830 protein-coding genes, 14 tRNA genes, 1 other RNA gene, 227 pseudogenes, 2 riboswitches and 2 other annotated features (2 of these 1076 only partly in view) are annotated in these 882,041 nt (G+C 72.3%); of the genes and pseudogenes, 508 read left to right on the top strand and 564 right to left on the bottom strand.

Features of this window, described 5'->3' with window-relative positions; translation table 11 throughout:
- From rpoB to WKH84_RS08085, 8 genes and pseudogenes are all read right to left on the bottom strand, one after another.
- Nucleotides 1-2,949, bottom strand: partial view of a DNA-directed RNA polymerase subunit beta gene (rpoB, locus tag WKH84_RS08050; RefSeq protein ID WP_341856239.1) — the 5' portion only. It extends 540 nt beyond the left edge of the window; 2,949 of the gene's 3,489 nt are visible here — the first part of the coding sequence; it begins with the start codon at nucleotides 2,947-2,949; its stop codon lies off the left edge, out of view.
- Between the two features lie 582 nt (nucleotides 2,950-3,531).
- Complete coding sequence (gene rplL / locus WKH84_RS08055; protein ID WP_062947591.1) at nucleotides 3,532-3,921, bottom strand: 50S ribosomal protein L7/L12; 390 nt, start codon at nucleotides 3,919-3,921, stop codon at nucleotides 3,532-3,534.
- A 146-nt stretch (nucleotides 3,922-4,067) separates the two neighbouring features.
- A complete protein-coding gene (rplJ, locus tag WKH84_RS08060) occupies nucleotides 4,068-4,586 on the bottom strand; it encodes a 50S ribosomal protein L10 (protein WP_341856240.1) in 519 nt (172 codons plus the stop codon).
- Nucleotides 4,587-5,237: 651 nt separating this feature from the next.
- A pseudogene (gene rplA / locus WKH84_RS08065) lies at nucleotides 5,238-5,956 on the bottom strand (50S ribosomal protein L1).
- Between the two features lie 5 nt (nucleotides 5,957-5,961).
- Entirely contained in the window at nucleotides 5,962-6,393 is a 432-nt protein-coding gene (rplK, locus tag WKH84_RS08070) for a 50S ribosomal protein L11 (protein WP_010550349.1), read from the bottom strand.
- Nucleotides 6,394-6,660: 267 nt separating this feature from the next.
- Nucleotides 6,661-7,578 (bottom strand): transcription termination/antitermination protein NusG, encoded by a 918-nt coding sequence (gene nusG / locus WKH84_RS08075; RefSeq protein WP_341856241.1) that lies wholly within the window; start codon nucleotides 7,576-7,578, stop codon nucleotides 6,661-6,663.
- A gap of 76 nt (nucleotides 7,579-7,654) precedes the next feature.
- The gene (gene secE / locus WKH84_RS08080; RefSeq protein ID WP_341856242.1) at nucleotides 7,655-7,921 is read right to left on the bottom strand and encodes a preprotein translocase subunit SecE; all 267 of its coding nucleotides are present in this window, start codon (nucleotides 7,919-7,921) and stop codon (nucleotides 7,655-7,657) included.
- 62 nt (nucleotides 7,922-7,983) lie between these two features.
- Nucleotides 7,984-8,056: transfer RNA gene (locus WKH84_RS08085), tRNA-Trp, on the bottom strand.
- A 221-nt stretch (nucleotides 8,057-8,277) separates the two neighbouring features.
- Between WKH84_RS08085 and WKH84_RS08090 the strand changes: the two are divergent.
- Both WKH84_RS08090 and WKH84_RS08095 read left to right on the top strand, forming a co-directional pair.
- Nucleotides 8,278-9,504 (top strand): annotated as a pseudogene (locus WKH84_RS08090) (pyridoxal phosphate-dependent aminotransferase).
- Nucleotides 9,501-10,547 (top strand): annotated as a pseudogene (locus WKH84_RS08095) (adenosine deaminase). Before WKH84_RS08090 ends, WKH84_RS08095 begins: the two co-directional pseudogenes overlap by 4 nt.
- A gap of 93 nt (nucleotides 10,548-10,640) precedes the next feature.
- Here WKH84_RS08095 and galK read toward each other — a convergent pair.
- The 7 genes and pseudogenes from galK to WKH84_RS08130 form a co-directional block, all read right to left on the bottom strand.
- Nucleotides 10,641-11,834 carry a galactokinase gene (gene galK / locus WKH84_RS08100; protein WP_341856819.1) on the bottom strand — a complete coding sequence of 398 codons (1,194 nt, stop codon included), beginning with the start codon at nucleotides 11,832-11,834 and terminating at the stop codon, nucleotides 10,641-10,643.
- Nucleotides 11,835-12,041: 207 nt separating this feature from the next.
- On the bottom strand, nucleotides 12,042-12,569 hold the full coding sequence (locus WKH84_RS08105) for a beta-propeller fold lactonase family protein (RefSeq protein WP_341856243.1): 528 nt from the start codon (nucleotides 12,567-12,569) through the stop codon (nucleotides 12,042-12,044).
- Between the two features lie 85 nt (nucleotides 12,570-12,654).
- A pseudogene (locus WKH84_RS08110) lies at nucleotides 12,655-13,002 on the bottom strand (beta-propeller fold lactonase family protein); the annotation flags it as partial.
- A gap of 114 nt (nucleotides 13,003-13,116) precedes the next feature.
- Entirely contained in the window at nucleotides 13,117-13,557 is a 441-nt protein-coding gene (locus WKH84_RS08115) for a threonine/serine exporter family protein (RefSeq protein WP_341856244.1), read from the bottom strand.
- Complete coding sequence (locus tag WKH84_RS08120) at nucleotides 13,545-13,715, bottom strand: hypothetical protein (RefSeq protein ID WP_341856245.1); 171 nt, start codon at nucleotides 13,713-13,715, stop codon at nucleotides 13,545-13,547. The genes WKH84_RS08115 and WKH84_RS08120 overlap by 13 nt, the downstream gene beginning before the upstream one ends.
- Nucleotides 13,715-14,506 carry a threonine/serine exporter family protein gene (locus WKH84_RS08125; protein ID WP_341856246.1) on the bottom strand — a complete coding sequence of 264 codons (792 nt, stop codon included), beginning with the start codon at nucleotides 14,504-14,506 and terminating at the stop codon, nucleotides 13,715-13,717. Before WKH84_RS08125 ends, WKH84_RS08120 begins: the two co-directional genes overlap by 1 nt.
- Before the next feature lie 207 nt (nucleotides 14,507-14,713).
- Nucleotides 14,714-15,004: a DUF3017 domain-containing protein gene (locus WKH84_RS08130; RefSeq protein WP_341856247.1), complete on the bottom strand. Its 291-nt coding sequence runs from the start codon at nucleotides 15,002-15,004 to the stop codon at nucleotides 14,714-14,716.
- An 84-nt stretch (nucleotides 15,005-15,088) separates the two neighbouring features.
- Here WKH84_RS08130 and WKH84_RS08135 point away from each other — a divergent pair.
- Nucleotides 15,089-16,620, top strand: a pseudogene (locus tag WKH84_RS08135) (aspartate ammonia-lyase).
- A 76-nt stretch (nucleotides 16,621-16,696) separates the two neighbouring features.
- Here the strand turns inward: WKH84_RS08135 and ppk2 are convergent.
- From ppk2 to purN, 3 genes and pseudogenes are all read right to left on the bottom strand, one after another.
- The gene (gene ppk2 / locus WKH84_RS08140) at nucleotides 16,697-17,602 is read right to left on the bottom strand and encodes a polyphosphate kinase 2 (protein WP_341856248.1); all 906 of its coding nucleotides are present in this window, start codon (nucleotides 17,600-17,602) and stop codon (nucleotides 16,697-16,699) included.
- Nucleotides 17,603-17,785: 183 nt separating this feature from the next.
- Nucleotides 17,786-19,440, bottom strand: a pseudogene (purH, locus tag WKH84_RS08145) (bifunctional phosphoribosylaminoimidazolecarboxamide formyltransferase/IMP cyclohydrolase).
- A gap of 29 nt (nucleotides 19,441-19,469) precedes the next feature.
- Nucleotides 19,470-19,551: riboswitch (ZMP/ZTP riboswitch) on the bottom strand.
- 122 nt (nucleotides 19,552-19,673) lie between these two features.
- Nucleotides 19,674-20,246: a phosphoribosylglycinamide formyltransferase gene (purN, locus tag WKH84_RS08150; protein ID WP_341856249.1), complete on the bottom strand. Its 573-nt coding sequence runs from the start codon at nucleotides 20,244-20,246 to the stop codon at nucleotides 19,674-19,676.
- 340 nt (nucleotides 20,247-20,586) lie between these two features.
- On the opposite strand from purN, the gene WKH84_RS08155 reads away from it, so the two are divergent.
- A complete protein-coding gene (locus WKH84_RS08155; RefSeq protein WP_341856250.1) occupies nucleotides 20,587-20,826 on the top strand; it encodes a hypothetical protein in 240 nt (79 codons plus the stop codon).
- Here WKH84_RS08155 and WKH84_RS08160 read toward each other — a convergent pair.
- The 3 genes from WKH84_RS08160 to WKH84_RS08170 all read right to left on the bottom strand — a co-directional run bounded on the left by WKH84_RS08160 (nucleotide 20,804) and on the right by WKH84_RS08170 (nucleotide 23,110).
- Entirely contained in the window at nucleotides 20,804-21,211 is a 408-nt protein-coding gene (locus WKH84_RS08160; RefSeq protein ID WP_341856251.1) for a hypothetical protein, read from the bottom strand. The genes WKH84_RS08155 and WKH84_RS08160 overlap by 23 nt on opposite strands.
- The gene (locus WKH84_RS08165) at nucleotides 21,169-22,353 is read right to left on the bottom strand and encodes a DUF6350 family protein (RefSeq protein ID WP_341856252.1); all 1,185 of its coding nucleotides are present in this window, start codon (nucleotides 22,351-22,353) and stop codon (nucleotides 21,169-21,171) included. Before WKH84_RS08165 ends, WKH84_RS08160 begins: the two co-directional genes overlap by 43 nt.
- 460 nt (nucleotides 22,354-22,813) lie before the next feature.
- Nucleotides 22,814-23,110 carry a hypothetical protein gene (locus tag WKH84_RS08170; protein ID WP_341856253.1) on the bottom strand — a complete coding sequence of 99 codons (297 nt, stop codon included), beginning with the start codon at nucleotides 23,108-23,110 and terminating at the stop codon, nucleotides 22,814-22,816.
- Nucleotides 23,111-23,175: 65 nt separating this feature from the next.
- Between WKH84_RS08170 and WKH84_RS08175 the strand changes: the two genes are divergently transcribed.
- Nucleotides 23,176-23,811, top strand: a complete 636-nt coding sequence (locus WKH84_RS08175; protein ID WP_341856254.1) for a chorismate-binding protein — start codon at nucleotides 23,176-23,178, stop codon at nucleotides 23,809-23,811.
- Between the two features lie 99 nt (nucleotides 23,812-23,910).
- On the opposite strand, the gene WKH84_RS08180 is transcribed toward WKH84_RS08175, so the two are convergent.
- The 4 genes from WKH84_RS08180 to WKH84_RS08195 form a co-directional block, all read right to left on the bottom strand.
- Nucleotides 23,911-24,984 carry a trypsin-like peptidase domain-containing protein gene (locus WKH84_RS08180; RefSeq protein WP_341856255.1) on the bottom strand — a complete coding sequence of 358 codons (1,074 nt, stop codon included), beginning with the start codon at nucleotides 24,982-24,984 and terminating at the stop codon, nucleotides 23,911-23,913.
- 399 nt (nucleotides 24,985-25,383) lie between these two features.
- Nucleotides 25,384-27,183 (bottom strand): thiamine pyrophosphate-binding protein, encoded by a 1,800-nt coding sequence (locus WKH84_RS08185; protein ID WP_341856256.1) that lies wholly within the window; start codon nucleotides 27,181-27,183, stop codon nucleotides 25,384-25,386.
- A 34-nt stretch (nucleotides 27,184-27,217) separates the two neighbouring features.
- A complete protein-coding gene (locus WKH84_RS08190; RefSeq protein WP_341856257.1) occupies nucleotides 27,218-27,805 on the bottom strand; it encodes an enolase C-terminal domain-like protein in 588 nt (195 codons plus the stop codon).
- A 64-nt stretch (nucleotides 27,806-27,869) separates the two neighbouring features.
- The gene (locus WKH84_RS08195) at nucleotides 27,870-28,193 is read right to left on the bottom strand and encodes a hypothetical protein (protein ID WP_341856258.1); all 324 of its coding nucleotides are present in this window, start codon (nucleotides 28,191-28,193) and stop codon (nucleotides 27,870-27,872) included.
- A gap of 174 nt (nucleotides 28,194-28,367) precedes the next feature.
- Here WKH84_RS08195 and WKH84_RS08200 point away from each other — a divergent pair.
- The 5 genes and pseudogenes from WKH84_RS08200 to WKH84_RS08220 form a co-directional block, all read left to right on the top strand.
- Nucleotides 28,368-28,679, top strand: a pseudogene (locus WKH84_RS08200) (GNAT family N-acetyltransferase); the annotation flags it as partial.
- Nucleotides 28,680-28,857: 178 nt separating this feature from the next.
- A pseudogene (locus WKH84_RS08205) lies at nucleotides 28,858-29,854 on the top strand (1,4-dihydroxy-2-naphthoyl-CoA synthase).
- 118 nt (nucleotides 29,855-29,972) lie between these two features.
- A pseudogene (locus WKH84_RS08210) lies at nucleotides 29,973-30,692 on the top strand (AMP-binding protein); the annotation flags it as partial.
- 307 nt (nucleotides 30,693-30,999) lie between these two features.
- Nucleotides 31,000-31,125, top strand: coding sequence for a hypothetical protein (locus tag WKH84_RS08215; RefSeq protein WP_341856820.1), 126 nt, complete (start codon nucleotides 31,000-31,002; stop codon nucleotides 31,123-31,125).
- A 263-nt stretch (nucleotides 31,126-31,388) separates the two neighbouring features.
- On the top strand, nucleotides 31,389-32,207 hold the full coding sequence (locus tag WKH84_RS08220) for a 1,4-dihydroxy-2-naphthoate polyprenyltransferase (RefSeq protein WP_341856259.1): 819 nt from the start codon (nucleotides 31,389-31,391) through the stop codon (nucleotides 32,205-32,207).
- Nucleotides 32,208-32,413: 206 nt separating this feature from the next.
- Here WKH84_RS08220 and WKH84_RS08225 read toward each other — a convergent pair whose 3' ends face one another.
- Nucleotides 32,414-32,782, bottom strand: a complete 369-nt coding sequence (locus WKH84_RS08225) for a DUF4229 domain-containing protein (protein WP_341856260.1) — start codon at nucleotides 32,780-32,782, stop codon at nucleotides 32,414-32,416.
- Between the two features lie 339 nt (nucleotides 32,783-33,121).
- Here WKH84_RS08225 and WKH84_RS08230 point away from each other — a divergent pair, with 339 nt between their 5' ends.
- Nucleotides 33,122-33,508, top strand: coding sequence for a PLD nuclease N-terminal domain-containing protein (locus WKH84_RS08230; RefSeq protein ID WP_341856261.1), 387 nt, complete (start codon nucleotides 33,122-33,124; stop codon nucleotides 33,506-33,508).
- A 239-nt stretch (nucleotides 33,509-33,747) separates the two neighbouring features.
- Here WKH84_RS08230 and ccsA read toward each other — a convergent pair whose 3' ends face one another.
- Nucleotides 33,748-34,710, bottom strand: a complete 963-nt coding sequence (ccsA, locus tag WKH84_RS08235) for a cytochrome c biogenesis protein CcsA (protein WP_341856262.1) — start codon at nucleotides 34,708-34,710, stop codon at nucleotides 33,748-33,750.
- 92 nt (nucleotides 34,711-34,802) lie between these two features.
- On the opposite strand from ccsA, the gene WKH84_RS08240 reads away from it, so the two are divergent.
- Nucleotides 34,803-35,075, top strand: a complete 273-nt coding sequence (locus tag WKH84_RS08240; protein WP_341856263.1) for a hypothetical protein — start codon at nucleotides 34,803-34,805, stop codon at nucleotides 35,073-35,075.
- A 55-nt stretch (nucleotides 35,076-35,130) separates the two neighbouring features.
- Here the strand turns inward: WKH84_RS08240 and WKH84_RS08245 are convergent, their stop codons facing one another.
- The 5 genes and pseudogenes from WKH84_RS08245 to WKH84_RS08265 form a co-directional block, all read right to left on the bottom strand.
- Nucleotides 35,131-36,915, bottom strand: coding sequence for a cytochrome c biogenesis protein ResB (locus tag WKH84_RS08245; RefSeq protein ID WP_341856264.1), 1,785 nt, complete (start codon nucleotides 36,913-36,915; stop codon nucleotides 35,131-35,133).
- Entirely contained in the window at nucleotides 36,915-37,736 is an 822-nt protein-coding gene (locus WKH84_RS08250; protein WP_341856265.1) for a cytochrome c biogenesis protein CcdA, read from the bottom strand. Before WKH84_RS08250 ends, WKH84_RS08245 begins: the two co-directional genes overlap by 1 nt.
- Nucleotides 37,733-38,260, bottom strand: a complete 528-nt coding sequence (locus WKH84_RS08255; protein WP_341856266.1) for a TlpA disulfide reductase family protein — start codon at nucleotides 38,258-38,260, stop codon at nucleotides 37,733-37,735. The genes WKH84_RS08250 and WKH84_RS08255 overlap by 4 nt, the downstream gene beginning before the upstream one ends.
- A gap of 69 nt (nucleotides 38,261-38,329) precedes the next feature.
- Nucleotides 38,330-38,976: pseudogene (locus tag WKH84_RS08260) on the bottom strand (histidine phosphatase family protein).
- 69 nt (nucleotides 38,977-39,045) lie between these two features.
- Nucleotides 39,046-39,651 (bottom strand): MarR family transcriptional regulator, encoded by a 606-nt coding sequence (locus tag WKH84_RS08265; protein WP_341856267.1) that lies wholly within the window; start codon nucleotides 39,649-39,651, stop codon nucleotides 39,046-39,048.
- Nucleotides 39,652-39,783: 132 nt separating this feature from the next.
- Between WKH84_RS08265 and WKH84_RS08270 the strand changes: the two genes are divergently transcribed.
- Nucleotides 39,784-40,314, top strand: coding sequence for a YceI family protein (locus WKH84_RS08270; protein ID WP_341856268.1), 531 nt, complete (start codon nucleotides 39,784-39,786; stop codon nucleotides 40,312-40,314).
- 248 nt (nucleotides 40,315-40,562) lie between these two features.
- On the top strand, nucleotides 40,563-40,868 hold the full coding sequence (locus WKH84_RS08275) for a glutaredoxin family protein (protein ID WP_341856269.1): 306 nt from the start codon (nucleotides 40,563-40,565) through the stop codon (nucleotides 40,866-40,868).
- 198 nt (nucleotides 40,869-41,066) lie between these two features.
- Here the strand turns inward: WKH84_RS08275 and WKH84_RS08280 are convergent, their stop codons facing one another.
- The 5 genes from WKH84_RS08280 to WKH84_RS08300 form a co-directional block, all read right to left on the bottom strand.
- A complete protein-coding gene (locus WKH84_RS08280) occupies nucleotides 41,067-41,165 on the bottom strand; it encodes an AURKAIP1/COX24 domain-containing protein (protein WP_341856270.1) in 99 nt (32 codons plus the stop codon).
- Between the two features lie 153 nt (nucleotides 41,166-41,318).
- On the bottom strand, nucleotides 41,319-42,995 hold the full coding sequence (locus WKH84_RS08285; protein WP_341856271.1) for a dynamin family protein: 1,677 nt from the start codon (nucleotides 42,993-42,995) through the stop codon (nucleotides 41,319-41,321).
- On the bottom strand, nucleotides 42,992-43,387 hold the full coding sequence (locus tag WKH84_RS08290) for a hypothetical protein (RefSeq protein WP_341856272.1): 396 nt from the start codon (nucleotides 43,385-43,387) through the stop codon (nucleotides 42,992-42,994). The genes WKH84_RS08285 and WKH84_RS08290 overlap by 4 nt, the downstream gene beginning before the upstream one ends.
- Nucleotides 43,318-44,757, bottom strand: coding sequence for a dynamin family protein (locus tag WKH84_RS08295; RefSeq protein WP_341856273.1), 1,440 nt, complete (start codon nucleotides 44,755-44,757; stop codon nucleotides 43,318-43,320). Before WKH84_RS08295 ends, WKH84_RS08290 begins: the two co-directional genes overlap by 70 nt.
- 146 nt (nucleotides 44,758-44,903) lie before the next feature.
- The gene (locus WKH84_RS08300; protein WP_341856274.1) at nucleotides 44,904-46,163 is read right to left on the bottom strand and encodes an acetoin utilization protein AcuC; all 1,260 of its coding nucleotides are present in this window, start codon (nucleotides 46,161-46,163) and stop codon (nucleotides 44,904-44,906) included.
- Nucleotides 46,164-46,264: 101 nt separating this feature from the next.
- On the opposite strand from WKH84_RS08300, the gene WKH84_RS08305 reads away from it, so the two are divergent.
- From WKH84_RS08305 to WKH84_RS08320, 4 genes and pseudogenes are all read left to right on the top strand, one after another.
- Nucleotides 46,265-46,513: a hypothetical protein gene (locus WKH84_RS08305; protein ID WP_341856275.1), complete on the top strand. Its 249-nt coding sequence runs from the start codon at nucleotides 46,265-46,267 to the stop codon at nucleotides 46,511-46,513.
- The gene (locus WKH84_RS08310; protein ID WP_341856276.1) at nucleotides 46,510-47,205 is read left to right on the top strand and encodes a potassium transporter TrkG; all 696 of its coding nucleotides are present in this window, start codon (nucleotides 46,510-46,512) and stop codon (nucleotides 47,203-47,205) included. Before WKH84_RS08305 ends, WKH84_RS08310 begins: the two co-directional genes overlap by 4 nt.
- On the top strand, nucleotides 47,121-47,678 hold the full coding sequence (locus WKH84_RS08315; RefSeq protein ID WP_341856277.1) for a potassium transporter TrkG: 558 nt from the start codon (nucleotides 47,121-47,123) through the stop codon (nucleotides 47,676-47,678). The genes WKH84_RS08310 and WKH84_RS08315 overlap by 85 nt, the downstream gene beginning before the upstream one ends.
- Before the next feature lie 216 nt (nucleotides 47,679-47,894).
- A pseudogene (locus WKH84_RS08320) lies at nucleotides 47,895-48,559 on the top strand (TrkA family potassium uptake protein).
- 376 nt (nucleotides 48,560-48,935) lie between these two features.
- On the opposite strand, the gene WKH84_RS08325 reads toward WKH84_RS08320, so the two are convergent.
- The 8 genes and pseudogenes from WKH84_RS08325 to WKH84_RS08360 all read right to left on the bottom strand — a co-directional run bounded on the left by WKH84_RS08325 (nucleotide 48,936) and on the right by WKH84_RS08360 (nucleotide 56,783).
- Entirely contained in the window at nucleotides 48,936-49,316 is a 381-nt protein-coding gene (locus tag WKH84_RS08325; RefSeq protein WP_341856278.1) for a pyrroline-5-carboxylate reductase dimerization domain-containing protein, read from the bottom strand.
- A 193-nt stretch (nucleotides 49,317-49,509) separates the two neighbouring features.
- Nucleotides 49,510-49,776 (bottom strand): annotated as a pseudogene (locus tag WKH84_RS08330) (NAD(P)-binding domain-containing protein); the annotation flags it as partial.
- A 145-nt stretch (nucleotides 49,777-49,921) separates the two neighbouring features.
- Nucleotides 49,922-50,245 (bottom strand): DUF368 domain-containing protein, encoded by a 324-nt coding sequence (locus WKH84_RS08335; RefSeq protein WP_341856279.1) that lies wholly within the window; start codon nucleotides 50,243-50,245, stop codon nucleotides 49,922-49,924.
- 38 nt (nucleotides 50,246-50,283) lie between these two features.
- A complete protein-coding gene (locus tag WKH84_RS08340) occupies nucleotides 50,284-50,763 on the bottom strand; it encodes a DUF368 domain-containing protein (protein WP_341856280.1) in 480 nt (159 codons plus the stop codon).
- A 137-nt stretch (nucleotides 50,764-50,900) separates the two neighbouring features.
- A complete protein-coding gene (locus tag WKH84_RS08345) occupies nucleotides 50,901-51,167 on the bottom strand; it encodes a hypothetical protein (RefSeq protein ID WP_341856281.1) in 267 nt (88 codons plus the stop codon).
- Entirely contained in the window at nucleotides 51,164-52,828 is a 1,665-nt protein-coding gene (locus tag WKH84_RS08350) for a hypothetical protein (protein WP_341856282.1), read from the bottom strand. The genes WKH84_RS08345 and WKH84_RS08350 overlap by 4 nt, the downstream gene beginning before the upstream one ends.
- A 1,024-nt stretch (nucleotides 52,829-53,852) precedes the next feature.
- The gene (locus WKH84_RS08355; protein WP_341856283.1) at nucleotides 53,853-55,853 is read right to left on the bottom strand and encodes a DUF4011 domain-containing protein; all 2,001 of its coding nucleotides are present in this window, start codon (nucleotides 55,851-55,853) and stop codon (nucleotides 53,853-53,855) included.
- 69 nt (nucleotides 55,854-55,922) lie between these two features.
- The gene (locus tag WKH84_RS08360; RefSeq protein WP_341856821.1) at nucleotides 55,923-56,783 is read right to left on the bottom strand and encodes a DeoR/GlpR family DNA-binding transcription regulator; all 861 of its coding nucleotides are present in this window, start codon (nucleotides 56,781-56,783) and stop codon (nucleotides 55,923-55,925) included.
- A 164-nt stretch (nucleotides 56,784-56,947) separates the two neighbouring features.
- Between WKH84_RS08360 and WKH84_RS08365 the strand changes: the two genes are divergently transcribed.
- On the top strand, nucleotides 56,948-57,151 hold the full coding sequence (locus tag WKH84_RS08365; RefSeq protein ID WP_341856284.1) for an antitoxin: 204 nt from the start codon (nucleotides 56,948-56,950) through the stop codon (nucleotides 57,149-57,151).
- 386 nt (nucleotides 57,152-57,537) lie between these two features.
- Here the strand turns inward: WKH84_RS08365 and WKH84_RS08370 are convergent.
- The 3 genes and pseudogenes from WKH84_RS08370 to WKH84_RS08380 all read right to left on the bottom strand — a co-directional run.
- Nucleotides 57,538-57,867 (bottom strand): annotated as a pseudogene (locus WKH84_RS08370) (copper resistance protein CopC); the annotation flags it as partial.
- Complete coding sequence (locus WKH84_RS08375; RefSeq protein ID WP_341856285.1) at nucleotides 57,864-58,862, bottom strand: nitrilase-related carbon-nitrogen hydrolase; 999 nt, start codon at nucleotides 58,860-58,862, stop codon at nucleotides 57,864-57,866. The pseudogene WKH84_RS08370 and the gene WKH84_RS08375, both read right to left, overlap by 4 nt.
- Before the next feature lie 253 nt (nucleotides 58,863-59,115).
- Nucleotides 59,116-59,418, bottom strand: a pseudogene (locus WKH84_RS08380) (nucleotidyltransferase family protein); the annotation flags it as partial.
- Between the two features lie 77 nt (nucleotides 59,419-59,495).
- On the opposite strand from WKH84_RS08380, the gene WKH84_RS08385 reads away from it, so the two are divergent.
- Nucleotides 59,496-59,571 (top strand) — tRNA-Arg (locus WKH84_RS08385).
- A gap of 37 nt (nucleotides 59,572-59,608) precedes the next feature.
- On the opposite strand, the gene WKH84_RS08390 is transcribed toward WKH84_RS08385, so the two are convergent.
- The 3 genes and pseudogenes from WKH84_RS08390 to WKH84_RS08400 all read right to left on the bottom strand — a co-directional run.
- On the bottom strand, nucleotides 59,609-60,106 hold the full coding sequence (locus tag WKH84_RS08390; RefSeq protein ID WP_341856286.1) for a hypothetical protein: 498 nt from the start codon (nucleotides 60,104-60,106) through the stop codon (nucleotides 59,609-59,611).
- A gap of 117 nt (nucleotides 60,107-60,223) precedes the next feature.
- On the bottom strand, nucleotides 60,224-60,571 hold the full coding sequence (locus WKH84_RS08395; RefSeq protein ID WP_341856287.1) for a Crp/Fnr family transcriptional regulator: 348 nt from the start codon (nucleotides 60,569-60,571) through the stop codon (nucleotides 60,224-60,226).
- A gap of 94 nt (nucleotides 60,572-60,665) precedes the next feature.
- Nucleotides 60,666-60,983 (bottom strand): annotated as a pseudogene (locus WKH84_RS08400) (cyclic nucleotide-binding domain-containing protein); the annotation flags it as partial.
- Nucleotides 60,984-61,149: 166 nt separating this feature from the next.
- On the opposite strand from WKH84_RS08400, the gene WKH84_RS08405 reads away from it, so the two are divergent.
- The 11 genes and pseudogenes from WKH84_RS08405 to WKH84_RS08455 all read left to right on the top strand — a co-directional run bounded on the left by WKH84_RS08405 (nucleotide 61,150) and on the right by WKH84_RS08455 (nucleotide 68,296).
- The gene (locus WKH84_RS08405) at nucleotides 61,150-61,401 is read left to right on the top strand and encodes a heavy-metal-associated domain-containing protein (RefSeq protein ID WP_341856288.1); all 252 of its coding nucleotides are present in this window, start codon (nucleotides 61,150-61,152) and stop codon (nucleotides 61,399-61,401) included.
- A gap of 37 nt (nucleotides 61,402-61,438) precedes the next feature.
- Complete coding sequence (locus WKH84_RS08410; protein ID WP_341856289.1) at nucleotides 61,439-61,942, top strand: hypothetical protein; 504 nt, start codon at nucleotides 61,439-61,441, stop codon at nucleotides 61,940-61,942.
- Entirely contained in the window at nucleotides 61,933-63,051 is a 1,119-nt protein-coding gene (locus tag WKH84_RS08415) for an HAD-IC family P-type ATPase (protein ID WP_341856290.1), read from the top strand. Before WKH84_RS08410 ends, WKH84_RS08415 begins: the two co-directional genes overlap by 10 nt.
- Entirely contained in the window at nucleotides 63,048-63,446 is a 399-nt protein-coding gene (locus WKH84_RS08420; protein ID WP_341856291.1) for a hypothetical protein, read from the top strand. Before WKH84_RS08415 ends, WKH84_RS08420 begins: the two co-directional genes overlap by 4 nt.
- A 201-nt stretch (nucleotides 63,447-63,647) precedes the next feature.
- A complete protein-coding gene (locus WKH84_RS08425) occupies nucleotides 63,648-64,769 on the top strand; it encodes a hypothetical protein (protein ID WP_341856292.1) in 1,122 nt (373 codons plus the stop codon).
- A gap of 467 nt (nucleotides 64,770-65,236) precedes the next feature.
- On the top strand, nucleotides 65,237-65,545 hold the full coding sequence (locus WKH84_RS08430) for a hypothetical protein (RefSeq protein ID WP_341856293.1): 309 nt from the start codon (nucleotides 65,237-65,239) through the stop codon (nucleotides 65,543-65,545).
- Nucleotides 65,546-65,697: 152 nt separating this feature from the next.
- Nucleotides 65,698-65,814 (top strand): annotated as a pseudogene (locus WKH84_RS08435) (NADP-dependent oxidoreductase); the annotation flags it as partial.
- Nucleotides 65,815-66,029: 215 nt separating this feature from the next.
- A complete protein-coding gene (locus tag WKH84_RS08440; RefSeq protein ID WP_341856294.1) occupies nucleotides 66,030-66,134 on the top strand; it encodes a zinc-binding dehydrogenase in 105 nt (34 codons plus the stop codon).
- Nucleotides 66,135-66,898: 764 nt separating this feature from the next.
- The gene (locus tag WKH84_RS08445) at nucleotides 66,899-67,498 is read left to right on the top strand and encodes a hypothetical protein (protein ID WP_341856295.1); all 600 of its coding nucleotides are present in this window, start codon (nucleotides 66,899-66,901) and stop codon (nucleotides 67,496-67,498) included.
- Nucleotides 67,499-67,674: 176 nt separating this feature from the next.
- Nucleotides 67,675-67,851 (top strand): annotated as a pseudogene (locus WKH84_RS08450) (prolyl oligopeptidase family serine peptidase); the annotation flags it as partial.
- Nucleotides 67,852-67,900: 49 nt separating this feature from the next.
- On the top strand, nucleotides 67,901-68,296 hold the full coding sequence (locus tag WKH84_RS08455; RefSeq protein ID WP_341856296.1) for a prolyl oligopeptidase family serine peptidase: 396 nt from the start codon (nucleotides 67,901-67,903) through the stop codon (nucleotides 68,294-68,296).
- 38 nt (nucleotides 68,297-68,334) lie between these two features.
- On the opposite strand, the pseudogene WKH84_RS08460 reads toward WKH84_RS08455, so the two are convergent.
- Nucleotides 68,335-69,815, bottom strand: a pseudogene (locus tag WKH84_RS08460) (SulP family inorganic anion transporter).
- 174 nt (nucleotides 69,816-69,989) lie between these two features.
- Between WKH84_RS08460 and WKH84_RS08465 the strand changes: the two are divergent.
- The 9 genes and pseudogenes from WKH84_RS08465 (at nucleotide 69,990) to WKH84_RS08505 (ending at nucleotide 77,290) form a co-directional block, all read left to right on the top strand.
- Nucleotides 69,990-70,202, top strand: coding sequence for a hypothetical protein (locus tag WKH84_RS08465; protein WP_341857078.1), 213 nt, complete (start codon nucleotides 69,990-69,992; stop codon nucleotides 70,200-70,202).
- A 121-nt stretch (nucleotides 70,203-70,323) separates the two neighbouring features.
- Nucleotides 70,324-71,319, top strand: a complete 996-nt coding sequence (locus WKH84_RS08470) for a hypothetical protein (protein WP_341856297.1) — start codon at nucleotides 70,324-70,326, stop codon at nucleotides 71,317-71,319.
- A gap of 467 nt (nucleotides 71,320-71,786) precedes the next feature.
- Nucleotides 71,787-72,488: a hypothetical protein gene (locus WKH84_RS08475; RefSeq protein ID WP_341856298.1), complete on the top strand. Its 702-nt coding sequence runs from the start codon at nucleotides 71,787-71,789 to the stop codon at nucleotides 72,486-72,488.
- The gene (locus WKH84_RS08480; protein ID WP_341856299.1) at nucleotides 72,422-72,802 is read left to right on the top strand and encodes a hypothetical protein; all 381 of its coding nucleotides are present in this window, start codon (nucleotides 72,422-72,424) and stop codon (nucleotides 72,800-72,802) included. The genes WKH84_RS08475 and WKH84_RS08480 overlap by 67 nt, the downstream gene beginning before the upstream one ends.
- 75 nt (nucleotides 72,803-72,877) lie before the next feature.
- Entirely contained in the window at nucleotides 72,878-73,024 is a 147-nt protein-coding gene (locus WKH84_RS08485; protein ID WP_341856300.1) for a hypothetical protein, read from the top strand.
- 27 nt (nucleotides 73,025-73,051) lie between these two features.
- Complete coding sequence (locus WKH84_RS08490) at nucleotides 73,052-73,696, top strand: dienelactone hydrolase family protein (RefSeq protein WP_341856301.1); 645 nt, start codon at nucleotides 73,052-73,054, stop codon at nucleotides 73,694-73,696.
- A gap of 333 nt (nucleotides 73,697-74,029) precedes the next feature.
- Complete coding sequence (locus WKH84_RS08495; RefSeq protein WP_341856302.1) at nucleotides 74,030-75,322, top strand: betaine/proline/choline family ABC transporter ATP-binding protein; 1,293 nt, start codon at nucleotides 74,030-74,032, stop codon at nucleotides 75,320-75,322.
- Between the two features lie 6 nt (nucleotides 75,323-75,328).
- Nucleotides 75,329-76,236, top strand: a pseudogene (locus WKH84_RS08500) (proline/glycine betaine ABC transporter permease).
- Nucleotides 76,237-76,327: 91 nt separating this feature from the next.
- Nucleotides 76,328-77,290 (top strand): glycine betaine ABC transporter substrate-binding protein, encoded by a 963-nt coding sequence (locus WKH84_RS08505; protein WP_341856303.1) that lies wholly within the window; start codon nucleotides 76,328-76,330, stop codon nucleotides 77,288-77,290.
- 350 nt (nucleotides 77,291-77,640) lie between these two features.
- Here WKH84_RS08505 and WKH84_RS08510 read toward each other — a convergent pair.
- Nucleotides 77,641-77,838: pseudogene (locus WKH84_RS08510) on the bottom strand (general stress protein); the annotation flags it as partial.
- A gap of 446 nt (nucleotides 77,839-78,284) precedes the next feature.
- Between WKH84_RS08510 and WKH84_RS08515 the strand changes: the two are divergent.
- On the top strand, nucleotides 78,285-78,755 hold the full coding sequence (locus WKH84_RS08515; RefSeq protein WP_341856304.1) for a MarR family winged helix-turn-helix transcriptional regulator: 471 nt from the start codon (nucleotides 78,285-78,287) through the stop codon (nucleotides 78,753-78,755).
- A gap of 68 nt (nucleotides 78,756-78,823) precedes the next feature.
- Here WKH84_RS08515 and WKH84_RS08520 read toward each other — a convergent pair whose 3' ends face one another.
- The 4 genes and pseudogenes from WKH84_RS08520 to WKH84_RS08535 all read right to left on the bottom strand — a co-directional run.
- A complete protein-coding gene (locus tag WKH84_RS08520; protein ID WP_341856305.1) occupies nucleotides 78,824-79,876 on the bottom strand; it encodes a Gfo/Idh/MocA family oxidoreductase in 1,053 nt (350 codons plus the stop codon).
- Nucleotides 79,877-79,936: 60 nt separating this feature from the next.
- Nucleotides 79,937-80,134: a hypothetical protein gene (locus WKH84_RS08525; protein WP_341856306.1), complete on the bottom strand. Its 198-nt coding sequence runs from the start codon at nucleotides 80,132-80,134 to the stop codon at nucleotides 79,937-79,939.
- 79 nt (nucleotides 80,135-80,213) lie between these two features.
- A pseudogene (locus tag WKH84_RS08530) lies at nucleotides 80,214-80,378 on the bottom strand (ROK family protein); the annotation flags it as partial.
- A 125-nt stretch (nucleotides 80,379-80,503) separates the two neighbouring features.
- A pseudogene (locus WKH84_RS08535) lies at nucleotides 80,504-80,653 on the bottom strand (ROK family protein); the annotation flags it as partial.
- Nucleotides 80,654-80,861: 208 nt separating this feature from the next.
- Here WKH84_RS08535 and WKH84_RS08540 point away from each other — a divergent pair.
- The 6 genes and pseudogenes from WKH84_RS08540 to WKH84_RS08565 all read left to right on the top strand — a co-directional run bounded on the left by WKH84_RS08540 (nucleotide 80,862) and on the right by WKH84_RS08565 (nucleotide 86,451).
- Nucleotides 80,862-81,359, top strand: a complete 498-nt coding sequence (locus WKH84_RS08540; RefSeq protein ID WP_341856307.1) for a hypothetical protein — start codon at nucleotides 80,862-80,864, stop codon at nucleotides 81,357-81,359.
- Nucleotides 81,360-81,464: 105 nt separating this feature from the next.
- Nucleotides 81,465-82,385 carry an extracellular solute-binding protein gene (locus WKH84_RS08545; RefSeq protein WP_341856308.1) on the top strand — a complete coding sequence of 307 codons (921 nt, stop codon included), beginning with the start codon at nucleotides 81,465-81,467 and terminating at the stop codon, nucleotides 82,383-82,385.
- Entirely contained in the window at nucleotides 82,382-82,756 is a 375-nt protein-coding gene (locus WKH84_RS08550; RefSeq protein ID WP_341856309.1) for a hypothetical protein, read from the top strand. The genes WKH84_RS08545 and WKH84_RS08550 overlap by 4 nt, the downstream gene beginning before the upstream one ends.
- A 31-nt stretch (nucleotides 82,757-82,787) precedes the next feature.
- Nucleotides 82,788-83,740: pseudogene (locus tag WKH84_RS08555) on the top strand (sugar ABC transporter permease).
- A gap of 2 nt (nucleotides 83,741-83,742) precedes the next feature.
- Nucleotides 83,743-84,654: pseudogene (locus tag WKH84_RS08560) on the top strand (carbohydrate ABC transporter permease).
- A 25-nt stretch (nucleotides 84,655-84,679) separates the two neighbouring features.
- A pseudogene (locus WKH84_RS08565) lies at nucleotides 84,680-86,451 on the top strand (glycoside hydrolase family 13 protein).
- 417 nt (nucleotides 86,452-86,868) lie between these two features.
- Here WKH84_RS08565 and WKH84_RS08570 read toward each other — a convergent pair.
- Nucleotides 86,869-88,095 (bottom strand): annotated as a pseudogene (locus WKH84_RS08570) (HNH endonuclease); the annotation flags it as partial.
- 526 nt (nucleotides 88,096-88,621) lie between these two features.
- Between WKH84_RS08570 and WKH84_RS08575 the strand changes: the two are divergent.
- Nucleotides 88,622-88,951, top strand: a complete 330-nt coding sequence (locus tag WKH84_RS08575; protein WP_341856310.1) for a cupin domain-containing protein — start codon at nucleotides 88,622-88,624, stop codon at nucleotides 88,949-88,951.
- 32 nt (nucleotides 88,952-88,983) lie between these two features.
- Nucleotides 88,984-89,184, top strand: a pseudogene (locus tag WKH84_RS08580) (VOC family protein); the annotation flags it as partial.
- Nucleotides 89,185-89,333: 149 nt separating this feature from the next.
- Here the strand turns inward: WKH84_RS08580 and WKH84_RS08585 are convergent.
- The 9 genes and pseudogenes from WKH84_RS08585 to WKH84_RS08625 all read right to left on the bottom strand — a co-directional run bounded on the left by WKH84_RS08585 (nucleotide 89,334) and on the right by WKH84_RS08625 (nucleotide 95,582).
- Nucleotides 89,334-89,615, bottom strand: a complete 282-nt coding sequence (locus tag WKH84_RS08585) for a hypothetical protein (protein WP_341856311.1) — start codon at nucleotides 89,613-89,615, stop codon at nucleotides 89,334-89,336.
- A 91-nt stretch (nucleotides 89,616-89,706) separates the two neighbouring features.
- A pseudogene (locus WKH84_RS08590) lies at nucleotides 89,707-89,859 on the bottom strand (hypothetical protein); the annotation flags it as partial.
- A 344-nt stretch (nucleotides 89,860-90,203) separates the two neighbouring features.
- Nucleotides 90,204-91,079 (bottom strand): annotated as a pseudogene (locus tag WKH84_RS08595) (FGGY family carbohydrate kinase); the annotation flags it as partial.
- Between the two features lie 14 nt (nucleotides 91,080-91,093).
- The gene (locus tag WKH84_RS08600; RefSeq protein WP_341856312.1) at nucleotides 91,094-91,954 is read right to left on the bottom strand and encodes a thioesterase family protein; all 861 of its coding nucleotides are present in this window, start codon (nucleotides 91,952-91,954) and stop codon (nucleotides 91,094-91,096) included.
- Nucleotides 91,951-92,328 (bottom strand): hypothetical protein, encoded by a 378-nt coding sequence (locus WKH84_RS08605; protein WP_341856313.1) that lies wholly within the window; start codon nucleotides 92,326-92,328, stop codon nucleotides 91,951-91,953. Before WKH84_RS08605 ends, WKH84_RS08600 begins: the two co-directional genes overlap by 4 nt.
- Entirely contained in the window at nucleotides 92,325-93,500 is a 1,176-nt protein-coding gene (locus WKH84_RS08610) for a hypothetical protein (RefSeq protein WP_341856314.1), read from the bottom strand. Before WKH84_RS08610 ends, WKH84_RS08605 begins: the two co-directional genes overlap by 4 nt.
- A gap of 155 nt (nucleotides 93,501-93,655) precedes the next feature.
- A complete protein-coding gene (locus WKH84_RS08615; RefSeq protein WP_341856315.1) occupies nucleotides 93,656-94,462 on the bottom strand; it encodes an SH3 domain-containing protein in 807 nt (268 codons plus the stop codon).
- Nucleotides 94,463-94,663: 201 nt separating this feature from the next.
- Entirely contained in the window at nucleotides 94,664-94,885 is a 222-nt protein-coding gene (locus tag WKH84_RS08620; RefSeq protein WP_341856316.1) for a hypothetical protein, read from the bottom strand.
- A gap of 79 nt (nucleotides 94,886-94,964) precedes the next feature.
- Nucleotides 94,965-95,582 (bottom strand): aminoglycoside phosphotransferase family protein, encoded by a 618-nt coding sequence (locus tag WKH84_RS08625; RefSeq protein WP_341856317.1) that lies wholly within the window; start codon nucleotides 95,580-95,582, stop codon nucleotides 94,965-94,967.
- Between the two features lie 106 nt (nucleotides 95,583-95,688).
- Between WKH84_RS08625 and WKH84_RS08630 the strand changes: the two genes are divergently transcribed.
- From WKH84_RS08630 to WKH84_RS08640, 3 genes are all read left to right on the top strand, one after another.
- Nucleotides 95,689-96,048 carry a hypothetical protein gene (locus tag WKH84_RS08630; protein WP_341856318.1) on the top strand — a complete coding sequence of 120 codons (360 nt, stop codon included), beginning with the start codon at nucleotides 95,689-95,691 and terminating at the stop codon, nucleotides 96,046-96,048.
- 616 nt (nucleotides 96,049-96,664) lie between these two features.
- On the top strand, nucleotides 96,665-98,173 hold the full coding sequence (locus WKH84_RS08635; protein ID WP_341856319.1) for an AAA family ATPase: 1,509 nt from the start codon (nucleotides 96,665-96,667) through the stop codon (nucleotides 98,171-98,173).
- Nucleotides 98,174-98,629: 456 nt separating this feature from the next.
- Entirely contained in the window at nucleotides 98,630-99,082 is a 453-nt protein-coding gene (locus tag WKH84_RS08640) for a hypothetical protein (RefSeq protein WP_341856320.1), read from the top strand.
- 50 nt (nucleotides 99,083-99,132) lie between these two features.
- On the opposite strand, the pseudogene WKH84_RS08645 reads toward WKH84_RS08640, so the two are convergent.
- The 4 genes and pseudogenes from WKH84_RS08645 to WKH84_RS08660 form a co-directional block, all read right to left on the bottom strand.
- Nucleotides 99,133-99,447 (bottom strand): annotated as a pseudogene (locus tag WKH84_RS08645) (integrase core domain-containing protein); the annotation flags it as partial.
- A gap of 7 nt (nucleotides 99,448-99,454) precedes the next feature.
- Nucleotides 99,455-100,803, bottom strand: a pseudogene (locus WKH84_RS08650) (IS30 family transposase).
- A 90-nt stretch (nucleotides 100,804-100,893) separates the two neighbouring features.
- Nucleotides 100,894-101,874, bottom strand: a pseudogene (locus WKH84_RS08655) (DDE-type integrase/transposase/recombinase); the annotation flags it as partial.
- Between the two features lie 94 nt (nucleotides 101,875-101,968).
- Nucleotides 101,969-102,760, bottom strand: coding sequence for a glycoside hydrolase family 172 protein (locus WKH84_RS08660; RefSeq protein ID WP_341856321.1), 792 nt, complete (start codon nucleotides 102,758-102,760; stop codon nucleotides 101,969-101,971).
- Between WKH84_RS08660 and WKH84_RS08665 the strand changes: the two genes are divergently transcribed.
- On the top strand, nucleotides 102,651-102,920 hold the full coding sequence (locus WKH84_RS08665) for a hypothetical protein (RefSeq protein ID WP_341857079.1): 270 nt from the start codon (nucleotides 102,651-102,653) through the stop codon (nucleotides 102,918-102,920). The genes WKH84_RS08660 and WKH84_RS08665 overlap by 110 nt on opposite strands.
- A gap of 160 nt (nucleotides 102,921-103,080) precedes the next feature.
- On the opposite strand, the gene WKH84_RS08670 is transcribed toward WKH84_RS08665, so the two are convergent.
- The 6 genes and pseudogenes from WKH84_RS08670 to WKH84_RS08695 all read right to left on the bottom strand — a co-directional run bounded on the left by WKH84_RS08670 (nucleotide 103,081) and on the right by WKH84_RS08695 (nucleotide 108,349).
- Complete coding sequence (locus tag WKH84_RS08670; protein WP_341856322.1) at nucleotides 103,081-103,977, bottom strand: carbohydrate ABC transporter permease; 897 nt, start codon at nucleotides 103,975-103,977, stop codon at nucleotides 103,081-103,083.
- Nucleotides 103,970-104,815: a sugar ABC transporter permease gene (locus WKH84_RS08675; protein WP_341856323.1), complete on the bottom strand. Its 846-nt coding sequence runs from the start codon at nucleotides 104,813-104,815 to the stop codon at nucleotides 103,970-103,972. Before WKH84_RS08675 ends, WKH84_RS08670 begins: the two co-directional genes overlap by 8 nt.
- A 101-nt stretch (nucleotides 104,816-104,916) precedes the next feature.
- Nucleotides 104,917-105,582 carry an extracellular solute-binding protein gene (locus tag WKH84_RS08680; protein WP_341856324.1) on the bottom strand — a complete coding sequence of 222 codons (666 nt, stop codon included), beginning with the start codon at nucleotides 105,580-105,582 and terminating at the stop codon, nucleotides 104,917-104,919.
- Nucleotides 105,583-105,719: 137 nt separating this feature from the next.
- Nucleotides 105,720-106,220 carry an extracellular solute-binding protein gene (locus WKH84_RS08685; protein ID WP_341856822.1) on the bottom strand — a complete coding sequence of 167 codons (501 nt, stop codon included), beginning with the start codon at nucleotides 106,218-106,220 and terminating at the stop codon, nucleotides 105,720-105,722.
- Between the two features lie 84 nt (nucleotides 106,221-106,304).
- A pseudogene (locus tag WKH84_RS08690) lies at nucleotides 106,305-106,925 on the bottom strand (substrate-binding domain-containing protein); the annotation flags it as partial.
- 512 nt (nucleotides 106,926-107,437) lie between these two features.
- The gene (locus WKH84_RS08695) at nucleotides 107,438-108,349 is read right to left on the bottom strand and encodes a substrate-binding domain-containing protein (protein ID WP_341856823.1); all 912 of its coding nucleotides are present in this window, start codon (nucleotides 108,347-108,349) and stop codon (nucleotides 107,438-107,440) included.
- Between the two features lie 585 nt (nucleotides 108,350-108,934).
- Here WKH84_RS08695 and WKH84_RS08700 point away from each other — a divergent pair.
- From WKH84_RS08700 to WKH84_RS08735, 8 genes are all read left to right on the top strand, one after another.
- Nucleotides 108,935-109,264 (top strand): extracellular solute-binding protein, encoded by a 330-nt coding sequence (locus WKH84_RS08700; RefSeq protein ID WP_341856325.1) that lies wholly within the window; start codon nucleotides 108,935-108,937, stop codon nucleotides 109,262-109,264.
- 75 nt (nucleotides 109,265-109,339) lie between these two features.
- The gene (locus WKH84_RS08705; RefSeq protein WP_341856326.1) at nucleotides 109,340-109,918 is read left to right on the top strand and encodes a hypothetical protein; all 579 of its coding nucleotides are present in this window, start codon (nucleotides 109,340-109,342) and stop codon (nucleotides 109,916-109,918) included.
- Entirely contained in the window at nucleotides 109,915-110,418 is a 504-nt protein-coding gene (locus WKH84_RS08710) for a hypothetical protein (protein WP_341856327.1), read from the top strand. Before WKH84_RS08705 ends, WKH84_RS08710 begins: the two co-directional genes overlap by 4 nt.
- A gap of 10 nt (nucleotides 110,419-110,428) precedes the next feature.
- Nucleotides 110,429-110,824 carry a sugar ABC transporter permease gene (locus tag WKH84_RS08715; protein ID WP_341856328.1) on the top strand — a complete coding sequence of 132 codons (396 nt, stop codon included), beginning with the start codon at nucleotides 110,429-110,431 and terminating at the stop codon, nucleotides 110,822-110,824.
- Between the two features lie 10 nt (nucleotides 110,825-110,834).
- Entirely contained in the window at nucleotides 110,835-111,146 is a 312-nt protein-coding gene (locus WKH84_RS08720) for a hypothetical protein (RefSeq protein WP_341856329.1), read from the top strand.
- Nucleotides 111,077-111,646 carry a carbohydrate ABC transporter permease gene (locus tag WKH84_RS08725; RefSeq protein WP_341856330.1) on the top strand — a complete coding sequence of 190 codons (570 nt, stop codon included), beginning with the start codon at nucleotides 111,077-111,079 and terminating at the stop codon, nucleotides 111,644-111,646. The genes WKH84_RS08720 and WKH84_RS08725 overlap by 70 nt, the downstream gene beginning before the upstream one ends.
- Before the next feature lie 51 nt (nucleotides 111,647-111,697).
- The gene (locus tag WKH84_RS08730) at nucleotides 111,698-112,243 is read left to right on the top strand and encodes a hypothetical protein (RefSeq protein WP_341856331.1); all 546 of its coding nucleotides are present in this window, start codon (nucleotides 111,698-111,700) and stop codon (nucleotides 112,241-112,243) included.
- Nucleotides 112,195-113,142: a hypothetical protein gene (locus tag WKH84_RS08735; protein WP_341856332.1), complete on the top strand. Its 948-nt coding sequence runs from the start codon at nucleotides 112,195-112,197 to the stop codon at nucleotides 113,140-113,142. Before WKH84_RS08730 ends, WKH84_RS08735 begins: the two co-directional genes overlap by 49 nt.
- Nucleotides 113,143-113,530: 388 nt before the next feature.
- On the opposite strand, the gene WKH84_RS08740 is transcribed toward WKH84_RS08735, so the two are convergent.
- Nucleotides 113,531-113,620: transfer RNA gene (locus WKH84_RS08740), tRNA-Lys, on the bottom strand.
- A gap of 391 nt (nucleotides 113,621-114,011) precedes the next feature.
- On the opposite strand from WKH84_RS08740, the gene WKH84_RS08745 reads away from it, so the two are divergent.
- From WKH84_RS08745 to WKH84_RS08765, 5 genes and pseudogenes are all read left to right on the top strand, one after another.
- Complete coding sequence (locus tag WKH84_RS08745) at nucleotides 114,012-114,479, top strand: MerR family transcriptional regulator (protein ID WP_341856333.1); 468 nt, start codon at nucleotides 114,012-114,014, stop codon at nucleotides 114,477-114,479.
- A gap of 172 nt (nucleotides 114,480-114,651) precedes the next feature.
- Nucleotides 114,652-116,127 (top strand): annotated as a pseudogene (locus WKH84_RS08750) (SulP family inorganic anion transporter).
- Nucleotides 116,128-116,256: 129 nt separating this feature from the next.
- Nucleotides 116,257-117,324 (top strand): tyrosine-type recombinase/integrase, encoded by a 1,068-nt coding sequence (locus WKH84_RS08755; RefSeq protein WP_341856334.1) that lies wholly within the window; start codon nucleotides 116,257-116,259, stop codon nucleotides 117,322-117,324.
- Nucleotides 117,296-117,655, top strand: a complete 360-nt coding sequence (locus WKH84_RS08760) for a helix-turn-helix transcriptional regulator (RefSeq protein WP_341856335.1) — start codon at nucleotides 117,296-117,298, stop codon at nucleotides 117,653-117,655. Before WKH84_RS08755 ends, WKH84_RS08760 begins: the two co-directional genes overlap by 29 nt.
- Nucleotides 117,656-118,180: 525 nt before the next feature.
- Nucleotides 118,181-119,122 (top strand): hypothetical protein, encoded by a 942-nt coding sequence (locus WKH84_RS08765; protein WP_341856336.1) that lies wholly within the window; start codon nucleotides 118,181-118,183, stop codon nucleotides 119,120-119,122.
- Between the two features lie 184 nt (nucleotides 119,123-119,306).
- Here WKH84_RS08765 and nrdF (WKH84_RS08770) read toward each other — a convergent pair whose 3' ends face one another.
- Nucleotides 119,307-120,272: a class 1b ribonucleoside-diphosphate reductase subunit beta gene (nrdF, locus tag WKH84_RS08770; protein ID WP_341856824.1), complete on the bottom strand. Its 966-nt coding sequence runs from the start codon at nucleotides 120,270-120,272 to the stop codon at nucleotides 119,307-119,309.
- Nucleotides 120,273-120,312: 40 nt separating this feature from the next.
- A complete protein-coding gene (gene nrdI, locus WKH84_RS08775; protein WP_341856337.1) occupies nucleotides 120,313-120,747 on the bottom strand; it encodes a class Ib ribonucleoside-diphosphate reductase assembly flavoprotein NrdI in 435 nt (144 codons plus the stop codon).
- Nucleotides 120,748-121,155: 408 nt separating this feature from the next.
- Between nrdI (WKH84_RS08775) and WKH84_RS08780 the strand changes: the two genes are divergently transcribed.
- The 3 genes and pseudogenes from WKH84_RS08780 to WKH84_RS08790 all read left to right on the top strand — a co-directional run bounded on the left by WKH84_RS08780 (nucleotide 121,156) and on the right by WKH84_RS08790 (nucleotide 123,612).
- A complete protein-coding gene (locus WKH84_RS08780; protein WP_341856338.1) occupies nucleotides 121,156-121,974 on the top strand; it encodes a zinc ABC transporter substrate-binding protein in 819 nt (272 codons plus the stop codon).
- A pseudogene (locus WKH84_RS08785) lies at nucleotides 121,971-122,713 on the top strand (metal ABC transporter ATP-binding protein). Before WKH84_RS08780 ends, WKH84_RS08785 begins: the two are co-directional and overlap by 4 nt.
- Entirely contained in the window at nucleotides 122,710-123,612 is a 903-nt protein-coding gene (locus WKH84_RS08790) for a metal ABC transporter permease (protein WP_341856339.1), read from the top strand. The pseudogene WKH84_RS08785 and the gene WKH84_RS08790 overlap by 4 nt, the downstream one beginning before the upstream one ends.
- Here WKH84_RS08790 and WKH84_RS08795 read toward each other — a convergent pair.
- The 4 genes and pseudogenes from WKH84_RS08795 to WKH84_RS08810 form a co-directional block, all read right to left on the bottom strand.
- Nucleotides 123,588-124,269: pseudogene (locus WKH84_RS08795) on the bottom strand (metal-dependent transcriptional regulator). The gene WKH84_RS08790 and the pseudogene WKH84_RS08795 sit on opposite strands and share 25 nt — an antisense overlap.
- Before the next feature lie 668 nt (nucleotides 124,270-124,937).
- Nucleotides 124,938-125,987: an ArsO family NAD(P)H-dependent flavin-containing monooxygenase gene (locus tag WKH84_RS08800; RefSeq protein WP_341856340.1), complete on the bottom strand. Its 1,050-nt coding sequence runs from the start codon at nucleotides 125,985-125,987 to the stop codon at nucleotides 124,938-124,940.
- On the bottom strand, nucleotides 125,984-126,403 hold the full coding sequence (locus tag WKH84_RS08805; RefSeq protein ID WP_341856341.1) for an arsenate reductase ArsC: 420 nt from the start codon (nucleotides 126,401-126,403) through the stop codon (nucleotides 125,984-125,986). The genes WKH84_RS08800 and WKH84_RS08805 overlap by 4 nt, the downstream gene beginning before the upstream one ends.
- Before the next feature lie 32 nt (nucleotides 126,404-126,435).
- The gene (locus WKH84_RS08810; protein WP_341856342.1) at nucleotides 126,436-126,801 is read right to left on the bottom strand and encodes a metalloregulator ArsR/SmtB family transcription factor; all 366 of its coding nucleotides are present in this window, start codon (nucleotides 126,799-126,801) and stop codon (nucleotides 126,436-126,438) included.
- A gap of 81 nt (nucleotides 126,802-126,882) precedes the next feature.
- Here WKH84_RS08810 and arsB point away from each other — a divergent pair.
- The 3 genes and pseudogenes from arsB to WKH84_RS08825 all read left to right on the top strand — a co-directional run bounded on the left by arsB (nucleotide 126,883) and on the right by WKH84_RS08825 (nucleotide 129,769).
- A pseudogene (gene arsB / locus WKH84_RS08815) lies at nucleotides 126,883-127,973 on the top strand (ACR3 family arsenite efflux transporter).
- 23 nt (nucleotides 127,974-127,996) lie between these two features.
- Nucleotides 127,997-128,425, top strand: a complete 429-nt coding sequence (locus WKH84_RS08820; RefSeq protein ID WP_341856343.1) for a low molecular weight phosphatase family protein — start codon at nucleotides 127,997-127,999, stop codon at nucleotides 128,423-128,425.
- A 26-nt stretch (nucleotides 128,426-128,451) separates the two neighbouring features.
- A pseudogene (locus WKH84_RS08825) lies at nucleotides 128,452-129,769 on the top strand (FAD-dependent oxidoreductase).
- A gap of 336 nt (nucleotides 129,770-130,105) precedes the next feature.
- Here WKH84_RS08825 and WKH84_RS08830 read toward each other — a convergent pair.
- A tRNA-Lys gene (locus WKH84_RS08830) sits at nucleotides 130,106-130,173 on the bottom strand.
- A gap of 606 nt (nucleotides 130,174-130,779) precedes the next feature.
- Between WKH84_RS08830 and WKH84_RS08835 the strand changes: the two genes are divergently transcribed.
- Complete coding sequence (locus WKH84_RS08835; RefSeq protein WP_341856344.1) at nucleotides 130,780-131,091, top strand: hypothetical protein; 312 nt, start codon at nucleotides 130,780-130,782, stop codon at nucleotides 131,089-131,091.
- Nucleotides 131,092-131,302: 211 nt separating this feature from the next.
- Complete coding sequence (locus WKH84_RS08840; RefSeq protein ID WP_341856345.1) at nucleotides 131,303-131,434, top strand: hypothetical protein; 132 nt, start codon at nucleotides 131,303-131,305, stop codon at nucleotides 131,432-131,434.
- Nucleotides 131,435-131,681: 247 nt separating this feature from the next.
- Here the strand turns inward: WKH84_RS08840 and WKH84_RS08845 are convergent.
- Nucleotides 131,682-131,754: transfer RNA gene (locus WKH84_RS08845), tRNA-Lys, on the bottom strand.
- Between the two features lie 1,010 nt (nucleotides 131,755-132,764).
- Between WKH84_RS08845 and WKH84_RS08850 the strand changes: the two genes are divergently transcribed.
- Nucleotides 132,765-133,043 carry a hypothetical protein gene (locus WKH84_RS08850; RefSeq protein WP_341856346.1) on the top strand — a complete coding sequence of 93 codons (279 nt, stop codon included), beginning with the start codon at nucleotides 132,765-132,767 and terminating at the stop codon, nucleotides 133,041-133,043.
- 124 nt (nucleotides 133,044-133,167) lie between these two features.
- On the opposite strand, the gene WKH84_RS08855 is transcribed toward WKH84_RS08850, so the two are convergent.
- Together WKH84_RS08855 and WKH84_RS08860 are read right to left on the bottom strand one after the other, a co-directional pair.
- Nucleotides 133,168-133,323, bottom strand: coding sequence for a hypothetical protein (locus WKH84_RS08855; protein ID WP_341856347.1), 156 nt, complete (start codon nucleotides 133,321-133,323; stop codon nucleotides 133,168-133,170).
- Nucleotides 133,324-133,399: 76 nt separating this feature from the next.
- Nucleotides 133,400-134,677: pseudogene (locus tag WKH84_RS08860) on the bottom strand (alanine/glycine:cation symporter family protein); the annotation flags it as partial.
- Nucleotides 134,678-135,016: 339 nt separating this feature from the next.
- Between WKH84_RS08860 and ectA the strand changes: the two are divergent.
- The 3 genes from ectA to WKH84_RS08875 all read left to right on the top strand — a co-directional run bounded on the left by ectA (nucleotide 135,017) and on the right by WKH84_RS08875 (nucleotide 137,563).
- Nucleotides 135,017-135,559: a diaminobutyrate acetyltransferase gene (gene ectA / locus WKH84_RS08865; protein ID WP_341856348.1), complete on the top strand. Its 543-nt coding sequence runs from the start codon at nucleotides 135,017-135,019 to the stop codon at nucleotides 135,557-135,559.
- A 94-nt stretch (nucleotides 135,560-135,653) separates the two neighbouring features.
- Complete coding sequence (gene ectB / locus WKH84_RS08870) at nucleotides 135,654-136,976, top strand: diaminobutyrate--2-oxoglutarate transaminase (RefSeq protein WP_341856349.1); 1,323 nt, start codon at nucleotides 135,654-135,656, stop codon at nucleotides 136,974-136,976.
- A gap of 194 nt (nucleotides 136,977-137,170) precedes the next feature.
- Nucleotides 137,171-137,563, top strand: coding sequence for an ectoine synthase (locus WKH84_RS08875; RefSeq protein ID WP_010550450.1), 393 nt, complete (start codon nucleotides 137,171-137,173; stop codon nucleotides 137,561-137,563).
- A 72-nt stretch (nucleotides 137,564-137,635) separates the two neighbouring features.
- Here the strand turns inward: WKH84_RS08875 and WKH84_RS08880 are convergent, their stop codons facing one another.
- Complete coding sequence (locus tag WKH84_RS08880) at nucleotides 137,636-138,358, bottom strand: hypothetical protein (RefSeq protein WP_341856350.1); 723 nt, start codon at nucleotides 138,356-138,358, stop codon at nucleotides 137,636-137,638.
- A gap of 137 nt (nucleotides 138,359-138,495) precedes the next feature.
- Between WKH84_RS08880 and WKH84_RS08885 the strand changes: the two genes are divergently transcribed.
- The gene (locus WKH84_RS08885; protein ID WP_341856351.1) at nucleotides 138,496-139,152 is read left to right on the top strand and encodes a YigZ family protein; all 657 of its coding nucleotides are present in this window, start codon (nucleotides 138,496-138,498) and stop codon (nucleotides 139,150-139,152) included.
- Nucleotides 139,153-139,171: 19 nt separating this feature from the next.
- Here WKH84_RS08885 and WKH84_RS08890 read toward each other — a convergent pair whose 3' ends face one another.
- Nucleotides 139,172-139,513, bottom strand: a complete 342-nt coding sequence (locus tag WKH84_RS08890) for a hypothetical protein (RefSeq protein ID WP_341856352.1) — start codon at nucleotides 139,511-139,513, stop codon at nucleotides 139,172-139,174.
- A 204-nt stretch (nucleotides 139,514-139,717) separates the two neighbouring features.
- Nucleotides 139,718-140,002: a GlsB/YeaQ/YmgE family stress response membrane protein gene (locus WKH84_RS08895; RefSeq protein ID WP_341856353.1), complete on the bottom strand. Its 285-nt coding sequence runs from the start codon at nucleotides 140,000-140,002 to the stop codon at nucleotides 139,718-139,720.
- A 535-nt stretch (nucleotides 140,003-140,537) separates the two neighbouring features.
- On the opposite strand from WKH84_RS08895, the pseudogene WKH84_RS08900 reads away from it, so the two are divergent.
- From WKH84_RS08900 to WKH84_RS08935, 8 genes and pseudogenes are all read left to right on the top strand, one after another.
- Nucleotides 140,538-140,846: pseudogene (locus WKH84_RS08900) on the top strand (AMP-binding protein); the annotation flags it as partial.
- A 191-nt stretch (nucleotides 140,847-141,037) separates the two neighbouring features.
- Nucleotides 141,038-141,385: an AMP-binding protein gene (locus tag WKH84_RS08905; protein WP_341856825.1), complete on the top strand. Its 348-nt coding sequence runs from the start codon at nucleotides 141,038-141,040 to the stop codon at nucleotides 141,383-141,385.
- A 2-nt stretch (nucleotides 141,386-141,387) separates the two neighbouring features.
- Nucleotides 141,388-141,576: pseudogene (locus WKH84_RS08910) on the top strand (AMP-binding protein); the annotation flags it as partial.
- A gap of 842 nt (nucleotides 141,577-142,418) precedes the next feature.
- The gene (locus tag WKH84_RS08915) at nucleotides 142,419-143,087 is read left to right on the top strand and encodes a hypothetical protein (protein WP_341857080.1); all 669 of its coding nucleotides are present in this window, start codon (nucleotides 142,419-142,421) and stop codon (nucleotides 143,085-143,087) included.
- Nucleotides 143,053-143,820, top strand: coding sequence for a hypothetical protein (locus WKH84_RS08920; protein ID WP_341856354.1), 768 nt, complete (start codon nucleotides 143,053-143,055; stop codon nucleotides 143,818-143,820). Before WKH84_RS08915 ends, WKH84_RS08920 begins: the two co-directional genes overlap by 35 nt.
- The gene (locus tag WKH84_RS08925; protein ID WP_341856355.1) at nucleotides 143,808-144,530 is read left to right on the top strand and encodes a hypothetical protein; all 723 of its coding nucleotides are present in this window, start codon (nucleotides 143,808-143,810) and stop codon (nucleotides 144,528-144,530) included. Before WKH84_RS08920 ends, WKH84_RS08925 begins: the two co-directional genes overlap by 13 nt.
- Nucleotides 144,527-145,288, top strand: a complete 762-nt coding sequence (locus tag WKH84_RS08930) for a hypothetical protein (protein ID WP_341856356.1) — start codon at nucleotides 144,527-144,529, stop codon at nucleotides 145,286-145,288. Before WKH84_RS08925 ends, WKH84_RS08930 begins: the two co-directional genes overlap by 4 nt.
- Nucleotides 145,249-146,181: a M1 family aminopeptidase gene (locus WKH84_RS08935; protein WP_341856826.1), complete on the top strand. Its 933-nt coding sequence runs from the start codon at nucleotides 145,249-145,251 to the stop codon at nucleotides 146,179-146,181. Before WKH84_RS08930 ends, WKH84_RS08935 begins: the two co-directional genes overlap by 40 nt.
- A 535-nt stretch (nucleotides 146,182-146,716) precedes the next feature.
- Here WKH84_RS08935 and nrdF (WKH84_RS08940) read toward each other — a convergent pair.
- Nucleotides 146,717-147,685, bottom strand: coding sequence for a class 1b ribonucleoside-diphosphate reductase subunit beta (nrdF, locus tag WKH84_RS08940; RefSeq protein ID WP_053917064.1), 969 nt, complete (start codon nucleotides 147,683-147,685; stop codon nucleotides 146,717-146,719).
- 206 nt (nucleotides 147,686-147,891) lie between these two features.
- Here nrdF (WKH84_RS08940) and WKH84_RS08945 point away from each other — a divergent pair, with 206 nt between their 5' ends.
- The 3 genes from WKH84_RS08945 (at nucleotide 147,892) to WKH84_RS08955 (ending at nucleotide 149,279) form a co-directional block, all read left to right on the top strand.
- Nucleotides 147,892-148,392, top strand: a complete 501-nt coding sequence (locus WKH84_RS08945) for a hypothetical protein (protein WP_341856357.1) — start codon at nucleotides 147,892-147,894, stop codon at nucleotides 148,390-148,392.
- The gene (locus WKH84_RS08950) at nucleotides 148,344-148,709 is read left to right on the top strand and encodes a hypothetical protein (RefSeq protein ID WP_341856358.1); all 366 of its coding nucleotides are present in this window, start codon (nucleotides 148,344-148,346) and stop codon (nucleotides 148,707-148,709) included. Before WKH84_RS08945 ends, WKH84_RS08950 begins: the two co-directional genes overlap by 49 nt.
- Nucleotides 148,710-149,069: 360 nt before the next feature.
- Entirely contained in the window at nucleotides 149,070-149,279 is a 210-nt protein-coding gene (locus WKH84_RS08955; protein WP_341856827.1) for a DUF418 domain-containing protein, read from the top strand.
- A gap of 30 nt (nucleotides 149,280-149,309) precedes the next feature.
- Here the strand turns inward: WKH84_RS08955 and WKH84_RS08960 are convergent, their stop codons facing one another.
- Nucleotides 149,310-149,909: a hypothetical protein gene (locus WKH84_RS08960; protein WP_341856359.1), complete on the bottom strand. Its 600-nt coding sequence runs from the start codon at nucleotides 149,907-149,909 to the stop codon at nucleotides 149,310-149,312.
- Here WKH84_RS08960 and WKH84_RS08965 point away from each other — a divergent pair.
- Nucleotides 149,880-150,080: pseudogene (locus tag WKH84_RS08965) on the top strand (PadR family transcriptional regulator); the annotation flags it as partial. The gene WKH84_RS08960 and the pseudogene WKH84_RS08965 overlap by 30 nt on opposite strands.
- Before the next feature lie 250 nt (nucleotides 150,081-150,330).
- Complete coding sequence (locus tag WKH84_RS08970) at nucleotides 150,331-151,230, top strand: hypothetical protein (protein ID WP_341857081.1); 900 nt, start codon at nucleotides 150,331-150,333, stop codon at nucleotides 151,228-151,230.
- A gap of 57 nt (nucleotides 151,231-151,287) precedes the next feature.
- Here the strand turns inward: WKH84_RS08970 and nrdE are convergent.
- The 4 genes and pseudogenes from nrdE to WKH84_RS08990 all read right to left on the bottom strand — a co-directional run bounded on the left by nrdE (nucleotide 151,288) and on the right by WKH84_RS08990 (nucleotide 156,149).
- Nucleotides 151,288-153,420, bottom strand: a pseudogene (gene nrdE / locus WKH84_RS08975) (class 1b ribonucleoside-diphosphate reductase subunit alpha).
- Nucleotides 153,421-153,425: 5 nt separating this feature from the next.
- Complete coding sequence (gene nrdI, locus WKH84_RS08980) at nucleotides 153,426-153,824, bottom strand: class Ib ribonucleoside-diphosphate reductase assembly flavoprotein NrdI (protein WP_341856828.1); 399 nt, start codon at nucleotides 153,822-153,824, stop codon at nucleotides 153,426-153,428.
- Nucleotides 153,825-153,896: 72 nt separating this feature from the next.
- Nucleotides 153,897-154,091 (bottom strand): annotated as a pseudogene (nrdH, locus tag WKH84_RS08985) (glutaredoxin-like protein NrdH); the annotation flags it as partial.
- A 651-nt stretch (nucleotides 154,092-154,742) separates the two neighbouring features.
- Complete coding sequence (locus tag WKH84_RS08990; protein WP_341856360.1) at nucleotides 154,743-156,149, bottom strand: gfo/Idh/MocA family oxidoreductase; 1,407 nt, start codon at nucleotides 156,147-156,149, stop codon at nucleotides 154,743-154,745.
- 306 nt (nucleotides 156,150-156,455) lie between these two features.
- Here WKH84_RS08990 and WKH84_RS08995 point away from each other — a divergent pair, with 306 nt between their 5' ends.
- Both WKH84_RS08995 and WKH84_RS09000 read left to right on the top strand, forming a co-directional pair.
- Complete coding sequence (locus WKH84_RS08995; RefSeq protein ID WP_341856361.1) at nucleotides 156,456-157,127, top strand: lysophospholipid acyltransferase family protein; 672 nt, start codon at nucleotides 156,456-156,458, stop codon at nucleotides 157,125-157,127.
- A 126-nt stretch (nucleotides 157,128-157,253) separates the two neighbouring features.
- Complete coding sequence (locus WKH84_RS09000) at nucleotides 157,254-157,577, top strand: universal stress protein (RefSeq protein WP_341856362.1); 324 nt, start codon at nucleotides 157,254-157,256, stop codon at nucleotides 157,575-157,577.
- Nucleotides 157,578-157,596: 19 nt separating this feature from the next.
- Here WKH84_RS09000 and WKH84_RS09005 read toward each other — a convergent pair whose 3' ends face one another.
- The 8 genes from WKH84_RS09005 to WKH84_RS09040 form a co-directional block, all read right to left on the bottom strand.
- A complete protein-coding gene (locus tag WKH84_RS09005; RefSeq protein WP_341856363.1) occupies nucleotides 157,597-158,460 on the bottom strand; it encodes a serine hydrolase domain-containing protein in 864 nt (287 codons plus the stop codon).
- A complete protein-coding gene (locus WKH84_RS09010) occupies nucleotides 158,457-158,891 on the bottom strand; it encodes a hypothetical protein (RefSeq protein WP_341856364.1) in 435 nt (144 codons plus the stop codon). The genes WKH84_RS09005 and WKH84_RS09010 overlap by 4 nt, the downstream gene beginning before the upstream one ends.
- Complete coding sequence (locus tag WKH84_RS09015; RefSeq protein WP_341856365.1) at nucleotides 158,861-159,199, bottom strand: FCD domain-containing protein; 339 nt, start codon at nucleotides 159,197-159,199, stop codon at nucleotides 158,861-158,863. The genes WKH84_RS09010 and WKH84_RS09015 overlap by 31 nt, the downstream gene beginning before the upstream one ends.
- Nucleotides 159,154-159,393, bottom strand: coding sequence for a GntR family transcriptional regulator (locus WKH84_RS09020; RefSeq protein ID WP_341856366.1), 240 nt, complete (start codon nucleotides 159,391-159,393; stop codon nucleotides 159,154-159,156). Before WKH84_RS09020 ends, WKH84_RS09015 begins: the two co-directional genes overlap by 46 nt.
- Nucleotides 159,390-160,037, bottom strand: coding sequence for a hypothetical protein (locus WKH84_RS09025; RefSeq protein ID WP_341856367.1), 648 nt, complete (start codon nucleotides 160,035-160,037; stop codon nucleotides 159,390-159,392). Before WKH84_RS09025 ends, WKH84_RS09020 begins: the two co-directional genes overlap by 4 nt.
- A gap of 5 nt (nucleotides 160,038-160,042) precedes the next feature.
- Nucleotides 160,043-160,852 carry an amino acid permease gene (locus tag WKH84_RS09030; RefSeq protein ID WP_341856368.1) on the bottom strand — a complete coding sequence of 270 codons (810 nt, stop codon included), beginning with the start codon at nucleotides 160,850-160,852 and terminating at the stop codon, nucleotides 160,043-160,045.
- 194 nt (nucleotides 160,853-161,046) lie between these two features.
- Nucleotides 161,047-162,558 (bottom strand): catalase, encoded by a 1,512-nt coding sequence (locus WKH84_RS09035; RefSeq protein ID WP_341856369.1) that lies wholly within the window; start codon nucleotides 162,556-162,558, stop codon nucleotides 161,047-161,049.
- 98 nt (nucleotides 162,559-162,656) lie between these two features.
- The gene (locus tag WKH84_RS09040) at nucleotides 162,657-163,091 is read right to left on the bottom strand and encodes a Fur family transcriptional regulator (protein WP_341856370.1); all 435 of its coding nucleotides are present in this window, start codon (nucleotides 163,089-163,091) and stop codon (nucleotides 162,657-162,659) included.
- A gap of 244 nt (nucleotides 163,092-163,335) precedes the next feature.
- On the opposite strand from WKH84_RS09040, the gene WKH84_RS09045 reads away from it, so the two are divergent.
- The 9 genes from WKH84_RS09045 (at nucleotide 163,336) to WKH84_RS09085 (ending at nucleotide 168,863) form a co-directional block, all read left to right on the top strand.
- Nucleotides 163,336-164,337 carry an IS481 family transposase gene (locus tag WKH84_RS09045; protein ID WP_341854841.1) on the top strand — a complete coding sequence of 334 codons (1,002 nt, stop codon included), beginning with the start codon at nucleotides 163,336-163,338 and terminating at the stop codon, nucleotides 164,335-164,337.
- A 91-nt stretch (nucleotides 164,338-164,428) separates the two neighbouring features.
- Nucleotides 164,429-164,605: a hypothetical protein gene (locus tag WKH84_RS09050; protein ID WP_341856371.1), complete on the top strand. Its 177-nt coding sequence runs from the start codon at nucleotides 164,429-164,431 to the stop codon at nucleotides 164,603-164,605.
- Nucleotides 164,602-165,111, top strand: a complete 510-nt coding sequence (locus WKH84_RS09055) for a hypothetical protein (protein WP_341856372.1) — start codon at nucleotides 164,602-164,604, stop codon at nucleotides 165,109-165,111. The genes WKH84_RS09050 and WKH84_RS09055 overlap by 4 nt, the downstream gene beginning before the upstream one ends.
- A gap of 452 nt (nucleotides 165,112-165,563) precedes the next feature.
- Nucleotides 165,564-165,713, top strand: a complete 150-nt coding sequence (locus tag WKH84_RS09060; protein WP_341856373.1) for a hypothetical protein — start codon at nucleotides 165,564-165,566, stop codon at nucleotides 165,711-165,713.
- Nucleotides 165,714-165,815: 102 nt separating this feature from the next.
- Entirely contained in the window at nucleotides 165,816-166,076 is a 261-nt protein-coding gene (locus WKH84_RS09065) for a hypothetical protein (RefSeq protein WP_341856374.1), read from the top strand.
- A gap of 50 nt (nucleotides 166,077-166,126) precedes the next feature.
- On the top strand, nucleotides 166,127-166,480 hold the full coding sequence (locus WKH84_RS09070; RefSeq protein ID WP_341856375.1) for a hypothetical protein: 354 nt from the start codon (nucleotides 166,127-166,129) through the stop codon (nucleotides 166,478-166,480).
- Between the two features lie 299 nt (nucleotides 166,481-166,779).
- Nucleotides 166,780-166,965: a hypothetical protein gene (locus tag WKH84_RS09075; protein ID WP_341856376.1), complete on the top strand. Its 186-nt coding sequence runs from the start codon at nucleotides 166,780-166,782 to the stop codon at nucleotides 166,963-166,965.
- Between the two features lie 663 nt (nucleotides 166,966-167,628).
- Nucleotides 167,629-168,744, top strand: coding sequence for a site-specific integrase (locus WKH84_RS09080; protein ID WP_341856377.1), 1,116 nt, complete (start codon nucleotides 167,629-167,631; stop codon nucleotides 168,742-168,744).
- On the top strand, nucleotides 168,651-168,863 hold the full coding sequence (locus WKH84_RS09085; RefSeq protein WP_341856378.1) for a tyrosine-type recombinase/integrase: 213 nt from the start codon (nucleotides 168,651-168,653) through the stop codon (nucleotides 168,861-168,863). Before WKH84_RS09080 ends, WKH84_RS09085 begins: the two co-directional genes overlap by 94 nt.
- Nucleotides 168,864-168,925: 62 nt before the next feature.
- Here WKH84_RS09085 and WKH84_RS09090 read toward each other — a convergent pair whose 3' ends face one another.
- The 3 genes from WKH84_RS09090 to WKH84_RS09100 form a co-directional block, all read right to left on the bottom strand.
- Nucleotides 168,926-169,636, bottom strand: coding sequence for a hypothetical protein (locus WKH84_RS09090; protein ID WP_341856379.1), 711 nt, complete (start codon nucleotides 169,634-169,636; stop codon nucleotides 168,926-168,928).
- A gap of 97 nt (nucleotides 169,637-169,733) precedes the next feature.
- The gene (locus tag WKH84_RS09095; RefSeq protein WP_341856380.1) at nucleotides 169,734-170,132 is read right to left on the bottom strand and encodes an ImmA/IrrE family metallo-endopeptidase; all 399 of its coding nucleotides are present in this window, start codon (nucleotides 170,130-170,132) and stop codon (nucleotides 169,734-169,736) included.
- A 177-nt stretch (nucleotides 170,133-170,309) separates the two neighbouring features.
- Nucleotides 170,310-170,735 carry a hypothetical protein gene (locus WKH84_RS09100; RefSeq protein WP_341856381.1) on the bottom strand — a complete coding sequence of 142 codons (426 nt, stop codon included), beginning with the start codon at nucleotides 170,733-170,735 and terminating at the stop codon, nucleotides 170,310-170,312.
- 264 nt (nucleotides 170,736-170,999) lie between these two features.
- On the opposite strand from WKH84_RS09100, the gene WKH84_RS09105 reads away from it, so the two are divergent.
- Complete coding sequence (locus WKH84_RS09105) at nucleotides 171,000-171,269, top strand: helix-turn-helix transcriptional regulator (RefSeq protein ID WP_341856382.1); 270 nt, start codon at nucleotides 171,000-171,002, stop codon at nucleotides 171,267-171,269.
- Between the two features lie 65 nt (nucleotides 171,270-171,334).
- Nucleotides 171,335-171,523 carry a hypothetical protein gene (locus WKH84_RS09110; protein ID WP_341856383.1) on the top strand — a complete coding sequence of 63 codons (189 nt, stop codon included), beginning with the start codon at nucleotides 171,335-171,337 and terminating at the stop codon, nucleotides 171,521-171,523.
- Nucleotides 171,524-171,594: 71 nt separating this feature from the next.
- On the opposite strand, the gene WKH84_RS09115 is transcribed toward WKH84_RS09110, so the two are convergent.
- Together WKH84_RS09115 and WKH84_RS09120 are read right to left on the bottom strand one after the other, a co-directional pair.
- Nucleotides 171,595-171,981: a hypothetical protein gene (locus tag WKH84_RS09115; protein WP_341856384.1), complete on the bottom strand. Its 387-nt coding sequence runs from the start codon at nucleotides 171,979-171,981 to the stop codon at nucleotides 171,595-171,597.
- Between the two features lie 5 nt (nucleotides 171,982-171,986).
- The gene (locus WKH84_RS09120; RefSeq protein WP_341856385.1) at nucleotides 171,987-172,238 is read right to left on the bottom strand and encodes a hypothetical protein; all 252 of its coding nucleotides are present in this window, start codon (nucleotides 172,236-172,238) and stop codon (nucleotides 171,987-171,989) included.
- A 98-nt stretch (nucleotides 172,239-172,336) separates the two neighbouring features.
- Here WKH84_RS09120 and WKH84_RS09125 point away from each other — a divergent pair, with 98 nt between their 5' ends.
- The 34 genes from WKH84_RS09125 (at nucleotide 172,337) to WKH84_RS09290 (ending at nucleotide 186,916) form a co-directional block, all read left to right on the top strand.
- A complete protein-coding gene (locus WKH84_RS09125; protein ID WP_341856386.1) occupies nucleotides 172,337-172,669 on the top strand; it encodes a hypothetical protein in 333 nt (110 codons plus the stop codon).
- Between the two features lie 75 nt (nucleotides 172,670-172,744).
- A complete protein-coding gene (locus WKH84_RS09130) occupies nucleotides 172,745-172,936 on the top strand; it encodes a hypothetical protein (protein ID WP_270409544.1) in 192 nt (63 codons plus the stop codon).
- Entirely contained in the window at nucleotides 172,933-173,157 is a 225-nt protein-coding gene (locus WKH84_RS09135; RefSeq protein WP_341856387.1) for a hypothetical protein, read from the top strand. The genes WKH84_RS09130 and WKH84_RS09135 overlap by 4 nt, the downstream gene beginning before the upstream one ends.
- A gap of 112 nt (nucleotides 173,158-173,269) precedes the next feature.
- Nucleotides 173,270-173,473 (top strand): hypothetical protein, encoded by a 204-nt coding sequence (locus WKH84_RS09140; protein WP_341856388.1) that lies wholly within the window; start codon nucleotides 173,270-173,272, stop codon nucleotides 173,471-173,473.
- Nucleotides 173,470-173,718: a hypothetical protein gene (locus WKH84_RS09145; protein WP_341856389.1), complete on the top strand. Its 249-nt coding sequence runs from the start codon at nucleotides 173,470-173,472 to the stop codon at nucleotides 173,716-173,718. Before WKH84_RS09140 ends, WKH84_RS09145 begins: the two co-directional genes overlap by 4 nt.
- Entirely contained in the window at nucleotides 173,663-174,700 is a 1,038-nt protein-coding gene (locus tag WKH84_RS09150) for an AAA family ATPase (RefSeq protein WP_341856390.1), read from the top strand. The genes WKH84_RS09145 and WKH84_RS09150 overlap by 56 nt, the downstream gene beginning before the upstream one ends.
- A 23-nt stretch (nucleotides 174,701-174,723) precedes the next feature.
- Entirely contained in the window at nucleotides 174,724-175,173 is a 450-nt protein-coding gene (locus WKH84_RS09155) for a hypothetical protein (protein ID WP_341856391.1), read from the top strand.
- Nucleotides 175,170-175,526, top strand: coding sequence for an HNH endonuclease signature motif containing protein (locus WKH84_RS09160; protein ID WP_341856392.1), 357 nt, complete (start codon nucleotides 175,170-175,172; stop codon nucleotides 175,524-175,526). The genes WKH84_RS09155 and WKH84_RS09160 overlap by 4 nt, the downstream gene beginning before the upstream one ends.
- A gap of 1 nt (nucleotide 175,527) precedes the next feature.
- Complete coding sequence (locus WKH84_RS09165) at nucleotides 175,528-175,743, top strand: hypothetical protein (protein WP_341856393.1); 216 nt, start codon at nucleotides 175,528-175,530, stop codon at nucleotides 175,741-175,743.
- 9 nt (nucleotides 175,744-175,752) lie between these two features.
- Nucleotides 175,753-176,247: a single-stranded DNA-binding protein gene (locus WKH84_RS09170; RefSeq protein ID WP_341856394.1), complete on the top strand. Its 495-nt coding sequence runs from the start codon at nucleotides 175,753-175,755 to the stop codon at nucleotides 176,245-176,247.
- A 135-nt stretch (nucleotides 176,248-176,382) separates the two neighbouring features.
- Nucleotides 176,383-178,284 (top strand): hypothetical protein, encoded by a 1,902-nt coding sequence (locus WKH84_RS09175; protein ID WP_341856395.1) that lies wholly within the window; start codon nucleotides 176,383-176,385, stop codon nucleotides 178,282-178,284.
- Nucleotides 178,281-178,526, top strand: coding sequence for a hypothetical protein (locus tag WKH84_RS09180; RefSeq protein WP_341856396.1), 246 nt, complete (start codon nucleotides 178,281-178,283; stop codon nucleotides 178,524-178,526). The genes WKH84_RS09175 and WKH84_RS09180 overlap by 4 nt, the downstream gene beginning before the upstream one ends.
- A complete protein-coding gene (locus WKH84_RS09185; protein ID WP_341856397.1) occupies nucleotides 178,523-178,783 on the top strand; it encodes a hypothetical protein in 261 nt (86 codons plus the stop codon). The genes WKH84_RS09180 and WKH84_RS09185 overlap by 4 nt, the downstream gene beginning before the upstream one ends.
- Nucleotides 178,784-178,933: 150 nt before the next feature.
- Nucleotides 178,934-179,794 carry a hypothetical protein gene (locus WKH84_RS09190; RefSeq protein ID WP_341856398.1) on the top strand — a complete coding sequence of 287 codons (861 nt, stop codon included), beginning with the start codon at nucleotides 178,934-178,936 and terminating at the stop codon, nucleotides 179,792-179,794.
- Between the two features lie 80 nt (nucleotides 179,795-179,874).
- Nucleotides 179,875-180,003, top strand: coding sequence for a hypothetical protein (locus WKH84_RS09195; RefSeq protein ID WP_341856399.1), 129 nt, complete (start codon nucleotides 179,875-179,877; stop codon nucleotides 180,001-180,003).
- The gene (locus WKH84_RS09200; protein WP_341856400.1) at nucleotides 180,003-180,173 is read left to right on the top strand and encodes a hypothetical protein; all 171 of its coding nucleotides are present in this window, start codon (nucleotides 180,003-180,005) and stop codon (nucleotides 180,171-180,173) included. The genes WKH84_RS09195 and WKH84_RS09200 overlap by 1 nt, the downstream gene beginning before the upstream one ends.
- Nucleotides 180,170-180,505 (top strand): hypothetical protein, encoded by a 336-nt coding sequence (locus WKH84_RS09205; protein WP_341856401.1) that lies wholly within the window; start codon nucleotides 180,170-180,172, stop codon nucleotides 180,503-180,505. The genes WKH84_RS09200 and WKH84_RS09205 overlap by 4 nt, the downstream gene beginning before the upstream one ends.
- Nucleotides 180,502-180,813 (top strand): hypothetical protein, encoded by a 312-nt coding sequence (locus WKH84_RS09210; RefSeq protein ID WP_341856402.1) that lies wholly within the window; start codon nucleotides 180,502-180,504, stop codon nucleotides 180,811-180,813. Before WKH84_RS09205 ends, WKH84_RS09210 begins: the two co-directional genes overlap by 4 nt.
- Nucleotides 180,806-180,967: a hypothetical protein gene (locus WKH84_RS09215; RefSeq protein ID WP_341856403.1), complete on the top strand. Its 162-nt coding sequence runs from the start codon at nucleotides 180,806-180,808 to the stop codon at nucleotides 180,965-180,967. Before WKH84_RS09210 ends, WKH84_RS09215 begins: the two co-directional genes overlap by 8 nt.
- A complete protein-coding gene (locus tag WKH84_RS09220; RefSeq protein WP_341856404.1) occupies nucleotides 180,964-181,299 on the top strand; it encodes a hypothetical protein in 336 nt (111 codons plus the stop codon). The genes WKH84_RS09215 and WKH84_RS09220 overlap by 4 nt, the downstream gene beginning before the upstream one ends.
- Nucleotides 181,286-181,522 (top strand): hypothetical protein, encoded by a 237-nt coding sequence (locus WKH84_RS09225; RefSeq protein WP_341856405.1) that lies wholly within the window; start codon nucleotides 181,286-181,288, stop codon nucleotides 181,520-181,522. The genes WKH84_RS09220 and WKH84_RS09225 overlap by 14 nt, the downstream gene beginning before the upstream one ends.
- Nucleotides 181,523-181,900: 378 nt before the next feature.
- Nucleotides 181,901-182,179, top strand: a complete 279-nt coding sequence (locus WKH84_RS09230) for an HNH endonuclease signature motif containing protein (protein WP_341856406.1) — start codon at nucleotides 181,901-181,903, stop codon at nucleotides 182,177-182,179.
- Complete coding sequence (locus tag WKH84_RS09235) at nucleotides 182,176-182,325, top strand: hypothetical protein (RefSeq protein ID WP_341856407.1); 150 nt, start codon at nucleotides 182,176-182,178, stop codon at nucleotides 182,323-182,325. Before WKH84_RS09230 ends, WKH84_RS09235 begins: the two co-directional genes overlap by 4 nt.
- A 2-nt stretch (nucleotides 182,326-182,327) precedes the next feature.
- On the top strand, nucleotides 182,328-182,672 hold the full coding sequence (locus tag WKH84_RS09240) for a hypothetical protein (RefSeq protein ID WP_341856408.1): 345 nt from the start codon (nucleotides 182,328-182,330) through the stop codon (nucleotides 182,670-182,672).
- 219 nt (nucleotides 182,673-182,891) lie between these two features.
- Nucleotides 182,892-183,089, top strand: coding sequence for a hypothetical protein (locus WKH84_RS09245; RefSeq protein ID WP_341856409.1), 198 nt, complete (start codon nucleotides 182,892-182,894; stop codon nucleotides 183,087-183,089).
- 99 nt (nucleotides 183,090-183,188) lie between these two features.
- Nucleotides 183,189-183,311, top strand: a complete 123-nt coding sequence (locus tag WKH84_RS09250) for a hypothetical protein (protein ID WP_341856410.1) — start codon at nucleotides 183,189-183,191, stop codon at nucleotides 183,309-183,311.
- Nucleotides 183,308-183,682, top strand: a complete 375-nt coding sequence (locus WKH84_RS09255) for a hypothetical protein (protein ID WP_341856411.1) — start codon at nucleotides 183,308-183,310, stop codon at nucleotides 183,680-183,682. The genes WKH84_RS09250 and WKH84_RS09255 overlap by 4 nt, the downstream gene beginning before the upstream one ends.
- A gap of 12 nt (nucleotides 183,683-183,694) precedes the next feature.
- A complete protein-coding gene (locus WKH84_RS09260; protein WP_341856412.1) occupies nucleotides 183,695-184,135 on the top strand; it encodes an HNH endonuclease in 441 nt (146 codons plus the stop codon).
- Nucleotides 184,095-184,850: a hypothetical protein gene (locus WKH84_RS09265; RefSeq protein ID WP_341856413.1), complete on the top strand. Its 756-nt coding sequence runs from the start codon at nucleotides 184,095-184,097 to the stop codon at nucleotides 184,848-184,850. The genes WKH84_RS09260 and WKH84_RS09265 overlap by 41 nt, the downstream gene beginning before the upstream one ends.
- On the top strand, nucleotides 184,847-185,083 hold the full coding sequence (locus tag WKH84_RS09270) for a hypothetical protein (RefSeq protein ID WP_341856414.1): 237 nt from the start codon (nucleotides 184,847-184,849) through the stop codon (nucleotides 185,081-185,083). The genes WKH84_RS09265 and WKH84_RS09270 overlap by 4 nt, the downstream gene beginning before the upstream one ends.
- Before the next feature lie 300 nt (nucleotides 185,084-185,383).
- Nucleotides 185,384-185,527 (top strand): hypothetical protein, encoded by a 144-nt coding sequence (locus WKH84_RS09275; protein ID WP_341856415.1) that lies wholly within the window; start codon nucleotides 185,384-185,386, stop codon nucleotides 185,525-185,527.
- Complete coding sequence (locus tag WKH84_RS09280; RefSeq protein WP_341856416.1) at nucleotides 185,524-185,946, top strand: hypothetical protein; 423 nt, start codon at nucleotides 185,524-185,526, stop codon at nucleotides 185,944-185,946. The genes WKH84_RS09275 and WKH84_RS09280 overlap by 4 nt, the downstream gene beginning before the upstream one ends.
- On the top strand, nucleotides 185,943-186,236 hold the full coding sequence (locus WKH84_RS09285) for a hypothetical protein (protein ID WP_341856417.1): 294 nt from the start codon (nucleotides 185,943-185,945) through the stop codon (nucleotides 186,234-186,236). Before WKH84_RS09280 ends, WKH84_RS09285 begins: the two co-directional genes overlap by 4 nt.
- Complete coding sequence (locus tag WKH84_RS09290; protein ID WP_341856418.1) at nucleotides 186,233-186,916, top strand: hypothetical protein; 684 nt, start codon at nucleotides 186,233-186,235, stop codon at nucleotides 186,914-186,916. Before WKH84_RS09285 ends, WKH84_RS09290 begins: the two co-directional genes overlap by 4 nt.
- A 491-nt stretch (nucleotides 186,917-187,407) precedes the next feature.
- Here WKH84_RS09290 and WKH84_RS09295 read toward each other — a convergent pair whose 3' ends face one another.
- The gene (locus WKH84_RS09295; protein ID WP_341856419.1) at nucleotides 187,408-187,581 is read right to left on the bottom strand and encodes a hypothetical protein; all 174 of its coding nucleotides are present in this window, start codon (nucleotides 187,579-187,581) and stop codon (nucleotides 187,408-187,410) included.
- A gap of 151 nt (nucleotides 187,582-187,732) precedes the next feature.
- Here WKH84_RS09295 and WKH84_RS09300 point away from each other — a divergent pair, with 151 nt between their 5' ends.
- From WKH84_RS09300 to WKH84_RS09430, 27 genes are all read left to right on the top strand, one after another.
- Nucleotides 187,733-188,227, top strand: coding sequence for an HNH endonuclease signature motif containing protein (locus tag WKH84_RS09300; RefSeq protein ID WP_341856420.1), 495 nt, complete (start codon nucleotides 187,733-187,735; stop codon nucleotides 188,225-188,227).
- Between the two features lie 260 nt (nucleotides 188,228-188,487).
- Nucleotides 188,488-188,850, top strand: a complete 363-nt coding sequence (locus WKH84_RS09305) for a hypothetical protein (protein ID WP_341856421.1) — start codon at nucleotides 188,488-188,490, stop codon at nucleotides 188,848-188,850.
- Nucleotides 188,851-188,868: 18 nt separating this feature from the next.
- Nucleotides 188,869-190,530 carry a hypothetical protein gene (locus tag WKH84_RS09310; protein ID WP_341856422.1) on the top strand — a complete coding sequence of 554 codons (1,662 nt, stop codon included), beginning with the start codon at nucleotides 188,869-188,871 and terminating at the stop codon, nucleotides 190,528-190,530.
- 23 nt (nucleotides 190,531-190,553) lie between these two features.
- The gene (locus tag WKH84_RS09315; protein WP_341856423.1) at nucleotides 190,554-191,444 is read left to right on the top strand and encodes a hypothetical protein; all 891 of its coding nucleotides are present in this window, start codon (nucleotides 190,554-190,556) and stop codon (nucleotides 191,442-191,444) included.
- Nucleotides 191,390-192,022, top strand: coding sequence for a hypothetical protein (locus tag WKH84_RS09320; protein WP_341856424.1), 633 nt, complete (start codon nucleotides 191,390-191,392; stop codon nucleotides 192,020-192,022). Before WKH84_RS09315 ends, WKH84_RS09320 begins: the two co-directional genes overlap by 55 nt.
- Nucleotides 192,019-192,825 carry a hypothetical protein gene (locus WKH84_RS09325; RefSeq protein ID WP_341856425.1) on the top strand — a complete coding sequence of 269 codons (807 nt, stop codon included), beginning with the start codon at nucleotides 192,019-192,021 and terminating at the stop codon, nucleotides 192,823-192,825. The genes WKH84_RS09320 and WKH84_RS09325 overlap by 4 nt, the downstream gene beginning before the upstream one ends.
- A 47-nt stretch (nucleotides 192,826-192,872) precedes the next feature.
- Entirely contained in the window at nucleotides 192,873-193,472 is a 600-nt protein-coding gene (locus WKH84_RS09330; protein ID WP_341856426.1) for a DUF4355 domain-containing protein, read from the top strand.
- 31 nt (nucleotides 193,473-193,503) lie between these two features.
- Nucleotides 193,504-193,884: a hypothetical protein gene (locus WKH84_RS09335; RefSeq protein WP_341856427.1), complete on the top strand. Its 381-nt coding sequence runs from the start codon at nucleotides 193,504-193,506 to the stop codon at nucleotides 193,882-193,884.
- Nucleotide 193,885: 1 nt separating this feature from the next.
- The gene (locus WKH84_RS09340) at nucleotides 193,886-194,893 is read left to right on the top strand and encodes a major capsid protein (RefSeq protein ID WP_341856428.1); all 1,008 of its coding nucleotides are present in this window, start codon (nucleotides 193,886-193,888) and stop codon (nucleotides 194,891-194,893) included.
- Nucleotides 194,893-195,060, top strand: a complete 168-nt coding sequence (locus tag WKH84_RS09345; protein ID WP_341856429.1) for a hypothetical protein — start codon at nucleotides 194,893-194,895, stop codon at nucleotides 195,058-195,060. Before WKH84_RS09340 ends, WKH84_RS09345 begins: the two co-directional genes overlap by 1 nt.
- Nucleotides 195,061-195,073: 13 nt before the next feature.
- The gene (locus WKH84_RS09350; protein ID WP_341856430.1) at nucleotides 195,074-195,475 is read left to right on the top strand and encodes a hypothetical protein; all 402 of its coding nucleotides are present in this window, start codon (nucleotides 195,074-195,076) and stop codon (nucleotides 195,473-195,475) included.
- Nucleotides 195,466-195,843, top strand: coding sequence for a hypothetical protein (locus tag WKH84_RS09355; protein ID WP_341856431.1), 378 nt, complete (start codon nucleotides 195,466-195,468; stop codon nucleotides 195,841-195,843). Before WKH84_RS09350 ends, WKH84_RS09355 begins: the two co-directional genes overlap by 10 nt.
- Entirely contained in the window at nucleotides 195,843-196,094 is a 252-nt protein-coding gene (locus WKH84_RS09360) for a hypothetical protein (protein ID WP_341856432.1), read from the top strand. The genes WKH84_RS09355 and WKH84_RS09360 overlap by 1 nt, the downstream gene beginning before the upstream one ends.
- Before the next feature lie 3 nt (nucleotides 196,095-196,097).
- Nucleotides 196,098-196,514, top strand: a complete 417-nt coding sequence (locus WKH84_RS09365; RefSeq protein WP_341856433.1) for a hypothetical protein — start codon at nucleotides 196,098-196,100, stop codon at nucleotides 196,512-196,514.
- Nucleotides 196,514-196,708, top strand: coding sequence for a hypothetical protein (locus WKH84_RS09370; protein WP_341856434.1), 195 nt, complete (start codon nucleotides 196,514-196,516; stop codon nucleotides 196,706-196,708). Before WKH84_RS09365 ends, WKH84_RS09370 begins: the two co-directional genes overlap by 1 nt.
- Nucleotides 196,705-197,301, top strand: coding sequence for a hypothetical protein (locus WKH84_RS09375; RefSeq protein ID WP_341856435.1), 597 nt, complete (start codon nucleotides 196,705-196,707; stop codon nucleotides 197,299-197,301). The genes WKH84_RS09370 and WKH84_RS09375 overlap by 4 nt, the downstream gene beginning before the upstream one ends.
- 161 nt (nucleotides 197,302-197,462) lie before the next feature.
- Entirely contained in the window at nucleotides 197,463-197,840 is a 378-nt protein-coding gene (locus WKH84_RS09380) for a hypothetical protein (RefSeq protein ID WP_341856436.1), read from the top strand.
- Between the two features lie 74 nt (nucleotides 197,841-197,914).
- Nucleotides 197,915-198,241 carry a DUF5361 domain-containing protein gene (locus WKH84_RS09385; protein WP_341856437.1) on the top strand — a complete coding sequence of 109 codons (327 nt, stop codon included), beginning with the start codon at nucleotides 197,915-197,917 and terminating at the stop codon, nucleotides 198,239-198,241.
- 63 nt (nucleotides 198,242-198,304) lie between these two features.
- Nucleotides 198,305-204,133: a peptidoglycan DD-metalloendopeptidase family protein gene (locus tag WKH84_RS09390; protein WP_341856438.1), complete on the top strand. Its 5,829-nt coding sequence runs from the start codon at nucleotides 198,305-198,307 to the stop codon at nucleotides 204,131-204,133.
- Between the two features lie 135 nt (nucleotides 204,134-204,268).
- Nucleotides 204,269-205,015, top strand: a complete 747-nt coding sequence (locus WKH84_RS09395; RefSeq protein ID WP_341856439.1) for a phage tail domain-containing protein — start codon at nucleotides 204,269-204,271, stop codon at nucleotides 205,013-205,015.
- Complete coding sequence (locus WKH84_RS09400; RefSeq protein ID WP_341856440.1) at nucleotides 205,015-206,127, top strand: hypothetical protein; 1,113 nt, start codon at nucleotides 205,015-205,017, stop codon at nucleotides 206,125-206,127. The genes WKH84_RS09395 and WKH84_RS09400 overlap by 1 nt, the downstream gene beginning before the upstream one ends.
- The gene (locus WKH84_RS09405; RefSeq protein ID WP_341856441.1) at nucleotides 206,124-207,083 is read left to right on the top strand and encodes a hypothetical protein; all 960 of its coding nucleotides are present in this window, start codon (nucleotides 206,124-206,126) and stop codon (nucleotides 207,081-207,083) included. Before WKH84_RS09400 ends, WKH84_RS09405 begins: the two co-directional genes overlap by 4 nt.
- Entirely contained in the window at nucleotides 207,083-207,460 is a 378-nt protein-coding gene (locus tag WKH84_RS09410) for a carbohydrate-binding protein (protein WP_341856442.1), read from the top strand. The genes WKH84_RS09405 and WKH84_RS09410 overlap by 1 nt, the downstream gene beginning before the upstream one ends.
- A complete protein-coding gene (locus WKH84_RS09415) occupies nucleotides 207,460-209,103 on the top strand; it encodes a GDSL-type esterase/lipase family protein (protein ID WP_341856443.1) in 1,644 nt (547 codons plus the stop codon). The genes WKH84_RS09410 and WKH84_RS09415 overlap by 1 nt, the downstream gene beginning before the upstream one ends.
- Before the next feature lie 121 nt (nucleotides 209,104-209,224).
- Nucleotides 209,225-209,440 carry a hypothetical protein gene (locus tag WKH84_RS09420; RefSeq protein WP_341856444.1) on the top strand — a complete coding sequence of 72 codons (216 nt, stop codon included), beginning with the start codon at nucleotides 209,225-209,227 and terminating at the stop codon, nucleotides 209,438-209,440.
- An 81-nt stretch (nucleotides 209,441-209,521) separates the two neighbouring features.
- Nucleotides 209,522-210,571, top strand: a complete 1,050-nt coding sequence (locus WKH84_RS09425; RefSeq protein ID WP_341856445.1) for a D-alanyl-D-alanine carboxypeptidase family protein — start codon at nucleotides 209,522-209,524, stop codon at nucleotides 210,569-210,571.
- Nucleotides 210,572-210,767: 196 nt separating this feature from the next.
- On the top strand, nucleotides 210,768-211,106 hold the full coding sequence (locus WKH84_RS09430; protein ID WP_341856446.1) for a peptidoglycan-binding domain-containing protein: 339 nt from the start codon (nucleotides 210,768-210,770) through the stop codon (nucleotides 211,104-211,106).
- On the opposite strand, the gene WKH84_RS09435 is transcribed toward WKH84_RS09430, so the two are convergent.
- Entirely contained in the window at nucleotides 211,107-211,919 is an 813-nt protein-coding gene (locus WKH84_RS09435) for an HNH endonuclease signature motif containing protein (protein WP_341856447.1), read from the bottom strand.
- Nucleotides 211,920-212,026: 107 nt separating this feature from the next.
- On the opposite strand from WKH84_RS09435, the gene WKH84_RS09440 reads away from it, so the two are divergent.
- The 5 genes from WKH84_RS09440 (at nucleotide 212,027) to WKH84_RS09460 (ending at nucleotide 215,552) form a co-directional block, all read left to right on the top strand.
- Nucleotides 212,027-212,215, top strand: coding sequence for a hypothetical protein (locus WKH84_RS09440; RefSeq protein WP_341856448.1), 189 nt, complete (start codon nucleotides 212,027-212,029; stop codon nucleotides 212,213-212,215).
- A gap of 246 nt (nucleotides 212,216-212,461) precedes the next feature.
- Nucleotides 212,462-212,842: a hypothetical protein gene (locus WKH84_RS09445; protein WP_341856449.1), complete on the top strand. Its 381-nt coding sequence runs from the start codon at nucleotides 212,462-212,464 to the stop codon at nucleotides 212,840-212,842.
- Complete coding sequence (locus WKH84_RS09450; protein ID WP_341856450.1) at nucleotides 212,839-213,141, top strand: holin; 303 nt, start codon at nucleotides 212,839-212,841, stop codon at nucleotides 213,139-213,141. The genes WKH84_RS09445 and WKH84_RS09450 overlap by 4 nt, the downstream gene beginning before the upstream one ends.
- A 123-nt stretch (nucleotides 213,142-213,264) precedes the next feature.
- Nucleotides 213,265-214,407: a hypothetical protein gene (locus WKH84_RS09455; RefSeq protein WP_341856451.1), complete on the top strand. Its 1,143-nt coding sequence runs from the start codon at nucleotides 213,265-213,267 to the stop codon at nucleotides 214,405-214,407.
- A 920-nt stretch (nucleotides 214,408-215,327) separates the two neighbouring features.
- Complete coding sequence (locus tag WKH84_RS09460; RefSeq protein WP_341856452.1) at nucleotides 215,328-215,552, top strand: hypothetical protein; 225 nt, start codon at nucleotides 215,328-215,330, stop codon at nucleotides 215,550-215,552.
- A gap of 59 nt (nucleotides 215,553-215,611) precedes the next feature.
- On the opposite strand, the gene WKH84_RS09465 is transcribed toward WKH84_RS09460, so the two are convergent.
- The 5 genes from WKH84_RS09465 to WKH84_RS09485 form a co-directional block, all read right to left on the bottom strand.
- A tRNA-Thr gene (locus WKH84_RS09465) sits at nucleotides 215,612-215,684 on the bottom strand.
- A gap of 142 nt (nucleotides 215,685-215,826) precedes the next feature.
- Nucleotides 215,827-217,482, bottom strand: coding sequence for an alpha/beta hydrolase (locus WKH84_RS09470; protein ID WP_341856453.1), 1,656 nt, complete (start codon nucleotides 217,480-217,482; stop codon nucleotides 215,827-215,829).
- Between the two features lie 129 nt (nucleotides 217,483-217,611).
- Nucleotides 217,612-218,037: a hypothetical protein gene (locus WKH84_RS09475; RefSeq protein ID WP_341856454.1), complete on the bottom strand. Its 426-nt coding sequence runs from the start codon at nucleotides 218,035-218,037 to the stop codon at nucleotides 217,612-217,614.
- Nucleotides 218,010-218,345, bottom strand: coding sequence for a hypothetical protein (locus tag WKH84_RS09480; protein ID WP_341856455.1), 336 nt, complete (start codon nucleotides 218,343-218,345; stop codon nucleotides 218,010-218,012). Before WKH84_RS09480 ends, WKH84_RS09475 begins: the two co-directional genes overlap by 28 nt.
- A gap of 339 nt (nucleotides 218,346-218,684) precedes the next feature.
- Nucleotides 218,685-219,308: an ATP-binding cassette domain-containing protein gene (locus WKH84_RS09485; protein WP_341856456.1), complete on the bottom strand. Its 624-nt coding sequence runs from the start codon at nucleotides 219,306-219,308 to the stop codon at nucleotides 218,685-218,687.
- Between the two features lie 135 nt (nucleotides 219,309-219,443).
- Between WKH84_RS09485 and WKH84_RS09490 the strand changes: the two genes are divergently transcribed.
- The 4 genes and pseudogenes from WKH84_RS09490 (at nucleotide 219,444) to WKH84_RS09505 (ending at nucleotide 221,265) form a co-directional block, all read left to right on the top strand.
- Complete coding sequence (locus tag WKH84_RS09490; RefSeq protein ID WP_341856457.1) at nucleotides 219,444-219,803, top strand: hypothetical protein; 360 nt, start codon at nucleotides 219,444-219,446, stop codon at nucleotides 219,801-219,803.
- Nucleotides 219,803-220,072: a hypothetical protein gene (locus WKH84_RS09495; RefSeq protein ID WP_341856458.1), complete on the top strand. Its 270-nt coding sequence runs from the start codon at nucleotides 219,803-219,805 to the stop codon at nucleotides 220,070-220,072. The genes WKH84_RS09490 and WKH84_RS09495 overlap by 1 nt, the downstream gene beginning before the upstream one ends.
- The gene (locus tag WKH84_RS09500) at nucleotides 220,009-220,599 is read left to right on the top strand and encodes a histidine kinase (RefSeq protein ID WP_341856459.1); all 591 of its coding nucleotides are present in this window, start codon (nucleotides 220,009-220,011) and stop codon (nucleotides 220,597-220,599) included. Before WKH84_RS09495 ends, WKH84_RS09500 begins: the two co-directional genes overlap by 64 nt.
- Nucleotides 220,581-221,265: pseudogene (locus WKH84_RS09505) on the top strand (response regulator transcription factor). Before WKH84_RS09500 ends, WKH84_RS09505 begins: the two are co-directional and overlap by 19 nt.
- A 178-nt stretch (nucleotides 221,266-221,443) precedes the next feature.
- Here the strand turns inward: WKH84_RS09505 and WKH84_RS09510 are convergent.
- Nucleotides 221,444-221,809, bottom strand: a complete 366-nt coding sequence (locus WKH84_RS09510) for a metallopeptidase family protein (protein WP_341856460.1) — start codon at nucleotides 221,807-221,809, stop codon at nucleotides 221,444-221,446.
- 153 nt (nucleotides 221,810-221,962) lie between these two features.
- Between WKH84_RS09510 and WKH84_RS09515 the strand changes: the two genes are divergently transcribed.
- From WKH84_RS09515 to WKH84_RS09535, 5 genes and pseudogenes are all read left to right on the top strand, one after another.
- A tRNA-Glu gene (locus WKH84_RS09515) sits at nucleotides 221,963-222,035 on the top strand.
- Between the two features lie 107 nt (nucleotides 222,036-222,142).
- Nucleotides 222,143-222,216 (top strand) — tRNA-Asp (locus WKH84_RS09520).
- Nucleotides 222,217-222,289: 73 nt separating this feature from the next.
- Nucleotides 222,290-223,312: a zinc-binding dehydrogenase gene (locus tag WKH84_RS09525; protein ID WP_341856461.1), complete on the top strand. Its 1,023-nt coding sequence runs from the start codon at nucleotides 222,290-222,292 to the stop codon at nucleotides 223,310-223,312.
- Nucleotides 223,313-223,519: 207 nt separating this feature from the next.
- Nucleotides 223,520-223,595, top strand: a tRNA-Phe gene (locus WKH84_RS09530).
- A gap of 395 nt (nucleotides 223,596-223,990) precedes the next feature.
- Nucleotides 223,991-225,667 (top strand): annotated as a pseudogene (locus WKH84_RS09535) (formate--tetrahydrofolate ligase).
- Nucleotides 225,668-225,799: 132 nt separating this feature from the next.
- On the opposite strand, the gene WKH84_RS09540 reads toward WKH84_RS09535, so the two are convergent.
- The 11 genes and pseudogenes from WKH84_RS09540 to WKH84_RS09590 all read right to left on the bottom strand — a co-directional run bounded on the left by WKH84_RS09540 (nucleotide 225,800) and on the right by WKH84_RS09590 (nucleotide 232,707).
- Nucleotides 225,800-226,390 carry a monovalent cation/H(+) antiporter subunit G gene (locus WKH84_RS09540; RefSeq protein WP_341856462.1) on the bottom strand — a complete coding sequence of 197 codons (591 nt, stop codon included), beginning with the start codon at nucleotides 226,388-226,390 and terminating at the stop codon, nucleotides 225,800-225,802.
- Nucleotides 226,387-227,025, bottom strand: a complete 639-nt coding sequence (locus tag WKH84_RS09545; protein ID WP_341856463.1) for a monovalent cation/H+ antiporter complex subunit F — start codon at nucleotides 227,023-227,025, stop codon at nucleotides 226,387-226,389. Before WKH84_RS09545 ends, WKH84_RS09540 begins: the two co-directional genes overlap by 4 nt.
- Nucleotides 227,022-227,561 (bottom strand): Na+/H+ antiporter subunit E, encoded by a 540-nt coding sequence (locus WKH84_RS09550; protein ID WP_341856464.1) that lies wholly within the window; start codon nucleotides 227,559-227,561, stop codon nucleotides 227,022-227,024. Before WKH84_RS09550 ends, WKH84_RS09545 begins: the two co-directional genes overlap by 4 nt.
- A pseudogene (locus WKH84_RS09555) lies at nucleotides 227,558-229,137 on the bottom strand (Na+/H+ antiporter subunit D). The gene WKH84_RS09550 and the pseudogene WKH84_RS09555 overlap by 4 nt, the downstream one beginning before the upstream one ends.
- 407 nt (nucleotides 229,138-229,544) lie before the next feature.
- Nucleotides 229,545-229,790, bottom strand: a complete 246-nt coding sequence (locus WKH84_RS09560) for an NADH-quinone oxidoreductase subunit K (protein ID WP_341856465.1) — start codon at nucleotides 229,788-229,790, stop codon at nucleotides 229,545-229,547.
- Between the two features lie 55 nt (nucleotides 229,791-229,845).
- Nucleotides 229,846-230,385 carry an MnhB domain-containing protein gene (locus WKH84_RS09565; RefSeq protein ID WP_341856466.1) on the bottom strand — a complete coding sequence of 180 codons (540 nt, stop codon included), beginning with the start codon at nucleotides 230,383-230,385 and terminating at the stop codon, nucleotides 229,846-229,848.
- Nucleotides 230,288-230,617, bottom strand: coding sequence for a hydrogen gas-evolving membrane-bound hydrogenase subunit E (gene mbhE, locus WKH84_RS09570; RefSeq protein ID WP_341856829.1), 330 nt, complete (start codon nucleotides 230,615-230,617; stop codon nucleotides 230,288-230,290). The genes WKH84_RS09565 and mbhE (WKH84_RS09570) overlap by 98 nt, the downstream gene beginning before the upstream one ends.
- Complete coding sequence (locus WKH84_RS09575; RefSeq protein WP_341856830.1) at nucleotides 230,551-230,964, bottom strand: hydrogenase subunit MbhD domain-containing protein; 414 nt, start codon at nucleotides 230,962-230,964, stop codon at nucleotides 230,551-230,553. The genes mbhE (WKH84_RS09570) and WKH84_RS09575 overlap by 67 nt, the downstream gene beginning before the upstream one ends.
- A 525-nt stretch (nucleotides 230,965-231,489) precedes the next feature.
- On the bottom strand, nucleotides 231,490-231,861 hold the full coding sequence (locus tag WKH84_RS09580; protein WP_341856831.1) for a proton-conducting transporter membrane subunit: 372 nt from the start codon (nucleotides 231,859-231,861) through the stop codon (nucleotides 231,490-231,492).
- Nucleotides 231,862-231,889: 28 nt separating this feature from the next.
- Nucleotides 231,890-232,333, bottom strand: a pseudogene (locus WKH84_RS09585) (proton-conducting transporter membrane subunit); the annotation flags it as partial.
- On the bottom strand, nucleotides 232,237-232,707 hold the full coding sequence (locus tag WKH84_RS09590; RefSeq protein WP_341856467.1) for a hypothetical protein: 471 nt from the start codon (nucleotides 232,705-232,707) through the stop codon (nucleotides 232,237-232,239). The gene WKH84_RS09590 and the pseudogene WKH84_RS09585, both read right to left, overlap by 97 nt.
- A gap of 147 nt (nucleotides 232,708-232,854) precedes the next feature.
- Between WKH84_RS09590 and WKH84_RS09595 the strand changes: the two genes are divergently transcribed.
- Together WKH84_RS09595 and WKH84_RS09600 are read left to right on the top strand one after the other, a co-directional pair.
- Nucleotides 232,855-233,181 (top strand): hypothetical protein, encoded by a 327-nt coding sequence (locus WKH84_RS09595; RefSeq protein WP_341856468.1) that lies wholly within the window; start codon nucleotides 232,855-232,857, stop codon nucleotides 233,179-233,181.
- The gene (locus WKH84_RS09600) at nucleotides 233,163-234,200 is read left to right on the top strand and encodes an MFS transporter (RefSeq protein ID WP_341856469.1); all 1,038 of its coding nucleotides are present in this window, start codon (nucleotides 233,163-233,165) and stop codon (nucleotides 234,198-234,200) included. Before WKH84_RS09595 ends, WKH84_RS09600 begins: the two co-directional genes overlap by 19 nt.
- 42 nt (nucleotides 234,201-234,242) lie before the next feature.
- Here the strand turns inward: WKH84_RS09600 and WKH84_RS09605 are convergent, their stop codons facing one another.
- A complete protein-coding gene (locus WKH84_RS09605) occupies nucleotides 234,243-234,494 on the bottom strand; it encodes a hypothetical protein (protein ID WP_341856470.1) in 252 nt (83 codons plus the stop codon).
- A 568-nt stretch (nucleotides 234,495-235,062) separates the two neighbouring features.
- Nucleotides 235,063-235,638, bottom strand: a pseudogene (gene dcd, locus WKH84_RS09610) (dCTP deaminase); the annotation flags it as partial.
- A 148-nt stretch (nucleotides 235,639-235,786) separates the two neighbouring features.
- On the opposite strand from dcd, the gene WKH84_RS09615 reads away from it, so the two are divergent.
- The 3 genes and pseudogenes from WKH84_RS09615 to WKH84_RS09625 all read left to right on the top strand — a co-directional run bounded on the left by WKH84_RS09615 (nucleotide 235,787) and on the right by WKH84_RS09625 (nucleotide 236,638).
- Nucleotides 235,787-235,857 (top strand) — tRNA-Gly (locus WKH84_RS09615).
- A 204-nt stretch (nucleotides 235,858-236,061) separates the two neighbouring features.
- A pseudogene (locus tag WKH84_RS09620) lies at nucleotides 236,062-236,196 on the top strand (TetR/AcrR family transcriptional regulator); the annotation flags it as partial.
- 151 nt (nucleotides 236,197-236,347) lie between these two features.
- Nucleotides 236,348-236,638 carry a hypothetical protein gene (locus WKH84_RS09625; protein ID WP_341857082.1) on the top strand — a complete coding sequence of 97 codons (291 nt, stop codon included), beginning with the start codon at nucleotides 236,348-236,350 and terminating at the stop codon, nucleotides 236,636-236,638.
- Between the two features lie 13 nt (nucleotides 236,639-236,651).
- Here WKH84_RS09625 and WKH84_RS09630 read toward each other — a convergent pair whose 3' ends face one another.
- The 10 genes and pseudogenes from WKH84_RS09630 to WKH84_RS09675 all read right to left on the bottom strand — a co-directional run bounded on the left by WKH84_RS09630 (nucleotide 236,652) and on the right by WKH84_RS09675 (nucleotide 245,156).
- Nucleotides 236,652-237,476, bottom strand: a complete 825-nt coding sequence (locus WKH84_RS09630; protein WP_341856471.1) for a hypothetical protein — start codon at nucleotides 237,474-237,476, stop codon at nucleotides 236,652-236,654.
- Complete coding sequence (locus WKH84_RS09635; RefSeq protein ID WP_341856472.1) at nucleotides 237,398-239,110, bottom strand: hypothetical protein; 1,713 nt, start codon at nucleotides 239,108-239,110, stop codon at nucleotides 237,398-237,400. Before WKH84_RS09635 ends, WKH84_RS09630 begins: the two co-directional genes overlap by 79 nt.
- Nucleotides 239,111-239,142: 32 nt before the next feature.
- The gene (locus WKH84_RS09640) at nucleotides 239,143-239,610 is read right to left on the bottom strand and encodes a hypothetical protein (protein WP_341856473.1); all 468 of its coding nucleotides are present in this window, start codon (nucleotides 239,608-239,610) and stop codon (nucleotides 239,143-239,145) included.
- The gene (locus tag WKH84_RS09645; RefSeq protein ID WP_341856474.1) at nucleotides 239,531-240,892 is read right to left on the bottom strand and encodes a hypothetical protein; all 1,362 of its coding nucleotides are present in this window, start codon (nucleotides 240,890-240,892) and stop codon (nucleotides 239,531-239,533) included. Before WKH84_RS09645 ends, WKH84_RS09640 begins: the two co-directional genes overlap by 80 nt.
- Nucleotides 240,834-241,049: a hypothetical protein gene (locus WKH84_RS09650; RefSeq protein WP_341856475.1), complete on the bottom strand. Its 216-nt coding sequence runs from the start codon at nucleotides 241,047-241,049 to the stop codon at nucleotides 240,834-240,836. The genes WKH84_RS09645 and WKH84_RS09650 overlap by 59 nt, the downstream gene beginning before the upstream one ends.
- Nucleotides 241,050-241,131: 82 nt before the next feature.
- Nucleotides 241,132-241,812 carry an HAD family phosphatase gene (locus tag WKH84_RS09655; protein ID WP_341856476.1) on the bottom strand — a complete coding sequence of 227 codons (681 nt, stop codon included), beginning with the start codon at nucleotides 241,810-241,812 and terminating at the stop codon, nucleotides 241,132-241,134.
- Nucleotides 241,809-242,522 carry an HAD family phosphatase gene (locus WKH84_RS09660; RefSeq protein ID WP_341856477.1) on the bottom strand — a complete coding sequence of 238 codons (714 nt, stop codon included), beginning with the start codon at nucleotides 242,520-242,522 and terminating at the stop codon, nucleotides 241,809-241,811. The genes WKH84_RS09655 and WKH84_RS09660 overlap by 4 nt, the downstream gene beginning before the upstream one ends.
- Before the next feature lie 64 nt (nucleotides 242,523-242,586).
- Nucleotides 242,587-243,877, bottom strand: a pseudogene (locus tag WKH84_RS09665) (PLP-dependent transferase).
- A gap of 33 nt (nucleotides 243,878-243,910) precedes the next feature.
- Nucleotides 243,911-244,090 (bottom strand): hypothetical protein, encoded by a 180-nt coding sequence (locus WKH84_RS09670; RefSeq protein WP_341856478.1) that lies wholly within the window; start codon nucleotides 244,088-244,090, stop codon nucleotides 243,911-243,913.
- Nucleotides 244,091-244,187: 97 nt separating this feature from the next.
- Nucleotides 244,188-245,156, bottom strand: coding sequence for an N-acetylmuramic acid 6-phosphate etherase (locus tag WKH84_RS09675; protein ID WP_341856479.1), 969 nt, complete (start codon nucleotides 245,154-245,156; stop codon nucleotides 244,188-244,190).
- 66 nt (nucleotides 245,157-245,222) lie between these two features.
- Here WKH84_RS09675 and WKH84_RS09680 point away from each other — a divergent pair, with 66 nt between their 5' ends.
- The 4 genes from WKH84_RS09680 (at nucleotide 245,223) to WKH84_RS09695 (ending at nucleotide 248,092) form a co-directional block, all read left to right on the top strand.
- The gene (locus WKH84_RS09680; protein ID WP_341856480.1) at nucleotides 245,223-246,407 is read left to right on the top strand and encodes a BadF/BadG/BcrA/BcrD ATPase family protein; all 1,185 of its coding nucleotides are present in this window, start codon (nucleotides 245,223-245,225) and stop codon (nucleotides 246,405-246,407) included.
- A gap of 122 nt (nucleotides 246,408-246,529) precedes the next feature.
- A complete protein-coding gene (locus WKH84_RS09685; RefSeq protein ID WP_341856481.1) occupies nucleotides 246,530-247,348 on the top strand; it encodes an NAD(P)-binding domain-containing protein in 819 nt (272 codons plus the stop codon).
- Nucleotides 247,345-247,710 carry a hypothetical protein gene (locus WKH84_RS09690; protein WP_341856482.1) on the top strand — a complete coding sequence of 122 codons (366 nt, stop codon included), beginning with the start codon at nucleotides 247,345-247,347 and terminating at the stop codon, nucleotides 247,708-247,710. Before WKH84_RS09685 ends, WKH84_RS09690 begins: the two co-directional genes overlap by 4 nt.
- Entirely contained in the window at nucleotides 247,691-248,092 is a 402-nt protein-coding gene (locus WKH84_RS09695; RefSeq protein ID WP_341856483.1) for a hypothetical protein, read from the top strand. Before WKH84_RS09690 ends, WKH84_RS09695 begins: the two co-directional genes overlap by 20 nt.
- 231 nt (nucleotides 248,093-248,323) lie before the next feature.
- Here WKH84_RS09695 and WKH84_RS09700 read toward each other — a convergent pair.
- From WKH84_RS09700 to WKH84_RS09765, 14 genes and pseudogenes are all read right to left on the bottom strand, one after another.
- Nucleotides 248,324-248,641 (bottom strand): annotated as a pseudogene (locus tag WKH84_RS09700) (cytochrome c oxidase assembly protein); the annotation flags it as partial.
- Nucleotides 248,590-248,868 (bottom strand): hypothetical protein, encoded by a 279-nt coding sequence (locus WKH84_RS09705; protein ID WP_341856484.1) that lies wholly within the window; start codon nucleotides 248,866-248,868, stop codon nucleotides 248,590-248,592. The pseudogene WKH84_RS09700 and the gene WKH84_RS09705, both read right to left, overlap by 52 nt.
- Entirely contained in the window at nucleotides 248,868-249,794 is a 927-nt protein-coding gene (locus WKH84_RS09710; RefSeq protein ID WP_341857083.1) for a hypothetical protein, read from the bottom strand. Before WKH84_RS09710 ends, WKH84_RS09705 begins: the two co-directional genes overlap by 1 nt.
- Nucleotides 249,791-250,201 carry a CrcB family protein gene (locus WKH84_RS09715; RefSeq protein WP_341856832.1) on the bottom strand — a complete coding sequence of 137 codons (411 nt, stop codon included), beginning with the start codon at nucleotides 250,199-250,201 and terminating at the stop codon, nucleotides 249,791-249,793. The genes WKH84_RS09710 and WKH84_RS09715 overlap by 4 nt, the downstream gene beginning before the upstream one ends.
- A gap of 118 nt (nucleotides 250,202-250,319) precedes the next feature.
- A pseudogene (locus WKH84_RS09720) lies at nucleotides 250,320-250,376 on the bottom strand (CrcB family protein); the annotation flags it as partial.
- Between the two features lie 133 nt (nucleotides 250,377-250,509).
- Nucleotides 250,510-250,713: pseudogene (locus WKH84_RS09725) on the bottom strand (CrcB family protein); the annotation flags it as partial.
- Nucleotides 250,714-250,798: 85 nt separating this feature from the next.
- Nucleotides 250,799-252,280, bottom strand: coding sequence for a dihydrolipoamide acetyltransferase family protein (locus WKH84_RS09730; protein WP_341856485.1), 1,482 nt, complete (start codon nucleotides 252,278-252,280; stop codon nucleotides 250,799-250,801).
- Nucleotides 252,281-252,313: 33 nt separating this feature from the next.
- Nucleotides 252,314-253,315 (bottom strand): annotated as a pseudogene (locus tag WKH84_RS09735) (alpha-ketoacid dehydrogenase subunit beta).
- Nucleotides 253,312-254,416 (bottom strand): annotated as a pseudogene (locus WKH84_RS09740) (thiamine pyrophosphate-dependent enzyme). Before WKH84_RS09740 ends, WKH84_RS09735 begins: the two co-directional pseudogenes overlap by 4 nt.
- Nucleotides 254,417-254,641: 225 nt before the next feature.
- Nucleotides 254,642-254,857 (bottom strand): hypothetical protein, encoded by a 216-nt coding sequence (locus tag WKH84_RS09745; RefSeq protein ID WP_341856486.1) that lies wholly within the window; start codon nucleotides 254,855-254,857, stop codon nucleotides 254,642-254,644.
- A complete protein-coding gene (locus tag WKH84_RS09750; RefSeq protein WP_341856487.1) occupies nucleotides 254,854-256,224 on the bottom strand; it encodes a glycoside hydrolase family 3 N-terminal domain-containing protein in 1,371 nt (456 codons plus the stop codon). The genes WKH84_RS09745 and WKH84_RS09750 overlap by 4 nt, the downstream gene beginning before the upstream one ends.
- Nucleotides 256,225-256,501: 277 nt before the next feature.
- Nucleotides 256,502-257,793, bottom strand: a pseudogene (locus tag WKH84_RS09755) (Gfo/Idh/MocA family oxidoreductase).
- Between the two features lie 150 nt (nucleotides 257,794-257,943).
- Nucleotides 257,944-258,387 (bottom strand): hypothetical protein, encoded by a 444-nt coding sequence (locus tag WKH84_RS09760; protein WP_341856488.1) that lies wholly within the window; start codon nucleotides 258,385-258,387, stop codon nucleotides 257,944-257,946.
- Nucleotides 258,381-259,049, bottom strand: a complete 669-nt coding sequence (locus tag WKH84_RS09765; RefSeq protein WP_341856489.1) for an MFS transporter — start codon at nucleotides 259,047-259,049, stop codon at nucleotides 258,381-258,383. Before WKH84_RS09765 ends, WKH84_RS09760 begins: the two co-directional genes overlap by 7 nt.
- A 607-nt stretch (nucleotides 259,050-259,656) precedes the next feature.
- Here WKH84_RS09765 and trpB point away from each other — a divergent pair.
- A complete protein-coding gene (gene trpB, locus WKH84_RS09770; RefSeq protein WP_341856490.1) occupies nucleotides 259,657-260,961 on the top strand; it encodes a tryptophan synthase subunit beta in 1,305 nt (434 codons plus the stop codon).
- A gap of 326 nt (nucleotides 260,962-261,287) precedes the next feature.
- Here trpB and WKH84_RS09775 read toward each other — a convergent pair.
- Nucleotides 261,288-262,398, bottom strand: a pseudogene (locus WKH84_RS09775) (histidinol-phosphate transaminase).
- A gap of 118 nt (nucleotides 262,399-262,516) precedes the next feature.
- Between WKH84_RS09775 and WKH84_RS09780 the strand changes: the two are divergent.
- Nucleotides 262,517-262,915: a phage holin family protein gene (locus tag WKH84_RS09780; protein ID WP_341856491.1), complete on the top strand. Its 399-nt coding sequence runs from the start codon at nucleotides 262,517-262,519 to the stop codon at nucleotides 262,913-262,915.
- Between the two features lie 150 nt (nucleotides 262,916-263,065).
- Nucleotides 263,066-264,482: pseudogene (gene purB, locus WKH84_RS09785) on the top strand (adenylosuccinate lyase).
- 169 nt (nucleotides 264,483-264,651) lie between these two features.
- Here the strand turns inward: purB and WKH84_RS09790 are convergent.
- Nucleotides 264,652-265,383, bottom strand: a complete 732-nt coding sequence (locus tag WKH84_RS09790) for an SDR family NAD(P)-dependent oxidoreductase (RefSeq protein ID WP_341856492.1) — start codon at nucleotides 265,381-265,383, stop codon at nucleotides 264,652-264,654.
- A complete protein-coding gene (locus tag WKH84_RS09795) occupies nucleotides 265,344-265,736 on the bottom strand; it encodes a hypothetical protein (protein WP_341856493.1) in 393 nt (130 codons plus the stop codon). Before WKH84_RS09795 ends, WKH84_RS09790 begins: the two co-directional genes overlap by 40 nt.
- A gap of 151 nt (nucleotides 265,737-265,887) precedes the next feature.
- On the opposite strand from WKH84_RS09795, the pseudogene WKH84_RS09800 reads away from it, so the two are divergent.
- Nucleotides 265,888-266,046 (top strand): annotated as a pseudogene (locus WKH84_RS09800) (CPBP family intramembrane glutamic endopeptidase); the annotation flags it as partial.
- A 119-nt stretch (nucleotides 266,047-266,165) separates the two neighbouring features.
- On the opposite strand, the gene WKH84_RS09805 reads toward WKH84_RS09800, so the two are convergent.
- The 10 genes and pseudogenes from WKH84_RS09805 to mshD form a co-directional block, all read right to left on the bottom strand.
- A complete protein-coding gene (locus tag WKH84_RS09805) occupies nucleotides 266,166-266,492 on the bottom strand; it encodes a rhodanese-like domain-containing protein (protein ID WP_341856833.1) in 327 nt (108 codons plus the stop codon).
- A 1,195-nt stretch (nucleotides 266,493-267,687) separates the two neighbouring features.
- Nucleotides 267,688-267,921, bottom strand: a complete 234-nt coding sequence (locus WKH84_RS09810) for a hypothetical protein (protein ID WP_341856494.1) — start codon at nucleotides 267,919-267,921, stop codon at nucleotides 267,688-267,690.
- A pseudogene (locus WKH84_RS09815) lies at nucleotides 267,918-268,696 on the bottom strand (ABC transporter ATP-binding protein). The gene WKH84_RS09810 and the pseudogene WKH84_RS09815 overlap by 4 nt, the downstream one beginning before the upstream one ends.
- A 346-nt stretch (nucleotides 268,697-269,042) precedes the next feature.
- A pseudogene (pstB, locus tag WKH84_RS09820) lies at nucleotides 269,043-269,811 on the bottom strand (phosphate ABC transporter ATP-binding protein PstB).
- Nucleotides 269,812-269,857: 46 nt separating this feature from the next.
- Nucleotides 269,858-271,024 (bottom strand): phosphate ABC transporter permease PstA, encoded by a 1,167-nt coding sequence (pstA, locus tag WKH84_RS09825; protein ID WP_341856834.1) that lies wholly within the window; start codon nucleotides 271,022-271,024, stop codon nucleotides 269,858-269,860.
- Nucleotides 271,025-271,036: 12 nt separating this feature from the next.
- Nucleotides 271,037-271,996, bottom strand: a pseudogene (gene pstC, locus WKH84_RS09830) (phosphate ABC transporter permease subunit PstC); the annotation flags it as partial.
- Complete coding sequence (locus WKH84_RS09835) at nucleotides 271,993-273,255, bottom strand: phosphate ABC transporter substrate-binding protein PstS (RefSeq protein WP_341856495.1); 1,263 nt, start codon at nucleotides 273,253-273,255, stop codon at nucleotides 271,993-271,995. The pseudogene pstC and the gene WKH84_RS09835, both read right to left, overlap by 4 nt.
- A gap of 219 nt (nucleotides 273,256-273,474) precedes the next feature.
- Nucleotides 273,475-273,834, bottom strand: coding sequence for a DUF4190 domain-containing protein (locus WKH84_RS09840; RefSeq protein WP_341856496.1), 360 nt, complete (start codon nucleotides 273,832-273,834; stop codon nucleotides 273,475-273,477).
- 206 nt (nucleotides 273,835-274,040) lie between these two features.
- On the bottom strand, nucleotides 274,041-274,991 hold the full coding sequence (locus tag WKH84_RS09845; RefSeq protein WP_341856497.1) for an NUDIX hydrolase: 951 nt from the start codon (nucleotides 274,989-274,991) through the stop codon (nucleotides 274,041-274,043).
- Nucleotides 274,988-275,875, bottom strand: coding sequence for a mycothiol synthase (gene mshD / locus WKH84_RS09850; RefSeq protein ID WP_341856498.1), 888 nt, complete (start codon nucleotides 275,873-275,875; stop codon nucleotides 274,988-274,990). The genes WKH84_RS09845 and mshD overlap by 4 nt, the downstream gene beginning before the upstream one ends.
- A gap of 148 nt (nucleotides 275,876-276,023) precedes the next feature.
- On the opposite strand from mshD, the gene WKH84_RS09855 reads away from it, so the two are divergent.
- From WKH84_RS09855 to WKH84_RS09875, 5 genes are all read left to right on the top strand, one after another.
- Nucleotides 276,024-276,872 carry a hypothetical protein gene (locus WKH84_RS09855; RefSeq protein WP_341856499.1) on the top strand — a complete coding sequence of 283 codons (849 nt, stop codon included), beginning with the start codon at nucleotides 276,024-276,026 and terminating at the stop codon, nucleotides 276,870-276,872.
- Nucleotides 276,873-276,911: 39 nt separating this feature from the next.
- Entirely contained in the window at nucleotides 276,912-277,553 is a 642-nt protein-coding gene (locus WKH84_RS09860) for a heme-binding beta-barrel domain-containing protein (protein WP_341856500.1), read from the top strand.
- Entirely contained in the window at nucleotides 277,546-278,679 is a 1,134-nt protein-coding gene (locus tag WKH84_RS09865) for a folate-binding protein (RefSeq protein WP_341856501.1), read from the top strand. The genes WKH84_RS09860 and WKH84_RS09865 overlap by 8 nt, the downstream gene beginning before the upstream one ends.
- A 91-nt stretch (nucleotides 278,680-278,770) precedes the next feature.
- Nucleotides 278,771-279,358 carry a hypothetical protein gene (locus tag WKH84_RS09870; protein WP_341856502.1) on the top strand — a complete coding sequence of 196 codons (588 nt, stop codon included), beginning with the start codon at nucleotides 278,771-278,773 and terminating at the stop codon, nucleotides 279,356-279,358.
- Between the two features lie 11 nt (nucleotides 279,359-279,369).
- On the top strand, nucleotides 279,370-279,699 hold the full coding sequence (locus tag WKH84_RS09875) for an FUSC family protein (RefSeq protein ID WP_341856503.1): 330 nt from the start codon (nucleotides 279,370-279,372) through the stop codon (nucleotides 279,697-279,699).
- Here WKH84_RS09875 and WKH84_RS09880 read toward each other — a convergent pair.
- Nucleotides 279,618-280,226, bottom strand: a complete 609-nt coding sequence (locus WKH84_RS09880; RefSeq protein WP_341856504.1) for a hypothetical protein — start codon at nucleotides 280,224-280,226, stop codon at nucleotides 279,618-279,620. The genes WKH84_RS09875 and WKH84_RS09880 overlap by 82 nt on opposite strands.
- Nucleotides 280,227-280,269: 43 nt before the next feature.
- On the opposite strand from WKH84_RS09880, the gene WKH84_RS09885 reads away from it, so the two are divergent.
- Both WKH84_RS09885 and WKH84_RS09890 read left to right on the top strand, forming a co-directional pair.
- Nucleotides 280,270-280,500 carry a hypothetical protein gene (locus tag WKH84_RS09885; RefSeq protein WP_341856505.1) on the top strand — a complete coding sequence of 77 codons (231 nt, stop codon included), beginning with the start codon at nucleotides 280,270-280,272 and terminating at the stop codon, nucleotides 280,498-280,500.
- A 117-nt stretch (nucleotides 280,501-280,617) separates the two neighbouring features.
- On the top strand, nucleotides 280,618-280,899 hold the full coding sequence (locus WKH84_RS09890; protein ID WP_341856506.1) for a DUF2516 family protein: 282 nt from the start codon (nucleotides 280,618-280,620) through the stop codon (nucleotides 280,897-280,899).
- A 401-nt stretch (nucleotides 280,900-281,300) separates the two neighbouring features.
- Here the strand turns inward: WKH84_RS09890 and fbaA are convergent, their stop codons facing one another.
- The 3 genes and pseudogenes from fbaA to WKH84_RS09905 form a co-directional block, all read right to left on the bottom strand.
- Complete coding sequence (gene fbaA / locus WKH84_RS09895; RefSeq protein WP_341856507.1) at nucleotides 281,301-282,329, bottom strand: class II fructose-bisphosphate aldolase; 1,029 nt, start codon at nucleotides 282,327-282,329, stop codon at nucleotides 281,301-281,303.
- Nucleotides 282,330-282,455: 126 nt separating this feature from the next.
- Nucleotides 282,456-283,105, bottom strand: a pseudogene (locus WKH84_RS09900) (TrmH family RNA methyltransferase).
- A complete protein-coding gene (locus WKH84_RS09905; protein WP_341856508.1) occupies nucleotides 283,102-283,626 on the bottom strand; it encodes a DedA family protein in 525 nt (174 codons plus the stop codon). Before WKH84_RS09905 ends, WKH84_RS09900 begins: the two are co-directional and overlap by 4 nt.
- Nucleotides 283,627-283,959: 333 nt before the next feature.
- On the opposite strand from WKH84_RS09905, the gene WKH84_RS09910 reads away from it, so the two are divergent.
- Nucleotides 283,960-284,886: a neutral zinc metallopeptidase gene (locus tag WKH84_RS09910; protein ID WP_341856509.1), complete on the top strand. Its 927-nt coding sequence runs from the start codon at nucleotides 283,960-283,962 to the stop codon at nucleotides 284,884-284,886.
- A 51-nt stretch (nucleotides 284,887-284,937) separates the two neighbouring features.
- Here the strand turns inward: WKH84_RS09910 and WKH84_RS09915 are convergent.
- A pseudogene (locus tag WKH84_RS09915) lies at nucleotides 284,938-285,535 on the bottom strand (orotate phosphoribosyltransferase).
- A 28-nt stretch (nucleotides 285,536-285,563) separates the two neighbouring features.
- Nucleotides 285,564-286,415 (bottom strand): annotated as a pseudogene (locus tag WKH84_RS09920) (SDR family NAD(P)-dependent oxidoreductase).
- Nucleotides 286,416-286,495: 80 nt separating this feature from the next.
- Here WKH84_RS09920 and WKH84_RS09925 point away from each other — a divergent pair.
- The 6 genes and pseudogenes from WKH84_RS09925 to WKH84_RS09950 all read left to right on the top strand — a co-directional run bounded on the left by WKH84_RS09925 (nucleotide 286,496) and on the right by WKH84_RS09950 (nucleotide 292,143).
- Nucleotides 286,496-287,295 (top strand): annotated as a pseudogene (locus tag WKH84_RS09925) (exodeoxyribonuclease III).
- Nucleotides 287,296-287,637: 342 nt separating this feature from the next.
- Entirely contained in the window at nucleotides 287,638-288,804 is a 1,167-nt protein-coding gene (locus tag WKH84_RS09930; protein ID WP_341856510.1) for a hypothetical protein, read from the top strand.
- Between the two features lie 126 nt (nucleotides 288,805-288,930).
- Nucleotides 288,931-290,007 (top strand): TadA family conjugal transfer-associated ATPase, encoded by a 1,077-nt coding sequence (locus WKH84_RS09935; RefSeq protein WP_341856511.1) that lies wholly within the window; start codon nucleotides 288,931-288,933, stop codon nucleotides 290,005-290,007.
- Complete coding sequence (locus WKH84_RS09940) at nucleotides 290,004-291,095, top strand: type II secretion system F family protein (protein ID WP_341856512.1); 1,092 nt, start codon at nucleotides 290,004-290,006, stop codon at nucleotides 291,093-291,095. Before WKH84_RS09935 ends, WKH84_RS09940 begins: the two co-directional genes overlap by 4 nt.
- Before the next feature lie 117 nt (nucleotides 291,096-291,212).
- Nucleotides 291,213-291,413: a DUF4244 domain-containing protein gene (locus tag WKH84_RS09945; protein WP_010549540.1), complete on the top strand. Its 201-nt coding sequence runs from the start codon at nucleotides 291,213-291,215 to the stop codon at nucleotides 291,411-291,413.
- Between the two features lie 67 nt (nucleotides 291,414-291,480).
- Nucleotides 291,481-292,143 (top strand): Rv3654c family TadE-like protein, encoded by a 663-nt coding sequence (locus tag WKH84_RS09950; RefSeq protein WP_341856513.1) that lies wholly within the window; start codon nucleotides 291,481-291,483, stop codon nucleotides 292,141-292,143.
- Nucleotides 292,144-292,205: 62 nt separating this feature from the next.
- On the opposite strand, the gene WKH84_RS09955 is transcribed toward WKH84_RS09950, so the two are convergent.
- Together WKH84_RS09955 and WKH84_RS09960 are read right to left on the bottom strand one after the other, a co-directional pair.
- Complete coding sequence (locus WKH84_RS09955) at nucleotides 292,206-292,460, bottom strand: hypothetical protein (protein WP_341856514.1); 255 nt, start codon at nucleotides 292,458-292,460, stop codon at nucleotides 292,206-292,208.
- Between the two features lie 146 nt (nucleotides 292,461-292,606).
- Nucleotides 292,607-295,053, bottom strand: a pseudogene (locus WKH84_RS09960) (DEAD/DEAH box helicase).
- Nucleotides 295,054-295,376: 323 nt separating this feature from the next.
- Here WKH84_RS09960 and WKH84_RS09965 point away from each other — a divergent pair.
- The 4 genes and pseudogenes from WKH84_RS09965 to topA all read left to right on the top strand — a co-directional run bounded on the left by WKH84_RS09965 (nucleotide 295,377) and on the right by topA (nucleotide 300,557).
- Complete coding sequence (locus WKH84_RS09965) at nucleotides 295,377-296,279, top strand: methyltransferase (protein WP_341856515.1); 903 nt, start codon at nucleotides 295,377-295,379, stop codon at nucleotides 296,277-296,279.
- A gap of 238 nt (nucleotides 296,280-296,517) precedes the next feature.
- Nucleotides 296,518-296,772 (top strand): hypothetical protein, encoded by a 255-nt coding sequence (locus WKH84_RS09970; RefSeq protein WP_341856516.1) that lies wholly within the window; start codon nucleotides 296,518-296,520, stop codon nucleotides 296,770-296,772.
- Complete coding sequence (locus tag WKH84_RS09975; RefSeq protein ID WP_341856517.1) at nucleotides 296,769-297,752, top strand: phosphatase PAP2 family protein; 984 nt, start codon at nucleotides 296,769-296,771, stop codon at nucleotides 297,750-297,752. The genes WKH84_RS09970 and WKH84_RS09975 overlap by 4 nt, the downstream gene beginning before the upstream one ends.
- A 101-nt stretch (nucleotides 297,753-297,853) precedes the next feature.
- Nucleotides 297,854-300,557: pseudogene (topA, locus tag WKH84_RS09980) on the top strand (type I DNA topoisomerase).
- A gap of 90 nt (nucleotides 300,558-300,647) precedes the next feature.
- Here topA and WKH84_RS09985 read toward each other — a convergent pair.
- From WKH84_RS09985 to WKH84_RS10000, 4 genes are all read right to left on the bottom strand, one after another.
- Complete coding sequence (locus WKH84_RS09985) at nucleotides 300,648-301,556, bottom strand: carbohydrate ABC transporter permease (RefSeq protein WP_341856518.1); 909 nt, start codon at nucleotides 301,554-301,556, stop codon at nucleotides 300,648-300,650.
- Entirely contained in the window at nucleotides 301,553-302,422 is an 870-nt protein-coding gene (locus tag WKH84_RS09990) for a sugar ABC transporter permease (protein ID WP_341856519.1), read from the bottom strand. The genes WKH84_RS09985 and WKH84_RS09990 overlap by 4 nt, the downstream gene beginning before the upstream one ends.
- Nucleotides 302,423-302,533: 111 nt before the next feature.
- Nucleotides 302,534-303,478 (bottom strand): extracellular solute-binding protein, encoded by a 945-nt coding sequence (locus WKH84_RS09995; RefSeq protein WP_341856520.1) that lies wholly within the window; start codon nucleotides 303,476-303,478, stop codon nucleotides 302,534-302,536.
- Nucleotides 303,433-303,870 (bottom strand): hypothetical protein, encoded by a 438-nt coding sequence (locus tag WKH84_RS10000; RefSeq protein WP_341856521.1) that lies wholly within the window; start codon nucleotides 303,868-303,870, stop codon nucleotides 303,433-303,435. Before WKH84_RS10000 ends, WKH84_RS09995 begins: the two co-directional genes overlap by 46 nt.
- A 387-nt stretch (nucleotides 303,871-304,257) precedes the next feature.
- On the opposite strand from WKH84_RS10000, the gene WKH84_RS10005 reads away from it, so the two are divergent.
- The 4 genes and pseudogenes from WKH84_RS10005 (at nucleotide 304,258) to WKH84_RS10020 (ending at nucleotide 306,467) form a co-directional block, all read left to right on the top strand.
- Entirely contained in the window at nucleotides 304,258-305,163 is a 906-nt protein-coding gene (locus WKH84_RS10005) for a Gfo/Idh/MocA family oxidoreductase (protein WP_341856835.1), read from the top strand.
- Complete coding sequence (tmk, locus tag WKH84_RS10010; protein WP_341856522.1) at nucleotides 305,160-305,951, top strand: dTMP kinase; 792 nt, start codon at nucleotides 305,160-305,162, stop codon at nucleotides 305,949-305,951. Before WKH84_RS10005 ends, tmk begins: the two co-directional genes overlap by 4 nt.
- Nucleotides 305,952-306,007: 56 nt before the next feature.
- Nucleotides 306,008-306,304, top strand: a pseudogene (locus WKH84_RS10015) (DNA polymerase III subunit delta'); the annotation flags it as partial.
- A gap of 100 nt (nucleotides 306,305-306,404) precedes the next feature.
- Entirely contained in the window at nucleotides 306,405-306,467 is a 63-nt protein-coding gene (locus WKH84_RS10020) for a hypothetical protein (protein ID WP_341856836.1), read from the top strand.
- 895 nt (nucleotides 306,468-307,362) lie between these two features.
- Here WKH84_RS10020 and WKH84_RS10025 read toward each other — a convergent pair.
- The 5 genes and pseudogenes from WKH84_RS10025 to WKH84_RS10045 form a co-directional block, all read right to left on the bottom strand.
- A complete protein-coding gene (locus WKH84_RS10025; protein ID WP_341856837.1) occupies nucleotides 307,363-308,283 on the bottom strand; it encodes a DUF3027 domain-containing protein in 921 nt (306 codons plus the stop codon).
- Nucleotides 308,244-308,417: a DUF3027 domain-containing protein gene (locus tag WKH84_RS10030; RefSeq protein ID WP_341856838.1), complete on the bottom strand. Its 174-nt coding sequence runs from the start codon at nucleotides 308,415-308,417 to the stop codon at nucleotides 308,244-308,246. Before WKH84_RS10030 ends, WKH84_RS10025 begins: the two co-directional genes overlap by 40 nt.
- Before the next feature lie 162 nt (nucleotides 308,418-308,579).
- Nucleotides 308,580-308,966, bottom strand: a pseudogene (locus WKH84_RS10035) (cold-shock protein).
- Between the two features lie 124 nt (nucleotides 308,967-309,090).
- Entirely contained in the window at nucleotides 309,091-310,044 is a 954-nt protein-coding gene (locus tag WKH84_RS10040) for an NUDIX domain-containing protein (protein ID WP_341856523.1), read from the bottom strand.
- Nucleotides 309,932-310,696 carry an endonuclease III gene (locus WKH84_RS10045; RefSeq protein WP_341856524.1) on the bottom strand — a complete coding sequence of 255 codons (765 nt, stop codon included), beginning with the start codon at nucleotides 310,694-310,696 and terminating at the stop codon, nucleotides 309,932-309,934. Before WKH84_RS10045 ends, WKH84_RS10040 begins: the two co-directional genes overlap by 113 nt.
- A gap of 88 nt (nucleotides 310,697-310,784) precedes the next feature.
- On the opposite strand from WKH84_RS10045, the gene WKH84_RS10050 reads away from it, so the two are divergent.
- Entirely contained in the window at nucleotides 310,785-311,462 is a 678-nt protein-coding gene (locus WKH84_RS10050) for a Crp/Fnr family transcriptional regulator (RefSeq protein ID WP_341856525.1), read from the top strand.
- Between the two features lie 170 nt (nucleotides 311,463-311,632).
- On the opposite strand, the gene WKH84_RS10055 is transcribed toward WKH84_RS10050, so the two are convergent.
- The 4 genes and pseudogenes from WKH84_RS10055 to WKH84_RS10070 form a co-directional block, all read right to left on the bottom strand.
- Nucleotides 311,633-312,373 carry an MBL fold metallo-hydrolase gene (locus WKH84_RS10055; protein ID WP_341856526.1) on the bottom strand — a complete coding sequence of 247 codons (741 nt, stop codon included), beginning with the start codon at nucleotides 312,371-312,373 and terminating at the stop codon, nucleotides 311,633-311,635.
- Between the two features lie 91 nt (nucleotides 312,374-312,464).
- A pseudogene (locus WKH84_RS10060) lies at nucleotides 312,465-312,970 on the bottom strand (RidA family protein).
- A 4-nt stretch (nucleotides 312,971-312,974) separates the two neighbouring features.
- The gene (locus tag WKH84_RS10065; RefSeq protein WP_341856527.1) at nucleotides 312,975-313,145 is read right to left on the bottom strand and encodes a DUF4177 domain-containing protein; all 171 of its coding nucleotides are present in this window, start codon (nucleotides 313,143-313,145) and stop codon (nucleotides 312,975-312,977) included.
- Nucleotides 313,146-313,181: 36 nt separating this feature from the next.
- Complete coding sequence (locus tag WKH84_RS10070) at nucleotides 313,182-313,484, bottom strand: WhiB family transcriptional regulator (RefSeq protein ID WP_341856839.1); 303 nt, start codon at nucleotides 313,482-313,484, stop codon at nucleotides 313,182-313,184.
- Between the two features lie 410 nt (nucleotides 313,485-313,894).
- Here WKH84_RS10070 and WKH84_RS10075 point away from each other — a divergent pair, with 410 nt between their 5' ends.
- From WKH84_RS10075 to WKH84_RS10130, 12 genes and pseudogenes are all read left to right on the top strand, one after another.
- Nucleotides 313,895-314,341, top strand: coding sequence for a biosynthetic peptidoglycan transglycosylase (locus WKH84_RS10075; protein ID WP_341856840.1), 447 nt, complete (start codon nucleotides 313,895-313,897; stop codon nucleotides 314,339-314,341).
- Nucleotides 314,290-314,478: pseudogene (locus tag WKH84_RS10080) on the top strand (biosynthetic peptidoglycan transglycosylase); the annotation flags it as partial. The gene WKH84_RS10075 and the pseudogene WKH84_RS10080, both read left to right, overlap by 52 nt.
- 42 nt (nucleotides 314,479-314,520) lie before the next feature.
- Entirely contained in the window at nucleotides 314,521-315,057 is a 537-nt protein-coding gene (locus WKH84_RS10085; RefSeq protein WP_341857084.1) for a penicillin-binding transpeptidase domain-containing protein, read from the top strand.
- A 413-nt stretch (nucleotides 315,058-315,470) separates the two neighbouring features.
- Nucleotides 315,471-316,124 (top strand): PASTA domain-containing protein, encoded by a 654-nt coding sequence (locus tag WKH84_RS10090; protein ID WP_341856841.1) that lies wholly within the window; start codon nucleotides 315,471-315,473, stop codon nucleotides 316,122-316,124.
- Nucleotide 316,125: 1 nt separating this feature from the next.
- Nucleotides 316,126-316,623: a hypothetical protein gene (locus tag WKH84_RS10095; RefSeq protein WP_341856528.1), complete on the top strand. Its 498-nt coding sequence runs from the start codon at nucleotides 316,126-316,128 to the stop codon at nucleotides 316,621-316,623.
- A gap of 38 nt (nucleotides 316,624-316,661) precedes the next feature.
- Complete coding sequence (locus WKH84_RS10100; RefSeq protein WP_341856529.1) at nucleotides 316,662-317,063, top strand: hypothetical protein; 402 nt, start codon at nucleotides 316,662-316,664, stop codon at nucleotides 317,061-317,063.
- A gap of 55 nt (nucleotides 317,064-317,118) precedes the next feature.
- Nucleotides 317,119-317,192: transfer RNA gene (locus WKH84_RS10105), tRNA-Pro, on the top strand.
- 678 nt (nucleotides 317,193-317,870) lie between these two features.
- Nucleotides 317,871-318,152 (top strand): hypothetical protein, encoded by a 282-nt coding sequence (locus tag WKH84_RS10110; RefSeq protein ID WP_341857085.1) that lies wholly within the window; start codon nucleotides 317,871-317,873, stop codon nucleotides 318,150-318,152.
- A 17-nt stretch (nucleotides 318,153-318,169) separates the two neighbouring features.
- Nucleotides 318,170-318,928, top strand: coding sequence for a peptidoglycan-binding protein (locus tag WKH84_RS10115; RefSeq protein WP_341856842.1), 759 nt, complete (start codon nucleotides 318,170-318,172; stop codon nucleotides 318,926-318,928).
- A 202-nt stretch (nucleotides 318,929-319,130) separates the two neighbouring features.
- Nucleotides 319,131-320,315 carry a beta-N-acetylhexosaminidase gene (locus WKH84_RS10120; RefSeq protein ID WP_341856530.1) on the top strand — a complete coding sequence of 395 codons (1,185 nt, stop codon included), beginning with the start codon at nucleotides 319,131-319,133 and terminating at the stop codon, nucleotides 320,313-320,315.
- Nucleotides 320,312-320,542, top strand: a complete 231-nt coding sequence (locus WKH84_RS10125; RefSeq protein WP_341856531.1) for a family 20 glycosylhydrolase — start codon at nucleotides 320,312-320,314, stop codon at nucleotides 320,540-320,542. Before WKH84_RS10120 ends, WKH84_RS10125 begins: the two co-directional genes overlap by 4 nt.
- A 203-nt stretch (nucleotides 320,543-320,745) precedes the next feature.
- A pseudogene (locus WKH84_RS10130) lies at nucleotides 320,746-320,888 on the top strand (LytR C-terminal domain-containing protein); the annotation flags it as partial.
- 18 nt (nucleotides 320,889-320,906) lie between these two features.
- On the opposite strand, the gene WKH84_RS10135 reads toward WKH84_RS10130, so the two are convergent.
- Both WKH84_RS10135 and WKH84_RS10140 read right to left on the bottom strand, forming a co-directional pair.
- A complete protein-coding gene (locus WKH84_RS10135; protein ID WP_341856532.1) occupies nucleotides 320,907-321,977 on the bottom strand; it encodes an Ig-like domain-containing protein in 1,071 nt (356 codons plus the stop codon).
- A 1-nt stretch (nucleotide 321,978) separates the two neighbouring features.
- Nucleotides 321,979-322,770 (bottom strand): hypothetical protein, encoded by a 792-nt coding sequence (locus WKH84_RS10140; RefSeq protein ID WP_341856533.1) that lies wholly within the window; start codon nucleotides 322,768-322,770, stop codon nucleotides 321,979-321,981.
- Between the two features lie 577 nt (nucleotides 322,771-323,347).
- On the opposite strand from WKH84_RS10140, the gene WKH84_RS10145 reads away from it, so the two are divergent.
- On the top strand, nucleotides 323,348-325,024 hold the full coding sequence (locus WKH84_RS10145; protein WP_341856534.1) for a hypothetical protein: 1,677 nt from the start codon (nucleotides 323,348-323,350) through the stop codon (nucleotides 325,022-325,024).
- A gap of 41 nt (nucleotides 325,025-325,065) precedes the next feature.
- Nucleotides 325,066-325,260: a hypothetical protein gene (locus tag WKH84_RS10150; protein WP_341856535.1), complete on the top strand. Its 195-nt coding sequence runs from the start codon at nucleotides 325,066-325,068 to the stop codon at nucleotides 325,258-325,260.
- Nucleotides 325,261-325,402: 142 nt separating this feature from the next.
- Here WKH84_RS10150 and WKH84_RS10155 read toward each other — a convergent pair whose 3' ends face one another.
- The 13 genes and pseudogenes from WKH84_RS10155 to WKH84_RS10215 form a co-directional block, all read right to left on the bottom strand.
- Nucleotides 325,403-327,628 carry an SbcC/MukB-like Walker B domain-containing protein gene (locus WKH84_RS10155; protein ID WP_341856536.1) on the bottom strand — a complete coding sequence of 742 codons (2,226 nt, stop codon included), beginning with the start codon at nucleotides 327,626-327,628 and terminating at the stop codon, nucleotides 325,403-325,405.
- A 315-nt stretch (nucleotides 327,629-327,943) separates the two neighbouring features.
- Nucleotides 327,944-328,282 (bottom strand): hypothetical protein, encoded by a 339-nt coding sequence (locus tag WKH84_RS10160; protein ID WP_341856537.1) that lies wholly within the window; start codon nucleotides 328,280-328,282, stop codon nucleotides 327,944-327,946.
- Between the two features lie 283 nt (nucleotides 328,283-328,565).
- Nucleotides 328,566-328,757, bottom strand: a pseudogene (locus tag WKH84_RS10165) (ATP-binding protein); the annotation flags it as partial.
- A gap of 112 nt (nucleotides 328,758-328,869) precedes the next feature.
- A complete protein-coding gene (locus WKH84_RS10170) occupies nucleotides 328,870-329,511 on the bottom strand; it encodes a zinc-binding dehydrogenase (protein WP_341856538.1) in 642 nt (213 codons plus the stop codon).
- 199 nt (nucleotides 329,512-329,710) lie between these two features.
- A pseudogene (locus WKH84_RS10175) lies at nucleotides 329,711-329,905 on the bottom strand (alcohol dehydrogenase catalytic domain-containing protein); the annotation flags it as partial.
- Between the two features lie 41 nt (nucleotides 329,906-329,946).
- Entirely contained in the window at nucleotides 329,947-331,002 is a 1,056-nt protein-coding gene (locus WKH84_RS10180) for a siderophore-interacting protein (RefSeq protein WP_341856539.1), read from the bottom strand.
- A 136-nt stretch (nucleotides 331,003-331,138) separates the two neighbouring features.
- Nucleotides 331,139-331,905: pseudogene (locus WKH84_RS10185) on the bottom strand (ABC transporter ATP-binding protein); the annotation flags it as partial.
- A 4-nt stretch (nucleotides 331,906-331,909) separates the two neighbouring features.
- Nucleotides 331,910-332,380 carry an iron chelate uptake ABC transporter family permease subunit gene (locus tag WKH84_RS10190; protein ID WP_341856843.1) on the bottom strand — a complete coding sequence of 157 codons (471 nt, stop codon included), beginning with the start codon at nucleotides 332,378-332,380 and terminating at the stop codon, nucleotides 331,910-331,912.
- Nucleotides 332,346-332,771: pseudogene (locus WKH84_RS10195) on the bottom strand (iron chelate uptake ABC transporter family permease subunit); the annotation flags it as partial. The pseudogene WKH84_RS10195 and the gene WKH84_RS10190, both read right to left, overlap by 35 nt.
- Before the next feature lie 153 nt (nucleotides 332,772-332,924).
- On the bottom strand, nucleotides 332,925-333,140 hold the full coding sequence (locus tag WKH84_RS10200; RefSeq protein ID WP_341856540.1) for an iron chelate uptake ABC transporter family permease subunit: 216 nt from the start codon (nucleotides 333,138-333,140) through the stop codon (nucleotides 332,925-332,927).
- A gap of 122 nt (nucleotides 333,141-333,262) precedes the next feature.
- Nucleotides 333,263-333,922, bottom strand: a pseudogene (locus tag WKH84_RS10205) (iron chelate uptake ABC transporter family permease subunit); the annotation flags it as partial.
- 3 nt (nucleotides 333,923-333,925) lie between these two features.
- The gene (locus WKH84_RS10210) at nucleotides 333,926-334,984 is read right to left on the bottom strand and encodes an ABC transporter substrate-binding protein (RefSeq protein WP_341856541.1); all 1,059 of its coding nucleotides are present in this window, start codon (nucleotides 334,982-334,984) and stop codon (nucleotides 333,926-333,928) included.
- Between the two features lie 203 nt (nucleotides 334,985-335,187).
- Nucleotides 335,188-335,886 carry a DUF4194 domain-containing protein gene (locus WKH84_RS10215; protein WP_341856542.1) on the bottom strand — a complete coding sequence of 233 codons (699 nt, stop codon included), beginning with the start codon at nucleotides 335,884-335,886 and terminating at the stop codon, nucleotides 335,188-335,190.
- A 170-nt stretch (nucleotides 335,887-336,056) separates the two neighbouring features.
- On the opposite strand from WKH84_RS10215, the gene WKH84_RS10220 reads away from it, so the two are divergent.
- The 4 genes from WKH84_RS10220 (at nucleotide 336,057) to WKH84_RS10235 (ending at nucleotide 339,054) form a co-directional block, all read left to right on the top strand.
- The gene (locus tag WKH84_RS10220) at nucleotides 336,057-336,392 is read left to right on the top strand and encodes a hypothetical protein (protein ID WP_341856543.1); all 336 of its coding nucleotides are present in this window, start codon (nucleotides 336,057-336,059) and stop codon (nucleotides 336,390-336,392) included.
- A gap of 373 nt (nucleotides 336,393-336,765) precedes the next feature.
- Entirely contained in the window at nucleotides 336,766-337,611 is an 846-nt protein-coding gene (locus WKH84_RS10225) for a hypothetical protein (protein ID WP_341856544.1), read from the top strand.
- A 334-nt stretch (nucleotides 337,612-337,945) separates the two neighbouring features.
- Nucleotides 337,946-338,497 carry a hypothetical protein gene (locus tag WKH84_RS10230; RefSeq protein ID WP_341856545.1) on the top strand — a complete coding sequence of 184 codons (552 nt, stop codon included), beginning with the start codon at nucleotides 337,946-337,948 and terminating at the stop codon, nucleotides 338,495-338,497.
- Nucleotides 338,498-338,685: 188 nt separating this feature from the next.
- Nucleotides 338,686-339,054: an MGMT family protein gene (locus WKH84_RS10235; RefSeq protein WP_341856546.1), complete on the top strand. Its 369-nt coding sequence runs from the start codon at nucleotides 338,686-338,688 to the stop codon at nucleotides 339,052-339,054.
- Nucleotides 339,055-339,073: 19 nt separating this feature from the next.
- On the opposite strand, the gene WKH84_RS10240 is transcribed toward WKH84_RS10235, so the two are convergent.
- From WKH84_RS10240 to WKH84_RS10260, 5 genes and pseudogenes are all read right to left on the bottom strand, one after another.
- Complete coding sequence (locus tag WKH84_RS10240) at nucleotides 339,074-339,850, bottom strand: DUF3375 family protein (RefSeq protein WP_341856844.1); 777 nt, start codon at nucleotides 339,848-339,850, stop codon at nucleotides 339,074-339,076.
- A gap of 61 nt (nucleotides 339,851-339,911) precedes the next feature.
- Nucleotides 339,912-340,022 (bottom strand): annotated as a pseudogene (locus tag WKH84_RS10245) (hypothetical protein); the annotation flags it as partial.
- Nucleotides 340,022-340,438, bottom strand: a complete 417-nt coding sequence (locus WKH84_RS10250; protein WP_341856547.1) for a DUF3375 family protein — start codon at nucleotides 340,436-340,438, stop codon at nucleotides 340,022-340,024. The pseudogene WKH84_RS10245 and the gene WKH84_RS10250, both read right to left, overlap by 1 nt.
- Before the next feature lie 343 nt (nucleotides 340,439-340,781).
- On the bottom strand, nucleotides 340,782-341,174 hold the full coding sequence (locus tag WKH84_RS10255) for a type II toxin-antitoxin system VapC family toxin (protein WP_341856548.1): 393 nt from the start codon (nucleotides 341,172-341,174) through the stop codon (nucleotides 340,782-340,784).
- A complete protein-coding gene (locus tag WKH84_RS10260; RefSeq protein WP_341856549.1) occupies nucleotides 341,171-341,428 on the bottom strand; it encodes a type II toxin-antitoxin system prevent-host-death family antitoxin in 258 nt (85 codons plus the stop codon). The genes WKH84_RS10255 and WKH84_RS10260 overlap by 4 nt, the downstream gene beginning before the upstream one ends.
- 344 nt (nucleotides 341,429-341,772) lie before the next feature.
- Between WKH84_RS10260 and WKH84_RS10265 the strand changes: the two genes are divergently transcribed.
- The 5 genes from WKH84_RS10265 (at nucleotide 341,773) to WKH84_RS10285 (ending at nucleotide 345,862) form a co-directional block, all read left to right on the top strand.
- Complete coding sequence (locus WKH84_RS10265) at nucleotides 341,773-343,434, top strand: glycoside hydrolase family 2 TIM barrel-domain containing protein (protein ID WP_341856550.1); 1,662 nt, start codon at nucleotides 341,773-341,775, stop codon at nucleotides 343,432-343,434.
- A complete protein-coding gene (locus tag WKH84_RS10270; protein WP_341856551.1) occupies nucleotides 343,362-343,808 on the top strand; it encodes a glycoside hydrolase family 2 TIM barrel-domain containing protein in 447 nt (148 codons plus the stop codon). Before WKH84_RS10265 ends, WKH84_RS10270 begins: the two co-directional genes overlap by 73 nt.
- Nucleotides 343,702-344,817, top strand: a complete 1,116-nt coding sequence (locus WKH84_RS10275; RefSeq protein WP_341856552.1) for a beta-galactosidase domain 4-containing protein — start codon at nucleotides 343,702-343,704, stop codon at nucleotides 344,815-344,817. Before WKH84_RS10270 ends, WKH84_RS10275 begins: the two co-directional genes overlap by 107 nt.
- A 249-nt stretch (nucleotides 344,818-345,066) precedes the next feature.
- Nucleotides 345,067-345,228 carry a hypothetical protein gene (locus WKH84_RS10280; RefSeq protein ID WP_341856553.1) on the top strand — a complete coding sequence of 54 codons (162 nt, stop codon included), beginning with the start codon at nucleotides 345,067-345,069 and terminating at the stop codon, nucleotides 345,226-345,228.
- 184 nt (nucleotides 345,229-345,412) lie between these two features.
- Entirely contained in the window at nucleotides 345,413-345,862 is a 450-nt protein-coding gene (locus WKH84_RS10285) for a hypothetical protein (protein ID WP_341856554.1), read from the top strand.
- Between the two features lie 80 nt (nucleotides 345,863-345,942).
- Here WKH84_RS10285 and WKH84_RS10290 read toward each other — a convergent pair whose 3' ends face one another.
- The 4 genes and pseudogenes from WKH84_RS10290 to WKH84_RS10305 form a co-directional block, all read right to left on the bottom strand.
- Nucleotides 345,943-346,074 (bottom strand): hypothetical protein, encoded by a 132-nt coding sequence (locus tag WKH84_RS10290; RefSeq protein ID WP_341856555.1) that lies wholly within the window; start codon nucleotides 346,072-346,074, stop codon nucleotides 345,943-345,945.
- Complete coding sequence (locus WKH84_RS10295; protein ID WP_341856556.1) at nucleotides 346,071-347,531, bottom strand: hypothetical protein; 1,461 nt, start codon at nucleotides 347,529-347,531, stop codon at nucleotides 346,071-346,073. The genes WKH84_RS10290 and WKH84_RS10295 overlap by 4 nt, the downstream gene beginning before the upstream one ends.
- Nucleotides 347,528-348,752: pseudogene (gene tgt / locus WKH84_RS10300) on the bottom strand (tRNA guanosine(34) transglycosylase Tgt). The gene WKH84_RS10295 and the pseudogene tgt overlap by 4 nt, the downstream one beginning before the upstream one ends.
- Before the next feature lie 229 nt (nucleotides 348,753-348,981).
- A complete protein-coding gene (locus tag WKH84_RS10305) occupies nucleotides 348,982-349,176 on the bottom strand; it encodes a hypothetical protein (RefSeq protein ID WP_341856557.1) in 195 nt (64 codons plus the stop codon).
- Between the two features lie 25 nt (nucleotides 349,177-349,201).
- On the opposite strand from WKH84_RS10305, the gene WKH84_RS10310 reads away from it, so the two are divergent.
- The 3 genes from WKH84_RS10310 (at nucleotide 349,202) to WKH84_RS10320 (ending at nucleotide 351,117) form a co-directional block, all read left to right on the top strand.
- Nucleotides 349,202-350,326 (top strand): DUF6541 family protein, encoded by a 1,125-nt coding sequence (locus tag WKH84_RS10310; RefSeq protein ID WP_341856845.1) that lies wholly within the window; start codon nucleotides 349,202-349,204, stop codon nucleotides 350,324-350,326.
- Nucleotides 350,308-350,499 (top strand): hypothetical protein, encoded by a 192-nt coding sequence (locus WKH84_RS10315; RefSeq protein ID WP_341856558.1) that lies wholly within the window; start codon nucleotides 350,308-350,310, stop codon nucleotides 350,497-350,499. The genes WKH84_RS10310 and WKH84_RS10315 overlap by 19 nt, the downstream gene beginning before the upstream one ends.
- A 72-nt stretch (nucleotides 350,500-350,571) precedes the next feature.
- A complete protein-coding gene (locus WKH84_RS10320; protein WP_341856559.1) occupies nucleotides 350,572-351,117 on the top strand; it encodes a DUF6541 family protein in 546 nt (181 codons plus the stop codon).
- Nucleotides 351,118-351,156: 39 nt separating this feature from the next.
- Here the strand turns inward: WKH84_RS10320 and WKH84_RS10325 are convergent, their stop codons facing one another.
- From WKH84_RS10325 to WKH84_RS10365, 9 genes are all read right to left on the bottom strand, one after another.
- The gene (locus tag WKH84_RS10325) at nucleotides 351,157-351,792 is read right to left on the bottom strand and encodes a hypothetical protein (protein ID WP_341856560.1); all 636 of its coding nucleotides are present in this window, start codon (nucleotides 351,790-351,792) and stop codon (nucleotides 351,157-351,159) included.
- Nucleotides 351,792-352,286 carry a glycosyltransferase family 2 protein gene (locus WKH84_RS10330; protein WP_341856561.1) on the bottom strand — a complete coding sequence of 165 codons (495 nt, stop codon included), beginning with the start codon at nucleotides 352,284-352,286 and terminating at the stop codon, nucleotides 351,792-351,794. Before WKH84_RS10330 ends, WKH84_RS10325 begins: the two co-directional genes overlap by 1 nt.
- Before the next feature lie 240 nt (nucleotides 352,287-352,526).
- Nucleotides 352,527-353,426: a hypothetical protein gene (locus tag WKH84_RS10335; protein WP_341856562.1), complete on the bottom strand. Its 900-nt coding sequence runs from the start codon at nucleotides 353,424-353,426 to the stop codon at nucleotides 352,527-352,529.
- Between the two features lie 225 nt (nucleotides 353,427-353,651).
- Nucleotides 353,652-353,924, bottom strand: a complete 273-nt coding sequence (locus tag WKH84_RS10340) for a hypothetical protein (protein ID WP_341856563.1) — start codon at nucleotides 353,922-353,924, stop codon at nucleotides 353,652-353,654.
- Complete coding sequence (locus tag WKH84_RS10345) at nucleotides 353,921-354,208, bottom strand: hypothetical protein (protein ID WP_341856564.1); 288 nt, start codon at nucleotides 354,206-354,208, stop codon at nucleotides 353,921-353,923. The genes WKH84_RS10340 and WKH84_RS10345 overlap by 4 nt, the downstream gene beginning before the upstream one ends.
- A 338-nt stretch (nucleotides 354,209-354,546) precedes the next feature.
- The gene (locus WKH84_RS10350; RefSeq protein WP_341856565.1) at nucleotides 354,547-355,683 is read right to left on the bottom strand and encodes a polysaccharide pyruvyl transferase family protein; all 1,137 of its coding nucleotides are present in this window, start codon (nucleotides 355,681-355,683) and stop codon (nucleotides 354,547-354,549) included.
- Nucleotides 355,680-356,684, bottom strand: coding sequence for a lysylphosphatidylglycerol synthase domain-containing protein (locus WKH84_RS10355; protein ID WP_341856566.1), 1,005 nt, complete (start codon nucleotides 356,682-356,684; stop codon nucleotides 355,680-355,682). Before WKH84_RS10355 ends, WKH84_RS10350 begins: the two co-directional genes overlap by 4 nt.
- Nucleotides 356,685-356,777: 93 nt before the next feature.
- Nucleotides 356,778-357,119, bottom strand: a complete 342-nt coding sequence (locus WKH84_RS10360; protein ID WP_341856567.1) for a nitroreductase family protein — start codon at nucleotides 357,117-357,119, stop codon at nucleotides 356,778-356,780.
- 240 nt (nucleotides 357,120-357,359) lie between these two features.
- Nucleotides 357,360-357,764: a hypothetical protein gene (locus WKH84_RS10365; protein ID WP_341856568.1), complete on the bottom strand. Its 405-nt coding sequence runs from the start codon at nucleotides 357,762-357,764 to the stop codon at nucleotides 357,360-357,362.
- A gap of 200 nt (nucleotides 357,765-357,964) precedes the next feature.
- On the opposite strand from WKH84_RS10365, the gene WKH84_RS10370 reads away from it, so the two are divergent.
- From WKH84_RS10370 to WKH84_RS10410, 9 genes and pseudogenes are all read left to right on the top strand, one after another.
- A complete protein-coding gene (locus WKH84_RS10370; RefSeq protein ID WP_341856569.1) occupies nucleotides 357,965-358,660 on the top strand; it encodes a hypothetical protein in 696 nt (231 codons plus the stop codon).
- Nucleotides 358,570-359,424: a hypothetical protein gene (locus WKH84_RS10375; protein WP_341856570.1), complete on the top strand. Its 855-nt coding sequence runs from the start codon at nucleotides 358,570-358,572 to the stop codon at nucleotides 359,422-359,424. The genes WKH84_RS10370 and WKH84_RS10375 overlap by 91 nt, the downstream gene beginning before the upstream one ends.
- 24 nt (nucleotides 359,425-359,448) lie before the next feature.
- Nucleotides 359,449-359,913, top strand: coding sequence for a hypothetical protein (locus WKH84_RS10380; protein ID WP_341856571.1), 465 nt, complete (start codon nucleotides 359,449-359,451; stop codon nucleotides 359,911-359,913).
- Entirely contained in the window at nucleotides 359,910-361,610 is a 1,701-nt protein-coding gene (locus WKH84_RS10385; RefSeq protein WP_341856572.1) for a hypothetical protein, read from the top strand. The genes WKH84_RS10380 and WKH84_RS10385 overlap by 4 nt, the downstream gene beginning before the upstream one ends.
- Nucleotides 361,597-361,809, top strand: a complete 213-nt coding sequence (locus WKH84_RS10390) for a hypothetical protein (protein WP_341856573.1) — start codon at nucleotides 361,597-361,599, stop codon at nucleotides 361,807-361,809. The genes WKH84_RS10385 and WKH84_RS10390 overlap by 14 nt, the downstream gene beginning before the upstream one ends.
- A gap of 61 nt (nucleotides 361,810-361,870) precedes the next feature.
- Nucleotides 361,871-363,189, top strand: a pseudogene (locus tag WKH84_RS10395) (UDP-glucose/GDP-mannose dehydrogenase family protein).
- Between the two features lie 392 nt (nucleotides 363,190-363,581).
- A pseudogene (locus tag WKH84_RS10400) lies at nucleotides 363,582-364,013 on the top strand (acyltransferase); the annotation flags it as partial.
- Nucleotides 364,014-364,149: 136 nt separating this feature from the next.
- Nucleotides 364,150-365,556 (top strand): SGNH hydrolase domain-containing protein, encoded by a 1,407-nt coding sequence (locus WKH84_RS10405; RefSeq protein ID WP_341856574.1) that lies wholly within the window; start codon nucleotides 364,150-364,152, stop codon nucleotides 365,554-365,556.
- A 169-nt stretch (nucleotides 365,557-365,725) separates the two neighbouring features.
- Nucleotides 365,726-367,044: pseudogene (locus WKH84_RS10410) on the top strand (M18 family aminopeptidase).
- Between the two features lie 382 nt (nucleotides 367,045-367,426).
- Here the strand turns inward: WKH84_RS10410 and WKH84_RS10415 are convergent.
- Nucleotides 367,427-367,711 carry a hypothetical protein gene (locus WKH84_RS10415; RefSeq protein WP_341856575.1) on the bottom strand — a complete coding sequence of 95 codons (285 nt, stop codon included), beginning with the start codon at nucleotides 367,709-367,711 and terminating at the stop codon, nucleotides 367,427-367,429.
- Between the two features lie 119 nt (nucleotides 367,712-367,830).
- Nucleotides 367,831-369,744 (bottom strand): glutamyl-tRNA reductase, encoded by a 1,914-nt coding sequence (locus WKH84_RS10420; protein ID WP_341856576.1) that lies wholly within the window; start codon nucleotides 369,742-369,744, stop codon nucleotides 367,831-367,833.
- A gap of 299 nt (nucleotides 369,745-370,043) precedes the next feature.
- On the opposite strand from WKH84_RS10420, the gene hemE reads away from it, so the two are divergent.
- The 10 genes and pseudogenes from hemE to WKH84_RS10470 all read left to right on the top strand — a co-directional run bounded on the left by hemE (nucleotide 370,044) and on the right by WKH84_RS10470 (nucleotide 378,849).
- The gene (gene hemE, locus WKH84_RS10425) at nucleotides 370,044-371,102 is read left to right on the top strand and encodes a uroporphyrinogen decarboxylase (protein ID WP_341856577.1); all 1,059 of its coding nucleotides are present in this window, start codon (nucleotides 370,044-370,046) and stop codon (nucleotides 371,100-371,102) included.
- Nucleotides 371,099-371,446 (top strand): annotated as a pseudogene (locus WKH84_RS10430) (NAD(P)-binding protein); the annotation flags it as partial. The gene hemE and the pseudogene WKH84_RS10430, both read left to right, overlap by 4 nt.
- Nucleotides 371,447-371,564: 118 nt before the next feature.
- A complete protein-coding gene (locus tag WKH84_RS10435; RefSeq protein ID WP_341856578.1) occupies nucleotides 371,565-373,154 on the top strand; it encodes a chlorite dismutase family protein in 1,590 nt (529 codons plus the stop codon).
- On the top strand, nucleotides 373,069-373,314 hold the full coding sequence (locus tag WKH84_RS10440) for a chlorite dismutase family protein (protein ID WP_341856579.1): 246 nt from the start codon (nucleotides 373,069-373,071) through the stop codon (nucleotides 373,312-373,314). Before WKH84_RS10435 ends, WKH84_RS10440 begins: the two co-directional genes overlap by 86 nt.
- 144 nt (nucleotides 373,315-373,458) lie before the next feature.
- The gene (locus WKH84_RS10445) at nucleotides 373,459-374,613 is read left to right on the top strand and encodes a ferrochelatase (protein WP_341856846.1); all 1,155 of its coding nucleotides are present in this window, start codon (nucleotides 373,459-373,461) and stop codon (nucleotides 374,611-374,613) included.
- A pseudogene (gene hemC / locus WKH84_RS10450) lies at nucleotides 374,610-375,128 on the top strand (hydroxymethylbilane synthase); the annotation flags it as partial. The gene WKH84_RS10445 and the pseudogene hemC, both read left to right, overlap by 4 nt.
- Before the next feature lie 59 nt (nucleotides 375,129-375,187).
- Nucleotides 375,188-375,607 carry a hypothetical protein gene (locus WKH84_RS10455; RefSeq protein WP_341856847.1) on the top strand — a complete coding sequence of 140 codons (420 nt, stop codon included), beginning with the start codon at nucleotides 375,188-375,190 and terminating at the stop codon, nucleotides 375,605-375,607.
- Complete coding sequence (locus WKH84_RS10460) at nucleotides 375,501-376,400, top strand: uroporphyrinogen-III synthase (protein WP_341856848.1); 900 nt, start codon at nucleotides 375,501-375,503, stop codon at nucleotides 376,398-376,400. Before WKH84_RS10455 ends, WKH84_RS10460 begins: the two co-directional genes overlap by 107 nt.
- Nucleotides 376,397-377,419 (top strand): porphobilinogen synthase, encoded by a 1,023-nt coding sequence (gene hemB / locus WKH84_RS10465; RefSeq protein WP_341856580.1) that lies wholly within the window; start codon nucleotides 376,397-376,399, stop codon nucleotides 377,417-377,419. The genes WKH84_RS10460 and hemB overlap by 4 nt, the downstream gene beginning before the upstream one ends.
- 100 nt (nucleotides 377,420-377,519) lie before the next feature.
- A pseudogene (locus WKH84_RS10470) lies at nucleotides 377,520-378,849 on the top strand (glutamate-1-semialdehyde 2,1-aminomutase).
- A 96-nt stretch (nucleotides 378,850-378,945) separates the two neighbouring features.
- Here the strand turns inward: WKH84_RS10470 and WKH84_RS10475 are convergent.
- Nucleotides 378,946-379,470 carry a hypothetical protein gene (locus WKH84_RS10475; protein ID WP_341856581.1) on the bottom strand — a complete coding sequence of 175 codons (525 nt, stop codon included), beginning with the start codon at nucleotides 379,468-379,470 and terminating at the stop codon, nucleotides 378,946-378,948.
- Nucleotides 379,471-380,438: 968 nt separating this feature from the next.
- On the opposite strand from WKH84_RS10475, the gene WKH84_RS10480 reads away from it, so the two are divergent.
- The 3 genes from WKH84_RS10480 (at nucleotide 380,439) to WKH84_RS10490 (ending at nucleotide 383,841) form a co-directional block, all read left to right on the top strand.
- On the top strand, nucleotides 380,439-381,338 hold the full coding sequence (locus WKH84_RS10480; protein ID WP_341856582.1) for a hypothetical protein: 900 nt from the start codon (nucleotides 380,439-380,441) through the stop codon (nucleotides 381,336-381,338).
- Nucleotides 381,339-381,498: 160 nt separating this feature from the next.
- A complete protein-coding gene (locus tag WKH84_RS10485) occupies nucleotides 381,499-382,527 on the top strand; it encodes a WD40 repeat domain-containing protein (RefSeq protein ID WP_341856583.1) in 1,029 nt (342 codons plus the stop codon).
- Nucleotides 382,528-382,695: 168 nt separating this feature from the next.
- A complete protein-coding gene (locus tag WKH84_RS10490; protein ID WP_341856584.1) occupies nucleotides 382,696-383,841 on the top strand; it encodes a hypothetical protein in 1,146 nt (381 codons plus the stop codon).
- Nucleotides 383,842-383,858: 17 nt separating this feature from the next.
- Here the strand turns inward: WKH84_RS10490 and WKH84_RS10495 are convergent, their stop codons facing one another.
- Nucleotides 383,859-384,233, bottom strand: coding sequence for an HNH endonuclease signature motif containing protein (locus WKH84_RS10495; protein WP_341856849.1), 375 nt, complete (start codon nucleotides 384,231-384,233; stop codon nucleotides 383,859-383,861).
- A 682-nt stretch (nucleotides 384,234-384,915) separates the two neighbouring features.
- On the bottom strand, nucleotides 384,916-385,383 hold the full coding sequence (locus WKH84_RS10500; protein WP_341856585.1) for a hypothetical protein: 468 nt from the start codon (nucleotides 385,381-385,383) through the stop codon (nucleotides 384,916-384,918).
- Between the two features lie 344 nt (nucleotides 385,384-385,727).
- Between WKH84_RS10500 and WKH84_RS10505 the strand changes: the two genes are divergently transcribed.
- Both WKH84_RS10505 and WKH84_RS10510 read left to right on the top strand, forming a co-directional pair.
- A tRNA-Met gene (locus WKH84_RS10505) sits at nucleotides 385,728-385,804 on the top strand.
- Nucleotides 385,805-385,914: 110 nt separating this feature from the next.
- Nucleotides 385,915-386,577: a pentapeptide repeat-containing protein gene (locus WKH84_RS10510; RefSeq protein ID WP_341856586.1), complete on the top strand. Its 663-nt coding sequence runs from the start codon at nucleotides 385,915-385,917 to the stop codon at nucleotides 386,575-386,577.
- Nucleotides 386,578-386,666: 89 nt separating this feature from the next.
- Here WKH84_RS10510 and WKH84_RS10515 read toward each other — a convergent pair.
- The 10 genes and pseudogenes from WKH84_RS10515 to WKH84_RS10560 all read right to left on the bottom strand — a co-directional run.
- Nucleotides 386,667-386,834 (bottom strand): annotated as a pseudogene (locus tag WKH84_RS10515) (CoA-binding protein); the annotation flags it as partial.
- 75 nt (nucleotides 386,835-386,909) lie between these two features.
- Nucleotides 386,910-387,331 (bottom strand): annotated as a pseudogene (locus WKH84_RS10520) (dimethyl sulfone monooxygenase SfnG); the annotation flags it as partial.
- Between the two features lie 15 nt (nucleotides 387,332-387,346).
- Nucleotides 387,347-387,607: pseudogene (locus WKH84_RS10525) on the bottom strand (ATP-binding cassette domain-containing protein); the annotation flags it as partial.
- A 138-nt stretch (nucleotides 387,608-387,745) separates the two neighbouring features.
- On the bottom strand, nucleotides 387,746-388,081 hold the full coding sequence (locus WKH84_RS10530; RefSeq protein ID WP_341856587.1) for a GNAT family N-acetyltransferase: 336 nt from the start codon (nucleotides 388,079-388,081) through the stop codon (nucleotides 387,746-387,748).
- Entirely contained in the window at nucleotides 388,000-388,437 is a 438-nt protein-coding gene (locus tag WKH84_RS10535; RefSeq protein WP_341856588.1) for a hypothetical protein, read from the bottom strand. The genes WKH84_RS10530 and WKH84_RS10535 overlap by 82 nt, the downstream gene beginning before the upstream one ends.
- A gap of 41 nt (nucleotides 388,438-388,478) precedes the next feature.
- The gene (locus WKH84_RS10540) at nucleotides 388,479-388,724 is read right to left on the bottom strand and encodes a hypothetical protein (protein ID WP_341856589.1); all 246 of its coding nucleotides are present in this window, start codon (nucleotides 388,722-388,724) and stop codon (nucleotides 388,479-388,481) included.
- 32 nt (nucleotides 388,725-388,756) lie between these two features.
- Nucleotides 388,757-389,437: a GNAT family N-acetyltransferase gene (locus WKH84_RS10545; RefSeq protein ID WP_341856850.1), complete on the bottom strand. Its 681-nt coding sequence runs from the start codon at nucleotides 389,435-389,437 to the stop codon at nucleotides 388,757-388,759.
- A 183-nt stretch (nucleotides 389,438-389,620) separates the two neighbouring features.
- Nucleotides 389,621-389,737, bottom strand: a pseudogene (locus WKH84_RS10550) (glycosyltransferase); the annotation flags it as partial.
- A complete protein-coding gene (locus tag WKH84_RS10555; RefSeq protein WP_341856590.1) occupies nucleotides 389,707-390,558 on the bottom strand; it encodes a glycosyltransferase in 852 nt (283 codons plus the stop codon). The gene WKH84_RS10555 and the pseudogene WKH84_RS10550, both read right to left, overlap by 31 nt.
- 10 nt (nucleotides 390,559-390,568) lie before the next feature.
- Nucleotides 390,569-391,717: an NAD-dependent epimerase/dehydratase family protein gene (locus tag WKH84_RS10560; protein ID WP_341856591.1), complete on the bottom strand. Its 1,149-nt coding sequence runs from the start codon at nucleotides 391,715-391,717 to the stop codon at nucleotides 390,569-390,571.
- A 147-nt stretch (nucleotides 391,718-391,864) separates the two neighbouring features.
- Here WKH84_RS10560 and WKH84_RS10565 point away from each other — a divergent pair, with 147 nt between their 5' ends.
- A complete protein-coding gene (locus tag WKH84_RS10565) occupies nucleotides 391,865-392,290 on the top strand; it encodes a dihydropteroate synthase (RefSeq protein ID WP_341856592.1) in 426 nt (141 codons plus the stop codon).
- Entirely contained in the window at nucleotides 392,233-392,811 is a 579-nt protein-coding gene (gene folP, locus WKH84_RS10570; RefSeq protein ID WP_341856593.1) for a dihydropteroate synthase, read from the top strand. Before WKH84_RS10565 ends, folP begins: the two co-directional genes overlap by 58 nt.
- A gap of 20 nt (nucleotides 392,812-392,831) precedes the next feature.
- On the opposite strand, the pseudogene WKH84_RS10575 reads toward folP, so the two are convergent.
- The 4 genes and pseudogenes from WKH84_RS10575 to WKH84_RS10590 form a co-directional block, all read right to left on the bottom strand.
- A pseudogene (locus tag WKH84_RS10575) lies at nucleotides 392,832-395,972 on the bottom strand (glycoside hydrolase family 38 C-terminal domain-containing protein).
- Nucleotides 395,973-396,048: 76 nt separating this feature from the next.
- A complete protein-coding gene (locus tag WKH84_RS10580; RefSeq protein ID WP_341856594.1) occupies nucleotides 396,049-396,864 on the bottom strand; it encodes a serine hydrolase domain-containing protein in 816 nt (271 codons plus the stop codon).
- Complete coding sequence (locus WKH84_RS10585) at nucleotides 396,861-397,169, bottom strand: serine hydrolase (protein ID WP_341856595.1); 309 nt, start codon at nucleotides 397,167-397,169, stop codon at nucleotides 396,861-396,863. The genes WKH84_RS10580 and WKH84_RS10585 overlap by 4 nt, the downstream gene beginning before the upstream one ends.
- 23 nt (nucleotides 397,170-397,192) lie before the next feature.
- The gene (locus WKH84_RS10590) at nucleotides 397,193-397,693 is read right to left on the bottom strand and encodes a serine hydrolase domain-containing protein (protein ID WP_341856596.1); all 501 of its coding nucleotides are present in this window, start codon (nucleotides 397,691-397,693) and stop codon (nucleotides 397,193-397,195) included.
- A gap of 340 nt (nucleotides 397,694-398,033) precedes the next feature.
- Between WKH84_RS10590 and WKH84_RS10595 the strand changes: the two genes are divergently transcribed.
- The 17 genes and pseudogenes from WKH84_RS10595 (at nucleotide 398,034) to WKH84_RS10675 (ending at nucleotide 408,655) form a co-directional block, all read left to right on the top strand.
- Entirely contained in the window at nucleotides 398,034-398,687 is a 654-nt protein-coding gene (locus WKH84_RS10595; protein ID WP_341856851.1) for a L,D-transpeptidase family protein, read from the top strand.
- Between the two features lie 156 nt (nucleotides 398,688-398,843).
- Nucleotides 398,844-399,128 (top strand): annotated as a pseudogene (locus WKH84_RS10600) (DUF3662 domain-containing protein); the annotation flags it as partial.
- 269 nt (nucleotides 399,129-399,397) lie between these two features.
- Nucleotides 399,398-399,562, top strand: a complete 165-nt coding sequence (locus tag WKH84_RS10605; RefSeq protein ID WP_341856852.1) for an FHA domain-containing protein — start codon at nucleotides 399,398-399,400, stop codon at nucleotides 399,560-399,562.
- A gap of 237 nt (nucleotides 399,563-399,799) precedes the next feature.
- Entirely contained in the window at nucleotides 399,800-400,087 is a 288-nt protein-coding gene (locus tag WKH84_RS10610) for an FHA domain-containing protein (RefSeq protein WP_341856597.1), read from the top strand.
- Nucleotides 400,084-401,432: pseudogene (locus WKH84_RS10615) on the top strand (PP2C family serine/threonine-protein phosphatase). Before WKH84_RS10610 ends, WKH84_RS10615 begins: the two are co-directional and overlap by 4 nt.
- On the top strand, nucleotides 401,432-401,779 hold the full coding sequence (locus tag WKH84_RS10620) for a hypothetical protein (RefSeq protein WP_341856598.1): 348 nt from the start codon (nucleotides 401,432-401,434) through the stop codon (nucleotides 401,777-401,779). Before WKH84_RS10615 ends, WKH84_RS10620 begins: the two are co-directional and overlap by 1 nt.
- Nucleotides 401,780-401,828: 49 nt before the next feature.
- Nucleotides 401,829-402,431, top strand: a pseudogene (locus tag WKH84_RS10625) (FtsW/RodA/SpoVE family cell cycle protein); the annotation flags it as partial.
- A gap of 115 nt (nucleotides 402,432-402,546) precedes the next feature.
- Nucleotides 402,547-402,822: an FtsW/RodA/SpoVE family cell cycle protein gene (locus WKH84_RS10630; protein ID WP_341856853.1), complete on the top strand. Its 276-nt coding sequence runs from the start codon at nucleotides 402,547-402,549 to the stop codon at nucleotides 402,820-402,822.
- A 504-nt stretch (nucleotides 402,823-403,326) separates the two neighbouring features.
- Nucleotides 403,327-403,542 (top strand): annotated as a pseudogene (locus WKH84_RS10635) (penicillin-binding transpeptidase domain-containing protein); the annotation flags it as partial.
- Nucleotides 403,543-403,681: 139 nt separating this feature from the next.
- The gene (locus tag WKH84_RS10640; protein WP_341856599.1) at nucleotides 403,682-404,266 is read left to right on the top strand and encodes a penicillin-binding transpeptidase domain-containing protein; all 585 of its coding nucleotides are present in this window, start codon (nucleotides 403,682-403,684) and stop codon (nucleotides 404,264-404,266) included.
- Nucleotides 404,263-405,597: a serine/threonine-protein kinase gene (locus WKH84_RS10645; protein ID WP_341856600.1), complete on the top strand. Its 1,335-nt coding sequence runs from the start codon at nucleotides 404,263-404,265 to the stop codon at nucleotides 405,595-405,597. Before WKH84_RS10640 ends, WKH84_RS10645 begins: the two co-directional genes overlap by 4 nt.
- Nucleotides 405,570-405,776: a hypothetical protein gene (locus WKH84_RS10650; protein WP_341856601.1), complete on the top strand. Its 207-nt coding sequence runs from the start codon at nucleotides 405,570-405,572 to the stop codon at nucleotides 405,774-405,776. Before WKH84_RS10645 ends, WKH84_RS10650 begins: the two co-directional genes overlap by 28 nt.
- Entirely contained in the window at nucleotides 405,773-406,228 is a 456-nt protein-coding gene (locus WKH84_RS10655) for a hypothetical protein (RefSeq protein WP_341856602.1), read from the top strand. Before WKH84_RS10650 ends, WKH84_RS10655 begins: the two co-directional genes overlap by 4 nt.
- The gene (locus tag WKH84_RS10660) at nucleotides 406,195-406,542 is read left to right on the top strand and encodes a protein kinase (protein WP_341856603.1); all 348 of its coding nucleotides are present in this window, start codon (nucleotides 406,195-406,197) and stop codon (nucleotides 406,540-406,542) included. The genes WKH84_RS10655 and WKH84_RS10660 overlap by 34 nt, the downstream gene beginning before the upstream one ends.
- Nucleotides 406,539-407,177, top strand: a complete 639-nt coding sequence (locus WKH84_RS10665; RefSeq protein WP_341856604.1) for a PASTA domain-containing protein — start codon at nucleotides 406,539-406,541, stop codon at nucleotides 407,175-407,177. Before WKH84_RS10660 ends, WKH84_RS10665 begins: the two co-directional genes overlap by 4 nt.
- Nucleotides 407,178-407,200: 23 nt before the next feature.
- Nucleotides 407,201-408,007 (top strand): PASTA domain-containing protein, encoded by an 807-nt coding sequence (locus WKH84_RS10670; RefSeq protein ID WP_341856605.1) that lies wholly within the window; start codon nucleotides 407,201-407,203, stop codon nucleotides 408,005-408,007.
- Nucleotides 408,000-408,655 (top strand): annotated as a pseudogene (locus WKH84_RS10675) (gamma-glutamyl-gamma-aminobutyrate hydrolase family protein). Before WKH84_RS10670 ends, WKH84_RS10675 begins: the two are co-directional and overlap by 8 nt.
- A gap of 10 nt (nucleotides 408,656-408,665) precedes the next feature.
- Here WKH84_RS10675 and WKH84_RS10680 read toward each other — a convergent pair.
- From WKH84_RS10680 to WKH84_RS10695, 4 genes are all read right to left on the bottom strand, one after another.
- A complete protein-coding gene (locus WKH84_RS10680; protein ID WP_341856606.1) occupies nucleotides 408,666-408,839 on the bottom strand; it encodes a hypothetical protein in 174 nt (57 codons plus the stop codon).
- Entirely contained in the window at nucleotides 408,839-409,495 is a 657-nt protein-coding gene (locus tag WKH84_RS10685) for a class E sortase (RefSeq protein WP_341856607.1), read from the bottom strand. Before WKH84_RS10685 ends, WKH84_RS10680 begins: the two co-directional genes overlap by 1 nt.
- A gap of 111 nt (nucleotides 409,496-409,606) precedes the next feature.
- Entirely contained in the window at nucleotides 409,607-409,822 is a 216-nt protein-coding gene (locus WKH84_RS10690; protein WP_341856608.1) for a DUF881 domain-containing protein, read from the bottom strand.
- Nucleotides 409,777-410,346 carry a DUF881 domain-containing protein gene (locus WKH84_RS10695; RefSeq protein ID WP_341856609.1) on the bottom strand — a complete coding sequence of 190 codons (570 nt, stop codon included), beginning with the start codon at nucleotides 410,344-410,346 and terminating at the stop codon, nucleotides 409,777-409,779. Before WKH84_RS10695 ends, WKH84_RS10690 begins: the two co-directional genes overlap by 46 nt.
- A 114-nt stretch (nucleotides 410,347-410,460) precedes the next feature.
- Here WKH84_RS10695 and WKH84_RS10700 point away from each other — a divergent pair, with 114 nt between their 5' ends.
- The 3 genes from WKH84_RS10700 (at nucleotide 410,461) to WKH84_RS10710 (ending at nucleotide 412,460) form a co-directional block, all read left to right on the top strand.
- Entirely contained in the window at nucleotides 410,461-411,042 is a 582-nt protein-coding gene (locus WKH84_RS10700; RefSeq protein ID WP_341856610.1) for a cell division protein CrgA, read from the top strand.
- Between the two features lie 233 nt (nucleotides 411,043-411,275).
- Nucleotides 411,276-412,283 (top strand): hypothetical protein, encoded by a 1,008-nt coding sequence (locus WKH84_RS10705; RefSeq protein WP_341856611.1) that lies wholly within the window; start codon nucleotides 411,276-411,278, stop codon nucleotides 412,281-412,283.
- Between the two features lie 104 nt (nucleotides 412,284-412,387).
- Nucleotides 412,388-412,460, top strand: a tRNA-Arg gene (locus WKH84_RS10710).
- A 115-nt stretch (nucleotides 412,461-412,575) separates the two neighbouring features.
- On the opposite strand, the gene WKH84_RS10715 is transcribed toward WKH84_RS10710, so the two are convergent.
- Nucleotides 412,576-413,328, bottom strand: coding sequence for a Gfo/Idh/MocA family oxidoreductase (locus WKH84_RS10715; RefSeq protein ID WP_341856854.1), 753 nt, complete (start codon nucleotides 413,326-413,328; stop codon nucleotides 412,576-412,578).
- A gap of 118 nt (nucleotides 413,329-413,446) precedes the next feature.
- Between WKH84_RS10715 and WKH84_RS10720 the strand changes: the two genes are divergently transcribed.
- Complete coding sequence (locus WKH84_RS10720) at nucleotides 413,447-413,734, top strand: hypothetical protein (protein WP_341856612.1); 288 nt, start codon at nucleotides 413,447-413,449, stop codon at nucleotides 413,732-413,734.
- A 40-nt stretch (nucleotides 413,735-413,774) separates the two neighbouring features.
- On the opposite strand, the gene WKH84_RS10725 is transcribed toward WKH84_RS10720, so the two are convergent.
- The 6 genes and pseudogenes from WKH84_RS10725 to WKH84_RS10750 form a co-directional block, all read right to left on the bottom strand.
- Nucleotides 413,775-414,548, bottom strand: coding sequence for a ThuA domain-containing protein (locus WKH84_RS10725; RefSeq protein ID WP_341856613.1), 774 nt, complete (start codon nucleotides 414,546-414,548; stop codon nucleotides 413,775-413,777).
- A gap of 249 nt (nucleotides 414,549-414,797) precedes the next feature.
- Complete coding sequence (locus WKH84_RS10730; protein ID WP_341856614.1) at nucleotides 414,798-415,727, bottom strand: histidine phosphatase family protein; 930 nt, start codon at nucleotides 415,725-415,727, stop codon at nucleotides 414,798-414,800.
- An 85-nt stretch (nucleotides 415,728-415,812) separates the two neighbouring features.
- A pseudogene (locus tag WKH84_RS10735) lies at nucleotides 415,813-417,521 on the bottom strand (FAD-binding oxidoreductase).
- On the bottom strand, nucleotides 417,518-418,015 hold the full coding sequence (locus tag WKH84_RS10740) for a lysophospholipid acyltransferase family protein (protein WP_341856855.1): 498 nt from the start codon (nucleotides 418,013-418,015) through the stop codon (nucleotides 417,518-417,520). The pseudogene WKH84_RS10735 and the gene WKH84_RS10740 overlap by 4 nt, the downstream one beginning before the upstream one ends.
- Nucleotides 417,931-418,158 (bottom strand): annotated as a pseudogene (locus tag WKH84_RS10745) (1-acyl-sn-glycerol-3-phosphate acyltransferase); the annotation flags it as partial. The gene WKH84_RS10740 and the pseudogene WKH84_RS10745, both read right to left, overlap by 85 nt.
- A gap of 266 nt (nucleotides 418,159-418,424) precedes the next feature.
- Nucleotides 418,425-419,200, bottom strand: a pseudogene (locus tag WKH84_RS10750) (SDR family NAD(P)-dependent oxidoreductase).
- Nucleotides 419,201-419,349: 149 nt separating this feature from the next.
- Here WKH84_RS10750 and WKH84_RS10755 point away from each other — a divergent pair.
- The 3 genes and pseudogenes from WKH84_RS10755 to WKH84_RS10765 all read left to right on the top strand — a co-directional run bounded on the left by WKH84_RS10755 (nucleotide 419,350) and on the right by WKH84_RS10765 (nucleotide 422,871).
- A pseudogene (locus WKH84_RS10755) lies at nucleotides 419,350-421,635 on the top strand (SDR family oxidoreductase).
- Between the two features lie 398 nt (nucleotides 421,636-422,033).
- A complete protein-coding gene (locus tag WKH84_RS10760; RefSeq protein WP_341856615.1) occupies nucleotides 422,034-422,543 on the top strand; it encodes a hypothetical protein in 510 nt (169 codons plus the stop codon).
- A gap of 163 nt (nucleotides 422,544-422,706) precedes the next feature.
- Nucleotides 422,707-422,871, top strand: a complete 165-nt coding sequence (locus tag WKH84_RS10765) for a hypothetical protein (RefSeq protein WP_341856616.1) — start codon at nucleotides 422,707-422,709, stop codon at nucleotides 422,869-422,871.
- A 376-nt stretch (nucleotides 422,872-423,247) separates the two neighbouring features.
- Here WKH84_RS10765 and WKH84_RS10770 read toward each other — a convergent pair.
- The 5 genes and pseudogenes from WKH84_RS10770 to WKH84_RS10790 all read right to left on the bottom strand — a co-directional run bounded on the left by WKH84_RS10770 (nucleotide 423,248) and on the right by WKH84_RS10790 (nucleotide 429,763).
- A pseudogene (locus WKH84_RS10770) lies at nucleotides 423,248-424,035 on the bottom strand (amino acid ABC transporter ATP-binding protein).
- Nucleotides 424,035-425,015: an amino acid ABC transporter permease gene (locus tag WKH84_RS10775; RefSeq protein ID WP_341856617.1), complete on the bottom strand. Its 981-nt coding sequence runs from the start codon at nucleotides 425,013-425,015 to the stop codon at nucleotides 424,035-424,037. The pseudogene WKH84_RS10770 and the gene WKH84_RS10775 overlap by 1 nt, the downstream one beginning before the upstream one ends.
- Nucleotides 425,012-425,944 carry an ABC transporter substrate-binding protein gene (locus WKH84_RS10780; protein WP_341856618.1) on the bottom strand — a complete coding sequence of 311 codons (933 nt, stop codon included), beginning with the start codon at nucleotides 425,942-425,944 and terminating at the stop codon, nucleotides 425,012-425,014. The genes WKH84_RS10775 and WKH84_RS10780 overlap by 4 nt, the downstream gene beginning before the upstream one ends.
- Nucleotides 425,945-425,995: 51 nt before the next feature.
- Nucleotides 425,996-428,029 carry an ABC transporter ATP-binding protein gene (locus WKH84_RS10785; protein ID WP_341856619.1) on the bottom strand — a complete coding sequence of 678 codons (2,034 nt, stop codon included), beginning with the start codon at nucleotides 428,027-428,029 and terminating at the stop codon, nucleotides 425,996-425,998.
- Nucleotides 428,029-429,763, bottom strand: a pseudogene (locus WKH84_RS10790) (ABC transporter ATP-binding protein). Before WKH84_RS10790 ends, WKH84_RS10785 begins: the two are co-directional and overlap by 1 nt.
- A gap of 353 nt (nucleotides 429,764-430,116) precedes the next feature.
- Here WKH84_RS10790 and WKH84_RS10795 point away from each other — a divergent pair.
- On the top strand, nucleotides 430,117-430,440 hold the full coding sequence (locus tag WKH84_RS10795; RefSeq protein ID WP_341856620.1) for a hypothetical protein: 324 nt from the start codon (nucleotides 430,117-430,119) through the stop codon (nucleotides 430,438-430,440).
- A 1,219-nt stretch (nucleotides 430,441-431,659) separates the two neighbouring features.
- The gene (locus WKH84_RS10800; RefSeq protein ID WP_341856856.1) at nucleotides 431,660-431,902 is read left to right on the top strand and encodes a DUF559 domain-containing protein; all 243 of its coding nucleotides are present in this window, start codon (nucleotides 431,660-431,662) and stop codon (nucleotides 431,900-431,902) included.
- A gap of 116 nt (nucleotides 431,903-432,018) precedes the next feature.
- Here WKH84_RS10800 and WKH84_RS10805 read toward each other — a convergent pair whose 3' ends face one another.
- The 9 genes and pseudogenes from WKH84_RS10805 to WKH84_RS10845 form a co-directional block, all read right to left on the bottom strand.
- Nucleotides 432,019-432,816, bottom strand: a complete 798-nt coding sequence (locus tag WKH84_RS10805; RefSeq protein ID WP_341856621.1) for a class I SAM-dependent methyltransferase — start codon at nucleotides 432,814-432,816, stop codon at nucleotides 432,019-432,021.
- Between the two features lie 148 nt (nucleotides 432,817-432,964).
- Nucleotides 432,965-433,552, bottom strand: a complete 588-nt coding sequence (locus WKH84_RS10810) for an ATP-binding cassette domain-containing protein (protein WP_341856622.1) — start codon at nucleotides 433,550-433,552, stop codon at nucleotides 432,965-432,967.
- On the bottom strand, nucleotides 433,549-434,850 hold the full coding sequence (locus WKH84_RS10815; RefSeq protein WP_341856857.1) for an ABC transporter ATP-binding protein: 1,302 nt from the start codon (nucleotides 434,848-434,850) through the stop codon (nucleotides 433,549-433,551). Before WKH84_RS10815 ends, WKH84_RS10810 begins: the two co-directional genes overlap by 4 nt.
- Nucleotides 434,847-435,050, bottom strand: a complete 204-nt coding sequence (locus WKH84_RS10820) for a hypothetical protein (RefSeq protein ID WP_341857086.1) — start codon at nucleotides 435,048-435,050, stop codon at nucleotides 434,847-434,849. The genes WKH84_RS10815 and WKH84_RS10820 overlap by 4 nt, the downstream gene beginning before the upstream one ends.
- Nucleotides 435,051-435,306: 256 nt before the next feature.
- Nucleotides 435,307-435,420 (bottom strand): annotated as a pseudogene (locus tag WKH84_RS10825) (hypothetical protein); the annotation flags it as partial.
- Between the two features lie 65 nt (nucleotides 435,421-435,485).
- Nucleotides 435,486-436,181, bottom strand: a pseudogene (locus WKH84_RS10830) (ABC transporter ATP-binding protein); the annotation flags it as partial.
- A gap of 405 nt (nucleotides 436,182-436,586) precedes the next feature.
- On the bottom strand, nucleotides 436,587-436,850 hold the full coding sequence (locus WKH84_RS10835; RefSeq protein WP_341857087.1) for a hypothetical protein: 264 nt from the start codon (nucleotides 436,848-436,850) through the stop codon (nucleotides 436,587-436,589).
- Nucleotides 436,847-437,359 (bottom strand): DUF456 domain-containing protein, encoded by a 513-nt coding sequence (locus tag WKH84_RS10840; RefSeq protein ID WP_341856623.1) that lies wholly within the window; start codon nucleotides 437,357-437,359, stop codon nucleotides 436,847-436,849. Before WKH84_RS10840 ends, WKH84_RS10835 begins: the two co-directional genes overlap by 4 nt.
- A 56-nt stretch (nucleotides 437,360-437,415) precedes the next feature.
- Nucleotides 437,416-438,396 carry a beta-ketoacyl-ACP synthase III gene (locus WKH84_RS10845; RefSeq protein ID WP_341856624.1) on the bottom strand — a complete coding sequence of 327 codons (981 nt, stop codon included), beginning with the start codon at nucleotides 438,394-438,396 and terminating at the stop codon, nucleotides 437,416-437,418.
- A gap of 70 nt (nucleotides 438,397-438,466) precedes the next feature.
- On the opposite strand from WKH84_RS10845, the gene WKH84_RS10850 reads away from it, so the two are divergent.
- The 3 genes from WKH84_RS10850 to WKH84_RS10860 are packed head-to-tail and all read left to right on the top strand — an operon-like array spanning nucleotide 438,467 to nucleotide 439,139.
- Nucleotides 438,467-438,610 carry a GlyGly-CTERM sorting domain-containing protein gene (locus WKH84_RS10850; protein ID WP_341856625.1) on the top strand — a complete coding sequence of 48 codons (144 nt, stop codon included), beginning with the start codon at nucleotides 438,467-438,469 and terminating at the stop codon, nucleotides 438,608-438,610.
- A 5-nt stretch (nucleotides 438,611-438,615) separates the two neighbouring features.
- A complete protein-coding gene (locus WKH84_RS10855) occupies nucleotides 438,616-438,864 on the top strand; it encodes a hypothetical protein (RefSeq protein ID WP_341856626.1) in 249 nt (82 codons plus the stop codon).
- Between the two features lie 32 nt (nucleotides 438,865-438,896).
- Nucleotides 438,897-439,139, top strand: a complete 243-nt coding sequence (locus tag WKH84_RS10860) for a VanZ family protein (protein ID WP_341856858.1) — start codon at nucleotides 438,897-438,899, stop codon at nucleotides 439,137-439,139.
- Here WKH84_RS10860 and WKH84_RS10865 read toward each other — a convergent pair.
- From WKH84_RS10865 to WKH84_RS10890, 6 genes are all read right to left on the bottom strand, one after another.
- Complete coding sequence (locus WKH84_RS10865) at nucleotides 439,093-439,596, bottom strand: SDR family oxidoreductase (RefSeq protein ID WP_341856627.1); 504 nt, start codon at nucleotides 439,594-439,596, stop codon at nucleotides 439,093-439,095. The genes WKH84_RS10860 and WKH84_RS10865 overlap by 47 nt on opposite strands.
- Before the next feature lie 11 nt (nucleotides 439,597-439,607).
- A complete protein-coding gene (locus WKH84_RS10870; protein WP_341856628.1) occupies nucleotides 439,608-441,221 on the bottom strand; it encodes an SbcC/MukB-like Walker B domain-containing protein in 1,614 nt (537 codons plus the stop codon).
- 140 nt (nucleotides 441,222-441,361) lie between these two features.
- Nucleotides 441,362-442,660, bottom strand: a complete 1,299-nt coding sequence (locus WKH84_RS10875) for an AAA family ATPase (protein ID WP_341856859.1) — start codon at nucleotides 442,658-442,660, stop codon at nucleotides 441,362-441,364.
- 17 nt (nucleotides 442,661-442,677) lie between these two features.
- Entirely contained in the window at nucleotides 442,678-443,856 is a 1,179-nt protein-coding gene (locus tag WKH84_RS10880; protein ID WP_341856629.1) for an exonuclease SbcCD subunit D, read from the bottom strand.
- Between the two features lie 51 nt (nucleotides 443,857-443,907).
- Nucleotides 443,908-444,669, bottom strand: coding sequence for an HNH endonuclease signature motif containing protein (locus WKH84_RS10885; RefSeq protein WP_341856630.1), 762 nt, complete (start codon nucleotides 444,667-444,669; stop codon nucleotides 443,908-443,910).
- A 142-nt stretch (nucleotides 444,670-444,811) separates the two neighbouring features.
- Complete coding sequence (locus tag WKH84_RS10890; RefSeq protein ID WP_341856631.1) at nucleotides 444,812-446,002, bottom strand: hypothetical protein; 1,191 nt, start codon at nucleotides 446,000-446,002, stop codon at nucleotides 444,812-444,814.
- 112 nt (nucleotides 446,003-446,114) lie between these two features.
- Nucleotides 446,115-446,207, top strand: a riboswitch (TPP riboswitch).
- Between WKH84_RS10890 and WKH84_RS10895 the strand changes: the two are divergent.
- The 7 genes and pseudogenes from WKH84_RS10895 to WKH84_RS10925 all read left to right on the top strand — a co-directional run.
- A pseudogene (locus tag WKH84_RS10895) lies at nucleotides 446,198-447,415 on the top strand (bifunctional hydroxymethylpyrimidine kinase/phosphomethylpyrimidine kinase); the annotation flags it as partial. (Overlaps the previous riboswitch by 10 nt.)
- Nucleotides 447,416-447,515: 100 nt before the next feature.
- Nucleotides 447,516-447,887: a hypothetical protein gene (locus WKH84_RS10900; protein ID WP_341856860.1), complete on the top strand. Its 372-nt coding sequence runs from the start codon at nucleotides 447,516-447,518 to the stop codon at nucleotides 447,885-447,887.
- Between the two features lie 70 nt (nucleotides 447,888-447,957).
- Nucleotides 447,958-448,347 carry a hypothetical protein gene (locus WKH84_RS10905; RefSeq protein WP_341856632.1) on the top strand — a complete coding sequence of 130 codons (390 nt, stop codon included), beginning with the start codon at nucleotides 447,958-447,960 and terminating at the stop codon, nucleotides 448,345-448,347.
- Complete coding sequence (locus tag WKH84_RS10910; protein WP_341856633.1) at nucleotides 448,278-449,846, top strand: MFS transporter; 1,569 nt, start codon at nucleotides 448,278-448,280, stop codon at nucleotides 449,844-449,846. Before WKH84_RS10905 ends, WKH84_RS10910 begins: the two co-directional genes overlap by 70 nt.
- The gene (locus WKH84_RS10915; RefSeq protein WP_341856861.1) at nucleotides 449,843-450,010 is read left to right on the top strand and encodes a hydroxyethylthiazole kinase; all 168 of its coding nucleotides are present in this window, start codon (nucleotides 449,843-449,845) and stop codon (nucleotides 450,008-450,010) included. Before WKH84_RS10910 ends, WKH84_RS10915 begins: the two co-directional genes overlap by 4 nt.
- A gap of 79 nt (nucleotides 450,011-450,089) precedes the next feature.
- Nucleotides 450,090-450,713, top strand: a pseudogene (locus WKH84_RS10920) (thiamine phosphate synthase); the annotation flags it as partial.
- A complete protein-coding gene (locus WKH84_RS10925) occupies nucleotides 450,710-452,410 on the top strand; it encodes an FAD-dependent oxidoreductase (protein ID WP_341856634.1) in 1,701 nt (566 codons plus the stop codon). The pseudogene WKH84_RS10920 and the gene WKH84_RS10925, both read left to right, overlap by 4 nt.
- Before the next feature lie 192 nt (nucleotides 452,411-452,602).
- Here the strand turns inward: WKH84_RS10925 and WKH84_RS10930 are convergent, their stop codons facing one another.
- The 10 genes and pseudogenes from WKH84_RS10930 to WKH84_RS10975 all read right to left on the bottom strand — a co-directional run.
- Complete coding sequence (locus tag WKH84_RS10930) at nucleotides 452,603-452,845, bottom strand: hypothetical protein (protein WP_341856635.1); 243 nt, start codon at nucleotides 452,843-452,845, stop codon at nucleotides 452,603-452,605.
- Nucleotides 452,846-453,028: 183 nt separating this feature from the next.
- Nucleotides 453,029-453,505, bottom strand: a pseudogene (locus WKH84_RS10935) (ABC transporter permease subunit); the annotation flags it as partial.
- Between the two features lie 126 nt (nucleotides 453,506-453,631).
- On the bottom strand, nucleotides 453,632-454,405 hold the full coding sequence (locus WKH84_RS10940) for an ABC transporter permease subunit (protein ID WP_341856636.1): 774 nt from the start codon (nucleotides 454,403-454,405) through the stop codon (nucleotides 453,632-453,634).
- Nucleotides 454,406-454,699: 294 nt separating this feature from the next.
- Nucleotides 454,700-455,557 carry an ATP-binding cassette domain-containing protein gene (locus WKH84_RS10945; RefSeq protein WP_341856637.1) on the bottom strand — a complete coding sequence of 286 codons (858 nt, stop codon included), beginning with the start codon at nucleotides 455,555-455,557 and terminating at the stop codon, nucleotides 454,700-454,702.
- Nucleotides 455,557-456,456, bottom strand: a complete 900-nt coding sequence (locus tag WKH84_RS10950) for a putative selenate ABC transporter substrate-binding protein (RefSeq protein ID WP_341856638.1) — start codon at nucleotides 456,454-456,456, stop codon at nucleotides 455,557-455,559. Before WKH84_RS10950 ends, WKH84_RS10945 begins: the two co-directional genes overlap by 1 nt.
- A 225-nt stretch (nucleotides 456,457-456,681) precedes the next feature.
- Entirely contained in the window at nucleotides 456,682-457,341 is a 660-nt protein-coding gene (locus tag WKH84_RS10955; RefSeq protein ID WP_341856639.1) for an SRPBCC domain-containing protein, read from the bottom strand.
- A 1-nt stretch (nucleotide 457,342) separates the two neighbouring features.
- Complete coding sequence (locus WKH84_RS10960; protein WP_341856640.1) at nucleotides 457,343-457,840, bottom strand: metalloregulator ArsR/SmtB family transcription factor; 498 nt, start codon at nucleotides 457,838-457,840, stop codon at nucleotides 457,343-457,345.
- A 640-nt stretch (nucleotides 457,841-458,480) separates the two neighbouring features.
- Nucleotides 458,481-459,458, bottom strand: a pseudogene (locus WKH84_RS10965) (APC family permease); the annotation flags it as partial.
- 74 nt (nucleotides 459,459-459,532) lie between these two features.
- Complete coding sequence (locus tag WKH84_RS10970) at nucleotides 459,533-460,090, bottom strand: S-layer homology domain-containing protein (RefSeq protein ID WP_341856862.1); 558 nt, start codon at nucleotides 460,088-460,090, stop codon at nucleotides 459,533-459,535.
- A pseudogene (locus tag WKH84_RS10975) lies at nucleotides 460,085-460,975 on the bottom strand (ExeM/NucH family extracellular endonuclease); the annotation flags it as partial. The gene WKH84_RS10970 and the pseudogene WKH84_RS10975, both read right to left, overlap by 6 nt.
- 98 nt (nucleotides 460,976-461,073) lie before the next feature.
- Between WKH84_RS10975 and WKH84_RS10980 the strand changes: the two are divergent.
- The gene (locus WKH84_RS10980; RefSeq protein WP_341856641.1) at nucleotides 461,074-461,208 is read left to right on the top strand and encodes a hypothetical protein; all 135 of its coding nucleotides are present in this window, start codon (nucleotides 461,074-461,076) and stop codon (nucleotides 461,206-461,208) included.
- Between the two features lie 54 nt (nucleotides 461,209-461,262).
- On the opposite strand, the gene WKH84_RS10985 is transcribed toward WKH84_RS10980, so the two are convergent.
- Both WKH84_RS10985 and WKH84_RS10990 read right to left on the bottom strand, forming a co-directional pair.
- Nucleotides 461,263-462,693 carry a lamin tail domain-containing protein gene (locus WKH84_RS10985; protein ID WP_341856642.1) on the bottom strand — a complete coding sequence of 477 codons (1,431 nt, stop codon included), beginning with the start codon at nucleotides 462,691-462,693 and terminating at the stop codon, nucleotides 461,263-461,265.
- Nucleotides 462,690-464,531: a bifunctional UDP-sugar hydrolase/5'-nucleotidase gene (locus tag WKH84_RS10990; RefSeq protein ID WP_341856643.1), complete on the bottom strand. Its 1,842-nt coding sequence runs from the start codon at nucleotides 464,529-464,531 to the stop codon at nucleotides 462,690-462,692. The genes WKH84_RS10985 and WKH84_RS10990 overlap by 4 nt, the downstream gene beginning before the upstream one ends.
- A 530-nt stretch (nucleotides 464,532-465,061) precedes the next feature.
- On the opposite strand from WKH84_RS10990, the gene WKH84_RS10995 reads away from it, so the two are divergent.
- Nucleotides 465,062-466,297, top strand: coding sequence for an FAD-dependent oxidoreductase (locus WKH84_RS10995; RefSeq protein WP_341856644.1), 1,236 nt, complete (start codon nucleotides 465,062-465,064; stop codon nucleotides 466,295-466,297).
- Nucleotides 466,261-466,503 (top strand): hypothetical protein, encoded by a 243-nt coding sequence (locus WKH84_RS11000; RefSeq protein ID WP_341856645.1) that lies wholly within the window; start codon nucleotides 466,261-466,263, stop codon nucleotides 466,501-466,503. The genes WKH84_RS10995 and WKH84_RS11000 overlap by 37 nt, the downstream gene beginning before the upstream one ends.
- Nucleotides 466,504-466,519: 16 nt before the next feature.
- Here the strand turns inward: WKH84_RS11000 and WKH84_RS11005 are convergent, their stop codons facing one another.
- The 6 genes and pseudogenes from WKH84_RS11005 to WKH84_RS11030 form a co-directional block, all read right to left on the bottom strand.
- On the bottom strand, nucleotides 466,520-466,825 hold the full coding sequence (locus WKH84_RS11005) for a hypothetical protein (RefSeq protein ID WP_341856646.1): 306 nt from the start codon (nucleotides 466,823-466,825) through the stop codon (nucleotides 466,520-466,522).
- A 55-nt stretch (nucleotides 466,826-466,880) separates the two neighbouring features.
- Nucleotides 466,881-468,536 (bottom strand): DUF3488 and transglutaminase-like domain-containing protein, encoded by a 1,656-nt coding sequence (locus WKH84_RS11010; protein WP_341856647.1) that lies wholly within the window; start codon nucleotides 468,534-468,536, stop codon nucleotides 466,881-466,883.
- Nucleotides 468,537-468,752: 216 nt separating this feature from the next.
- Nucleotides 468,753-468,920 carry a hypothetical protein gene (locus WKH84_RS11015; RefSeq protein ID WP_341856648.1) on the bottom strand — a complete coding sequence of 56 codons (168 nt, stop codon included), beginning with the start codon at nucleotides 468,918-468,920 and terminating at the stop codon, nucleotides 468,753-468,755.
- Nucleotides 468,917-470,422: a DUF58 domain-containing protein gene (locus tag WKH84_RS11020; protein ID WP_341856863.1), complete on the bottom strand. Its 1,506-nt coding sequence runs from the start codon at nucleotides 470,420-470,422 to the stop codon at nucleotides 468,917-468,919. Before WKH84_RS11020 ends, WKH84_RS11015 begins: the two co-directional genes overlap by 4 nt.
- Nucleotides 470,419-471,003, bottom strand: a complete 585-nt coding sequence (locus tag WKH84_RS11025) for a MoxR family ATPase (protein WP_341856864.1) — start codon at nucleotides 471,001-471,003, stop codon at nucleotides 470,419-470,421. Before WKH84_RS11025 ends, WKH84_RS11020 begins: the two co-directional genes overlap by 4 nt.
- Before the next feature lie 73 nt (nucleotides 471,004-471,076).
- Nucleotides 471,077-471,451: pseudogene (locus WKH84_RS11030) on the bottom strand (AAA family ATPase); the annotation flags it as partial.
- 308 nt (nucleotides 471,452-471,759) lie between these two features.
- Between WKH84_RS11030 and WKH84_RS11035 the strand changes: the two are divergent.
- A complete protein-coding gene (locus WKH84_RS11035) occupies nucleotides 471,760-472,809 on the top strand; it encodes a hypothetical protein (RefSeq protein WP_341856649.1) in 1,050 nt (349 codons plus the stop codon).
- 242 nt (nucleotides 472,810-473,051) lie between these two features.
- On the opposite strand, the gene WKH84_RS11040 is transcribed toward WKH84_RS11035, so the two are convergent.
- From WKH84_RS11040 to WKH84_RS11050, 3 genes are all read right to left on the bottom strand, one after another.
- A complete protein-coding gene (locus tag WKH84_RS11040) occupies nucleotides 473,052-473,219 on the bottom strand; it encodes a hypothetical protein (protein ID WP_341856650.1) in 168 nt (55 codons plus the stop codon).
- Nucleotides 473,216-474,238: an MFS transporter gene (locus WKH84_RS11045; protein WP_341856651.1), complete on the bottom strand. Its 1,023-nt coding sequence runs from the start codon at nucleotides 474,236-474,238 to the stop codon at nucleotides 473,216-473,218. The genes WKH84_RS11040 and WKH84_RS11045 overlap by 4 nt, the downstream gene beginning before the upstream one ends.
- Before the next feature lie 439 nt (nucleotides 474,239-474,677).
- The gene (locus WKH84_RS11050; RefSeq protein ID WP_341856652.1) at nucleotides 474,678-475,442 is read right to left on the bottom strand and encodes a TetR/AcrR family transcriptional regulator; all 765 of its coding nucleotides are present in this window, start codon (nucleotides 475,440-475,442) and stop codon (nucleotides 474,678-474,680) included.
- Nucleotides 475,443-475,614: 172 nt separating this feature from the next.
- Between WKH84_RS11050 and WKH84_RS11055 the strand changes: the two genes are divergently transcribed.
- From WKH84_RS11055 to WKH84_RS11070, 4 genes and pseudogenes are all read left to right on the top strand, one after another.
- Nucleotides 475,615-476,439 carry a sugar phosphate isomerase/epimerase gene (locus tag WKH84_RS11055; RefSeq protein ID WP_341856653.1) on the top strand — a complete coding sequence of 275 codons (825 nt, stop codon included), beginning with the start codon at nucleotides 475,615-475,617 and terminating at the stop codon, nucleotides 476,437-476,439.
- On the top strand, nucleotides 476,436-477,572 hold the full coding sequence (locus WKH84_RS11060; protein ID WP_341856654.1) for a Gfo/Idh/MocA family oxidoreductase: 1,137 nt from the start codon (nucleotides 476,436-476,438) through the stop codon (nucleotides 477,570-477,572). The genes WKH84_RS11055 and WKH84_RS11060 overlap by 4 nt, the downstream gene beginning before the upstream one ends.
- Before the next feature lie 672 nt (nucleotides 477,573-478,244).
- Nucleotides 478,245-478,496 (top strand): annotated as a pseudogene (locus tag WKH84_RS11065) (patatin-like phospholipase family protein); the annotation flags it as partial.
- Nucleotides 478,497-478,734: 238 nt separating this feature from the next.
- The gene (locus WKH84_RS11070; RefSeq protein WP_341856655.1) at nucleotides 478,735-479,223 is read left to right on the top strand and encodes a patatin-like phospholipase family protein; all 489 of its coding nucleotides are present in this window, start codon (nucleotides 478,735-478,737) and stop codon (nucleotides 479,221-479,223) included.
- A 464-nt stretch (nucleotides 479,224-479,687) separates the two neighbouring features.
- Here the strand turns inward: WKH84_RS11070 and WKH84_RS11075 are convergent, their stop codons facing one another.
- Nucleotides 479,688-479,987, bottom strand: coding sequence for a carbohydrate-binding protein (locus tag WKH84_RS11075; RefSeq protein WP_341856656.1), 300 nt, complete (start codon nucleotides 479,985-479,987; stop codon nucleotides 479,688-479,690).
- A gap of 148 nt (nucleotides 479,988-480,135) precedes the next feature.
- On the opposite strand from WKH84_RS11075, the gene WKH84_RS11080 reads away from it, so the two are divergent.
- A complete protein-coding gene (locus WKH84_RS11080; RefSeq protein WP_341856657.1) occupies nucleotides 480,136-480,345 on the top strand; it encodes a HAMP domain-containing sensor histidine kinase in 210 nt (69 codons plus the stop codon).
- 685 nt (nucleotides 480,346-481,030) lie between these two features.
- On the opposite strand, the gene WKH84_RS11085 is transcribed toward WKH84_RS11080, so the two are convergent.
- Nucleotides 481,031-481,552, bottom strand: coding sequence for a YihY/virulence factor BrkB family protein (locus tag WKH84_RS11085; protein ID WP_341856658.1), 522 nt, complete (start codon nucleotides 481,550-481,552; stop codon nucleotides 481,031-481,033).
- On the bottom strand, nucleotides 481,549-482,055 hold the full coding sequence (locus tag WKH84_RS11090; protein ID WP_341856659.1) for a YhjD/YihY/BrkB family envelope integrity protein: 507 nt from the start codon (nucleotides 482,053-482,055) through the stop codon (nucleotides 481,549-481,551). The genes WKH84_RS11085 and WKH84_RS11090 overlap by 4 nt, the downstream gene beginning before the upstream one ends.
- A 577-nt stretch (nucleotides 482,056-482,632) precedes the next feature.
- Between WKH84_RS11090 and WKH84_RS11095 the strand changes: the two genes are divergently transcribed.
- The 4 genes from WKH84_RS11095 (at nucleotide 482,633) to WKH84_RS11110 (ending at nucleotide 485,038) form a co-directional block, all read left to right on the top strand.
- A complete protein-coding gene (locus tag WKH84_RS11095) occupies nucleotides 482,633-483,025 on the top strand; it encodes a phage holin family protein (RefSeq protein WP_341856660.1) in 393 nt (130 codons plus the stop codon).
- Nucleotides 482,977-483,360 carry a DUF3618 domain-containing protein gene (locus WKH84_RS11100; protein ID WP_341856661.1) on the top strand — a complete coding sequence of 128 codons (384 nt, stop codon included), beginning with the start codon at nucleotides 482,977-482,979 and terminating at the stop codon, nucleotides 483,358-483,360. Before WKH84_RS11095 ends, WKH84_RS11100 begins: the two co-directional genes overlap by 49 nt.
- A gap of 57 nt (nucleotides 483,361-483,417) precedes the next feature.
- Nucleotides 483,418-483,714: a DUF4235 domain-containing protein gene (locus WKH84_RS11105; RefSeq protein ID WP_341856662.1), complete on the top strand. Its 297-nt coding sequence runs from the start codon at nucleotides 483,418-483,420 to the stop codon at nucleotides 483,712-483,714.
- A 991-nt stretch (nucleotides 483,715-484,705) separates the two neighbouring features.
- Nucleotides 484,706-485,038, top strand: a complete 333-nt coding sequence (locus WKH84_RS11110; protein WP_341856865.1) for a M23 family metallopeptidase — start codon at nucleotides 484,706-484,708, stop codon at nucleotides 485,036-485,038.
- Nucleotides 485,039-485,066: 28 nt separating this feature from the next.
- Here the strand turns inward: WKH84_RS11110 and WKH84_RS11115 are convergent.
- From WKH84_RS11115 to rfbA, 3 pseudogenes are all read right to left on the bottom strand, one after another.
- Nucleotides 485,067-486,493, bottom strand: a pseudogene (locus WKH84_RS11115) (bifunctional dTDP-4-dehydrorhamnose 3,5-epimerase family protein/NAD(P)-dependent oxidoreductase).
- A pseudogene (gene rfbB / locus WKH84_RS11120) lies at nucleotides 486,490-487,505 on the bottom strand (dTDP-glucose 4,6-dehydratase). Before rfbB ends, WKH84_RS11115 begins: the two co-directional pseudogenes overlap by 4 nt.
- Nucleotides 487,505-488,392 (bottom strand): annotated as a pseudogene (gene rfbA / locus WKH84_RS11125) (glucose-1-phosphate thymidylyltransferase RfbA). Before rfbA ends, rfbB begins: the two co-directional pseudogenes overlap by 1 nt.
- Before the next feature lie 255 nt (nucleotides 488,393-488,647).
- Between rfbA and WKH84_RS11130 the strand changes: the two are divergent.
- A complete protein-coding gene (locus WKH84_RS11130) occupies nucleotides 488,648-489,352 on the top strand; it encodes a hypothetical protein (protein ID WP_341856663.1) in 705 nt (234 codons plus the stop codon).
- A gap of 140 nt (nucleotides 489,353-489,492) precedes the next feature.
- On the opposite strand, the gene WKH84_RS11135 is transcribed toward WKH84_RS11130, so the two are convergent.
- Nucleotides 489,493-490,269: a hypothetical protein gene (locus tag WKH84_RS11135; protein ID WP_341856664.1), complete on the bottom strand. Its 777-nt coding sequence runs from the start codon at nucleotides 490,267-490,269 to the stop codon at nucleotides 489,493-489,495.
- A 21-nt stretch (nucleotides 490,270-490,290) separates the two neighbouring features.
- Nucleotides 490,291-491,841 (bottom strand): alkaline phosphatase D family protein, encoded by a 1,551-nt coding sequence (locus WKH84_RS11140; RefSeq protein WP_341856665.1) that lies wholly within the window; start codon nucleotides 491,839-491,841, stop codon nucleotides 490,291-490,293.
- Nucleotides 491,842-492,313: 472 nt separating this feature from the next.
- Here WKH84_RS11140 and WKH84_RS11145 point away from each other — a divergent pair, with 472 nt between their 5' ends.
- The 3 genes from WKH84_RS11145 to WKH84_RS11155 all read left to right on the top strand — a co-directional run bounded on the left by WKH84_RS11145 (nucleotide 492,314) and on the right by WKH84_RS11155 (nucleotide 493,808).
- The gene (locus tag WKH84_RS11145) at nucleotides 492,314-493,045 is read left to right on the top strand and encodes a GAF and ANTAR domain-containing protein (protein ID WP_341856666.1); all 732 of its coding nucleotides are present in this window, start codon (nucleotides 492,314-492,316) and stop codon (nucleotides 493,043-493,045) included.
- A gap of 252 nt (nucleotides 493,046-493,297) precedes the next feature.
- Nucleotides 493,298-493,444, top strand: coding sequence for a hypothetical protein (locus WKH84_RS11150; protein ID WP_341856667.1), 147 nt, complete (start codon nucleotides 493,298-493,300; stop codon nucleotides 493,442-493,444).
- A gap of 76 nt (nucleotides 493,445-493,520) precedes the next feature.
- Nucleotides 493,521-493,808: a hypothetical protein gene (locus tag WKH84_RS11155; protein WP_341856668.1), complete on the top strand. Its 288-nt coding sequence runs from the start codon at nucleotides 493,521-493,523 to the stop codon at nucleotides 493,806-493,808.
- Between the two features lie 146 nt (nucleotides 493,809-493,954).
- Here the strand turns inward: WKH84_RS11155 and WKH84_RS11160 are convergent, their stop codons facing one another.
- Nucleotides 493,955-494,656, bottom strand: a complete 702-nt coding sequence (locus tag WKH84_RS11160) for a helix-turn-helix domain-containing protein (protein WP_341856669.1) — start codon at nucleotides 494,654-494,656, stop codon at nucleotides 493,955-493,957.
- A gap of 515 nt (nucleotides 494,657-495,171) precedes the next feature.
- Here WKH84_RS11160 and WKH84_RS11165 point away from each other — a divergent pair.
- Nucleotides 495,172-495,363, top strand: a complete 192-nt coding sequence (locus WKH84_RS11165; RefSeq protein WP_341856670.1) for a hypothetical protein — start codon at nucleotides 495,172-495,174, stop codon at nucleotides 495,361-495,363.
- On the top strand, nucleotides 495,314-496,105 hold the full coding sequence (locus WKH84_RS11170) for an OBAP family protein (RefSeq protein WP_341856866.1): 792 nt from the start codon (nucleotides 495,314-495,316) through the stop codon (nucleotides 496,103-496,105). Before WKH84_RS11165 ends, WKH84_RS11170 begins: the two co-directional genes overlap by 50 nt.
- 81 nt (nucleotides 496,106-496,186) lie before the next feature.
- Here WKH84_RS11170 and WKH84_RS11175 read toward each other — a convergent pair whose 3' ends face one another.
- From WKH84_RS11175 to WKH84_RS11200, 6 genes and pseudogenes are all read right to left on the bottom strand, one after another.
- On the bottom strand, nucleotides 496,187-497,116 hold the full coding sequence (locus WKH84_RS11175) for a hypothetical protein (RefSeq protein ID WP_341856867.1): 930 nt from the start codon (nucleotides 497,114-497,116) through the stop codon (nucleotides 496,187-496,189).
- 70 nt (nucleotides 497,117-497,186) lie between these two features.
- Nucleotides 497,187-497,387 (bottom strand): annotated as a pseudogene (locus tag WKH84_RS11180) (sodium:solute symporter); the annotation flags it as partial.
- Between the two features lie 70 nt (nucleotides 497,388-497,457).
- A pseudogene (locus WKH84_RS11185) lies at nucleotides 497,458-497,688 on the bottom strand (sodium:solute symporter); the annotation flags it as partial.
- 451 nt (nucleotides 497,689-498,139) lie between these two features.
- A complete protein-coding gene (locus tag WKH84_RS11190; RefSeq protein ID WP_341856671.1) occupies nucleotides 498,140-498,763 on the bottom strand; it encodes a hypothetical protein in 624 nt (207 codons plus the stop codon).
- Nucleotides 498,741-499,157 carry a hypothetical protein gene (locus WKH84_RS11195; protein ID WP_341856672.1) on the bottom strand — a complete coding sequence of 139 codons (417 nt, stop codon included), beginning with the start codon at nucleotides 499,155-499,157 and terminating at the stop codon, nucleotides 498,741-498,743. Before WKH84_RS11195 ends, WKH84_RS11190 begins: the two co-directional genes overlap by 23 nt.
- Nucleotides 499,085-500,116, bottom strand: a complete 1,032-nt coding sequence (locus WKH84_RS11200) for a sigma-70 family RNA polymerase sigma factor (RefSeq protein WP_341856673.1) — start codon at nucleotides 500,114-500,116, stop codon at nucleotides 499,085-499,087. Before WKH84_RS11200 ends, WKH84_RS11195 begins: the two co-directional genes overlap by 73 nt.
- 219 nt (nucleotides 500,117-500,335) lie before the next feature.
- Here WKH84_RS11200 and WKH84_RS11205 point away from each other — a divergent pair, with 219 nt between their 5' ends.
- Complete coding sequence (locus WKH84_RS11205; RefSeq protein ID WP_341856674.1) at nucleotides 500,336-500,803, top strand: hypothetical protein; 468 nt, start codon at nucleotides 500,336-500,338, stop codon at nucleotides 500,801-500,803.
- Between the two features lie 211 nt (nucleotides 500,804-501,014).
- Nucleotides 501,015-502,069 (top strand): annotated as a pseudogene (locus WKH84_RS11210) (adenosine deaminase family protein).
- 10 nt (nucleotides 502,070-502,079) lie between these two features.
- Here the strand turns inward: WKH84_RS11210 and WKH84_RS11215 are convergent.
- From WKH84_RS11215 to WKH84_RS11260, 10 genes and pseudogenes are all read right to left on the bottom strand, one after another.
- Complete coding sequence (locus WKH84_RS11215) at nucleotides 502,080-502,604, bottom strand: glycosyltransferase (RefSeq protein WP_341856675.1); 525 nt, start codon at nucleotides 502,602-502,604, stop codon at nucleotides 502,080-502,082.
- The gene (locus WKH84_RS11220; RefSeq protein WP_341856676.1) at nucleotides 502,532-503,422 is read right to left on the bottom strand and encodes a hypothetical protein; all 891 of its coding nucleotides are present in this window, start codon (nucleotides 503,420-503,422) and stop codon (nucleotides 502,532-502,534) included. The genes WKH84_RS11215 and WKH84_RS11220 overlap by 73 nt, the downstream gene beginning before the upstream one ends.
- A 128-nt stretch (nucleotides 503,423-503,550) precedes the next feature.
- Nucleotides 503,551-504,780, bottom strand: coding sequence for a galactokinase family protein (locus WKH84_RS11225; RefSeq protein ID WP_341856677.1), 1,230 nt, complete (start codon nucleotides 504,778-504,780; stop codon nucleotides 503,551-503,553).
- Nucleotides 504,781-504,799: 19 nt separating this feature from the next.
- The gene (locus WKH84_RS11230) at nucleotides 504,800-505,597 is read right to left on the bottom strand and encodes a sugar phosphate nucleotidyltransferase (protein WP_341856678.1); all 798 of its coding nucleotides are present in this window, start codon (nucleotides 505,595-505,597) and stop codon (nucleotides 504,800-504,802) included.
- Between the two features lie 370 nt (nucleotides 505,598-505,967).
- The gene (locus WKH84_RS11235) at nucleotides 505,968-506,207 is read right to left on the bottom strand and encodes a hypothetical protein (RefSeq protein ID WP_341857088.1); all 240 of its coding nucleotides are present in this window, start codon (nucleotides 506,205-506,207) and stop codon (nucleotides 505,968-505,970) included.
- Nucleotides 506,201-506,425 carry a hypothetical protein gene (locus WKH84_RS11240; protein ID WP_341857089.1) on the bottom strand — a complete coding sequence of 75 codons (225 nt, stop codon included), beginning with the start codon at nucleotides 506,423-506,425 and terminating at the stop codon, nucleotides 506,201-506,203. The genes WKH84_RS11235 and WKH84_RS11240 overlap by 7 nt, the downstream gene beginning before the upstream one ends.
- Nucleotides 506,426-506,463: 38 nt before the next feature.
- A pseudogene (locus tag WKH84_RS11245) lies at nucleotides 506,464-506,730 on the bottom strand (ROK family protein); the annotation flags it as partial.
- Nucleotides 506,663-507,301 (bottom strand): MarR family transcriptional regulator, encoded by a 639-nt coding sequence (locus WKH84_RS11250; protein WP_341856679.1) that lies wholly within the window; start codon nucleotides 507,299-507,301, stop codon nucleotides 506,663-506,665. The gene WKH84_RS11250 and the pseudogene WKH84_RS11245, both read right to left, overlap by 68 nt.
- A 32-nt stretch (nucleotides 507,302-507,333) precedes the next feature.
- Nucleotides 507,334-508,818, bottom strand: coding sequence for an MFS transporter (locus tag WKH84_RS11255; protein ID WP_341856680.1), 1,485 nt, complete (start codon nucleotides 508,816-508,818; stop codon nucleotides 507,334-507,336).
- 112 nt (nucleotides 508,819-508,930) lie between these two features.
- Nucleotides 508,931-509,476 (bottom strand): annotated as a pseudogene (locus WKH84_RS11260) (MFS transporter); the annotation flags it as partial.
- A 322-nt stretch (nucleotides 509,477-509,798) separates the two neighbouring features.
- Between WKH84_RS11260 and WKH84_RS11265 the strand changes: the two are divergent.
- The 3 genes and pseudogenes from WKH84_RS11265 to WKH84_RS11275 all read left to right on the top strand — a co-directional run bounded on the left by WKH84_RS11265 (nucleotide 509,799) and on the right by WKH84_RS11275 (nucleotide 511,732).
- Nucleotides 509,799-510,136: pseudogene (locus WKH84_RS11265) on the top strand (KUP/HAK/KT family potassium transporter).
- Nucleotides 510,124-511,302 (top strand): KUP/HAK/KT family potassium transporter, encoded by a 1,179-nt coding sequence (locus WKH84_RS11270; RefSeq protein ID WP_341856681.1) that lies wholly within the window; start codon nucleotides 510,124-510,126, stop codon nucleotides 511,300-511,302. Before WKH84_RS11265 ends, WKH84_RS11270 begins: the two are co-directional and overlap by 13 nt.
- A gap of 262 nt (nucleotides 511,303-511,564) precedes the next feature.
- On the top strand, nucleotides 511,565-511,732 hold the full coding sequence (locus WKH84_RS11275; protein ID WP_341856682.1) for a hypothetical protein: 168 nt from the start codon (nucleotides 511,565-511,567) through the stop codon (nucleotides 511,730-511,732).
- Here the strand turns inward: WKH84_RS11275 and WKH84_RS11280 are convergent.
- From WKH84_RS11280 to WKH84_RS11300, 5 genes and pseudogenes are all read right to left on the bottom strand, one after another.
- On the bottom strand, nucleotides 511,729-511,983 hold the full coding sequence (locus WKH84_RS11280) for a hypothetical protein (protein ID WP_341856683.1): 255 nt from the start codon (nucleotides 511,981-511,983) through the stop codon (nucleotides 511,729-511,731). The two genes, WKH84_RS11275 and WKH84_RS11280, sit on opposite strands and share 4 nt — an antisense overlap.
- A gap of 41 nt (nucleotides 511,984-512,024) precedes the next feature.
- Nucleotides 512,025-512,300, bottom strand: a complete 276-nt coding sequence (locus WKH84_RS11285; protein ID WP_341856684.1) for a PRC-barrel domain-containing protein — start codon at nucleotides 512,298-512,300, stop codon at nucleotides 512,025-512,027.
- Nucleotides 512,301-512,355: 55 nt separating this feature from the next.
- Nucleotides 512,356-512,814, bottom strand: coding sequence for a TetR/AcrR family transcriptional regulator (locus WKH84_RS11290; RefSeq protein WP_341856685.1), 459 nt, complete (start codon nucleotides 512,812-512,814; stop codon nucleotides 512,356-512,358).
- 464 nt (nucleotides 512,815-513,278) lie between these two features.
- Nucleotides 513,279-514,396 (bottom strand): annotated as a pseudogene (locus tag WKH84_RS11295) (aspartate-semialdehyde dehydrogenase).
- Nucleotides 514,393-515,759, bottom strand: a pseudogene (locus tag WKH84_RS11300) (aspartate kinase). Before WKH84_RS11300 ends, WKH84_RS11295 begins: the two co-directional pseudogenes overlap by 4 nt.
- A gap of 800 nt (nucleotides 515,760-516,559) precedes the next feature.
- Between WKH84_RS11300 and WKH84_RS11305 the strand changes: the two are divergent.
- A complete protein-coding gene (locus WKH84_RS11305) occupies nucleotides 516,560-517,426 on the top strand; it encodes a hypothetical protein (protein ID WP_341856686.1) in 867 nt (288 codons plus the stop codon).
- A 257-nt stretch (nucleotides 517,427-517,683) separates the two neighbouring features.
- On the opposite strand, the gene WKH84_RS11310 is transcribed toward WKH84_RS11305, so the two are convergent.
- A complete protein-coding gene (locus WKH84_RS11310) occupies nucleotides 517,684-519,276 on the bottom strand; it encodes a mannitol dehydrogenase family protein (RefSeq protein WP_341856687.1) in 1,593 nt (530 codons plus the stop codon).
- 267 nt (nucleotides 519,277-519,543) lie between these two features.
- Nucleotides 519,544-520,497 (bottom strand): sugar-binding domain-containing protein, encoded by a 954-nt coding sequence (locus WKH84_RS11315; protein ID WP_341856688.1) that lies wholly within the window; start codon nucleotides 520,495-520,497, stop codon nucleotides 519,544-519,546.
- A 168-nt stretch (nucleotides 520,498-520,665) separates the two neighbouring features.
- On the opposite strand from WKH84_RS11315, the gene WKH84_RS11320 reads away from it, so the two are divergent.
- From WKH84_RS11320 to WKH84_RS11345, 6 genes and pseudogenes are all read left to right on the top strand, one after another.
- Nucleotides 520,666-521,556 (top strand): extracellular solute-binding protein, encoded by an 891-nt coding sequence (locus tag WKH84_RS11320; RefSeq protein ID WP_341856689.1) that lies wholly within the window; start codon nucleotides 520,666-520,668, stop codon nucleotides 521,554-521,556.
- Nucleotides 521,469-521,981: an extracellular solute-binding protein gene (locus tag WKH84_RS11325; protein WP_341856690.1), complete on the top strand. Its 513-nt coding sequence runs from the start codon at nucleotides 521,469-521,471 to the stop codon at nucleotides 521,979-521,981. Before WKH84_RS11320 ends, WKH84_RS11325 begins: the two co-directional genes overlap by 88 nt.
- Nucleotides 521,978-522,124, top strand: a complete 147-nt coding sequence (locus WKH84_RS11330) for a hypothetical protein (protein ID WP_341856691.1) — start codon at nucleotides 521,978-521,980, stop codon at nucleotides 522,122-522,124. The genes WKH84_RS11325 and WKH84_RS11330 overlap by 4 nt, the downstream gene beginning before the upstream one ends.
- Before the next feature lie 3 nt (nucleotides 522,125-522,127).
- Complete coding sequence (locus WKH84_RS11335) at nucleotides 522,128-522,421, top strand: hypothetical protein (RefSeq protein ID WP_341856692.1); 294 nt, start codon at nucleotides 522,128-522,130, stop codon at nucleotides 522,419-522,421.
- 26 nt (nucleotides 522,422-522,447) lie between these two features.
- On the top strand, nucleotides 522,448-523,152 hold the full coding sequence (locus WKH84_RS11340; protein ID WP_341856693.1) for a sugar ABC transporter permease: 705 nt from the start codon (nucleotides 522,448-522,450) through the stop codon (nucleotides 523,150-523,152).
- A pseudogene (locus tag WKH84_RS11345) lies at nucleotides 523,149-524,032 on the top strand (carbohydrate ABC transporter permease). Before WKH84_RS11340 ends, WKH84_RS11345 begins: the two are co-directional and overlap by 4 nt.
- Nucleotides 524,033-524,212: 180 nt before the next feature.
- On the opposite strand, the pseudogene WKH84_RS11350 reads toward WKH84_RS11345, so the two are convergent.
- Nucleotides 524,213-526,542 (bottom strand): annotated as a pseudogene (locus WKH84_RS11350) (NAD(+) synthase).
- 131 nt (nucleotides 526,543-526,673) lie between these two features.
- On the opposite strand from WKH84_RS11350, the gene WKH84_RS11355 reads away from it, so the two are divergent.
- From WKH84_RS11355 to WKH84_RS11395, 9 genes and pseudogenes are all read left to right on the top strand, one after another.
- Nucleotides 526,674-527,555 (top strand): sugar ABC transporter permease, encoded by an 882-nt coding sequence (locus tag WKH84_RS11355; RefSeq protein ID WP_341856694.1) that lies wholly within the window; start codon nucleotides 526,674-526,676, stop codon nucleotides 527,553-527,555.
- Nucleotides 527,556-527,691: 136 nt separating this feature from the next.
- Nucleotides 527,692-528,183, top strand: coding sequence for a hypothetical protein (locus WKH84_RS11360; RefSeq protein WP_341856695.1), 492 nt, complete (start codon nucleotides 527,692-527,694; stop codon nucleotides 528,181-528,183).
- A 34-nt stretch (nucleotides 528,184-528,217) separates the two neighbouring features.
- The gene (locus tag WKH84_RS11365; RefSeq protein WP_341856696.1) at nucleotides 528,218-528,445 is read left to right on the top strand and encodes a hypothetical protein; all 228 of its coding nucleotides are present in this window, start codon (nucleotides 528,218-528,220) and stop codon (nucleotides 528,443-528,445) included.
- A gap of 160 nt (nucleotides 528,446-528,605) precedes the next feature.
- Nucleotides 528,606-529,973, top strand: coding sequence for a sugar ABC transporter substrate-binding protein (locus tag WKH84_RS11370; RefSeq protein WP_341856697.1), 1,368 nt, complete (start codon nucleotides 528,606-528,608; stop codon nucleotides 529,971-529,973).
- A 93-nt stretch (nucleotides 529,974-530,066) separates the two neighbouring features.
- A pseudogene (locus tag WKH84_RS11375) lies at nucleotides 530,067-530,474 on the top strand (ATP-binding cassette domain-containing protein); the annotation flags it as partial.
- 79 nt (nucleotides 530,475-530,553) lie between these two features.
- A complete protein-coding gene (locus WKH84_RS11380; RefSeq protein ID WP_341856698.1) occupies nucleotides 530,554-531,102 on the top strand; it encodes an AAA family ATPase in 549 nt (182 codons plus the stop codon).
- Complete coding sequence (locus WKH84_RS11385; RefSeq protein WP_341857090.1) at nucleotides 531,102-531,269, top strand: hypothetical protein; 168 nt, start codon at nucleotides 531,102-531,104, stop codon at nucleotides 531,267-531,269. The genes WKH84_RS11380 and WKH84_RS11385 overlap by 1 nt, the downstream gene beginning before the upstream one ends.
- Nucleotides 531,242-531,622, top strand: a complete 381-nt coding sequence (locus WKH84_RS11390) for a hypothetical protein (protein WP_341856699.1) — start codon at nucleotides 531,242-531,244, stop codon at nucleotides 531,620-531,622. The genes WKH84_RS11385 and WKH84_RS11390 overlap by 28 nt, the downstream gene beginning before the upstream one ends.
- Nucleotides 531,619-532,230 (top strand): hypothetical protein, encoded by a 612-nt coding sequence (locus WKH84_RS11395; RefSeq protein WP_341856700.1) that lies wholly within the window; start codon nucleotides 531,619-531,621, stop codon nucleotides 532,228-532,230. The genes WKH84_RS11390 and WKH84_RS11395 overlap by 4 nt, the downstream gene beginning before the upstream one ends.
- A 20-nt stretch (nucleotides 532,231-532,250) precedes the next feature.
- On the opposite strand, the gene WKH84_RS11400 is transcribed toward WKH84_RS11395, so the two are convergent.
- From WKH84_RS11400 to recR, 3 genes and pseudogenes are all read right to left on the bottom strand, one after another.
- Nucleotides 532,251-532,751: a hypothetical protein gene (locus tag WKH84_RS11400; RefSeq protein WP_341856701.1), complete on the bottom strand. Its 501-nt coding sequence runs from the start codon at nucleotides 532,749-532,751 to the stop codon at nucleotides 532,251-532,253.
- Nucleotides 532,752-532,937: 186 nt separating this feature from the next.
- Nucleotides 532,938-533,951: a hypothetical protein gene (locus tag WKH84_RS11405; protein ID WP_341856702.1), complete on the bottom strand. Its 1,014-nt coding sequence runs from the start codon at nucleotides 533,949-533,951 to the stop codon at nucleotides 532,938-532,940.
- A 122-nt stretch (nucleotides 533,952-534,073) separates the two neighbouring features.
- Nucleotides 534,074-534,666: pseudogene (gene recR, locus WKH84_RS11410) on the bottom strand (recombination mediator RecR).
- A gap of 214 nt (nucleotides 534,667-534,880) precedes the next feature.
- Here recR and WKH84_RS11415 point away from each other — a divergent pair.
- Together WKH84_RS11415 and WKH84_RS11420 are read left to right on the top strand one after the other, a co-directional pair.
- Nucleotides 534,881-536,252 (top strand): annotated as a pseudogene (locus WKH84_RS11415) (glycoside hydrolase family 125 protein).
- Between the two features lie 141 nt (nucleotides 536,253-536,393).
- A complete protein-coding gene (locus WKH84_RS11420; protein WP_341856703.1) occupies nucleotides 536,394-536,921 on the top strand; it encodes a GyrI-like domain-containing protein in 528 nt (175 codons plus the stop codon).
- A gap of 42 nt (nucleotides 536,922-536,963) precedes the next feature.
- Here the strand turns inward: WKH84_RS11420 and WKH84_RS11425 are convergent, their stop codons facing one another.
- Nucleotides 536,964-538,052, bottom strand: coding sequence for a hypothetical protein (locus WKH84_RS11425; RefSeq protein ID WP_341856704.1), 1,089 nt, complete (start codon nucleotides 538,050-538,052; stop codon nucleotides 536,964-536,966).
- Between the two features lie 689 nt (nucleotides 538,053-538,741).
- Nucleotides 538,742-540,601: a DNA polymerase III subunit gamma and tau gene (locus WKH84_RS11430; protein WP_341856705.1), complete on the bottom strand. Its 1,860-nt coding sequence runs from the start codon at nucleotides 540,599-540,601 to the stop codon at nucleotides 538,742-538,744.
- Nucleotides 540,602-541,183: 582 nt separating this feature from the next.
- On the opposite strand from WKH84_RS11430, the gene WKH84_RS11435 reads away from it, so the two are divergent.
- A complete protein-coding gene (locus tag WKH84_RS11435) occupies nucleotides 541,184-541,462 on the top strand; it encodes a type II toxin-antitoxin system prevent-host-death family antitoxin (RefSeq protein WP_156488554.1) in 279 nt (92 codons plus the stop codon).
- A gap of 38 nt (nucleotides 541,463-541,500) precedes the next feature.
- Here WKH84_RS11435 and WKH84_RS11440 read toward each other — a convergent pair whose 3' ends face one another.
- Complete coding sequence (locus WKH84_RS11440; protein WP_341856706.1) at nucleotides 541,501-542,976, bottom strand: hypothetical protein; 1,476 nt, start codon at nucleotides 542,974-542,976, stop codon at nucleotides 541,501-541,503.
- 255 nt (nucleotides 542,977-543,231) lie between these two features.
- On the opposite strand from WKH84_RS11440, the pseudogene WKH84_RS11445 reads away from it, so the two are divergent.
- Nucleotides 543,232-544,658: pseudogene (locus tag WKH84_RS11445) on the top strand (dicarboxylate/amino acid:cation symporter).
- Nucleotides 544,659-544,766: 108 nt separating this feature from the next.
- Here WKH84_RS11445 and WKH84_RS11450 read toward each other — a convergent pair.
- From WKH84_RS11450 to WKH84_RS11460, 3 genes are read right to left on the bottom strand one after another with little or no spacing between them, the layout of a single operon-like run.
- The gene (locus WKH84_RS11450) at nucleotides 544,767-546,272 is read right to left on the bottom strand and encodes a metallophosphoesterase (RefSeq protein WP_341856707.1); all 1,506 of its coding nucleotides are present in this window, start codon (nucleotides 546,270-546,272) and stop codon (nucleotides 544,767-544,769) included.
- Nucleotides 546,269-548,191 carry a hypothetical protein gene (locus WKH84_RS11455; protein ID WP_341856708.1) on the bottom strand — a complete coding sequence of 641 codons (1,923 nt, stop codon included), beginning with the start codon at nucleotides 548,189-548,191 and terminating at the stop codon, nucleotides 546,269-546,271. The genes WKH84_RS11450 and WKH84_RS11455 overlap by 4 nt, the downstream gene beginning before the upstream one ends.
- The gene (locus tag WKH84_RS11460; protein ID WP_341856868.1) at nucleotides 548,095-549,765 is read right to left on the bottom strand and encodes a lamin tail domain-containing protein; all 1,671 of its coding nucleotides are present in this window, start codon (nucleotides 549,763-549,765) and stop codon (nucleotides 548,095-548,097) included. The genes WKH84_RS11455 and WKH84_RS11460 overlap by 97 nt, the downstream gene beginning before the upstream one ends.
- Before the next feature lie 57 nt (nucleotides 549,766-549,822).
- Here WKH84_RS11460 and WKH84_RS11465 point away from each other — a divergent pair, with 57 nt between their 5' ends.
- On the top strand, nucleotides 549,823-550,284 hold the full coding sequence (locus tag WKH84_RS11465) for an MFS transporter (protein WP_341856709.1): 462 nt from the start codon (nucleotides 549,823-549,825) through the stop codon (nucleotides 550,282-550,284).
- 398 nt (nucleotides 550,285-550,682) lie between these two features.
- A pseudogene (locus tag WKH84_RS11470) lies at nucleotides 550,683-551,093 on the top strand (MFS transporter); the annotation flags it as partial.
- 124 nt (nucleotides 551,094-551,217) lie between these two features.
- On the opposite strand, the gene WKH84_RS11475 reads toward WKH84_RS11470, so the two are convergent.
- Complete coding sequence (locus tag WKH84_RS11475; protein ID WP_341856710.1) at nucleotides 551,218-553,119, bottom strand: MFS transporter; 1,902 nt, start codon at nucleotides 553,117-553,119, stop codon at nucleotides 551,218-551,220.
- Between the two features lie 85 nt (nucleotides 553,120-553,204).
- Between WKH84_RS11475 and WKH84_RS11480 the strand changes: the two genes are divergently transcribed.
- On the top strand, nucleotides 553,205-553,882 hold the full coding sequence (locus WKH84_RS11480) for a MerR family transcriptional regulator (RefSeq protein WP_341856711.1): 678 nt from the start codon (nucleotides 553,205-553,207) through the stop codon (nucleotides 553,880-553,882).
- Here the strand turns inward: WKH84_RS11480 and WKH84_RS11485 are convergent.
- Together WKH84_RS11485 and ffs are read right to left on the bottom strand one after the other, a co-directional pair.
- Complete coding sequence (locus WKH84_RS11485) at nucleotides 553,818-554,684, bottom strand: CPBP family intramembrane glutamic endopeptidase (RefSeq protein WP_341856712.1); 867 nt, start codon at nucleotides 554,682-554,684, stop codon at nucleotides 553,818-553,820. The genes WKH84_RS11480 and WKH84_RS11485 overlap by 65 nt on opposite strands.
- 226 nt (nucleotides 554,685-554,910) lie before the next feature.
- An RNA gene (gene ffs, locus WKH84_RS11490) (signal recognition particle sRNA small type) lies at nucleotides 554,911-555,007 on the bottom strand.
- A gap of 220 nt (nucleotides 555,008-555,227) precedes the next feature.
- Between ffs and WKH84_RS11495 the strand changes: the two are divergent.
- Nucleotides 555,228-556,772 (top strand): annotated as a pseudogene (locus WKH84_RS11495) (alanine/glycine:cation symporter family protein).
- 304 nt (nucleotides 556,773-557,076) lie between these two features.
- Here WKH84_RS11495 and WKH84_RS11500 read toward each other — a convergent pair.
- Nucleotides 557,077-558,080: pseudogene (locus tag WKH84_RS11500) on the bottom strand (aldo/keto reductase family protein).
- A gap of 167 nt (nucleotides 558,081-558,247) precedes the next feature.
- Here WKH84_RS11500 and WKH84_RS11505 point away from each other — a divergent pair.
- Nucleotides 558,248-558,760, top strand: a complete 513-nt coding sequence (locus WKH84_RS11505; RefSeq protein ID WP_341856713.1) for a DUF779 domain-containing protein — start codon at nucleotides 558,248-558,250, stop codon at nucleotides 558,758-558,760.
- Complete coding sequence (locus WKH84_RS11510) at nucleotides 558,757-559,083, top strand: hypothetical protein (protein ID WP_341856714.1); 327 nt, start codon at nucleotides 558,757-558,759, stop codon at nucleotides 559,081-559,083. Before WKH84_RS11505 ends, WKH84_RS11510 begins: the two co-directional genes overlap by 4 nt.
- Nucleotides 559,084-559,125: 42 nt before the next feature.
- Here the strand turns inward: WKH84_RS11510 and WKH84_RS11515 are convergent, their stop codons facing one another.
- Nucleotides 559,126-559,878, bottom strand: a complete 753-nt coding sequence (locus tag WKH84_RS11515) for a MerR family transcriptional regulator (RefSeq protein WP_341856715.1) — start codon at nucleotides 559,876-559,878, stop codon at nucleotides 559,126-559,128.
- 526 nt (nucleotides 559,879-560,404) lie between these two features.
- On the opposite strand from WKH84_RS11515, the gene WKH84_RS11520 reads away from it, so the two are divergent.
- On the top strand, nucleotides 560,405-560,695 hold the full coding sequence (locus tag WKH84_RS11520; protein WP_341856869.1) for a DUF4188 domain-containing protein: 291 nt from the start codon (nucleotides 560,405-560,407) through the stop codon (nucleotides 560,693-560,695).
- A 346-nt stretch (nucleotides 560,696-561,041) separates the two neighbouring features.
- On the opposite strand, the gene WKH84_RS11525 is transcribed toward WKH84_RS11520, so the two are convergent.
- From WKH84_RS11525 to WKH84_RS11540, 4 genes and pseudogenes are all read right to left on the bottom strand, one after another.
- Nucleotides 561,042-561,737, bottom strand: coding sequence for an FAD-dependent monooxygenase (locus WKH84_RS11525; protein ID WP_341856716.1), 696 nt, complete (start codon nucleotides 561,735-561,737; stop codon nucleotides 561,042-561,044).
- Between the two features lie 395 nt (nucleotides 561,738-562,132).
- Nucleotides 562,133-562,206: pseudogene (locus tag WKH84_RS11530) on the bottom strand (hypothetical protein); the annotation flags it as partial.
- Between the two features lie 289 nt (nucleotides 562,207-562,495).
- A complete protein-coding gene (locus tag WKH84_RS11535; protein ID WP_341856717.1) occupies nucleotides 562,496-564,598 on the bottom strand; it encodes an ABC transporter ATP-binding protein in 2,103 nt (700 codons plus the stop codon).
- Nucleotides 564,595-566,360: pseudogene (locus WKH84_RS11540) on the bottom strand (ABC transporter ATP-binding protein). Before WKH84_RS11540 ends, WKH84_RS11535 begins: the two are co-directional and overlap by 4 nt.
- 608 nt (nucleotides 566,361-566,968) lie before the next feature.
- Between WKH84_RS11540 and WKH84_RS11545 the strand changes: the two are divergent.
- Nucleotides 566,969-567,568 carry an SDR family NAD(P)-dependent oxidoreductase gene (locus tag WKH84_RS11545; RefSeq protein ID WP_341853763.1) on the top strand — a complete coding sequence of 200 codons (600 nt, stop codon included), beginning with the start codon at nucleotides 566,969-566,971 and terminating at the stop codon, nucleotides 567,566-567,568.
- An 18-nt stretch (nucleotides 567,569-567,586) separates the two neighbouring features.
- Here the strand turns inward: WKH84_RS11545 and WKH84_RS11550 are convergent, their stop codons facing one another.
- On the bottom strand, nucleotides 567,587-568,276 hold the full coding sequence (locus tag WKH84_RS11550; protein WP_341853764.1) for an LrgB family protein: 690 nt from the start codon (nucleotides 568,274-568,276) through the stop codon (nucleotides 567,587-567,589).
- Nucleotides 568,273-568,797, bottom strand: coding sequence for a CidA/LrgA family protein (locus WKH84_RS11555; RefSeq protein WP_341853765.1), 525 nt, complete (start codon nucleotides 568,795-568,797; stop codon nucleotides 568,273-568,275). The genes WKH84_RS11550 and WKH84_RS11555 overlap by 4 nt, the downstream gene beginning before the upstream one ends.
- A gap of 215 nt (nucleotides 568,798-569,012) precedes the next feature.
- Here WKH84_RS11555 and WKH84_RS11560 point away from each other — a divergent pair, with 215 nt between their 5' ends.
- Complete coding sequence (locus WKH84_RS11560; RefSeq protein ID WP_341853766.1) at nucleotides 569,013-569,660, top strand: hypothetical protein; 648 nt, start codon at nucleotides 569,013-569,015, stop codon at nucleotides 569,658-569,660.
- 77 nt (nucleotides 569,661-569,737) lie between these two features.
- Nucleotides 569,738-570,271 (top strand): GNAT family N-acetyltransferase, encoded by a 534-nt coding sequence (locus WKH84_RS11565; protein WP_341856870.1) that lies wholly within the window; start codon nucleotides 569,738-569,740, stop codon nucleotides 570,269-570,271.
- Here WKH84_RS11565 and WKH84_RS11570 read toward each other — a convergent pair.
- The 3 genes and pseudogenes from WKH84_RS11570 to WKH84_RS11580 form a co-directional block, all read right to left on the bottom strand.
- On the bottom strand, nucleotides 570,162-570,773 hold the full coding sequence (locus tag WKH84_RS11570; RefSeq protein ID WP_341853767.1) for a pyridoxamine 5'-phosphate oxidase family protein: 612 nt from the start codon (nucleotides 570,771-570,773) through the stop codon (nucleotides 570,162-570,164). The two genes, WKH84_RS11565 and WKH84_RS11570, sit on opposite strands and share 110 nt — an antisense overlap.
- 81 nt (nucleotides 570,774-570,854) lie before the next feature.
- A pseudogene (locus tag WKH84_RS11575) lies at nucleotides 570,855-572,445 on the bottom strand (AbgT family transporter).
- 444 nt (nucleotides 572,446-572,889) lie between these two features.
- Nucleotides 572,890-574,113 (bottom strand): annotated as a pseudogene (locus WKH84_RS11580) (amidohydrolase); the annotation flags it as partial.
- Here WKH84_RS11580 and WKH84_RS11585 point away from each other — a divergent pair.
- The 4 genes and pseudogenes from WKH84_RS11585 to WKH84_RS11600 all read left to right on the top strand — a co-directional run bounded on the left by WKH84_RS11585 (nucleotide 574,112) and on the right by WKH84_RS11600 (nucleotide 578,886).
- Nucleotides 574,112-574,954, top strand: a complete 843-nt coding sequence (locus WKH84_RS11585) for a PTS sugar transporter subunit IIA (protein ID WP_341853768.1) — start codon at nucleotides 574,112-574,114, stop codon at nucleotides 574,952-574,954. The pseudogene WKH84_RS11580 and the gene WKH84_RS11585 sit on opposite strands and share 2 nt — an antisense overlap.
- 65 nt (nucleotides 574,955-575,019) lie before the next feature.
- A pseudogene (locus WKH84_RS11590) lies at nucleotides 575,020-576,612 on the top strand (PTS ascorbate transporter subunit IIC).
- Nucleotides 576,613-576,952: 340 nt separating this feature from the next.
- Nucleotides 576,953-578,797 (top strand): sodium-dependent transporter, encoded by a 1,845-nt coding sequence (locus tag WKH84_RS11595; protein ID WP_341853769.1) that lies wholly within the window; start codon nucleotides 576,953-576,955, stop codon nucleotides 578,795-578,797.
- A complete protein-coding gene (locus WKH84_RS11600; RefSeq protein WP_010549314.1) occupies nucleotides 578,773-578,886 on the top strand; it encodes a methionine/alanine import family NSS transporter small subunit in 114 nt (37 codons plus the stop codon). Before WKH84_RS11595 ends, WKH84_RS11600 begins: the two co-directional genes overlap by 25 nt.
- Nucleotides 578,887-579,019: 133 nt before the next feature.
- Here WKH84_RS11600 and WKH84_RS11605 read toward each other — a convergent pair whose 3' ends face one another.
- From WKH84_RS11605 to WKH84_RS11635, 7 genes are all read right to left on the bottom strand, one after another.
- Nucleotides 579,020-579,934, bottom strand: coding sequence for an energy-coupling factor transporter transmembrane component T (locus tag WKH84_RS11605; protein ID WP_341853770.1), 915 nt, complete (start codon nucleotides 579,932-579,934; stop codon nucleotides 579,020-579,022).
- 148 nt (nucleotides 579,935-580,082) lie between these two features.
- Nucleotides 580,083-580,748 (bottom strand): ABC transporter ATP-binding protein, encoded by a 666-nt coding sequence (locus tag WKH84_RS11610; RefSeq protein ID WP_341853771.1) that lies wholly within the window; start codon nucleotides 580,746-580,748, stop codon nucleotides 580,083-580,085.
- On the bottom strand, nucleotides 580,706-580,912 hold the full coding sequence (locus WKH84_RS11615; protein ID WP_341853772.1) for a hypothetical protein: 207 nt from the start codon (nucleotides 580,910-580,912) through the stop codon (nucleotides 580,706-580,708). The genes WKH84_RS11610 and WKH84_RS11615 overlap by 43 nt, the downstream gene beginning before the upstream one ends.
- Nucleotides 580,913-580,923: 11 nt before the next feature.
- A complete protein-coding gene (locus WKH84_RS11620) occupies nucleotides 580,924-581,880 on the bottom strand; it encodes an ABC transporter ATP-binding protein (RefSeq protein WP_341853773.1) in 957 nt (318 codons plus the stop codon).
- A 28-nt stretch (nucleotides 581,881-581,908) separates the two neighbouring features.
- Nucleotides 581,909-582,100 carry a hypothetical protein gene (locus tag WKH84_RS11625; protein WP_341853774.1) on the bottom strand — a complete coding sequence of 64 codons (192 nt, stop codon included), beginning with the start codon at nucleotides 582,098-582,100 and terminating at the stop codon, nucleotides 581,909-581,911.
- Between the two features lie 90 nt (nucleotides 582,101-582,190).
- Nucleotides 582,191-582,835: a hypothetical protein gene (locus WKH84_RS11630; RefSeq protein ID WP_341853775.1), complete on the bottom strand. Its 645-nt coding sequence runs from the start codon at nucleotides 582,833-582,835 to the stop codon at nucleotides 582,191-582,193.
- Nucleotides 582,832-584,778, bottom strand: coding sequence for an HAD-IA family hydrolase (locus WKH84_RS11635; RefSeq protein WP_341853776.1), 1,947 nt, complete (start codon nucleotides 584,776-584,778; stop codon nucleotides 582,832-582,834). The genes WKH84_RS11630 and WKH84_RS11635 overlap by 4 nt, the downstream gene beginning before the upstream one ends.
- A gap of 213 nt (nucleotides 584,779-584,991) precedes the next feature.
- On the opposite strand from WKH84_RS11635, the pseudogene WKH84_RS11640 reads away from it, so the two are divergent.
- The 6 genes and pseudogenes from WKH84_RS11640 to WKH84_RS11665 form a co-directional block, all read left to right on the top strand.
- Nucleotides 584,992-585,096: pseudogene (locus WKH84_RS11640) on the top strand (LacI family DNA-binding transcriptional regulator); the annotation flags it as partial.
- Nucleotides 585,097-585,298: 202 nt separating this feature from the next.
- Nucleotides 585,299-585,769 carry a hypothetical protein gene (locus tag WKH84_RS11645; RefSeq protein WP_341853777.1) on the top strand — a complete coding sequence of 157 codons (471 nt, stop codon included), beginning with the start codon at nucleotides 585,299-585,301 and terminating at the stop codon, nucleotides 585,767-585,769.
- On the top strand, nucleotides 585,672-586,118 hold the full coding sequence (locus WKH84_RS11650; RefSeq protein WP_341853778.1) for a substrate-binding domain-containing protein: 447 nt from the start codon (nucleotides 585,672-585,674) through the stop codon (nucleotides 586,116-586,118). Before WKH84_RS11645 ends, WKH84_RS11650 begins: the two co-directional genes overlap by 98 nt.
- 21 nt (nucleotides 586,119-586,139) lie before the next feature.
- A tRNA-Ser gene (locus WKH84_RS11655) sits at nucleotides 586,140-586,224 on the top strand.
- Between the two features lie 579 nt (nucleotides 586,225-586,803).
- Complete coding sequence (locus WKH84_RS11660; RefSeq protein ID WP_341853779.1) at nucleotides 586,804-587,769, top strand: hypothetical protein; 966 nt, start codon at nucleotides 586,804-586,806, stop codon at nucleotides 587,767-587,769.
- A 75-nt stretch (nucleotides 587,770-587,844) separates the two neighbouring features.
- Nucleotides 587,845-589,416 (top strand): hypothetical protein, encoded by a 1,572-nt coding sequence (locus WKH84_RS11665; RefSeq protein WP_341853780.1) that lies wholly within the window; start codon nucleotides 587,845-587,847, stop codon nucleotides 589,414-589,416.
- A 126-nt stretch (nucleotides 589,417-589,542) separates the two neighbouring features.
- On the opposite strand, the pseudogene WKH84_RS11670 reads toward WKH84_RS11665, so the two are convergent.
- Nucleotides 589,543-590,606, bottom strand: a pseudogene (locus WKH84_RS11670) (Rv2578c family radical SAM protein).
- 93 nt (nucleotides 590,607-590,699) lie between these two features.
- On the opposite strand from WKH84_RS11670, the gene WKH84_RS11675 reads away from it, so the two are divergent.
- Nucleotides 590,700-591,248 carry an OsmC family protein gene (locus tag WKH84_RS11675; RefSeq protein WP_341853781.1) on the top strand — a complete coding sequence of 183 codons (549 nt, stop codon included), beginning with the start codon at nucleotides 590,700-590,702 and terminating at the stop codon, nucleotides 591,246-591,248.
- Between the two features lie 81 nt (nucleotides 591,249-591,329).
- On the opposite strand, the gene WKH84_RS11680 is transcribed toward WKH84_RS11675, so the two are convergent.
- Nucleotides 591,330-591,488 (bottom strand): hypothetical protein, encoded by a 159-nt coding sequence (locus WKH84_RS11680; protein ID WP_341853782.1) that lies wholly within the window; start codon nucleotides 591,486-591,488, stop codon nucleotides 591,330-591,332.
- 56 nt (nucleotides 591,489-591,544) lie between these two features.
- Between WKH84_RS11680 and WKH84_RS11685 the strand changes: the two genes are divergently transcribed.
- From WKH84_RS11685 to WKH84_RS11700, 4 genes are read left to right on the top strand one after another with little or no spacing between them, the layout of a single operon-like run.
- Nucleotides 591,545-591,946, top strand: coding sequence for an ATP-binding cassette domain-containing protein (locus tag WKH84_RS11685; RefSeq protein WP_341856871.1), 402 nt, complete (start codon nucleotides 591,545-591,547; stop codon nucleotides 591,944-591,946).
- Entirely contained in the window at nucleotides 591,930-592,088 is a 159-nt protein-coding gene (locus tag WKH84_RS11690; RefSeq protein WP_341853783.1) for a hypothetical protein, read from the top strand. The genes WKH84_RS11685 and WKH84_RS11690 overlap by 17 nt, the downstream gene beginning before the upstream one ends.
- Nucleotides 592,085-592,762, top strand: a complete 678-nt coding sequence (locus tag WKH84_RS11695) for a methionine ABC transporter permease (RefSeq protein ID WP_341853784.1) — start codon at nucleotides 592,085-592,087, stop codon at nucleotides 592,760-592,762. Before WKH84_RS11690 ends, WKH84_RS11695 begins: the two co-directional genes overlap by 4 nt.
- Before the next feature lie 45 nt (nucleotides 592,763-592,807).
- On the top strand, nucleotides 592,808-593,845 hold the full coding sequence (locus tag WKH84_RS11700) for a MetQ/NlpA family ABC transporter substrate-binding protein (protein WP_341853785.1): 1,038 nt from the start codon (nucleotides 592,808-592,810) through the stop codon (nucleotides 593,843-593,845).
- Between the two features lie 37 nt (nucleotides 593,846-593,882).
- Here the strand turns inward: WKH84_RS11700 and WKH84_RS11705 are convergent, their stop codons facing one another.
- Nucleotides 593,883-594,620: an alpha/beta fold hydrolase gene (locus tag WKH84_RS11705; protein ID WP_341853786.1), complete on the bottom strand. Its 738-nt coding sequence runs from the start codon at nucleotides 594,618-594,620 to the stop codon at nucleotides 593,883-593,885.
- Nucleotides 594,621-596,140: 1,520 nt separating this feature from the next.
- Here WKH84_RS11705 and WKH84_RS11710 point away from each other — a divergent pair.
- The 7 genes and pseudogenes from WKH84_RS11710 to WKH84_RS11740 all read left to right on the top strand — a co-directional run bounded on the left by WKH84_RS11710 (nucleotide 596,141) and on the right by WKH84_RS11740 (nucleotide 602,334).
- Nucleotides 596,141-597,300 (top strand): annotated as a pseudogene (locus WKH84_RS11710) (LLM class flavin-dependent oxidoreductase).
- Nucleotides 597,301-597,542: 242 nt separating this feature from the next.
- The gene (locus WKH84_RS11715) at nucleotides 597,543-598,016 is read left to right on the top strand and encodes an NAD(P)H-dependent oxidoreductase (protein WP_341856872.1); all 474 of its coding nucleotides are present in this window, start codon (nucleotides 597,543-597,545) and stop codon (nucleotides 598,014-598,016) included.
- Between the two features lie 10 nt (nucleotides 598,017-598,026).
- Complete coding sequence (locus tag WKH84_RS11720) at nucleotides 598,027-598,215, top strand: hypothetical protein (protein ID WP_341853787.1); 189 nt, start codon at nucleotides 598,027-598,029, stop codon at nucleotides 598,213-598,215.
- A 186-nt stretch (nucleotides 598,216-598,401) separates the two neighbouring features.
- Entirely contained in the window at nucleotides 598,402-598,851 is a 450-nt protein-coding gene (locus tag WKH84_RS11725) for a YciI family protein (protein ID WP_341853788.1), read from the top strand.
- Between the two features lie 154 nt (nucleotides 598,852-599,005).
- Nucleotides 599,006-600,778: an NAD(P)-dependent oxidoreductase gene (locus tag WKH84_RS11730; RefSeq protein WP_341853789.1), complete on the top strand. Its 1,773-nt coding sequence runs from the start codon at nucleotides 599,006-599,008 to the stop codon at nucleotides 600,776-600,778.
- A gap of 232 nt (nucleotides 600,779-601,010) precedes the next feature.
- Nucleotides 601,011-601,103, top strand: a pseudogene (locus tag WKH84_RS11735) (LacI family DNA-binding transcriptional regulator); the annotation flags it as partial.
- Nucleotides 601,104-601,332: 229 nt separating this feature from the next.
- The gene (locus tag WKH84_RS11740; protein WP_341853790.1) at nucleotides 601,333-602,334 is read left to right on the top strand and encodes a substrate-binding domain-containing protein; all 1,002 of its coding nucleotides are present in this window, start codon (nucleotides 601,333-601,335) and stop codon (nucleotides 602,332-602,334) included.
- Here WKH84_RS11740 and WKH84_RS11745 read toward each other — a convergent pair.
- The 4 genes and pseudogenes from WKH84_RS11745 to WKH84_RS11760 form a co-directional block, all read right to left on the bottom strand.
- Nucleotides 602,316-602,531: pseudogene (locus tag WKH84_RS11745) on the bottom strand (TIM barrel protein); the annotation flags it as partial. The gene WKH84_RS11740 and the pseudogene WKH84_RS11745 overlap by 19 nt on opposite strands.
- Nucleotides 602,532-602,613: 82 nt before the next feature.
- Nucleotides 602,614-602,949 (bottom strand): annotated as a pseudogene (locus WKH84_RS11750) (TIM barrel protein); the annotation flags it as partial.
- 145 nt (nucleotides 602,950-603,094) lie between these two features.
- Nucleotides 603,095-604,442: pseudogene (locus WKH84_RS11755) on the bottom strand (DUF993 family protein).
- 5 nt (nucleotides 604,443-604,447) lie between these two features.
- Complete coding sequence (locus WKH84_RS11760; protein ID WP_341853791.1) at nucleotides 604,448-605,620, bottom strand: Gfo/Idh/MocA family oxidoreductase; 1,173 nt, start codon at nucleotides 605,618-605,620, stop codon at nucleotides 604,448-604,450.
- 569 nt (nucleotides 605,621-606,189) lie between these two features.
- Here WKH84_RS11760 and WKH84_RS11765 point away from each other — a divergent pair.
- Nucleotides 606,190-607,410, top strand: a complete 1,221-nt coding sequence (locus tag WKH84_RS11765; protein ID WP_341853792.1) for a hypothetical protein — start codon at nucleotides 606,190-606,192, stop codon at nucleotides 607,408-607,410.
- A gap of 27 nt (nucleotides 607,411-607,437) precedes the next feature.
- On the opposite strand, the gene WKH84_RS11770 is transcribed toward WKH84_RS11765, so the two are convergent.
- Together WKH84_RS11770 and WKH84_RS11775 are read right to left on the bottom strand one after the other, a co-directional pair.
- Nucleotides 607,438-608,295, bottom strand: coding sequence for a sugar phosphate isomerase/epimerase family protein (locus WKH84_RS11770; protein ID WP_341853793.1), 858 nt, complete (start codon nucleotides 608,293-608,295; stop codon nucleotides 607,438-607,440).
- A gap of 166 nt (nucleotides 608,296-608,461) precedes the next feature.
- Nucleotides 608,462-609,019: a hypothetical protein gene (locus WKH84_RS11775; protein ID WP_341853794.1), complete on the bottom strand. Its 558-nt coding sequence runs from the start codon at nucleotides 609,017-609,019 to the stop codon at nucleotides 608,462-608,464.
- Between the two features lie 527 nt (nucleotides 609,020-609,546).
- On the opposite strand from WKH84_RS11775, the gene WKH84_RS11780 reads away from it, so the two are divergent.
- The 9 genes from WKH84_RS11780 (at nucleotide 609,547) to WKH84_RS11820 (ending at nucleotide 615,554) form a co-directional block, all read left to right on the top strand.
- Complete coding sequence (locus WKH84_RS11780; RefSeq protein ID WP_341853795.1) at nucleotides 609,547-610,191, top strand: LacI family DNA-binding transcriptional regulator; 645 nt, start codon at nucleotides 609,547-609,549, stop codon at nucleotides 610,189-610,191.
- Complete coding sequence (locus tag WKH84_RS11785) at nucleotides 610,151-610,582, top strand: substrate-binding domain-containing protein (protein ID WP_341853796.1); 432 nt, start codon at nucleotides 610,151-610,153, stop codon at nucleotides 610,580-610,582. The genes WKH84_RS11780 and WKH84_RS11785 overlap by 41 nt, the downstream gene beginning before the upstream one ends.
- A gap of 53 nt (nucleotides 610,583-610,635) precedes the next feature.
- Nucleotides 610,636-611,589 (top strand): ABC transporter substrate-binding protein, encoded by a 954-nt coding sequence (locus WKH84_RS11790; RefSeq protein WP_341853797.1) that lies wholly within the window; start codon nucleotides 610,636-610,638, stop codon nucleotides 611,587-611,589.
- Nucleotides 611,586-613,142, top strand: coding sequence for a sugar ABC transporter ATP-binding protein (locus tag WKH84_RS11795; protein ID WP_341853798.1), 1,557 nt, complete (start codon nucleotides 611,586-611,588; stop codon nucleotides 613,140-613,142). The genes WKH84_RS11790 and WKH84_RS11795 overlap by 4 nt, the downstream gene beginning before the upstream one ends.
- Complete coding sequence (locus tag WKH84_RS11800) at nucleotides 613,139-613,957, top strand: ABC transporter permease (RefSeq protein WP_341853799.1); 819 nt, start codon at nucleotides 613,139-613,141, stop codon at nucleotides 613,955-613,957. Before WKH84_RS11795 ends, WKH84_RS11800 begins: the two co-directional genes overlap by 4 nt.
- 67 nt (nucleotides 613,958-614,024) lie before the next feature.
- Nucleotides 614,025-614,189, top strand: a complete 165-nt coding sequence (locus WKH84_RS11805; protein WP_341853800.1) for a hypothetical protein — start codon at nucleotides 614,025-614,027, stop codon at nucleotides 614,187-614,189.
- Between the two features lie 10 nt (nucleotides 614,190-614,199).
- On the top strand, nucleotides 614,200-614,589 hold the full coding sequence (locus WKH84_RS11810) for a hypothetical protein (protein ID WP_341853801.1): 390 nt from the start codon (nucleotides 614,200-614,202) through the stop codon (nucleotides 614,587-614,589).
- A 103-nt stretch (nucleotides 614,590-614,692) separates the two neighbouring features.
- A complete protein-coding gene (locus WKH84_RS11815) occupies nucleotides 614,693-615,067 on the top strand; it encodes a hypothetical protein (RefSeq protein WP_341853802.1) in 375 nt (124 codons plus the stop codon).
- Nucleotides 615,015-615,554, top strand: coding sequence for a hypothetical protein (locus WKH84_RS11820; RefSeq protein WP_341853803.1), 540 nt, complete (start codon nucleotides 615,015-615,017; stop codon nucleotides 615,552-615,554). The genes WKH84_RS11815 and WKH84_RS11820 overlap by 53 nt, the downstream gene beginning before the upstream one ends.
- 411 nt (nucleotides 615,555-615,965) lie before the next feature.
- Nucleotides 615,966-616,092, bottom strand: a sequence feature (AL1L pseudoknot).
- A 57-nt stretch (nucleotides 616,093-616,149) separates the two neighbouring features.
- Here the strand turns inward: WKH84_RS11820 and WKH84_RS11825 are convergent.
- From WKH84_RS11825 to WKH84_RS11835, 3 genes are read right to left on the bottom strand one after another with little or no spacing between them, the layout of a single operon-like run.
- A complete protein-coding gene (locus tag WKH84_RS11825) occupies nucleotides 616,150-616,320 on the bottom strand; it encodes a transposase (protein ID WP_341853804.1) in 171 nt (56 codons plus the stop codon).
- A 55-nt stretch (nucleotides 616,321-616,375) separates the two neighbouring features.
- Entirely contained in the window at nucleotides 616,376-616,609 is a 234-nt protein-coding gene (locus tag WKH84_RS11830; RefSeq protein ID WP_341853805.1) for a hypothetical protein, read from the bottom strand.
- Nucleotides 616,606-616,857, bottom strand: coding sequence for a hypothetical protein (locus WKH84_RS11835; protein WP_341853806.1), 252 nt, complete (start codon nucleotides 616,855-616,857; stop codon nucleotides 616,606-616,608). Before WKH84_RS11835 ends, WKH84_RS11830 begins: the two co-directional genes overlap by 4 nt.
- A gap of 55 nt (nucleotides 616,858-616,912) precedes the next feature.
- On the opposite strand from WKH84_RS11835, the gene WKH84_RS11840 reads away from it, so the two are divergent.
- Nucleotides 616,913-617,773: an AraC family ligand binding domain-containing protein gene (locus tag WKH84_RS11840; protein ID WP_341853807.1), complete on the top strand. Its 861-nt coding sequence runs from the start codon at nucleotides 616,913-616,915 to the stop codon at nucleotides 617,771-617,773.
- A 77-nt stretch (nucleotides 617,774-617,850) separates the two neighbouring features.
- Here the strand turns inward: WKH84_RS11840 and WKH84_RS11845 are convergent.
- The 3 genes and pseudogenes from WKH84_RS11845 to WKH84_RS11855 form a co-directional block, all read right to left on the bottom strand.
- Nucleotides 617,851-619,540, bottom strand: a pseudogene (locus WKH84_RS11845) (ribonuclease J).
- A 146-nt stretch (nucleotides 619,541-619,686) separates the two neighbouring features.
- Nucleotides 619,687-620,835, bottom strand: coding sequence for a dienelactone hydrolase family protein (locus WKH84_RS11850; protein WP_341853808.1), 1,149 nt, complete (start codon nucleotides 620,833-620,835; stop codon nucleotides 619,687-619,689).
- Nucleotides 620,822-622,249 (bottom strand): annotated as a pseudogene (locus WKH84_RS11855) (alpha-L-arabinofuranosidase C-terminal domain-containing protein); the annotation flags it as partial. The gene WKH84_RS11850 and the pseudogene WKH84_RS11855, both read right to left, overlap by 14 nt.
- A 115-nt stretch (nucleotides 622,250-622,364) precedes the next feature.
- On the opposite strand from WKH84_RS11855, the pseudogene WKH84_RS11860 reads away from it, so the two are divergent.
- Nucleotides 622,365-623,365 (top strand): annotated as a pseudogene (locus WKH84_RS11860) (IS481 family transposase).
- On the opposite strand, the gene WKH84_RS11865 reads toward WKH84_RS11860, so the two are convergent.
- Both WKH84_RS11865 and WKH84_RS11870 read right to left on the bottom strand, forming a co-directional pair.
- A complete protein-coding gene (locus tag WKH84_RS11865) occupies nucleotides 623,362-623,556 on the bottom strand; it encodes a hypothetical protein (RefSeq protein ID WP_341853809.1) in 195 nt (64 codons plus the stop codon). The pseudogene WKH84_RS11860 and the gene WKH84_RS11865 overlap by 4 nt on opposite strands.
- Before the next feature lie 82 nt (nucleotides 623,557-623,638).
- Nucleotides 623,639-625,158: pseudogene (locus WKH84_RS11870) on the bottom strand (alpha-N-arabinofuranosidase).
- Between the two features lie 347 nt (nucleotides 625,159-625,505).
- On the opposite strand from WKH84_RS11870, the pseudogene WKH84_RS11875 reads away from it, so the two are divergent.
- The 4 genes and pseudogenes from WKH84_RS11875 to WKH84_RS11890 form a co-directional block, all read left to right on the top strand.
- Nucleotides 625,506-625,622, top strand: a pseudogene (locus WKH84_RS11875) (LacI family DNA-binding transcriptional regulator); the annotation flags it as partial.
- A gap of 97 nt (nucleotides 625,623-625,719) precedes the next feature.
- Entirely contained in the window at nucleotides 625,720-626,706 is a 987-nt protein-coding gene (locus tag WKH84_RS11880; RefSeq protein WP_341853810.1) for a substrate-binding domain-containing protein, read from the top strand.
- Nucleotides 626,703-627,506 (top strand): thymidylate synthase, encoded by an 804-nt coding sequence (locus tag WKH84_RS11885; RefSeq protein WP_341856873.1) that lies wholly within the window; start codon nucleotides 626,703-626,705, stop codon nucleotides 627,504-627,506. The genes WKH84_RS11880 and WKH84_RS11885 overlap by 4 nt, the downstream gene beginning before the upstream one ends.
- 35 nt (nucleotides 627,507-627,541) lie before the next feature.
- Entirely contained in the window at nucleotides 627,542-628,036 is a 495-nt protein-coding gene (locus tag WKH84_RS11890) for a dihydrofolate reductase (RefSeq protein WP_341856874.1), read from the top strand.
- Here the strand turns inward: WKH84_RS11890 and WKH84_RS11895 are convergent.
- The 12 genes and pseudogenes from WKH84_RS11895 to chvE form a co-directional block, all read right to left on the bottom strand.
- Nucleotides 628,024-629,484, bottom strand: a complete 1,461-nt coding sequence (locus WKH84_RS11895) for a hypothetical protein (protein ID WP_341853811.1) — start codon at nucleotides 629,482-629,484, stop codon at nucleotides 628,024-628,026. The two genes, WKH84_RS11890 and WKH84_RS11895, sit on opposite strands and share 13 nt — an antisense overlap.
- 64 nt (nucleotides 629,485-629,548) lie before the next feature.
- Nucleotides 629,549-630,502, bottom strand: a complete 954-nt coding sequence (locus tag WKH84_RS11900) for a glycoside hydrolase family 43 protein (RefSeq protein ID WP_341853812.1) — start codon at nucleotides 630,500-630,502, stop codon at nucleotides 629,549-629,551.
- A 4-nt stretch (nucleotides 630,503-630,506) separates the two neighbouring features.
- Complete coding sequence (locus WKH84_RS11905) at nucleotides 630,507-631,280, bottom strand: carbohydrate ABC transporter permease (RefSeq protein WP_341853813.1); 774 nt, start codon at nucleotides 631,278-631,280, stop codon at nucleotides 630,507-630,509.
- Nucleotides 631,268-632,374, bottom strand: coding sequence for a sugar ABC transporter permease (locus tag WKH84_RS11910; RefSeq protein WP_341853814.1), 1,107 nt, complete (start codon nucleotides 632,372-632,374; stop codon nucleotides 631,268-631,270). Before WKH84_RS11910 ends, WKH84_RS11905 begins: the two co-directional genes overlap by 13 nt.
- On the bottom strand, nucleotides 632,371-633,444 hold the full coding sequence (locus tag WKH84_RS11915) for an extracellular solute-binding protein (RefSeq protein ID WP_341853815.1): 1,074 nt from the start codon (nucleotides 633,442-633,444) through the stop codon (nucleotides 632,371-632,373). The genes WKH84_RS11910 and WKH84_RS11915 overlap by 4 nt, the downstream gene beginning before the upstream one ends.
- Nucleotides 633,445-633,809: 365 nt before the next feature.
- A complete protein-coding gene (locus tag WKH84_RS11920; RefSeq protein ID WP_341853816.1) occupies nucleotides 633,810-634,214 on the bottom strand; it encodes a carbohydrate ABC transporter permease in 405 nt (134 codons plus the stop codon).
- Between the two features lie 14 nt (nucleotides 634,215-634,228).
- Complete coding sequence (locus tag WKH84_RS11925) at nucleotides 634,229-634,369, bottom strand: hypothetical protein (RefSeq protein ID WP_341853817.1); 141 nt, start codon at nucleotides 634,367-634,369, stop codon at nucleotides 634,229-634,231.
- Between the two features lie 17 nt (nucleotides 634,370-634,386).
- Nucleotides 634,387-634,710: a hypothetical protein gene (locus WKH84_RS11930; RefSeq protein ID WP_341853818.1), complete on the bottom strand. Its 324-nt coding sequence runs from the start codon at nucleotides 634,708-634,710 to the stop codon at nucleotides 634,387-634,389.
- A 14-nt stretch (nucleotides 634,711-634,724) separates the two neighbouring features.
- Entirely contained in the window at nucleotides 634,725-637,058 is a 2,334-nt protein-coding gene (locus tag WKH84_RS11935; RefSeq protein WP_341853819.1) for an ABC transporter permease subunit, read from the bottom strand.
- Between the two features lie 354 nt (nucleotides 637,059-637,412).
- A pseudogene (gene mmsB, locus WKH84_RS11940) lies at nucleotides 637,413-638,595 on the bottom strand (multiple monosaccharide ABC transporter permease).
- 9 nt (nucleotides 638,596-638,604) lie between these two features.
- On the bottom strand, nucleotides 638,605-640,149 hold the full coding sequence (gene mmsA, locus WKH84_RS11945) for a multiple monosaccharide ABC transporter ATP-binding protein (protein ID WP_341853820.1): 1,545 nt from the start codon (nucleotides 640,147-640,149) through the stop codon (nucleotides 638,605-638,607).
- 134 nt (nucleotides 640,150-640,283) lie between these two features.
- Nucleotides 640,284-641,437 (bottom strand): annotated as a pseudogene (chvE, locus tag WKH84_RS11950) (multiple monosaccharide ABC transporter substrate-binding protein).
- Between the two features lie 384 nt (nucleotides 641,438-641,821).
- Between chvE and WKH84_RS11955 the strand changes: the two are divergent.
- From WKH84_RS11955 to WKH84_RS12000, 10 genes and pseudogenes are all read left to right on the top strand, one after another.
- On the top strand, nucleotides 641,822-642,844 hold the full coding sequence (locus WKH84_RS11955; protein WP_341853821.1) for a LacI family DNA-binding transcriptional regulator: 1,023 nt from the start codon (nucleotides 641,822-641,824) through the stop codon (nucleotides 642,842-642,844).
- Nucleotides 642,845-643,071: 227 nt separating this feature from the next.
- Complete coding sequence (locus tag WKH84_RS11960; protein ID WP_341853822.1) at nucleotides 643,072-643,248, top strand: hypothetical protein; 177 nt, start codon at nucleotides 643,072-643,074, stop codon at nucleotides 643,246-643,248.
- Nucleotides 643,249-643,820: 572 nt separating this feature from the next.
- Nucleotides 643,821-644,039, top strand: a pseudogene (locus tag WKH84_RS11965) (ATPase); the annotation flags it as partial.
- Nucleotides 644,040-644,160: 121 nt separating this feature from the next.
- On the top strand, nucleotides 644,161-644,643 hold the full coding sequence (locus WKH84_RS11970) for an FGGY-family carbohydrate kinase (RefSeq protein WP_341856875.1): 483 nt from the start codon (nucleotides 644,161-644,163) through the stop codon (nucleotides 644,641-644,643).
- Between the two features lie 191 nt (nucleotides 644,644-644,834).
- A pseudogene (locus WKH84_RS11975) lies at nucleotides 644,835-645,556 on the top strand (L-ribulose-5-phosphate 4-epimerase).
- Nucleotides 645,557-645,657: 101 nt separating this feature from the next.
- Nucleotides 645,658-647,166, top strand: a complete 1,509-nt coding sequence (gene araA / locus WKH84_RS11980; RefSeq protein ID WP_341853823.1) for an L-arabinose isomerase — start codon at nucleotides 645,658-645,660, stop codon at nucleotides 647,164-647,166.
- A gap of 516 nt (nucleotides 647,167-647,682) precedes the next feature.
- A complete protein-coding gene (locus tag WKH84_RS11985) occupies nucleotides 647,683-648,441 on the top strand; it encodes an FAD-binding oxidoreductase (protein ID WP_341856876.1) in 759 nt (252 codons plus the stop codon).
- A gap of 70 nt (nucleotides 648,442-648,511) precedes the next feature.
- A complete protein-coding gene (locus WKH84_RS11990) occupies nucleotides 648,512-648,781 on the top strand; it encodes a D-arabinono-1,4-lactone oxidase (protein ID WP_341853824.1) in 270 nt (89 codons plus the stop codon).
- A gap of 177 nt (nucleotides 648,782-648,958) precedes the next feature.
- Nucleotides 648,959-649,165: a hypothetical protein gene (locus WKH84_RS11995; protein WP_341853825.1), complete on the top strand. Its 207-nt coding sequence runs from the start codon at nucleotides 648,959-648,961 to the stop codon at nucleotides 649,163-649,165.
- Nucleotides 649,162-649,485: a hypothetical protein gene (locus WKH84_RS12000; protein WP_341853826.1), complete on the top strand. Its 324-nt coding sequence runs from the start codon at nucleotides 649,162-649,164 to the stop codon at nucleotides 649,483-649,485. The genes WKH84_RS11995 and WKH84_RS12000 overlap by 4 nt, the downstream gene beginning before the upstream one ends.
- A gap of 72 nt (nucleotides 649,486-649,557) precedes the next feature.
- Here the strand turns inward: WKH84_RS12000 and WKH84_RS12005 are convergent, their stop codons facing one another.
- Nucleotides 649,558-650,103 carry a hypothetical protein gene (locus tag WKH84_RS12005; protein WP_341853827.1) on the bottom strand — a complete coding sequence of 182 codons (546 nt, stop codon included), beginning with the start codon at nucleotides 650,101-650,103 and terminating at the stop codon, nucleotides 649,558-649,560.
- A gap of 443 nt (nucleotides 650,104-650,546) precedes the next feature.
- Here WKH84_RS12005 and WKH84_RS12010 point away from each other — a divergent pair, with 443 nt between their 5' ends.
- The 3 genes from WKH84_RS12010 to WKH84_RS12020 are packed head-to-tail and all read left to right on the top strand — an operon-like array spanning nucleotide 650,547 to nucleotide 652,293.
- Nucleotides 650,547-651,230: a DedA family protein gene (locus WKH84_RS12010; protein ID WP_341853828.1), complete on the top strand. Its 684-nt coding sequence runs from the start codon at nucleotides 650,547-650,549 to the stop codon at nucleotides 651,228-651,230.
- The gene (locus WKH84_RS12015; protein WP_341853829.1) at nucleotides 651,227-651,838 is read left to right on the top strand and encodes a Sir2 family NAD-dependent protein deacetylase; all 612 of its coding nucleotides are present in this window, start codon (nucleotides 651,227-651,229) and stop codon (nucleotides 651,836-651,838) included. The genes WKH84_RS12010 and WKH84_RS12015 overlap by 4 nt, the downstream gene beginning before the upstream one ends.
- A complete protein-coding gene (locus WKH84_RS12020; protein WP_341853830.1) occupies nucleotides 651,826-652,293 on the top strand; it encodes a Sir2 family NAD-dependent protein deacetylase in 468 nt (155 codons plus the stop codon). The genes WKH84_RS12015 and WKH84_RS12020 overlap by 13 nt, the downstream gene beginning before the upstream one ends.
- A gap of 36 nt (nucleotides 652,294-652,329) precedes the next feature.
- Here the strand turns inward: WKH84_RS12020 and WKH84_RS12025 are convergent.
- The 4 genes and pseudogenes from WKH84_RS12025 to WKH84_RS12040 form a co-directional block, all read right to left on the bottom strand.
- Nucleotides 652,330-652,862: pseudogene (locus tag WKH84_RS12025) on the bottom strand (DNA-3-methyladenine glycosylase I).
- Nucleotides 652,863-652,993: 131 nt separating this feature from the next.
- On the bottom strand, nucleotides 652,994-653,623 hold the full coding sequence (locus tag WKH84_RS12030) for a methylated-DNA--[protein]-cysteine S-methyltransferase (RefSeq protein ID WP_341853831.1): 630 nt from the start codon (nucleotides 653,621-653,623) through the stop codon (nucleotides 652,994-652,996).
- The gene (locus WKH84_RS12035; RefSeq protein WP_341853832.1) at nucleotides 653,620-654,114 is read right to left on the bottom strand and encodes a sigma-70 family RNA polymerase sigma factor; all 495 of its coding nucleotides are present in this window, start codon (nucleotides 654,112-654,114) and stop codon (nucleotides 653,620-653,622) included. The genes WKH84_RS12030 and WKH84_RS12035 overlap by 4 nt, the downstream gene beginning before the upstream one ends.
- 130 nt (nucleotides 654,115-654,244) lie before the next feature.
- Complete coding sequence (locus WKH84_RS12040; RefSeq protein WP_341853833.1) at nucleotides 654,245-655,315, bottom strand: hypothetical protein; 1,071 nt, start codon at nucleotides 655,313-655,315, stop codon at nucleotides 654,245-654,247.
- A 378-nt stretch (nucleotides 655,316-655,693) separates the two neighbouring features.
- On the opposite strand from WKH84_RS12040, the pseudogene WKH84_RS12045 reads away from it, so the two are divergent.
- The 6 genes and pseudogenes from WKH84_RS12045 to WKH84_RS12070 all read left to right on the top strand — a co-directional run bounded on the left by WKH84_RS12045 (nucleotide 655,694) and on the right by WKH84_RS12070 (nucleotide 658,282).
- Nucleotides 655,694-656,457, top strand: a pseudogene (locus WKH84_RS12045) (5-oxoprolinase subunit PxpA).
- A pseudogene (locus WKH84_RS12050) lies at nucleotides 656,454-657,118 on the top strand (carboxyltransferase domain-containing protein); the annotation flags it as partial. The pseudogenes WKH84_RS12045 and WKH84_RS12050, both read left to right, overlap by 4 nt.
- Nucleotides 657,119-657,373, top strand: coding sequence for a hypothetical protein (locus tag WKH84_RS12055; protein WP_341857023.1), 255 nt, complete (start codon nucleotides 657,119-657,121; stop codon nucleotides 657,371-657,373).
- A 38-nt stretch (nucleotides 657,374-657,411) separates the two neighbouring features.
- Nucleotides 657,412-657,464: pseudogene (locus WKH84_RS12060) on the top strand (hypothetical protein); the annotation flags it as partial.
- Between the two features lie 105 nt (nucleotides 657,465-657,569).
- Nucleotides 657,570-657,701, top strand: coding sequence for a hypothetical protein (locus WKH84_RS12065; protein ID WP_341857024.1), 132 nt, complete (start codon nucleotides 657,570-657,572; stop codon nucleotides 657,699-657,701).
- Nucleotides 657,702-657,730: 29 nt separating this feature from the next.
- Nucleotides 657,731-658,282, top strand: a complete 552-nt coding sequence (locus tag WKH84_RS12070; protein WP_341853834.1) for a biotin-dependent carboxyltransferase family protein — start codon at nucleotides 657,731-657,733, stop codon at nucleotides 658,280-658,282.
- 58 nt (nucleotides 658,283-658,340) lie between these two features.
- On the opposite strand, the gene WKH84_RS12075 is transcribed toward WKH84_RS12070, so the two are convergent.
- Nucleotides 658,341-659,009, bottom strand: coding sequence for a hypothetical protein (locus tag WKH84_RS12075; protein ID WP_341853835.1), 669 nt, complete (start codon nucleotides 659,007-659,009; stop codon nucleotides 658,341-658,343).
- Nucleotides 659,010-659,266: 257 nt separating this feature from the next.
- Between WKH84_RS12075 and WKH84_RS12080 the strand changes: the two genes are divergently transcribed.
- Complete coding sequence (locus WKH84_RS12080) at nucleotides 659,267-659,815, top strand: NUDIX domain-containing protein (protein WP_341856877.1); 549 nt, start codon at nucleotides 659,267-659,269, stop codon at nucleotides 659,813-659,815.
- Nucleotides 659,816-659,934: 119 nt separating this feature from the next.
- On the top strand, nucleotides 659,935-661,647 hold the full coding sequence (locus WKH84_RS12085; RefSeq protein WP_341853836.1) for an MFS transporter: 1,713 nt from the start codon (nucleotides 659,935-659,937) through the stop codon (nucleotides 661,645-661,647).
- Between the two features lie 76 nt (nucleotides 661,648-661,723).
- On the opposite strand, the pseudogene WKH84_RS12090 reads toward WKH84_RS12085, so the two are convergent.
- From WKH84_RS12090 to WKH84_RS12130, 9 genes and pseudogenes are all read right to left on the bottom strand, one after another.
- Nucleotides 661,724-662,190, bottom strand: a pseudogene (locus WKH84_RS12090) (ribose-5-phosphate isomerase).
- A gap of 174 nt (nucleotides 662,191-662,364) precedes the next feature.
- Nucleotides 662,365-664,100 (bottom strand): annotated as a pseudogene (locus tag WKH84_RS12095) (dihydroxyacetone kinase family protein).
- Nucleotides 664,101-664,283: 183 nt separating this feature from the next.
- Nucleotides 664,284-664,619 carry an SDR family oxidoreductase gene (locus WKH84_RS12100; protein WP_341856878.1) on the bottom strand — a complete coding sequence of 112 codons (336 nt, stop codon included), beginning with the start codon at nucleotides 664,617-664,619 and terminating at the stop codon, nucleotides 664,284-664,286.
- 82 nt (nucleotides 664,620-664,701) lie between these two features.
- Nucleotides 664,702-665,070, bottom strand: a pseudogene (locus WKH84_RS12105) (SDR family NAD(P)-dependent oxidoreductase); the annotation flags it as partial.
- A gap of 164 nt (nucleotides 665,071-665,234) precedes the next feature.
- Nucleotides 665,235-666,254 carry an MFS transporter gene (locus WKH84_RS12110; RefSeq protein WP_341853837.1) on the bottom strand — a complete coding sequence of 340 codons (1,020 nt, stop codon included), beginning with the start codon at nucleotides 666,252-666,254 and terminating at the stop codon, nucleotides 665,235-665,237.
- A gap of 82 nt (nucleotides 666,255-666,336) precedes the next feature.
- Nucleotides 666,337-666,594: pseudogene (locus tag WKH84_RS12115) on the bottom strand (arabinose ABC transporter permease); the annotation flags it as partial.
- Nucleotides 666,595-666,666: 72 nt separating this feature from the next.
- Entirely contained in the window at nucleotides 666,667-667,767 is a 1,101-nt protein-coding gene (locus tag WKH84_RS12120) for an alcohol dehydrogenase catalytic domain-containing protein (RefSeq protein ID WP_341853838.1), read from the bottom strand.
- A gap of 195 nt (nucleotides 667,768-667,962) precedes the next feature.
- On the bottom strand, nucleotides 667,963-668,088 hold the full coding sequence (locus tag WKH84_RS12125; RefSeq protein WP_341853839.1) for a hypothetical protein: 126 nt from the start codon (nucleotides 668,086-668,088) through the stop codon (nucleotides 667,963-667,965).
- Between the two features lie 70 nt (nucleotides 668,089-668,158).
- Nucleotides 668,159-668,911: a sugar-binding domain-containing protein gene (locus WKH84_RS12130; protein ID WP_341853840.1), complete on the bottom strand. Its 753-nt coding sequence runs from the start codon at nucleotides 668,909-668,911 to the stop codon at nucleotides 668,159-668,161.
- Nucleotides 668,912-669,088: 177 nt separating this feature from the next.
- On the opposite strand from WKH84_RS12130, the gene WKH84_RS12135 reads away from it, so the two are divergent.
- Both WKH84_RS12135 and WKH84_RS12140 read left to right on the top strand, forming a co-directional pair.
- Complete coding sequence (locus tag WKH84_RS12135) at nucleotides 669,089-670,780, top strand: FGGY-family carbohydrate kinase (RefSeq protein WP_341853841.1); 1,692 nt, start codon at nucleotides 669,089-669,091, stop codon at nucleotides 670,778-670,780.
- Nucleotides 670,781-670,882: 102 nt separating this feature from the next.
- The gene (locus WKH84_RS12140; RefSeq protein ID WP_341853842.1) at nucleotides 670,883-671,758 is read left to right on the top strand and encodes an SMP-30/gluconolactonase/LRE family protein; all 876 of its coding nucleotides are present in this window, start codon (nucleotides 670,883-670,885) and stop codon (nucleotides 671,756-671,758) included.
- Between the two features lie 210 nt (nucleotides 671,759-671,968).
- Here the strand turns inward: WKH84_RS12140 and putP are convergent, their stop codons facing one another.
- From putP to WKH84_RS12160, 4 genes and pseudogenes are all read right to left on the bottom strand, one after another.
- Nucleotides 671,969-673,513, bottom strand: a complete 1,545-nt coding sequence (gene putP, locus WKH84_RS12145) for a sodium/proline symporter PutP (protein WP_341853843.1) — start codon at nucleotides 673,511-673,513, stop codon at nucleotides 671,969-671,971.
- A gap of 240 nt (nucleotides 673,514-673,753) precedes the next feature.
- The gene (gene glpK, locus WKH84_RS12150; protein ID WP_341853844.1) at nucleotides 673,754-675,298 is read right to left on the bottom strand and encodes a glycerol kinase GlpK; all 1,545 of its coding nucleotides are present in this window, start codon (nucleotides 675,296-675,298) and stop codon (nucleotides 673,754-673,756) included.
- A gap of 95 nt (nucleotides 675,299-675,393) precedes the next feature.
- Nucleotides 675,394-676,116: pseudogene (locus WKH84_RS12155) on the bottom strand (MIP/aquaporin family protein).
- Nucleotides 676,117-676,269: 153 nt separating this feature from the next.
- A pseudogene (locus WKH84_RS12160) lies at nucleotides 676,270-678,028 on the bottom strand (glycerol-3-phosphate dehydrogenase/oxidase).
- A gap of 146 nt (nucleotides 678,029-678,174) precedes the next feature.
- Between WKH84_RS12160 and WKH84_RS12165 the strand changes: the two are divergent.
- Nucleotides 678,175-679,134, top strand: a complete 960-nt coding sequence (locus WKH84_RS12165; RefSeq protein WP_341853845.1) for a sugar-binding domain-containing protein — start codon at nucleotides 678,175-678,177, stop codon at nucleotides 679,132-679,134.
- 240 nt (nucleotides 679,135-679,374) lie between these two features.
- On the opposite strand, the gene WKH84_RS12170 is transcribed toward WKH84_RS12165, so the two are convergent.
- The 11 genes and pseudogenes from WKH84_RS12170 to WKH84_RS12220 form a co-directional block, all read right to left on the bottom strand.
- The gene (locus WKH84_RS12170; protein WP_341853846.1) at nucleotides 679,375-679,752 is read right to left on the bottom strand and encodes a hypothetical protein; all 378 of its coding nucleotides are present in this window, start codon (nucleotides 679,750-679,752) and stop codon (nucleotides 679,375-679,377) included.
- Nucleotides 679,753-680,734: 982 nt separating this feature from the next.
- A pseudogene (locus tag WKH84_RS12175) lies at nucleotides 680,735-681,192 on the bottom strand (ASCH domain-containing protein).
- 201 nt (nucleotides 681,193-681,393) lie between these two features.
- Nucleotides 681,394-681,750: a formate dehydrogenase accessory sulfurtransferase FdhD gene (locus tag WKH84_RS12180; protein WP_341853847.1), complete on the bottom strand. Its 357-nt coding sequence runs from the start codon at nucleotides 681,748-681,750 to the stop codon at nucleotides 681,394-681,396.
- Between the two features lie 49 nt (nucleotides 681,751-681,799).
- Nucleotides 681,800-682,063, bottom strand: a pseudogene (locus WKH84_RS12185) (hypothetical protein); the annotation flags it as partial.
- 16 nt (nucleotides 682,064-682,079) lie between these two features.
- Nucleotides 682,080-682,268 (bottom strand): annotated as a pseudogene (locus tag WKH84_RS12190) (sulfurtransferase FdhD); the annotation flags it as partial.
- Between the two features lie 40 nt (nucleotides 682,269-682,308).
- Complete coding sequence (locus WKH84_RS12195) at nucleotides 682,309-682,836, bottom strand: polyketide cyclase (RefSeq protein ID WP_341853848.1); 528 nt, start codon at nucleotides 682,834-682,836, stop codon at nucleotides 682,309-682,311.
- Nucleotides 682,837-683,065: 229 nt separating this feature from the next.
- Nucleotides 683,066-683,554: an SRPBCC family protein gene (locus WKH84_RS12200; RefSeq protein WP_341856879.1), complete on the bottom strand. Its 489-nt coding sequence runs from the start codon at nucleotides 683,552-683,554 to the stop codon at nucleotides 683,066-683,068.
- A 297-nt stretch (nucleotides 683,555-683,851) separates the two neighbouring features.
- Nucleotides 683,852-684,322, bottom strand: a pseudogene (locus WKH84_RS12205) (sarcosine oxidase subunit gamma family protein); the annotation flags it as partial.
- A 75-nt stretch (nucleotides 684,323-684,397) separates the two neighbouring features.
- Nucleotides 684,398-687,351 (bottom strand): annotated as a pseudogene (locus WKH84_RS12210) (2Fe-2S iron-sulfur cluster-binding protein).
- A 171-nt stretch (nucleotides 687,352-687,522) separates the two neighbouring features.
- A pseudogene (locus WKH84_RS12215) lies at nucleotides 687,523-687,794 on the bottom strand (sarcosine oxidase subunit delta); the annotation flags it as partial.
- Nucleotides 687,795-687,828: 34 nt separating this feature from the next.
- A complete protein-coding gene (locus WKH84_RS12220) occupies nucleotides 687,829-689,046 on the bottom strand; it encodes a sarcosine oxidase subunit beta family protein (RefSeq protein ID WP_341853849.1) in 1,218 nt (405 codons plus the stop codon).
- A gap of 239 nt (nucleotides 689,047-689,285) precedes the next feature.
- Between WKH84_RS12220 and WKH84_RS12225 the strand changes: the two are divergent.
- Both WKH84_RS12225 and WKH84_RS12230 read left to right on the top strand, forming a co-directional pair.
- A pseudogene (locus WKH84_RS12225) lies at nucleotides 689,286-689,369 on the top strand (GntR family transcriptional regulator); the annotation flags it as partial.
- 242 nt (nucleotides 689,370-689,611) lie between these two features.
- Entirely contained in the window at nucleotides 689,612-689,872 is a 261-nt protein-coding gene (locus tag WKH84_RS12230) for an FCD domain-containing protein (protein ID WP_341856880.1), read from the top strand.
- Nucleotides 689,873-690,196: 324 nt separating this feature from the next.
- Here the strand turns inward: WKH84_RS12230 and WKH84_RS12235 are convergent, their stop codons facing one another.
- Entirely contained in the window at nucleotides 690,197-690,379 is a 183-nt protein-coding gene (locus WKH84_RS12235) for a hypothetical protein (protein ID WP_341853850.1), read from the bottom strand.
- Between the two features lie 191 nt (nucleotides 690,380-690,570).
- On the opposite strand from WKH84_RS12235, the gene WKH84_RS12240 reads away from it, so the two are divergent.
- The 9 genes and pseudogenes from WKH84_RS12240 (at nucleotide 690,571) to WKH84_RS12280 (ending at nucleotide 697,396) form a co-directional block, all read left to right on the top strand.
- Nucleotides 690,571-691,428, top strand: coding sequence for an MFS transporter (locus tag WKH84_RS12240; protein ID WP_341856881.1), 858 nt, complete (start codon nucleotides 690,571-690,573; stop codon nucleotides 691,426-691,428).
- 210 nt (nucleotides 691,429-691,638) lie between these two features.
- Entirely contained in the window at nucleotides 691,639-691,836 is a 198-nt protein-coding gene (locus WKH84_RS12245) for a hypothetical protein (RefSeq protein WP_341853851.1), read from the top strand.
- 20 nt (nucleotides 691,837-691,856) lie between these two features.
- A pseudogene (locus WKH84_RS12250) lies at nucleotides 691,857-692,075 on the top strand (BCCT family transporter); the annotation flags it as partial.
- A gap of 62 nt (nucleotides 692,076-692,137) precedes the next feature.
- Complete coding sequence (locus WKH84_RS12255; RefSeq protein ID WP_341853852.1) at nucleotides 692,138-693,451, top strand: BCCT family transporter; 1,314 nt, start codon at nucleotides 692,138-692,140, stop codon at nucleotides 693,449-693,451.
- A 75-nt stretch (nucleotides 693,452-693,526) separates the two neighbouring features.
- Nucleotides 693,527-693,853, top strand: a pseudogene (locus WKH84_RS12260) (creatininase family protein); the annotation flags it as partial.
- 226 nt (nucleotides 693,854-694,079) lie between these two features.
- On the top strand, nucleotides 694,080-694,277 hold the full coding sequence (locus WKH84_RS12265) for a hypothetical protein (RefSeq protein ID WP_341856882.1): 198 nt from the start codon (nucleotides 694,080-694,082) through the stop codon (nucleotides 694,275-694,277).
- Between the two features lie 247 nt (nucleotides 694,278-694,524).
- Nucleotides 694,525-695,775 carry an aminopeptidase P family protein gene (locus WKH84_RS12270; protein ID WP_341853853.1) on the top strand — a complete coding sequence of 417 codons (1,251 nt, stop codon included), beginning with the start codon at nucleotides 694,525-694,527 and terminating at the stop codon, nucleotides 695,773-695,775.
- Nucleotides 695,776-696,064: 289 nt separating this feature from the next.
- Entirely contained in the window at nucleotides 696,065-696,475 is a 411-nt protein-coding gene (locus tag WKH84_RS12275; RefSeq protein WP_341853854.1) for a cupin domain-containing protein, read from the top strand.
- 219 nt (nucleotides 696,476-696,694) lie between these two features.
- On the top strand, nucleotides 696,695-697,396 hold the full coding sequence (locus WKH84_RS12280; protein WP_341853855.1) for an IclR family transcriptional regulator: 702 nt from the start codon (nucleotides 696,695-696,697) through the stop codon (nucleotides 697,394-697,396).
- 15 nt (nucleotides 697,397-697,411) lie between these two features.
- Here the strand turns inward: WKH84_RS12280 and WKH84_RS12285 are convergent, their stop codons facing one another.
- The 16 genes and pseudogenes from WKH84_RS12285 to WKH84_RS12360 form a co-directional block, all read right to left on the bottom strand.
- Nucleotides 697,412-698,083 (bottom strand): NAD(P)H-binding protein, encoded by a 672-nt coding sequence (locus WKH84_RS12285; RefSeq protein WP_341856883.1) that lies wholly within the window; start codon nucleotides 698,081-698,083, stop codon nucleotides 697,412-697,414.
- A 165-nt stretch (nucleotides 698,084-698,248) separates the two neighbouring features.
- The gene (locus WKH84_RS12290) at nucleotides 698,249-699,199 is read right to left on the bottom strand and encodes an ABC transporter substrate-binding protein (RefSeq protein WP_341853856.1); all 951 of its coding nucleotides are present in this window, start codon (nucleotides 699,197-699,199) and stop codon (nucleotides 698,249-698,251) included.
- A 162-nt stretch (nucleotides 699,200-699,361) separates the two neighbouring features.
- Nucleotides 699,362-699,931 (bottom strand): ABC transporter permease subunit, encoded by a 570-nt coding sequence (locus WKH84_RS12295; RefSeq protein ID WP_341853857.1) that lies wholly within the window; start codon nucleotides 699,929-699,931, stop codon nucleotides 699,362-699,364.
- Complete coding sequence (locus WKH84_RS12300) at nucleotides 699,928-700,578, bottom strand: ABC transporter permease subunit (protein ID WP_341853858.1); 651 nt, start codon at nucleotides 700,576-700,578, stop codon at nucleotides 699,928-699,930. The genes WKH84_RS12295 and WKH84_RS12300 overlap by 4 nt, the downstream gene beginning before the upstream one ends.
- A complete protein-coding gene (locus WKH84_RS12305) occupies nucleotides 700,575-700,823 on the bottom strand; it encodes a hypothetical protein (RefSeq protein ID WP_341853859.1) in 249 nt (82 codons plus the stop codon). The genes WKH84_RS12300 and WKH84_RS12305 overlap by 4 nt, the downstream gene beginning before the upstream one ends.
- Nucleotides 700,820-701,440: an ATP-binding cassette domain-containing protein gene (locus WKH84_RS12310; RefSeq protein ID WP_341853860.1), complete on the bottom strand. Its 621-nt coding sequence runs from the start codon at nucleotides 701,438-701,440 to the stop codon at nucleotides 700,820-700,822. Before WKH84_RS12310 ends, WKH84_RS12305 begins: the two co-directional genes overlap by 4 nt.
- A complete protein-coding gene (locus WKH84_RS12315) occupies nucleotides 701,437-702,366 on the bottom strand; it encodes a class II glutamine amidotransferase (RefSeq protein WP_341853861.1) in 930 nt (309 codons plus the stop codon). Before WKH84_RS12315 ends, WKH84_RS12310 begins: the two co-directional genes overlap by 4 nt.
- A gap of 19 nt (nucleotides 702,367-702,385) precedes the next feature.
- Nucleotides 702,386-702,844 carry an ABC transporter permease subunit gene (locus tag WKH84_RS12320; protein ID WP_341853862.1) on the bottom strand — a complete coding sequence of 153 codons (459 nt, stop codon included), beginning with the start codon at nucleotides 702,842-702,844 and terminating at the stop codon, nucleotides 702,386-702,388.
- Between the two features lie 64 nt (nucleotides 702,845-702,908).
- A pseudogene (locus tag WKH84_RS12325) lies at nucleotides 702,909-703,028 on the bottom strand (amino acid ABC transporter permease); the annotation flags it as partial.
- A gap of 278 nt (nucleotides 703,029-703,306) precedes the next feature.
- The gene (locus tag WKH84_RS12330; protein ID WP_341853863.1) at nucleotides 703,307-703,585 is read right to left on the bottom strand and encodes a hypothetical protein; all 279 of its coding nucleotides are present in this window, start codon (nucleotides 703,583-703,585) and stop codon (nucleotides 703,307-703,309) included.
- A gap of 147 nt (nucleotides 703,586-703,732) precedes the next feature.
- A complete protein-coding gene (locus WKH84_RS12335) occupies nucleotides 703,733-704,005 on the bottom strand; it encodes an ABC transporter permease subunit (protein ID WP_341853864.1) in 273 nt (90 codons plus the stop codon).
- A gap of 125 nt (nucleotides 704,006-704,130) precedes the next feature.
- Nucleotides 704,131-704,328, bottom strand: coding sequence for a hypothetical protein (locus WKH84_RS12340; RefSeq protein ID WP_341853865.1), 198 nt, complete (start codon nucleotides 704,326-704,328; stop codon nucleotides 704,131-704,133).
- On the bottom strand, nucleotides 704,292-704,774 hold the full coding sequence (locus tag WKH84_RS12345) for a transporter substrate-binding domain-containing protein (protein ID WP_341856884.1): 483 nt from the start codon (nucleotides 704,772-704,774) through the stop codon (nucleotides 704,292-704,294). Before WKH84_RS12345 ends, WKH84_RS12340 begins: the two co-directional genes overlap by 37 nt.
- Nucleotides 704,666-705,016 carry a hypothetical protein gene (locus tag WKH84_RS12350; RefSeq protein WP_341853866.1) on the bottom strand — a complete coding sequence of 117 codons (351 nt, stop codon included), beginning with the start codon at nucleotides 705,014-705,016 and terminating at the stop codon, nucleotides 704,666-704,668. The genes WKH84_RS12345 and WKH84_RS12350 overlap by 109 nt, the downstream gene beginning before the upstream one ends.
- A 173-nt stretch (nucleotides 705,017-705,189) precedes the next feature.
- On the bottom strand, nucleotides 705,190-705,918 hold the full coding sequence (locus WKH84_RS12355) for an amino acid ABC transporter ATP-binding protein (protein WP_341856885.1): 729 nt from the start codon (nucleotides 705,916-705,918) through the stop codon (nucleotides 705,190-705,192).
- Between the two features lie 370 nt (nucleotides 705,919-706,288).
- Nucleotides 706,289-707,089, bottom strand: a complete 801-nt coding sequence (locus WKH84_RS12360) for a hydroxymethylpyrimidine/phosphomethylpyrimidine kinase (RefSeq protein WP_341853867.1) — start codon at nucleotides 707,087-707,089, stop codon at nucleotides 706,289-706,291.
- Between the two features lie 271 nt (nucleotides 707,090-707,360).
- Here WKH84_RS12360 and WKH84_RS12365 point away from each other — a divergent pair, with 271 nt between their 5' ends.
- Nucleotides 707,361-707,942 (top strand): GtrA family protein, encoded by a 582-nt coding sequence (locus tag WKH84_RS12365; RefSeq protein ID WP_341853868.1) that lies wholly within the window; start codon nucleotides 707,361-707,363, stop codon nucleotides 707,940-707,942.
- Between the two features lie 68 nt (nucleotides 707,943-708,010).
- A pseudogene (locus WKH84_RS12370) lies at nucleotides 708,011-709,259 on the top strand (aminotransferase class I/II-fold pyridoxal phosphate-dependent enzyme).
- 187 nt (nucleotides 709,260-709,446) lie between these two features.
- On the opposite strand, the gene WKH84_RS12375 reads toward WKH84_RS12370, so the two are convergent.
- From WKH84_RS12375 to WKH84_RS12410, 8 genes and pseudogenes are all read right to left on the bottom strand, one after another.
- Nucleotides 709,447-710,403, bottom strand: a complete 957-nt coding sequence (locus WKH84_RS12375; protein ID WP_341853869.1) for a hypothetical protein — start codon at nucleotides 710,401-710,403, stop codon at nucleotides 709,447-709,449.
- Between the two features lie 313 nt (nucleotides 710,404-710,716).
- A pseudogene (locus WKH84_RS12380) lies at nucleotides 710,717-711,199 on the bottom strand (3-hydroxyacyl-CoA dehydrogenase family protein); the annotation flags it as partial.
- A gap of 161 nt (nucleotides 711,200-711,360) precedes the next feature.
- Nucleotides 711,361-711,474 (bottom strand): annotated as a pseudogene (locus tag WKH84_RS12385) (3-hydroxyacyl-CoA dehydrogenase NAD-binding domain-containing protein); the annotation flags it as partial.
- Nucleotides 711,475-711,571: 97 nt separating this feature from the next.
- Nucleotides 711,572-711,760 (bottom strand): annotated as a pseudogene (locus tag WKH84_RS12390) (3-hydroxyacyl-CoA dehydrogenase NAD-binding domain-containing protein); the annotation flags it as partial.
- A 253-nt stretch (nucleotides 711,761-712,013) separates the two neighbouring features.
- Nucleotides 712,014-712,916, bottom strand: coding sequence for an enoyl-CoA hydratase/isomerase family protein (locus WKH84_RS12395; RefSeq protein WP_341853870.1), 903 nt, complete (start codon nucleotides 712,914-712,916; stop codon nucleotides 712,014-712,016).
- A gap of 120 nt (nucleotides 712,917-713,036) precedes the next feature.
- Nucleotides 713,037-713,417 carry a hypothetical protein gene (locus WKH84_RS12400; RefSeq protein WP_341853871.1) on the bottom strand — a complete coding sequence of 127 codons (381 nt, stop codon included), beginning with the start codon at nucleotides 713,415-713,417 and terminating at the stop codon, nucleotides 713,037-713,039.
- A gap of 522 nt (nucleotides 713,418-713,939) precedes the next feature.
- The gene (locus WKH84_RS12405) at nucleotides 713,940-714,941 is read right to left on the bottom strand and encodes a hypothetical protein (protein WP_341853872.1); all 1,002 of its coding nucleotides are present in this window, start codon (nucleotides 714,939-714,941) and stop codon (nucleotides 713,940-713,942) included.
- A gap of 73 nt (nucleotides 714,942-715,014) precedes the next feature.
- Entirely contained in the window at nucleotides 715,015-715,164 is a 150-nt protein-coding gene (locus tag WKH84_RS12410; RefSeq protein WP_341853873.1) for a hypothetical protein, read from the bottom strand.
- Between the two features lie 256 nt (nucleotides 715,165-715,420).
- On the opposite strand from WKH84_RS12410, the pseudogene WKH84_RS12415 reads away from it, so the two are divergent.
- Nucleotides 715,421-716,386 (top strand): annotated as a pseudogene (locus WKH84_RS12415) (aldo/keto reductase).
- A 28-nt stretch (nucleotides 716,387-716,414) separates the two neighbouring features.
- On the opposite strand, the gene WKH84_RS12420 reads toward WKH84_RS12415, so the two are convergent.
- Nucleotides 716,415-716,954, bottom strand: coding sequence for a hypothetical protein (locus WKH84_RS12420; protein WP_341853874.1), 540 nt, complete (start codon nucleotides 716,952-716,954; stop codon nucleotides 716,415-716,417).
- A 771-nt stretch (nucleotides 716,955-717,725) separates the two neighbouring features.
- On the opposite strand from WKH84_RS12420, the gene WKH84_RS12425 reads away from it, so the two are divergent.
- The 3 genes and pseudogenes from WKH84_RS12425 (at nucleotide 717,726) to WKH84_RS12435 (ending at nucleotide 719,880) form a co-directional block, all read left to right on the top strand.
- A complete protein-coding gene (locus WKH84_RS12425) occupies nucleotides 717,726-718,121 on the top strand; it encodes a hypothetical protein (RefSeq protein ID WP_341853875.1) in 396 nt (131 codons plus the stop codon).
- Nucleotides 718,109-718,648 carry a GNAT family N-acetyltransferase gene (locus WKH84_RS12430; protein ID WP_341853876.1) on the top strand — a complete coding sequence of 180 codons (540 nt, stop codon included), beginning with the start codon at nucleotides 718,109-718,111 and terminating at the stop codon, nucleotides 718,646-718,648. Before WKH84_RS12425 ends, WKH84_RS12430 begins: the two co-directional genes overlap by 13 nt.
- Nucleotides 718,649-718,765: 117 nt before the next feature.
- Nucleotides 718,766-719,880, top strand: a pseudogene (locus WKH84_RS12435) (PLP-dependent cysteine synthase family protein).
- 733 nt (nucleotides 719,881-720,613) lie between these two features.
- Here WKH84_RS12435 and WKH84_RS12440 read toward each other — a convergent pair.
- From WKH84_RS12440 to WKH84_RS12515, 16 genes and pseudogenes are all read right to left on the bottom strand, one after another.
- Nucleotides 720,614-720,817 carry a hypothetical protein gene (locus WKH84_RS12440; protein ID WP_341856886.1) on the bottom strand — a complete coding sequence of 68 codons (204 nt, stop codon included), beginning with the start codon at nucleotides 720,815-720,817 and terminating at the stop codon, nucleotides 720,614-720,616.
- An 85-nt stretch (nucleotides 720,818-720,902) separates the two neighbouring features.
- Nucleotides 720,903-721,637 (bottom strand): annotated as a pseudogene (locus WKH84_RS12445) (glycoside hydrolase family 32 protein); the annotation flags it as partial.
- Nucleotides 721,638-721,682: 45 nt separating this feature from the next.
- Nucleotides 721,683-722,503 (bottom strand): annotated as a pseudogene (locus tag WKH84_RS12450) (carbohydrate ABC transporter permease).
- A gap of 51 nt (nucleotides 722,504-722,554) precedes the next feature.
- Nucleotides 722,555-723,437, bottom strand: a pseudogene (locus tag WKH84_RS12455) (sugar ABC transporter permease).
- Nucleotides 723,434-724,822 (bottom strand): annotated as a pseudogene (locus tag WKH84_RS12460) (extracellular solute-binding protein). Before WKH84_RS12460 ends, WKH84_RS12455 begins: the two co-directional pseudogenes overlap by 4 nt.
- A gap of 294 nt (nucleotides 724,823-725,116) precedes the next feature.
- The gene (locus tag WKH84_RS12465; RefSeq protein WP_341853877.1) at nucleotides 725,117-725,479 is read right to left on the bottom strand and encodes a substrate-binding domain-containing protein; all 363 of its coding nucleotides are present in this window, start codon (nucleotides 725,477-725,479) and stop codon (nucleotides 725,117-725,119) included.
- Nucleotides 725,480-725,502: 23 nt separating this feature from the next.
- A pseudogene (locus WKH84_RS12470) lies at nucleotides 725,503-725,709 on the bottom strand (LacI family transcriptional regulator); the annotation flags it as partial.
- Nucleotides 725,610-726,176: a LacI family DNA-binding transcriptional regulator gene (locus WKH84_RS12475; protein WP_341853878.1), complete on the bottom strand. Its 567-nt coding sequence runs from the start codon at nucleotides 726,174-726,176 to the stop codon at nucleotides 725,610-725,612. The pseudogene WKH84_RS12470 and the gene WKH84_RS12475, both read right to left, overlap by 100 nt.
- A gap of 98 nt (nucleotides 726,177-726,274) precedes the next feature.
- On the bottom strand, nucleotides 726,275-727,126 hold the full coding sequence (locus tag WKH84_RS12480) for an SDR family oxidoreductase (protein ID WP_341853879.1): 852 nt from the start codon (nucleotides 727,124-727,126) through the stop codon (nucleotides 726,275-726,277).
- Between the two features lie 89 nt (nucleotides 727,127-727,215).
- Nucleotides 727,216-727,656: a hypothetical protein gene (locus WKH84_RS12485; protein WP_341853880.1), complete on the bottom strand. Its 441-nt coding sequence runs from the start codon at nucleotides 727,654-727,656 to the stop codon at nucleotides 727,216-727,218.
- On the bottom strand, nucleotides 727,587-727,784 hold the full coding sequence (locus WKH84_RS12490) for a hypothetical protein (RefSeq protein WP_341853881.1): 198 nt from the start codon (nucleotides 727,782-727,784) through the stop codon (nucleotides 727,587-727,589). The genes WKH84_RS12485 and WKH84_RS12490 overlap by 70 nt, the downstream gene beginning before the upstream one ends.
- On the bottom strand, nucleotides 727,781-728,266 hold the full coding sequence (locus tag WKH84_RS12495) for an MFS transporter (RefSeq protein WP_341853882.1): 486 nt from the start codon (nucleotides 728,264-728,266) through the stop codon (nucleotides 727,781-727,783). Before WKH84_RS12495 ends, WKH84_RS12490 begins: the two co-directional genes overlap by 4 nt.
- Complete coding sequence (locus WKH84_RS12500) at nucleotides 728,263-728,532, bottom strand: MFS transporter (RefSeq protein ID WP_341853883.1); 270 nt, start codon at nucleotides 728,530-728,532, stop codon at nucleotides 728,263-728,265. The genes WKH84_RS12495 and WKH84_RS12500 overlap by 4 nt, the downstream gene beginning before the upstream one ends.
- Nucleotides 728,520-728,675: a hypothetical protein gene (locus WKH84_RS12505; RefSeq protein WP_341853884.1), complete on the bottom strand. Its 156-nt coding sequence runs from the start codon at nucleotides 728,673-728,675 to the stop codon at nucleotides 728,520-728,522. The genes WKH84_RS12500 and WKH84_RS12505 overlap by 13 nt, the downstream gene beginning before the upstream one ends.
- Nucleotides 728,676-728,732: 57 nt before the next feature.
- Nucleotides 728,733-729,491: a helix-turn-helix domain-containing protein gene (locus WKH84_RS12510; RefSeq protein ID WP_341853885.1), complete on the bottom strand. Its 759-nt coding sequence runs from the start codon at nucleotides 729,489-729,491 to the stop codon at nucleotides 728,733-728,735.
- 18 nt (nucleotides 729,492-729,509) lie between these two features.
- Nucleotides 729,510-730,592, bottom strand: a complete 1,083-nt coding sequence (locus WKH84_RS12515; protein WP_341853886.1) for a D-2-hydroxyacid dehydrogenase — start codon at nucleotides 730,590-730,592, stop codon at nucleotides 729,510-729,512.
- 112 nt (nucleotides 730,593-730,704) lie between these two features.
- Here WKH84_RS12515 and WKH84_RS12520 point away from each other — a divergent pair, with 112 nt between their 5' ends.
- From WKH84_RS12520 to WKH84_RS12540, 5 genes and pseudogenes are all read left to right on the top strand, one after another.
- Nucleotides 730,705-731,013 carry an NAD(P)-binding domain-containing protein gene (locus tag WKH84_RS12520; RefSeq protein ID WP_341853887.1) on the top strand — a complete coding sequence of 103 codons (309 nt, stop codon included), beginning with the start codon at nucleotides 730,705-730,707 and terminating at the stop codon, nucleotides 731,011-731,013.
- A pseudogene (locus WKH84_RS12525) lies at nucleotides 731,010-731,614 on the top strand (NAD(P)-dependent oxidoreductase). Before WKH84_RS12520 ends, WKH84_RS12525 begins: the two are co-directional and overlap by 4 nt.
- Nucleotides 731,615-731,939: 325 nt before the next feature.
- Nucleotides 731,940-732,224 carry an antibiotic biosynthesis monooxygenase gene (locus WKH84_RS12530; protein ID WP_341853888.1) on the top strand — a complete coding sequence of 95 codons (285 nt, stop codon included), beginning with the start codon at nucleotides 731,940-731,942 and terminating at the stop codon, nucleotides 732,222-732,224.
- A gap of 84 nt (nucleotides 732,225-732,308) precedes the next feature.
- Nucleotides 732,309-732,773, top strand: a complete 465-nt coding sequence (locus WKH84_RS12535; RefSeq protein WP_341853889.1) for a hypothetical protein — start codon at nucleotides 732,309-732,311, stop codon at nucleotides 732,771-732,773.
- Nucleotides 732,774-732,923: 150 nt separating this feature from the next.
- Nucleotides 732,924-733,103 (top strand): hypothetical protein, encoded by a 180-nt coding sequence (locus WKH84_RS12540; RefSeq protein WP_341853890.1) that lies wholly within the window; start codon nucleotides 732,924-732,926, stop codon nucleotides 733,101-733,103.
- A 24-nt stretch (nucleotides 733,104-733,127) separates the two neighbouring features.
- On the opposite strand, the gene WKH84_RS12545 is transcribed toward WKH84_RS12540, so the two are convergent.
- Together WKH84_RS12545 and WKH84_RS12550 are read right to left on the bottom strand one after the other, a co-directional pair.
- On the bottom strand, nucleotides 733,128-733,511 hold the full coding sequence (locus WKH84_RS12545) for a hypothetical protein (RefSeq protein WP_341853891.1): 384 nt from the start codon (nucleotides 733,509-733,511) through the stop codon (nucleotides 733,128-733,130).
- Nucleotides 733,512-733,674: 163 nt separating this feature from the next.
- A complete protein-coding gene (locus WKH84_RS12550) occupies nucleotides 733,675-734,541 on the bottom strand; it encodes a hypothetical protein (protein WP_341853892.1) in 867 nt (288 codons plus the stop codon).
- A gap of 118 nt (nucleotides 734,542-734,659) precedes the next feature.
- Between WKH84_RS12550 and WKH84_RS12555 the strand changes: the two genes are divergently transcribed.
- Together WKH84_RS12555 and WKH84_RS12560 are read left to right on the top strand one after the other, a co-directional pair.
- Nucleotides 734,660-735,460 carry a CDP-alcohol phosphatidyltransferase family protein gene (locus WKH84_RS12555; protein ID WP_341853893.1) on the top strand — a complete coding sequence of 267 codons (801 nt, stop codon included), beginning with the start codon at nucleotides 734,660-734,662 and terminating at the stop codon, nucleotides 735,458-735,460.
- 81 nt (nucleotides 735,461-735,541) lie between these two features.
- Complete coding sequence (locus WKH84_RS12560) at nucleotides 735,542-735,889, top strand: hypothetical protein (RefSeq protein WP_341853894.1); 348 nt, start codon at nucleotides 735,542-735,544, stop codon at nucleotides 735,887-735,889.
- Nucleotides 735,890-735,944: 55 nt separating this feature from the next.
- Here the strand turns inward: WKH84_RS12560 and WKH84_RS12565 are convergent, their stop codons facing one another.
- The 9 genes and pseudogenes from WKH84_RS12565 to WKH84_RS12605 form a co-directional block, all read right to left on the bottom strand.
- A complete protein-coding gene (locus WKH84_RS12565) occupies nucleotides 735,945-736,442 on the bottom strand; it encodes a hypothetical protein (protein WP_341853895.1) in 498 nt (165 codons plus the stop codon).
- 74 nt (nucleotides 736,443-736,516) lie between these two features.
- Nucleotides 736,517-737,880: pseudogene (locus WKH84_RS12570) on the bottom strand (acyl-CoA dehydrogenase family protein).
- Nucleotides 737,880-739,095 (bottom strand): annotated as a pseudogene (locus tag WKH84_RS12575) (acetyl-CoA C-acetyltransferase). Before WKH84_RS12575 ends, WKH84_RS12570 begins: the two co-directional pseudogenes overlap by 1 nt.
- A 182-nt stretch (nucleotides 739,096-739,277) precedes the next feature.
- On the bottom strand, nucleotides 739,278-739,520 hold the full coding sequence (locus WKH84_RS12580; protein WP_341856887.1) for an ABC transporter permease subunit: 243 nt from the start codon (nucleotides 739,518-739,520) through the stop codon (nucleotides 739,278-739,280).
- A gap of 46 nt (nucleotides 739,521-739,566) precedes the next feature.
- A pseudogene (locus WKH84_RS12585) lies at nucleotides 739,567-740,178 on the bottom strand (ABC transporter permease); the annotation flags it as partial.
- Entirely contained in the window at nucleotides 740,175-740,819 is a 645-nt protein-coding gene (locus WKH84_RS12590; RefSeq protein ID WP_341853896.1) for an ABC transporter substrate-binding protein, read from the bottom strand. The pseudogene WKH84_RS12585 and the gene WKH84_RS12590, both read right to left, overlap by 4 nt.
- Nucleotides 740,753-741,415 (bottom strand): ABC transporter substrate-binding protein, encoded by a 663-nt coding sequence (locus WKH84_RS12595; RefSeq protein WP_341853897.1) that lies wholly within the window; start codon nucleotides 741,413-741,415, stop codon nucleotides 740,753-740,755. Before WKH84_RS12595 ends, WKH84_RS12590 begins: the two co-directional genes overlap by 67 nt.
- On the bottom strand, nucleotides 741,412-742,020 hold the full coding sequence (locus tag WKH84_RS12600; protein ID WP_341853898.1) for an ATP-binding cassette domain-containing protein: 609 nt from the start codon (nucleotides 742,018-742,020) through the stop codon (nucleotides 741,412-741,414). The genes WKH84_RS12595 and WKH84_RS12600 overlap by 4 nt, the downstream gene beginning before the upstream one ends.
- 1,222 nt (nucleotides 742,021-743,242) lie before the next feature.
- On the bottom strand, nucleotides 743,243-743,806 hold the full coding sequence (locus tag WKH84_RS12605) for a DUF4242 domain-containing protein (RefSeq protein ID WP_341853899.1): 564 nt from the start codon (nucleotides 743,804-743,806) through the stop codon (nucleotides 743,243-743,245).
- A 147-nt stretch (nucleotides 743,807-743,953) separates the two neighbouring features.
- Here WKH84_RS12605 and WKH84_RS12610 point away from each other — a divergent pair, with 147 nt between their 5' ends.
- Complete coding sequence (locus tag WKH84_RS12610) at nucleotides 743,954-744,511, top strand: GNAT family N-acetyltransferase (protein WP_341853900.1); 558 nt, start codon at nucleotides 743,954-743,956, stop codon at nucleotides 744,509-744,511.
- Between the two features lie 99 nt (nucleotides 744,512-744,610).
- On the opposite strand, the pseudogene WKH84_RS12615 reads toward WKH84_RS12610, so the two are convergent.
- Nucleotides 744,611-744,763 (bottom strand): annotated as a pseudogene (locus WKH84_RS12615) (mandelate racemase/muconate lactonizing enzyme family protein); the annotation flags it as partial.
- Nucleotides 744,764-744,793: 30 nt separating this feature from the next.
- Between WKH84_RS12615 and WKH84_RS12620 the strand changes: the two are divergent.
- From WKH84_RS12620 to WKH84_RS12630, 3 genes are all read left to right on the top strand, one after another.
- On the top strand, nucleotides 744,794-745,126 hold the full coding sequence (locus WKH84_RS12620; protein ID WP_341857025.1) for a hypothetical protein: 333 nt from the start codon (nucleotides 744,794-744,796) through the stop codon (nucleotides 745,124-745,126).
- On the top strand, nucleotides 745,123-745,458 hold the full coding sequence (locus WKH84_RS12625) for a hypothetical protein (RefSeq protein ID WP_341853901.1): 336 nt from the start codon (nucleotides 745,123-745,125) through the stop codon (nucleotides 745,456-745,458). Before WKH84_RS12620 ends, WKH84_RS12625 begins: the two co-directional genes overlap by 4 nt.
- A gap of 430 nt (nucleotides 745,459-745,888) precedes the next feature.
- Nucleotides 745,889-746,254, top strand: a complete 366-nt coding sequence (locus WKH84_RS12630; protein WP_341853902.1) for a pyridoxal 5'-phosphate synthase — start codon at nucleotides 745,889-745,891, stop codon at nucleotides 746,252-746,254.
- Between the two features lie 83 nt (nucleotides 746,255-746,337).
- On the opposite strand, the gene WKH84_RS12635 is transcribed toward WKH84_RS12630, so the two are convergent.
- On the bottom strand, nucleotides 746,338-746,460 hold the full coding sequence (locus WKH84_RS12635) for a hypothetical protein (RefSeq protein WP_341853903.1): 123 nt from the start codon (nucleotides 746,458-746,460) through the stop codon (nucleotides 746,338-746,340).
- A 723-nt stretch (nucleotides 746,461-747,183) separates the two neighbouring features.
- Nucleotides 747,184-747,732, bottom strand: coding sequence for an N-acetyltransferase (locus WKH84_RS12640; protein WP_341853904.1), 549 nt, complete (start codon nucleotides 747,730-747,732; stop codon nucleotides 747,184-747,186).
- 122 nt (nucleotides 747,733-747,854) lie between these two features.
- Here WKH84_RS12640 and WKH84_RS12645 point away from each other — a divergent pair, with 122 nt between their 5' ends.
- Entirely contained in the window at nucleotides 747,855-749,192 is a 1,338-nt protein-coding gene (locus tag WKH84_RS12645; protein ID WP_341853905.1) for a thioredoxin domain-containing protein, read from the top strand.
- Nucleotides 749,193-749,365: 173 nt separating this feature from the next.
- Here WKH84_RS12645 and WKH84_RS12650 read toward each other — a convergent pair whose 3' ends face one another.
- The 3 genes and pseudogenes from WKH84_RS12650 to WKH84_RS12660 form a co-directional block, all read right to left on the bottom strand.
- Nucleotides 749,366-749,623 (bottom strand): hypothetical protein, encoded by a 258-nt coding sequence (locus tag WKH84_RS12650; protein WP_341853906.1) that lies wholly within the window; start codon nucleotides 749,621-749,623, stop codon nucleotides 749,366-749,368.
- A complete protein-coding gene (locus tag WKH84_RS12655; protein WP_341853907.1) occupies nucleotides 749,620-750,252 on the bottom strand; it encodes a GH25 family lysozyme in 633 nt (210 codons plus the stop codon). The genes WKH84_RS12650 and WKH84_RS12655 overlap by 4 nt, the downstream gene beginning before the upstream one ends.
- 194 nt (nucleotides 750,253-750,446) lie before the next feature.
- A pseudogene (locus tag WKH84_RS12660) lies at nucleotides 750,447-751,183 on the bottom strand (glutamine amidotransferase).
- 322 nt (nucleotides 751,184-751,505) lie between these two features.
- On the opposite strand from WKH84_RS12660, the gene WKH84_RS12665 reads away from it, so the two are divergent.
- Entirely contained in the window at nucleotides 751,506-751,985 is a 480-nt protein-coding gene (locus WKH84_RS12665) for an aminoglycoside phosphotransferase family protein (RefSeq protein ID WP_341853908.1), read from the top strand.
- Nucleotides 751,986-752,419: 434 nt separating this feature from the next.
- Complete coding sequence (locus WKH84_RS12670) at nucleotides 752,420-752,551, top strand: hypothetical protein (protein WP_341853909.1); 132 nt, start codon at nucleotides 752,420-752,422, stop codon at nucleotides 752,549-752,551.
- Between the two features lie 177 nt (nucleotides 752,552-752,728).
- On the opposite strand, the gene WKH84_RS12675 is transcribed toward WKH84_RS12670, so the two are convergent.
- A complete protein-coding gene (locus WKH84_RS12675) occupies nucleotides 752,729-754,309 on the bottom strand; it encodes a DUF222 domain-containing protein (protein WP_341853910.1) in 1,581 nt (526 codons plus the stop codon).
- 138 nt (nucleotides 754,310-754,447) lie between these two features.
- Between WKH84_RS12675 and WKH84_RS12680 the strand changes: the two are divergent.
- Nucleotides 754,448-754,946 (top strand): annotated as a pseudogene (locus WKH84_RS12680) (glutathione peroxidase).
- 138 nt (nucleotides 754,947-755,084) lie between these two features.
- Here the strand turns inward: WKH84_RS12680 and WKH84_RS12685 are convergent.
- From WKH84_RS12685 to WKH84_RS12800, 24 genes and pseudogenes are all read right to left on the bottom strand, one after another.
- The gene (locus tag WKH84_RS12685; protein WP_341853911.1) at nucleotides 755,085-757,112 is read right to left on the bottom strand and encodes a serine hydrolase domain-containing protein; all 2,028 of its coding nucleotides are present in this window, start codon (nucleotides 757,110-757,112) and stop codon (nucleotides 755,085-755,087) included.
- A gap of 81 nt (nucleotides 757,113-757,193) precedes the next feature.
- Nucleotides 757,194-757,478 (bottom strand): hypothetical protein, encoded by a 285-nt coding sequence (locus WKH84_RS12690; protein ID WP_341853912.1) that lies wholly within the window; start codon nucleotides 757,476-757,478, stop codon nucleotides 757,194-757,196.
- Nucleotides 757,460-757,657 (bottom strand): hypothetical protein, encoded by a 198-nt coding sequence (locus tag WKH84_RS12695; protein WP_341853913.1) that lies wholly within the window; start codon nucleotides 757,655-757,657, stop codon nucleotides 757,460-757,462. The genes WKH84_RS12690 and WKH84_RS12695 overlap by 19 nt, the downstream gene beginning before the upstream one ends.
- 321 nt (nucleotides 757,658-757,978) lie before the next feature.
- Nucleotides 757,979-760,186, bottom strand: a pseudogene (locus WKH84_RS12700) (prolyl oligopeptidase family serine peptidase).
- Nucleotides 760,187-760,301: 115 nt separating this feature from the next.
- Nucleotides 760,302-760,742 (bottom strand): GntR family transcriptional regulator, encoded by a 441-nt coding sequence (locus WKH84_RS12705; protein WP_341853914.1) that lies wholly within the window; start codon nucleotides 760,740-760,742, stop codon nucleotides 760,302-760,304.
- Nucleotides 760,739-761,632, bottom strand: a complete 894-nt coding sequence (locus WKH84_RS12710) for a hypothetical protein (protein ID WP_341853915.1) — start codon at nucleotides 761,630-761,632, stop codon at nucleotides 760,739-760,741. Before WKH84_RS12710 ends, WKH84_RS12705 begins: the two co-directional genes overlap by 4 nt.
- 68 nt (nucleotides 761,633-761,700) lie before the next feature.
- On the bottom strand, nucleotides 761,701-762,156 hold the full coding sequence (locus WKH84_RS12715) for a monovalent cation/H(+) antiporter subunit G (protein ID WP_341856888.1): 456 nt from the start codon (nucleotides 762,154-762,156) through the stop codon (nucleotides 761,701-761,703).
- Entirely contained in the window at nucleotides 762,153-762,413 is a 261-nt protein-coding gene (locus WKH84_RS12720) for a monovalent cation/H+ antiporter complex subunit F (RefSeq protein WP_341853916.1), read from the bottom strand. Before WKH84_RS12720 ends, WKH84_RS12715 begins: the two co-directional genes overlap by 4 nt.
- Before the next feature lie 253 nt (nucleotides 762,414-762,666).
- Nucleotides 762,667-762,927, bottom strand: a pseudogene (locus tag WKH84_RS12725) (Na+/H+ antiporter subunit E); the annotation flags it as partial.
- Between the two features lie 7 nt (nucleotides 762,928-762,934).
- A complete protein-coding gene (locus WKH84_RS12730) occupies nucleotides 762,935-763,453 on the bottom strand; it encodes a proton-conducting transporter membrane subunit (RefSeq protein ID WP_341853917.1) in 519 nt (172 codons plus the stop codon).
- A complete protein-coding gene (locus WKH84_RS12735) occupies nucleotides 763,377-763,835 on the bottom strand; it encodes a proton-conducting transporter membrane subunit (protein WP_341853918.1) in 459 nt (152 codons plus the stop codon). The genes WKH84_RS12730 and WKH84_RS12735 overlap by 77 nt, the downstream gene beginning before the upstream one ends.
- Before the next feature lie 103 nt (nucleotides 763,836-763,938).
- A pseudogene (locus WKH84_RS12740) lies at nucleotides 763,939-764,049 on the bottom strand (hypothetical protein); the annotation flags it as partial.
- Nucleotides 764,050-764,204: 155 nt separating this feature from the next.
- Nucleotides 764,205-764,471 carry a hypothetical protein gene (locus tag WKH84_RS12745; protein WP_341853919.1) on the bottom strand — a complete coding sequence of 89 codons (267 nt, stop codon included), beginning with the start codon at nucleotides 764,469-764,471 and terminating at the stop codon, nucleotides 764,205-764,207.
- Nucleotides 764,471-764,802 (bottom strand): annotated as a pseudogene (locus tag WKH84_RS12750) (cation:proton antiporter subunit C). Before WKH84_RS12750 ends, WKH84_RS12745 begins: the two are co-directional and overlap by 1 nt.
- Nucleotides 764,799-765,779, bottom strand: coding sequence for a hydrogen gas-evolving membrane-bound hydrogenase subunit E (gene mbhE, locus WKH84_RS12755; RefSeq protein WP_341853920.1), 981 nt, complete (start codon nucleotides 765,777-765,779; stop codon nucleotides 764,799-764,801). Before mbhE (WKH84_RS12755) ends, WKH84_RS12750 begins: the two are co-directional and overlap by 4 nt.
- 55 nt (nucleotides 765,780-765,834) lie before the next feature.
- A pseudogene (locus tag WKH84_RS12760) lies at nucleotides 765,835-766,086 on the bottom strand (hypothetical protein); the annotation flags it as partial.
- Complete coding sequence (locus WKH84_RS12765) at nucleotides 766,044-766,760, bottom strand: hypothetical protein (RefSeq protein ID WP_341853921.1); 717 nt, start codon at nucleotides 766,758-766,760, stop codon at nucleotides 766,044-766,046. The gene WKH84_RS12765 and the pseudogene WKH84_RS12760, both read right to left, overlap by 43 nt.
- Complete coding sequence (locus WKH84_RS12770; protein WP_341856889.1) at nucleotides 766,739-767,257, bottom strand: proton-conducting transporter membrane subunit; 519 nt, start codon at nucleotides 767,255-767,257, stop codon at nucleotides 766,739-766,741. The genes WKH84_RS12765 and WKH84_RS12770 overlap by 22 nt, the downstream gene beginning before the upstream one ends.
- A 71-nt stretch (nucleotides 767,258-767,328) precedes the next feature.
- Nucleotides 767,329-767,784 (bottom strand): annotated as a pseudogene (locus WKH84_RS12775) (proton-conducting transporter membrane subunit); the annotation flags it as partial.
- A gap of 535 nt (nucleotides 767,785-768,319) precedes the next feature.
- Entirely contained in the window at nucleotides 768,320-770,371 is a 2,052-nt protein-coding gene (locus tag WKH84_RS12780; protein WP_341853922.1) for a PhoX family phosphatase, read from the bottom strand.
- A gap of 260 nt (nucleotides 770,372-770,631) precedes the next feature.
- Nucleotides 770,632-771,045, bottom strand: a complete 414-nt coding sequence (locus WKH84_RS12785) for a universal stress protein (RefSeq protein ID WP_341853923.1) — start codon at nucleotides 771,043-771,045, stop codon at nucleotides 770,632-770,634.
- 61 nt (nucleotides 771,046-771,106) lie between these two features.
- A pseudogene (locus tag WKH84_RS12790) lies at nucleotides 771,107-772,584 on the bottom strand (APC family permease).
- Nucleotides 772,585-772,691: 107 nt separating this feature from the next.
- Complete coding sequence (locus WKH84_RS12795) at nucleotides 772,692-773,999, bottom strand: LssY C-terminal domain-containing protein (RefSeq protein WP_341853924.1); 1,308 nt, start codon at nucleotides 773,997-773,999, stop codon at nucleotides 772,692-772,694.
- Entirely contained in the window at nucleotides 773,999-774,283 is a 285-nt protein-coding gene (locus WKH84_RS12800; protein WP_341853925.1) for a hypothetical protein, read from the bottom strand. Before WKH84_RS12800 ends, WKH84_RS12795 begins: the two co-directional genes overlap by 1 nt.
- Nucleotides 774,284-774,415: 132 nt before the next feature.
- Here WKH84_RS12800 and WKH84_RS12805 point away from each other — a divergent pair.
- Nucleotides 774,416-775,271: pseudogene (locus tag WKH84_RS12805) on the top strand (aldo/keto reductase).
- Nucleotides 775,272-775,591: 320 nt separating this feature from the next.
- Here the strand turns inward: WKH84_RS12805 and WKH84_RS12810 are convergent.
- From WKH84_RS12810 to WKH84_RS12830, 5 genes and pseudogenes are all read right to left on the bottom strand, one after another.
- Nucleotides 775,592-776,358 (bottom strand): annotated as a pseudogene (locus WKH84_RS12810) (ATP-binding cassette domain-containing protein).
- Nucleotides 776,355-777,490, bottom strand: a pseudogene (locus WKH84_RS12815) (iron chelate uptake ABC transporter family permease subunit). Before WKH84_RS12815 ends, WKH84_RS12810 begins: the two co-directional pseudogenes overlap by 4 nt.
- 6 nt (nucleotides 777,491-777,496) lie before the next feature.
- Nucleotides 777,497-778,482 (bottom strand): annotated as a pseudogene (locus WKH84_RS12820) (iron chelate uptake ABC transporter family permease subunit); the annotation flags it as partial.
- A 156-nt stretch (nucleotides 778,483-778,638) separates the two neighbouring features.
- The gene (locus tag WKH84_RS12825; RefSeq protein ID WP_341853926.1) at nucleotides 778,639-779,475 is read right to left on the bottom strand and encodes an ABC transporter substrate-binding protein; all 837 of its coding nucleotides are present in this window, start codon (nucleotides 779,473-779,475) and stop codon (nucleotides 778,639-778,641) included.
- A gap of 855 nt (nucleotides 779,476-780,330) precedes the next feature.
- Nucleotides 780,331-780,582, bottom strand: coding sequence for a hypothetical protein (locus WKH84_RS12830; RefSeq protein WP_341853927.1), 252 nt, complete (start codon nucleotides 780,580-780,582; stop codon nucleotides 780,331-780,333).
- A 25-nt stretch (nucleotides 780,583-780,607) separates the two neighbouring features.
- Here WKH84_RS12830 and WKH84_RS12835 point away from each other — a divergent pair, with 25 nt between their 5' ends.
- A complete protein-coding gene (locus tag WKH84_RS12835; protein ID WP_341853928.1) occupies nucleotides 780,608-781,087 on the top strand; it encodes a hypothetical protein in 480 nt (159 codons plus the stop codon).
- On the top strand, nucleotides 781,084-781,251 hold the full coding sequence (locus tag WKH84_RS12840) for a hypothetical protein (protein ID WP_341853929.1): 168 nt from the start codon (nucleotides 781,084-781,086) through the stop codon (nucleotides 781,249-781,251). Before WKH84_RS12835 ends, WKH84_RS12840 begins: the two co-directional genes overlap by 4 nt.
- A gap of 41 nt (nucleotides 781,252-781,292) precedes the next feature.
- On the opposite strand, the gene WKH84_RS12845 is transcribed toward WKH84_RS12840, so the two are convergent.
- From WKH84_RS12845 to WKH84_RS12875, 7 genes and pseudogenes are all read right to left on the bottom strand, one after another.
- A complete protein-coding gene (locus WKH84_RS12845; RefSeq protein ID WP_341856890.1) occupies nucleotides 781,293-781,724 on the bottom strand; it encodes a hypothetical protein in 432 nt (143 codons plus the stop codon).
- A 627-nt stretch (nucleotides 781,725-782,351) separates the two neighbouring features.
- Nucleotides 782,352-782,432 (bottom strand): annotated as a pseudogene (locus WKH84_RS12850) (hypothetical protein); the annotation flags it as partial.
- A gap of 28 nt (nucleotides 782,433-782,460) precedes the next feature.
- Nucleotides 782,461-782,715 (bottom strand): annotated as a pseudogene (locus WKH84_RS12855) (SAM-dependent methyltransferase); the annotation flags it as partial.
- Nucleotides 782,716-782,775: 60 nt separating this feature from the next.
- A complete protein-coding gene (locus tag WKH84_RS12860; RefSeq protein WP_341853930.1) occupies nucleotides 782,776-783,297 on the bottom strand; it encodes a hypothetical protein in 522 nt (173 codons plus the stop codon).
- A gap of 48 nt (nucleotides 783,298-783,345) precedes the next feature.
- The gene (locus WKH84_RS12865; protein WP_341853931.1) at nucleotides 783,346-783,720 is read right to left on the bottom strand and encodes a hypothetical protein; all 375 of its coding nucleotides are present in this window, start codon (nucleotides 783,718-783,720) and stop codon (nucleotides 783,346-783,348) included.
- A gap of 210 nt (nucleotides 783,721-783,930) precedes the next feature.
- Complete coding sequence (locus WKH84_RS12870) at nucleotides 783,931-784,131, bottom strand: FUSC family protein (RefSeq protein WP_341856891.1); 201 nt, start codon at nucleotides 784,129-784,131, stop codon at nucleotides 783,931-783,933.
- Nucleotides 784,132-784,201: 70 nt separating this feature from the next.
- A pseudogene (locus tag WKH84_RS12875) lies at nucleotides 784,202-785,170 on the bottom strand (hypothetical protein); the annotation flags it as partial.
- A gap of 32 nt (nucleotides 785,171-785,202) precedes the next feature.
- Between WKH84_RS12875 and WKH84_RS12880 the strand changes: the two are divergent.
- The 4 genes and pseudogenes from WKH84_RS12880 (at nucleotide 785,203) to WKH84_RS12895 (ending at nucleotide 788,201) form a co-directional block, all read left to right on the top strand.
- Entirely contained in the window at nucleotides 785,203-786,702 is a 1,500-nt protein-coding gene (locus WKH84_RS12880; RefSeq protein WP_341853932.1) for a cytosine permease, read from the top strand.
- Nucleotides 786,699-787,061 (top strand): hypothetical protein, encoded by a 363-nt coding sequence (locus WKH84_RS12885; protein ID WP_341853933.1) that lies wholly within the window; start codon nucleotides 786,699-786,701, stop codon nucleotides 787,059-787,061. The genes WKH84_RS12880 and WKH84_RS12885 overlap by 4 nt, the downstream gene beginning before the upstream one ends.
- 26 nt (nucleotides 787,062-787,087) lie before the next feature.
- Nucleotides 787,088-787,270: an isochorismatase family protein gene (locus WKH84_RS12890; RefSeq protein WP_341853934.1), complete on the top strand. Its 183-nt coding sequence runs from the start codon at nucleotides 787,088-787,090 to the stop codon at nucleotides 787,268-787,270.
- A gap of 147 nt (nucleotides 787,271-787,417) precedes the next feature.
- Nucleotides 787,418-788,201: pseudogene (locus tag WKH84_RS12895) on the top strand (SDR family oxidoreductase).
- 370 nt (nucleotides 788,202-788,571) lie between these two features.
- Here the strand turns inward: WKH84_RS12895 and WKH84_RS12900 are convergent.
- The 7 genes and pseudogenes from WKH84_RS12900 to WKH84_RS12930 form a co-directional block, all read right to left on the bottom strand.
- A complete protein-coding gene (locus WKH84_RS12900) occupies nucleotides 788,572-789,558 on the bottom strand; it encodes a TerC family protein (protein ID WP_341853935.1) in 987 nt (328 codons plus the stop codon).
- Nucleotides 789,559-789,707: 149 nt separating this feature from the next.
- Nucleotides 789,708-791,266 (bottom strand): annotated as a pseudogene (gene hutH / locus WKH84_RS12905) (histidine ammonia-lyase).
- A 94-nt stretch (nucleotides 791,267-791,360) separates the two neighbouring features.
- Entirely contained in the window at nucleotides 791,361-792,773 is a 1,413-nt protein-coding gene (locus WKH84_RS12910; protein ID WP_341853936.1) for a YjiH family protein, read from the bottom strand.
- 52 nt (nucleotides 792,774-792,825) lie between these two features.
- Nucleotides 792,826-794,154: pseudogene (locus WKH84_RS12915) on the bottom strand (amidohydrolase family protein).
- An 11-nt stretch (nucleotides 794,155-794,165) separates the two neighbouring features.
- A pseudogene (gene hutU, locus WKH84_RS12920) lies at nucleotides 794,166-795,849 on the bottom strand (urocanate hydratase).
- Between the two features lie 196 nt (nucleotides 795,850-796,045).
- Nucleotides 796,046-796,835, bottom strand: a pseudogene (locus WKH84_RS12925) (IclR family transcriptional regulator).
- 76 nt (nucleotides 796,836-796,911) lie between these two features.
- The gene (locus WKH84_RS12930) at nucleotides 796,912-797,790 is read right to left on the bottom strand and encodes a formate/nitrite transporter family protein (protein WP_341853937.1); all 879 of its coding nucleotides are present in this window, start codon (nucleotides 797,788-797,790) and stop codon (nucleotides 796,912-796,914) included.
- 87 nt (nucleotides 797,791-797,877) lie between these two features.
- Between WKH84_RS12930 and hutG the strand changes: the two genes are divergently transcribed.
- Nucleotides 797,878-798,936 (top strand): formimidoylglutamase, encoded by a 1,059-nt coding sequence (gene hutG / locus WKH84_RS12935; protein ID WP_341853938.1) that lies wholly within the window; start codon nucleotides 797,878-797,880, stop codon nucleotides 798,934-798,936.
- 297 nt (nucleotides 798,937-799,233) lie between these two features.
- Here the strand turns inward: hutG and WKH84_RS12940 are convergent, their stop codons facing one another.
- Both WKH84_RS12940 and WKH84_RS12945 read right to left on the bottom strand, forming a co-directional pair.
- On the bottom strand, nucleotides 799,234-799,971 hold the full coding sequence (locus WKH84_RS12940; RefSeq protein WP_341853939.1) for a sulfite exporter TauE/SafE family protein: 738 nt from the start codon (nucleotides 799,969-799,971) through the stop codon (nucleotides 799,234-799,236).
- Between the two features lie 46 nt (nucleotides 799,972-800,017).
- Nucleotides 800,018-800,158, bottom strand: a pseudogene (locus WKH84_RS12945) (sulfite exporter TauE/SafE family protein); the annotation flags it as partial.
- 110 nt (nucleotides 800,159-800,268) lie between these two features.
- Here WKH84_RS12945 and WKH84_RS12950 point away from each other — a divergent pair.
- From WKH84_RS12950 to WKH84_RS12960, 3 genes are all read left to right on the top strand, one after another.
- The gene (locus WKH84_RS12950; RefSeq protein ID WP_341853940.1) at nucleotides 800,269-801,516 is read left to right on the top strand and encodes an aminoglycoside phosphotransferase family protein; all 1,248 of its coding nucleotides are present in this window, start codon (nucleotides 800,269-800,271) and stop codon (nucleotides 801,514-801,516) included.
- Nucleotides 801,513-802,301: a fructosamine kinase family protein gene (locus tag WKH84_RS12955; RefSeq protein ID WP_341853941.1), complete on the top strand. Its 789-nt coding sequence runs from the start codon at nucleotides 801,513-801,515 to the stop codon at nucleotides 802,299-802,301. The genes WKH84_RS12950 and WKH84_RS12955 overlap by 4 nt, the downstream gene beginning before the upstream one ends.
- A gap of 164 nt (nucleotides 802,302-802,465) precedes the next feature.
- Nucleotides 802,466-802,690, top strand: coding sequence for a hypothetical protein (locus WKH84_RS12960; RefSeq protein ID WP_341853942.1), 225 nt, complete (start codon nucleotides 802,466-802,468; stop codon nucleotides 802,688-802,690).
- A 259-nt stretch (nucleotides 802,691-802,949) separates the two neighbouring features.
- On the opposite strand, the gene WKH84_RS12965 is transcribed toward WKH84_RS12960, so the two are convergent.
- Both WKH84_RS12965 and WKH84_RS12970 read right to left on the bottom strand, forming a co-directional pair.
- Nucleotides 802,950-804,404, bottom strand: a complete 1,455-nt coding sequence (locus WKH84_RS12965; protein WP_341853943.1) for a hypothetical protein — start codon at nucleotides 804,402-804,404, stop codon at nucleotides 802,950-802,952.
- A gap of 229 nt (nucleotides 804,405-804,633) precedes the next feature.
- The gene (locus WKH84_RS12970; RefSeq protein ID WP_341853944.1) at nucleotides 804,634-804,789 is read right to left on the bottom strand and encodes a hypothetical protein; all 156 of its coding nucleotides are present in this window, start codon (nucleotides 804,787-804,789) and stop codon (nucleotides 804,634-804,636) included.
- A 244-nt stretch (nucleotides 804,790-805,033) separates the two neighbouring features.
- Between WKH84_RS12970 and WKH84_RS12975 the strand changes: the two genes are divergently transcribed.
- The 3 genes from WKH84_RS12975 (at nucleotide 805,034) to WKH84_RS12985 (ending at nucleotide 808,763) form a co-directional block, all read left to right on the top strand.
- Nucleotides 805,034-807,169, top strand: coding sequence for a DEAD/DEAH box helicase family protein (locus tag WKH84_RS12975; protein WP_341853945.1), 2,136 nt, complete (start codon nucleotides 805,034-805,036; stop codon nucleotides 807,167-807,169).
- Nucleotides 807,085-808,101, top strand: a complete 1,017-nt coding sequence (locus WKH84_RS12980) for a hypothetical protein (protein WP_341853946.1) — start codon at nucleotides 807,085-807,087, stop codon at nucleotides 808,099-808,101. Before WKH84_RS12975 ends, WKH84_RS12980 begins: the two co-directional genes overlap by 85 nt.
- Before the next feature lie 182 nt (nucleotides 808,102-808,283).
- Nucleotides 808,284-808,763 carry a transposase gene (locus WKH84_RS12985; RefSeq protein WP_341853947.1) on the top strand — a complete coding sequence of 160 codons (480 nt, stop codon included), beginning with the start codon at nucleotides 808,284-808,286 and terminating at the stop codon, nucleotides 808,761-808,763.
- Nucleotides 808,561-808,688: a sequence feature (AL1L pseudoknot), on the top strand. It overlaps the preceding gene by 128 nt.
- On the opposite strand, the pseudogene WKH84_RS12990 reads toward WKH84_RS12985, so the two are convergent.
- From WKH84_RS12990 to WKH84_RS13050, 13 genes and pseudogenes are all read right to left on the bottom strand, one after another.
- Nucleotides 808,724-810,012 (bottom strand): annotated as a pseudogene (locus tag WKH84_RS12990) (IS3 family transposase). The gene WKH84_RS12985 and the pseudogene WKH84_RS12990 sit on opposite strands and share 40 nt — an antisense overlap.
- Nucleotides 810,013-810,491: 479 nt before the next feature.
- Entirely contained in the window at nucleotides 810,492-811,832 is a 1,341-nt protein-coding gene (gdhA, locus tag WKH84_RS12995; protein WP_341853948.1) for an NADP-specific glutamate dehydrogenase, read from the bottom strand.
- A 158-nt stretch (nucleotides 811,833-811,990) separates the two neighbouring features.
- Nucleotides 811,991-812,554, bottom strand: a complete 564-nt coding sequence (locus tag WKH84_RS13000) for an O-acetyl-ADP-ribose deacetylase (protein WP_341853949.1) — start codon at nucleotides 812,552-812,554, stop codon at nucleotides 811,991-811,993.
- Between the two features lie 43 nt (nucleotides 812,555-812,597).
- Nucleotides 812,598-814,097: a beta-N-acetylglucosaminidase domain-containing protein gene (locus WKH84_RS13005; protein WP_341853950.1), complete on the bottom strand. Its 1,500-nt coding sequence runs from the start codon at nucleotides 814,095-814,097 to the stop codon at nucleotides 812,598-812,600.
- Complete coding sequence (locus WKH84_RS13010) at nucleotides 814,094-815,023, bottom strand: hypothetical protein (protein WP_341853951.1); 930 nt, start codon at nucleotides 815,021-815,023, stop codon at nucleotides 814,094-814,096. Before WKH84_RS13010 ends, WKH84_RS13005 begins: the two co-directional genes overlap by 4 nt.
- Before the next feature lie 255 nt (nucleotides 815,024-815,278).
- Nucleotides 815,279-816,191, bottom strand: a pseudogene (locus WKH84_RS13015) (NADP-dependent oxidoreductase).
- A 133-nt stretch (nucleotides 816,192-816,324) separates the two neighbouring features.
- Nucleotides 816,325-816,534 carry a helix-turn-helix transcriptional regulator gene (locus WKH84_RS13020; protein WP_341853952.1) on the bottom strand — a complete coding sequence of 70 codons (210 nt, stop codon included), beginning with the start codon at nucleotides 816,532-816,534 and terminating at the stop codon, nucleotides 816,325-816,327.
- A 12-nt stretch (nucleotides 816,535-816,546) separates the two neighbouring features.
- Complete coding sequence (locus WKH84_RS13025) at nucleotides 816,547-816,930, bottom strand: hypothetical protein (protein WP_341853953.1); 384 nt, start codon at nucleotides 816,928-816,930, stop codon at nucleotides 816,547-816,549.
- Between the two features lie 272 nt (nucleotides 816,931-817,202).
- Nucleotides 817,203-817,697 carry a glycerophosphodiester phosphodiesterase gene (locus WKH84_RS13030; protein WP_341853954.1) on the bottom strand — a complete coding sequence of 165 codons (495 nt, stop codon included), beginning with the start codon at nucleotides 817,695-817,697 and terminating at the stop codon, nucleotides 817,203-817,205.
- Between the two features lie 58 nt (nucleotides 817,698-817,755).
- Nucleotides 817,756-817,926 (bottom strand): annotated as a pseudogene (locus WKH84_RS13035) (glycerophosphodiester phosphodiesterase family protein); the annotation flags it as partial.
- Between the two features lie 94 nt (nucleotides 817,927-818,020).
- Nucleotides 818,021-818,785: a glycerophosphodiester phosphodiesterase gene (locus WKH84_RS13040; protein WP_341853955.1), complete on the bottom strand. Its 765-nt coding sequence runs from the start codon at nucleotides 818,783-818,785 to the stop codon at nucleotides 818,021-818,023.
- A 110-nt stretch (nucleotides 818,786-818,895) separates the two neighbouring features.
- On the bottom strand, nucleotides 818,896-820,293 hold the full coding sequence (locus WKH84_RS13045) for an ABC transporter substrate-binding protein (RefSeq protein WP_341853956.1): 1,398 nt from the start codon (nucleotides 820,291-820,293) through the stop codon (nucleotides 818,896-818,898).
- A gap of 273 nt (nucleotides 820,294-820,566) precedes the next feature.
- A complete protein-coding gene (locus tag WKH84_RS13050) occupies nucleotides 820,567-821,949 on the bottom strand; it encodes an ABC transporter permease subunit (protein ID WP_341853957.1) in 1,383 nt (460 codons plus the stop codon).
- Nucleotides 821,950-822,984: 1,035 nt separating this feature from the next.
- Between WKH84_RS13050 and WKH84_RS13055 the strand changes: the two genes are divergently transcribed.
- The 12 genes and pseudogenes from WKH84_RS13055 to WKH84_RS13110 all read left to right on the top strand — a co-directional run bounded on the left by WKH84_RS13055 (nucleotide 822,985) and on the right by WKH84_RS13110 (nucleotide 834,611).
- The gene (locus WKH84_RS13055) at nucleotides 822,985-824,034 is read left to right on the top strand and encodes a LacI family DNA-binding transcriptional regulator (RefSeq protein ID WP_341853958.1); all 1,050 of its coding nucleotides are present in this window, start codon (nucleotides 822,985-822,987) and stop codon (nucleotides 824,032-824,034) included.
- A 105-nt stretch (nucleotides 824,035-824,139) separates the two neighbouring features.
- Nucleotides 824,140-824,662: pseudogene (locus WKH84_RS13060) on the top strand (ferritin).
- An 81-nt stretch (nucleotides 824,663-824,743) separates the two neighbouring features.
- On the top strand, nucleotides 824,744-825,148 hold the full coding sequence (locus WKH84_RS13065) for a hypothetical protein (RefSeq protein ID WP_341853959.1): 405 nt from the start codon (nucleotides 824,744-824,746) through the stop codon (nucleotides 825,146-825,148).
- 331 nt (nucleotides 825,149-825,479) lie between these two features.
- Nucleotides 825,480-826,548: pseudogene (locus WKH84_RS13070) on the top strand (LLM class flavin-dependent oxidoreductase).
- A gap of 211 nt (nucleotides 826,549-826,759) precedes the next feature.
- A pseudogene (locus WKH84_RS13075) lies at nucleotides 826,760-827,677 on the top strand (exodeoxyribonuclease III).
- Between the two features lie 339 nt (nucleotides 827,678-828,016).
- Nucleotides 828,017-828,823 carry a hypothetical protein gene (locus WKH84_RS13080; RefSeq protein ID WP_341853960.1) on the top strand — a complete coding sequence of 269 codons (807 nt, stop codon included), beginning with the start codon at nucleotides 828,017-828,019 and terminating at the stop codon, nucleotides 828,821-828,823.
- Nucleotides 828,824-829,072: 249 nt separating this feature from the next.
- Complete coding sequence (locus WKH84_RS13085) at nucleotides 829,073-829,756, top strand: hypothetical protein (protein WP_341853961.1); 684 nt, start codon at nucleotides 829,073-829,075, stop codon at nucleotides 829,754-829,756.
- Between the two features lie 64 nt (nucleotides 829,757-829,820).
- Complete coding sequence (locus WKH84_RS13090; RefSeq protein WP_341853962.1) at nucleotides 829,821-830,336, top strand: hypothetical protein; 516 nt, start codon at nucleotides 829,821-829,823, stop codon at nucleotides 830,334-830,336.
- A complete protein-coding gene (locus WKH84_RS13095) occupies nucleotides 830,333-831,358 on the top strand; it encodes a hypothetical protein (RefSeq protein WP_341853963.1) in 1,026 nt (341 codons plus the stop codon). The genes WKH84_RS13090 and WKH84_RS13095 overlap by 4 nt, the downstream gene beginning before the upstream one ends.
- A complete protein-coding gene (locus WKH84_RS13100; RefSeq protein ID WP_341853964.1) occupies nucleotides 831,358-833,391 on the top strand; it encodes a S41 family peptidase in 2,034 nt (677 codons plus the stop codon). Before WKH84_RS13095 ends, WKH84_RS13100 begins: the two co-directional genes overlap by 1 nt.
- A gap of 222 nt (nucleotides 833,392-833,613) precedes the next feature.
- Nucleotides 833,614-833,733: pseudogene (locus WKH84_RS13105) on the top strand (universal stress protein); the annotation flags it as partial.
- A gap of 557 nt (nucleotides 833,734-834,290) precedes the next feature.
- A complete protein-coding gene (locus WKH84_RS13110) occupies nucleotides 834,291-834,611 on the top strand; it encodes a universal stress protein (RefSeq protein WP_341853965.1) in 321 nt (106 codons plus the stop codon).
- A gap of 7 nt (nucleotides 834,612-834,618) precedes the next feature.
- Here the strand turns inward: WKH84_RS13110 and WKH84_RS13115 are convergent, their stop codons facing one another.
- Nucleotides 834,619-835,728, bottom strand: coding sequence for a glycerol dehydrogenase (locus WKH84_RS13115; protein WP_341853966.1), 1,110 nt, complete (start codon nucleotides 835,726-835,728; stop codon nucleotides 834,619-834,621).
- 326 nt (nucleotides 835,729-836,054) lie between these two features.
- Between WKH84_RS13115 and WKH84_RS13120 the strand changes: the two genes are divergently transcribed.
- The 8 genes and pseudogenes from WKH84_RS13120 to WKH84_RS13155 all read left to right on the top strand — a co-directional run bounded on the left by WKH84_RS13120 (nucleotide 836,055) and on the right by WKH84_RS13155 (nucleotide 841,740).
- Nucleotides 836,055-837,089 carry a universal stress protein gene (locus WKH84_RS13120; protein WP_341853967.1) on the top strand — a complete coding sequence of 345 codons (1,035 nt, stop codon included), beginning with the start codon at nucleotides 836,055-836,057 and terminating at the stop codon, nucleotides 837,087-837,089.
- An 80-nt stretch (nucleotides 837,090-837,169) separates the two neighbouring features.
- Entirely contained in the window at nucleotides 837,170-837,697 is a 528-nt protein-coding gene (locus WKH84_RS13125; protein WP_341853968.1) for a hypothetical protein, read from the top strand.
- The gene (locus tag WKH84_RS13130; RefSeq protein ID WP_341853969.1) at nucleotides 837,676-837,864 is read left to right on the top strand and encodes a hypothetical protein; all 189 of its coding nucleotides are present in this window, start codon (nucleotides 837,676-837,678) and stop codon (nucleotides 837,862-837,864) included. Before WKH84_RS13125 ends, WKH84_RS13130 begins: the two co-directional genes overlap by 22 nt.
- A 298-nt stretch (nucleotides 837,865-838,162) precedes the next feature.
- Entirely contained in the window at nucleotides 838,163-838,474 is a 312-nt protein-coding gene (locus WKH84_RS13135) for a copper chaperone PCu(A)C (protein ID WP_341853970.1), read from the top strand.
- Nucleotides 838,465-838,686, top strand: a complete 222-nt coding sequence (locus WKH84_RS13140) for a hypothetical protein (protein WP_341853971.1) — start codon at nucleotides 838,465-838,467, stop codon at nucleotides 838,684-838,686. Before WKH84_RS13135 ends, WKH84_RS13140 begins: the two co-directional genes overlap by 10 nt.
- Nucleotides 838,683-839,941: pseudogene (locus tag WKH84_RS13145) on the top strand (Dyp-type peroxidase). Before WKH84_RS13140 ends, WKH84_RS13145 begins: the two are co-directional and overlap by 4 nt.
- Nucleotides 839,942-840,208: 267 nt before the next feature.
- Entirely contained in the window at nucleotides 840,209-841,501 is a 1,293-nt protein-coding gene (locus tag WKH84_RS13150; protein WP_341853972.1) for an FGGY family carbohydrate kinase, read from the top strand.
- The gene (locus WKH84_RS13155; RefSeq protein WP_341856892.1) at nucleotides 841,396-841,740 is read left to right on the top strand and encodes an FGGY-family carbohydrate kinase; all 345 of its coding nucleotides are present in this window, start codon (nucleotides 841,396-841,398) and stop codon (nucleotides 841,738-841,740) included. The genes WKH84_RS13150 and WKH84_RS13155 overlap by 106 nt, the downstream gene beginning before the upstream one ends.
- Nucleotides 841,741-841,841: 101 nt before the next feature.
- Here WKH84_RS13155 and WKH84_RS13160 read toward each other — a convergent pair whose 3' ends face one another.
- The 11 genes and pseudogenes from WKH84_RS13160 to WKH84_RS13210 form a co-directional block, all read right to left on the bottom strand.
- Nucleotides 841,842-843,113, bottom strand: a complete 1,272-nt coding sequence (locus WKH84_RS13160) for a mannitol dehydrogenase family protein (RefSeq protein ID WP_341853973.1) — start codon at nucleotides 843,111-843,113, stop codon at nucleotides 841,842-841,844.
- Between the two features lie 14 nt (nucleotides 843,114-843,127).
- The gene (gene uxaC / locus WKH84_RS13165) at nucleotides 843,128-844,555 is read right to left on the bottom strand and encodes a glucuronate isomerase (protein ID WP_341853974.1); all 1,428 of its coding nucleotides are present in this window, start codon (nucleotides 844,553-844,555) and stop codon (nucleotides 843,128-843,130) included.
- Nucleotides 844,556-844,680: 125 nt separating this feature from the next.
- Nucleotides 844,681-845,316 carry a substrate-binding domain-containing protein gene (locus tag WKH84_RS13170; protein WP_341853975.1) on the bottom strand — a complete coding sequence of 212 codons (636 nt, stop codon included), beginning with the start codon at nucleotides 845,314-845,316 and terminating at the stop codon, nucleotides 844,681-844,683.
- Between the two features lie 274 nt (nucleotides 845,317-845,590).
- Nucleotides 845,591-845,704: pseudogene (locus WKH84_RS13175) on the bottom strand (LacI family DNA-binding transcriptional regulator); the annotation flags it as partial.
- Between the two features lie 51 nt (nucleotides 845,705-845,755).
- Entirely contained in the window at nucleotides 845,756-846,061 is a 306-nt protein-coding gene (locus WKH84_RS13180) for a hypothetical protein (RefSeq protein WP_341853976.1), read from the bottom strand.
- A 59-nt stretch (nucleotides 846,062-846,120) separates the two neighbouring features.
- The gene (locus WKH84_RS13185; protein WP_341853977.1) at nucleotides 846,121-846,444 is read right to left on the bottom strand and encodes a multidrug efflux SMR transporter; all 324 of its coding nucleotides are present in this window, start codon (nucleotides 846,442-846,444) and stop codon (nucleotides 846,121-846,123) included.
- On the bottom strand, nucleotides 846,441-846,845 hold the full coding sequence (locus WKH84_RS13190) for an SMR family transporter (RefSeq protein ID WP_341853978.1): 405 nt from the start codon (nucleotides 846,843-846,845) through the stop codon (nucleotides 846,441-846,443). Before WKH84_RS13190 ends, WKH84_RS13185 begins: the two co-directional genes overlap by 4 nt.
- Before the next feature lie 106 nt (nucleotides 846,846-846,951).
- Nucleotides 846,952-847,437: a TetR/AcrR family transcriptional regulator gene (locus WKH84_RS13195; protein ID WP_341853979.1), complete on the bottom strand. Its 486-nt coding sequence runs from the start codon at nucleotides 847,435-847,437 to the stop codon at nucleotides 846,952-846,954.
- 100 nt (nucleotides 847,438-847,537) lie between these two features.
- Nucleotides 847,538-848,282 (bottom strand): annotated as a pseudogene (larB, locus tag WKH84_RS13200) (nickel pincer cofactor biosynthesis protein LarB).
- On the bottom strand, nucleotides 848,275-848,901 hold the full coding sequence (locus tag WKH84_RS13205) for an ATP-binding protein (protein ID WP_341853980.1): 627 nt from the start codon (nucleotides 848,899-848,901) through the stop codon (nucleotides 848,275-848,277). Before WKH84_RS13205 ends, larB begins: the two are co-directional and overlap by 8 nt.
- Before the next feature lie 327 nt (nucleotides 848,902-849,228).
- Complete coding sequence (locus WKH84_RS13210; protein ID WP_341853981.1) at nucleotides 849,229-850,584, bottom strand: lactate racemase domain-containing protein; 1,356 nt, start codon at nucleotides 850,582-850,584, stop codon at nucleotides 849,229-849,231.
- 727 nt (nucleotides 850,585-851,311) lie between these two features.
- Here WKH84_RS13210 and WKH84_RS13215 point away from each other — a divergent pair.
- The 3 genes and pseudogenes from WKH84_RS13215 to WKH84_RS13225 all read left to right on the top strand — a co-directional run bounded on the left by WKH84_RS13215 (nucleotide 851,312) and on the right by WKH84_RS13225 (nucleotide 853,250).
- A complete protein-coding gene (locus tag WKH84_RS13215; RefSeq protein WP_341853982.1) occupies nucleotides 851,312-851,932 on the top strand; it encodes a GntR family transcriptional regulator in 621 nt (206 codons plus the stop codon).
- Nucleotides 851,933-852,096: 164 nt separating this feature from the next.
- A pseudogene (locus WKH84_RS13220) lies at nucleotides 852,097-852,555 on the top strand (MFS transporter); the annotation flags it as partial.
- A gap of 563 nt (nucleotides 852,556-853,118) precedes the next feature.
- Nucleotides 853,119-853,250: a hypothetical protein gene (locus WKH84_RS13225; protein ID WP_341853983.1), complete on the top strand. Its 132-nt coding sequence runs from the start codon at nucleotides 853,119-853,121 to the stop codon at nucleotides 853,248-853,250.
- A 126-nt stretch (nucleotides 853,251-853,376) separates the two neighbouring features.
- On the opposite strand, the pseudogene WKH84_RS13230 reads toward WKH84_RS13225, so the two are convergent.
- The 4 genes and pseudogenes from WKH84_RS13230 to WKH84_RS13245 all read right to left on the bottom strand — a co-directional run bounded on the left by WKH84_RS13230 (nucleotide 853,377) and on the right by WKH84_RS13245 (nucleotide 857,027).
- Nucleotides 853,377-854,038 (bottom strand): annotated as a pseudogene (locus tag WKH84_RS13230) (GNAT family N-acetyltransferase).
- A 519-nt stretch (nucleotides 854,039-854,557) separates the two neighbouring features.
- Complete coding sequence (locus WKH84_RS13235; RefSeq protein WP_341853984.1) at nucleotides 854,558-854,830, bottom strand: hypothetical protein; 273 nt, start codon at nucleotides 854,828-854,830, stop codon at nucleotides 854,558-854,560.
- Nucleotides 854,831-854,940: 110 nt separating this feature from the next.
- Complete coding sequence (locus tag WKH84_RS13240; protein ID WP_341856893.1) at nucleotides 854,941-856,041, bottom strand: penicillin acylase family protein; 1,101 nt, start codon at nucleotides 856,039-856,041, stop codon at nucleotides 854,941-854,943.
- Nucleotides 855,924-857,027, bottom strand: a complete 1,104-nt coding sequence (locus WKH84_RS13245) for a penicillin acylase family protein (protein ID WP_341853985.1) — start codon at nucleotides 857,025-857,027, stop codon at nucleotides 855,924-855,926. The genes WKH84_RS13240 and WKH84_RS13245 overlap by 118 nt, the downstream gene beginning before the upstream one ends.
- Nucleotides 857,028-857,246: 219 nt before the next feature.
- Between WKH84_RS13245 and WKH84_RS13250 the strand changes: the two are divergent.
- Together WKH84_RS13250 and WKH84_RS13255 are read left to right on the top strand one after the other, a co-directional pair.
- Nucleotides 857,247-857,999 (top strand): annotated as a pseudogene (locus WKH84_RS13250) (amino acid permease); the annotation flags it as partial.
- Nucleotides 858,000-858,090: 91 nt separating this feature from the next.
- A complete protein-coding gene (locus WKH84_RS13255; RefSeq protein ID WP_341853986.1) occupies nucleotides 858,091-858,645 on the top strand; it encodes an amino acid permease in 555 nt (184 codons plus the stop codon).
- 87 nt (nucleotides 858,646-858,732) lie between these two features.
- Here WKH84_RS13255 and WKH84_RS13260 read toward each other — a convergent pair whose 3' ends face one another.
- Nucleotides 858,733-859,362: an NADPH-dependent F420 reductase gene (locus WKH84_RS13260; RefSeq protein ID WP_341853987.1), complete on the bottom strand. Its 630-nt coding sequence runs from the start codon at nucleotides 859,360-859,362 to the stop codon at nucleotides 858,733-858,735.
- 153 nt (nucleotides 859,363-859,515) lie between these two features.
- Here WKH84_RS13260 and WKH84_RS13265 point away from each other — a divergent pair, with 153 nt between their 5' ends.
- Both WKH84_RS13265 and WKH84_RS13270 read left to right on the top strand, forming a co-directional pair.
- Entirely contained in the window at nucleotides 859,516-860,019 is a 504-nt protein-coding gene (locus tag WKH84_RS13265) for a hypothetical protein (protein ID WP_341853988.1), read from the top strand.
- Nucleotides 860,020-860,105: 86 nt separating this feature from the next.
- Nucleotides 860,106-861,278 (top strand): annotated as a pseudogene (locus WKH84_RS13270) (acetyl-CoA C-acetyltransferase).
- A 61-nt stretch (nucleotides 861,279-861,339) separates the two neighbouring features.
- Here WKH84_RS13270 and WKH84_RS13275 read toward each other — a convergent pair.
- On the bottom strand, nucleotides 861,340-861,870 hold the full coding sequence (locus tag WKH84_RS13275; RefSeq protein WP_341853989.1) for an N-acetyltransferase family protein: 531 nt from the start codon (nucleotides 861,868-861,870) through the stop codon (nucleotides 861,340-861,342).
- A 172-nt stretch (nucleotides 861,871-862,042) separates the two neighbouring features.
- Between WKH84_RS13275 and WKH84_RS13280 the strand changes: the two genes are divergently transcribed.
- Nucleotides 862,043-862,615 carry a CueP family metal-binding protein gene (locus WKH84_RS13280; RefSeq protein ID WP_341853990.1) on the top strand — a complete coding sequence of 191 codons (573 nt, stop codon included), beginning with the start codon at nucleotides 862,043-862,045 and terminating at the stop codon, nucleotides 862,613-862,615.
- A 13-nt stretch (nucleotides 862,616-862,628) separates the two neighbouring features.
- Here WKH84_RS13280 and WKH84_RS13285 read toward each other — a convergent pair.
- Nucleotides 862,629-864,572, bottom strand: a pseudogene (locus WKH84_RS13285) (heavy metal translocating P-type ATPase).
- A 39-nt stretch (nucleotides 864,573-864,611) separates the two neighbouring features.
- Between WKH84_RS13285 and WKH84_RS13290 the strand changes: the two are divergent.
- The 8 genes and pseudogenes from WKH84_RS13290 (at nucleotide 864,612) to WKH84_RS13325 (ending at nucleotide 868,771) form a co-directional block, all read left to right on the top strand.
- Nucleotides 864,612-864,821, top strand: a complete 210-nt coding sequence (locus WKH84_RS13290) for a hypothetical protein (protein WP_341853991.1) — start codon at nucleotides 864,612-864,614, stop codon at nucleotides 864,819-864,821.
- A gap of 98 nt (nucleotides 864,822-864,919) precedes the next feature.
- A complete protein-coding gene (locus WKH84_RS13295) occupies nucleotides 864,920-865,300 on the top strand; it encodes a metalloregulator ArsR/SmtB family transcription factor (protein ID WP_341853992.1) in 381 nt (126 codons plus the stop codon).
- Complete coding sequence (locus WKH84_RS13300; protein ID WP_341853993.1) at nucleotides 865,297-866,316, top strand: cation diffusion facilitator family transporter; 1,020 nt, start codon at nucleotides 865,297-865,299, stop codon at nucleotides 866,314-866,316. The genes WKH84_RS13295 and WKH84_RS13300 overlap by 4 nt, the downstream gene beginning before the upstream one ends.
- The gene (locus tag WKH84_RS13305; protein WP_341853994.1) at nucleotides 866,313-867,077 is read left to right on the top strand and encodes an isocitrate lyase/phosphoenolpyruvate mutase family protein; all 765 of its coding nucleotides are present in this window, start codon (nucleotides 866,313-866,315) and stop codon (nucleotides 867,075-867,077) included. The genes WKH84_RS13300 and WKH84_RS13305 overlap by 4 nt, the downstream gene beginning before the upstream one ends.
- A gap of 166 nt (nucleotides 867,078-867,243) precedes the next feature.
- A pseudogene (locus WKH84_RS13310) lies at nucleotides 867,244-867,522 on the top strand (aldo/keto reductase); the annotation flags it as partial.
- Nucleotides 867,458-868,183 (top strand): aldo/keto reductase, encoded by a 726-nt coding sequence (locus tag WKH84_RS13315; RefSeq protein ID WP_341856894.1) that lies wholly within the window; start codon nucleotides 867,458-867,460, stop codon nucleotides 868,181-868,183. The pseudogene WKH84_RS13310 and the gene WKH84_RS13315, both read left to right, overlap by 65 nt.
- An 89-nt stretch (nucleotides 868,184-868,272) precedes the next feature.
- Nucleotides 868,273-868,509 (top strand): type II toxin-antitoxin system Phd/YefM family antitoxin, encoded by a 237-nt coding sequence (locus WKH84_RS13320; protein WP_341853995.1) that lies wholly within the window; start codon nucleotides 868,273-868,275, stop codon nucleotides 868,507-868,509.
- A 4-nt stretch (nucleotides 868,510-868,513) separates the two neighbouring features.
- Nucleotides 868,514-868,771, top strand: coding sequence for a type II toxin-antitoxin system RelE/ParE family toxin (locus WKH84_RS13325; protein WP_341853996.1), 258 nt, complete (start codon nucleotides 868,514-868,516; stop codon nucleotides 868,769-868,771).
- Nucleotides 868,772-868,807: 36 nt separating this feature from the next.
- On the opposite strand, the gene WKH84_RS13330 is transcribed toward WKH84_RS13325, so the two are convergent.
- Nucleotides 868,808-869,284 carry a VOC family protein gene (locus WKH84_RS13330; RefSeq protein ID WP_341853997.1) on the bottom strand — a complete coding sequence of 159 codons (477 nt, stop codon included), beginning with the start codon at nucleotides 869,282-869,284 and terminating at the stop codon, nucleotides 868,808-868,810.
- Between the two features lie 310 nt (nucleotides 869,285-869,594).
- Nucleotides 869,595-869,822 (bottom strand): hypothetical protein, encoded by a 228-nt coding sequence (locus tag WKH84_RS13335; protein ID WP_341853998.1) that lies wholly within the window; start codon nucleotides 869,820-869,822, stop codon nucleotides 869,595-869,597.
- Between the two features lie 47 nt (nucleotides 869,823-869,869).
- Here WKH84_RS13335 and WKH84_RS13340 point away from each other — a divergent pair, with 47 nt between their 5' ends.
- On the top strand, nucleotides 869,870-870,001 hold the full coding sequence (locus tag WKH84_RS13340; RefSeq protein ID WP_341853999.1) for a 3-keto-5-aminohexanoate cleavage protein: 132 nt from the start codon (nucleotides 869,870-869,872) through the stop codon (nucleotides 869,999-870,001).
- Between the two features lie 29 nt (nucleotides 870,002-870,030).
- Here WKH84_RS13340 and WKH84_RS13345 read toward each other — a convergent pair whose 3' ends face one another.
- Nucleotides 870,031-870,570 carry a YbaK/EbsC family protein gene (locus WKH84_RS13345; RefSeq protein WP_341854000.1) on the bottom strand — a complete coding sequence of 180 codons (540 nt, stop codon included), beginning with the start codon at nucleotides 870,568-870,570 and terminating at the stop codon, nucleotides 870,031-870,033.
- 169 nt (nucleotides 870,571-870,739) lie between these two features.
- On the opposite strand from WKH84_RS13345, the gene WKH84_RS13350 reads away from it, so the two are divergent.
- From WKH84_RS13350 to WKH84_RS13365, 4 genes are all read left to right on the top strand, one after another.
- Nucleotides 870,740-871,351 carry a hypothetical protein gene (locus WKH84_RS13350; RefSeq protein WP_341854001.1) on the top strand — a complete coding sequence of 204 codons (612 nt, stop codon included), beginning with the start codon at nucleotides 870,740-870,742 and terminating at the stop codon, nucleotides 871,349-871,351.
- A 151-nt stretch (nucleotides 871,352-871,502) separates the two neighbouring features.
- Complete coding sequence (locus tag WKH84_RS13355; protein ID WP_341854002.1) at nucleotides 871,503-872,513, top strand: ATP-binding cassette domain-containing protein; 1,011 nt, start codon at nucleotides 871,503-871,505, stop codon at nucleotides 872,511-872,513.
- Nucleotides 872,510-873,307, top strand: coding sequence for an ABC-2 family transporter protein (locus WKH84_RS13360; protein WP_341854003.1), 798 nt, complete (start codon nucleotides 872,510-872,512; stop codon nucleotides 873,305-873,307). Before WKH84_RS13355 ends, WKH84_RS13360 begins: the two co-directional genes overlap by 4 nt.
- Nucleotides 873,304-874,101 (top strand): ABC-2 family transporter protein, encoded by a 798-nt coding sequence (locus WKH84_RS13365; RefSeq protein WP_341854004.1) that lies wholly within the window; start codon nucleotides 873,304-873,306, stop codon nucleotides 874,099-874,101. The genes WKH84_RS13360 and WKH84_RS13365 overlap by 4 nt, the downstream gene beginning before the upstream one ends.
- A gap of 170 nt (nucleotides 874,102-874,271) precedes the next feature.
- On the opposite strand, the gene WKH84_RS13370 is transcribed toward WKH84_RS13365, so the two are convergent.
- The 5 genes from WKH84_RS13370 to WKH84_RS13390 all read right to left on the bottom strand — a co-directional run bounded on the left by WKH84_RS13370 (nucleotide 874,272) and on the right by WKH84_RS13390 (nucleotide 878,210).
- Nucleotides 874,272-874,844: a hypothetical protein gene (locus tag WKH84_RS13370; protein ID WP_341854005.1), complete on the bottom strand. Its 573-nt coding sequence runs from the start codon at nucleotides 874,842-874,844 to the stop codon at nucleotides 874,272-874,274.
- Nucleotides 874,845-875,192: 348 nt separating this feature from the next.
- Nucleotides 875,193-875,525 carry a putative glycolipid-binding domain-containing protein gene (locus WKH84_RS13375; protein ID WP_341854006.1) on the bottom strand — a complete coding sequence of 111 codons (333 nt, stop codon included), beginning with the start codon at nucleotides 875,523-875,525 and terminating at the stop codon, nucleotides 875,193-875,195.
- A gap of 319 nt (nucleotides 875,526-875,844) precedes the next feature.
- Complete coding sequence (locus WKH84_RS13380; RefSeq protein WP_341854007.1) at nucleotides 875,845-876,309, bottom strand: alpha-L-rhamnosidase C-terminal domain-containing protein; 465 nt, start codon at nucleotides 876,307-876,309, stop codon at nucleotides 875,845-875,847.
- Nucleotides 876,306-876,794 carry a hypothetical protein gene (locus WKH84_RS13385; RefSeq protein ID WP_341854008.1) on the bottom strand — a complete coding sequence of 163 codons (489 nt, stop codon included), beginning with the start codon at nucleotides 876,792-876,794 and terminating at the stop codon, nucleotides 876,306-876,308. The genes WKH84_RS13380 and WKH84_RS13385 overlap by 4 nt, the downstream gene beginning before the upstream one ends.
- A gap of 87 nt (nucleotides 876,795-876,881) precedes the next feature.
- Nucleotides 876,882-878,210 carry a hypothetical protein gene (locus WKH84_RS13390; protein WP_341854009.1) on the bottom strand — a complete coding sequence of 443 codons (1,329 nt, stop codon included), beginning with the start codon at nucleotides 878,208-878,210 and terminating at the stop codon, nucleotides 876,882-876,884.
- A gap of 197 nt (nucleotides 878,211-878,407) precedes the next feature.
- Between WKH84_RS13390 and WKH84_RS13395 the strand changes: the two genes are divergently transcribed.
- Nucleotides 878,408-879,046 (top strand): BadF/BadG/BcrA/BcrD ATPase family protein, encoded by a 639-nt coding sequence (locus WKH84_RS13395; protein ID WP_341854010.1) that lies wholly within the window; start codon nucleotides 878,408-878,410, stop codon nucleotides 879,044-879,046.
- Between the two features lie 333 nt (nucleotides 879,047-879,379).
- Here the strand turns inward: WKH84_RS13395 and WKH84_RS13400 are convergent, their stop codons facing one another.
- A complete protein-coding gene (locus WKH84_RS13400) occupies nucleotides 879,380-880,390 on the bottom strand; it encodes an IS481 family transposase (RefSeq protein ID WP_341854011.1) in 1,011 nt (336 codons plus the stop codon).
- A 541-nt stretch (nucleotides 880,391-880,931) separates the two neighbouring features.
- A protein-coding gene (locus tag WKH84_RS13405) for an iron-containing alcohol dehydrogenase (RefSeq protein WP_341854012.1) crosses the window boundary here: on the bottom strand, nucleotides 880,932-882,041 show its 3' portion. The gene runs 72 nt beyond the window's last position; 1,110 of the gene's 1,182 nt are visible here — the last part of the coding sequence; its start codon lies beyond the right edge, outside the window; it ends in the stop codon at nucleotides 880,932-880,934.

Genomic DNA, 882,041 nt, shown 5'->3' on the forward strand with positions numbered 1-882,041 from the left:
CCGCTCGCCGTCGCGGTTGGGCAGGTGGTTGGCGATCAGGCCGGTGACCTCGTCGGCGGTGAGGCCGTCGAAGACCGGGACCGCGACCGGGGTGCCGGGCTCGCCGTGCGCCGCGGCCTCGGGCAGGTCCGCGGCGGTCGGGTCCTCGGGGTCGAGCTCCCAGCCGGACTTCGCGACCCAGCCGAGGTGGGTCTCCATGACCTGACCGATGTTCATTCGGCCGGGCACGCCCATCGGGTTGAGGATGATGTCGATCGGGGTGCCGTCCTCCAGGAACGGCATGTCCTCGACCGGCAGGATCTTCGCGATGACGCCCTTGTTGCCGTGACGGCCGGCGAGCTTGTCGCCGTCGGTGATCTTGCGCTTCTGGGCCACGTAGACGCGCACCATCTCGTTGACGCCGGTGGGGAGGATGTCCCCGTCCTCGTCGTCGGTGAAGACGCGCACGCCGATGACGGTGCCGGACTCGCCGTGCGGGACGCGCAGCGAGGTGTCGCGCACCTCACGGGCCTTCTCGCCGAAGATCGCGCGCAGCAGGCGCTCCTCCGGGGTCAGCTCGGTCTCGCCCTTCGGGGTCACCTTGCCGACCAGGATGTCGCCCGGCTCGACCTCGGCGCCGATGCGGATGATGCCGCGCTCGTCGAGATCGGCCAGCACGTCGTCGCCGACGTTCGGGATGTCCCGGGTGATCTCCTCCTTGCCGAGCTTGGTGTCGCGGGCGTCGACCTCGTGCTCCTCGATGTGGATCGAGGTGAGGACGTCGTCCTGGACCATGCGCGAGGACAGGATGATGCCGTCCTCGTAGTTGTGACCCTCCCAGGACATGAACGCGACCAGCAGGTTCTTGCCGATGGCGAGCTCGCCCTGGTCGGTCGAGGGGCCGTCGGCCAGGATGGAGCCGGCCTCGACGCGGTCGCCCTCGTCGAAGAGGACTCGCTGGTTGTAGGAGTTGCCGGCGTTGGAGCGCTGGAACTTCCCGATCGGGTAGGTCTGACGGGTGCCGTCGTCGGCCATGACCATGATGAGGTCCGCCGAGAGCTCCTCGATGACGCCGCCCTTCTGCGCGACGACCACGTCGCCCGCGTCCACCGCGGCGCGACGCTCCATGCCGGTGCCGACCAGCGGCATCTCGGAACGGAGCAGCGGCACGGCCTGGCGCCGCATGTTCGAGCCCATGAGCGCACGGTTGGCGTCGTCGTGCTCGAGGAAGGGGATCATCGCGGTCGCGACGGAGACCATCTGACGTGCGGAGACGTCCATGTAGTCCACGTCCGAGATCGGCACGAGGTCGGGCTCGCCGCCGGGGAGGCGCACGAGCACCTCGTCGGCGAGGAAGTGGCCGTCCTCATCGATCTTCGCGTTCGCCTGGGCGATGATGTGGCGATCCTCGTCGTCCGCGGTGAGGTAGACGATCTCGTCGGTCACGACGGAGTCGACGACCTTGCGGTACGGGGTCTCCACGAAGCCGAAGGGGTTGATGCGGGCGAAGGTCGCCAGCGAGCCGATCAGGCCGATGTTCGGACCCTCGGGGGTCTCGATCGGGCACATGCGGCCGTAGTGGCTCGGGTGGACGTCACGGACCTCCATGCCCGCGCGGTCGCGGGAGAGGCCGCCCGGGCCCAGCGCCGAGAGGCGCCGCTTGTGCGTCAGGCCCGACAGCGGGTTGTTCTGGTCCATGAACTGCGAGAGCTGGGAGGTTCCGAAGAACTCCTTGATCGCCGCGGTGACCGGACGGATGTTGATCAGCGTCAGCGGGGTGATCGCCTCGACGTCCTGCGTGGTCATGCGCTCGCGGACGACGCGCTCCATGCGGGACAGGCCCGTACGGACCTGGTTCTGGATGAGCTCGCCGACGGCGCGGATGCGACGGTTGCCGAAGTGGTCGATGTCGTCGGTCTCGACGCGCACCGGACGGTCGTCGACGCTCGTGTACTCGGAGACGCCGTCGTGCAGGGCGACGATGTACTTGATGGTCGCGACGATGTCCTGCAGGCGCAGGGTCGACTCGGAGAGGTCGCCCTCGAGGCCGAGCTTCTTGCCGATCTTGTAGCGGCCGACCTTCGCCAGGTCGTAGCGCTTGGCGTTGAAGTAGAGGTTGTTCAGCATCGCCTCGCCCGCATCGCGCGTGGGCGGCTCGCCCGGACGCCGCTTGCGGTAGATGTCGATGAGGGCCTCGTCCTGGGAGGCGATGCGGTCCTTCTCGAGGGTGGAGCGCATCGACTCGAACTCGCCGAACTCCTCGAGGATGTCGCTGTGGGACATGCCGAGGGCCTGCAGCAGGGTCGTGACGGACTGCTTGCGCTTGCGGTCGATGCGCACGCCGACCTGGTCGCGCTTGTCGACCTCGAACTCGAGCCAGGCGCCGCGCGAGGGGATGACCTTGGCGGAGAAGATGTGCTTGTCCGAGGTCTTGTCGATCGACTCCTCGAAGTACACGCCCGGGGAGCGGACGAGCTGCGAGACGACGACGCGCTCGGTGCCGTTGATGATGAAGGTGCCCTTGTCGGTCATGAGCGGGAACTCGCCCATGAAGACCGTCTGGGTCTTGATCTCACCGGTCTCGTTGTTCATGAACTCCGCGATGACGTACAGCGGAGCCGCGTAGGTGAGGTCCTTCTCCTTGCACTCCTCGACCGTGTACTTCGGGTCGTCGAAGGTGTGGTCGCGGAACGACAGCGACATGTTGCCGGCGAAGTCCTCGATCGGGGAGATCTCCTCGAGGATGTCCGCGAGACCGGAGGTCTGCGGCACGTCCTCACGGCCGGCGGCGGCGGCCTCGGCCGCACGCTCCTGCCAGCGCTCGTTGCCCAGCAACCAGTCGAACGAGGTGGTCTGCAGACTCAGCAGATCCGGGACCTCGAGGGGGTCGCCGAGCTTCGCGAAGGTGACGCGAGGGGAGGCGGTGCGAAGTGCGATGTCGGTGGTGCGATCGGTGCTCGAGGCGACCAAAGGGGGGTCCTTCCACAGGCCGATGACGGAATCCCAGGCGCGGCGAACACCCGTCAGGAAGTGGAGAGAACGGCGTCGAGGTCAGTCGACGGAACCCACGGGGGACGCACAGCGCAAGGACCGAGCATACACAAAATCGCGGATGGAGACAAGGCCCCCGAAAGGGCTCCTCCATCCGCGTCGGCCGCTATATGCCTGGCGCGGGGTTCTCGTCGGCGCGTCCTGCCCGTCTGTCTCGACCGGCCCGGCGGTGTCATCACACCGGGCGCATGCGGCAGGATCAGCCCCGTACGGGAAAAAGTGTGGACGGAAATCGTCCCGCAGTCAAGCAGGCGGGGCCCGCGGCGGGGTGTCGGGCCATGTCAGAGGCGATTCCTCGGAGCCTCGCGCAGGGATCGTGTCGGCGCGCGCCCCGATGCCGGGGGCCCGAGAGCCGGCCGGGCGCGGGCCCGGATTGCGCCCGTGCGCGCCGCTCCCCGCTGCAGACATGCGGAAGGGCCGCCCCGCGCGATGCGGGACGGCCCTTCCAGGGGCAGTGCGACTGCCGTCAGGTGAGGCGCACGCCGGGGCGTGCGCCGGAGATCACTTGACGGAGACGGTCGCGCCGGCCTCCTCGAGCTTCGCCTTGGCGGCCTCGGCGTCCTCCTGCTTGACACCCTCGAGGACGGGCTTGGGGGCCTCGTCGACGAGCGCCTTGGCCTCCTTCAGACCGAGGGAGGTCAGGCCGCGCACCTCCTTGATGACGGCGATCTTCGCGGAGCCGGCCGACTCGAGGATGACGTCGAACTCGGTCTTCTCCTCCTCGGCGGCGGCCTCGCCACCACCGGCGGCGGGAGCGGCACCGGCGACGGCCACGGGGGCGGCGGCGGTGACGTCGAAGACGTCCTCGAACTGCTTCACGAACTCGGAGAGCTCGATGAGGGACATCTCCTTGAAAGCTTCGATGAGCTCGTCGTTGCTGAGCTTCGCCATGAGGGCGTTCCTTCCTGTAGGCGGGACCTGCGTCCCTGCGGTGTTGAGCGGCGCTCACGCGCCGGGTCTTGCGATCCGGATGCTCCGACGGGGCGACCGGGGGACAGCGCTGTGGCTGTGGTGCGGAAGCCTGTGAGCCGGAAGGCTCAGGCGGCTTCCTGCTTGGCCCGCGCCGCGTCCACGGTGCGCGCCGTCTTGGACAGCGGTGCAGCGAACACTGCGGCGGCCTTGGACATCGACGCCTTCATGGCGCCGGCGGCCTTGGCCAGCAGGACCTCGCGGGACTCGAGGTCCGCGAGCTTCTGGACGTCCTCCTGCGAGAGCGACTTGCCCTCGAAGTAGCCGGACTTGACCACGAGGTTCTCGTGGGTCTTGGCGAAGTCACGCAGAGCCTTCGCAGGCTCCACCGGCTCGCCCTTGATGAAGGCGATCGCGGTCGGCCCGCTGAGCGTGCCGTCGAACACGTCGATGCCGGCCTCGCGGGCGGCGATCTCCGTGAGCGTGTTCTTCACCACGGCGTAGGTCGTCTCGGAACCCAGCGCACGACGGAGCTCCTTGAGCTCCCCCACGCTGAGCCCGCGATACTCGGTGATGACGGCGGCGTCGGACTCACGGAACATGTCCGCGATCTCCGCGACGGCGTCCACCTTCTCGGGATTCGCCATGGCCCTCCTTCCAGAGGTCTCTCGCCACCGGGTGAAGGGCCCTGGAACAGGAAAAGGCCTCGACACGCAGGTGTCGAGGCCAGCACGCACGATCCGGCTCCCCGGGAGCAGCTGCTCCTCGGAGGGCGCGACCGTGCGGGTCGCGTTCGTTCACCTGCGCAGGCCGTCCCGTGGGGACTTCTTCGGTCGCTCTCCGGGTGGAGGGCGACGACCGGCGGTCTTCGGTAGGTCCAGAGTAGTGCAGGGACGGGTGTGCGCGCCACGGTGCGGGCGGCGGTCTCCGTCACAGTCCGGCGACGGGCGACGGGCAGCGGGCGGACGGCGGGGGGCGTCGGGTGGTGGGCGCCGAGAGCGCGCGGCTCGAGGCGACCGGCGGCGCCACCGGCTCTCCGTACCGCGCGACCCTCGGCGCACTTGTTCGACGAGAAGTACCAGCGAAGCGGTACCGGACGTCGATCAATTCACCTGCCGGCTCCGCTGCGGTGCGGGGGGCGCCTCGCGAAGCGGACCGGGGCGGAGCTGTTCGACGATCCGCTCCACTTCCCTGGTACGGATCGTCGAAGAGCCCCCAGGCGCGGCGCCCGACACAGCACGGCGCCCCGCCCACCTGAGCGGTGGGCGGGGCGCCGTGATGCGAGGAGGTGAGGAGGCTCAGGCCTCGTCGGTGTCCTCGAGGAGGTTGCGGGTGCGGTTCACGTCGACCGGGATGCCGGGACCCATGGTGGTGGACACGGTGATCTTCGTGATGTAGCGGCCCTTGGACGCGGACGGCTTGAGACGGAGGATCTCGTCCAGCGCCGCGACGTAGTTCTCGACGAGCCGCTTGTCGGAGAAGGAGACCTTGCCGACGATGTAGTGCAGGTTCGCCGCACGGTCGGTGCGGAACTCGATCTTGCCGCCCTTGATGTCGTTCACGGCCTTGGTGACGTCCATGGTCACGGTGCCGGTCTTGGGGTTCGGCATGAGGCCGCGGGGGCCGAGCACGCGGCCCAGCTTGCCGACCTTGCCCATCAGGTTCGGGGTGGCGACGGCCGCGTCGAAATCGGTCCAGCCGCCGGCGACCTTCTCGATCAGGTCGTCGTCGCCGACCTCGTCGGCGCCCGCCGCGAGAGCGGCCTCGGCCTGCGCGCCGGACGCGAAGACGATGACGCGCGCGGTCTTGCCGGTGCCGTTGGGCAGGTTGACGGTGCCGCGCACCATCTGGTCCGCCTTGCGGGGATCGACGCCGAGACGCATCGAGACCTCGACGGAGGCGTCGAACTTCGCCGGGCTGGACTTCTGCGCGAGGCGCGCGCGTCGAGCGGGGAGTAGGTGCGGCCCTCTTCGATCAGAGCGGCGCCGTTCTTGTAAGCCTTGCTACGGAATGCCATCGTTCTCAGCCCTCCACCGTGATGCCCATGGAACGAGCGGTGCCCTCGACGATCTTCGCCGCGGCCTCGATGTCGTTCGCGTTCAGATCAGGCATCTTGGTCTCCGCGATCTCGCGGACCTGAGCCTGGGTGATCTTGCCGACCTTGTCGGTGTGCGGCACGGCCGAGCCCTTCTGGAGGCCGGCGGCCTTCTTGATGAGCTCCGCGGCCGGCGGGGTCTTCGTGATGAAGGTGAACGAGCGGTCCTCGTAGACCGTGATCTCGACGGGGATGATGTTGCCACGCTGATCGGCGGTGCGATCGTTGTAGGCCTTCACGAACTCCATCATGTTCACGCCGGCGGCGCCGAGCGCGGGACCCACGGGCGGCGCAGGGGTGGCCTGGCCGGCCTGGATCTGGAGCTTGATGATGCTCGCGATCTTCTTCTTGGGAGCCATTGCTCTTCCTTACTGTGGTGTGGTCCGGGCGGAGCTCATCACGCGCTCCTCCCACTGCTGGACCCGCGCTCGCACGAGGCGGACACGGATCCGGGATGCGACGTTACCTGCACGTCGCGGCGGCGTCGACCTCGATCGTGCGTGATCTCGGTCGTACTCCCCCACCGGGGAGCCCGCCCGGCCGGAGCCGGACGCGCCGCGGGGATTCGGGGCGGACGCGGGCGAGGGGCCGCGCGTCCGAGGGCCCGCACGAGGCGGACCGGCTGGTCAGATCTTCGCGACCTGGTCGAAGCCGAGCTCGACCGGGGTCTCGCGGCCGAAGATCGACACGAGCACCTGCGGCTTCTGGGCCTCGGCGTGGATCTCGGAGATCGTGGCCGGCATGGTCTCGAAGGGGCCGTCCATGACGGTGACGGACTCGCCGACCTGGAAGTCGGGCACCTTCTGCGCGGCCGCGGGCTTCGAGGAGGAGCCGGACGAGCCGGAGGAGCGCTTCTTCTCGGGAAGGCCGACGGACGGCGCGAGCATCGAGAAGATCTCGTCGAAGGTGAGCGGGGTGGGCTCGGTCGCGTTGCCGACGAAGCCGGTCACGCCGGGGGTGTCGCGCACGACGCGCCAGGACTCGGTGGTCAGGTCCATGCGCACCAGCACGTAGCCGGGGATGCGCACGCGGCGGACGATCTTCTTCTGGCCGTTCTTGACCTCGGTCGCGTCCTCCATCGGGACCTGGACCTCGAAGATGAACTCCTCCATGTCCATGGTCTCGGTGCGCGTGGCGAGCTGGGTCTTCACGCGGTTCTCGTGCCCGGAGTAGGAGTGGATGACGTACCACTCGCCGGCCGCGGAGCGCAGGTGCATGCGCGCCTGCTGGACCGGGTCCTCCTCGGCCTCCTCGGCCGCGGGGGCGTCCTCGGCGGCCGGGGCCTCGTCGGCGCCGGCCGGCTCGTCGGAGTCGTCGGCTTCGGCGGGCTCGTCGGCGTGGTCGACGGGCGCCTCGGCGCTCTCGTCGCCAGCCGGCGCGTCGTCGTCGGAGAGCTCCGCGTCGAGCTCGGCGTCCTCGGCCGCGGTCTCCTCGGCGGCGACGTCCTCGCCCGCGGCCTGGCCGGTCGGGGCCGAGGCGGAGAAGGAGAGGGTGTCGTCGACGTCGTCGAAGGACTTGTCGGGGGTAGAGGTCGTCTCGCTCATCGGCGGGAACCTGCCTTCCTGGCTGCGGTGGACTGGTCGGTCACAGGGCTGTGCGAGGTGCGGATCAGGCGCCCGCTCACACGTCGGGGACCGTGAAGGCGATCCGCGAGATCCAGCTGAAGGCCGCGTCGAGCCCGAAGATCAGCAGGATCATGAAGGCGACGAACAGCGGCACCGTGATCGAGTACAGGACCAGCTCGCGCCTGCTGGGGACGACCACCTTGCGCGACTCGGCGATCACCTGACGGATGAACAGACCGATCGCCAGGAGCGGGTTCTTCGACCCGGAGCCCTGGACGTCACCGGTGCGCGGTGCCGACGGGGCGTTCTGGCTGGAGTTCACAGGGAGCTATCCGATCTCGTCGAGGTCATCCGCATCCGGCCGGGTGACCCCGGCCGGACCGGCAGGGCAGACAGGGCTCGAACCTGCAACCTGCGGTTTTGGAGACCGCTGCGCTACCAATTGCGCCACTGCCCTTCACGGGGACGAGCCCCGTGCGGTCGCCTCGCCCGGTCCCGGGACGTGCCCGGAGAAGCCTGAGCGATTCTGACCAGCGACCAGCATACAAGCCGACGGGGACTCGTGCGAATCGACCCGGATCACGTCACATTCCGGAGCCTCGGCGAGTCCCGGCCCGCCCCCGTTCCCAAGGGGCGTCCATCCTGGCGGCGCGGGGCGAGCTCTGTCACGATAGTCGGGTGACCACCGACGACGCACGCACTCCCGCCTCCCGTTCCCGCATCTCGCAGCGCATCGGCGCGATCGAGCCCTCCGCGACCCTCGCGGTCGACGCGACCGCCAAGGCGCTCAAGGCCGCCGGACGGCCCGTCATCGGCTTCGGCGCCGGAGAGCCGGACTTCCCCACCCCCGCGCACATCGTGGACGCCGCCGTGGAGGCCGCGCGCGATCCGCGCAACCACCGCTACTCCGCGACCGCCGGCCTTCCCGAGTCGCGCGAGGCCCTCGCCGCGTCGGTCTCGGCCACGACGTCGCTCGAGATCGATCCGGCCCAGGTGCTGGTGACCAACGGCGGCAAGCAGGCCGTGTTCCAGGCCTTCGCGACCGTGCTGGACCCGGGCGACGAGGTGCTCGCTGCCCGCCCCGTACTGGACCACCTACCCCGAGGCGATCCGCCAGTCCGGCGCGGCCGAGGTCCCCGTCCTCGCCGGCGCCGACCAGGGCTACGTCCCCACGGTCGCGCGGCTCGAGGCCGCCCGCACCGACCGCACCCGCGCCCTGGTGCTGTGCTCCCCCTCGAACCCGACCGGCGCGGTGCTCTCCCCGAGCAGGTCGAGGAGATCGGCCGCTGGGCGCTCGAGCACGGGCTGTGGGTGATCACCGACGAGATCTACCAGTCCCTCACCTACGGCGACATGCCCTTCACCTCGGTGCTGAAGGCCGTCCCCGAGCTCGCCGACACCACGATCCTGCTCGGCGGCGTGGCGAAGTCCTTCGCGATGACCGGCTGGCGGGTGGGCTGGATGGTGGGCCCCCTCGACGTCATCAAGGCGGCCTCGAACCTGCAGTCCCATCTCACCTCCCACGTCAACAACATCGCCCAGCGGGCGGCGCTCGCGGCGCTGAAGGGGCCGAAGGAGCCCGTCGAGGAGATGCGCCTCGCCTTCGACCGGCGTCGGCGGCTGATCGTCGAGAAGCTCTCCGCGATCGACGGCTTCACCGTGCCGACGCCCACCGGCGCGTTCTACGTCTTCCCCGACGTCTCGCAGGTGCTGGGCCGGGAGATCCGCGGCCGGAAGGTGAGCGGCTCGACCGAGCTCGCAACCGTGATCCTCGAGGAGGCGGAGGTCGCCGCGGTGCCGGGCGAGGCCTTCGGCGCCCCCGGCCACCTGCGCTTCTCCTACGCCCTCGGGGACGAGGACATCGTCGAGGGCATCGACCGGGTGGCCGCGCTCCTGGCGGGATGAGCCCCTCCCCCGCCGGATCGGGCCGCGACCTGCGGACCCTGCCCAAGGCGCATCTGCACCTGCACTTCACCGGCTCGATGCGTCCGACGACGCTGTGGGAGCTGGCGGCGGAGCGGGGCATGCGACTGCCCCGCTCCCTCACCGACGACGTGGCACTGCAGGTCGAGCCGGACCGGCGCGGATGGTTCCGCTTCCAGCGCCAGTACGACACCGCCCGCGCGGTCGTCGACTCGGAGTCGGCGATGCGGCGTCTGCTCCATGAGGCGGTGGTCGACGACGCCGCCGAGGGCTCGGGCCGGCTCGAGCCGCAGGTGGACCCGACCAGCTATGCGCCCTTCGTCGGCGGGATCACCCCCGCGGTCGAGATCGTGCTGGACCAGGCCGAGCGCTCCGAGACGGAGACCGGGGTCAGCGTCGGGATCGTGGTGGCCGCCTCCCGCACTCGGCATCCGCTGGACGCCCGCACCCTGGCCCGGCTCGCGGCGCGCCGCCGGCCGGGTGATCGGCTTCGGGCTCTCCAACGACGAGCGGCGCGGTGACACCGAGGACTTCGCCCCCGCCTTCCGCATCGCGCGGGAGGCCGGGTCGCTGGCGGTGCCGCACGGCGGGGAGTCGCTGGGGCCCGCGCACGTGCGGGAGGTCGTCGAGCACCTGCGACCGGACCGGCTGGGCCACGGGGTGCGCGCCGCCGAGGACCCGCAGCTGCTGGAGCAGGTGGTGGCGCCGGGATCGGGTTCGAGCTCTGCCCGGCCTCGAACGCCTCCCTCGGGGTGCTCGAGCACGCCGAGGACGTGCCTCTGCGCCGGCTGATCGAGGCCGGGGCGCAGATCGCGCTCGGCGCCGACGACCCGCCGCTGTTCGGCTCCCGGTCGCTGGACCAGTACGAGACCGCGCGGCGGATCGGGCTGGACGACGTCGAGCTCGCCGACCTCGCCGCCTCCTCGATCCGTCTCTCGGCCGCTCCCGCACCGGTCCGCTCCCGGCTCCTCGCGGGGGTGCGGGACTGGCTCGCGGCCCCCGCGCCCGGCGACGCGACGCGCTGACGACGGTGCCGCGCCGACGGCGGGGAGGCACCGACGGCGGGGAGGCACCGACGGCGGAAAGACGTCGTCCGCCGGTGCTTCCGGCGTCGCGGCTCAGCGGTCCTGGCCGGCGCCCTCCGAGGGCAGTGCCAGGAAGAACTCCGGGGCGGTGAAGCCGGCCGCGGCGAAGGCGGCGGCGATGGCCTCGGCGATCGACTGCGCCTGCTCCGCCTCCACCAGCGCGATGGTCGAGCCGCCGAAGCCGCCGCCGGTCATGCGAGCGCCGTGCGCACCGGCCTCGCGGGCGGTGTCCACGGCGAGGTCGAGCCGCGGCACCGTCACCTCGTAGTCCTCGCGCAGCGAGTCGTGGGAGGCGTTCAGCGGCGCGCCGAGCTCCGTGACGTGCGCGCGCACCGTCCCCTCGGCGAGCGGCGCGTCGAACTCCTGCACGCGCTGGATCTCGGTGATCACATGGCGGGCGCGGCGGCGCACGACCTCGTCGTCGATGCTCGCCAGGAGCTCCTCGAGCCGGGCGGGATCGGCGTCGCGCAGGGTCGGCACGCCGAGCGAGTCGGCGGCGCGCTCGCTGTCGGCGCGGCGCGCCGTGTACTCCCCGTCGACATGGGAGTGTTCGGCGCGGGTGTCGGTGATGAGCAGGGCGAGGCCCTGGGAGGCGAGGTCCCACGGCACCGCGCGGGTGGAGAAGTCCCGGCAGTCCAGGAACAGGGCGTGGCCCTCACGGGAGAGGACCGAGGCGGACTGGTCGAGCCCGCCCGTGGAGGCGCCGGCGAAGTCGGTCTCGGCGGTGATCGCGGCGCGCACCCGGTCCAGCGGCGTGGTGCCCAGGGTCAGCAGCGACTCGATCGCCTCGGCGGCGGCGCACTCGAGCGCGGCCGAGCTGGACAGGCCCGCCCCGAGCGGGACCTGCCCGTCGATGAGGACGTCCATGCCCTGGGTGACGGCGCCGGAGATGAAGGGGCGCGGCGCCCAGAGCACGCCGGCGACGTAGGCGGGCCAGCCCTCGACCGCGCCGGGCTCGAGCGCGGACGCGTCGAGGTCGAGCTCGAGGTCGTCCTGGGCGGAGCGCAGACGCACCCGCGAGGTGGGGGTGCGGGCGGCGGCGGCGAAGCAGCGGTGCGAGATCGCCATCGGCAGGCAGAGGCCGTCCTGGTAGTCGACGTGCTCACCGATGATGTTGACGCGGCCCGGCGCGGACCAGACCCCGTCGGGCACGTAGCCGAAGGACCGCTCGAACCTCTCGGCGGCGCGATCGGCGGGCGCGGAGCGCTCCGGTGCGGCCGAGAGCACCGCTCCCTGCCGAGCGGGAGCGGTGCGGGAGTCAGCGGCGCGGTCATCGGGAAGGGTCCTTCCAGGACGGGGCGAGGGCACGACGGAACCCACCGGCCGACCGGTAGGGCGCCGGTGAGTCTATCCGTCTCGCGGCCACCGTCGGCAACAGGTCCGCTGCGGAGCCGCTCACCCGCGTCCGGGGAGACCGCTCCCGGGACGCGGTCCTCAGGCCACAGGACGCACCGCGAGGCACGCGACCGACGGCGCGGGGATCGGCTCCCCGACCCGCGAGAGCTCCTCGCCGCGACGGCGCAAGACGTCGATCCGGTCGCTCTCCTGCGCGGCGACCAGCACCAGGTCACCCCACTGGGTGAAGTGACGCGGGTGCGCGCCCACCTCGACCTCGGCCACGCGCCGCGGCCGCATCGCGTCGAGGGAGAGCAGCGAGAGGGTGTCGGGCCCGCGATTGGCGACCAGCGGCGCTGACTCGTCGGCGACGAGCTCGATGTGGGAGAGCGCGGCGGCGGACTCGCCGCCGCTGGCCGGCATCATCGAGCGCACGGCCCAGCGGCGCGGCGCCTGCGGCATGACAGCGGGGACGGAGCGGGGCGAGGTCTCGTGGGCGCGCACGGCGGTGGCGACCATGCCGGAGCGCTCGCAGGCGATGTGGATCTGCTCGGACTCGTGGTCGGCCACGAGGTGGCGCGGCCCGTTCCCCCGGCTCAGCGAGATCTCCCCGGCGATGTCGATCATGCCGCCGGCGCCCTGGCGGTACAGCAGCGACGCGGTCCAGGCCGAGGTCGGGGACGGCGAGGGCCTCGGTGCCGGGCGGCGCCACGACCTGGTGCGGGTGCGGCGCCGTCTCCGCGATGCCGTCGGTCAGCTCGTGGTGGTCGTCGACGTCGATCTGCGCGGTGGGCAGGCCCTCCTCGTCCAGGCCCACCGTCGCCACGGAGCCGGAGCCGTACTGGGCGATCACGAGGGAGCGGCCGTCGCTGCCGTGGGCGAGGTGGCGACCGCCCGCCCCGTCCAGCGCGAGGTCCGCGACGACCTCCGCCCGCGCCCCGTCCTCGTCCACGCGCACGGTGACCACCCGCGTCGGCTCGGTCTCGAGCACCGCGTGCGAGCAGGGTGCCGTCCTCGCTCCACAGCACGAAGGAGGGGTCGGGCAGGTCGACGGCGGCACGACGCTCGACGGCGAGGCCCTGCCCGTCGGACCGCAGGGCCAGCGGCTCGATGCCGCGGCCGCGGCCGGTGCCGCTGGTGGAGTAGCCGGCGACGGCCAGCAGTGCGTTCTCGGTCATGGGACCTCCTCGTCCTCGTCGCGGCGCTCCCCGCGGTCGCGGTCCACGAGATCCGCGGGGGGCTCGAGGTCGTCGAGCAGGTCCGCGTCCTCGAACAGAGCCGGTGACAGCGCCGTCATCTCTCCGGTCATCGTAGACGGCTCGATCACCGGAGTGCCGCGACGACGCCGCATCGACCGCGTGCCGAGCGAGAGACGGCGACGGCGCATGGTGGTGAAGGGCGAGGAGATCGCCGGGGTGTAGGCGATGCCGCCGCGGCGGAAGTAGGGCATGATCCGCGAGGAGATGAGCTGGCCGAGCACGACGCCCGCGGCGATCGCGATCGCGACCTGCGCCGCCTCGAGCGACTCGGAGATGCCCACCGAGAGGTCGTCCTGCGGCCCGAGCAGGCCGCGGTAGATCCGGTCGCCGGGCACCAGCGGGATCACCCCGGCCATGACGAAGGCGAGGGAGGGGCGCGCACCCGGTCGGCGAGCGCGGTCGCGACCAGGCCGGTGAGGAAGGCGGCGACGCCGACGGCGACGGTGCGGTCGTTCAGCGTCCCGGTGATCAGGTGCGAGACGAGGCCCGAGCCGGCGGCGACCAGCGCGGCCATCAGCAGCGCGACCGGGGCGGGGTCTGGGTGCCGACGCCGTAGCCGAGCCCCATGCCGAGCCCCGAGATCAGCACCACCAGCGCCGTCGTGATCGACAGCGGCATCGACGCGGTCACGGAGATGTCCGCGCCGATCGCGTCGGCCGCGAGCGGCCCGGCGCGCACGCCCACCACGATGCCGACGGTGAGCATGAGCGTCTCGAGCATGCGTCCCGCGGCGGTGATGTACCAGCCCGTCACCGCGTCCTGCACGGCGCTGATCGAGGAGAGCCCCGCGAGCCGCACGATCAGGCACGAGACCACGACGATCGAGGAGTTCTGGGTGGGGTCGATCGCGCTGACCCCGATCGCCGCGGCGACGGCGACGAGCCCGCCGAGCGCCTGGCTGTAGAACGGCGGGATGCTCCACCGGGCCAGCGGCTCGGCCGCCGCGATCAGCGACCCGGCGGCGAGGGTCGCGGCGACCACGACGAGGTCGCCGGCGCCGAAGCTGAGCGCGGCCGCGCCGCCCATCACCGCGAAGCCCGCGACCACGAGCACGAGCCGGTACAGCGGCTGGCGGCGCGGGACCGCGGCGGCCCGGTGCCGGGCCTCGTCCAGCGGCGACTCCCCGGAGAGGTACTGGTGGGAGATGTCCTCGAAGGCGGCCAGGCGCGCGAAGTCCTGGGTCCGCTCCCCTGCCGAGCGGACCCTCGTGAACGGGGTCGCGGACTCGTCGGCGAGATAGGAGATCGTGACCTCGTTGAAGGTGACCTGCACGGAGACGTTGCGCAGGCCGGACGAGCTGGTCACCCGCAAGCACCGTCGCGGTGACCTCCGAGGCGGCGGCACCGTTGGTGAGCAGGCCCTCCCCGATCCTCATCGCGAGGTCGAACACGGCATGGAGCCGGGCGGAGTCGGTGGGCACGCACAGATCGTCCCACACCGCGGGCGGGCCCCGCTCCCGCCGGCGGGCCGACGAAGCTCACACCCCGACGGGCCCTCCCGGAGCGCTTCGGGTCAGAGGTTCGGCGAGGTGCTCAGCACCGCGATGCCGAGCGCGAGAGCGAGCAAGCACCGCGACGTCGAGGCCGCGGGAGCGGACGGCGAGCGCGCCGACCGCCCGCACCGGCGCAGGGCCCGCATCAGCGCGAGGACCAGCAGCAGGGCCGCCAGGAGCACGCCGGCCAGCGGCGCCGACAGCGTCGCCCCGATCAGGACGATCAGCGCGAGCGCGGGCAGGGTGAGGGCGAGCACCGTCTGCCGCCGGAAGGCGGCGCGGAGCGTGTGGGGGGATCGGGGCGCGCGCACCCGGCCATCGTACGGTCCCCGCCCCGCTACCCTGGCAGGGGCCGGCAGAGCCGTCGGCCACAGCGACATCCGGAGGATCCCACGATGACCAGCCCCGGTGCGACGTCGACCGGCACCCGCCGTGAGCACGACCTGCTCGGAGACCGCGACGTCCCAGCCGATGCCTACTACGGCGTCCAGACCCTGCGTGCGAAGGAGAACTTCCACATCACGGGGGTGGCTGCAAAGACTTCCCCCGGATGATCGAGGCCCTCGCCCAGGTCAAGCGCGCCGCCGCCCGCGCCAACCATCGCCTGGGGGCGCTCGACGACGAGCGCTTCGCCGCGATCGACCGCGCCTGCGAGGAGATCATCGGCGGCGCCCTCCACGAGCACTTCATCGTGGACATGATCCAGGGCGGGGCCGGCACCAGCACGAACATGAACGCGAACGAGGTGATCGCCAACCGCGCGCTGGAGATCCTGGGGCACGAGAAGGGGCAGTACGACCGGTCGCACCCCAACAACCACGTCAACCTCGGCCAGTCCACCAACGACGTCTACCCCACGGCGATCCGGCTGACGATCATGCTGTCCTTCCCTGCGCTGGCCGAGTCGATGGACCACCTGATCTCCACCCTGCGCGCCAAGGGCGAGGAGTTCTCCTCGGTCCTGAAGATGGGACGCACCCAGCCGCAGGACGCCGTCCCGATGACCGTGGGCCAGGAGTTCCACGCCTGGGCCACCACGATCGAGGAGGACGTCCAGCGCCTCACCCGCACCGCGACGCTGTTCCAGGAGATCAACCTCGGCGCGACGGCGATCGGCACCGGCATCACGTCCGATCCGCGCTATGCGGCGATGGCCACGGCCGAGCTCGCCGAGCTGACGGGGGTGCCCTTCGTGGTCTCCGCCGACCTGGTCGAGGCCACCAGCGACACCGGCGCCTTCGTGACCTTCTCCGGGATCCTCAAGCGCATCGCGGTGAAGATCTCGAAGATCTGCAACGACCTGCGCCTGCTGAGCTCCGGGCCGCGTGCCGGCCTGCACGAGATCAACCTGCCGGCCGTGCGGCCGGGCGACTCGATCATGCCAGGCAAGGTGAACCCGGTGATTCCGGAGGTCGTCAACCAGGTCGCCTACGAGGTGATCGGCAACGATCTCTCGGTGACCTTCGCGGCCGAGGGCGGTCAGCTGCAGCTGAACGTGTTCGAGCCGGTGATCGCCTTCAACATCCTCGAGTCCACGCAGATCATGACCCGGGCGATGAACACCCTCGCCGACCGCTGCGTCGCCGGGATCACCCTGAACGAGGAGGTGCTGGAGGACTATCTGCACCGCTCGATCGGGGTGGTCACGGCGCTGGTGCCGGTGATCGGGTACGCGGCCGCGACGGAGGTCGCGGAGGAGGCGCTGGCGACGGGCCGTCCGGTCCGGGACCTGGTGCTCGAGCGCGGCCTGCTGGACGAGGCACGTCTGGCCGGGCCGCTCTCCCCCGCCTCGATGACCTCGCCGCACCGGGCGACGGCCACCGGCACCATCCCGGCGCTCGACGAGGAGCCGGAGCCGGCCGCCGCGCCGGAAGAGCCCGACTCGGGCGAGGTGGCGCCGCCGCCGACGGAGCGCCTGGACTTCTGAGCCGCACCGGAGAGCTGACGGGCCGGTCACCCCCCCGGGGTGACCGGCCCGTCGCACGAGCGGCGCCGTCAGCGGCTCACTCGTCGGCCTCCTCCATCTTGCCGCGCATGACCAGCTTCGGGTCCGGGTCGCCCACGACCTCGTGGTCCTTGTCCTCGTACTCGAACTGGGAGAGGAAGTAGCGCATCGCGTTCAGGCGGGCGCGCTTCTTGTCGTTGGAGCGGATGATCGTCCACGGCGCGTACTTCTTGTCCGTGCGGCGGAACATCTCCTCCTTGGCCTCGGTGTACGCCTCCCAGCGGTCCAGCGACTCGAGGTCCATCGGGGAGAGCTTCCAGCGCCGCACCGGGTCCAGGCGCCGGATCGCGAAGCGGGTGCGTCGCTCCTTCTGCGAGACGGAGAACCAGAACTTGGTGAGGTGGATGCCGGAGTCCACCAGCATCCGCTCGAAGTGGGGGACCTGGTTCATGAAGGTCTCGTACTGCTCGGGGGTCGCGAAGCCCATCACCCGCTCGACTCCGGCGCGGTTGTACCAGGAGCGGTCGAAGAGCACCATCTCGCCCTCGGTGGGCAGGTGCTGGACGTAGCGCTGGAAGTACCACTGGCCGCGCTCGCGGTCGCTGGGCTTGTTCAGTGCGACGACGCGGGCGGTGCGCGGGTTGAGGTGCTCGGTGAAGCGCTTGATCGTGCCGCCCTTGCCGGCCGCGTCGCGCCCCTCGAAGATGATGACGGCCTTCTGGTCGTTGTCCTCGAGCCAGTACTGGAACTTCAGCGGCTCGACCTGGAGCTGGTACTTCTGCGGCTCGTACTCCTCCCGGTCCATCCGGGTCTCGTACGGGTACCCCTCCTGCCAGGTGTAGACCGGGTTCCCCTGAGGGTCGATCAGGTCCGGGTCCGGGGTGTGGCCGTCCTGGACCGAGTACCCCTCCTCGCGCAGGTGCTCGATGTACTCGCGCAGGCTCTGGTTGTCGGGGATCTTCACGGTCACTCCTTCGGCGCTCGCTGGTGGATGCGCCCAAGTTTAGAGGTCACGGATGGACCGGAGGTGAACAGAGGTCCTCCGCCGTCGGGGAGCCCCGCCCGGGATCGGCGCAGGCCGACGCGGGCAGGGCGGGGCGGCGCCGCCCGTCCGGGCCGGGCGGCGCGGACGGGCGGTGCCGGGCGGTCAGTGGGCGAAGTGGCGGGTGCCGGTGAGGTAGAGCGTGACGCCCGCGGCACGGCACGCCTCGATCACCTCGTCGTCGCGGATCGAGCCGCCGGGCTGGACGATCGCGCGCACGCCGGCGTCCAGCAGGATCTGCACCCCGTCGGCGAAGGGGAAGAAGGCGTCCGAGGCGGCGACCGCGCCGCGGGCCCGCTCCGGCGCGGCCTCTCCCTCGGCGTGCTCGCCGAGGCTGTTGGCGCGGGAGACGGCCAGGCGGCAGGAGTCCAGGCGGTTGACCTGGCCCATGCCGATGCCGACGGCGGCGCCGTCCGCGGCCAGGAGGATCGCGTTGGACTTCACGGCGCGCACCGCGCGCCAGGCGAACTCGAGGTCGGCGAGGGTCGCCTCGTCGGCCGCCTCGCCCGCGGCGAGCGTCCAGCCGGCGGGGGCGTCGCCGCCTGCGTCGATGCGGTCCGCGTCCTGGATCAGCATGCCGCCCCAGATCTCGCGCATCTCGACGCCGCGGGAGTACTCCCCCTCGAGCTTCAGGATGCGGAGGTTCTTCTTGGTGCGCAGCGGCTCGAGGGCCTGGTCCTCGTAGCCGGGGGCGAGGATCACCTCGGTGAAGATCGGCTTGACCTGCTGGGCCATGGCGAGGGTGACCGTGCGGTTCGCGGCGATCACGCCGCCGTAGGCGGAGACGGGGTCGGTGCCGTGGGCGCGGGCGTGGGCGAGGGCGATGTCCTGGCCCTCGTCGACCACGGCGACGCCGCAGGGGTTGTTGTGCTTGACCACCGCGACGGCGGGGCGGGCGTGGTCGTGGGCGGCGCGCACCGCGGCGTCGGCGTCGACGTAGTTGTTGTAGCTCATGGCCTTGCCGCCGAGTCGCTCGGCGCCCGCGATGCCGGGGGCGGTCTCGTCGGTGACGGCGAGGCGGGCCCGCTGGTGGGGGTTCTCGCCGTAGCGGAGGGTCGCGGTGATGCCGAGCTCGGCGGCGTCCGCGTCGGAGAGGTCGAGGATCGAGGGGATCTCGTCCGCGTCGGTCTCGACCGCGGCCTCTGCGGCCGCGTCGTCCTCGGCGAGCTGGCCGAGCATCCAGTCGCTGATCGCCTCGTCGTACTCGGCGGTGCGGGTGAAGGCGATGGTGGCGAGCTCCTGGCGCTCGGCGAGGGTGAAGCCGCCCTCCTCCGCGGCCTCGGCCGCGATCGGGTAGCCCTCGGGGTCCACGACCACGGCGACGGAGGCGAAGTTCTTCGCGGCGCCGCGCACCATGGTCGGGCCGCCCACGTCGATCTTCTCGATGATCTCGGCGAAGCGCCGCCGGCGGCGACGGTCTCGGCGAAGGGGTAGAGGTTCACGACCACGAGGTCGAAGGGGGCGATGTCGTGCTCGGCGAGCTGGTCGCGGTGGGACTCCAGGCGCTGGTCGGCGAGGATCCCGCCGTGCACGCGCGGGTGGAGGGTCTTGACGCGGCCGTCGAGCATCTCGGGGAAGCCGGTGACGGTCTCGACCTCGGTCACGGCGATGCCGGCGTCGCGGATCGTGGAGGCGGTGGAGCCGGTCGAGACGATCTCCGCGCCCTGCTCGGCGAGGGTGCGGGCGAGGTCGACGATGCCGGTCTTGTCGAAGACGGAGAGGAGGGCTCGGCGGATCGGGCGGCGTTCTGCGGTGCTCACGTGGCGTGCTCCTGTTCGGATCTGCTTGCGGAGGGCACCCAGGCGGTCGATGCCCCCGACGTCACAACACTCCCCGGTGGTCCCCCACCTGCGCCAGTCGTGTGGGGCCCAGCCTAGCGGTCCGCGCGCCCGCCCCGGCCCCGACGGGCATCGGCGAGACGGGGCGCGGGTCCCGGCGGGCGGGAGCGGAACGGTGCCGCGTGCTTCCGCCGGGACGGGGCGGGCCGGAGGCGTCAGCGGGCGGCGGTGAGGCGTCGCACGACCTCGACCAGCAGAGGTCGCTCGACGGCTTTGATCCGCTCGTGGAGGGCCTCCTCGGTGTCCTCCTCGAGCACGTCCACGGCACGCTGGGCGAGGATCCGCCCGGTGTCCACCCCCGCGTCGACCTCGATCACGCTGCGGCCGGTGACCTTCACGCCGTGGGCGAGGGCGTCGCGCACGCCGTGGGCGCCGGGGAAGGCGGGCGAGCAGGGCGGGGTGGGTGTTGATGATCCGGCCGCCGAAGGACTCGAGCAGCGGGGGCCGACGAGCTTCATGAATCCGGCGAGCACCACGAGCCGCGGGTCGTGGGCGGCGACGGCGGCGGTGAGGGCGCGGTCCCAGGCGGCGCGGTCGGGGTGGTCGCGCAGGGCCACCACCTCGGTGGGGATGCCGGCGGCGCGGGCGTGCTCGAGGCCGGAGGCCTCGCGGTCGGCGAGGACGGCGACCACCTCGTAGGGGCACGCCTCCTCCGCCGCGGCGGCGAGGAGGGCGGCGAGGTTCGAGCCGGTGCCGGAGATCAGGACGACGACAGGGGTGCGGGTCACCGTCCCAGGGTAGTGCGCGGCGGCCGGGGGCCCGCTGAGACGGAGGGGGCGGGAGCCCGCGGCGGCGGTGGAGCCAGGGGCCCGCCGCGGCGGCGGTGCGGGACGCCGTCCCGACGGCCGTACGACGGCGTCTTCCGCGGGCACGGCACAATGGGTGGGGTGAACAGCGATCCCGACTCCTCCCCGCGCTCCGACGTCACCCCGGAGAGGCGCCATCGCCGCCGGGTGGGCGCCCTCGCGATCGCGCCGCTCGCCTCGTGGTCGCTGATGATGATGCCGCCGCCGCTCTCGCTGCTGGCGGGGGTGACCGGGCTGGTCGCGCTCGTGCTCGCTGGTGCCGGTGATCGTCCAGTCGGTGAAGGACCGGCGCTGGTCGATGGTGGTGATCGGGGGTCTGCTCGGCGTCCCGGCGACGCTGATGATCATCTCCGGGGCGCCGCTGAGCATCCTGTTCTACGGCCCGCTCGCCGAGCTCGAGGAGTGCCGCGCCTCGGCGATCACGGAGCAGTCGCGCACCGCCTGCGACTCAGAGGCGCAGGGGTCGATGGTCGACTGGCTCAGCGGCCTGCTCGGGGGCTGAGCGGGTCCTCGTCCGCGGGCGGCTCGGTCGGGTCCTCGTCGGCGTGGTCGGCAGCGACATCGTCCGCGGCGTCCGCGCTCCAGGCGTCCCCGTCCCGAGCGTCCTCGTCCCGGTCGCCGTCGGGATCCTCGTCCTGGTCGTCGCCGTCCTCGGCGCCCTCGTCCCAGGCGTTCAGGTCCGACGAGTGCTCGTCGTCGGCCGTGTCCGCGACCTCGTCCCTCGCGCCGTCGGCGCCGTCGGCGCCCTCGCCGCGCTCCGCGGACTCGGCGGCGTCCACGCGCTCGCGCAGGGAGGCGATGTCGCGTCGCGTCCACGGCACGAGGTCCGTGGCGAGGACGGCGATCACGAGCCCGGTCGCGAGCACGACCACGCCCAGCAGGGGCAAGACGAGGGTTCCCATGGCGGGACCGAGGTGCACCAGGCGGCCGTCGCCGATCCCGCCGGTGGTGAGCCCGGCGAGCAGCGAGCACCGCGACGACGACCACGACCGGGTAGGCGATCCAGGCCGTGATCTGCTCGCGCCGCTCGAGCTCGGCCACGTCCCGCACCAGGGAGACGGCGCCGAGGCCGACGGCGAGCGCGGGCACCAGCATCAGCGCCCAGGTCGCTCCCGGCAGGCCGCCCGGCTCGGGCGGCCGCACCGAGGATCGGGAGGGCCGGCGAGACGCCGGTCTGGACCTCGCCGAGGGAGATCCCGGTGGAGGTGCCCACCACGACCGTGCCGCCCAGCGGCACCACCAGCGCCCACACCGCCAGCGGCGGCGGCAGCGCGAGCCGCAGCAGTGTGAGCACCAGGCCGCCGACGATCCCGGGGTCGAGCTGGTCGAAGAGCGCGGACTGGGCCGGCACGTGCGTGAGCATCAGGACCAGCACCAGCAAGCATCCCGGCGCCGAACAGGCCCAGCACCGCCAGCGGCGCGGAGCGGGCGACCGCGCCGTAGGGGGCCGGCAGCGAGCTCGAGCACCCGCACGCCCGGCACCGCCGTGGTGGGCTCGCGCCGCAGCGACCACAGCAGGCCGATCAGTCCGCCGCCGATGGCGACCAGCGCCCCGGAGACGACGGCGGAGGTCACCATCGGCGCGGCATCGGCGGCGCGGCCGATCGCGGCGAGCACGGCGAGACCGATCGCATGGGTCCCGCCGAAGGCGGCGAGGGAGACGCCCGCATCCCGCGCGCCCGACGACGCGCGGCACGCCGTCGCCGCGCACGAGCTCGAGGCGGTGGCCGACCTGGCGCAGCGACAGCGGCGCCAGGAGCACGAGCAGGATCTGCAGGCCGACGGGGGTGAGCGTCACCGCCCCGTCGATCACGCCGGTGCTCAGCACGACCCCGCCGCCGTGCCCGAGCACCAGGACGTTCAGCGCGATCAGCACGGCGTCCAGCGCGGTGGCGCTGGAGGCGGTGCCGGCGGCCTGCGCCGCCAGCGCCGGCACCACCACCACGGCCAGGCCGATCCCGAGCACGGACAGCGCCGCGAGGAGCCCGCGCACCAGGGGCGTCGTGATGCTGTCGCCGTCTGTGCTCACGCGATGCTCCTCGGGAGGTGGGGGAAGGCGCCCGGTCGGTGCCGGGCCCGCGGTCTCTCGCCGGACCATGGTCGCACCTCGCCCCCTCCGCAGGACGCATCCGGGGACGGGACGCGGGTCACTGCGCCGCGGCCCGGGGGTGTCGCATAATGACACGGATGTCCGCTCCTCTCACGCTTCCCGACCTCTCCGCGCCCGCCTCCGCGACGCCGCTCGTGCGCACCGTGCGGATCGAGGAGCCGGTGGACCTGCTGGGCCATGTCCCCGCGGGGGTCTCCGGCGCCTGGTCGCGGCACGGCCAGGGACTGGTGGCCGTGGGCCGGGCCTGGTCGGTGCGCACCACCGGCCCGGACCGCTTCGCGGCCGCGAGCGCCGCCTTCCGCGACCTCGCCTCCCGCGCCCGGGTCTACGACGAGGTGCGGGTGCGCACCAGCGGCCTGATCGCGCTGGGCTCCTTCTCCTACGCGGGCGCCTCCGAGCGCCCCTCGACGCCGCTGGTGCCGCGCGCCTTGCTCGGCGTCCACGACGGGGAGGCCTTCCTCACGGTCGTCGGGATCGACGAGGAGCCGGAGCCGCCGGCCTCCTGGCGCGACCTGTTCCCCTCCTCCCCCGTCGACGCGCCCGCGGCCGCGCCGCTCGAGCTCGAGGCGGACCACACGCCCGACGAGTACCAGGCGCGGGTCCAGCAGGCCGTGGACGAGATCCGCTCCGGCGCCGCCGAGAAGGTCGTGCTCTCCGAGCGCACCTCGGTGCGCACCCCGGAGCCGCTATCCCCCGCCCTGCTCGCTCACGCGGCTCGCCCGCGCCTACCCGAGCACCTGGGTGTACCACCTCGAGGACGTGATCGGCGCGAGCCCGGAGATGCTCGCCCAGACGGAGGACGGGCGGGTCTTCTCGCGCGTGCTGGCAGGGTCCCGGCCGGCGGCCGACGACGGCGAGCTCGACGAGGCGGACCGTCGGGCGTTCCGCGCCGATCACAAGGAGCGCTCCGAGCACGCCTACGCGGTGGACTCCGTGGTCGAGCGGCTCCAGGACCTCGCCGCGGAGATCGAGGTCTCCGCGGAGCCGTTCGTCTTGCGCCTTCCGGGGCTCGAGCATCTCGCCTCGGACGTCTCGGCCCGCCTGCACGAGGGGGTGACGAGCCTGGACGTCGCCGCGCGCCTGCATCCTTCGGCGGCGGTCTCCGGCACCCCGCGCGAGCAGGCCGACGAGATCATCGCCCGCCTCGAGCCGCGCGACCGCGGCGGGTACGCGGCCCCGGTGGGCTGGATGGACGCGAGCGGCGACGGCCAGTGGGCGATCGCGCCGCGGATGGCGCATCTGACCGGTGAGCGCTCCGCGGTGCCGCAGGCAGGGGGCGGTCTGGTCGCGGCCTCCGACCCGGTCTCCGAGCATGCCGAGGCGCTCGCGAAGTGCCGTCCGATGCCGCGGGCCCTGCGCGGCGACGCCGAGGCCTGAGGTCCCAGGCGCGGCGCCCGAGGGCACGGGACGGGCGACTGCGCCGCCCGCCACGTCGCCGCCCGAGCGACGGCCGGACGGGCACGAGGTCTCCCCTGCTCAGCCCTCCCGGGCCGCGAGGGTGATCTCGAGCGTCTGCACCTTCCCGTCGCGCACCAGCTCGAGCGTGTGGGTGGAGCCGACCTCGAGGCCGCGCACGATGCCGGTCAGGGCGCCCGCCCCGCCGACGGGGGTGTCGTCGATCCCGGTGATGAGGTCCCCCTCGGCCAGTCCCGCCTCCGCCGCGGGGTCGCCCGGCTCCACGGCGACGACCTCCGCGCCGCGGTAGCCGGCGCCGCCGTCGTCGGCCGTGCCGTCGGTGGTGGTCACGCCGACGAAGGCGTGCTGGACGGTGCCGCCGTCCTGGAGCCGCTCGGCGATCAGCATCGCCGTGTTCGCGGGGATCGCGAAGCCGAGTCCGATGCCGCCGGCCTGCCCGGACTCGTTGGGGATCGAGGCGATCGCGGTGTTGATGCCGATGACCTGCCCGGCGGCGTCCACGAGCGGTCCGCCGGAGTTGCCGGGGTTGATCGCGGCGTCGGTCTGGATCGCGGAGGTGTACGTGGTGTCGGAGCCGTCGGTCTCCTCGCCGGTGGCGCTGACCGGCCGGTCCAGCGCCGAGACGATGCCGGTGGTGACCGTGTTCTCGAGGCCGAGCGGGGTGCCCAGCGCCATCACGGGCTGGCCCACGACCACGGTGGAGGAGTCCGCGAAGGTCGCCGGTTGCAGGTCCTCGGGCGGGTCCTCCAGGCGGATCACGGCGAGGTCGGTCGAGGGGTCGGTGCCCACGACGCTCGCGGCGAAGTCGCGTCCGTCGCTGGTGGTGACCTGCAGGGACTCGGCGTCGCCGGCGACGTGGTCGTTGGTGAGGATCGTGCCGTCCTCGTCGAGGACCACACCGGTCCCCTGGCTGGTGCCGGAGCCGGTGGAGGAGAGGATCGAGACGGCGCTCGGGGAGACCTGCTCGGAGATCGCGGCCCAGTCCGGGTCCTCCGAGGTGGTGGTCGCGGCAGGTCGCGCCTCGGAGGTCTGCGAGTCCTGCGCGGCGGCGACCGGCTCGTCACCCTGCGGCTGGTCATAGGCGACGACGCCGCCGAGGGTGAGGCCGCTGGAGAGCAAGATCCCGGCGAGCACGAGGGCGCTGGTCCCGCCCCAGCCGGGTCCGCGGCGGGGCGCGGCCGTCCCGGCGGCTCCGGCGGCGAACGGCGCGGGGGCGCCGGAGCCGGCAGCGGCGGAGCCGTGAACGGCGTGATCGAACGGGGAGGCTGTGGCCGGGAGCTGTTCGGTCGTCTCGGCCGACGGCGCGCCCTGGACCGGAGCCGCGCCGTAGGCCGGGGTCGCGCCGTAGGCCGGGGTCGCGCCGTAGGCCGGGGTCGCGCCGTAGGACGCGGCGTACGGGGGCGCCCCGTCGTAGGGGGCAGGGCGCCGTAGGACGGGGTCGGGCCGTGCGCGGCATCCGGGGTCCCGGCGCTCGGGTCTCGGGGCGGCCGCGGGGCGTGCTCGTCGTTCATGGGGTCATGTCACCACTCGCGCTCAAGAGTTCCTCGGGACCTCGCTGGGCGGCTCCTGGACGACGAGCACCCGCGGCCCCTGCGTGGGTTCGGCGAGCGCCGCCGGCGCGCGTCGGCCTCGAGAGTCCGTGCGTCGGCGCCCAGTCCCGCGGCGACCGCGGCGATGTCGGCGCCGTGCGGGGTGGTGAAGAAGCGGCGCAGCGGCGCGGGCGGGGCCGCGGCATGCTCGAGGCCGGAGAAGATGCGGCCCCCGCCGTCGTCGACGACGATCACGTCCAGGTCGGGGCGCGGCTCCTCCGGGCCGACGAGCAGACCGGTGAGGTCGTGGAGCGCGGTGAGGTCGCCGACGAGGAGCCGGGTGCGGCCCCGCTCCCCCGGCTCGTCCCGTGCGGCGCGGGCCAGGGCGAGGCCGCCGGCCATGGCGGTGGTGCCGTCGATCCCGGCGAGGCCGCGGTTGGCGATCACACGGGCAGAGGTGGGGCCGGCGTCTCGCTCGAGGTCGCGCACGAGGCTCGAGGAGCCGAGCACGAGCAGGTCGCCCGGCCCGGAGGCCTCCCACACCGCGAGCGCGGCGCGCTGCTGCCACGGTCGCGCGCGCGCGCCGCGCCGCGGCGGCGTCGGCCGCGGTGCGCCACGCCTGGACCCACGCGCGGCGCTGTGCCGGGTCGGGCTCCGAGGCGTCGGACGCGGGCGGCGCGGCCCCGGGCGAGGCCGCGTCCTGTCCGGTCCCGGATGCGTCCTGCCCGGTCCCGGAAATCTCCTGCCCGATCGCGGCGGGGACCACGAGGCTCGCGCGGCGGGCCACGTCGGGCCAGTCCGGATGCGTGTCCACGACGACCACCTCGACGTCGGCCGCGCCCAGGAGCGCGCCGACGACCGGCCGGGACAGCGTGGGGTGGCCGAGCACGATCGCACGGCGCGGGCGCAGCGGGTGCGCGGGATCGGCCATCACCTCGCCCAGCGCCGCGGGATAGCGGGGGACGAGGCTCTGCGCCGTGAGCGCGCCGGAGCTCGGCTCGGCCAGCGCGGCAGGCCGTGCGCATCGGCGAGCGCGGCGGCGGCCGGTCCCGCCCCGTCCCCGGCGACGACGACGGTGCGGGAGTCGACCGGGACCGGAGCGCGGGGCGGGCGCCGGGGCGGGGACGCGGCGCGTGAGGACGATCCGTTCGCGCGCCGCGGTCCTGTCGGGTCGCTCCGACTCCTCTGCGCGGGGCACGAGCGGGTCGCGGAAGGAGAGGTTCAGGTGCACGGGACCGGGGTGCTCCCCGGTCGCGGCGGCGAGGGCGCGGGCGGCGGTGGAGACGGCGGTGCGCGGCTCGACCGGGCTCGCCGCCTCGGCGGTCGGGGCGGGCAGGTCCACGGCCAGGCGCACCAGCGAGCGGAACATGCCGGCCTGGCGAGTGGTCTGGTTGGCGCCGACCTCGCGCGGCTCGGCAGGCCGGTCCGCGGTGAGCACGAGCAGCGGGATCCGCGAGTGGTGCGCCTCCATCACGGCGGCGTGGAGGTGCGCGGTGGCGGTGCCGGAGGTGGTCACGACCGCGGCGGGCCGGGCGGGGTCGAGGCGGCCGAGACCCAGGGCGGTGAAGGCGGCGGCGCGCTCGTCGATCCGCACGTGGGCACGGATCCGACCGGCCACCTCGTCGGCCGCGAGGCCGTAGACCAGCGGCGCGGAGCGGGAGCCGGGGGCGAGCACCGCCTCGGCCAGTCCGAGCTCCGCGAGTGCGGACCAGACCGCGACCGCCTGGTCCACCGCGCCGGAGCCGCTGGGCCGGGGCGCGGGGATCGTCAGCGGTGCGGGGATCGGGGCGGAGGGCTCGTGCACCCCGTCAGCGTAGTCCCGGCCTGCTCACGTGCTGTCAGAGCAGGCCCGCGCAGGCCGAGAGCCGCTCCTCCCAGCGCGCGGCGAGGTCGTCGTCGGCCGCGTGGCGGGCGAGCGGCTCCTCGCTCGGCGCCGTCCGGCCGACGGGGCGCGTGCCGCCGGTCGCGTGCGGCTGGCGCGGGGCGAGGTCGCCGGTGAGCAGGGTCGCGGTCGCGAGGCCGCAGGCGTGCGGCGACTCCGGCGGCGCCGCGGCGAGGGCGAGCCCCGCGCCGAGGCCGATGCTCGACTCGAGCGCGGAGGAGACCACGACCGGCAGGCCCGCCTCCTCGGCCAGCTCGAGGCGGCGGGTGACGCCGCCGAGCGGCTGGACCTTCATCACCAGCAGGTCGGCGGCCTCGGCCCGGGCGACCCGCGGCGGGTCCTCCGCCCGGCGCACGGACTCGTCGGCCGCGACCGGGATGTCGAGGGCGCGGCGCGGCGCGGCGAGGTCCTCGAGCGCGGCGCAGGGTCGCTCGGCGTACTCGAGCCCGCCCGCGGCCCGGTCCAGGACGGGCGGCGCCTCGAGCGCCTCCTCGTACGTCCAGGCGGCGTTCGCGTCGATGCGGATCCGGGCGTCCGGGCCCATCGCGTCACGGACCGCCTCGAGCCGCGCGCATCGGAGGCGAGGTCGGAGCCGGGGTCCGCGACCTTCACCTTCGCCGTCCGCGCCCCGCCGACGGTCGCGATCCGCGCCGCGAGCACCGGCGGGAGCACCGGGATCGTGGCGTTGACCTCGATCCGATCGCGCGCGGGGCGGGGCGGGGCCTCGTTGCGTCCTCGAGGGCGGCGCGCGACCAGGCCGTCGACTCGGCCGCGTCGTAGTCCCAGAACGGGGAGAACTCCGCCCAGCCCTCCGGACCGTGCAGCAGCAGGCCGTCGCGCTCGGTGATCCGTCGGAACCGGGTGGTCATCGGGATGGACCAGGCGTGGACGCGGTCGATGCCGCGCTCGCGGAGGGCAGGGGGAATGAGCATGTTCCCGAGAGTAATGAGCGTGCGCCGCGCGTACGAGGCACGGCACGATGAGGCGATGCAACACACGACCGACGATGCCTCGAGGAGCCCGGCCGCGTCCGGCGCCTCCGCGCTCTCGACGACGCCCGGAGACGGATACGGGCGCGCCCCGTGGGGGCCGAGGACGCACTCGCGGTGCTGGGCGCTTTCCGCTCGGCGCCTGACATGGCCCGCCAAGGCGGGGTGCGGACTCTTGAGCAGGCCCATGAGCAGGTGGCCTGGTCGCTCGCCCCGGGGTGCCGGGCGACCGCGATCGTCAATGCGGAAGATCGGCTCGTCGGCCTGGTGGCGATCACCGTGGACGAGGAGAACCGCAGCGGCTGGTTCTTCTACTGGGCGCGGGCCGAGCATCGCGGTCGTGGGCTCGCGTCCCGGGCGGCCGCCACCGTCGCGGACCAGGCGCTGACGCCGACGGCCGGCGGCGGGTGGGGCCTCGAGAGGCTCGAGCTCGGACACCGGGTGAACAATCCCGTCTCCGCGGCGGTCGCCCGCGCGGCAGGCTTCGTCGACGAGGGGGTCGAGCGCGGGAAGTTCCTGATCGACGGCGAGCGCCTCGACGTGCGCATCTGCGGAAGGTCGCGCGCAGCGATCCGTGGCCCGCTCTGCCCGGACTACCCTGGAGGCCATGACGACCCCGCCCTCTCCGCTGCCCCGTCGGGTCTCCGACACCTTCGACCCCCGCCGCTGGCGGGAGGTGCCGGCACAGGAGCACGGCGGGCCCGAGCTCACCGACATCACCTACCACCGCGCCGTGGAGCGGATCGAGTCGCCCGACGGGGAGCTGACCTCCCGGGACCTCCCGACGGTGCGGATCGCCTTCGACCGTCCCGAGGTGCGCAACGCCTTCCGCCCCCACACGGTCGACGAGCTGTACCGGGCGCTGGACCATGCCCGGCTCGACACCGGGGTGGGCGTGATCCTGCTGACCGGCAACGGCCCCTCCCCCAAGGACGGCGGGCACTCCTTCTGCTCCGGCGGCGACCAGCGGATCCGCGGCCGTGCCGGCTACGAGTACGCCGCAGAGGAGGCTGTGGAGGAGACCGGTTCCGTGCGCACCCGTTCCGCCGGCCGCCTCCACATCCTCGAGGTGCGCGCGCCTCATGCGCACCATGGGCAAGGTCGTGATCGCGGTCGTGAACGGCTGGGCGACCGGCGGCGGGCACTCCCTGCACGTGGTCGCGGACATGTCGATCGCCTCCCGCGAGCACGCCCGCTTCAAGCAGACCGACGCGAACGTCGGCTCCTTCGACGGCGGCTACGGCTCCGCCTATCTCGCCAAGCAGGTCGGGCAGAAGCGGGCGCGGGAGATCTTCTTCCTCGCCGAGGAGTACTCCGCCCAGGACGCCTACGACTGGGGTGCCGTGAACCGGGTCGTCGACCACGCACGGATCGAGGAGGAGGCCCTCGCGATGGCCGCGACCATCGCGACGAAGTCCCCGCAGGCGATCCGTATGCTGAAGTTCGCCTTCAACCTCGCCGACGACGGCCTCATGGGCCAGCAGGTCTTCGCCGGGGAGGCGACGCGGCTGGCGTACATGACCGACGAGGCCGCCGAGGGCCGCGACGCCTTCCTCGAGAAGCGCGACCCCGACTGGTCCTCCTTCCCCCACCCGCAGGGCTGAGATGGCCGCGCCCGTGCCCGACGGCCCCGCCGCCGCGTCCCTGCCCTGGCTGGTCCCGCCCGGCTACGACGCCTCCGCCGCCTCTCTCGCTGCGCACTCCGAGGAGATCGGCGAGGTGATGGCGGGCCGGGCGCGCCTGTGGCTCGGGCCCTTCCCGGCCCCCGACAGGTCGCCCGCCGGGCTCGAGGACACGGCGCTGGTGGTCCCGACCTCCGGATCGACCGGGACCGCGAAGGCCGTCGCGCTCAGCCTCGCCGCGCTGACGGCCTCGCAGGACGCGACCGCGCGGCTCTTCGCCGCCGACGGCACCGCCCCGGACTCCCGCGGGCACGGGTTCTGGTCGCCGCTGCCGCCGCCGACGCACATCGCCGGGGTGCAGGTCCTCGCCCGCGCCCATCGCACCGGCCAGGTGCTGGGCCTTCCGGGGCCCGCCCTGCCGGATCCGTCGCCGGACCTGCGCGGCCATTTCGATGCCGCCGCCTTCGTGGAGCTCGCCGGACCCGTCCTCGAGCAGGCGGAGCGGTCCGGGTCGCCCGCGTTCACCTCCCTCGTCCCCACCCAGCTCACCCGCATCGTCACCGGCGCGACCGGGGACGACGCCCGCGCCCGCGGCCTGCTGAAGCGCTTCGCCGCCGTGCTCGTCGGCGGAGCGGCGACCAGCACCGACGTCCTCACCCGCGCCCGCGGGCGGATCCCGGTGCGCACCACCTACGGCTCCTCCGAGACCGCGGGCGGTCGCGTCTACGACAGTCGGCCGCTGCCCGGGGTGTCCCTGTCGGTGCTCGACCCCGACGAGTCCGGCGCGGGCCGGTTGCGGATCTCCTCCCCCACCCTCGCCCTCGGCTATCTCACCGCCGACGGCGTCACCGACGGCGGAGTGTTCGCCGCCGCCTCGGCGCCGACCGCCAGGGAGGGCACCGACGCGCCGGCCGCCGGCGCGCCCGTCGCCGACGACGGCGCGGACCGCGCCTTCCTCACCTCCGACCTCGCCGAGATCGGGGACGACGGCGCGCTGACCGTGCTGGGCCGGGCCGACGACGTGATCAACACCGGCGGACGCAAGGTCCTCCCCCAGGACGTCGAGCGCGCGATCGACCGCTCCCTCATCTTCGCGCGACCTGGTCCGCACCTCCGTCGTGGTCGGGGTGCCCGACCCGGAATGGGGCCAGCGGGTCGAGGCGCTGGTCACCCTCGAGGAGGGCACGGACCCCGCGGAGGCCTCGGCGCTCGTCCGCTCCGCGCGCGCACCACCGAGGTGCCCGCGCACATGATCCCCAAGCGCGTCCACGTCGTCGAGGAGCCGCCGCCGCTGGGCATCGGCAAGGTGGACCGCGCCGCCGCCCGCCGCCTCGCCGGCGGCTGAGGGCCCGCTGCCCCGCCCTGCCCGTCGGCCGCGCCGTCGGGGAGGCCGCGGAGCCCGTGCGCCACGGACGTCGGGTCACGACTCACAGTCGACGGGACGGTCCGGCGCCGCGCCGCGGCGTAAGCTCGTCGGGGCCGTCGACCGCCGGCCCCAGCACGCGTGAGGAGCACGATGGCCAGCCTGCCGCAGTGGGTGGAGGGCGCCCGACCGAAGACCCTCCCCGCCGCCCTCGCCCCCGTCGCCGCCGGAACCGGCGTCGCCGTGTGGCGACTCGGCGAGCTCACCGGATCGGTCGACTGGGCGCTGGTGATCCCCCGGGCGCTGGCGCTCGCCGTCTCCTTCTCGCTGCAGATCGGCGTGAACTTCGCCAACGACTACTCCGACGGGATCCGCGGCACGGACGACGACCGCGTCGGCCCCTTCCGCCTCACCGGTTCCGGCGCCGCCCGCCCCGCGACCGTGAAGCGCGCCGCGATCATCTCCCTCGCCCTCGGCGGCCTGTTCGGCGTCGCGCTGGTGGCCGTGGCGCAGATGTGGTGGGCGCTGGTCGTCGGTGCCGCCGCGATCGCCGCGGCCTGGTTCTACACCGGCGGCAGGAAGCCCTACGGCTACCTGGGCCTCGGCGAGGTCTTCGTGTTCGTGTTCTTCGGTCTCGTCGCCGTCAACGGCACGGCGCTCGCGATCACGGGCCGCCCCTCCTGGGCGGCGCCGCTCGCCTCGGTCGCGATCGGGTCGCTCGCCGTCGCGCTGATGCTCACCAACAACCTGCGCGACATCCCCACCGACGCCGCCTCCGGCAAGAGGACCCTCGCGGTCCGGCTCGGCGAGCGCGGCACGCGCCTGCTCTACACGACGACGTCGCTGGCGCCCTTCGTGCTCATGGTGCCGGTGATCATCGCGCACCGGCCCGCGGCGCTCGTGCCGCTCGCCCTGCCGCTCGCCCTCGGTCCGGTGCGGAAGGTGCTCGGCGGGACGGGGGCCGGGACCTGATCCCCGTGCTCGGCGCGACCGGACGGCTCGAGCTGGTGTTCTCGCTGCTGCTTGCTCGTCGGCCTGGTGCTCTGACCTCGTCGGCACGCGCGACGCAAGCATCCGCGGAGCGACGGGCTCCTAGCCGAGGGCACAGGGCACAGGGCACAGGGCACAGGGCACAGGGCACAGGGCAGCGTGTCAGCGCGCTGAGCGCCCTGGGCGGCTCAGGCCCTGGTGTCCCCGTCGCTCGTGCCGTCCTCGGGGAGGTCGGGCAGGTCCGCGGCGCCTGCGTTGGAGTCCTCCACCCGCGTCTCTCCGTCGATCCGGACCTCGTCGGCGAAGAGCCCGTCCTCGTACTCGGCGTCCTCGTCCACGGTCTCGCCGCGCTTCTCGACCCTGCGCTCGTGCGCGAGCTTCCAGCGCATCGCCGCGGCGTCCCGCAGACGGTCCAGGAACAGGATCGAGATCAGCATCGCGATCAACGCCGCGAGCACGCCGGCGAGCATCACGCCCACCCCGCTCACGGTGAGCACCCACCACAGGGCTATCCACAGGCCCAGGCGGATGACGGCGTAGAGCAGGAACTGTCGCATCGCTCCAGACTAGGTCCCCCGCCCGGGAACCCGCTGTCCGCGGAGGCGGCTCGGGGCCAGGATCACGCCGCGGGACTGCGCGCCGCGAACACAGCGCGGGACCTCGGGCCGCGATCACGGCGCGGGCCGCGAACAGTGCCGCGGACGCGACGGCCGCCCTGCCGTCGTCCGGTCTCGTCCCGCGTCCCCGCCCGGTTCGGATCCGGTCCCGCGCTCCCAATCCGGTCCCGAGTCCCCTATCCGGTCCCGAGTTCCCGATCCGGGCCCGAGTCCCAGGCCGCCGCCAGCCACGTTCCGAGTCCCCGGCCCGGTCCCAGGTCCGCGCCCTAGACTGTCCCCATGGCCCGCGGCATCCTGGCAGTCCTCTCGATCGCCCTGACCGTCTTCGCACTCGCCGACTGTGTGCAGACCCAGGACGACAAGGTCAGAGGTGTGCCGAAATGGGCATGGATCGTGCTGATCGTGCTGATCCCCTGGGTGGGACCGCTCACCTGGCTGTTCGTGGGCAAGGAGCGCTCCTGGGGCCGAGGCTCCTCCGGCAGTCCCGGTCCGCGGCGCGACGGCCCCCTCGCCCCCGACGAGGATCCCGAGTTCCTGCGCAAGCTCGACGAGGACATCCGCCGCGAGCGTCGTGAGCGTCGCGAGCGCGGCGAAGGCCCCGGCGACTCCGGCGAGTTCGACGACGGCCCCGGCGACAGCGGGACCGATACCGGCCGTAGCGCCTGAGCAGGCCGGGCCGGGAAGAGTCGCCTCGGCGATCCGCGCTTCGGCGCGACGCATGCCGTTTCCTGCTGGCTGGACCGGTCACCGGGTGTCTGCCGCTCCCGCTCTGCGAAGCTCTGCCGAGCCCTCCCACCGGAACGGATCGACGCCAGGTACCAGAAAGGTGGTACCCCATGTCGACCAACTGCACGTGCGCAGGTACCGACCCCGGCCGCACCACCGCTGCACAGAGTTGATCGACGTCAGGTACCAGGAAGCTGGTACCTGACGTCGATCAACTCGTCGCGCCGCGGCCCTGGCCTCGTCCGCACTGCGGCGGCCGGAAACACTTCGACGATCCGTTCCAGGTCCTGGAACGGATCGTCGATGAACTGCTCGCGCGGGCAGAGCCGGGACCGGAGCACCAGCCGAGGCCGGGGGATCCACCGGACGCGGCGCACCGGCCGCGGCCGGACCGCCAGCCCAGGGCGGAGGCTCAGCCGAGGCCGGAGTAGGAGTGCAGGCCGTTGATCACCGTGTTCACGATCGTGTAGTTGAAGACCACGGCGACGAAGCCGGCCAGGGCCAGGCCCGGCCGCACGGGAGCCGCGGAAGCCGCCGGTGGCGCGGGCGTGGAGGTAGGCCGCGTAGATCACCCAGATGATGAAGGTCCACACCTCCTTGGGGTCCCAGCCCCAGAAGCGGCCCCATGCCTCGCGGGCCCAGATCGCCCCGAAGATCAGGGTGAAGGTCCAGCACACGAACGCGACCGAGTGGATGCGGAAGCTCAGCGCCTCGAGGGAGGACGAGGAGGGCGACCGGTCCAGCACGTGCCCGAAGCGGCCCCAGTGCTCGGGGAACTCCTCGGTCGCGGCACGCTCGGCGAGGACGCGCTCGTGCTTCGCCTGGAGCGGCTGCATCGAGGCGACGACCGCGCCGAGGATCGACAGCGCCGTCGCCATGATCGCGACGCCGATGTGGATGTAGATCCAGTGGGAGTTCTGCAGGCTCGGGGTGAGCTCGGCAGCGGGCACGATCCAGAACGTCTGCGCGAGCAGCAGCACGAGCGAGACGGGGCCGACGACGAAGGTGCCCAGCGCCCGCGGCTCCGTGCGGCGCACGCTGAAGGCGAGGAAGGCGACCATCACGATCGCGGTGGAGGTGGTCGCGAACTCGTACATGTTCGCCCACGGGACGCGCTGGGTGGCGAGCGCACGGGAGATCACGCCGATCAGGTGCAGCAGGGTCGCGGCGGAGGCCAGCAGGAAGGCGAAGCGCGCGCGGACATGCCGCCGGACGCGGCGGGAGCCTCCCCGCGGTGCCCGTACCGGCGGTGCCCGGGGCGAGGGAATCCGAGCGGTCGGCGCCGGAGCCTGTGGAGCCGGCGCTCGCTGCGCCGGGGCGAGCGGCCACCGCGGTGCCGCCCACGGCGGTCGCCCCCTCCGCCTCGGCGCCCGAGGCGCCGACGCTCGTGGGGCTCATCTCCCTCTCCTGCGCCTCCTTCCGCTCGTCGGCGGCGAGACGGGCGTCGCTGCGGCGCTGGGAGGACGAGGCGAGATCGGCGCCGAAGCCGATCAGGGCGAGCACGTAGAGCACGATCGTCACCACGATGGCGAGGTTCGAGAGCTCTGCCAGCCGCTGGTTGATCACTGGGCACTTCCTTCTCGGGGTCCGCCCGAGGCGTCCGCCTCGGGGTGCCCGGACGGTGCGGCGTCCGGGAGCCGTTGTCCATCGTGCGCCTCCGAGAGCCGGGACGCCAGGGCCTTCACGTCGTCCGCGAGCGCGGGATCGTCGCTGCGGGCGAGCCCGGCGACCTCGAGCACGGTCGTGCCGCCCTGCTCCCGCACCCGCACCCACAGGCGCCGGCGCGGCACGAACAGGGAGAGGATCAGGCCGCCGACGGCGACCAGCGCGCTGATCAGGATCCAGCGCTCGAAGGGGTTGTGGGCGATGTCGAAGGCGGCGTAGCGCTTCAGCCCGTCGAAGCTGACGGTGGTGCCGTCGGCGAGGCTGTACTCCTGGCCGGGGTACAGCCGGATCAGCACCGGGTCGCCGTCCTCACCCGGGACCTGGGTGAGGGTGGTGAGGTCCACCTCGTAGGCGTTCTGCGGCACGCCGGAGTCCAGGCCCAGGTCGCCCTGGTAGACGGTGAGGGCGAGCCGCGGGTCCAGCGCGTCGGGGTAGAGGGAGCGCGGTCCCTGCTCGTCGATGGTGCCGGTGGGCAGGAAGAAGCCGACCACGGCGGTCTGCTCGGGCTGGGCGTCGGGCGCCTTGAGCACCACCTGGGAGGTGTAGTTCGTGTCCCCCATCGGGACGGTGATCAGCGGCCCCTCGGCGACGACGGTGCCCTCGGGGTCGGTCAGCGTGATCTCGGGGGCGTAGCCGTTGCCGAGCAGGTACATCGACGCGCCCGGGACGTGCAGGGGCTTGTTGACCTGGACCGTGCGGGACTCCTGCTCCTGACCGGGGGTGGTCACCTGCACGTCGGCCTCGAAGGAGCGCGGCTCGCCGACCTTCCCCGCCTCGCCGGGCTGGACGTAGGTGGCGCGGAAATCCTCGAGGGTGAAGCGGAAGTCGGGCAGGTCGTTCTCGTCGAACCAGGCCCCGGACTCGAAGGAGTCGTACTGGGTCAGGGAGTTCGCGAAGCCGCCGCCCTCGACCACCGTGACCTGTCCGCGGTAGCTGGTCAGGGTGCCGCCGGCGATGCACACCAGCACGCCGACCAGCGCGATGTGGAACAGGAGGTTGCCGGTCTCGCGCAGCGCCCCCGCTCGGCGCTGACGGAGCGGCCGGCCTTCTCCTCGCGCACCTCGGTGCGGTAGCGGGAGCGGCGCAGGCTGCGATGGGCCGTCTCGATCAGGGAGTCGGCCTGCGAGCCGGGCGACTCGAGGCGGGTGTACCCGGTGAAGCGGGTCAGGCGGGAGGGGGTGCGGGGCGGCTTCGCGCGCAGGCTGCCTCAGGTGCACGCCGACGCGCGGGACGATGCGACCGATCAGGGAGATGAACAGCAGCAGGTAGATCGCGGAGAACCACGGCGAGGAGAAGACCTCGAAGAAGCCCAGGGTGTCCAGGATCTCGCCCCAGCGGCCGTTCTCCTCGAGGAACTGCTCGGTCAGGGCCGGGTTCACGCCGCGGCGCGGGTAGAGCGAGCCGGGGATCGCGGCGACGGCCAGCGCGCATGAGCAAGCACGAGCGCCGTCTGCATGGAGGTCAGTTTGCCGCCACAGGAACAGCGGCGTGCCGCGCAGGCCCAGGGAGGGCGCGGCGGCGCGCTTCCCGTCGACCTCGGGCTTGCTGGACCAGGCGCCTGACTCCGACGGGCCCGTGCCGGATCCGCTCGCCTCGGCGCCTGCCTCGGCGGGGCCCGTGCCGGGACGCTCTGCGTCGTCGGTCCGGACGCCGCGGTCCGGACGGGGGTTCTTCTCGCTCATCACACCACCGGTTCGAAGGTCGCGATCAGGCCCTGCGGCTCGCTCATCCAGCTCGCCCACACCCCGGTCATCAGGAGCACGCCGATCGCGATCAGCGGCGCGCCGGAGAGCAGGCCGATGCTGCGGCGGTGGGCCGACAGCTTCCTGCTCAGCCCGAGCGCGCGCTCGAACAGCGGCGCGAAGAGCACGAAGGGGATGCCGAGGCCCAGGGAGTAGGCCAGCGCCAGGACGCCGCCGCGCACGGCCGCGCCGTCGCCGCCGCCGTCCAGGGACAGCGCCACGATGGCGGCGTAGGTGGGGCCGATGCAGGGGGTCCAGCTCAGGCCGAACACCAGCCCCATCAGCGGTGCGCCGAGCAGGCCCGCGTCGGGCTTCTTCGAGGAGATCGGCTTCGTGGCCGACAGCCCCGGGATCAGGCCCATGAACACCAGGCCCATGACGATCACGATCGCGCCGGCGACGCGGTTGATCCACACGGCGTGCTCCTGGAGGAGGTAGCCGACGGCGCCGGCGAAGCCGCCGAGCGCCATGAACACCACCGCGAAGCCGGCCACGAACAGCAGGGAGCCGGCGAGCATCCGCCCGGTGCCGGGCCGGCGCGGGCGGGCGGCGCGGCGGCCGGCGCCCTTCGCGGCGGGGGCGGGGCCGGGGCCCTGTCCGGCGAGGCCCGAGACGTACCCGAGATAGCCGGGGACCACCGGCAAGACGCACGGCGAGAGGAAGGCGACCAGGCCCGCTGCGGCGGCGACGGCGATCGCGAGCAGCAGCGATCCGGACAGGGCGGTCGCCTGGAAGGCGGCCCCGATCTCGGCGAGCATCATTCGGCGACCACCGCGTCGATCATCGCGCGGAGCACGGAGGGGTCGGCGGCGCCGGAGATGCGGGCGGCGACGCGCCCCTCGCGGTCGAGCACGAGCGTGGAGGGGACGGCGTTCGGGGCGACCTGGCCGCGCAGGGCGTACATGATCTCCGCGCCGGTGTCGGGCACCGAGGGGTAGGTGATCCCGTACCGCTCCTCGAAGGCCTGCGCGGGGCCGGCGGCGTCGCGCACGTTGATGCCGAGGAAGGAGACGCCCTTCTCGGCGTACTCCTCGTGGATGGCCTGGAGGTCCGGGGCCTCCTTGCGGCAGGGCGGGCAGGAGGCGTACCAGACGTTCAGCACGAGCACCTCGCCGCGGGTGTCCGCGAGGTCGACCGGCTCCTCGTCGAAGGTGGTGCCGGTGAAGGCGATCGCCTCGCCGCGCTCGGCGGCGGGGATCTCGACGGAGACGCCGTCTCCGGAGACGTACCCGGCCTCCCCGGAGGCATAGCGATCGGAGGTGTCGGTGCCGCAGGCGGCCAGCAAGCACGCCCAGCGGCGCCGCGGCGGCCACGCGGAGGAGGCCGCGCCGGCTCGGGACGGGGCGCGGGAACGTCATGTGAGCTTGCCTCCGGTCGCGTCGACGGCGCCGTCGTAGAGGGCGGCGGCGGGCTCGGCGTAGCCGACGTCCGACAGGTGCGGGCCGACGAAGCGCAGGCTCGTCACCGAGCAGAGGCCGCACTCGCGCCGGCGCGGGTCGTGGAACAGGGGCTTGCCCTCGGCGCGCGCCGGGTGACCCAGATCGGCGGCTGGTGCAGGACCAGCACGGCCTCGCGTCCCTCGGCCTCGGCCCGGGCCTCGTGCACGGCGGAGACCACGCGCGCGACCTGCTCCCGGTAGGGCTCGCCCCAGGAGGGGCGGAAGGGGTTGACGAACCAGCGCCAGTTGCGCGGGTCGGTGAGCTTCGCGTCGCCGTGGCCCATGCGCTGGCCCTCGAAGCGGTTGCCCGATTCGATGAGGCGCTGGTCCGTCGAGATCTCGAGGTCGTGCGCGGCGGCGATCGGGGCGGCGGTCTGCTGGGCGCGCAGCAGCGGCGAGGAGCGCACGAGGGCGACGTCGGCGCCGGCGAGGTGCTCGCCGACGCGGCGCGCCATCTGCTCACCACGGGCGCTGAGCCGGTATCCGGGCAGGCGCCCGTACAGGATGCGCTCCGGGTTGTGCACCTCGCCGTGGCGGACGAGGTGCACCGTGGTGGTGGTCATCGCTGGGGGCTCCCTCTCACTGTCGCAGGCTCTCGCGAGCCGCCTCACGGTACCAACCCCACCTCCGGATCAGCTCCGAGCCGGGGCGTCCTCGTGAGGTGCCGGACATCCGACGGCGATCGGGGCGTCCTCCGCGATGGTCTTGCCGAGGATCCGACCGAGCTCGAGCAGGTCGTCGTGGCCGATGACGTCCAGCAGGAGATCGCGGACGGAGCGCACGTGCGTGGGCGCGGCGCGCTCGAGGAGGGCCTGGCCCTCGGCGGTCAGCTGGGCCTGACGGCCGCGACCGTCGGAGGAGCAGCGCACTCGCTCGACGAGGCCCCGCTTCTCCAAGCGGGTGATGGTGTGGGTGAGGCGGGAGCGGGAGTGGACGACCTTGTCGGCCAGCTCGGACATGCGCAGGAACCCGCCCTCGGCCTCGTTCAGGCGCACCAGGATCTCGTACTCCCCCAGCGCCAGGTCGATCTCGGGGTCGGACTGCGGCGCGTCGCCGAACCGGTCGGTGAGCAGGGTGGTGGCGTAGAGGAAGGTGCGCCACGCCTCCTGCTCCTTCGCCGTCAGCCACAGCCCCTCGGGCGTCGAGGCGCGGTCCGCCTCGTCCTGCGCGCCATCGACCGCGGGGCTCACCGAGGCCGCCGCGACAGCCTGCTCCTCGCTTGACGTCGTGTCATGCATCACGTTTCCTCTTTCCGGGGACTCTTCCTCTTGCCATCATCCCTCATTTTAGTTTAGCTTTCAAGCACGGCGGTGCGGAACAGCCTGACCGGCGCCCGTCACCACCGGACCACCACCAGAAGGAGACATCTCATGAGCGACCTCACCCCCGGCACCTGGACCCTCGACCCCGCCCACACCTCCGTGGCGTTCACCGTGCGCCACGCCGGCATCTCGAAGGCCCGCGGCCAGTTCACCGATGTCGAGGGCGAGCTCGTCGTCGCCGAGGGCGGCGAGGACCTGGCCTTCACCGCGACCCTGAAGACCGAGTCGGTCTCCACCTCCAACCCCGACCGCGACGCGCACCTCAAGAGCGCCGACTTCTTCGACGTCGAGAACTACCCGACGATCACCTTCCGCTCCACCGAGCTCAAGGGCGACACCCTCCACGGCGAGCTGACCATCAACGGCATCACCAAGCCGGTCGAGCTCGACTTCGCCTACGAGGGCGCCGCGACCGATCCCTTCGGCGTCTACCGCGCAGGCTTCACCGGCGAGACCACCATCTCCCGCAAGGAGTTCGGCCTGACCTGGAACGCCGCCCTCGAGGCCGGTGGCGTGCTGGTCGCCGACTCCGTGAAGATCTCCATCGAGGCCGAGTTCACCGCGCCGACCGCGGCCTGATTTCCTGCTCTCCGGGGCGCCCCCGCGTCGCCCGGTCCGACGGGCCGTCCGCGCATGCGGGCGGCCCGTCGTCGCGCCCGGGGTCGTCATGTCCGGAATCATCACGTCCGGGATCGTCGCGGCCGCGCCCGCGCCTGCGCGCGACCCCCGCCGGTGCCCCGAACACGCGCGCGACCATCGCCGGCGCCTCGCCCCCGGCCCACGACCTCCGTCATCCGTTCGCCCCTCCGCCCGATATGGTGCCGCCCATGACCTCGCCGCACGTCCCCTCCCCCAGCGATCCCGACGCCCGCGTCCTCTACCTCACGCGGGAGGGTCGCCATCTGTGCGATGAGGCGGCGCCGGTGGTGCGGGCCGAGGCCGATCGCGCCGGCACCGCCGTCGAGGTGCGGGACATCGACGCCGACGCGCGCCTGCGCGAGCACTGGGACCACGACGTGCCGGTGATCATCGTGGACGGGAAGGTCCACGCCCGCTACCGGGTCGATGCCGAGCAGCTGCGCACCGCGCTGCGCCGTCGGCCCTGGTGGCGCCGCCTCGCCGGCCGCGCCTGAGGATCGCGGCAGGGCGCCGGCGCCCGCCGGCCGCGACCCACGGCCCGCGCGGCCGCGACCTACGGCCCGCGCGGTCGCGGCCCACGGGCGCCGTTCCCGAGGCGCGCACCGGACCGGCCGCATGCCCGCCCGACCGGCGGCGCCTGACATGCGAGAGCCCCCGCCATGCGGCGGGGGCTCTCGCATGTCAGGCGTCGCTCACTTCTTGTTGCGGCGCTGGTGACGGGTCTTGCGAAGCGGCTTGCGGTGCTTCTTCTTGGACATGCGCTTGCGTCGCTTCTTGACGACAGAACCCATAGGTAGCCTCTGTTCTGCAGGACGAGCCTGCGGTGTGATGCTGCGGATCTCAGATGCGCGGCCGGTCAGCGTGCGGGGCAGGCTGAGCAGTCTCGCGGGCCGACGCCCGGCCGACGCCACGGTCGACGATCCACTCTACACCGTCCCGCCGCCTCACTCACCGTGCGCGAGTGCGAGATCGCTCGCAGCCTGCCGTGCCCGGTGCGGCGTCTCGTCGACCGGCTCGACGACGAGATCCTGCGCGGTCCCCCGCACCCGGGCGGTGAGCAGGCGCCGCGCCCGACGACGGTGCCATGCGCCGCTCATCGCGGCGATCGCACTGCCGGCGACGCCCAGCAGGATCCCCGCCGCGATCGCGAGGACCAGCATCACCGTGGGCAGCGGGATCGGGATCCACAGCTCCTCGACCATCGGCATCGGCGGCGGGGGCACCCCGAGGAAGGCGAGCGCGGCGTTCAGGCCCAGCCAGCCGAGGCCCACCACGCCGATCAGCGGCGCGAGCCACTGCAGGACGTCCAGCACCCGCCACCACCAGGAGGTCTCCCCCGCGCGGAGGTCCGCCTCCGCGACCGCCTGGTCCAGGGCGTCCGGGAGCGCCTCCTCCTCGGAGCGGGCCGCGGCGCGGACGGCGGCGCGCCAGGGATCGCTGCCGCCGGCGGAGGCGTCGTCGGCGAATCGGCGCACGCCCCCGGAGGCGCGTGCGGAGGCCGCGGCGTCCGGGGCGGGCAGGGAGGTGCGCTCGAGGCCCTCCCCGTCGCGACCTCGGCCGATGCCGAGCCGGGCCAGGGGATCCGCGCGCACGGAGCGGATCCAGCGCAGCGGCGGCCAGCCGACGCGGCGCGCCGCCCGATGGCGGTAGGAGCCGCCGACGGCGCGGGCGACGGGCTCGACCCGGGCGGCGAGGGAGAGGTCCTCGACCAGGGTGTCGATCGCGGCGGGGCTTGAGCGCTCGGCCATGCCGGTGGGATCTGCCGCCTCGCGCGACCGTGCGGCGGCTCCGCGCACGTCGGCCCGATGCCGCTCCACCACGGCCTCACGGGCGCGGGCGATGCCGAGCAGGTGCTCACGCGGCTCCTCGACCCCCTCCCCGGTCTCGGCGGAGGCGGCGAGGACGGGCGCGCTCTCGAGCCCGTCGGCGCGGGCGATCTCGGCGAGGGAGGCGAGCACGCCCTCGCGCTCGGCCTCGCGGAGCCGGTCCACCTGGTTCAGCACCAGCACGGTGACGGCGTCGTGGCCGGCGAAGGGACGCACGAACTCGTGGTGCAGCAGCGCGTCGGCGTACTTCTGCGGGTCGGTGACCCACACGATCACGTCGACCATCCCGGTCATGCGCTCGGCGATGTCGCGGTGGGCGGATTCGACCGAGTCGAGGTCCGGCAGGTCCAGCGGCACGACGCCGGGAGTGCCGGCGTCGGTGCGGCGGGCACGACGGCCGCGGGCAGGCTTGTTGGCCGCCCGGGCCAGCGCCGTGCCCTCGTCGAGGGCGTGGCGCTCCTCGACCTCGAGCCAGTCCAGCGGCGCCTCGCTGCCCGCGTCGCCGAGCACGGCGGCGAGCGGCGCGGAGGTGGTGGGGCGGCGCACCGCCGCGCGGGCCACGTCCTTGCCGATCAGGGCGTTCAGCAGGGAGGACTTCCCGGAGCCGGTCGCGCCGAACAGTCCGATCACGGTGTGCTCGGCGGAGAGGGCGCGGCGGCGGTCGATCCTCTCCAGCGGCTCGCTCGTCCCGGTCAGGGCCTCGCCGGGGGCGATCCCGTCGAGTGCGGCGAGCGCCCGGTCCAGGGCGTCGAGCCGTTCGTGCAGCGGGGTGGTGCGGGGGCGGCGGAGGCTCATCGGGTCTCCTCCCGGATGTCGCGGGCGAGGGCGGCGAGCGCCTCGGCGTCGGCCTCGAGCTCCTCCGCGGCGTCGTCGTCGCCGAGCGCGTCGAGCCGGTCGAGGAAGGGGGCGGAGCGCTCGGCGACCAGGGCGTCGAGCCGGCCGGTGAGGGACTCCCGGGCGGCCTTCGCCATGCGCCTGACCGCCTCGTCGCCGAAGATCGCCTCGAGCGACCGCTGGCCGACGACGGCGGTCGCGGCCCCGGCGCCGACCTCGAGGCCGGTGGGGATGAAGGCGGTGGAGGCGAAGACGACGACCATCAGCGCGACGCCGACGACGTTCACGCCGAGGGAGAGCACCCGCGCCTTCGTGCGGCGGTCGGCGCCCTCGGCACGGACCAGCTCGAGCACGTCGCCCTGCCAGGCGCGCACCGCGGCGCGGACCTGCTCGGGGTAGTCCTCGTCGATCCGGGTGAGGTCCTGGCCCTCGGCGAGGGAGCGTCCGGCGGCGCTCGCGCGCCAGGCGGCGTCGGCCCGCTCGGCGCCGCGCGCCGTCTCGTCGACGACGACGTGGACGAGTCCGCGCCGAGCGCCTGCTCGGCCTCGACCGCGGGGGCGGGACGGCCCGAGAGCATCTGGCCGAGGCGGTCCCGGGCGCGGGTCACGAAGGACTCCACGCCGCGGAAGAACTCGCCGGTCCCCACCACGTCCTGCCAGCGGGCGAGCACCTCGCCGCGGAGCAGGGAGCCGTCGCCGAGGGCGGCGTCGATCCGCTCCCGGGAGCCGGAGAACGCGGCCACGGCCTCCTCGCGCGGCCGCCGGCGCTCGTCGTCCTGGAGCGCGGCGTGCTCGGCGATGTGGTGGGCGGAGGCGGCGAGGCCGTCGACGGCGCCGGCGAGGGTGCGCCGGGCGATGCGGCGCCGTCCCTCCCCGTCGGCCGCGAGCGCGGTGAAGTGCGCGGCGAGCTCGGCGATCACCTCGGGCGGGAGCATGCCGTCATCGTCGATCGTGGTCTCGGGGACCAGGAAGAGGCGGTCCACCTCGACACCCTGCCGCTCGAGCATGGAGGTGAGGTCGGCGGCGAGCTCCTCGGCCACGCCGCCGCGGTCCGGGATGCGGTTCATGACCACGTCGACGGTCACGTCGCGCTCGGCGGCGGTGCGCGGACCTCCCAGGGCACGGCGTCGGCGTAGCGGTTGGCGGTGGTGACGAAGAGCCACAGGTCCGCGGCGCGCAGCGAGGCGCCGGGCGAGCTCGCGATTGCCCTTCGCGACCGAGTCGATGTCCGGGGCGTCCAGCGGCGCGAGGCCCTGCGGGATCCGCTCCTCGGCGTGGAGGGCCAGCGAGGTCGCGGGGTCCACGTCGCCGGTGGTGTCCTGCGCCCCGGGCGCCTCGGCATCGGCGGCGCCAGGGCTCGCGCCGCCGTGGACGCGGGCGAGGCCGGGAAGGATGCGGGTGCCGGTGAACCAGGGCTCGTCGGCCGGGTGGTGGAGGAGCACGGGCCGGCGCGTGGTGGGGCGGATCGCGCCGGAGCGGCTGACCGGCGCGCCGACCAGGGCGTTGACGAGCGTGGACTTGCCGGCGCCGGTGGAGCCGCCGATCACGACCAGCGGCGGCGCGTCGAGGGAGGCCAGGCGGGGGGTGACGTGGTCGGCGAGCTGGGAGAGGGCGGCGCGGGCCTCGGTGCGGGCGGCGCCTGAGCCCTCGACGGGCGGCGGCGGCGTGAGCGTGCGCAGGTGCTCCGCGAAGGTGTCGAGCACCTGGGTGGTCCGATCGGTCATGGCTCCCCCGGGGATGGTCGGGTGCGGGCCCCGGGCACGGGGCACCTGGGCGTCATTGTGGCAGGTCGTCGGGAGCGTCGTCCCTCGAACGGGGGCCGCACCGGCGAGGCGGGGCCGACGGATCGCCCGGCCCGGCCCGGGACCGCTCAGTCCAGGAAGGGGTCCAGTCCCCACTCGGGGAAGGCTCCCCGGCGAGTCGCCTGGACCGACCGGTCGAGCGGGTCCTCGGGGTCGAAGCCGTGCTCCCAGGCGCGCACGGCCAGGGGGCGGTCGTCGCCGAAGCTCCGCACCGACGGCTCCGGGGAGAGGCCGTGCTCGGTGCGGGCGCGCTCGGCCGCCGCGAGGAACTCCTGCGGCGGCGGCGCGGCCGGGTCGATCGGCTCGCCCGTCGCGACCGCGAGCAGGTGGGTCCAGGAGCGTGGGACCACGTCGATCACCGCGTATCCGCCGCCGCCGAGGGCGAGCCAGCGCCCGCCGCACACCTCGTCGGCCAGCTCCTTCATCAGCATCATCACCTCGCGCCGCGCCTCGAGGGTGACGGAGAAGTCGGCCAGCGGGTCGCTGCGGTGGGTGTCGGCGCCGTGCTGGGTGACCAGCGGCGTGGGCTTCACCGCCCGGACCAGGGCGGGGACGGTCGCGCGGATCGCCCGCACCCAGCCGTCGGCGGTGGTGCGGGGCGGGAGCGGGACGTTGATCGCCGTGCCCCGCGCGGAGGGTCCGCCGGTGTCCTGGACGAAGCCGGTGCCGGGGAAGAGCCTCTCCCCCGTCTCGTGGATCGAGAGGGTCACGGCGCGCGGCTCGTCCCACAGGGCGCGCTCGACGCCGTCGCCGTGGTGGACGTCGACGTCGACGTACATCACCCGCTCCTCGCCCACGTCCAGGGCCCGGCGCACAGCGAGGGCGGCATCGTTGTAGACGCAGAAGCCGGAGACGCCGCCGGGCTTGGCGTGGTGCATGCCGCCGGCGACGTTGACCGCGCCGCGCACGTGGCCGGCGAGGATCGCGTCGACCGCGGCGAGGGAGCCGCCGGCGATGCGGGCGGAGGCGGTGTGCATGCCGAGGAAGGGCGGGACGTCGTCGCCGCCGATGCCGAAGGAGATCAGCTCGTCGAGGTCCTCGGCGGTCAGCCCCTCGAAGCCGGGCGAAGACCGCCTGACCGCCTGGACCAGGGCGGGGTCGTGGACGGTCCGGAGCTCCTCGTCGCTCGCGACGGGGGCGGGCAGGGTCCGCACGCACTCGCGGTCCAGCACCCCGGCCGCGCCCGCGAGGATCCGGGTGAGCGTGAGGCGGATCGGGGCCATCGGATGGTAGGGCCCGAAGTCGTACTCGCACAGGGCGTCGTCCCAGACGATCCCGACGCCGTCGGGGGCGGGGACCTGGGCAGGGGCGGGCACGTCGGCGGGCATGAGGTGAGCGTACCGAGGATCGCGAGGGACGGGTGTTCGCGCGGGACGGGTCTAGACTGCCGCGGACGCGACCGCCGGTCGCCACGAGGACGAAGGATGCGATGACCGAACGGGGGACCCGGCCCACCCGCCGGCGGCTGTCGGGCCCTGCCCTGCACGCCCGCCGGCAGGGCCTGCGCGATCACGCCAGGTCGCTGACCAAGGCGACCCCGGCCCGGATCACGCTGAGCGTGTTGACCCTGCTGATCGGCGTGTTCACGGCGCTCCTCTCGCGCCGATCGCGACGCGCGACGGTCAGGGCACCGATCTCATCGACGCGCTGTTCACCGCCGTCTCCGCGATCTGCGTGACCGGGCTCGTCACCGTCGACACCGGCACCCACTGGTCGACCTTCGGGCTGACCGTGATCATGGTCGCGGTGAAGCTCGGCGGCCTGGGGCTGATGACCGTCGCCTCGCTGCTGAGCATCTCGGTGATGCACCGGCTCGGTCTCGCCCAGCGGGTGATCACCGCGCAGGAGACCCGCGCCGAGCGGCTCGCCGAGGTGGGCGGGGTGTCGCGGGTCATCCTCATCACCTCCACCGCCTTCGAGATCGCGACCTTCGTGGCCCTGACCCCGTACATGGTCATCACCGAGCACGGGGTCGGGGAGTCCCTGTTCCTGGGCCTGTTCTACGCGATCAGCGCCTTCAACAACGCGGGCTTCGTGCCCGAGGCCGCGGGCACTGCGCAGTACCTCGGCGACCCGTTCTTCACCATCCCGATCGGTCTCGCCGTGCTGGTCGGCTCCCTCGGCTTCCCCGTGATCCTGGTGGTGGTGCGGAAGTCGCGCTCCCCGCGGAAGTGGAGCGTCCACGCGAAGCTGACCCTCACCACGACGGCGCGCTGCTGGTGGTCGGGTTCGGCGGCTATCTCACGATGGAGTGGTCCAACCCCGCCACGCTGGGGAGCGAGAGCGTGGGCACGAAGGTGCTCGCCGCGGGATTCGCCGCGATCATGCCGCGCTCGGGCGGCTTCGCGACGCTGGACGTGGGCCAGCTGACCACCGAGTCGCGCCTGCTGACGGATCTGCTGATGTTCATCGGCGGGGGCTCCGGCTCCACCGCGGGCGGCATCCGCGTGACCACCTTCGCGCCGCTGATGCTGTCGATCTGGGCGGAGATCCGCGGCAACCCCGACGTCGAGGTGTTCGGCCGGCGCATCCCTCACGACACGATCCGCCAGGCCATCGGGGTGCTCGTCATGAGCGCCGCGATCGTGTTCGCGGCGACCTTCCTGCTGCTGCGGATGACCCCGTACTCGCTGGACCAGGTGCTCTTCGAGTCACTGTCCGCCTTCGGCACCGTGGGGCTGTCCACCGGGATCACCCCGTCCCTGCCCACCGAGGCGAAGGCCGTCCTCGCGCTGTGCATGTACGTGGGACGACTCGGGCCGATGGCCCTGGGCGCCGCCCTCGCCGTCCGCTCCCGGGTGCGGATGATCCAGTACCCCGAGGAGCGGCCGATCGTGGGCTGAGCCCGCCCTGGGCACGGTCCTGCCCGGGCGCCGACGGCAGGGCCCGTCCGGGCGGGCCTAGACTGACCCGGCCCACGAACTGCACGGCGGCCGTCCGCACGGCGTCCGTCCCCGCGGCGCCCTTCGGCTCCGTGCCCGGCCGCACCGTCCCGGTGGCACTCCCCGTCCCCCTCCGACCGCATCCAGCTCGACCGCGCCCGACCTGAAGGAGCCGACATGTCCCGCACCGCCCGCGACGAGGGCGTCCTCGTGATCGGCCTGGGCCGCTTCGGCGCCGCGATCGCCCTGACCCTCGAGAAGCTCGGCACGCAGGTGCTCGCGATCGACACCGATCCGGACCTCGTCCAGAAGTACTCCGGCCAGCTCACCCACTTGGTGCGGGCCGATGCGACCCAGCCCGAGGTGCTCGAGCAGGTCGGTGCCGGCGGCTTCCGCACCGCGGTGGTGGGCGTGGGCACCTCGATCGAGTCCAGCGTGCTGATCGCGACGAACCTCGTGGACCTCGGCAAGCCCGTGATCTGGGCGAAGGCGATCTCCCCGCCCACGGCCGGATCCTGCGGCGCATCGGCGCCCACCACGTCGTCTACCCCGAGGCCGATGCCGGCAAGCGCGTGGCGCACCTGGTCAACGGCCGCCTCATGGACTTCATCGAGTTCGACGACGACTTCGCGATCGTGAAGATGCGCCCGCCGCGCGAGGTGCAGGGCATGACCCTCGCCGACTCCGACATCCGCCAGCGCTTCGGCGTGACCGTGGTGGGCGTGAAGTCACCGGGCAAGGACTTCACCTATGCGGTGCCGGAGACGGTGGTCGCCGCGCACGACCTGCTGATCGTCTCCGGCCGCACGGGCCAGATCGAGAAGTTCTCCCAGCGCGCCTGAGCGCCGCGGACACCATGCGCGCCGACCAGGGCGAGCACCGGCTCTCCCGGGCCTGGGCCTGTGCTTCCGGGGCCGGACCGGCCGTGGCAGGTCCGCTCCGGGCCTGGCGTGCCGGGGTGTGGTCAGGTGCCGGCGCGTGGCGTGCCTCTATGCCTATATCGGCGTAGTGGTACGCCACACGCCAGTAACTGACCATCTGACGGGGCCGCGGCCGGAGCGGCAGGGTGACCGGTGCCCCTACCGCTCGCAAGCTCGCAGCACGTCGATCAGCCAGCGCCCCCTGCTGATCTCCTACCGCTCGCAAGCTCGCAGCACGTCGATCAGCCAGCGCCCTCCCTGCTGATCTCCTGCCGCTCGCAAGCTCGCAGCACGTCGATCAGCCTCTGCTCATCGCGCGGGAGGAGTCGGCCGCGGCGGCCATCGCGGCGGCGACGCCGGCGCGCACGCCCTCCCGCTCGAGGGCGGCGAGGCCCTGCACGGTGGTGCCGCCGGGGCTGGAGACCGCGTTCTTCGCGACGGCCGGGTGGGTGCCGCTCTCGGTGAGCAGGGTCGCGGCGCCGCGCACCGTCTGTCGCACGAGGGAGGCGGCGAGGTCGCGCTTCAGCCCGAGCCGCACGGCCTCGTCGGTCATCGCCTCGATGAGCGTGAAGACGAAGGCGGGCATCGAGCCGGCGGTGCCGATGAAGGCGTGGACCTGCTCCTCGGTGATGTCCACGGCCACGCCGGCGCTCGAGAACAGGGCGTGCAGCGGCGACATGCCGCTCGTCGGAGACGGCGTCGCCGCGCATGAGGCCCACGGCACCCTCCCCCACCGAGATGGGGGTGTTCGGCATGGCACGGGCGACGGCGGCGCCCGACGGGAGCGCGTCCTGGATCTGCGCGAGGGTGGTGCCGGCGGCGAGGGAGAGCACCACGGCGCCGCCGGGGAGGTCGTCCCGCGGCTCGGCGACGAGGTCGAGGATCTGGTAGGGCTTCACGCCGAGAACGACGACGTCGGCGCCCTCGACCGCGCCGGCCCGGGAGGCGGCGGCGGTCGCGCCGAGCTCCTCCGCGGCGCGCTCGCTGCTGGCCGGGCTCGAGTTCGCGATCCGCAGGTTCTCGGGACGCACCCCGGCGTCGAGCATGGTGCGGCCGACGGGCCCGCCCATGTTCCCGGCCCCGATCAGGGCGACGCGGATGGCGGAGAGGTCGATGCTGTCGGTGCTCGTGTCAGTCATGCCGCCAGGGTACGGCGCAGGCGTCGGGGCGCGGGGGCCGTCCCGGCGGGCGCTCTCGGGCCTACGCCGCGCGTGCGGCGAGGCGGGACTCGACGAGGACGAGCAGCCTGCACGGCCGCCACGCCGACGAGGGCGAGGAGCAAGATCATCGGCCAGTCCGCGCCCGGGCGCCGCAGGGCGCCCGAGGCGTCCTGCCACGGCCAGAGGCGCGCAGGGCGCCGATCATGACGCCTGCGAGCACCACCATGGTGCCGCGGTGGTGACGGGTCAGCAGGATCCGCATGAGCTTCACGATGACCACGAGCCCCACGAGCGCCCACAGCCCGAACCAGGCGACGTAGCCGAGGTCCCGCTGGTCCACGGCCTCCAGGGTGGGCTGGTAGAGGCCGACGCTCAGCAGCAGGAAGGACCCCGAGACGCCGGGCGCGACGAGCGCGCACACGGCGATCGCGGCGGCCGGGGCGACCACCCACGGGCTCGGCTCGAGGGAGGTCGAGGGCAGGGAGGTCAGCAGCGCCCGCCGACCGCGCCGAGGGCGAACAGGCCGAGCTCCGCTCCGCGCCACGCCCCGCCGGAGAGCCGCACTGGCACCAGCACGGAGCCGGCGACGAGGCCGAGGAACAGGGCGCGCATCGTCTCGGGATGGTCCTCGACGAGACCTGCGATAGGCCCGGCGATGGTGAGGACGGCGGCCGCCATGCCGACCAGCAGCGGAAGCACGAGCGGCCAGTTCACGCCGCGCAGCTGCTCACGCGCTCCGGCGAGGCGCTCCGGCCCGGTCACGAGGCGACGGGCGGCGGCGGTGATCCGGTGCCCCACCTCGATCAGCTCGTCGTAGATCCCGGTGACCAGCGCCACGGTGCCGCCGCTGACGCCGGGCACGGTCTCGACCACCCCGATCAGCGCGCCGCGCAGGAGGTTCCCGAGCGGATTGCGGTGGCGCGGGAGGTCGGTGTCGGCGGGGGCGGCGGGGGCGGTGTCCGTCATGCGGCCAGCCTACGGAGCCGGGCGCCAGGTCCCGGCACCGGACGGAGCGGCGAGTGACCGACCCCGCGCCCGGACACGGGAAGCCGTCGCCGGGGCGGTCAAGGGCGCGGCGAGCAGTGACTTGCTCCCCCGTCCGGTCAGCGGTCGCGCCCCCAGTGCGGGGGCACGTCGCCGCTGAGGCGGGCGTCGTTGGACTCGTCGGCCCCGGGCTCGGGGGCGTCCTCGGCGAGGCGGTCCGGGAGCACCTTCGGCTCCTCGCCGCGCGAGGCGGCGGGCGCGGCCGCGCCCTGCGCCTCCCAGTCGATCGGCTTGCCTGTCACGGAGGAGACGACGACCCGGCGGGCGGGCCTCGCCGCTCTCCCGCGGGCCGACGCTTCCCCGTCGGCCGCGGAGCCGGTGCTCACTGCCGCTCCTGGTAGCGGCGGATCGCGCTGGAGACGGAGACGTCCAGCGCCACGGAGCGTTGCTCGAAGCCGAGGAAAGCGCGCACCTCGGTGGCCAGATGCTCCTCGAGCCGGGCGCGGCCATCGGAGCAGATGTACTCCACCACTGCGTCGAAGTCGTCGCTGGAGTAGAAACTCAGCGGATGACCGGCAGGAATCTGGGGGCGGGGCAGGCGATGGCGGATCGTGCCGACGCCGGAGGGCGAGTCGGAGCTCTCCTCCTCCTGGACCAGGCGCGGCGCCCGATCCAGGGCGCGACGGATCCGCTCGGCCTCCCCGTCGGGGTCGATGAACAGGGCCCAGGACCACACGCGCTCGGTCGCCCAGCCGGCGGCCTCGAGGCGCTCGGCCCGCGACCGGTCGCGCTCGCGCTGGCTGGGGGTGTCGACGTAGTGGGCGCCGTCGGTGTCCACGGCCAGCAGGAGTCGGCCGGGCATGTCCGGGTGGCCGAGCGCGAGCTCGATCCGGTCCGCGGACAGGCCGAAGTCCCGCTCGACCAGCAGGCCGAGCCGGCGCAGGCGGTCGGCGAGGTCCTGGACGAGGGCGTCGGTCTCGAGCTCGCGCGGGGCCCGCTCGGCCTCCGGCTCGGGCCGCGCGGCGGCGGGCTCGTCGGCGTCGGACGGCGCCTCGGCGCCCGCGGGCGCGTCGGAACCGGCGGCGCCACCGGTCGCGGCCTGGGAGGCGCCGTCGGACTCCGGCGCCGGTCGCTCCGCCTCCTGACCGGTCCCGGCGCCGTCGGTCTCCGCCGCCGGTCGCTCCGCCTCCTGTCCGGTCCCGGCGCCGTCGGCCTCGGGGTCCGCGCTCTGCGGGGAGCCGGCGGACTTGCGGGCCAGCGCCGCCTCGATCGCGGCATCGAGGTCCTCGTCGGAGAGCTCCTGCGCGAGCGCCGGCTCCGTGGGAGCGGCCGGCTCCGCCGCGGCGCCGCCGGGGCCCTCCTGCACGGCCCCCTCGCTCCCGTCCGGGGCGGGGGCGGCGGGTGCGGCGCGCGGCGCCTCGGGGGCGGGCGGGGCGATCTCCTCGTCGCTGCCGGTGAGCGCGGCGACGTGGGGGACGACGGGGACGTCGTGCCCGCCCTGCGCGCACCCAGAGCAGGGCGCGCAGGTCGCGGGCGCCGTCGGAGCGCGGCCGGGCGTGGTCGAGGTCCTGCACGGCGAGGGAGGAGACCACGGTGGTGCGGCCGCGGGCGCGGGTGATGACGGTGGCGAGGGCCTTGCGGCCGCTCTCCTCGGACAGCGGTCCGAAGCGGTGCAGCGACCGGCCGTGCGGGGTCTTCCCGAAGCCGATCGAGACGATGATGTCGTCGCGCGCACGGAGGTGGCCTGCGCGGCGGGCGCGACGGTGAACACCTCGCGGGCGCCGGGGTCGAAGTACTCGCGCGGCGCCGGGATGACGGAGACGGTGTTCATGATCCGCTCCATCAGGCGCCGGGCGTGCTCCTCGGTGAAGGTGAGCACGGCCAGGGACCGCTCGGGGCGGGTGCGGGCGTGCTCGATCACGAGGTCGGTGACACGGCGCGGCTCCGCCTCGGTGGACTCGACGTACTCGGTCCCCTCGGTGACGGGGCCGCGGCCGTTCTCGACGGTGACCAGACGGTCCTGCTCGGGGGCGACGGGGCTCGGCACGGCCACGACCTCGCCGACCAGGGCGCGGCGCTGGGCGAAGCCGCGCGCCCCTCGGTCGCGGGATGGGGATCGCGCAGGATCTCCTGGTGCGGGGCGATGCGCGCGATGTCGTCGAGGAGGCTCGGGACCGAGTCCCCGCCGTACTCGAGCACATCGCCGACGACGACGGTCTGCGACGCCCGCACGATCGAGGGCGCGCCGCGGCGGTGGGCAGGCGCCCGCCGTCGGCGACGATCAGCACGTCGAAATGGCGTCCCCGCGGGATGACCTGCGGGACCAGGTACGGGGAGGCGAGCCAGGCGGGGCGGGCCGCGAAGAGGATGTCCTCGTACTTCGCGGCGAGGTCGCGGATGGACACGGTCGAGGAGCGGGCGAGCTCGGCGATCGCGGCGCGGGAGGTGTCCGGGTAGAGCTTCATCGTCGCCACCCTCGTCTCGTCGGCCGCGGCGTGCACGCGGGCGGAGGCGTCGGCGAGATAGGCGGAGTCCAGGCGGCGGAACCGCTCGGCGACCTGGGAGAGGGAGGTGCCGTCGTACTGGGAGATGGTCGGCTCGGCGCCGGCGATCAGCTCGAGGACGCCGCGCCACCAGGCCAGCTCCAGCTCGGCGCCGACCTGGTCGATCGGGACGCGGCGGGCACGGAGGTCCTCGACGAGCTCGCCGAGGCCGTCGAAGCCGAGTCGGCGCAGCGGCTCGGTGCGCCGCGGGAGGGTCTCGAGGTCGTGGCGGTCCGCGGCGAGGGCCTCGACACGGCGCTCGAGCTCGTCGAGGTCGGTGCGGGCGAGGTCGGCGCCGGCTCCGGTGCCGTCCAGCGGCGACGGCGAGCTCGTCGAGCACCTTCTGCGAGCGGGCGGCGATGCGGTGGATCTGCTCGAGGTCCTCGGGCAGGGACGGCCGCGAGGGGCTCCCCTCCGTCTCGGCGGCGTGGCGGCGCCATTCCTCGACCACGTCACGGGCTTCGCCGAGGTCGCGGTGCAGGTCCGGGGACAGGGAGGCGGGGGCGCGCAGTGCGGCGGCCTCCTTCTTCAGCCGCCGACGGGCGCCGAAGCCCATCTCCACGCCGCGCTCCTCGCGCCAGCGCTTGTCGGCGGTGGCGGCGACGAGATCGGGCGACGGGGCGGCGAACACGGCGGACTGGAAGGTGCCCAGCGGCGCCTGCACCCGGTCCAGCGGCGCGAGGCGCTCGCCGAGCTGGACGAGGGTCGCGGGCTCGCGCAGGCCCAGCTCGCCGCCGGCGCGGGCACCGGCACGACGCAGGCTGCGGCAGGATCTCGCCGCGCGCGGCTGGTCCACGAGCTCCTCGGCCCGCGATGCCTGGGTGTCGGAGCTGATCGGCGCGCCGTACCAGGCGGTCTGCTCGGGACCGGTGGAGAGCACGCCCACCTCGGCGGCCTCGCGCGGCCGCCTCGGCGTAGCGGTCGCGGTCCTCCCCCACCATCTGCGCGGCCACGGAGCCGGGCAGGCGCACGGAGGTGCGAGGGGCGGGGTGGAGGCGGGTCAGCGCGGCGAGCGCAGAGATCGCGTCGTGTGCGGAGGCGTCCCACGGCTCCTGGATCCGGTGCATCGCCTCGACGTGGCCGACGAGGATGTCGCGGCTGGCGCCGAGCTCCTCGGGCGCGGCGTCGTCCGGACCGAGTCCGTGGGAGCCGGCGCGGCGCAGGGCGCGCAACAGCGAGGCGGAGGCGTTGCGGCCGCAGGGACGGGTCCGGGGAGAGGTCGAAGACGAGCTCCTCGAGACCGCGGCGACGAGCGATCTCGACGAGCTGGGAGAGGTTGCGGCGGCGCTGGGAGACGATCAGGACGCTCTTCCCGCGGGCGTTGAGCTCCTCGGCGAGGTCGACCACGAGGTCGAGGCTGGAGGTGCCGGGCGGGGTGGGCACGGCGAGGTCCCCGCCGGCCAGGACCCGTTCGAGCACGGCGCGGTGGCCGGGGTCGACGGCGGCGACCAGCTCGTCCTCAGGAACCTCCGGGGCCATTCCCTGCTCCGCGCCGCGCACCTCGGTGCGGGCGGTCTCGTCGCCGGCGAGCGCGGCGACCAGCGGCGAGGCGGCCCAGTCCTCGCGCGCCTCGGCGAGGTCCTCGGCGACGGAGCCGGCCGCGTCCATCATGTTCCCGACGACGAGGGCGTGCAGGACGCGGAAGCCGGTCAGCGGCTGGCCGAGGGAGCGGAAGGCGTCCAGGACGGGGTTGGGGTCGAAGCCGTGCGCACCGTCGGTCGTGGCCAGCGGCGCGCGGGCGTCGACGGCGACGCCGGCCTCGCGCAGGGCGCGCAGCAGGACGGGGTTGAGGTCCGCGGTCGCGTCGACCTCGAGGTCGACATCCTCGCGGGCGTTGCCGCGCAGGCGAAGGGTCACGGGGCGCACGAGCACGGGGGCGTGGATCGGCTCGGAGCCGTCCTCGGGGTACCAGATCGCCTCGCCGATCCCGAGATGGCAGGTGGTCAGCCCCACCTCCTCCGCGTGCCGCTCGGCGACCTCGCGGATGGTGCGGGCGTGGGCGCGGGCGTCGGCGAGCGCCCCGACCTCGCGCACCAGGGAGGACAGGCGCGTGGGGCCGCGGCCGGCGAGGAGCCGCGCGAGCCCGGAGGGGTGGGAGTGGGTGAGGTCCAGGACCGTGCCGCCGGCACGGATCTGGGTGAGGAAGGAGGGGGCGGTGACGCCGCCGGTGATCTGCTGGGCCCAGCGGTCCAGGGCGTCGGCGACGCCGTCCTCGCGGCTGAGCGGTCGGTGCTCGCGGCGGACCACGGGCACGCCGTCCTCGTCCTGCTCGGGCGCGATCCCGGCCCCGACCTCGTCGAAGCGGTGGTCGAGCACGACCTCGTAGCCGCCGGTCCGCGCCGGCTCCGCCGGAGGCTCCTCGCGCCGCGGCGCGGCGGGTGCCGGATCGGGGCTCGCGGAGGCCTCCTGCTGATCCCCGGACCGCTCGCCGCGACGCTCCCGGGCGAGGGCCGACAGGGCGTCGTCGCGCGACGGCGCCTCCTGGCCCGTGCTCTCCGGTCGCTTCTTCCCGCGCAGGAAACTCCACATGGGAGCCCACGCTACCGGGAGCGCGGCCCGCGTCAGCGCAGGCGTGCCGCCGTGGGACGCCCGACCTGCTCACACCTCGTGCAGGCGCACCGAGCTCTCCTGCAGATGGGCGCGGAGGTCCTCGGGGACGGGGCCGGCGATGATCAGGTCGGTGAGCACGGAGACGGGGCAGATCCCGGCGAGCGCGCGGTGGCCGATCTTGTCGGCGGTGGCGAGGCCGACGACGCGGCGGGAGTGGCCGATCATCATCCGGGTGACGCCGGCCTCGGCGTCGGAGTTGCAGGTCAGGCCCGCGCCGAGGTCGAGTCCGACGGTGCCGACGAACATCGTGTCCAGCCACAGGTCGCGCATGGTGGCGGTGGCGAGGGGGCCGGTGAGCTCGAAGGAGTAGGGCTCGGCGACGCCGCCGAGCACGACGGTGCGCACGGAGGGGCGCGGCACAGCCTCGGTCGCGATGTTCAGCGCCGCGCAGACCACGGTCAGGCCCGGCGTCCCGTCGCGGGAGTCGAGGTCGGAGCGGGAGACGGCCCGGCGGGCGGCGGAGGTGGTGGTGCGCCCGCCGTTGAAGCCGATGATCTGCCCGGGCTCGACGAGGGAGGCGGCGCGGTCCGCGACCCGCTCGCGCTGGCCGGAGCCCTCGTCGGCCGCGCGCGGGACGCTGGCGAGGGAGTAGGCGACGTCGACCGCGACGATCCCGCCGTGGGTGCGGCGGGCGAGCTGGGCCCGCTCCATCTCCATGAAGTCCCGTCGCACCGTGGACTCGCTGACCTCGAGGTCAGCGGCGACCTCGGCGACGCTGAGGCGCTTGGTGGTGGTCAGCAGCGAGAGCACGTGGTCCCAGCGGGCGCCGCGTCCCCTCGCTGCGCGGCGCGGCGCCTCGGACGGGCTCGAGGGGGTCGACGGGGAGGGGCGGGGCCCGGCTTCGCGCATGCTCACGCAGACAGTATTGCGCGCTTTGCGACTGATCACGCCTGTCGCGCGCAGTTTCGACCAGATCTGGTCGGATCGTCGGGTCACGTTTGAGTCACGGCGGCGGGGCGTCGTAGGTTGGCGATGTCGCCCCGGTCACGGGGTGGTTCCGCGAGCGAAAGGACATGAACATGGGCTTCGATGACGCGCTGAACAAGGCCAAGGGCTTCGCCGACGACAACCCGGACAAGGTCGAGCAGGGCCTCGACGGTGCGACCGAGCAGGTCAAGGGTCGCACTCCGGACAACGCCGACGGCCACGTCGACAAGGGCGCGGACGCCGCCCGCGACCGACTCGGACTCGGCGGGGACGACAACAAGGACAACTGAGTCCCCGCTCCCCCTGAGCAGCGAAGAACCCCCGAGGCATACCTCGGGGGTTCTTCCGTGTCCGGGTCCGGCCCAGCGACCGACGGGCCGGGTGTCAGTCGCGGCGGCGCATGATCAGCGACACCGCGACGACCGCGCCGACCACGACGACGCCGAGCACGATCAGCAGCGGGGTCATCGAGGAGCCGCTCTCCTCCTCGGCGGCCTCTGCCGTGGCCTGCTCGCCCTCCTCGGCGGGGGCGGTGGTCTCGGCGGGGGCGCTCTCCTCGGCGGTCGCTCCCCTCGGCGGGCGCCTCGGTGGTCTTCTCCGCGGCGGCGTCCGGCTCGACGGTCACCTCGAAGGTGCCTTCGATGGGATGGCCGTCGCTGGAGACGACGCGCCACTGGACGGTGCTGGTCCCGGCGGGCGGCGGCTCCTCGAGGGTCGCTGTGGCGACGGGTCCGTCGACGCTCGGGGTGATCTCGGCCAGTCGCTCGCCGGACTCGTCGGTGATCCGCACCAGCGGGCTCACCTCGAGGACGTCGGCGGAGAAGGTGAGGGTGATCGCCTCGGGCGAGGTCTCCAGCGTCGCGCCGTCGGCCGGATCCGACTCGAGCGGCGTGTCATGGGCCTGCGCGGGCGCGCCGAGCGCGAGGAGCGCGGCGAGCAGGGCGGCGAAGAGCGCTGCGAGGGCGGCGGGGCGAACGGAGGCACGGCGGCTGAGCAGGGTGTTCACTCCGGCAGGGTACGCGAGACGGTCGGGGCGGGTCTGTTCGCCAGGTCACGCCGACAGGCGGGCCCGCCGGTCGCGCGCCCGACAGCCACGTGATCAGGTCGTGCTCGCCGCGGGCTCAGCGCTCGGGCAGCGGCACCGCGTGACGCGCGACGGGCAGGGCCGCGCGCGCCGTCTCGACCTCGGCGAGGTCCAGGTCGACCATCAGCAGTCCGGGCTCGAGTCCGAGCTCCTGGCGGATCCGGCCCAGCGGGCCGACGGCGGCGGAGCGGCCGATGCCGCGCGGGGCCCTGCCCGCGTAGCCGGCGGGCGGGGACTGGTCGGCGGCGAGGATCACCGTGGTGGAGTCCAGCGCCCGCGCGCGCGAGCAGCGGCTGGAGCCGCTCGCGCTTGCCGGGACCCTCGGCCCAGGCCGTCGGCGGCAGGATCGCGTGCGCGCCGCGGCGGGCGAGCGCCGTGAACTGCTCCGGGAATCGCATGTCGTAGCAGGTGGCGAGGCCGAAGCGGGTGCCGGCGAGGTCGAAGGTGACCAGCTCCTGCCCGGGGGCGACGGTGGCGGACTCATCGGCGTCGAAGGCGTCGAAGAGGTGGATCTTGCGGTACTCGAGCGAGGGGGTGCCGCCGGGGCCGCGCACGAGGACGGTGTTGTGGACGCGGCCGTCGTCGGCGGGGCTGAAGGAGCCGGCGACCACGACGACGGAGTGCTCGTCGGCGAGCGCCTGGAGCAGGCAGGCGAAGTCCTCGTGGTGGGTCTCGGCGGCGGCGCGCAGATCGGTGCCGAAGGGGGCGAGGGTCGCCTCGGGCAGGAGCACGAGGTGGGCGCCCTCCTCGGCGGCCTCGGCGACGGCGCCGCGGACCACGGCGACCATCGACTCGTGATCGGTGGGCACCTCGATCTGGGCGAGTGCGATGCGGGGGCCGGCGGCGCGGCGCACCTGGTCCAGGGCGTCGGGGGTGTCGATGTCGGCGGCCTCGGAGCCGGTGACGGGCAGGCTCACGAGCTCGTCGTCGGCGAGCGTGCCGTAGAGGCGGCGCAGGCTGAGGTCCGCCCAGCCGCCGCCGGTGTGCTCGATCTGGGCGAGCGCAGCGCGGAGCCGGCCGAGCGGCCAGGCGGCGCCGAGGAACTGGACGTGCCCGTCCTTCGACTCGAGGGCGACGACGCGGCCGGTCTCGGCGCCGCGGGCGGCGAGGGCGCAGAGCGTCTCGGGGCGCAGCGAGCGGCATGTCCCCGCCGAGGACCAGCGCGGTCGCCTCGTCGGGCGCCTCGGAGATCTCGGCGACGCCGCGGGCGAGGGCGGCCAGCGGCCCGGAGCGCGGCGGGTCCTCGAGCACGAAGCGGGCGCCGTGGCGGGCGGCGAGGTCGCCGCCGTCGGCCCCGCTCGGGCCCACCACGATGCGGCGGCCGACGGGGGCGGCGCGCGCGACGCGTTCGAGCACGCTCGCGCCCGCGATGGGCAGACGGGTCTTGTCGGTCCCGCCCAGGCGCGAAGCCGCTCCCCCGGCCAGGATCACGGCGGCGACGGTGGCGGCGGTCTCGTGCGATGCGGTCGACATGGAGCGATCCTGCCACGGGACGCTACGATGACCCAGGCCTTCGGTCACGGGGATTCATCCCCCGACCGGACCGGAGCGCCTCCGTAGCTCAGGGGATAGAGCACCGCTCTCCTAAAGCGGGTGTCGCAGGTTCGAATCCTGCCGGGGGCACCAGAGGACCACGAGGGTCCGACGCCGGCGAGGACGCGGGTCATTCGGACCGGAACTGCTCCCTCGTCATCGCCCTCGTCTCCTCGTGCTTCCTGCGGATGTCGGCCTGGGTGTCCCCGTCGGCCCACGGACGCTCCAGCGTCACGAGCGCGATCCCGTAGACCGCCGTGGTGACGACCATCGTGGTCAGGGCCGACGACGGCGCCGGGCCGAGGACCAGCCCGGCGAGAAGGCCGATCGGCGGCGGGAGCACGGCGACGATCACCGTCATCGTGATGCTCCCGGGGTCCGGGTGTCGGTGCCGGAGGACGAAGATCCGCTCCACGCCGGTGGTGGCGAGCTCGATCGCCACCATCACGACCACGGCCGTGGTGATCGCGGATCCCGCGGAGACGCTCGCCGTCCACCCCGTCGGTCCCAGACCCCAGAGCAGCAGGGCGATCACGGCGGCCTTGACCATCCCTGTCGCGAGATGGCCCATGAGTGCGAAGGAGAACGGGGGCGGGCTGAAGTCGTCGGCGTCGCGGTGTTCTGCCATCGGAGCGGATCCCTTCGGCTGGACGATCTGGTCAGGCGGAGCGGTCCGAGAGGGGGCCCGTGCCTCGCAGTCCCTCACGAGCCGTCCCTGCATCCTGCCCGATCTCGGCAGTCCGGTTCACGTGTCCTCGGCCCGCTCCTCGAGCGCGTCGCGGTCCAGGATCGAGGTCCAGCGCCGGCCGGAGTCGATGACGCCCTCGCGTCGCAGCGCGCTCATCACGCGGGAGACCGACTCCGGGGTGGAGCGGGCGAGACCGGCGAGGTCCGCGCGGGACAGCGGCACCTCGAGCAGCAGGCCCTGGGCGCCCCGGTCCTCGCCGAGGGAGTCGGCGAGGCGCAGCAGCGCCCGGGCGACGCGCCGCTCGACGGTGGCGGTGCTCTGCCGTCCCATGTCGGACTGTGCACGGGAGAGCCGTGCGGCGAGGTCGTCGACGACCCGCGGCCCGACCACGGGGTTCTCGACCATCACCTCGCGGAACGCCTCCTGCCCGATGCGCGGCGAGGCAGGAGCCGACCAGCGCGGTCGCGGTGCGCTGGTGGACCGGGTCGCCGAGGTCGCTCATCGCGCCGAACATCTGACCCGGGCCGAGGATGTCGGTGACCACGACAGAACCGGAGGCCGTGTCCTCGGCGATCCGCATCCGTCCCTCGGCGACGACGTAGAGCGCGTCGGCCGGCTCCCCCGCCCGGAAGACGGGCGCGTCGGCCGGGATCGTGAGGGTGCGCATGCGGCGGTCGACCCGCTCGAGCGCCTGCTCGTCCAGGCCGTGGAAGTAGGCGGAGCGGGCGAGGACGCCGAGGCGCACGGGGGCCGGGCACTGGTGCGGCGACGTCACCTCCGCGAGCGGGATGGTGCGCCGCCCGTCAGGGGCGGTCATGGCGCGAGGATAGCCCGCACGGCGCGGGCCGAAAGGGACATCGGTCCTGGTCAGAAACAGGGTGCGGTTGATTGACCGCCGTCATGGTCGGGCCGACGGTTCGTTCCTACGGTCGAGGTGACAGCGAGGGAGACACCCTCGCAGCACCGAGAGAGGACCGCATCCGATGTCTGCCACCACCGGTTCCACCACCCCCGCGAGCACCCGCACCGTCTTCCGCGCCGAGGGCTTCAGTCGCCCCTCGTGCGTGGCCAAGATCGAGAAGCAGGTCGGTCGTCTGAAGGGCGTCCAGGACGTCACGGTGAAGTTCGCGTCCAGCCGCGTCGAGGTCGAGCACGACCCGGCCGTGGCCACCACCGAGCAGATCGTCGACGCGATCGCGAAGGCCGGCTACACGGCCGCGCCGTCGGCCTTCTGAGCCGGCCCCACCCATCACCTGACCGAGAGGACCTGTCATGACCGCCCTGCGGCGCTGGCGGCGCGGCCCGTGGAGCACGCCGGTGCTCGCAGGCGCGCTGATCCTGCTGGCCGCCCTGCTCTCGCTCGGCGCCGGGGTGAACCCCTTCGGCGCCGGGCACGGCGAGCTCGGCCTCCACCTCGACCGCCCGATCCCCTTCCTCGCCTCCGACGCCCTGATGGTGCTCGCCGCGGTCGTCGCGGGCGCTCCGATCCTCCTCGCCGCCGTGCGCGCCCTCCAGGTGCGCACCGTCGGCATCGACCTGCTGGTCACGATCGCCGCCTCCGGCGCCCTGGTGATCGGCGAGTACTGGGAGGCCGCCGCGGTGACCGTCCTGTTCGCCGTCGGGCATGCGCTCGAGGCACGCACCATGGACCGCACCCGCTCCGCGCTCACCGAGCTCGTCGCCGCCGCCCCCGATCTCGCGATCGTGCTCGCGGGACGGGCGAGCAGGTCGAGATCCCGGCCGCCGAGGTCCGCCTCGGCGAGACGGTGCTCGTGAAGAACGGCGCCAAGGTCCCGGTCGACGGGACGGTGCTGGCCGGCACGGGCGCGATCGACGAGGCCGCGATCACCGGCGAGTCGATCCCCGCCGCGAAGGGCGAGGACGACCCGGTGTTCGCCGGCGGCGTCTCCGCCGGCGGGTTCCTGCAGGTGCGCGCCACCGGCGTCGGCGCCGACACGACGCTGGCCCGGATCATCCACCGGGTCGAGGAGGCGCAGGACGCGAAGGCCCGCACGCAGACCTTCCTGGAGCGCTTCTCCACCTGGTACACCCCGGGCATCATCCTGCTCGCCCTGCTCGCCGGGCTCGCCACCGGCGACGTGGTGCTCGCCCTGACCCTGCTCGTGATCGGTCGCCCCGGCGCGCTGGTCATCTCGATCCCGGTCGCGGTCGTCGCCGGCATCGGCCGCGGCGCCCGGGACGGCCTGCTCATCAAGGGCGGGGAGTTCCTCGAGACCAGCGCCGAGGTCGACACCGTCGCGCTGGACAAGACCGGCACCCTCACCGAGGGCCGCCCCTATCTCACTGACGTCACCGTGCTCGACCCCGCCCTGGACCGCACCGCGGTCTTTGCGCTGGGCGGCACGGGCCGAGGCCGGGTCCGAGCACCCGCTGGCCCGCCCGGTGCTCGAGGGCGCGGCCGAGGAGGGCATCGTCCCCGGCGACCTGCCCGAGCACACCGAGCCGGTGCCCGGCAAGGGCATCGTCGCCGCGGTCGAGGGCAGGCGCGTCGCTGTCGGGAACCTGCCGCCGCTGGAGCACGAGGGCGTCCTCGTCCCCGCCGGGGCGCAGGAGGAGATCGCGCGCCTGGCCGGGCTCGGCCGCACCCCGATGGCCGTCGCGCTCGACGGCACCGTGATCGGCGTGCTCGCGGTCGCGGACCGGCGCGTCCGGAGGCCGCCGAGATGGTCCGACACCTCCACGCGGAGGGCGTGCGCGGCGTCCTGATGCTGACCGGCGACGACCGGCGGGTGGCCGAGGCGGTCGCGGCGCAGGTCGGGATCGACGAGGTCCGCGCCGGGCCGCTGCCCGAGGACAAGCTGGCCGCGGTCACCGCGCTGCGCAGCGCGAGGGACGCACGGTCGCGATGGTCGGCGACGGCGTGAACGACGCCCCCGCGCTCGCCACGGCCGACATCGGCGTGGCGATGGGCGCGGCAGGCGGCGGTGTCGCGATCGAGACCGCGGACATCGCCCTGATGCATGACGACCTGCTGCGGTCGCCCGAGGCCCTCGGCCTCGCCCGCCGCACCGTGCGGGTGATGCGCCAGAACATCGTCCTCGCGGTCGCGACGGTGGCGTCGCTCCTGGCGGGCGTGTTCGCCGGCGGCGTCACGATGGCGATCGGGATGCTGGTGCACGAGGCGTCGGTGCTGGCGGTGATCGCGAACGCCATGCGGCTCCTGCGCCGTCGGCGCCCGACCCGTCCGGCCGACGACGTGGGCCCGGCGCTCGCGGCGACGACGTCCTCACAGGTGCCGAGCCCGGCGACTATGGCATGACGCCAGGCGCCCCTCACGCCGTCGAGTATGTGATCACATGCTTGACGGCGTGAGGGGCGCCACATTCATTGACGTCCGACAACTCATGTATCAGTGGTGCCCGGGTCGACGTCGACCGGCACCCTCCCGGCGCGCCGGCGCCGGCCGTCCGATGAGGGGCGGCCGCGACCCGCACCGGGCGGTTCCCGGACAGGAGCTTCCGTGGCACAGTCGACCAAGCGGCGCGATCTCGCGACGACCGAGAAGAAGGGCCCGCCGCGGGCCCTCACCTATGCAGGGGCGATCATCGCCTTCCTGATCGGCTCGGGCTTCGCGACCGGGCAGGAGATCCTGCAGTACTTCACCTCCTACGGCTACTGGGGGGTCTTCGGCACCGGCCTGCTGGTGCTGGTGCTGATCTCCTACGTGTGCGTGGAGTTCTTCCTCGTCGGGCGGAAGCACCAGTTCGACAGGCCCTCGCGGATCTTCTACTACTACTGCGGCAGATACCTCGGCACCTTCTTCGACTGGTTCTCGATCCTGTTCGTGTTCCTGAGCTTCACCGTGATGGTCTCGGGCGCGGGCGCCGTGCTCGAGGAGCACTACGGCCTCTCGAAGTACGTCGGCGGCGTGGCGCTCGCGGTCGTGGTGGGGCTGACGGCCTGTTTCGGGCTCTCGAGCCTGGTGGACGTGATCGGCAAGATCGGCCCGGTCATCGTGGTGATCGCGATCGCGCTGGGCATCGTGGGCATCGTCCGCTCCTCGCACGGCGTCGGCGAGGGTGTCTCGATGCTTCCCTCGCTCGACCTGGTGCAGGCCTCGAACAACTGGTTCATGTCGGGACTGTCCTACGTCGGCTTCTGCATGCTGTGGCTCGCGGCGTTCCTGACGGCGCTGGGCCGCACTACCCGCAGCAACCGCGAGGCCGCCTCGGGCGGCGTCCTCGGCGGGTCCGTCTTCGCGCTGGCCCGCATGATCGTCGGGCTCGGCCTGCTGGCGAACATCGAGTTCGTCGCCGGCACCGAGATCCCGATGCTGGTGCTCGCGAACGAGATCAGCCCCGTCCTCGCCTCGGGCTTCTCGCTGATCATCCTCGCGGGAATCTTCACCACGGCCGTGCCGCCGCTGTGGACCGTCTCCCAGCGCTTCTTCGCCGACGGCACTCCGAAGTTCAAGCGCCTCACCGTGGTGCTCGCCGCGGTCGGCACCCTGATCGGGCTGGTGCCGCCGTTCTCGCAGATGGTCAACATCGTCTACGTCATCAACGGCTACGTGGGGATCCTGCTGCTGGTGATGATGATCCTGCGCACCGTGCCGCGCCTGGTACGCCGCCAGGAGATCTGAGTCCGGGCGGGCCGCGCCTGCGTTCACCGCAGGCGGCCCCGAGCTCCTTCGCCGGCGCGCGTCACCGGCGCCCCACAGGCCCCTTCGCCGACGCCTACCGATGGACCGCCCGCCCGCGCACAGCCCTCCCGCCCGCCTTACGAGGCAGGACACAGGGGACGGGGGCAGGGAACAGGGAAGTCCTCGCAGAGAACTGCGTACATCACGTACATGATGTACGCAGTTCTCTGCGACACATGCGCTGTCCGATGCCGACGAACCAAGACCACACCACCGAGCCCGTGCTCTGGGTCCGCACCGTCGGCGCCGCACTTCCGGGACGAGCACCGCCCTGAGAGGATCGCAGCCCGCTCCGCGGCCGCACCGTCCGGTTCCGCCTCGCGCCGCCGGGCCACGCCCCGACCCGGCCGGCCCGTCCTGTCCCGGCGAGCCTTGACCCGCGGCGCGAAGCGGCGAAGGATCCGGGCATGAGCACCGTCTTCGTCACCACCGCCTACGGCGGGCCCGAGAACCAGCGGCTGAGCACCCGGGAGGCGCCCGCGCCGCGGCCCGGCGAGATCGCGATCGAGGTGAGGGTGGCGGGGGTGAACCCGGCCGACGCGAAGCGCCGCGAGGGACTCTTCGGGACCACGGGGTCGCGCCGCTCGCGCTCAGCCTCGAGGCGGCAGGCGTGGTCACCGCCCTCGGCGAGGGGGTCAACGGCTTCGAGATCGGGGACGACGTTCTCGGTGCGCCCGCCCGCGGCCTCGGCGCCTTCGCCGAGCACACCGTGCTGACGGCCTCCGCCACGGTGCACCGCCCGCCGGAGGTCGCCTGCGAGCAGGCAGCGACGGCGCCGGTGGCGGGGACGACCGCCTGGGACCTCGCCGCCACCGCCGCACCGGGCGAGACCGTGCTGGTGCTCGGCGCCGGCGGGGGCGTCGGCCGGATGGCGGCGCAGGTCGCCGTCGCGGCCGGGGCCCGGGTGCTCGGCGTCGCCTCGAGGGCGAAGCAGGAGCTGGTCGAGTCCGCGGGCGCCGAGCACGTCCTCTCCGGCGACGGCGCCGCGGACGCGGTGCGCGACCTCGCCCCGGACGGCGTGGACCTGCTGATCGACCTCGTCGGCGGGCGCCGCCGCGGGACCTCGCGCCGCTCACCAAAGATTCGGCGCGGATCCTCTCCGCGGCCGATCAGGCCACCGCCGAGGAGCTCGGCGGCGGCGGCCGTCCCTCGTCCGAGGATGCGCTCGCGCAGATCACCCGGCTGGTCGCCGACGGGGCGGTGGATCCGCACGTCACCGCCCGCTACCCGCTCGTCGCCGCCGCGGAGGCGATGGCCGCGGTGGAGACCGGGCACAGCGCCGGGAAGATCGTGCTGATCCCCTGAGCGGGTCCGCCGCACCTGACCCGGCGGTAACGTGGCGGGGATGAGCACCGACGACGCCGCCACCGCCCCCGCCGACCTCGCCTCCACCCGGGCGTTCACCGACTTCTCGGATGTCGAGGGGCCGCTGCGCCTGCCCCGCCTCGCCTCCCTCGCCGCTCTCCCGGGCGGCCGGGTGGTCGCCGCGTTCCAGGAGGCCGACGAGCACGGGGCCCGCACCCCGTCGGCCCTGTGGGAGCTGGATCCGACGGGCACCGAGCCCGCACGGCGGCTCACCCGGTCGGAGAAGGGCGAGAGCGGTCCGCGACCGGGACCGGACGGCTCGGTGCTGTTCATCTCCGCTCGTCCCGATCCCGCCGGCGACTCCTTCGAGGACAAGCCCGGGATCTGGCGCCTGCCCGCGAGCGGCGAGGCGGAGCTGGTCGCCGCCGCGCCGGGCGGGCTCGAGCCGCTCGCCGTGGCGGACGACGGCACGATGCTGGCGGCGACGCAGGTCCTGCCCGGCGGCACCCTCGAGGACGACGCCGAGCGACGCAGCGCCCGCAAGGACGCGAAGCGCACCACGATCTGGCACACCGGCATGCCGATCCGGCAGTGGGACCACGAGATCGGCGACCAGGAGCGGCATCTCCTGCTCGTCTCCCCCGCCGGGAAGCTCGACGACCTCACCCCGGGGGCCGGAACCGTCGCGCTGACCTCGGCCTCGGCGGACCTCTCCCCCGATGCGCAGACGGTCGCGACCTCCTGGACGCGGCGGGTCGCGGGCGGTGAGACCCGCAGCGATCTCGTGCTCCTCGACGTCGCCTCCGGCGAGCGCACCGTGCCGCTCGAGGCCGACGACGAGGCGCAGTACTCCTCCCCCTCCTTCTCTCCCCGACGGGACGCGCCTGGCCCTGCTGCGCTCGACCCTGTCCACCCCGACCGACACGAGCTACGACCGGCTCGAGATCCACACCCTGGCCGTCGCCGGCCGGGACGGCGGAGACCATGCCGGCGGCGGCATCGTCAGCACCGGCCATGTCACCGCCGAGCTCGGCGACCTGACCCTGACGGACCTCGAGTGGTCCGACGCGGCCACCCTGCTGGTCGCCGGGGATCTGCATTCCTCCGGCGCGGTCCTCACCGTCGACGCGACGACGGGCTCCGCCCTCACCCTCGCCGACGGCGGCGTGTTCTCCTCCCTCTCCCCCGCGCCCCGCGGCGACCGGGCCGGCGGCGGGGGCGGAGAGCTGGCCGGGGCGGTCCACGCGCGCGCAGCGACGTCGGCACCCCGCCGCGGCCGGTGCGGATCGCGGCCGACGGCACGGTCACGGAGCCGCCCGCCCCGGGCGCGGTCGGCGGCGCGCCCGGCACCCTCGAGTGGGTGAGCACGGACGTGGACGGGATCGAGGTGGGCGGCTGGCTGTGCGTCCCGGCGAGCGCGAGCGCCGCGGAGCCGGCGCCGGTGATGCTGTGGATCCACGGCGGCCCGCACGGCTCGTACAACGCGTGGAGCTGGCGCTGGTGCCCGTGGTTCGCGGTCGAGGCCGGCTGGGCGGTATTGATGCCGGATCCGGCGATGTCCACCGGCTACGGGGACGCGGGGCTGAACCGCGGCTGGCCGCGCCGGCCCGACGTCGTGTTCCACGAGTGCGAGTCGCTGCTGGACGCGGTGCTCGACCGGCCGGAGCTCGACGGGACGCGCACCGCGATGCTCGGCGCGTCCTTCGGCGGGTTCATGGCGAACTGGATCGCAGGGCACACCGATCGCTTCGACGCGATCGTCTCCCATGCCGGGCTGTGGGCCCTGCCCCAGCGAAGACCGCACCACCGATGCGGCGGCCTCGAAGATGCGCGTGCACGGCCACGAGGACGAGGACCCGGACTGGTACCGGGCCTTCTCCCCGCATCACGAGGTCGACGCGATCACCACCCCGATGCTGATCACGCACGGCAACCGCGACTACCGGGTGCCGGTCTCCGAGGCTCTGCGGCTGTGGTGGGACCTGGTCTCGACCTGGGACGGCGAGGTGGAGGACATGCCGCACCGCTTCCTGCAGCTGACCAGCGAGAACCACTGGGTGCTCACCCCGTCGAACGCCGTGGTGTGGAACCGGGCGGTGCTCGCCTTCTGCAAGCAAGACGTGCTCGGCGGGCCGAGCGCCGACGAGGCGATCACCTGGTGAGCGCCCGGTCGCGAGGCTCGGGCCCCGGCCGCACGGAGCTAGTTCAGCGTCCCCGTCAGCCGTCCGTGGAAGAGGGTCGAGCGGTCATCGAGCCCGGTGAAGGAGACCTCGAGGCCGTGCTCGACGTACTTGGCCTGGACCGAGTCGAGCACCGCGACGGTCGAGGCGTCCCAGATCTGGGCCGCGGTGAAGTCGACGGCGACCGGGAGGCCGCGCTCGGCGTCGGCGGCGTAGTCGAACTGCTCGACCAGGTCGTTGCTCGAGCCGAAGAAGAGCGGGCCGTGCACGGTGTAGCGCGTCCCGTCGGCCCCCGTCGTGCGCTCCACGCGGGTGACGTGCGCGACGCGGCGGGCGAACAGGGCGACCGCGAGCAGCGCCCCGGCGGCGACGCCGAGGGCGAGGTTATGGGTGATCACCACGACCACGACGGTCGTGACCATCACGAGCGTCTCGGAGACCGGCATGCGGCGCAGGGTCGCGGGGCGCACGCTGTGGAAGTCCACGGTCGAGACCGCGACGACCATCATCACCGCAGCGAGCGCGGCCATCGGGATCTGCTCCATGAGGTCCGACAGCGCGGTGACCAGGATCAGCAGCAGCACGCCGGCGACGAAGGTGGAGATGCGGGTGCGGGCGCGACCCAGCTTCACGTTCATGACGGTCTGGCCGATCATCGCGCAGCCGGCGATCCCGCCCCAGAACCCGGCGAGAATGTTGGAGATGCCGAGCGCCCAGGACTCGCGGCTCTTCGAGGAGCGGGTGTCGGTGATGTCGTCGACGAGCTTCGCGGTCAGCGGCGTCTCCATCAGGCCGACGAAGGCGACGGACAGTGCGGTCGGGGCGATGATCTGCGGCGTCTCCAGCGTCAGCGGCACCTCGAGCGGGGTGAGGCCGGGCAGGCCGCCGGAGACCTCGCCCTGGTCGCCGACGGTCGGGACGCGGAGATGGAAGATCATCGCGATCGCGGTGACCAGCACGATCGCGACCAACGGCGCGGGCACGGCCTTCGTCAGGCGCGGCAGGGCGAGCACCACGACGAGAGTGAGCGCGAACAGCGGGTAGACCGCGGCGGGCACATCCAGGACGTGCTGGAGCGCGCGGTGAAGATCAGGATGCCCAGCGCGTTGACGAAGCCGATCATCACCGAGCGGGGGATGAAGCGCATGATCCGCGCGAGCCCGACCACGCCGAACGCGACCTGGACGAGGCCCGCGAGGATCACGGTGGGCAGCAGGTACTCGACGCCGTGGGTGTGCACGAGCGGGGCGACGACGAGAGCGACCGCGCCCGCGGCGGCGGTGATCATCGCGGGGCGTCCGCCGAGGAAGGTCATCGAGATCGCGAGCACGACGGAGGCGATGAGGCTGACCTTCGGGTCCACGCCCGCGATCACCGAGAAGGAGATGACCTCCGGGATCAGGGCGAGGGTGGTCACGGCGCCGGCCAGCACCTCGGTGGTGAGGCGGCGCGGGCGCGCAGGGCCTGCAAAGACGGTGGGAGAGGAGGAGGACGTGGTCACGGGCCGATGCTATCCGCGTCCGCGGCGGACTACCCTGTCGGTCTGACCGCCGTGCGTCGCGCCTCACCGCGAGCGCGCCGCACGCCCCGACCGTCCCGCTCGCTCCGCCCGACAGAGGTTCCATGGCCCCGCCTGCTCGCCGCCGCTTCGATGCCACCTGGGTCGCCCTTCGGGATGATCCTCGGGTTCGTGGTCGGGATCGGGACGGGGCTCGCGGTCGTCGACACCCTGTGGATCGGCGCGGTTCTCGGCGTGCTCGTCGGCGCCGGGCTCGGAGGCCGCTGGGGCGCGCGCGGGGGCGGCGACGCGCTCACCCGGGACGAGGATGCGGAGGACGACGAGTACCGGCGGTCGCACGGCGACCCGCGCCCCGGCGAGAGGCGCTGACCTGCACGCCCCCTGATCCCCACAGGATCTCCACACCGCCGGCACAAGCCTTTCATGGTATGGACTTGACCCTCTCTTGACCATTGGGCAGGGTGTGACGCGGGCCACCGCTCCCCGGCCCATGACGGCGCACCCGCCGCACCGGGGAGGGCCGGGACGGAGACCCCGATGGGACACCTCGACGCACGCACCACGACCACCCGTCGCCTGCGCCGCGGCGATGGCGCTCGCGGCCTGCACGGCACTGCTGGGCCTGACCGCATGCGGCGCGGGGGACGAGGCCGGGACCGGGGACGACGGCGCCCAGGAGCCCGCCACCGCGACGGAGGAGCAGTCCGGCGGCGAGCGACCGTCGGACGATGCAGGGTCCGGCGACGACGCCGAGTCCGGGGACGACCAGGCGACCGACGACCAGGACGAGGCAGGGGACGACGAGGGTGCGGGAGACCAGGAGGAGGGGGATCCGGGCGCCGCAGGCGAGCGCACCCGGATCCTCCTGGTCACGGACCTCGGCATCGACGAGACCTCCGGGGACGGCGCACCGACCCTTGCGAACGACGACCTCGCCGCGCTCCTCGCGGAGCCCTTCGGCGGCACCGCCGAGTGCGCCGACGAGCTCGTGGTCGAGAGGGGGCAGAGCGCCGGGCGCGTCGGGCCGACGAGCCCGGACGACACCGCCCCGACGCAGGAGTGGGTCGCCAGCACGGTCGCCGTCCCGCACGAGGACGGCCTCGAGAACGGCTACCGGGTCGCGGTGCTGTTCTCCACCGGCACCGAGCTCCCCGAGGAGGCGAGCGAGCTGACCCAGGAGAACGTGATGCTGACGGGCCTGGGCCAGGGCTCGATGTTCGGGGCCGAGCCGCTCGGCGCGGAGGAGGTCGCCGACGCGACCCTGCAGACCCTCACCTCCGAGAACGCCTACCTGCCGGTGGCCGGCATGGCCGACTGGTCCGAGGTGACCTGCGAGGACGGCCTGGACTTCGAGGAGTTCGGGACGACGGACTGCACGGCCGCCACCGCCGAGGGCGACTCCTGGCAGGCGCACGTCGCCCCCGGCGCCTTCGCCGACGGCGACCAGGGACTGCTGGTCGGCATCGGCGACCCGACCGACGTCTGAGCGCCGGCGCATCTCGCCCCGCCCCGTCTCGCGCCCGCCCTGGTCAGACCGCTCACCGCGAGCTGACCCGGGCAGGCGCGACGGGTTACGGTGAGAGCGCGCCGAGGGCAGATCGGCGCCCCGGCCGGGACGACCCGGCCGGCGGACGCACCACGAGGACGGCCTCGCAGGAGATCCGATGAGCCCCTCGTCCTACACCCGCCGGCCGCGCGCCGCGTCCCCGTCGGCCGCACCCGAACGCTCCCCCGAGCCCGACGGCTCCCCGCACGCCCCCGGTTCCCCCGGCCCTGACTCCCCGGGCCCCGCCCTCGCCGGGAGGGACCTCGTCCGCACGGTGCTCGACCGCAGCGCGATCTCGCGACTGCTCGCTCGGCTGGGCGGGCGTCGCCGCGCTGATCTCGCTCTCCCCGCCCCGGGCGCGCTGTCCTCGGCGGCCGCTCGCGCTAGCCCTCGCCGCGATCGTCGCGGTGATCGTGATCGCCGCCGGCGGCGTGGTCGCGCAGGCGGAGGCCCTCGCGCACCGTCTCGGCGACCCCTACGGCACCCTGGTGCTCACCCTGTCGATCGTGGTGATCGAGGTGGTGCTGATCGCCGCGGTGATGCTCGGCCCGGGCGATCACGCGACCATCGCCCGCGACTCCGTCATGGCGGTCTCGATGATCATCATGAACCTCGTCCTCGGTCTCTGCCTGCTGGTCGGCGGCATCCGCCACGAGTCGATGCGCGTGAACCGGACCGGCACCTCCGTCTACCTGGTGCCGCTGATCGGCCTCGGCGCGATGGCCTTCGCGGTCCCGACGGTGCTCGGCGAGGACGGCACCTACGCCCCCGTCCAGGGCGTCGCGATCGCGGTGATGACCGTCGCCGTGTACGCCGTCTTCCTGTGGCGCCAGACCGGCGCGCAGGCGGTCGAGTTCCAGGAGGTGGAGCTCCCTGCGGCCGACGGGTCCGCCGAGGAGCCCGCCGACGCCGCGGACGCCTCCGACACCGAGGACTCCTCGCGCGGCATCGGCGCGACGCTCTCTCGCCACCGCGCGGAGCTGGGCCTGCGCGTGCTCGCTGCTCGTCGCGACCGTCGCCGATCGTGCCGCTCTCCCACGACATGGCGGGACTGCTCGACGAGGGACTGGACCGGCTCGGCGCCCCGATCGCGCTGTCCGGCGTGCTGATCGCCGCGATCGTGTTCACCCCCGAGACGCTCACCGCGCTCCGAGCGGCGGCCGGCGGGGAGATGCAGCGGGTGGTGAACCTGTGCCACGGCGCGCTCGTCTCGACCCTGGCGCTGACCATCCCGACCGTGCTGATCATCGGGCTCGCCACCGGCGGCCCGGTGGTGCTGGCGGAGTCGCCCGTGAACCTGCTGCTGCTCGGCGTGACCTTCGCGGTCTCGGCCGTCTCCGCGGCGGCTCCGCGCGTGACCGCGGTGCACGGCACCGTGCACCTGCTGCTCTTCGCGGTGTACGCCCTCGCCCTGCTCTCCTGAGCCCGCCGGGCCCCGCAAGACGCCCGCGGCACGACGGCCCGGGCATGCCGGGCGAGAGCGGGGTAGGGTCGCGACGTGAGTGCGACGACGCTTCAGATCCCCACCGACGCCGACGATCTGCCCGGGCCGCTCTGGTCGCCCGAGGACCTCGATCAGCCCGTGCCGGGCCTCGTGGTGCCGCAGGAGATCTTCGGACTCTCCTCGTACATGCAGCAGCGCTGAGCGGATCTCGCCGCCCGCGGCTACGCAGTGCTCGCCCCGCGCCTCTTCGCCCGCCTGGACCCGCCCCTCGTCGGCATCGAGGACGGCGAGGACTTCCAGTCCTGGCTCGAGGAGGGCATGGCGCTGACCTCGCGCGTACCCTGGGAGCGGGCCGAGGCCGATGCGATCGCGGCGATCGGCGCGGCGCGCGCCCACGGCGCGGTCGACTCCGAACGGGTGGGGCTGGTGGGCTTCTGCTACGGCGGCGGGCTCGCGTTCTCCGCCGCCGCATCGGCCGCCGACGAAGACCGTCCGGTCTCGGCCCTGGTCAGCTACTACGGCTCCGCGCCGCCGACGCCGCTGGACCGCGCCGCGCAGGTGGACGTGCCGAGCCTGCACCACTTCGGCACGGCCGACGCCTTCATCCCGCTCCAGCAGGTCGAGCAGATCCGCGAGGCCGTCACCGCCGACGGCACCCGCGAGCAGGTGCGCTTCGTGCTCCACGACGGTGCGGGGCACGCCTTCGACAACCCCCACGCCGGTCTGCACCACGCCGGCGCCGCCGAGGCCGCCTGGCGCAGACCCTCGGCTTCCTCGCCGAGACCCTCCCGCCACGGAGCTGACAGCCCCGCGCCGTCACCGCCCTTCCGCAGGTCGTCGACGGGCGGGAGCCCCCGCCCGGGCAGGACGTGACCGAATAGTTATGTCCCGATTGTCGGACAGTCGGATCGGCCGTCGGTCGTCCCGTCCGGCAGGCGCATCCCTGCAGGCCAGACCGTTTCCCCCCTCGACCCCTCACCCCCGCCGCCTCCGTCCCGCGGACGCTCCGAGCCCCCTTCGTGAGCCCTGAAATGCCTGTTCCGAGGCAGTTTTTCCCACGGTCGAGGCTTAGAGTGATGGATCGTCGGATGCCGCCCGGGTCCCGCTGCGCCTCCTGTCGCTCTGCGCCTTCTGTCGCTCTGCGCCCTTAGTCGCTCACGTCCCGCTCGGCATCGCGCACGTCATGTCGCCACCGAAGGAGCCCCTGTGCCACCTGTGATCTCCGCCGAGGGCCTGTACAAGGTCTTCGGCCCCCGCCCAGAGCGAGGAGTGCGCGAGCTCCGCAGCGGACGCTCGCGCGAGGACCTGCGCGAGCAGGGCCTGACCGCCGCCGTGATCGATGCGAGCTTCAGCGTCGACCCCGGGGAGATCTTCGTGGTGATGGGCCTGTCCGGCTCCGGGAAGTCCACCCTCATCCGCATGGTCAACGGACTGCTACCCGCCACCGACGGCGAGATCCGCATCGGCGAGGAGGTCCTCTCGAAAATGTCCCCCGCGCAGGTGCGGGACGTGCGCCGTCGCCGGATCTCCATGGTCTTCCAGAACTTCGCGCTCCTCCCCCATCGCACCGTCGGCGAGAACGCCGCCTACGGCCTCGAGATCAGCGGCATGAACCGCTCCGATCGCGAGAAGAAGGCGAAGGAGGCGCTGGGGATGGTCGGCCTGAAGGGCTGGGACGCCTACCGCCCCTCCTCCCTCTCCGGCGGCATGAAGCGGCGCGTGGGCCTCGCCCGCGCCCTCGCCGCCGGCACCGACGTGATGCTGATGGACGAGGCGTTCTCCGCCCTGGACCCGCTGATCCGGCGCGACATGCAGGACCAGCTCGTCGACCTGCAGCAGCGCCTGGAGAAGACGATCCTGTTCATCACCCATGACCTCAACGAGGCGATGCGCCTGGGCGACCGGATCGCGATGATGCGCGACGGCCGGATCGAGCAGATCGGGTCCTCGGAGGAGATCCTCAACGAGCCCGCCAACGACTACGTCGCGAAGTTCATCCAGGACGTCGACCGCACCCGCGTGCTCGTGGCCGGCGCCGTGATGGAGCGACCGCGCGAGACCCTCGGCATCGGTCAGGGTCCGCGCACCGCCCACAAGCCGCTGCGCGAGACGCAGAACCCCTGGCTCGTGGTGCTCGAGCGCGACCGCACCCCCGCCGGCGTGATCTGGCAGGACGACGTCGCCGAGGCGGTGCGCCTCGGCCAGGACGAGTCGCCCTGGTCCGACGTGCACGACATGGCGGTGGTCAGCCACGACACGCCTGTCGCGGAGCTGTTCGGGAAGTCCGCGCGAAGACGACGCGCCGCTCGTCGTCGTCGACGACGAGGGCCGGTTCGCCGGCGTGATCCCCCGGGTCACCCTGCTGACCGCGCTCGGCGTGATCGGCGAGGGGGAGACGTCCTCCCCTGTCGTCGATCCGCCGCCCGGACCGGAGGCTCCCGGCATCCCGGGAGCGACCACGCAGGACGCCCCGACCGCCGACGATCGCCTCGGAGGTGACGCACGATGAACCCCGACGACGCCCTCATGCCCCGCCTCCCGATCGGCGACTGGATCGACGCCGGCATCGACTGGCTCAAGGAGAACCTCTCCTGGCTGTTCGACCTCTTCTCCATGGTGATGGACTTCCTGATCGGCGGCCTCACCGACCTGCTCCTGCTGGCGCCCGCGCTGGTGATGGTCGTGGTCTTCGCGCTGATCGCCTTCGTGTTCCGCTCCTGGAAGCTCTCGCTCGCGACGCTGATCGGCTTCGCCGTCGTGATCTCGATGGAGCAGTGGGAGACGATGATGCAGACCATGGCGCTGGTGCTGGTGGCGACCGTGTTCGCGGTCGTGATCGCGGTGCCGCTGGGCATCCTCGCGGCTGTCTCCAGCACGGTCAGCGCGATCGTGAAGCCGGTCATGGACTTCATGCAGACGATGCCTGCCTTCGTCTACCTGATCCCGGCGGTCACCTTCTTCTCGATCGGCGTGGTCCCGGGCGTCTTCGCCACGATCATCTTCGCGTCGCCCCCGGGGTGCGCATGACCGAGCTGGGCATCCGCCAGGTCGACGGGGAGACCGTCGAGGCCGGAGAGGCCTTCGGCGCGACCCGTGGCCAGATCCTCCGCGGCATCCAGCCGCCGCTGGCCATCCCGACCATCATGGCGGGCGTCAACCAGGTCATCATGCTCTCCCTGTCGATGGCCGTGGTCGCCGGCATGGTCGGCGCGGACGGCCTGGGCAAGGAGGTCGTCCAGGCGATCTCCACCCAGAACCTGCCCCTCGGTGTCGAGGCCGGTCTGGCCGTGGTGGTCCTGGCCGTCTACCTCGACCGTCTCACCGCGGCGATCGGCAACCCCGCCGGCTATCCGACCTCCGCGCTCGCCCTGATCCAGCGGTCCATCGCGCGGCGTGCGACCACCGGGATCTGACCCGTCGGCGGGCCGTCCCCGGCGACGGGCCGCTTCCCCCACAGACCGATGATCACCACGATCCGATGATCACCACGAAAGGAACTCCCTCATGAGCACCCGACGACTCCCCCTCAGCCCCCGCGGCGCACGACGCCCCGCCGCCAACCCCCTCACCCGACGCTCCGCCCTGATCGGCGGTGCCGGCCTGATGGGCCTCGGCCTCGCCGCCTGCGGCGGTGACGGCGAGAGCGGCGGAGGCTCCGACGGCGGCTCGGGCGGCGGCGACACCATCACGCTGGGCTACATCCCCTCGTGGACCGACGGGCTGTCCCTCGCCTACCTGCTCGACAACCGCCTGACCGCCATGGGCTACACGGTCGAGCACGAGACCATCGCCGAGGCCGGCGTGCTCTACGCGGGTCTCGCCCAGGGCGATGTGGACATGTTCCCCTCGGCCTGGCCCGAGGTCACCCACGCCTCCTACATGGAGGAGTACGGCGACGACATCGAGGACCTGGTCGCCTACTACGAGGGCGCGGTCCTGAACCTGTCCGTGCCGCAGTACGTGGACATCACCTCGATCGACGAGCTCGCAGGCCAGGCCGACCGCTTCGGCGGCCGGATCGTCGGCATCGAGCCGGGCGCCGGGCTGACCAAGGCGACCCAGGAGAGCGTGATCCCGGGCTACGGCCTCGACGACTACGAGCTCGTCACCTCCTCCACCACCGCGATGATCACGGAGCTCGAGAACGCGATCGACGCCGAGGAGGACATCGTCGTCACGCTGTGGACCCCCTTCTGGGCGATGCCGGCCTACGACATGAAGGCGCTCGAGGATCCCGAGGGCGCCTTCGGCGAGCCGGAGGCGCCGCACCACCTGGGCCGCACCGGCTTCAAGGAGGACTTCCCCGACGCCGCCGAGTGGATCGCGGGCGCGACACTGACCGACGAGCAGTTCGGCTCGCTCGAGGACAAGGTCGTCAACGAGTTCGGCGAGGGCAAGGAGGCCGAGGCCGTGGAGGCCTGGCTCGAGGAGAACCCCGACGTCCTCCCGCCCGTCGAGGGCGAGTGACCCGGCGGCCCCGGCACCGCTGAGCGCCAGCACCGACGGGCACCGGAACCGATGAGAAGCGCCCCCGACACCGCATGGTGTCGGGGGCGCTCCTCGTCGTCGGGGCCGCCAGGGCGACTCAGCGTCCGGCCGCGAGGATCTGCGCGCGCGGCCGCGAGGCGGACGCTGGGCACCTCCACGCTGTAGCTCGTGGCCTGGGTGATCCGCTGCGAACGGAAGTTGCGCCGGTTGCCGGTGGCGGCGAAGCCGATCAGGCCGAAGATGACACCCCACACGGCGCCGAAGACGATGCCGCCCAGCACGGGGCCGACGAACGCGAGCGGGACGAAGATCGCCAGCAGCAGTCCCAGCATCAGACCTAACCAGGCACCGCCACCCGCACCGTACAGAGCAGCCTTGCCCCAGGTCATGCGGCCGGTCACGAGCTCGACGCTCTTGAGCCCGTGACCCACGATCCGCACCGCGGCGACGTCGTAGCCCTTGTCGGACAGGAGATCGACGGCCTCCTGGGCGCCCATGTAGTCGGGGTAGGTGGCGAGCGTGGCCATCGAGGGGTCCGTGGTGGGTTCGGGCGCGCTCGGCGGCGTGCGTCTGCGTCGCCTGCGCCGTCTGGGGGGCCTGCGCCGTCTGGGCGGCCTGCGTGGACTCGGTGGGCTGGGTGCTCTCGGGCGGCTTCTGGGCCATGCTGTCCTCCTCGTGGTGTCGGTGAACGATTCCGGGAGGCGAGCTCTCTGCCGGGTCCTGCTCGACCCGATCACTCGGCTCCGTCCGCGTCGTCCGCGTCGTTATACTTTGAGTGTACCAACCAACCTGTTGAGATCTCAAGAAAACCTGGGAGGGCATTGTGAGCACCGTCGTCCCGCCGTCGTCGACACCTGAACCCTCGCCGTCAGAGTCCGCACCGCCGGTGTCCGTGCACTCGGAGGTCGCGCCTTCTGCGCCCGCGCCGTCGGCACCCGTCATCCCGGGGGCCCCATCCCCCGCGCCCACGCCCGTGGACCGTACCGTCCTGGCCGCGCACATGGGCGCGGCGGTGCAGGCGATCGAGCGCTGGGCCCGGCGCACCCTCCATCGCGACAGCGGCACGTCCCTCTCCCGCAACGAGACGCATCTGCTCGCCCATCTCGCGACAGCGCCTCCGCAGCGGATGGGCGAGCTCGCGCAGTGGCAGGGTGTGGACCGCTCGACGATGAGCGTGCAGATCCGCTCGCTCGGCGAGCGGGAGCTCGTCGACCGCTCACCCGACCCCGCCGACCGCAGGGCCTCGACCGTCACGCTCAGCGCCGAGGGACGCGCGACGCTCGAGAAGTACCTGGGTCGCGCCTCGCAGATCCTCGAGCTGACCTTCTCCGGCTGGTCCGACCAGGACCTCGCCCGGTTCGACGGCTATCTCGCGCGCTTCGCGGCAGACCTCGGCCACGGACTCGCGGACGACCAGGCACCGTCGGGGCCGACCGGGGCGTGATCACCGCCGGGGGCGGCCAAGGCGCCAAGGACGCGCGCCTCCAGACCGCCCCGGCCCGCCCCGTGCACTCAGCCCTCGACCTCGACCTCCCGGCCCGCCGCGGCGGAGGCGTAGCAGGCGTCGATCACCCGGGCGCGGCGCGGCGCCAGGGAGCCGTCGTGGGCGGCGACGTCGCCGGAGCGGACCGCCTGCAGGAACTCGGCGATGGCGCCCGCGTGGCCCCGATCCTCGCCCACCTGCGGACTGAGCTCGGCGGGGATGCCCTTGACCTCGGTCCACACGGTGATGCGGTGGTCGCCGGGACCGCCGGCCCACTCGATCGTCGCCCCGCCGTCGGCGCCGTAGAGGGTGACGTAGCAGAGATCCTCGGGGATCCACTGCGCCCAGCTGGACTCCAGCGGCATCGTCGCCCCGCCGTCCAGGCGCAGGAAGGCGGTGGCGAGGTCCTCGACCTCGAAGGGGGCGCCGTCCTCGAGCTGGGAGACGCCGAAGCCGGAGCCGCCGCGGCCGCGGGGGCCGAACTCCGCGTGGGTCATGGCGGAGGCGGCGGTGACGGACGGTTCGCCGAGGAGGTGGAGGGTCATGTCGAGCATGTGGATGCCGATGTCCATCATCGCGCCGCCGCCGGCGCTCTCGGCCTTGGTGAACCAGGTGCCGAGCCCGGGGATGCCCTGGCGGCGGATCCAGCCGGTCTTGGCGTAGTAGATGTCCCCCAGCACGCCGGAGTCGATCACGGTCTTCAGCGCGGTGACGTCGCCGCGTCGGCGGTGGTTGAAGGACACCTCGAGCACGCGCCCGGCGCGACGGGCCGCCTCGACCATCGAGGCGGCGGCCTCGCCGGTCTGGGCCATCGGCTTCTCGGTGAGCACGTGCACGCCCGCCTCGAGCGCCGCGATCGTCATCTCGGCGTGGAGGAAGGTCGGGGTCGCGATCGAGACGACGTCGAGCTCCGCCTCGGCGAGCATCTCCCGCCAGTCCCGGTAGCGGCCGGGCACCTGGTGCTCCTCGCCGAACCTCTCGAGCAGGTGCTCCTCCATCGCGGAGAGGGCGACGAGGTCGACGGTCGGATCGGCGGCGTAGGCGGCGAGGTGTCGCTGGCCGGCCCAGCCCAGTCCGATCACGCCGGCGCGGAGTCGGCGTGCCCCCTCCTGCGGTCTCGCGGCCTGCGGTGCTTGCTGCGGTCATGACGTGCGGTTCCCTTCGGTCGGTGGTTGGGGGTCCTGGACGGGCTCCGTGGCCAGGAGGGCCAGCGGGTCCTCGTGCAGGCGGGTCAGGGCGAGCTCCAGCGCTCCGCGCACGACGACGTCGCGGCCGAGGGAGCTGGCGCGCAGGCTGCGGGAGGGGCGGGGTCCCGATCCGGGGCGGCGCCTCGCGCGCATGCTCGAGGACGGGGTCGATGGACTCGGCGATCGCGCCGGCGACGACGACGGTGTCCACGGCGAGCAGGCTCGAGAGGATCATGGCGATGCGGGCGAGGCGGTCGCCGATGCGCTCGAGCACGGCACGGGCGAGCTTGTCGCCGTCGCGGGCGGCGGCGAAGACGTCCTTCGCGCCGAGCTCGGCGCGGGCAGGGCCGAGAGCGCGGCGGAGGTCTCCCCGGCCTCGAGCGCCTCGAGCGCCCACCGCCGGGCGAGGGCGGCGACGCCGTCGGCCCCGCGAGGGTCGCCGAGCACGGTCTCGAGGAAGCGCATCTCGCCCGCGCCGCCGTCGGCGCCGCGCAGGAGCCGCCCGTCGATGACGAGCCCGGCGCCGAAGCGCTCGCCCATGAGCAGGGCGGCGAGGTGGTCCGCGTCGGCGCCGGAGAGGGCCAGGTGGGCGCGCTCGGCGAGCGCGGCGAGGTTCGCGTCGTTCTCGACGAGGACGGGGCCGTCGAGCGCGTCGACGAGGCCGGGGTTCATGGCGGGCCAGTAGCCGGCGTCGCCGCTCGGCGAGCGCCCCTCGGCATCGACCGGCGCGGGCACGCCCACGACGGTGAGCAGGCGGGGCGCTCCGGCCGTGCCCCGTCCGTCGGCCACGCCGGCCGCGGCGGGGGCGTCGACCGCGTCGGCCGCGTCGTGGGAACCCCCTGCGCCGGCCGCGTCGACCGGGCCTCGCGCGCCCGCCCGCGTGCTCACCCGGTCCAGCGGCGCGTGCGTGCGCCTCGAGGCGCCGTTCCGCCGCGGCGGCGCCGGCCTCGAGGTCGTCGCCGACGAGCGGAGCGTCCTCGAGCACGAGGCGCTCCGCGGCCAGCTCGCGGCCGCGCAGGTCCGCCGCACGGGCGGCGAGGGTGTGCTGGCCGGCGTCGACGGCGAGCAGGATCCCGGCCTGCGCGCGCAGGGAGAAGCGGCGGGCGGGGCGGCCTCGCGAGACGGCGCCGCCGCGCTCGGCGGGGGCCTCCTCGAGCCATCCGGCCTGCTCGAGCTCGGCGCACACGCCGAGCACGGTGGCGCGGGTGAGCCCGGTGGCGGCCATCGCGTCGGCCGCGGTGAAGGCCTCGGTCCCGAGGGCGTGCTGGAGGAGCGCCTGGCGGTTCGCCCGACGCATCAGCCGCGGCGAGCTGACCCCGCGGTCAGCGGACCGTACTCCTCCGACCTGGGACTCCTCCCCGGATCGCGGCGGTGTTGACATCTCCGGACCACCCCCTCCATACTTTCGATAGGCAGTAAATATAACCTCTAGCGTAACTACCGTCGCATCACTGCGGCGACTCCGCTCCCCTCCAAGGAGACGATGGTGTCATCCTCGATCAGCCGGCACGCGCGGCACTCGCCGACGCGGCCCTCGCGACGCGGCGTGCTCGCCGGCGCGGGCGCCGCCCTCGCCGCCTCGACCCTCTCCGCCTGCGGCGCCGGCGGCGGCGACTCACAGCTGACGCTCTACCAGTCCAAGCCCGAGGCCATCCCCTACTTCTCGCAGCTCGCCGGGGAGTTCTCGCAGGCGCAGAGCCGGTTCTCGGTCCAGCACGACATCGCCACGAACCTCTCGGCAAGCTTCGTGCGCAACAGCCCGCCGGACCTCGGTCGCCTGAACTACAACCTCGAGATGGGACGCTTCATGGAGCGCGGGGCGCTCTCGGACCTCTCCGACCTCCCCGAGGCGGGGCGGATCCGCGAGGACGTCGCCGAGCTCGCCGACTGGTATCCCACCTACGAGGGCCGCACCAGCGTGCTCCCCTACTCGGTCACCGCCGCCTCGGTGATCTACAACCGGCGGATCTTCGACGAGCACGGCCTGGAGGTCCCCACCACCTGGGACGAGCCGCTCGCGGTGTGCGAGACGCGCAGGCCGCGGACGTCACCCCGATCTACGCGACCTTCCTCGACGCGTGGACGGTGGCGCAGGGGCTGTTCGACTACACCGTCGGCGGGCTCGTGGACGTGCGGGAGTTCTACCGGCGGATGGACGAGATCGGCGAGGACGTCGGCCCCGACTCCGAGGTCTCCTTCCAGCGCACCCTGCTCGAGCCGATGCAGCGCCTCGGCGAGAGCGCTCGCGTTCGTGAACCCCGATGCCGCCAACCGCGGCTACGGCGACGGGAACACCGCGATCGCCCAGGGCAAGGGCGCGATGTACTTCCAGGGCCCCTGGGCGCTCGGCGAGATCGCGAAGGCCGGCACGGACGTCGAGCTGGGCACCTTCCCGCGCCGATGACCGACGACCCCGCCGACCTCAAGGTGCGCGTGAACATCGACCTGTCGCTGTGGGTGCCCGAGGCGGCCAGCGACCCCGAGGGCGCGCGCGAGCTCGCGCAGTTCCTGATGCGGCCCGAGGTGCAGGACCCCTACAACGCGGAGTTCCTCGCCTTCGGCACGAGGACCGACGCCCCGCCGGTCACCGACGACCGCATCGCCGAGATGCAGCGGTACTACGACGAGGGCCGCTTCTACATGGGCGCCTCGCAGTTCATCCCCCGCTCGATCCCGGCGGAGAACTACATCCAGTCGATCGCCGGCGGCGCCGATCCCGAGCCGGTCCTGGCCCGCATGGACGCCGACTGGGCCCGCCTGGCCTTCCGGGAGTGAGCGCATGATGACCCCACGACAAGGAGCACCGATGTCGACGACGACACCGACGCGCGAGGACGGGACCGCGGACGGCGCGGCCCCGGACGCCCCGGCGACCGGGCGCGCGTCCGTCCCGCGCCCCTCGCGGCGCCGCACCGACCCCCTCTACCACCTGTTCCTCCTGCCGGCGCTGGCGCTGTTCACCCTCGCGGTGACGCTCCCGGCCGTGCTCGGCTTCGCCTACAGCTTCACGAACTCGATCGGATTCGGGGACTGGGACGTCATCGGGCCGCGGAACTACATCGCGATGTTCCGCGACCAGGGGATCCTGGACTCCTACCTGTTCACCCTCGGGTTCGCGCTGGTCACCGTCGTGCTCGTGAACGCGCTGGCGTTCCTGCTGGCGCTCGGGCTGACCTCCCGGATCCGCTTCACCGCGGCGCGCGCACGATCTACGTGATCCCGATGGTGATCTCCGGGATCGTCATCGCGTTCGTGTTCCAGTACCTGTTCGCGAACACCGTGCCGATGCTCGGCGAGGCGCTCGGCTCCGAGGCGCTGTCGGTCTCGATCCTGGCGAACGAAGACTGGGCTTGGGTCGCGATCGTCATCGTGACGGCCTGGCAGTCCATCCCCGCGACGATGCTGATCTACATCGCCGGGCTCGTCACGATCCCGGCCGACGTCTACGAGGCGGCCTCGATCGACGGCGCGACGGGACGACAGAGCCTGTGGCACATCACACTGCCGCTGGTCTCCGGCTTCATCGTCATCAACACGATCCTCGGCTTCAAGAACTACCTCAACGCCTACGACATCATCGTCGGCCTCACCGACGGCGGGCCGGGCGTGGCCACCCGCTCGGTCGCGATGTCGATCTTCCGCGGCTTCGATGGCGGGGACTACGCCTACCAGATGGCCAACGCCATGGTGTTCTTCCTGATCTCGATCGCGCTCGCGGGCCTCCAGCTCCGCCTCACCCGTGGAAGGACGGTGCTCTGAGCATGTCGACCGCCGCACCCCTCGTTCCTGCCCCGTCCGCGAGCTCGAGCTCGACCTCCCCGACTCCGCGCCGCCGCCGACGCGGTCGGGTGGGCCGCGACCGCGTGAACGTCACGACGACCGCGCCGCTGGTCCTCGGCGCGCTCACGGTGCTGGTGCCGCTGTTCGTGACCGTGAACATGTCGCTGAAGACCACCGAGCAGGCGGTCGACGGCAATGCGTTCAGCCTCCCCTCGCCGCTGACGCTGTCGAGCTTCGCGGAGGCGTGGAGCCTGACGAACTTCCCGCGCGCCTTCGCGATCTCGCTGTTCATCACCGTGGTCGCGGTGGCCGGGGAGATCGTGATCTCCTCCCTCGCGGCGTACGCGATCGTGCGCAACTGGGACCGTCGGCTGTTCCGCTGGTCGTTCTTCTACCTGCTGGCGGCGATGTTCATCCCGTTCCCGGTGGTGGCGGCCGCCGCAGATCCAGCTCACCGGTCTGCTCGGGCTGGACAACCCCCTGGGCGTGGCGATCCTGCACATCGCCTTCGCGATGGCGTTCAACACGCCGCTGTTCACCGCGTTCCTGCGCACCATCCCGCTCGAGCTCGAGGAGTCGATGCGGATGGACGGCGCCGGCACCTGGCGGGTGTTCTGGCGTCTGATCCTGCCGCTGCTGGGACCGATGTGCGCGACGGTGGGGATCTTCGCCTTCATCCAGTCGTGGAACGACTTCATGATGCCCTCGCTGATCATCTCCGACCCGGCGCGCAGACCGTCCCGGTGCCGCAGAACATGTTCCAGACCCAGTTCAGCAACAACTACAACGTGGCCTTCGCGTCGTACCTGATGGCGATGGCGCCCGCGATCATCGTGTACCTGTTCGCACAGCGCTGGGTGATGTCGGGCCTCACCCAGGGCGCGATCAAGTGACCCAGCCCCTTCACCGTCCCACCCGATCGACCGGAGGTTCTCCCATCGTGACCGCTGCTCCCCAGTCCCTTCCCGCCGCGCGCAGGCCGACGCCGACTGGTGGCGTCAGGCCTCCGTCTACCAGATCTATCCTCGGTCCTTCGCGGACGGCAACGGCGACGGGATCGGCGACCTGCGCGGGATCATCTCCCGCGTGCCGTACCTGCAGAAGCTCGGCGTGGATGCGGTGTGGCTGAGCCCGTTCTACCCCTCGGCCCTGGCCGACGGCGGCTACGACGTGGACGACTACCGCGACGTGGATCCGCGGATCGGGACGCTCGAGGAGTTCGACGAGATGGTCGCGGCGGCGCACGGCGCCGGGATCCGTCTGATCGTGGACGTGGTCCCGAACCACTCCTCGGACCGTCACGAGTGGTTCCAGGAGGCGCTCGCCTCCCCGAAGGGCTCCAACGCCCGCGAGCGGTACATCTTCCGCGACGGGCGGGGAGAGAACGGCGAGGAGCCGCCGGCGGACTGGACCTCGATCTTCTCGGGCCCGGCGTGGACGCGGGTGCCGGACGGGCAGTGGTACCTGCACTCCTTCGCGACCGAGCGACCGGACTTCAACTGGAACCACCCGGAGGTGCACGAGGACTTCCTGCGCACCCTTGCGTTCTGGTCCGACCGCGGGGTGGACGGGTTCCGGATCGACGTCGCCCACGGCCTGGCGAAGGACCTGCCGGAGGTCTTTGCCCTCGAAGGCGGAGCTGAAGGAGATGCCGAAGGACGGCACGCACCCGCTGTGGGACCGGGACGACGTGCACGAGATCTATGCGGAGTGGCGCGAGCTGTTCGACCGCTACGATCCGCCGCGGATCGCGGTGGCCGAGGCGTGGGTGGAGACGGCGGAGCGTCGCGCGAAGTACGCGAGCCCGGAGGGCCTGGGGCAGGCGTTCAACTTCGACCTGATGGAGGCGGACTTCGACGCCGCACACTTCCGGGAGATCGTCACCGACAACCTGGCGCAGTCGGAGGTCACCGGCTCCTCCACCACCTGGGTGTTCTCGAACCATGACGGGGTGCGCCACGCGACCCGGTACGGTCGCCGCCGCGGGCCGGCCGGGACGTGAAGCAGGGCGCGGAGTGGGTGCTCGCAGGCGGTCCCGAGGACGGCATCGACCGTGCGCTGGGGCTGCGCCGGGCACGGGCGGCGACGCTGTTCGAGCTGGCGCCGCCGGGCGCGCGCGTACCTGTACCAGGGCGAGGAGCTGGGCCTGCACGAGGTCGCCGAGATCCCCGACGAGCAGCGGCAGGACCCCGCTTTCTGGCGCACCACCGCCGAGGACCGCGGCTTCGACGGTCTGGGCCGGGACGGTCGCCGGGTGCCGATGCCGTGGACCCGCACCGGCTCGTCCCTCGGCTTCGGCACGGGCGGCGCGCACCTCCCCCAGCCGGCATGGTTCGCCGACTTCTCGGTGGAGGCCGAGGACGGTGTGCGCGGCTCGACGCTCGAGATGTACCGGGCCGCGCTCCGACTGCGCCGCGAACTGCAGTCCGAGGAGTCGCTGACCTGGGACGAGACTCTCTCGACCGGGGAGGTGCTGGCCTTCGATCGCCCGGGCGGCTGGCTGTCGGTGACGAACTTCGGCGAGGCGCCGGTCGCGGCCGCCGGAGGGCGAGGTGCTGATCGCCTCGAGCCCGCTCGAGGGCGGCGAGGACGACGAGATCCTCTTCGCCGGGCGCGACGACCGCCTGGTCGCGGCGCGCGCCGCGCTGAGCCCGGCGAACACTCGCGGCGAGGCGCGATCCCGTGGATGACCTCCCGGATCGCCCCTCGTCGTGACGGATCCTGCCGGGCGCAGGTGCTTGCGGACCCTTCTGACCAGAGGGCCCCGCTGACCGCACGAGGCGGGTCGGGATCGTGCGGGTGAGCACCTGAGCGCTCGTCGGGCGGGTCATGGTGCAGGGCTCCGAATCGGTGGTCCCGCGGATCTCGAACCCTTCCAAGTCGGCGGCCCCGCTGGTCTCGAGCCGCTCGCCGTTGGAATCTCCTACGGCTTCCGTCGTCTCCGGTGCCACCGAGTCGTCGGGCATCACCACGAAGGCGGTCGGCCCGAGGCGCTGGGCCCGTCGGACGACGCTCGCCCCGCTCTGGCCCGTCCACTCCACCTGGTGGCCGTCGACGGCCTGATCGCCTCGGCGCTCGACGGTCGCATAGGCGTCCTCCTTGCCGAGGTTGTCGTGCCCGCACAGCCCCTGGCCGTTGTCGATGCTGGTCGCACCGCCGCGGCTGTGCGGGGTGATGTGGTCGTACTGGCGCACGTGGGCGTCGCAGTACGGGGCGCGGCGGCGGCCGTCTCGCAGATGCAGGAAGCGTTTCAGGGCTCGCGGGAACTCGCGGGCTCTCGACTCGACGGCGACGATCTCCCCGCGCGTAGGGTGCTGGAACAGCTTTCGCAGCACAGCCCTGATCGACGGCCCGTCAGGACCGTAGCGGTCGCAGGCCGGGTCCTCCGGCGGGGCGAGGGTCGCGCGCGGCTCGGCGCGCAGGGCTTCGGCGGGCACCGGGCCGTATCCCTCGATGTATGCCGCGTCGCCGTGCTCGGGAGAGAGCAGGGCCCGGTCGGTGATGATCACGCCGACGTCGAGGGTCTCGAGCTCGAGTCCGCTGTCCCTGCCGAGCAGGGTCCCGACCAGCGCATCGGCCATGAGCGCGCCGTGGCCTTCTCGGTCGCCCTCGGACCTGCGTCGCTCGGCTTCGAGGGAGAGCCGCTTGTGGACGCGCTTCGCGTCGAGGGCGGGAAGGTGGGCGCTGAGGGTCGCCATGCCGTGCTCGCCCGGGGTGAGGGTGACGTGGCGGGAGCGGCGGGCGATCCGGTGACGGTGCGCGGCTCCGTCAGGGTCGAGCTCGCCGACGGCGGCTCCGACGGCTCCTCGCCAGGCCTTGACGCCGGCGCCCTCCATCTCGGGCAGGCGCTCGTGGAGCACCTGGTCCACGTCGCGGCGCCGCTGGTCGGTCAGCGGGGCGGAGGTGGTGGCCGTGGCATACGCGACGGCAGGTGTGATCGCACCGCGGCCGAGAGCGGAGAGCATGCGCGGCATGGAGCCGACGAGTCGGCGGGCGGCGGCCAGGCTCGAGCTCGCGGTGGCGGGCGAGCGGTGGGTCGCAAGGGTGATGTCGGCCGAGGCTCGTCGATCGGACTGGCGGATGAGTCGCTCGAGCGGCGGGAGGAAGTCGTCCTCGTGGGCGACGTCGTCCCGTGCCGCGTCGATCCGGTCGCGGAGGTGCGCCTCGGCGAAGGCGACGAGGGTGCGGGCCTCGAGCGCCGCGAGGGAGCTGAGCGCGCCGTGGATCATGTCCAGCAGGTTCTTGATCTCCTGCCGCGGCCGAGCGCCGACCTCGAACATCTCCTGCGGATCGATCGCGACGGAGGTGAGCAGGTGGTCGACGTCCCCGAGCATCTCTGCGAGCGCGGACGGACCGCCCGCATGCAGAGCGGCGAGCACCTGCTCCGGAGCGTGCTCGCTCCGGGGCGGGTCGCGGGGGCGTCGTCGCTGTCATGGCCTCATCCTCCCTCGCACCCCTGACAGATGAAAGCCTCGACGGAAATTGTGGACAGCGTCGAAGCACGATTCTCCCGACACCGGGAGAAGACCCCGCGACACGTCGACTCCGACACACCTAAAACGCCTATGAACTGCACGCTTGAGTGCGCATCGCGTCCACTGGCACCCCGCCTCCCGCACCGACCACTCCTCCACATCACCGCGAATCAGCAATTCCCTCCAGAATTCCCTGTGGAGGAACGATCCGTTTCCTGGACCGCCCGTCCGTCCACACCCTTGCCCCTGCGCACTCGTCCGGTATCTCATGGGGACCACCGCTCGCCGAGGAGGCATCGATGCAGAAGCTCCCCGTTCCCCAGTCCGCCCAGGCGCCGGCCGACGCCTTCACCGGCTCCGTGCTCCACGAGGCGCGCGCGGACCGATGGAGGGGTCCCTCCTCGCGATGGCCCACGTCCACGTCGCGCCCGGCGCCCGCACCCACTGGCACACCCACCCGCGCGGCCAGACCCTGTACGGCACCGCAGGTGTGGGCCTGGTGGTGACGCGGGCGGGGGATGTGCAGACTCTCGAGACCGGTCGCACCGTCTGGATCCCGCCGCTCGAGGAGCACTGGCACGGCGCGATGGCCGGGACGCGGATGGCGCACATCGCCGCGCAGGAGGCTGACGAGGACGGCGAGACGGTCACCTGGCTCGAACCGGTCACCGACGAGGAGTTCGCCCTAGCGAACGAGGCCGCGCAGGCGGGCTGAGCGGCACCGCGCTCGATTCCGCTTCGGCTCACGCCAAGAATCGCGTCCACCTCGATGTGCGAGCCGCGCCCGGTCTCGAGGGCGAGGCGAGGATGGCGGCGCTCGAGGCGGAGTGCTAGCGACTCCTCCGGCTCGGTGCGACGCGAAAACGGCGCCACGAGCCCGAACCGCCGATGAGCGGCGGCTTCATCGCGATGACCGACCCGGAGGGCAACGAGTTCTGCCTCGACTGACGCGAGCTCGCCTGTCGCGGATGGTTCCGCTCCTCCTGCACTCCGGCGCGTCTACGCCGACTTCCCCTCTCCCGCGCTCCCCTCGTCGGTCGCGGCGACGTTGCACCCGCGTGCCGGCGCCTCCTCCGCCTCCGCTTGCCCGCCTCGTCTCAGCGGAGCCGCCGCACCCGCGCGGCCGCGTCGTACAGGGCCCGGTGAGCAGGCCGCGCGCGCGATGCCGCGGCGCGGCCGACGGGTCGGGGTCGATCGTCGCCGCCTCCTGTCGGGCGCCGAGCGTGACCAGGGCGTGGTCCAGGCCGAGCGCCTCCGCGGCGACGAGGGCGGCGACCGAGCAGTGCGGCGTCGGTCCCGTCGACGGTGCGCACGGGTCGGCCGGTGACGTCGGCGAGGATCCGCGACCAGGGGGCGGAGGCGGCGCCGCCCCCGGTCACCGGCGCGCGGACGCGGAGAGGTGTCGCCCCCGGACTCGAGCCCGTGGGCGAGTCCGTGCGCGACGCCTTCGAGGATCGCCGCGTACAGATCGATGCCCCGGGTCTCCGCGTCGATCCCCATCACGGCGCCGCGCAGGTTCCCGTCCCGGACAGGGAACCGCTCCCCCACGATCGAGGGCAGGGCGAGCGGCCCGCTCGGACCGCGGCCGCGCTCCTGCTCCCGCGCCTCGAGCGGCTGATCGGCCCGTGCCGGGTCCGCGCCGTCGAGGACAGCCTGCCGGGCCCAGTCCGCGGCGGCGCCGGCGGAGAGCGCGCGGAGATCCGCAGGATCGGGGGCTCGGCGGTCGCCGACGACGTTCCGAGAGCGAGGTGGTGCGAGACGCCGGCGGGTTCATCACCGGTCGCCCCCTCGCCGGCCGACGCCACGCCGTCGGGCTCGTCCCCGTCGGGCTCCCCGCCGGCGTCCTGTGCCCCCGTCGGCGACGTCCCGGTCCCGGGCAGGACCGAGGCGAGCCAGCCGCTGGTGCCGAGGTAGACGTAGGCGTCGCCCGGCGCGAGGCCGACGATCCCGCTGGTCGTGGCGCCCGCATCTCCCGGGGCGAGCACGACGGGCGCCCGTCCGGCACGCCCAGCGGCCGCCGTCGCCCCCGCGCCGGCGTGTCCCACGACCTGACCTGCCGCACCGGTCAGCGCGGGCAGCAGAGCCGGATCGAGCCCGGCGGCGCGGGCGACAGCGGGCGACCAGTCGCGGGTGCGGGCCTCGAGCAGTCCCGTCGTCGCGGCGGTCGTCGGATCGCACCAGAGCCCGAGCCCCATCCGCGCCACGAGATATCCGGGCGGGCCGAACACGACGCCCTGCAGGTCCGCAAGCTGTTCCGGGGCCGTGCGGAGCAGGCGCAGATGCATCGCGGCGCGGCTGGTCGCGTCCTGCAGGTTGCCGGTCAGCGTGTCCCAGGAGACGCCGTCCGCGGCGAGCGCGGCGCGCGGCTCCGCCGCCTCGGCGCCCGCGCGGGAGTCGGAGTAGAGGATCGCGAGGCGCGCGACCCCCGAGCGCGGGACGGCGACGAGGTCCTGCATCTGCCCGGTGAGCACGAGCGCCGCCACCTCGCCGTCGGGCGCCGTGTCCGGCACGGGCGCCGGCGCCGCGCCATCAACCGACGCCTTCGCGGCGGGCGCCGCCTCGAGCAGCTCGAGGATCACCGCGCGGGCGGCGCGCTCCCAGTCGCGGGGGTCCTGCTCGGCGGTCCCGTCGGCCGCGTGGCGGGTGGGGTACGGGGCCTCCGCCCGGCGGTGGACGGTGCCGTCCAGTTCCAGGAGCGCGGCCTTCGCGGCGGAGGTCCCCAGGTCGAGGCAGAGCAGGTGCGGCATGGCAGTCAGGGTATGCGGGAGCGGGCGTCGGCCCGGAGCAGCGGTCGAGCCGCAGGAGCGGCGCACTCGCGTCGATGATCCCGCAGAACCTGCCATCGGCAGGTGACTCGTCAGGCCTGGCGAGGGATGGGGCGGACGGTGAGCGTCTGTCGCACCGAGCCGAGCGGTCCCTCCTGGTCGTGCAGGACCGAGCTGGTCAGGCCCTGTCCGGTGGGGCCGAAGGAGACGGTGGTGTCCAGGCCCAGCCAGCGGCCCGTCGGCCGGCGCATCAGGTGGATGGTGAGGTCGAGGTTCGGGAACATCCATTCGCGCGGCTTCTCGCGCACCGCGATGCCGTTGGAGGCGTCGACCGGGATGAGGAAGGTGGCGAGCTCGCCGGCCTCCTCACCGTCGATCAGGGGATGCTCGGCCCGCGACCCAGCGCGGCCGCGTCCGGGCCGCTTCGGCTCGGCGTCGCGCAGGCTGATGCTGTGGATGAAACCGCCGGTCCAGTCCTCGGACATGCTCCGCTCGGGCGACCCCTCGGGGCCGGGCAGCAGCGGCGGCTCGGTCCCGGCGACCTCGGCGGTCTCCTGCGCGGACATCACCCAGTCGCGGGCACGGAGCGTCTCGCGCCCGGCGATCACGGCGGTGGTCTCGAGCGGCTCGATGGTGCGGCCGGGGCGGAGCATGCGGGTGGACGGCTCGATCGGCCCGCGGCGGAGCTGGCCGAGGATGTCGATGGAGATCCGTCCGAGCACCTTGTCGGGGTCGGCGTGCTGGGCCCGCCAGCGCTCGAGATGCTCCACCAGCAGAGCGCCGACGGGGCTGATGTGCGGCTCGTCGTCGCTCCACGCGCCGCCCGCGTGCTCGCTGGGCAGGTAGGTGTCGGGGCCGACGGGGACGAAGTACGCCTCGGAGCCGGCGGCGCGGTCCTCGCCGATCGCCTCCGGGCCGGCCCCGCCCTGCTGTCCCTGGCCCTGGCCTGTCATCCCTGGTTCCTCCCGTCCCCGGTGCGGGGCTCTGCGCTCGACGTCGTCCACGACCGTCCATCTTCCCCGACGGGCGCGGCCGGGGCGGCCGATCCGGTGCGACGCGCCCGCGCCGAGCGACGGAACCAGTTCACGAGCGGACCGGGCACGAAGCGGTCCACGAAGGGAGCGCCGAAGCGCGCGATCACCTCGACGGCGAGGCCGAGGAAGAACGCGACCACCGGCATCCAGGCGGCCAGCGACATCGAGACGCCCATCGCGCCGAGAAAGCCCATCTCGGCGTCCATCCGCACGTGCACGAGGGCCAGAAGCACCAGCGAGCAGAAGGTGTAGGCGAGCGGCGGCGCCGCCCAGGAGGTGACCTGCGCGATCACGTTCCCGGCCGGGATCTCCCGGTCCCGGTGCCACAGCAGGCGCGATCAGCAGCGGCACGAGCAGGGCGATCAGCACCATCGGCGACCACACGTACCAGGGCAGGTCGACGAACCACAGGTTCTGCGTGCCGCTCTGCGGCGTGATGCCGCTCCCCAGCCCGAGGTCGCCCACGTCTCCCCGGGCGGAGGCGCGCACCGGCACGACCAGCATCCCGAGACCGGGCAGGAGCGCGAGGGCGGTCGGTCCCCACAGCGGCGGCGCCAGCGCCGCGCCGAGCACGGAGCGTCCCTCCCCGTCGACGATCTGCACGATCGCTCCAGCCGCGACGGCGAGGAGGCCGACGGGGACGGCGAAGGCGAGGGCGTGGACGAGCACGAGGCGGGGTGCGGCGGCGAGGTCGGCGACCAGCGGCCACCAGGCGGGCTTGCGCATCCCCGCGAGATGGCCGAGCAGGAGCGGCGAGCGTGATCAGCGCCCAGGTGCCGAAGAACATGTCGGCCCCGGCGGCGTGCATCGAGAGGGACAGGCCGTTCGCGGGGTCCTCGATCGAGAACGCGGTCAGGCGCGTGACCAGCAGCGCGACCAGGGCGACGCCGAGGCCGGAGAGGCCGGACCACAGAGCCGCGCCGAGCGGCCCGTTGGAGCTCCATCGCCGCTGGGCGGTGCGCGCGGCGAGGAAGGCGAAGACGGTCATCGCCGCGGTGATCAGCAGCGGCAGGCCGCGCCAGCTCAGGGAGAGGCTCCCCAGGAAGCCCATCTGCGGCTCGGCGTCGTAGGAGCCGAAGCTCGCGAGGGCGACCAGCTGGAACGGGATCCCGAGCAGGCCGATGATCCCCGCGAATCCGGTGTCGTCGGTCGCCGGGGCGCCCACGACGCCGGTCGGGTCCGTGCTCGCGCCGGTGTCGGCGGTGAGCACGGCGAGGACCGCCGAGACGATCACGACCAGCGCCGCGACGAGGGCGACGAGATAGGCGAGCGCACCGGTGACGAGGGTGGGCACCGGGGTGCCGATCCCGACCTTCCGCAGCGGCGCCGTCGAGGGCCCCGGGCCCGCCGTCGGCCCCTGCCCCGCCCACGGGGCCGGACCGGCCGACGGGGCAGAACCGGTCGACGGGGCGGGGCCGGGTGACGGGGCGGGAGCGGGCGGCGGTGCGGCTCCGGGCGTGGTCATGCCGTAGCCGTACGCTCCCCCGTCCTGCCCCGCGCCTCCCTGTTCGTGGCCGGTCCCCTTCCCCTGGCCGTCGGCGGGCTGGTTCGGCCGCGACATGCGTGCCCCTCTCACGTGCGTGGTGCGTGCGAGTGTCGCTGCACTCCCCGCTCGCGAGCCTAGCCGGAGGGGTAGGGCTCAGAAGCCGTTGTACCGGTAGGCGTTCTGGTTCCAGAAGTCGGTGCCCCAGGTGTGGGTGCGCGCGACGCCGCCGACGCCGCCGGCCTGCTCGATGACGGTGAAGGAGGTCTTGGAGTCGTCGGTCCAGCCGGTGAAGATGACGACGTGACCGGCGCGCCGCCGGAGCCCGGGCCGAGATTGCCGATGATGTCGCCCGGTCGCAGGTCCTCCTTCGGGATCTCGGTGAAGTGCTCGGTGAGCGTCACCGTGGAGTAGCTGGTGTCCAGGCCGTAGGCCATGGAGACGAAGCCGGAGCAGTCGGTGCGGTACTGGCGGCCGTCGGGCCCGTTCGTGTACACCTCCATGGAGTAGGGCACGTTGCGGTCCACCCAGGTCTGGCCGCGGTCGAGCACCTCCTGGCGGTCTGCGGACAGGCCCGGATCCTCGGGAGCGGGGTCCTCGCCGCCGCACTCGCCGAGACCGGCGGCGTCGGGCACGGTCACGTAGGCGCGGGAGACAAAGCCGTCCACGCCGTCGTAGCTGACCTTCGCCCAGTACTCGCTGGCGTAGGTGCCCTGGACGGCCTCCCCCGCGGTCTGGCACTCGAGGTCGAGGGCGGTGCCGGCGGGGATCGTGCCGAGCGCGTCGGAGCCGGTGCTGGTGCCGGAGCGGATGGTGAGCTGGTCGGTGGTGGTGCCGGGCGCGGCGGCCTGTGCGGGCCGCGCGATCATGGCCAGTCCCGCGACGGCGAGCGCCGAGGCGGCGGCTCCGCCGGCGAGGCGGCGGGCAGTGGTGCGGAGGATCATCGGTCTCGTCCCCTTCGAGGATCTCGGGTTCGTCGGACAGCCGCCGGAGCCGGATCCTTCCCCCTGCGCCGGCCCCTCGAACCTAGGCACGACGCGACGCGGATCACAACCCGTCGCGCATGGGGAGAAGTGCCCATCGACGTCAGCGGCCGACCGGCCTACGGTCGCGCGCGCCCGCGTCGCGCGCGCCGCCCACGTGCCCTACTTGACGGTGAGCTCGATCAGGCGTCGCAGCCGCTCGATGTCGTCGGTGCGGCCGGCGTGCTGGGCCTCCCAGAACCAGGAGGCGACGGCGCGGGCGAAGGAGATCTCCTCGGCCCGGTCCGCATCCGCGCCCGCCGCCTCGCAGAACGCCTCGACCACGCCGCGGAGCGCCTCGCGCGGCCGCGGCTCCTCCAGGACGGACGCGAGCACGCCGCGCACGACGGTGTGGGCCTCGTTCTCGACCGGCCCGCTGAGCGCGCCGGGTCGATGGCGACCCAGCCGCCGTCGCCGCGGCACATCACGTTCTCGAAGCTGAGATCGCCGTGGGTGAGGGTACGGGAGGCGTCGTCGGCGAGGTCGTCGATGATCTCGGCGGCCCGCTCCCCGCCCCGGCCGGGATCGGCAGGCCGTCGGCGACCGCGCGGGCGTGCTGGGCCTGGAACGCCTCGGCCCAGGCGCGGGAGGTCGCCGCGAGGTGAGGGGCGTCCGGCGGGGCGGGCACCTCGGCGATCCGGGCCGCGACCTCGCCCGCGATCCGGGCGGCGGAGAGCGGTGCGGGGTGCTCCATCAGGGACGGGCCGGGCACTCGCTCGAGCAGCAGCGCACGCTCCTCGCGGTCCTCGCGCAGCAGGTCGACGACGCCGTGGCCGGCGAGCGCCGTGAGCGCGGAGATCTCGAGTGCGGGGTCCGCGAGCGGGGAGACGAGCTTCAGCGCGGCCGGTGCTCCGTCGGCCGTGCGCACGGGGAGCACAATGCTGGTGCCCCCGCACCAGAGGTCCCCGTCGGCCGTGAGGTCCCAGCGCTCCAGCACGCGGGCGGCCTGCTCCGGGGCGGCGTCCAGCCAGGGCGCCGTCGAGCGGTCCTGGTGGAGGAGACGCCGCCGGAAGGCGCCGGGGAGCTGGAGAAATCGGGCCATCTCGACATCATCGCAGGCTCCGTGCGGGTGGGGCGTCGCGACGGCTCGAACCGGCCTGCGAGACTTGTGCGGTGATGCCCTTCCTCTGCCGCTCGCCGTCGCCGCGGTGTCGCTCGCCCTGGTGATCAGCGTGTACGTCATCTGGCGCAGGCTGGGTCGCAGCGCGATGGCCCGTCGATGGATGGGCGACGAGATGTTCCCGCGCACCTCGCAGGAACGGATGACGGTGCTGGGATGGCCTGCTCTCGCCGCCCTCTGCCTGTGCTTCGCCCTGGCGGCGCTCCCCGTCGCCGACGGGACGCTCCGCCTCCCGGCGGCGCCGCTCTCGATCCCGTTCTTCCTCGCACTGCTGGTCACGCAGATCTCGGCGATCCCGCCGCCGGAGGCGTGGTACCCGGGCTGGGCGCGGGAGCTGAGGCGCCGGCGACGGGAGGCTCGCGCGAAGGCGGGGCTCCGCCGGGTCTGACGGCGTTCGCACACCACGTCAATGTCGCGGCCTGACCTGGGGTCGGCCTGGAGGGGATCGAACCCTCGACCCGCGAATTAAGAGTCCGCCAAAGCATGGCTGGCACAGTATGTTCTAGCAGGCCATGACACACAACCGGCTGGGTCGAGGTGAACCGACGCAGTCCGTTGCTGTCAGCCTTGCTGTCCCCAGCGCCTTAGCGCCAATCGGAGCGACAACCCTGCGGGTGCACCGACACCGTGCGTACTAGACAGTTAGCTTCGCGAAGCACCCGAGCCTCAACCCAAGACCATCGCGTTCCAGGACAAGAGTTCGAAGCGCTTCCCTGCTCCAGTCCTCGCAAGCTCCAACCCGGCCGAGCACGACAAGCTCGAGACCCCTCACCCCACCGGTTCGCGGGACGAGGCGCCGAATGTGCGACCGCGTAGATAGACTCGCCCTATGAGACTTACTGGGGTACGAGTCAAGAACTTTCGAACAGCGGGACCCAGGGAGCAAGAACTCGATTTGAGTGACACCCTCACAATCATTGGCCCAAACAATAGTGGCAAGACAAATCTTTTGCAGGCCATACAAATGCTCTTCACTGGCCACGAGAATATCTACAATTACACCGTTGCCGAAGACTCCCCGCACGGCAAGGGTGCTCGAACAAGCATCGTTGGATACTTCGATGGGGACGACGAAGGGGTGGATTCGGATTTCTATCGCGACCTTGATCGCCTATACGCAATGTACAACCTTCAGCGCTCCGGCAAAGACGGTCGCTCTTTACCTTACATTCTCGGGATCAGGAAACCCGGCTTACACCTTCTTCCCAAACCAAAAGCGCCCGGGCGACAGCGGCAATCAGGCCACAATTAGTCGAGTGCAGAAACAGACGGTAGTCGGCCTTCTTGGCGAATTCGCCTGCCACTTCATCCCTTCGGAAAAAAGCATGAAAGAGCTGGTGGATGAGATTCTTGCCCCCTTTATTCGATCAGTCGTGGTTGATGTCCTTTCTCCCCATATCGCCGAGATTCAGCGAGAGCTAGACGGAATTTCGTCTAATATCGATCAGGCTTTGACTGATAGCGGAGTCGATGGCCTTTCCGCATCGTTCGGGTTTCAGGGAGGCTCGATCGAGAGTATGCTCAGTGGATTTGACTTCTACCTCAGTGATCCATATCGGACTCAACTTTCCAGAAAAGGCCAAGGAACTCAAAGCTTGGCCTTCATGGTCGCCCTACATTGGGTAACTGAACGCGAATTCGCACAGGACAAGAACTCAATCTGGCTTATCGAAGAGCCCGAATCATTCCTACATCCGGAGCTTTCTCATAGCGCTACAAGACTTCTGGAAAAGCTGGGCACAGACGCCACGGTCGTTATGAGTAGCCACTCAATGGCGTTCGTCCCACACGACCCCAAACGTGTGGTAAGCACACAGCTGGACCCGGAAGGCTACACCGAGATCTCCACGTTCGCGTCGCACGAAAAAGCGACGGTTGCACTCCGGAAGGGGCTCGGACTAAGATTTGCTGACTACTTCTCTCTCGGCACTTCCACCGTGCTCACTGAAGGCCAGTCGGACTCCCAGCACCTGCGCTGGTTCCTCATGATTTCCGCGGACTGGACCGATTGTGAATGGCCCGAACTCCGCGCGCCGACGATCAGCGATAGGGGTGGTGCATCTGAGCTTGCGGGGTTCTTGCGATCGAACTATGAAATCCTGCGCAAGGAGCGACCGACCGTCAGCCTGTTCGATGGCGACGATGCGGGAATGAAGGCCGTAAGCGGGCTGAGTTCATACTTCAACAATATGAGCATTCCGTTCAACGCCAACCGGGAGTATGTTTACGGGCGAGCAGGATTCGCTATTGAGGGATTGTTTCCAGACTTGTGGATATCCGACCTGCGAGACGATCACCCTAATCGGTTTACTGAGTATCAGGAAGACTCATCCGGAGTTTTGATGCGATTCCGGCTAAAGGATAGCGCGAAGTCTTCTGTAGCCAACGCACTAAAGGGTCGTGCCGAGAGCGAAAACCCAACGGATCGCAAATGGGCTACCCACTGGCTGAGCACTTGCCGGGCCTTGGATTCTGCCCTCAAGCATCAAGCCGAGCTCATCGCATTGCTTTGAGCATCAGTGGATCCTGCTAGTAGGGGCAACCCGGGATCTCACGAAGATTGGTCGCCCCTTCGGGTGACATCTCGTGGCCTGAGGCCCGGAGCGAAGCGAGGACACGAAGGCCACAAGGCGGCGAAGTCGCCGCTTGAAGAAATAGGGAAAGTTCTCACGCCCGCAGTCACGTTCACAGCAAGCGACTCGATGGCTCATGGGTTCGGAAGGCGGAGCAACTGACGAGATCATGGCGAGATGTCCGGAGCGATGCTCAAGTGCGGAGCGCTTCAGTTACGTCGGTGACGAAACAGAAGCATGGACTTAGGCAGTTGGTGCGACCGCACGTAAGTGGGGTCCGTGGGCGGCGGAATTAGCAAGCATGTCCATGCCAACATCGACCGACCCCGTCGCGTGCGCTCCTATCTCCCTCCGCCAGAGCGTCAGGAGCAGGAGCGGCCAGGCTCCGGGGTGTCGGTGACCACTGACGGCACCGACACAGGCGAGCTACAGAGGTTGCCGAAGCGGTTCGAACCGCCGCGCGACCTCCGTAGCGGGAAGGTCACCCTTCCCCGGTCGCTATCGAAGTCGTCCGTCGGCGGGTTCGAACCCGATCTTCTCGCTGTTTTCGAGTGCTGGAGCCGTGCTCCGTTCGGTATCAATCAGAGACTCGAGGAGCGCCTGGGTCTCGGGGTCTACGGAGTAGAGGACGACGCTGTTCATAGCGCGGGGGAGGAGGACGCGGTACTGATTGCGGATGCGTTCGGTCGCGTGACCGTCCATGCGAGCAAGGGCGTCGTTGTCAGAAGCGCCAATGTCGACTGCCATCTGGCCGTTGCGAGCGATGAAGTCGCGGCCGAAGAGGACTCCGACGTGGGGGAACTCGAAACCTTGGGCGGAGAAGATCGAGCCCATCTGCTCGGCGCCTAGAGGGTTGTTTGCCCATCCGTCGGAGTTGAATCGGCCCGGGTTCTCTGTCGCTACTTTGTGGGCGCGGGCTCTCGGGTGAGGGCCTCGTAGCGGAGCGTCTCGGACTCTACCGGGGTCAGCACCCCTAGGGAGCCGTGGAGGCGCCGGTTGTTGTACCAGTCGACCCAACCGGCAGTCGCGAACTCGACGCCTGAGAGCGTCCGGAACGGGCCGTGGTGGAAGACGGTGGTGCGGATGCACTCGGTCTTGAATAGCCCATTGATCGTCTCCATGAGCGTGTTATCGAACGCATCGCCGACGGTCCCGATCGAGGTAGCGATGCCCTCGAGGTCGAGTTGCTCGGTGTACCGGATCGACGTGTACTGGGTGGATTCAATCGGTGGATGCAACACCCTCTTGCTCGAGTGACTGTAGTCGCTCGGCGAACACCTCAGCTGGAGACTTCCAGCCGAGGACCTTCCGGGGACGATTGTTGACTGCCAGCGCGACCGCTTCGAGGTCCTGCACAGTCCAGCGTGAGAGATCGGTACCCTTCGGGAAGTACTGACGTAGCGACCCGTTCGTGTTCTCGTTCGTGGGCCTCTGCCACGGCGAGTGGGGATCGGCGAAGAACACCTTCGTGCCCGTCTCCACAGTGAACTGCGCATGCCCAGACAGCTCCTTGCCGCGGTCCCAGGTCAGCGTCTTGCGCAACTGCCGCGGCAGGGTCGTCATCGAGGCAGTCAAAGCGGCGTTCATCGCCACAGCGCCGTAGCCGGCCAGGGCGGGACCGTTCTTGACCCGCGGTGTCTGCCCGTAGCCGTCCAGCCGAGGCAGGTGCACCAGCAACGTGGCTCGGCTCTTGCGCTCAATGACGGTACCGATCGCGGACCGGTTCGTGCCGATGATCAGGTCACCTTCCCAGTGTCCTGGCACGGCGCGGTCAGCGGCTTCGGCGGGGCGTTCACTGAGGACCACATCCTCGGTCACGTGCCCTTGAGGCTTGTTCTTCGACCGGGCTCGGGGCGCCCGCAGAGATCGGCCGGTGCGCAGGCAGGCGACCAGTTCTCGCTTGAGCGCGCCCCGGCCCTCGATGAACAGGGACTGGTAGATCGCCTCGTGACTGATACGCATGGACTCATCCTCGGGGTAGTCGATCTCAAGCCGGTGTGAGATCTGCTCCGGACTCCACGCCGTGACCCACCGCCGGTCGGCCCGGCGTGGCTTCGACCTGCCCTTCCACGCCGGTACGTCCGGCCCGGCCACGATCGACCCATCTGGATGGCACACATCGCCGCTGAGCCGGTCCTGGACGTAGTTCCGTAGTTTCGGGTTCGCGACCAGCTTCGCGGTCTTCGGCCTCCGCGCCATCAGCTCCGCCTTCCACTGCGCGACCGAGGCCCGGTACTCCAGCTTCCCGCCGCGGGTAGCGGCGTTTCGACGCGACTCGCGCGAGATCGTGGCCGGGTCGCGGTTGATCCTGCGCGCGATCTCGCGCACGCCCACCTGCTGAGCGTGCAGGACAGCGATCTCCTCCCGCTCAGGAAACGACAGATAACGTCCGCCAGGCTCGGTGAGTTCGATCGTCCTCATGCCGCCACCTTGTCGGAACCAGCGTGCCCCGACGGTCGCAGACACGCCCACCTTCCCGGCGCGTCCTCCGAGGAGCGTCCCGTCGCTATCTCTTTCCAGAACCTGCGTTCGATGCCGCGGCGCGTCTTCGGGGCGCCTGGCGAGATCATCGCCGACCGGCCCGTGAGTTCCTTCAGCCATCCAGCTGGTCGTCCCATCAACACCCTCCTCGACCTGAGGTGTTGCGTCCACCAGTTGAATCCACCCTGCGATCCGGTATCGCTGTGCGCCACCAAAGAACCTGGTGAGACCTGGTTTCCCTCGCGTACCCGCGCCACAGCGCGATTTGCAGTGGCGTCATGACGAGATCGGTGCGCATGCTCGAGGACGCGGGCCAGCCCACGACACGCTGAGCGAACACGTGGACGACGAACCCGACGTACACGAACCCGGTCCAGGTGCGGACGTAAGTGAAATCGGTGACCCAGACCAGGTTCGGAGCCGGGCCGTGAAGTCGCGATTGAGCAGGTCACCCGCCCGTTCCCCATCAGGGTTCGGGATGGTGGTGCGCGGCTTCTTCGCCTGCCGGATACCTTCGAGGCCGAGGGTGCGCATCGCCCGGTCCACCGTGCCACGGGAGGTGCCGGCGAGGCGTTCCTGACGGCGGAGCAGCCGCGCTCCACTTCCGCCGCCCGTAGAGGCCCTCCGGCGTCATCTGAACCTGCCCGGTCACGGGGTTGGTCCTCCAGGCGAGGTCGCGGTTCCTGTCCTCGACCAGAGCGTCTGTGACGGTGCGGGCAGCGATGCGGGCCGGTCGCTTCCAGGACCGGTAGGTGCGTGCAGCGATCGCTAGGCCCTGCCGGCGCAGGACGCGGAGGATCGACTCGATTGCATAGCCCTCGGCGCGCATCTCGACGATGAACGCCAGGATCATTGGTTGAGGGGTCGAGCTCCCGGGCGAAGAAAATCGAGGCCCGGCGCAGGATCTCATAGTCCTCCCGCAACCGCTTGTCCCCGGCATTGAGACGTTTGACCTCGGCAGGCTCCTCGCTCGTGATGCCGGGACGGGTCCCATCGTCGACCTCGGCCTGGGCCAGCCAGCGCCGCACGGACTCGCGCGAAACGCCCTCCCGCCGGGCGACCGCGGTAACTGCGGCAGTGAGGGTGGGGTACTCGTGGGCGTGCTCCCGGACGAGCCGCACGCACCTCGCGCGCGCCTGGGGATCGATCTTCTTCGGCATGCTGTCCATCCTTCCGGACTTAAACAGCAGCGGAATCAAACGTACCGCGGTGACCGGGGGCCAGGGCTGATAGCGCCCACTGGCCCCCGGCCGGTCAGCGTGGTCTGCGGTCCTTAGCAGTGCCGATCTGCCCGTCGACACCAGTCGGGTGATCGAGGTACCAGTAGGCGACGCTGGCGATGTCGTCGTTGCGCTCGAAGAGCCCGTTGTCCCAATCGCCGATCATCTGCTGAGTGACGCGCAGGTCATCGGCGAAGTGGATCGGGTCGAGCATGTGCCAGCGGTACATGTCGAACTGCGGCGGCATGGCCCGCTCGTAGTTGGAGAACTTGGTGGTCTCCTTCGTGGCGACGCGCGTGAAACCGAAGGAGTGGCTGGAGTATGTGCCGGGCACTGGCTCGGGATCCTTCTGGAGACCGTCCTGAAAGGCCCACGAGCCGCCGACGTAGTCCTCGAGGCCGGTGCTGGTCAGCGAGGGCCACTGCTGGTCGCCGTCTGTGAAGAATTTGATCTCCCCCTCTCCCCACCAGTACCGCTCGAGGGAGGTGACGGAGAAGAACGAGCCCAGGTACACGCCGCGTCCCCGCACGGTGTCGAGAACGACGTGGTCGTTGCCTTTGCCGACGTCGCCGTTGGAGCGTCGCCACTGGGCGTGGAAGTAGCCCATGTCTTCGCTGAGCTCGTCTCCGGTGGTGCAGTCGACTTGGTAGAAGAAGCCCTTGACTGTGTCGGGGTGCTGACTCTCGATGACGATGCGAGCCCTGGTCCGGAACGGCATGGAGATGAACGCGTTGAATCCCGAGTTCGGAGCGACGACGATCGGCGCCGACTCGACCCTGCTGGAGACGGCGCCACCGCAAAGAGAAGAAGTCTCCGAGCGGTGCAACGACCGAGGGTTCGGTCGCTTCGTCCCAGTACATCTTCAGTACCAGGTTGCGATAGACGAAGGGGTTCGCCTCGGTGATTGCGTTGCACGTGATCCACAGGTGACGGATGATCCCCGGGCCCTCGACATCGGCGAGGACCAGCTTCTGTCCCGGCTGTAGATCGACTGCGGGCGATCCTTTTCGCCCGGTACCGAGGCGGGAGGTCGCCTGCGCCGCGGCTCCCTTTCGCCCCTCGGGGTTCTCGGCGTTGAAGGTGTGGCTCGTGATGCCGCGCTTCATGCGGGAGGGGGTAAAGATGTCGAACAACGAGACTCCTTGGTTACTTCACGGCTCCGGCAGTGACGCCGTTACTCAGGGTCCTCTGGAAGATGAGGAAGAAGAGGATGGTGGGGATCAGGGACAGGAACGAGCCGGCGTTGACGACCGTCATGTCCACGGTGTGCTGGCCGCGCAGGGTGGCCAGGGCGATGGGGATCGTCTGTGCGCTCTGGTCGTTGAGCAGGACTACTGGGATGTAGAACTCGTTCCACGTCCAGATGAAGAAGAAGACCATGAGGACCGACAGGGTCGGCCGGATGACAGGCACGACCACGGTCCACAGGATGCGCCAACGCCCAGCACCGTCCATACGGGCCGCTTCGAGAAGCTCCTTCGGGAAGGTGCCGAGCACACCGGAGAGGAGGTACGTGCCGAACGCTCCTTGCAGGACGATGAAGATGATGGTCACTGACCAGATGGTGTTCAGCGTCCCTGTCGCCTGGGCGATGTAGAACAGCGGGTAGACCAGTGCTTCCTGCGGGATCATCGTCGCCAGCAGCAAGATGGCAAGGATGCCCGTGCGCATTCGGATGCGGCCGACGCCGATGGCGTACGCCGCGAGCACCGAGAACAGCACACCGATGACGGCTACCAGCGCGGAGATGACGATGGAGTTCGTCAGCGCTCGGGGAAAGTCGATGATCTCGAGGTAGCCGCGCACTGGACCGAGGTCCAGGCGCTCGGGCCATGCCAGGGGGCCGTTGGTGGAGTAGTCCGCAGGGCTCTTAAAGGCGTTGAGCAGTACCAGCAGGAACGGAGCGAGGACGACCAGAGCACCGACACAGGACAGCACGAGCGTCAGGAGAGAGGCCGGGCGCAGACGAATGTTCAGTCCGCGTTTGCGGGGCGGCCGTGAGTCCACCGGGATGTCCGGCGCGGTGGTGAGTGTGTCAGGCATTCTCGGTCCTCCTCTGGAACCAGAGCATCACCAGCGCGACGACGAGGATCACAGCGGCCATGACCGTGGCGATCGCGGAGCCGTAGCCGACTTGCGAGAGCTCGAAGAAGTTCCGGTAGGCGTAGTAGGACGGGACGACGGTCGATCCCTCGGGGCCGCCCCCGGTGAGGATGAGGATCGGTGCGAAGACCTTCAGCGCCGCAACGGTCGCGGTGAGCGACACGATGAAGATCTCAGGCCGAATCTCGGGAATGGTGATGCGCCGGAGTTGCTGGAACCAGGAGGCACCGTCAAGATCTGCGGCTTCATACAGCGAGGGGTCTACACGGCCGAGCGGCGCCATGAAGATGACCAGCGGGTATCCGATCTGCGACCACACCATCATGAGCATGACGGTGACGATCGCGATCTCCGGGTCTCCGAGCCAGTCGGGCGGATTCGCGATGCCGAGCGTCTTGAGGAACGAGTTGACCGCGCCGGCGTCGGTGTTCATGACCCAGCTCCAGATGAAGCCGGCAACTGCGATCGGGAGGATCTGGGGGAGGTAGAAGCTACCGCGCAGGAAGCTCGCGATCCGGCTTCCGTAGCGGGGCGCGATCAGGTTGAACAGGAGCGAAGCAATGATCAGGCCGAGGATGGTGGGGACCACGACGATCGCGACGATCATGAGCAACGAGTTCTTGAACGACATCCAGAAGTTCTCGTCCTGGAGCAGTTCGGCGTAGTTGCCCAGGCCTACCCATTCCATGTCGGCGGCGCCGCCGCGCCAGTCGAACAGACTGATTGCGACGTTCGCGCCGAGCGGGACGAGCACGATGACGACGAACCCGATCGCCATCGGCAGAAGGTAGGGCCAGTAGGTCTCCCGGTGACCGGATGCGCGGCGGGGACTGGTCTTCGGTCGCGTCGCGGGGCGGGTGACTGGGTGCGTGGACGCTGTCACTGCTGGGTGCCTTCGTCGTAGAAGGACTGCGCCGCATCGAGGTACTCCTGCGCGGTCTCGTTGCCATTGGACATGGCCTGCATATGCTCCTGGATGAAGTCGAGGAAGCCGATGACCGGGTAGTCCGGGTAGTACGACAGCGCGTTGCCGTCCATCAGCTCCACGAACCCTTCGGTGTAGTCGCGGGTGCGCTCATCGGTGATCGCTGCGGGGTCACCTGCGATGGGCGACCCACCGAGCTCTCCGATGAGGTTCTGCACCTCGTCGGACAGCGTGATGTCGATGAACTCGTAGGCGAGTTCCTTGTTCTTGGCGCGCTCCGGAACGCCCCAGAGGTGCCCGGAGGAGCCCATGACGAGGTTCGCGCCGGGGAACGTCATCCAGCCCCAGTTGAAATCGGCCTCAGCCACAGCGCGGTGGAACACTCCGTGGTTCCACACCACCATTGCGGCGTTGCCGCTGAGGAAGTTGACGGTGGCCTGCTCGAAGTTCAGACCTGCGATATCGGTACCCACGTACCCTCGGTCGATCCAGGACTGGAAGCGCTCCGTTCCCTCGGCCCAGGGGTTGGCAGAGAAATCGACAGGGCCCTTCACGAACATGAAGTCGTCGATTTCATCGCGGGCGGCGATCGCGGAGACCAGGGAGTACCAGATCCACATCTGGTTGAAGCCCTGGCTGGTGGCGCGGAGCTTGCGATAGGGGTGATGCCCGCGACCAGCAGGGTGTCCATCGCGCTTCGAGGCCTTCGAGGTCGCTGATGTCAGGGGAGATGCCGTGCTGGTCGAAGAGGTTCTGGTTATAGAACAGCGTGACGTACTCGCCGATATTCGGGATACCGAACCAGGAGCCGGAGCCGGCCATGCCGTCCTCGTACAGGGCGAAGGAGCTCATCGAGTCGCTGACCTTGGCGTCCCACCCGCGTGCGGTCACGGTCTCGGTGAGGTCGGTGAGCAGGCCCTGCGCGAGCAAGCTGGCCGCCGTCTGCGTTGCCCTTGTTGAACTCGATGACGTCGGGAACCTCATTGCCCGACAGGGTGATCTTGGCGTTCTGGCGAACCGCATCGAAGCTGGTCTGCTGGAAGTCGACGGTGACGTCGGGGTGCTGTTCCTTGAAGATCTCCAGGGCGCGCTTCCAGCCCTGGCCCTGAGCGGAGGTGGGATCCTCGTACTGGAGGACCTTGAGAGAGGTGCCGTCCCCTTCTGCGGACGACCCGCAGGCGGACAAGCCCATGGTCATCGCGGGGAGAGCAGCGGCGGCGCCGAGGGCACCGAGAGTCTGGCGTCGTGTGAACGTCATCGTTCTGACCTTTCGAAGGAGAGCGGTTTCAGCTGTGGTGGGGGTTGACGGAGTCGCGGTAGATGAGTGGACAGGGAACTTTGAGGCGATGCGGTTCGCGCGGGGGTTCTCTATGAGGTGGACAAGTTGTCGTACTGCCTCGGAGCTCATGCGTTGGTGAGGTAGCTCGACGGTGGTTAGGCGTGGGGTGAAGAATTCGGAGGTGTACTCGACGTTGTCGAAACCGACGATGCTGAGGTCCTCCGGAAGCGACAGGCCGTGCCGTCGGGCGGCCTGTGCGACTCCGAACGCGGTGCGATCCGAGAAGCAGAACAGCGCCGTGGGTCGTTCTGCCACCGGGCGGGAGAAGAGCGAAGCGGTCGCCGCTTCTCCCGCAGAAATGGAGGGATCCGCCGCGTTAATGATCAGCGGCGTTGCCTCGTCCCCGAGGTGTTCCCGCACAGCATCGCGGAAGCCCTTCTCGCGCAGGTGCCGAGCGATGTACCGGTCGTCATCGACGCCGACGTATCCGACATGTGTGTGGCCTGCAGAGATCAGATGCGATGTGGCCTCGAAGGAGCCCTGGGCTTCGTCCGCGATGACTTCGGTGACAACGGGGTTCGACCCCGTGCTGATGCAGTCGAGAAACAGGAACGGCGTGGTGTCCGGGACCGTGGGGATGTCCCGTCGGCGGTAGTAGTCGGCGCCGAACACGATCCCGTCGACGTCGCGCTGCGCAGCGCGGTCTGGATCGCACTTTCCTCCGCACCGGGGGCGTCTGTGACGGGGATCGTGATGAGGATGTACCCGGCCTCAGCCGCCGCGGCCTGTGCCCCGCCCGTCAGGCCGGAGAGGAACGGATCATCAGGGCCCGTGTAGCAGATCAAGGCGATCGCATGGCTCTTGTTGAGCTTCAGACCTACCGCATGGGGATTGGGCCGGTAGCCCATCCGGTTCGCCGTCACGCGGATCTTCTCAGCCAGGGGCGGGTTCACCCTCCCCCTGTCCTTGTGGTTCAGCGCGAGAGAGACCGTCGACACTGAGATGCCGAGCTGGTCGGCAATATCCCGCATCCGCACCATCACGACTCCCTCCTCGCGTCTCGTCACCCGGTGTCAATCGATTGATCCGGGACGCTAGAGACGTCAAACGGTTGACGCAACAGTGTCAAGCTCTGTCGTCAGCATCGGGTCCGTCGTGCGGCGTCAGCTTCGGTGGACTCGTGCGGGCGCGACTCGTCACCGCAGGACGAGTTGGGTCGCGAGGCGCGAGGTCTTCAAGGGCGCCGCATCGTTCGCTATGCGACGCAGGAGGGTCCGGGTCGCCTCGCCCCCGAGAGCGGCGGCGTCCTGCGCGACCACACTGACGCCACCGCAGACAAAGTCGGCAAGAGGAAAGTCATCGAAGCCGATGAAGCAGTTGAGCCCGGCATTAAAGTCGGCGCGGATCATAGCCAATGTGGTCAACGAGTTTCCAGAGACTATGCCGGTTGGAGGGTCCGGAAGCTTCGTGAGCCATGCCAGATGGCGACGTGTGCGCTCAACGTCAGGCCGGTGCTCGTAGATCAGAGCGGGATCAAGATCGATAGAGCGACTTTCTAGAGCCGCGCGGTATCCGCGCAATCGCTCAACCTGAGTAAACACTCGAGAGGAGTCACCCATATAGGCAACACGTTGATGGCCTTGCTCCAGCGGCGTTTCGACAGCCTCCTGCATCCCGCGCGCGTTATCCGATAACACCGCATCGGTCGGCTCACCCGGCACGGGGCGATCCACGCAGACCACGGCGGTACGTCCCATCCGGTGAAGGAGCCGCGGCCTCGGCGCCTGAGTAGGGGCAAGGATGATTCCATCGACTTGGCGTGCGGCGAGTGTTGCGAGGATGGTCGCCTCGCGTCGGGGATCTCCCATGCTTGATGAGACGATCACGGTCGTGCCCTCGTCAACAGCGTGCTCCACCGCGAGAGTGACCTCGGCAGCAAACGGCTCGGAAATGTCCTCGACAACTACGGCGATTGACCTAGAAGTGGTTCGCCGCAGGTTTTGCGCAAAGAGGGTTCGGGCGATACGAAAGTGCCTCGATGGCCCTGAGCACCCGTGTTCTGGTGCTCTCGGCGACGTAGCACTCGCGGTTGATGACTCGCGAGACAGTCTTCGTGCTTACGCCTGCGCGATGGGCGACATCGCGGATGGTGGCCGGCCGAGTACGGGTCATGAGCGACCTCCCAGTGTCGCTTCCCCGCGAGCGAGGGACGGAAAACTATGTCAACGATGTCAGGCAGTCCGGCCAGGGACATTGAGGCCAAAAGTGCACTCCAATAGGGTGATCACCCCAGAGGGCATCTAGGCGAAGCCGCCTTGTAGCCGGAGACTCGAGACAAGGATGTCATGGACGCGGCACAGGTGCTTCGTGGTGACGTCGACCCATCGAAGAGAGTGAGGAAGCATGCGACGACGCCGCTTCTTAGCCGCCGTCAGCGCCCTGGGACTAGCTGGGGCCGCTACCGCGTGCAGCGGACGACAGATGCTGTCGAGACGGGCGATCTGCAGTTTTTCAACGATGCCGCATCGTGGGAGCCGGGGTACCTGGCGCGGGGGATGTGTTGCGAGAGAGGATGGGGTGGGGATTATCTCCCCAGACGATCCCGAATGCATCCTCGTATGAGCAGGTCATTCGGTCGCTGTTGCAGACACAAGATCCTCCCGACCTCGTCAAATGGGGCTGACGGGTATCGGATGCGCGATCTCGCCCGCACCGGGGCCCTCGCTGAACTGAGCTCAGCGTGGGAGGCCTCTGTCGACGCCGGGTGGCTCGATGATGAAATGCGCCAAGACTTCACGTTCGACGGCGGCACCTTTGGGATGCCGCTCATTCAGGGCTACTACGTCATGTTCTACAACGTGAAGGTGTTCGAAGAGCTTGGTCTTGAGCCTCCGGCAACCTGGGGTGAGTTCCTCGACGTATGCCAAGCTCTCAAAGCCGCAGATGTAACTCCCATCGGGACAACTCAGATGAACATCTGGCCCGTGGCGAACTGGTTCAGCATGCTGGCTGGCCGCCAATGACGCCGATTGGTACCGCGCGCTGTGTCAGAACGAGGCTTCGTTCTTGGACGACCAGGCGATGGGACTCATGGAGCTGTGGCAAAGCAGATGATCCGAGACGGGCTACATACGAGCGCGGACTCGGTCAGCGACAACTTTCCCTCGATGCTCGCCTCCGGCCGCATCGGCATGCGACCCACCCCTGTCAGCTGGAGCACCCAGTCAATGGAGCTCGCAGGCATGGAGTCCGGGACCGGATTCGACGCGTTCCTGCTTCCAGCCGTGCATGCTTCCTCCCCGACCGTGGTCACGGAGATCGCAGGGCTCGTGGTTCCGGAGCGCTCCCGGCATCGTGCCGAGGCGACCGAAGCGCTGGCCTCCTGGCTCGCCCCGGAGGTTCAGGAGCCCTGGTCCGCCTTCCTCAATGGTTCCAGTGCGAACCAGCACGTCACTTGGTCCGACCCCGTGAGCCAGCGTCTCCAGAGCACTATCCGGGACCAGAACCTTGACGTCGTCAACCGCTACTGGGAGAACTCGCCGCCGCCGTTGGTGGTGGGAGTGACGCAGGATCTCGGCGGGTTCATGGCCGACCCCTCTGACCCCCGAGGCGTTCTCGAGTCTCTTCAGCGCAAGGCCGAGTCCGAATGGTCCTATTGGCAGGAGGCAACCCGATGAGTTCCGTGACCGACCGGCGCGGCGTTCTCTCTGCCCAGCGCCGCCGTGACCGCCTCGTCCGCGGCCGGCCGCGCCTGCTGTTCCTCACGCCGGCTGTCGTCCTGGTGGGGCCGCTCGCGCCGCTCCCTTTCGCCCTTACCGTCGGACGCGGCTTCCTCGACGACGCCGTAGTGGACCCCTCTTTCGCGGGCCTCTCGAGCTACGCCCGCCTGGTCACCGACCCGGTGATCGTCCGCTCGAGCATCAACACCCTGTTCTGGCTGGTGGGCACCGTCGTGATCCCTGTCGGTCTCGGGCTCGCGATCGCCGCCCTGACCAACTCTGTGTCATGGGGCAAGTACGCCCGCCTCGCGATCGTCCTGCCCTACGCACTCTCGGGGACCGCCGTAGCCGTCGTGTGGAACTTCGTCCTCCAGGACACCGGCGCCCTGAACTCCCTCTTTGCGTGGGATCGGCCTCGACGCCCTCGCCCAGTCCTGGCCGCTGAACTGGCCCGGTAACACCATCGCTTTGATCATCGCCAACTCGTGGCAGGCCACTGGGGTGGCCGTGATCCTCTACCTGGTCGGTCTCCAGGGCATTCCGCGGGAGACCATCGAGGCCGCCGCGCTCGACGGCGTCGATGGGATCCGTCGGTTCCGGCTGGTCGTCGTGCCGCAGGCGCGCACCTCGACCGCGGTCGTGATGGGCATCAGCCTCGCCAACGGCCTGAAGTCCTTCGACCTGATCTGGGTGCTCACCAACGGCGGGCCGGGCCGCGCTACCGAGACCCTGGCGGTGTCGATGTACTGGCAGAGCTTCGTCCTCCAGCGCCCCGGTTCAGGAGCCGCCATCGCCGTGGTCCTGACCATCATCGTCGTTGCCGTCTCCGTCGCCTACCTGCGCAAGCAGCTGCGCACGCACTGAGGAGCATCCCGTGAAGACCCTTCGATCCCTCATCGTCGTCCTGCTCGCGCTGATCTGGTTCCTGCCCACCTACCTGATCGTCGTCAACGCCTTCACCCCCAACGATGCATACACCGGAGACGTCCGCTGGTTCCCCGGCGGCGTGGCCATCTTCGAGAACATGGCCGCGCAGCCTGGGAGGCCGCGCGGCTCGGCCCGTCGATGCTCAACAGCTTCGCGTACGCCGTGGTCGCCGGGTGCCTCGCCGTTCTCGTGGCGGCCTTCGCCGGGTTCGCGGTCACCGCGATCCCCGGAGGCCGGAGAATCTTCTGGTTCTGGCTGATCTACGCCGGTTCCCTGTTCCCCGCGCAGGCCTTTTTGCGACCGCTGTTCACCGGTTACGCCGAGAGCGGGCTCTACGACACGCGGATGGGACTGCCGCTGATCTACGTCGCCACATGCATCCCCTTCTCCTTCTTCATCATGCGCAACCACATGCTCACCATCCCCCCGGAGGTCGCCGAGGCGGCGCGGCTAGACGGCGCGAACTGGTGGCGCGTGTTCACCCGGTTCCACCTACCCCTGAGCAGGTCGGCCCTCGCCGCCGCGTTCATCTTCCAGTTCGTGTGGGTGTGGAACGAGCTCCTGTTCGGCATCACCCTCAGCTACAGCGAGCAGATCCGCCCCGTCATGGCGGCGCTTGCGGGCCTGCAGAGCAACTACGGCACGGTCGGCCCACCCGTCGTCCTCGCCGGAGCGCTACTCGTCTCCCTACCCACCGTGGTCGTCTTCCTCGCCTTCCAGCGCGTGTTCGCCTCCAGCCTCGGCGGCACGCGGATCTGACCCGGGCCGGCGCACGCGCCGGACCCGCACCGGAGCCGCGGCTCCAGCCCGATGCCAATCCACAAGATCAAAGGACTGATCCGCATCATGCCCGACATCCACTACCAGCACCCCGGCACCTGGTTCGGAGACTGCATGCCGTTCTTCCACGACGGCGCGTTCTATCTCTTCCATCAGCGCGACGGCCGCGACCCCGGCCCGCTCCCGGACTGCGAGCCTTTCGGCTGGGCCCTCGCCCGCACCACCGACTTCGTCGAGTACGAGGACCTCGGCGAGGCGATCGTTCGCGGCGGAGAGCACGACCAAGACCAGTTCATCTACGCCGGCTCCGTCTTCGAGGCCGACGGGACGTTCTACGCGATGTACACCGGCTTCAACCGCGACCACTTCGCCGCGGAGGGCAAGCCCTCCCAGGTCCTCATGATCGCCGAAAGCGACGACCTGATCCACTGGCACAAGACCGACAAGTCGCTGGTCGCACCGCAAGAAGGGTACGACCCCGACGACTGGCGCGACCCGTGGGTCATCTACGACGAGGACGCCGGCCAGTGGGTCATGATCCTCGGTACCCGCAAAGCCGGCCCCAAGACGCGCTGAGCGGCTCGACGGTCTACTTCACCTCGACCGACCACGAGAACTGGGAGTTCCAGGGCGATTTCTGGGCTCCGGATCTGTTCACCATGCATGAGATGCCCGATGTGTTCCGCGAGGGTGACTGGTGGTACCACCTGGTTACCGAGTACAGCGACAAGTCCAAGACGATCTACCGTCGCTCCCGCTCCCTCTATGGGCCGTGGGAGGCGCCCGAAGACGATGCCTTCGACGGCCGTCCGTACTACGCGGCGCGCTCGGTCTCCGATGGCGAGAACCGCTACCTCGTCGGCTGGGTCGCCACCCGCTGGGACGACGACGACACCAAGACCTGGCAATGGGGTGGCACCCTCGTCGTCCACCAGATCGTGGTGCGCGAGCACGGCACGCTGGGGGTGAAAATGCCCGACGCGGTACGCGAGCACCTCGCCGCCTCCACTGTGACCACGCTCGAGCCCTTCACGCTTTCGCGGAGCGACGGCCTGGCCCAGCGGATCCTCGCCGAGTCTGTGCCGCGACCGTGTCTGCTCGAGACGACGCTGAAGATTGCTCCAGGCACCCGGGAGGTCAACTTGCGCTTCGGCGAGGACACCGCGACCGACATCGGCTATCAGTTCTCGATGGTCGTCGACGAGCACCACCTCGAGTTCGACAAGCGCCCCAACTGGCCCTGGGGACAGCTCGACAATCGCGGCCTTGAGCGGCCGCCGCCGGACCTCACCGACGGGCAGGAGCACCGGCTGCAGCTCGTCCTCGACGAGGACATCGCGACGCTCTACGTGGACGACACCGCTCTGAGCACGAGATTTAACAACCCCGCAGGATCCGCCGTTGTGCTTGACGTGATCGAAGGGGCAGTGGAGATCGGAGCAACCTCCGTTGCCACCAGTGCTACCCAGATCTGAGGGACTCACTCGCGCCTGAGATGTGATCCGGTGCCGCCGGGCGGCGCTGTATGCGGGCCTGCGGCACCGCCCGGCGGCACTTTTATCCGCGAGACTGCCACAACCTGAGCAACCTACTACTACCGAGAACTCGCCTCGCACGGGCCGCAACGGACTTCTACCGCAGATTCGCTCTCCGGGGGCGTAACCAGCCTCACGCCACCGCGTTATTGCTGGCCGCTTGTGGTGCGGTGCTCAGTCGAGACCCCTGGCAGGATCCTCCGCAGAGTGGCCGGCGCCGCCAGTCTCATGCCCACTCACCCCGCACAACCGCGTTGCTGTGAAAGCCGCTGTCAACGCCAGTAGCGAGACCTTCCTCTAGAGGAAGCTCTCCCGACATGACCTGCGGTGGGCCCGGAGGGGATCGAACCCTCGACCCGCGGATTAAAAGTCCGCCAGGGCATGCGCGAACGAACACGTTTTCGCAGGTCATGACCCCGATGCGACTCGAGCGAACCGACCAGACACCATCGCGTTGCTGTCAGCACTGCTGTCAGATCTGCGGCCGCCTCCGTAGCCGCCTCTATGTGCGGATAGTTCACACTGGCGCACTATCTGAGAATTATTGAACAGATGCAACAGTGATCCGCGGTCGCCCATCGAGCAACCCAGGTCTCGCCCTTGGCTTACATGTGCGTGGTGCTGGTGGCGCGGGGTGTGAAGGCGGTTCCCACGCTCGACACGGGCAGGTGGGCAGGTGTGGTACTGGCCCTAATCTGGATCGCGTTCCCTTCAGTGCGGTACGCGCATCACGAGGTGTGCCTCGGGCGCGGGCGCCAAGGTTCGCCCGAGGTGCTGGGAGCGTCATCACGGTGGGGCAAACTGAGGACATGAGCCAGAACAACGATCGCCAGCAGCTACTGCACATCGGTGCGGTCGCTGAGCGCACGGAGCTCAGCCTGCGGACGCTGCGACACTACGACGAGATCGGTCTGGTCAACCCGTCCGAGCGCAGCGAGGGAGGGTTCCGGCTCTACTCCGAAGCCGACGTCGAGCGGATCCTGCTGATCCGTCGCATGAAGCCGCTGGACTTCACGCTCGAGCAGATGCGCGAGCCGCTCGACGTCACCCACGATGTCGCCCAGCCCGACGCGCCGCTCGAAGCAAGGCAGAAGTCGCACGAGATCGAGGCCATCGCGATCGAACGACGCGCGCGCTGGAGAAGAAGGTCGCGATGGCCGATGAGTTCCTCTCGCGTCTCCGCGACCTCTCGACCCCCGCTCACCAGGACGATGCAGGGGAGCGCGAGGCCTGACGCGAGGGTGGTCTGTGACGCAGAACTCGTATTCACGAGGTAAAAGCTAACGTAACGTGAGGGTTGGCCTTTGGGTCCCTCACGGAAACGTTCCGTGCCGCCGGGGCCCATCCCTCTCATCTCGCTAGGACTCCCCCGTGACTTCCCTCAGCACTGCGCCCGTCGACAGTGGACCCCAACACTCCCAGCAGGAGCCGGACACCGTTCTCTCGGCCCTGCGCAATCCCCGCCGGCTCAAGACCGAGGTCCTCGCTGGTCTCGTCGTTGCTCTCGCCCTGATCCCCGAGGCGATCTCCTTCTCCATCCTCGCCGGCGTCCCCCCGCAGGTCGGGCTGTTCTCCTCGTTCGTCATGGCGGTCACGATCGCGTTCGTCGGTGGCCGGCCCGCGATGATCTCCGCCGCCACCGGCGCGATCGCCCTGGTGATCGCGCCCATCGCCCTTGAGTACGGGCTCGATTACTTGATCGCGACCGTGATCCTCGCCGGGGTTCTGCAGGTCGTCCTGGCGGCGCTCGGCGTGGCGAAGCTGATGCGGTTCATCCCGCGCGGCGTGATGACCGGCTTCGTCAACGCCCTGGCGATCCTCATCTTCACCGCCCAGCCGCCTCACCTCTTCGGTGAGGACATCCCCTGGATCGTCTACCCCCTGGTGCTGGCGGGCTTGGCGATCATGGTCCTCGTCCCGCGCCTGACCACCGTGGTCCCCGCGCCCCTGATCGCGATCGTCTCGCTGACCGGCGCTGTGCTGGTCAGTGGATGGAAGAAGCGCCCAATGTCTCCGACCAGGGCGAGTCGCCCGAATCGTTGCCGTCCCTGTTCATCCCCAACGTGCCCCTGAACCTCGAGACAGCCGCAGATCATCGCCCCCTACGCCTTCGCGATGGCGATCGTGGGAATCATGGAATCGCTTATGACCGCCAAACTCGTCGACGACATCACCGACACTCACTCCAAAAAGACCCGCGAGTCCTGGGGGCAGGGCATCGCGAACATCGCCTCCGGGTTCTTCGGCGGCATGGGCGGTCGCGCCATGATCGGCCAGACCATGATCAACGTGAAGCAGTCCGGAGCCCGCACCCGGATCTCCACCTTCCTCGCCGGCGTCTTCCTGCTGATCCTCGTCCTGGCCCTGGGAGACATCGTCGGCCTGATCCCGATGGCGACCCTGGTCGCCGTGATGATCATGGTCTCCGTCGCCACTTTCGACTGGCACAGCATCCGGCCCTCCACCCTGCGCCTGATGCCCTGGTCCGAGACCGCCGTCATGCTGGTCACCGTCATCGCCACCGTCGCCACCCACAACCTCGCCATCGGCGTGGTCCTCGGCGTGATCACGGCGATGATCCTGTTTGCCCGCCGCGTCGCCCACCTGGTGCACATCGAGAAGGTGTGGGAAACCGACGTCAACAGCGATGGCGCCATCGACATTCGCCGCTACGCCGTCAAGGGTCAGCTGTTCTGGGCCTCCAGCAACGATCTGGTCTACCAGTTCGACTACGCCGGAGATCCCCAAACCGTGATCATCGACCTCACCGCCGCCGACGTCTGGGACGCCTCCACTGTCGCCGCCCTCGACGCCGTGCAGACCAAATACACCGCCCGCGGCAAGGAAACACGCATCATCGGGCTCGACGGCGCCAGCCTCGAGCGCTTGGAGCGCCTCTCCGGCAAACTCGGCGACGAGCACTAAGCAACCCGTAGGTTCGGCACGAATTCCGGATGCGCCCTGTAGGGGATGCATCAATGATGCAGCAGATGCAATACTGTCCCGATGGTCCACGAACATCCCGGAGTGTCTCCGCTTCGACGGCTCGGCAACGTGCGCGCGCTGGACGAGAAGCAGTTCGTGCTTGACGCGATGCTCTCGGGGTGGAGTGATCAGCAGGCCAGCAGGGCGCTCTCGTGGCAGACGATCGCGAGCCGGGCACAAGTTGTGCGGCGGTTTGGGGAGTTCACGGGTCGGTATCCGTGGGAGTGGTCGCCGGGCGATTTGGAGGACTTCACCACGCAGGCGAAGTCGCGTCCCCATCCAGCGGCGCGATCAACGATCCGCGGGTATCACACGATCATTCGCCTGTTCTGCGACTACCTCACCGACGCACGGTACGAGTGGGCAACGGAGTGCGAGGAACGCTTCGGATCGACGCCTCAGCAGATCTGTCACGAGTGGAACACGGCTACTCATCTACTCGACTACGAAGGGCGCGCGGAGCGGCGCGCCCTCACCTACGACGAGCTGGAGCAGTTCTTCACCGCAGTCGACGAACGGGTCGAGACCATCGTTCACCGCGGCCGGAAGGGAGCTCTCTCGGCGCTCCGAGATGCCCAGATCTTCAAGACGATCTATGCCTACGGGCTGAGGCGGGCGGAAGCCACCGGACTGGACGTGGCAGATCTGCGACCCAACGGCGCGGCTCCACGGTTCGGGCGATTTGGAGCTGTCGATGTGCGGTGGGGAAAGGGGTCCCACGGATCCGGACCTCGCCGGAGATCAGTGTTGACCCTGCCCGAGCTGGGCTGGATCACCGACGGCCTCGCGCAATGGATCGACGCGGCTCGCCCACGGTTCACCGACTCGGCATCGGGGCCGCTCTGGCCAACCGAGCGAGGCGACCGGGTGTCGCCGCGCTACATTGATCTGCGGTTCGCCGCGATCCGCGACCAACTGGAATGGCCGGCCGAGCTAAGCGTGCACGCGCCGCGACACACCTACGTCACCAACCTCATCGAGTGGGGCTATGCGGAGAAGTTCGTCCAGGACCAAGTAGGGCATGCCTATGCCTCGACCACGGCGATCTACACCTCCGTGGGCGACGATTACAAGAACCGGATGATCGCCAAAGCGCTCTCTCGTGTCTATGGAGGACCTGATGACACCACCCAGTGATGACACTCCGATCACCTGGCGGCTTCGCCAGGTAATGGCCGCCGCGGGGATGTTCCAAACCACCGACCTCATCGAGCCACTGCGCTCCCAGGGAGTGCAACTCTCACGGGAGCAAGTCTTCCGCCTTGTGACCAAGACGCCGGAACGCCTCAACGTCGAAGTGTTCGCGGCACTCTGCCGCATCCTCGACTGCACTCCGAACGACCTCATCGAAATCCCGCCGGCCCAAGCCAAACGCGCGCGCCGAGCTGGAGGCTCGCCACGGACAGAAGGCCCCGCTATCGGCTCCCTCCGGCCCATCCCGGCCAAGATTCATCGCCCGACCGAGTAAGACGAGCAGGCGACCTCTATGACTCCGGTGCAAATCGGTCGCGACTCCTGCGGAAGCGGTGGCCCTGCTCGGTACGCCATCCTCGAGCGGCGCATCTGCAATGCCTGCTACTCCCGGCTCAGGCGACATCCTGGCCAGTGCCCCGGATGCCGTCAGGTCAAAGTCCTCGCGTTCTACGACAGTGACAGGCGTGTCGTCTGCGCGAGCCGCGCTGGCGCACCGCCGCGGTTCGGTCGCACCAGTTGCGGTAGCGAAGACCAGCTCACCGGGTCCCAGTGCGGGACATGCCGACTGACCGACCGCCTCCGGGAAGTCCTCTCCGACAAGCACGGGCGCATCCACCCTGACCTGGCTTCCTTACACGAACACCTGCTCACCGCGCGCGACCCCCGCTCGGCCACACGATGGCTCCGGCGTGAGCCAATCGGGGAGACACTCCGAGCGATGGCCACTGGGCAAGCAGCAATCAGCCACGACACACTGAACGCGCTCCCGCTATCGCCCCGTGTTCGCTACCTCCGCCGCATGCTCATCAGCGCAGGGACACTCTCCGCCATCGACGTCGAGTTGAACGACTTCGAGCTCAAGGCCACCGCCTTCATCGCGGGCCTTCCTGATAAACACGCCGCGATCCTGAAGCAGTACTTCACCTGGGAAATCCTGCGCAAGCTCCGCCAACGCGCCACTACTCAGCCCGTGACCGCCAGTACCGCCAACTCTCGGTACTCCGAGTCGCGCAAGATAGAAGGGTTACTGGCATGGCTCGACGACCACGGCCTTTCACTGTCCACGCTGAACCAGGCCGCCCTCGATCGATTCTTCGCCGAGCATGACTATCAGAGCGTCCACAGGACTTTCCTCAACTGGGCCGTGCGTCACCACCTCACGGGTCCCGTCGCCGTACCCGGCAGGAAGCCCCCTCGGCCCGATGCCTCGGTGCCAGATGAGGTCATCTGGAGCAAGATCGATCTTCTCCTTGAGGACCGTTCGATCCCCCTGCCCAGTCGGATAATTGGCCTGTTCATCCTGGTGTTCGCCCAGAGGCTGTGCGACTGCGTCCGCCTGCGACGAACCGACGTCGTCGACGACAAAGGCGAAGTATCCATCGCGTTCGGCAAGACGCCGGTTGTGCTCCCTGCATCGATCACCAGTTTGCTTCGTCAGCACCTTGACGAGTCACGGGCTGAGCGACCATTCGCTGGCGGCGGCTCAGAATGGCTCTTCGCCGGCGCCATGCCCCAGCACCACACGAGTGAGGCCAACGTAGCCCTTCACCTCTCCTCACGCGGTATCCGCGTGCGAGAAGTCCGCCGCGCCCGGATCGACCAGCTCGTCCAACAGGTCCCCGCCAGCGTCGTGGCCGACGTCGTCGGCATCAACATCGCAACCGCCCTCAAACATGCCGCCAACACCAATGCAACCTGGGGCACCTACCCTGAACTGCGAGCTACGACCACCGAGGAATAATTCGCGATCGAACGATGCCGGTCCCCGGTAATCTGAGTGCGAGTGGCCAGGCGAGCCGTTGCGGCAGACCTGCGGACGGGTTCAGGTCTGTCGCAGCACGGTCTGCGCTGAGTGCTTGCCCCGGGTCGTAGCGATCCGGGGCATGCGCGGTACCGCTTCGCGTCCGACAGGTGAGTCTGCGTGCCTAGAAGTCCCAGTCGTCGTCGCTGGTGTGCTCGGCCTTGCCGATGATGTACGACGATCCGCTTCCGCTGAAGAAGTCGTGGTTCTCGTCGGCGCTGGGGGCGAGGGCGGCGAGGATCTCTGGGCTGACTGACGTCTCCTCGGCGGTGAACCGTGCCGGGTAGCCGAGGTTCATGAGGGATTTGTTCGCGTTGTAGCGCACGAAGGCGGCGACGTCGCCCATCAGGCCGAGGGGTTCGTAGAGCTCGCCTGAGTAGTCGAGCTCAAGGTCGTAGAGCTCTTCGAGCAGGGTGTACGTGAACTCCTTCATCTCGTCGCGGCGGTTGGGGTGAGCCTCGAGGCCGCGCTGGTACTTGTAGCCCGAGTAGTAGCCGTGCACGGCCTTGTCGCGCAGGATGAGTCGGATCATGTCGGCGGTGTTGGTCAGGGTGGCGTGCACGGAGAAGTGCGGCGGCAGGTAGAAGCCGGCGTAGAGCAGAAGGCTGGAGAGCAGGGTGGAGGACACCTTCCGCTTTAACGGGTCGGGCCCGTAGTAGTACTGGAGCACCTTCTTGCATCGCGCTTGAAGCAGGTCGTTTCCGATCGCCCAGCGGTAGGCCTCATCGATCTCTCGGGTACTGGTCAGGGTCGAGAACACCGAGGAGTACGAGCGGGCGTGGACGGACTGCATGAAGGCGATGTTGGTGTAGACGGCTTCCTCGTGCTCTGTGCGGGCGTCCTGGATCTGGCAGATCTCCCCGACGGTGGCCTGCACGGTGTCGAGCATGGTAAGGCCGGTGAAGACTCGCATGGTGAGGGTTCGTTCATGGGGCGCGAGTGCTTGCCAGGCCTGGTGGTCGTTGGACAGGGGCACCTTCTCGGGCGACCAGAAGTTCGCGGTCAGGCGGTTCCAGATCTCGAGGTCCTTCTCGTCGCTCACGCGGTTCCAGTTGATCGGACGCGCGGTGCGCTGGGGTCGTGTCGGTATGCCGGAGGGGTGATGGAGCCTTCTACGGCTGTTGTGGCGGTCATGCTGTTCTCCTCTGTTCGTTGTTCTTGTCGTTCGTCGTGGCTGTCCGTTGCCAGAACAGGTCGAGCCCTTCGTTCACGCACTCAATATCGCGCTGGGTGCCCAGGAGTTCGAAGCGATAGAGCTCTGGGACACCGCACTTTCGGGAGATGACTGGGCCGGCGAGGCAGTAGTGCTCGCCGAAGTTGGTGTTGCCTGCGGTGATCACCCCGCGCAGCAGCGCACGGTTGGCGGGATCGTTGAGGAAGGCGATGACCTGCTTCGGCACGGCCCCGGCCTGCTCGCCGCCGCCGTAGGTGGGGACCACCAGAACGAAGGGGCGGCACACGCGGACCATCCCCTCGACACGGGGGCGGAGCGGGATCCGCACCGCAGGCCGCCCCAGCCTCTCCACGAAGCGCGGCGTGTTCTCGGAGACGCTGGAGAAGAACACGAGATCTGCTGACTCCTGTGGCGTCAGGTCACGTGTTCCGAGTCCCGGTCTTTGCGCGCTCGATGCCTGCCGTCATCGATCCCTCCTTCGTCGTCGTCCCATCCGACTGACCTCGAACTACTAGATGTTGGGTCTGCACTCCGCGGGGGTGACACATGTAGTGATATCAGTCCTGGCAGCCCTCGACCATACGCCACGCCGGGTTTGTAACTTCGGCATACCGAACCATACGATTTGAGGGTCCGGAAGTGGCCACGCCTGTGGCCGTGAACGAAGAGAGGTCGCCGATGCACATGCGAGGACGATGGAAGGTCGCGCTCGGCGCAGTCGTTGCGAGTGCGGCGCTGGTGCTCACCGGTCGCTCCGCTGGAGCCAGGCCGGATCTTCGCCGACGACGGAGAGAAGCCGGTGGTGTTGACGACGTTCACCGTGCTGGAGGACATCGCGGAGAATGTTGCGGGCGACCACCTCGTGGTCGAGTCGATCACGAAGCCTGGCGCGGAGATCCACGGGTACGAGCCGACGCCGGGAGACATCCGGAAGGCCTCGGATGCCGACCTGATCCTGGACAACGGCTTGAACCTGGAGGTGTGGTTCGGCCAGTTCGTCGAGGAAGTCGATGTGCCTCATGTCGTGGTCTCGGAGGGGATCGATCCCATCGACATCGCGGGGGACGCCTACGCGGGCAAGCCCAACCCGCACGCCTGGATGAGCCCGAAGAACGTGCAGGTGTACGTCGACAACATGGTCGCGGCGTTCAGCGATCTCGACCCGGAACACGCTGAGGACTACGAGAGGAACGGGGAGACCTACAAGCAGCAGCTCCAGCAGGTCCAAGATGACCTGACGGGCGAGCTCGAAAGTCTTCCGACCAGCCAGAGAGCGCTGGTGACCTGCGAGGGCGCATTCTCCTACCTCGCCCGAGATGCCGGGCTGACCGAGAAGTACATCTGGCCCGTCAACGCCGAGCAGCAGGCGACCCCGCAAAGCAGATCACCTCCGCGATCGAGTTCGTCGACGAGAACGAGGTCCCCGCCGTGTTCTGCGAGTCGACGGTCTCCGACGACCCCATGCGAGCAGGTTGTGGGTGCTACGAATGCACGCTTCGGAGGAACGCTGTTCGTGGACTCGCTCTCCGAGGAAGGCGGCCCGGTGCCCACGTACCTGGATCTGATCCGCCACGATGCGGACACCATCACTGCGGGACTCACCGGAGAGGACTCATGACGACAGCGGCGATCGATGTCAAAGGTGTCACCGTCCGCTACGGCGATGTACTCGCCCTCGACGACGTATCTGTTGCGGTGCGGGCGGGTGCGGTGACGGGGTTGATCGGAATGAACGGCTCCGGGAAGTCCACCTTGTTCAAGGCGATCACCGGCATGGTCCGGCCTGACGCAGGCGGCGTCCTGCTGAATGGCGCGCGACCGGCGCCGGCCAGGCGGCGAGGACTCGTCGGCTACGTCCCCCAGAGCGAGGACGTCGACTGGGCTTTCCCCGTCTCTGTCCGAGACGTCGTGATGATGGGAAGGTACGGCCACCAGGGCGCCACGCGCCGAGTTCGGCCCGCTGACCGCATCGCTGTGGACGAAGCCTTGGAGAGGGTGGAGCTCACGGAGTACGCCGATCGACAGATCGGCCAGCTCTCCGGCGGGCAGAAGAAGCGCGCCTTCGTCGCCCGCGGGATCGCCCAGGACGCACGGATCATCTTCGCTGGATGAGCCCTTCGCCGGCGTGGACAAGCGCAGCGAAGCCACCATCGTCGATCTTCTCCGCGCACTCGCTGACGACGGCCGTACCGTCCTGGTCTCCACCCACGACCTCCATGCTCTGCCGCGGCTCGCCGACGACGCCGTCGCTGCTGCGAACCATCCTCTTCCACGGCCCGGTGAAAGAGGCCCTCACACCCGAGAGGCTCGCTCTCGCCTTCGGCCTGGACGTTCTGCAGCAGGAGGGTGCCGCATGACCCCGCTCGACTGGCTCCTCGAGCCGCTCTCCTACGACTTCATGACCCGTGCGCTCGTCACGACCGTGATCGCTGCCGTGGTGTGCGCACTGCTGTCGTGCTGGCTGGTGCTCATCGGCTGGTCGCTCATGGGGGACGCCGTCTCTCACGCCGTCCTCCCCGGAGTCGTCATTGCCTACATCCTCGGTGTCCCGTTCGCCATCGGCGCGGTCGTCTTCGGGTTCCTGGCGGTCGGCATGATCGGGCTCGTCCGCGGGACGAGCCGCGTGAAGGAGGACGCCGCCATCGGCATCGTCTTCACCACTCTCTTCGCCCTCGGGCTGGTTCTGATCTCGGTCACACCCAGCCAGACCGACCTCAACCACATCATCTTCGGCAACATCCTCGGCGTCTCCCGCGCAGACCTCGTCCAGATCGCGATCCTGGCTACCGTGGCTCTTGTCACCCTGGTGTTCAAACGCCGCGACCTCACGCTCTACGCCTTCGACCCGACACACGCCCACGCGATCGGCCTGTCTCCCCGATTCCTCGGCGCGCCGCTGCTGGGTCTTCTGGCGCTGACCGCAGTTGCCGCTCTCCAGGTCGTGGGAGTGGTGCTCGTCGTCGCGATGCTCATCATTCCCGGAGCGACGGCCTATCTGCTCACCGACCGCTTCGGGCGGATGCTCGTGATCGCGCCGGCCCTCTCGTCACTCTGTTCCGTGGTCGGGATCTACATCAGCTACTGGGTCGACGCCTCACCCGGCGGCCTCGTCGTCCTCACCCAGGGATGCGCCTTCGCACTCGTCTACCTCATCAGTCCCAAGCACGGCCTGCTCAGCAAGAAGGTCGGAGCTCGCCGGTATCGACGCGATACGGCTCGCCGGCGTGAGGATCAGGTAGGCCCCGCAGAGACGTAGAGGGCATCTGTCGCAGAGCGTCCCAGCAACGTTGGCGAGCCCACTTCTCCAGAACGAACTTCCAGCGCATCGGAGAACGGCGCTCCCGCCGCGACCACAAGCGTGGCCCCGACTCCGATGCCCTGGGACTCGAAGAACTGCAACATCGCCGGGTCCGTGTCCGAGATCCGCTCGACCACAAACCTGCCCTCCGCTCCGACGTCGGTGAGACGCCGCGCATCAGGCACGGTCACTGTTCCGTCCGCTGCAGGGATTGGATCACCGTGCGGGTCACGCCGGGGGCGACCCAGAACGTCATCGATCCTCTCCACCATCAAGTCCGAGACGGCGTGCTCGAGTACGCTCGGCCTCCTCGTGGACCTCGTCCCACCGATACCCGAGGGTCTCCACCAGAAACGTCTCGATCAAGCGATGCCGCCGCACCATCACCAGCGCGTACGAACGACCGACCTCCGTCAACTCGACCGAGCCATACCTCGCGTGAGACAGAAGACCCTGCTCAGTCAGTTTCCGCACCGCATCCGAAGCGGACGACAGGGCAACACCGGTCCGGCGCGCGATGAGCTTCAACGTCACTGGCTCGTCACTCCACTCGGACAACCCCCAGATCGCCTTCAGATAGTTCTGGGCACTCGCAGACAGCTCATCGACGGACATGGCACGACGATAGCCTCGAAGCTTCAACTTAGCTATATAGAACTCGAGGCTTCGGCGCGCCACGGACTCACGTAGTAGGCATCGACCGTGAGGTGCGTCCCGGGCCCGCGCCTCATCCGGCACTGACGCAGAACCCTGAGAACAATGCTCAGCCGAATGAATCTCTCCCCCGGCAGTCTGAGCCTCGTTGGCTAGACGCATCCGCGAGCCTCCGCTGGCAGTGATCGGGACTGATACGCGATCAGGTGTCAGCTTGACACCTACTCGTGCATCAGTCCCGTCCCCTGCGTCAGCATGACGCGATGGCAGATGCTCTCCCGTTCGCTGTCATCTCACGCTGGCACTCCTCGGCCCTGTGCTCGGGAACGGACTCCGCGAAAGCTTGTCGGCAGGTGGGGCGACAGATCTTCCGGCCATCGGGTAGCAAGCGCGTGGGCGATCCCAAGCCGTTTTGGCGGATGCGCTCGTCCGCGCAGACAGTCGCGTGCACTCTGCACAGTGCCGCACCGCAGTGCCGGCAGAATGCGACGGCGGGGACGGAATCGGTCCCTGCATCTGTGTGTTCCCAGCAATTCATCTGTCTACTCCTTGATAAGTGGCTGATCGAGATGGATTCTTTGGGTGTCTTTGATGGACGTCAAGGTGGTCGAAGTCATCGCGCTCAGAGGTCATGCCCTGTCCATTCTTGCCCTGATCTCGGCGACGGCGAGCTTGGCGGTCCGGGTTGCGCCGATGATGGTGGCGGAGGCAAACCCAGTCCAGTCGCCATAGCCAATCAAGTGCAGTCCGGGGTGGCCGATGCTCTGAGTGCCCTTGGTGGCGGGTTGGCCGCGGTCGCGGGGCGACCTCAATCCGCTCAGGTGACCGAGGTGAGGGCGGAATCCGGTGCACCAGATGATCGCATCGAACTCGTGCTCTCGGCCGTCTCGCCAGGAGACTCCCGTCGAGGTGAGGCGGTCGAACATGGGCGAGCGGTTCAGGACGCCGCGATCGCGGGCTTCCCGTACGGGTGGCACCATGACGATGTCTCCGAGTTCTTCCACCCCGCCGTGATCACGACCGGAGCGACGGACCGCCTCTCGAGCGGTGGCAACGTCGAAGAGGACGGCGCCGTCGACATCGTCCGGCATGAACCGCGGCGGGTGCCGCGTGACCCACACGGTGTCGGCCACCGCTGAGACCTCGGCGAGAATCTGCGCGGCGGAGTTCCCTCCTCCCACGACCACGACTCGTTCGCCGACGAACATGTCGGGCGAGTCGTAATCGACGGTGTGCGGCTGTTTTCCGGAGAACGTGTCCTGACCGGGGTAGTACGGGACGTAGGGGCTCTGCCATGTGCCGGTTGCACTGATCACCGCAGCGGCATTCAGCGAGCCCGCATCGGTCTCCACCACCAGGCGTTGGTGGTCAGGTCGTACGTCGGTGACGTCGACTGATCGGCGCACAGGGAGGTTGTAGCGCTTCTCGTAGCGTTCGAGATAGTCCACGACGTGGCTAGCGGTGGGGAAGAGCTCGCCTGATTGGGCGGGCATCGGCCAGCCGGGCAGAGGACTGTACTGAGCTGGGGAGAACATCCGCAGCGATTGCCAGCCGTGCCGCCAGGCACCGCCTGATCGCTCCTGGTCGTCGAGGATGATGAAGTCCAGACCGGCGCGGCGGAGGAAATAGCCCGCGGCGAGTCCTGCCTGGCCTCCACCGATGACGACGACGTCACTCATGGTCGTGCCGGGTCCGGGCCGAGCAGTTTGGCTGTGAGCGTCTCGATCCGAGATCGGATCTCGTCGCGGATGGGGCGGACTGCGTCGATGCCCTGCCCGGCGGGGTCGTCGAGCTTCCAGTCCTCGTAGCGCTTGCCGGGGTAGAACGGGCACGCGTCCCCGCAACCCATCGTGATCACCACGTCGGAGTCCTGCACGGCCTCGGTGGTCAGCACCTTTGGCTCCTCGGCGGTGATGTCGATTCCTACCTCGGCCATGGCCTGCACTGCGACCGGGTTGATCTGCTCGGCGGGCATGGACCCCGCGGAGCGGACCTCGATGCGGTCCCCGGCGAGCTCCCGCGGCCACCCGGTCGCCATCTGGGATCGACCGGCGTTGTGGACACAGACGAACAGGACGCTGGGGCGAGCGGTCATGGGAGTCTCCAGACAGGGTGAGAGGGAGGGGTTCAGGCGATGTCGAGGAAAGCGCGGAGCTCGGCGAAGGCTGAGGGGACGACGGTGTAGTGGGCCCAGCGGCCCTTCTGCTCGCGCGTGAGCAGGCCGGCGTCGACGAGCTTCTTCATGTGGTGGCTGACGGTGGGCTGACTGATGCCGAGCGGCTCGGTGAGGTCGCACGCGCAGACCGACTCGCAGCCCTGGGCGGCGACGTGGGAGAGGAGCCGGAGGCGTGTGGGGTCGGACAGCGCCTTGAGCAGGGAGGCGATCCGTTCGGCGTCGACGGTGTCGACCGGGCCCGCGGACAGCGTGCGGCACTCGTCGGCGTTGGTCGTCGCCGTGATTCCGGTGGCGGTGGCGTCGGTCGTCGTGGTCATGCTCTCACCTTACATTGACAGTCATCGATGTGGAACATAGCGTACTCATCGATAACTGTCGATGGAAGGTGTCGAGGTCTGATGAGTACGACCGCCAAGGATGTGGAGCGACCGCGCGTGATGAAGGAGATGTCCTTCCTCGATCGATGGCTCCCGGTATGGATCCTGGCCGCCATGGCCGTGGGTCTACTGCTGGGGCGGTTCGTCCCCGGCCTGAACACCGCGCTGGAGGCGGTGAAGATCGGGTCCGTGTCCCTGCCCATCGCGATCGGGTCGCTGGTGATGATGTATCCGGTCCTGGCGAAGGTCCGTTACGACGAGACCCGGCGCATCGGCGCGGACCGACGCCTGCTGGTGACCTCGCTGGTGCTGAACTGGATCGTCGGACCGGCCCTCATGTTCGGCCTCGCGTGGATCTTCCTTGCCGACCTGCCGGAGTACCGGACCGGCCTGATCATCGTCGGACTCGCGCGCGCATCGCGATGGTGCTCATCTGGAACGACCTCGCCTGCGGTGACCGCGAAGTCGCCGCCGTGCTGGTCGCGATCAACTCCGTCTTCCAGGTGATCGCCTTCGGTGCCCTGGGCTGGTTCTACCTCCAGGCGGCGCCGTCGTGGCTGGGGTCGCCGACCACGTCGGCCGAGTTCTCGATCGGCGCGATCGTCCTCAGCGTGCTGATCTTCCTCGGGATCCCCCTTGTCGCCGGGTTCCTGACCCGCATCCTCGGGGAACGGGCGAAGGGTCGGACCTGGTACGAGGAGCGATTCCTCCCGAAGATCGGCCCGTGGGCGCTGTACGGGCCGCTGTTCACGATCGTTCTGCTGTTCGCCCTCCAGGGCGACGCGATCATCTCCGCCCCGGGAGACGTGGCCCGCATCGCCCTGCCGCCGCTGGTCTACTTCGTGGTCATGTTCCTGGGGTCCTTCCTGCTCGGCCGTGCGATCGGCATGAACTACGCGAAGTCCACGACCGTCGCGTTCACCGCCTCGGGCAACAACTTCGAGCTCGCCATCGCCGTCGCCATCGGCACCTTCGGCGTCACCTCGGGCCAGGCCCTCGCCGGGGTCGTCGGCCCCCTGATCGAGGTCCCCGTCCTCGTCGCCCTCGTCTACGTCGCCCTCGCGATGGGCCGCCGGCTCTTCCCCGGCGACCCCACTGTCCCCACCCGATGACCCCACAGAGAGGCCCGCTCGCTATGACCACGAAGCGCTCTTCAGTCCTGTTCGTGTGCGTGAAGAACGGCGGCAAGTCCCAGATGGCGGCCGCGCTCATGCGCCTCCACGCCGGAGATGCCATCGACGTCCGCTCCGCCGGCACTCGCCCCGGCACCGCCATTAATGCTCAGTCCGCGGAGGCCATCGCCGAGGTCGGCGCGGATATGTCCTCTGCCGTCCCGCGACCGGTCACCCTCCGAGCGCTGCGCGGCGTCGATCACGTGATCGTCATCGGCGGCGAAGCCGTCATCGAACCCGTCGAGGGAATGGCCGCGTCGGTCACCACCTGGCACACCGATGAGCCCTCGCTGAGGGGCATCGACGGGATGGAGCGCATGCGCCTGGTGCGCGACGACATCGACACCCACGTCCGTGCACTCCTGAGCGACCTCACCCCTACCGCGAACTGACCGCATCCGCAGCAAGGAGCCCCATCATGCTGACCACCGCAACGAGCTCGCATCCCGTCGTCGTCATCGGCGCTGGCCCCATCGGCCTGGCCGCCGCCGCCCACCTCTCCGAGCGCGGTCTGCCGTTCCTCGTCCTCGAGGCCGGGACCACAGCAGGAGCAGCGATAGCCGACTGGGGGCACACCCGGCTTTTCTCCCCGTGGCAGTACAACCTCGACACCGCCGCACAGCGACTCCTCGAGGCCAACGGCTGGACCCCTCCCGACGCCGACGCCCTGCCGACCGGTCACGAACTGCGCGAGCAGTACCTCGAACCCCTCGCCCAGCTTCCGCAGCTCGCCGAGTCGATCCGCTACGACGCACGCGTCACCGCTGTCTCCCGCGCCGGCATGGACAGGAGCCGCACCGCGCGCCGGGAGGAGACCCCCTTCCTCGTCCGGATCGAGAACGCTGACGGACACAGCGAAGACGTCCTAGCCTCCGCCGTCATCGATGCCTCCGGCACCTGGTCCACCCCTAACCCGCTGGGCCAGGCCGGTCTCCTCGCCCCCGGTGAACGACAGGCCGTCGCTGCGGGCCGCATCACCCCGCCGGCGCCGGATGTGCTGGGTCGTGATCGCGATCGTGTCGCCGGCAAGCGCGTCATGGTCACCGGCGCTGGCCACTCGGCCGCGAACACCCTGCTGGACCTCGCAGAACTGGGTTCGACCACCGTGATCACCTGGGCCGTCCGCACCGCGGACCTCACCCGCGTCTACGGCGGCGGTGAACAGGACGAGCTCTCGGCCCGAGGAGCGCTCGGCTCCCAGTTGCGCGAGCTGGTCGACTCCGGACGCATCAAGGTCCTCACCTCCTTCACCATCACCCGCTTCTCCGGCGAGGACGCGCTGACCGTTCACGCTGTGACCCCGGACGGAGAGCGCGAGGTCACTGTGGACGTGCTGGTGCCTGCGACCGGGTTCCGTCCTGAACTGAGGATGCTCTCCGAGCTCAGGCTGAACCTGGACCCGGCGGTCGAGGCCCCCGCCCAACTGGGACCGCTCATCGACCCCGAGTTCCACTCCTGCGGATCTGTAGAGCCTCACGGGGAAAGAGTCCTCGCCCACCCCGAGAAGAACTTCTACATCGTCGGCATGAAGAGCTACGGACGCGCCCCCACGTTCCTCATGGCGACCGGCTATGAGCAGGTCCGCTCCATCGCAGCGTCTCTCGCCGGCGACCGCGACGGCAGACGCGGTCCGCCTCGAACTGCCCGAGACCGGCGTGTGCACCACCGACCTCGGCGGCAGTTGCGATGCGCCCACGAAGGCGACCGACGTCTGCGGAGCGTCCGCACCCAGCTAGGAATCGTGCCGCACCGGACCACAACCCAGCGCGATTGCTAGCGGTCTGCAAAAACCCAACAGGTAACTAGATTCCGAGCGCGCGCCCAAACTTCGCCGTAGAGCAACTGACCGATGCCCCACAGAGAAAATTCGATCCCGAAGATTGCCGTGCGGTGGAATCAGCCCCGACCCCGGACTGCCGTTCCCGCGAGACTCTCATCGCGGATATCGCTCTCGTCCCGCGAACGCGGCCGGCAGGCGTGCTCCCCCGTCAAGTGAGCCGGAATCGCTACCACGTTGCTGTCAAACCACTCCGCAGGACACGATGGTGTCGCCGAAAATGAGCTCTGACCAGTGGGCCCGGAGGGGATCGAACCCTCGACCCGCGGATTAAAAGTCCGCCATCATACCGCCCGCAATCACGATTGTCGCAGGTCAGCGTCCTTACTCTGGTGGGCGGAACCCGACAGACACCATCGCGTTGCTGTCAGCGTTGCTGTCAGCGCACCGCGCCTCCTCGGTCGACCCCGAGACAAGTTCTACGTTCTCCCCACCCTGAGCGAGCGCCCGTAGGCCCGGAGCGGAGCGAGGACACGAGGGTCGCTCGCTTCGGGGCGCGCGACCGCCGCTTGAAACTTCCGGCGACTGGCTCCTTCACGGGCACACGCACTCGCCCGCGGCGATGGACGCTGATCTCCCACGACAGATCCATGTGGGGTGGGACGCCTGGCGCAGGCCGGTGAGCGAGTCCGAGATTCTCCGCCTCATGAGACACAACTCGAACTCTTGACGCCCGCTGAACCACAGATCATGCGATGCCTACTCGCTCACTGGCCCCGGAGTACCTCGACGCGGCGAGTGCCTCGCGAGCGCACGGGCCGACAGTAGCTTCTCCGTTGCCTCGGTTAGGTCCGCGCCGCGAGTGCGTATGCGAGCATGCTGTGCATGAATCGCGAGGCGCCTCTACCGCAGGACGCACCGCCGCGCTCTGCGTCTTCCCAGAAGTCGTCGCGAGAGAGCTTCTGGATCATGCTCGCCGGCTCGGCCGTAGGGCTTGTGGTCGGATGGCTCTGGATCTCTGCCGCCTACTCAAGTCAGTACAACGGCACTGATGCAAACTTCTCGAGCACCGGCGGCTCGGGCTGGTTCCTCGGCGTCGTGCCGGTCCTCGTTGTGGGAGCGGTCTATCACCTCGCACTGCCGCCAGTAGGTTTCAAGGCATACCGCACAAACGGCCTGTTTTTGGTGCTGGTTGCCGCTGGCGTGTCAGCGGGGCTGTACGCGTTCCAGATCATCCCGACTGCGATGGCCACGGGTGGACCGGAGCGCTTCGTTCCGTAGCTCAATTAGCCCGTCGCGGTCGGCTCAGCTGTCCCTAGACGATGAGCTGGCTGGCGAGTGCCTGACTGCATCAGAGCTCGAGGCGAGAGTCTGTCGAGCTGACACTTTTGCCCTTCTCCCTCGCGTAGGCGATCTCGCGCCGTGTCGCCGACCCGAGGTATCCACCTTCGCTCACCACTCGAACCTCGTCCGAGATGTCGATACGTCGTAGATGCAGTTCACCCAGGGCCTCACGTCGTGCTGGCGTCAGTTCTTCATCGATCGCTTCGGGCGCGAGCACGATCTTCCGAAGCGCGGTGAGACGCCGCCGCTCCGACTCGAAGAGGTCCTGGAAGCGGAGTGATCCACAGAGGCAAACTACTCCTGGTCGGTCGGTGGGAACCATGTATCAAACTCCTTGATGCTAGGACGCGAGCGCAAGAGACAAAGGCTGAACGATCTGTCCCGATGACCTCCGTCGTGTGGCAAGCGGCTAGTTGCCATCGCCCCTCCCCGAGCACAGCTCACACAGCCGCGTTGCTGTCAAAGGCGCTGTCAAACCCGGTTCGGAGGCTTTCCCCTAGCGGAAACTCCTCCGGCCTGACCTGCAGTGGGCCCGGAGGGGATCGAACCCTCGACCCGCGGATTAAAAGTCCGATGCTCTGCCGACTGAGCTACAGGCCCGTGCCCGCTGAACGGGCGCACCCATCCTACCGGCGTGCACCCGCATCGGCGTCCGGGCGTCCGGGCGTTGTGCCTCGTGCGGGCATCGCGTCGGCCGCAGCATCGACGGCCGAGTCGACGACGGGGTCGACGGTCGCGCGCGACCGCGGCGCCGGCCGCCCCGGCCGATGCCGCCGCGGCCTTCCGCGCCGGGAATGCGTACAGGAACCCGGTCACGGGCCGCAGCAGCACCGCGAGCACGCAGACGCCGATGGTCACCGCGTAGTACAGCGCGAACGTCCCCGGACCGGCGGGCAGGTCGCTGTGCCGGCCGAGGAGCTCGATCACCGGCAGGTGCACCAGATACGGGACGATCGAGTTGCGGCCCAGCCACTCCACGGGGCGCGCGCGCGCGACCCGCGGTAGACGTTGGAGGACGCCCACCACCCCCACGACGGCCAGCAAGCACCACGACCTGGGTGAGCACGGGTACCTGCGGCTCCGCGTCGGAACGGGCGGCGTGCGCGCCCAGGCCGCCGCGACGGCGAGCGCGGGGACCGTCACCGCCCAGGGCACCGGCCGGCGGGCGAGCACCGGTCGCAGCGCGGCGCCCGCGAAGAAGAACACCGCGTAGAACACGAACTTGTCCGGGCGCGGCCCGACCAAGTCGTGCGCGGTCCCGAGCAGCGGCGGCGCCGTCCACGCCACCACCGAGGCGAGCGCCACCCAGGCGGGATGGATCCGGCGGGTCAGCAGGCCGGTCACGTAATAGCAGAACAGCGCGGCGAGGAACCAGATGTACATCCCGTTCAGCCACCACAGCGGCTCGTCGGCGTGGCCCCAGCCGAGGATCGGCGGCATCACCGCGGACCACAGCAGCCACGGCCACAGCGGCCCGCGCGCCTTCCCGGCGAGGAAGCGGCCGGGCGGGCGGCGCAGCGAACGGGCCAGCAAGCAGACCCGAGGCGAACAGCGGCGCCGGCATCCGGAAGGGGGCGAGCGCCTCGGACAGCTCGACCATCGCCCAGGGCGTGCCGCCGTCCCAGATCTGCTGGACCAGGCGCAGGTGGTGTGCGATCACCAGCAGGATCGCCGTGCCCCGCAGGAGATCCATCCAGTGCTCACGGGTGGGCTCGCCCGTCGGCGCCGCGGCGCTCGTAGCGCGCGCAGGGCCCGTCGCGGTCGCAGGGCTCGAGAGGGCCCTCGTCCCCGTCGCAGGGCTCGCGGTGTCGCTGGTACTGCTCGTCATCGCGGACGAGGCTACGAGCGCGCCGCGCCGAGAGCGTGCACGTCCTCGGCGCGGCGCGTGAAGACTCTGTGCCCATCGGGGCGGGCGCGACGAACCTCCGAGGCGGGGTCGACGCCCACCGAGGCAGGGTCGACGCCCTTCGGACATGGGGCGACGAGCCCGTCGGCCCGCCGCGATCCCGACCGTCAGCGGGCGGCGGCCTCCTCGCGGGCGTCCTGGTAGTCGCACACGTCCTCGTCGACCCAGACCTCGACGTTCTTGATCTCGGGCAGGTCGGAGGCCAGGAAGATCGGGTCCAGGCCCTGGGCGCGCTGGGCGTTGTAGTGCTTCAGCGCCTTCACCGCCGTGGGGGCCAGCGAGCGCGATCACCACGAGGTTGATCAGCGCGATGAACACCATCGAGACGCCCGCGATGGTCCAGGCGAGGTCGACGGCGATCACGGAGCCCATCAGCACCAGCGCCACGACGGCGACGCCGAAGGCGACGTGCCAGCCCCGCTTCGAGGTCAGGAAGTGCATGTTCGCCTCCCCGTAGGAGAAGTTGCCCAGCACCGAGGTGAAGGCGAGCAGGAACATGATCGCCGCGAGCAAAACCGCGGCCCACGGCCCGAGAGTCGAGGACAGCGACTGCTGGACCATCATCAGTCCCTCACCGCCGGTGGAGACGTCGGGGAAGGAGACCAGCACGATGAACGCGGTGATCGAGCAGATCAGCAGGGTGTCGAAGTAGACGCCGAAGGTCTGGACAAGACCCTGCTTGACCGGGTGGCTGACCGAGGCGGTCGCGGCGACGTTCGGGACCGAGCCCATGCCGGCCTCGTTCGAGAGCATGCCGCGCTGGACGCCGTTGACGATCACGGCGCCGATGCCGCCGCCGATCGCGGCCTGCGGGGACACCGCCTCGGTGACGATCTGGGTGAGCACACGGGGCACCTCGCCCAGGTGCAGGCCGACGATGACGATGCCGATCAGCAGGTAGAGCCCGGCCATGATCGGGACCATGTTCTGGGCGACGGTCGCCACGCGGCGCATGCCGCCGAAGATGATCCCGGCGGTGAGCGCCGCGAGCAGGATCCCCAGCGCCGGCGCGAGCCAGGACAGACCCTCGGGGTCGGCGTAGAGGGCGACGGCGCCGGTGACGGCGTCGACGATGGTGTTGGCCTGCAGCGAGGTGAAGGCGAAGGCGAAGCAGAAGATGAACAGCACTGCGAAGAAGGCGCCGAAGCCGCGCGAGCCGAGGCCGCGGTGGATGTAGAAGGCGGGGCCGCCCTTGTAGGTGTCGTCCGCGCGGGTCTTCCACAGCTGGGCGAGGGTCGACTCGATGAAGCTCGCAGCGCCGGTGAGCACGCACATCACCCACATCCACAGCACCGCGCCGGGGCCGCCGAGGAAGATCGCGCCGGCCACGCCGGAGATGTTGCCGGTGCCCACGCGGGCCGCGGCGGAGACGGAGAAGGCCTGGAAGGCGCTGAGGGACTTCGAGCGCTTCGCGTCGTTGCCGGGGCCCTCGACCTCCTCCTGAACGGGCTTCTGCGCGATCGCGGAGAGCATCGCGGGGATCATCCGCAGCCGCACCACGCCGGTGCGGACGGTGAAGTAGAGGCCGAGGAGGATGACCACGGGCATCCCTGCCCAGGTCCACAGCCAGCCCTCGGCGTTGCCGAGGAACTCGTTGAGGGATTCGAGGGGATTCATGGGCTCGACGGTAGCGGGAGGGGCGGGCCCTCCCCGGGGTCTCCGCCCGACGGGCAGGGCGAAGGAGTCCTCTAGGTCCCCGCGCGCGTAGGTCGTGTCCCAGTGCACGGACACGTGATGCACACCACGTCCAGTCTCGCAAACCCCGGATCCGCGCACCGACCTGCAGGACAACACCGCAGGTCGCTACACATCGAACGGGGTTGTCGGACAATCCGCGGAGCGGACGTCAGATCGTCACGATTGCGTCACGACACACCGAGGAACCCCCTCCACGGCCCGACCGAGGGGTCCCGATCGACGCGTCACCGGGCTAGCGTGGACGGCGATATGGGCCCGTTGACGACGCACAGCGCAGACCATCCTTCACCCACCGATCAGGCCGCGGGAGACAGCCCCGGCCTTCAGATCCGGCCTCCGTCCCTGGCCGACGGCGCCGCCATGTGGCGCCTGGCCCGCGACAGCGGCTCGCTCGACCTGAACACCTCCTACGCCTACCTCCTGCTGGCCCGCGACTTCGCGGCCACCTCCCGCCTCGCCGTGCGGGATGGGGAGGGCGTGGGCTTCGTGCTCGGGTACCTCCGTCCCGCCGCGCCCGAGACGCTCTTCGTCTGGCAGATCGCGGTGGACTCCTCCCAGCGCGGCAAGCAGGTCGCCGGCCGGATGCTCGACGCCCTGCTCGAGGACCTCCCGCAGGTGAGGCGGCTCGAGACCACCATCACGGAGGACAACACCGCCTCGCAGCGGCTTTTCGCCTCCTTCGCCCGCCGTCACGGCGCGAGCGAGGAGATCACCGAGCTGATCACCGAGGAGCACTTCCCGGACGCCGGCCACGGCGCGGAGCCGCTCCACACGATCAGTCCCCTGCACGCCGGGAGCTGAGCTCTCCACCCGTGCCCCACTACCGGGCAGGGTCGCCTCCGCGCGCCCTCCTGCCCTCCGCAGACCACCGCACCACCCCACCCGAGGAGATGGCATGACCACGACCGCCCCGCACGACACCGCCGCGAAGCGCCAGCCGGCCGACCAGGCCGGCGCCCCGTCCGTCGACCCGACCGAGCTCGAGTCCGGCGTCCGCTCCTACTCCCGCGGCTGGCCCGCCGTGTTCACCCACGCCAAGGGCTCCGTGCTGACCGCCGAGGACGGCAAGGAGTACATCGACTTCTTCGCCGGCGCCGGCACCCTGAACTACGGCCACAACCACCCCGAGCTCAAGAAGGTCGTCATCGACCACTACCTCGAGGACCGCGTGGTGCACGGCCTGGACATGTTCACCGATGTGCGCCGCGAGTTCCTGCAGACCTTCGACGAGAAGATCCTGAGGCCCCGCGGCCTGGACTACAAGGTCGCCTTCCCCGGCCCCGGCGGCACCAACGCGGTCGAGGCCGCGCTGAAGCTGGCCCGCAAGGTCACCGGGCGCGAGTCCGTCGTGAGCTTCACCAACGGCTTCCACGGCATGACCCTCGGCGCGCTGTCCGTGACCGGCAACTCGATGAAGCGCGGCGGTGCCGGCATTCCGCTGGTGCACTCCACCCCGATGCCCTTCGACGACTACTTCGGCCAGGTCGTCCCCGACTTCATGTACCTCGAGCGCCTGCTCACCGACGGCGGCTCCGGGCTGAACAAGCCCGCCGCCGTGATCGTCGAGACGGTGCAGGGCGAGGGCGGGATCAACGCCGCCCGCGCCGAGTGGTCGCGCGGCCTCGCGGATCTGTGCAAGGAGCACGAGATCCTGCTGATCGTCGACGACATCCAGATGGGCCGCGGCCGCACCGGCGGGTTCTTCAGCTTCGAGGAGGCCGGGATCGAGCCCGACATGGTCACCCTGTCGAAGTCGATCAGCGGCTACGGCCACCCGCTCGCGCTCACCCTGATCAAGCCCGAGCTGGACATCTGGGAGCCCGGGGAGCACAACGGCACCTTCCGCGGCTTCGGCCCCGCCTTCGCCACCGCCACCAAGGCCATCGAGCTGTTCTGGAGCGATGACGAGCCGCAGCGGTCCACCGAGGCCAAGGGTGCCTACATCGAGTCGCGCTTCAACCGGATCGCCGCCCGTCACGCCGACCACGAGCTCGTGGTCAAGGGCCGCGGTCTCGCCCGCGGCCTGCAGATGCCCTCCGGCGAGATCGCCGGCGCCATCGCCGCGCGCTCCTTCGAGGAGGGCCTGCTGGTGGAGACCTCCGGCCCGGACGACGAGGTCGTGAAGCCGCTGCCCGCGCTCACCATTCCCGAGGAGCCGCTCGAGAAGGGCCTGGACATCATCGAGGCCGCCGTCGACGAGGCCCTCGCCGCCGCCTGAGGCTCCACAGCCCGAGGTACGGTCGCCCGAGGCCGCCGGCGTCGCAGACAGACGCGCCCCGTCGGTCTCGGTGCCGCACCTCGGACCCCACTCCCCGTCGGCCCGTCGCCTCGCGCGGCGGGCCGACGCCCGCGGGCCGCTGTGCGCTCCCGCGGACCACGACCAGAAGATCCCCACCGGAAGGACCACGAAACATGCTCGTCCGCTCGCTCGCCGAGATCGAGGACACCGACGCCGACGTGAAGTCGGAGAACTGGCGCTCCAAGCGCATCATCCTGGCGAAGGAGGGCGTGGGCTTCTCCGTCCACGAGACCACCCTCTACGCCGGCACCGAGAGCTTCTTCTGGTACGCCAACCACATCGAGGCCGTCTTCATCACGCAGGGCGAGGGCACCATCGAGGATCTCGCGACCGGTGAGATCCACGAGCTGGCCCCCGGCACGCTGTACCTGCTCAACGACCACGACAAGCACAAGGTGCGCCCCCGCACCGAGATCAAGTGCGTGTGCGTGTTCAACCCGCCCGTGACCGGGCGCGAGGTGCACGACGAGAACGGCGTGTACCCGCTGATCACCGAGGACGCCTGAGCGTCCCGCCCGCGCGACCCCTGGGCTGAGCGACCGACGGGCCCGGCAGGAGCATCGCTCCTGCCGGGCCCGTCATGCATCCCCGGCGTGCGGCGGCCGCGGGCCGGCGGGCGCCCGTCCGCAGCGGTCTCGCCGACGCTGTGAGGGTGCGCCGGTCCGGCTCAGTCGCGGCCGCGGCGCACGAGCAGGATGATCACGCCGACCATCAGCAAGCAGGAAGCCGAGCACGCCGCCGCCGATGGCCAGGAGGATCCCGCCGAGGCCGGCGAAGATGCCGCCGATCGAGACGGGCGGGCCGATCATCACGGGCGTGCCGCCGCAGTCGATCGTGTAGTCGCCGGCCTCCTCGGCGGTGAAGGAGTCGAAGGAGTCCCATTCCCGTCCCTCGTTGCCGAAGCCGCTGGTCTGGATGGTGCCCTCGCCGACGGCGGGGCCGTCGATCGTGCACTGCGGGGCGGGCGTGCCCTCCTCGGCGTACAGCCGCACCGTCTCGTCGGCCTCGGCGGTGTATGTGCCGGAGCCGCTCTCGAGGATCTGATACTTCTCGGCGCCGCCGGCGACCTGGCCGAACCCGATCACGGCCGTCACGATCCCGATCACGAGGCTGAGCCCGATGATCACGGCGCCGAGGATGATCAGGACCTTGGGCGCCTTCGACGGCTTCTTCGCCGGGGCGGCCGCGGACTGGTTCCAGCCGCCGGGATGGGGCGCGCCACCGGGCCGCGGGCCGGGCTGGTTCCAGCCTCCGCCGGGCGGCGGGGCGAGCGGACCGGAGGATGAGGGCGGCTGTGTCACGGGATGCTCCTGAAGGGGTCGCGCAGTGGGACGGTCACGAGGAGCGGATGCCGACCCCCGACGACACCGACAGGCTATCCGGCGGAGGCCCCGACCGGCAGGCACATGCCGTGACCGGCACGCCTAGACTCGCCTCCATGACCTCTCCCCTCGTCCTCGCCGCCGATGTCGAGACCGAGCTGGTGGAGAAGAAGTCCCGCTTCCTCACCCGGTCGCGCACGGGGTCAGCGAGGTCGGGCAGGCCGACGCCCTGCTCGCGCGCCGCCCGCGCCGAGCATCCCGGTGCCCGTCACCACTGCACCGCCCTCGTGCTCGAGGAGACGGCCGAGCGGGCCGAGGTCCATCGCAGCAACGACGACGGGGAGCCCTCCGGCACCGCGGGCATGCCGATGCTGCAGTCGCTGCTGCACGCGGACCTCGTGGACGTCTTCGCGATCGTGATCCGCTACTTCGGCGGGGTGAAGCTCGGTGCGGGCGGGCTGGTGCGCGCCTACACCGCAGGCGTCGAGCAGGCCGTCGCCGCGGCGACGCCGCTGCGGCGCACGGACCTGCTGGAGGCGCGGATCGAGGTGCCGCCGGCCGAGGTGGGGATCGCGGAGAACGCCGTGCGGGTCTGGACCGCATCCCGCGGCGCGGCGGTGGAGCCCACCGAGTACGGGGCGCGCGCGGCGCCGCTCACCGTGCTCGTGGACCCCTCGGACCTCGAGGACCTGCGCGAGGACACGGCCCGCTGGTCCGCGGGGCGGCGCACGGTGGAGGTCATCGGCCGTCGCACGGCCGACGTGCCGCTGTGACGGCCTCCCGCCGGGCGGGTCAGATGTCGTCCTCGAGCGCCGGACCGCCCTCGTTCTCCCAGTTCTCGATGCGCTTGACGGTGCGAGGGTTGAACTTCTGGCGCACGCCGTGGCCGACGCCGGCCTCGTCGTCGGCCGGGAGGAGCTCGACGCCGAGCTCCTCGAGGCCGGCGCGCGCGACACGGCTCCGCTCCTCGTCGAGATCCTGGACGCCTCGCTCGAAGGCGCGGACGTCCTCGGCCTCCAGCCCCGTGCGCGCCGCGATCACGGCGACGGAGACCTGGGCGAGGGCGCGACCGGCGCGCGCGAGATCGGCGGTGATCAGCGGGGATGCGGTGGCCTGCGGGTCGGTGGAGGTCATGACCCCAGCCTCGCCCATCGGTGCGGGGATTTCCAGCGTTCCCGCATTCCGCGGAGTCCCACACGGAGGCAGAGGCCGAACTCCTCGGCCCCGCCGCCCGAGGACGACCCTCTGCGAACGCCTCCGTGAACGGCGCAGCGCCGCCCCGGGGGACCCGGGACGGCACGGCGGAGGTAGGGCGCGGACAGGCCGCGCCCCCAGGGATCAGGCGCGGTTCTTGGTCGCGAGTCCGTAGATCACCATGACGACGATCGCGCCGATCACGGCGAGCAGGATCGTGCCGATGCTCCACGGGTTGTTCATGATTCCCGAGATGCCGTCGCCGCCGAAGAGGTCGCCGATGAAACCGCCGACGACCGCGCCGATAACGCCGAGGACGATGGTCATGCCCAGGCCCATGCCCTGCTTGCCGGGCATGACGGCGCGGGCGAGGAGCCCGATGATCGCGCCGATGATGAGCCAGGAGATGATCAGACCGATGAGTCCCATGGTGAAACTCCTTGAGATCGGGGAAGGGTGTGCACATCCAATGTAACGCTCTGTGCGTTCATGTCCCGGCATTCGCGACCGACCCTTCGGTCGGAGCGGTGATCCGGTACTGCCTTCCCGGTCCGGCCGCCTCCCATGAATCGTCCCCTGCCGCTCGGCGCCTCCGCAGGTCCGCGCGCGTCCACCCCTCCGCAGAGGGAGCGTTGCGGGATCGGAGAGGGAACACCGCGGGATCACGGCGGGAACGGCCGGGGAACAGCTCGGGAACGACGCCGAGGCGGGGCCGGGGCGAGCGCGCGACGGCGCCGGGACAGAACCGGTCGCGAACAGGGGCGATGCGTGCTAGTCACCTCATCAGCGCAGGTCACAGGGCGACCGAGGTCTCCTCGCCCCGCCTGGTCACGTCCCCCGGTCCGACAGGTCGTTAGGGGACAATCAGGGCGTGACAGACGCTCACCCCGCCCTCCTCCCTGCGCTCCTCGCCGGGGACCGCGCCCCGGCGCCCAGCACGCTCGTCGAGATCTTCCGCCACGTCGTGGAGGCGCACGGCGAGGCGCCCGCCGTCCACGCGGGCGCCGAGGTCCTCTCCTACACTGCGCTCGAGGAGGCCGCGTCCGAGGTCGCCGGCCGGCTCGCCGCGATCGGCACCGGGCCCGGCACGAAGATCGGGGTGCGGATCAGCTCCGGCACCACCGACCTGTACGTCGCGATCCTCGGGATCCTGCTGGCTGGCGCGGCCTACGTCCCGGTCGACGCCGACGACCCCGACGAGCGCGCCCGCGTCGTCTTCGAGGAGTCCGCGGCCCTCGCCGTCATCGGCGACGACCTCGTCATCACCCCCACCGGGGCCGGGAACGCACAGGTCCCCGCCGGTGCGCCGGCGCACGCGGCCCCATCGGCTCCCGGAGCCGCGGCGAGCGAGACGTCGGCCGGCATGCCCGGGGCGGCCGGCGCGCCCGAGTCACCCGCCGCGCACGACGCCGCCGACGCGTCCGCCGCGCCGCGGGACCCCTCCCCAAGGACGACGCCTGGGTCATCTTCACCTCCGGCTCCACCGGCAGGCCCAAGGGCGTCGCCGTCTCCCACCGCAGCGCCGCCGCCTTCGTCGAGGCCGAGTCGCAGATGTTCCTGCAGCAGGCGCCGATCGGGCCGGGTGACCGGGTGATGGCGGGACTGTCCGTCGCCTTCGACGCGAGCTGCGAGGAGATGTGGCTGGCCTGGGCGTACGGCGCCTGCCTGGTGCCCGCGCCGCGCTCGCTGGTGCGCTCCGGCGTGGACGTCGGCCCCTGGCTCGAGGCGAACCGGATCTCGATCGTCTCCACCGTCCCCACCCTCGTCTCCCTCTGGCCCGACTCGGCGGCGCGCGCGAGGTGCGGTCGCTGATCATGGGCGGCGAGGCCTGCGCGCCCGAGCTCGCCGCCCGCCTCCAGGTCCCCGGCCGCGAGGTGTGGAACACCTACGGCCCCACCGAGGCGACCGTCGTCGCCTGCGGCGCGATGCTCGACGGCACGGCGCCGGTGCGGATCGGCCTGCCCCTGGCCGGCTGGGACCTCGCCGTCGTCGACGGCGAGGGGAGCCCCGTTGCCCCCGGCGAGAGCGGCGAGCTGATCATCGGCGGCGTGGGCCTGGCCCGTTATCTCGACCCCGCCAAGGACGCCGAGAAGTACGCGCCCATGCCCACGCTCGGCTGGGAGCGCGCCTACCGCTCCGGCGACATCGTGGTCAACGACCCCGACGGGTCGCTCTTCGCCGGCCGCGCCGACGACCAGATCAAGCTCGGCGGGCGCCGCATCGAGCTCGGCGAGATCGACGACCAGCCGCTGCGCCTGCCCGGCGTGGTCGGCGCCGCGACCGCCGTGCGCTCCAGCCGTTCGGGCAACAAGCTCCTGGTCGGCTACCTGACCGTCGAGGACTCCTATGACGCCGAGATCGCCCGCGGACTGCTGCGCCGGCGGATGCCCGCCGCGCTCGTGCCGCGCCTGGCCGTGGTCGAGGACCTCCCCACCCGCACCTCCGGCAAGATCGACCGCGACGCCCTGCCCTGGCCGCTGCCCGGCTCCTCGGAGCGCGCGCCGAGCTCTCCGGCACCGCCGCCTGGATCGCGGAGATCTGGGCCGACGTGCTCGGCGCCGAGGTCACCTCCGTGGGGGACGACTTCTTCGACCTCGGCGGCGGCTCCCTCACCGCCGCGCAGGTGGTCAGCCGGGTCGCGCGAGCAAGACCCCGAGCTGACCGTCGGCGACGTGTACCAGCAGTCCTCCGTCGCGGCGCTCGCCGCGCACCTGGACGCGATGGGCTCCACCGCCGTGCGCAGCGACCGCACCGTCGCCCCGCGCGCCGCCGCACCCAGCTCGCCCAGCCGCTGGCGCTGCCGCCGCTGCGCGGCCTCGCCGCGCCGCGTGGCATCACCTGGCTGATGCTCGCCTCCACCGTGCTCGCCGCGGTCACGGACGTGCCGTGGATCGTCGCCTTCCCGCTGTGGCTGGTGGTCCCGATGACGATCGCGCTCGTCCTGCCCCCGGGACGGATGGCCCTCGCCGCCCTCCTCGCACGGTCGCTGCTGCGCGGCGTCACCCCCGGCGCGCATCCCCGCGGTGGGAGGGTGCATCTCGCGCTGTGGATCGCCGAGCACGTCCAGGACGAGCTCGGGGCGACCTCCCTCTCCGGCGCGGTGTGGTTCCCCTGGTACGCGCGGGCGCTCGGCGTGAGGCTCGGCAAGGGCGCGGACCTGCATGCCCTGCCGCCCGTCACCGGGATGCTCGAGATCGGGGACGGCGCCTCGATCGAGCCCGAGGTGGACCTGGCCGGCTACTGGATCGACGGGGACGTCGCCGCACATCGGCCCCGTCCGGATCGGGAAGCGGGCCCGCATCGGCGCCCGCAAGCACCCTCGGCCCCGGCGCCCGAATCGGGAAGGACGCCGAGGTCGCGCCCGGCTCGGCCGTGCTCGGGAAGGTGCCGGCCGGCGAGTTCTGGTCCGGCTCCCCCGCCGCCCGTCGCGCCGCGGCCCGCGGCCCCTGGTCCGACGAGGCACCGCCGCGCAGGCCGCAGTGGGAGATCGTCTACGGGGCGCTGTCGCTGCTGATCGCCGCGCCGCCCGGCCTCGGCGTGCTGGTGGGCGGCGCGGTGTCGCGCTCCCCGCCCTGCGGGGCGCGGACACCTTCGAGCAGGCCGTGCTCGCGGCCCTGCCGTGGTCGCCGCTCGCGGCGCTCGCCGGCTTCGCGGCCGTGGCGCTCGCGGTGCTGGTGCTCACCCGCCTGCTCGCCCTCGCCATCTCCCCCGGCCACCATCCGATGCGCTCCGCGGCGGGCGTGTCGATCTGGGCGACGCCGCGCCTGCTGGACGAGGCCCGCGCCTGGCTGTTCCCGCTGTACGCCGGCGGGCTCACCCCGATGTGGATGCGGATGCTCGGTGCGAAGGTCGGCCGGGGCTCGGAGATCTCCACCGCCCTGCTGATCCCGAGCCTCGTCACCGTCGGCGACCACTCCTTCCTCGCCGACGACACGCTGGTGGGTCCCTACGAGCTCGGCGGCGGCTGGATCCGCGTGGAGCGGGTGAAGGTCGGCAAGCGCGCCTTCGTCGGCAACTCCGGCATGCTCGCCGCGGGCCGCAAGGTGCCCAAGCAGTCGCTGGTCGCGGTGCTCTCCGCCGCCCCGCGCCGCAAGTCCGCGAAGTCCGGCACCTCCTACCTCGGCTCCCCGCCGAAGACGCGCGCCGCGCCGAGGAGGAGCACGACGCCGCCCTCACCTACGACCCGCCGAAGCACCTGCTGGTACAGCGCGGCCTGGTCGAGACGGCGCGCCTGGTGCCGCCGCTGATCGCGCCGCTGTTGCCCGTGGCGGTGTGGGGCGCGGTCTACGCGCTCCTCGCGCGCGGCGGGCCCTGGATCCTCCTCGCCGTCCTGCTCGGCGGGGTCGTGCTGGTGCTGGCCGGCATCGTCGCCGCGGCGATCACCGTGATCGCGAAGTGGCTGATCATCGGCCGGCATCGCCCGGGCGAGCACGCCCTGTTCACCGCCTACGTGTGGCGCTCCGAGCTCGCCGACACCTTCACCGAGGTGCTCGCCGCGCCGTGGTTCGCGACCTCGACCGCCGGCACCGTGGCGCTGAACCTGTGGTCGCGGGCGCTCGGCGCGAGGGTCGGCGCGGGCGTGTGGTGCGACTCGTACTGGTCGCCGGAGACGGACCTGGTCACCCTCGGCGACGGCGCGACCGTGAACCGCGGTCGCGTGGTCCAGACCCACCTGTTCCAGGACCGCGTGCTGAGCATGGACGCCGTGACCCTCGGCGAGGGTGCGACCCTGGGGCCCGGCGGCGTGATCCTGCCCGCCGCGGAGATCGACCGCCACGCGACCGTCGGCCCCGTGTCCCTGGTGATGCGCGGCGAGCGCGTGCCGCCCGGGACCCGCTGGAGCGGCAACCCGATCGGCCCCTGGGCCGACGACGACGCCCCGCTGAACGGCACCGCCGACGAGCACGACGACGAGGACGACGCGCGCGAGCGCGAGCACATGGAGGAGCGCGCATGAGCACCACCCGACCGGGCAGCGACCCCTATCTCCCGGGGCACGGCGACGCCTCCTACTCCGTGCAGCGGTACGCGCTCGACCTCGCCTACAAGGTCGAGACGAACCGTCTGGACGGCACCGCGACCCTGAGTCGCCAGGTGCACGAGGACACCGGCGCGCCGCACCTGGACCTCTACGGCCTGCAGGTCTCCTCCGTGAAGCTCGACGGGAAGCCGGTCAAGCACAGCCACCACGGCGGCGACCTCACCCTGAGGGCGTCGTTCACCGCGGGGCAGGAGGCGACGATCGAGGTGCGCTACGGCGGCAAGCCGCGCCCGGTCCGCTCGCGCCTGCACGGGCCGACCGGCTGGGAGGAGCTGGAGGACGGGGTGATCGTCGCCGCCCAGCCGCACGGCGCCCCCTCCTGGTTCCCCTGCAACGATCGCCCGGACGACAAGGCGGTCTACGAGATCAGCCTGGCCGCGAACCCCGCCTATCACGTCGCCGTCTCCGGCGAGCTGGAGGGAAGCGCCGCAAGGGCAACGCCACCACCTGGAGCTACCGCCAGGACGTCCCGATGCCGACCTATCTCGCCACGATCCAGATCGGCCGGTACACCGAGGTGCCGCATCGCGGGGCGTCCGTGCCGGTCCGCTCCCTGGTGCCCGCCGGGGTGGGCGCGAAGGAGCTCGCGCACGGCTTCGCCCGGCGACCCGAGATGCTCGAGCTGTTCACCCGCATGTACGGCCCCTACCCCTTCCCCTCCTACACCGCGGTGATCACCGAGGACGAGCTGGAGATCCCGCTGGAGTCCCAGGCGCTGTCCACCTTCGGCCGCAACCACCTGGCCGAGGACTGGGAGGCGGAGCGGCTGACCGCCCATGAGCTGTCCCACCAGTGGTTCGGCAACGCCGTGACCCTCAAGCGGTGGCAGGACATCTGGTCGCACGAGGGCTTCGCCTGCTACAGCGAATGGCTGTGGGCGGAGGAGACCGGCCGCTCCACCCTCGAGGACGAGGCCCGCCGCCACCACGCGGCGCTCGCGGAGTCGCCCGAGGACCTGCTGGTGGCCGATCCCGGTCCGGAGCTGATGTTCGACGACCGGCTGTACAAGCGCGGCGCCCTGGCCCTGCACGCCCTGCGCCGCCGCGTGGGCGACGAGACGTTCTTCCCGCTGATCCGGTCGTGGCTGGCGCAGAACCTCGGCGGCTCGGTGACCACCGAGATGTTCGAGGAGCATGCCGCGCGCGAGAGCGGCGAGGACCTCACGGACCTGTTCGCCGCGTGGCTCCACGACGAGGAGCCGCGGACCTGCCCGATCAGCCCGCCGCTCGATAGCCCACCCATCGGGGGTCGCGGTCCCTGTTCTCGCGCGGCTGACGGTCCGGCGCGGTCAGCCCTGCGCCACCAGGATCACGAACCCCTCGGGCGCCTCGGCCTCGCGCAGGTCATGATCCGCGAGGCGCACCTCGGGCATCGCGGTGCGCGGCCCGGTGCCGAGGAGCTTGAGCACCGCCTCCTTGCCGGCCCAGAGGCGCGCCCGCTCCTCGGCGCTGCGGTCCTGACCTGCTTCGGCCGGGTGCGGCGACGAGGGAGGGGTCCCAGCCGCGGTCGACCGCCGCGATCTCCTCGAGGTCCACCCCGAGCCCGCCGCCGAGGCGCACGGCGGTGAGCAGATGCGGGCCCGAGCGGGAGAGGCTCACGCCGAGCACCGGACGCGGGCTCGTGTTGGCGCCGTGTCCTGCGGCCGGCCGCCCGTCGGCCCTGCCCCGGGCTCTCGCGCCCCCGTCGGCCGTGCCCGCGACCCGCGCCCAGGGCCGGCCGTGGGAGACCGCGCCGCAGGAGGGGCAGTGCCGCCCCACCCTGATCTCGTCGGGTCGCACGCCCACCACGTCGGCGACGTGGGCGGCGAGGACGCGGTCGGCGTCGGCCCTGACGGGGTGGAGACGCAAGATGTCGGCGGGGAGACCGGCGCTCACGGCACGTACCGATCGGGCACGGACTTCAGCGGGACGAGCCAGCGCCAGGTCGCCGCCGGATCCTTCCGCACCGCGATCGGGTCGCGCACGACGGCGAGGCCCCGCCCGTGCGGAGCGACGGCCCGGAACAGGACCTGCAGCAGCGGGTCGACCTGAGCGCAGGAGTATGGCAGGAGGCCCGGAGAGGCGCGCGTGCGCGCGTCTCCGGGCCTCCGAGGCGAATGGGGCTCAGAAGTCCCAGTCGTCGTCCTCGGTCTCGACGGCCTTGCCCATGACGTAGCTCGAGCCGGAGCCGGAGAAGAAGTCGTGGTTCTCGTCCGCGTTCGGGGAGAGCGAGGCGAGGATCGCGGGGTTCACCTCGACCTGATCCTGCGGGAACAGGGCCTCGTAGCCGAGGTTCATCAGCGCCTTGTTCGCGTTGTAGCGCAGGAAGGTCTTGACCTCCTCGGTCCAGCCGACCGGGTCGTAGAGGTCCTCGGTGTACTCCTCCTCGTTGTCGTACAGCTCCATGAGCAGCGAGAAGGTGTACTCCTTCAGCTCCGCCTGGCGGGCGGCGTCGGCCTTCTCCACGGCCTTCTGGAACTTGTAGCCGATGTAGTAGCCGTGCACGGCCTCGTCGCGGATGATCAGGCGGATGATGTCCGCCGTGTTCGTCAGCTCGCCGCGGCTGGAGTAGTGCATCGGCAGGTAGAAGCCGGAGTAGAACAGGAAGGACTCCAGCAGGGTGGAGGCGACCTTGCGCTTCTCCGGGTCGTCGCCCTGGTAGTAGTCCATGACGATGTTCGCCTTCTTCTGCAGCGGCTCGTTGAACTCGCTCCAGCGGAAGGCCTCGTCGATCTGCTTGGTGTTCGACAGCGTCGAGAAGATCTGGGAGTACGACTTCGCGTGCACGGACTCCATGAACGCGATGTTGGTGTACACCGCCTCCTCGTGGGGCGTGATCGCGTCGGGGATCAGGGAGACCGCGCCCACGGTGCCCTGCACCGTGTCCAGCAGTGTCAGGCCCGTGAACACGCGCATCACCAGCTGCTGCTCGGACTCTGGCAGACGGTTCCAGGACTGGACGTCGTTGGACAGCGGCACCTTCTCGGGAAGCCAGAAGTTGCCGGTCAGGCGGTCCCAGACCTCCTGGTCCTTCGGGTCCGGGATCCGGTTCCAGTTGATCGCCTGGACCGTCGTCTTCAGGTGGTCGTTCACCGCAGCCTCACTTGCTCCTCAAGGGTCGTCGTCGTGTGCCCTCCAGTCTAGGCATCGAAGGCTCGCACGGGGCCCTCCGGCCCGCCGCGGAGAGGTGCTTCCCACCACCGATTGAGAGCCCGATCCATGACTTTCGTCGTGGGGCGTGCGGGCGCCGGCGCACTAGCGTGACGGGCACGACGTCCGCCGCTCCGGAAGGCCCTGCCGTGACCTCCGTTCCCGTCTCCGCGCACGCTCCCGACCCCTCGTCCGCATCGGCCGCTGCGGTCGCGCCGGCCCGCTCCCTCGCCCCCGATGTCGCGCGCGGGCTGATGCTCGCGCTGATCGCGGTGGCCAACGTCTCCTGGTACCTGTGGCGCTCGACGGAGTCCGTCGGCGGCACCCCGCACCTCCCGGCCGACGGGCCGCTGGACACGATCGCGCAGGCGGTGATGACGATCGCGGTGGACCATCGGGCGATGCCGCTGTTCGCGTTCCTGTTCGGCTACGGGATGGTGCAGTTCTACCGCTCGAGGATCGACCGCGGCCTCGCCCCCGGCGCGGTGCGGACGATGATGCGCCGCCGACATTGGGCGATGCCGCTTCTGGGCGCGCGCATGCGGCGCCGCTGTTCTACGGCGACATCCTCGGGGTGTACGCGCTCAGCGCGCTGGTGCTGGTGTGGTGGTTCTTCGGCCGACGCTCCCGCACCCTGCGCATCTGGGTGATCGTGCTCGCGGCGGTGATGGCGCTGTTCGCGCTGTTCAGCATGCTCAGCGGCGTGGCGCTGACGTACTTCGTGCCGGCCGAGGTGACTGCCGAGATGGCGGCGACGGACATGGGCACCGGCTTCGTCCGCCCCGTCGCCTACGACACCCCCTATCTCGTCTCGGTGCTCTACCGGCTCGGGCTGTGGGCGGTGTCGCTGCCCTTCGCAGCGCTGATGGGGGCGCCGCCGCCGATCCTGCTGGGCTGGCTCGCGGCCCGCCGACGGATCCTCGACGAGCCGTGGCGTCACGTGCGCCTGCGCGGCGCACCGCGGTGATCGGCATCGCGATCGGCTGGCTCGGCGGACTGCCGGAGGCGCTCGCGATCCTCGGCCTCTACGAGCCGCCCGCCGCGGCGCCGTGGATGCTGACGGGGCTCACCTCGCTCACCGGCATCGCCTGCGGGATCGGCTACGCGGCGCTGTTCGGGTCGCTCGCCCTGCGCCTCGAGGGAGGGCCCCCGTCGCCGACGCCCCGCGCCCGGACCCGTCGGCCGACCGGGACCTCTCCCCCGCCGAGCGCGCCTACGGTGTGCCCCGCGAAGAGAGCGCACCGGACCGCGCCGCGACCTCGGCGTCCTCGAGCGGACCCTCGCCGCGGTCGGGCGGCGCTCGCTGACCTTCTACCTGTTCCAGTCGCTGCTGCTCGCGCCGCTGATGGCCTCGTGGGGGCTGGGTCTCGGCGGGACGCTCTCCACCGCCCCGGCGCTCGCGATCGCGTTCGCGGTGTGGCTGGCGTCGCTGCCGATCGCGGCGTGGATGGGCGCGCGCGGGATGCGCGGCCCGGCCGAGAGGTCGCTGCGCCGAATGACCTACGGGAAGATCGACCCGGCGCCGGCGACGCGCTGAGCCCGCGCCGCCGGCTCGGCGGCAGGTCGTTCAGCGCCTTCCCCGGGCGAGCAGGGCCCGTTCCCGGCGACGGGTCTCGCGCGACCAGGCGGGGTATGCCCACAGCGGCAGGATCCACCGCTGCCAGGTCGCCCTGTGCGCGACGAGGTAGAGGATCGCCTGGAACGGCACGGCTCCCAGCGCCGCGACGAGTGTGATCCCTTCAACCGGAGCGAGCACCGGCCCGAGGACTGCCACGAGGCCGAGCATCGCGAGGGTCTCCGCCAGCACCGGCAGGAGCACCAGCGCTATCCCTTCGGAGAACGGGTAGGTCCTCCGGTGCTCGATCGGCTCACGACGCACCCACCACCGCGCCGACGCGCTGGTGCCGATCCTCCACCACAGGCACACCGAGGCGAGCAGTGCGGCGCCGAGGAACAGGACGACGCCGATCACGAGCCCGGCCAGGATGTCGCTGGTCTTGACCTCATGGTGGCACGCGGGATTCCCCTCCCGGCGACGCCGCTCGCCCCCATCGCACCCCTCTTGCCGTACTACGCCTGCCGTAGTATTTTTTCCGGAGGACGCACCACAGCACCACGACGAGAGGCAGGGGCCGATGTGATCGGAGCCGATGCCATCCGCGGGCACATCGACCTGATCCTGTTGTCGATCCTCGAGGACCGCCCCTCCTACGCCTACGAACTCTCCAAGACGATCACCGACGGCTCCCGCGGCGAGTACGTGATCAAGCAGACCACCCTGTACACCGCGGTCAAGCGCCTCCAGTCCCAGGGACTCCTGGACAGCTACGAGGACGTCTCCACCTCGGGCAAGCCACGCACTTACTACAAGCTCACCGCCGCCGGCCTCGAGCAGCTCGACGTCAAGCGCACCGAATGGCGCAGCGACGCGGGCCCTCGTCGACCGCTTCACGGACGGGAAGGACACCTCGTGACCGTCATCGACTCCTATCTCGACACCCTCTTCGCCCCCTACCCGGACTCGCCCCGTCTGCGCGAGGCCCGCACCGAGCTGCGAGCACTGATGGAGGACCAGCAAGCAGGCGCTGATGGACGCCGGCCGCACCGAGTCCCAGGCCGTCGGCGCCGTGATCGCGGAGTTCGGCGGCCTCGACGAGGTCGCCGCCGAGCTCGGCATCACCGCGGAGCTGGACGGCACCGCGGTCGGCACGGGCACCATGGCACCGGCGATGCTCAGCACCGAGCGCGCCGAGGAGTACGTGGAGGCAGTACGCCGCGGACGGTGGATCCCCGCCGTCGCGATCCCCCTGTTCGTCCTCTCCGCGCTCCCGCTGCTGCTCCTGATCGCCGTCGGCGGCGAGGAGCCGTCGGGCTGGGCGCTCGGCGCGGGGCTCACCGCGCCGCTGATCCTCGTCGCCGTCGGCGTGGTGCTCCTGGTGCTCCAGGGCGACCGGATGGAGGAGTTCGCGGACATCGACGAGGCCCGCGTCTCCCCCACCCCGGCGGTGCGGGAGATCGCCCGCGACCTGCGCCGGGAGCACCGTCGTGAGCGCACCCTCGCCACGGGCGCCGCGATCATGCTGTGGATCCTCGCCGCGGTGCCGGTGATCCTCATGGGCGTCCTGACCGACTCCGGGTCGCTGGCCCCGCTGTACGGGGTGTGCGCGACGCTGGCGATGGTCGCGCTCGGGCTGTGGATCCTGCTGCGCTCGGCCTGGTCGGACACCGCCGCGGCGGCGCTCCTGCAGGAGGAGGACGAGGACGACCTCTCCGCCACCAGCACCTCCCCCGCGATCCGGGTGGTCGCCGCGGTGTACTGGCCCGTCGCCGCAGCGATCTACCTGGCCTGGAGCTTCCTCGGCGGCGACTGGGGGATCACCTGGGTGGTCTGGCCGATCGCCGGCGTGCTCTACGCCGGCCTGTGGTCGGCGAGCGCAGCGCTCGGCTCGGCGGCGGACGACACCCGCTCGCGCACCCGCCGGGCATGACGAGCGGCCCGCCCCCGGAGCTCTCCGGGAGCGGGCCGTGTGCCGCGGGTCAGGCCGTCACAGCATGCGGCTGACGCGACCCTCGACCTCGGTGCCCTCGATCGCCATCTGGCGCAGGCGGATGTAGTACAGGGTCTTGATGCCCTTGCGCCAGGCGTAGATCTGCGCCCGGTTGACGTCGCGCGTGGTGGCGGTGTCCTTGAAGAACAGCGTCAGCGACAGGCCCTGGTCCACGTCGCGTGGCCGCGGCGTAGGTGTCGACGATCTTCTCGTAGCCGATCTCGTACGCGTCCTCGTAGTACTCGAGGTTGTCGTTGGTCATGTACGGCGCGGGGTAGTAGACCCGGCCGATCTTGCCCTCCTTGCGGATCTCGATCTTGGAGACGATCGGGTGGATCGAGGAGGTGGAGTGGTTGATGTACGAGATCGAGCCGGTGGGCGGCACGGCCTGCAGGTAGGCGTTGTACATCCCGTGCTCGGCGACCTCGGCCTGCAGCCGCTTCCAGTCGTCCTGGGTGGGCAGGTGCACGTTCGAGTTCGCGAACAGCTCGCGGACCTTGTCGGTCGCCGGCTCCCACACCTGCTCGGTGTACTTCTGGAAGTACTCGCCGGTGGCGTACTTCGAGTTCTCGAAGTCGTAGAACCTCTCCTGGCGCTCCTTCGCGAGCTTCATCGACGCGAGGATCGCGTGATAGGTGACCGCGTAGAAGTACATGTTGGTGAAGTCGATGCCCTCCTCCGAGCCGTAGAACACCCGCTCGCGGGCGAGGTAGCCGTGGAGGTTCATCTGGCCGAGGCCGATGGCGTGGGACTTCCGGTTGCCCTCGGCGATCGTGGGCACGGACTCGATGTCGGAGGTGTCCGAGACCGCGGTGAGGCCGCGGATCGCGGTCTCGATGGTCTGGGCGAAGTCCGGGGAGTCCATCGCCTTGGCGATGTTCAGCGAGCCGAGGTTGCAGGAGATGTCCCGGCCCATCTCGTCGTACGTGAGGTCGACGTTCATGGTGGACGGGGTGGAGACCTGCAGGATCTCGGAGCACAGGTTCGAGTGGGTGACCTTGCCGGCGATGGGGTTCGCGCGGTTCACGGTGTCCTCGAACATGATGTACGGGTAGCCGGACTCGAACTGGATCTCGGCGAGGACCTGGAAGAAGTCGCGGGCCTTGATCTTCTTCTTCGAGATGCGGGGGTTGTCGACCATCTCGTGGTAGACGTCCGAGACGTTCACGTCCGCGAAGGGCTTGCCGTACTCGCGCTCCACGTCGTACGGGGAGAACAGGTACATCGGCTCGTTCTTCTTCGCGAGCTCGAAGGTGATGTCGGGGATGACGACGCCGAGGGAGAGGGTCTTGATGCGGATCTTCTCGTCGGCGTTCTCGCGCTTGGTGTCCAGGAAGCGCAGGATGTCGGGGTGGTGGGCGTTGAGGTACACCGCACCGGCGCCCTGACGCGCGCCGAGCTGGTTGGCGTAGGAGAAGGAGTCCTCGAGCGCCTTCATCACGGGGATGACGCCGCTGGACTGGTTCTCGATGTGCTTGATCGGCGCACCGTACTCGCGCAGGTTGCTCAGCAGCGGCGCGACGCCGCCGCCGCGCTTGGACAGCTGAAGCGCGGAGTTGATGGAGCGGCCGATGGACTCCATGTTGTCCTCGATGCGCGAGCAGGAAGCACGAGACGAGCTCGCCGCGCTGGGCCTTGCCGGCGTTGAGGAAGGTGGGGGTGGCCGGCTGGAAGCGGCCGTCGAGGATCTCGTCGACGAGGTTGCGGGCGAGTCGCTCGTCGCCGCGCGCGAGGGTCAGGGCCACCATCACCACGCGGTCCTCGAAGCGCTCGAGGTACCGCTTGCCGTCGAAGGTCTTCAGCGTGTACGAGGTGTAGTACTTGAACGCGCCGAGGAAGGTGGGGAAGCGGAACTTCTTCGCGAACGCCTGCTCGGAGAGCGACTCGATGAAGGAGAACTCGTACTGCTCGAGCACCTCCGGCTCGTAGTAGTCGTTCTCGACGAGGTAGTCCATCTTCTCGCGCAGCGAGTGGAAGAACACCGTGTTGGGGTTCACGTCTTCGCAGGAAGTACTCCCGCGCGGCCTCGCGGTCCTTGTCGAACTGGATCTCGCCGTCCGGTCCGTACAGGTTCAGCATCGCGTTCAGCGCGTGGTAGTCGAGTCGCCTGTTGTGCTCGACCGGGGGCATCTCGGTCAGTGTCGCCAAAACTCTTCCAATCCGTCGTGGACCCGCGTCACGTCGCGCGGAGTGCCGAACAGTTCGAACTTGTACATGTGGGGAACCTGGCACTTGGCGGAGATGATGTCCCCGGCCAAGCCGTAGGCCTCCCCGAAGTTGGTGTTCCCCGCGCTGATCACACCGCGGATGTGCCGTCGGTTGCGTTCATCGTTGAGGAACTTGATGACCTGCTTGGGCACGGCGCCCCGGCCGTTGCCCCCGCCGTAGGTCGGGACCAGCAGGACGAAGTCCTCGTCGACGACGAGGGGATCGTCCTTGGGGTAGAGCGGGATCCGATGGGCCGGCAGGCCGAGCTTCTCGACGAAGCGCTTGGTGTTGCCGGACACCGAGGAGAAGTAGACGAGACGGGTCACGCCGACGCCTCCCCGGTCGCTCAGATCGCGGCGTCGCGGCGCTTGCTCGGCGCCGACGCCCGCGAGCGCCTTGATCTTGTCGGGGCGGAAGCCCGACCAGTGGTCCTCGCCGGTGATGACGACGGGCGCCTGGACGTAGCCGAGGGACTTCACCTTCGCGAGCGCGTCGGCGTCCTCGGTGATGTCGACGACGTCGTAGGCGACGCCCGCCTTGTTCAGCGCGCGCTTGGTGGCATCGCACTGCACGCAGAGGGGCTTCGAGTACACGGTGATGTCCAAGGGAAGTGCCTTTCAGGAGCGTCGCGCCGAGGCGCAGGACAGGGGCGAGAAGGAGATGTTCAGGAGGTCCGAGGACCGTGTCGCGAGGCTGTGGACTCCCGCAGGAGCCCTGTGCGCCGCGACAACGTCAACACTACACCTAGTGGTGACTCGGCGCGACGACCACAAGATGTACTGAACTACAGGAGTGTCATCCACAATGCGTTGTTGACAGCATGTGGATGGAGGGGTGCTCGCTGGGGACGGAGCGGCCGCCTCCCGTGCGAGCACTGCTGATACGTGCACAACCCGTTGTGGACGGCGCTCCGGGCGGCCGACGACGACGGTGGACAGGCACCCTCCGCGCCCCTGCCGGAGCGGTCGGAACAGGCCTCCGAGTGAGGTGTCTCCCGGCGTGTCCCGCGCGCGCCCCGGCGTGTCGCGGGCGTGTCGTCGGCGTGTCCCCCGCCGTCCCCCGTCCATCCCCCGCCCGTCCCCCGTCGGGGCGCCGGATTCGGGCCGCGGACCACCGGTCCGGGGCCCGGACGCAGGGAACCGACGCGGAGAGCCCCCGCCCTCCCCGGCAGGGGACGACGGGGGCTCTCGACGACGGTCTGCGGACCGCCGGGGCCGACGGCGCGGCGGCGCCGACGGGGCGTCTCAGCGGCGCGGGCCCTCCGGGACGGCGGGGTCCGCGGTCGCAGGCGGTGCGTCCTCGGCCGCGGCCGGTGCGCCCTCGGCGCCGCCGGACCAGGCGTCGACGACCTCGTCGGTGCTCGGCGCCGCAGGGCCGCTCGAGGGTCTCGGGCGCGGGCTCCGCCCCGGGCGGCTCGACCTCGACGGTCGCGGAGGGGGCGGACGCCCCGTCGGCGGGCTCCTCGTCCGTGCGTCCCGCGTTCGCGGTCGCCGCCTCGGCCGACGGCTCCTCCGCCTGGGCCGACGGCTCCTCCGCCTGGGCCGACGGCTCTTCCGCCTGGGCCGCCTCCTCTGCCCCGGGCGCCTCCTCGGTCCCGGAGTCCTGCTCCGGCTCCGCCTCGAGGTCGCGGCCGTCGGCCTCCACGATGGTGGCGAGCACCTCGCGCGCAGCAGCACCACCTGGCGCAGCGCCTCGGCGGCGCCGGCCAGCGGCGCCTCGCCCTTCTCGACGAAGGCGTGGAAGGCCTCCCACATCAGCTCGGCCGAGCCCTTCGGCGCGGTGGTCGCGACCTCCTGGACCACGCCCGACTTCTTCTCCCGCAGCGAGACCGTCGAGCGGGCGTCGCCGTGGGAGGGCGCGGGAAGGTCCAGGCGCATGCGGCGCCGGGCGGAGAGCACCTGCAGAGTCTCGGAGTACTCGGGCGCGAAGGGGAGGTAGTGCCACACCAGGCGCACCTGTGCCCCGTCGCCGAGCTCGCCGAGGAGCTCGATCGATCCGGGGATCACCCCCTTGGGCCAGTGCCGCACCGCGACGAGCTTCTCGATCGGTCCGTAGGCCGCCTCGGTGACCGCCATCTGATGGGCGACGCCGGTGAGCAGACCCTTGACGTACAGGTCCCGGTCGCGCTGGGTGGCGCCGTCGCCGGTGCCCGCCTCGACGGCGGCCTGGAGCGCCTTGCGCCGTGCCGTGCGCCGCTCCGTGGGCAGGTCGTAGGAGGAGGTGGTGACGTGGGCCTGGCCGAACAGGGGCTGGCTGGCGGGCATGAGGACCTCGTGGTCCACCATCCGCAGATCCTTGGTCGCGATGTGCTCGGACATCCGGGCCACGGAGTCGTCGTACTGCTGGGGATGGGCCAGCATCATCAGGCGCCGTCCCGCGATCCGCTCGAACTCGGCGACCTTCGCGATCTCCTCCTCGGAGTAGCCCAGCGGCGGCTCGACCATCACCGGGATGCCGCGGCGCACGATCGCGAGCAGGTCGTCGACGTGGAGCCCGTCGGTCGACAGCAAGACGCCGTCCAGGGAGAGGGTCCGCGCGCGCACCGCGGCGACGAGATCCGCGACGGTCTCGTAGCGGCGCTCCTCCTCGATGCCCCACACCTCGGAGGCCTCGCGGCGCCGACGGGGCGAGTGGTCCACCAGCGCGGCCACGTTGAAGCGGTCCCAGCGCCGGCGCAAAGCACCGGCAGGTGCACGGCCTGCGCCATGGTTCCGGCGCCGACCACGGCGATGTTCAGGATCTTCGGCATCGACAGGCTCCTCGGGGGCTCGGCAGGGAGGGGCGGCCGCGCCGCCGGGACGACGGGCGCCGGGCCGTCTCCGGCATCGCGCCTGGACCGGGCGCGATCGCACGCCTGTTCTACCACACGGGCAGGGACGACGATCACAGGGGCGCCGCTCCGTCGCACCCGCCCTCGGCGCTATCGTGGGGCGCTGATCGAACCCTGAGGAGGACCCGTGGTCGGACGCTTCTACACCGGTGCGCGGGGATTCGTGCGCCCGATCGTGAGGTCGCTGTGGAACCCGCGGGTCAGCGGGTTGGAGAACGTGCCGCACGAGGGCGGCTTCGTGATCGCCTCGAACCACCTCGCCAACATCGACAGCTTCATGATCCCGGTGGTCCTGCCTCGAGCGATCCGCTTCGTGGCCAAGGAGTCGCTGTGGACGCAGAAGGGCCCGCACGGCGCGGTGCTGCGGTGGTTCTTCGACGCCGTCGGCGCGGTGCCGGTGGACCGCGAGGCGCTCTCCTCCGGCAAGGGCGCGCCGCAGGCGGGGCTCGACGTCGCGCGCAACGGGGAGGGCTTCGCCGTCTACCCCGAGGGGCACCGCTCCAAGGACGGGCCGCTGCACCCGGGCAAGCAGGGCGCGGCCTGGCTCGCGCTCGAGTCGGGTCGCCCCGTGATCCCGGTCGGGCTCAAGGGCACCCAGCACATGTTCTCCTCCCTGATCCCCCGCCGCGGCGAGATGACGATCCGAGTGGGCACCCCGATCACCCTCGAGGAGATCGACCCCTCCGCCTCCAAGGGGGCGCGCCGACGCCTCCTGACCGCCCGGATCATGGATGAGATCCAGGCGCTGTCCGGTCAGCGCCGGGCCGACGGTCCCTCGGCACGGTCCCGGGACCAGTAGGATCGCACCAGGCCGCACACCGAGGTCGCGGCCGTCGCCCGAGAGCACCCCAGCCAGGAGAGCAGATGGCCGTCGTCGTCGGATTCATCCCCACCGAGGTGGGCTTCAAGGCGCTGGCCGCGGCACGTGAGGAGGCCGAGCGGCCGCGGCGGGCCGCTGGTCGTGGTCAACGTCGCGCGCGCGGGCGTCGAGAAGGATCCCCGCCACGCGGACGAGCAGCGACTCGAGATCGCCCGTGACGAGCTCCGCCGCACCACCGTGCGCGTCGCCTTCCGCCAGGAGACCACGGAGGACGACATCGCCGACGTCCTGCCGCAGGTGGTCGAGGAGGAGAGGGCCGAGTCGCTCGTGCTCGGCGTGCGCCGTCAGAACGATCTCGCTCGCCACCTGCTTGGCCTGACCGTGCAGAAGCTCCTGCTCTCCTCCCCCAGCGACGTGCTCGTGGTCTGAGCGGCGCTCGCCGCCCGGGTCAGCTCCCGAGCAGGCCGACCGCGTCGTGCACGGCGCGAGCCAGTCGCGTCCCGCGCCCCTCTGCCGACGGGGACTCGTAGGGCGCCGGCACGTACCCGAAGGCGAGGCCGATCGACGGATCGGCGAAGCCGAGCGCTCCGCCCGCCCCGTCGTGGCCGAAGGCCCGCTGCCCGCCGAAGGGGTTCGCGGCGCTCGGCTTCTGGAAGACGATGCCGAAACCCGCGATCTGCTCGATGACGCGGTCGATGCCCCACACCTCTCGCTCCGCGACCTGGAGCACGGTCTCGCGCGTGAGCAGCGGAGCGCGGCCGTCCACGCCGGTCGTCGCCGCGGCGTACGCCCGGGCGATGCCCTCGGCCGAGGCGACTCCCGCGCCGCTGCACAGCCCGCTCCGCCGCGGCGCGGGGATGTTCGCGGCGAGCGCGAGACTCTCCCCTCCGCTGTTCCGGGCCACGCCCGCCCAGTCGCCGGCGAGCACGGCGCGTCCGGCGCCGTCGTCCTGGTCGGGGATGACCGGGACGTACCGGCCCTCGAGCTCCGCGGGCGACCCGAGATAGGCATCGATCCCCGCGGGGACGCGGATCTCCTCGTCGTAGAACCGCTGGAGCGTGCGCCCGGTGGCGCGGCGGACGATCTCCTCCAGCGCGATCCCGAGGGTCCTCTGGTGGTAGCCGAAGGCGGTGCCGGGCCGCCATGACGGCGGCTCGAGTGCGAGGCGGGCGGCGGCGCGCTCGGTGTCGACGTACTCCTCGAGGGTGAACGGCTCGTCCATCCCGACCACGCCGACCTGGTGGGAGCAGAGCTGGCGGAGCGTGACCTCGCCCTTGCCGTGGGCGGCGAACTCCGGCCACCATCGCGTCACCTTCTCGTCGAGGTCGAGGACCCCTCCCTCCAGGAGCGGCCGCGACGACGAGCCCGGCGAGACCCTTGGAGACCGAGTAGACGCCCGTGAGGTCCTCGCGCCCGAGGTGCGGACCGCCGGCGAGGTCGACGACGAGCTCGCCCTCGCGATAGACGGCCAGTTGGGCGCTGAATCCCCGGTCCTCGAGCGAAGATCGCGTCGAACGCGAAGCGGACCTGGTCGAAGTCCTCGTGCACACGGCCGGAGGACAGCACGGAACGGCTCGCGCCCATCAGCGCCCCTCTCCCCATGTCCTCGAGGGCCCGGGAGCGCGGCGTCCGGGCGATGGCGGCGAAGCGGCGCAGGTGCAGGGTGAGCACGGCGACGGCGAGCTCGACGTCGTCGGCCTCGATCGCCTCGATCAGCTGGAACTGCGAGCGGGAGACGTCCATGACGTCCTCGGCGGCCGCGAGCGAGGCGCGGGTCTGAGCGAGGACCGGCAGGGTGCGATAGGCCGCGAGGACCGCGCGGTCGCCGCGCGGCGCACGAGGGCGGAGTGGAAGGTCGCCTCCGCGGCCACGAGCGCGCTCACCTCCAGCGGGGTGGTGCCCGCGGCCTCCTCGAAGGCCTCGGCCGCGGCGCGCAGGTCCATCACACCGGTGCCCTCGTCGCGCTCGAGGAGGCGACGCGGCGCGAGGCATTCGAGCAGGACCCTCAGGTCGCCGGAGTCGTTGAGCTCGGAGGAGCTCGAGGTGGGCACGCGGGTGCCCCGGTTGCGCGCGGCGTCTCGAGAACGCCTTCGGAGGCGAGCTCGCGCACGGCCTCCCGGACCGGGGTGCGGGAGATGCCGAGCTCTGCGGCGAGCGTCTCCTCCCGCACCCAGTCGCCGGCGGTGAGGCTTCCGTCCGCCATGCGGCGCAGGATCGAGTCTCGCGCCATGCCGCGCATCTTCATCGCAGGACCTCCTCGTCGGTCGTCGTCCCCTGGGTGCGGGCCTCGTCCTGTGCTCCGAACATCGTCGCCGCGTCCAGGTGGTCCTCCGGATGCCCCCACAGGCTGGGCTGGATCACGATCCGGCTCGAGCGGTCGCGCACGATCCCGTAGGCCATGCAGACGACGATCGCGCTGAGGCCGACGATCAGCAGGGTGGGGGTCAGGGTCCGCAGGGAGTTCACGAACACCCCGATGTAGGCCAGGAGCGAGACCGTGACGATCGCATAGTAGACGGGATCGGGGACGTGGAGCCGGGCGGACCGCCACGACCGGGGGAACTTCCGGGGCGGCTGGTAGTAGGCGAAGATCTGCACGAACGCGCAGGCGGAGGCGACGAGCATGAGGCTCGAGACCACGACTTGCACCGAGAAGGACAGCGGCACGGGCGACACCGCCATCACGAAGGAGAAGGTGAGGATCTTCCACGGCACGCCGAAGCGGTTCTCGGTCGCGAGCCACGCCGGGAGCCAGCCGTCGCGGCAGGACTGCGCGATGGGCTTCCAGTTGTTCGTGTAGGTGGAGTTGATGGAGGTCGACAGCTCCAGGAGCGGGCCGCCGAGCATGAACAGCACGAAGAGCGACGGGGCCAGGACGCGCTCGGCCACGTAGGTCAGCGGCTGACCGGCGACCTCCTCGATCGGCGCACCCCGGTGGCGACGATGGCGATCAGCCCGTACACGAGCACGAGGGCGGGCACGCACAGGAACATGGCGCGCGGGATGTCCCGGCGGGCGTCGGCGGCGTCGCGGCCGTAGTTCATGATGCAGGAGTAGCCGTTGGTGGAGTACACGAAGAGCATGACCGCCGCGAAGGCGCCGTTCCACCCGTCGGTGAAGAAGTCCGGCATGGTCACGTCGAACACGGGGTTCTGGACGTTCATGAGGCCGCCGACGGCGAAGGTCAGCAGGGCGATCGCCATGATCACCACGAGGACCTTCTGCGTCTTCGCCATGACGGACACGCCCAGCAGGTTGATCACGAAGAAGATCACGAGGAAGACGGTGCCGACGAGGACGGGCGAGAGGGCAGGCCACAGCGCGTGGGCGTACATCCCGGCGGCGACCCCGTAGACGGAGCCGTTGATGGCCTGGGGGAGGTAGCCGAGGGCGAACATGCCGGCGAGGCGTCGGCCGCCGAGGGCCGCGACGAGCGAGTAGAACCCGCCGTCTAGCCGGAGGGCGGAGGTGATCCAGGGGATCGGGCAGATCATCGCGAAGCCCCAGAACACCGCGACGACGTACATGAGCCAGGCCGACTGTCCGGTGAGCAGGATCGCGGGCCCGATGAGGGTGATGAGCCCGGCGCCGACGGCCTGGCCGATGCCGATCGAGGTGAGGTCCGAGAGCTTCAGGGGGCCGGGCGGGGGCTCCCCCTCGGCGCGGAGCGCGTCGGCGGTGCGGGTGGGGACGGGACTGGTCATGGCGGTTCCTCTCCGTTGAGTCGGAGGAACTGTATGCAATCTTGGCCGGATTGGCTACCTTTTGGTCCGATCCGCATCCAATCTCGACGTTCTCGGGGCTCGCGCCCGGGAAACGGCGGCGGCCCGGCCCCTTCCGGAGAAGGGACCGGGCCGCGCGCTGTGCGGGGCCGCTCAGGCGGTCGCCCGCGCGAGGATCACTCGGAGACGGGATCCGCGCCGGGGACCTGCTCCTCATGACCGGCCTTGACCTTCGCCTCGATGGCCTCGCCGACCTCCTGGTCGATGTTCTTCCAGTACTGGAAGGCGTTGGAGAGCACCGGCTCGATCACGGTGGACAGGCCGCCGGCGACCGTGTCGATCAGGCGCTGACGCTCGTCCTCGCTCATGACCTCGCGGACCAGGGTGTGCGCCTGGCCGAAGTCGTCGTCCTCGGAGTGCAGGGAGTAGGCGGCGCGCACCAGCGTGCCGTCGGCCTCCCAGCCGTTGTCGACCGGGCCCTGCTCGTCCTGGTAGGCGCGGCCGAAGGAGTTCGGCGCGTACACCGGCGCATCACCGCTGTGGAAGAAGTTCATCGCGCCCTCCTTGTCGTAGGAGTTGGTGGCGATGACCGGACGGTTCACGGGCGACTGGTTGAAGTTCGTGCCCAGGCGGTTGCGCGCGCGTCCGGGTAGGAGAAGACGCGGCCCAGCAAGCATCTTGTCCGGGGAGACGCCGGTGCCGGGCACCAGGTTCGAGGGGCTGAAGGCGGCCTGCTCGATCTGCGCGTAGTGGTTGACCGGGTTCTGGTTCAGGGTGAAGCGGCCCACGGGGATGCGCGGGTAGTCCTTCTTCGACCAGATCTTGGTGAGGTCGAAGGGGTTGAAGCGGTAGGTCTTCGCGTCCTCGTAGGGCATGATCTGCACCTCGAGCCGCCAGGAGGGGAAGTCGCCGTTCTTGATCGACTCGAAGAGGTCTCGGCGGTGGTAGTCCGCGTCGGTGCCGGCGATCTCGTCGGCCTCCTCGTTGGTGAGGAACTCCAGGCCCTGCTCGGTGAGAAAGTGGTACTTGACCCAGAACTTCTCGCCGGCCTCGTTGACCCACATGTAGGTGTGCGAGGAGTAGCCGTTCATGTGGCGCCAGGTCTTGGGCAGGCCGCGGTCGCCCATGAGGTAGGAGACCTGGTGGGCCGACTCCGGGGAGAGGGTCCAGAAGTCCCACTGCATGGTGTTGTCGCGCAGGCCGGAGTCGGGGGTGCGCTTCTGGGAGTGGATGAAGTCGGGGAACTTCATGGGATCGCGGACGAAGAACACCGGGGTGTTGTTGCCGACGATGTCGAAGTTGCCCTCCTGGGTGTAGAACTTCAGCGCGAAGCCGCGCACGTCCCGCCAGGTGTCGGGCGAGCCCAGCTCGCCGGCGACGGTGGAGAAGCGGGCCAGCATCGGGGTCCTGGCGCCCTTCTGGAAGAGCCCCGCCTTGGTGTATTTCGAGACGTCCTCGGTGATCTCGAGCTCGCCGAAGGCTCCGGAGCCCTTCGCGTGGGGGTCGCGCTCCGGGATGCGCTCGCGGTCGAAGCGCGCGAGCCTTTCGACCAGGGCGACGTCATGGAGCATCAGCGGGCCGTCGGTGCCGACGCTGAGCGAGTTCGCGTCGGACTCGCGCGGCGCACCGGACTCGGTGGTCGACGCGATCGTCGAATCGTGATGGGCCGTGGGATCCAGATGGGTCATGGAGTTCTCCTCGGGTCTTTCTGACAGGTCGTGACGAAACGTTCTGACAGTCGTGGGCGGTCAAGGACCCTGATCCGGCCGGAGCCGGGTCAGGGGGTTCAGGGGGTGGCGGCCTCGCGCTCGCGGCAGTCGCTGCAGGTCCCGCGGTAGACGACATCGGCCATCTCGATCGAGAAGCCGTGATCCTCGTGCGGGATCAGGCAGGGAGCGGCGCCGACGGCGCAGGGGACGTCCTCGAGACGTCCGCAGCCGCGGCACACCAGGTGGTGGTGGTTGTCGTGGCGGTGCATCTCGTAGCGCATGGAGCGCCCGCCGACGGAGACGCGTCGCAGCGGCTCGGCGTCGGAGAGGGCGTTGAGCACGTCGTAGACGGCCTGACGTGAGACCGTGCCGAGGTTCTCGCGCACGGCCTGGGCGATCGCCTCCGCATCGGAGTGCGGGTGGGCCTCGACCGCGGCCAGGGCCGCGAGCCGCGGAGCGGTCACGCGCAGGCCGACGCTCCGCAGGGCGGAGGTGTGGTCGGTGGTCGTCATGACCCCAACCCTAGCCCGCTTACTGGACAATCTCAAGAAAACGAGCGGTCCCGTCCACGCCGGCTCCTCCCCCACCGACGAGGACGGGCCCGGGCCCTCGAAGGGGACGGGCCCGTGATCCGGAGCCGCCTAGGTGTTGCGGGTCATGACGTTGTGGACGCTGGCCGGGGATGAGGGAACGGGCCCCGTGACCGGCACGATGGGTGGTGTCTAAGCAACCATCTCGCAGGAGGGGACCCGTTCCGTGACCCACCGTAATGCCCCGCTGACGACGCTTGGAAGGCAGCGAGCCGTCGACCAGGTGATCGGGAGAGGCCGTCCGATCGCGCACGTCGCCGCGGAGTTCCACATCTCCCGTTCGACCCTGTCGAAGTGGGTCGGCCGCTACCGGGAGCATGGCGAGGTCGGTCTGCAGGACCGCTCCAGCGCACCGGCGAAGCGACCCACCCGGCTCCCGGTCTGGGTGCTCGAACTGATCGAGTCCTGGCGACGGGAGAAGAAGTGGTCCGCCCGACGGATCGCCCGCGAACTCACCGACGGCCACGGCTTCGCATGCCGCGTGCGGACGGTGACTCGCTGGCTGGACCGGCTCGGATTGAACCGGGTCCGGGACATCACCCCGGACGGAGAGAACCTCCGCCGACCTGGGAAGATCCATGCCCGCTATCCCGGGCACATGGTCCACATGGACGTGAAGAAGATCGGCAAGCTCCGCGACGGCGGCGGGTGGTGGGCGCATGGCCGCGGTTCCGTGCAGGACAAGAAGAAGCACTCGCAGCGGATCGGTTACACCTACCTCCACTCGATCATCGACGGGTTCTCCCGCCTGGCCTACACCGAAGCACTCGAGGACGAGACCGCCGCAACGACCATCGCGTTCTTCCACCGAGCCCGGACGTTCTTCACCGCGCACGGCATCACGCGGATCTCCCGCCTGATCACCGACAACGGCAGCAACTACACCGCCAAGGCATTCCGACGGTCAACCAGGGCATTCATCGGCCGGCACCAGCGCACCAGGATCTACACGCCCCGCCACAACGGGAAGGTCGAGCGCTACCAGCGGATCATGACCGACGAATGCCTCTACGCCCGCGCCTACGACTCAGAGAACGAGCGGCGAGACGCGATCAGGATCTGGGTCCACCACTACGACTACCATCGCCCGCACACCGCCTGCAGCGATCAGCCCCCAGCCTCACGACTCCATACCGGCGTCGATAACGTCATGGCCAACTACACCTAGGAGAATCACCGGCGAGTCCCTGCTCGAGATCGAGGGCCGCTGCTCGGTCACCGACGAGACCGGGAAGGAGGGCGGCGCGGCCCAGCTCGACGTGATCTGCAAGGTCGGTGACGACGAGTTCAAGAGCCACAAGCTCGGCCTCTCCGACAACGTCTCGTACGTCGTCGAGCAGACCGAGGCGAACCCGACCGACGCGTTCCACCACCGGTTCATCCTGCGTCCGGAGACGGTGATCCCGAACGTGGACGTGGAGACGAGCGCGGGATGAGCACCTTCCGACGCCGCGCCCGCAAGGCCCTGTCCGTGCTGATGAAGCTCCTCCCGATCCTGTCGTCGGTCGCGTTGGTCGTCATCGCGATCTTCTTCGCGCGCAGCGACCCGGGCCCCGCCGGCCGCAACGGCATCAGCCTGGTCGTGCTCGTGCTCGTGTGGGCGGTGTTCTGCGTGCTCGCCGAGCGGCGTGAAGAGAAGGCGCGCGCGACGAGCCGCATGTACCAGGTCCTTGCGGACGGGTGGCGGCGCGGCGCGTTCACCGACCGGGCGGCGCTCGTGAAGGCACGGGAGTCCGCGGACTACTGGCGCTCGTCAGCCGCGCACGCGGACCGGGACCGTCGCGAGGCCGAGCGTGCAACCGACCGGGTCGTCGCGCTCCTCGACCTCCACACGCCGCAGGGCGCGGGCTTCGTGGCTGTGGACGACATCCGTCAGGCCCTCGACGGGGTCACGCCGCCGTCCGCTCCCGGACCCGACGGCACACCTCCGGCCGGTAACTGACCGCCTCCGGATCGACGGCCGGCTCGAGCGCGCCGCCGGTGGCACCCGTTCCACGTCAGCTCAAGCGCTCGGACGGCAGTCCTCTTCGCCCCGACCCACCTGAACGTGCGGGCTTCGAGGTCGAGGATCTGCCGTCCGAGGTCGTCCATCCGTCCGACGCTACGGACCCCCACCCACACAGGAGATTTTGTCCCTCCGACCGGCCGGCTACGGCTTCACCTGAACAGCGATGCTGACTGTTTGCTGAACGGGTGGTAACTTGTCGAAAGCGGCACCGAAGCCGCGAGAAGGTTCTTTTTCAACCGCTTCCTCAACATCAGAGTGAGCCATGATGTCAACGAAACTCAGTCGCCTCGGAGCGATCTTCGCTCAGCGCGGCCCTGGCGTCCGGCCTCGCCCTTTCGACACCGGCAGTTGCGGCTCCTGCGGACGACACCGAACCGCCGCCCGTCGTGCAGACCGAGACGCAGTACGTCCAGGCCGATTCGCCCGAAGAGGCCGAAAAGCTCCTGGATCAGCTCGAAGCCGAACAGCAGAACGACCCCTCCGACGGAGGCTCGGAGGGGTACCTCGGCCCGCGCTCCGAGCAGGTTCAAAGGTGAAGTACGGGCCGTGCACGTCGCACTCCGATGGCGTGTATTTCCGCGCTTCGTCCGGCTACCAGAATGTCGGCTTCAAGTCGTACACGAAGTGCGAAGACGAAGGTGACGTCGATCCACCACAAGAACACCCTCCGCCAAAAGAACCTGATCAATTGGAAGCTCGTCAACCCCACCAAGGGCGGCTCGAATAAGAACTACGGGGCGACCGCCCTGTCGAGCAAGTCGATCAACTACTCCTGCCCGAAGAAGGGCAAGCACTGGTGGAGTGGATCGACACTCGGAACGATGATCTACAAGGGCGAGACGTACTATGCACGTAGCTACGCCCCCGTCAGTAAGTCCAAGCTCGCATGCGGCTCCTGAAACGGCGAAGCGCACGAGCGACCGCGTACGTGTTGCACCGGAGCCTCGAGGTGGACGATCCCGAGGTCGCTGGGTTGTACACACCGATCATCGGAGTCGTTCTCTCGAAGAGCGAGGCCACGGAGATCGGGGATCAAAACATGCCCGCCGGCATCGAATGGACCGAGCTTCCCGTCGAATCGCTCAAGCTCGGAGACTCTCCGCGACTGTTGTACTTAGGCGTTGAGGTGGGCCCACTGCCTGAGGGTGTGCTCACTGACCCCACTCCTCGCGCGGCCTTCGCTGATCGCGAGGCGGCACGAAGGTGGGTCGAGAACCCAGGATCCAGAATCTCTAGGCCCCACGTCATCGCCCTGCCAGTCGGACTGCTCGACTGGAGCGGCAACTCCTGGACCATCCTGTAGACGTTCTCGCCGGCCCAACCGTCGAAACCTCTCAAGGATGGATGGTCTCGCGAAATCGTCGCGCGTGGCCAGAACTTCCACTATCCGCTCAGCCCCGCCACCTATCCGGTGGCGGGGCTTCTTATTGTCCTGTCCCCCTCTCACTCAACGGAAGAACCCCGCATGCCCTAGATCCGACAGTGCCCCCACGGCTTCCACCACCCCAACGGCCCGCACTCCTGTGACGGCCGCTGGTGCGAGGGAGAGCGAGACCGAGATCGGTACGGCTCGAACCACAGCAACGACCCGAAGGAGAACCAGTGATACACGCCGCCACCCAGCGCGAGGTCGCCCAGACCATGCGCCAGTCCATCGAAAGCGAGTACCCGGCCTCGCCCCAGCAGATTGGGGCGTTCGCCGCGACGACGTCGTGGGCCCAGTGGCTCGAGCACCAGGCCGCCATGGTCGACGCCGAGATCCCGCCGAAACACCGGGAGGCCCCGTGAATTCGGAGACCACGCGCGCCGCCTCACCACCGAGCTCCCGGCCCGGGTCAAGGCGGCCCGTCTCGCCAACCTCGAGTGCGTGCGCCTCACCATCCCGGAGGCGCGCGCACTCCACGCCGTCCTCGCTCGCGAGCTCGCTCTCCTCGACGAGACCGCTATCCGGTCACGCCGCCAGGGGTGGGAGAGCGGCGGCCCCTCCCCCGACAGGCGCAGCAACTGCGCCTGACCCCTCCGCCCCTGACGCCACCCCGGCCCAGGGGCTTCTCGACGCCGGGACACGGAAAAGCCCTCGCTCGGCACCCTCCCCTGGCTCTACCTTTGCTCAGTCGCATCCGCGGCCGGGCATCATCACGAAAGGTGTCGCGCGGCCGCCAGACAGTCGAGGCGCGGCCCCGATTCGCGAATGGGTCACCTATTGGGTGTCAAGTGACCCCCTGTCGACGGCATGAGAGAACCCCCGCCACCTCGTTGCCCGAGGTGACGGGGGCTTTCTGTGCGGAGCCGCCTAGGAGAATCGAACTCCTGACCTATTCATTACGAGTGAAGATGTGCGGTACGCTAGGGACGAGCAGAATCACAGGCTGACCTGCATATCTAGTGCATCCCATACGCCCCGCATATGCTCAGCATGCACACACCGTTGAACACACTCGGAGGCCATCGATGACGAAGCGCAGACCCACCAACACCGGCTCCGTCTACCAGCGCACCGACGGACGCTGGATCGGACGCATCGACGTCGGCTTCACCGTCAAAGGCACCCGCCGCTACCGCTCCGTCTCCGGCAAGACCAAGCGCGAAGCCGAGAAGAAGCTCGCCGACCTCCTCAAGACCGTCAACGACGACACCACCCTCAACACCCGCACCACCGTCAAAGCCTGGTGCGACGAATGGCTCCCCCGCCAGCAGAAGCGAGTCCGACCCTCCGGCTACAACGCCGACCGTGGCGCAGTGAACAACTGGATCGTCCCTAACATCGGCTCGAGGAAGCCGCACGACCTCACCCCCCGCGACATCCGCAAAGTCCACGACGCCGTCACCGCGGAGCGCTCCCAGGGAACCGCGATCCGTGTCCACGCCACTCTCATGGGCGCCCTCAAGGCCGCGTCTCTCGAGGGCCACGCCGTCCCCGCGAGGATCTTCCAGGTACCCCCGCCTCAGCAGGGGATCAACGATCGCTCCGAGGTGACCGTCGAGGACGCGGTCCGACTCCTCAATGCCGCCGAAGGTGACCCCCGCCGATCCCGCTGGGTCGCAGCACTCATGCAGGGCATGCGACAGGGTGAATGCCTCGGCCTCACGTGGGACCACCTCGACCTCGACCGCGGACTCCTCGACATCTCCTGGCGGCTACAGCCCCTCCCCTATGCTCACGGATGCCTCGACGAGGACGGCGCAACCACGTGCGGGAAGAAGCGCGCCGGCTCCTGCAACAAGCGGTACTTCATCGTCCCCGTCGGCTTCGAGCACGAGCACATCCACCTCCGATGGAACCTCACCCGCCCCAAGACCGCGAGCGGACAGAGGGTCATCCCCCTACTCCCCTGGATGGTCGCCGCCCTGATCGAATGGAGGGACCGGGACGACGCCCCCGGCACGCGCCTCGTCTGGTCCAACAGTGACGGGACTCCGATCGACCCGAAGGACGACGTGCTCGCCTGGGAGGCGCGCAGGAGAAGGCCGGCGTGCGGCACCCCGACGGCCGCTACTACCACCTGCACGAGTGTCGCCACGCAACCGCGACCATCCTCATGGCCCTCGGCGTCGACACCCAGGTGATCATCGCGATCATGGGGCACGCCTCCATCCTCTCCACCCGCCGCTACCAGCACGCCGACCTCGAGATGATGCGTCGCGCCCTCGAAGGCGTTGCCTCTCGACTACAGCTCACCGCCTGACCGCACAGAAGCGCCCCCGAAGTCAGTTGGTAACTGACCTCGGGGGCGCTTCGTCACATCCCCTACTCGATGGGGGCCATGCTGATCGGTTCGCCGTGCATCGGCGGCTCGATTGCGAAATACGTGAACTTCGCGTTGTCGGGGTCCTCGAGCCCCTCAACCACGATGTAGCCGTCCCCCTTTGCCGTCGGCGCGACCTCGACGCTCTCCTCTTCGTAGCGCTCCCAAAGCGCGTCGTACACCGGGTCCCCCATTCCCGCCCCCTCAGTCTCGGCGTATCCCTCGGAGACCTGGAAGAGGAAACCCCCGAGTGTGTCGTACGAGTACTGCTGTCCGTCCTCGGTGACAGCAGTCGCCGAGTACATCCCCTCCGTTTCGGAGCCCTGGCTGTTGTCGATATGTACGGGGAGGAGACGGAGCCCCTCGGTGTCCTTCTCCGCGTATCCAGCCGCGGCGAGAAGGTCGGTGATGTCCTCGGGAAGCGGTTCGAGCGCACCGAGGGTGTAGACCGACCCGTTGAGGGTGCCGCCTACCGCACCTTCGGGAGTGAAGGGCCCCGGCGGAGTGCCGTCATCCACCTCAGGCCAGGCTTCCGACTCGTCGATCGCTTCATCGTCGCCCCCGTCGTCCATCGGGGCGCCGGCGCCTCCGTCGCTGGCGACGGTCTTCTGCTCCGCGTCGGCGGTCTCCGGGCTGTCGTTCGTGCTCCCGCACCCAGCCAGCAGCAGGGCTCCTGCGAGGGGTACGGCGAGACGACTGATGGTGCGCTTCATGGTGGGGCTCCTAGTGAAGTAGCGGGTTCGTTGCGAACAGTGGCACCGCCCGGCGCTAGCCGTGCCGATCGTTGCCGATACGTGACAGACGACTGCGTCACGAATGCAGGTCCGCGATCAGCTCGGCGATGATCGCAACCTCGGCGGGACGGAGATTGTCGATCCGGGTCTGCGCGATCTCCGGACGGACGAACAGCTCGTCCGCGATCTCGTCGATCTCGCTCGACCACGCCATCGCGTCGATCAGCGCGTCGAATGTGATGAGTCGGCGGGCGACCTCTCGGTCGATGTGCCTCTCGAGCTCGGGCCGGCACTTCCCCATGTCAGCCCGCTCAAGGTGGATCTTCTCGTGCTCGAGAGTGCACCGCCGCTCGGCTTGCTTCTGCCTGTTGTGGAGGACGATGGTGCGATCGCGGGAGACGCCTCGCCGTGGTGGGGGCAGCGACGCAAACTCGACGACGACGTCGTGTGGGAGGGTCCGCCAGGGGTGGTACATGGCGCGAACTTACGGGCCGGGTGCGACAGTCAGCGGTGGTCGCCCGGGTCCTGTGACTCCTCGCCCCGGCCCGCGGCCTCCGCGTCCTCGACGTCGAGTTCACGCACGCCTGTGTCGGCGGCTACGTCCTCCTCCTCGTACCACGGCCGGGGGCGCGGCTCGTGGATTGTTGCGCCATCAGGCTGAGGTCCACCCGGTACGCGAGGGCCGCGGTCGTTGCTCGGCCCATCGTCTCGACGCTCTTCTCCATCGGTCCTCATCTCCTTCACGAGCGAGCGCAGTAGGCGCTTGTCTCGATCGGTGAGGGCCTCGTCGGTAGCGATCGCCACGTCGAGACCCGCACTGCTCGCTGGTATCGATGTGGACACCCATGCTCGCCAGTGCGGCCTCGGCGACGACGGTCTCGGGGATGCCGAGTCCGATCGCGAGGGTCTGGACCATGGAGGCGTTCACGGACTGGATCGGGTGGTTCTTGAGCTTGCCGATGTACGAGTGGGACATCTTGTGGCCGGCGGCCGCGATCCGTCGTGACACCTCGCGGTCGGTCCAGCCCTGTCCGTCCTCGATGGACTGGATGAGCTGGCTGAGCGGATGAGTGTTCACGTGGATCACCTTGTCGTCTGCTGGGCTACACCCCAAATGAGTGGTGACTAGACGTGCCGTCCGAAGTGGTGACTAGAGGGATTTTCTAGCGACCGTTCGAACATACGTCCACACAGGTGGGGCCGAGAATCCGGGCCAGTCTAGGTGTGCCTTGACAGTGGTGACTAGGCGGTGCATGATGTAGCGTATCAGTGGACACTCGTAGCGCAGGGGGCTAATGTGACTGTCGTCAGCCACTCACCACTCACCATCGGAGGTATCTGGATGGAGCTCCGCGGCCCCTCCCGCCTCGCGGATCGCATGAGGGAGTACAACGTCTCCCAGCGCGAGCTCGCCAAGGTCGCCGGGTGGAAGTCGCACTCGTACCTCTCCCGGTCGCTCTCCGGATCCGAGACGACTCTCAACACGGACCCCGCTCTCAAGATCGCGTTCTACCTCGGCATGGACGTGTCGGACCTGTTCATCACGCAGTCGGACAGCCCGCCCGCCGAACGCCCCACCCCGCGACGCCGCCGCCCCAACCGCGGCCGCTGAACACCCCACCCCGCAGTACCGGCCCGTTGGCAACCCGACGGACGGCTCCCCTCGAAGGAGACCCCATGTCCACGCATGGATTCGAGCGGCGCATCGCTGACGCCGCACCTCACCTCTCCCGCGGGCAGGTCAAGAAGATCGCCCGCAAGCTCGCCCACCGCGCCGAGCGGATGCAGACCGTTGAGGAGTTCGAGCACGCGCTAAAGATCCTCGGCGTCTACCCCGACCCCACCGCACGCGACGCCATCTCCTAACTCCCCACCCCTCGAGCCCTCGCCATCCCGGCGGGGGCTTTTCTCATGACCAAGGAGTCCGAATGAATAGCTCACGATCCCGGAGGGAGGAGCCCGACTGTAGTCGAGGCCGTGATAACACCACTGGTAACTCCCGAGGTCACGTTCGAGACCCAGGGAACGATGAGCCGGATGAAGACCTGACCAATCTTTTTGCGAGCCTCGTCCGGGAGATTGAGCGAGACCGCAGTGACAGCACCCGTCGCTTGGAAGCTCAGGTCGCGGAGCGCGAGAAGGTCTACCTCCTCGCCTTCGAGGATGTCCAGGCAGCGGCGAAGCAGGTAGCGGACGTAGTTCGTCCTCTCTTCGACATCCCCGGCCTCGGCGTCGAGGACGTCAAGGCACTCCTGAACGGTGTCGCGCAGGGCGTCTATCTCGACTTCGTCAACGACCGCCGCGGCCGGCGATGAGTCCATCAAGTCAGCTACCAAGCGAAGCGCGTCCGGTCGTGTTTCTCGAGGCGGGACGCGTTCGTGCCCCAGTTTGTATCCGATGCGAAGACGAACCTGCGCGGCTCATCGACCAGGTCGGCGAACTCCTCTGGATCGTCTTGAGAGGCGATGTACCCCTCTACCTCTCGAAGCGACCGGACGGCACGGTGCTCCTCAAGCCAGATCCCGTCACCGCTATCTCGGACCTCCCACACCTTCTGGCCTCTGTTCCACCGGTCAACCATGGCCAGAAGCTCACGCGCAAGCATTCGTTTTCACGTCCAGATCGTATCCGGCCCCTTGCACTCGCAGGGGGCTCTTCTCTTGCCCAGGAGGCCATCCGATGACCGCCACCCCCATCTTCGACCAGGCCCACACGGCCTGGCCGGCCCGCGACAAGGATCCGGCCACGTCGCATGACGCCGTCCCGGACAAGCCGACCGTCGCGCTCGTCCAAGCGAGGGTCCTCGCGATCCTCGACGCTCACGGGCCGTGCACGCACGACGAAATCCACGACTACTACACGCTCCGCCACGGCCGCGTCAGCGAGCAGAACATCCGCTCCCGCACGAGCGAGTCGCACAAGTCATGGCGCGTCATCGCACTCGACCGTGAGGGCCGCACCTTCTCCGGACGCCGCGCCGTCCGCTGGGCGGTTCGAAGGGCGCGACCGTGACCTTCTCCCGCTGTCTCCGCTGTGACGCGACCTTCTCGTCCTACAAGACCCACGACCACGAATGCGAGGCCACCGATGACTGACCAACCCATCGCGATCGCTCTCCGCGACGCACCGAAGTACGTGCCCTTCTCCTACGACTACCTGTACCGGGCCGTGAAGCGCACCGACGGGAACCCGCTCCGCGCCCGGAAGGCCGGCGGGAAGTACGTCGTCGAGATGCGGAACCTCACGACCTGGATCCAGAAGGAAGGCGACGAAGCATGAGCACCACCGACCTGGGCCTCGTGCCCCCCGCGAAGCCTGGGCCTGTCGTGCCGCGGCGGGTGCCCGCGCGGTCTGAGGGTCTGAACGAGGAGAACGCGGAGCGGCGTCGCCGGATCGTGATGGGGCTCCTCCCCTACTTCAAGAGCGTCGATGACGTCCTCGCGGCCGCGGTGTGGATCGACTCCGGTGAGTCGCTCGACGACGAGGAGGACGAGACGTGAGCCCGCTTGACGTCCCGCTCTCCCTCGCCGTGATCGGCGCCGCGGGCGGTCGCTTCATCGGCTTCGGCCTGTTCGTCGCCGTGTGCGTCCTGGTCGAGAAGTGGAGGGGCCGATGACCGACGACCTCCGCGCCCTCATCGCTGGTGCGTACACGCGCCGCGCCGACTCCGTCGAGCAGATGCGGCGCCCCGACACCAACAACCCCTACGCGCCGGCCTACCAACGCCCGGAGCGGAAGGGGCAACGCCCCTCCCACCGCGACCCCACGGGGGAACGCGCGGTCGGGAACATCCGCAAGAAGGAGAAGAGAGCATGACCCACTACGCCTCCCGGGGAGCCGCGATCGACCGGCTCCTGGCCCGCTGGGGCCTCGAGCCCGGCGACGTCCTCGCCGTCAACCTGTACTCGACCGACATCGTGATCCACCTCCGCGCCCCCCTCGCCGGCATCGAATGGCAGGTCACGCCCAGCGACAAGAGCGTCTGCTACTGGCACGACCTCAAGCATGAAGGCCTCACGGTCAGGCTCTCCGTCTGGGTGCCCGAGGAGGCCGCGGCATGAGACTCAAGACCAGGAAGCCGACCGGCCTCCCCCGTGGCCGCACCTCCTCATCGCCGGTGCGTCGAAGGCCGGGAAGACGTACGCGTGCGCCGAGGCGTCCGCGTCCGAGCTCATCGACCGCACGTACTGGCTGGGGATCGGTGAACCGGACCCGGACATGTACGGCGTGATCCCCGGCGCCTCGTTCGAGATCGTCGAGCATGACGGGTCGTGGCGCGGGATCGGCCAGGCCCTCGCGGCGATCAACGCGCAGGGGCCCTCGCTGCTCGTCGTCGACTCGATGACGCGGCTGTGGGACCTGCTCAAGGACGAAGCGCAGGCAGAGGCGACCGCTCGGGCGCGCCGCAAGAACCGCGGCAACCCGGACGAGGCCCGCATCGACATGGACCTGTGGAACCGGGCGAAGGAGCGGCACGCCGCGGTCGTCACCACGATCCAGGCCCACCAGGGCCCGGTCCTGATGACGGCCCGCCTCGACGTCGTCACCGCCATGGACGACCGGGGGCGACCGACGAAGGACAAGGACCTCAAGATCCAGACGGAGAAGAACCTCCCGTACGAGGTCGACGGGGTCGTGCTGATGCCGGAGCGGGGGAAGGCCCGGATCGACGGGCTCCGCTCGATGGTGTGGCAGATCGACCGGCCGACGGACATGCCGGGGTTCACGGTCGATGGGCTGTGGAGGCGACTGGGGCTTGGTGAGACCGAGACCGCGCCGGCAAAGCACCGGGAGGTGCGCGGGGCTGAGTCGACCACGGACCAGTCCCCCGCCGACCGGGCGCGGGACGACCTGCGGATCGCGCTGGGCGGCGACAACGCCCGGATGCTCGCCGCAGTGGAGCGGTTCGCCGCCATGACGAACGGCGACCAGCTCAAGGACACGACCGACGATCAGGCCATCCGGGACCTGATCGAAGCGATGAAGGAGGACACCCATGCTCGCTGCGTGACAGGAACCTGCGGTACGCCGCGCTCAAGCTGATCGCGGACATCGTCGCCGACGCGATGAAGGCCGAGAAAGCCGACCACCTCGACGCGCTCGAGACCTCCGCTGAGGACTCGGGGGCGAAGTCGTGGACCGTCACCCTCGGCGGGGAGAAGGTCGCGTCGGTGACCCTCGCCCAGCGCGCCGGAGGGCCGAAGATCGCCGACGAGCAGGCCCTCGCTGAGCACCTCGAGGACTCGCATCCCGAGATGGTCGAGACGGTGAAGCGGGTCAAGCCGTGGGCGTCGAAGGACGTCCTCGCCTCGATCGTGGAGGTCACGGACGACGGCGCGGTCACGAAGGACGGGGAGATCCTCCCCGGGATCGTGGAGGCGCCGGCGGGTGCGCCGTATCAGTCGCTCCGGTGGGATGCGAAGAGCGAGGGACGGGACGTGGTCGCTGACGCGATCCGGTCCGGGGAGCCGCGGGACCTGCTCGCCGACACGGGCCTGCCCCTGATCGAGCCGTGAACCGGAGGGGGCAGGCGTACTACCAACGTCAGCGCCGCCGCGCCTGGGAACGGGACGGCGGCGCTTGCGTCGTCTGCGGCCGGGCCGCAGAGAGTGTGCACCACCGGCAGGGCCGCTCCGGTCCTGACCCTCACCGCCTCGCGAACCTCATCACCGTGTGTGGTGACGGGGTTCGTGGGGACCACGGCGAGATCCACGCGAACCCCTCCGCCTCGTACGCGTACGGGCGGATGGTGCCCCGCCTCGGGATCCGCACCCCGGAGGACACCCCTGTGCTCACCCGTTCGGGGTGGGTGCTGTACGACAACGACGGCGGGACCACCGCCACCAACCCCATGAAGGAGAGTGCCTGACGTGCACATCAAGAAGAAGACCAGTCAGTACCGACGCGACTTCCGGGCCATCTACCAGTGCGAGCACTGCGACCACGAGGTCGACTCATACGGCTACGACGACGCGAACTTCCACCAGAACGTCGTCCCGGCCATGGAGTGCCCGGCGTGCGGTGAGACCGCCGACGCGATGACCCCCACCACCACACCCGACGTGCCCGCGCACGTCGTCATCTGAGAGGACCCCATGGCGAACGACACCACCATCACCATCATCGGCAACCTGACCGCCGACCCCGAGCTCCGCTTCACCCAGTCCGGGGTCGCGGTCGCGAACTTCACGATCGCGTCGACGCCGCGCACGTTCGACAAGCAGGCGAACGAGTGGCGGGACGGTGAGGCGCTGTTCATGCGCTCCACCATCTGGCGGGACGCCGCGGAGAACGTGGCCGAGTCCCTGCGGAAGGGTGACCGCGTCATCGCGCAGGGCAATCTCGTGCAGCGGTCGTTCACGGACCGTGAGGGGAACCAGCGCACGTCGATCGAGCTGGACGTGCAAGAGATCGGCCCGGCGCCGCGCTACGCGACGGCAGTGCCGAACAAGGTCGACCGTCGCCAGGGTGGCGGGCGAGCTCCGCAGGGCCCGCCGCAGTCCGGGTACGGCCAGCCCCATGGCGGGCCGCAGTCCGACCCGTGGGCCGGCGGAGGCAACCAGGGCGGGTACGACGACCCGCCGTTCTGATCCACCAGCAGTACCGCACTACCGAGGCCTCCGCACTGCGCGGGGGCCTTTGTCGTGCCGCCCCGATGGTCGCAGGCCGGGTCCGACTCCCGGCCGGGGCGCTCCACACCCCACCCCTACTCACAGGAGGACGTCATGGCGATCTACCCCCATGGCACCACGGCCAGATACGCCCAGGGTCGCAGGTGCGGCCTCTGCCGCCACGCACAGGCGAAGCACGCCCCCACCCCGCCCGCACCGGAGCGGGTGCCCGCCGGCCTCGTCCGGGCGCACATCGACGCGCTCCTCGACGAGGGAGTGATCCTCGCTGACCTCGCGAAGCACATCGGGTACGGCCGCACCACCCTGCACAACATCCGCACCGGCCACTCGGAGACGACGCTCGCCGTGATCGCTGAGGACATCCTGTCCGTGAAGCACGGCGACGTCCCTGCACGAGAGCCTGCCGTGGTGCGGAATCCGTGCGCGCACTGCGACCGGCCTGCCCGCCGGCGCGGACTGTGCTTCCGGCACCGGCGCGAGGCCGAGGCCGGGGTGATCCCGATGCCTGCCCTGCGGCTCCTCACCGAGACCCCCGAGGGTCGCGCCTACATGGCGTCCGCGAACCGCCGCCGGGTCGACGAGTACATCGCCCAGATCGACGCCGGCCTCGCTGAGGGGGTCCCGATCGAGGAGACCGTCGACCGGCTCGGCTGGGGCCGGTCCGCGGCGGCCGCGGACCTTGTACCGGCGCGGGCGCCGGGATCTCGCCGCGCCCCTGCGCCGCATCGTCACCGAGGCTTGGAGGGCCGCATCATGACCACCCGCTACGTCGCGATCTTCCCGATCCACGCCCCCGCCCCGGACGCCCGCCACCACCGCGCCGCGCTGAACCAGCTCCACACCATCGTCCCCGACACCGTCACGATCACGGGGGCGTGGACGGGGCACACCTGGACGGACCCGGATCGGCGGCAGTGGTACGTCATCTCCGCGCCGGCGGAGGGCACGGACTCCCCTGCGCTCGTCGACGCGGTGCAAGCCACCGCGCACCACATCGACCCGGTCCTCGAGGCGTGGACTCGCGGGGAGTACACCCCGCCGCCTCCCCGGCCCCGGTGGTGGACGTGTCGGCGCATGCCCCGTCGAAGCCGCGTCTCGAGCGTCTCGCGGACCTCCTCGCCGCCGGCACTTCGGTCGAGGACGCCTACCGGGCCTGCGGCTGGGTCCGGGCTCGCTCCGCCGCGAACGCCGCCCGCCGCGCCGGGAACATCACCCTGGCTCGGACGCTCGAGGCCGTGTCCAACCCGGCGCGGAGGGTCGCCGCATGACGCGGCTGGACCTCCTGAGCTTCCTCGCGTTCGAGGACGCCCGGTTCTCTCCGACGAAGCCCGCCGGCGCGTCCCCGTACCTCGAGATGACCGTGATCCCGGCCGCCGGCGCCCGGACCGTCGTCCCGGTCCCGAACGTGCTCATGGCGTGCGCGGCGGCGCGGGAGTTCCTCCCGCCGGTGTTCTCGCACCTGTCCGTGCGCCGCCGGGAGTGGCGCGACGTGCGGCGGCGGTGGGAGCCCGGATCCACGCTCGCCGCCGACACGGAGCAGGGGCGGGTCTTGTTCGAGCTGAGGTGGGCGGCGTGATCGTTGACCGTGAACGGCTCCGCGACAGCACGGGCGCAGTGCACCTGTACCGGCCCGTACCGGACACCGAGGACCCCGTGACGGGGCACCGGGAGCCGCCCGAGCACCCGCACCCCGACGCGATCCTCCGCTCCCGCTGGTCCGGGTACGGGATCCCGCCGGACGAGACGCGGTCCCTCGAGGACGTGCTCGCGTACTACGCCGCGCACCCCGACTCCGAGGGGCACCCCGTATCCGGTGACGAGACGGTCCGGTTCCGGCACTGGCGCTCCCCGGAGCACTACTGGCCCCGGTTCCGCGACATTGCGCACGTCCTCTACCCGGGCGGGCGCCTCCCGGTCCCCGCCGGCGACGAGCCGGCGCCCGAGCAACACCCTGACCAGCTGACCATCTTCGACGCCTTGGAGGCGATGACATGACGATCCGCTACGACGGCCACGGTGCCGTCATCACCGAGACAATCCACGAGGTCGAGGACCACCGCACCGATCCGCCCACCCTCGAGCAACCGGGCGAGGCCTGGTGCCGGTGCACCTGTGGCGAGGAGATGGAGTCGCAGGGCTCCGCGGGCGGGCCCGAGCAGTCCGTGGGCGAGATGTTCGCGCTCCACCTCGACGAGGTCGCGCCCGACGACGGCGCGGACTGCGGGGAGGCGGCATGATCCCCCGCGCTCTCCCGAAGCTCATGGCCGACGCCGTCCGCAACGGCTGGAACGTCCACACCGCCCACCCCGACCGCGACGACCGATCCTTCCGCCTCTCCTGCCACCGGGACGGGGACGTGGTGTTCATCGTGTGGCTCCCCGACGGCCTGGTGAGCCCTGTAGAGGCCCCGTGGCGTGTCTGGAAGTCGTCCATCAACGGTTCCCCGACCCCGTACACGCAGTGCACCCGCCTGATCCGGGAGGTCGACGCATGACCGCCCGCGCCACGAGCAAGTAATCGACCGGGACGGCATGTTCGCCCCGTGCGACCGGCCCGCCACCACCACCCGTACTGATCCCGAGGACGGGCACGAGTACCCCGTCTGCCACATGCACCGCACCCGATCCCCAGAAGGAGCCTGACCATGAACGACAAGACCCTCGGCGAGTACAAGCGCACGACGCCCGACCCCGACGAGACCACTGGCGAGGCGCTGGCCCGGTTGCAGGCCGAGATGACGCGGTCGCTGGACGAGGCGGACGCGGAGCCGCGAGACGAGGCGGACGGCGGTGTCACGGCGGCGCTGATCGAGAAGGAGGCCGAGCGACCGCTCACGTTCGCGGAGGGTCTGGGCGCGGCGTCGATCAACGCCCGCCAGGCCCGCGAGGCGGAGAAGGATGCGAAGCACTTGCGAGACCGCTGCGCCGAGCTTGAGCACCGCCTGCACCTCGCCGTCATGGCTTCCGACCACAACTCGGAGCGCGCGGAGAAGGCCGAGCGGGAGCGGGACGAGGCGCGTTCGAGGCTTGCTGAGGCCGCGAAGGAGATTCGGGAGCAGGGCGAGACCATCGCGGAACTCGCCGCCGAGGCCCGCCCCCTCACCCCGGACGCGATCACCGACGAGATGGTCGATCGGGCGTTCCGTGCGACGATCCCGCACCCCGCTGCGTCCGTCAGCGAGGCTGTCATCCGCGAGATCCTCACCGCCGCGCTGACCGAGCCGCCGGCACGCCCGGAGTGGCTGGACGCCCCCGCCGTCCGCGCCTGGCACAAGAGCGACGGTCGCACGGAGCGCGACGGCACCCCCGGCAAGCCCCGCATCTGGTCCCCGGACTACGGCACGGCCGAGACCTGGTCCACGCCGTCCCTCCGCGGGGTGCCCTGGACGGACTTGGTGGACGTGGAGCCGCTGGATGTCTCCGCAGATCTAGCAGAGGGCCTCGACCGGGTGGCCGAGTTCATGAGAACGGGCGGCGTCCGTGTCGTCGGCGAGGAGCAGTCGTGAAACGGGCAGAGGTGTGGCGGCACCGGTACAGCGGCGCATGGCGAGTGAGCCTCTGGCACGACGAGATTGATGACCGGCACTTGCCCATCGCGCATCGCGGGATCGGCGACCTGGACCGCAGGGAGTTCCCCACCCACGCCGCTGCTCTCGCGCACGCCCTCACCGCTGTGGGCCTGGACCGGCCCGCCGAGCACCGGGAGGCACCGTGATGCTCCACAAGACACACATCACCGTCGGCTACGCCGAGCACAGGGCCACCTGCACCACGTGCGGCTGGGCCGGGCCGATCCACGGCGGCGACTCATGGACCGACCCCGGACGCCGGGACGCGAGACAACACCAGGCCGAGGCCAACCGCACCCCCGAGGAGGACCGATGACCATGCAGTCCATCCGGGACCGCTACGGCGTGCCCGCGAAACGCGGGGCACGAGTCATCTGCGACGGCAACCCGGCAACGATCACCGGCGCATCCCGCACCGCTGAACACCTCATGGTCCGCTTCGACGACGAGCCGGGGCGCACCTACCCGATCCACCCGACCTGGCGCGTCGAGTACCTGGCCGAGGCCGGCCCCACCGAGAAGAACACCGAGAAGGAGAACACCGTGGAGCACTGCGATTTCTGCGAGACCAACGTCGAGAGCGTCAGCACCGGAGGCGGCGTGGGCATCTGCGCCGACTGCCGGGGAGAAGCTGAGGTGACCCGATGACCGCCGACGACTTCACCGAGGCCGCGCGCGCAGAAGCCGAGGCGCTGTTCCTGAACAGCGCGGAGGTGCCCAGCCCGCAGGACATAGGCGAGCACATCGCCGAGTGGGCGCGCACCCATCTCGCCGCGCAGGAACCGACCGACGGCGAGCGGGCCGTGCGCGAGCCGCATGGGCAGGCATGGAACGGGACCCTGGACTACTGCCGCCGATGCCTCGACTACGAGGGCGCGATCTACCCGTGCTCCACGATCCAGGCGCTCGACTCCGCCCGTGCCGCCCGACGAGACGAGGAGAAGCGAGATGGCTGACTACCGGATCGACTTCTCGATCATGCGCCGGGAGGAGGGCGAGGAGGACTTCTCCGAGTACGCCTTCGGCTCGACTGCATCAAGCGAAACCATCCAGGAGGCGGGCTTCGATGCCTATGCCGCCATCCAGAACGAGGAGTGGGACGAGGTATGACCACCACCGACACTGACGCGCTGACCGAGCGCCTGACCGAAGCCGTGCGGGAAACGCTCCTGGACGACCACGGAGCAGGGTCCGACCTTGCGTACGTGAGCTGGGACGGCGAGCAGTGGCTGGCCGTCGAGGGAGGGATCGACCTCCCGCACCTCATCGCCGCTGTCCTCCCCATCGTGGCTGTCGAGGTGCGCAAGGCGAAGGCAGAAGCGCTCAGGGACGCGGCGGAAGACGTCACCGAGATAGACGGACGCCGAGACGACTCTGCGGCGAACTGGCTCCGTGCACGCGCCACCGAGTACGAGGCAGGAGGCAGCGATGAGCACCGATGAGTACGTGCCGAGCGACGAAGAGATGATCCATTGGTTCGAGGGCGAGGATAACCCCGAGCTTGCCCGCGACCTCTGGAACACCTGGCTCGCCGCCCATGACGCCCGTGTCCGCCGAGACGCCGCACGGGAAGCGCTCGACGGGCTGGTTGAGAAGTACGGCTCCCTGGTGGACCGAACGCGCATCGCTGACTACCGCGACACCCACTATGGAAACGGGGTGTGACCTGGTAAAATGGGCACACAACTGAAAGCGGCCCCGGCGGCGCGCCAACGCTGGAATCCGGGGCCTGACCGACACAGGAGGTCGGCTATGGGTAAGGCTATCTGCTCGATCGAAGGGTGCGAGACCGCCGCCCGTGCACGAGGGTGGTGCGGGCCGCACTACATGCGATGGAAGCGCCACGGCGACCCGCTGGGGATGGTCGAGAGTCCCCGGTACAAATCGGGACGCACCTGCTCCATCGTGGGCTGCGACGAACCCCACCGGGCGAGGGGCTGGTGCACGGCTCACCATCAGGCATGGGCGAAGCATGGGGACCCCACGTATCTACGCGAGCATCCCATCTATCGCGACCCTGGCGGGGCCTTCGCGGCTCGCACAATGTGGGATGGCGAGTGCCTGGTTTGGATCGGCTCTCGCGACCTATCAGGCTACGGACGAGTCAAGGCCGAAGGTCTCCCGCCGAGAGGGGCGCACCGGGCCGCGTGGGAACTGGCGAACGGTCAGATCCCTGACGGTCTGGTCGTGCGTCACAAGTGCGACAACCCGCCTTGCGTCAGGCTCGAACATCTTGAGCTCGGCACGGCGCAGGACAACGTGAACGACATGATCGCCAGGGGCCGTGCGCACTGGCAGAAGACCCCCGAGGAGACCCCGTGACCATCGACCTGATCGACTGGGATGACGAGGACGCCGACGTGTGCGGTGAGACCTACGACCACGAAGATGAGACCACCTACGAGGACGACGAGACCCGACAGTGGACGTGTCGCCTCTGCGGGGCGGAAGGGTGGGATGACAAGTGACCGTGCGACCCACCCCGCCCGAGCTCGACGTGCACCGGCACCGCGAGGACTGGCGAGCCATTGCCGAGCGATGGCCGGAGCAGGCATGGTCCAGCGAGGCCGTCCTCGCCCTCCTCGACCAGCTCGACGCCGCCGAGCGCCGGATCCGCGACCTCACCCAGGAAGTCCGGGACGAGCGAGGCGCGGCCCGCGACCAGATGGAGCAGGTGCGGATCAGGGACGCGCGGATCAAGGCCGTGGAAGACGTGCTCGAACGGCCGATCCGGCACGTCGGCTGGGACGACCCCCTCGTGCCCACCACGCACGTCCGCCGCGCGCTGGAAAGTGTTCCCCCGCCCGGGCAGTAGCAACATTTCTTGCCGGAAGTGTTCCTGGGGCCCAGCGACGATGAGGCAAGAAAGTGCGTCCCTCTATCCACCCCACAGGAGACATCTCGTGGGCGAAACTTCAGATGGGTGCGACAGCCGCACCTCCTACGAAAGGAAGACCATGCCCAACAGGTACGAGAACTACGACGTCGTCCCGGCCGGCGACCTCACCCGAGACCACATCGGACGAGTCGCGCCGTGTCGGGGTCCAACGGAGACGACAGCCTCGAGGGCCTCCTCGTCGGCATCAGCTTCGGCGCACAGGTGATCAAGCACGACGAGCGAGTGCTCGAGTACGACGCCTCCAACGTCACCGTGGCGATCAAGTTCCGCGACAACGTCTACCGGATCGACGTCATCAAGAACACGACGCTCTACCTCAAGCACGAAGGCTGACACCTCAGCCAGCACGCACCCACAGCCCCGTCACCCCTCCCCGGGTGGCGGGGCTTCTCGTTGCCTGAACAGAGACCTCCACCAAAGGAGAACAGCCCGATGGAAGACCGCCCCGCCGTCGTCCTCGCCGCCATCCGCCGCCTCGCCCAGGCCGCAGACCGTCGCGGCACCCTCATCGACCCCCGACAACTCCTCGACATCTGCGAAGGGAGGAAAGCGTGACCCGCACCAACAAGTCAGCCCGCGCGGCCGGCACACGCCACGAGACCGCGATCGCCACCTATCTCGCCGACGCCCTCGACGACGACCGCATCGAACGCCGAGCCCGATCAGGGGCACGAGACCGCGGGGATATTGGCGGGATCCGCCATCGCGGGCGTCGCGTCGTCATCGAAGCGAAGAACACCACCCGCACCGAGCTCGGGAAGTGGATCAAGGAAGCCCACCGCGAGGCCGGCAACGACGACGCCGCCATCGGGATCGTCGTCGCCAAGCGCCACGGCAACGGCAACCCCGCCGACCAGTGGGTCCACATGACCCTCGCAGACCTCGCCTGGCTCCTCGGAGCCGACCACCCCACATACGACGAATGAGGAGGCGCGACCGTGTCCCGCAGAGACGTAGTGATGCCGCTCGAGGAGTTCCCCACGGCGCACCGTGAGCGCATCGCCGAGCTCGTCCAACGCCCCGATCCACCACCGAGGTACATCAACCTCGGCCACCCCGACGACCCGTATCCGCTCGCGCAGATCGAGTCGCGCGCGTGGTGGGAGTGGCACTGGTCGCGGGGCCGCGACCCCGAGAAGGTCCGGACGAAGATCCCGGCCCGGGTCCGTCAGGCAGTCATCGCCCGGGACGGGCACACCTGCCAGCTCTGCGGCGGCGAAGTCGAGCCGGACGACGTCCACCTCGACCACATCGTGCCGTGGTCGCACGGTGGCCCCGACACCGCCAAGAACCTGCGAGTCACGCACTCGCTCTGCAATATGAAGAGAGGAGCTCCCGTTGAGGATCCGCAGTATCCGTCCGGAGTTCTGGTCGAGTGAGGACATCGCCGCGATGGACTGGACCACCCGGCTCGTGTTCATCGGCCTCTGGTCCTACGTCGACGACAACGGCGTCGGCCGGGACGTGGAGAAGCTGATCGTCGCCGACCTGTTCCCCCTCGAGGACGACCCTCGCGACACTCTCGCGACGGTCTCGCGAAGCCTCGCGAGGCTTTCCGAAGGCGGTCAGATCACTCGCTACACCCTCGAGGGGAAGCCGTACCTGTACGTCAACGCCTGGTCGAAGCATCAGCGCATCGACAAGGCTGCGAAGTCTCGGTATCCCCTCCCCACCAGCGAGGATGCAGAACCTCGCGAGACCGTCGCGACACCCTCGCGAGAACGTCGCGAAGGGTCACCCCTTGGAGAAGGGGAGAAGGGGAGAAGAGGAGAAGGGGAGAAGCACTCTCCTACGGAGAGTGTTCCGCGCAAGCGCGGCGCACACCAGATCCCGGACGACTGGGAGCCGAAGCCCGAGCATCGACAGCTCGCCGCCGAGCGAGGCGTCGACCTCGAGCTCGAGATCGCGAAGGTCCGCGACTGGTCCAAGGGCGGCAACAACCGCCGCCTCGACTGGGACGCCGTCGTCCGCAACTGGATCCGCAACGCCCGCCCCGACCGGAGCACCCAACAACGACCGAACCGCGAGGTCGACTCCCGCGACTCGCTCGTCCAAGCCCACTTCGACATGCAACAGATGGGAGCACCCTCATGAACGACCCCACCCCGATCGGATCCGCCCTCGACACCCTCGACCAGCCCGCTACCGAGATCGTCACCGCGGCTAACGGGACCCGAGCCGCGATCCAGTGGCAGGGCACCGCCGTCACCGGCGAGTGGATCACCGCCTACGTCGAGTCGCTGATCCTCGCCCGCCTCGTGGAGCAGTGGCGACCCCGCACCGGCACCGTCGAGCGAAGAGGAGAAGGTCCGGCACGCGAACCGTGACCGTCTGATGCTGTGGCACCAGGCTCTCGCCGGCCTCCCCCGTGAGGGGCTCGAGGCCGCGCGCGAGTACTTCGTCCGGCAGGGCCCGCGGACGGAGCGGTGGTTCCTCCGCCCGTCGGACGTGTCGTCGTGGGTCCGTGCGCGTGCGGCCCGGAAGATCCCCGTCGGGAGGGAGTGCGGGAAGCATCCGGATCAGTGGGCGCATGACTGCCGGAAGTGCTCGACGCCTCTGCCGCCGGAGGAGGCGCGGGTCCGCATCGCGCAGATCCGCGCCACCCTCGCCCAGCGAAAGGACACCCCGTGACCGGACCCCGCATCAACTGGCCCTGCGCCGAGCCCTGCGAGCACGGCGGAATCTGCACCCTCCCCCACGGCCACGACGGCGACCACGAGTCCCACGGCACCAACGGGAAGATCTACTGCACCTGGAAGGACCCACGATGACCCTCGACCCGACCACCCTCCGCGAGATCGCCCGCGTCATGCGCGGCACCTTCGCTGATGAGATCCCGGCCAGCCCCCAGCAAAGACGGAGCGTTCAACGCGACCATCACGTGGGCGCTGTGGTGCGAACAGCAGGCCGCACAGATCGACGCCGCACTGCCGAAGGAGGACTCGTGAACCGGGCCGAGTCGCCCGTCGAGCGGTTCGAGTCGACCCCGATCGAGGGGACCGACCTCGTCGACCTCGTGATCACGTACCGCGACCCCAACACCGGGCAGGAATTCCGCGAGCACCTGCCCCGGATGCGCCACGAGGAGCACGGCCCCGACGCCGACGGCATGTACCGGTACACGTTCACCCCCGAGCGACCCCCGACCGGCCTCGCGCCGTTCTTCTTCCCCGAGGAGGACCCCCGATGACCACCCTGTACCGCCCCGTGCAGGTCACCAACTTCGATCAGCTCGATGAGCTCCCGCCCGGGTCGTTCATGCACCCCGACTGCCGGAACGGCGGGATCCTCACCTACCTCGTGCCCATCGAAGCCGAGGAGGAGTGGACCGCCATGGGCTCCGACAACGGCGAGCCCTGGATCGCACACGTCGGCCACGACGGCATCGACGGCTCACGTGAGGAAGCCCAGCAGTACGTCGACCGCTTCGGCGGCTTCATCGCCCACCGAACCCGCACCCCCTGGGAGGAAGCACAGTGACCTCGTTCGAACTCATCGGCACCATGCGCGACCGACTCGAGGACATCCGCCACTGGCGCGGACAGCTATCCGACGTCATGCTCACGATCTCCGGCTACTCCATGGACCTCACCGGCATCCGCGGCACCACCGACCGGATCCCCGGCGGTGACGCCCTCGCCATGCGCGGCCCCTGGGCCCGCGACGCGGACCACGGCGACGACCTCCCCCACCCCGACCAGGTCCTCCGCGAGTGGCGGGAGACCATCACCGAGGAGCAAGACGGCGGACCCTGGGCGGAGTGCTGGCGCTGGCACTGGGACTCCACCCCGCGGATCCTCGAGTCCCCGTGGGGTGAGGAGTGGCAACAAGACCTCACCGCGCTGTGGTGGCGGCTCGCACGCCTCACCGGCAACGCACCCAAGGACGACACCCCCACCATGGCCGACGCCGAGGAGATCCAACGCCACGCCGCCGCTGTCCCCGACCACACGATGCTCACCCTCCGGGAAGCGGACAGGTTCGCTCCCGGGATCGAGAACCGGGTCAAGCGAGATCGCAACGCCGAACGCGACCGCGCCCGCCGGCGACACCGCGACCCCGCCTACCGATGCAACCCCGACGGGAAGCACTGGTGCGTCCAGGACCTCCGGCGACACTACGGATTCCCGGTACTCGCATCCGCCCCCGCAATCGTGTAACCTTCCGACTGAGGCACCAGTGTCTCTACTCCCACCCCAGCGCCTCGAGCACTGGGGTCTTTTCATGCCCCACGGGCACCACTCCGGCCCCGCCACTCACCGAAGCGCACTGCGGCCGAAGATCAAAGACCGGGACCCGACGACGCTTCCCGAGAGCGTGACCCCCGGCAACCAACCCCGCCCCGCCCGCCCATCGTGACGGGGACCTTGCGGCAGTCACTGCACGACAGCAGCGGCAAACGGTGGACCTACCCCCGCCAGCGCGCCCCACGGGTGACAGGCGCTCGCGGGACGCGCACTGGAAGAGCACACGCCCACGAGGCACGAGGCGAACCGGTGACGCAGATACCCCACCCCGGGAGCAAACACAGCCCCGGGGTGGGGGCGCCCGAGGCCCACCCCCTCGGAGCCCACCCCTCCACCAGGCAGGCCCACCCCCGAGGATCAGACAGGGCCCCTACTAACGAGGCCCCCACCCCGGAGACCTGCCCCTACTGCGAATGCTTGTACGCCCACCGCGCCATCCGCAGCAACGCACGGTCAGCCTTCGACGCGTCATCGCCAGCAGCGACCACGCGCTCCTCGGTCTTGATCAGCGTCACCCACGCGCTGTACGGATCAGGCCGCTCGCGACCACCAGCATCCATGCCGTCATCCGCGACCATGCCAACCGCAGCGAATCCGCGAACCAGCGATGAGCCAGGCAACACCGACGTCGCAGCATCCAACCGCTCAGCCACACGCTCAAGACCACGAGCCCGACGCGGACCAGGAATACCAAGACCAAGACGAGCAAAGACGCTCAACCATCTCGTCATGATCCACACCATGACGAGCGACCTCAGCACGGCACCAAGCAAGGTCGCCGTCGACCTTCGCCTCAGCCTGCACAGCCTCACGCTCAGCCTTCTCCGCCGCGAGCTTCGCGTTCATACGATCAGCGCGCGCATCCAACGCATCAGCCTTCGCCGCAAGACGCGCCTGAAGATTCTTGAGTCCCATGAGCGGAGCGTAACCGTGAACTGGACCGAATACCCCACGACCCGGCGGACTTCACGAGCCCAGCAGGTCACATGGGAGAGGGCGGTCAAGGCACGCGACAAGCACTGCCAGATCCGCGGCCCACGATGCACCGGCCACGTCGACGAAGCCGACCACATCATCCCCGTCGCCGAAGGCGGCGCAGAGCTCGACCCCAACAACGGCCAAGGAGCCTGCACAAGCCGCCACGGCGACAAGACACAAGCCGAAGCACGCCGCGGACAACACCGCTGGAAGCGCAAGACCGAACCCCACCCCGGGTTGAAGTAAACCCGCAGGCCAGGGGGCACAATCCCCTCCCCACCCCCACACAGAGCGCGGCGGGGTCGCTAGTCGCTCGGATCCCGCCTGAGTCTGGGAGTTCGCCGCGCGCCGCCCGCCCCACGAGACTGGAGGTGATCTTCATGGCCGGAAGAGGCCCCGCGCCGAAGGATCCGAACAAGCTCGCCGGCCACGGTGCTGCGAAGGCTCGCCAGGGGGAAGTGCGGGTCATCAACGTCGACCCTGTCCCCCAGCCTGATCTCGTAGAGATGCTCGGCAAGGTCAACGCGGCTACTGGTCAGGAGTGGCATCCGTCGACGCTCGTGTTGTGGAGGAACCTCGGCGACTTCCCGTCCCTCGAGGCGATGCAGGGCGCGCAGTGGGCTGTGCTGGCTCGAGCCATGATGCTCGACGATGCGTTCATGCGCGGTGAGCTGAAGCATGCGGCCGAGCTCCGGCCGCAGCCGCAGAAGTTCGGCATCGCCCCCGACGACGTTGCTCGCCTCCGCATCGTGTTCGCGCAGGCCGACGAAGCGGACTCGAAGCGGAGTGTGCCGGCGGAGTCGGCGCGTGCGCGGCGTGGGCAGATCAAGGTGTTGCGTCCGGAGGAGCGTCCGGCGTCTGGCGAGTGATCCAGGGGGTGACCGCGGATGTCGTGGGAGCCGCTGGATGGGGACGAGTTCCCGACTCTCGGGTATGACGTGATCGATTGGATCTCGGCGAACCTGGCCCAGCCTGATGCTGGTGCGGAGCCGCGACCGTTCGTGCTCTATCCGGAGCAGGAGGACTTCCTGATCAACTTCTACCGGCTGGATCCGGTGACGGGTCGGCGGAAGTTCCGGCGCGGGGTGCTGTCGCGTCCTCGTGGCTGGGGGAAGTCGCCGTTCGCGGCGGCGCTGATGGCTGTCGAGGGTCTTGGCCCGGTCGTGTTCGATGGGTGGGACGCGAGCGGCCAGCCTGTGGGGAAGCCGTGGGCGGAGATCCGCACGCCGTTGATCCAGGTGGCTGCGACGTCGGAGACGCAGTCTCGGAACACGTTCTCGGCGCCGCAGGAGATGATGGAAGGCCCCGTGGTGGACAACTACCGGGGTGTGGAGATCCTGGGTGATCGGATCAACCTGCCATCGGGGCGGCTCGAGATGGTGACGACGTCGGCGCGGACGATCAAGGGTGCCCGCTCTGACTTCGTGGTCTGTGATCAGACGGAGGAGTGGGTGTCGTCGAATGGTGGCTCCCGGCTCCATCAGGTGATCGACGCGAACGCGGCGAAGCGTGGCGGCGCGTACCTCGAGACGCCGAACGCGTTCATCCCTGGCGAGGACAGCGTCGCTGAGAAGTCCGCGAACTACTGGTCGATGATCCAGGAGGGGAAGGCGGTCGCGGATGGTCTGTACTACGACCATCGCGAGGCGCCTGGGGATACGGATGTCGCGGATCGTGAGTCGCTGACGATTGGTCTGCGGATCGCGTACGGGGATGCGTCGCAGCATCCTGACGGGTGCGTGATCCATGAGCCGGCGTGCCCTCCGGGGCATGCGGACCTTGAGCCGAGGATCCAGTCGTTCTGGGATCTGACGAAGGATGTGCAGGTCGCTCGGTCGGACTACCTGAACCAGGTGGTCGCGGCGTCCGACTCGTGGTTGTCTCGTCCCGAGCTCACGGCCGTGGTCGACGTCGAGAAGATCGTCGGCCCTGATGACCCGATCGTGGTCGGGTTCGATGGGTCGCGTGGCCGGGCGAAGGGTGTCTCGGATGCGACGGCGCTGATCGGGTGCCGTGTCTCGGATGGGCACCTGTTCGTGCTGGACGTGTGGGAGCGACCGCGGAGCGCGACGGAGTGGCATGTGCCGGTTGCGGATGTGGATGCGCGGGTCCGTGAGGTGTTCGACCAGTACACGGTGGTCGGGTTCTATGCGGACCCGAACGGGTGGACGTCGCAGATCTCCGAGTGGGAGGCGCGGCATGGCCGGCACCTGACGGTGAAGGCGAAGCGTGACGCTCCGATGACGTACTGGCCGAAGGGCAAGGACGCGAACGTGCCGAGGCTCCTCGAGGAGCTCCATGACGCGGTCGTGAACGGTGACTGTTCGCTCGATGGGTCGACGGTCCTGATCCGGCACATGCTGAACGCGCGCCGGCGACGTACGAGGTCCGGGTACCTGCTGTACAAGGCGTACCCCGACTCCCCCGACAAGATCGATGCCGCCTATGCGGCGGTGATGGCGTGGAAGGCCCGGCTGGATGCAATGTCCGCTGGCGCTTCCCGGAAGAAGCAGATCCCTGCGAGGCGTAGAACGGCGGTGATCCGGTGATGCTCGGTATCGGCCCGGGCCCGATGGTGGACGTTTCGCATGAGCCGGAGCGGTCGCTGAACCTTCCGCGGATCGCGGAGCTGTCGGACGCGGAGAACGCGGACATCGCGGAGATGTCGGAGCAGGTGCGTCGGGTCGCTCAGCGGAACCGTGAGCGGTTCGTGTTCTACAACGCGGAGCAGGCGTTCGTGAACATGGGCGTTGCGATCCCGCCGGAGTTCGAGCCGTACGCGTCGGTGCTGGGCTGGAACGCGACGGCGGTCGATGCTCTGGCGCGCAGGATCCAGCTGGACGGGTTCGTGCGTCGCGGTTCGGTCGATCGGTTCGACGGGCTCGACAAGACGTTCCGCGACACGGGCTTCTACCAGCAAGACAAGATGGCTGTGCAGTCGATGCTGATCTACGGCGTCGCGTTCATGGCGACACTGAAGAACGCGGGGACGCCGCAGGTGCAGGCGTACTCGGCGCGGGACGCGACGGGGCTGTGGGATCCGGTGCGGCCGGGCCGGCTCCGTGTGGGGCTCGCGGTGCAGGAGTGGTCGCACTTCGGGCCGAAGTCGCTGCTCCTGTTCTACCCCGGGCAGGTGATTCAGCTCGAGCGTCCGACGGTCGGTGCGGACTGGCAGGTGGGCAGGTTCTCAACCGGTCTGCCGGGTCGTGTCTCGCTGCGTGCGTTCCGGTTCCGTCCACAGCTGGACAAGCCGTGGGGGCAGTCGCGGATCAACCGCCCGATGATGTCTCTCGCCCGGTCCGGCGCTCGGTCGTTCCTCCGTGGCGAGATGAACGGTGAGGTGTACGGGTACCCGCGGCTGTACGGGACGAACACTCCCCGGAGGCGGCTGAGCAGTTCCGGTCGGGGATGGCGCGGTTCTTCGCGCTGGACTACGAGCGCGACGAGGACGGCGCGCCGGTGAAGGATGCGCCGGAGTCGAAGATCGGCCAGGTGCAGATCGGGTCACAGCGACCTCACATGGATCAGTCGCGGATGACGGCGACGATGTTCGCCGCCGAGTCGCAGCTGTCGCCAGACAAGCTCGGCGTCATCCATGACAACCCCTCGAGCGCGGACGCGATCGACCGGGCCGACGGGGAGCTGAACGACCTCGCGGACGAGACGGGCCGGGATATCGATGATCCGACTGTGGATCTGATGCAGGACATGTGGTCGCTCGCCAATAACACGGTGTCTCTGCCGGCAGATGTCGAGGCGCTGGCGTGCGACATGCACGATCCGGCGATGACGACCCGGTACTCGCAGCGGATGGCGCTCGCGTCTCTCGTGACTGCCGGCGCTGTCGTGCCCGGTGAGGTCGTGACGTACGAGGCGGCGGGCTACTCGCGCGCCACGTCGCTGCGGCTCACAGAGGCGTACCAGGAAGCGGAGCGGCGGAAGAACCAGCAGGCGATCGCTGAGCAGGCGCTCGCTACGCGGTCGAATCCGCTCACGTCCGCGCTGGTCGCTGCCCGTGAGTCCGGGGTCGAGCAGTCGTGAGCTGGGATGCGTTCCTGAAATGGCGGGGTGAGACGTCCGAGATCGCGGATGCGACGACCGGGGTGACGACGCTTCTGATGGAGCGTGCTCCGGGCGGCTCGGACGTGTTCGAGTACGTGGCGACGGCGGCACCGGTGGTGCTGTCGTCCTACGCGCAGTCGTCCCAGGACTCCGCTCTCGGATACGTCCGTGGCGTGCGCCGCGCGGCCGGCCTCAGCGTCGTGCCGTGGAAGCCGACCGCCGCGGTGGTTACGGCAGCGATGCTCGAGCCGGTCGTGAAGTGGGCGCTCACCGATGTGGTGATGCCGTGGGCGATGGAGGATGTCCTGCCGAAGATGGTGCAGGGCACGACTCGCCTGATCTCCAACGTCGGTCGGGAAACGGCACAGCAGGGCGTCGGCAAGATCGACGGCGTCGTGGGCCGACGTGTCCCCCGAGCCGGGGCCTGCGCCTGGTGTCGCCTGCAGTCCGCGGTGACGCACTGGGACGGCGAATGGCCGGACTCGTCGTACCACGGGCACTGCCGGTGTGAGCCTCTCCTGATGGTCGAGGGGCGTGACGGCGGAGTGCCGGACGAGCTCTACGACCTGTGGGAGGACTACGAGCAGCAGTGGCTCACTGCTGACGAGTGGGCTCACCAGGAGCAGCGGCGGATCGACAACACGCTCTGGGATCGGGTGAAGGACCGCCCGAACAGCCTCGGGGCTCGGAAGCGGATGCAGGGGTCCCTGCGCCGCAAGGAGCTCCCCACGATTCAGCAGTTGACGCTGCAGCGCATGCGCGAGGAGTACGGCGCGCGCTGACCGAAGACCAACCTCTCGAGCCTCACCGTCTGGTGGGGCTCCCCACCATGCCTCTGCGATGGGGGCTTGAAAGGACATCCGCGATGGATCGCAACCTCATGAACCTCCTCGAGATCGTCGGAGCGCTCCGGTACGCCGAGACGCCGGAAGGCGGCGGTGCCGCCCCAGTGAGCTCGGACGGTGCTGACGATGACGGCAACCTTCCCTCGGCCGGTGACGGCGAGGACGACGAGCCGCTCGGTGAGAACGGGCTGAAGGCGCTGAAGTCGGAGCGGCTCCGTGCCGAGCAGGCGCAGAAGCGTGCCAAGGCCGCTGAGGCTCGGCTGAAGGAGATCGAGGACGCCGAGAAGTCCGAGCTCGAGAAGGCGCAGGAGCGTATCGCCGAGCTCGAGAAGACCAACCAGGCTTACGAGGCCGAGAAGACCCGTGCGCAGATGCGCGCGTCGGTCCTGGCTTCGAAGAACGTGCCCAGCGAGTGGGCTGATTTCGTCACGGGCGACTCCGAGGACGAGATGAACCAGGCCGCGGACAGGATCCTCGCGAACCTGTCCAGCGCCGACCAGGGCCCCGCTCTGCGTCCGACTTCCGGTCAGCCCGGTGGGTCGGTCGAGGCGGGTCGTGAGGCCGCGAAGAGCTTCCGCCCCTGAACAACCCCACATCTCATAGGAAGGCCACCTCATGGCTATCAAGGACGAGGACCTCCGGGGAGTGTCGAGCCGTAAGGCGCTCGCGTCCCTGCTGGGTCTGGACACCGCAACCACTTTCAAGGCGACCGCCGACGTGAACGACGGGCCCGTCCCGGCGCTGTCTCCGGTCGTGATCACCGCGGCGGGCGCCGCGACCGTCTACACCAAGGACGACGCCGCCCCGACCGTCGGTGAGACCGACCAGGTCGGCTTCACCGTCTCCGATCGCGTCAGCGACGCGTCCGGTGCGCTGAACGTCGCCGTGATGCGGCAGGCGCACGTGCGCAAGCCGCTCCTGTCCGCCGCGGCCAAGGCCGTCGTCGACGCGCGCCCCGCGGCCGCGCTGACCCACATCATCGTCGAGGAGGCCTGACATGGCGCTCAACACCAAGTACCTGACCCCGGCGGAGACGACCGGGTTCGTCCGTGGCCGGATCGAGTCGTACTCCGAGCAGGACGTGCTCTCGCAGATCCTGCCCGACGAGACGGTCGACAACATCGCCGTGCGCTTCAGCATCGGTGATGCCGGCGTCACCCCCGAGGCCGAGGCTCGCGACTGGGACGCCCAGCCGTCCGTCGGTGACCTGCCCAAGCAGGCTCGCCGCACGATCGATCTGGTCGCGTTCTCGCGTCGGATCCCCGTGTCGGAGTCCGATGCGCCGCTGTCCCGTCTCGCGGGCGGTGAGGGGTATGCGAACCTCATCAAGCGCGCTGGCGACTCCGTCGCGCAGGCGATCTTCAACTCGGCCCGCCGCCAGCGCGCGAACGTGCTCGCGACCGGCAAGGCCACCATCAACCAGGCGAACTTCGGCCTGGACGAGGACTTCGGTCGCGCCGCCGAGCTGACCGCGGCGCTCGCGCGGCTCGCGTCGGCGGATGGTTCCGACGTGCTCGGGCGACTCGGCGACTTCGTCGACATCTTCGAGGAGAAGTCCGGTGGCACCCGCCCCTCGTACGCTCTCGCGTCGACGAAGGCGATCAACGCGTTCCTCCGTCACGCGCAGTTCGCGTCGAAGGTCAACGACGTCACCCGTCCCGCGACCCTCGAGCAGGTCAACCAGGTGCTCCTGGCTTCCGACCTGCCGCGCCTGGTCCGCTACAACGGAAAGATCGGCCAGTCGCGTCTCCTGCCCGAGGATCGCCTGATCCTGGTGCCGGACTACGTCAGCGGTGGCGCTTCCGAGCTCGGCGCGACGATCTGGGGCCTCACCGAGTCCTCGTTCAAGCCCGAGTTCTCCGCCATCGGTGGTCAGTCGCCCGGCGCGGTCGCGGCCGTGTGGGACACCGAGGGCACCGCCGGCAAGACCGTGGTGGACGCCGACTCGACGTTCCTCCCGATCCTGAAGAACGCGAACCTCTCCGCGTCGCTGAAGGTGATCTGATGCCGCGCCTCACCGAGAACGTGCTGATCGGTGGGCGGGTGCGACTCGCTGGCGAGGACATCTCGGACGCGGACGCGAAGGGCGTCCGCTCCGAGGTGTTCGCCACCGAGAAGGCCCCCGCCGCCGAGGCCACTGCTCCCCGGGGGAAGCGCACCTCCACCAAGTAAGGAGGTGTCCGTCATGGCGGACAGCATCACCTGGGCCACCCCCGACGAGTCGCAGTCTGCGGACCTCGAAGGCGTCATGGACGCGCTCGAGGAGGAGGTGCTGAGCTACTGGCTGGGTCGTGCGCGACGCGCGATCCTCGCCGAGGCTCCCCTCGCTGTACTTGCAGCACGGATCCGGGACGGTGCCGTCGACGCTGAGGCCCCGCAGGACGTGCAGATCGATCTCGTGCTCGGGAAGCTCGCCAACCCTGGCGGGATCCGGACGGTGCAGGAGTCGAACGGTCCCTCGTCGGGGTCGATCACGTACGGCGGCGACTCTCCTGGCCAGCTCACCCTCACCGCCCAGCACCGCAAGATGCTCGGCATCTCCGGGGCCGGGCGTCGCGCGGCGAGGACGGTGGACACATGGCGCTGACCGTGACCGTCCATCCTCCCGCGACAGACGGCGAGGACGAGATGGGCGACGACATCGAGGTTCCTGGTGAGCCGTACGTGCTCGAGGTGGAGTCGATCTACCCGACCACGTCGGATGAGCCAGGCGACCCGAACCGGTCCCTCGTCATCACGCGGCTCACGATCCTCGCCCCGGAAGGGGTGCGGGTCGGTGCTCACGACGAGCTCGAGGTCCCCGGCTACGAGGGCCGGTGGGGCGTCGTCGGCGAGGTCGCGATCTTCGATGAGCGGTCGAACCCGGCGAGGCGTCGCGGGGTGCTCGGCCGTGGCCGGCGCCCCGGTCTCGACATCGGGTGCGTGCAGATCAACGTGGAGAAGGTGGCTGGCTGATGGCGCGACGTGCCGACGTGAAGCTGAACTCTCGCGAGATCGACAAGCCGCTGAAGTCGCCTGAGGTGCAGAAGGAGCTTCGTCGCCGCACGGGCGCCGCCGCGAAGGCGGCTGGGGACGGTTTCGAGTCCGAGGTGACTATGGGATCCACGCGCGCGCTGGGGATGGTTCGAGCAACTACCCATAGGGCGCGGGCTCGGAACGCCCGTGATCACGTCCTCATGCAGGTCATCGACCAGATGCGGGGGTGATTCGTGTTCGCGAACGCGCAGGCGCTGATCAACGCGTACATCCGGGAGTCGACGGGGATCGCGAAGGTCGTGACGACGGTGCCGAAGGATCGGCCGTCTCGCTTCGTGCGGACGGTGCGGACGGGCGGGTTCATGCGTGACTCCGTCACGGATGTTGCCCGTCTGACGTTCGAGTGCTGGAACGACGGTGCCGACGAACCTCCGGGCGTGTCCGCGAAGGTCGCTGCGGAGCGTGACGCGCAGATGGTCCGTGAGGCGTCGCTAGAGCTCCCCGGTCGACTGCTCGGTGACGGCATCAAGATCCATCGCACTACCGAGGTGGCCGGGCCCTCAGACTCCCCCGACCCCGACTCCACCATTCCCCGCTACGTACTCACCCATGAGGTGCATGTGCGTGCCCCATACAGGAAGGCCAGCTGATGGCAGAGAAGGTCAAGGCCGTCGTCTCCCACGATCAGGAGATCGAAGGCAAGAAGTACAAGGCGGGCGATCCGATCGCCCTTGATCCGGCGCTCGCTCGGGTCATCGCCGCTCGCGGCGGCATCCAGGTCCGTGAGGACGCCCCGAAGGCCCCGGCGAAGTCGGAGCCCGCGAAGAAGGAGGTCGCCAAGTGAGCGACAACGTCAACCTCAACAGCAACAACGTCCGCATCGGTGGCGGCGACTTCGACGCCGTCTGGGTTGGTGCTCTCGGCGCGGTCATGCCGACCGGCATCGATGCCCCGACCAACCACAAGCACACCGGGTCGCTGTCCGACGACGGCATGGAGCTGTCGTTCGACGACAACACCGAGACGTTCAACGGCCACCAGGGCGGCCGCGTGATCCGCAAGAAGGTCACCTCCTCCGAGGCGACGTTCACGTTCACCGCGGCGGAGACCACGCTCCTCACCCTCGGCCTCGCGCACAACATCACCGAGATCACCAAGACCGATGGTGTGGCGCGCGCGAAGGCGTCCGTGTCGAAGAAGTCGAACGACCGTCGCTCGTGGGTCGTCGACGTGTGGGATGGCAACCCCGGCCAGGAGGGGTCCATCTGGTACCGCTACCTGTTCCCGTCCGGTGAGACCGGTGAGCGTCCCACCCTCGCGTTCAAGAACAACGAGATCACCCTGTACGAGACCCAGGTGACCGTGTACGACGACTACGAGTTCCTCACCAATGATCCCGCCGTGCTGAACGACGAGGACGTCGAAGCCGGAGCCTGATCGCTCCCCGCTTCCCGAGGAAGAACCAAGCCGCTTCGTGTGATCACGGAGCGGCTTTCGCATGCCGGCGTGGCCCTGTTCGTGACGGTCCAGGGCCACGCCACCCCTCGCACTCCTGACCGTCACATCACCCCCTTGACCGTCACGAAAGGACCGTCACCATGTCTGAGACCACCAGCGCCGCCGCGAAGGCCAAGGCTTCCGGCGCGAAGACCCCCGCCGACCGCAAGAAGGCCGCTTCCGCGAAGGTGAAGGCCATGCAGGCCGAGGCCACGGAGGGCAACGTCGTCGTCGAGCTCCACGGCGAGACGTACACCGTGCACCTCGCCGAGTTCCAGCGAATGGCGCAGGAGAACTACGAGTTCCAGCAGGTCATGACGACCGGCCTGGTCGCCCCGTCGCTGGACATCCTCGTCGATCGCGAGGACCACGAGAAGCTGAAGGAGTCCGCACGCGACGAGGAGACCGGCGAGGTCTCCACGAAGCGGATGGAGAAGCTGTTCCAGGAGCTCACTGAGGCGACTGGTCAGGGAAACTGATCACCTTCTTCCAGCTCCTCTACACCTTCCCCGAGGAGCTGGAAGCGGACCTCCGTGAGCACTACCAGATCCGGTTGACCGACCTGTTTCGGGGCCATCTGAAGGTGCGCGAGGTTGCAGACCTTGCGCTGCGGCTCCCCAGCGGATGCCGTCTCTGGCAGGCCACGGGTGGCGCCCAGGCATGGTCGGACGTGTTCATGGGCCTCATGATCACCCGTCACGGTCTGGACGTCCTCGCCTGGCAGCAGACGAAGGAAGGCTCGGAGGGGAAGAACGCGCCGAAGCTGATCGATCCACCGGAGTGGTTCGAGGATGCGGCGCCGCGGGACTCCGCGATGGAGCGGAAGGCGCGGGCTCTGCTCCGCCAAGATAAGGCCCTGCTCGGGCAAGACAGCAACTGAATGCGGAGAGGGGAGTCGGTGATCCGGCTCCCCTCTACTGCATGCCCCGAAGGGAGTCTGCTCATGGTCGCTGGTAGCCCGGTGATCGCGACTGCTGCGATTGGTCTGATCCCCACGATCCAGGGTGTGCGCGGCAACATCGCCGGACAGCTCTCGGGGTCCGGGATGGCGAGCGAGGCGGACAAGGCGGGCCGGTCCATCGGCTCGCGGTTCTCGTCCAGCGTGATGTCGACGGTGAAGACCGGGCTGAAGCTCGGCGGGATCATCGGTGGCGCTGTTGCCGGCGTGACCCTGAAGGGCGGTTTCGACCGCGCTCTCGGTATCGAGGACGCGCGGGCGAAGATGTCCGGCCTCGGCCACGACACGAAGACCGTCGAGAAGATCATGGGAAACGCCCTCGCCTCGGTCGAGGGCACGGCGTTCGGTCTGGACGCCGCCGCCACCACGGCCGCTGGCGCTGTCGCTGCTGGCATCAAGCCTGGTGAGCGGCTCGAGAAGACCCTCTCGACTGTCGCGAACACCGCCGCGGCCGCGGGCTCCGGCATGGACGAGATCGGCGGGATCTTCAACACCGTCGCTGCTGTCGGTTCCGCGTACACGGGCGACATCAACATGATCGCTCAGCGCGGTATCCCGATCTGGCAGTCCCTCGGCACGACTCTTGGCAAGAGCCAAGAAGAAGTGAAGAAGATGGCCACCGAGGGCAAGATCGACTTCGCGACCTTCGAGGTCGCTGCCGCTGACGCCGCTGGTGGTGTCGCGACGGCGATGGGCGACACGACCCGTGGCTCGTTCGCGAACATGATGGCGGCGGTGCGGAAGCTCGGCGCGATGTTCGCGACGGGAGTGCTTCCGCTCGCGAAGACGACGTTCCAGGGCATCCAGGGGCTCTTGAATGCGGTCAAGGCGAAGCTTGAGCCGTTCGTGGAGGGGTTCTTCGACCGGTTCGGCGGGGGTGCCCAGGCGGGGATCCAGTCGTTCTTCGATGGGCTGATCGCCAGCGTCGAGGCATTCGATCCGACCCCGATTCTGAACTTCTTCTCTGAGGTCCAGGGCGGGATCCGGGCGTTCGGCGGCGCGTGGGCCGCGAACGATGGAGACATCACCTCTGCCGGGTTCCCCGGGTTCATGGAGCGGGTCGCGTACATCGCTCGGACCACCTTCGACGAGCTCAAGGGCGGGATCACCGCTTTCGGTGCGGCCTGGCGGTACAACGACGGCGAGATCACCTCGTCCGGCTTCCCGGGGTTCATGGAGCGTGCCGGGTACTTCGTGCGCCAGCTGTGGGACTCGATGAAGCGGCTCGACTTCTCGAGCTTCTCCGGGTTCATGGGGTCGCTCGGGGCTGTCGATCTGTCTGGCGCTGCGAGCTCCCTGTCGGGCATCGGCACGGGGCTTGCGGCGATGGGGTCGGCCGCTCCCGGCGTCCTGTCGATCGCCATTCAGAGCATCGGCAACGCGATGCAGTTCCTCTCAGATCATGCCGACACGGTCGTGAAGCTGATGCCTCTGATCGTCGCCGGATTCGCTGCGTGGAAGCTCCACTCTGCTGCGACGACTGACGCACTCATCGCTCAGCGGAGCATGACCGCGGCGATGTCGCCGGTCATGCTCACGAACAACGCCCTGATCCTGACGAACAACCTTCTCGAAGGGCGCGCGGCCCGGGCGAAGGTGCTCAGCACGGCGGCTACCAACACACAGGCCACCGCGACGACGCGGGCCACGCTCGCTGAGCGTGCGCGGACGATCGCGACGAAGGCTGGCGCGATTGCGTCGAAGACCGCGGCTGTGGCGACTCGTCTGCTCGGTGCGGCGATCCGCTTCGCGACCGGCCCGATCGGTCTGATCATCACCGGCGTCACGTCGCTCGTCGGTGCGCTCGTCTGGTTCTTCACGAAGACCGAGACTGGCAAGGCGATCTGGGAGTCCGTGTGGACGGCGATCAGGAACGCCGCCGCAGCGGTCGTGGACTGGTTCACCGGCACGGCGCTCCCCTACCTGCAGGTCGCGTGGGACGGGATCGCCGCGGGCGCTCTGTGGCTGTACAACTCCGCGATCCTCCCCGCATGGAATGGCATCCGGGCCGCGATCGGCGTGGTCGGCGATTGGATCACGGGCACGCTGTGGCCTGCGATCCAGACTGCCTGGGATGCGATCGGCGCCGCGGCGATGTGGCTGTGGCAGAACGTGATCACGCCTGCCTGGAACGGGATCAAGCTCGCTATCGCGATTGTTGTGACGGCGGTGCTGGGTTACATCGACTTGATGAAGTTCTACTTCCAGAACGTCATCGCCCCGGTCGCACTGTGGCTGTGGCGGAACGTCATCACTCCGGCGTGGAATGGAATCAAGGCCGCGATTGGGGCGGTTGCTAACTGGATCGTCAATACGGCATGGCCTCTCATCAAGCGGGCGTGGGATGCGATTGCTGGGGCGACTCGATGGCTGTACCGGTCCGTGATCCTCCCTGTCTGGAATGCGATCAAGGCCGCGATCAATGCGGTCGTGCAGTGGCTGGTGAACACTGCCTGGCCTGTCGTGAAGAAGGTCATCGACTGGTACGCGGCCGGGTTCAAGTGGCTGTATAACAGTGTGATCTTGCCGGTGTGGAACGGGATCAAGGGCGCGATCAACGCCGTTGTTCAGTGGTTTAAGAACACTGCCTGGCCGCTGATTAACACGGTCATTGGTTGGCTGAAGATGTCCTTCGAGGGCTGGAAGCTTATCGCGCAGACTGTGTGGTCGGCGATCAAGTCGGCGATCAAGGCTGTGTCCGACTGGTTGAAGGGCACGTTGTGGCCTGCGATCAAGAACGTGATCGAGAAGCTCAAGACGGGCTTCAACAACATGCGGGACTCGATCAAGAACGCGTGGAAGTACGTTCAGGACAAGGCGATTCAGCCTGTCGTGAGCTGGCTTACTGGCACGGTGAAGCCGAAGATCGACACGCTGACGGACAACATCAAGAATGCCTTCTCGACGATGAAGGATTCTGTGTTGAAGGCGTGGGGCAAGATCAAGGAGGGGATGAAGTCCCCGATTAACGGGATCATCCGCATCTACAACAAGCACATTAAGGGGAACTTCGACAACGTCGCCGGGAAGCTCGGCCTCGATACGAAGCTCCCGGAGATGAGCGAGTTCGCGACTGGTGGCTACACTGGTCCGGGGTCGAAGTATACGCCTGCTGGTATCGTCCATGCTGACGAGTATGTGATCCGTAAGGAGTCGCAGAACGATTTGCGGCGTAATGCGCCGGGGTTCCTTGATTCGCTGAACCGTTATGGTGCGCGTGCTCTCGGGTACGCGAAGGGCGGTCTCGTCAAGTTGCGCTCCCCGTTCGCGGGTTCGTATCCGCGCGGTGATGGGTTTGGTGCTCGTGGCGGTCGGCACAAGGGCATTGACTGGCCTATGCCGTCCGGTGCGGTTCTGAAGGCTGTCGGTGCCGGTAGCGTGCGGCATACCCGCAACGCCGCGGCGGGCAACAAGCTTGAGCTGGTGCTCGGGAATGGTCTCGTCGCGGGCTACCATCACCTCTCGCAGTTCATCGCGAAGAATGGCTCGTCGGTGGGGAGTGGCGCGGCTGTTGGGCGTGTCGGTAGCACGGGTCGTTCTAGCGGCCCGCACCTTCACTTCTCCCTGAAGCGGGACGGCAAGTACGTCGACCCGGCCCCGTATCTTGGGGGCGGCGGTTCGGCTGGTTCCGGCGATGGTGGCGGTTGGTGGAACCCGTTTGATGGCCTGTGGTCGAAGATCAAGGGCGAGGTTTCTGAGGCTGTCGGCGGCGGCTGGATCGGCGATGTCCTGACGAAGACCGCGTCTAACACGGTTGGTTGGGCGAAGGATTGGGTCTTCGACAAGATCGGCGAAGTCGGCGATGCTGTAGTCGAGACTGGCAAGACGGTCGCTGGGGTAGTTGGAGTCACCGCCCGATGGGGCCCTCTGGCTACCAAGGCGCTCGCGATGACCGGGGACATGAACCCGATGAATCATGCGTCGATGATGCGGCGCATGAATCAGGAGTCGGGCGGCAACGCTCGGGCGGTCAACAATTGGGACTCGAACGCGAGGAAGGGGACGCCGTCGAAGGGCCTGATGCAGGTCATTCCGCCGACGTTCCGCGCGTACGCTCACCCGGAGTACAACAAGGACATCTTCGATCCGCTGTCGAACATGCTCGCGTCGATCCGGTACACGAAGGCGGCTTATGGGTCGGTGCGTCGTGGCTGGGATCGCAAGGGCGGGTATGCGGACGGTGGCTGGACCGGCCCTGGAAGCAAGTACCAGCCCGCCGGGGTGGTGCATGCGGACGAGTTCGTGGTACAGAAGTCGTCCCGGCGGTCGATTGAGTCGGCTCGTCCGGGGTCGCTGGATGCGCTGAACCGGTACGGCGCGAGAGCGCTGGTCGGCTACGCGGCCGGGGGCCTGGTCGGCTACGCGGCCGGTGGGAAGGTCTCGCCGAACGCGAAGATCGGCTCGTCGAAGGTGACCGTGATTCTGGACGGACTTCTCGGCACTGAGAAGCAGGTCAAGACGGCGGCGGGGAAGCTCGCTGACGGGATCGCGAAGACCTTCCAGGATCGGTTCAAGGCGAACCAGAAGCAGACGGTCGACAAGCTGGCCGACTCGCTGAAGGCGCTGAAGAACCAGGCGTCGCGACTGAACAAAACGGTCAACGCAAAGACGTCGTCGGCGAAGAAGTCCACGGTCAACCGACTGTCGGACGACCTCGCTGATCTTCGGAAGAAGGCGAAGGCCCTCGACTCGAAGAAGCAGGCGAAGCGACTCGCGCAGGTGCGGAAGCAGATCGAGTCGACCCAGTCCGCGCTCACGAAGGCGCGGCGCGGAGACTACTCGGGCGCGGCGTCTGCGACGGCGGCGAAGCTGAAGGACGTCCAGAAGCAGATCGCATCGACGGAAGCGGCGCTGAAGCAGGCGCGTCGGGGTAACACCTCGGCCGCGGCGACGAAGGCCGCTGATGCGTTCTTCACGAAGTACGCATCGTCGGCGACGACGAAGTCGCAGAACCTCGCGAAGCAGTCGGACACTCTGACGGCGAAGCTGAAGAACGCGAAGGCGGCGCTGACCGAGGCGACGAAGGTGCGGGACGACTACGCGTCGTCGCTCACCGAGAAGTTCGCCGGCGGGTATGCGCTCACGGCCGAGTCGGCGACCACGGGGATCGAGACGATCATCCGGGGATTCCGCAACTCGGCGGCGACAGTGAAGACCTTCACCGGGCGGCTGAGTGAGCCGCAGTCGAAGGGCCTGTCGAAGGGGCTGATCGATCAGATCGCTCAGCTCGGTGTCGCGGACGGGTCGAAGGTCGCGAAGAACCTCCTGTCGGGGTCCGATTCGCAGATCAAGGCGATCACGAAGCAGTACAACGCCCTCAACTCGGCGTCGTCGAAGTCGGGGACGGTCCTCGGGCGACAGATGCACCAGGCCGGCGTGGACTCCGCGAAGGGCCTCGTGCGCGGGCTTGAGTCGCAGCTGAAGAACGTCGAGAAGGCGTCGGAGAACCTCGCGAACAAGGTCATCTCCACGGTCCGGTCGAAGCTCAAGATCAAGTCGCCTTCGCGGGTGATGCGTGCCCTCGGTGGGTTCACCGGGGAGGGCTTCCAGGTCGGTGTCGAGGGGATGGTCCCGGCGGTGCGGCGCTCGCTCGAGTCGCTGGTGACGCCGCCGGACCTGGCTGGGCTCCGGGATGTGGGGCGTGCGGATGTGCGCCCGCAGGTCCCGCAGGTGCCTGTCTCCGCGTATGCGGGGGCGGATGCCGAGGGGCGTCCGGCGATCCAGATCAATGGCGGTGTCCACGGCTACTCGGCCGAGGACATTGCTCGGGAGATCGAGAAGCGGCAGAAGCGTCAGATGGCGCTGTACGCGTGAGGAGGGGCTGATGGATTGGTCGGACTCTCCGATCGTGTCGTTGTCTCGGAACGGTGAGACGTTCACGCTGGGGCGGGGCCCGGATGATCCGGTGCTCGCATCTGTATGGCGGCGACGGGTCTGGGTCTCGCCCCCGTGGACATCGCGTCGACGGATCGGATCACCGGGGACGGAAGCATCGTGCGCGGTGTCCGGTATGGGGCGCGGGAGGTGTACCTCCCTCTCCTGATGGAGTCGGACTCGGTCGCGGGCCTGTCCCGGATGCGACGGGAGCTGAACAGGCTTCTCGCGCCCCACCTCGGGCCGGTCGAGATCCGGATCGAGGACCCCGCAACGGGCACGGACAGGATGATCCGCGGCTACTACCGGGAGGGGCTGGACGGGGACTTCGGTGACGGGTTCCACGGGTCGTGGCAGACGCTCGGGCTGACGTTCGAGTGTCCGGATCCGTGGTGGCTGGGGCCGGAGCAGACGGTGGAGCTCCGGGTGAACCCGGGTTCGAAGCCGTTCCTGTCCGACACGGTGCCGTTCTTCCCGGTGATCCTGGCGCAGTCGACGGTGCAGGGCCGGTTCGACGTGACGATCGAGGGTGACGGCCCGGTGTGGCCGGCGTGGGAGGTGCTGGGTCCGGGAACGGATCTGGTGATCGCACGCGGCACGGACCGGATCGAGATCGCAGGGACCTTCTCCCCGACCTCGCCGGTGCTGATCGATACGGCGGCGGGCCGGATCACCCCTGACCGGTGGGCGGACACGAGCCTGCGTTCGCGGCTGTTCTCTCTGGATCCGGGGCAGCAGTCGCTCACGGTCACGCTCGTGTCGGCGACTCCGGCGACGCTCGTCCGGCTCACGTATCGCGAGCGCTACCTCGAGGGGGTCTGATGTCGCTGGTCGTTTGGGCGGTCGACCCTCAGCGGGTGCGGCGCGGGCATCTTGTCGTCACGGAGTGCACTGCGGTCCTGCGGGACGCGGATGTGGGCACGTTCCAGGTCACGGTCCCCTCGCACGATCCGCTGTCTCAGCGGGTCGGGCCGGGCTGGCGGGTCATCATCCAGGACTCCGGGGTGACGGTCCTGTCGGGTCCGCTGACGGAGATCAGCGAGGACACGCAGTCCCGGGACCGGACCCTGACCGGGGAGTCGGACCTCGTGCATGTGCGTGACCGGCTCCTTCTCGGCGACCCTACGAAGGTCTGGACGCAGCAGACGGCCGAGGGGAAGTACACCCGGTCCGGTCCTGCTGAGACGGTGATCCGCGACATCGTGAACGCGAACGTCGGCACGGGCGCGGTCACGGCGCGCCGGCAGGACGGGTTCACGGTGGCCACCTCGCAGGGTCGAGGCAAGACGGTGAAGGTCAACGACCGCGACAAGCCGATCCTCGACGTGATCAAGCCGCTCGCCCGGACGGGCGGCGTCACATTCGATGCGGTGCAGGAGGACGACAACCGGATCGTGTTCCGGTTCCGCACCCCCACCGACAGGTCCCGCGGCGTGCGGTTCACGGAGCAGAACGGTGGCCTCGACGAGGGGTCCTACGTCATGTCCGCCCCGACCGTGAACGCCGCGATGGCGGCAGGGCAGGGCACGGGGACCTACCTGAACCGGCGCGAGTACATCCGCGCCACGTCGTGGGGCCGGCGGGTCGAGGAGTTCGTGGATCAGACGTCCACGGATGACGACCCGGAGATCAAGCAGGCGACGGATGAGCCGCTGGACGAGGGCCGCGAGGGTGCGTCCGCGTCGATCACAGCGAAGGACGTTCCCGGCCTCCGCTTCGGCACGGACTACTGGCTCGGCGACATCGTGACGGTCGAGTTCGACGGCGCGACCGTCTCCGAGCCCGTGCGGCAGGTGGAGCTCACCTGGGACGGGCACGGCCGCACGGCGGCGCTCACGCTCGGGGATCACGACTCCGCTGGCGACCGCACCCCCGCATCAGTGAAGAGGATCAAGAAGATCGAGGCGCGTCAGCGCAGTCAGGAGGTGCGGTGATGGCTGAGGAGTCTTTCCCCATGCGGGATAAGCCGATGACCGATGAGCAGTGGAAGCAGGTCACGCTCGGTATTGGTAGCGGTGTGTTGAATGAGGGTGGTGACCCGTACCGGCTCACGAACGTCAACAACGCCACTAACCAGGTCACGGTGAACGTTTCGACCCAGACGGGTCTGGCGCAGGCGATTGTGGCAGGGTTCTATCACCGTATCGACGCGGCGGTCGTGCTCGATATCCCTGCGGTGACCGCCGCTAGGACCTACTGGATCGTGCTTGAGTATTCGCCGCTTCGGTTGGAGCAGTCTGAGCCGCCTGTCCAGTTGAAGGTCGTGAAGGCCCTCGATCAGTCGCAGGGTAAGCAGTACCTCGTTCTCCACAAGATCTACCGCAAGCCGAACGAACTCCTGACGAACGCGGCTGTGTCTTCGGTGAAGCCTCGTGTTGCGCCGCTGTTGCAGGTGCGTGACGAGTCGGAGCCGCCGGAGCCGGATACGGTCATTCGTGGCACGGTCGCGGTCGTGCATGGCGACTACCCGGACATCAAGATCGCGAAGCAGGACGCGGGCCAGCCGGTTGCGTGGGTGTCGCTCCTGTCGGGGAAGTGGCAGACGCTTCCCGACCTTGCGAACACTACGAACTTCTCTGGGAGCCCGAAGCAGTTCAGGCGGGTGGGGACCACTCGTTATTTGCGAGGCCAGTTCTACCGCTCTAACGGGAGCAACACCGCATACAGCGCATCGGGCTCAGGCTATACCGTGGCGCACTTGGGTGCGACGGACCTCCCGAAGCGTGGCATGCGGTTCCCCATCGTCCCTGTTGAGCAGAGCACTGGTAATGGCGTTGACGCCGCTGGCTATATCGTGGTTTCGGCAACGAACAACGACGTCCGCCTCTATATGACCCGAGGCACGTGCGGACGAATCGACATGGGCCAGATCAGTTGGGACGTGGACTGATGCCGAGCTTTGACGACATGACGACCGACGATTTGCGGGCGGCGTGCGAGGAGATGCGGACCGAGATTGACCGTCGTGACGCCGAGGCCGAGGCGCGGGCGTCGGTCGTGGCCGCTGTGGAGGGGTATGCGGCGTTGCGTGGCGTGAGTGTCCTCGAGGCGTGGCGGGCACTTGCCCCCGAGGGGGTGCAGGTGCCCGACGATCCCGAGCCCGCCCCGGTCCCCGACGCACCTGCATACGTGCGACCGACCGGCGCGCACGATTCGTACAAGGTCGGGGATCGCGTCACTTTCCAGGGCCGCGTGTACGAGGCCGCAATCAACGCAATCGTGTGGTCGCCTCTCGCGTACCCGCAGGCTTGGAAGGAGGTCCGCTAATGGCATGGTTTGACGACTTCAACCTCCCCGGCGCGACGATTGACGGCTACTTCGGGTTCATCCAGGCTGACGGGCCCGACGATGACGACCACCCCGATGTGGCCCTCGCTAGCGGCTGGGTGACGTTCAAGGCAACAACCCCTGCCGCTCGCGTGGCAGGGGCATGGCTTGGCATCGAAGAGGTGCGCGCCCAGATTTTCGAGGGCCAAATCGTCATCTCGGAGGAGGACTCTCGCCCGGTGCGGCTCCTCGCTACCGATGCACCTATCGGGGTCGCCGATTGGGCATGGACGGCAAAGTTCGACCTGGATGGGTTCACGCTCGCGCCGCTCACGTTCAAGGCTCCCCGGGGCACGATCGTCAACCTCACCGCCGACCTGATCCCGATCAAGTCGCGACCGTATCAGATCATCGAAGGCGCGTCGATTGTTGACTCTGAGAGCGATACCGATGCGGGGCTGATCCGGTTCAAGCTGTCCGATGGCACGTACACGCGCTGGGTGCCGGGCGTCGGCGAAAAGGGCGAGAAGGGCGATCCTGGCGTCAAGGGCGACCGTGGCGACGATGGCGCGGCGGCGACTATCACGATGGGGTCGGTCACTGCGGGCGCTACTGCCGACGTGTGGATGACCGGCACGCCCCAGGCGCGTGAGCTTCACGCGGTCCTCCCCCGAGGCCAGAAGGGCGACCGGGGCGAGCAGGGCTTGCGTGGACCCGCTGGCCCGTCCGTTACCCGCACCGCGCCGGGGGTCTTCACCATTGAGGATGGTGGTCGCGTGACCGAGATTCACGCATTCGACCCCGACGACACCCCGTCCCCCGGGGCGCAGGCCGCGCTTGACGGAGTGGCCGCGACTATCCCCGATGCGACCACCGACCAGCGCGGCATGATGACCGCGCGAGCGGTGCAGGACCTTGCCCGCCTGTCCGCCGAGCCCCTGTCCCGACGGGCGCTACAGGATGCGCTCAGACAGCGGCGCACTACCGGAGTCAGCGTGATCTTTGCCGGGTCGTCCACCATCCAGGGCCACCAGGCCACATCCACGGACCGCCGCCCCGCGCAGAGGATCAGCAGCTATCTCACCTCTCGCCCCGCCCAGACCGCCGTATCCGGTAGCGCCCCGGCATCTGGGGTGCAGGTGTGGGCGTGGGGCGTCGGCGGTTCCACGAGCGCCAGCTACCTCTCTTCGTCGCACTACACGGCGGTTGGGTCGATTGGGCCGGTTCTCATGGTGCACATGATCGGCTCCAATGACTGGTCCGGTAGCCGAACCCCGGCGCAGTATGAGACTTCGATGCGTAGCCACCTATCCGCGCTCAAGGCCGCGTCCCCGGACACGGCACACCTCCTGGTTGGGCAACATCAGCGGAACAGCCCGGCGACCGGCTCGCACCCGTGGGAGGACTACACGGCGGTTCTCCGCACCCTCGCCGAGGAGGACCCCGAGCGTGTCGAGTTCCTTGACCTGTGGCCCCGGTACGCCGTGATCGGCATCCCCGGCGCGGACCCGTGGGGGTGGCTCCACAGCGACGGCATCCACCTCACCGACGGGTCCTACAAGGTTCTCGCCGACTGGCTCGCCGAGCACCTTGGTATCCCCACGCCGTCCGGCGCGCCGAGCTGTACGGGGGCACCCTCATAGGCGGGGCGAACAGGAACAGCGGCGACGTGGTCCTATCGGCCACAGTCCCAGCGAGGCCGTACCCGCGCCAGGGGGTTGTCCAGGGCACGGTCTTTACGCGGAAGCGCGCAGCGGGTCCGAGATGCGCCTCAAGGTCGGCGACGAAACACTGGTCGTCCGCCCCACGATCCCGAGCGATACGACCATCGACGGCGTCTCCCCGCCGCTTCTTCACCGGGTCATTGTCCCCGCGCACGAGGAGATGACCGTGCAGGTCATCCATGCCGTGGATGACAACGCCTATTACACGACCAACCCGGACTGGGGGAATCTCGCCGTGCACGTCGCGGCGTGCTGACCCCCGCCCTCATCTTCTGGCCTCCACGTTGCTTGTGGGGGCCGTTTTCATGCCCGGATGCCGGGCGGATCGGAGCACGACATGGCCTTCGCGAATGGCCGGATCCCGACGAAGAACCTCGCGGCGCTCCCCCTCGCGTTCAGCAACAAGCGCGAGCAGGAGCGCCTCACATCGGCGGCGTATGCGTCGCTGGTGCGGATGATGCTCCGCGCCGTCGCGGACACCGGCTCATACTTCTCGGTCTGGGACGCGTACCGGTCGCTCGACGAGCAGGTCGCGATGCTCGAGCGGAACTACACCCGCGTCTCGCGGCCGCGAGGTCCGAGCTCGGATCGCTCCTATGGCGGGTCGACGTGGGCGAAGAAGGCGGGGCGTCCGCTGACCGCGTCGCCGGGCTACTCCAACCACGGCAACGGGCTCGCCGTCGACATCCACCCCGGCCCGATCCAGGCATGGATGAAGACCAACGCGGCCCGGTTCGGGTGGGTGAACGACGTCCCCTCCGAGCCGTGGCACTGGTCCTACCTGAACCCGGGCCGGGACCAGTACCGCAGCGAGGGGCTCCCCAACGTCTCCGCGATGCAGAAGAAGCTCGGCGTCGAGGCCGACGGGAAGCCGGGCAAGGACTTCATCGCCGCGGTGAAGAAGTTCCAGAAGGCGAACGGGCTCGACGTCGACGGGAAGGCCGGCCCCTCGACGGTGAAGGCGATCCTCGCGGGAAAAGGTGAGGCCGGGCAGGTCGAGTCGTCGCCTGACCCGGTGAAGTCCCCCGACGAGACCGTGCTCGAGCTCGCCGCGCCGCCGACGGTAGAGAAGGGCAAGACCTCCCCGAACTCCCACGCGGGCCGAGTCGACCCGCGGGACGGGAAGAAGTACGGCGTCCAGCACGTCACCGTCCACTGGTGGGGCACCCCGTCAGGCCAGGCGTTCGACGGGATCGTCGCCCACCTGTGCAACAAGGCCGCTGAGGTGTCGGCGCACTACGTCATCTCGGCCTCGCGTGTGGCGCGCTCGTGGACGAGGCCGACTCGTCGTGGGCGAACGGCAACCGGACCGCGAACTTCGAGTCCATCACGATCGAGTGCGACCCGAACGACGTCGCCGGCACCCTCCCGATCCTCGCCGCGCTGATCAAGGACATCCGGTCCCGGCATGGCGACCTCCCCATCTACCCGCACTCGCACTGGGTCTCGACGATCTGCTGCGGCGACTACGAGCCACACCTCGACGCCGTCGACCAGCTCGCCCGCACCGGCAAGACCATCGTCAACACCCCGCCCGCCCCCGACACTCCGGGCGGGACGCGCCCGAAGGAAAGGACCTCCTCATGCGACTCATTGAAGCGGACGACTATCCCCTCCTCAGGACCCTCGAGCATCTCTGCTACTACGGAGACGACTCGAAGCGCGAGGCTGTCTCCGGGAAGATGCCGAACACCCTCGTGCCGGGAGAGATCTTCGGGTCCGGCAAGGCATCAGGAGCGCACGGGCTCAAGAAGTGGCAGGCGCAGATGGTGAAACGCGGCTACTCCCTCACCGTCGATGGCCGCTACGGTCCGGCGACAGAGAAGGCCGCGAAGAACCTGCAGCGACTTGCCGGTATCGCGCAGGACGGGAAGATCGGACCGGACACGTTTTACGCGGCGTACGTCCTGCCCGTGCAGTAGTCAGCGCCGCTCGGCGCGGGCCTTCGCTCGCGCCTTGGCCGCCTTGTTCCGGATGTACTGGCACTTGACGCAGGTCCGGTACTCCCGCCCGTTTCGCTTGTTGATGCGGATCCGGAATGCGCCTGGCTCGTTCATGTCGTGGCCGTTCCTGCGGCGCCCGCCGTACTTCTCGTAGAGATGGCCCGATCGGTTCCTCGTGACCATGTCGTCGCTGTTCTGCCAGTTGGTCCCCGCGCGGAGATGGCCGGGGTTGATGCAGGGCGGGTTGTCGCATTCGTGGCGGATCACGGCCCCCTGATCCAGGGGGCCGTGCGAGAGCTCGTACACCACCCTGTGGATTTTGGCGTGGCTGTACCCGTCCACTGCGGAGTTGAAGATGCCGTACCCGGAATCGGTGCGGGTCCCCCGCCATTCCCAGCAGGGAGAGAGGTCGGGGCGCACCCGGACCTCGTCCCATCCGACGCGACGGATCTTCTCCTCTACCGCCAGCTCCTGGTAGGGACGCGGGTCTCCGGTGCGGAGGAAGTTCTGGTAGTGGCGACGGCAGTAGGAGCGAGACGCTTCGAGGTCGTCGCACCCAGGCACGGCGCAGGTCGGCGGGTTCATCGCCTTCTGCTCCCTGCGCGAGTAGGGGGTGCCCGTCCGGTGGAGGCGGTTGAGGTGGACGGAGCAGTAGCCGCGCCCCGAGTGCGGGCGATCGCACCACTCGATGTCGCACTTGCGGCCCACGATCTTCACTCGCTCGTACTGGTCGATGGTGCCGTTCTTGCGCGCCTGCCGGTAGTGGACACCGCAGAGCCCACGGGCGTCCACCCGGTCAGTACAACCCTCGATTACACATGTCCGCATACCGAAAAGGATACCACTGTCATGACGTCTCATCGAGGAACTCGAAACGTCCATAAGAGGAGAGTGTCCTGATGCCGGGCACGGGGCGGCGGCGCCCGAAGCAGTGGCTCGAGGACCTCGCCCGCGCCGCCGCGTATGGCTTCTTCATCGTGTCCGGCATCGGGGCACTGCTGTTCCCGCTCCAGTCCTACGACCAGATCACCGAAGCGTTCAATATGGGGTGGGGTGTGCTGCGCAGCTCCCCGCGCTCGTCGCGATGATCGCGGTGCTCGCCGGGAAGCCTCTGCTCGAGTGGCGGGTCCTGCCCGTCATCGTGGCGGGGATCGGCCTCTACGCCGTGATCTCGTGGATCGCGTTCGGCACCCAGGTCCCCTCACACCTCGGCCGCGCCGGCGAGATCACCGGCCTGGCCCTGCTCATCGTCGCCAGGTTCTTCGCGCTCTGGCAGAAGGTCGAAGACGCGCGCGGATCGAGGCGGTGCTCTCCACCCATCGGGAGGACCATCCGTGACGCTCACCGAAGCGATCGTCGCCATCATCCTCGGCATCCTCACCCTCGCCGGCACCTGGGTCACCGCCCAGAACCGCGCGAAGGACGGGAAGCCGCCCCTCACCAACCAGCAGGTTCAGGAAGCCGAGTCGCCCGACGCTCGCGCTCTGCGGATGATGCTCGACCAGCAGGAACGGATCGACGCGCTCGAGCAGTGGCGCAAGCAGAACGAGCCCCTGCTCGCGTCGTTCCGCGAGCTCCTCATCGGCCTGGCATCGAAGCTCCGTGCCCGCATCAAGTGGCGTGCCGCCGGCGCTCCACCCCCTCCCCCGCACACCGATGAGGAGATGCTCGAGGAGATCGAGGCTCTCATCCCCACCGAGAGGCACCACCCATGATCACCACCACCTCCTTCTGGCTCGGCGCGGCCGAGCGCTCCATCAAGACGTTCTTCCAGACCTTCGTCGCCGTGGTCCTCGCGCGGCTCGGCGCGGACGCGATCGGTGCGACGGCCGGGATCCTCGACGCGGACTGGCTGACGGCCCTGTCCGTCGCCGCGCTCGCGACGGTCCTGTCCCTCGCGACCAGCATCGGCAACGCCGACTTCACCGCCGGGGTGGTCGATCCTGCGCATGGCCGGCGCGCAGACCGCGACGGCGTCCCGGATGGGAAGGACACCCCCGATGCGGACGCCTGAGTGGGCCGAGGGCCTGTCCTGGCAGTGCCGGGGCCGCACCGCGACCTACCCCTCGGAGTGGGCGCGGGACCAGTGCCAGCGCGAGCATGACGAGGATGACCGTGACGTGAGGAAGAGGTCTCGATGCTGATTACTGTGACGGGCCGGATGGTGCGGTCGCATGGGGTGGGTGAGGTGGCGCTTCCGGAGTCGGGGCGGATCACTCTCACCCCGCTGTCGCATGGTGTGTGGGATGGGGCTCTGCGTGGCCGGGATTCGGTCGTGATGCGCGTGACCGACGGCGTGGCTGTTCCGGTGGATCTGACGCCTGGGCCGTGGCGTGTGCGGGTGGAGCCGGAGCACGGCCCTGCCTGGGATTCGTGGCAGGTCGAGCTCGTCCCGGGTATGGCTGAGCCGGTGGATCTGGCGGACCTCGCCCCTGTGGTCGTGATCGATGGCGAGAAGTGGGCTACGGGTCCTGCTGGCGCGTCTGTGACGGGTGGCCGCGACAACGGCGACGGGACGGTCAGTTTCGAGCTGTCGGACGGCACGTACACCGATCCGGTGACGGTGCCGCCCGGTCCTGCTGGTCGCGGCATCGCGTCGATCAGCGACCCCGACGCCGACTCTCGCGTGACCATCACGTTCACGGACGACACGACGGCAACGGTCCAAGCGATCCGAGGCGCTCCCGGCGAGAAGGGCGACCCCGGAAAGCCTGGCGCGGATTCCACCGTGCCCGGCCCCGCGAACACCCTGAGCATCGGCACGGTGACGACGGGCGCTACCGGCTCGGCGGCGTCCGCGACCATTACCGGCACCGCCCCCGCACAAACGCTGAACCTGACCCTGCCCAGGGGCGAGCAGGGCACCCCCGGCACCGCGACACTGCCCGACACGGGGTGGCGGAACGTGACCGCACATCTCCGGCCGCCCGTTACGGGCGGCACAGTCCTAGTGCGCCGCATCGGCAATACCGTGACATGGCGATTCGTTAACATCAGCACCAGCGGAATGGGTGACATCCTCACCGACCCAAACGTGATGGGCACATTCGCCGCCGAAAGTGCGGCAGTGTGGCCCCCCCGATACGCCGCCACCCCCATTCCTGTATGGGTTCACGGCCAGGCCACGGGAGCGCCCTCCTGGATCACCGCCGCACGGAGCACGAGGTATAGCGCCGGATTTCTATCAGTGCCCGGGGCCATGAGCAACCTGCACGGCGAAGGCTCATACCTGTCCGACCGCCCCTTCCCCGTCGGGGACCTCCCCGGCACACCCGCCTAACCGAAAGGATCAGCCTCTATGGCTACCCCCACTTCTGCCGCGATTATCGCGGCGTCCCGTGACAGTGATCTACTCGCACGCATGGTCGCGCTCGGTGCCACTATCGGCCTCACGCAGGCTGATGTGGAGTCCGCGCGTACTAGGCTCGCCGCGCCGCCCGTGGACAGTGAGGGCAACACCGTCGCGTCCGTGTACGAGTACGCATCCGCCACCTACACCCCGACGCCCCGCCCTGGCGAGAACCCTCTTCGCCGTGACGGACACGCACATCCTCCACGCACTCGGCACCATCCGAGAGTGACCACAGCCCCCTCCTGACCTTCGGGTCGGGAGGGGGCTTTCGTCATGCCCGGATCCATCCCGCCCGTCCCCCGTGCTCGTTCGGCACCCCCACCCGCCCGACACACCCCAGCGTCCGCACCGTGCCGCAGGCCCGGCACCGCCATGCCGGGTGCCCGCCTCCGTCCGCGCCGGCGCGGCGGCAGAACTCCCAGCCACGCCACGCCGCCGACTCCCCGCACATGCAGGGCCCGGGCGCCGGGTAGGCCCAGCCGGCGGGCGTCTTGATCAGGTCCATGGGGAGCAGTGTGCGCCCGGGGTGGGACGAGTGGGATCCTCGGCCGATGGAGTTCTTTACCGTGAACGAGGCGGCAAGCCTACTCAAGCCGCACCCCGAGACCATCCGAATTCACTGCAAGGAAGGCAGGCTCCCAGGGGCGTTCAAGTTGGGCGGCAGGGGCCCGTGGAGGATCCCCGCAGGCGCAATCGAGGATCTGGGTAAGCCGCCAGAGCCACACCCCGTCCTAGGATTTGCTCCACGCAACAAGCGGTCGATCGCTCAGCAGGAGGCAGGAAAGAGGCGTCGCCGACGCCGGGGGCTCGGCCTACCGTGACCATACCGCCGTGCAGGAGAGGCGCCCATGCCGGATCTGAACCACATCGTCCAGCCGATCCTCGTCTACCGCCGTGACGCCGCCGCGATGCTCGCGACCAGCGAGAAGCGCGTGATCGAGCTCGTCCGAGACGGGTACCTGACTGAGCGCTACCCCGACTCGAAGCCCCGCTACCTCGTGTCCGAGCTCGAGGAGTACGCCCTCTCTCGCGCCGACCGAGAGGCGTCGACCCGCCGGATGAACACACGGTGAATACAATCGGCCCCACCCGGAGAGAACCGAGTGGGGCCGATCGGGTACTTGACCTGCGGAGCCGCCTAGGAGAATCGAACTCCTGACCTATTCATTACGAGTGAATCGCTCTACCGACTGAGCTAAGGCGGCGTCGCCGCGCACGCGCGGCGGACCGGATCACTGTACGTGACCTGGCTGGCCAGGCGCAAAGCGTCCCGGCGCGATCCGCGTCACGCTCGTCGGCACGGCCGGTCCGCGGCGGAGCGCCGAGCCGTCGACCGCCGCGCGCGCTTCAGCGGCGCAGCCCGTCCTCGGGCACGGTGCCCTCGAGGAGATAGGCGTCGACCTGCTCCTCGATGCACCCGCCCGAGCGGCCGTAGGCGGTGTGACCCTCCCCCTCGTAGGTCAGCGGCGTCGCGTCGTCGAGCCGGGAGGCGAGCTCCTCCGACCAGGCGTAGGGGGTGGCGGGATCGCCGGTGGTGCCGACGACCAGGATCGGGCCGGCGCCCTCGGCGGTGATCGGTGCGGGCTCGCGCACGGGTTCCTCGGGCCAGTGGGCGCGGCCGTCCCCGCCGAGCATCGGGCCGAAGGTCGGGAACTCCTCGGCGAGGCGCTCGGCCTCCTGCTCGACCCACTGCTCGTCGGCGACCCCGGGGTGGTCCAGGCAGTTCACGGCCGTGATCGCGAAGGCGGCGTTGGTGCGGTAGGTCCCGTCGTAGCGGCGCTCGGAGGAGAGGTCCGCGATGTACAGCAGCTGGGAGCCGTCGCCGTTCATCGCGGCGGCGAGCGCCTCGCGCCCGTACTCCCACTGCGCGTCGTCGTACAGCGGCGTCAGCACCGCGGAGCGGGCGAGGGCCCCGGTCAGCGGCCGCTCGGGGTCGCCGGTGTCCAGCGGGGTCTCGTCCACGCTCTCGAAGAAGCTCAGCAGTCGCTCCTTCGCCTCGGCCTCGTCGCCGCGGAAGGGGCAGGAGTCGCCGGCCTCGAGGCGGCGGGCCAGGAACGCCTCGGTCGCGTGCTCGAAGCCCTCGGCCTGGCCGGCGGAGAACTCGTCCATGGACATGTCGGGGTCGATCGCACCGTCCAGGACGAAGCGACCCACCCGCTCGGGGTGCGGCTCGGCGTAGCTCGCGCCGAGATAGGTGCCGTAGGAGTAGCCGAGATAGTCGAGCTCCTCGTCGCCGAGCGCCGCGCGCAAGACGTCCATGTCTCGGGCCGCGGAGTAGCTGTCGAGATAGGGCAGGACGTCGCCCGAGTTCGCCTCGCAGGCCTCGGCGACGCGCGCACCCCACTCCTCGGCGAGCGCGCTCGCATCCTCCGCGGCGGGGTCCCCGGTCGCGGCGAGGTACTCGTCGGTCTCCGCGTCGTCGAGGCACTCGATCCCCTCCGAGCGGTTCACGCCGCGGGGGTCGAAGCCGATGACGTCGTAGCTCGCACGCACCTCGGGGGAGATCAGGATCTCCGCCGACGGCAGGAAGTTCACGCCCGAGCCGCCGGGGCCGCCCGGGTTGGTCACCAGCGAGCCCTTCGACTCGCCGTCGGCGGCGAGGCGGCCGACGGCGATCTCGATGTCCCCGGCCTCGGGGTCGTTCCAGACCAGCGGCACCGTGATCGTCCCGCACTCGGCGCCCTCGGCGTCCACGTCCTCGCAGGGGCCCCACTCGATCCGCTGCGAGTAGTAGGCCTCGTAGGCGGGGTCCTCGGCCGGGTCCGTCGGCAGGTCGACCGCCGCGGAGGTCCCGGTCTCCTCGAGCGCCGGGCCCTCGTCGGCGGAGTCCTCCCCCGCGCCGCCGGCCTCGCCCGAGCCGCCGGAGTCGCTCGCCTCGCCGCCGGCCGGGGCGTCCTCCTCCGGAGCCGCTCCCTCCGTGCACCCCGCCAGGAGCATCGTCGCGACGGCCGCCGCGGCGGCGAGACGGGCGAGGGGGCGTCGAGTGCCGGGGAGGGGCATCATGCGGGGTCCTTGTCCATGGGGGAAGCATCCGTGGGGCCCGGCCATCCTAGGACGCTTCCCCGCCGATCTCCCGACGTCAGGGCCCCGTCATCGTCCGCAGGGCGTCCGGCCCCGGCGGAGCGTCCTCCCTCAGCCGATCTCGCGGTGGCGCCACCTCTGCGTCCCGAGCGCGGCGGGGAGCAGGACGAGCAGGACCAGCGGCAGCAGCTCGAACGCGCCGGCCTCCCCGTCCGCCAGGGCGAGCGAGGCACCGGAGAGGTCCACCGCGGCGATGACGTCGGCCAGAGTCTGCGAGCCGAAGGCCATGGCCAGGTTCGAGGCGGTCCCGATGACGAAGGGGATGCCGATCGCAGCGACCAGCCCCAGCACGGTGGACTGCATCAGCATGCCCATCGCGAGGGAGAACAGGAAGGTCGCACCGAGGTTCGCGAGTCGCGTGGTCAGCACCCCCTCGATGCTCGAGAGCACCGCCCCCTCGCCGATCAGCTCCCCGCCGATCCAGGTGCTCGCGGCGGCCAGACAGATGCTCACCGCCCCCAGTGCGACGAACACCACCAGCGCCGCGATCGCCTTGGAGGCCAGGACGGCGAGCCGCCCCGGGCGCGCAGGAGGGTGATCTGGATCGAGCCGTCGGACCACTCCCCCGCCGTGATCCACACGGTCAGCGCAGGGATGATCAGGGTCAGCGGCGGCGAGATCACGAAGAAGGTCATCTCGAGATCGGCGGAGCCGTCGGGGACGAGCGCGGGCTGGATCAGGCCGCCGAGCGCGGCGAAGCCGGCCACGGCGAGCAGGGACAGGGTCAGCAGGATCTTCGCGCCTCGGGTGTCGAGGAAGGCGCGCAGGTCGATGTCAGGTCGCACGGGAGTCTCCTGGCGGTCGGAGGGCGGAGGTCAGAGGGCGGGGGCGGGTTCGTCGGCGGAGGGCTCCTCGTGCCCGGTCAGCGCGAAGAACACCTCCTCCAGGCCGGTGCCGGCGCCCGCACCGAGAGAGGTGAGCACGAGCGCTCGCGCAGGGCGAGACGGCCCATGTCCTCGGGGGCGAGGCTGACGGCGAGCTCGCCGCCGGCGCGCGGCTCGAAGGCGATGCCGTGAGCGTCCAGGGCGCGGCGCGCGCCGCCTGGTCCAGCGCGGCGACGCGGGTGCCGGTCACGGCGGTGAGCTCCTCGAGCGGACCCTCGCGCACCAGGCGCCCCTCGGAGATCACCACCAGCCGGTCCACGGTCGCCTCGACCTCGCGCGCTGGTGGCTGGAGAGGAGCACGGTGCCGCCGGCGTCGGCGAAGGAGCGCAGCAGGCGGCGCATCCAGCGGATCCCCTCGGGATCCAGCCCGTTGGCGGGCTCGTCGAGCACGAGCACCGAGGGATCGCCCATGAGCGCGACGCCGATCCCGAGCCGCTGACGCATGCCGTAGGAGTAGCCGCCCACGCGCTTGGTCGCGGCCTGCTCGAGACCGACGGTCTCGAGCACCTCCTCGGCGCGGTCGCGCGGCATCCCGAGGGTGCGGGCGGTCAGGCGCAGGGTCTCGATCCCGGTGCGGCCGCCGTGGAGAGCGCGCGCGTCGAGCATCACGCCGACGGTGCGGGCCGGAGACTCCAGCGCACGGTAGCGGCGGCCTCCGATCAGGGCCATGCCGTCGTCGGCCTCCGCGAGACCGGTGAGGATCCGCAGGGTCGTGGACTTCCCCGCCCCGTTGGGGCCGAGGAAGCCGGTGACCGTGCCGGGGCCGCAGGAGAAGGAGAGGGCGTCGACGGCGGCGCGGGCGCCGTAGCGCTTGCTCAGCGCACGCACCTCGAGGGTCGGGGCGGTGGCGGTGGTGGAGGTCATGGCCTCACGCTCCTCCCCCGCCGCGGCGCGGCGACAGCGACCACGGGTCCGTGCGCGGGCGACGAACGTCGGCTCCTTGACGGTCCCCGTCCGACGATGGTCGCCGGCCCCATCCCATGCGGCGGCGCGGCCCGAATGCGCCGCTACAGTGACCGGGTGGACCACCCAGGAGCGCCCGCCCGTCGTCGCTGGCAGGAAGGGCTGATCGTCGTCGCCGTCGCCGCGGAGGCGGCGGCGACGACGCCGCTCGCCACCTCCGCGATCGGCCGCTGGCAGGGCGTCGTCGCGCCGCTGCTGGGCGTCGCGTCGCTCGCCCGGCACCGGCACTGGCCGTGGCTGCCGCCGCTGGTGCAGATCGCCAATGCCTTCTCGGGCTCGATCACCGTGCTGATCATCGCCACGTACACCTTCTCCACCCGCTGCCCGAACCGCATGCTGACGTCGCTGTTCGCGCCGCCGCAGCGGGCACCGCCACGCTCACCCCGCTGCTGCTGATGGGCGACCAGCCCGAGGCGGCGCTGATGACGATCGTGCTGACCACGCTGGTCGTGGCGGCGTCGACCTCGATCGGCCTCTACACGGCGGTGCGGCGCGCGCGGCGCTGGCGGAGCCGCGGGAGCGGGCCGAGCAGGCGGAGTCCGGACGGGCCGTGGCCGAGGAGCAGGCCCGACGTGCCGAGCGCACCCGCATCGCCCGCGAGATGCACGACATCGTCGCGCACAAGATCTCGCTGGTCGCCCTGCAGGCCGGGGCGCTCGAGGTGAACCCCGACATGGGCCGCGAGCAGGTCCAGCAGTCCGCCTCCCTGATCCGCGGCACCGCGACCACGGCGCTGTCCGAGCCGCGGGAGGTGCTGGGGGTGCCGCGCGGGGACGAGGAGCAGGCGCCGCTGGCCCCGCAGCCCACCTGGGAGGACGTGCGGCGCCTGGTGACCACCTCGCAGGAGGCGGGGGTGTCGGTGGACCTGTTCGACTTCATCGACGACCCGGTCCCCGATCCCCTGGCGCGCACCGCCTTCCGCGTGGTCCAGGAGGGCCTGACCAACATCCACAAGCACGCGATGCACACCCGGGCACGGGTGGCGCTGATCGGCGAGCCCGGCACCGACCTCGTGATCGAGGTCAGTAATGTGCTCCCCAAGGGGTTCACGACGGATCTGCCGGGGGCCAGGATGGGCCTGTCCGGCATCGAGACGCGGGTGACCCATGCGGGCGGGTCCATCACCTCGGGCCCGACCGACGACGGACGATTCGAAGTGAGGGCGGTGATCCCGTGGCCGACGGCGACGTGACGCGCGTGGGACTGATCGACGACGACTCCCTGGTCCGGGCCGGGCTGGCGATGATCCTCGGTGCCGATCCGGGGATCGAGGTGGTGGGTCAGGGGGCCGACGGCTCCGAGGCGGTGCCGCTGGTGCAGAAGCACCGGCCCGACGTCTTCGCTGATGGACGTGCGCATGCCCACCCTGGACGGGATCGCGGCGACGAAGGCGGTCACCGCGCTGACCGGCGCACCGAAGATCATCATGCTGACCACCTTCGACATGGACGAGTACGTCTTCCAGGCGCTCGAGGCCGGCGCCAGCGGGTTCCTGCTCAAGGACACCCCGCCGCAGGACCTCGCCCGGGCCGTGCACGTGGTCGCCGGCGGCGAGGCGATGCTCTCCCCCACCGTGACCCGCCGGATGCTCTCCCACTTCTCCGACGCGAACCCGGGCTCCCGGCAGGAGCGCCACCCGGGCCTCGACCAGCTCACCGAGCGCGAGACCGAGGTGCTCGGCGCCGTCGGGGCGGGGCTGTCCAACGCCCAGATCGGGATGCGGCTGTTCATGAGCGAGGCGACCGTGAAGGCGCACGTCTCGAAGATCTTCGCGAAGCTCGACTGCACCAACCGCGTGCAGATCGCGATCATCGCCCACGAGGCAGGGCTGACGGACCTCGACACCGATCAGCTCTGAGGGGCTCCTACCCCCAGCTCGATCGGCTGATCTCCTACCGGCTCGTCCCTCGCCAGTACGTCGATCAGCCTGCTCGCATCCCGCTAATCTCCTACCGGCTCGTCCCTCGCCAGTACGTCGATCAGCCTGCTCCCATCCCGCTGATCTCCTACCGGCTCGTCCCTCGCCAGTACGTCGATCAGCCCCAGCCCAGCTCGTGGAGGCGCTCGTCGCTGATGCCGAAGAGGTGGCCGAGCTCGTGCAAGACGGTCACCGCGATCTCGCGGACCAGGTGCTCGCGGGAGCGGGCGTGGCGCCGCAGCGGTCCGCGGAAGACGAAGATCCGGTCCGGCTGGCGGAAGCCATCGAACACGGAGCGCCGATCCAGCGGCACCCCCTCGTACAGGCCCAGCGGCTCGGCGCCGCGGGACTGCTCGGGCGTCGGCTCCTCCTCGATGAGGATCGCGACGTTCGCCTCCCCGATCGCGCGGGCGATCTCGTCCGGCAGCGAGTCCAGGGCGTCGTCGACCGCCTCCTCGAACTCCTCGCGGCTGATGTGGATCATGCGGTCATCGAACCACGCCCGCCCGCGCCATGGGGCCGTCGGTCTCCGCGCCGAGCGGATCCGTGTCGGATAGGACGCACCTCGCCCGAACCCGCGAGCGTCGGTGCCCGGCCCGCGGGTATGCTCTGGCACGGGCGGTTCCGACCGCCCAGGGCCCCCATCGTCTAGAGGCCCAGGACACCGGCCTTTCACGCCGGCGACACGGGTTCGAATCCCGTTGGGGGTACTGCTCCGCCGAGGTGCGAGGCGGCTCACAGCGAAAGTGGTCGTGAGCCCCGGAAACCTCCGGTAGAGTTATCCGAGTCGGAAGGCGAGAAGCCGGAAGACACGAGAGGCCCTGTAGCTCAGTTGGTTAGAGTGCCGCCCTGTCACGGCGGAGGTCGCCGGTTCAAGCCCGGTCAGGGTCGCCCCTCGAGAAGGCCCCGGAGCATCGCTCCGGGGCCTTCTTCGTGCCCTTGCGGATCTGCGTACGCTCGAGGCATGAGCACCGACCTGCAGAACCGCCGGATCCGCCTCGCCTCCCGCCCGCACGGCGAGCCGGTCCCCTCCGACTTCCTCCACGACAACGCCCCCGTCCCCTCCCCCGGCCCGGGCGAGGCGTCGCTGCGCACCCTGCACATCTCCCTGGACCCGTACGTGCGCGGCCGGATGAACGATGCGAAGTCCTACGCCGCTCCGATGGAGGTCGGCGACGTGATCGTCGGCGGCACCGTCTCGGAGGTCGTCGAGTCCGCCGACGACTCCCTCGCCCCGGGCGACGTGGTCCTCGGCTACGGCGGCTGGCAGGAGTACAGCGTCGAGGAGGTCGCTGGGCCGCGCCGCCTCGATCCCGCGGCCGCGCCGGTCACCACCGCCCTCGGCGTGCTCGGCATGCCCGGCTTCACCGCCTATGCGGGACTCACCGCGATCGGGAAGGTGCGGCCCGGGAGACCCTCGCCGTCGCCGCGGCGGCGGGTCCCGTCGGCTCCGCGGTCGCGCAGATCGCCCGCCTGCGCGGTGCCCGCACGATCGCGATCGCCGGCGGCGAGCGGAAGGTCGCGGCCGCTCGAGGAGCTCGGCGTCGACGTGGCGCTCGACCACCGCGCCCCGGACCTGCCGGGCCGGCTCGCCGCGGCGGCACCGGACGGCATCGACGTGTACTTCGAGAACGTGGGCGGCGCGGTATGGGACGCAGTGTCGCTGTCGCTGAACGAGTTCGCGCGCGTGCCCGTGTGCGGGCTCGCCGCGAACTACAACGCCACCTCCCTGCCCGAGGGCCCCGACCGCAGCGGCGCCCTGATGGGCCAGGTTCTCGCCAAGAGCCTGACCCTGCGCGGCTTCATCCAGCGCGAGTTCGCGCCGACGATGTTCGAGGACTTCCAGCGCGAGATGAGCGCCTGGGTCACCGCCGGCGACGTGCGCTATCACGAGGACGTCACCGTCGGGCTGGACAGGGCACCGGAGGCCTTCGTCGGGATGCCGCGCGGCGACAACCTCGGCAAGGCGCTGATCACGCTGTCCTGACTCGCGCCCGACCCGCCCCGGGGTGCCGGGCAGGCCGCGGAGGCGGAGCGGCTTGGGCCGCGGAGCGGCTTCGGGCGCGGGGTGGCTCGGGCCTGTGCACCCCGAGCCCCGGGCCGATCGCCGTGGTCTGCCTCTCACCGGGGCGGATCCGGTGCGCACCACCGCGCAGGGGCTGTTACGCTTGTCCTCGGTCGTCACGACGACCACGGCTCTGTAGCTCAGTTGGTAGAGCGTTCGACTGAAAATCGAAAGGTCACCGGATCGACGCCGGTCGGAGCCACCACCACGAAGCCCCCTGGTCCGCCAGGGGGCTTCGTCGTTCCCGAGCACGGTGCGATTGGTCATGTGATGGCGTATGGCGTACCTCTATGCCTATATAGGCATAGAGGTCGCTGTGGCGCCGGTGACCGACCACGATGCTGTCGGCCTGCGCCGGTCCCGCGATCCATCGCGCGCCCGTGTCCCCGGCCGCCGGACGGCTGGGCGGTCACACCGCTCGGGGACGACGCGCGACGAACGGGCCGACAGGGCGGTCGGGACTCCGCGTCGCGGCCCGATGACCGGGCGCCGCCCCTCCGACGAGGCGCGGCATATGCCCAGAATCTGCCCCGTAAGGTGGGCCACGACCCTGCCCGGACGCCGATGCCCGGGTGAGAGACCACGAAGTGGAGGACGATGATGTCAGCCGACAACCCTGATCTCGCCATCGCCCAGGCGGCGACCCTGGAGCCGATCACGGAGATCGCCGAGCGCGCGGGCGTGCCCACGGAGGCGCTCGTGCCCTACGGCTCCTACAAGGCCAAGGTGGATGTGCGCCAGATGACCCCGAGCGGGAAGCAGGGGCGCCTGGTGCTGGTCTCGGCGATGTCCCCGACCCCGGCCGGCGAGGGCAAGTCCACCACGACCGTGGGCCTGGCCGACGCGTTCTCGCTCATGGGCCACCGCACCATGGTCGCGGCCGCGCGAGCCCGCGCTCGGCCCGATCATGGGCATCAAGGGCGGCGCGACCGGCGGCGGCCACGCCCAGGTGGTGCCCATGGAGGACATCAACCTCCACTTCACCGGCGACTTCCACGCGATCCAGATCGCGAACAACACCCTCGCCGCCCTCGTGGACAACCACATCCACCAGGGCAACGCTCTGGGCATCGACCCGCGCCGCGTCCAGTGGAAGCGCGTGGTCGATGTCAACGACCGCGCCCTGCGCAGGACCGTGATCGGCCTGGGTGGCGCCACCCAGGGCGTCCCGCGCGAGGACGGCTTCGACATCGTCGTCGCCTCCGAGATCATGGCCGTGCTGTGCCTGGCCACGGACCTGAAGGACCTGCAGGAGCGGATCGACCGGATCGTCGTGGGCTTCACCTACGACCGCAGGCCCGTCACCGTCGAGGACCTCGAGGTGGGCGGCGCGATCACGATGTCGCTGAAGGACGCGCTGTCGCCGAACCTGGTCCAGACCCTCGGCGGCACCCCCGCGCTCGTGCACGGCGGCCCCTTCGCGAACATCGCCCACGGCTGCAACTCGCTGGCCGCGACCCGGCTCGCGCTCTCGCTCGCGGACATCACCGTCACCGAGGCGGGCTTCGGCTCCGACCTCGGGGCGGAGAAGTTCCTGGACATCAAGGCGCGGGTGGGCGACCTCGCCCCCGACGCCGCGGTCGTGGTCGGCACGGTGCGCGCGCTGAAGATGCACGGCGGCCTCGCCAGGACCGACCTCGCGATCGAGGACATCGAGGCCGCGGCGCGCGGCACCGAGAACCTCGCCCGCCACGTCGAGAACCTGCGCAAGTTCGGCCTCGAGCCGGTGATCGCGCTGAACCGCTTCCCCACCGACACCGAGGCCGAGCTCGAGGCGGTGCTCGACTGGGCGAAGCAGACAGGGCTTCCGCGCCGCGCTGTCCGAGGTGTGGGCGAAGGGCGGCGAGGGCGGCCGCGCCGTCGCCGAGCAGGTCCTCGCCGCGATCGAGCAGGACGAGCCCGACTTCCACCACCTCTACGATCCCGCCGACGGGATCGAGGACTCCCTGCGCACCCTCGCCCGCGAGGTCTACGGCGCGAAGGACGTGGTCTTCGAGGACCGTGCGCCGGCGCAGCTGCGGATGCTGAGGCGCAACGGCTGGGACACCCTGCCGGTCTGCGTGGCGAAGACGCAGTACTCGTTCTCCGACGATCCCTCCGCGCTCGGCGCCCCGACCGGGCACGTCGCCGCACGTGCGCGATCTGGTGCCGAAGATCGGGGCGGGCTTCGTCGTCGCGCTCACCGGGGCGATCATGACGATGCCCGGACTGCCCAAGGAGCCGGCCGCCCTGCGCATGGGCGTGACCGAGACCGGGGAGCCCATCGGTCTGTTCTGAGCCGGGCCGGTCCGGGACGCCCTGCGCGTACCGGACCTCCGCTCCCCGGCACGGCGACGCCCGTGCCCGCTGATCGCGGGCACGGGCGTCGTCGTCGGTGTCGCTTGTCTGTGTCGTCGTCGGCGTCGCCGGTCAGCGCCGCTCGTCGCGCTCGGCGACCTCCCCGGCCTCGAGCTCGGTCTCGTCCTCGAGGTCGATGTCCAGCCCGTCCTCGTCCTCGACGTCCGCGGCGCCGCCCTCCGGCTCCTCCCAGTTCCGTCCGGTGAGGGGCGCGACGGTGTCCGTGACGACGTTCTCGGGGAACAGCTCATGGCCGCCTCCGTGCAGGTCCTCGTGGTCGTCGTCCGGCTCGTCGACGAAGCCGTCCTCGTCGTCATCGTCGTCGGACGGGGTGGCGAGCCGCTCGCTGAGCTCGTCGATCGCGTAGTCGCCGCCGCGCACGAAGCCGCGGCGGAAGGCGGCGCGCCCCACCATCACGCTCGCGACGGGGACGGTGAGCATCTGCGCGAGCAAGACGACCAGCAGGAACGCCGCGACGCTCCACGACCTCGCGGCCAGCGCCGCCCCGGCGAAGACCAGGATCAGGCCGAGCACCTGCGGCTTGGAGGCGGCGTGGATGCGCATCAGCACCCCGTCGAAGCGGTTCAGCCCGATCGCGGAGAGGACGCCCAGCAGGAGTCCGGCGCCGATCAGCACCGACGCGATGATCTCGACCGCGCTCATCGTGCACCTCCCGTCGGACCGTCCGCGAGCCGGTCGTCGTCCTCGAAGCCCCGGTCGCCCGCGTCGGAGCCGTCCGTCGTGCCGTCGAGGCCGAAGCCCTCCTCGGAGCCGTCGTCGGCCTCCTCCGCCGGGTCCGCCGCCCCGAGCACGCGGGCGTGCTCGTCCTCGGGCACGAGGGCGCCGTCCTCGGAGGCGGTGCCGGCCTCTTGACCGAACCCGTCCTCGCCGACGAAGCCGTCCTCGGAGACGAAGCCGCCCTCGGTGGCGAAGCCGTCCTCGGAGGCGGAGTCGGTCTCGAGGTGGATCGCCTCGTGCGGCCCGGTGTCCGCATCGGGCTCCTGGGGATGGGGGCGGCGCCGGCCCTGCATCGGGTCCTCCCGCGCGACGAAGCGCGCGAAGGTCACGGTGCCGATGAAGGCGAGCCCGGCCAGGCTCAGCATCGCAGGCCCCGCCCAGGCCGCGCCGGAATGCGCGACGTGGAGCGCCATGCCCATCACCACGAGGGTGACCAGGGAGTCGCTGGAGATCGCACGGTCCAGGATGGTGGGGCCCACGATCATGCGGTACACGATCGCGAGGCCGGCGAGGGCGAGGATCACGGCGTAGACCACCAGGACGACGTCGAAGGCGCTCATCGCAGACCCGCCTCCTCGAGGATCTCGCGGCGGCCGACGGCCCACAGCAGGCGCTCCTCCTGCGCCCGCACGCTCTCGCGGGCCTTCTCCACGGCCTCCGGGGTGCCCGCGTTGAAGGTGTGCAGGAACAGGGTGCCGGTGGCACGGCGCGCCTCGACCACGACCGAGCCCGGGATCAGAGTGCACAGCACGCCCGTGAAGGTCAGGAAGAAGTCCGAGCGGGAGGCCATCTGCACCGCGATCACGGAGCTCGGGGGTCGCGGGCCCGGACGCACCGCGAACCAGCCCACCTGCACCGCCGAGATCGCGCAGTCGGTCACGAAGCGCAAGACGAAGAGGGTGAAGCGCACCGGGCGCAGGGTCAGCTCGTGGCCGGTGGGCGGCATCGGGAAGAGCACGAAGACGAGCACGGCCACCAGGGCGCCGCCGAGCACGTTCTTCAGGTCGACCCCGCCCCACAGCAGGCACCACAGGGCCACGGCCGTGAGCACCCACAGCCAGGAGCGGCGCAGGTCGCGGATCCGTCGCGAGATCATCCGTCCACCTCCACGGCCACGCCGTCCTCGATCCGGTGGCCCTGGTCGTCGATCCGGTAGCGCAGGTCCCCGGCCGCCTCGTCACCGAGCACCGCACCCACGTAGGGGGTGCGCCGCAGGACCGAGTGCGCGGCCTCGTCGGCGTAGTTCATCAGCGGGCCAGCGAAGACGGTCAGCGCCAGGGAGAAGGCGATCATGGCGGTGGTCGCGCCGGTCATCACCTTCGGCATCGGCACGTCCCGGGCGATGATCTCCTCGCTCGGCTCCTGCCAGAAGGCGCGGTTCCAGATCTTCGCGATCGCGTACAGGGTCAGCAGGCTGGTGATGACGCTGACGGCGATGAGGATCCACCCGGCGGTGTTGTCATAGGCGATGCCGGCCTCGATCAGGCCGACCTTGCCGATGAAGCCGGAGAACGGCGGGATGCCGGCGAGGTTCATCGCGGGGATGAAGAAGAGCACCGCGATGAGCGGGGCGAGCTTCTGGAGTCCGCCGAGCCGGATGAGGTTGGTGGTCCCTCCGCGGTGCTCGATCAGCCCGGCGGCGAGGAACAGCGTGGACTGCACGGTGATGTGGTGGGCGACGTAGTAGATCGTCGCGGCCATCCCGAGCTGGGTGACCATGCCGATGCCGAACAGCATGTAGCCCATGTGGGAGACCAGCGTGAAGGACAGCACGCGCTTGAGGTCCGTCTGCGCGACGGCGCCCAGGATCCCGATGAACAGGCTCAGCCCGGCCGCGGCCAGCAGCAGGTTCGAGATCTGCGAGAAGGGGAACAGCGGCGTCTCCAGGCGCAGGATCGCGTAGATGCCGACCTTCGTGAGAAGCCCCGCGAAGACCGCGGTGACCGGTGCGGGCGCGGTCGGGTACGAGTCGGGCGACCAAGCGCTCAGCGGGAATATCGCGGCCTTGATCGCGAAGGCGACCAGCGACATCAGCTCCAGGATCATGCGGGTGCCGGGCTCGAGCCCGTCCAGCCGCACCGCGAGCTCGGCCATGTTGACGGTGCCGGCGGCGGCGTAGATCGCCGCGATCGCGGACAGGAAGATCACCGAGCTGAGCACGGAGACGATCACGTAGGTGGTCGCCGCGCGGACGCGGCTCGCGGAGCCGCCGAGGGTGAGCGAGCACGTAGCTCGAGGCCAGCAAGCACCTCGAAGCCGACGTAGAGGTTGAACAGGTCCCCGGCGAGGAACGCCATGGACACGCCCGCGACGAGGGTGAGGTAGGTGGGGTGGTAGATCGCCACCGGCGTCCGCTCGACGTTCTCGCTCACGCTCTGCGCGCTCGAGTAGACGAGCACCGCGAGGGTGACGAAGCTCGAGACGGTCAGCATCAGCGCTGTCAGGCGGTCCGCGACCAGCACGATCCCCAGCCGCGGGGTCCAGTTGCCGATCTGCAGGACCAGCACGCCCTCCTGGGTGACGTGCCAGGCCAGCACCAGCGCGATCGCGAAGATCGCCAGCGGCGTGACCACCGCGAGGCCGAGCTGCAGCCGGGTGTGGTGGCGCGCGAGCAGCGTGATCGCGGCGCCGACGAGCGGCGGCATCACGGGCAGGGCGAGGAGCGGCTCCATGCTCAGATGTCCTCCTCGTCGCTCGTGCGGTCGCGGATCTCGTGGCGCGCCGCCACGGCCTCCCCGCGGCGGAGCTCGCGGCGGCGGCGCGCGCTCTCGCGCAGCGAGTCGGCGTCGCCCTCGTCGGCTTCCGTCGCGTCCTGGGGGACGTCCTCGGCGCTGGTGAGGTCCGAGCCCAGCGGGTCGTCGTCCTCGTCGTCCAGCCCCTGGGACTGGGCGAGCGCGCCGCGCCGCGCCTCCTCGCTGAGAGCCTGCGACCAGGGCAGGCGCTCGGCGTCCTCGCTGCGACGCCGGCGACGGCGCGGCGACGCGCCGGTCCTCGACGTCGTCGGGGACCTCGTCGTGGCCGAACAGCCGCCAGGCCCGGTACGCGAGCGCCATGCCGAAGGCGGTGATGCCCAGCGAGATCACGATCGCGGTGAGCACCATCGCGAAGGGCGCGGGTCGGTCATCTGCTCGGGGTCGCCGCTGCCCTCGAAGGGCGGGGTCCCGATCGGTCCGGCGGCGACGATGAACAGGAGGTTCACGCCGTTCCCGGCGAGGACGAAGCCGAGCACGATGCGGGTCAGGGTGCGCTCGAGCACGAGATAGATGCCGCAGGCGATGAGCACCCCGGCGGTCAGGAGGAGGGCGAGGCTAACGGGCATCGGCATCGGCCTCCTCGTCGCTGGTCGATCTGGGCGCCGAGGGAGCGCAGGAAGTCGAGCATCACTCCGACCACCACGAGGTACACCCCGAGGTCGAACAGCGGCGCCGTCGGGAATTCCAGCTCGCCCAGCAGCCGGCACGTGCACCACGGGCGTCGCCTGGGAGAAGACGTTGGCGCCGAAGAGGACGGGCGGCGACCCCGGAGATCACCGCGAGCGCCATGCCGGCGCCGAGCACGAAGCCGGCCTGGACCGGGGCGGCCTCGGTGAGCTCGTAGCGCCCCCCGGCGAGATAGCGCACCGCGAGGGCCAGGCCCGCGACGAGGCCGCCCGCGAAGCCGCCGCCGGGCAGGTTGTGCCCGGCCATCAGCAGGTACACGGAGAACATCATCATCATCGGGAAGGCGATGCGGGTGATGACCTCCAGGATCACCATCCGCCGCTCGGGCGCGAGGGTCAGCCCGGCCGAGAGCCAGGTGCGCCAGCGGTTGCCGCCCGCGACGTCATCGGGGCGCGCATCGAAGTCGAGCGCGTTCTGCGGCAGGGCCGGGTCCGCGCGACGGCGCCAGATCGAGGTGCGCGAGGCGTCGAGGTCGCGCACGCGGGCGATGGGCCGCTCGCGCCGGGTCACGAAGATCAGCGAGGCGACGCCGGTGGCGACCACGAGCGAAGACGGAGATCTCGCCCATCGTGTCCCACACGCGGGCGTCGACCAGGGTCACGTTGACGACGTTGTGGCCGCCGCCGATCTCGTAGGCCGGCTCGATCAGGCCCGGGCCGAGGGCCTCCCGGTAGCGGGCGTCGGCGGCGTACAGGGCGCCGCCGCACAGCACGAGCGCGGTCGAGATCGCGATCGCCCATCGGCCCCAGGCGCCGATGCGCGCGGCCGGCGCGAGAAGTGCGGCGGCAGGCGGCGCAGGACGAGCACGAGCACGACGGTCATCGCGGTCTCGACCAGCACCTGGGTGGTGGCGACGTCGGGAGCGCCCGCGATCAGGAAGAGCACGGCCACGCTGTAGCCGGTGACGGTGATCAGGAAGACCGCCCGCAGACGGCGCCGGGAGCGCGCGGCGCCGATCGCCGCGAGCGCCGCGACGGGCAGGACGATCAGCTCGACCGGGTGCTGGAAGAGCACCAGGTTGTCCGGCGGCGGCGACTGGGTCAGCGCGACCGGGGCCACCAGCGCCAGCAAGCACCACGAGCATCGTGCCCAGGGTGTAGGGCAGCGAGCCCCGCTGGAACAGGGGCGTGATGATGATCGAGAGCTTGTCGACCGTGCGCAGGATCCGGCGGAAGCCTCGCTCGGCGTCGAGCACGTCGAGCGCCGGCTCGGGTGCCCAGGCCAGCGGGGAGACCGCCTTCTGGAGCAGCGCCACGGGCCGCGGGATCAAGCACAGGACGATGCCCAGGCCGAGGGTGATCACCGAGGCGAGCAGCGGAACTCCCAGGTGCGGGACGACCACGAGGTGGATCCCCTCCCCCGTCTCCGGGAGCACCGAGGCGTAGGTGCGAAGCATCTCCTCCAGCGGCGAGGTCAGCACGATCAGGGCGAGGGACGCCGCGGTGATCAGCGCGGGCGCGAGCAAATACAGCGGGGTGATGCGCACGGCGGCGACGCGGGGGGCGCCGGGCGCCGGGCCGAAGGCACCGCGCACGAAGCGCCAGGAATAGGCGACGGTGAGGACGGATCCGGCGACCAGCGCGATCAGGAGCAGGCGCGCCAGCCGCCCGCGTACCAGAGCGCCGAATAGATCGACTCCTTGGCGACGAAGCCGTACAGCGGCGGGACCGCGGCCATCGAGGCGGCCGAGAGCGTGCCGATCACCGCGAGGACGGGCGCGACCCGGCCCACGCCGGAGAGGATGCGCAGGTCGCGGGTGCCGAACCGCTTGTCGATGATGCCCACGACCATGAACAGCGGCGCCTTGAACAGCGCATGGGCGATCAGCATCGCGAGCCCCGCGAGCACCGCGTCGTGCGTAGCCAGACCCGAGACCGCGGCGAGGAAGCCGAGCTGGGAGACGGTGCCGTAGGCGAGCAGCGAGCTTGATGTCCGTCTGCCGCGCGCGCGCGCCAGCCGCCCAGCGAAGCATCGTCGCCGCGCCGAGCACCGACAGGACGACCGTGATCACCTCGAGGTGGGTCAGCGCCGGCGCCATGCGGAGGATCAGGTAGATGCCCGCCTTCACCATCGCCGCGGCGTGCAGGTAGGCGGAGACCGGGGTCGGGGCGGCCATCGCGCCGGGGAGCCAGAAGTGGGTCGGCACGAGCGCGGACTTGCTGGTCGCGCCCGCGAGCATGAGCACCATGGCGGTGATCAGGAAGGGGCCGGCATCGGCCCACATCGGATCCGCGACGATCTCGGACAGGCGCAGGGTCCCCGCCTCGGCGGCGACCATCAGCATGCCCACCAGCATCGCCAGGCCGCCGGCGGTGGTGGAGATCAGGGCGTTCAGCGCCGCACGGCGGGAGGCCTGCTTGTCCTGGTAGTGGCCCACCAGCAGATAGGAGAAGACGGTGGTGAGCTCCCAGAAGGTGTAGACCACCATGACGTCGTCGGCCAGGACCAGACCCACCATCGCGCCGGCGAAGGCGGTGAGCACGCCGGCGAAGCGGCCCAGCCCAGGCTCGGAGTCCTTGAAGTAGCGCGCGCAGTACAGCGAAGCACCATCGCCCCGATGCCGGTGGCGATCAGGCCGAGCACCCAGCTGAGGGTGTCCAGGCGGAAGGCGAGGTCGATCCCGAAGGCGGGGATCCAGGGGACGGACACCTCGACCGGCGCGTCCCCGAGGGTGCGCGGATCGAAGGTCGCCAGCCACACGGCGGAGGCGGCGGGCACCACGGCCAGGGGGTAGAACGCGCCGCGCCCGATCCAGCGGACGAGAAGAGGAGCCACGAGCGCCGCCACCATGTGGGCGAGCAAGCATCGTGAACACGGAATCTCCGTCCGGCGCGGGGAAAGGGCCAGGTGCCATCCTACGCGAAGGGGCCGTCTCGTTCCTGGGGCTCCGCTGATCTCACAGCAGGCGGGGCCCGCGGCGCGGGGCTCGGCGCTCCGTAGAGTGTGGTCATGATCTCGCCCCGACGGCTCCGTCCCCCGGTCGTCCCCTTCGCACTGTGGGACGGCGGCATGTCCGCCTTCAGCTCCGTCATCCTCACCTTCGTCTTCGCCACCTACGTGGCCAGCGGCGTCGCTTCCGAGGGCGCGGTCGGCGAGGAGGCGATCACCGCCGCGCAGGCCCATGGCTCCCAGGTGCTGACCACCTGGCAGTCGATCGGCGCGGTCGCCGTCGCGCCGCTCGCCCCGCCGCTGGGCAACCTCGCCGACTCCGGCGGCGCCCGCAACGCCCTGCTGCGCGGATCACGACGCTCGCCACCGTGGCGACCGTCGCGCTGATGCCGCTGGTGAAGCTCGACTCCGACTACCTCACCCTCGGGGCGGTGCTGATCGCGCTCGCGGTCGTGTTCAGCGAGCTCGCGGGCGTGTTCGTGAACTCGGTGCCGCCGGAGATCTCCACCCCCGCGAACCGGGGACGGGTCTCGGGGACCGCCTGGGCGGTCGGCTACTGGGGCTCGATCGTGTGCCTCGGCCTGGTGCTGGTGCTCTTCGTGATGCCCGGGACGGGGATGCTCGGCATCACCGGCGAGGACGGCTGGAACTACCGGGCGATCCCCCTGTTCGTGGCGCTGTGGATCCTCCTCGGGACGCTCCCGCTGATCTTGCGCGCCCCGCGCCACGCGGCCACCGCGCCCGGCGAGCGCTGGAACCCCTGGCAGGGCTACGCCTCGATCATCCGCCGCGTGCTCCGGGCGGTGAAGGAGGAGCCGGTGATGCTCCAGTACCTGGTCGCCTCCGCGATCTACCGCGACGGGCTCGGCGCCGTGTTCTCGATCGCGGGCGTCCTCGCCGCGAACGCCTACGGCTTCGGGGCGGTGGAGATCATCGTCTTCGGCATCGCCGCGAACCTCCTCGCCGGCGTCGGGGTGTTCCTCGGCGGGAGGGTCGACGACCGCGTCGGCCCCCGCCCCGTGATCATCGCCGGCCGCACCGGCATCATCGTGCTGGGCCTGGTGGTGCTCGCCTTCGAGCCGACGATCGTGTTCTGGGTCGCGGGCCTGGCGATCTGCCTGTTCGTCGGCCCCGTGCAGTCCGCCTCGCGGAACCTGCTCACCCGGCTGTCGCTCCCGGGCCGGGAGACGGAGAACTTCGGCCTCTACGCGACGACGGGCCGGGCGCTCGGGTTCCTCGGCACCGCGGCCTTCGCCGCGACCGTCGCGCTCTCCGGCGAGACCCGCACCGGCATCCTCGGGATCGTGATCGTGATGGCGCTGGGCCTGGTGGCGTTCCTGCCGATCCGGCTGGGAGCGGCGGGCCGCGCCGCCGCGGCCGCGCGCTCGGGAGCCTCGACAGCCTGACCTGGATCACACCCCCGACCGGGTTCAGCCGCCGGAGCGGGATCAGGCGAGGTCGGCGGGGTCCACCAGGAGGCCGTCGAGGTCCAGGACGTAGCCGCCGACGCTCTCGGCGATCAGCCCGGCGATCACCCCGATGCGCCGGTACGCCTCCTGCCAGCGCTCCGCGGTCGGGGCGTCCGGCGTCTCGATCGCGTCCTCCTCCGGGTTCGCGGTGACGTGGACCAGCTGGTAGTCCACGGCATCGCCCAGCCATTCGAGGGCGCTGAGGGCGACGGGGCGGGCACTGCGCCCCACCCGCACCTCGATCACGTCGCCGCCGGGCGGCGGCGCGGTGAGCCCGTAGCCGGTGCGGGAGGCCTCCTCAGGGGCGCGGTCCAGCTCCGCCTCCGGCTCGAGCGGCGCGAGCGGCCTGGGCGAGGGACTCCGGCGCGAGGGCGTGAGGGCTCGTGACCGTCAGGTCCCGCACGTGGTACGGATGCGGCTCGAGGCGGACGTGGCCGTCGGTGACGACAGCGCCGTACAGACGCCGTGCGAGCGCCCAGGCCAGGTCGAGGCTCTCCCGCTCCACGCCGAAGGGCGGCCCCTCGGGGAAGGCGCGGCCGTAGCCGTGGGAGTCGACCATGCCCTCGGGCACGGGGTCCTCGCGCACCCGCGGGGTCTCCAGGGTCCAGCGGCCCGCGCCGCGCGGCGTCCGGTCGGGGACCAGACGGACGTCGTCCCCGATCGCGATCGCCCCGTCCTCGTCCTCCCGGGCGGTGGGGCGGACGTTGAGGATCATCGTGAGCACCTCGGCGGGGTCGGTGTCCCGCGGCGGCTGCAGACGATGGCTGGTGCGGACCGGCTCGGTCACTCGTTGCTCCTCCTGGAGGGGGATCCGGGTGCGATGGAAGTTCTGCGCCGAGCGGGAGGGCGTGGGCCCGCGCTGGCCGAGATAGCGGTTGAGGTTCCCGGCGCCGCCGTAGGGGTTCTGCGACGGGCTGGAGAGGCGGAAGAAGCACAGCTGGCCGATCTTCATGCCGGGCCACAGCGCCACCGGGAGGGTCGCCATGTTCGACAGCTCCAGGGTGATGTGCCCGTCGAAGCCGGGGTCGATGAACCCGGCGGTCGAATGGGTCAGCGACCCCAGCCGGCCCAGCGAGCTCTTGCCCTCCAGCCGGGCGGCGACGTCGCCTGGAAGAGTGATCTGCTCGTAGGTCGAGGCGAGCACGAACTCCCCCGGGTGCGGCATGTACGCCTCGTCGGGATCGACGGCGACCTCGCGCGTGAGGTCCGCCTGCTCGATCGAGGGATCGATCAGGGCGTGCTTGTGGTTGTCGAAGAGGCGGAAGAAGCGGTCGATCCGCACGTCCACGGAGGCGGGCTGGATCATCGCCTCGTCGAAGGGGGACAGCCGCACCCGTCCGGCCTCGATCTCGGCCCGGATGTCTCGATCGCTCAGCGAGCACGGCGACCAGACTAGCCCCCCACCGGCGCAGTGCGTGAGCTCGTCCCGAATCGTCCCGGTTCGCGGACCACTCCGGAGAGGGGGTATGCTGTCTCCCGTTCGCTCGGACAGCAGGCCTCCTGCTCCGGCCGGGCACCGTGTCGCGGGTGTAGTTCAATGGTAGAACTTCAGCTTCCCAAGCTGACAGCGCGGGTTCGATTCCCGTCACCCGCTCTCGCGACCAGAGCCGCGATCTCCGTCCCCGGAGGTCGCGGCTCCGTCATGTCCGGGGTCAGGTCCAGGATCACGTCCGAGTGGGCCCGCGCCCTCCTCCCGCCTCGCCCCCCCGCCGCGGCGTGACGCGTTCCGATCCCCGCCGCGCAGGGGTCTGCGGCTTGCGGGTTCTGTCGAACGTCCCGGTGAGTGTAAGAATGCGGCATGCCCAAGATCATCGGAGGGTCGCTCGAGGAGCACCGCGAACGCACGCGGGAGAAGATCTTCGCCGCCCTGGCCGAGCCGCTGGAGACCCAGGAGTTCGAGACCATCACCTTCTCCCGCATCGCGGCCGCGGCCGGCGTGGGCCGCACCGCGATGTACAACCACTTCCCCGACCGCGAGACGCTCCTGATCGAGTACGCGATCCACGAGACGACGGACTACATCACCCCAGTCGCGGGCCGGGGTCAGCGACTCGGCGACCCCGCGCGAGGCGGTCATCGCCTACGTGCGCACCCAGCTGGAGCTCACCGTCTCCTTCCACGTCCCGCAGGCCGCGGGCCGGGCCGCCCTCACCCCCGACGCGGCCGCGCGGATGCGCGAGCACGTGGTGCTGATCGAGGAGGTGCTCAGCACGATCGTGGAGGCCGGGATCGCGGCGGGCGACTTCTCCGCCGACCTCGACGTGACCGGCACCGTCCGGATCATCAACGGCCTGCTCGTCGGCTCCTCCGCGAAGCGCTACCCGCGCGAGGCGCTCGAGCGCTTCGTGCCGCAGGGGCTCGGCGCGACCGTCTGAGCGCGCCGACGCCTCAGCCCCTGCCCCTGCGCTTCGTGCGGGTGGGCCGGGCGGTGACGGTGGCCTCGTGGCGGTCCTCCTCGTCGACCTCCCAGTCCATCGCGTCGAGGGAGTCCTCCGGGGTCTCCTCCGCGGTGCGGGAGAAGAGCGGGCGGGACAGCTCCTCGTGCTCGTCCTCGAGGTCCACCTCGGGCGCGGTGGCGGTGATGACCCAGCAGGTCAGCGCGATGATGATCGCGACCACGGCGATGCCCCAGCGGAGATAGGCACTGGTGCCGTCGGTGCTCATCCCCACCACGGCGCTCACCGCGAGCGCGGAGAGCAGCGAGGCGGTCAGCGCCAGCGGCGGCGCCACCGAGCCGATCACGGAGCGCAGGATGCCGGTGAGCACCGCCCCGCCGAGCGCGCCGGAGTGCCCCCAGGAGCCGGGGCCGCCGTAGCGGCCGGAGCCGATCACCGCGGAGGCGCCGGCAAGGGTCGAGGCGGAGCCGAGGGTCCACAGCCCCAGGCCCGCCGCGGTCAGCACCACGCCGACGACGAGGCCCGGCGGCGCGGCCGGGCCGAGCCCGAAGCCGGCCACCACAGGGGCGAGCACCGCGACGACCACGGGGGTCAGCGCGGCCCGGCGCACCATCTCGGGCGACTCGGGCAGTTCCGCGCCGTCACGGCCCTCGAGCATCGCCGCGCGGGTCTCCACGACCGCGTTCGCGCCGAGCCGGCGGGCGCCGTCCAGGAGCGAGGAGGTCATCAGCAGGACGGTCACGACGCCGAGGGCGACGCCGCCGAGCAGGGTGAGCGAGGCGGGGGTCGCCAGGTGCAGGGCCCGGTCCTCCCACACGGTCGCGGCGCGCGGGGCGAGCGCAGCGCGGAGACGACGGGGCCGAGTGCGCCGAGGCCGATCAGCACCGCGGCGAGCAGCAGCGCGCCGAGCGGACCGGTCGCGATGCCGCCCGCGGCGCGGCGCGAGCCGCTCTCCGCCCCGGCGCGGTCCAGCGGCGTGGAGGCCAGCGGCGGCCCCGCATGGCCGGCGACCACGATCAGCGCGCCGAGGCCGGCGTGGACCGCGAGGGCCAGGGCGAGGGAGGGCACACCGGCGGCGAGCACGGAGAGCACGGCGGCGATGAGGACCACGAGGGCGAGCGCCCCGGCGGCGGTCAGCGCCGAGGAGCCCAGGCCCGCGGTGAGGCCGAGCGCCCCGCCGGTGCGGGAGGTGCGGGCGGCGCGCGGCGACGGAGCCGCCCAGGCGATGGCCGGTGCCGCCCAGCAGCGAGCACCGTCGCGAGCGCGGCGAGGGCACCGAGGCCCAGCGCCGCGGCGACCACGACGTTCGGGGTGATGCCATAGAGGGCGAGCATGTCGAGGAAGGCGGAGGCGTACTGCGAGTCGTCCGTCTGGGAGATGAACTGGCTCAGGTCGCCGCCGAGCTCCTCGATCTGCGGCTCGAGTCGCTCGCGCGGCGTGTCGGTGCCGCCGGTGATCGCGGGATCGGTGAAGTTCTCGAGCCCTACGTCCTCGAAGCGGAGGTCCTTGTACTGCGAGGGGATCCACAGCGCCGCAGCGGCGACCGCGCCGGCGGCGCCGAGCACGGAGGGGATCAGCCCGCCCAGCTGCGCAGCGCACCGCGCTCGTGGCCCTCGCGGCCCGCATGGGGGACGACGGCGGAGACGCCCGCGGCGAGCGGCGCGGTGCCCAGCGCCAGCAGCCGTGACGACGAAGCCCTCGGCCGCGAGGACGGGCACGCCGAGCGCGACGCCGAGGGCGGCGCCGGCGGTCGCGACGGCGACGAGGTCGGCGCCGAGGGCCCCGCCGCGGCGCACCATGCGGGCGCTTGCGCAGGTGGGGGCCGCCGAGGTTGTCCTCGTCGTCGACGTCGAGCTCGTGCTCGTCGGTGCCGACCAGCACCGCGGCCGCGGCCGCGCCCGCCTCGACCGGGGCCGCGCTGGCCCGCACCACGAGGGCGGAGATCGCGGCGCCCGCGGCGAGGGCGATGAGCGCCGGCCCGGCCGTGGTCTGCAGGAACCACACCGCGATCACCACGGGCGCCGCGGCGAGCGCGAGCGCGCCGGCGACCGTGAGCGCCCCCAGACGCGGGAGCATCGCCCCGCGCCGCTCGGGATCGACGCCGAGCGCCGCGAGCTGGATCGCCAGGCCCCGCCAGGCCGCGAGCGGGCCGAGCGCGAGCCCGACCAGCAAGCATCGCCGAGCGCAGGATGCGGTCGTCGGTCCCGCCGGGGGCCAGGTACACCACCACGGCGAGCGGCGCCCCACCCACAGCAGGATCGAGGCGGAGGACAGCGGCGGCGCGCCGAGCCGCCGTCCGAGCGTCGGGTCCACCTCGGCGCTGTCCTCGTCGCGCCGCGGCCGGGTGGGCACGACCGCCCCGGCGACGAGCGCGGCCACGGCCAGAAGGCCGAGGACGAGCAGGGTGACGGCGAGATCGTCGCCGAGGGGGAATTGCGTGATCAGATCCACGGGTCGGCTTCAGCTTCTGTCGGCGTCAGAGGTCAGGCGAGCAGGGAGAGGTCCAGATGATCCAGGCCGCCCTCGACGACTCGGATCGGTACCCCCCAGTCCTGCTGGTGCATGTGGCAGGCGGGGAACTCCACGGCCGGGTCCGCGTCGCAGGAGGCGGCGCGGGCGCTGACGTGGAGGACGCCCTCGGTGTACGCGGGGTCGAGGGTGACGGTGCGCTCGAGCGCGGTGTCCACCCCTCCCCCGGCCTTCAGCATCGAGGTGGGGGTGGTCGCGATCGTGACCTGCGTGGACGGTCCGAGGGAGTCGTCGAGCTTGTGCCCGGGCGGCGGCGTGAACAGCACGCGCACGGTGAGCGGGCCGGGACCCACCTCGGTCGCGGGCCGCTCGGAGCGCTGGGCGCCCTCGTCGATCACGCGCTCAGCGGCCTTCGCGACAGGCACCCAGGTGATGCGGTGCGCGCCGGACTCGACGACGATCAGCTGGCCGATCCCGTCCACGGGCGGGCCGACGATCGCGTCGGAGGGCTCCTTGAGGTCGGTCGCGACGGTGACGACCTCGCCGGTCTCCTCGTCCAGGAGGCGGATCGCGCCGTTGTAGGTGTCGGCGATCGCGATGCGCCCGTCGGGCAGGGCGGTCACGCCGAGCGGGTGCTGGAGACGGGCCCGGTCGAGCGGTCCGTCCACATGGCCGAAGTCGAACAGGCCCTTGCCCACCAGGGTGCTGACCTGCATGGTCTGCGGGTCCAGGAGCCGCACCGCGGAGGACTCGGAGTCCGCGATCACGATCCGGCCGTCGGGCATCTCGTCGAGGCCCGAGGGGCGCGCCCACCAGGAGGTGACGGCGGGGCCGTCGACGAGGCCCTCCTGGGTGGTGCCCGCGAGGACCAGCAGGGCGCCGGTGACGGGGTCGTAGGTCCACAGCTGGTGGATCCCGGCCATCGCGATCACGGCGCGGTTCAGGGAGTGGCTCCAGGTGAGGTCCCAGGGGGTGGAGAGGCTGTAGGTGCGGGCATCGCCCTCGCCGCGCGCGGCGCGGCTCGCCCTGCATCCACTGCTCGCCGGTGCCGGCGACGGTGACGACCTCGGTCGTGGTGCGGGAGCGCAGCAGGCGGTCCTGCCCGATCTTCACGCCGCGCAGGCAGTGCCCGGCTGTGTCGGCGACCAGGAGGTCGTAGCCGACCTCCTGGGCGACCTCGGCGGGCAGGGCGAGGACGCCGTTGGGCTCGGCGAACTGGGCGGTGTCCTCGTCGCCGTCGGCATGGCCGCGCTCCCCGGTGCCGATGATCGCGTCGACCGTCGCGCCGTCGGCCTGGAAGACGACCAGGCGGTGCTGACCCGCGTCGGAGACCACCAGCCGGCCGTCGGGCAGGACGGCGAGCTTCGAGGGGAAGCGGAGGGTCTGCTCGGACCGCTCGGCGAGGACGGTCGGCGCGGGCCCGCGGCGCAGCGAGCCGTCGGCCTCGCCCTCGGCGACGAGCTCGGCGACCAGGCGGTCGAGGTTCGCGGCATGGCCCTCGCCGGAGAGGTTGCCGGCGATCCGGCCGTGGGTGTCCAGGACCATCAGGGTGGGCCAGGCGCGGGCGCCGTAGGCGCTCCAGGTCTCCAGCTCCGGATCGTCGATCACGGGGTGGGAGACCTCGTAGCGCTCGATGTTGGCCTGCGCCGCCTCGGGGTCCTTCTCGAACTCGAACTTCGGGGAGTGCACGCCGATGACGACGAGCTCATCGGCCCACTTCTCCTCGAGGGGGCGCGGCTCGTCCAGGACGTGCAGACAGTTCACGCAGCAGAACGTCCAGAAGTCCAGCAAGCACGATCTTCCCGCGCGCGTCTCGAGGTCCAGCTCGGCGCCGCCGGTGTTCAGCCAGCCGCGGCCGCGCAGCCGGCGAGCCGTGGGCGCGGGAGGTCAGGGGCGCGGAGGGGTCCGACGAAGTGGTCATGGGGTCCAGTGAACACCGGATCTGCGCCCGGGGGCCAACTCGAGTGACATGCGCGGACATCCGCGCGGGCTCGCCTCCCGGGTCACCAGGTCGCGATCCAGGCCGCGAGCTCGGGATCGGTGAGGGAGGTGAGGGCGAGGTCCGCGGGCGGGACGGGGTGCCCGGGCGCGGGGACCGCGATGAGACGCGACCCCGCGTCGCGGGCGGCGCGGGCACCGGTCCCGGAGTCCTCCAGGGCCAGACAGTCCTCGGGCCGCTGGCCCAGGGCGCGGGCCGCCGCGGCGTACATGTCGGGGGCCGGCTTGGGGTTCTCGACGGTGTCCGAGGCCTCCAGGACGGTGAAGTGCTCCCGCAGGCCGCCGGCGACGAGCTTGTGGTCCAGCGCCTCGAGCCAGGAGTTCGAGGCGCGCACCCAGCGGCACCCGGGCCGCCGCCGCCCGCAAGCACCTCGGCCGCGCCGGGCAGGGTGCGCACCCCGCCGGAGAGCTCGTGGTCGAACTCGCGGTGCAGGTCGGCGAGGACCTCTTCCACGGTGTGGCCGGAGCGGCGGGCGATCAGCTCGGCGGCGACCTCGATCGTCGAGCCGTGCGGCGACGGCGTCGTCCTCGGGGGCCAGGACCGCGCCGCGTGCGGCGACGACCGTGTCCTGGGCGCGCCGCCACACCGACTCGGTGTCCAGCAAGAGGCCGTCGCAGTCGAAGACGACGGCGCGCGGGGTCCAGTCGCCGAAGGCGCGGGCGAAGCGGTCGGGCGAGGTGCTCACCGGCGGGCCTCCCAGCTCGAGATCCAGTCGGCGAGGACGGGGTCCTCGAGGGAGTCGAGCCGGCGCGGCGCGACGGGGTCCTGCCCGGGGATCGACGGCACCGCGATGAGCCGCATCCCGGCGGCGAGGGCGGCCCGGGCGCCGGTCTCCGAGTCCTCCAGCGCCAGGCAGTCGGCGGGGTCGGCGCCGAGCGCCGCAGCGGCGGCGAGGTAGAGGTCGGGGGCCGGCTTCCCGGCGGCGACGTCGTCGAGGGAGACCCGGGCGTCGAAGGCGCCCGTGAGGCCGAGCGCGTCGAGGGTCCGCTCGAGCAGGTCCCGGGGAGAGTTCGAGGCGACGGCGACGGGGCGCACCGCGGCGACCGCCCGGACGGTCCTGACCACCCCGGGCAGCGGCACGAGCGGCTCCTCCAGGCGCTCCTGGTGGGCGGCCATCAGCTCCGCCCCGGCGCGGTGCGGGTCCTTGCCGATGGCCTCGGCGATCGTGGTGACCACGACCTCGATCGGCCGGCCGGTCAGGGCGCGGCGCACCTCCGGGGCGAGGGAGGCGCCGTGGTCGGCGAGATAGTCCTCCTGCGGCGCGAGCCAGCGCCCCTCGGTGTCCACCAGCAGTCCGTCGCAGTCCATCACCACGGCGGCCGGGGACCACGCGGGCGGCCACGTCTCCAGCGGGGAGGGTGCCAGGAGGGCGCCGGGGTCGCTCGCATCGCTCATGGGCCCAGCCTAACGATCACCGCGGCCCCGGCGTCCAGCGAGCTCCCGCCCGCGGAGCGGCCGCTCAGGCCGACACCGCCGCGAGCCCCTGCTCCAGGTCGGCGAGGATGTCGTCGATGTGCTCGATGCCCACGGAGAGGCGCACGAAGCCGGGGGCGACGCCGGCGGCGCGCGGCTCCTCCTCGGTCAGCTGCGAGTGGGTGGTCGAGGCGGGGTGGATGACGAGGCGCGCGCACGTCGCCGATGTTCGCCACGTGCGAGTGGAGGGTGAGGGCGTCGACGAAGCGGCGCCCGGCCTCGAGGCCGCCGGGCGCTCGAAGCCGAGCACGCCGCCGGAGCCCTGCGGGAGATAGCGCTGTGCCCGCTCGTGGTGCGGGGAGGAGGGCAGGGAGGCCCAGGTGACCGTGCCCACCCGCTCGTCGGCCTCGAGGAAGTCGGCGACGCGGCGGGTGTTCTCCAGGTGGCGCTCCATCCGCAGCGGCGGCGTCTCCAGGCCCTGCCCGATGAGGAAGGCGTTGAACGGGGAGACGGCCGGGCCCAGGTCGCGCAAGCAGGTTGGTGCGGGCGCGGGTCGCGAAGGGGCCGGGCACGCCGGCGAAGACGAGGCCGTTGTAGGACTCGTCGGGCTCGGTGAACTGGGGGTACTTCTCGGCGTGGGCGGTGAAGTCGAAGTCGCCGCCGTCCACGATCGCGCCGGCGATCGAGGTGCCGTGCCCGCCGAGGAACTTGGTCGCCGAGTGGACGACCACGTCCGCGCCGTGCTCGAGAGGGCGCAGCAGGTACGGGGTCGCGACGGTGTTGTCGACGATCAGCGGGACGCCGACCTCGTGGGCGACGTCGGCGAGGGCGCGCAGGTCCGGGATGTCCTGCTGCGGGTTCGGGATCGACTCCACGAAGAAGGCGCGGGTGGTCCCGTCCGCGGCGGCGCGCCAGGAGGCGGGATCGGTCGGGTCCCCGACCCACTGCGGGGTGATGCCGAGGCGGGTGAGGGTGTGCTTGAAGAGGTTGAAGGAGCCGCCGTACAGGCTCGGGGAGACGGCGATCGAGTCGCCGGCCCCGGCGAGGTTCAGGATCGACAGCGTGATGGCGCTCTGCCCGGAGGCGAGCAGGAGCCCGGCCGCGCCGCCCTCGAGCGCGGCGATGCGGTCCTCGACCGCGGCCTGGGTGGGGTTGGTGATGCGGGTGTAGATCGGGGCGGCCTCGGCCAGCGCGAAGCGGTCCGCGGCGGACTGCGCCGAGGGGAAGACGAAGCTGGTCGTCTGGTGGATGGGCAGGGCGCGCGAGCCCGCGTCGGTGTCGGGGGTCTGGCCGGCGTGGACGGCGAGGGTCTCGAACTTCTGGGGCTGGTGCGTCATGACTGCGCTCCTCCTGGGCGTCGGGGGTTGCGCTCAGCCTGTCCACCGCGCGCCGGCGGGGCGAGGACTGTGAACGTCTGTGTCGCCGAGCTCGAGCGGCTCCCCGTCCCAGCGGCGGCGCGGCCAGCGGTCGTGGTAGGCGATCAGCACGGTCCCGCCCCAGTCCGCGAGCGCGGTCTCGAGCCGGGTCGCGACACGGGGTATGGAGGGCATGGATCAGCTCCTCGGCGCGGAGGGACGGCGGGCGCGGGGCTGATCACACACGCATGGTCGCCACCGTAGGGGCCGCGCCCCGGCGGCATCGAGCGAATTACCCGCCCAGCGCCGCGACGGCGGAGCGGATCCCGGCGGGGTCGCCGATCCGGCGGGGGTCCCGGGGGAAGTCCTCGAGCGCGGCGGCCGACGCCCGCGCATCGGTCCCGGACAGCGGCGCGACCAGCGCGACGCGCACGCCGCCGCCCGCGGCCTCGAGCACCCGTGCCGCGTCCTCGGGATCGGCGCCGCTGGCCTGGACGAGCATCCGCACGGTGCGGGCGACGAGCTTCTCGTTGGTGGGGCGCACCTGGATCATCAGGTTGCCGAAGGTGGTCCCGAGCCGGACCATCGTCGCGGTGGAGAGGGCGTTGAGGGTGAGCTTCTGCGCCGTCCCGGCCTTCATGCGGGTGGAGCCGGTGACCACCTCGGGGCCGACGTCGAGGAGGATCGCATGGTCCGCGAGCGGGGCGAGCGGCGCGGCGGGGTTCGCGGAGATCAGCGCGGTGGGCATCCCTGCGGCGCGGGCGGCCTCGAGCGCACCGGCCACGAAGGGGGTGCGGCCGCTCGCGGCGAGGCCGATCACCACATCGCCCTCGCGGCACTGCTCGCGCACCAGCCGCGCGCCCTGCGCGGCGGAGTCCTCGGCGCCCTCGACCGCGGTGAGGAAGGCGCCGGGCCCGCCCGCGAGGTGGGCGGTGACCATCGACTCGTCGGCGTCGAAGGTCGGGGCGAGCTCGACCGCGTCGAGCACCGCGAGCCGGCCCGAGGTCCCGGCCCCGAGGTAGTGGACGGTGCCGCCGTCCGCGATCGCCGCCACGCACGTCTCCACCAGCGCGGCGATCTCGGCGGACCGCGCCTGGACCGCCGCGGCGACGGTCGCGTCCTCGCCGAGGATCACGTCGACCATCCCGCGGGCGTCGAGGGTGTCCAGCTCGGCGCTGGCGGGATTGCGCTCCTCGGTGGGCGAGGCGAGCCCCACCAGGTCGACGTCGAGGTCGCTCGGGTCCCTGCGGGGGTTGCTCACGTGGTCTCCAATGATCGGTGGGCGTCGCACGGGACAGCGTAGGACAGGCGGGGCGGGCCCTACGATGTGGGGACGCTCGACGGGGAACGCTGGAGGAGGGAGCCGTATGCGCCAGCACCTGGTGCTCGCCGGGGATGTCGGGGGGACGCGTTCGCGGCTGGTCGCCGCGTCGGTGGACGGCGGGCTCCTCGCGCAGGCCGAGGGGCCGGGAGCGAACCTCCGCTCCTCGGGACCGGCGGCCTTCGACACGCTCGCGGCCACGATCGCCGAGGTGCTCGAGCAGACGCGGCACGCGCGCGCACCGCCGACGCGGGCGCCGACGACGACACCTCCGACGGTCCGGCCGGCCCGCTCGCCGACGACCCGGCCGAGGTCGCGGCGGTCGCGCTCGGGATCTCCGGGGCGGGGCCGGCGCGTGCGGCGGAGGTCCGCGCCGCGGTCGGCGAGCGCCTCGGCCCGCTCGGGATCCCCGCCGAGCGCCTCCTGGTCACCGACGACCTGCACACCGCCTTCCTCTCCGGAGGGGTGGGCGACGACGGCCTGCTGGTGCTCGCCGGGACCGGCGCGGTCGCGGTCCGCTTCCGCGACCGCGAGGCGATCGCCCGCCGCGACGGGATGGGCTGGTCGCTGGGCGATGTCGGCTCCGCGGTGTGGCTGGGGCGGCGCACCCTCGAGGCGGTCGCCGCGGACCTCGACGGACGCGGCCCCCGCACCCTGCTGACCGAGGAGGTCGGCGCCGCGCTGGGCCTGGACCTGCGCGAGGGGCTCCGCCCGCCCTCGCCCACCGGCGACCCGCGCCAGGACCTGATCCGCGCGCTCGACGAGCACCTGCCCGCCGGGGCGCCGGCGGCGCTGGGACGCTTCGCCCCGCTGTCCGCCCGGGTGCGGGAGGACCCGGTCGCCCACGGCATCCTCTCCGCCGTGATCGAGCACGTGCTGGACACGGTTCAGGCGCTGGATCCGGAGGCGGTGTCGCCCGTCGTGCTCGCCGGCTCCGTGCTCACCGGCCCGGGCCCGATCCATGACGAGGTGACGGCCTCGCTGCAGGACCGTCGCCGCTCCGTGAGCCCCGCGCCCGACGGGTCGCCGGGCGCGCTGCTCGCTCGCGCGCGAGCTCGCGGGCCGGATTGCCGGCTGATCTCCGCGGCGCGGTGCAGATCCAGGCCTCCGCGGGCGCCGCGGACCTCGGCCCGCTCACGGCCACCGCACGTCGCCTGGTGTGCCACCAGGTGGTCCTGGCCTATCTCATGACGACGATCATCACGACGCTCGGCGTCTCCGCGGTGATCACCGCGGTCGCCTGAACCGCCCCCGCGCGGAGACTAGGATGGCGAGCGTCAGCAGGCCGTCCACCCGGAAGAAGGCTCCTTTCGATGCCCGAGCTCCACGACCAGATCCCCACCCGTGAGAAGGTGCTGATCATCGGCGCCGGCCCCGCCGGACTCGCCGCCGCGGCGTCGCTGAAGGCGCTCGAGGTGCCCTTCGACATCGTGGACCGCGCCGACCACGTCGGCGGCATCTGGGACCCCGAGCGGGAGGACTCCCCGATCTGGCCGACGATGGAGATGATCTCCTCGCGCGAGCAGACCCAGTACGAGGACCTCCTGCGGCCGGTCTCCTTCCCCGAGTTCCCCACCCCCGCGCACATGGCGAAGTACCTGCGCGCCTACGCCTCCCGCCACGGGATCACCGACCACTTCCGCCCGCGCACCGCCGTGCGCGCCGCACGCCCCTTCGGGGAGGGCGTGTGGGAGGTGGAGCTCTCCACCGGCGAGATCGGGATCTACCGCGCAGTGATCTCCGCGCACGGCATCTCGCAGCGCCCCCACCGCCCCGACTGGGCCGCCGACGTCCCGAGCACGGTGCAGGTCGTGCACTCCTCGGAGTGGACCGGCGCCGACGGTCTCGAGGGCAGGCGGGTGCTGGTCGTCGGCTCGGGCCAGTCCGCCGCGGACATCGCGGTCGACGCCGCCCGTCGCGCGCTCGAGGTGCGCTGGTCGATGCGCACCGGCCACTGGGTGGTGCCGCGCCGCATCGCCGGGATCCCCGGCGACGTCGCCTCCGCGCGCGAGCCCGCGATGCTCGGCGGGCTGAACGCGAGGATCGCGGAGACCGTGGTGCGACGCACCGTCGGCGACCCGGTCGAGGCCGGTCTGCCCCGCCCGGCGCGCCCCTGCTCGAGGACCGCGTGATCGTCTCCGACGACCTGCTGCAGCGGGTCCGCGAGGGGCGCATCACCCCCGCCGGCGACGTCCAGGGCGTCGACGCCGAGGGCGTGGTCACGCACGCCCGCGGCCGCGACGCCTTCGGCACCGACACCTACCGCGCGGACCTGATCGTGCTGGCCACCGGCTACGAGACGGGGGCCGACCACCTCCCCGCGGACCTCGTGCCCCGCACCGCGAGCGGCGAGAGCGACCTCTTCCTCGGCGCCTTCGCCCGCGGCCGCGACGACCTCGTGATCCTGGGCCAGCAGCGGGTCTCCGGCGGCGTCGTCGCCGCTCCTCGTCGAGCAGGCCGACATCGCCGCCTACATGCTCGCCGCGACCCGTGACGGCGGCACCTCCCCCGCGCTCGAGCAGTTCCGTCGCGTGCGCCGCGGCGCCGAGGCCGCGATCCCGGCCCGTCCCGCCCCCGCCTCCGGCGGTCTGCGCGGCCGGCTCGAGACCGCCGTCGGCACCCGCCGCGTCACCCCGCGCGAGGTCCCCTCCGGCGCCGGCGCCGAGGAGAGCCTGGTCCCCGCCGTGGACCGCGAGACCCAGCTCGCGCGGCTCCGTTCGGTGCGCGCCTCTTCGGCTGAGCAGTCCCCGGGGGTCGACGCCCCGCCGCACGCTCCGACGAAGGGGCCCGCGCGCCGGCGCGGGCCCCTTCCTCGTGCGGTCAGCCGCGGCGCCCGCGGTTCCGCAGCGCCGCCACGCCGGCCACGAGCGCGATGAGCACCACGACGACGAGCACGAGCGTGCCCGCGGACTGCTGATCGGCGAGCGCGTCGGCCCGCCAGGTGCGGCCGGTCGCGCCGAACCAGCTCGCCGCCAGCGGCCTCTCCCAGCCGCGCGGCGCGATCCCCCGGCGCCGCCCAGCAGCAGCGGGACCGCCGCGACCCAGGCCCGACGCGGCGCGGGCGCGAGCCTCACGGCGAGCGCGATCAGCGCACCGGCGGCGAGAGCCAGCGGCTGCAGCGCGAGATGGGCGGCGTGGCTGTCCAGGGCGGCGCGGAGCAGCGGCGGGCTGATGTAGCAGGCGGCGAGCAGCAGCGGCCCGGCCGCGGCGAGCGCCGCCGCGAGCGGCCAGCGCCCCTCCAGCAGGGTGCGCAGACGCGGCGGGATCGTCATCGCGCGACCCAGCAACACCCCGGCGGGCACGAGCAGCAGCACGTGCTGGAGGACGTGGGCGGAGACGAGCACCTTGCCGTACACGTTCAGAGGGCCCGAGGTCAGCGGCGACGAGCGCGGCGGCCCCGAGCAGGAGGCGCAGGTCGCGTCCACGCGGACGCGGCGGGGCGCTCGGCCTCCACCACAGCAGCAAGCAGGACGCAGGCGAGCGCCGCCCCGAAGGGGTCCGGGCGCCACTGCCCGAGCACGGTGACGAGGTCCGGGGCGGGAGGCAGGGGGTAGCCGGTGAGCGTGCCGGCGGTGCCCGCCGGCGGGGTGCCCTCCTCCGCGGGCGGCGGGGAGGAGCTCATCGCCGCGGCGAGCGCGACGGCGAGCCCCATCAGCGCCAGCTCGAGCAGGGCGAGGCGCCGGTAGGTCCCCAGCGCCCGGCGCCCCTCGGCGTCCGTGCCGAGCCCGGTGGCGAGCTGGCGGCGCTGGAGCGCGCCGAGCAGGCCCAGGAGCAGCGAGCACCACGGCCTTGCCGAGCCCGATCTGCACGTACGCGCTGGTGAGGAGCTCCGCGGGGGTGTTCATACGCACCACGAGCGCGAGCACCCCGCTCAGCGCCAGGGCGATCCAGCAGATCAGCGCGAGATGGGAGTAGCCGCGCGCGACGCGCACGTCGTCGCGGCCGCGATCGGTGAGCACCTGCAAGCACGGCGAGGCCGCCCAGCCAGATCCCCACCGCCAGCAGGTGCACGAGCATCGTGGAGGTGGCGATCTCGTGGGTCTCGTCGCCCGCGGCGTGCCCGGTCATCGCGGCGGAGAAGGCGACGACGGAGGAGAGGACCGCGACGGCGCGGGCGAGAGAGGCGGAGGTGCCGAGCACGGCGACGGTGGTGGTCGCCGCGGCGGCCAGCGGCCCGCACAGGAGCCAGACGCCGAGCTCCGTCGCGAGGAACACCCCGAGGTCGGAGCCGAAGCGCGGCGAGCCGACGGGTCGCCCGGTCGCGATCGCGTACGAGAAGGCGAGGGAGGCGCCGCGGGCGAGGGTGGTGGCCGCGGCGGCGCCCGCGACGATGCCGAGGGCGCGGGTGCGGTCGGCCTCCTCGCGCAGGAGCCAGCCGGCGACCACGGCGCCGCCGAGGGTCAGTGCGGCGGCGAGGTCGGCGAGGGTCGCGGCGACCGGGGCGCCGATCCGGGCGACGGGGCCCGCATCCAGCAAGACGAGGTTGTCGCCGCCGGCGGCGTCGGCCGCGAGCACGGCGAGCAGGCTCAGCACCGCGAGGGCGGGCAGGAGGGCGAGGAGGGTGCGGCGCGGCGTCATGAGGCGATCACCAGTCCCACCCAGAGGGCGCCCATGCCGGTGCCGACGCTGAGCATCAGGTAGGCCAGCGCGATCGAGTAGGCGCCGCGGCGGGCGAGCACGACGATGTCGTGCGCGGCGGTGGAGAGCGTGGAGAGCCCGCCGCAGAAGCCGCCGCCGAGCAAGACGTAGAACACGCCGCCCGCACCGGTGGCGGAGCCGAGCCGCGCCACGACGATGCCGAGCAGGAAGCAGGCCGCGACGTTGACCAGGAAGGTCAGCCAGGGCACGAGCCGCTCCCCGTTCTCGATGCCGCGGGCGGCGATCATGCGGGTGCCGGCGGTCTGCACGCCCCAGCGGGCGACCGCCCCGAGCCCGCCGCCCACGCAGACCACGGCCAGGCTGAGGACGAGCCGCAGCGCCGTCATGCCGCCCCTCCGTCCGTCGCCTCGAGCCCCCGGGCGCCGAGGCGGTTGCCCAGCAAAGCAGGCCGAGGACGACCGCGCCGAGGCACAGCGCGAGGGTCAGCGCGGCGTACAGCAGGGCCAGCAGCGGGAAGTCCGCGCCGATCATCGCCGAGCCCTCGAGCACCACGGTGGACATGGTGGTGAAGCCGCCGCACAGCCCGGTGCCCAGCAGCCGGGCGCATCCACGGCCGCCCCTCGCGCACCTCGAGCACGCCGTTGAGCGCGCCGAGCCCGAGGGAGCCCAGCACGTTGACGGTGAGGGTCGTCCACGGCATCTCGACCAGCGTGGGGGTGGTCACGGCGGGGTCGAGCACGGTCAGCAGGAAGCGGAGCATCGCCCCGAGCGCCCCGCCGGCGGCGACGAGCAGGGCGATCCGCCAGCTCGCCGGCGCCGGACGGACCGGGCCCGAGACGAGGGTCTCGGAGTCGGCGACGACCACGTCGCGCAGGGCCGCCATCTCGACGGTGTGCATGCGGGGGTCGTCGCGCCGCGGCGGCGGGGAAGCGGGCGGGCTCGAGGTCACCGCACAAGGGTACTAAGGAGCGATCCCTCGCCTCTCAGCCCCAGACCAGGCCCAGGGAGGGGTCCTCGAGCACGGCGGAGACGTCGCGCAGCGACTCCGCGCCGAGCGCCCCGTCGATCAGGCGGTGGTCGAAGCTCAGCGAGAGGGTCGCGACCCGGCGCGGCTCGATCCGCCCGTCCACCACCCACGGCTTCTCCTTGATCGCGCCGACGCCGAGGATGGCGGACTCCCCCGGGTTCAGGATCGGGGTGCCGGAGTCGATGTCGAAGACGCCGTAGTTGGTGATGGTGATGGTGCCCTCGCGGGTGTCGCGCAGGGAGGTGCGCCCGGCCCTCGCGGTGCGGGCGAGCTCCCCGATCCCCTCGGCGAGCTCCCGCGGCGTCATCAGGTGCGCGTCCTTCAGGTTCGGGACGATGAGGCCGCGCGGGGTCGCAGCGGCGATGCCGAGGTTGACGTAGTGCTTGTAGACGATCTCCTGGGCGTCCTCGTCCCAGGAGGCGTTGACCTCGGGATTGCGGCGGATCGCGACCAGCGGCGCCTTCGCGATCACGGCCAGGGGGCTGACCTTCACGTCGGCCCATTCGCGCGAGGCGCGCGCCTGGGAGACGATCCGCGTGACGCCGGTCATGTCGATCTCGTTGAACACCGTGACGTGCGGGGCGGTGAAGGCGGAGGCCACCATCGCCTCGGCGGTGCGCTTGCGGACCGAGCGGATCGGGACGCGGGTGGTGCGCTCATCGCTCGTGACGCCGGAGAAGGGCTGGTCACGGGTGGTCTTCATGACGTCGCCGAGGTGCTCGGGCGCCTGCGGGGACTCTTCGGGGAAGTACGCACCGGCGCCGTCGTGAGCGGCGGGCTCCGCGCCGTAGGAGCGCCGCTGGGCGTTGAGCACGTCCTGCCGGGTGACGGTGCCCTCGGGGCCGGTGGCAAGCACGTCGTGCGCCGCGATCCCGAGGTCGCGGGCGAGCTTGCGCACCGGCGGCTTGGCGAGGATCCGGTCGATGGGGACCTGTTGCTCCGCGGCGGGTCGCGCGGGCTGGGCCCGGCGTCGGCGGCGGCGCGTGCCCGTGGCCCGCTCCCCGTAGCCGACGAGGTTCTTCGGCTCCTGCGCGGCCGGCGCGCCCTCGCCCTCGCTCGGGGCGTCGGGCTGTTCCGCCTGCCCCTGGGCCTGCTCGGCGGCCTGCTCCGTCGCCTGGGCGGAGAGCTCGGCGGCCGACGGGTCCGCCTCTGCCGCCGCGGCGGGGGCCGGGGACGGGACGGCCCCGCCGGTGGTGTCCACGCGCATCAGCGGGGCGCCGACGGGCACCTCCTCGCCGACGGCGACGAGGATCTCGACGACGGTGCCGGCGACGTGGCTGGGCGACTCGACGGCGCTCTTGGCGGTCTCGACCTCGACGACGGGGTCGTTGATCTCCAGGCGGTCGCCGACGGCGACCTTGATCTCGAGGATCTCGGCCTCGGTGAGGCCCTCGCCGGGATCGGTGAGGGCGATCGTGACGATCGAGGAGGTCTTCATGGTCGTGATCCTTTCACGCGGCGGGCGCGCGGGTCAGTGCTCGAGCAGACGGTCCACGCCGTCCAGCACCCGGTCGAGGTCGGGGAGATAGACGTGCTCCATGCGGGAGGGCGGATAGGGCAGGTGGTAGCCGCCCACGCGCAAAGACCGGCGCCTCGAGGTGGTAGAAGCACTGCTCGGAGATTCGGGCGGCGATCTCGCCGCCGAGCCCGCCGAGCACGGGGGCCTCGTGGACGATCAGCAGGCGCCCGGTGCGCCGCACCGAGTCCGCGATCGTGGGGTAGTCGACGGGGGCGAGGGAGCGGGCGTCGATCACCTCGAGGTCGAGGCCGTCGGCCGCGGCGGCCTCGGCGCTCTCGAGGACGACGGGCATGCTCGGCCCCCAGGCGAGCACCGTCGCGTCGGTGCCGGGGCGCACCACCTGCGCCTGCCAGGGCGAGAGCTCGGGGCGGTGGTCGGGGTCGACGTCGCCCTTGACCCAGTAGCGGCGCTTGGGCTCGAGCATGATCACGGGATCCTCGGACTCGATCGCCTGGCGGGTCATCCAGTACGCGTCCTGCGCGGTGGAGGGGGCGAGGATCCGCAGGCCCGCGGTGTGGGCGAAGAGCGCCTCGGGGCTCTCGGAGTGGTGCTCGACCGCGCCGATGCCGCCGCCGTGCGGAATCCGGATCACCATCGGCATGTTCACCCGGCCCGAGGTGCGGTTGTGCATCTTCGCGACCTGGGTGGTGATCTGGTTGAAGGCGGGGAAGACGAATCCGTCGAACTGGATCTCGACCACGGGCCGGTAGCCGCGCAGGGCCAGGCCCACGGCGGTGCCGACGATCCCGGCCTCCGCGAGCGGGGTGTCGACCACGCGCTGGGAGCCGAACTCGGCGTGGAGCCCGTCGGTGACACGGAAGACGCCGCCGAGCACGCCGATGTCCTCGCCCATCAGCAGGACCTTGTCGTCGGCGGTCATCGCGTCACGCGCCCCGCGGTGATGGCCTTCGCGATCGGGAGGGTCGTGGTGGACGGGGTGGAGGGGGCGTTCATGCGTCCCCCTCCTCGTCCTCGAACTGGGCGACGTAGGCGAGGTACTCCGCGCGCTCGGCGTCGACGATCGGATGGGGCTCGGCGTAGGGGTGGTCGAACATGCGCACCGGGTCGGGGTCCTCCATGCCGTGGATGTGGTGGTGGAGCCGCATCGCGAGGTCGTGCGCCTCCTCGTCGCAGCGGGCGACGAAGGCCTCGTCGATCTCGCCGAGTCGCTCGAGGTGGCGGCGCAGGCGCAGGATCGGGTCCTTCTCCGCCCACTCCTGCTCCTCCGCGGCCGGCCGGTAGCGGGAGGCGTCGTCGCTGGTGGTGTGGGCGGCCATGCGGTAGGTGAGGGCCTCGACGAAGACCGGCCCCTCCCCGCGCGGGCCGAGTCCAGGGCGGTGCGCACGGCGCCGAGCACGGCCAGGACGTCGTTGCCGTCCACGCGCACCGAGGGGATGCCCCAGCCGCGGGAGCGCTGGGCGAGGGGGACGCGGGTCTGGACGGAGGTGGGCACGGAGATCGCCCACTGGTTGTTCTGCGTGTAGAACACGACGGGGGCCTGGAAGGAGGCGGCAAAGGTGAGGGACTCGGCGACCTCCCCTCGCTCGAGGCGCCGTCACCGAAGAGGGCGAGGACCGCGGCGTCGGTGGCACTGTCGCCGGTGCCGACGACGCCGTCGCGCCGCAGGCCCATCGCGTAGCCGACCGCGTGCGGGGCCTGGGAGCCGAGCACGATCATGTACGGGTGGGTGCGCGACTCGTTGGGGTCCCAGCCGCCGTGGCTGATGCCGCGGAACATCTCCAGCAGGCGCCACGGCTCGATGCCGCGGGCCCAGGCGACGCCGTGCTCGCGATAGGTGGGCACGAGATAGTCCTGCTCGCGGGAGGCGTGGCCGGCCCCGATCTGCGCGGCCTCCTGCCCGAGCGCGCTCGCCCACAGGCCGAGCTGGCCCTGGCGCCGCAGGCTCGTCGCCTCGAGGTCCGCGGCGCGGATCATCACCATGTCGCGGTAGTAGCCGCGCGGCCGCTCGGGGGTGGCGAGCCCCGCCTCCTCGAGCACGGCGTCGAGCCGCTCGTGCGGGGTGCGGGTGCCGTCGGGCCCCAGGAGCTGGACCATCGGCTCCTCGGCCGCGACGTCGGGGATCGTGGATCGGAAGACGCTCACGGGGGCGAGCGTAACCTACGGTGCCGTAAGTTCCAAGGAGCCGTCCGTCACCGCCGCCGGGAGCCCGGTGCGGCGCGGGTGCGGCGCGGCGCCCCTCCCCCGCCTCCGGCGGCGCGGCGGCGAGCGCGAGGGCGTCGATCGCGTCCGGGCTCGTGCCGGACATCATCCCCAGCGCCTTCATCCTGCTCTCCCGCCGCGGTCCGCGCCGTCGAGGAGCAGGTCCACGGCGGCGCGCATCATGGTGCGGCCGGCGCCGTGGGCGAGGACGAGCAGGCGGTGGTCGGGGGCGGCGTCGGGCACCCCGGTGTGGACCACGATCGTGTCCGGCCGAGCGGCGAGCAGGGCGGCCAGGCGGCGTCCCTCCTCGGCGTCGCTGCGGGGCAGACGGGTCACCGCGAGCAGCCTGCGCGGTCGGGTCGTCCTGGGCGCGCCGCGCCGGGAGCCGCGGGCCCGCGGGAGGCGCAGACCGCTCGGGGTGCCGATGTCGCTCGGGGCCGTCGAGCTCCGGGGGCTCCGCGGCGTCGATCCCCCGTTCGCGCGGCCGCCGCGACCAGTTGCTGGGTGCGGGCTCCGGAGGTGTGCTGGGCCCGGTGGCGAAGGTCGAGCACGACGGCGGGCCGCCCGTCGAGGCGGGCGTGGCCGTGGCGGGAGCTGACCGCGCGGGCGGCCGCCGCGGCCCCGAGTCGTTCGAGACCGGCGAGGGCGTCCTCGATCTCGGGGGCGGGGACGAAGCGGCGCCGGGTGCGCAGGTCGCGCAGGCGCTCACGGGTGCGCTCGGCACGCTCGCGGAGCACGACGCGCGGGAGTCGCCCCGTCTCGACCGCGTCGAGGAGCGCATCGTGCGCCTCGCGGAGCATCCGCTCGTCATCCCGGCGCAGGGAGGTGCCCAGGCACAGCAGGTCGGCGCCCGCCTCGATCGCGCGGACGGCCGCCTCCCCACAGCCGGGGTCCTCGGCGACGGCCGCCATGTCGAGCGCGTCGGTGATGACCAGGCCGTGGAAGGTGCCGCCCACTGCGCGGTCCAGCAGCGGCCGCGCCCAGGGCGAGATCGAGGCAGGCCCCTCGCCGAGCGCGGGGACCAGCACGTGCGCGGTCATCACCGAGTCGAGCCACGGTGCAATCCGCCAGGGCGCCAGGTGCTCGCGCTCGAACTCCGCCGGTCCGAGGTCGATCCGCGGGAGCGCGGTGTGCGAGTCGGCGGAGGTCGCGCCGTGGCCGGGGAAGTGCTTCGCGCAGGTGCCGAGCCCGGCGTCGATCAGCCCGGCCGCGAAGGCGCGGGCGTGCAGGGCGACCCGGTCGGGCTCGTCCCCGTAGGCGCGCGTGCCGATCACCGGGTTCGCGGGATCGGTGGACACGTCCAGCACGGGAGCGAGGTCCAGGTCGAGGTCGCAGGCGGCGAGCAGGTCGCCGAGGGCGCACCCCGCCCGCCGGGTGAGCTCGGGGTCGTCTATCGCGCCGAGCGCCCTGGCCGTCGGCAGGCCGGAGCCGGTCGCGGACTGGAGGCGGGTGACGTCCCCGCCCTCCTCATCGATCGCGACCACGCAGTGCTCGGCCCGGGCGTGGAGCGCGCGGGCGAGGTCGCGGGCGGTCGCGGCGTCGGGGGTGTTGTGCCCGAAGAGGATCACCGAGGCGAGGCCGCCGTCGAGCGCGTGGCCGAGCCAGCCCGGCACGGCGGTGCCGGTGAAGGGGGCCATGAGCACGCCGAGCACGTCGGCGTCGTAGCGGAGCCGGGCGCCGGGGCCGGCGGGGATGCTGGTCATGCCTCAGCCTTTCACGGCGTCGGCGGTCATGCCCTCGGCGAGGGCCCGTCGGACCGGGGCGGAACATGCGCAGACAGGAGGCGCCGTCGAGGCAGGCGGCCTCCTCGAGCTCGCGGGGGACCGCGGCGTGAACGCCCCGGAGCTCCCAGATCGCGAGAGCGAGGGACCTCGCGCCCCGGGCGGTCCGGCACGCCGCGGCGCCCCCGCCGCTCCACGTCTCGGGAACGTCTCGTCGAACGGCCGGGGCGAGCAAGAGGAGCCGGGCGGGACCGGACGGTCAGGCGCCGACGGCCTCGGGGACCACCCCGACCGCAGCGGCGAGCGCCTGCGGGTCCAGCGGCTCCTGCTCGGCGTCGAGATCGACCACGGGCAGCGGGCAGTCGCCGAGGTCGTGGATCTCGAGCCGCTCGCCGCCGCGGTTCATCGACTGGTGGGCGATGACGCCGGGCGCGTGTAGCGGGCGGCCTGCCACGCGTTGACCACGGGCTGGTGGCCGCCGACGACGGCGCGGGCGAAGTCGTCGACGAGGAAGTGGTGGGCGCCCTCGTGCCCGTTGGGCATGCCCTGGAACTCCTCGGGCAGGCGCTCCTGGTGGTGGGCGCGGGAGGCACCGGCGACGAAGGCGTCGCGCAGGGTGGGCGAGACGTCCGCGAGCCGCGGGTCGTCCAGGCTCATGGTGCGGTCGGTGCGGATCAGGTCCGTCACCTTGAGCACGTCCTTCTTGTCGTGCCAGTAGGTGACGTCGACGGTCTCCTCGAAGGAGGAGGCCTCGCCGAAGAAGCGGAAGCGGCTCTCGCGCTTGTGGGAGGGGTAGCCCACACGGCGCGGCTCGTTGGTGCGGAAGGCGCCGCCGTTGTCCATCCCGAACAGGGCGAAGGCGTTGGAGACGTCGTTGCCGAACATCGAGACGTCCTTGTCGAAGACCCCGTCGCCGCGGGTGTCGGGGCGTCCCAGCGCCGAGACGGAGACGGCGTGCCGCTCCCCCAGCACGCCGAGGATGCCGCCGATGGAGTGCGTGGGGTAGAGCAGGGGCGGGTAGGAGGCGGTGGACTTCCACTGCTCGCCGCCGGAGTACCTGTAGGCGTCGTAGAAGCCGAGGTCCATGTCGTGGACGTAGTCGCCCTCGGCGTAGAACACCTCGCCGAACGCGCCGGAGCGGTGGATGCGCCGGGCGAGGACGACGGCGGCGTTGTACTGGCTGGTCTCGCCCATCATGTAGACGAGCCCCGTGCGCCGCACCTCCTCGGTGATCTGGCGGATCTCGTCCTCCTCGATGGCCATCGGCACCGCGGAGTAGACGTGCTTGCCGGCACGGAGGGCGGCCAGGGCATCGCGCCCGTGGGTCCAGCGCTGGGTGAAGATCGCGACCGCGTCGACGTCGGAGGCGAGCGGCTCCTCGAGGGTCTCGAACCGGCCGGCGAAGGCGACCCCGCGCGCCTCGACGGCGTCGATCCGCTCGGGGACGGCGTCGACGGCGTAGAGCGCGTCGATGTCGGGATGGGCGGCGAAGAGCTCCGCGAAGTGGGATCCGAACTGACCGATCCCGACGATGCCCAGCGTGAACGACATATTTCCTCCTTGAAAGTAAGTGTTGGGAGGAACGCTACGGCACGGCAGGGGCGGCGGCAAGCCCGGCCCGGCCGACGAGGGCCCCGACGGCGGCCGCGGAGCGGACCGAGCCCGACCGACGGGCTCCGGGGCCGACGGGACAGGGGCTCCTCAGAGCTGGCGCCAGCGCCCCGAGCGCCACACCTCGCGCCACGGCGGGACCTCGCGGCCCTGCACGGCCATCCGTCGGCGCAGGTTCCGACGGGTCATCAGCATCCCGACCACCCCGATCGCGAGCGGCGGGAGCTGAACGGCGAAGGCGAGGCGGAAGGAGGCCAGGTCGTAGTCCCCGTCGGGGCGCAAGAGGTCCAGCACCACGCCGATCAGGAGGATCGCGACGAGGGCGCCGATGAAGCCGCCCATGATCACAGCGCCGGTCGCGGTGCCGAGGCGGTGCTTGGCCAGGTCCGTGCGCGGGAAGTCGAAGCCGACGGAGCTGGCGGGGCCGCCGATGGAATACCCGGAGACCAGCACGATCAGCGACCACATCGGGGCGTTGCCCGGCCACAGCACGAGCGCGAGCAGCGGCACCACGATCGTCGCGACGATCAGCAAGCACCAGCGTGGAGCGGCGCAGCGGGTGCCGCTGGGTGAGCGCGCCGATCAGCGGACCGCCGACGATCGCGACGACCACCAGCACGGTCATCACCGCGGAGGCGGCGGGGCGGCTGAGCCCCTCCCCCGCGGTGAGATACGGGTAGCCCCACATCATCGAGAACGCGATGCCGGGGAAGCCGGCCGTGAAGTGGGTGAAGAAGCCCAGCTGCGTCGAGGGGTGGCGCACGATCCGCCCCAGCACCACGGGGATCCGTCGGAGGTCCTGCTTCACCGTCGGCCGCGGCATCCCCGGCGGCGTCGCGCGGACGACGAGCAAGCACCAGCACGGCGGCGATCGCGCTGAGCGCCGCGGCGGAGGAGAAGGCGGGCGTCCAGCCGGCCACGCTCAGCACGGCCACGAAGGGGACGGCGGAGAGGATCTGCCCGACCTGGCCGAGGATGCCGGTGAGCTGGGTCAGCGGCGGCACGCGGCCGGGCGGGAACCAGGCCGGGACCAGCCGGATCGCACTTGCAAAGGTCAGCGCATCGCCCGCGCCGAGCACGATGCGGGCGATCATCGCCACGCCCACGGTCTCGGTCTGGGACATGAGCACCTGGCCGAGCGCCATCAGCACGGCGCCGGCGGTGAGGGTGACGCGGGAGCCGTAGCGGTCCAGCAAAGACGCCGGCGGGGATCTGGGCGAGGGCGTAGACGCCGAGCTGGAGCACCACGAAGGTCGACACGATGGTCGCCGAGGCCCCGAACCGGTCCGCGGCCTCGAGCCCGGCGACGCCCATCGTGGTGCGCTGCAGCACCGCGATCGAGTAGGCCGTCACCGCCGCGATCCAGACCGCGTAGGCGCGGGGGCCGCCGAGGGCGGTCGCGGGGGGACAGGGACGGCGCGGGCGGCCATGAGGTCCTTCGTGCGATCAGGTGCGGGGCGAGGGCAGTCGGACCGGACGCCTCGGGCGCCCGTCCCGCGGCGGCAGGGGCCCGACCGCTCTCAAGACTATCGGCGGCGACCGCGGGGCCGGTAGTGATATCCGCCCCTCTCCCCGTATCACCGGGGGCGTCCGTCGGCCGATCTCGGGTCTCCGGCCGGACGTGCCGCGCGCAAGACGACCCGGGCTGGGCTATGGTGCCGCCATGCGCATCGCGACGATCAGCTGGTGGGCCGCCTGAGGGCGGTCCCCTGTCGCATGCGCTGACACCGAAGCCGCCCGTCACCCGGGCGGCTTCCCCTGTCTGCGAGCCTCCCGGTCCGGGCCCGATCGCAGGAGATTCCCATGACCAGCACCACCGCACCCGTCGTCCCCGCCGTCGACGGGGCTCCCGCCCCGCGCACCCTCGCCGAGGCCGCGGCGCTCCCCCGCTCCGCTGCCTTCGCCGGGAACACCGGCGGTCGCTTCGGCGACCACGGCGGCGCGATCCTGCCGCCGCCGCTCGCGGAGCCGATGGCGAAGGTCGCCGCCGCCTACGAGGAGGCCCGGCACGACGAGGAGTTCTTCGCGGAGTACTCGCGCCTGCCGCGCGAGGTCGTCGGCCGCCCTTCCCCGATCACGAGCGCCGACCGGCTCTCCGACCAGCTCGGAGGGGCCCGGATCCTGCTCAAGCGCGAGGACCTCAACCACACCGGCGCCCACAAGATCAACCACACGATCGGCGAGGCGCCGCTGGCGAAGCGGATGGGCAAGCGCACCCTGATCGCCGAGACCGGGGCGGGCCAGCACGGGGTCGCGCTCGCGACCGCCGCGGCGCTCGTCGGCCTGGAGTGCGAGATCCACATGGGCGCGGTCGACGTCGCCAAGCGGCGCCCGAACGTGGTGCGCATGCGCCTGCTGGGCGCGAAGGTGGTCGCGGTGGAGACGGGCCAGGCCACCCTGAAGGAGGCGGTCGACTCCGCCTTCGCCGTCTACGCCGCGGATTCCGAGCGCTACCTCTTCGCGATCGGGTCCGTGGTGGGTCCGGCGCCCTTCCCGGACATGGTGCGCGACTTCCAGTCCGTCGTGGGCCGCGAGTCCCGTGCCCAGCACCTCGCCGCGCACGGCCGCCTGCCGGGCGCGGTGATCGCCTGCGTGGGCGGCGGCTCCAACGCGATCGGCGCCTTCACCGCCTATCTCGAGGACGAGGAGGTGCGGCTGATCGGTGTCGAGCCCGGCGGGCAGGGCGACGAGCCGGGCCGCCACGCCGCGACGATGAGCTTCGGCCGCCCCGGCATGCCGCACGGGATGGAGACCCTCGTCCTGCAGGACGAGGACGGCGAGCCCGGCGAGGTCCACTCGATCGCCTCGGGCCTGGACTACCCCGGCGTCGGGCCGCGCGACGTGCATCTGCGGGAGCTGGGCCGGGTCGAGTACGTGCGCGAGGGCGACGAGGCGGTGCTCGATGCCTTCCGCCTGCTCAGCCGCACCGAGGGGATCATCCCCGCGCTCGAGTCCGCGCACGCCCTCGCCCATGCGATCCGGATCGCGCCGACGATGGGCCATGAGGAGCACCTGCTGGTGAACCTCTCCGGGCGCGGCGACAAGGACATCGACTACGTCGCCGAGAGGATCGGGATGACCGGGGAGGCCGACGCCTTCGTGCGGTGACCCGCGGCCTGGGAGCCCCACTGGGGTGACCCGCAGGTCACCGAGGGACCCCCTTGCCGCCGGGTCGTGGCGGTGCTTCGCTGAGGGACATGCACCCCTCGCGAAGCGTTGCTGCCTGGCATATGCCGCCGATGCCGCCGGCTCTCTCGGGATCGCCGCGTCGATGCTCCCGCTCGGCGCGGTGATCGTCCGGACCACGGATCTCGCGTCCATGCCGTGGTTCGGGCACGTCGTCCCGGCCGCGGAGCCCGTCGGCGCCTGAGGCTCCGCCCGCCCGGCAGACCTGCCGGGCGCCGTGCGGCCGGTCCCGCGCGCCCGGCGGCGGCTCAGCCCGCGAGCCACTCCCCCGCGATGGCGAGCAGGCGATCGTTCGCCTCCTCCTCCGCGATGGTGGCGCGCACCCCGTCGGTGCCGTAGGCACGCAAGACGAGGCCACGTGCGTCGGCGAACTCGGCGAACTCCCCCGAGCGCTCCCCGAGCGGGAAGTAGACGAAGTTGCCCTGGCTCGCGGGCGGCTCCCAGCCCTGCTCGCGCAGTCCGGCCATCACCCGCGAGCGCTCGGAACGGATCTGCTCCGCGCGGCGCTCCAGCGCCTCGGCCGCCGCGGGCGCGAGCGAGGCGAGCGCCGCGGCCTGGGCGGGGGCTCCCGCACCGAAGGGCACGGTGACCTGGCCGAGCGCCCGGGCGAGCCGCGGATGGGCGACGGCGTAGCCGATGCGCGACCCGGCCAGGCCCTGGAGCTTCGAGAAGGTGCGCAGCGACACCACGTTGCCGTGGCGGCGGAAGATCCCGGCGGTGCCGAGCACGGTCGCGGGGTCGTGGAACTCGCGGTAGGCCTCGTCGATCGCGACCACCACGTCCTCGGGGACGCGGGCGAGGAAGTCCTCGACCTGCTCGGTGGAGAGCGAGGGGCCGGTGGGGTTGTTCGGGGTGCACAGCGGCACCAGGCGGGTGCGCTCGGTGACCGCCGCGGCCATCGCCTCGAGGTCGTGCTCGCCCTCCGCGGTCAGCGGCACCGGCACGGGGGTGCCGCCGTGGGAGCCGACGAGGATCGGGTAGGCCTCGAAGGAGCGCCAGGCGTACACGACCTCGTCCCTCTCGCCGACGACGGCGCGCACGAGGTCGCCGGTGACCGCGACGGCGCCGGTGGACAGGGCGATCTGCGCCGGGTCCACGCCGTGCTTCTGTCCGAGCGCGGCGCGCAGCTCGCTGCGCCGAGGCGTCGGGGTAGCGGTTCGAGGACTCCATCGCGGCGACCGCGGCATCGCGCACCGAGGGGATCGGCGGCAGGTGCGACTCGTTCGAGGAGACCTTGAAGCGATGGATCCCGTCGTCGGCCGCGGGCTTCCCGGCCACGTAGGCGGGCAGGTTCTCGAGCGCGGGACGAAGACGGATCGTCTCTGCGGGCTGGTCGAGTCGAGTCGCGGGGTCGGACATGCCGTCCAGGGTATGCCGGACGTCGTCACCGGCGCGGCGGAGTCCGAGGGCGTCCCCACCCCGACATCCAGGGGCTTTCCCCCATGCGTGCACAGCGCCCCGCGAGGACAATAGCCCCATGAGATTCCTCGGACACATCATCGTCACCGGCCTCGCGCTGTGGGTCACGGCCCTGATCCTGCCCGGCATGCATCTGGGCGACGACTCGGCGACCCTGCTCACCCAGGTCCTCACGATCGGCGCGATCGCGCTGATCCTCGCGCTGATCAACACCATCGTGAAGCCGCTGCTGTCGTTCCTGGCCTTCCCCATCACCTGCCTGACGCTGGGGCTGTTCCAGCTGGTGATCAACACGCTCATGCTGCTGCTCGCGAGCTGGGTGTCGGGGCTCGTGGGCCTGACCCTCGAGTTCGACTCCTTCTGGTGGGCGCCGCTGGCGGGCGTGATCATCGGGATCCTCTCGGCGATCGTCGAGGCCGTCACCGGCGTCGGCGAGCGCGACGTCGAGCGGGCCTGACCCCTCACCGCGCCGGAGGGACTCTCGGCCTCCCGGCGCGCCCCCGGCGCCGTCGGCCCTGAGCCGACGCCCGCGCATCCGCGTCGCCCCCCGCGCCCGCCCGTCGGCCCCGACGGCGCGGGTGCGCGCGATTCTGGGAGAATGCCCGTCATGGCTCACTCCTTCGCGGACATCACTCCCCCGATCGCCCTCACCCCGCTCGACGGTCGCTACCGCGGCCAGGTCGCACCGCTGGTCGACCACCTGTCCGAGGCGGCGCTGAACCGCTCCCGCCTGGTGGTGGAGACCGAGTGGATGATCCACCTGCTGGACGGCGAGGTGATCCCCGGTCTGCGCACCCTGACCGATGAGGAGCGGGCGCCGCTGCGCGCGATCCCGGAGGACTTCGGCGCCGACGGCATCGCCGAGCACGCCGAGATCGAGCGGGAGACCGTCCACGACGTCAAGGCGATCGAGTACTACATCAAGCGCCGCCTGGCCGGCACCTCCCTCGAGCCGCTCGCCGAGGTCGTGCACATCTACTGCACCAGCGAGGACGTCAACAACCTCGCCTACGCGCTGATGATCCGCGGGGCCGTGCACGAGGTGTGGTCGCCCGCCTTCGAGGCACTGATCGGCGACCTCGAGGCCCTCGCCCGCGAGACCGCCGAGGTGCCGATGCTCTCGCGCACCCACGGCCAGGCCGCGACCCCCACCACCCTCGGCAAGGAGATGGCGGTCTTCGCGCACCGCCTGGGCCGCCAGGCCCGCCGCATCCCCGCGAACCAGATGCTGGGCAAGATCAACGGCGCGACCGGCACCTACGCCGCGCACGCCGTGTCCGTGCCGGGCGCGGACTGGGAGCGCATCGCGCGCACCTTCGTGGAGCACCTGGGCCTGACCTGGAACCCCCTGACCACGCAGATCGAGTCCCACGACTGGCAGGCCGAGGTCTACGCCGACATCGCCCGCGCCGGCCGGATCCTGCACAACCTCGCCACCGACGTGTGGACCTACATCTCGCTGGGCTACTTCCGCCAGCGCCTGTCCGCGCAGGGCGGCACCGGCTCCTCGACCATGCCCCACAAGGTCAACCCCATCCGCTTCGAGAACGCGGAGGCGAACCTCGAGGTCTCCGGCGCTCTGCTGGACGTGCTCTCCCAGACCCTGGTCACCTCGCGCCTGCGGCGCGACCTCACCGACTCGACCACGCGGCCGCAACGTCGGCCCGGCGCTCGGCCACTCGCTGCTGGCGATCGCGAACATCCGCAAGGGCCTGGCGGGCCTGGACGTCGACGCCGACGCAATGGCCGCGGACCTCGAGGGCAACTGGGAGGTGCTCGGCGAGGCGGTGCAGTCCGTGATGCGCACCCTGGGCGTGCAGGGCCACGAGGGCCTGGACAACCCTTACGAGCGGCTGAAGGACCTCACCCGCGGCCACCGCGTGGACGGGGAGGGGATGCGCGAGTTCATCTCCTCGCTCGGCCTGCCCGAGGCGGAGCAGGAGCGGCCGCTGGCCCTGACCCCGCAGACCTACGTGGGCCTCGCCGCGAAGCTCGTCGGCCACCTGGACGACCAGCGCGGCTGACGCGCCCCGCACGGCCGACGACCCCTCCTGCTCGGGCGAGCAGGAGGGGTCGTCCTGGTTCCGGCCCGCGGGACCCGGTCGGGCCGGCCCGCCGGCCGCTGCGGAGCATTGCCGTCCCCGGGGGCCGCGCCGGGTCAGCCGATCGCGCGGGGGCGCAGGTCCAGGCTCGTCACCACCGCGTCCTCCGGGGCGCGCAAAGACGAAGCCGATCGCCGCGGCGACCGTGGTGGGGCGCAGGTACTGCTCGGCCTGGTAGGCGCCCTGCTCGGCGGCGCGCGGCTCGTCGCCGCATGTCGGTGTCGACCCGTCCGGGGTGGACCGAGCTGACCCGCACGCCCGCGGCGAGCTCCTCCTCGCGCGCCGCGTCGGCCCAGGGCGCGCGGCCGCGAACTTCGAGGCGGAGTAGGCGCCGCGGTCCCCCTTCGCGGCGTAGCCGGAGCCCGAGTTCACGGCGACGACGGTGCCGCGCGCCGCGCGCGCGCGCGGGAAGCAGGCGCCGGGTCAGCTCCGAGACGGCGGTGACGTTGACCGCGAAGTTCCGCTCCCAGTCCGCGGGCGTCAGCTCCTCGATGGAGCCGTTCACCAGGATCCCCGCGGAGTGGACGAGGCCAGCGAGTCCTTCCTCGAGGGCGAGGCCGGTCAGCGCCCGGTCGAGATCGGCGGGGTCGGTGAGCTCGGCGACGACGGGCTCGGCCGACGGGAGCTCCGCGGCGAGCGCGGCGAGCGCCTGCTCGTCCCGCCCGCCCAGCAGCAGGTGGTGGTCGGCGGCCAGCTCGTGCGCGACGGCGCGGCCGATCCCCCGGTTCGCGCCCGTGACCAGGACGACGGGACGGGAGGTGCGGGCAGCGGGATGCGAGGCAGTCATGGGATCGAGTCTGGCACGGAGCCGGGGTGAGAGCATGTGCGCGTGGAGACGTGGAGACCGAGCCCGGCCTGGTCGCGCGCCGAGGTGCTCATCGTGCTGGCGCTCTCGCTGGGGCGCGCGGCGCCGTGTACTCGCTGATCGCGCTGGCCCAGGCCCTCGCCGCCGGCCCGCTCTCCGGTCAGTCGACCTCGCTGAACTCCTCGCTGCGGGAGGACGCGTGGCTGGACCTGATGTACCAGCCGCTCTCGATCGTCTTCGCCCTGGTGCCGGTCGCGCTGGTGGTGTCGCTGCTGGCCGCGACCGCGGGCTCGCTGCGCCAGGCGCTCGGCGACCTCGGCCTGGATCTCGCCAGGCCGCCGCGGGACCTGGGCCACGGGCTCGCTGCTCACCGCCGCGATCGGGGTGCCGGGCCTGGCCGTCTACTACCTGGGTCGGGCGCTGGGCGCGACCGTGGAGGTGATACCGGCGGCGCTCGCGACCCACTGGTGGACCACTCCGGTGCTGATCCTCCACGCGCTGAAGAACGCGCTGCTCGAGGAGGTGATCGTGGTCGGCTACCTCTACCAGCGCCTCGAACGGCTCGGCTGGTCGCCGAGTCGGATCCTGCTCGCCTCCGCCCTGCTGCGCGGCGCGTACCACACCTACCAGGGGGTGGGTCCGGGGCTCGCGAACCTGGTGATGGGGCTGGTGCTCGGCGAGTGGTACCGACGCACCCGTCGGACGATGCCGCTGGTCGTGGCGCACACCCTCCTCGACGTGGCCGCGTTCGTGGGCTACGCGCCGCTGAAGGACGTCGCCGCCGCTCTGAGGGAGGCGCCTCAGAGGATGAAGGCCTCGCCCTCGCCGTCGGACTCTATCGGCGACCCGGACTCGAACCACTGGTCCATGCCCCCGCCGACGTTGATCGCGTCGAACCCGTTGGCGTTCAGCCACTGCGCGACCTGGAAGGAGCGTCCGCCGCCGCGGCAGACGATGTACAGGTCCTCGTCCGTCTCCGGGAGCCGCTCGAGGTTCTGCAGGAGCGTGCTCGCCGGGAGGTGCTGGGCGGTGGGGGCGTGCCCGGCATCCCATTCGGCCTGCTCGCGCACGTCGATGAGATGCGCGCCCTCGGGCACGTCCTGCGGGGCGACGGTCTGCATGTCCATCGCCCCAGCCTAACGGCCGTGCCCGCCCCGCGGGAAGGCGGGGCGGGGCACGCAGAGGTGCCGCTCAGGCGGTGCGCGTCGCGTACCGGCGCACGAGCGGGGCGGCGACGAGCACGGCGAGGATCACCAGGACGTAGGCCCCGGCGACGCTGACCAGGTAGCGCACCGCCGCGCTCGGATCGGCGGCGCCCGATCCCAGCACCGACAGCACGACGAGCAGAGCGGTGAAGGTCGCGAGCACCGAGCTCAGCAGCACCGGCGGCGTGATCTCCGCGATCCGGGCCCGGTGCGGCTGGCCCACCTCGGCGCCGGCGATGTGCTGGGCGCGCGAAGACCGGCGCCTGGTCGATCACCCGCGCGGTCTGCGTCACGCCGGTGCCGACCGCGGCGAGGACGGCCGCGATGCCGAGGGTGAGCGACCCGCCGGTGGACATGGCGGTGGCCATCATCCGGTCCTCGACCGCGCGGGCCCCCTCGGCCGGGGTGAGCGTCGCGAGCGTGGTGAGGAAGCCTGCGATGACCAGGGCGAAGGTGATCCCGGAGACGGCCCTCCAGCCGGCCTTCGGGTCCGCGGCGAGGCGCCTCGCGCCGACCATCAGCGACGGGGTCGGGGCCGTGCGCGCCACGAGCGGCGCCACGCCCCAGACGAGGAACGGGCCGACCACGTTCACGCCGGCGACGACCGCGCCGATGAACACGATCATGATCCCGATGAACAGCATCCCGTCGGCGACCTCGCCGAAGATCATCCCGCCCACCTGCGTGAACACGAGGAAGCCGAGGATCAGCACCGCCCAGATCCCCAGGCGGAGCACAGACATCCGCACGATGCGGGAGTCGCGGGCGACGCCGAGGGGGCTGAGCACCACTGCGGTGAGGGAGACGGCGGCGGAGCCCGCGGCGAGCAGGACCATGCCGATCACCAGCAGCGGATACGCCCACCACGGCATCAGCAGGTCCGCGGTGGTGAACGGGGCGATCCCGAAGTCGAGCGCGGTCAGGGGCGGGGTCACGACCAGGTGCAAGACCACGCCGAGCGACCCGCCGAGCAGAGCCTGCGCGGCGACGTCGAGGACCGCCACGGCGCCGACCTGGCCGGCGGTGCCGCCGACGAGACGGATCGAGGCGAGGTCCTGCTCGCGCCGGGCGAGCGAGAGCCGCGCCGCGGAGCCGCCGAGGCCGACGGCGCTCGGGATCAGCGAGCACCGAGGCGACCATCGCGCAGGAGACCAGGAAGGGGATCAGCGAGGCCTCCCCCTCGAAAGCGACCTCGCCGTCGGCGGGGAGGCGGCCGACGAAGGCGGCGGCGCCGCCGAGCACGGTCCCGGTGATCGCAGTCGCCGCGGCGAAGGCGATCACGGGCAGGACGTCGGCGAGGGCGCCGCGGCGGCGCAAAGAGGAGCGGGGCGGAGACGAGCAGGGCGTTCATCGGGCGTCCCCCGTGCCCTGCGCGCCCTCGGGTCGCACGTACTCGCGGGCGATCCGGCCGTCGCGCATCGCGACGGTGCGCCGGCAGGCCGCGGCGACCTTCGCGTCGTGGGTGACCATGACCAGGCTCGCGCCGGTCTCGGCGCACGCGTCGACGAGGGTCGCGAGGACGGACTGTCCGGTCTCCTGGTCCAGGGCGCCGGTGGGCTCGTCGGCGAAGACGACCGACGGACGCCCCGCGAGCGCGCGGGCGACCGCTACGCGCTGGGCCTGGCCGCCGGAGAGCTGGGTCGGCCGGCGGTGGTGCATCCCGGCGAGGCCGAGCCGGTCCAGCCAGGCGGTGGCCTCGGCGGTCGCGGCACGGCGCGAGGTGCCGCCGAGCATGCGCGGGAGGATCACGTTCTCGACCGCGGTCAGCTCGGGCAGCAGCTGGCCGTCCTGGAAGACGAAGCCGAACTCGCTGCGGCGCGGCGAGGGTGCGCCGTCGGTCCCCGAGCTCGGCGAGGGCCTCGCCGTCCAGTCGCACCGTCCCGGAGGTCGGGGCGAGGATGCCGGCGAGCACATGCAGCAGGGTGGTCTTGCCGCAGACCGGAGGGGCCCATCACGGCGAGGGAGTCGGCGCGGGCGATGTCGAGGTCCACGCCGTCGAGGGCCCGGGTGGCGGTCTGGTCGCTGCCGTAGGTGCGCACGAGCCCCCGGGCGGAGAGGATCGGCGTGGGATGGGCGGGCGCCGACGGGGCGGCGGAGGGCTGCGAGGCAGGGGGTGCGAAGTTCATGTCCCCCACGATCCGCCGCGGGCCCCTCACACCGCATCCGCCCGGGGATCGGTTCCGCACAGGCGGCGTCCGACCGTGGGATGACGCCCGGATGCGACCGTCGGCCCCGGGACGACGGAGCGCCGGGACCCGGGCACTCGGCCCAGGGTCCCGGCGCTCCTCGCCAGTACGTCGATCAGACTCCGTCCACCTGACTGATCTCCTACCGGCTCGTCCCTCGCCAGTACGTCGATCAGACTCCGTCCACCTGACTGATCTCCTACCGGCTCGTCCCTCGCCAGTACGTCGATCAGACTCCGTCCACCTGACTGATCTCCTACCGGCTCGTCCCTCGCCAGTACGTCGATCAGCCGAAACGACCGGAGATGTAGTCCTCGGTCTGCTTGTTGCTGGGGTTGGTGAAGATCGTGTCGGTGTCGTCGATCTCGATGAGGTGCCCGGGCTTGCCGGTGCCGGCGATGTTGAAGAAGCCGGTGCGGTCGGAGACGCGGGACGCCTGCTCGCATGTTGTGCGTGACGATGACGATCGTGTACTCCTCCTTCAGCTCGTGGATGAGGTCCTCGATCGCGAGGGTGGAGATCGGGTCGAGCGCTGAGCAGGGCTCGTCCATGAGGACGACCTCGGGCTTGACGGCGATGGTGCGGGCGATGCACAGACGTCGCTGCTGACCGCCGGACAGGCCCATGCCGGGCCTGTCGAGACGGTCCTTGACCTCGTTCCAGAGGTTCGCGCCCTTCAGCGCGCGCTCGACCAGCTCGTCGGCCGCGGACTTCGAGATCCGACGGTTGTTGAGCTTCACGCCCGCGAGCACGTTGTCGCGGATCGACATGGTCGGGAAGGGGTTTGCCTTCTGGAACACCATGCCGACGCGGCGACGCACGTTGACCGGGTCGACCTTGGCGTCGTAGATGTCCTCGCCGTTGATCTCGACCTTGCCCTTCGCGTATGCGCCGGGGATGACCTCGTGCATGCGGTTCAGGGTGCGCAAGAAGGTCGACTTGCCGCGACCGGAGGGGCCGATGAGGGCCGTGACCGAACGGGGCCGGATCTGCACGTCGACACCCTCGACGGCGAGGAAGTCGCCGTAGTAGATGTTCAGGTCCTCGACGTTGATGGGCTGGGGGCCGCCATCAGATGTCCTTTCGCGTGGGTGGCCCGGCTCAGCGGCTGAGCTTCGGGGAGAAGTAGTGGCTGATCAGGCGCGCGATGATGTTCAGGACCATCACGATCACGATCAGGGTGAAGGCGGCCGCCCAGGCGCGGTCGATGTTGGTGCTGACCGCACAGGCGTACACCTCCTGGTTGATCGGGTTGGTGACCGTGTCCGACATGCAGTTCGCGTTGCCGTTGCGGTACTGCTGGTTGATGAAGGTGGGCAGGGTCGCCATGCGGCCGTCGAACATGTTCCAGTTCACCGAGGTGACCATGCCGACCGTGAGCAGCAGCGGCGCGGTCTCGCCGATGACGCGGGCGATGGCGAGGGTGATGCCGGTGGTCAAGCCCGCGATCGCGGTGCGAAGCACGACCTTGACGATCGTGAGCCACTTGGGCACGCCGAGCGCGTAGGCGGCCTCGCGCAGGTCCATGGGGACCAGGCGGAGCATCTCCTCGCTGTTGCGGACCACGGTGGGGATCATCAGCAGCGAGAGCGCGACCGCGCCCATGATGCCCATGCGCACGGACTGGTCGGGCATGAAGGCGATGAACACCGCCAGGCCGAACAGGCCCGCCACGATCGAGGGGATGCCGGTCATGACGTCGACGAGGAAGGTGACACCCCTGCCGAGGGTCCGCTTCCAGCCCACGTTCGCGTACTCGACCAGGAAGATCGCGGTGAACAGGCCGACGGGGATCGAGATGATCGAGGCCCACAGCGTGATCAGCGGCGTGCCGACGATCGCGTGGAAGACGCCGCCGGCGTCCGCTCCGCCGATGATGCCGGACATGTCCTCGGTCCAGAACGCGAAGCTGGTCGGCTTCGCGGCGATCACGCGGGTCAGGCCACGGGAGACCACGGACCACAGCAGCGACAGCAGCGGGAACATCGAGATCGCGAACGCGCCGATGACCAGCAGGGTCATCAGCCGCTCGGTCGCCCAGCGGGGGCCCTCGCGCAGGAGCGAGTAGCCCCAGCCGAAGAGCAGGTGCAGGACGAATCCGAGCAGGATGGCGCTGGTGACCGAGAGGGCGCCGACGATCGCCAGCACGGCGATGGCGACCAGGAGGCCCGCGAGGCCGGTGAAGACGAGGTGGTACCAGGGCAGGCGGCGCTCGTCGCGGGGGTGGTGGACCGAGGGCCCGGTCCGCACGGTGGTGGGGGTGCTCATGGGGGACCTCTCAGCTCTTGGGGCCGCGCGGGCGACGATCCACCGGGCGATGGCGTTGATGACGAAGGTCAGCACGAACAGCACCAGGCCGGTGAAGATGAGCAGGGACATGTCGACGCCGGAGGCCTCCGCCTGCTTCGAGGCGATGTTCGCGGCGATCGAGTTGTGGCGGCCGACCTCGAGGATGTGCAGGGAGAAGGTCGCGCCGGGCGCGAGGATCATCAGCACGGCCATGGTCTCGCCGAGCGCACGGCCGAGACCCAGCATCGACGCGGCGACCACGCCGGCGCGGCCGAAGGGCGCGACGACGGTGCGGATGGTCTCCCAGCGGGTGGCGCCGAGCGCGAGCGCGGCCTCCTCCTGCAGTCGCGGGGTCTGCAGGAAGACCTCGCGGGAGACCGCTGTGATGATCGGCAGGACCATGACGGCCAGGACCACGGAGGCGGAGGCGAGGTTGCGCATCGGGGCGGTCGGATCGCCACCGAACAGCGGGATCCACCCGAAGTAGGTGTTGAGGAAGACGTACAGGGGCTCGAGCTTGGGGACCAGCCACACGCCGCCCCACAGGCCGTAGACGACCGAGGGCACGGCGGCGAGCAGGTCGATCATGTAGCCGAGCGCCGAGGCCAGGCGGCGCGGCGCGAAGTGCGAGATGAACAGAGCGATGCCGAGGGAGATCGGGATCGCGATCACCAGCGCGATCGCGGCGGCGAGGACGGTGCCGAACACGAGCGGCAGGGCGTACTCGATCAGCGAGAAGTCCGCAGTGCCGGAGAACTCCCGGCTCGCGATGATCGCGGGGAGGGACTCCAGGGTGAGGAAGATGGCCACCGCGGCGAGGGTGACGAAGATGAGGAGCCCGGAGCCGACGCTCAGGGCGTTGAAGAGCGAGTCGCCGAAGCGGCGGCCACCGGACTTCATGGAGGCGGGCGGGGCCGATGCCGCGTCCGGTTCGATGTCAGCTGTGCTCATGGGGACCTTCCTCCGAGCTCACGGTCCGCGCGCGGTGCGCTGGCCGGGGTGATGACGGCGGGGACAGCGATGTCGCCGGGCCGGTACGGCCCGGCGACACGCTGTCGTGAGGTGGCGGGATCAGCCGACGGTGATGCCGTCGATCGCGGCCTGGGCCTCGGTGCGCGCTCCTCGGAGATCGGGGCGGAGCCGGCGGCGTCGGCGGCGGTGGCCTGACCGTCCTCGGAGACCATGTAGGAGGCGTAGGCCTTGACGGCCTCGCCCTGCGCGGAGTCGGCGTAGGAGCCGCACAGCGCGAGGTAGGACACGAGGACGATCGGGTAGACGCCGGCCTCCTCGGTGGTGCGGTCGAGCTCCACGACGATGTCGTTCTCCTCGCGGCCCTCCTCGCGCGGGGAGACGTCGACGGCCTTGGCGGCGGCGTCGGCGCTGTACTCGACGAACTCGTCGCCGACCTGGATCGCGGCGGTGCCGAGGTTGCCGGCCTGCGAGGCGTCGGCGTAGCCGATGGTGCCGTTGCCGCCCTCGACGGTGGAGATCAGGCCGGAGGTGCCGTCGCCGGACTGGCCGCCGGAGATGGGCCAGGTCTCGACCGGGCCGTGGGTCCAGGCGTCGGGCGCGGTCTCGGAGAGGTACTCGGTGAAGTTCTCGGTGGTGCCCGAGTCGTCGGAGCGGTGGACCGGCACGATGTCCATGTCGGGCGACTCGGCGTCGGGGTTCGACTCGGCGATCGCCGGGTCGTTCCACGTGGTGATGTCGCCCGCGAAGATCCCGGCGATGGTCTCGGGGGTCAGGTTCAGGGAGTCGACGCCCTCGAGGTTGAAGACGACGGCGATCGGGGAGATGTAGACCGGCAGGTCGAAGGCCTGCGAGTCGTTGCACACCTCGGCGGACTTGGTGAGCTCCTCCTCGTCCAGGGCGGCGTCGGTGCCGGCGAACTGCACCTGGCCGGTGAGGAACTGCTCACGACCGGTGCCGGAGCCGGTGGGGTCGTAGGTGACCGTGAGGTCGCCGCCCTCGGCCTGGGTGAGGCCCATGAAGGACTCGGTCCACGCGGTCTGGGCGTTCTGCATCGAGGACGCGCCCGAGCCGGCGAGGTTGCCGGAGAGCTCCGCGTAGCCGCCGGCCGCGGCGCCGCCGCCGTCGGAGGCGCCGTCCGTGCCGCCGTTCTCCGAGCCGCCGCCGCACGCGGACAGCGCGAGGCCGCCGACGAGTCCGAGCGCTGCGAGCGAGACGAGCTTGTTCTTGCGAACGTTCACTGCGAGTCCTTTCGGGGCCTTCGGCCCGGGTTCACACCTGCTGACGTCTGTCAGCGGCGAACCTAGGGAGGGGAGATGACGCGGGGCCCGTCGTTGCGTGAACACCAGGTGAACAGCCCTCCCGCTCCCATGAATTCGCAGGTCATGAGCGGATTACGAACGGATCACACTCCCGTTTCGTCCGACTTCCAGTGGGCTGGGACACGTTCGGCATGCCCCTCAGTAGCCGGAGCCGGCGGCCACCCCTGCGATCACGAACATGACCACGAAGTAGGCGATGATGAGAAGCAGTGCGACCGTGCCGATGATCGAGAGGATCAGCCCGGTGATCGTGAGCCCGCGGCCTCCCTTCGGCGGGGTCGCGGTCGGGGACGTCTCCCGCATGCCCAGGATCGACAGCACCAGGCCGACGGGCGAGACGAGCGTTCCGCACAGGGTGAGCCCGAGCAGGCCGATCACGAAGCCGGCGATCCCGAGCCCGGAGCTCGGCGGCGCCGGGCGCACCGCGACGGCATAGCCCGGGGCGGCGTAGCGGCCCTGGGACAGCCCCGAGGGGAGGGAGGCGTAGGGATCCGGCACCCCGGCACCGCGCCGCGGGGCCCCGTGCGGATCGGCCGCGCCGTACGGATCCGCCGTGCCGTACGGGTCCGCCGCCTCGTGTCGCTCCGCGCGCGCCGTACGGGTCCGCCGACGCCGAGGAGCCGTACGGGCCGTACCGCTCCGACGAGGGCCCGTACGGGTCCTGCCCCCACTGCGTGCTCATCCGTGCTCTCTCCAGTCCGTCGTCAGCCGATGTTCGGCAGGTGTCGTTCGATCGCCACCACGACGCCCTCAGGCGTGACGTGCAGCAGCAGGGCCTCGCCGGCGGCGAGATAGGGGTCCTCGCGCGGCGGCTCGAGGGCCGCGCCGGGCCGGGAGACCCGGCGCACCGCTTCGATGACCGTGGGGAGCACAGGACGGTGCGTGCACACGACCGTCGGCCGCGCCTCGCTCAGCACCCGGTCGATGACCGCCTCGGTGCGGGAGGGGTGCTCCGCGTGGCCGGCCTCGGAGAGCTCGCCCTTGGTCCGCACCGTGAGGCCCTCGTTCTTCGCCAGCGGTTCGACGGTGCTCAGGCACCGCTCCCACGGGTCGCTCACCACGCTCCCCGGGTCGAAGGCGTCCAGCGGCGGCGGGAGGGCCTTGGCCTGCTTCTTCCCCTTCGAGTTCAAGGGGCGGGCCCCCTCCCCGCGGCGCCACTTCGACCGGGAGACCGCCGCGCCGTGGCGCTGGATCACGACGGGCGCCGTGCGCGGCTCCCCGGCCTCCGCGAAGCGTCGCAGCGACTGCAGGAGGACCTGGTCGCCCTGGCGCGCGACCATCCCCTCGGCCTCCGCCAGCGGGACCCAGCGGACCTTGTCGATCTCGGCGGCGTTCTCCGGACCGGGCGCGACCTTCGCCCGGACCGTGCCGACCCAGTACTGGACGATCTTGGTGCGCCCGTCCGGCGCGAGGTACACGGAGGCGGGCAGCGGCCGGTGCAGGCGCACCCGGTAGCCGGTCTCCTCGGTGACCTCCCGCACCGCGGCCGCGGGGAAGGTCTCGCCCTTGTCGAGCTTGCCCTTGGGGACCGACCAGTCGTCGTAGCGGGGCCGGTGCACGAGCGGCACCTGGAGCTTCCCGCCCTTCTCGCGCCAGGCGAGGGCGCCGGCGGCGAGGACGGGAGGCGGTTTGCCCGGGCCGACGCTCACGCTCATGCCGAGGCCGCGCGGGACGGCGCATCTGCACGTCGCGGCCCGAGACCTCGAAGCCCCAGCGCTCGTACAGGCGCGGCCGCGGCGGTGTTGTCCGCCTCGACGTAGAGCTCGACGCCGGGGACCCCGCCCTCGGCCAGGCGACGCGGCGCGGTCGCCAGCGGCACCGCCGCGATGCGGTGCCCCTGCACCGCCGGGTCGGTCGCCACGACGTAGATCTCGGCGTCGGCGTCCGTCGCGCCGGGCCGCTCCCGCTTGACCCAGACGAATCCGATCAGCTCCCCGTCGTGACGGGCGACGACCATGTCCTCGGCGTCGAACCAGGGCTGGGCGAGGCGCTGGTCCAGGTCCGCGCGGGTGAGCGCCCCCTGCTCGGGATGGGAGGCGAAGGCGCGGGAGTTGACCCCGACCCAGGCGTCCGCGTCGCGCACCGGATCGAAGACGCCCAGGGTCAGCCCGGACAGGGAGGACTCGGGCACGGGCTCGAGCGCGGCATCGGCCCCGAGCGCGCGGTGCAGGGTGAGCAGGCGGCGCGTCTCGACGAGCCCGGCCGCGGAGAGGAAGGCGAGGGAGCCCTCGAGCGCGCCGTGCGCCCAGACCCCGGCGTCGGGCCGGTCGGAGAGCGCGGCCTCGAGCAGGGCGGTGCCGTGGCCGCGGCGGCGCACCTCCGGGCGCACCATCCCCTGGACGGTGCCGTCGGCGAGCACGCTGGCGTAGGCGACCGCGCGGTCCCCCTCGAGGCGGAGCAGGTGCCGGGCGCCGTCGCCCTCGAGCGCGAGGCTCGCCGCCTCGTCGAGCGGGGAGACGCCGTCGCGCGCGGTCACCGCGCCGAGCAGATCGAGGATCTGGTCACGGTGCTCCTGTGACAGCTCGGCCGTGGAGATCATGGGGTCCTTCCGGGACGACGGACGGCGGTGGTGAGCGGCACGAGTATGCCTCCACCTGCGGGCACTCGTAGACTGCCACTGTAGCGCCGCGGACCTCGAGCCGTCGGCGACCCATCGAGCGACCGGCAGAGACAGCGAGGGAGGCCCCGTGACCGCTCCCGAGCGCGCACCCCTCGGCGCCGCCCTCGCGCCGCTCCTGGCGCTCGTCTCGCTCACCGGCCCCCTCTCCCCCGTGCTGATGGCGACCTCCGTCGGCCTGCTCGGGCCGCTGATCGGGATCTCCTGGCCCGGGCCGCTCGAGTCGCCCTCCGCGATCGGGACCCGCGTGGTCGTCGCCGGCACCGGGATCGGCGGCGCGCTGGTCGCGGTCCTCGTCCCCGAGCGCCTCACCCCCGTCTCCGCGATCGTGATGCTGTGCGCGGCGGGGATCTTCGCCTCCTTCGTCCATCAGATGCTCCGGCGCGACCGCCGCGACCTCACCTCCTCACTCACGGGCACGGTCGCCGGAGTCTTCCTCGCCGGGCTCGCCGCGACCTGGGTGATCGCTCAGGTCGACGCCCAGGCCTCCGGGAGCACGGCCGTGGTCACCGCCGTCGCGACGGGCCTCGCCGCGACGCTGCTGCTGGACTGGACGCCGGCGCCCGCGCCGCCCCGCTTCGTGCTCTCGGTGGCGGTGGGGGCGGGTCTGACGTGCCTGCTCGCGGTGTCGCTGGCCTCGCTCGCCCTGCCGATCGCGGTGATGCTGGGCGTGGCGACGGCGATCGGGGCGAGCAGCCGCGCATCTGCTGGTGGGCTCCTCGCTCGTCGCGCACGAGCCGGTCCCCTCGCTGGCGGTGGCGGCGGTGCCGGTCGGGACCGTGGGCGTCCTCGCGCATCTCGCGATCACACTGTTCGGCTGACGACGGTAGACTCGCCGCCATGTCTGCGCTGTCGCTGTTCTTCCTCGCCCTCGTCGTCCTGGTGGGCATCCTCGTCCTCGGCTTCTCCGTGCTGGTGATCAGCCGCCTGTTCAACCGCTGAGCGCCCCGCGGCACCGATGCCCATCACGCTCGACCCCTCCCTCCCCCGCTCCCTGTACCCGCTCGCCTGGCTGATCGGCGAGTGGGAGGGCAGCGGCGCCCTCGCCGCCCCGTCCCCGGGCACCCCTGACGTGCGCGTCGAGCGGCGTCTCGTGTGCACCGCCCAGGAGGACGGCACCCTCGCCTGGCGCTCGACGATCCACCGGGTCGACGCCCCCGCTCCCCTGCCGCCCACGAGCGCCTTCGCCCGCGCGGAGGACGGGGACGACGACGCCCCTGCCCCGCCGTCGACCGGCGAGCGGAGCCTGCTGCACCGCGAGGACGGTGTGTGGACCGTCGGCGATCTCCTGCCCGGGCAGGACCGCGCCGCCGCCGAGGCGGCACGCCCCGGCGACCCCGAGGGGCGGCTCTCCCATCATCTGGAGGCGCGCTTCGAGCGCCGCGGCGAGGCCGCGGAGACCTGGCGCGGCGAGGTCCGCGGGCCGCGCCTGCGGCTCGCCCTGCCCGGCGCCGACGGCGAGGTCGCCGCGACGCGCATGGTCGGCTACATCTCCGGACGCCTCATGTGGCTCTGGGAGCGGCGCGGCCCCGCCCCCGAGGGTGCGCCCGGCGAGACGGCGCTCCTCCCCCATCTCTCCCTGGAGCCGCATCGTGTCTGATCCCGTGTCCGGTCCCGTGCGCGAGATCCGCCCCCTGTTCCTGCGCGGCGCGGTCCTCGGCGAGGGCCCGGATGCGTCCGTGCCCGCCCACTACGGCGCCCCGGCGCGCGAGCGGCGCCGCCTGCTGGAGCGGGAGGCCGTCGTCGACCTCGGTCAGCTCGAGTCGCTCGAGGTCAGCGGCGCCGACGCCCGCGCCTGGATGACCACGGTCTCCACCCAGGTCCTCACCGGCACGCCCGTCGGCGCCTCGTCCTCCCTCGCGGTGCTCTCCCCGCAGGGCCGCGTCGAGCATCTCGCCGCGGCCGTCGTGATCGGTGAGGAGTCGCTGCTGCTGGTCCTCGACGCCGGGGCGCGCGCCGGACTGCGCCGCTACCTGGAGATGATGCGCTTCGCCGCCCGGGTCGAGATCCTCGATCGCGACGACCTGCGGGTGCTGGGCGCCCTCGTACCGGCGGCCGAGGTGCTCGCGGACCTCGACCTGCCCGAGCCCGTCGCCGTGTGGTCCGAGCCCTGGCCCGAGGTCGCCCCCGGTGGCGTCGCCTACGGTCCTGCGCCCGAGGACGCGGCCGGCCAGGTCCTTTCGGTCTTCCCCGCCGCGGCGCTCGAGGCGCCGCCCTGGCAGGAGCGGCGACTGGCCGGGATGAGCTCCTGGGAGGCGGTGCGGATCGCGGACCATCGCGCCCGCCAGGCGCGCGAGGTCGACGAGCGCACCATCCCGCACGAGCTCGACCTGCTGCGCACCAGCGTGCACACCGCCAAGGGTCGCTATCGCGGCCAGGAGACCGTCGCGAAGGTGCTGAACCTGGGCCAGCCGCCGCGGCGCCTGGTGATGCTCCATCTCGACGGCTCCCAGGACGTCCCCGTCGCCCCCGGCGGCGAGGTGCGCCTGGGCGGGGCCGACGGGAAGGTCGTCGGCGCCGTCACCTCCGCGGCCCTCCATGCGGACCTCGGCCCGATCGCCCTCGCCGTCGTGCGTCGGGCGGTGCCGCTGGATGCGGCGCTGTCCGTGCAGGTGCTCCTCGGCGAGGCCGACGGTGAGACCGGGGCGCTCTGGATCGACGCCTCCCAGGAGCCGGTCGTAGTGCCCCGCGACCACGGCGAACGTCCCGCGACCGCGAAGCTCTGAGCCGCGCCTCCACGCTCTTCGCACATCCCCTGCACCGCACCTCCTGCCCGGCTCCGCTGTGCTCGGCGCCGCGGCCTGGAAGAATGGCGTCATGAACAGCCAGGCCGAGCAGCAGGAGTGGTCCCGCCACCGGCGCGAGGTGGTCGAGGCCAAGGAGCAGGCCCTCCGCGCGACCCGTGAGGACGAGCACGCACGGGCCACCGCGCTGATCCGTGAGGCGGTGGCCGGCTATCTCGCCGACGGCATCGCCCCGGTGCCGCCGCGGGCGCGGCCCTATCGCGGCGGCGGCACCGTGCGCACCGGCCTGAGCGGCTGGTACCTCAAGCGCGACCGCTCCCTCGCGGTGGATGCGGAGGGCCGCTACTACGTCGCGCGCGTCGAGGGGGGCCTCCTCGCCCGGCGCGCGGCGAGGCACCCGAGCCCTCCCCCGCACCGCTCGTCGTCGGCCGCGGCGCCCGCGACGGGGACACCTTCGAGCTCGAGGAGCCGCTGCGCCGTCGGCGCCAGGATCCGGTGCCCGCATGAAGCACTTCTCGCTCACGCCCACTGGGCCGCTGCCCGTCATCGAGCGCGTCCGCGGCGCCCTGTCCGCCCGGCGCGCGCGGCGGCGTCTCCCGCGGCCGCGCCGACGGGCTCACGGTCGCCCGCGCGGCGCTCGCCGCCTCGCTCGCCTATCTGATCAGCCAGTTCGTGTGGGGGCACGAGTTCCCGTTCTTCTCCTCGATCGTTGCCTTCATCATCATCGGCTTCGGCATCGAGAAGAAGATGCGCAAAGTGGTCGAGCTGGGTCGCGGCGTGATGCTCGGCGTGCTCCTGGGGGAGCTGGCCCGCCAGGTGATCGGCTCCGGCGCGTGGCAGATCCTGGTGGTCGTGTTCGGCGCGGGGATGCTCGCGCGCTTCCTCGAGTCCAGCAATCTCTTCGGCTTCCAGGTCACCATTCAGTCGCTGCTGGTGATGATCATGCCGGCCACCCCCACCATGACCCCGGGGGGCGGGTGCTGGACGCGCTCACCGGCGTGAGCGTGGCGCTCGTGATCCACCTGCTGCTCTCCGGCAACCCGCGCCGACTCCAGTCCCGTGCCGCGGACTCCTTCTTCCGTGAGCTCGAGGACGCGCTGGTCAGCCTTGCCGTCTCCGCCCGCACCGGGGACCGCGGGGTGGCGCTGGCGACGCCGCGGAATCTGCGCGACGTCTCCCAGAAGTACACCGACGAGTGGAGCCTGGCCAATGACGTCGCCAACGAGATGGCGACCTTCTCCCCCACCGGGTCGCGCCATGCCGAGGACGTCGAGCGCATCCAGCACCTGCTGGTCGGCTCCGACCGGGCGATGCGGAACCTGCGCGTGATCGCACGTCGCCAGGCGGAGTTCCTGGAGGCCGTGCGCGGGGACGCCCATTCGACCCTGGCCGACGCGCCGCTCGCCGCCCGCGACGCCGTGCAGGAGCCGCGGGTCGCCGTCACCCATGAGGAGGTCGACTTCACCACGGCGCGTCGCCAGCCGCGGCTGTTCGGCTCCTATCTCACCCCCGAGATGCTCGCTGCGCAACGACGAGGGGGTGCGGCCGGGGCGAGCCGGCCACTTCGAGGGCGTGACCCTCACCATCCAGCTGCGCTCGCTCGCGATCGACCTGCTGCAGGCCACGGGGCTCACCGCCGCGGAGGCCAAGAAGTTCCTGCCGAGCCTGGTCATCGCCGCCGACGGCGACGCGATCGGCCCGCGCCCGATGACGATGGAGATGAAGGCCGTGGAGCCGCCCGCCACGACCGAGGCGCTCGAACTGCTGATCACGGACCGCTCGGATCCCGAGCGCCGCCGCTGAGCGGACGGTGCGGTCCGGGGCGCGGGGGCCGCGGCGACCCGGGCGCGAGCGGCGGGGTCCAGGGGGCGAGGGGCGCGTCTGCGGGGAGCGTCCAGGGCGCGCCCCTATCCTGGAACGATGATCGCCCTCATCCAGATGTGGATCTTCCTGGTCCTCGCCGTGGCCCTGCTCGCCCTCGAGATCTGGGCGTTCGTCAACGCGTCGCGCTTCCGCCCCGACGCCTACACGGTCGCGGGCAAGCGCTCGAAGGTGTTCTGGTGCGTGCTGACCGGCGTCGCGATGTCGCTGGGCTTCCTGTCCCTGCCGTACCCGATCGGCCGCGGCGCGCAGCATGCTGTTCATGCTGGCCGGCGTGATCATCGCCGGGATCTTCCTGGCCGACGTCGTCGCCCGCGCTGAAGCGGGTCATGGGCCGCGCCCAGGGCAACCGCTGGTGAGCTGACCGCCGCCGGCCACCCCCGCGTCCACCCCGTCGGCCGCCCCTCGGGCACACCGTCGGCCGACCCTCGGGCACACCGCGGGCCGCCCCTCGGTCCGCCACTTTTTGTGAGTCCCAGGACCCATGCACCCTCGCGCATGAGTCCTGGGACTCACAGATTCTCGCCGCCCCGCCGCGCGCGGGGCAGGAGCGAGCGCGGGCGGGGTGAGAGCAGCGCAGGAAGGGCAGGAGCGTCACGGGAAGGACAGGAGCGCCGCAGCGACCGGCTCGTCTCCGGACAGGGAAGGACCCCGGAGCCATGGGGCTCCGGGGTCCTTCTCGTGCAGGCGCCGGGTCGGCGCTCAGCGCTTCAGGTGGTCGCTCAGGCCTGGTGGGTGCCGGCCGAGCGGAGGTTCTCGCAGGCCTCGACGATGCGGGCGGCCATGCCGGCCTCGGCCTTCTTGCCCCAGGCGCGGGGGTCGTAGGCCTTCTTGTTGCCGACCTCGCCGTCGACCTTCAGCACGCCCGAGTAGTTCTCGAACATGTGCGAGGCGACGGGGCGGGTGAAGGCGTACTGGGTGTCGGTGTCGATGTTCATCTTGATGACGCCGTTGTCGACGGCCTCCTGGATCTCCTCCAGGGTGGAGCCGGAACCGCCGTGCATCACCAGGTCGAAGGGCATGTCCCGGCCGTACTCGGCGCCGACGGCCTTCTGGATGTCCAGCAGGACCGAGGGGCGCGACTTCACGTTGCCCGGCTTGTACACGCCGTGCACGTTGCCGAAGGTCAGTGCGGTGAGGTAGCGGCCGCGCTCGCCCAGGCCGAGCTTCTTGGCGGTCTTCAGGCCGTCCTCGGGGGTGGAGAAGAGCTTGTCGTTGGAGACGTTCGCCTCCACGCCGTCCTCCTCGCCGCCGACGACGCCGACCTCGATCTCGAGGATCTTCTTGGCGGCGACGGACTTCTCGAGCGACTTCTCGGCGATCTCGAGGTTCTCGTCGACCGGCACGGCGGAGCCGTCCCACATGTGCGACTGGAACAGCGGGTCCAGGCCCTTGCTCACGCGGTTCTCGAGGTCCCACTCGATGAGGGGCTCGACCCAGGTGGGGAGGACCTCCTTGGCGCAGTGGTCGGTGTGCGCCGCGACGTTGATCGGGTAGTTCTTCGCGACGGCGTGGACGTACTCGGCCAGCGCGATGGAGCCCGCGACGCGGTCCTTGATGGTGGAGCCGGAGAGGTACTCGGCGCCGCCGAAGGACACCTGGATGATGCCGTCGGAGTTCGCCTCGGCGAAGCCCTGGAGGGCGGCGGTGGCGGTCTGCGAGCTGGAGACGTTCACGGCCGGGTAGGCGAACTTGCCCGCCTTGGCGCGATCGATCATCTCTGCGTACTGATCCGGGGAAACGACTGCCATGGGGGCACTCTCCTTCGTCGGTGGGGTCGATGACGACCGGCGGTGCTCCGCGCGGGGTCGTCCGATCGTGCCCATTGTTCCACAGCGCACCCGGCATGCTCCGGCCGGAGGTCCCGCGTGGACGGCTCAGCGCAGCGGGCCCTCGGGGATCTCGGCGTGCTGGAGGACCCAGGCGTGCATCGCGATCGCGGCGGCCGCGGCGACGTTGAGCGAACGGGTCGAGCCGAACTGGGTGATGCCGACGACGAGATCCGCCGCCTCCAGCGCTCGCGGCTCACCCCGGGCCCCTCCTGCCCCACCACGAGCACGGCGTTCCGGGGCAGGGCGGTGCGCTCGAGCGGGACCGCCCCGGGCACCAGATCTATCGCGACCAGTGGCCTGCCCTCCTCCCGCGCCCAGGCGATCAGGTGGGCGGCGTCGGGGTGGTGGATCTCGTGCTGGTAGCGGTCGGTGACCATGGCGCCCCGCCGGTTCCAGCGGCGCCTGCCGACGATGTGGAAGGCGCCGACGGCGAAGGCGTTCGCGGTGCGGACCACGGAGCCGATGTTCGCGTCGTGCTCGAGGTTCTCGATCGCGACGTGGAGGTCGTGGCGGCGGGTGTCGAGCTCGGCGACGATCGCCTCGCGCCGCCAGTAGCGGAAGCGGTCCTCGACGTTGCGGCGGTCGCCGCCGGCGAGCGACTCCGGGTCCAGTCGGGGATCCTCGGGCCAGGGCTCGGGATGAGGGCCGACGCCGACCTCGCGGCCGGGGTCCGCTGCGCGGGGAGCCTCGCTCATCGCTCCTCGGCGCGCTCGGGGTCCTTCTGCTCCTCGAGCGCCTCGAGCTCCTGGGCGTCGGGGTCGGGCAGGCCGAGCCTGCGGCGCTTGCGCTCGCGCAAGACGAGCCTGACCGCGAACCACAGCACGATCAGCAGGATCACGGCGTAGGCGACGTTGGAGAAGATGTCGGTGTAGGGCTCGATGACGGTCCAGTTCGAGCCCATGAAGTAGCCGATGGTGATGAACAGGGTGTTCCAGATGCCGCCGCCGATCGCGGTGAGCAGGGTGAACATCCCCAGCGGCATCGCGTAGAGGCCGGCCGGGATCGAGATCAGCGAGCGGATGCCGGGCACGAAGCGGCCGAAGAAGATCGCCTTGTAGCCGTGCTCGTCCATGAACGCGACGGTCTTGTCGTAGTCCTCCACGTGCACCAGCGGCAGGCGGATGAAGAGGACCCGCGACCGCTCGGGGCCCAGCAGGCGCCCGATCCCGTAGAGCGACCACGCCCCGACGACGGATCCCGCGATCGAGGCCAGCAAGCATCAGCCAGAACGACTGGTTCGGCCCGGCGGAGGTCACGCCCGCCAGCGGCAGGATCACCTCGGAGGGGATCGGCGGGAAGATGTTCTCGAGGAAGATCAGCAGGAACACGCCGAGCGGCCCGAGGGCGTCCATGGTCGAGACGGCCCAGTCGACGATGTTCATGCTGGTGGCTCCCGGAGGTCGTGGTGGAGGAGTCGGACCTCGTCGGCCCGCCCCCGAGTCTAGGTGCCCGCCCCGGGCGCGCGCCCCGGCCCGCCCGCGGCCTGCCCAGGACCTCCACGAACGCTGTTCCGGCCGTTCACAGCGGGCTCCCGGTCTACTCTGTGCGCATGACCTTCAACCCGAACGCGGAGATCCGCTCCGACAACGTCTCCGCCGCAGGTCGTGGCGGGGGCGGCTTCTCCCCGCGAGGCGGCGGGCGGGGCGGCGGCGGGCTCAAGCTCGGCGGCGGCGCCGGCCGCCTCGTCGCTCGTGGTGGTCCTGATCTACACGCTGGTCGGCGGCAACCCGCTGGACCTGCTCGGCGGCAGCAGCACGCAGAGGGGCCGGCGGCCGAGGGCGGCTCGCTGGACCACTGCCTCAGCGGCGCCGACGCCAACGAGCGCGACGACTGCCTGGTCCAGGCGACCGTGGAGTCCGCGGACTCCACGTGGGGTCAGCTCGCCCCCGCCGAGGGCATCGACTTCGTCGAGGCGCAGGGCCTCATCTTCTCCGACCAGGTGCAGACCGGGCGCGGTGCGGCGACCGCCGACGTCGGCCCCTTCTACTGCCCGGCCGACATGACCCTCTACGTCGACGTGTCCTTCTTCGACTCGCTGGCCACCCAGTACGGGGCCGACGGCGGGCGACTCGCGAAGATGTACGTGGTCGCCCACGAGTACGGCCACCACATCCAGTACCTGACCGGGGTGATGGAGACCGCGGACCGCTCCCGGACCGGCCCGCAGTCCGACGGGGTGCGGCTCGAGCCGCAGGCCGACTGCTACGCCGGGGTGTGGGCGCATCACGCCGCGAGGTCCGTGGACGACGAGGGCAATGCGATGCTGCGACCGCTGACCGCGGAGGACATCGAGTCCGCGCTCTCGGCCGCCAGCGCCGTGGGCGACGACCACATCCAGGGCGACGTCGCCGGCGGGCAGGTGCGGCCCGAGACCTGGACCCACGGCTCCTCGGAGCGACGTCGGGCCTGGTTCACCACCGGCTACGAGCAGGGCACGATCGCCTCCTGCGACACCTTCGCCGCCGACCAGGTCTGATCCGGGCGGGTCGGGTCCGGTCGAGCTCCGGGAGCTCCGGGAGCTTCGGCCTCAGATCTCCAGCTCGGAGATGTCGTAGGCGGAGAGGTAGCGGTGCCCGGCCTGCTCGACCGCGTCGCGGGAGGCGTCGGCGCGGTGCACGATCACGGCGACCGCGGCGATGTCCGCGCCGGCCTCGGCGAGCGCCTCGCAGGCCGTGAGCACGCGCCGCCGGTGGTGGAGGTGTCCTCGACCGCGACGACGCGGCGGCCCGAGACGTCCGGGCCCTCGATGCGGCGCCGCAGGCCGTGGGCCTTGTTCGCCTTGCGGACCACGAAGGCGTCCAGCGCGTCGAGCGCCGGATCGGCGGCGGAGGCGTGCAGGATCGAGGCCGCCACAGGGTCCGCGCCCAGGGTGAGCCCGCCGACGGCCTCGACGCCGGGCACGAGGCCCTCGCGCGCAGCAGGTGGAGCATGACGCGGCCGACGAGCGGCGCGGCCTCGTGGTGCAGGGTGATGCGGCGCAGATCCACGTAGTGGTCCGCCTCCGCTCCCGAGGAGAGGGTGACGCGGCCGCGCACCACGGCGAGGTCGCGGATGAGGACGCGCAGACGCTCGCGGGCCTCGTCGATCGGGAGCTGGTGGACAGGATCCGTGCTGGTGGAGGACATGCGGCCAGGGTAGTGGATGCCCATCCCGTCAGAGAGCGTCGTCCTCGCGCCGCCAGGGGGCGCGAAGGTTGCGGCGGGAGGCCCGACGACGGGAGCGCTCCACCGACCGCGCCTGCAGGCGTCGGTACCAGTTCGGGGAGGTCATGGCGCGCACGAGCGGTCGCGGCGCGATCCGGGACATCTCCCCCGCGGTGCGGTACTTCACCGACGGGATCGACAGGACCGAGCCCTTGGCCGCATCCCTCAGCGCCTGCTCGACGACGTACGGGGCCTTCAGCCAGGTGATGCGGGGCGACCCGTCCATCGACATCGCGGCCCGCTCGTGGAACTCGGTCTGGACGAAGCCGGGCAGACAGGGCGGTGGCGGTGACGCCGGTGTCCCTGAGCTCCATGGCGAGGGACTCGGTGAACACGGTGACCCAGCTCTTGGAGGCCGCGTAGGGGCCGGCGGTGGTGTACCCGGCGAGGGAGCTGACGTTGAGGATCGCTCCGCGGCGGCGCTGGACCATGGACCGGGCCGCGGCGTGGGAGAGCACGAGCACGGCCCGCATCAGGGTGTCGAGTCGCTTCTCGTGGTCCTCGATCCCCACCTCGAGGAAGCCGCCGCGCGCCCGTAGCCGGCGTTGTTCACGAGCAGGTCGACGGGGTCGACGGGGTCGGTCAGGCGGACCTCGACCCGCTCGAGCTCGCGGCGGTCGGAGAGGTCGACCGACATCACCTCGACCGTGACGTCGTGGACGTCCCGGATCTGCTCGGCGACGGCGCGCAGACGGTCCTCGTCACGCGAGACGAGGACCAGGTCGTGCCCGGTGCCGGCCAGCCGCCAGCCGAACTCGAGTCCCAGCCCTGAAGTGGATCCCGTGACGAGTGCGCGCGCCATGGACAGAGTCTACGCAGGTCCGGAGCCTGCCATGGAGCATTCGAGGCGGACGCGCGCCCGTGCCCCGTAGGATCGGCGGCATGCGCATCGCGACCTGGAACATCAACTCGCTGCGGGCCCGGATGGACCGCGTGCTCGCCTTCCTCGAGCGGCACGAGGTGGACGTCCTCGCCCTGCAGGAGATCAAGGCGAAGCCCACCCAGCTCGACCTGACCGCGCTCGAGGCGGCCGGCTACGAGGTCGCGGCGCACGGGCTGAACCAGTGGAACGGGGTCGCGCTGATCTCGCGCGTGGGCCTGTCCGACGTGCGCACGCGGCTCCCGGCCGTTCCCACCTGGCCCGAGGACGAGACCGGGGTGGTCGAGGCGCGTGCGCTCGGCGGGATCGTCGGGGACGGGTCGCGGATCTGGTCGCTGTACGTGCCCAACGGCCGCGAGCTGGACCACCCGCACTACCCCTACAAGCTGCGCTGGCTCGAGGCGCGCGCGCCGAGGGCGCGCGCGAGCTCGCCGCGGACGCGGCGGCGAAGGTCGCGCTCGTCGGCGACTTCAACGTGGCCCCGCAGGACGACGACGTGTGGGACATGGACTTCTTCGAGGGCAAGACCCACGTCACCGAGCCGGAGCGGGCGGCCTTCCGCGCGGTCGTGGACGAGGGCTTCGCCGACGTCGTGCGGCCCGAGCATCCCGGGCCCGGGGTGTACACCTACTGGGACTACCAGGCGCCGCGCTTCCCGAAGAAGGAGGGCATGCGCATCGACTTCGTGCTCGGCTCCCCCGCCGTGCAGAGCGCGGTCACCGGGTCCTTCATCGATCGCGAGGAGCGCAAGGGCAAGGGCGCCTCGGACCACGCGCCGGTCGTGGTGGATCTGGAGCTCTGAGGGCGCTCCGGCCCGGGTGGCTCCCGCGCCGGGTCCGGACGTGGTGGAGCGGCGGTGCGATCGAGTCGCACCGCCGCTCCTGACGGGCCGTCTGCATCAGGATCAGGCGTACACGTGAAGCGACTGCGGTGACGCTGTCGACGTCTCACAGCCGGTCCGTTGCGGGGACCAGTCGTACGTGGGTTCCGATGCCGGTATCCGTCGTGGTGCATCTCACACTACCCGCCCGGAGGGGAGGACGCAAGGACCCTCGTCCCGGCGACCTCTCCTCCACAGACCCCGTCCGTCCACCGTCGCGCCGACGACCTGTCGCACTCCGCCCGTGCTCGCCACGATGGCGGCATGACCAGCACCATCGCCTCCGCCGCCGACCGCTCGCCGAGCTCTGCAGGACCCGAGCGGACCTCAGCTCCCGCCTCCCTCGACCCCTCCCCGGCCCGCGCGCCGAGACGGGCCCGCTCCCGCTTCCCGGGCGCCGGGCAGGACCGCGCCGGGAGCCCCGGGAGGCCCTGTCGGGGTGTCCGATGGGTGGGACCGGAGGGTCCCCTGCGGGAGCTCGTGGCGGACCATGCCACGGCGGCCGGCTCCTGGCTCCTCGAGGATCCCCACGAGACGGCGGGTCGCACCGTCGTCCCTGCCGACGCCCTCCGCGACGGCGCGCCCCGCTCCCCCGGCGCCGCCCCGGGCCGTGCCCCGCTGATCGTCGTCCTCGCCGCCGAGCAGGTGCCCGCCGAGCTGTGGCCCCTCGCGCTCGAGGCCGGTGCCCTCGCGGTCCTGCCGCCGCCCTCGGCCTCGGAGGAGCCGCTCTCGCGCCTTGCCGAGCTCACCCGCACCCGCTCGGGCGCCCGTCTGATCGGCGTGACCGGAGGGTGCGGCGGGGCCGGCGCCTCGAGCTTCGCCGCCCGGCTCGCCGGGGCCGCGCGCCGCCACGGCCCCGTGGCGTCGCTGGACGCGGATCCGCTGGGCGGAGGGCTCGACCTGCTGGTCGAGGCGAGCGGCGCCCCGGGCCTGGACTGGTCGCAGACCGCGTCGCTCGGCGTCGACGACGGCGAGGCCCTGCGCTCGGGCCTGCCGCGCATCGACGAGGTGCATCTGCTCGTGGCCGGGGAGAGGCCCGGACCCGACCAGGAGGACCTGCCGCGCGTGCTCGCGGCGCTCGGCCCTCTCGACGGCACGGTCGTGGTGGACCTCGCCGCTGCGCTCGTCCCCTGCGCGATCCCTCACCTGGACGAGCTCCTGCTGGTGCCGCCCGCGAGCGACCATGCGGTGCGGTCCGCCGCGCGACGCCTGCGGGAGTGGTCGCCGCCGGCCGGGCTCACGAGAGCGGTGGTGCGCCGCGGCGGCGGGCTCTCCGCCGCCGATGTCGCCGAGGACCTGGACCTCCCCCTCGCCGCCTCCTTCCGCGACAGCCCCCGCGGCACGGTCCCGCCGCTGGACGTGCGACGCCGAGGTGCGGATCGCGCCACCCGTGAGCCGCTCGCCGAGCTCATGATGCAGGGGCCGGCATGAGCGGCCGGAGCAGGGACGAAGGCTCCCTCGACACCCTGCTCGCGGGAGTGAGGGAGGACCTGGTGCGCTCCCCCGGCGCGGTGGACGTGCCGCGGATCGCTCGGGTGCGCGCGCGCCCAGGGGCGGGTGCTGGGTGCCGCGGCGACCCTCGAGCTGACCGCGCGGGTGCGGGACCACGTCGACGGCCTCGGCCCCCTGCAGGGGCTCATCGCCCCCGGGGTCACGGACCTGCTGGTCAACGACGACGGGACGGTCTGGGTGGACGACTCGGGCGGGCTCCGTCCCGCGGGGCTCCGCCTCACCGCCGGCGAGGCGAGGGATCTCGCGGTGCGCCTGGCGACCTCCGGCGGTCGTCGCCTCGACGATGCAGTGCCCTGGGCCGATGCGCACCTCCCCTCCGGGATCCGCTTCCATGCCGTGCTCCCTCCGCTCTCCCCGGGCGGGGCGATCCTCTCGCTGCGCCTGCCCTCGCGGGACCGCCTGGACCTCGACGATCTCGAGCGTCTGGGGGCGCTGACCCCCGCTGTGCGGGAGGTGCTTCGCGCGCTGGTCCGCTCCCGGGTGCCCTTCCTGGTCACGGGCGGCACCGGCACCGGGAAGTCGACGCCGCTTGCCGCGATGCTCCACGAGGCCCTGCCGCAGGAGCGCATCGTCGTGGTCGAGGACGTGCTCGAGCTCGCCGTGGACCACCCCCATGTCGTGCACCTGCAGTCGCGGCACGCGAACAGCGAGGGCGCGGGCGCCGTCGACCTCATCGCGCTGGTGCGGCAGAGCCTGCGCATGCGGCCGGACCGGATCGTGCTCGGGGAGTGCCGCGGCGAGGAGATCCGCGAGCTCCTGCAGGCGCTGAACACGGGGCACGACGGCGGGCGCGGCACGGTCCACGCGAACACTGCGGCGGACGTCCCCGCCCGGCTCGAGGCGCTCGGCGCCCTCGGCGGGCTGGACCGGGGCGCGCTCGCCGCGCAGGTGGCGAGCGCCCTCGAGGTCGTCGTGCACCTGGGCCGACGCGACGGGCCGCGCGTGCTGGAGGAGATCGCCGTGCTCTCGCGCGGAGGGGACGGGATGCTCACCGCCCGGACCGCGGCGCGCTCGCAGGGCGGGACGCCGCGGGAGGGGCCGGCCGCGGAGCATCTCGCCTCCCGCCTGCATCACGGGGCGGGCGCGGGGCCCGCCCGGGCAGCGGGACGGAGGGCGGCATGATCCGCGTCCTCGCCGTCGGCGCCCTCGCGCTCGTGCCGCTGTGGGTGCTCGTCCCGCCGGCGCTCCCCGCCGGAGCGCCGGTGAGGGCCTCCCGGCCCCGCCGCGCTTCGTCCGGTCCGCTGGACCTGGCCCGCACGGTCGAGCGGCTCGCGAGCGTGATCAGCTCCGGGGCGAGCATCCGGCAGGGTTGGGGTGCGCTCGCGCGCGCCCTTCCCGACGGGGACCTGCGGGATCTGGCCCGCGCCTCCGCCGCCGGAGCGGATCCGCGCCGCGCGGCGGGCGGACGGTCGCGCGGAGCGCCGACGGTCGCCTCGCTGGGCGCCGCGCTCGCGGTGTGCGAGCGGACGGGCGCCCCGGCCGCCGTGATGCTCCAGCACCTCGCCGACGCCCTGCGCGACCTCCACGACGCCGCGCAGGCGCGGCGCGCCGCCTTCGCGGGCCCGCGCTCGACCGCCCGGATCCTGCTCGTGCCGCCGCTGACCGGACTGGGCCTCGGCATGCTCCTGGGCGGCGACCCGCCGCGGCTCCTGGTCGCCTCGACCTCGGGACGGCCGCTCGGCGGGGCGGGGATCGGCCTGACGGTGCTGGGCTGGTGGTGGATGCGCCGCCCGCCGCGCGCCGCCGACCCTCCCCTGCGCACGGAGGTGGACCCGTCGGTGGCGCTCGAGCTGATCGCCGGGGCGCTCGAGTCGGGGTCGCCGCTGTCCCGCGCCCTCGCCGCGGTCGCCGCAGCCCTGCCGGGAGGGACGGACGCCGAGGCGATGCGGGCCGTCGCCTCCGCCCTCGCCGCCGGGGCCCCTGCACGGCTCGCGGTCGACGCGCTCCCCGCGGAGCTCGACGCCCTGGGACGCTCCGCCGTGCTCGCGGAGGAGACCGGCGCGGATCTCGCGAGGGTGTCGCGCTCCGCGGCGCGGGACGCCCGGCGCGGCCGCGCCCGGGACGCCGAGGTGCGCGCCGCCGAGCTCGCCGTCCGCCTCGTCGCGCCCACCGGAGCGGCGCTGTCGCCGGCCTTCGTCGCCCTCGGCATCGTGCCGACCGTGATCTCCCTGCTGGGCGGCACCCTCTCCCTCACCTCCGGCGGAGCGTGAGGCCACGGATCACCGGGAAGGTCCCGGTCCGTCGTCCCCGCCCGGGGACGGCGTCGGCGGCGGGAGCCGCCACCGCGGGACGGCGAGCGCCGCCCCGCAGAACGAAGGAGGAGCACCATGCACTGCACGAGGAACCGACTGCGCCGCACCCTCGCCCGCCGCTGGCGGGACGAGACCGGCGCCTCCACCGCCGAGTACGCGATCACCGTGCTCGCGGCCTGCGGCTTCGCCGCCGTCCTGGTCGCCCTGCTGGCGTCCGGGGAGGTGCGGACCCTGCTGATGGGGATCATCACCTCCGCCCTGTCGATGGGGTCGTGATGATGCGGTCCGCCCGGTCGTCCCGCCTGCGGGACGACCGGGGTCCGCCACGGCGGAGACGGCGATCGTGCCGCCCGTCGTGGTGGTGATGGTGGTGGTCGTCTCGCTGACCGGTGCGGGCCTGGCCTCCCAGCTGAGACTCGAGAGCGCGGCGCGCGGCGCGGTGCGGGAGCTCGCCCGGGGAGGGGAGACCGCGGTGGCGGTCGAGGTCGCGGAGCGGATCGGCGGGGAGGGCACGGCCGTGTCCGTCTCGAGCTCCGGCCAGTGGGTGCGGGTCGAGGTGACGCGCACGCCGCACGCCCCCGCGGGGCCGATGTCCACCGCGTCCTGGTCCCTCAGCGCCGACGCCGAGGCACGGCTCGAGCCGCAGCCTGCTCGAGGGAGGGACGCCATGAGCACGTCAGGCGCGTCGGTGCTGGCCTGGACGGGGACGACGACCACGGTGGTGGCCGCCCTCGCGGCGCTGGGCGGCGGGGTGCTCGCCCGGGCCGAGGCGGGCACCGCCGCGGATCTCGCCTCCCTCGCGGGCGCCGATGCGCTCGCGGTCGCCCATCCGCACCCCTGCCGGGTCGCGGCGGAGACGGCCGAGCGCAACGGCGCGACGCTCACCGGATGCGAGCAGCGGGAATGGGACGTGCTCGTCCGGGTCGAGGTCAACGCCGGAGCGCTCCCCTCCGCGGTCGCGGAATCGAGGGCGGGCCCCGGACCGTCGGAGGTCCCGGAGACGTGAGCGAGGACGGGCTCCGCACGAGACGAAGCCCCCGACGCCACGGCGACCTGCGAGCCAGCGACCTACCGGACGGCGGACCTCGCGGCTGGGCCGGGTCCCGCGGCGGGGACCGCCTGCCCGGCGCGCCGTGCGGCCCAGGCGGTGACCCGCTCCAGCGGGCCGCGCCCCTTGAGCGCGGACCAGGCGGTGCAGTCCACGAGCGACACCACGGCGGAGGCGACCCAGACGCGGTTGTCCGCGATCCATCCGCCGGGGCCGGCGAGCACGACCAGGGAGACCAGGTGCACCGAGTAGGCGGTCAGCGGCATCGATCCCATCGCCGACAGCGGCAGCGAGCCCCCAGCGCAGGGGTCACGCGATCAGCAGCAGCCCTCCGATCAGGGCCAGCGCGATCCCGCCCGAGCGGAAGATCTCCAGCGTCGAGCCGGAGTGCGGCGTCAGCGAGATCACGGACTCGCCGAGCTCACTCCTCGAGCAGTCCCAGGAGCCGCACGGCCTGCGCCTTCGACAGGGGCTCGTTGCCGTTGCCGCACTTCGGCGAGACCACGCAGGCCGGGGCGACCCGCCTCGCGGCCGCACTCGGCGATCATGTCCGCCGTCGCCCGCACCCACGCGGCGGCATCGTCGGCCCCGCGCTCGGCGAAGCCCGCGCCGCCCGGCGCCCCGTCGTACACGAAGATCGTCGGCGCCCCGGTGTCCTCGTGCTCGGCGGCGGAGAGCCCGCCGATGTCCCAGCGGTCGCAGGTGGCCAGCGGCGGGAGCATCGAGATCGCGGCGTGCTCGGCGGCGTGCGCGCCCCGGGCGACTCCTCGGCGGGGATCTCGGCGGCGTCGGTGCGCTCGCGCGGGACCACCCACCACACCGCCTTGGTGGTCAGGGTGCGCGGCGGCAGGTCCAGCGGGTGCTGGGCGAGGACGGCCTGCGTGAACACGTCCCGCACCTGGTAGCCGGTGACCTGGTCGGTGACGTCCACGGTGCCGAAGCACAGCCGCACCCCGTCCTTCCAGGGCACCTCGCGGTCCACCTGGCGGATCCGGAGCGTCGAGGCGGACTGCGGATGGGTGGAGTGCAGCGGGTCCTCCCGTCGCACGAAGGCGACGGCCTGGTCCACGTCCAGTCTGTTCACCACGTAGCTGCGGCCCTGGTGGAGGTACACCGCGCCGTCGTGGACCTGGGTGTGGGCGCTCGCGGCATCGACCGTGCCCAGCGACTCCCCGCCCGCCTCTTCGACGATCCGCACCGGCTCCCCGCCGCCGCCGCGCAGGTCGGTGAGCTCGTGCGCGGACTCGCTCAGCGTCCAGTACCAGCCGGTGGCGCGGGAGCGGAGCACGCCGCGGGCGGCGAGGGTCGTGGCGGCTCCCGCGCCGTCGGCCCGAAGATCTCCTCCTCGCCGTCGCGGATCGCGAGCTCGGAGGCGGCGGCGCACAGGTGCGGGGTCATCACGTAGGGGTTGGCGGGATCGAACACGGCCGCCTCGACCTCGGCGCCGAACACCGTCTCGGGGTGGTGGACCACGTAGGTGTCCAGCGGGTCCTCGCGGGCGACGAACAGGGCCAGGGAGCCGCCGTCCGAGTCCTGCCGGCGGCCGGCGCGGCCGAACTCTTCGCCACAGCGAGGCGCGGGTGCCGGGCCAGCCGGCGACGACCACGGCGTCCAGCCCCGAGATGTCGATCCCGAGCTCGAGGGCGTTGGTGGAGGCCAGGGCCCGCGGCTCGCCGCTGCGCAGGGAGTCCTCGAGCCCGCGTCGCTCGCGGGCTAGATAGCCGCCGCGATAGGCGGCGATCCGGCCGCGCGGCATCGGCCAGGCGCGCATCGGCGCTCTCCTCCGCCTTCTGCCCCAGCAGGCGCCGCGCCCCGGTGGAGACGAGCTCCGCCCCGCGCCGCGAGCGGGCGAAGACGAGGGTCTGCACGTCCCGCTCGACGAGATCGGCGAGCGGCGCGGCGGCCTCGCTGGTGGCCGAGCGGCGCGGCGGCTCCTCGCGACGGCCCTGCCCGTCCCCGTCGGGACCCTCGACCTCCTCGCCGCCGTTCGCGTCGCGGCCCGGCTCCTCCCACCGCGCCGGGTCGCCGCGGCCGTTCACGCGGGTGCGCGTGCCCGGCTCCCACAGCCCGATCGTGAGCCCGGCCCGGGGCGAGCCGTCCTCGGTGACCGCCTCGACGTCCCGTCCGATCAGCCGCGAGGCGGACAGCTCCGGGTTCGCGGTGGTGGCGGAGGCGAGCACGAAGGTGGGATCGGCCCCGTACCGCGCGGCGATCCGGCGCAGGCGCCGCAAGCACCATCGACACATGGTCGCCGAACACCCCCCGGTAGCTGTGGCACTCGTCGATCACCACGTAGCGCGGCGCCCGGAAGAAGTGGGCCCACTGCTCGTGCCCGGGCAGGATCCCGAAGTGGAGCATGTCGGGGTTGGTGAGCACCACGGTGCCGTGGCGGCGCACCCAGCGGCGCCGCTCGGCCGGCGTGTCCCCGTCGTACACGGCGATGCGGGCGTCGCGGATCCCGGCCCCGTCGGCGAGGGCGGTGATGTTGGTGAGCTGGTCCGCGGCGAGCGCCTTGGTGGGCGAGAGGTAGAGCACCGTCGCGCGGGGCGCCCCGGGGTCGATCTCCCGCGCCCCGATCGCAGTGAGGGTCGGCGACAGGTAGGCGAGGGACTTCCCGGAAGCGGTGGCGGTGGCGAGCACCACGTCCCGGCCGTCATGCGCCAGGCGCGCCGCCTGCTCCTGGTGGACCCAGGGGGCGGTGATGCCGCGCTCGGCGAGGTGGAGGACCAGGCGCGGATCGGTCCACTCCGGGAAGTCGCCCCGTCGGCCCTCGCGGGCGGGCCGCCGCTCGACGTGGGTGAGGCGACCGTGGCGGATCAGCGGTGCGCTGAGGTCGGCGAGCGGCTCCGAGGCCCTGCCTGCCCGCATCCCTCACCGTCCTCCCGCGTCCCCACAGGGTCTGCGCATTCTCCGCACGTCCTCCCCGGAATCCTCCGGGCGCGCTGGGGCACAATCGTAGCCATGCCCGCCACCACCCCGGAGCACGCACCGGCCGCCGCCCCGACCGTCCTGACCCCGGAGATCGAGGCCCTCGGCACGGACCTGCGCGAATCCCGCTACGTCACCGAGCACCTCGAGGAGGTCCTCGGCGCCGTCGCCTCCGCCGCCGCGCGCGTCGCGAGGACCCGGCGCCGGCCCGTCGCCGGCTCGCCGAGAGCACCGATCCGGCCACGACGCTCCTGGCCCTGTTCGTGCTCGGCGAGACCCTGCCGGGGGCCAGGGTCGCCGCGGCGCCGCCCACCCTCGGCCTCGAGGGCGCGCGGCGGCTCGGCCTGCTCGCCCCCGCCGACCGCCCCGCCGGCGACCGGCCCACGGCCGACGGGCACGATGGGCACACGGCCGACGGGCCCGCGGCCGGCGCTCCCTCCGTCCGCGCCCTCGTGGATCTTGCGCCCTACGCCGCCGAGGACGATGCCGGCCCCGTCCACTGGTGGATCGCCTCGGACCTCTCCGAGCTCGCGACCGGCGCCCCGCTCTCCCCGAGCACGTCCTCGGCGTGGGCGGCGCCTCCCTCACCCTGGCCCGGATCACGCCCCGCACTCCGGTCGGCCGGGTGCTCGACCTCGGCGCGCGGCGGCGGGATCCAGGCGATGCACGCCTCCCGCCACGCCGAGCACGTCGTGGCCACCGACCTCTCCGAGCGCGCCCTCGCCTTCGCCGCCTTCAACGCGGCGCTGAACGGGATCGAGCTCGACCTGCGCCGCGGCTCCCTCCTCGAGCCCGTCGTCGGGGAGGTCTTCGACCTCGTCGTCTCCAACCCGCCCTTCGTGATCACGCCCCGCGCGGACGACGACGAGCACGACCCCTGGACCTACCGCGACGGGGGCCGCGCCGGCGATACCCTGCTCGCCGAGTCGCTCGCACAGCTCCCCGCGCACCTCGCCCCGGGCGCGAGCGCCGTCATGCTCGGCAACTGGGAGATCACCGACGAGGAGGACGGCTTCGCGCATCCGCGGGCATGGCTCGAGCCCGCCCTCACCGACGGGGTCGACGCCTGGGTGCGCAGCGCGACCGGGAGGACCCCGCCGAGTACGCCGGGACCTGGGCCCGCGACGGCGGGATCACGCCGCGCGATCACCGCTGGGACGCGCTGATCGACGCCTGGCTGGAGGACTTCGCCTCCCGCGCGGTCGAGGGCATCGGCTTCGGCTACCTGCTGCTGCGCCGCCCCGACGCCGGCCGACGCGGCCTGCGCGCACCGAGCTCGCGACCGGCACCGGCGGCGGCACCCTCTCGGAGCACCTGGCCGCCTCCCTCGCCGCGCTCGACCGTCTCTCCGCGCTGGACGACGAGGCGCTCGCCGCGACCCGCCCCGTCCGCGCCGAGGACGTCGTGGAGCGCCGTCACCTCACCCCCGGCCAGTGGGACCCGCTCCTCATCGAGCTGGTGCAGGGCGCGGGCCTCGCCCGCACCGTGCCCGCAGACCAGGCGCTCGCCGCGACCGTCGGCGCGCTCGACGGGACGCTCACCCTCGGCCAGGTGATCGCCGCGGTCTGCGCCCTCACCGACGCGGACGTCGAGGAGACCCGTGCCCGGATCCTGCCCGCCGTGCGCGAGCTCGCGCTGACGGGGATGGTGACCCTGTGACGGCGCCCGAGGCCCTCCCCGCGGCGGAGCCCGCACCGCCCTCCCCCGTCGGCCTCGCCCGGCCGCTGCTGTCGCTGCTGGTCGCCGCTGTGTGCGGCGCGGCGGTGGTGCTGATGGCCCGCGGCGCGGTCGGCACCGCGAGCGGTCAGCGGCTGGACCAGCTGACCCTCTCCGGCTCCCGGAACCACGACGGCCTCCTCTCGCGGATCACGGAGCTCGCGGTGGAGACGGTGAGCATGCCGGTGATCATCGCCCTGCTCGCGCTCACCGCCGTGATCGCGCCGCTGCGACGCCGCCCCGCGGCGCTGTCGCCGCTGGCCTCGCTCGTGCTCGGCGCGAACCTCACCACCCAGGTGATCAAGCACCTGCTGGTCAGCCGCGAGGTGCTGGGCCCCGGCATCGAACCGACCACGAACTCCTTCCCCTCCGGCCACTCCACCCTCGCGGCGACGACGATGATCGCGCTCGTGCTCGTCGCCGGACGGGCCCGGCCGCTGGTCGCCCCGCTCGGCCTGCTGTGGAGCGGCGCCGCCGGCATCGGCACCCTCGTCACCGGATGGCACCGGCCCAGCGACGTGATCGGTGCGATCGCGGTCAGCGCCGCCTGGACCTTCCTCGTGCTCGGGGTGGACGGGTCGCACACGAGGCGGCGGCGGGCGCGCCGCGCCGCCGCGCACGCCGGCCGGGGGCGGCGACGTCGCGGACGCGCCCTCCGCCAGGACGTGCCGCGCCTGCCGCGGGCCGAGCTGGCCTGCGCCCTCGTGCTCGGCGCGATCGGCGTTGTCGGCCTGGTCGCCGGCGCCGCGGGCATCGCCGGCCTCCCCCTCCCGCTGGACCTCGCCGACCGGGCCTCGCAGCTCGCGGCCTTCCGCGCCACCGGCGCCGTGATCGCCGGCGCGACCGCCGCCTGGGTGGCGCTGGTCCTGGTGCCGCGCACGCCGAGCGTCCTGCGGACACCTCCGGCGGAGCGTGTACCGTGAGCAATCGCCGCGCACCGAGTCAGCGCGCGGCGGAGATGCGACCCCGCGACGGGGCGTGACGTACGGCCGCGAGCGACGCGGCGAGGAAGGACGCAGGCGACGTGACAGGCGGACGGCATCTGGTGATCGTCGAGTCCCCGGCGAAGGCACGGACCATCGCCCGATATCTGGGCGATGAGTACGACGTCAAGGCGTCGGTGGGCCACATCCGCGACATCCCCGTGCCCCGAGACCTGCCCGCCGAGATGAAGAAGGGGCCGTACGGGAAGTTCGGCGTCGACGTCGAGGGCGGCTTCGACCCGTACTACATCGTCAGCCCCGACAAGAAGAAGACCGTCGCCGAGCTGAAGAAGTCCCTCAAGGACGCCGACACCCTCTACCTCGCCACCGATGAGGACCGCGAGGGCGAGGCGATCGCCTGGCACCTGCTGGAGACCCTCAAGCCCAAGAAGTCCACGCCCGTCAAGCGCATGGTGTTCCACGAGATCACCAAGGACGCGATCCAAGGCGCGCTGGAGAACACCCGCGACCTCGACGTGCACCTCGTCGACGCGCAGGAGACCCGCCGCATCCTGGACCGCCTGGTCGGCTTCGAGCTCTCCCCCGTGCTGTGGCGCAAGATCAAGCCGTCGCTGTCGGCCGGGCGCGTGCAGTCCGTCGCGACCCGCCTCGTGGTCGAGCGGGAGCGGGAGCGGATGGCCTTCGTCGCCTCCGACTACTGGGACGTGACCGGCACCTTCGGCCCCGACGCCGAGCAGTTCACCGCGAAGGTCCAGACCGTCGACGGCGCCCGCGTCGCCACCGGCAGCGACTTCGCCGACGACGGCACCCTCAAGCCCCGCTCGAAGAGCGCGACGATCCTCACCGAGGCCTCCGCCCGCGAGCTCGTGCAGGTGCTCGGCTCCACCCCGGCGACCGTCACCTCGCTCGAGTCCAAGCCGTACACGCGCCGGCCCGCCGCCCCCTTCACCACCTCCTCGCTGCAGCAGGAGGCCAGCCGCAAGCCGCGCCTCGGCGCGCGCCAGGCCATGCGGGTGGCGCAGTCGCTGTACGAGAACGGCTACATCACCTACATGCGCACCGACTCGGTGACGCTCTCGGGCGAAGCGATCCGCGCCTCCCGCGCCCAGGCCTCCGAGCTCTACGGCTCCCAGTTCGTGCCGGACAAGCCCCGCGTCTACACGAACAAGTCGCAGTCCGCGCAGGAGGCGCACGAGGCGATCCGGCCCGCCGGCGACCACTTCCGCACCCCGGCGGACGTCGCCGGGCGCCTCTCCGGCGACGAGTTCCGCCTCTACGAGCTGATCTGGAAGCGCACCGTCGCCTCGCAGATGGCCGACGCGAAGGGCACCACCTCCACCGTCGAGCTGAAGGTCGAGAACGAGGGCCGCGGCCGCGACCTTCCGCGCCGCCGGCACCGTGATCACCTTCCGCGGCTTCCTCGCCGCCTACGAGGAGGGGCGCGACGCCTCCCGCTACGGCGACGACGACAAGGGCGACGACAAGCGCCTGCCGCAGATGGAGGAGGGCCAGACCCTCCCCACCCGTGAGCTGGTCCCCGACGGGCACACCACCACCCCGCCCCCGCGGTACACCGAGGCCTCCCTTGTCCGCGCGCTCGAGGACCGCGGCATCGGCCGTCCCTCGACCTACGCCTCCACCGTCGCGACGATCCAGGACCGCGGCTACGTCGCGCGCCGCGGCACCGCGCTGGTGCCGAGCTGGACCGCCTTCGCGGTGGTGCGCCTGCTGGAGGAGCACTTCGGGCCGTTCATCGACTACGACTTCACCGCTCAGATGGAGGCGCGGCTTGACCGCATGGCCCGCGGCGAGCTGGGACGCGCGGACTACCTGCGCGACTTCTACCTCTCGGACGGCTCGGGCGATGCCCCCATCGGGCTGAAGCCCATGGTCGACGACCTCGGCGAGATCGACGCCCGCGCCATCAACTCGATCGACATCGGTGAGGGGATCACCCTGCGCGTGGGCCGCTACGGCGCCTACGTCGAGCAGTATCCGACCGACGAGGAGGGGAACGTCGTCGAGGGCGCGGACCCGCGCCGCGCGAACGTCTCCGACGAGGTCGCACCCGACGAGCTCACCGTCGAGAAGGCGAAGGAGATGCTCGAGCGCGCCAAGGACGACGGGCGCGTGCTCGGCACCGATCCCGACACCGGCCACGAGATCATCGCCAAGGACGGCCGCTACGGCCCCTATGTCACCGAGGTGCTTCCCGAGCCGGAGGAGACCGACGGCAAGAAGGTCCCGAAGTCGAAGCGACCGAAGCCCCGCACCGGCTCGCTGCTGAAGTCGATGGACCTCTCGACCGTCACGCTCGAGGACGCGCTGAAGCCGCTGAGCCTGCCGCGCGTGGTCGGCACCGCCGCGGACGGCACCGAGATCACCGCCCAGAACGGCCGCTACGGCCCGTACCTGAAGAAGGGCACCGACTCCCGCTCGCTGGAGACGGAGGATCAGATCTTCTCGATCACCCTCGAGGAGGCCGAGAAGATCTACGCCCAGCCCAAGACCCGCGGCCGCGCCGCGGCGAAGCCCCCGCTGAAGGAGCTCGGCACCGACCCGACCTCGGAGAAGCCGATCGTCATCAAGGACGGCCGTTTCGGCCCGTACATCACCGACGGCACCACCAACGTCTCGCTGCGCGCGACGGAGAAGGTCGAGGAGATCACGGAGCAGGTCGCGATCGAGAAGCTCGCGGAGAAGCGCGCGAAGGGACCGGCGAAGAAGCCCGCCGCCCGCCGCACCACGACCACGCGGAAGAAGAGCACCTCCGCGAAGAAGTGACCGACGCCGGCGGCCCCGCTCCCCGGAGCGGGGCCGCCGCGCTGTCCGGGCGCCGAGGGCCGGCGCGAGCGCCCGTCGGCGCTCAGCCCGTCACTTCACCGACCCGGCGGCGAGGCCGCCGATGATGCGGCGCTGGAAGACCAGCACCATGATGATCAGCGGCACCGTCACGATCACCCCGGCGGCCATCTTCGTGCCGTAGGGGGTGTCGAACTGCGAACTGCCGGTGAACTTCGAGATCGCGACGTTCGCGGTCTGCATCAGCGGGCTGTTCACCATGGTCAGCGCGATGAGGAATTCGTTCCACGCCGCGATGAAGGTGATGATCGCAGTGGTGAACACGCCCGGCGCCGCGAGCGGGAGGATCACCCGCGCGAAGGCGCCGAAGCGCGTGGTCCCGTCGACCATCGCCGCCTGCTCGAGCTCGACCGGCAGTCGCCGGAAGAACGCGTTGAGGTTCCACACCGCGAGCGGCGGCGCGAAGGAGATCGTCGGCAGGATCATCGCCTGATAGGTGTTGATCCAGTTCACCGGGAACCAGTCGTAGCCGCCGCTGAACAGCTTCAGCGGCGGCACCACGAGCGTGACGACCGGGAACATCGAGGTCGCCACGATCAGGAACATCACCGCCACCTTGCCGCGGAAGTCCAGCCGGGCCAGGGCGTAGGCGCCGAACACGCCCAGCACGAGCACCAGCGGCGTGGTGCCGCCGGCGACGATCAGGGAGTTCAGCGGCGCCCGGGCGAAATGGTTGGACGGATCGAAGACCGCGGCGAAGTTCTCGACGCTGATCGGGTTCGGGATCAGCTCCGTGGAGCGGCCCTCGGAGGGCCGGCGCGGCGCGGAGACGATCATCCAGTAGAACGGGGCCAGGCAGTACACCAGAATGAAGGCGATCCCGAGGCCGACGATCACGGTGCCGACGGTGCGGCCCCGGGGTTTCTTCGGCCGCGACACCTCGCCGGTGCGGGTGCGGACCTCGCCGGTCGCGGCGCTCATGGCAGACTCCCTTCGCTGGTGGGGCGGAGCCGGCGGGCGGTGCGGCGGCTCCGGGCGGGGCGGTCCCTGTCCCCGATCACGTCGGCGCCCAGCGGCTTCACGAAGAGGAAGGCGACCAGGCAGATGTAGGCGAACAGGACCATCGAGTAGGCCGAGGCCATGCCGAAGTCGGTCTTGGAGGCCGCATCGGTGGCGAGCATGGACAGGGTCTGGCCGGAGCGCAGGCGCCCCAGCAAGACGTAGGGCAGGTCGAACATGCGCATCGCGTCCAGCGACCGGAACAGCACCGCGACCACGAGCACGGGTCGCACCAGCGGCGCTGTGATCCTCCAGAAGGTCTGCCAGCGGTTCGCGCCGTCGACGGTCGCCGCCTCGTAGACCTGCCGGTCGATGGTCTGCGACCCGGCGAGGGTGAGCGACCCGATGTAGGGCGCGGTCTTCCAGATGTCGGCGATCAGCACGGCGGCCTTGGCCTGCCAGCCCTCGGTGGTCCACAGCACCTGGTAGCCGATGAGGCGGTTGGCGATGCCGTTCGCGTCGAAAATCAGTCGCCACATCAGTGCCGAGACGACGGTGGGGATCGCCCAGGGCACAAGGATCGAGGCGCGCACGAGACCGGTGGCCCGCGGCCCCTTGGCCATGATCAGCGCCATCGCGACGCCGAGGACGGTCTCGATGCTCACCCCGACCACGGTGAACAGCGTCGTGTTCCAGAAGGCGTTCCAGAACCCGGCACCGGCGCCCGCGCCGGTGAACGCCTGGGCGTAGTTCTCCAGCCCCACGAAGGTGTCGCCCTGCTGGATCAGCCCGGTGGTGGGGTCGATGCCCTTCCCGGTCTGCATCAGCGACTGCCAGGCGGAGAGCACCAGCGGGAAGCCGACGACGAGGGCGAGCGAGCACCAGGGTGGGCAGGAGCAGGAGGTACGCCATCCTGCCCTCGCCCCCGCCCGCCCTGCGCCGAGGGACGGCCACGACGGTCATCCCTCCGCGAGCTCGCCCAGTCGCGTCTGCAGGCGCGTCATCGCCGCCTCCGCCTCGGTCTCCCCGGAGAGGCGACCGTAGGCCGCTTCCTGGATCGCCTGGGTGACGTCGCCGTAGTTCACCACCGCCGGCCGGTCGCTGCCCTGGTCGATCGCCTCCTTGAGCTGGGGCAGGAACGGGAAGGCATCGAGCATCTCCTGGTCCTCGTAGACCCCGGCATTGGCGGGGGCCTGCGAGGTCGCCAGGCCCCAGTCCTTCTGCTGGGCCGCGTCGACCATGAAGGCGATGAAGTCCACCGCAGTGCCCTTGTTCTTCGCGAAGGCGCTGATGGCGAGGTTCAGGCCGCCCAGGGTGGTGCTTCCCGGGCCGTCAAATCCGGGCACGAGGCTCGCGACCATCTTCCCGTTGACCTTCGAGGAGCCGTCCTCGGCCTGGCCGAGCGCCCAGACATAGGGCCAGTTCTGCAGGAACGCGAGCCGGCCATCCTGGTAGGCCTGCCGGGACTCCTCCTCCTTGTAGGTCAGCGCCTCCTGGGGGATGTATCCCTTGTCGAAGCCGTCGCGGACCGCCTGCAGGCCCATGATCGCCTCGGACGAGTCGGCGTGCGGCTCGCCCTGGTCGTCGAAGAGCTCCCCGCCGGCGGAGGCGACCAGGCTCGAGGTCTGCACCGTCAGCCCCTCGTACTTCGAGTACTGGGAGCCGAAGCCGAGCGGCTCCGGGTCGTCCTCCTGCGGCGTCTCGATCGCGGCGTACATCTCCTCGAAGGTCTCCGGCGGCCCGTCCAGCCCGGCCTTCTCCAGCAGGTCGGTGCGGGAGAACAGCGACTGGGCGTTGGTGGTGAAGGGGACGCCGTAGAGCTTGTCGAAGTAGGTGCCGGTGACGACGGTGGAGGGGATCAGCTCGTCCAGGGGGAAGCCGTCCTGGGGCGCTCGACGACCCACTGATTGGCGGCGAACTCGGCGGTCCACACCACGTCGAGGCCCAGCACCGTGTAGGCGTCGGACTTCGCCTGGGCGTTGTTGAGCATCTGCTGGCGCCGCTCGTCGGCGGACTCGGGCGACTCGATGAGTGTGACCTCCTCGTCAGGATGCTCGCTGTTCCAGGACTCGAGGAACTCGGCGAGCTTTCCGGTCGTGTCCTTGCCCTTGGCCAGGGTGATCGGGCCGCGCTCCTCGAAGTCGGCGGCGGAGGCGCCGGTGCCGCCGTCGCCGCCGCCGTCACCGCCCCCGGAATCGGAGGAGCAGGCCGCGAGGGCGGCGGCCGCCGTGGCCACACCGCCGACGGCGAGGACGGAGCGACGGCGGGGAAGCGGGCGCGCAGGGGTGGTGTTCATGTCGAGACTCCTTTGTTCGCACGGTGACACCTGGTGTCGTGGTCAGAGTACTCCCAGGGGCGCGGTGATCCTGCTCACACCGGACGTCCGGGCACTGGTCAGCCGGATCGGCGCCGCGGACCACCTCCACCGCTCCCGTCCCGCACCGGCACCGACGGCACGGGCGGCCGCGTCCACAGCCCGACCCCGGCCTGTCGGCCGGACCGATAGATTGGACCCCATGAGCCAGACCGACGAGACCAGCGGCGTCGACGAGCCCGCCCTGGTCCTGCCCGAGTCCGCCGTCCCCGATCCGGCCTCGGCGCCGAGTCTGCGCTGGGGCGTGGTCTCCCCGGCCACATCGCCGGCCAGTTCACCGACACCGCCCATCGGGCGACGGCCTCGCGCATCGTCTCGGTCGTCTCCCGCTCCGCAGAGCGGGCCGCGGCCTTCGCGGCCGAGCACGGTGCGGAGCGCTCCTTCGACAGCGTCGAGGGCATGCTCGCCGCGGGCGGCATCGACGCGGTGTACATCGCCTCCCCGCACGCCCAGCACCACGAGCTGGCCCGCCCGGTGCTCGAGGCAGGCGTGCCGGTGCTGGTGGAGAAGGCGTTCACCCTGAACACCGCGCAGGCCCGCGACCTGCTCGACCTCGCCCGGGAGCGGGGCGTGTTCGCCATGGAGGCGATGTGGGCGCGCTTCCTGCCGCAGTACGACCTCGCTGCGCCGCGTGATGGAGGCCGACCTGCTCGGCGAGATCGTCGAGGTCGCGACCGACCACGGCCAGGCCATGCCCACCGACCCCTCCCACCGCATGAACGCCCCCGAGCTCGGCGGCGGGGCGTCGCTGGACCTCGGCGTCTACCCGATCTCCTTCGCGCAGATGGTGCTCGGCGATCTCGAGGACCCCGTCGTGCGCGGGGAGCTGACCCCCACCGGCGTCGACGCGACGCTCGGCCTGCTCGCCCGGGGCGCGCGCGGCGGGTTCGCGCGGCTCGGCACCACGCGCGCACCCGCACCCCGGCCGAGGCGGTCGTCGCGGGCACTGCCGGCACGGCCCGTCTGACCGGTCCGTTCTACGCCCCGGGCACTCTCACCGTCGAGTCGCTCGACGGCCGTTCCGCGTCCTTCGAGCATCCTGGCGCGCCCGGCGACGGGATGGCCTACGAGATCGCGGAGGCCGCCCGACGGATCACCGCCGGGGAGCTCGAGTCCCCGCTGATGAGCTGGGCGGACACCCTGTCGGTGATGGAGACGATGGACGCCGTCCGCGCCGCGCTCGGCGTCGTCTACCCCGGGGAGGAGGGCGCATGAGCCGCACCGAGCCCGCTCCCGCGCCGCACGAGGACGCCCTGCAGGCCGCGGCACGGCACGCACCGGCGCCGCACAGCACCTCCCTGCGCATCCCCGCGACGCACCCGCCCCGCCGCGGCGTGTTCATCTCCTTCGAGGGAGGGGACGGCGCCGGGAAGTCCACCCAGATGCGGATGCCGCGGGACCACCTGGTCACCGAGCGCTCCGTCGCCGAGGACCTCATCCTCACCACCCGGGAGCCGGGCGGCACGCCGCTCGGCGAGAGCATCCGCGAGCCGCTGTCGCACGGCGAGCACGTCGAGCCCCGCGCGGAGGCGCCGCTGTACGCGGCGGATCGCGCGCACCACATCGCGACCGTCGTCCGCCCCCACCTGGCCCGGGGCGGGCTCGTGCTCGGGGACCGGTATCTCGACTCCTCCGTCGCCTACCAGGGCGCCGGGCGCGAGCTCTCGCCGGAGGAGATCGCGGGGCTGTCGCTGTGGGCGGTCGACGGGCCGCTGCCCCATCGCACGATCCTGCTCGACGTGCCCACCAGCGCCCTGGACGAGCGGCGCGGGCCCGCCGGAAAGGACCGCCTGGAGAGCGCGGGCCTGGAGTTCCACGAGGCGGTGCGCGAGGAGTTCCTCGAGCTCGCCCGCGCGGATCCCGAGCGCTACGCCGTGATCGACGGGACCCGCCCGCGCGAGGAGGTCCATGCGGAGGTGCTCGCCTCCGTCGCCGAGGTGCTGAGCCTGTTCGACCCGACCTTCGAGCCGGTGCCCCCGCCCCGGCACAGGGACGAGCAGTGACCGCGGTCGCGCAGGCGACCGGGACCCCGCACGCGCCCGGGGTGTGGGCCGACGTCGTGGGCCAGGACGCGGCGGTCGCGCAGTTCCGCCGCGCCGCCTCCCCCGAGGGGTCCCTCGCCCAGGCCTGGCTGATCACGGGCCCGCCCGGCTCCGGCCGCTCCACCGCGGCCCGGGCCTTCGCCGCGACCCTGCAGTGCGAGCAGGGCACCGGGCGCGGGCAGTGCCCGGCCTGCCGCACCACCCTCGCGGGGACGCATCCCGATGTCACCGTCGTCGCCACCGACAAGCTCTCCATCGCGAAGGAGGAGGTGCGCTCGCTGGTGATGACCGCACAGCGCGCCCCCGCCACCGGCCGACACCGGGTGCTGATCGTCGAGGACGCGGACCGCATGACCGCGGGCACCTTCAACGCCGCTGAAGTCGATCGAGGAGCCGCCGCCGTCGACGGTGTGGATGCTGTGCGCCCCCTCGGCCGAGGACCTCGCCCCCACGATCCGCTCCCGCGCCGCCTGGTGACGCTCACGGTCCCGGACTCCGACGTGGTCGCGGAGCCGCTGCGCCGCCGCGACGGGATCGAGGACCAGCTGGCACTGCGTGCGGCGCGCGCCGCCCAGGGCCACATCGGTCTCGCGCCGCGCTATGCGACGCAGGAGGGGGCGCTCGGCGCGCGGGTGGAGTCGGCGCGCACGCCGCTGACCCTGCGCACCGCCGGCGGCGCCGTGCTCGCCGCCCAGGCCCTCGTCGAGCGGGCGACCGCCGAGGCGAAGGAGCACGCGGACCAGGTCGCGCTCGAGGAGAAGGAGCGCTTCCTGCGCTCGGCCGGGATCGACGACGGGAAGGTGCCGCCCTCGCTCCGCTCCCAGATGCGCCAGCTCGAGGAGGACGCCAAGCGGCGCCAGACCCGTCTGGTCCGTGACGTGCTGGACCGGTACCTGCTGGACGCCCACTCGGTCGCGCGCGACGTGCTGAGCCGCCAGCTGGCCACCGGGTCGGAGCTGGTGAACGTCGACGTGACGGACGAGATCGAGCAGGCCGCCGCGAACGGCACGGGCCGCTCCACCCTCGCGCCGCTCGAGGCCGTGCAGGAGGCCCGTCAGCGGATCGCGGGGAACGTGCCGCCGCCGCTCGCGGTCGAGGCGGCCGCTCGCCCGGATCGCCGTCTCCCAGCGCTGACCCCGCCGGGCACCGGGCCGGATCCGCCTCGCGCCCCCGGAGCACGTCCCACGCCCGGCCCGGTCCCGACCTCCCCCGCCTCGGCCCGGCGCCCCTGCCCCGCGCGGCCCCGCCCTGGCCCGGCGCACCTGCTCCGGTTCAGGGGGTTACCGCGAAGTCATGAGCGCCCCTGTTCCGGTTCTGGAACAGGGGCGCACATGACATGCAGGGCGTCGGTCCGCGGGGCCGACGCTGAGGATCAGTCCTCGGGAGAGTCCGCCTCGGGGATGTCGAAGGACAGGGCCGGGTGCTCCGTAGGGGCCTGCTCCTGCGCGGCCTGCTCCGGCTCGGCCGGCGCGGGCTCGGCGTCGGCCGCCGGCTCCGTCCCGGCGATGTCCTGCGCGGTCGTCGTCTGCTCCGGCTCCTGGACCGGAGCGGGCTCAGCGGGCGTCGACGCGTCCGCGGACGGGGCGGGCTCAGCCGCCGGCTCGACGAGCGCGACGTCCGCCGGGGCGGAGCCGCTCTCGGCGTCCGAGCCCTCGACCCGAGCAAGACCCTCGGCCTGAGTCTCAGCCTCAGCGTCAGTGCCGGAGTTCCCGGCATCCGGGCCCTCGGTCTGAGCGGCATCCTCGGCCGCGTCGCCGTCGGCCGGTGCGGTCGTGTCCGCCGCGGCCTTGTCGTCGTCGACGACCTCGACGTCGAGCTCGTCGACGATCACGCCCGCGCCGCGGGGGATCTCGGGCTCGCCGTCGTCCTGCCCGGTCTCGGAGTGGGCGCCGCGGCCGTAGCCGAGGTGGACCACGCGGCCGTCGGCCGGGGACCACTCGTTGGTGCACACGCCGAACTCGGAGCGCAGCGAGCCGGAGAGCTTCATCAGGAATCCGCGGCTGGTGCGGCTCGCGGGGACGGTGCCCTTGCGCCCGCGGGAGGAGGTCTGGCGGGGGCCGAACTCGCCGGCCTGCCAGCGCTCGGCGGCCTCGCCGCGGCCCTCCTGCGAGAGCACGCGGGGGCGGCCGAGCCCCAGCTCCCAGAGGGCGACGCGGTCCTCGTCCTCGTCGCCGGTGGCCTCGTAGCCCTGCTCGAGCCGCTCGTCCTGCTCCCGGTAGGGCAGCAGGTCGTCGGCGCCGACGTCCTCAGGCTTCAGACGCTCGGACCACGGCTCCCAGGCGGGGGCGAGGATCGCGTCCTCGCCCGGCGGCGCAGCGCGGTCTCGGCGACGGTCGCGGCCTTCGCACGGGAGGCGCGGGCCAGCACGACCACCCAGGACCAGCCGCGGTAGCCGGGCATGGTGCACTCGAAGACGTGCGTGACCAGCCGCTCCCCCGTCGCCTCGACGCGGAGGTGTTCACCGACCTGTCCGGGCTCGGTGACGTCCTCGAGCGCCTCGCGGGCGAGCTCGACGGCGACCGCTGCGACCGCGTCGAGCTTCGGACGTGCGGTGCGGGGACGGCGGGGGCGGTGGTCGGGGACGTCATCTCAGGCCTCGAAGTTGTCGGCGACGGCTCGCAGCACGGTGGCGATCTTCTGGGAGTGGCCGCGATCGGGGTAGCGGCCGTGGCGCGCCCGGTGCCGGCGTCGTCGAGGAGCCGGATCAGGTCCTCGACCATGACGGCGAGGTCCTCGGGCTTCTGGCGGCGGGCGCGGGCGACCGACGGCGCGGGCTCGAGCAGGCTGCAGGGAGAGCACCTGCGGGCCGCGGCGGCCGTCGACCATGTCGAACTCGACGCGGGCGCCGGGGCGGAGGGTCGTGACCCCCTCGGGCAGGGTGGTGGCGTGCACGTACACGCTCTGACCGTCCTCGTCGTCGAGGATGAAGCCGAAGCCCTTCTCGGCGTCGTAGAACTTCACCTTGCCTCGTGGCACCTGGATCCCATTCCTCATCTGGTGGTCGTCGTGGGGCGATTCTCGGATCCCGGGCGCGTGCGGGCCGACGTGCCGGCCGCCTCCACCCGGGAGGTCGCCGGAGCGGGTCCGGCAACACTCCATGCTATCGCGAGCAGGCCGGCGGCGGCGAGCGGGTTCCTGCGAGGTGACGACGGCCACCGCAGGGAACGACAGGACGGCGCGGGCAGGGCCCGACAGGCCGACGGCGCAGCCGCGCGACGCCGCACGACGGGACGGCACTGCCCCCGCTCAGCGCCGGCGCTCGGGCGGGATCTCGCGGGTCGGGGCGTCGGCCGGGACGGGCTCGAGGCCGAGCCCGGCGAGGACCTGCTCGAGGATCATCGCCGTGAAGCCCCAGACGAAGGCGTCCTCGGGCGACTCGAAGACGGGGCCGACGTCGTGCCCGTTCAGCCGGCCGCGTCGGCGCGGCGCGGCGTCGTCGAGGGAGTCGCTCCCGGTCAACGGCGCCCACACCAGGCGCTCGACCTCGACCGGGTCCTGCACCCCGAGCGGCGGGACCTCGGCGGACCAGCTCAGCACCGGGATCACGAGCCGCGCCCCGCCAGGGCATCGGGATCGGGGCGAAGGCACCCAGCACGTGCGCGTCGGCGGGGTCCAGCCCCGTCTCCTCCTGCGCCTCCCGCGGCGCGGTGTGCACATCGTCGCGGTCGCCGGGGTCGCGCTTCCCTCCGGGCAGGGAGAACTGGCCGGGCTGGGAGCGCAGGCGGTGGCCGCGCTCCTCGAGGACGAGCCGGGCGTCGGCCAGATCCGTGCCGGCGACGTGGATGAGCACGGCGCGCGCCGCCCGCCGTCGGTCGGCATCGGAGGGGAGCCGCGTCCGTCCCGACGGGCCACGAGCACGTCCCCGCGCCGGGCCCGCTCGGCGAGCGGGGCGAGGAAGCCGGCTCCGTCGGGGAGCCCCTCGGCCGACGGGACGGCCGTGCTCATGCCGCCTCCCCCGCGCTCGGGCAGAGGTCGGCCAGCACGCACTCCCCGCGCGGGGCGCCCGCGCCGTGCAGACGCGGCGGCCGTGGAGGATCAGGCGCGGCCCGAGCATCGTGAGGTCCTCGGCGTCGGCGCCCGTGCCGTCGGCCTCCACCCGCGCCAGGACGTCCTCCTCGACCGTTCGCGGGTCGGTGGCCGTCGTCCAGCCGAGCCGGCGCGAGAGCCGCCCCACGTGCGTGTCCACGGCGAGCAGGGAGTGGCCGAACCAGGCCCCGCGGACCACGTGCGCGGTCTTCCGGCCGACGCCGGGCGCCCGCTCGAGCGCGGCCTGGTCGTCGGGCACCTCCCCGTCGTGGTCCACGAGCAGCCGCACGGGAGAGGCCGATGATCCGACGCGCCCGGGTCGCACCCATCCCGAGCGGGCGCACCTGCTCGGTGACCGCGTCCTCGTCGGCCTCGGCGAGAGCGGCCGGGCCGGGCCAGCGGGAGAACAGTCCGGGGGTGACCTGGTTGACGCGCACATCGGTCGTCTGCGCGGAGAGCACGGTCGCGACCAGCGACTCGAAGGCGTCGCGGTGGTCGAGCTCGGTGCGTGCACCGAGGTGGAGGCGCTCGAGCCGGGCCGCGACGAGACCCGCGTCGGCGGGGGCCCCGGAGGCGGCCGCGGCGGGGCGCGGGGGACGACCTGCTCGACATGCCGGAGACGTCTCCCTTCCTCGGAGATGGGCCATGACGCCGCGAGCGCGATAGTGTTTGACCATCATGTGACAGCCGCCACCGCTGAACGTGGCGTCCGCCACAGGTTGTACAGCACGGTCCCGGAAGATCGGGACCCCACATCCAGGAGGTTCCGTGGACGAGAACATCGTACGGTCGTCGCCGCTGTTCGCCGCGCTCGACGAGGACGGCAAGCAGGCGGTCCTGGCGTCGATGAAGCAGGAGGACTACCACCGCAGCGCCATCATCTTCCGTGAGGGCGATCCGGGCGACCGGCTCTTCATCATCGGCACCGGCAAGGTGAAGGTCGGCCACGCCTCGGGCGACGGCCGCGAGAACCTGCTCGCGGTGCTCGGCCCGGGCGAGACCCTCGGCGAGCTCTCCCTGTTCGATCCCGCGCCGCGCAACGCGACGGCCACGGTCGTGGCCGAGTCGACCCTGTACTCCCTCTCGCAGCAGGACCTGTACCGCGTCCTCGCGCGGCGTCCGGAGGTGGGCCGCCACCTCCTCGCCTCGCTCGCGCGCCGTCTGCGCAAGACCAACGAGTCCCTCGCGGACCTGGTCTTCGCCGATGTGCCCGGTCGCGTGGCGAAGAACGTGCTCGACCTCGCCCAGCGCTTCGGCCGTCAGACCGACGACGGCGTGATGGTCGCCCACGGCCTGACCCAGGAGGAGCTGGCCCAGCTGGTCGGCGCCTCCCGCGAGACGGTGAACAAGGCCCTGGCCGACTTCGCCTCTCGCGGCTGGATCCGGCTCGAGGCCCGCGCCGTCCTCATCGCCGACGTGGAGCGCCTGCGCCGCCGCGCCCGCTGAGGCGGGCCCGGGCATCTCGCGCAGACGCCCGACGCCCCGCCCGCGCTCGAACGGCCCTCCTCCCCGCGCGGGGAGGAGGGCCGTTCGAGCGCCCGGGGCACCCGGGACGACGGCGCCGCGCCCGGAGTCCGCGGCCGCGGGGGCGACCCGGCGCAGCGACGCGCGCGGGGTCAGCGCTCCCGGGCGAGGTGGTCGAGGGTGGCGCGGAGGTTCCAGCGGGCCGCGTCCTGCAGCCGCTCGGGCAGGTCCGGGCCGTAGACCACGCGCAGCGACCGATCGAGGGTGAGCACCCCAGCGGTGCGGGCGCGCCGCACCTGATCGATCCGTCGCCGGCGGTGCGCGATCGTCTCCTCGAGGACGGCGAGCACCTCCAGCGGGGAGTCGACGGACGGGCCGTGTCCGGGGAAGAACGCGCTGATCCGCCCGTCCTCGGCGAGGGCGTGGAGGATCGCGAGGGACTGCAGGTACTCGGTGAGCGAGCCGCCGTGGTCGGGCACGATCACCGTCGAGGAGCCGCCCAGGAGCGTGTCGCCGGTCAGCATCCGCCCGCCCTCCACCAGCAGGCCGACGGAGTCGGAGGTGTGCCCGGGCAGGTGGATGACATGTCCGACGGTCCCGTTGTCGCCGATCAGCGTCGCGGGCAGCGGGCGCGAGCCGGGCACGGCGGACTGATCGGCCGCCCACAGCGGCACCTCCCGGCCGCGCGGGCGGTGAGTCGCCGGGCGAGGGTCGCGGCGCCCGCAAGCATGGTCCGCGTGCCGGTGGGTGACCAGCACGCCCTCCGGCCGGGCGTCGTCGCCGCAGGTGAGAAGCGACTCGGCGAGGTGCTCGGGGTCCTTCGGGCCGGGGTCGACCACCCACACCTGGTCATCGTCGCGCAAGACGTGGCTGTTGGTGCCGGTGAGCGTCATGGGGCCGGGGTTGTCGGCCCGCACCACGATCAGCTCGACCGCCGGGGCGTCGGGAGCCCGCGCCCGAGATGCTCGTCCATCGCGGCCCCGCTCAGGCGGTGGGGGCGAGAGACGCGGAGAGCTCGACGACGAGCTCGAGCTCGACCGGAGCGTCAAGGGGCGCGACGGCCACGCCCACGGCGGAGCGGGCATGGCTCCCGGCCTCCCCGAAGACCTCGCCGAGCAGGGTGCTCGCGCCGTTGATCACGGCGGGCTGTCCCGTGAACGAGGGATCGGAGGCGACGAACCCGGTCACCTTCACGATCCTGACCACCTGGTCGAGGTCGCCCACGAGCGCCTCCACGGCGGCGAGGGCGCCCAGGCGGCAGATCTCGGCGAGCTCGGTGGCCTGCTCGGCCGTGACCTCGGCGCCGACCTTGCCGGTGCGCGGCGCGCCCCGTCCACGAAGGGCAGCTGCCCGGAGGTGTGGACGTGGGAGCCGGTCCGGACGGCCGGCACGTAGGCGGCCACCGGGGCCGCGACCTCGGGCAGAGCATGCCCGAGCTCGGCGAGGCGGGCGCGGGTGCGGGGGCCGCGCGCCGGGACGGCGTCGATCATCGGCTCAGCCCTCGCCCCGGGGGCGCTTGAGATAGGCGACCAGGTTCTCCGGGTTCGGCCCCGGCACGACCTGGACCAGCTCCCAGCCCTCGTCGCCGTAGTTGTCCAGGATCTGCTTGGTCGCGTGGATCAGCGGCGGGACGGTCAGGTACTCCCAGCGGGTGAGTGTGCTCATGGGACGAGCCTACCCGGGGAGCCCGGTCCGAGGAGGTCAGCCGCCGACGGCCTGCTGCTCGGCACGCCGCAGCAGCGCAGACCAGTCGCTGACGTGCGGGTGGCGGCGCAAGAGACGTCGCCGCTCCCGCTCGGTCATGCCGCCCCAGACGCCGAAGTCGACGCGGTTGTCGAGCGCGTCGGCCAGGCACTCGGTGCGCACCGGGCACGCGCCGCAGGCCGCCTTGACGGCGTGTCGCTCCGCGCCCTGCACGAAGAACCCGTCGGGATCCATCGTCACGCAGGCGCCGCGGGCGGCCCAGTCGCTGTCGCCGGTGAAGGCGCTTCCCCCGATGGTCATTCTCCATCCCCTTCCGTCTTCCGGATCGACCTTGATCCGTTCCTCGCCCCACTGTATGGAGACGGTCGCCACATGGCAAAACGCGCGATGCTCCATGACGGCGGCCGGAGCCCGTGCTAACGCGCACATGAGCCCGTCGCGCCGGGGCAGGTCACGGCGCGGCATCGGCTTCGTGAAGATTCCGCGCGCGCGGCCTGCCTGATGGCCGCTCCGGGGAGGGTCGCCGTACTGTAGTTCCATGGCCCGCACCTCGCCCGCGTCCAGCTCGGGACGCTCCCTGCCCGTCGCCCTGGCGCAGACCGTCTACCTGCTCGCTGGGGCTCCTCGCCGTCTCGGCCCTCGCCGGCGTCCTGCTCGCGGCGTTCTTCCTCCCCGCGGTCTCGGCGACCTCGGCCGTCGCCGAGGACGGGGTGGACCTCTTCGAGTCCTACCCCAGCGAGCTCGAGGTCGAGCCGCTGAACGAGGCCAGTCGCATCGAGGCGGCCGACGGGTCGCTGCTGGCGACCTTCTACACCGAGAACCGCATCATGGTGCCGATCGAGGAGATCTCGCCCCACATGCAGAACGCGGTGATCGCGGTCGAGGACCGCCGCTTCTACGAGCACGGCGGCGTGGACCCCAAGGGCCTGGTCCGCGCCTTCGCCTCGAACGCCGCGGGCGGCGCGACGCAGGGCGGCTCGACCCTCACCCAGCAGTACGTGAAGAACGCGCCGCTCATGGACGCCGTGCGGCGCGGCGACCAGGAGGACCAGCTCGCCGCGACAGAGCAGAGCTACGGCCGCAAGCGCGCGAGGCGAAGCTCGCGATCTCGCTCGAGAAGCAGTGGAGCAAGGACGAGATCCTCAACGCCTACCTGAACGTTGCGCAGTTCGGCCCCTCCCAGTACGGCGTCGAGACAGGCTCGCGCCACTACTTCTCCAAGAGCGCGAAGGACCTCAACCCCGGCGAGGCCGCCCTCCTGGCCGGCATCACCAACGGCCCGAACCAGTACGACCCGGTCGCTCACCCCGAGGCGGGCGAGAAGCGCCGCAACGAGGTGCTCGCGGACATGAAGCGCGAGGGCTTCGTGACCGAGGAGGAGTACGAGCAGTACACCTCCCAGCCCGTCGAGGAGATGTCGCAGATCCAGAACGTGCGGGCCGGTCGCGCCGACGCCGGCACGAGCGGGTTCTTCTGCGACTACGTCACGCGCTCCCTGCTGAACGACCCGAACTTCGCCCCCACCTACGAGGAGCGGCGCAAGCTTCTCTACGGCGGCGGGCTCACGATCAGGACCACGCTGGACCCGAACACGCAGGCCGCGGCGGTTGACATCCTCCAGCGCAAGGTCCCCGGCGACTCCCAGCACGGCTTCGGCCACTCGATCGTCACCGTCGAGCCGGGCACCGGCAAGATCCTCACGATGGCGGAGAACCGCACCTTCAACCCGCACGAGGACGTCCAGCCCGGCGAGACCGCGATCAACTACAACGTGCCGCAGGCCCTCGGCGGCGGCAACGGTTTCCCCGTCGGCTCGACCTTCAAGCCCTTCGTGCTCGCAGGAATGGCTCGAGACCGGGCACAGCATCGATGACCGCGTGAGCACCCGACGCGAGGTGATGAAGTCCTTCCCCGCGGAGTGCCTGGACAGGGGTCGCTGGTACGAGGCGGGCGGATACGACCCGGACAACGCGGTCTCCGTGCCGATCGCACCGATGGAGTCGGTGCTGAACTCCACCAAGTTCTCGATCAACACCAGCTACGCGAACATGTCCCGTCAGCTCGACCTGTGCAGCATCGCGGAGGGGGCGCGCGACATCGGCGTCGTCCCCGCCCGGTACAACCCCTTCGACAAGGCGACCTGGGAGACGAGCGTGGCCGAGCTCTACGGCACGGAGCTCGCTCCTTCCGCCGTCGTGCTCGGCCAGCCGCAGATCTCCGCGCTGGACATGGCCGCGTCCTACGCGACGTATCGCCGCCGGCGGCACCTACTGCAAGCCGCAGGCGATCACCGAGGTCGTCGACCGCAACGGCGAGGCGATGGAGATCTCCGGCGCCGAGTGCCACCAGGCCGTCGAGAAGGAGGTCGCCGACACGATGGCCTGGGTGCTCCAGCAGGACCTCGAGGACCCGCGCGCCACCGGCAAGGGCAAGACCATCCCCGGCCATGCCGCAGGAGGCAAGACCGGCACCTCGACGTCCCAGTTCCACACCTGGTACGTCGGCTTCACCCGCCAGATGTCCACCGCCGTGTGGTTCGGCCACCCGGCGACCGACACCCGTCCCGGCGGGTTCGACGTCGACGGCGAGATGCTCCGCAGCGGCGGCGTCTGGGGCAACACGGTCTCCCTGCCCACCTGGCAGGAGTACATGACCAGGGCCCATGAGGGCCTCCCCTCGGAACCCTTCCCCGCCGCCCCGGCCCCGACGGCCAGCGCCGCGGGCGACGCGATCGAGAAGGGGAAGGTGCCCGACGTCGGCGGCATGCCGATCGAGCAGGCCCGCGCCGCGCTCGAGGCGGCCGGCTACTCCGTGCGCATCGAGCAGGCGCCGCACGACGAGATCGGCGCCGGCCATGCGATCGACACCGATCCCCCGGCAGGCACCGAGCTTCCCGAGGGCCGTCCCGTCGTGATCCGCGAGTCCTCCGGTGAGGAGTGAGGTGAGGCCCGCGCTCGCGGCCGCCGGCGCGCTCGGCGGGCTCGGCCTCGGGCTCGCCGGGGCCACCCACGTCTGGGCACGCCATGTCGAGATCCACCGGTACACGCGCGCGAGGCCGAGCCGCGGATCCTGCCGCCGGGCGCGCGCACGCGACGTGTGCCGCACATCAGCGACATCCACCTCTTCGCCGGACCAGCACCGCAAGCTCGCCTTCCTCGAGCACCTCGAGAGCCTGCGCCCGCACCTGGTGATCGACACGGGCGACAACATCGCCTCCGCGGCCGCGGTCCCAGCCCTCGCCCAGGCGATCGAGCCCCTGCTGCGCCGGCCCGGCGCCTTCGTGATGGGTTCGAACGACATGTTCGCGCCGATGCCGAAGAACCCCGCCCGGTACCTGTCGCCGGATCCGCGGCCCGCCGGGCTCACCGAGCCCCGGGAGCCGACGCGCCCACCGCGGAGCTCGCCGCACGCCTCTCGGAGCACGGCTGGAAGGACCTGACCAACACCCGTGCCACGATCGAGCTCGGCGGCCTGGAGGTGCGCCTGGCCGGGGTCGACGACCCCCATCTCGAGCGCGACCGGATGCCCGCCCTGCCCTCTCCCGCTCCGCGCACGCCCGAGCACGGCAACGTGCTCCAGGTGGGCGTCGCGCACGCCCCCTACCGCCGCGTGCTCGACGCCTTCGTCGCCGACGGCGCGGAGCTGATCCTCGCCGGGCACACCCACGGCGGCCAGCTCCGCCTGCCCGGCATCGGCGCGCTGGTCACGAACTGCGACCTGCCTCGTCAGCAGGCCCGCGGACTCTCCGACTGGCAGGGCGTGCCGATGAACGTGAGCGCGGGGATGGGCGCGAGCCCGTACTCGAACTACCGTCTGCTGACCCCGCCGGAGGCGACCTTGCTCACGTTGCGGGCCCGGAGGCCCTCGGACGTCGGCTGACCGGCCGGGAGCCTGCTAGAGTTTCTCCTCGGTGACCCGCTCGAGCGGGTTCGACCGGGGTGTGGCGCGGCTTGGTAGCGCGTGCCGTTCGGGACGGCAAGGTCGCAGGTTCAAATCCTGTCACCCCGACCCTCTGGGGAGTCGCGAGATCCATCGATCTCACGACTCCCCTTCTGCGTCGGCCGGCGGTCCGCCCGCCGGCGACCCGCGGGATCGACGACGACGATGATCCCGCTCCGCACACCACCCTCGAGGCGTTACTTTATCGCCGAATGACCAATCTCGGTCGGGTCGATCGCGCTTTCTTTCGACGACCGTCAGGACACTCGCTGACCCCTCGCGACTCATATCGGCTTGTTCGGACATTTCGCCCCGTCGCCCGGTGACCGACGGGTCGACCAGCGACATCGCCTTACTCGGGCATACCGGGCATTCCGCCGACGGGAATGACAATGGAGTAGTTATCACGGTGGAATTCATTTCTCGGATCGAACACGCGGCATTTCGGGCGCGACTCGCAAAATCTTCGCAAAGAACTGCACGCCCGACAGCAAATGCACCTGTGGTCTTACATGCCCTCACCCCTACAGTGACCTGCGGTGCCGCCCTTTCCGAGGCGGCTCCCACCGGGCCGCCGCCTCCCCGTCACCGGTCCGGTTCCTTCCTCCGCTTCCCTGGGTGACGGGCGCAGGCTCCGCGGACTCCCCTCAGGTCCGCGGCATATCGACTGCGAGGCGACGGAGAAAGTGATCGCCACCGATGTTCCGCACCGCTCCACGCGCCACGCACCGGGCTCCCGGTCGTGCCGTGATCGACTACCGAGGGCTCGCCGCCCCGGTCGGCAAGGGCGTGGGAGGGGCCGCCGTGATCGGCGCCGTCTCCGCGACCGCCGCCCTCGCCGGCGACACCTCCGCCACCGCGCAGGCGCCCGCCGCCTCCGCCGCCTCCGCCGCGCCGTCCGCCGGGACCGCCGCCGCGATCCCCGCGGCCGCGTCCGCCGTCGCGCCCGCCAGCACGCAGTACACCTCGGTGAAGCCGCGGCTCGGCTCCCGCGGCGGCGCGCCGTCTCCTACCTCCAGCGGCGTCTGAACGCCCACGGCGCGAGCCTGACGGTCGACGGCGTGTTCGGCTCCGCGACCCTGCGGGCCGTCAAGAACCGTCAGTCCGCGGCCGGCATCGGCGTGGACGGCGTGGTCGGTCCGAAGACCTGGAACGCCCTGACCGGCGGCTCGTCCTCCGCTCCCGCGGCCGGCTCGTCCTCCTCGCGGCCGAAGGCGCGTCACGGCGACCGCGGCACCGCCGTGTCGACCCTGCAGAGCGGGCTCAACGCCCGCGGTGCCGATCTCAAGGTCGACGGCGTCTTCGGCTCCGCCACCGGCTCGGCCGTCCGCTCCCTGCAGTCCGCCGCCGGCATCGGCGTGGACGGAGTGGTCGGTCCGAAGACCTGGAGCGCCCTGTACAGCGGCGTGTCGGTCCCCTCCGGCGGCACCGGCGCGAGCTCGGGCACCACGGTCAACGGCGCCGCCATCGTCTCCGCGGCCCGCGCCCAGCTCGGGGTCCGCTACAAGTGGGGCGGCTCCACGCCCGCCTCCGGCCTGGACTGCTCCGGCCTCGTGTACCACGCGTACAACCAGGCCGGCATGGACATGCCGCGCAAGACCGCCAAGGGCTACACCTTCGGCGGGCGGATCATCCCCAAGTCGCAGGCCAAGCCCGGCGACCTCGTGGCCTTCACCGGCAACGACTACGGCCACATGGGGATCTTCACCGGCGGCAACGGCATCATCGACGCCTCCGGCTCGCGCCAGCAGGTCGTCGAGCGCACCATCTGGAACGCCCCACACGTGTTCGTCACCTACCGCTGAGTCGGCAGGAGTCGCGCAGAGGACCATGACGGCCTGCTCGACGCGAGAGCGTCACCGGGAAGGAGCAGGGCGACATGGTGGAGGAGCCCGGTCGGCATCGCCGACCGGGCTCCTCCGCGTCCGGGCCGGTTCGTGCCGCGGGATGTGATCCACGTGGCAGACTGGTCGGGTCACGAACTCCCACGTCCCTCAGGAGATCCGGATGCCCGACCCCATCGCCCTCGTCCCGCCGCCCCGATCCGTCGTGTGGTCGGAGGGCATGTGGGAGACGACCGACCCGTGGGAGGGCCTGTCCGTCGGCCTCAGCGAGGACCTGCCGGCGACCGAGTACGCCCTCTCCATCTCCCCGCAGGGCGCGGCGCTGAGCGCCGGCAGCGAGGCGGCCCTGGCCGACGGGCGCAACACCTTCGCCCAGATCGTCACCGGGGCCGACGGGTCGATCCCGTGCGTGACCATCGCCGACAGCCCGAAGCACGCCTGGCGCGGCATGCACCTGGACGTCTCGCGCCACTTCCTCCCGGTCGAGGAGATCGAGACCCTCCTGGACGGGATGGCCCTGCACCGTCTGAACGTCCTGCACCTCCATCTCACCGACGACCAGGGATGGCGCGTGGAGATCAAGGGCTACCCGCGCCTGACCGAGGTCGGCGCGTGGCGGGAGCAGACGCTCGTCGGCCACATGAGCGGGGACGAGGAGTCCTGGACCTTCGACGGCGTGCGCCACGGCGGCTCCTACAGCCAGGAGGAGCTCAAGGGCCTCGTCGAGTACGCGCGGCGCCGCGGGATCATGATCGTCCCCGAGATCGACCTGCCCGGGCACATGCAGGCCGCCGTCGCCGCCTATCCGGAGCTGGGGAACTTCCCCGAGCAGCAGGTGGGCGTGCGCGAGGTGTGGGGGATCTCCGACCACGTGCTCGGCGTCTCGGACCAGGTGTTCGACTTCCTGCGCGACGTGCTCACGCAGGTCGCCGGCATCTTCCCCGCCCCCTACGTGCACATCGGCGGCGACGAGTGCCCCACCGGCGAGTGGGAGCGCTCCTCCCAGGCCCGCGCCCGCATGAACGAGTGGGGCCTGACCCGTGTCTCGGAGATCCAGGGACGCTTCACGACCTTCGCCTCCGAGGTGCTCGCCGAGCAGGGCAAGCGCGCCATCGCCTGGGACGAGGTCCTGGAGACCCATCTGCCCGACGACACCGTGATCATGAACTGGCGCGGACCCGCCGGCGTCGCGGAGGCCACCGCGCGCGGCTTCCAGACGATCGTGGCGACCTCCGACCTGCTCTACTTCGACCACTACCAGGCGGACCCGGCCGACGAGCCGCTCGCCATCGGCGGGAGGACCACGCTCGAGGACGTGTACACCGGTCGCCTGCGCCCAAGAAGATGAGCGCGGACCAGGAGCGCCTGGTGATGGGCCTGCAGGCCCAGCTGTGGACCGAGTACCTGCCCGACGCCGGCGCCATCCAGTACATGGCCTTCCCGCGCCTGTGCGCCTTCGCCGAGCGGGCCTGGGGCTCTCCCGAGCAGAGCTGGGACGAGTTCCAGGAGCGCCTGCGCGCCCACCTGCCGCGCCTGGACGCCTTCGGGATCCGGTACCGCCCGCTCGACGACTGACACCTGCGATGCCCACCTCCCATCGCGACGCGCACCCCTACGGCCGTTCTGCCGACGACGTGCGCCGTCGCGACACGCGGTCGCGTCGCACGCGCCGGCTCCGCGCGACGCAGTTGGCATTCTTCTCCGTGCTCGCCGTGGCGCTGATCGCCGTCGGCGTGTACGCGGTGGGCGAGCCGCGCGAGCCGGTCGAGGAGCCCGGGATGATCGCGCCGAAGGAGATCGGGCCGGACCCAGTCGCCGTGGAGTGCCCCGACGAGGGCGCTGTGCCGCCGCCGCCCGCAGAGGTGACGGTCACCGTGCTGAACGGGACCACCCGCAGCGGTCTCGCCGGCGAGACCGCGAACGAGCTCGCAGGCCGCGGCTACGAGACCGGCGAGCCGGGCAACACCCGCGCGCGAGCGGCCCCGCCACGATCGTCCACGGACCGACCGGCTATCTCGCGGCCCAGTCCGTGCGCGCCCAGCTCGCCACGGCCGACGTCGAGCCCGTGCTCAAGCTCGACGAGGCGAGGGAGGGCACCGACGTGGATCTGCTGCTCGGCGCCGGCTTCACGGACCTCGCGCCGGCGGCCGCGGCCGCCGACGCGCTGAAGGCGCCGGTCCCCGTCCCCGAGGGTCGCTGAGCCAGCGCCCCGCGCGGCGCCGCTCGCCCCGGTCAGTCCTCCCAGTCCCGGCGATCGACCTCGCTCCGCGTCCCGGTCCACAGCGAGATCGCGCCGCCGAAGAGCAGCGAGCATCACGATCGTGCCGAAGACCAGCGCGGTGCTCGGGGAGGAGGGCATCAGCCCGGCCAGCACGCTGTTGATGCCGGAGACCTCGGGGCCAGACTCGCCGGCGGCGTCCAGGTCCGGGTCGACGTCGACGGCGAGGCTCGCCTGAGCGGGGATGCCGGCGCTGTCGACCATGTGGTAGGTGATCGTGGAGGTGTGTCCCGAGAAGCCCTCCTCCGGGGTGAAGGTCACCGCGCCGTTGCCGCTGACGGTGAACTCGCCCTCCCCCGGGATCACGAGGCGCTTGCCGCGCCCGTCGCGGAGGTCGGCGAGGTTGGTCGCCTCCAGGGCGCTGATCTCCACCGTGGCCGGCTCGAGGGGCCGCGAGCCGCCGCCGGCGGTGTCGTTGCCGAGCACGTCCACGGAGACCGGGCGGCCCGGCGCGGTGCGCGCCTCGTCGTCGCGCAGGGTCGCGACGATCGGCGAGTAGATCGCCGTGAGCGAGGCGCTGACGGGGTTGTCGGCGTAGACGCCGCGGGCGGTGATCGCCACCGGATCGGCCGTGCCCTCGAAGCCCTCCTGCGGGGTCAGGGTGACGGTGCGGGACTCGAGGTCGATCCGCCAGGTGCCCTGGTCGGGGACCGTCAGGGTCGTCCCGTCGGCCGAGACGTCGGCCCCGTCGGGGGCGTCGGCGGCGTCGAAGCGCAGCGAGTCCGAGCGCACGTCACGGATGCCGGTGCTGAGGTCGAAGACGATCTCCGTGCCGGGCAGGGCCGCCTCTTCGCCGGGAGAAGAGCACGGGATAGGCGGTGCTCAGCGGCGCGGTCGCGGCCGTCGCGCCCTCGCCGTCCCCGCCGGTGATGCCCATCGGCGCGACCAGGCGCACCTGGTCGCTCTCCGGGGCGAAGCGGACCGTGGCCGTGGCGCGGTCCAGCGTCCACACGCCCACGTCCCGCTCGGTCACGCGGGTGCCGTCGGCGGAGGCCTCGTAGGCCGCCTGGTCGCCGAGGGGCTCCAGACGCGCCGTGGTCGGGTCGACGTTCTGTCGCCCCTCCCCCACCACGAACACGATGTCCTCGCCGAAGGGCGCGGAGCGGTCGAGGTCGGAGATGATCGGGATGGTGAGCGTGACCTGCCCGGCCCGTTCGACGGCGCCCTCCTCGTCCTCGACCACGTAGAGGACCGGGTCGAGCTGGCGGCCGAGGCCTGGGCCCGCGGGGGTGTGGGTGAAGTCGCGGCGATCGCTCGAGAGTCGCCAGGCGCCCTGGTCGGGGACGGTCGCGCGGTCGCCGGCGAGGTCGACGGTCGAGCCGGCCGGGAGATCCGCGAGCTCGAGCCGCACGGCCCCGTCCTCGGGCACGTCGTCGGGCGACTCCACGGTCGTGGCCTCCCCGGCGGAGCCTTGCGCGTCGAGCCGCTCGAGCTCGAGCGGCTCGGGCGTGAGCACCACGGGCAGGGAGCGGCTGTCGTGGAGGCCCCCGACGGTCAGGGCGATCGGGGTGCTGGGCCCCTGCACCCCGAGCAGCCGGCGTGAACACCAGCTCCTGGCCGAGCGGCGTCCAGGTGCCCTCCCCGGCGACCGCGATGCTGAGCGAGTCCTCCCCCAGCTCCATCGTCGAGCGGACCGCCTCGTCGAGCTCCTCGGGCACGGCGAGGCGTGCGGAGTCCAGGTCGACCTGGTCCTCGACGTCGTCGGCGACCAGTGCGCGCAGCGGGATCCGCGTGACCGTCCCGGGGATCATCGAGAGGGTCTGCGTCTGGGCGGGGAACTCGAAGGGGCCGTCCTCCCCGAGCGCAGACGCGGCGGGCGCGAGAGAGACCGCGAGCGCGGCGGAGGCCAGCGGCGCCGCCGCGCGGGTCAGCGGGCGCGGCCCACGCGCGCGCGGGGGACGGAGCGGGGGCTCGAGCACCGGCCCAGCCTAGCAACGGCCGCGGCGCAGGCCCTGGGGAGGCGGCCCTGCCCCTCCCTCCCGGACCCCTCGACCGTAGAGTGACCCCATGGCCGATGCGCGCTCCACCGCCCTGCTCGACATGACCCTCCTGCCGCCGCTCGGGGAGGTGCTCGACCTCGCCGCCGCGCGCTCGCCGCCTGGATGCCGCAGCAGCGCTGGTACGCGCACAAGGGCGCCGGCGCGCCGCAGGTGGAGGTCGCCGGGTGGGCGCCGCTGCGAATCGCCCCGGATCATGCGACGGTCCTGCTCGTGGCCGCGGTGCATCTCGGCGACGGTGACCGCCCCGCGGCCGGCGGCACGGTGGACAGCAGGCCCGACGGCGCGGCCGACGGCACGACCGGCGCCCCGGACGCCGCTCCCGCCACCGGGTCGACCGGGTCCCGGGAGCCGGACGCCCTCTACCAGGTCCCGCTCGTGCCGCGCCGCCCCGAGGACGCCCCCGCCCCCGAGGAGGGCGCCGAGATCGGGGTGCTCGCGGTCGCCGGCGGTCCGCTGCGGGTGGACGACGCGACGCGGGACGCCGACGGGCGCGCCGCCCTGGTCGCGACCCTCGTCTCCGGCGACGGCGCCGCCGGCCCCGGGCTGTCCCTGGCCTCCCACCGCACCCTCCCCGACTCCCCAGCGCCGCTGGGCCGGGCGATGCGCGACCGGGTGCTGGCCGGGGAGCAGTCCAACACCTCCCTGATCATCGAGACGGAGGGAGCCTCCCCGCTGATCGTGAAGCTGTTCCGTGTCTCGCAGGACGGGGAGAACCCCGATGCGGCGGCGCAGGGCGCGCTCACCGCGCAGGGCTCCGCCCACGTGCCCGCCGTCGTCGGCGCCGCGACCGTGCGCACCGGAGCGATGCGCACCCATGCCCTCGTCGCCCAGGAGTTCCTGCCGCAGGTCGAGGACGCCTGGCGGGTCGCGCCGCGGCTCGCGCGCGCCGGCGAGGACTTCACCGCCCCCGCCCGGGCGCTCGGCATGACCCTCGCCGAGGTGCACCGCGATCTCGCCGACGCGCTCGGCACGGTCGCGGCCGACGAGGGCGCGGTCCGGACCGTGATCGCGCAGATGCACGGTCGTCTCGCACAGGTCGCCGCGGAGGTCGAGCAGGTCGCCGCGCACCGGGAGCCGCTCGCCGCCCTGCTGGACGCCGCCGCGGGGCAGACGTGGCCCGCGATGCGCCGCATCCACGGGGACCTGCACCTCGGCCAGGTGCTCGCCTCGCCCGAGCGCGGCTGGGTGCTTCGCTGGACTTCGAGGGCGAGCCGCCGCGGCCGCTCGCCGAGCGCGCCCTGCCCGACTCCCCGCGCGGGACGTCGCCGGGATCTTGCGCGGCCTCGACTACGTCGCCGGCGCCGTCGCCCTCGAGCACGGGGTCGACGCGAGCGCCTGGGCGGCCGACGCCCGTGCCGCCTTCCTCGAGGGCTGGGCGGCGGAGGCGGGGATGCCCGCCTCCGCGGTGCTCGCCGCCTTCGAGGCCGACAAGGCGGTGTACGAGGCGCTGTACGAGTCCCGTCAGCGCCCCGACTGGTCGCCGATCCCGCTCGGCGCGCTCGAGCGGATCAGCGCACGAGGCGCGGGGGCGGGGTCGGCGGGCTGAGAGCCGAGACCGGGCTGGTGGTGGTGATCGGCTGGAGGGAGCCCGGCAGGAACGGGGCGCTGATGGCCCGCACCGCGACGCGCACGCCGACGATCACCTCGAGCAGATCACCGTCGGACCCGCCCCAGGTCGCGTCGAGGATTCCGTTCGCCTCCTCGGCGGAGCGGCGGGTGAGGCCGTGGGCCGCGGCGCGGCGCTCGACCGACTCGACCAGCCTCGCGCTCGCCGCCTGATCGGGATCGGGCGTCCCCTCGGCCGCGAGGAGGGCGCTGACGTGGCAGAGAGTCTGCGACCCGTGCCAGGAGCCGCCCGAGGAGCGGTCGCGCTCGGGGCGGTGGTCGCGGAAGGCGATCAGCCCGGGTCGCTGCTCGAGGAGCACGGCGGTCACGTCCCCCAGCAGGGAGCGGATCCGCGCATGGGTGGCGTCCTGGCCCGGGATCTCGTCCCCGGTCCCTCGGGGGAGCGCTGACATCCTCGACCGCCTCTCCCGTCGCGCCGCCCGCGGCGACGTCCTGCTCCGTCACCCTTCCGCGCGGATGGCGACCAGGGTATCGGCCCCTCGGGGAGCCCTGCGATGGGGAGAACTCCCCATCGGCCGGCGAGCGCCCGGCTCAGCCCTCCTCGACCGGCACGAACTCGACCGGGGAGACCGAGGAGTAGCGGTCCTCTCGGATCGAGACCACGCCGACGCCGCCGATGAACGGGGCGAGCGCCTGCGGGTTCTTGCCGGGGTTGGCGAGGATGACCTGGAAGCCGAAGTGGCGGAAGGACTCCATCGCGGCGGTGATGAACTTGCCCGCGCCCTTGGAGAACGCCTCGTCGATGATGATCGGCGCGTAGCGGGGCACCTCCTGCCCGGTGCCGGCGAGCTGGTAGCGCAGCGCCGCGGCGAGGCAGAAGGTGGCCAGGCGCTCGTTCTGACCGCCGGAGAGGGGGCCGCCGGACTCGTGGGCGTGGACCACGGTGCCCTCGGCGTCGACCTCCTCGGCGTGGAAGTGCACGTGCCGGCGCACGTCGAGGATGACGCGGGAGACCTGGTCGTCGCGGGTACGGGCGGCGCCGATGAGGTGCATCAGGTGGCGCAGGGACAGGAACCGCTCCTCGGCCAGCTCCCGGTCGCGGGAGATGTCGTTCAGCGCCGTGTCCGCCACGGCCTCCTCGAGCGCCTTGCGGAACTCGTCCAGGGCCGCGAGGTGCACGGGCCGCATGGACAGCCGCAGGAAGCGCCCGGAGTGGAACTCGACCTGGGCCAGCGGCGCGTTGATGCGCTGGAGGCGCTTGCGGATCTCGGCGGGCTCGCGGGCGATCGCGGTGGCCAGCGCCTGCACGTCCCCGAGGGTGTTGCCGGTGAAGAACTCGAAGAAGCGGTCCTCGACGTCGGGCGACTTCTCCTCCTCGATCCGCTGGAGGATCGCGAGATAGTCCTCGATCCCCTCGAGGGTGGGGGCGGTATCCCCGGCCTGCGCGGGCCAGCGGCGGGAGAACTCGCGCATGGCGGTGCGCATGTCCTCCTCGGCGCGGGAGGTGCGCTTGGTGAGGTCCATCAGCTCCGCGTCGAGGGTGGCGGAGGCGTCCTTGGTGACGCGGTCGATGGTGGACAGCACGAGCGTCGGGGCGATCGCGGCGAAGCGCGCGGCGAGCTCCTCCTCGACCTCGGGGTCCAGGCTCGTCTCGGCGATGCGCTCCTTCGCCTGGGCGAGGCGCTCCTCGGCCCGCTCGGCCTGCTCGGAGGTCTTCCCGGCCGCGCGCACCACCTCGAGCGGCTCCTCGTCGCTCGCGGCGATCGAGGCCTCGACGTCGTCGATCTGGCGGGCGAGCTCGGTGAGGGCGGCGGAGCCGTCCTCCGCGGCACGGACCATGTCGCGCAGGTTCGCCACGCGCCGCGCGACCGAGGCGGCGTCGATGTCGTCCCAGGTGACCGCACTGATCGCCTGGAGTGCGTAGAGCCGCTCGCGGCGCCGCTCCCGCTCGACCTCGACGTCCTTGCGGCGGGCCTGCGCCTCGAACAGCGCCTGCTCGGCGCGGGTGCGCTCCTGCTCGAACACGGCGCGCTTGGCGCGGTTGTCGAAGCCGAGCACCCACTGGGAGCGGTCGTTGATCTGCCGGTCCGCGCTCTTCTCGTGCCGGGTGGCGGAGTGCTTGATCTGGCCGGAGCGGAGCACGGCCCGGTTCAGCCGGGTGAACTCCTCGAGGTTCTCGGCGCAGGTGTAGTCCATGCGGGCGGCGATCTCGTGGGAGAGCCAGACGTGGAACTCGCCGTCCTTGACGTCGAGCTTCGCCGCGAGCGAGCGCTCGTCGATGTTCTTCGCGGGGCGGCGCAGATCGGTGTTGACCCGGTTGTAGGAGATCCGACGGCGCGGCTTCGTGCGGTCGATGACCTGGGCGACCTGGCGGTACGCCCGGTCCGGGACGAGGATCGAGCGGGCCAGTCCCCGCGGCGCCTGCTCCGCGGCGGCGGTCCACTCCTCCTCGCCGTCGCGCACCTGCAGCAGCGACTCGGCGGCGAAGGGCGCTCGGTCGGGGCGATGCCCACCTCGGCGGCGATGTGGTCGCGCGCCGCCACGTCCTCGGAGTGGAGGTTCGAGGCGCGGGAGGTGAGGGAGGCGAGCTCCTCGCGGGTGCGCTGAAGGGTCGCGCCGAGCTCGCGCACGGTCGCCTCCGCCTCCCAGCGGGCGGCGTCGGCGCCCCGCTCCTCCTCCTCGAGGGACTCGCGCAGGCTGCGCGACCTCGCGCCGCAGGCCGAGGAACATGTCCTCCCCCGCCGGGGTGCGCGGCTCCACGGTCGCCAGCTGCGAGGCGAACTCGGCGGCCCGCTCGCGGCGGCGCTCCCGCTCCACCTCGAGCCCGGCGATCTGTCGCTTCCAGTCGTCGATCTCCCCGCCGCCGGCGCGGCGGCGCGCTCCTTGAGCTGGGCGAGGTCGGAGCGGGCCTCGGCCACGTCCTGGGTGAGGCGGCGCCGCTGGGCGGTGAGGGAGTCCCGCTCCAGCTGGAGCCGCCCGGTCTCCTCCCCAGCAACCGCACCAGGTGCTGGGCGGCGAAGACGTCGATGTCGGCGCGGCGGTCCACCAGCTCGCCGCCGCGCTCGCGCATCGCGGACCAGTCCTCGTGGGTGGTGCGCAGGGTGCGCAGCAGGTCCCGCTGCTCGCGCGCGGTCACCAGGGCCTCGTACACCTCGGAGAGGTTGTGGAAGTTCGCCAGCGCCTGGTCGGCGAGCTCGAAGGTGCGCGGCTCGTCGAGCATGTAGTCGCGCAGCGGCGCGTTGACGTCGCCGAGCTCCTTGGCGGACTGGATCTTGTGCAGCGCCCGAGCGCCTTCTCGTCGGGGATGCCCAGCGGCTGGCAGAAAGCGGCCCGGTACTCGCGGAACTGGCGGAAGGTCTGGGTGCCGGGATGGGCGGCCTCGAGCGCCTTGCCCTCGATCTGGGTGGAGACGAACTGGCGCAGGTCGGTGACGTCCAGGGGCTTCCGGGCGATGACGTAGAGGGACTTCACGTCGGAGTCCGCGGAGTGGCCGGCGTGCAGGAGCGAAGAGACGGGAGAGCTGGACCGTGCCGCCGCGGCCGTCGCCGTAGCGCAGGGTGAGCACCGACAGGGTCGTCTTCTCGCGCAAGACCTCCTGGCTGAACTCGCCGGTGGCCTGGTCGTAGTGCATCGCCCAGGCGCCGCGGACGTAGCTGGCGACGGTGCGGCGGTACTTCGAGCGCTGGGGGCCGGCGTCGGAGGCGGCGGCGTTGAACTGGAGCGTGCGCGGCGGGGTGAGCAGGGCGCTGATCGCGTCCAGCGGCGTGGACTTGCCGGTGCCGGGCCCGCCGGTGAGGAAGAAGCCCTTGGAGGAGATCGCCAGGTCATGGGTGCCGTGGAAGGTGCCCCAGTTGGAGATCTGCACATGGGTGAGCCGCCACTGCCCCGGGTGCGGATGATCGGGGTCGGTCACCGCCGGCTCGGCGGGGGCGTCCGTCCCGGCCATGCCGGGGAGGTCGAGGACGTCCTCTCCCCGGGTGTTCGCGGCGTCAGTCGTGGTAGGCACCCCGTCAGGGTACCGAGTCCGATCGCGATGCGGGGCGGACCGGGGCGCCCGCTCACGGCCGGATGATCCCCACCCCGGCAGAGGTGCGCTCCCCCAGCTCGACCAGCGCCTCGCAGCCCTTCTCGAGGTCGAGGGTGCGGGTGACGAGGTCCTGCGGGCGCAGCGAGCCCTCCCGCACCAGGTCGAGCGACCCCGGATAGTCTGCGGCGGCCATGCCGTGGCCGCCCAGCACGGTGAGCTCCTGCGATATCACGCGAGGGATCGCGAGCCGCGGCGGCTCCGCGTACAGCCCGATCTGCACATGGCGCCCGAGCGGGGCGAGGGCGAGCGGCGCCGCGTCCGTCGTCGGCTCGCGGCCGAGCGCCTCGACGCTCGCCGTCGGCCGCTCCCCCGCGGCCTCGACGATCGCCGCGGCCGTCGCCGCCGGATCCAGGCCGCGGGAGTCCACGGTCACCGCCGCGCCGTGCTCGCGGGCGAGGGCGAGGGCGCCGGGATCGATGTCGACGGCGATCGGCCGGCCGCCGAGCGAGGCGGCGATCATGACCGCCGAGAGCCCCACCCCGCCGCGACCGATCACGGCGACGGTCTCCCCGGCGCGGAGCCCGGCGCGGGCGGTCAGCGCCCGGTACGCGGTCGCGAAGCGGCGGCCGAGGGTCACGACCGCCTCGGCGGGCAGGTCCTCGCCGACGGGCACGAGGTTGTGGTCGGCGGCCCGGATCGCGACCTGCTCCGCCCAGGAGCCGTCGTGGGTGAAGCCGGGCTGGGTCTGGTCCGGGCAGATCTGCGCGGCGCCCTCGCGGCACCAGCGGCGGCGCCCGCGACCCTCGACGAAGGGGGGTGGTGACCCGGTCGCCGACCCGCACCGAGGTGACCCCGTCGCCGAGCGCGGCGACGCGGCCGACCATCTCGTGCCCGGGCACGCGCGGGAGCGTCACCGTGTCGTCGTGTCCGGCGAAGGCGTGATGGTCGGAGCGGCACACCCCGGTCGCCTCCACGTCCAGCACCACGCCGCCGGGCGGGGCCGAGGGGGCGGGGAGGTCGCGGACCTCGGGACGGAGACCGAACTTCTCGATGACGACGGCGCGCATGGGAGGAGTCTGTCAGCCCCGCGGGTGGGTCGCCTTCGTGCTCACCCTTCGACACGCCCCTTGCGCCAGTAGCCCATGAAGCTCACCTGCTTGCGGTCTACGCCGAGCTCCTTGACCAGGTGGCGGCGCAGGGTGGTGATCACCCCGGCCTCCCCGGCGAGCCAGGCGTAGAAGGGGCCGTGCCCCTCGGTGGTCTCCCACAGGATCGTCTGGTCGATGTCGACCTCCTCGAACTCGCCCGTCTCGGAGGGCACGCCGACGGAGCAGTCCTGGCACAGCTCCGGCCGCTCGTCCAGGAGGCGCCGCACCGCGGGGTCCAGCGGCGTGCCGTGCGGGGCGTCGCCTCGGGCGAGCCAGGTCAGCTCCACGTCGGAGCGGGAGAGGACCCGCTGCTCGTCCCGGGCGCCGGGCACCTCGATGAAGGCGTGGCCGGTGAAGCCGGCGGGGAGCGTCTCGAGGATCGCGCAGATCGCGGGCAGGGCCGTCTCGTCCCCGGCCAGCAGCAGGCGCCGGGCGGTGCCGGGACGGAACTCGATCCCGCCGTAGTCGGGGCCGACGAGGCGGCGGTTCGGGCCGAGCATCGTGATCGTGTCGCCCACCTCGGCGGCGGCCGCCCAGCGCGCCGCGACCCCGGAGCCGGGGACGGCGGGCTCCTCGAGGTGCAGGACCATGTCGATGTCCAGCTCGGGGTCCTCCCCCAGGTTCCCGGGATGGCCCGCGCCGCGCATCTCGCGGATCGAGTAGGTGCGCATCCAGCCGCGCTCGGCGGTGTCGACCTGCGCCCAGTCGCGATACCAGCCCGCGAAGGCGTCGGGGTCGGAGACGGCGTCGGGGCGCGGCGCGGCGAAGTGGTCCACGCTCGCCTCGGGGCCCGGGATGATCAGCTTGATGCGCACGTCCAGCGGCGGCCCGCCCACGCCGAGATGGCGCGGCTCGGGGCTGGTCAGGGTCAGGCGCACGAGGTTCTCGCCCACCATGGTCCGGGCGCCGACCGTGAGGGTGACGGCGAGCCGCGGGCTCCCCTCGAGCGCGGGGACCAGCACGGGCTCCTCCGAGGCGCGGGCGGCGGTGCGGTGCTGGTCGGTGGCGACGGACATGGGGTCCTCCTCGGACTCGTCGGCCGTGCCGGGGACGGTCCCGGCGGCGGCCTGGCGTGCGGATTCGGGGTCGGTGCCGTCGGCGCCCCGGGAGGCGTCGGGGGCGGTCTCGGGGGCGGCCTCCCGGCCCAGCGGCGACGACCATCGGGGTGCCGGTGACCGGGTCGGGGGCGATCAGGGCGTTGAGGGCGAAGACCTCCTTGACCATGGCCGAGGTGATCACGTCGGCCGGGGCGCCCTGGCAGTGGACGGCGCCGCGGTGCACGGCGACGAGATGATCGGCGTAGCGGGCGGCGAGCTGGAGGTCGTGCGCGACGATCGCCACGGTGGTGCCGCGGGTGCGGTTCAGCTCGCTGACCACGTCGAGCACCTCGAGCTGGTGGGTGACGTCGAGATAGGTGGTCGGCTCGTCCAGCAGCAGCACCTCGGTGCGCTGTGCGAGGGCCATGGCGATCCACACCCGCTGACGCGCCCTCCGGAGAGCTCGTCGAGCAGACGGCCCTCGAGCTCGTCGGTGCGGGTGAGGGCCAGCGCCTCGGCGACCGCCTGCTCGTCCTCGTCGCTCCACTGCGGGAACAGGCCCTGGTGCGGGTAGCGGCCGCGGGTGACCAGCTCCCGCACGGTCACCCCGTCGGGCGCGAGCGGGGACTGCGGCGCGAGGCCGAGCCGGCGGGCGAGCTCCTTGCCGCGCAGGGAGTGGATGTCGGCGCCGTCCAGCAAGCACCGACCCCTGACGGGGCGGCGAAGAGGCGCGACAGGCCCCGCAAAGAGGGTCGACTTCCCCGAGCCGTTCGCGCCGACGATCATCGTCACCTTCCCCTCGGGGAGGGTCAGGTCGAGGTTCTCGACGACGACGCGTCGCTCGTAGGCGAGCCGCAGGTTCCGGGCGGTCAGCTGGGCCACGGGATCACCTTCCACTTCCGGAGGTCTTCGAGCGCACGAGCATCCACAGCAGGAACGGCGCTCCGAGCGCTCCGGTGATGACGCCGGCCGGCATCTCGTGCCGGCCGAAGAGGTTCTGGCCCGCGACGTCGGCAGCGAGCACGAGCACGGCGCCGAGCGGCGCCGCGAGGAGGAAGCTGGGCCGGCCCGCGAGCATCCGCGCGAGGGGTCCTGCGAGGAAGGCGACGAAGGCGAGCGGGCCGGCGACCGCGACGGTGAAGGAGCTCAGCAAGACCCCCACGATCACCAGCGCGATGCGGGTGGCGGGCACGGGCAGGCCGAGGCTGGTGGCGGTCTCGTCCCCCAGTCGCAGGATCCGCGACCGGCCCACCAGCGCGGCGAGCAGCCGGCACGAGCACCACCAGCGAGGCGGCGAGCACGGCGGCGCGAGGCCAGGTGGAGCCGGCGACGGAGCCGACCAGCCAGTGCATCGCATCGCCCGCCTGCTGGGACTCCATCCGGCTGAGCAGGTACTGGATCAGCGCGGTGAAGCCGGCGGCGACCCCGAGGCCCACCAGCACGAAGCGGTCGTCGACCGCGCCGGCGCCGCCGGCCCCCGGACCGCCGGGCCGGTGCGCCCGCGCCACCCACAGCACCAGCGGCGCGGTGCCGAGGCCGCCCAGCGGCGTCCACCAGAACAGGGCCATGCCCTGGGCGTCCAGCACGGCCATCGCCAGCACCGCGGCGGCGGAGGAGCCGAGGGTCACGCCGATCACGTCGGGGCTGGCCAGGGGGTTGCGCAGCAGGGTCTGGAAGACGGTGCCGGACAGGGCCAGCGCCGCCCCGGCGAGCGCGCCGACGACCGCGGCGGGCAGACGGTCGTCCATCACGATGAAGGAGACGCCGGGGATCTGCTCGCCGAGCACGGCCCGCACGGCGAGGTCGGCGTAGACGAAGGGGGTGCCCAGCAAGCACCCGGGCGGTGAGGAGCCCCGCCACGGCCAGGACCAGCAGCAGCGGAAGGAGGAGGCGGCGCGAGGTCACAGGGCCACCCGCTTCCGGGTCCGGATCAGCACGAGGAAGACGGGCACGCCGAGCGGCGCGGTCATCACGCCGACCTGCACCTCGGCGGGCGGGGCGATGACGCGGCCGACCACATCGGCCAGCAGCAGCACCACGGGGCCGAGCAGCAGCGAGAGCGGCGAGAGGCGGCGGTGGTCCGAGCCGACGAGCAGGCGCACCGCGTGCGGGACCACCAGGCCGAGGAAGCCGACCGGTCCGGCGAGGGAGACCGCCGCCCCGACCAGCGCACGATGCCGACGCCGAGCACGACCCGGGTGCGGCCCACGTGGACGCCGAGCCCGGCGGCGGCGTCGTCGCCGAGGGCGAGGGCGTTCAGGGACCGGGCGGCGCCGAGCACGATCAGGGCCCCGATCAGCAGGGCGGGCGCGACGGCCGCGAGGTCCCCGAGGTCGCGGGCGCCGAGGGTGCCCACCTGCCACAGCCGCATCCGGTCCAGCGCCCCCTGGTCGAGGATCACGAGGGCGTGGACGAGGGAGCCGAGCCCCGCGGTGACGGCGGCGCCGGCGATCGCGAGGGTGATCGGGGTGGCGCCGGTGCGGCTCGCGGCGGCCAGGGCGTAGACGAGCACGGCGGCGAGGGCCGCGCCCACGAAGCCCGCCGCCATGAACTGGGTGACGCTCGAGAAGGAGAAGAGGTAGACGCCGGTGGCCACGGCCGCGGCCGCGCCGGAGTTCAGTCCGAGGATCCCGGGATCGGCCAGCGGGTTGCGGGTCATGCCCTGCGGCCCGGCGCCGGCGAGCGCCAGGGCCACGCCGACGGCGAGCCCGGCGAGGGTGCGCCGCAGGCGGCTGGCGAGGACCACGTGATCGGCGTCGGCCGGGTCGAAGGCGAGCGCGGCCTGCCAGGCCGCGTCGAGGGGGACGGTGCGGGCGCCCACCAGCAGGGAGAGCACGCAGGCGACCGCCAGGGCCGCGAGGGCTCCGGCGGTCGCGAGCAGGGTGGGGCGGGCGGGCACCGCTCAGGCCTGGGCCGTCTGCGCGGCCTCGATCACGGAGGGGACCACGTTCTCGAGCGCCCAGGGCAGGCTCAGCACGCTCGCCGCGGAGATCGAGAGGGTCTGGTGGTCGTCGGGGGTGAGGACGAGGGCGCCGCTGGCGACCGCGGGGATCTGGGCGAACAGCGGATCGTCCTGGAAGGTCTCGACGGTGTCGCCGGCGGCGGCCCAGGTGTAGAGGACGTCGGAGACGAGCTCGTCGCCGCGCTCGGCGGACCAGTCGAAGTAGAAGGTGTTCTCGTCGGCGGTGTTCTCGGTGACGACCTCGGCCTGGGTCATGCCGAGCGCGGTGAAGAAGCGCGGGCGGGTGTCGTCGCCGGAGTAGATCGAGATGGTGTGGTCCGTGGTGGACAGGCTCGCGGCGATGAAGGTCGACCCGGCCACGGCCGGGTTCTCCTCGCCGACGGCGGCGAGGTCGGCGGTGAGTCGCTCGGCGAGCTCGGCGGCGGCGTCGCTACGGCCGGTGGCGGTGCCGACGGCAGTCAGCACCTCCTCCCAGGAGGCGGTGTAGTTCGCGGCGAGCGGGCCGATGGTGGGCGCGATCTTGCTGAGGGTCGCGTACTCCTCCTCGGTGAGACCGGAGTAGGCGGCGATGATCAGGTCCGGGGTCAGCGCAGCGATCTCGTCGGTGTTGACGCCGTCGGCCTCGGAGTAGGTGGTCGGGGCGTTCTCGCTGCCCCAGGAGGCGCCGAGCTCCTCGAGCTTCGCGTCGATCCAGTCGGTGGACTGGTTGTCGTTGCCGCCCCATTCGACCAGCGGCAGGCCGACGGGCACGATGTCCAGCGCGAGGACGGTGTCGGCGTTGACCCAGGAGACGGTCGCGATGCGGGTGGGCTCCGCGGCGATCTCGGTGGTGCCGTAGAGGTGCTCGACGGTCGCCGGGAAGGCGTCGGCCGCGGCGCCGGAGCCGCCGCCCGCGTCGGAGGCGTCGGTGCCGGCGACGTCGCCGCCGCCGCAGGCGGCGAGGGCGGGCGCCGCGAGGGCGGTGAGCACGACGGAGCGGCGCGTGAACGAGCTCGACATGGGGCGATCCTTCTCTCGGCACCCCCGATCCAGGGGTGAGGTGAGCCTGACCTTATTACGCAACTCTCGCGTCACTCAATTGCCGAGAGCACCTCTGTGGGTCTGCGTCCGGAGCCGCGAGACAACCGTCCCGGTCACAGCCGCCGCCCCGACGGGAATGCGTCTCAGATCACGCCGTGGATCAGCTCAGATCACGCCGTTCATCAGTCGGTCGACGCCGCCCCGTCCTCGTCGTCCGCGCCGTCCATATCCTCAGCGTCGCGGGGGTCCTCGAGCCCGTCGACCCCGGCCTGCCGGTACAGGGAGATGAACTCGCGCGCCGTATCGGGCCCGATCATCAGCCGCAGCACCGGGGAGACCTCGAAGTCGTCGCCCTGCTCGTCCAGCAGTCCGGCACGCTGGACCTTCGCGATCGAGGCGCGGACCTCCTTGGCGAAGCCGGCCTCGTCGGTGGAGGTGGTGCGGCGATAGGCGGCCAGCGCCTGCTGGATCTCCGCCTCGGAGACGACGGTGCGCTGGCCGCGGGAGGACTGGGTCAGCAAGCATCTGGCGCAAAGACGAGCAGCAAGCACGGAGTCGAGCCGGTTCATGCCGGTCAGACGACGCAGGAGCTTCGGGGCGTCGGGGTCGTCCTCGCTCTGGCGCACGAAGGCGACCTGGGCGTCGTCGTCGACGATCAGCTCGAGGAAGAGGTCGGCGAGCCGGGCCTCGATCGCGACCCGGTCCCGCAGAGGCTGCGCGTAGCGGCCGCCGTCGCGGCGCCCGTCGAGGAAGGGGCCCTGGAGCAGGTGCACGAGCACGCGGCGGGAATCGTCCACGAGCGCGCCGCCGGGCACGGAGGGGCTCGCCTCCTCGCCGGGCGCGTGGTCGTCGGGTTCGGTGCGGTGCGCAGGACTGGTCACGGCCAGACAGCCTACCGGCGCGGGGCGCGACGAGCCGGCGCCCGGACAGTGCGGGGCACTTCGACCGACTGGCGAGAAATCCACCCAAAACGGACATCGATCTGGTGGAATCGGGGTATGCCCGGGCGGGACGGACCGCCTGCGGCCCGCCGAAACCACGAGGAGCCGTCATGTCCGATCTGCCCGTGCCTGCTGTTCTCGCGATCCTGGCGGTCGTCCTGCTGGTGCTGGTCGTGCTCGGCGTCCTCGTGGCGCGCGGCCGACGGGACGACCAGGGTCCGGTCGGCACCGGAGCGACGCAGGGCGGCGCCTCCGCGGAGTCCTCGACCGGCACATCGGCCGCACGGCCGGGCGACACCTCGAGCGATGGACCGACGGTCTCCGACGCGAGTGCCGATCCCGTCGGCCCCTCTCCCTCGTCCGCCGAGGCGACGGGGGCCGCGCCCGCCGGCGCGGTGGAGGAGGACCCGTCGGCACCCTCGGACGCGCGCGCCCGTCGACGATGATCCGCGGCCCTGGCGGGAGCGCCATGGCCGCCGCGCCTCGCGTCCGCTGCTGAGCGAGTACTCCGAGGCCCCGACCGCCGAGGAGGAGCTCGCCCCGGCGCAGAACTGGGAGAGGCCCCAGGACGGGGAGGCCGAGCTCCGGCGCTGAGCCTCGCCGTCAGTTGCCGGCACGGGCGGACGACCGCTCCCCCGCCACGCTCAGGACGCGCCCGTCGACGGCTCGGCGGGACACGTCGTGCCGATCGGCTGGTCGAAAATCCCTCCGGATCCGCCTCGGTCTGGTGGAATCGGGGCATCGCCCTGTGCCGGGACCCCGGTACGGGGCGCGCTCCGCCGCCCGGCGGTGGAGCAGTCGAGCGGTGAGGAGCCGACCATGACCGACCTGTCCACCCCCGTGATCGTCGGGATCATCCTGCTGGTCCTGATCGTCGTCATCGTCCTGATCGTCGTGGGCGCGAAAGCCTCGAAGCGTCGCAAGCAGCGACAGCAGGAGGAGGATCGACGCCGCGCCGCGGAGATCCGCGAGCAGGCCGCCCAGAAGGAGCAGGCCGTCCAGGAGCGCGATCTGAAGGCCCGCGAGTCCGAGATCGAGGCCGACAAGGCCCGTCTCGAGGCCGAGCGGAAGGCGAACGCGGCCGAGCAGGAGCGGCTCGCCGCCGAGCGTCGCCGGAGCGAGGCCGAGACGCGGCGCCAGGAGGTCGACCAGGAGCGCGGCGCCCTCGAGGAGCAGCGCGCCGAGGCGGACCGCCTGGACCCCGATTCCCCCACGCCCCGCGACGGGGACCGCACCGCGCCGGCCGCAGGCGTCGCCGGCCACGACCGCACGGCTGGCGAGCGCACGTCCGACGACCGTGCGGCCGACGGCCGACGCGTCGATGACCGCGCCGCCGACGATCGCTCCGCTCGCGACGACCAGCGCACCTTCCGGGGCGATGAGCGTCCCGTGCGGCCGCGAGGACCAGCCCCGCAGCGGGGCCGGGACCGCGGCCGCGGCCGGTGTCGCAGGCACGGCCGGCGTCGCCGCCGGGGCGGCCGCCGCGCATGGCGGCTCGCCGGAGGATCGCGCTTCAAAGGATCGCTCCGCAGTGGCCGACGACGCGTCGTCGCACGAGCGTCCTCACGGCCGTCGCGCCGCTCGCACAGAGCAGGAGCCGCGCGACGACCGGAACCCCGAGGGCGACGTCCGCGAGGGAGGCGTCCGAGAGGACCGGACTCCTGAGGATCGCGCCCCTGTCGACCCGGCCCGCGATGACCGCGGCCACGAGGGCCTGGATCGGGACGGTGCCGTTCGCGACGGCGGGGCCGCCGGGGTCGGTGAGGCCGACCGTCCCGTCGGGGCCGGCGAGGCCCGCCCGACCGACCATCCTGTCGGGGCCGGCTATGAGGGCGAGGCCCACCGGGCCGAGCGGCGCCCGGCTCGCGACGAGTCGATCGACCGTCACGACATCGATCAGCAGGACGTGGCCCGGCACGATGCGGACCGCCGGAATGACCTGAACGATCACTCCGCGGGTCGGCGCGAGGCCGACCCGCAAGACATCGATCAGTCGGCGGTGGACCGCAGCGACGTCGACCGGTCCGACGTCGATCGCGGCGACGCCGATCGTTCCGAGGCGGACCGCCACGACCCGGTCCGCTCCACGGACGAGACCGGCGACCTCGGCCGGGCCGGGACGGAGCACGACGAGCGCGGCATCCGCGACGACCGCGTGGGCGATCGGCCGGCGCGCGCCGAGGACCGCTCGGGCATGGAGCCTCCCGTCGCGCAGGACTGGTCCGGCGGCTCCGCGGACCGGCGCGGCACGGAGCAGGATCGGCTCAGTGCCGATCAGGACCGGCTCGGCGCCGATCGACAGGCCTCGCAGCCCCAGGACGGTCCGGAGTTCCGTCCGGCCGGGGCACATCCGGCGGTTCCGCAGGACGGTGGTCGCCACCAGGGCGAGTTCCGCCCCCTGGACAGCCGCGACGGTCGCCAGGACGGCTTCCAGACCCAGGAGTCGCGACAGGGTGAGTTCGAGGACGATCCCTTCTTCCGCCAGGAGCAAGAGCTCGCGGGGCCAGAACGGCGATCTCCCGCCGAAGGCTCCGGAGTTCGGTGCCCCTGAGGACGGCTCCGTGCAGAACCGTCTCCCGGAGGACGGCATCGACGGCGAGGGCGGGGGCGCACGTCGCTGACCCCTCCTGACCGCGGACGCGACCCCGGCGCCCCTCGGCGCCGGGGTCGCTCCCTGTTCGGGCCCGCATTCGGTCCGGTGCCGCGGATCGTCCGGAGCCGCGTGCCAGACTGTCGGCCATGCCCGAGCGCACGACCCGCACCCGCATGGACGACCTCACGGTCGAGCGGGTCTTGCGCGTGGTCGAGGCGATCCCGCCGGGACGCGTCGCCGCCTACGGGGAGGTGGGCGCGATCGTCGGCGTCGGCCCGCGTCTGGTGGGACGGATCATGGGCACCTGGGGCTCGTCGACGCCGTGGTGGCGCGTCACGAACGCCTCCGGCGACCATCCGCCGCTCGCCCGTGCCCTTCCCCACTGGCAGGAGGAGGGGATCGTGGTGAAGCCGAACGGGCTCGGGCGCCGGATGAAGGACTTCGGCGCGGACCTCGAGCGGTCGCGCGCCGAGGCCGCACCCGCGCTCGCGGAGCTCGAGGAGGAGGACGCATGAGCCCTTCGCTCCGCCGGGCTCACTCCACCGGGACGTCGTCCAGGAAGTAGAACGAGGGGACTCGGGCGGCGTAGTCGTTGCCGTCGAGCTCCCGCCAGGTGACGATCTCGGTGGAGCCCTCGCGCGCCTGCGCATGGCTGGTCGCGAGGAACATCAGCCCGATGACGCTCGCCAGCCCCTGCTCGGCGGGCTTCTCCCGCAGGATGTCCCCGATCGAGGCCTGGCCGGAGCGGCCGCGCACGTCGTTGACGTGGGTGGTGAGGCCGACGAGGTCGATGTCGTTGGTGCGCACGAGGTCCTGGAGCACCTCGACGCTGAGCGAGGTCGCATCGTGCACCTCGGCCTCGGCGGGGGCGCCCGGATCGGTGGGGTCCTTCAGCCGGTGCTGCGAGACGGAGGAGAGCTGGACGCGAGAGAGGTCGAGCTCGAGCGGGAAGGGGGTGCGGGTGGGCACCTCGTCCTTCTGCGCCAGCGCCAGTCCCTGCGCCTCCTGCGGCGCCTCCACCAGCACCCGGTGCTGGCGGAAGTCCTGCGAGCGCACGAAGCGGGCCAGCGAGCGGTACAGCTCCGTCTTGACGTCCAGCACCTCCTGCGCCGGCTCGTAGAGGTCGCTGAACACGTTGGCGAGGCGCTCGCGCTCGTCCCGGGAGAGGGAGCGGGAGAAGTCCCGCTCGAGCAGACGGTCCACGAGCTCCTGCGTGGCACGGGTCTGCGCAGGGTCGTTGAGCATGCGGAAGAAGGCCGTGAAGGTGCGGCCGACGGTCGACTGCCCGAGCAGGTCGTCCCCGGCCAGCAGGCTGCTCGAGGATCTCGCCGCGAGACCCCTCCGGGGAGAGGATCTGCTCGCGCAGGTGCAGGTCCACGGCGCGCAGGTCCTCGCGGTACTGGAGGAAGTCGCCGGAGAGCTCGGCGGCGATCTGCAGGATGTCGCGCGACCGATCCACCGACGCCTCGGCGCTCGGGAGCATCAGCTCCCCCTCGGCGAGCTCGCGGATCTCCTGCTCGATCCGCTCGCGGCGGCGGCGCGCAGATCGGCGAGCCGCACGTCGCGGTCCGTCTCCGTCTCCTGGGCGAGGCGGTCGAACTGCTGGATGACCAGCCGCAGGCGCGACTGTGTCGTCGTCGGCCGGTGCTCCTCGAGCGAGGCGATGAACTGGATCGCGTCGATCGTGGCGGGGCTCGGCTCGAAGGTCGTCTCGGTGCGCTGGGGGTCGTCGCGCCGGGTCAGGTAGCCCTCGCGCACCCAGCCGTCGACGTACTCGGCGGCGCTGCGACCGCCGCGCGCCTCGTCCCCGGCGCCGTCGGCCGAGGCGGCCCCGTCCGCCGCGGAGGCCCCGTCGGCCGGGCCCTCGTCGTCGTGCAGCAGCGAGAAGTGCGCGCCCACGCGGGCGATGAGCTCGCTCGCGCGGCGACCGACGGTCGCCGGCGGGGAAGGTGGCCTGGAGGATCGCGAGCACCGCCGGGGCCTTCGTCGCGGCGAGCAGGCGCCAGGTGCTGGCCCGGCGCAGGCTGCTCGTAGGCCTCCTTGCGCGCGGACACGGCGTCGCTGCGGCGGTCGGTCCACCGGTTCGGCTCGGTCGTGGTCACGGTCAGCGAGTCTAGCGGTCCGCTCCCCACCCCTCGCCGAGGCTCGCCTCTGGCCCGTGAACCGGTCCCGGCGAAGGAGGGTCGAGATCCACCGCTCGCCGGCGTCCGGGCAGGGGCAGGCCGATGCCGTCCGGGCAGGGTCAGGCCGGGCTGAGAGCGCGGAGCCCCTCACCCGCCGCCGCGTCGGCGAGCTCGGCGTCGAAGGTCACCAGGACGTCGGCGTCCACCGCGAGGGCCGTGGCGAGGTGGATGGCGTCCGCACTGCGCAGGCGGTGGGAGCCCCTCGCCGCCGCCAGCAGATGGGCACGGTCGATGTCGATGAGCCCGACGGCTCCGAGCAGCAGGTCGATGGTCTCCGGCGCCGCGAGGCCGCGCCGCGACGCCGCGCAGTGCATCTCGGTGTGCGGCAGGAAGGAGGAGACGAGCTCGTCCCCGGCAAGTCGCCAGCCGGTGAAGGCCTCCCGCATCGCCTGCATGCCGGGCTCGTCGATCAGGATCTTCAGCATCGCGGAGGTGTCCAGGTAGACGATCACCGTTCACCGCGAAGATCGTCGAGGACCTCACGGCTGGTGAGATTGTGGGCGACCGGCGGCGCATCCAGATCGACCGCCGTCGTCCCGGTGATCCGGCCGCTCTCGCGAAGGAGGTCCAGGGGCGAGGCGGTGTACGGGACGAGCCGAGCGACCGTCCGTCCGTGATTCGTGATCTCGAAGGTCTCCCCCGCCTCGACGCGGCGGAGGATCTCGGTGCTGTTGTTGCGCGGCTCCCGATGCGGGATGGTGCTCATGGTCCCTCCTTCGACGAGGCCCGACGGACCGATGCGGCTCGGCACCCTCGGTGTAGCAGAGCGTAGCAATGCTCGCCCGCTCGGCGACAGCCTCCGACTCAGCACTCCGACGCGCCACACCCGCAGAGTGCCCGCGGCGGGCCGACACACCACAGTCACACTCACCGACTGAAACGGCCCGCCTGATACCGGCTGAAACCTGCCTCTCGGTGTCGTCCTGCCCCAGGCCCGGGCCGGCGGGCGGGCTCGGCCGTGCAGTCCGGCAGGTGGCGTGGGTACACTCGACCGTGAACGTTCACGACACCGTCTCGTGACCGCCCCGCCGACCCAGGAGAGACTCACCGATGAGCACCCCCGCCCCCGAGAACACGGGCACCCCGCAGGACGCCGCCCTCCCGCCCGCCGACCGCACCGACCGCTGGTGGGAGGACCTCGCCGGGGGCCGGAACCGCCTCCGCGGCCGCGCGCACCTGCACTCCGACGCCCCCGCACTGAACCTCGACGGGACCTGGGACTTCCGCTACGGCACCCGCGCCGACGGCACCGACCTCGGCGAGCCCGGCGAGATCGCCGTGCCGGGGCTGTGGCGGCTGCAGGGCCACGGCGCCCCGCAGTACACCAACGTCGTCTACCCCATCCCGATGGACGTCCCCCATGTCCCGGACGAGAACCCGACCGGCCACTACTCCCGCACCGTCGCCGTCCCCGCCGACTGGACCGACTCCCTCGCCTCCGGCGCGAAGGTCTCGCTGCGCTTCCAGGGCGTGGACTCCGCGGCGAAGGTCTGGATCGACGGCACCGAGATCGGCGTGACCTCCGGCTCGCGCCTGACCCAGGAGTTCGACGTCACCGACTCCCTCTCGGCACCGGGCGAGCACCGCCTGGACGTGCGGGTCGTGCAGTGGTCGGCGAACACCTACGTCGAGGACCAGGACATGTGGTGGGCCTCCGGCATCTTCCGCTCCGTCGACCTGCTGCTACGCCCCGCCGGCGGGATCCACGACCTCGCGACCCACGCGGACTTCGACCCCGCGACCGGCCGCGGCACCCTCACCGCCACCGCCTACGACGCGGACGGCGGAATCGTCCCCGCGACGGTGCGGATCCCGGAGCTCGGGATCGAGGCCACGGCCGACGGGACCGAGATCGCCGCCGGCGAGGTCTCCCCCTGGAGCGCCGAGTCGCCGCGGCTGTACGAGGCGAGCGTCTCCACCGACGCCGGCACCGAGACGGTGACGCTGAAGCTCGGCTTCCGTCGCGTGGAGGTGGACGGGGAGATCTTCCGCGTCAACGGCGAGCGGATCGTGTTCCGCGGCGTGAACCGTCACGAGGCGGATCCGGTCGTCGGCCGCACCCAGCACCTGGAGAACCAGGACCTGGACGTCGCGCTGATGAAGCGGCAAGACAACCTCAACGCCGTGCGCACCTCCCACTACCCGCCCCATCAGCGCTTCCTCGAGGTGTGCGACGAGGCGGGGATGTACGTGATCTGCGAGGGCGACTTCGAGACGCACGGCTTCCACGTCGACTCCACCTGGGGCGAGGACGGCACCGGCGCGGCCGAGCGCCCGGCGGCGGACGACCGCTTCCGCCCGATGCTGTGCGAGCGGTCCGAGCGCTTCGTGCCGCGGGACCGCAACCACGCCTCGATCGTCATGTGGTCGATCGGGAACGAGGCCTCCACCGGTCCGGTCACCGAGGCGATGATCGAGACGGTCCGCGCCACGGACCCGACCCGCCCGGTCATCTACGAGCAGGACTACCGCGCCGAGACCGTGGACGTCTTCTCGCTGATGTACCCCACGCATGACGAGACCGAGCAGATCGGCCATCGCGCGCTGACCGAGGAGTACCGCGAGAAGCTGATCGGGATGCCTCGCACCACCTGGGCGTGGACCCGGGCGAGGCGGGCTTCGGCTCCGACGAGTCGCCGATGCCGGCGCTGTCGAAGCCCTTCCTGTGGATCGAGTACGCGCATGCGATGGGCAACGGCGCCGGCGCGCTGAAGGAGTACATGGACCTCGTCCACCGCTACCCGGCGCTCCACGGCGGCTTCATCTGGGAGTGGATCGACCACGGCCTGCTCACCACCGACGCCGAGGGCAACGAGATCTACGGCTACGGCGGCGACTTCGGCGAGCGCCTGCACGACGGGAACTTCGTCGCCGACGGACTCCTCTTCGCCCGATCGCACCCCGTCGCCGGCGCCGCTGGATGCGAAGCACCACTACTCCCCCGTCGGTCTCGAGGTCGGCGCCGGATCGGCGAGCATCGTGAACCGCTACGCCTTCTCGGACCTCTCCCACCTGCGCGCCGAGGTCTCCACCGACCTGCAGGCCAGCTGGCAGGAGATCGAGCCGCCGGCCCTCGCCCCGGGTGAGAGCACCGAGCTGGCGTCGCCGGAGGGCGAGCACGCCGCGGTGACGGTGCGCCTCACCACCCGGGAGGCCGACGGGCCGGTCCCGGCCGGGCACGAGATCGTCGCGGCCTCGCACGTGGACGCGGAGCGTCTGGCCGCCTCGGTCACCGCGGCCCCCGCCGCGGCGATCGCGCCCCAGCAGGCGGCCGACTGCACCTGGCAGGTGGGGCCCGCGCGCCTGGACGACCTGGGCCGGCTCGTCGGCCTCGGCGAGCTCGCCCTCGAGCATGCGGGGGCGGACCTGTACCGCGCCCCGGTGGACAACGAGCGGGCCCGCACCCGCTACCCGCTCGAGGCACGGTGGAAGCGGATCGGGCTGGACGTCGCCCGACGCCGCCTGGTCGGGATCGAGGCGAGCGGCGAGCGGCTCGTGGTCCGCTCCCGGATCGGCCTGGACGGCAACGCCCTGCACGCCGACGTCACCGAGACCTGGCGCGCCGACGCGGACGGGGTCGAGCTCGCGGTGACGGTCACCCCGTCGGCGCTGTGGCCCGAGGACCTGCCGCCGCCGCGGATCGGCTGGAGCTTCGCACTGCCGGCGGCGCCCGGCGAGGTGGAATACGAGGGCTTCGGCCCGCACGAGATGTACCCGGACACCGGCGGCGGCACCACCTTCGCGCGCCGCACCGCGAGCGTCGAGGAGCCGCAGGTCCCGTACGTGTTCCCGCAGGAGAACGGCAACCGTGCGGGCGTGGTGCGGGCCGTGCTGAGCGGCGGGGAGGCGGGCAGCGGCCTCGAGCTCACCGCACCGGAGGGTCTCGGCCTCGCGGTGCGGCCCTGGTCCACCGCGGAGCTCGACGCCCGCGCCCACGACGGGGCGGCGCGTCCCGACGGACGCACCTGGGTGACCCTCTCGGCGGCGCCGCACGGCGTGGGCTCGGCGGCCTGCGGCCCGGAGCCGTCGCCCCAGCACGTGCTGACCGCACGAGAGGAGAGCTTCCGGATCCGCTTCGCGCCTGCCGGGCGCTGAGCCTCGCTCGGGCCGGCGCCCTCCTCGCCCTCCGCGGGGAGGCCGCCGGCCCAGCCACGTCCCGGCCCCAGCCCCGGGTCCCGCCCGGGCACCGGTTCCTACCACCTGCTCCGGGTGAAGGTCCCCGATCGCAACCCGCTCGTCACCTCCGGGGCGCCTGAGCCGAAGTGCGGCCCGCTACGCTGGAGCGGGTGCCGCCGCGGCGCCACGACGCAATAGCCCCGCCATACGGGGCAATGAGGGAGAAGCATGACTCAGGGGTACGGGCCGCAGAACGGCCAGAACGGCCAGTGGGGCGCCGACGGCGATCAGGGACAGTGGGGGCAGAACTCCCCGCAGGGGCAGCGAGCCGGCTCCGCAGTCGCAGTGGGGGCGACCCTCTCCCGCGCCAGCCGCCCCGCAGTGGGGTGAGCAGTCGGCGGGCCAGGCCTCGCCCGCCCCGCAGCAGTGGAGCCAGGCCTCGCCGCCGCCCGCCCCGGGCGGGTACCCGGGCACCAGCGGCTACCCCGGCACGGCCGGGGCCGCGTCGACGTCACCCGTCGCCGGGAAGGGCGCGCTGGCCAAGAAGCTCGGAATCGCCCTGCTGGTCCTGTCGGTGCTCGCCGTGATCGCTCGACTGGCGACGCCGATCTTCATGTTCATGATGGCGGCCAACGGCAACCCGGCGGACATGGAGGAGATCTCCGTGGGCATGGGCCTCGGGAGCATCGGCACGCTCCTGGCATGGATCGCGAACCTGATCTTCTCGATCGGGCTCCTGGTCGTCTCGATCATCGCCGCGATCCAGTTCAGCGGTCGTGGACGCACCGGCGCGATCATCGTGGGGGCGACCGTGATCGTCTCGGTGATCCTGTACTGGATCGTCAGCTTCATCGCCGGATTCCTCGGTGGTGCCATCGCGGGCGATGCCTACGACATGGGCACGATCTACACCGTCGGCGGCATCGCCGAGCTCCTGCGCGTGATCGTGGTCGCCGCGGCGCCGCTGGTCGGCTCGTACATGGTCATGGCCTGGGGTCGGAAGAACGAGGGCGCCAAGGCCTGAGGGTCGACCCCTCTCCGGGACGGGCCCGGTCTCCGCACGCGCGGGGACCGGGCCCGTCGCCGTCCGCAGCGGCGGCCCGATCAGCCCCCGAGCGCGACGGTCCCCTCGTCGGTGCTGACCAGGGCGCGGCCGCCGCTGAGGGGCCGCCAGGCGGTGATCTCCTCGTCGAGGACGAGCTCCTCGCTCACCTCGCCGTCCTCGGCGGTGATCACGCGCGCCGCCGCGCGCCGCGGGGGTCCAGGGACTCCTCCCGCACGGTCTCGTCGACCACGACGGCGGTGCCCGCGGCGAGGCTCCCGCGCACCTCCGCCTCGGGGTCCTCGAGCGGGAGGGTCCAGCTGTTCGTCCCGGTCGCGGTGTCGTAGGCGAGCGGCTGACCGGCCTCGTTGGTCAGCACCATCCGGGTCCCGTCGATGCCGATGCGGGCGGTGAACGCCTCGGCCTGCGCCACGCCGTCGCCGCCCGGCGCGATCCAGTACGCGCCGTGCTCGGAGGCGAGGATCTCGCCCTCGGTCGTGGTCCCGGCCTCGGTGCCGGAGGCGAGGACGCGACCCGCCTCGAGCCGCACCGTCCAGTCCCCGGCCGGGGAGGGCGCGGACTCCCACAACGGTGCGCCGTCACGGAACGCGGCGGCGGTCAGTGCACCGTCCTCCCCCGGGCAGACGGTGAGCACGAGCGGCCCCTGCTCCTGGACGGACTGCGGGTCGGGCGGGGCGGGGGTCGCCGCGATGCGGCAGTCGGCGTCGGCGGGGGCGAGGACCCGGCCGACGGGGAACCCGGTGGCGGCATCGATCTGCAGCCAGCCCTGGGCGGGGTCGAAGCGCGGCGGCACCGACGGCGACACCCCGGTCGCGGCGACGGCGTCGAGCAGGCCGGGCGCGGCCTCGGCCCGGGCGGGGAGCGCAAGGCCCGCCTGGTCGGGTCCGCGGGTCTCCTCGGCGTCCATCACGGTCCACAGCGGCTCGTCCGGGGCGGTGAGGTCCACGCCCCGCACCCGGCAGACGCCGTCCTCGCAGGCGCGCAGGACGAGCGTGTCGCCGGAGAGGGCGAGCGGTCGCCCGGGCGGCTCGACGGGCGCAGCGCCCCCGTCCGGCGCATCGGATCCGTCGCCGGCGGCGTCGCTCCCGCCGCCGAGCTCATGCACCCGGGTGACCTCCCCCGTCACCTGGACGAGGCGGGTCCCGTCTGAGGAGAGGGCGAGCACGTCATCGGGTGCGGCCTCGACCTCACTCGCTTCGGCTCCGGCACCGACGAGCTGGGCGGTGCCGTCGGCGCGGCGCACCAGCACGGGCCCCTGCCCGTTCGGGGCGGAGGCGACCTTGTCCCCTTCGCCGAGCGGTGCGATCTCCGCGGCGGCGGCGCTCTCGAGCGAGCCCACGCGGGAGGCGTGCACGGCGGGGACGGTGAGCGCGAGCGCGACGACGAGTGCGAGGGCGCCTGCGAGCAGACGTCGCGTGCGGCGTCGCAGGCGCCTGCCGAGCAGGGCGAGAAGCAAGACTCCGAGCCCGGTGCCCGCGAGCACCCCGACGCGAGGCGCGCGCGCCCCGAGCAGGAAGTGGTCGCCGAGCAGGGCGCAGATCCCGGCGAGCGCCAGCGACACCACTGCCAGGCCCAGCGCCGTCGCCGCGTCCGTCGGGTGCTCGTCGGCCGGTGCCTGGTCCTCGCTCACCGCGGCTCGCCGTAGTAGGCGCCGGTGGTCTCCTCCCGCAGGGCGTCGAAGGTCCCGTCCTGGAGGGAGGCGCGGATCCGGTCCACCAGCCGCACCACGAAGCGCTCGTTGTGGATCGTGCACAGGGTCGAGGAGAGCATCTCCTTGGCCCGGAAGAGGTGGTGGACGTAGGCGGCGGTGTAGTGGGTGCAGGTGTAGCAGTCGCAGGTCTCGTCGATCGGCGCGAACTGGCGGCGGTAGCGGGAGCCGGTGAGGTTCACGCGGCCGGTGCGGGTGTAGACGGCGCTGTTGCGCGCCACCCGTGAGGGCGAGACGCAGTCGAAAGTGTCGGCGCCGGCGGCGATCGCGACGAAGAGGTCGTCGACCTCGCTGATGCCGAGCAGGTGGCGGGGCTTGTCCTCGGGCGACTCGTCGGTCACCCAGCCGACGATGGTGCCGAGATTCTCCTTCTCCAGCGCCCCGCCGATCCCGAAGCCGTCGAAGGACCACCCCTCGACGTCCATCGCGCCCAGGTCGCGGGCGGCCTGACGGCGCAGGTCCTCGTACTGGGCGCCCTGGATGACGCCCCACAGCCGCTGGTAGGGGCGGTGGGTGCGCTCGTGGGTGAGGCGGGCGTGCTCTTCCAGGCGCCGCGGCGCCCACAGCCTCGTGCGCTCGAGCGCCTGCTCCTGGTAGCCGCGGGAGTTCATGAGCGTGGTGAGCTCGTCGAAGGCGAACATGATGTCCGCGCCGAGGCCGTGCTGGATCTGCATGGAGATCTCGGGGGTGAAGCGGTGCTCGTCGCCGTTGATGAAGGAGCGGAAGGTGACGCCGTCGTCGTCGACGTGGGCGAGACGCTCCTTCCCCTCACGGACGGCGTCGTCCTCGCCGTTCGCGGTGCGGGCCTTCTCGCCGCCGGAGAACTCGGAGGAGAGCACCTTCTGGAAGCCGGCCCCCAGGCTCATCACCTGGAAGCCGCCGGAGTCGGTGTAGGTGGGGCCGGGCCAGTTCATGAAGGCGCCGAGCCCGCCCGCCTCGTCCACGAGGTCGTGGCCGGGCTGGAGGTAGAGGTGATAGGCGTTCGCCAGCGGCGCCTGCGCGCCGAGCTCCGCCATCGACTCCGGCGAAGACGCTCTTCACCGTCGCCTTGGTGCCCACCGGCACGAAGGCCGGGGTCGCGATCGGTCCGTGCGGGGTGGTGATGACCCCGGCGCGGGCCTTCTCGCCGTGACGGGCGGTGATCTCGAAGCCGACGTCGGCCGGGGACGGAGGCCTCCCCGCCCCTGCGGACGGGGCCGCCGCGTCGGGCTGCGACGGGACGGAGGGCGGCGGAACGGGCTGGTCGGCACGGGAGGGGGTCACCGGGACATCGTCCCATGAGCGACGGCGACCGGACGGTCGATCTCCTGCAGGCCCGCCCCTGTCCGCCTTCTCCCGTCCATCTTCCCTGACTACAATCGGCGCGGCCCCGTCACCGGGCCGTGGTCCGGTCCCCGGCGGGCCGTGCCCGCGACCCACCAGCTCCTCCCGTCAGGAGGCCCGAGTCGGCATGCTGACCGCGCTCCACGCCCTCGCGGCGCTCGCCGCCGCCGTCGTCGTGCTCACGCTCCCGGGCCTGCCGACGGTGCTCGCGCGCGGCGTCGCGGCCGCTGACCGCGCTGGTCACCGCCGTCCCCGTCTCCCTGTTCGCGATCACCCTCGCGGCGGAGGCCGGGCACCTGCTGGGCGTGCCGTGGTCGCCGCTGTCCCCGCTCGTGCTCGGCGCGCCGCTCGGCGCCGCCCTGCCGCCGTTGCGCCGCCGACTGCCGGCGCCCGCGGCCGACGGTGCCGACGGGGTCGCCGCCGGGAAGGGGTCCGACGGGGCCGCCTCGCCGGCGGACGGCTCCCCCGTCACCGGGATCGGCGCGCTCGCCGCCACGCGCCGAGGGCGCGCCGGAGCGCTCCTGACCGGGCTCGTGATCGGGGGCGGGGCGATCGCGATCCAGGCCCTCGGGGTGATGGGCTCCGTGCGCGCCGTCAGCCAGACCTACGACAACGTCTTCCATCTGAACGCCGTGCGGCACATCCTCCGCCTCGGCGACGCCTCTGCGGGAACCGTGGGCGGGATGACCGCCCTGCCGGGCGCGGAGCGCTTCTACCCCGCGCTGTGGCACCAGGCGGTCAGCCTCGTCGTGCGGCTCTCGAGCCAGGAGATCCCGCTGGCGAGCAACATGGTGATGCTGCTGCTGGCGGTCGTGGTGTGGCCGCTGGGGCTGATGGCCCTGGTGCGCACCTGCACGAGGTCGGGACCCGTCGGCTGGATGGCGGCGGGCGCCCTGGCCGGGATCTCCGGCGCCTTCCCCCTGTCGCTGATGGCCTTCGGGATCCTGTCGCCGTACTTCCTCAGCATGATCCTGATGCCGGTCCTGGTGATCATGCTGGTGCACCTGGCGGGCCTCGCCCCGGACTCCCCGCAAGCACCTGCGCCCCTCCCAGCTGGCGGTGCCGCTGCCCGTGGTCTGCGTCGCGGCGGCGCTCTCCCACCCCCAGGCGGTGTACGGCGGGATCGTGATCGGGCCGCCGCCGCTGGTGTGGGGATGCCTGGTCCGTCTCCACGAGCGCCGCGTCCACGGCCCGGGGCCGGCCCGGCGGGTCGCGCCGCTCCTCCTGCTCACCCTCTCCGTCGCCGCCGCGACCGTGCCGGCCTGGCTGGTGCGCGCGCCCCACGGAGGCCGCCTCGTTCTGGACGCCGACCGCCACGCCGACCGAGGCCGTCGGCCAGACGCTCTCGCTGGCCGCGGACAAGAGCCCCACCTGGGTGCCGCTGGGCGTGGTGATGCTGGCCTGCCTCCTCGCGGTGTCGCTCGGCTCCCGCACCCGCTGGGTGCTGGTCCCCTGCGCGTCGGTGATGGCGATGTCGGTGATCACCCGCGCGCACCGGAGGGGCGACTGCGCTATCTCCTCACCGGCAACTGGTACAGCGACAACTTCCGCATCGTCGCGCTCCTGACCGTCGGGGCGATCCCCGTGCTCGCTCTCGGGATCGAGGTGATCCTCCGCCGCGCCGCCCGGGTCTTCGCCCGTGCTGGGCGGGGCCGCCTCCCCGGCCGTCGCGGTCGCGGTGGTGCTCGCGCCGCTGGTCCCGAGCCTGCTCTCCCCGAGCGCCGAGGCATCCAGCCGCTACGCCGCCGCTCAGTGGCAGACGGACCTGCTGCTCTCGGCCGACGAGCGGGAGCCGCTCGAGCGCCTGCCCGAGGTGGTGCCCGAGGACGCGGTGATCGCCACCAACGCCCTCAACGGCGCTCTCCTCGCCTACGCGCTCTCGGACCGCAAGGTGCTGAACACCTCCATGTCCTTCGAGGCCGAGCCGGAGGTGCACCTGCTGAACCGGGCGCTCGACGATGCGCGGACCGAGCCCGAGGTGTGCGATGCGGTCCACGAGCACGGCATCGAGTACGCACTCGACTTCGGGCCGAAGGAGGTGGGGCCGGGCGCGGCGACCTACAAGGGGCTCAACGAGATCTCGCAGACCGGTGCCGCGGAGGTGGTGCCGCAGGTGGGCGAGGCGAAGGCGCTGCGCATGAAGCCCTGCCGGGGCACGGGCGCGGAGCGGCCGGCCACCGACTGAGAGCGGCGGGTGCCGTCGACCGCGTGCGCGCGCGGGCGGTCAGCCCTGTCGGCCGTGCGGCGTCTCGCGGCCGGCGGCCGCGGCCCACTGGTCCACGACCTCGTCGTCCGTCACCGCGGTGCCCGGGGCGTACTCGCGCGTGCCCGGCGCGTTCCCGTCGACCCAGCCGGTCGCGATCGGACCGGTTGAGGTGGGCACCGTGCCCCCGGAGCCGACGAGGGGATGGTTCGGGGTGCCGTACTGGATGAGCTTGACCCGTTCGAGCACGTCCTCCATGAGCACCCGGTTGGTGCGCGCGAGATCGGCGATGATCATCACCACGAAGGTCATGAACGAGCAGGTCAGCAGCACGAGACCGAAGAGCAGCGACTGGATGTGGCCGCCGCCCTCGCCCATCAGCGCGAAGATCAGGAAGCGGATGAAGGGAACCAGGCCCACGACGCCCGTGATGGCGGCGAGCCACAGCAAGACGGTGTGGGGCTTGAACATCAGGTAGGCGCGCACGATCGCGGAGCCCGACTTCCACATGTGCTGGAAGATGTTGTTGAACAGCCGCGACTCGCGGGTCTTGGGGTTCGTGTCGATCGGGACCGAGGCGATGCGGAGGCGCTTGTTGCCCGCCTGGATGATCGTCTCCATGCAGTAGGAGAACTGCGTGATGACGTTCAGGCGCATCAGCGAGGCCTTGGAGTAGGCGCGGAAGCCGGAGGCGGCGTCGGGCGCTCGGTCTCCGCGGCGATGTTCACGACCTGCGAGCCCACCTGCTGCATGACCTTCTTGAAGGGCGAGAAGTGGGCGATCTTCTTCGTCTGCCGGTCGGCGATGGCGATGTCCGCCTCGCCCGAGACCACGGGGGCGACGAGATCGGCGATCCGCTCCTGCTTGTACTGATTGTCGCCGTCGGTGTTCACGACGATGTCGGCGCCGTGGGCGAGGGCGTAGTCCACGCCGTCGCGGAAGGAGCGGGCGAGCCCCATGTTGCGGGCATGGCGCACGAAGTGCGTGACACCGTGCTCCTTCGCCACCTCGACGGTGCGGTCGCTCGAGCCGTCGTCGATGATCAGCACCTCGACGGAGTCGACGCCGGGCGACTCCTTGGGGATCGTGTCGAGCACCATCGGGAGCGTCTGCTCCTCGTTGAGGCAGGGGATCTGGACGAAGACCTTCATGGGGATATCACCTTGTCGTCGACGTGCCCGGACCCGGCCGGTCAACAGCCGCCGACGCCCCGGCGCGCGCGGAACCGGCCCAGTCTATCCAGCGCCCCCTAGCCCGCCCGGTAGCCGGCGTCACAGGCATGTCGTGAGACCTGCCACCGCACGAACGGGCGGGTCGGGGTGCGGGGCCGACGCGCGGGGGCCGGGATGCCGGCGAGCGAGGACCGGCGGGCCGACGGACGCGCCCGCGCGTCAGGGCACCGCCGCGGGCTCGGCGACCGGGTCCAGCAGGCCCTCGGCGGCGAGCTCGTCCTGGAGCGGTCCCGGCCTGATCCAGGCGTGATAGCCGTAGCTGTGCACGTCGGAGAGCATGCGGGCCCCGGCGGCACTGCCCTCGGGCCAGGTGTCGCAGCCCAGGGTGATCTGAGCGTCGGAGGCGTTGCGGTCCGTGGTCACTCCCATCGTGGTGGGATGGATCCAGTAGGCCAGGAAGTTCTGCACCACCGCGTCGTCGCTGCCTCCCGGGTGTGCAGGAGCGGTCGAACTCGACGGTGAGGGCGTCCCCGTGCGCGGCCTGGAGGCGGTTGATCTCGTCGGCGAGCACCGGACGCCCCCTCCAGCCGCTGGAAGTGGTCGGTGGCGCGGGTGGCGGCGAGCGTGCCCGCCGCCGTGACCACCAGCAGCGATGCGGCGAGCACGGGGGCGCCTCGGCGCCCGGTCCGGCCGATCGCCGTCAGCACGGCGAGCAGCCGCCAGCGGCGGGAGGCTCGCCATCAGCCAGAAGCGGTTGTCGTTGGTGAGGCTCGGCACCAGCCCCCAGGGCCAGGTCTCCGAGGTGGCCTCGGGCGGCGTCCAGAACCACGGCATCACCCCGGGGATGTGCGCGGGAGTGACGTACCCCCAGGTGGGGGCGTCAGGCGCGAGCCACAGCACGGTCACGCCCACCAGCGCCACCGTGAGGGCGAGTGCGACGCCCCCCACTCGGCGTCCCGCGCCGCGCGGCACCGCCGCCGCGCCCAGCGCCACCAGCGCCGCGGTGACAGGGTCGAGGTAGCGGCCGTACAGCCAGGCGTCCAGCCGACGCCAGGAGGCGAGGTACAGCTCCCCCTCGTTCGCCCACCGGCCCACCGAGAGCACGGCCACGCCCAGCAAGCATCGCGGCCAGCAGGCAGGCGGGGCCGAACGCGCGCTCCCGCCGCGACTCACGCCATACCAGCACCACCAGCACCACCAGGCCCACGGCCACCAGGCCCAGACTGCCGGCCGTCTGCTCCCAGGCCTGCCCCACGAGGGCGCGCACCATCAGCGACGGCCGGGAATCCCGCACTGTCCCCAGCACCTTCTCGCCCTGGCTGAAACCGCCGCCCAGGTACTGGTTCAGCGACCCGCCGGACCAGAACGCGAGGGAGCCCAGCGGTGCCGCGACGGCCAGACCCGCCAGCGCCGCCCGCCAGGAGCGCAGGGCGAGCGAGCAGCGACCAGATCACGCAGGCGATCAGCAAGCACCACGGCCCGGGCGTGCGTCGTGGTCAGCACCACCGCCGCGATCGCGAACACCGCCGCGCGCGGCACGGTGGGCCGCTCCCAGAGGCGCAGGGCGGCGAGCATCGTGCAGGCCAGGGCCAGGAAGAGCATCTTCTCGCTGGTCACGTAGCCGCTCTGCACGGCGCGGGCGGGCGCGCCATCACCAGGGAGGCGACGACGGTCGCCTGCGGGACGGCGAGGCCCAAGCGGGTCACGGCGCGTGCCAGCGGCCAGATCGTGGCGAGCGAGACGACCACGCCGAGCGCGATCGCGAGCCGGTAGGCGACGGCGGGACTCCCGGTGACCCACCAGATCGGCGCGAGCACCACGCTCCAGGCGGGGAAGTACCCGGCCCCGCGCGGCGGGGTGGGCATCTCGCCCCCGGAGAGGAATGTCGAGTACTGCAGCAAGCACCACTTCGTCGAAGGGGAAGGAGGGCGTCCTCGCTCCCCACGCGATCACGGTGTGGAGCACGAGCGCGAGCAAGACGCTCGCCGCCGCACCCCACTGCCAGCCGGCCCCGGGGGCGCGCGCGACCTGCGAGACCCGAAAGCGCAGGCCGCCGGCCCTGCGCGCCGCCCGCTCCCGCGGCACGGCCGGGCCGGCGGCGCCTGCGCGCCCACGGGCCCCTCGTCAGCGGCCGCGGGCCGCGCCGCGCTCCATCACCAGCTCGGCGATGAGATCGGCCTGGGCGAGCGAGCGTCGCTTCACCTCGGGCAGGTGCTGATCGAGCTTCCCCTGCACCTCGTCACGGCGTGCGGAGAGGTCCTCGAACCGGCTCCAGAGGTAGCTCGGCGTGAGCTGGTCGTGGCCGAAGGCCCATTCCTCGAGCTCGAACATCTCCAGCACCTCGCGGTACTTGTGGCTCCACCCGATCACCAGGGTCGGCACCGCCATCGCGAGCGACGAGACCATCGCGTGGAAACGGCTGGCCACGAACAGGTCGCAGCGCCCGATGAGGTGGCGCAGGCTGCTGGGAGCTCAGCTCTCGGTCCACGAACAGCACGTCCTCGCCGGGCACCAGCAGATCGTTGATCCGGGTGCACAGCGGCAGGTCGTTGTTGTGGGTCTTCTCGGTGCCGGTGCGCACGGAGTGCGGCACCAGCAAGCACCTTCTTCCCGTCCCGGCGCAGGCGCTCGATGAAAGCGATCTGCTGGCCGACGTAGTCCTCGCCGCGGGCCTCGACCTTCTTCTGCAAAGCACCACGGAGGGGCACACGCCCACCACCTCGCCGTCGGCGAAGAAGTCGAGGTCCACGCCCGCCTCGCGCAGGCCCTGCTCCTCGGTGCCGTCCATCTCCAGGGAGAAGGCGTAATCGGCGCCCGCGACGAGGTTCGTCAGGCCCAGGCCCTCGGCGAACTCGTGGGTGATGCGGCCACGGGTCACGAGGGTCTGCGCCTTGGGCAGGAAGATCTTCGAGACGACGCGGTTGATCGGGTTCTTGAAGGGGCCCACGGCCTGGGCGCACTTGAACACCGGGGTGTGCAGGTTCAGCGCCGGGAGGATCGAGGCGACGTTGTAGAGCAGGAACTTCTCGCGGCCGTCGGTGAAGGTGATGCCGCCCTGGTCCAGCAAGACGTCGCTGTCAGCGAGCGCGCGGATCGCCGGGTGGCGGCGCAGAAGGCCGCGCAGCGGGGGCAGCGACCGGTGGGCGAGCGCGAGGGAGTTGATGGTGACGCCGAGGGTCTTGGGGTCCGCGGCGACGACCTCGAGGTTCGGGTACGGGTTCTGGGCCCGGTCCTCCTCGGGGTACATGCTCAGCAACGTGAACTGGACCTCGCCGAGACGCTCGCCGAGGGTCTGCACGGCGCTCTCGAGCATGGCGGCGGCGCCCTTGTTGCCGGACAGCGCGGAACCGATGACGGTGATGCGGGGGGTGCTCATGGACGGATCTCCTGGGGGATGGTGCGTCGGACGATGAGATAGATCGCGGCGACGACGGCATCGCCGATCGTCGCCAGGAGGCGGGAGAGGAGGCTGATGACGATCGCCTCCGGAGCAGGGATGTACTGGCTGAGGACCAGCACGATGACGGCCTCGCGCACGCCGAGGCCGCTGGGCACGAGGATCGCGAGGATGCCCACGGCGCCGGCGAGCGCATAGGCGGCGGCGAAGGGCGACCAGTAGGCGGGGGTGATGTCGCTGACCGTGGCGGCGATCAGCACGAAGCCGATGCCGTTGAGGATCCGCGGCGGCGACGAACTCGAGCGCGGAGAGCGCGGCACGGCCGCTGGAGAGGAAGTACTCCGGCGGCACGGAACGCTTGAGGAGCCGGCGCAGCTGGGAGGTTCAGGATCCGGCGGAACGTGGGGGCGTGCAAGCACCAACGCGGCCGGGATCAGCACCAGCAACGGGGCCACCATGAGGGTGGCGTTCTCGCCGAGGATCCCGGGGCCGAGGCTCACCAGCAGGATCACCAGCGCCGGGACGATCGAGGCGATCTGCAGGAACACGTTCTCGTAGACGAAGCTGATCAGCACCAGGGTGCGGCTGATCCGCTTCTTGCCCGCCCACAGCACCTTGTTCGTCACCGAGCCCACCTGCCCGGGGATGTACTTCAGCACCCAGGACAGGCACTGCACCGCGACCGCTTCGCGGGCGCTGATGCTCGCGCTGGGGTCGAGCCAGCGCACGATCCGGCCCCAGGCGGAGCCGGTGACGGCGACCGCGAGGGCGAAGAAGACGATCGCGAGCGGCCACCAGGGGCTGAAGCGCAGGTGCTCGGCGCGCAACTCGGCCCAGTTGGCGGCGAGGGAGCGGGCGAAGAGGACGCCGACGAGGCCGACGACCAGGACGGTGACGATCCAGCGCGGCGCGCGCCGCCCTGCGGGGCGCCTGCGCGTCGGGGGCGCCGGGTCGTCGGCCGTGGTGGGGAGGTTCGTCATCTCAGTCGTTGTAGCGCCGGAAGGTGTCCAGGGACTTCTTCGCGGAGTACGGCACCAGGCCCTCGTCGTGCGCGTACCCGAAGGCGATCAGCATCACCACGCGGTCGCTGGTGTCGAGGGAGAGACGGCGCGCATCTTCGCCTCGAGCGGCTCGAAGTCCGGCCAGTTGATCACCGAGGAGCTCAGGCCCAGGGTCTCGAGGGCGAGGATGAACTGCATCGCGGCGAGGGAGCTGTCCACGTAGATGGCGTGGCGGTCGCGCGGGCTGAAGTAGGACTCGAGCTTGCCGACCACCACGGCGACGGCCGGCACGTTGTCGGAGTAGCCGGCGGAGCCGAAGGGGATCGCGGCGACCTCGCGGGCCAGCGCCGGATCGTCGAAGATCCGGAACTCGTAGGGGATGCGGTTGCAGGCGGTGGGCGCCTGGCGGGCCACCCGCGCGCCTTGTCGATCAGCTCCCGCTCCACGGGCTTCTGCTCGAACCAGCGCACGCGCGCGGCGCCGCTGGGCGAGCGAGGCTGCAGCGAGCCGTAGGAGATGTCGCTCACCATCTCCTTGGGGTGAGGAATCTTGCCGGTGTTCTCGGCGCCGTGCTCGACCGCCTCGAAGCGGGCGCGGGCCGCCTCCACCGTGCGATCGGTGCGCGCGCTCACGCGGAAGTACTCGGTGAGCACGTCATGCGCCCACTCCATCTCCGACTGGTCCATGCCGCCGGGCGCCTGACGCCACTGCCGGGCCGCGGTCTCGTAGAACTCGATGGTCTCCGTGATGTAGTCGCGGGCGAACACGTCGCGGCGGGGCCGCATGATGAGCCCCTTCTCGAGCCGATGCACGTTGCGGCGCGGCTCCACGTGGGTGGTGCGGGAGGTGCTCTTGTTGCGGTAGTAGTTCCGGCGCCCGCGCAAAGACCGCGGACTGCTCGCGGTTGAAGGCGAGCGGATTCACCGCGAAGAAGAGATGGGTGAGGATCCGGTTGGAGCCGAAGGACTCCAGGAATCCACGGTTCACCACCTCGTAGGTGCGGCGGATCCAGGTGATCGCCAGCAGGTCCTTGGCGATCTTCTTCAGCCGGTCGAGCACAGGGCCTCCCAGGAGTGATGGTCAGGGGGATGCGCCCTCCCCCCGCGGAGCACGGAACGGCCCCGGGCGGGAGCTCCGGGTGCCTCCACCCGGCGCCGCGCACCGGGGCCGAGTGTACCCGCGCCCCGGTCGGGGCCCGGAGGGCGTGTGGATAGACTGCCGCGAGTCCGCCGCCCCTGTCGCCTCCTGGAGGGAATGCCGTGTCCGAGGCCATTCCCGGAGCCGCCCCTCCCCGCGGCCTGCGCCCCTCGCGCGCGAACCCGCACACGGGCTCCGGCACCCACCGCCGCGCCGACGGGACCTCCGTGACGGTGCCGCGCTCCTGGTGGTGGTGGGTGGCCGCGGCGGTCGCGGTGGGCGCCTGCCTCTACCTGCACTGGGAGATCAGCCGCTCGGCGATCGCGCCCCGCACTCCATGGGACGAGATCCACCCCCTGGAGACCGCCCGCTATCTCGCCGGCGACCACGAGGTCTTGCCCCTCTCCGGCGCTGGCTACTACCCGGGCTGGGCGCTGATTCTCGCCCCGCTGTGGTGGTTCACCGATGATCCGGAGCGGCTCTACCAGCTCGCGGTGCTGATTGGGAACGTGCTGGCCGTCGCCACGATCGCCCCGTTGACCCTGCTTGCACGCCGCATGGGCCTCCCCGTCGCGCCGGCGCTCACCGTCTCCGCGCTGGCCCTCTGCCTCCCCGGCAGGACGGTGCTGGCGGACTACGCCCTCAGCGAGCAGGTGATCCTCTTCGTGCTGGCCTGGACGGTGCTGGCGATGCATGCGCTGTGGCGGCGCCCCACGGTGCGCGCACGGTGGTGTTCGTGCTCTGCGTGGCGGCCTGCTACCTCACGCACTCCCGCGAGCTGGCCCTGGTGGCCACCGCCGGGGTGTGGCTGGCGCTGATGGCGGTGCGTCACTGGCGGGTGGCGGCGGTGGGGCCGCCGCCGCTGGCCGTGACGAGCCTCGCAGTGCGGCGGTTCTCCGCCCATGTGCTCGACGCCACCCTCCTGGGCGGCGCTGGCGGCAAGGAGGGCCTGCTGGGCCAGGTCTTCGAGAACGGTTCCGTGGGCCTCTTCGCCAGGGTGTCGCTGAACCAGAGCTGGGCGCAGGCGGTGGGGACCGCGGGGCTGGCCGCGATCGGCGCCGTGGTGGTGACGGCGTGGGCGGTGCGCGAGCCGCGGCGGTGGCGGATCGGTCCCGGGGTGTTCCTGCTGGGCACGTGCCTGTCCGCGCCGCTGCTGAGCGCCGTGTGGTGGACCCGGCCGGACTTCCTCTGGGCCGGGGACGGCTACGTGCGACTGGACGTGTGGATCTACACCCGATACGTGGACCACGTCGCGACCCTGCTGGTGCTGGTGGCGCTCGTGGCGCTGGTGCGAGGGTCGCGGCGCGGCCCGCTGCTCGCGGCACTGGGACTCTTCGCCGCGGTGGCGCCGCCGGTGGTGCTGTGGGTCGCGAAGGACGTCGCCCTGTGGGGCGCGCTCGACGGCCCCGGCAACTCCTCGGCGCTCGCTGAGCTGGGTCTCGATGTTTCCCACCGAGCCGTTCCCGCTCCCCCAGCGACCCACCGCCGGCAACGAGAACAGGTTCTGGGTGTGGGCCTCGCTGTTCGGGGCGGCCGCGCCGCTGGCCGCCCTGCTCGCTGCGCCGTGCCCCGCGCGTGCTGATCGCCCTGCTCGCTCGCCACCGCCGTGACCCTCTCGCTGCAGGCGGATCCCTCGCAGCGGCGGGACGCCCCGGTGGCGATCGAGCAGGCCGTGGAGCGGGTCGAGGCCGTCACCGGCGAGCAGGCGGAGGTGGACATGGACTACTCTTGCAGCGGCCCGGGACTGACCCGCCACCAGGTGATGAACTGGCTGGGCTTCTGGCTGTCCCCGCGGGACGTGGACCTCGCCGATCCGCCGCAGGGCACCCCGTTCGACTCCGAGTACGTGGTCTCCTGCGCGGACTGGCCGGAGGCGGCGGAGCTCGGGGCTCTGCGGGTGAGCGACAGCGGCTACTACGGCTATGCCCTGTGGGTCTTCGCCCGGGGAGGAGCAGGCCGCGCTCGAGGACGCGGGACTGCTGGACCGTTGAGATCACCCGCCGGCCCCAGCGCACCGCAGGGCCCTCTGCCCACCCCGTCCCCACCGATCGTCGCAGGAGCTCCTGAGTGACCACCCCCGAGTCCGTCCCCACGCACGGGGGCGCCCGGCGCGACCCGGCCCCCGTGCCCCGCGTCCCCGGCACCGCCCGCCATCGCCGCGACGAGACGGCGGCGCGCACGGTCCCGCCCATGGCCGGCACGGCCCGTGGGGACGCCCTGTGGTGGTTGATCGCTGTCGCCGCCGTGCTGGCGTGCACCTGGCTGTACTGGGACATCGCCCAGACCGCCCTCGCCCCGCGCACCCCCTGGGACGAGGGGCACCCGATGCAGACGGCGCGCTGGATCGCGGGCGAGCGCGGGCTCACGCCGGTCTCCGGCTCCGGCTACTACCCCGGCTGGGCGGTGATGATCGCGCCGGTGTGGTGGTTCACCGACGACGCGTATGCCGTGTACACCGCCGCCGTGTGGATCGGGAACCTGCTGGCGCTGGCCACGATCGCGCCGCTGGCCGCGATCGCGCGCCGCTTCGGGGTGTCCTGGCCGCAAGGGATCGCGATCTCCGCGGTGGTGATGATGTTCCCGGGCCGCTCCCTGCTGGCGGACTACGCGCTCAGCGAGCGACCGCTGATGCTGTTCTACGCGCTCACCGCCCTGGCCGTGCACCGTCTGTGGGAGAAGCCCAGCTGGGGCCGGGCCGCCGCGCCGCTGGCCGCGGCGACCGGCGCGTTCTTCATCCATTCCCGCGCGCTGGCGCCGCTGGGGACGGTCGCGATCTGGTTCCTGTGCTTCTGCCTGCGCAACTGGCGGATCGGCCTGGCCGGCGCCGCGGGGGCGGTGCTGGTCTGGCGGGTGGTGGGCCCGCTCGCCGAGGCGCTCGCGGAGACGGTGTCGCTGCGCGGCTACGGCAAGGAGGACGTCGTCGCTCCAGGGGCTCGAGAGCGCCTCGCTGGACCTGTTCGCCAAGGTGGTGCTGAGCCAGGGGTGGGTGCAGGCCCTGGGGTACCTGGGGCTCACCGTGGTGGGCGCGCTGATCGTCGCCCTGTCCACGGTGGAGGAGCCGCGCCGCCTGCGCCCGGGGATCCACACCTTCTACCTCGGCCTGGCGCTGTCGGCGTTCCTCATGAGCACCATCTGGTGGACCCGGGGCTACCTGCTGCGCCGCCCGACGGAGGCCGCCGCTTCGACGCCTGGGTGTACTCCCGCTACCTGGACAACATCGGCGCGATCCTCTCGGTGATCGCGCTGGCGTACCTGCTTGCGCCAGGCCTCGGCACGCCTGGTGGGCCTCAGCGCCCTCCTGTTCGTGCCCTGGGCCGCGCTGGTGGTGTTCTGGGTGGCGCCGAGCGTGCCGGTGTGGGGCTCCACGAACGGCCCGGCGAACGCCTCCTCGGTGCTCGCGTGGGCGGGACTGTTCCCGGAGGAGCCCTTCACCACGCCGCTGGTGCCGAGCCTGGCGAACCAGAACAGCTTCTGGCTGTGGGCCTCGCTCGCCGTCCTGGTCTCCCTGGGCGTGCTGGCGCTGACGGTGCGCCGCCCGCGGGCGATGGTGGTGCTGGTGGGGATCGCGGCACTGGCCACGTCCCTGGTGGCGGATCCGGATCAGACCCGTTACCCGCCACGAAACATGATCGCGGCGGTGGAGTCCGTGGAGCAGGCCACCGGGCAGGAGCGGATGGCGCTGGACTTCGACTACGGTCGCCCGCCGGAGCACGGCCCGAACCGGGCCGTGGCGCTGAACTCGATCGCGGTGTGGATGTCGCCTCGTAACCCTCACGTGGTGGAGACGCAGAAGGACGAGGAGTTCACCGCGGATCTGGTGATGTCCTGCGAGCACTGGGAGCGGGCCGAGGAGCTGGGGGCGCGCGCCGTGGTGGGCCGCCCCAGCTACGGCTACCGCATCTGGGTGTCGCCCGGCGCGGTGCAGGACGAGCTGGCGCAGCGAGGGCCGCTCGAGGTCGCGGAGTGATCCTGGCCGTGCCCCGCCCCTGACCGGCCGCGGCGCGGGACGGGGCTTGTATCCTCCCCTCATGAGAATCAGCACCATCGGTTGTGGGTATTTGGGCGCGGTCTACGCCGCGTCGATGGCGTCGATCGGGCACGAGGTCCTGGGCCTGGACGTCGATCAGAAGAAGGTCGACGACCTCAACCGGGGCATCGCCCCGTTCCACGAGCCCGGCTTCGAGAAGGTGCTCCAGGACGCCCTCGAGGCCGGCCGCCTCCGCTTCTCCACCGACTACTCCCTCGCCGCCGACTACACCGCCCACGTGATCTGCGTGGGCACCCCGCGGCTGATCGACGCCGCCGGCGCCGATCTCACCTACGTCCACGCCGCGGTCGATGCCCTGATCCCCTATCTCGCCGAGGACGCCGTGGTGCTGGGGCGCTCCACCGTCCCGGTGGGTACCGCCGCCTCGCTGCGTGAGCGCCTGCGCGCCGCCGGCCGCGAGAACGCGCTGGCCTGGAACCCGGAGTTCCTGCGCGAGGGCTTCGCCGTGGAGGACACCCTGCGCCCGGACCGCATCGTCTACGGCCTGCCCGAGGATCCCGCCGAGTCCGCCCGTGCCCGCGCGGTGCTCGACGAGATGTACGGCACGATGCTGGAGAACGGCACCCCGCTGGTGGCGGGCAACTACGCCACCGCGGAGCTCGTGAAGGTCTCCGCGAACTCGTTCCTGGCCACGAAGATCTCCTTCATCAACGCCGTGGCGGAGATCTGCGAGGCCACCGGGGCGGACGTCTCCGTCGTCGCCGAGGCGATCGGCCTGGACGACCGCATCGGCCCGAAGTTCCTCCGTGCCGGGATCGGCTTCGGCGGCGGTCGCCTGCCCAAGGACATCCGCGCCTTCATGGCCCGCGCCGGCGAGCTCGGCGTCACCGAGGCGCTCGGCTTCCTGCGCGAGGTGGACCACGTCAACAACCGCCGCCGCGACCACGTGGTGAACATGGCACGCAAGGAGCTCGGCGGCGGCTTCACCGGCAAGCGCGTGGCCGTGCTCGGCGCCGCGTTCAAGCCGGACTCCGACGACACCCGCCAGTCCCCCGCCCTGTACATCGCCTCGAAGATCTCCGGCCGCGGCGCCGATGTCGTGGTCACGGACCCGGCGGCGAACGCCCGCGTCCACGCCGAGCGCCCGAACCTCGCCATCGCGGCCGACGCCTACGAGGCCGCCGCCGGCGCGGACATCGTCGCCGCTGCTGACGGAGTGGACGCAGTTCAAGGAGCTGGACCCGGTGCGGGCCGCGGGAGGTCGTGGCCGCGCCCGTCATGATCGACGGCCGCAACGTCCTGGACCCGGCCGCCTGGCGCGAGGCCGGCTGGACCTACCGCTCCATGGGTCGTCCCTGACGTCCTCCCCGGGTGCGCGACTCCGAGCAGGGACGGACCCCGGCCGACGAGCTCTCCGACTGGGTCCAGGACCCGGTCGACGAGCCCGTCGGCCGCTCCTCGCGTCCCCGCACCCGGCTCGAGGACTGGCTCGCCGAGCCGGCGCCCGTGCGCGGCACCACCCTGGAGGACTGGTCGCAGGGACCGGTGGAGGAGTACGCCGAGCAGGAGGCGGAGGACGCCTGGTCCACCGGTGAGTCCGTCTCGGGGGCGACCGCCGCCGGCCGCTACGGCCGGCCCGGACCGGCCGACGAGGCCCCGGGGACCGACGGGAGCGCGCCCGCGCGCCCGGCCCGGAGCGACGGCCGCCGGCGCGCCCCGCCTTCCGCGCCGAGCCGCACGGCCTGCGGGCGGTGGCGCTGGGCCTGGTCGCGGTCTACCACGTCTGGCTCGGGCGGGTCTCCGGCGGCGTGGACGTCTTCCTGTTCCTCTCCGCCTTCTTCCTCACCGGCACCTTCGTGCGCCGGCTCGAGAGCGGCCGTCCCCTGCGGATCCCGCACTACTGGCCGCACACCTTCAAGCGCCTGTCGCCGCCCGCGGCGGTGACGATCCTGCTCGTGCTCGCGGGCACCGCCGTGCCGCCGCCGCCCTCGCAGTGGATCCCGGTGATGGAGCAGGCGGTCGCCTCGGCGATCTACCTGCAGAACCTGCTGCTGGCGGTGCCGCAGGTCGACTACCAGAACCAGGACGCCGGCGCCGCGTCCCCGCTGCAGCACTTCTGGTCCCTGAGCGTCCAGGGCCAGGCCTTCGTGGTCTGGCCGCCGCTGTTCCTGCTGGTGCGGCGCCGGGCCCGGGCCGGCAGGTCGGTGCGCCTGCCGCTGATCGCGATCGTCTCCGTGATCGGTGCGGCCTCGCTCGTCTGGTCGATCCTCTCCACCCAGTCCCAGCAAGCAGATCGCGTACTTCGACACGGCCGCGCGGATGTGGGAGTTCGCGGCCGGCTCGCTGCTGGCGCTCACCCTGCCGCCGCTGGACCGGATCAGCGGCGCTCAGCGCCCGGAGGACGCCCAGCGCCCCCGCTTCGGCACGGCGAGGGCGCCGCTGGGCTGGGCGGGGATCGCCTCCCTCCTCGCCGTCGGGGTGCTGGTGGACGTCTCCTCCCTCTTCCCGGGCTGGATCGCGCTGTGGCCGCTGGCGGCGGCGGGCGCGGTCGTGGTCGCGGGGCACTCGGGCCGGCGCTGGGGCGCGGACGCACTGCTGTCCACGCGCCCGGCCGCCTTCGTCGGCGACATCTCCTACGCCCTCTACCTGGTGCACTGGCCGCTGCTGGTGATGTGGTCGCATCACAGCGGACAGGAGCGGGCGGGGCCGCTGGACGGCCTCGCGGTGCTCACCGCCTCGGTGTCGCTGGCCTGGGCGCTGACCCGCCTGGTGGACGCGCCGATCCGCCGCTCGGCGTGGCTGGAGGCACGGCCCTGGCGGTCCCTGACCGCGATCGCGCTGAGCGTCGCCCTGGTGGCCGGGACCGCCGGGGCCTGGTCCCGCTCGCTGACCCGCGAGGTCGAGCCGGACCCCGCCGCGACGGCCTCCCCGGCCCTGCCCACCGACGAGGTGCCCTCCGAGACGCCGCCGGAGGTGCTCCCCCGGGGCTGGGAGCTGAACGCCCAGTGGCCGGCGCCGCCGGAGGACTGCTCCGGGCCGTGGGAGCCGGCCACCGAGTTCCGCCACGTCCCCTGCGACCAGCTCCTGCCCGACGATGCGGAGCCCGCCGGGGTGGTGGTGGTGCTCGGCGGCTCCCACGCCCGCCAGTACGTCCCCGCGCCGCTGCCCTGGGCGGAGGAGCACGACCTGCAGATCGTGAACCTGCACATGGACGGTCGCGACTTCGCGCCCGGCTCCGTGCGCGGCGAGTACTGCGACGGCTACGACGAGTACGCGCTGGAGTACCTCGACGCCGTGCGACCGGAGGTGGTGCTGACCACCTCGACCCGCACCTCCCCCGAGGGCCCCGAGGAGACGATGCCCGAGGGCATGGGCAATGCGGTCGAGATCCTCACCGCCCGCGGCATCGACGTGATCAGCGTCCGCGACAACCCGCGCTGGGAGGAGAACGCGTACTCCTGCGCGGAGGCCGTGATCACCGAGGGCGGCACGCCCGAGGAGGCCGATGCGGCCTGCGGCGCGGACGCCGCGGAGAAGCTCGCGCCCGAGAGCCCCGCGGCCGGGCTCGTCGCCGCGGAGGGCGGAGGCACCCTGACCTCGCTCGACTTCAGCCCGCTGATCTGTCCCGACGGCCGTCGCTCCCCGTCCTCGGCGACAGCTACGTGTACCTCGACGACGACCACCTCACCAAGCGCTTCGTCCAGCAGGTCATCACCCCGGCGATGACGGAGGCGCTCGAGGGCCCGGACGGCCCCGGCGGCATCCGCGACGCCGGCTGAGGCCCCGGCGCCCGGCCCGTCGGGCGGCCTGCCCGGCCCGATGGACGCCCGCGCGCCCCGTCGGCCGCCCGCCCTCCCCGTCGGCCGCCCGCGCCGAATGGTTCAATGACGGGGTGATGTCGTTCTCCGCCGCCTCCCCCTCGCCCCGCGCCCGTGCCGCCGCCCTCGACCTCGGCGCCTTCGTCACCGCCTCCCCCTCGAGCTTCCACGCCGCCCGCGAGGCGGCCCGACGCCTCGCGGAGGCCGGCTTCACCGAGCTGGTCGAGACCGCGGCCTGGTCGGCCGAGGACGTCGCGGGCGACCGCTACGTCGCGCGCGACGGCTCGCTGATCGCCTGGACCGCCCCCGCGGGCGCGGACGCGGCGAGCACCTTCCGCATCGTCGGCTCCCACACCGACTCCCCCGGCCTGAAGGTCAAGCCCGATCCCCGCCTCGGCGCGGAGGGCCTCGCCCAGGTGGGCGTCGAGATCTACGGCGGCCCGCCTGCTGAACTCCTGGCTGGACCGGGAGCCGCGCCTCGCGGGCCGGCTCGCACTGGCCGACGGCACGACCGTGCTCGTGGACACCCCCGGCCTGTCTGCGCGTCCCGCGGCTCGCAGTGCACCTGGACCGCGCCGTGAACAAGGACGGCCTGACCCTGGACCCGCGGCGGCACATGCGGCCGATCCTCGGCTTCGAGGGCGTGGACGTGCTGGAGATCCTCGCCCACCACGCCGGGGTGCGCCGCGCCGACGTGGTCGGCCTCGACGTGGTGACGGTGGACGCGCAGGCCCCGGCGCTCTTCGGCGCCGACGAGGAGTTCCTCGCCTCCGGCCGACTGGACAACCTCACCTCCGTGCACGCCGAGGTCGAGGCGCCGCTCGCCGTCGCCGCCGGCGAGCGCCCCGCCAGGGCCGACGGGCCCACCCCGATCGCGCTGATGGTCGCCAACGACCACGAGGAGGTCGGCTCCGCGACCCGCTCCGGCGCCGCCGGCCCCTTCCTCGAGGACGTGCTGGTGCGCGTCCACGCCGCGCTCGGCGGCGACGAGGCGAGCCGCCGGCAGGTCCTCGCCTCCTCGCTCGTCCTCTCCGCGGACGCCGGCCACGCCGCCCACCCGAACTATCCCGAGCGCCACGACCCCGTGAACCGACCCCGGCTGGGCGAGGGCCCGATGCTGAAGATCAACGCGCAGCAGCGGTACGCGACCGACGCCGTCGGCATCGCCGCCTTCGTCGCCGCCTGCGAGCGGGCCGGCGTCCCGCACCAGCACTTCGTCTCGCACAACGCCATGCCCTGCGGCTCCACGATCGGTCCGATCACCGCCACGCGCCTGGGCATGACGACCATCGACGTGGGCATCACGCCGCTGTCGATGCACTCCGCCCGCGAGATGTGCGCGACCGCGGACCCGCTGCTGCTGCAGCAGGCCTGCGCGGCGTTCCTGCGCGGCTGAGCCGCCGCCCCGCTCCCCCGCCCGTGGTCTCCGCGCTGGCGCTGGGCGGACGCCGCCCCGCGGCGCTCCTGGGCGGTGGCCGCCCTCGCCCTGCTGATCGGGCTCGCCCCGCGCTCGGCGCCCGGGCCGCCCTCGACCGCGCGGCCGAGCGCACCGATGCGGCGCGGCTGGAGGAGCGCGCGGGCCTCGGCGAGGGCGAGGTGTTCGGGCTCGACCTGCTCCCGGCGGTCTGCCCCGCGGAGGAGTGCCCGCCGCTGATCGGGAACGTCCACGTCATGTTCGACCAGCACCACACGACGGCGACCTGCAGGGAGTCGGCCGGCGGGGAGGCGGACCGGCGCTCACGGAGGCGGGCTTCCCCTGGTGAGCCTGCCCCGGGCGCTCAGCCCTGCGGGGCGCTCCTCGCGCGGCGCGCGATCGCTTCGACCGTCTCGACCGCGGCGCGGGCCCGGGCGGTCGCCTCGTGCTCATCGCCGTGCTCGCGGCGCGCGTCCTTGAGCGGCTCGTCGGCCTGGTAGTAGGCGTCCTCGAGCTGGCCCGCCTCGGCCGTGGCCTCGGCGAGCTCGGCGCGCGGCGCGATCGCCTCGGGCGTCGTCGACTCGCCCTCCTCGAGCAGGGTCAGGAGGCGACGGGTGGCGTCGTGGACGCGCTCAGCCGGGGTGCTCATCAGGGATCTCCTCGTGCGGTGGGGCGGGACCTCGGCCCCGATCCTACGGGCGACTGCCCCGGGGCCGGGCCCGGCGGACGACCGCCCCGAGCGGCAGTAGGCTGACCACGAGATGGAGATCAACCCCTACGACTCGCGTCTGCGCATGCCGCAGCAGATCGACACCGTCGCGATGCGGCGCGAGGCGGCTCCCGACGAGGAGACCGCCGGCTGTCCGGGGTGCCCGTTCTTCTGGACCTGCCCGGTGCCGCACCGCGGCGAGGAGGTCCGCGTCCCGCAGGAGCCGACGGCGGCCGAGGTCGAGGAGCTCCTGCCGGGCCGTCGCCCCTTCGTGCCCCGGGACGAGTCCGACGTCGGCTGGACCGACGTGTGGGTCGACGAGGACGGCCTGCGGATCGACCCCGAGGAGCTCGAGCGCCCGAGCCGGCGCAGGAGCTGGAGCCGTCCGCGGAGTCCGCGGAGTCCGCGCCGCCGCAGGAGGAGCCCGCGCGCCGTCGCCGCTGGTGGAGGCGCTCCCGGGGCTGAACGACGCGCTGCGGTCCAGGCCCCGGGAGGCTCAGCCCTCGGTGTCGTGCCCGGCCGGGCGCGCCCCTGCCGCGCAGGGTCCGCCGGGCGAGCTCCGCGCCGGTGGGCCGGCCGCCGACGGCGAGGGCGGCCGCTCCCGCCAGGCCCGCGAGGTCGGCGGGGCCGGGCGGGACCGTGCGGTCCACGCGCATCCAGCCGGCCGGCACGGGCTCGGCGGCGCCGGGCGCCGCCGGCACCGGCGAGTCCTCGGCGCCCTGCGCGGCGGAGATGTCGATCCCGAAGATCGTGTGGAAGGCGGAGACGTACTCGTCGGCGAAGCCGGTCTCGGCCAGGTGCCGGGCCCGCTCGGCGGGCTGGTGCATGACCCTGGCGAGGATGCGGCGCACCGAGCGCTCGAGCTGGTCGGCAGTCTCCCCGGAGACGTCGCGGCGCAGGCGGTCGATCTCCCCGTCGGCCGCGTCGAACACCTCGCGGCGCAGGGCGGCCATCGCCGGGTCGATGCGGCGCACCTCCTGCTGCTGACGGAAGGCCTCGACGTTCTCGGCGATGATGCCGCGGGCGGTCACCAGCGCCGGGTCCTCGCCGTCCGGGTCCTCCCGGCGCAGGTCCTCCAGCCCCAGCACGGTGATGCCCTTGAGGTGGCGCACGAGGGGGTGGAGGTCGGAGTGCGGCGCGAGGTCGAGCACGACGGTGCGGCCCGCGTTCAGGAACAGCTCGGGGAACAGCGAGGTGCCGCGGCCGGAGGCGGCCAGCACCAGGTCGGCCTCGCGCGCCGCCCGCTCGAGCCCCTCGGCCTCGACGGCCTCCGCGCCGTGGCGCTCGGCGAAGCCCGCCGCCCGCCCGGACGGCGAGAAGACCTGCATCCGGGAGACGCCGCGGCGCGCCAGCTCCGACAGCCCCAGCCGGGCGTAGGCGCCGGTGCCGACGATCAGCACGTCGCGGCCCTCGAAGCCGCCGAGCCGCATCCCGGCGCGGTCCAGCGCGACGGACGCGCCGGAGCGACCCGCGGCGCCGACGGGGGCCTGGGTGGCGACGCTCTTGGCGCAGCGGAAGCCGTGCTGGAAGAGGTCGTGGAGCATCGAGGTGGTGCGACCGGCGCGGCGCGCGGCCTCGTAGGCCTGCTTCACCTGGCCGGAGATCTCGGCCTCGCCCATCACGATCGACCGCAGCCCCGAGGTGACCTCGAACAGGTGCCGCGGGACGGGGGCGTCCATCGCGGCGTCGAAGCAGAGGGAGACCACCTCGCGGTCCAGGCCGCTGGTACGGGAGACCGCGTCGATCACGAGCTCGACGCCCTCGTGGAAGCGCTCGGTGTCGAGGTAGACCTCGAGCCGGTTGCAGGTGCTGAGCACCACCGCTCCGGAGACGACGGGCGGGGCGCCGACGGCCTCGGCGCGCTCGGCCTGCGGCTCCTCGAGCGCCTCGGGCAGGGACTCCGCACCCCGGGTCAGGGCGTCGAGCATCTCGAGGTCGAGATGCTCGTGGGAGGCACGGAGAGCAGCGAGCATGATCCTCAGTCTAGGCACGTCCGCCCGTCGCTCCACCCCCGGAGGACCTGTCTGGCGACGCCGCGCGCGAACGTGTGCACAATGGGGGCGTCATGAACCAGAACCCCATGTCAGAGCCCCTTTTTGCCGACGGTGCGTCAGATCGATCGCGACACCTGTCAGCATCTGGGAACGCCGCAGGCCCCGGGCTCGCCACCGCCGCCGCACCCCTTGCCGAGACCCCTTCCGCGCACCCCCTGGCGGGCCCCGGATCGCTCCCCGAGGAGCATCCCGCGCGCCGCTGCGCCGTCGACGGCGGCGTGGCCGACGCCTCACTGCCGCAGGAGCTGCGCGGTGTGAGGAGTGACACACCGAGCGTGTGGTTCATGCGTCAGGCCGGCCGCTCGCTGCCCGAGTACCGGGCGCCGCGGGAGGGCACCACGATGCTCGACTCCTGCGTCCGCCCCGACATGGCCGCGGAGATCACGCTCCAGCCCGTGCGCCGCCACGGCGTGGACGCCGGGATCTTCTTCTCGGACATCGTCGTCCCCGCACGCCTCGCCGGCCTCGGCGTCGAGATCCGCTCGGGCGTCGGCCCGGTCTTCGACCATCCCGTGCGCACCGAGGCCGACATCGAGGCGCCGCCCCCGCTCGGCGACGACTACGAGGAGGCGCTCGCCCCGATCCGCGAGGCGGCGCGTCTGACCGTGGCGGAGCTCGGGACCACGCCCCTGATCGGCTTCGCCGGCGCCCCCTTCACCGTCGCGAGCTACATGGTCGAGGGCGGTCCCAGCCGTGACCACCTGCGCACCCGCGCGCTGATGCGCTCGCGCCCGGACCTGTGGGAGCGCCTGGCGACCTGGGTCGCGGAGCTGTCGGGCCGCTTCCTGCGGGCCCAGGTCCTCGCGGGCGCCTCCGCGGTGCGCCTGTTCGACTCCTGGGTGGGAGCGCTCGGGCAGGAGCAGTACCTCGAGCACGTCCAGGCTCATTCCGCGGCCGCGCTCGCCCACGTCGCGGACCTGCCGGTGCCGCGGCTCCACTTCGGCGTCGGGGCCGCGCACCTGCTGCCGCCGATGCTCGGCGCCGGCGCGACCGCGATGGGCGTGGACCACCGCCTGCGCCTGGACCGGGCGCTGGAGGTACTCCCCGCCGACACCCCGGTGCAGGGCAACATCGACCCCGCGGTCCTGTTCACCTCGGAGGAGGCGCGCTTCGCGGAGGCGCGCGGCGTGCTCGAGGCGGGCGCCGCGGCGGCCGGGCACGTGGTGAACCTCGGCCACGGCGTCCCGCCGGACACGGACCCGCAGGTCCTCACCGATCTGGTCGCCTTCCTCCACTCCCAGCGCGTCGCGCGCGCCGCGGAGGCGCCCGAGGCATGAGCGCCCGGATCCTCGTCGTCGGCGGCGGCCTCGCGGGGTCGCTCGCCGCCCGACGCCACCAGCGCGCGGGACACCGCGTGGTGTCGCTCGAGGCCGAGGACCGCCTCGGCGGCGCGGTCGCGGAGCTCGCCCTCCCGGGCGCCGGCGACCTCGCCCTGAACGCGGGCGCGGAGGCGTACTCGACCGCCTCCGGCGCGGTCGACGCGCTGGTCGCTCAGCTCGGGCTCGCAGATCGGGTCGTCTCCCCGCGCGAGGGGCTCGGCGACCGGATCGTCTCCGCCGCCGGGGTGCACCGCGCCCCGGCCGGCGCCCTGCTCGGGGTGCCCGGCCGACCGCTCGCCGCCGACGTCCGCGCGGTGCTCGGCTGGCCGGGGGCGCCGCGCGCGGCGCTCGAGCCCCTCGTCGCCCGCCCGCGTCGGCGCACGGCCCGGGGCGACCGTCGCCGAGACGGTGGGACGCCGGATGGGCCGACGGGTGCTCGAGCGGCTCGTCGCCCCGATCGTCGGCGGGGTGCACTCCGCCGATCCGGCCGAGCTCGAGCTCGCCGCCGCCTCCCCGCGGCTCGCGACGGGCCTCTTCGAGCACGGCTCGCTGGTGCGGACCGTGCGCCGCCTGCGCGGCGGGGGACGACGGGGCGGCGCCGGCCGCACGACCGGCGCGAGCGCCGGGACCCGTGTGCACGCCCTCGCCCCGACCATGGCGGCCCTTCCCGCGGCGCTGAGCGAGGAGCCGCTCGCCGCAGGCGGGATCGTGCGCACCGGCGTGGAGGTCACGGGCCTGGACCGCGAGGGCGAGCCGTGGCGGGTCCGTACCGCCCGCGGTGAGCGGCTCGAGGCCGACCGCCTCGTGCTGGCCTGCCCTCCCGACACCGCCCGCGCCCTGCTCGCCGTGGCCGCGCCGGAGATCGCCGAGGCGATCCCGGAGACGCCATCGGCCGCGGTGCGGCTGGTCGCCCTGGTGCTGGACGCCCCCGCCCTGGACTCCCATCCCTCGGGGACCGGGGCGCTGGTCGCGCCGGGCACCCCGGGTATCCGCGCGAAGGCCCTCACCCATGCGAGCGCCAAGTGGGAGCACGTCGAGCGCGCGGCGCGCGAAGCCCTCCCGTCCGCCGCCTCCCCGCACCTGGTGCGCCTCTCCTACGGCCGTCCCGGCGAACAGCCGCCGGGGCGGGAGGAGATCGTCGACCTCGCCCTCGCCGACGCCTCCGCGATCCTCGGCACCCCGCTCACCCGCTCCCGGCTCGCGGACTGGGCCGTGATCGACTGGGACCGGGCGATGCGCCGGCCCCGGCCCGGCCACCGCGCCGCCCTCGACGCGCTCGCGAGTCTGCTCGAGGCGCGGGACGACCTCGAGCTCGTCGGCTCCTGGCGGGCCGGCACCGGCCTCGACGCGATCGTCCGCGCCGACGACGCCCTCGCCGCCCGCTGCGCAGGCCCCGCAGACCACCCCGATCTCTCCCACCGCTCCCACGGAAGGAACCCCACGATGAACGACGCCGCCGCCTCGACCCCCGAGGAGATCGCGCAGACCACCCGGTACACGAGCTACACCGTGTTCCGCCGCCTCTCGGGCCTGACCGAGGACGGCGAGTTCACCGCCGCCCAGGTCGCCGAGGCGCTCGCCCAGACGATCCCGCTGATCGAGTCTGCCAGCGATGGAGGAGTCGAGATCCTCGGCTTCTACGACGTCTCCGGCTTCCGCGCCGAGGACGACCTGATGCTGTGGCTCGCCGCCGAGGACCCCGAGGCGGCGCAGCGCGGCCTGCGCGAGTTCGAGCGCTCCCTGGTCGGCACCTGGTCGCACCGCGAGTGGGCGTCGGTCGGCGTGCACCGCATGGCCGAGTTCGCCAAGGGCCACGTCCCCTCGTTCATGGTCCCGAGCTTCGAGCGGAAGCAGTGGATCACCGTGTACCCCTTCGTGCGCAGCTACGAGTGGTACCTGCGCGCCCGACGAGGAGCGCAACCGCATGGCGCGCGAGCACGGCCTGCTGGGCCGCGACTACCCGCAGGTCAACGCCAACACCGTCGCGGCCTTCGCGCTCGGCGACTATGAGTGGTCGCTCTCCTTCGAAGCCGACGATCTGCACGACCTCGTCGACATGATGCGCCACCTGCGCTACTCCGATGCGCGCCTGCACGTGCGCGACGAGCTCCCCTTCCACACCGGCCGCCGCCTCGAGGACCTCGAGGACGTCGCCGCGCTCCTGGCCTGATCCCGGACGCCTCCCTGCCCGCACGACCTTCACCGAGGACCACACCATGACCGACACCACCACGCAGATGCCCGCGCCCCGCGCGCGGCCCCCGACTCCCCCACCCATGCGCGGCGCGGCGAGGCCCGTCCCTTCGACGCGATCCTGTTCTCCTCCTTCGGCGGCCCCGACGGGCAGGAGGACGTCATCCCCTTCCTGCGCAACGTCACCCGCGGGCGCGGGATCCCCGACGAACGGCTGGAGGAGGTCGCGGGCCACTACCGCGCTCTCGGCGGACGCGACCCGATCACCGAGCAGAACGAGGCGATGATCGCCGCGCTCGAGGAGGAGCTCGCACGCCGCGACCTGGATCTGCCGATCTACTTCGGAAACCGCAACTGGGCGCCCTACAACGCCGAGGCGGTGCGCGCTCTGCACGCCGACGGCCACCGCCACGCACTCGGCCTCGTCACCAGCGCGTACTCCTCGTACTCCTCCTGCCGGCAGTACCGGGAGGACTTCGGCATGGTGCTCGAGGAGACGGGTCTGGCCGGTGAGGTCACCATCGACAAGGTCCGCGTCTACTTCAACCACCCCGGGTTCCTCGCGCCGGTGGTCGACGGTGTCGAGGCCGCCCTGGCGAGCCTCGCCTCCGAGGGCCACGACAGCGAGCGCATCGCGGTGCTCTTCTCCACCCACTCGGTGCCCACGGCGATGGCCGAGGCCTCCGGGCCGGAGGAGACGCGGGTCGAGGGCTCCGGCGGATGGTACGTCGAGCAAGATCTCGCCGCCTGCCGGTGGGTGATGGACCAGCCGCACGACGACGCCCCCGAGCTTCCCGACTGGCGGCTCGTCTACCAGTCCCGCTCCGGGGCGCCGCACATCCCGTGGCTCGAGCCGGACGTCAACGACGTCATCGCGCGGATCGCCGAGGAGGACTCCGCCGACGCGGTCGTCGTCGTCCCCATCGGCTTCGTCACCGACCATGTGGAGGTCGTGTGGGACCTGGACACCGAGGCGAAGGAGACCGCCGAGGAGAAGGGCCTCGCCTTCCGCCGCGTCGCCACCTCCGGGGAGGATCCCCGCTTCATCGCCGCCCTCGCGGATCTCGTCCAGGAACGGCTGGACGAGTCCTTCCCGCGACGGGTGGTCACGGATTTCGGGGGCACCCCGGACGTGTGCGGGGTGAACTGCTGCGCAGGACGCATCTGCCGTCCCACCACCAGCGCGGTGGACTCCGCGTCGGACGTCGAGCGGGCCCGGGCCGAGCGCCGCGCCACGGCCGGCGACGGCCAGGCGGGCACAGGATCCCTCTCGTGACCGCGTCCCCGCCGCGGATCGGCACCCGCGCCTCCGATCTCGCGCTGACCCAGTCCGGGCACGTCGGCGCCGCGGTCGTGGAGGGCACCGGGCACGAGGTCGATCTGGTGCACGTGAGCACTCATGGCGACCGCGACCGCATCAGCCCCCTCGCCCAGATCGGCGGCACCGGCGTGTTCGTCACCGCCGTGCGACAGGCCCTGCTGGACGGCGAGGTCGACGTGGTGGTCCATTCCTGGAAGGATCTGCCCACCGCGCCGCTGGACGAGATCACGCTGGTCTGCACGCCGGAGCGGGAGGACCCGCGCGATGCCCTGTGCGCTCGTGACGGGATGACCCTCGCGCGGCTCCCGGCCGGGGCGCGGGTGGGCACCGGCTCCCCGCGCCGCGGCGCGCGGCGCTCGCTGCGGGCGCGGCCCGATCTCGAGGTCGTGGGGATCCGCGGCAATGTCGAGACCCGGCTGAACCGGGCGCTCGGGATGGAGGCGGACCTCCATGCCGTGGTGCTCGCCGCCTCGGGGTCGCTCCGCGTGGGCAGGGAGGCCGTGATCAGCGAGCGCTGCCCGTCGAGGTCATGCTTCCGGCCCCCGCCCAGGGCGCGCTCGCGGTCGAGGCGACCACCGCCGCGCTCGCGCAGGCGCCCTGGTTCGCCGAGCGTCTCGCGGCGGTCGACGACGCGACCACCCGCGCCGCGGTCACGGCGGAGCGGTCCCTGCTGCGGGCGCTCGAGGCGGGTCGCTCCGCCCCGGTCGCCGCGTACGCGGAGCTGGAGCCGGGCATGGATCCCTCCGCCGCGCAGGTCCTGCGCCTGCGCGCCCTCGCGATCCGTCCCGACGGGACGCATGTCGTCGAGGGCGAGGCCCGGGTGGACCTGGACCTCGCCGCCGATGCGCTCTCCGGGCCGGGCTCGATCCCGGTCGAGCTCGGCCGGGAGCTCGCCGCGGACCTGCTCTCCCGCGGCGCCGGCGAGATCCTCGCGGAGGTCCGCGCCTGATGCCCTCCGCAGAGATGGCCTCCGCCCCGCCCCGCGCCGCCGGGCCCGTGCTGATCACGCGCCCGGCGGGGCGGGGGAGCGTCTCGCGAGCCTGCTCGAGGCGGAGGGCCTCGCGGCCGAGCACGCCCCGCTGACCCGCCTCGTCCCGAGCGGCGGCGAGGAGCTCGAGGCCGCCCTCGCGCGGCTCGCCGCGGGCGCGTTCACGCATCTCGTGGTCACCTCCCGCACCGCCGCCGAGGTCCTCGCCGGGGCGGAGGCCCCTTCCGTGACGGCGATCATCGCCGTCGGAGGGGGCACCGCCCAGACCCTGCGGGAGGCGGGCCTCTCCCCCACCGCCGTGGCCGACGGCTCCGGTGCGGCGCTCGTCGCCGCGATGCCGCCCGCCGCCCCGGGCGATCGAGTGCTCGCTGCCCGCCTCGGCCGCCGCCTCCCGCACCGTCCCCGAGGGGCGCGTGCGGCCGGCTACGAGGTGGTGGAGGTCGAGGCCTATCGTCCCGAGCCCGTCGACCCGCCCCCGGCGGTCGCGGAGTCCCTGGCCGCCGGGCGGTACGCGGCGGTCGTGCTGACCAGCCCGATGATCGCCCGACGTGCGGCCGAGCTCGGCGTGCACCCCGCCACCGCGGTGATCGCCATCGGCGACCCGACCGCCGAGGCCGTCCGCGCCGCCGGCCTCGGCCCCGTCCGCCAGGCCGCCGCCCCGACCGACGAGGCGCTCGTCGCGGCCGTCCTCGAGGCGCTCGACGCGGCGGACCCGTCACACCCCACGCACCCCCGATCGAAGGAGACCCGATGACCCAGCCGACCCTCCCCGGACCGATCGACCGCCCCCGCCGCCTGCGCAGCAGCGCCGCGATGCGCTCCCTGGTGCGGGAGCATGCCCTCCGCCCCGCCGACCTCGTGCCGCCGATGTTCGTGCGCGAGGGCGCGAGCGAGAACAAGCCCGTGACCTCGATGCCCGGCGTCGAGCAAGACACGATGGACTCCCTGGTCCGCGCCGCGACCGAGGCGGCCGAGCGCGGCGTCGGCGGTGTGATGCTCTTCGGCGTGCCCGAGCACAAGGACGCCGTCGGATCCGGCGCCACCGACCCGGACGGGATCCTCAACCGGGCGCTGGCCCGCCTGCGCGCCGAGCTCGGCGATCAGACCGTGATCATGGCCGACCTGTGCCTGGACGAGTTCACCGACCACGGCCACTGCGGCGTGCTCGACGCCGACGGCCGGGTCGACAACGACGCGACGCTCCTGCGCTACCGCGAGATGGCCCTCGCGCAGGCCGAGGCCGGCGCGCACCTGCTGGGCCCGTCGGGGATGATGGACGGCCAGATCGCCGCGATCCGCGACGCGCTCGATGCCGCAGGTCATCTCGAGACCGCGCTCTTCGCCTACACCGCGAAGTACGCCTCCGCCTTCTACGGCCCGTTCCGCGAGGCCGTGGACTCGTCCCTGCAGGGCGATCGCCGCACCTACCAGCAGGATCCCGCCAACGGCCGCGAGGCGCCGCGCGAGCTGGAGCTCGACGTCGCCGAAGGCGCGGACCTCGTCATGGTCAAGCCCGGCCTGCCCTATCTCGACGTGCTGAAGGACGTCGCCGCCGCCTCCCCCGTCCCTGTCGGCGCCTACCAGGTCTCCGGCGAGTACGCGATGATCGAGGCGGCCGCGGCGAACGGCTGGATCGACCGCGACCGCACCGTGCTCGAGTCGCTGCTGGCCTTCCGCCGCGCCGGCGCCTCGAGCGTCCTGACCTACTACGCGAGCGAGGTCGCGGGCTGGTTCCAGCAGGGCCTGCCCCCGCACCTGCGCGAGTTCACCTGAGCCGCGACCCGGCCCGCGCCCGTCGGCGCGCCCGCCGTGCCGCGGCCCGGCGGCGCATCATCGCCCGTCGTCCCCCGCCCCTCCCGAGAAGGAGCCTCGCATGACCCCCACGACCACGCTCTCCGCCGATCTCTTCGACCGCGCCCGCCGCGTCATCCCCTCCGGGGTGAACTCGCCCGTGCGCGCCTTCGGCTCCGTCGGCGGCACGCCCCCGTTCCTCACCAGCGCGAAGGGCGCGCGCTCACCGACGCCGACGGCAACGAGTACGTGGACCTGGTCGGCTCCTGGGGTCCGATGATCCTCGGCCACGCCCATGACGGTGTGGTCGAGGCGGTGCGGGAGGCGGCCGGGCGGGGCCTGTCCTTCGGCGCTCCGCAGGCCGGGGAGGTCACCCTGGCCGAGGAGGTCGTGCGCAGGATCGGCCCCGTCGAGCAGCCTGCGCCTGGTCAATTCCGGCACCGAGGCGACGATGAGCGCGCGCGCGCGTGGCCCGCGCCGCGACCGGCCGCGACGTGGTGGTGAAGTTCGCCGGTCGCTATCACGGGCACGTGGACGCGCCGCTGGCCGAGGCGGGCAGCGGGGTCGCGACCTTCGCCATGCCGGGCTCGGCCGGCGTCACCGCCGCGACCGCGAAGGACACGGTCGTCGCGCCCTACGGCGACCGCGAGGCCGTCGCGGCCCTGTTCTCCGAGCGCGGCGGCGAGATCGCCGCGATCATCACCGAGGCCGCGCCCGCGAACATGGGCGTCGTCCCGCCGCTCGCCGAGGACGGCGTCGGCTTCAACCGCTTCCTCGCCGACACCGCCCACGCCGCGGGCGCGCCGCTGATCAGCGACGAGGTGCTCACCGGCTTCCGCGCGAGCGCCGAGGGCCACTACGGGGTCGACGGGCCGCGCGGCACCGGCGAGGATTGGGCGCCGGACCTGATGACCTTCGGCAAGGTGATCGGCGGCGGCCTGCCGGTCGGCGCCTTCGGCGGCCGCGAGGACCTGATGGGCCTGCTCGCCCCGGCCGGCCCCGTCTACCAGGCCGGCACCCTGTCCGGGAATCCGCTCGCGACCGCGGCGGGGCTCGCGACCTTCGCCGGGCTCGACGAAGCGGCCTACGAGACGCTCGGCCGGGCCTCGAGGACGCCGCAGCGGCTGGTCGCCGACGCGCTGACCGCCGAGGGCGTCCCGCACGTGGTCCAGACCGCCGGCACCCTGTTCTCGGTGTTCTTCCGCGACGAGCCCGTCACGACCTACGAGGACGCGAAGGCGCAGGACACCGAGGCGTTCACCCGCTTCTTCCACGCGATGCTCGAGGGTGGGGTGTACCTGCCGCCCTCCGCCTTCGAGGCCTGGTTCGTCTCCACCGCCCACACCGACGAGGTCCTGGACCGGATCGCGGCGGTGCCGCCGGCGGCGGCGAAGGCGGCCGCGCAGGGCTGAGAACGCGGTGCGGCCCGTCGCACCGACCGGACCGAGGACGAGGTGGGTGGCGGCGCGCCTCGGGTGCCGGCCCCCGGGCCGCCGGCGCACGGCACGTCAGGCCCTGACCGGTGCCGGCCGCGGCCGACGTGTGGCCGCGCGATGGATGATCGTGGCCGCGAGAGCCAGTGCCGCGATCTGGCTGATCGTGTGGAGGATCCTCGCCCACGGGGCGTGGTCCGCACCGCCGACTCCGAACGTGTCGGCGAGGGTCATCCCGGCGGGGAACGAGGCGACGAGATAGATCGGGGTGCCCAGGGCGAGCAACCCCAGCATGATCATGAGCAGGCCTCGCGTGGAGAGCCGCCCGCGACGGGCGGCGAGTGCCGCCGACGCGGCGAGCAGCGGTCCGGGCAGGAGCGCGGCGATCATCAGTCCCCAGCCCATGGAGTCGGAGGTGCGGCCGACGGCGGCGTGGATCTCCCCAGGTCGCTCCCGGGCACCGTGGACAGCGGATTGAGCACCTGGATCTGGAGCGCGGCGAACAGCGCGTAGCCGAGCACGAGGACCGTCCCGAGCACGCCGATGACGAGGGATCTCCGTGCAAAGAGGAGCGGGCGGAGCAGCGACGGAGAAGCTCATGGCAGCGAGCCTGCCATCAGGCTCTCCCGGGACGGTGGCGAAACGGTGAAGAAGCGGGGCAGGTCCGTCGGCTGAGCCCGCAGGATGACCGTGGCCGAGGACCGCTCGCCTCGTCCACACGAGGCGAGTTCCGATCAAGGCCGCTCGAGCGCCGATCTAGCATCGATGCCACGACGACGCGTCGACCAGCACGGACCACCTCCACGCCCACAGAGCTCCCCTCCGACCCGCGAAAGGACACACGATGTCCCTGAACGACCTCATCGAGGCCTACGCCCTGGACCCGACGCCCGAGGGTCTTCACGACCTGCAGGCCGGGATCATGGCGGCTCCCCGCTACGACCCCCTCCTCGCCGTCTCCCGGGCGGTGGTCCCGCTGCTGCGCGACGGGAAGCACCAGGAGATCGCCGACCTGATCCGCTCGTGGATGCCCGGCGCGCTCCTGAGCCCGTCGGCGCACGGCTACCTCGCGAAGGCGCTCACCGAGCTGGGCGATGCCGAGGCCGGCCGCATCGAGGCGAAGTTCTCCCGGCTCGCGCTCGACAGCATCGCGGCCTCGGGCAGCGGCTCCGAGGAGGAGCCGTGCTCAGTGCTCCGCATCGAGGACGAGTACGACATCCTGCGCGCCTCCTCGCAGCGCCCGACCGCCCAGCGGCAGGTCTCCGACGAGCGCGGGCAGTTCGACGTCCACACTCTCGAGGACGGCGGCGAGGTGTGGTTCCGGTCGCGCTCTGGCTCGCCCCGCCCGCCGCCGCGCAGGAGGACGAGGCCCGAGACGCCCCGGAGGACTGAGCTCCGTCCACAGGGGAGGACTCCCCATGTCCACGATTCCCGCTTTCCCCTAGTGTCGTTCCCAGGACGGGACGAAGGGGGAGGCCATGGGGCTCATCGGCATGGACACCGCGCAGGGCGAGGCCCACGCCGAGCGTCTGCGGGCCGCCGGCGAGCGTCTCGAGGAGCGGCACGGCGTGCTCGATGTGCTCGTGCGGGCGAGCGAGGCGATCTGGCGGGGGCCGGACGCGGAGCGCTTCCGCGCGGACTGGATCAGCGGCGCGTCCCAGGCGCTGCGCGAGCAGTGCACCGCGCTCGAGGCCGCCGGGACGTTGCTCGATGAGGAGGCGGAGCGAGAGGAGACCGCTTCGCAGGGCGAGCGCGGCGACGGTGAGAGCGGCGGGAGCGGGGCCGGCTCCTCAGGCACTGCATCGGGACGTGGCCGCCGCGCCGGCGGCGGCGGGGACGGGAAGGTGAGCCAGGAGGTCGCCGACGCCTGGGCCGCGATGGACCCGCCTGAGCAGAAGCGGGTCCTCCGGGAGATCGCCGCCCAGGAGCTCGAGCGTCAGGGTGTCGACGACGTGCCCGTCTTCTTCGACGATCTGTCGGAGGACGGAGCCCTCGGCTTCTGGTACGAGTTCGACATCAGGCATCCCCTGCGCGGGGAGCACATCCAGATCGACGAGAACCATGTCTCCGACCCCGACTCGCTCAACACCGTCGCGCACGAGGCTCGCCACGCGGCTCAGGACAACTGGGTCGAGGAGACCGATGGTCCGCCGGTATGGCAGTTCTGGCGGGAGGACGACAACGCAGAGGACTACGAGCGCATCGAGGAGGAGCACGGCGTCACGCAGGAGGAGATCGAGGCCTGGCGCGAGAACGATCGCGATTACGAGGACGGGCCCACCGATCCGCGACCTCCCGAGGACGCCCCGCAGTCGGAGAAGGACGCCTGGAACGAGGAGTACGAGGCGTACCGGGAGCGACCGCTCGAGGACGATGCCTTCGACGAGGGCGACGAGTTCGCCGAGGACATCACTCTCGAGGAGCTCCGGCAGTACCAGCTCGATGCGGGCGTCCCGGTCATCTCGTGAGCGTCCCTGTGCTGAGACCGCTCCCCGTCTCCCCTCCGAGGCCGTGATGCCATGATCCTCTCCCGTGACAGGCTCGCGCCGCCGCGGCGCCGCTGGTCGCTCGGCGCCGCGGCCCTGCCGGCGGCGCGTCGCTGCTTCCCGGCGCGCGGGCGGCCCGGAGGTGGGCAGCTGCCTCGGGCCGGACGAGCAGGTGCCCGAGCCGGAGCCGCCCCGCCGGCCGCGGGGCGCCCGAGCCCGGATCGTGCCACCCTCGGAGGAGCACTACTTCGAGATCCAGACCCCGGTCGTCTCCCCCGACGGCACGCTCATCGCGGCCTGCGAGGCCCCGGACCGGTCCCAGCTCGACCTCGCCGACACCCACGGCGTGCCGCTGTGGGACACGAGCACCGGGGAGATCGTGCGCCGGCTGAACCCTCACGCCATCGGGCCGCTGGCCTGGCACCCGAACGGATCGCGCCTCGCGGTCGGCGACGCCCTCCACGTCGCGGAGGTGGACGTCGGGGGCACTCTGCTGCGGAACCTCGTGGGCAATGCGGATCCCCGCGGGACTGCCGCGCGGATCCTCGACGTCGCCTACAGCCCGGACGGGTCGCTGCTGGCGGCCTCGGCGAGCGACGGCGCCGTCCGGCTGTACTCGACCTCCACGGACAGCCGCACAGGCACCCGGGTCCTCGCCCCGGGAGCTCGCCGGCAGAGGACCGTGGCGTTCTCGCCCGACGGCGCCCGCCTCGCCGTCGGCGGCGTCGCGCTGACGGACGCCGACGAGGGCGGGAGGCCGACCGGGCTGTGGGATCCGCACAGCGGCCGGCGGGAGGAGGTCCTCGACGGTGTCGAGGGGACGGTGCTCGGGCTCGGGTACAGCGGGGACGGCACACTGGTCCAAGTGCTTGACGACCCATCCTCGCTCGCCGTGCACGCGCCGGACGGATCGACGAGCACGGGCCCGCCGGTGGACGCGGCACGGTTCAGGGATCTGGCCGTCGGCACGGGATCCCGGGTCGCAGTGCTCAGCGCATCGGGCACCCTCCGGCTGTGGGATCGTGACAGCGACGAGCAGGAGACGCTCGAGATGTCGCTTCTGGAGAGGATCTGCTGGTCGCCGGACGAGGCGACGCTGTACACGCTGAGCGAGTCGGAGGGGATCTCGGCGTGGGACGGGACGCAGTGGCGGCAGTTCGAGCCGCCGTGAGTCCCGATGGGCCGGGGCGCCGCGCCGGCGAGGCCGGGCATGGGGAGCGCTCCCCATCGCCGTCGCCGCGCAGCGCTCCTAGCATCGAGGCACGATGACCAGCCCGGTCACGCGCTCGGACGACGGCGCACGTGGGCTGATGCTCATGGGGACGGAGAGGGATCGACGATGACGGACTGCTCGCGCCGACGCCTGCCGCTGGGCGCGACCGCGCTCCCCGGTGCCCTGGCGCTCGCAGGATGCTCGGGCGGTCTCCCGCCGCTGCCCGGGTCGCGGAGTCCCGGCATCTGCATAGACCCCTCCGAGGAGATCCCCGAGGAGGCGTACGAGACGGTGCCGGAGGGCGTCATCGTGGATCCCGCCCCGCTCGACGAGTCCCTCCTGTTCATGTCCTCGACCCTCACGATCTCCCCCGACGGGTCGACGCTCGCGGCCTGCGAGATGCGCGGCCGGAAAGACGTTGAGAACGCTGAGACCAGGGGAATCGTCCTGTGGGATGCGGGGACCGGGGCAGTGATCCATCGGTTCCATCCTCCGATGCTGGGCAGGCTCGCCTGGCACCCGGATGGGGACCGCCTGGCGATCGGCGACGGCCGCCTGATCTCGATCGTCGATCTCCAGGGGACGCTCGAGCGCACGCTGTTCGGGCACGAGTCGCCGCGCGGCGACACCGCGGCGATCCTCGATCTCGCGTTCAGCCCGGACGGCACGCGGCTGGCGTCCTCGGGGTCGGACAGGACCGTGCGTCTGTGGGACATGGACCCGGAGTCCTGCGGCGGCGGGCACGTCCTGCGGACCGGACCGCGGCACAACCGGGATCTCAGCTACTCGCCTGACGGCTCCTCCCTCGCCGTCGGCGCCACCTCGACCTCCAGCGAAGGCGATGAGGACAATCCTCCGACGCTCTGGGACCCGACGACGGGCCGGCGGACGGAGGTCCTCGAGGACGTGCCGGGGATCGTCTTCGCGCTCGACCATGCGGCGGACGGCGCCCTGGTCGTGGTCGCCGACGAGCCGCGAGCGCTGATGGCGGTCGGGACGGACGGCTCCGTGGTCGAGGGCCCCGTGACCACCTCGACCTGGTTCGCGGATCTCGCGGTGGGGCCAGGGCACCGCGTCGCGCCGCATGCCGACGAGGAGCCGCTGCTGTGGGACCGGGAGAGCGGGGAGGAGTCCCGGCACGAGATCGAGTCCGAGTCCGCGGTGGACAGCATGGTCTGGTCCGCTGCGGAGGACGTGCTGTTCAGCCTGAGCTCGAGAGAAGGGATCCTCGCCTTCGACGGCACGCGCTGGACATCCTTCGACCTGCCCTGATCCTCCGCCGGCCGTCATCAACGCGGGCCGTGCGGCGGCGGATCGACGTCGTCCGGCTCGCTCGACGCCGGAGGATCCTGCCTCTCGTCCTCTGCCGCGCTGAGCCGTGTCGAGCGGGTGCGTCGGGTGGTGCCGAGCCGGGTCGTCCACTCCACCACGTGCCCGTCGACCGCCGGGTCCCCGACCCGTTCCACGCTCGCCAGCTGCTGCTCCTTGTCGTTGCAGAAGGCGCAGGCTCCCTGCCCGTTGTCCAGGCAGGTCGGTCCGCCGGCGGCGTGGGGCCGGATGTGGTCGATGTGGCGGATCGGGGCGCGCAGTGAGGGCCGCGACAGGTCCGGTCGCGCAGGCGGATGAAGCGGGCGAGCGCGGGCGGGAAGGCCCGCGCCCGGGATTCGGCGGCGACCAGCTCCTCGACCTTCGGATGCTCGTACAGCCTGCGCAGTACGGCGCGAAGTGCCGGACCGTCGGGGCCGAGCGGGTCCTCGTCCGTGCCCGCGATCGCGTCGAGCGGATCCCGCAGGCTCTCCCGCACCGCCTCAGCGGGCACGGTGCCGTAGCCCTCGATCTGGGCGAGGTCGCCCGTGCCGGGATCGAGCAAGACGTGGTCGGTGATGATCACGCCGATGTCCAGCGTCACCGGCTCCATGCTCTCGCTGCGCCCGATCAGGGTGTCCACGAAGGTGTCGGCCTGGATGGCCTGGTGCCCGCGGCGATCACCGGCGCCGCGCAGGCGCTCGGCCTCGAGGGAGAGACGCTTGCGGATCAGGGCGGCGTCCAGCGCGGTGACGTGCGCCGTCACCGTGGCCATGCCGTGCTCGCCGCGGCGCACCGTCACGTGCCGCTCGCGCTTCGCGTGCTGGTGGCGGCGGGCCTCGCCGTCCGGGTCGGCGAGGGAGATCGCGGCGGCGCAGGCGTCGGACCATTCCTCGGAGCCGGCGCCGTCGAGGTAGGGCAGGCGCTCCCCGAGCGGCCGGTCCGCCTCGCGGCGCTGGGCGGGGGTGAGCGGCGCGAAGGAGCGGGCGGTGCGATAGGCGTCCTCGGTCGTGACCTGGGAGTCCGCGAGGGCGGAGAGCATCACCGGCATGTCCGCGACGAGCCGGCGACGGGCAGCGAGCGAGCGGGAGGCGGACGCCGGGGAACGGCGGGTGAGCATCGAGACCTCGCGGGCCGCCTCACGGGATGCCGCGCGCAGCAGCTGTGCGGGCGGCGGCTCCTCCCCGACTCCTGCGCGGCGTGCGCACGCGCCTCGGCCTGCCTGCGCAGGGTGAGGGAATCGGCGAGCGCGACCACGGCGCGGGTCTCGAGCGCGTCGATCGCGCCGCGCAGGGCGTGCAGGTCGCCGATCACGTCACGGAACGCCTCGGCCGACGGATCCGCGGCGGTGAACAGCTCCTGCGGGAACCCGGTGAGGGCGCTCAGCACATGGGCGCGGTCTCCGAGCTCCCCGGCGAGCGCTCCGGGACCTCCCGCGCGCACGGCGTCGACCAGCCGCTGGTGGGGATCACCAGCGACCGCGTCGAGGTCCTGCACTGCGAGAGTCATGGCCCTATCCTTCCGACTCCCACCGACATTTTAAAGACCCCAAGAAGAATGTGGATAACCCTGACCCGGGGAGGAACAGTCATGCGCGCAGTCGCCCACCGAGTCACACATGTGCGCAGGCAGAGGGTGTGCTCGGCACACCGCGACGTCACCTCTAAAACTCCACACCCCGTTCCCCAGAATGACGCAATAATCGCCCCGGAAATGTGGATATCCACCCTCTGCGGAGGAACGGTCGCGAACTCTTCGCGCCGAATGCGACGGCAGATGACAGCGCGCTCGACACCGCCCGTCGCGTCCCGCAGGCTGGTCCTGTCACACCCCGTCGGCACCCGCCGCACCACCGCTTCGTAGCTCAGCCCGGTAGAGCAGCGGCTCCCTCATGAGGAGTGGGTCGCAGGTTCGAATCCTGCCGGAGCGTCTCCTCCGTCGCTCGGGCCCCGGCCGCCGGTGACCCCGCCGCCGGCGATCCCGTCGCCCGTCTCCCCCGTACCCTCGAGTGCGACCGCCCGCCGTCGATCCGAGGACCCCATGCGCCGTCGCACCACCACCCGCAAGCCCGTCCTCGAGCGCCTAGTCCTGCCCGACCTCGAGGAGGCGGATGCCGCGCAGCTGAGCGCCCGGGACCGGCACGACGGCCTGCGCCTGGTCGGCGCCGATCTCACCGGGGCGGACCTCACCGGCGCGACCTTCACCGAGTGCGAGCCGCTCGACGTCACCGCGCACACCACCGTGCTCCAGCACGCCCGGTCGCTCGAGACCCGGATCGAGCGCCTGAACGCCCCGGTGCTGGATGCGACCCGCTCCACCTGGCGCGACGTCGAGCTCGTCGGCTCGCGGATCGGGGCGCTGGATGTCTACGACGCCGAGATCCGCTCCACCCGCATCACCGGCACCAAGTTCGACTGGATCAACCTGCGCTCCTCGACCCTGGAGGACGTGCTCTTCGAGGACTGCACGATCGACGAGCTCGACCTCGGCGCCGTCACCGCCTCCCGCGTCGCCTTCGTGAACTGCCGCGCCGGCTCCGTCGCCCTGCCCCACGCGCGGCTCGAGGACGTGGACCTGCGGGGGCTGGAGATGGGGTCGATCGCGAACCTCGAGGGGCTGGCGGGGGCGACGCTCGATTCCGCACAGGTCACCGCGCTCGCTCCCCTCCTCGCCGCGCACCTGGGACTCCGCGTCGAGGGGTGAGCGGTGCCGGGCCCCGGGGCTCATGCCCCCGGACAGCAGAACGCGGGCCGGGGTGCTCCCCGACCCGCGCCTGATCTCCGAGCGTACGCTCAGCGCCGCGCGCTGAGCCGGCGCTTGCGGGAGGTGATCTCGCCGGTGTTGACCCCGGCCAGGTGCGACCCGTCGTGGAAGCGGGAGTGCTCGATCTTCACGCAGCGGTCCATCACCACGTCGCGCCCGCCGGCCTCGGCGATTGCGGCGGCCGCCTCGTCCTCGGCGCTCGCGTGCTCCCCGTCGGCCGGACGCCGAAGGCGAACACGGAGCCGGGGCCCGGCTCTCGAGGGTCTCCTGGCTCACGCAGCGACACCGACCTTCGCGGGGTGATCGGCCGGGAGGGTCTCGGCGGTCGCGGCCGCGGCCTCCTCGGTGGAGACGCCGGGGGCGATCGACAGCATGTCGGTGTTCAGCTCGGTGCCGTGGGCACGGGCGAGGTCCCTCTCCTTCTCGCGCACGATCGGCATCACGTCCCGGCCGAAGGCGGCGTCTTCCTCCTGGAAGTGGAGGTAGCAGGTCAGCAGCAGGTTCACGCCGATCTTCTTGTACTCGATGATGCGGTCGGCGGCTCCTCGGGCGTGCCGATGAGACGGGTCTTGAAGCCGTCGTTGTACTGGACGAGGTCCTCGAAGGAGGAGTCCGCCCACATGCCCTTGCCGTCCTTGGTGGACGCGCCAGCCTCCTGCACGGACTGCTTGAAGCCCTCGACGGCGGGGCGGTGCGGCGCACCGGCGCTGGGCCGGTCCAGGCCCGCGATGAGCCGCAGCAGGGTCGACTTCCCACAGCCGGAGGGGCCGACGACGGCGAGGATCTCGCCGGAGCGGAGCTCGAGGTCGAGGCCGCGCAGCACGTCGTGACGGCCCTGCGGGGTGTAGAAGGAGCGGGCCACGCCGTCCAGCCGCACGCCGTCGGGCGCGCCGCGCCGGGCGGCGGGTGCCGCGGGCTCCGGGACGGTGCCGCCCGTGCGCATGCCGGGCTCGGTGGCGGTGCTGGTCATGACTCCGACTATGACGGCGCGGGTCGGGAGCACGCCAGAATCGCGTCATAAGCCGTCATAGTCGGGGTGCGAAGGGGACACGTGGGGCATCGTGGTGCGACCTGCGCCACAGGGCCCGGTGGCGGTGCCTGCCGGGGCTCACACCGCCGACAGCTCCCCCTCGAGGATGCTCAGCACGTCCGCCTCGCGGAAGCCGAGCACACGGTTCAGGGCGAGCATCGGCGCGTTGTCGAGCGCCGTGTAGGTCTGGATCCAGCGCGCCTGTGCGGCTTCAGGCACCTGCCGCAAGTTCTCGAGGTTCGCGAGCTTGAGCGCCCGGCCGATGCCGTGGCCGCGGTGGGCGCGGTCCACGAGGGTGTCGTCCTGGGTGAGGATCTCGGGGTCGTGGCGGTTCACGAGGATCTCGGTGTAGCCGACCGCGGCCCCTTCGTGCCGCGCGAGGCCGCGCACGAGGGTCCAGCCCTGGTCGTCCATGCGCGCCGCTCGCTGCGGCGCGGCTCCTCGACCTCGCCGCGGGAGGCGGGGCGGGTGAGGTCGCCCATGGGCACGTCGGCGTCCATCTGCGTAGTCAGCCGTGCCCAGTCCTCCACGAGCTCCTCGGGGCAGGCGCCGTGCCAGGTGCGGATCTCGATGCCGGACGACGGGGAGGCGCCGGCAAGGGGCCCCGGTTCCAGCGGCATCGCGCGCGGCAGACGATGCTCCTGGTTCCCGAGCCGCATCCCCAGGTCCAGGGCGAAGCCGACCCCGGCCTCGGAGTAGGTCTCGGCCTGGACGACCTCGGCGTGTCCGGCGAGCGCCTCGCGGACGGCGGCGGCGAGCGCGCGGCCCACGCCGCGGCGACGGTGCGCCGGCGGCGACGGAGATCTCGACCTCAGCGGGGTCCCCGGGATCGACCTCGGCCCCGGCCGCGCCGACGGGGGTGCCGTCGAGGCGCGCGACGAGCGAAGACGCTGGTGCGCCCGGGCTTCGGGTCCTGGTGTTGGGCGAGGACGGACTCGCCGTCGGCCCACCAGGCGGCCTCGCGCCCGGCGTTGAAGCCGTCGCGCAGCAGGGCGTTCCAGGCCAGCGGCGCCTCACGGTCGGCGGGGTCGACGGGGGTGATCTGCACGGCGGCCATGCCTGTCATCCGATCACGGCCCACCCGTGCTGTCACGAGCTTTTCCCGGACTCAGCCCTCGCGCCGGCGACCGATCCGCTGCTCCAGCATCGCCCGGACCCCCGGCCACTCCGGCGCGACGATCGAGTACACCACCGTGTGGCGCACCGAGCCGTCGGGCAGGATGCGGTGCGATCGCAGGATCCCGTCCTGTGCGCGCCGAGGGCCTCGACGGCGCGGCGCGAGGCGAGGTTCAGGTGGTGCACGCGGAACTCGACGCGCAGCATCTCGAGCTCGTCGAAGGCATGGGTGAGCAGCAGGTGCTTCATGGCCGAGTTCACGCCGGTGCGGTGCACGGAGCCGGCGAGATAGGTGTTGCCGATCTCGAGGCCGCGGTCGGCGAGGGCGAGGTTCATGAAGGTGGTCAGCCCCACCACCTGCTCGTCCGCCTCCCGCACGACGGCCCAGGCGAGACGGGTGCCGGCCTCGACGTCGGCCGTGAGGCGGGCGACGGAGCCCTCGACCGCCTCCGGCGCGGGCACGTGCGGGGCGAACGGCAGGCGGTGGATCTCCCCGTCGGCGACCACGCCCTGCAGGCCCGGGACGTGCGCCTCGGCGAGGGGCTCGAGGCGGATCCCGTGCCCACGGAGCGTCACCGGCTCCAGGCGAGGCAGCGGTGCGGTGGGGACGGCGCGGGTGCGCTCCTCGCGCCCGCCCGCCGCCGCCTCAGTCATGGCTCCGTCCGTGCTTCTCGATCGCCATCTGGTAGTAGCGCAGCAGGTCGTCGGAGGCGTTCTCCCAGGAGAACTTCTCCGCCTCGGCCCGGGCGCCTTCCGGATCCTCCCGCGCGACTCCGCGTCGCCGAGCCGGGTGAGCGCCGCGTCCAGGCTCGCCTGGTCGCCGGAGTCGTAGAGCAGGCCGTCGACCCCGTCGGTGACCTGCTCCATCGTCGGCCCCGAGCGGGCGGCGACCACGGGCGACCCGGAGGCCATGCCCTCGAGGATCACCAGTCCCAGGGTCTCGGTGACCGAGGGGAAGACGAAGGCGTCGGAGCTCGCGAAGGCGCTCGCGAGCTCCTCCCCTCCATGAAGCCGGGGAACGTGGTCCGCGTGCCGGCGAAGAGCTCCTCGAGCTCGCCCCGGTAGGGGCCGTCACCCACGATCGCGAGGGCCACGTCGTCGCGGCGCTCCATCATGGGGCGCAGTGTGTGGATCTCCTTCTCCGCGGCGAGCCGGCCCACGAACACCAGGAGCTTCTTCTCCGGGTGCCCGCCGGTGAGCCGCGAGCGCATCTCCTCGTCCGCGAAGGCGGGGTGGAAGGTCTCGGTGTCCACGCCGCGGCGCACCACGTGGAGGTCCTCGATCCCGTCTTGCGCGAGCTCCTGCTTCATGGTCTCGGAGGTGGCGATGTTGATGTCGGCCATCGCGTGGTTGCGCCTGATCTGCCACCACACCGCGGGCTTGCCCCAGGTCCAGGCCCGGTAGAGGTCCAGATAGCGGGGGATGTGGGTGTGATAGCTGGCGACCAGCGGGATCCTCTGCCGGCGTGCGGCGAAGGCTCCCGAGGAGGCGAGCAGCAGGGGTCGCGCGGCGTGGACGACGTCCGGGTGGAAGCCGCGGATGATGCCGTCGACGTTGGGGCTGGGGAGGGTGAAGCGCCGATGCTTGTAGAACGGCGGCGTCACCGGGCGGATGCCCACCACCCGTGCCCCGTGGTGCTCGGTGACCCCGAGGTCGGGGGCGATCACCATGACCTCGTGGCCGAGGTCGGTGAACCGTTCGACGGCGTGGCGCAGGCGGGTCACCACGCCGTCGACGGAGGGCAGGAAGGTCTCCGTGACGATCGCGATCTTCACGGAAGCGGGCTCACTTCCAGGTGACGGTGGGCATGACCAGCTCGCGCTTGACCCGATCGGTGTTGTTCATCGCGACCTTCAGCACCTCGGTGAGGTGCTCGTCGGTGAGCAGGTGCGGCCGCAGCCCGAGGTCGAGGAGGTTGGTGTTGACCGCGTTGTAGTAGTGGTCGTACTTCTCCACGCGCGGGTTCTCCGTGGGGGCGATCTTCACGTCCAGGCCCAGGTCGCCGCCGACCTTCTGCACCTTCTCGGCGAGCTCCTTGACGGAGAACTGCTCGGTGAACTGGTTGTACACGCGGAACTCGCCACGGTCGGCGGGGTTCTCGCAGGCGATCTCGATGCAGCGCACGGTGTCCTGGATGTCCAGGTAGCCGCGGGTCTGGGAGCCGTTGCCGTAGACGGTGAGGTCGTGACCGATCGCGGCCTGGATGATGAAGCGGTTCAGGGCCGTGCCGAACACCGCGTCGTAGTCGAAGCGGTTCACCAGGCGCGGGTCCAGGCGGGTCTCGTCGGTCTCGAGGCCGTAGACGACGCCCTGGTTGAGGTCGGTGGCGCGGATGCCCCAGATGCGGCAGGCGAACATGATGTTGTCGCTGTCGTGCACCTTGGTGAGGTGGTAGAAGGAGCCGGGGGCCTTCGGGAACGGCAGGCGGTCCTTGCGGCCCTTGTGCTCGATCTCGATCCAGCCCTCCTCGATGTCGATGTTCGGCTGGCCGTACTCGCCCATGGTGCCGAGCTTGACGAGGTGGCAGTCGGGGGCGAAGTCCTTGATCGCCCACAGCACGTTCAGGGTGCCCTCGACGTTGTTGCGGTGGTTCTCGATCGCGTGCTCGCGGTCGATCATCGAGTACGGGGCGGAGCGGTGCTCGGCGAAGTGCACGAAGGCCTCGGGCTCGAGGTCCTGGAAGACCGACGCGACGGCGTCGTAGTCGGTGAGGTCCGCGATGCGCACCTCGATGTCCTTGCCGGAGACCTCCTTCCACGCCGCTACCCGCTCCTCGAGCGGGAGGATGGGGGTGACGGAGTTCGAGCCGAGCTCCACGTCGATCTCGCGTCGCACCAGGTTGTCCACGATCGTCACGTCGTGGCCCTTCTGCGAGAGGTACAGGGCGGTGGGCCAGCCGCAGAACCCATCTCCACCGGCGACGACGATCTTCATGGGGCAAGTCCTCCAATAGTCCAGGTCCCCGGATCCCGTGGGGCACGGGCGCCGGGTGGTGCAATACCGTGTGCAGTCTTAACGTAGTGCAGGTCAGGCGACGCTCAAAGATGTGGGACGGCCGCCCGAACAGCAGAGGAACGGACCATGAACACCGTGCATGACGAGGGTCCGACGGGCCGTCCTCCGAGCCGTCTCGCCACTGTATCCCCCGAGCCCGGGACCGGGCTGGACGCTCCGACGCCGCGCCCCCTGCCCGACACCTCCCGGCGCGTGCTGGTGATGGGGATCGTCAACCGCACGCAGGACTCCTTCTTCGACGAGGGGCGCACCTGGCGGCTCGAGCAGGCGGTGGCCGCGGGGCTCCGCGCCGCGGAGGAGGGCGCCGACATCGTCGACGTGGGCGGGGTGAAGTTCGCACCCGGCGACCCGCTGGACCCTGCGGAGGAGGCCGCCCGGGTGGTCCCGGTGATCGAACGGCGCGCCGCGAGCCGCCGGGCGAGGTGTCGCTCTCGGTGGACACCTTCCACGCGTCGGTCGCCCGCGCCGCGCTCGAGGTCGGGGCGGATCTGATCAACGACACCACGGGCCTGTCCGATCCGCGGATGGCCGACGAGGTCGCCCGCGCCGGCGCCTCGCTCGTGCTCACGCACTCGGTCGCGGAGCCGCGCCGCCCCTTCCCCCGCCCCCGCTACGAGGACGTGGTCGAGGAGGTGCGGGATTTCCTCGCCGCGCGCCTGGAGCGCGCGCTCGAGGCGGGCATCGCGCGGGAGCGGATCGTGCTGGACCCCGGCCCGGATCTCAACAAGAACACGCAGCAGACCCTCGAGGTGTCGCGGGACTGGGGCGAGTACGCCGCGCTCGGCCTGCCGCCGCTCGCGGCGCTCTCGCGGAAGGACTTCGTGGGCGAGTCGCTGGGCCTGCCGAAGGAGGAGCGGCTCGCCGGCTCCCTCGCCGCGGCCGCGTGGACGATCCGCCTGGGCGCCCGGATCCTGCGGGTCCACGACGTGCGGGAGACGGTGCGGATGGTCCGGATGCTCGAGGTGCTCGCCGGCTGGCGCGAGCCGGCGGGACCGCTGGTCCACAACGTCTGAGGGGCCGGGGGCCGGGGCGCTCAGCCGCGGGCGATGCGCGGCGTCTTGATCTCGAAGGGACGGAAGAAGAGCTCGACCGTGCCGTCCTCTCCCCGCGCGAGCGCGGAGCGGAACGCCGGGGCGTCCTCCCCGAAGGGCCGCTCGAGCAGGTCCGTGGCCGTCACCTCGCCGCCCGCGAGGATCGGGTCGAGGGCGAGGGTCGCCGCGGCGCGGGCACCGGAGGACTCGTACAGCCGCAGCACCAGGTCCCCGGAGCGGTCCTCGGCGAGCTTCACGGTCTCGACGATGACGCTCGAGGCGCCCTCCGCATCGGCGGGCGCGACCGTGACCGGCGGCGCGGCGAGCAGGGACGCGGCCGCGGCGGGAGCGGTGCGCTCGGGCAGGTTCAGCCGGTAGCCCTCCTCGATCGCCTCGGCGATCCCCGCGCCCGGTCGCACGGCGACGCGCAGGGTGTAGCGACCGTGGTCGGCGGCGGGGTCGGGGTACTCCGGGGAGCGCACCAGGGTCAGGCGGGTCGTGGTGGTGGTGCCGCCGTCGTCCTCGCGCACGGTGCGGAGCACATCGTGGCCGTAGGTGGAGTCGTTCGCGATCGCCACCCCGTGCCCGCCCTCGGCCGCGTGGACCCAGCGGTGCGCGCAGGTCTCGAAGCGGGCGAAGTCCCAGGAGGTGTTCACCGGGACCGGCCGGTCCACGTGCCCGAACTGGATCTCGCTGGAGAGGTGGGAGGCGCGCAGGTCCAGCGGGAAGGCGAGCTTGAGCGCCTTCTTGCGCTCGCGCCAGTCGAGGTCCACCTCGATCCCGAGGGAGGTGTCGTCCGGGCGCGAGACGAAGGTCTTCACGATCGTGGAGCCCGCGCCGGTGACGCCGGAGGTCTCCTCGTCGTCGGCGAGCGCGGTCGTGTAGGTGAAGGAGACGCGGACCCCGCCGTCCTCCTCCTCGACCTCGGCGGCGGTCGGGGCATCGAGGTCGCGGACCACGCGGCGGTAGAACTCGTCGATGTCCCAGGCGTCCCAGGCGTTGGGGGTGTCGCGGTGCAGGCTGCAGCGGCGCGCCGCGGGCGCCGGGGGCGATGGTCTCGCGTCCGTCGGCCCGGCCGACGAGGGAGACCAGCGCGCCGGAGGCGTCGAGCACCGCGCGCACCGCCTGGTTCTCGAGGCGGACCTCGCCGCCCGCACGGGTCACGACCACGGCCTCCTGGACCGGCTCGGGGCGGCCCGCGCCGTAGGCGGGCACGCCGCGGCGCGGCACCGGGGCGGTGTTCAGCGGCACCGTGCCGTGCCCGTCGGCCGCGCCCGCCGCCTCACCCTGCCCGCCGGCCGCGGCGAGCGCGGCGAGGGAGCCGGCGATGATCCGCTCGGCCCGTTCGGCGAGCGCGGCGTGCTGGGCCTCGGCCTCGCGGTGCACCCAGGCGATCGAGGAGCCGGGGAGGATGTCGTGGAACTGGTTCAGCGGCGTGTCCTCCCACAGCGCGGCGAGCTCGTCGTGGGGGTAGGGGTGCTCGGCGCGGAGCGCGGCGAGGGTCGCGAGCGGCTCGGCCTCGTGCAGGAGGTGCTCGCTGCGGCGGTTGCCCTGCTTGGTGCCGAGCGCGCGGAGTAGGTGCCGCGGTGCGGCTCGAGGTAGAGCTCTCCGTTCCACACGGGCGCGTCGGGGTACTCGGCGAGGGCACGCTCGAAGAAGTCCTCGGCGGTGCCGAACTCGACCTTCGGGGAGCCCTCGAGGTCGGCGGCGCGGCGCCCGGCGGCCATCATCTCGCGGGTGGGCCCGCCGCCGCCGTCGCCCCAGCCGAACAGGTCGATGCCGATCGAGGAGCGGCCCTTCTCCTTGAAGTTCCGCTCGAAGTAGGCGAGCTCGGATCCGGTGAGGGAGCCGTTGTAGGTGTCGGCGGGCGGGAAGTGGGTGAACACGCTGGTGCCGTCCAGACCCTCCCAGCGGAAGGTGTGGTGGGGGAAGGTGTTGATCTGGTTCCAGGAGACCTTCTGGGTCAGGAAGAACTCCTGGCCGGCGAGCGCGGCGATCTGCGGCGGCCGCGGCGGAGTAGCCGAAGGAGTCCGGCGACCAGGTCTCGCGCGTCTCGACCCCGAGCTCCTCGAGGAAGAACCGCTTGCCGGCGACGAACTGCCGCGCCATCGCCTCGGAGCCGGGCATGTTGGTGTCGGACTCGACCCACATCCCGCCCACGGGCACGAAGCGGCCGCCGGCGACGTGCTCGCGGATCCGCGCGAACAGCTCCGGGTACCGGTCCCGGATCCAGCGGTACTGCTGGGCGGAGGAGGCGGAGAAGGTGATGTCGGGGTCGTCCTCGATCAGGGTGCAGGCATTGGAGAAGGTGCGGGCGACCTTGCGCACCGTCTCCCGCACGGGCCACAGCCAGGCCGAGTCGATGTGGGCGTGGCCGGTGGCGAGCACCGTCAGGGCGGAGGAGCCGGCCGTCGCGGCCAGCGCCGGGGCGAGCGCCTCGCGGGCGGCCCGGGCGGTGCCGGGCATGTCGTCGGGGTCGGCGACGTCGCAGGCGGTCTCGAGCGCGCGGAGGATCTCGTGGCGGCGAGGGCTGGACTCGGGCGCTCGTGCATGAGACCGGCGAGGGCCCGGACGTCCTCGTGCGGCTCCCAGATCCGCACGTCGCGGCGGGCGAGGTGGAGCTCCTCGATCGAGTAGAGCTCCTCCTCGGGCACGGTCGCGAGGTCGCCGAGCGGGGTCGGCGCGAAGGTCCAGCCGCCGGCGACCATCGGGTTCGCGGCGCACTCGAGGTAGTAGTCGAGCTCCTCGCCGGGCCGGACGGGGAGGTGCCGGTTGCAGGGGTTGATCGCCTTGACGGGCACGCCGTCGGGCGTGAACACGAGCGCCTCGGCCTGGAATCCGGGCTGGCCGGTGAAGGCGAGGTCGACGATCAGCTCGGGGGCGGAGTGCTCGTCGGCGGCCCAGTCGGCGGGGACGGTGCCGGTCACGTGCGACCAGGTGGTGGACCAGGCGCGTCCCAGCGGCGCCCCGACCTCGACGGGGCCGTACTCCCGGGCGATCGCCTCGCGCGGCGGGATCGGCTCGCCCTCGAGCCGGTGCGCGGTGATCGTGACCTCGGCCCGCTCCTGGTGGATCCGCGGGACCAGGTGGTCCCGCGTGAACCGGCGGATGCGGGCCTCGGTCAGCTCCCGGTCGTCGAACATGTGGCGGCTCCTTCGGCGCGTGGGGCGGGTCGCGGGGTCTCGTCGGCCCTCCGGCGTCCCGGGGTCTTCCCGGACGCTATCGCGTCAGCGGTGCGCGGCGAGCACGGCGTCGCCGAGGCGCGGCATGATCTCGCGGTGCGCGTCGCAGAAGTCGTGGGAGGTGCCGACGACGAGGGCGAGATCCGCCTCCGGGTCGATCCAGAAGGCGGTGCCGCGCATGCCGAAGTGGCCGTAGGTCCGCTCGCTGCCGGTGGTCGCGGTCCAGTGCGGGGACTTGGTGCCGCGCACCTCGATGCCGAGCCCGAAGGGGTTGGGATCCTGCTTGCCGAAGCCCGGCATGATGCCCACCAGCTCCGGGAAGTGGACGCCGACGAGCTGGGCGTGCACCTCCTGTTCCAGGAGCGTGGGGTGCTGCGAGCTCCGCGGCGAGCAGGGCGAGGTCGACGAGGGCGCCGGAGGCGCCGACCGAGGCGGAGCCCTCCCACTCCAGGCCCGTCATCCCCAGCGGGTCCGCGATCCGCTCCTGGACCCAGTCGCCGAAGTCGCGGCCGACGGCGCGCTCGACGTGGCGGGCGGCCTCGTCGATGCCGTAGTTCGAGTAGTGGCGGCGCAGGCCCGGCGCCTGGAGGGTCGCGTCGGACTCGTAGAAGCGACCGGAGGCGTGGGCGAGGAGGTGGCGGAGCGTGGCACCGGGCGGGCCGGCCTCGTCGTCGAGGGACACGCGCCCCTCCTGGAGGGCGAGCGCGGCGCCGAGGCCGGTGAGGGTCTTGGTGACCGAGCGCCAGGGGCGGATCCGCTCGACGTCGCCGCGTCGCTCCCGCTCCCCCTCGGGGCCGAGCACGATCGCGGCGGCCTCGAAGCCGAACTCGTCCAGCGGCCCGAGGGCGCTCATCGGCCGGCCCCGCCCCCGGCGAAGCGCTCGAGGATCGCATCGGTGATCCCGGGCCAGATCCGCACGTGGTCGGGGCCGAAGCGCCGCTCGCCGAGGAAGGCGGCGGCGAGGCCCGCCTCGGGGTCGACCCAGAGGAAGGAGCCGGACTGGCCGAAGTGGCCGAAGGTGCGCGGGGAGGAGTGCGCGCCGGTCCAGTGCGGGTCCTTGTGCCCGCGGATCTCCATGCCGAGGCCCCAGTCGTTGGGCTTCTGACGGCCGTAGCCGGGGAGGATCCCGGCGAGTCCCGGGAACTGCACCGTGCGCATCTCCTCGTGGAGGGCGTCGGAGATCAGGGTGGGCGCGAGCGCTCGCGGCCGACGACCAGCAGGTCCCGGACCGTGCCGCGGTATCCGGCGGCCGGGGAGCCGTCGACCTCGAGGTCCACGAGGTCCAGGCCCTGGATCACGGTCTGCTCCATCCACTCGGGAAAGTCGTAGCCGGTGGCCTCCTCGACGTGGGCGGCGAGCACCTCGAAACCCGTGTTGGAGTAGATGCGCCGGGCGCCGACCGCGCCGACCGTCTCCTCCCCCTCGAAGGGGTAGCCGGCGGTGTGCGCGATCAGGTGGCGCACGGTCGCACCCTCGGGCCCGGCGGGCTCGTCGAGGTCGACCAGGCCCCGCTCGACGGCGACGAGCACGCCGAGGGCGGCCAGGGGCTTGGAGACGCTCGCGAGGTCGAAGACCCGCCCCGTCTCGCCCTGCTCGTGGAGGGTGGCGCCCGGCGCGGTGACGCCGAGGGCGTGGGCGGCGTCGAGGTCGACGGGGATCGGGGGCGCGGTCTCGGGCCGCACGCGCTCCACTATGGCACGGGCGCCGGAGTCGTGACAGAATCGTGACATGTCCGAATAGTCCGTCTGCCTGCGACGTTGCAGGATCTTGCCCACAAGTTCCACGACCAGGACTTTTTTCCTCTTGTTGACCCTTCCTTGACCTGTGCAGGATGTGGCGCGACGGGCCCGATCCCGGGCACCGCACCACCGCCCGCTCCACCGAGCACGGGCAGAACACGTCATGGGGGAAGACCGATGGACCTCACCATCACACCGAGACCGCGCCGCACGAGAGAGCCGGAGGACGGCGCGGAGGGGCCGCTGCCCCTCGCCCCGAGCCGACGGACCCTGCTTGCTGGGGGTGGGGGCCCTCGGCACCGGGCTCGCGCTCGGCACCGGCGCCGCCGAGGCCGCCCGCCCGAAGCTCCGCAAGGGCGGCCGCGGCGACTCGGTGACGACGCCGCAGAAGCGGCTGAACACGCTGAAGTACTGGTGCGGATCGCCCGACGGCGGCTTCGGCCATCTCACCCAGCAGGCCGTGTTCGCGGCGCAGAAGGCGGCCGGGCTCGGCCGGGACGGGGTGGTCGGCCCGAAGACCTGGTCCGCGCTGGACGCGGGGAAGATCCCGTCCCGCCGGATCAGGAGCGGGCGCGGCTTCGAGGTCGACCTGGACCGCCAGCTCCTCATCGCGACCGCCCACGGCCGGCTCTACTACATCCTGAACACCTCCACCGGGTCCGGGGAGCGCTACTACTCCGGCGGCCGCTGGAAGACCGCGACCACCCCGAAGGGCGACTTCGAGATGTACAGCCTGTACAGCCGCGGCTGGCAGAGCGGCCCGCTGGGGAACCTGTACCGCCCCGGCTACTACGACCGCGGGTGGGCGATCCACGGCTCGAACTCGATCCCCTCCTACCCCGCCTCGCACGGTTGCGACCGCATCTCCGTGGCCGCGGCGGACATGCTGTGGAGCCGGAACTGGTTCCGGAAGGGACGGCGCGTGCTCATCCACTGACCCGCCGCCTTCACCTCTCCTGCACGAATCCCTCGCCGGCCCCGCGCCCCGTGCGCGGCGCCGGGGGCCAGGCCACGCGCTACGATCGGAGGGCGTGCGGCCCCGTCGACGGGTCGCTGCCCGCACCTGGCGACCCAGCGAGAGCGAAGGACCACCGTGGGGATCTTGGATCGGATCGAGCGACCTCGACCGCGGCGTGACGAGCGTGTTCTCGCCCGGTCGCGGGCGCTGAAGCCCCTCGACCTGGCGCAGGGCCTCAGGCGCGAGTGCGACGACCAGATCCAGGTGCTCGACCGCACCCGGACCCTGGCCCCGAACGTGTACACCGTCTACCTGCACCCGGAGGACTTCGAGCGCTTCTCCTCCTGGCAGGACACCCTCCTCGACGAGCTCCAGCGCGTGCTCATGGAGCATGCGGACAAGCGGCGCTACATGTTCGTCGGCGCCGTCTCCGTCGCCCTCGAGCAGGACGAGGAGGTCCGTCAGGGCCGCTTCGAGACCGAGTCCCGCACCGAGCGCGGCGTCGCCCCGGCGACCGGCGCCGCCCAGGACAGCCCCGGCGGGAGCCCCATCGTCGAGATCGACGGGCAGCAGTACCTGCTCACCGGCCCCGTCACGGTGATCGGCCGCGGCGGCGACGCGGACATCATCCTCGAGGACACGGGCGTCTCCCGGCACCACCTCGAGCGCGCGCCGAGCCGGACTCGTCCCTGGTCGCCACCGACCTCGGCTCGACCAACGGCACCTTCGTCGACGGCGAGCGCATCCGCACGCCCGTCCCGCTGCACGACCGCTCCCTGATCAAGATCGGGCGGACGCGACTGACCGTCCTCTTCGCCGGGCTCGACCCCGGCGGCCTGGTGAGCGCCCCATGAGCGAACTGACCCTCGTCGCCCTGCGTCTGGGCCTCGTCCTGGCGCTGTGGATCTTCGTGGTGGTCGTGGTGCTCGTCGCGCGCAACGACCTCTTCGGCACCACCGTCGTCACCCGCTCCAGCCGCGACCCGCGCCGCGAGCAGCTGACCGGCCTCCGGCCCGATCGGCGGCGCCGCCTCCGAGGCGGGCGCCGATCCGGCCTCGCTGCGCACCGATCCGGAGATCACCCAGGCCGCGATGGTCGTCACCGCCGGGCCGCTGCGCGGCACCTCGCTGACCCTCGGCTCGACCCCGATCCTCATCGGCCGGGCACCCGAGTGCACGCTCGTGCTCGACGACGACTACGCCTCCAACCGACACGCCCGCGTCTTCCAGCGCGAGGACGAGTGGATGGTGGAGGATCTCGGCTCGACCAACGGCACCCTGGTCTCCGGGCGGCGCATCGAGGGCGCGGTGCCCTTCCGACCCGGGGCGCAGGTGCGGATCGGCCGCACCGAGATCGAGCTGAGACGAGGTCCGCGATGAGCATCGCCCTGCGCTACGCCGCCCGTTCCGACGTGGGCCTGGTCCGCTCGAACAACCAGGACTCCGCCTACGCGGGCAGTCACCTCCTGGTGGTCGCCGACGGCATGGGCGGCCACGCCGGCGGCGACGTCGCCTCCTCGGTCGCGATCGGACGCCTGGCCTCCCTGGACTCCGAGACCCCGGCCTCCGACATCGTCGCGACCCTCGAGGAGAGCGTGCTCGAGGCGAACCAGGAGATCCTGCGCCGCGCACGCGACGAACCGCAGCCGCGGGGCCTGGGCACCACGATCACCGCGCCGCTGCGCGCCGAGAGCAAGTTCGCCCTCGCCCACATCGGCGACTCCCGCGCCTACCTCCTGCGCGACGGGGAGACCGTCCAGATCACGAAGGACCACACCTTCGTCCAGCGCCTGCTGGACGAGGGCCGACTCACGGAGGAAGAGGCCGAGCGGCATCCGCAGCGCTCGGTGCTCATGCGCGTGCTCGGCGACGTCGACGCGGATCCCGAGCTGGACCTCTCGCTGCGCGCGGCCCATCCGGGCGACCGCTGGCTGCTGTGCTCCGACGGCCTCTCCGGACTGGTCTCCCTCGACACGATCGACGCGACCCTGAAGGACATCGAGGACCCCGGCGAGTGCGCCGACGCGCTCGTGCAGCTCGCCCTGAAGGGCGGCGGCCCCGACAACATCACCTGCATCGTCGCCGACGTCGTGGACCTCGACGCCCTCCCCCGCGGGGTCGAGGCGCCGTCCACGACCCCGCAGATCGTCGGCTCCGCGGCGCGGAACCGACACCGGCCCACCGCCGCCTCGGGCCCCGCCGCGAAGGCCGCCGCGCTCACCCGCGAGGAGCCGGAGATCCCCTACGAGGACGAGGACTTCTCCGAGGAGGAGCCGCCGCGGCGCGCCCCTGGCCCGCCGTCGTCGTGCTGGCGCCGCTGGTCGCGCCGCTCGGCGGGTCGCTGTGGGGCGGCTACGCCTGGTCCCAGCGGCAGTACTACGTCGGCACCGACGGCACCCGGGTGGTGCTCTACCAGGGCCTCGCCCAGGATCTCGGCCCCGTCTCCCTGTCCGAGCCGCTCGAGGTCACCGACATCGAGATCGAGGACCTCCCCGAGATCACGCGCCAGCAGGTCGAGAGCACGATCAGCGCCTCGGACCGCGAGGGCGCCGACCAGATCATCGACCGTCTCGAGCAGGCGGCGGCCGCGAACCGGCCGCCCACGGCCGTCTCCCCCTCCGACGGGGGCGGCGCCTCCGACGTCGGCGGCGCCGAGGAGGGGGCCGCGGACGGCATGGCGCCCCTGCCGACGGCCGGCTCCCCCGACGAGGGCGGGGCGACGTAGTGGCCACCATCGTCTCCTACACCGCACGGCCGCGCCGCCTGATCCAGGCCCTGCTGCTGCTCCTCGCGGTGGCGGTGGGCGTGGGGGCCTATGCCCTGGTGGGGCTGGGCCGCTTCGACGAGTCGCCCGCGAACCTGCTCCAGGTCGGGATCGGCGCGCTGGTGCTCGTCGCCGTGCTCCAGATCGCCGTGATGTGGCGCGCCCCCTACGCCGATCCCGTGATCCTGCCGATCGTGGTGCCGCTGAACCTCCTGGGCGTGTCGATGATCGAGTCCGTCCACGCCGCCAACGAGATCTACGGGCGCGCGGCTCCGCGAGCGCGGACCGCCAGATGCTGTGGGCCGTGATCGGGGTGGTGCTGTGCGTGGCGCCGCTGGTGCCGCTGCGCGACCACCGATGGCGCGCCGCTACACCTGGATCAGCGCCGTGGCGGGCGGCGTGCTGCTGCTCCTCCCGCTGGTGCCCGTGATCGGCTCGGCCCGCAACGGCTCGAAGATCTGGATCTCCGTGGCGGGCTTCAGCTTCCAGCCCGCGGAGCTCGCGAAGATCGCCTTCGCGGTCTTCTTCGCCGGCTATCTCGTCGCCCGGCGCGACACCCTGGCACTGGCGGGCCCGAAGGTGCTGGGCATCCATCTGCCGCGCTGGTCGGACTTCGGCCCGATCCTGGTGGCCTGGGGCTTCGCGATGGCGGTGCTCGTCTTCGAGACGGACCTGGGGACGTCGCTGATGTTCTTCGGCCTGTTCGTGGTGATGCTCTACGTCGCCACCGACCGACTGAGCTGGCTCGTGATCGGGGCGGTGATGTTCCTGCCGCCGGCGGTCTTCGCCGCGACCCAGATGAGCCATGTCCGCACCCGCATCACCTGCTGGCTGGACCCGCTCTCGGGCAAGAACTACTCCTCCTGCGAGCAGATCAGCCAGGGCCTGTTCGGGCTCGCCAACGGCGGTCTGGTCGGCACCGGCCTCGGGGAGGGACGGCCCGACATGGTGCCGCACGCCGAGTCCGACTTCATCTTCTCCTCCTTCGCGGAGGAGATGGGCATGGTCGGCGCCTTCGCGCCGCTGCTCGCTGTACCTGCCGCTGGTCCAGCGCGCCCTCCGCGCGGCCGTCGGCATCTCCGACGGCTTCGGCACCCTGCTCGCCGGGGGGCTCGGCTTCGTGATGGCGCCGCAGGTGTTCGTCGTCGTCGGCGGCGTGACCCGGGTGATCCCGCTGACGGGCCTGACCCTCCCCTTCCTCGCCGCGGGCGGCGGCTCGCTGGTGTGCAACTGGATCATCGCGGGGATCCTGGTGCGCCTGTCCGACGCGGCCCGGCGCCCCGCCGCCCGCCAGGTCGAGGGGACCCTGCCCGGCTCCCCCGCCCGCACCGGCCAGGAGGCGATCGCGTGAACAAGCCCCTTCGCCACGTGTGGCTGGTGGTCGGCGTGCTCTTCGTGCTCGCTGTTCACCTCCACCACCTACTTCCAGGTCGTCGCCCAGGGCCGGCTCGCCGCCCACGGGCAGAACCAGCGGACCCTCCAGAGCGAGTACGGCCGCCATCGCGGGCCGATCGTGGTGGACGGGCACGCGATCGCGACCTCGCAGGAGTCCGAGGACACCTACGGCTACCTGCGCACCTACGACCCCGGCGCGATGTACGCCCCGATCACCGGCTACTACTCGGTGGTCTACGGCTTCACCGGCATCGAGCGCTCGCTGAACGACACCCTCTCGGGCGAGGCGGACTCGCTGTTCTACCACCGCCTGGCCGATGTCGTCTCGGGCCGCGAGAACCAGGGCGCGAGCGTCGAGCTCACCCTCGACTCCGCCGCCCAGCAGGCGGCCTGGGACGCGCTGGACGGCCGGCGCGGCGCCGTGGTGGCGCTGGACCCGGAGACCGGCGCGATCCTCGCGATGGTCTCCGCGCCGAGCTTCGACCCCAACGAGCTCGCCTCCCACGACACCGGCGCGGTCTCGGCCGCCTGGTCCTCGCTGAACGAGGACCCCGAGCGGCCGCTGACCAACCGTGCGATCGGCGGGGACCTCTACCCGCCCGGCTCGGCCTTCAAGCTCGTCACGGCCTCCGCGGCGCTCGAGACCGGCGACTACACCGCCGAGTCGGTGATCCCCGGACCCGGGAAGTACGAGTCGCCGAACTCCTCGTCGACGATGAACAACTTCTCCGCGGGCCGCCAGGAGCCGTGCGGCCCGGACGACGAGTCCACGCTCGCCGAGGCGCTTGCGCCAGTCGTGCAACACCTCCTTCGGCATGCTCGGCGTCGAGATCGGACAGGACCAGCGCGCGCAGACCGCCGAGGAGTTCGGCTTCGGCCAGGACCTCTCGATCCCGATGGGTGTGACGCCCTCCCGGATCGGCGAGGACCTCGACGACGCACAGCTGGCGACCACCTCGATCGGGCAGTACGAGACCCGGGTGACGCCGCTGCAGATGGCGATGGTCGGCGGGGCGTTCGCGAACGACGGCGTGGTCATGCGACCGCGGCTCGTCCAGGCCGTGCGCACGGCCGACCTCTCCACCGTCTCCGAGCTGACCCCGAAGGAGGTCGGCCAGCCGCTGTCCGCCGCGAACGCCGCGCAGATGCGGCAGATGATGGTGGGCGTGGTCGAGGACGGCACCGGATCGGCGGCGGCGATCGACGGCGTCGAGGTGGGCGGCAAGACCGGCACCGCCGAGTGGGGCGAGGACCGCTCCCCCCATTCCTGGTACGTCGGGTACGGACAGACGGACGAGCAGAAGATCGCGGTCGCGGTCGTGGTCGAGGAGGGCGGATACGGGTCGCGCACCGCGGCGCCGATCGCCCGTGACGTGATGGAGGCGGTGATCCAGCGATGAGGACCGAACCGGGGCTCGTGCTCGAAGGACGGTACGAGCTCACCTCGCTCATCGCCACGGGCGGAATGGGTCAGGTCTGGAAGGGCCGCGACCAGGAGCTCGAGCGCGATGTCGCGATCAAGGTGTCGCGCGAGGAGTACGCCGGCGACGAGGGCTTCCTCAAGCGCTTCCGGGCCGAGGCGAGGCACACGGCCGCCCTCTCCCACGAGGGCATCGCCGCGCTGTACGACTACGGCGAGCTCGACGGGCGCGCCTACATCGTGATGGAGCTGTGCCCCGGCCGTCCCCTCTCGGAGATCATCGAGGAGAACCCCGGCGGACTGCCCGAGAAGCGCGTGGTCCAGCTGATGATCGAGCTCGCCCGGGCGCTGGACGCCGCCCATTCCAAGGGCGTCGTGCACCGCGACGTGAAGCCCGAGAACGTGCTGGTCGACGAGAAGGACGGGTGGTCCATGAAGATCACCGACTTCGGGATCGCACGCAGCAAGGACCAGGCGCGGCTGACGAAGACGGGCCTGGTCATGGGCACCGCCCAGTACCTCTCCCCCGAGCAGGCGATGGGCAAGCAGGCCACCTCCCTCTCGGACATCTACGCCCTGGGCATCGTCGCCTACGAGATGCTCGTGGGCGACCGCCCCTTCACCGGCTCCAGCCAGGTGGAGATCGCGATGGCGCAGGTCAAGCAGCGGCCGCCGGAGCTTCCGGAGGCGATCGGCGCGGACCTGCGGCGATTGGTGATGATGATGCTGGCCAAGGCGCCCGCGAACCGTCCCCGCTCCGCGGCGGCGGTCGCGCGGATCCTGGAGGCGATCCAGCGCGGGGTCGAGCCGCGCTTCACGACCGGGGCGATCCCGGTGACGCGGGTCGAGGACCACGACTGGACGGGCGAGAACCGGGTGCGGCCCGCCGGCTCCGGGACCGGGGAGCAGGCGCCGCGCCCCGGCGCCTCCCCCACGGGCACGCGCACCGCGGCGATGCCGTCGCCGCTGTCGGGCCGGTCCCGCGGCATCCGGCATCGCTCGGGGGGCTCGGGTCCCTCGGCGCTGTCGGCGGCGTCGGCGGGCTCGGCCCCGCGGCGCGGTTCGGCCCGCTCGGCCCCGTCGGCGAGCTCGGCCCGCTCCGCGGCCTCGCCCGCCCCGGCCCCGCGCGGCGACGGCGCCCGCTCCCCGCGCATGCGGCCTCGGCGGCGGGCGCCGCCGACGGCGCCGAGCGCGCCTTCTCGGGCGGCGCCTACGCCGACGTGGACACCGCGGCGTCCTCGCGCACGGTGCGCGGGACGAGCACGGGGCGGCGGGTCGGCGGGATGTCGGTGCCGGGCCTGGTGCCGCTGATCCTGGTGGTCGTCGCGATCGCGGTCGCCGTCGCGGGCGGCCTGGGGTCGCTGCCCCTCGGCGCGATCGACGCCTCGGCGCCGACGGGCCTGGGCACGGCGTCTGGCGAGGCGACGTCAGCTACTACGATGGTCGGATCGATCGGTGTCGGCCACGGCACGAGGACGGGTGTGGAGTGAGCGGAGAGACGGTGATCCTGGGTGGTCGGTACCGCCTGGGAAGGATCCTCGGGACCGGGGGCATGGCGGAGGTGTTCCTCGCGGAGGACACGCGCCTGCACCGCACGGTCGCGGTGAAGGTGTCGCGCTCCGACCTGGCCCGGGATGCGAACTTCCAGGAGCGCTTCCGGCGTGAGGCGCACAGCGCCGCGTCCCTGAACCATCCCTCGATCGTCGCCGTGTACGACACCGGCGAGGAGCGAAGAGACCACGCTCACCGGCTCCGAGGTGACGATCCCGTACATCGTGATGGAGTACGTCGAGGGTCGCACCCTGCGCGAGTACATCGACCCCGAGCACCCGATGGACGTCGTCCAGGCCGGGGAGATCATGGCCGCGGCCGCTCAGCGCGCTGGAGTACTCCCACCGCGCCGGGATCGTGCACCGCGACATCAAGCCCGGCAACATCATGATCAACTCCGCGGGCGCCGTGAAGGTGATGGACTTCGGGATCGCCCGCGCGGTCGCCGACGCGACCAGCGCCATGACCGCGACCCAGGCCGTGATGGGCACGGCCCAGTACCTCTCCCCCGAGCAGGCGCGCGGCCAGCTGGTCGATGCGCGCTCGGACATCTACTCCGCCGCCTGCGTCATGTTCGAGATGCTGACCGGGCGCCCGCCCTTCACCGGCGACACCCCGGTCTCGATCGCCTACCAGCACGTGCGGGAGGAGCCGCGACCGCCCTCGGCCTTCAACCCGGCCGTCCCCCCGCGATGGATGCGGTGATCCTCACGGGCCTGGCCAAGGACCGCGAGCAGCGCTACCCCAGCGCCGTCGCCTTCTCCCGCGACATCGCCGCCGTCGTCGCCGGGCGGGCCCCGGCGCTGGTCGCCGGCGCCCTGCCGGGGGCCGACGACCCCGAGGCCACGACCGTGCTCAGCCCGCTGGACGAGGCGACCGAGGCGCCGCCGGCGACGGCCGGTGCCCTGGGCGCGGGCGCGGCGGGCGCCGCCGCGATGCGTCCCCAGGACTGGCGCACCGGCTCCGCGCCCTCCCCCGCGACCGGGCCCCTCGCCCCGCGCTCGGGGGACGAGGTGGAGCCGGAGCAGAAGCGCAAGCGGCCGTGGTGGCTGATCATCCTCGTGACCCTCGTGGCCCTGGGACTGATCGCCGCGGCGCTCGCCTACTTCCGGCCGTGGGACCGGGGGCCGGAGACGATCGCGGTCCCGAACGTGGTGGGGCAGACGGAGGACCAGGCGCGCGCCGCGCTCACCGAGGCCGGACTCGACCCGACCTTCGAGCAGACCCCTTCCCAGGACGTCGACAAGGGCGAGGTCATGGAGACGGACCCTCCCGCCGGCCAGGAGGTCGAGGTGGGCGCGCCATCACGGTCACGGTCTCCGGCGGCCCGGACGCGGTGACGGTGCCCGAGGACCTGCTGGAGATGACCCGCGAGGAGGCCCAGGCCGCGCTCGAGGCCGTCGGACTCACCATGACCGAGGGCGAGGCGGAGGACGTGCCGCAGGAGGCGGGGACGGTGGCGAGCACCTCTCCCCAGGGTGGGCAGTCGGTGGACCGGGGCTCCGCGGTCGAGGTGCGCTTCGCCTCCGGCAACGTGGAGGTCCCGAACGTCGAGGGCGTCCAGTTCGACAAGGCCAAGGAGACCCTCGAGGCGCGTGGCTTCGAGGTCCCGGATCCCGCGGAGCGCGAGGAGGCGAGCGAGGATCCCGGCACCGTGCTCTCGCAGACGCCCTCGGCCGGCGGCGGCCTCGCCCGCTACGGCTCCACCGTCGACCTCGTGATCGCGGTCGCGCCCGGTCCCGTGGCGGTCCCGAACGTCGCCGGGCAGACCCTCGAGAACGCGCAGAAGACTCTGTCCGACGCCGGGTTCACGGGTACCACCCCGACCTCGGAGTTCTCGGACTCGGTGCCCGAGGGGCAGGTCATCCGCACCGACCCCGCGGCGAACGAGCAGGTGGACCGCGGCACCACGATCACGATCGTCGTCTCCAAGGGCCCGGAGCCGACGCCGACACCCACCCCGACCGAGGAGCCGACCGAGACCGAGGAGCCGAGCCCGACCGAGGAGCCGAGCGACAGCCCCTCGCCGACCACGGACCCGCCGGAGGACGAGGCCGACGACGCCGCGCAGGGCGACGGCAACAACGGACGCGGCGCGGGCGCCGGGAACGGGAACGGCAACGGCAACGGCAACGGCAACGGGAACGGGAACGGGAACGGCGATGGCTGAGCAGTCCGCGGCACGGATCCTCGTGATCGACAACTACGACAGCTTCGTCTACACGATCGTCGGCTACCTCCAGCAGATGGGCGCGGAGACGACGGTGGTCCGCAACGACGAGGTGCCCGCCGACGGTACGGGGGCGGTCGACCTTACCGGGTTCGACGGGGTGCTGGTCTCCCCGGCCCCGGCAACCCGTCCACCGCCGGTCGCTCCCTGGACGTGATCGGCCGGCGCGCCGAGCAGCGGGTGCCGATGCTCGGGGTGTGCCTCGGGCACCAGGCGCTGGGCCAGTTCTTCGGGGCGCGCGTGGACCACGCTCCGCAGCTGATGCACGGCCGCACCAGCGAGCTCACGCACGAGGGCAGGAGCGTCTTCGCCGGCGCCCCCTCCCCCATGACCGCGACCCGCTACCACTCCCTCACCGTGGTGCCGGAGACGATCCCGGCGGAGCTCGAGGTCACCGCCCGCACCGCCGACGGGATGGTGATGGGCCTGGTCCACCGGGAGTCGCCCCTGCACGGGGTGCAGTTCCATCCGGAGTCGGTGCTCACCGAGAACGGCCACCTGATGCTCGCGCGCTTCCTCGAGCTGTGTGACGGTCGCGACGCCCTCGAGCGCTCGGAGGGGCTGAAGCCCTTGATGACCGCGGGCTGAGGCCCGCCGCTCAGGAGCCGGCGGCCGCCGCCCCCACGACTCCGTCGTTGAAGGGCATGTGCGGCGCGATCGCGGGGAACACCCAGCCGAACAGGGCCACGACGATCGCGGCGAGCACCAGCACGGTCAGCAGGATCCGCACCCAGAGCGGTCCGGGCAGGTGACGGAACAGCCAGGCGTACATCAGCCCTCCTCGGCGGGGTCGGGGGCGGTCGCGAGCGCCTCGGGGATCCCGTCGGACCGGTCCGTCCAGTACGAGAACTCGGCGTGGACGATGTAGCGCTCCCGCGCGGAGTACATCGGATGGCAGGCGGTCAGGGTGAGCATCCGCTCGGTGGGCTCCACCCCGCTCTCGCCGGGCGTCGGGGCGATCACCCAGGCGTCCTCCGGCTGGACCACGAGCGACTCGGTGACCTCGTAGACGTAGAACGCCTCGTCGGTCTCCACCACGATCGGGTCACCCTCCTCGAGGCCGGCGATGTCCTCGAGGACGCGGCCGTAGGTGTTGCGGTGGCCAGCGACGGAGAAGTTCCCGACCTGGCCGGGCGGCGCGGTCTGCGGGTAGTGGCCGGCTCCCTTGACGTTGAGGACCTGCTCGAGGTCCACGCCCTCGGCGAGCGGGAAGCGGTCGCGGTCGAAGGCAGGCACGTGCATGGTGCCGAAGACCATGGTGTCCTCGGGCGTGGTGGGGACGGGCGGCGGTCCGTCCTGGCGCGGGGCGATCCGCTCCTCGTCCACGGCGCCCCATTCCTGCTCGAGCCCGTCGAGGATCCCGGCCTGCTCGCGGTCGGCCATCACGTCGGTCCACCACAGCCGCCACACCAGGAACAGGCCCAGCAAGCACCCCGGCGGTCAGCAGCGGCTCGCCGAGGACCCCGAGCACACCCGGCCCGCGGGGGCGGCCGCGGTGGGATCGTGCGACTCCTCGCCCCCGCTCGGTGCGGCCCGTGCTCACCGGCTCACCGCGGCGTCGACGGCGAGGGGGCCGGCATAGGCGGGCAGGGTGGTGTCCTGGAGCGTCTCGACCTTCTCGCCGAGGCCGACGTGATCGACCCATTCGCGGTAGAGCCGCACGTTCTGGGAGGAGTCGAGCGCCTCGGTCATCTCCTCGACGGGGCCGATCACGGTGATGACGAAGGGCGGGGAGTAGACGCGGCCCTCGAGCAAGAGGGTGTTGCCGGCGCAGCGGAAGGCGCCGCCGTTGACCACGCGCTGGTTCTGCAAAGCATCATCGCCTCCGCGCCGCCGGCCCACAGGGCGTTGATGAACGACTCGAGGTCCTGCTGGTGGACGACCAGGTCGTCGGGCTCGGTGCCCGGGATCGCGCCGAGCGCGCTCGAGGGCGCATCGGTCAGGGTGATCCGCGGCCCGGGCCCGGAGACCTCGCTGAGGCCGACGGCGTCCTCGACCACGGCGGTGCGCTCGGCGGTCGCCGGGCCCGCGCCCTGGCCGCGCGGCTCCTCGATCTCGGCGCGCTTGTCGGCGTTGTCCTCGGTGAGCTCCTCGATGGTGCGGCCGCGGTCGGCGAGGACGCCGGCGACGTCGCTGCTCTCGTCGCGGATCGAGCCGCCGGCGGCGAGGCGGGAGGTGGTCGCGAAGAGCACGCCGCACAGCACCATCACCAGCGCCACCCCGACGCGCCCCCGGGCACCGCCGCGACGGCGCCCGGACGGGGTGTCCTGTGCTTCCATCGTCACTCCTCGCTTCGCGCGCGTCCCGGACGCCCATTACCCTAGGCCACGGTCCGCACCCGCGGATCCGCGCGGCACGGCCGCGCGACGGCCGCGTCGAGGGAGCATCGTTCCATGGCCAGGAGCAGGAAGAAGTCGTCCGCCCGGGCGACGTCGAGCGCGAAGGCCGCGAGCACGGACCCGAAGGACGTGACGCCGGAGCCCGAGGAGCTGACCGCGGAGGCCGAGGACACGACGGCGGACGCGGAGGACGCGGCCGCGGAGGCCGAGGACTCGAAGCCCGCCAAGGGCTCTGCGAAGGACCCATTGCGCCGCAGGGGCGCGGCCGGAAAGGACCCCGTCGGTCGCGGCGCGAGGAGGGGCACGTCCGGGAAGAAGAAGGGCGAGAGCGAGACCGGCAGGCCCGCCGGCGGCGAGGTTCCCGAGAAGGCGAAGGACTCCACGCGTGCCACCTCGGTGCGCCGGGCCGCCGCGGCCGAGACCTCCCGCACCACCGGACGGCGCGTCGCGGCCGCCGGGCAGAACCCGCGGTGGCTCGCCCCCGCCGCCGTGGTCTTCCTGATCCTGGGTCTCGCCTACCTGGTCACCTACTACATCACCGCCGGGCAGTCGCCCCTGCCGATCGGCGACTGGAATCTCGCCGTCGGCTTCGGCGTGCTGATGGTCGGCGGCGGCATGCTCATGTTCTGGAAGTAGCCGATTGCTCTGGAAGTAGCCGGTCGCCCCGGCTCCGATAAATCGGAGCCGTGCGACCGGACCGCACGCGATGGGGAGTTCTCCCCACCGCGCGCCTCGCCTGCGCAGGTACCCTGAACGGGAAGCGCGTCACACCCGGTGGCGCCACGCACCTCGGTGCGCGACCCGACGGGGGAACCGTGACCAGCATCTCCAGACGGCGCAGACTCCTCGCGCTCCTCCTCGTTCCCTTCATGATGGTCCTCGCGGGTCGCGGGAAGTTCGACGCGACCTTCGACATCAAGGACGCCGAGACCATCGACGTGGCGATGGACATCGGCCTGGACACCTCCCTCATCGGGTCCGAGTACTCCTCCGCCGAGGACATGTGCGCCGCGATGGAGGGCGAGGAGTCGGGCGTGGCCGGCGAGATCGCCCCGACCGTCGAGCCGTACGAGGCCGACGGCATGTACGGCCGCAAGATCACCGGCGTGGTCGACAATGAGGAGTTCGGCAACGGGCTGGACCTCGTCGAGGAGGACGGCGAGTACCACTTCACCCTCGATCCGGCCCAGGCCGGGCTGAGCGACCTCACCGACCCGACCCTGGCGGACTACGGCTTCGAGTTCTCGATGACCTTCATCTTCCCCGGCGAGATCATCGAGTCCTCCGGCGGCCAGATCGACGGCGACACCGTCGTCTTCACGGATGCGTCCGAGATCGCGAACGGGATCGACATCCGCGCCGAGGCGAACAGCTTCCCCTGGGTCATCGTGATCATCGCCGTCGTCGTGATCGGCTTCCTCCTCCTGCTCGCCGCCGCCGTGGCCGTCTTCTTCGTGCTCCGCTCGCGGAAGAACAAGGCCGGCGCCTCCTCGGGCGTGCCCGGCGGCTACGGCGCCGGTGCGTCCGTCGGCGCCGCGTCCGGAGCGTCTCCGGCCGCTCCGCCGAGCGCGCAGTGGGACCAGAACTCGCCGCCGCCCGCGCCTCAGGGCGGTCAGGGCGTGCAGAGCGGCCAGGGCGGCCAGCAGTGGGGTCAGGCCTCGCCCCCGCCCGCCCCTCAGTCCGGTCAGCAGTGGGGGCAGGGCTCCCCGCCCGCGGCCCCGCAGAGCGATCAGCAGTGGGGCGCCCCGCAGCGAGGGCGGCCAAGGCTCTCCGCAGGGCCAGCAGCGACCTCCGTGGGCTCATCCCGACAGCGGCCAGAACCCCGGCGGGCCGCAGGGGCCCGGCTCCCCGCGCCTCCTCAGCAGTCGGGCTGGTGACCGCTGCGGGCCGTGGCCCCGCTCCTGTGAGCAGGGTCATGGCCCGCCGATTGGCGCCGGCCGCGAGGGCCCGCTAGAGTAGTCCAGGTCAGCGCAGCTGGCGAGCGCCCGTAGCTTAACGGATAGAGCATCTGACTACGGATCAGAAGGTTGGGGGTTCGAATCCCTCCGGGCGCGCAGAAGGAAAGGCCCCTCATCAGCGAGAACATCGCGATGAGGGGCCTCTCGCATGTCCGCGTGCGGTCACCTCGCCGCCGTGCCCCGGTGATCCCTCGGGGCGCGGCGGCTCGGCTCAGGACCCGGCGACGAGCGCCTCGCGCACGCCGCTCCAGGAGCGCATGATCTCGCGGGCCTGCTCGTCGGCCTCCGCGGCGATCGCCTCGACGCGCGCCTGCTCGAGCGGCTCGTCGATCTCGACCCGCTCCCCGCGCTCGACGGCGGTGACGGCCGCCTCGACCATGGCGAAGCTGAGCACGTTCTCGTGGATCTCGCACATCGGGGTGCGGCCCTCGCGCGCCGCGGAGACGCACTCGACCAGCGAGGCGGCGATCTGGTCGGGCTCGGGCGCGGTCTCGGCGTCGATCGCGGCCTGCAGGCGCGCGGTCTCCTCCTCGTCCTCGGTGCCGACGACCGGGGTGCCGGTGCCGTCCCAGGTGGCGGAGCCGTGCTGGGCACCGATCCGCCATTCGCTGTTCCACCAGGTCGGCAGGCCGCGGGCGTTCCAGGTGCCGTGGTAGGCGAACAGGGACCCGTCGGACATCTCGAAGGTCGCGCTGACGGTCGCGTCGTGGTGGTAGACGCTCCACTCGGGGCGCGTCCCGCGGGCGGTGACCGCGACCGGGTCCGCGTCCAGGATGTAGCGCGCGGTGTCGAAGGCGTGGATGCCCATGTCCCGCAGCAGCGGGTGGTCCTGGGTACGGCGGAACCCCTCCATTTCCGTGAACAGGGAGAAGAACGCGCTGGTCATCACCGTCGGCCCGTGGGCGGCGACGAAGTCGCGCGCCTGGCGCACCTGGCGGAAGAAGCGCCGGGACTGGGAGACCATGAACGGCACGCCGGTGAGCTCGGCGTGCGCGAGCAGGCTGATCGCCTCGGGCGCGTCTCGGTGACGGGCTTCTCGCCGAGCACCGGGATCCCCGCGTGCGCGCCTTCACGGTGACGGGATGATGGGCGACCGGCACGGTCGGGTTCACGATCAGGTCAGCGCCGAGCTCGAGGGCGAGGTCGACCCCGTCGGCGCCGACGGCGACCGCCGCCGGATCGGCCGCGCCGGACTGGTCGATCACGCGCCGCGGCGCGCCCTCGACCAGGTCGGCGACGCCGACGAGCTCCGCGACCTCGCTCGCGACGATCTCCCGGGCCCACCAGTCGCCCATCGATCCGGCACCGACGACGACCACGCGTGCGGGACGCTCCGCGGGCAGGCGGGGGAAGCCGGTCAGGGAGGCTGACGGCGTCGGGGCGGCGGAGGTGTCGGTGAGCGTCCTGGTCTCAGATGACACGCGTGGCTCCGTCCGCGTCGTCCCCGCGGAACCAGTCGCGCGGGGCGTTGGCGATCTTCACCGGTGCGGCCTCGCGCTCCTCGGGCCGGGCCCAGACCACGGCGTTGGCGAGGACGCGCTGGATCTCCGCCTGGCGGTAGACGGGATACTCCTGGTCGCCGGGGCTGAAGTAGAAGACCTTGCCCTTGCCGCGGCGGAACACGGCGCCGGAGCGGAACACCTCGCCGCCGGCGAAGGAGGAGACGAAGACGAGCTCGTCGGGGGCGGGGATGTCGAACATCTCCCCGTACATCTCCTGCTCGGGGACGACGATCGGGTGCGGGACGCCGCGGGCGATCGGGTGGGAGCCGTTGACGGTCCAGACCCGCTCCTCCTCGCCCTCGTTGCGCCACAGCAGGTTGCAGGTGGTGCCCATGAGCTTCTTGAAGGGCTTGGAGTAGTGGGCGGAGTGCAGCGGGATCAGCCCCATGCCCTCGTGGACGCGGCGCACCACGCGCTCGGCGATCTCCTCGGGCACGTCCTCGTGCGCCATGTGGCCCCACCAGGTGAGCACGTCGGTCTCGGCGAGCGCCTCCTCGGAGAGGGACTCCTCGATGTCGTCGAGCAGGGCGATGCGCACCTCGGCCTCGACGCCGTCGGCCGCGAGGAGGGTCCGCAGGGCCTCCGCGATCACGGTGTGCATGCCCTCGGGATAGATCTGCTGGACCTTCGGGTCGACCTTCTCGTGCCGGTTCTCGCCGAAGACGGCGATGCGCAGTGTCATGAATTCCCTCGTCCTGTCGCTGGTGGTTCGCGGGCCGCCGCTCCTCGGGCGACCCGGTCCATCGTAGGGGCGCATGGCCCCCGTCACCTCGGCGGACCCGCCGCGAGGTTGCTTCCCGGATCGGAACAGCCTCTCGAGGCAACCGTGACCCGCCTGTGACCCATTCCTCACGAGTAACTGAATATGGTCGACGTCAGGCTCCTTCAACGGCGAGGGAGCCTGCTCGCTCCGCTGCGGCGGAGGCCGGCCTCAGCGGTCGGGCGCGGCCTCGAGCAGGATGCCCCGCTCGCGCAGCTGCGCGGTGAGCGGCTCGGCCGTCTCGGCATGGCGCCTGCTCGCCCGCGCCCATCCGGCGACCCCGCCCAGCGCGCGGCCGACGGTCGCACCCCAGAGATGACGGATCCGCGTCCCGCCCGGGACCTCGGCCAGCTCGAGCCGGGCACGGAGGTGGAAGCGGCTCCCGGCCAGGGCTCCGAGCAGCACCGTGCGGCGCAGGCTCCCGGTCTCCACGTCCAGACGCGCGGGCGTGGTCTCGTGGACGCGCCAGCCCTGGGCGGTGAAGAACTCGGCGAGCAGCGCCCGGGTCTCCTCGAGGTCCCCGCGCACGATCAGGCGCACCCCGCCGCCGCGGTCCGCGCTCAGCATGGCGCGCCCGCTGCGGCGGTGCGGTGCGGGCCGAGCGCGCGCGGCTCGGCGTTGCCCAGGTGCGGCACCTCGCGGTGGTCGTGCGGGTCGCGGCCCGCGGCGAGCGCGAGCGCGATCTGCGACGACGTCCCCGTGGGCGACGAGCACCACGGGCGCGTCGGCGGCGAGCGCGTCGGCCGCCCGGAGCGCCGCGAGCACGCGCGCGGCGACCTCGGCGACGGGCTCGACCCCGTCGTCGTGCGCCTGACGGGCGCGGTCCCGCGCCCAGATGCTCTCGTAGGCGGTCGCGGGGCCCTCGTCGTGCGCGCCGAAGCGGCGTTCGCGCAGGCGCTCGTCGACCCGTGGCGCCCCGGCGCCGAGACCTGCGGCGAACTCCTCGGCGGTCTGGCGGGCGCGGGCGAAGTCGCTCGTGACCACGACCGTGCCGGGCCCGAGGCCCTGCGCGGCCGCGTCCGTCGCCGCGGCGCGCGCCTGCTCCCGGCCGCGTGCGGTCAGCCCCACCGTCTCGAGAGCCCGCGGGCCGGGGACGGACACGATCTGCCCCTCGACGTTCGCGGTCGACTCCCCGTGCCGCGCAGCACGAGGACCGGATGCGCGGCCTGCATCGTCGCTCCCCCGCTCAGGAGGGGACGACCTTGCCGGGGTTGAGGTTCCGGCCCGGGTCGGTGTCGGCGAAGAGCCCCTGCACCATGCGGGTGCCCACCTCGCCGATGTCCTCGGTGATCCAGGGCTGGTGCTCGGTGCCCACCGCGTGATGGTGGGAGACCGTCGATCCGAGGTCCACGAAGGTCTGCTGCACGGCGCTCTTGGCGGCGTAGTACTGCTCGAGCGCCTGCTCGTCGGTCGAGTAGGGGAAGGCGAAGGTGAAGTAGAGGCACGCCCCGGCGTGGTAGCTGTGCGACATGTGGCAGAACATGAAGCCGGGCAGGCCCTGCTCCTCCTGCACCGCGTAGAAGGCCTCGAACGCCCGGGCATGGACCTCGTTGATCTTCGACCAGGTCGCACCGGTGTCGCAGACGTCGCCGAAGACCTGGTAGTTCATCAGGAAGTCGCGCAGGTAGGGGGTGTCGAACTTCTTCTGGTCGTAGATCGCGCCGGGGCCCGCGCCGAGCGTGATGCCGCCGGCGTTCTTCACGATCTTCTTCACGATCGACTTCGTCGCTCGACGGACTCCTTCGAGCCCTCGAAGCAGACGTAGGAGATCGACATCTCGTTCGTCGTGTCCCAGCCCTTGGAGCGCAGGTACGAGAACAGGCCGTCCTGCACCTTCGCGGCGACCTTCCCCTTGGTGGAGGTGGGCGCCTTGACCATGGCGAGGCTGAACTCGGTCTCCGGCCCGTCGGAGAGACGGGTGAAGGTTGGGGAGACGTCGGTGGAGCGGGCGATCGCGTGCATGCCGCGGATGCCGTGCTCCCAGTCGGGGTACATGTAGGCGATCACCTGACGGACCGGGGCGACGCGGTGCACCTGCACCGTGACCTCGGTGATCACGCCGAGGCGTCCCTCGCTGCCCAGGATCATCTCGTGCACGCTCGGCCCGGAGTCGCGGCCCGGGATCGGCTTGGTGACGGCCGTGCCTGCGGGATGGACCATCCGCAGGCCGCGGACGATGTCCTCGATGTCGCCGTACTTGTCCGACTGCATGCCGGAGGAGCGCGTCGCGGCCCAGCCGCCGACGGTCGAGTAGGTGAAGGAGTCGGGGAAGTGGCCGACGGTCCAGCCCAGCGCGTTCAGTCGCTGCTCCTCGAGGTCCGGGCCGTACGCGCCCGCCTCCACGCGGGCGAGGCCCGCGGTGTCGTCGATCTCGAGGACCTCGCGCATGCGGCCGAGGTTCATGGTGAGGATCGGGCGCCGCTCGTCCACGTCGGGGGTGACGGAGCCGGAGATGGAGGAGCCGCCGCCGTAGGGGATCAGCACCATGTCGTGCTCGAGCACGAGACGCAGGACCGCGGCGACCTCGTCCTCGGAGGCTGGGTACACGATCGCGTCGACCAGGCGCTCGAAGCGGCCGCCCCGGACGCGGAACAGGTCCGGCAGGGAGCGGCCGAAGGAGTGGACGACCCGGTACTCGTCGTCGTCCAGCACGTTGTCGGCGCCGACGACGGCGACCAGCGCCTCGCGCGCCGGAGCGGGCGACCGGCTCTCCGGCACCTCGACGTCGGACAGCCGCGGCTCGACCGGTCGCTTCGAGTCGAGGTCGACGCCGATCTTGTTCCGCGCGAGCGGGGCGAAGGCGGGCTTGTTGTCGTAGCGGAACGTGATGTCGTCCAGGCCCCAGCCCCACCACTTGTGCCGCTTGACCTCGCGTGCGCTCGGCCGATCGCTCATGCGTCCTCCTCCTCGTCCCGGACAGCGCCGCCCAGGACCTCGTCGTGGTGCTCGTCGTACAGGTCCTTCACGCTGTCCCGGATGCGCGTGATGAAGTCGCCCGCGGACTCGTCCACCCCGCCCAGCGGCGGCTCGCCGAAGACGACCCGCACGGGCGGGCGCCCCGGCACGGGCCAGCCGCGCCCCTTGGGCATCGCCTCGTAGCCGCCGATGATCGCGGCGGGCACGACGGGGACGCCGACGCCGAGGGCGAGGGCGGCCGCGCCGGCCTTGAACTCCGCCATGGCGCCGGTCTGCTGGCGGCCGCCCTCGGGGAACACGAGGATCGGCACGCCGCCGCGCAGCGCCTCTTCGAGGTGCCCGCGTGCTTGCGGGAGCCGCCGCGGTCGATCGGGAAGGCGTTCATCATCAGGCGCACGAAGAGGCGGCGGTGCCAGTGGTCGAACCAGTAGTCGGCGGCCACGCCCGTGGAGAGGAACCGGCCCTGGGTCCAGGGCAGGCTCATCGCCAGCAGCGGGCCGTCGACGTGGCTGGTGTGGTTGGCGACCAGCACGAACGGGCCGCGGATGCTCTTCACGCGGCGGTGCACCTGCACCTGCGGGCTCACGGCGGAGTTCACCACGCCCCGGAACAGCACCCGCTGCAAAGACGAAGCGCATCCCGGCGCGCCAGGTGGAGCGGTACTTGGCCAGCTCGCCCGTCGGCTTCTCCCAGCCCTCCCCGCGCGAGCGCGCGGAGAGCGAGTCCAGCGACCGACGGGAGCGGCCCTTGAGGTCGTCGGCGGCCTTCGCGGTGGCGTCCGCGGCGCGGCTCGAGGCCTCGGAGAGCCGTGCCGCGGCCTCGGCGCGTCGCGAGCTCCCCTGCTCCTCGGGCTCCTTCTCGCTGTCCTCGTCGGTCACGCGATCACTTCTCCCGGTTGCGGCGATGGCTGAGCGGCCGCACTGAGCCGCGCGACGAGGCCGCGCGGGGTGGTGCGCAGGACGGCGGAGATCAGCTTCCAGCGCTTCGAGGGGACCGAGACGGGCCTGCCTCGGGCGACGTCGCGCAGGCAGTCCTCGACCAGGCGGTCCGCGTCCAGCCACAGCACGCCGGGGATCGAGGAGCCCTTGATCCCGGCGCGGGAGTGGAACTCGGTGCGGACCCAGCCCGGCATCAGGGCGGTGACCTGCACGCCGGTGCCTGCGAGTCGCACGCCGAGGGACTCGGAGTAGTTGCCCACCCACGCCTTGATCGCGGAGTAGTTGTTCTGCGTGACCAGCGCCGAGACCGAGCCGACGTTGATGATCCAGCCGCGGCCGCGGCGTCGCATCCCCCGACCCGCCGCTCCGCCGAGCTTGAGGACGGCGCGGATCATGACCTCGAAGCCGAGGTCGTGGGGGTGAGGTCCTCGTCGAGCAGGCCTGCGCGGACGGAGAAGCCGGCGTTGTTCACGAGCACGTCGACGGGGTCGGTGTCGGACTCGAGGCGATCGGCGACCCGTCGCTGGGCGTCGCGGTCGGCGAGATCCGCGACGATCGTCTCGACGTCGACGCCGTGCTCGCGACGGAGCGCGCGGCCGACTCCTCGAGGCGATCGGGATCCCGCGCGACCAGCACGAGGGCGCTCCCCCGGCCGGCGAACGCTCTGGCGAAGGCCGCCCCGATGCCTGCGGTGCCGCCGGTGATCAGGGCCCTATGCATGGCGGCTACGATACACTAGCGCCGCCCTGACCAGCGCGGAGAAGCCGCCGGGCAGAGACATCGCGGGCGCGTCGCGCGCGCAGGCCCGGACCCTGCCGCTGACCTCCCCGGTCGGTCCGCCACCTCCGCTCCCGTCCCCAGAGGATCCCATGTCGCACACCTCCCCCGCCGCCGCCCCGTCCACCCCGGGGGGACCGGGGGCCGACGGATCCTGCTCACCGGCGTCACCGGATTCCTCGGCCAGGCCGTCCTGCGCTCGCTGCTGGAGACCACCGAGGACGTGCACGTCACCGCCGTCGTGCGCCCCAAGGGCTCCGTGACGGGCCGCAGGCGCCTCGAGCAGGCGCTGCGCAAGCCCGTCTTCGCCTCCTGGGGCGAGCGGCTGGAGAAGGACGGCGCGCTCGGCGGCGCGGCCGACGGGAAGGCGCGCCTGAAGGAGATCTTCGACGCGCGCGTCGGCGTGCTCGAGGGCGACCTCACCGATATGCCCGCGATCACCGATCCCGTCGACACGGTGATCCACTCGGCCTCCTCCGTCTCCTTCGACCCGCCGATCGACGACGCCTTCCGCACCAACGTCGGCGGCGCCCGCAACCTCTACGAGGCGTCGCTGGCCTCGGGCCAGGACCCGCACGTCATCCATGTCTCCACCGCCTACGTCGGCGGCATCTCCAAGGGGCGCGCCAGGAGGGCTCGCTGCGCTCCGACGTCGACTGGCGCGCCGAGTTCGACGCCGCACTCGCCGCCCGCGAGCGCGTCGAGGCGGAGTCCCGCAAGCCCGAGACCCTCCGCTCTCAGATCCGCACCGCGAAGCCGCAGGTGGGCCGCATGGGCCCGAAGTCCGTGGCGAACGTCTCCGAGGAGGCGCGGCGCGATTGGGTCCAGCAGCGCCTGGTCGACTTCGGCCGCACCCGCGCCCAGTCCGTCGGCTGGACCGACATCTACACCTTCACCAAGGCGATGGCCGAGCAGGTCGCCGAGGAGCTGTGGGCCGGCGGCGGCCACCGCGTCTCCTTCGTGCGCCCCTCCATCATCGAGTCCGCCATGAAGAAGCCCTACCCGGGCTGGATCGATGGCTACAAGGTCGCCGACCCGCTGATCATGGCCTACGGCCGCGGCATGTCGCCGGAGTTCCCGGGCCTCGCGGACTCCATCCTCGATGTGATCCCCGTCGACCACGTCGTGAACGTCATCGTGGCGCTCGCGACCCAGGACGTCTCCCGCCGCGGCGACGACGCCTACTACCAGGTCGTCTCCGGCGCCTCGAACCCGCTGCCCTTCCACGAGATGGTCACCGCGGTGCGCGAGTACTTCACGAAGCACCCGCTCGAGGACGAGAAGGGCCGCCCGATCGAGGTGCCCGAGTGGTCCTTCCCGGCGGTGGAGATGGTCGAGCAGCGCTTCCGCGCCAAGGAGCTCACCGCGAAGATCGGCTCGACCGCGGTCGCCTATCTCCCGGCCACCAAGCGCACCCGCGAGTGGACCTCGAACCTGCACAAGGCCACCTCGGGGCTGACGATGCGCGCAAGTACATCGAGCTGTACCGCCACTACACGAAGACCGAGATGGTCTTCGACGACGCGAACACGCGGGCGCCGCGGGCCGAGCCGCCGGAGGAGTTCCTCGCCACCCACGACTTCGACGTCACCGGGATCGTGTGGAAGGACTACTTCCAGCAGCAAGACCTGCCGGCCGTCACGGACCTCACCAAGGCCTACTCCCGCGCGAAGTCCGCCCAGAAGCGCCGCGCCTCCCGCCCGACGCCCGAGCTGAAGCAGTCCACGGACTCGCTCGCGGTCTTCGACCTCGACGGCACCGTGCTGGCCACGAACATCGTCCAGCAGTACTTCGCGGTGGTCCGCGCGACCCGCCCCCGCCGCACCTGGCCGGCCGAGATCGGCGGCCTGCTCGCCGCGGTGCCGGGCTACCTGCGTGCCGACCAGCGCGACCGCTCCGAGCTGATCCGCCTGGTCAACCGCCGCTACAAGGGATACCGCGCCGAGGAGCGCACTCTCATGAAGGGCGAGGCCGGGCGCCGCATCCGTGCCTCGATCCGACCGGAGGCGCTGGAGACCATCGAGCGCCACCGCGCCGCCGGGCACCGCACCGTGCTCGTCTCCGGCGCGCTGGACGTGCTGGTCGAGCCGCTCGCGGACCTCTTCGACGAGGTCGTCGCCACCCACATGGACGAGGACAGCAGCGGGGTCATGACCGGCTATCTCGCCACTCCCCCGCTGGTGGACGAGGCACGCGCGAACTGGTCGCGGAAGTACGCGGACCTGCACGGCGCAGACCTGTCGACCTCCTACGGCTACGGCGACTCCCATGCCGATGCGGCCTGGCTCGAGCTGATGGGCACCCCCGCCGCGGTCGCACCGGACCTCGGGCTGTTCTCCGTGGCGAAGAAGAAGCGCTGGCAGATCCTGGAGTGGTGAGCCGGGGGCCAAGCCCGGCCTGACGGCCCGGCCCGGCCCGTTCAGCCCTGCACGGCATCGGACAGGTTCGTACCCGCCCACGCCCACATAATTCTGCGTCCGGTGCGTGACCTCAGCCGTCTATGGCGCGAGAGGTCACGCACAGGACGCATTTGTGTGCGCCCCCGCCTCGGCCTCGGCGGCACCCCGAACCGCGCCGTCGTCGGCACCGCACCCTGTCCGCGCAGGCGAGAGCCGAGCTCCCACCTCTCCACCCCCGCATCGCAGCTTTCCCGGCCCTGTCCCTCCTCCCCAGCCCGGCGGCCTTCCCGGGCCCGCCTCTCCTCCCCATGCAGGAGCTGTCCACAGCTGGGCCCAGGCCGCGGCAGTCAACCGCCGGTCCCGGCACTCTCGGGACCATGCACCACGCCAGCGATCTCGTGCTCCCCGCGTCGGCATGGCCCTGGCCTCGTCCCGTCGGCCCGCCCCGGGGAACCCGGCGCCTCACCCAGGAGGAGCTCGGGCTCGCGTCGCGCCGGGAGCCGCTGGCGATGGGATACAGCGACTCCCGGCTGATCCGGTCCGTGCGCTCTGGACGGTCGCGGAGAGTGGCACGAGGCTGGTACGGAAACGCGGCGGCACTCCCGCCCGCCAGACTCGCTCTGCACCACGGGTGCCGTCTCACCTGCATCGACGCCGCCGCACTGCACGGCCTGTGGATCCCGTACCGCGACGAGGAGGAGCGACGGACGCCGCACGTCTACCGCCCGAACGGCTCCACGGGTGCGCCGGAGGACATGCTGGCCCACCCCTCCGGTCGCCGGTCGTGGCCGGAGCCGGATGCCGTCGCCTCCTCCCGCTCGCCCTCGAGCACGCGATGCGATGCCAGAGCGGAGAGCGTGCGGCGATCCTGCTCGAGTCAGCGATGAATCGTCGGCTGATGGCGCCGGCGGAGGTGCGCTGGTCGCTGGACGCCGCCCCTGCATCGGTGCGCTCACGGATCGGCGCGCTGTCGACGGCGAGCGACTCGGGGTCCGAGACGCGGGTGGTCCGCTGGCTCCGGAGGCGGGGCTTCCGGGTGGAGCAAAGCAGGTGTTCGTCGACGGTGCGGGTTATGTGGACCTGTACGTCGGCGGGATCCTGATGGAGATCGACGGCCGCGACGGTCATTCCGGACCCGATGCCTTCACGCTGGATCGACGCAGGGACCTGCGCACGGGCCGACATGGGCGCGCAGACCCTGCGGCTGAGCTATGAGCAGGTCTGGCGGAACTGGGCCGACACCCAGGATGCGGTGCTCGAGACGATCGCCGAGGTCGGAGCGTTCGGCCGGCGGAAGGTGGAGCAGCCTGCTGGCGAGCTGATCCCCAGCGCCGCGCCGCGGCCTGTCGTGCCGCCCCAGGAGTGCGCCGCCTCGGAGTGTTGGCCGTCACCGCCGCTCCCCTGCCGCACACAAATGCGCTCCATGCGTGACCTCAGGCGCTCTATGGCCTTGAGGTCACGCACAGGACGCAGATTCATGCGCGCGGCCGGCCCAGCGGGGCGGGGGCGTCACGGCCGGGGCCCGGGGAGGGGCGGCGGGGGGCGGGCGGGGCAGGTCGCGGCCGGACAGGTCGGGGAGGGGCAGAGCCGCTCACAGCACCGAGGCGAGGAAGCCCTTCAGGCGCTCGGACTCGGGGTGGTCGATGACCTGCTCGGCCGTGCCGGACTCGAGGATCCGGCCCTCGTCCATGAACACGACCTGGTCGGCGACCTCGCGGGCGAATCCCATCTCGTGGGTGACCACGACCATGGTCATCCCGTCGGCCGCGAGGTCCTTGAGCACGGTGAGCACCTCGGAGACCAGCTCGGGATCCAGGGCGCTGGTCGGCTCGTCGAAGAGCATCAGCTCGGGGTCCATGGCCAGCGCCCGGGCGATCGCGACGCGCGCTGTCGCCCGCCGGAGAGCTCGGAGGGGTAGTGGTCGGCGCGGTCGCCGAGCCCCACCCGTTCCAGCAGCTCGCGGGCTTTCTTCTCCGCGGCGGCCTTCGGCAGGCCGCGCACCTGCACGGGCGCCTCCATCACATTGCCCAGCGCCGTGAGGTGCGGGAAGAGGTGGAAGCGCTGGAAGACCATGCCGATGCGGGAGCGCTGCGCGGCGATCTCGGCGGGACGGAGCTTCTGCCAGCGCCCGTCGGGCAGGGGCTCGGCGCGGTAACCCTGGACGACCCCGTCGATCAGCACCCGGCCCGCGGTGGGCTCCTCGAGCTGGTTGATGCAGCGCAGCAGCGTGGACTTGCCGGAGCCGGACGGGCCCACCAGCACGGCCACCTCGCCGGAGCGGACGGTGAGGTCGCAGCCCTTCAGGACGTGGAGGTCGCCGAAGGTCTTGTGGACGCCCTCGACCTGGATCACGACAGGGGTCTCGTCGTTCTGGCTCATCACAGCTCCACCTCCGGGAGCGGGTCCTGCGGGGTCGTGCCGGCGCTGTTCACGGCGGCCTGGCGGGAGCGTCCGCCGCGGCCGGGGCGGGCGGGGGTGCGGGCGTCGAAGCCGCGGCCGAAGTACCGCTCGAGGTAGTGCTGGCCCACCATCAGCACCGAGGTGATCGCGAGGTACCACAGCGCCGCGACGATCAGCGGCGGGATCGGGGTGAACAGCTTGTTGGCGATGCCGTTGGTGGCGAAGGTGAGGTCGAGGGTGAAGGGCACCGCGAGCACCAGCGAGGTGGTCTTCAGCATGCCGATGGTCTCGTTCCCGAGCGGCGGCACGATCACGCGCATGGCCTGCGGCACGATGATGCGTCGCAGGATGGTCCCGCCTCCCATGCCGAGCGCCTTGGACGCCTCGGTCTGGCCCTTGTCCACGGAGTTCAGGCCGGAGCGGATGATCTCGGCGAGATAGGCGCCCTCGTTCAGGCCCAGGCCGATCACGGCCGCCCAGAAGGCGGTGAGCAGGTCGCGGGTGGAGAAGCTCCACAGCTCGGGTCCGAACGGCACCCCGACCACGATCTTGGGGACGATCACGGTGAACAGGCCCCAGAACACGAGCTGGGTGTACACCGGAATCCCGCGGAAGACGAAGATGTACGCCCAGCTCACGCCGCGCAACACGGGGTTCTCGGAGCGGCGCATGATCGCGGCGGTGAGCGCGACGACGGTGCCGAGGATCATCGACAGCAGGGTCAGCAGCAGCGTCCAGCCGACGCCCTGGACCACCTTCACGTCGAGGAGATAGGTCGCGACGGTACCCCATTCGAGCACGGGGTTGGTCACGAGGAAGCCGACGAGGCCCGCGGCCAGCAGGGCCACGATAACGGCGGAGATCCAGGTGCCGGGTCGCGGCGCGGCCTTCGCGCGGATCGGGGTGAAGCCGCCCTCGGTCGCGGGACCGGCGGGGCCGGGGGTCTGGGTGGTGGTCACGGCTGGGGGTTCACTTCCGCGGTCGGGATCATTCCTGCTTCGTTGCCCCATGCAGCGAGGATGCGCTCCATGTGGCCGTCGTCGATGAGGCGCCGCACGGCGGCGCGGATCGCCTCGGCCAGCTCGGGCTGGTCCTTGGCCACGACGATGCCGTTCAGCGCCGACTCCTCGATCTCGCCGATCGGCTCGAGGTTCCCGCGGGAGCGGGCCACGGCGTAGGCGGTGACCGGGGAGTCGGCCATGAGGATGTCGCCCTTGCCGCCGGCGACGTTGGTCGCGGCGTCGGAGTTCGAGGCGTAGGCGAGCATGTCGTAGCCGCCGAGGCCCTGGTCGCGGCATTCCTGGGAGCGCTCGATGGAGAGCTCCTCCTGGTAGGTGCCGACCTGGAGCGCGACGCGCTTGCCGCACAGGTCGTCGGGATGGATGTCGTAGGGGTTCCCGGCCTTCACCGCGTAGGAGATGCCGGCCTGGAAGTAGGACACCATGTCCACGGCGGCCAGGCGCTCCTCGTTGACGGTGAAGCTCGACATGCCGACGTCGTAGGTGGAGCCGACGGCGGGGATGATCTGCGCGAACACCGCCGCCTCGGTGCGGGTGGCGAGGCCGAGGACGGCGCCGATCCCGGCGAGGATGTCGATGTCGTAGCCGATCGCCTTCCCGCTCGAGCCGACGAACTCGCCGGGGGCGTAGTTCAGGGCGGCGCCGTTGACCAGCTCGCCGCGCGCGCGGATGTCCGCGGGGACGAGGGCGGAGATCTCCGGGACCTCCTCGATGCCGGAGAGGTCCACCTCGGGCACGGCGTTCGACTCGGCGTCCAGGCGCTCGGAGGCGCGGGTGCAGGAGGCCAGCACCGGGGTGAGCGCGCCCGTGGCGAGGGCCAGGGGCGCGGCGCGCAGCAGGGTGCGGCGACGGGGTCGGGTGGAAGTCACCGATGAATAGTATTCATAACCCTGCATGAACACAACTCGGTGTCGGGTCCCTCACCCCATCGCGATCGGCCCGGTCGTCGTCGGCGCCTCCTCGCCCCCGGCATCCTGCGCGGCCAGCTCCTCTTCCGCGTCGAGGTCGACCGCCGCGCCCTCGAACTGGGAGCGGTACAGCCGCGCATAGGCGCCGCTGGCCGCGAGCAGCTCCTCGTGGGAGCCTTGCTCGACGATGTCCCCCGCCTCCATCACGAGGATCAGGTCCGCGTCGCGGATGGTGGAGAGGCGGTGGGCGATGACGAAGCTGGTGCGGCCCTCGCGCAGGCGGTTCATGGCCTGCTGGACGAGCACCTCGGTGCGGGTGTCCACGCTGGAGGTCGCCTCGTCCAGGATCAGCAGGCTGGGTCGGGCGAGGAAGGCGCGGGCGATGGTGACCAGCCGCTTCTCGCCGGCGGAGAGGGTCGATCCGTCGTCGTCCACGATCGTGTCGTAGCCGTCGGGCGCCTGGCGGGCGAAGTCGTCGACGTGGGTGGCGACGGCGGCCTCGACCACCTCCTCGTCGGTCGCGTCCAGCCGCCCGTAGCGGATGTTCTCGCGCAGGGTGCCCTTGAACAGCCAGGTGTCCTGGAGGACCATCCCGGTGCGCTCGCGCGCCTGGGCGCGGGTGAGGTCGCGGATGTCGATCCCGTCGATCGTGATCCGTCCGCCGTCGATCTCGTAGAACCGCATCACGAGGTTCACCAGCGTCGTCTTCCCGGCCCCCGTCGGCCCGACGATCGCGACGGTGTGGCCGGGGTCGGCGACGAGCGAGAGGTCCCGGATCAGCTCGCGGTCGGGGCTGTAGGAGAAGCGGACGTGCTCGAACTCGACGCGCCCCTCGCGGATCCCGGCCGCGGCGGTGGCCTCGGTGGTCTCGGGCTCCTGCTCCTCGGCGTCCAGCGGCTCGAAGACCCGCTCGGCGCTGGCCACGCCGGACTGCAGCATCGTCGCCATCGAGGCGACCTGCGAGAGCGGCCGCGTGAACTGGCGCGAGTACTGGATGAAGGCCTGCACGTCGCCGAGGGTGAGCTGGCCGGAGATGATCCGCGACCCGCCGACGATCGCGATGACGACATAGCTGAGGTTCCCCACGAACATCATCAGCGGCATGATCAGGGAGGAGACGAACTGGGCGCCGAAGGTGGCGCGGAAAAGGCGGTCGTTGCGCTCCTCGAAGCGGGCGGCGACCTCCTCGCGGCGGCCGAAGACGGTCACCAGGGCGTGCCCGGTGTAGGCCTCCTCGACCTCGGAGTTCACCACGCCCGTCGCATCCCACTGCTGGGCGAACAGCTTCTGCGCCCGGGCGCCGACGACGCCGGTGAGCACGAGCGCCACGGGGATCACGGCGAGCGCGATCAGCGAGAGCCGCCAGGAGATCATCAGCATCATCACCAGCACGCCGAGCACGGTGAGGATCGAGTTCACCAGTCCCGTGACGGTGTTCATCAGGGTGTTCTGGATGTTGTCGATGTCGTTGGTGACGCGGGAGAGGATCTCGCCGCGCTTCATCCGGTCGAAGTACTTCAGCGGCAGGCGGTGCGGCTTCTCCTCGACGTCGCGGCGCAGGCGGGAGACCATCCGCACCAGGATCCGGTTCAGGGCCACGCCCTGCGCCCACATCAGCGGCGCGGAGACGGCGAAGAGGCCGACGGCCAGGCCGAGCGTCTGGTACAGCGCGCCGAAGTCGATGCCCTCGCCGGGGGTGAGGGTCATCCCCGAGAGCATGTCCGCGAACTGCTCCTCGCCCTGGGCGCGCGGCGCCTCGATCACCTGGTCGGGGTCGGCGCCGGCGGGCAGGCCCTTCGAGATCAGGCCCGTGAAGATGATGTCGGTGGCGTGGCCGAGGATCCTCGGCCCCACCACGGAGAAGCCGACGGACACGACGCCGACGAGGATCGCGGCGATCAGGTACGCCCGCTCGGGGCCCATCTCGCGCAGCAGGCGCTTGGTCGAGGGCCAGAAGTTCTTCGCGCTCTGGCCAGGACGCAGTCCGCGCTCGGCGTCCTTCTCCGCGGCGATCTCGTCGGCGGGGGTGCTCTCCTCGGTGCTCATCACGCCACCTCCTCCTCGACGCCCTGGTCGCGGACGATCTCGCGGTACGTCTCCGAGCTCTCCAGCGGCTCGGCATGGGTGCCCTGCCCGACGATCCGGCCGTTGTCCAGCACGAGGATCAGGTCGGCGCCGGTGATGGTGGAGACGCGCTGGGCGACCACGAGCTGGAGCGCGTCGCGGGTCTCGGGCACGAGCGCGGCGCGCGGCCGGGCATCGGTGGTGAGGTCCAGCGCGCTGAAGGAGTCGTCGAAGAGGTACAGCGACGGCTTCGCGGCGAGCGCCCGCGCGATGCAGAGCCGCCGCCGCGCCCGCCGGAGACGTTCGTGCCGCCCTGCGCGATCGGGGAGTCGAGCCGCTCGGGCATCGCGGCGACGAAGTCCCGGCCCTGGGCGACGGTGAGGGCGTGCCAGAGCTCCTGCTCGTCGGCGGTCGGGTTCCCGAAGCGGAGGTTCGTCGCGACGGTGCCGGAGAACAGGTAGGGCCGCCGCGGCACGAGGCCGACCCGGTCCCAGAGCACGCGGGCGTCGAGGTCGCGCACGTCATGGCCGTTCAGCAAGACGCGTCCCTCGGTCGCGTCCATGAGGCGCGGGACGAGGTTGATCAGGGTGGTCTTGCCGGCACCGGTGCCGCCGATGATCGCGACGGTCTGCCCGGCGCGGGCGGTGAAGGAGATGCCCTGGAGCACGGGTCGCTCGGCGCCGGGATAGGTGAAGGAGACGTCCTCGAAGGTCAGCTCGATCGGGCCCTCGATCTCGCGGATCCCGTCGGTGCGCTGGTGGACACTGGTCTCGGTCTCGAGCACCTCAGTGATGCGCTCGGCGGAGACCATGGCGCGCGGGATCATCATCGTCATGAAGGTCGCCATCATCACCGCGATGAGGATCTGCATGAGATAGGCGATGAACGCGGTGATCGAGCCGATCTCCATCTGGCCGGAGTCGATGCGCGGCGCGGCGACCAGCAAGACGAGGACGCTCGACATGTTCAGGATGAACATGATGATCGGGTTGATGAGGATCATCAGCGACCCGATGCGGCGGTTCAGCTCGGTCAGCTCGCCGTTGACGACGGCGTAGCGCTCCCGCTCGCGGTCCTCGCGCACGAAGGCGCGGAGCACGCGGATGCCGGTGATCTGCTCGCGCAAGACGCCGTTGATGTCGTCGATCTTGCCCTGCATCTGCTTGAACAGGGGCGCCGCGCGCGCGATGAGCAGGCCGACGGCGACGAGCATGACCGGCACCATCACCGCGATCAGCCAGGCCATCCCCGGCTCGACCCGCGGCGCGAGGATCACCCCGCCGATCCCCGTGACGGGGGCCTGGACCAGCATGTTCAGGGAGAAGAAGATCAGCATCTGCACCTGCTGCACGTCGTTCGTGGAGCGGGTGATGAGGAGGGGGTGCCGAACTCGGCGAGCTCGCGCGGGGAGAAGGAGTTCACGCGGCGGAAGACCGCCTGGCGCAGGTCCTTGCCGACCCGCATCGCGGAGCGGGCGGCGAAGAAGTTCGCCGCGACGAGCGCGATGATGTTCCCCAGCGAGATGACCAGCATGATCCGGCCGAGCTCCCAGATCACGGGGACGTCGGCCTTGGCGACGCCGTCGTCGATGATGTCGGCGTTGAGGGTGGGGAGGTAGAGGGCGGCCAGCACGCCGGCGATCTGGAAGAGCACCACGAGGAGCACCCAGATCACGTACGGCTTCAGGCCCCCGAGCACCAGGCGAAAGAGGGTCACGAGAATCCTTCCGAAGGGCCGTCCGGGCCGGGCGGGATCCGGTCGGCCCCGGAAGCATAGGCACAGGCGCCTGACAGGGGCATCCGACTATCGACGGTTCCGCGCAGGGCGGAGCCGGGTGCGCGTCATAGGGACCCCACAGCCCGCAGCCCGGGTTACTCGCCGGTATCCAGTCTGGGGTGTCGGAATCCTGCCGAATAGCGACACCTGAGACTGGATACTTGCCGGTCACCAGGCTTGGGGGGCGGCACCGGGCACGACAGGCGTGCGCAGGGCGGAGCCGACGAGCGTCGGGCGGGTCAGCCCGCGGCGCCGCCCGCGTCGGAGGCGCGCCCTCGGGCGGGGCGATGGACATGTCGGTCACGCGCCAGCGCTCCCCGTCCCAGGCCATCGTGGCGATCAGCCGCCCGGTCACCTCGTCGAGGGCGTTGGCCTGCAGGCTCGGCTCGTCGACGAGGATCGAGGCCTCCTGCGTGAACTGCGCGGTGACGGTGCCCGTCGCGGGCGGCTCGCCCGTGCCGGAGAAGCTGATGGAGTGCACCTCGAAGGCACCGTCCACGAGATATCCGTCCTGGGCGGCAAGCCGCTCGGCGTTCTGCAGGAAGGTGGCGCACACCTGGCGACCCGGGTCGACCTTGTCCTCCCAGACGGAGACGTCGCCGCTGCTCATCATGTAGTCGTAGGAGCCGAGCAGGTAGGTCAGGGTCGCCTCGGCCCCGGCCTCGCTCTGCTCGGTGAGCTCCGCGGGCTCCTCCGGGCGCGGCAGGTCCGGGCGGGGCGGTCGCTCGGCGGGGTCGGCCGTCGGCCGGTTCTCCGGGTTGCCGGGATCGCCGGCGCTCTCGCTCGCCTGCTCCTCCTGACCGTCGGGGTTCAGCGGCTGGGAGATGCCGAGCGCGCCGACGGGGACCAGGAGCACGATCGCGAGGGCGACGACGATGAGGCGTTGAACGGGGCGTTTCACGGGCTCCACGGTAGAGGACGCGGCGGGGAGGTGCCTCAGCGGGTGGTGGTGCGCGTGGGGACCTCGGCCGGCAGTTCTCGTGCCGCCCCTGCTCCCAGCTCGATCTCTCCTCCCCATTGCCAACCCGCCTCGATGCTGTGGATGTCCCGCTCGACGTCCCTCGAGCTCGGGCACGCTGTGCAGGTGTCCCGTGCGCCCGCCTCGTTCCCGGCCTCGCTCCCCTGGCCGGTGCTGACGCGTGCCGAGGCGCTCCGTGCCGGCGTGAGTCCGGGTCGGCTCCGTGCGCCGGACCTCGCCCGGCCCCGTCCCGGGTCGCTGGTCCGCGGCGGCCGCACTGCAGGCGAGACCGAGATCGTCTCGGCGTACTGCCGCTCGGATCCTGAGGCGGTCGCCGTGGGGCTGACGGCCGCACGGATGCAGGGGATGCCGCCGCCCGAGCACCTGGAGCGCTCCCTGCCCCGGCCCAGGGTCCACATCTCGCTCCCCCAGGGCCGTGTCAGCTCGGACCCCGTCGTCCGCTGGCACCAGTTCGTGCCGCCACCCGACCAGGTGCGCGAGGCACGCTTCGCGGTGGACCCGCTGGAGGACGGGTCCACCGTGCTCGAGGCCCCGGTCCGTCTCACCACCCGGGCCCGGACCTGGCGCGATCTCGCCCCGGACCTCTCGGAGTTCTGGCTCATCGCGATCGGGGACCACCTCGTGCGCCGTCCGCGCCCCGAGCTGGAGCACGGACGCACCGCGCCGTGGTGCACTCTCGAGGAGCCGCGCGAGCAGTGCACGGGCAGGCACGCGGCGACGCTCCGAGCCGCTCTCCGGGCGGTGCGCGTCGGGGCGGACTCGCCGCGCGAGACCATGCTCCGGCTCGCCTTCGCCCGTGCCGGGCTCCCGGACCCCCTGTTGAACGCGCCTCTGATCGGGCCTGACGGCAGGCGCGCCTGCACGAGCCGGACTTCCAATGGCCCGCGCACAGGGTCTGCGCGGAGTACGACGGCCGCACTCACAGCACTCCCGGCCAGGTCAGCCGCGACATCCGTCGTGCTCGACGGGTACAGGCCGCGGGGTGGACGGAGGTCCGCCTGCACTCCGATGACATCGTGCAGGAATGCGCCCCGGCCGTCGACCTGGTGCGCGCTGCGCTGGGCACGGGCCTCCGCGGCTCACACAGCGCAGGAGTCTGAGCACAGCGGGCGGCGACCCGCTCCGACCGGCGTCCATCCCGTCTCAGCTGTCGGAATCCGGCGCCGTGACGACAGCTGAGACCGGATACCTCCCGGTCACCTCGCGGGGCGTCCGCTCAGCGGGCGCTGTACAGGAACAGGTCGGTGCGGTAGGGCACGCCGACCCTCGCCCCGCGGGCGTGGCCGAGGTGGTCGTGGAGGTACCAGTCGAGGTTCGCGAGCACCTTCTGCCGCCGCCCCTCCGGGGCGGTGATCACGTAGCTGCGGGTGCGGGCGAGGTCGATGACGTCCTGGGTGGGCATCGGGTCCTCCCAGGTGAGCGCACGGCGCTCGGTGAGCTCGAGCCCGGGGCCGACGGTGGGGTCGAAGTCCTCGCGATGGATGTCGCCGGCGTGCATGATCCGCGACAGCCGGTGCACCCAGGGGATCGTCACGTCGAGCATGTTCCACACCAGGGCGAGAACTCCCCCGGGCGCGAGCGACCTCACGACCTCGGCCGACGCGGCCTCCGCGTCGAACCAGTGCCACGCCTGCGCGACGGTCACGAGCTCCGCCGACGCCGCGGGCGGCCCGGTCGCCTCGGCGGGCGCCACGCGGGTCGCGAGCCCCTCGCAGCGGGCGCGGGCGACCTCGAGCATCGCCGCGCTCGTGTCCACGGCCGTGACCTCGAGTCCCCGCTCCACCAGCGCCCAGGCGAGCTTCCCCGTCCCCGCGCCCAGATCGACGGCGCGCAACGGCCCCGCAGCGAGCATCGCGTCCAGCGCGGCGTCCGGATACCCCGGCCGCGACCGGTCGTAGTCAGCCCCCTGCCCGGCGAAGGCGCCGGCGAGCGCCCGCTTCCGCTCCTCGCTCCCGAACCGCGGCGCATCCCGGCCGGAGATCGGCGGGATCGGCGGGTGCAGTGGGTCGGTCACGCGGACGAGCCTAGAGCGCGTGCCGGCTTGCTGCGATCACTGGCGCTCCAGCGGGACGTACCGCCAGTGAACGCAGCGGCCAGGGCGGGGCGCCGCAGGGGCAAGGACGGGGCGAGGCAGGTGCCGGCACGCAGGGCCCGCCCGCCCCTCACCTCTCCGCCCGGTGTGCGACCCAGGACCGGTGCGGCCCGGCGTAGATCCCGCCCTCGAGGTCGACGAGCTCGGCGTGGGTGCCGTGCTCGACGAGGTCGCCGTGGTCCAGCACCATGATCCGGTCGGCGCGCTCGGCGGTGGAGAGCCGGTGGGCGATGGTGATCGTGGTGCGGCCGCGGGCGAGGCCGTCGATGGCCTGCTGCAGGCGCACGTCGGCGGCGGGGTCGACGGCGCTGGTCGCCTCGTCCAGGACGATGATGTCAGGGTCGGCGAGATAGGCGCGGGCGAGTGCGACGAGTCGCCGCTCCCCCGCGCTGAGGGACTCGCCGCGCTGGCCGACGGGGGTCTCCAGCCCCTCCGGCGCCTCCTCGGCCCAGGTGCCGAGTCCCAGCTCGTCCAGCGCCTGCCGCATCTGCGCCTCGCTCGCGTCAGGACGGCCGTAGAGCAGGTTCCCGGCGACGGTGGTGTCGAAGAGGAAGCCCTCCTGCGGCACCATGATCACGCGGGAGCGCAGCGAGTCGTAGGGCACCAGGTGCAGGGGGATCCCCCCGATGAGGATCTCCCCGGAGGCGGGGTCCATCATGCGGGTGAGCGGACTTGGCGAAGGTGGTCTTGCCGTCGCCGGTCTCCCCCACGACCGCGATGCGGGAGCGGGCGGGGATGGTGACGTCCAGGCCGTGGATGACCTCGGGGCCGGTCGGGTAGCGGTAGCGCGCTCGCGGATCTCGATGTCGAGCGACCCGTCGGGCAGCGGCGTCGCGCCGGGGACGGGTTCGCCGCGCCGGCCGGTGCGGGGGTCGATGGCGCCGCCGGGATCGGCGACGTCGGCCGGGGTGTCGAGCACGCCGAGCACGCGTCGCCAGCCGGCCACCGCGTTCTGCGCCTCCGAGAGCATCTCGATGCCCATGCGGACGGGCTGGCTGAACAGGGAGACGAGGAAGACGAAGGCGACCACGCCGCCGGCGGTGAGGTCGGCGCCGGGCAGGTCGATCCCGAGCGCGCCGGTGCCGAGCACCACCCCGGCCACGACCACGACGGCGGTCGCGAGCCCGTCGGCCGTCTCCGAGAGGAAGAAGGACGCGGACTGGGGGCGCAAGACACCGCGAACTGGGCGTCGCGCACCGCGCCGATCCGGCGGACCTGGGCCTGGCGGGTGCGCTCCTCGGTGCCGTAGGCGCGCACGGTCGCGGAGCCGACGAGGGACTCCGAGACGGTGCCGAGCATCTCGCCGACCTTCGTGCGCACCACCTGGTAGCGGGCGCGGATCCGCTTCTGCAGCGAGCCCATGATGACGAGGATCGGGAGGTAGCAGAGCCACACCACGAGCGCGAGCGGCCAGGAGTAAAAGGCCATCACGGCGGTGGCGAGGACGAGCTGGAAGCTCATCACCACCAGCATGATCCCGCCGAAGCTCATGAACTGGCTGACGGTGTCGACGTCGCTGGTCACGCGGGAGACGAGGGCGCCGCGCCGCTCGGTGCCCTGGGTGAGCAGGGACAGGTCGTGGATGTGACGGAAGGCGCGCTTGCGCAGGGTCGCCAGCGACGTCTCGGCCAGGCGGAACAGGCGCCGGTTCATCAGCACGTTGCAGGCGGCGGTGGTGAGCAAGACGAGCGCGGCGAGGGCGGCGGCGCCGGCGACGAAGGCGACGTCGGGGGTCTCGGGCGCGATGATGCCGCGGTCGAGGATGGCCTGGACGGCGATGGGCACGACCACCTTGCCGCCGGTCGCGACCACGGCCAGCAGCAGCGTGATCCACAGCCCGCGCAGCAGCTCGGGGGTCAGAGCCAGGCCGCGGCGGATGGTCGCGATCGCGCCCTCGTCGGCGGCGGCCTCCCCGCCGAGCTCGGACGAGGTGCGGGATGCAGGTGCGGCGGTCATCGCCCGGCCTCCTGGTCGGCGTCGGCGGCGGGAACCCCGTCCGTGCGGGCGGGCGGCTCGCACTCGCCCTCGTCGGCGACCGACTCCTCGTGGCGGTGACGTGTCGCGCCGTGGATCTCGATCGCGCCGGTGATCGGGTCGGGCTCGGGGGGCGCCTCGAGCAGGCTGTGGGAGATCGCGGCCTCGTCGTAGGCGTCCACCAGCGCGCGGTAGCCGGCGGCGCGTCCGCGGCTCCTCGTGGGGGCCGACGTCGGCGACGCGGCCGTGGTCGAGGAACACGACCTGGTCGGCGAGGGAGATCGTGGACTTGCGGTAGGCGATCAGCAGCAGCGTCGAGTCGGTCATCTCGCGGCGGATCCCGTCGAGGATGGCGAGCTCGACGCTGGGGTCGCAGGCGCTGGTGGCGTCGTCGAGGATCAGCAGGCGGGGCCGACGGGCCAGCGCCCGGGCGAGCGCGATGCGCTGGCGCCGCCCGCCGGAGAGGGAGCCGCCGCGCTCGCCGAGCTCGGTGTCGAGCCCGTCCGGCAGTGCGTCGACGAAGTCCTCGGCCTGGGCGACGCGCGCGCCCAGCGCACGGTCTCCTCGTCGATGTCCTCGCCGAGGGTGACGTTCTCGCGCACGGTCGCGTCCATGACGAAGGCCTGCTGCAGCACGAGGGCGACGTCGGCGGTGAGCGCCTCGGCGGTGAGGCTCTCGAGGCGGGCGCCGTCGAGGCTGATCGTGCCGCCGCTCGGCGGGACCAGGCCCGCGGCGAGCGCCGCGAGGGTGGACTTCCCGGAGCCGGTCGCGCCGACGACGGCCAGCACCCGGGTCCCTGCCGTGGGGTCGGCGCGCAGGGACACGTCGGTCAGGGCATGCCCCTCGCGCACGGCGAGCCGCTCCTCGCGGACGCCGCGGCCGAGGATCACGGCGGCGGGGTCGTCGCGGTAGACGAAGGAGACGCGATCGATCTCGAGCACGCCGGGCCCGTCCGGCAGGGCACGGTCGCCGTAGGTGCGCTCCTCGTCGACGTCGAGGATCTGTCGCACGCGGCCGCCGCCGACGACGGTGCGGGAGAGGTCCCCGAGCACCCAGCCGAAGGAGCGGATCGGCAGGGACATCAGCGTGAACAGGTAGGCGACCTCGACGAGCTGGCCTGTGGTGAGGTGCCCCTCCCCGATCCGCCAGGCGCCGAGCACGGCGACGGCGAGGATGCCGAGGTTCGGGAGGGCGTCGATGGCGGGGTCGAACCAGCCGCGGATGTATCCGAAGCGGATCCCGGTCTCGCGCAGGTCGTCGGCGGCGCGGGCGAAGCGCCGCTCCTCGACGTCCTCGCGGCCCAGGGACTTCACGACGTTCGCGCCGTCGAAGGACTCGTGGGCGATCTCGGCGACCTCGGCGCGCAGCTCGCTGGGAGCGCATCGCGATCGGGGTCGCGAAGCGCTGCAGGAGCACGTTGAGGACGATCAGCAGCACGATCAGCGCGAGCATGACCAGCAGGATCACCGGGTCGATGCGGGCGACGACCACGGTCGCGTAGGCCAGCATCACCAGGGTGGACAGCGCGAAGGGGAACGGCGCCATCGCGAAGAAGGTCGCCTCGACGTCGGAGTAGACGGAGCTGAGCAGGGTGCCGGTGGCCTGGCGGCGGTGCCACAGCAGCGGCACCTTCGCGTAGACCTGGACGATCCGCTCGCGGTAGAGGCGGAAGAGGTCGAACTGGGCGGCGGCGGCGAAGACGCGCCGCGCCATGACGGTCACGGCGCGGGCGACGGCGATGCCGAGGATCGCCGCTCCCCCGCCGAGGACGAGCGCGGGGGCGACCTCGCCGCTGGCGAAGGAGGGGACGACGACGTGCTCGGTGACCCAGCCGATGATCGAGGAGGTCGCGATCTGGAGCAAGCCGCGAAGGCGGTCGCGCCGAGCACGGCGAGGACGAACCAGCGCTTCTGCTCCCAGGAGCCCTTCAGCAGGCGCTTGAGCCCGGGGACGAGGACGGCGGGGTGCTGCGAGGTGGTCATGCGGTGACGAAGTGCACGATGACCGCGATCGCGAAGGTGAACGTGGACAGCACCGCCAGGGAGAACTCGATGAGGATCCCGGTGCCGAGGGCCTTCAGCGCGATCCACGTGTTGTCCAGGCCCTTCCTCCAGTCCTTCAGCCGCAGCGACTCGGCGACGTACAGGCCGGCGAGGAACCCGATCGGGAGCCCGAGGAAGGGGATGACGAAGAAGCCGACGACCGCCGCGGCGATCGCGACGTAGACCGGCCACATCGGCACCTCGGCCGCGTGGAGACGGCGCCCGGTGAGGACGTAGCTGGCGGTCATGCCGGCCGCGCCGAGCAGGAGCACGATCCCGAAGGCGACCCAGGCGGGCCAGCCGCCGACCACGATCGCCCAGACCAAGGTCGCGATGACGATCGTGATGGTGCCGGGCAGGATCGGCACGATGATGCCGGTGAGGCCGACGGCGTAGGCGAGTCCGGCGAGGACCGTGACGATGATCTGGACGGTCAGGGAATCGACCACGAGGTCCTCCGGGGCGCGGGAGCGGATGGGGCCTCGTCGATCCTATCGGCGACCCGTCAGGGCAGGCGCACCACCTGGCCGGCCCAGGAGAAGCCGCCGCCGAAGCCGACCAGCGGCGCGGTCGCGCCGGCGGGGATCCGCCCGGCCTCGCGCATCCGCGAGATCGCCAGCGGGATCGTCGCGGCGGAGGTGTTGCCGGAGGTGATGATGTCGTCGGCGACGATCGCGTCCTCGCGCGGCCCGAGCGCGGCGGCGAGCGGCTCGATCATGCGCAGGTTCGCCTGGTGGGGGACGAACACGTCGATGTCCTCCATGGTCAGCCCGGCGGCCTCGACGATCTGCTTCGAGATCTTCGGCGCCTCGCGCGCCGCCCAGCCGAGCACCTGCCGTCCCTGCTGGGAGAAGGCGGGCTTCTCGCCGTTGATGGTGACGGCGTCGGCGAGCTCGGGGACGGTGCCCCACACGACCGGCGCGATGCCCGGCTCCTCGCTCGCGGTCAGCACCATCGCGCCCGCCCCGTCGGCCGTGAGGATGCAGGTGGTGCGGTCGGTGTAGTCGGTGACGGCGGAGAGCTTCTCCGCGCCGATGACGAGGGTGGTGGTCGAGGCGCCGGTGCGGATCGACATGTCGGCGACGGCGAGGGCGTGCTCGAAGCCGGAGCAGGCCGCGCCCACGTCGAAGGCGGCCGGGGCGGGGATGCCGAGCCGCTGGGCGACGCGGCCCGCGGCGCTCGGCGAGCGCTCGTGGTTCGAGCAGGTCGCGACGATGACCTGCGTGATCTCGGAGGGGTCGACGCCCGCGTCGGCGAGCGCGTTGCGTCCGGCGATCGCGGCGAGGTCGCCGACGTCGACCCCGTCGGCCGCGATGCGCCGCTCCTCGATGCCGGTGCGCTGGCGGATCCACTCGTCGCTGGTCTCCACGAGCCGCTCGAGGTCGGCATTGGTCATCACGCGGTCGGGCCGGTGGTGGCCGGTGCCGAGGATCCTCGAGCCGGCCGCGGGGGCCTGGGCGGCGAAGGGACGGGGGCTCGTCGTCATGGCGGTCTCCTGACAGGGGCGGGGTGATCCTCACGATGGTAGTGCGGGTGGGGTGTGTACCGTTCCGCCCGTGAGCGAGCTGGCGAGCCTGGGCGTGGTGGGGGTGGTCGGAGGGCTCGGCGTGTTCGCCGTGATCTTCCTGCCCGCCTGCTGGCTGCAGCGCCGGCGCTTCGGCCGGGTGCGACCCGCGGCTGGCCGCTCGGCATCGCCGTGATCTGCGTGTACACGATGACGCTCGCGGGGCTCACGATCGCCCCGGCTTACGACGTGGCGCTGACCTGCCGCTCCCGCACCGGCGGCGTCGCGCCTGGACCCCTTCCACACGCTCACGGCGAGGACGGGCTTCGCGCTGGCGCAGGCGGCGCTGAACACGGCGCTGTTCGTGCCGCTGGGGCTGATCCTGCGCGGGGTGCTCCGACTGGATACGACGGCGTCGGTCGCCACCGGCATCTTCGCTCTCGGCGCTGATCGAGCTCACCCAGTACACCGGCGCGTTCGGGATCTACCCCTGCGGGGTGCGGATCGCGGACATCGAGGACCTGCTGGCGAACACGCTCGGAGCCCTGGTGGGGGTCCTCCTCGCCCCGCTGCTGACCCGCTGGAGGGTGCCGCTGTTCGTTCACGAGCACGCCGAGTCCGCGGACCCCTGGGAGCACTGTCGGGAGCTGTGGCACGGGGGCGAGGAGGACCCGGAGGTCACTGAGCGGACCAGCCCCCGTCGGAGGCGAGGACCTGGCCGTTGATGTTCTCGGCGTCGTCGCTGAGCGACCAGGTGATCGAGCTCGCGACGGTCTCCGCGGTCGCGACCGGTGGGATGAGGCCGAAGAAGGGGCCCAGGCGCTCGGCGGCGAAGTCGGAGCGGATCCCGCCATCGATGCCGGTGGCGGTGGGGCCGGGAGCGACGGCGTCGGTGCGGATCCCCTTGGGGGCGTAGAGCACGGCCGTCGAGCGGGTCAGGCCGATGACGGCGTGCTTGCTCGCGGTGTAGGCGGTGCCGGCGGCCGCCGCCGCGCGCCCCGCCTCGGAGGTGACGTTCACGATCGCGCCGCGGCCGGCCTCGTCGCGGACCCGTCGGGCGGTGGCGCCCCCGATGCCGGAGGTCGGTGCTCCCGGCGCTGCGCTGAGCGCCTCGCCTCGGAGCAGGTCCACCAGCAAGACGAGGGTCGCAGACCTGACGGTGCTGAAGAGCCCTCGCCCCACCCGGGGTGGCCTCAGGCCGTGACGGTCAGGGTCGAGCGGGAGTCGGCGCCGCGGCGCACGTGGATCTGCTCGGCGATCTGGGACTTCATGTCGCCGACGTGGCTGACGATCCCGACGGTGCGGCCGCTCTCGGCGAGCCGGCCGATCTCGCGGACGACGGTCTCGAGGGTCTCGGGGTCCAGGGAGCCGAAGCCCTCGTCGATGAAGAGGGTCTCCATCTGCACGCCGCCCGCCTCGCCCATGACGATGTCCGCGAGCCCCAGCGCGAGCGCGAGGGAGACGAAGAAGGTCTCGCCGCCGGAGAGGGTCTCGGGCACGCGCACCTGGTCGGTGCGGCGGTCGAGGACCAGCAGGTCCAGTCCGGTCTTCCGCGCGCCGCGGGCGCCGCGGTCGCGCTGCAGCTCGAGCTCGGAGCCCGAGAACAGGGCGAGGCGGGCGTTGGCGGCGTCGATCACGGCGTCCAGCCGCCACATGAGCACGTAGGTCGACAGTCGCACCCGCTCGCCGTCGGCGGAGCGGCCGGTGGCGAGGTCGGCGACGCGCACCACGACCCCGGCGTCCTCGCCGACGGCACGGACCTGCTCGGAGGCGGCGGCGAGGGCCTCGCGGGCAGTGCCGGCGCGCTGGGCCACGCCGGCGCCGCGGGCGGCGAGTCCAGCGGCCTCGCGTGCGGCGGCCTGCGCGGCGGCGAGGGTCTCCGCCGCGTCCTTGACCACGACGTCGGCCTGCTCACGGGCCTCGTCGGTGGCGACGGTGTCCGCGATGCCGTCCTCGGCGAGACCGTCGGCGAGGCGGGTCTCGTCGACGGCGCGGGTCTGGACCTGCTTCTGCGACCGGGTGCGCTCCGGGGCGGGCAGAACCGCGGCGCGAGCGGTCTCGGCGGTGGCGAGGCCGCTGGCGGCGAGGGCGCGGTCGGCCTCGGCGGCGAGCTCGGCGGCGGAGCTCTCGGCCTGGACGCGGGCGCGCGGCGCCTCGCGGAGCGCGGTCGCGGCGCGGGCGCGGGCGGTGTGGCCGCGGCGGCGCTCGGCGATGGAGCCGTCCTCGCCGCGGGCCTCGTCGATCCGGGTGCGGTCGGCGGCGAGCGCGCGGCCGGTCTCGTCGATGCCGGTGCGCTCACGGGTGACCTCGAGGGCGAGCGCCTCTTTGGCGCGTGTGGCCTTCTCGGTCTCGGCGTCGAAGGTGTTCAGCCGCGCCTCGAGCTCGTCGGCGCGGGCGGCGGCGGTGGTCGCGGCGGTGACGGCGGCGGTGCGGGTCCCGACCTCGGCGTGGGCGGTGTCGGGGGTGTGCTCCCCGGCGTCCTCGCGCCGCGGCGAGCTCCCGCTCGGCGAGAGCGAGGGCCTGTGCGTCGGCGGCCTGCGCCTGCTCGGCGGCGCGGCGGGCGGTCTCGGCGGCCTCGACCTGCTCGGGGCTGACGGCGTCCTCGGAGGGGTCCGCGGGGTGGGGGTGCTCGTGGGAGCCGCAGACGGGGCAGGCGGCCTCGTCCTCGAGATCGGCGGCGAGCTCGGCGGCGATCCCGGCGAAGCGGCGCCGACGCGGCGCGGCCTCCTCCTCGGCGCGGGTGCGCGCGGTGCGCAGGGAGCGCTCGGCCGTCTCCTTGGCCTTCGCGACCGCTTTGACCTGGGCATCCGCGGCGGTCGCGGCCTTCAGCACGTCCTGCGCGGCGGCGAGGGCGAGCCGCGCCTCGGCGAGACCCGAGGCGGCGGTGCGGGCCTCCTCGCGCGCGGTGACGAGGGCGGAGCGGGCGACCGGGCGCTCCTCGAGCCGGTCACTCGCGGCCTTCAGCTTCTCCTCCCGGGCCGTGAGCGTCTCGCGCCGGGCGTCGAGCCGCTTCTCCCGCTCGGGCGGCGCGGTCTCGACGTCGACGAGATCCCTCAGTTCGCCGGCGGCGCCGGTCGCCTCGTCGGCCGCGGCGGCAAGTGCGACGGCGGGGTCCTGGGCCCCCTCCGCGAGGAGGTCGACGAGGTCGGGGTGCGCGGGACGCGTCTGTTCGGCACGCGCGGCGAGGGCCTCGATCGCGGCGGACGCGGACTGGGCGGCGGTGTCGCGTCGCCGCGGCACCTCGACGACGGGGCGGGCGGTCTCGTCGCGCTCGAGCGCGGCCGACGCCTTCGCAACCTCGGGCTTCTCCGTCTCGAGACGGGTCGCGAGCTGGTCGAGCTCTCGGCGGCGGTCGATCCGGGTGCGGGCGGCGCGGGCGGCCTCGGCGGCAGTTCGCGCGGTCTGCTCCACCTCCTGCGCCGCGGCGGAGCCGGCGGCGGTCTCGGTCGCGCGGGCGGTGACCTGCGCGAGCTGAGCATCGGCCGCGGCGGCGAGGGACTCGAGGCGCAGTGCGGCGGCGTGCTCGGTGAGCGCAGCGGAGTCCTCGTCCTCGAGGGCGACGGCCTCGGTGAAGCGGGCCAGCGCCGTGCCGAGGGTCTGCTGGGCGGCGTCGACCTGGCGCTTCGCCTGTTTGCGCATCTCCTCGAGCCGCTTCTCGACGGCGCTGTAGGTCTCGGTGCCGAAGACGCGCTGCGGCACCTGCTGGCGCTCCCCGGTGCCGGCGCGGAGGAAGCGGGCGAACTCGTTCTGGGGCGACAGGACGGTCTGGGTGAACTGCTCGCGGGTGAGGCCGACGGCGCGGCCGCACCTCGCGGCCCACCTCGTCGATGCGGCTCGCGATCACCTCGCTGTCGTCGCCGGCGCCGGCGGTGTCGGCGATCGCGGCGGGCAGGGCCTGCGGGGACCCGATCCGCCACATCAGGGCCTTGGCCTGCTCCTTCGTGGTGCCGGTGCCGCGCGGCTTGGGGCGCTGGAACTCCGGGGAGCGCCGCACGCGGTGCAGTCCGGAGGGGGTCTCGAAGACGAGGTCGACGATGCTCGGCTCCGTCGGCGCGGCGAACTGGGAGCGGATCCGGTCGGCGCTGGTGGCGGAGCCGGCGACCTGCCCGTAGAGGGCGTAGACGATCGCGTCGAGGATCGTGGACTTGCCGGAGCCCGTCGGCCCCTCGAGCAGGAAGGTGCCGGAGGCGCCGAGGGCGGCGAAGTCGATCTCGACGGTGCCGGCGAAGGGGCCGATCCCGGTCATGCGGAGGTGGTGGAGCTTCACGAGGCCTCCTGCTGGCGGCGGACGGCGGAGTAGGCGCGCTCGAGCACGTCGTGCTCCGCCTCGGTGGGGTCTCCGCCGGTGACGTGGGCGAGGAACTCGTCCATCACCTCCAGCGGGTTCTGCTCCCGGCGCACCACCGGGGTGCCGGCGCTCGCGGCGCGGCCCTCCGGGGCGTACTCGGTCAGGAGCAGGTGGGGGTAGGCCTCGCGGAGCCGCTCCTGCAGGTGGGCGGGGCGGGCGGGGTCGGTGACGACGGCCTTCAGCCAGTCCCCGGCGTGCTCGTCCCGATGGGCGAGGATCTCCTCCAGGGTGCCGCGCGGCTCGGTGAGACGGCGTGGGACGGGGGTCTCGAGGCGGCGCACGGCGACCTCGGCCCGCTCCCCGTCGGCCCCGGGAGCGCCGAGCTCGACGAGGAGGACGGACTTGCGGTGGTCGCGCTCGGAGAAGGAGAAGGCGAGCGGGGAGCCGGAGTACCAGGCGGGGGCGCCGACGCCGCGGGTGAGGTCCTGGCGGCCGTGGAGGTGGCCGAGGGCGAGGTAGTCGATGCCGCCGAGCACTCCGGCGGGGACGGAGTCGACGCCGCCGACGGAGAGGTCACGCTCGGAATCGCTGGCCTCGCCGCCGGTGACGAAGGTGTGGGCGAGCACGACGGTGCGGGCACCGGGCCGGGCCGCGGCGCGCTCGCGCACCCGGTCCAGGGCCGCGCGGGTGACGGCCTCGTGGGCGCGGGGCGGCGGCTCCTCGCCCGCGCGAGCGAGCTCGGTGCGGGCGCGGTCCGGCTCGAGATAGGGCAGACCGAAGAACAGCACCTCGCCGTGCTCGTCCTCGACGGAGACGGGATGCTCGATCCCGGGCAGGTCGGTGAGCAGGTGGATGCCGGCGCGCATCAGGGAGCGGCCGAAGCCGAGCCGCTCCGGGGAGTCGTGGTTCCCGCTGGTCAGCACCACGGTCGCGCCGGTGTCGGCGAGGCGGGCGAGGGCCCGGTCCAGGAGGGTCACGCCGCTCACCGCGGGCACGGCACGGTCGTAGACGTCGCCGGGGATCACGACCACGTCCCACCCCTCGGTCTCGACGAGGTCGACGAGCCAGTCGAGGAAGGCGGCCTGGTGCTCGTGCAGGTCGACCTTGTGCAGGGTGCGGCCCAGGTGCCAGTCCGAGGTGTGCAGGATCTTCATGTCATCGAGCCTAGGGGTGGGGTGCGACGGACGAGGGACGGGCGCGCGGCATCAGAAGGGCGGCGGACCGTGGTCGCCCCATCCCTCCGGCGGGGGCTCCGGGGGTGCGGGGCGGAGCGGCGGAGTCCCGTCGCGCGGGGGTGCCGCGGGTCCCTGCTCGGCGTCTGGTCGCGGCTCGGTGAGCGGGCCGGGGCTGGGGCAGGACGGCGGGCCCGCCGTCGGCGGAGGTCCGGGTGGGACCTGGGTGTGGAGCGTCGGCTCCACGATCGGCGCTCGTGGGCGGGGATGATGCCCGTCGGGACGGTCCGGTGGACCGACAGGGCTGGTCGCGGGGTCGCCGGCGTGGGCGCCGCGCAGGAAGCCGGTCCAGGCGGCGGTGAGCGACTCGACCATCTCGAGGCTGGCGTGGTCGAGGTCGTCGAGGACGGTGACGGCGTCGCCGTGGCGGCCGATCGTCCAGCGGGTGCGGCCCGGCTTGCCTGCCTGCGTGTGGAGCCGGGTGGGGTCCAGCAGGCCGTTCGTCTTGTCGAGGTGGTCTCGCCAGCACAGCAGGTGCAGGTTCTCGACCTCGGTGGCGCCGCCCTCGCCCGGGGTGCCGCGCAGGCACTCCTCGATGTGGTCGCACTCGGAGGCCCAGGAGGTGGGGCGCGTGCATCCGGGGACGGCGCACTGCCCGTTGCGGAGCCGGAGGTGCTCGAGCATCGCGGGGGTGGGGGTGACGCGGTCGGCCGGGAGCGGGAGGAAGGCGCCGCCGCTCGCGCTGGTGAGGACGCGGTGCCAGACGGTGCAGCCGCCGGCGAGGGAACGCGCCATCGAGGGCGGCGCGGGGTGACGCCGTCGAGCATGCCGGGCTGGTCGGAGGCGCCGAGCAGGGTCAGCACGGGCACGGTGACGTTGAGGCGGAACCGCTCGGCGGGGACGGCGACCCCGTCGACGTCGAGGTCGGCGGTGTCGATCAGGGCGTAGCGCGCCGGGTGAGCGGAAGGGCCCTGCCGGTCTCGAGGACGACGCCGTCAGGGTCGTGCGGGATCGGTGTGCCGCCGCGGAGCGCCGCACGCCGCGCCGCCTGGACGGCGCGGGCGGACTCGTCGATCGACTTCCACCGGGCGAGGATCTCGGGGATCGGGCCCGTGATCCTCAGGGTCCCGGTGCCGGCCTCCGCGCCGGGAAGCGACTCGACGGTGCGTTCGAGCGCGGCGACGAGATCGGGACGGCTCTCGCGCTCGGCGAGATGCTCGATGAGGGCGCGCAGGAGCGTGAAGAATCGTTCCGGGCTGATATCCGTGGACCATGTCGAGATCACGGCATCGAGATCCCTCCTGGAGGATTCGGAGAGCTTCTGCGAGGTCTTCAGCATCTTCTGGAACCAGGCCGACGGCATGCTTCCGGATTCGAGGTTCTCGAGGGTGCGCGGGAAATGGTTCACGGCCTGGTACGCGTCGCGCAGTCGCCAGCTCGCGGCACTGCGAGTGACCCTGAGGCCGAGTGCGGCGCGGAGCGTCTCGACCTCGTCGAGCTCGCAGGCATCCTCGTACTCGCCCTCGAACTCGTGCAGGGCGGCGAGGGCGCGGTACTGCGCAGCGAGCGCGAGGGCAGTGGCGCGCTCCGCATCCCACACGCGCTGCGCGGCCTCGCTCAGGGCGGGGTCGTCGGCGCGACCGCCGAGATCGGGCAGCGCGGCACGAGTACGAGCCTGGCGTGCGCCAACCCGGCGGAAACGTGCAGGAAGCGACGCGATCAGGGCATCGTCGACGGGGTCCGGGGAGGTGGTGGCAGGGGCCGACGGCGATGCCGTCACCGCCGGCGACGAGGCGGGAACCGAGGGCAGGGCGACCTCCAGTGCGGAGGTATCGGGTGCGGCGGCATCCGACCGCTCGGAACGCACCGCGTCGCGTGCGTCGTCGGCGACCTCATCGCCCGACGGATGCTCCGGTCGCGTGATGCTCATCGGTCCCTCCTCCCCCTCCGCGTCGGCGACGCATCGGTGCACCGCCCCTTTCGATCCGACCACTTCACAATAGTGACCGACACGGACAGAAGAAAGGTCCGGGAGGAATATGTGGATAACTTTCTGATCGAGTGGCGCATCTCGACCGCTATACGCCCCTCCATCCACACCCTCCCTCCACAGAACCCCCTTTTCCACAGCGTCATCCACCGGTTCTCGAGGGGTTCGCGTCGTCTGTCGGACCTCTGCGGTAGAGAGGCATCGGCTCCGGACATCCCGGCCCCTCCCCCGCCGCGTGGCCTACACTCGGCCACTGGACACGGGGTGCGCCCGAGGCGCTGAGATCACACCCGTGGAACCTGATCTAGTTCGTACTAGCGAAGGGATGTCCGCATGAGCTCGGATCCTTGCACCCTCTTTCCCGCTGCCCTCCCCCGCGTCGCCGCGCCGGGTCGACTCGCGTCCGGCCGGCCAGCGCCATCGGCCCCGCGCGTGCTCTCGATCGCGGGCACGGACCCGACGGGAGGCGCCGGCACCGCGGCGGACCTCAAGTCGATCACCGCCGCGGGCGGCTTCGGCATGGCGGCGGTGACCGCGGTCGTCGCGCAGAACACCCACGGCGTGAGCGACATCCACGTCCCTCCCGCGCAGTTCCTCGCCGCGCGGCTCCGCGCGGTCTCCGACGACGTCGAGCTCGAGGCGGTCAAGACCGGCATGCTCGGCACCGCCGAGATCATCGAGGCCGTCCGGACCTGGCTCTCCGCCCATCCGCCGCGGGTGCTCGTGGTCGACCCGGTGATGGTCGCGACCAGCCGCGACAGGTCGCTGGAGCCCGAGGCGGAGCAGGCGATGATCCGCTTCTGCTCCCTCGCCACCGTGGTCACCCCGAACATCGACGAGCTCGCCGTCCTCACCGGCGAGCCCCGCGCGCACGACGAGGACGAGGCCCTCGCCCAGGCCGCCCGCTGGTCGGAGGCGACCGGCGTCGCGGTCGTGGTGAAGACCGGCCACCTCGACAGCCGTGCGGTCACCAACACCTGGATCGCGGCCGACGGGACCCGCCACCGGGTGCACTCCACGCGGGTGGACACGACGAGCACGCACGGCACCGGTCGCTCCCTCGCGGCGGCGCTCGCGACCCGGCTCGGCGCCGGCGAGGACCCGGCCACGGCGCTCGCCTGGGTCACCGACTGGTCGCACGAGGCGATCGCGCACGGCGCGGCACTGCAGGTCGGGAGCGGGAACGGTCCCGTCGACCATGCGCACCGGGCACGGCGCCTCGCGGCGGGATCGGCCGCACCGTGGGTGGCGACGGGCGCGGTGCCGGACCGGTGGGAGGAACCGGCGCAGCTCGCCGCCCTGGTCACGGCCGACGGCCCCGCCGCCTCCGTCCCGCCCGTCGGCCCGTGGACCGAGGCGCTGTGGGCGGCCGGGGCGCCGCTCGCCGGCGCGATCGAGGGCTCCGGCTTCGTGGCGGCGCTGGTGGACGGGAGCCTGCCCGAGGGGCAGTTCTCCTTCTATCTCGCGCAGGACGCGCACTACCTGCAGCGCTACTCCCGCGCCCTCGCGACCCTGGCCGAGATCTCGGAAGCCCCTGCCGCGCGGGAGTTCTGGTCGGACTCCTCCCGGCACTGTGTGGACACCGAGCTCGAGCTCGCACCGCGCCTGGCTCGCGACCCGCCCCGACGCGGCAGAGGTGGCCGTCAGCCCGGTGACCAGCGCGTACACCGACTTCCTGCTCGCCCGGGCGCTCGGCGACCCGACGGCCGTCGGAGCGACCGCGGCGCCGCCCTGCTTCTGGCTGTACGCGCAGGTCGGGGCGAGCCTGCCCGAGGTCCCGGACGAGCACCCCTACGCGGGGTGGCTCCTGACCTACCGCGACCCCACCTTCGTGGAGGGGGTGCGCGGGGCGCTCGGCGTCGTCGAGCGCGAGCTCGAGGCCGCCGATCCCGCCGTGCGGGCCGAGGCGGCGCGCGCCTTCCTCCTCGCCTGCCGTCACGAGCTGGAGTTCTTCGAGCAGGCACGACGTGTGGACTCCGCCGCCGTCTCCCCGGCTCCGGCCCTCGCGGGGGCGACCCGATGACCGCCGCCTCGATCCCCGCGACCGGCACCCGCGCCCTGCCGCCCGAGGGCCGGGCCGCGCGCGCGCCGGCGTGGTCGGAAACTTCATCGACAACATCCATGTGTTCCTGCCGGTCACGGCGCTGGCCCCGGCGATGCTCGTGATCGCGGGCCCGTCGGCGACCGCGTCGGCGGCGGCTCTGATCATCGTCGCGATGTCGCTGGGCCGGCCTGTCGGCGGGGTGGTGTTCGGGCGGATCGCGGACCGCATGGGGCGCACCCGCACCACCCGTCTTGCGATCGCGGGCACCGCGGCGTGCGCGCTCGCGATCGCCCTCGTCCCCACCCACCAGGTGCTCGGCCCGGGCACGGTCGCGCTGATCCTGGCGCGCGCTTCCTCGGCGGGATCTTCGTGGCCGGCGAGTACTCCGCCGCGATCCCGCTGGCGATGGAGTGGTCGATGCCGCGGCGGCGCGGACTGATGAGCGGGCTGATCCTCTCGATGGCGCCGTGGGCGCAGGCCACGATCGCCTTCGCCGTCGCGGCGCCGCTGGCGATGCTGGGACCGGAGCAGTACGCGGTCTGGGGGTGGCGGGCGCTGTTCGTCGCGGGCGCGGCGCTGTCGATCGGGATGATGCTCTACTACCGGCGGCACGTGGTCGATGCGCCGCAGGCCCGGCGAGCACCGGCGTCGGCCGCCCCGTCGGCCCCGCGACCGGGCCTCCGCAGCCTGCTCACCGGACGGTGGGCGTCCGCGTTCTGGGCGGCGTTCGTGCTGATGACGGGGCTGTGGTCGCTCACCGACTCGACCGTGCTGCTGCTGACGGCCCGGCTGTCCACCGACTCGCCGATCGCCCCGGAGGCGGTGCCGCTGGTGATGGGCGCGGCCTCGATCGCGCAGGCCCTCGTGATGGTGCTCGCGGGGCACCTCTCGAGCCTCGTCGGGAGGCGCCTCCTGCTCGTGGTGTGGGGCGCGGTCGCAGGGCTCGTCGGACCGGTGCTGTGGTGGGCGGCGGTCACCGCGCCGACCCTCGCCGTCGCGGCGGCCGCTCGCCGCGCCGCTGCAGGTCGCGACGGTCTCCGCCTACGGTCCGATCGCCGCCTATCTCTCCGAGCGGTTCCCCACCGCGATCCGCTCGACCGGCTACGGCTCCGCCTACAGCCTCTCCCTCGTGCCGCCGGCGCTGTACCCGTTCTACGTGCCGGCGCTCGAGCCGGCGCTCGGCCGGCACGCCACCGTGATGGGGATGGTCGCGCTCGGCGGGTCGCTCGTGGTGGTCGGGGCGGCGCTCGGCCCGCGGCTCTCCCCGCGCGAGATCGACGCGGACCTCGACACGGTCGCCGAGCGGAGCACGCGATGAGCCCCGCCGACGACCCCGATCTCGCCCGCGCCCTGCCCGTCCTGGCGGCGGTGCGGGAGGCGGCACCCCTGGTCCACTGCCTCACCGCGACCGTGTCGATGCAGCTGGTGGCCGACGGGTCGCTCGCCGCCGGGGCGCGGCCGATGATGACCGAGACCGCCGTCGAGGCGCCCGTCGTCACGACCGTCGCGGACGCGCCGCTGATCAACCTCGGCACGCTCTCGACCGACGCGATGGACGGCATCCCCGCCACCGTCGCGGTCGCGCGGGAGGACGGCCGGCCGTGGGTGCTGGACCCGACGGCGATCGGGATCGCCCCGGTCCGCACCCCGCTCGCGCGGCGGCTGATCGCGCGCCGGCCGACGGCGGTGCGGGGCAATGCCTCGGAGATCCTCGCCCTGGTGGGCGAGGCGGGAGGCGGGCGGGGCGCGGACTCGACCGCCGCCGCGGAGTCCGCCGCCGGCGCCGCCGCCGAGGTCGCCCGCAAGCACCGGCGGGGCCGTCGCCGTCTCCGGCGCAGTGGACCTGGTGCTGGATGCGAGCCGCGAGGCCCGGCTCGCCCGCGGCTCCGCGCTGCCGCCGCGCGTGACCGGGACGGGGCCGCCTGCTCGGGGCGCTGACCGCCGCCTGCACCGCCGTCTGGGAGGATCCCTTCGAGGCCGCGCTCGCCGCGACCACCTGGATGGCCCTGGCCGGGGAGCGCGCCGCATCGCGCGCGACCCGACCCGGCGACTTCCGCATGCACCTGCTCGACGCCCTCGACGAGATCGGAGACCTCCCGTGAACGCCCGCCCCCTCGACCTGCGCGCTATCTCGTCACCTCCGGCACGGGCCCGCGCACCGTCGAGGTCGCCGCCGAGGCCGCGGCGGCCGGGGCCGGGGTCGTGCAGGTGCGGGCGAAGGAGGCGAGCACGCGGGAGCCGCTCGAGCTCGTCCTCGCCGTCGCCGAGGCCGTCCGCACGGCGAATCCCACGACGCGGGTGCTGGTCGACGATCGGGCCGACGTCGCCGCGGCGGCCCGGGCCCGCGGGGCGCACGTGCACGGGGTCCACCTCGGCCAGGACGACCTGCCCGTCCCCGACGCCCGCGCCCTGCTCGGCCACGACGCGGTCATCGGGCTGACCACGGGCACGCTCGACCTGGTCCGCGACTCGGCCGACGTCGCCTTCGACCTCGACTATCTCGGCGCCGGGCCGTTCCGCCGCACCCCCACGAAGGACTCCGGCCGCGAGCCGCTGGGCGTGGACGGCTACCCGGCGCTGGTGCGCGCGACGATGTCGCCGATCGTCGCGATCGGGGACATCACCCCGGCCGACGCCCCGGCGCTGTCCCGAACGGGCGTCGCCGGGCTCGCGCTGGTGCGCGCGGTGATGGACTCCCCGACCCCGCCGCGGCGGTGCGCGAGGTGCTCGACGGGATGGGCGGCCGGACCCGGCGCTGACGAGGCCGTGACAACGCCCGGGCTCCGGCGTAGCGTCGGACCATGACTGCTGATGCTCCCGCCCCCGATGCTGCGACCTCCTTCGACGTGATCGTTCTCGGCGGCGGGGCGGTCGGCGAGAACGTCGCCCAGTACGCGACCGAGGGCACCGACCTCACTGCAGCGATCGTCGAGGGCGAGCCGCTGGGCGGCGAGTGCTCCTACTACGCCTGCATGCCCTCGAAGGCGCTCGCTGCGCCCCTCGCCGTCGCCGACGCCGCCGCGCACCTGCCGGGCATCACCACCCCCGAGGTCGACGCCGAGGCGCCGCTGGCCCGGCGCGATACCTGGGTCTCCCACTACTCCGACGAGGGCCAGGTCTCCTGGGCCGAGGGGGGCGGGGCGCACGTGGTGCGCGGGCACGGCCGGCTCGTCGGCGAGCGCGAGGTCGAGGTCAGCGGGGCCGACGGACGCGCCCCGCGGCGCCTCGTCGCCGAGCGCGCCGTCGTCCTGGCCACCGGATCCGTGCCCAGGATCCCCGCGGAGCCGCGGGACCTCGCGCCGTGGACCTCGCACGATGCGACGGGCGTGGTCGAGGTGCCGGACGAGCTGGTGATCGTCGGCGGCGGCGTGGTCGCGGTCGAGGCCGCGACCTGGATGGCCGCGCTCGGCTCCCGGGTCACGATGCTGGCGCGCGGGGACGCGCTCGCTGCGAGGAATGGAGCCGTTCGCCGGCCGCCACGTGCTCGAGGCGCGCGCGGCCTCGGCGTCGACGTGCGTCTTGGGGCCTCGGTCGTCGGCGGGGTGCGCGAGGGCGCCCGGGAGACGGGGCTGGGACGGGTGCACGGCGGCCGGGTGCGGCTCGAGGTCGAGCCCGACGGCCGTCGCGACACCCTCGAGGCCGACGAGGTGCTCGTCGCGACCGGGCGCCGGCCGCGCCTGGACGACGTGGGCCTCGAGTCCGTCGGCCTGTCCCCCGAGGACGTCACCGGCGGCGGGACGTCGCCGGATTGGTCGCACGCGGTGGGAGATGCGAGCGGGGAGACGCCGCTGACCCACTGGGGGAAGTACCGCGCCCGCGTGATCGGGCAGCGGATCCTCGCCGCCGCGACCGGAGAGGCGGCGGAGCCGGTGCCCGACCAGGTGCCGGTGCCGCAGGTCGTGTTCACGGACCCGCAGGTCGCGGCCGTCGGCCTCACCGAGGCGGAGGCCCGCGAGGCAGGGCACCGGGTGGTCACCGCGCAGGTGCCCTTCAGCGGGGCGGCCGGCTCCGCGCCGCTGCGCGACGACGTCACCGGCACCGCGCAGATCGTCGTCGACCTGGAGACCCGCACCCTGGTGGGTGCCACGTTCGTCGGCCCCGAGGCCTCCGAGTCGCTGCACGCGGCGACGATCGCGATCGTCGGCGCGGTGCCGGTGCACGTCCGCGCCATGCGGTGCCGAGCTACCCGGCCGCCTCGGAGCTGTGGCTGCGACTGCTCGAGGAGAGCGCCGCGGGCGCGCGGGCCGGCTGAGCCGAGTCCGCTCCCTTCCCCGTCGGCGGCTCCTCCCTTCGGAGGAGATGACAGATCGCACTGGCGTCCGGTGCGCCGAGTCCGATGGGATGGAGGCCATCGACGCCCCACGGCCCCGGGAGGACCATGTTCCAGCGACTGCGCCGACAGCGGCGCTCGGTCGCGCGAAGCCCGGCGACGGCGGCGCGCTGAAGGACCTGCGCTGGTGGCAGACGCTCACCCGCACCCAGTTCGCCCTGGACCCCGATGACAGGGCAGGCCGCGAGGCGTCGTACATCGTGGACGTGCGCTATCTGGCCACCGAGCTCGAGGGCGGGAAGATCGCCGAGGGCGCGCGGCACGCGCCGTTCGCGATCTACCGCGACGGCCGACAGCTCCACATCGCGAACTCGCCGGTCGCCTTCGAGGTGCCGGGAGGGACGGTCGAGGTCGCGATCGGCGGCTACGGCCTCTCCCGGATGCACCTCGTCCCCTCGGACGACGGCCCGGCCAGGACCCTGCGCCCGCACCCCCGCTCGCTCGAGGGACTGCGCGCCCGCTTCGGCCGACGCCACCCGGGCGCGAGCCGCATGCTCGGCGCGATGGCGATCGTGGTGCCGCTGATCGGGCTGGTGCTGATGGTGCCGCAGGCCGCGGAGTTGATCACGAGCATCCCGCCGGTCGCCGAGCGGGTCGGGACCTTCACCTCGCCGATCCAGCTCGCCCGCCTGGCTGAACGTCACGGTCACCGTCGCCGGTGTGCTGGCCGCGGTCGAGCGCGCGCTCACCCTGCGCAACCACTGGCTGATCGACGCCGACACCACCTGGACCTCGTTCGTGTGAGCGTCGGGGCCGGCATGCCCCGACCGCCCCGGCCGAGCGCTCGAGGTCAGCGCCAGGCGCGCCGGGCCGAGGCGCTGACCAGGTCGACCAGCAGCGAGAGCAGCAAGAGCAGGGCCAGCACCGCGGTGAGCATCCCGGCGTGGTCGAAGGAGGCACGCTCGGATTCCAGCACCCGTCCGAGCCCTCCGGCGCCGACCACGCCCACCACCACCGTCTCGCGGATCGCGACCTCCCAGCGGTACAGGCCGTAGGCGGTGAACCGCCCGGTCACGGAGGGGAGCACCCCGTAGGAGAACGTCTGCACGGGCCCGGCGCCCAGCGCCTGCAGGGACCTGACCGGCTGGTGGTCCATGGTCTCGAGGGTCTCGGTGAAGAGCCGGCCCAGCACCCCGGCGTTGTAGAGCCCGAGGGCGAGGGCGCCGGGCGGCGGCCCCGGGAGCACCACGAAGAGCAGCAGCAGCGCCCACACCGGCGGGGACACCGCTCGGATCGCGAGCAAGACGATCCGACACAGCGCGGCGACCGCGCCGCGCGCGGCCCGGCCGACGGCCCCGGAGCGCCGAGGAACGCGGCGATCACCCCGATCACTCCGCCGACGAGGATCGCGATCACCGACATCTGCAGGGTCGCCGCGGCGTCCCCGAGCAGATCAGCCCAGGTGGACGGCAGGGTGGGCGGAAGCGCGTCCGCGATCAGCCGTCCGGCCCGCCGCCAGGTCTCCGGCGAGAGCGACCGTGCCAGGTCCAGGCGGAGGTACAGGACCGAGGCGACGCTCAGCAGGAGCGCGGCCGCGAAGGAGAGCCGCAGGCGGCCACCGACGGCGACGCCGTCCCCTCGCGACGCAGTCCCGGCCTCCCCGCCTCGTGCGCGCGCCTGGACGCCGCAGGCTCGCACTCCAGCGGTCGCACGCGAGCCCCAGCACGATGAGCACCAGGATCAGGGTCCACATGCGTTCGTAGTCCAGGCCGGCGAAGGCGGTGCCGAGCTCGAAGCCGAGCCCTCCTACGCCGATCATCCCCAGGATCACCGCCGAGCGCGGCGCGCAGTCGAAGCGGTAGAAGGCATAGGCGAGCAGATCGCCCCAGATCCTGGGCAACGTTCCGTAGCAGAAGGCCTGCAGGCGACCCGCGCCGGCGGCGATCAGCGAGTCGTGCGGGCCGGGGTCCGTCTCGTCGATGATCTCGGCGAACACCTTCGCCGTGATCGCGCCGAAGGGGATCCCCAGCGCCAGCACCCCCACCAGCGGGTCCCTCCCGAGCACCAGCAAGCAGGGCGATCCCCCACACCGCCTCATGGATCCCGCGCGGCGGCCGGCGCCGATCCGGGTGAGGAGCCAGCCCGTGCGCCCCCGCCGAGCCCTGGTCACCGGGGCGTCCCCCCACCAGGCCTCGCTCATCAGCACCCCGCCGACCACACCGATCACGGTGGCGAGGACGGTGCCCAGCAGGGAGAAGGCGACCGTAACGGCGGCGGCGTCCAGGCGCGCAAGAGGAAGGCGGGTGAGAGGTCCGGGTGCGCGCCGCCTCGGCGAACGCTCGCAGCGAGGGCCAGCCCGCAGGGTTCAGGACCGGTGCGCGCCCGATGCCCATCCCCCACAGCGACCACAGCACGAGCACCCCGGCGGCGAGCGCCCACCAGAGTGCGGCGCGCGGGCGATCGCTGCGGAGCGGGCGGGGCGTCGCCGAGGCCGGGACCGGCGCGCCGGGGGAGCCCTCCCTCATGCCCCGAGCCGGTACAGCGCGTCGCGGTGCGCGGCGGTGACCTCGCCGGCGGGCAGGTCGAACACGACCTCCCCACGTCGCAGACCCACGACGCGGTCGCAGGTCTCCTGAGCGGCCGCGAAGTCGTGGAGGCTTACCAGCAGGGTCCGTGCGTCACCGGCCACGACCTCGGTGAGCAGGTCCATGACGACGCGGGCGCGTCCGGGGTCCAGGCTCGCGATCGGTTCGTCGGCCAGCACCAGCGCCGGGTCCTGCACCAGCACCCGCGCCAGGGCGACCCGCTGCTGCTCGCCGCCGGAGAGCCGATCGGTGCGGGCGCCGGCGAGGTCCTCGATGCCCAGGCGACGCATCGCCTCCAGGGCGGGGCCCGGGTCGACCGGCCGCACCAGGGAGGCGAGCGATCGGGCCGTCCCCCATCGTCCGAGGCGACCGGCGCTCACGTTCTGCGGCGCGGTGAGGGGGCCGACGAGGTCCAGCCCCTGGTGGACGGAGCCGATGCGGGAGCGCACCGCACGCGACCCTCGTCGGGAGGCGGCGGCCAGGTCGACGCCGAGAACCTCCACGGTGCCGGCCGCGAGCGGTCGCGCACCGCGGCACAGGCCGAGCAGGGTGCTCTTGCCGGCGCCGCTCGGTCCGACCAGCGCGACCCGCTCCCCCGGTGCGATATCGAGCGTGGCGCTCAGCGCGGGGTCGGCGCCGTAACGGACCTCGACCCCGCGCGCCGCGACGGCCGTCGGAGCGGCGGCCGTCGGTGCGGCGGCCCCCGGCTGGGCGGTTCCCTTCCTGGCGGCTCCCGGCGCGGTGGTTCCCTTCCCGGTGTCGCGGTCCGGTCGCGGGACCCCGTCGGCCGACATCAGCCGATCAGCCCCAGCTCGCGTGCGACCTCCTCGATCTCGGTGTAGTTCGAGGCCTCGGAGGGGATGAGCCTCTCGCAGCCGTACTGCTCGAGGATCGCGGGGCCGGCGTCGGTCTCGTGGAGGGAGAGCATCGCGTCGGCGAGCCGCTGGCCGAAGCCGTCGCCGAAGCGCTCGTCGGCATCGCCTCGCAGCGACCAGTGGTAGTCGTGATAGGTCGGGGACTCGAGCACTTTGACGACCTTCTCCTCGTCGACGGTGCCGTCCTCGACAGCGCTGTTCCAGACCTGGCTGTTCAGGGCTCCGCCCTGGTAGGAGCCGGAGGTGACGAGCTCGAGGGTGATGTCGTGAGAGCCGGAGAAGCCCGCCTCCCCCTCGAAGTCCTCCTCGGAGACCCCGGCCTGGGAGAGGAAGTAGGAGGGCATCAGCCGGCCGGAGGTGGAGGTCTCCGAGCCGAAGGTGAATCGGGTTCCGGCGAAGGCGGTCAGTCCCTCCACGTCGTCGACCGGCGCGATGCCGGCCTCGGCGTTGGCGATGAAGATGCTGGTGAACACCTCGTCGATGTCGCGCTGGGCGATCACGATCGCGTCCTCGGCCTGCGACCGGGCCTGCACCCCGGTGAGCCCGCCGTAGAAGACGAGATCGAGATCCCCGGCGGCGAACAGGGAGACGGAGGCCGCGTAGTCGGGCACGGGCACGTACTCCACATCGAGGCCGAGGACGTCGGCGAGGTGCGCGGCGAGCGACTCCTCCCGTTCGGTGAGGACGTCGGGGTCCTGGTCGGGGATCGCACTGATCCGCGGCGTCCCGCCGCCGCTCCCAGCATCACCCGAGCACCCCGCGACGAGTCCGAGCGGGAGCAGGGCGAGCGCGCTGACGACGGCGCGCCGTCCGATCATGGCGAATACCTCCTGGGTCGCAGAATCCCCGCAGGCGTGCGGCGGGATCCGGTCCATCCTAGGAGGCCCCCACCGGCTGTGCAGGTCGGTCCATGCAGGTCAGCACCGGGTCCGACGGACCGCTCGGGCCCGGACTCGCGCGTCCGCCCGACCGCCCGTCCGTCCTACCGCCCGAGTCGGGCGTTCGTGGTCATCGCCCGGGCGGTCTGAGCAGGGTCGCGGGGATCAGGCCTCGGTGCCGGTGTAGAAGCCGTAGGTCGCGCCGGCCCGCCGCTGGGCGACGGCGGGATCCTCGCCGGAGGCCGCATGCGCGACGGCCCAGCCGTCGGCCGCTCCGCGGTAGAAGGAGCGGCCCTCGTCGGTGCCGGCCCAGGCCTCCGCCTCGGCCGGGGAGAGCGAGCCCTCCACCCCGCCGAGGTGGAGCGAGAGACCCAGCAGGCCGCCGTCCCAGCCCACCCCGGTCGCGCCCGGGCCGAAGGTCTCCCACATCTCGGCGGGGACGTCGGCGACGCGGCTGGTGTGCTCGAGCTCGAAGCTGGTGCGCTCGCCGTCGACCTCGGCCAGGCGCACGGTCAGCCACGACACGGAGCCCATGGCCTCCCAGGTCGCGGAGAACTCGGCGGCACCGGCCGACGCCGGCTCGCAGGCGGTGATCTCGCCGCCCGCATTGCCCTCGAACTGGTAGCGGCCGCCGAGGCGGAGGTTGCCGCTGACCGGCAGGAACCAGCGCTGGATGCGCTCGACCGAGGTGGCGGCCTCCCACACGTCAGCGAGGGCGGCGGGGTAGGTCTGCTCGAGGGACTGGACGTGCATCTGCTCGCCGTCGCGCTCCTCGGTGCGATAGGCGCGGGTAACGGACTGCAGCTGGGCGGGGACGTCGACCATGTCAGGTCTCCTTCTCGGTGGTGGGGGTCGTCGCGGCAGGCGGGGTGCCCGTCGCGGGGTCGGTGTGGGCGGGCGGGGTGCCCGTCGTCGCAGTGTCGGTGGAGTCGGCGGCGAGGCCGGAGGTCTCAGTGCGCTCGGCAGCGAGGCGGCGGGTGCGCTTGCCGCGGGCGAGCTCGGTGCCGAGCGCGTCGAGCTTCGGCGACCAGAACCGCTCGAACGGGGTCAGCCACTCCCTCGCCTCGCGCGGGCCGCGGGGGTCGAGGGCGTAGAGGCGGCGTCGGCCCTCCGGCCGGACGGTGGCGAAGCCGTGCTCGCGCAGGACGCGCAGATGCTGGGAGACGGCCGGCTGGCTGATCCCGAACTCCTGCCGCACGATCTCGCCGATCTCGCCCGCGCCGAGCTCCCCGTCGTCGGCGAGGAGCTCGAGGATCCGCCGCCGCACCGGGTCGCCGAGGACGTCGAGCGCGTGCATGCGCCCATGCTCCACCGTCACGCTCATATAAGCCAACCCTTATGCGACAAGGAGGCCGGCGGCGGCCCGACCCGGCCCGGCCCTGTTCCGCTCTGCCCGCCCTGCTCCGCGATGTCCGCCGCCTTGCAGGCCACACCCGGCCAGTTGTTCGACCTCCGGTACCAGAAAAGTGGTACCGCGCGTCGACGAACTCGACGGCCCGAGGGAGGTCGAGCAGTTGATCGACGTCCGGTACCAGAAAACTGGTACCGGACGTCGAACAACTCGGTGCTTCCGGGCCGCCGGGGGCGGAGCGGCGGGCAGGGCGACACGGCGCGGCGCGGCGCGGCGCGGCGGCGGGGCCGGTCAGCGGCGTCGCACCGCGAGCACGAGTCCGCGGTAGGCGAGGCCGACGGCGACGAGCACCAGGCCCGCCACGATCGTGCGACCGGGCGGCCGCGGCGACGAGCAAGACGCGCCGGCGAGGCCGAGCCACTGCATCCCCTTCGGGAACAGCCGCCACTGCCCGGCTTGGGTGAGCGCGGCGAGGTTCGCGACCGCGTAGTAGAGCGCGACGCCGAAGGACGAGGCGGCGATCGCGACCAGCACGTCGGAGGCGAGCGGCACCAGCGAGCACCACCGCGATGCCGGCCGCGGCCTCCGCCCGCCGCGGGACCGAGTACCGCTCGCTGACGTGCGCGAGCACGGGCGGCAGGTCCCGCTCGCGCGCCATGGCGAGCACGGTGCGGGAGATGCCCGCGACCAGCGCGAGCGCCGCGCCGGAGGCCGCCGCGACCGCGCCGATGGTCACCACCACGGCCCAGACCCCGCCCGCGCCGACCGCGTCCAGCGCCGCACGGAAGGGCGCCGGGCCCCAGCCCTGCTCGCCCGGTGCCGGACCCACCAGCACGAGGATCACCGACAGCACCAGGTAGAGCGCGCCGACCGCGGCGAGCGCGAGCAGGATCGCGCGAGGGATGGTGCGGCGCGGCGCGACGACCTCCTCGCCGAGGGTCGCCACCCGGGCGTAGCCGGCGAAGGCGAAGAACATCAGCGCCGCGGCCTGCGCGAGGGCGAGGACGATGCCGAGAGCGCCGCCCTCCCCCGCGCCGGCGACGGCCGCGAGACCGCCGTCCCACAGCCCGACGGCCTGCCCGGCGAGGGGGCCGGGCACCTCCCACAGCCCGGCACCGGCCCCGTCGCCCGCGCCTCCCGTCGGCCCGTCCGCCACGACCCCGGCGAGCAACCGCACCCCGGTCAGCACGAGCGCGGCGAGCGCGACCGTGACCAGCACCCGGGCGAGCACCGCGGTGCGGGTGATGCCGACCAGGTTCACGCCCGTCAGCACCACGACCAGGAGCGCAGCGACGGGTCGCTGGAACGGCTCGGGCACGAGATACGCGGCGACGACCAGCGCCATCGCCGCGCAGGAGGCGGTCTTGCCGATCACGAAGCACCAGCCGGCGAGAAACCCCCACCACGGTCCGAGCCGCTCCCGGCCGTAGTGGTAGGTGCCGCCCGCGGCGGGTGTCGCGCGGCGAGTAGGCGCGGTCGAGGTCGCATTGCACAGCGCGACCACGGCGGCGACCAGCACCGCCGCCGGGGCGAGCGACCCGGCGAGGTCCTGGGCGGCGCCGAGGGAGACGAAGGCACCGGCCCCGATCATCGAGGCGAGGCCGATCACCACCGCGTCGCGCAGTCCGAGGCGGCGGGAGAGGACGGCGGGAGAGGCGCCGGGACTCACAGCCGGTCGAAGCGGTACAGCCAGGCGGCGGTCTCGGCGCGGTCGACGCGGGCGTTCGGGCGGAGCTCGTCCCCGTCCACGATGCCCTCGTCGAGGCCCTCGGCCTGCGACCACGCGATGGCGTCGGCCTGCCCGTCACCGCTGGGCGACTCCACCGCGGGCGAGCCGGCCGCGGCGTACAGCGCCTCGGCGACCATGCCCCGGCTCAGCGCCGCGCTCGGGCGGAACGCGCCGCCCTTGTTGAGGGTGAGCACGCCCTCGGACTCGGCCCACAGCATCGCCTCGTAGTGCGGGTGATCGGCCTTCACGTCCTTGAACGGCGAGCTCGCGGGGACCTCCACCTCGGGACGGCCCGCCATCTCGTACAGGGCCGCGGCGAGGGTGACGCGGTCCGCGGCGCGGGTGGGACGGAAGGTGCCGTCCTCCCCACCGGGGACGATGCCGCCGCCGGCCGCCCACATGATCTCGTCGTAGTACGGGTGGTCGGAGCGCACGTCGGTGAAGTCCGGGAGGGTCGGCGCCTCCTCGTACCCGGCGTCCAGGCCCACGATCATCGGGTCGTGGTCGGAGGAGGCGAAGGGGCCCTCCTCGTAGAGATCCACCGCGTTGTTGTTGTGCCGGCCGTACTGGGCCATCACCGACTCGGGGCCGTTGATCTGCCAGTCGGTGGCGCCGGTGACGCGCTCGGCGGCCGACGGGGAGGCGATGACGTGGTCGAGCGAGCCGACCATGCCGCCGAAGCTGTAGGACCAGCCCTCCGGGTCGTGGGTCTCGCCGAGGTTGACGAAGCCCTGCTCGTAGAACGTCTGCAGGGGCTCCTCCTGGGTGTAGGAGTTGAAGTCTCCGCCGTGCAGGACGTCCTTCACGCCGAGCTCGGATGCGGTCTGCTCGCCCCAGGTCAGCGGCGCCTCGGCCTGCTGGAGGCGGGAGGTGCGGGCGTTGCCCTGGACCGGGTCGGCCGGGAGGCCGGAGTCCTCGGCGTCGGCCGAGCCCTTGGACTTGAAGTGGTTGATGGTGAAGAAGAACGGCTCGCCCTCGACCTGCTGGGCACCGTCGCCATCGATCGGCACGAACACCTGGCCGAGCGGCTCGCGGGCGTTGTCGAAGGCGGGGTCGTCGGCGAGGATCTGCATCTGCCCCTCGGGGCGCACCTCGGCGGGCTTGAAGATGATCGCGTTGGTGATCACGTCCTGGCCGCCGTCCAGACCCTGCTCGGCGTAGGCCTCGCCGGTGGGGACGTAGTCCCAGGTGCCCTCGCCGTCCTTCTCGTTCAGTGCGGCGACGAGGGTGGCGGTGGCCTCGTCGGCCTCCTCCCCGAGGCGGGCCGAGTTCTCGATCTCGGTCAGTCCCACCACGTCGGCGCCGGTGCCGGAGATCGCGTCGACGATCTTGGACTGCTGGCGCTCGAGGTCGTCGGCTCCCCACGCGCCGCGCAGATCGCGAGCCGCCGCGCACGGTGGTGCCGTTCCCGTCGATGTCGGTGTAGGGCTCGCGGCCGGGGGTGTCCTCGCCGAGGGTGGTGAAGTAGTTCAGCACGTTGAAGGTGCTGACCTGCAGGTCACCGCCGACCTCGTCGGGCGCGTCCTGGCGGGTGTTCTCGAAGTCGACGCCGTCGGTCGAGGCCGACTCCCACGGGGTGGTGGTGTTCAGGCGCCACTGGTCGAAGGAGTAGGCGACCACGACGGGCTCGGTGAAGGAGGGGGTGGCCCCGACCCGGACGGGCTCCTCAGTGGTCAGCCAGCTCATCGGCTGGGTGGGGTTGTTCTGGAAGTTCGTGGTGCGGCCGTCGTCCAGCAAGCACCTTGAGCGCGTCGCGGCTCTCGTAGTAGGCGGTGGCCTCCGCGCCGGGGCGCATGATGTCGCCGGCCTGCTGCAGCGGCTGGTCGCCGATCGCGAGGCCCACCTCGCCGAAGCGGTTGGTGCTGTACACGTCGGTGACGGTGAACTCCTCCGCGCCGGGGAGGTAGAGCATGTGCTCGATGCTCTCGCGCCGCGCCTCCTCGGTGGGGAAGCCGCCGGCGAGGGTCGCGGGCTCCGCGGGCTCGAGCGACTGTTCGAGTCGCTCGAGGCCCTCGGCGCCGACGGAGATCTGGGTGGAGTCGTAGTACTCGGAGACCTCGCCGGTCACGCGCACCGAGTCGCCGATCGCGACCTGGGAGGCGGTCTCCGGGGAGTGCACGAACACGGCGGTGGAGCCCTTGTGCGTGGAGAAGTCCAGCGCACCGCCGGTGCCGCCGGTCTGAATGACGTAGCCGTTCAGGCCGCCGGTCGCGTAGACCGCGGTGACCACGCCCTCGGTGACCACGTTCTTCCCGACCATCGGGCTCTGCGCGCCGGTGCCCTGGATCTCGGCGATGCTCGCCTCGACCGTCTCGCCGGGCTCCTCCGGCTCCTCGGGATCGGTGCGCCGCCCGACGGGGTGGGCGTCGGGTCGCCGGTGACGAAATCCGTGGAGTTCTCGCCGGTCGCGGCGACGCGCGCGACGGAGGTCGCGTTCGTGGTGCGCGGGGCGGGGGCGGTGCCGGAGAAGGTGGTCGCGCCGCCCCAGCCGACGAGGTCGACGACGGCCGGGTCCTCGGCGCAGATCGCACCGGTGCAGACCAGGCGGCCGTCGGAGTCCGAGAGAGCGAAGACGCCCTGGGTGCCGGAGACGGCGGTGGTGCCGGTGAGGTCCGGCTCGGGCGGCGCCTCTCGCGCCGCCGGCGCCCTTCGCGAGCTGGATCAGGAAGGTGCCGCCGGCGGGGACGGTGCCCTCGAGGGCGAGGACGCCCGACGAGTTGAAGGTGCCGGTCGCGGAGGCGTACTGGAGGGACAAGCCGGCGAGGTCGATCGGCTGATCGGAGGTGTTCACGAGCTCGACGAAGTCGTGGGTGAAGGTCGAGCCGGAGTTGCCGCCGCCGCCGTAGATCTCGTTGATCTGCAGGTCGCCGGGGACGACGACGCCGTCGGCCGCGCCGCCGCAGTCCTCGCTCACGGGCGGCTCGGTCTCGATCGAGGTGCCCGCCGCGGGGTCGGTCGTGATAGTGAGCGGGATGGGCGAGGCCTCCGTGGCGCACAGGTCCGCGGGGAGGGTGACGTCGGCGACGAGATCGCCGGACTCCTCGTCCTTCGCGTAAGGCGCCTCGAAGGTGCCGTGCTCGCCCGCGTCGACGGTCACGGAGGTGATCTCGGGGGCGCCGAGGCTCTGGGACTCGAGGCCCGAGAGCCGCGCGGCACCGGGGCGTCGTCGTCCGCGCCGCCGACGAGCTGGAGATCGGCCTGACGCTGCGAGTAGTCGGGGGCGAGGTCGGGGTGGGCCTCGAGATAGGAGATGAACGCGTCGCGGTCCAGCACGCCGGTGTCGCGCACGTCCTGCGCCTCGGAGAGCGCCCACATGTTGTCGCCGCCCTCGAACAGGAAGCTCGCGGTGACGATCGTGTAGGTGCCCTCGGGGTCGATCGGCTCGCCGTTCACGAGGATCTCGAGGATGCGGTCGTCCCTCTCGCGGTCGCTGTCGGAGACGTACTCGACGTTCTCGGAGACGCTGAAGGCGAGGAAGGACTCGTCGCCCTCGTCCACGCCTCCGCCGTCGGCCGTGCAGCGCCACTGCTCCTCGAGCATCTGCTTGAACTGGGCGCCGGTGACCTCGCCGGAGTTGAGGGTGTTGCCGAAGGGCACCATGCCGTTGGCCTCGGCGTAGGTGACCACGCCGTCGCCCTCGCCGGTGGGCGAGGAGGCGTCCCACAGCTCGGCGCGGATGCCGCCGGGGTTCATGAAGCCGATGACCTCCCTCTCGCCCGCGAGCCCGGCGTCCTCGAGGTACCACTTCATGGAGTCGGCGAGCATGTTGCCGGCCGCGGAGTGGCGGAAGCGGTTGTCGCCCTTGGTGGTGGCCTGGTTCGTGACCGGGGCGCTCGGGGTGCGCGCGCCGTCCGCGTACTCGGCCTTGGAGTCGTCCCAGGAGGTGGTGATGTCACCGGAGATCGAGCCGACGGGCTCGGCGCCGACGACGGCGGCCTCGTCGATCGCGGTCTGCGCGATCGAGGTGACCTCCTCGGTGACCGGAGTGGAGGTCGCGCACTCGGCGTCGGTGGGGCGCGGCGCGGGGGCCGCGGCGGCGTCCCAGTCCCCCTCGGCGTCGCGCTCGAGGGTGACGGCGCCGAGGTTCGCGGCGCTGGAGTCGGTCTGGAGGATCGGGCGGGTCTCGCCCTCCTCGCCGGGGACCGCGGCCTGGTAGGCGTACGTGCGGTGGGAGTCGCCGTTGAAGATCGCGTCGACCTCGGGATCGGTCTCGGAGACGATCTTCTCGAAGATCGGATCGCTGTTCGAGGGGGCGGCACCGACCTCCCCGCCGCCGGAGGCGCCCTCGTGGTAGAGCGCGACCGCGGCGTCGTACTCGACGCCCTCGGCCTCGAGCTCGCCCATCACGTCGTTGACCGCGTCGACCGGATCGCCGAAGGTGAGGCCCTCGATCGCGGCCGGGCTGACCTTGCCGACGGTCTTCGTGGTGACAGCGCCGATCACGGCGACCTTCACGCCGTCGCGCTCGACGATCGTAAACGCGTCGTGCACCCGTTCGCCCTCGGCGTCGTAGACGTTCGCGGCGAGGTCGGCGAACTCGGTGCGCGGCCCGATGCGCTCGAACAGGTCGTCCTGACCCTGGTCGTACTCGTGGTTGCCGATCGCGGTGGCGTCGACGCCGAGCGCGTTGAGCACGTCGATCGTCGGCTCATCGTTCTGCACCGCGGACTCGAAGGCGGAGCCGCCCACGTTGTCGCCGGCCGAGAACAGGAACGAGGTGTCGCTCTCCGCCCGCACCGTCTCGACCTGGCAGGCCAGGGCCGAGGCGCCGCCGAGCGCGCCGTGGAAGTCGTTGAAGCCCATCAGGGTGATCTGCTGGCCGGGCTCGGCGGCGACCGCGCTCATCGGGACGAGGGCGCCGGAGACGGCGAGGGCGGCGGCGCCGAGGCCGACGGTCGCGCCGCGGACGGCGCGGCGGGCGGGGTGGACACGCATGGAGGAGGCTCCCGGGGACGAGGCGGAGTCGAGGAGGGCGCACGTGTGCGCCATGTCATCTCACCCCATCGGGAAGCTCCAGAACCCGTTTTCCCGGAACCGGTATCGAGCCGTCACCGAAAGTTCATCTATTCCGTCCCTCTGCACTGGCTTCTTGACCTGCATCGTTGCCGTGCTTGACGAACCCTTTGCCGACGGCGGAGACCGCTGCGCGCCCGTCGTCGGCGGTGCCGAGCAGAGAGACCCCGGCCGCCGAGAGCTCCGGGCAGGATGTGAGTCGTGACGACCTGTGCGGCCGTCGGCCGTGCTGTCGGGCGGAGAAATGGGTAGCATCGCTGAGGACTCTGGACGGACCGGGTCGCCCGCATCGCGGCATCGGCCCGACGATCTCGGACCGGCCGACGGACATCCCGCCTCCGCCCGAAGCCCGCTCACTCCGCCGCTCTCCCTCTCGATCAGACGCGGTGCACGACCCGGCCGGCCACCGCCGCGCCCCGTCGGCCGACGCGTCGCCCCTAGGAGTCCTCCCCATGTCGCTGCCCTTCCTCACCCGCCGTCCCACGGTCCCCGCGAAGGACGGCGCGAGCTGGCCCCACGTGGTCATCGTGGGCGGTGGATTCGCCGGTGCCAACGCCGTGCTGGGCCTGCGCGACGCCCGCGTGCGCGTCACCCTGATCGACCGCAACGTCTACAAGACCTTCCAGCCGCTGCTGTACCAGGTGGCGACCGCTGGTCTGAACCCGGGCGACGTCACCATGTTCCTGCGCGGCCTCTCGTTGAAGGTCCCCAACATGCGCTACCGGCAGGGCGAGGTGGTCGGCGTCGACCCGGAGCGGAAGGTCGTCACGCTCAACGAGGGCCAGCGCGGCGATCAGGAGCTCTCCTACGACTACCTGGTGCTCGCCAACGGCGCGACCACCACCTACTTCGGCACCCCCGGTGCCGAGGAGCACGCGATGCCGATGTACACGCGCGCGCAGGCCCTCGCCATCCGCGACCGGGTCTTCTCCGAGCTCGAGCGCTCAAGCCGCGAGGCCGGCGTCACCCACGACAAGCTCCACGTCTGCATCGTCGGCGGCGGGCCGACGGGCGTGGAGATCGCCGGCGCCCTGGCGGACTTCCGCATGCAGGAGCTGGACATCCTCTATCCCGAGATGGATCCGGGGACCCTGCGGCTCACGGTGCTGCAGCGCGGCGACGAGCTGCGCTCAAGGAGTTCAGCGACAAGTACCGCCAGTACGCCGCCGACGAGTCGCGCGACCGCGGGGTTGTCGCCGCGCCTCGGCCACGGCGTGAAGGAGGTCGGCTACGACCACGTGATCCTCGACGACGGTTCGATCCTCGAGTCCGACATCACGATCTGGGCCGCCGGCGTCGCGATCCCCGAGGCGGTCTCCCGGTGGGGCCTGCCGCAGGACAGGCGCGGCCGCATCGCCGTGGACGACCACCTGCAGGTCAAGGGCATGCCGGGGGTGTACGCCGCCGGCGACGTCGCCGCCCAGGACGAGGCCCTCCCCAGCTCGCGCGACCCGCGATCCAGACCGGCGCGGCCGTCGCGAAGTCCATCGCCGCCGACGTCGGGGGAAGGGCGCGCCCGAAGTTCTCGTACACGAACCTCGGCACGATGGCCACGATCGGTCGCCATGCCGCGATCGCGGAGATCCCCTTCGTGGGCGGGCTCTCCGGATCGCTCGGCTGGGCGGCCTGGCTCGGCGTGCACATCACGAAGATGCTCGGCCACCGCAACCAGCGCGCGGTCGCGATGAACCTCGTCTCGCTGTACGGCGGCACCCGCGGCACCCATCAGCCGAACCCCGTGGTGGGCGAGGTCGACTCGCTGCGCGCGGCGAGGATCTTCGAGGAGCAGGCCCCGAACCGCCTCTTCGGGCTGAATGCCGGGGCGCGGGAGAACCGGGCGGCGGCCGAGGACGCTCCCGGCGCGGCCGACGTCGCCGCCCCTTCCCAGGACTGATCCGGCCCCGCGAGGCTCAGCGCGCGGTGCGGATGAGCCCGACGATCCGGTCGGCGTCATGGCGCAGGGGGTGTCGCGCCGTCCCGCCGGCGGCGTCGTCGCTCGATGATGCGGTGCCGCTCGGCGCGGAGACCGTGGCCGATGCGGGGAGCGGTGCGGCGTAGGCGGCGGCGGTATAGGCGTCGGCGAGGCGGGCGGCGGCGGCGCGGTCCTCGGCGGTGACCTCGGGCGTGCCCTCCGCGATGCGGTCCAGCAGCTGCTCGACGGCGCGGTGCGGAGGCGCGCCGGGTCCATCGCGAGGCGCATCGGCGGCCAGCCCCAAGCGCCGGTGAGGCCCAGCCAGCGGATCGCCGTCGCCCGCACCTCGAGCTCGTGGGTCAGCTCCGACCAGGCCAGCTCGCCGGCGGCGCGGCGCGCCCGCTCGGCCTCGAGCGCGGCGACGGAGCCGTCGCTCGCCGCACCGGACGGGCCGCCCCCGCTCTCCGCAGCGGGCTCTCCGCTCCCGCCGTCTCCCGCGCCACGCTCCCCGCTCCGCCGCCGAGCGCCGCCCAGCGCTCCTCGCGGGAGCGGATCCGTCGGCGCCGGATCACCAGCACCACGGCGGCCGCGGCGCCGGCCAGGAGCGCGCCGAGGCCGAGCACGCTCACGGTCCCCCACTCGATGCGCTGGACCGTCTGGGGCGAGGGACCCTGCTCGGCGGTCTCGTCCTCCTCGGTGCTCGCGCCGCTCTGCTCCTCGGTGGTGCCCCCCTCGCTGCTCGCGCTCTCCTCGTCCGCGGTCGGGGTGTCGGGGGTCGCCTCGGGGGTCTCGACGTCCTCCTCGCTCGCGGAGAGGTCGGTGACCTCGGGGGTGCGCACGCCGTTGTTCGCGGCGGCGGGGGTGGGCTCGAACTGGACCCAGCCTTGCTCGGGGCCGAACCACACCTCGGGCCAGGCGTGGGCGTTGCGGGCGCTGACGGTGCGCTCGTCCCCGTCGGCGTCCCCGGCGGTGAAGCCGATGACGACCCGTGCGGGATACCCCTGCGCGGTCATCATCAGCGCGAAGGTCGAGGCGAACTGCTCGCAGTAGCCGATGCGGTCCTCGAGGAAGGACTCCAGCGGGTCCTCCCCCGGCGGGGTGTTCACGGTGAGGGAGTAGGCGAAGGCGGTGCGGAAGTAGTCCTGGAAGGCGACGGCCGCGTCGAAGCCGTTCTCCGCCCCGGCGTCCTGGACGAGCCGCTCGGCGAGGTCGGCCGCGACCTGCGGCACCTCGGCGCGGTCGGTGTAGCCGGTGTCGAAGGGGACGCTCGCCGCGGCGGGCGTGACGGCCCGGAGCCGCTCGGGGGTGGAGGAGCGCGGCTCGGAGAGCACGGTGTACTGTTGCCCGGTCAGTCCCTCGGGGACGAACTCGAGCGCCGCCTCCCCGTCGACCGGCCGCAGGGTGAGCGCACGCTCCAGCGCCGGGGACGGGGAGCTCACCTCGCGCACGTTCTCCGGCATCGGCGACCGGTCCCCGCCCAGGCTCATCACCTCCACGTCGGTCTCCTCGAGATCGCCCGTGCCGCCGCTGACCGCCCTGCCGTCGTCACGGGCGTCGGAGAAGGAGGAGACGAGGTCCGGCTCCTCCCCGTCGCCGGCGTGGAAGGTCTCCCCGTCGAAGCGGTTCAGGGTGCGCAGGCGCAGGTAGGAGGGGTCCTCGGCGGTGGTGGTAAAGCGCAAGACCTCGGTGTCGGACTGTTCGAGCAGGGAGCGGCGCACCGAGACGTCGTCGTCGATCATGACGGGGCCGAGTCGCGGGGTGTCGGGGTCCTGCCAGCGGTTCAGCACGTCGACGTTCAGCGCGATCCGCGGCGGGACCAGCTGGGGCAGGGCCGCGCCGAGCACGGGGGCGCCGGCGGCGACGAGCACGACGCACAGCACCGCGGCGCCGAGGGTGCGGCCCGGAGCGGGGACGGGTCCGGCCTGCGGGCGGCGGTCCCCCTCGAGATAGCGGGGGTCCCCGTGGACGGTGCGAACGGCGAGGACCGCGGCGCCGGCGGCGACCGGCGCGGCCACCTGCCACCACGCCCCGCCCGAGGGTCGCTGCGGCCGCGGGCACCAGCACGGTGCCCATCAGCAGCAGGGCGGTGGGGGTGTGCCAGCCGAGGTCGAGGTACAGCAGGTCCAGCAAGAGGGCGAGCGGCGCGACGAGCACGACGATGAGCACCGTCCCCGGCGCGCCGAGCGCCAGCGGCGGCAGGCCGGAGGCAAGCTCCTGGATTCCCCGCCGCATCACCTCGGGCTGGGCGGCGAGGACCGCGGCCGGGCCGTCGGCCCAGGGGCGAGCCCCTGGGCGGTCTCGACGACGAGCATCAGCACGAGGATCAGACCCAGCTGGAGCGGCGGCACCAGCACGGTCCGGGAGAGCAGGTGGCGCAACACGATCCCGCCGAGGATCACGGGGGCGCGCCGGTCAGGGTCAGCACCAGCCAGGAGGTGCCGGCCAGCGGCTGGGAGGTGGGCGCGGCGGCGAGCAGCAGCGCGATCAGGAGCGAGAGGGCGCGGCCGGTGAGGTGGGGGCCCTCGAGGGAGGGGCGGCCCATCAGCGGGCTCATCGCGGCTCCTCCACGGCGGTGGTGAGCAGGTCGTCGAGGGTGTCGGCGGAGGAGCCGCGCACGAGGGCCCAGGTGCCCAGGCGCGAGCGGCGCGGCGGCCGCTGGGCGCGCGCGGCGGCGAGCCGCTCGGCGTGCTGCTCGTGGGCGTGGCCGAAGTCGTCGCCGTCGGCGGGGCCGATGCGGCGAGCGCGGCGGAGAGTCTCGGGCTCCTCCTCGGGCGCGCGCCGCCTCCAGCGCGATCGCGGTGCGGCGCGTGGCGCGGCCGGCGAAGCGGTCCAGCTCGAGGCCGGCGAAGGGCTCGCCCAGGTCGGCGCCGAGCGCGATCGCGAGCTCGGCATGACCGGCGGCGTGGTCGCGGCCCACGCCGTGCCGCTCGTCGTCGTCGAAGTCGACCTCGGCGAGCGCGAGGAGGGAGGCGCGGCGCTCGAGCGCGTCGGCCTCGCCGCCCAGCAGGGACGGGCCGGGGACGCCGCGTCGGCGCTGGGTGCGGGTGATCTCGTCGCCCGAGGCGTCCACGATCCGCACCTCCCAGCCGTTCCGGCCCAGGGAGTCCAGCACGGTCGCGGCATGGGAGACGAGCGCCTCCTCGACCTGCCCCTCGAGCCCGTCCCGCCGGGTGGTGTCCAGCACGACCACGGCGCCGCGGCCCGCGGTCGGCTCGTCCTCGCGGGTCATCAGCGTGCCGGTGCGAGCGCTGGCCCGCCAGTGGATGCGGCGGATGTCGTCGCCGGTGGCGTAGGGGCGGGCGATCGGGCCGATCTCCCCCACTCCCGCGACGGGCGCCGCGGCGGCCACGGCGCTGTCGGCGATGCCGGTCGAGCGCTCCGCGGCGGTCGACATCTCGGCCACCACGGGCAGGCCGGTGATCCGCAGGCCGTCCTCGACGGTGCGGCGGAGGTGGAACAGCCCGAACACGTCGCGCACCAGGACCGAGTACGGGCCCAGCGCATGGCCGCCGCGCCGACTCACGTGCGCGACGTGCGGCATCCGCCTCGCCAGCGGCAGGTCGCCCTGGCCGCCGAGCTCCTCCGGAAGGTGCTCGCGCACCACGCCCCGGCCGAGCGGCACCACGGTGATCCACGGGCGGTGCCGCATCTCGAGCATCACTCGGGCGGAGCCGCCGACGGGCACCGCGTCGTCCACGACCCGGCGCCGCGGGGAGATGCCGCGGCCGGCGACGAGGATCCCGATCGCTCCGACGGCGAGGACCAGCACGAGGCCGGCGGCGAGCCGCCGGGCGGGCTCGATGCGGGTGAGGTCGCCCAGCGACCACAGCGCCGCGCAGGCCACGAGCACGACGACGCCCCGCCCGGTGGGGCGGAGGATCGTGCGTGCGCGGCCCCTCACGTCTGCGGGGTCTTGCGCAGGACCTGGTCCACGAGCTCCCCGGCGCTCGCGCCGCGGGAGAGCGCCTGCGGGGTCAGGTGGAGCCGGTGGCGCCAGACGGGGAAGATGACGTCGGCGATGTCCTGGGGGGTGACGAAGGTGCGGGCGGCGAGCGCGGCGTTCGCCTTCGCGGCGCGCACCAGGTGCACGGCCGCGCGGGGCGAGGCGCCGAGGGTCACCTGGGGGTGGGAGCGGGTCGCCTCCGCCAGGCGCACCACGTACTGCAGGATCACGGGCGAGGCGTAGACGCGCGCACCGCCCGCACCTGGGCGGCGATCCGCTCGGGGCTGGTGCGCCGGCGGACCGCGTCGACCACGTCCCGGTCCCCCTCGGCCACGGGCCCGGCCTGCGCCTCGAGCATCCGCGCCTCGGCGGAGGCGACGGGATAGCCCATCGAGGTCTGGGCGAGGAAGCGGTCGCGGCCGCGCCTCGGGGAGGCGGTAGGTGCCCTCCATCTCGACGGGGTTGGCGGTGGCGACGACCATGAACGGCTCGGCGAGCTCGTAGGTGGTGCCGTCGACGCTGACCTGCCGCTCCTCCATCGCCTCGAGCAGCCGCGGACTGGGTCTTCGGGGAGGCGCGGTTGATCTCGTCGGCCAGCAGGATCTGCGTGAACACGGCGCCGGGACGGAACTCGAACTCCCCGCTGGCCTGGTTGAACACGCTCGCGCCGGTCACGTCTCCGGGCAGCAGGTCGGGGGTGAACTGGATGCGGTGGCGGTCCGCGCCGAGCGCGGCGGAGAGGGACTTGGCGAGCATGGTCTTTCCGACGCCGGGGATGTCCTCGATCAGCAGGTGCCCGCCGGCCAGGAGCACCAGCACCGCGATCCGGGCCACTTCCTCCTTGCCCTCGACGACGGTCGCGATCTCTCTCACCACCGCGGAGGCGTCCTCGGCGATCTGGTGGGCCCACTGCTCCGACAGGACCTCGGGCACCTCGCTCCCCTGCAGGTCAGGGGCGGTTCCAGCACCGGATTCTTCCAGGATCATCACAGGCTCCTCCGATGCGCGCCCCAGCGGTCTTCATGAAAAGTTTGCCGGGGGATGAATCCATCGAGGTCCCCCGGGGCGCCGTCGCCTCCTACAGTATGGCTGGTCCTCCACTGTCTCCGAAGGGTTCCGATGTCTGTCCGCCGTACCGTCGCCCAGTCCTCTGCCGGGTCGCTGCTTCGCTCGCGGCGTTCGTCGCCGGACCCGCTGTCGCGTTCGGTGATGCCCCCGCGACGCCGCCCGGGCCCGGTGCTTCTGACGGGGGTTGCTCTCGAGACGCGAGCGGGGAGTACCAGACGACGTTGAACGTGACACCGGCGACGGTCGAGCAGGGCAAGAGCGTAACTCTTGAAGTGCAGTGTTTCCGTGGCCCAATCCAGGGGGCAGCAAACGTCGTCGTCATCGCCCCAGACGGCTCGGACACGAAACTTGACTCAATTTCTCTTTGCCCCAGGCGGCGCGGATCCGTGGCCTTCCAGGTCCCCGAGGATGCTCAGCCGAGTGAGAACTACGCGTTCAAGATCGAGATCAACGGTTGGGAGGACAACCGTTCGTTCACGGTCATCGAACGGCCCGAAGATCCGGACCCTGGTGAGCCCCGTCCGCCCGCCGGCGGCGACGACGACCAGGACGCGGAGGAGCCTGGCTCGGATGACGACGGTCAGGAGCAGGACGGCGGCGACCAGAACTCGGACGACAACGGGGTAGCCGACGGCGATTCCGGCAATGGTGGTGACTCCGGCACCAATGAGTCCGGCAACGGCAGTGGCTCCAACACCGAGAACGAGCAGAACCAGGACTCCGACAACAACGGCGAGTCCGACGAGGCCGACAGCACCGAAGGCTCCGGGGCGCGACCGGACGGCGACACCAATGCGTCCGGCACCCCCACCAACTCCCTCCCCGGCGACGAGCAGGACGGCGACACCAACGCCTCCTCCGGCGAGAACGCCGCGGCCCGGAAGCCGGCACCGCAGCGGCCGCCGGCCGCGCCCGGCTCGGCGACCAATGACTTCCCGGCCGCCCAGCAGGAGGCGACCGCTGACCAGAAGCAGTCGGCCGCGCTCGCGGTGCTGATGACGAAGCTGTTCGCGGGCGGCGTGTCCTCGGGCTCGGTCGGCACGACTCCCGACCAGGCCCGCACGGTGATCGACCCGTCGGCCGACGCCTCCGAGATCGAGGTGCCCGCAGGCTCCGACAACGGCGGCTCGAGCGACGACGGCTCGGGCTCCGAGTCCTCCGACGGCGATGCGCTCGCCGCGACCGGGTCGAACATGCTGGTCCCCGCCGGGATCGCGGCCGCCGCGATCCTCCTCGGCGCTGGGCTGAAGATCCACCAGATCCGCCGCGGACGCTGAGCTGTCGGCGCGCGCCCGTCTTGCGCCTCCCCGGCGGTGACTGCTCGTTCACCGGGCCGAGTGCCTCGACGACGCAGGTTTTGTGGCCTGGAGGACCGATGTCGGCGCCCGCATGAGTCGTGGGCTCACAAAAGGTGTGCTCCGCACCGGTCGAGTCGAGCGGCGCGGAGCCCGGCGGCGGTCGGAACGCCGGATGCGGTGACCAGCGCCCGCCGGGGCGGATGGTGCGCCGGAGCCCCGCGTCAGGCGGGGGCGCCGCGGCGGGTCTGCGGCGCGATGAGCACGCCGATCAGCGGCGCGCCGACCACGAGCGCGAGCCCGCCCACGGCCACGGCGCCGCTGACGCCGAGCGCCGCGCCGAGCCAGCCGATCGTGATCCCGTTGCCGGTGCGCATGCCGGCGCCGATCATCGAGTAGACGCCGACGACGCGGCCGCGCTGGTCCTCCGGGGCGCGCAGCCTGCACGAGCGCCTGCCCGATCGCGGTCGCGGCGAGATTCGCGACGCCGCCGATCACCAGCGCGATCAGCCCGATCGGATAGCTGGTCGTGGTCGCGACGATCAGCGAGGTCAGCCCGAACATCACCGCCGCGATCACCGCACCGCGCACGTCGACCTTCAGGATCCCGGTGGCCTCGAGCAGGAAGCCGCCCACCACTCCCCCGATCCCGTTGGCGAACAGGAGTGCGCCGTAGCCGAGACCGCCCTCGTCCCCGGCGCCGAGCACCTGGGCGAAGTTCGGCATCGCCACCTGCAGCGACGCGCCGACGCACACCGCGATCAGGCCGGCGAGCGCGATCATCCCCACCAGCACCTTGTCGCCGCCGACGGTGCGCAAGACCCGCGGGGTGTCGAGGATCGAGACCCGCTCGCGGCGCACGAAGCCGCCGCGGGAGTGGCCGGTGAACGGGGTGCGCAAGCATCAGCGGCGTCATCGGCAGGTAGAAGACGATGTTGGCGAGGATCCCCCACGTCGGCCCCAGGAGCAGCAGCAGGACCGAGCCGACGACCGGACCCGCGAGCACGCCGACGGACTTGAACGTCGCGTTCAGCCGCACCGCGCTCGGCGACTCGGCGGGCTCGGCGAAGTCGTGCGGCATCAGCCGCTCGGCCGGACCCCACAGCGCCCCGGCGCGCCGTGCGAAGACCAGCAAGACGCAGGCGCTCCACATCTCCAGCGTCCCCGTCAGGAACAGCAGGCCCCAGCTCAGGGACACGAACGCGAACAGGCCCTGGGCGATCTGGATGATGCGTCGGCAGTCGTACTTCTCCGCGAGACCGCCGAACAGCACCGAGAACAGCAGGAACGGCGACCAGTGGCTGATCACCTGGAAGCCCACCAGCCACGGCGAGGCGAACACCTCCCACAGCACCCAGTAGGTGATCACGTGCTCGATGTTGTCGCCCATCATCGACAGGCCGGCGGTCATCAGATACGCGCGCGAGTGACGGTCTCGGAGCGGGCCGAAGCGGCGCAGGGTCGGCGTGGCCGTGGGGATCGACCTTCTTCGTGGATCTCGTGGGGCGGGGCAGGCTTCTCGTGCGGAGCCCGTCTGCGCCGGAGAGGCGCTGGTCAGAGGGCCGGGGTCGGGCTCAGCCTATGGTCGGGCGCCGACAGCGGACCAGTGCGGCCCGGCAGAAGAGACTTCGCAGACAGGGCCGCGTCACTCGGGCCCTGGATAGCTCTTAAGGTGGTCTGCCACGGTCAACCATCCAACTTTAAGAGTTTTCCTTGGATCGACGACCAGTCCGAGCGTGCACCCTTCACCCCGGCCCAGCAGGGCGTGCCGTCGGCCGGAGCCGCATCCGCTGGTCATCGGTGATTCTCCTGTCGTCGGTGCGCGTCCCCCGTACTGCCCCGTCAGCCCCTCACGGCTCCAGCAAGACCGCGAACAGCTCGAGGGTCTGCTGCAGCTGGATCGAGGGCTCGAGCGACCATTGGATCTGCAGGCCGTCCGAGGCGGCGACGATCAGCGCCGCCATCTGCTCGGGGTCGACGTCGGCTCGCACCCGGCCCGCGGCCTGGTCCTCGCGCAGGCGGGTCGCGAGGCCGCCGCGCACGTTCTCGAAGCGGGCGGTGAAGAACTCCTTCGCCGGTCCGCGCTCGCTCTCCAGCGAGGTCGCCACCAGCGTCGAGTAGAGCTGGACGAGCCCCGGCACCTCGAGGTTCGCCATCGCGGCATTGGCCATCACCTCGACGGCGAGCTCGTCGTCGAGGGCGGTGGGACCTTCCCGCTCGAGACGGTCGAGGTCGCGTCGGCGCTCGGCGTGCTCGTAGACGGCGACAAGCGGCTCCTCGCGGGAGGAGAAGTAGTGCAGCAGCGCGCCGTGGGAGACGCCGATGGCCTCGGCGATCCGGCGCAGCGAGGTGCCGTCGGCGCCGCGGTCGCGGAACACCTCGATGGCGCGGTCGAGGATCTCCCGCCTCCGCGCGATGCCCTTGGAGTAGGAGCCCTGGCGGCCGATGCCGCGGGCCCGCGGCGCTCCGGCGGCCGACGGACCAGCCGGTCCGGCGGCGTCGTCGGCAGGACTCACGGGGCCGTCTGCAGAGGTCCCGGGATCCCCGGCGGGGCTCGAGGCGGAGCTCGCGGCAGGGTTCGCGGGGTCCTCGGCGGGCTCGTCGTCGGTGCTCATGGCGCCACAGTATGCGCCGTCGGCCGCCGATCCCAGGCAAAACCTCCAACTGGTGGGATCCGGTGCTACGCTGTCGCCCACGCACCGTCCCCGTGCCCGGACGACCACCTCGGGCACGGCGACCGCGGTGCGACCCGCCCTCTGACGACGACGTACCGAAAGCAGGTCACCCGTGGCATTGCCCCTCGCCTCCGTCCAGCTGTACACGCTGGCCGCGGAGTTCTCCGCTGACATGAACGGCTCCCTCGACAAGCTCGCCGGCATCGGCCTGAAGAACGTCGAGGCCTTCGACTTCGTGCGCCGGCCGAAGGAGATCCGCGCGGCGCTGGACGCCTCCGGCCTCGCCTCCCCCACCGGCCACGCCCCGCCGCTCTCCGACGAGCTGTGGACCCCGGACGGCTCCATCCCCACCCCCTCCAACGAGGTCGTGTTCGAGGCCGCCGCCGAGATCGGCATGAAGACCGTCATCGACCCGATGGTCCCCACCGAGCGCTGGCTCACCGAGGACGGCGTGAAGGACATCGCCGAGCGCCTCAACGCCGCCTCCGAGAAGGCGAAGGAGTTCGGCCTCGCGGTCGGCTACCACAACCACGCCCAGGAGTTCCTCGCGGACTTCGACGGCCAGACCGCCTACCAGCGCTTCCTGTCGCTGATCGATCCGTCGGTCGAGATCGAGCTGGACCTGTACTGGGCCCTCGTCGGCGGCCAGGACGTCGTCGCGCTGGTGCAGGAGCTCGGCGACCGCCTCGTCGCGATCCACGTCAAGGACGGCATCAAGCCCGAGTCCAACCCCTTCGCTCCCGGCGCCCCGAAGTTCAGCTCCTCGAGCCTGGACCAGCGCCACGCCGGCCAGGGCGAGGTGCCCACCGTCGAGGCGATGAAGGCCGCGACGAACGTCAAGTACGCCGTCATCGAGTACGACAACGCCCCCGGCGACGTCTTCGCGGACGTCGAGAACAGCTACCGCTTCCTGATCGACGGAGGACTCGCAGCATGAGCACCCCTTTCAACGGCCCCGTGGGCGTCGGCTTCATCGGCACCGGAGTCATCTCCGACCAGTACCTGACGAACCTCACCACCTTCCCCGACCTCGAGGTCCTGATCCTCGGCGATCTCAACACCGAGGTCGCCGCGGCCCAGGCCGAGAAGTACGGCATCCCCGCCTCCGGCACCGCGCAGGACGTGCTGGACCACCCGGGCGTGCAGGTCGTCGTGAACCTGACCATCCCCGCCGTGCACACGGAGATCTCCTCGCAGGCGATCGCCGCGGGCAAGCACGTGTGGACCGAGAAGCCGCTGGGCCTGGACCGCGAGTCCACCGCCGCGCCGCTCAAGCAGGCCGACGAGGCCGGGTCGCGCATCGGTCGCGCCCCCGACACCGTGCTCGGCGCCGGCGTCCAGACCGCCAAGCGCGCGATCCTCGACGGCCTCATCGGGCGCCCGCTGTTCGCGCAGACCTCCATGCAGTGGCAGGGCCCGGAGGTGTTCCACCCCAACCCCGCCTTCCTCTTCGCCAAGGGCGCGGGCCCGCTGCTCGACATCGGCCCCTACTACTTCACCACCCTGGTGAGCCTGTTCGGCACCGTCGAGAAGGTCGCCGCGATGGGTCTGAAGGCGCAGGAGGAGCGCGAGATCCTCGTCGGCCCGAACAAGGGGCAGAAGTTCCCCGTCGAGCCGCCGTCGACCATCTCGGTGCTCACCCAGTTCGAGGGCGGCCAGACCGGCACGTCGCTGGTCAGCTTCGACTCGCCGCTGGCCCGTCAGGGCATCGTCGAGATCCATGGCACCGAGGGGTCGCTGTCGATCCCCGACCCGAACATGTTCGAGGGCCGCATCGCCTACGTGCGCCCCTTCGAGTCCTTCGGCGAGGCCCCGCCCGAGCAGGAGTGGATCGAGATCCAGCAGGAGGGCCCGGTCACCGGCCGCGGCCTGGGCCTGCTGGACATGGTCCGCGCCATCCAGGAGGACCGCCCGCACGTGGCGAGCGGCGAGGTGGGCTACCACGTGCTGGACATCATGCTCTCCGCGGAGGAGTCGGCCGAGCGCGGCGAGTTCGTCACCGTCGAGTCCTCGGTGGACACCGTGCCGGTGTCGCCCGAGGGCTTCGACCCGCTGGCGAGGACGCTCTGAGCAGGGGGTTCTCAGCAGAGCGTCCGAGCAGGGCGCTCTGACCAGGGCCTCCGCAGGATTCTGACCCGCCGGGGTCGGCGCGAGCGATCGCATCGGCCTCGGCGGGTTGTTGCGTGGGTGGGGGCAGGACGGGACGGCGCGGGGTGCGGGCTGGACGGGGCAGACCGGGCAACACGCGATCGAGACCTGAGTTTGTGATGGTATGAGGCCCAATACCGTCACATCGCCACGTCTCGGCGGCGGGAAGCGACGTCGTGGACCCGGCCGGCGCGGGGCCGGTGAGCTTTTGTGGCCGTGAGGACTCATCTGCGGGCTCGCATGAGTCGCCGCAGGCACAAAACTTTCGGCCCGAGCGAGGTCCTGCATGACGCGCCGTCGCAGGTCGGCCGGTCAGCAGACATGGGCTTTCGAGCACGCCATTCGCCCATGTTCGCTATCCCTGCGTCGTGGATCTGTCCACCGGCCTGCCCGCGGTCGGGCCGCGTCGGCTCGGCGTCGGACCGCTCCCCTAGCCTGGGCGCCATGACGTCCCCGCGGCCTGCCGTCTCGCCCGACACCCCGCCGAGCGCCCACCCGCACGCGAGAGATGAGGACAAATCTGCGCACGCCGGGGCTGAGGGCAAATCTGCGCGGGCCGGGGACGAGAAGCTCTCGCGTCGGGTCGACCTCGTGATGGAGGGCGGCGGGGTCAAGGGCATCGCCCTGGCCGGCGCCGTCGAGGTGCTCGAGGAGCGCGGCTACCGGGTGAACCGGGTGGCGGGCTCCTCCGCCGGCGCGATCGCGGGAGCGCTGGCCACCTCTGGGATCGCCGGCGCGGAGATGGTGGAGATCCTGCGCGGAACGGACTACCGGGCGTTCGAGGACGGGCCGCGGTGGACCCGGACGATGCTGGGCAAGGGCCTGGCGATCCTCACGCACCTGGGTGTGCATCGCGGGGACGCGCTCGCGGCCTGGCTCGAGCGGCAGCTGGAAGAGCACGCAGGACCGGACTGGACCGGCACCTTCGCGGATCTGCGCTACCGCGACCCCGACCCGGACGAGCAGCTGAGCGGAGCGCAGGCCTTCCGCCTGGTGGTGACCGCCTCGGATCTGAGCGCGGGCCGCCTGCGCTATCTGCCGACGGACGCCGACGCCTTCGGCACCGCGCCGGAGCAGCCTGCGGGTGGTCGAGGCGGTGCGGGCCTCGGCCTCGATCCCGCTGTTCTTCCGCCCCGTGCGGTGGAAGAACACCCACGGCAGGACGTCCGTGCTGGTCGACGGCGGGATGCTCTCGAACTTCCCGACCTCGGTCTACGACCGCCCAGGCGGCGAGCCGCCCCGCTGGCCCACCTTCGGCCTCAAGCTCTCCGCGAAACCCGAGGCGGACTTCGGTGTGCGCAACCACATCCGGGGCCCGCTCTCCTTCGGCAAGGCGGTGGTGGACACCGTCACCGGGTTCTACGACCGGATGCACATCGACGCCTCCCACGCCGTGGCGCGCACGATCTTCATCGACACCGCCGCGGTGCGTCCCACCCAGTTCGACCTCTCCGAGGCCGAGCGTGAGCCGCTGTATCGCGAGGGCCGCACGGCGGCGACGAAGTTCCTCGACGGGGACGAGGCGCACGAGGCGTGGGACTTCGAGCGGTACGTGGCGCGGTTCCGGGCATAGGGGCCGGAGCCGGTCGCCGCGTGCCGCCATGCACGCCGGCTCGTGGCGAGCGGCATCGAGTACGCCGTGTCCGGGCCGCTCGCTGTGCGGGAGGATCGCACCGCTGCGACCTCCCCGGATCCCTCCTGCGCGGAAGCATCCTTCTTCCCGCGGAATCGTTCCCGCACCGCACGCTCATGTGGTTCTCCATGGCCGCGGTGCGCCCAGGTGATGAGGGCGATCCAGGTGGCGCTCGAGACCAGCCCCGCCTCGGCGGAGGCCATGATTCCGGAGAAGAACGGCGGCCCCCTCAGCACCGCGATACTGAGGTGCGTGCCGAGCAGGATGATCAGCTGGCCGAGGATCTCGCGGTGGGGCCACCAGCAGTGGGAGCCGAGTCATCACCTGGTTCATCGACGCCGACACTCCGAGTACGGGGTCGCCATCATGCGCATCGCCACCGGAGAAGTACAGGCTCCATTGGCTCAGTCCCCGCCCCCGTCGGAGGGGGCCGAGGTTCTCGGGGCGACTCCACCTGATTCGACCAGTTCGGTCACCTCGTCGTCGTCGAGGATCCGCCAGGGCGAGGTGCTCGCGTCGACGTGAGCGCTCTCGGGGCTGTCGCCCTGGGTCCACCAGCGGGCCTGGTAGAGGGTGCCGTCGAACAGCACGATCTCTCCGCCTTCATAGGTGGCGGATCCGGTCCATGCGGGCGCGATGTCGTCGGGCACCTCGAGGGTGGGGGCGGGGGTCTCCCTGGGAGAACCGGCCCGATCAGGGTCCATGGCGTCTCGGAGTCCTGGAGCACGGGGTTGTCAGGCGCCTCGCCCTCGTTCCACCACTTGGCGATGTACACGTTGCCCCGCCACACCACCTTGGTGCCGGCGGTGTAGGCGTTGCGTTCGCTCCAGAACTGGTAGGGGCTGAATCGGGATGACAGAGCAGGAGCGCGGGCACGTATTCGAGAACTTCTATCGCACCGAGCATGTGCGCAACGCCGCGGTCCCCGGCACCGGGCTGGGGCTCGCGATCTCCCGCGGATTCGTGCGCGCCCACGGGGGCGACATCACGGTCGCCTCGGAACGGGGCGTGGGTTCGAGCTCCACGGTGCGCCTGCCCGTCGAGGGGCCTGCCGAGCAATGACCGCCGCCCGGAACTCCTGGCCTCTGCCGTAGTGCATTCCTCGATGGAGGTCGACGTCGCCTCCATCGCCACTCCCACTCCTTGCACGGGGTGCGCTTTCCTGCTCTCGGACGTCGTCACCGCACACGCGCCGAGACCCGCACTGCGGAGCCGCATGGGTTCTCGGAGATGTCCTCCACGAGTTCGAGCGAGAGCAGACGGTGATGCCTGTAGAGATCGATGCGATCGCGAGCCGTCGTCTCTGCACCAAGGACATCGCAGACGGCCCCGTCGGTGTCGAGCAGATCGGCACGAATCCGGGCGCTGGTGATCTTGCCCTCCTCGTCCAGCGCACCCTCGGCACACCAGGCGACCGTCCTTGCGAGAGCCGTTGGCGATGGTGCAGGTGGTCACGTGAAGGGATGCGAGTGCTCGCACTTCGTCATCGGCATCACCCAACGGCATCTGCGCCACCAGGACTGCCTCGTCGGAGCCGTCCGCGAGAGTGCGCGGGAGGCCTTCCTCTTCGGCGGCGAGCGCACGGCCATGCACCGGTTCCGCGTGCCAGCTGGAGCACCCCTGGGACTGACGGCGCGCATCGCGCATGAGCGCCGCGCCGCCGCGAGAGCTGACGTCCGCTCTGACATCTACGGTCTGCGCGATCTCCGTCTTCGCTGCGGTGCTCTCGCACTCCGGTGCCCGCGATTCAAGAGCGCCGGTCGCGCTCCGCGGAATGATCGGCCGACGGGCTCGAGGGACCGGCGGCGGGGTCCTCCTGGTCGCGTCCGGCGCTCTCGCGCAGGTTCCGGCCGCGCTCGACGTCCGCCGCGTACTTCTTCGCCTTCTTGTCGCTGGCCTTGGTGTCGCGCGGCGGCGGCTGCGGCTCCTCCTCCGCGGGTATGCCGGCCTGCGGCTCGCGGCCGCGCTCGATCTCGCTGTCCACCTCGGCACCGAACAGCAGGATCACGTTGATCAGGTAGATCCACAACAGCAGGATGATCACGCCGGCCAGCGCGCCGTAGGTGGCGTCATAGCCGCCGAAGTTCGAGACGTAGAGGAAGAAGCCGACGCTCGCGAGCACGGCGACGGCGATCGCGATCAGCGCACCGAGGCTGACCCAGCGGAACCGGGGTCGCTGCACGTTGGGCGTCGCGTAGTAGAGCGGCGCCACCACCAGCACCACAATCGCGGCCAGCACGAACCACTTCGCGATATTCCACACCGTCACGGCGACCGAGCCCAGGCCGATGGCGCGCCCACGGCCTCGGCGACGGGCCCGGAGAGCACGAAGATCAGCAGACCCACCGCACCGAGGATCAGGAACAGCGCGGTCAGCAGGTACATCTGCAGGTTGAGCGCGATCGCCCCGCGCCCCTCGGGCACGTCGTGGATGATGTTCATCGCCCGGCCGAAGGCCTTGGTGTAGGTCGAGGCCGACCACAGCGCCGTGATCAGGCCGATGATCAGGCCGAGCCCGGCGGCGGGCGCGGTGAGGATCGATTCGAGCGCGGGGCGCACCGTCTCCCAGGCGTCGGGCGGCACGATGCCCTCTGCCTGGTCGAGCACCGAGGTGACCGACTGCTCGTCCTGCCCGAAGAGGCTGAGGATCGACACCAGCGCGATCAGGGCGGGGAAGATCGACAGGACAGCGCGGTAGGTCAGGCCCGCGGCGAGGTCGGTGCAGGCGTCGGCCGAGAACTCTCGGATGGTGGTGCCAAGACGTACTTCCACGACGGTGCGGTCACCTCCGCAGGCGAGTCCGGCTTGCGGGGATCCTCCGGGTCGGGTGCGTCGGCGGGGTGGGCGTCGGGCTCGGTGCTCTTCGCGGTCATGCTCGCTCCTCTTTCCTGCTCACGAGCGCGGGCCGAGCCCTGGCGGGACCCGCACAGGCCCCTCGAGGCCCGCGGCGGGGCGCCCGCACTCCTGAAACGATCAGACCACGCGATCGGCGCCGCGGGCACGTCCTGGGCGGCGCCACGGCGCGCAAGCGAGCGCACCCGCAGGTGGGGCGCGGTGCGACCACCGTGACCGTCCGGTCGGGTTCCTTCACAAGATGCCTGCGTTCGCCGCAGCGTCGCAGGTGAGCGCCGGATGCTGTGGATCTCTGCGGCCCGTCCCGGCCGGCTCCTGGCTGAGCGGACCGTGACGTCCCTAAGCTGTGGCCAGTACCACGTACGGGCCGGGCGCGCCTCGCCCCGGCCCCCGCGGCCCCCGCTCCGGGCGGGCGCCGCGGACACTGCGAAGGGAGCACGTTGTGACCACCTCTCGACCCCCCGGTGAACCGTCCGTCGCCGACCTCGTGGACCGTTTGTCGGAGCAGACCGCACGGCTGGTGCGGGACGAGCTGAAGCTCGCCCGCGCCGAGTACACCGAGAAGGCCAAGCAGGGCGGGACTGCCGCCGGGCTGTTCGGCGCGGGCGCGATCCTCGCCTGGTTCGGCGTCGGCACGCTCCTGGCGACGCTGATCCTGGTCCTGGCGCTGTTCCTGCCGGCCTGGGCGGCGGCATTGATCGTGACCGCCGCCGTGTTCATCGCAGCGGGGATCGCCGCGGCCGCTCGGCAAGAAGAAGGCCGAGGGCCTCACCCCCGCGCCGGAGCGCACGGTCGAGACCGTGCGCCGCGACGCCCGAGAGATCAAGGAGCGGATCTGACATGTCCCACTCAGTCGCCATGCCCGGCCAGGGCGAGAACGACCGCGTGAACCCCGGCGCCGGCGAACCCCGCGAACCGGCCGACGACGCGAGCCCCGACGAGATCGAGGCCGACATCGCGCGCACCCGCCGCGAGCTGGGCGAGACGGTCGAGGCCCTCTCCGACAAGCTCGACCCGAAGGCGCAGGCCGATGAGCAGATCAGTCGGCTCACGCACCGCGCCCGTGAGCAGGTCGACCACGCCCGCGAGAGCGCACGGTCCACGCTCTCCCACGCCCGGCACACAGCCGCCGACCCGCACAGCCCCGTCCCGGCGGCGCTCGCCGCGGTCGCCGGCGCGACCGTGTTCGCCGCCGTCGGCCTGCTGATCACCCGCCGGCGCTGACCCGGCCCTCCCGGCCGCGTCCGCCACACTGCACTGCACTGCGCGAAGGAGCACCCCATGGCCCATCGGAAGCCCACCAGCACGTCCGCGAAGATCCTGTACCGGCCCGTCGGCCTGGCGAGCGGGATCCTCAGCGGCGCCCTCTCCGGGGTGCTGTTCAAGCGGCTCTGGAAGGTCGCCTCTCCCTCACGATCGAAGGACACCCCCAAGGCGCTCGAGTCCGAGTTCCCGCCGCGGGAGATCCTCATCGCCGCCGCGCTCCAGGGCGCGATCTACGCGACGGTCAAGGCGCTCGTGGACCGTGGCGGCGCCCGAGCCTTCGAGAAGACGTTCGGGGAGTGGCCCGGCGACTGACGCGTCCGGAGACACCACCGGACCGATCGACCAGGAGACGAGGTACCGAGATGACCAGCACACCGATGCACCACCCTGATGACGAGGCGCGCCCCAACCCGGAGGACCAGGGGGAGGAGAGCTCGTCGACGGACGAGATCGAGGACCTCGTCGACGAGCGCACCAAGAGGCTTTCCCGCGAGGAGGCCGAGCGGCGACGACGGCATCATCGAGGCGCGAGAGGACGAGATCGATGCGGAGGAGCGGACCGAGCCGGGAAGCGGCTACGGGCACTGACCCGTCGGTCGCCCCGGGGCCGTCGGGCCGGCCGGGGGTCCGCGCCGCCTGAGCCCGACGCTGAGGGTCCAGGCGGCGAGGCCCCTCTGAGCGGTCGCGGAAGACCCGGGACGGACCAGGCCGGCAGTGCGTACTGTGGGTGCATCTCCGCCCCCCTCACCGGCAAGGTTCCTCGATGTCCTCCGTGCTGCGACTGCCCGGGCCGGCGCTCCCGCTCGGTGCGCTCCTGATCATCGTGACGGTCTCGCTGGGCCGCGGGATCGACGTCTTCTATCTGCTGGGGGTCGCGCTCGTCGTGCTGGGCCTGGTCGGCCAGTTCCTCCGGACCCGCCTCCAGCGCCCCTCGCAGGAGCAGGACCCGGTGCCGGTCGCGGTGCCGGTGTGCGGGCGGTGGCGCGGCCTGAACTCCCCCGCCTCATCGGTCCCGTCTCACACCCATCATCTCGCGCAGACCTACGCCCTGGACATCACCCACGAGCCCGAGGGCGCCTCGCCCCGGGCCCTGGATCCGTTCTGGGCGCCGATGCGTCGGCCCGAGGGGTTCCCGTCCTTCGGGCAGGAGGTGCTCGCCCCGTTCGACGGGGAGGTGATCGCTGTGCACGGCACCAGCCGCGACCATCTCAGCCGCCTCTCCCTGCCCGGCATCGCGTACCTGCTGCTCGAGGGATTCGTGCGCGGCCTCGGCTCGCCGCGGCACCTGCTGGGCAACCACGTCATGGTGGGCGCGGCCGGGAGCGGGGAGGCCCCCGACGACGGGGCCGACGTCCCTGCCGGGACGGTCGCGGTGCTCGCCCATCTCCGGCGCGGCTCGCCCACGGTGCGGGCGGGTGAGCGGGTGCGGGCCGGTCAGGTGCTCGGGCAGTGCGGTAACTCCGGCAACTCCTCCGATCCGCACGTCCACGTCCAGCTCATGGACGGGCCCGACATCACCACTGCGAAGGGTGTGCCGTTCACCTGGCGCTATCTCGACGAGGAGGGCGCGGTGCGGACCGGGGTGCCCGCGAACGAGGAGCTGTTCACCGCGGTCGCGGAGGGCGCCGCCCGCTGACACCGGCACGGTGCCCGTCGGTCCCGGCTCAGCGGGCGACGACTCCCAGGTGCGCGGCGAGCGCCTCGGCCTGGTCCCGCACGACGAAGCCGGTCGCCTCGATCTTCGCGAGGTCCAGCACCGAGTCGCGGGGGCGCGGCGCGATGGTGCCGTCGCCCTCAGCCCTCCCCTGGGCGCGCGTAGTACTCGGCCGTCGGCACCGGGGTGACGCGGCGCGGGTCGTGGCCGGTCAGCGCATACACCTGGCGCGCGATCCCGGCCCAGCTCGTCGGCTCCCCGCCGGCGCTGAGGTTGTACATCCCCGGCTCGGGCCGCACCGTGAGCAGGTGCTCGATCGCGGCGGCGAGGTCGTCCGTGAAGGTCAGCCGGCCGATCTGGTCGTCGACCACGCTCGGGTCGATGCCGCGCTCTGCGAGGCTCGCCATGGTCGCGATGAAGTTCCTCCCCTCCCCCACCACCCAGCTGGTGCGCGACGAAGTGCTCCGGCAGGGTCGCGACGAGCCGGTCGCCGGCGGCCTTGGTCTGCCCGTAGACGCCGAGCGGGGTCAGCGGCTCCGCCTCGTCATGGACCTCCGCCGTGCCGTCGAAGACGTAGTCGCTCGAGACGTGGACGAGGGCGGCGCGCTGGGCGCGGGCGGCCTCGACGAGCCGGGCGACGCCGTCGACGTTCACGGCCCAGGCCTCGGCCCGGCCCTCCGGCGTCTCGGCGGCGTCGACGGCGGTGTGCGCGGCGGCGTTGACGATCGTGCCGTAGGGGCGGAAGTCGAAGGCGGCGACGGACTGCGCGGATGCGAGGTCCAGGCGGTCGCGGCCGACGAGGTCCACGTCGGCCCGCCCCTGCCAGCGCGCGGCGAGCGCGCGCCCCAGCTGACCGCTCGCGCCGACGACGAGGGTGCGGCGCGGCGGGACCGGGGCAACGTCCGCCAGGCGCGGGTGGTTCAGGTCCTTCTCCGAGAGCTCCGCCTCCGCGAGCGGGATCGGCCAGGGGATCGCGGCGGTCTCGTCGGCGAGGTTCAGGAAGGTGTACTGCGACTGCGCGGCGGCGGACCAGTGGTCGTTGACCAGGTAGGTGTAGGCCGAGGGCGCCTCGAGGGTCTGGAAGGCGTTGCCCACCCCGCGGGGCACGAAGATCGCGACCTCCGGGGTGATCTCGTGCCAGAACACGGCGCCGAAGGAGTCGCCCTCGCGCAGGTCCACCCAGGCGCCGAACACGCGCCCGGTCGCGACGGAGATGTACTTGTCCCAGGGCTCGGCGTGGATGCCGCGGGTGACGCCGGGGGCCTGGTTGAAGGAGATGTTGTTCTGGACGGGGCCGAAGTCCGGCGGCCCGGCGGCGAGCATCTTCTCGCGCCGCCAGTTCTCCTTGAACCAGCCTCGCGCATCCCCGTGGACGGGCAGGTCCACGACGAGCAGGCCGGGGATCGGGGTCTCGTGGACGACGGGCGGCGCGGTCACTGGCCCACCTGCGCGTACTTCGCCTCGGTCGCGACCTTCTGGCCCCGCCACCAGTCCTCGTTCTCCCGGTACCAGTCGACGGTCGCGGCGAGGCCGGCGGCGAAGTCCGGGTAGGCCGGGGCCCAGCCGAGCTCCTCGCGCGCCTTGGTGGAGTCGATCGCGTAGCGCAGGTCGTGGCCGGGACGGTCGGTGACGTGGTCGAAGTTGTCGGCCTCCCGCCCCATCAGCCGCAGCAAAGCATCCGCACGACCTCGAGGTTGTTCCTCTCCCCGTCGGCGCCGATCAGGTAGGTCTCCCCGATCCGGCCCTTCTCCAGGATCGTCAGGACCGCGGAGGAGTGGTCGTCGGCGTGGATCCAGTCGCGCACGTTCTCGCCCTTCCCGTAGAGGCGGGGGCGGATCCCATCGATCAGGTTCGTGATCTGGCGGGGGATGAACTTCTCCACGTGCTGGCGGGGGCCGTAGTTGTTCGAGCAGTTCGAGAGCGTGGCCTGCACCCCGAAGGAGCGCACCCAGGCGCGGACCAGCAGGTCGCTGCCGGCCTTGGTGGCGGAGTAGGGGCTGGAGGGGTTGTACGGGGTGGTCTCGGTGAACCGCTCGGAATCGTCCAGCGCGAGATCGCCGTAGACCTCGTCGGTCGAGATGTGGTGGTAGCGGGTGCCGTGCCTCCGCGCCGCCTCGAGCAGGGTGAAGGTGCCGGTGAGGTTGGTGTGCAGGAACGGGGACGGGTCCGCCAGGGAGTTGTCGTTGTGGGACTCGGCCGCGTAGTGCACGATCGCGTCGCCCTCGCCGGTCAGCGGCGCGACGAGTCGCTCGACCAGCGCCGCATCGGCGACATCGCCCTCGACCAGGCGCACCCGGTCCTCGGGAAGCCCCGCGAGGGAGGCGGCGGAGCCGGCGTAGGTGAGCTTGTCCAGCACGGTCACTCGCGCGTCGGTGTGCGCGAGGACGTGGTGGACGAAATTGCTGCCGATGAAGCCGGCACCGCCGGTGACGAGCAGGTGGGGGGACATCAGCGGGAACCTCCGGGGACGCGTTCGCGGTCGAGGACGTCGAGCAGGTAGCGGCCGTAGCCGGACTTTACCAGGGGCGCGCCCGGTCGCGCGCGACTCCTCGTCGGAGAGGTGGCCCATCCGCCAGGCGACCTCCTCGGGGGAGCCGATGGACAGGCCCTGCCGCTTCTGGACGGTGGCGATGAACTCGCCGGCCGCGGCGAGGTCGTCGAAGGTGCCGGTGTCGAGCCAGGCGGTGCCGCGGGTGAGCACCTCGACCTGCAGCCGCCTGTCCTCGAGGTAGCCGCAGTTGAGGTCCGTGATCTCCAGCTCGCCGCGGGCAGAGGGCCGCGGCGCCTTCGCCCGCTCGACGACGGTGTGGTCGTAGAAGTACAGGCCCGGCACGGCGAGGTTCGAGCGGGGCGCGGCGGGCTTCTCCTCGAGGGAGAGCGCGCGGCCGTCCTCGCCCATCTCCACCACGCCGTAGGAGCGAGGGTCGCTGACCCAGTAGCCGAACACCGCGGCGCCGTCGACCTCCGCGTAGCGGCGCGCTGGGTGCCCATGCCCTGGCCGTAGAAGAGGTTGTCGCCGAGGATCAGCGCGCGCCGCTGCCCGTCCAGGAACTCCTCCCCCAGCACGAACGCCTGGGCGAGGCCGTCCGGGGAGGGCTGGACGGTGTACTCGAGCTCGATCCCGAAGCGGGACCCGTCGCCGAGGACGCGCTGGAAGGCGGCCTGGTCCTCGGGGGTGGTGATGATCAGGATCTCCCGGATCCCCGCGAGCATCAGGGTGCTCAGCGGGTAGTAGATCATCGGCTTGTCGTAGACGGGCATCAGCCGCTTGGAGACGCCGAGGGTGAGCGGGTGCGACCGGGAGCCCGTGCCGCCCGCGAGGATGATTCCGCGCATGTGCCCATTCTGGCAGGCGAGAGGCGGAATCCTTCGTCCGTTCCGCGGGATGTGGCCGACACGGCAGGCGGCGCGGCCGACGGGCGCCGACGCCTTCGAGGACGTCGTGCGGGCGCCCCCGAGGACGGAGGTCCGACGCCTCCGTGGGCCCCGTGCGGCCGCCCTGCAGGTGCATCGCCCCGGGGGCTTCCCCCACCCCGGTCCGTGCAGGTCGTCCGGTCGTTCCGGTTCCCGCGGCGTCCTACGCTGGCCCCCATGACCCTCGCCGGCCTCCTCGCCTTCCTCGGCCTCGCCGTCGTGACGATGGACGTGCTCGGCGGGGTGCTCGCGATGGGGATCTTGCTGCGGGGCGGCACGATGCGTCACCTGCTGGCCTTCGCCGCGGGGTATGTCGCGGTCGTGGTCGCGGCGACGCTCGTGCCGCACCCGCCGCTGACCCTGCTGGGGCGCTGGTCGCATCCCGTTCTGGAGTCGAACGGCGCGATCGGCGCCGTCGAGGCGGTCGTGGGCCTCGCGCTGATCGGGTTCGGCGTGCACCAGTTCCGCGCCGCGTCGCCGCCCGGACCGCACGGGCCGCTCGAGGAGAGGGCCGCGCCGAAGCGCCTGGCCACCGTCCCGCTGGTCCTCGGCGGGGTGGCCTTCGCCGGGACCGCGCTGGCCGATCCGGCCTTCACGATCGCCGTGGGGATGGCGTCCCAGGAGCAAAGACCTCACGCCGCGGATCGCGCCGCTGGTGGTGTGGAACCTCGTCTACCAGCCGCCGCTGGCGACGGTGATCGTCGCCGCCGCGGTCGGCCGCCACGAGCAGATCGTGGCGCGGGTGCTCGAGGTGTTCGCGCCGCGGCGCCGCATGCCGCAGACGGTGCTGGCGGTGGTGCTCGCCCTGGCCGGCCTCGTCGTGCTGGCCGACGGCGCGATCGCGCCGCTGGGCGGGCACGTGCCGTGTCGCGCGCCAGCTGATCATGCTGCGGTGAGCAGGGCCGGGCGCTCGGCGGCGGAGACGCCGCGGACGACGCCCCGCGCCGCCCGGTCTCACCCCCGCGCGAACAGCCCCAGCGCGTCCCAGGCGACCCAGCCGCCCTCGGCGAGCTCGAGCTCGATCACGTTCTGCCCCTCCTGCGGCGCGGCGGCCGGGACGGGCGGCTCGAGCAGGGCGCGGCGCGCGCCGTGCCGGGCACGGTCGCGTCGCCCTCGCGGGAGCCGCGGGTCGCGCCGACCGGCGCTCGAGATCGGTGACGTGCTCGCCGTTCGCCGCGATGCGCGCGCAGTCCGCCGAGGCGGGTGGTGTCCACGAGCCAGAGAGCCAGGTCGTGGTCCTCGCTCGGCGCGGACTCGAGCGTCACGGTCCAGCGGGCGCGGTAGGCCTTGCTCCCCGCCCAGCCGTCGCCCGGGCCGGGCAGCAGGTAGGGCCAGGCCTCGCCGGGTGCGTCGGTCCCGTCCGTGTACTCGATCAGCGCGTCGGGGAACCGCTCGGGGATCTGCGCGTAGGAGGCCGGGGCGAGGAGGTGCTCGAGGGTGCGGCCGTCGAAGTCCCCGATGGTCGCGACCGGGGTCCCGGTCGCGGTGACCGAGGGCTCGGAAGCGGCGGTGACCGGGGCGGAGGGCTCACCCCGCTCCCCGGCGTCGGTGACGGCGAAGACCACGTAGGTCCAGGTCTCGCCGGCGACGGCCAGGCCCGTGTGCCGGAAGCGGGGGTAGACGGTCTTGGCCAGCGGCGCGGACTCGTCGGCCGTGTCGGGGGCCGTCCCGCCGGGCAGGCCGTAGATGCGGTAGTGGTCGATCAGCGGGTCGAAGCCGAGCGAGTCCCAGGAAAGGGTGATCGCGGCGAGGGCGGGCTCGGCGGCGAGGCCGGTGACGGCGGCGGGGCGCGGGCTCATGGCGGTGCTCCTTCGTCCGGCTCAGGCCGGGATCAGGCGGGGATCGCCCGCGGGGGTGGTGAAGCGGGCGGTGAGTCGCTTCGGGGCGGTGTCGTCGGCCTCGATCCACTCCACGACGTGGAAGCTGGAGAACATCTCCTCGGGGGTGAGGCGCACGTGGACGTAGCCGCGTCGGCCGTCGTAGAGCTTTACGTGGTCGTGCCGGGTCCAGGTCTCGGGGGTGCCGGCGTCCTCGGCGCCGTCGCCGTCGGAGGCGACCGAGGTGCACACCAGCTCCACGCCGAGGCGCTCCTCGCCCGGGCCGTCGGGGTCGGCGGGGATCTCGGCGGCGACGTGCTTGTGGATGTCGCCGGTGAGCATCACCGGGTTCTGCGCCTGGGCCATCTGGGCGAGCAGGCGCCGGCGGGCCGCCGGATAGCCGTCCCACATGTCGGTGCTCTTCTCGTTGATCGGCACCAGCACCACGCCGTTGGCGAGCAGGTTCCAGGTCGCCTCGGAGCTCGCGAGCCGCTCCCCGACCCACTCCTCCTGCGCGGCGCCGAGGATGGTGCGGTCCTCGCGCCGCTGCTCGGCGGCGTCGGCCGGCTCCGCGTCGCGGAACTGGCGGGAGTCCAGCAGGGAGAAGCGGGCGAGGGTGCCCACGTCGAAGCCGGCGGTGATGTCGGTGTCCGGGCCCTCGGGCAGTGCGGCGACGTCCAGCGGCATGTTCTCGTAGAACGCGCGATAGGCGACCGCGATCCGGTGGGCGAAGTCCTCCTCGCCGATGCCGGTGTCGGAGAGGGGGCCGGTGTAGTTGTTCTGCACCTCGTGGTCGTCCCAGACGGCGACCGCCGCGGCGCGGGCGTGCACGGCCTGCAGGTGCGGATCGGACTTGAACAGGGCGTAGCGCAGACGGTACTGCTCGAGGGTCTCGATCTCGACCCGATGCGCCTCGCCCACCGCGGCCCCCTGGCGCCACAGGTTCGTCTCCGTGATGCCGTACTCGTAGATGTAGTCGCCGACGAAGACGACCAGGTCGAGGTCCTCCTCCGCCGCGAGGTGGCGGTGGGCGGTGAAGTGGCCGTGGTACCAGGCCTGGCAGGAGACGAGCCCGAAGGAGAAGGACTCCGGGGTCTCGCCCGCGGCGGGCAGGGTGCGGAAGCGGCCGACGGGGCTGAGCTCGCGACCCACCCGGAAGCGGTAGAAGTGCTCGGTGCCGGGCTCGAGCCCCTCGACGCGCGGGTGCACGGAGTGGGCGAGGCCGGGTTGGGCCAGTGCCCGGCCATGCGCGACGATGCCGCGGAAGTCCTCGTCGGTCGCGACCTCCCAGCGCACCGTCACCTCCTTCAGCGGCATCCCGCCGTGGCCGTCCTCGGCCAGCGGCTCCGGGGCCAGACGGGTCCACAGCACGGCCCCGTCGGGTCGCGGGGCGCCGGAGGCGACGCCGAGGGAGAACATCCCCTCGGTCCCCGGCGGCGGGGCGGCCTCGACGGAGGGGGCGTCGATGCCGAGCGCGAGCATGGCGGCGGAGGCGCCGCTGAGCTGGAGCAGGCGGCGACGGCTGACGGGGGCGGCGGTGGGCGCGCTGGGCATGGGGACTCCCGGTCGGGGGCAGTGGTGCCCCTTCACCGTCTCCGTCGCACATGGACGCGGGATGAATCGCGGCGAACATCGGTCGGACGATCCCGCAACGCCTCACCCGATTCCCGACACAGCGTGCTCAGGGCCCCGGTGTACTCAGCCGATCCCGTAGTGGGCGTAGAAGAGGCCGACAGTCAGGATCTGGCGACGTCGTCAGGCGGCGGTCAGCTCGACGCGCGCGCGTCCTACGCGCCGGTGGTGCACGATCCGGTGCGGGTCACCCCGAGAGAACTGTCCGCACAGAGGAATCGTCCGGCGTGCGCTGACCACTCGGCCGAACCCGCTCAGGCCGCTCGCGCACCATCTGGCTCCCCCTGCAGCGCCGCCCCGGGCGGCCTGCCTCGCGCGAATGTACCGTTGATGTGAAGACCGTCGGTCGCCCCGGGCCACGGCCGATCACCCGCACGGCGAGAACGGAGCCGAGATGACCGATGACGTAGTCGCGATGGATCGACAGGAGCTCCAGGATCTTCTCCTGCACAGCGACGACATCTCCGCGTTCCTCGAGGACTTCACCGCGATGCTCGCTCGGGAGATCTCAGATGGCGACGCCCCGGCGTGGTGCGCGGTGACTCTGCTGCGGAAGAGGAAGGCGAGCACCGCCGCGGCCTCCGGGCTCGAGGCGCAAGCCCTCGACGAGCCGCAGAACAGCTTCACCGACGGGCCCTGCATGACGGCGATCCGGGAGGACACCGTGATCAGAGTGGGCGACGTGCGCGAGGACACGCGGTGGCCGGACTATCTCCCCGCGGGCGCGGAACAGGGCGTGCGCTCCATCCTCGGCGTCCCTTTCGAGGTGGACGACGATGCCTGGGCCGGCCTGAACGTCTACTCCCCCGCGCCCCACCATTTCGAGGCGGACGTGATCGCGAGCATCCAGCAGGAGGTCGACCGGGCCTCGGGCGCCCTGCGTCTCGCCATCCGCCTCGCCTCTCATCGCGAGGCCGAGCACGACCTGCACGCGGCGATGAGCTCCCACACGGTGATCAGTCTCGCGGCGGGGATCATCATGGGCCAGAACCGTCGCACCCACGCCGAGGCGACGCGCATCCTCAAGGACGCCTCCAACCACCGCAACGTCAAGCTCCGCGATCTCGCCGTCGAGCTCGTCTCGTCCCTGGACCCGGACTACCTCGAGAACCACTTCCGCGCGTAGGACGGCTCCTGCGGGTGCCCGAGGGGCGCGGACGGCATGCGGTTCCGGACCGGGCACCACGTGGTGGTCGACCGCACGCTCGATATCCATACGATCGGTCCGGCCCCTTCTGGTCGGGGCCCGAGCGTGCCAGGGTGGTATGCACTAACCGAGATTCCGAACATCGCCTCCTCGAGGAGGTGGGCGTGATGGCGAACCACTTGTACGCCGCCGGCCTCGTCTCCATCGGCCTCTCCCTCCGCCGCATGGGGGATGTCGGCGATGAAGGCCGAGGACTCCCGCGCACAGGCCGACCGGTGGGGCCTGTTCGTCGGCGAGTGGGCACCGATCTCCTTCGCCATCGGCGGCGCGCTCGGGCTCGAGGAGCAGGGAGGCCTGCCGCACCGCGACACGGGCTGACCGCAGGCGCTCATCGTCCCGTGCCGGAAGGCAGGCCTACCCTTCCGAACGTCCGCGGACCTCTGGACCGGGGAGAGTGGAGGCCTTCATGACACTTCACAAGCACCAGAACTCAGAGATCTTCCCGCGCAGATGCGAGGTCCGTCGATGCACGGCACCACCGCAGACGTGGTACTCCGCCGGGAGCTTCGAGTACGAGATATGCGGCAGGCATGAACTCGAGCCGCGTGCCGGCGAACCCTACTCGGTCGACGAGGGAGAGATCCTGGTGGGTCAGGACGCCACCGGGGAGCTCCTCGCAGTCGAGGTGGATCGGACGGCGGCGGCGTTCTTCTGTCGCGCCTCGGCCGGTTCGGTGCGGTGAACCAGGTGGTGCGGCTCGACATGCCGTCGGGGCTGGGCTCCGCCCTCGATGCTCTCGGCGCCGACGAGAGCGCCCTCTCCGACCGCTATCGGGACGACCGCTGAGTCACGTGGTCGAGGGCAGTGCGGCCCAGGAGCACACCGTCGTCACTCTGCCGAGAGTCGCTCCTCGAGGAAGAAGATGTCCACCTGCATGGCGAGGTCCTTCAGCGGCGCATCGTCATGGGAGCGGTGCTGCAGCGGTCGCACGGTCTTCTCACGAACGGCGAGGTTGAGCACCTGGGCGAACAGGGCGCGGCCCGCGAAAGCCGCATCCGTTCCGGCACGCAGGAGTCCCTGCTCGGCGAAGCTCGTGAAGCAGTCCTCCAGGATGTGCTCGTGCACCTTCCGCGACCTGGCCATCCGGTAGCGACCGGGGTGGTCCTCGCTGACGGATTCCGCGTCCAGCGTGGCGAGCAGACGAATGGGAAGAGCAGCGGGGTGCCAGAGCTCGACCAGCCCCTGCAGCGCGCACGCCGGCTCGCGCGCGGCTCCGGAGCGCGGTCCAGGGCGCTCTGGGCGTGCTCCTCGAGTCGGTCGATCACGCCGTCGAGCAGCGCGGTCTTGCAGTCGAAGTGGTGCAAAGATCCCGGAGTGGGAGATACCGATGTGCTTCGAGATCTCGCGCAGGCTGGAGCCGTGGTAGCCGTGGTCCGCGAACATCTCCGCTGCACCGTCGATGATCTCCTCACGGCGCCCTCGAGCACCGGTGCGGATCTCGGGGGTTCCTCCCCTGCCGGTCTCGCCGACGTCGTGGCGCCCGGCCCTTTCGCGATGGGCGGCGGGGCCTCCGCACTGTCGACCGTGCATCCTTGTGCAGACATCGTTCTCCTCATCTGTGGTCCCGCGGGGCCGAGGCGGCGACCGACGACCTGGCTGGCGCAGGCGCCGACCGCGAGCGGTGTCATGACGCCGTGACTGAAGATTACTGCATATCCGCCCGGATGTAGCCCGTTCTCCGCGATCACCTGCACGGACGCTCGCGACTCCCGGGGCCGATGACCGGTCAGCGCGCCCACTCGCCGTCCACGCCGGTCCTTCCTGCGCACGTCCGACCCGGCCACGATCCGATCGGTCCGTGTCCTTCTCAGCGACCGAGTGCATGCGTAGCGTGCGAGACAGCGCACGACTCCGAGAGACCCGGCGGAGGTCGGGCCGACCGGTTCCCTACCGTCCCCCCTCTGCCTCACCTCGGCGTCGACGCGCTGAGGACCAGCGGGCACCGCTCGGGGGCGATCTTCGCTGGGCCTGTACCGGATCTCGCGCGTCCACAACGCCCCGCCCCTGCCCGACACGACGACCCGACACCGACAGGAGTCAGCACGATGACCGAGAACCAGCACGAGCACATCGACCCGAACCCGGCCCGCCCCTCCCAGGCGGAGGGCGAGGCGCAGGAGGAGGAGAAGCCCTCGAGCGGCGCCGCTGAGGAAGCCGACGCCGCCCAGTCCGGCACCGAGCCCGACGATCCGAGCTCCCGCCGGCCCTCCCAGGCCGAGGGCGAGCCGAACGACTGAGGAGAGGAGGGCCCATGGGCATCGGCATCCCGCAACGACCCCCACCGCTGCGTCCCCCGGGGACCGCGAAGGGCCCCAAGTTCGCCGCGCTCCAGCTCGGCGCCAGAGCCCTCCAGTCCGCCGCCCCGCGCGCGGGTTCGACGCCTACCTCGTCGGCTTCCATCCTGCGAAGGACTCGCCGGACATGCAGATGGAGGCCCATCACTACTGCAAGGTCGTCGACGACGACCTCATCCAGTGCGTCCTCTTCGACGGCAACACCTCCGAGGCGAATCTGATCGGCATCGAGTACATCGTCTCGGAGTCACTGTTCGACACCCTCCCCGAGGAGGAGCGCAGTTACTGGCACCCGCACAACTACGAGATCCTCTCCGGCCAGCTGATCGCTCCGGGCCTGCCGGCGTTCGCGGAGCAGCGGCTGATGGCCGAGCTCGTGAACTCGTACGGGAAGACCTGGCACACCTGGCACACCGGACGGCATGACACGGGAGGCGGGCATCCGCTCCCCCTGGGCGACCCGATGCTGATGTGGTCGTTCAACCGCGACGGAGAGAGCGACCCCGACCTCGCCTCCGATCGTGCCCGGGTCCTGGGCCTGGACCCCGACGCGACCCGGGAGCGGCGGCGGCGAGCCGCTCGACCGAGCGCATCCTCAACGCGGCGTCGACGCCCTCGCGTCCGAGTTCTCCGGCACGACCCCGATCCCCGGGGTGCGGGAGGCCGCGCCCGGGCACGGTCGTGACGAGGCACCGGACGCGTCAACGGCTCCCCGGCCCGATCGGGACGGCTGACGCCGGCGCGATCCCCGCGACGCCGACGCCCCTCACGACCGGAGGTCGCCCGCCGCCTCCGACGACTGCGCACCCCGGTGCCGCAGCGACAGCGCCCCGCCGACCGCGAGGGTGACGAGCACGCCCAGCAGCGGGTACCACTGCCAGGCGACCCACACCTCGCCGATCACGTACTTCTCCATCACGAAGAAGAAGGCGTTGACCGCCACGGCGAGCACGAAGGCGATGTTCGCGTCGGCCGACCGGGCCCGCCCGTTCACGATCCCGAGCACGAAGGCGCCCAGCGACCCGCCGTAGGTGATGCCGGCGACGCCGAGGGCGAGCACCACGATGTCGCCCTCGTCGGAGCGGAAGATCGTGGCCGGGGCGATGAAGGCCAGGCCCCAGCAGATCGTGGCCCAGCGGCCGATCCGCAGGCCCTCCGCGTCGCTGAGCGGGGTGCGACGCGCCTTCGCGACCACGTCGGTGACGGTCGAGGAGCTCAGCGCGGACAGCGAGGAGGACAGGGTGGACATCGCGGCGGCGAGGATCCCCGCCAGCAGCGGCCCGGACAGCCCCGTGGGCATCTCCTCGACGATGAACAGGGGGAAGATCTCGTCGTCGCGGGTCAGGCCCAGCTCCGCCGGGGCGGCGGCGCCGTACCAGCCCCACAGTGCGAGCCCCACCAGCAGGAAGACCCCGAACTGCACGGTGACGATCACGCCGGAGACGATGATCGCCTTCTGCGCCTCGGCCTTCGAGCGGCAGGCGAGCAGGCGCTGGACGACCAGCTGGTCGGAGCCGTGGGAGGCCATCGCGAACACCGCGCCGCCGAGCACGGAGACCAGGAAGGTGTCATCGCCGCTGAGCGGGTCGCCGGACCACACGAGGACCTGGGTCTTGCCGGCCTCGGCCGCCGCGCCCAGCCAGCCGGCGCCGATCGACGAGACCACGATGATGATCGCGATCAGGCCGCCGACCACGTAGAGCAAAGATCTGCACCACGTCCACCCACACCACGGCGGTGATACCGCCGATGAAGGTGTAGAGGATCGTGACCACGGAGAGGATCACCGTGATCGCGAAGTAGGAGAGGTCCACTCCCAGCCCGTCGAGGATCACCTTCAGGGGGATCGCCGCGGCGATCACCCGGATCCCGTCGGCCATCAGACGGGTGATCAGGAAGGTGACCCCCGCGGTGGTCTGGGTGCTCGTCCCGAACCGCTTGCCGAGGTAGGCGTAGGCGGTGACCATCTCGCCGTCGTAGTAGCGCGGCGGCAAAGATGAAGAAGGCGACCACCACCCTGCCCAGGATGTAGCCGAGCCCGAGCCGCAGGTACGAGAGGTTGCCCAGGTAGCTCATCACCGGGATCCCGATGACGGTCAGGGCGCTCGTCTCGGTGGCGACGACGGACAGGCACACCGCCCACCACGGCAGGTCCCTCCCGCCCAGGAAGTAGTCCTTCAGCCCGGTCTGCTTCCCGCTGAGCTTCAGGCCGAGCCAGGCGGTGGCGACCAGATAGGCCGCGATCACCAGCAGGTCGATCGTCTGCATGTCCGCTCTCCTTCGAGGTCCGCTGTCGACGGCGGCCCCGCGGTGTCGGGCGGTCGGCGGACGATCCGTCGGCGCGAACGACGCGGGGCACGGCCGTCTATTGGTTCACACCCGGGCCGACGGGGCAAGCCCGGGACGATGCCGGGTCCGCGGCCCCCGACGGCCGAGCGCCCGGCTCCTGTCCGGCGGGCACCTCGCCTCACGCGGCGGGGCACCCCTGCCCTCCTGAGCTCGCCGTCCTCGACATCACCGCCGACGGACTCGTCCGCACCCGCCCCCGGCGTCACCGAGGACGAGGTCCGTGAGGTCACCCAGCCGTTGTCCATCCTCCGCCTCGCCGGCCGAAGGCCGCCGCGCGCCCGGGCCGGGCCTGCACACGAGCCCGACCGGCGGGCCCGACCGGCGGGCCCGGCCGACGGAGCCGGACGCGGGTCAGCCCTCCTCGCGCTTCTCACCGCCGCCGGTCTCCCCGCCGCCGTCGCTGGACGGCGGGGAGTCGCTTGGCGGCGGGGAGTCGCTGGGCGGCGCGGTCGGGAGCGGTATCAGCACTCCCGGGCCCTGCGACGCCGGCGGCGGCATGGGCCCGGGACCGGACCCCTCGCTGCGGCGGCATCGGCCTGATGATGATCTGCCCGCTGTTGCCACCGGTGCCGCCCCCGGAGCGGTCCTGGACGGGAGTGCCCTCCGTCGAGGTGCCGCCGCCGGGCCCTCCGAGGGCGCCCTCGCCGACCACGATCTCGGGGTCCGTGTCCCCGGGCGGGAGGGTCGGCCGGGGCAGGCCGGGCAGCGGGACCTGGGCGGGACGGTCCGGCGGGGTGGGGCGGGTCTCCGGGTCCTTCTCCGGGTCGTCCGCCGTACCGCCGCCCGTCGGGGAGCCGCCCGTCGGCGTCTCGCCGCTCGAGGAGCCGTCCGTCGGGGCATCACCGGTCGTCGGCTCACCGGTCGTGGGGTCGCTCGTCGGAGTGCCGCCCGTCGCGGAGCCCCCGGTCGGGCCGTCACCGTCGGCAGAGTCCGGGGAATCGGTCGCGCCGGCCGCACCGTCCTCGCGCGCATCACCCGTCGGGGCCTGCGGCACGTCGGGGTCGCCGGTCTCCTGCCCCGCCCCGGACGGTGCGAGACCGGTCGGCGAGTCGGGCGCGCGCGGGGTCCTCGTCGGCGGTCCCGGCCGCTGTCGTCGTCTCGCCCGCCTGGTCCTCGCCGACCGCAGGGACCTGCACCGGGGTGGCGGTGCCGTCGGCCGTGGCGCGCGTTGCCCCCGCCGTTCCCGTGCCACGCCGGGAGGACGGGGAGGCGGTCGTCACGGCATCGTCCTGCGCCTGGCCGGCCGTCGTCCCCTCGCCGTCGGCGGGCTCGTCCTCGTCGGTCCAGGTCGCCGCGGCGCCCAGCACCGGGCCGCTCACGCTCGAGGAGTCCAGCGGCACCATGCCGCCGACGACCGCGGCGGCGATCGCCCCGGCGGTCGCGAGCACCCCCGCGTGGGCGGAGACCGCGGACCGGAGAGCGCCGAGACCGCCTCCCCGGCCCCGACCGGCTCGAGGGCGCGCGGCGCGGTGCGCGGTGCTGGAACCCCGTCGGCCGCGGGGCCGACGGCGGCCACGTCCGAGGTGAGGTGCTCGAGCAGCAACGGCGAGCCGAGCACCACCGGCAGCAGCACCGAGCGCATCTGCACGGCGAGGCCGCGCGGCTCCTCACGCGCGGCGGCGCGGCGCGGGCAGGCCGCGAGATGCCGCTCGACGCCCGCGGCCCGGGCGGGCGTGAGGCGGCCGCGCTCGAGGTCGTCGAGATCCCGGGCGGTGTCGCGGCAGAGCGGGGACGCGTCGGCGGTGTCGAGATGGGCCTCGAGCCAGGCGGCGCGCGCCCCTCGCGCGCCCGGCGCGAGAGCTGGGAGATCGCGTTCGGGCTGCGACCCAGCTGCGAAGCGAGGGCGCGGGGCGTCTCCCCCTCGACCTCGGTCAGCCACAGGATCCGGCCGCCACGTCTCGGGCAGGCGAGCGAAGGCAGTGCGGACCAGCTGGCGATTCAGCGGCTCGTCCACGCCGTCGGAGGAGACGAGGCGGCCCGGCGCGGCGCGCTCGAGGTCCTCGACCGCGTCCTCGTGGGCGCGGCGACCGCGGTCCACCACCTCGTGGCGCACCACCCGCATGAGATAGGGCGCGAAGCCGCGGCGCGGGCCCGCTCCTCGCAGGATCGACTTGAGGATCTTCAAGAACGCCTCCTGCGCGACGTCGTCGGGGTCGTGATGACCGGGGAGGCTCCGCGCCAGCCGCGGCGCCTCGTGATGATGGCGGTGGTACAGCTCCGCATAGGCGCCCGTATCACCTGCGCGCACGGCATCGAGCAGGGCGTCCTCGGAGAGCGCCTCGGAGGCGCCGCCGCGGCGGCGAGGACCAGGCTCCGGCTCCGACTCCGACTCCGACTCCGTCATCATTCGGCCCTTCCCTTCTCGGAGCCGCGACGTGCGGCTCCACCGGTGACGTCGCCGACGGCCCTCAGGAGGACCACGGTCAACTTGTCCAAGTATGTCCTATTTGTGAAGAAGGTCACCAGTGGGTCACGAATCCGGCGCCGCGCGTCACGAACCGGGTGCCGGCGCGTGGAATGATCGGGCGCCCACCGTGGGCGCCCGGCCCTGAACCTGCGGAGAGTCATGAGCAATATCGAGCTGACGGATGTCGACGGGGACGCCCTGACGATCTACATCCGCGACGAGTCCACGTGGATCACGTGCACCAGCGGCGCCGAGGAGGTGACCGTCGGCCCCTTCCCCACCCATGTGGTGCGGTCCGTCGTGGACCGCGGCTTCGAGGTCGAGGGCGGGACCCTCTCCGCCCTGGTCCGCCGCACCTCGCAGGCGGGCATGCGCCTGACCGACCAGATGCGCGAGAGGGCCTGGGAGGCCTTCGCCCAGGAGAACGGCCTGTCCGGCGAGGCGGACCCCGCGACCCGCGAGGCGCTGGACCGGGCCCTCGAGGCCGCGCTCGCACCGCCGGTCCGCACCCCGGCGGCGGAAGCGCTGGTCGGAGACCTGCGCCGCGCCGCCGTCACGATCACGGACGTCGAGGGCCTCGCCGATCACCTGATGGCGAACGGCTACCGCAAGGACGCCGCCTCCTGACGGGCGTTTCCGCACCGGAGCGTCGACCCGGCCTCTGGATGGGGATCCGCCGGGGTCGACGGGAAGGGCCGGCCGGGCCGCCACAGGGGCCCGGCCGGCCCGCTCCTCGCGCCGCGTATCCTGCGGGGATGCCGCGCCCCGTGACCTCGTCCGCTCCCTGCCCAAGGTCGTCCTGCACGACCACCTCGACGGCGGGTCGCGCCCCGCGACCGTGATCGACCTGTGCCGCGAGCTGGGGATCGACCCGCCGGGTCCGGACGCGCAGCAGGTCACCGGTGAGCGGGTCACCGAGCAGCAGGTCGCCGACTGGTTCCACGACGCCGCGGACTCCGGATCGCTGCCCGAGTACCTCTCGACCTTCGAGCGCACCGTCGCGCTCATGCAGTCCGCGGCGCACCTGCGCCGGATCGCGCGCGAGTTCGTGGAGGACATGGCGGCCGACGGGGTCGTGTACGCGGAGACCCGCTGGGCGCCGCACCAGCACACGGATGGCGGACTGTCCCTCGACGAGGCGGTCCAGGCCGTGCAGGACGGGCTCGACGAGGGCGTCGCGGCGGTCGAGGCCCGCGGCGGCCGGATCGTGGTCGGCCAGCTGCTGTGCTACCTGCGCCATCTCGAGCCGGGCGACGACCTGGTGGAGATCGCGCTCGCGCGGCGCACCGACGGCCCGCGCCCCGGGGCGCCCGTCGGCTCAGCGGGAGTGGTGGGGCTGGACCTCGCCGGCCCCGAGGCCGGCTTCCCCGCCTCCCGCTTCGGTGCGCAGTTCGCCCGCGCCCGGGCCGAGGGGCGCGCGTCACCCTCCACGCCGGGGAGGGCGACGGCCCCGCCTCGATCGCCGACGCGCTGGAGACCGGCGCCGAGCGGCTCGGCCACGGAGTGCGCCTGGTCGAGGACCTCGATGCCGACGGCGGCGACGCCCTCGGTCCGGTCGCCGAGCGCGTGCACCGGGAGCAGATCTGCCTGGAGGTGTGCCCCAGCTCGAACCTGCAGACCGGGATCGCCCGGACGATCGCGGAGCATCCCGTCGGCCGCCTCCACGCGACCGGCTTCGCGCTCGCGCTCAGCAGCGACAACCGGCTGATGAGCCGCACCGGCACCACCCGCGAGACGGCGCTGGTCGCGGAGGCGCTGGACTGGGGCGTCGACGAGCTCGAGCAGGTCGCGCTCACCGCGCTCGACAGCGGCTTCGCCCCGGCGGCTCAGCGGGAGGCGGCGCGCGAGGAGGTCCTGCGTCCGGCCTACGCGGCGGCGCGGCGAGCGGGCTGACCGGGACGCATCAGCCCGCGACCACCTCGCGCAGGATCTCCAGATAGGTGCGTGCGAGCTCGTCGCCATCGGCGTGCTCGCTCACCCAGTCCCGCCCGCTCGCCCGCACCGCGGTGCGGGAGCGGTCCGCGGCCAGCCCGCGCCACAGCTCCACCAACGCCGCCACGTCCTCGGGCGGCAGGACGTCCCCGGCCCCGGAATCGCGGACGATGTCCGCGGCCTCCCCCTCCAGAAGCGCGGTGACATGGCGGCCGGTCGCGAGGATCTCGTACAGCTTCGAGGGGACGGTCCAGGCGAACGGCGCCCACGACCGCAGCGACACCACGACCGAGTCCGCCCAGGCGTACTGCGCGCCGACCTCTCGGTGCGGGGTCCGAGGCGACACCTCGACCGGGGCCTCCAGCTCTCGGGCGAGTGCTGCGAGCGCGGGAGCGGCCACCCCGTGCCCTACCAGACGCACTCTCAGCGAAACGCCCTCGCGCGCGAGCACCGCCGCCGCCCGGACCACGGTCTCGAGCCCCTGGGAGCGGCCCATGTTCCCCAGGTACAGGCGGCCGCGCTCGGCGTGGTCGCCGGGCGGATGGTCCCGCTGGGCCCGGACGCGCGAGAGCTCGGTGCCGTTGCGGACCACGTGGACAGTCGAGACCCCGCGCTCGCGCGGCAGACGTCCGCGAAGCGGGAGGTGGTGGTGACCACGGCATACGCCTCGGTCTGCCAGTCGGTGACCTGACGGTGCACGACCCGCTTGGCGAGCGCCACGACGCCGCTGCGCAGACGACCGAGGGAGAGGACGCGGGCCGCTCCCTCGCGCCGCCCGGGCCGCTCTCCGGCGTCGCCGGCGGCGCGGACAGCGGCCACGACCGCCCCGGGCACGACCCGCTCAGCACCGCCGACCTGCGTGACCAGGTCCGGCCAGGCGTCGCGCATCTCCACCACCAGCGGCACACCCCACCGTGCGGACAGCAGTCTCCCGACGAGGAGGGTGGGGATCGCGGGGGCGGTCGCGACGATGACCTCCGGCCGGTCCTCCCGGCGGCCGAAGCGTCGACGCAGACGCCACAGGGCATCGAGGGCGGAGACCAGGTGGTCCGCGGTGCGGGTCCCGATGTCGCCTCGATGCGGCAGGTAGGCGGTGCGCGGCACGGTCTCGCCGTGCGCGCCGTGCTCCGCTCCGCCGACCCGGTGGTCACGCCGCTGCTCGACCGTCGGGCGACCGGAGGGATAGTGCGGGACGGGGGCGACGACCGTGACGCGATGACCCGCCGCGATGAAGCGGCTGACCAGCGCGGACCAGCGGCGCTGGGGAGCCCCGTACTCGGGGGCGTAGTAATGGGTCAGGACCAGGATCCTCATCCCGCTCCTGCACCTCGGAGCTCTCCGCGCACAGCCACGACCATGGAGTCTACTCATCATTCGGGCGACCTCTGCGTCGGCTCCCCGTCGGGCGCCCGGCTCAGCCCGCTCGTCCCGCCGAGACCGACTCAGCCCGCGACCGGCTCGACTCGCCGACCGGGAGCTCCGGGGCGGGTGACCAGGGCGCTCGCCGCCGGTGGGGCCGTGCCCGCGGCGCGGTAGCGGTCCATCCAGTCCGCGGCGAAGGCGTCGGCCTCGGGCGTGGGGACGAGCGCCCAGACGCTCCCGCCGAACCCGGCGCCGAAGGAGGAGGCGGCCCGGGCGCCGAGCGCGGTCGCGTGCCGGACCAGCGCGATCGTCTCGGGGATCTGGTTCCCGAGGTGCGTCTCGGCGAGGCGCTGGGAGACGTCGACCGCGGCCGCGAAGGCGTCGAGGTCGCCGCCGCGCAGGGCGCGATGGGCGCGGGGCACGAGCACCGCGGACTCGAGCAGGAACTGGTCCAGCCGGTCCCGCTCGGCACCCTCGGCCGCGAGGCGACGCAGCGGCTCCCAGCGGGTCTCGTCCTCGGCGAGCGGCGCCTCGAGATCCTCGCGGACGAGGAAGCGGAGCGCCCCCTGCAGCGAGTCGTCGGCCCGGCCGGTCTCCCGGTTCCAGCGCTCGAGGATCTGCCCGAGCAGGGCGGGGCCGCGGTTGTAGGAGGCCTGCGCGGCGCCCGTCTTCTCCGCGAGCACGCCGGAGACGGCGACGACGAAGGACCAGCCCTCCGGCAGGGCGACCTGGTCGAGGATCTGCATCGGGTCGAACTCGGCGTAGGAGATCATGCCGTCGTGGCCTGCGAGCATGCCGGTGTGGTCCAGCGAGCCGCCGCTGGTGCCGACGCCGGGCCGTCCGGCGAGGGCCCCGAAGGTCTTCCCGTTCTCGATCGAGGCGGCGTAGCCGGCCAGCGCCACCCGGTCGGGGATCTGGGAGGTCCAGGCCTCGGTGGCGGGCAGGTCCGCGAGGTCGGCGAGCGCCAGCGCGGTGCCGGTCAGCGGCGCGGAGGAGCTGGACATGCCGGAGGCGGGAGGGAGGTCCGAGGTGATCGTGAGCCGCGCGGCGGGCAGCGGGCCGAAGTTCGCCCCCAGCCGCTCGATGACGGTGTGGACGTAGCGGCCCCAGTGCCCGGGAGGAAGGTCCGGGGCGGTGCCGGCGGCGAGGCGGAGCGTGCCCGGGTAGGCGTCGGTGCTCGCCTGGAGGGTTCCCGTCGGCCCGTCGACCCGCTCGGCATGCACGGTGACGCCGCGGTCCACGGCGCAGACGAGCACGCGGCCGCCGCCGTAGTCGGTGTGCTTGCCGAGCACCTCGATGCGGCCGGGCATGGTCCAGCGCGCCGCGCGCTCACAGGGCGACCTCGACGCCGGCCAGGCAACGCTCGACCTCGTCGATGTCGTCGCGGCGCGAGAGGTCCAGGACCCCGCCCGCGAAGGGCGCGACGCGCACGTCCGGCAGAGCGCGGACGGCATCGACGATCTCGAGCTCCCCGCGCGCCGAGGGCTCGATCGAGGCGCAGGCCTCGAAGATCTCCGGCTGGAAGGCGAAGGCGTTCATGCTGACCAGCGCGTCGGGGCCGGCGGCGGCCAGTCGCTCGGCCGTCGGCTTCTCGAGGATCCGCCGCGCCGCGCCGTCCTCGTGCTCGACGATCGCGAAGGCCGCCACCCGGTCGGCGGCGATGTTGGAGTGCTCCACGAGCGCGGTCCGCTCGAAGCCGAGCAGGGTGGTGCGCTCCTGCTCCAGCAGAGCCGCGATCCCGTCGCGGGGGTAGAGGTTGTCGCCGTTGACCATCACGAAGGGCCGCTCGCCGACGGCGTCGCGGGCGGAGGCGACGGCGTCGGCGGTGCCGCGGGGCTCCGCCTGGGCGGCGAAGCCGATCTCGAGCCGGCGCGGCGCGAGCCGCCGGGCGTGGCGGGCGAACTCCTCGTGCTCCGGGGCGACCACCAGCACGGCGCGACGGATGCCGGCGTCGGCCAGGGCCGAGAGGGAGTAGTCGATCAGGCGGTGGGAGCCGATGGGCATCAGGGCCTTGTGGCCGGAGGCGGCGGCCGCGGCCTGCTCCGGGGTGAGTGCGCCGGCGCCCTCCCTGCGCATTCGGGAGCCGAGCCCCCGGGCCAGGACCACTGCGGTGTCGATCATCGTCATGCCCCCAGACGGTAGTGCTCGGCGACGGTGCGGGAGGCCGAGCCGCTCGATGATCGCGTCGAGAGACCAGTTGAACCAGGACTGCTGGGTGATGAGCTCCGAGTCGCACCCTCCTCGAAGCGCCGAACGTTCACGCTGCGAACAAACTAGGCCCAGGCGGCCGACGCGTCAACCGCGGGACCCGGGCGGGCCGTCCGTCGCCCGGGTCGCGCATCGGCCGAGCCGCACGTCGGCCGGGCCGCTCGCCAGCTGGGCCACCCGCCGGCAGGAGCGCCCGGCCGCCCAGTTTTGTACCGCCACGACTCATGTGGGAGCCCGGATGAGTCGTCAGGGCAGCAAAACCTGTCGCCGGACCCCGCGCGACGGGGGTTCAGCGGGAGGCGCCGGCGGGCAGGATCGGGGCGAGGAGCGGGTCCGCGAGCACGCGCTCGAGGGCCATGTCGGCGCCGCCGATCGCCGCCGCGTCGAGGCCGAGCGCGGAGGCGCTCACCTCCACCCGTCCGTCCGGGGTGAGCGGCCGCGCGTCCAGCGCCTCCTGCACCGGTCGCACGAGCACGTCGGCGAAGGCGCCGAAGAAGCCGCCCAGCACGATGGCCTGCGGGTTCAGCACGTCGACGAGCACCCCGGCCCCGCGCGCGAGATCGCCCGGCAGGGCCCGGAAGCGCGCACGAGGCGCTCGTCCCCGGCGTCGAGCAGGTCGCGGAGCCGGCGGAGCCGCTCCTGCAGGGGCAGGTGGCCCGACCGCGCGGGATCGTCGGGGTCCAGCACGGCCAGCACGGTGTCGAAGCCGACGAGGGTCTCCCAGCGCCGCGCCGCCCGCACCGGCACGGCGCCCCGGCGGGGTCCAGGCCGATGTGGCCCACCTCGCCGGAGAACCCGGACCAGCCGCGGATCAGCCGTCCGTCGGCGATGATGCCAGCGCCCACGCCGATGTCGCCGATGAGATAGACGAGGTCGGTGATCCCCTGTCGGGCCAGGCGCGGTGCCTCGGCGAGCGCGGAGAGCTTGGCGTCGTTCTCGATCGAGAGCGGCGGCATGTCCGGGCCGAGGCGCCTCGCGAGCTCCTCACCGAGGGGGACGCCGGTCCAGCCGAGGTTCGAGGCGAAGCGGACGGTCGCGCCCGCGTAGTCCACGGGACCGGGCGGGGAGATGGTGGCCCCGGCGACCCAGAGGCCCTGCGCGGCGGCGGCCTCGAGCGTCTCGCGCAGCTCGCTGCGCGACGAGGTCCAGGACGGGGGCGACCGGGTGGGAGCGGCCGTCCTGGCCGTCCACCACGGGCGTCGGCACGGAGGAGCGGAAGCGCACCTGGCCGCCGAGGTCCTGGAGGGTCACCGCGAGATGGTCGACGTTGAGCTCGAGGCCGATGCCGGCGACGTGGCCGGGGTCGATGCGCACCTCGGTGCCGGGTCGGCCCACGGTGCCGCGTCGCTCGACCTGCCCTTCCTGGACCAGTCCGCGCTCGGCGAGGTCACCGATCAGCGAGGTGACCGAGGCCTTGGACAGTCCGGTCTCCTGGGCGAGGGTGGCGCGGGAGCGGCCGCCGTGGGAGTGGAGGTGGCGCAGCAGCAGGCTCAGGTTCGCCGAGCGCATCGCGGCGTGTCCCACCGGGGCGGCGCGACCGGCCGAGGCGGCGAGGCCGGGCAAGGCGGCGGGGCCGGGCGTCCCGTCCGCCGCCCCAGGCGCGGGTCGGCTCGGTGACGTCATGGCGGCCATGGTAGACGGGCCGACCTCCGCGATCAGCGCGGTTCGGCCAGCTCCAGCAGGCGGGCGTGGGCGAGCTCGCGCTCCTGCTCGGTCGCGTAGGGTGTGCCCATGTTCATCGCGAGCCCCTCGCTGGCCAGGCGCACCACGAGGGCCTGCGCCGGGTCGAAGCCGTCGGCCGAGAGCGCCTCGCGCCAGCGTGCCGCATCCTCGTCGACCAGCTCCTCCATCCCCGGGCGGTCACCGAGGACGGTCAGCAGGGAGGACGGGGAGAAGATCTCGGCCGCCCGCGAGTCCGGTGCGGTCAGGGCGCGCACGTAGGCGCGCAGCGGCTTGCCGGGACGGTTCTCGGAGAGGTCGACGAGGGCGTGCACATCGGCCCAGAACTGCTCGTTGGAGCGGTGCACGAGGGCCTTCTCGAGCTCGAGTCGGTGCGGGAAGTGGTGGGTCAGCGCCCCCTTGGACACCCCGGCCCGCCGAGCGATGTCCGCGAGGCTCACCCCGCGCCGTGCTCCACGATCATGCTCGCGGCGGCGTCGAGGATCGCGGCGCGGGTGCGCTCCTTGTCGCGCTGGGGCGCGGGTCGCGCGGCGGGCTCGTCGGCGGTGACGGGCTCGTCGGCGGTGCCGGGGTCGTCGTTCTCCACGATCAGCTCCTGGGTGTCGTCTCGGAGGGGATGAGGCGCCAGGCGAGGAAGGCCGCGAGGGCCAGCGACCCGGCGGCGACATAGGCGGTGGCCTGGGTGGCGTGCGTGAAGGCGTCCTGCGCGAGGTCGAGCAGGGGCGCCCCCTCCCCATGATGCTCGATGTGTGGGCGAGGGAGTCCTCCATCGCCTCGGCCTGCGCGGCGGGTGTGCCGGAGGGGATCGTGAGGTCCGCACGGTAGATCGCGGTGTGCAGCGAGCCGAGCACCCCGATGCCGAGCGCGACGCCCAGCTCGTAGGCGGTCTCCGAGATCGAGGAGGCGGCGCCGGCGCGCTCGGGCGGCACCGCGGAGACCACGGCGTCGGTGGACAGCGTCATCGACAGGCCCGTGCCGAGCCCGATCACGGCCAGGGCGATCCCGATCCCGAGATAGCCCGGCAGTCCCTCGGCGACGCCGAGTCCGGCCAGCCCCAGCGCCCCGACGGCGAGCCCGAGGGCGATCGCGCGGCCCCGTCCGAGCCGGGCGAGCGCCACGCCGACGACGACCACCACGACGAGGGAGGCCAGCGTCGCGGGCATCTCCGCGAGCCCGGCCACGAAGGGCGAGAAGCCGCGGACCAGCTGGAGGTATTGGGAGAAGAAGTAGAGCATCCCGAGGAAGGCGAAGATCGACAGGCCGTTCGCGGCGATCGCACCGCTGAAGGCGGGGATGCGGAAGAGCTCGACGTCGATCAGCGGGGTGGCCAGGCGTCGCTGGCGACGCACGAAGACGACGGCCGCGGCGGCGCCGACCAGGGCGGCCAGCAGGGCGGGCGCTCCGGCGCCGCCGCCGAGCACCTGCTTGATCGCGAAGACGACGGGCACCACGGCCAGCACCGACAGCAGTGCGGAGAGCAGGTCGATCCACCCCGCGACAGGGTCGCGCGACTCGGGCAGCGAGCCAGGCGCCGAGCCCGACGACCGCCACGATCACCGGGACGTTGATGAGGAACACCGAGCCCCACCAGAACATCTCGAGCAGCGCCCCGCCGACCAGCGGGCCGACGGCGCCGCCGGCCATGGCGCCCGCGGACCACAGCGCGATCGCGCGGGTGCGCTGGGCGGGGTCGTGGAACAGGTTGCGGATGATCGACAGGGTCGAGGGCATGATCGTGGCGCCCGCGAGTCCCAGCGGCGCACGGGCGGCGATCAGCATCCCGGCGCTCGGGGCGAAGGCCGCCAGCAGCGACGCCGCACCGAAGGCGACGGCACCGATCAGGAGCAGGCGCTTGCGGCCGATGCGGTCGGCGAGGTTGCCCATGGTGACCAGCAGTCCGGCCAGGACGAAGGAGTAGATGTCCCCGATCCACAGGATCTGCGTGGCCGTGGGGGCGAGGTCCGCGGTCAGCGAGGGGATCGCGAGGAAGAGCACCGTGCCGTCGACGGCGAGGAGCGTCACCGCGAGCACGAGCACGATGAGCGCCGCCCACTCGCGGCGACCGGCCAGGGGCACGGTCGCGGGCGAGGGGACGGCGGAGGTCCGTGAGGTCGTCATGCCCCGGAGACTAACGAACCGATCGGTTCGTTGCCAGAGCCGTTCGGCTCGTGTGAGTCATCTGGCGCGGGATGTGACGCACGGAGCAGAACCCGCACGCTCCCGCCGGGTGCATCGGGCCGCAGCGGTGGCATGATTTCGCTCCGTGCACGAGGACACCTCGAGCTCGCCCCGCTCCGACGAGCCCCTCACCCCAGACCCCGAGCGAACCCCTCCGGCCGACGAGCCCGCCTCGCAGGCCCCTCCCCCATCGGCCGCGCCGCGCTCCCCCGCCGGGCCCCGCGACCACCCGCACAGCCATCACCATCTCGACCACCGCGGTATGCCCCGCTCCCGGACCCCGCTCGCCGCGGCCTCGCTCGGCGCGCTCGGCGTGGTCTTCGGCGACATCGGCACGAGCCCGCTGTACGCGCGCAGACCGTGTTCAGCCTCCACCACCACGCCGTCGCCCCCACCGAGGCCGACGTGCTCGGGGTGATCTCGATGGTCGTGTGGTGCCTGCTGATCATCGTGACCTTCGCCTACATCGGCCTGATCATGCGGGCCGACAACCAGGGCGAGGGCGGCATCCTCGCCCTGACCGCGCTGGTGCCGCGCAAGCGCACGGGCCCGGCGGGGTCGGTCCGCGCGAGGCGTCCGTCGCGCTGGTGCTCGGCGTGATCGGGGCGGCGCTGTTCTTCGGCGACTCGGTGATCACCCCGGCGATCTCCGTGCTCTCCGCCTTCGAGGGCATCGAGGTGGCCGCCGCGGTGCCCGACGCCGTGATCGTGCCCGGCGCGCTGATCGTGCTCACCGCGCTCTTCGCCGTGCGGCACCGCGGCACCGGCGGCATCGGGCGGTTCTTCGGCCCGGTGATGGCGCTGTGGTTCCTGACCCTCGCCGCGATCGGGTCGCCGCACCTGCTGGCCGGCCCCTCGATCCTGCGCGCCCTGTCCCCGCACCACGCGATCGCGTTCATGGCGGACCGTCCCTTCGTCGCGTTCATCGCGCTCGGCGCGGTGGTCCTCGCGATCACCGGTGCGGAGGCGCTGTACGCCGACATGGGCCACTTCGGGCGCCGCCCGATCGCGGTCGCCTGGCTCGCGCTGGTGCTCCCGGCGCTGGTGATCAACTACCTGGGCCAGGGCGCGCTGATCCTCGCCGACCCCGCCGCGATCGCGAACCCCTTCTTCACCCTCGTGCCCGAGGCGCCGCGGATCCCGCTGGTGGCGCTCTCGGCCGTTGCGACGGTGATCGCCTCCCAGGCCGTGATCTCCGGGGCGTTCTCGGTGGCGCGCCAGGCGACGCGGCTGTCGCTGCCGCCGCGGCTCAAGGTCACCCAGACCTCCCTCGAGCACGGCGGCCAGGTCTACCTCCCCGCCATCAACCTCTTGCTCTTCGCAGGGGTGGTCATCCTGGTGCTCGTCTTCCGCCGCTCCGAGGCGCTCGCGGCGGCCTACGGCCTGGCCGTCACCGCGACGATCCTGCTGGTGCTCGCGCTGTACCTGCTGTACGCGCGACGGATCCTGCGCCGACCGCTGTGGCAGGTGGCGGCGCTCGCGGCGGTCGTCGGCGGGCTCGAGCCGCTGTCGCTCGCCGCGAACATCGTCAAGATCCCCGCCGGAGGCTGGATCTCACTGGTCATCGCCGCGGCGCTCACGACGATCATGCTGGTGTGGCATCGCGGGGCGCGGATCCTCTTCGGCCGCCGACGGGAGCTCGAGGGGCCGCTCGAGCAGTTCGTCGCCGGTCCCGACTGCGCGGTGCGACGGGTGCCGGGCCTGGTCGTCTACCCGCACGGCGATCCGACCACCGTGCCGCTCGCGCGCGCACCGGGGTGGAGATGAACCGGGTGCTCCACGAGCACGTCGTCATCGTGACGATGAAGCACATCGGGGTGCCGCACGCCCACCGCGACGACCGGGTCCACGCCCGCGAGATCGGGCCGGGGATCGTGCAGGTGACCTACCTGGTCGGCTTCCACGACTCGCAGGACGTCCCCGCCGCGCGCGCACCGCGGTCGCGGCGCTCGGGCACCCGCACGAGGCGGACTGCCCCGACGACTGCCGGCGGCATCTGCCCGCGCTCGCGGTCGACGCGGACGAGGCGATGTACGTGCTGTCGGTGTTCCGCATCGAGGCCGGGCAGGAGCCCGTCATGCCGCGCTGGCAGAAGCGGCTCGTGCGCCTTCTCGAGAAGGGCTCCGCGAACCGCACCCAGGTGTCGCATCTGCCGCCGTCGCGCACCGTGGTGATGGGCGCCGAGACGGTGCTCTAGCGGGGCTCGTCCTCGGGGGCGGAGCTCTCGACGTGGTGCCCGCGGTCCGGGTCCGCGCCGTCGTCCGGGGCCGCCGCGTCTGCGGTGCCGGACGGGTGCACAGACCCGTCGGCCGTCCCCGGGCCTGCGGCGTCCTCGGGCCCCAACCCGAGCGCCTCGGCGGCCTCCCGCGGCTCCTCGGGGCCGACGTGCGCGGTCGCGGGCGGGCGCCTCCCGGCCCGCGCCGTCACCGCGTCCACGCGCAGGCGCACCACCGCGTCCTTGTCCGGCGCGGGGCTCGCCCCGGGCGGGGTCAGCCCCCGATCGCCGCGGCCGGGATCATCACGGTGCGCGAGCTCAGCTGGCGGGGCATCACGGTGAGCGCGGCGAGCTCACCGCTCGCATCGTACTGGTAGACGTCGCGCACGCGGCCGACGAACCGGTCGTCGCTGCCGCGCACGGTGAGCCCGGCGAGGGCCTGCAGGCCCGGCGCCCGGTGGTGGGTGAGGGGCTGGTCCCGCGCATCCCCGGTCTCCGGCCCGCCGGTGAGGCCGGAGGTGCGATCCTCCGGGGTGCGCTCGGCGCTCATCGGGTCTCCTCGCAGGGGGTCACGCCCACGGAGTCTACCGACGGGGTCCGGGCGCTCAGTCGGTCACGCAGCAGAGCCGCACGAACTCCTGCACGTCCGCGATCGGGTCCGCGTCGGAGGTCTTCTGCGGCTCGCGGACCGTGTGCTCGCGCACCGTCAGGCTCAGCAGCAGCGAGAACAGGGAGCGGGCGAGGAACTTCGACGAGGTGCCGGCGACCAGATGCCCCCGCTCGTCGAGGCCGTCGAACACGCGCTCCAGGACGTGCTCGTGGACCAGTCGGAGCCGGGCGACGCGGAAGCGGCCGGGATGGCCCGGGTCCACGATCTCCGCCGACAGCGTCGCCAGCGGCGCCATCGAGTGCTTGCGCGGATCCCACGGACCGCCGAGCGACGCGATCAGCGTCTCCGGCGAGGAGGCGATCGAGTCGGCCGAGTCCAGCAGACCCTGCGCATGCGCCTCGAGCCGGTCGATCACCGCGCCGAGCAAGACCTCCTTCGACGAGAAGTGGTGCAAGCATGCCGGGATGCGAGATCCCGACGCGACGCGAGATGTCGCGCAGGCTCGCACCGTCGTAGCCGCGCTCGGCGAACAGGGCCGAGGCGGCGTCCAGGATCATCTCCCGCCGCGAGGGCTCGGCGGCGGTCGAGCCCTCGACCGCGCCAGCCCCGTCGACCGTGCTGGAGCCGATGGCCGTACCGGAGCCGATGGTCGTGACGGCCCCGTCGGCCGCCCGTGCGGCCCCGTCGCTCGAGGCGCCGCGCGCGCCCTCGAGGCCCGCGCCGAGCCCGCCCTGGGACTCGGTGACGGTGTCGAGGTTGCGCGGCACCCGGCCCAGCGGCTCCTCGAGCGCCCCGCCGCCCGCGCGGCACGGCGCCTCCTCGCCGGCTCGATCGGAGAAGACCGCCGACGGCGGCACCGGTCCCGTCCCGGCCCCCTGCGACCCGTTGGTCACGACACCTGTCATCGGCGTTCCTCCTTCACCGTCGGCGGGAGACGATCAGCTCCGCGATCTCGATCGCGTTCAGAGTCGCTCCCTTGCGGAGATTATCGGCCACCGCGAAGAGGATCAGGCCCTTCCCGTCCGGCACCGAGGCGTCCTGTCGGATGCGGCCGACGAATGTGCCGTCCTTGCCGGCCGCCATCAGCGGGGTGGGCAGGTCCACGACGGTCACGCCCGGCGCCGCCTCGAGCAGCTCGCGGGCGCGCTCCGGGGTGATCGGCTGATCGAACTCGGCGTGGATCGCGAGGGCGTGGCCGCTCATCACCGGCACGCGCACGCAGGTGCCGGCCACGGGCAGGTCCGGCAGGCCCAGGATGCGGCGGGACTCGTTGCGGAGCTTCTGCTCCTCGTCGGTCTCGCCGGTGCCGTCGTCCATCAGGTTCCCCGCGAGCGCGACCACGTTGTACGCGATCGGCGCCTGGTATACGCCCGGCTCGCCGAGGTCCACCGAGGAGCCGTCCAGCGCGAGCTCCTCGACATGGTCGACACCCTTCCTGACCTGCGCGGCGAGCTCCGCGACACCCGCCACGCCGGAGCCGGAGACCGCCTGGTAGGTGGCGACCTTCAGCCGGGCCAGACCCGCCTCGTCGTGGAGGGCCTTCAGGGTCGGCATCGCGGCCATGGTGGTGCAGTTGGGGTTCGCGATGATGCCGCGCTTCGGGGCGGTGATCTGCTCCGGGTTCACCTCGGAGACCACCAGCGGCACCTCCTCGTCACGGCGCCAGGCCGAGGAGTTGTCGACGACCACGGCGCCCGCCTCGGCGAAGCGGGGCGCGAGCGCCTTCGAGGTCGAGCCGCCGGCGGAGAAGATCGCGACGTCCAGCCGCCGCCCCTCGGAGGTGATGTCGGCGGTCTCCGCGTCCTCGACCACGAGGTCGAGGCCCGCGTAGGAGACGGTGCGCCGGCGCCGCGGGCGGAGGCGAACACGCGGATCGCGGCGTGTGCGACCGAGCGGTCGGCGAGCAGGGCGAGCATCACACGCCCGACCTGGCCGGTCGCGCCGACGACGCCGAGGACGGGCCCGTCGGCCGCGTAGCCGGGGGTGCCCGAGAAGTCGGGCGCGGTGGCGGAGCTGGGGGTGCTGGTGGTGTTCATCGTCCGGTCCCTCCGTAGACCACGGCCTCGGTCTGCTCGGCGTCGAGGCCGAACGCCGTGTGGATCACGCGCACCGCGTCGTCGAGCCGCGACTGCTCGGTGACGACGGAGATGCGGATCTCCGAGGTGGAGATCATGTCGATGTTGATGCCCGCCTCGCCGAGCGAGCGGAACAGGGTCGCCGAGACGCCCGGGTGCGCGCGCATCCCGGCGCCGACGATGGAGACCTTCCCGATCTGGTCGTCGTAGCGGACCTCGGTGAAGCCGATCGCCTCGCGCGCCTTCTCGATCGCCTCGAGCGCGGCGGGGGCGTCGGACTCCGGGAGGGTCAGGGAGATCGCGACGGTGTCGTCGACCGTCGAGGAGTTCTGCACGATCATGTCGATGTTCGCGCCGGTCCCGGCGACCACGTCGAACAGCGGCGCCGCCTTGCCCGGCGCGTCCGGGACCTCGACGACGGTGATCTTGCCTTCGCTGCGGTCGTGGGCGACGCCCGAGATGATCGGCGCCTCGAGGCCCGGTGCTGCGATGTCGTCCATGGGGAGCTCCTTGGTCGGGTCGGCGGCGTCGCGACGGGCGGCGTCCGCGGGGCGGAGGGTGACGTCAGGGTCGATCGGGATCTCGCGGTCGGGCTCGTCGGTGACGATCGTGCCGAGCCGGCCCGAGTACGAGGAGCGCACGTGCGGCGGCACCCCGTAGCGGCGCGCGTACTCGACGCGCGCGCCATGAGGATCTTCGAGCCGTTCGCGGCCATCTCCAGCATCTCCTCGCTGGAGATGACGGGGACGCGGCGCGCGGCGGGCGCGATCCGGGGATCGGCGGTGAAGACGCCGTCGACGTCGGAGTAGATCTCGCAGACGTCCGCCTCGAGCGCCGCGGCGAGCGCCACGGCGGTCGTGTCCGAGCCGCCGCGACCGAGGGTGGTGATGTCCTTCGTGGCCTGCGAGACGCCCTGGAATCCGGCGACGATCGCGACCGCGCCCTCCTCCAGCGCCTCCTCGATCCGACCCGGGGTGACGCGCAGGATGTGCGCCTTTCCGTGCACCTCGTCGGTGATCAGCCCGGCCTGCGAGCCGGTGTAGGCCCGGGCGTGGACGCCGGTGTCGTTCAGCGCCATCGACAGCACCGCCATCGAGATCCGCTCGCCGGCCGTGACCAGCATGTCCATCTCGCGCGGCGGCGGGTTCGGGCTCACCTGCTCGGCGAGGTCGATCAGGTCGTCGGTGGTGTCCCCCATCGCGGAGACCACCACCACCACCTTGTGGCCGGCCCTGGAGTACATCGAGATGCGGCGCGCGACGCGCTTGATCGAGTCGGCGTCAGCGACGGAGGATCCTCCGAATTTCTGGACGACCAGGCTCATGAGCGGTTTCCTTTGACTGTCGAGGACGGTGCGGATCGTGCTTGGGTGCGCGGACTTCCGCCGTCGCGGGTCCGCTCGAGCCGATCGGACGCCCCGTGCCGTGCGGTCCGAGCCGGCCTCGCGGGAGCGGCGCAGACGAACGCCTCCCGCCGGACACCGCTCGTCCCGGACGATCCGGTGACGCCGTCGCGACACGCAGGCCAGTCTACGAAGACGGCTCCCCGAAGCCCCAGTGACCTCGTCATTCGAGACAGCGGGCCAGGTCAGGACGGTTCGCGCACGTGACCGGCGCAACACCACCCCGGGCGCGCCGCGGCTGGGCCCCGCGGCCCGGTCACCGATCCTCGCTCCTCGACATCAGCACCGGAAGGCTCACCGAGACGTGGCTTTGTGCTCTTATGTGGGCCCATACCGTCACTCAGCCACGTCTCGCGTTGTGTGGGCACGCCGGGACCGCGGCGGCGGCTGCCCGGAGGGTGATGGCGGCCGCGGCGGCGGCATCCACACCGGGAGCGCGCCGCCAGCTCACCGAGCCTGCTGCGACCTTTGGCCGAGGTGCTGTGGAGGAGCGGTCCGGAGCCATGACCTGCCGATCCGTTCCGTCGGACGAGGCGATGTGGAGGACTGCGCGACGGGACGGCCCGTCCGGGGAGGCTCCCTGCATGCCGCGCCGCTTACTCCCGCTCCCCGCCTCGATCAGCGGGCCCGTGTTCACCGCCGCTGAAGCGCGAGCCGCTGGAGTCTCGGGAGGCAGACTGCGCGCCGCCGACGTCTCACGGATCGACCGAGGGCTCTATGTCATGACGGAACGGTCCACCGGGGCCGCGAGCTCGCCCGAGAGCGATGGGACCCCGCACGAAGAGGGGGCGAGCACGGTCCGCGAGGCCGACGTGATCCGTGCGCTGCAGCGCGCCGACCCGGACGCGGTCGCCTGCGGGCTCAGCGCGGCCAGGCTGTGGAACCTTCCCCTTCCGCTCGGCCTCAGCTCCTGGGATGCCGACGACCCGGACTCGACGATCACCATGTCCCTCACCGGATTCCATCGGCTCAACACGAAGCAGGTGACTTGGCGATCCAGCGACATCTCGTCTCGCGAGAGGACCCGCCTGCGCGGTATCGGCACCACCACGCGCCTGCGCACCTTCCTCGAGCTCGCCGAGGTGCTTCCCCAGGACGACCTGGTGGCGATCGGCGATCATCTCGTGCGCATTCCTCGTCCCTCCCTCGAGGGCCGCGACCTGCCTCATGTTCCGATCGACGAGCTCTCCGACGTCGTCGTTCGGTTCCGAGGCCGCGGGTCACGCCGGTCGCGGTCCGCGATGGCGGACGTCCGCGTCGGCGCCGACTCCCCTCCGGAGACGTTCCTCCGCCTCGCGCTCCTTCGGTCCGGCCTGCCCGAGCCGGTTCTGAACACGACGATCCGTCAGGACGGGCGATGGCTCGGGGAGCCGGACATGTCGTGGCCGCAGTGGAAGGTCTGCCTCGAGTACGACGGGAGGCACCACCGCGACCGGACGCGAGAGGAGAAGGACATCCTGCGCGGGGAGCGACGACGGCTCGCGGGATGGACCGAGCTCGTGGTCTCCGTGGGCGACATGGACCATGGCGCGGCTCGGGCCATCGAGCGAGTGACGTCCGAGCTTCGCAGGCGCGGCCACACGGGATGAGCGCACCTCGAGTCGGCCGCACAGGATGAACTCGCGTCCGACCGGCCGTGCGCCGCGAGCACCCCGAGTCGGCCAGTCGATGCGAGGCTCCGAGCTGGCCGTGCGCGGCGGCCCCGGGCCAGGCCCGCGATGACGATGTGCCGAATCCTCCGCGGCGCAGGGGGCGAGACGTGGCTTTGTGCTCGAATGACTCGCAATAACGACACAAAGCCACGTCTCGCCCCACCGGGCGGAACCGGGACCTGTTGGGCCGCCCGTCAGAGGCCGGCGGTGAGCTCGGTGAGCAGGGCGCGGGCGCCGTCGGTGCGGAGCACCTGGAGGGCGTGGAGGTAGGGCGTCGTGAACGCCTCGTGCTCGACGAGGTCGCCGAACAGCTCCTCGTCGCGGAGGAAGGCGAGCGGGTCCTCGTCGTGCTTCGCGGCGGCGGCCATGACGCGGTCGTGGAGGCGGTCCACGACGGGCCACTCCTCGCCGTTCTCCCCCGTGCCCTCGGCGTATCGAGCCCAGGAGGCGACGATCGCGGCGGAGGCGGAGACGTCGCGGCCGGCCTCGAGGTTCTCCCGGATCACGGGCACGAGCCAGGTGGGGATGCGGTCGGAGGACTCGGCGGCGAGGCGGGCGAGGGTGTCCTTCACGCTCGTGTTCGCGAAGCGCGCCATGAGCTCGTCCTTGTAGGCGTCGAGGTCAATGCCCGGCACCTCGGGCACGGTCGGGGTGCCCTCACGGTCCATGTACAGGGTGCGGGTGAAGGGGGCGAGGTGCGGATCGACGGCGGCCTCGTCGGCAAAGGTCTGCCCGAGCAGCAGGCCGAAGTAGGCGATGGCCTGGTGGGAGCAGTTCAGCAGGCGCGGCTTCATCAGCTCGTACGGCTCGACGTCCTCGACCATCTGCACGCCGACCTCCTCCCAGGCGGGACGGCCGGCGGGGAACTCGTCCTCGAGCACCCACTGCACGAAGTCCTCGCTGACCACCGGCCAGGCGTCCTCGATGCCGTAGTCCTCGGCGATCATCTCGATGTCCGACTCCGCGGTGACGGGGGTGATGCGGTCGACCATGCAGTTGGGGAACGCGACCTCGGAGGCGATCCAGTCCGCGATCGGGGCATCGCCGTGCAGGCCGTTCTCGTCGCGGCGGCGGGCATAGGCGAGGATCATGCGCTTGGCGAGGTCCCCGTTGCCGCGCACGTTGTCGCAGGACATGACCGTGAAAGGGGCGGTGCCGGCCTCGCGTCGGCGGCGCGGCGCCTCGACCACGTACCCGAACATCGTGCGGGGCTGACCCACCTGCTGCGCGGAGTTCGCGCCGCCGTCGTTCGAGCCCGCGAGGGCCGCGGCCTGGGCGTCGGCAGGATCGAACCGTGTGGCGAGGTCCGCGGCGACCGCCTCGGTCTCGTACTGGAACTCGCCGGTGGAGGGGTTGTAGTTGTACCCGCCCTCGGTGACGGTGAGCGAGACGATCCGCACGGCTGGGTCGGTCATCTGGGCGAGCACAGCCTCGGGGTCGTCGGGCGCGAAGAGGTAGCGGGCGATCGAGCCGATCACGCGGGGGTCGCGCGTCCCGTCGGGCGCCTTCGTGACCAGGGTGTACAGGGAGTCCTGGGCGTCGAGCGCGTCGCGCATCCGGGCGTCGTCCGGCAGCAGGCCGACGCCGCAGAGCGCCCAGTCGAGGTCGCGTCCGGCGTTCATGAGGCGGTCGAGGTACATCGCCTGGTGGGCGCGGTGGAAGCCGCCGACGCCGAAGTGGACGATGCCGACGCGTCGCTCGTCCAGCGGGCGCTGCGGAGTGGCGACCTCGCCACGCGCGGCGATCTCGGGGAGGGCGGCGGAGGTCAGGGCGGTCGGAGCGGTCATCGGCTCATCCTTCGACGAGGAATCGGGGGTGCGCCCGACGATACACACTCCGTCGTCAGATGAGCAGAGGGTGGCGCTCACCTGTTCCGGGCGGGGCGTCCGCAGTGCCGGGCGGCCCGCACGGGGCGGCACCACCGGCCCGCGGCGCCGGACGACCTGCGCCGAGGCGAGCGGCGCTCGACCAGGCGGCACCGAGGCTGACGACCCCCAGACCAGCGGCGGCGAGCGACCCGTGCCGAGCCGACCTGCACCGGGAGCCGGTCTCGCTCAGCCCAGGAGCGCCTCGACCTGCTCGGCGAGCTCGGGGGCGAGGACGATGTCGTCGACGAGGCCGGAGCGGGCCGCGGCGAGCACCGCCTCGGGATGGCCGACAGCGGGGATCGCGGCGATGACGCGGGCGCGGCGGAGCTGGTCGGGCCGCACCCCGATCACGCGGTCCTCGACGGCGGAGTGCCACACGGCACCGCTCCCACCGAGCAGGATCCCGCAGATCTCGGCGACGACGCCGGCGTCGAAGGCGCGCTGCTGCTCGGCGGGGCGCGACCGGCTCCAGAGGGTCGAGGTGCCGTCGGCCCAGGCGCCGACGGACACGGTCGCGACGTCGAGCCCGTCGGCCGCATCGAGCGCCGTGCGCACCTCCTCCATGGAGCGCAGCGAGGCCGCGACCTGCGGGGAGTCGACGATGAGCGGGGTGGGCAGGGCCCAGACCTGGCCGCCGGAGCGGGCGCCGAGCTCGTGGACCAGCGCGGAGGACTGCGCGGTCGAGTGCCCGGCGGTGCTCACGGGGCCGACGAGCTGGACGATGTCGGCCGCGGGCGCCGCGTCGAGCGCGGCGGGCAGGTGCATGAGGGTGCGCGACCAGGCCACGCCGAGCCGCCCGCCCTCGCGCAGGTGGCGGCGCATCAGCCCGGCGACCTGGCGGGCGATCGCGGCGCGGGGCGCCTCGCCGGGACGAGCGACCGCGACGGTGACGGAGGAGATGCCCAGGCGCTCGGCGAGCGGGGAGAGGTCGCGGCCGGCGGCGGTCGGGTCGACGACCTCGATGCGGACGATGCCCTCGGCGCGCGCCTCGTCGAGCAGGCGCGCGACCTGGAAGCGGGAGAGTCCGTGGCGCCGGGCGAGCTCGATCTTCGGCACGCCCTCGAGGTGGTGCTCGCTCGCGAGGGCGACCTTGAGCGCGATCGCGTCCGCGGCCCCGGCGCCGGCCTGCTCGCTCCCCATCGATTCTCCCTCCGCGACCTGCATCGACCTCTCAGGTGAGGGCAGATGGTTGCTCGGCTGAGCGTATATGACTACGCTCACCCTCAGTTGAGAAGTCTCCCCGCTCATCTGAGCGAACGGTCGTCCCGTCGGCCGTGCCCTCCCGGGCACGCCCCCGAGGCGCCGACCGTGCCCGCCCTCCGCGACGACGCGCCCGAGCGGCCCGTCTCCGCGATGTTCACAGGAGAACAGCGCATGGGTCCCCGTCCCCACCCCTCACCCCCGCCACGGCCCTCCCGTCCCCGACGGCGCACGGTCCTCGGCGCCGGGCTCGCCGCGGGCCTCGGTGCCGCCGGCCTCGCCGGATGCGGCGCCGGCTCCTCCGCCGGCGGGAAGGAGTCGATCGTCGTCGCGATCGTCTCGAACCCTCAGATGCAGGACGCGATCAGCCTCATCGACCGCTTCACCGCCCAGCATCCCGACATCGACGTGCGCTTCGTGTCCCTGCCGGAGAACGAGGCGCGCGCGAAGATCACCGCCTCGGTCGCCTCCGGCGGCGGCGAGTTCGACGTCGTGATGATCTCGAACTACGAGACCCCGCTGTGGGCCCCGAACGGCTGGCTCACCGACCTCGAGCCGTACATCGCCCGCACCGAGGGCTACGCGCCGGAGGACTTCGTCCCCACGATCAAGGACGCGCTCACCGTCGACGGCGCGATGTACTCCGTCCCCTTCTACGGCGAGAGCGCCTTCCTCGTCTACCGCCAGGACCTCTTCGACGAGGCGGGCCTGACCATGCCCGAACGTCCCGGGTGGGACGACATCCGCTCCTTCGCCCAGACCCTGCACGACCCCGAGGCGGGCATGAGCGGGATCGCGGCGCGCGGACTCGCGGGCTGGGGCGAGAACCTCGCCCCGATGAGCACCGTGATCAACACCTTCGGCGGTCGCTGGTTCGACATGGACTGGGCGCCGCGACTGGACTCCCCGAGGTGCACGACGCCGTCGCGCTCTACGTCGACACCCTGCGCTCCTACGGCCAGCCCGGCGCCGCGACCTCCGGCTTCGGCGAGTGCCTGACCCAGTTCAGCCAGGGCAACGCCGCCATGTGGTTCGACGCCTCCTCGATGGTCTCCGGCGTCGAGAACCCCGACTCCTCGACCGTCGTCGGGAAGACCGGCTACGCGCTCGGGCCGACGAAGGACACCGAGTACGCCGGCTGGATCTACTCCTGGGCGCTCGCGATCCCCGAGACCAGCCGCAAGAAGGACGCGGCCTGGGAGTTCATCGCCTGGATGACCCACCCTGACTACTTCCAGCTGGTGGGCCAGGAGATCGGCTGGGAGGGCGCGCCACCCGGGTCGCGCCTGTCCACCTACGAGATCCCCGAGTACGCGGAGCTCTCGACGACCTACGCCGAGCCGACCCTCGACTCGATGGAGAACTCGACCCAGGAGAACTCGATGACCGTGGACGTCCCCTACGACGGGCGCAGAACGTCGTGATCCCCGAGTTCCAGGACCTCGGCACCCGCGTCGGCCAGCAGTTCTCCGCCGCGATCGCCGGGCAGAAGAGCGTCGACGAGGCCCTCGACCAGGCGCAGGGGTTCGCCGAGTCCGTCGCCCGCACCTACGGCTGGGCGGGCTGAGCCATGACCGCACTGGACACCGCACCCGCGCCCGGAGGGCGCGCCCCGTCGGCCGACGGCCCCCGCGCCCGACGCCGCGAGGACGGGGCCTCCCGCGCCGAGGGCTGGCGCCGTCGGCTCCCGCTGATGCCCGCCTTCGTGTTCGTGGTGATCTGCACGCAGATCCCGTTCCTGCTCACGATCTGGTACTCGCTGCGCTCACGGAACCTCTTTGCGCCCCGAGGGCGAGACGTTCGTGGGGCGCGCGGAACTACCTCGACCTCGCCGTCGACTCGACCTTCCGCACCGCGGCGCTGAACTCGATCCTGATCACGCTGGGCTGTGTGCTCGTCTCGCTGCTTGCTGGGACTCGGGCTCGCGCGCTGCTGGACCGGGAGTTCGTGGGCCGCGGATTCATCCGCACCCTGCTGATCACGCCGTTCCTGATCATGCCGGTGGCCGGCGCGATGCTGTGGTCGATCTCGATGTTCGACCCCACCTACGGACTCGTGAACTGGCTGATCGGCACCGTCGGCATCTCCCCGGTGGACTGGACCAGCCAGTTCCCGATGCTCTCGATCATCATCGCGCTGGTGTGGCAGTGGACGCCGTTCATGATGTCGCTTCTCCTGGCCGGCCTGCAGTCCCAGACCGGCGACGTGCTCGAGGCCGCGCAGATGGACGGGGCCGGGACGTGGACCACCTTCGTCCACATCACCCTCCCCCACCTGCGGTTCTACCTCGAGCTGTCGGTGCTTGCTGGGCGCGATCTACGTGGTCAACACCTTCGACCAGATCTACCTCATGACCGCGGGAGGGCCCGGCACGGCGTCCGCGAACCTGCCGTTCTACATCTACCAGCGCGCCTTCCTCGGCTTCGACATCGGGCAGTCCGCCGCGATGGGCGTGGTCACGGTCATCGCCACGATCATCATCGCGACCTTCGCGCCGCGCCTGATCTTCACGAGCATCAACTCCAAGGAGCAGTCATGACCGCCACCCTCCATCGACGAACTGCGAGGAACGAGCGGGAGGAGAGGGAGTCATGAGCACAGCCACAGTCCCCCCGACGGCCGCTCCTGCCGCCGTGCGCGCTCCCCGCGCCCGTCGCGGGAAGGGCCGGATCGGCGGGCACCTGCTCTCCGTCCTCGCCTGGGTGGTCGGCCTGCTGTTCTTCGCCCCGGTGGCGTGGATGGTGCTGACCAGCTTCAAGCAGGAGTCGCAGGCCGCCTCGAACCCGCCCACCTTCTTCTTCACCCCGACGCTCGAGCAGTACACCTCGATCATCAGCTCCGCCCAGGTCGGCTCGTACGTGCTGAACTCGGTGCTCGCCACCGGCATCTCGACGCCGCTGGTGCTGGTCCTCGCGGTGCCGGCCGCGTACGCGGTGAGCATCCGGCCCGTGAAGCGCACGCAGGACGTGCTGTTCTTCTTCATCTCCACGAAGATGCTCGCCGGTGGTCGCGGTGATCATGCCGATCTACGTGATCGCCGGGCAGATCCGGATGCTCGACAACATCCTCACGCTGATCGTGCTGTACACGGCGATGAACCTGCCGATCGCGGTGTGGATGATGCGCTCGTTCTTCCTCGAGGTGCCCGGCGAGGTGCTCGAGGCGGCCTCGATCGACGGTGCCTCGCTGCTGCGGACGATGCGCACGGTGCTGCGCCGATGGTCGCCCCTGGCATCGCCGCGACGGCGCTGATCTGCGTGATCTTCGCGTGGAACGAGTTCTTCTTCGCCCTGAACCTCACCGCGGCGAACGCGGCGACCGTGCCGATCTTCCTGATGTCGACCATGACCTCGGAGGGACTGTTCCTGGCCCGGCTCTCCGCCGCCTCGGTGCTCGCCTCGCGCCGGTGGTGCTCGCCGGCTGGATCGCGCAGAAGCGGCTGGTGCGCGGCCTGTCGATGGGTGCGGTGAAGTAGGAGGGCCGGGGAGGCCGGTCGGGACCGTCGGCCGGACCGCTCACCTCTCACCGTCGGCCGGGCCCCGCCCCTCACCGCCGGGCGGACCGCTGCGAGACCTGGCTTTCTGCTCCTATCAGGCCCGATAGAGACAGAAAGCCACGTCTCGATGAGTGCCGGCGCCCGCGGCCTGGCCGCCGCTCAGTCGCCGGGGACGTCGCGCTCGATCTCGGCGAGCCAGGCGGTCGACGCGGCGTCCGAGGGCATCCGCCAGTCTCCGCGCGGGGAGAGCGAGCCGCCGGCCAGCACCTTCGGGGCGTTGGGCAGGGCGGAGCGCTTGAACTGGTTGGAGAAGAAGCGCCTGGTGAACACGGTTAGCCAGTGCTTGATCTCCTCGCGGGAGTAGGCGCGGCGGTCGTCCTCGGCGTAGCCGGCCGGCCACTCCCCGCCTCCGCATCGCCCCAGGCCTGATGGGCGAGATAGGCGATCTTGCCGGGGCCGTAGCCGCGGCGCAGCAGGTGGTAGAGCGTGAAGTCGTGCGGCGCGTAGGGGCCGATCGAGTCCTCGGTGGACTGCGCCTTCTGCCCTGGCGCGGTGGGGATCAGCTCCGGGGAGATCTCGGTGTCGAGCACGGCGCGCAAGCACCTCGGCGGTCGCGGCGTCGAAGATCCCCTCGGAGATGACCCAGCGGATCAGGTGCTGGATGAGGGTCTTCGGCACGCCCGCGTTCACGCCGTAGTGGGACATGTGGTCGCCCACCCCGTAGGTGCACCAGCCCAGCGCCAGCTCGGAGAGGTCGCCGGTGCCCACCACGATCCCGCCGTGGTGGTTCGCGAGGCGGAAGAGGTAGTCGTAGCGCATCCCGGCCTGGACGTTCTCGAAGGTCACGTCATAGACCGGCTCGCCCTCGCCGAAGGGGTGGCCCATGTCCTTGAGCATCTGGGTGGAGGCGGGGCGGATGTCGATCGTCTCGAAGCTCGCGCCGATCGCCCTCGAGAGCGACTCGGCGTTGGAGCGGGTGTGCTCGGTGGTGGCGAAGCCCGGCATCGTATAGGCGAGGATCTCGGAGCGGTCCCGGCCCAGCACGTCCATTGCGCGGGCGCACACGATGAGCGCGTGGGTGGAGTCGAGACCGCCGGAGACGCCGATGACGGGGCGGGTGCCGCCGGGCTTGTCCCCGCCGATCTGCTTCAGGCGTCGCACCAGCCCTGCGACCTGGATGTTGTACGCCTCGTAGCAGTCCTGCGCGAGGCGCGCCGGGTCGTCGGGCACGAAGGGGAATCGGTCGTGGTGGCGGCGCAGCGGACCGGTGGCGGGGCGCGGGCGCTCCGCCAGGACGCCCTCGGGGTCATACGCGCTCCCGGAGTGCGGTGCGTACGCGAACCAGCCCGTCGTCCGTGCGTCCCGGCCCTCCGCCGTGGCGGAGTCCGCGGGCGGTGGCGCGGAGTGCTGATCGACGCCGTCGGCCGACCCTGGCCCGTCGGCCCAGGCAATCGCCCAGTCCGGGTCGCCGGCGACGATCTCGTCGCTCTCGAACGGGCCGAACAGGCTCGTCTCCTCCCAGCCGTCGAACTTCTCGAGCGAGGCGGCGTGGGTGCGTCGGTTGTCGTCGAAGGTGTTCTGCCGACGCCGCTCGGCGACCAGCCGGTCCAGGTCGACGTCGACGATCGTGGAGCGCACCCCCGTCGGGAACCGCTCGGACTCCCCCAGCAGGTCACCGCACTCGTAGACGAAGGTCTGTCCGTCCCAGGCGAGATCGGTCGTCGACTCCCCCTCCCCCGCGGCCGCGTAGATGTAGGCGCACTGGGTGCGGGCGGAGGCGGAGCGGGCCATGAGCTTGCGGTCCTCGGCGCGGCCGATCGTGATCGGGGAGCCCGACAGGTTCGCGATCACGGTGGCGCCGGCGAGCGCGGCCTCGGCCGACGGCGGGACCGGCACCCACATGTCCTCGCAGATCTCGACGAACAGGCGCGGCCCGGCACGTCCTCGACGGTGATGATCGAGTGCGGGGACAGGGCGTGCTCCTCCCCGCCCAGGCGCACCGACTCGCCTGCCGCGTCGTCGCCCGGCGCGAACCAGCGCCGCTCGTAGAACTCGCGGTAGGTGGGCAGGTTCTGCTTCGGCGTGACGCCGAGTACCCGCCCGCGATGGATCACGACCCCGCAGTTGAAGATTCGCGAGCGGTCCTTCGCGCGCGCGGGGCGCCGAGCACGATGATCGGCATCAGCTCCTCGCTCGCCTCGAGCACGGTGAGCACTGCCTGCTCGGCCGCGTCCAGCAGCGGCTCCTGCAGGACGAGATCGTCGAGGGAGTAGCCGGTCAGGGACAGCTCGGGGAAGACCGCGATCCCGACCTGCTGGTCGTGCAGGTCGCGCGAAGACCTCGAGGTGGTGCTCGGCGTTCGCGGCCGGGTCGGCGAGCGCGACCGGCAGGGTCACCGCGGCGACGCGCACGAAGCCGTGGTCGTAGATCGAGGCATGGGGGTCCGTGGCCGCGGCCGCGTGACCGGCGGTGTCCGTCGCAGAGGTCATGGCCCGAGCGTAGTGCGCCGCGCCCCTCCCCGTCGGCCCCTGGCCGGGACGGACAGCGCCACGACCTGGGCGGCGCTGCGATAGTTTGACCCGGTGGAACATCGGCACGGCGCAGGCGGGAGGCATCGACGATGAGCTCCCGCAGACCCCTTCTCGGCTGGCTCCTGATCGCCCCGAGCCTGATCGGCGTCACCTGCTTCCTGATCCTGCCGGTGGTGCTCGCCTTCGTGGTGTCCCTGTTCCGCTGGGACCTGCTGGGCACGCGCACCTTCCTGGGCCTGGACAACTACGCCTCCCTGCTGTCCGACGGCGCGCTCGCGAACTCCCTGCTGGTCACGGGCGTGTTCACGCTGATCTCGGTGCCGGTCTCCCTCGCGATCGGGCTCGTGCTCGCCACGCGGCTGGTGCGGGCGCCGCCGGGCTCGGCGATCGTGCGGGTGATCGTGGTGATCCCGTGGGTGTGCGCGCCGCTCGCGCTCGGCGTGGTGTGGAAGTGGATCCTCCAGCCGTCGGTCGGCGCGCTGAACCAGATCCTCGGGGTGCGGATCGAGTGGCTGACCGACCCGACCCTGGCCCTGCCGGCGGTCGCCTTCGTCGCGATCTGGCAGAACGTCGGCTACATCTCGCTGTTCTTCCAGGCGGGGCTGTCGCGGATCCCCGGCTCGATCTACGAGGCCGCCCGGATCGACGGCGCGAACGCCGGGCAGCAGCTGTGGTTCATGACGATCCCGCTCGCTGCGCCCGACGACGTTCTTCCTCGCCGTCACCCAGGTGGTCGCCTCCTTCCAGGTGTTCGACATGGTCTTCGCCCTCACCGGCGGCGGGCCGCGGCACCGCACCGAGGTGATCGCCTCCCTGATCTACCACGAGGCCTTCGAGGCCAGCCGCCTGGGCCGCGCGAGCGCCGTCGCGGTGATCCTGTTCGTCCTGCTGGTGGTGATCACGGTGATCCAGCGGCGCTGGTTCTCCCAGCGCATCACCTACGACATGAGCTGAGAGGAGGGACGAGATGACTGCTCACGATCCGAGTCCGGCCGACGGGCGCTCCGCGCCTGCGCCGACGACGGCTCCGTCGGCCGCGATCACAGGCGCACCGCCCGCCCCTCCGGGGGCCGTCGGCCGCTGACCGGCTCGCTGCTCGCGCGCCGCGTGCTCGGCGTCGGCGCGACCTATCTCGTGCTGGTCGTCGCGGCCGCGCTCACGCTCGGGCCGTTCCTGTTCTCGGTGATGACCGCGCTGACCTCCACCACGCAGTTCGCGCAGGAGGGGCCGCTGTCGGTGCCCGCCCCGCCGGTGCTGGACAACTTCATCAGCCTGTTCACCTCGGCCGACGGCTTTGTCACACCCGTGGCGGTGACCGTGCAGATGGTCGCGGTGATCCTGGTGGGGCAGATGGTGTTCTCGGTGCTCGCCGCCTATGCCTTCGCCCAGCTCCGCTTCCCCGGCCGTGACCTGCTGTTCTGGGTGTACATCGCGACGCTGATGGTGCCGCAGGTGGTGGTCGTGGTGCCGCTGTACCTGATGCTCTCGGAGATGGGGTCGCGCAACACCTTCTGGGCGCTCGTGCGCCGTTCGTGCTCGGCTCCCCCTACGCGATCTTCCTCTTGCGGGAGAACTTCCGCGGCATCCCCTCCGAGCTGATGGACGCGATGCGGATCGACGGCGCCGGGACAGCTTGCGCCTGCTGTGGCACCTGGTGGTGCCGCTGAACCGGCCGATCATCGTCACCCTCGTGCTGATCACGGTGGTCACGCACTGGAACAGCTTCATGTGGCCGATGGTGATCACCTCCGGGCCCGAATGGCGGGTGATCACCGTGGCGACCTCCGCGCCGCAGTCGCAGTACAACAACAACTGGACCCTGGTGATGGCAGGGACGACGCTGGCGATGCGCCGCTGGTGATCCTCATGATCGTCTTCCAGAAGCAGATCACCCGCTCGGTCGGCGACGCGACGCTGCGCTGAGGGCCGCACCCCGCCCCGTCTCGGAAGGTCATACAGCGCCCCACGACGGGGGCCGCGGACGATAATGGGCAGAACACCACGTCCCGGAAGGACCTCCCATGCTGAAGCGTCGTACCCTCCTCTCCTCCTTCGCCGCCGCCGGCCTGCTCGGCACCGCGGCGGCCTGCTCCCCGTCGGGCGGCGGTGACAGCGGCTCCGGCGGCGAAGGCGGCGGCAGCGATGCCGGCGGCAGCAGCGGCGGTGACAAGGGCACGCTGACCTTCCGCCTGTGGGACGAGAACGCGGTGGCCGCCTACGAGGAGTCCTTCGCCGCGTTCACCGAGCAGTCCGGCTGGAACGTGAAGATCGACGTGGTGCCGTGGGCGGACTACTGGACGCGCCTGCCGCTGGACGTCGCCAGCGGCGATGCGGCCGACGTGTACTGGATGAACTCCGCGAACTACGTGCTGTACAAGGACTCCGGCGACCTGCTGGACATCAACGAGGTCGTCCCCGACGGCGCCTCGCAGTGGGAGAAGGCCGTGGTGGACCTGTACTCGCGCGACGGCGGGCTCTGGGGAGTGCCCCAGATCTGGGACTCGATCGCCGTGTTCTACAACAAGGCGCTGGTCGAGGAGGCGGGCGTGGATCCGTCGGCCCTCGCCTTCGACCCGACCGCCGACACGGACTCCCTGCGCGACGCGGGCCGGAAGCTCACGGTGGACGGCGAGGGCCGCCACCCGGGCGAGGACGGCTTCGACGTGGACTCCCGTGCGCAGTTCGGCTTCAACTCACAGGCCGACCGGCAGGCGATCATCGGCCCGATGCTCGCCTCGAACGGCGCGCAGTGGCAGGACGAGGACGAGTACACCTTCGCCTCCCCCGAGGGCATCGAGGCGTTCCAGTACATGGCCGACCTGATCAACGTCGAGAACATCGCGCCCAGCGCCGCGGACACCAACGAGAACGGCGACTTCACCCGCGACCTGTTCACCCAGGGCAAGCTAGCCCTGTTCCAGTCCGGACCCTACAACCTGTCGCCGGTCTCCGACGGCGTCGCCGACTCCTTCGAGTGGGCGCTCGCCGCCCCGGTCGCGGGCCCCGACGGGGCGAAGTCGCTGGTCCACGGCGTGGTCGCCGTCGGCAACGCGAAGGCCGACGACGAGCAGCAGGCCGGCATCGCCGAGCCGCTGACCTGGCTCGGCTCGAAGGACGGTCAGCTCCCGCTCGCGGAGCAGGGCGTCTCCTTCCCCGGCCACGTCGACGCGCAGGACGCGTACATCGAGTTCTGGAAGGGCAAGGGCGTGGACGTCAGCGTGTTCGTCGAGGCGGCGAAGAACCCCGCCGAGGCCGACACCGGCGCCCGCGCGAACGCCGGGCTGACCGCTGCGATGCCGATCTTCCAGGAGGTCTTCATCGGACGGCTCTCCGCCGCCGACGGGATCCCGCAGGCGCAGGAGGAGGGCAACGCCGCTATGGCGGAGTGAGCCGCGGGCTCTCCACCGCTCCCTCACAGTTCGTGCTCCGAACGTGCCCAGGAAGGGCTGTCGCTCCAGGTCAGGGCGTGGGAATCTAGCCCCATGACACAGAGCACACCCCCGGACGGCCCGCCTCCGCCCCTCCCGCCGGTCGACCATGCCTCCCCGCAGAGGGCTCCCGGCCCGGAGGGGCCAGGGATCGTCGCCGAGCACGTCAGCCGCGCCTTCGGCGGCGTGCAGGCGGTGGCGGACCTGAGCTTCACCGCGCCGCGCGGGGCGGTGACGGCGCTGGTCGGCCCGAACGGGCGCGGCAAGTCGACGCTGATGCTCATGCTCGCCTCGCTGCTGGCCCCCGATTCGGGCCGGGTGCTGGTCGGCGGCGTCGACCCCGCGGAGGACTCCGCCGCGGTGCGCGCGCAGGTCGGCTGGATGCCGGACCAGTTCGGGGCGTGGGACTCGCTGCGGGTCGCCGAGGTGCTCGAGGTGATGGGCCGCGCCTACTTCCTGCCCACCGCGCGGCTGCGCGGGAGGGTGGACGAGCCGCTGGAGCCGCTGGACCTCGTGCCGCTCGCGCAGCGCGCCCGCGCACGTGCTCTCCCGTGGGCAGAAGCGGCGCCTGGGCCTGGCTCGTGCGCTCGTGCACGACCCGCGGGTGCTGGTCCTCGACGAACCCGCCTCCGGCCTGGACCCCGCCTCGCGACGCCGCCTGCTGCAGGTGGTCCGCTCACGGGCGGGCGATGGAGCGACCGTGCTGGTCTCCAGCCACATCCTCGGCGAGCTCGAGGAGATGGCCGACCACGTCGTCTTCCTGGACGGCGGCCGCGCCGTGGACGCCTCGAGCCTCCGCGACCTCGCCGCTCGGCCGCGGCCGTGGCGGATCTCCTCGCTGCACCATCAGGCGCTCGTCGAGGCGCTCGATCACCTGCACGTGCGCCACGGCGAGGTGTCGCCCGGCGACCGCACCACCTCCGGTCATGCGGAGGCGGTGGTGGAGGCGCCCGACGACGCGACCGCCGCCCGCCTGCTCGCGGATCTCACCGCCGCGGGCGCCCGGATCATCGGCTTCGGCCCGACGACGGGCAGGCTCGAGGCCGCCTATCTCGCCTCCGACGCCGCCCAGCGAGAAGGAGCCCTGTGATGAGCACTCCCCAGACCCTCGAGGCCGGTCCCGGGACCGACCGCCCCCGCGGCCGGGGCAGCTATGCGGCGCGCTGGCGCGGCCTGCGGCTGGTCACCTCGCTCGAGCGCGCCAGCGCCTGCGCTCCAAGCGCTGGTACGTGGCACTGGCAGTGTGGACGCTGGTGATGATGGGCATCGGCGCGCTCGGCCTCGGCCCGACGCTGTACTCCGCGCAGTGGGAGGACGTCGGCCCGATCGCGGCGATGGTGTTCAGCCTGCAGATGATCCTGGTGCTCTTCGCGATCTCGCTGGTGGTGCCGGCGCTGTCGGCCGGATCCATCAACGGCGACCGCACCGCCGGGACCCTCGCGACGCCGCAGGCCAGCCTGCTCAGCCCCACCGAGATCGTGCTCGGGAAGCCGCTCGCAGGCTTCCTCACCGGCCTCGCCTTCCTGGTCCTCGCCCTGCCCTCGCTGGTGCCGATCGCGGCCGCTTGGCGGCATCGGGATCCTGTACATGCCGCGGGTCGCTCGGGGTGATCGTCTCGCTCACCCTGTGCGTGACCGCGGTGGGGCTCGGGCTCTCGGCGCTCACCTCGCGGCGGCTCGGCTCGGTGGTGCTCGCCTACGTGATCGTGTTCGGGGTGACGGTGGTGCCGCCGATCGCGTGGGGCTCCACCGCCGTGGTGCTGAACGAGGAGCGGGAGGTCACGAACTACTACACCGTCTACGACGACGAGTACTCGATGGAGAAGGGCCGGTGCGCGGCGGAGCAGGTCGAGGAGACGGTGCCCCGGCTGGACCTCTCCCTGCCGCTGCTGTGGGGGAACCCGGTGGTGCTCCTGGCCGAGGCCGCGCCGACCCTCCCCGCGGACTACGACCCGCTCGAGGACCCGGACACGGATCTTCTGACGACGCTGAAGACCGGGATGCGCTCCGCCGCGACCACCACCCACCCCGTCCACTCCGTGTACTGCTCGCCGGACGACCCCGGCTACCCCACCGATCTCGGCACGCCGCCGAACCGTCCGGTGTGGCCGATGGGTCTCGGGCTGTGGTCGCTCGTCGGGGCGCTGTCGCTGCTGGTCGCGGTGCGGCGGCTCGCCGTGCCGATCCGACGGCTCGGCGCAGGCACCCGGATCGCCTGAGGCGACGAGGCCGGTCGTGGCTAGGTGCTGGCGTCCCGCGTTCCGGTACGGCGATATATCCGTACCGGGACGCAGGGCGCCATCAGTCGACCACGCGTCGAGGGACAGTACGGGGCCGCCGGTTCAGCGCTCGCGCGGCCCGGTGACCGTGTCGGGGATGTCGTGCAGGTGCGAGGCCTGCTCGGAGGGGCTGTTCCCACCGCCGGTGAAGGCCGATCCCTCGGAGCCGAAGTCGCAGCGACGCCCTGGGCGAGGTCCGCCTGCCGCACGGCGGTGTCGGAGGCGCCGGGGGCGTTCTCGTCCACCCACAGCCGCTCCCCCGCCGCGTCGAGGTCGAAGATCTCCAGCGCGTGGTCGCCGCCGTCGGCCTGGAGGCGCTTGCGCGGCGCGGCGCGCACCGCGGGGTCCTGCGCCCGGTCGGCGCGGGTGCCGAACTCGGGGGCGACCAGCGCGTACGGGGTCTCGCGGCGCATGTATACGCCGGCCGGGCCGTAGAGCACGTCGCGCAGTCCGCTCTTCATCGCCTGCGTCGCCGCGAGGCCCAGCAGCCGGCACGACCATGAGCGCGAGGAGGGCGAGGAACACCCAGGTCAGGGCCGTCCCGGCGCCGAGCAGCGGGAGCAGGACCGCGGCGAGGACGGTCCCGGCGAGCGCCCAGCCCGCGCAGAGCCAGCCGGTCAGCGAGCACACCCGCGCCTCCCACGGGTTCACGCGGGCCCGGTGCGCCCACTCGGCGTAGGTGCGCTGGTCGCGCACCTGCGCGCGGTGGCCGGAGGAGAGCTGGATCGCGAGCGCGGGGGCGAGCGCGCGCCGGCCGCGACGAGCACGAGCAGGGGGAGGCCGACGGCGAGGTGCCGCCAGCGCAGCGGGGTCTCGACCTGGGACAGTCCCGTCGCAGACAGCGAGCTCAGGACGGTGACGAGGTCCGCGATGCCGAGCACCAGCCAGGAGGTCCCGGCCAGGGCGGGCAAGACCCAGGTCAGTGCCGAGCGCGCGATGAGGGCGAGCGCGGTGAGGGCGCCGCGGGGGCTCCTCGCCCCGTCGGCCGCGGGGGTGCCGGGGTTCGGCGGCAGGTGCCGGCGGTCCTGGGCGAGGTGCGCCGGGCGGCGGCGCGTCGGCGCTCCGGGTCGGTGCCGATGCGCGCCTCGGTGTGCGAGACCTCGTGGGAGGTGATCCCGAGCAGACGCGCGGCGGGCACGGTGCGGCGCACGAGCACCCAGGCGAGTTCGAGGGCGATCAGCCCGGCGCACCACACGGACAGCGGGCCCGCGCCGAGCCCCGTCCAGGGTCGCGGCAGGCCGAGCACGACCGTCAGCGGCAGGGCGAGGACGGTGAGCACCGGCGCCGCGAGGAGCATCGCGGTGGTGCGGTCCTCGACGCCGCGCTGGAACTGCGTCTCGGAGAGGAAGCGGCGGGGCCGCAGCGGTGCGATCAGGCGCGGCACCAGCGGCGCCCCGAGCAGGCTCAGCATCGTCGCGACGGCCGGGAGCAAGCAGGAACGCGGTCCACAGGCCCTCGGAGGTGAAGTTCAGGGCGCTCATCGCTTGGCGCAGGTAGGCCGGATCGCCGAGGCCGGCGAGGAGGGAGAAGAACCAGAAGGTCGGCGAGGCGCCGACGACGTACAGGGTCAGCAAGACGTACCAGAGGCCGAGCAAGACGAGCGCCGGCGCCCAGAGTCGGCGCAGCGAGGCGCGGAGGATCTCGCGCCGGGACTCGACCATGATCTCCCCCGGCGAGACCAGGTGCGTCTCCTCCTCCGGCGACCGCGGCGGCGGCGGCAGGTCCGTCAGCGGCGGCGGCTGTCCGGGAGTGGGGAGAGGTCATCACGGGAACCGGCGGCGCCTCAGACGCCGCGGCGGCCGAGGAACGCGCGGCCCAGGGTCATCTCGTCGGCGTAGTCGAGGTCGCCGCCGACGGGCGACCCGGAGGCGAGGCGCGTGACGGTCAGCTCGAGCGGTCCGAGCAGGCGGGAGAGATAGGCGGCGGTGGCCTCGCCCTCGATGTTCGGGTCCAGCGCGAGGATGACCTCCTGGGTCTCCCCGGAGCCGAGGCGGCTCATCAGCTGGGTGATGCGCAGGTCGTTCGGGCCGACGCCGCCGATCGGGTCGATCGCGCCGCCGAGCACGTGGTAGCGGCCCTTGAACTCGCGGATCTTCTCGATCGCGACGATGTCCTTGGACTCCTCGACCACGCAGATCACCTCGTCGCTGCGGCGCGGGTCGGTGCAGATGCGGCACTTCTCCTCCGCCGAGACGTTCCCGCAGATCTCGCAGAAGCGGACGGTGTCCTTGACCTGGACGAGCACCTCGGCGAGCCGGCGCACGGCGGCGTCGTCGGCGTCCAGCAGATGGAACGCGATCCGCGCGCCGACTTGGGGCCGATGCCCGGCGGCTTGCCGAGCTCGTCGATGAGGTCCTGGACGATGCCTTCATACACGCGGCTCACTCTAGTTCCCGGGGCCGACGTGCGGCGACGGGGCCGAGGTGGTGTGGATCGCGGCGCGCGGTGCCGAGCGCGGCGCTCGGACGGTCGGCCGCCGCCGAGCCGTCGCTCCTGAGAGGTCGGGCCGTCGTTCCTGGTGGACGAGGGCCCCGTTCGCGTCGGCGATCGATACGCTGACGATCCCGACCCACTCTCGATGCGGAGAACCATGGCCAGGCTTCCCGACGCCCTGCTCGACGCGGTGCAGGCGCGCGTGCTCGAGGGACTCGCCGACCTCGGCGCCTCCGACGCGCTGGTCGGCGAGATCGCACGCCGCGTGATCGCGTACCTGCGCAACACCTCCGAGACCACGGTGAGCGTGGAGGAGGACGGCACCACCTTCGTGATCACCGGCGACATCCCCGCGATGTGGGCGCGGGACTCCGCCGCCGCGCCTGACGCCGCTCGCTGCGGCTCGTGGCCGCCGGGGTGGGGGCCGACGAGGACCGCGCCGAGCTGGTCGCGCGCCGCTCGCCGGCCGCTGCGCCGTCATTGGCAGTATCTCGAGATCGACCCGTACGCCAACGCCTTCAACCGCGCCCCGGACTCCTCCCACTGGGACGCGGACGAGACTGAGCGCGACAACCCCTGGGCGTGGGAGCGGAAGTTCGAGCTCGACTCCCTCTCCTACGGCCCCGACCTCGCCTGGCGGCTGTGGCGAGCGACCGGGGACACCTCCTGGGCCGACGAGCGCTTCCTGCCCGCGGCCCGCGCGATCCTCTCCACCGTCCGGGCCGAGCGAGCAGCACCACGAGGAGCGCTCCGCGTACTTCTTCCGACGCTCCGGCGTACCCGCCCAGGACACCCTCGCCCGGGAGGGGCGCGGCTCCCTGACCACCCCGAACGGTCTGGTGTGGGCGGGCTTCCGCCCCTCGGATGACGCCTGCGAGCTGGGCTACAACATCCCCGGCAACCACTTCCTCGCCCTCGCCCTGGAGCGTCTCGCAGAACTGCTGGAGCAGGTCGCGGACGCCCCGGCGGAGGCAGACGAGGCGCGGGCGCGGGCGGAGCAGATCCGTGCGGCGCTGGTCGAGCACGGCACGATCGAGGGGCCGACGGGCGAGCGGGTCTGGGCCTACGAGATCGACGGCCGCGGCGAGCACCGGTTCCTGGACGACGCGAACGTGCCGAGCCTGCTCGCCCTGCCGTACCTGGGCCGCGTGGCGCAGGATGATCCGCTGTACCTGGCCACCCGCGCCGCGGTGCTCTCGCGCAGCAACCCCTGCTACTACGAGGGGCTGTACCTCGAGGGCGTCGGCTCCCCGCACACCCCGAAGGACCATGTGTGGCCGATCGCGCTCGCGGTCGAGGGTCTGACCAGCGCGGAGCGCGGCGAGAAGTCGCGTCTGCTCGAGCTGATGATCCACACGGACGGCGGGACCGGGATGATGCACGAGGGCGTGCACGTGGACGACCCGACGGTGTTCACGCGGGAGTGGTTCTCCTGGTCGAACTCGATGTTCTGCGAGCTGGCGCTGGATCTGGCCGGTGTCTTGCGAGACCGGTCCGGCACGCACGAGGGGGCGACGGAGCGCGCCTGAGCCCCGGGCATGACGGGGATCCACCGCCGAGGGGGGCGGCCCCTGGCGGTGCTGGTGGCGTCCAGCCTGCCGCGATAGCGTCTGACCGGGCCGCCGCCTTCCTGCCCGGCCCGCCTCCGACCGCGAACAGGACGAGTCCCGATGTCGCCGATGCCCGCCCCGTACGACGCCGCCGAGCCCGCCACCTCCTGCCGGATCACGGACGCTCCCGAGATCACGACGGCCGTCGTGGTCCAGCACGACTTCCCGATGTACGACATGCCCGCCCTGATGGACGGCACGTTCTCCCATCTCGCCGAGGCGCTGGCGGCGCAGGGCATCCGCCCGATCGGCCCCGCGTTCTCCCTGCACCACCGGGCGCCGGTCGCGACGGCCGATCTCGAGGTGGGCTTCCCGGTGGACGCCCCGCTGACCGAGCCCCTCGAGTCGCCCAGCGGCTACGAGGTCATCGGGTCGAGCATCCCGGGCGGTCGCATCGCCTGGATCTCGCACATCGGCCCCTACGGCGGCCTCGCGGAGAAATGGGGGGCGTTCACCGAGCAGGTCGGGGAGTCGGACGAGCAGATGACGTACCCGTTCTGGGAGTTCTACGTCACCGAGCCGCATCCCGACATGAATCCGGCGACCCTGCGCACGGACCTGTTCTCCCTGCTCGAGCCGCGCAGCTGAGGAGGTTGCGGGTCGGCGCGCGCCGATGCGGCGTTCGCCGAGTCAGCGCGGGCGGTTCTCGTCGATGACCTCGAGGACCCTGCCGCCGAGCATCTTCTCGATCACCTCGCGGCCGTTCCGGGTCGCGAAGACGGCGTCCTCGTCGTCCCGGGTCGCGCCGCCGGTCGGGTCCGGATCGGCCTGCGGGGCCTGATCCGCCTGGCCTCGCCCTCCTCGCAGGCGCTGACCGGCGGTGCGGGACGCCATCGCGGCCTCGCGGACGAGCGCGGCACCGCTGCGCGGCGCGTCCGCCGAGGGCGGTGCGGCGGGTGCCGCGATGGGAGCCGCGGCGGGCGGAGCCGACGGTGCCGCAGACGCCGACGGGGCTGATCCCGAGGCGGTGCCGGTGACCGACGCCGCGGCGCCCCAGGAGCTCGTCGCGCGTGCGGCGGCGGAGCCGTCCGCGCCGCCCGGCACGACCTGACCGGAAGGCTGAGCTGGGTCGTCGTGTGGGACGGCACGGCCGAGTCCGGCCGGCGGAGCGGTGTCCGGCGAGGTGGGTGAGGCGACCTCGGGGGCCGCGGTGAACCCGCGCGGCATGTCACCGCCCTGCGCGACGTCCTCCGGCTCCTGGACCGGCGCCTCGCCCGGTCCTGAGGCGGAGGCGTCCGCCCCCTGCGCGAGGTGCGCGGCGGGCAGCGAGCGGACCACGCGACCCTCCGCGAGGGCACGCTTGAGCGCGTTCTGGCCGAAGGTGCGGGGCTCCTCCGCCGGCGACCTGTCGCGTCCCTCGTCCTCGACCTCGAGCGGCGGGCCCGCCGACGCGGACCCCGGTCGCGCCTCGCCAGGAGCATCGCCCGCTGGCGACGCCGTGGGCGCGGAGGCCCCGGGCGCGGACGGGGCCGACGGGGCGGCCGCCGCGGCGGATCGGGACGGAGCGGAGGGGGCGCCTGCTCCCGCGTTTCGGTCCTCGAGCGCCTCCGACCAGCGGCCTCCGCCCTGCGCCGCGGTGGGCGGCTGGTCGCGCGCGGGCGGGCCGTGCTCCTCGGGGTCCGGCGGGTAGGGGTCGTCGGGCTCCGGCGGGAAGTCGTCGGCCGGGGCGTAGGAGGGTCCGGCCGGAGCGTTCCTCGCGGCGCGCGCAGCGGCGGCCATAGCTCGTTCCGAGGCGCGCTGGCCGACGGACGCGGGCTCCTGCCGCTCGGGACTGTCAGGACCAGCAGGCGCCGCCGACTGTGCGACCGACGACGCGACCGAAGGAGCTGGCGACGGCGCTGCGGAGCCCGGCACGGAGGGTGCGCGGGCGGGCGCCGGGTCGCGCGGCGCCATCGCGGAGGCGGCGTCTCCCCACGGCGCTCCCCCGGTCCGCGGGGCCTGGCCGCCGGACGGGTCCTCCGCGGTCGGACCACCGGAGGCTCCGCCTCCCTGTCCGCCCGGGCCGGGAGCGTCCTGCCCGACAGGACCCTGCCCGCGGGGAGCCCAGTCGCCCGAACCGCCCCGACCTCCCGGGCCGCCCGGGCCACCGAAGTCGGCAGGGCCACCGGGGCCGGCGTTCCCCGGCCCGGCACCGCCAGGCGCGTTCCCGCCAGGACCTCTGCCGGCGGAGCCCGGACCTGCGGGGCCGCCTCCGCCGGGGCCTGCACCACCGGGGCCAGCGGCGCCGGGGCCGGGATCCTCCCCGACGACGGCGTCGACCATGACGTCGATGCGCATGATGCGTCGGACAGCGTCGGCGAGGTTCTCCGCCGCCGTGCCGCGGCGGAAGGCGCTCACGAGGCCCTCTGTGCGGAAACCGAGCACGAGGGTGTCGCCGTTCACGCCGTTGACGTGCGCGTTCTGTGAGATCAGAGCCCAGCTTGGGCGGCGGATCTGCTGAGCTCGTCGAGGATCGCGGACCAGTGCCCGCGCACTGCGTCGGCATCGAGCCCGCCGCCCAAGGCGGGGGCACCCTGCGGCGCCGCCGGAGCGTTCTGCGGTGCTCCCGACGCGCCCTGCGGTGCGGGGCCCGCACCCTGCGGCGTGGACTGGCCACCCTGTGGTCCGGCCGGTCCACCTTGCGGAGCCGTCGGGCCCCCGTGCGGAGACGACGGACCGCCTTGCGGACCCGACGGGCCGCTCTGCGGCGCGGTCGGGGCGTCGGCGGATGACGGAGCCGTCGGTGCCGACGCGCCCCGGCCGCCGGGCTCCCCCTGCCCGCCCTGCGACTCTCGACGCTTTTCGCCCGAGGCCTGGCCGGCACCAGCACCAGCACCAGCACCAGCACCAGCACCAGCACCAGCGAGCGCGCCCCAGGAGGAGTCCTGGGCGGGTGCCGTCCGCGTCGGCTCGCCCTGCGGGCTCCCGCTCTGCGCGGCGGCCGGGGCGTCCTGCGTCGGGGCAGGCGGCGCACTGGGGGCGGCCGCGGGGGCGGGGCGCCCGCCGCCGCGTGCCTGACGGGCCGCCTCGGCGCGCTCCTGGGCGATGCGTCGGGCCTCCTCGCGGCCTCCCCCGCCGCCGGCCGGCGCGGCACCGGAGCGGTCCTGCGCGCCGCGGCCTGCACCCGCACCGCCCTGTGGCGCTCCGCCCTGCGGAGCCGGGGCATCGGCCGCGGCGAGCGCCGCCCGCTCGTCCCGCGGCACCAGCCGGGCCGCGAGCGGCTCGAGGTGGAGACGGGGCGAGGTCGCGCCGCTCATGGTCGAGAGGGTCTCGTGGACCAGGTCGCCGCACTGCGAGAGATCGGCCGGGGCGAACTGCGAGGCCTGGCCGAGCATCCGCTCGAGCTCTCCGGCCGGGACCTGCGGGAGCAGATCGGCGCCCTTGTTCGGCACGGCGGCGAGCACGATCAGGTCCCGCATCCGCTCCAGCAGGTCCTCGACGAAGCGGCGCGGCTCGTGGCCGGTGGCGAGCACGTGCTCGACCGCGGAGTAGAGCGCGGCCGCGTCCCGCTCGGCGATGGCGGTGACCGCCTGGTCGAGCAGGGCCGTGTCGGTGAAGCCGAGCGGCGCGATCGCGGTGGGGAAGTCCAGGCCGTCCTCGCCGGCGCCGGCCATCAGCTGGTCCAGCACCGACATCGAGTCACGGGCGGAGCCGCCGCCGGCGCGCACCACCAGCGGCATCACGCCCTCGCCGACCTGGACGTCCTCCGCGGCGCAGACCTCCTCGAGGTAGGGGCCGAGCACCTGCGGCGGGATGAGGCGGAAGGGGTAGTGGTGGGTGCGGGAGCGGATGGTGCCGATGACCTTATCCGGCTCGGTGGTCGCGAAGACGAACTTCACATGGTCCGGCGGCTCCTCGACGAGCTTGAGCGGCGCGTTGAAGCCGGCGGAGGTGACCATGTGGGCCTCGTCGATGATGAACACCTTGAAGCGGTCCCGCACCGGGGCGAAGGAGGCGCGCTCGCGCGGCTCGCGGGCGTCGTCCACGCCGCCGTGACTGGCCGCGTCGATCTCGACCACGTCGAGCGAGCCGGCGCCGCCGCGGGCGAGGTCGCGGCAGGAGTCGCAGGTCCCGCAGGGGGTGTCCGTCGGCCCCTGCTCGCAGTTCAGGCGGCGGGCGAGGATGCGGGCGGAGGTCGTCTTGCCGCGCCCGCGAGGCCCCGAGAACAGGTAGGCATGACCGACCCGGCCCGCGCGCGCCGCACGCCTCAGGGGCGTGGTGACGTGGTCCTGGCCGATCACCTCGGCGAAGGACTCCGGGCGGTAACGACGGTACAGAGCGGTGGCCACTCCGACAGGCTAGTCGAGGCCACCCACGCTCTCCCACCGTCGCGAGGATCCTCGTGGAGAACCCCGCACTGTGGAGGAGACGTCACGGCTTCCCTCGTCGACGCCGGGCGGCGGTCACATCGCGGAGGTCTTCCAGCGCCGGGCGACAGCCGTCCGCCATCCGCCATCCGCCATCCGCCATCCGCCATCCGCCATCCGCCAGTACATCCGCCAACGGTCGTCGGTCATGCGACGCGCTGTGGCGACATTCCGGCACCGCACCGCACGGGTACTGCAGAAAACTGCGTACATCACGTACGTCATGTACGTGCTTTTCCACAACAGACACCGCGTGCGGAGCCGATCCCGCCCAGATGGCCGAGACTCCCCTTAGAGACACGACGGATACGGGGGATGAGCGGGATGGCAGAGAGTGCCTGGGAAGCAGAGGTGGAGGTGTCGGATCGCCTCGACGCGGCAGACGAGTCGAATCAGGACGACACAGCGGAAGAGCCGGATCGGGCTGACGAGACGAACACGGCGGGCACTGGCCGTGCGAGGTACGCGAGTGACGCGATCGGGACCCCACCTGACGGGCCGGCGATGGGCCCGCCTGCACTGACCGCGATCGAGGCCGCGGTCACCACGAAGATCGTGACCGCCTCGGAGTTCCGCACGAGGCTGAGCGAGCTCCTCGAGCTCTCGCACCGTCAACCCGTCACGGTGATGAGCCGCGGAGCACGGGCGCGCGGCGTGCTGGTCTCCGCCGACTTCTTCGACCGCGCCTGCACCGCTCTCGGGGACGAGCCGTACGCGCGGCCCCCGCGCACCCGACTCGAGGAGATCATGGCGGAGAACAGGCAGTTCCTCGAGTTCCTCTGACCAGGTCGCCGGACCTGCCTGCACGGTCCGGACGGGATTCAGCTCTGCGTGCTTCGCTCACCCGCGGACCGATCGTCGTCCTCGACCTCCGACGGCGACGGCCCCGAGGGCTCTGCGCCGTGGTCGCCGTCTGCGACGTGCGCTCGACTCCTCGGCGCGGCGTCCGCTTCCGCGCTTCTCGGCGTCTCGGCATCCGCCCCGTCCGCGGCGCCCGAATCTGCACCGCCCGTCCTCGCGGCATGCGCTCCGGCGTCGTCGTCCGAACCCGCGCCCCTGTCCGAACCCGTGCCGCTCGACGTCGCCGCGAGCTTCTCCCGGCGCGTACGCAGGGCGCGGTGGGTCGCCGTGAACACGGCGATGACGACGATCACCGGCACCAGCACGTCCACCAGCCAGCCGGGCACGGAGAACGGCAACCCGATCTCCGGCGGCAGGTCCAGCGACCAGCGCACGGCCTCGCCGATCGGGCGGAGGATCGCGGCGATCAGCTCCTGGACCGGGCTCAGCAGGGCGTCGAGGAACTCCCGCACCGGACGCGTGACTTCTCCGAGCCACTCCCGGATCGGCTGGGTGGCTTGGGCGACCGCGGCGACGACGGGCCGGATCCTTGCCTCGATCCACTCCTTGACCGGGTCGAGCGGCCCGCTTAACAGCGCACCGAGGCCCAGCAGGGGGATGAGGAACTTCGCCGCCTTCGCCAGCGCCGCAATCAGCGCGTAGCGGGTGGGATGGGCGGTGCGCTTCTCATCGCGCAGGGCCGACGGGGACCCCTCGGTCGGGACGAGCAGGGTGGTGCGGAATCCGTGGCGCACCTCGACCTCGCCGGCGCCGCCGAGTCCTGCGGTGCGGATCGTGAGCACCTCGCAGTCCTTGACCTCGCCGTCCTCGCGACGACGGCGCACGGTGCGGCGCAGTGTGGAGAACCCCTCGTCGAGACCGAACTGCAGATCGTCGTCGGCCGCGTCGTCATCAGTCGCATCGTCGCGGGTCGCGTCGTCGCCGGTCGCGTCGCCGTCGCTCGCCTCGCGCTTCTCCCGGGCCTTCCGTGCCTTCTCCTCGACCTTGGGGTCGTGCTCGATCCCGTCGATGACCACGGTGAAGGAGGTGTCCAGCAGGCGATGGCGCACGCGGACGAGATAGTCGTGCTCGCCGGCGCGGCCGCTGTACTCGACGTCGGCGGCGAAGCGGTTCGCCGCCCGCTCGCCGAAGGGTACGTCCTCCTCCTTGGCGGCGTCGATCCTCTCGTCGCGCCGGTCGGCCGCGCCGTCGGCGCCGTCCGCCGTCCCGTCGGCCCCTTCGGCGACTCCTTGCGTCCCTTCCGTCTCCTCGGTGATCCCGTCGGCGCCGCCCGCCGGACCGGCGGACGCGTCAGCGCCTCGTCCGGGGAGGCGGGATCGGCGTGGTCCACAGGTGTGCGAGGCATGGTTCCACCGTGCCAGGCCTGTTCGCGACAGACATCCTCCGCAGGTCGGTTCCCGCCTTCTTGAGGTCCTCCGATCGGCCGAGGGCCGCACGGCTCCTGCCGACCCGCCGTCGGCGGCGCTCCCTCCGGTCGGCCAGGCCCTCACGGCTCCGCCGCCGCGCCGTCCCGGACACGCATCGCTCGACCCCTTCTCCCCTTCAGTGCCTGGCAGCAAGACACAACCCCATAGCTGCGCTAATGTGACCGCATAGCAATATTGTTGAACCTGGGAGCATGAGCGCGTAGCGTCCCGCTCGTGAGCACATCAACCACCTCCTCCTCGGCCTCGACGCGGTCGCGCAACCCGCTGACCGCGATCGCCCGCATCCCCTTCGGCTGGCAGGTCCTGATCGGCCTCGTCCTCGGCATCGTCCTCGGCCTCGTCGCCGCCCAGATGGGCCCGGTCGCCGAGACCGAGGCGAACCCCGACGGCGCCAACTGGCTGACCACCACGCTGGACACCATCGGCACGATCTTCGTGACGCCGCTGAAGGCGCTGGTCCCGCCGCTGATCTTCCTCGCGATCGTCACCTCGATCGCGAACCTCCGCGGCGTCACGAACGCCGCGCGCCTGGCCGGCAAGACCCTGCTGTGGTTCGGGATCACCTCCCTGATCGCCGTGTCGATCGGCATCGCCCTCGGCGTGCTGACCACCCCCGGCGCGAACTCGCAGGTCTCCGCGGACTCCGCCGAGGCCTCCTCCACCCAGGGCGGCTGGCTCGACTTCCTCACGGGCCTCGTCCCCTCGAACTTCCTGGGCATCACCGGCTCGGCCGGCGACGACGGCTCCGTCTCCCTGAGCTTCAACGCCCTGCAGATCCTCGTCCTCTCCATCGCCGTCGGCATCGCCGTGCTCTCCGTCGGCGAGAAGGCCGAGCCCTTCCTGAAGGTCACCGGCTCCGCGCTGGAGATCGTCCAGAAGGCGCTGTGGTGGGTCATCCGCCTCGCCCCGATCGGCACCATCGGCCTGCTCGGCAACGCCGTGGCCTCCTACGGCTGGGACGCGATCGGCCAGCTCGGCGTGTTCACCCTCGACGTCTACGTGGGCATGCTGATCGTGCTCGCTGGTCGTCTACCCGATCCTGCTGAAGGTCAACGGCCTGTCCATCGGCTCCTTCTTCCGCGGCGTGTGGCCGGCGACCTCGCTCGGCTTCGTCTCCCGCTCCTCGCTGGGCACCATGCCGATGACCCAGACCGTCACCGAGCGCATGGGCGTCCCGCGCCACTACGCCTCCTTCGCGATCCCGCTGGGCGCGACCACGAAGATGGACGGTCGCGCCGCGATCTACCCCTCGCTCGCCGCGATCTTCGTCGCGAACTTCTACGGCGTGCCGCTGGGCATCACCGACTACCTGCTGATCGTGCTCGTCTCCGTGCTCGGTTCCGCCGCGACCGCGGGCATGACCGGTGCGACCGTGATGCTCACCCTGACCCTGTCCACCCTGGGCCTCCCGCTCGAGGGCGTGGGCCTGCTTGCTCGCGATCGACCCGATCCTCGACATGGGCCGCACCGCCCTGAACGTCACCGGGCAGTCGCTGGTGGGCGTGATCGTCGCTAAGCGCGAGAAGATCCTGGACCAGGACACCTACGCCAGCGCCGCCCGCACCTCCTTCCAGACCATCCAGGCCGAGCAGAAGGCGGAGGCCGACGCGGCCGACGATGCTGAGCGCACGGAGCCCGACGACGCCGACGCCTCGGCCGGCTCTCACCAGACGGCCGGCGCCCGCGCCTGACCCAGGCGGCGCCTGCGCCGCCGGCGCACACTTTCGAGTCCCTGGCGTGACCTCAGCGCCCTCTGGCGCCTGAGGTCACGCCAGGGACTCCTTTGTTGTCAGGGGCGCTCAGGCCCGACGACGCCTGACCAGGGCGATCCCGGCACCGGTGAGGGCCAGTGCCAGGGCGGCGAGGCCCGCCACCTCCACGCCCGTGCGGGCGAGCGATCCGGTGCTGACGGCACCGTCCTGCGCCTGCTCCTCGCCGGCCCTGTCCTCGGCGTTGCCGGGCCCGGTCGCACTGGAACCGCCGGCCGGCGCCGAGCGCTCGGAGCCGACGGCACCGGAGTCAGCGTCGCCGGGATCGGACGCACCGGAGTCCGTCGCTCCGGAACCGGTCGCGCCCGGAGAGCCCGCGCCGTCCCCCTCGGCACCGTCCGCGCCGCCGCTCCCGCCAGGGCCGTCACCGGCGCCAGGCCCGTAGGAGCCGCCGTTCCCGTCGGAGCCCTCCGAGCCGCCCGCGCTCCCGGAGCCGTCACCGGCACCCGGGGCCTGGCCGCCGCCACCCGGCTCGCCGGAGCCGTCGTCTCCGGAGCCGCCCTCGGCGCCGGAGCCGCCGTCGGACCCGTCGCCGCCGTCGCCGGGCGCGCCGCCCTCGCGACCGGCCGCGTCCCCGGTCAGCGTCAGCTCACGCACCTCGGAGCGGGCGATGCCGCCGTGAGGGTCGGTGACGCGCACGTACCAGGAGAGGGTCCCGGCGCCGAGCACCGCGGAGTCCGCCTCGACGGTCTCGCCTGAGGCGACGTCCTGGACCTGCGCGAACTCCTCGGAGGAGAGCACGTCGGCGCGGAAGGCGTCGGTGGTGAGCTCCTTGTCGGCCGGCTCGATGCCGAGTCGCGCGTAGGAGACCTCGAAGTCCTGGTCCTCAGGGGTCAGGGTCGCGTCGTCGCTCGAGTACTGCTCGAGCGAGGGAGAGAAGGTGCGCACCATCATCCGCTCCCCCTCGTTGTCGAAGTGCAGTAGGCGCAGGAAGCCCTGACCGCCCTCCGGCAGGCCCTGGTAGTCGAACAGCATCTGCGTGACCTCGCGGTCCGCGGTGCCGTCACCGTCGTCGTCGAAGGAGTCCACGCGGGTGTGGGCGTCGTGGTAGTGCCCGCTCATCACCATGGACACGTTCGGGTTCGTGGCCACGACCTCGTCCTGGATCCGCCGCGGGATCGGGCCGAGACCGCCGGTGGTCAGCATGTACTCGTGGAGGTTGATGATCGCGGTGCGCTCCGGGTACTGGGCGAGCACCTCGTTCATCCAGTCGATCTCGGCATCGCCCGGACCCCAGCCCTGGGAGACGACGATGAAGTCGACGCCGCCGGCGCTGAACAGGGTGTAGGAGCCGCGGTTGTCCTCGTAGAACCCGCCGTACCAGGGGTTGTCCTCAAAGCGGTGCTTGCCGAAGTGCGTCGAGTACTCGGTGTAGTCGCCGTCCATGTGGCCGACGTCGTGGTTGCCGGCGAGCACGTTGTAGGGCAGGCCCGCCTCGTCGAGCTGGGCGTAGGCGGGGTTCGCGTTCGCCCACTGCTCGGGCTTGTCGGACTCGTCCACGATGTCGCCGGTGTGGAAGAGGTACTGCAGGTTCATCGGCTCGCGGCCGCTCGAGCAGGAACTCGTGGATGTTCAGCTGGTGCTCGTAGAACTCCTCGTTGTAGTACTGGGTGTCGGACTCCCAGGCCAGCGTGAAGTCGTACTCCGAGCGGTCGGTCGCCTCCGGATGGTGCGGGGCGGTCGCGTCGCCGCGGGAGGAGAGGTCTTCCCCGGACCAGCCCACGGAGTGCTGGACGACGGCGCGCGACTGACCGCCGGCGACGTGCCCGGCGGCGGGGACCACCTCGTCGAAGGCGACGGAGCCGTCCTCGGCGGCGAAGGCGTGGGCGACCTCGACGAGCTCGCCGCCGGCGGTCTCCTCGACCAGCGGCCGCACCCGTGCGCCGGGATCGGCGCTCCCCTCCCAGGTCACGTGCACCTCGGCGTCCTCTCCCGCCCCCTCGGGGACGTCGACGGCGAACTCGTGGAAGGGCAGGGCGTCCTCGGAGGCGGTGGTCTGCCCGCCGGTGAGGGCCTCGCCCTCGCGCTCGGCGGCGTCGGCGTCGCGCACCTCGCCGGCGGTGCCCGCGACGGTCCCGTCGGCGAGCGACGCGGAGGTGCCGGCGCGGAAGGAGACGTCCATCCGGTCGCCGGAGGGGTCGGTGACGCGGGCGGAGAGCTCGGGCGCCTCGCAGACCGGCAGGGTCAGGCCGTCCTCGGTGAGGAGAGTCGCGGTCGGGTCCTCGACGGGGGTGGTGAAGGTGAGGGTGCGCGTCGCCTCGTTGCCGAGCTCGTCGGCCGCGGTGATCTCCAGGGTGTGCTCGCCCGGGTCGAGGGTGAGGGAGGAGAGCTCCTCGCCCGGCTGGACCTCCTCGCCGTCCAGCGGGCACGGTGAGGGAGGCGAGGCCGCCGCCTGCATCCTCCGCACTCACTTCCAGGGAGAAGTCGCCCTGGTAGTCGGCGCCGTCCTCGATGCCGGTGGTGATGGCCGGGGCGGTGTTGTCGACGAGCACGGTGCGCTCGATGCGGTTCCCGTCCCCGTCGGCGCCGACCAGCACGTGCTCGCCGTCCGCGACGGCGGTGGTGTCCCAGGCGACGGCGCGCGCGGTGAAGGCGTCCTCCGGGATCTCGAAGGCGGCGTCGTAGAGGTCGTGCTTGCCGGCCGAGTCGCCCATCGCGATGATCTCCGCGGGGTCGACCCCGTCTGCGGGGCGGAGGGTGCGGCCGTCGGGCAGGATCAGGCGCAGGTTGCGGATCGAGAAGTCGTCGTTGTTCTCGTTCTCGTCGATGCCCGGGTACGCCTTGGTACCGGCGGCGACCGTGACCACCAGCGGCTCTCCGCGCGTCACGTGCTGCAGCGGCACCTCGGCATCGTGGCCGGTCCAGTTCGCGTAGGTGCCCTCGTCGAAGATCGAGATGACCTCGTCGCCCACCAGCACGCCGTTGCGGAAGAAGGTGTCGGTCTGGGAGACGTCCATCGCGAAGACGGGCGAGGCCTCGAGGGCGGGCACGACGTCATCGCGCTCGGTCCCGTCGATGCTCACCGCCGCCGACGCGGGGTACTCGTCCCCGGCCACCGACACCGAGGTGGTGCCGGAGACGTACTGGCCCTCGGCGAGGTTCATGCGCGGCGGGGCCGCGTCCACGCCGGTCAGCGCCACGCGGGTGGGCTCGGTGCGGGTCTCGTGGGTGCCGTCGGAGGCGACGAGGTAGTACTCGAACCAGCGCTTGCCGGTGAGGTCCGCGGCGGGGATCGCGTGGTCGAAGCGGTCGCCCTCGGTGCGGCGCACGGTGATCGGGGTGAACTCGTCCTCGGCACTGGAGCGGAGGTGGAGGGTGACGGTGCGGGCCTGCACGTCATCGGTGACCTCGTGGCTGATCACGGCATCGGCCGACGGGTCCAGCTCCGCGGGGCTGAGGTCTCGGACCTCGGGGGCCTGCGTATCGGCGGCGACCTCGACGAGCTCGGCCGGCACCTGGGAGGGGTCGACCGCGCCGGGGGTGGCCGGGGCGAGGCCCGTCTTCGCCGCACGGGAGAAGTCGGGCGCGCACCCTCGGCGCCGTCGCCGGTGCGGTACTGGATGCCCTGGTCGGGCTGGGTGTCGTCGGCCCCGGAGAGGTTGTAGAACGCGCGGTGGACGCTGTCGCCGGCGCGGGTGCGGATCTCGAGCCCGCGCCCGGAGCCGTTGGCCATCCCGGCGGTGGGGGTCTCGACGAGGTGCAGGGAGGCGGGGTCCGCGCCGTAGTTCGCGGCGAAGTCCTCGGCGGTGGCGGCGTCGTTGGAGCCGTTTCGCACCCAGATCACGAGGGTGCCGCCGGGCTCGATCACGGCGTCCGACGGGCTGAGCGGCCAGTCCGCGGCGTTGGTGATCGACTCGCCGTCGGCGGTGTAGAGGTAGCGCGGCTCGTAGTCCGCCATCGAGATCGGGGCGGTGGTCGCGTTGTACAGCTCGATGAACTCGTAGCCGTCGGCGCCGTCGACGTTGGTGGAGTCGGGGACCAGCTCGGTGATCTGCAGGTGGCCGACGAGGGAGTCGGCGGGCGGTGCGGCCGGCGGGTCCACGGGCTCGGAGGGCTCCTCGGGCTCGGCGGGCTCCCCGGTCGCTCGGGCTCGGCGGGCGTGAGCTGGGAGGGGTCGACGGCGCCCGGGGTGGGGGCGGCAGTGCTCGCGAACAGGGTCGCGGAGAGCGAATCGGCGGCGGGGAGTGCGAAGTGGGCACTGAGGTCCTGGCCGACGGAGCCGGCGGAGTAGAAGCTCCGGGAGACCTCGGCGCCGGCGCGGTCGAGCACCCGCACGCCGCGGCCGCCGCCGTTGGCCATGCCGGGCTGGCCGGTCACGCGCACGACGGGGACGTCCTCGGCGGCGCCCCAGTGGGTGCGGAACTCCTCCACGGTGCGGGCGAAGGAGTCCAGGTCCTTCGCCTCGTAGCTCAGCCACAGCACGAGCGAGTCGCCGGGGGCGATCTCGACCGTCTCCTCGAGGGTGAGCGGGACGTCGCGCGCCGTGTCGGCGCTGTCGGCGTAGATGTAGCTCAGCGAGTGGCCGTCCTCGCCGCCGACGACGACCGGCTCGGTCGAGGTGTTGGTGAGCTCGAGGAACTCGAACTCGTCGGCCCCGACGGTGTCCGGTGCGATCTCGGTGACCAGCAGCGGTCCGCCGGGGACGGGAGCGGCCTGCGCAGCGGGGATCGGGCCGCCGGCGAGGGCGCCGAGCGGTCCGGTCAGCGGCAGGACGGCGGGGCCGAGGGCGAGGGCGGTGCCGGCGAGCAGGGCGATGCCGGCGCGGCACAGCGGCGGGGAGCTGGGAGTGGGCATGGTGTCCGTTCTCATCGTGGGGAGCACTGTGTGGGAGCGCTCCCATAAGTACGTGGCGAAGGCGAACGGCGCATGACGCGAGGGTGTCCTGGACTCGGCGCGACCATTGCGGACCGGTCTCGATCCGGTCACCGGTGACTCCGCGCACCCCACCTGCCCCCGCCCTGGTCACGCCCCCGCGTCCCGCATAGGATCGATGCGTTCCCCACCCGCTCCGGCGGGTTCCCGGGTGCATCTACCTCGGATCCACGACGTGGATCGTCCAAGGCGGCACCACCGTCATGGAGGTTCGATGACCACGCCGCACACCGCCCCCGCGCCCCCGCGCCGACGACGCCCGGCCCGTCGACGGCCCGACTCGAGGCACCCCCGCTCCCACCACGCGCGCCGCGAGGCGGGCACCGCCTACTTCCCCATCGCGTTCATCGCCCGCTTCCCCTTCGCGATGATGATCGTGGGCACCCTGACCCTGGTCGTCGCCGCCCGCGACTCGATCGCGCTGGGCGGGCTGAACTCGGCCGTGCTCGGCCTCGGCTCCGCGCTGGTGGGTCCGCTGCTGGGCGCCGCCGCGGACCGCTTCGGCCAGCGCCGCGTGATCCTGGTGGCCGGGATCGTGAACTCGCTGGCGCTGATGGGCCTGGCCTGGGTGGCCTTCAGCCCGCGCCCGATGTCGCGGTGCTCGCCGTGGGCTTCGTCATCGGTGCGTCCTCCCCGCAGATCGGCCCGTTCTCGCGCACTCGTCTGGTGCACCTGATCCTCACCCGCCTGCCGGTCGCGCGCCGGGCGAAGAGCCTCAACGCGACGATGGGCTACGAGTCCGCGGCCGACGAGACCGCCTTCGTGTTCGGCCCCGTGGTGGTGGGCCTGCTGGCCACGACGCTGTCCCCGGCGGCGCCGATGATCGGCGCGGCCCTGCTGACCCTCGTGTTCGTCACCGCCTTCGCGGCGCATCCCACCGCGCGCGCCTCCGCGCCCAGCAGCGAGTCGCCGATCGAGCGGGCGCCCGCCGCGGAGCCGCGCACCGCGCGGGTGCTCGTGCTGGTCGCCGGGGCGCTCGGCGTCGGCCTGTTCTTCGGCACGGTGCTGACCTCGCTGACGGCCTTCCTCGACACCCGCGGCGCAGGCGATTCCGCCGGCCTGGTCTACGGGGTGATGGGCGTCGGCTCGACGATCCTGGCGCTGTCGATCTCGCTGTTCCCGGAGGCTTTCCGCCGCTCCCACCGCTGGCTGGTGTTCTCCGCGCTGATGCTCGCCTCGATGGTCGCCTTCGGGCTCGCCGGCGGGCTGTGGGGCCTGGTCGGGGCGATGGCCGTGGCGGGCATCGGCATCGGGCCGACGATCGTGACGATCTACAGCCTCGCCGCGGACCGCGCCCCGCAGGGCCGCTCGGCGACGCTGATGTCGATGCTCGGCTCGGCCACCATCGTCGGTCAGTCCGCGACCTCGGCGCTGACCGGCGCGGTCGCGGACGGCGTCGGGGCCGAGGCCGCGATGTGGCTACCGACCGGAGCGGCGGCGTTCGTGGTCGTCGCCGCGCTGGTCAACGCAGCGCTCGGCGACCCCCGAGACGCGCCCCGTCGGCCCCAACCGTGGAGGAGCGGGCGAGCACCCTGGAGGAGCATCCGGCCGAGCATCTGTGAGCCTGCGCTGGGGCCCTCACCCCAGCGGCGGCATGATCCAGATGACCTCAATCGCCTCGACGATCGCGATGATCAGCAGAAGGGCGGCGATGACTGGATAGAGCCGCGAGCATGTCCGCGACCCCGGCGCGATATCCCGCCCCCGCCGACGGGAGCTCGAGACGCCGGTGCCCGAACGTCGTGCGCCACAGCACCACGGTCCCCAGCGCCGTGAGGACATAGGCCTGCATCTCGATCACCAGCACGATCAGGTGGGGCAGGAGAGCGATCGCCTCACCGGGCGTCGTCGGGGTGAGCCAGACGCCGATCATGCCGGTACGCAGGACCGTCAGCACGACGCCCACGTACGGGATCAGCAGGGAGGGCGGCGTGGTGGTGGGCACGGCGGCGAACAGCAAGTTCGCCAGGAACGTGCCCACCGCCGCCGCCAGCACGTCGCCGTCGGTGTACGCCTCGGTCACGAGCGACAGGATCGGGAGGCCGCCGAAGGTCTCGACGTCCTGCGCAGCGCGTCCGCGCGGCCCGGGCAGCAGCAGGGTCATCACCGCCGACGCCACGAGGACGCCGTAGACGGCGAGGTTCAGCAGGAGGTAGGTCCTCCAGTGGTCGTGGAGGACGGTGCGGGCGTTCAGCCAGATCCTCATCGGTCGCTCCTTCCGGGAGCGGTGGTGGGCGACGGCGACGGGTGGGCACCGGCGCCGTCCGGTCGGCGACGCCGCGGCGAGGGATGCGCGCCAGGGTCCCCCAGGCCGCGCAGGCGCGGCGAGAGGAGCGTGGCGAGCGCCGCGAGGATCCACAGACCGGCCAGGACGGCGGTGGCGAGCGGGAGCCCGCCGAGCTCGATCAGCACGGAGGCCAGGCCGATCCCTCCGGCGGGGACCAGGGTCATCAGTGCGTTCTGGGCACCCAGCACCCTGCCCCGCTGGGCATCCAGGACGTTCTCGACGAACGCCAGGCCGATGACGGCGTTCATGCATCCTCCGCCGAGGCCGATCACGGCCGCACCGAGGAAGACCGACCAGGTGGGACCCAGGACCGCGATGAGCACGACGCCGGTCGCGACGAGGACGAGCCCGGCGAGGAACCATCGGCGGTGCGGGATTCGGTGCCCGAGGGCGGCGAAGCGACCCCCTCCTAGCAGCAGTCCGGCGGCGAGCGCGCTGAGCACGAAGCCGACCAGCCCCGGCTCGCCCCGGAACGCGAAGTGGACGGGGACGACCATTCCCTGGGTGGCGGCGAGCACGACCGCCAGCACGAGCCGCAGCAGGACCAGCCCGCGCAGCGAGCGGCGCGCGGAGGATCACGCCGAGGCCGGCGAAGATCGACGCGGGGGCGGGCGCGGAAGCGGGATCGTCGGCGCGCCCGTCGCGCGCGACGGCCGCGGTCGCTGTCCGTGGGATCACGAGCGTGAGCAGGGCGGCCAGCGCTGCGAGCCCCGCGGTGAACCACAGCACCGTGACCGGCTGGAGCGCGGCGACGAGGATCCCGGCGACGGCGGGGCCGATCAGCGCCGCCACCCCCGACATCGACTCGCGCACACCGATGAGCCGGGAGGCGCCCACGCCCGCGGAGCGGGCGATCGCCGGCAGAATCGCCTCCCTCGCGGTGATCCCCGGGACGTCCCCGAAGGAGTTCAGCACGGCGGCGGCGATGAACCAGCCCAGCTCGAGCCCGACCGTGAAATGCACGATCGGCAGGACGAGCAGGGCGAGCGCGGAGATGACGTCGGCGAGGATCGCAACGGCGCGTCGGTCGAAGCGGTCCACGAGCGAACCCATGAGCGGCCCCGCGAAGGCGGCCGGCACCGCGGCGGCCATCGCGACGACGCCCGCTCCGAGCGGGTCGCCGGTGGTGAACAGCACCAGCAGGGGCAGGGCGATCGCGGTGATCGAGTTGCCCAGCAGCGAGGTGCCGTAGGAGGCCAGGTAGAACCGGATGATGCGTCTCATGGAGACCATTGCGGACCATGACGTCGCGTCAGGGTCAAGGCTCCTGTGCCGGACCGCGCCCTGCGCCGTCTGGGAGCATGGCGCTGTGCGCATCGGAGAGCTCGCGGATCTGGCCGGCGTGACCGTGCGCGCCGTCCGCCACTACCACCAGAAGGGGGTCCTGCCCGAGCCCGCGCGTCGCGCCAACGGCTACCGGGAGTACGAGGTCGAGCATCTCGTCGCCCTCGTGCGCCTCGGGCATCTGACCCGCTCCGGTCTGTCGCTCGCGCAGGCGGGGGCCGTCGTCGCGGGGTCCGAGGCGGCGACCGCGGAGGACGTCCTGGACGAGGTGGACGAGGCGCTGCGCCGGCAGATCGCCGCGCTCACGGCGCGGCGCAGGCGGCTCGCCGAGGCCCGCTCTGGAGCGCACCTCGGTCTGACGCGCCTGGCCGCCGCGCTGGTCACCAAGCCTGAGGACGTTCCGCTCTCCACGCTCTACGCGCACCTGCACACCGACGAGGAGCAGGCCCAGCGGATGGCCGATGTCCTCCAGGATCCCCGGACGCGACCGCGGATCCTGGAGCCGCAGGACCGGTTCGACGCGGTCGACGAGCACACCGGCGCCGACGCCCTGGAGCGACTGGTCGCGGACACGCGGCGGTCGCTGGAGGTCCTCGCGGAGCACGTCCCGGAGGTGACCGAGCAGCAGAGCCGGCTGATCATCGACCTGGCCGAGCGCGGCCTGAACCCGCAGCAGCGGGAAGTCGCGCGTCGGCTCTCCTGAGCGTCCCACCCAGTCGCAGCACCATCCATGCCGCCGCGATCCAGAGCGCCCAGCCGCTCAGATCCAGCGACCAGGCGGTCTCGGGTTCGAGCGGGCCGAGCACGTTCTGCTCGATCGCGACACGGGCGCTGTTGAGCAGACCGTGGCCGAGCACGGCAACCCAGGCGGTGCCGGAGATCTCGCGCGCCGCGGACAGCAGCGGTGCGACGGCGACGATGGTGCCGAGATAGGTCACGGCCTCGCGCGGCGCGAGGCCGAGGGCGAGCACGATCGGCGCATGCCACACCGCCCACATCACCCCGACGAGCAGGGACATCGGCCAGAAGCCGAGCGGGCGGAGCTCGCCGTGCAGCCAGCCTCGCCACCCCGCCTCCTCGCCGATCGCGAACAGCGACTGCATCACCAGCACGGCCGGCACGGCGAGGAGCAGGGACGACAGCGGGAGGGCATCGGCCGACGGCGGCATCCCGGCGCCGAGCCCGATCAGCATCCTGGCCAGCGGCACCATCACGAATGCTGCGATCGCGGCTAGGGCGGCGATCCCGAGCGCCCGCCAGGAGGGGATGCCGAGCGCGAGGGCGCGCCACCAGGGCGCTCCGCGTCGGCGCACCAGCAGGGCGGCCAGCGGCGGGGAGAGCCGCGCGAGCGGCACGGCGAGGCCGACGGCCTCCGGCGGCAGGGCCCCGAACGCGAAGGGCAGGGAGAGGGCGGTCGAGACGGCGAGCGCAATGCCGAGGAAGGCGAGCACGCGGCGCAGCGAGGGGGCGAGGACGGACTGGGCGACTGCCGGGGGCGTCGACATCGTGCGCTCCTGGGGAGGGATGCGCGGGTCCCGGGGCGGGCTCCGCATCGTCGTCCACGCTAGGGATCCTGCCCGGGGCGGCGGTACGGGGAGGACCGCCCGGCCGAGGTGGGGGCATCCCCCGTCGGCGGCGGGGCGCGGCGGGGGAGCGTTCGTCGGTCGGAGGCGCCGCGTCGATGGCCGGACCTGCAGGGCCGGCGGCCGTCGGACCTCCTGCGCCCGGGCATGAAGCGACCCCTCGCGCACCTGTCAGAGCTCACCTGCCCTTGCTGCCGTCAAGCCCTGGGGGAGTTCAGCAAGATGACACCGCACGAGGGGTCGCGGCCCAGTCTACAGACGAGCCCGATCCTCGTCATGCCGGAGCGGTCGGATGTCGCCCGACTCACCGCCTCCGCGCGCATTGCAGTCGGATAACGGACATCCCTTGAGGTGTCTGCGGGGCTGTGACGCGCTACTGTTCCTCCACGGCGATGTCGGTGACCGGGCTCACAGGCGAGCCCGATGTCCGTCCGCGACCATCCTTCCCCTCCCCATGGAGATCCCATGTTCTTCGACACCTTGATCACCGGGGCCAACAACCTCGTGTGGTCGCTCCCCCTGGTGGGTCTGCTGCTGCTGACCGGCCTCTACTTCTCCCTGCGCACGCTGTTCCTGCAGGTGCGGCTGCATCCCCGACATGCTCAACCAGCTGAGGAAGGGCGAGGCCTCCCCAGACGGCACCTCGTCCTTCCAGTCGCTGATGATCTCCCTCGCAGGACGCGTCGGCATGGGCAACATCGGCGGTGTGGCCACCGCGATCGCGATCGGCGGCCCGGGCGCCGTGTTCTGGATGTGGCTGATCGCCTTCCTCGGCGCCGCGACCTCCTTCGTCGAGTGCACCCTCGGCCAGATCTACAAGGAGAAGGACAAGGACACCGGCGAGTACCGCGGCGGACCCGCGTACTACATCGAGAAGGCGTTCAAGCACACCACGGCCGCCCCGGTGTTCCTCGTCTACGCGATCGTGTTCTCGATCGTCACCGTCGTCGCGATGTGCTTCTTCCTGCCGGGCGTGCAGGGCAACGGCATGGCCTCCGCGGCCTACGAGGCCTGGGGCCTGCCTCACTGGGTCTCCGCCGTGGGCGTGGTCATCCTGCTGGCCTTCATCATCATCGGCGGCGTCAAGCGCATCGCACACTTCGCCGTGCTGGTCGTGCCGATCATGGCGATCCTCTACATCATCGCCGCGCTGATCGTGTTCTTCGTGAACTTCGATCAGATCCCCCACGTGTTCGGACTGATCTTCTCGAGCGCCTTCGGCGCCCACGCCGTCTTCGGCGCGATCGTCGGCAAGGCCGTCGAGATGGGCGTCAAGCGCGGACTCTACTCCAACGAGGCCGGCCAGGGCACCGGTCCCCACGCCGCCAGCGCCGCCGAGGTCTCCCACCCCGCCAAGCAGGGCTTCGCGCAGTCCTTCGCGGTCTACATCGACACCCTCTTCGTGTGCACGGCGACCGCGTTCCTGATCATCTCCACCGACATGTACCAGGTGTTCCAGGGTCCCGACGAGGAGCTCATCTACGCCGGTTCGGTCCCCGAGGGCACCGACTACGGTCCCGAGTTCGCGCAGAACGGCTTCGAGTCCGTGTTCCACGGCCTGGGCCCGACCTTCGTGGCGATCGCGCTGTTCTTCTTCGCCTTCACCACGATCGTCGCCTACTACTACATGGCCGAGGTCAACCTCACCTACCTCAACCGCTGGATCCCCAACCGCACCGCGCGTCGCGCCCTGGTGCGCGCCCTGCAGGGCCTGATCCTCGTGGCCGTCGTGTACGGCTCGGTGACCACCACGGGCAACGCCTGGGCGCTCGGAGACATCGGCGTCGGCGCGATGGCGTGGCTGAACGTGGTCGCGATCCTCATCCTCCAGGGCCCCGCGCTCAAGGCGCTGAAGGACTACCAGCAGCAGAAGAAGGCCGGCAAGGACCCGCAGTTCGATCCGCGCCCGCTCGGCATCAAGAACGCCGAGTTCTGGGAGCGCGGGCGGACGGCCTGGTCAGCCAGGGCGAGACCGGGGAGGACCTCGAGAAGAAGGTCTCCGACCGCTGACGCGGACCATCACCCGCTCTCGCGCGGAGGAGCGGCCGGCCCCCGGGACCGGCCGCTCCTCCGTCCGTGCGAGGGCTTCCAGGAGTGCGGGCGATTTCCAGGAGTGCGGGGCGAGGCTCCCCCGCGGCGATCTCCGCCTGGTTCATGGAGCGGCGCCGCACCGCACCCCGCACCGCCCGCCCTCCCGCGCCGCACACAGATGCGCTCCCTGCGTGACCTCGCGGCCGTATACGGCGTGAGCTCACGCAGGGAGCGCAGAATTGTGCGCGCCTGGCGCGCGACTGCCGGCGCGCGCCGGATCAGGTCAGGACAGGCGGTGCGACGGGGACTGGGTCTTCGTCGGGTCGGTCTCGGGGATCTCGCCGAGGACCTCGTCGATCCGGGCCTTCACGTCGGCGTCGAGGGTGACACCGGCGGCCTTGACGTTCTCGGTGACCTGCTCGGGGCGGGAGGCGCCGATGATGGCGCCGGCGACGTTGTCGTTGCTGAGCACCCAGGCGAGGGCGAGTCGCGCCGGGGTGAGCCCCAGCTCCTCCGCGATCGGCAGCAGGCCCTGTACCGCGGTGAGCACCTCGTCGTTCAGGAAGCGCTTGATCATGTCCGCGCCGCCCTTCTCGTCGCGGGCGCGCGAGCCCTCGGGCGCCTCGGCCCCGGGCTTGTACTTGCCGGTGAGGATGCCCTGCGCGACCGGAGACCAGACGATCTGGGAGATCCCCAGCTCGCGCGAGGTCGGCACGACGCGCTCCTCGATGACCCGCCACAGCATCGAGTACTGCGGCTGGTTGGAGACGAGCTGGATGCCGAGCTCGCGGGCGAGCTGGTGGCCGGCGCGCGCTGGTCCGCGTTCCACTCGGAGACGCCGATGTACAGGGCCTTGCCGGAGTGGACGACGTCGGCGAAGGCCTGCATCGTCTCCTCGAGCGGGGTCGCGTCGTCGTAGCGGTGCGCCTGGTAGAGGTCGACGTAGTCGGTGCCCAGGCGGCGCAGCGAGCCGTCGATCGACTCGCGGATGTGCTTGCGGGAGAGGCCGGTGTCGTTGTGCCCCTTCGGGCCGGTCGGGAAGTACACCTTGGTGAAGATCTCGAGCGACTCGCGGCGCTCGCCCTTCAGGGCCTCGCCGAGCACGACCTCCGCGGCGGTGTTGGCGTAGGTGTCGGCGGTGTCGAAGGTGGAGATGCCGGCGTCGAGAGCGGCGCGGACGCAGGCGCGGGCGCGGTCGTCCTCGACCTGGGAGGCGTGGGTGAGCCAGTTGCCGTAGATGATCTCGCTGATCTTGAGGCCGGAGCGGCCGAGGTGGCGATGTTCCATGCGTTCCACCCTATGTCCGCCGGCACGGGTCTATCCTGGTGGCCCGCGTCACACCGGCCGACGCCGGTCGTCGCACCCGCCGTCCGGGTGCCCGTGACGCCGGGGCCGACGATCACCGCCGCGCACCCGGCCGGCCGCGCCGTCGGCCGCGCTGGAAGGAGAGCCCGATGACCGACACCTCCACCACCCCCGCCCCGCGGCCCGGACAGCCGCCGGCGCCGCCGCCGCCGGAGCCGACCGAGGCCGACGACGTCCTGGAGATGGAGCCGACGGTCGAGGGCGAGGACTTCTCCCGCGTCGCCTTCACCGGCGCGGCGGTCGCGCAGATCCAGCGGCTCATCGACCGCAACGGCCCACTGATGTTCCACCAGTCCGGCGGTCGCTGCGACGGCTCCTCCCCCATGTGCTACCCGGAGGGCGACTTCATCACGGGCGACGCCGATGTGCGGATGGGCCACGTCGAGGTGCCCCTGCCCGACGGCACCACCAGCCCGCTCGACTTCTGGATGAGCCGTGAGCAGTTCGCCTACTGGCGCCACACGCACCTGACGATCGACCTGGTCGACGGCCGCGGCGGCGGGTTCAGCCTCGAGTCCCCCGACGGGAAGAGGTTCCTGACCCGGTCGCGGATGCTGGAGGACCGGGTGCCGGTCGAGGTCCCGGGAACGAGTCCGCGATGACCCGCCGTCCGCTCGAGGACCGCTCGGTCGGCCTCACTGATGCCGAACGCGCGCCGAACGACTCGCTCGCGTCTGCGCCGTCCGGCGGCGACCTGCCGCCGCCCAGCGAACCGCCGATGACCCCACCCGGCAAGCCGCCCACGGCCCCGCCGACCGATCCGCCCACCGAGCCGCCGGGAGCGCCGCCCTCGGACCCGCCGGCCCCGATCCCCGGGCAACCGCCCGAGCCGTCGCCGGAGCCGCCACCGGAGCCGCTCCCCCAGCCCGACCAGCCCCCGCCGCCGGAGCCCCCGCCCGGGGCGCCGCCCACGACGCCGTACTGAGCCGCCGGGTCGCACGCTCGGACCCTCGGAACGGGGCGGTGCTCATCGTCGAGGGTCGGTCCGGATCCGGCCCCCGTCGACGGTCTCCGCGCGACGCACGGAGAGCTCGCGCTGGGCGAGCAGGCGCGGCGTGAGCAAGACCGGCTCGAGCATCACGGTGCCGACGACCACGCGGCGCACGGCCTCGTCGGGGTCCTCGGGGACGGTGTCGACGTCCAGGCGTGCGACCTGCTCGAGCGCCTCGGCATAGCCGTCCATCAGCTCGTCGTCGAGCTGGATCCCCGCCGCCTCGCAGGCCGCCCAGACCCGTTCGAGCCGTGCGACCAGGAGGTCGCCCTCATAGTTGTGCCAGCCGCGTCGGGAGAGCCACGCGCGGGCCGGCGAGGCCGCGTCGACGCCGTCCGCGCTCCCGCCGCGGGAGCCCCTCCCTGCTCGAAGTCGTCGGCGCCGTCGACCCCGTCGGGCCCATCGGTCCGCGTCCGCCCGTTCCGCCCCGTCGCCACGGACGGCGCCGGCTCGTCGGCGAGCGGCGCGCGTGCGCGCGGTGGCGAGCAGGTCGAGGCGGGCGGGCCCGGGCGCGTCGAGAACCTCGACGATGCGGCGCACCGCCGCGATGCCCAGACCCCCGGCATCGGTCAGGGCGCGCACGAGGCGGATCCGCTCGACGTGCGACTCGTCGTACTCGGCGGTGGTGCGGGAGGTCTGCCGCCCCGGCGCGAGCAGGCCTTCGCGCAGGTAGTACTTGATCGTGCCGATCGGTACCTCGGTGCGGGCGGAGAGGGCGGAGATCCTCATCGGGCTCCTTCCGGGAGTGCGACGGCGGGCTGGGCATCGGACGGAGAGCACGCCGGCGGGATGGCCTCGATTCTCGCGCAGATCCGTCGCTGCGCGGGACGGCGGGGTCGGACGGGGAGCACCGGGCGGACGGGACGCACCGGGCCGAACGCGGCGAGGACCGACGGGTCGGGCCGGACGGAGGAGGACCGCCGCCCGCAACCCCTTGACGGGGAGTCGACCCGAGCGCATTCTTAGAAAGTAGCACTTTCTAATTGAGACGAGGGCTCCATGGACCACCCCGACGCACCCGCTGACCGTCCGGCCGCCTCCACCGATCGTCGGCCCCCGAACCTGACCCACGCCGAGGTCGACGACCTGGTCGTCTTCCACATCGGCATGACCATCCGCGCCCCGTGGCGGCCGGACCTGTGGGGCCCCGTCGCCGCCGCGATGCCGCGCATGCTCGCCGAGAGCGCACCGCAACCGCGCCGCGGCCGCGCGCGGCGAGGCCGAGGACCTCGGCTTCCTCGGCGCGGACACGCTGATCGGCGCGAAGGGTCCCTGGGTGGTGCAGTACTGGCGCACCACCGAGCACCTCTACGCCTACGCGAGGATGTCGAGCGCCCAGCACCTGCCTGCCTGGAAGGCGTTCAACCAGGCGGCCCGGAAGCATCCCGGCGCGGTCGGGATCTGGCACGAGACCTACGCCGTGCCCGCGGACGGGATCGAGACCTTCTACGGCAACGGGGCGACGGTCGGGCTCGCGAAGGCGGTCGGCTCCGCTCCCCTGACCTCCCGGGGACGTACCGCCGCCCAGCGGCTCGGCACCCGCTGAGGCGCCGCGCCCCTGTCCTGCCGGGGACGCGACGTCGGACAGTGACTCGGCACCCTCCACGGCACCGCGCCTCGAGCCCTCCGGTCCGGCATCGCCCTCACTGCAGGGCCGGCTCCCGGAAGAGCATGGGGCGCTGGTCGCCGCTGCGCCGTAGTGTCGGCCCTCCGAGCCGCGGCCCCGCCGCGGGGCACCCGCGCGGGGGAACCGGCCCCGCCGACGGGTGGGATCCGCCGGAGATATCTCGACGACCGGTCACCGCCGACCGATCAGGATCCGCCGGCGGCGTCCCCGCGACCCGCACGGCCCGACGGGTCGTCCCCTCGCCGCCGGGCGCGCCCGGATCGGCTCAGTGGCCGAGGACGCTCCGCGCTGCGAACAGGCTCGCCCCGGGCGGCGTGACCGCCCGGCGGGCGATCTGCTGGATCCGCGGCTGGACACGATTCGCGGGGGCGAAGAAGGAAGCGCTGCGACGGCCCGCGAGTCGCACCTGCTCGGCCGTCGGCCGCCAGCGCCGTTCGTACTCGACCAGCCCCACCTCGACGTGCGGCCCGGCCGCACGGAGGCTCCGGGCCAGCGCCTCGGCCCCCGCGATCGCGAGCGAGGTGCCCTGCCCGGCCAGGAGCGAAGGGGCGTGGGCGGCGTCCCCGGCGAGGGCCACGCGCCCGCGGCTCCAGCGGGGCGCGATCGCCTGGGCGGCGAGGTCGTCGTAGAAGGACTCCGGGGCGTTCGCGAGGGCCCGGTCGACCTGCGGGTGGAGGCCGGCGAAGTCGCGCTGGAGCCGCTCCCGATCGGGGACGGGCCGCTCGGTGCTCGCGGCATCGGTCCGCTCGGCGAACATCGCGCCGACTCGGCCGTCGACGGCCGTGTACGCCCAGCCCACCCGACCGACGGTGTCGGTCATGAGCATCCGCTCCCCCAGCTCCGCGGCGAGCTCCGGATCCGGATAGAGATAGCTCGCCACGCGGTAGCCCATCGGCACGATCTCCCCGTGACCGGGCGCGACCCTCTCCCGCACCGGGGAGCGGACGCCGTCGCAGGCCACGACGAGGTCGGAGGCGAGCGTGGTGCCGTCGGCGAGCTCGACCAGGGCGCCGCGCGGGGAGCCCCCGCCTCGCAGCCCGATGTCGCGGACCGCGACCGCGCGAGCGCCGTAGCGCAGGTCGACGGAGCGCGGCGGCGACGGCGAGGAGCCCGAGCTCGACCTCCGGGCGCAGGATGGAGAAGTAGCGGCCGCCCAGGGCGGCGGCGAGCGGTCCGACGTCGATCCGGCCGGACTCGGCCCCGTCGGGCGTCCCGTAGCGCACGCCCTCGTAGACGTGGCCGCGGGCGCGGAGCTCGTCGATGATGCCCATCCGCTCGGCGGCGACGAAACCGGGGCCGAAGAAGTCGATCATGTAGCCGCCGCCGCGGGGGCCCGGGGAGGCCTCGAGCACAGTGACGTCGTGGTCGGGGGCGAGCTGGTGGGCGAGGGCGAGGCCGGCGATGCCGCCTCCGATGACGGTGACGTCCATGCCCTCGACGCTACTCGCGCCCGACGGAGCCGCCCAGGGGGTTTCCTGCAGGCTCTCGCACCGCGAGGCGAGCGGGACGGAACGCCGCGGAGCGGGACGCGGCGGAGCGGCAGAAGGTTTTGTGCCCGTGAGGACTCATGCGGGGGCCGACATGAGTCCTCACGGGCGCAAAAGTTGCAGCTCGCGCGGCCCAGGCGAGGGAGGGCGGGGCGGCGCGGCCGGGCCTGGGCGAGGCGGGGCGGGGCGGGCGGCCGGCCGATGTGCCGACTCCGCACCGCCCCTGCCCCCGCTACTCCCCCTCGGTCTCGCCGGTCGCGACGGCCGGGACGGGGCCGGTGGTCGTGCCCCCGAGCCCCGCCTCGTCCTCGTCGGGGTCCGCACCGTCGGCGAACTGCGACCAGTACAGCCGGTGGTAGGCGCCGCCTGCGGCGAGCGGCTCGTCGTGCGAGCCCTGCTCGACGATGTCGCCGTGCTCCATCACCAGGATCACGTCGGCGTCGCGGATGGTGGAGAGCCGGTGCGCGATGACGAAGCTGGTGCGATCGGTGCGCGGCGCCGCCATCGCCTCCTGCACGAGCACCTCGGTGCGGGTGTCCACGGAGCTGGTGGCCTCGTCGAGGATCAGCGGCGCGGGGTCGGCGAGGAAGGCGCGGGCGATCGTGATGAGCCGCCGCTCGCCGGCGGAGACGTTCGCGCCCTCGTCCTCGATGACGGTGTCGTAGCCGTCGGGGAGGGTGTGCACGAAGCGGTCCACGAACGTCGCTCTCGCGGAGGCGACCACCTCCTCGTCGGTCGCCTCCAGCCGGCCGTAGCGGATGTTCTCCCGGATCGTGCCACCGAAGAGCACCGCGTCCTGCAGCACCATGCCCACGCGGGAGCGCACCGCGCCGCGGTCCAGGGCGCGGATGTCCACGCCGTCGAGCCGGATCTGCCCGGCGTCGATCTCGTAGAACCGCATGATCAGGTTGACCAGGGTGGTCTTGCCCGCGCCGGTGGGGCCGACGATCGCGACCGTCTGTCCGGGCTCCGCCGTCAGCGACAGGTCGCTGATCAGCGGCTTCTCCGGGGTGTAGGAGAAGGCGACATGGTCGAACTCGATCCGGCCCCGGGTGGGGCCGGTGAGCTCCTGGCGCGGGACGATGCGCCCCGCGGGGGCCGACTCCTCGGCGCGCGCGGCGGCCGACGCATCGGCCGCGGCCTCGGCACCGGCCGCGCCCTCGCCCACGGGCCCGGGCGCGGTGATCTGTCCGTCGGGCTCCTGCTCCTCGGCGTCCAGCGGCTCGAAGATCCGCTCGGCGGAGGCGACGCCGGATATGAGCATGTTCGCCATCCCCGCCACCTCGCCCAGCGGTGCGTTGAACTCGCGGGAGTACTGGATGAACGCGGTGACCTGGCCGAGGCTCATCTGCCCGGCCGCGATCCGCAGACCGCCGACCACGGCGATGCCGACGTAGCCGAGGTAGGTCACCCACTGCATGATCGGCATGATCATGCCGGAGTAGAACTGCGCCTTGAACGAGGCCTCCCACAGCTCTTCGTTGCGCTCATCGAACTGCTCGCGCATCGAGTCCTGGCGGTCGAAGACGGTGACCAGGTCGTGGCCGGTGAAGGACTCCTCGACGTGGCCGTTCAGCCGCCCGGTGCCCCGCCACTGGGCGGTGAAGAGCTTCTGCGACTTCGCGCCGATGATGGCTATGACCACGCCGGAGATCGGCAGGGCGATCAGGGCGATGAGCGCGAGCCGCCAGGACAGCCAGAACATCATCACGGTGATGCCGACGATGGTGAGGACCGCGTAGACGAGCGAGGCGAAGGCCTGCTGCAGGGCAGTCTGGACGTTGTCGACGTCGTTGGTGGTGCGGGAGAGCAGGTCGCCGCGCTGGCGGGTGTCGAAGTAGCTCAGCGGCAGGCGGTTGACCTTCGCCTCGATCCGTTCGCGCAGGTCGTAGACGATGTCCATCACCACGTCGTTCAGCGACCGGCCCTGCAGCCAGTCGAACAGCGCCGCGATCACGTACATCCCCAGCACGATCAGCAGCGACCGGCCGAGCGCTCCGAACTCGACGCCGTCGCCGAGGAAGCCGTCGAAGATGACGTCCATGGCGTCGCCGAGGATCGAGGGTGCCCACACGGTGAGCACCGTCGAGACGATGCCGAAGGCGAGCACCACGGCGAGCCCCAGCGTGTGCTCGCGGAAGGTTCCGGCCAGGCGCGGCGCGGAGGGCCAGAAGGCCTTCGCCCTGCGCGGCGCGCCCTCGCCCCACTCGCTGCTCATCGAGTCCTGCATCTCCAGAATCTCAGACTCAGTGAGCTCGGCGGTCCCGGCGCCCTTGGCCTCGGAGGACTTCTTCGCAGAGGACTTCTTCGCGGAGGTCTTCTTCCTGGTGCTCATGCCATCTCCTCCGCGGTGATCTGGGAGTCGACGATCTCCCGGTAGGTCTCGGAGCTCTGCAGCGGCTCCTCGTGGGTGCCGCGGCCGACGATCCGGCCCTTCTCGAGCACCAGGATCTGGTCGGCGGAGGTGATGGTGGAGATGCGCTGGGCGACGATGATCGTGGTCGCGCCGCGGGTGTGGTGGGAGAGGCCCTCGCGCACCTTCGCGTCCGTGGTGACATCCAGCGCTGAGAACGAGTCGTCGAAGACGAACACGCGCGGGGCGGCGACGAGGGTGCGGGCGATGCACAGCCGCTGACGCTGGCCGCCGGAGACGTTGGTGCCGCCCTGAGAGACGGTGGACTCGAGCCCCGTGGCGACGGCGTCGCCCTCGCCGGTGGTCCGCTCGCGCACGAAGCCGGCGCCCTGGGCGACCTCGAGCGCGTCCCAGAGCCGCTTCTCGTCGGCCGAGGGGTCGCCGAAGCGGAGGTTGTGCGCGATGGTGCCGGAGAACAGGTACGGCTTCTGCGGCACGAGGCCGACGGCGGCGGAGATGTCGGCGCGGGCGAGGTCGGTGACCGGCACCCCGTCCAGCGAAGCACCTGGCCGCTGGTCGCGTCGTGCAGGCGCGGGATGAGGCTGACCAGCGTGGTCTTGCCGGAACCGGTCGAGCCGATGATCGCGGTGGTGCGGCCGGCCTCGGCGGTGAACGAGACGCCGTCCAGCACCGGGGATTCCGCGCCCGGGTAGGAGAAGGTGACGTCGCGGAACTCGACGGTCGCTCCCCCGTCAGCCGTCGGCGCGGGGTGGGGGCGGCGGGCTCGTGGAGGGTGGGCGCGGTCTCGAGGACCTCGCCGATGCGGCGGGCGGAGATGATCGCGCGCGGGAACATCATGAACATGAAGGTGCCCATCATGACCGCCATCAGGATCTGCAGCAGGTACTGCATGAAGGCGGTGAGCGCGCCGACCTCGACGAGCCCCGCGTCCACGCGGTGACCGCCGAACCAGAGCACGGCGGCGGTGGCGAGGTGGAGCACGATCGTGATCGCCGGGCCCATGATCACGAAGAGGCGGCCGATCCGCACCGAGGTGTCGGTGAGGGTCGCGTTCGCGTCGCGAAAGCGGCCGGTCTCGTGCTCCTCGCGCACGAAGGCGCGCACCACGCGGATCCCCATGATCTGCTCGCGCATGACGCCGTTGATGGAGTCGATGTTGTCCTGCATCCGCTGGAACAGCGGCATCAGCCGGGTGACCAGCAGGCCGACGATCACCATCAGCACCGGCACGGACACCCACACCAGCCAGGACAGCCCCGGGTCCTCCTGGATCGCCATGACGATCCCGCCGATGGACATGATCGGCACCATGACCATGAAGTTCAGGGTCATCAGCACGAGCATCTGCACCTGCTGGACGTCGTTGGTCGCGCGCGTGATGAGGGTCGGGGCGCCGTAGCGGCCCATCTCCTCGGTGGAGAAGCGGTCCACGCGGGTGTAGACGGAGCGGCGGATGTCGCGGCCCATGCCCATGGCGACGCGGGCGCCGAACCAGACCGACGCGATCGCGGTGATGACCTGCGCCATCGCGACGAGCAAGCATGATCCCGCCGACGCGCCAGATGTAGTCGGTGTCGCCGGTGGCGACGCCGTTGTCGATGATGTCGGCGTTGAGGCTGGGCAGGTAGAGGGTCGCGAGCACGGTCGCGAGCTGGAGGACGGCCACGGCGGCCACGTGCGGCAGGTAGGGCCGCAGATGGCGCCGGATCAGGGTCCAGAGCATGAGGGGATCTCCCGGAGCAGGGTGGTGCGGCCCGGCCGACGGGGGTGAGCGGCCGGGGTCTCGTCGGAGCGTAGGACGGGTTGAGGACAGATTCTGTCCTCGAAGGAGCCGACGGGGTCGTCGGCCGAGTGGTCGGCGGGCCGTGCGCCGGACCTGCCGCGACCCGGGGTGGCGGGCGGCGCCGGAGCGGGACCGCTGGTCGCGGCATGGGCTCAGGCGGACAGGGCCGGCCCGAGGTGCAATCCTCCCCGAGCGTGCCGCTCGGCGCCCCCGACTTTCGGCCATCGCGGCTGAGATCCGAGGCACCTGGGCGTACCGGAGACATCGGGCTCGACCGGTCAGATCCGGCCGCACCGAGCGGGCCGGATCGCGCAATACTGGAGGCTCCCCGCGCGGAAGGACGGCCATGACCACGAGGACCCTGCTGGTGGGTCGCGGGCGCCTGGGCCTGCGGGTGGGCGAGCCGCTGCTCGCTGATCAGGACGAGAGAGGTCGTCACGAGGTGCTCGAGGCGCGCCGCGACCCGAGCTCCCTGCCGCCGGGGTTCGTGCCCGTCGCCGCCGATCTCTCCGCCGCCCTCCCCACCCCCGCCGCCGCGGGTCGATGCCATGGTCATCACCCTCACCCCGTCGGCCGCCCCGAGCTATCGCGAGCCTCTCGCGCATCTCGCGGCCGCGCCGCCCGAGGTCCCACGGCGCACGGTGTTCGTCTCCTCCACCCGGGTCCTCGAGGGGTACGACGCCTCGCGTCCGCTCACCGAGGCGGATCCCGCGCGACCGCGCTCCGACCGCGCCCGCGTGCTGGTCGAGGGCGAGGAGGCGGCGCGCGAGCTGTTCGGCGCGGTGATCCTGCGCCCGGCGGGGATCTACGGCCCCGGCCGGGACCGTCTGATCCGTACCGTCCTCGAGGGGCGCCCGGTCGAGCACGGTCGTCGGACGAACCGGATCCACGAGGTCGATCTCGCCCGCGCGATCCTCGCGCCGCTGTCCTCGCCCGCACCGCCGGCGCCGCTCCATGCGACGGACGGCGCACCCGCCCTGCTCGGCGAGGTCGTCACGCATCTCGCGCGGCGTCTCGGCGTGCCCGCGCCGCCGCGCACGTCACCGGATCCCGGGGCAGGCACCGTGCTGGATGCGACCGCGCCGCACGAGCCGCTGGGCGAGCTCGAGTTCCCGGACTTCAGGGCGGGATACGACGCGATGCTCTGAACTCGGGCGCTCAGCCGGTCACCAGGTGCGCGACCACCGGCGCGTCACCGTCATCGCGAGCGCGTTCAGCACCATCGCGGCGCTCGACCAGCCGCCGGAGACCGTCGACTCCCCCAGCACCCGCGACGTGCCGATCCCGTGAGAGGTCAGGCCGATCGCGAAGCCGCGCGCCCGCTCATCGCGGACCCGCATCAGGCTCAGCAGCGCCGGCCCCACCACCGCGCCGAGCGTGCCGGAGACCAGGGTCAGCACCACCGCGAGCGGCACCGACGCCCCGAGGCTCTCGGCGATCGTGAGGCCGACGGGCGAGGTGACCGAGCGCGGCGCGCGGCGCGCAGAGTCGACTCGTCGGCTCCGAGCGCGACCATCGCGGCGACGGTCACCGAGATGCTCACGATCCCCGCGACCACGAGGGTTCCGAGCACGGCCGGCGCCGAGGCGAGCGCGCGCGCGGCCGTTGCGCAGCAGCGGCAGGGCTAGGGCGACGGTCGCGGGGCCCAGCAGGAGCGTCAGCAGCGTGACCTGCTCGAGGTAGAGGGCGTAGGGCATCCCGGTCAGCTGCAGCACGGTCGCGATCACCACCACGCTGACCAGCACCGGGGAGAGCAGGCCGGGTCGCCCCAGCCGGTGGTACAGCCCGTAGGACAGCAGGTACACGGCGAGGGTCAGGGTGAGGCCGAAGACCGGCGACTCGTACAGCGCGCTCATAAGGAGGCACCTCCCGTGGCCGCCGACGGCCCGGCCCCGCCGGGCCTCGGCGACCTGCCGGAGCCGTCCGGCCCGCCTGCCGGCGGCGCGCCGTCCGGATCGTCCGCCGGGGGCGCACCGTCGGGGCCGCCCGCCGCGCCCCGTCGGCGGTCCTGGCGGCGCAGCGAGCGCCTGGAGCAGCGCCCGGAGACCACCAGCGCGAGCACGAAGGAGCCGCTCACGGCGAGCGCGAGCGGGAGCGCGTTCTCGGCGAGAGTGTCCAGCTCGAGCAGGATCCCTACACCGGGCGGCACGAACAGCGGCTGCAGGTGGGCCAGCAGCGGGGTCGCCGCGGGCTCGGCGGCGCGGAGCACGCCGCGGGTGGGCCGGAGGATCCCCAGCGGCACCAGCAAGACGATCCCGAGCACCACCCCGGGCACGGGAAGGTCGAGCAGGGCCGTCGCGGCCAGGCCCACCATCTGCGCGAGCAGCAGGACCACGAGGCCGAGCAAGACGGGAGGCAGAAGGGCGGCGCGTGACACCCGGCAAGGGTAGCCCGCAGCGGGGCGCCCGCCCCGATGTGGTCCGTGCCGCACGAGCGGTGGATCACGCACGTCTTGCCGCGCGCGGGCGGACTGTCACACCGTGGAGGGCTCATTTCGGCGCATCGGTCGCGTCTCGCGGGGACGGTGCGCGATCGAGACCGCCCGCTGAGGCTCGCCCGGTCGCTCCCCACGACCCCTCGGAGGTGACCGGGTTGCCCAGCCCGCTCGACAGCACCCTCAGCCGACGCACCGCGCTCCGCGGCGTCGGCGCCCTCGGCCTCACCGCGGCCGGACTGCTCGCCTCCACGCAGGCCCATGCCTCCGGCGACCTCGTGGTCGTCGACCAGATCGGCACCGGCCCGTGGGACACGGAGAACTGCGGCCCCACCTCGACGGTCATCGCCATGGTCGCCGCGGGCCGGAAGGTCCCGCACTACGTCTCGGGCGAGAAGGGCACGACGGTGGGCGGCAACCGCAGGGCGGTCATCGAGATGCGCGCCCGCTGCGGTCTGTCCCCGTGGGGCGAGCCGGAGAAGAAGACCGTCGACTACACGGGCGCCTATCTCGGCGACCTCGAGAACGGCCTGCGCGATGCGGGCGCCCGCGCCACCCGCACCCGGTTCGAGGAGGGCCTGGAGGCCGCCGCGCGCGGCAAGGTGGTGATCCTGCACGTCCACCACGGCCGGTCGCTCGGCGAGGAGGGGGCCGACTACGGCCACTTCGTCGTCGCCCAGGGCGAGGACGAGAACGGGAACCTGCGCGTCTCCGATCCGGGCCGCGCCCAGGAGATCGGCATCACCGCCTACTCCCCCGACCGGGCGCGCCACGCACGCCAGGGCCTTGCCACGGTCGTCAGCTGACCTCCCGGCCGGGCCCGCCCCTCACCATACTGGCGGGATGACACTCCGGTTCCCGGCTGCGCGGCCCGCGCCTGGACCTGCGCCCGTTCACGGCCGACGACGCCGCGACCGCGCATCGCGTCTATGGCGATCCCGAGGTGATGCGCTTCGTCGGCGACGGCGAGCCCGCCTCCCCGGAGCGGACCGCGCAGATGCTCGCCGACTACGCCGCCCACCAGGCCCGGCACGGCTTCGCGTTCTGGGCCGTGATCGAGCGCGCGAGCGGCGAGCTGATCGGCGATGCGGGCCTGGAGGTCACCGACCAGGGCATCGAGCTCGGCTACACGCTGGCCCGCGGCCGGTGGGGCCGCGGTCTCGCGACCGAGGCGGGACGGCTGTGCGTGGAGGCGGCCGACGGACCGCTCGGCCGCGCCGCCTCGTCGGCCTCTGCGACCTCGCGAACCCGGCCTCGGCCGCGGTGCTCGCCCGGCTCGGCTTCGCGGACGACGGGACCGTCGACGCCTACAACCGCCCGCACCGGCGCTTCGTCCGCGAGCGGTGAGGCGGGGGCCGGTCAGCCCGCCGGGGTGGTGACGCGCTCGTGCGCCCAGGCGCCGCGCTCGCGCCGGTAGCCGACGCGCACGTGCTTGCGATCCAGCCGCGACTGGGTGAACTCGTACCAGGCCGGCTGCGCAGCGCGTAGACCTGCCAGTCCGGGTTCGGGGAGCCGTCGTAGGAGGGGCGCGAGGCCCAGTCAGCCTGCGAGGTCGCCTCGTCCAGCGCCACGACCTCGCCGCCCACCTGCACCTGCCTGCCGCTCTCGCGCCAGAAGAAGGTCATCGCGGCGCGCGGGTCCGCGGCGAGTCGCTCGCCCTTGCGGGAGCCGCGGTGCGTGGAGACGTGCAGGCCGCGCTCGTCGAGGTCCTTCAGGATGAGGGTGCGGCCGACGGGCGCTCCGCCGTCGAGGGTCTGGAAGGTCATGGCGTGCGGCTGGCGGGCACCACTCGCGATCTCGTCCTCGAGCCAAGCGACGAACAGCTCGGCCGGGTCCTCGGGGACGGAGTCCGGGTCGAGGCCGGGCATGTCCTCGGGGAAGGACGGCAGGGCGCGAAGGCGGTCGGCGAGCTCACTCATGGACGCCATCCTCGCGCCGACGGCCCCGCCGCTCAACCCGGGGAGCGACGGGGCCGTCGGAGGAGAGGCCGTGGGCGGGGATCAGCCGAGGAAGATGCCGTTGCCCGGGCCGAGCGGCAGGTCCGCGAAGAAGAAGACCGCCAGGATCACGGTCCACACGATCCAGAACGGGACCACGAAGGGCGACATCCGCGCCATCAGCGAGCCGAGGCCCGCGCCGGGCTCGTACTTCCGCAAGCATGCCCAGCAAAGACGATCATGTACGGGTTCATCGGCGTGATGACCTGGGTGGCGGAGTCGCCCACGCGGAACGCGGCCTGGGTGAAGGCGGGCTCGTAGCCGATCAGCGCGAACATCGGCACGAACACGGCGGCCATGATCGCCCACATGCCGGAGCCGGAGATGATGAACAGGTTCAGGCGACTGGCCAGCAAGATGAAGCCGAGAACCGCCGGGAAGCCGGTCAGGCCGATGCCCTCGAGGGCGGCGGCGCCGGTCACGGCGATCCAGGTGCCGATCCCGGACCAGTTGAACAGGGCGATGAAGTTGCCCAGGATGAAGGCGAGCACCACGAAGGGCAAGCATCTCCTTGAGCGACTCGGTCATCATCGCGACCGCGTCCCTGGTCTTGCGCAGGGTGCCGACCACGATGCCGTAGGTCAGGCCCAGCACGATGAAGTAGGCGACGACCAGGAACACGATCGAGTCCAGCGGCGGGGACTTCGGCAGGAAGCCGCCGTCCTCGTTCCGCCACGGCGAGGCGGGGGCCAGCGTCGCCGCCAGCACGATCGCGGTGAGCACCGCCGCAGCGATCACGGCGGCGATCAGGCCCTTGTTCTCCGCCGGGGTGAGCTCGGCGCGCATCTGCTCGGCGCTCTCGCCGCTGGTGGCGACCTCGCCCTCCTCGGTGATCTCGTCGCGGCCGATGCCCTGACGGTTCAGGCGCGGCTCGAGGATCCGGTCGATGATGAAGCCGGCGACGAAGCCGAGCACCAGCGACGAGGCGATGTTGAAGAACCAGTTCGAGACCGGGTTCACGGCGGTGAACTCGAAGTCCGGCGGCGCGCGTCCATCACGGAGGTGGTGATCCCCGCGAACAGCGCGTCCAGCGAGGTGGGGAAGATGTTGGTGGAGTAGCCGGCGCCGGCGGCCGCGAAGCCGCCCAGCAGGCCCGCGACGGGGTGTCGCCCGGCGGCCTTGAACACCAGCGCGGCCAGCGGCGGGACCACCACGAAGGCGGAGTCGGCCATGATCGAGGAGACCACGCCCACGAAGCCCACCACGTAGGGGAGCATCCACGACGGCGAGGAGCCGAACAGCTTGCGGATCGCGGCGGCGAGCGGCCCGGAGTGCTGCGAGATGCCGATCGCGAGCAGGATCGGCGCACCGTCACCAGCGGCGGGAAGCCGATGTAGTTCTCGCCGAGGGTGGTGGTCAGCCAGGTCATGCCCTCACCGGTGAACAGGCCCTTGATGACGGTGGCCTCGTCCGAGCCGGGCACCGTCACCTCCACGTTCGCCCAGGCCATGGCCGTGGAGACCACGCCGGTGACGGCGAACAGGATGAGGAACAGCATGAAGGGCTCGGGCGGCTTGTTGCCCGCCCTCTCGACGCCGTTGAGGATCTTGTCGGTCAGGCCGGTCTTGGCCGGCGGAGCGGGTGTTGTGGTCATGGGTTCTCCAGACGGGGGTGGGGAGAGGCCTTCGGCCGTCGGCCGACGGGGTCGACGGCGGCGGCTGCGACGGGTCCGTCGGCGGATCAGTCGAAGAAGGAGGGGACGTCGATCGCACCGCCGGCGGCGGCGAACTCCTCGGCGACGGCGGCGGCGAGCGCCGGGTCGTGGAGGACGTCGAGCAGGGTGGCGGCCAGGCCGTAGGCCCCGTCGGTCGGCGCCGCGCGGGCGGCGGCCGAGGTGGACTCGGCCGCGAACTCGCGGGTGTGCAGGGCGACGTCGGCCGGGGCGATGCGGATCAGCGGATGCATGCCGGGCAGGCGGTAGCTGACGTTGCCGAAGTCGGTGGAGGCGGCGAGGGTCGTGGAGACCACGCCCAGCGGCGCGGGTCGCGGCCGCGGCGGCGCGCGCCTCGACCCAGCGGCCGGTCAGCGCGTCGTTGGTGCGCACCGGCAGGGAGGGCGGGTGGTGGTCCCAGGTGACGGTCACGCCGACGCCGGCCATCAGTGCCGCGCCGTGGGCGACGTCCTCGACCCGGCGCGAGAGGTCCTTGAGGGTCTCGGGCCGCTGGGAGCGGACGTACAGGTCGAGCTTCGCGTGGTCGGGGACGACGCTGGCCCGCTCGCCGCCCTCGCGGATCACGGCGTGGATGCGGTCGCTGGGCGGGGTCTGCTGGCGCATCAGGCCGATGCCCTGGTACATCAGGCTCGCCGCGTCCAGGGCGTTGCGGCCCATGAACGGTCGCGCGGAGGCGTGGGCGGTGTGCCCGTGGAACTCGACGGTGAGGGTGCGCCGGCCCAGCCACACCTGGTCGGCCAGGTCGTAGCCGGGATAGCCGTGCGCCATGACCGCGGCGTCGAGCCCGTCGAAGGCGCCCTCGCGGGCCATGTACTCCTTGCCGGTGTGGCCCTCCTCGGCGGGCGTGCCGAGGTAGACGACGGTGCCGGGCACGGCCGAGGGGTCCTTCTTCGCGAGCTCGGCCAGGCCCAGGAAGGCGCCGAGGCCCATCACGGCGATGATGTTGTGGCCGCGGCCGTGGCCGATGCCGGGCAGGGCGTCGTACTCGGAGAGCACCGCGACGGTCGGCGCGCCCTCCCGCTCGGCGCCCTCGCCGCGGATCTCGGCGCGGATCGCCGTGTCCAGGCCGTGCGCGCCGAGCTGGGCCTCGATGCCGTGGCCCTCGAGGATCTGAACGATCGCGGCGGCGGAGCGGTGCTCCTCGAAGGCGACCTCAGGATGCTCGGCCAGGTCGATCATCAGGTCGACGAGCTCGGGGCCGGCCTCGTCGACCTCCTCCTCGAGCCGGGCGCGGAGCGCCTCGGGGGCGCCGGTGTGCGCGGAGCCGGGGTGGGACTGCGTGCGCGGCGCCGCCTCCCGCTCCTCGTCGAGCTGGGCCATGTATGCGATGGACGGCTCGGTCGAGGTGGACCCGAGCCGCACGGGGGACGGTTCAGACATGGGCCTGAGCGTAACGGCCGGGGCCCGTCTCCTCGTGCGCGCCTGCACTCGGTTGCGGGGTCGTGACATGCAGGGTGGGTGGGACTCGTCACATGCAGGGCGGGTGGGCCTCGTCGCACCGGGACAGGCGCGCTCCCCCATCGCCGACGGCTCAGGCGTAGCGTTTCGATCACGCCCCGCGCCGCCCTCGTGAGAAGAGGCCCTTGACATGTCACAGCTCAACGAACTGCTCTCCCCGTCCACGATCCTCCTGGACGCCGATGCCGCCGACTGGCGCGAGGCGATACGTCGCTCCGGCGAGTCGCTGGTCTCCACCGGCGCCACCGACCCCGCCTACACCGAGGCGATGATCCGCACCGTCGAGGAGCACGGCCCCTACATCGTCATCGCCCCGGGATTCGCGCTCGCCCATTCCCGACCCGACGAGTCGGTGCATCGCACGGGGATGTCGTTCGTGCGCCTGGCGGAGCCGATCGCCTTCGGCAACGCGGCCAACGACCCCGTCACGCTGGTCATGGCGCTGGGCGCGGCGGACAGCTCCGCACACCGCGAGGCGCTCGCGGCCCTCGCCGGGGTGCTCGCCGACCCGGCCCGCCGTTCCCTGCTCGACGAGGCGCGGACGCGAGAGGACGTGCTCGCAGCTCTCGCGGCCGACGGCGCTGGTCCGGGCGAGAGGTCGGCAGAGGACTCCCGGTCCGGCGCCGCCGCCCGGACCGACACCGGCTCCGGCACGGGCGCCATGGTCGATGCCGACGCCGTCCCCTCGAAGAAGCTCCTGCTCACGGTGTGCGGGAACGGGCTGGGCACCAGCCTGTTCCTGAAGAACACGGCCGAGCAGGTCCTGGAGCGCTGGGGCTGGTCCTCGCATCTGGACGTCCAGGCCACCGACACGATCTCTGCGAAGGGCCGCGCCAAGGACTCCGACGCGATCCTCACCTCCGGGGCGATCGCGGACACCCTCGGCGAGGTCGGCGTGCGCGTCGAGGTGATCGAGAACTTCACCTCGCAGGCGGAGATCGACGCGGCCCTGCGCCGTATCTACGCCGTCTGACGCGTCCGCCCTCTCCGACCTGTCAGCCACCCCTCCCCCGTCCCCCGATTCTCCGGAGAAGAACCATGAACGTGCTCGTCACGGTCGCCGAGTTCCTCGTCAACGAGGTGCTCTCCGTCCCCGCCTATCTCATCGGCATCATCACCGCGATCGGTCTGATCGCGCGCGCAAGTCCGTCGGCCAGGTCGCGGGCGGCGCCCTGAAGGCCGTGCTCGGCTTCCTGCTCATCGGCGCGGGCGCCACGCTCGTCACCGCCTCCCTCACCCCGCTGGGTGTGATGATCCAGGGCGCGCTCGGTGCCCAGGGCGTGGTCCCCACCAACGAGGCGATCGCGGGCATCGCGCAGGAGGAGTTCGGCGCCCAGGTCGCCTGGCTGATGATCCTCGGCTTCGTGGTCGCGATCCTGCTCGCCCGCTTCACCCCGCGCGCTACGTCTTCCTCACCGGCCACCACCTGCTGTTCATGGCCACCCTGATCACGATCGTGATGGCCTCGGCCGGGATGCCGACCGTGGTCGTGGTGGTGCTCGGCGCGGTGCCGCTGGGCATCCTCATGGTGGCCCTGCCCGCTCTCGCCCAGCCCTGGACCCGGCGGATCACCGGGGACGACTCGATCGCGATCGGTCACTTCGGCACGGCGGGCTACATCGCCGCCGGCGCCGTCGGCCGACTCGTCGACCCCAAGGGGCGCAGCCGCTCCACCGAGGACCTCAAGGTCCCCGAGTCGCTCCGCTTCCTGCGCGACTCCATGGTGGCCACCGCCCTGTCGATGGTGCTGATGTATCTCGTGGTCGCCGTCGCGTATCTCGCCCGGGCCGGACAGGAGACCGCCTTCGGCGCCTTCGAGGGCGGGGCGACGGGGGTGGGCAACTACCTCATGCAGTCGGTGACCCAGGGTCTCCAGTTCGGCATCGCGGTCGCCGTGATCCTCTTCGGCGTGCGCACGATCCTCGGCGAGCTCGTCCCCGCCTTCCAGGGCATTGCCGCGAAGGTCGTGCCCGGCGCGATCCCGGCCCTCGACGCCCCGATCGTGTTCCCCTACGCCCAGAACGCGGTGCTGATCGGGTTCCTGTCGAGCTTCGCGGGCGGGCTCGTGGGCCTGCTGGTGCTCGGCGTGTGGCTCGGCCCGGTGCTCGGCCTCGCGCTGATCCTGCCGGGCCTGGTCCCGCACTTCTTCACCGGCGGCGCGGCGGGCGTGTACGGCAACGCCACCGGCGGCCGACGCGGCGCGGTCGCGGGCGGATTCGTCAACGGCCTGCTGGTCACCTTCCTGCCGGCGTCGCTGCTGAAGGTGCTGGGCACGTTCGGCTCCGCGAACACCACCTTCGGCGACACCGACTTCGGCTGGTTCGGCATCCTCATCGGCTATTCGGCGCGCACCGGGGTCTTCGCCCGGGATCGTGGCCGCTGGTCGTCGTCGGCGCTCTGATCCTCGGCGGCGCGATCCTGATGCGGCGCCGCGTGGTCGACGGCGGCTGGGACCCCTCGCCCGCCCGCGTCCCCGTCGGCGCCGCCGCGGGGACCGGAGCGGACGGCCGTGCCGACGAGTCGTCGGGCGCCGCGGCCGACGGCCGCACCGCCGCCCGCTCGGGGACGACCCACCCCCGGGTCGCCCCGCCCGTCGGCGCGCCGACGCCCCCGCCGCCGCCCGCCGACTGACCCGGAGCAGGCCCGGTCCCTCGGCGTCGCGACGCCCCGTCGCGCGCCGGGCCGGGCCGGCGCGGTGCGGTACCGCGCCCGATTCGTCGCACGGGGCACGACCCGGCGGTCGACTCCGCTCCGCGCGCGTCCATCCCTCGGGACGGTACGATCCCCCCACGGTGCCCCGCGGCGATCCCGCACCGCGCCGTGCATCGGACCGCCCATCCCTGCGGTCCAGGGCCGTCTCCCGCGGCCGCCGTGCCGTCGTCCCCCAGGCGGCGCATCTTCCCCGGGTCGCCGACGTCGTCGACCTCTCTCCCCCGCGCCGTGACCGGCGCGGCTCACCCGGAGGCTCATCGTGAGTGCACCAACCCCGTCCGCCGGCGCCGCCACCCGGAGCGCCGATCGCGGTGCGTTCCGCGGCCGCACCGCCTTCATCTTCGCGGCCATCGGCTCCGCCGTCGGCCTCGGCAACATCTGGCGCTTCCCCGCGGTCGCCTACGAGAACGGCGGCGGCGCGTTCATCCTGCCGTATCTCGTCGCGTCGCTGACCGCGGGCATCCCGCTGCTCTTCCTCGACTACGCGATCGGGCACCGCTGGCGCGGCTCCGCCCCCGCCGCCTGGCGCCGCTTCCGCCGCTGGACCGAGTTCATCGGCTGGTGGCAGGTGCTGATCGCCCTGATCATCGCCCTGTACTACGCGCTGATCCTCGCGTGGGCGACGAACTACACCATCTTCTCCCTCGACCAGCGCTGGGACTCGCACCCCGAGGGGGCGGCGGGCTTCTTCGGCGAGTACACCCAGGCCCTCGGCGGGGCCGACGTGGCGATCTCCTTCGACTACGTCCCCGCAGTGCTGATCTCCATGCTGGTGGTGTGGGTCGCGGTGATCGTGGTGATGGCGCTCGGCGTGCAGAAGGGCATCTCCGCCGCCTCGGTCGTCTTCATCCCTCTGCTGATCGTCATGTTCATCATCCTGGTGGTGCGCTCGCTGTTCCTGCCCGGCGCGATCGAGGGCCTGGACGCCTTCTTCCGACCGAACTGGGCCGCGCTCGCGAAGCCGGGAGTGTGGATCGCCGCCTACGGGCAGATCTTCTTCTCGCTCTCGGTGGCGTTCGGCATCATGCTCACCTACTCCTCGTACCTGAAGAAGAAGACGGACCTCACCGGCTCCGGCCTGGTGGTCGGGTTCGCGAACTCGAGCTTCGAGATCCTGTGCGGCATCGGCGTGTTCTCGGCGCTGGGCTTCATGGCGCAGGCCCAGGGCGTCGCGGTCGACGAGGTCGTCGCCGACGGTGTGGGCCTCGCGTTCATCGCCTTCCCCACGATCATCTCCGAGGCCCCGGCCGGCGCGCTGATCGGCGTGCTGTTCTTCGGCTCGCTCGTGCTGGCCGGCTTCACCTCGCTGATCTCGATCGTGGAGGTCGTGATCGCCGCGGTCCAGGACAAGTTCGGCCTCGCCCGCGTCTCCGCGACCCTGCTGGTGTGCGTGCCGATCGCGGTGGTCTCCACGATCCTGTTCTCCACGACCATGGGCCTGCCGCCGCTGGACGTGATGGACAAGTGGGCGAACGAGTACGGCATCGTCGCGGCGGCGCTGGTCTCCTCGCTGATCGTCGCCTTCGTGGTGCGCGGCATGCCCACCCTGCGCGATCACCTGAACTTCCGCGGCTCCTTCCACATCGGTCGCTGGTGGTACGCGTGCGTGGCGATCATCGCGCCGCTCGTGCTCGGCGTCTCGCTGGTGGGTGGCACCCTCGATCTCGTCACCAGCGACACGACCTACTCGGGGTACCCGGGCTGGTTCAACTTCGTGTTCGGCTGGATGATGGCGATCGGCCTGGTCGTGGTCGCGGTGATCCTCTCGCTGATCCCGTGGCCGGCCGGATCGAACCTGTACAAGGACGACTCCGACGGCGACCCGATCGCCCCCGAGGTCGTCTCCGGCAAGGGCCTGGTCACCACCTCCGAGGCGACCACGCCGCACGAGCGCGCTCCGCCGGCTTCTGAGGTGCGAGGTGCCGGGCGGAGATCCGCCCGGCACCTCGTCCCCGACGAGCCGCACTCGGCTCCTCCCCGCACTACCGCTCGACCCCGCTCGACCCGTCTCCCGCCGGCGCCGCGCCGGCCCGCACGACTCACCGCCGGTCCCGCACCGGCCCGTTCCCAGGAGGGATCATGTCCGTCCCCGCCATCCTCATGATGATCGTCGCGATCGTGACCGTCTGGGGCGGCCTCGTCGCCGCCGTCGTCAACCTCCGCCGCCACCCCGAAGCGGGCGAGGAGGACTGAGCTCGGCCGCAGGCCTCCCCTCGGCCGGCTCTGCGGACGCATCCCGTCGGCCGCTCCGGCCGACCGGACCCGTCTGACGGCCAGACCCGTCGGCCGAACCTGTCGGCCGATGGCGCAGGGGCGACCACTATGCCTATATAGGCGTACTGGTCGCCCCTGCGCCATCTCCTGACCATCCCGGCTCCACGAGGGTGCCCGGGCCGCAACCGACGGCCCGGCCCCTCACCCGAGCCAGGGGATCCGCGCGCCGAGCGGGAAGGCGGCGACGACGAGCGCCGCGCTCACCAGCAACACCACGAGGTCCAGCACCGAGACGCGCAGGTAGGCCAGGCGCAGCGAGCGTCCGGCAGGGTTCGAGGCACCGTAGGTGAAGCCGCGCGTCTCGAGCGCCTCGACCGTCGTGCGCACGTTCTTGGCGGTGTTGAGCATGATCGGGTAGAACGCGGTGACGGCGAGGACGCACCACTGCCACACCACCCGCCAGCCCAGCAGGCCCGGCCTGTCCACCGGAGCGTGGCGCAGGCGCTGTCCCTCGAACACGGTCACGTACTCGTCCACAAGGATCGGCAAGCATCCGGTAGCCGTAGCTGACGCCGAAGGCGAGCGGCTCGGGGGCGTGGAACCACAGCAGCGCGTCGGAGAGCTTCTCCGGGTCCAGGGACACGAACGCGGCCATCGAGGCCATGGAGACGGCGCCGAGCTTGAGGTTCAGCTCGGCGAGCGCGACGAGGGTGTCGAGGTTCCCGCCGAACAGGAACGACGCGGCGAACAGGCCGATCACGTTGCCAAGCAGGCCGATGAGGAACAGCCCCAGCACCAGCGGCCCCACCCGGGCGAGGGCCACGGAGACGACGCCGAGCGCGAACAGCACCAGCAAGACGCCGGTGTCATGGGTGAGCCAGGGCGCGATCGCCATCAGCAGGTACCAGGCCAGCACGATCCGCGGGTCCATCCTCGAGAACAGCCCGCCGCGGGTCGAGTACGCGGTGCGCAGCGGCTCGAGCCGGATCCAGTCGACGCTGAGCACGTCGTGGGTCTTGCGCGCCATCAGCGCACCTCCTTCGCGGTGGGGCCGACGAGGACGTTCGACGGGTCCGGCTCCGCGGGTGCAGACGGCGGTGCGGGCGCGGCCGGCGGGCCGGACTCCCGAGCGGCTCCCGCGGGCTCCGGCGACCATTGCCGCGGCTCGGCCGCGGTCAGCGGCAGAGGATCCAGGCCCAGCTCGAGCGCGATGCGCGCGGCCTGCGGCGGGACCAGCCGGGTGCGGGCGGTGAGCTCGGGGCGAGAGAAGAGCTCGCGCGGGGTGACGTCGGCGAGCACCTTCCCCTGGTCGAGCACGAGGACGCGGCTCGCCCAGGTGGCGACGAGCTCCATGTCGTGGGTGGCGACGACGGCGCGCCGCACGGTCTCTGCGAGCGCGGCGAGCATAGCGGTGACGTCGTCGCGGGAGCGGATGTCGAGGCTCGAGGTCGGCTCGTCCAGGAGGAGCGCAGCGAGGGCCTCATGGCCAGGCCGATGCCGAGCGTCGCGCGGCGCCGCTGGCCGCCGGAGAGGGAGCGTCCGTCGCGGTCCGCGAGGCCGGAGAGTCCCACGTCCTCGATGATCCTCTCGACGATCGCCTCCGCGTCGGGCACCTTCCGCCCGCGCGGGAACAGGGCGATGTCCTCGCGCACGGTGTCCTTGAGGAACATCTGCTGGGGGTGCTGGTAGAGGTAGGAGACGTGGTCGGCCATCTTCGCGGCCGAGCGAGTGCGAGTGTCGATCCCGTCGACCGTGACGGTGCCCGCGCGCGGCACGATCAGGCCGGTCAGCGGCTTCATCAGCGTGGTCTTGCCGGCGCCGTTGGTGCCGACCAGCGCCACGCGCTCCCCGCCCGGAGGTCGAGGTCGAGGTCGTCAAGCACGGTGGAGAGGTCGCCGGCGACGGAGCGGTAGCCGTGGCGGACCCCGCGCGCCGTGGCGACGACCTCGGCGGGCGCCGCGGACCCGTCGGCCGGTCGGTCGGCCGCGGCGTGCGCAGCGAGCATCGGCGGCCCCGTCACGGGTCGGCGGTCGGCCGGGCCCGCCGGCGGCAGGCGCGTTCCCAGGGACGGCCTTCCCCGCCGGCCGCTCTCGCGCCACCGGCCGCAGGGCCGCGGCGGCGGAGGGGACGTCGAGCGCGACCGGGCGCGCACCGACCGCAGAGGAGAGCGCGACCGCGTCCGGGGCGGGAACGCCGTGGGCGGCGAGGTCCGCGTGGCGGTCCATCGCCTCCTGGACGGGCAGGTGCCAGACGGGCGCGCCGTCGGCCATCAGCACCACGGAGCGGGCGAACTCCGCGATGAACTCGGCGTGGTGCTCGATGGTGATCACGGTGATGCCGTCGCGCTCGTTGAGCTCGCGCGCGCCGCAGGTAGATCTCGCGGGCCCGGGCCGGATCGAGCTCGGCGACGGGTTCGTCGACGACGATCACCTCGGGGCGCAGGGCGAGCACCGCGGCGAGGGCCACGAGATGGGACTGGCCGCCGGAGAGCCGCCACACGAACTGGTCGCGCAGATGGGCGATGCCGAGATGCTCGAGGGCCTCGTCGGTGCGCTCGCGGTAGTCGGCGTGGCCGAAGTTGAGCGGGCCGAAGGCGACCTCGTCGCGGACCGTCGGCCGCACCAGCTGGTTCTGGAAGTCCTGGTAGACGTAGCCGACGCGGCTGGAGAGCTCCGCGACGGACGAGTCCCAGGTGTCGACCCCGTCCACGTGCACGCTTCCGGCGAAGTCGCCGTTCCAGTAGTGCGGGACCAGGCCGTTGAAGGTCTTGCACAGGGTGGTCTTGGCGGAGCCGTTGCCCCCGACCACCGCCACGAAGTCGCCGCGCTCGATGGTGAGGTCGACGTTGCGCAGGGTGTCGCGGTCGGTGCCCGGGTAGCGGAAGGACAGGTCCTTCACGCGGATCACGGGCTCCGCCCTCCCGTCGCCAGCGGGTGCCGGGGCGGGGGCGGTGGTCGGGGGAACGGTCTGCATCAGGGTCTCCGGGTTCTGGGGTCGTCGCTCAGGCGCGGTCCGCGGTCTCCCGCGAGGACTGCGCGCGGCGGAAGAGCAGGAACGCGATCCCCAGGACCACGGCGATCGCGAGCACGGAGACGAGGAGGAACCAGTCGCCGAACCGGTCGATGAAGTCCGGTTCGAAGGCGCCGGCGGAGATGTCGAACGCCTCGAGGAAGGCGAAGCCGAAGCTCGCCACTCCGAGCGAAGACCGCGAAGCCGACGAAAGTGCCGGAGATCCGGGCCTGGCCGGGGATCGGCTCGCCGGGGACGCGGGGGCGCATGCCCATCAGCGGCTCGATCTTCCCGTGCGCGCCGGGATCAGCCACATCGCGGGGATCGCGCCGAGCAGGATGCCGGACATCAGCACGTCCACGCCGAGGCCGAGGAGCTCGAGCGCCAGCATCGACTCGGGCAGGCCCTCGACGAACTCCGCGTCCTCCACGCCGATCCACACCTTGGAGAGGTCCACGATCGCGGAGAGGATCTTGTCCACGAGCACCAGCACGATCGCGCCGAGCGCGATCTGCCCCCTGGAGCGGGGGTTGCGGATCAGGGAGCCGGCGATGAACACGGCGAGGAACATCTGCAGGTAGCCCTCGACCTCGGCGAGGCCCGAGAAGTCACCCATCAGCAGGTCGGTGAACACGATCTCGCCGAGCGGGGCTCCGAGCGCGGCCCAGAACGGGGAGAACAGCGCCGCGATCGTCAGCGGCACGAACACCATGTAGGACACGGAGATGTCGACGGGGCCGATCGAGGGGTCCGGGATGATCTCCAGGATGATGTTCGACAGGCCGAACAGCGACATCGACAGCACGAAGATCATGAGCTTCTGCGAGGTGGACAGCTGGGCGCGCACCCCGTCGATGGTGCCGCGGAGGGCGCCGCGGCGCTCGTCCTCGGCAGGACGGGGAGGGTTCTGGGTGGTCACGGGGGTCTCCTTCGAGTGGTTCGGGACGAGCTGGACGGACTGCGGCCGGGGAAGCGGGTCGCAGGGACGGTCGGCGAGGGTACGGGGGACGACGGTGCCGCGCGGGCACCGGGATCAGGGGGTGGTCTTCGCGCGCTTCCGCCGCGGGCGACGGACGCGCGGCCTCGCGCAGGCGCTCGACGAGCGGCTCGATGAGCGCGTCCGGGGAGTCGAGGAGGTGGTCGGCGAGACCGTTCGCGAGCGCCTCCTCGAGCGACTCGTCGGAGTCCTTGCCGCCGCGCAGCGAGGCAGACGGTGCCGATGCCGGCGTCCTTGCCGCCGCGGCCGTCGTTGACGGTCTTGTCGCCGACGTAGACGACATCGGCGGGTTCGGTCTCGAGCCCCGCGAGCGCGGCCTCGAAGATCTCGCGACCGGGCTTGCGCACCCCGATCTCGTCGGAGTAGGCGGAGGGGCCGAGGTCGGCGAGCACGCCGTAGCGGGCGAGGATCTCGCGCACGCCGCGGCCGGAGATCGTGTTGGAGACGATGCCGACGACGATGCCCTGCTCGCGGCACCAGCGGATCAGCTCGAGCGCGCCGGGGCGGGGTGCGGGCAGGGACTTCGCGCGGTGCAGGGCGAGGGAGAGTCGCGCGCCGTCCAGGCGCAGCGCGGCGCGCAGCGGCTCGGGCGACCCCTCCCCCACGAGGTCGCCCCACAGCACGGCCGGGTCGATCTCGTCGTGGCGGTGCGCGGGGTCGGCGGCGGTGTCGAGGTCACGGGCGTCCAGGGCGCGGCCGTCGCGGGTGCGCTTGCGGGCGCGGTGCCGCTCCCAGCCGTCGGCCACGGCACGCGCGGCGGTGGGGAGGTCGATCGGGTGGCCGATGCGCTCGGAGAGCTCGACGATCAGCGCGCCGACCTCCTCGTTCCGGGAGGGCTTCGGGGTGGACAGCGTGATCACGCCGCCGTGGTCCAGGAGCACGGCGGGTCGCCCGCGGCGCGGGGCGGTGGGTGCGGCACCGGCCGAGGCGGCCGACGGCGGCGGCGCGGCCGACGGGCCGCCGCCGGACGGCTCCGTGCCCGGCGCGGTCGCCCTCGTCGGCCCGCCGGCCGTGCCGCGCTCGGACGCCGCGGAATCGAGCGCGGCGCGCGCTGGGACGATCAGCCCCTCCGGGGTCTCGAGCACGAGGTCGGGAGCCTCGGCGATGCGGAACGGCGGGGTGTCGGTGCGTCGGTCGCGGGTGATCACCACGGCGCCGACCCCGGCGCGGCGCCCGGCGACCACGTCCCGGTCGAGGGTGTCGCCGACGTACCAGGTCTGCTGCGGAGCGACGCCGAGCCCCTCCGCGGCCAGGCGGATCATGCCCGGGTGCGGCTTGCGGATCCCGACCTCGTCGGAATACACCTGCACGCCGAAGAAGCGGTCCAGCCCCAGATCGGCGAGGATCGCGCGGTGCGCCCGGCCGGAGTGGGCGTTGGAGACGATCCCGAGCGGGAGGCGGCGCGTGGCGCATTCGGCGAGCGGCTCGTCGATGCCCGGGCGCTGGTGGTGCTCGGAGACCATCGTCGCCATCGTCGCGAGCGGCTCTCCGGCGTCGAGGGCGAGGGTGCGTCGCACCGGGTCCGGGAGGTCGGCGAGCAGGAAGTCGCCGACGATCTCGGCCGGGGCCAGCTCACGCGGGGCGAGGCGGCGGGAGGCGGCGTTCTTCCACATCGACAGGGCGGTGCGGCCCGCGCGCAGCGACTCCGCGACCGCCGCCGGATCGAGCCGGGCGCCGAGCGTCGCGGACCGGGCGACGACGGCCTCGGCGAGCTCCTGCGCCCAGGTCACGCGAGGGACGGTCGTGACGACCACGCCGCCGAAGTCCAGCAGCAGCGCCGCGGGGGCGGGCGGCGCCGGGACCCCGTCGCCGACGGGCAGCAGGGCGGACGAGGCGGGATCGAGGGTGCGGGGCGCAGTGGTCACGGAGGTCCTTCGACGGGGAGGAGCGGGGCGGCGCAGGGCCGATGACCTCGACGCTAGGCGGCATCGGGGCGCACCCCGTGAACGGAAGGTGAACCCGTCGGCACGCCTTCGGGTCCGGGACTGAAAACCTTCAGACCCGCCGGTCAGCACCGCACTCGGCACTGCTAGACCGGTGTCGTGACCACTTCCGGGAAGCGCCCGAGCCTGGCCGACGTGGCGCGTGCGGCCGGGGTCTCCTCCGCCGCCGCGTCGATGGCGCTGAACGACCGCCCCGGCATCGCGCCGACGACCCGCCGGCGCGTGCGGGAGGCCGCGCGAGGACTCGGCTACGGACGACGGAGGCGGGCGACGACGCTGTTCGGGGTGCTCCCCACGGACCTCGGGAACCCGTACCACACCGACGTCATCGCCGGGATCGAGGAGAGCGCCGAGATGCTCGGGGCGGGGGTCGTGATCGCCCACGGGAGGCGGGACACCGCGCACATGGAGCGGCGGCCTGCGGCGCCTGCTGGACCTCGAGGTGGACGGGATCATCGCGGTGACCACGTGGTCGCCGCCGGAGGCGCTCGAGCAGGCGGCGCGCTCGGTGCCGGTGGTGGTGATCGGGCGGATGCAGGACCCGGTGCCGGGCACGGATGCGGTGATCACCGACGACACCGCCGGGGCCGCGCTCGCGGTGCGGCATCTCGTCACGGCCGGGCACCGTCGCCTCGCGCACGTGACCCTCTCCTCCCGGCCCGGACCCGCCGCGCGGCGCACCGGCTTCCTCGCCGAGACGGCGCGGCTCGGGCTCGCCGACGCGGTCGCTGCGATCGGCCCGGACTCGGCCGACGACGGCATCGACCTGCTCGCTGCGCGAGCCGCGGCGCGGCGCCGAGGACGCCCCGACGGCGGTGTTCGCCGCGAACGACATCGCCGCGGTGCGGGTGTCGCACCGCGCCGCCGATCTCGGGGTGGCGGTGCCGGAGCGGCTGAGCGTGGTGGGCTATGACTCCTCCGCCGTCGCGCTCACCGTCCGGCCGCACCTGACCAGCGTGAACCAGCCCCGGCAGGAGATGGGGCGGATCGCGGCGCGGATGCTCGCAGGAGCGGCGCGAGGGCCGACGCACGGACTCCCGCAGCATCGCCGAGCCCGTGCCGCGCATCCGCGACTCCACCGGCCCCGGACCCGCCTCCCCATGAGTGTCGAGCACTGGCGCGTGGCGTGCCGCTATGCCTCTATAGGCACATCGGTACACCACGCGCCGGTACCTGACCATCGCCGCGACGCCGTCGCGAACGAGCCGAATGTGACCTGTGCCCGCTCGGTTCGCGCAGGCCTGGGCTGTCGGGTACTCTGATCATCGCTCTTCACGAGCGCTGGAGGATTCGCCTAGCGGCCTATGGCGCACGCCTGGAACGCGTGTTGGGTTAACGCCCTCGGGGGTTCAAATCCCCCATCCTCCGCCGGAGAAAGACCCCTGACCAGCGAGTTCGCTCGCCGGGCAGGGGTCTTTCCGCATATGCGGTCGCCGTGGCCGCTCGGCCCGGGCACCCGCGGCCCTGCCCCTTCCCCCGCACGTGGAACGCTCTCCCCTGGCGACTTGCCCGGATATCCTGCACACCAGCGGCGCGGCGGCAGTGCGGCGGCGGAGGCGAGGGGAACCAGATGTCGAACGCAGGATGCGGCGGCCCGGGAGACGGGGCCGGCCAGCACGGACAGGGGCCGGGCGGTCCCCAGGACGGCTCCAGGCATCCGAGCGGACCGCCGAACTCCCCCGGTCAGGGCGGCGCCGGTCAGCCGCAGAACACACCACCGTGGGCCCAGCCTCCGCATCAGTCGGCTCCCGGCCCGCAGCGGCCCCGCCGCCTCGCCGTCGGGCGGCCCGCCCCAGGGGCCGTGGCAGTCGCCGCAGTGGCAGCAGCCGCCGTCGCAGCCGTCCCAGGGCCCCGGCTACGGGCAGGGCCCCGGCGTGCGACCTCCCGCCCCGCAAGCAGAAGCGGCCTTGGGGGCTGATCGCGGTCGCGGCGAGCCGCATCGCGGCGATGATCCTCGTGGTCGGCGGAGGGATCGGGTTCCTCGTGCTCCGCCGCGGCGACCCGGAGCCCGTCGCCGGCGACCCCACGACGACGTCGGACTCCGTCGAGCCGAGCGATTCGGAGGCCTCCTCCAGCGACGAGGGGAATGCCTCCGCCGAGGAGACCCCGACGACCGAGGCGTCCGACTACTCCGAGTTCAAGGTGCTGGGACTCGGGGAGTTCCCCGAGGCCACGCCCGAGGAGCTCCTGGGCGTCATGCAGGACAACCCCCTCACCGAGGGCGGCCTGCCGGACGTGGGCGAGTGCGAGCCGCCTGCCACCCCGACCTCGCCGTCGCAGGAGCGGCTCCAGGCCGTGCTCGATGCGGCCTCGGGGTGCCTGAACCAGGTGTGGTCGGTCGCGAGCTCCGACCGCGGGTCGCCCTGGACCGCGCCCGACGTGGTGGTCTACACCTGGCCGGACGTCCCCTCGTCCTCCAGCTGCGAGGCGGACACCTTCGCCGAGGACTTCCCGCGCATGTGCAACCTCGACTCCACGATCTACTGGCCCGTGGGCTACGGCACCGCGACGGACTTCGAGGACGAGGCGCACGTCCCCGGCGCCTACCTGTGGGACCTCGCCTACATGTACTCCAACGCCGCCAGCTGGAACAGCACGCTGGTGTTCTACCAGGGCGAGTCGCGCGACCAGTACGAGGACACCGACCCGGAGGCGTTCGACGACGCCTGGCGCCGCAACTCGCTGCAGTGGCTCTGCTGGGCCTCGGCCGCGTCGATGCAGGTCCCCAGCGCCGCACAGCCCAGCCAGGAGCCGCGGGACGCGCTCGGCTCGCCCGACGCCTGGGAGGCTGGGGAGCCGCCGAACGACATCACGCCGGAGACCCGGGCGCGCTGGATCTCGGCGGGCTTCGACTCGGGCGGCGACCTCGCGACGTGCAACACCTGGACGGCGGAGACCGAGACGGTCTCCTGAGCGGACGGCTCGGCCACGGCGCCGGGCGTCCGGCGGAGGAGCCGCCGACCACCGGGCCCTGAGGGAAGGAGGACGATGAGCGATCAGCGCGGCGAGGCCGGGACCGGCTCCCCGGCGGATCCCGACCTCGAGGGCACCGTCCGAGGCACGCCCTCGGAATGGGCCCCGACCGATCACCGCCCGGGCGACGCCGAGGGGGCCGGCCCGGTCGGCTCCGGCGAGGACCTGCCCGAGGACGACACCGTGTCGCGCGAGGAACCACCCCGGGAGGCCGACGGGAACGCGCTGGTCCACGAGGTCCCGCTCTCGGACTCCGACGACGACACCGTGGTGCGCCGCCCCGGAGGCGGCCTGTTCGACCACTCCCCCGGCGGCAGGCCCTTCCTGCCCGACACCGGCCCGATCCAGCGCTTCGACCAGCGGCCCCGCTTCGAATACCCCGCCGCGTCGACCGCCTCGGGACGGCGGTCCCCGACCTCGCCGACGCGACAGTCGCCGGCCCCGCCGGCGGAGCCGTCCTCCGCCCGTCCCGGCGGAGCTCCCTCGGCCACGCCGTCGGCCGCGCGATCGACCGGCACGCCGCCGCCCGTCGCGCGACCGCAGGGCTCGCCCTCGCAGGGAGCGCGACCGGCCGACGGGAGTCCGTCGGTCTCCGCCCCCGCCCCGCCCGGCGCCCCGCCCGGGATCGACGCGACCGGGCCTCGCCGGCGCGGACTGCTGGTGCCGGCGATCGCCTTCGGTCGCAAGGCCGCTCCTGTCGCTGGGCGTGGGCGGCGGCCTGACCGCGGTGTGGCTCGGCAACCGCGAGGCCGAGCCGACCCCCGCCGCGGAGTCCTCGAGCGCCCCGCCCAGGCCGAGCCCGGCGTCTGGCGCGCCGCTCGAGGAGGGGCAGCAGCCCACCGGCACCGCCGACGACCTCGAGCAGGTCCTCGCCGAGAACCCGCCGCAGGAGGCGACGCCGCAGGCCCCCACCGACTGCGAGCCGCCGCCGACCGACGGCGGCGCACTCGCACCGGAGGAGCTGACCGGATATCTCGAGATCGGGGCCGCCTGCCTCGAGGCCAGCTGGGGCGAGGCGCTCGGCGCGGTCGGGGTCGAGTTCACCGGTCCCGACGTCGTCGTCTACAGCGTCGATGCGCGCCCGAGGACTCGGCCTGCGATCCGGCGCGCTTCTCCGAGGCGACGCCCGTGGTGTGCCAGGCCGACAACACGCTGTACTGGCCCGCGGCCTGGGATCCCGGCTTCTCGAACACCGCCGCGGAGGAGGTGCCGCGGCTGTACATGTGGCACCTCTCCTACTCCTACGCGCTGTTCGCGATGAGCGCCGTCTCGCTGGACGACTACTTCGGGACGCCGCTGATCTCCCTGGCCGAGGAGCCGGAGCGCGCCGAGGAGTCCCAGCGCCGGTACGACCTGCAGGTCTCGTGCCTCGCCTCCGCGGCCGTCTACCGGATGCCCGAGGGGATCCGTCCCGCCGACAGGGTGGAGAGCTTCGTGACCTCGGTCGACGCACAGGCCGCGCCCGCGACCGCCGGGGAGCCGAGCCCCGAGGCCCGTGCGGTGTGGGTGGGGCAGGGAAAGGGCAGCGAGGGCGTCGCCGCGCGCGGCTGCGACACCTGGTCCGCCGCGCCCGACGCCGTCGCCTGAGTCGACCGGCCGGCGCGCCGCCGCGCCGCGGCGCAGGATCCGTGGCCGTGCACAGTGCGGGCCGGGGCTTCGGGCCGAGTGCGGAGCGGGGAGAGTTGCCGAGGCGCGCCGAGACGGTCGCCTCCGTCAGAACAGGGCCGGTCGCGGCATCGGGTCGAGGGCGGACGGCGGCGAGGTGGGCCGACGCGCGGACCCCCAGGCGAGGCGACGCTCCGGCTGGTCCTCGTCCTCCCGCGCGTCCAGGCCGTGCCGCCGCAGCAGGGGCCGCATGCGCCGGGCCAGCTGGGCGCGGTAGCTCGCCGGGGCGTAGGAGGAGCCGCCGTAGAAGCGGCGGTACCCCGTGGCCAGGTGCGGGTGCTCGCGCTGGATCCACTCGAGGAACCACTCCTTCGCCCCCGGCCGCAGATGCGGCGCCCCGAACACGACGCGAGAGGCGCCCGCCTCGGCGATCCGGGCGAGCGCGTCGTCGAGTCGCGCGTCCGAGTCGGTCAGCCAGGGCATGATCGGCATCAGGAAGACGGTGACGGCAAAGCCGGCGTCGGCCGCGGCGCGCACGGTCGCGAGCCGGGCAGCGGTGGTGGGGGTGCCGGGCTCGACGGCCTTCTGCGGCGCGTCGTCGAACACGGCGATCGACATCGAGAGGTCCACGGGGACGCGCCGGGCGGCCTGCTCGAGCCGCGGCAGGTCACGGCGCAAAGAGGGTGCCCTTGGTGAGGATCGACAGCGGCGTGCGCGACTCGGCGAGCGCGTCGATGATCCCGGGCATGAGCCGGTAGCGGCCCTCGGCGCGCTGGTAGGGGTCGGTGTTGGTGCCGAGCGCGACGAGGTCCCCGTTCCAGGAGCGACGGGCGAGCTCGGCCCGCGGCACCTCGGCGACGTTGACCTTCACGATCACCTGCTGGTCGAAGTCCGCGCCCGCGTCGAGGTCGAGATAGCGGTGGGTGTCGCGCGCGAAGCAGTACACGCAGGCGTGGGAGCGACCGCGATACGGGTTCACCGTCCACTCGAAGGGCATCGAGCTGGCGGCGGGAACGCGGTTCAGCGCGGACTTCGCGGTGACCTCGTGGAAGGTGACGCCCTGGAACTCGGGCGTGGTCACGTCGCGCACCAGGCCGGACAGGCCCAGCGGCCGCGGGCGCACCCGCCTGCCGCTCCGGCCCCGGGCCGATCTCCTGTCCGCTCCACCGCATGCCCGATAGTCGAACATGCGTTCGAACTGCAGTCAAGGCCGACGGCGCACCGCGACCACCCGCCGCCCCTCCCCGCGGGACTAGCCTGGGACGATGGCGACCGATCCCACCCCGCAGAACGGAGCGCCCACGGCCGACGGCCCCGCGCCGCACGCCGCGCAGGCACCGCCCGCTCCGCCCGCACCGAGCGCCGCCGAGGAGGCGCTGTACACCGCACAGGTGCGCAACCGCGGCGGCACTGCGGGAGAGGTGGTCATCGAGGGCGCCGGAGCCGTCGAGCTCGCCGCGACCGCGGCCGGCCCGGACGGCGCGATCACGCCGCCGACGGGCGGCCCGTCGGCCGAGGCGGCCGGGTTCGATCCCGAGCAGCTGCTGGCGGCCTCCTGGTCCACCTGTCTCGGCGAGACGCTGAAGGTGGTCGCGCGCGAGCACGGGCACCGGGTGGCGAGCCGGGTGAGCGTCGAGGTGGACCTGCTGCGCGATCCCGCCGGCGGCTACCGCTTCGCGCCGCGCGCGGAGATCGGGATCGACGAACTGCCCGCCGAGGAGGCGCAGGCGCTGATCGAGGCGGCGCATGCCCGCTGCCCGGTCTCGAAGCCGCTCGCCGGCGGCGGGGACGTCTCGGTGACGAGGGTTCCGTGACGCACCGCATAACGCGCTGACCCACCGGCTGGATAGGCTTGATTCACCTTTCCCGTCGGGCGCTCTCCATGTCGAGCCCGCTCACGGGCCCTCCCCTCCCCGAGAGCCGATGATCGAGTTCCACCAGGTCAGCAAGACCTTCACCCAGGGCCGCACCACCGTGACCGCGCTGGACAGCATCGACCTGACGATCGCGGAGAACGAGATGGTCGGAGTGGTGGGCGAATCCGGCTCCGGCAAGTCCACCCTCGTCGCGGCTGATCAACCATCTCGAGGCGCCCACCTCCGGCACCGTCCTGGTCGACGGCGAGGACCAGGGCGCCCTGTCGGCCCGCGCGCGCGCGAGCGGCGGCGGGACATCGGCATGGTGTTCCAGCAGTTCAACCTGCTCGCGAACTCGACCGTCCTCGAGAACGTCGCACTCCGCGCGCATGCAGGGCCGGCGCGGCCGCGAGCGGGCGATGCAGATGCTCGAGTTCGTGCGGATGACCGGCCACCGGGACACGCATCCCGCACGCCTCTCCGGCGGCGAGAAGCGGCGTGTCGCCATCGCGCGGGCCCTCGTGACCCAGCCGCGGATCCTGCTCTGCGACGAGCCGACCTCGGCCCTCGACTCCGGCCACACGGGCGAGGTGATGGACGTCGTCGCGCGCGGTGCGCGACGAGCTCTCCACCACGATCGTGCTGGTCAGCCATGAGCTGGAGACCGTGAAGAGCTCCTGCGAGCGGGCCGTCGTGCTCGAGCGGGGCCGGATCGCCGCGCTCACCGACATCACTCCCCCGCCACCGCGCGAGCGCACCGGCGCCTACGCGGAGCGCGCCGCGGAGTTCCTCGCATGAACGACCTGCTCGCGCGCCTCTCCGAGTACCGCGGCGAGATCATCACCTCGATCGTCGAGACCGGGTACATGATCGGCAACTCGCTGCTCGCGGCGGTGCTCGTCGGCCTGCCGCTGGGGACGATGCTGTACCTGGCCCGCCCCGACGGCCCGTACGAGCGGCGCTGGGCGCACACGGCGCTGAACGTCTACGTCAACGTGGTGCGCTCGGTGCCCTTCCTGCTGTTCGTGGTCGCGCTGATCCCCTTCACCCGCTGGCTGGTGGGGACCTCCTTCGGCACCACCGCCGCCTCCGTGCCGCTCGCCTTCGTCGCCGCCGCGCTCTACGCCCGCTTCTCGGAGCAGACCCTGCTGGACGTGCCCGAGCAGACCGTGGAGCTCGCCCGCTCCCTCGGTGCGAGCCCGCTGCAGCTGGTGACCCGCTTCCTGTACTCCGAGGCGCGCTCCGGTCTGGTGCTGAGCCTGACCACGGTGACGATCTCGATGGTCAGCTACTCCACGATCATGGGCGTCGTGGGCGGCGGCGGAGTGGGCGATTTCGCGATCCGCTACGGCTACCAGACCTACGAGTACGACCTCATGTACGCCACGATCGTGCTGATGATCGTGGCCGTGATGCTCATCCAGGGCGCAGGGACGCCGCTCTCCCGCGCCCTGGACCGACGGGGGCGCTGACCGCGCCCCTCCGGCCGACGGGTCCGCCCGACGACCGCAGCGCTCGTGCCCGACAGCCGAGCGACCCGCAGTCCCGCAGGCCCCGGCCTCACCTCCCCGACCCCCACCTCCAGGAACGAGACATCCCGTGGCTCCCTCCGCTCGCCGCTCCCCCTCCCGCCGTGCCGAGGCGCCCCGGCCCGTCGGCGACCCCTCCCCCCCTTCTCTCGCAGCGCCGTCCGCCCGTCCGGCGGCCTGCCGACCCGCCGCGCCGTCGGCCTGTCGGCCCTCGCCGGTGGCGCGGCGCTGGGCCTCGCGGCCTGCGGAGTCGGCGGCGGCTCCGACTCCGGTCAGGGCGGCGCGTCCGACGGCGGCGGCGACCCCCTGATCAAGGTCGCCTCGCACCTCCCGCCGATGACCGACGTGGTCACCACCGCCGCGACCGTCGCCGCGGAGGAGGGCTACACCGTCGAGCTCGTGCAGGTCAGCGACAACGTGCAGTACAACCGGCCGCTCGCCGACGGAAAGGTCGATGCGAACTTCGCCCAGCACGAGCCGTACATGACCACCTTCAACGAGGAGAACGGCACGGAGCTGGTGAAGCTCGCCGCGATCTACGACGCGAAGGTCGGCTACTACTCCAAGGCGTACACGAGCACCGAGGAGATCCCCGAGGGCGCGAAGGTCGCGATCCCGAACGACGTCTCCAACGAGGGGCGCGCGCTCGCGATCCTGCACGAGCACGGCCTGCTCTCCCTCCCGGAGGACGCCGGCTTCGAGGGGAGGGTCGCCGACATCGTCGACAACCCCCTCGCGCTCGAGTTCGTGCAGGTGGACCTGCTGAACCTCGCCTCCGCCTACGACGAGGACGGGATCGCGCTCGTCTACAACTACCCCACCTACATCTCGAAGGTGGGCCTGACCCCGGCCGACGCCCTGCTGCTCGAGGAGACGGTGGACCAGCGCTTCGCGATCTCGCTCGTCGCCCGCGAGGACAACAGGGACTCCGCGAAGATCCAGGCGCCGCAGCGGGCGATGACCTCCGATGCGGTGCGCACCTTCCTCGAGGACGAGCACAGCGCCACGCTGATCCCCTCGTTCTGACCGGTGCCGGGGATCAGGCTCGTCGTCATCACGCCTCTCAGCCCAGCGTCGCCGGGCGCTCCCAGGCCGTCCCGCGCACGTGCGTATCGAGGAAGCCGAGGAAGGTCTCGTACCAGACCTGCGCGTTGCCGCGCCCCTGGATCCAGTGCCCCTCGTCGGGGAAGTAGAGGTAGCGGTGGCGGTCGCGGCCCTGCGCGTCGCGCGGGGTGGCGGAGTACTCGTGGAGGTCGTGCCAGAGGGCGTGACCCTGCGCGATCGGGACGCGGTAGTCCTTGTCGCCGTGGATGACGAGCATCGGCACCACGATCTCGCCCACGAAGTCGCGCGGGTTGAAGCGCGCGTTCTGGGCGAGCATCGGCCGGTGCCAGGCGGCGTTGTCGGTGGTGCGGCCCATGGACTCGGTGTCCCACAGCGAGGCGTGGGTGACGATGCAGCGGAACCGATCCCCGGTGTGCCCGGCGACCCAGTTGGCCATGTATCCGCCGTACGAGCCGCCGGCGAAGGCCGTGCGGGCCTCGTCGATGTCCTCGCGCAAGATCGCCCGGTCGGTGAGCGCCATGATGTCGGTGAACGGGGCGCCGCCGAGCTCGTGCTGGCCGCGGTCGATCATGGACTGGCCGTAGCCGGTGGAGATCGCGGGGTCCGGCGCGAGCACCGCGTAGCCGGCATCGACGAAGGGGCCGGGGTTCCAGCGGTAGGTCCAGGCGTTCCAGGAACCCCAGGGGCCGCCATGGGCGAAGACGACCAGCGGGTGCGGCCCCTTGCCGTCGGGCACGCGCGACCAGGCGCGCGCGCCGTGCCGTCCTCGGCCTGCGCGGTGACCTCGGTGAGCGTGCCCGACTGGACGAGGACGTCGGCCGGGTTCGGCGACTCCTCGACGGCGCCGGCGCCGCGGTCGATCCGCACCGGGTGCGGGGCGACCCTGATGCCGGAGGCGGACGCGATGATCTCGCGGCCGGCGATGGAGAGACCGGAGAAGGCGAGGTCCTGGCCGGGGCCGCCGGCGAGGCGGCGCGGCGCGGCGTCGCTGACGTCACCGATCCAGACGGAGCCGCGACCGGTGTCGTCGGAGGTGGCGACCAGGGTGTTCTCGTCCAGCCAGAAGGGGTCGACCCAGTGGTCCAGCTCGGGCCAGACGGGAGCGGACTCGCCGGTGGCGAGGTCGAGCGACTCGACACCTGCATGGAGCGAGGCGGTCTGCGTCCAGTGGCGGTGGCGGCCGATGAGGACTCGGTCGCCGGAGGGGCTGAACTCGCCGGGGCCGTACTCGATCTCGTTCGAGCCCTCCCGCAGCAGTCGCGGTGGCTGGGCACCGACGAGGTCGAGGAGGTAGAGGTCGGTGACGGCGAGGCGGTCGTCGCGGGAATCGGCCATGGCGACGAGGGCCTGCTCACCGGTGCGGTCCGCGGTCCAGGCCTCGAGGCGTCCGGGCGGCATGGTGACGTGGCGGAAGTGGAGGACCTGGGTGGGGGCGTCCTCGTCCGCGTCGGCCCCGTCGGCCGTGGGCGCGGCGGTGCGTTCGGCGTCGGCGAGGTCCTCGGGCAGGGCGGCGATGGCGAGGACCGGGCGGGTGGGGCCGAGGTCGTGATCCCAGTAGCGGGTCGGGAAGCCGGTGTGGAAGGCGGCGCTGACCTTGGCCTTCTTCCGCGTCGCGCTGAGCTCGGCGTGCTCGGCCTCGTCGGCCGCCTGGGAGTGGATCTCGAGCTCGGTGACCAGGTGGCGTCCGGCGACGACGAGGCCGCCGAATCCGCCAGGACGGTTCGCGAGCTCGCGCGCCTCGCCGCGGGCGGGCGGCGCCCAGAGCCGCGGGTCCTCGGACTCCTCGCCGTCCTCGCCCGCGCGCTTCGCGGTGAAGTAGGTGGTGCCGTCCTCAGCGAGGGCCACGGCGCCGACGGAGGCGCTTCCGCGGGTGAGCGGGAGCAGGCGGTCCCCGTCGATCTCGACCAGGGAGCCGCGATAGGAGGTGCCCTTCTGGTCTAGGCCGGACACCTTCGCCACGATCCTGCCTCCCGCGGTGGTCTCGAGCGCGGCCAGTCGGGTCGCGTCCAGCAGGGTCTCGATGCTCGTGGAGGTCATGGCTCGCCATCCTCGCACCTGCCCGTCGTCCGGTGGGCACTGACGCGCAGACCGCGGGCTCGCCGGGGTCCACAGGGCCCGCTCCGAGGCGACCGGGATCACCCCGTCCTTGCCAGCTCGTCCGAGATAGTTTAAATTTGCAGCATCTTCTCGGCGGGTCCGGGCGGAACCTCGCCACTGCCCTCCCGGATGCCCGCGACGCACCTCAAGGAGCCTGCCATGCAGTTCGGAATCTTCACCATCGCCGACATCACCCCCGATCCCATGACCGGGAAGGTGCCCACCGAGAACGAGCGCCTGAGGAACATGATCGAGATGGGCAGGCTCGCCGAGCAGGTGGGCCTGGACGTCTTCGCGATCGGCGAGCACCACAACCCGCCCTTCGTCACCTCCTCCCCCACCACCACCCTCGCCTACCTCGGCGCGCAGACCGAGAAGATCATCCTCTCCACCGCGACCACACTGATCACCACCAACGACCCGGTGAAGATCGCCGAGGACTACGCGATGCTGCAGCACCTCACCGGCGGCCGCGTGGACCTGGTGATGGGCCGCGGCAACACCGGCCCGGTCTACCCCTGGTTCGGGTAGGACATCCGCAAGGGCATCGAGATCGCGATCGAGAACTACGACCTCTTTGCGCCGATTGTGGACCGAGGACGTCGTGAACTGGGAGGGCCAGTTCCGCACGCCGCTGCAGCAGTTCACCTCCACCCCGCGCCCGCTGGACGGCGTCGCGCCCTTCGTGTGGCACGGCTCGATCCGCTCCCCGCAGATCGCCGAGCAGGCCGCGTACTACGGCGATGGCTTCCTGCACAACAACATCTTCTGGCCCATGAGCCACACCAAGCAGATGGTGCGGCTGTACCGCGAGCGGTACGAGCACTACGGCCACGGCAAGGCGCACCAGGCCTACGTGGGCCTCGGCGGCCAGGCGTTCATGCGCAAGAACTCCCAGGACGCGTGGAACGAGTTCCGCCCCTACTTCGACAACGCCCCCGTCTACGGCGGCGGCCCCTCGATGGAGGATTTCACCGCGCAGACCCCGCTGACCGTCGGCTCCCCCGAGCAGGTCGTGGAGCGCTACCTGACCATGGCAGACCACGTCGGCGACTACCAGCGCCAGATGTTCCTCCTGGACCACGCGGGGTCGCCGCAGAAGACGGTCCTGGAGCAGATCGAGCCGCTGGGCACCGAGGTCGTCCCCGTCGTCGCGCCGCGAGCTCGAGGCCCGCAAGCCCGCCGACGTCCCCGAGGCGCCCACCCACGCCAGCCGGGTCGCCGCCGCGGAGGCGGAGCACGGCGCCTTCGACGACAGCTACAAGTTCGAGACCGGCGACAACTGGACCGGCCTGCGCGCCGAGGACGCCCGACGCTGACCGGGCGCGGCCATCCGGGCCCGACGACCCCTGCGGTCGACCCCGGGCCGCCGTCCACGCGCCTTTGCTGCGCGGAGGACCGATGCTCGGCCCGCCATCGGTCCTCGCGGGCGCAAAAGCTCCCGCCACGCTCCGCCCCATGCCCCCCGCCGCCCGGCGCTCCCCGAGAGAGACCCCCCATGACCGACACGTTCCGCCTGCTCGCCCTGTCCGCAGGGCTGTCCACCCCGAGCTCCACTCGCATGCTCGCCGACCAGCTGACCCGTGAGGCGTCGGCCGCGCTCGGGGCCGACGGCTCCGCGGTCGAGGTGACCACCGTCGAGCCGCGGGAGTACGCGCACGACCTCACCGATGCGCCGCTGACCCGCTTCCCCAGCGAGCGCCTCTCGACGGCGAGGGAGAAGGTCCGTGCGGCCGACGCCGTCATCGCGGTCACCCCGATCTTCAACGCGGGACCGGCCGGGTTGTTCAAGACGTTCTTCGACGCGCTGGACATCGAGCTGTGGAAGGACAAGCCGGTCTTCGCTCGGCGCGACCGCCGGCACCGCCCGCCACTCCCTCGCGATCGACTACGCGGTCCGCCCGATGTTCGGCTACCTGAAGGCGGATCTCGTGCCGACCTCCGTGTTCGCGGCCTCGGCGGACTTCGGCGCGGACACCGAGGGCCAGGCCGACGAGCGACCGCTCGCGGCGCGGGTGCGTCGCGCGGCCGGTGAGCTCGCCACCATGCCGCTTGCCCGTCGCGGGACGGCGCTCCCGGTCGCCGGCGCCGCGGGCAAGGCTTCTGCGGCCGACGGCTCCGCCGAGACGCATTCCGTCGAGGACGCGTCGGCCGACGCCGCTCCCGCACGCCCCGGCCTGGACCCCGAGTTCACCGACTTCGTGCCGATGGGCGACCTGTCGCCCCGCCGCTGATCCGGCACGGCACCTCGACCGGCCCGGGACCGTCACGGCCCCGGGCCGGCCTGCGTCTCCCTGGCGGTGAGGCGGCGGGCTTCGGCTGATCTGATCCGCCCGTTCGCCGCGTGCCCAGATCGAGGCGGCCCTACGCTGAGCGCAGACGGCCCGCGGATCGCCGCGAACCCCACGACAGGAGCCTCGATGAAGTACATGCTGATCATGCGCGCGACCGATGCCGCGCTCGCCGCGAGCGCCGAGGTGGACTTCGAGGAGGTCGTCAACCAGATGGGCGCCTACAACGAGGCGATGCACGACGCGGGAGTGCTCGCCGGCGGCGAGGGACTCACAGACGCGGCGGCGGAGGAGAACTTCGTGCTCGACTTCTCCTCCACCCCGCCCACCCTCTCCGAGGAGCCCTACGGGCCGACGGAGTCCCTGTTCAACGGGTTCTGGATCCTCCAGGTCGCCTCGCGCGATGAGGCCCGGCAGTGGGCGGAGCGTCGCCCGCTCGGCCCCGGCATGAAGCTCGAGGTGCGCCGGATCCACGGCGACGAGGAGATCGCGGAGCTCGTCTCGGAGGACAACGAGTACATCGCCAAGGAGAAGGTCTGGCGGCAGGAGGAGGCCGAGCGGGCGCGGCGCGAGGGCTGATCCGGGCGGCCGGCCCCTCGGTTCCGACCCGTCGGGCGCCTGCCTTCCGGCCGCGTCGGACCGGACCCCACAGGTGACCCGTCGGGCACTTCGCGGACCTGCGATAGGCTGGAAGCAACCGCTTTCCCGCCTCGTCGAGATCGGAGGGATCGTCATGATCCGCCCGGGCCTGTGCTCCGTCACCTTCCGCTCCCTGCCTGTCGAGGAGGTGGTGCGCCACGCCGCCTCCGCCGGACTCGAGGGCATCGAGTGGGCCGGGGACGCGCACGTCCCGCCCGGCGACCTCGACGCGGCCACCCACGCCCGCACCGTCACCGAGGAGGCGGGCCTCGCGGTCACCTCCTACGGCTCCTATCTCACGTTCGTCGGCTCCGACGAGGAGGTGCACGCCGCGGGCGGGGCGGTGATCGCCGCGGCCCGCGCGCTCGGCGCCCCGCGGATCCGGGTGTGGGCGACCCGCACCGGCTCGGCGGAGACCTCCGCCGAGGACCGCGCCGTCACCGTCGGCCGGATCCGGGAGCTCGCCGACCGCGTCGCCGCCCACGGCCTGGAGCTCGGGCTCGAGTTCCACGGCGGCACCCTCACCGACGAGATCGGCTCGACCCTGCGCCTGCTGGACGAGGTGGGACGGGCGAACGTGCTCACCTACTGGCGACCCCATCAGGACATGCCCGTCGAGCCGGCGCTGGACACGCCGCGCCGAGCGCCGCCCCGCACCTCCACGATCCACGTCTTCTCCTGGTGGCCGGGCCACGAGCGCCTGCCGCTCGCCGAGCGCTCGGACCTGTGGGAGCCGGCCTTCGCGGTCCTCGCCGCGAACGGTGCGGACCGCGATGCGATGCTGGAGTTCGTGCCGGGCGACGACCCCGCGCTCGCTGCCCCGCGAGGCGGACACCCTGCGCACCCTGATCACCGCCGGAGAGGAGCTCGCGCGATGAGGACCCGGCTGGCGATGCCCGAGGGTCTGCAGGACAGGATGTTCTCCCCCGCTCAGCGGGAGCGTCTCGCGGAGATCACCGGCATCGACGTCTCCCGCACCGTCCCCGACCTCGCCGCCGCGCCGGGCGAGGAGCTCGCCGAGGTGGAGGTGCTGGTCACCGGTTGGGGCTCTCCCGCCGTCGACGCCGCGGCGCTCGCGCGGATGCCGCGCCTGCGCGCCATCGTGCACACGGCCGGCACCGTGCGCTCCGTCGTCACCGACGCCGTGTGGGACAGGGGCGACATCGTGGTGACCTCCGCGACCGAGGCGAACGCCGTCCCGGTCGCCGAGTACGCGCTCGCCCAGATCCTGCTCGCCGGGAAGCGGACCCTCGCCCAGCAGGCCCGCTACCGGCGCGAGCGCACCGTCGGCACGGCCACGGCGGCCGATCCCGGGATCGGTAACCACGGCGGGGTGGTCGGCCTGATCGGCGCCTCCCGGATCGGAACGCTGGTGGCCGAGCACCTGCGCCGCTTCGACCTCGAGGTGCTGATCACCGACCCCTTCGCGAGCGCCGAGCGGATCGCGGAGCTCGGCGCGAGGAAGGCCGAGCCGGAGGAGCTCTACGCCCGCAGCGACGTGGTGAGCCTGCACGCCCCGGACGTGCCCTCGACGCAGGGCATGGTCACCCGCGAGCCGCTCGGCCTGATGCGCGAGGGCACCACCTTCCTCAACACCGCCCGGCCCGCGCTGGTGGACATCGACGCACTGCGGGACGAGGTGCTCTCGGGCCGGCTCAGCGCGGTCCTCGACGTGCACGACGACCTCGCCGACGACGACCCGCTGTGGGAGGCGGAGCTCGCGCGGCTCACCCCGCACATCGCGGGCTCCCAGGGCAACGAGTCGCACCGCATGGGCGAGGCCGCGCTCGAGGAGCTGCGACGCCTCTCCGCCGGGGAGCCGCCGCGCTATCCCGTGGACGGGAGCCGCCGGGACTCCATGGCCTGACCCGCATCCCGACCGGGATCACGTTCCCCGACCTGCCGTGCCGGCCTCGTGGCCGTGATCGCCTCGTTATGCTGACCTTCCCGGGACAGCGTTTCCCACCCCTCTCGTCGACCCACCCCGGCGGCCCCGTCGGGCCCTCCCGTCGGACCCGTCGGCCCCGACGGACCGCTCCGGTGCGCACCGCCCGGACGATCACCGACGGGAGGACCGCCTCACCACGAAGGAGCCCCCGATGCCCGCCGTGCGCCTCAGCGACGTCGCCCAGGATGCGGGCGTCTCGCTCGCCACCGCCTCCCGCGTCCTCAACGGCTCGGCCCGCGTGCCCGGCAAGGAGGTCGCCGAACGGGTGCGCGCCTCCGCGGACCGCCTCGGCTACGTCCCCAACGCCCAGGCCCAGGCCCTGGCCCGCTCCCGCTCGGGGCTGATCGGCCTGGTCGTGCACGATCTCGCCGATCCGTACTTCGCGACCATCGCCGGCGAGGTCCAGCAGCAGCTGTTCGCCTCGCAGTCCCAGGTGCTCGCTCACGCAGACCGATCGCCGGATCGACACCGAGGTGCGGGCGCTGCGCTCCCTGATCGCCCAGCAGGTCGACGCGCTCGTGCTGGTGGGCACGCACCGCTACGGCACCGAGGACGACACCGCGATCAGCACGCCGCTGCAGGGCTTCGAGCGCAACGGCGGGAAGGTCGTGGGGCTGGGCCAGTCTCTCGGCGTGGGCCGCACGATCATCTCCGACGACGCCGCGGACTCCCACGAGCTCGCCACCGCCCTGGTCGTCGAGGGGCATCGACGCTTCGCCGTGGTCGAGGGCATCCCCGGGATCCCGTCGGCCGGCTCCCGCACCAGCGGCTTCATCGCCGCGCTGACGGAGGCGGGGATCGAGCCCGAGCTGAGCATCGCCGCGGATCTCACCCGCGACGGCGGGATCGAGGCCGCCGCCCGCGTCCAGGAGCATCTCGAGGGAGCCGGCGGCTCCGACCAGGGCCCGCTGTGCCTGTTCGCGCCGGCCGACATGATGGCCCTCGGCGCGCTCGGCGAGCCGCGCCGTCGCGGCCTGGACGTGCCCGGCCAGGTCGCGGTCGCCGGCTTCGGCGGGGTCACCGCCGCGGCGGACGCGAATCCCTCGCTGACCACCCTCGCGCCGCCGCTGTCGGAGATGGCGGCGCAGGCGGCGGCGTGGGCGCTCGAGGGCGTCGCCCCCGCGCACCGGTCGGGGGATGAGGCGGAGGCCGCGAGCGGCTCCGACGAGGAGCCATCGGCCGAGGGCGCGGCCGACCCGGTGCGCGAGGTGCGGGTGCGCGGGGATGTGGCGGCTGCGCGAATCGACGGAGATCGCACCCCGCTGACCGCGAGACACGAGACCGCCTCAGGATCAGCGAGGCTCCGGCCGCGGCGGCGCCCGGAGGCGGAGGTCGAGGTGGGCCCGTGGCCCGCCGTGTCACGCGTACGGCGGACGAGCTCCTGGTACCGCTCGGCGATGATCCGTGCGGACTCCTCGGCGGGGGTCGCCCACACGTCCTCGTTGAAGATCTCGACCTCGATGTCCCCGGTGTAGCCGGCGGACTTGATCATTCGGGTGATTGCGGGGAAGTCGATGAAGCCGTCGCCCATGTAGCCGCGGGAGTGCGGCGGCTCGGCGGCGAGCGGCAGGTTCCAGTCGCACACCTGGTAGGCGAGCAGGCGGTCCGATGCCGCGGCGCGCTGGATGGCGCGCTCGAGGGATGGGTCCCACCACACGTGGTAGGTGTCCACGACGACGCCGACGGCGGGAGCCGCCGGAGGCCTCGGCGATGTCGAGGGCCTGGTCGATGGTGGAGAGCACGGCCCGGTCGGCGGCGAACATCGGGTGCATCGGCTCGAGGGAGAGGCTCACGCCGCGCCGCTCGGCGTAGGGGGCGAGCTCGGCGATCGCCTCCGTGACCCGGGCCCGGGCCCCGACGATGTCCTTGTCGGCGCGGTCCACCCCGCCGACGACCATGACGAGGGTGGGAGCGCCGAGCGCGGCGGTCTCGTCGATCGCCCGACGGTTGTCGGCGAGCGCCGCGGCGCGGTCCGCCTCGCCGGAGGCGGTGAGGAACCCGCCCCGGCACAGGGAGCTGACGCGCGCCCGGCGTCGTCCACGCGGCGGCGCGGCGCGTCCAGGCCCACCTCCTCGACGTCCTGGCGCCACAGGCCCACCGCGCCGATGCCGCGGGAGGTCGTCGCCTCGAGGAACTCCTGCACCGGCGTGGTGCGGAAGGTCCAGCGGTTCAGGGACAGCCGGGGCACCGTGCCGGCGACCTCGACATCGATGGCGGTCGAGCTGGTCTGCGTGGTCATGCGGCGTCTCCCGTCCGTGCGGTCCGCGATGCGGCGGCGTCCTCGCTCGCGGCGGTCGCCCCGCCCGAGTCCGCCGCGCTGTCGGTGGCGGAGTCGATCTCGTAGCCGGCCAGTCGCAGCATCGCGTGCCAGCGCTCGGCGGCGAGCGCCGGGTCCTCGAGGTTGCCGGTGGTGGCGGCGAGCTCGAGGGTGCGCGAGAGGTGGGGCAGGTCGCGGGCGGAGTGCATGCCGACCACCATCTGGAAGGCCTTCTGGTGTCCGTTCAGCCAGGCCAGGAACGCGACGCCGGTCTTGTAGTGGTAGGTGGGGGCGGAGAAGATGTGCCGGGCGAGCCGCTCGGAGGCGTCGAGGATGCGCCGCGCCTCGGCGACGCCCCCGGCGTCCAGCGCCTGCACGGCGGCCGAGGCGGCAGGGGCGGTCGCGGCGAAGGCGCCGAGCGGCCGCGTCGGAGTACTCCCCCTGCACCTGGGCCTCGTCGGCCTCCCCCGTCGAGGTGCCGTCGCCGACGATGAGGTGGGAGAAGTGGAAGTCGTCGCCGGTGAGCATGCGCACGCCCTCGGGCAGGCGTTCCCGCACGGCGATCTCGGCGGCGTCGTCCAGCAGGCTCATCTTCACGCCGCGGATGCGGGAGGGGTCCTCACCGATGATGCGCAGCAGAGTCTCTGCCGCCTCTGCGGGGTCGTCGCTGCCGAAGTAGCCGGCCAGCTGCGGGTCGAAGGCGGTGCCGAGCCAGTGCAGGACCACCGGCGCGGTCGCCTCGGCGAGCACGCGGCGGTAGACGTCCTCGTAGTCCGCGGCCGAGGTCGCTGCGGCCGCGAGGTGGCGGGAGGCCATGAGCACGGCGCCGGCGCCGCTCGCCTCGGTGGCGCGGAGTCGCTCGACGTAGGCCTCGACGATCTCGTCGAGGCTCAGGTCCCGCTCCTCGCGCTGGTCGGTGTTCACCCCGGCGACGACGAGGTCGCTCACCGTGGCGCCGGCGGGGAAGACCGCGGCGATCTCGGGGTCCTCGAGCGCGGCGCGGGCGGCGTCGGCGGTGCGGGTGATGAGCTCGCGGGTGGCGGCGGGGTCCAGGCCCATGCCGCGCTGGGCGGTGTCCATCGCGTCGGCCACGCCGAGCCCGCGCGACCACATGGTGCGGCGGAAGGCGAGGGTCGCATCCCAGTCGATCTGGGCAGGGGCGCCGGGAGTGTTGTCGCCGTGGACCAGCGGGACCACGTGCACCGCCGCGTACACCACGCGGGAGCGCAGCGGCGCGGTGGGGCGGGCGAAGGCGGGGGCCTCGGCGAGCGGGATCCGGCGCAGGGCGCCGTCCTCGTCGAGCAGGGTCAGCTGCGGCTCGCTCATGGCTCTCACACCTCCGTCAGCGGGGTGAGGGAGATGCGGCGGCCCTCAGCGGAGCTGGCGAGGCCCACCTCGGCCAGCCGCACGCCGCGCGCGCCGGAGAGGAAGTCGTACGGATAGTCGGAGCCCTCCTCAGCGCCTGCCACATGGCGCAGGAAGTCCTCCCACTGCACCTTGAAGCCGTTGTCGAAGCCGTCGGGCCCGGCGTTGTCCGGCACCTCGATCCAGTCGTCGTAGTAGTTGTGGGGATCCTTGACGTCGGGGTTCCACACGGGCTTCGGGGTCGCCTCGCGGGGCTGGATGCGGGCGCCGTGCAGGCCCACGACGGCGGAGCCCCTGGTGCCGTCGACCTGGAACTCGACGAGCTCGTCGCGGTGGACGCGCACGTCCCAGCTGGAGTTCATCTGCACCACGGCGCCGCCCTCGAGGCGGAAGACGCCGTAGGCGGCGTCGTCGGCGGTGGCGGTGTACTCCTGACCCTGCTCGTCCCAGCGCGTCCCGATGTGGGTGGCGGTCTGGGCGTAGACGTCCTCGATGCGGCCGAAGAGCTCCTCGATGACGTAGTTCCAGTGCGGGAACATGTCCGCGACGATGCCGCCGCCGTCCTCGGAGCGGTAGTTCCAGGAGGGGCGCTGGGCACTCTGCCAGTCGCCCTCGTAGACCCAGTAGCCGAACTCGCCGCGCACGGAGAGGATCTCGCCGAAGAAGCCGGAGTCGATCAGGCGGCGCGGCTTGAGCAGGCCGGGGAGGTAGAGCTTGTCGTGGACGACGCCGTTCACGACCCCGGCCTCCTTCGCCAGGCGGGCGAGCTCGAGCGCGTCCTCGAAGGACTCAGCGGTGGGCTTCTCGGTGTAGATCGCCTTGCCGGCGGAGATCGCCTTCTTCAGGTTCGCCACTCGCAGGTTCGTCACCAGCGCATCGAAGTAGACCTCGTAGTCCGGGTTCGCGAGCGCCTCGTCCACGTCCGTGGTCCAGTTCTTCAGGCCATGGCGCTCGGCGATCGTGCGCGGCTTCTCCTCGTTGCGGCCGACGAGCAGCAGGTCCGGCATGAGCCGGTCGCCGCCCTCGAGCTCGACACCGCCCTGGTCGCGGATGGCGAGGAGGGAGCGGACCAGGTGCTGGCGGTAGCCCATGCGCCCGGTCGCGCCGTTGACGATGATGCCGATCCTGCGTTCTGCCATGTGACTGCTCTCCTTCGAGGTCCTTGGGCCGCACTCGCAGCTCCTGCGGTGGTAACCGCTTTCCATCTCGAATGATTAGACCACGGAGCATCTCGCTCGGGCAAGCGCGTGCCTACCGCATCGGGTCCGCAGCGAGGAACGACGAGCGACCGGGGAGATCCGACATAGGGCTCTCCGTGCCCTTCACCCTTCCGCTGCTCTGACAGCATGGGCACCATGCGACCGCACCAGCCCGGGCTCGGCCCGTCCCGATCGCCGGCATTCGCCCACATCGCAGAGGAGGTCACCGCCGTGACAGCACGAGACCGACGACCGGCGACCATCACCCGGCGAACGTTCGCGGGCGCGACGGCGCTCGCGCTCGCGGGAGGCCTCGCGGCCTGCACCGGGGGCGATCTCTCCGTCGAGCGCACCGAGTCCCCCGAGACCACGGTGTCGCCGGGCGACGATCTCCCCGCGGCGTCCGCCGCCCTGAGCGCGGCACTCTTCACCTCCTCGGACGTCGCCGTCCTCGCCGACGAGGCCTCGCTCGAGGCGCTGCGCCGACGCTCAAGGGCTTCCCCGCCCCGGTGCTGGCGGGCATCGACCAGGCGGTCACCGATGAGATCGACCGGCTCGGCGCGGCCACGCTCGTCGTCCCGGCGGGCGTCGATCCCGGCGACCTCGGGGACGGTCGGGAGATCATCGAGATCGACCTCGCCGCCGAGAACCCCGACCTCCCGAAGGTCTCCGCCGGGGAAGCGACCACCGCCGTGACGCCGCTGATCGACCCGGAGGCGGCCTCGCCCGCACAGTCACTCGCGAGCGCCGTGGTCACCGCCGCGGGCGGCACCGTCGTCGAGACGCCCGGCGGGGACGTCGGCCGCAGCAGCGAGAGCGTCGCCGCGGCGAAGGAGGCGGCCGGAGAGGACGCCTCGGCGGGCGTGCTCGCGCTCGGCGATTCCTTCGGCGACACCTCGGCGCTGGTGGAGGCGCTGGGCCGGACGGCGACGACGACAGAGGCGCCCGGCGGCGGGATCACCGCCTTCCCCGGCCGGCGCATGATCGCGGCCTACGGCTCCCCCGCCGTGCCCTCGCTCGGGATCCTCGGCGAGCAGGACCTCGAGCAGACCCTCGAGCGGGTGCAGGAGATGGTCGCCGAGTACGACGGGCTCGCCGAGGAGCCGGTCGTCCCCGCGCTCGAGATCATCACGACCATCGCCTCCTCGGAGCCGGGCGGCGACGGCGACTTCTCCTCCGAGCTCGGCGCCGAGGGACTGCGCGAGTGGGTCGACGCCGCGGGCGAAGCCGGGGCGTACGTGGTGCTGGACCTGCGGCCGGGCACCACCGACTTCCTCACCCAGGCGAAGCTCTACGAGGAGCCGCTGACCGCCCCGCACGTCGGCCTGGCACTGGATGCCGAGTGGCGGCTCGAGCCCGGGCAGAAGCATCTCGAGCAGATCGGCTCGGTCACCGCCGCGGAGATCAACGAGGTCTCCACCTGGCTCGCGGACCTCACGGCGGAGCACGGCCTGCCGCAGAAGGTGCTGATCCTGCACCAGTTCAACCTCTCGATGATCTCCGACCGTCAGAACGTGGACACCTCCCGCCCCGAGCTCGCGATCACCCTGCACGCCGACGGGCACGGCACCCCCGAGGACAAGCTCGCCACCTGGAACGCGCTCCAGCAGGACCTGCCGGGCGGGATCTTCATGGCGTGGAAGAACTTCCACGACGAGGACACCCCGATGTTCACCCCGGAGGAGACCTACGCCCTGGAGCCGCGCCCCTGGTTCGTCTCGTACCAGTAGCCACTGCGCCGGCCAGGCCGGGGCGGGTCAGGCGCCGGTGATCGCCCGGTCCAGGCGGGTAGAGATGTCGGCGAGGACCTTGTCGACGGGCCGCTCGGCGAGGCTCTTCATGAACGGCTCGACCTTCACGGGGCCTGTGTACCCGGCGGCGCGGATCGCACCCATGAACCCGTCGAGGTCGATCACCCCGGTGTCGTAGGGCAGGCGGCGGTCGAGGTCCATCTGCTCGTCGCGCGCCCGGTCCGGGCGCGCGTCGTTGATGTCGACGGAGACGATGTCGGAGGCGGCGAGGCCCGTGAGGTCCTCGGGGGTCTCCCCGGCGGTGTACCAGTGGTAGCTGTCGAGGATCAGGCCGATGTTGCTCGCGTCGGTCTCGGCGATCAGGGCGCGGGCATCGGTGATGTCGTGCACGAAGGGGTGGCGCTCGGTGGACCAGAAGGTCTTCGGCCCGATGTACTCCAGCCCGAGCCGCGACCCGTGGTCGGCGAGGATCTCGGAGACCAGGGAGAGCCGTCCGGCGTGCAGGCGCCAGTTGGCGGCATGGTCGAGGGTCTGGTGCATGGGGCGGATCCAGGTGCCGACGGCGGTGACCCCGGCGGCGGTGAGCGGCTCGAGGGCGTCGGGCAGGGAGCCGAGGGCGGTGCGGAACTCCTCGGCCGGGGAGTCCAGCGCGATCGGGAGGCCGGCCATCCCCCACTGCAGGCCCTTCGCCCGCACGGCGTCGCCGTGGGCGGAGACGGCCTCGAGGCCGCCGTCGGCTAGGAGGGTGCGGAAGTGGTCGGGGTCGGGGTCCACGCCCCCGAAGCCGTGCGTGACGGCGAGGTCGATGGCGGCGGTGTGGTCCAGGGGGAGCCCCAGCGCTCCGGGCGACAGGCAGGAGAACATTCTCGAAGCCTAGGGCGGAACGTCGCGAGGCGGTGATCTGGGCCACTTCGTCCACGAGTTGGGACGGCGGGGTGCCACGGTGCGTTCAGGCGCCGCCGCTCGGTCGGACGCCGCGGTGCGCTCAGCGCTCAGACACCGCCTCGCGGTCAGATGACGCGGGGGCCCCTCACGCGTCGGGGGCCCGCAGGGCGAGGACGGCGTCGGCCGGCCACACGTACTCCTCGTCGCAGCGAAAGCCCCGCGACCAGGTGACGCCGTCGACGACACGCAGATAGAAGCCCTTGGGGTAGTCGTGGTCCGCGCGGAGAGGTACGGAGTGGACGTGCACGGCGCCGGTCGGCGCCCTCCCGGCGGAGAGGATCGAGTCCGGGGCCTGCCCCTGGTCCGTGATGGCGAGGCGGAGGTAAGGGCCGGTGTCCGGCGGCGGCGCGGGACGAGACCCTGCGCCCGTGCCGCAGCGGTGATCTGCGGGAGGGTGCCGCCTGAGGCGAGGCCGAGCTGGTGGAGGCCGCGGCCGCACGACCTCGAGCGTCTCCGGTGCGCGGGTGTCGAAGCACGAATCCTCGAGAAGCGTGCGCGCGCCGGCGTTCAGCTGGATGCCGAGCTTCGCGAGCCGGGTGTGCGGCTCCTCCCTGCTCGCCCCGCCGACCAGCGGCTGCAGCGGGGCGGGCCCGCCCGCAGGGCTCGGCTCGGCGCCGACGCCGGGTTGGCCGACGGCCGTCATCGCCCCACTCTCGGAGCCGTATTCGTCGCTGTCATCACCCGTCCCTCCGCGTGCCCCGCCCCGTCGGCCTGCACCGCCGTAGAGTCGCACACGACGAGGCTCGGTGGGCGCAAGCTGTTCAGCGGCGGGTCCAGGGCGGCGGGCGCGCCGTCGACGCCGGCTACAGGCGTCTCACCCGGCACGGAGCGCCCGGCGCGCGGAGCTCAGCACGGGCGCGGTTCCGCCGCCAGACGCGCAAAGGATCCCATCGACCGCGGGCGCCCGCGGCCAGCTTTTCCTCGCCGGCAGGCAGGTGCGAGCGCGTGAAGCGGGTTCACTCGACTCGCGATAACGCGCCTGTCGCGTTGAGGTGGCCGACGCACTTACCTGGACAGAGCTGTCGCGAAATCACGACGGAGGACCCTAACGGCGCACCAGTCCCGCGGCCTTGACGACCGCGACACAACCCTGTAGCTTGCTCGCGTCGAAGCGGATGCAAGCTTCCATCAACCTAAACGCTTAGGGAGTGCGGGGTAATGAAGCCCACCATGGCCGATGTCAGTCGGCGCAGCGGCCTGAGCATCTGGACGGTCTCCCAGGTCCTCAACGGCAAGTCTGGAGTCTCGGAGAAGAGCCGTCTTGCTGTCCAAGATGCCGCCGCCTACCTTGGCTACGTCGTCAATTCTGCCGCCCGCGACCTGAAGCGGAATCGGCGAAGCGGGATCTCTGTCATCACTGCCAGCACGGAGAACAGCTACTACGTCGACCTCGTCCAAGGAGTCCACACCGAGCTTCTCGGATCCACGCACACTGCGATGGTCTCCGACATCGCCTCCAAGGGGCACTACAGCCAGGAAGCCGAGGACCAGACCATAGAGTCCGTGCTCGGGATGCGGCCGGCAGGCCTCATCACAACACTGCCTCTGTCCAAGAAGAACCTCGACCTCCTTGAGCGATGGGAGGTGCTTGTGGTCTTCGTGGATTCTCCTCCCCCTGCGGGGTCGAACCGAACAGCCAGTGTCACCACTGACAATCTGAAGGCGAGCAGGGATCTCGGCGACCACCTCGGGTTGCACGGCTACCGCAACTGGGTGTCTGTCATGTACCCATCACGATGGCCAACTCGAGCACCTCGTGTGCAAGGACTCCAGGATGCTCGCACGCCGCAATGGAGCGTCCCTGACCGTTCTTGATGCAGAGAACGACACGACGTCCGCCGCCGATGCACTCTCTGAGCATCTAGGCTCTGGCTCCAGACCGGACGCCATCATCGCTGGCAACAACCCACTGCTCCGAGGCGTCATGGGGGCCCTGGCTACGCATTCCCTTCACGCGCCACAAGACCTTGGCCTTGTCTCGTTCGACGAGTTTGTCTGGGCTCCGCTCACCACTCCCACGATGACTCTGATCGATGAGGATGCCGCACTCATTGGCCGACAAGCCGCGACCCTCCTACTGGACCTGATCGAGCGGCGAGAAGCCTCCACCGAGGCAACTGCCTTCACCGACATCTACAAGCCGGGTGACCAAATCGTCATGCCCGCCAAGCTGACGATCCGTGAATCCTGCGGATGCCCCTCCTGACGCAGGCCACCCCCGACCCCTACCCAAGTTCCCACGACCACGACGAGGACGTCATGAAGATCAGCCGTAGAACCGCTCTCGGCGCCGCTTTCGCGACCACAGCCTTCGGGCTGTCCGCTTGCACCACCGGCGACGAAGCCGTGAAGCCACGCACCACCAAGATCGAGTCGATTGGCCTGATGGTGCAGGACATGTCCAACCCGTTCTTCGCCGCGATGGAGAAGGGCGCGAAGGATGCCGCTCACACATTGGGAGCGGACCTAAACGTTCAGGATGCTCAGTTGGACCTCGCTGAGCAGTACAACCAGATCGACAACTTCATCCTCCAGGGCGTCGATCTCATGGTCATCAGCGCCATCGATAGTGAGGGCATCGCTCCTGCCATCACACGAGCTCAGAACAACGGCGCCATCGTCATCGCTGTTGACTCCGTCGCTGATGGAGCTTCGGCCACGGTGATGACCGATGCCGTCGAAGCCGGCGAGATCTCGGCTCGCTATCTCTTCGAGCAGATGGGCGGCGCCGGGAGGCTCCTCATCGTCGACGGGACTCCCTTGCAGACGATTAGAGATCGCGTTACCGGCCGCATGAACGTCCTCGAGGAGTTTCCAGACATCAAGATCGCTGGGCACCAGTCATCCAACAATGACCGTGCTTCGAGTCTCACCGTCACCACGGACATGCTCACGTCCGCACCGGACGTGAGTGGGATCTGGGCCATGAACGATCCGTCCGCGCTTGGCGCTGTTCTCGCCGTTGAGCAGGCCGGCCTGACCGACCAGATCATCGTTACTGGCATCGACGGCAGTCCCGAGGGAGTCGAGGAGCTCAAGCGGCCCGGCTCTCCATTCATCGGGTTCGCTACCCAGAATCCCGCCGAGATGGTCCGCCAGGGCGTCCTGGCAAGACAGGACATCATCGCCGGGAATCTTCCCGCCGACCCCACCATCCTCATCCCCAGCGAGCTTTACACCCGTGACGACATCGACACCTACGAAGGCTGGTGAGCACCGTGGCCACACAGCAAATTCCTGACACCCTCAACTCCGCACCGCCTCCGCTACTCAGACTGAGCGGCATCTCCAAGCGCTACGGCGCCACGCAAGCGCTCGACAACGTCGACCTCGAGCTCTACTCCGGCGAGGTCCATGCACTCATGGGGGAAAACGGCGCGGGGAAGTCCACTCTTATGAAGATCCTCGCTGGCAACGAGCCCCGGGACACCGGAACGATCTTCCTAGACGGTCAAGAGATCGAGATCAGCTCGCCGGCGGCCGCAACCAAGCACGGCATCGCGATCATTCATCAGGAACTGAACACAGTCCCAGAGATGACCGTCGCCGAGAACCTGGCACTCGGCCATGAGCCGAAGACTGCGCTGGGGACTCTCGACCGCAAGCGAATGCTCGCCGATGCCAAGTCCAAGCTGGCGTTGACCGGTGCCACCGTCGATCCTCGTACCCCGCTCGGCCGTCTCAGCGTGGGCCGACAGCAGATGGTCGAGATCGCCAGGGCTATCGGGGAGAAGGCCCGGGTGCTCGTCTTGGACGAGCCGACTGCGGCGCTCTCGCGCAGCGAGTCAGAGCGACTCTACGAGCTCGTCGAGGACATGCGGGCCAGAGGCGTGGCTCTCGTGTTCATCTCGCACCGCATGGAAGAAGTCTGGCGCCTTGCTGACCGACTCACCGTCTTCCGCGATGGCAAGCTCGTGGGGACACGGAGCAAGGAAGAGATCGAGCCCGCTGACGTGGTGCGGATGATGGTTGGCCGCGACGTGGGTGACCTCTATGGGCACCCTGTCCGCACCCCCGGAGACGTCATCCTCGAGGTCGAGGATGTTGAAGGGGACGAGGTTGGCCCCGCCAGCCTCACGGTGCGGGCCGGCGAGGTTGTAGCCATGAGCGGCCTCATCGGAGCCGGCCGCACCGAACTGGTGCGAATGATCTTTGGGGCCGATCCACACCGAAGCGGAACCGTCTCGATCAAGGGCCGCCCGATGCTCGTGCGCAGACCCTCTGACGCCATCTCCTCCGGCATCGCAATGGTCCCTGAGAGCCGCAAGGAACAAGCGCTGTTCCTCGATCACACGGTCGAGCAGAACATCTCGATCAGCACGCTCAGCTCCTACGCAACAGCCGGTTTGCTGCACAAGAGCCCCATCCGCGCCGCGGTACGAGAAGAGATGTCCCGGCTCAACCTCCGACAGAACGCGATCGGGCCGCCGGTGAGGTCCTTGTCCGGAGGAAACCAGCAGAAGGCCGTTCTCGCCCGCTGGCTGATGGCTGACTCCGACCTGCTGATCCTCGACGAGCCGACCCGCGGCGTCGATATCGGAGCCAAGCGCGAGATATACGACGCGATCAACGCCCTCGCCGAGGAGGGTAAAGCCATCCTCGTCGTCTCGTCCGACCTTCTCGAAGCGATCGGGATCAGCGACCGCCTGCTCGTCATGCGCGCAGGCCGGATCGTTGCAGAGCTCAACTCGGCCACCACCACCGAGACCGACGTCATGTTCCACGCCACTGGCACCGCCGCCACGCCCGAAGGGGAAGCAGAATGACCTCCACCAACACGACCTCGACGCCCATCGACCGCCCGTCGTTCGACTTTGCCCGCTGGTGGGACCGTTACGGCATCCTCTTCGTGCTCATCGCACTGGTGTCGCTCATGGCCGCCATCGCTCCAAACTTCGCGTCGATGGACAACTTCTGGAACATCGCCCGTGCGATCTCCATCAACGCCATCCTCGCCGCGGGTATGACCTTTGTGATCATCACGGCGGGAATCGACCTTTCTGTCGGGTCGACAGTGGCAGTCGCCGGCGTCGTCAGCGTCATGGTCGCCATGGCAGGAGTCCCCGCAATCCCGGCGGTGCTGATCGGAGTGATCGCTGGCGCGATCGCCGGACTCGTCAACGGCCTCCTGGTCGCCTATATGGCCCTCGCCGCGTTCATCGTGACCCTGGCATCGATGACGTTCCTGCGCGGCCTGGGCTACACGCTGACCGGCGGTCAGCCGATCGTCGACGGCAACCTGAGCTTCCGCGCCCTGGGAAGCGGCGCCGTCCTCGGAATCCCGGCACCCGTCATCGCGATGCTCATCGTCTATGTGATTGCTTGGTTCCTCCTCGAGCACACCACCTACGGTCGCCACGTCTATGCCGTCGGTGGCAATCCTGAGGCGAAGACGTCTGGCCGGCGTGAACGTCAAGGCCGTCATCGCGTCGGTCTACGTGATTGCCGGCGCCTGCGCAGGCCTGGCAGGCGTCCTGTTCGCCGGTCGCGTGGTCTCGGCCCAGCCGACTGCGGGAGAAGGCTACGAGCTCGACGCCATCGCTGCTGTCGTTCTTGGTGGTACCAGCCTCGCCGGCGGTAAGGGTCGGATCATTGGCACCTTCATTGGTGCCCTCATCCTTGGGGTGCTGACCACTGGTCTCATCCTGATGAATGTCCCCTTCTTCACTCAGTTGCTCGTGAAGGGCATCGTCATCGTGATCGCGGTGTCTATCGACAGCCTCAAGCAGAAGCGCATCACGTTCGGTCGGCGTGCTGGCCAGCCCAGTCTTCGCCTGAACCGGTCGCAGATAGAGCTCAGAGATCCCTCATGAAGGAGAACCAATGACGATCCGAGTCGAGATCGCCGACCCCCTTGATGGAAGTCGCATCAAGGAGCCCATCGTCTTCACCGTCCTGGGCCACTATCCCGAGGCGGTGTACTCCGCCGAAACCTCGCGGGGTGAAGTGGTCGTGTGCCAACGGGTGAACTCTAGCTCCGGCTCCTCTGCCACCACGTTCATCGCTGTGGTGGACCTGGAGGGCACCGAGACGCTTGAGCTCGGCGGGCCCTGGGTCGGTGATGTCGACGGGATCCGCACGCTCGAGGCAGTAGAAGGCGATGCTTTCGTCCGGCTGGACACGGGGTACTTCGATCTCGAGCTGTGCTCTGGCACAGCTGAAGGCGAGGGTTCCTCGAAGTGGGGGTCCGCGGCACTTCAGTGCTCACCATGAGGGCGTCGACCTGCTGGCCTCCGGCAACAATGCCATCGGTGGGTTCTACGGTCCGTTCTTCACTCCAGAGAACGGTCTCATCAACCCGCCCGAGCACACGAAGGTGCGCATCGAGACCGTCGAAGAGGGTCCCATTCTCCATCACTATCGGATGCACGGCACCGTTCCGGATGGTCTGCTTGAGGAGTTGCGCGGCAAGACCTTCAGGATCGACTGGATCTTTACTTATGGGACGCCATCGTTCCGACGTCGCTATGACGTGGACAGCTTTCGAACGGTGATCAACGGCCGTTCTGTCGCCGACAAGATCACCGTGGGGGATGAGTTCGAGGGCGGGCCCGGCGAGCTCGTGTTCGACCGTTTTGAGTCTCATCACAGCACTCGCTACCGTGCGGGGGACCCCTATGCGCAGCGAGCTTGTGAACATGGTCGAGGAGACTCTCGCGCACGGGAGGAGCGACTCCGAGAGGTTCACTGAGATCCGGGACCAGTTGGCTGACGGCATGGAATCAGCGCATTGGGACCTGTACTGGCGGCTGTTCTGCGCATGGGAGGAGGCTCTCCCTGATGAGGAGATCTCTCAGCGGCTGGCCGTCGTGCGAGAGCACTCGCACTTCCTGGCGGACGCTCCGGACCGACCGTGGGTCATCAGTGAACGGCCAGTGGATGTTTCCGCCGTCCCGGATGCCACGATCTTCACCGGTGCGGTGCAGAAGTCGGCGGAGTTCCACTCGGTGAACGGACGCGCGATGGTCTGGTGGACGGGTCAACCGTCAGGCGGATTCCAGATTGTCCAGCGAAAGGAGTCCGGCTGGGTCAACTGGGGGTCGAACACCGAGAACGAATGCCCAGAACTGCCAGTTGGCGTTCCCATCAAGACTGCCTATGGCAACTTCGCCGAGTCATGGCACGCTGTCGCCGACCAGCTCGAACTCGAACCGACCGTGCTCGTCGCCGAACGTTAAAAGGATCGGGGCACTCGGCTCTTCCACGGGTCCCGAGCGGCATGGGATGACATCGGTGGACTTGCTTCCCTCAGCACCTAGGAGGTTCTGTACGTACCGGCCCGTCGCCCCTGTTCAGCGTCCGTATCCGGGACGATTGGTCGCCTGGCGGTACTGCCGCAGGTACGCGGGTCGGGGTCTCGGCCCGGGCAGGGATTTCCTGGATTGGCCCTTCCTTCGCTCCTGCATGTCCTTCCTGGTTCCACGGTGCGCGCGCGACGGAGATGCCTTCTCGGCGCGACTGAGCGTGGAGCTTCTTCGCGCCGTAGACGCCGAAGTTCTTCGCGTGCACGCGCCGGATCTGCACGAGCGGCTCCTCGTCCCGCGCGTCCGCTTCGAGGGCGGGCGGGTCTTGAAGGCGTAATAGGTGCTCGGCGCGATCTGGGTGTCCGCGCGGTGAGCGTGCGGCAGATCGGCCAGGCGCCGAATTCGTGCTTGTGCTGGTCGATGAACGTCACGATCATCGCGGTGGGCGGCCGAGCTCCGCGCGAAAAAAGCCGAGGCCGACTTAAGGATCGCGTTCGCCCGGCGCGGCTCGCGCACTTCCTTCTCCAGCTCAGCGAGCCGCTCGGCGTCGCTGGTCGTGGTCCCGGACCCGGTGGCCCTCGTCGATCTCGGCCTGCACGACCCAGTTCCTCAGAGTCTCGGGATTGATCCCGAGCCGCTCGCCCACACGGCGGAACGTTCCCGACCTCGTCGCTGGATCCCGCCGCGCGTCCACGGCCATCCTCGTGGCCTCTCCCGAAGCTCATCGGGGTACTTCCTCGGTGCCGCCATGCTCCTCATCCTCCCGTGGGTTCAGAGCCTCCCCAGACCCGGGGCGATTCAGACTGCAGGAAGTAGTTGTCCTGGTGCATCGCCTGGCCGCGGGCGCCCGGGGGCTTGAAGTAGAACATCGACTGGGTCGCCCACACGGGGCCCACCACTTCAGCCACGCGGCCCATCACGCGCTGCTCGAGCGACCAGCGCCGGGCGAGTCTGCCCGGGGCGTGGTCGCCGCGATGGGGCTGGATCATGCGGGGGTAGGCGCGCGCGGATCGCCCTCGGGCGTCTCGTCGAAGGCGCCGCCGGCGCCGTCAGTCTCTATGTGGGAGGTGAAGGCCTCCCGCGGCTCGGCGACCTCCTCGGCGGTGAGCACGCCGCGCAGGTGCACGGCGCCGCCGGTCTCGTAGGCCGCGGCGAGGCGAGCGGGGTCCGCGGTGTCGGCGGGGAGGATCTCGAGTCCGGGGGTCGTCGGGGCGGGGCTGGTGCCGGCGGTGTTCATGATGCAAGTCTGGGCACCCCGGTCGATGCCGACCAGGTGCGAGGAGGGCGGAGACATGGACGATCCTGCTGCGCGGCGCCAGGTGCCCGCCGTCGAGCTCCCGGCCCCGGAGACCGGCCGCGTGCTCGTCGGCGAGCCGCAGCAGGAGGCGGACTACCGGGTGCGCCGCTCCCGGGGCACGACCGACTGGTCGCTGCTCGCGCACACCGTGGCCGGCGCCGGCCTCGTCCACTCGGCAGACGGCGTCTCCCTGACCACCTCCACCGGCCAGAGCGTGCTGATCCGCCCCGGCACCCTCCAGGACTACGGCACGGATCCCGCCGCGGGCGGCTGGCACCTGCTCTACGTCCATGTGCATCCGCCGGCGCCGTGGCTCGCGCCGCTGGACTGGCCCGAGGCCGCGGACGGTCTGCTCACCATCCGTCTCGGCGCGGCCGTCGACGCCCGCGTGCAGGCAGGCGCGCACGGCCGCCCGCGCCGCACGCCTGGCCGTCGGCCGCTCCGAGCTGTTCACGTTGAACGGGATCGAGGAGGCGCTGCTCTGGTACGACACTCAGAACCCGCGCCGGCGGCGGGTGGACGAGCGGGTGCTCGCGGGTGCTCGAGCACATCGACGCGCATCTGGACGAGGAGCTCACTGCGCCGCGGCTCGCGCAGGTCGCCCACCTCTCCCCCTCGCGGCTCGCGCACCTGTTCACCGCGCAGACGGGCACGCCGCTGCGCGGCTACGTCGAGGCGCGCGGATGGAGGCCGCCGCGAGGTCGCTGGAGATGACCCCGGACCCTGTCGCCGAGGTCGCGCGGCGGGTCGGGTTCGCCGATCCGCTGTACTTCTCGCGCCGCTTCCGGGCGCGCGCGGGGCTGAGCCCGTCGGCCCATCGGGCGCGGCATCGGACCGGCTGAACACAGGCCGATGAGAACGGCCCCTCCCGCGCCGCCGCGAAGCGGGCCGGAGGGGCCGTCGAAGAGCGCCGACGCGGACGTCGGCCGGGACTCAGGAGTCGATGACCACGGCCATCACCGCGGGCTCGCGGCGGTAGGTGCGGCGCAGGTGATTGGTGACGGTGTCGACCACGATCTGCTCGATCTCGGCGATGTCGTCGATCTTGTCGGCCTTCGACTGCGCGAGTGCCTTCTCGACCTGCGCGGCGGCGCCCTCGAAGGTCTTCTTGTCGTGCACGAAGCCCTTGGTGAGGAACTCGACCGGCTCGACCGGCTTGTGGGTCTTGGGGTCGATCAGCGCGACCACCGTGACCACGCCGCCGCCGGCGAGCATGCGGCGCTCGGCGAGGGTGTCCTCGGTGGCGGTGCCGATGGTCTGGCCGTCCACGTAGACGAGGCCTGCGTCGACCTTGCCGGCGACCTTGATCTTCCCGTCCACGAGGTCCACGACCACGCCGTCGAAGCCGACGACCACGCGGTCCTCGGGCACACCGGTCTTCCGGGCGAGGTCGGCGTTGGCGTGCAGGTGCTTGGACTCGCCGTGCACCGGCAAGACGTTCTTCGGCCCCACGATGTTGTAGCAGTACACGAGCTCGCCGGCGCTTGCGTGGCCGGAGACGTGCACCTTCGCGTTGCCCTTGTGGACGATGTTCGCGCCGAGGTCGATGAGCTTGTTGATGATCCCGTAGATCGCGTTCTCGTTGCCGGGGATCAGCGAGGAGGCCATCAGCACGGTGTCGCCCTCGCCCACCTGGATCTGGTGGTCGCCGTTGGCCATGCGCGCCAGCGCCGCCATCGGCTCGCCCTGGGAGCCGGTGCAGATCAGGGTGATCTTGTGATCGGGCATCGACTGGATCTTGCGGAAGTCGACGACCAGGCCCTTGGGGATGGAGAGGTAGCCGAGCTCGCGCGCGATCTTCATGTTGCGCACCATCGAGCGGCCCACGAAGGCCACCTTGCGGCCGTTGGCGTGGGCGGCGTCGAGCACCTGCTGGATGCGGTGGACGTGGCTGGCGAAGCTCGAGACGATCACGCGCCGCGGCGAGGTCGCGAAGACCCGGTCGATCGCGGGGGTGAGGTCCCGCTCGCTCATCGTGAAGCCGGGGACCTCGGCGTTGGTCGAGTCGGTGAGGAACACGTCCACACCCTCCTCGCCGAGGCGCGCGAAGGCGCGCAGGTCGGTGATGCGACCGTCCAGCGGGAACTGGTCCATCTTGAAGTCGCCGGTATGCGGCGACGGAGCCGGCGGAGGTGCGGATGAACACCGCCAGGGAGTCCGGGATGGAGTGGTTCACCGCGACGAACTCGAGGTCGAACGGCCCCGCCTTCTGGCGGTCCCCGGCCTTGACCTGCATGGTCTTCGGGGTGATGCGATGCTCCTTGAGCTTCGCGGTGATGAAGGCGAGGGTCAGCTCCGAGCCGTACAGCGGGATGTCGGCCCGCTCCTTGAGGAGGTACGGGACGCCGCCGATGTGGTCCTCATGGCCGTGGGTGAGCACGATGCCGACGATGTCGTCGAGGCGGTCGCGGATCGAGGTGAAGTCCGGCAGGATCACGTCGATGCCGGGCTGGTGGTCCTCCGGGAAGAGCACGCCGATGTCGACGATGAGCGGCTTTCCGTGGTGCTCGAACACGGTCATGTTGCGGCCGACCTCGCCGAGGCCGCCGAGCGGGGTGATGCGCAGGCCGTTCTTGGCCAGGCGAGGAGGAGCGGACAGCTTGTTGCGGGCAGCTACCTGCATAAGGGATTCACAATCGTCGAAGGGACAGGGACTGAGGTCTCGGGCGCCGCGCGCGTCCCCTCGCGGGGTGCAGCGATCAGCACACGGTTCACCGTACGGCAGAAGAGGACATCTCCCCCACCCCTGGGCGCAAACACTCGATCTTGTCACTCTGACAGCGGGGCCACGGGAGCGGCCGACGGGCGGGGCCGGTGACCGGGGCGGCCGGCGGACGCTCGCTCGCGGCGCATCCCGCGACCGAGGGAGATCTCGGCCGCCCGGCGACCGACGGCGGCACCCTCAGCCGGCGAGGCGCTCGAGAAGAGCGTCGAGGGAGCGCTCGGCGCGGAAGGCATGCCCGCCCGGGTGACGACGAGCTCGGGCGGGACGGCACCCCGCGCCTCCCACACCGGTGGGAGAAGGGAGAAGGCCTCGCGGGTCGCGATGATCGGGAACAGGGGGTCGCGCTCCCCCGCCTCGATCACCAGCGGGCGCGGGGCGATCAGTGCGGCGATGTCCGCCATCTCGAGCTCGGGCAGCAGGCCGGGGACGATGTTGCAGGGGCAGTGCCGGATCGAGGCGAGGCTCGCCTGGAAAGTGCAGAAGTAGGTCGCGACCAGCGCCGCGGAGATCGTCTCGTCGGCCGCGGCCAGCAAGCAGGGCGACCGCCCCTCCCCGGATCCGCCGGCGACGGCGACCCGCTCGGGGTCCACGCCCGGCAGGGCGCGCGCCGCCTGGACGGCGGCGCGAGCGTCGGCGACGCGGCGGCCGATGACCGGCCGGCCGTGCAGCAGGTGCCGGGCCGCGTCGATCTCGCAGGTCTTCTCCTCTGGCGCCCATGGAGCGCCGCCCGGCGGGGGCGGGACTCGGCGCCGGCCGAAGCTGATCATCTCCGGGCACAGCACGGTCAGCCCGGCGCGGGCGAGCTTGTGGGCGAGGGCGTCGTGGGACTCGTCGGCCGGATCGGTCGCGACCAGCGCGTCGATGCCGCGTCCGTGCCCGGCGACGAGGACGACGCCGGCGCCGGTGTCGTGCTCGGGCGCGGGACGCAGGAGGAACGCCGGGATCACGTCGGGGTCGGCGCCCGGCTCCGCGCCGGGCTCCCCGCACGGAGCGAGCAGCTGCACCTCGACCGGGCCGTCGTCCGACGGGGCCGACGGCACAGCGGCAAGGCGCCCCTCCGTCGTGGTGGGGTCGAGACCCAGCAGGGAGCGGAGGCGCTCGCGGCGCTCCTCCGCACCACCGGCCGACGCACCGGGCCTCTCCACTCTCGCGCCCTGCCGGGGCTGGTCGGCGCCGCGGTCAGGCGAGGTCAAGCCGCACCGTCGCGAAGGAGTGCGGCGGCAGGGTCACCTCGAGTCCCCGCTCGTGCTCGCGCACGTCCGTCAGCGGCACCGGGGAGACCGCCTCCGGCCGCTCGGGGGTGTTGTGCGCGGCGGTCGACGCGCCGGTCAACACAGTCGCCTCATGGCCTACGACCTCGCGGCCGCGCAGGTCCAGGACGAGGGTGCGAGGCTCGTCGGCCGAGAGGTTCGACAGCGAGACGAGCGCCGCCCCCTCGTCGACCCGCAGCGAGGCGGAGGCGGAGACCAGCGGCGCTGGTCGGCCGTCGACCTCCTGCACCTCCTCGGGAAGCAAGCAGGTGGGCGTCGAGCGCAGCGGCGTCCTGGTGCCCGGCGTTCATCGCGAAGACGTGGTACGTCGGGGTGAGCACCAGCGCGCCGGAATCCGGATCGGTGAGGATCATCGCCTGCAAGACGTTCACGGTCTGGGCGATGTTCGCCATGAGCGACCGGTCCGCGTGGCGGTGGAAGCCGTCGAAGTGGATGCCCGCCACGAGCGCGTCGCGCACGGTGTTCTGCTGGTACAGGAAGCCGGGGTTCGTGCCGGGCTCGACGTTCCACCAGGTGCCCCATTCGTCGAACACCAGCCCGACCTTCTTGTGCGGGTCGTGGCGGTCCATGACGGTGGCGTGGCGGGCCACCAGCTCCTCGGCGCGGGCGGCGCGGGAGAGGGTCAGGTACCACTCCTCGTCGCTGAAGTCGGTGGCGTCGCCCTTGTCCTCCCAGGGCCCGGACATCGTGTAGTAGTGCAGCGAGATCGCCTGGAAGGGACCGGGCCGGCCGTCACGGCCCTCGAGGCCGTCGATCGCGCGCATCAGCGCCTCGGTCCAGGCGTAGTCGTCCACGTTCGCGCCGGCGGCGATGCGGGTGACCTGGTTGTCGCCGTGGTCGCGCACATAGGTGGCGTACTGGCGAGCCAGCGCGGCGTAGTCCTCGGCGCGCATGTTCCCGCCGCGACCCCAGGCCTCGTTGCCGATGCCGAAGAACGGCACCTGCCACGGCTCGTCGCGGCCGTTCTCGCGCCGCGGCGCCGCCATCGGGGGGTCGTCGGCGCGGGTGAGGTACTCGATCCAGTCGCTCATCTCCCGCACCGTGCCGGAGCCGACGTTGCCGTTGACGTACGCCTCGGTGCCGAGTAGCTCGACGAGGTCCATGAACTCGTGGGTGCCGAAGGAGTTGTCCTCGACGATGTCGCCCCAGTGGGAGTTGACCATGCGGGGGCGGTCCTGGCGCGGGCCGATGCCGTCGCGCCAGTGGTAGTCGTCGGCGAAGCGACCGCCGGGCCAGCGCAGGTTCGGGATCCGCAGGGCGCGCGCGCCTCGACCACGTCGGTGCGGATGCCGCGCAGGTTCGGGATCTCGGAGTCCTCGCCCACGTAGAAGCCGCCCTAGATGTTGCGGGTCATGACGTTGTGGACGCTGGCCGGGGATGAGGGAACGGGCCCCGTGACCGGCACGATGGGTGGTGTCTAAGCAACCATCTCGCAGGAGGGGACCCGTTCCGTGACCCACCGTAATGCCCCGCTGACGACGCTTGGAAGGCAGCGAGCCGTCGGCCAGGTGATCGGGAGAGGCCGTCCGATCGCGCACGTCGCCGCGGAGTTCCACATCTCCCGTTCGACCCTGTCGAAGTGGGTCGGCCGCTACCGGGAGCATGGCGAGGTCGGTTTGCAGGATCGCTCCAGCGCGCCAATGAAGCGACCCACCCGGCTCCCGGTCTGGGTGCTCGAGCTGATCGAGTCCTGGCGACGGGAGAAGAAGTGGTCCGCCCGTCGGATCGCCCGCGAACTCACCGACGGCCACGGCTTCGCATGCGCGTGCGGACGGTGACTCGTTGGCTGGACCGGCTCGGGTTGAACCGGGTCCGGGACATCACCCCGGACGGAGAGAACCTCCGCCGACCTGGGAAGATCCATGCCCGCTATCCCGGGCACATGGTCCACATGGACGTGAAGAAGATCGGCAAGCTCCGCGACGGCGGCGGGTGGTGGGCGCATGGGCGAGGTTCCGTGCAGGACAAGAAGAAGCACTCCCAGCGGATCGGTTACACCTACCTCCACTCGATCATCGACGGGTTCTCCCGCCTGGCCTACACCGAAGCACTCGAGGACGAGAAAGCCGCGACGACCATCGCGTTCTTCCACCGAGCCCGGGCGTTCTTCACCGCGCACGGCATCACGCGGATCTCCCGTCTGATCACCGACAACGGCAGCAACTACACCGCCAAGGCATTCCGACGGTCAACCAGGGCGTTCATCGGCCGGCACCAGCGCACCAGGATCTACACGCCCCGGCACAACGGGAAGGTCGAGCGCTACCAGCGGCTCATGACCGACGAATGCCTCTACGCCCGCGCCTACGACTCAGAGAACGAGCGGCGAGACGCGATCAGGATCTGGGTCCACCACTACGACTACCATCGCCCGCACACCGCCTGCAGCGATCAGCCCCCAGCCTCACGACTCCATACCGGCGTCGATAACGTCATGGCCAACTACACCTAGATGCGGCGTCCCAGGTGCTCGGCGAAGTGGCCGTAGAGGTGGCGGGAGATCGTGGCGCCGGGCAGGTCCAGGTCGATCACGACGCGGGCGGGCCCGTCGGTCGCTCCGGTGCGCGGGGCGAGCGGGCGGTCGCCGGTCGAGGTCGGGACGAGGGCGCCGACGAGGCCGGTGGTCAGGGTGCGGGCGGTCATCGAGGGCTCCTCGGGGTGGCGGGGTGGCGATGGGCATCGGCCCGGCCGGGGGCGCTCCACCCGGCCGGACCGCGTCAGGAGGTCAGGCCGTGCGGGCCAGACGGATCATCGACCAGGAGATCGCGGGCGGCGTGCCGACGAGGCGGTCGCCGTCGAGGGTGACCGAGTCGTTCGGTGCGGGCACGACGGTCTCGGGCGCGTCCTGGGTGTTCGCGGCGTAGGGGTCCTCGTGATGGAGGGTGACGGCCTCGACCAGCTCGAGATCGCCGAAGCCGGCGAGGTCCGCCTCCAGCGCCTGCTCGCCCTCGGGTCCGCGGTTGACGACGAACAGGGTCAGCGCGCCGGACTCCTCGTCCCAGGTCCCCACCGCGTCGGCCGCGGAGCTCTCGCCGAAGCGGGTGTTCTCGAAGCTCGGGGCGGTCACGCGCACGTCGAGCACCTGTCCGGCCGCGTGGCGGGAGGTGAGCGCAAAGGGGTGGAAGGTGGTCTGCTTCCAGGCCTCCCCGCCGGGTGCGGTCATGATCGGGGCGATGACGTTGACCAGCTGGGCGAGGGACGCGGAGGCGACGCGGTCGCTGTGGCGCAAAGCAGGGAGATCAGCAGGTTGCCGAAGACGACGGCGTCCATCGCGCTGTAGGTGTCCTCGAGCGGCACCGGCGCGACCGGCCAGTCGTCACCGCTGGGCGGGCGGGACTCGGCGCGGTGCTGATACCAGATGTTCCACTCGTCGAAGCTGATCATGATGCGCTTGTCGCGCTTGAGCTTGGCGCGCACGTGATCGGCGGTCGCGACGACGGAGTCGATGAAGTGGTCCATGTCGTCGGCCGAGGCGAGGAAGGAGGCCTGGTCGCCGTCCTTCTCCGAGTAGTACGCGTGGGCGGAGATCATGTCGACCAGGTCGTAGGACTCGGTGAGGACCGTGTTCTCCCAGGCCGCGAAGGTCTCCATCTGCGAGCTGGAGGAGCCGCAGGCGATCAGCTCGAGCTCCGGGTCCTCCTGGCGCATGAGGCGAGCGGCCTCGGTGGCGACCCGCGCGTACTCCTCGGCGGTCTTGTGCCCGGCCTGCCAGGGGCCGTCCATCTCGTTGCCCAGGCACCACATGCGGATGCCGTAGGGCTCGGCGTGGCCGTTCTCGGCGCGCTGGTCCGAGTACGCGATGCCGCGGGGGGCGTTCGCGTACTGGAGCACGTCGAGCGCCTCCTCGATCCCGCGGGTGCCGAGGTTCACCGCGTACATCGGCTCGACCTCGGCCTTGCTCGCCCAGGTCATGAACTCGTCGAGCCCGACGGTGTTGGGCTCTGTGGAGTGCCAGGCGAGGTCGTGGCGGGCGGGGCGCTCCTCGACCGGGCCCACGCCGTCCTCCCAGCGGTAGCCGGAGACGAAGTTGCCGCCCGGGTAGCGCACGGAGCTCACGCCGAGCTCGCGGGTCAGGGCGAGCACGTCGGTGCGGAAGCCGTCCTCGTCGGCCGAGGGGTGGTCCGGCTCGAAGATGCCGGTGTAGACGCGACGGCCGAGGTGCTCGACGAAGGCGCCGAAGGTGCGGCGGCGCACGGGTGCGACCTGGAAGGACGGGTGCAGGGTGAGGGTGACGGGCGAAGACATCGGTGTCGGCATCCTTGAGGTGGGGCGGGCCGGCGGTGCGGCGCCGGAGCGGCGATCGACGGCGGAGCGAGGGAGCGGCGCGGTCGTGCCACCGGGCGGCACCGCCCGGCGCGACGACCGCTTCTACAACGTTGCAAACATGCTTCCACAGGCCCGCCTCCCCGTCAACGGCATCCCGCGGCTCCCGGACTGCTGCAGAAACGGGACTCCAGCGGCACGCTGAGCCGCTCAGCCTCGCGGCGTGCCGCTGCAGTCCCCTTTCTGCTGACACCCCGCCCCGGCGCTCTCGACACGACCTCCGTCACCCCGGCGCCCCGCCCGCCCTGGACGGTGCGAGAATCGACCTCATGCCCTCGAGCCCCGCGACCCGCCGCCGACGTCCGCCGTCGCTGCGCGACGTCGCCGAGCTCGCGGGCGTCTCGATCAAGACCGTCTCCAACGTGGTCAACGACTACCCCCACGTGAAGGACTCCACCCGCGAGAAGGTGCGCGAAGCGATCCTGCAGGTGGGCTACCGCCCCCAGGTCGCGGCGCAGCGAGCTGCGCACCGGGGCGAGCGGCATGATCACCCTCGCCGTCCCCTCGCTGGACTTCTCCTACTTCTCGAACCTCGCCCAGCAGTTCATCGAGGTGGCGCAGGAGCGCGGGCAGACGATCCTGTCGCACTCGACCTCCGGAGGGCGCGAGGCGGAGCGGACCGTGCTCGAGGGGTTCAAGCGCGTGCTCGGCGACGGGGTCATCTTCAACCCGCTGATGCTCGAGGAGGAGCTGTTCGCACGGATGGAGCGCACCAGCCAGCCCACCGTGTTCATCGGCGAGCACCTCCCCGAGACCCTCCCCCAGGGCAGCGACTACGTGCGCATCGACAACGTCGGCGCCGCATACGAGGCGACCTCGCACCTGATCGCGCAGGGCCGTCGGCGCCTGGCGTTCATCGGCGCGATCGACACCGCCCAGGGCAAGCGGCCCCACTCCTCCGGGACGTTGCGGCGCGACGGCTTCCTCGCGGCGCTGGATGCGCACGGCCTCGGCGGCGATCCCGCCCGGATCCAGGTGGTGGACGACTGGCGGCGCGAGGACGGCTTCGACGGGGCGCGCGAGCCGCTCGCTCGCCATCCGGAGGTCGACGGGATCGTCTGCGGCAACGACGATCTCGCCACCGGCGCGCTCGCCATGCCGCGCCGCCTGGGCCGGCGCGTGCCCGAGGACGTCGCCGTGATCGGCTACGACGACACCCCCGACAGCCCTTTCACCATCCCCTCGCTGTCCACCATCGCGCCGGACAAGCTCACCCTCGCCGCGACCGCGCTGGACCTGCTCGCCGAGCGGATTCAGGGCTACGACGGCCCGCCCCGCACGATCGACACGCCGTACTCGCTGGTCGTGCGCGAGTCCACGGAGCCGGTTGCCGTCGAGGCGTCGCCGGAGGCACCCACCCCGTCGGCGGCCGCCGGAGCCGCCCCGTCGGCCGCTCCCCCGGCTCCCCGCGCCGTCCTGCCCGAGCCCGAACCCAATGCCCGCCCCGAGAACGAGGAGCTCCCCCGGTGACGATCCCGACCCCCTACGAGGACCTGCTGCGCGAGGTCCTGGAGACCGGCCACGCCAAGGGCGACCGCACCGGCACCGGCACCCGCGGCCTCTTCGGCAAGCAGATCCGCTACGACCTCTCGCAGGGATTCCCGCTGGTCACGACTAAGCGCGTGCACACCCGCTCGATCATCGTGGAGCCGCTGTGGTTCCTGCGCGGGGACACGAACATCGGCTATCTCCACGAGCACGACGTGACGATCTGGGACGAGTGGGCGGACGAGAACGGCGACCTCGGCCCGATCTACGGGGCGCAGTGGCGCTCCTGGCCCACCCCCGACGGCGGCGTGATCGACCAGATCACCGACGTGGTCGAGCAGATCCGCACCAACCCCGAATCGCGGCGCCTGATCGTCTCGGCCTGGAACCCGGCCGACATCCCGCAGATGGCGCTCGCGCCCTGCCACGCCCTGTTCCAGTTCGAGGTGCACGACGGGAAGCTCTCCTGCCAGCTGTACCAGCGCAGCGCCGACCTGTTCCTCGGCGTGCCCTTCAACATCGCCAGCTACGCGTCGCTCACGCACTTGGTCGCCCAGCAGACCGGTCTCGAGGTAGGCGACTTCGTGTGGACCGGCGGGGACTGCCACATCTACGACAACCACGTCGAGCAGGTGGAGCGGCGGCTCTCCCGCGAGCCGTACCCTTACCCCGAGTCGCGCCTGAACCGCCGGCCCGACTCGATCCTCGAGTACGAGCCCGAGGACATCGAGATCGTCGGCTACCAGCACCACCCGGGCATCAAGGCACCGGTGGCGGTGTGAGCGCGGCCGACGGGACGGGCGCACCGCGGATCGGCATGATCTGGGCACAGGCGCGCGGCGGGGTGATCGGCTCGGGCGGCACCATGCCCTGGCACCTGCCCGAGGACCTGAAGCACTTCAAGCGCACCACCTCCGGCTCCCCCGTCGTGATGGGGCGGCGCACCTGGGAGTCCTTCCCGCCGAGGTTCCGCCCCCTGCCGGGGCGGACGAACATCGTCATCACCCGCGACGACTCCCTCGACCTGCCGGGCGCGGTGCGCGCCCGCTCGCCGCCGGAGGCGCTCGAGCTCGCCGCGACCGAGGCCGGCCCGACAGGGACCACCTGGGTGATCGGCGGCGGCTCGATCTACGCCGACGCGATCGAGGTCGCCGAGCGCCTGGTCGTCACCGAGATCGACCTCGAGGTCGACGGGGACACCCTCGCCCCCGCGATCCCCTCGGAGTTCACAGTCGCCTCCGTCGATCCCGCAGAAGGCTGGCACGAGGCCGCGAGCGGCCTGCGCTACCGGTTCCTCACCTACTCGCGCTGAGCCGCGCCTGGTCGGCGAGGAACTCTGCCGCGGCGCGCCACGGCGCGGAGTCGGGCACCGGAGCACCGGACGCCGGACGCCGGACGCCGGACGCCGGACGCCGGACGCCGCGGTCTACTCGCCCGAGGCGGCGCCGACGAGCGACCCGGCCGCCGGCGGCTCCTCGACCACCGCGCCGTCGACCAGCATCTCGGCGCCGGGGATCTGCGCGTCGCGGGAGGTGGTGATCTCCCAGGCGCGGTCCAGCAGGGCGCCGAGCAGGCGGGGAAGCGGGCGGCGAGGCCGTCGGCCCCGTCGTCCGCGAGCGTGTCCCGCGGCGCGACCGCGCCGACCGCGGCCATGGCCATGCCCTGGCCGTACAGCGGGGTGAACATCGCGGCGGAGTCGCCGATGTGGACGAGGCCTGCGGGGCCGTCGGTCGTCTCCTCCCAGAGCTGGCGGTGGGCGCCCGCGGCCTTCGCGACCGACGGCTCCCCCACCGGCTCCGCGCCCTCGAGGGCGCTGTCCAGGGCGTCGGCGGTCTCCCGCTCAGGCAGCAGCGCGACCATGTCCAGCAGGCCCTCGAGATCGGTGGGCGGCTGGTGGCGGGCGGTGCCGGCGATGGAGAGGATGTGCTCGTCGGCCCCGCACGGCTCGAGGTCGATCGTGAAGGGGCTGTTGCCGGTCGCCGGTCGCCCGAGAGACTCGGCGCCCTCGGGCATCGCGCCCTCGCGCAGGCGCAGGCGCTGCGAGGTGTAGGCGACGTGGACGCGGGTGCCGAGGGTGCGCGGGCGCTCGAACCCGAGGCCCTCGACCCAGGTGGCGGCGCGGTCGCTGCGCCCGGCCGCATCGACGACGAGGTCGCCGTGCGGCTCGCCGGCGTCCCCGCCGCGGAGCCGCACGCCGGTCACGGTGCGCTTGTCGTCGCTGGTCAGGAGTCCGCCGACGGCGCCCTGGACCGCCTCGACGCCGGGCAGGGCGAGCACGCGGCGACGGACCACGCCCTCGAGGACGGGGCGGGTGAGCCACAGGGTGCCGGGCTCGTCGACGTCCGGGGCGTCGTGCTCGTCGGTCCCGAGCGGGCCGTCGGCGGCGGCGGGGGCACCCTCGCTCGGGGTCGCCTCGTCGAGCACGGGGTCCGCCTCGCGGGCGGCGCGCGAGGCGGCACCGGCGGCGAGGAGATCCTCGCGCAGGCCCGGCAGGAGCTCCTCCATCTGCGCCTCGCCGAGGGCGAGCAGGCGGTGGACGGTCCCGCCCTGGGGCACGCCGCGGCGCGGGGCGAAGGCGTCGGGCCCGTCGACCGGCGCAGGTCGCGGTCGACGATCGTGACGCGGGCGCTGTGCGGGGCGAGGGCCGCGGCGGCGAGCAGTCCGGCCATGCTCCCGCCCATCACGATCGAGTGCTCGAGAGTCGTCATGGGTCGCCTCCTGCGGGACGGGGCCGCCGCCCGTCGGCGACCGTCCCTCCATCCCAGGCCAGGGACGGGAGGTAAGGCAAACCTCTGTGATCTTTGCGGCGTTCCCAGGGCCGGTGTCAGCTCCCCAGGGCCGCGGTCGCCTCCCCGGGGCCGACGACGGGACGCCTCGGCAGGACCCGCAGCGAGGGCGGATCCTCCCCCACCGCGAGCTCGCGCAGATGCATGTACCGGCCGCTGGCCGCGTCGTCCCAGGCGTGGAACGCGATGAGCGGGCGACCGTCGGGGCCCTGGGTGCAGGAGTTGTGTCCAGGACCGATGAACTCCTCGTCCGTGCGCAGGAGCACGTCCTCTCCCGCCTCCGGCACCGTCCACGGCCCCTCGGGCGAACGGGACCAGGCCCACGCGGTGCGATAGCCCGGCCCCCGCCAGGACCCGCCGGAGAAGGCCATCAGCAGCGACCCCCCGGCGAGCAGGACGTGCGGTCCCTCGAGCGTGTGCCAGTCCAGCACCTGCCCGTACATCTCGCGGTCGTGGGCGAAGACCTGCCAGTCCGCATATGGAGCGAGCACCTCGTGGATCGGGCCGAGCACGGTGGGGGTGAGCGGCTCGGCGCCGGCGAGGTGGGTGCCGGGACGCTCGTGGTCCAGCACGTCGCGGGCGAAGAACAGCCACCAGCGCCCGTCGGGCAGGCGGCACGGCGAGGCGTCGATCGCGAACGGCTCCTCGGGGGTGAGCACCGCACCCTGATCCTGGAACGGGCCCTCGGGCGCGTCGGCCCGGGCGACCCGCACCCGGTGGCCGCGGTCTCCGTGGCCGACGGAGTAGTACATCCACCAGGCACCGTCGCGCTCGCACACCTCGGGCGCCCAGTACGACTCCCCCGCCTCGGGGCCGAGCGCTTCGAGGACGTTCCCGATCCCGCGCCAGGAGTCGAGGTCCTCCGAGAACGCGGCGGGCACCGCCCTCCCGTCCCGGACGGGCCCCGTGCCGTAGGCGATCCAGCCTCCCGGCACGCGGACCACGTCCGGATCGGCCAGCGGCACCTCCCAGGCGGGGACGGCGCGGCTCATCCCTTTAGGCCCGTCGCCGCGATGCCCGCCACCAGGTAGCGCTGGAGCACGAAGAACACCAGCAAAGCACCGGGATGAGGCTCACCGTCGCCGCCATGAACAGGCCCCCGTAGTCGAAGGTCTGCGCGGTGAGGAAGGAGGACAGGTAGATCTGCACCGTCATCGCGTTCTGCCCGTCGCCGGCGACCACCAGCGGCCACAGGAACGCGTTCCAGGAGCCGATGAGCCCCAGCACGGTCAGCGCGGAGGCGAACGGCAGGGTGTTGGGGAAGACCACTCGGAAGAAGGTGCGGAAGAATCCCGCGCCGTCGATGTACGCGGCCTCCTCGATCTCCCGGGGGAAGTTCACGTAGAACTGCCGGAACAGGAACACGTTGAACGCACTGAACAGGCCCGGGACGATGAGGCCCTGCGGCGTCCCGATCCAGCCCAGCGACGCGACGATGATGAAGTTCGGGACGAACGCCGTGGTCGCCGGGACCAGCAGCACCACGATGACCAGGGTGAACATCGGCTTCGCGGCCCGGTTCGGGATGCGCACGAGCGCATAGCCCGCGAGCGAGGCGATGAGGATCGACAGCGAGGTGGAGACCACCGCCATGATCGCCGAGTTCATGAGCGCATCGAGATAGCGCGGGTCCGCGAACAGCTCGGGGATCCGGCGCCACTGCGGGTCGCTCGGCCAGAACACGAAGTCCTGCGAGTAGATCTCCTCGTTCGTGGACAGGGCAGTCTTCACCATCGCGTAGAACGGGATCAGGAAGATCAGCGCGAGCACGGAGGCGACGGCATAGCGCAGGACGCGCCCGGCGCCGCTGCGCCGCTGACCGACGATGTGCGCTGGGCGGTCATCGCGCTCCCTCCTGCGGGGTGACCGCGGGCCGACGCAGCGACCTGCGCAGGAGACCGAAGCGTCCGCCGCGCCGGTCGTCGTCGGACCCGAAGCCCACCAGCCACGTCTGCAGCGACCCGGCGATCACCATGATCGCGGTGAGCACCAGGGCGCCGGCCGAGCCGCGACCGAAGTCCTGCTCGCGGCCCGAGCGCGATGTTGTACAGGTACACCAGCGGCGGCCGCGTCTCGGGGTTGTTGCCGGTGAGGTTGTAGAACTCGTCGAAGGCCTGGAAGGCCGCGATGAGCAGGAGCAGCAGCACCGCCGCGGAGGTGGTGCGCAGCTGCGGCAGGGTGATCAGGCGGAACATGCGGAACCCGCCGGGGCTGAGCCCGTCCACCGCCGCCGCCTCGTACAGCTGGGTGGGGATCGCCTGCAGGCCTGCGAGGAACAGCAAGATGTAGAAGCCGACCTGCGACCAGAGCCGCACGCTGACCAGCACGATCCACCAGTACGGGGAGGCGGAGAGCCAGGAGGAGACCGACTCCATCCCGAGGACGCCGAGGACCTGGTTGACCACACCGGACTCCAGGCCGTTGAACAGCGACAGCCGCCACACCACGCAGGCGACGACGTAGCTGCAGGCGGTGGGCAGGAAGAACACCGAGCGAAAGAACATCTGGAAGCGCGGCAGGCCGTTGACCAGCACCGCAAGGGCCAGCGAGGACGCCATCGTCACCGGCACGATGAACAGTGCGAAGACGATGAAGGTGCGCAGGGACTGCAGGAACGCCGTGTCGACGAGGAAGCCGCGGAAGTTGTCCAGGCCGATGAACTTCGTGGGCAAGACGGTGCCGCGCGCCTCGAACAGGCTCAGGGTCCCGCCCCAGATCAGCGGCAGGATCGTGAAGACGAGCAGGCCCACCAGGAACGGGGTGAAGAACAGCCAGAACGCGAGGCCGCTGCCCTTGATCCTGGTGGGACCGGTGCGGGCCGCTCGCGCCGGGGCGGCGGCCCGCACCTCGGTCGAGGCGCTCACGACCCGATCGCCCGGTTGCTGGCCTCCTCGGCCTTCGCCAGCTCCTCGGCGGGGTCGGCGCCGTTCTTGAGGATGTTGCTGACCGCGTCCGAGTGCGGGGTGCTGATGTCACCGGTCCACTCGGGCGGGCCGGTCACGCCCATGTCCTTGGCCATGGTCGCGATCTCGAGGCCGTTGCCCTCCTTGAGCGCCTCGGCCTGCTCGGCCACGGCGGTGATCGGCGGGATGTGGAAGCCGTAGCTGAGCGCCCAGTCGGTCTGGGACTCGGTCTGATCGATCCACAGCCACTTCGCGAACTCCTTGGCCGCGTCGATCTTCTCGCTGTTGCCGGCGACCTGCTCGTTCCACGAGCCCATGAACGCGACCTGGCGCCCGTCCGCGCCGACGGCGGGATGGGGGAAGACGCCGATGTCGTCCAGTTGCTCCTCGAGGGCCGGCGGCGCCCAGCGGCCGCCCCAGGTGATCGCGGAGAGCCCGGCGGCGAAGGCCGCGGGATCGGCCCAGTCCGAGGGCGCGCCGGTCAGCAGCACCCCGTCCTCGATCATCTGCTGGACGGCGCCGAGCCCCTCGGCGTAGCCGGGCGTGTTGTAGGCGACGGCATCCTTCGCCTCGTTCATCGGGGAGCCGCCGGCCGCCCAGACCATCGCCCAGGAGTTCGCATCGAAGTTGTTGCCGAGGAACAGGCCCTTCTGGTCGGGCGTCGTGAGCTCGGTGGCGGCGGCGACGAGGTCGTCCCAGGTCTCCGGCGGCTGGATGCCAGCCTTCTCGAACAGGCTCTTGCGGTAGTAGAAGTGCTGGGGATCAAGGATCATCGGGATGCCCCAGATCTTGCCGTCGATCGTGACGGGTCCGAGGGACGCCTCGTTGAACTGGTCCTTGACCGGCTCCATGACGTCGGTGAGGTCGACGTAGCGGCCCTGCTCGGCCTGGTCCACGGCGATGGCGTTGTTCTCGAACACGTCCACGCCGCCGCCGGAGAGCGGCGCGGTGGAGAGCCGCGCCGCGTAGTCGCCGGTGACCCAGTTGACGTTCACCGTCGCCTTGTCGTACCCCTCGACATACTTCTTCACGGCCTCCTGCGTGCCGTCCTCGCCGTACTGGTGGTACCACTGCGAGAGCGTCTCGCCACCACCGCCTCCGCCGGTGTCGGTGAGGCCGCCGGTGTTACCGCCGCACGCGGCGAGCGTGCCGCCGGCGAGGGCGACGCCGCCGAGGCCGAGGGCGCCGCGCCGGGAGAGCCGGCGGGATCGGGGGAGCCGGGAAGAGCAGCGTTGCGGGTCATAGCCATCTCCTGTGATGTGCCAGGTCGTCGTCGGGGCGACGCAAGACCGCGCCGTCGCGGTGCTGACCCAAGTTTAACGTTGTAAAGAGTGCCCTGCATCACATCTCTGCAACAGATGCGGGAGGGACCGACGTCGGTGCGCCTGTGCGCGGTTCAGCCCTTCAGGCCTGAACCCGTCACGCCCTCGACGATCTGTCGCTGGAAGAACATGTACAGCACCACCAGCGGGAGCGCCGCGAGGATGGCACCGGCCTGGATGTCCGCGTAGCGCAGGCCGAAGTCGCCCTGGACCGTGGCCAGGCCCACCGGGATGGTCATCAGGTTCGGATTCGACAGCACGAACAGCGGCGGCAGCAGGTTGTTCCAGGTCCACACGAAGGTGAGGATCGCGACCGCCGCGATCACCGGACGCGACAGCGGCATGATCACGCCCCAGTAGATCCGCCACAGCCCGGCACCGTCGACACGGGCGGCCTCCTCGAGCTCTCGCGGGATCCCGTCGAAGAACTGCTTGAAGATGAAAACGGCGATGACCGACGGGATCTGCGGGAGGATCACGGCCCAGTAGGTGTTCAGCGGCTGCGCAAGATCCGCGGCTCCTCGAACAGCGGAACGATGAGCACCTGGGTCGGGATCATCAGACCGATGATGATCAGCAGGTAGATCGCGGCCCGTCCCCGGAACTCGAGGCGCGAGAGCGCGAATGCCGCCATCGACGCGAACAGGAGCGTCAGCGCCGCGGTGACGATCGAGGTAAGGAAGCTGGAGAGGTACCAGTTCCAGATGTCACCCTGCCGCAAAGCAGGGCGACATAGGACTCGAGCGTGGGGCTTAGGTCCGTGAGGATCTCCTGGGCGCCGAGGGCGGCCACGCCGTTGTCGGTCAGGGAGGTCTTGATGGCGAACAGGCTCGGGATCAGCCAGAGGATCGCGGCGACGATCAGGAAGATGCCGGTGACCCTGGTGAAGGTCTTGCCGCTGGCCTGCATGCGCGGGGCCGGGGCCGCACCGGAGATGCCGGTGCGGACGGGGAGTCGGGTCTCGGTCGTGGCCATGTCAGGAGGCCTCCTCACGCGTGGAGCCGATGCGGCTGACGATCTGCTGGAGGACGGCGATCACCACGATGATGAGGAACAGCAGAACCGACGCGGCCGATGCCGCGCCGACCCGGTTGTCCGTGAACGCCGTGTTCGTGATGAGGCCGAGGGAGACCTGCGTCGAGATGCCCGGACCGCCGTTGGTCATCAGGAACACCTGGTCGAAGATCTTCAGGCTTGCGATGATCTGCAGCAGGATCACCAGGCCCGTGGTCCGGTTCAGCAGCGGGATGGTGACGCGGCGGATCTCTTCGCCAGGGCGAGGCTCCGTCGACGGCGGCCGCCTCGTACAGCTCGCGGGGGATCTCCTGCAGACCGGCCAGGTACAGCACGAAGTTGAACCCGATCGTCCACCACACGGTCGCGATCGCGATGCCGATCATCGCGGTGTTCGGGCTGGAGAGGATCCCGGCGCCCGGGTCCATGCCCACCAGCGACGCCGGCAGCGACCACAGCCCGGAGCTCGGCGTGAAGATGAAGACCCAGATCAGGGCTATCGTCGCCGAGGGCAGGATGAACGGCAGGAAGAACGCCAGGCGGAAGAACCACTGGCCGTGCTTCATGCGGTTGGTGAGCACGGCCAGGACGAAGGACAGCACTACCAGCGGCGGCACGGTGTAGAGGGTGAACTGGAGCGTGTGCCACAGAGAGGACCAGAAGTCGTCGCGACCGAACATCTCCAGGTAGTTGTCCAGGCCCGCGAACGAGCCCAGTCCGGGGCGGACGGTCGAGGTGTTGAAGAAGCTCGCCACGAACATCCAGACCATGGGACCGACCATGAAGGCCAGATAGGTCACGGCGAACGGGGCGAGGAACAGCCAGGCCTGCGGGGTGCGGCGGGTCACCGCGCCGCCGGGGCGGGAGCGCGTGCCCTGCGCCCGTCCTGCCGGCGGCGCGGTGGGAGACATCGTGGTCATGAGCTGTGCCTTCCGGGTCAGAGCGGGCTGGGGGTCGAGGTGTAGGTCGCGAGCTGGTTCCGGATCGCGGCCAGTGCCTGCTCGGGGGTGAGCGCACCCTGCTGGACGAGCCCCAGCTGTGCCCCGACGGTGTCCTCGAAGGTCGAGCCGGAGCCGCCGTACCAGGCGGGGTCGTCGTAGACCGCGTAGTCCGCGGCGCCCGAGTAGAACCGCTGGGGCTCCAGGGCGAGGTACTCCTCGCTCTCCGCGGTGGGCAGGTAGGCGGGGATGTGCCCGCCTTCGGCCCAGACCAGGCTCTGCTCGAGCATCGTCTTGATGAACTCCATCGCCTGCCGGCGGCTGCTCGGGGGAGCGCTCCTTGCGCGGAAGGATGAAGGTATGGGAGTCGGCCTGGACGGCCGGGACGTCGAAAAGTCGCGGGATCGGCGCCATCCCGAAATCCAGCCCCTCGATGGACTGAGCGGTGGCGATCTCCCATTCCCCCTGGAGGTAGAACCCGGCGTTGCCGGTGAACATCTGGGTCTGGGAGGTGGCATAGTCCAGGGCGCTGTTGAGCCACCCCTGCTCCACCCAGCGCTGGATCGTCCCGGTCACCTCGAGGAAGAGCGACTCGTCCACACTGATGGTCGCGCCGTCGTCGGACAGGAAGGGCGTGGCGCCCTCGAGCTGGTTGTAGAGGGTCCAGAAGAAGCGCCACGGGGTCGCGGTCTCGGCCACGTTCGCGACAGTGATCGCGGTACCGCCGGTGACGGCGCTGATCTCCTGCGGCGCCTCCTCGAACCTGTCCAGCCCGGTGAGGTCCACGAGCAGTCCATCGCCGTCGAGCAGACCGGCCTGCTCACACACCTCCCTGTGGTAGAAGAGCGTGAACGGGTGCGTGTCCAGCGGAATCGCGATGTTCTGGCCGTCGGTGCGCTGAGTGTCCCAGGCCTGGGCGTTGAAGTCCGCGGAGGAGAGCCCGACCCCGGCGAGGTCCTCCTCGGTGATCGCGTCCAGCGACCCGCCGCTCCACAGCGGCTTGGCGCGAGTGAGGTGGGCGACCGCGACATCGGGAGGCTGGTTGCCGACGGTGGCCAGAGTCAGCTTCGAGTAGTACGGATTGCCCCAGGTGAGTGTGGTGGCCTGCAGGGACCCGGGGCCGAAGCGATCCCGGTAGCCCTGTTGCATGTCCTGCATGCGCACGCCGTCGCCGCCGCCGAAGAGGTTCCAGTAGACCAGCGTGTCGGGGTTCAGCTCTGTGCCCAGGAGCCCGGCCCCCAGGGGGGTGGAGCGACCGGCCAGCGGCACGGCCGCGGCGGCGAGCGCTCCGGCGCCCAGCGACCGGCGTCGACTGATCCCCGCGGTGGCCGCGGGGCGGGTGGGGGCTGAGCGGGGTGGACGACTGCTCATCTCATCACTCCATCGGGATCGGACTGCCGGGTGGGCCGGGGGCCGCGCGGGCGGGAGCGGTGCCGCCACGGCTCCGCGCCGTGGTGCGCACGGGCCTCGGGACGGTGCGGCGGAGGACGGTCTCCGCCGCGTCACCGCGCCGTGGCCGGGGTGGCCTGACTCACCAGTGAGATTACATCGTTGTACAACGTGGCGCAATGATCTGTCGACACCCCATCACGACACCCCGAAATATGCTTTGACCAGCACCTTTTCCGGGCAGCACGAAGCCCCGGACCCCTCGCTGGAAGGGTGCCCGGGGTGTGCACGGAGACCTCGGTCGGCGGGTACGTCGACCGGGGGATCCGGTCGAGCTCAGGCGCCGGCCTGCGAGCGCTTCTTGTTCCAGACGTCGAAGGCGACCGCGATCAGCGACACCACGCCGCGCACCACGGACTGGGTGGACTGGTCGATGCCCATGATCTGCATGCCGTTGGACATGACCGCCATGATCAGGCCGCCGATGATCGCACCGTGCACCTTGCCGATGCCGCCGGTCACGGCCGCGCCGCCGATGAAGGCCGCGGCGATCGCGTCGAGCTCGAACATGTTGCCCGCGCCGGGCTGGGCCGAGTTCGAGCGGGCCGAGTAGACGATGCCCGCGACCGCGGAGAGCAGGCCCATGTTGATGAACAGCCACATGTTCACGCGGCGGACCTTCACGCCGGAGAGCTTCGCGGCCTGGAGGTTGCCGCCCATGGCGTAGATGTGCCGGCCGACGATCGTGCGCTGGCTGATGAAGCCGTAGACCAGCACCAGCGCCGCCAGCAGGATCAGCACCACCGGCAGGCCGCGCGAGTGCGCGAGCCGCCAGGCGAAGGCAATGACCACGACCGCGACCGCGGCGATCTTCACCCAGAACAGCGGGAACGCCTCGACCTCTCTGCTTGTACCTCAGCTTCGCGAGGCGTCCGCGGTACTCCTGGATCGCGAAGACGACCACCAGCGCGGCGGCGAGGAACAGGGTGAAGGCGTCGAAGCCCTGGCCGCCCAGCAGTCCGTTGAGGAAGCCGCCGGAGATGAACTGGTACTCCTGCGGGAACGGCGAGAGCGACACGTTGCCGAGCACCTGCATGGTCAGGCCGCGGAAGATGAGCATGCCGGCCAGGGTCACGATGAACGCGGGGATCCCCACGTAGGCGACCCAGAAGCCCTGCCAGATCCCCACCAGCACGCCGGTGCCGAGCGCGGCGAGCACGCCCAGCCACCAGGGCAGGCCGTTGCCGATCACCACCACGGCCGCGACCGCGCCGGTCAGCGCGACCACCGAGCCGACGGAGAGGTCGATGTGCCCGCCCACGATGATCAGCACCATGCCGATGGCGAGGATCAGGATGTAGGAGTACTGCAGGACGAGGTTCGTGAGGTTGCCGGGGCTGAGCGGCTGGCCGCCGGTGAGGATCGTGAACAGCAGGATGATGAACACGAACGCGATGTAGATGCCGCTGGTGCGCAGGTTGCGCGTGAGCGGCTCCTTGATGTCAGAAGTCCCGGCCATGAGCCGCGCTCACTCCCTCTCCATGGTCATGAGCTCCATGAGGCGCTCCTGGGTGGCGTCCTGGGCGGCGACCTCGCCGGTGACCCGGCCCGCGGACAGCGTAAAGATGCGATCGGCCAGCCCCATCACCTCGGGAAGCTCCGAGGAGATGACGATGATGGCCTTGCCCGCCTCGGCGAGCTGGTTGATGATCGTGTAGATCTCGAACTTGGCGCCGACGTCGACGCCGCGGGTGGGCTCGTCGAGGATCAGCAGGTCCGGCTCGGTGTACAGCCACTTGCTGAGCACGACCTTCTGCTGGTTGCCGCCCGAGAGCTTGCCGACGGTCGCCATGACCGTCGGCGTCTTGATGTTCAGCGAGGAGCGGTAGCGCTCGGCGACCGCGATCTCCTCGTTGCCGTTCAGCCAGCCGCCCGTGCGGATCTTCGTCAGCGCTGCGGCGGTGATGTTGGTGCGGATGTCCTGGATCAGGTTCAGCCCGTACCGCTTGCGGTCCTCGGAGACGTAGGCGATGCCGGCGTCGATCGCGTCGGCGACCGAGCGCAGCCGCACCTCCTTGCCGTGGATGAGGGCGCGGCCGGAGATGTCGCGGCCGTAGGACCGGCCGAACACGCTCATGGCGAGCTCGGTGCGGCCGGCGCCCATCAGCCCCGCGATGCCGACGACCTCGCCGGCGCGGACGGTCAGCGACGCCCCGTCCACGACGACGCGGCCGGGCTGGGTGGGGTGGCCGACGTGCCAGTCCTCGATCCGCAGGATCTCCTCGCCGATCTCGGCCGTCCGCTCGGGGTAGAGGCTGTCGATGTCGCGCCCGACCATGCCGCGGATGATCCGCGGGACGAGCGTGCCCCGCTCCTGCTCGGGCACGCGCATGTCGATCGTCTCGATCGTGGAGCCGTCGCGGATCACGGTGGTGGCGTCGGCGACCGCGGCGATCTCCCCGAGCTTGTGGGAGATGATGATGCTGGTGACGCCGCTCTTCTCGCGCAGGTCGCGGATCAGCCCGAGCAGGTGCTCGGAGTCGTCGTCGTTCAGGGCGGCGGTGGGCTCGTCGAGGATCAGCAGGCTCACGTCCTTCGAGAGCGCCTTGGCGATCTCGACGAGCCGCTGCTTGCCCACGCCCAGCTGGCCGACGGGGGTGACGGGCTTCTCCTTCAGCCCCACGCGCTCGAGCAGCTCGGCGGCGCGGGCGTTGGTCTCGTGCCAGCTGATGACGCCGCCGCGGCTCTGCTCGTTGCCGAGGAAGATGTTCTCCGCGATGGAGAGGTGGGGGATGAGCGCGAGCTCCTGATGGATGATCACGATCCCCTCGTCCTCGGAGTCGTTGATGCTCGCGAAGCTGACGGGGCGTCCGCGGTAGTGGATCTCGCCCTCGTAGGTGCCGGCGGGCTCGACGCCCGAGAGGACCTTCATGAGCGTGGACTTGCCGGCGCCGTTCTCGCCGCAGATCGCGTGGATCTCCCCCTCGCCGACGGTCAGGGACACGTCCTTCAGGGCGACGACGCCGGGGAAGCGTTTGGTGATGGACCGCATCTCGAGGATGTTCTCGGCCACGGGGACCTCCTTCGGGCAGGGGGTCCCGACGGCACGACGGCGCGCCGGGACCCCACCGGTGGTTCGGTGCTTCTCAGCAGTTCTGGGTCCGCCTCCTGCCGCCTCGTTCCTCGGCGCGACGTCGGCGGACGGCGTCAGAGCTGGCCGGACTCCACCTGCTCCGCCGTGTAGTAGCCGGAGTCGACCATGATCTCCTCGTAGTTGCTCTGCAAAGCACCATCTGCACCTCGAGCAGGTAGGAGGGGACGACGACCACGCCGTTGTCATAGGTCTCGGTGTCGTTCGCCTCGGGCTCCTCGCCGTTCAGGATCGACTCGGCCGCGACGATCGCCTGCTCGGCGAGCTTGCGGGTGTCCTTGAAGATCGTGGAGGACTGGACCCCGTCGGCGATCAGCTTGATCGAGGCGATCTCGGCGTCCTGGCCGGTGACGATCGGCAGGCCCTCCTCGATGGTGGGGCCGAGGCCCGCGTTCTGCAGGGCGTTGATGATGCCGCGCGAGAGCGGATCGGCCGGGGCGAGCACGCCGGCGAGCTCCTCGCCGCCGTTGTAGTGGGTGGTCAGGAGGTTCTCCATGCGCTTCTGCGCGGTCTCCTGCTCCCAGCGCTGGGTGGCGGCCTGCTCGATCTCCATCTGCCCCGAGAGGACCTTCAGGGTGCCCTCGTCGAAGTAGGGCCGCAGGGTGTCGATCGCGCCCTTCCAGAACAGGTGGGCGTTGTTGTCGTCCAGCGAGCCGGCGAACAGCTCGACGTTCAGCGGGCCCTCGGGAGCATCGGCCGCGGGCTCGAAGGACTCGTCGAGCATTCCCAGGCCGAACAGGAGCGCGTTGGCCTGGTTCACGCCCACCTTGTAGTTGTCGAAGGTGACGTAGAAGTCGACGTTCTCGTTGTCGGTGAGCAGGCGGTCGTAGGCGATCACGGGGATGCCGGCGGCCTCGGCGGCGTCGAGCTGCGAGGAGAGCGAGGCGCCGTCGATCGAGGCGATCAGCAAGACGGCGACGCCGGAGTTGATCATCTGGTCGATCTGCTGCTGCTGGGTGGGGATGTCATCGTCGGCGTACTGCATGTCGACGGTGAAGCCCTTGTCCTCCAGGCCCTTCTTGATGTTGTTGCCGTCGGCGACCCAGCGCTCGTAGGTCTGGGTCGGCATGGCGACGCCGACGGTCTGGTCCTCGGGGGCGGCGTCGGGGTCGGGGCCGCCGGAGCCGGCGCCGGTCCCGCCGCAGGCCGCGAGGCCGAGCGGCGCCGCGGCGGCGGTGCCGCCCAGGATGAAGCTTCTGCGGTTGTGCATGGATCTCTCCTCGTCGAAATCTCCGCCCGCTCCCCTCATCGGGAGCGGGACACCGCGTGCGGCACATCGGCTCCCTCGGGCACCTTCGCCGTGGGGACCGGCCGTTCGTCGGCGTGGACGTCGGGCCGACAGCGGCCCCGCGTCCGATTCGACCGATGCCCTCGATGGCATCGGTCGCCAGGATGATAACGTTCACATCGAGTCGCGTGTCAACCGACACCACCACACCGCGGGTCACGATGCCGCAACGCCGCCGATCGCGCCCCGCGCCGCACCTTGCCGGGAGCGCCCGTCACCACTGCCCGCCGAGCTCGGACCGGGCGATCCGCGCAGGTCATCGCCCTGTAGAGTGCCGCTCCACCGACCGTCCGCGAGGAGGACGCCATGAGTCCAGCGACGCGCCGCCCGTCGATGGCCGACGTCGCAGGCCGCGCCGGGGTCTCGTACCAGACGGTCTCCCGCGTGCTCAACCAGCCCGGCATCGTCCGCCCCGAGACCCGGGAGCGGGTGCTCGCGGCGATCGCGGAGACCGGCTACACCCCGAACCGCGCCGCCCGCGCCCTGAAGACCACCCGCTCCTCGCAGATCGGCCTGCTCACCGACGGCTCCTCGCTGTTCGGCCCCTCCGAGACGGTCACCGCGATCGAGGCCGCGACCCGCGAGGCTGGCTACTCGGTGCCGCTGACGACGGTCCGCCCCGGGGACCCTGCGGGGGCGACGCCCGGCGCCGAGCTGATCGGCTCGGGCGTCGACGGGATCCTCGTGGTCGCGGCGCACGAGGGGATGCGACCGGTGGTCGCGGCGGCGGCCTCCACGATCCCCGTCCTCGCCGTCTCCGCGCGACCCCCTGCGACCGCGTCCACCCAGGTCGTGGGCGTGGACCAGCGCCTCGGCGCGCATGCGGTGGTCGAGCACCTCGCACGCACGGGCGTGCGCTCGGTCGCCCACCTGGCCGGCCCGACGGACTGGTACGACGCCCGCGCCCGCCTCGACGGCTTCCGCGAGGCGACCGCGGAGCTGGGCCTGGACGGGACGACGACCGCGCCCGGCGACTGGACGCCGAGGTCCGGGTACGAGCTGACGCGCGCCCTACTCGCGGGCGGCGTGCCGGAGGCGATCTTCGCGGCGAACGACATGATGGCGATCGGGGCGCCGCACGCGCCGCACGAGCACGGCGCGCGCGTGCCGGTGGACGTCGCCGTGGCGGGCTTCGACGACACCGTCGGCGCGGAGTACCTGCTCCCCTCGCTGACCACGGTCTCCCAGCCCTTCGCGGAGCTGGGCCGGCTCGCGCCGCACCGGTCGCTGGAACTGCTGGAGGATCCGGAGGATCCCGGCCCTCCCCCGCCGCCCCTGTCGCCGCGCCTGGTGGTGCGCCGCTCGACCCGCCCCGAGCGGACCCACTGAGCGGCCCCTGTCCGGGAGTCGGGCTCTGCGATGTGAACGTTGACAGAGCGGTCGAAGACCTGGTTCAGTGACCCCATGACGCACGCTGACGTGTCCCCCGCCCAGCCCCCCTCCCCCGCACCCGGAGGGAGGACGCCGCGGCCCTGATCGCCGACGGCGGTGCCCATCTCGGGATCGAGCTGGGCTCCACCCGCATCAAGGCCGCCCTGGTCGACGGCACCGGCACCGTGCTCGCCACCGGCTCCCATGCCTGGGAGAACGAGCTGGTGGGCGAGATCTGGACCTACTCGCTGGACGCGGTGTGGGCCGGGGTCAGCGACTGCTACGCCGACCTCGCCCGCGAGGTGCGCGCGCGCACGGCACGGAGCTCACGACCCTCGGCGGCCTCGGCATCTCCGCGATGATGCACGGCTATCTCGCGCTCGACGCAGACGGCGAGCGACTCGCCGAGTTCCGTACCTGGCGCAACACCTTCACCACCGAGGCCGCGGCGCCGCTCAGCGAGACGCTCGCGCAGAACATCCCCCTGCGGTGGAGCATCTCCCACCTCCTGCACGCCGTGCAGCAGGGCGAGGAGCACGTGGAGCGCCTCGACTTCCTCACCACCCTCGCCGGCTACGTGCACTGGAAGCTCACCGGGAAGAAGGTGCTCGGCGTCGGCGACGCGAGCGGCATGTTCCCGATCGGCTCCTCGGGCGACGCCTTCGACGCCGAGCCGCTCGAGCGCACCTCCGCTCTCGACCCGATCGCCGCGATGCCCTGGTCGCCGCCGGACCTCTTGCCCGAGGTGCTCGTCGCCGGGCAGGACGCCGGGCACCTCACCGAGGAGGGCGCGGCCCTCCTGGACCCGACGGGGACGCTGCAGCCCGGGGCCATCACCGCCCCGCCCGAGGGCGACGCCGGCACCGGCATGGTCGCCACCCAGGCCGTCGATCCCCGCACCGGCAACGTCTCGGCCGGCACCAGCGCCTTCGCGATGGTCGTCCTCGAGCGCCCGCTGTCCGGGCCGCGCGAGGAGATCGACCTGGTCACCACGCCGTCGGGCCACCCGGTCGCGATGATCCACACGAACAACTGCACCACCGATCTCGACGCCTGGCTGGGCCTGTTCTCGCAGTTCGCGGAGCTGATCGGCGCACCGCAGTCCGCCGAGGACCTCTACGGGACGCTGTTCTCCGCAGGGGCCGACGGGGACGCCGACGCCGGCGGTGTGCTGACCTACAACTACGTCTCCGGCGAGCACCAGACAGGCGTCGCCTCCGGCCGCCCGGTTGCTGGTGCGCGAGCAGTCCGCCCGCTTCACGCTCGAGAACTTCATGCGCGCCCAGCTCTACGGCGCCTTCGGAGCCCTCGCCGTGGGGATGGACGCGCTGCTGAAGGACGAGGGCGTGCGACTGGACGTCATGTACGCCCACGGCGGCATCTTCCGCACCCGGGGCGTCGCCCAGCAGGTGCTCGCCGACGCGCTCGGCGTGCCGGTCGCGCTCGGCGAGTCGGCCGGCGAGGGCGGCGCCTGGGGCATGGCGGCGCTCGCCGCGCACACCGCCCGCACCACCGCGGCCGACGGGGCCGCCGGGGCCGCCGGCGGAGCAGACGGCGGAGCGGCCGACGGATCGGGTGCCAACGCCGCGGGTGGCGCGCAGTCCCTCAGCGCCTATCTCGACGAGGTCGTCTTCGCCGGCCAGGACATCACCACCCGCTCCCCCGACGGCGCCGGCCGCGAGGGCCACACGACCTGGCTGGACGCGTACCGCGGCGGGCTCCCGCTCGCCCGCCGGGCCGGGGACCTGCTTCGCTGATCCGGCGACCGGCGCGGCGCAGGAGCGACCCGTCGGCCGACTGCTCGCGCGACCGTCACGACCACCTCACCACCACAGCAGATCGGCCCGTCGGGACGCCTCCGACCTCGCCCGCCGACCGGGCGGCATCGCGCTCGGCTCCATCTGTGAACGTTGACAGCACTGCCGACCCCGCACCGGAAGGAAGTCCCATGACCCTGGTCCTGACCGACCTGCCCGACGCCGCCCAGCGCGCCGTCGCCGCGACGCGCGAGCGCGTCGCCGCCCTGCACGCCGAGCCGCCCCGCAATCAGCTGGTGGTGTGGACCGCCGGGAACGTCTCCGAGCGCGTCCCGGATCTGCCGGAGGGCGTCCCCGGCCTGTTCGTCATCAAGCCCTCCGGCGTCTCCTACGACGACCTGACCCCCGAGACGATGGTGGTGTGCACCCTCGACGGCGCGAAGATCGTCGACGGCACCCCCGATGCGCTCTCCCCCTCCTCGGACACGGCCGCCCATGCCTACGTCTACGAGCACATGGACCACGTGGGCGGGGTGGTGCACACCCACTCCACCTACGCGACCGCGTGGGCGGCGCGCGGGGAGGAGATCCCCTGCGTGCTGACGATGATGGCCGACGAGTTCGGCGGCCCGATCCCCGTGGGCCCCTTCGCCGTGATCGGCGACGACTCGATCGGCCGCGGCGTCGTCGAGAGGCCGCGCGCGGCTCCCGCTCCCCCGCCGTGCTCATGCAGAACCACGGCCCCTTCACCATCGGCAAGGACGCCCGCGCCGCGGTGAAGGCCGCCGTGATGTGCGAGGAGGTGGCACGCACCGTGCACGTCTCCCGCCAGCTCGGCGAGCCGGCGCCCATCGAGCAGTCGCTCGTCGACTCCCTCTTCGACCGCTACCAGAACGTCTACGGCCAGCGCTGACGCCGGCCCGTCCGGCATACGCCCCGACGCCTGCGCCACCTTCTCCCACCGACCCGCCGCCCTTCGGCCGCACCGATCCCACTCAGAGACGAGGACGCACCATGCACAACCCCTTCGAGACCCGCGAGATCTGGTTCCTCACCGGCGACCAGGGGCTGTACGGCCCCGAGACTCTCGACCAGGTCGCCGCCCAGTCCCGCACCATCGCCAAGACCCTCGACGCCGCCTCCGACATCCCGGTGCGGATCGTGTGGAAGCCCGTGCTCACCGACCGCGACGCGATCCGCGAGGTGGCGCTGGCCGCGAACGCGGACCCGGCCTGCGTCGGCGTCATCACCTGGATGCACACCTTCTCCCCCGCGAAGATGTGGATCCAGGGCCTCGACGCGCTGGCCACCCCGCTGCTGCACCTGCACACGCAGGCGAACGTGGAGGCGCCCTGGTCCACGATCGACATGGACTTCATGAACCTCAACCAGGCCGCGCACGGCGACCGCGAGTTCGGGTACATCGCTACGCGGCTCGGCGTGGACCGCAAGACCGTGGTCGGCCATGCCTCGGACGAGACGGTGCAGGCCAAGATCGGCCGCTGGGCCCGCGCCGCGACCGGCTGGGCGGAGATGCACTCCCTCAAGCTCGCCCGCTTCGGCGACAACATGCGCGGCGTCGCCGTCACCGAGGGCGACAAGACCGAGGCCGAGCCGCGGCTCGGCGTCTCCGTGAACACCTGGGGCGTCAACGACCTCGTCGAGGTGGTCGATGGGATCGAGGAGAGCGCCGTAGACGAGCTCGTCGCCGAGTACGAGGAGCTCTACGACGTGGTGCCCGAGCGCGCCGCGGCGGCGAGCGCCACGAGTCGCTGCGCTACGGCGCCCGGCAGGAGCTGGGCCTGCGCCGCTTCCTCGAGGACGGCGGCTTCGGCGCGTTCACCACGAACTTCGAGGACCTCGGCGGGTCGCGCCAGGCTGCCGGGCCTGGCCGTCCAGCGCCTCATGGCCGACGGCTACGGCTTCGGCGCCGAGGGCGACTGGAAGACCGCGATCCTGGTGCGGGTGGCCGCGGTGATGGGCTACGGCCTGCCCGGCGGCGCCTCCCTGATGGAGGACTACACCTACGACATGACGCCGGGCAGCGAGAAGATCCTCGGCGCGCACATGCTCGAGGTCTCCCCCGCCCTCACCACCGCCAAGCCCTCGCTGGAGATCCACCCGCTGGGGATCGGGGACCGCGAGGACCCGGTGCGCCTAAAGTTCACGGCCGACGCGGGCCCCGCGGTGGTCGTGGCGCTGTCCGACATGCGCGAGCGGTTCCGCCTCGTCGCCAACGTCGTCGAGGTGGTCGAGCCCGACGAGGAGTCGCCGAAGCCGCCGGTCGCCTGCGCCGTATGGGAGCCGGCCCCGGACTTCGCCACCTCCGCCGAGTGCTGGCTGACCGCCGGCGCCGCCCACCACACCGTGATGACCACGGCCGTGGGCCTGGAGGTGTGGGAGGACCTCGCCACGATCGCGGACATCGAGCTCGCGATCATCGACGAGTCCACGACCGTTCGCTCCTTCGCCCAGGAGCCGCGCACCAACCAGGTCTTCCACCGCCTCGCCCAGGGGTTCTGAGCGGCCCGGCCGACGGCGCGGGCTCCGACCCGGCCGACGGGGTGGAGCGGCTCGGCCCGTCGGCGCGGGGCGACCTGGCCCGTCGGCGCGGGGCGACCTGGCCCGTCGGCCGCGCGGGCCCGGCCGACGGGCCCCGTCGACCGGTGGTCGACAGCTTTTGCGCCGCCAGGACCCGTGCGGAGCCCTACATGGGTCCTGGCGGTACATTTCCTGCCATGCCGGCCCGACGCGCGCGCCAGCCGCGCCGCGCACGGCCTGGCCCGTGCGCCGTCCCGCACCCCGTGACCACGTCCCTCGACACCTCGGAGCGATGATGCCCACCTCGAGCACGCCCGACCCCGCCCTCCACGCCCCCGGGCTGAGCTGGTCGGGCACCGTGGACTACGGACCCGGGCCGTCGCACGCGCCGACCTCGGTCGCCGCGCGGCGCAGGAGCTCGTCGCCGGCGCGACGAGGTCGCGGGCGCTCGGCACCCGGCACTCCTTCTCCGAGGTCGCCGCGTCGGACGGTCCGTTGGTGACGCTCACGGCGATGCCGCCGGAGATCGAGATCGACACCGAGGCGAGCACCGTCCGCGTCGGCGCCGGGGTGCGCTACGGCGAGCTCGCCGTCGCCGCCCATGCGACCGGGCTGGGACTGCCGAACATGGGCTCGCCGCCGCACATCTCGGTGGGCGGGGCGAGCGCGACCGGCACCCATGGCTCCGGGAACCGCTCGCGCTCGCTGGCCTCCTCGGTGCGGGAGATCGAGCTGGTCACGGCGGGCGGGGATCTGCTGACGCTCTCGCGCGAGGCCGATCCGGACGTGTTCGACGGCGTCGTGCTCTCCCTCGGCACGCTCGGGATCGTCACGCACCTGACCCTCGACCTGGTGCCGGCCGCGCCGATGCGGCAGACGGTCCACCTCGACTTCCCCGCCGAGCGGATGGACGAGGGCGACCTCGCGGAGATGCTCGGGGCGGGCGCGAGCGTGAGCCTGTTCCACCACTGGGACGGGCACATCGCGCAGGCCTGGGTGAAGCGGCGCCTGAGTGAGGACACTGACGAGGACACCGCGCTTCCCGAGCACTGGCTCGGCGGCCGACGGGCGCCGGGTCCCGTGCACCCGCGCCGGGGATGCCCGCCGACTTCTGCACCGACCAGACCGGCGAGCCGGGGCCGGCGCACGAGCGCCTGCCCCACTTCCGGCTCGAGTTCACCCCGTCCAGCGGCGAGGAGATCCAGTCGGAGTACTTCGTGCCGCGCGAGCGGATCGGCGAGGCGCTCGCGGCGGTGATGCCGCTCGGCGAGCGGATCCGTCCGCTGCTGCACGCCTCCGAGGTGAGGACCGTCGCGGCCGACGAGCTGTGGCTCTCCCCCGCCCAACACCGGGACAGCGCCTGCGTGCACTTCACCTGGAAGCGGCGGCCCGCCGAGGTCGCGGCGCGCTGCCCGAGATCGAGGAGCGCCTCGCCCCTTTCGCGCCTCGGCCGCACTGGGGGAAGGTGTTCACGCTGGACCCGGAGGTGGTGCAGTCGCAGTATCCGGACCTGGAGCGCTTCCGGGCGCCGCGGGACCGGCTCGATCCCGAGCGGGTGTTCCGCAACGAGTACGTGGACCGGTCGCTGGGGGCGTGAGCAGGCCTGTGACAGAACGCTGACGCTCTCGGTTCCCCGGACGGACCGGGGACGGTGGTCGCCATCCACATCGACGCCCAGCGCCTGGTGGCTGTCGAGGCGCGTCCCTACACTCGATGCATGGAACGCGGCGTCTCCGAGCTCCTGAGGGATGCTCAGCAGCTCAGCCACCAGGACTTGACCGATCTGGTCCATGAGTCGCTGCATGCCCTCGAAGCCTCCGACTCCGCCGACGAGGCGACGGATGCCGAGGGCGCCGAGAAGGCGTGGACGTCACAAGCGCTCCAGCGCCTTGAGGAGATCGAGGACGGCTCGGTGCACAGCATCGATGGCCCGAACGCACTCGAGTCCGTGCGTGAGCGGCTGGCGGTCCACCGCCGATGACGCTTCCGTGGCGTGAGCACCCCGCCGCACACGAGGAGCTCCTCGCCGCCGCACTACATCTGGACGACCAGCGCCCTGGCCTGGGAGATCTCCTGCTCGACGCGGTCGAGCGGGCGATCCTGTCCGTCCAGCGATCGCCCCGATCGTGGCCTCCGCTGGCGTCTTCGACCCGAGGCACCGTGATCCGGTCGCGTGCTGTGCAACCGTTCCGACTCCGCATCGTGTACGCCGAGTCGGACGGCTCGGTCCTCGTCCTCGCCTACGCGCATGAGAGCCGAGGACCGGGTTACTGGAGTGCCCGTCTGGCCTCCGACGACTGAACGTGTCCGCACGTCCTCGCGCCTCCCTCTTCGTCGCGGTGCCAGGGAGTCACCAGTCGGCCGTCCCGCCGCCTACCTGGCCGTCCCGTCGGCCATCCCCCGCGCCTCGAGCGCGGTGCGGGCCGGGTAGATCATCCCGGCCGAACGTGCGACCGCGACGGCGTGGGCGAGATGGAGCTCCTCGAAGATCAGCGCGTCGAGCAGCAGGCGCTCGTCGACCGTCGCGCCCGCGGCGACCAGGCGACGGACCGCCTCGGGGTCGACCAGTCGCTCCTCACGAGGATCGTCCTCGCGCAGATGGTCCAGGGCGGCGACGTTCACGGCCTCCTCGACCGCCTCGCGCTGGACCGCCTCGGTGCAGGGCCGCAGCAACGGGACGTGCGAGGCGCCGTCGTCCACGGGGTGCGCGATGCTCCACCAGGCCCCGTCCTCCCACCAGAGCACGAAGCCCAGGCAGTCCTCGCCCTGGCCGTCGTCCCGGGTGCGGGCCGCGTCCGCGACCCAGCCCGGCAGGCCCGTCAGGAGGTCGACGGCGTCCGCGGTCACGGTGCGAGAGTAGTCGCGATCCACGCCGAGCACGACGGCGCGGTCGCCGGCCAGCAGGACCACCTGCAGCAAGGCGCCGCCGCCGCTCTGTCACAGCATCCCGTGGAGCCCCGCCTTCGAGCGCGCGGACGGGCGGACCAGCGCCGCCTCGATCATCAGGTCGAAGCGGGCATGGGCCAGCAGGTCGGGAAGCGGCAGAGGCCTCGGGGGATCGCATCGCTCATGGCCGCATGCTAGGGCGCACCCACGTCACGCCACCGGGTTCGCCCGCCTCGCGACACGGACTCCCTCTGGCCTCGGCACCGGACATGGGTTAGCGTTTTCCCACCCTGGTTGGCTCGTAGGAAAGCGCTTCATTCCATCGTTGTCAACAGGCCGGTGCAAAGTTGCAGCACGCATCTGCAAGTCGGCTGGTGGGCGTGCGCCTCGTCTGTCGCCACGTGCCGTTCACCTGCCCTCCACCGTCCCCCGCTACGGTGCACGCGCCAGTCGATGCGCCAGGACGGGAGGCCCCTGTGGACGTCACGGCATGGGCGATCGCCCTGATGGAGTTCCTGGGCGGTCCCGGCACCGCGCTCGTGATCGCCTCCGAGGCGCTGTTCCCTCCGATCCCCGGCGAGGTGTCGCTCCCCTTCGCCGGCGTCACCGCGGCGGCGAACGGCCAGCACGTGCTGGTGCCGATCTTCTGGACCACGCTCGGCTCCGTGCTCGGCGGGCTCGGCGTGTACGCGGTGGGGCGCGCGCTCGGGCCGCGGCGCACCACGGCGCTCGTGCGGCGCCTCCCGCCGCTCGAGGAGAAGGACGTGACCATGGCGATGCGGTTCTTCGAGCGCTGGGGCTTCCCCGCCGTGGCGCTCGCGCGCTTCGTGCCGATGGTGCGCACCTTCATCTCGATCCCGGCGGGGATCGAGAAGATGCCCGTGTGGCTGTTCGCCCTGGCCACAGGGCTCGGCTCCGCGATCTGGAACGCGGTGTTCGTGGTCGCGGGCTACGCTTTCGGACAGGCCGGCGGCGAGGCGCTCGAGGGCTTCGTGCGGATCTACTCCTCGATCGTGGCGGGGATCGGGATCCTCGCCCTGGTGGGACTGGCGACCCAGCGGATCCGCTCGCGGAGGGACCGTGCCGACGCGGAGGATGGAGTGACCTCCGGCGCCGATGGCGCCACGGCGACCGACTCGCGCTCTACGCTCGAGGAATGAGTCGCGCCGAGGACACCTCGCCCCGCTCCGGCCTCGCCGGTCCCGCGGCGGACGTCGGCCGCTGGTTCGCGACCGCGACCTCCCGCCCGCTGGACGGCCCGGGCCCGACCCGCGGCGGGCCGCGCCTGCCCGCCTGGGGGCCGATGGAGGGGGCGCGCTACGGCCTGCGCAGCCACGACCACGAGATCGACGAGGCGCTCGCGCCGCTGCGGGACCGGCCGGTCGCGGTGCTGACCGGGGCGGGGATGTCCACGGGCTCGGGCCTGCCGGACTACCGGGGCCGCGATGCGGTGCCCCGCTCCCCCATGACCTATCAGGAGTTCATGGGGCACGACCTCGCCCGACGCCGGTACTGGGCCCGCTCCACCGTCGGCTGGGAGCAGTTCCGCGGCGCCCGGCCCGGCCGTTCCCACCGACTGCTCGCGGTGCTGTCCCCCGCCGCCTTCCCCGTCACCGCCGTGATCACCCAGAACGTGGACGGCCTGCATGCCGCCGCCGGCTCGGATCCCGTGATCGACCTGCACGGACGCCTGGACCGGGTGCGCAGCGCCAGCAGTGCGACGCCCTCTCCTCGCGCGCCGCCCTGCACGCCCGGATGCTCGCGATGAACCCCGAGCTCGCAGCCCGCCTGCCCGAGCTCGCGGCCGATGCCGCCCAAGCGCCCGACGGGGACGCCGAGGTCGACCGCACCAGCTCCTTCCGCTACCCGCCGTGCCCGCTGTGCGGCGGGATCCTCAAGCCCGACGTGGTCTTCTTCGGCGAGTCCGCCCGGCGGGAGGTAGTCGCCTCCGCCTTCGCCGCGCTCGAGCAGGCGCGCGCCCTACTGGTGCTGGGCTCCTCGCTGACGGTGCAGTCGGGGTCGCGCTTCGTGCGCGCCGCTCGAAAGCAGGACAAGCCGGTGGTGATCCTCAACGACGGCCCGACCCGCGCCGATCCCGACGCGTCCCTGCGCGTCCACGGCCGCCTCGAGGACGTGCTCGCGCAGTGGGCCGATGCGGTCGGAGCGGAGCTCGGTGCGGCCGACGACGCCACGGGCGGCGTCGAGCACGGCGCGGCGGGCTGATCCGGACCGGCCGTCCCGTCGGCCCCTCCCGGACCCTCAGGCCTCCCAGACGCCGGAGGTGCCGCGGCGGTGCGAGCCCAGCAGGTGGGTGTCGAGGATGCCGGCGGCCTCCATCAGCGCGAACATCGTCGTCGGCCCCACGAAGGCGAAGCCCTCCTTGCGCAGGGCCTTCGACAGCGCCGTCGACTCCGGCGAGCGGGTGGGGATCTCGGCGACGGTCCTCGGCGCGGGCGTCGTCCCCGGCTGGAAGGACCACACGAGGTCGACGAGCCCGCCCTTCTCCCGCGGCGCCAGGGTCGCCTTCGCGTTGGTGATGGTCGCGAGGATCTTCGCGCGGTTGCGCACGATGCCGGCGTCGGCCATGAGCCCCTCGACCTCCGCCTCGCCGTAGCGGGAGACGACCTCGGGGTCGAAGCCGTCGAAGGCGGTGCGAAAGGCGGGCCGCTTGCGCAGGATCGTCGCCCAGGACAGCCCGGCCTGGAAGGCCTCGAGACTGATCCGCTCGTACATGCCCTGCTCGTCGCGGACGGGCATGCCCCACTCGGTGTCGTAGTACTCGCGCAAAGCATCGGGTCGACGCTCGCCCAGACGGGGCGGGCCAGGCCGTCCTCGCCGATCACGACGTCGGGGGCGGTGCCGGTGCGAGGGTCCGCGTCGGGGCGGGCGCCGGTGTCGGGGCCGGTGCGGGGGTCGGGGGTGGTCATGCGGTCCTCTCCAGGGTCAGCAGGGCGGTCTTCGCGTCGAGGCCGCCGATGTAGCCGCCGAGCGCGCCGTCGGTGCGCGCGACGCGATGGCAGGGCACGACGATCGGCGCTGGGTTGGTGGCGCAGGCGGTGCCGACGGCGCGAACGGCCCGCGGGTCGCCCACGAGCTCGGCGATCTCCTTGTAGGAGCGGGTGGAGCCGTAGTCGATCTGCGGCAGGACGCGCTGGACCTTCTCGCGGAAGCCGGTGGACAGGGCGCGGTCCAGCGGCAGGTCGAAGCGGCGGCGGGTGCCGGTGAAGTACTCCTCCAGCTCGGCGGCCGCCTCGTCGAGCCGGCCCGGTGCCTCCAGCATGCGGGGGCTGACCCTCGTCGCGAGGGCGGAGAGCACGGCGTCGAAGCCCTCGCGCTCGAAGGCGACGCGGACCAGCCCCTGCGCGGTCGCGGCGAGCAGGAGGGGGCCGACGGGGGTGTCGAGCGTGCGATAGGCGATCTCGACGAGGCCGGCGTCGTCGGCCTGCTGCACGAGGCGGGCGCGGAGTCCTGCCAGGGCCGGGTCGGGGAGCGGGAAGAGCGCCTCCCGCTCGTTCGTCGTGAGGTGCTCGGGGAGGCTCGGGGTATCGGTCATCGCGCGGCTCCTTCCGTGTCGTCGCCTGCGGCGAAGGTCTGTCGCAGGGCTCGGATGCCGTCGGCCGAGGCGCGGCGGACGGCCTCGGTGCTCCCGCCGATAAGGGCGGCGGTCTCGGCGTGCGGGAGTCCGCCGAGGTAGTGATAGGCGACGGCGAGCCGGCGCCGCTCGGGCAGGGCCGCGACGGCGTTCCAGACCCCGTCGTCCCGGCCGGGGTTCCCGCGGCGGGAGGTCCGCTCGGGCAGGTCGTCCGTGGGCACGGCGTGCCGGGCCCGGCGGCGGGTGACGTCGATGGCCTTGCGGTGCGCGACGCGCACCAGCCAGGCCTCGACGTTGGTGTCCTCCGCGAGATCGGGCCAGGAGGTCAGCGCCGCCAGGAACGTCTCCGCCCAGGCGTCCTCGGCGTCGGGTCCCGGGCCGAGCACGGCGCAGCACACCCGCAGCACGGTGGGGCCGTGCCGCTGGACCGCGGTCTCGTAGGGGATCTTCATGGTCATCACCCTGCAGACGCAGGGGCGGCCGGGGATGTGAGGTCCGGGTCCGATCGAGGCGCGGAGGGCGGTCCTGGGAGCGGCGTCGACCCCCGCGCCGATGACCGCGAGTGCTCACCCGCCGGCGGCGTCACTGCGGCGCGCCCTGGCCGCTGACCAGCACCGTCGCGAGCGCGCGCAGGGACACGGGGCCGACGCGGCGGAACTCGAGGCGGGGGTCCTCGACGCCGGGGTCGAGGGCCTCCATGGTGAGCATCCCGCCGGCGGTCGCGTAGGCGCTGAGTCGCTGGACGGTCCCGTCGGCCGTGCGCACGCGGGTCAGGACGGTCAGCGCCCGGGTCGCGGCGAGCGCGCGGCGAGCGGGTGGGCGGGCGACTCCGAGCCGCGCACGTGGACGCTCCCGCCGCCGGCGTCGGACTCGGCATCGGCGGCGGGATCGGCGAGGCCCGCGGGGTCGAGGAAGGCGGCCAGGCGCACGGTCGCCTCCTCGGCGCGGAGGACGGTGAAGCGGTGGAGGCCGTCGGCCGTCGTCTCCTCCTCGAGCACCCCGCCGGGGTGGCTGTAGCAGTGCAGGCGATGGACCTGCGGCCCGGCCTCGGTGCGGACGGTCCGCTCGGCGGTGGTGAACGACTCCGCGGTGCGACGCGGCGACGAGGCGACCGGAGATCTCGGGGACAGCCCGCCAGCGCGGCCCCTCCTCGTGCCGGGCGGTGCGGGTGAGGACCTGACCGCCGGCGATCATGCCGCGCGGCGCGACGGCCGCGGCGACGCGTCGCTGCTCGGGATGCGCGTCGAGCCAGGGCAGGGCCACGAACTGGCGGCGCTCGTACCCGTCGAGCGCGGCGATCTGCTCATCGCTCAGGGTCACCACCGGCGCGGGCTCCTGGGCGGCCGACGGGTCGGGCCGGCCGCCGTCGTCCTGTGCGGCGGGCGGGACGGGCTGGACGACATCGTCCTGTGACCCCGACGGGTCGGGTCGGTTGGCGGCGGGCGGGGCGGACGGGCGAGGCATGCCATCCGGTCCCGTCGCCTCTCCTCTCCGCACCCGTTCGAGCAGGTCACGCGCGGCGGCGACGTCCTCGGCGGTGTACTGCAGCGGCGCGGCCGGATCGGTGCCGCCGATCCCGGCGGGCAGGTCGGGGATCCGTGTCGACGCATCGGCCGATGCGTCAGGGGCGGAGGACGCCGGGGTCGCGTTCATCCCCCGAGGCTATCCGGGGCGGCAGGTTCTGCGCCGCTGAGAACTCATCTCGTCGCCGGCACGGGTCCTCAGCGGTGCAGAACCTCGGCTCCGGCCCTCGGTGCGGTGCAGAACCTCCCCTCCGACCCTCGGTGCGGGGCCGCACCAGCCATCGCCGCCCCGGACCCCGGCCGGCCAGGTTCTGTGTCGGTGGCGACTCATGTCGCGGCGTCCATGAGTCGCCCCGGGCACAGAAGGTCGGGGGAACGCTCGCGCGCCGGGGCATGCGAACGCGCGGCATGGCGCCTGCGCGTCCCGTCGGACGCAGGGCGGGATGACGCCCGCGCGGTCGGGGCCGACAATGGGGAGGACCCCGCCGTCGGACGAAGGAGCCCGCCCATGACCCCCACCGCCGTCGTCGACCTCAACGCCGACCTCGGGGAGGGCTTCGGCGACTGGTCGATGGGCGACGACACCGCGATGCTCGAGGTCGTCACCACCGCGAACATCGCTTGCGGCGGCCACGCCGGGGACGGCTCGACGATGCGCGCCTCCTGCCGGGCCGCCGCCGCACGCGGCGTCGCGATCACCGCGCACGTCGCCTATCCGGATCTGCAGGGCTTCGGCCGACGCTTCCTCGACATCGACCCGGACGACCTCACGGACCAGGTGGTCGTGCAGGCCGGGGCGCGCAGGCGATGGCCCGCGCGGAGGGGACGAGCGTGCGCGGGGTGAAGCCGCACGGTGCCCTGTACAACGCGCTCGCCCATCACGAGGCGCAGGCCGGCGCGGTGGTGCGGGCGCTCGGCGAGCTCAGCGGCATGCCCCTGGTGGCGGCGCCCGGCGCCGTGGTCGTCCCCGCGGCGGAGGCGGCGGGGCTCGAAGTGGTGCTCGAGGGCTTCGCCGATCGCGCCTATCTCCCCGACGGCACCCTCACCCCGCGCACGCGGCCCGGCGCCGTGCTCACCGACCCCGACGCGGTCACGGCCCAGGCCCTGTCGATCGCGACCGAGGGCGGGGTGCGCGCGACCGACGGCACCTGGGTCGATCTGCCGGTGCGGTCGCTGTGCCTGCACGGGGACACCCCCGGCGCCGTCGAGCTGGCTCGGGCGGTGCGGGCCCGGCTCGCGGAGGCGGGCGTGACCCTGCAGGCGGCGCTGTGAGGGACGGGGCGAAGGGACCGCTCCCCGGCGTCGGCCGTCTTGCGGGGCGTGGCGGCACCGCCCCCGACGGCGCCACCGGCGCGCTCGGCGACGGTCACGACGACGCGGCGCGTCCGGCCGACACCCTCCCTCCCCCGCGCGCGTGCACCGCGCCGGCGAGACGAGCATCCTCGCCGAGTACCCCGACACCGCCGCGGTGCTCGACGCGGCCGCGGCCGTGCGAGCCCTCTCCCCCGCGCACCTGCTGGAGCTCGTCCCCGCCGAGCGCACCCTGCTGCTGCACGGCGCGGACCCGCGCGACGTGCGGCGCTCGCGGACCTGCTCGCGCAGCTCCCCGCGCCGCGCGCGAGGAGACCGGCGGCGGCGAGACCAGCATCGGCATCGTCTACGACGGCGAGGACCTGGAGGAGGTCGCGGAGCCGCTCGGGATGAGCACGGACGCGCTGATCAGCACGCACTCCGGGGCGACGTGGACGGTCGCCTTCGGCGGCTTCGCGCCCGGCTTCCCCTATCTCGTCGCGGGCGATCCGCACGAGGCGTCCGGCCCGCCCTGGGAGGTGCCGCGCCGCGCCGAGCCCCGCACGTCGGTGCCCGCGGGCGCCGTCGGCCTCGCCTCCCGCTACTGCGGCATCTACCCGCGCCCCTCCCCGGAGGCTGGCAGTTGATCGGCCGCAGCGACGCGGCGCTGTTCGACGCGTACCGGGAGCCGCCCGCACTGCTCAGCCCCGGCACGCGCGTACGCTTCACGCCGCGGCGCGCCGCCTCCCGTCCGACGGCCGCGACCGCCGCGCCCTCGCCCGCGCCGCACGGGAGGCCGCCGCCGTCCCCGCCCGGCTCGGGCTCCATCGCGGCGCGGAGGCCGGCACGACCTCCCGCCCCGCGCTCGAGGTCCTCTCCCCCGGTCCGCTGGCCCTGATCGAGGACGCCGGCAGGCCCGGCCGGGCATCGATCGGCGTGAGCCGGTCGGGGGCCTTCGACCGCGGCGCCCTGCGGCGCGCGAACCGCGCCGTCGGCAATCCCTCCGGCGCCGCCGCGCTCGAGATCCTGCTGGGACCGCTCGCGCGCGCGCGGTCGCGCCGACGGTCGTCGCCGTCTCCGGCGCGCAGGCCCCGGTGCGGATCGGGCGCGACGACGACGAGGTCGGCGACGTGGAGCCGCCGGCCGATGCCTCCCGCGAACGCGCCCTCGCCCTGGACCCCGGCGACCGGATCGAGGTGGGCCCGGCCGCGGACGGTCGCGCCTGATCCTCGCGGTCCGGGGCGGGATCACGCAGGTGAGGCGGCAGGATCCCGCTGACGACGAGCCGCTCGAGGTGCTCGGCGCACGCTCCCGCGACACCCTCTCCGGCCTCGGCCCGGATCCGCTGCAGGCCGGTGACCTGCTGCTCGTCGGCCCCGAGCGCGGCCTCGACGCGGTGCCGGCCATCGGGGACGCCGTCCCGGCCTCGCCGGCCGAGCGTCCCGACGGGGACGCCGTCCGCATCCCCGTGCTCATCGGCCCGCGCGCCGAGCCGCTCGGCGACGAGGCGGTCGAGGCGCCGCTCGGCACGGATTGGACCGTGCGGCCCGACTCGGACCGGGTCGGGGTGCGGCTCGACGGGCCGGCGCTCCCGGTCCCCTCGGGCGCGGCGTCGGTGCCGAGCGAGCCGATCGCGCCCGGGGCGGTGCAGGTGCCGCCTTCAGGACTGCCGGTCGTGTTCGGCCCCGACCACCCCACCACCGGCGGCTACCCGGTGATCGCCGTGGTCACGCGGGAGGGCCTGGACCGCCTCGCCCAGGCGGGGCCGGGCACGCGCCTGCGCCTGGAGCCCGTCGACGCTCCGTGAGCGTGCAGCGGCTCGTGCGACGGCGCGAGCACGGCCCCTCGCCTGGGTCCTGAGCCGCTCAGCGAGCGAGGCCGTTGACCCCGTCGGCCACGGCGCGCTCCGGCGGCGCGATCCGGGGAAGCGCCTCGGCGTGGGGCACCTGCTGGGCGAGCATCCCCCGCTGGAGCGTCGAGACCAGCTCCTCCGGCGCGCCGCGGTACGCGAAGGCCCAGAGCTTGCCTCCGCGCACCGTGTCGGCGCCGGTGTCCATGACCTGCGAGACCGCTCCGCCGCGGACCCGTGCCTGCGCGGGCAGGGGCCCGTCGAGCACCAGGCCGCGCCGGGACTGCGGGAGGTGGAAGAGGGTCGAGCCGTAGGTGCGTCCGGTCGCGGAGGGAAGGCGCCCCACATCGCTGACGCAGGTGACGCCGCGCGGCTCGATCGCCCGGTAGGGGAACGCGTACGGGGTCAGCAGCGGGAAGAAGCGCCCCACGAGGATCCCGCCCTCGCACAGCACCAACCGCACATCGGCGATCACCCACCAGATGACGCCGAGCGCCACCAGCGGCACCGCCGCCCCGGCCGCCTTCACGCCGACGCCCAGGGTCGGGTTCAGCGCCGTGGCGCCGACGATCACCACGGCCATCACCACGAACAGCGCAGGGAACCACAACGGGAACGCCTGCCGGTAGGTGCGGACCAGTCGTCCCAGGCCCTGCGTCTGCGCGATGCGCGCCGCTCTCCCCATGCTCAGATGTCCTTCCGCTCGTCGGCCACGATAGGGAGCCAGACGGCCCCGGGCCATGGGGAGGACTCCCCTGCGGGCCGGGACGCGGGTGCACGGCCGCACCGGCGGTGACACGATGGACGGCATGCCGCGCCTCCTCCCCGACCCCGCCTACTTCGCCTCCCTGCCCAAGGTCATCACCTCGGGAGCGGTGATCCTGCGCGACGAGGACGGCCGCTTCGTCGTCGAGAAGCCGAACTACCGTCCGCACTGGCTCGCTGCCCGGCGGCGGCGTCGACCCCGGCGAGGACGCCCGGCAGTGCGCCCAGCGCGAGGTCATGGAGGAACTGGGCCTGGACGTCGAGGTGGGTCGGTCGCTCGCCGTGGACTGGTCGCCGGCGAGTCCGGTGCGCGCCGCGCCGATGGGCGTGCACTTCATCTTCGACGCCGGCGTGATCCCGCGCGCGCGCTCGAGGCGGAGATCGTGCCGCAGGCCTCGGAGCTCGACGACTGGGCGCTCATCGAGGAGGACCGGGCGGAGCCGCTCTCGACCTGGGGCGCCGCCCGTGCCCGGCGCGCTCTCGCGGTGTCGCGCGCGGCGAGGCCGAGGTGGACCTCGCCTCCCATTCCCGGCGGTGACCTGTCGGTCCCGTCGGGAGGTCCCCGGCCGAGCGGCCGACGGGGCCCGTCGGCCGCGGCGGCTCGCCGGCGGCAATGCCCCTCGGCCGCGATGCCCGTCGGCCGCTGATCGTCCCGCGTGTCGAGATCGCCCAAGACGGCCCCCGAACCGCAACCCTTCCGAGACGTCCCACTTTTTCTCACTCTGACCGGGAGTCCTGCCTCCGGCGGCGCGCCGCGGCGCCCATCGGTGTGATCCACGCCGCACGACGCAGCGGTCGCGGTAGGCCATGATGTGCCCACCCCTCCCCTCGTCGTCGGAGATGACATGAGCCCCTCCCCCCTCGCCCCGGAGTCCGCGGCCCCGGTCAGCCGGCCGCTCACCCGCTCGCAGCGCCTGGACCGCCTCCCCTTCACCCGCAAGCACGGCAAGCCGCTGGGCGCCTCCGGCATCGGCTGGGCGCTCGACGCCATGGACGTCGGCCTGATCTCCTTCGTCATCGCCGCGCTCACCGTCCACTGGGACCTCGCGAAGTCCGACGGGTCCCTCATCGCCTCCGCCGGCTTCGCCGGGATGGCGATCGGCGCGAGCCTCGGCGGGTCGCTGGCCGACAGGATCGGCCGACGCTCCGTCTTCGCCCTCACCCTCCTCGTCTACGGCCTGGCCACCGGCGCCTCCGCCCTCGCCCTGGGCGTCGGCACGCTGATCGCGCGCGCTTCGTGGTGGGCCTGGGGCTCGGCGCCGAGCGCGCCCGTCGCCTCGACGCTGATGAGCGAGTTCGCGCCGGCCCGGATCCGCGGCCGGATCATCGTGTGGCTCGAGGCGTTCTGGGCCGGCGGCTGGATCCTCGCCGCCGTGATCGGCACGTTCGTCACGACGTCGGGGCCGGCCGGATGGCGCTGGGCGCTCGCGCTCGGCATGATCCCGGCCGTCTACTCGCTGGTGATCCGGCTCGGGATGCCCGAGTCCGTGCGCTTCCTGGAGACGAAGGGCCGTCACGAGGAGGCCGAGCGGATCGTCCGCGACTTCGAGGACTCCGCCGGGATCGATGCCGGGACTCCGGCGGTCCCGCACTCCCCCGAGGCCCGTACCGCGCCCGACGCGCAGGTCACCGGCGTCGGCGATGGGGGCCGTGTCTCCGCCGACGCGGTCGGCGTCGTGCCGGAGGCCGATCAGGTCGCGACCGGCGGCATCTGGTCGGCGTCCCTCCGCGCCCGCACCGCCGGGCTGTGGGTGGTGTGGTTCTGCATCAACCTCTCCTACTACGGCGCGTTCATCTGGATCCCGACGTCGCTGGTGGATCGCGGCTTCGACCTCACGAAGTCGTTCACCTTCACCCTGATCATCACGCTCGCCCAGATCCCCGGCTACGCCGCCGCGGCATGGCTGATCGAGGTGCTCGGCAGGCGCTGGACCCTCACGATCTTCCTCGCCGGCTCGGCGCTGTCCGCCGTGGGCTACGGCATGGCCGACTCCGAGGCGATGATCCTGGTGGCCGGTCGCCTGCTGAGCTTCTTCAACCTCGGCGCCTGGGGCGCGCTGTACGCGATCGGCCCGGAGCTCTACCCCACCGCGGTGCGCGGCACGGGCACGGGCGCGGCCGCCGCCTTCGGCCGCCTCGCCTCGATCATCGCCCCGTTCCTGGTGCCGGCGCTGGTGCTCGCCGGCGGGCAGTGGCTCGCCTTCGGGGTGTTCGCGCTCGCCTTCGCCGTCGCCGCCGCCGCGGCCTTCACCCTGCCCGAGCAGCGGGGAAGGCGCTGGCGGAGTAGGCCTCCGGCGCTGTCGCGATGGCATGGGGTGCGCGGCGATCAGCGCCACGCGTCACCAGGCACGTGTTGTTCGACGACCGGCACCACCTCGCGGGGGTTGTTCGACGTCCGGTTCCACGCGCGGGGTTGTTCGACGTCCGGTACCAGTTTCCTGGTACCGGACGTCGAACAACTGGCGGGGTCCTGGTACCCGACGTCGAACAACCGGCCGGTGGGGACGCGCAGGGGCGTCGGTGCGATCACTGCCCAGGTACCGAGCCCGACCCGGTGATATCGCGCCCGAGCGGCAGGGCCCGGGCCGGAGCCCGTTCCCGAGCCCGGGGCACCGTGCCGGGTCCGGGCTCAGCTCACTTGTCGAGGGAGCCGTCGTAGGCGCAGATCGCGTCGACCTTCGCCGCCGAGGACGACTCCGGGTCGAACTCGAGGTCGAGCCACACCTTCACGAGCTCCTTCGCGAGCTCGAGCCCGATCACGCGCTCGCCCATGCACAGGACCTGCGCGTTGTTCGAGAGCACCGAGCGCGCACCGAGTAGAGGTCGTGCGCGGTCACGGCGCGGACGCCGGAGACCTTGTTCGCCGAGATCGCGACACCCAGGCCCGTGCCGCAGACCAGCGACCCCCGGTCCGCCTCGCCCGCGGCGATCTTCTCCGCCGCCTCGACGGCGACGTTGGGGTAGTAGGTGCCGTCCTCGCGGCCGGTCACGCCCACGTCGATGACCTTCTCGACGCGGGGATCTTGCTCGAGCGGCTCCTTGAGCGCGGACTTGTGGCCGTAGCCGGCGTTGTCGGAACCGGTGACGATGGTGAAACCCATGATGTCCTCCTGAGGTGGGTAGTACGAGTAGTGAAAGGCAGAGAGGGCCGTCCGGGCCCGGCAATGACGAAGAACGTGCGATTCTGAGCCACTCTCGAGCCCGAAATGGCTCAGAATCGCACATTTCTCGGAGCGCTCCGAGCCGGGAAGAGCCCGGCTGGCTCGGCCTGGGGATCAGGCCGAGAGCTTCTCGGCCAGCGCCGTGACGATCTTCGAGAACGAGATCGCGCCGGGGTCGGGGGTGCCCACGGACTTGTCGCCGTGGTTGCGAGCGCGGCCCAGGGTCGCGGAGATGTCCGCGGTGGCCTCGGCCGCCTCGACAGCGCGGGCCGCCGCGGTCCCGATCGTACGGGAGGCGGAGGCGGCCGGGCCGTCGCCCTCCTCGGCGCCCGTGGCCTGGGCGAGGGCGATCGCCTCGCGGAAGGGCACGGCCGCATCGACCATGGTCTTGTCGCCGGGCTTCGCCCCGCCGAGCCGCTCGACGGCCTCGACCGCCTGGACCAGGCCGGTGAGCAGGTGCTCGCCGGAGACGGGCGCGTCGTCGGAGAAGGCGCCGCCGAGGCTGGTCAGCGCCGCGCCCCACAGCGCGCCGGAGGTGCCGCCGGCCTCGGCGGACCAGGCCGCACCGGCCTGGACCAGGACGGTGCGGGCACCCCCGTCGGACCCGACGACGCGGTCGGTCGCCGCGCGGGCCGCCTTCGCGCCGAGCGCCATGCCCTGGCCGTGGTCGCCGTCGCCGGCGATCGCGTCCATCCGGCCGAGCTCCGGCTCGAGCTCGACCAGCGCGCCTCGACGTCGGCGAGGATCCCGGCGATCCGCCGCGCCGACTCCTTCGACTCGTCGGACGCGTCCGGGATCGGGTCCTCGCCGGGGGTGTAGATCTCGGTGCGCTCGGTGCCGAGGTCACCCTCGACGGTGCCGCCGCGACGGAAGGCGGGGGCGTCGGCCGCGGCGAGCCAGTGCTCGCTCGAGCTCCTCGTCCAGGCGCATCACGGTCAGGGACAGTCCGGCCATGTCGAGGCTGGTGACGTGCTCGCCCACCTCGGGGCGCACGATGGTCAGGCCCGCCTCCAGCAGGAGCTGCGAGGCGTGCTTCCACACCACGAACATCTCCTCGTACTTCACGGTGCCCAGACCGTTCAGCACCACGGCGACGCGGTCCGAGGAGAGCTCGGGGGTCTCGCCCAGCACGCCGTCGACCAGCACCTTCGCGAGCTCCTTCGCGCTCGGCATGGGTCGCTCGTCGATGCCGGGCTCGCCGTGGATGCCCAGGCCGATCGCCATCCGCCCCTCGGGGACGTGGAAGAGCGCGTCCTCCGCGCCGGGCAGGGTGCGACCGTCGAAGGCGACGCCGAGGGAGCGGGTGGCGTCGTTCGCCTTCCAGGCGAGGCGCTCGGCGTCGTCGAGGTCGGCGCCGGCCTGGATCGCAGCGCCCGCGACCTTGAAGACGGGCAGGTCGCCGGCGATGCCGCGGCGGTCGCGGTGCTCGCCCTCGCGGCCCGAGGCGATGTCGTCGCTGACGGCGACGATGCGCACGTCGATGCCCTCGGCGCGCGCTTCTCGGCGGCGACGCCGAAGTGGAGCACGTCCCCGGCGTAGTGGCCGAATCCGAGGATCACGCCGCCGCCGTTCTCGGCGTTCTTCGCGACCGAGTACACCTGGTCGGAGGACGGCGAGGAGAAGATGTTCCCGCAGGGCGCGCCGTGGGCGAAGCCGGGACCGACCCAGCCGGCGAAGGCCGGGTAGTGCCCGGACCCGCCGCCGACGACGAGCGCAGGTCGCCCGGCGGGGGTCCGCTTCGCGCGCACCACGCCGCCGTGCACGCGCAGCGACTCCTCGGGGTGCGCGGCGACCAGGCCCTCGACGGCGTCGGAGGGGAAGGTCTGGGGGTCATCGAACAGGTAGGTCATCGGGTCTCTCCGGATCGGCGGGGTCGGTGCGGATGGGGGCATGTGCGGCGGGCGTCGGGCCGGCGCCGGGCGGGCACGGCGGCCGCAGTGGCGGGCGCGGGGCCGGCGGCGACGACCGCGCCCCCACGGCGCCTCGGCCGACGGGCCCGGCGGCCGACGGGGTGATCCGTCGGCCGCCGGGGCTCAGGCGGCGGTGTAGCCGCCGTCGATCGACAGGATCGAGCCTGTCACGAAGCTCGCGGCGTCGGAAGCGAGGTACACGGCGGCGCCGGCGAGCTCCTCCGGCTCGCCCGGGCGGGACATCGGGGTCATCGCGTTCCAGATGTCGATCTGCTCGCCGCCCTCCTCGTAGAAGCCGCGGGTCAGCTCGGTGCGCATGTAGCCGGGCGCGATCGCGTTCACGCGCACGCCGCGGGAGGCCCACTCGAGCGCGGCGGAGCGGGTGAGGTTGTGGACCGCGGCCTTGGAGGCGTTGTAGGAGGCCTGGGTCTGGGGCATGTTGGCGATGATGCCGCTCATGGAGCCGGTGTTGATGATGCTCGCCGCGGCCCCGCTCGAGCATGGCCCGGCCGACGGCCGAGAGCACGTGGTAGACGCCGTCGAGGTTCAGGCTCATCACGGCCCGCCACTTCTCGCCGTCGCCGTCCTCGACCGGGTGGTGGATGGTGCGCCCGGCGTTGTTCAGCAGGATCTCGATCCCCCCGACCTCCTGGTCGATCTCGGCGACGACCTTCTCGACCATCGCCTGGTCGGTGACGTCGAGGTGGCGGTAGGAGACCTCCACCCCGGTCTCGGCGGCGAGGTCCTTCGCGGCCTGCTGGCCGGTCGCGTCGTCGATGTCGGCCAGCACGATCGGGGCGCCGTGCTGGGCGAGACCCTTGGCCATCGCGAGGCCGAGGCCCTTCGCGCCGCCGGTGACGAGGGCGGTGCGCCCGGTGAGGTCGAACATGGGGCTGATGGCGGAGGTCATGAAGGACTCCTTCGAAGCAGTGGGCGGACGGGAGAGGCGGGGCCGACGGGCGCGCGCGCGGGTCGGGGCGCGCGGGTCGTGCGCGATGGACGAGCGGACGGATCGGCCAGGACGAACGAGTCCCGGGGGCCGACGGGTCCTTGCGTCGGCCCCCGGGGCGCGGATCAGGCCTCGGCGGCGGCGATGTTCTTCTTGCCGACACGGGGCTGGTCGACCTTCAGCGCGAAGGTCATCAGGAAGGCGAGGGCGTACAGGGCCACGAAGGCCCAGACCACGCCGACGTTCCCGCCCCAGGGACGGACGATCGCGACCACGGCCGAGCCGAGGAAGGTCGCGCCGCCCGCGGCGGTCGTGTACATCGCCATCGCAGCGCCCTTGTGGTCGGGGGCGAGCGCCGGCATGATCGCGCCGAGCGGCACGAATCCGGCCAGCAGGATGCCGAAGACGGTGCCCGCGATGACGGCGACGATGAAGCCCCAGTCGGAGCCGGCCGGCACCCAGTGCGGCACGTACCACCACAGCAGCAGGCCGATCGCGGAGCCGACGATGCCGAACCAGCGCACCGTGGTGGTCCAGCCGATGCGGTCGCCGAGGGCGCCGAAGGCGGCGTTGAACAGGATGTTGCCGGCGAAGACGATCGAGGTCATCAGCGACCAGCGGCTCTGCCCCCAGCCGAGGGTCTCGGCGATGACGGTGGGCAGGATGATGAACATGCCGAACTGCGGGGCGGTGTTGATCAGGCGGGTCAGGAAGCCCATCATCACGCGCTTGTTGGTCAGCGAGAGCTTGACGCCGGAGAAGATCACCTGGCGGGAGGACTCGCCCTCGGGGGCCAGCCGCATCGAGCCGTGCTTCTCGCGCACGCCGAACCAGGCGATCAGGAAGCCGGCGATCACGATCAGCGAGGAGGCGGCCATGGCCCAGCGCTCACCGAAGAAGCCTCCGCCGAAGGCGGGGATCAGGCCCATCGCGACGAGCGAGCCGATGGTGGGCATGCCGCCGGTGAACATGACGTAGAACCAGCCGACGGCCGCACCGTTGCGCTCCTTGGGGACCACGGCGTTCACCCAGACCAGGAAGGAGAAGGCGAACAGCGGGAAGCCGAAGCCGCGGACGAAGTAGGTCGCGGCCACCAGCGGGATCGACTCGGTGGACAGCGCGCCGAGGAACGCGGCCTGGAACACCAGCCAGACGACGAGGCCGAGCAAAGATCATCACCCTGCGCGGGCCCCACAGGTCCGAGAGGGCGCCGGCGAGATAGGAGCCGACCAGCGAGGCGAGGGAGTAGAAGGTGATGATGGTGGCGGCGAGGTTGATCATGTTGTCGCCGCCGCCGAAGACTTCGGCCATGTGCGGGGAGACGAAGTTGGTCTCCACGCCGTTGCCCGTCATGAAGACGAGCACGCCGAGGAAGCCCCATCGCAGCGGATGGGGGATGCCGAGTCGGTCCAGGAAGGTCTCCTGGGACGACCCGGCGGCCGGGACGGCGGGTCCGGGCTGGGTGGTCGAGGGTACGGCGCTCATAGGGGCACTCCTGTGTGCGAGGGGGAGAGGCTCGGGGCGGCCGGCGGCATCATCGAGGCGTCGGCCGCCCCGTCAGGGCTGATCCGGGATCAGCGGGGCCGTACTCAGCGGCCGGGGAGGATGGAGACCTTGACGGAGGCGCCGGCGGAGTCGGCGACCGAGTCGAGGGCCTTCTGGAAGTCGGCGAGGCCGAACTGGTGGGTGCAGATCTCGTCGAGGGGCAGGTCGCCCTTCTCGATGATCTTGATGGCGGCGGGCCAGGTGTGCGGGCCGAGGTGGGCGCCGCGCACGTCGAGCTCCTTGTCGTCGGAGATGATCGACCAGTCCACGGAGACGTTCTCCTTGAACACGGAGTACTCCACGAAGCGGCCGAGCTTGCGCAGCGAGGTTCAGGCCCTGCGGCACGGCGCTGGGGTGGCCGGTGCACTCGATGTAGACGTCGGCGCCGTAGCCGCCGGTGAGGCCGCGGATCTCCTCGTAGATGTCGACCTTCGAGGGGTTCAGGGTGAGGTCGGCGCCGCACTTCTTCGCGAGCTCGAGCTTCTCGTCGTCGAAGTCGAGGGCGATGACGAGCTTGGGGTTCTTGTGGGCCGCGCCGATGATCGCGCCGAGGCCGATGGGGCCGGCGCCGGCGATGACGACGACGTCGTCGAACTCCAGCTCGGCGCGCTCGACGGCGTGCATCGAGCAGGACAGCGGCTCGGCGTAGGCGGCGTGCTGCGGTGCGATGTCCTTGGAGATCCTGTGGGCGCGGGCGAGCTTCGGCACGATCATGTACTCGGCCATGCCGCCGTGGTAGTGCTTGAAGCCGAACATGTCGTGCGGGGCGCACATCCAGTACCAGCCGCGCTGGCAGTACATGCACTCGCCGCAGGGGACGATCTGCTCGACGACGATGCGGTCGCCGACGGAGACGCCGTGGTGGGCGAGGATCTCGTCGGAGCCCTGCACGACGGTGCCGGTGATCTCGTGGCCGGGGATGATGCCCGGTTCGACCCAGCGGTCGCGGTTCTCGTCGCCCCAGAACTTGGCGGCGCCGGCGTAGGCCTTGAGGTCGGAGGCGCAGACGCCGACGGCCTCGACCTGGATCAGGAGCTCATGGGCGGCGGGGGTCGGGACCGGGCGCTCCTCGAGGCGGTAGTCCTCGGGGGCATGCATGACGACGGCCTGCATGGTGGCGGGGGCGCTGGCTCACGTAAGACACATCTCCTTCGATACGTTCCGCCCGGCCTGGGGCGCCACAGCGCGCGCCGACGGGTCGGGCCTGACGAGGGACACTCTAGGCAGACCGGGAACAAACGTCAAGCACAAATGTTCTACACCCGGGCGACGCAGTTCAGAGGTATGCCAGGGGTGAATCGGACGGGGTCAGCCCATCGAGGCGGCGAGCGCGAGCACGGCCTGGGCCGTCGGCTCGTCGGTCAGCGGCGTCGTGTACAGCCCGGTGCGGGCGCCGGCGAGGATCGAGGGCGCCTTGCGCTCCCCCGCCGCCATCGCGATCGAGGTCGGCGCGCGGTGAGCAGTGCGCGCGGCGGGCGCACCAGCGGCTCCGATCCGGGATAGCTCACCGGATGCCCGCCGATGTCGTAGAAGTGGAGGTTGATGTCGCCGACGGCCGGGAGCGCGCCGCCGTCTCGTCGCGCGGCACCACGGAGGTCAGCGCCGCGCGCCCCTGGTAGGGCTCGCCGATCCCGACCACCACGGCGCGGGCGCGCGCCCACAGGTCGGTGATCTCGCGGAAGCTGGGGTCGGCCTGCAGCGACTCCCAGAGTCGCTCCGAGGGGCTCGCCGGGGCGAACATGAACTTCGGCTCGGCCCGGGTGCGGTCCGCGAAGCGGCGCACGATCTCGTTGGTCTGGAAGGACGGGTCGGTCTCCTGTCGCCCGCCGACGGTAGGGGCGATCACCACTCCCGGCGGCTCGGGCGGCCCGGGCATGCCGCTGACGGCGTAGGTGGTCTTGCCCGAGGAGATCAGCAAGACATCGCCTCGCTGCAGGTCCAGGGAGCGCGGCTCCTCCCCCAGCAGGTCGCCGATGCCGCGGTAGTCGCGCTGGACCTGGTTGCCCGGGGCGATGCGCACGGAGCGGACGCCGAGCACGTCCTGCAGGCGGGCGCCGAGATCGGGCAGGTCGGCAGTGGGCGGCTCGAGCACCTCGAAGCGCACCATCCCGATCCGTCGCGCCTCGGCGAGGAGCTTGGAGACCGTGGGCCGGGAGACGCCCAGGCGCTCGGCGACCTCGGCCTGACGCACCCCGTCGACGTAGTAGGCGGAGGCGGCGCGGTGGAGCGACTGGAGGTCCATCGCGGTCTCGAGCATCGATGCTCCTCCCTCTCCGTGAAGGCCGTGTCCGGGCCCCGGGGCGGCGGGGCTCGCGCCGATGATCCTAATGAACGCCGGGCGGTGCTTTGCGGAACAGGGGCCCGTCCTGTGCCCCTGGCAGGGCGGACGGTGGCAGGATGGTCTGCGGCGATGACGGCACGGAGAGGCGGCGCGATGACGGCAGGCACGGGGGCGGTGACCCCTGCTCCGCGGACCGCCCCGTCAGACTCCTCGGCGGCGTCGCCAGCGACCGCGGCGCCGGCGGCGCGGCCCGCCTCGCGGACGGCGGCGGCGACCACCGCCGGATCCGTCGCCCCCACCACCTCGTCCGCCCCGTCGGCCGCGCCCCGAACGGCCGGAGCGCCAGCCGGCGCGACGATCCCCGCCGTACTGGGCGTCGACGTCGGCACCTCGAGCACGAAGGGCACCCTCGTCGCGCTCGACGGGACCATCCTCGCCACCGCCGTGCGCGAGCACTCGGTCTCCCGCCCCGCCCCGGGCCACGTCGAGATGGACGCGGAGATCTGGTGGGAGGAGTTCGTGGACATCGCCCGCGAGCTCACCGCGACCGGCGCCGCGGACGTCACTGCGGAAGTCACCGCGATCGGCGTCTCGGGGATGGGCCCCTGCGTGCCGCTCACCGACGAGCGCGGCGAACCGGTGCGCCCCGCGATCCTCTACGGCGTGGACACCCGCGCGGGCGAGGAGATCCACCACCTCACGAACGTGCTGGGCAGGGAGGAGATCGTCGCGCACTGCGGCGGGATGCTCACCTCGCAGGCGGCCGGGCCGAAGGTCGCCTGGGTCGCCCGGCACGAGCCGGAGGTCTATGCGCGGGCGCGTCGGCTGTTCATGCCGGCCTCGTATCTCGCCTTCCGCCTCACCGGCGAGTACGTGCTCGACCACGTCAGCGCCAGCCAGTCCGCTCCGATGTACAGCCTGCGCCACCAGACGTGGCATCCCGAGTGGGCCGAGCGCGTCGGCCCCGGCCTCGAGCTCCCGGAGCCGCGCTGGGCGGGCGAGGCGGCGGGGACCGTGCAGAGCGCGATCGCGCGGCTCGTGCCCGGTCTGCGCGCCGGGATCCCGGTCATCACCGGCACCATCGACGCCTGGGCGGAGGCCGTCAGCGTCGACGCCGCCTCCCCGGGCGACCTGATGCTGATGTACGGCACCACCACCTTCCTCGTCGCGACCACCGTGGAGCCCGTCGCGAGCCGCACCCTGTGGCCCACCTCCGGGGTGGAGCCGGGCGCCTACGCGCTCTCGGGCGGAATGGCCTCCTCCGGGGCGATCACCGGCTGGTCGCGCGAACTGACCGGCTCCCCGGAGTTCGACGAGCTCCTCGCGGAGGCGGAGGCCAGCGGTCCCGGCGCGAACGGGCTGGTCATGCTCCCCTACTTCGCCGGCGAGCGCTCCCCCATCGCCGACCCCGGCGCCCGTGGGGTGATCGCAGGCCTGACCCTCTCACACACCCGCGGGGACCTCTACCGCGCCGCGCTCGAGGCCGCCGCCTTCGGGGTGCGCCACCACCTCGAGACCCTCACCGCGGCCGAGCTCAGCCTGGACCGGGTCGTCGCCGTCGGCGGCGGGGCCCGCAGCGACCTGTGGCCGCAGATCGTCTCCGACGTGACGGGCCTGGTCCAGCGGATACCGCGGCGCGTCGTCGGCGCCTCCTACGGCGGCTCGATGCTCGCCGCGCGCCTCGCCCACGGCACCGACGTCTCCCGCTGGAACCCCACCGATCACGAGATCGTCCCGGACCCGGCGCGGCGCGAGCGGTACGACGAGCTGTACCGGCTCTACCGCGACCTCTACCCCGCGACCTACGAGATCACCCACGCGCTCGCGGCGATGCAGGAGCACTGAGGCCGGGAGTCCGGCACGCCGCGTCGTCGTACCCCGTACGGTGGCCCTACCGGCACCTCCGCGCGCCGGTCGACCGCATCCTGCGCCCGGAAGGGGAGCCCCATGCATGCCGACCGACTCACCGAATCCCTCTGTCACCACGCGGAGGGTCCGTACTGGTCAGAGACCTGGGACGGCCTGCGCTGGGTGGACATGCTCGCCGGGGACATGCCGCATCTCGACGCCGACGGGACGGCCCGGCGCCTGCCCACCCCGAGCCCGGTCGTGGCCTGCGTGCGCCCCGCGGCGGACGGCGGGGCGGTGCTCGCCCTCGAGAAGGGCTTCGGCCTCGAGGACGCCGACGGGTCCATCCGCGCGCCGCCGCCGCTGTGGGACGAGGCCGTGCGCATGAACGAGGGCGCGATCGCGCCGGACGGCTCCTTCCTGTGCGGCTCGATGGCCTATGACCAGCGGCCCGGCGCCGCCGCGATGTGGCGCCTGATGCCCGACGGCACCACCACCCGGCAGTTCGGGGACCTCACGATCTCCAACGGCCTCGCCTTCACGGCCGACGGGACGCGCGCCTTCTACGTCGACACCCCCACCGGACGGGTCGACCTCTTCGACTGGTCCGACGCCGACGGGCTCGTCGAGCGCCGGCCCTTCGCCGACCTCTCCGGCGAGGACGGCGGCCCGGACGGGCTGTGCCTGGATGCCGAGGGCCGGGTGTGGGTGGCGATGTTCGGCGGCTCTCAGGTCCTGGGCCTGGACGAGCGGGGCGGGCTCGCCGAGCGGATCACGGTGGCGGCGCGCCAGGTCACGGCCTGCACCTTCGGCGGCGAGGACCGCGGGACCCTGTTCATCACCACCAGCCGGGAGAACGTGGCCGACGGGGACGATCCGGAAGCCGGCTCGCTGTTCTCGGTGCGTCCGGGCGTCGTCGGCCCCACCGAGGAGAACCTCTTCGGCGATCCCGACGAGGTCGATCCGGACGCCTGACCCCGACGGCCGGCCCTGCGCCCCCGGGGCCGGCCGTGACGACAAATGCGCTCCTGGCGTGACCTGAGGGTCGTATAGCCGTTGAGGTCACGCCAGGAGCGCAGAAGTGTGCGACGCCGGGGCCAGGGCGCCGGGGTAGGCACCGACGGCCTGGGCCGGGGATGGCGGCCTGAAGCCAGGGACGGCACCGCCGGCCGGGACGCCGACGGCTCAGGCCGCGGCGGGCTCCTCCGATGAGCGGTCCCGGGCCTCGCCCGTGGCGAGGGAGTCGAGCATGTCGTCGTACTCCTCCATCGCCTTGGCGGGCGGGCGCGGGGTGATCAGGCTGACCACGACCGCGAGCACCAGGCAGATCGCGAAGCCGGGGATGATCTCGTAGAGGTGCTCCTCGCCGAACAGGCCCCAGCTGACGTCGGGCTCGAACTGGCCCCAGACGAAGGCGACCACCGCGCCGGAGATCATGCCCACCGCAGCGCCCGCCGTCGTCAGGCGACGCCAGAACAGCGACAGCAGCACGATCGGCCCGAAGGCGGCGCCGAAGCCCGCCCAGGCGAAGGCGACCAGGGCCAGCACCGAGCTCTCGGGATCCAGGGCGAGGATCACCGCGACGACGGAGACGACGAGCACGCCGATGCGGCCGCCCCACAGCTTGGCGCCGTCGCCGAGCTTCACGCCCGCGCCGCCGACGATGTCCTCGACCAGCGCGGACGTGGTCACGATCAGCTGCGAGGAGATCGTGGACATGATCGCCGCGAGCACGGCCGCCAGCAGGATGCCGGCGATCAGCGGATGGAACAGGACCTGGGCGAGGTCGAGGAACACCGACTCGCCGTTGGTCGCGTCGGTGATCTGCACGTCGCGGTTCTGCTGGAAGTAGGCCAGGCCCGCCATCGCGGTGAACACGGCGCCGGTCACGCACAGGATCATCCAGCTCATCCCGACGATCGTGCCGTACTTCGCGTCGCGCGAGGAGCGCGGCGCCATGAAGCGCACGATGATGTGGGGCTGGCCGAAGTAGCCCAGGCCCCAGGCGAGGGCGGAGAGGATCCCTACCCAGGTGCCGCCGGAGACGAGGGAGCCGAAGGAGGGGTCGACCTCGCGCACCGAGGCGAACATCGCCGTGGGCCCGCCGACGACGAACATCGCGGTGATCGGCACGATGATCAGGGAGACCAGCATGATCAGGCCCTGCACCACGTCGGTGTAGCTCGCGCCGAGGAAGCCGCCGAAGAGGGTGTACAGGATCGTCACGCCGCCCACGAGGAGCAGGCCGGTCAGGTAGGGCCCGCCGAACATCGACTGGAAGAACACGCCGCCGGCGACCATGCCGGAGGAGACGTAGAAGGTGAAGAAGACCAGGATGATCAGGCCCGCCGCGATCCGCAGGATGTTCGTGCGGTCGTGGAGACGGTTGCCGAAGTAGCTCGGCACCGTGATCGCGTTGCCGGCGATCTGGGTGTACTGGCGCAGGCGCGGGGCGACGAAGATCCAGTTCAGACCGGCGCCGACGGTCAGGCCGATCGCGATCCACGCCTCGACCATGCCGCTCATGTACAGCGCGCCGGGCAGGCCCATCAGCGACCAGCCGGACATGTCCGAGGCCCCGGCGGAGAGCGCCGCGACGAAGGGGTGCGGCTGTCGGCCGCCGAGCATGTAGTCCTCGCCGCCCTTGGTCCTGCGGAAGGCGTAGAGGCCGATGCCGATCATGCCGCCGAAGTAGACGACGAGGGCGACCAGCTTGAAGGCGAGATCCATGGGTCTCTCCGATCTCTGGTGGGGAAGGGATGACACTCCGGGGCCGTGGCGACCTCGCACGCAGGGCCGACGGGCCGGACCGGGACGACGGGCCACCGTACCGGTGCTCGGCGGACGGGTATCGACGAGCCTACGCCGAGGTGACCCCGATCACCCCATCCTGTGTCCGGAAGGTGACCTCTCCCCGGACATGCGGGCGCCCGGCATCTCTCGAGATGCCGGGCGCCCGCAGATCGTCGATCAGCCGAACAGAGCGTCGGTGTCGTCGTCGACCCAGTCGAGGGTGCGCTCGACGGCCTTGCGCCACAGGCGCATGTACCGGTCGCGGGTCTCCTCGTCCATCTGGGGCTCCCAGCGCTTGTCCTCGGCCCAGTTGTCGATGACGTCCTGCTCGCCCTCCCAGTAGCCCACCGCGATGCCGGCCGCGTAGGCGGCGCCCAGCGCGGTGGTCTCGATGACCTTCGGGCGCACGACGGGCACTCCGAGGATGTCGGCCTGGAACTGCATGAGGGTCTCGTTCATGACCATGCCGCCGTCGACCTTGAGCTCGGTGAGCTCCACGCCCTCGGAGGCCGCATCGGCGATCGCCGCGTCGAGGACCTCCCGGGACTGGAAGGCCGTGGCCTCCAGGACCGCGCGGGCGATGTGGTTCTTGTTGTGGAAGCGGGTCATGCCGACCATCACGCCGCGGGCGTCGGAGCGCCAGTGCGGGGCGAACAGGCCCGAGAACGCCGGGACCACGAACAGGCCGCCGTTGTCGTCGACCTGCTTGGCGAGGTCCTCGATCTCCGGGGCGTCCTTGATCAGGCCCAGGTTGTCGCGGATCCACTGCACGAGCGAGCCGGTCACCGCGACCGAGCCCTCGAGGGCGTAGACGGGCTTGTTCTCGCCGATCTTGTAGGCGACGGTGGTGAGCGACCCGTTCTCGCTGCGCACCAGGTCCTCGCCGGTGTTGACCAGCATGAAGTTGCCGGTGCCGTAGGTGTTCTTGCCCTGGCCGATCTCGAAGCAGGCCTGGCCGAAGGTCGCGGCCTGCTGGTCGCCGAGGATGCCGGCGATCGGGGTGTCGATGAGCAGGCCCTGCTTGCGACCGTACCCGTAGATCTCGGAGGAGGACTTGATCTCCGGGAGCATGGACAGCGGGATGCCCATGTCCTTGGCGATGTCCTCGTTCCAGTCGAGGGTGTCGATGTTCATCAGCATGGTGCGGGAGGCGTTGGTGACGTCGGTGACGTGCACGCCGCCGTTCACACCGCCGGTCATGTTCCACACCAGCCAGGAGTCGGTGTTGCCGAACATTAGGTCACCGGCCTCGGCCTTCTCGCGGGCACCCTCGACGTTGTCCAGGATCCACTTGACCTTGGGACCGGAGAAGTACGTGGCCAGGGGCAGGCCCACGCGCTCCTTGTACTTGTCGGCGCCCTCGTCGCCCGCGAGCTCGTCGCAGATCTTGGCGGTGCGGGTGTCCTGCCAGACGATTGCGTTGTAGACGGGCTCGCCGGTGTTCTTGTCCCACACCACCGCGGTCTCGCGCTGGTTGGTGATACCCACGGTCGCCAGCTGGTGGCGGTTGATCTCGGCACCGACGAGGGCATCACCGACCACCCTTCGGGTGTTCCGCCAGATCTCCATGGGGTCGTGCTCGACCCAGCCGGACTTCGGGAAGATCTGCTCGTGCTCCTGCTGGCCGGTCGAGACGATCTGGCCGGCGTGGTCGAAGACGATCGCGCGGGTCGAGGTGGTGCCCTGGTCGATCGAGAGGATGTACTTCGTCGAGTCGGTCATCGGAACTCCTTCGTGGTGATGAACGTCGTGCTGTGGTCATGGTGCCGGACGGCTCTGCGCGGCCGCACGGGAGCCGCCCGGCTGGAGCGGGTGGGTCAGAAGGCCATGCTGGCGAGGCCGCCCAGGGCGCCGCCGAGCAGCCGGGCCGACGATCGGGACCCAGGCGTAGCCCCAGTCGCTGCTTCGCCCTTGTGCGGGATGGGCAGGACGGCGTGGGCGAGGCGCGGACCGAGGTCTCGGGCAGGGTTGATGGCGTAGCCCGTGGGCCCGCCGAGGGAGGCGCCGATCGAGACGACCAGCGCCGCGACCGCGAGCGGGCCCAGGCCGTGCGGGGTGTTGCCGAACATGACGATGACGAAGACCAGCACGAAGGTCGCGATGATCTCGGTGACCAGATTCCAGCCGTGCGAGCGGATCTCCGGGCCGGTGGAGAAGGTGCCGAGGATGGTGCCTGCATCCTTCTCCTGGTCGTAGTGGGTCTTGTAGGCGAGCCAGGCCACGACGGCACCGAGGAAGGCGCCGATCATCTCGGCCAGGAAGTAGGCGATCGTGTTGGCGAAGTTCACAGCGATGCCGGGGCCGTACTCCTCGGCGCCGCTGGAGAGCAGGCCGAGGGTCACGGCGGGGTTCAGGTGGGCGCCGGTCTTGTAGGCGACCCACACGCCGGCGAAGACCGCGAGGCCCCAGCCGAAGCTGATGAGCGACCAGCCTCCGCCGTTGCCCTTGGTCTTTCCCAGCACGACGTTGGCGACGACGCCGCCGCCCAGCAGGGTGAGCATCGCCGTGCCGGCGATCTCGTACAGGAAGATGGTTGCCATGGGTCCTCCTCGTCGAGCGGTCCCGCGGCTCTGCGGGACCGGTGGCATCCAGATGGTGGGGAGAGGGGCGGGTCCTGCCCGCCCATGGTCCGCGGGCGGAGTCGCCCGCGGAGAGCCTCCCCGGCCGGGTCACGACCGGGGAGGAGTTCTGGGTCAGCCGCGGGCGGGCACCTCCGCGGCGGCCGCGATGCGGGCGGCGGCCTCGGCGTCGGAGGCGGTGGCCTCCCCGGCGAGACGGGCCTCGATGTACCCGCGGTAGGCGTCGACCTCGGCGCGCACGGTCGTCTCGTCCCAGCCGAGCTCCGGCGCGAGCGGCCGCGGCGACCTCGTCGGCCGCCGCGACGCCGCGGTCACGGGTCTCGTAGTCCAGGCGGGTGCGGCGCTCGAGCACGTCGGCGAGATGCCGGGCCCCCTCGGCGCGGGCGGCATAGACCACCTCGGCGCGCAGGTAGCGCGGGGCATGCTCGAGCGGGGTCGCGAGGGACGGATCCTCGTCGATCAGGGCGAGCACGTCGGTGAGCAGGTCGCCGTAGCGGAACAGGAGCCGATCGACGCGGATCTCGTCGGCGCCGGACTCTTCGCCGCCGATCCGCTTGCTGATCTCGGACTTGTCGCGCACCAGGGCCGCGTAGCCCTGCGCACCGATGACGGGGACCGAGCGGGTCAGCGACGGGCGGCCGGGCTCGGTGTCCTTGATCGCGAAGTCGACGACGTCCTCGGCCATCACGCGATAGGTCGTGTACTTGCCGCCAGCGATGGCGCTCAGGCCGGGTTCGACCTGCATGACGGTGTGCTCGCGGGAGACCTTGGTCGAGCCCTTGTCCGAGCCCTTCTTCACGGGTCGCAGCAGGGGGCGGAGGCCCGAGTAGACGCCGATGACGTCCTCGCGGGTGAGGTCGTCGGCGAGCACGGCGTTGGCGTGCTCGAGGACGTAGTCGATGTCGTCCGAGGTGGCGCCCACGTCGCGGGGGTCCTGCGTCCACGGGGTGTCGGTGGTGCCGATGACCCAGTACTCGTCCCACGGGATGATGAACAGCACCGACTTCTCGGTCTGGGTGATGATGCCGGTGTCGGGGACGGCGGGGATCCGGTCGCGGGCGACGGTGACGTGGATGCCCTTGGAGGCGAGGACCTCGAGGCCGCCGTCGGCCCCGGCGAGCTCCTGCTGCTCCTGGGTCCAGACGCCGCCGGCGAGGATGACGTGGCGGGCGCGGACGTCGAACTCCTCGCCGCTCTCCTCGTCGCGCACCCGGGCGCCGACCACGCGCTCGCCCTCGTGGAGGTAGTCGACGACGGTGGTGTAGTTCGCGACCGAGGCGTCGAGCTGGGCGGCGGAGCGCACCAGCATCATCACGAAGCGGGCGTCGTCGACCTGCGCGTCGTAGTACTCGAGCGCGCCGACGGCCTTGTCGCCGTCGAGTGCCGGGAACACCTCGAGCATCTTGTCGTGCAGGAGATGGCGGTGGAAGGGGACGGCGCGCTTGCGGCCCACCGACTGCATCGCGTCGTAGAGCATGACGCCGGAGCCGATGAAGCCGCGGTCGATGACCTTCTTGAAGAAGGGGAAGACGAACTTGATCGGCTTCACCAGGTGCGGGGCGGTGTGCTCGAGCAAGAGATCGCGCTCGCGCAGCGCCTCGGCGACCAGCTTGAAGTCGAGCATCTGCAGGTAGCGCAGGCCGCCGTGCATGAGCTTGGAGGAGCGGGAGGAGGTGCCGGAGGCCCAGTCGTGGGACTCCACGAGGCCGACGGACAGGCCACGGGTGGCGGCGTCGAAGGCGGCGCCCGCCCCGTTCACCCCGCCTCCGACGACGAGGACGTCCAGCGGGTTCTCGGCGGTCGTGGCGCGCAGGCGGGCGAGGTGCTCGCCGCGGCCCTCGGGGGTGAGTGCGGATCGCTGCTGTTCGGACACGCTGGTCGCTCCTTCGCATCGGCACCTGGTGATCCCGGCGCTCGCGGCCGGGCCCGTCGCGCTCTCCGCGGCGGTGACGCCGCCATCCTGGGACGGGCGTGCAGCATCACGCAAGCCAGGTGCACGAACGTGCAAGACTGGTGTCCATGACCCCCGCTTCCCGACTCGAGGACCTCTTCACCGCTGCACGGATGTACTACGGGCAGAGCCAGACCATGGAGGCGATCGCCGGAGAGCTCGGGGTGTCCCGCTCGACCGTGTCACGAATGCTGCGGGACGCGCGCGAGGCCGGCCTGGTCCAGATCACCCTGCGCCCGCCCGAGGCGCATCGCGTCGAGGACCTCGGACGACGCATCGCCCGCCAGTACGGGGTGAAGGTGCACGTGGTGCCGGATCCGCCCGAGAGCGATCAGCGCGACCGCCTCGCCGCCGTGGTCGAGGAGGCCGCGGAGCCGCTCGATCAGATGCTCGAGCCCGGCTCCACGCTCGGCATCGCCTGGGGCACGACGGTCGCGGCACTGCTGGGCACGGTCCGACCACGCCCCGTTCCCGGGATGCGGATCGTGCGACTCAACGGCGCGATCAACGTCGAGGGCTCGGGCCTGACCTATATCGCGACCGTGCTCGCCCGGGCGGCGGAGCGATGGGACGCGACGGTGCACCAGTTCCCGGTCCCGGCCTTCTTCGACTACGCCGCCACGCGCGAGGCGATGTGGCACGAGCGCTCGGTGCAGCGGGTGCTGGAGACGCAGACGCAGGCCACGGTCGCGGTGTTCAGCGTCGGCGCCTTCGACGCGGAGGTCCCCAGCCACGTCTACACCCACAACTACCTCACGGCCGCGGACCTACGCTCGCTGCGGGCCGACGGTGCGGTGGGCGATGTGTGCACCGTGTTCCTGCGGGCCGACGGCACCTTCCGCGACATCGCCATGAACGCGCGCGGATCGGGCACCGCCCCGGACCGCCTGGCCCGGATCCCACGCCGCCTCCTGGTCGCCTCCGGCTCCCGCAAGGCAGCGCCGCTGCGGGCGGCGGCGCGGGCCGGGGTCGCGACGGACCTGGTCATCGATGCGGTCACCGCCACGGCGCCGCTCGCCCTGCGCTGAAGAGAGGCGCCTCTTCCCGGCTTGGCCTGCTGACCCTGGCCCGCCCTGCGCCCCGCGCATCTCTGGCGCGCCTGTGGAATCTGGTGTGCTTCTGAACCACTTCGGAGCCGATAGCGGCTGAGAATCGCGCATTTCTCGCCCCGTTGCCCGTCGGAGCGCAGGCGTCGACAGCTTCCCGGGTCGGCGCCGCAGCAAGGGTGCCGTTCCGCGTCCAGGTCCTCAGCAAGGTCTTCGACGAGATCAGCCCTGCCGTCGGGCGATGCGCGTCGAGAGTCCTCGCTGCCCGACGTCGATGACCGCGCCCCGCACACGGGCCTCGTCAGGAACGTGCGACCCCCGCTCCGCCATCGTGCGTCGCAGGCGGAGCAGTATGCGCGTCGGCCAGAACAGGTCCTTCCCATTGGCCCGGCTGAGAGTCCAGCCGTGGGACGCGAGCTCGTCACGCCGTCGCTCGTCTTCTCGCCACTGCCCTTTGGTGCGGCGATGCCCATCGCCGTCGAACTCGAGTCCGATCCCTATCTCGGCCCAGGCGAGATCTATCTCCCTGGTCCGACCGGTGATCGGATCCCGCACCGGGTGGTTGAGCGTCGGCTCCGGGAAGCCTGCCTCCGCGAGCAAGAGGCGAAAGATCGTCTCCCCCGGCGATCGCACCCTTGTACGTGCGAGGCGGAGGGCGGCAAGGGCGCCCGGCGTTCCGCGGCGACCCTTGCCCTCGGAGATCTGAGGGATCAACGAGCCCAGGTCCACCCCTGCGCGCGCGATCTCGGACCGATCACTCCATCGACGGCGGCGACCAGGTCCCAGAGCGGGATCTCGGAAGCAAGCTCCCGCAGGCACCTCGGACGGAGAGGAGGTGACGAGCGAACCGAGGGACGCCGTCGGCCCAGCCCGCGACCGATGGACAACGGCGCCTCGCCCGAGGCCGGAGCTCCCGCCCCTGGCTACACGGACATGCATGGTCGGCGGCTGTGCACCGTCCCGCAGTGACTCTCCGGGCACGATGGAGGGGATCCGCTCGACACCGTCAGGGCCGACGACGGCACCGGAGCGAAGCAGGTCCACGCCGCCGTCGAGCGCGAGCGGGAGAGGGATGCCCCAGAGCACTGCCGCGGTCGAGTGGCTGAGCACTGCTCCGGGAAGCACTCGGTTCTGCAAAGCACCGCCCCCATCGCGTTGAAGTTCGCGGGATCGTCGGTAGGGGTGCGATAGCCGGGGAACACCGTCGTGAAGCTCGGCGACGCCAGGTCCCGCGAGTGGAACCCGAGCTCGCGCCATCTGCTGTGGTGGAGCGGCGCACCGCCATATCGCTCGAGGGACTTCCGCATGCGCTCGACAGTAGGCACGCCGATCTGCGCTCACTCGATGTGACAGCTCTCAAGTGGACAGGGCACCCGTGGGGAGGAACAGTGCGCGGCGAACTCCGACGGTTCACGACGCTTCCGGGACTGCCCGGTCGGACCCGCCCTGATCCAGCCCACCCATGCAATCGGGCCGGATTCTGAACCAATTTTGGGCCCGAAGTGGCTGAGAATGACGCATTCTTCATGCCCCGCCCTGCGATCGGCGGGCGACGCGTCGACCACCTGGAGGGAAGGGGCGGTCAGCGGGGGTGGATCAGGCGGAACCGCTCGCAGACGACGAGCATGTCCGCCGCGAAGCCGTCGGCCGAGTGCTCGGTCCAGAAGCGCTCGTGGATCTGCCGCCAGGCCGCGAGGGTCCGATCGCCCTCCCCCTCGGCGTGGGCGTGCTCGGCGGTGACCTGGTCGAACGGGACGGTCGTGACCTCCGTCGTCTCCAGCACCGCGCGGGGCGCCCAGCGCCGTCGAGGATGATCGACAGCTCGCCGACCTCCGGGAGCGGGTCCCCGTCGGCCTCGTAGTCCCGGAGCGAGGAGGCGGTCCCCGTCTTCACGCCGTCGAGCACGAGGCGGAGCGACCCGTCGGCGTGCTCGGGGGTGGCGCCGAACGCCCAGGCCTCCGGCCTGTGCTCGGGCGACTCGGGGCGGGCGGTGCGGGCCTCGGCCCAGAACTGCTGGAGGGCGGCGTCGTCGCTGGTCACCCCCGCACCCTATCGGGCACGAAGGCGCGGGGCCGACCATCGGCACCGACCCGCGAGGCCCGTCCACCGGGCCGGCCGGACAGTGCGGCCGACGGATCCTGCCTGCGAGTACGGCCGACGGGTGCGAGCCACCCGAGCCGGACCGCAGGATGCGAGCCGCCCGAGCCGGACCGCAGGAGCAGGTCGGGCCACCCTGCCCTGTCAGCCCTCGGCGGCGGAGAGGTCGAGGCGCTCGGGGTGGGTGTAGAGGTTCATGCGGCCGTCCCCGTCGTCCCGCGCGCGGGTGAAGCCGACGAGCGTCTGACCGAACTCGCGGGCGGTCTCCACGGCGAGGGAGCTCGCGGCGGAGACGCAGGCCACCATCGGGATCCCGGCCATGCAGGCCTTCTGGACGATCTCGAAGCTGGCCCGGGAGGAGACCAGCAGGAAGCAGTCCCGCGGCGGCAGGCGGTCCTCGAGCAGGGCCCAGCCGATGACCTTGTCGACCGCGTTGTGCCGGCCCACGTCCTCGCGGACCACGAGCAGGTTCCCCTCGAGGTCCACGAGCGCAGCTGGCATGGACGCCGCCGGTGCGGGCGAAGACGGCCTGCTGGTCGGAGAGCTCGCGGGCGGCGCGGAGGATCACGTGCGGGTCCAATGCCCAGGACTGCAGCGGCGTGTACCGGCTCTTCTGCCGGACGGCGTCGATGCTCTCCGCGCCGCACACCCCGCAGGCGGAGGTGGTGGTGAAGGCGCGTGCGACCTGCGGCAGCAAGCTGCGGCCGGGTGGTCGTGAAGTCCATGACGTTGTAGGTGTTCTGGGCGAAGCCGCCGCCGGCGTCGACCACGGCGCCGTCGCAGTAGCGGGCCTCGGCCACGTCCTCACGGTCACGGATCATGCCCTCGGCGTGGAGGAAGCCGTGGATCAGCTCGACGTCGTTGCCGGGGGTGCGCATGGTGAGGGAGAGTCGCTGCCCGTTCAGGCGGATGTCCAGCGGCTCCTCGACGGCGACATGGTCGCCCTTGCGTCCGGCGTAGAGCTTCCCGTCCCGCACCCTGACGGTGCGGATCCGCGTGCTGTCGGTGACCCTGCCCATCCCTCGAGGATAGTCCGCTCACCTGCGGTGCGGCGTGCCCTCAGTCGTGGGCGTCTTTCCCGGATCCCGACGCGGCGGCGCCGTTCCGGCCGTTCTCCGCGAGCCGCTTGGCGAGCTCGAGCTCCTGCCGCCAGCCGTGGAGGTTCTCCTCGTAGTTGCGCCGTCGGGCCGCCTCGTCCAGGCCCAGCTTCGCGAAGCCGCGCTCGCGCACGGTGAGCCGCACACTGTTCCGGGCCGCGGTGCCGGCGGGGTCGATGACGAACTCGACGGTGTTGTTCGGGGCGTCGGAGATCTCGCCGAGCCCGCCGCCCAGCCAGCGGAACGCGACACGGTTCGGCGGCTCGTGCGCCTCGATCGCGAGCTGGAAGGCGCCGTGGACGGGGTCGACCACGCGCGTGACCGGGCCCGACGTGGTGATCTCGTGCTCGCGGTACTCGCCGTCGTTGATGAACCAGCCGGGTTCGCGGATGACCGCGAACACCTTCTCCGCGCTCGCGTCGATCAGCACGCTGTGCACGATCTCGTCGGGGACGGGGGCGTCGGCGGGGAGGGACTGTGCGTCGGCCATGGCGGTGCTCCTCGGGTCGGGGCGGCGTCGTCGCCGTCTTCATGAAGCGTGCCAGAGATCGGCGGCCCGGGCGAGGCTCCTTCCCTGGCTGACGGGCTCGGCCGGGGCGGTGAGTTGCGGATGCGGGCGGTCCATGCATGGGTGGCCCGGGCGCGCAGCGGCCCGCCCACCCGGACGGGGGGCGGGTCGCGGGACCGCCGTTTCGTCGCCGCGGCGGCGACCTGCGCGATCAGTCCTTCGTGACCGCGGCGGCGAGCAGGTTCAGCGACTGCTCCAGATCCTCCTCGGGGATCATCGGGAAGCGGATCTGCTTGAGCGGCTCGGGATCGGTGACGTCGGACCAGCTGTAGGTCAGCGACACCTCGGTCGCGTCCGAGCCCTGCGGGGTGAGCTCGTAGAGCCACTCCCAGCCCTTCGGGCCCTCGGGGGCGCCGCCGTCCTCCCCCTCGGGAGCGGGCTTCCAGCCCACCATCTTGTTCTCGTCGTACGCGGTGACGAAGTTGTGGGTGCGATAGTCGCCGCCCATGTGGTCACCGTGCATGTTCATCACGAACTTCTCGCCCACAGCGGTGATCCGCTCGGTGTCGTCGGCGGCGCGGACGAAGCCGGAGCCGTCGAACTCGTGGTGGCGGGCGGGCAGGGTCAGCACCGCGAACACGTCCTTCGCGGGCACGTCGATCGTGCGGGTGACGGTCAGATGGGTCTGCTCTGTGTTCATCCCCCCACCCTGCCTCGTGAGCGCGCGCGATGTCACGCCGCGACGACCGGGCGGTCGAACTGCCTGCTCACCGCGGCGCGGGCACTCCCTGGGAGCGACCGGGCACGGCGCGAGGGGCCGACGGACGGATCCCGTCGGCCCCTCGCGCCGCGCCGGGGGCGAGCTCAGGCGTCGCGCGCGGGGCGCACCGAGCGGCCGCGCGGACTCCTCCTCCGGGCAGGCGGAGCCGAGCTCCGTCATGCCGTCGACGAGCCAGCGCACCATGTGGTCCGCGAAGGAGGCGCGGGGCAGGATCCGCCAGGTCTGCTCGCCAGCGCGCACGAGGATCACCGGGATGGTGCTCAGCGGCGTCGCCTCAGCCCGGCCGACGCCGAACACGCGCGGGTGCAGGTCCAGAGCGACGCTCTTCTCGAGCACCTCGCGGGCGCCGGGGCCCTCGAGCACCAGCACGGTGCGGTTGGCGGAGAGATCCACGGCCTGCCCGGGGACCCCTTCCTCGAGCGCCTCGCGGTAGGGCGCCTCGACGCCGGGCTCCTGCCGGCGGGAGACATCCACGGCGAGGAACTCGTCCGGCGAGAGGCGCAGGACGTGCAGGCTGTCCAGGTCGCCGGTCACCTGGCCGTGCGCCGTCGGCGGCGGCACGCCGAGCACGGACTCGAGCGCCGTCGCGCCCTGCTCGCCGGGCGCGGCCCGCAGGCCGATCTGCACGGCGAACTCGTGCTCGCGCAGGGTCACGGCGCGCGCCCCGGTGACGGCGGCGCCCTCCATCAGGTCGGTCAGATGGCGGGCGGGGGCGGCGCGCGCGGCTCCAGGACGTCCATCGGGGTGGTCGGGGTGGTGCTGTCAGCCGTCACGGCGGGCTCCTTCGGGGTCGACGAGCACGGGAGAGGTGATGGTCAGGTCGATGATCCGGTCCCCCTGCGGGGAGCGGACCTTCTCGCCGATGCGGCCGTGGCCGCCGTCGACCAGGGCGAGCGCGAACGGCTGGTCGAGAGCCGCCGAGAGGTACGAGGAGGAGACCCAGCCGATCATCGGCACGGGCCCGTCCTCGGGGGTGATCGGGGTGTCGGCGTCGACGATCTGAGCGCCCTCCTCGAGGCGCGTCGTCGCCGTCGTCGCTGAGCAGGCCCACGAGCTGGCGGCGGTCCTCGCGCACGGAGTCCGGGCGGTCCAGGGACCGCTTGCCCACGAAGTCCTTCTTCTTGGCGCCGATGATCCACGACATGTTCGCGTCGTGCGGGGTGATCGTGCCGTCGGTGTCCTGGCCGACGATGATCAGGCCCTTCTCGGCGCGAGACATGCATGGTCTCGGTGCCGTAGACGACGATGCCGAACTCCTGGCCGGCCTCGTGCACGGCCTCCCACACGGACCGCCCGTAGAAGGCGTCGACGTTGATCTCGAAGGCGAGCTCGCCGGAGAACGAGATCCGCGGGATCCGGGCTGGGATGCCGCTGGCCAGGACCGTGTCGCGGAACTCCATGAACCCGAACGCCTCCTGGGAGACGTCGAGGTCGGGGGCGACCTTCGCGATCACGTCGCGGGAGCGGGGACCGGCGACGGTGATCGTGGCCCACTGCTCGGTCACCGACGTCATGGACACGTCCAGCTCCGGCCACTCCGTCTGGTGCCACTCCTCGAGGTGGTCGAGCACTGCAGCGGCCCCCGAGGTCGTGGTGGTCATGAAGAAGTGGTCCTCTGCCACGCGCGCCGTGACGCCGTCGTCCATGATCATGCCGTCGGGCCCGCACATCACGCCGTAGCGGCCCTTGCCCACCGGCGCCTTGAGGAAGCCGTTGGTGTACATGCGGTTGAGGAACCTCGGCGCATCCGCGCCGCGGATCTCGATCTTGCCGAGCGTGGTGCCGTCCATCATGCCGACGGAGTCGCGCACGCCGGCGCACTCGCGCAAGACCGCCGCGTCCATGTCCTCACCGCCCTGCGGGAAGTACCGCGGTCGCTTCCACTGGCCCACGTCCTCCCAGACGGCGCCGTGCTCGAGGTGCCACTGGTGGATGGAGGTGATGCGGGCGGGGTCGAACATCTGCCCGCGGCGGCGTCCGGCGAGGGCGGCGAAGCTCACCGGGGCGTAGGGCGCCCGGTAGGTGGTGGTGCCGATCCCGCCGAGGTCCTCCTCCCCCAGCAAGCACGCTCATCACGCCGATCGCGGCGACGCCGGAGGTCTTGCCCTGGTCGGCGCCGGTGCTGATCGAGGTAAAGCGCTTGACGTGCTCGACGGCGCGCATGCCGGCGCCCAGCGCGCGCAAGACGTCGCGCACGGTCTGGTCGTCGCGGCGCAGGTCCACGAAGTGCTCGCGCCACCGCTCGGGGTCCTCGGTCGCCACGGAGACGGGACCGCTGTCGGGGCTGGGCACGAGCCACAGCGGCCGGGCCGGTGCCACGGGGGCAGACGCCTCGGCCCGCGGGGCCTTCGCCGTGACCGGGTATCCGGCGGCGGTCGCGGCGGCGGCCCCGGCCTCGGCGCCCTGGGAGAGGGTGTCCGCGAGGTCGGCGGTGCCGAGCACGGAGCCGGCCAAGTGCTGGTCCTCGACCGAGGGGACGGCGACGAACGAGGTCAGCGCCTGGTCGTACTGGATCCGGCCCTGGCGCTGGGAGTGCAGGTGCACGAGCGGGGAGAGCCCGCCGGAGACGGCGAGGAGGTCCGCGGCGACGGTCTCGACCTCGCCGGCGATCTCGCCGTCGGCGCTCAGCGGCGCGATCTGCACCGCGGTGAGGCGGTCCCCGTCGCCGCCGACGGTGTCCACGACGGACCAGCCGAAGCGGGCGTCGACGCCGGTCGCCTCGCGGACGGCCGCGGCGCGGGCGCTGGGCTCGGGGCGGGAGTCGAGCACGACGGGCAGGCGCACGCCCGCGTCGTGCAGGTCCGCGACGAGTTCCCAGGCGGAGTCGTTCGTGGTCAGCACCGCGACGTCCTCGCCCGCGGGGACGCCGAAGCGGTTGAGATAGGTCTGCACGGCCGCGGCGAGCATGACGCCCGGGCGGTCGTTGTGCGCGAACACGACGGGGCGGTCCATCGCGCCGGGGGCCAGCACGACCTGCTTCGCGCGGAGGTGCCAGACGCGCTGGCGGGAGACGCCGGGGCGGCCGCCGTCCGCACCCTCCGCGGGGAGTCCGAGATGGTCGGTGCGCTTCTGCAGGGCGGTGATGTAGTTCGAGTCGTAGCGCCGAAGACGTTCGTGCGCTCGAGCACGGTGACGTCCTCGGTGCGGCGCGACTCAGCGACGGTCGCGTCGACCCAGTCCATGGCGTCCTGGTCGTCGATCCGCAGGCCCCGCGAGGACAGCAGCGAGCCGCCGGCGAGGGGTCGCTCGTCCAGCGCGATGACGCGGGCGCCGGAGCGGGCGGCCTCGCGGGCGGCGGCGAGTCCGGCGGGGCCGGCGCCGACGACGAGCACGTCGGTGTGGACGTGCTTGTGGTCGTAGTAGGCGTGGTCCTCGCGCGGGTCGAGCGTGCCGAGTCCGCTGAGCAGGCTCGCCTCGAGCCCGTCGACGGCCTCGACCGCGGTGGCGGGGAGCATCGACTCGTCGACCCCGTCCTCCCGTCGGTCGTGGACGGTGATCAGGGCGTTGGTCTCCTCGAGGCCGGCGGCCATGAGGCCGCGGGGGCGGGCGAGGTAGATCGAGGGGGCCACGGTCAGGCGACCGGCGGCCAGCAGGGCGCTGGCGACGGTGTCGCCGGCGAGTGCGGGCGGCGTCTCGCCCTCGACCGTGAGGGTCAGGGGCCGTGCGGGGTCGACCCCGTGGGCGGGGCCGCGGCGGGGGGTCTGGTTCTCAGGCATGGTCGTCCTCGTTCCCGGTGTGAGCCTCACGGGCAGGGGGTGGAGCCGTCGGCGGCAGCCGCCGGCGGCGGAGGGGTCGGCGACGGAGCCGTCGGTGCGTCCCTCGGTGGTGGTCATCGAGGCGAAGCGGTCCGGCTCGGCGGCGTCGGCCGGGACCTTCTCGGGGCCGGGCAGGTCGGGGCGCGGGGAGCCCATCGGGTAGATGCGCTCGAAGCGGTAGGTGCGGGTGTCGCGCAGGGCGTTGAACCACTTGCGGCGACCGGCCGAGGCCGCCAGCGCTCGGCGAGGATGCCCTTGGTGTTGGCGCGGTAGAAGAGGTAGCGGGACCACTCGCGGTCGTCGAGTGCCGAAGGGTCCTCGGGGTAGGGCACGTGGGCCTCGCCGCCGTAGTGGAACTCGACCTCGTTGCGGGGCCCGCAGTGGGGGCAGTCGATGAGGAGCATGGTGGCCTCCTGGGGTCGTGGCGCCGGGGCGCGGTCAGTGGGCGACGCCGGCGGCGCCGTGCTCGTCGATGAGGTGGCCCGTCTCGAAGCGGTCGAGGGTGAAGGGCGCGTTGATCTCGTGCGGCTCGTCGTGCGCGATCGTGTGGGCGAGGGCGAAGCCGGCGCCGGGGGTGGCCTTGAAGCCGCCGGTGCCCCAGCCGCAGTTGACGTACAGCTGGTCCACCTCGGTCTTCGAGATGATCGGCGAGGCGTCGGCGGTGACGTCGACGATCCCGCCCCAGGTGCGCGCGACGCGGGCCCGGGAGAAGATCGGGAACAGCTCCACGGCGGCGGCGAGCTGGTCCTCGACGACGTGGAAGGCGCCGCGCTGGCCGTAGCCGTTGTACTGGTCCACGCCCGCGCCCATCACGAGCTCGCCCTTGTGGGCCTGGGAGACGTAGACGTGCACGTGGTTGCTCATCACGACGGCGGGGTGGACGGGCTCGAACAGCTCGCTGACCAGGGCCTGGAGGGGGCGTGACTGGACGGGCAGGCGGACGCCGGCGGTCTCGGAGACCTCGGTGGAGTGCCCGGCCGCGGCGAGTGCGACCTTCCCGGCGTCGATGCGGCCGCGGGTCGTCTCGACGCCGACGGCGCGGCCGTTCTCGACGATGACGTCTGTGACCTCGCAGTTCTGGATGATGTGCACGCCCATCTCGTCGGCCTTGCGGGCGAGCGCCCAGGCGACGTGGTCGTGCTTGGCGATGCCGGCGCGGGGCTGGTAGGTGCCGCCGAGGACGGGGTAGCGGATGTCCTCGGAGATGTTGAGGATCGGCACGACCTCCTTGACCTGCTTCGGGTCGAGCCACTCAGCGTCCACGCCGTTGAGCTTGTTGGCGTTGACGCGGCGCACGGAGCCGCGCACGTCGCCGAGGGTGTGGTCGAGGTTGAGCACGCCGCGCTGACTGAACAGGAAGTCGTACTCGAGCTCCTCGGGCAGCTGCTCCCACAGCTTCAGCGAGGCCTCGTAGATCATCGCCGACTCGTCCCAGAGGTAGTTCGAGCGGATGATCGTGGTGTTGCGGGCCATGTTGCCGCCGGCCAGCCAGCCGCGCTCGAGCACGGCGACGTTGGTGATGCCGTGGCGGGAGGCCAGGTAGTAGGCGGCCGCGAGGCCGTGGCCGCCGCCGCCGACGATCACGACGTCGTAGCCGGACCTCGGCTCGGGCGAGTGCCACAGGAAATCGGGATGCTCGGGAAGAAGGTCGGCCATGGAGGGTTCCTTCGCAGAGGGGGACGGGGCGCGCCGTCGTCGGCGGTGGGCCGGACGGCGCGTGTGTCGACCAGTCGACGGTGACTGATATATCACTGGTCGCTCACTGTAGGGTGGGCCACATCCGGTGTCAATACCGGCCACCCCGACGCTCAGGAGCAGAGATGACCACGCCCCTCGGCACCTCCCCCGCCTCGCTCGCCGAGCAGGCGTACCTGACCCTGCGCGACCGGCTGATCATGCTCGAGATCGCCCCGGGCGAGCCGCTCCAGGAGGGCCGGATCGCCGAGGGGCTCGGCGTGGGCCGCACCCCGGTGCGTGAGGCGATCAAGCATCTCGAGCTCGACCACCTCGTGGTCACCTATCCCCGCCGCGGCACCTTCGCCACCACGGTCGACATCACGGCGCTGGCGGCGATCACCCAGGTGCGCGCGGCGCTCGAGCCGGTCGCGGTCCGCGCCGCGTCCGCGAACCAGGATCCCTCGGCCCGCGCCGCCCTCGAGGAGTCGCTGCGCTCCTCGACGCGCTCGAGGCCGAGCCCGAGGCCGCGGACCCGCGCCATGCCCTGCAGGTCGACGTCGGCGTGCACCGCGCGATCTACCGCGCCTGCGGGAACGTCTATCTCGCCGAGACGTCGCTGCGCCTGGACAACCTCTCCACCCGCATCTGGTGCGTGGCGATGCACCGCCTGCCGGGCCTGACCTCGCACGTCACCGAGTCGCGGGAGATGCTCGACGCGATGCTCACGGGGGACGACGACCGCGCCGCCGAGCTCGTCGCGCGCGACGTCGCGGAGTTCGAGTCCTCCATCCGCACGGTGCTCTGAGGCCAGCATCCGGACGGGCGTGCAACGAGACGGTCACGGGCCTCCGATGCCCTTGACGTGATCCAGCCCACAGGACATTCTGGCAACTCGGTTGTACTGAACGCAACGCACGAGTTCGCCGGCGCGCACCTCCTCCCGCGTCGCCCCGAGCGAGCCGACGGCCCCTCCCTGCGGCGAGAGGCAGATTGGAGCCCCGATGTCCAGCACCCCCTCCCACGCGACCGCGGCCGCGGCGACACGGCTCGCGCGCGGCCAGGTCCGACTGACGCTCAGCACCGTCGGCCTGGGCACCTTCATCGAGTGGTTCGAGTACGCCAGCTACGCCTATCTCGCCACCACGATCGCCCAGGTGTTCTTCCCGAGCACCGACCCGGGCATCGCGCTGATGCAGACCTTCGGCGTCTTCGCGCTCTCGTTCCTGGTCCGACCCATCGGCGGGCTGTTCTGGGGCCACTTCGGCGACAGGATCGGTCCGAAGCGGACGCTCACCCTCACGATCGTGGGCATGGGGCTGGCGACCTTCGCCATCGGCGTCTCGCCCGGCTACGCCACGATCGGGCTCGCCGCCCCGATCCTGCTGCTCGCGGCCCGGATGCTGCAGAGCTTCTGCGCCGCGGGCGAGTACTCGGGCGCGGCGGTCTTCGCTGGCCGAGCACGCACCGGCGCACAAGCGCGCCCGCTGGGTCTCGACCGTCCCGATCGCGACGTCGGCCGGCTTCCTCGGTGCGTCGGTGATGGCCTCGCTGCTGAACGGCCTGCTGCCCGAGGAGGCCGTGCAGGAGTGGGGCTGGAGGATCCCGTTCCTCGCCGCGGCGGTGCTCACGATCGTGGTGCGCTGGATCCGCCGCAAGGTCTCCGACTCGCCGGTGCGCGAGCAGATGGAGCAGGAGGAGGCGGTCGCGACCGCGCCGCTGCTCGAGCTGATCAAGGGCCACTGGCCCTCGATGCTGCGGATGCTCTTCATCATGGCCGTGAACGCGAGCGGCTACTACCTGGTGCTCACCTACATGGCCACTTACATCGAGGTGGAGCTGGGGCTGACGGCCTTCCAGTCCAGCCTGATCCTCTCGCTCGCGCTGGTGCTCTACCTGCCGCTGATCTTCGTGGGCGCCTGGCTCTCGGACACCTTCGGCAGGCGTCGACTGTCGCTGATCAACGCGATCGGGTTCACCCTGCTGAGCTATCCGGCCTTCGTCTCGCTGGGGCAGTCCGGCTTCCTCGGCGTCTCGCTGATCCAGATCTCGCTGGTGGCGCTGTTCAGCCTCAACGACTCGACCTTCGCCGTCTACTTCGTCGAGGCGGTGCCGCCGCAGGTGCGCCTCTCCGGCTTCGCGATCCCCTTCAACTTCGGCAATGCGATCTTCGGCGGCACCGCGCCGTTCATCGCGACCTGGCTGATCTCGGTCACGGACAACTCGTACTCGCCGGCCTTCCTGATCATGGGGCTCTCGCTGCTCGGGCTGGTCGCGTTGATCCTCCAGGGCGACTCGTACGATCCGAAGGCCGCCCGGGAGCAGGCCGCCCGCGAGGAGCAGGAGCGACTCGCCGCCCCCTGAGCGCCCGACACGTCGCGTGGGCGCCTCACAGGTGTCGCGCGGCGCGCCGCGCCCCAGAACCCCCTTGACTGTGACCGCCGCCACGTGAATGCTTGGGCAACCACGTTGCGGTAAACGCAACAGTGCAGGGGAATCAGTCCCGCGGACCGTCGAGCGATCGAGAACGATCGCCGTAGGCCCGGCCGCACCGACCATCCCGAGGGGTGTCCCATGACGACCACAGAGACGAACCATCCCGGCGCCGAGGACCCGTCCTCGCCCCCTGAGCCCGAGAACCGCGACGGTGCGGCGGAGACGCCCGAGGGCGCCTCCCGCGCCGATGAGCGCACGGTCGACCTCCCCGCTTCCGCGGATTTCAGATCCCGGCGCTGGATCGCACGATCATCATGGTCTCGCCGCCGTCGCTGATCGTCGGCGTCGTCATCGCGGTGATCCTCGCACCCGACGCCTCCGCGAACCTCATCTCGAACCTGCGCTCCTTCGTCACCGGCGGATTCACCTGGTGGTTCGTGCTCTACTCGCTGATCGCCGTGGCGGTCTGCGTGTGGCTGTGCATCAGCCCGCTGGGCCGCATCCGCCTGGGCGGCCCGAAGGCCCGGCCGGCCCACGGCAACTTCGCCTGGTACTCGATGCTCTTCGCCTGCGGGCAGGGCGTGGGCCTGATCTTCTGGTCCCTCGCCGAGCCGATGATGCGCGCGACGGCGCCCCGGTGGCCTCGGACATGGGCAACGCCGGCCAGTCCGGCATCATCTGGACCTACTTCCACTGGGGACCCACCGCCTGGGCGATGTACTGCGTGGTCGCGATCTGCCTGGCCTACTCGCACCACAACCTCGGCAAGACCCTCACCTTCCGCGAGGCGACCGTCGACATCCTCCCCGCGGCCGTGCGCCGCCCCGCCGGCGTGGTCATCGAGCCGCTCGCGATCATCGCGACCGTGCTGGGGCTGGCGACCTCCTTCGGCTTCGCGGCGATGCAGTTCTCCTCGGGCCTGAACGCCTTCACCGGGGTCACCTCCGGCCCCCTGGTCTGGATGATCGTGATCGTCGTGCTCGGCACGCTCACCGCCATCTCCGCCTTCATGGGCGTGAACAAGGGCATGAAGCGGATCAGCGAGCTGAACTCCGTGCTCAGCATCGTGCTGGTGGTCGGCGTGTTCGTCTTCGGGCCGACGATCTTCATCCTCTCGAACATGTTCCAGACCTTCGGCGGCTTCTTCGCCTCCTTCCCGGCCATGAGCTTCTGGACCGAGGCCGAGGCCGCCGGCGCCGGAGCCCCCTGGGACGAGCTCTGGAACGGCCCGTGGACCGTGTTCATCTGGTGCTGGGTGATCGCGTTCTCACCCTTCGTCGCCGGCTTCATCGCCCGGATCTCCCGCGGCCGCACGCTCCGCGAGTTCGTGCTCGGCGTGACGATCGTGCCCTCGCTGATCGTGATGGTGTGGACCGCGGTCATCGCCTCCGCCGGCATCCGCTACGACGACCAGAACGGCCTGGTGATCTCCGAGGCGGTGAACGAGGACCTCTCGGTGGCGCTGTTCCGGATGCTGGAGATGGTGCCGGGCATCGGCATCCTCCTCATCATCATGGCGACCGTGCTGGTCGCGACCTACTACGTGACCAGCCTCGACTCCGGCACCTACGCGCTGGCAGAGTTCGTCTCGGCCCCCAAGAAGTCCGGCCCTGCCTTCCGCGTGGTGCTCGTGATCTCGATCGCGACCGTCGCGGCGGTGCTCGCTGTCCCTCGGCGGCGCGGCCGTGGTGGACACCGTCCAGACCGGCACGATCATCGGCGCCTTCCCGTTCTCCTTCGTGATCATCCTGATGATCGCGAACCTGATCCGGCGACTGCGCGCCCGCAACGCCGCAGTCGTGCGGACCGAGCGCGAGATCAACGACCCCGAGCCCCGCCCCGAGGACGAGTTCGTCGACGAGGACGGGATCCCCGACCCCAAGCGCGGCGTCGGCGAGGGCACCTTCGTGCCCCCGCAGACGTTCCGCCGGCACGACGACCGAAGGGATGACTACCGATGACAGAGCCACCCACGCCCGACGCCCCGTTGGCCGGCGGGCCCACCCGCACCGTGCGCCTGGCGACGATGACCGCCCGGGAGTACGAGGAGTGGGTGGGCGGCGGGAGCGCCGTCGCGATCCTGCCCACCGGAGCCTTCGAGCGCGACGGCCCGCACCTGCCGCTGGGGACCGACGCGATCCTCTCCACGGCGGTCGCGACCGCCGTCGCCGAGCAGACCGGGGCGAAGGTGCTCGAGCCGTTCACGCTCGGATACAAGTCCCAGCGGCGCTCGGGCGGCGGGAACCACCTGCCCGGCACGCTCAGCCTCGACGCCGATGCGCTCATCGCCCAGGCGCGCCAGCTGATCCGGGGCCTGCTCGCCCAGGGCGTGCGGCACGTGGTGGTGCTCAACGGCCACTACGAGAACACGCAGTTCCTCTACGAGGGCGCGGACCTGGCGCTGCGCGACCTGGGCCTGGCCCCGGGCGCGGAGCAGTCGGTGATGCTTGCTGTCCTACTGGGACTACGTCTCTGCGCCGACTCTCGAGGTCGTCTACCCGGGCGGGTTCCCCGGCTGGGACGTGGAGCACGGCGGGGTGCTGGAGACCGCGCTGTTGCTGCACCTGCGGCCGGAGCTGGTGCACATGGACCGCGCGGTGAGCCATCCGCCCGCCGCGCCGTACCGCTTCGACCGCCTGCCGGTCGTGCCCGAGCGGACGCCGGAGACCGGCTGTCTCTCGGCGCCCGACGGCGCGAGCGCCGAGAAGGGCGAGCCGCTGTTCACGCAGACCGTCGCGGACCTCGCCGCGGAGCCGCACAGCGAGCTCGGGCTCTGACCTCCACGAGCCTCGCTCCGCGTCCGCCTCGGGCGAGGGGCGGGGCTCGTCGTCCGACCGGCGGCCCCGTCGGCCCCGTCTGCGTCGCCGACCCCGCCTCCGCCCGCCCCACCATCACGGGTCAGCAACTTCCGCCCCGAACCGCTTGACGTGACACCCCTCACGCGCAACACTGACGCAACAGGGTTGCATTCAAGGCAACCACCAAGGCCACGTACCGTGCCGTGCCCCGCCGAAGGAGACAATCATGACCGCGACCACCGCAACCTCCGTCAACGACCTCGAGCGCCTCAAGGTCCTCCACAACGGCGAGAAGCAGCAGCTGACCTTCTCCGACGCCGAGTTCGAGCGCCGCCTCAGCGGGGCGCGCAGGATCATGGCCGAGAAGAACCTCGACGCCGTGATCCTCACCAGCTACCAGGGAATCAAGTACTACTCGGACTTCCTGTTCACGTACTTCGGACGCTCCTACGGCATGGTCGTCACCGCCGACGACACCTGCACCATCACCGCGAACATCGACGCGGGCATGCCCTGGCGCACCAGCTACGGCGAGAACATCGTCTACACCGACTGGAACCGCGACAACTTCTACTACGCGCTCCAGCAGGCCCTGGCCCAGCGCGGGATCACCGACCCGAAGCGCCTGGGCATCGAGGACGACACCGTCACGCCGCAGATCCTCCGCCGCCTCCAGGACGCCTTCCCCGGCGCCGAGCTGGTCGACGTCTCCCAGGACGCGATGCGCCAGCGCATGATCAAGTCCGCCGAGGAGATCGCGGTGATCAAGGAGAGCGCGCGGATCGGCGACATCGGCGGCGAGGCGATCAAGAACGCCGTCCACGCCGGTGTGCAGGAGTTCGAGGTGGCGCTGGCCGGCACCGAGGCCATGACCCGCGAGATCGCGAAGACCTTCCCGCACCGCGAGGTGCGCGACACCTGGGTGTGGTTCCAGTCCGGCATCAACACCGACGGCGCCCACAACTGGGCCACCACGCGGAAGGTGCAGGAGCACGACATCCTGTCGCTGAACGCCTTCCCGATGCCCACCGGCTACTACACCGCCCTCGAGCGCACGCTGTTCTTCGGCGAGCCCGACGAGGAGTCGCTGCGTCTGTGGAACATCAACGTCGAGGTGCACCGCGCCGGCATCGAGCTGATCAAGCCCGGCGCCGTGTGCAAGGACATCGCCCATGAGCTGAACAAGATCTACATCGGCTACGGCCTGTCGCCGAACCGCACCTTCGGCTACGGCCACTCCTTCGGCGTCCTCTCGCACTACTACGGACGCGAGGCCGGCCTGGAGTCGCGCGAGGACATCGACACGGTGCTCGAGCCGGGCATGGTCGTCTCGATGGAGCCGATGATCACCGTGCCCGAGGGCCAGCCCGGCGCGGGCGGCTACCGCGAGCACGACATCCTCGTGGTCGGCGAGGACGGCGCCGAGAACATCACGAAGTTCCCCTTCGGCCCGGAGCACAACATCATCCCTGCCTGATCAGGCACAGGGGACGCCGGCCGGCATCACCGCACTCGCGGACGATGCCGGCCGGCGTCCTCGCCCCCGCCGCGCCCGCCCGGCACGTGCGGCGCCGCCCCGACCCGACCCGACCCGACCCGACCCGACCCGACCCGACCCGACCCGACCCGAGCGGCATGATCGGTCATGGTCGATCACGGGCGCTGGGCGTGCCACTACGCCTATACAGGCGTACTGGTACGCCCTGAGCCGCCTCACGACCATCTTCACCGCCTGCCGGCCCGATCCCCGACCTCAGGAGCCCCGCATGAGCGACCCGGAGACACCGCAGCACCGGCCTGCGACCCCCGACCAGTCGGACGACCCCGTCGAGCGGGCCGGCGAGCACGAATTCGCGCACACCCTGCACGAGGGCGCCGGTGACCTCCGCATCCGCCATCACTTCGCCGTCAGCTCGCAGGCGCCCGTCGCGCCGCAGACCTGGACCCTCGCCCCGGGCGCCTATGAGGGCATGCACGCCCATGACGAGCCGGCGCTCGAGGAGATATACCTGGTCCTCTCCGGGTGGGCCCGCATCCGCCAGGAGGGCGAGACGCATCTGCTGGGTCCCGGGGATGCGGCGCGCGCCCCGCCCGGCATCGAGCACGACCTGGCCTGCGAGGGCGATGAGCCGCGCAGGTGCTCGTGGCATGGGGGCCGACGGGGCACTTCGACATGAGCGGCTTCGGCTCGTACCGCAGGGCCCTCGCCGCACGCGACGCCGCTTCGGCCTCCCGCGACGAGCCCTCCACCGACACGGTCTCCCGCGGCGAGGCCCCTGGGGACGACAGCGCCGATAGGATTCGAGGATGACCAGCACCAACGAGCAGGAGCGCTCCGAGAGCGGCCGCGGCGCCTCCGTCATCGTCAACGTCCTGCGGATCATCCGCGCTTCACCGTGGAGCATCCGCAGCAGGGCGTCACCGAGATCGCGGAGCAGGTCGGCCTGCACAAGTCGAGCGTCTCGCGGATCCTGTCGACCCTCGAGCAGGAGCGGGTGGTCGAGCGCGACGAGGCCTCCCGCCGCTACCGGCTGGGCCTGGGCCTGATCGCCGTGGCCGGGCCGCCGCTCGCAGAGCTCGACGTGCGCCGGGTCGCGCTCGAGGACCTGCAGGAGCTCGCCGAGCGCACCGGGGAGACCTCCGCGCTCGCGGTCTGGAACGGCGTGGCGTCGGTGACGGTGGAGCAGGTCCCGAGCCGACATCAGATCAAGCACACCTCGGTGCTCGGCGACCACTACCGCACGGCGCTGAGCTCGACCGTGCAGGTGCTCCTGGCGACCCTCGAGCCCGCCGAAGCGGAGGCCCTGGTCGTTGCCGGCACGATCCGGCTCGAGGAGGGCTGGGAGACCGGCGACTACATGGAGCGGCTCGCCCGGGTGCGGGAGCAGGGGTACGCGCTCAACGACCGCGAGACCTCCGAGGACGAGGTCTCCCTCGCCGCGCCGGTGCGCGACCACCGCGGGGAGGTCGCCGGCGCCGTGCTCCTCGCGGCGCCGTTCTACCGCGCCGGGGCCGAGCGGCTCCCGGAGCTCGCCGCCCGGACCCGTGCCGCGGCCGACGCGATCTCGCGCCGGCTCGGCGCGGTGAGCCCGGGCTGAGGAGCCCCTCCCCGCTCACAGCGGGTCGGCGACCGCCTCCTCGAGGCCGAGCGGTGCCCGCCCCAGGACCTCCTGGACGTGCCCGGAGGCGAGATCGAGCTCGCCGTCGCGGATCGCGGTGTAGGTGCTGATCCACGCCTCGACCTGCCAGTCCGGTGCGCCGTAGGGAGCACGGGAAGCACGGGCCTCGGCGATCGACTCGTCGACGTACTCGTACTCCTCCCCCGTCGCGCGCGTCATCAGCGGCGCCGCCTCGGCGAGGCTGACCGCGACCGGGCCGGTCAGGTCCAGCGCCCGACCGGCGTAGGGGGCGGGGTCGCGCAGGATCCGGGCGGCGACCTCGGCCACGTCGCGGCGGGCGACGAAGGCGCGGCGTCCTGTGCCGCCCGGGCCGCGGATCACTCGGTCGTCCCCGGCGAAGTCGAGCAAGACGTCGGCGTAGAAGCTGTCGCGCAGGAACGTCCAGGCCATCCCCGAGCCGCGCGGCATCTCCTCGGTCGCGCCGTGGTCGCGGGCGAGGGTGAAGCCGGCGTCGTCGGCCGCGCCGAGGAAGGACGTGTAGACCACGTGCCGGACCCCGGCACGGGCGGCGGCGTCGATCGCGGTGCGGTGCTGGTCGAGCCGGTCGGCGGCCTCGCCGGCGGAGACCAGCAGCGCGCGTCGGCCCCGTCGAAGGCGGCGGCGCAGGCGTCCGCGTCGCCGAACCCTGCCTGCGCCTGCTCGACGCCCTCGAGCGCGGGGAGGCGCTCGAGGCTCCGGCCGACCAGGCGCGCGTGACCCCGGGGGCCCCGTGGAGCAGGCGGGCGACCTCGCCGCCCACCTTGCCGCTCGCGCCGGTGAGGACGATGCGCATCAGAGCAGGCCCTTCTCCGTCAGCCAGCCGGTGGCGATGTCGGCGCTGGAGGCCTGGTCCACGACACTCTGCCGGTGCGGCTCGACGAGGTCGCCGGCGCTGAGCTCGGCGATCACGCTCTCGATCGCGTCGGCCGCCTGCTCGTCGATCTTCTCGGAGACGACGGGGACCACGTTCTGCGGCAGGATCATCGACTCGGGGTCCTCGAGCACCACCAGGTCGTTCTCGGCGATGGAGGGATCGGCGCTGTAGATGTCGGCGAGCTGGACGTCCCCGTCCAGGAGGGCCTGGACGGTCAGCGGACCGCCGGAGTCCTCCACGGGCACCACCGCGATGTCGACGTCGTACACCGCCTTCGCGCCCTCGGGACCGTAGGGCCGCGTCTCGAACTCGCTGTTCGCGGCGATCTTCAGGTCCTCCTCGACGCCTGCGAGGTCGCCGATCGCGCTGAGGGAGTGCGTGGAGGCGAAGTCGGAGGTGGTGGTGTACGAGTCCTGGTCGGAGGCCTCGGCGAAGGACAGCACGCGCGCCCTCCGGCAGGGCCTCCTCGAGGGAGGAGCGGATCTCCTCGGGGCTCGCGGAGCCCGCGTCGGGCTGGTAGTGCCGCAGGAGGTTCCCGAGGTACTCAGGCAAAGCAGGTCCAGCGACCCGGCCTCGAGCTCGGGCATGTACACCTCGCGCTGGCCGATCTGGTACTGGCGGTCGACGGTGAATCCCGCCTTCTCGAGCACCTGCGCGAACAGCTCGGCGATGATCTCGTTGGAGTAGTAGGCCTGGGAGCCGATGGCGAGCGTGCCCGCGGGGGCCTCGCCGCCGCCGTCGGAGCCGGCGGCGCCGGAGCCGCCGTCCTCCTCGAAGGGGTCGGAGCCGCCGCAGGCCGCGGCGCCGAGGGCGAGCCCGCCCGCGCCGAGGGCGCCCAGCAGGTGACGACGGGTGCTGTGGATGCTCATGAGGGTTCTCCTGGGAGGTGAGGTCGGACGGAGCGTGCGGCGGGGAGGGAACAGTCGGGACTCATGCGGCGGCCGTCCCGCGCGGTGCGGTGGCGCGCTGGAGCAGCAGCAGGGCCAGGTCGAGCACGAGGGCGAGCACGATGACCAGCAGGGACCCGGCGATCATCTGCGGGTAGTCCTGCGAGCCGAGGCCCTGGAAGATGTACCGGCCCAGGCCGCCGCGCCCACATAGGCGGCGAGCATGGCAGTGGCGACGACCTGCACGGTCGCGCCGCGCACCCCGCCCACCAGCAGCGGCATCCCCAGCGGGAGCTCGACCCGGGTGAGGATCTGCCATTCGGTCATGCCCTGGGCGCGGGCGGCGTCGACTGTCGCTGGATCTGCGGACTCGACGGCGGAGTAGGCCCCGGCCAGCAGCGACGGGATCGCCAGGATCACGAAGGAGAGCAGCGGCGCGGTGAGCCCGATCCCCACCAGCGGCGCGAACAGGGTCACCAGCCCCAGGGTGGGCAGGGCGCGGGCCACGCCCGCGGCGCCGACGGCGAGGCCCTTGAACCGGCCGGTGTGGCCGACGTACAGCCCGACGGGCACGGCGATCAGCGCCGCGACCAGCACGCCGAGCGCGGTGTAGCCGAGGTGCTCGGCGGTGCGCAGGGGGATCCCGGACGGCCCGGTCCAGCGCACCGGGTCGGAGAGCCATTCGAGGGCGCCGGCGAAGGGGTTCTCGTTCACGGCCTGCCCTCCTTCCGCCCGCGGTGCCAGGGCATCAGCAGGCGGCCCAGCGGCACCAGCGGCGCATCGATGAGCGGCGCGAGGGCGGCGGTCGCGACGACGCCGGCGGCGATCTCGGCGACGATCCCGCGCCGCACCCCGTCCACGAACAGCATCCCCAGGCTCGGCACGCCGAGCACACCGCCGACGGTGACCAGCGAGATCGTGCTGACCGCGACGACCCGCACCCCGCCCAGCGGCACCGGCCCGGCCAGCGGCGGCTCGACCCGCCAGAAGCGGGCGGCCGGGGCGAAGCCCTGGGCCGTCGCGGAGCCGAGCACGTCGCGGGAGACGGAGCGGAAGCCGTCGGAGGCGGTGGGGACCATGAGCGCGAGGCCGTAGAGGGTCAGGGCGACGACGATGTTCAGCGGACTGCGCACGCCGGTGCCGATCAAGCCCGGCAGCAGCACGAACAGCGGCAGGGACGGGATCGCGTACATCAGCCCGGAGGTGGTGGTCACGCCGGTGCGCGACCAGCCGCGGGAGTTCGCGAGCTTCGCCAGCGGCAGGGAGAGCGCGAAGGCGAGCAGGATCGGCGGCGGCGCCTGGACCAGGTGCGCGCCGGTGTATCCCGCGATCACGTCGAGATTGTCGAGGACCCAGCTCACCGGGGCCGCTCCTGCCCGCGCTCGCCCTCGCGTCCCCCGTCGGCCGCGGGAGCGCCGGCGAGCACCCCGGCGGCGCGTCCGTCCGCGTCGACGACGACGTCGCGGCCGTCGACATGCTCGACGTGCAGGGTGCGGGTGCCGCGGTCGGCGCCGACGAAGCTGGCCACAAAGTCGTCGGCCGGGTCGGCGAGGATCTCCTGCGGGGTGCCGACCTGGGCGATCCGGCCGCCGGGGCGGAGGATCACGACGCGGTCGCCGATGCGGAAGGCCTCGTCGATGTCGTGGGTGACGAAGACGATCGTCTTGCGCGGCTCGCGCTGGAGGCGCTGCAGCTCGCTCTGCGGCTCCTCGCGCACGATCGGGTCGACGGCGCCGAAGGGCTCGTCCATGAGCAGGATGTTCGGGTCGGCGGCGAGGCCGCGGGCGACGCCGACGCGCGCTGCTGGCCGCCGGAGAGCTGGGCCGGATAGCGGGAGGCGAGCTCCGGGTCGAGGCCCACGGTGTCCATGAGCTCGCGGGCCCGTTCGCGCGCGGCGCCCTTCGCGGTGCCGCGGCGACGGGGACGGTGGTGATGTTGTCCAGCACGGTGCGATGGGGCGAGCAGGCCCGAGGCCTGCATGACGTAGCCGATGGAGCGGCGCGGCGCCACGGGATCCATCCCCGCGACGTCCTCGCCGTCGATCGTGACGCGTCCAGAGGTGGGGTCGACCATCCGGTTGATCATGCGCATGAGGGTGGTCTTGCCGGAGCCGGAGGTGCCCACGAGCGCGACCGCCTCGTGGGAGGCGATCTCGAGGGTGAAGTCCTCGACTGCGAGCGTGCCGCCCGGATACTCCTTGCGGACGTTCTCGAAACCGATCACGGGGCCTCCCAGGGCGGTCGGGCCGACGAGCTGTCACTGCCGGAGGGACCAACCCTATCGAGTGGCCTGACGCGCGGGGTCGCGCCAGGCCGTTCGGTCCGCCGCGTCCACCGACCCAGCGGCGGATTCTCCTCGACGCGGAGGTCGCCGCGGTGCACGGTCAGCGCCGCCCCCTGTGTGAGGGTCGCGAAGCCCGCCTGCGGGTAGCCGGTCGAGGAGACGAGCACCCGGTCGTGGTCGGCGCGCCAGCGCAGGTCGTACACCTCCGCCGGCTGATCGGCCGGGGCCTGGGGCGGGTCGTGCTGGGCGAAGGCGACGAGCGTGCCGGGCGTGGTGAGCAGGCAGTTCAGCGACTCGGGCGGGCGGCCGAAGAGCTCCGTGGTCAGCGCGGTGAGCTCGGCGGCCGCGTGCTGGATCGCGGGCGCCCAGTCCGTCTGCCCCTCCCGCGGCGGGAGCTCGCCCGCCCAGGCGGTGATCAGCGCGAGGAACAGCTCGGAGTCGGTGGTGCCGAGCGGGGTGCGGCCGCCGCGGGCGAGGATCCGCTCGCGCGGCTCGTCGGAGAGGTCGAACTGGCCGTTGTGGCTGAAGGTCATCTCCCCCTCGACGAAGGGGTGGGTGTTCTCGGGGGTCAGCGCGAGGCCCACGCTCGCCCGACGCAGGTGCACCACGATCACCTCGCCGCGCGCCTCCGCGACCGCGTCCCCGTAGTCGTTCGAGGCGAGGGCGGTGTCGGTGCCGCGGCGCAGCAGCGGGAGCATCGGGGCGGGGTCGTCGCCCCCGTCGGCCCCCGAGCCCGCGGGGTAGGAGGCCACGCCCCAGCCGTCCTTGTGCCGCTCGGAGAGGGCCGTGAACAGCGGCGACTCGTCGGGCACCGCCTCGGGCAGCGGGAGCGCGCCGCGGGAGACGACGCCGAGCAGACGGCACATGGGGCTACTCCTTCTGCGCTCAGCCCGCGGCCGCGCGGGCCTTCATCCGCGCGTCCAGCGCGAGAGCGATCCGGGTGAGCAGGAAGTTGATGACGATGTAGATCACCGAGACCACCAGGTAGGTCTGCACGAGATAGCGGGTGATCGACACGAGCGTCTTGCCCTGGAACTGCGGCTCGTTGTAGCTGACCACGTAGCCGAGCGTGGAGTCCTTCAGCAGCGTGACCAGGGCGAGGATGAGGCTCGGCGGCACCAGGCGCACCGCCTGCGGCAGGATCACGGAGGTCATCGCATCGCGGCGCGAGAGCCCGATCGCGGCGGCCGCCTCGTGCTGTCCGCGGTCCACGGCGTTGATCCCGGCGCGGAACACCTCGGCCGTGGTGGCGGAGGAGACGAGGATCATCGGGATCACCAGCATCCAGAACCGCGGGAAGGTCACGCCGAAGGCGGGCAGGGCCAGCAGGAACGCGTAGACCACCAGCAAGCATCGGAATGCCGCGGTAGAACTCGATCCACACCGCTGCGAGCGTGCTCAGCACCCGGAAGCGGGACAGGCGCGCCAGGGCCAGCAGCAGGCCGAGCGGGAAGGCGACCACGGCGGCGAGCGCCGTGACCTTGAGGGTTCCCCACAGGCCCTGGCCGAGGAAGGCGAGGTAGTCCACCCGCAGGTAGACGATCCACTTGCCCGGATCGAGCTGGCCGTTGGACTGGAACTGCCACAGCGCCCCGGCGAGCGGCCGCGAGGATCGCGACCACGCTGAGGACCGACAGCAGCAGGATGCGCCGACGACCCTTCGGACCGGGCGCGTCGAAGAGGACCTGGGTGGCGCTCGTGCTCATCAGCGCATCTCCTCCCGCTCGTTCCTCGCAGTTCGTCGACGCGCGGAACCCATCGAGCGCATCTCCTCCCGCTCGTTCCTCGCAGTTCGTCGACGCGCGATCATGCCTGGGCTCCTGCCGTCACGTCGAGCGCCTTGCTCGCGCGCGAGCGGTCGCGACCGCCCGGGGACACGGCCCGCTCGATCGCCCCGCCGATCGCCGCACCGCCGAGGGAGAGGACGAGATAGACGGCGCCGGCGATGAGGAACATCAGCACCGCCTGGGCGTAGCGGATGTTCAGCGTCTGCGTCACCCAGGTGACCTCCTGCACCGCGATCGCCGAGCACAGCGCCGAGCCGATCACGGTGCCGATGAATACGTTGACCAGCGGTCGCACCATGGACCGGAACGCCTGCGGCGGCGACCACGTAGCGCGGCGTGCCGAAGAACCCGAGCCCGATCGATCGGGCCGCCTCGGCATGGCCGACGGGCACGGTGTTGATGCCCGAGCGCACGTTCTCGCACACGAACGCGGCCGACGAGAGCGTCAGTCCCAGCACGCCGCACCAGAAGTAGGGCAGGCGCGACCCACGTCCGGCAGGCCGAAGGAGATGAGGATCAGCAGGCTCAGCAGCGGGATGTTGCGGAAGATCTCGACGTACACGGTCGCCGCCCAGCGCAGCGGCGGGATCGGGCTGACCCTCGCCACCGCCATCACGGTGCCGACGACGAGCGCGAACACGTAGCCGAGCACCGTCAGGGCGACGGTCGTCCCGATGCCCTGCAGCAGCAGCGGGATGTTCTCGCGGATGGCGTCCATCTGGGGCCTCTCGGTGCGATCGGGGACTGGGGATCAGGGACGGCCGACGGGCCGGCGGCCTGCCTGCGGGCGGCTCATCGGCCGCCGGGCCGGCGGCCCGCCCGTCGGCCGGGCGGCTCAGCCGATCAGGAGGGGAGGTCGCCGGGGGTGGGCGGCTCGGGGGCCTCGGTGTCCATGACCTCGCCGATCGTGGCGGTCCACAGCTGTTCCCAGGCGCCGGAGTCGATGATCTCCTGCAGGAACGTGTTCACGAAGTCGACCGCGCCCTCGGCATCCTTCGCGAGGCCTACGCCGTAGGGGTCGTCGACGAAAGGCTCGCCCACGACGGTGACCTCGGGGTCCGCGGCGGAGTTGCCGAGCGCAAGACGCCCTGGTCGAGCACGTAGGCGTCGGCCCGGCCCTGCTTGAGCGCGGCGACGCAGGACTCGTTGTCCGGGAGGGTCTGGACGAGGGAGGCGTCGTAGTCCGGGATGAACTCCTCCGCGGCCTGGATGCCGGTCGAGTTCGCCTGGGTGACCACCTTCTTGCCGGTGAGGTCCTCGGGCCCGGAGATAGACTCCGCGTCCTCCGTGCGGACCTGGACCGCGGTGCCGGAGAGGTAGTAGGGGCCGGCGAAGTCGATGACCTCGAGGCGCTCGGGGGTGATCGAGTAGGTCGCGATCACGCAGTCCACGGTCCCGTTCTGCACCAGCGTCTCGCGGGTCTCGACGGTGGTGTCGATGTACTCGACCTTCTCCTCGCCGCCCTCGCCGAGGATGTACTTCGCCAGCGGCTGGGTGATGCCCGCGTCGAAGCCGGTGGGCGCCCGCCGGTGGTCGAGGCGAGGGAGAAGACCTGGTTGGCGACGGTGCCGCCGCGGATCAGCTGGTCCTTCTCCTTGATCGCGGCGGCCCAGGCGCCGCCGGCGACGGCATCATCGGCAGCGACGGGGCCGGAGGCGATCACGTCGGCGAAGGCCGACCCCTCGCCGCCGCCGTCGGAGCCGCCGCTCGCCGAGGTCGGGACCGTCACCGGTGTCGGAGCCGCAGGCGGCCAGGCCCACCAGGGGCAGGGCGGCCGCCGCGGCGACGACGGCCCGGCGGCGAGGGCGGAAGCTCGTGGGGTTCATGGGTCTCTCCGGTTTCTGCGTGCGCTCCGGACGGAGCGGGGGTCGGGGTGTGCGGGAGGGGGTGCGGACATCGGGGTCAGTGCGCGAGGATCTTGGACAGGAAGGCCTTGGCGCGGTCACTGCGGGGAGCGGTGAAGAACTGCTCGGGCTCGCCCTCCTCGACGATCTCGCCGGCGTCCATGTAGACCACGCGGTCGCAGACGTGTCGGGCGAAGCCCATCTCGTGGGTGACCACGAGCATCGTCATCCCTGCCTCCGCGAGCTCCGCCATGACGTCCAGGACCTCGTTGATCACCTCGGGGTCCAGGGCCGACGTCGGCTCGTCGAAGAGCGGCGCCTTCGGCTTCATGGCGAGCGCGCGGGCGATCGCGACGCGCCGCTGCTGACCGTCGGAGAGGGCGGTGGGCAGGGAGTTCGCCTTGTCGGCGAGGCCCACGCGCTCCAGCGGCTCCATCGCCTGCTGGTCCGCTTCGGCCTTGGGCACGCCGCGCACCTTGCGCGGGCCGAGGGTCACGTTGTCGATCGCCTTGAGGTGCGGGAAGAGGTTGAAGCTCTGGAACACCATGCCGACGTCGGCGCGCAGGCGGGTGAGCTCCCGGCCCTCCTCGGGCGCCCGCTCCCCGTCGATGGTGATCTCACCGGAGGTGATCGTCTCCAGCCGGTTCAGGCGGCGGCACAGGGTCGACTTCCCGGAGCCGGAGGCGCCGATCAGGGCGACGACCTCGCCGCGGTGGATGTCGAGGTCGATGCCCTTCAGCGCCTGGAAGTCGCCGAAGAGCTTGTCGACGCCGCGCACGGAGATCAGGGGCTCGCCGGTGCGGGGAGCCCCCCTCGGGGCGGGTCGGGTCCTGCCCCGCGACGTCGGCGTCGGGCGGCGTGGTGCGCTCGTTCATGCTCCGAGAATGCTTCCCCCGGCGACATCTGTCCACATGAGGGGAGCGCTGATCGGATGTCGGGATGCATTCGTGACCGTTCCGGGACCGTCTGCTGGACCTCTCCCACGGCTCCTCCGCCCGCTCCGGGCCCGTCTCCCCGCGCGCGGCCGCGTATCACCACGCCGCGGCCGCGGCCGAGCGCCCTGTCGGTCATCCGACCCGAACTGCTCTGCCCGCCGCGGCCCGACGCGGCTCGACGCGGCCCGGCGCGGCGATCCGCCTGCCCGGCCCCGGGACCCGTCAGCCCTGGTACTTGCCCTGGTAGACGGAGTCGAAGGGGGTGTGGCCCTTCTGGCGGTTCTCGATGGAGCTGGTGACCACGGCCTTCGCGGTCCGGGCCGCCTCGAGCGGGGTGGCTCCCTTGGCGAGCTCGGCGGTGACGGCGGCGGCGAGGGTGCGGCCGGCGCCGTTGACGCGCTCCTGGCCGATCTTGGGGGCGCGCGGCTCGACGGTCTGGTCGCCGTCGTAGAACACGTCCACCGCGTCCTCGCCCTCGAGCACGACCCCGCCCTTGGCCAGCACGATCACGTCGAAGGCCTCGTGGATGCGCTTCGCGGCCTCGGCCAGCTCCTCGACCGTTTCGATGCTCTCCATGCCGGAGAGCGCCAGGGTCTCGAAGTGGTTGGGGGTGACGAAGGTGGCCAGCGGCAGGATCTTCGCCTTCAGCGCGTCGTCGGTGTCCTGGGCGAAGCCGCCCTCGTTGCCCTTGCAGATCAGCACCGGGTCGAGAACGACGTTCCTGAAGGAGCGCTCGGCGAGAGCGCCGGCGACGGTCTCGATCGTGGCGGGGGTGCCGAGCATGCCGATCTTCGTGGTGTCGATGTCGTGCACCGCGGTGCTCGCCTCGATCTGGTCGAGGATCAGCCGCGGCTCCAGCGGCACGAAGCGGTGGCTCCAGTCGTCCTTCGGGTCGAAGGAGACGATGCAGGTCAGCGCCGCAGCGCCGAAGGTGCCCAGCTGGTGGAATGTCTTGATGTCCGCCTGGGCACCGGCACCTCCGGAGGCCTCGGAGCCGGCGATGGTCAGGGCGACGTGAGTCATGGGGGCCTTTCTCGTGGTGTGTGCGTCGGCGTCGCCGGGGCGGTCCGCGGCGCGGGGGGCCGACGGGCTCCGCCTCGTGACGGGTGCCGTCCGGGACGGACGTCGTCGGGCGACGTGACCGCGCGCTCCCAGGGCCGGCGCACCTCTCGGAGGTGCCGCCCGTCGCAGCGGTCGGTGCCGCGCGCTCCCAGGGCCGGGCGCCGCGTGCGGCGCCGCCGACCCGTCGCTGCGGCAGGTCCACGATGGTACCGGGTCCGGTACAGTGCCGGGCGTGCTGTCGCCGGACGAGACGACGGGGCGCGGCGCTCCGTCCACCACGCTCCGCGACACCTCCCTGTCCGAGGACGGGACGGCCGAGCACTCCCCCGCGACGTCGGCCGGGACCCACCGCACCCTCCGTGGCCGCGCCGGCGCGCTGGTCGACGATCACCTCCGCTCGACGCTGAAGTTCCTGGTCGTCGGCGGTCTGGTGTTCCTGCTGGACGCCGCGATGTACAACCTGCTGGTGTTCTGGCATCCCGCGCAGGGCTGGGGCGAGGGCATCATGCACGGCGACCCGCTCACGGCGAAGGTGCTCACGATCGCGGTCGCCTCGTGCCTGACCTATCTGGGCAACCGGCTGTGGACCTTCGGGGACCGCCCCCGTCCCGACACGACCCGCTCGATCATGCTGTTCATCCTGGTCAACGTGATCGCGACGGGACTGCAGCTCGCCTGCCTGGCCTTCTCGCGGTACGTGCTGGGGCTGGACTCCCCGCTCGCGGACAACATCTCCGGCACCTTCATCGGCCAGATCGTCTCGACCTCGTTCCGCTACGTCACCTACGGGCGGCTGGTCTTCCCCCGCCGATGAGCATCGGGCCGCTCGTCACCCCGGCGATCGCTGCCGCACCGCTCCGCAGCTCTGAGAGACTCGGACCCATGAACACCTCCGGTCCCTGGACCCGTGCCGCCGCCAGCGCCGGCCTGCTCGTGGGCGGGCAGGCCCGTCCCACCGTGTTCGCGCAGATGTCGGCGAAGGCCGCCGCCCACGACGCGCTGAACCTCGGGCAGGGCTATCCCGACGACGATCCGCCCGCGCTGGTCGCCGAGGCGGCGATCGACGCGATCCGGCGCGGCCGCAACCAGTACCCGCCGGGTGCGGGCGAGGCGGAGCTTCGCGAGGCCGTGGCCGAGCACCAGGCGAGCTGGTACGGACTGCGCTGGGACCCCGCCACGGAGGTGCTGGTCACGACCGGGGCGACGGAGGCGCTGGCCGCGACGATCCTGGCGCTGGTCGAGCCGGGCGACGAGGTGATCACCCTCGAGCCCTTCTACGACCAGTACGCGGCGCTGATCGCGCTCGCGGGCGGCGTGCACCGCACCGTCCCGATCACCTCCCGGCCGGGCTCCGCCACAGACACCGGCTCGGCGGCCGACGACGGGGACCTGGTGCTGGACGTGGACCGGGACGCGCCGCGCGCGGCGTTCTCCGAGCGCGCCCGCCTGGTGCTCGTGAACACGCCGCACAACCCCACCGGACTGATGCTGTGGGTGGAGGCGGCGCAGGCGATCGTCGAGGAGGCGGAGCGGCACGATGCGCTGATCGTCACCGACGAGGTCTACGAGCACCTCACCTTCGGCCCCGCCCATCTGCCGCCGGCGACGCGCCCGGGGCGCAGGACCGCACGATCTCGATCTCCTCGGCGGGCAAGACCTTCGCCGTGACCGGGTGGAAGATCGGCTGGATCACGGCGCGGCCCGAGCTGATCACCGCGATCACCGGGGTCAAGCAGTGGCTGACCTACGCCTCGGGCGCTCCCTTCCAGCCCGCGGTCGCCGCCGGGCGCGTATGGATCCGACGGTCTTCCACGACCTCGCCGCCGACCTGCGCGCACGACGCGACCTGCTCACCGACGGGCTGCGCCGGATCGGCTTCCGGGTGAGCGTGCCGGAGGCCGGATACTTCACCGTCGCCGACGCGGGCCCGCTCGGCGAGCGCGACGCCCGCGCCCTGGCCGAGCGCCTCCCCGAGGAGGCCGGGGTGGTCGCGATCCCGCTGTCGGCCTTCTACCGCGACGGCGAGGCGGGCGACGCCTCGTCCCATCTGCGGCTCGCCTTCTGCAAGTCGCGCGCGACGATCGAGCAGGCGCTGGAGCGGCTCGAGAGCTGGGCGGCGCCCCGCCGCTGAGTGGTCGACGGCCCGGTGGGTCGACGCCGCCGACCCGGTCGCGCTCCGACGCCGGCCCGTGCTGACGGCGCTCCCGGCCCGTCGCCCGGGCATGCGCGGCCGACGGTCCGGCCCCGTACGGCCGACGGCCCGCCTGCCGCCCGGAGAGCTCCGGGGGCGGGCGGGCCGTCGTGGTCGCGGGCGGGCCTCAGGAGGCCTTGACCCAGACGGGGTCGGCGCTGAAGTTCATCAGCGTCGAGACGGTGAAGCCGCCTGTCTTCGCCTGGTCCTCGGGGATGATGATCCCGTACTGCCACTCGCCGGTGTCGCCATCATGGAGCGTTCCGGTGTCGAGCCAGCTCTGCGGGGTCAGGGTGCCCTCGTCGCTGAAGGTGTCGCCGCTCTCGCCCACGTAGTCGGCCGTGAGGGCGAAGTAGCCCGGCTCCGCAGAGCCGTCACCGTGGTACGTCATCGACACGGGGACGAGGATGTAGGTCTCGCCCTCGCCGGGCCGCTCGTTGGCCGAACTGGCTTCCATGACCGCATCGGTCGCATCCCAATCCACCTCTCCGATGACGACCTCGAGCGTGCCGCCGCCGCCATCGTCGAGCGTGAACTTCTCGCCGATCGCGTACGGGGCGTCCTTGGTGCCCTTGCCGTCGGCGGCGGCCTCGGTCGTCGCCTCCTCCGAGGTGGCCTCCTCGGTCGTGGCGTCCTCCTCGGTCGGCTCCTCGCCGTCCTCGGTGGTGGCCTGCTCCGAGGTGGTCCGGTCGTCCGTGGGCTCCCCGCCGTCGCGGGTGAACAGGAAGATGCCGCCGCCGACGAGGAGCACGATCAGGGCGAGCACCGCACAGCCCGCGCAGATGAGCAGCGGCGTCTTCGAGGACTTCTTCGGCGGTTCGGCGTGCTGGGCGTGAGGTCGCTGGCCGTCGGCCCCGAAGGCAGGCGCGGAGGCCGGCGCCTGGGCCCAGCCCTGCGGGTCCTGACCGTAGCCGGAGTTCGGCGAGGGTCGCCCGTAAGCACCGCTCGGCGAGCCCTGGCCGTACGCCTGCTGGTCGAAGCCCTGCTGCCCGTACCCCTCCTCGCCGTAGCCCTGCTGCTGGCCATAGGGCTGTGGTCCCTGCCCGTAGCCGGCGTTCGCGGACTGCTTGCCCGTACTGGTCATCGGACGGGGGCTGACTCCACGGGTTCTGCGGTGGCTGCGACATGGTCCGTTCCGGCGCCGGCCGCGGCGCCGACCCCTCTCTGCTGGCGGGACAAGCTCTGCACGAACCTGCGCGGGTCCGTCCGCGTCATCGTAGAGCGCGTCCAGGCTCCGTTCAGCATCCGTCATGTCGCAGTCGGGTCACGATGCCGGGCGGAACCGTCGTGCGCTCCCGTCGACGGTCACCCCGCGTCGTCCTCACCTGCTATACCCCGCGACGGGACGGAGCGACCGCGCACGTCGGCGTGCGTCGGCCGCCCCGTCGGGACCGGGCTCAGCGCCCCGCGGTGAACCGCTCCCCGTGGAAGGCGGCGCCGGTGGTGCGCTCGGAGGCACCGGAGGCGTCGAGATAGGGGGTGATCCCGCCGCGGTGGCGGGGAAGCCCGCGCCGAGGATCAGCGCGAGGTCCACCTGCTCGGGTCGCTCGACCACGCCCTCCTCGATCATCAGCTGGATCTCCTCGGCCAGGCCGGCCCGCACCTTCTCCAGCGGCGCCTCGCCGACCAGCGGCTCGATGCCGGCGGGGCGCTCGCCCTCGCCGAAGACCTGCGCGACCGTCGGGGAGACCGGCGGGTGCACGGAGCCGCGACTGCGCTCGGTGAAGTGGACGCCGCCCTGCGCCATGACGCCGAGCCCGGGCGAGGCGTGGAAGCGGTCGCCGAGCTCCTCGCGCAAGCACCTGGCCCACATGGTCGGCGACGCCGAGCCCCACCAGGTCCAGCGGCTCGAAGGGTCGCATCGGCATGCCGAGCGCGTCGAGGGAGGCGTCGACCTCCGTCGGGTCTGCGCCGGCGTCGAGGAGGCGAGCACGCCGCCGAGCACGCGGAAGAGCAGTCGGTTGACGATGAAGCCGGGCGCGTCGGCGCTGCGCACCGCGAACTTCCGCAGGCGGCGCACCACCTCGAGACCGGTGGCGAGGGTCTGCTCGTCGGTCTTCTCGGTGTGGATCACCTCGACCAGCGGCATCTTCGCGACGGGGTTGAAGAAGTGCAGGCCGACGACCCGCTCGGGGCGGGCGAGGTCCTCGGCCATCTTCGACACGGAGAGCGAGGAGGTGTTGGTGACCAGCGAGCGCGTCCTCGGCGAGGACGCCCTCGAGCTCGGCGAAGACGGACTTCTTGATCGCGAGCACCTCCGGCACCGCCTCGATCACGAGGTCGCAGCCGGCGAGCTCCTGCAGGTCGGTGGTGGCGGAGAGGTTCTCGGCGATCGCGGTCGCGGTCTGCTCGTCGAGATGTCCGCGGGCGGCGGTCTGGGCGATCACGTCGCGGGCGGCGGCCAGGCCCTTCTCGGCGATGGCCTCGTCGAGGTCGCGCATGACGACGGGGACCTTCAAGCCGAGCGCGAGCGCGCCGCGATCTGGGAGGCCATCAGCCCGGCGCCGGCGACGCCGACGCGCGTGATCTCCCGCGCGCCCTCGACCGGGGTACGGCCGGGCTTGCCGCGGCGCAGCGGCTCGGCGGAGTAGAGGGACGCGGAGGCGGCATCACTGCGGACGAGCTCGGCGAGCGCGTCGCCCTCGCGGGTCAGGGCGTCCTCGAGGGTGGAGCCGGGCAGCTGCTGCAGCAGGATCAGGGCGCGGCCGACGGCGGGGGCGCCCTGCGCCTCGAGCCGCGCGCCCAGGCGCGGCGGGTCTCGGCGGGGCTGTGCGGGGCGTCGAGCGCGTCCAGCGGCTCCTCGGCCTCGGGCGAGTCGGCGGCGGGCAGGGCAGGGGCGCGCCCGCCCCAGGCGCCGGCCGCTTCGGCCGGAGCGGTCTCGCCGACGACGGCGGGGTCGACCACGTCGGTGTCGGTCTCGTCGACGTCGACGTGGGCGGCGACCAGGGCGGCGAACTGCTCGAGGGCCTCGTCGAGGTCGGCGGCGATCTCGTCGACGAGCCCGGCCTCCTGGGCCTTCTCGGCGGTGAGCTGGCGGTCGCGGGCGGGGTCCTCGAGGATCATCCGCACAGCGGTCTCCGCGCCGACGACGGACTGCAGCAGCGTCGTACCGCCCCAGCCGGGGAGGATGCCGAGGCTGGTCTCGGGCAGGCCGATGCCGCGCACGCCGGGGGCGGCGGTGCGCACGTCGGCCATGAGCGCGACCTCGAGGCCGCCGCCGAGGGCGACGCCGTTGAGGTGGGCCAGGATCGGGACGGGGCTGGTGCGCACGCGGACCTGCAGGTCGTGGGCGGCGCGGGTCATCGCGCGGACGTTCTCGGCGGCGGTGGGGTCGGCGAACATCGACAGGTCGGCGCCGGCGAGGAAGGTGCGGCCGGTGCCGGTCAGGGCGATCGCACGGATCTCCCCGGCCTCGGCGCGGTCGAGCGCGGCGGCGATCGCGCCGGTGACGGCGTCGATGGAGCGGGGGCCGAGGGTCGCGGGGCGGCGTTCCTCGCCCTCCGGCGGGGCGAAGGTTAGAACGGCCACGGTGCCGAGTCCGGGGTGCTCGCGATCCTCCGTGACGACTCGGGTGACGTGCTCGGTATAGCTGCTCATCAGGGGCCTTTCGCGTTCTCGTCGTCGAGTGCCGCACAGTTGTCTGATACTGCGGGTTTCAGGTAGATCATGCCCCAGGTCGGGGCCGGGTGTCCACCGGGGCCGCTCCGTCCGACCACCTCAGCTCGCGCGGAGCCAGATGCCCTCCTGGACATCGCCAGCGCGCTGGGTGAGCACGAAGTGCCCGTCGCCCTGGATCTCCTCGGGAACCACGAAGGCCTGCTGGGAGAGGATCTCGTCCGTCGGCACGGCGGTCTCCTTCTGCGAGATCTCGTCGTAGAGCGGGGTGACCTGGGCGCCGTTCTTGTACTCGGTGCCGTCGGCGGCCACGTAGGTGACGTCGATCCAGTGGCCGCCGTAGGTGGCGAAGGGCTTCTGCCCGCGATGGCGCCCCTCGAAGGTGACCATGATGTTCTTCATCCCCTCGGCCGGCTCGTCGTTGAGGGAGTTCGTCTCCCGGATCTCCTCGGTCGCGTCCCAGTCCACAGCGGTGATCCGCACGTCGACGCGGCCGCTGTCCTCGGTCGGCTCGAAGGGGACGACGGCGTCGTGCGCTACCGCCTCGTCGGGGCCGACGGGGGCCTCGGCGATGACCTCGCCGCCCTCGGGGACGGTCTGCTCCGTCGCGACCTCCTCCGCGCCTGAGGAGGGCGGGCCCTGCGGCGCCCGGATCCCGAAGAAGCCGCCGACGCCGAGGAGAGCGGCCCGCGATCATCGAGACGGCGGCGACCGCGACGTAGAAGGAGGTGCGGGGGCGGTGTTCGGGCAGCGGCTGGGTGGGCGGCGCGGGCCGCATGTCGACTCCTCCTGCGGCGCGCCGCTCCGCGGCCGTCGCCGCCCCTCCCCCGGTGCGGTGCGCGCCCCTGCGCGGGGCACCCTCACGCTAGCGCACGCGGCCCCCATCACCTGGCCGGCGACTTCCGGCCCGCCCCTCCGTCCCACGCCCCTCCGGTCTGCGAGTCCCCGGCTCGCGGCCGACGCGCCGGCGCCCGGGCGGCCGGCGACCACCCGCCGACGGCGCGCTCAGGTGGTCGCGAAGTAGAGGACCTCTCCGCTGAACGTCTCGACCCCGAGCCGGAAGCTCTCCATCTCCGCCTCGGGCACCACGAAGGCGCTGTGGAAGCGGGCACTGGCCCCGTCGGCGAGCGGGGTGATGCGCTTCATCGGGTCGGGGACGAGGCCCTCGCCGACGTCCGGGAAGTAGGTGCGCGAGGACTCACCGGTCAGCCACAGCTCCTCGGCGGGTGCGAGATGCCCGGTCCCGTCGTAGCGCACCTCGTACTCGACCAGGACCAGGCGATAGCCCTCCTGGATGGCGCCCTCGCCGCTCGCGCCGGGCAGGGTCGCGTCGAGGTCGACCGCCAGCGGGGTGACGCTGAGCGTCCCGCCGGTCCAGACGCTCCAGGCGACGGAGTGCTCGCCGACGGTCGCGGGCCGGTCGTAGCCGCCGGTGCCGTCGGTGACCTCGCGCCCCTGCGCGTCGAGGACGGTGCCGGGCTCGCGCGGGCGCTCGGTCTGCGCGGGCGGGGCGGAGCGGGTGGCGGGCGCGGAGGGCGGCGCGGCCGACGGGTCCGCCGCCCCGCCGCCGAGCAGGTTCTGCCCGGCGCCCAGCACGAGGGCGACGATCGCGACGGCGGCCGCGCCCTGCACGGCGACCATGGCGAGGATGGCCCAGGCGGGCAGGCGTCCGTCGCGGCGCTCCTCGTCGGGCGTTTCCTCCGGGGCGTCGTCGGTGAAGGACGGCGCGCCGTAGGGGCCCTCGGCGGGGGTGTCGAAGAGGCCGTCGGGGATGCCGGAGGGCTCCTCGGAGGCCGCACCGGTCGCGTCGGGCTCGGCCCCCGTCCCGGACCAGGCGGAGACGTCGGCCGTGAGGTCGCGCGACGGGATGGCGCGTGCGCCCCGACGGGGAAGCGCGGGCGGCGCGGCGGGGTCGGCGGGGGTGCGCGCGGACGGGTCGGAGGCGTCCGGCGCGTCGGCGCCGTCCTCCCAGTCGTAGTCGGAGGGCGTCCCCCGTCCCGTGCTCATGCATCGAGCCTAGAGGACGGGCACGACGGAGCGGCGGGGGTCGCAGGCCCTTGCCGGCGACGGCACCGCGGGCTCAGCCGAGCCAGGCGGTGACCAGCGCGTACGCTCCGATCGAGAGGAGCAGGATGATCCCGAGCGGCACCAGCGCGACGGCCCTCGGGGCCGGGCGGCGGGATGCGCGGCGGTCTGGGTCCGGGCCGCTGGGGTCCTGGGCGTTCGGCACGTGCCGTGCTCCTTCCGGGGCTGGTCGAGGCCCGGCGGGGCGGGCACGGCCACGGTAGTCGACCTCCCCGGGACAGGGGTGAGCGAGGAGAACCGCGTCGAGCTCCTCTCGCGCCTCGCCCGTCGGACGGGCTCTGTCGCCGGTCAGGGAGACGCGCTAGCGTGGTGGGCGCACCGGCCGGCCACCGCCGCGCCCGCGACCCGAGAGCCGATGGGCGCGGACGGACCCGGCCCCACCCCGCCACGAGGAGTGCTCCATGACCTCTGCTCCGACCGCATCCCTGACCCGTCTGCCCCGCACCGACCTGGAGGTGCTCCCGCTGAACCTCGGCGGGAACACCTTCGGCTGGACCTCGGACCGCGAGACGTCCTTCGCCGTGCTGGACGCCTTCGTCGCCGCCGGCGGCGCTTCATCGACACCGCCGACGTCTACGCCGCCTGGGCCGAGGGCAGCGAGGGCGGCGACTCCGAGACGGTGCTCGGCGAATGGTTCGAGGCGCGCGGGAATCGCGAGGAGATCGTGCTGGCCACCAAGGTCGGCGCGAAGCCGTCGCGCACGGGCCTGTCGGCCGCGAACGTCGAGGCGGCGCTGGACGAGTCGCTCGAGCGGTCGCGCACCGACCGCATCGACCTGTACTACGCCCACTACGACGACGAGGCGGTCTCGATCGAGGAGCAGGTGCGGATCGGCGACGGCCTGGTCCGCTCCGGCAGGGTGCGCCACCTGGGCCTGTCGAACTACTCGCCGGAGCGGATGCGGGAGTGGTTCGAGGTCGCGACCCGCGAGGGCCTCACCGTGCCGGTCGCTATCCAGCCGCACTACAACCTGCTGGCCCGCGCCGCGTACGAGAAGGACTACGCCCCGATCGCGCGCGAGTTCGACGCGGCCGTCATGCCCTACTTCTCGCTCGCCTCCGGCCTGCTGACCGGCAAGTACCGCACGAAGGAGGACCTCGAGGGCCGCGCCCGCAAGGGCATGGTCCAGGACCAGCTCACCGAGGACGCCCTGGCCGTGGTGGACGTGCTCACCGAGGTCGCCGCGACGCACGACGCGGAGCCGGCGTCCGTCGCGATCGCCTGGTCGCTGGCCAAGGGCACGACCGCCCCGATCGCCTCGGCGAGCACGCCCGAGCAGGCTGCCCGCCCTCCTCGCAGGCACCGCTCTCGAGCTCTCCGCGCAGGACGTCGCCGCCCTGGACGAGGCCTCAGCGCCCTTCGCCTGAGCGGCGCCGGCGGCCCGGCGGTGTCAGGTCAGGCGGGCGACTTCGTGGCGATTACGACGTAGTTGCCGTAGCCGGGCTGCAGCGTGCCGTACCAGCCGCCGTCGCCGCCGCCGTCGGGGGTGCCGACGATCTCGCACAGCGCGTGCCGGCCGCCGTCGCGCGGCTCGCATCGCGCGTCGAGCTCCTCGGGCAGCGGACCCTCGGGGCTGTCGGCCATCATCACCGCGGTGACCATGGCGCCCTCGACCTCCTCCAGAGTGACCTCGCTCGGCATCGCCGCGCTCAGGCCGCCGATGCCCTGCGGGGCCTCGGCGACGGCGAGGCCGTCCGTGACGCCGACCTCGACGAGCAGCGAGGTCGCGCCGAGCGCCGCGGGGACGAGGTGGACGACGGCGGTCTGCTCTCCCATGCCTCGGCCGTCGCCGGGCAGGACGCAGTCGGCGGTGTCGCCGGCGAGGGTCGCCGCGCCCTCGCAGGTCGCTCCGCTGCTCGCGAAGAACTCCTGGCCGGCGATGTCGGAGGCCTCCATGGACGTGGCCCCGCGGTGCTCGCCGTAGAGGTTCTGCACGACGAGATACCCGCGCCGAGAGGAAGGCTCTCGGCCGAGTAGGTGCCGGCCCACGAGGCGGGCAGGTCTGCCGCGGACGGGCCCGGGGCGTCCTCGCCCTGGTCGTCGCCGCTCTGGCCATCGTCGTCCTGGCCCTGGTCGCCGCCGTCATCGGCCCGACCATCGCTCTTCTGCCCCTGGCCCTGGTCGCCCTCGCCCTGGTCGCCAGCGGTCGTCACGAAGCCGGAGGCGTTCCCCGCCGCGTCGTCCGCCGCCGCGCCGTCCTGCTCCGGCTCGGCCGGGGCCGGGATCGCGACCGGCTCCGGGTCCTCGGCGTCAGCCGCCTCGGGCGCGGACGTGCCGCGACCCGCCAGCGCCGCACCGGCGGCGAGCGGCGCCGCGAGGGACGCCCCTCCGCGCCGCCGCGTCCCGCGGCGATCCCCTCGTGCCCCGGTGTCCCCCGACACCGCCGCACCCACCCCTGCTGTCCTCGCCGCCACTGTCCTCGACATCCCGGCCTCCCCTGGGGTTCCCCGTCGCCGTGCGCTCCGCAACGGCCGTCCGGGTCGCGGTCGCGAGGACCGCTCGGCGATGACTTTACGATCCCTTTACCTCAATGACAACTCGCCTTGTATCACGAAAGGGTGGGCATCGCCCTCGTCGGCCGCGCCCCATCACCCCCGGGCCCCGCCGGCCCGCGCCGTTCACGCGGAGTGACAGAGCCGCGCACCCGATGCCCCGTCGGGAGTAGCGTGGCCCGGTCACGCCCGCTCCGCCGCACGAGGTCACCGCATGCCACTGGACGAAAAGCCCCACGTCGGGAGCGCCGACGCCCCCTCGGACGCGGAGCATCCGGTGCTCGACAACCCCGCCTGGTCCTCGCTCACCGGGGCCCACCGGGCGCTCGCGATCGGCAACGAGCACGTGCCGCGCTATCCGGAGGACGTCTCCCCCTTCGTGGGAGTGCGCGACTGGGAGCACCCCGACGTGTGGGACGCGATCCTGGACGTGTTCGGGCACGACGCCGTCGTCTCCGTCTCCCACGCCGATCCGCTGCGCCGGCTGGCTGGGCGCCGGAGTTCCAGATCCCGGGCGTGCGGCTCGTCCAGACCGACCGCCTCGCCCCGCGCCCCGAGCCGGAGGCGGTCGAGCTCGGAGCGGCCGACGCCGACGATATGCTCGATCTGATCGCGCGGACCAGGCCCGGCCCCTTCGAGGCGCGCACGCACGAGATGGGCCGCTACGTGGGGATCCGGCGGGACGGACAGCTGATCGCGATGGCCGGCGAGCGCCTCCACCCCGAGGGCTGGACCGAGATCAGCGCGGTCGCGGTCCATCCCGACCATCGCCGGCAGGGTCTCGCCTCCCGCCTCGTGCTCGACGTCGCCCACCACATCCAGCGCCGCGGTGACAGGGCGCTCGCTGCACGCCTCCGCCGCGAACACCGCCGCGATCGCGGGCTACGAGAAGCTCGGCTTCGAACTGCGGCGCCGCCTCACCTTCGGGGCGCGCACACCCTGAGCGGCGCGCCGTCCTTCCGCCCGGCCGTCTCGCGCGGGTCCCGGACGGCCCACCAGCCTTGGAAGGGCTCGTGCGGCATGGGCGGTCCCGCCGCCCTTCGACAGGACGCGACCCCCGCCGACACGGTCGAGAAGCCGCGGGAGCAGAGCGGGACGCGGCCCGGCGACACCGGGGCAGTCGCCGGCCACGCCTGACCCCGCCCGCCGGCCCACCCGCCGCCTCGGCCGGCCGTGCCCGGGTCGTAGACCGACACAGGCGAAGATCCACCGCGCCCGTCCTGCCCCCGACACCCGACTCGGTACGGTCTCCCCATGACCATCGATGCGCGCTGGCCCGACCCCCTGCAGGACGTCGACCGCAGCGACGAGGACCTGCGGGCCTGGGTCGCCGAGCGGATCCACCGCCTGGACGCCGACGGGCGCCGCGGCGCCGACACCCACCTGGTGCGCCTGGACCTGCCCGAGGACTGGGACATCCAGCTCTACCTCAAGGACGAGACGACCCACTCCTCCGGGCGCCTCAAGCACCGACTGGCCCGCTCGCTGTTCCTGTTCGCGCTGGTCAACGGCCAGCTGCGGCCGGGGATGCCGGTGGTCGAGGCGTCGTCGGGCTCGACCGCGGTGAGTGAGGCGCATGTGGCGCGGATGCTCGACATCCCCTTCGTCGCCGTGGTCCCGCGCGGCACGAGCGCGCGGAAGATCGCGCTGATCGAGTTCGCCGGCGGGCGGTGCCACGTCGTCGACGGCGCGGCGGACATGAGCCGGGAGGCGCGGCGCCTGGCCGATGAGCTCGGCGGGCTCTTCCTGGACCAGTTCACCCACGCCGAGCGCGCCACCGACTGGCGCGGCAACAACTCCATCGCCGTCAGCGCCCTCGCCCAGCTCGAGCTGGAGCCGCACCCGGTGCCGCGCTGGATCGTGGTCGGCGCCGGGACCGGCGGGACCAGCGCGACCTTCGGACGCCTGCTGCGCTACCGGTCCCTGCCCACCTCCCTGTGCGTCGCGGACGTGGAGAACTCCGCGTTCTTCCCCGGATGGGTGCAGGAGGATCCGCAGCTCACCACCGGGTCCGGCTCGCGGATCGAAGGCATCGGCCGCCCGCAGGTCGAGCCGAGCTTCGTGCCCGGGGTCGTGGACCGGATGATCCGGGTGCCGGATGCCGCCTCGGTCGCCGCGGCCCGACATCTCTCCGAGGTGCTCGGGCGGCGCGTCGGCGCCTCGACCGGCACGAACCTCATCGCCGCGGCGCGCTGATCACGCAGATGCGCGAGAGGGGCGAGAGCGGCTCGGTGCTGACGCCGCTGTGCGATCCGGGCGACCGCTACACCGACACCTACTTCGACGACGACTGGGTCGCCGCGCAGGGCTGGGACCTCGCGCACTGGCGCGACGCGCTCACGAAGCTGCCGCCGCTCGGGGTGCGCTGACACCCGGCCCACCCCGCCCGCGGAGGGCCAGGTCGCACTCAGCTCCAGGCACCCTGCAACCCTCAGCCCGCACCCCTCAGCCCCCAGCCCCCAGCCCACAGCCCACAGCCCACAGCCCACAGCCCGCAGCCCGCAGCCCGCGCCCGCGCCCGCGGCCGCGGCCGCAGAGCATGGTCGACTACTGGCGCAGGGCGTACCTCTATGCCTATATAGGCATAGAGGTACGCCAGACGCCCGTGACCGACCATGCCACCGACGGTCCCGGGCCTCGGATCGGGGGAACCGGACCCGGCGGCGCTCGGGATGCCGCGGCGGGAGGCTCAGCGCTCGGGCGGCTCGAGCGCCCACGCCTCGAAGAGCGCTCCGCGCACGCGGACCCGATCGCCGTCTGACGGATAGAAGCGCAGAGTGCACGGGGACGCCGCGTCCGGGAGGTGCTCGAGGAGGCTCGCGTCGAGGAACAGCGTCGCGGGTCCGTCATCGGCCGAGAGAACCTCGCGCGCAGTGCCGTCGGCCCCGAGGATCTCGACCGTGACGGCCCCGCGAGTGCGCACCTCGGCCCGCGCGGGAGTCTCGAGCAGGAGCTCGACAGTGCCGCCGGCCCCGGTGGCCACGGGCACGTCGACGTCGTCCGCCGCCTCCAGCGGCGCGCCTCGGCCCGCGCGGCGCGCGCGGCTCCGGGACCGGCGCGGCGCGCGGCTCCTCCCCGTCGAGCCGCGGCTCCGCGGGAAGGTCAGCGCTCCGGCCCAGCCCTGGGCGTCGGTCTGCTCCTGGGCGCGCTGCGCCCCTCCCATGACCAGCCCCACTGCAGCACCCGGCCGCCCTCGGCGTCGACGACGGCCTGGGGTGCGTAGAAGTCGGGACCGATGTCGACCTGCCCCCCGGCGGTCGGAGCGAAGCGCGGCGCGCCGTCCGGGCCATCGACGAGGTCCCCCACCAGGTAGTCGACCTGGAGGGTGGAGCGCTCGTGGGTGGAAGGGTGCCCCCAGCGGGACAGCAGCAAGCACCCAGCGCCCGCCGACGGGCACGAGCCGCGGGCACTCCCAGAGGTCGGCGGGCGAGTGCTCGGCGGCGACAGGGTCGTCCCCGTGCAGCAGCGTGCCGACGAGCTCCCAGGTCTCGAGGTCCTCGCACGAGTACAGCAGCAGCGTCGGCACGAAGCGACCGCCCTCGCGCACCCCGGCGCCTTGGATCCCCCAGCGCTTCCCGCCGTAGGTGAACACGAAGGGGTCGCGGATCCCGATCAGTCCGGGCACCTCGGGCACCTCGGCGGCGACCACGCCGGTGCGGACCAGCTCGGTGCCGCTCTCATCGAGGCGGGTGACGAGCACGCGGGCGAGCTGGTTCTCGATCCCGTCGACCCCGGAGTAGACGAGAGTGGGGACGGCAGGAGCACCGGGCCCGCCGGCGACGGGTCCGGCGGACAGCTCGGCACCCTCGGCGGCGCTCGCGTCGGGCGAGTGGTCGAGGAGTCCGACGCCGCTCCAGCGACCGCCCTGGTCGGCCTCTCCCGGGCGGGGCACGGGGCCCAGCGGCTCCTCGCGCCAGCTCACCAGATCCGGGGAGGACATGTGGCCCCAGTGGATGAGCTCGTGCCGGGCAGAGTCGGGGTTGTACTGGAAGAAGACGTGCCAGCGCCCGTCGGCCGTGCGGTGGATGCCGTTGGGGTCGTTGATCCAGCCGCGCGGGTGGACACGGTGGAGGGCGGGCAGGTGGGGGTCCGTCATGGGGTGCTCGTTCCTGGTCGGGAGGGACATGAGGCGGGGAAGGTTCCGGATCGGGCCGGGATCAGGCAGGGCAGGTCATCTCGAGGACCCGGCGGTGAGGCCCTCTCGCAGATAGCGCTGTCCGAAGAGGAACACCACCACGGCGGGCACCATCGAGAGGATCACGCCTGCCAGCACGACCGAGATCGAACCCGTGCCGAGGTTGCCCTGGAGGGTCACGAGGCCGAGCGGCAGGGTGTAGTTCTGCTCGGAGATCATGAAGATCAGCGGGCGGAAGAACTCGTTCCAGTGGTAGTTGAAGGCGAGGACGCCCACGATCGCCATGCCGGACAGCGCCAGCGGCGCATAGATCGAGAAGAACGTGCGCCAGGGGCTCGCGCCGTCGAGCGCCGCGGCCTCCCCCAGCTCCAGTGGGAGCCCCAGGAAGTACTGGCGCATCAGGAAGGTCCCGAAGGCGGTGGGGATCGCGGGGAGGATCAGCGCGAGCAGCGTGTCGGAGAGCCCCATGCCGCGGATGATCATGAACACCGGCACGATCGTGACCTGCACCGGGACCATCATCGTCGACAGCACGATCGCGAACAGGGCGTTCTTGCCGCGGAACTCCATACGGGCGAAGACGTATCCCGCCATCGCGGCGGTGAGCATCTGCCCGATCGCGACGACGCCCGTGACCAGGGCGCTGTTGAGCACCAGCGGCGGCACCGCGATCTGCTCGAACACCGCGGTGTAGCTCGAGAAGTCCGGTGACGTGGGGAAGAAGCTCGGGGGAGGCTGAAGGACTCCGCGGCGGGCCGGAGCGAGGTGGTGAACGTCCACCACACCGGACCGAGGGTGAGCACGGCGGCGACGAACAGGGCGGAGTACTTGGCGAGGGCGGGCAGGCGGCGTGTCATCGGGGTCCTTCCGGACGGGGACAGGGGCGCTCGCGACGGCGGGAGCGCGACTCACTGATAGAAGACGAAGCGTCGGGCGAGGCGGAACTGGGCGGCGGTGACGAGCATGATCAGGACCATGAGGACCAGGCCGATCGCGCTGGCACGCCCGAACTCGAGCTCGCGGAAGGCGCTCTCGTAGATGACCATCACGACCGTGCGGGTGGAGTCGCCCGGCCCGCCGCGCGTGAGCACGTAGGGCTGGTCGAAGACCTGCAGCGCGGAGATGATCGCCATCACCGAGGCGACCAGCACGGTGGGACTCACCAGCGGCAGGGTGAGATGGCGGAACTGGCGCCAACCGGTCGCCCCGTCGATGGAGCCGGCCTCGTAGATCTCGGTGGGGATCGAGCTCAGACCGCCGATGAAGAGCAGGAACGAGAAGCCGAAGTTCTGCCACACGTACACCGCGATCACCACGACCATGGCCCACTGCGGGCTGGTCAGCCAGGGCACGGCCGGGATCCCCACCAGCGAGAGCAGCCAGTTGATGACGCCGTAGCTCTCGTTGAACAGGTACTTCATGAGGATCGAGACGCTCGCCGCGGACAGCACGAGGGGGAAGAAGAAGGTCGAGCGGAAGAACACTCGCAGCCACGGAGGCATCCGGGAGCTGACCAGCACCGCGAGCAAGCATCGCGATGACGAGCTGGGCGGCGACCGCGACGATGACGAACACGGCGGTGTTCAGGAAGGAGATGCCGACGGTGCGGTCGGTGGCGAGGTCGGCGAAGTTCTCCAGCCCCACGAACTGCGGGGAGGTGATGATGTCCCAGCGGAAGAAGGCGAGAGCGAGCGAGCCGACGATCGGCGACACCACGAAGATGCCGATGCCGAGCATCGTCGGGGCGAGGAAGAGCCAACGCAGCAGGGCGCTGTCGCGATCGGCGGTCATGAGGGGTCCTCCTCGGAGAAGACGGCGCGCAGGTCGGCGTCCAGAGCCGCGAGCGACCGCGCGACCTGGTCGGGGCCGCCGGACAGCGCGGTGGAGACATTGCGGATGAGCGCCGTCTCGACGGCGGCCTCTTGCGGCGGGGCGGGGATCGGACCGGTGGACGGGAAGCGGTCGAGGGTCTCGTAGAAGCGTGACCAGTGCTCCGGACCGATGCCGGTGTACAGGGAGTCGTTCACCATCGAGCGCCGGGTCGGAGTGGTCGACGGGGTCGGGAAGGCGAGCTCCATCGCCTCCTTCGAGGCGGTGTACTTGATCCACTCCCAGGCCTGGTCCGGCTTGTCGGTGGTCTTCATGACCGCGTATCCGGCGCCTCCGAACTGGTGACGCTGGGACTTCCAGCGCGGGAAGAACTGCACGTCGTACTGCTCGGGACGCATGCCGCCCTCGGCGAGGCCCTGCACCCAGTAGCCGCCCGCGGGGGTGGTGCCGATGCGACCGGAGGCGAACAGGCCGACGAGGGTGTTGCCGCCGCCCTCCTCGGGACGCACGGCGAGGCCCTCGCCGACGAGGCCGCGCAGGTGCTCGAAGCTCTCGTGGACGCGGTCGTCGGTGGCATTGGAGCCGGTCCAGAGATAACCGCCGGAGCCTTTGCTCGCCCGGATAGAAGATGGACCAGAAGTCCTCGCCGCCGCTCGCCCGCTCCTCGATCAGGAAGGAGGTGTCGTTGACGTAGAGCCAGGGCACGATCCCGCCGAAGAGACGATTGGTCCAGTAGTAGGGGGTGGCGTCGCCCTTCATCCCGCGCAGCAGCTCGGTGAAGTCGTCCTTCGTCCAGTCCTCCCCCGGCATCTCGAGCCCGTTGCGCTCGAGCACGTCGAGGTTGAGGTACATGTTCGCGGCGTTGAAGTCGAGCGGGAGCTGGTAGAGGGAGCCCTTGTACATGAAGGCCTCGATGAGGCTGGGGTGGACGTCCTCGAAGTAGTCCTTCATCTCCTCCGCGTCGCGGCGGAGGTAGTCGTCCAGCGGCGCGCGAGGCGCTCGGCGAAGAGCGCGCGCCTTCGGTCGCGGTGTAGACGATGTCGGGCTGGGTGCCGGAGGCGACCATCGTGAGGATCTTCGCGAAGAAGTCTCCCCAGTCGGTGGCCTGCACGGACTGGATCAGGACAGGGATGTCGGGGTGGGTCTCCATGAACGCATCGGCGATCGCCTGGCGACCGGGCGCGTCCTGGGAGGTGCCGAGGATCAGGATCGTCAGGGCGTCCTGGCCGCGGCCGGGGATGTCGGCGCCGGTGAGGCGGGGCCAGGCGGCGACGGTGCCCGCGAGGGCTCGCCGCGCCGCCGGCGCCGAGGAGGGCGCGGCGGGTGAGGGTGGAGGGGCTGGCCATGCGGTCCTCTTCGTCGAGAGTCGGGACAGTCGAAGCGGGTTGAGGGAGGAGGTGCGAGTCGATGCGGCTGTCCGGCGTCATCGCCGACACACCGCTTTCACACGTGTCCAAGTCGTGCGAGACCAGTATGGAGCGCAGCTTTCACACGTGTCAACCCTGATCCCGCGTCAGCGCCCCGAAGCCATGACGCGGACCGGTTCGCCCAGCCCGGGACCAGCCCGGAGCCGGCCTAGACCCGGCCGGAGCACCACCGGTCCCACCTCGACCAGCCCGCGCAGCGGACGTCGAGCGAGGTCAGCGCTCGCGAGCGATCCCCACCGACTCCCGCTCGACGAGCGGGCACTCGACGACCACGAGACCCGCATCGTCGCCCGCCGCCTCGCCCTCCAGTCGCGCGAACAGCGCACCCATCGCCCGGCGTCCCATCTCCTCGTGGGGCAGGGCGATCGTCGTGAGCTTCGGAACGAGCCGCTCGGCGAAGAAGTCCTCGTCATCGAAGCCGATCACCGAGAGATCCCCCGGAACGGCGATGCCCGCCGCGGCCGCGGCCTGGAGCACCCCGGCAGCGACCCGGTCACGGATGCAGAACACACCCGTCGGCGGGTCCTCCCCGCGAACAGCCGGGCGGCGGCCCGGTAGCCATCGTCGATCTGCCACCCCGCCTTCACTATCCGCGGTTCGAGGCCTGCGTCCGCCAGCTCGTCACGAAAGCCGGCCTCGCGCTCGAGAACGGCCACGGAGCGATCGTCGCCGGAGAGCATGGCGATACGCCGATGACCGGTCTCGATCAGGCGACGAGCGCGACGTCGGGCGCCGCCGTAGTCGTCGGGCACGAAGGTGGGCGGCGGCTCGGCACTCTCGCCGCGCTCGTCCGCCCCGGGCGGCACCGGTTCGTGGTTCGCCAGCACCAGCGGGATCCCCGGCGGCACGACGGGGAGGGGGCCCTCATGCGGCCCATGGTCGCGTAGAGCAGTCCGTCCACCTGGCGCTCGGCAAGGAGGCGAGCGGCATCCTCGACGGTGTGGTCGCGCAGCGAGAGGTCCACGGTGATCACGAGGTGATCGTGCCGGGCGGCGACCATCGAGGCGGCGCGCGCCATACGGCCGGCGAAGGGCGAGGTCGCGATCTCGTCGGTGATGAGACCGATCGTGCGCGAGCGACGCTCCTTGAGGGAGATCGCGAGGGCCGAGCGGGTGTAGCCGAGCTCGGCGGCGGCGGCGAGCACGCGGCGCTGGGTGGCCGCGGCGACCGTCCCCTCCACACGTCCGTTGAGCACCATCGAGACGGTGGCCCGCGAGACGCCCGCACGCGCCGCGACGTCGGCGGAGGTGGGGCGACGGGACGAGGAGCTCACAGCTCGTAGGGTACGCGGCTCCTCCGACCGGCGGCGGGGCGGCGCCTGCGGCTCCTTCCCCGCGTTCCCGGCCAGTCGTCGTGTGCCCGCCCGGCGGCTCACACCACCGCGGTCATCCCGCCGTCGACGTGGAGGGTCTGGCCGTTGACGAAGCGGCTCGCGTCGGAGGCGAGGAACACCAGTGGGCCGATGAGGTCCTCGACGTCGCCCCAGTGCCCGTCGGGAGTGCGGCGGGCGACCCAGGCGGAGAACTCCTCGTCCTCGACCAGGGCCTTGGTGAGCTCGGTGGCGAAGTAGCCGGGGGCGAGGGTGTTGACCTGGATGCCGTGCGGGGCGAGGTCCGCGGCGAGGCCCTTGGTGAACATCGCGATCCCGCCCTTGGTCGCGCTGTACGCGGCGATGGAGGGGCGGGCGAGCTGGGACTGGACCGAGCCGATCTGCACGATCTTCCCGGCGCCGCGCGCGATCATGCCGCGGGCGACGCGGCGGGCGCAGTAGAAGGCGGCGGAGAGGTTCGTGGCCAGCGGCGCGTCCCAGTCCTCGTCGGCGAACTCCGCGATCGGCGCCCGACGCTGGATGCCGGCGTTGTTGACCAGCACGTCCGGGGTGCCGTGCGCGGCCTCGATCGCGGTGAGCGCCGCGTCGACGGCGGCGGGGTCGGTGACGTCGAAGCCGGCCGAGAGGACCTCCGGCACCTCGCCGGCCCCGCCCGGGGCCTCGTCGCCGACGGCGGTCCCGTCGGCGGTGGTCGACCCGTCGGCCGCGCCCGCGCGCTCGGCGACGACGGCGGCGATCTCCTCGGCCGCGGCAGCAGCGCGCCCCGCGTCCCGGCCGTGGACGATCACCCGCGCCCCGGCCCGGACCAGACCGGTGGCGAGCGCACGGCCGATGCCGCGGGTGGAACCGGTCACCAGAGCGGTGCGGCCGGTGAGGTCGAACAGGTCGGACACGATGTCTCTCCTTCGTGCGGGACGTGCGGGGGCGTGGTCGGACGAGGAGGCCCGGGCCGTGGAGCGGGCCCGGGCCTCCTCGGAGGATCTCAGGCCGGTGCGGGGCGCGACGTCTCGTCCGCGCCGCCGGAGCCGGGGACGACGGCCGCCTCGGCCTCGTAGGCGGAGTCCTTCTCGGTGGTGGACAGCCGGATCGCGTCCTCGGTGCGCAGCAGGTCGCGGCCGCGGGTCTCGGGGACCAGGAAGGTGGAGGCGGTGGTGATCGCGGCGAGGGTCGCCATGTACAGGCCCAGCACGATCCAGTTGCCGTCGGTCCAGGCCATCAGGGAGGCGCCGAGCACGCCGGCGAGACCGCCGGCCAGCACTGCGGAGAGCTCGCGGGCCATCGCGACGCCGAGATAGCGGTGGCGGTTGCCGAAGAGCTCGGGGAGCATCGCGCACTGCGGGCCGAGCATGGAGTTCACGGCCACGCCGATGCCGATCGCGACCACGGCGATCGTGAGGCCGGTGCGCCCAGCGACAGCATCCACCAGGCCGGGAAGCTGTACAGCGGCATGAACACGGCGCCGAAGCGGTAGACGGGAACTCGGCCCACCTTGTCGGAGAGCGCGCCGGTCAGCGGCACGGAGAAGACGCCGATGAGGTCGCCGAGTGTCACGCCCCAGGCGACGGAGCCGCGGTCCAGGCCGATCGCGGCGGAGGTGACGAAGGCGAGGGAGACGGACTGGAAGAGGTAGGAGCCGCCGTTCTCGGCCATGCGCAGGCCGATGCCGGTGACGACGCCCGGCAGGCCCTTGGTGAAGATGTCGCGCGCGGCCGCTCGGCGGTCTGCTCGCGCTTCTCGAGGTGGACGAAGGTGGGGGTCTCCTCGAGCTTCGCCCGGATCCACAGCGCCACCAGGATCAGCACCACGGAGGCGAGGAACGGCAGGCGCCAGCCCCAGGAGAGGAACTGCTCCTCGGGCAGCAGCGTCAGGGCGGAGAAGGCGAGGCCGGCCAGCAGGGTGCCGGCCTGGATGCCGACGAAGGGCAGGGCGGAGAAGAAGCCGCGCCGCTTCACGGGGGCGTACTCGGCCATCAGCACGGTGGAGCCGGCCTGTTCGGCGCCTGCGCCGAAGCCCTGGGCGAGCCGCAGGATCACGAGCGCGCGGGGGCGAGGGCGCCGACGGACTCGTAGGTGGGCGCGACGCCGATCAGCATGGACGAGCCGCCCATCAGCACGATCGTGGTGACGAGCACGAAGCGTCGGCCGACCTTGTCGCCGAGCATGCCGAAGACGAGCCCGCCGATGGGGCGGGCCGCGAAGCCGACGCCGTAGACGCCGAAGGCGGCGATGAGCGCCATCGCGGGGTTCGACTGGTCGAAGAACAGCTGGTTGAAGACCAGGGCGGTCATCAGGCCGTACATCGCGAAGTCGAAGTACTCCAGCGCGCGCCGCCGACGCTCGAGGAGAGCGTGGCCCGGCGCAGGTTCGCCTGGTACTCGCGGTCCGCGTCCGCGGCGACCGCATCCGGCGGGGTCGTGGGGTGGGGGTGGAGCTCATGGGACATCTCCTTCGATGGCTCAGAGAGGGGCCGACGGGCCCCGGGGGGTGTTCTTGCGCCGGGTCAGCCGGCGGGTCGGAGGAACGGGTTGGTGAGCTGGGCGGCGACGCCGAGGGCGGCGCGGCCGAGGCGCTCGATGGTCTGCTCGTCGGCCTCCGCGGCGGGGAGTGCGACGCCGAGGGCGAGGGGCGGGTCGGTGGGTCGCCAGGGCTCCAGCGGCACGGCCACGCCCCAGATCCCGGACAGCCCGCGGCCGGGGTCGACGGACCAGCCGCGTTCGCGGGTCTCGGTGATCTGGGTGCGGATCTGCTCCGCGGACGGCAGGTCGGGCGCCTCGGTGCGGGCGATGGCCTCGTCGATGCGGGCGTCGTCCAGCCGCGAGAGCATCGCGAGCCCTGCGCCGGTGGTGACGGCCGCGAGGCGGGAGCCGAGCGGGGTGCCGAGCCGGTGGGCGCGGCCCTCGTGCCGGGCGAGGTAGAGGGAGTACTCCCCGTCGAGCATCGCGACCTGCACCACCTCCCCGCGCGGCACCGGGTCGTTCTCGACGACGCCGTAGAACTCGCGGATCTGGTTGAACTCGTGGGCGAAGGCGCCGCCGAGCTCGGCGGTGCGTCGGCCCAGGCGGTACCCGGCCTCGACGCGGCGGATCATCCCGCCGTCCTCGAGGACGGCGCAGATGTTGGAGGTGGAGGACTTCGCGGCGCCGAGGGCGCGGGCGAGGTCGGAGAGGGTCAGCGGGGCGCCGCCCGACTGCTCGAGCAGCTCGAGCACGCGCGCCGCGCGGGTGACGGCGGGGGCGGGATCGCGGGCGGTGTCGTTCATCGTCTCGGCCTCCCCGGCTCAGTAGAACTCGACGGTGTCGACCCGGTTGGCGAGCTCCTCGCCGTGCAGGAAGCGGCGGAGGTTCTCGATGAACTGGGCGACGATCCGCTCCTCCTCGCGCCGGTCGAGCGCCGCGGTGTGCGGGCTGATCAGCACGTTCGGGTGGTCCCAGAGGGGACTGTCGGCCGTGAGCGGCTCGCGGGCGACGACGTCGAGGGCGGCGAAGCCGATCCGGCCGGTCTCGAGGGCGTCCAGCGGCGCCGGCTCGTCGACGACGGTGCCGCGGCCGACGTTGACCAGGATCGTCCCGGGCCGCACGGCGCCGAGCACCTCCTGGCCGACGAGGCCGACGGTGGCGTCGGTGCCGGGCAGGGTCACGACGATCGCGTCGGCGTCGCCGGCCGCGCTCGCGAGGTCCTCGATCGGGACGAGCTCGTCGACGCCCTCCACGGGGGCGCCGGAGCGGGTGGTGCCCAGCACGGTCGCGCCGACGGCGTGGAACAGGGCCGCGCAGGCCTTCCCGATCCCGCCGAGGCCGACGACGAGCACCCGCATGGTGTCCAGCTGGCGCATCTCCCAGCGCGGGGACCAGTCGTGGTCGCGCTGCTGGGCGAGGAGGCGGGGCAGGGTCTTCGCGCCGGCGAGCACGCCGAGCAGGGCGAACTCGGCCAGCGGGCCGCCATGGGTGCCGGCGCTGGTGGTGACGGCGATGCGCTCGAGCCGCTCGGGCGCGAGGCCCGCGGCGCGCAGCTGGGAGCCGCCGCCGGCGGCCATGGTCATCACCCAGCGCAGGCGCGGGTTGGCGCTCGCGGTGCGGGCGAGCTGGGAGGGGTCGACGTCGGGGAGCGAGAAGAGCACGTCGGCGCTGTCGACCATCTCCTCGAAGCGGCGCTGCTGCTCCGCGGTGCGCTGGTGGGCGGGGTCGCCGTCCCAGTCGGCCGGGAAGCGGCGGGGGCGGTAGAGCTCGTGGTCGCGGACCACCTCGACGCGGGGCTCGGCCTGCTCGATGCGGGCGCAGAGCTCCTCGGGGAGGTCCACGCCGATCACGACGCGGGGGCGGGCGGCATCGGCGGGGGCCGGTCGCTCGGGGGTGGTCGTCATCGACGCTCCTTCGCTCGGACGGGGACGGTCTGCGGTGACTGCGGGGCGAGCGTACCCCAGATTCAGAGGAGTGAACAGTGTCCACTCCAGTGGACTGCCGTAGTCTGTCGCCATGCGAATCGACGACGCTTCCTCCACGCCCTGGCCCGCCCGCGCACGCCTGGGGGTGATTGGCCTGGGCTCGATGGGAGAGCCGATGGCCGGCCACCTGCTCGCCGCGCACGGCGCCCTCGTGATCCACTCCCGCGGCCGCAGGGAGTCGCTGATCGAGGCCGGTGCGATCTGGGCGGACACCCCTCGCGAGCTGGCCGAGCAGGTCGATGCCGTGCTCGTGATGCTCCCTGATCTGCCCCAGCTCGCCTCGATGCTCGAGGGCCCGGACTCACTGCTCGCCGCGGGTACGGAGCTGCGCTGCTCATGATCGGCTCGACGAGCTCCCCGCGCGGGGTGCGCGAGCTCGCGGACCGGCTGGTCGGCGAGTGGGGCGGCCGGGTGCGCCTCGTGGACGTGCCGGTCTCCGGCGGGGAGGCCGGGGCGCGGGCGGGGACGCTGTCGATCATGGCCGGCGGCGAGTCGGCCGACGTCGAGCGGGCGCGCACGCCGCTGGCCCCCTGCGGGACGGTGCGCCACCTCGGCCCGCTCGGAGCGGGCGAGGTCGCGAAGGCGTGCAACCAGATGATCGTCGGCGCGACGATGATGGCGATCGCCGAGGCGACCGTCCTCGCCGAACGCGCGGCATCGCCCCGGCGGACCTGCTCGAGGTGCTCTCGGGCGGCTACGCGGGCTCGACGTCGCTGGCGGACAAGCGCGACAAGCTCGTCGCCGGCGACTACTCCCCCGGCGGCATCGCCGCGTACATGACCAAGGACCTCGGCTTCGCGGCCGACGTCGCCGAGGACACCGGCACCTCCCCCGCCCTGCTCGGTGCGGCGCGGGGCGCGTACGACGAGCTGGTCGCGGCGGGGCTCGGCGAGGAGGACCTGTCGGTGGCACGGCGCTTCGTCGCCGAGCGCGGCGCCTGACATCTCTCGCAGCTTAGGCAAGCCCCGAGGCCCATGCGATCTTCGTCGGCCTCGCCCACAACCCGAAGGTCGCGGCGCTCTGCGAGCGCCTCGCCGCCCAGCACCCGACGCCGCACATGCACCGCCCGAACCACACGCACTCGGTGCGCTGAGCGCTCGGACTACGCCGGACCACGACCGTCGGCCGCCCGCCCGGCCCCTCCGTACCACGATCGTCGGCCGCCGCCTCGGTCCCTCCGTCCTGCGCGGCGGCGCGCGCGCGCCGATACTGGCCGCATCGGGCGGCCTCCCCGCCCGCCCCACACCCGACCACCAGGAGGACCCTGTGACCGTCGTGAAGATCAACCGCCTCGCCGTCCCCGGCGGGCAGGCGGCCGAGCTCGAGAAGCGCTTCGCCGCCCGGAAGCACTCCGTGGACGGGGCGCCCGGCTTCGAGGGCTTCGAGCCGCTGCGCCCGGTCGCGGGCGAGGAGCACTACTTCGTCCTGACCCGCTGGGCGGACGAGGAGAGCTTCCGGGCCTGGGCCGAGCGGCGCGAGGCGCGCGATCCGTCGACCACGGTCTCCCGGGCCGAGGGCATGCTCGAGTTCGAGGTCGTGGACCTGGAGTGACTCTGGCGCTCGGCCCGCCGGTCCGCCCCTGCCTCTCCACCCTCCCGCCTCGTTCGGCCGACGCGGGGGCGGGGAGAACTCCCCGTGGCACAGATCCGCATCCAGACCCTCCAGGGCGCCGACGGCACCGAGCGGTTCATCGTGCATGTGCCCCCGACTCAGGGCGCGGATCTGTGGTCGGAGGAGGGCGGTCTCCCGAGAAACCTCGAGGGATGGAACGGGCAGGGCCAGCCCTTCGGCTGGGCCAACAACATCTATGCGATGGCGGGACGGGAGAATGCCGGGGCGAACGCCGTGACGGCCGCTATGGAGGAGGCCGGGATCCCCCCGGGCTCGGACGTCGCCTTCGTGGCGCACTCCCAGGGCGGTATGGTCGCTGCGCAGCTGTCCGACGATCCCGCCTTCAGCTCCTCCACCGGCGCAGCGGGCACCTACAACGTCACCGACATCCTGTCCGTCGGCTCCCCGGTGCAGACCTACACCCCGGCCCAGAGCTCCACCGATGTGCTCAACGTGCAAGCATGTCCAGAACGAGGGGACCGACGGTGATTTCGTCCCCACGTTGGATCTCGAGGGGCGCTCCCTCCGACATCCCGGCGGCAATCCGGCGGAGAACGTGCAGGTCGTGCCCATGCAGACTCCGCACGAGAACCCGGACTTCCCGCAGCAGAGGACGCGGCCCACAACGCGCACGAGTCGGTGCACCGCGACCCGCACGACCCGTCCGTCTACTCGGAGACCTCCGGGTACTACGGCACCCTGCGCGAGCACGGGGACCATCCCGCGCTCGCGGGCAAGGCCGACCGCATGGACGGCCAGTACATCGGGGAGGACGTCGTGCTCGAGGACGACGTGGTCATCGACGCGCGCCGGATCTGACCGGCGCCGCCCGTGCGAGGGTGCTCAGGCCAGTCCGTAGTGCTCGAAGAAGTGGATGAAATTGAGGGACCCGAACTGGTCGGCGGCCTCGCTGCCGAGGAGCTCGCGGGGCTCCAACGTCGAACCGTCCGTGCCGTGCGCTGTGACCAGGACGGTCCGTGACCCGAATCCCTCGTCCTTCTCGAAGATGTACTCGGTCACCCGCCGCCACACCGGATCCAGGGCGTCCAGCGGCTGGTCCTCGTCCACGTCGAAGCGGATGTCTCCCAGCAGGCCGGTGCTCATGGTCCCGCCGCCGCTGATCTCCATCTCGGAGGAGGTCACATGCTCGAACTCCTCCACCGGGTCGTTCAACGAGTCCGTGCGCGACGGCGACAGACGCCCGCACGCCGCCAGCGCGGCGATCATGCCCGCAAGTCCTCCGGCCATCAGCACTCGCCTCCGCATCCGCTCCGCCTCTCCTGATCCCACCCCTGCGATTGCTCCAGCATCGCAGATCCTGCCTGCTCCCTCACCGTCGTCGCGTCTCCCGAGCCGCCCGCTGAGCTCCAGGACCGAGCGTCCTGCGCGCTCAGCGCTCCGTGAGGTACAGCGGCTCGCCGTCGATCGTCTCGACGGAGAACAGGGCGGAGCCCCGCTCCCCCTCGGTCAGCTCGAGGGCGACGGTCGCGGTCGCCTCGTCGCCGTCGGTGAGCGCGCCGATGCCCCGGAGCGGGGCGGCGGTGGTCACGTCGATCCCGTCGCTGCAGGTGCTCCAGGACACGGACTCGAGGCAGATGTAGAGGTCCTCGGCGGGGACCAGACCGCCGGGCCCGGTGTAGGCGACGTCGATCGTCGCCAGGACGTATTCCATGTCAGGTCCCGCCGGAGGGTTCGAGGGGTCCGCCGCGACGGCGGCGTCCGCCTCCCAGTCGACCTCGGTCACGGTCACCTCGACGACCCCGCCGCTCACCGTCGGCCAGGACAGGGTGTGCTCCCCGAGCGTGGCGGGCCGGTCGTAGGTGCCGACGTCCGTGACGACCGCGCCCGAGGCATCGGTGACCCTGCCCGGCGTGTACATGCTCGAGTACCCGCCGACGGGATCGCTCGTCACGTACGGCGCACCGCCGTAGATGTACGTCAGCCCGCCGAGGACGAGCACCAGCACGAGCACGAGGCCCGACACGGCGAGCGCCAGGGAGGACAGCACGATCGCGACGATCGGCGCCGCGCCGCTCCGGGCACGCTCCGGCGGCGCCGACGGGGGCGGGAGCAGCGAGGGGTCGGACCAGGTGTCCACCTGCGCAGGTTCGGCCTGCGCGGTGTCGGCATGCGCGGTGCCCGCCTGCGGGTCATCACGTTGCGCGGGCGCGAGCGGCGCCCATGGAGCAGGAGCAGAGTCTGCCGCGCCGCCGGGGGCGAGGGCAGGCAGGGGCTGAGGCGAGGAGCCGTCGGACATCGGTGACCGCCAGGGGTGCAGAAGGGACCAGGAGCCCGCGCTTCCGGTGACCCGTGCGGCAACGGTGAGCGCAATGTAGCAGGTCGCGCGGCGATTCCCGCGCTCTCGTCACCGACACGTGACCGTGGGGGCTGGCGGGCCGCGCGAGGCGTCCCGCTACGCTCACCGACATGGCCGCGACATCGCCCGTCCCGGCCCCTCCCGGGAGACTTCGCCGGGTGGGGACGGCCCTCGCGGTGCTCGCAGGCGGGCGCTGCTCTCCGGCGTGCTCGTGGCGCCGCTCGTCGCTCCCGCCTCGAGGCTCCTCGCCCTCGCAGCGGTGCTGGCCGCTCTCGCGACGTGGCCCGTGGCGGCCTCGACAGCGCGTCCGCGCGCCCCGGGCGCGGTGACGGCGGCCGACGCCCTGACCCTGCTGCGCCATCTCGGGGCGGGTGCGCTCGCGGCGGCGACCGTGCTGGTCCTGGGCGGGGAGATGGCCGGGCGGTCGTGGCCGCTGGCCGCGCTGATCGCGACGACCCTGGCCACCGACGCCCTGGACGGCCCTGTCGCGCGGCACACCGGCGGCGCCGGCCCGGTCGGCGCCCGGATCGACATGGAGGCCGACGCGGCGCTGGTGATGGTGCTGTCCGTGCTCGTCGCGACGGTGGTGGGGCCGTGGGCGTTCGCGATCGGGCTGATGCGCTATGCCTTCGTGGCGGCCTCGTGGGTACGGCCTGCGCCGCGGGAGCCGCTGGCCTTCAGCCGGTTCCGGCGGCTCGTCGGCGGAGGTCAGGGGGTTGCGCCGCTGATCGCGCTGGTCCCCGTCGTCCCCGTCCCGGCGGCGGCCGCAGTGGTCGCCCTCGCCCTGGCCCTGCTCGTGGTCTCCTTCGGCCGGGACGTCATCCGCCTCGAGCGTGCGCAGCGGACGGCACTACGCTGAGGGGGCGGCAGCAACGACTGTCGCGCACCCGGAGACCTCGACCCGGCGCCGCCCCCGCGGCGCCACGACGGGAGACCTCGCATGTCCCTCCAGAATCCTCCGGCCGGCTACCCCGTGATGAGCGGGATCATCCTGACCACCCTGATCACCGCGATCGTCCACCTCTCCTTCGGCATCCCCTTGTTCGTCCTCAACGGCCTCGGCTACCTGGGCCTGCTGGTCTTGCTGTATGCGCCGCTGGCGGCGCTGGAGCGGTTCCGGCCTGCGGTCCGCTACGTCCTGATCGGGTACACGGTCCTCACGATCGTCCTGTACTTCGTCATGGGTCCGCCGTTCATGGCGATCGGGTCGCTGACGAAGGCGGTCGAGGCGATCCTGGTGGTCCTCCTCGTCGTGGAGGCGGGCAGGGCGCGGAGCGCGGCCCGCTGAGGGAACCGCACCGTCCCCGGCGCACCGGCGACGGTGCGCCTGCAGGGACGCGGCCTCAGCCCTCGAGGGTGATCAGTCGCTTCCCGCCGGGCGCGACGATCCGCACCTCGGGGCCGAAGGTCGCGTTCTGCACCTCGTGCGCGAACACGTCGGAGGAGACCATCGCGGCGAGGACGCCGGCGCCGCCCGCGCGGAAGAGGAACAGCCGCGTGGAGGACTGGTAGTACTTGCCGTTCAGCGGCGTCGTGCCGGCGGCCTCGTTGACGCGTTCGGCGGGGGTCGCCTCCGGGAACACCATCAGCTGGTCGAACTCGACGTCGACCACGTCGGCGAGAGCGCGCTCACCACCGCCCTCCCAGAGCGGTCCGATCGCGTCGTCGATCTCCGACCCCGAGGTGAGCTCGAGCCCGCCCTCCGCTTCCGGACGGCCGATCCCGCGACCGGTCACCGTCGCGCCGGCGACGAGGGCCGCCAGGACGAGCGCACCGCGTCGGGACGGCTGGAGTCCCCTCCGCCGGTCGCGGATCGAGACTCCACGGACCTGTAGGGCCATGACCGGACTCCCCTCCCTGAGCGCACGAGCGGCGGCGGAGCCCCGCTCCGCCGCCGCATCCTATCGAGCCCGGGTCACGCGAACGCGCTGGTCCCGGTGATCGACCGGCCGACGATCAGCGACTGCATCGTGTCGGTCCCCTCGTAGGTGTGCGCGCCTCGATGTCGCTGCGGTGGCGGATCACGCGGTTCTCGAGCAGGATCCCGGAGCCGCCGAGGAGGTCGCGGGCATTCGAGGCGATCTCGCGGGCGGCGCGGGTGTTGTGCACCTTGGCGAGCGAGGCCTGCTCGGGCCGGATGGTGCCGGCCGCCTCGAGGTCGGCCAGGCGACGGCAGTACAGCTGCATCGAGGTGAGGGTCTGCGGCATGTCCGAGAGCCGCACCTGGACGTGCTGAGCCTTGGCGAGCGGGCGCCCGAACTGGATGCGGGTGGTGGCGTGCTCGAGCGCCGCCTCGTAGCAGGCGATCGCGTGGCCGAGCGCGCCCCAGGCCACCCCGGCGCGGGTCGCGAAGAGGACCTTCGAGGTGTCCTTGAAGCTCCGCGCCCCGGGCAACCGCTGGTCGAGCCCCACCCGCACCTCGTTCAGCGTGATGTGCGCCTGGTGGATGGCGCGCGGCGCGACCTTGCCGCGGATCACCTCGGCCTGGTAGCCGGGCAGGGACTGGTCCACGAGGAACCCGCTGACCTGGCCGTTCAGCTGCTCGTCGGAGGGGTCCTCGATCCGCGCCCACACCACCGAGAGATGGCGGCCGGCGCCGTTGCCGATCCAGCGCTTCTCGCCGGTCAGCGCCCACTCGTCGCCGTCGCGGCGCGCGATCGTCTCGAGGGAGACGGAGTCGGAGCCGTGGTCGGGCTCGGTGAGGGCGAAGGCGGCGTGCTCGGCGCCGGTGGCGAGGGAGTCGCCCCAGCGCCGCTTCTGCTCCTCGGAGCCCAGCGGCATGATCGAGCGCAGCGCGAGCCCGCCCTGCACGCCGACCATGGTGCCGACAGCGCCGTCGATCCGGGAGAGCTCCATGTTCACCAGGCCCGTCGCGAGCGGGGAGAGGGTGCGGTGTCCGGGCACGTCCAGGCCGTCGGTGAGCAGGTCGAGCTCGCCGAGGCGGGCGACGAGCTCGATCGGGTACTCGCCGCGGTCCCACCAGTCGTTGATCCGCGGCAGGACCTCGTCGGCGAGCGAGCGGGCATCGGCCCAGGCCTTCAGGTCCTCTCCGGCGACGTCCTGGAAGAGCGCGAAGTGGTCCGCGGTCGCGGGCAGGAGCGTCTCGGGGGTGGCGGCCGACGCGTCGGGCGCGGAGACGACGGCTCGCTCGGTGACCACCGAGTCGACGCGGTCGCGGTTCTCGTCGGTGCCGGGGTCGCCGCCGAGGGAGATGTGGTCGGGCGCCGGGGCGTCCCAGCCGCTGGTGTCGGTGGTGGTGCGGGTGTCGTTGCTGGTCATCACTTGATCCTCTCGAGGATGAGGGCCATGCCCTGGCCGCCGCCGACGCAGAGGGTGGCGAGGCCGTAGCGGCCGTCGCGCTCGGCGAGGCCGTTCAGGAGCGTGGTGGTGAGTCGGGCGCCGGTGGAGCCCCAGGGGTGGCCGAGCGCGATCGCCCCGCCGTGGACGTTGAGCTTGTCGTGGTCGATGCCGAGGTCCTCCGCGGAGGGGAGCACCTGGGCGGCGAAGGCCTCGTTGAGCTCGACGAGGTCGATGTCCTCGATGGTGAGACCGGCGAGGTCGAGGGCCTTCTTCGTCGCCTCGACGGGGCCGAGGCCCATGATCTCGGGGCTGAGCCCGGAGACGCCGGTGGCGACGACGCGGGCGAGCGGGGTGATGCCCAGCTCCTTCGCGTACTCCGCTTCCATCAGCACGAGCGCGGCGGCGCCGTCGTTCAGGGGGCGACAGTTGCCGGCGGTGACGGTCCCCTCAGGACGGAAGACGGGGTCGAGGCCGGCGACGGCCTCGTAGGTGACGCCGGCGCGCGGGGAGTCGTCGGTGTCGACGACGGTGCCGTCGGGCAGGGTGATCGGGGTGATCTCGCGGGCGAAGAAGCCGGAGGCCTGCGCGGCCTCGGCCCGGTTCTGGGAGCGGGCGGCGAACTCGTCCTGCGCCTGACGGGTCACGCCGCGCGGCTCGGCGACGTTCTCGGCGGTCTGGCCCATCTGGATGTACGCGTCGGGCGGCTCGCCGTCCTCGCGCGGATCGTGCCAGGGGGCGGGGATCTCGCGGGAGGCGCGCTTGTCGGTGCGCTCCCACGCAGTCCTGAACTGCGGGTCGCGGGCGTCCTCCTCCATGAGCTTGCCGGTGCTCAGCGAGATCGACTCGACGCCGGCGGAGATCACGGCCCGCGCCTCGCCGGAGGCGATGGCGTGGAAGCCGGCGCGGGTGGTCTGGATGGAGGAGGCGCAGAAGCGGGTGACGGTCGCGCCGGGCACGGTGTCCAGGCCGAGCTTCACGGCGACGGTGCGGGCGAGGTTCCCGCCCTGGTAGCCCTCGGGGATCGCGGCCCAGCCGCAGGTCGTCGATGGTGGCGGGGTCGAGCCGCGGGACCTGGTCGAGGGCGGCGCGGATGGTCTGCGCGGCGAGATCGTCGGGCCGGACATCCTTCAGCGAGCCCTTGCGGGCCCGCCCGATGGGTGAGCGGGTGGCGGCGACGATGACGGCTTCGGGCACGGGTTCCTCCTGGGACGGCGGTGTCTTCGGGCGGGCCGGAGTCTCGGCGCGGCCGCAGGGATCCGCGCCCGCGGGACCTGCGGCCGACGTCGGCTCCGGACGCCGGCGTTAGTGATACTACGGGTTGCAGGTACCTGGTGGGAAGCGGACCCGTGCTCGGCGCCCCCGGGGCGCCGCCCGGATCATCCCCGGCGCGGTGTCAGGAGGAGACGCGCGAGCAGGTCGATCGCGGCACCGAGCACGCCGATCACGAGGATCACCACGAGCATCTCGTCGTAGGCGAGGCGGTCGCGGGCGTTGAGGATCTCGTAGCCGAGCCCGCTGGTCACGCCCAGCATCTCGGCGGGCACCAGCACCACCCAGGCGATGCCGAGGGCGAGCCGGATCGACTGCAGCACGGCCGGCCGCACCGAGGGGACGAGCACCGTGCGCGAGCATCTCGCGCCGGTTCGCGCCGAGGGTGTGGGCGACGGCGACGTAGCGCGGATCGATCGCGGCGACCGCCGCCGCGGTGCCCAGCAGGATCGGCCAGATCGCCGCGGCCGCGACGAGGAAGACCACCGGCGCCGAGCCGACCCCCAGCGACGCCACGGCCACCGGCGCCCAGGAGAGCGGCGAGATCATGCGCACGAACTGGACGGGCGCCGCACTGGCCCAGCGGGCCGGACGGTGCAGGCCGATCAGCACCCCGGCGGGGATGCCGAGCGCGGCGGCGATCCCCATGCCGAGCAGGAGGCGGAGGGTGCTGGTGACGAGATCCTGGACGAGCACGCCGGTGGCGAGCAGGGAGGCGAGGGCGGAGGGCACGCCCAGGGGGTCCAGCGCCGCGAGCATGGGACTGCCCGCGCCGCCGACGGCGGTGAGCGCCCACCACGCGAGCCCCACGGCGAGCACGCCGAGCACGCCCCAGGCCAGGGCCGGGCCGCGCTCCGCACGCACGCCGCGTCGACGGACGGGGCGCCGCGCCGCCCCGTCGGCCCCGCGTCCCGCGGGATCCCGGGGGCGAGTCCGTGCGGCGGCGTCGCCCCGGGGCTCGGGGCGGTCGGGGTCCTCGGAGTCGAGATCTGCGGGGACGAGGCTCATGGGGCGATCTCCTCGGGGTCGTCGAGGCCGACGAGCGAGCCGGGGTCGATCCGCCGGGCGGCGTCACGCGGCGCGGTGTCGTCGACGACCAGGTCGTGGGCGTCCTCGGGGTCGATCTCGGCGAGCGCGCCGAGGGGTGCGTCGAGCACGGCGGTGCGCATCTCGCGGACCAGCCGCGCGGTGAAGCCGGGCCTGAGCACGGGGGTGAAGTCGATGGTCTCCCCGTGCCACTCGGGATGGGCGACGTGCGCGTGCCCGGCGCCCTCACGGTGCATCGCCGCGGCGATCGCGGGAGGCGGCTGGGGGAGGTAGGTCCCGGCGAGCTCGGCGGCGACGCCCGCGCGGTCCTCCCGGCAGGCGATCTGTGCCCGCACGAGGGCTTCGGCGACGCCGGCGATCTGCTCGGGCGGGCGGCGCAGGAGCGCTCGGGAGGCGACGGTGACGCAGCAGGGATGGGAGCGCCACACGTCGCCGAGGAAGCGGCCGATGGTGCCGGCTCCCGTCGTCTCGCCCATCGCGTTGAAGGGGTCGGCCACGGTGTATGCGCTGATCGATCCGGCGTCCAGCGCCGGGATCATGTCCGAGGGCGCCATCGGCACCAGGGTGACCTCGCCGCGGTCGCGGGAGGCGGTGCGTCGCACGACGGGGGTGAGTCCCTCGGCGCGCGCGGCATCTGCTGGACGATGATGCTGTGGATCGAGAACCAGCTGGGCACGGCGAGGGTGGAGCCTGCGAGAGCGCCGAGCTCGGGCACGTCCCGGCCGAGGGTGAGGGCGGAGCCGCCCGAATGGTTGGCGCCGAGCACGGTGATGTCGGCGCCGAGGTCCAGACGCATCTGCGGCGCCATCGGGAACAGCAGGTGGACGAGGTCGACGCTCCCGGCCAGCAGGGCCTCGCCCATCGTGGCCCAGGAGCGCGACCGCACGGGCTCGGCCACCTCGACCCCCGCCTCGGCGAAGAGGCCGCGGGAGTGGGCGATGAGCGGCGGGGCGGCGTCGGTGATGGGGAGATAGGCGATCCGCAGCGGGCGCTGCGAGGCCGTCCCGTCGCGTCCCGCGCCGCCCGACCCGCTCCCGGCCTGCCCTCCGCGGGACTCGGGGACCTCGCCGCGGGCGGCGAGGCCGAGCCCGGCGCCGGCGAGGCCGGACAGCGCGAGCGCTCCTCCTCCGCCGAGGACGGCGCGTCGGCTCGGACCCCGCGCGCCCGACGGCGTGCGCGAGGACCGCCGAGGGCTCACGCGTCCGCCTCGGCGATGGCCCCGCGCCGGTAGTGGGCGAGCACCTCCTCGCGGGTGGTGCCGTCCTCCCGCGGGGTCCAGTCGGCGGTGATCCCGCGGGGCCCGTCGAGGTAGACGATGCGGTCGGCGACCACGAGCGCCTCGTCGACGTCGTGGGTGACCAGCACCGCCGAGATCCGCACGCGGGTGAGCACGTCGCGCAGCCAGGTCTGCAGGTCGGCGCGGATCGCGGGGTCCAGGGCGGAGAAGGGCTCGTCGAGCAGGACCACGGAGGGGTCCACGGCGAGCGCCCGGCCGAGGGCGACGCGCTGGGCCTGCCCTCCGGAGAGCTCGGCGGGCAGGGCGCCTGCGAGCTCGGCGATGCCGAGGTCGGCCATCAGCTCGGGGACCCGTTCGGCGCGGAAGCGGCCGGCGTTGGCGGAGTAGCGGCCGCCGAGGGCGATGTTCTCGGCGACGGTGAGCCAGGGGAAGAGGTCCGGGGACTGCGGGACGAGCGCCGGCAGGCGCGGATCCGCGCCGCGGTCGATGCGCCCGGACTGCGGCTGGTCGAGGTCGGCCAGCGGCCGCACCAGGGTCGACTTCCCCGCCCCGGAGGCGCCGAGCACGCACAGGGTCTCGTGCTCTGCGACCTCGAGGTCCAGGTCCTGCGAAGACGGGGCCGGCGCCGCCGGGATAGCGGTGGGTGACCCCGTGGAGCGCGAGGTCGCTCATGCGGGCCCGCCCGTCGCGTCGTCCCCGGCGCGCGCCCGCAGATGGCGCAGGTGGATCTCGGTCGGGGACTGGACGGGCAGGAACGCCGCCTCGCGGGCGCGGCGCGAGGTGTCGGAGGCGAGCGCGTAGCCGCGACCGCCGACGATCTTCTGCTCGAGCCGGGTGGCGCGGCCGGTGGCGGCGCGGCCTCGAGCCGCACCCGCACCAGCTCGGCCGGCCGCACGGGGGCCGACGGCGCGTCGGCCGCGCGCACGCCCGCGGCGAGCGCCTCACGCAGGTGTCGCCAGTCCTCGGCCGCCGCGGAGAGCTCCTCGGCGAGGACCTCGCGGGCCACGTCGTCGGCCCCCGCCTCGGCCGCATCCAGCGCCGCCCCGGCGAGGCCGAGGCACATGGCGGTCTGGATCTGCAGGAACGTGGCGCGGACGTCGTCGCGGAAGGCGGGCAGGTCGCGGGTGAGGACGTCCTGTGCGGGGATGCGCACCTCGTCCAGCAGCAGCACGCCGGAGGCGGTGGCGTCCAGGGCGGTGAGGCCGGTGAGCTCCTTGACCCGCACCCCGTCGGCGTCGCGCCGGTGGCGCACGACGGCGCGTCGGCCGTCCTCCCAGCGCACGGGCGTGACGACCCAGCCTCCCGGTCGGAGGTTCGAGCACCACGGCGAGACGCCGGAGACGGCGATCGCGCCGTCCGGGGAGTCGGTCGCGAGCAGCGGGATCTCGCCGAGGCCGGCCTCCTCCTTGAAGGCGGGGGCCATGCCGGAGGCGAGGGCCACGGCGCCGGAGGCGGCGCCGTCCGGCGGCGGGGTGCCGGTCGCCTCGTGGTACGCGATCGCGGAGCGGTGGCCCCACAGCGCGAAGGCACTCGCGGTGCAGCGGCGGGCGAGGGCATGGGTGAGCTCCGCGGCCAGGGGCAGCGGTGCGGCCAGGAGGTCGAGCTCCCCGAGCGCGGCGAGCTCGTCCCAGAGGTCCGCCTCGGCCCGGTCGACCTCCCCGGCCCGCTCGGCGACGCGGGCGAGCACGGGCTCCGTCGCCGCGGGCGCGACGGCGAGGCCGAGCCCGTCACGGGTCGCGGGCTCCGTCCCGGCCACAGGCTCGGGGGCACGCTCGGAGGTGGCGGTCATCAGGCGCCGGTGGTGTCGAGCTCGATCGCGCCGAGCGCCCAGATGCGGTCGATGGGGGTGGAGACCGCCTCACGGGCGCGCACCACGGCGGCCTCGTCGGGAGCGTCGTAGAAGCAGAGGCACTTGGCGGTGTCCTCGCGCACGTAGGTGCGCAGGAAGCTGGTCTCGGGGACCTCTGCGTACTTCGGGGCGTTGGCCTTCTTGCGGGCGAGGTACTGGTCCATCGTGATCTCGGCGGGGATGTCCCACTCCACCAGGTAGCCGGCACCGCGGCGCAGGGCCTTGATCTCGTCGAGCTCGGCGCCGACCAGCCGCACCTCGTCGGGACCGTGGACGGCTCCGGCGACCTCGCGCGGCTCGGCGACGACCGTCCCGGCCCCTTCGGCGTCGTCCGCCTCGAGGATCGTGAACAGGCGGGAATGGTCCGCGGCGACCTGGGACTCGATCAGCTCCGCCGGGGCCGTGTCGCCCGCGCGGCGCGCAGGGCGTCGAGCACGGCCTGGTCGCCCTCGCGAGTGGTGGCGGCGGGCTCGATCTCGAGGAGGAAGAGCGACATGGTGCACCTTTCGTCGTCCGCTCCGACGCCCTGACGGGTCGAAGCATTGCTTATGGCATCCATCAGCATCGCACAGGGTGGGGCGCCCTGTCGTCCCCGTGCCCGCAGGCGTCCCGCTCCGCGGCGAGCGGGGGCGGCAGGTAGCCTCGCGGCCATGTGCGCGCTCCGACCCGCCGGCTCGACCGCTCCCGATCCCGCGCCGGACCCGGCCTCCGGCTTCACGATCGACGCCCCGACCCTGGCCGACGTCCCGGGCCTCGCCCGGGTCCACGTGCGCGGCTGGGAGGTCGCCTACGGGCACGCCCTCTCGGGCGAGGAGTGGTTCGGCGAGCCCGCGATCGCGCGGCGCCTCGAGCACTGGACCCGCTGGCTGACCCCGGGCACGCCGCAGGCCGACGAGGGCATCTTCCGGGTGGGCCGCGACGGGGACGGCATCCCCGTCGGCCTCGCCGCCTCCTGGCCGCCCCGCGATCCGCGACCGGTGCGGGACCGGAAGCTGTCGGTGCTCTACGTCGCGCCGGAGTGGCACGGTACGGGCATGGCGCGCGCGCTGGTCACAGCGCTGATCGGCGAGGAGCCGGCGAGCCTGTGGGTCGCCGAGGACAACCCCCGCGCACAGCGCTTCTACGCGAAGCTCGGCTTCGCGCCCGACGGGGCCCGGCACGTGGATCCGCGATGGCCGGCACTGCCGGACATCCGCATGGTGCGCTGAGTCCAGGTCGCAGAGCCCGGGCCCGGCGCTCGATCACGGCACGGGCCTGCCGGTCGGCGCGCCGGTCCGCGCCCGGTGCCCGCGCGGCAGGCCCCGCGTTCAGCCCCCGAGCACGACGAAGTCCGCGGTGAGGGCGCGGCGGCGCTCGGACAGCGTGATGCCGAGCCCCGGCCGGTCCGGGACCAGCATCCGGCCCTCGCGCGTCTCCAGCCGCTCCTCGAACAGCGGATCGAGCCAGTCGACCATCTCGACACCGTCGAGTCGCGCGAGTACCCGCGGGTCATGCCTCGCGTCGGCCGGCGCCTGCCCGCCGTGCACCCCGCGCTCGGCCGCGCGATCCTCGCCGAGAGCCCCGCGCACGAGGCGGAGATCCTCGCCGCCCTGCGCGCGGCGCGGGACCGCATCGCGAAGTCCGCGCCGGCCCCAGCCCGAGCCGTCGACCCGCGGTCCATGCCGCGGTTCGTCCCTCCGGCCTCGCTCCTCCTCTCCGCCGGGACCTCACCCCCGCGCCGCGGGTCGGACCGTGCCCGCTCGAAGATCCTCCCCCGGGTGGACGGCGCCGCCCGCCCGGGCGGACGCGTCCGCCGCACCCGTCGACGGATCGTAGAGGCATGAAGAACGCGACCATCGCCACCAGCCGCACCCGAGCCGCCTCCGACCGCCTCATCGAGTACCGCCCCCTCCCCCGCTCCTGGGGCGACGTCGACGCGCCGCACGCCGTGCGCGAGCGCCGGGCGCTCGCCGCCGCCCAGGGGCTCGACCCGAGCACGCTGGAGCTCCCGGCCCTGCTCGCCACGACGCGCGATTCGGCCGACGGCTCCGCGGTCGCTCCGCGCCGGGCCCCTGCTCACCGCGCCACGCGTCGGGGCCTGTGGGCCCGCCTGCTGGGCGGCGACGGGACCCCGCGCCAGGTCCGCAGCGGAGGCCAGCACCTCGCGGCCGCCTGAGCCGGCCGTCGACGTCGCCCTCAGCTCCCCGTGCGTCCCGACGCCATGGTCGGCGCGGGGAGGACGGGGCATGGGCCCGCGCCGTGCGACGGCCTAGGATCAGTGCCATGACCAGCGCCTCGGACCGTCTCGCCGGCGAACGACTCGACTACCTCGCCGGCTCCCTCGCGGACGCCGCCCCCGCGGACCCGCTCGCCCTGTGCGACGCCTGGTCGCAGGACGCCTTCGCCCGCCGCGACTCCCACGGCGACATCTCGGACCCGACCGCAGTGGTGCTCTCCACCGTTGCACTCGACGCCGACGGCGCACCCCGGCCGCGCTCGCGGACCGTGCCGCTGAAGGGCCTGGACGAGCACGGTGCAGTGGTCTATACGAACCTCGGCTCCGACAAGGCCCGCGAGCGCGGGCGACGCCGCGGGCCGCTCTGCTCATGCCCTGGTACCCGCTGCAGCGGCAGGTGCGTGTCGAGGGGCCCGTCGAGGAGGTCCCCGCGGCTGAGTCCGACGCCTACTGGGCCACGCGTCCGCGCGGCTCCCAGCTCGGCGCCTGGGCCTCGCACCAGTCCCGCCGGATCGACTCGCGGGAATCGCTCGAGGCGCAGTACGACGAGGTCGAGGCACGTTTCGAGGGCGCCGAGGTGCCGCGTCCGGAGTTCTGGGGCGGGTCGCGGATCCGTCCGGAGCGGATCGAGTTCTGGCAGGGCCGGGCGCACCGGGTCCACGACCGGATCGTCTACGAGCGGTCGGGCGACGACGCGGGCGCCGGTGACTGGGAGCGGCACCGCCTGCGGCCCTGAGACCGCGACCCGACGCCGGCACGGCGGCACGCGATGCCGGTGCCGCGGGCGCCGCCGCGCGATGCCGTCGCGCGCGCGCCCGCTCAGCCCCGATGGCGCAGGAACCGCTCCGGCGCCTCGAGGAAGCCGCGCCAGGTGCGGACCAGGTCGAGGTCGTCGTAGTCGGCACGGCGCGGCCCCACTCCCCAGCTCGTACAGGTCGGCATCGGGCGGCGCGGCCAGGACCGGTGAGTGGGTGGACAGCACGATCTGCGAGCCGGCGTCGGCGATGTGCGCAGCAGGTCGAGCAGGGCGAGGCGACCGCTGAGGGACAGCGCCGACTCGGGCTCGTCCAGCGACCACAGCCCGCGGATCCTCGAACGCTCCTCGACGAGCGCGAGGAAGGACTCGCCGTGGGCTGCGCTCGTGCATCATCCCGCCGACGCCGATCTCCTCGTAGTACGTGAACAGGGAGTGCATCGTCTCGGCGCGCAGGAAGAAGCCAGAGCGCGGGGCGCCGGCGCCGCGCACGAGCTGGAGATGCTCGACCAGCGGCGACTCGGTCCGACGGGTCGCATGCATCGCTCCGGTCCCGCCGCCCTCCGGATTCAGCCCGAACGCGCCGGCGAGCCCCTCCACGAGGGTGGACTTCCCGGCGCCGTTGTCGCCGGTCAGCACAGTGATCGGGCCGAGCTCGAGGCCGTCGCGGAGCACCTGGCGGATCGGGGCGAGGGTCGCCGGCCACGCCGCGTGGTCCGCGGGGGCGAGGGGGTGCTCGCGCGGCTCCCGCACCGGCAGGACCGGGGTGTCGAAGGGCGAGCGCGGGAGCCCGGGCTCGTCGAAGTCGTCGCCGAAGAGGCCGTCCATCAGCTGCTGCTCACCTCCGCTCCGCTGTCCGTGGCACTATCCGTCGGCTCGGCCGGCCGGGCCGCTCCCTCGGGGCCGTCCCGTCACACGCCGAAGGCGGGCGGGTAGGCGATCTGTCCGCGCGGCGTCGGGCGCACCGGGTCCAGGGCGAGGGCGAGGAAGGCCTCGTCGGGCACGTCGAACGGGGCGGTGACCCCGAAACCGGAGGCGGGGGTGAAGCCGAAGCGCGGGTAGTACTCGGCGTGGCCCAGCACGACGACGAGGTTCTCGCCCTGCTCGCGCGCCGCCTCGAGCGCGGCACGGATCGCGGCCGAGCCCGCGCCGCGTCGCTGCTGCGCGCGGGGCGTCGCGCAGGGGGCGAGCGCGAGCACGGGCTCCCCGCCGACGTGTGCCCTGGTCAGGAGCGCCTGCGCGACCGGTCGCGGGTCCCCGTCGGCGTGCGCGATCCAGGAGAGCCCCTCGATCCAGGCCTCCCCGTCGGCGCGGAGCGCCTCGACGAGGTCCGCCTCCTCGGGGGTGGGGAAGGCGGCGACGAGCAGTTCGCGCGGCGCCGGGGCGTCGTCGGGCCGCTCCGGGCGGGTGCGCCATGCGGCGGGGGCGTCGGGCGCCTGGGCGGAGTCGTGAGAGCTCATGCCCCCAGCATGCACCGTCGTCCGGACATCCTTCCCGAGGACCGCTACCCTCGTGCACGCCCCTCCCTCCCCCGATCCCCGCGAGGTCCTCCATACCCCAGCCACGCTCCCGCACCCCGCTCGTGCTCGGCATCATCGGCGGCGTCGCGTGCCTGGGCCTCGTCCTGGTGCTGGTGCTCGGCGGCATCGTCGGCTTCCTGGTCCTTCGCGAGGGCTCGGACCCCGGCTCCGCCACCGCCACCGAGGAGGGCCCGACGGAGGGCGCGGAGGGCCCGACCGGCTCCGGCGAGGTCGTGGCACCGCCCGGGGCGTCGGCCGACCAGCCCTATCTCGAGCTCAGCACCAGCGACGACGGCCCCGTGGTCGACGTCTACCTGGACTTCCTGTGCCCGCACTGCCAGACCTTCGACGCGGCCCAGGGGCCGGACCTGCAGGAGATGGCCGAGGCCGGGGAGATCACGCCGCGGATGCACCCCCGCCCGATGCTCGATGCAACCTCCTCCCCGGCCGGATACTCGGGCCGCGCCGCCAATGCCGCGCTCTGCGCCGCCGCGGAGGACCCCGCGAACTGGTACCCGGCGTCGGCCGCGCTGTTCGCGCAGCGCCCGGCTCCGCGGGGCTCCCCGACGAGGAGCTCATCGGCATCGTCGAGGAGGCCACGTCGGTCGACATCTCCGGCCGCCAGGCCGAGAGCACCTACCTGCCCTGGCTGGAGCAGGTCGTCGAGCCGGAGGCCCAGCAGGCCGTGCCGGGCACGCCGGCCGTGCTCATCGACGGCGACCTCACGAGCTCGGGGTCCGTGCGGAAGGCCGTCGAAGCGGCCTGAGCACCGCGCGCCCGACCGACCGCTCGGGAGCGCGCGAGCACCGCAGGAGATGTCCCCGGTCACTCCCCGCGACCCGTTGGGTGTCCCCCTGGCGACGCCCGGGCGAACACCTGAGGACAGTCCAGCTCCCGCCCTGGGTTCTCTCCAGGACCGGTCCTACCGTGGAATCATGCAGAGCGAGACCTGGCACTCCCCCGTCGGCCTCACGCACGACGCCGGGTGGGAGCTCGACGTCCGACGCACCCTTCCCGCCCCGCCCTCCGAGATCTGGCAGCGACTGCTCGCCGAGTGGCTCCCGCAGTGGCTGGGCGTCGAGTCCGTCCCTCAGATGGTCGGTGCGCCAGTGCGCCGCGGGGGCCGGGTCCACGGCCGTGTCATCGGTCGCCACGTCGGCCGCCGCGTCCGCCTGCGCTGGACCCCGGACACCCTGGACCACGAGACGGTGTTCCAAGTGACGCTCCAGGAGGTGCCGGAGTCCTTCGGCCACGCCACGACCCTCGAGATCCACCAGGAGCGCCTGCTCGGGGCCGCCGAGCGTCAGGGCCTGCTTGACCACTGGAACCTCGTCCTGGACGACGTCGTCGCCGCCCACGGGCGCGAGCTCGCCATGGGACGTCTCGACCTGCAGGGCTGAGCGCCCCCGGGTCGACCGCCGCAGGTGCGAACGCGCCGGGCGTCGGCCGCCGCGCACGGCTCGGCCCTGTCCGGTCGGCCGCCCTCGCTCTCCCGGGCCGAGGTTCCAGTCACCCTGACGAGGACGCGACCAGCCCCGCCCGCCCTCGCTCTCCCGGGCCGAGGCCCCGCCGGTCACCTCTTCTCTTCCACCTCGTGCCCGATCGCACCCTCGCCGTCGGGGATCGCGGAGTGCTCGCGCGAGACCTCGATGCGCGCGACGTCGATGTCGACGCCGCCGGAGATGCCGGAGACCGTCCCGTCGAAGCGCAGGCGCCACACGGCCCAGTCGCCCTGCTTCGGGCGGTCGCCCGCCGAGAACAGCCAGTCGGGGCGGGAGTCCGTGACCGGCGACCCGTAGTGGTCGCGCCACTCCGAGGAGGAGTAGATCAACAGACGACGGCCCCAGGCCTCCTCGACGATCGCCGTGAACGCGTCGACCTCGGCCTGCGCGTCGACCGCGCCGGGCCGCTCCTCGCAGGCGCCGTCGAACTCGAGGTCGAGAGCGGGCGGCGCGCCGAGTCGTCGGGCGGGGCCGCGGCGAGGAAGTCCTGGGCCTGGTCCGCGCCGGAGGAGCAGAGCGTGAAGTAGTGGTAGGCGCCGGGCACCACCCCGGCCGCCTGCGCGCCGTCCCAGTTCTCCTGGAAGCGGGAGTCGACGAAGCCCGCGCCCTCGGTCGCCTTGATGTACGCGAAGCCGTACCCGTCGGAGGCGACCGCGGCCCAGTCGATCTCCTCCTGATGGGCGGAGACGTCGATGCCCATCACCTCGTCGGGCGCGAGCGTCGTCTTCGAGGGGAGGTTCTCGAGCGCGGCGGCGTCGGTCGAGGTCGCGGCGACCTCCATCGCCGCGTCGTCGGCGGTGAAGGGCGCCGGATTGCTCTTGGCCGCCTCCTGCCCGCCCCCGCCGAGGCCGCGGATCACCGAGACGGAGCATCCGCCGATGACCAGCACGAGCAGCAGCGCGAGGGAGCCCGCGACGATCTGACGTCGGCGGACCTGCTCAGGCGTGAATCGTGGCACGCACCGGACGCTACCGGAGCAGGCCAGGCCGTCGCGGGAGACGTGCCGGGCGGGAGCGGAGGAAGGACAACGCTTCCCGGCTCCCGGCGGGGTCAGCACGCGAGCCGCGTCAGCACGCGAGCCGCGTCGGCGTCCGTGCCGGGTCAATGTGCGAAGCGCGCCGGCACGCGAGCCGCGTCAGCACGCGAACCGGGTCAGCGCGCGAACAGCTCCGCGAAGGCGCGCAGGAGCCGCGGCGGCTGGTCGGCTTCGACGTGCCGCGACTCGGTGAAGATCTCCTCCATCTCGTCGGGCGAGAAGTAGCCGTGGTCGCGATAGGCGCGGGCCCGTTCGATGATCGAGGGGACGTCCAGCTCGGGGTGGAACTGGGTGGCGTACTGCCTGGTACCGACGCGGAACATCTGCACCGGTGCGGTGCGTCCCCTCGCGAGCGCGGTGGCGTGCGGGGGCAGGATGTGCACTGCCTCCTTGTGGCCGACGAGCCCGAGGAAGGTGTCCTCCAGCGCGCGGCGCGGACCAGCGGGTCCTCGCGGCCGGCCTCGGTGAGGGTGACCTCGACGGCGCCGAGCGGCTCGCCGTGGGTGCGGTCGATCAGCGCGCCCTGGTGGGTGCCGAGGGTGCCGATGCCGTAGCAGGCGCCGAGGAAGGGGACGTCGTGGGCGATGACCTGGTCCAGGATGCGGTCGATCTCCGCCTCGGCCCGCAGCCGCGCCTCGCTCTTGGAGTCGACGGGGTCGGAGACGGTGAAGGGGCCGCCGCACAGGATGATGCCGGAGACGTCGTCCATCGCGAGGTCCGGGAAGGGGTCACGGTCCAAGCGCGCCCAGAGCAGGTCCTGCTCCTGAAGGCCGGTGAAGTCGAGCACGGCGGCGCGCTCGGTGGCGGCGACGTCGTCCTCGGGACGGGTGGCGATCTGCACGAACGGTTTCACCAGCGCATCGTATCGACTGGTGCGTGATGCTCCTGGCCGTCGGGGCAGGCCCTTGCATCGCCGGTGATGGACGGCTCCGCGGACGTGGCGCAGGACCGTGCCGCGGCATGTCGGCGCGCTGCGGTCCTGTCGGCGCGCACTGCTGTCCTGTCGGCGCGCACCGCGGTCCCGACGGTCGGGCCGGCCTCTCCCGTAGTCTGCGGGGCGTCGACGACGCTCATCGAGGAGATCCCGTGACCGCTTCCCCTGCTCGTGGCCTCGCGCTGACTCCCGCGGCCGTCGAACGGCCCGCCGTGCTGTGCGCCGAGCAGGTGCTCTCTTCGTGAGCTCACCGGTCGCGCTGGTCGCGGGACATCCGCTCCCGGAGGGGTTGCGGGCGGCGCAGGACCCGGCGCTGTGCGCGTGGCTCGCCCGCCTTCCCGCGCTGGTCGACGAGGTGCTGGAGCGCTGGGAGCTGACGGCGCCGCCGCCCTTCCGACCGGGCGGTTCGAGCGCCTGGGTCGCGCCGGTGCGCACCGCCGACGGGGCCGAGCAGGTGCTGAAGGTGGCGTGGGCGCACGAGGAGTCCCGCGACGAGGCCGCCGGGATGCGAGCCTGGCAGGGCCGTGGGGTCGCGGCACTGTTCCGCAGCGAACGACGCGGCGACACGGCGGCGTTGCTGATGGAGCGTGTACAGCCCGGGGTGCCCCTCGCGAGTCGCCTGACCTGGCCCGAGCGGGACGAGGTGACCGCGGCGGTCTTTGCGCCGGTCGCGCGTCCCGGTCGAGGAGCCGCTCTCCGGGGACGACGATCTGGCACCTGACTGCGACGCGCCGACGGCGGAATCCGGCGTCCCGTGCGCGGACCCGAGTGCGACGGCACCGAGCCCGAGGACTCCGGCACCTCACTCCGGCGACCCGACGCTCTCCTCGTTCCGGCCACTCGCCGACATGTGCGCGTGGTGGGCCGACAGCGCCGCCCAGCGGCACGCCGTCTCCGCCCCGTCGCTCCTGCCGTCGGGGCTCGTCGAGCATGGCCTCGGACTGCTCCGCGAGCGCCCCGGGAGTGGGACGGGGAGCGGGTCCTGCTGGTCACGGACCTGAACCCGGGCAACATCCTCACCCATGACGGCCAGGACGGGTGGTCGCTGATCGACCCGAAGCCGTACGTCGGCGATCCGCATTACGACGTGCTGCGCAGCACATGCTCAACGATCAGGAGCGTCTCGTGGCCGGTCCGGGGGCGTTCGCGGATCGTATGGCTGATCTCGCGGGGCTGGACCGTCGGCGGACCCGGCGGTGGTCGCTGGCCCGCTGCGTGCAGGAGGCGGCGCAGTTCGACGGGGCGGCGTCGGCCGCGCTCCGGCTCGCGGCCGACGGGGTCGAGTGACCGCTGCGGTTCGCTGATCCTCGACGTGGTCCGTCGTGGGAGCCGCACGGGCCTTTCCTCAGGTCCCGCACCGGGCCCGCCTTCACGTGCCGCCGTTGTCGGACCACCTGCCGGGCACGCAGTCGGATCCGGTCCGGTCGCCGAGCCGTCAGTCGCTCCCGGTGCCCCGGCCTACCCTCAGCTCCCACCGTCGTCGGATCCGTTGCTCGATCCGTCTCCGGGGCCGCGGTCGGGCCCGCCCTCAGGGCCAGCCGCGGATCCGTCGTGTCCCGCCGCTGACGCGTCGTCTGCTCCCGGCGCCCTGGCCCGGTCTGTCGGGCCCAGCAGCGGCGGCGTCGGCCCGGTCTCCCGCACCGCACCGGAGTGTCCGGTCCAGCGCACCCGGTGCCCGGGCAGGGCGGGGTTCTCGACCCGTTCGACGCGGGCGGCGAGCCGCTCCTTCTTGTTGCAGTGGGCGCAGGCGCCCTGTCCGTTGTCGAGGCTGGTGGGTCCGCCGCGGGAGACGGGGACGATGTGGTCGTACTGACGGATCGCGGCGTTGCAGAACGGTCCGCGGCAGGTGGTGTCGCGCCGACTGAGGAAGCGTCGCATCGAGGGCGGGAAGGGCCGCGAGGCGGAGTCCATCGCGATGAGCTCGTCGGCCGTGGGGTGGGCGTAGAGGCGTCGCAGCGTCGCCCGCACGGCCTCGCCGTCGGGCCCGAAGGGATCGCGCTCCCCCTCAGCGGGCGGGGTCGTGCAGGCCAGGAGTCGCTCGCGCACCGCCTCGGCCGGCACCGCGCCGTAGCCCTCGAGATGGGCGACGTCGCCCGCATCGGGACGGAACAGGGCACGGTCGGTGATGATCACGCCGACCTCGAGCGTGACGGGCGGCGGCGCCCCCTCGCCGGGGCGGAGCACCGTGTCGACCAGGACGTCCGCCATCACCGCGGAGTGGCCGCTGCGGTCCCCGGCGGCGCGGCGACGCTCCGCCTCGCGGCTGAGGTGGCGGTGGATCTGCTGGGCGTCGAGCGCGGTGAGCCGCGCCGTGAGGGTCGCCATCCCGTGCTGACCAGGAGTCACCGTGACGTGACGGTCGCTGCGCGCCCGCCGGTGGCGGAGCGTTGAGCCTTCGGGGTCGACGTCCCCGGCGACGGTCGCGACCGCGTCCCGCCACCTGCGAGTGCCGGCGCCGTCGAGGTCGGGCGACCGCTCGCCGAGGATCCGGTCGACCTCGCGGGCGAGGTCCGGGTCCAGCACGGCCGAGGCGCCCGCGACGGCGTAGGCGGAGTCCACGGCGATCTGGCCCGCGGCCAGCGCCGACATGATCCGCGGGAGGGTCTCGACGAGGCGGCGGGCGGAGGCGAGGGTGCGGCCGGCCATGTGCGGGGAGCGGCGGGTGATCAGGGAGATGTCGGTGACGGTGGAGCCGTCGGCCTCCTGCTCGATGCGACTGCGCGAGGGGATGGCGGCGTCCTCGTGGGCGGCGCCGGCCCGCGCCTGCTCCCAGCGTTCGCGGCGCGTGGTGTCCTGCGGCGCGACCAATGCGCGGGCCTCGAGGGAGTCGAGCGCCCCGCGGGAGGCCTGGATCGCGCCGAGCAGGTCGGAGAACTCGCGACGGGGCCTGCCTTCGGTCGTGAACAGCTCGGCGGGGTCGCCGGCGAGCCCCTGGAGGAGGAACGCCAGGTCTCCGAGGTGCTGGGCGAGGCCGACGGGGTCGGTGCGGCGCGGCGCGGCGAGGGCCCCCTCGGGGGTGTCCTCCCCGAGGAACCCGGGAACCACGGTGCGCTCGTCATGCCTCCATGCTTCCGGCGCCCGCGGCAGATCACCAGGCAGAGAGGGGAAATGGGGACGGCGGGGCAGTGTGGAGGAACGGTCGGGGTCGGGCACCGCCCAGCCGCGGCACCCACAATGGAGAGCATGACGACTCTCGCAGACTTCACCGCCACCACCCTCTCCGGCACCGAGCAGGACCTCTCCGAGCACCTCGGCTCCGTCGTGCTCGTGGTCAACACCGCCAGCAAGTGCGGACTCACTCCGCAGTACGAGGGCCTGCAGGCCCTCCACGAGCGCTTCGGCGACCGCGGCCTCACCGTGCTCGGCTTCCCCTGCGACCAGTTCAACAACCAGGAGCCCGGCACCGACGACGAGATCTCCGAGTTCTGCCAGGTCAACTACGGCGTCACCTTCCCGATGTTCTCGAAGATCGAGGTCAACGGCGAGGGCGCGCACCCGCTGTACCAGTGGCTGACCGGCGAGCACGAGCTCGAGGGCGGGCTGAAGATTCCCGCCGGGGACATCGAGTGGAACTTCGGCAAGTTCCTGCTGGACCGCGACGGGCAGGTCTTCGCGCCGCTGGTCGCCGCAGACCACTCCCGAGGAGATCGCGGACGACATCGAGGCCGCGCTCGGCGCCTGAGCGGCCGACGGCCGGCCGGGGTGCCGGGCCCGAGGGCTCCGGGCGCGACGGCTCCGGGCGCGACGGCTCGGAGCGCGATGACGTCGGGTGCGGACCCCACGGTCGCGCCCCGAGGCCGTCGGCCCGGCGCCGCCGGGCTCACCCGGGCAGCGACCACCCGTCGGCGACGACGGCGTCCCGGTCCCCGGGCCGATCGGTGTCCACGAGCACCTGACGCCGGTCCAGCACCCGCGGCCTCCCCACCCACGCGCCGAGCCCGCGGGTGGAGCCGTCGGTGGTCAGGGCGAGCCGCACCTGCACCTCGCCCGAGAGCGGACCCGACGCGTCCACCAGCGGGAACGTCCCCGTCCATGCCACGCGTCGGCCCCAGCCGGTGATCGTCCCGTCGGGGATCTCGACCGGCTCCTGGTGGCGGGCGGTGAGTCGGCCCGGCAGGGGCTTCCAGCTCTCTCCCCCGTCGGCCGATACCTCGAGGACCAGCAGGTCGTAGGCGGTCTCGAGGTGCGCGAACAGCTCCACCTCGAGCACGGGCTCACGGCCGGGCAGGTCCGCGGAGATCTCCAGGGTCGCCGTGGCGGCGTCACGGTCCCCGGCGCGCCAGCCGGACCGCACGCTCTCGGGGACGATCCCGAGCGCATGGGCCACGCAGGTGGAGACCTCGCGACGGGTGACCGAGGTGGTGGACCACTCGCGGGTGGGGTGCACCGAGTTCGTCAGCGACACCACGACGGTCTCCGTGAGCGGGTCGATGACCAGCGAGGTGCCGGTGAATCCGGTGTGCACGCCGCTGTACGGGCTGGTCAGGCCGGCGTGATAGAACCAGGCCTCGAGCTCCGGGCCGAGACCGCGCCGCGCGCCGCCCACCCCGGTGATCTCGGCGATGCGGTCGGTGAACATCGACTCGACGGTGTCGGGCTGGAGGATGCGAGCGCCGCCGTAGATCCCGCCGTGCAGGAACATCTGCGCGAACACGGCGAGGTCGCGGGCGGTGGAGAACACCCCGGCGTGCCCGGCGACGCCGCCGAGGGAGTAGGCGTTCTCGTCGTGGACGTGCCCGTGGACGAGCCGGCCGTAGTGCTCCACGTACTCGGTCGCGGCGATGCGAGCCTTCAGCTCCGCGGGCGGGTTGTACATCGTCTCGTCCATGCCGAGCGGGCCGGTGATGTGCTCGCGCACGTACGCATCGAGGCTCTGCCCGGAGAGCTTCTCGACGATGAGCCCGAGCGTGATCAGGCCCAGGTCGGAGTAGACGTACTTCGTGCCGGGCGGGGTGCTCGGCGCGACGGTGAGCACCGCGTCGATCCTCGAGGGGATGTCCGGGAAGGCGGAGTAGAGGTTGATGAAGGCGGGCAGTCCGCCGACGTGGGTGAGCAGGTGCTGGACCGTGACCTCACCTTTCCCGTTCTCGGCGAAGCGCGGGAGGTGGTCGGCGACGCGGTCCTCGAGCGCGAGCAGTCCCGCCTCGACGTCGCGCATGACGGCGGTGGCGGTGAAGATCTTCGAGATCGAGGCGAGGTCGTAGATCGTGTCCGTCCGGGCGGGGATCCGCTCGGCCTCGGGCGACTCGGTGCTCGCGTCCTGCCAGCGCGCGCGTACCCGTCGGCGTGCTCGTAGGCGATGCCGCGCTGCGAGGCGATCAGGAGCGTGGCGCCGGAGAAGCGGGGCGGGTCGTTGTCGAGGCCGGCGCGGAGGATGCCGGGCGGCTGGGCGAGCACGTCGGCGTCCAGGCCGACGTCGGCGGGCTCGACGTCCTCGAGCGTCTTCGAGGAGCCGCGCCGGTTCCAGGGGTGGGGGTGGGGTCCGCCGGGCCGCCAGCCGGGGGCGGAGGCGGCGGCCTGCTTCTCGGGGCGCTCCTTGCGCGGCGCGGGATCGCCCATGGCGTGCGCGGCGGCGGGGAGGCCGACGGCTCCGGCGCAGGCCGCGAGGGCTCCCGCTGCGAGGCCGGTGCGCCGGGTGAGGCCGGGCTGGTCGGTGCCGGGCTGGTCGGGGCGGGGCCGATCGTCGCGGGGCTGGTCGGTGCCGGGCTGGTCCATGGGGCTCCTTCGCATCGGGTCCGTCGCGCGGCCGGGGGCGTCCTCGATGACGCCGCACCTCCGTCTCCGCTGGTCGGACCGGGAGGCACACAGGCTCCGCTCCCCCTGGTCGGGAGCCTCGCGCACCGCCCACCAACCTATCCCCGGCCCCTTCCTATGGCAACCGTCACAGGACGGGCTGGGGCGGCCGCGGGCATGGGGGCGGTGGGGCAGGTCAGCGACCGCCGACGCGGCCAGCGCCCCGTCGAGCCGCCCGCACCTCGCGCAGGCCGAGCACCAGCAGGACGATCGAGGCCGCCCTCAGCCCCGCCACCACCAGGACCCCGACGACGTCGAGGAGCCGGGCGACGAGCGCGAGACCGTCGGGGAGCGTGTCGAGGTCACCGGAGACGTCGATGCCGAAGAGCAGGCCGAGCAGGACCGGGGCGATGGCGAGCACCCCGCCGATCCAGAGTCGGTCGCCGCGACGGGCGCGCACGATCACGACGATCGACAGCACCAGCGCCGCGACCCAGAGCGCCAGGTTCCCGAGCGAAGCAGGAGCACCATGACGGCCACCACCGCGGAGCGACCGCCGGGTTCGGTCAGCGACCCGGTCCACGTCACGAGAGGCAGTCCCGCCCCGAACAGCTCCAGGAGCAGGCCGACGAGGCCGCTGAGCACCATCACAGCCATCACCGCGATCAGGGCGTACGCCGTGCGGACCGGTGGCACGGAGGGTGCGGGCGGGACGGGTGAGCGCGGCGGCCACGACCCGCCGTCGGCCGGAGGCACGGGAGCGGGACCGCCCGGGTTCTGCCCGCCCGCTCCCGGCCCGTAGGCCCGGTGCCCTTGGGCTCCCGGACCGACCGGTCCCGGCCAGCCCGATCCCGGCCCGTGGGCGCCCGGGTCCCCGACTCCCGGCCAGGGAGCTCCCGACCCGTATGCCCCGGGGCCTTCGCCGTTCGTGCTCGGATCCATCGTCATCTCCCCCGCCCCCGGCTCCCGGTCACCGCACCCTCAGCTCCTCTCCAGCGCGAGCACCGGCACGCAGGCGGGGCTGAAGCCGAGCACCTGCCCGTAGAAGGACAGCGACGCCTCGATCGCCGTCACGATCGTCTCCGCCTTCCGGAATCCGTGCCGCTCCCCCTCGAACAGGAGATAGGCGTGCGGGATGCCCTTGGCGGCGAGCGCGTCGCGGAACGCCTCGGACTGGCTGGGCGGGACGATCCGGTCCTCGTCACCCTGGAGCAGCAGCACCGGCACCTCGAGCTCGTCGACGTGGCTGAGCGGGGCGCGCTCGACGTACAGATCGCGCCGCTCGGGATAGGGGCCGACGAGCCCGTCGATGTAGCGGGACTCGAAGTCGTGGGTGTCCAGGCGGAACTGCTCCAGCTCGGCGACGCCGAAGCTGGAGACCCCGGCGGCGAAGGCGTCCGTGCGGGTCAGGCACGCCAGCGTGGTCCAGCCGCCGGCGCCGCCTCCCTCGATCGCGAGCCGCTTGCCGTCGGCGATCCCCTCGGCGACCAGGTGCTCCATCACCGCGACGGTGTCCTGCACGTCGACCACGCCCCACTGGCCCTTGAGCCGGTCGCGGTAGGCGCGGCCGTAGCCGCTGGAGCCTCCGTAGTTCACGACCACCACGCCGAGCCCGCGGGAGGTGTAGTAGGCGACCGGCGGCGAGAGCACCGGCGGGACGTGCGCGGTGGGACCGCCGTGGACCTGCGCGATGAACGGCGGCGGCTCGCCCTCGCGCCCGGCGAGGCCCTCCTGGCGGGGGCGGTGCACGATCGCGTGGACCACTCCGCCGTCCGCCAGCGGCACCTCGATGCTCTCCGCCTCCGGCAGGAGGCCGGGGTCCGGGGCGTCGTCGCGGGAGGAGCGCAGCAGGGTGAGCGGGGAGAGGGAGGGTACGGCCGACGGCGGGGCACCCGACTCGGCGGCCGACGGCGCGCCACCGGTCGAGGCGGCCGCGGGCGCGGCGTCGGACGGGTCGGCCGGCGGATCGGCCTCCGCGCTCCCTTCCTCGAGCCGCGGCTCGGCGAGGTGGATCGCGCCGAACGCCGTCGGGGAGGCGCCGGCGAGGACGAGCGACCCGTCCTCGCGGCGCCGCATGCCGCCGACCTCGGTGAGCGGGCAGTCCAGCGGGGCGAGCTCGCCGGTGCTGATCCGCAGCACGGACAGCGAGGTCGCGGCGCGGCCGTGCTGGACGAGGGCCCGGTCGGCGTCGAGCACCTGGTACCAGGTGGTGCCGAGCGCCCACATGGGCCCGGCGAACTCCTCCTCGCGCTCGAGGACCTGACGGGCGCCGTCGGCCGACGACCAGGTCCAGGGGTTCCACCAGCCGGTGACGTCGGAGAGGAACAGGAGGCGCTCGTCGTCGAGCCATTCGGGCTGGAGCACCGAGACGTCGGTGCCGCCGGCGATGATCTCGCCCTCCCCGGCGCGCGCCGCCGATCAGCGGAGCGACGTGCGGCTCGGTGCCGTCCCAGGGCATCTGCGGGTGCTCCCAGCTGATCCAGGCCAGGCGCGTGCCGTCGGGGCTGAGGCGCGGGTGGGCGACGAAGCGGGAGGCGGGGGTGATGCGGCGCAGGGCGGCAGGATCCTCTGCGGCGGAGCCGTCCAGCGGCACGGCGACGATGCTGCGCTCGATGTGCGGGGCGCCGTCGGCGTCGGTGCGCGGACCCTCCTCGCCGCCTGTGTGGTCCTCGCACACCCACCACACCTCGGTCGTGCCGTCCGCGAGGGTGACGACGGTGGGGTCCGCCCAGCGCATCGAGGGTCCGTGCGCGGAGGCGACCTCGGGGCCGACGGGGGTGAGCGGGCGGGGCCGCTGCCCCTCGCGCGCGCGTAGGCGCGCTGGTCGGCGAAGTTCACGAAGACGACCAGCGGCCCCTGCCCGTCCAGGCCCGGCGCGGAGACGACGCTCCAGCTCGACCCGCCGTACTCGTGCACGCGCGAGCGGGCGTTGAAGGGGGCGGGCAGGACGGTGACGCGGTCGGTCGGGCCGGTCGCAGCGGGCTGTCCCTCGGCACCCTCGGCCGGCGGGAGCGCGACGGGACCCGCGGTGCGGACGATCGCCTGGCGGCCGCCCTCGGTCGCGATCCCCTCGCTCCACCACACCTCCCGGCCGACGAGGCGCGGCGAGCCCAGGCGGGTGCCGCCGGTCGCGAGGAGGTCGGCGGTCAGGGGCGAGGGCCAGGAGCCGTACGGGAGAGTCGTCACCATGAGACCAGCCTATGCAGGCGAACGGTCCCGGGAGGTCGAGTCGTGCGTCCGGATCCAGCGGCCGGATCATGGACTCGTCCCTCCCGCGGAGAGCAGACAGGGTCGGGCGCGACGGTCATGGGCCCATCCTCCGCCGGTCGATTCTCTGCACGTCGCCGGAGCGGGCCCTGTCCTGCCGAGGCGGCAGGACACGGCTCCGCGTCTCCCTCACCACGTACCGCGCAAAGACCCGCGGCGCGTCCTCGAGCGAGAGGCCCTCGTCGCGCGCGGCGGTCGCCAGATGGCGCGCCGCCTGCGCGACGGCCGAGGAGACCGGGGCCGCCTCGTCGCTGACCCGAGTGCCCGAGCCCACCCGGGTCACCAGGAAGCCGTCCGCCTCCAGCGAGCGGTAGGCCTTCGCCACGGTTCCAGGGGCGACGGCGAGGTCGGCGGCGAGTCGCCGGACCGAGGGCAGGCGCTCGCCCCGGCCCAGCCGACCCATGGTGATCAGGCCGCTGATCTGATCGTGGATCTGCCGGGCGGGGCTCCCGTCCTCGTGGCTCAGGGCGAGGATCACGACGGGACCGCGCGCGTCGCGAGCGGGAGAGGGACGGCGCGGGCACGGCGGTCAGGGCCGTGAACACCCACAGCGCACAGCCCGCGCAGGCGGCCACCGCCCCGAGCACGTCGAGCGCGCCCGAGAGGGCGGCGAACGGCGTGCTGATCGAGAACTGCCCACGATCCCCGCCGGAGAAGGTGCCGGAGAGCCGCGAGGTGTTCGCCAGCGAGGTCAGGATCGTGCCGAGGTGCGCAGCGGCGCCCCGAGCGCGACCCGCGCGACGTTCGCGCGCGCGGCCGGCGGTTCGCCGCGTCGGCAGGCTCCGCCTCGGCCAGCGGCGGGCGCGCGATCCCGGACAGGGCCCACCAGGTGGCCGCGCCCAGCGGCACCAGCAACACCAGCGGGAGGGCGGAGTGATGCCATCCGTAGATGCCCGTGCCGAGCGTGCCCGAGCCGACGTCGACCACGTAACGGGTGTACTCGCCGTCCTCGTCCGGCCGGGAGGCCATGCCCGCGGCGAGCGTGGGCACGAGCACGAGCACGGGGGCGATGACGAGAGCGGCGAGCCAGCGGGCGTCGAGGAAGGTGCGCCAGGTCCGCGGCGCGAGGGATGCCCCTGTGGACGGCGCGCGATGCGGGCGGGCGGCGCCCAGCGCGACCAGGGCCACCAGCCCGAGCACCAGCGGCGGCGCGTAGCGGGCCCCGAAGACGGCCGACCAGACCTCCCGGGGCGCCTCGACCCACAGCGGCATCGCCCCGAGCACGGAGTAGGCCGCCAGGAGCACCACGGCCCCTCCGGTCGCCGCCGCCGTCACGGCACGACCTGCCTCCAGCGCAGGGAGCCCGCGACGGCGCACCGCCCATGCGAGCGCACCGAGCACGATCCCGGCCAGGTGTCGCCAGAGCAAAGCATCCACAACATCGTCCAGGTCATGCCAAACCTCCGCGGTGTACCAGCTAGTTGACACACACCGTATCAGTCTCGTGGTACACCTGGGGGCATCGCCCAGGCCGTTGCCCCTGCGGCCTGCTCGCTCAGCGCTCCTCGCTGTGCGGCTCCTGCTCCCCCTCGCCCGGCGCCCGGGCGAGGTCCTGCGGGGCGGTGCGCGGGTCCACGGGCGAGCCGGAGAGGTAGGCGGCGCGCGCCAGCACGTTCGAGGCGATGGAGGAGACGATGATCAGCGCCAGCACGGTGAGCGGCGTCTTCACCAGCACGACGGGGTCCAGCCCGCTGGTGCGGGTGTCTTCGCAGGAAGGCGCCGATCACGATCATCGGCAGACCCAGGCCGGTGGCCGGGGAGAGCACGTTGATGCGGCTGAACGAATCACGGGCGTGGAACATCGACAGCGCGGCGGTGAGCATCCAGAACGCGCCGCCGATCAGCAAGACGCCGATCAGCACGGTGAGGGCGAGGTCGAGCACGGGGTTCATCGGCGCCCCTTCGTGAGGATGCGGGCCAGGGCCACGGTGGCGAGGATCCCCAGCACGGACGCGATCAGCGCGGCGTCCACCGCCGCGGCGGAGGAGTTCACCAGGCCGATCAGCACCAGCACCCCGATGCCGGAGAAGAACACCAGATCGCCCACCACGGCGCGGCTCGCCGGATCCGGGGCGGTGGCCACCCGGAAGAGGCCCACCAGGATCGCGGCGCCCAGCGGCACCACGGCGGTCCACAGGATGATGGTCATCGCTCGTCCTCCTCCTGCTCGCGGGACTGCTCGTGCGAGGACCCGCCCGGCCCGGCGTGCCCGCCGGGACCCGTGCGGTGGCCCGCGGCGCGGATCCGACGCACGGCGCGCCCGTCCGCGAAGCGCTCGTCGACCGCACTGCGCGACCGGCGCGGGAGCGCGCCGCCTCGGCCCCGCCCGGCCCGCGGGAGGCGCGCAGCAGGCGCCGCTCCATCTCGCGCAGGTCCTCGACCACCTGCTCGCGCGACGCGGCGAACAGCACGTGCACGAACAGGCTCGGGCCCTCCTCGAGGGTGCCGTGGGCGGTGCCCACCACCAGCGTGCCCGGGGTGATCGTGATCGAGGAGGCCATCGCGATGATCTCCAGGTCCGTGGTGGCCCGCGGCGGGTACTCCACGATCGCGGGCGAGCCGCGGGTGCGCGGGCTGTACACCCCGGCGGCCACCGCGAAGGAGCCCTTCACGATCTCGCCGATCATCCACAGCACGTAGGTGAACGTGTACCAGGCGCGCATCAGCCGATCACCGCCTCGACGTAGGCCTCGACATCCAGCAGGTCCGTGGCGGCCACGTCGATGCTGGGCGCGACACGGCGCCGATCCCCGCGAACAGCGCCATCGACAGCGCGATCATGGCCGCGCCCGGGGCCAGCGACCGCCGCGGCACCCGCACCTCGTCGGGCGGCGGTCGCTCCTCGCCGCGGCCCGTGGTCGGATCGTCCGGCCGGTAGGTGGTCATGTCCTCACCCCAGGCCAATCTGCGCCACACCCGCCGCAGGCCCAGCAGGGAGCCCACGGAGGCGACCACCACCGCACACAGCGCCGCCCAGCCCAGCACGGCGTCCCCGCCGGTGATCTGCTGGGAGGGGGCCTGCAGCAGGCCCACCTTGCCCCACAGGCCGGAGGTGGGCGGCAGGCCCACCAGGCTGAACATGCCCAGCGCCATCACGGCCATCACCCACGGCTCACGCCGGGCCAGGCCGCTGAGGCGGTCCAGGCGGCCCGAGCCGTAGGTGTGCTCGAGCGCGCCGGTGGTGAGCAAGCAGGGAGGACATCGAGATCACGTGGTGGACCAGGTAGAGGATGCCCGCGGTCACGGAGAGCTGGGTGAGCAAGACCAGGCCCAGCAGGATGTGGCCCACGCCGGTGACCATCTGATGGCCCATCGCGGTGCGCACCCGGGTGGCCGCGGCGGTGGAGAACGCTCCCACCAGGATCGTGGCCAGCACCAGCACCGCGAACACGGTGAGGAACGGGAGCTCGTCGCCGAAGGCGACCGCGACGATGCGGTAGATCGCGTACAGCGCCACCTTGGTGTGCAGGGCGGAGAACAGCGCCATGATCCCGGCCGACGTCGCGGGGTAGGCGCGCGGCGACCAGGAGTGCACCGGCACCATGCCGCCCTTGACGGCCAGGGCCAGCAAGCACCACGGCCAGGGCCGCGGCGGTGACCGGGTTCTCGCCGCCGGCACCGGCCAGCGCGGCGAGGTTCACGGTGCCGGCGGTGCCGTACACGAACCCCACGCCGATCAGCGGCACCGTCGAGGTGAGCAGGTTGACCAGCACGAACAGTCGGCCGATGCCGAGGCGACGCCAGGTGCCCGTCAGCGCGATCAGCGCGTAGGAGGGCATCAGCATCACCTCCACCCACACGAACAGGTTGAACAGGTCGCCGGTGAGCGGCGCGCCGTTCACGCCGGCGCTCAGCAGCAGCACCAGCGGCGGCACGAAGCGGTACCGCGCTTCCCCCGTGAGCACGAGGAACACGCTGGCGGCGAGCGTGGACAGCGCCGTCACCAGCAAGCATCACGGCGCTGAGGGTGTCGGAGACGAAGGGGATCGCCAGCACGTCGGAGAAGCCGCCGACGGCGTGGGAGAGCACCGGCACGGTGCGGTGGAAGGCCAGCGACCACAGCGCGCCGAGCGCCACCAGCAGCGGGGCGCCCAGCATCACCGCGACCTCCACGGGGCGGCGACGCACCACCACCAGCGCGGCGGCGCCCAGCAGGGGCACCACCACGAACAGCGGCGAAGAGGGCGGGGTTCACGGCGGGGATCATCAGTCGTGGGTCTCCCCGGTGTCGGGATGGGCGGTCATGTCGTCGTCCCGGCCGATCACCGCGAGGGTGAGCATGAAGATCGTGACCGCCATCGTGATCACGATCGCGGTGAGCACGAACGCCTGGGGCGACGGATCGGCCATCTCGGCGCGGGAGGAGAGGTCGGTGAGCGGCTCGGCCCGCCAGCCGGGCACGCCGGTGGCCAGCAGGGCGAAGTTCGCGGCGTGGCTGATCAGGGTCATCCCGAACACGGCGCGCACCATGCCGCGCCGCAGCAAAGCAGGTACACACCGCCGGTCACGAGCACGGCCACGGTCAGGGCGAGGATCATCGGCGTCCGGCCTCCCTCGGCTTCGTTCCGGCGGTCAGGTGCGCGGTGCCGACGCCGACCGGGCGGCGCCGCGCGGGCTCGCCGCGGGTGGTGTCCAGCGGGCCGGGCGGCTCGCCCTCCACCGCCTCGTCGGTGCGCTCACGGGTGCCCTCGCCGGACTTCTCACCCGTGGTGGCGCCGGCCCCCAGCAGGTTCACGGCCACCATCACCAGGCCCAGCACCGCCAGGTACACGCCCAGGTCGAAGATCATCGAGGTGGAGACGTGCTGGCCCAGCAGGTAGCCGTGCAGCGGCTCGAGGAAGCCGTCGTGGAGGAAGCCCAGCACGCCGGAGCCGAGCGCGACCAGCACGCCGCCGCCGATCAGCAGCAGCGGCAGGCGCGGCGGGCCGATCTGTCGGTCCCGGGAGGTGGACAGGTACAGCGGCGCCACGATCGCGGAGCCCACCAGGGCGGCGATGAAGCCGCCGCCGGGGGCGTTGTGGCCGCGCAGGAACAGCATCAGCGACAGCGGCGCGAGGACCGGGCCCACCACGCGCACCATCAGCCGCAGCGCGGCGGCGTTGCCCCAGGCGGAGGAGATGGCCCGGTGCGCGGAGGTGCCCTCCTCGCGCAGGTGCGGGGCCTCGACCTGCTCGTCGGGGCGGGCGGGGTCGATGAACATGTGACGCACGCTGGAGAGCACGGCCACGATCGCCACGCCCGCCATGCCCAGCACGGAGAGCTCGCCGAGCGTGTCCAGCGCACGGAACTCCACCAGGATCACATTGACGATGTTGTGGCCGCCGGTGATCTCCTCGGCGTGGTCGATGTAGTACTCGGCGACCTCGCTGCGGCCGCGCCGGCCCATGAACAGGAACACGCCGGCGCCGGCGCCGAGGCCCACCGCGATCGCGACCAGCGCCGCGCCCGCCCGGCGGGAGCGGCGCGGGGCGCTGTCCCGCTCCGGGGCCTCGAAGCGCCGCGGCGGCCGCTGCAAGCACCAGCATGATCACGATGATCGTCAGCGACTCCACCAGCGGCTGGGTGAGGGCGACGTCCGGGGCGCCCAACGCCAGGATCTGCGCGGTGGCGAGGATGCCGACGGCGGAGAGCGCCACCGCCGCACCCAGCCGATCCCGCCGCGTGCACACCACGATTACGGCGACGGTGACCAGCACCAGCAGGATCACGTCGATGCCGCGGTTCATGCCCTGCTGCAGCGGGGCGAGGTCCCCCCACAGCACAGCGAGGGAGCCCAGCATCACCGCGGCGAAGGCCAGCAGGATCGCGCCCAGGTGGCGCATCGGGTCGTCGGAGGCGATGGGGCGCACCAGCCACGCGGCGACGCGCTCGGCAAGGCGGTCCACCGCCGTGAGCACGCGGGCGCCGTCCACGGGGAAGGGCCGCGCCTCCAGGGCGGGCGAAGACCCGCTCCCGCGCCAGCGCGATCAGGGTGCCCAGCGCGATGATGGCGGCGGTGAGGCCCAGCTCCGGGGTGATCCCGTGCCAGAAGGCCAGGTGGGGGTGGAACTCGCCGCCGAGGGCGGCGTCCATCGCGCGGCCGACGGGGGTGTCCAGCACCCCCACCACCAGCGCGAGCGGCAGGCCCACCAGGATCGGCGCGCGCGGCCGGGCCCAGGAACAGCAGGCCGGGGGCGTGGGCGTCCTCGGCGCGCACCAGCGCGCCGGTGGCGTCGTGCGCGTCGGGGGCCGAGGGCACCCGCTCCCCGTCCACGCGGGCCAGGAGCTCCTCGTCGCGGCCGTCCACGAAGGCGCCCAGCACGATCTTCGCGCAGTAGGCGAAGGTCAGCACGCTGGCGCCGGCGATGCCGAGCGCCACCGCCCAGGGAGCCCAGGCAGGGCCGCCGGTCTCGAGCGCGCCGGTGAGCAGCGACTCCTTGGAGACGAAGCCGAGCATCGGCGGCAGGCCCGCCATCGACATGCGACCCAGCACGGTCACCGCGAAGGAGCCGGGCATCGTGCGCCACAGCGCCGGCATGCGACGCGCTCGCGGGTGTGCACGGCGTGGTCCACCACGCCCACCATCATGAACAGCCCGGACTTGAACAGGGCGTGCGCGATGGTGTGGAGCACGGCGGCGAGGATCGCGTACTCGGTGCCCACGCCGATGAGGGCGACGATGAGCCCCAGCTGGCTCACCGTCGAATAGGCCATCAGCTTCTTCAGATCGCCCTGTTGCAGGGCCAGGACGCCGCCCACGAAGGCGGTGACGATCCCCGCCACGATCAGCAAGACGTTCCAGGCGGGGACGTCGTGGAAGGCGGGGCTGAAGCGCAGCAGCAGGAAGATGCCGGCCTTCACCACGGCGGCGGCGTGCAGGTAGGCGGAGACCGGCGTGATCGCGGCCATCGCATCCGGCGACCACACGTGGAACGGGAACTGGGCGGACTTCGTGCACGCCGCGAGCGCGACGAGGAGGGCGACCAGCGTGGTGAACGCCGGGTCCTGCGCCAGATCTCATCGGCCAGGACCTCGCTGAGGGAGGTGGTGCCCAGGCGCGAGACCATCAGCGTGACGGCGCTGAGCAGGGCCAGGCCACCCAGGAAGGTGATCAGCAGGGTGCGCATCGAGGCGGCCTGCCCAGCCGCGCCGGAGCGGGCGATCAGCAGGAACGACGCGATCGAGGTGAGCTCCCAGGCGATGAACAGCAGCACCAGGTCGTCGGCGAGCACCAGGGTCACCATCGACAGGGTGAACAGCGCCATCACCAGGGAGAAGCTGAGATTGCGGCCCACTGGGAGGTATCGCGCCGAGTAGGCGAGCACCACCGCGCCGATCACCAGCGCGATCATCGAGAAGACGATGCCGATCCCGTCGGCCCGCGGCGCGAGCTCCACGCCCCACTGCGGCGCCCACGGGACGGCGAAGGTGGTGGCCGGGTCACCGGCCCCGCCCGCCATCACGGCGGCGGCGGCGGGCAGCAGCGCCGCGGCGGCGGCCAGGTAGAGGGCGGCGAGAACCCAGCAGGCCGCGCGGCCCATCAGCCGGTCCAGCACCGGGGTGACGGCGACGGTCGCGGCGAGGAGCAAGAGGGTCCACAGCACTGACACCGTCAGCACCCCGGACGTGCGTGGGCGGCGGCGTCACGGCGGGTCATGGCGGGGAGTCTAGCGAAGCGAACTGAGGGCTCCAACGCGCCGCCACCTCTCCGGCCGGGCGGGCTCTCGCGCGCGCGTGCGAGAGAAACTCGTCTCCGCCCCGGCCGCGCGCCGCGGGCGAGGACGGAATCCGGTGAGCAGGCTCACAGCGAGGCCGCGGGGCAGGGCGGCCGACGGGCCGCGCGCGGGGCTGTCGGGCCGGGCACGGGCCGTCGGATCCGGTGCGGCCCCGCCGGCCGCCGTTCCCGAGCGCACGCGGGCACCACGAGGGCCCCGCACGACGCGAGGGTTCTCGCGGGGCGCGCGGGGCCGTTCAGGCGTGGTGCGGGGCCGACGTCGCAGCGACGCCGACACCGCACCGGCGGAGCACCGGATCAGCGGCAGATCAGTGCGAGATCAGGGCCAGATCAGCACGGGGTCAGCCGCGCTGGGGCAAGACCTGCACGACCGTGGGCTTCGGGCCCTGGCCGTCGTAGTCCGGGAAGTACGAACGCTGGGCGCCGAACTCGCCGTCCTCGCCCGGGTGCCGCACGGAGACGAACGCCGAGCGGTCCTCGTCGCGGATGATCGGGCCGCAGGTCTCGGCGTCGATCGGGACGGCGAGGAACTGCTCGACGCGGCCGCGGGCCTCGCCCTCCAGGGTGACGCGGAACAGGCCGTCGTTGTAGCCGATGCCGGAGGGGGCGCCGTCGGTGGAGATCCACAGGTTGCCCACCGAGTCGAAGGCGAGGTTGTCCGGGCAGGAGATCGGGGAGACCTTCTCGGCCGGGAAGCCGGAGAAGTAGGTCTGATCGCCCTGCGCGGGGTCGCCGGCCACCAGCGGCAGATTCCACGCGAAGGCGGTGGAGGTCTGGTCACCCTTTTCGTCGATCTCCACGACGTGGCCGTCGCGGTTCTGGGAGCGGGGGTTGGCCTCGTCGGGGGCGGCCTTGCCGGCGGTGCCGCGATCGGAGTTGTTGGTGCAGGCCACGTACACACGGCGGCTGTGCAGCGAGGGTTCGACGTCCTCGCAGCGGTCCATCTTGGTGGGGCCGACGGCGTCCGCCGCGAGGCGGGTGTGCACGAGGACCTCCTCGACGGTGAAGCCGGGGACCTGGGACTCGCCGTCGACCACGAGCGGCGACCACTCGCCGGAGCCGTCGAAGGCGCCGTCGGCGGGGACCTCGCCGGAGCCGTCGATCTCGGCCTCGGGCGAGTTGCCGGTGAACCTCGCGACGTAGAGGTCGCCGTTCTCCAGCAGGGTCAGGTTGTGCTCGCGGTCGCCCTCGACGTAGCGGTCGCGGGAGACGAACTTGTACAGGTAGTCGAACTTCTCGTCGTCGCCGGAGTAGGCGACCGCGCGGCCGTCCTCGGCGATGATGATGTTCGCGCCCTCGTGCTTGAAGCGGCCCAGCGAGGTGTGCTTGCGCGGGGTGGAGGTGGGGTCGAAGGGGTCGACCTCGACGATGTAGCCGAAGCGGTTGACCTCGTTCTCGTAGCCCTCGTTGCGGGCGTCGTAGCGGTCGTGGGCGTTCTCCCAGCCGCGGGCGGTGGCGGCATCGCGCAGGCCGTATCGCTTCTCCGCCTCGGAGGTGCCGGCGGAGCGGAAGTAGCCGTGGAAGTTCTCCTCCCCGGAGACGAGGGTGCCCCACGGGGTGAGGCCGCCGGCGCAGTTGCCGAGGGTGCCCAGGACCGTGCGTCCCTCGGGGTCCTCGACGGTCCTGACCAGGTCGGAGCCGGCGGCGGGGCCGGTCAGCGCGAACTCGTCGTCCAGCAGGATGCGTCGGTTCAGCTTCGCGCCCTGCACGTACCGGTAGGGGAAGTTCTTGTTCTTGCGCTCGAGCTCCACGACGGTGAGGCCGTGGGCGGCGCGGCCGATCTCGATCGCCTCCTCGGCGTCGGTGTCGGCCGGCGCGATGATGTTCTCGTTGGTGTACTCGTGGTTCACGAACATCACCGCGCGCTTGCCGGCGGCGCCCGGGATCTCCTGGATCTCGGTGTAGTCGTTGTTGTAGCCGAACTGGCGCTTCTGCGCCTCGGCGCTCTGGGCGTTCCAGTCGAACTCGGGCGCGTCGTCGAACAGCGGGTCGCCCCAGCGGATGATCGGGTACCAGGCGAAGCCCCGGGGCACGGTGAACTCGTCGACGGCCGCGTCGACCGGCTCGATCGGCGTGAAGGTGAGCTTGGTGCCGTTCGGAGGGCGGTGACCACCGCGTCCGTTGCCGTTGCCCTGCCCCTTGCCCTTCCCGGCGCCGGGATCGGCGAGGGCGCCCTGGGTGCCGGCGAGGCCGATCGCGAGCGCAGCGGTGGAGCCGCCGATCACGGCGCGACGGGACAGCGCGCTGGAGGCGATGTCGCGGAAGGTGGGGTTGTCCGAGTGGTTGCAGTCTCCGAAGGCGCACTGGCTGGCGCACTTGAGCTGGCAGGTCACGGCGGAGCGCTTGCCGCGCACCGCGTCCTTCATGAGCAGGGGCAGGTCGATCAGAGCCATGGCTGACATCCTTCGCTGGTGTACTCGTCTCCCCGCGCATCACGATGCGCAGGACCAGATGACGGTGCGTCACGAAGGTGAGTCGCTCCCGGCATGCGGGGAACGGGCAGATGAACACCGGGCGAAGGGAGGCCCCCAAGCCCGGAGGAATCGGAAGGACGCGGCGCGCGGCCGCCCGGACGCCCGACGGCGGTGCCGCGCAGGGCACCGCCGCCGTCTCCCGGCGAGGAGCAGGGCCGACGGGCTCGCTCGGGGTCTCCTCAGAACCTCGTCGGCGCGACGAAGCCCTCGGGCTTGACCATCACCACCGGCACGGGCGCCTCGATCGCGACCCTCTGCGAGGTCGAGCCCAGCAGGATCTTCCCGATCGGGGTGCGCTTGCGGATGCCGAGGATCACGAGGTCGACGTCGTCGTGCTCGACGGCGTCGAGGATGTCGTCGGCCGGATCGTCGCGCTTGGGGACCGTGCGCGGCTCGAAGGCGAGGCCGGTCTCCTCCAGGCGCTCCTGGAGGGGGCGATGGTCCGTGACGCCGCGCGCCTTGCGCGGGTCGGGAGCGCGCTCCGAGGCGAGCACGAGCAGCGAGGCGCCGCGAAGCTCGGCCTCCTCGACCGCGAACGCGAACGCGGCCTCGCTGGTGGCGCTGGGGACGTAGGCCAGCAGGATCTTCGACATGGGTTCTCCCTCGGGGTGCGGGTCTCAGGGAACGGGGCGGGACGGCAGGCCGACGGCGGGGTCAGTCCTTGCCGAGGTCGTCGGGGTGGCGGAAGCGGGTGCGGCGTGCCCGCACAGCGCTGTTGTAGAACCAGGTGATCACGTACAGCACGAGCCCGACCACGAGCAGGCCGCCGCCGATCACGTAGTTCTCCCGCGGGCGCGCGATCGGCGAGACCAGGGCGAAGGACGTGATCGCACCGATGATCGGCGACACCGTCGGGGTGCGGAAGTGGCGCACGTCCACCTTGTCCTTGCGCAAGACCAGCACCGAGATGTTCACCAGGCCGAAGACCGTCAGCAGCGAGCAGGGCGGTGGTGCCGCCGAGCGCCGAGATGGTCTCGTCGGCGAGCACGTAGCGCACCGAGAGCACCAGCGCGAAGGCCAGCACGGTGGAGAAGACGATGCCGGCCCACGGGGTGCGCCGCTTCTGCGGCAAGACGCCGCGCAGGAAGCCAGGCAAAGACTCCCTGCTTCGCCATGCCGTAGAGCAGACGGGAGGCCATCATCATGTTGATCAGCACCGTGTTCGCGACCGCGAAGATGGAGATGAACGCGAAGATCGTGTCGATCGGGATCGCCGGGGCGCCCTCCTTGACCACCTCGAGCAGCGGGGTGGTCGACTCGGTGAGCTGGCCGATCGGGACCACCGCGACGGCGAGGATCGAGATCAGCACGTAGACCACGCCGGTGACCGACAGACCCGCGATGAGCGCGCGCGGGAAGTTCTTGACCGGGTCGACGGTCTCCTCGGCCATGTTCACCGAGTCCTCGAAGCCGACCATCGAGAAGAACGCGAGCGCGGTCGCGCCGATCACGGCCATGAAGATGCTCTTGTCGCCCTGGGTCTCGAAGAGGACCACGCGCGAGAGGTCCGCATCGCCGCCGCCGACGGCGAAGAACCCCACGAGGATCACGAGCGCCAGCCCGGTCATCTCGATGCAGGTCAGGACCACGTTGGCCTTGACCGACTCGGAGACTCCGCGCAGGTTGATCAGGGCCACCAGGGCCAGGAACAGCGGCGCGATGGTGGTGGCGACGGCTCCGGCGGAATCGCCCAGCGGCTCCTCCAGCGAGAAGGCCTTCAGGACGTTCTCAGAGAGGAAGATCGCGCTGGTGGAGGCCGAGGTGATGCCGGAGGAGAGCACCGCGAAGGTGACCATGAAGGTCAGGAAGTGGATGCCGAAGGCCTTGTGGACGTAGAGCGCGGCACCCGCGGCCTGCGGGTACTTCGTGACCATCTCGACGTAGGACAGGGCCGACACCATCGCGACGGCGAAGGCGATGATGATCGGCGACCAGCCGGCGCCGCCGACCTCGCCGGCGACCTTGCCGGTCAGCGAGTAGACGCCGGTGCCGAGGATGTCGCCGACGATGAACAGCAGCAGGAGCTTGGGCGTGATCGCCTTCTTGAGCTCGGGCTGATCGGAGCCGTGATCGGTGCCGACGGAGCCGGGGTCGCCGGCGTTCGCCGGGGCGGTCTCGTGGGACTCGCTCATGGGGATTCCTCCCGGGGAAGACAGGGATAGGGACCGCCGACGGCGCAGGGCGGGCACGAGGTCGGTGCACGCCGGTGCGGGGATCACCGGACGGCGGTGCACGCACTCTACTCTCCGGTGACCGCCCTCACAGCGCGGGCGCGGCCTCGCGCTCCTCCTCCGAGTCCTCGTCGGCCCGTCGCTCGCGGGGGTCCAGGCGCAGGGTCTGGACCCACTGGCGGGAGGCATCGGAGCTGATCGCCATCACGCCGAGCGCGGAGGCACCGGCGCCCACCAGCAGCGAGTGGGAGACGTCCCCGGTCATCGAGGTCGCCACGGCCAGGCGGGCGAAGGCGTCGGCCGTGAAGAGCGCCATCAGCGCGATGCGGGCCCAGCGGCGCGCGGCGCGACCCCGATCTGGAGCGAGCAGCGGCGCGGCCGCGAACGCGGTGGCGCCCCAGATCGTGCCCTGCTCGGGCAGGATCAGCGACGCGTCGGGGAAGCGCTCGGTGAGGTCGACACCGGAGCCGAGCGTGAACCACTGGATCGCCACGATCGCCGCCTGCAGCGGCGCGAGGAAGCCGGTGAAGATCACCGAGGGCGGCGGGAGGTGGTGGTCCGCGGCGCGGGCGAGCACCTCGTGGAAGTCCCCGACCGTGCCGTGCCACTGCGCGGTCAGCTCGTCGGCCACCTCGGTGCGGCGCCCGCCGAAGCGGGTCGCGCTCAGCGCAGTCTGCGTCGCCGCGCGGGCGCGGGACTTCATCACCGAGTCGCCGGTGGGGCGGTGTCGCGGCAAAGATGATCGCGCTCGCCCCGTCGGAGCGGGAGGCCGCGCCGGTCACGTCGATCACCGGCAGGTCGCCGTCGGTGCGGAACCGGTCGCCCTGCCCGTTGCGGTCGTGGTACGAGGTGGAGAACTCCTCGATGACCTCGACCTCCACCTCCGGATCCGCGAAGCGGACCGTGTCCACGAGGTAGTCCCGCTCCACGTCGATGTTCTCGTCGATGCGGTGGGTGATCTGCAGGGTGAAGAAGGAGAAGCCGACGGCGCGGTCGTAGGTGCCCGCCGCGAGCCAGTCCGAGCGGTACCCGCCCGGCGCGACGAAGTCGGGCGGCATCCGCCAGAAGCGCACGTGATGGCGCTTGGTGGTGGTGCCGCCCACCTCCTGCTGATAGGTGAAGTCGTGGCGGCGCCCCATCAGGTACAGGTCCGAGACGGGGGCCGACGGGTAGGAGCGTCGCAGCGGCGTCGAGCGCACCATCGACCAGGCCGAGGAGAGGGTCCGCTCCTCCGCGAGCACCCAGCCGGCCCGCCGCATCGCCACGTGGAGGTCCCACTCGGGGCCGTCCAGGGCGATGTTGATCGGGTCCGAGAGCACGCCCTCGGTGGTGCGGGTGCGGCCGAAGAAGTAGTCCGGCAGGTAGATCCAGGTCATCAGCTGGTGCAGTCGCGGCGCTGCAGGATGTAGGTCAGCAGGATCCAGAAGCCCAGCAGGTACAGGAGCCGCACCGGCGTCAGCGAGAAGCCCTCGACCAGGTACAGCGGCGCGAGCCAGATCGCGACGACCACGCCCGCGGCGATGAAGAGGTTGTCCAGCAGTGCGTAGAGCTCGAACCGTCGGCCGCGCGGGGTGTGCCCGCGGGAGTGGTCGTAGCCCGGCGGCTCCGAGGGCACCGGACGGCCCAGCGGCACCAGTCGGGCGGACCGCGCCGGGGTCACCTCCGGCGTCCCGTGCTCGGCGACGTCATGCCGCCATCGTAGAGGGACGGGCTGGGAGGGCCGCGGGCCGGTCCGCCTCCGTCGGCCGCCCGCCGTAGGCTGGAGCGAGTCCGTCCCGAGGAGAGGAACTCCATGTCCACCACGCAGAACGCAGAGCACCCCGCCGTCCCGACGCTCGAGATCCGCGGCGCCGCCCCGATCCCCCAGCTCGGCTACGGCGTGTTCAAGGTCGACCCGGACATCGCGGCCGACGTCACCGCCCAGGCCCTCGCCGCCGGCTACCGCCACATCGACACTGCGAAGATCTACGGCAACGAGGAGGGCGTGGGCCGGGCGATCGCCGAGTCCGGGATTCCGCGCGAGGAGCTGTTCGTGACCACGAAGCTGTGGGACGACGCCCACGCCTTCGACGACGCGATCGCCGCCTGCGAGGCCTCCCTCGAACGGCTAGGCCTGGACTACGTGGACCTCTACCTCATCCACTGGGCGGTGCCCTCGCAGGGGCAGTACGTCGAGGCGTGGAAGGCGCTGATCGCCCTGCAGGAGCGCGGCCTGGTCCGCGCGATCGGCGTCTCGAACTTCCCGAAGGAGCGGCTCGCGGAGATCATCGAGGCGACCGGCGCGCGGCCCCGGCGATCCACCAGATCGAGCCGCACCCCTACTTCCAGCGGCGTGAGCCGCGCGGGATCCACGAGGAGAAGGGGATCCTCACGGAGTCGTGGGGGCCGCTGGGCCAGGGCAAGTCGGACCTGCTCGAGAACCCGGCGGTCACCGCGATCGCTGAGGCGCACGGGGCCTCCCCGCCCAGGTGGTGCTCGCCTGGCATCTCGCGCACGGCATCGTGACGATCCCGAAGTCCGTCACGCCCTCGCGGATCGTGGAGAACCTCGCCGCGGTGGAGCTTCAGCTCACGGCCGACGAGGTCGCCGCGATCGACGCGCTGGACCGCGAGGACGGCCGCGGCGGGACGGACCCCGCCACCAAGTGACCCGCTGAGGGCAGGCGAGCCGCCGCCCGGGCGCCCCGCGCCCGCGGTGCCTGTCGCCTGGGTGACCGCCGCCCAGGGCCCCTGTTGTCCAGGTGCCCCGCCGCCGGCCGAGTAAAGCGACTGGACCGCCGCGCGCCCCGGTGACGGTCCACATGCAGTACTCGGCACCGGATCCCGCGCGCAGACGGTGCGGCCCCCTCCCCGCACTCACCAACTGAAACGGCCCGTGCCATACCGGTCGAGATCCGCCACTCGATGTCGTCGCAGCCGGGCCGGGGCCCCGGGGGCGCGGGGCTCGACCGGGGCCGACGGGCCCGGGCTCAGTAGTAGACCGCGAGCGGGCCCGTCGGCCCGTCGATGACCTGCACCGGGGTGTCGAACACGCGCGAGAGCACCTCGCCGTCCATGATCCGCGCGACGGGCCCGGCCTCGACGACCTCGCCCTCCTTCATCGCGATGATGTGGTCGGCGTAGTGGGCGGCGAAGTTGATGTCGTGCGACGACCACCACGACCGTGCGGCCCAGCTCGCGGGCCGCATCGCGCAGGCGCCCCATCATCTGGACGCTGTGGCGCATGTCGAGGTTGTTCAGCGGCTCGTCCAGCAAGACGTACTCGGTGTCCTGGGCCAGGACCATCGCCACGTACGCGCGCTGGCGCCGCCCGCCGGAGAGCTGGTCGAGATAGCGGTCCTCGAGGTCGTCGAGGTTCAGGAAGTCGATCGCCTCGGAGATCTTCTGCTCGTCGAGCCGGGTCAGGCGCCCCTTGGAGTAGGGGAACCGGCCGAAGCCGACCAGCTGGCGCACCGTGAGCCGGGTGATGAAGTGGTTCTCCTGGCGCAAGCACCGAGAGGATCTTGGCGAGGTCCTTCGAGGCGGTGGAGGCGATGTCGTAGCCCGCCACCTCGATCTGGCCCTCGTCGATGCCGAGCAGTCGACCCACCATGGTCAGCGGCGTCGACTTGCCGGCGCCGTTCGGGCCCACCAGCGCCGTCACCCCGCCGGAGGGGATGTCGGTGGTGACCGGCCCGATCTGCACCGTCCCGGTCGCGGACCGGTACTCCTTCCGCACCTTGTCGATGGTGATCACAGGCGCCCCTTCCGCATGATGACGACGAGGAACACGGTCCCGCCGACGAGCTCGATGATGATGGAGACGACGCCCTGCGCGTAGAACACGTGGTTCATGACGAAGTAGGCGCCGGCGAGGACCACGAAGCCGGTGAGCGCCCCGAGGGGCGCAGGCGGCGGTGGTCGTGGGTCCCGGCGAGCTGGTAGGTCAGCGTCGCGACGAGGAAGCCGAAGAAGGTCATGGGGCCGACGAGCGCGGTGGAGACCGCCATCAGCACCGAGACCAGGACGAGGGAGTAGATGGTCTGGCGGCCGTGGTCCACGCCCACGTTGATGCACACGTCCCGGCCCATCGCGATGACGTTCAGCGTGCGGGCGTTGAGCCAGATCAGCGTCGTCGCCACGATCACCAGCGGGATCGCGAAGGGCAGGTACTCGGCGCTCGCATTGGTCACCGAGCCGAACAGTCGGGCGCTGAGCACGTCGAACTCGCTGGGCGAGAGGAGGCGCCGCATGAAGGTCGAGACCGCGCCGAGCCCGCCGCCCATGATGATGCCCACCAGGAGCATGACCTGGATGTTCGCGTAGCGGCCGCGCAGCAGCCAGCCGTACAGCGGCACCGAGAGCCCCACCATCGCCGCGACCTGCGCGAGGAACTGGCCCGGCCCCTGCAGGGCGACGACCCCGGCCACGCCGAGCGTGTACACCGCGGCCGTCTGGATGACGGTGTACAGCGACTCGAAGCCCATGATCGAGGGGGTGATGATGCGGTTGTTGGTGACGGTCTGGAAGGTGATCGTGGCGACCGCCTGGCAGATCGCCACGACCGCCATCACCACCAGGGAGGTCACGCGCATCTCGGCGATCAGCCAGAAGCCGCGCGAGCCCACCGGCATGGGGTTCCCGATCGCGAGCGGCCCGAGGGCGGCACCCGCGGCCAGGACCACGAGGACGGCCAGCACGATCCAGTAGCGGCGCTGGGAGGCGGCGTCGGGGAAAGCGCCGGAGCGGGCGCGCACGCGCCGCGGGGCGGAGAGCACGCCGAGCTCGCCTGCGGCGTCGGCCGGGGCGGTGGAGAGCTCGACCGGGGCGGCCTCGTCGGCGACCGCCTCGAGGCGGCGCCCGTCGTGGGTCGTCGTGCGCTCAGCCATGTCGGCGCGCCTCAGCAGGAGGGCGATGAACACGGCCGCTCCCACGATCCCCAGGATCAGGGAGACCGGCACCTCGAAGGGCATGATGATGGTGCGGCCGATCAGGTCGCAGATCGTGACGATCGCGATGCCGAGCAGGCACACCCAGGGCAGGTTCGAGCGCAGGTCGTCGCCGCGGATCATCGAGACCACGTTCGGGACGATCAGGCCCAGGAAGGGCAGGTTCCCGACCACCACGGTGACCACGCCGGTCGCGATCGCGACCAGGCCCGTCCCCATCAGCACAACTCGGCGGTAGTTCACCCCGACGTTGGTGGCGATGTCCTCGCCGAGGCCCGCGACGGTCAGGCGGTCGGCGACGACGAACACGGCCACGCCCACGGCGAGCACGATCCACAGCACCTCGTAGGCGCCGCGCGGCGACGGAGGTGAAGGAGCCGGCGAACCAGACCCCGAGGTTCTGCAGCGCGTCGAACTGGAGGGCGACGAAGGTGGAGACGGAGCCGACGACGGCCCCGAGCATGATCCCGATGATCGGCACGATCGGGGAGCGCGCGCGTGACCCGGCGCAGGAACAGGAAGAACACCATCGTGCCGACGAAGGAGAAGACGATCGCCACGCCCATCTTCGTCAGCGGCCCCGCCGATGGGACCAGCACCATCACCAGGATCAGGCCGAGCCCCGCCCACTCCGTGGTGCCGGTGGTGGACGGCTCGACGAAGCGGTTCTGCGTCATCAGCCGCATGATCAGGCCCGACATCGACATCGCGGCGCCGGCGAGGACCAGCGCGATGGTGCGGGGGATGCGGGTGATGGCGAACATCTCGCCGCCGTTCTCGGCGCCGAGCACGTCGTAGACGCCGGTGAACAGGGAGACGACCAGCAGCAGCGCGACCGCGCCGATGCCGATCAGGAGCTTGCCGTCGACGAGGCGCTCGCGCCCGCGGGTGCGGGGCGGGGGCGCCTCGGAGGTGAGCTGGGGGGTGGTCATTCAGGACTCCTGGGAGGGGCGGTGGTCGCGTCGGCGCGCGGCCGCCGGAGCCGGTGCGGCGCACGGGGCCGACGGGTGCTCCGACGACACGACGCACGGCGGGCGGGGCGCGCAGGCCCTGCCCGCCGTGCGGCGGTCAGCGGTGACGGACGTGGCTCAGGCCTTGCCCTCGAGCGCATCGGCGAAGGTGGTGAAGAACTCCGTGTAGGTCTGGATCGACTCGTTGGTGTAGGTGTCCGCGGGCATGTAGACGACATTGCCCTCGGCCACGGCGGTCACGCCGGCGAGCGCCTCGGAGGAGTCCAGCGGCTCGTTGGCGGGCGTGTACTCGGGGTCGTCGGCGGAGACGGCCGCGTCGCGGTCCATCACCAGGATCCAGTCGGGGTTGGAGTCGGCGATCGCCTCGACGGAGATGTCGTCGCCCTCGTGGTCGTCGCTGGCACCCTCGACCTCGAGCGCGGGCACCAGGCCGAGCGCCTCGAAGGCCCAGCCCAGCGTTCGCCCCTGACCTGGAGCGATGTAGCCGATCTCGCCGCCGGAGGTGTTCACGGCCATGACGGTGGAGGAGCCGTCGTAGGCGCTCTTCACGCGCTCCATCGCGGCGTCGAGGTCGTCGCCGAGGGTCTCGGCCTCGGTCTGCTTGCCGAAGATCTCGCCGAGCACGGAGACCTGACGCTTGAGCTCGTCGGCGAAGGGCTGGTCCTCGCGCGGGTCGAGCTCGAGGATCGTGGCCTCGGGCGCGTACTTCACGAAGTCGTCGTGGTACTGGGCGAAGCGCTGGCCGTTGATGATCAGGGTCGGCTCGGCGACGACGACAGCCTCGAGGTCGGGCTCGCGGTGGTTGCCGAGGTCGACGATCGACTCGTCGTCCTTGTACCCGATGGTGGTGGGCATGAGCGCGCGGGCCGCGGCGGTGAGGGTGACGCCCCAGTCCTCGAGGGTCTCGAAGGTGCGGTTGTCCGTCGCGACCACGGAGGCCGGCGGGACCTGCACGGTCTGGGTGCCGTTGTTGTCCTCGACCTCGACGGTGTCCGCCTCGGCGCCGCCCGCGTCGGAGGCGCCGGCGCCCGTCGCGTCATCCTCTCCGGAGCCGCCGCAGGCGGTGAGGGCCAGGCCGAGGAGGCCGGCGGCGGAGAAGGCGCCGAGGCGCGCGGCGGGTGAAGGAGGTCATGGGAAGTCTTTCTCTCGACGGGGTCCAGGGGTGCGCGGCGATGTTCCGACCTGCGACAGAACTGAGGCTAGCCTCACCTGCCCGGTTAATGCCACTCGTCGCTTGCTTTATTCACCTTGTGGACGTGTGATCGCGGCTACATTCGCTGACCTGCGGGGACCTTCGGCGCGGTGCCGATGGAAGCCGGCGAAGGCCGGCGGATGGATGACAGGGGCGGACCGGCGTCGTCGGCAGGCGGGTGGACGACAGGTGCGGGCCGGCGACCTCGGGCGGCGGGTCGCGGACATCGCGGGCGCGGCTGCGTCCCCTGGGCGCGCGCGTGCGTCGGGGCCGGTATGCGCGGTCGGTCGCGGGCTGAGCGCCTGCGGATGCAACGGCCCGGCGGGGAGCAGGGGATGGCAGTGAGCACGGGGCCGGCAGGGGGCGCGGGGACGGAGCGGCGGCCCGCTAGGGTGGGCCCGGTCGTCGGGGGACGGCGGCCGGGGACGAGGGGACGAACGATGAACGAACACAGGGGCGGTCAGGGACCGCAGGCGCCGGACTTCTCCGCGCCCGGCGGCGGGCAGGGCGCAGACGCGTACGACGTCGGAGGGCACGACGTCAGCGCACAGGGCGCCGGCGGCCCAGGCACCGGGGGCGTCCGCGGCGCCTCCCTGCCGAACTTCTCCGGCGGCCCCTCAGACAGCCCCGCCGAGCAGGGCGGGTCCGGTGCCGTCGGCCCGGGCGTTCCCGTCGGCCCCGGGTCGCCCGGCGGATCGGGTGGCGGCCGCGGCCCGCTGCTCGCGCTGCTGCTCGGCGGCGGCGGATGTCTGGTGGTCATCATCGCCGTGATCGCGCTGGTGCTCTCGCAGACCGTGCTGAGCGGCGGCGGGGACGAGCCGGGCGACGGGCCGACCACGAGCGCGGCGGAGCCCTCGGGCGGGACCCACCCCTCGGACTCGCCGGATCCGTCCGATGGCGGGGGCGCCTCCGACGTCGGGGGGCGCGGGCGGCGCCACGGCGCCGACCGACGAGGAGCCCGAGACCGAGGCGGAGGCGTCGGGCACCGCCTGCACCATGCACGGGGACGGGGCCGTGACCGAGCAGGTCGAGGGCGAGGTGCGCGGCGGCGGCCTCGCGTTCTCTCAGCCCGAGGGCTGGGAGGTCGGCACCGGCTGGGGCGACCAGAGCGCCTACGTCACCGACCAGCACCACGCCGACCAGCCCGTGGAGGCGGGCTGGTACACGCTCGCCGGCGTCGGGAAGGTCGAGTTCCCCGAGGAGGAGGGCGGCTATCCCGGCGCCGAGGAGGCCGCGCGCGCGATCTTCCTGTGCGCGCTCGAGCCCGAGCAGGGCGAGGAGCTCTACGGCGACCCGGCCATCCGCGCGACTTCCGCTCCGAGGCGACCACGGTCGACGGGCACGACGCCTGGGTCGTCTCGGCCGACGTGGTGATCTCCGATCTGGCCCTGCTCCACTCCACCGACTCCTGGCGCCGCGTGGTGATCGTGGTGGACACCCCGGACGGTCCCGCGGCCTTCGACGGCGGCGCGGCGCTCGGGCACGATCAGCAGGTCGCGGACCTCGAGGCGATGGTCGAGGGGCTCACGGTCCTCTGAGCGGGTCCGCCCCGGGGCTTCTCGGCCGGCGCGGCCGGGGCTCAGGCCTTGTCGGCCTTGGACTTCTTCACGGACTCGCCGCCGGCGACGATCAGCGCCGCGGCGATCGCGAGCGGCCAGGTGTCCTTCGCGACAGCGGTGCCCTCCTGGGTGGGGCGCACGCCGTCCTCCTCGGTCATGCCGGGGGTGCGCAGGTACATCGAGACCAGCGAGCCGGAGAAGCCGGCGAGCGCGAGGCCCGCGACCTTCGAGGGGACGAAGGGCAGCAGCAGCGAGGTGCCCACGGCGATCTCACCGTAGCTGAGGAACTTCGCGAACTGCTCGGGGGTGAGTTTGCCGAGCACCGGCACACCCTGGGCGGCCATGCCGCGCAGGTGCTCCGCGGTGCCCGCGTCCATGCCGAGCTTGCCGATGCCGGAGTTGAGGATGAACGCGCCGGGGACGGCGCGGAGGATGGCGGTGCTGAGACTCATGGTGACCCCCGGTTCAGATCGTTGTACTTTCAACCACACAGTACGCGCCCCGAGGGGTGCCTGTCGAGAGGGTACGGCGAGGACGCGTCCCACGCGATGGTCGACGGGGCCCGCGCGGACTCGGACAGCCGAGATGCGTCCACCGCTCGGCGTGCCGCGGCCGACCGACCGGCAGACCGTTCTCAGACCCGGGCGAGGATCTCGCCGTGCAGCGAGGCTGAACCACCCGTCGGGATCCTCCGACCAGGCGCGGAAGGCCGCGGCGATCTCCTCCCGCTCGGCGGCGTCGGCCCAGCCTTCGCGCGCGAGCTGGTCGGCGAAGGGCGCGCAGGTGATCCGGCCCGACCAGGTGTCCGCCCAGGCCGCACGGCTCTCGGGCGTGGCGTGCGACCAGGTGGAGTCGCCGGGGACGACGCCCTCCAGCCCTGCCTCGTGCGCCCAGGCCAGCAGGCGTCGGCCGGCGTCGGGGGTGCCGCCGTTGGCGCGGGCGGCGCGGAGGTAGAGCGCGAGCCAGCGGTCGAAGGCGGGCGTCTCCGGCCACCAGCGGAAGCCCTCGTAGTCGCTGTCCCGCACCGCGATCAGCCCGTCGGGGCGCGCGACGCGCCGCATCTCGGCGAGGACCTGCACCGGGTCGTGGACGTGCTGGAGCACCTGGTGGGCGTGGACCACGTCCACGCGCGCCGTCCTCGAGCGGCAGGGCGTGCGCATCGCCGACCAGCACCCGAACCTGCTCGAGCCCCTGACGGGCGAGCTCGGCACGGGTGAGCGCCGCGGACTCCTCCGCCACCTCGAGCGCCGTGACGTTCTCCGGGCCGACGATCCGGGCGAGGTCCGCGGTGATCGTGCCGGCGCCGCCGCCCACGTCCAGCAGGCGGCGCCCGGGGCGCAGGTGCGGCAGGAGATGCGCGGCGGAGTTCGCGGCGGTGCGGGCGCGGTGGTCGCCGAGCACCGCGTCGCCGTAGCCGTGGGTGTACGGGGTCGGATCGCTCATGGGCCGACGGTACGTCCACCGCGGCGGCCGGTCCTCGCCCGGTCGCCTGGCGGAACGGGCTCAGAGGGGCGGGCGCCGCCGGCGGCGAGGTGCCGCAGCGACTCGACGACCTCCTGGCCGCGGCCGCTGCTCGGTGACCTTCATCGTCAGGTCCCTGCCGTCTCGCACATGGACGCGGAGCCGGCCGGAGAGCGACCGCTCCTCGCGCTCGGCCCCCGTGATCGATGCGGCTGGCGCCTCCTCGAGCACGGTCCAGCCGCGCAGGCGGTCCATGACGTGAAGGACCCGCTGGTCGGTGACGATCAGCGGCGGGAAGGTGTCCGAGCGCTGGGCGCCCACCGCGACCTCGTACACCGTCTCCTCGGGGCAGAGGACCTGCTCGGGCAGGGTCAGGTCCGACGCCCGGAAGCGCAGGCCCTGGTTGCGGCGCATCGCGCGGCGGTAGGTGGCCTCCGCCCGGCTCGCGCCGGGCGGGCCGGCGACCGTCTCCGCCATCTCGGCGTCGGCGTCCTCGCCGTGCCGGGCACGGATCTGCTCCTGCAGAGCGGCGGCGTCCCGCAGTCGATCGATTCCCTTCCCCATGCCCTCGAGACTACTGACCTCGAGCGCGCGCACGAGGCGCGAGTCGCCTCAGAGAGGCGGCGCTCCCACGGCGGCGAGGTGCCGCAGCAGGGCGGCGACCTCGGCGGAGCGGGTCCGCTCGTTGACCCGGAAGGAGATGTCCCGGCCCTGATGGAGCCGCACCCGGATCCGGCCCGACAGCAGACGGGTCTCGAGCTCGGCCCCGGCGATCTGGGCGGCGGGCACCTCGCGCTGGATCTTCCAGCGCCTCCAGGGCAGGTCCTTCGTCACGAGCACCCGGCGGTCGGTGACGATCAGCGGCGGGAAGGTGTCATCGCTCTGCCCTCCGACGGCGACGTCGTACACGGTCTCCTCGGGGTCGAGGATCCGCTCGGGCAGGTCGATGTCGTGCAGGCCCCCGCCGATGCCGGCATTGCGTGCCATCGCCGCACGGTAGGTCTGTGCGCGCGCGTCGGCCCTGCCTGCGCCCACTGCTCGGCGAGGGCGTCGACGAGGTCGTCGCCGTGCTCGGCCTTCAGCTGTCGCCGCGGCTCGGCGGCCTGCTCCAGGCTCTCGCGTCGTCCTCGCACCATGGCGCCACCCTAGCGGCGTCGGCCGTGCGGGCGGCCCGTCGGCCCCTGCACGGCCCCCCGGTCAGCCCGCCGTCGCGCTCCGCCGCTCCCGTGCGTAACGGCCGAGGACCAGTGCGAGCCCGACGACCACGCCGATCGCGGTCTCCAGAACGCGGGCCTCGAGCATCGGGCCGGCGGGCTGGGGGTGGCCCAGCCGCACCATCAGCAGCGCGAGCGGCGTGATGAACAGAAGCGCGATCGAGTAGTTGCGCAGGATGAACATCTCGGCGAGGAACTGCAGCAAGCACCACCCACACCACCAGCCGCCAGGGCTCGGCCGGGAAGGAGAGCAGGAACGCGGTCGCGCCCACACCGAGGATCGTGCCGACGAGGCGGTGGACGCCCTTCTCGATCCGCGCCCCGTGGCCCGGCGAGGCCAGCGGTGCGACGGCCGCCACCTGGGCCCAGTACGGGAAGGGCGACCCGGAGGCGAGACCCATCCCGCCCGCGACCAGGGCGGCGACGAAGTAGCGGGAGAATTCGGCGCCGAGCTCGGCGCGGGTGACGTCCTCGTGGTCGCGGCCCAGCACCACGTCCGGATGCCGCTCCCCCGCCCAGTGGCCCAGCGGCCCCAGCAAGACGCACAGGGCGACCACGGATGCCGCGATCAGCCCCGCGAGCCAGAACGGAGCGGCGGGCGGCGCGGAGGCGACCGCCGCGGTCGCGAAGACGGGGAAGATCGCCCCACCCGGCTTCAGCCCGTGCGAGGTCACGAAGATCGCCGAGCCGCCGGCGACCAGCGCGCCGACGAGGATCACGATCCAGGAGGAGAGCGTCTCGGGCATCCTCGGCGCGAGCCGCGCGACGGCCGCGCCGATCGTCACGCAGACGGTGAGCATGGCGCCGGCCAGCAACTGGCGACGGAAACGCGCCCGGGTCGGCTCGTAGCGGGAGTAGATGCCGGTGAACGCACCGAAGCCCACGTACATCGCGAACTCGATGCGGTCTGTCAGCAGCAAGCACCGCCATCGGGATCGCGAGGCCCACCGCGATGCGGAAGGCGGGGATGTGGTCGACGCGGGCGGGGGCGATGGCGAGCAGACGTCGGGCTTGCGCGAGGGGGGACGGGGTCCGGGGCACGCGGCTCCTTCCAGGAGGGGGCGCGACCGCGGTCGGGGCGCACGAGGAGGAGGCACGACCGGGGTCGTCGTCGAACGGGGACCCGGCCGGGGCGGGGCGCCGGCGGATCGCGCGCGCCGGGGCAGGGGAGGTCGGGCCAGGCTATCCCCGCCCGTCGTCGGCCGCCATGGTGCGCGAGACATCCTGCGGGGCTGTGACGTGGGAGACTCTGCCCATGTCCACCTCCCCCGCCGCGCCCGAGGGCGCCCGCACCGCCCCGCTCGTCGAGACCACCGGCATCGAGATCATCGCCGAGTCGGAGCGCACCGCCCGGCCGCGCGACCTGTTCTGGCCGTGGTTCGCCGCGAACGTGTCCGTGTTCGGGATGAGCTACGGCTCCTACCTGCTCGGCTTCGGGATCAGCTTCTGGCAGGCGACGATCGTCGCGGTCCTCGGCATCGTCCTCAGCTTCGCGCTGTGCGGGCTGGTCGCGATCGCGGGCAAGCGCGGCTCCGCGCCGACGATGGTGCTCTCCCGCGCCGCCTTCGGCGTGCACGGCCAGAAGGTGCCGGGCATCATCTCGTGGCTGACCTCGATCGGCTGGGAGACCTCGCTGGCGATCTCCGCGGTGCTCGCCACCGCCACCGTCTTCGAGATCCTCGGGATCGGGGCGGGCGACGCCGTCACCGTCATCGCGGCGCTCGCGATCGCGGCCCTGATCGTCGGCGCCTCCGTGCTCGGCTATCACACGATCATGAAGTCGCAGTCGATCCTGACCTGGGCGACCGGCGCGATGACGATCCTCTTCATGATCCTCACGATCCCCCACATCGACCTCGCCGCGGTGATGAGCGCCCCGTCGGGCCCGCCGCAGGCGATGATCGGCGCGCTGGTGATGGTGATGACCGGCTTCGGCCTGGGCTGGATCAACATCTCCGCGGACTGGTCGCGCTACCAGAAGCGCACCGCGTCCGACGGGTCCATCATCCTGTGGAACACGATCGGCGGCGCGGCCGCCCCGGTGGTGCTGGTGATCTTCGGCCTGCTCCTGGCCGGCTCCGACCCCACGCTGAACACGGCCATCGAGTCCGACCCGATCGGCGCGCTGATCACGATCCTGCCGCTGTGGGCGCTGGTGCCCTTCTGGATCGTGGCGGTGCTGACCCTGGTCTCCGGCGCGGTGCTCGGCATCTACTCCTCGGGTCTGACCCTGATCAGCCTCGGCATCCGGATCCCCCGCCCGGCCGCCGCCGCGGTCGACGGGGTGATCCTCACGGCCAGCACGATCTGGGTGGCGTTCTTCGCGCAGAACTTCATCGGCCCCTTCCAGAGCTTCCTGATCACCCTCGGCGTCCCGATCGCGGCCTGGGCCGGGATCCTCATCGCCGACGTGCTCTCCCGCCGCGCCGACTACGACGAGCAGGCCCTGTTCGATCCGAAGGGCCGCTACGGCTCGGTCGACTGGATCTCCGTGGGCACCATGGTCGTCGCCTCCGTGATCGGCTGGGGCCTGGTGGTGAACTCCTTCGCGGAGGCCGCGCCGTGGAACAACTGGCAGGGCTACCTGCTCGAGCCGCTGGGCCTGGGCACCTTCGTCGAGGACCCGGCCGGCGCCTACTGGGACGGGAACTGGGCCTACGCGAACATCGGCGTCCTCTTCGCGCTCGTGTTCGGCTTCGCGGTGACCTGGTTCGCGCGCCGCTCGCGAATCCGCGCGCAGGAGCGGACGGCGTGAACGCTCCGCGCCTGCTGATCGTCGACCCGCAGCGGATCTTCGCCGATCCCGGATCGGACTGGGCCTCCCCGTTCTGGGGCGAGGCCTGGGAGCGGATCCGCGAGCTCGCCGCGCGCGTCGGCCCCGAGCGCACGCTGGTCAGCCGCTGGCTCCCGACGGCGGACCGCACCACCTCCTGGGGCGAGTACTTCCGTGCCTGGCCCTTCGCGGACGTGCCCGCCACGGATCCGCTGTACGACCTGGTCGACGGCGCGGCGGAGCTCACCGCCCATCCCACGATCGACGAGCCGACCTTCGGCAAGTGGGGGCCGCAGGCGCGCGCGAGCCTCGGCGAGGCGGCGACGGGTGCGCCGCGCTGATCGCCGGGGTCTCGACCGACTGCTGCGTGATCGCGACCGTGCTCGCCGCCGCCGACGCGGGCGCTCACCTGACGGTGGTGACCGACGCCTGCGCCGCCTCGGACGAGGCGAACGGGGCGGCGGCCCTGCACACGATGAGCCTGTTCGGACCGCAGGTCACGCTCGCCGGCACCGCCGAGGTCCTCGCGGGCGCCGAAGAGCCGCGCTGATCGACGGCCCCGCGACCGAGTCTCCACGCAGCGGCACCGCCCTCACGCCGTGACCCGCCCGGCGGCGTGGCACCCGAGGCGCACGCGCCGAGACCGGGACAGGGAAACCGCTGGCCATGGCGAGGCCCGCCTCCGTAGTCTGCGCTCATGCACCACCGCTCCCCTGCCCTTCCCGGCACCGCCCTGCTTACCGGCGTCGGCCGACGTCGCGGGATCGGCGCCGCGATCGCGCGCGGCCTCGCCGAGGACGGCTACGACCTCGCGCTCTCCTTCCACGGCGAGTACGACCGGCGCGTGCTGGGCGAGGACGCCGACGTCGAGCCGCTGGCCGAGGAGGCGCGCGGCCTGGATCGGCGGGTCGTGCTCGCTGCCCGGCGATCTCGCCGATCCCGCTGTCCCGGAGCGACTCGTCCACGAGGCCCGCGAGGCGCTCGGACCGCTCGGCGCGCTGGTGATGTGCCACTGCGAGTCGGTGGACTCCTCGATCCTGGACACGACGGTGGAGAGCTTCGACCGGCATTACGCGGTCAACGTGCGGGCCAGCTGGCTGCTGCTCCGCGCCTTCGCCGAGCAGGTCCCCGTCGGCCCCGACTCCCCCGGCGGCGCGGTGATCGCCGTGACCAGCGACCACACCGCCCACAACTTGCCCTACGGGGCGACGAAGGGCGCGCTGGACCGTCTGGTGCTGGCCGGCACCCTCGAGCTCGCCGACCGCGGGATCCGCACCAACGTGATCAATCCCGGTCCGATCGACACTGGCTGGATGGACGACGAGGTGCGCGCCGCCTGCGCCGCGCAGACGCCCGGAGGGGAGATCGGCGCGCCGGGCACCGTCGCGGACCTGGTGCGCTTCCTGCTCTCGCCGCAGGGCGGGTGGATCCGCGGTCAGCTGCTGCTGTCCAACGGGGGTTTCGCGACGCCCGAGGTCTGACCGCCGCCGGCCCCGCCCTGCTCGCTCTGCGCCCGCACGGCCCCGCGGCGCCAGCAGGGCACCGTCGCGTCCTGCGCCCCGGTGCCCTCGGGCATCGCGCCGCACTCCGGGCAGAGCTCCCCAAGCCAGCAGGCGTCGTCGCCCGCCGGCTCCAGAGTCACCGGCACGATCCGCCGCGGCCCGGGTCCGTCGTCATCCATGCCCCCATCCTCGTCCCGTGCCGCGACGGGCGGAAGGCCCCGCTCGATGAGGGGCGAGGCCTCTTGGCCGAGGACGGCGGCGCCCCCGAGGCCTGGGACCTCGGGGGCGCGGTGCGGACGCCGTGGCCGCTGGGGCGGCGGCGCATGGGGAGCCGGACTCCCCGGCGGGATCACTTCGAGGTGATCTCCTCGTCCTCCTTCTTCCGGGCGACCACGAGCGAGGCGATGATCGCCACGCCCATCGCGACCACGATGAAGCTCAGCGAGAGCCAGATCGGCACCTCGGGAATCTTCTGCAGGGTGGAGAAGCCGGGGATGAAGCCCAGCGGCGCCTCGTGGATCGCGTGGATCAGCGGCTTCACGCCGATGAAGCCGAGGATCGCGGCGATGCCGTAGTGCAGGTAGGCCAGGCGATCCAGCATGCCGCCGAGCAGGAAGTACAGCTGGCGCAGGCCCATCAGCGCGAAGATGTTCGCGGTGAACACCAGGAACGGGTTGCGGGTCACGCCGAAGATCGCGGGGATCGAGTCCAGCGCGAACATGACGTCGGTGATGCCGAGCGTGATGAACACCAGCAAGATCGGGGTGAACACCTTCTTGCCGTCCACGACGGTGCGGACCTTGTTGCCGTCGTACTCCTCGGAGACCGGGATGACCCGGCGCACCAGGCGCATGATCGGCGACTCCGCGTCGTCGTCCTCGTCGCCGAAGGCCTGCTTCCAGGCCGTGTACAGCAGGAACAGGCCGAAGAGGTAGAAGACGCCGACGAAGTGCTCGATGATCACGGAGCCCGCGAGGATGAACAGGCCGCGCGCGATGAGCGCGATGATGATGCCCACCATCAGCGCTTCCTGCTGGTACTTCCGCGGGACCCCGAACTTCGCCATGATCAGGATGAAGACGAAGAGGTTGTCGATGCTCAGCGAGTACTCGAGCGACCAGCCGGTGAGGAACTCCGAGGACGGCTTCGAGCCGCCCACGAAGAAGAGCACCACCGCGAAGACGAGCGCGAGGCCGACGTAGAAGCCGATCCAGCCTGCGCACTCCTTCATCGAGGGCAGGTGGGGCCGCTTGATCACGAGCAGGAGGTCGGCGAGCAGGATCGCGCAGAGCACGACCAGCGCGGCGATCTCGAAGCCGAGGTGCAGTTCTCCCATGGGACTTCTTTCAGGGGGCGCCGGAGGCAGGGATCCGGGCGGTGGGCGGGGAAAGGGGGACCGTCCCCGGCTCCCATGGGGGCCGGAGGGCGTGCCTCAGGCTACCGCTCCCCCGCCTGCTGCGACCGCTCCGGCCGGGGTGAAGATCGTCATCGCAGGTCGCCGACGACGCCCTCCACCGCGGCGAGCGGCGCCCCGTCGGCCAGACGCGCCTCCGCCTCGGCGATGTCGGGGGCGAGGAAGCGGTCCGGGCCGGGCCCGTCGACGCTCTCCCGCGGCACCGCGATCGCGGCGGCGGCGCCGGCCGACGGGCTCAGCGGCGCCCGCAGGTCGATCGCGCGGGCGGCGGTGAGCGGCTCGATCGCGAGGACCCTGCGGAGGTTCTCGACGGAGGTGCGGAGCTTGCGGGCGGCGTGCCAGCCCATCGAGACGTGATCCTCCTGCATGGCGGAGGAGGGGATCGAGTCCACGCTCGCCGGCACCGCCAGGCGCTTCATCTCGGAGACGAGGCCGGCCTGGGTGTACTGGGCGATCATGAAGCCGGAGTCCACGCCGGGGTCGTCGGCGAGGAAGGGCGGCAGGCCGTGGGAGCGGGACTTGTCGAGCATCCGGTCGGTGCGGCGCTCCGCGATCGAGGCGAGGTCCGCGGAGACGACGGCGAGGAAGTCCAGCACGTACGCGACCGGGGCGCCGTGGAAGTTGCCGTTGGAGGTGACGGTGCCGTCCTCGAGCACGACGGGGTTGTCGATCGCAGAGGCGAGCTCGCGCTCGGCGACGGTGCGGGCGTGCTCGATCGTGTCCCGCACGCCGCCCGCGACCTGCGGGGCGCGGCGCAGCGAGTAGGCGTCCTGCACGCGGGACCCCTCGGCGGCGACGTCGGCGATGATCCCGGAGCCCTCGAGCAGGGCGAGGATGTTCGCGGCCGACGCCTCCTGGCCCGGGTGGGGCGCGGCGGCGCGTGCGGCTCGGGGTGGAAGACCGTGTCGCGGCCGCGCAGGGCCTGCACGGACAAGGCCGTGGTGACGTCGGCGGCGCGCACCAGCTCGTCGAGGTCGGCCAGGGCCATCAGCGGCATGCCGAGCATGCCGTCCGTGCCGTTGATCAGGGCCAGACCCTCCTTCTCCTCGAGCGGCACCGGCTCGATCCCCGCCTCGGCGAGCGGCTCGGGCACGGGCCGCTCCACGCCGTCGCGATCGCGGGCGCGCCCCTCCCCCATCAGCACGATCGCGCAGTGGGAGAGCGGGGCGAGGTCGCCGGAGCGACCGAGCGAGCCGTACTCGTGGACGATCGGGGTGATACGGGCGTTCAGCGGCGCGAGCATCGTCTCGACCACGACGGGGCGCACGCCGGTGCGGCCGGAGGCGAGAGTGCGGGCGCGCAGCAGCATCAGAGCGCGCACCACCTCGGTCTCGACCTCGGGGCCGGCACCCGCGGCGTGGGAGCGGATCAGGGAGCGCCGCAGGGCGTGGCGCATCGAGGGCGGGATGGACGTGTCGGCCAGCGCCCCGAAGCCGGTGGAGACGCCGTAGACGGGGGTCTCGCCCGCGGCGAGCGCGTCGATGTGGGCGCGGACGGAGGCGACCTGCTCGCGGGCGGCGGGGTCGAGCTCGACGCGGGCCCCGCGGCGGGCGACGGCGAGCACATCGGCGGCCGTGATCCCCTCGGCGCAGAGGGTGACGACGGGGGCGGAGCCGGTGCTGGTGGTCATGAGGGTCCTTTCGGGGCGCGAGCGGCGCGGGTGGGGGAGGTCGGAAGGGCGGGCAGGGTCGGGAGAGCGTCTGCGGCGCGGAGGGGCGGGCGGGCTACAGCAGCAGGTGCGCGAGCGGGGCGGCGATCAGGATCGTCAGCACCACGCGCACGAACCACAGCACCACCAGCTGGCCCACGTTCACGGGGATGCGGGTGGCCAGGACCGAGGGGACCAGCGCCGAGAAGAACACGATCTGGGAGACGGCGGTGACGCCGACGGTGAAGCGCGAAGACCTCGGACTCGTGCCCGGCGACCACGGTGGCGGGCAGGAACATCTCCGCGATGCCGACGGAGACGGCCTTCCCGGCCAGCGCCGGGTCCGGCGAGCCTGCACGAGCCAGGCGAAGGGCACGAACAGCCAGCCCAGCAGGTCGAACACCGGGGTGTAGGTGGCCAGCAGCGGCCCGGCGAGCCCGACGGAGAGGATCGAGGGGACGATCGCGGCGGCCATCAGCACGCCGTCCTTGAAGGTGTCCCAGGTGCCGCGGATCAGGCCGGGCGCCCCGTCCAGGGCGCGCATAGCCTCGTCCCAGGCATAGCGCGACCGGTTCCCGGTGGAGACCGGCTCCGCCTCGTGCTCCACGCCCTCGAAGGTCACGTCCGGCACGCGGCTGAGCGGCGGGATCCGCACCGTGATCGCGGTGACTGCGAAGGTCACCACCAGGGTGAGGAAGAAGTACAGGGTCCAGTGGTGCATGATCTCGAGCGTGCTCGCGACGATGACCATGAAGGTCGCCGAGACGGTCGAGAAGCCGGTGGCGATGATCGCGGCCTCGCGGCCGGTGTAGCGGCCCTCGCGGTAGACCCGGTCGGTGATCAGCAGGGCCAGGGAGTAGGAGCCGACGAAGGAGGCGACGGCGTCGACCGCGGCGCGGCCGGGCACCTTCCACAGCGGGCGCATGATCGGCTGGACCAGCACGCCGATGAACTCCATCAGCCCGTAGTTGATCAGCAGGGCGAGGAACACGGCGCCGACGGGCACGATGAGGCCGACGGGGATGCCGAGCTTCTCCCACAGGAACGGGCCGATGTCGGGGTTGCCGAGCGGTCCCGGGTAGTAGCCGAGCGCCGCGCAGACCGCGACGACCAGGCCGATCACGTTCGCGACCGCGAAGACGGTGCGCGCGCGCCGCGGCGCCAGGAGCCGGTGACGAAGGGCCGCACGGTGCCCAGCAAGCACCAGCGCCACCACCACCCACGGCACGGCCGGGCCCAGCACCCAGCGCACGAAGGTGAGGGCGTGGTCGACGAGGATCGTGGACTTCCCGCCGATCTCGACCGACACGAAGAACATCACCAGGCCGATGGCGCTGTAGACGAAGAAGCGCCAGCGGTGCGGCGGGACGGGCCGCTCGGTGCCGTCGGCGGCGGTGACGGAGCGGGCGCGCGCGGCGGCGGAGCGGTCGAAGGGCTGGTGGTCGAGGTCGCGGCGGGGGCCGCTTGCTGCGTCGGACGTCGTCATCATCGAGATCGTCCTTTCGGGAGGAGGGGCGGTGAGGCGGCGGGGCGGGGCCGGGTCAGGTGATCCGCCGGCCGCGGCGGCGCACCTGGTGGGTCAGCGGCATGCCGGGGCGGTAGGCGAGGTGGATCGCGGCGGGGGCGTCGAGCACGTGCAGGTCGGCGCGGGCGCCGATCCCGAGGTGGCCGACGTCGCTGCGGCGCAGGGCGAGGGCCCCGCCGCGGGTCGCGGCGCGCACGGCCTCGGCGAGGGAGAGGTGCATCTGCAGCGACGGCGGTCGCGACGCAGAAGCTCATGGAGCTGGTGTAGCTGGTGCCGGGGTTGCAGTTCGAGGCGATCGCGAGGGCGGCGCCGGCGTCGAGCAGCTCCCGGGCCGGGGCGAGCGGGGCGCGGGTGGAGAGGTCGCAGGCGGGCAAGACGGTCGCGACCGTCGGCCCCGTGTCGACGGCGAGGAGGCCGGAGACGCGGCCCGCGGCCCCCTCCGCGCCGGCTCCGTCGGCCGACGGCGCCGCGGCGTCCGCGGGCGCCACGGGCCGGCCGGCGGTCGCGGCGAGCACCTCGATGTCACCCGATGACAGGTGGTTGAGGTGGTCGACGCTGGCGGCGCCGAGCTCGGCGGCGAGCGCGACCCCGCCGCGCGGCCCAGCTGGTTGCCGTGGACGCGCAGGCCGAGGCCCGCGCGGCGCCGGCGCGCGGCACCCGCTCGGACTGGGCGGGGTCGAAGGCTCCCTCCTCGCAGAACACGTCGATCCAGCGCACGTGCGGCGCGACCGCCTCGAGCATCTCCCCCGCGACGAGGTCGACGTACTCCTCGGCCCCGGGCCGGCCGCCCTGGCCGTCGTACTCGGAGGGCACCAGGTGCGCGCCGAGGAAGGTGACCTCGTCGAGCTCCCCGGCCTCGGCGAGCGCGGCGAGGAGGCGGGCGGCCCGGGCCTCGTCGGCGACGGTGAGCCCGTAGCCGGTCTTGGTCTCCAGCGTGGTGGTGCCGCCGGCGGCGGCCTCCGCGAGCCGGGCCCGGACGAGGGTGCGCAGGCGCTCGTCGGACGCCTCCCGGGTCGCCGAGGTGGTCACGCCGATGCCGCCTGCGGCATAGGCCTGCCCCGCCATCCGCGCCTCGAACTCGGCGGCGCGGTCGCCGTCGAAGACGAGGTGGGAGTGGGAGTCGACCCAGCCGGGCGCGCACGGCCCGACCGCCCAGGTCCTCGCTCTCGTCGGCCGACGGGGCCTGCGAGGCGGGGCCGGTCCAGGCCACGCGGCCGTCCTCGATCACGAGCGCCGCCTCGCGCAACACCTGCTCCTCGGTGACCTGCCCGGGGCAGGCGGGGTCGTCGAGGGCGGGGTCGAGAGTCCAGAGCTCGGAGATGCCGGTGAGCAGGGTCGAGGTCATGACGGGCCTCCTCAGTCCCGGCGCACCGGGGTCATCGGGATGCGGACCCCGCGCTCATGGGCGACGTGGTCGGCGCGGGAGTAGCCGGCGTCGACGTGGCGGATCACGCCCATGGCGGGGTCGTTGGTGAGCAGGCGCTCGAGCTTGCGGCGGGCGAGCTCGGTGCCGTCGGCGACGCCGACCTGGCCGGCGTGGATCGAGCGGCCGATGCCGACGCCGCCTCCGTGGTGGATCGAGACCCAGGTGGCGCCGGAGCTGGTGGCGATCAGGGCGTTCAGCAGCGGCCAGTCGGCGATCGCGTCGGAGCCGTCGAGCATCGACTCGGTCTCCCGGTAGGGGGAGGCGACGGAGCCGGAGTCGAGGTGGTCGCGGCCGATGACGATCGGGGCCTTGACCTTCCCGTCGCGCACGAGGTCGTTGAAGAGCATCCCGGCCTTGTGCCGCTCACCGTAGCCGAGCCAGCAGATGCGGGCGGGCAGGCCCTCGAACTCGACGAACTCGTCGGCGGCGTCGAGCCAGCGGTGCAGGTGCTCGTTCTCGGGGAACAGCTCCTTCAGCGCAGCGTCGGTGACCTTGATGTCCTCGGGGTCGCCGGACAGCGCCACCCAGCGGAACGGGCCGAGACCCTCGCAGAACAGGGGTCGGATGTAGGCGGGGACGAAGCCAGGGAACTCGAAGGCGCGATCGTAGCCGGCGTGGCGCGCCTCGTCGCGGATCGAGTTGCCGTAGTCGAACACCTCGGCGCCCTCGTCCTGGAACTCGACCATGGCCTGGACCTGGCGGGCCATCGCCTCGCGGGCCTTCTTGGTGAAGCCCTCCTCGTCGGCGGCGGCCTCGCGCCGCCAGTCCTCGACGGCGACCTCGGTGGGCAGGTAGCTCAGCGGGTCATGGGCGGAGGTCTGGTCGGTGACCACGTCGATCTGCAGGTCACCGGCCTTGTGACGCTCGAGCAGGGCGGGGAAGACGTCGGCCGCGTTGCCGACGATGCCGATCGAGAGGCCGCGCTTCTCGGCCTTGGCGGCGTTCGCGCGGGCGATCGCGTCGTCGAGGTCGTCGGCGATCTCGTGGCAGTAGCGCTTGGCGACGCGGCGCTCGAGGCGCGTGCGGTCCACGTCCACGATCAGGCAGACGCCGTCGTTGAGGGTGACGGCCAGCGGCCGCGCGCCGCCCATGCCGCCGCGACCGCCGGTCAGAGTGATGGTGCCGGCCAGCGTGCCGCCGAAGCGCTTCTGTGCGACGGCCGCGAAGGTCTCGAAGGTGCCCTGGAGGATGCCCTGGGTGGCGATGTAGATCCAGGACCCGGCGGTCATCTGGCCGTACATCATCAGGCCCTCGGCCTCGAGCCGGCGGAACTCGGGCCAGGTCGCCCAGTCGCCGACGAGGTTGGAGTTCGCCAGCAGCGACGCGCGGCGCCCACTCGTTGGTGCGCGCGACGCCGACGGGCTTGCCGGACTGGACCAGCAGGGTCTCGTCGTCCTCGAGGTCCTTGAGGGTGTCGACGATCGCGTCGAAGGCCTCCCAGGAGCGGGCGGCGCGGCCGGTGCCGCCGTAGACGACGAGGTCGTCGGGTCGCTCGGCGACCTCGGGGTCGAGGTTGTTCATGAGCATGCGCGGCGGCGCCTCGGTCTGCCAGGACCTGGCGGTGAGGTCGGTGCCGCGGTCGGCGCGGACGGGGCGGGCTCCGGGGAGGGACATCTTCGGCTCCTGGGTCGAGGGCGGTGCGCCACGGGGGCGGGACTGCTCGGGGTCCCCTCAGGACACCACCGCGTCCCGCTCGGGTCGAGAGTCGCAGAGGGAGTCCCGTCCGGTATACCGGACGTCGCGGGTCTGTTCCTCGGCCCCGGGCCGGCGTGGACCGGGATCGCTGCCGAGGCGCCCGGTCACCTGCCGGTCAGGGGAGCCCCGCCATCTCCGCCCGCCCGCCGAGTCGGCGCGTGATCTCCTCCGCGCCGCTCCTCACGGCGGCGGCGAGGCGCTCGCGCTCGGCGGGGCCGACGCGCGCCTCGACGAAGGTGAGCGCCACGGCGGCGCCGGGCCACCCGGCGTGGTCCCGCACGACGGAGGCGACCGAGCCCATCTCGTCACTGACCTCCCCGGACTCCCTCGCGACCCCCTCGGCGCGCACGGCCGTCAGCGGCTCCCTCAGCTCCTTCGGGGTGGCGGGGCCGGGTGCGCCGGTGCGGGCGGCGAAGTCGGCGGCGGTGCCGTAGAGGGCACGAAGCTGGGGTGCGGGCAGATGGGCGAGGATCGCGCGGCCGCTCGCCGTGAGATGGGCGGGGATCCGCACGCCAACGTCGGTGACGAGGCTCGGCCGGTTCCGGGCGCGCTCCTCGACCACGTAGAGCACGTCGCGGCCGTGCGAAGACCGCGAGATGGCCGCTCTCCCCCACCGCGTCGACCATCCGCTCGACGACCCGCCGGCCGATCCGGGCCAGCGGCTCCTGACGCAGGTAAGCGCCCGAGAGCTCATGGGCCGACGGGCCCAGGCCGTACAGCCGCTCCTGCTCCAGGTGCATCACGTACCCGTGCTCGACGAGCGTCGCCAGCAGGTCGTAGGTGCGTGAGCGGGGCGACTCCAGCTCCTCGGCGATCCGCGCGGCGGCGACGGGTGCGCGGCGCGAGGCGAGGAAGGTCAGCAGACGCGGCGTCGCGTCGGCCGCCGGGACTTTCGGGGTGGGCATGGCCGAAGCATGCCACCGACCGGCGCGTGCGTCAGGGGGCGGGGCCGGCCGCACGGCCGGCTGACGGGGTCGCCGCTCAGCGGCTCGGGGCCTGCTCGTCCGCGCTCTTCCCCTCGGCCGACCGCGCGCGCCGCGCCTCCTTCTCGGCCCGCACCAGCTCCCAGGTGCGCACGAGCCGCGGCAGGGTGATGATCACGAGACCCCCGGCGATGTTCAGCGGGATCACCCAGGCGCACCAGCCCAGCCACTGGAGATAGGTGGTCTCGGCGCCGGCGTGCATCGCCGCGAAGATCACCGCGGAGCTCAGCGCGCCGTGGAACATGCCCAGCCCCACCACCAGCGACCCGGAGATGAGAGAGTTCGCGAGGGTCGCTATGCCGTCGCTTGAGCCCTGGCTCATCCTCGTCACCAGCGTGATCGTGAAGCCGGCGAGGATCGCGAGGGAGGCCGTCTCGAGTGTGAGGCCGGGCTCCATGTACTGCGTGGTCGACTCCAGCAAGACGTCCTCGAAGCGAGGGAACGCCGCGACGACCAGCCAGGCCAGCGCCCAGCCGCCGGCGAGGTTGGTCACCAGCGTCACGGCCCACAGCCGCAAGAGTCGCCACCAGGTGCCGTGCCCGGCCACGATGGCGTTGATCGGGACCAGGAACTCCTCGGTGAACAGCTCCGAGTGCGCCAGCCGCGGCGCGTACAGCCCCACGCCGAAGGCGAGTCCGCCCAGCGACTTCGAGCCGGTCGCGTCCATCACCGCGAGCATCGCCAGCAGGCCCAGCCCGACGTCGATGCCGCCGAACAGCCCGGTCACCGCGAGGGCACGCCAGGTGCGGTTCAGCCGGTTCGCGCCCTCGGTGACGGTGTTCTCGAACTCCTGGACGAGGGCGTCCTCGACCGCGTGGTCGCTCGCGCCGAGACGTCGGCGCTCCTCGGTCTGGCCCGGACGGTCGCTGCGTGCCATCGTGACTCCTCGATGTGGATCCCGTGCTCCGGCACGGTGCCATGATGGAGCGAACCTACCCCTTGGAGAGCCGACGAGGAGCCCTCGATGACGACCTCTTCCACCCCCGCGTCCGTGTGGACGGGCCGGCACGACGGCGACGGCCCGGAGCATGCCCGCTGGCATCAGGCGGTGCGGGTCGTGGAGACGGGAACGCCCGGCGGCGCGGCGGGTGCGGCGGGAGCGGCGGGAGCGGCGCCGGGTGCGCCCGGCGCCGGCTCCCGGACCCGGCCGCGGACCACGTGGCGGCCGCTCGGGTTCCGCTCCGACGAGGGGGTGCGGCGCAACCGCGGTCGCGTCGGCGCGGTCGACGGTCCCGCGGCCCTGCGCCGCGCGCTCGCACCGCTCGCCCTGCACGGGCCGCTCGCGCACGGCGAGGTCCAGTCGCACGACCTGGGCGATGCGGAGACCGTCGGCGAGGACCTCGAGGCGGGGCAGGCCGCGGCCGCAGCGCTGACCGCGCACGGCCTGGACCGGGCCGGATCGCGCCTGACCGTGGTGCTCGGCGGCGGGCACGAGACCGCCTGGTCCTCCTATCTGGGGCTGATGGGCTCCGGCTTCGGCCCGCGGGCCGGGCAGCGCTGGGGCGTGCTGAACCTCGATGCGCACTTCGACCTGCGCAGCGAGCCGCGACCCACCTCCGGCACGCCCTTCGCGCAGATGGCCGAGGCGGAGCACGCCGCGGGCCGGGAGGCGCGCTATGCGGTGCTCGGGATCGCGGAGCCCTCGAACACGGGGACGCTGTTCGCCCGGGCGCGGGAGCTGGGCGTCACCTGGTGGACCGACGAGCAGTGCCTCGCCGCCGGCGCCGAGGGGATCACCCGCTTCGTGGAGCAGTTCGCCGCAGAGCTCGACCTCCTCTATCTGACGATCGACCTCGACGTGCTCCCGGCCGCGGTCGCGCCGGGCGTCTCGGCGCCGGCCGCGCACGGGGTGCCGCCGCCGCTGATCGCCGCGGCCGTCCGCACTGCGGCGGGCTCCGGGAAGCTGGCACTGCTGGACGTGGTCGAGCTGAACCCGTCCCTCGACATCGACTCCCGCACCGCCCGCACCGCCGCGCGGCTCATCGACGACGCGGTGCGCACGGTGACCGGCGCGAGCGCCTGAGCTCCCCGTCCCTCGCCCCTGCAGGCTCCCCAGCTCCCCAGCTCCCCAGCTCCCCAGCTCCCCAGCTCCCCAGCTCATGGTCGCCCGATGGCGCAGGGCGTACCAGTACGCCTGTATAGGCGTAGCGGTACGCCACACGCCATCAGTCGACCACGAGACTCCGCCCTCGCGCCGGTGCGGAGCACGGCGCGCGGGGCTCGTCGTGCAGGGTCCTCTCGTGGCGGGCTCGGGGGAAAGGGCGTGAGGTCCGGCAGTGGAGGGACGTCGCGGCGGTGCAGCGGCACCGCCGGCGCGGCCTCACAGCACCAGCGTCCCGACCAGAGTCACCGCGGCGACGCCCGCGAGCGGCGCCGCGAACAGCAGGGTCAGCGTCGAGGGGCGCGCCTTCGCCGAGAGCGGCCCGCCGAGCACGCCGCCGACGGCGGAGCCGGCCGCGAAGATCAGGGTGGTCGCCCAGTCGACCTGCACGTCGGTGCCGAGGCGGGCGAGCAGGCTGGTGGCGGTCGCGATGATCATGACCAGCAGGCTCGTGCCGGAGGCACGGCGCATCGCGAGCCCCAGCGCGATCACCAGCATGGGCACGACGATGAACCCGCCGCCCACGCCGAAGAAGCCGGTGAGGAAGCCGGTGAGCGAGGCGGCGGCGATCACGGAGCCCCACCGCGGGGAGGGCGGCGCGGCCGGGGCGAACGGCAGGTCGGGCTCGCCGTGATGGTGCTGCAGCCCGTCGGCCGTCTCGACCGTGTCGGGGCCGGGCTGGTCCAGGACGGGGTCGTCGTGGGAGGCGATGGGGGCGTCTCCGTCGGCGAGCGCGACGGTGCCGAGCGCGGCGGCCTCCGCGTCCTCCGTCCGACGGGTGCGCAGGCCTCGGCGCAAGATCGCCGCGGCGACGACCGCGAGCATGACCCCGAACAGGGTCAGCAAGACATCGGGCGGGACCAGGGCCGACAGCCGCGAGCCGAGGACGGCGCCGACCACCGACACCCCCGCGAACACGAGCCCCGCCCGCCACTCCACGTTCCCGCCGCCGCGCATGGTGGGGCAGGCTCGCCAGCGCCGTGATCAGCACGATCACGAGGCTCGAGGCGGTCGCGGCATGCGGCGGCATGCCCAGCAGGAACACCAGCACCGGCACCGCGAGGATCCCCCCGCCCGCACCGAGCGCCCCGACCACGATCCCGACCCCGAGGCCGACGCCGATCGCGAGCAGGACGAGCTCCATCGGGGGTCTCCTTCGGGCGGGGGCGCGGGCCGGCTCATCGTATCCGCGGGGAGGGGCAGGGCGCGGGCCTGCGGCGATAGACTCGCACCACCCCTCGGAGAGGAGCGGACATGATCCCGGACCCGCGCACCGGCACCCCGGCGCCGCTGGACCCTGCCTCGCCCGCGATGGGCGAGCGGATCGTGGAGGCGTGGCGGCGCGGCGCGCTCGTGCTCCCGCTCGGGGAGGACGACGCCACTCCCCTGCGCCTGCCCGGCCTGCACAGGTCCGCCCTGCCTCCCTCCCTCTCGGGCCAGGCGCGGGTGTCGCTGGCCGGGGTGGGCGAGCGCTTCGCCGCCTGGCGCGTGACCCCGCAGGAGAACGCGCCGCTCATCGTGCGGATCGCGCATGTCGCTCCCGAGGAGCCGCACCAGGACCTGGGCCACGAGATCGCGGCGCTGACCCTGATCCCGCCGGAGGCCGGCCCCGCTCCGATCGCCGTGCACGACGACGCCGCGACCAGCCCGCTCGGCCACCCCTGCGTCGTCACCACCGAGATCCCGGGCGTGGCCGCCGCGCCCGAGGCCTGGACGGGCGCGCACCTGCGCTCCCATGCCCGGCTCCTCGCCCGCCTCCACGCCGTGCCCGCCCCGGGCCGCGGGCCGGTGAGCTTCGGGGAGGACCCGTGGGCGGCGGTCCCCGTCGGCCCCCAGGCGCCGCTGCCCGAGGTGGAGGCCGAGGTCGAGTCCTGGCGCGCCCGGCACGGCGCGCCGCTCGCCGAGCACGGGCTCGAGCCCTTCCTCGAGGCGGCGCTCGCCCGCATCGCCGGCATCGAGGACCAGATCGCGCGCCTGGACGGCTTCGCGCTCTGCCACGGCGACCTGTGCTCGACGAACATCCTGTGGGACGGCATCGACCCGTCGACCGGCCTGCCGCGCGTGCAGTACATCGACTACGAGTGGGCGCAGGGCGACGACCCCGCCCGCGATCTCGCGATCATCGGCGGTCCCGTGCACGGCGGGCCCTGGTACGTGCCGCTCGCGGAGGAGCAGGTGACGGCCTTCGTCGACGAGTACGTGCGGGCGCGCGGCGAGCTCGGCGAGGTGCCCGCGGGGATCGCCGACGTCGGTGCGGCCGCGCGAGCGGATGCGGGCGTGGACCGCCTACGAGCGCACCGCGATGCTCGTGCACGTCGCCTCGCGCGCCGCGACCCGCGCCTCCCACCGCCAGGTGCCGCCGGTGCCGCAGAGCACCCTCGCCGCGGAGCTCGGCCTGGACGGCTGAGCCGCCCGCCGCGCCCTGCGGCTGTCCTCCCCACCACATCGCCCACCTGCACAGTGGCGCGATCACGTCACCCTCTGCTTACGGTGGGCCCATGAGCGACTTCGTGAAGAACGCACCGAACGCCCCCAAGGGGCACATCGCGGCCGAGGCCGCGGGCCTGCGCTGGCTCGCCGAGCCCGGTGCCGTCCCCGTGGTCGAGGTGCTCGAGGAGGAGAAGGACTCCCTGCGCCTGGCGCGCCTGGAGCCCGTCGGCCCGACCCCCGAGGCGGCCCGCGAGTTCGGCCGACGCCTCGCCCGCCTGCACGACGCCGGCGCGCCCGGCTTCGGCTGGTCCCCCGCCGACCCCGCCTTCTTCGGCCCGCTGGAGAACCCCTTCCCCGTCTCGACCCGCGTCGAGGAGGAGTTCGCGGTGTACTGGGCCGAGGAGCGGTCGCGCCCCCTGGCCGACAAGGTCACCCGCGGCCTCGGCGCCGACGGGCACGACACCGTCGACGAGGCGATCGACGTGATCGCCGACGGCGCCTACGACGGCATCAGCGGCCAGGGCACGGAGGAGCCGAGCCGCGTGCACGGCGACCTGTGGTCCGGGAACCTTATGTGGACGGCCGACGGGGTGACCCTTATCGACCCCTCCGCGCACGGCGGCCACCGCCTCGAGGACCTCGCGATGCTCTCCCTCTTCGACGCCCCGCACCTCGAGGAGATCTTCGACGGCTACACCGAGGAGCACCCGCTGCCCGGCGACTGGGAGCAGGACCTGCCCGCGCACCTCTTCTTCGGCCTGCTCGCCCACGTGCACCTCTTCGGCGAGGCGTACGTGGACCAGGCGATCTCCACCGCCGGGGCGATCATCGCCCGGGCGGACGAGCTGGGGTTCTGAGCCTCATCCCTCGCTCATCGCGAGTGGGCGGGGGTCGTGATCGCAAGGCAGACGGGGAACTGCGGCGACCCGCTGCTCGGCACGCCCCCTCCATCGCATCCCGCACCGGGATCCTGCAGCGACGCCGCCAGGGGCGCAGCGAGGCGAGCGGGAACCGACGGTGGATGGATTCCTACGCCGTCGACCTGATCGTCCATCGCTGGAGCCAGGCCAGAACACAGGGCCGCGATGCCCGCCTGACCGAGGCCGAGCTCGCGCTGGTCGACGCCGCGGTGGACGGCTGGGGCGAGCATGCCTACGCCCCCGGCGTCTTCGGCGCGCCCGTGGACGTGCCCGCCGGGGCCGACGGGCAGACCCGGGTGCTCGCGAGGACCGGCCGCCGCGGCTGACCCGCATCGGCCAGCCCCGGCCGCCACGTCTGCCCTCACGCCGAGCGGTGCATCTGGACCGCTATGACCTGCACATAGCGGTCCACATGCACCACTCGGCGTCGGAGAAGGGCGCCGACGCATTCGGGAGGCGTGCACCGACGCGATCGAGACGTGGCCTCGTGTCGGAATGAGTGGCCATTCCGGCACAAGGCCACGTCTCGATGGAGGTCCTGGGGGTCTGCCCCCGGCCCGGTGGTCGCGGTTCAGCGGCGTGGGCTCAGTGGTCGTGGCCCTCGTGACCCTCCTCGGCGCCGCCGGCATCGCTGGCGCCGTGGTCGTGGCCCTCGTCGGCGTGGTCGTGGCCCTCATGGCCCTCCTCGCCCTTCGACTCGCTCGCGCCCGGGGAGACCTCGTACTCGCCGGAGGCGGTGCCGGTGGTCACCTGGATCTCGTGCGGGACGACGGGCAGGTCGAGCTCGCGGTAGACCTCGCCGCTGGCGACGTCGACCATGCTGAGCTTCTTCGCCTCGGGGTCGACGACGAAGGCGGTGCCGTCGGCGACCGAGAGCATCGGGCCGGCCTCCTGCCAGTTCTCGCCCTCCTCCCACTCACCGGTCACGGGGACCTCGTGGAGGATCTCGCCGCTCTCGGGGTCCAGGATGTTCAGCTCCCCGTCGTAGGTGAGCACGAGCGCCTCGCCGTCGGGCCCGCGGTCGAGGCCGCGGAACCAGTACGGGGAACCGAGGTCGATGAGTCGCTGGGTCGCGTCGCGCGTGTCGATCAGCGCGATCTCCGTGGGGCGCTCGATGCCGCCGGCGGGCTCGGCCTCGACCTTGTGGTCCGCGAGCACGATCGGGGAGTCCTCGTGGCCCTTCTGATTGCCGGAGCGCTGGTAGTCGCCGTCGATCGCGACCTTGTGGAACTCGCCGTCGCGGTAGATCACCGAGCCGTTCTCGCAGCCCAGCGAGATCACGTCGCCGGCCTCGGTGGGCTTCGCGGCGGCCTCGCCGTGCACGCCGGGGCAGTCGTCGGTCTCGGCGACGACCTTGCCGTCGGCGTCGAGGACCTGGACGGTGCCGCGCGCATCCTCGGTGCCCTGGGTGGTGAGCGACCCGCCGTCGGACAGCGGCACGGCGACGCCGTGGTGCGGGTCCTCGGTCGCGGTCTCCTCGAGCACGTCGAGCTGGCCCTCGCCGAGGGCGGTGGGGTCGATCAGGGTGATGTCGCCGGTGCCGTCGGCGAAGATCGCGGTGCGGTCGCCGTGAGGGACGACGTGGCCGGGCATCGGCGCCTCGACGGAGAGGTCGGTGAGCGCCGGGTCTTGGACGTAGTAGTGGAAGTGGTCGCCATGGCCCTGGGCGAGCAGGCCGGTGTCGTACATGGTCACGGCGTCGGACGCGCTGACCGCGACGTGGCGACCGTCGCCGGCCGGGTTCAGCCGCACGTAGCCCTCAACGGGGGTCTCGTTCAGCACGGAGCCGTCGGCCGAGTCGAGGGTGAAGACGCCACCCTCATGGGCGAGGACGATCCGGGGGCTGAGCGCGCCGACCTCGGTGCGGTCCGAGGACGGGGACTCGGCGGCCCCGGCCCCGTCCCCCCGCCGTCGGAGGCTCCCCCGTCGACGCCCGAGCCGCAGGCGGCGAGTGCGAGCACGCCCGCCCCGAGGAAGGCGGCGCCGCGCCGCTTCATGACAATGCTTCTCATCAGGTGCATGCCAGGAAGCTACCAGCAAATGAGAATCTCTCGCAATTGGGGACGTATGGCACGCGGCACCCAGAGCCGGGCGTCACCCCGTGGTCGCGAGCTCGGCGACCTGGCCGCCCGTCCGCTCCAGCCCTAGACCTCCGACCCGACTCCACTCCGGGGCTCAATGCGCCGAGGCCTCACGCCCCTGCATCGGCACCCCCCGAACATCATCCCGACAGGAACGGGACTGATGCGCGATCAGGTGCCAGCTGGGGTTAGGCCGCCAGGTTGACGGTCGGGTCGCGATCACGGCGAGCTTCTGGCCAGGCTGACGGTCGGGTCGCGATCACGGCGAGCTTCTGGCCAGGTTCACGGTTCCTCGCGACGCGGACGACGTCGTCCCGGAACTCCGGGGGATGGGGAGCAGGCATGGTGCACATCCTTCCCTGCAACGCTCACCAGCGCCACGGATCATGTGACACCTACACGTGCGTCAGTCCCGCCCCCGGCCTCACGCCTCCACGCCACCGTCGACAACGTCATGACCAACTACACTTAGGAGACACGCCCTAGCATTTGCTTCAACTCGGCGTGTCTGTGCTTTATCCTCGCGCTCAAGTTGCCATTGCTATGAATAAGGAGACACGCTGTGCCACGTCCTCGATGCGGAACCACATGAGCGGTTCCGGCGAGGACCGCAAACCGGGGCTCAAGCCTTGCGCTAGCCTCAAAGAGTTCCGGGATGAGGCTGATCTCCGCCCGCCTTCTTGGGAGGTGGTGCGGGCCCGCTTGCGCCCCTACCAGCAGGATGCTGTCCAGACAGCCGAGACCTTCCTTGAGGCCTGCGACCCTGACGAGTCGCGAAGCTTCCTCCTCACAATGCCGACCGGTAGTGGCAAGAGCGGCGTGATTGCCTACCTCGCTCAGCGGCACGCGCGGGGCGGCGGCGTCCTGCTGCTCTGCCCCTGGGACGCGCTTGCCACGCGGCTGGGCTCCGATGTCGAAGAGAGGTTCTGGCGCCACGCTCGGATCGACTCCGACGCCATGGTCCCGGTCACGCGGATCTTGCCCTCGAACGCCGAGGCGGTCTTGGAGGCCAGCGAGGGCGCCCCGGCCGTTTGGGTTATGACCCTGGCGGCGCTACAGCAGTTGACTCCCCAGCTCTCGGCCCGACTAAGATCAAGGCTCGAGCTCGTGATCGTCGATGAGGGTCACTACGAGCCGGCGGTGACGTGGGCGCGCGCCGTGAGGTCTCTGGCCCGTCCCACACTGATCTTCACCGCGACGCCTTTCCGCAATGACCGCAAGTACTTCGCGATCGAGCCGAGCAATTCCTTCCACTACCCGGTCGGCACGGCGATCGAGGAGGGCTGGTCGCGGCGTCCAAATTTTGATGTTATCGATGGCGAGACGATTGACGAATTCGGTCGATCCCTCACGCGCTATATCGACGCGCACATGGTCGACGACGACCGAGTGGTCGTGCGGCGCGCGACCCAACAGGACGTGCGCGATATGGTGACTGCGCTCCGCGCGGCAGGCGCGAGCGCGATAGGGATCCATCAGCGGTTCTCTCAGCAGGACGCGGCGGCGGGGCTACTGCATCGCGTCCCGGCCGGGCATCACGCCCGGTATTGGGTGCATCAGAACAAGCTCATCGAGGGCATCGATAACGGTTCGTTCCGAGCACTTGCCGTGTACGCACCGTTTCGCAATCATCGGGCGCTCGTCCAACAGATCGGTCGGGTCCTCCGTGACCCGCAGCGGAACCCGGAGGCGAGAGTGCTTGCCCCTGATGCGGCGTCCCTCAAGCGTGCGTGGGAAGCGTTCGTAGCCTTCGACGAGGTCAACGATGTGTCGACCACCCCGGTCGCTGCGATCGTCGATGTGGCACGCCAGGTCTCCGGCTACGTCGGCGGAGCGTTCCGCAGTCCGCTCAGCCCGGACGACCTTGCCGAATCCGAGATCCGATTGCCGACTGCGGTGACGGCCTGCCTCGCACCGGCGAACGTGAGCGATCCGTTCGCGGATCTCACGGCGCTCGTCGAGCAGTCTCTCGAGCACCGAGACGCAGAGCTTGTTGGTCCTCGATTCGGAAGGGATCAATCTGAAGAGTTTCCGGATGCCCACTGGGCTCTACAGCTCCACGTCGTCGCCCGACAGTCGCCGCTTTTAGCCGAGTCGGCATTCGTTGATTCCGGGCTCGGCTTCACTTTCTTTGCGGTCGTCGGTCGGCGCGTCTACGTGCAGTCGACGGTGGCCCACGACCTCGCTACGCGGGGCTACAACGTCTTGCCGGCGGCAGACCTCCGCCAGGCGTTCGACGAGACGCGCAACCGCTTTACCCGTGTCACGCTTCAGAACTCCGATCTATCACTAGTCGCTGAACGCTCACGGTCGCAATCGGCAAACTCCCTAATCGACCTCTCTCCTGACCTCGGAGATTACTTCAAGGCACCCTCGACCATCTCGGGTAAAGCGCGCTCAGTTGCCACTGCAGGATCCCGGAGTAGCGATCGCGTCGTCTCACGTTATGTGGGATTCACCAATGGTCGAGTTCGAGAGGATGGTCGCCTCGATGTGTCCAACTACCTTCGTTGGCTTCGCATGGTTGACGAGCAGTTGAACCGTGGCGCGGCGGTACTGCGCCGATCTTCGATCGGTACGCGGAACCTTTCGAATGCGAGAAGCCGGTCGCACGAAACGTCCTCATCGACTTCCCTGGCATGGCCAACTACGTCGATGACGCCGGCCGTTCGCTCGTGTTGGAGGACGTGTGCGTCGATGTCGTCGATGGAGCGTTCGCTCTGACGCTCGAAGGCAGTTCACGCTCGTTCCCCGCCCGCATCTCCTGGACGGGCACGCGCTACGAACTACGATGCGACGAGATCGACACCGCCTACCGGCGCGCGGATGAGCGTTCGGCAACGTTCTCAGCAGAGGTGTCCGAAAAGCAAGCGTTCCGCGTGATCGTTACGGATGGTCCGAAAGAGGATCAGCCTCTTGTATTCTATGTGAATTCCGGATTCTTCCGCCCCCGCGTCAGTCTGGCGCTCGACGATCGAACGGCGGGAGTCTCCTTGAACCAGCCGCTTGGGACGGACAAGTTCACCGGCGTCACCTCCGAGAAAGGTGGCCTGCGGTCAGGGCCTGCCTGGGAGCCCGGCGACCTCTTCGCATTTATCTGCGACAGCGTTGCTAAGGGGAATTTGCTCGGTCGGCAGATCTCCACGGACGCGATCCTGGTGTGCGATGACGACGCCCGGGAGACCGCCGACTTCTACCTTGTCGATCCGACCGCGCGACGTCTCACGGTCATCCACGCGAAGGCGAAAGACTCCACTTCGCCGGGGTACGGAGCATCGGGTCTTCACGACGTCATCGCACAAGCCCAGAAGCACCTCGGAACGATCAGGCCGGGAGCAGAGGGCTTCAACAGTAGCGCCGTCGCGGTGCGGTGGTCGGCAAACTGGAACGCGAGCGTTAGTGGTGGCGGTATCTCGCGCCTGAGGTCCACACACACCGCTGAGGAGGCCGCAGGCGCGGCCTGGGCGGCACTGCGAGACCCCAGCTACGAGCGCGAAGTGCTGGTAGTCGCGTCAGGCATCCTCAGTAAGCAGGAATTCATCGCCAACGCGAGAAAGCCGCGGCCTCAGGCCCTCCAGGCCCTCTATCTGATGCAGGCCGCGTGGTCGGCCGTCGGCTCGATCGGGGCGCGGCTCCGGATAGTGGTGAACCCGTGACCATGATGCCCGTCGGTGAGTACACAGGCCGATTTAGATTAGGCACGCCTTCTGAGGCTCCGGCGGATCGCTGTCCAAGGAGCGCGCGATTGGTACCAGGCTGAGCCACCCTGGAATCGACCCGGGCCCCTGAATCGCCCAGGGTCTGGTGGAGGCTCTGATCCCACGGGAGGATGGGGATCATGGCGGCACCGAGGAAGTACCCCGATGAGCTTCGGGAGAGGGCCTCGAGGATGGCCGTGGACGCGCGGCAGTATCCAGCAACGAAGTCAGGCACGTTCCGTCGTGTGGGCGAGCGGCTCGGGATCAATCCCGAGACTCTGAGGAACTGGGTCGGGCAGGCCGAGATCGACGAGGGCCATCGGCCTGGGACCACGACGAGTGACGCCGAACGACTCGCTGAGCTGGAGAAGGAAATGCGTGAGTCGCGCCGGGCTAACGCGATCTTGAGGTCGGCCTTGGTTTTTTCGCGCGGAGCTCGACCGCCCACAGCGTTGATCGTGAAGTTCATCGACCAGCACAAGCACGAGTTCGGTGTCGAGCCGATCTGCCGCACGCTCACCGCGGCGGGCACCCTGATCGCGCCGAGCACCTACTATGAATCGGCCCAGGTTCTCTGCCGCTACTTTGTGGGTGCGGGCTCTCGGGTGGGGGCCTCGTAGTGCGCCGTCTCGGTCTCTACTTGGGTGAGCATCGCGAGGGAGCCGTGGAGGCGTCGGTTGTTGTTCCAGTCGACCCAGCCGGCGGGTCGCGAACTCAACGTCTGCGAGGGTCAGGAACGGGCCGTGGTGGAAGACGGTGGTGCGGATGCATTCGGTCTTGTAGAGCCCGTTGATCGTTTCCATCAGCGCGTTATCGAAGGCGTCGCCGACGGTCCCGATCGGCGGGGCGATGCCCTCGAGGGCGAGGTGCTCGGTTAGTCGAATGGCGGTGTATTGCGATCCGGCGTCGCTGTGATGGATCAAGTTCCCTGGTGAACCTGGGTTTCCTTCCCGTTCTCGTTGTCACAGCGCGATGCGCGGCGGGGTCATGACCAGGTCGACCTTCTTCGACGTTGAGGCGTGCCAGCCGACGATCCGCTGGGCGAAGACGTCCACGACGAGGGCGACATAGACGTACCCCGCGCAGGTGCGGACGTAGGTGAAGTCCGTGACCCACACTCGGTTCGGGGCGGTAGCGATGAAGTCGCGATTCAGCAGGTCACCGGCTCGCTTCCCGTCAGGATCGGCAATCGTCGTGCGGAGCTTCTTGACGCGCCTGACGCCCTCGAGGCCCAGGGTCCGCATCGCCCTGTCTACCGCGCCACGGGACGTGCCGGCGAAGCCTTCCTGGCGGCGGAGCAGGACGACCCGCTTCCGCCGCCCGTCGAGGCCCTCCGGCGTCATCTGAACCTACCCGGTGACGGGGTTGGCCCTCCAGGCGAGGTCGCGGATCCTGACTTCGAGCAGGGCGTCTGTAACGGTGCGGGCAGCGATGCGGGCCGGTCGCTTCCAGGACCGGCTGGTGCGTGCAGCGATCGCAAGGCCCTGCCGGCGCAGGACGCGGAGGATCGACTCGACTGCATAGCCCTCGGCGCGCATCTCGTCGATGAGGGCCAGGATCAGCGGTTCTGGGGGTCGAGCTCCCCCGCGAAGAAAATTGAGGCCCGGCGGAGAATCTCGTTGTCCTCGCGCGACCGCTCGTTCTCGGTTTTACTCGCTTGACCTCGGCAGACTCCTCGCTCGTGATGCCGGGGCGGGTTCCGTCATCGACCTCGGCCTGCGCGAGCCAGCGCCGGACGGACTCCCGCGAGACGCCTTCCTGCCGAGCCACCGCGGTGACTGCGTCGGCCAGGGTGGGGTACTCCTGGAGGTGCTCCCTGGCGAGCCGCACGCACCTCGCGCGCGGCTGGGGATCGATCGTCGCCGGCATGCTGTCCATCCTTCCGGACTCACACAGCAGCGGCATCAAACCTGCGCCGATTCATCCTGTCGACGAAGTCGGATACTGCCATCCGTGCGGCCCTGCACAGGAAGCCACGAGTTCACCAGGAGATCGCCACCACTCTCCTCTCCCTCGCGCCTCTTGCGCTCGGCTACAGCCTTATCACCGAGAGCTTCTGGGCCGCGTGTCTCATGGCGGCCATCGTGTGCAAGCATCTACATGGCGGCGCGGCCTGTGATCGAGAAGGCCGAGGCCGCATCACGACGACGGTGATGGAAACGCCCGAAAGCGGCGTCGACACCCGTCGGTCGCCAGGGCGGCATCGACTGGAGCACCGGCAACCGCTATCGCGATAGCGGTCGCCGGTGCTCCATCGATGTGCAAGGCGGCTCCGACGCACCACCAGGTATCGGCTCCCAACTCTGCCCGGCGGGCAAGAGCCTCCGTGGGGCCAGGCCCGGCGGGGCTCAGATCACGCCGAAGGCGATCATCGCGTCGGCCACCTTGCGGAAGCCGGCGACGTTCGCGCCGAGCACGTAGTCGCCGGGGCGACCCATGTCCTCGGCGGTCTCGAGGCAGGTGGTGTGGATGTTCTTCATGATCTGCGTGAGGCGCTCCTCGGTGTGCTCGAAGCTCCACGCATCGCGGCTCGCGTTCTGCTGCATCTCGAGCGCGCTGGTCGCGACGCCGCCGGCGTTCGCGGCCTTACCGGGGCCGAAGGCGACCTCGGCCTCGCGGAACACGGTGACGGCCTCGGGGGTGCAGGGCATGTTCGCGCCCTCGGAGACGGCGAGCACGCCGTTCTTCACGAGGGTCCGAGCGGCGTCCGCGTCGAGCTCGTTCTGGGTGGCGCTGGGCAGGGCGATGTCGGCCGGGACGTCCCAGACGCCGCCCTTGACGAAGCGGGCGCCCTCGCCGCGGCGATCGGCGTACTCGTGGATGCGGCCGCGCTCGACCTCCTTGATCTGCTGGAGCGGCTCGAGGTCGATGCCGTTCTCGTCGACGACGTAGCCGGAGGAGTCCGAGGCGGTGATCGGGAGGCCGCCGAGCTGGCGGGACTTCTCGATGGCGTAGAGGGCGACGTTGCCGGAACCGGAGACGGCGACGCGACGGCCCTCGAAGGACTTCCCGCGGGCCTTGAGCATCTCGTCGGCGAAGATGGCCGCGCCGTAGCCGGTGGCCTCCTTGCGCACGAGCGAGCCGCCCCAGTCCAGGCCCTTGCCGGTGAGCACGCCGGCCTCGTACTTGTTGGTCAGGCGCTTGTACTGGCCGAAGAGGTAGCCGATCTCGCGGGCGCCCACGCCGATGTCGCCGGCGGGGACGTCGGTGTACTCGCCCATGTGGCGGTGCGGCTCGGTCATGAAGGACTGGCAGAAGCGCATGACCTCGCCGTCGCTGCGGCCGTGCGGGTCGAAGTCGGAGCCGCCCTTGCCGCCGCCGATGGGCAGGCCGGTCAGGGAGTTCTTGAAGATCTGCTCGAAGCCGAGGAACTTCACGATGCCGAGGTTGACGCTCGGATGGAAACGCAGGCCGCCCTTGTAGGGCCCGAGAGCCGAGTTGTACTCGACGCGGAAGCCGCGGTTGACCTGCACGTTCCCCTCATCGTCGACCCACGGGACGCGGAAGATGATCTGGCGTTCGGGCTCGCACAGGCGCATGAGGATCCCGTGGTCCTGGTACTCGGGGTGCCGGGCCTGGACGACCTCGAGAGACTCGAACACCTCCCGGACGGCCTGGTGGAACTCGGGCTCGCCGGGGTTGCGGCGGAGCACACGGTCGAAGGTGTCCTGGAGCGTCGAGTCGAGCATCGCAGTCCTTTCAGGGGCCCGAAGGCCCGGCGTCGCGGGACCCTCGAGATCGGAGGGCGGAGCGGGGCCAGCGTAGCGGCACCGCATCGAGCGGTCACGGGACGTTCGGTGAGTGAACATGCACGTGCCTGTCTCGCCATGCATCGGCGAGACGGGGGTCACAGCCGAGCGTCGTCGCGACGACCCTCGAGGGCCTTCTCGTAGGCGGCGAGGGTCTCGTCGTCGAAGAGGACCAGGCGCAGCTCCCAGTCCCCGCCGAGCCGCGACGCGGTCTCGCGCAGGCTCTCGATCGCGATGCGTGCGGCGCGGTCGAGGGGGAAGCGGTAGGCGCCGGTGGAGATCGAGGGGAAGGCGAGGCGGGAGAGGCCGTGCTCGTGCGCGACCTCGAGGCGGCGCCGGTAGCAGGAGGCGAGCTCGGCGTCGCGCCGGGCGCGACCGGCCCCGTCGGCGTGGGCAGACCAGACGGGGCCGACGGTGTGGAGGACGTGCGGGACGGGCGGCTCGTGCCCGCCGGTGAGCTTCGCGTCGCCGGTCTCGCAGCCGTCCAGCGTGCGGCATTCGGCGAGCAGGCCGGGGCCGGCGGCGCGGTGGATCGCGCCGTCGACCCCGCCGCCGCCGAGGAGGGTGGAGTTCGCGGCGTTGACGATCGCGTCGACGTCGGTCACGCGGGTGATGTCGCCGCGGTGAAGGGTGATCAGCGGGGCTCCGTCGGCGATCGTCATGATGCTCCTCCTCGGTGCGTGCTCTGCGTGTCGGGCCGGGCGCTCAGGACGCCGGCGGCTCCTCGCCGAGCGCGAACTCGCGCACCTGCACCCAGTTCCCGCCGTCATTCTCCTCGGTCACGCGCAGGCGCGCGGCCCGGGTCGCGACGGGGGCGTCGAGCGTGACCTCGACCAGCGGGGAGCCGTCGGTGCTCGCCACCTCGGTCCAGCTCTCCCCGTCGGCCGACAGCTCGAGCACGCCGTGCTGGATCTGGTCGCCGGGGGTGTCGTCGCTGCGCGCCATCTGCACGCGCGCGAAGGTGATCTCGTGGCTCTCCTCGAGGTCGATGCGGATCTCGTCGCCGACCGCGGGGGCGCCGTCGGACCAGAAGAAGGTCGAGAGGGCCCCGTCGGCCATGCGCTCGGGGGCATAGTCCTGGTAGGTGTCGAGGGTCGTGGTGGCGGTGGCGGGCAGGCCGCGGAAGGGCAGCGACGGATCGTCCGGGAGCACCTCGCGCAAGACCTCCCAGGCACGGGCGGCGAAGGTCTCGAACAGCCCGGCGGCGACGACGGGGACGATCTGGTCCTCCCGGTACACCCCGTCCTCGCGCTGATCGGGGACGGTGGCGCGGCCGGCGAGCGCGAACTGCTCGGCCGCCCGGGCCGCCGCCTCGGAGGCGGCCTCGTGCTCGCCGGCCTGCGGCGCGGCCATCATCTGGTGCTGGGCGAGGAGGCCCTCTGCCCACTGGGCGCCCGCGACGATCCACGGCGCGACGTCCTCGAAGAAGCCCTGCTCGGCCATGCCCGCGAGGGAGTCCTCGAGGCCCGTGATCGTCGTCAGGCGCTCGACCAGCGCGATGCCGTCGGCCCCTCCCTCGGCGCTCGCCTCCCAGTACGCCTCGAGATCCTCCTCGAGCGCGGGGGCGAGCGGGGAGCCGGCGCGGTAGGGCCAGTTCTGGTGCAGGTCCGCGAAGACGCGCAGGTCGGAGCGGATCTGCTCCTCGGGGCCGGCGAGCTCGTCGACGACCGCGTCCCAGGACTCGGCCGCGTCGTAGACGGGCGGGTTCCAGCAGTAGTCGGCGTAGTTCCCCAGCGAGATCAGCGAGGCGTAGGGCTGGATCATCGGGTTGGCGGTGAAGCCGGCGAGGTGCTCGTGGAGGGTCGGCGCGCGGCCCTCGAGGGGGTTGAGGAAGAGCCGTGCGCGTCGGCCGTCGTTGACCGGGAAGTTGTCCCAGATGTAGAGGTGCTCCGTCCGGTACGACTCCACGGCCGCGACCACGGACTCCTCGGTGACCGAAGGCGAGAAGACCCCCTCTCCGGTCCACTGGACGCGGATCGCGGGGTCGATGCCCTCGCCGAAGGCGGTCTTGTAGTCGCTGGGGCCGGAGCCCCAGTACTCGGTGGGGACGGTCTGCAGCGGGGCGAGGTCGTGGGCGGTGACGTACTCGGTCTGCACGCGGTTCAGGTAGTGCGCCTGGGCGGCGGCGAGCGAGTCGAACTGCGCGGCGTCCTCCTCTCCGAGCTCCCAGGGGATGTCGTCCAGTGCGATGTAGAAGCTGGTCACGCCCAGCTCCCGCAGGCTGCTCGAACTTCGTCACGGTCGCCTCGAGGTCCGCGTCGGAGCCGTAGACGATGTCGTTGCCGGGAGAGAGAGCGTAGGTGAAGTCGACGTGGTGGGCGTTCGCGGTCTCGACCAGCTCGGCGAGCTTCTCGAGCTCCTCGCCTGCGTACAGCTCGCGCCACTTCGAGCGCAGCAGGAGGTCGTCCTTGGGCGTGTAGATGTAGGTGTTGAGCTTGTGCGCGCCGCAGAAGGCGAAGAGGTCCTGGCGGGCCTGGTGGGACCAGGGGATGCCGTAGAAGCCCTCGATCGCGCCGCGGATCTCCATCAGCGGCTCGTCGCGCACGATGACCTCGGGGACCAGGGCTCGTCCGGCGAGGAGCCGGCGGAGGGTCTGGACAGCGTAGAAGGCGCCGCGGGCGCCGCGGCCGGCGAGGGCGAGGACGGTGCCGCGGTCGCGGCCGGCGGCGAGCACGTAGCCGTCGGCGGCGAGGCCCTCCGGTGACGCGGCGCCGAGCGCCTTGAGCGCGGGGACGATCCCGGCGCTGTCCTCGGGGGTGCCGAGGTGGATGCGGGTGCCGGAGACGGGCGCGGAGCCGTCCGTGATCACCTCGGCCGTGCACGCCACCTCCTCGAGGAGGCCGACGAGCTCCTCGCGGGCCCGCTCGTCGGCCCCCTCCCCCACCAGGACCTGCGCGCGCCGGGTCAGGGGGCAGCGGCTTCCCGGTCCCGGTGAGGGACTGCGGGGCGGGGTGGAGCGCGGGGACCGCGTCACGGGTGCCGCCCTCGGCGCGGGCGGCACCCACGGGCAGGAGGCTCGCACCGCCGGCGGCGAGGCCGAGGCCGAGCGCGGAGCGGCGGGAGAGGTGGCGCGGCGGCGCGGCGGCGACGCGGGAGGAGGTGGGAGGAGAGACGTCTGCAGAACGATTCACAGCGGGGCCTTCCGATCCGCGCACGCGACGGGCGCGGCGGTGTGGGGATGCGCGGGGCGCCGCCGGCAGGTCTCATGTGAGGCGCCCCACAGGGCGTCGTCACCGTATCAAGCGAGTGCGGGACGTCACCGCGACCGGCGCATGGGCACCGTCGGCCGCGGGCTCGCCGTGCGCCTCGGCGACGACGCGGGCCGGCCCTGCGCCGGCGGGGTGCGCCGCCGCGGGCGGCTCGTCGGCCGCCCGCGCACTCCCGCGTCAGCCGACGGTCAGGACGATCTTCCCGCTGGTGTGGCCCTCCATGTTGGCGCGGAAGGCGTCGGCGGCCTCGGCGAGGGGGAAGCTGCGCTGGACGTCGATGCGGAGGTCTCCGGCCTGGGCGAGCTCGCCGAGGTCCGCGGCGTCGGGACGCACCCACATGTACTCGCCGCCGGAGGCGGTGACGGCGTCGTCGGCGACGGAGCCGTGGCGGCCGCCGTCCTTGAGCACGGCCAGGGTCTGCTCGAGCACGCCGCCGACGTAGTCGACCACGAGGTCGACGCCCTCCGGGGCGAGCGCGCGGACCCGCTCCTCCAGGCCGTCGCCGTACTCGACGGGCTCGGCGCCGAGGTCGCGCGACCGCTCGTGGTTGCGCTCGGAGGCGGTGCCGATCACGCGGGCGCCGGCGGCCGCGGCGATCTGCACGGCGAAGGAGCCGACGCCGCCGTTCGCGCCGTGGACCAGCACGGTCTGCCCGCTCTCGAGGCCGAGGCGGTGGAGGGACTGGTAGGCGGTGAGTCCGGAGAGCGGCGGCCGCCGCGGCCTGCTCGAAGGAGAGGGAGGCGGGCTTGTGGGCGGCGGCGCGGACGGGGACGGTCATTTTCTCGGCGGAGGAGCCGGCCTGGATCCAGTCCTTGCGGGCGTAGGCCATGACCTCGTCGCCGACGGAGAACTCGGGGACGTCGAGGCCGACCGCCGCGACGACGCCCGCGACGTCCCAGCCGGGGATCACTGGGAAGATGGTGGTCATCAGCGGGTCGAGGCCGCCGGACATGACCTTCCAGTCCACCGGGTTCACGCCCGCGGCGCGGACGTCGAGGAGGATCTCGCCGGGGCCGACCTTCGGGTCCTCGAGCTCGGTGAGAGCGAGGACGTCGGGGCCGCCATAGGTGCTGTAGGTGATCGCCTTCATGGCGTGGGGAACGCATGACGCCCGCCCCGTATTCCCGCGGGGCGGGCGCTCGGCGCGTCGGGGGGCATCGGACCGGGTGCTTCGGGCTGGGAGCGTCGGCCTCGAGCGCCCGATCCGGGGGCGCCTCCGGGGTTCAGCCGTCGGCCTCGGGCTCCCCCGGGTCGAAGACGTCCTCGATGCGGGCCTCGAAGAGGCGGGCGATCGCGAAGGCGAGCGGGAGGGAGGGGTCGTACTTGTCGTTCTCGATGGCGATCACGGTCTGGCGGGAGACGCCGAGAGCCTTGCCGAGCTCGGCCTGGGACCAGCGGCACTCGGCGCGGCGGGCCTTGATGTCGTTGCGCACGGCGGGCTCCTCTCAGCGGTATCGGACGGCGGAGACGATCGTGCCGACGATCCACGAGAGCATGAGGATCGAGAAGGCGAAGATCCAGTTCAGCGCCGGCGGCAGGTAGAACTGCAAGACGCCGACGGCGAGGATCGTCGCGGTGGAGACGACGAAAGCGAGCAGGATCGCCTCGGCGATCTTCCGGCGCTCGAACTCGTCGCCGCTGCGGTACATCTCGATGTTCGCCCAGGCCATCAGCACCACGGCGGGGACGACCAGGAGGGCGGGGATCCAGGCGGGGAAGCCGGTCCCCTCGGACACGCCGGCCAGGAGGAGGGCGAGGCCGTAGAGCACGCCGCCGGCGGTGAAGCGCAGGCCGAAGGCGCGGTTGGCTCGGCGGGGGCTGGCGGTCATGACGGCTCCTTCGGTCGGGAGGCGGAGGCGGCCGGGATGGCCGCCGTCGTGCTCATACCGAAAATGCAAGGCGTCCTTGGCGGTATAGTCAAGGGTTCTTGACATCTTAAGTCAAGCCCCCTTGACTCCGTAGGTCGGGGTCTCTCCCACATCGAGGGCCTCCAGCACTGGGCGGCGGCGCGGCGCACTCGACCCCCGCCCCTGCAGCGGGCGGCCTCTCCCCCGGCTTCTCGAGAGCGGCGAGGAGGCTGACGAGGGGCCCGAGTCGGTCATCACGCCCAGGAGCCTGAGCGGAGGTCACGCGCGCACGTCGAGCTCGCGCCGCAGCCAGGCCGGGTCGTCGGTGGTGATCGTGTCGACGCCGCAGGCGAGGGCCACGTCGAGCGCGCGGCGCTGTTCACGGTCCAGGGGTTCAGGCGCAGTCCGGCCTCGCGCACGACGCGCGCGGCACCCAGCGAGAGCCCGTCGATCCCGGGGCCGATCCCGGAGGCGCCGAGCTCCAGCGCGGTCCGGATCTCCTCCTCGGTGACCTGGCCGACGAGATACGAGACCGGCGTGCCGGGGTCGCCGCGACGGATCGCCTCGAGCGCTTCGGCGTGGAAGGAGATGACGGTGGAGGCCTTCGCCGGGGAGTCCTCCGGGAGCGCGGCGAGTCGCGCGGCGACGGCCTCGCTGGCACCGGCGACCTTGACCTCGATGAACACGGGCACGGTGGTCATCTCCAGCGACTCGGCGAGCGAGGGGACCTTCTCCCCCTCCTCGAGCAAGCACCGTGTCGAGCTCGCCGCGGGTCAGGTCGCCGATCGCGCCGCTGCGCAGGGGCGAGTCCGCCGCGGCGGTGCGATCGATGGTCTCGTCATGCATGACGATCACCTGGCCGTCGGCGCTGAGGTGGACGTCGCACTCGAGCGCCTGGGCGCCGTCCTCGATCGCACGGCGGAAGGCGGCGAGCGTGTTCTCCGGGGCGTGGGCGGAGGCGCCGCGGTGGCCGACGATCGCGGGGCGGGCGGTGTGTCTTGCGGGGTCATGGTGCTCCTGTCGGAGGAGAGGGACGGGCGGATGCGGTCGATGGGGGACAGTCTGCCCCCGCTCAGGCCGGGAGCGGCTTCGCCATCAGCGCCGCCGCCCAGACCGGGTCGTCGACGGTGATCGTGTCACAGCCCAGCTCGAGCGCCCGCTCGAGCTCCTCGTCGGTGCGCGCGGTCCACAGGTTCAGGGCCGCGCCGAGCTCGGCCGCGCGCTCCACGTCGGCCTGACGGGCGTCGGCGATCCGCACGCCGACGTGCGCGACACCGAGATCGCGGCACGAGTCCCACCACTCGGGGCTGGTCGCCGACGTGGTGCGCATCCGCGGGATCCACGGCGCGACCTCCAGCGCACGGCGCGGCGGCTCCTCGTGGAAGGACAGCGGCACCGCCGGGGCGGCCGACGGATCCGCCCACGCCTCCGCCTCTCCGTCGCCGAACTCCTCGGCGAGCACCTCGAGCACCCGCTCCACGGCGCCGGGCGCCTTGATCTCCACCAGCAGCGGCACGCGGGTGCCGTCCTCGCGCACGGCCGCATCGAGCGCCTCTGCGAGCGTCGGGATGTGCTCGCCCTCGCCGACCAGCACCCGGTCCAGCTGGGCACGGGTCAGCTCGGCGACCGCGCCGGTGCGCGGGGAGTCGGCCTGCGCGGTGCGGTCCAGAGTCGCGTCGTGGATGATCACGTCCTGCCCGTCGGCGCTGAGGTGGACGTCGCACTCGAGCGGCGCGGAGCCCTCGGCGACGCCGCGCCGGAAGGAGCGCAGGGTGTTCTCGGGGTCGAGGGCGGCGGCGCCGCGATGTCCGACGAGGGCGGGTCGCGTGGGGGTCATGATGGTGGTTCTCCTGGGTGACGTGGTCGACGGGGCGGGGCGTCGCTGCCCGCCCCGGGGCGGCGGGTCCCGGCCGCGACGGCGACCGGGACACGCTCAGGGCCGGAGGCTCAGTTCCAGCCCTCGAACTCCACGGCCTCGTAGTCCTCGCGGTTGTCGTCGAGGGTCTCCTGGAGGGTGGTCGCGAGCGCGTCGAGCACGCCCTTCGGCTCCGCGCCGTCGCCGTAGACCTGGCCCATGGCGGCGCCGATCTCGGTGACCGAGCCCTGGTCCCAGTTGGTGTAGTCCGCAGTGCGGGCGTTCTCGAGCTGGGCGAGCGCGACGCCGTAGTTGGGGTTCTCGGCGACGAGGTCCTTGACAGCCTGCGTCTCGGCGGCGGCCTGGACGATCGGGACGTAGCCGGTGCCGATGTGCCACTCGGCGGACTTCTCCGGCTGGGCGAGGAAGCGGAACAGCTCCGCGCAGGCGTCCTGGCGGTCCTGGGAGTCGCTGCGCACGATCGACAGGCCCGAGCCGCCGGTGGGGACCTGCTTGTCCTGGCCCTCCTTGGAGAGCATGTAGGCGGTGCCGATCTCGAAGACGCCCTCGGTCGCGGCGGTCTGGCCGGTCAGCGAGGCGGTCGAGCCGCGCCAGCCGGCGGCCAGGCCCGAGGCGAAGTCGGTGCCGGAGTCCTGGGCGAGGTAGCCGTAGCCGTCCTCGTGGACGAACTTGCGCATCCACTCCAGCCACTCGACGCCGGCGTCGTCGTTGATCGTGACCTCGAACTCCTCGTTCGAGTTCGCGCCGCCGAAGCCCCAGATGTCGGCCTGGCCGTGCCAGGCGTCCGAGCTGAACGCGATCGCGGAGAGCGGGCGGCCCTCGACCTCGATCTTCGCGAGCTCCGGCGCGAACTCGGCGAGGTCCTCCCAGGTCTCGGGGCCCTCCTCGGGCAGGCCCGCCTCGATGTAGCGGGTCTTGTTGTAGTAGAAGAGCGGGGTGGAGCGGGCGAAGGGCACCACGTAGGTCTCGCCGGCGGACTTGCCCTCGGCGACGTAGTTCTGGATGTAGATGTCGAGGTTCCACTCGTCGTCGAAGTAGCTGTCCAGCGGCGCGAGCGCGTCGGAGTTGTGGAACTGGAGCCACTGCATCTCGGGGAAGCAGACGATGTCCGGGACAGTGCGGGCCTGGAGGGCGGCGGTGAACTTCTGGTTGAGGTCGGCGTAGGCGCCGACGGACTCGGCGATCGCGACGATGTCCCCCTGGGACTCGTTGAAGGCCGCGAACTGCTTGGCGAGCACCTCGTAGTTCACGCCGGTGAAGGGCGCCCAGAACAGGATCGGGGTGCGGCCCTCGTACTCGGAGGGGACGGTGAGGTCGGCCTGGGTGAAGTCCTCGCGGACAGCGCTGTCGGCGCCGCCGCCGCCCCCGCCGTTCGGGGCGCCGCAGGCGGCGAGGCCGGCGGCGCCGGCACCCAGGCCGAGGGCGGCCATCATCGTGCGGCGGGAGAGGTTCAGGGGGCCGCGGGACATGTGCATCGCTCCTTGGTCGTGGCCGCGCCGGAGTGCTCCGGAGCGGTGGTGCGGGGGTCGTCGGGTCGTGCGGGACCGGGGCCGGGCGCTCGTGCGCCCGGTCCGGCGGGTTCGGGGGTCGGGCCGGAGTGGCCCGGGACGGTCTAGACGGCGCGGGGCCGTCCCGTCGGCCTCACTTCATGGCGCCGGCGGCGAGGCCGCCGATGATGCGCTTCTGGGCGAGGAAGAAGAGGATCAGCATCGGCAGGGAGACGAACACGGCGCCGGCCATGATCACGCCCCAGTTGCTGTAGCCCTCCTGGCGCGCAGGAACAGCGACCCGATGGGGAGGGTGCGCATGTCCTCGGTCGAGGTGACGATCAGCGGCCACACGTACTCGTTCCACTTCCCGACCATGACGATCAGGGTGGCGGTGAGGATCATGGGGCTCGACAGCGGCACCACGATGGTGAGCATGCGGCGGATGTGGCCGGCGCCGTCGATCTCCGCGGCCTGCAGGATGTCCTTGTCGATCGTGCGCATGTGCTGGTAGATCAGGAACATCGCGAAGGCGCTGGCGATGCCGGGCAGGATGATCCCGGCGTAGGTGTTCAGCCAGCCGAGGTTCGCCACGGTGATGTAGTTGACGATCAGCGTCACGTGGCCCGGCAACATCAGCGAGGCGACGATCAGGCCGAACACGATCTTCTTGAACCGGAACTCGACGAACACGAAGGCGTAGGCGCACAGGATCGCGAGCACGATCTCGAGCACGGTGCCGACGCCGGTGGTGATGATCGAGTTCAGGAAGAAGCGGTCGAACGCCGCGGCCTCCCAGGCGCCGACGAAGTTCGAGAACGTCAGCTCGGTGGGGATCCACTGCAGCGGCCAGCTGTAGATGTCCTGGTGCGGCTTCAGGGCCGAGGAGAACAGCCAGTACAGCGGCACCAGGAACACCGCGATCGTGGCGAGGACGCCGGCGATCAGCGGCGCGGTGACCCAGGGTCGACGGCGGGGGCCGCGGCGTCGGCCGGTGTTGCGCGGCACGGAGGTGCCCGCGGGGGCGGCCGTCCCGTCGGGGAGCTGGGCGGAGGGGGCGGAGCTCAGGGTGCTCATGAGTCGTAGTTCACCTTCTTCTCGCCGTAGCGGACCTGCACGTAGGTGATGACCAGGAGGATCGCGAGCGAAGACGGTCGCGGCGGCCGAGGCGCCGCCGATGTCGAACTTCTGGAAGGCCTCCTCGTAGACCATCCAGCTCAGCGTGCTGGAAGAGGTCCCGGGGCCGCCGTCGGTCATGATCGAGATGATGTCGAAGGCCTGTGCGGCGGAGATGATGCCTGTGATCGAGAGGAAGAACGTGATCGGGCTCAGCGGCGGCAGGGTCAGGTGGCGGAAGAGCTTCCAGCCGTGCGCGCCGTCGAGGGCCGCGGCCTCGTAGAGGTCCTTCGGCAGGTCGAGGATCGCGGTGTAGCAGATGACCGTGACGAAGCCGAGGCGGCGCCAGGTGTAGGCGATGGTGATCGACCACAGCGACCAGTCCGATGTCGTGGTCCACGCCGGGGAGTCCGCGCCGAACAGCGAGAACGCCCAGCGGGAGAGGCCGTAGTTCGGGTCGAACATGAACAGCCACAGGATGCCGACGGCGGCGCCGGGCGGCATGTGCGGCGCGAACGCCATGGTCTGCGCGAAGCCCGTGAACGGGACCTTCGTGGCCAGCAGGTCGCCCAGCAGAAGAGGCCGAGCACGAGGGAGCCGATCACGCTGACCCCGGTGAAGATCAGCGTGTTCATCAGGACCTGGCCGAAGCTCGCCGAGGTGAACAGGTCGACGTAGTTCTGCGCGCCCACCCACTCGGGGACGGGCTCGACGAAGTCCCACTCGAAGAAGCTCAGCCCGATGTTGTACAGCGCCGGGTAGTACGAGAAGACGATGATCGCGAGGAAGTTCGGGGCGATCAGCGCGAGGAAGAGCAAAGCGGCGCGTCGCGACGGGCGCGGCGGCGGCGCTGGGGGAGCGCCGACGGGCGGGCCGCGCGCGGCGGGGGTCGCGCCGGCGGGCGCGGACTCGGCGGTCGCCTCGCTCGGCGACTCACCGGCGCCGGCGGCGGCCGTGCGGTCCGGGCCGTGGGTGCGGACGGGGGTTGTCATGGGAGCGCTCCCAGCTTCCTGGTCGGGACGGCCCGGAGGGCTGTCGGGGGACGACGGGGCGCGCGACGGACGCGCCCTGCCCGGGGCGGGCGGCCGTCGACGGACTCGCGGGTCCGCCTCGCCCGCGCGCAGGACCGGGGTCCAGGAGCGGGCACGTCGAGGATCCCTGCGGCCGTGGGGCGGGCGCCGGCGTCCTCGACGAGGCCACCGTAGGAAGGTGCGGGACGATCCGCCAAGGAGCCGTCGAACTCGGTGAACCGACCGTGAACAGCGCCTGACCTCGCAGGTGGGAGCGCTCCCACGCCGCGCTCATCCGGCCTCCGGGAACCCCCGGGCACCCTCGGTCCGCCGCGCGTCCACCGGACGTTCATCGTCCCGGTGACGACTGTTCATCGTCGGCCCGGTCGCGCTCCGGACCCCCTCCCCCGGTCTTCACCTGCAGGTCACCTGGGCGGTCCGCGGCGCCCTTCCGGCCGGGCTATCCTGCCCCGGACCAGCCGCCGACACGACGCGCACCGGAGTGCCCGTGCCGCGCCCCGAGGCATCCGGGACGGGAGGAGCCGCCATGCCGCGCCAGCCCACCATGGAGGACGTCGCCCGCGCGGCCGGGGTCTCGCGCTCCACGGTCTCGCGGGTCTTCCAGAACGACGGGGAGCGGGTTTCCCCCGACACCCTCATCGCCGTGCACGAGGCCGCCACGCGCCTGGGCTACGTGCACAACCTCGTCGCCAGCGGACTCGCCATGCGCCACGGACGCCAGCTGGGCCTGCTGATCCGCGACGGCACGAACCCCGCCTACGGGCATCTGCTCTCCGAGACGAACCGGGCGGTCGAGCGGGCGGGGCGCACCCTCATCTCCGTGACCGCCTCCCGCCACGACTACGGCACCGCCGAGGTGGCCGGGTCGCGGCGCCTGCTCGGTCAGCGCGTCGCCGGGGTGTTCGTCGGCACCGGCGTGACCGCCGCCGAGGACCTCGTGGAGACCGTGACCTCGGTGCCGCTGATGATCGTCGGCCGCCCCAACGACCACCCCCGCATCGAGTCCATCAGCTACGACGAGCGCGCCCACGGCCGCGCGGTCGCCGACGAGATCGCCGTGCACGGGCACCGACGGGTCGTCGTTCTCACCGCGCCGCTGCTCTACTCGCGCGTGTTCGACCTGCGGATCCGCGACCTGGTGGAGCGGTGCGCGGAGCTCGGCATCGCCACCCTCCCCGTGGACCTGTCGCCGGTGGAGCAGGGCGTGGTGCGCGCCCTGGACACCGCGCGCGAGGAGCGCGCGAGCCGCATCGTCTGCCCCGTGGACTACGTCGCCCTCGACCTGCTGCGAGCCGCCGCCGAGCGGGGCGTGCGCATCCCCGAGGACGTCAGCACCCTCGGCTTCGACGGGCTCGGCGACGGCCTGGACCTGGTGGGGCTCGCGACGGTGCGCCTGCCCGTCGAGGAGGTCGCCGCCCGGGCGGTCGAGCGGATGGAGGAGCCGCTCGTCGCCGCGCAGGACGACCCCGAGGGCCCGCTCGCCGTCGCCCCGCCGCCCGCGCAAGACACGCTCGTCGAGGGGGAGCTCGTGCCCGGACCCACCCTCGGGCCCGTGCCCGCTCACCTGCGGAGCTGAGCTGGCCGCGCACGGTCAGGAAAGCCTGCCCGAAGTACATCACTGCAGGTCAGGGAAGGCTTGCCAGGGGTGACAACGACCGGTCGGAGGACTACCGTCGTCCTCATGAAGATGAGCAACGATCTCGAGAAGAAGTTCCAGGACCAGATCACCCTGGAGTTCGCCGCATCGATCACCTACCGCCAGCTCGCCATCGAGGCCGATGAGCAGGACCTCCCCGGCATCGCCGCGTGGGCGCGCCACCAGGCCGACGAGGAGATCGTCCACGCCAACAAGTTCATCCAGCACGTCTCGGACCGCGGCAACCACGCCGCGATCGGCGCCCTCTCCGAGCCCGGTGTGAAGCCCGGCCTCTCGGTGCTGGAGATCTTCGAGGCCGCCCTCGCCCACGAGGAGAAGGTCTCCGAGGCGATCCGCGAGCTCTACCGCAGCGCTGACAAGGAGGGCGACTACGACTCCCGCCCGCTCGCTGAACTGGTTCGTCGACGAACAGATCGAGGAGGAGGCCACCGTCTCCGAGATCATCGGGCGCGTGAAGCTGATCGGCGAGGACGGCTCCGGCCTCTCGCGCCTGGACGCCGAGCTCGGCGCCCGTCCCACCGAGTCCACCGAGGCCGACGAGGACTGAGCCTCCCTCGCGGCCCGGGGCGTGGAAGACTGACGCCCCGGGCCGCGACGTCGCCGCCCGCCGACGAACCCGGAGGTCAGGATGCCGCGACCGCAGAACTCGCCCTACATCGCCTTCCCCGGCAATGGCCAGGAGGTCCTCACCCACTGGCAGGAGCTGTTCGGCGGCGAGCTGGAGATGATGACCTACGACGAGATCCCGGATCTCTCGGGCTTCCCCTTCACCCCGCCGCGTGGCGCGGTCGCCCACGCCACCCTCACCGGCGGCCTGTTCGCCGTCTCGGGCGGCGACGCGATCGGCGGGCCCGGTGACGAGCGCCGCCGCTGGGCTCGGACGTCTACTCCTTCCTCATCGGGCTCGAGGACGCGGAGTCGGCGAAGGACCTCTTCGCACGGATCGCCGAGGGCGGCGGGAAGGTCGCGATGCCCTTCGAGCTCGCACCCTGGGGCGACCACTACGGCCAGGTCGTCGACCGCTTCGGCGTGATGTTCGCGCTGGTCGTGGGCGGCGACTCGACGCAGAGCTGATCGCGGGGCGTCGTCGGGCGCTCGACTCGGAGGCGAGCGCACCTCGCGGCCGCACGACGGTCGCGGCGCCCCGCGGGCGCGCCGGGCACGATGCGCGTCGGCACCTCGCGGTGCCCCCTCAGCGCGCGCAGGAGCCATTCGCCGTCGCCAACGGCCCTCGTGCGCGAGGAGCCAGTCGTGCCAGGCGGAGGAGTCGGCCAGCACGAGAGCCTTCTCGGGGCGCTCACGGTCATGGCGGCCCCCTTCCCTCACCGCTGATCCCGTTTTCAACTAGTTGATAGGGTGCGGCCATGCGTGCCTTCGGATTCCTCAGCTTCGGCCACTACGGCGGCAACCCCGCCCAGGGCGGGATCACCGCCCGCCAGATGCTCCACGACGCGATCGACATCTCGGTCGGCGCCGACGAGCTCGGCGTGAACGGCGCCTACTTCCGCGTCCACCACTACGCCCGCCAGTCCGCCGCACCGATGCCGCCGCTGTCGGCGGTCGCCGCACGCACGCAACGGATCGAGGTGGGAACGGGCGTGATCGACATGCGCTACGAGAACCCGCTCTACCTCGCCGAGGAAGCCGCGGCCCTCGACCACATCGCCGACGGGCGGGTGGCGCTCGGCATCTCCCGCGGCGCGCCCGAGGCGGCGGACCGCGGATGGGAGTCCTTCGGCTACACCGGCTCGACCGACCCGCGCGGCGCGGACATCGCCGCGGCGAAGTTCGAGACCTTCCTGCAGGCCATCCAGGGCCACCCGATGACCCGTGCGGCGGCGCGCCCTACATGTCCGATGCCGCCCCGCACGCCCCGCTCGCGATCGAGCCGCAGTCCGAGGAGCTCATCCGCCACATCTGGTGGGGCTCCGGCTCCCGAGCGACCGCCGAGCGCACCGGGCAGCAGGGCCTGAACATGATGAGCTCGACCCTGCTCACCGAGGCGAACGGCTCGGCCTTCGGCGACCTCCAGGCCGAGCAGATCGACGTCTTCCGCGAGGCGTTCCGCGAGGCCGGGCACACGCACATCCCGCGCGTCTCCGTCTCCCGCGGCGTCTTCCCGATCCTCTCGGACCGCGACCGGGCGCTGTTCGGCGCGGGCGGCGGCGCGGCGGCGACCAGATCGGGATCATCGACGGCACCCGCTCCACCTTCGGCCGCACCTACGTGGGCGAGCCCGACCGGCTGATCGAGGAGCTGAAGGCCGACGCCGCCGTGATGTCCGCCGACACCCTGCTGCTGACGATCCCGAGCCAGGCCGGGGTCGACCTGAACCTCGAGATCCTCGAGAACTTCGCGACGCACGTCGCGCCGGCGCTCGGCTGGAAGCCGAACACCGAGGGCCCCGTCGTCGGCGACCCCGTCACCGCCTGAGGCGACGGTCCGGCGAACGAGCAGACTCGGCGCGGACGGGCGGACCCGGCGGACGAGCGGCCCCGGCGGACGAGCGGCCGGGCGGCCCCAGCACGTACCGGCGCTATACGGCACGTAGTGGCGATATCGCCACGACGTGCCGTATAACGCCCGCGCAGACCATCCTGCGACGACGAGCCCGAGGCGGCACGGCACCGCGTAGCCTGCGGGGATGCTCCGCATCGCCTCCGCCAACGTCAACGGGATCCGCGCCGCCCATCGTCGGGGCTTCGGCGACTGGCTCGTCGCGCGAGGCCGCGACGTGATCGCGCCGCAGGAAGTGCGGGCACAGGCCGCGAAGGCGCCCGAGGGGCCTTCGGCGACTTCCACGTCGCGCTCGAGACCGGGACGCCGCCGGGTCGGAACGGGGTCGCGGTGCTGACCCGTCGGCCGCCCGCGGCGGTGCGCACCTGGTCCGGGGCGGCGGCCGCTCGGCGCGCCCGACGAGGCGCTCGCCCCGATCCCCGCCGAGGACCGGGTGCCGCTCGCCCGCGGACTCTCGCGCTTCGTCGCCGAGGGTCGGTACCTCGAGGTGGACCTCGCGGACGCCCCGGTCACGATCGCCTGCCTCTACCTGCCCAAGGGCGGGTCGCCCGCGCACCTGCAGCGGCCCGAGCGGATGCGGGAGGCGCCCGACGGCGGTGCGAAGTACGCGCGGAAGATGCAGTTCATGGACGGCTTCGCCCGCTACCTGACCCGCACGCGCCGTGCCGCCGCGGCCGCGGGGCGAGAGTTCCTGCTGATGGGCGACCTGAACATCGCCCACACCCGGCAGGACCTCGCCGCCTGGCGCCGCAACCAGCAGACCGACGGGTTCCTTCCCGACGAGCGGGAATGGCTCGGACAGCGGCTCTCCCCGCGCAAGCTCGTGGACGTGGTGCGGCGCCTGCACCCGGACGAGGACGGCCCCTACTCGTGGTGGTCCTGGCTCGGGCAGTCCTTCGCGAACGACGCCGGCTGGCGGATCGACTACCACCTGGCCACGCCGCGCCTGGCGCGGTCGGCGGTGCGCGCGGCCGTGGACCGGGAGCACGAGGGCATGCGCCTGTCGGACCACTCCCCCGTCGTCGTCGACTACGAGCTGGGCTGACCCTGCACCCGGTCAGCGCGGAAACGCACGCCGCCGCCCGCAGGCCGCCCGTCGGCCGACGGGCCGGGCCCCGCGGGCCCGCCACGAGACCCGGTGGTCCGTCTCCGCGCCCCTTCCGCTGAAGTTCCCGTCGAGTAAGCTGGGCGCCGTGAGCGTCGGTGGGGCGCTCGCCCCACAGACCAGCACGGAGGACCGTGATGCCGCAAGCATGCCGCCGCCCCGGCCGCGCCTGTCGCACCCTCCTCCCCGTCCTCCACCCTGACCGGCACCGAGGCCGCGCGCCGCCTGCTGCATCCGGAGTCCGAGGCCCCTGCGCTGACGCTGTGGGGCTCCTCCTCGATGAGCTCCGAGGGCGGCGACGAGGCGACCGCCGTGCCGGTGCGCATCCACGAGCACCTCGCGCTCGCGGCGGCCCCCGCTCCCGTGCACCCCTTCGGCGTGGGCGCGACCTGGTCCCGGCACACCCTGCTCCAGCGCGGCCTGGACACCCCGACGCTGATCGGCCGGGGCGATCCCGAGCCGGGCACCTCCCGCCTCGAGGTCACGCTCGACTCCGACCTCGCCCCGTCCGGCCCGATCCGGGTGCCGGGCCGGGTCGACGACGTCGACGGGATCCTCGACGGCGCTCGGGGACCTGGTACTTCACCCCGTCGGACCCCGCGGACGCGGTCACCGGCGGCGTGTTCGTCTCCTCGCTCGCCGAGATCGCGGAGGGATCGCGGCAGGTGCTGTGGATGGGGAAGAACAACATCCGCGACGTCGAGGGAGTGCTCGAGCACACCGCCCGGATGGCCGAGGCCGCCCCGCCCGGTGACACGCTCGTCCTCGGCCACTGGTGCACGGAGCACGACGAGGCCGGCTCGGCGACGGGCGAGGCGGTCGCCGAGGTCAACGCCGGACTCGCGGAAGCTCATCGCGATCACTTCCTGGACGTGCAAGCATCTGCTGACCGGGGAGGAGGGCCTGGCCAGCTCCCCGCTCGCGCCGCTGCAGCCGCTCGAGCAGGGCACCACCCACGACGCCCTCGCCCGGGCCGTGGTGCCGCCGCCGCTGATCGCCTCCGACGGCATCCACCTCAACGGCTGGGGGAACCTGGTGCTGAGCTGGGCGATCGTGCGACGGATGCAGGAGCTGCGGTGGCTCTGAGACGACCTGCGGCGCCTCGCCTGCGCCCCGACCGGCCCGGCGCCCCGGCCCCGGCCGCCGCCCGCGCCGTGCTCGTGACCCCCACGGCACCCGCACCGGTGCCTGCCGGGACGCCGACGACCGTGGAGCCGCCCTCCGCCGCCGCACCGGCCCTGCCGGAGGTGCGGCCGCGGCCCCTTCCCGGCCGCGCCGCGGACCGTCGCGCGAGCGCCGGAGCAACGCCCCGTCGGCCCCGCCCCTGCCCGGTCCGTGCCGCCGCGCCGCACCCTGCTGCTCGCGGGCGCCGCGGCCGCCGCCGTGGTCGGCGCGATCTCCGCAGGGGTCGCGCTCCCGCGCCTGCTCGGCCCCGCCACCAGCCCGTTCTCCGATGTGGCCGACGGCGATGCCGGGCTCGAGGCGATGGTCTGGGCGGACGAGACCGGCGTGTCGCCCGCGGCCGGCGGCGCCTTCTCGCCGGAGGCGGTCATGACCCGGGGCGAGGTCGCCGCGGCCCTGCACCGCTTCGCAGGCACCCCGGCGGTGCCGCTCGAGGACGTGCCGGTGCTCATCGTCGACCTCGGCGAGGACCCGGAGCAGGCCTCCGCCCTGCTGTGGTCGCACGGCCGCGGCGCGCTCTGGGGCGATGCCGAGCTGAAGGTCCATCCCGAGGCCCGCGCGACCCGCGAGGGGGCCTCGGGGATGCTCGCCGCGCCGCTGCGTCCCGCCCTCGCGGGGATCGGCGCGGTCTGGCCCGCCGGCGGCGCTGACGGGCCCGGCGCGGCCGAGGGGAAGAACCTCCCCGCAGGGCTGTCACAGGATGTGGCCTGGCTGACCAGCGCCGGGATGGCTCCCGACGGGTCGACGCACTGGCAGGGCGAGCAGGCGGTGACCCGCGCCGAGCTCGCGGCCGTGTCGCACCGCGCGGACGGCGTCATCGCCGGCGCGCTCGGCTGAGCAACCCGCCCGCGCCGCGAGCTTCCGCCCGGCGACGTCGGCCCCGCGGCATAGGGTGGAAGCCATGCCGACGACGCCCGCTCATGCCAGTTATCTCCGCCACCCCGACGTCCGGGGCGAGCTGATCACCTTCACCGCCGCGAACGACGTGTGGCTCGCACCGCTCGAGGGAGGCCGCGCCTGGCGCCTCACCGACGAGGGCGCGCCCGTCTCGTACCCGCGCTTCTCCCCCGATGGCGCCCGCATCGCCTTCACCTCCCGCGCCTCGGGCGGGCCGGAGGTCTGGGTCGCGGATGTCGCCGGCGAGTCCGCGCCGCGCCGCCTGACCTTCTGGGGCCGCCCCACCACGAAGGTCGTCGGCTGGTCGCCCGACGGCCGCATCGTCGCGACCACCAGCTACGCCGCGCCGGTCGCTCGCGATGCCCAGCTGTGGGCCGTCGACCTCGAGGGCACCACCACTCGTCGCCGCTGGGCCGCGGCGGCGAGGTCGCGATCCATCCGTCGGGCACCACCGTCGTCGCGACGCCCTGGCGCCGCGACCAGGCCTCCTGGAAGCACTACCAGGGAGGCACGGCCGTGAAGCTGTGGCTCTCGCGCGAGGACATGCCGCTGGACGCACCCACCGAGGCGCATGCGGCCCGCACCTGGGAGCCGCTGCTCGACGAGATCCTCGCCTCGAAGCTGAGGATCGCCTGGTACGGGGACCGGCCGCTGTTCGCCTCCGACACCCCCGGCCCCGGCGCGGCGCTCACCGATCGCGCCTCGGCGAACCTGTGGTCGATCGCCGCCGACGGCACGGACCTGCGCTCCCACACCTCCCTCACCTCCGAGGAGGGCTACCTGCGCGAACCCGCGACCGACGGAAGCGCGATCGTGTTCAGCTCCCGCGGGCGCCTGTTCGCGATGGACTCCCTCGAGGCCGCGCCGCGGGAGATCGAGGTGCTCGCCTCCGGCGTCGGCGCCGCCCGACTGCCGCGCCCCGCCTCGGCGAGCGAGAACCTCCTGGCCATGCGGCCGCTGCACGACGCGCGCGCGAGCGTCGTCGAGTGGCGCGGCTCCGCGCACGCCCTCACCCATCGCGGCGGTCCGGCGCGGCCGCTCGCCGGGGCCTGCGGGTCGCGGGCGCGGGAGGTGCGGCCGCTCGGCCGTTCGCCCTTCGCCCTGTTCGTCTCCGATGCGGAGGCCCGCTCCGATCGTGAGCTGGGCGGCGTCGGATCCGACGTGCTGGCGCTGGCACGGCTGGACGGCGGCGGCGAGGAGATCCGCCTGGCCGTGGGCGAGGTGGGCCGGATCCTGCACGCCATCCCCTCGCCCGACGGCTCCCGCATCGCGATCGTCAGCCACGACAACGTGGTGCGCCTGGTGACCCTGCGCGGCCTCGGGGACCCCGCCAAGGAGACGCACGGGAAGGGCGCGCACACCGCGCCGGGCGCCGACGCCGGCTGGGAGGCCGACGCCGACCGCTCCGTCGCGGCGCCGCGCCTGGACCACGTGCGCGAGATCGGCCGCAGCAGCGGCGGCGAGGTCAGCGACCTGGCCTGGTCGCCGGACGGCCGCTGGCTGGTGTGGGCCGAGCCGAACTCCTGGCGCTCTCGCGCCTGATGATCTCGGACACCGAGGCCCAGGAGCCGACGGGCCGCGCCCTGACCTCCGGGAAGTTCCAGGACTCCGCCCCCGCGTTCAGCGCCGACGGCAAGCACCTGGCGCCGCTGAGCCTGCGCACCTTCGAGACGGTCTACGACGACATGGTCTTCGACCTCGGGTTCGTCAACGCCGAGCGGCCCTTCCTGTCGCCCCTCGAGCGCACCACCCCCGATCCCTTCGGCCCGCACCCCGACGGCTGGGGCGCCGCCCCGGAGAAGCCCGCGGCCGACGCCGCCTCCGGCTCCGCGGACGACGGCACCGGCCGCGGCACGGCGGGCGGCGAAGGATCGGGGGCCCCGTCAGGCGCGGACGCCGGAACCTCGGCGAGCGCCGCCGCGACCGCCGCGGCCGAGGCCTCCTCCCGCCCCGCGACCTCGCACTCCGCCGCCGGGGCGGAGGACGCGCACCGCGCGCCGGCCACCCGCATCGACCTCGAGCAGGTCGAGTCGCGCCTGGTGCCCTTCCCCGTCGTCTCCGGCTACTACTCGCATCTCACCGCCGTGACCGGCGGCTTCGTCTGGCTCCGCCACCCCCAGCAGGGGGTGCTGGGCTCGGCCCGCGCCGGTGTCGAGGGCGAGGCCCCCTCGTCGACCCTCGAGCACTGGTCGCTCGCGGACCGCAAGCTCACCGTCCTCGCCGAGGACGTCACCGACCTGTCCGTCTCCGGGGACGGCGAGACCCTGGTGATCCGGCAGGGCGAGCACTGGGTGCAGGTCCCCGCGACTCGCAAGGCCGAGGACGAGGACCCCGCCCGGATCGTCATCGACACGGGGCGCCTGCGCCTGACCGTCGACCCGGTCAAGGAGCGGCGCGGCATGCTCTGGGACAACTACCGGATCATGGCCCAGCAGTACTGGCGCGCGGACATGGACGGCATGGACTGGCACGCGATGACGTCCTGGTACGACCCGGTCATCGAGCGCCTGGTCACCGAGGACGACTTCCAGGACATGATGTGGGAGGTCCAGGGCGAGCTCGGCACCTCGCACGCCTACGTGCAGGGCGGGGTGTACCAGGCCGATCCGCCGATGCCGCCGGCCCATCTCGGCGCGGACATCGAGCGCCGGGACGGGCGCTGGGTGATCACCCGGATCCTGCCGGGCGACTCCTCCGACCCGGACGCCCGCTCCCCGCTGCTCGCTCCGGGCGTCGATGCGCGCGTGGGCGATGCCGTGTCGCGCGTGGACGGCCGGGACGTCGGCCCCGAGGGGATCGAGGCGGCGCTCGTCGGCTCCGCCGGGAAGGCGACCGAGCTGGTCCTCGGGCGCGACGGCGCCGAGCACCGGGTGGCCGTCACGCCGCTCGGCGACGACTCGGAGCCGCGCTACCAGGCGTGGGTCGAGTCGCGCCGCGCCCTGGTCGCTGAGCTCTCCGGCGGCCGGCTCGGCTACCTGCACATCCCCGACATGGTCTCCTCCGGCTGGGCGCAGATGCACCGCGACCTGCGCGAGGCGACCACGAAGGAGGGCCTGGTCGTGGACGTCCGCTACAACAGCGGCGGCCACACCTCGCAGCTGGTCACCGACCGGATCGCGCGTCGGGTGCTGTCCTGGGACTACCCGCGCCACGAGCGGCCGGGCACCTACCCCGCCTTCGCGCCGCGCGGCGCGGTGGTGCTGGTGACGAACCAGGAGGCCGGCTCCGACGGTGACATCGTGAACGCCGTCTCCCGCGCCCTGGAGGTCGGGCCGATCATCGGCACCCGCACCTGGGGCGGTGTGATCGGGATCGACGGCCGCTACGACCTGGTCGACGGCACCGGCGTCACCCAGCCGAAGTACGCCAGCTGGTTCGAGGGCGAGGACTGGGCGATCGAGAACTACGGCGTGGAGCCCGACATCGAGGTGCCGCCGCCGCCGAACGCCTGGGTGGCGGGCGACGACCCGCAGCTCGCCCGCGGCGTGACGGAGGCGCTCGCGCCGCTGGAGAAGACCCCGGCCGCGGTCGCGCCGCCGCCGCCCGCCCCGCGCTTCGGGACGCCGAGGGGCTGAGCCTCCCGGCGGTCGCTCCGCCGCGTCTCGCCCGGCCGCGCGCCTCCGCGGCCGGGCGGGGTGCGGCCGGGGCGAGGTCAGGGCGCGTCCGGGGCGGGGCAAGGGACCTCGGCCCTGGCCGCGCATGCCGGACGGTCGTACCCTCGGAGGTACCGACGGCGGGCGCGACCGATGGGGGCATCCCGTCGACGGTCGCACCGCGCCCCCGGAACGGAGTCCCCGATGCGCGCCGACGACAACAGCTCCACTCCCCCGCTCTTCGATCCCGAATCCCGACCGGTCGGGGTGCTCGTCGGCTACGACGGCTCCGACCAGGCGATCCAGGCCCTCCACTACGCCGCGACGATGGCGCTGGGGATCGGCCGCCGCCTCACGGTGGTCTCCGCGTTCACGGTGCCCGTGATGGTCTATCCGAACCTGGCCTCGCCGCCGCCGGTGCGCGAGGACGAGGCCCGTGCGGCCGCTTCCCGACAGGTCGCCGCGGGCGCCCTCCCGCACCTGGAGGGCTATCCGGGCGAGGTCGAGCTCGAGTCCGTCCAGGGCGATGCGGCCGGCGTGCTCGTCGAGCTCTCCGCGCTCGCCCGCCTCGCCGTCGTCGGCTCCCGCGGCCGGGGCGGATTCCTGGGGCGCCTGCTGGGCTCCGTCTCCGAGGCGTCGCCCGCCCACGCGCACTGCCCGACGGTCGTGGTCCCCTCGAACTACGAGGTGCCCGAGACCACCGGACGCGAGCGCTTCACCCAGGTGCCGGGCACGGAGCCCGTGGTGGTGGGGCTGGACGGCAGCGAGGACAGCACGCTGACCACCCTCGCGCAGCGGGCGGCCGCGGTCGCCGGGGCGCCGCGCACCTGCCGCAGGCGGTCCCGCCGCTGGACACCTGGTCCGCCTCCGCGCTCGCCTCGGTGCCCGACCAGCAGTTCCTGGACCGGCGGCTCGAGGAGCCGCTCGCCCTGCTCGAGGGCGAGGCCCGAGCGCCGCGCGACCGGAACCCCGAGGTGGAGGTCACCGCCTCGGTCGAGGTCGGCGATCCCGTCGCGCCGCTCGTGGAGCGCTCGCGCGACGCGCGGCTGACGGTGGTGGGGACCCGTGGACGGGGCCGCACGATGAGCGCCCTGCTCGGCTCGGTCTCCCGCGGCCTCCTGGAGCGGGCGCAGGGCCCGGTGATGGTGGTGCCGGACCTGGACATCTCGCGGATCGGCCGCGACCGGCGGCGCCCCCGCTGAGCCGGGGTCAGTGGCCTCCGCCGGTGTACAGCTCGGGCTCGGGAAGGCCGTGCTCCCGGCGCACGCGTCGCGAGAGCCCCTCGATCGCGGTGAGCGCGGCCAGGACGTCGTCGGCCGTCACCGGGAAGGGCATCGAGTGGATCGTCTCGCCCTCCACCGTCGCGGCCTCGGCGACCGCGCGGAGCTCCTTCCGGTCCTCGGGGGTCAGCCCGATCTCGGTGAGGGTGTTCGGCAGGCCCACCTTCGTCGTGAACACGATGAAGTCCTCGATCTCCTGGGCGGGGGCACCCTCGAGGACGAGCTGGGCGAGGGAGCCGATGTTGACCTTCTGGCCATGGGTGAGCCCGTGCGTCTGCGGGGCGGCGGTCAGCCCGTTGTGGATGGCGTGCGCAGCGGCGAGGCCCCCGGACTCGAAGCCCAGCCCGGACAGCGCTGTGTTCGCCTCGACCACGGCCTCCAGGGCGGGAGTGACCACGCGCGCGGCGACCGCATCGAGCGCCGGCGGCGCGTTCTCCCACAGGATGTCCCAGCTCAGCTCCGCCAGTGCGGTGCCGGCACGGGTGGGGCGACCGCCGGCCATCGCCGTGCCGGTGCCGCGGCGGGTGGCGCGCGCCTCGAGCCAGGTGGCCAGCGCGTCGCCGATCCCGGCGGCGAGGAAGCGCACCGGCGCCTCGGCCACGACCTGGGTGTCGATGAGGACGAGGTCCGGGTTGCGGGGGAAGAAGCGGTACTCGTGGAACTCGCCCTCGGCCGTGTAGATCACCGCGAGCGCGGAGGTCGGCGCATCGGAGGAGGCCGCCGTGGGCACGCTCGCCCAGCGGATCCCGGCGAGGTGCCCGGCCGCCTTCGCGGCGTCGATGCTCGATCCGCCGCCGAAGCCCACGATGACGTCATGGCTTCCGGCGGCGATCGCGGCGACCAGCGCGTCGACGGCATCCGTCGTCGCGAAGCGCTCGAAGCCGACGCGCTCGAGGGGCAGACCCGCCGCGGCGAAGGAGGCGCCGACCTGCTCGGAGAAGAGCCCCCAGACGATGTCGTCGGCGACGAGCAGCGGGGTCGCTCCCGAGGGCGGCGAGATGGGTGCCCAGCGCGTCGAGCGCCCCCTTCCCCTGGACATAGCGGCTCGGGCTGGCGAGGACGGTGAGCTCGGACATGGCGTAGCGCTCCTTCGGACCGGCGGGCGGGCTCGCGACCACGAGCCCGCCCTCCATTGTCGTCCCGTCCCGGGTGCGCGGCAACGAGGGTTCTGATCGGTCGAGACGTCCGGCCGTCCCACTCAGCCGACGGCGGACCCGACGACGCCCGACCGCGGCGCTCGCCCCCGCCGCGGGACCTCGGCCCCGCGCGGGCCGGTCCGGCCGTGACTACGATCGACGGACCGGCGGAGGAGACCCACGGGGGCGGCTCCGTCGGCCCAGGGAGCCCCCGACCCAGGAGGTCGAGATGCCCGACGACGACGTCACCGCCCAGCCCGCCCGGACCAGCCCCGCCGCCACCTCCGCACCGACCGGCCGCGCCCCGGCACCCAGTGTCTCCCACGCTCCCGGCACCTCGCCGGACGGGGAGCGGCCGCTCGGAGTGCTGATCGGCTACGACGGCTCCGGACAGGCCGTCCAGGCGCCGCACTACGCCGCCCGCGCCGCGCCGCGCCAGGACCTGCCGCTCACCGTGGTCACCGCCTACACCGTGCCGACCATGGCCTACGCCGAGGCGGCCCTCACCCCGGTCGTCCCGGCCGAGGTCGCGCGGCTGAACGCCGCCAACGAGTCGCTCGAGGAGGCGCGGGAGCACCTGCGCGACTACAGCGGAGCCGTCGACCTGCGCGCCGAGTGGGGCGATGCCGCGGGCGTGCTCGTGAAGCTGTCGGCCCAGGCCGCTGTGGCCGTCGTCGGAGCGCGCGGACGCGGCGGCTTCATGGGCCGGTCGCTCGGCTCGGTCTCCGCCGCGCTCCCCGCCCATGCGCACTGCCCCACGGTCGTGGTGCATCGCGGCTACGAGCTCGGCGAGGGTGCGCACCGCTTCGAGCCGCTCGAGGAGGACTCCCCCGTGACCGTGGGCACCGACGGCTCCGCCCGGGCCGAGGCGGCGCTGGACGCGGCCGCGCAGGAGGCGCTCGCCCGCGGCACCTCGCTGCGCGTGCTCATGGTGCTCCCGTCCCTGGAGGACTGGGGCGGCTCCTATGCGGCCTGGCGCCCGGACCCCGACGTGGTCCGGACCCATCGCTCACGGGCCGCGGCCCGGCTCGAACGAGGCCTGGAGCGGCGTCACCGGGAGCATCCTGAGCTGACGATCACCAGCGAGGTCCTGTTCGGCGACCCCGTACGGTCGCTGCTCGCGGAGGCGGCCGACGCGCGGCTCACCGTCGTCGGCACCCGCGGGCACGGGCGCGTGATGAGCACCCTGCTCGGCTCGGTCTCCCGCGGCCTGCTCCAGCACGCCGAGGGGCCGGTGATGGTGGTGCCGTCCCACGCTACGTAGTGCGCGGGGGCCTCGGCCGGTCGCGCCGACGAGGGGCATCTCGCGCCGCGCCGCGCGGCCCGACGGGGCAGAATGGGGACATGTCCGCCTCCCGCTCGCCGGCGCGCCTCGTGCGCGGAGGCACCGCCGCCTCGATCGCGACCGCCGTCGCGCTCGGCGGCCACCTCGCGGGCGGCGGGGCGATGCCGGCCTGGCTCGGGATCCTCGTGCCCTGGTGGCTCGCGGTCGCCGTGTGCACGCCGCTGGCGGGCGCGCAGTTCTCCCTGGCCCGGATGGGCGTCGCGGTGCTGGCCAGCCAGGCGCTGTTCCACGGACTGTTCAGCGCGGGTACGCCCGGTGACCCCGGGCGGGCCCTCGTGGACCCGCCGGGCTCCCATCTGGGCCACGGCGCGGGCCACGCAGGGCACGGCAACGGGGGCGTCGCCGGGCACGGCACTCACGGCGACGGCGGCGAGGGGGTCGCGTCGGTCGCCGACCATGCCCTGCACGGCGACCATTCCGATCTGCGGATGCTCCTGCCGCACGTGCTCGCCGCGATGGTGACCGCGGTGCTGCGCTGCGAAGACGGCGAGTCGGTGCTGATGCGATGCGCGCGCGCCTGGCGCTGAGCGTCCTCGCGGTGCTCGCGCATCCGCCGCCGCTGTCGCTGATCACGCCGCTGGTGCCCGAGCGGCCGGCCCGGCCCCTGCCCGCGGCGCCCCATCTCCTGCACGCCCAGCGTGCCGTCCTCACCCCGCAGCTGCGCCGGGGTCCTCCGGTGGTCCTCGCGGCCTGAGCAGGGACGACGCGCCCGTTCAGGCCCTCCCCGATCGACCATCACCCGTCCGGCCTCCCTGCCGCACGGGTCCGCGCCGACCGCTGCCCGCGCGCCCTGCGCCGCGGACCGTCGGCCCTTCGAGAGGACCTTCGATGTCTCAGCGTTCCACGACCCAGCGTTCCTTCCTGCCCTCTGCCGCCCGCCCCACCCGCCGGGCCGCCCTCGCCGCGGCGGCTCGCTCCTGCCCCTCGCCGCCTGCGGCTCCGACCCCTCCGACGGCTCCGAGACGGGTGGCGCCGCCTCGGACGGCGGCGGCATGAGCGCCGAGGGGCTCACCCTCGTCGACCCGTGGGTGAAGGCCGCCGAGGAGGGCATGACCTCCGCGTTCGGCACCCTCACCAATGCGACCGGCCGCGCGCTGCAGCTGATCTCGGCGAGCACCCCATCGGCGGGGATGGTCGAGCCGCACGAGACCATGGGCGACGGCTCCGGCGGCATGAGCATGCAGGAGAAGGAGGGCGGCTTCCCTGTCCCCGACGGCGGCGAGCTCGTGCTCGAGCCCGGCGGGGACCACCTCATGCTCATGGACCTCGCCGCCCCGCGCGGCCCGGCGACGAGGTGGAGCTGACGCCGCAGTGCGAGGACGGCACCGAGCTGGTCGTCACCGCCACGGTGAAGGACTTCGCCGGTGCGCAGGAGCACTACGAGCCCGAGGGCTCGGCCGGCTCCGGTGCCTCCGACGACGGCGGCGAGCACGACGCCGACGGACACGGCGACCACGGCGGCCACAGCGCCGACGAGCCCGCGGAGGGCTCCGACGCCAAGGACGGCGCCGAGTGACCGCCCCCGACGACCGCACCCCCGCCCGCCCCGGCAGGCGCCACCTGCCGCGGGCCGGCACCCTCGGCGCCGGGGCGCTCGGCATCGGGGCCGCGGGGGTCGGGCTCGGCCGCTCACTCGCCGACCCCGCCGCCCCTGCCGACTCCGCGGAGGAGGTCGCGCCCGATCAGGCGCCCTACGGTGGCCCGACCGTCCCCTTCCACGGCGTGCACCAGGCCGGGGTCGAGACGCCCGCCCCGGCGTCGGCCACGCTCCTGGCTCTCGACCTGCGCGAGGACGTGGACCACGACGGCGTGCCGCGGATGCTCGCGCCTGTTCACCGACGACGCCGCCCGCCTCACCCAGGGCGAGCCCGCGCTCGCGGACACCGAGCCGGAGCTCGCGACCGAGCCCGCCTCCCTCACGGTCACCGTCGGCTTCGGCCCGGGGCTGATGTCCCGGGCCGAGCGCCCGGCGCCGGACTGGCTCGCGCCCCTGCCTGCCTTCGGCATCGACGAGCTCGAGGAGCAGTGGTCGGGCGGGGACCTGCTGCTGCAGGTCGCGGCCGACGATCCGCTGACGGTCTCCCACGCCGCACGGATGTCGCTGAAGGACGCCCGCGCCTTCACGACCCTCCGGTGGGGGCAGACGGGATTCCGCCGCTCCCCCGGCGTCGTGAGACCCGGCGACACCCTGCGGAACCTCTTCGGCCAGCTCGACGGCACCGCGAACCCCGCCCCCGGGCAGCGAGCACTTCGCGAAGGTGGTCTGGATCGAGGACGGCCCCTTCGCGGGCGGCACCTCGATGGTGGTGCGTCGGATCCGCATGGACCTCGACGGCTGGGACGAGGCCGACCGCGGCGCGCGGGACGCCGCGACCGGCACCCGGCAGGACGACGGCGCGCCGCTGTCGGGCGGGGACGAGAGCACCCCGCCGGACTTCGAGAAGGTCTCCGCGAACGGCTTCCCGGTGATCGGGGAGTTCTCGCACATGCGTCGGGCCCGCGGGGTCGACGACGGCGAGCACCAGGAGATCTACCGCCGGCCGTACAACTACGAGCACGCGCCGGCGCCAGGCTCGCAGCCGCTGTCCGAGGCGGGGCAGGTGTTCGTGTCCTTCCAGGCCGATCCGCTCGCGCAGTTCCTGCCGATCCAGCGCCGCCTGGACGAGCTGGACCTGCTGAACCAGTGGACCACCCCGATCGGCTCGGCCGTGTTCGCGATCCCGCCCGGGCGCGCCGAGGGCGAGTTCCTGGGGCAGTCCGTGCTGGAGTAGCCGAGCCGCCGCCGTCCCGTCCGGCCGCGACCGAGCGCCGTCTGCACAGAAGGGACTCCCGCGGCACGGTGCGGAGCTGAGCTCCTCACCGTGCCGCTGGAGTCCCCTTTCTGCCGGGCCCTCCACGACGAACCGACGAGGAGGGCGGCGAGTGCGGGAGATCGACAGCCGGCAGGTGGCAACCCGTGGCGAGTCCGTCGGGCTTGTGCGAGGGCCTCGTATGCTGGCCGGAACCCCCTGCGCCCCGGCACGACCGCCCGGACCGTCGTGCTCGCACGCGCAGGCCCCGACGACCGCAGGAGATCATCCATGCCCCGCTTCAACATCCCGGCCGAGGACGCCCAGGGACCCCTGGTCGTCGGGATCGACATCGGCTCGGGCGGCACCCGCGCCGCCGTGTACGACGTCTCGGGCCGCGAGGTCGGCAAGCTCCAGCACAAGGAGATCCACGCCTTCACGGTCGACGACGACGGCACCAGCACGATCGACGCCGACCAGATCGTCGCGGAGATCCGCACCGCGCTCTCCGCCGTGCTCGGCCACGGCGAGTCGCCCGGCGACGTGCGCGCGATCGGCTTCGACACCTTCGCCTCCTCGCTGATCGCGGTCGACACGGCCGGCAACGCGCTGACCCCGTGCATCACCTACGCAGATACCCGCGCCACGCCCAGGTGGGCGAGCTCGCCTCCCGCGTCGACGTCGAGGACCTGCACGAGCGCACCGGCGCCCGCCTCCACTCCTCCTACACCGCGCCGCGGTCTGCTGTGGTCGCGCAAGGAGCACCCCGAGGTCTTCGCCCGCACGGAGCGGTTCATGGCGCTCGGCGAGTACGTGGCCTTCAAGGCGCTGGGCACGCCCGCGCTCGGCACCGCCTCCGCGACCTGGTCCGGCATGATCGACAGGCGCACCGGGCAGTACGTGCCCGAGTCGCTCGACGCCGTGGGCGTGGACGAGGCCGCGATGGGCCCCGCGATCGACCCCGACGACGCCCTGCCCGTCGCCGGCACCCCGCTCGCCTCCGAGTTCCCGCGGCTGGCAGAGGCCGTGTGGTCGCCCGTGATCGGCGACGGCCTCGCCGCGAACCTCGGCATCGGCGCGCTCGGCACCGGCACCTGGGGCATCTCCACCGCCACCTCCGGTGCGATCCGCCAGCTCCTGGACACCGACATCCCCGCCCTCCCCTCGGGGCTGTGGGCGTACCGCGTGGACCAGCGTCGCACCCTCGTCGGCTCCGCGATGAGCGACTGCGGGCGCGTGCTGGACTGGTGCCGCAACGAGCTCGCGATGCCCTTCGACATCGACGCGACGGACACCGCGACCCTGTTCTCCGGCCCGCCCTCCCAGGGCACTCCGCTGGTGGTCCCCTTCTTCTCCGGCGAGCGCGGCACCAAGTGGCGCGGCAGTTCCCGGGCGATGTTCACGAACGTCGGCGCCTCCACGACCTGGAAGGACATCTGCTCGGCGCGATGGAGGGCGTGGCTCTGTCGTTCCTGCGCATCGCCGACCAGATGCGCGAGGCCGGCGGCGAGCCCGAGCGGATCGTGCTCTCGGGCGGGATGACCGGCGCGATCCCCGGCTGGTCGCACCTGCTCTCCGACGCGCTCGCCATGCCGATCGACCACGTCGCCGTCTCCCGCTCGACCATGCGCGGCGCGGCCGTGATGGCCCTCGAGCAGGCCGCACCCGAGATCCCTGTCGCGGAGGCGCCGGTGCTCGCCCGGGTCGAGCCGGTGCTCGCCCACCAGGACTACTACCGCGAGCGCCTCGAGCTCTTCGAGAAGCTCGCCGACCTGGCCTGAGGCGAGGCGGCTCGCTCGCACGAGCACCGCATGCGCCGCCCGCGGTGCATGGTCTGCAGATGGCGCATGGTGTGCCTCTGTGCCTATATAGGCACCGAACCTCAGGGCCGGGGCAGGCGGCGCTCCTCGGCGACGACGGCAGCGACGAGCGGGTCGCCGGCGGGCACGCCGAGCAGGGCGAGCAGGGCGGTGACCCGCTCGGTGGCGTCCTCGAGCCCGGCCGCCCCGGCGATCTCGGAGCTCTTCGGGTCCTGCACCTCGTGGCCGCCCCGCACGCGGTCGGTGACCCAGGCGGTCCAGGCGGCGACGGCCGAGACCTCACCGGGGGCCTTGTCCGGGCCGCCGAGCTCGGCGTTCACGGGCGCCGCGCGCACGGGCGACTTCGCGGTGCCGTCGGCGGCGATGCGGATCAGGTTGTCCGCGAGACGCGGGTTGCGGAAGCGCTCCTCGAGGGCGGCGGTGTAGGCGTCGAGCTCGTCGGCCGGCAGGGGCGGCGTCTCCCGCGCCTCGCTCCACAGCTGCTCGACCAGGGCCCGCACCTCGCGGTGGCCGATCGCCTCGTCCACGCGCTCCACACCGGCGACCTGGCCGGCGTAGGCCATGAGAGTGTGGGCGCCGTTGAGCAGGCGCGGCTTGCGGCGCTCGTGCACCTCGATGTCGTCGGTGAACTGCACCCCGGCCTTCTCCCACTCGGGGCGACGGCCGCGGAACCGGTCCTCGATGACCCACTCGGTGAAGGGCTCGGTGACCACCGGGACGGCGTCGGCGAAGCCGGTCTGCTCGCGCACCGTGTCGGCGGCGCCCTCGTCGGCCGAGGGGGTGATGCGGTCGACCATGGAGGAGATGACGTCGACGTGGTCCTCGAACCAGGCGGCGGTCTCCTCGTCGAGCTCGGCGCGGACGGCCTTCCCGAGCACCTCGCCGTTGCCGGTGAGGTTGTCGCAGGAGACCAGCGCGATCGGCTCGTCGACGCCGGCCTCGCGGCGGGCCTTCAGCCCCAGCGCGAGACGGGCCGGGGCGGAGGTCGCCGGATCCGACCCGGCGGCGTAGCCCTTCTCGGTGATGGTCAGGGTGACCACGGCGGTGAAGGGATCGGCGAGCATCTGCACAAGGGCGTCGACGTCGGCGGCGGGGTGGACCTCGTCGATCACGTCCAGGACGCTGACCTCGTCGGCCTCCGGGCCGCGCACGATCAGGCCGTACTTCCCGCCCTGGGCGTTCAGCGCGTCGGCCATCGCGGCGGAGCGGCCGGTGAAGGCGACCACGGACCAGCCACCGGCCACGGCGGTGGCCTGCAGGGTATGGGCGCGGGCGAAGTTGCCGATCCCGAGGTGGACCAGGCGGCCGACGTCGGAGGGGGCGGGGGCGTTCATCGGGGCGGTTCCTCTCAGGCGGACTCGCCGAGGCGGAAGACCTCGCGAGGTCGCTGGGTGGGCAGGGTGGCGACGAGCGCCTCGGCCTCCTCGAGACGCATCCGGTGCTCGGCGACCAGGCCGGCCAGGTGGCTCGCGTCGATGCGGCGCGACATGTCGTGGCGCGCCGGGATCGAGCAGAAGGCGCGGGTGTCGTCGATGAATCCGCTGGTGCGCGTGTAGCCGAGGGTCTCGGAGACGGCGCGGCGGAAGCGCAGGATCGCATCGGGCGAGTCGATGAACCACCACGGGGCGCCTGCGTAGACCGAGGGGTACACGCCGGCCAGCGGCGCGATCTCGCGGGAGAACACGGTCTCGTCGATCGTGAACAGCACGGTGCGGAAGCCCGCCGCGTGGCCCACGTCGTTGAGCATGGGGCGGAGGTGGTGGACGAAGTCGACGGCGACGGGGATGTCGAAGCCGACGTCCGCCCCGAACTGCTCGAACATCGCATCGGAGTGGTTGCGGGAGACGGCCGGGTGCAGGGTCATCACGAGCCCGTCCTCGGCGGCCAGACGGGCCTGATCGGCGAGCAGGTGGCGGCGCAGCGCCACGGCCTCGTCGGCCCGGATCGTGCCCTCGAGCGCGGCGGAGTAGAGGCGGCGAGCGTCCTCGAGCGCGAGCCGCTCGGTGCCGGGGTCGATGTGGGCGTGGTCGGAGGAGACGGCGCCGTGGTCGCGGAAGTAGAGGCGGCGCACCCGCATGGCCTCGAAGTGGCCGTCGTAGGTGCCGGTGTCGACGCCGGCGGACTCGCCGAGGGCGGCGACCAGCTCGGGGAAGTCGGCGCGGGCGGGCTCGAGGTACTTGTCGGGCCGGAAGGTGGGGATCACGCGGCCGGTGAAGGAGGCGTCGGCGGCGAGCGCGTCGTGCGGCGAGAGGTCATCGACCGGGTCGTCCGTGGTCGCCATGACCTCGATCCTGAACTGGTCGAACAGGGCGCGGGGACGGAACTCGGGGCGGGTGAGCCTGTCCGCGATCTCGTCGTACATCGCGTCGGCCGTGCGCGGGTTCAGCACGGTCTCCAGGCCGAAGACCTCGGAGAACTCGTGCTCCATCCAGTAGCGCGAGGGGGTGCCGGCGTAGGCGTGCCAGTGCTCGGCCAGCAGATGCCAGGCCCTGCGGGAGGCCTTCTCGTCCAGGGGCCCCTGTCCCACGCCCAGGTCGGCGAGGTCCACGCCGCGCGCGTGCATCAGGCGGTTGACGTAGTGGTCCGGGGTGATGAACAGCGAGGTCGGATCGCGGAAGGGTTCGTCGTCGAGCAGGAGGCGAGGATCGACGTGCCCGTGGGGCGAGACGATCGGCTGATCCTTCTCGAGCTCGTAGAGGCCGCGCGCGATCTCGCGGACGGCCGGGTCCGCGGGCAGGAGGCGGGCGGGGTGCGGGACGAAGGCGTCGTTGCTCATGCGGCCATCCTCGCAACCTTTCGCCGGAGCGTCGGACGGTTGTCACGGGTTGCCGGGGAAAGCGCCCTCCATCAGGTTGATCGGCTCCCCGGCGAGTGGCCGGGGACCGCGACGGGCGCGCCGCCTCAGGGGGTCTCGCGCGGTCCCGTCGCGCCGCGGGGCACGAGCCGCACGGGCAGCGAGCCCTCGACCGGGGTGCGGTGGGCGGAAGGGTTCTCGATGCGGCGGATGAGGCGCTCGACGGCGGCACGGCCCTGCGCGCGCTTGGGGCTGACGACGGTGGTGAGCCCGCCGCCGACGAGCCGGGAGAGCTGGATGTCATCGTGCCCCATCACCGACAGCTCCTCGGGTACGCGGATGCCGGCGCGCAGGGCGGAGACCAGGAAGCCGAAGGCCACCAGGTCGTTGTAGCAGATCACCGCGTGGGGCAGGGAGTCGTGCATCTCCTCGAAGGCCTGCTCGCCGCCCGCGATGGTGGGGGCGGAGGGGCCGTGGCGCTGGATCTGCATCCCGTGCCGGCGGGCGGCGACGCGGACGGCTCGCCAGCGCTCCCCGTCCGACCACGAGTTCACGGGCCCGGCCACGTAGGTGACGGTGCGCAGGCCGTTCTCGGCCAGGTGGGCGATCGCCTGGCCCATGCCGTGCTCGAACTCGGGGGTGACGGAATCCAGGCCTGCCACGCGCCGGTTCATCACGACGACGGGGATGCGCTTCGAGAGGTGGTTGAGCATCGCGTCGGACTGCCGGGTGCCCGAGAGCACGATCCCGTCGACGACGTCGACGGCGCTCTCGAGGCTCGCGCGCTCGCGCGCCTCGTCCTCGACGGCGTCCAGCAGGAGCAGCGAGGAAGCCCTGCTCCTGGGCGGCCTCCTGCATGCCGGAGACGAGCTCGGCGAAGTAGGGGTTGGTGAGGTCCGGGACCTCGATGCCGAGGCGCTGGTGGCGGTGGCCGCGCTCCTGCGAGGGCGGGGCGGAGGTGCGGTAGTCCAGGACCTTCGCAGCCGCCATCACCTTGGCATGGGTCGCGGCGCTGACCCGGCCGGGGCGGGAGAAGGCACGCGAGACGGTGGAGGGGGCGACACCTGCCTCCTTGGCGACGTCGTAGATCGTCACGCGCGCGTCCGCCACTCGGCCGGCTCCGTCCCGCACCCACCGGGCGCTGTCCTCGCGGGCGGCGCCGCCCGCTGTCCTCGGCAGAGCTTATCCCGAGCCGAAGGCAACCGGCGGCAACCGTCCGCCCGTCACTCTGAGGGGTCCAGCCGCCTGATCACGGTCGCGGGCACGCCTGGAGGTCGACGACCTCGCCGCAGGAGCCGAGCAGGGCGCGCGCGCCGCATCGCGCGCCTGGGCATCGCGCGGGTCGATCGCGTCGAGCTCCCGGCAGGCCAGCGGCGCGGCCTGCTTGCGGGCCGCGACCTCCGGGTCGTCGAAGCAGTACTCGAGCCCGGCGTCGAGCTTCTCGAGCTCGGTCATCGCCCCGGTGGTCTCGTCCTGGTCGCGGGTCATGGGGCCCAGTCTCCCAGGCAATCTGGCCGGGAGCCGCACCCCGTCAGTGCACCCCTCCCTCAGTGCACCCCTCCGAGCTCGACGAGCAGGACGCCCGCGACGATCAGCCCCATGCCGCCGAGCATCAGCGGGGTGAGCGGCTCGCGGAACAGGATCCGGGAGAGCACGGCGGTCAGGACGATGCCGACCGCCACCCAGACACCGTAGGCGACGCCGAGGGGCATGCCGAGCGAGAGAGCGCCGGAGATCAGGAAGAAGGCGAGCACGTAGCCGAGCACGAGCGGCACGTACCAGCGGCGGTCGCCGCCGGTCGAGGCCATGCGGAGGGACAGCGTCCCGCCGACCTCGGCGAGGACGGCTCCGGCGAGCAGCAACCAGGTCATCGGGACTCCTCTCCGGTGGCGGGGACGGCGTCGGCGCCCGTCGCGGTGACGGGCGCGGCCGCGTCGGCGGTTGCCTGGTGGGCGCGCTGGGAGCCGATCTCGACGACGACCACGCCGGCGGCGACCAGCACGAAGCCGACGATCTTGAGGACGGTGAGCACCTCCCCGAACAGGATCGCGGAGCCGGCGGCGGCGAGGACCACCCCGGAGGCGCCCCAGATGCCGTAGGCGACGCCGAGGGACATGCCTCGCCGAAGCACCTGGCCCAGCAGTGTGAAGGCGAGGACGTAGCCGGCGACGACGAGCACGTACAGCGCAGGGTTGTCGAGCGCTCCGCGCAGGGAGAGCGTGGCGGTGACCTCGCTGAGGATCGCGCCGATGAGCAGCAGCCAGGCGATCATGCCTCACCTCCGAGCAGGTCGCGGGCGAGCTCGCGCGCCTGGTCCAGCCGCTCCTCGGAGCCGGCGTCCAGTCCGCTGGCGCGGTCGAACCAGAGGCCGTCGGCCATCAGCCGCACGGCCAGGAGGCGTGCGCGCGGCCGGCGTCGACCCCGGCGGGGATGCCGAGCCAGCGGGAGAGCTGGTCCTCCCAGCGCTCGGTGAGGACGACGCGCAGGTGGGGGTCCGCGAAGATCACCAGGTCGGCGGCGTCGATCGAGCCGGTGCAGGCCCAGTCGAGATAGGCGAGCACGCGATGCTCGGCGGGCGCCTCGGCGAAGTCCTCGATCTCGGCGCCGTGGCGCGCGGCGACCAGGGCGAGCATCTCGCGCTCGTAGCGCGCAGTCAGTCGGTCGAGGATCGCACCGAGCGGCTCCTCCTTGGTGGAGAAGTGGTACATCAGCCCCGGCTTGGAGACGCCGGCGGCGCGGGCGGCGGAGTCGAGGGTGAGCGTGCCGCCCTCGCCGAGATGGGCCTCGGCGGCGTCGAGCATCGCCTCGCGGGCCGAGGGACGGTGCGCGGGGCGTGCGGGCGGTGTGGAGCGTGCGGGTGGCATGGGACCTCCGAGTCCGAGGGGAACACCCGTTACTTTACCTACCGGATGGCCAAGTAACGCAAGCCTGAGTCGCCTCCTGCGTGAGCCGCTTCTCCCCCTGCTACTCCCCCGGCGCGGGGGCCCAGCGGGCGATCTGCGCGGCGAGGTGCCCGGCGCCGTAGCCGTTGTCGATGTTGACCACGCCGATGCCCGGCGCGCACGCGGAGAGCATCGTCAGCGCCGCGGTGACACCGCCGGCGGCGACTCCGTAGCCGACGGAGGTGGGCGGCCGCGACCACGGGTGCGGGGATCTGCCCGGCGATCACGGTGGGCGGCGCCCCGTCCATCCCGGCGGCGACGACCACGCAGGTCGCCTCGCGCGGCTCGGGCAGGCGGGACTGCAGGCGGTGCAGGCCCGCGATGCCGATGTCGGCGATGAGCTTGGTGGGCCGGCCGAGGTGACGGGCGGTGAGCTCCGCCTCGCGGGCCACGGGCAGATCGCTCGTGCCGGCGCAGGCCACGATCACGAGGCCGCCGCTCGGCGCGGGCGGCGCGGCAGGCCAGGCGAGGAAGCGGGCCGACGGATCGTGCGAGGCGTCCGGAAGTGCGGCGAGCACGGCCTCGGCGCGGGCCTCGTCGGCGCGGGTGAACAGCACCGGGCCGAGGTCCTCGCGCCCCTCGGCGGCGAGGCGCGCATAGGTCGCAGCGATCTGGCCGACCTGCTCGACGGACTTCGCATCGCAGAGGACGGCCTCGGGCGCGCCGCGGCGGGAGGCGCGGTCGAGGTCCAGGTCGAGGAATCCCTCGATCCTGCCGGCCCCGTCGGCCGTTCCTGCCCCGTCGGCCGCTCCCGGTGCCTCAGCCACGAGCGTCCCTCCCGGCGATCTGCAGGGAGAACAGACCCGAGCGGATGCCGTCGAGGTCGATGGTGACGTGCTGGAAGCCGGTCTCCTTGCCGGCGGCGACGAGCGCCTCGCGGATCGCGGGCTCCATCGCGCGAGGGAGCTCATCGGCGGGCGACTCGATGCGGCCGACGGTGCCGTGGTGGCGGACCCGGCAGTCGCTGAAGCCCTGCTCGTAGACGGCGTCCTCGAGGTCGTCGATCTGGCGCAGCTTCTCCGGGGTGACCTCCTGCCCGAAGGGGATGCGGGAGGCGAGGCAGGGGGCGGCGGGCTTGTCCGCGACGGGCAGGGACAGCCGCCGCGCCACCTCGCGGACCTGAGACTTCGTCATGCCGACGACGGACAGCGGCCGCAGGACCCGGTGCCGGGTCGCGGCGCCGGCGCCGGGGCGGTCGTGGCGGGTCGCGTCGTCGGCGTTCTCCCCGTAGGCGACCGCGTCGAGCCGCTGCTCGCCGACGACGTCCTCGCCGATGCGGGTGAACAGCTCGTCCTTGCAATGAAAACACCTGGCGGCGTCGTTCTTCTGGTAGTCGGGGTTCTCGCCCTCGTGGGTGGGGACCTCGACTACCTCCACGCCGATCACGCGCGCGACCTGATGGGCGAGGCGCCGCTCGCGCCGGGCGAGGGACGGGGAGACGCCCAGCGGCCGCGACCACGTTCTCGGCGCCGAGCGCGCGCACGGCGAGCGCGAGCAGGGTCGCGGAGTCGACGCCGCCGGAGTAGGCGACGCCGAGCTTCTTCACGCCCGCGAGCTCGGCGGAGACCGCGTCGGCGAGCTCGAGCGCCTCGCCCTGCAGGGCGTCGGGCGTCATCTCCTCGGCCTCGAAACCGGGGTGGCCGGGCGCGAACAGCGAGGCGGGGGCCTGCGGGGCGGTGCCGAGCGTGAGCGGGACGGGCTGGCGGAGGCTGGTCACTTGACCTGCTCCGCGGCGCCGTCGCGCTCGGAGGCGAGGCGGAAGAGGACCTCGCCAGCGTGGTCGATCACCAGGGTGTCGGGGTCATCGCGCGCCGCCTCGAGGTCGAGGGAGGCGGGGTCCATGTACAGCACGTTGTACGCCTCGGTCTCCTCCTTGGAGATGGAGGTGGCGAAGTAGCGGTTCACGCGTCGCTTCTCCTCGCCCGTCTCGGGGTCGTAGGTGCCGAGGCCCGTGACGTGCGTGGAGTGGGCGAGCTCGCCCCAGGGGTGGTCCTTGAAGCGGTCCCACTGCTTCGTGAAGTACTCGATGTTGTGGTACCCGATCTCGCGGATGCCGGGATGCATCTCGGCGACCGCGGTGATGTGCGGGGCGTAGATGATCACGTCGCCGCCGTCGGCGCAGACGGGCTCGGACTTGTAGAAGCCCTTCGCCCCGGTCCACATGTCCTCGTACATCTCCGGGACGAGGGCGACGATCCGCTTATAGGGCTTCTCGACGTAGGTGATGTGGGTCTGTGCGGAGATCCTCGCCATCGCCGCCCAGGCGGCCTGCGGGTCGCCGAACGCGATCGCGCCGAGGTCCGCTCCGCCCTCGGCGACGTCCATGGTGAAGGCGAGCTTCTCGGTGGGGATGAGCTCGCTCGCGGCGTCGATGAGCTGGCGCACGGGGGTGATGCCGAGGGTGCCGATGATGCGGCTGGCGGTGATCAGCGCACCCACCCAGTGGGAGATGTCGATGACGTCGTGCACCGAGCGACCGGGGAAGAAGTACTTGTTGCCGCCGGAGAAGCCGACGACCTCGTGGGGAAAGACGGGGCCGACGATCAGGTTCACGTCGGACTCGACGCAGAGCCTGTTGATCTGCACGTTCATGGGCACGTCGGTGAGCAGGCCGCCCGTGAGCTCGGCGATCTGCTCGGCGGGGATGACGCCGAGGTCCGCGATCTGGGAGGGGTCGTCCCAGGCATGGTTCAGGACGGTCCACTCCGGGTAGGTCGCCTTCGCCCCGCGCTCGGTGGAGCCGAGCGGCTGATCGATCGCCTGCTCGCTCATCGCGGCATGGGTGCCGAGCGCGATCAGCACGGTGACGGAGGAGGCGCGGCCGGCGAGCGCGTCGTGGATCGCGGGGAGCACCTTCGGGAGGGGGACGGAGCGGGTGCCGTCCGGGATGATCAGGCAGACGCTCTTGCCGTCGAGGTCCTGGCCGGCGAGCCGCTCGGCGACGAAGCCGGCGATCTGCTCGTCGGTGAGGATGCCTCCCGGGCCTCCGAGGAGGGCGGCCCGTTCGGCCAGGCCCTCGGGGATCGGGTGGATCGTGGGTCGCTGGGTCGCCGTCGTCGTCTGGCTCATGGCCCCATGATGCTCGGTGCGACCAGACCCGAACAAGGATGGCCAGGCTGTTGCCACGGGGGTCGACCGAGTCGATCTGGGCGTCGGCCGCATCCTCCCCCGCGGGCTGAGCCGGTCCGTCGCCGCGCCGTTCCCGGCGCCTGGCCGCCGGCCCGTAGCGGGGCGCGAACAGGTGGACCAGCGCGAACAGCAACCCCTGTACGAGCACGATCAGCCCGCCGGAGGCGGCATCGAGCCAGCGGCTGTGTGCCGATCGGCGGGTTTCCGATCCGCCTCGTCGGCTTACCCGCAGTTCCACCGCCGAGGATTTCTGTCTCCTGCCCCGGTGATCCGCTGACGCGTAGGGTCGAACCATGGGAATCACGGGAGTGTTGGGACTCGGGGGCTGGGAGATCATCATCCGCTCGCGGCGGTCGCCGCCGCGGTGCTGGTCCTCGCCGTGCTCTTCGCGGTCGTCCGGGCGGCCGCCGCCTCCGGCGTCCGACGAGCGCAGCGGGAGACGGAGCCGAGGCGCGAGGATCGACTGGACTGACTCTCTCGCCACACGGCACGGCACCCTGCCCAGGGCACCGCCCTTCCTGGCACGCCGCGCTCGCGCGACTCCGCTGCCAGCGACGACGGGGTGGTGAAGCTCGTCGACGACGTGGCGCTTCGGGCGCCGGGGCAGGTGAGAACCGCGCCGCGGACACGATTTGCATCCATTGATGCATGCATTAGCATCGCGGTCATGCCTTCCCCCACCCTCCCCTGGCTCGATGACCGCGAGAACCGTCCGATCGCGACGCAGATCGCCGCCGCAACCGCCCGCCGGATCGCCGAGGGCGCGATCGACCCGGGCGCCCTGTCGCGTGAGGTCGACGTCGCCGAGGAGCACGGCGCGAGCCGCACCCCGGCGCGCGAGGCGATGCTGCAGCTGGAGACCTGGGGGCTGGTGCGCCTCCTGCCGAAGAAGGGCGCCCAGGTCACGACCCCGACCGCCCGGGAGCGGGAGGAGTCGCTCTCTGTCCGCGCGATGCTCGAGGGGCACGCCGTCTCCCGCATCACGCCCGACGAGACCCGTCGCATCTCCCTCGTCGAGGCGCTCGCGCCGGTGCTCACGGCGCAGGAGGCCGCGACCGATCGTCCCGCGGACTTCGCCGTCCACGACTACGCCTTCCACCTCACCCTCGCCTCCCACGATGGCAACCGCGTGGTCGAGGAGGGCCGCGCGCGCTCGGACCGCGACTGTTCCGCCTCACGCATCTGGCAGTCCTCTCCCCCGCCGCCGACCTGCCCGCCCTGCACCGCGAGCACATCGAGCTCACCGATGCGGTGGCGCGCGGGGACGTCGCCGGCTTCCGCGAGATGATCGAGGGCCACCTGCACACCGGCCACGATGCCTACTCGGTGGTGTCCGAGTGATGCGCGCACGGATCCCGGCCTGGCTCGCCGTCGCCCCGACCGGCTTCCTCCTCGCCTGGGGCGGCAACCACTTCACGCCGCTGCTGCACGTGTACGAGACCGTCGGCGGCTATGCGCCCTGGCAGGCGAACCTGCTGCTGGGGATGTACGTCGCCGGCCTCGTCCCCGGGATCTTGCTGGCCGCAGGGCTCTCGGACCATCACGGCCGTCGGCCGATCGCGATCGCGGGCCTGCTCGCCGGGGCGCTCGGCGGCGTGGTGCTCGCGGCGAGCATGTCGAGCTTCGTGGCCGCTGTGCGCCGGCCGCGTCCTCGCCGGGATCGGCGTGGGGGTGGGCATGTCGGTCTGCTCGACCTGGATCAAGGAGCTCTCCTCCGCCCCGCACGACCCGCGCGCGACGCCGACCGCCGGGGCGCGACGCTCCTCGATGATCCTCACCCTCGGCTTCGCGCTCGGCGCGGGCGCGACGGGCTCGCTCGCCCAGTGGGCGCCGCCGCCGGGGCAGCTGCCCTTCCTCGTCCATCTCGGGCTGTGCCTGCTGGCCGGGATCGCGCCGCTCGCGGCGCCGGAGAGTCTGCCGCGCGAGCCGCGGGCCCGCGGCGCGCCGCGCGATGACCTGAGGGTCTCCTCGGTGAGGCATCCCGTCTTCGCGCGGATCGTCGCCGCCGGCCGCGCCGTGGGTGTTCGCCGCCGCCGGGGTCGCCTACGCCATTCTGCCTGCGACGGTCGAGGCGCAGATCGGGGACTCCGCGACGATCTACGCGACGGGCCTGACGGTGCTCACCCTGGGCGTCGGCGCAATCGCCCAGGGCACCGTAGGCCTGATCGACCGCCTCACCCGCGGCCGCGCGCTGATCGTGGGTCTGAGCGGCATGAGCGCGGGGATGATCCTCGCCGCCGTCGCCGCGGATCTGCGCCGCCCGGTGCTGGTGGTGGGCGTCGCGGCACTGCTCGGCGCGTCCTACGGGGTGTGCGTGGTGGCGGGGCTGGTCATCGCCCAGTCCCTCGCCTCTCCGCGCGAGCTCGCCGGGATCACCGGCGTCTACTACTCCCTCGCCTATCTCGGTTTCCTGTTGCCGACGATCCTCGCGGCGCTCACCCCCGTGCGCGCCGTACACAAGCGGGCTCGCGATCGTGGCCGCGGTGTGCGTGCTGTGCCTGGCGGCGGTCGCCTGGGGCCTGCGTCGCCCGCCGCCGGCGCCGGCGTCGGACCTCGCGGCCGACGAGTCCGTCGAGCCCGAGGTCGCCGCGGTCGCGGCGTCCTGAGCGCTGATCCCGGACCTGAGCGGCGAGAAGGAGCTACTCATAAGTCATGTGCAGCGGTGTTCCGTCCATGGAACACAGATGCACGTGACTTGTCGGTAACTCGCATCGCGGAGTCGTGCGACGGCCTCACCGCATCGTCGCGGCGAGCTCCGCCTCGCTCAGCTCCCGGTCCGCGAACACCAGGCGCACGGCCGACGGGTCGGGGTTGCCGGCGTCGGGACCGCGGTGTCGCAGGCTGAGCCCGACCTTCCGGGCGACCGCAGCGGAGGCGGGGTTGTTCTCGAGCAGGTAGGCGATCACCGGCGACTCCGGGCGTAGTTCGCGGGCGGCCTCGACCGCGGCACGGGCCATATCGGTCGCGAACCCCCGCCCCTGCGCCTCGGGCGCGAAGCGGTACCCGAGGTTCCAGAACGCGTTCTGCCGCACCGCGCGCCGCCGTGGCCCACCACCGCGCGGTCCTCGCGCGCGACCCAGGCGCCGAGCCCCTGCTCGCGCCAGTCGGCGAGCCATCCGGCGAGCGCCTGCCGTGTGGTGGCGAGGTCGGCGAATCGGCCGCTGGGCAGGTGGGTCCAGGTGCGGGCGTCGGAATAGATCCGGTGGAGGTCCTCGAGGTCGGCCTCGCGAGGCGGGTCGAGCCGCAGGCGGGCGGTGATGGTCATGGGGTCCTTTCCGAGGCGACCGACGGCGAACGGAGCGGCCACCCGATGGACGGTAGCCTCTCGACACGACGGGGGAGGCCGCACTTCGCCCGCGATCCAGACTCGGACCCGACGAAGGGACCCCGCCATCTCGACACCTGCCCCGACCCACCTCCCGCCCGGGCTGTCCCTGCTGTGGGAGAGCGCCGACGAGCAAACAGCGCGCGCGAGCGCTTCGGCTTCGCGGATGTCGCGGAGGCGACCGACTGGCTCGCCGCGACGCTCCGCGAGCACTGGGCCCTCACGGTCCGCTCCTGCCGACGTCTCACGATCAGCGACCACAACGTGATCGCCTGGGTCGGCACCGACGGGGCCGACCTGGTCGTGAAGTGGTCCCGCGAGGACTGCCTGTTCCCCCGCCTCGAGGCGACGACCGGACTGATCACGCACCTCGCCGACCAGGGAGTCCCCGTCGCGGCTCCTGTTCCCGCACGCGACGGTACGGTGCGCGTGGCCGCGGACGGTCCGATCGGCCCGCTGTCGGTCGCGGTGCTCCCCGAGATCGACGGCACCTGGCTGGACGTGGACGATCTCGAGGCGGTGCGCACCGTCGGCGTCTGCCTCGCCCGGATGCACGAGGTCCTCGGCGGGCTCGAGCTCCCCGCGAGCTCAGGAAAGCCTCCGCGTCCGCCGCGCGAGCGGGTGCGCACCTGGCTCGAGGAGCACGACCACGGCCGCGCCCCGTCGGCCTCGCACAGGCTCGCCGCTTCGCTCCAGGACCTGCCGGATCTCCTCGACACTCCGCGGCTCGTCCACGGCGACGTGCGCGCCGCGAACCTGCTGATGCAGGGAGGGCAGGTCGCGGCGGTGCTGGACCTCGACGAGGTCCGCGTCGACCATCGCATCGCGGAGCTCGCGCAGAGCGGCCAGGCCGCTCGGCACCCTGTTCCGCGACTGGCGGCCGACGCCCGCCCCCGCCCGACGAGCGCCGCGCGAGGGCTACGAGCAGGTCCGCCCCCTCGGCGAGACCGAACGGGCCTGGCTCGAGACGCTCACCCTGTGGATCGGCCTGGCGTCCGTCCCCGGCGAGGACGCGGTGCCTTGGATCGCTGCCGTCGAGGATCTGTCGGCCGACTGAGCGTTCCGGCGCTCAGCGGGACTGGGCACGGGGCCAGGGCGCGTGCTCGAGCGGCTCCTCGGCGGCGAACAGCCGCGGGGCCGAGCGGTGGGTCGGGGCGAGTGTGTCGGCGCGACCGGGCTCGCTCGCCGGACCCGGCGACGAGCAGACCCGAAGCCGCCTGCGCTTCGGCCCCGTAACGGACCAGGCAGACCCAGCTGTCACCTCCGATCGCGGGCCATGTTCCCTCGCCGGGCACGATCTCCAGGCACTTGAAGAGTCCGAAGTAGGTGGGTCCGCCGCTGGCCGGGACGTCCTCAGGGGCCTCGCCGATCCGGGCCACCTCCCCGAAGGCCGCGTCCAGGGGCAGGCCCCACCCGGTCAGCGCCGCGACGGCCCGACGCAGGGACCGCACGGCCTCCTCCGGGTCGCGCGACCCGGTGGGCAGACCGCCGGGCTCCGGCGCGGGCGTGAGGCGGCTGTCGTCCATGACCACCTCCCCCACGGGGAAGTGGTCGTGCGCCCAGAGATGGAACAGCAGGCGACCGCGGGACCCCGCCTCGGCGTGACGGTCCCAGTCGCGCAAGACCCGGACGGCCTCGGCGAGTGCCTCGTCCGTCCCCGCGGCGGCGAGGAGCTGGTCGAGGACGATGTCGGCCAGATGCGCGCGCGTGTCCCACTTCAGCTCCAGCAGGTCCTCCGGGCCGAGACGCTCCGTCGCGGCCATCCGGGCGCGGGAGAGCGGTGAGCGGATGTCGCGGATCCGGTCGGGGGCCGGGGCGATCCCGTCGGGATGATCGGCCGGGTCCAGCGGCGGGTCGCAGAACCACCACGGGGTCTCGTTGACGTTCTGCACCCATCCGCAGTCGGGGTCGATCACCCGGGGCAGGCTGAGCGGCGGATTCAGGTCCTCCCAGATCAGGCTCCGGTCGTGTCCCGGCGACCGGCGCCGAGAATCCTCGAACGATCCACCGGGACGATGCGGGGTCGCGCCGCAGAAGGCGGCGCCGATGGAGCCGGAGGAGTCGGCGGCGATGATGTTGAACATCGGCGCGGCCACCGCTCCTGCGCGGCGAACAGCTCCCGCACGTCGCCGGCGAGGGACAGCCGCCACCAGCTCTCCAGCGCCGAGGTCACGGGCCGATGCAGGACCCCGGCGATACGGAGCGCCACGGTCGCCCCGTCCGGCGCCGTGGTCACCGGACCGTGGACGCTGCGACGCTCGGTGACGGTCACCGCCTCCCCGTCGCGGACCTCCACCCGGTGCTCGCGCACCTCGAACGGGACGAGCCGCTCGCCCAGCCGATACCGGTCCCCGGCCGTCTCCAGCTCGTACACCCACAGCCGCGGGAGCGGGTTCACGGTGTGCGTCCAGCCCACGTCCGGGGTGTGGGCGAAGGACTGCCAGGGGAAGCCGATCGGGGTCGCGCCGTGGCGGCGCCGGCCGGGCGAGACCGTGCGCGCCTCGAACATCCGGTACGGACCGACCCAGGGGATGTGCGGGTTGATCATCAGCGACCCCTCGTCGGTCCGGGACTTCTCCGCGGTCACGGCCCAGGCGCTCGACCCGCCTCCGAGCAGTCCGTCTCCGCCGACCGTGGGGAAGGCGAGGCCCTGGTCCCAGAAGCGCGCGAACCCGAGGAAGAGCGCGAAGGTGTGAGCGACCACGTCACGCGCAGTGACCGGCGCCGCCGCGCGCCGTGCGCCGCCGAGGTCCGGGTCCTCGGCGCAGGGCGCGTTGAAGCCCTCGCAGAACGCCTCCAGCCGCCGCCGCGTCGGCTCCTCCTGCGCGACCCACCAGGTCTCGACCGCGACCTCTAGGCCGAGCCCGGCGTGCTGGAGGTCGCCGTCGAGGAACTCCTCTCCCCACAGCGCGGCCGCACGTCCGCGGGCGATCCCGTAGAGCTCGAGCACCGCGGTGGCGTGCGCGAGGGCCTGCGCGTGCCCGAAACCCCGGCAGGCGTTCAGGTCGTCCTCGGCGGTGATCGTCGGTGTGCCGTGCTCGTCCCAGTCGATGCGCATGCTCGGTCCTCTCCCGTCGGCGTCCTGCGGATCGCTCCCACCCGACACCGTGCCCCTGCGGCACAGTCAAGGCCGTCCCGTCGGCCGGGGCCCTCCGGCCGACGGACGTGGCCGGACACACGTGGCCGCGCGCCACCCCGCGTCGTACCGTGTCAGGTGCACAAGAAGTGCCTGCGGCCTCCGCGCCGCGCCCCTCCCCGCCCCCGGAGCCACCCCGCCATGAACGCGACCGCGCACGACGCCCCGGTGTCCGCCCCCGCGACCACGCGTCGCCGCCCCGGGCTCTCGGCGCGACACCTGCACTTCATCGCCCTCGGCTCCGCGATCGGGACGGGCCTGTTCTACGGCTCGGCCGGCGCGATCCAGGCCGCGGGCCCCTCCGTGCCGCTGGTGTACCTGCTCGGCGGGGCGGTCGTGTACTTCATGCTCCGCGCACTGGGCGAGATGGCGGTGCGGATGCCGATCTCCGGCTCCTTCGCCGAGTACACGCGACGCTTCCTGGGCCCCTGGGCCGGGTACATCACCGGCTGGATGTTCGCCTTCGAGATGCTGATCGTGTGCCTCGCGGACCTCACCGCGATCGCGATCTACATGCGCTTCTGGTTCCCGGACACCGCCCAGTGGATCTGGGTGGCCCTCACGTCGCTGATCGTGGGCGCCGCGAACCTCGCGAGCGTGCGCTGGTTCGGGGAGCTCGAGTTCGCCTTCACGATCGTGAAGGCGGGCGCGGTCGTCGCGATGATCGTCGGCGGCGCGGCGATCCTCGCCTTCGGGCTCGGGGATCCCTCGACGCCGACGGGCCTTGCGAACCTCACGGCCGACGGGGGCTTCTTCCCCAACGGGCCCGGCGGGATGATCAGCGCGTTCATCTTGGTGCTCTTCGCCTTCGGCGGCACCGAGATCATCGGCGTGGCCGGCACCGAGGCGGAGGACCCCGCTAAAGCCATCCCGAAGGCCGTGAACACGGTCCCGGTGCGGATCCTGCTGTTCTACGTCCTCGCGATCGGCGTGATCCTGCTCGCTCACCCCGTGGCGGCAGATCACCGGCGAGGAGTCCCCCTTCGTGCAGATCTTCGACGCCCTCGGCGTGAACTGGGCGGCGGCGCCGCTGAACATCGTGGTGATCACCGCGGCGCTCTCCGCCATCAACGCCGACCTCTTCGGCGCCGGCCGCGTCGTCGCCGGCATGGCCCGTCAGCGCCTGGCCCCGTCAGCCCTGTCCCGCACCCTGCGCGGGGTGCCGGTCGTGACCACGCTCGCGATGCTGGGCGTGCTCGTCGTCGGCGTGGCGCTGAACTGGATCCTGCCGGACGAGGTGTTCACGATCGTCGCGTCGCTGGCGACCTTCGCGACCGTCTTCGTGTGGCTGATGATCCTGCTCGCGCAGGTCGCCTCCCGCCGCGGGATGAGCCGGCAGGAGCGGGACGCGCCGCAGTTCCCGGTCCCCTTCTGGCCCTACGGGCAGGCGTTCGCGATCGCGTTCATCCTGTTCACCTTCGGGATCATGGTGTGGCAGTCCGAGTACCACACGGCCCTGCTGGTGGGCGTCGGGTTCCTCGCGGTGATGTCGCTGCTCTACGCGGCGACAGGAGGGCAGCGGCGCCCGGTCCGGTCCTGACGCGGCACTGCCCGGCTCCCCACACGGGGACCCGGGCAGCGTCGAGATCTCGGCACGGCCGAGGCGGCCGGGTCGCTCAGGCCTGCGTCACCCGCGCGGCGCGAACCCGCCGGTCCAGCCGATGATCTCGCGGGCGGCGAGGGTCATCTGCAGGAAGCCGACGGCCTCCATCTCGCGGGCGCGCTTGAGGGAGCCCGCGTCGACGCCCTTCACGCCGCCGGCGGTGACCAGCTCGATGAGTGCGGACTTCGCGGACTCGTCGTCGCCGGCGACCAGCACGACGGCGGGGACGTCGCCGCCCACCTGACCCGCGGCGAGGACGCCTGCGAACAGCGTGTTGAAGGCCTTGACGACCTTGGCGCCGGGGAGCTTCGCCTGCAGCTCGGCGGCGGCGGAGGAGTCCGCGGGGACGGTGAGGGAGTCGAAGGTCGCGAAGTCGACGGGGTTGGTGACGTCGACGACGACCTTGCCCTCGAGCTGAGCGCCGTAGGCGGCGACGAGCTCGTCGAAGGCGGTGACCGGGACGGCGAGGACGACGATCTCGCCGGTGATCGCCTCGCCGATGGCGCCGGCGGTGCCGGAGACCTCGGCGGCGAGCGCGGCGGCCTTGTCCTGGTCGCGGCCCAGGACCTGGACCTGCGCCCCACCCTTGGCGGCGAGCGCGGCGACGGCGGAGCCGACGTTGCCGGATCCGATGACGGTGACGGTGGTGCTCATGGGGTTCTCCTTGCGGTCGTGGTGGGCGGGACACCGATCTTGTTGCCCGTTCAACTACATCATACACACATAGTTGCCTGGGAAACAACCCCTAGGATGGAGGCATGTCCGCCGACGAATCCGCGAAGACCCCGCGTCCCCCGGATGGATCCCGTGCACGCCCGTGCGTGGCGGGCGCTGGTGACCGTCGGCCAGCGGCTCCCCGCCCGGCTCGACGCCCAGCTCACGGACGACGCCGGGATCATCAACATCGAGTACGCGATCCTCGGCGCCCTCGCCGCCGCCCCGGACTCGACGCGCGCATGGGAGCCCTCGCCGACGGGGCGTCGTCGTCCACCCCCGGACCTCCAAGGCCGTCACGCGGTCGCAGAAGCGCGGACTCGTCGAACGGACCTCCTGCGCGGGCGACGGTCGCGCCATCAACGTCCGCCTCACGCGCGAGGGACTGCGCACCTATCTCCGCGCCACCCCTCCGCACATCGCGCTCGCCCGCGACACGATCCTCGGCGACCTCTCCGACGAGGAGCTGACCACCCTGGCCGGCCTGCTCGAACGGGTCGCCGATCGGCTCGACGGCCCCTGATCGACGCGGTCTCCGCGATTCCCGCCGGGCGCGTGCTCGTGCAGGCGCGACGCCTCACAGCCCCCTGGCCCTGACGCCGCGACGCGGTGCGGCACGGTGCGGTGCGGTGCGGTGCGACACAATGACGGCAGACACCGTCGTCGCCGCCGGGAGGCACCCCATGTCCGAGATCGTCATCGTCGCCGCCGCCCGCACCGCGCAGGGCCGGCTCCAGGGGGCGCTGTCCTCCTTCTCCGCCCCGGAGCTCGGCTCCGCCGCGATCGCCGGGGCGCTCGAGCGCGGAGGCGTGGAACCCGCCGCGGTCGACGCCGTGGTCATGGGGCAGGTGTCGCCGGCTGGCTCCGGCCAGAACCCCGCCCGACAGGCGGCGCTCGGCGCGGGCATCCCGTGGTCCACCCCCGCCAGCAGCGTGAACAAGGTGTGCCTCTCGGGCCTGACCGCCGTGATCGACGCGTCGCGGATGATCGCCTCCGGGGACGCGGAGGTCGTGGTGGCCGGCGGCATGGAGTCGATGTCCCAGGCGCCGCACCTGCTGATGGGCTCCCGCGCGGGGTGGAAGTACGGGGCGGTCGAGGCGCTGGACCATATGGCGCACGACGGCCTCACCGATGCCCACGACCAGGTGAGCATGGGCGAGTCCACCGAGCGGCACAACCCCCGCTTCGAGGTCACCCGCGAGGACCAGGACCGGGTCGCGGCGCTGTCCCATCAGCGCGCGGCCGCCGCGGCCGAGCCGCTGGCAGAGGAGATCGTGCCGGTCTCGGCGCCGCGGCGCCGCGGGGAGTCGGTCGAGGTCACGGCCGACGAGGGCATCCGCCCCGACACCACCGCCGAGTCCCTCGCCCGCCTGCGCCCCGCCTTCGCGAAGGACGGCACGATCACGGCCGGGAGCTCCTCCCAGATCTCCGACGGCGCGGCCGCCCTCGTGCTCACCACCTCGGCCCGAGCCGATGCGGAGGGATGGCAGGTCATGGCCCGGATCGGTGCGAACGGGCAGACCGCGGGGCCGGACAGCTCCCTGCAGGCCCAGCCGGCCGACGCGATCGCCCGGGCGCTGACGAAGCAGACAGATCACCGCCGCGGACCTCGACCTGGTCGAGATCAACGAGGCCTTCGGCGCCGTCGTCGCCCATTCGCAGCGCGCGCTCGGCGTCTCCGAGGAGATCGTGAACGTCCACGGCGGCGGGATCGCGCTCGGCCACCCGATCGGCGCCTCCGGGGCCCGTCTCGTGGTGCACATGGCACATGAGCTGGCCCGACGCAGCGCCGGGACGGCCGCCGTGGGCCTCTGCGGCGGGGCGGCCAGGGCGAGGCGCTCGTGTCGCTGCGGTGACCGGACCGGCGGCGAATCGGCCGACGGGGTCCGGGCCGGTGCGCCCCGGCCCGGCCCACCGTCAGCGGCCGGCGGAGCCCTCCTCCGCGGGCGGAGCCTGATCGAGCACCAGCTGGAGGAAGGCGAGGTCGAGCCAGCGACCGACCTTGGTGCCCACCTGCGGCAGGATGCCCACGTGGGTGAAGCCGAACCGTTCGTGCAGGCGCACGGACCCCTCGTTGTTCGCGTCGACCCCGGCGACCATCACATGGATCCCCTGCGCGCGGGCGCGCTCGAGCAGGGCGGTGAGCAGTGCCGAGCCGGTGCCGCGGCCGCGCAGTCCCTCGCGCACATAGAGAGAGTGCTCGACGGTATGGCGGTAGCCGTCGTGCGGCCGCCAAGGGCCGTAGGTCGCGTAGCCGAGCACGGTGCCGTCGGCCTCGAGGGCGACCAGCACCGGGAAGCCGCTCCCCTGCCGCTCGGCGAGCCAGGCGGCGCGGTCGGCGGCGTCGACGAGGCGCTCGTTCCAGATCGCGGTGGTGTGCTCGACGGCGTGGTTGTAAATCGCGGCGATGCCGCCGGCGTGCTGCGCGGTCGCGTCGAGGATCTGCATCGGGGCCTCCCGGGACGTGGGGAACGCGCAGAGACTACGCCGCCGCACGGGCTCCCGGACGCGATGCCCGCGCTCCGCGCCGGAGGGTCCGCCCCGGGACTCCTGTCCCGGGCCCTGCATACCCCGCTGGGGTACGGTCGGGGCGGCCCCGCCGTCGTCCCGAAGGATCCTCATGCCCTCCGCCCTTCCGCGCCGCGCCCTGTTCGCTGCGCTCGCCGCGACCCCGCTGGTCCTCGCCGGTCGCTCCGCGTCCCCCGCGGCCGCGGAGGAGATGCTGGCCGCTCACGGCCAGCCCGCCGGCTCGGCCCGCGAGGTGATCGACGCGCTCGAGGCGCCGCCGCTCGCGCAGCGGCCTCCGGAGCCGCTCGCCTCCGTGGGCACCGAGGTGCTCACCCTCACCGACGCCTCCGGGCGCGAGGCGAGCCTCGAGCCGCCCGCGGACGAGCTGTACGTCTCGGTCGCGCCCTTCATGACCGGCACCCACGAGTGCTTCTTCCACAGCCTCACCACGTGCCGGGGCGAGCTGGCGGAGGAGGAGCTCGAGGTGCGGGTCGAGGACGCCTCCGGCACCGTGCTGATCGACGAAGCCCGCACCACCGCCCCGAACGGGTTCCTGGGCCTGTGGGCGCCGCGGGACGAGGAGCTCACCCTCCGCCTGGCCGGTGCGGCGGGCGAGGCGACCACGACCCTGCGCACCGACGCGGAGGCCCCCACCTGCCTCACCACGATGCGGCTGGGGGCCTGAGCGCACCGAGGGCTCAGCGCCGGTCGCCGCTCGCCTCCGGCCGCAGATCCAGGCGGCGCAGCGAGGCCGCGCGTTCAGCGCCACCACCACGGTGGAGGCGCTCATCAGCGACGCCCCCACGCTCATCGGCATCACGAACCCGATCGGGGCGAGCACGCCCGCCGCGAGCGGGACGGAGAGCAGGTTGTAGCCGGCCGCCCACCCCAGGTTCTGCCGCATCTTGCGGTACGCGGCATGGGAGAGGTCGATCACCGAGAGCACGGAGCGGGGATCCGAGGAAGCGAGCACCACGCCGGCGGAGCCGATCGCGACGTCGGTGCCGGCGCCGATCGCGAGGCCCACGTCGGCCTGGGCGAGGGCGGGGGCGTCGTTGACGCCGTCACCCACCATCGCGACCCGTCGGCCCTCCTGCTGGAGATCGGCCACTCGGGCGGACTTGTCCTCGGGACGGACTTGCGCGAAGACCCGGTCGATGCCGAGCTCGGCGGCGACGTGGTCGGCGACGTTCTGCGCGTCGCCGGTGATCATGACGACCTGGAGGCCGCGCGCGTGCATCGCGTCGATCGCCTCGCGGGACTCCTCCCGCACGGCGTCGGCCAGCTTCAGCACGCCGACGGCCTCGCCGTCGCGCGCGACGTGCAAGACGATCGCGCCTTCGTCGCGCCAGGTCGCGGCCTGCTCGAGCTCGTCCGCCCCGCTCTCCTCGAGCAGGCGGGGCCCGCCCACCCGGATCTCGCGGCCGTCCACCTGGGCGCTGACGCCGAGCGCCGGGGAGGAGGAGACCTCGGAGGCGCCGGGCACGTCCACGCCGTCGGCCTCCGCGCGCCGACGGATCGCGCCGGCCAGAGGGTGCTCGCTCTCGGACTCCGCGGCGGCGGCGAGGCCCAGCGGCTCCTGCTCCCCGATACCTGCGCCCGGGGCGACCTCGAGCTGCGAGAGCTCCGGCTCGCCGCGGGTGAGGGTGCCGGTCTTGTCCAGCGGCGACGGTGTCCACGGTGCGCATGCCCTCGAGCGCGAGACGGTCGGTGACCAGCACCCCGGCCCGGGCCGCGCGCTCGGTCGCGATCGAGACGACCAGCGGGATCGCCAGCCCCAGTGCGTGGGGGCAGGCGATGACCAGCACGGTCACGGTGCGGACCACGGCCTGGTCGGGCATGCCCAGCGGCGTCCAGACCAGCGCGGTGAGCACCGCGGCGCCGAGAGCGAACCAGAACAGCCAGGCGGCGGCGCGGTCGGCGATCCGCTGAGCGCGGGAGGAGGAGCTCTGGGCGTCCGAGACCAGGCGCTGGATCCCGGCGAGCGCGGTCTCCTCCCCGGTGGCGGTGACCTCGACGCGCAGGCTCGAATCGGTCGCGACGGTGCCGGCGACCACGCGGTCATCCGCGCCGCGGGTCACGGGGCGGGACTCGCCGGTGATCATCGACTCGTCGACGTCCGCGCCGCCCTCCACGATGGTGCCGTCCGCGGGGACGGAGGCGCCGGGGCGCACCAGCACGAGGTCTCCGGCGCGCAGGTCCGCGGGGGCGACGGTGACCAGCTGGTCCCCCTCGATCCGCTCGGCCTCATCGGGCAGCAGCGCGGCCAGCGAGTCCAGCGCGGAGGAGGTCTGCGCGAGCGAACGCATCTCGATCCAGTGCCCCAGCAAGCATGATCACGATCAGCGGCGCGAGCTCCCACCAGAACTCGAGCTCGCGATCGAGCAGTCCCAGCCGGGAGCCCCAGGAGGCGAGGAACGCGACGGTGATGCCGAGGCTGATCAGCGCAACATCATCCCCGGTGCGCGGGAGCGGAGCTCGGAGAGCCCGCCGCTGAGGAACGGCTTCCCGCCCCAGACGTACATGACGGTGCCGAGGATCGGTGCGATCCAGCCGAGGCCCGGCACGTCCGGGATCGTGTAGCCGATCAGGTCCGCGAACATCGGCGAGAGCCCGACGACCGGCACCGCGAACACCAGCATGATCCAGAACAGCCGGCGGAACTGGGCGACATGATCACCGTGACCGCTGTGACCGCTGTGACCGCTGTGACCGCTGTGACCGCTGTGACCGCTGTGACCGCTGTGACCATGCTCGTGGTGGCCATGTTCGTGGTGCTCACCCTGGTCGTGGTGTTCACCCTGTTCGTGGTGCTCGTCCTGGCCGTGATGATCCCGGTGGTCGACGTGGCCCTCATGATGGGTACTCATGCCTCGACGGTATACCCCTAGGGGGTATTAGGGAAGGGGTGTTCGCCGCGCGTCTCCATCGTCACCCACCCCTCCCTTTCATCGCCATTTGACGATATGATCGCCGCATGGCGATGCCGATGGAATCCTCTCCCCCGCTCTTCGACGTGGACGAGTCCCAGGCCGCGCTCTTCCACGCGCTGGCCGAGCCGACCCGGCTCACCCTGCTCCAGCACCTCTCCACCGGCGAGCACCGGGTACGGGATCTCGTCGACCACCTGCACCTGGCCCAGTCCACGGTCAGCAAGCACCTCGCCTGCCTGCGGGACTGCGGACTGATCCGCTCCCGCAGCGAGGGCCGCGCCTCCTGGTTCTCCCTGTCGGACCCGGAGCGGCTGCGCTCCCTGCTCGCCATGGCCGCGACGATGCTCTCCGGCGCGGGCGCGGCGCCGACGATCCACGAGCACCTGCACGACCCGCGCGTCGGCGGCGGCCCGGCCGACGAGGAGAGCCCGCGATGACCGCCTCGCACACCCACGACCACGGCCACAGCCATGCCTCCCCGACGACCGGCCGCACCCGCCTCGCGATCGCCTTCGGGCTGACGGCGCTGATCGTCCTCGCGCAGGCGGTCGGCGGCGTGGTCACGGGCTCCCTCGCCCTGCTCACCGACACCGCGCACGCACTGGTGGACGCCTCCGGCCTGCTGGTCGCGCTGATCGCGGCGACGATGCTCGCTGCGCCCCGCGAGCCCGACCCGCACCTGGGGCTTCGCCCGGATCGAGGTGCTCGCGGCGCTGGCCCAGGCGACTCTGCTGATCGTCGTCGGCACCTACACCGCGGTCGAGGGTCGCGCCGCCTCGCCTCCCCGCCCGAGATCGCCTCGACGGAGCCGCTCGTCTTCGGCGCGGTCGGGCTCGCGGTGAACCTGGTAGCGATCCTCGTGCTCGCCGGCGGCAAGGACACGAGCCTGAACATGAAGGCGGCCTTCCTCGAGGTCGCGAACGATGCGCTCGGCTCCCTCGGCGTGATCGTCGCGGCGCTCGTCATCCGCTTCACCGGCTTCCAGCAGGCCGACGCGCTCGCGGGCCTGTTCATCGCGGCGCTGATCGTGCCGCGCGCGGTGCGGATCCTGCGCGACACCCTGCGGATCCTCATGGAGTACACCCCCGAGGGCGTCGACCTCGACGAGGTGCGCGAGCACCTGCTCGCCCTCGAGCACGTCCAGGACGTCCACGACCTGCACGCCTCCAACGTCGGCAGCGAGCCTGCCGATCCTCTCCGCCCACCTGGTGGTGGCCGAGGAGTGCTTCGGCTCGGCGCATGCGATGGAGATCCTCGAGGAGGTCCACGAGTGCGTGCGGACCCACTTCCCCGTCGCCTTCGAGCACGCCACCATCCAGATGGAGAGCCCCGTCGTGCAGGCCCGCGAGGCCGCCCGCCCCCTGCATGCCTGAGCCGCGCACGGTCGAGCCGGCGCTCGACGCGCCGACACCCCTTGACCGACCGCACCGCGTGGAGTGTCCTGGCCGCATGACATCGCTGAGCGCACGCGCCGACACCCTCCTCGCCCTCCACCACAAGCCCGCCCCTGTCGTGCTCCCCACTGTGTGGGACGCCTGGTCCGCCCGTGCCGCCGTCGAGGCCGGCTTCGAGGCGCTGACCATCGGCGACCACCCTCTCGCCGACTCGCTGGGCTCCGGCGACGGCGAGCAGATGAGCCTCGCCGAGGCCCTCGCCGGCATCGCCCGCATCGCCGGGGCTGTGGACGTCCCCGTCTCGGCGGACATGGAGTCCGGCTACGACACCGCCCCCGCCGAACTCGTCGAGCGAGTGCTGGAGGCGGGCGCCGTCGGCGTCAACATCGAGGACACCGTCCACTCGGAGGACCGGTCGCGCGGAGCGCAGGAGCATGCCGACTACATCGCGGGGATCCGCCGGGCGGCCGACGAGGCCGGGGTGCACCTGGTGATCAACGCCCGCACCGACGTGTTCGCGACCGACGAGCAGATCCCGGACCGGCTCGCCGAGGCGATCACGCGGCTGAACCTGCTCGAGAAGGCGGGGGCGGACTCGCTCTACCCGGTGGGCGTGCCGGACACCGCGACGCTCGAGGCGCCGCTCGCCGCCGTGAGCACCCCGCTGAACGTCACCGCCCATCCGGCGAAGGGCGCGATCCCGGACGGCCTGGCCCTCGCCCGACTGTTGGAGCTCGGCGTGCGCCGCGTCAGCTTCGGCCCGCTGCTGCAGGCCGCCCTGGCCGCCCACCTCGACGAGGTCACCGCGGCCTGGCGCTGAGCGGCCCCCCACGGACCGGGCGGCCCTGGTCCTCCACCACCCTCCGGGAACAGGGTTTCCTGCCGCGGATCCTGCTCGCGATCGCGACGCTACAAAGGACCACAAGGTCCGCACCGAGGAGATCGTCGGCCGCCGGCTCCAGCGCTCCGGGAAGCGCGAAGAGATCGTGCTGGCCACCAAGGTGTTCGGCGAGAAGGGTCCCGGGGCGAACGACCGCGACCTCTCCGCGCTGAACATCCGCCGCGCGGTCGACGCGTCCCTGCGCCGCCTGCAGACCGACCACATCGACCTCTACCAGATGCACCACGTGGACCGCTCCGCGCGCTAGGAGGAGATCTGGCAGGCGATGGACCTGCTGGTCGCGCAGGGGAAGATCAGCTATGTCGGCTCCTCGAACTTCGCCGGCTGGCACATCGCCCAGGCGAACGAGGCCGCGGCCCGCCGCGGCTCCCTGGGCCTGGTCTCCGAGCAGTCGCTGTACAACCTCCTCTCCCGGTCGATCGAGCTGGAGGAGTCCGCCGGCGGCCGAGCACTACGGACTCGGGGTGATCCCCTGGTCGCCGCTGTCCGGCGGGAAGCTGGGCGGCAGGCGGGAGGACGGCGCGCGCCGGCGCGCCGCCGATCGTCGTCACGACCCCGCCGACCTCACCGAGCGCCTGGACCGCTGGGAGGCCTTCTGCGCCGAGCGGGACCTCGCGCCCGGACAGGTCGCTCTCGCCTGGCTCGCTGCACCGCCCGGGCGTGCTCGGCCCGATCATCGGCCCGCGCACCATGGAGCGGAGCCTGGACTCCGCGATCGAGGCGGTCGACATCACGCTGTCCGAGGACGACCTCGCAGCCCTCGACGAGATCTTCCCCGGCCCGGGCGATCCGGCCCCGGAGGCGTACGCGTGGTGAACGGCTTCGCTGAAGTGTCAGGCCAGGCACCCGCCGACCGCGCAGACGAGGGCGGCGCGCGCCCCAGCACACTTCGGGTCGCCGCCGACGCCGGCTGGGAGGACCTCGACGAGGGTCGGTATCGGGAGGTCGAACCTGCTGAGCTGGAGTCCTTCATCCACTCACTGGGTGGTCGTTCCTCCAAGGACGTGGCGCACCCGCCTCGATAGGGTGGCGTGACATCCGCGCTCACCACTCGCGCCGCCACCCAACTATGTACAAATGGGATCCCCAAATGTACATTTGAATCATGACGATCATGAGCGCTTCCGAGGCCCGCCAGAACTTCGCCGCCCTCCTCGAGACCGCCCAGCACGGGACGGTCAAGGTCGAGCGTCGCGGTGAGGTGCAGGCTGTCGTGCTCAGTGCTGCAGAGTACGAACGACTCCTCGACGCCGCCGAGGATGCCGAGGACGCTCGCGCCTTCGACGAGGCGATGGCGGAGGAGGGAGCGAGCATCCCTTGGGAGCAGGTCAAGCGCGATCTCGGGTGGTGACCTCATGGCCTACGAGATCGAGCTCCGACCAGCGGCAGTCCGCGCACTGAAGCGAGTCGACCACCAGGACCGAGGACGTATCCAGGGCGCGATCGCCCTTCTCGCTGTGGACCCGCGACCACCGGGCGCTAAGGCATTGCGCGGTCGGGATGGTCTGCGCATCCGGGTCGGCTCGTACCGGATCATCTACACGATCCAGGATTCACGACTGCTTGTCGTTGTCGTCGCCCTCGGTCACCGTAGTGAGGTCTACGAGCGCTGATCCTCAGGCTTCCGTGCATGGGCGCTGATGGATCTGTCACCCCACCAGCAGGCAGAACGGGTGGCCCTCGGGGTCGGCGAGGACGTAGAGCGGCTCCTCCGGGACCTGGGTGCGGTCCATGAGCACGCGGGCGCCGAGCGCCTCGTCCCGCTCTCGCTGCGGCTCGAGCTCCGCGGCGTCGGGGACGCGGAAGTCCATGTGCGGCTGCATGGGCACCTCCTCGCTGGGCCAGGTCGAGGGGCGCAGGTCGGCCTTGCCCTGGATCGCGAGGAATCGCTGGTCGCGGGAGTCCAGGAGCACGAGCCAGTCCTCGTCGTCGGGCGCGAGCGGGGCGGGAGGCTCGTCCCCGGGCCGGTAGTGCGACCCCAGCGGCTCGCGGTAGAACTCGGCGAGCGCGCGCGGATCGCGGGCGTCGATCGCGGTGTGGAGCGGCTCGGGGTGGGTCATCGCGGCCTCCTGGTGCGGGGCGGCCCAGCGTAGTCCCGTCGGCCATGCGCCGTAGGCTCGGATCATCTTGCTGACGCTCTGCCCGAACGGTGATCGTGCCACGGACGCGCATCCGGCTCTTTCCTCCGACCCCGAGACACTCGCGGCCGACTCCGCCGCTGCGGTCGCGGCCGGAGCCGCCGAGGTCCACCTCCACCCCAAGGACGCCGGGGGCCGCGACTCCCTCCGCGCGGAGGATCTCAGCCGCTGGTCGCGCGCGTTCTGGAGCATCTGTCCGCAGGTCCCCCTCGGGGTGACCACCGGGGCCTGGGCGACGGGCGGTGCACAGGAGCGTCTCTCGCAGGTGCGCCGCTGGCGCGAGGCGCCCGATCTCGCGTCACTGAACTGGCACGAGGAGGGCGCCGAGGACCTCGCGGCGCTCCTGATCGAGCGTGAGGTGGGGATAGAGGCCGGTCTGTGGGGAGTCGAGGCCGCACAGGCCTGGGTGCGCTCTCCGCACGCCGCCGCATGTCACCGCGTGCTCATCGAGCTCCCGGACCTCCCCGCAGAGCAGGTTCGCGACCTCGCGGAGGAGATCCTCACGGTCATCGACGGTTCGGGCCACGGCCTCCCCGTGCGCTGCACGGCGAGGAGCGCTCAGCCTGGCCCGGCGTGCCGCTGGCCCGCGAACTCGGCCTGGGCACGCGGATCGGCCTCGAGGACACCCTCACGCCGCCCGACGGCACCGACGCGGCCTCGAACACCGAGCTGGTCCTGCAGTGCCGGGCTCTGCTGGGACTCTGACCGGGCCTGCCCTCATCCGAGCGCGCTACTCACTGCGCCACCGGCACCACCTCGGCGCCAGGCGGCTCAGCCAGCTCGCGCCCGGGGGCGATGATCTTTGCAGTGCGCACTCCCCCGCCGATCAGCACCTCGTCGAGAGCGGCGACCGCCGGGTCGATGAGCACGGGCCATCCGTCCGGGAGGCCGACGGGGGTGACGCCGCCGCTGGTCATGCCGGTCAGCTCCTCGGTGTCCTCGTGGCGGGCGAAGGAGAGCCTGCTCGCACCGAGGTGCTTCTTCACCGCGCGGTTGACGTCCGCCCGGTCGCTCGCGAGCACGAGCACGGCGGCATGGATGTCCTGCCCGCCGCCGCGGCGCTTGACGATGACGCAGTTCGCGGTGGGCGACTCCTCCACGCCGTAGGCCGCGCAGAAGGCGGCGGTGTCGGCCAGGTGATCCTCGACGGTGGCGACGCGCGCGCTCGGGACGGCGCCGGCGCGGGCGGCCTCAGCGGTCGGCCGAGCGAGGAGGTCGAGGGAGTCGAGCAGCGCGTTCCAGGTCAGGGGCAAGGTCGAGTCGTTCTTCGCCATGGGGCCACTGTAGGAACGGCGGGGTCGACGGTGCAGAGCCGGTGAAGAAGCCTCGGCCGGGCTACCCCCGCCGCCGGCCGACGGGTCACAGTGGACGCTCGCACCGCCGAGGAGGGCCGATGCGCCATCGTTCACCCCGCCGTCTGGACCTGCAGCAGTGCCCCACCCCGTGGCCGACGCGCTCGAGAGGGCGCTGGCCGGCGAGGAGGTCGCGCTGGTGCGCGGCAAGGAGCCGCTCGGCACGCTCTCGGTCCGCCCCGCGGTGCTGGAGGGCCAGCTCCTCGCCGCTCCGACGGGAACCCGCGAGGAGCGGCCCGACCGGGAGGACGTCACCGTGGTCGCGACCGCGATGGAGCTCTCCCGCACCGCCCGGGACCGGCTCGCGGAGCAGTTCGGCGAGGGGTTCCTGGTGCTGGATCTGCACGAGGCGCCGTCGTCGGCCGATGTCTTCGCTGGTCCCGCCCATCAGCCCGCAGCTGCTCGGGGAGCCGCGCGCGCAGTTCCCCTCGGCGCGGGTGCTGGTCGCCGAGATCGAGGACGAGGAGCTCGGCGTGCACTACGCGGGGCCCGTGACCCGGATGCTGGAAGCCGGCGCCGACGCCTACCTTCCCCCGCGACCGGTGGACGAGGTGGCCAGGGCGGTCCAACGACAGCTGGGCGGCGCCTCCGACCGAGCCGCACTCGACCCCGGCACCGCCGGATCACCGCGCCCCGCCCTGCCGGGAAACGCCGTGGACGAGGGCCGCCTTCGGACGTAGCATCGAGCTCGTGCATCTCATGACGCGACATAACGCGGGCCGCTAGGTCCGCCCCGTCCCACCCCCGCCCACGGAGACGTGCGGGGGGCCGGATGATGCGCCGGCCAGCGGAGACGCTGGCATTTCTCCCGGTCATCGCGGCACCGCCGCGCGCTCAGAGATCAAAGGCGCCTCATGTCTGACGCACATCACCCCTCATCGACCCTGCCCGTCATCCGGGCCTCCTCGCTGTCGAAGTCCTATCGCCGCCACCACCAGGATCCCGGGATCCGCGGAGCGCTGCGCGCCTTCGCCCGACGCCGCACCGAGGAGAAGGTGGCGCTGGCGCCGCTCGACCTCGAGGTCGCGCCGGGAGAGTTCGTGGGCCTGCTGGGCCCCAACGGCGCCGGCAAGACCACGCTGGTCAAGCTCTGCTGCGGGCTGATCCGCCCCACCTCCGGGGAGGTGAGCGTGCTCGGCCATGAGCCGTCACGGCGACGGGCCGCGTTCCTGCAGTCGATCGCGGTGGTGTTCGGTCAGAAGTCGATGCTCTGGTGGGACGTCCCCACGATCGACTCGATGCTCGTCCACAAGGCCATGTACTCCCTGGACGGCGCGACCTACCGGCGCCGCGTCGACGAGCTCACCGAGGTCCTCGACCTCTCCGAGGTGATCGACGTGCCCGTGCGCCGTCTCAGCCTCGGCGAGCGCATGCGCTGCGAGCTCGCGCTGTCGCTGCTGCACTCGCCGCGGTCGCTCTTCGCCGACGAGCCGACGATCGGCCTCGACGTCACCGCGAAGCAGGCACTGCGCGAGATGCTCGCCCGCACCAATGCCGAGCTCGGGACCACCGTGGTGCTGACCAGCCACGACATGGACGACGTGGAGGCGCTGTGCCGCCGTGTCCTGCTGGTCTCGGACGGTCATCTGAGCTTCGACGGCGACATCGCCGCCCTGCGCGCACGCCTCGCCCCGCGCCGACTGATCCGGGCCGTGCTCGCCAGGCCGCCCCGGCCAGAGGATCTCCCTCCGGGTGCCTCGCTGCGCGACGAGAGCACGGTGCTCATCGAGGCCTCGGAGGACGAGCTCGAGGCGGCCACCGCCGCAGTGCTCGCGCTCGGCGGCGTCCGGGACCTCAGCGTCCAGGAGGTCGATCTGGACACGGTGATGGCCCGCGCCTACGGGACTGCGTGGGGGCGGCGATGAGCACGCTGATCCCCACCGCCGCCGCGCTCGTCGGCCGCGACCTCACCGTGACGCTCACGAACCGGGCCTGGGTGGTGCCGCTGCGGCTGGGAGCGGTGACCCCGCCGATCGTCTCGCTGCTGGTGTGGACCGGAGCGGTCGCCCGCGGCGCCACCCCGCCGGTGCCCGTCGACCAGCTCGTGACCTGGTACGTCCTGGTGGCGGTGGTCTCCATGGCCACCTCGAGCTGGACCGCCTCCTTCCTCGCCGAGGACATCCGCACCGGCGGGCTCTCGATCTGGCTGGTGCGGCCGTGCCCGGCGCTCCTACCCCTGGCCGCGAACAATGCGGCGGAGAAGGCGGTGAAGCTCGTGGTGTCGCTGCCCATGGTGGCCGTGCTAGCGCTGGCGGTGCGCGATCAGGTGCGGCTCCCGTCGGCGCCGGCGGTCTGGATGGCCGCTCTCGGCGCACTGGTCGGTGCGGCGGTCCTCGCCTTCGTGCTCGACGTGCTCATCGGTCGCCTCGCGTTCTGGTTCGAGGACGTCGACGGCGTCCAGGGCATCTTGGGCCTCGCCCAGCGGTCGCTCTCGGGGGCGGTGGTCCCGCTGATGCTCCTGCCCTCCGCCGTGCAGGATGCGGTGCGCTTCCAGCCCTTCCGCTTCACCCTCGCGTTCCCCCTCGAGGTCCTGACCGGCACCGCGACCGCGGAGGTCGCGGACTGGCTCGCCCTGCTGGGCTGGACCGGTGCCTCGCTGGGTCTGCTCGCCCTGGTGTGGCCCCGGGGCGTGCGCCGCTATGAGGCGGCCGGGGCATGATCGGCCGGATCCTCCGCTGGTGGCTGGCGTGCTGGCGTCAGGCGATCGCTCGCGACCTGCAGTTCCGCACGCAGACGGTGCTGATCGCGGTCGGTGCCCTGGTCGATGTGGGGATCTCGCTGGTGCCCGCCCTTGTGCTCGCGCAGACGGCGCGCACGGTCGCGAACGGCTGGGACGAGTCCGCTGCGGTGCTCGTGGTCGGGCTGTTCACCCTGTCCACCGCCCTGCTGGACACGGTGATCGGTCCGAATCTCCTGCGTCTGGACTCCGCGGTGCGCACCGGGGAGGTGGATCTCTTCGCTGATCCGTCCGGTCCCGGCGCCGCTGGCGCTCACGCGCGCTGGGTGCGCCCGGCGGAGGCGACGCGCGTGCTGGTGGGCATCGCGCTGGTGGCCGTGGCGCTGGTGTCGGCCGACGAGGTGCCTACCCCTCTCGGGATCGTCACCTGCCTGGCGATGATGGTGCTCGGCGTCGCCGCCTGGGCCCTGTTCTGGGTGAACGTGAGCTTCCTGTCCTTCTGGTGGGCCTCGGCGGAACCGGTCCAGGACGTCGTGGCGGGGCCGCGGGAGGCCGGCCAGTATCCGCGCGCGGCCTTCCGACGGCTCCCGCCGCGGGGATTCACGACCCTCGTCCCGGCGCTGCTGCTGCTCGCGACCCTCCCGGCCCAGCTGCTGCTGGGCGATGCACCGGCCGGGCCGCTCCTCGGCGGCGCCGCGGTGGTGCTGGCCGGAGGCGTCATCACCGCCGTGCACTGGCAGGTCGCCCTGCGGCGCTACGACAGCGCGAGCAGCTGATGCGGCGATGTCAGGGCCGGATCCGCGGCGTACAGGACCTTCCGGGCGAAGACGAGGTCGAGCACACGATGCAATCGCTCCTCTGTGGGGTCCTTGAGCGGCGGGAGCAGCGAGCGTCGTCATCCCCACGTCGAGCGCCGCGCCGTCCCAGCCCGCCCGGTCCCCGACCATCAGGACATCGGATGCAGGCACGCCGAGCCCGTCGAGAGCGGCCCGGAAGATCGCCGGGTCCGGTTTCGCGAGACCAGCTTCGAACGAAAGTGTCCACGAATGGACGATATCCGCCCACGAGCGCCCGTCGGGCGCAGGTGGGAGGCGAACACGGGCCTCAGGTCGACATGAATGTCGCTCACCACTCCGACGCGCACACCAGCCGACGCGAGACCCAACAGCAAAGGCTCGACATCTCGAGCGAACTCATTGAGGGAGACGTCCGACTCTGCGGCGTAGAGCGCCCCCGCCAGCTCGCCATCGATCCCCGCATCCCTGAACCACTCCGCGTACGCCGCGCGGTGCTCGATGACGTTCGTATCGATCTGCGAGAAATCGACCCGGGCACTATCAGCACCACCCAATGCGACCAGCACCTTCTCGACCTCAGCGGCGCCTGCGGCTCGCCCCAGCCGTGCCAGCGCCGTCTCGACGAGCCAGCGCTCGGTCGGCGCGACGACGAGCGTCCCCCGAAAGTCGAGCAGGACACCGTGGAAGGCCGGAGCGGTCACTGTTCGGTCATCCACGGTCACCTGGAAGCCTCCACAGGTTCGGAGCGCGGGCGCCGCCAGGCCCGCCTCTCGTCCATGAGACAGTCGACGACCGCCGCCCGGTCAATCGTGTGCCTCGAGGGCAGTCCGGGCAGGCTGGTGGAGCCGACGTGCGCGATCTCTGCCTCGGGAAACGCCGCAGATTCGGCGAACCGAGCTTGCCGTTCAGGATCGTGGGGAACCTGCTCGACGACGGTGTGCGCTCTGCTCGCCATGAGGCCACCGTACGGCGCGTGCCCCTCGGCCCGGCCGAGTCACTGTGCGACCGACTCGGCCGGCGAGGTCCCGCTCCAGGGCCCCTGCGGGGACGGGTCGAACGCACCCGGACCCTCAGCCCTCCTCGCGCGTGAACAGCCCCGGATACTCGAGGACCAGGCCCTCCTCGTCGACCGTGACGTATCGGTGGAAGTCCGAGTCGCGGGACTCGTAGAGGTACTCGTGCTCCCCGGTGCGGGTGTAGCGCTGCGGATCCGTCGTGACGTCGAGCTCCGGAACCCTCACGTAGGCCGTGACGATGTCCGCGCTCTCGCCGATCGCGAGGCCGAGGCGTCGGATCGGCAACGTGTTGCTCAGCGGGGACACCGAGATGTCGACCTCGCGTGCGGCGTCGAGGTCGGGTCGCGCTTCGCCGTCGACCTGCCATCCCGCCTCGGTGCGACGCACCACGAGCTCCCGCCCGTCCGCGCGCGCTCGAGGTCGGTGAACGCCCAGTCCGCAGTGGCGCGCAGTGAGTAGGAGCAGACACCCGGGCCCGTCTCGATCTCGCTCTCGATCGCCACACCGCGAGGCCCGTCCGTGATCCGGCATCGCTCGCGCGAAGCCTCCTCCACGCCGATCCACACGATCTCGGTCATCGGTCTGCCTGCCTCCTCGATGTCGGTCTCCCGAGCGAGAGTGGCATCGAGAGGATGCAGGATCAACCGTCGTCGCCGGCGAGGATCGGCCCGAGCGGCGCCCCGGAGCGTGCTGGACGACGGCTTCCTCACCCCACCCGCATCACGGTCGCACCTGGGCCGATCTCCCACTCCATGCCCTCCCATCTCACCCGTGCGGAACAGTTCGCGGGGATCCGCACCTCGAGCTCGCCTACCTCCCGGTCGCAGCGCACGTGGACGTCGCCGCGGATCGTGGGGACCGTGCCCTCCATCCAGCGCAGCGGCCCGGGCCGCGGCGCGATCTCCAGGTGGGCCGCGCCGGGCGCCACCACCTGCACCCCGAGCACCCATCGGGCGATGGCGTTGACCGGGGCGGTGCCCCAGGCATGGGACCAGGTCATGTTCGGCTTGAGGGAGGGGTCCCAGGCCTCGGGGACGATCGTGGCGGCGAGGTCGTCGATCAGGTGCAGCCAGCTGCGCTGGCCGCTTGCGGTCATCAGGGCGTGCGCCTCCTCGGCCCGGCCCAGGGTGAACAGGGCGTCCAGCAGGAACTGCGCCCCGTACACGCTCATCCGCATCCCGCCTGCGGCGAGTGCCTCCCCAGCTCCCGGTGCCAGCGGGCCGGGGCGAGGCCGAGGGCGGCGGGGATAGCGCTCGAGTGCCGCGCGGCGTGGTCGGTGTCGAGCCCGTCGCGGTAGGTGCCGTCCTCCCGCACCAGATGGTTCTCGATCCCCTCGCGGGTCAGGGCGGCGAGCGACGCATGATGCTCGGCCTCGCGGGCGCGTCCCAGCACGGTGCAGATGCGGGCGAGGGCGTCGTGGGCGGCGGCCTGGAAGGCGTTCAGCACCGTGTTCGCCGGGGTGATCTCGACGTCGTCGCGACAGCTGACGGGCCAGTCCACGAGCACGGCGTCCCAGCTGCTCGCAGGCAGTACCTCCCGGTGCACCAGGCCGTCGGCGCGGAGGTCACGGTCGTAGGTGGCGCGGCGCCAGAGGTCCAGATCGGAACGCAGCAGGGCGTCGTCGCCGGTGGCGAGGTACTCCTCCCAGGCGAGCAAAGACGGGCATGAGATGGTACTCGGCGGGCCAGGTGGGGCGCCGGACGAGATAGCGGGTGGTGGTGCGAGCCAGCGCGAAGCGCGCGCTCACAGGCGAGCTGGGAGCGCTGGTTGACGTAGGCGTCGCCCTCGTAGGGGCCGCGCTCCCGGGCCGGGGTGTTGAGGTAGAGGTCGATAGTGGTGGCCTCGATGGAGTAGCGGCACAGCTCGTGCACCCGGTCGAGGTCCGCATCGGAGGAGGAGAAGCGGCCTGTGTGGGCGGTCCCGCTGGTCAGCGTCACCGGCGTGACCTGCGGGTCCTCCAGTCGACCGGAAAGCACGCGCAGATCCGCGTGGCGGAAGGCGCGGTAGCCCCAGTGCTCGACCTCCTGCTCCCCCTCGCGCGGCGTCCAGGTCTCCTCGTACACGTTCCCCGTCGGCATCGTGGAGATCACGGCGCCGTCGGCGTCGCGCCGCTCGCCCAGGTGCACGGCGAGCCGGATCCCTTCCTCGGCGCGGCGGCCGCGCCTCGAGGCCGCCGACGATCTCCCGGTCAAGGTCCAGTCGCCACGCCCCGGGGCCGACGGGCTCGAGGATGACGACGGGACCGTCGACGGGCCGCAGGGAGACGGCGGCCGGGACGGGCGCGGCGGGCAGTGCGGGGGCGGCCGTGGCCGGCGCCCACTCGGAGTCATCGAAGCCGGCATCCGTCCATCCGACGGGCTCTTCGCGGAGGTCCCAGTCCTCGGCGGGGGCGTGGTACCAGGCGCCGCCGATGTTCCGGCCGCCGGGCAGCAGGCGGTCGCCGGGGCGGGCGTGCCAGGTGTCGGGGCCGCTGAGGTGCTCGATCCGCGTGCCGTCCTCGAGGAGCACGAGCAGGCGGGCGGCGACCTGCCTGCCCTCCTGCGCCCAGGCCAGCACCGCCAGGGCGTTCGTGCCCGGGGTCAGGCGGTCGGTGACGCGGTAGGTGTGCAGGGCGGGTTGGTGGTCGGCGGCGCGCACGCCGCCGTACCCGGTCGCAGCACCGTTGACCCAGAGCTTCGCGACGTGCTGACGTCCGCCGCGCGGTCCGCCCGCCCCGCCGGGCCCGCCCTCCGGGGAGAGGCCGACGAGCTCGATCACGGCCTCCCGGACCGGCACGGCGGGGAGGTCGATCTCAGTGCGCAGCAGCGCCCAGTCCGATACGCCGTCGGCCCAGATCGGGGCGGCCGGCCAGGTGCCCGGAGCGGTGAGGAAGGGGACGGGATCCGACCAGTCGCTCTCCAGGGAGGTCGTGACGCGCACCCGCCACCAGTACGGGGTCGAGGCTCGCAACGGCAGGCCCTCGTGGAGCACGCTGGTGGAGTCCGCGGTCCGGTCCGTGCCCGAGTCCCAGAGGATCTGCGTGCAGGCGGGGTCCTCCGCGATCTGGATCCGGTGGTCGCGGCCGCCTTCCATCGCCCAGCATCGGCACGATCCACGAGAAGCGCACCGCGTCCCCGCGCACGCCCACGGCCTGCTCCTGGAGGTCCAGCAGCGGCCCGGTCGGTCGCAGAGACGTCTCGGTCACCGGCCGCGCTCCCCTCGCCATGAAACGACTCAGGAAGGCTAGCAGTCGGCGTCGTCGGGCGGGGCGCGGTGCTAGGTTCGCCCGCATGGACCAGGCGAGGGCGCAGGGCGAGTTCGTGATCGGCATCGACGGAGGGGGCACCCACACCCGGGTGGCACGCGTCGGCCTCGACGGGACGCCACTCTCGATCGCCCGTGGAGGCGGCGCGAGCCCCATGCACAACGATGACGCCGAGGAGAACGTCCGCGGCACCCTCACCCGCGCGCTGGCGGACGCCGGCCTCGATGCCTCCGGGGCCGTGGCCCTGGTGGCGGGGATGGCGGGCTTCGACCGGACCACCTCCCCGATGGGCCTCCGACACAACGCCGCCGTGGAGCGCTCCGTCGAGCTCGAGGGCCTGACCTGCCCGAGGACCGTCGTCAACGACGCGGTGATCGCGCACCGCGGCGCCCTGTCGGGCCGGGCGGGCGTGGTCGTGGTCGCCGGGACCGGTTCGATGATCCTCGCGATCGACGAGCAGGGCACGGATCTCGAGAGCGGGCAGTTCGGGCACTACGCGGGTGCCGCCCGTCACCTCGCATGTGACGCGGTCCAGCGGATCCTCCTCGGCGAGAGCAAGCGTCGCGGACCCTCTGCACACGGACGTCCTTGCGCATTTCGGCACCGCGGACGTCGACGAGCCGCGGAACGCTGTGCTGGAGCTGTCCGTGGCTCACCACAATGACGGGAAACGGAGCTACGGCGCTCTCGCACCGCAGGTCACCGCCTTGGCCGAGCAGTCGCCGCTAGCGGACACCGCCTTGCGCCACCTGGCCGACCTCACTGCCCGGGGTGTGCGGTCGCTCGCCTCGTCCGTTGCCACGGTTCCGGTGCCCGTGGCGTGCACGGGATCACTGGCGAGCGACCCGAGCTTCCGCGCCGGCTCGCGCAGGCGCTCGACGGCGGGGAGCCGCGTCGCACGGAGCTGGTGACCCCGCGGCTCGACCCGCTGGGCGGGGCGGTGCCGCTCGCCCTGGAGCGTGCCGGCGTCCCCGCGGACGCCGCCGTTCTCGCCGCCCTAGATGTAGTTGGTCATGACGTTGTCGACGGTGGCGTGGAGGCGAGAGGCCGGGGGCTGATCGCCGCAGGCGGTGTGGGGCCGATGGTAGTTGTAGTGGTGCGACCAGACGCCGTGACGGTTCCGCCGCTCCTGTTCGGAGGTGAACACCTCGGCGTAGAGGAACTCGTCGGCGGTGATCCGCTGGAACCGCTCGACCTTCCCGTTGTGGCGGGGCGTGTAGATCCGGGTGCGCTGGTGCCGGCCGACGAACGCGCAGGTAGAGCGGCGGAACGCCTTGGCGGTGTAGTTCTTTCCGTTGTCCGTGACCAGACGGGAGATCCGCGTGATCCCGTGCTCGGCGAAGAACGCCCTGGCCCGGTGGAAGAAGGCGATGGTCGTCGCAGCGGTCTCGTCCTCGAGCGCCTCGGTGTAGGCCAGACGGGAGTACCCGTCGATGATCGAGTGGAGGTAGGTGTAACCGACCTTCTGTCGGTGGGACCGCTTGCTCGCCAGCGCCTTCTCGCTGCCCTGTCCGTGGACCCGCCAGCCGCCACCGTCGGGGATCTTCCCGACCTTCTTCACGTCCATGTGGACCATGTGTCCGGGATAGCGAGCGAGGATCTTCCCTGGTCGACGCAGGTTCTCACCATCTGGGGTGATGTCTCGGATCCGGTTCAGACCGAGCCGGTCCAGCCACCGCGTCACCGTCCGAACACTGCACTGGGCGTAGTGGCCGTCGGCGAGCTCGCGGGCGATCCGGCGGGCAGACCACTTCTCCCTGCGCCGCCAGTGCTCGATCAGCTCGATCACTTCCACGCTCAGGCGCGACGGGCGGTTCACCGGGGCGCTGGAGCAGTCCTCGAGCCCTGCCGCACCGGCGGCTCGGTAGCGTCCGACCCATTTCGAGAGCGTCGCGCGGGCGATGTGGAACTCCGCAGCGACGTGCGCGATCGGCCGGCCACGCTCGATCACCTGGGTGACGGCTCGTCGCCTTCCGAGCACGGTCAGCGGGGCATTACGGTGGGTCATGGAACGGGTCTCTTCCTGCGAGATGGTCGCTTAGACACCACCCATCGTGCCGGTCAGGGACCCGTTCCTTCATCCCTACCCCGCTGACTACAACGTCATGACCCGCAACACCTAGATGTAGTAACTACGATGCCCCCCAGACCGCAATGGCCCCGCCAACGCACTCCCCTACGGCTTCCGGGCCCACCGACGATAGGCGCAGATTGCGTGACCCGGACCCGGAGGCAAATCTCAAGATCGCTACCCACAGGGCGCCGACTTTAGAGCATAAAACTACTTCCAGGCGAAATCCACATCAGTTACGAACGCACCCTAATTGACTCTCCCATGCCCTTGGGCAGAATCCCATTAGACCATGAGCTCGAGCACTATCGTGGACCTTCACGGCCTGCTGACACATCGACACCCACCAAAAGTTCCACTAAGCATCCAACTCGACGAATCACGCCCGTGCCGACGCGGGGAATATTGTCTGCACAATCTCGCAAGCTTCGCATACGAACAACCGCAAGTGATGCTAGGTAGCACGTGCAGGCTCAAGTCAGCGTCGCCATAAAGCGACCCTTACAAATTCTCCAATTGCCTCTTGGTCGCCCCAACCCGCGACCTTCATGCTCGGCCCCCACAATTCAAGGCTTTCGACAATCGCCCTATCCACCATGCAAGCATCAACGGTGGTCGCCACATCACCGACGGAACGGCTCACCTCACCCAAGAAGTAGCGCGCGTCGTCAATCAACGAGCGGCCTTGATTTCTCTCGGGAATCTTCTCCTGAGAGGCAGTGAGACGTGCGCACGAAGCTGGCGGCACACCGTCGAGGACGGCAAGGAAGCCCCGGGGAGTCAGTGACCTCTTGGGCATCGCGGTTGCCGCCGCTAGGGAATTCTGGACACACCACCAGGGATGAATTCCGGGGCTCCATCCACGAACCCTTTCCGGACGAGCACTCTCCATGCTTAGCCTGTCAATATTGGCGCGCAACGGCGCGTCAATACTAGTTTGAGAACGCAGGATTTGCACTCCGATGTCGACAATACAATGCGCTATACGCAATGTATCGACCTCTTGATCCGAAGAGTAGATTTTCGTTACTAGGTACGGACCTAAAGTACGAAAGAGCATCTCGGACAATCCGACGAGAACGTAAGAACGCTCTACATCAGACCACAACTCTGAGTCCACCACGGCAAAGTCTGGGACAAGCCCGGATCCGAAAGCCATCTTCTGGGATTGGCCCCGGATGTGAGCGAGAGTTGCCCTTGGAGCTACTTGTGCGGCGGACCCTGGGAGGGTGGGTACCGCCACGAGAGTTAACCCGGCTTTGCCTCGCTTCCGCTCGCGAACCATAGGCAAACGCCCCGAACTGGATTGCCATATCGCGGGGTCTAGTAGCCATGGCTGCTCCAACGAAGCGACGGCAGTCTTAGCCGAGTCCAGAACAGAGCCTCCGCCAATCGCAGTACACGTTTTCGCCTGCGTAGACCGCAGTGCTCGCACGATATCAAGCGCCCAATCCAGGGTGCCTCTACCGGCCTCCGGTAGAACGATCAAAGACCCGCGAGATGAACGTCGCGCCACTAGGCGACGAAGATCTCCCCGCATTGCACTTTCAGCCACATACTCATCCGTAACAACTACAGCATCATCCCT

Source organism: Brachybacterium sp. GPGPB12 (genome assembly GCF_038396325.1).
Lineage (GTDB): Bacteria > Actinomycetota > Actinomycetes > Actinomycetales > Dermabacteraceae > Brachybacterium > Brachybacterium conglomeratum.

What these genes read in the sequence shown, in the direction of transcription:
- rplL (WP_062947591.1), bottom strand. Translation starts at nt 3,921, where the DNA reads ATGGCGAAGCTCAGCAACGACGAGCTCATCGAAGCTTTCAAGGAGATG.
- rplJ (WP_341856240.1), bottom strand. Translation starts at nt 4,586, where the DNA reads ATGGCGAATCCCGAGAAGGTGGACGCCGTCGCGGAGATCGCGGACATG.
- rplK (WP_010550349.1), bottom strand. Translation starts at nt 6,393, where the DNA reads ATGGCTCCCAAGAAGAAGATCGCGAGCATCATCAAGCTCCAGATCCAG.
- nusG (WP_341856241.1), bottom strand. Translation starts at nt 7,578, where the DNA reads ATGAGCGAGACGACCTCTACCCCCGACAAGTCCTTCGACGACGTCGAC.
- WKH84_RS08105 (WP_341856243.1), bottom strand. Translation starts at nt 12,569, where the DNA reads ATGATCGACATCGCCGGGGAGATCTCGCTGAGCCGGGGGAACGGGCCG.
- WKH84_RS08115 (WP_341856244.1), bottom strand. Translation starts at nt 13,557, where the DNA reads ATGGCCGGGGTGATCCCGCTGGTGCCCGGCGACCGGATCTACCGCGGC.
- WKH84_RS08120 (WP_341856245.1), bottom strand. Translation starts at nt 13,715, where the DNA reads ATGGCCGCGCTGGTCGCCGCCGGCTCGGGCCTCGTCTCGCACCTGATC.
- WKH84_RS08190 (WP_341856257.1), bottom strand. Translation starts at nt 27,805, where the DNA reads ATGGGCCCGGACGCCCGGATCCGCATCGACGCGAACGCCGCCTGGACG.
- WKH84_RS08195 (WP_341856258.1), bottom strand. Translation starts at nt 28,193, where the DNA reads ATGCTCATTCCCCCTGCCCTCCGCGAGCGCGGCATCGACCGCGTCCAC.
- WKH84_RS08220 (WP_341856259.1), top strand. Translation starts at nt 31,389, where the DNA reads ATGGCCAGCCTGCCGCAGTGGGTGGAGGGCGCCCGACCGAAGACCCTC.
- WKH84_RS08225 (WP_341856260.1), bottom strand. Translation starts at nt 32,782, where the DNA reads ATGCGACAGTTCCTGCTCTACGCCGTCATCCGCCTGGGCCTGTGGATA.
- WKH84_RS08230 (WP_341856261.1), top strand. Translation starts at nt 33,122, where the DNA reads ATGGCCCGCGGCATCCTGGCAGTCCTCTCGATCGCCCTGACCGTCTTC.
- WKH84_RS08245 (WP_341856264.1), bottom strand. Translation starts at nt 36,915, where the DNA reads ATGAGCGAGAAGAACCCCCGTCCGGACCGCGGCGTCCGGACCGACGAC.
- WKH84_RS08250 (WP_341856265.1), bottom strand. Translation starts at nt 37,736, where the DNA reads ATGATGCTCGCCGAGATCGGGGCCGCCTTCCAGGCGACCGCCCTGTCC.
- WKH84_RS08265 (WP_341856267.1), bottom strand. Translation starts at nt 39,651, where the DNA reads ATGCATGACACGACGTCAAGCGAGGAGCAGGCTGTCGCGGCGGCCTCG.
- WKH84_RS08270 (WP_341856268.1), top strand. Translation starts at nt 39,784, where the DNA reads ATGAGCGACCTCACCCCCGGCACCTGGACCCTCGACCCCGCCCACACC.
- WKH84_RS08275 (WP_341856269.1), top strand. Translation starts at nt 40,563, where the DNA reads ATGACCTCGCCGCACGTCCCCTCCCCCAGCGATCCCGACGCCCGCGTC.
- WKH84_RS08280 (WP_341856270.1), bottom strand. Translation starts at nt 41,165, where the DNA reads ATGGGTTCTGTCGTCAAGAAGCGACGCAAGCGCATGTCCAAGAAGAAG.
- WKH84_RS08285 (WP_341856271.1), bottom strand. Translation starts at nt 42,995, where the DNA reads ATGAGCCTCCGCCGCCCCCGCACCACCCCGCTGCACGAACGGCTCGAC.
- WKH84_RS08295 (WP_341856273.1), bottom strand. Translation starts at nt 44,757, where the DNA reads ATGACCGATCGGACCACCCAGGTGCTCGACACCTTCGCGGAGCACCTG.
- WKH84_RS08300 (WP_341856274.1), bottom strand. Translation starts at nt 46,163, where the DNA reads ATGCCCGCCGACGTGCCCGCCCCTGCCCAGGTCCCCGCCCCCGACGGC.
- WKH84_RS08305 (WP_341856275.1), top strand. Translation starts at nt 46,265, where the DNA reads ATGACCGAACGGGGGACCCGGCCCACCCGCCGGCGGCTGTCGGGCCCT.
- WKH84_RS08325 (WP_341856278.1), bottom strand. Translation starts at nt 49,316, where the DNA reads ATGTCGCCGCTGCACGCCCTGTTCTCGAGCGCCGGCGTGGCCGTGGAC.
- WKH84_RS08340 (WP_341856280.1), bottom strand. Translation starts at nt 50,763, where the DNA reads ATGACGGACACCGCCCCCGCCGCCCCCGCCGACACCGACCTCCCGCGC.
- WKH84_RS08355 (WP_341856283.1), bottom strand. Translation starts at nt 55,853, where the DNA reads ATGTGGAGTTTCCTGCGCGGGAAGAAGCGACCGGAGAGCACGGGCCAG.
- WKH84_RS08360 (WP_341856821.1), bottom strand. Translation starts at nt 56,783, where the DNA reads ATGCGCGAAGCCGGGCCCCGCCCCTCCCCGTCGACCCCCTCGAGCCCG.
- WKH84_RS08365 (WP_341856284.1), top strand. Translation starts at nt 56,948, where the DNA reads ATGAACATGGGCTTCGATGACGCGCTGAACAAGGCCAAGGGCTTCGCC.
- WKH84_RS08390 (WP_341856286.1), bottom strand. Translation starts at nt 60,106, where the DNA reads ATGGCAGAACACCGCGACGCCGACGACTTCAGCCCGCCCCCGTTCTCC.
- WKH84_RS08395 (WP_341856287.1), bottom strand. Translation starts at nt 60,571, where the DNA reads ATGGTCGAGAACCCCGTGGTCGGGCCGCGGGTCGTCGACGACCTCGCC.
- WKH84_RS08405 (WP_341856288.1), top strand. Translation starts at nt 61,150, where the DNA reads ATGTCTGCCACCACCGGTTCCACCACCCCCGCGAGCACCCGCACCGTC.
- WKH84_RS08410 (WP_341856289.1), top strand. Translation starts at nt 61,439, where the DNA reads ATGACCGCCCTGCGGCGCTGGCGGCGCGGCCCGTGGAGCACGCCGGTG.
- WKH84_RS08430 (WP_341856293.1), top strand. Translation starts at nt 65,237, where the DNA reads ATGAGCACCGTCTTCGTCACCACCGCCTACGGCGGGCCCGAGAACCAG.
- WKH84_RS08455 (WP_341856296.1), top strand. Translation starts at nt 67,901, where the DNA reads ATGCCGGGCTGTGGGCCCTGCCCCAGCGAAGACCGCACCACCGATGCG.
- WKH84_RS08465 (WP_341857078.1), top strand. Translation starts at nt 69,990, where the DNA reads ATGATCCTCGGGTTCGTGGTCGGGATCGGGACGGGGCTCGCGGTCGTC.
- WKH84_RS08470 (WP_341856297.1), top strand. Translation starts at nt 70,324, where the DNA reads ATGACGGCGCACCCGCCGCACCGGGGAGGGCCGGGACGGAGACCCCGA.
- WKH84_RS08480 (WP_341856299.1), top strand. Translation starts at nt 72,422, where the DNA reads ATGGCGGGACTGCTCGACGAGGGACTGGACCGGCTCGGCGCCCCGATC.
- WKH84_RS08505 (WP_341856303.1), top strand. Translation starts at nt 76,328, where the DNA reads ATGAGCACCCGACGACTCCCCCTCAGCCCCCGCGGCGCACGACGCCCC.
- WKH84_RS08525 (WP_341856306.1), bottom strand. Translation starts at nt 80,134, where the DNA reads ATGCGCGCGAGGCGCCGCCCCGGATCGGGACCCCGCCCCTCCCGCAGC.
- WKH84_RS08545 (WP_341856308.1), top strand. Translation starts at nt 81,465, where the DNA reads ATGGTGTCATCCTCGATCAGCCGGCACGCGCGGCACTCGCCGACGCGG.
- WKH84_RS08550 (WP_341856309.1), top strand. Translation starts at nt 82,382, where the DNA reads ATGACCGACGACCCCGCCGACCTCAAGGTGCGCGTGAACATCGACCTG.
- WKH84_RS08575 (WP_341856310.1), top strand. Translation starts at nt 88,622, where the DNA reads ATGGAGGGGTCCCTCCTCGCGATGGCCCACGTCCACGTCGCGCCCGGC.
- WKH84_RS08600 (WP_341856312.1), bottom strand. Translation starts at nt 91,954, where the DNA reads ATGACAGGCCAGGGCCAGGGACAGCAGGGCGGGGCCGGCCCGGAGGCG.
- WKH84_RS08610 (WP_341856314.1), bottom strand. Translation starts at nt 93,500, where the DNA reads ATGACCACGCCCGGAGCCGCACCGCCGCCCGCTCCCGCCCCGTCACCC.
- WKH84_RS08615 (WP_341856315.1), bottom strand. Translation starts at nt 94,462, where the DNA reads ATGATCCTCCGCACCACTGCCCGCCGCCTCGCCGGCGGAGCCGCCGCC.
- WKH84_RS08625 (WP_341856317.1), bottom strand. Translation starts at nt 95,582, where the DNA reads ATGGCCCGATTTCTCCAGCTCCCCGGCGCCTTCCGGCGGCGTCTCCTC.
- WKH84_RS08665 (WP_341857079.1), top strand. Translation starts at nt 102,651, where the DNA reads ATGGAGATGAACGCGTTGAATCCCGAGTTCGGAGCGACGACGATCGGC.
- WKH84_RS08670 (WP_341856322.1), bottom strand. Translation starts at nt 103,977, where the DNA reads ATGCCTGACACACTCACCACCGCGCCGGACATCCCGGTGGACTCACGG.
- WKH84_RS08675 (WP_341856323.1), bottom strand. Translation starts at nt 104,815, where the DNA reads ATGGCGATCGGGTTCGTCGTCATCGTGCTCGTCCCGCTCGGCGCGAAC.
- WKH84_RS08680 (WP_341856324.1), bottom strand. Translation starts at nt 105,582, where the DNA reads ATGTGGATCTGGTACTCCCTGGTCTCCGCGATCGCCGCCCGCGATGAA.
- WKH84_RS08685 (WP_341856822.1), bottom strand. Translation starts at nt 106,220, where the DNA reads ATGACGTTCACACGACGCCAGACTCTCGGTGCCCTCGGCGCCGCCGCT.
- WKH84_RS08700 (WP_341856325.1), top strand. Translation starts at nt 108,935, where the DNA reads ATGCGCGATCTCGCCCGCACCGGGGCCCTCGCTGAACTGAGCTCAGCG.
- WKH84_RS08710 (WP_341856327.1), top strand. Translation starts at nt 109,915, where the DNA reads ATGAGTTCCGTGACCGACCGGCGCGGCGTTCTCTCTGCCCAGCGCCGC.
- WKH84_RS08730 (WP_341856331.1), top strand. Translation starts at nt 111,698, where the DNA reads ATGCCAATCCACAAGATCAAAGGACTGATCCGCATCATGCCCGACATC.
- WKH84_RS08745 (WP_341856333.1), top strand. Translation starts at nt 114,012, where the DNA reads ATGAGCCAGAACAACGATCGCCAGCAGCTACTGCACATCGGTGCGGTC.
- WKH84_RS08760 (WP_341856335.1), top strand. Translation starts at nt 117,296, where the DNA reads ATGGAGGACCTGATGACACCACCCAGTGATGACACTCCGATCACCTGG.
- WKH84_RS08765 (WP_341856336.1), top strand. Translation starts at nt 118,181, where the DNA reads ATGCTCATCAGCGCAGGGACACTCTCCGCCATCGACGTCGAGTTGAAC.
- WKH84_RS08790 (WP_341856339.1), top strand. Translation starts at nt 122,710, where the DNA reads ATGACCCCGCTCGACTGGCTCCTCGAGCCGCTCTCCTACGACTTCATG.
- WKH84_RS08800 (WP_341856340.1), bottom strand. Translation starts at nt 125,987, where the DNA reads ATGAGTGACGTCGTCGTCATCGGTGGAGGCCAGGCAGGACTCGCCGCG.
- WKH84_RS08805 (WP_341856341.1), bottom strand. Translation starts at nt 126,403, where the DNA reads ATGACCGCTCGCCCCAGCGTCCTGTTCGTCTGTGTCCACAACGCCGGT.
- WKH84_RS08810 (WP_341856342.1), bottom strand. Translation starts at nt 126,801, where the DNA reads ATGACCACGACGACCGACGCCACCGCCACCGGAATCACGGCGACGACC.
- WKH84_RS08820 (WP_341856343.1), top strand. Translation starts at nt 127,997, where the DNA reads ATGACCACGAAGCGCTCTTCAGTCCTGTTCGTGTGCGTGAAGAACGGC.
- WKH84_RS08835 (WP_341856344.1), top strand. Translation starts at nt 130,780, where the DNA reads ATGCTCGCCGGCTCGGCCGTAGGGCTTGTGGTCGGATGGCTCTGGATC.
- WKH84_RS08840 (WP_341856345.1), top strand. Translation starts at nt 131,303, where the DNA reads ATGCAGTTCACCCAGGGCCTCACGTCGTGCTGGCGTCAGTTCTTCATC.
- ectB (WP_341856349.1), top strand. Translation starts at nt 135,654, where the DNA reads ATGACCACGACCGCCCCGCACGACACCGCCGCGAAGCGCCAGCCGGCC.
- WKH84_RS08875 (WP_010550450.1), top strand. Translation starts at nt 137,171, where the DNA reads ATGCTCGTCCGCTCGCTCGCCGAGATCGAGGACACCGACGCCGACGTG.
- WKH84_RS08885 (WP_341856351.1), top strand. Translation starts at nt 138,496, where the DNA reads ATGACCTCTCCCCTCGTCCTCGCCGCCGATGTCGAGACCGAGCTGGTG.
- WKH84_RS08890 (WP_341856352.1), bottom strand. Translation starts at nt 139,513, where the DNA reads ATGACCTCCACCGACCCGCAGGCCACCGCATCCCCGCTGATCACCGCC.
- WKH84_RS08895 (WP_341856353.1), bottom strand. Translation starts at nt 140,002, where the DNA reads ATGGGACTCATCGGTCTGATCATCTCCTGGCTCATCATCGGCGCGATC.
- WKH84_RS08915 (WP_341857080.1), top strand. Translation starts at nt 142,419, where the DNA reads ATGCTCGCCTCCACCGTGCTCGCCGCGGTCACGGACGTGCCGTGGATC.
- WKH84_RS08930 (WP_341856356.1), top strand. Translation starts at nt 144,527, where the DNA reads ATGAGCACCACCCGACCGGGCAGCGACCCCTATCTCCCGGGGCACGGC.
- WKH84_RS08935 (WP_341856826.1), top strand. Translation starts at nt 145,249, where the DNA reads ATGTACGGCCCCTACCCCTTCCCCTCCTACACCGCGGTGATCACCGAG.
- WKH84_RS08970 (WP_341857081.1), top strand. Translation starts at nt 150,331, where the DNA reads ATGGACGCCGGCCGCACCGAGTCCCAGGCCGTCGGCGCCGTGATCGCG.
- WKH84_RS09010 (WP_341856364.1), bottom strand. Translation starts at nt 158,891, where the DNA reads ATGGACGTCTCCCGCTCGCAGTTCCAGCTGATCGAGGCGATCGAGGCC.
- WKH84_RS09020 (WP_341856366.1), bottom strand. Translation starts at nt 159,393, where the DNA reads ATGAAGATGCGCGGCATGGCGCGAGACTCGATCCTGCGCCGCATGGCG.
- WKH84_RS09030 (WP_341856368.1), bottom strand. Translation starts at nt 160,852, where the DNA reads ATGACCAGTCCCGTCCCCACCCGCACCGCCGACGCGCTCCGCGCCGAG.
- WKH84_RS09035 (WP_341856369.1), bottom strand. Translation starts at nt 162,558, where the DNA reads ATGACCCATCTGGATCCCACGGCCCATCACGATTCGACGATCGCGTCG.
- WKH84_RS09040 (WP_341856370.1), bottom strand. Translation starts at nt 163,091, where the DNA reads ATGACGACCACCGACCACACCTCCGCCCTGCGGAGCGTCGGCCTGCGC.
- WKH84_RS09055 (WP_341856372.1), top strand. Translation starts at nt 164,602, where the DNA reads ATGAGCACCTTCCGACGCCGCGCCCGCAAGGCCCTGTCCGTGCTGATG.
- WKH84_RS09080 (WP_341856377.1), top strand. Translation starts at nt 167,629, where the DNA reads ATGACGAAGCGCAGACCCACCAACACCGGCTCCGTCTACCAGCGCACC.
- WKH84_RS09090 (WP_341856379.1), bottom strand. Translation starts at nt 169,636, where the DNA reads ATGAAGCGCACCATCAGTCGTCTCGCCGTACCCCTCGCAGGAGCCCTG.
- WKH84_RS09095 (WP_341856380.1), bottom strand. Translation starts at nt 170,132, where the DNA reads ATGTACCACCCCTGGCGGACCCTCCCACACGACGTCGTCGTCGAGTTT.
- WKH84_RS09105 (WP_341856382.1), top strand. Translation starts at nt 171,000, where the DNA reads ATGGAGCTCCGCGGCCCCTCCCGCCTCGCGGATCGCATGAGGGAGTAC.
- WKH84_RS09110 (WP_341856383.1), top strand. Translation starts at nt 171,335, where the DNA reads ATGTCCACGCATGGATTCGAGCGGCGCATCGCTGACGCCGCACCTCAC.
- WKH84_RS09120 (WP_341856385.1), bottom strand. Translation starts at nt 172,238, where the DNA reads ATGGTTGACCGGTGGAACAGAGGCCAGAAGGTGTGGGAGGTCCGAGAT.
- WKH84_RS09125 (WP_341856386.1), top strand. Translation starts at nt 172,337, where the DNA reads ATGACCGCCACCCCCATCTTCGACCAGGCCCACACGGCCTGGCCGGCC.
- WKH84_RS09130 (WP_270409544.1), top strand. Translation starts at nt 172,745, where the DNA reads ATGACTGACCAACCCATCGCGATCGCTCTCCGCGACGCACCGAAGTAC.
- WKH84_RS09135 (WP_341856387.1), top strand. Translation starts at nt 172,933, where the DNA reads ATGAGCACCACCGACCTGGGCCTCGTGCCCCCCGCGAAGCCTGGGCCT.
- WKH84_RS09140 (WP_341856388.1), top strand. Translation starts at nt 173,270, where the DNA reads ATGACCGACGACCTCCGCGCCCTCATCGCTGGTGCGTACACGCGCCGC.
- WKH84_RS09145 (WP_341856389.1), top strand. Translation starts at nt 173,470, where the DNA reads ATGACCCACTACGCCTCCCGGGGAGCCGCGATCGACCGGCTCCTGGCC.
- WKH84_RS09150 (WP_341856390.1), top strand. Translation starts at nt 173,663, where the DNA reads ATGAAGGCCTCACGGTCAGGCTCTCCGTCTGGGTGCCCGAGGAGGCCG.
- WKH84_RS09155 (WP_341856391.1), top strand. Translation starts at nt 174,724, where the DNA reads ATGAAGGCCGAGAAAGCCGACCACCTCGACGCGCTCGAGACCTCCGCT.
- WKH84_RS09170 (WP_341856394.1), top strand. Translation starts at nt 175,753, where the DNA reads ATGGCGAACGACACCACCATCACCATCATCGGCAACCTGACCGCCGAC.
- WKH84_RS09175 (WP_341856395.1), top strand. Translation starts at nt 176,383, where the DNA reads ATGGCGATCTACCCCCATGGCACCACGGCCAGATACGCCCAGGGTCGC.
- WKH84_RS09180 (WP_341856396.1), top strand. Translation starts at nt 178,281, where the DNA reads ATGACGATCCGCTACGACGGCCACGGTGCCGTCATCACCGAGACAATC.
- WKH84_RS09185 (WP_341856397.1), top strand. Translation starts at nt 178,523, where the DNA reads ATGATCCCCCGCGCTCTCCCGAAGCTCATGGCCGACGCCGTCCGCAAC.
- WKH84_RS09190 (WP_341856398.1), top strand. Translation starts at nt 178,934, where the DNA reads ATGAACGACAAGACCCTCGGCGAGTACAAGCGCACGACGCCCGACCCC.
- WKH84_RS09200 (WP_341856400.1), top strand. Translation starts at nt 180,003, where the DNA reads ATGCTCCACAAGACACACATCACCGTCGGCTACGCCGAGCACAGGGCC.
- WKH84_RS09205 (WP_341856401.1), top strand. Translation starts at nt 180,170, where the DNA reads ATGACCATGCAGTCCATCCGGGACCGCTACGGCGTGCCCGCGAAACGC.
- WKH84_RS09210 (WP_341856402.1), top strand. Translation starts at nt 180,502, where the DNA reads ATGACCGCCGACGACTTCACCGAGGCCGCGCGCGCAGAAGCCGAGGCG.
- WKH84_RS09215 (WP_341856403.1), top strand. Translation starts at nt 180,806, where the DNA reads ATGGCTGACTACCGGATCGACTTCTCGATCATGCGCCGGGAGGAGGGC.
- WKH84_RS09220 (WP_341856404.1), top strand. Translation starts at nt 180,964, where the DNA reads ATGACCACCACCGACACTGACGCGCTGACCGAGCGCCTGACCGAAGCC.
- WKH84_RS09225 (WP_341856405.1), top strand. Translation starts at nt 181,286, where the DNA reads ATGAGCACCGATGAGTACGTGCCGAGCGACGAAGAGATGATCCATTGG.
- WKH84_RS09230 (WP_341856406.1), top strand. Translation starts at nt 181,901, where the DNA reads ATGTGGGATGGCGAGTGCCTGGTTTGGATCGGCTCTCGCGACCTATCA.
- WKH84_RS09250 (WP_341856410.1), top strand. Translation starts at nt 183,189, where the DNA reads ATGGAAGACCGCCCCGCCGTCGTCCTCGCCGCCATCCGCCGCCTCGCC.
- WKH84_RS09270 (WP_341856414.1), top strand. Translation starts at nt 184,847, where the DNA reads ATGAACGACCCCACCCCGATCGGATCCGCCCTCGACACCCTCGACCAG.
- WKH84_RS09280 (WP_341856416.1), top strand. Translation starts at nt 185,524, where the DNA reads ATGACCCTCGACCCGACCACCCTCCGCGAGATCGCCCGCGTCATGCGC.
- WKH84_RS09285 (WP_341856417.1), top strand. Translation starts at nt 185,943, where the DNA reads ATGACCACCCTGTACCGCCCCGTGCAGGTCACCAACTTCGATCAGCTC.
- WKH84_RS09295 (WP_341856419.1), bottom strand. Translation starts at nt 187,581, where the DNA reads ATGGTCGCGGATGACGGCATGGATGCTGGTGGTCGCGAGCGGCCTGAT.
- WKH84_RS09300 (WP_341856420.1), top strand. Translation starts at nt 187,733, where the DNA reads ATGATCCACACCATGACGAGCGACCTCAGCACGGCACCAAGCAAGGTC.
- WKH84_RS09305 (WP_341856421.1), top strand. Translation starts at nt 188,488, where the DNA reads ATGCTCGGCAAGGTCAACGCGGCTACTGGTCAGGAGTGGCATCCGTCG.
- WKH84_RS09310 (WP_341856422.1), top strand. Translation starts at nt 188,869, where the DNA reads ATGTCGTGGGAGCCGCTGGATGGGGACGAGTTCCCGACTCTCGGGTAT.
- WKH84_RS09315 (WP_341856423.1), top strand. Translation starts at nt 190,554, where the DNA reads ATGGTGGACGTTTCGCATGAGCCGGAGCGGTCGCTGAACCTTCCGCGG.
- WKH84_RS09320 (WP_341856424.1), top strand. Translation starts at nt 191,390, where the DNA reads ATGGCGCGGTTCTTCGCGCTGGACTACGAGCGCGACGAGGACGGCGCG.
- WKH84_RS09330 (WP_341856426.1), top strand. Translation starts at nt 192,873, where the DNA reads ATGCCTCTGCGATGGGGGCTTGAAAGGACATCCGCGATGGATCGCAAC.
- WKH84_RS09335 (WP_341856427.1), top strand. Translation starts at nt 193,504, where the DNA reads ATGGCTATCAAGGACGAGGACCTCCGGGGAGTGTCGAGCCGTAAGGCG.
- WKH84_RS09340 (WP_341856428.1), top strand. Translation starts at nt 193,886, where the DNA reads ATGGCGCTCAACACCAAGTACCTGACCCCGGCGGAGACGACCGGGTTC.
- WKH84_RS09345 (WP_341856429.1), top strand. Translation starts at nt 194,893, where the DNA reads ATGCCGCGCCTCACCGAGAACGTGCTGATCGGTGGGCGGGTGCGACTC.
- WKH84_RS09350 (WP_341856430.1), top strand. Translation starts at nt 195,074, where the DNA reads ATGGCGGACAGCATCACCTGGGCCACCCCCGACGAGTCGCAGTCTGCG.
- WKH84_RS09355 (WP_341856431.1), top strand. Translation starts at nt 195,466, where the DNA reads ATGGCGCTGACCGTGACCGTCCATCCTCCCGCGACAGACGGCGAGGAC.
- WKH84_RS09360 (WP_341856432.1), top strand. Translation starts at nt 195,843, where the DNA reads ATGGCGCGACGTGCCGACGTGAAGCTGAACTCTCGCGAGATCGACAAG.
- WKH84_RS09370 (WP_341856434.1), top strand. Translation starts at nt 196,514, where the DNA reads ATGGCAGAGAAGGTCAAGGCCGTCGTCTCCCACGATCAGGAGATCGAA.
- WKH84_RS09380 (WP_341856436.1), top strand. Translation starts at nt 197,463, where the DNA reads ATGTCTGAGACCACCAGCGCCGCCGCGAAGGCCAAGGCTTCCGGCGCG.
- WKH84_RS09390 (WP_341856438.1), top strand. Translation starts at nt 198,305, where the DNA reads ATGGTCGCTGGTAGCCCGGTGATCGCGACTGCTGCGATTGGTCTGATC.
- WKH84_RS09400 (WP_341856440.1), top strand. Translation starts at nt 205,015, where the DNA reads ATGTCGCTGGTCGTTTGGGCGGTCGACCCTCAGCGGGTGCGGCGCGGG.
- WKH84_RS09410 (WP_341856442.1), top strand. Translation starts at nt 207,083, where the DNA reads ATGCCGAGCTTTGACGACATGACGACCGACGATTTGCGGGCGGCGTGC.
- WKH84_RS09415 (WP_341856443.1), top strand. Translation starts at nt 207,460, where the DNA reads ATGGCATGGTTTGACGACTTCAACCTCCCCGGCGCGACGATTGACGGC.
- WKH84_RS09420 (WP_341856444.1), top strand. Translation starts at nt 209,225, where the DNA reads ATGCGCCTCAAGGTCGGCGACGAAACACTGGTCGTCCGCCCCACGATC.
- WKH84_RS09425 (WP_341856445.1), top strand. Translation starts at nt 209,522, where the DNA reads ATGGCCTTCGCGAATGGCCGGATCCCGACGAAGAACCTCGCGGCGCTC.
- WKH84_RS09430 (WP_341856446.1), top strand. Translation starts at nt 210,768, where the DNA reads ATGCGACTCATTGAAGCGGACGACTATCCCCTCCTCAGGACCCTCGAG.
- WKH84_RS09440 (WP_341856448.1), top strand. Translation starts at nt 212,027, where the DNA reads ATGCCGGGCACGGGGCGGCGGCGCCCGAAGCAGTGGCTCGAGGACCTC.
- WKH84_RS09450 (WP_341856450.1), top strand. Translation starts at nt 212,839, where the DNA reads ATGATCACCACCACCTCCTTCTGGCTCGGCGCGGCCGAGCGCTCCATC.
- WKH84_RS09455 (WP_341856451.1), top strand. Translation starts at nt 213,265, where the DNA reads ATGCTGATTACTGTGACGGGCCGGATGGTGCGGTCGCATGGGGTGGGT.
- WKH84_RS09460 (WP_341856452.1), top strand. Translation starts at nt 215,328, where the DNA reads ATGCCGGATCTGAACCACATCGTCCAGCCGATCCTCGTCTACCGCCGT.
- WKH84_RS09470 (WP_341856453.1), bottom strand. Translation starts at nt 217,482, where the DNA reads ATGATGCCCCTCCCCGGCACTCGACGCCCCCTCGCCCGTCTCGCCGCC.
- WKH84_RS09485 (WP_341856456.1), bottom strand. Translation starts at nt 219,308, where the DNA reads ATGACCTCCACCACCGCCACCGCCCCGACCCTCGAGGTGCGTGCGCTG.
- WKH84_RS09490 (WP_341856457.1), top strand. Translation starts at nt 219,444, where the DNA reads ATGCGCCGCTACAGTGACCGGGTGGACCACCCAGGAGCGCCCGCCCGT.
- WKH84_RS09495 (WP_341856458.1), top strand. Translation starts at nt 219,803, where the DNA reads ATGGGCGACCAGCCCGAGGCGGCGCTGATGACGATCGTGCTGACCACG.
- WKH84_RS09500 (WP_341856459.1), top strand. Translation starts at nt 220,009, where the DNA reads ATGCACGACATCGTCGCGCACAAGATCTCGCTGGTCGCCCTGCAGGCC.
- WKH84_RS09510 (WP_341856460.1), bottom strand. Translation starts at nt 221,809, where the DNA reads ATGATCCACATCAGCCGCGAGGAGTTCGAGGAGGCGGTCGACGACGCC.
- WKH84_RS09525 (WP_341856461.1), top strand. Translation starts at nt 222,290, where the DNA reads ATGAGCACCGACCTGCAGAACCGCCGGATCCGCCTCGCCTCCCGCCCG.
- WKH84_RS09540 (WP_341856462.1), bottom strand. Translation starts at nt 226,390, where the DNA reads ATGAGCGCGGTCGAGATCATCGCGTCGGTGCTGATCGGCGCCGGACTC.
- WKH84_RS09545 (WP_341856463.1), bottom strand. Translation starts at nt 227,025, where the DNA reads ATGAGCGCCTTCGACGTCGTCCTGGTGGTCTACGCCGTGATCCTCGCC.
- WKH84_RS09550 (WP_341856464.1), bottom strand. Translation starts at nt 227,561, where the DNA reads ATGATCTCGCGACGGATCCGCGACCTGCGCCGCTCCTGGCTGTGGGTG.
- WKH84_RS09560 (WP_341856465.1), bottom strand. Translation starts at nt 229,790, where the DNA reads ATGCCGATGCCCGTTAGCCTCGCCCTCCTCCTGACCGCCGGGGTGCTC.
- WKH84_RS09595 (WP_341856468.1), top strand. Translation starts at nt 232,855, where the DNA reads ATGATCTCGCCCCGACGGCTCCGTCCCCCGGTCGTCCCCTTCGCACTG.
- WKH84_RS09650 (WP_341856475.1), bottom strand. Translation starts at nt 241,049, where the DNA reads ATGACCACTTCGTCGGACCCCTCCGCGCCCCTGACCTCCCGCGCCCAC.
- WKH84_RS09660 (WP_341856477.1), bottom strand. Translation starts at nt 242,522, where the DNA reads ATGAGCGATGCGAGCGACCCCGGCGCCCTCCTGGCACCCTCCCCGCTG.
- WKH84_RS09670 (WP_341856478.1), bottom strand. Translation starts at nt 244,090, where the DNA reads ATGCCCTCCATACCCCGTGTCGCGACCCGGCTCGAGACCGCGCTCGCG.
- WKH84_RS09685 (WP_341856481.1), top strand. Translation starts at nt 246,530, where the DNA reads ATGCCCGAGCTCCACGACCAGATCCCCACCCGTGAGAAGGTGCTGATC.
- WKH84_RS09695 (WP_341856483.1), top strand. Translation starts at nt 247,691, where the DNA reads ATGCTCGCCGCGACCCGTGACGGCGGCACCTCCCCCGCGCTCGAGCAG.
- WKH84_RS09705 (WP_341856484.1), bottom strand. Translation starts at nt 248,868, where the DNA reads ATGGGGCTCGCCGTCGCGCTCGCCGCGGCGATGAGCTCCTCCCCGCCG.
- WKH84_RS09710 (WP_341857083.1), bottom strand. Translation starts at nt 249,794, where the DNA reads ATGACGCCGCGCCGCACCCTCCTCGCCCTCCTGCCCGCCCTCGCGGTG.
- WKH84_RS09715 (WP_341856832.1), bottom strand. Translation starts at nt 250,201, where the DNA reads ATGACGGCGCTGCGGCTCGTCCTCAGCCTGGCCGTGGTCTGCGTGGGC.
- WKH84_RS09730 (WP_341856485.1), bottom strand. Translation starts at nt 252,280, where the DNA reads ATGAAGACCTCCTCGATCGTCACGATCGCCCTCACCGATCCCGGCGAG.
- WKH84_RS09750 (WP_341856487.1), bottom strand. Translation starts at nt 256,224, where the DNA reads ATGACCAGCATCCCCGCCGGCCCCGGCGCCCGGCTCCGCTACGACGCC.
- trpB (WP_341856490.1), top strand. Translation starts at nt 259,657, where the DNA reads ATGACCAGCACCACCGCACCCGTCGTCCCCGCCGTCGACGGGGCTCCC.
- WKH84_RS09780 (WP_341856491.1), top strand. Translation starts at nt 262,517, where the DNA reads ATGAGATTCCTCGGACACATCATCGTCACCGGCCTCGCGCTGTGGGTC.
- WKH84_RS09790 (WP_341856492.1), bottom strand. Translation starts at nt 265,383, where the DNA reads ATGCTCTCACCCCGGCTCCGTGCCAGACTCGATCCCATGACTGCCTCG.
- WKH84_RS09805 (WP_341856833.1), bottom strand. Translation starts at nt 266,492, where the DNA reads ATGGACATGCAGACCGTCGCCCCGCAGGACGTGCCCGAGGGCGCGCAT.
- WKH84_RS09810 (WP_341856494.1), bottom strand. Translation starts at nt 267,921, where the DNA reads ATGAACGCCCTGCTCGTCTCCGCCCCGCTCCTCTTTGCGCCGCCGCGG.
- pstA (WP_341856834.1), bottom strand. Translation starts at nt 271,024, where the DNA reads ATGAGCACCCCCACCACCGTGCGGACCGGGCCCTCGGTCCACCACCCC.
- WKH84_RS09845 (WP_341856497.1), bottom strand. Translation starts at nt 274,991, where the DNA reads ATGAGCGTGAGCGTCGGCCCGGGCAAACCGCCTCCCGTCCTCGCCGCC.
- mshD (WP_341856498.1), bottom strand. Translation starts at nt 275,875, where the DNA reads ATGATCTCCACGGCCGAGCTGTCACAGGAGCACCGTGACCAGATCCTC.
- WKH84_RS09860 (WP_341856500.1), top strand. Translation starts at nt 276,912, where the DNA reads ATGCCCATCACGCTCGACCCCTCCCTCCCCCGCTCCCTGTACCCGCTC.
- WKH84_RS09870 (WP_341856502.1), top strand. Translation starts at nt 278,771, where the DNA reads ATGAACAGCCAGGCCGAGCAGCAGGAGTGGTCCCGCCACCGGCGCGAG.
- WKH84_RS09890 (WP_341856506.1), top strand. Translation starts at nt 280,618, where the DNA reads ATGATCGCCCTCATCCAGATGTGGATCTTCCTGGTCCTCGCCGTGGCC.
- fbaA (WP_341856507.1), bottom strand. Translation starts at nt 282,329, where the DNA reads ATGGCAGTCGTTTCCCCGGATCAGTACGCAGAGATGATCGATCGCGCC.
- WKH84_RS09910 (WP_341856509.1), top strand. Translation starts at nt 283,960, where the DNA reads ATGACCTTCAACCCGAACGCGGAGATCCGCTCCGACAACGTCTCCGCC.
- WKH84_RS09930 (WP_341856510.1), top strand. Translation starts at nt 287,638, where the DNA reads ATGACCAGCACCATCGCCTCCGCCGCCGACCGCTCGCCGAGCTCTGCA.
- WKH84_RS09940 (WP_341856512.1), top strand. Translation starts at nt 290,004, where the DNA reads ATGATCCGCGTCCTCGCCGTCGGCGCCCTCGCGCTCGTGCCGCTGTGG.
- WKH84_RS09945 (WP_010549540.1), top strand. Translation starts at nt 291,213, where the DNA reads ATGCACTGCACGAGGAACCGACTGCGCCGCACCCTCGCCCGCCGCTGG.
- WKH84_RS09955 (WP_341856514.1), bottom strand. Translation starts at nt 292,460, where the DNA reads ATGGGATCGATGCCGCTGACCGCCTACTCGGTGCACCTGGTCTCCCTG.
- WKH84_RS09985 (WP_341856518.1), bottom strand. Translation starts at nt 301,556, where the DNA reads ATGAGCGCCGCGACCGGCGAGGTCCGCACCCGCACCGGCGAGGTGTCG.
- WKH84_RS10000 (WP_341856521.1), bottom strand. Translation starts at nt 303,870, where the DNA reads ATGAACACCACCCCTGCGCGCCCGCTTCCCCGCCGTCGCTCCGTCCTC.
- tmk (WP_341856522.1), top strand. Translation starts at nt 305,160, where the DNA reads ATGAGCCGCACCGAGCCCGCTCCCGCGCCGCACGAGGACGCCCTGCAG.
- WKH84_RS10040 (WP_341856523.1), bottom strand. Translation starts at nt 310,044, where the DNA reads ATGCTCGGGCCGCGCCTGATCCTCCACGGCCGCCGCGTCTGCACGGCG.
- WKH84_RS10045 (WP_341856524.1), bottom strand. Translation starts at nt 310,696, where the DNA reads ATGATGGTCAAACACTATCGCGCTCGCGGCGTCATGGCCCATCTCCGA.
- WKH84_RS10055 (WP_341856526.1), bottom strand. Translation starts at nt 312,373, where the DNA reads ATGACGCTCACCGGCACCAACAGCCACGTCTTGCGCGACGATGACCAG.
- WKH84_RS10065 (WP_341856527.1), bottom strand. Translation starts at nt 313,145, where the DNA reads ATGAGCACACTCACCCGCTGGGAGTACCTGACCGTCCCGCCGCTGATC.
- WKH84_RS10070 (WP_341856839.1), bottom strand. Translation starts at nt 313,484, where the DNA reads ATGACCATCGGGGGAAGCGCCTTCACCGGCGACAGCGACTGGGCCGCC.
- WKH84_RS10120 (WP_341856530.1), top strand. Translation starts at nt 319,131, where the DNA reads ATGCCCGACCCCATCGCCCTCGTCCCGCCGCCCCGATCCGTCGTGTGG.
- WKH84_RS10125 (WP_341856531.1), top strand. Translation starts at nt 320,312, where the DNA reads ATGAGCGCGGACCAGGAGCGCCTGGTGATGGGCCTGCAGGCCCAGCTG.
- WKH84_RS10145 (WP_341856534.1), top strand. Translation starts at nt 323,348, where the DNA reads ATGCCGCAGCAGCGCTGGTACGCGCACAAGGGCGCCGGCGCGCCGCAG.
- WKH84_RS10180 (WP_341856539.1), bottom strand. Translation starts at nt 331,002, where the DNA reads ATGTCCGTCGCCACCGACCAGCACCGCACCGCCGCCCGCGCCTCGGAG.
- WKH84_RS10190 (WP_341856843.1), bottom strand. Translation starts at nt 332,380, where the DNA reads ATGCGATGCACTGGCTGGTCGGCTCCGTCGCCGGCTCCACCTGGCCTC.
- WKH84_RS10210 (WP_341856541.1), bottom strand. Translation starts at nt 334,984, where the DNA reads ATGTCGAGCTCGTTCACGCGCCGCTCCGTCGTGCTCACCGCCCTCGCG.
- WKH84_RS10220 (WP_341856543.1), top strand. Translation starts at nt 336,057, where the DNA reads ATGTCCGATCTGCCCGTGCCTGCTGTTCTCGCGATCCTGGCGGTCGTC.
- WKH84_RS10225 (WP_341856544.1), top strand. Translation starts at nt 336,766, where the DNA reads ATGACCGACCTGTCCACCCCCGTGATCGTCGGGATCATCCTGCTGGTC.
- WKH84_RS10235 (WP_341856546.1), top strand. Translation starts at nt 338,686, where the DNA reads ATGCCCGAGCGCACGACCCGCACCCGCATGGACGACCTCACGGTCGAG.
- WKH84_RS10260 (WP_341856549.1), bottom strand. Translation starts at nt 341,428, where the DNA reads ATGAGCACCATCCCGCATCGGGAGCCGCGCAACAACAGCACCGAGATC.
- WKH84_RS10265 (WP_341856550.1), top strand. Translation starts at nt 341,773, where the DNA reads ATGAGCACCCCCGCCCCCGAGAACACGGGCACCCCGCAGGACGCCGCC.
- WKH84_RS10270 (WP_341856551.1), top strand. Translation starts at nt 343,362, where the DNA reads ATGCCGGCGCTGTCGAAGCCCTTCCTGTGGATCGAGTACGCGCATGCG.
- WKH84_RS10280 (WP_341856553.1), top strand. Translation starts at nt 345,067, where the DNA reads ATGACTCAGGGGTACGGGCCGCAGAACGGCCAGAACGGCCAGTGGGGC.
- WKH84_RS10325 (WP_341856560.1), bottom strand. Translation starts at nt 351,792, where the DNA reads ATGCGCCTGAACGTCATCACGCAGTTCTCCTACTGCATGGAGACGATC.
- WKH84_RS10330 (WP_341856561.1), bottom strand. Translation starts at nt 352,286, where the DNA reads ATGAAGGTCTTCGTCCAGATCCCCTGCCTCAACGAGGAGCAGACGCTC.
- WKH84_RS10350 (WP_341856565.1), bottom strand. Translation starts at nt 355,683, where the DNA reads ATGAGCACCCCCCGCATCACCGTCATCGGTTCCGCGCTGTCCGGCAAC.
- WKH84_RS10355 (WP_341856566.1), bottom strand. Translation starts at nt 356,684, where the DNA reads ATGACGAACCTCCCCACCACGGCCGACGACCCGGCGCCCCCGACGCGC.
- WKH84_RS10390 (WP_341856573.1), top strand. Translation starts at nt 361,597, where the DNA reads ATGTCGCCTCGTAACCCTCACGTGGTGGAGACGCAGAAGGACGAGGAG.
- WKH84_RS10405 (WP_341856574.1), top strand. Translation starts at nt 364,150, where the DNA reads ATGTGGGAGTTCGCGGCCGGCTCGCTGCTGGCGCTCACCCTGCCGCCG.
- WKH84_RS10415 (WP_341856575.1), bottom strand. Translation starts at nt 367,711, where the DNA reads ATGAGCACCCCGGCTGAGCGCGTCCACGACGCCACCCGTCGCCTCCTG.
- WKH84_RS10420 (WP_341856576.1), bottom strand. Translation starts at nt 369,744, where the DNA reads ATGCTCGCTGCTCTCCGTGCCTCCCACGAGCATCTCGACCTCGAGATG.
- WKH84_RS10435 (WP_341856578.1), top strand. Translation starts at nt 371,565, where the DNA reads ATGGGCCGACGGGTGCTCGAGCGGCTCGTCGCCCCGATCGTCGGCGGG.
- WKH84_RS10440 (WP_341856579.1), top strand. Translation starts at nt 373,069, where the DNA reads ATGGCGCGCGAGCACGGCCTGCTGGGCCGCGACTACCCGCAGGTCAAC.
- WKH84_RS10455 (WP_341856847.1), top strand. Translation starts at nt 375,188, where the DNA reads ATGCTTCCGGCCCCCGCCCAGGGCGCGCTCGCGGTCGAGGCGACCACC.
- WKH84_RS10460 (WP_341856848.1), top strand. Translation starts at nt 375,501, where the DNA reads ATGCGCTCTCCGGGCCGGGCTCGATCCCGGTCGAGCTCGGCCGGGAGC.
- hemB (WP_341856580.1), top strand. Translation starts at nt 376,397, where the DNA reads ATGACCCAGCCGACCCTCCCCGGACCGATCGACCGCCCCCGCCGCCTG.
- WKH84_RS10475 (WP_341856581.1), bottom strand. Translation starts at nt 379,470, where the DNA reads ATGAGCTTCTCCGTCGCTGCTCCGCCCGCTCCTCTTTGCACGGAGATC.
- WKH84_RS10490 (WP_341856584.1), top strand. Translation starts at nt 382,696, where the DNA reads ATGACGGACTGCTCGCGCCGACGCCTGCCGCTGGGCGCGACCGCGCTC.
- WKH84_RS10500 (WP_341856585.1), bottom strand. Translation starts at nt 385,383, where the DNA reads ATGACTCTCGCAGTGCAGGACCTCGACGCGGTCGCTGGTGATCCCCAC.
- WKH84_RS10510 (WP_341856586.1), top strand. Translation starts at nt 385,915, where the DNA reads ATGCGCCGTCGCACCACCACCCGCAAGCCCGTCCTCGAGCGCCTAGTC.
- WKH84_RS10530 (WP_341856587.1), bottom strand. Translation starts at nt 388,081, where the DNA reads ATGGACGACCAGGGCTGGACCCTCGTGCGCGGCCTCGCGCGGCACGAA.
- WKH84_RS10540 (WP_341856589.1), bottom strand. Translation starts at nt 388,724, where the DNA reads ATGGCCGCCGTGCAGATCACCCCCGTCGACCCCGCCGACCGTGAGGCG.
- WKH84_RS10545 (WP_341856850.1), bottom strand. Translation starts at nt 389,437, where the DNA reads ATGACTGAGGCGGCGGCGGGCGGGCGCGAGGAGCGCACCCGCGCCGTC.
- WKH84_RS10560 (WP_341856591.1), bottom strand. Translation starts at nt 391,717, where the DNA reads ATGAAGATCGTCGTCGCCGGTGGAGATGGGTTCTGCGGCTGGCCCACC.
- WKH84_RS10565 (WP_341856592.1), top strand. Translation starts at nt 391,865, where the DNA reads ATGAACACCGTGCATGACGAGGGTCCGACGGGCCGTCCTCCGAGCCGT.
- WKH84_RS10580 (WP_341856594.1), bottom strand. Translation starts at nt 396,864, where the DNA reads ATGAGCGCCCTCGGGCCGCTGGACGAGTTCGGCTTCGAGGCCGCCGCG.
- WKH84_RS10585 (WP_341856595.1), bottom strand. Translation starts at nt 397,169, where the DNA reads ATGCGCACGGTGCAGTTCCCGGGACTCGCCGGGATCCTCCCCGGCTAC.
- WKH84_RS10610 (WP_341856597.1), top strand. Translation starts at nt 399,800, where the DNA reads ATGGTCGTCACCGCCGGGCCGCTGCGCGGCACCTCGCTGACCCTCGGC.
- WKH84_RS10640 (WP_341856599.1), top strand. Translation starts at nt 403,682, where the DNA reads ATGCTCGGCGTCGAGATCGGACAGGACCAGCGCGCGCAGACCGCCGAG.
- WKH84_RS10645 (WP_341856600.1), top strand. Translation starts at nt 404,263, where the DNA reads ATGAGGACCGAACCGGGGCTCGTGCTCGAAGGACGGTACGAGCTCACC.
- WKH84_RS10650 (WP_341856601.1), top strand. Translation starts at nt 405,570, where the DNA reads ATGTCGGTGCCGGGCCTGGTGCCGCTGATCCTGGTGGTCGTCGCGATC.
- WKH84_RS10670 (WP_341856605.1), top strand. Translation starts at nt 407,201, where the DNA reads ATGACCCGCGAGGAGGCCCAGGCCGCGCTCGAGGCCGTCGGACTCACC.
- WKH84_RS10680 (WP_341856606.1), bottom strand. Translation starts at nt 408,839, where the DNA reads ATGTACGCCTGGCTGTTCCGTCACCTGCCCGGACCGCTCTGGGTGCGG.
- WKH84_RS10695 (WP_341856609.1), bottom strand. Translation starts at nt 410,346, where the DNA reads ATGGAAGCACAGGACACCCCGTCCGGGCGCCGTCGCGGCGGTGCCCGG.
- WKH84_RS10700 (WP_341856610.1), top strand. Translation starts at nt 410,461, where the DNA reads ATGGCCAGGAGCAGGAAGAAGTCGTCCGCCCGGGCGACGTCGAGCGCG.
- WKH84_RS10705 (WP_341856611.1), top strand. Translation starts at nt 411,276, where the DNA reads ATGATGGTCCTCGCGGGTCGCGGGAAGTTCGACGCGACCTTCGACATC.
- WKH84_RS10715 (WP_341856854.1), bottom strand. Translation starts at nt 413,328, where the DNA reads ATGGTCTCCCAGTCCCGGCGCTTCTTCCGCCAGGTGCGCCAGGCGCGC.
- WKH84_RS10720 (WP_341856612.1), top strand. Translation starts at nt 413,447, where the DNA reads ATGATGGGCGACCGGCACGGTCGGGTTCACGATCAGGTCAGCGCCGAG.
- WKH84_RS10725 (WP_341856613.1), bottom strand. Translation starts at nt 414,548, where the DNA reads ATGACACTGCGCATCGCCGTCTTCGGCGAGAACCGGCACGAGAAGGTC.
- WKH84_RS10760 (WP_341856615.1), top strand. Translation starts at nt 422,034, where the DNA reads ATGCACCACGCCAGCGATCTCGTGCTCCCCGCGTCGGCATGGCCCTGG.
- WKH84_RS10785 (WP_341856619.1), bottom strand. Translation starts at nt 428,029, where the DNA reads ATGAGCACCGAGGAGAGCACCCCCGCCGACGAGATCGCCGCGGAGAAG.
- WKH84_RS10795 (WP_341856620.1), top strand. Translation starts at nt 430,117, where the DNA reads ATGTCGGTCACGCGCCAGCGCTCCCCGTCCCAGGCCATCGTGGCGATC.
- WKH84_RS10810 (WP_341856622.1), bottom strand. Translation starts at nt 433,552, where the DNA reads ATGATGGACCCCGCCTCCGGGGAGATCCTCATCGGGGGGATCCCCCTG.
- WKH84_RS10815 (WP_341856857.1), bottom strand. Translation starts at nt 434,850, where the DNA reads ATGACCGCCGCACCTGCATCCCGCACCTCGTCCGAGCTCGGCGGGGAG.
- WKH84_RS10835 (WP_341857087.1), bottom strand. Translation starts at nt 436,850, where the DNA reads ATGACCACCTCGCAGCACCCCGCCGTCCTCGTCCCCGGGCTCAAGCGC.
- WKH84_RS10845 (WP_341856624.1), bottom strand. Translation starts at nt 438,396, where the DNA reads ATGACGACGAGCCCCCGTCCCTTCGCCGCCCAGGCCCCCGCGGCCGGC.
- WKH84_RS10870 (WP_341856628.1), bottom strand. Translation starts at nt 441,221, where the DNA reads ATGCCCAGGTCAAAGCGGTCGCGAAGGCCAAGGAGACGGCCGAGCGCT.
- WKH84_RS10875 (WP_341856859.1), bottom strand. Translation starts at nt 442,660, where the DNA reads ATGACCGGGATCGGCCCCTTCGCCGGCACCGTCGAGATCGACTTCGCC.
- WKH84_RS10880 (WP_341856629.1), bottom strand. Translation starts at nt 443,856, where the DNA reads ATGAAGATCCTGCACACCTCGGACTGGCACCTGGGCCGCACCCTGCAC.
- WKH84_RS10885 (WP_341856630.1), bottom strand. Translation starts at nt 444,669, where the DNA reads ATGGCGCGTTCCCTCGCCGGCGGCTGCACCGTCTGGCACCGCGTCCTC.
- WKH84_RS10925 (WP_341856634.1), top strand. Translation starts at nt 450,710, where the DNA reads ATGACTGCTGATGCTCCCGCCCCCGATGCTGCGACCTCCTTCGACGTG.
- WKH84_RS10945 (WP_341856637.1), bottom strand. Translation starts at nt 455,557, where the DNA reads ATGTCGGCCGACGGGGTCCCGCGACCGGACCGCGACACCGGGAAGGGA.
- WKH84_RS10950 (WP_341856638.1), bottom strand. Translation starts at nt 456,456, where the DNA reads ATGATCGGACGGCGCGCCGTCGTCAGCGCGCTCGCCCTGCTCCCGCTC.
- WKH84_RS10955 (WP_341856639.1), bottom strand. Translation starts at nt 457,341, where the DNA reads ATGGTCGACGTCCCCGCCCAGCTGCAGTCCGTTACCCGCGCCTATCGC.
- WKH84_RS10960 (WP_341856640.1), bottom strand. Translation starts at nt 457,840, where the DNA reads ATGAGCGTGACGGTGGAGCATGGGCGCATGCACGCGCTCGACGTCCTC.
- WKH84_RS10970 (WP_341856862.1), bottom strand. Translation starts at nt 460,090, where the DNA reads ATGATCGTGGGCCTGGACGCCGGGTACGAGGAGGCGCCGACCCTCCCG.
- WKH84_RS10990 (WP_341856643.1), bottom strand. Translation starts at nt 464,531, where the DNA reads ATGCGTGTCCACCCCGCCCGCCGCGCCGTCCGCGGCGCGACCGTCGGC.
- WKH84_RS10995 (WP_341856644.1), top strand. Translation starts at nt 465,062, where the DNA reads ATGTCGCTGCCCTTCCTCACCCGCCGTCCCACGGTCCCCGCGAAGGAC.
- WKH84_RS11000 (WP_341856645.1), top strand. Translation starts at nt 466,261, where the DNA reads ATGCTCGGCCACCGCAACCAGCGCGCGGTCGCGATGAACCTCGTCTCG.
- WKH84_RS11025 (WP_341856864.1), bottom strand. Translation starts at nt 471,003, where the DNA reads ATGGAGGAGCGGCAGGTCAGCGTCGACGGCACCACCTACGAGCTCGCC.
- WKH84_RS11040 (WP_341856650.1), bottom strand. Translation starts at nt 473,219, where the DNA reads ATGATCGGCGCCGGCATGCGCACCGGCAACGGGATCACGATCGGCTGG.
- WKH84_RS11045 (WP_341856651.1), bottom strand. Translation starts at nt 474,238, where the DNA reads ATGACCGCCGGCCTGTCGATGATGGGCGACAACATCGAGCACGTGATC.
- WKH84_RS11050 (WP_341856652.1), bottom strand. Translation starts at nt 475,442, where the DNA reads ATGAGCACCGACGACGAGCCCGCCGAGGACCCCGCGAACCCTGCCGCG.
- WKH84_RS11060 (WP_341856654.1), top strand. Translation starts at nt 476,436, where the DNA reads ATGAGCACCCCTTTCAACGGCCCCGTGGGCGTCGGCTTCATCGGCACC.
- WKH84_RS11075 (WP_341856656.1), bottom strand. Translation starts at nt 479,987, where the DNA reads ATGGACCCTGATCGGGCCGGTTCTCCCAGGGAGACCCCCGCCCCCACC.
- WKH84_RS11080 (WP_341856657.1), top strand. Translation starts at nt 480,136, where the DNA reads ATGACAGAGCAGGAGCGCGGGCACGTATTCGAGAACTTCTATCGCACC.
- WKH84_RS11100 (WP_341856661.1), top strand. Translation starts at nt 482,977, where the DNA reads ATGTCCCACTCAGTCGCCATGCCCGGCCAGGGCGAGAACGACCGCGTG.
- WKH84_RS11105 (WP_341856662.1), top strand. Translation starts at nt 483,418, where the DNA reads ATGGCCCATCGGAAGCCCACCAGCACGTCCGCGAAGATCCTGTACCGG.
- WKH84_RS11110 (WP_341856865.1), top strand. Translation starts at nt 484,706, where the DNA reads ATGGTGGGCGCGGCCGGGAGCGGGGAGGCCCCCGACGACGGGGCCGAC.
- WKH84_RS11130 (WP_341856663.1), top strand. Translation starts at nt 488,648, where the DNA reads ATGACCCTCGCCGGCCTCCTCGCCTTCCTCGGCCTCGCCGTCGTGACG.
- WKH84_RS11135 (WP_341856664.1), bottom strand. Translation starts at nt 490,269, where the DNA reads ATGAGCCCGCGCCCCGCCGCCGTCACCGGCCTCGCCGCCGAGCCCGCC.
- WKH84_RS11140 (WP_341856665.1), bottom strand. Translation starts at nt 491,841, where the DNA reads ATGCCCAGCGCGCCCACCGCCGCCCCCGTCAGCCGTCGCCGCCTGCTC.
- WKH84_RS11145 (WP_341856666.1), top strand. Translation starts at nt 492,314, where the DNA reads ATGACCGATGACGTAGTCGCGATGGATCGACAGGAGCTCCAGGATCTT.
- WKH84_RS11150 (WP_341856667.1), top strand. Translation starts at nt 493,298, where the DNA reads ATGTCGGCGATGAAGGCCGAGGACTCCCGCGCACAGGCCGACCGGTGG.
- WKH84_RS11160 (WP_341856669.1), bottom strand. Translation starts at nt 494,656, where the DNA reads ATGCACGGTCGACAGTGCGGAGGCCCCGCCGCCCATCGCGAAAGGGCC.
- WKH84_RS11165 (WP_341856670.1), top strand. Translation starts at nt 495,172, where the DNA reads ATGACCGAGAACCAGCACGAGCACATCGACCCGAACCCGGCCCGCCCC.
- WKH84_RS11200 (WP_341856673.1), bottom strand. Translation starts at nt 500,116, where the DNA reads ATGATGACGGAGTCGGAGTCGGAGTCGGAGCCGGAGCCTGGTCCTCGC.
- WKH84_RS11205 (WP_341856674.1), top strand. Translation starts at nt 500,336, where the DNA reads ATGAGCAATATCGAGCTGACGGATGTCGACGGGGACGCCCTGACGATC.
- WKH84_RS11215 (WP_341856675.1), bottom strand. Translation starts at nt 502,604, where the DNA reads ATGGGCCGCTCCCAGGGGCTCGAGACCGTGGTCCGGGCGGCGGCGGTG.
- WKH84_RS11220 (WP_341856676.1), bottom strand. Translation starts at nt 503,422, where the DNA reads ATGAGGATCCTGGTCCTGACCCATTACTACGCCCCCGAGTACGGGGCT.
- WKH84_RS11225 (WP_341856677.1), bottom strand. Translation starts at nt 504,780, where the DNA reads ATGCCCGGCCGCATCGAGGTGCTCGGCAAGCACACCGACTACGGCGGC.
- WKH84_RS11230 (WP_341856678.1), bottom strand. Translation starts at nt 505,597, where the DNA reads ATGACGATGATCGACACCGCAGTGGTCCTGGCCCGGGGGCTCGGCTCC.
- WKH84_RS11250 (WP_341856679.1), bottom strand. Translation starts at nt 507,301, where the DNA reads ATGACGTCACCGAGCCGACCCGCGCCTGGGGCGGCGGACGGGACGCCC.
- WKH84_RS11275 (WP_341856682.1), top strand. Translation starts at nt 511,565, where the DNA reads ATGTACGTGCTGTCGGTGTTCCGCATCGAGGCCGGGCAGGAGCCCGTC.
- WKH84_RS11285 (WP_341856684.1), bottom strand. Translation starts at nt 512,300, where the DNA reads ATGAGCGCCGAGCGCACCCCGGAGGATCGCACCTCCGGCCTCACCGGC.
- WKH84_RS11305 (WP_341856686.1), top strand. Translation starts at nt 516,560, where the DNA reads ATGACGGAACGGTCCACCGGGGCCGCGAGCTCGCCCGAGAGCGATGGG.
- WKH84_RS11310 (WP_341856687.1), bottom strand. Translation starts at nt 519,276, where the DNA reads ATGACCGCTCCGACCGCCCTGACCTCCGCCGCCCTCCCCGAGATCGCC.
- WKH84_RS11315 (WP_341856688.1), bottom strand. Translation starts at nt 520,497, where the DNA reads ATGGGGAGCGAGCAGGCCGGCGCCGGGGCCGCGGACGCGATCGCGCTC.
- WKH84_RS11335 (WP_341856692.1), top strand. Translation starts at nt 522,128, where the DNA reads ATGACCGCACTGGACACCGCACCCGCGCCCGGAGGGCGCGCCCCGTCG.
- WKH84_RS11355 (WP_341856694.1), top strand. Translation starts at nt 526,674, where the DNA reads ATGAGCTCCCGCAGACCCCTTCTCGGCTGGCTCCTGATCGCCCCGAGC.
- WKH84_RS11370 (WP_341856697.1), top strand. Translation starts at nt 528,606, where the DNA reads ATGCTGAAGCGTCGTACCCTCCTCTCCTCCTTCGCCGCCGCCGGCCTG.
- WKH84_RS11385 (WP_341857090.1), top strand. Translation starts at nt 531,102, where the DNA reads ATGAGCACTCCCCAGACCCTCGAGGCCGGTCCCGGGACCGACCGCCCC.
- WKH84_RS11400 (WP_341856701.1), bottom strand. Translation starts at nt 532,751, where the DNA reads ATGAAGAGCGGACTGCGCGACGTGCTCTACGGCCCGGCCGGCGTATAC.
- WKH84_RS11405 (WP_341856702.1), bottom strand. Translation starts at nt 533,951, where the DNA reads ATGGTCGAGTCCCGGCGCGAGATCCTCCGCGCCTCGCTGCGCCGACTC.
- WKH84_RS11420 (WP_341856703.1), top strand. Translation starts at nt 536,394, where the DNA reads ATGTCGCCGATGCCCGCCCCGTACGACGCCGCCGAGCCCGCCACCTCC.
- WKH84_RS11425 (WP_341856704.1), bottom strand. Translation starts at nt 538,052, where the DNA reads ATGGCCGCCGCTGCGCGCGCCGCGAGGAACGCTCCGGCCGGACCCTCC.
- WKH84_RS11435 (WP_156488554.1), top strand. Translation starts at nt 541,184, where the DNA reads ATGGGCCCGCCTGCACTGACCGCGATCGAGGCCGCGGTCACCACGAAG.
- WKH84_RS11450 (WP_341856707.1), bottom strand. Translation starts at nt 546,272, where the DNA reads ATGAACCTGCAGTACCTCTTCCACACCGGCGACATCGTGGACGAGTCC.
- WKH84_RS11460 (WP_341856868.1), bottom strand. Translation starts at nt 549,765, where the DNA reads ATGCACCCGGGAACCCGCCGGAGCGGGTGGGGAACGCATCGATCCTAT.
- WKH84_RS11465 (WP_341856709.1), top strand. Translation starts at nt 549,823, where the DNA reads ATGACCACGCCGCACACCGCCCCCGCGCCCCCGCGCCGACGACGCCCG.
- WKH84_RS11475 (WP_341856710.1), bottom strand. Translation starts at nt 553,119, where the DNA reads ATGAGACGCATCATCCGGTTCTACCTGGCCTCCTACGGCACCTCGCTG.
- WKH84_RS11485 (WP_341856712.1), bottom strand. Translation starts at nt 554,684, where the DNA reads ATGTCGACGCCCCCGGCAGTCGCCCAGTCCGTCCTCGCCCCCTCGCTG.
- WKH84_RS11505 (WP_341856713.1), top strand. Translation starts at nt 558,248, where the DNA reads ATGACCGACACCTCCACCACCCCCGCCCCGCGGCCCGGACAGCCGCCG.
- WKH84_RS11510 (WP_341856714.1), top strand. Translation starts at nt 558,757, where the DNA reads ATGACCCGCCGTCCGCTCGAGGACCGCTCGGTCGGCCTCACTGATGCC.
- WKH84_RS11515 (WP_341856715.1), bottom strand. Translation starts at nt 559,878, where the DNA reads ATGAGGATCTCCGCCCTCTCCGCCCGCACCGAGGTACCGATCGGCACG.
- WKH84_RS11535 (WP_341856717.1), bottom strand. Translation starts at nt 564,598, where the DNA reads ATGAGCACCAGGAAGAAGACCTCCGCGAAGAAGTCCTCTGCGAAGAAG.
- WKH84_RS11545 (WP_341853763.1), top strand. Translation starts at nt 566,969, where the DNA reads ATGGTCATCACCCTCACCCCGTCGGCCGCCCCGAGCTATCGCGAGCCT.
- WKH84_RS11550 (WP_341853764.1), bottom strand. Translation starts at nt 568,276, where the DNA reads ATGAGCGCGCTGTACGAGTCGCCGGTCTTCGGCCTCACCCTGACCCTC.
- WKH84_RS11570 (WP_341853767.1), bottom strand. Translation starts at nt 570,773, where the DNA reads ATGAGTGAGCTCGCCGACCGCCTTCGCGCCCTGCCGTCCTTCCCCGAG.
- WKH84_RS11585 (WP_341853768.1), top strand. Translation starts at nt 574,112, where the DNA reads ATGTCACAGCTCAACGAACTGCTCTCCCCGTCCACGATCCTCCTGGAC.
- WKH84_RS11600 (WP_010549314.1), top strand. Translation starts at nt 578,773, where the DNA reads ATGTCCGTCCCCGCCATCCTCATGATGATCGTCGCGATCGTGACCGTC.
- WKH84_RS11605 (WP_341853770.1), bottom strand. Translation starts at nt 579,934, where the DNA reads ATGGCGCGCAAGACCCACGACGTGCTCAGCGTCGACTGGATCCGGCTC.
- WKH84_RS11615 (WP_341853772.1), bottom strand. Translation starts at nt 580,912, where the DNA reads ATGCTCGCTGCGCACGCCGCGGCCGACCGACCGGCCGACGGGTCCGCG.
- WKH84_RS11620 (WP_341853773.1), bottom strand. Translation starts at nt 581,880, where the DNA reads ATGCAGACCGTTCCCCCGACCACCGCCCCCGCCCCGGCACCCGCTGGC.
- WKH84_RS11660 (WP_341853779.1), top strand. Translation starts at nt 586,804, where the DNA reads ATGATCCTCGTGGTCGGCGGAGGGATCGGGTTCCTCGTGCTCCGCCGC.
- WKH84_RS11665 (WP_341853780.1), top strand. Translation starts at nt 587,845, where the DNA reads ATGAGCGATCAGCGCGGCGAGGCCGGGACCGGCTCCCCGGCGGATCCC.
- WKH84_RS11675 (WP_341853781.1), top strand. Translation starts at nt 590,700, where the DNA reads ATGGCGACCGATCCCACCCCGCAGAACGGAGCGCCCACGGCCGACGGC.
- WKH84_RS11695 (WP_341853784.1), top strand. Translation starts at nt 592,085, where the DNA reads ATGAACGACCTGCTCGCGCGCCTCTCCGAGTACCGCGGCGAGATCATC.
- WKH84_RS11715 (WP_341856872.1), top strand. Translation starts at nt 597,543, where the DNA reads ATGCTCGCCGACCAGCTGACCCGTGAGGCGTCGGCCGCGCTCGGGGCC.
- WKH84_RS11720 (WP_341853787.1), top strand. Translation starts at nt 598,027, where the DNA reads ATGCCGCTTGCCCGTCGCGGGACGGCGCTCCCGGTCGCCGGCGCCGCG.
- WKH84_RS11725 (WP_341853788.1), top strand. Translation starts at nt 598,402, where the DNA reads ATGAAGTACATGCTGATCATGCGCGCGACCGATGCCGCGCTCGCCGCG.
- WKH84_RS11730 (WP_341853789.1), top strand. Translation starts at nt 599,006, where the DNA reads ATGATCCGCCCGGGCCTGTGCTCCGTCACCTTCCGCTCCCTGCCTGTC.
- WKH84_RS11760 (WP_341853791.1), bottom strand. Translation starts at nt 605,620, where the DNA reads ATGGCAGAACGCAGGATCGGCATCATCGTCAACGGCGCGACCGGGCGC.
- WKH84_RS11770 (WP_341853793.1), bottom strand. Translation starts at nt 608,295, where the DNA reads ATGTTCTCCTGCCTGTCGCCCGGAGCGCTGGGGCTCCCCCTGGACCAC.
- WKH84_RS11775 (WP_341853794.1), bottom strand. Translation starts at nt 609,019, where the DNA reads ATGACGGCCGTCGGCCAACCCGGCGTCGGCGCCGAGCCGAGCCCTGCG.
- WKH84_RS11780 (WP_341853795.1), top strand. Translation starts at nt 609,547, where the DNA reads ATGGCCGATGTCAGTCGGCGCAGCGGCCTGAGCATCTGGACGGTCTCC.
- WKH84_RS11785 (WP_341853796.1), top strand. Translation starts at nt 610,151, where the DNA reads ATGCTCGCACGCCGCAATGGAGCGTCCCTGACCGTTCTTGATGCAGAG.
- WKH84_RS11790 (WP_341853797.1), top strand. Translation starts at nt 610,636, where the DNA reads ATGAAGATCAGCCGTAGAACCGCTCTCGGCGCCGCTTTCGCGACCACA.
- WKH84_RS11800 (WP_341853799.1), top strand. Translation starts at nt 613,139, where the DNA reads ATGACCTCCACCAACACGACCTCGACGCCCATCGACCGCCCGTCGTTC.
- WKH84_RS11805 (WP_341853800.1), top strand. Translation starts at nt 614,025, where the DNA reads ATGAATGTCCCCTTCTTCACTCAGTTGCTCGTGAAGGGCATCGTCATC.
- WKH84_RS11810 (WP_341853801.1), top strand. Translation starts at nt 614,200, where the DNA reads ATGACGATCCGAGTCGAGATCGCCGACCCCCTTGATGGAAGTCGCATC.
- WKH84_RS11820 (WP_341853803.1), top strand. Translation starts at nt 615,015, where the DNA reads ATGGTCGAGGAGACTCTCGCGCACGGGAGGAGCGACTCCGAGAGGTTC.
- WKH84_RS11825 (WP_341853804.1), bottom strand. Translation starts at nt 616,320, where the DNA reads ATGGCCGTGGACGCGCGGCGGGATCCAGCGACGAGGTCGGGAACGTTC.
- WKH84_RS11830 (WP_341853805.1), bottom strand. Translation starts at nt 616,609, where the DNA reads ATGATCCAGCCCCATCGCGGCGACCACGCCCCGGGCAGACTCGCCCGG.
- WKH84_RS11835 (WP_341853806.1), bottom strand. Translation starts at nt 616,857, where the DNA reads ATGAACACCGCCGGCACCAGCCCCGCCCCGACGACCCCCGGACTCGAG.
- WKH84_RS11840 (WP_341853807.1), top strand. Translation starts at nt 616,913, where the DNA reads ATGGACGATCCTGCTGCGCGGCGCCAGGTGCCCGCCGTCGAGCTCCCG.
- WKH84_RS11865 (WP_341853809.1), bottom strand. Translation starts at nt 623,556, where the DNA reads ATGACCGCCCGCACCCTGACCACCGGCCTCGTCGGCGCCCTCGTCCCG.
- WKH84_RS11880 (WP_341853810.1), top strand. Translation starts at nt 625,720, where the DNA reads ATGATCACCCTCGCCGTCCCCTCGCTGGACTTCTCCTACTTCTCGAAC.
- WKH84_RS11890 (WP_341856874.1), top strand. Translation starts at nt 627,542, where the DNA reads ATGATCTGGGCACAGGCGCGCGGCGGGGTGATCGGCTCGGGCGGCACC.
- WKH84_RS11895 (WP_341853811.1), bottom strand. Translation starts at nt 629,484, where the DNA reads ATGGAGGGACGGTCGCCGACGGGCGGCGGCCCCGTCCCGCAGGAGGCG.
- WKH84_RS11900 (WP_341853812.1), bottom strand. Translation starts at nt 630,502, where the DNA reads ATGAGCCGCGCCGTCCCCGCCTGGGAGGTGCCGCTGGCCGATCCGGAC.
- WKH84_RS11925 (WP_341853817.1), bottom strand. Translation starts at nt 634,369, where the DNA reads ATGGCGGCATTCGCGCTCTCGCGCCTCGAGTTCCGGGGACGGGCCGCG.
- WKH84_RS11930 (WP_341853818.1), bottom strand. Translation starts at nt 634,710, where the DNA reads ATGGCCACGACCGAGACCCGACTCCCCGTCCGCACCGGCATCTCCGGT.
- WKH84_RS11935 (WP_341853819.1), bottom strand. Translation starts at nt 637,058, where the DNA reads ATGAGCAGTCGTCCACCCCGCTCAGCCCCCACCCGCCCCGCGGCCACC.
- WKH84_RS11955 (WP_341853821.1), top strand. Translation starts at nt 641,822, where the DNA reads ATGAGTCCAGCGACGCGCCGCCCGTCGATGGCCGACGTCGCAGGCCGC.
- WKH84_RS11970 (WP_341856875.1), top strand. Translation starts at nt 644,161, where the DNA reads ATGCGCGCCCAGCTCTACGGCGCCTTCGGAGCCCTCGCCGTGGGGATG.
- araA (WP_341853823.1), top strand. Translation starts at nt 645,658, where the DNA reads ATGCACAACCCCTTCGAGACCCGCGAGATCTGGTTCCTCACCGGCGAC.
- WKH84_RS12000 (WP_341853826.1), top strand. Translation starts at nt 649,162, where the DNA reads ATGACGCTTCCGTGGCGTGAGCACCCCGCCGCACACGAGGAGCTCCTC.
- WKH84_RS12015 (WP_341853829.1), top strand. Translation starts at nt 651,227, where the DNA reads ATGAGTCGCGCCGAGGACACCTCGCCCCGCTCCGGCCTCGCCGGTCCC.
- WKH84_RS12020 (WP_341853830.1), top strand. Translation starts at nt 651,826, where the DNA reads ATGCTCGCGATGAACCCCGAGCTCGCAGCCCGCCTGCCCGAGCTCGCG.
- WKH84_RS12030 (WP_341853831.1), bottom strand. Translation starts at nt 653,623, where the DNA reads ATGACCGATACCCCGAGCCTCCCCGAGCACCTCACGACGAACGAGCGG.
- WKH84_RS12035 (WP_341853832.1), bottom strand. Translation starts at nt 654,114, where the DNA reads ATGAAGATCCCCTACGAGACCGCGGTCCAGCGGCACGGCCCCACCGTG.
- WKH84_RS12040 (WP_341853833.1), bottom strand. Translation starts at nt 655,315, where the DNA reads ATGAACGCGACCCCGGCGTCCTCCGCCCCTGACGCATCGGCCGATGCG.
- WKH84_RS12075 (WP_341853835.1), bottom strand. Translation starts at nt 659,009, where the DNA reads ATGGGGAGAGCGGCGCGCATCGCGCAGACGCAGGGCCTGGGACGACTG.
- WKH84_RS12085 (WP_341853836.1), top strand. Translation starts at nt 659,935, where the DNA reads ATGAGCCCCTCCCCCCTCGCCCCGGAGTCCGCGGCCCCGGTCAGCCGG.
- WKH84_RS12100 (WP_341856878.1), bottom strand. Translation starts at nt 664,619, where the DNA reads ATGAGCGGCATCATCGCCAACATGCCCCAGACCCAGGCCTCCTACAAC.
- WKH84_RS12120 (WP_341853838.1), bottom strand. Translation starts at nt 667,767, where the DNA reads ATGCAGGCCGTCGTCATGCATGCCCCCGAGGACTACCGCCTCGAGGAG.
- WKH84_RS12125 (WP_341853839.1), bottom strand. Translation starts at nt 668,088, where the DNA reads ATGGCGGCGGGGGAGCGCAAGGCGCCCTCGATCCTCGCCGGCGCCCGC.
- WKH84_RS12130 (WP_341853840.1), bottom strand. Translation starts at nt 668,911, where the DNA reads ATGCTCGAGACCGCGATGGACCTCCAGTCGCTCCACCGCGCCGCCTCC.
- WKH84_RS12135 (WP_341853841.1), top strand. Translation starts at nt 669,089, where the DNA reads ATGACGGCAGGCACGGGGGCGGTGACCCCTGCTCCGCGGACCGCCCCG.
- WKH84_RS12140 (WP_341853842.1), top strand. Translation starts at nt 670,883, where the DNA reads ATGCATGCCGACCGACTCACCGAATCCCTCTGTCACCACGCGGAGGGT.
- putP (WP_341853843.1), bottom strand. Translation starts at nt 673,513, where the DNA reads ATGGATCTCGCCTTCAAGCTGGTCGCCCTCGTCGTCTACTTCGGCGGC.
- glpK (WP_341853844.1), bottom strand. Translation starts at nt 675,298, where the DNA reads ATGACCGACTCGACGAAGTACATCCTCTCGATCGACCAGGGCACCACC.
- WKH84_RS12165 (WP_341853845.1), top strand. Translation starts at nt 678,175, where the DNA reads ATGACCCCCGCTTCCCGACTCGAGGACCTCTTCACCGCTGCACGGATG.
- WKH84_RS12180 (WP_341853847.1), bottom strand. Translation starts at nt 681,750, where the DNA reads ATGCCAGCTGCGCTCGTGGACCTCGAGGGGAACCTGCTCGTGGTCCGC.
- WKH84_RS12195 (WP_341853848.1), bottom strand. Translation starts at nt 682,836, where the DNA reads ATGGCCGACGCACAGTCCCTCCCCGCCGACGCCCCCGTCCCCGACGAG.
- WKH84_RS12200 (WP_341856879.1), bottom strand. Translation starts at nt 683,554, where the DNA reads ATGAACACAGAGCAGACCCATCTGACCGTCACCCGCACGATCGACGTG.
- WKH84_RS12220 (WP_341853849.1), bottom strand. Translation starts at nt 689,046, where the DNA reads ATGGCCGACCTTCTTCCCGAGCATCCCGATTTCCTGTGGCACTCGCCC.
- WKH84_RS12235 (WP_341853850.1), bottom strand. Translation starts at nt 690,379, where the DNA reads ATGCCCACGATCGTGAGGGTGAGCGTCCGCTTCGGACCGATCCTGTCG.
- WKH84_RS12245 (WP_341853851.1), top strand. Translation starts at nt 691,639, where the DNA reads ATGACGACCACAGAGACGAACCATCCCGGCGCCGAGGACCCGTCCTCG.
- WKH84_RS12270 (WP_341853853.1), top strand. Translation starts at nt 694,525, where the DNA reads ATGACCGCGACCACCGCAACCTCCGTCAACGACCTCGAGCGCCTCAAG.
- WKH84_RS12275 (WP_341853854.1), top strand. Translation starts at nt 696,065, where the DNA reads ATGAGCGACCCGGAGACACCGCAGCACCGGCCTGCGACCCCCGACCAG.
- WKH84_RS12290 (WP_341853856.1), bottom strand. Translation starts at nt 699,199, where the DNA reads ATGAGCATCCACAGCACCCGTCGTCACCTGCTGGGCGCCCTCGGCGCG.
- WKH84_RS12315 (WP_341853861.1), bottom strand. Translation starts at nt 702,366, where the DNA reads ATGTGCCGTCTGCTCGGCGTCGTCTCCCGCGGCGCGCTCCCGCTGCCC.
- WKH84_RS12330 (WP_341853863.1), bottom strand. Translation starts at nt 703,585, where the DNA reads ATGGTGCGACCGCTGGTCAACGTATTCATCGGCACCGTGATCGGCTCG.
- WKH84_RS12335 (WP_341853864.1), bottom strand. Translation starts at nt 704,005, where the DNA reads ATGGACGCCATCCGCGAGAACATCCCGCTGCTGCTGCAGGGCATCGGG.
- WKH84_RS12360 (WP_341853867.1), bottom strand. Translation starts at nt 707,089, where the DNA reads ATGACTCACGTCGCCCTGACCATCGCCGGCTCCGAGGCCTCCGGAGGT.
- WKH84_RS12375 (WP_341853869.1), bottom strand. Translation starts at nt 710,403, where the DNA reads ATGACCAGTACGGGCAAGCAGTCCGCGAACGCCGGCTACGGGCAGGGA.
- WKH84_RS12395 (WP_341853870.1), bottom strand. Translation starts at nt 712,916, where the DNA reads ATGAGCAGCTATACCGAGCACGTCACCCGAGTCGTCACGGAGGATCGC.
- WKH84_RS12405 (WP_341853872.1), bottom strand. Translation starts at nt 714,941, where the DNA reads ATGAGCACGGGACGGGGGACGCCCTCCGACTACGACTGGGAGGACGGC.
- WKH84_RS12425 (WP_341853875.1), top strand. Translation starts at nt 717,726, where the DNA reads ATGCCACTGGACGAAAAGCCCCACGTCGGGAGCGCCGACGCCCCCTCG.
- WKH84_RS12430 (WP_341853876.1), top strand. Translation starts at nt 718,109, where the DNA reads ATGCTCGATCTGATCGCGCGGACCAGGCCCGGCCCCTTCGAGGCGCGC.
- WKH84_RS12500 (WP_341853883.1), bottom strand. Translation starts at nt 728,532, where the DNA reads ATGTACGGCCTGATGACCGCCCTGGTCTTCAACCAGCTGTTCTTCGAC.
- WKH84_RS12505 (WP_341853884.1), bottom strand. Translation starts at nt 728,675, where the DNA reads ATGTCCCATGAGCTCCACCCCCACCCCACGACCCCGCCGGATGCGGTC.
- WKH84_RS12510 (WP_341853885.1), bottom strand. Translation starts at nt 729,491, where the DNA reads ATGAACGACACCGCCCGCGATCCCGCCCCCGCCGTCACCCGCGCGGCG.
- WKH84_RS12515 (WP_341853886.1), bottom strand. Translation starts at nt 730,592, where the DNA reads ATGACGACCACCCCCGAGCGACCGGCCCCCGCCGATGCCGCCCGCCCC.
- WKH84_RS12520 (WP_341853887.1), top strand. Translation starts at nt 730,705, where the DNA reads ATGCGAATCGACGACGCTTCCTCCACGCCCTGGCCCGCCCGCGCACGC.
- WKH84_RS12545 (WP_341853891.1), bottom strand. Translation starts at nt 733,511, where the DNA reads ATGATCGCCGCGCTGGCGGCGTGCGGGCGTCTGTCGCCGTCGCGCACG.
- WKH84_RS12550 (WP_341853892.1), bottom strand. Translation starts at nt 734,541, where the DNA reads ATGTCCGACGGCTCCTCGCCTCAGCCCCTGCCTGCCCTCGCCCCCGGC.
- WKH84_RS12560 (WP_341853894.1), top strand. Translation starts at nt 735,542, where the DNA reads ATGTCCCTCCAGAATCCTCCGGCCGGCTACCCCGTGATGAGCGGGATC.
- WKH84_RS12565 (WP_341853895.1), bottom strand. Translation starts at nt 736,442, where the DNA reads ATGGCCCTACAGGTCCGTGGAGTCTCGATCCGCGACCGGCGGAGGGGA.
- WKH84_RS12610 (WP_341853900.1), top strand. Translation starts at nt 743,954, where the DNA reads ATGTGCGCGCTCCGACCCGCCGGCTCGACCGCTCCCGATCCCGCGCCG.
- WKH84_RS12620 (WP_341857025.1), top strand. Translation starts at nt 744,794, where the DNA reads ATGCCTCGCGTCGGCCGGCGCCTGCCCGCCGTGCACCCCGCGCTCGGC.
- WKH84_RS12625 (WP_341853901.1), top strand. Translation starts at nt 745,123, where the DNA reads ATGAAGAACGCGACCATCGCCACCAGCCGCACCCGAGCCGCCTCCGAC.
- WKH84_RS12630 (WP_341853902.1), top strand. Translation starts at nt 745,889, where the DNA reads ATGCCCTGGTACCCGCTGCAGCGGCAGGTGCGTGTCGAGGGGCCCGTC.
- WKH84_RS12635 (WP_341853903.1), bottom strand. Translation starts at nt 746,460, where the DNA reads ATGCCGACCTGTACGAGCTGGGGAGTGGGGCCGCGCCGTGCCGACTAC.
- WKH84_RS12640 (WP_341853904.1), bottom strand. Translation starts at nt 747,732, where the DNA reads ATGAGCTCTCACGACTCCGCCCAGGCGCCCGACGCCCCCGCCGCATGG.
- WKH84_RS12670 (WP_341853909.1), top strand. Translation starts at nt 752,420, where the DNA reads ATGGCTGATCTCGCGGGGCTGGACCGTCGGCGGACCCGGCGGTGGTCG.
- WKH84_RS12715 (WP_341856888.1), bottom strand. Translation starts at nt 762,156, where the DNA reads ATGAACCCCGTGCTCGACCTCGCCCTCACCGTGCTGATCGGCGTCTTG.
- WKH84_RS12720 (WP_341853916.1), bottom strand. Translation starts at nt 762,413, where the DNA reads ATGACCATCATCCTGTGGACCGCCGTGGTGCCGCTGGGCGCCGCGATC.
- WKH84_RS12745 (WP_341853919.1), bottom strand. Translation starts at nt 764,471, where the DNA reads ATGATCCCCGCCGTGAACCCCGCCCTCTTCGCCGCTGTTCGTGGTGGT.
- WKH84_RS12765 (WP_341853921.1), bottom strand. Translation starts at nt 766,760, where the DNA reads ATGCCCGGCTCCTTCGCGGTGACCGTGCTGGGTCGCATGTCGATGGCG.
- WKH84_RS12780 (WP_341853922.1), bottom strand. Translation starts at nt 770,371, where the DNA reads ATGGCTCTGATCGACCTGCCCCTGCTCATGAAGGACGCGGTGCGCGGC.
- WKH84_RS12785 (WP_341853923.1), bottom strand. Translation starts at nt 771,045, where the DNA reads ATGTCGAAGATCCTGCTGGCCTACGTCCCCAGCGCCACCAGCGAGGCC.
- WKH84_RS12795 (WP_341853924.1), bottom strand. Translation starts at nt 773,999, where the DNA reads ATGACCTGGATCTACCTGCCGGACTACTTCTTCGGCCGCACCCGCACC.
- WKH84_RS12835 (WP_341853928.1), top strand. Translation starts at nt 780,608, where the DNA reads ATGGCGGGGGCGCCTCCGACGTCGGGGGGCGCGGGCGGCGCCACGGCG.
- WKH84_RS12845 (WP_341856890.1), bottom strand. Translation starts at nt 781,724, where the DNA reads ATGAGTCTCAGCACCGCCATCCTCCGCGCCGTCCCCGGCGCGTTCATC.
- WKH84_RS12860 (WP_341853930.1), bottom strand. Translation starts at nt 783,297, where the DNA reads ATGGGGAAGGGAATCGATCGACTGCGGGACGCCGCCGCTCTGCAGGAG.
- WKH84_RS12865 (WP_341853931.1), bottom strand. Translation starts at nt 783,720, where the DNA reads ATGGCACGCAATGCCGGCATCGGCGGGGGCCTGCACGACATCGACCTG.
- WKH84_RS12870 (WP_341856891.1), bottom strand. Translation starts at nt 784,131, where the DNA reads ATGTTCATCCTGCGCAACTACTCGATCGCGCTTCTGTTCATCACGCCG.
- WKH84_RS12880 (WP_341853932.1), top strand. Translation starts at nt 785,203, where the DNA reads ATGTCCACCTCCCCCGCCGCGCCCGAGGGCGCCCGCACCGCCCCGCTC.
- WKH84_RS12900 (WP_341853935.1), bottom strand. Translation starts at nt 789,558, where the DNA reads ATGGGAGAACTGCACCTCGGCTTCGAGATCGCCGCGCTGGTCGTGCTC.
- WKH84_RS12910 (WP_341853936.1), bottom strand. Translation starts at nt 792,773, where the DNA reads ATGATGACGACGTCCGACGCAGCAAGCGGCCCCCGCCGCGACCTCGAC.
- WKH84_RS12930 (WP_341853937.1), bottom strand. Translation starts at nt 797,790, where the DNA reads ATGGCACGCAGCGACCGTCCGGGCCAGACCGAGGAGCGCCGACGTCTC.
- hutG (WP_341853938.1), top strand. Translation starts at nt 797,878, where the DNA reads ATGACGACCTCTTCCACCCCCGCGTCCGTGTGGACGGGCCGGCACGAC.
- WKH84_RS12940 (WP_341853939.1), bottom strand. Translation starts at nt 799,971, where the DNA reads ATGCGCGGCGGCGGGAACGTGGAGTGGCGGGCGGGGCTCGTGTTCGCG.
- WKH84_RS12950 (WP_341853940.1), top strand. Translation starts at nt 800,269, where the DNA reads ATGATCCCGGACCCGCGCACCGGCACCCCGGCGCCGCTGGACCCTGCC.
- WKH84_RS12955 (WP_341853941.1), top strand. Translation starts at nt 801,513, where the DNA reads ATGAGCGACTTCGTGAAGAACGCACCGAACGCCCCCAAGGGGCACATC.
- WKH84_RS12960 (WP_341853942.1), top strand. Translation starts at nt 802,466, where the DNA reads ATGGATTCCTACGCCGTCGACCTGATCGTCCATCGCTGGAGCCAGGCC.
- WKH84_RS12970 (WP_341853944.1), bottom strand. Translation starts at nt 804,789, where the DNA reads ATGCCTGCTCCCCATCCCCCGGAGTTCCGGGACGACGTCGTCCGCGTC.
- WKH84_RS12975 (WP_341853945.1), top strand. Translation starts at nt 805,034, where the DNA reads ATGAGCGGTTCCGGCGAGGACCGCAAACCGGGGCTCAAGCCTTGCGCT.
- WKH84_RS12980 (WP_341853946.1), top strand. Translation starts at nt 807,085, where the DNA reads ATGGCCAACTACGTCGATGACGCCGGCCGTTCGCTCGTGTTGGAGGAC.
- WKH84_RS12985 (WP_341853947.1), top strand. Translation starts at nt 808,284, where the DNA reads ATGGCGGCACCGAGGAAGTACCCCGATGAGCTTCGGGAGAGGGCCTCG.
- gdhA (WP_341853948.1), bottom strand. Translation starts at nt 811,832, where the DNA reads ATGCTCGACTCGACGCTCCAGGACACCTTCGACCGTGTGCTCCGCCGC.
- WKH84_RS13000 (WP_341853949.1), bottom strand. Translation starts at nt 812,554, where the DNA reads ATGACGATCGCCGACGGAGCCCCGCTGATCACCCTTCACCGCGGCGAC.
- WKH84_RS13025 (WP_341853953.1), bottom strand. Translation starts at nt 816,930, where the DNA reads ATGACCGCCAGCCCCCGCCGAGCCAACCGCGCCTTCGGCCTGCGCTTC.
- WKH84_RS13040 (WP_341853955.1), bottom strand. Translation starts at nt 818,785, where the DNA reads ATGACCCCCACGCGACCCGCCCTCGTCGGACATCGCGGCGCCGCCGCC.
- WKH84_RS13045 (WP_341853956.1), bottom strand. Translation starts at nt 820,293, where the DNA reads ATGTCCCGCGGCCCCCTGAACCTCTCCCGCCGCACGATGATGGCCGCC.
- WKH84_RS13050 (WP_341853957.1), bottom strand. Translation starts at nt 821,949, where the DNA reads ATGGCGTTCGCGCCGCACATGCCGCCCGGCGCCGCCGTCGGCATCCTG.
- WKH84_RS13055 (WP_341853958.1), top strand. Translation starts at nt 822,985, where the DNA reads ATGCCGCGCCAGCCCACCATGGAGGACGTCGCCCGCGCGGCCGGGGTC.
- WKH84_RS13065 (WP_341853959.1), top strand. Translation starts at nt 824,744, where the DNA reads ATGCCGCGACCGCAGAACTCGCCCTACATCGCCTTCCCCGGCAATGGC.
- WKH84_RS13080 (WP_341853960.1), top strand. Translation starts at nt 828,017, where the DNA reads ATGAGCTCCGAGGGCGGCGACGAGGCGACCGCCGTGCCGGTGCGCATC.
- WKH84_RS13090 (WP_341853962.1), top strand. Translation starts at nt 829,821, where the DNA reads ATGCCGACGACGCCCGCTCATGCCAGTTATCTCCGCCACCCCGACGTC.
- WKH84_RS13100 (WP_341853964.1), top strand. Translation starts at nt 831,358, where the DNA reads ATGATCTCGGACACCGAGGCCCAGGAGCCGACGGGCCGCGCCCTGACC.
- WKH84_RS13115 (WP_341853966.1), bottom strand. Translation starts at nt 835,728, where the DNA reads ATGTCCAGGGGAAGGGGGCGCTCGACGCGCTGGGCACCCATCTCGCCG.
- WKH84_RS13120 (WP_341853967.1), top strand. Translation starts at nt 836,055, where the DNA reads ATGCCCGACGACGACGTCACCGCCCAGCCCGCCCGGACCAGCCCCGCC.
- WKH84_RS13125 (WP_341853968.1), top strand. Translation starts at nt 837,170, where the DNA reads ATGTCCGCCTCCCGCTCGCCGGCGCGCCTCGTGCGCGGAGGCACCGCC.
- WKH84_RS13130 (WP_341853969.1), top strand. Translation starts at nt 837,676, where the DNA reads ATGCGCGCGCGCCTGGCGCTGAGCGTCCTCGCGGTGCTCGCGCATCCG.
- WKH84_RS13135 (WP_341853970.1), top strand. Translation starts at nt 838,163, where the DNA reads ATGAGCGCCGAGGGGCTCACCCTCGTCGACCCGTGGGTGAAGGCCGCC.
- WKH84_RS13160 (WP_341853973.1), bottom strand. Translation starts at nt 843,113, where the DNA reads ATGAACGCCCCCGCCCCCTCCGACGTCGGCCGCCTGGTCCACCTCGGG.
- uxaC (WP_341853974.1), bottom strand. Translation starts at nt 844,555, where the DNA reads ATGAGCAACGACGCCTTCGTCCCGCACCCCGCCCGCCTCCTGCCCGCG.
- WKH84_RS13180 (WP_341853976.1), bottom strand. Translation starts at nt 846,061, where the DNA reads ATGACCCGCGACCAGGACGAGACCACCGGGGCGATGACCGAGCTCGAG.
- WKH84_RS13185 (WP_341853977.1), bottom strand. Translation starts at nt 846,444, where the DNA reads ATGACCTGGTTGCTGCTCGCCGGAGCCGTCCTCGCCGAGGTCGGCGGG.
- WKH84_RS13190 (WP_341853978.1), bottom strand. Translation starts at nt 846,845, where the DNA reads ATGATCGCCTGGCTGCTGCTCATCGGCGCGATCCTCAGCGAGGTCACC.
- WKH84_RS13195 (WP_341853979.1), bottom strand. Translation starts at nt 847,437, where the DNA reads ATGCCACCCGCACGCTCCACACCGCCCGCACGCCCCGCGCACCGTCCC.
- WKH84_RS13210 (WP_341853981.1), bottom strand. Translation starts at nt 850,584, where the DNA reads ATGAGCCAGACGACGACGGCGACCCAGCGACCCACGATCCACCCGATC.
- WKH84_RS13215 (WP_341853982.1), top strand. Translation starts at nt 851,312, where the DNA reads ATGCCTTCCCCCACCCTCCCCTGGCTCGATGACCGCGAGAACCGTCCG.
- WKH84_RS13245 (WP_341853985.1), bottom strand. Translation starts at nt 857,027, where the DNA reads ATGCGCATCGACTGGGACGAGCACGGCACACCGACGATCACCGCCGAG.
- WKH84_RS13260 (WP_341853987.1), bottom strand. Translation starts at nt 859,362, where the DNA reads ATGAGCACCACCGTCACCGTCATCGGATCCGGCAACGTCGGCTCCGCC.
- WKH84_RS13275 (WP_341853989.1), bottom strand. Translation starts at nt 861,870, where the DNA reads ATGCAGATCCTCGACGCGACCGCGCAGCACGCCGGCGGCATCGCCGCG.
- WKH84_RS13280 (WP_341853990.1), top strand. Translation starts at nt 862,043, where the DNA reads ATGCCCTCCGCCCTTCCGCGCCGCGCCCTGTTCGCTGCGCTCGCCGCG.
- WKH84_RS13295 (WP_341853992.1), top strand. Translation starts at nt 864,920, where the DNA reads ATGGAATCCTCTCCCCCGCTCTTCGACGTGGACGAGTCCCAGGCCGCG.
- WKH84_RS13300 (WP_341853993.1), top strand. Translation starts at nt 865,297, where the DNA reads ATGACCGCCTCGCACACCCACGACCACGGCCACAGCCATGCCTCCCCG.
- WKH84_RS13305 (WP_341853994.1), top strand. Translation starts at nt 866,313, where the DNA reads ATGACATCGCTGAGCGCACGCGCCGACACCCTCCTCGCCCTCCACCAC.
- WKH84_RS13315 (WP_341856894.1), top strand. Translation starts at nt 867,458, where the DNA reads ATGTCGGCTCCTCGAACTTCGCCGGCTGGCACATCGCCCAGGCGAACG.
- WKH84_RS13320 (WP_341853995.1), top strand. Translation starts at nt 868,273, where the DNA reads ATGAGCGCTTCCGAGGCCCGCCAGAACTTCGCCGCCCTCCTCGAGACC.
- WKH84_RS13325 (WP_341853996.1), top strand. Translation starts at nt 868,514, where the DNA reads ATGGCCTACGAGATCGAGCTCCGACCAGCGGCAGTCCGCGCACTGAAG.
- WKH84_RS13330 (WP_341853997.1), bottom strand. Translation starts at nt 869,284, where the DNA reads ATGATCCGAGCCTACGGCGCATGGCCGACGGGACTACGCTGGGCCGCC.
- WKH84_RS13345 (WP_341854000.1), bottom strand. Translation starts at nt 870,570, where the DNA reads ATGGCGAAGAACGACTCGACCTTGCCCCTGACCTGGAACGCGCTGCTC.
- WKH84_RS13355 (WP_341854002.1), top strand. Translation starts at nt 871,503, where the DNA reads ATGTCTGACGCACATCACCCCTCATCGACCCTGCCCGTCATCCGGGCC.
- WKH84_RS13360 (WP_341854003.1), top strand. Translation starts at nt 872,510, where the DNA reads ATGAGCACGCTGATCCCCACCGCCGCCGCGCTCGTCGGCCGCGACCTC.
- WKH84_RS13365 (WP_341854004.1), top strand. Translation starts at nt 873,304, where the DNA reads ATGATCGGCCGGATCCTCCGCTGGTGGCTGGCGTGCTGGCGTCAGGCG.
- WKH84_RS13380 (WP_341854007.1), bottom strand. Translation starts at nt 876,309, where the DNA reads ATGAGCGTGTACGGGGCGCAGTTCCTGCTGGACGCCCTGTTCACCCTG.
- WKH84_RS13390 (WP_341854009.1), bottom strand. Translation starts at nt 878,210, where the DNA reads ATGGAAGGCGGCCGCGACCACCGGATCCAGATCGCGGAGGACCCCGCC.
- WKH84_RS13395 (WP_341854010.1), top strand. Translation starts at nt 878,408, where the DNA reads ATGGACCAGGCGAGGGCGCAGGGCGAGTTCGTGATCGGCATCGACGGA.
- WKH84_RS13400 (WP_341854011.1), bottom strand. Translation starts at nt 880,390, where the DNA reads ATGACCCACCGTAATGCCCCGCTGACCGTGCTCGGAAGGCGACGAGCC.